At 71.8% G+C, this 892,242-nt stretch carries 858 protein-coding genes, 34 pseudogenes and 3 other annotated features (2 of these 895 running past the window's edge); of the genes and pseudogenes, 436 read left to right on the top strand and 456 right to left on the bottom strand.

Going from position 1 to position 892,242, the window contains the following annotated elements:
- A protein-coding gene (locus ACNF49_RS32690) for a sensor histidine kinase (protein WP_482945619.1) crosses the window boundary here: on the bottom strand, window positions 1-78 show its 5' portion. It extends 1,152 nt beyond the left edge of the window; 78 of the gene's 1,230 nt are visible here — the first part of the coding sequence; the start codon lies at window positions 76-78; its stop codon lies off the left edge, out of view.
- Between the two features lie 334 nt (window positions 79-412).
- Between ACNF49_RS32690 and ACNF49_RS32685 the strand changes: the two genes are divergently transcribed.
- On the top strand, window positions 413-1,645 hold the full coding sequence (locus tag ACNF49_RS32685; protein WP_482939983.1) for an alpha/beta hydrolase family protein: 1,233 nt from the start codon (window positions 413-415) through the stop codon (window positions 1,643-1,645).
- Between the two features lie 78 nt (window positions 1,646-1,723).
- A complete protein-coding gene (locus ACNF49_RS32680; RefSeq protein WP_357975886.1) occupies window positions 1,724-1,975 on the top strand; it encodes a helix-turn-helix domain-containing protein in 252 nt (83 codons plus the stop codon).
- Between the two features lie 16 nt (window positions 1,976-1,991).
- On the opposite strand, the gene ACNF49_RS32675 is transcribed toward ACNF49_RS32680, so the two are convergent.
- The 5 genes and pseudogenes from ACNF49_RS32675 to ACNF49_RS32655 all read right to left on the bottom strand — a co-directional run bounded on the left by ACNF49_RS32675 (window position 1,992) and on the right by ACNF49_RS32655 (window position 7,495).
- Window positions 1,992-2,546, bottom strand: a complete 555-nt coding sequence (locus ACNF49_RS32675) for a dienelactone hydrolase family protein (protein ID WP_498703855.1) — start codon at window positions 2,544-2,546, stop codon at window positions 1,992-1,994.
- A 219-nt stretch (window positions 2,547-2,765) separates the two neighbouring features.
- Window positions 2,766-2,915 (bottom strand): annotated as a pseudogene (locus ACNF49_RS32670) (dienelactone hydrolase family protein); the annotation flags it as partial.
- A gap of 144 nt (window positions 2,916-3,059) precedes the next feature.
- Window positions 3,060-4,088 carry a tyrosine-type recombinase/integrase gene (locus ACNF49_RS32665; protein ID WP_357975892.1) on the bottom strand — a complete coding sequence of 343 codons (1,029 nt, stop codon included), beginning with the start codon at window positions 4,086-4,088 and terminating at the stop codon, window positions 3,060-3,062.
- Between the two features lie 112 nt (window positions 4,089-4,200).
- Complete coding sequence (locus ACNF49_RS32660) at window positions 4,201-5,712, bottom strand: helix-turn-helix domain-containing protein (protein ID WP_387651260.1); 1,512 nt, start codon at window positions 5,710-5,712, stop codon at window positions 4,201-4,203.
- Between the two features lie 34 nt (window positions 5,713-5,746).
- Window positions 5,747-7,495 carry an enoyl-CoA hydratase-related protein gene (locus tag ACNF49_RS32655; RefSeq protein WP_482939982.1) on the bottom strand — a complete coding sequence of 583 codons (1,749 nt, stop codon included), beginning with the start codon at window positions 7,493-7,495 and terminating at the stop codon, window positions 5,747-5,749.
- Between the two features lie 285 nt (window positions 7,496-7,780).
- Here ACNF49_RS32655 and ACNF49_RS32650 point away from each other — a divergent pair, with 285 nt between their 5' ends.
- On the top strand, window positions 7,781-8,155 hold the full coding sequence (locus ACNF49_RS32650; protein WP_482939981.1) for a nuclear transport factor 2 family protein: 375 nt from the start codon (window positions 7,781-7,783) through the stop codon (window positions 8,153-8,155).
- A gap of 536 nt (window positions 8,156-8,691) precedes the next feature.
- Window positions 8,692-9,207 carry an SET domain-containing protein gene (locus tag ACNF49_RS32645; protein WP_482939980.1) on the top strand — a complete coding sequence of 172 codons (516 nt, stop codon included), beginning with the start codon at window positions 8,692-8,694 and terminating at the stop codon, window positions 9,205-9,207.
- A gap of 18 nt (window positions 9,208-9,225) precedes the next feature.
- On the opposite strand, the gene ACNF49_RS32640 is transcribed toward ACNF49_RS32645, so the two are convergent.
- Complete coding sequence (locus ACNF49_RS32640) at window positions 9,226-9,798, bottom strand: SGNH/GDSL hydrolase family protein (protein WP_482939979.1); 573 nt, start codon at window positions 9,796-9,798, stop codon at window positions 9,226-9,228.
- A gap of 698 nt (window positions 9,799-10,496) precedes the next feature.
- Between ACNF49_RS32640 and ACNF49_RS32635 the strand changes: the two genes are divergently transcribed.
- Both ACNF49_RS32635 and ACNF49_RS32630 read left to right on the top strand, forming a co-directional pair.
- Complete coding sequence (locus ACNF49_RS32635) at window positions 10,497-10,790, top strand: hypothetical protein (protein WP_357975907.1); 294 nt, start codon at window positions 10,497-10,499, stop codon at window positions 10,788-10,790.
- A 330-nt stretch (window positions 10,791-11,120) separates the two neighbouring features.
- Complete coding sequence (locus tag ACNF49_RS32630; protein ID WP_357975910.1) at window positions 11,121-11,438, top strand: STAS domain-containing protein; 318 nt, start codon at window positions 11,121-11,123, stop codon at window positions 11,436-11,438.
- On the opposite strand, the gene ACNF49_RS32625 is transcribed toward ACNF49_RS32630, so the two are convergent.
- The 3 genes from ACNF49_RS32625 to ACNF49_RS32615 are packed head-to-tail and all read right to left on the bottom strand — an operon-like array spanning window position 11,426 to window position 12,653.
- Window positions 11,426-11,725, bottom strand: coding sequence for a DUF952 domain-containing protein (locus ACNF49_RS32625; protein WP_482939978.1), 300 nt, complete (start codon window positions 11,723-11,725; stop codon window positions 11,426-11,428). The genes ACNF49_RS32630 and ACNF49_RS32625 overlap by 13 nt on opposite strands.
- The gene (locus ACNF49_RS32620; RefSeq protein WP_482939977.1) at window positions 11,722-12,276 is read right to left on the bottom strand and encodes a GNAT family N-acetyltransferase; all 555 of its coding nucleotides are present in this window, start codon (window positions 12,274-12,276) and stop codon (window positions 11,722-11,724) included. Before ACNF49_RS32620 ends, ACNF49_RS32625 begins: the two co-directional genes overlap by 4 nt.
- A gap of 53 nt (window positions 12,277-12,329) precedes the next feature.
- Window positions 12,330-12,653, bottom strand: coding sequence for a DMT family transporter (locus ACNF49_RS32615; RefSeq protein WP_357975919.1), 324 nt, complete (start codon window positions 12,651-12,653; stop codon window positions 12,330-12,332).
- 73 nt (window positions 12,654-12,726) lie between these two features.
- On the opposite strand from ACNF49_RS32615, the pseudogene ACNF49_RS32610 reads away from it, so the two are divergent.
- Window positions 12,727-13,302, top strand: a pseudogene (locus ACNF49_RS32610) (radical SAM family protein); the annotation flags it as partial.
- 402 nt (window positions 13,303-13,704) lie between these two features.
- On the opposite strand, the gene ACNF49_RS32605 reads toward ACNF49_RS32610, so the two are convergent.
- Together ACNF49_RS32605 and ACNF49_RS32600 are read right to left on the bottom strand one after the other, a co-directional pair.
- Complete coding sequence (locus ACNF49_RS32605) at window positions 13,705-14,031, bottom strand: GNAT family N-acetyltransferase (RefSeq protein ID WP_482945617.1); 327 nt, start codon at window positions 14,029-14,031, stop codon at window positions 13,705-13,707.
- 267 nt (window positions 14,032-14,298) lie between these two features.
- Window positions 14,299-15,765 (bottom strand): MFS transporter, encoded by a 1,467-nt coding sequence (locus ACNF49_RS32600; RefSeq protein WP_482939976.1) that lies wholly within the window; start codon window positions 15,763-15,765, stop codon window positions 14,299-14,301.
- Between the two features lie 65 nt (window positions 15,766-15,830).
- Between ACNF49_RS32600 and ACNF49_RS32595 the strand changes: the two genes are divergently transcribed.
- The 5 genes from ACNF49_RS32595 to ACNF49_RS32575 all read left to right on the top strand — a co-directional run bounded on the left by ACNF49_RS32595 (window position 15,831) and on the right by ACNF49_RS32575 (window position 22,310).
- Window positions 15,831-16,829 carry a helix-turn-helix transcriptional regulator gene (locus ACNF49_RS32595; protein ID WP_482939975.1) on the top strand — a complete coding sequence of 333 codons (999 nt, stop codon included), beginning with the start codon at window positions 15,831-15,833 and terminating at the stop codon, window positions 16,827-16,829.
- 81 nt (window positions 16,830-16,910) lie between these two features.
- Window positions 16,911-19,124 carry an SF1B family DNA helicase RecD2 gene (gene recD2, locus ACNF49_RS32590; RefSeq protein WP_357975934.1) on the top strand — a complete coding sequence of 738 codons (2,214 nt, stop codon included), beginning with the start codon at window positions 16,911-16,913 and terminating at the stop codon, window positions 19,122-19,124.
- Between the two features lie 169 nt (window positions 19,125-19,293).
- Window positions 19,294-20,487: a L,D-transpeptidase gene (locus ACNF49_RS32585; RefSeq protein WP_498703274.1), complete on the top strand. Its 1,194-nt coding sequence runs from the start codon at window positions 19,294-19,296 to the stop codon at window positions 20,485-20,487.
- A gap of 224 nt (window positions 20,488-20,711) precedes the next feature.
- The gene (locus ACNF49_RS32580) at window positions 20,712-21,020 is read left to right on the top strand and encodes a MiAMP1 family antimicrobial peptide (RefSeq protein ID WP_357975940.1); all 309 of its coding nucleotides are present in this window, start codon (window positions 20,712-20,714) and stop codon (window positions 21,018-21,020) included.
- Window positions 21,021-21,140: 120 nt separating this feature from the next.
- Entirely contained in the window at window positions 21,141-22,310 is a 1,170-nt protein-coding gene (locus tag ACNF49_RS32575) for a CE1 family esterase (protein ID WP_482939973.1), read from the top strand.
- Between the two features lie 87 nt (window positions 22,311-22,397).
- On the opposite strand, the gene ACNF49_RS32570 is transcribed toward ACNF49_RS32575, so the two are convergent.
- Genes ACNF49_RS32570 through ACNF49_RS32560 form a run of 3 tightly spaced genes read right to left on the bottom strand, consistent with a single transcriptional unit; the run spans window position 22,398 to window position 25,371 of the window.
- The gene (locus ACNF49_RS32570; protein ID WP_482939972.1) at window positions 22,398-23,624 is read right to left on the bottom strand and encodes an alpha/beta hydrolase family protein; all 1,227 of its coding nucleotides are present in this window, start codon (window positions 23,622-23,624) and stop codon (window positions 22,398-22,400) included.
- Between the two features lie 20 nt (window positions 23,625-23,644).
- A complete protein-coding gene (locus tag ACNF49_RS32565; protein WP_482939971.1) occupies window positions 23,645-24,442 on the bottom strand; it encodes an ABC-2 transporter permease family protein in 798 nt (265 codons plus the stop codon).
- A complete protein-coding gene (locus ACNF49_RS32560) occupies window positions 24,439-25,371 on the bottom strand; it encodes an ABC transporter ATP-binding protein (RefSeq protein ID WP_482939970.1) in 933 nt (310 codons plus the stop codon). The genes ACNF49_RS32565 and ACNF49_RS32560 overlap by 4 nt, the downstream gene beginning before the upstream one ends.
- 134 nt (window positions 25,372-25,505) lie before the next feature.
- Here ACNF49_RS32560 and ACNF49_RS32555 point away from each other — a divergent pair, with 134 nt between their 5' ends.
- The 4 genes from ACNF49_RS32555 to ACNF49_RS32540 all read left to right on the top strand — a co-directional run bounded on the left by ACNF49_RS32555 (window position 25,506) and on the right by ACNF49_RS32540 (window position 28,835).
- Window positions 25,506-26,459 (top strand): sensor histidine kinase, encoded by a 954-nt coding sequence (locus tag ACNF49_RS32555; protein ID WP_482939969.1) that lies wholly within the window; start codon window positions 25,506-25,508, stop codon window positions 26,457-26,459.
- Window positions 26,375-26,761 (top strand): sensor histidine kinase, encoded by a 387-nt coding sequence (locus tag ACNF49_RS32550; protein ID WP_482939968.1) that lies wholly within the window; start codon window positions 26,375-26,377, stop codon window positions 26,759-26,761. The genes ACNF49_RS32555 and ACNF49_RS32550 overlap by 85 nt, the downstream gene beginning before the upstream one ends.
- Window positions 26,758-27,423 (top strand): response regulator, encoded by a 666-nt coding sequence (locus ACNF49_RS32545; RefSeq protein WP_357975957.1) that lies wholly within the window; start codon window positions 26,758-26,760, stop codon window positions 27,421-27,423. Before ACNF49_RS32550 ends, ACNF49_RS32545 begins: the two co-directional genes overlap by 4 nt.
- 80 nt (window positions 27,424-27,503) lie before the next feature.
- The gene (locus ACNF49_RS32540) at window positions 27,504-28,835 is read left to right on the top strand and encodes a serine hydrolase domain-containing protein (protein WP_482939967.1); all 1,332 of its coding nucleotides are present in this window, start codon (window positions 27,504-27,506) and stop codon (window positions 28,833-28,835) included.
- Window positions 28,836-29,054: 219 nt separating this feature from the next.
- Here ACNF49_RS32540 and ACNF49_RS32535 read toward each other — a convergent pair.
- Window positions 29,055-29,741, bottom strand: a pseudogene (locus ACNF49_RS32535) (LysR family transcriptional regulator); the annotation flags it as partial.
- Between the two features lie 71 nt (window positions 29,742-29,812).
- Between ACNF49_RS32535 and ACNF49_RS32530 the strand changes: the two are divergent.
- The gene (locus ACNF49_RS32530) at window positions 29,813-30,511 is read left to right on the top strand and encodes a CTP synthase C-terminal region-related (seleno)protein (RefSeq protein WP_482939966.1); all 699 of its coding nucleotides are present in this window, start codon (window positions 29,813-29,815) and stop codon (window positions 30,509-30,511) included.
- A gap of 34 nt (window positions 30,512-30,545) precedes the next feature.
- Here ACNF49_RS32530 and ACNF49_RS32525 read toward each other — a convergent pair whose 3' ends face one another.
- The gene (locus ACNF49_RS32525; RefSeq protein WP_482939965.1) at window positions 30,546-31,565 is read right to left on the bottom strand and encodes an AF_0692 family protein; all 1,020 of its coding nucleotides are present in this window, start codon (window positions 31,563-31,565) and stop codon (window positions 30,546-30,548) included.
- Between the two features lie 108 nt (window positions 31,566-31,673).
- Here ACNF49_RS32525 and ACNF49_RS32520 point away from each other — a divergent pair, with 108 nt between their 5' ends.
- Together ACNF49_RS32520 and ACNF49_RS32515 are read left to right on the top strand one after the other, a co-directional pair.
- Window positions 31,674-33,017: a sensor histidine kinase gene (locus tag ACNF49_RS32520; protein WP_498703854.1), complete on the top strand. Its 1,344-nt coding sequence runs from the start codon at window positions 31,674-31,676 to the stop codon at window positions 33,015-33,017.
- Window positions 32,998-33,669 (top strand): response regulator, encoded by a 672-nt coding sequence (locus tag ACNF49_RS32515; protein ID WP_482939963.1) that lies wholly within the window; start codon window positions 32,998-33,000, stop codon window positions 33,667-33,669. Before ACNF49_RS32520 ends, ACNF49_RS32515 begins: the two co-directional genes overlap by 20 nt.
- On the opposite strand, the gene ACNF49_RS32510 is transcribed toward ACNF49_RS32515, so the two are convergent.
- Both ACNF49_RS32510 and ACNF49_RS32505 read right to left on the bottom strand, forming a co-directional pair.
- Window positions 33,666-34,097 (bottom strand): SRPBCC family protein, encoded by a 432-nt coding sequence (locus tag ACNF49_RS32510; RefSeq protein WP_482939962.1) that lies wholly within the window; start codon window positions 34,095-34,097, stop codon window positions 33,666-33,668. The genes ACNF49_RS32515 and ACNF49_RS32510 overlap by 4 nt on opposite strands.
- 149 nt (window positions 34,098-34,246) lie before the next feature.
- Window positions 34,247-34,531 (bottom strand): hypothetical protein, encoded by a 285-nt coding sequence (locus ACNF49_RS32505; protein ID WP_482939961.1) that lies wholly within the window; start codon window positions 34,529-34,531, stop codon window positions 34,247-34,249.
- Between the two features lie 197 nt (window positions 34,532-34,728).
- Here ACNF49_RS32505 and ACNF49_RS32500 point away from each other — a divergent pair, with 197 nt between their 5' ends.
- Window positions 34,729-35,196, top strand: coding sequence for a GNAT family N-acetyltransferase (locus tag ACNF49_RS32500; RefSeq protein WP_482939960.1), 468 nt, complete (start codon window positions 34,729-34,731; stop codon window positions 35,194-35,196).
- A 45-nt stretch (window positions 35,197-35,241) separates the two neighbouring features.
- Here the strand turns inward: ACNF49_RS32500 and ACNF49_RS32495 are convergent, their stop codons facing one another.
- The 3 genes from ACNF49_RS32495 to ACNF49_RS32485 all read right to left on the bottom strand — a co-directional run bounded on the left by ACNF49_RS32495 (window position 35,242) and on the right by ACNF49_RS32485 (window position 37,202).
- The gene (locus tag ACNF49_RS32495) at window positions 35,242-35,643 is read right to left on the bottom strand and encodes a hypothetical protein (RefSeq protein ID WP_482939959.1); all 402 of its coding nucleotides are present in this window, start codon (window positions 35,641-35,643) and stop codon (window positions 35,242-35,244) included.
- 1 nt (window position 35,644) lies between these two features.
- Complete coding sequence (locus ACNF49_RS32490; protein WP_357975990.1) at window positions 35,645-36,181, bottom strand: dihydrofolate reductase family protein; 537 nt, start codon at window positions 36,179-36,181, stop codon at window positions 35,645-35,647.
- 400 nt (window positions 36,182-36,581) lie between these two features.
- On the bottom strand, window positions 36,582-37,202 hold the full coding sequence (locus ACNF49_RS32485; protein ID WP_357975993.1) for a TetR/AcrR family transcriptional regulator: 621 nt from the start codon (window positions 37,200-37,202) through the stop codon (window positions 36,582-36,584).
- An 81-nt stretch (window positions 37,203-37,283) separates the two neighbouring features.
- On the opposite strand from ACNF49_RS32485, the gene ACNF49_RS32480 reads away from it, so the two are divergent.
- Window positions 37,284-38,108 carry an alpha/beta hydrolase family protein gene (locus tag ACNF49_RS32480; protein WP_482939958.1) on the top strand — a complete coding sequence of 275 codons (825 nt, stop codon included), beginning with the start codon at window positions 37,284-37,286 and terminating at the stop codon, window positions 38,106-38,108.
- Between the two features lie 31 nt (window positions 38,109-38,139).
- On the opposite strand, the gene ACNF49_RS32475 is transcribed toward ACNF49_RS32480, so the two are convergent.
- The 6 genes from ACNF49_RS32475 to ACNF49_RS32450 all read right to left on the bottom strand — a co-directional run bounded on the left by ACNF49_RS32475 (window position 38,140) and on the right by ACNF49_RS32450 (window position 41,147).
- On the bottom strand, window positions 38,140-38,577 hold the full coding sequence (locus ACNF49_RS32475; protein ID WP_357975999.1) for a GNAT family N-acetyltransferase: 438 nt from the start codon (window positions 38,575-38,577) through the stop codon (window positions 38,140-38,142).
- A 79-nt stretch (window positions 38,578-38,656) separates the two neighbouring features.
- Window positions 38,657-39,076 carry an HIT family protein gene (locus tag ACNF49_RS32470; protein WP_482939957.1) on the bottom strand — a complete coding sequence of 140 codons (420 nt, stop codon included), beginning with the start codon at window positions 39,074-39,076 and terminating at the stop codon, window positions 38,657-38,659.
- A gap of 58 nt (window positions 39,077-39,134) precedes the next feature.
- A complete protein-coding gene (locus ACNF49_RS32465) occupies window positions 39,135-40,040 on the bottom strand; it encodes an RNA polymerase sigma-70 factor (RefSeq protein ID WP_498703273.1) in 906 nt (301 codons plus the stop codon).
- Window positions 40,041-40,150: 110 nt separating this feature from the next.
- Window positions 40,151-40,630 (bottom strand): SRPBCC family protein, encoded by a 480-nt coding sequence (locus ACNF49_RS32460; protein ID WP_482939955.1) that lies wholly within the window; start codon window positions 40,628-40,630, stop codon window positions 40,151-40,153.
- Entirely contained in the window at window positions 40,588-40,749 is a 162-nt protein-coding gene (locus ACNF49_RS32455; protein ID WP_482939954.1) for a hypothetical protein, read from the bottom strand. The genes ACNF49_RS32460 and ACNF49_RS32455 overlap by 43 nt, the downstream gene beginning before the upstream one ends.
- A gap of 50 nt (window positions 40,750-40,799) precedes the next feature.
- On the bottom strand, window positions 40,800-41,147 hold the full coding sequence (locus tag ACNF49_RS32450; RefSeq protein ID WP_357976008.1) for a hypothetical protein: 348 nt from the start codon (window positions 41,145-41,147) through the stop codon (window positions 40,800-40,802).
- A 147-nt stretch (window positions 41,148-41,294) separates the two neighbouring features.
- On the opposite strand from ACNF49_RS32450, the gene ACNF49_RS32445 reads away from it, so the two are divergent.
- A complete protein-coding gene (locus tag ACNF49_RS32445; RefSeq protein ID WP_482939953.1) occupies window positions 41,295-42,014 on the top strand; it encodes a TetR/AcrR family transcriptional regulator in 720 nt (239 codons plus the stop codon).
- A gap of 76 nt (window positions 42,015-42,090) precedes the next feature.
- Here the strand turns inward: ACNF49_RS32445 and ACNF49_RS32440 are convergent, their stop codons facing one another.
- Both ACNF49_RS32440 and ACNF49_RS32435 read right to left on the bottom strand, forming a co-directional pair.
- Window positions 42,091-42,699 (bottom strand): dihydrofolate reductase family protein, encoded by a 609-nt coding sequence (locus ACNF49_RS32440; RefSeq protein ID WP_357976014.1) that lies wholly within the window; start codon window positions 42,697-42,699, stop codon window positions 42,091-42,093.
- 81 nt (window positions 42,700-42,780) lie between these two features.
- Window positions 42,781-43,341, bottom strand: coding sequence for a TetR/AcrR family transcriptional regulator (locus ACNF49_RS32435; protein ID WP_482939952.1), 561 nt, complete (start codon window positions 43,339-43,341; stop codon window positions 42,781-42,783).
- A gap of 160 nt (window positions 43,342-43,501) precedes the next feature.
- Here ACNF49_RS32435 and ACNF49_RS32430 point away from each other — a divergent pair.
- A pseudogene (locus ACNF49_RS32430) lies at window positions 43,502-44,457 on the top strand (alpha/beta hydrolase family protein).
- A gap of 53 nt (window positions 44,458-44,510) precedes the next feature.
- Here ACNF49_RS32430 and ACNF49_RS32425 read toward each other — a convergent pair.
- From ACNF49_RS32425 to ACNF49_RS32415, 3 genes are read right to left on the bottom strand one after another with little or no spacing between them, the layout of a single operon-like run.
- On the bottom strand, window positions 44,511-45,155 hold the full coding sequence (locus ACNF49_RS32425; protein WP_357976023.1) for a response regulator: 645 nt from the start codon (window positions 45,153-45,155) through the stop codon (window positions 44,511-44,513).
- Complete coding sequence (locus tag ACNF49_RS32420; RefSeq protein ID WP_357976026.1) at window positions 45,146-46,246, bottom strand: sensor histidine kinase; 1,101 nt, start codon at window positions 46,244-46,246, stop codon at window positions 45,146-45,148. Before ACNF49_RS32420 ends, ACNF49_RS32425 begins: the two co-directional genes overlap by 10 nt.
- Complete coding sequence (locus tag ACNF49_RS32415; protein WP_482939951.1) at window positions 46,230-46,847, bottom strand: DedA family protein; 618 nt, start codon at window positions 46,845-46,847, stop codon at window positions 46,230-46,232. The genes ACNF49_RS32420 and ACNF49_RS32415 overlap by 17 nt, the downstream gene beginning before the upstream one ends.
- A 100-nt stretch (window positions 46,848-46,947) precedes the next feature.
- On the opposite strand from ACNF49_RS32415, the gene ACNF49_RS32410 reads away from it, so the two are divergent.
- Window positions 46,948-49,671, top strand: a complete 2,724-nt coding sequence (locus tag ACNF49_RS32410) for an SCO1167/SCO6262 family helicase (RefSeq protein ID WP_482939950.1) — start codon at window positions 46,948-46,950, stop codon at window positions 49,669-49,671.
- Here the strand turns inward: ACNF49_RS32410 and ACNF49_RS32405 are convergent.
- Complete coding sequence (locus ACNF49_RS32405) at window positions 49,664-49,996, bottom strand: hypothetical protein (RefSeq protein WP_482939949.1); 333 nt, start codon at window positions 49,994-49,996, stop codon at window positions 49,664-49,666. The two genes, ACNF49_RS32410 and ACNF49_RS32405, sit on opposite strands and share 8 nt — an antisense overlap.
- Before the next feature lie 30 nt (window positions 49,997-50,026).
- Between ACNF49_RS32405 and ACNF49_RS32400 the strand changes: the two genes are divergently transcribed.
- Window positions 50,027-50,470 carry an SWIM zinc finger family protein gene (locus ACNF49_RS32400; RefSeq protein WP_482939948.1) on the top strand — a complete coding sequence of 148 codons (444 nt, stop codon included), beginning with the start codon at window positions 50,027-50,029 and terminating at the stop codon, window positions 50,468-50,470.
- Window positions 50,383-50,814 (top strand): hypothetical protein, encoded by a 432-nt coding sequence (locus tag ACNF49_RS32395; protein ID WP_482939947.1) that lies wholly within the window; start codon window positions 50,383-50,385, stop codon window positions 50,812-50,814. The genes ACNF49_RS32400 and ACNF49_RS32395 overlap by 88 nt, the downstream gene beginning before the upstream one ends.
- A gap of 18 nt (window positions 50,815-50,832) precedes the next feature.
- Here the strand turns inward: ACNF49_RS32395 and ACNF49_RS32390 are convergent, their stop codons facing one another.
- Window positions 50,833-52,305: a pyridoxal phosphate-dependent decarboxylase family protein gene (locus ACNF49_RS32390; RefSeq protein ID WP_482939946.1), complete on the bottom strand. Its 1,473-nt coding sequence runs from the start codon at window positions 52,303-52,305 to the stop codon at window positions 50,833-50,835.
- A 107-nt stretch (window positions 52,306-52,412) separates the two neighbouring features.
- Here ACNF49_RS32390 and ACNF49_RS32385 point away from each other — a divergent pair, with 107 nt between their 5' ends.
- Window positions 52,413-52,919, top strand: coding sequence for an RICIN domain-containing protein (locus tag ACNF49_RS32385; protein ID WP_357976040.1), 507 nt, complete (start codon window positions 52,413-52,415; stop codon window positions 52,917-52,919).
- An 8-nt stretch (window positions 52,920-52,927) separates the two neighbouring features.
- Here the strand turns inward: ACNF49_RS32385 and ACNF49_RS32380 are convergent, their stop codons facing one another.
- The gene (locus tag ACNF49_RS32380) at window positions 52,928-53,497 is read right to left on the bottom strand and encodes a TetR/AcrR family transcriptional regulator (protein WP_482939945.1); all 570 of its coding nucleotides are present in this window, start codon (window positions 53,495-53,497) and stop codon (window positions 52,928-52,930) included.
- Window positions 53,498-53,566: 69 nt separating this feature from the next.
- On the opposite strand from ACNF49_RS32380, the gene ACNF49_RS32375 reads away from it, so the two are divergent.
- Complete coding sequence (locus tag ACNF49_RS32375) at window positions 53,567-54,064, top strand: FBP domain-containing protein (RefSeq protein ID WP_482939944.1); 498 nt, start codon at window positions 53,567-53,569, stop codon at window positions 54,062-54,064.
- An 8-nt stretch (window positions 54,065-54,072) separates the two neighbouring features.
- On the opposite strand, the gene ACNF49_RS32370 is transcribed toward ACNF49_RS32375, so the two are convergent.
- On the bottom strand, window positions 54,073-55,020 hold the full coding sequence (locus ACNF49_RS32370) for a GNAT family N-acetyltransferase (RefSeq protein ID WP_482939943.1): 948 nt from the start codon (window positions 55,018-55,020) through the stop codon (window positions 54,073-54,075).
- Between the two features lie 44 nt (window positions 55,021-55,064).
- Here ACNF49_RS32370 and ACNF49_RS32365 point away from each other — a divergent pair, with 44 nt between their 5' ends.
- Window positions 55,065-55,661, top strand: a complete 597-nt coding sequence (locus ACNF49_RS32365) for a TetR/AcrR family transcriptional regulator (RefSeq protein WP_482939942.1) — start codon at window positions 55,065-55,067, stop codon at window positions 55,659-55,661.
- 65 nt (window positions 55,662-55,726) lie between these two features.
- Window positions 55,727-55,957 carry a hypothetical protein gene (locus ACNF49_RS32360; RefSeq protein ID WP_482945724.1) on the top strand — a complete coding sequence of 77 codons (231 nt, stop codon included), beginning with the start codon at window positions 55,727-55,729 and terminating at the stop codon, window positions 55,955-55,957.
- A gap of 27 nt (window positions 55,958-55,984) precedes the next feature.
- Here ACNF49_RS32360 and ACNF49_RS32355 read toward each other — a convergent pair.
- Window positions 55,985-57,207, bottom strand: a protein-coding gene (locus ACNF49_RS32355; protein WP_482939532.1) for an IS3 family transposase whose coding sequence is annotated in 2 segments (ribosomal slippage) — window positions 55,985-56,928 and window positions 56,928-57,207 — 1,224 coding nt in all. Because the reading frame shifts where the segments join, the coding sequence is not laid out codon by codon here.
- Window positions 56,816-56,929: a sequence feature (AL1L pseudoknot), on the bottom strand. (Overlaps the previous gene by 114 nt.)
- Before the next feature lie 69 nt (window positions 57,208-57,276).
- Here ACNF49_RS32355 and ACNF49_RS32350 point away from each other — a divergent pair.
- Window positions 57,277-58,659, top strand: a pseudogene (locus tag ACNF49_RS32350) (transposase); the annotation flags it as partial.
- A 106-nt stretch (window positions 58,660-58,765) separates the two neighbouring features.
- Here the strand turns inward: ACNF49_RS32350 and ACNF49_RS32345 are convergent.
- Window positions 58,766-59,404 carry an NAD(P)-dependent oxidoreductase gene (locus ACNF49_RS32345; protein ID WP_357978935.1) on the bottom strand — a complete coding sequence of 213 codons (639 nt, stop codon included), beginning with the start codon at window positions 59,402-59,404 and terminating at the stop codon, window positions 58,766-58,768.
- 57 nt (window positions 59,405-59,461) lie between these two features.
- The gene (locus tag ACNF49_RS32340; RefSeq protein ID WP_482939941.1) at window positions 59,462-60,052 is read right to left on the bottom strand and encodes a TetR/AcrR family transcriptional regulator; all 591 of its coding nucleotides are present in this window, start codon (window positions 60,050-60,052) and stop codon (window positions 59,462-59,464) included.
- A gap of 94 nt (window positions 60,053-60,146) precedes the next feature.
- Here ACNF49_RS32340 and ACNF49_RS32335 point away from each other — a divergent pair, with 94 nt between their 5' ends.
- Complete coding sequence (locus ACNF49_RS32335; RefSeq protein WP_482939940.1) at window positions 60,147-60,941, top strand: SDR family oxidoreductase; 795 nt, start codon at window positions 60,147-60,149, stop codon at window positions 60,939-60,941.
- A gap of 19 nt (window positions 60,942-60,960) precedes the next feature.
- Here ACNF49_RS32335 and ACNF49_RS32330 read toward each other — a convergent pair whose 3' ends face one another.
- From ACNF49_RS32330 to ACNF49_RS32250, 17 genes are all read right to left on the bottom strand, one after another.
- Window positions 60,961-61,359, bottom strand: a complete 399-nt coding sequence (locus ACNF49_RS32330) for a VOC family protein (RefSeq protein ID WP_482939939.1) — start codon at window positions 61,357-61,359, stop codon at window positions 60,961-60,963.
- The gene (locus tag ACNF49_RS32325; protein WP_482939938.1) at window positions 61,356-61,973 is read right to left on the bottom strand and encodes an SRPBCC family protein; all 618 of its coding nucleotides are present in this window, start codon (window positions 61,971-61,973) and stop codon (window positions 61,356-61,358) included. Before ACNF49_RS32325 ends, ACNF49_RS32330 begins: the two co-directional genes overlap by 4 nt.
- Window positions 61,960-62,298: an ArsR/SmtB family transcription factor gene (locus ACNF49_RS32320; protein ID WP_352356418.1), complete on the bottom strand. Its 339-nt coding sequence runs from the start codon at window positions 62,296-62,298 to the stop codon at window positions 61,960-61,962. Before ACNF49_RS32320 ends, ACNF49_RS32325 begins: the two co-directional genes overlap by 14 nt.
- Before the next feature lie 32 nt (window positions 62,299-62,330).
- On the bottom strand, window positions 62,331-64,370 hold the full coding sequence (locus ACNF49_RS32315; protein WP_482939937.1) for a prolyl oligopeptidase family serine peptidase: 2,040 nt from the start codon (window positions 64,368-64,370) through the stop codon (window positions 62,331-62,333).
- An 86-nt stretch (window positions 64,371-64,456) separates the two neighbouring features.
- Window positions 64,457-66,712 carry an exo-alpha-sialidase gene (locus ACNF49_RS32310; RefSeq protein WP_482939936.1) on the bottom strand — a complete coding sequence of 752 codons (2,256 nt, stop codon included), beginning with the start codon at window positions 66,710-66,712 and terminating at the stop codon, window positions 64,457-64,459.
- Window positions 66,713-66,845: 133 nt separating this feature from the next.
- Entirely contained in the window at window positions 66,846-67,451 is a 606-nt protein-coding gene (locus ACNF49_RS32305) for an energy-coupling factor transporter transmembrane component T family protein (RefSeq protein ID WP_357978950.1), read from the bottom strand.
- A complete protein-coding gene (locus ACNF49_RS32300) occupies window positions 67,448-68,122 on the bottom strand; it encodes an energy-coupling factor ABC transporter ATP-binding protein (protein ID WP_357978952.1) in 675 nt (224 codons plus the stop codon). The genes ACNF49_RS32305 and ACNF49_RS32300 overlap by 4 nt, the downstream gene beginning before the upstream one ends.
- Window positions 68,119-69,243, bottom strand: coding sequence for a thiolase family protein (locus ACNF49_RS32295; RefSeq protein WP_498703272.1), 1,125 nt, complete (start codon window positions 69,241-69,243; stop codon window positions 68,119-68,121). The genes ACNF49_RS32300 and ACNF49_RS32295 overlap by 4 nt, the downstream gene beginning before the upstream one ends.
- Window position 69,244: 1 nt before the next feature.
- Window positions 69,245-70,585, bottom strand: coding sequence for a class I adenylate-forming enzyme family protein (locus tag ACNF49_RS32290; RefSeq protein WP_482939934.1), 1,341 nt, complete (start codon window positions 70,583-70,585; stop codon window positions 69,245-69,247).
- Complete coding sequence (locus tag ACNF49_RS32285; protein WP_357978958.1) at window positions 70,585-71,178, bottom strand: biotin transporter BioY; 594 nt, start codon at window positions 71,176-71,178, stop codon at window positions 70,585-70,587. The genes ACNF49_RS32290 and ACNF49_RS32285 overlap by 1 nt, the downstream gene beginning before the upstream one ends.
- A gap of 61 nt (window positions 71,179-71,239) precedes the next feature.
- Window positions 71,240-71,878 carry a DNA/RNA non-specific endonuclease gene (locus ACNF49_RS32280; RefSeq protein WP_357978960.1) on the bottom strand — a complete coding sequence of 213 codons (639 nt, stop codon included), beginning with the start codon at window positions 71,876-71,878 and terminating at the stop codon, window positions 71,240-71,242.
- Window positions 71,879-72,053: 175 nt separating this feature from the next.
- Window positions 72,054-73,352 (bottom strand): alpha-amylase family protein, encoded by a 1,299-nt coding sequence (locus ACNF49_RS32275; protein WP_482939933.1) that lies wholly within the window; start codon window positions 73,350-73,352, stop codon window positions 72,054-72,056.
- A gap of 32 nt (window positions 73,353-73,384) precedes the next feature.
- Window positions 73,385-73,945, bottom strand: coding sequence for a GNAT family N-acetyltransferase (locus ACNF49_RS32270; RefSeq protein WP_482939932.1), 561 nt, complete (start codon window positions 73,943-73,945; stop codon window positions 73,385-73,387).
- 28 nt (window positions 73,946-73,973) lie between these two features.
- Window positions 73,974-74,534 (bottom strand): helix-turn-helix domain-containing protein, encoded by a 561-nt coding sequence (locus ACNF49_RS32265; protein WP_482939931.1) that lies wholly within the window; start codon window positions 74,532-74,534, stop codon window positions 73,974-73,976.
- A 27-nt stretch (window positions 74,535-74,561) separates the two neighbouring features.
- The gene (locus ACNF49_RS32260) at window positions 74,562-74,846 is read right to left on the bottom strand and encodes a DUF6204 family protein (RefSeq protein WP_357978968.1); all 285 of its coding nucleotides are present in this window, start codon (window positions 74,844-74,846) and stop codon (window positions 74,562-74,564) included.
- A 12-nt stretch (window positions 74,847-74,858) separates the two neighbouring features.
- Entirely contained in the window at window positions 74,859-75,497 is a 639-nt protein-coding gene (locus tag ACNF49_RS32255; RefSeq protein WP_482939930.1) for a TetR/AcrR family transcriptional regulator, read from the bottom strand.
- Between the two features lie 47 nt (window positions 75,498-75,544).
- Window positions 75,545-76,918: a LysR family transcriptional regulator gene (locus tag ACNF49_RS32250; RefSeq protein ID WP_482939929.1), complete on the bottom strand. Its 1,374-nt coding sequence runs from the start codon at window positions 76,916-76,918 to the stop codon at window positions 75,545-75,547.
- 70 nt (window positions 76,919-76,988) lie between these two features.
- Here ACNF49_RS32250 and ACNF49_RS32245 point away from each other — a divergent pair, with 70 nt between their 5' ends.
- On the top strand, window positions 76,989-77,360 hold the full coding sequence (locus ACNF49_RS32245) for a YybH family protein (protein ID WP_482939928.1): 372 nt from the start codon (window positions 76,989-76,991) through the stop codon (window positions 77,358-77,360).
- Here the strand turns inward: ACNF49_RS32245 and ACNF49_RS32240 are convergent.
- Window positions 77,357-77,755, bottom strand: coding sequence for a sensor histidine kinase (locus ACNF49_RS32240; RefSeq protein WP_357978976.1), 399 nt, complete (start codon window positions 77,753-77,755; stop codon window positions 77,357-77,359). The two genes, ACNF49_RS32245 and ACNF49_RS32240, sit on opposite strands and share 4 nt — an antisense overlap.
- Window positions 77,756-77,895: 140 nt before the next feature.
- Complete coding sequence (locus ACNF49_RS32235; protein ID WP_482939927.1) at window positions 77,896-78,849, bottom strand: SDR family NAD(P)-dependent oxidoreductase; 954 nt, start codon at window positions 78,847-78,849, stop codon at window positions 77,896-77,898.
- Between the two features lie 63 nt (window positions 78,850-78,912).
- Between ACNF49_RS32235 and ACNF49_RS32230 the strand changes: the two genes are divergently transcribed.
- Window positions 78,913-79,488 (top strand): TetR/AcrR family transcriptional regulator, encoded by a 576-nt coding sequence (locus ACNF49_RS32230; RefSeq protein WP_357978980.1) that lies wholly within the window; start codon window positions 78,913-78,915, stop codon window positions 79,486-79,488.
- A gap of 79 nt (window positions 79,489-79,567) precedes the next feature.
- The gene (locus tag ACNF49_RS32225; RefSeq protein ID WP_482939926.1) at window positions 79,568-80,491 is read left to right on the top strand and encodes an endonuclease/exonuclease/phosphatase family protein; all 924 of its coding nucleotides are present in this window, start codon (window positions 79,568-79,570) and stop codon (window positions 80,489-80,491) included.
- A gap of 63 nt (window positions 80,492-80,554) precedes the next feature.
- On the opposite strand, the gene ACNF49_RS32220 is transcribed toward ACNF49_RS32225, so the two are convergent.
- Window positions 80,555-82,096: a phosphodiester glycosidase family protein gene (locus tag ACNF49_RS32220; RefSeq protein ID WP_482939925.1), complete on the bottom strand. Its 1,542-nt coding sequence runs from the start codon at window positions 82,094-82,096 to the stop codon at window positions 80,555-80,557.
- Between the two features lie 221 nt (window positions 82,097-82,317).
- On the opposite strand from ACNF49_RS32220, the gene ACNF49_RS32215 reads away from it, so the two are divergent.
- From ACNF49_RS32215 to ACNF49_RS32205, 3 genes are all read left to right on the top strand, one after another.
- Complete coding sequence (locus ACNF49_RS32215) at window positions 82,318-83,181, top strand: hypothetical protein (protein WP_357978986.1); 864 nt, start codon at window positions 82,318-82,320, stop codon at window positions 83,179-83,181.
- Between the two features lie 159 nt (window positions 83,182-83,340).
- Window positions 83,341-84,159 (top strand): hypothetical protein, encoded by an 819-nt coding sequence (locus ACNF49_RS32210; protein WP_482939924.1) that lies wholly within the window; start codon window positions 83,341-83,343, stop codon window positions 84,157-84,159.
- The gene (locus ACNF49_RS32205; RefSeq protein ID WP_482939923.1) at window positions 84,156-85,067 is read left to right on the top strand and encodes a hypothetical protein; all 912 of its coding nucleotides are present in this window, start codon (window positions 84,156-84,158) and stop codon (window positions 85,065-85,067) included. Before ACNF49_RS32210 ends, ACNF49_RS32205 begins: the two co-directional genes overlap by 4 nt.
- Before the next feature lie 28 nt (window positions 85,068-85,095).
- Here ACNF49_RS32205 and ACNF49_RS32200 read toward each other — a convergent pair whose 3' ends face one another.
- Window positions 85,096-89,655, bottom strand: a complete 4,560-nt coding sequence (locus ACNF49_RS32200; protein WP_482939922.1) for a CHAT domain-containing protein — start codon at window positions 89,653-89,655, stop codon at window positions 85,096-85,098.
- Window positions 89,656-90,078: 423 nt separating this feature from the next.
- Here ACNF49_RS32200 and ACNF49_RS32195 point away from each other — a divergent pair, with 423 nt between their 5' ends.
- Entirely contained in the window at window positions 90,079-90,849 is a 771-nt protein-coding gene (locus ACNF49_RS32195; RefSeq protein WP_482939921.1) for a hypothetical protein, read from the top strand.
- A gap of 280 nt (window positions 90,850-91,129) precedes the next feature.
- Here the strand turns inward: ACNF49_RS32195 and ACNF49_RS32190 are convergent, their stop codons facing one another.
- Window positions 91,130-92,251 (bottom strand): NAD(P)/FAD-dependent oxidoreductase, encoded by a 1,122-nt coding sequence (locus ACNF49_RS32190; protein ID WP_498703271.1) that lies wholly within the window; start codon window positions 92,249-92,251, stop codon window positions 91,130-91,132.
- 309 nt (window positions 92,252-92,560) lie between these two features.
- Between ACNF49_RS32190 and ACNF49_RS32185 the strand changes: the two genes are divergently transcribed.
- Together ACNF49_RS32185 and ACNF49_RS32180 are read left to right on the top strand one after the other, a co-directional pair.
- On the top strand, window positions 92,561-93,097 hold the full coding sequence (locus tag ACNF49_RS32185; RefSeq protein WP_498703270.1) for a DUF4253 domain-containing protein: 537 nt from the start codon (window positions 92,561-92,563) through the stop codon (window positions 93,095-93,097).
- Entirely contained in the window at window positions 93,091-93,522 is a 432-nt protein-coding gene (locus ACNF49_RS32180) for a hypothetical protein (protein WP_482939919.1), read from the top strand. The genes ACNF49_RS32185 and ACNF49_RS32180 overlap by 7 nt, the downstream gene beginning before the upstream one ends.
- 944 nt (window positions 93,523-94,466) lie before the next feature.
- Here the strand turns inward: ACNF49_RS32180 and ACNF49_RS32175 are convergent.
- Together ACNF49_RS32175 and ACNF49_RS32170 are read right to left on the bottom strand one after the other, a co-directional pair.
- Entirely contained in the window at window positions 94,467-94,919 is a 453-nt protein-coding gene (locus ACNF49_RS32175) for a hypothetical protein (RefSeq protein ID WP_482939918.1), read from the bottom strand.
- A 41-nt stretch (window positions 94,920-94,960) separates the two neighbouring features.
- Entirely contained in the window at window positions 94,961-96,097 is a 1,137-nt protein-coding gene (locus ACNF49_RS32170; protein WP_357979011.1) for an FAD-dependent oxidoreductase, read from the bottom strand.
- 305 nt (window positions 96,098-96,402) lie between these two features.
- On the opposite strand from ACNF49_RS32170, the gene ACNF49_RS32165 reads away from it, so the two are divergent.
- The 4 genes from ACNF49_RS32165 (at window position 96,403) to ACNF49_RS32150 (ending at window position 99,438) form a co-directional block, all read left to right on the top strand.
- Complete coding sequence (locus ACNF49_RS32165; RefSeq protein WP_482939917.1) at window positions 96,403-97,224, top strand: thiamine pyrophosphate-binding protein; 822 nt, start codon at window positions 96,403-96,405, stop codon at window positions 97,222-97,224.
- A gap of 5 nt (window positions 97,225-97,229) precedes the next feature.
- Complete coding sequence (locus ACNF49_RS32160; protein ID WP_482945615.1) at window positions 97,230-98,015, top strand: thiamine pyrophosphate-dependent enzyme; 786 nt, start codon at window positions 97,230-97,232, stop codon at window positions 98,013-98,015.
- A 211-nt stretch (window positions 98,016-98,226) separates the two neighbouring features.
- Window positions 98,227-98,772, top strand: coding sequence for a GNAT family N-acetyltransferase (locus tag ACNF49_RS32155; RefSeq protein ID WP_482939916.1), 546 nt, complete (start codon window positions 98,227-98,229; stop codon window positions 98,770-98,772).
- A 144-nt stretch (window positions 98,773-98,916) separates the two neighbouring features.
- Entirely contained in the window at window positions 98,917-99,438 is a 522-nt protein-coding gene (locus ACNF49_RS32150) for a GNAT family N-acetyltransferase (protein WP_482939915.1), read from the top strand.
- Between the two features lie 174 nt (window positions 99,439-99,612).
- On the opposite strand, the gene ACNF49_RS32145 is transcribed toward ACNF49_RS32150, so the two are convergent.
- The 3 genes from ACNF49_RS32145 to ACNF49_RS32135 all read right to left on the bottom strand — a co-directional run bounded on the left by ACNF49_RS32145 (window position 99,613) and on the right by ACNF49_RS32135 (window position 101,498).
- Window positions 99,613-100,257: a hypothetical protein gene (locus ACNF49_RS32145; RefSeq protein WP_482939914.1), complete on the bottom strand. Its 645-nt coding sequence runs from the start codon at window positions 100,255-100,257 to the stop codon at window positions 99,613-99,615.
- A gap of 199 nt (window positions 100,258-100,456) precedes the next feature.
- Window positions 100,457-100,891 carry a DUF6193 family natural product biosynthesis protein gene (locus ACNF49_RS32140; RefSeq protein ID WP_482939913.1) on the bottom strand — a complete coding sequence of 145 codons (435 nt, stop codon included), beginning with the start codon at window positions 100,889-100,891 and terminating at the stop codon, window positions 100,457-100,459.
- Window positions 100,892-100,907: 16 nt separating this feature from the next.
- The gene (locus ACNF49_RS32135; protein WP_482945614.1) at window positions 100,908-101,498 is read right to left on the bottom strand and encodes a phosphohydrolase; all 591 of its coding nucleotides are present in this window, start codon (window positions 101,496-101,498) and stop codon (window positions 100,908-100,910) included.
- Between the two features lie 318 nt (window positions 101,499-101,816).
- Between ACNF49_RS32135 and ACNF49_RS32130 the strand changes: the two genes are divergently transcribed.
- Both ACNF49_RS32130 and ACNF49_RS32125 read left to right on the top strand, forming a co-directional pair.
- Window positions 101,817-102,425 (top strand): dihydrofolate reductase family protein, encoded by a 609-nt coding sequence (locus ACNF49_RS32130; RefSeq protein WP_482939912.1) that lies wholly within the window; start codon window positions 101,817-101,819, stop codon window positions 102,423-102,425.
- Between the two features lie 53 nt (window positions 102,426-102,478).
- Window positions 102,479-102,802 carry a YciI family protein gene (locus ACNF49_RS32125; RefSeq protein WP_357979028.1) on the top strand — a complete coding sequence of 108 codons (324 nt, stop codon included), beginning with the start codon at window positions 102,479-102,481 and terminating at the stop codon, window positions 102,800-102,802.
- Window positions 102,803-102,988: 186 nt separating this feature from the next.
- Here ACNF49_RS32125 and ACNF49_RS32120 read toward each other — a convergent pair whose 3' ends face one another.
- Entirely contained in the window at window positions 102,989-103,114 is a 126-nt protein-coding gene (locus ACNF49_RS32120) for a hypothetical protein (protein WP_482939910.1), read from the bottom strand.
- Between the two features lie 150 nt (window positions 103,115-103,264).
- Here ACNF49_RS32120 and ACNF49_RS32115 point away from each other — a divergent pair, with 150 nt between their 5' ends.
- Window positions 103,265-103,555, top strand: coding sequence for a hypothetical protein (locus ACNF49_RS32115; protein WP_357979032.1), 291 nt, complete (start codon window positions 103,265-103,267; stop codon window positions 103,553-103,555).
- Window positions 103,556-104,085: 530 nt separating this feature from the next.
- Here the strand turns inward: ACNF49_RS32115 and ligA are convergent.
- Entirely contained in the window at window positions 104,086-106,161 is a 2,076-nt protein-coding gene (gene ligA / locus ACNF49_RS32110) for an NAD-dependent DNA ligase LigA (protein ID WP_498703269.1), read from the bottom strand.
- Between the two features lie 71 nt (window positions 106,162-106,232).
- Window positions 106,233-106,583 carry a hypothetical protein gene (locus ACNF49_RS32105; RefSeq protein ID WP_482939908.1) on the bottom strand — a complete coding sequence of 117 codons (351 nt, stop codon included), beginning with the start codon at window positions 106,581-106,583 and terminating at the stop codon, window positions 106,233-106,235.
- 40 nt (window positions 106,584-106,623) lie between these two features.
- Between ACNF49_RS32105 and ACNF49_RS32100 the strand changes: the two genes are divergently transcribed.
- Both ACNF49_RS32100 and ACNF49_RS32095 read left to right on the top strand, forming a co-directional pair.
- Window positions 106,624-106,752, top strand: coding sequence for a hypothetical protein (locus ACNF49_RS32100; protein WP_482939907.1), 129 nt, complete (start codon window positions 106,624-106,626; stop codon window positions 106,750-106,752).
- Between the two features lie 226 nt (window positions 106,753-106,978).
- Entirely contained in the window at window positions 106,979-107,257 is a 279-nt protein-coding gene (locus ACNF49_RS32095) for a hypothetical protein (protein ID WP_357979039.1), read from the top strand.
- Between the two features lie 103 nt (window positions 107,258-107,360).
- On the opposite strand, the gene ACNF49_RS32090 is transcribed toward ACNF49_RS32095, so the two are convergent.
- Window positions 107,361-110,147 (bottom strand): LuxR C-terminal-related transcriptional regulator, encoded by a 2,787-nt coding sequence (locus ACNF49_RS32090; RefSeq protein ID WP_482939906.1) that lies wholly within the window; start codon window positions 110,145-110,147, stop codon window positions 107,361-107,363.
- A 134-nt stretch (window positions 110,148-110,281) separates the two neighbouring features.
- On the opposite strand from ACNF49_RS32090, the gene ACNF49_RS32085 reads away from it, so the two are divergent.
- Window positions 110,282-111,067, top strand: coding sequence for an alpha/beta fold hydrolase (locus ACNF49_RS32085; protein WP_357979043.1), 786 nt, complete (start codon window positions 110,282-110,284; stop codon window positions 111,065-111,067).
- Entirely contained in the window at window positions 111,064-111,216 is a 153-nt protein-coding gene (locus ACNF49_RS32080; protein WP_357979045.1) for a hypothetical protein, read from the top strand. The genes ACNF49_RS32085 and ACNF49_RS32080 overlap by 4 nt, the downstream gene beginning before the upstream one ends.
- A gap of 48 nt (window positions 111,217-111,264) precedes the next feature.
- On the opposite strand, the gene ACNF49_RS32075 is transcribed toward ACNF49_RS32080, so the two are convergent.
- On the bottom strand, window positions 111,265-114,405 hold the full coding sequence (locus tag ACNF49_RS32075) for an AfsR/SARP family transcriptional regulator (RefSeq protein ID WP_482939905.1): 3,141 nt from the start codon (window positions 114,403-114,405) through the stop codon (window positions 111,265-111,267).
- 88 nt (window positions 114,406-114,493) lie between these two features.
- The gene (locus ACNF49_RS32070) at window positions 114,494-115,306 is read right to left on the bottom strand and encodes an SDR family NAD(P)-dependent oxidoreductase (protein WP_482939904.1); all 813 of its coding nucleotides are present in this window, start codon (window positions 115,304-115,306) and stop codon (window positions 114,494-114,496) included.
- A gap of 121 nt (window positions 115,307-115,427) precedes the next feature.
- Here ACNF49_RS32070 and ACNF49_RS32065 point away from each other — a divergent pair, with 121 nt between their 5' ends.
- Window positions 115,428-116,021 carry a TetR/AcrR family transcriptional regulator gene (locus ACNF49_RS32065; RefSeq protein WP_482945613.1) on the top strand — a complete coding sequence of 198 codons (594 nt, stop codon included), beginning with the start codon at window positions 115,428-115,430 and terminating at the stop codon, window positions 116,019-116,021.
- A 22-nt stretch (window positions 116,022-116,043) separates the two neighbouring features.
- Here ACNF49_RS32065 and ACNF49_RS32060 read toward each other — a convergent pair whose 3' ends face one another.
- Window positions 116,044-116,937 carry an alpha/beta fold hydrolase gene (locus ACNF49_RS32060; RefSeq protein WP_482939903.1) on the bottom strand — a complete coding sequence of 298 codons (894 nt, stop codon included), beginning with the start codon at window positions 116,935-116,937 and terminating at the stop codon, window positions 116,044-116,046.
- A 53-nt stretch (window positions 116,938-116,990) separates the two neighbouring features.
- Between ACNF49_RS32060 and ACNF49_RS32055 the strand changes: the two genes are divergently transcribed.
- Window positions 116,991-117,527 (top strand): helix-turn-helix domain-containing protein, encoded by a 537-nt coding sequence (locus tag ACNF49_RS32055; protein WP_357979053.1) that lies wholly within the window; start codon window positions 116,991-116,993, stop codon window positions 117,525-117,527.
- Between the two features lie 15 nt (window positions 117,528-117,542).
- Here the strand turns inward: ACNF49_RS32055 and vph are convergent.
- From vph to ACNF49_RS32015, 8 genes and pseudogenes are all read right to left on the bottom strand, one after another.
- A pseudogene (gene vph, locus ACNF49_RS32050) lies at window positions 117,543-118,406 on the bottom strand (viomycin phosphotransferase); the annotation flags it as partial.
- A 135-nt stretch (window positions 118,407-118,541) separates the two neighbouring features.
- The gene (locus ACNF49_RS32045; protein ID WP_482939901.1) at window positions 118,542-119,558 is read right to left on the bottom strand and encodes an N-acetylglucosamine kinase; all 1,017 of its coding nucleotides are present in this window, start codon (window positions 119,556-119,558) and stop codon (window positions 118,542-118,544) included.
- Entirely contained in the window at window positions 119,558-120,580 is a 1,023-nt protein-coding gene (locus ACNF49_RS32040; RefSeq protein ID WP_482939900.1) for a hypothetical protein, read from the bottom strand. The genes ACNF49_RS32045 and ACNF49_RS32040 overlap by 1 nt, the downstream gene beginning before the upstream one ends.
- Window positions 120,577-121,323: a sugar isomerase domain-containing protein gene (locus ACNF49_RS32035; RefSeq protein WP_482939899.1), complete on the bottom strand. Its 747-nt coding sequence runs from the start codon at window positions 121,321-121,323 to the stop codon at window positions 120,577-120,579. Before ACNF49_RS32035 ends, ACNF49_RS32040 begins: the two co-directional genes overlap by 4 nt.
- 10 nt (window positions 121,324-121,333) lie before the next feature.
- Window positions 121,334-122,137, bottom strand: coding sequence for a carbohydrate ABC transporter permease (locus ACNF49_RS32030; protein ID WP_482939898.1), 804 nt, complete (start codon window positions 122,135-122,137; stop codon window positions 121,334-121,336).
- Window positions 122,134-123,018: a carbohydrate ABC transporter permease gene (locus tag ACNF49_RS32025; RefSeq protein ID WP_482939897.1), complete on the bottom strand. Its 885-nt coding sequence runs from the start codon at window positions 123,016-123,018 to the stop codon at window positions 122,134-122,136. The genes ACNF49_RS32030 and ACNF49_RS32025 overlap by 4 nt, the downstream gene beginning before the upstream one ends.
- The gene (locus ACNF49_RS32020; RefSeq protein WP_482939896.1) at window positions 123,009-124,244 is read right to left on the bottom strand and encodes an extracellular solute-binding protein; all 1,236 of its coding nucleotides are present in this window, start codon (window positions 124,242-124,244) and stop codon (window positions 123,009-123,011) included. The genes ACNF49_RS32025 and ACNF49_RS32020 overlap by 10 nt, the downstream gene beginning before the upstream one ends.
- Window positions 124,245-124,252: 8 nt before the next feature.
- A complete protein-coding gene (locus ACNF49_RS32015) occupies window positions 124,253-125,116 on the bottom strand; it encodes a MurR/RpiR family transcriptional regulator (protein ID WP_357979067.1) in 864 nt (287 codons plus the stop codon).
- A gap of 112 nt (window positions 125,117-125,228) precedes the next feature.
- On the opposite strand from ACNF49_RS32015, the gene ACNF49_RS32010 reads away from it, so the two are divergent.
- The 5 genes from ACNF49_RS32010 (at window position 125,229) to ACNF49_RS31990 (ending at window position 131,263) form a co-directional block, all read left to right on the top strand.
- Complete coding sequence (locus ACNF49_RS32010) at window positions 125,229-126,869, top strand: bifunctional metallophosphatase/5'-nucleotidase (protein WP_482939895.1); 1,641 nt, start codon at window positions 125,229-125,231, stop codon at window positions 126,867-126,869.
- A gap of 201 nt (window positions 126,870-127,070) precedes the next feature.
- Window positions 127,071-128,264, top strand: coding sequence for an RCC1 domain-containing protein (locus ACNF49_RS32005; RefSeq protein WP_482939894.1), 1,194 nt, complete (start codon window positions 127,071-127,073; stop codon window positions 128,262-128,264).
- A gap of 121 nt (window positions 128,265-128,385) precedes the next feature.
- A complete protein-coding gene (locus ACNF49_RS32000; RefSeq protein WP_482939893.1) occupies window positions 128,386-129,528 on the top strand; it encodes a hypothetical protein in 1,143 nt (380 codons plus the stop codon).
- Complete coding sequence (locus ACNF49_RS31995) at window positions 129,525-130,661, top strand: sensor histidine kinase (protein WP_357979075.1); 1,137 nt, start codon at window positions 129,525-129,527, stop codon at window positions 130,659-130,661. The genes ACNF49_RS32000 and ACNF49_RS31995 overlap by 4 nt, the downstream gene beginning before the upstream one ends.
- Window positions 130,658-131,263, top strand: a complete 606-nt coding sequence (locus tag ACNF49_RS31990) for a response regulator transcription factor (RefSeq protein WP_358286887.1) — start codon at window positions 130,658-130,660, stop codon at window positions 131,261-131,263. The genes ACNF49_RS31995 and ACNF49_RS31990 overlap by 4 nt, the downstream gene beginning before the upstream one ends.
- A gap of 25 nt (window positions 131,264-131,288) precedes the next feature.
- Here ACNF49_RS31990 and ACNF49_RS31985 read toward each other — a convergent pair whose 3' ends face one another.
- Window positions 131,289-132,392 carry an FAD-dependent monooxygenase gene (locus tag ACNF49_RS31985; RefSeq protein WP_482939892.1) on the bottom strand — a complete coding sequence of 368 codons (1,104 nt, stop codon included), beginning with the start codon at window positions 132,390-132,392 and terminating at the stop codon, window positions 131,289-131,291.
- A gap of 99 nt (window positions 132,393-132,491) precedes the next feature.
- Here ACNF49_RS31985 and ACNF49_RS31980 point away from each other — a divergent pair, with 99 nt between their 5' ends.
- A complete protein-coding gene (locus ACNF49_RS31980) occupies window positions 132,492-133,079 on the top strand; it encodes a TetR/AcrR family transcriptional regulator (protein ID WP_357979080.1) in 588 nt (195 codons plus the stop codon).
- Here ACNF49_RS31980 and bla read toward each other — a convergent pair.
- Window positions 133,072-134,004 (bottom strand): class A beta-lactamase, encoded by a 933-nt coding sequence (gene bla / locus ACNF49_RS31975; RefSeq protein ID WP_482939891.1) that lies wholly within the window; start codon window positions 134,002-134,004, stop codon window positions 133,072-133,074. The genes ACNF49_RS31980 and bla overlap by 8 nt on opposite strands.
- A 110-nt stretch (window positions 134,005-134,114) precedes the next feature.
- Between bla and ACNF49_RS31970 the strand changes: the two genes are divergently transcribed.
- The 11 genes from ACNF49_RS31970 (at window position 134,115) to ACNF49_RS31920 (ending at window position 145,047) form a co-directional block, all read left to right on the top strand.
- A complete protein-coding gene (locus ACNF49_RS31970) occupies window positions 134,115-134,705 on the top strand; it encodes a TetR/AcrR family transcriptional regulator (protein ID WP_482939890.1) in 591 nt (196 codons plus the stop codon).
- The gene (locus tag ACNF49_RS31965) at window positions 134,702-135,457 is read left to right on the top strand and encodes an ABC transporter ATP-binding protein (protein WP_357979085.1); all 756 of its coding nucleotides are present in this window, start codon (window positions 134,702-134,704) and stop codon (window positions 135,455-135,457) included. Before ACNF49_RS31970 ends, ACNF49_RS31965 begins: the two co-directional genes overlap by 4 nt.
- The gene (locus tag ACNF49_RS31960; protein WP_357979087.1) at window positions 135,442-137,208 is read left to right on the top strand and encodes a hypothetical protein; all 1,767 of its coding nucleotides are present in this window, start codon (window positions 135,442-135,444) and stop codon (window positions 137,206-137,208) included. Before ACNF49_RS31965 ends, ACNF49_RS31960 begins: the two co-directional genes overlap by 16 nt.
- Before the next feature lie 59 nt (window positions 137,209-137,267).
- Complete coding sequence (locus ACNF49_RS31955) at window positions 137,268-137,801, top strand: PadR family transcriptional regulator (RefSeq protein ID WP_482939889.1); 534 nt, start codon at window positions 137,268-137,270, stop codon at window positions 137,799-137,801.
- Window positions 137,798-138,526, top strand: coding sequence for an ABC transporter ATP-binding protein (locus tag ACNF49_RS31950; protein WP_482939888.1), 729 nt, complete (start codon window positions 137,798-137,800; stop codon window positions 138,524-138,526). The genes ACNF49_RS31955 and ACNF49_RS31950 overlap by 4 nt, the downstream gene beginning before the upstream one ends.
- Before the next feature lie 5 nt (window positions 138,527-138,531).
- Window positions 138,532-140,238: an FtsX-like permease family protein gene (locus ACNF49_RS31945; protein ID WP_482939887.1), complete on the top strand. Its 1,707-nt coding sequence runs from the start codon at window positions 138,532-138,534 to the stop codon at window positions 140,236-140,238.
- A gap of 394 nt (window positions 140,239-140,632) precedes the next feature.
- Complete coding sequence (locus ACNF49_RS31940; protein WP_482939886.1) at window positions 140,633-141,790, top strand: Cmx/CmrA family chloramphenicol efflux MFS transporter; 1,158 nt, start codon at window positions 140,633-140,635, stop codon at window positions 141,788-141,790.
- Between the two features lie 151 nt (window positions 141,791-141,941).
- The gene (locus ACNF49_RS31935) at window positions 141,942-142,355 is read left to right on the top strand and encodes a TOBE domain-containing protein (protein ID WP_357979097.1); all 414 of its coding nucleotides are present in this window, start codon (window positions 141,942-141,944) and stop codon (window positions 142,353-142,355) included.
- Between the two features lie 9 nt (window positions 142,356-142,364).
- Window positions 142,365-143,171, top strand: a complete 807-nt coding sequence (modA, locus tag ACNF49_RS31930) for a molybdate ABC transporter substrate-binding protein (protein ID WP_357979099.1) — start codon at window positions 142,365-142,367, stop codon at window positions 143,169-143,171.
- A gap of 86 nt (window positions 143,172-143,257) precedes the next feature.
- Window positions 143,258-144,019 (top strand): ABC transporter permease, encoded by a 762-nt coding sequence (locus ACNF49_RS31925; protein ID WP_357979290.1) that lies wholly within the window; start codon window positions 143,258-143,260, stop codon window positions 144,017-144,019.
- The gene (locus ACNF49_RS31920; RefSeq protein WP_482939885.1) at window positions 144,001-145,047 is read left to right on the top strand and encodes an ABC transporter ATP-binding protein; all 1,047 of its coding nucleotides are present in this window, start codon (window positions 144,001-144,003) and stop codon (window positions 145,045-145,047) included. The genes ACNF49_RS31925 and ACNF49_RS31920 overlap by 19 nt, the downstream gene beginning before the upstream one ends.
- On the opposite strand, the gene ACNF49_RS31915 is transcribed toward ACNF49_RS31920, so the two are convergent.
- The 3 genes from ACNF49_RS31915 to ACNF49_RS31905 form a co-directional block, all read right to left on the bottom strand.
- Window positions 145,035-145,502: a molybdopterin-binding protein gene (locus ACNF49_RS31915; protein WP_482939884.1), complete on the bottom strand. Its 468-nt coding sequence runs from the start codon at window positions 145,500-145,502 to the stop codon at window positions 145,035-145,037. The genes ACNF49_RS31920 and ACNF49_RS31915 overlap by 13 nt on opposite strands.
- Before the next feature lie 81 nt (window positions 145,503-145,583).
- Entirely contained in the window at window positions 145,584-145,895 is a 312-nt protein-coding gene (locus tag ACNF49_RS31910; protein ID WP_357979105.1) for an STAS domain-containing protein, read from the bottom strand.
- On the bottom strand, window positions 145,892-150,067 hold the full coding sequence (locus tag ACNF49_RS31905) for a SpoIIE family protein phosphatase (protein ID WP_482939883.1): 4,176 nt from the start codon (window positions 150,065-150,067) through the stop codon (window positions 145,892-145,894). The genes ACNF49_RS31910 and ACNF49_RS31905 overlap by 4 nt, the downstream gene beginning before the upstream one ends.
- A 152-nt stretch (window positions 150,068-150,219) precedes the next feature.
- Between ACNF49_RS31905 and ACNF49_RS31900 the strand changes: the two genes are divergently transcribed.
- Window positions 150,220-151,560, top strand: coding sequence for a PP2C family protein-serine/threonine phosphatase (locus tag ACNF49_RS31900; protein WP_498703268.1), 1,341 nt, complete (start codon window positions 150,220-150,222; stop codon window positions 151,558-151,560).
- Window positions 151,539-151,895 carry an STAS domain-containing protein gene (locus ACNF49_RS31895; RefSeq protein ID WP_357979111.1) on the top strand — a complete coding sequence of 119 codons (357 nt, stop codon included), beginning with the start codon at window positions 151,539-151,541 and terminating at the stop codon, window positions 151,893-151,895. Before ACNF49_RS31900 ends, ACNF49_RS31895 begins: the two co-directional genes overlap by 22 nt.
- 4 nt (window positions 151,896-151,899) lie before the next feature.
- Here the strand turns inward: ACNF49_RS31895 and ACNF49_RS31890 are convergent, their stop codons facing one another.
- The 3 genes and pseudogenes from ACNF49_RS31890 to trpB all read right to left on the bottom strand — a co-directional run bounded on the left by ACNF49_RS31890 (window position 151,900) and on the right by trpB (window position 154,659).
- Window positions 151,900-152,655: a GntR family transcriptional regulator gene (locus tag ACNF49_RS31890; protein ID WP_364335892.1), complete on the bottom strand. Its 756-nt coding sequence runs from the start codon at window positions 152,653-152,655 to the stop codon at window positions 151,900-151,902.
- 9 nt (window positions 152,656-152,664) lie between these two features.
- Window positions 152,665-153,386, bottom strand: a pseudogene (trpA, locus tag ACNF49_RS31885) (tryptophan synthase subunit alpha).
- A 71-nt stretch (window positions 153,387-153,457) separates the two neighbouring features.
- A pseudogene (gene trpB, locus ACNF49_RS31880) lies at window positions 153,458-154,659 on the bottom strand (tryptophan synthase subunit beta).
- A gap of 138 nt (window positions 154,660-154,797) precedes the next feature.
- Here trpB and ACNF49_RS31875 point away from each other — a divergent pair.
- Entirely contained in the window at window positions 154,798-155,607 is an 810-nt protein-coding gene (locus ACNF49_RS31875; RefSeq protein WP_482939881.1) for a prolyl oligopeptidase family serine peptidase, read from the top strand.
- 19 nt (window positions 155,608-155,626) lie between these two features.
- Here ACNF49_RS31875 and ACNF49_RS31870 read toward each other — a convergent pair whose 3' ends face one another.
- On the bottom strand, window positions 155,627-156,589 hold the full coding sequence (locus ACNF49_RS31870) for a helix-turn-helix transcriptional regulator (RefSeq protein WP_482939880.1): 963 nt from the start codon (window positions 156,587-156,589) through the stop codon (window positions 155,627-155,629).
- A 52-nt stretch (window positions 156,590-156,641) separates the two neighbouring features.
- Between ACNF49_RS31870 and ACNF49_RS31865 the strand changes: the two genes are divergently transcribed.
- The gene (locus ACNF49_RS31865; RefSeq protein WP_482939879.1) at window positions 156,642-157,787 is read left to right on the top strand and encodes an epoxide hydrolase family protein; all 1,146 of its coding nucleotides are present in this window, start codon (window positions 156,642-156,644) and stop codon (window positions 157,785-157,787) included.
- A gap of 44 nt (window positions 157,788-157,831) precedes the next feature.
- On the opposite strand, the gene ACNF49_RS31860 is transcribed toward ACNF49_RS31865, so the two are convergent.
- Entirely contained in the window at window positions 157,832-158,479 is a 648-nt protein-coding gene (locus tag ACNF49_RS31860; RefSeq protein ID WP_357979125.1) for a response regulator, read from the bottom strand.
- A complete protein-coding gene (locus ACNF49_RS31855) occupies window positions 158,476-159,615 on the bottom strand; it encodes a sensor histidine kinase (protein ID WP_482939878.1) in 1,140 nt (379 codons plus the stop codon). The genes ACNF49_RS31860 and ACNF49_RS31855 overlap by 4 nt, the downstream gene beginning before the upstream one ends.
- A gap of 110 nt (window positions 159,616-159,725) precedes the next feature.
- On the opposite strand from ACNF49_RS31855, the gene ACNF49_RS31850 reads away from it, so the two are divergent.
- Complete coding sequence (locus ACNF49_RS31850; protein WP_482939877.1) at window positions 159,726-160,850, top strand: alpha/beta hydrolase family protein; 1,125 nt, start codon at window positions 159,726-159,728, stop codon at window positions 160,848-160,850.
- A gap of 61 nt (window positions 160,851-160,911) precedes the next feature.
- Here the strand turns inward: ACNF49_RS31850 and ACNF49_RS31845 are convergent, their stop codons facing one another.
- From ACNF49_RS31845 to ACNF49_RS31830, 4 genes are all read right to left on the bottom strand, one after another.
- Window positions 160,912-162,132, bottom strand: coding sequence for an IS110 family RNA-guided transposase (locus ACNF49_RS31845; protein WP_482945514.1), 1,221 nt, complete (start codon window positions 162,130-162,132; stop codon window positions 160,912-160,914).
- A gap of 241 nt (window positions 162,133-162,373) precedes the next feature.
- Complete coding sequence (locus ACNF49_RS31840) at window positions 162,374-162,523, bottom strand: hypothetical protein (RefSeq protein ID WP_482939876.1); 150 nt, start codon at window positions 162,521-162,523, stop codon at window positions 162,374-162,376.
- Between the two features lie 226 nt (window positions 162,524-162,749).
- Window positions 162,750-163,607: a coiled-coil domain-containing protein gene (locus tag ACNF49_RS31835; protein WP_482939875.1), complete on the bottom strand. Its 858-nt coding sequence runs from the start codon at window positions 163,605-163,607 to the stop codon at window positions 162,750-162,752.
- A gap of 115 nt (window positions 163,608-163,722) precedes the next feature.
- The gene (locus ACNF49_RS31830; RefSeq protein ID WP_482939874.1) at window positions 163,723-163,848 is read right to left on the bottom strand and encodes a hypothetical protein; all 126 of its coding nucleotides are present in this window, start codon (window positions 163,846-163,848) and stop codon (window positions 163,723-163,725) included.
- Between the two features lie 768 nt (window positions 163,849-164,616).
- Here ACNF49_RS31830 and ACNF49_RS31825 point away from each other — a divergent pair.
- Both ACNF49_RS31825 and ACNF49_RS31820 read left to right on the top strand, forming a co-directional pair.
- A complete protein-coding gene (locus tag ACNF49_RS31825; protein ID WP_357995649.1) occupies window positions 164,617-165,360 on the top strand; it encodes an SDR family NAD(P)-dependent oxidoreductase in 744 nt (247 codons plus the stop codon).
- 101 nt (window positions 165,361-165,461) lie between these two features.
- Window positions 165,462-166,418, top strand: a complete 957-nt coding sequence (locus tag ACNF49_RS31820) for an RNA polymerase sigma-70 factor (RefSeq protein ID WP_482939873.1) — start codon at window positions 165,462-165,464, stop codon at window positions 166,416-166,418.
- Between the two features lie 6 nt (window positions 166,419-166,424).
- Here the strand turns inward: ACNF49_RS31820 and ACNF49_RS31815 are convergent, their stop codons facing one another.
- Window positions 166,425-167,402 (bottom strand): helix-turn-helix transcriptional regulator, encoded by a 978-nt coding sequence (locus ACNF49_RS31815; protein WP_482939872.1) that lies wholly within the window; start codon window positions 167,400-167,402, stop codon window positions 166,425-166,427.
- Window positions 167,403-167,522: 120 nt separating this feature from the next.
- Here ACNF49_RS31815 and ACNF49_RS31810 point away from each other — a divergent pair, with 120 nt between their 5' ends.
- The 4 genes from ACNF49_RS31810 to ACNF49_RS31795 all read left to right on the top strand — a co-directional run bounded on the left by ACNF49_RS31810 (window position 167,523) and on the right by ACNF49_RS31795 (window position 170,677).
- Window positions 167,523-167,708 carry a hypothetical protein gene (locus ACNF49_RS31810; protein ID WP_482939871.1) on the top strand — a complete coding sequence of 62 codons (186 nt, stop codon included), beginning with the start codon at window positions 167,523-167,525 and terminating at the stop codon, window positions 167,706-167,708.
- 15 nt (window positions 167,709-167,723) lie between these two features.
- The gene (locus ACNF49_RS31805; protein ID WP_482939870.1) at window positions 167,724-168,818 is read left to right on the top strand and encodes a winged helix DNA-binding domain-containing protein; all 1,095 of its coding nucleotides are present in this window, start codon (window positions 167,724-167,726) and stop codon (window positions 168,816-168,818) included.
- Between the two features lie 99 nt (window positions 168,819-168,917).
- Complete coding sequence (locus ACNF49_RS31800) at window positions 168,918-170,057, top strand: GAF domain-containing protein (RefSeq protein WP_482939869.1); 1,140 nt, start codon at window positions 168,918-168,920, stop codon at window positions 170,055-170,057.
- Window positions 170,030-170,677: a PP2C family protein-serine/threonine phosphatase gene (locus ACNF49_RS31795; protein ID WP_482939868.1), complete on the top strand. Its 648-nt coding sequence runs from the start codon at window positions 170,030-170,032 to the stop codon at window positions 170,675-170,677. Before ACNF49_RS31800 ends, ACNF49_RS31795 begins: the two co-directional genes overlap by 28 nt.
- Before the next feature lie 13 nt (window positions 170,678-170,690).
- Here the strand turns inward: ACNF49_RS31795 and ACNF49_RS31790 are convergent, their stop codons facing one another.
- Entirely contained in the window at window positions 170,691-174,230 is a 3,540-nt protein-coding gene (locus tag ACNF49_RS31790; RefSeq protein WP_482939867.1) for a WD40 repeat domain-containing serine/threonine protein kinase, read from the bottom strand.
- A 6-nt stretch (window positions 174,231-174,236) separates the two neighbouring features.
- Window positions 174,237-174,941 (bottom strand): MerR family transcriptional regulator, encoded by a 705-nt coding sequence (locus ACNF49_RS31785; protein ID WP_482939866.1) that lies wholly within the window; start codon window positions 174,939-174,941, stop codon window positions 174,237-174,239.
- Window positions 174,942-175,018: 77 nt separating this feature from the next.
- On the opposite strand from ACNF49_RS31785, the gene ACNF49_RS31780 reads away from it, so the two are divergent.
- Together ACNF49_RS31780 and ACNF49_RS31775 are read left to right on the top strand one after the other, a co-directional pair.
- Entirely contained in the window at window positions 175,019-176,203 is a 1,185-nt protein-coding gene (locus ACNF49_RS31780; RefSeq protein ID WP_482939865.1) for an erythromycin esterase family protein, read from the top strand.
- A 299-nt stretch (window positions 176,204-176,502) separates the two neighbouring features.
- Window positions 176,503-177,882: an AbeC-like domain-containing protein gene (locus tag ACNF49_RS31775; protein ID WP_482939864.1), complete on the top strand. Its 1,380-nt coding sequence runs from the start codon at window positions 176,503-176,505 to the stop codon at window positions 177,880-177,882.
- Here ACNF49_RS31775 and ACNF49_RS31770 read toward each other — a convergent pair.
- The 14 genes and pseudogenes from ACNF49_RS31770 to ACNF49_RS31705 form a co-directional block, all read right to left on the bottom strand.
- Window positions 177,879-179,012: a DUF418 domain-containing protein gene (locus ACNF49_RS31770; RefSeq protein ID WP_482939863.1), complete on the bottom strand. Its 1,134-nt coding sequence runs from the start codon at window positions 179,010-179,012 to the stop codon at window positions 177,879-177,881. The genes ACNF49_RS31775 and ACNF49_RS31770 overlap by 4 nt on opposite strands.
- Before the next feature lie 5 nt (window positions 179,013-179,017).
- Window positions 179,018-179,851, bottom strand: coding sequence for an ABC transporter permease (locus ACNF49_RS31765; protein WP_482939862.1), 834 nt, complete (start codon window positions 179,849-179,851; stop codon window positions 179,018-179,020).
- Window positions 179,848-180,741 (bottom strand): ABC transporter ATP-binding protein, encoded by an 894-nt coding sequence (locus tag ACNF49_RS31760; RefSeq protein WP_482939861.1) that lies wholly within the window; start codon window positions 180,739-180,741, stop codon window positions 179,848-179,850. Before ACNF49_RS31760 ends, ACNF49_RS31765 begins: the two co-directional genes overlap by 4 nt.
- Before the next feature lie 123 nt (window positions 180,742-180,864).
- Complete coding sequence (locus ACNF49_RS31755) at window positions 180,865-181,347, bottom strand: hypothetical protein (RefSeq protein ID WP_482939860.1); 483 nt, start codon at window positions 181,345-181,347, stop codon at window positions 180,865-180,867.
- Window positions 181,344-181,577, bottom strand: a complete 234-nt coding sequence (locus ACNF49_RS31750) for a hypothetical protein (protein WP_482939859.1) — start codon at window positions 181,575-181,577, stop codon at window positions 181,344-181,346. The genes ACNF49_RS31755 and ACNF49_RS31750 overlap by 4 nt, the downstream gene beginning before the upstream one ends.
- Before the next feature lie 82 nt (window positions 181,578-181,659).
- Window positions 181,660-182,658: a MerR family transcriptional regulator gene (locus ACNF49_RS31745; protein WP_357979162.1), complete on the bottom strand. Its 999-nt coding sequence runs from the start codon at window positions 182,656-182,658 to the stop codon at window positions 181,660-181,662.
- Between the two features lie 6 nt (window positions 182,659-182,664).
- Window positions 182,665-183,372, bottom strand: a complete 708-nt coding sequence (locus ACNF49_RS31740) for a HEAT repeat domain-containing protein (protein WP_498703267.1) — start codon at window positions 183,370-183,372, stop codon at window positions 182,665-182,667.
- Window positions 183,373-183,404: 32 nt separating this feature from the next.
- Window positions 183,405-184,799: a cytochrome b gene (locus ACNF49_RS31735; protein ID WP_482939857.1), complete on the bottom strand. Its 1,395-nt coding sequence runs from the start codon at window positions 184,797-184,799 to the stop codon at window positions 183,405-183,407.
- 201 nt (window positions 184,800-185,000) lie between these two features.
- Window positions 185,001-185,618, bottom strand: coding sequence for a hypothetical protein (locus ACNF49_RS31730; RefSeq protein WP_482939856.1), 618 nt, complete (start codon window positions 185,616-185,618; stop codon window positions 185,001-185,003).
- Entirely contained in the window at window positions 185,609-186,532 is a 924-nt protein-coding gene (locus ACNF49_RS31725; protein ID WP_482945723.1) for a hypothetical protein, read from the bottom strand. Before ACNF49_RS31725 ends, ACNF49_RS31730 begins: the two co-directional genes overlap by 10 nt.
- Before the next feature lie 199 nt (window positions 186,533-186,731).
- Window positions 186,732-186,938, bottom strand: a pseudogene (locus ACNF49_RS31720) (RNA polymerase sigma factor); the annotation flags it as partial.
- 242 nt (window positions 186,939-187,180) lie between these two features.
- Window positions 187,181-187,990 (bottom strand): carbohydrate ABC transporter permease, encoded by an 810-nt coding sequence (locus ACNF49_RS31715; RefSeq protein WP_352356636.1) that lies wholly within the window; start codon window positions 187,988-187,990, stop codon window positions 187,181-187,183.
- Complete coding sequence (locus ACNF49_RS31710) at window positions 187,987-188,838, bottom strand: carbohydrate ABC transporter permease (protein WP_352356638.1); 852 nt, start codon at window positions 188,836-188,838, stop codon at window positions 187,987-187,989. The genes ACNF49_RS31715 and ACNF49_RS31710 overlap by 4 nt, the downstream gene beginning before the upstream one ends.
- Window positions 188,835-190,151, bottom strand: coding sequence for an ABC transporter substrate-binding protein (locus tag ACNF49_RS31705; RefSeq protein WP_357979176.1), 1,317 nt, complete (start codon window positions 190,149-190,151; stop codon window positions 188,835-188,837). Before ACNF49_RS31705 ends, ACNF49_RS31710 begins: the two co-directional genes overlap by 4 nt.
- Window positions 190,152-190,322: 171 nt before the next feature.
- On the opposite strand from ACNF49_RS31705, the gene ACNF49_RS31700 reads away from it, so the two are divergent.
- A complete protein-coding gene (locus ACNF49_RS31700; protein WP_357979178.1) occupies window positions 190,323-190,988 on the top strand; it encodes an SDR family NAD(P)-dependent oxidoreductase in 666 nt (221 codons plus the stop codon).
- Window positions 190,989-191,079: 91 nt separating this feature from the next.
- On the opposite strand, the gene ACNF49_RS31695 is transcribed toward ACNF49_RS31700, so the two are convergent.
- Window positions 191,080-192,150: a saccharopine dehydrogenase family protein gene (locus ACNF49_RS31695; protein WP_482939855.1), complete on the bottom strand. Its 1,071-nt coding sequence runs from the start codon at window positions 192,148-192,150 to the stop codon at window positions 191,080-191,082.
- Between the two features lie 71 nt (window positions 192,151-192,221).
- Between ACNF49_RS31695 and ACNF49_RS31690 the strand changes: the two genes are divergently transcribed.
- Window positions 192,222-193,202: a helix-turn-helix domain-containing protein gene (locus ACNF49_RS31690; protein ID WP_482939854.1), complete on the top strand. Its 981-nt coding sequence runs from the start codon at window positions 192,222-192,224 to the stop codon at window positions 193,200-193,202.
- On the opposite strand, the gene ACNF49_RS31685 is transcribed toward ACNF49_RS31690, so the two are convergent.
- Entirely contained in the window at window positions 193,175-193,612 is a 438-nt protein-coding gene (locus ACNF49_RS31685; protein ID WP_482939853.1) for a cupin domain-containing protein, read from the bottom strand. The two genes, ACNF49_RS31690 and ACNF49_RS31685, sit on opposite strands and share 28 nt — an antisense overlap.
- 107 nt (window positions 193,613-193,719) lie before the next feature.
- Between ACNF49_RS31685 and ACNF49_RS31680 the strand changes: the two genes are divergently transcribed.
- Window positions 193,720-196,911 (top strand): AfsR/SARP family transcriptional regulator, encoded by a 3,192-nt coding sequence (locus tag ACNF49_RS31680; RefSeq protein WP_482939852.1) that lies wholly within the window; start codon window positions 193,720-193,722, stop codon window positions 196,909-196,911.
- A 6-nt stretch (window positions 196,912-196,917) separates the two neighbouring features.
- On the opposite strand, the gene ACNF49_RS31675 is transcribed toward ACNF49_RS31680, so the two are convergent.
- Entirely contained in the window at window positions 196,918-198,180 is a 1,263-nt protein-coding gene (locus ACNF49_RS31675; RefSeq protein WP_482939851.1) for a serine hydrolase domain-containing protein, read from the bottom strand.
- A 152-nt stretch (window positions 198,181-198,332) separates the two neighbouring features.
- Between ACNF49_RS31675 and ACNF49_RS31670 the strand changes: the two genes are divergently transcribed.
- From ACNF49_RS31670 to ACNF49_RS31655, 4 genes are all read left to right on the top strand, one after another.
- A complete protein-coding gene (locus ACNF49_RS31670) occupies window positions 198,333-198,677 on the top strand; it encodes a VOC family protein (RefSeq protein ID WP_482939850.1) in 345 nt (114 codons plus the stop codon).
- Between the two features lie 18 nt (window positions 198,678-198,695).
- Window positions 198,696-199,574, top strand: a complete 879-nt coding sequence (locus ACNF49_RS31665) for a helix-turn-helix domain-containing protein (protein WP_482939849.1) — start codon at window positions 198,696-198,698, stop codon at window positions 199,572-199,574.
- A 60-nt stretch (window positions 199,575-199,634) separates the two neighbouring features.
- Complete coding sequence (locus ACNF49_RS31660; protein ID WP_357979193.1) at window positions 199,635-200,072, top strand: SRPBCC family protein; 438 nt, start codon at window positions 199,635-199,637, stop codon at window positions 200,070-200,072.
- A gap of 78 nt (window positions 200,073-200,150) precedes the next feature.
- Window positions 200,151-200,507: a PRC-barrel domain containing protein gene (locus ACNF49_RS31655; RefSeq protein WP_357979195.1), complete on the top strand. Its 357-nt coding sequence runs from the start codon at window positions 200,151-200,153 to the stop codon at window positions 200,505-200,507.
- Window positions 200,508-200,618: 111 nt separating this feature from the next.
- Here the strand turns inward: ACNF49_RS31655 and ACNF49_RS31650 are convergent, their stop codons facing one another.
- Entirely contained in the window at window positions 200,619-201,467 is an 849-nt protein-coding gene (locus tag ACNF49_RS31650; RefSeq protein ID WP_482939848.1) for a helix-turn-helix transcriptional regulator, read from the bottom strand.
- Between the two features lie 104 nt (window positions 201,468-201,571).
- Between ACNF49_RS31650 and ACNF49_RS31645 the strand changes: the two genes are divergently transcribed.
- Window positions 201,572-203,053 carry an MFS transporter gene (locus tag ACNF49_RS31645; protein WP_482939847.1) on the top strand — a complete coding sequence of 494 codons (1,482 nt, stop codon included), beginning with the start codon at window positions 201,572-201,574 and terminating at the stop codon, window positions 203,051-203,053.
- A gap of 11 nt (window positions 203,054-203,064) precedes the next feature.
- Here the strand turns inward: ACNF49_RS31645 and ACNF49_RS31640 are convergent, their stop codons facing one another.
- On the bottom strand, window positions 203,065-203,826 hold the full coding sequence (locus tag ACNF49_RS31640; protein WP_482939846.1) for an alpha/beta fold hydrolase: 762 nt from the start codon (window positions 203,824-203,826) through the stop codon (window positions 203,065-203,067).
- A 158-nt stretch (window positions 203,827-203,984) separates the two neighbouring features.
- Between ACNF49_RS31640 and ACNF49_RS31635 the strand changes: the two genes are divergently transcribed.
- A complete protein-coding gene (locus ACNF49_RS31635) occupies window positions 203,985-204,641 on the top strand; it encodes a class I SAM-dependent DNA methyltransferase (RefSeq protein WP_482939845.1) in 657 nt (218 codons plus the stop codon).
- 116 nt (window positions 204,642-204,757) lie between these two features.
- On the opposite strand, the gene mltG is transcribed toward ACNF49_RS31635, so the two are convergent.
- The 4 genes from mltG to ACNF49_RS31615 all read right to left on the bottom strand — a co-directional run bounded on the left by mltG (window position 204,758) and on the right by ACNF49_RS31615 (window position 209,058).
- Window positions 204,758-205,693 (bottom strand): endolytic transglycosylase MltG, encoded by a 936-nt coding sequence (gene mltG / locus ACNF49_RS31630; RefSeq protein ID WP_482939844.1) that lies wholly within the window; start codon window positions 205,691-205,693, stop codon window positions 204,758-204,760.
- Window positions 205,690-206,202, bottom strand: coding sequence for a SigE family RNA polymerase sigma factor (locus ACNF49_RS31625; RefSeq protein ID WP_482939843.1), 513 nt, complete (start codon window positions 206,200-206,202; stop codon window positions 205,690-205,692). The genes mltG and ACNF49_RS31625 overlap by 4 nt, the downstream gene beginning before the upstream one ends.
- A gap of 77 nt (window positions 206,203-206,279) precedes the next feature.
- Window positions 206,280-208,673, bottom strand: coding sequence for an outer membrane protein assembly factor BamB family protein (locus tag ACNF49_RS31620; protein ID WP_482939842.1), 2,394 nt, complete (start codon window positions 208,671-208,673; stop codon window positions 206,280-206,282).
- Between the two features lie 145 nt (window positions 208,674-208,818).
- Complete coding sequence (locus ACNF49_RS31615; RefSeq protein ID WP_357979206.1) at window positions 208,819-209,058, bottom strand: hypothetical protein; 240 nt, start codon at window positions 209,056-209,058, stop codon at window positions 208,819-208,821.
- A gap of 111 nt (window positions 209,059-209,169) precedes the next feature.
- Between ACNF49_RS31615 and ACNF49_RS31610 the strand changes: the two genes are divergently transcribed.
- From ACNF49_RS31610 to ACNF49_RS31590, 5 genes are all read left to right on the top strand, one after another.
- The gene (locus ACNF49_RS31610) at window positions 209,170-209,520 is read left to right on the top strand and encodes a hypothetical protein (RefSeq protein WP_482939841.1); all 351 of its coding nucleotides are present in this window, start codon (window positions 209,170-209,172) and stop codon (window positions 209,518-209,520) included.
- A gap of 122 nt (window positions 209,521-209,642) precedes the next feature.
- A complete protein-coding gene (locus tag ACNF49_RS31605) occupies window positions 209,643-210,227 on the top strand; it encodes an NADPH-dependent FMN reductase (RefSeq protein ID WP_357979210.1) in 585 nt (194 codons plus the stop codon).
- Window positions 210,224-211,696, top strand: coding sequence for a DHA2 family efflux MFS transporter permease subunit (locus tag ACNF49_RS31600; RefSeq protein WP_482939840.1), 1,473 nt, complete (start codon window positions 210,224-210,226; stop codon window positions 211,694-211,696). Before ACNF49_RS31605 ends, ACNF49_RS31600 begins: the two co-directional genes overlap by 4 nt.
- Entirely contained in the window at window positions 211,693-212,079 is a 387-nt protein-coding gene (locus ACNF49_RS31595; protein WP_482939839.1) for a MerR family transcriptional regulator, read from the top strand. Before ACNF49_RS31600 ends, ACNF49_RS31595 begins: the two co-directional genes overlap by 4 nt.
- A gap of 81 nt (window positions 212,080-212,160) precedes the next feature.
- Complete coding sequence (locus ACNF49_RS31590; RefSeq protein WP_357979216.1) at window positions 212,161-212,910, top strand: SDR family oxidoreductase; 750 nt, start codon at window positions 212,161-212,163, stop codon at window positions 212,908-212,910.
- 4 nt (window positions 212,911-212,914) lie between these two features.
- Here ACNF49_RS31590 and ACNF49_RS31585 read toward each other — a convergent pair whose 3' ends face one another.
- Window positions 212,915-213,091, bottom strand: coding sequence for a hypothetical protein (locus ACNF49_RS31585; RefSeq protein WP_482939838.1), 177 nt, complete (start codon window positions 213,089-213,091; stop codon window positions 212,915-212,917).
- A gap of 10 nt (window positions 213,092-213,101) precedes the next feature.
- Between ACNF49_RS31585 and ACNF49_RS31580 the strand changes: the two genes are divergently transcribed.
- Window positions 213,102-214,154 carry a P1 family peptidase gene (locus ACNF49_RS31580; protein ID WP_482939837.1) on the top strand — a complete coding sequence of 351 codons (1,053 nt, stop codon included), beginning with the start codon at window positions 213,102-213,104 and terminating at the stop codon, window positions 214,152-214,154.
- Between the two features lie 7 nt (window positions 214,155-214,161).
- Here the strand turns inward: ACNF49_RS31580 and ACNF49_RS31575 are convergent, their stop codons facing one another.
- On the bottom strand, window positions 214,162-215,286 hold the full coding sequence (locus ACNF49_RS31575; RefSeq protein WP_482939836.1) for an FAD-dependent oxidoreductase: 1,125 nt from the start codon (window positions 215,284-215,286) through the stop codon (window positions 214,162-214,164).
- Between the two features lie 53 nt (window positions 215,287-215,339).
- On the opposite strand from ACNF49_RS31575, the gene ACNF49_RS31570 reads away from it, so the two are divergent.
- From ACNF49_RS31570 to ACNF49_RS31560, 3 genes are all read left to right on the top strand, one after another.
- Window positions 215,340-216,032 (top strand): TetR/AcrR family transcriptional regulator, encoded by a 693-nt coding sequence (locus tag ACNF49_RS31570; protein WP_357979222.1) that lies wholly within the window; start codon window positions 215,340-215,342, stop codon window positions 216,030-216,032.
- A gap of 80 nt (window positions 216,033-216,112) precedes the next feature.
- Window positions 216,113-217,288 carry an MFS transporter gene (locus tag ACNF49_RS31565; protein WP_482939835.1) on the top strand — a complete coding sequence of 392 codons (1,176 nt, stop codon included), beginning with the start codon at window positions 216,113-216,115 and terminating at the stop codon, window positions 217,286-217,288.
- A 153-nt stretch (window positions 217,289-217,441) separates the two neighbouring features.
- A complete protein-coding gene (locus ACNF49_RS31560; RefSeq protein WP_482939834.1) occupies window positions 217,442-218,182 on the top strand; it encodes a GNAT family N-acetyltransferase in 741 nt (246 codons plus the stop codon).
- A 92-nt stretch (window positions 218,183-218,274) separates the two neighbouring features.
- Here the strand turns inward: ACNF49_RS31560 and ACNF49_RS31555 are convergent, their stop codons facing one another.
- Together ACNF49_RS31555 and ACNF49_RS31550 are read right to left on the bottom strand one after the other, a co-directional pair.
- On the bottom strand, window positions 218,275-219,132 hold the full coding sequence (locus ACNF49_RS31555; RefSeq protein ID WP_482939833.1) for a helix-turn-helix domain-containing protein: 858 nt from the start codon (window positions 219,130-219,132) through the stop codon (window positions 218,275-218,277).
- 40 nt (window positions 219,133-219,172) lie between these two features.
- Window positions 219,173-219,846: pseudogene (locus tag ACNF49_RS31550) on the bottom strand (alpha/beta hydrolase).
- Window positions 219,847-220,210: 364 nt separating this feature from the next.
- Here ACNF49_RS31550 and ACNF49_RS31545 point away from each other — a divergent pair.
- Together ACNF49_RS31545 and ACNF49_RS31540 are read left to right on the top strand one after the other, a co-directional pair.
- Window positions 220,211-220,915 (top strand): polymer-forming cytoskeletal protein, encoded by a 705-nt coding sequence (locus ACNF49_RS31545; protein WP_482939832.1) that lies wholly within the window; start codon window positions 220,211-220,213, stop codon window positions 220,913-220,915.
- 140 nt (window positions 220,916-221,055) lie between these two features.
- Window positions 221,056-222,756 carry a C39 family peptidase gene (locus ACNF49_RS31540; RefSeq protein WP_482939831.1) on the top strand — a complete coding sequence of 567 codons (1,701 nt, stop codon included), beginning with the start codon at window positions 221,056-221,058 and terminating at the stop codon, window positions 222,754-222,756.
- Window positions 222,757-222,808: 52 nt separating this feature from the next.
- Here ACNF49_RS31540 and ACNF49_RS31535 read toward each other — a convergent pair whose 3' ends face one another.
- Complete coding sequence (locus ACNF49_RS31535) at window positions 222,809-223,927, bottom strand: MFS transporter (RefSeq protein ID WP_482939830.1); 1,119 nt, start codon at window positions 223,925-223,927, stop codon at window positions 222,809-222,811.
- Window positions 223,928-224,236: 309 nt separating this feature from the next.
- Here ACNF49_RS31535 and ACNF49_RS31530 point away from each other — a divergent pair, with 309 nt between their 5' ends.
- The 4 genes from ACNF49_RS31530 to ACNF49_RS31515 all read left to right on the top strand — a co-directional run bounded on the left by ACNF49_RS31530 (window position 224,237) and on the right by ACNF49_RS31515 (window position 227,541).
- Window positions 224,237-224,782, top strand: a complete 546-nt coding sequence (locus tag ACNF49_RS31530) for a cysteine hydrolase family protein (RefSeq protein WP_357979238.1) — start codon at window positions 224,237-224,239, stop codon at window positions 224,780-224,782.
- Window positions 224,770-225,564: a GntR family transcriptional regulator gene (locus tag ACNF49_RS31525; RefSeq protein WP_482939829.1), complete on the top strand. Its 795-nt coding sequence runs from the start codon at window positions 224,770-224,772 to the stop codon at window positions 225,562-225,564. The genes ACNF49_RS31530 and ACNF49_RS31525 overlap by 13 nt, the downstream gene beginning before the upstream one ends.
- An 88-nt stretch (window positions 225,565-225,652) precedes the next feature.
- The gene (locus tag ACNF49_RS31520; RefSeq protein ID WP_482939828.1) at window positions 225,653-226,243 is read left to right on the top strand and encodes a helix-turn-helix domain-containing protein; all 591 of its coding nucleotides are present in this window, start codon (window positions 225,653-225,655) and stop codon (window positions 226,241-226,243) included.
- On the top strand, window positions 226,243-227,541 hold the full coding sequence (locus ACNF49_RS31515; RefSeq protein WP_482939827.1) for an MFS transporter: 1,299 nt from the start codon (window positions 226,243-226,245) through the stop codon (window positions 227,539-227,541). The genes ACNF49_RS31520 and ACNF49_RS31515 overlap by 1 nt, the downstream gene beginning before the upstream one ends.
- On the opposite strand, the gene ACNF49_RS31510 is transcribed toward ACNF49_RS31515, so the two are convergent.
- Window positions 227,519-227,839, bottom strand: coding sequence for a DMT family transporter (locus ACNF49_RS31510; RefSeq protein WP_357979246.1), 321 nt, complete (start codon window positions 227,837-227,839; stop codon window positions 227,519-227,521). The two genes, ACNF49_RS31515 and ACNF49_RS31510, sit on opposite strands and share 23 nt — an antisense overlap.
- A gap of 33 nt (window positions 227,840-227,872) precedes the next feature.
- Window positions 227,873-228,247 (bottom strand): DMT family transporter, encoded by a 375-nt coding sequence (locus ACNF49_RS31505; protein ID WP_357979248.1) that lies wholly within the window; start codon window positions 228,245-228,247, stop codon window positions 227,873-227,875.
- Window positions 228,248-228,377: 130 nt separating this feature from the next.
- Here ACNF49_RS31505 and ACNF49_RS31500 point away from each other — a divergent pair, with 130 nt between their 5' ends.
- Together ACNF49_RS31500 and ACNF49_RS31495 are read left to right on the top strand one after the other, a co-directional pair.
- Window positions 228,378-228,842 (top strand): MarR family winged helix-turn-helix transcriptional regulator, encoded by a 465-nt coding sequence (locus ACNF49_RS31500; protein ID WP_482939826.1) that lies wholly within the window; start codon window positions 228,378-228,380, stop codon window positions 228,840-228,842.
- Between the two features lie 39 nt (window positions 228,843-228,881).
- Window positions 228,882-229,787, top strand: a complete 906-nt coding sequence (locus tag ACNF49_RS31495; protein ID WP_482939825.1) for an NADP-dependent oxidoreductase — start codon at window positions 228,882-228,884, stop codon at window positions 229,785-229,787.
- 12 nt (window positions 229,788-229,799) lie between these two features.
- Here ACNF49_RS31495 and ACNF49_RS31490 read toward each other — a convergent pair whose 3' ends face one another.
- A complete protein-coding gene (locus ACNF49_RS31490) occupies window positions 229,800-230,642 on the bottom strand; it encodes a LysR family transcriptional regulator (RefSeq protein ID WP_482939824.1) in 843 nt (280 codons plus the stop codon).
- A 72-nt stretch (window positions 230,643-230,714) separates the two neighbouring features.
- On the opposite strand from ACNF49_RS31490, the gene ACNF49_RS31485 reads away from it, so the two are divergent.
- A complete protein-coding gene (locus tag ACNF49_RS31485; RefSeq protein ID WP_482939823.1) occupies window positions 230,715-231,965 on the top strand; it encodes an MFS transporter in 1,251 nt (416 codons plus the stop codon).
- On the opposite strand, the gene ACNF49_RS31480 is transcribed toward ACNF49_RS31485, so the two are convergent.
- Together ACNF49_RS31480 and ACNF49_RS31475 are read right to left on the bottom strand one after the other, a co-directional pair.
- The gene (locus ACNF49_RS31480) at window positions 231,904-232,431 is read right to left on the bottom strand and encodes a DUF1062 domain-containing protein (protein ID WP_482939822.1); all 528 of its coding nucleotides are present in this window, start codon (window positions 232,429-232,431) and stop codon (window positions 231,904-231,906) included. The genes ACNF49_RS31485 and ACNF49_RS31480 overlap by 62 nt on opposite strands.
- A 168-nt stretch (window positions 232,432-232,599) precedes the next feature.
- Window positions 232,600-232,974 carry a VOC family protein gene (locus tag ACNF49_RS31475; RefSeq protein ID WP_357979260.1) on the bottom strand — a complete coding sequence of 125 codons (375 nt, stop codon included), beginning with the start codon at window positions 232,972-232,974 and terminating at the stop codon, window positions 232,600-232,602.
- 164 nt (window positions 232,975-233,138) lie between these two features.
- On the opposite strand from ACNF49_RS31475, the gene ACNF49_RS31470 reads away from it, so the two are divergent.
- Window positions 233,139-234,263: a glycoside hydrolase family 26 protein gene (locus ACNF49_RS31470; RefSeq protein ID WP_357979262.1), complete on the top strand. Its 1,125-nt coding sequence runs from the start codon at window positions 233,139-233,141 to the stop codon at window positions 234,261-234,263.
- On the opposite strand, the gene ACNF49_RS31465 is transcribed toward ACNF49_RS31470, so the two are convergent.
- From ACNF49_RS31465 to ACNF49_RS31425, 9 genes and pseudogenes are all read right to left on the bottom strand, one after another.
- Window positions 234,209-235,372, bottom strand: a complete 1,164-nt coding sequence (locus tag ACNF49_RS31465) for a glycosyltransferase (RefSeq protein ID WP_482939821.1) — start codon at window positions 235,370-235,372, stop codon at window positions 234,209-234,211. The genes ACNF49_RS31470 and ACNF49_RS31465 overlap by 55 nt on opposite strands.
- Window positions 235,369-236,487: a GNAT family N-acetyltransferase gene (locus tag ACNF49_RS31460; protein WP_482939820.1), complete on the bottom strand. Its 1,119-nt coding sequence runs from the start codon at window positions 236,485-236,487 to the stop codon at window positions 235,369-235,371. Before ACNF49_RS31460 ends, ACNF49_RS31465 begins: the two co-directional genes overlap by 4 nt.
- A gap of 282 nt (window positions 236,488-236,769) precedes the next feature.
- A complete protein-coding gene (locus ACNF49_RS31455; protein ID WP_482939819.1) occupies window positions 236,770-238,218 on the bottom strand; it encodes a glycosyltransferase in 1,449 nt (482 codons plus the stop codon).
- Entirely contained in the window at window positions 238,215-238,928 is a 714-nt protein-coding gene (locus tag ACNF49_RS31450) for a polysaccharide deacetylase family protein (RefSeq protein ID WP_357979272.1), read from the bottom strand. The genes ACNF49_RS31455 and ACNF49_RS31450 overlap by 4 nt, the downstream gene beginning before the upstream one ends.
- Window positions 238,925-240,298, bottom strand: coding sequence for a lipid II flippase MurJ (locus tag ACNF49_RS31445; RefSeq protein ID WP_357979274.1), 1,374 nt, complete (start codon window positions 240,296-240,298; stop codon window positions 238,925-238,927). Before ACNF49_RS31445 ends, ACNF49_RS31450 begins: the two co-directional genes overlap by 4 nt.
- Complete coding sequence (locus ACNF49_RS31440) at window positions 240,253-241,566, bottom strand: O-antigen ligase family protein (RefSeq protein ID WP_498703851.1); 1,314 nt, start codon at window positions 241,564-241,566, stop codon at window positions 240,253-240,255. Before ACNF49_RS31440 ends, ACNF49_RS31445 begins: the two co-directional genes overlap by 46 nt.
- A complete protein-coding gene (locus tag ACNF49_RS31435; protein ID WP_482945611.1) occupies window positions 241,539-241,865 on the bottom strand; it encodes a sugar transferase in 327 nt (108 codons plus the stop codon). Before ACNF49_RS31435 ends, ACNF49_RS31440 begins: the two co-directional genes overlap by 28 nt.
- A gap of 64 nt (window positions 241,866-241,929) precedes the next feature.
- Window positions 241,930-242,142, bottom strand: a pseudogene (locus ACNF49_RS31430) (sugar transferase); the annotation flags it as partial.
- Between the two features lie 1,282 nt (window positions 242,143-243,424).
- Complete coding sequence (locus ACNF49_RS31425) at window positions 243,425-244,063, bottom strand: TetR/AcrR family transcriptional regulator (RefSeq protein WP_357979280.1); 639 nt, start codon at window positions 244,061-244,063, stop codon at window positions 243,425-243,427.
- A 75-nt stretch (window positions 244,064-244,138) separates the two neighbouring features.
- Here ACNF49_RS31425 and ACNF49_RS31420 point away from each other — a divergent pair, with 75 nt between their 5' ends.
- A complete protein-coding gene (locus ACNF49_RS31420; RefSeq protein ID WP_482939818.1) occupies window positions 244,139-245,359 on the top strand; it encodes a glycosyltransferase in 1,221 nt (406 codons plus the stop codon).
- Window positions 245,360-245,464: 105 nt separating this feature from the next.
- Window positions 245,465-246,262 carry a hypothetical protein gene (locus ACNF49_RS31415; protein WP_357979284.1) on the top strand — a complete coding sequence of 266 codons (798 nt, stop codon included), beginning with the start codon at window positions 245,465-245,467 and terminating at the stop codon, window positions 246,260-246,262.
- Window positions 246,263-246,462: 200 nt separating this feature from the next.
- Here the strand turns inward: ACNF49_RS31415 and ACNF49_RS31410 are convergent, their stop codons facing one another.
- Window positions 246,463-247,143, bottom strand: a complete 681-nt coding sequence (locus ACNF49_RS31410; protein WP_482939817.1) for a TetR/AcrR family transcriptional regulator — start codon at window positions 247,141-247,143, stop codon at window positions 246,463-246,465.
- Window positions 247,144-247,369: 226 nt separating this feature from the next.
- Between ACNF49_RS31410 and ACNF49_RS31405 the strand changes: the two are divergent.
- Window positions 247,370-248,259: pseudogene (locus ACNF49_RS31405) on the top strand (MFS transporter).
- Between the two features lie 45 nt (window positions 248,260-248,304).
- Window positions 248,305-248,691, top strand: coding sequence for a PucC family protein (locus ACNF49_RS31400; protein WP_482939816.1), 387 nt, complete (start codon window positions 248,305-248,307; stop codon window positions 248,689-248,691).
- A gap of 135 nt (window positions 248,692-248,826) precedes the next feature.
- Here the strand turns inward: ACNF49_RS31400 and ACNF49_RS31395 are convergent, their stop codons facing one another.
- Window positions 248,827-249,264, bottom strand: coding sequence for an FAD-dependent oxidoreductase (locus ACNF49_RS31395; RefSeq protein WP_482939815.1), 438 nt, complete (start codon window positions 249,262-249,264; stop codon window positions 248,827-248,829).
- Window positions 249,252-249,971 (bottom strand): FAD-dependent oxidoreductase, encoded by a 720-nt coding sequence (locus ACNF49_RS31390; RefSeq protein ID WP_482939814.1) that lies wholly within the window; start codon window positions 249,969-249,971, stop codon window positions 249,252-249,254. The genes ACNF49_RS31395 and ACNF49_RS31390 overlap by 13 nt, the downstream gene beginning before the upstream one ends.
- Before the next feature lie 57 nt (window positions 249,972-250,028).
- On the opposite strand from ACNF49_RS31390, the gene ACNF49_RS31385 reads away from it, so the two are divergent.
- From ACNF49_RS31385 to ACNF49_RS31375, 3 genes are all read left to right on the top strand, one after another.
- Window positions 250,029-250,631 carry a TetR/AcrR family transcriptional regulator gene (locus ACNF49_RS31385; protein ID WP_482939813.1) on the top strand — a complete coding sequence of 201 codons (603 nt, stop codon included), beginning with the start codon at window positions 250,029-250,031 and terminating at the stop codon, window positions 250,629-250,631.
- Window positions 250,632-250,658: 27 nt separating this feature from the next.
- A complete protein-coding gene (locus tag ACNF49_RS31380) occupies window positions 250,659-251,477 on the top strand; it encodes an SDR family NAD(P)-dependent oxidoreductase (protein ID WP_482939812.1) in 819 nt (272 codons plus the stop codon).
- 100 nt (window positions 251,478-251,577) lie between these two features.
- The gene (locus tag ACNF49_RS31375) at window positions 251,578-252,402 is read left to right on the top strand and encodes a GNAT family N-acetyltransferase (protein ID WP_482939811.1); all 825 of its coding nucleotides are present in this window, start codon (window positions 251,578-251,580) and stop codon (window positions 252,400-252,402) included.
- Here ACNF49_RS31375 and ACNF49_RS31370 read toward each other — a convergent pair.
- The 11 genes from ACNF49_RS31370 to ACNF49_RS31320 all read right to left on the bottom strand — a co-directional run bounded on the left by ACNF49_RS31370 (window position 252,348) and on the right by ACNF49_RS31320 (window position 265,981).
- Window positions 252,348-253,022, bottom strand: a complete 675-nt coding sequence (locus tag ACNF49_RS31370; RefSeq protein ID WP_357986390.1) for an ABC transporter ATP-binding protein — start codon at window positions 253,020-253,022, stop codon at window positions 252,348-252,350. The two genes, ACNF49_RS31375 and ACNF49_RS31370, sit on opposite strands and share 55 nt — an antisense overlap.
- 43 nt (window positions 253,023-253,065) lie before the next feature.
- A complete protein-coding gene (locus ACNF49_RS31365) occupies window positions 253,066-254,820 on the bottom strand; it encodes a dipeptide/oligopeptide/nickel ABC transporter permease/ATP-binding protein (RefSeq protein ID WP_482939810.1) in 1,755 nt (584 codons plus the stop codon).
- Window positions 254,820-255,749 (bottom strand): ABC transporter permease, encoded by a 930-nt coding sequence (locus ACNF49_RS31360; protein ID WP_482939809.1) that lies wholly within the window; start codon window positions 255,747-255,749, stop codon window positions 254,820-254,822. Before ACNF49_RS31360 ends, ACNF49_RS31365 begins: the two co-directional genes overlap by 1 nt.
- Window positions 255,750-257,327: an ABC transporter substrate-binding protein gene (locus ACNF49_RS31355; RefSeq protein ID WP_482939808.1), complete on the bottom strand. Its 1,578-nt coding sequence runs from the start codon at window positions 257,325-257,327 to the stop codon at window positions 255,750-255,752.
- A gap of 96 nt (window positions 257,328-257,423) precedes the next feature.
- On the bottom strand, window positions 257,424-259,007 hold the full coding sequence (locus ACNF49_RS31350; protein WP_357986402.1) for a PucR family transcriptional regulator: 1,584 nt from the start codon (window positions 259,005-259,007) through the stop codon (window positions 257,424-257,426).
- A gap of 29 nt (window positions 259,008-259,036) precedes the next feature.
- Complete coding sequence (locus ACNF49_RS31345; protein WP_482939807.1) at window positions 259,037-259,891, bottom strand: serine hydrolase; 855 nt, start codon at window positions 259,889-259,891, stop codon at window positions 259,037-259,039.
- Entirely contained in the window at window positions 259,884-261,203 is a 1,320-nt protein-coding gene (locus ACNF49_RS31340) for a serine hydrolase domain-containing protein (protein ID WP_482939806.1), read from the bottom strand. Before ACNF49_RS31340 ends, ACNF49_RS31345 begins: the two co-directional genes overlap by 8 nt.
- A gap of 9 nt (window positions 261,204-261,212) precedes the next feature.
- A complete protein-coding gene (locus ACNF49_RS31335; protein ID WP_482939805.1) occupies window positions 261,213-262,526 on the bottom strand; it encodes a serine hydrolase domain-containing protein in 1,314 nt (437 codons plus the stop codon).
- The gene (locus ACNF49_RS31330) at window positions 262,490-264,073 is read right to left on the bottom strand and encodes a S9 family peptidase (protein ID WP_482939804.1); all 1,584 of its coding nucleotides are present in this window, start codon (window positions 264,071-264,073) and stop codon (window positions 262,490-262,492) included. Before ACNF49_RS31330 ends, ACNF49_RS31335 begins: the two co-directional genes overlap by 37 nt.
- A gap of 364 nt (window positions 264,074-264,437) precedes the next feature.
- Window positions 264,438-264,944: a pyridoxamine 5'-phosphate oxidase family protein gene (locus tag ACNF49_RS31325; RefSeq protein WP_357986416.1), complete on the bottom strand. Its 507-nt coding sequence runs from the start codon at window positions 264,942-264,944 to the stop codon at window positions 264,438-264,440.
- Between the two features lie 98 nt (window positions 264,945-265,042).
- A complete protein-coding gene (locus ACNF49_RS31320; protein WP_482939803.1) occupies window positions 265,043-265,981 on the bottom strand; it encodes a LysR substrate-binding domain-containing protein in 939 nt (312 codons plus the stop codon).
- A gap of 116 nt (window positions 265,982-266,097) precedes the next feature.
- On the opposite strand from ACNF49_RS31320, the gene ACNF49_RS31315 reads away from it, so the two are divergent.
- Entirely contained in the window at window positions 266,098-267,015 is a 918-nt protein-coding gene (locus ACNF49_RS31315; RefSeq protein ID WP_482939802.1) for an NAD(P)H-binding protein, read from the top strand.
- Window positions 267,005-267,370, top strand: a complete 366-nt coding sequence (locus ACNF49_RS31310; RefSeq protein ID WP_357995925.1) for a darcynin family protein — start codon at window positions 267,005-267,007, stop codon at window positions 267,368-267,370. The genes ACNF49_RS31315 and ACNF49_RS31310 overlap by 11 nt, the downstream gene beginning before the upstream one ends.
- 17 nt (window positions 267,371-267,387) lie before the next feature.
- Here the strand turns inward: ACNF49_RS31310 and rox are convergent, their stop codons facing one another.
- Together rox and ACNF49_RS31300 are read right to left on the bottom strand one after the other, a co-directional pair.
- Window positions 267,388-268,845, bottom strand: a complete 1,458-nt coding sequence (gene rox / locus ACNF49_RS31305) for a rifampin monooxygenase (protein ID WP_357986427.1) — start codon at window positions 268,843-268,845, stop codon at window positions 267,388-267,390.
- Between the two features lie 182 nt (window positions 268,846-269,027).
- Window positions 269,028-270,023: a helix-turn-helix transcriptional regulator gene (locus ACNF49_RS31300; RefSeq protein WP_482939801.1), complete on the bottom strand. Its 996-nt coding sequence runs from the start codon at window positions 270,021-270,023 to the stop codon at window positions 269,028-269,030.
- 103 nt (window positions 270,024-270,126) lie between these two features.
- Here ACNF49_RS31300 and ACNF49_RS31295 point away from each other — a divergent pair, with 103 nt between their 5' ends.
- Complete coding sequence (locus tag ACNF49_RS31295; protein ID WP_482945610.1) at window positions 270,127-270,522, top strand: RidA family protein; 396 nt, start codon at window positions 270,127-270,129, stop codon at window positions 270,520-270,522.
- A 227-nt stretch (window positions 270,523-270,749) separates the two neighbouring features.
- Here the strand turns inward: ACNF49_RS31295 and ACNF49_RS31290 are convergent, their stop codons facing one another.
- The 3 genes from ACNF49_RS31290 to ACNF49_RS31280 form a co-directional block, all read right to left on the bottom strand.
- On the bottom strand, window positions 270,750-271,232 hold the full coding sequence (locus tag ACNF49_RS31290; RefSeq protein ID WP_482939800.1) for a carboxymuconolactone decarboxylase family protein: 483 nt from the start codon (window positions 271,230-271,232) through the stop codon (window positions 270,750-270,752).
- Between the two features lie 44 nt (window positions 271,233-271,276).
- Complete coding sequence (locus ACNF49_RS31285) at window positions 271,277-271,750, bottom strand: carboxymuconolactone decarboxylase family protein (RefSeq protein WP_482939799.1); 474 nt, start codon at window positions 271,748-271,750, stop codon at window positions 271,277-271,279.
- A gap of 100 nt (window positions 271,751-271,850) precedes the next feature.
- A complete protein-coding gene (locus tag ACNF49_RS31280) occupies window positions 271,851-272,450 on the bottom strand; it encodes a CGNR zinc finger domain-containing protein (protein WP_482939798.1) in 600 nt (199 codons plus the stop codon).
- Window positions 272,451-272,734: 284 nt separating this feature from the next.
- Here ACNF49_RS31280 and ACNF49_RS31275 point away from each other — a divergent pair, with 284 nt between their 5' ends.
- Window positions 272,735-273,325: an MBL fold metallo-hydrolase gene (locus ACNF49_RS31275; protein ID WP_482939797.1), complete on the top strand. Its 591-nt coding sequence runs from the start codon at window positions 272,735-272,737 to the stop codon at window positions 273,323-273,325.
- A gap of 76 nt (window positions 273,326-273,401) precedes the next feature.
- Window positions 273,402-274,667: an MFS transporter gene (locus ACNF49_RS31270; protein ID WP_357986446.1), complete on the top strand. Its 1,266-nt coding sequence runs from the start codon at window positions 273,402-273,404 to the stop codon at window positions 274,665-274,667.
- Between the two features lie 3 nt (window positions 274,668-274,670).
- Here the strand turns inward: ACNF49_RS31270 and ACNF49_RS31265 are convergent, their stop codons facing one another.
- Window positions 274,671-276,158, bottom strand: coding sequence for an FAD-dependent monooxygenase (locus tag ACNF49_RS31265; RefSeq protein WP_482939796.1), 1,488 nt, complete (start codon window positions 276,156-276,158; stop codon window positions 274,671-274,673).
- A gap of 204 nt (window positions 276,159-276,362) precedes the next feature.
- On the opposite strand from ACNF49_RS31265, the gene ACNF49_RS31260 reads away from it, so the two are divergent.
- Window positions 276,363-276,959, top strand: coding sequence for an FAD-dependent oxidoreductase (locus ACNF49_RS31260; protein WP_482939795.1), 597 nt, complete (start codon window positions 276,363-276,365; stop codon window positions 276,957-276,959).
- Here ACNF49_RS31260 and ACNF49_RS31255 read toward each other — a convergent pair.
- The 7 genes and pseudogenes from ACNF49_RS31255 to ACNF49_RS31225 form a co-directional block, all read right to left on the bottom strand.
- On the bottom strand, window positions 276,922-277,863 hold the full coding sequence (locus tag ACNF49_RS31255) for a tyrosine-type recombinase/integrase (RefSeq protein WP_482939794.1): 942 nt from the start codon (window positions 277,861-277,863) through the stop codon (window positions 276,922-276,924). The genes ACNF49_RS31260 and ACNF49_RS31255 overlap by 38 nt on opposite strands.
- A 185-nt stretch (window positions 277,864-278,048) precedes the next feature.
- Window positions 278,049-279,029 carry an Lrp/AsnC family transcriptional regulator gene (locus tag ACNF49_RS31250; RefSeq protein ID WP_482939793.1) on the bottom strand — a complete coding sequence of 327 codons (981 nt, stop codon included), beginning with the start codon at window positions 279,027-279,029 and terminating at the stop codon, window positions 278,049-278,051.
- A gap of 5 nt (window positions 279,030-279,034) precedes the next feature.
- Entirely contained in the window at window positions 279,035-279,397 is a 363-nt protein-coding gene (locus ACNF49_RS31245) for a carboxylesterase/lipase family protein (RefSeq protein ID WP_482939792.1), read from the bottom strand.
- Complete coding sequence (locus tag ACNF49_RS31240) at window positions 279,391-280,275, bottom strand: carboxylesterase family protein (protein ID WP_482939791.1); 885 nt, start codon at window positions 280,273-280,275, stop codon at window positions 279,391-279,393. The genes ACNF49_RS31245 and ACNF49_RS31240 overlap by 7 nt, the downstream gene beginning before the upstream one ends.
- Before the next feature lie 3 nt (window positions 280,276-280,278).
- Window positions 280,279-281,157, bottom strand: coding sequence for a VOC family protein (locus tag ACNF49_RS31235; protein ID WP_482939790.1), 879 nt, complete (start codon window positions 281,155-281,157; stop codon window positions 280,279-280,281).
- Between the two features lie 236 nt (window positions 281,158-281,393).
- Window positions 281,394-283,285: pseudogene (locus ACNF49_RS31230) on the bottom strand (Tn3 family transposase); the annotation flags it as partial.
- Window positions 283,286-283,387: 102 nt separating this feature from the next.
- Window positions 283,388-284,434: pseudogene (locus ACNF49_RS31225) on the bottom strand (DUF4158 domain-containing protein); the annotation flags it as partial.
- Window positions 284,435-284,642: 208 nt separating this feature from the next.
- On the opposite strand from ACNF49_RS31225, the gene ACNF49_RS31220 reads away from it, so the two are divergent.
- Window positions 284,643-285,224 (top strand): hypothetical protein, encoded by a 582-nt coding sequence (locus tag ACNF49_RS31220; RefSeq protein WP_482939789.1) that lies wholly within the window; start codon window positions 284,643-284,645, stop codon window positions 285,222-285,224.
- A gap of 55 nt (window positions 285,225-285,279) precedes the next feature.
- On the opposite strand, the gene ACNF49_RS31215 is transcribed toward ACNF49_RS31220, so the two are convergent.
- Entirely contained in the window at window positions 285,280-285,861 is a 582-nt protein-coding gene (locus ACNF49_RS31215) for a TetR family transcriptional regulator (RefSeq protein WP_482939788.1), read from the bottom strand.
- 123 nt (window positions 285,862-285,984) lie between these two features.
- On the opposite strand from ACNF49_RS31215, the gene ACNF49_RS31210 reads away from it, so the two are divergent.
- The 4 genes from ACNF49_RS31210 to ACNF49_RS31195 all read left to right on the top strand — a co-directional run bounded on the left by ACNF49_RS31210 (window position 285,985) and on the right by ACNF49_RS31195 (window position 289,759).
- Window positions 285,985-286,947, top strand: a complete 963-nt coding sequence (locus ACNF49_RS31210; protein WP_482939787.1) for a VOC family protein — start codon at window positions 285,985-285,987, stop codon at window positions 286,945-286,947.
- 224 nt (window positions 286,948-287,171) lie between these two features.
- On the top strand, window positions 287,172-288,248 hold the full coding sequence (rsgA, locus tag ACNF49_RS31205) for a ribosome small subunit-dependent GTPase A (protein ID WP_482939786.1): 1,077 nt from the start codon (window positions 287,172-287,174) through the stop codon (window positions 288,246-288,248).
- Window positions 288,249-288,337: 89 nt separating this feature from the next.
- Window positions 288,338-288,850: a GNAT family N-acetyltransferase gene (locus ACNF49_RS31200; RefSeq protein WP_357986463.1), complete on the top strand. Its 513-nt coding sequence runs from the start codon at window positions 288,338-288,340 to the stop codon at window positions 288,848-288,850.
- 165 nt (window positions 288,851-289,015) lie between these two features.
- Window positions 289,016-289,759: an SDR family NAD(P)-dependent oxidoreductase gene (locus tag ACNF49_RS31195; protein WP_357986466.1), complete on the top strand. Its 744-nt coding sequence runs from the start codon at window positions 289,016-289,018 to the stop codon at window positions 289,757-289,759.
- 28 nt (window positions 289,760-289,787) lie between these two features.
- Here ACNF49_RS31195 and ACNF49_RS31190 read toward each other — a convergent pair whose 3' ends face one another.
- Complete coding sequence (locus ACNF49_RS31190; protein WP_482939785.1) at window positions 289,788-290,273, bottom strand: hypothetical protein; 486 nt, start codon at window positions 290,271-290,273, stop codon at window positions 289,788-289,790.
- Between the two features lie 136 nt (window positions 290,274-290,409).
- On the opposite strand from ACNF49_RS31190, the gene ACNF49_RS31185 reads away from it, so the two are divergent.
- Window positions 290,410-291,705: a tetratricopeptide repeat protein gene (locus ACNF49_RS31185; protein WP_482939784.1), complete on the top strand. Its 1,296-nt coding sequence runs from the start codon at window positions 290,410-290,412 to the stop codon at window positions 291,703-291,705.
- Here the strand turns inward: ACNF49_RS31185 and ACNF49_RS31180 are convergent, their stop codons facing one another.
- The 3 genes from ACNF49_RS31180 to ACNF49_RS31170 are packed head-to-tail and all read right to left on the bottom strand — an operon-like array spanning window position 291,706 to window position 293,926.
- A complete protein-coding gene (locus ACNF49_RS31180; RefSeq protein ID WP_482939783.1) occupies window positions 291,706-292,944 on the bottom strand; it encodes an RNA polymerase sigma factor in 1,239 nt (412 codons plus the stop codon).
- Entirely contained in the window at window positions 292,941-293,264 is a 324-nt protein-coding gene (locus ACNF49_RS31175) for a YciI family protein (RefSeq protein WP_357986478.1), read from the bottom strand. The genes ACNF49_RS31180 and ACNF49_RS31175 overlap by 4 nt, the downstream gene beginning before the upstream one ends.
- Before the next feature lie 41 nt (window positions 293,265-293,305).
- Window positions 293,306-293,926, bottom strand: coding sequence for a dihydrofolate reductase family protein (locus ACNF49_RS31170; protein ID WP_482939782.1), 621 nt, complete (start codon window positions 293,924-293,926; stop codon window positions 293,306-293,308).
- 148 nt (window positions 293,927-294,074) lie between these two features.
- On the opposite strand from ACNF49_RS31170, the gene ACNF49_RS31165 reads away from it, so the two are divergent.
- The 3 genes from ACNF49_RS31165 (at window position 294,075) to ACNF49_RS31155 (ending at window position 296,878) form a co-directional block, all read left to right on the top strand.
- Window positions 294,075-295,058, top strand: coding sequence for an AraC family transcriptional regulator (locus ACNF49_RS31165; protein WP_482939781.1), 984 nt, complete (start codon window positions 294,075-294,077; stop codon window positions 295,056-295,058).
- A gap of 101 nt (window positions 295,059-295,159) precedes the next feature.
- Window positions 295,160-296,383: a styrene monooxygenase/indole monooxygenase family protein gene (locus tag ACNF49_RS31160; protein WP_482939780.1), complete on the top strand. Its 1,224-nt coding sequence runs from the start codon at window positions 295,160-295,162 to the stop codon at window positions 296,381-296,383.
- Window positions 296,384-296,389: 6 nt separating this feature from the next.
- Window positions 296,390-296,878 (top strand): flavin reductase family protein, encoded by a 489-nt coding sequence (locus ACNF49_RS31155; RefSeq protein WP_498703850.1) that lies wholly within the window; start codon window positions 296,390-296,392, stop codon window positions 296,876-296,878.
- A 15-nt stretch (window positions 296,879-296,893) separates the two neighbouring features.
- Here ACNF49_RS31155 and ACNF49_RS31150 read toward each other — a convergent pair whose 3' ends face one another.
- The 8 genes from ACNF49_RS31150 to ACNF49_RS31115 all read right to left on the bottom strand — a co-directional run bounded on the left by ACNF49_RS31150 (window position 296,894) and on the right by ACNF49_RS31115 (window position 303,721).
- Window positions 296,894-297,496 carry a class I SAM-dependent methyltransferase gene (locus tag ACNF49_RS31150; RefSeq protein ID WP_482939778.1) on the bottom strand — a complete coding sequence of 201 codons (603 nt, stop codon included), beginning with the start codon at window positions 297,494-297,496 and terminating at the stop codon, window positions 296,894-296,896.
- Window positions 297,497-297,638: 142 nt separating this feature from the next.
- A complete protein-coding gene (locus ACNF49_RS31145; RefSeq protein ID WP_482939777.1) occupies window positions 297,639-299,366 on the bottom strand; it encodes an ABC transporter ATP-binding protein in 1,728 nt (575 codons plus the stop codon).
- Entirely contained in the window at window positions 299,363-300,796 is a 1,434-nt protein-coding gene (locus ACNF49_RS31140; RefSeq protein WP_482939776.1) for an ABC transporter transmembrane domain-containing protein, read from the bottom strand. Before ACNF49_RS31140 ends, ACNF49_RS31145 begins: the two co-directional genes overlap by 4 nt.
- Before the next feature lie 158 nt (window positions 300,797-300,954).
- On the bottom strand, window positions 300,955-301,170 hold the full coding sequence (locus ACNF49_RS31135) for a hypothetical protein (RefSeq protein WP_482939775.1): 216 nt from the start codon (window positions 301,168-301,170) through the stop codon (window positions 300,955-300,957).
- Window positions 301,171-301,215: 45 nt separating this feature from the next.
- Window positions 301,216-301,734, bottom strand: coding sequence for a DUF402 domain-containing protein (locus tag ACNF49_RS31130; protein ID WP_357986505.1), 519 nt, complete (start codon window positions 301,732-301,734; stop codon window positions 301,216-301,218).
- A gap of 127 nt (window positions 301,735-301,861) precedes the next feature.
- Entirely contained in the window at window positions 301,862-302,266 is a 405-nt protein-coding gene (locus ACNF49_RS31125; protein WP_482939774.1) for an alpha/beta hydrolase, read from the bottom strand.
- Window positions 302,267-302,577: 311 nt separating this feature from the next.
- Window positions 302,578-303,111, bottom strand: coding sequence for a hypothetical protein (locus ACNF49_RS31120; protein ID WP_482939773.1), 534 nt, complete (start codon window positions 303,109-303,111; stop codon window positions 302,578-302,580).
- A gap of 106 nt (window positions 303,112-303,217) precedes the next feature.
- Window positions 303,218-303,721, bottom strand: a complete 504-nt coding sequence (locus ACNF49_RS31115; RefSeq protein WP_482939772.1) for a winged helix-turn-helix transcriptional regulator — start codon at window positions 303,719-303,721, stop codon at window positions 303,218-303,220.
- An 80-nt stretch (window positions 303,722-303,801) separates the two neighbouring features.
- Here ACNF49_RS31115 and ACNF49_RS31110 point away from each other — a divergent pair, with 80 nt between their 5' ends.
- Together ACNF49_RS31110 and ACNF49_RS31105 are read left to right on the top strand one after the other, a co-directional pair.
- Window positions 303,802-304,398 (top strand): dihydrofolate reductase family protein, encoded by a 597-nt coding sequence (locus ACNF49_RS31110; RefSeq protein WP_482939771.1) that lies wholly within the window; start codon window positions 303,802-303,804, stop codon window positions 304,396-304,398.
- Window positions 304,392-305,228 carry an MBL fold metallo-hydrolase gene (locus ACNF49_RS31105; protein WP_482939770.1) on the top strand — a complete coding sequence of 279 codons (837 nt, stop codon included), beginning with the start codon at window positions 304,392-304,394 and terminating at the stop codon, window positions 305,226-305,228. Before ACNF49_RS31110 ends, ACNF49_RS31105 begins: the two co-directional genes overlap by 7 nt.
- A 79-nt stretch (window positions 305,229-305,307) precedes the next feature.
- On the opposite strand, the gene ACNF49_RS31100 is transcribed toward ACNF49_RS31105, so the two are convergent.
- The 4 genes from ACNF49_RS31100 to ACNF49_RS31085 all read right to left on the bottom strand — a co-directional run bounded on the left by ACNF49_RS31100 (window position 305,308) and on the right by ACNF49_RS31085 (window position 307,775).
- On the bottom strand, window positions 305,308-306,300 hold the full coding sequence (locus ACNF49_RS31100; RefSeq protein ID WP_482939769.1) for an MBL fold metallo-hydrolase: 993 nt from the start codon (window positions 306,298-306,300) through the stop codon (window positions 305,308-305,310).
- Between the two features lie 203 nt (window positions 306,301-306,503).
- Window positions 306,504-306,911, bottom strand: a complete 408-nt coding sequence (locus ACNF49_RS31095; protein ID WP_482939768.1) for a hypothetical protein — start codon at window positions 306,909-306,911, stop codon at window positions 306,504-306,506.
- 9 nt (window positions 306,912-306,920) lie between these two features.
- On the bottom strand, window positions 306,921-307,109 hold the full coding sequence (locus ACNF49_RS31090) for a hypothetical protein (RefSeq protein ID WP_357986531.1): 189 nt from the start codon (window positions 307,107-307,109) through the stop codon (window positions 306,921-306,923).
- Window positions 307,110-307,310: 201 nt separating this feature from the next.
- The gene (locus ACNF49_RS31085; protein ID WP_482939767.1) at window positions 307,311-307,775 is read right to left on the bottom strand and encodes a MarR family winged helix-turn-helix transcriptional regulator; all 465 of its coding nucleotides are present in this window, start codon (window positions 307,773-307,775) and stop codon (window positions 307,311-307,313) included.
- Between the two features lie 131 nt (window positions 307,776-307,906).
- Between ACNF49_RS31085 and ACNF49_RS31080 the strand changes: the two genes are divergently transcribed.
- Entirely contained in the window at window positions 307,907-308,728 is an 822-nt protein-coding gene (locus tag ACNF49_RS31080) for an NAD(P)H-binding protein (protein WP_482939766.1), read from the top strand.
- A 282-nt stretch (window positions 308,729-309,010) separates the two neighbouring features.
- Window positions 309,011-310,300 (top strand): alpha/beta hydrolase family protein, encoded by a 1,290-nt coding sequence (locus tag ACNF49_RS31075; protein WP_482939765.1) that lies wholly within the window; start codon window positions 309,011-309,013, stop codon window positions 310,298-310,300.
- A gap of 64 nt (window positions 310,301-310,364) precedes the next feature.
- Here the strand turns inward: ACNF49_RS31075 and ACNF49_RS31070 are convergent, their stop codons facing one another.
- From ACNF49_RS31070 to ACNF49_RS31060, 3 genes are all read right to left on the bottom strand, one after another.
- Complete coding sequence (locus ACNF49_RS31070) at window positions 310,365-310,634, bottom strand: hypothetical protein (RefSeq protein ID WP_357986543.1); 270 nt, start codon at window positions 310,632-310,634, stop codon at window positions 310,365-310,367.
- Between the two features lie 139 nt (window positions 310,635-310,773).
- Window positions 310,774-311,826: a winged helix DNA-binding domain-containing protein gene (locus ACNF49_RS31065; protein ID WP_482939764.1), complete on the bottom strand. Its 1,053-nt coding sequence runs from the start codon at window positions 311,824-311,826 to the stop codon at window positions 310,774-310,776.
- Entirely contained in the window at window positions 311,823-312,809 is a 987-nt protein-coding gene (locus tag ACNF49_RS31060; protein WP_482939763.1) for a zinc-binding dehydrogenase, read from the bottom strand. The genes ACNF49_RS31065 and ACNF49_RS31060 overlap by 4 nt, the downstream gene beginning before the upstream one ends.
- Before the next feature lie 62 nt (window positions 312,810-312,871).
- Here ACNF49_RS31060 and ACNF49_RS31055 point away from each other — a divergent pair, with 62 nt between their 5' ends.
- From ACNF49_RS31055 to ACNF49_RS31035, 5 genes are all read left to right on the top strand, one after another.
- Window positions 312,872-313,840 carry a helix-turn-helix transcriptional regulator gene (locus tag ACNF49_RS31055; protein ID WP_357986551.1) on the top strand — a complete coding sequence of 323 codons (969 nt, stop codon included), beginning with the start codon at window positions 312,872-312,874 and terminating at the stop codon, window positions 313,838-313,840.
- Between the two features lie 77 nt (window positions 313,841-313,917).
- The gene (locus ACNF49_RS31050; protein WP_482939762.1) at window positions 313,918-315,561 is read left to right on the top strand and encodes a YncE family protein; all 1,644 of its coding nucleotides are present in this window, start codon (window positions 313,918-313,920) and stop codon (window positions 315,559-315,561) included.
- A 134-nt stretch (window positions 315,562-315,695) separates the two neighbouring features.
- Complete coding sequence (locus ACNF49_RS31045) at window positions 315,696-316,004, top strand: hypothetical protein (RefSeq protein ID WP_357986557.1); 309 nt, start codon at window positions 315,696-315,698, stop codon at window positions 316,002-316,004.
- Between the two features lie 52 nt (window positions 316,005-316,056).
- Window positions 316,057-316,782, top strand: coding sequence for a hypothetical protein (locus ACNF49_RS31040; protein ID WP_482939761.1), 726 nt, complete (start codon window positions 316,057-316,059; stop codon window positions 316,780-316,782).
- Complete coding sequence (locus tag ACNF49_RS31035; RefSeq protein WP_482939760.1) at window positions 316,739-317,839, top strand: hypothetical protein; 1,101 nt, start codon at window positions 316,739-316,741, stop codon at window positions 317,837-317,839. The genes ACNF49_RS31040 and ACNF49_RS31035 overlap by 44 nt, the downstream gene beginning before the upstream one ends.
- Before the next feature lie 48 nt (window positions 317,840-317,887).
- Here ACNF49_RS31035 and ACNF49_RS31030 read toward each other — a convergent pair whose 3' ends face one another.
- Together ACNF49_RS31030 and ACNF49_RS31025 are read right to left on the bottom strand one after the other, a co-directional pair.
- The gene (locus ACNF49_RS31030) at window positions 317,888-320,422 is read right to left on the bottom strand and encodes a tetratricopeptide repeat protein (protein ID WP_482939759.1); all 2,535 of its coding nucleotides are present in this window, start codon (window positions 320,420-320,422) and stop codon (window positions 317,888-317,890) included.
- Window positions 320,419-320,766, bottom strand: a complete 348-nt coding sequence (locus tag ACNF49_RS31025) for a hypothetical protein (RefSeq protein ID WP_482939758.1) — start codon at window positions 320,764-320,766, stop codon at window positions 320,419-320,421. Before ACNF49_RS31025 ends, ACNF49_RS31030 begins: the two co-directional genes overlap by 4 nt.
- Before the next feature lie 380 nt (window positions 320,767-321,146).
- Here ACNF49_RS31025 and ACNF49_RS31020 point away from each other — a divergent pair, with 380 nt between their 5' ends.
- Window positions 321,147-322,523: an MFS transporter gene (locus ACNF49_RS31020; RefSeq protein ID WP_482939757.1), complete on the top strand. Its 1,377-nt coding sequence runs from the start codon at window positions 321,147-321,149 to the stop codon at window positions 322,521-322,523.
- Between the two features lie 21 nt (window positions 322,524-322,544).
- On the top strand, window positions 322,545-323,393 hold the full coding sequence (locus ACNF49_RS31015) for an SDR family oxidoreductase (RefSeq protein ID WP_482939756.1): 849 nt from the start codon (window positions 322,545-322,547) through the stop codon (window positions 323,391-323,393).
- 24 nt (window positions 323,394-323,417) lie between these two features.
- On the opposite strand, the gene ACNF49_RS31010 is transcribed toward ACNF49_RS31015, so the two are convergent.
- The gene (locus ACNF49_RS31010; RefSeq protein WP_482939755.1) at window positions 323,418-324,320 is read right to left on the bottom strand and encodes a phosphotransferase; all 903 of its coding nucleotides are present in this window, start codon (window positions 324,318-324,320) and stop codon (window positions 323,418-323,420) included.
- 90 nt (window positions 324,321-324,410) lie between these two features.
- Complete coding sequence (locus ACNF49_RS31005; protein ID WP_357987829.1) at window positions 324,411-324,857, bottom strand: hypothetical protein; 447 nt, start codon at window positions 324,855-324,857, stop codon at window positions 324,411-324,413.
- Between the two features lie 231 nt (window positions 324,858-325,088).
- Between ACNF49_RS31005 and ACNF49_RS31000 the strand changes: the two genes are divergently transcribed.
- On the top strand, window positions 325,089-326,030 hold the full coding sequence (locus tag ACNF49_RS31000) for a quinone oxidoreductase family protein (protein ID WP_482939754.1): 942 nt from the start codon (window positions 325,089-325,091) through the stop codon (window positions 326,028-326,030).
- Window positions 326,031-326,344: 314 nt separating this feature from the next.
- Here the strand turns inward: ACNF49_RS31000 and ACNF49_RS30995 are convergent, their stop codons facing one another.
- The 3 genes from ACNF49_RS30995 to ACNF49_RS30985 all read right to left on the bottom strand — a co-directional run bounded on the left by ACNF49_RS30995 (window position 326,345) and on the right by ACNF49_RS30985 (window position 329,565).
- On the bottom strand, window positions 326,345-326,929 hold the full coding sequence (locus ACNF49_RS30995) for a TetR/AcrR family transcriptional regulator (protein WP_357987820.1): 585 nt from the start codon (window positions 326,927-326,929) through the stop codon (window positions 326,345-326,347).
- A gap of 26 nt (window positions 326,930-326,955) precedes the next feature.
- Window positions 326,956-328,482 (bottom strand): MFS transporter, encoded by a 1,527-nt coding sequence (locus ACNF49_RS30990; RefSeq protein WP_482939753.1) that lies wholly within the window; start codon window positions 328,480-328,482, stop codon window positions 326,956-326,958.
- Between the two features lie 75 nt (window positions 328,483-328,557).
- Window positions 328,558-329,565: a saccharopine dehydrogenase family protein gene (locus ACNF49_RS30985; protein ID WP_482939752.1), complete on the bottom strand. Its 1,008-nt coding sequence runs from the start codon at window positions 329,563-329,565 to the stop codon at window positions 328,558-328,560.
- A gap of 80 nt (window positions 329,566-329,645) precedes the next feature.
- Here ACNF49_RS30985 and ACNF49_RS30980 point away from each other — a divergent pair, with 80 nt between their 5' ends.
- Window positions 329,646-330,236: a TetR/AcrR family transcriptional regulator gene (locus ACNF49_RS30980; RefSeq protein WP_482939751.1), complete on the top strand. Its 591-nt coding sequence runs from the start codon at window positions 329,646-329,648 to the stop codon at window positions 330,234-330,236.
- Between the two features lie 114 nt (window positions 330,237-330,350).
- Here the strand turns inward: ACNF49_RS30980 and ACNF49_RS30975 are convergent, their stop codons facing one another.
- The 6 genes from ACNF49_RS30975 to ACNF49_RS30950 form a co-directional block, all read right to left on the bottom strand.
- Window positions 330,351-332,951, bottom strand: a complete 2,601-nt coding sequence (locus ACNF49_RS30975; protein ID WP_482939750.1) for a C39 family peptidase — start codon at window positions 332,949-332,951, stop codon at window positions 330,351-330,353.
- A 152-nt stretch (window positions 332,952-333,103) separates the two neighbouring features.
- A complete protein-coding gene (locus tag ACNF49_RS30970; RefSeq protein WP_482939749.1) occupies window positions 333,104-334,102 on the bottom strand; it encodes an AraC-like ligand-binding domain-containing protein in 999 nt (332 codons plus the stop codon).
- Between the two features lie 72 nt (window positions 334,103-334,174).
- Window positions 334,175-335,140 (bottom strand): hypothetical protein, encoded by a 966-nt coding sequence (locus ACNF49_RS30965; RefSeq protein WP_482939748.1) that lies wholly within the window; start codon window positions 335,138-335,140, stop codon window positions 334,175-334,177.
- Between the two features lie 76 nt (window positions 335,141-335,216).
- The gene (locus ACNF49_RS30960) at window positions 335,217-335,528 is read right to left on the bottom strand and encodes a hypothetical protein (protein WP_357987799.1); all 312 of its coding nucleotides are present in this window, start codon (window positions 335,526-335,528) and stop codon (window positions 335,217-335,219) included.
- A complete protein-coding gene (locus tag ACNF49_RS30955; protein WP_482939747.1) occupies window positions 335,525-336,136 on the bottom strand; it encodes an SDR family NAD(P)-dependent oxidoreductase in 612 nt (203 codons plus the stop codon). The genes ACNF49_RS30960 and ACNF49_RS30955 overlap by 4 nt, the downstream gene beginning before the upstream one ends.
- 173 nt (window positions 336,137-336,309) lie before the next feature.
- Window positions 336,310-337,167, bottom strand: a complete 858-nt coding sequence (locus ACNF49_RS30950) for a LysR family transcriptional regulator (protein ID WP_482939746.1) — start codon at window positions 337,165-337,167, stop codon at window positions 336,310-336,312.
- Between the two features lie 59 nt (window positions 337,168-337,226).
- Here ACNF49_RS30950 and ACNF49_RS30945 point away from each other — a divergent pair, with 59 nt between their 5' ends.
- On the top strand, window positions 337,227-338,045 hold the full coding sequence (locus tag ACNF49_RS30945; protein ID WP_482939745.1) for an alpha/beta fold hydrolase: 819 nt from the start codon (window positions 337,227-337,229) through the stop codon (window positions 338,043-338,045).
- A gap of 40 nt (window positions 338,046-338,085) precedes the next feature.
- On the opposite strand, the gene ACNF49_RS30940 is transcribed toward ACNF49_RS30945, so the two are convergent.
- A complete protein-coding gene (locus ACNF49_RS30940; protein WP_482939744.1) occupies window positions 338,086-338,913 on the bottom strand; it encodes an alpha/beta fold hydrolase in 828 nt (275 codons plus the stop codon).
- An 85-nt stretch (window positions 338,914-338,998) separates the two neighbouring features.
- On the opposite strand from ACNF49_RS30940, the gene ACNF49_RS30935 reads away from it, so the two are divergent.
- Entirely contained in the window at window positions 338,999-339,727 is a 729-nt protein-coding gene (locus ACNF49_RS30935) for a TetR/AcrR family transcriptional regulator C-terminal domain-containing protein (protein ID WP_357987784.1), read from the top strand.
- 32 nt (window positions 339,728-339,759) lie between these two features.
- On the opposite strand, the gene ACNF49_RS30930 is transcribed toward ACNF49_RS30935, so the two are convergent.
- A complete protein-coding gene (locus tag ACNF49_RS30930; RefSeq protein ID WP_482939743.1) occupies window positions 339,760-340,242 on the bottom strand; it encodes a MarR family winged helix-turn-helix transcriptional regulator in 483 nt (160 codons plus the stop codon).
- Between the two features lie 57 nt (window positions 340,243-340,299).
- Here ACNF49_RS30930 and ACNF49_RS30925 point away from each other — a divergent pair, with 57 nt between their 5' ends.
- Both ACNF49_RS30925 and ACNF49_RS30920 read left to right on the top strand, forming a co-directional pair.
- The gene (locus tag ACNF49_RS30925) at window positions 340,300-341,127 is read left to right on the top strand and encodes an SDR family oxidoreductase (RefSeq protein WP_482939742.1); all 828 of its coding nucleotides are present in this window, start codon (window positions 340,300-340,302) and stop codon (window positions 341,125-341,127) included.
- A gap of 185 nt (window positions 341,128-341,312) precedes the next feature.
- A complete protein-coding gene (locus tag ACNF49_RS30920) occupies window positions 341,313-342,245 on the top strand; it encodes a ferritin-like domain-containing protein (protein WP_482939741.1) in 933 nt (310 codons plus the stop codon).
- Between the two features lie 157 nt (window positions 342,246-342,402).
- On the opposite strand, the gene ACNF49_RS30915 is transcribed toward ACNF49_RS30920, so the two are convergent.
- The gene (locus tag ACNF49_RS30915) at window positions 342,403-343,572 is read right to left on the bottom strand and encodes a hypothetical protein (RefSeq protein ID WP_482939740.1); all 1,170 of its coding nucleotides are present in this window, start codon (window positions 343,570-343,572) and stop codon (window positions 342,403-342,405) included.
- Window positions 343,573-343,844: 272 nt separating this feature from the next.
- On the opposite strand from ACNF49_RS30915, the gene ACNF49_RS30910 reads away from it, so the two are divergent.
- From ACNF49_RS30910 to ACNF49_RS30900, 3 genes are all read left to right on the top strand, one after another.
- The gene (locus ACNF49_RS30910; RefSeq protein ID WP_482939739.1) at window positions 343,845-344,195 is read left to right on the top strand and encodes a RidA family protein; all 351 of its coding nucleotides are present in this window, start codon (window positions 343,845-343,847) and stop codon (window positions 344,193-344,195) included.
- Between the two features lie 444 nt (window positions 344,196-344,639).
- Window positions 344,640-345,545, top strand: a complete 906-nt coding sequence (locus ACNF49_RS30905; protein WP_482939738.1) for an LLM class flavin-dependent oxidoreductase — start codon at window positions 344,640-344,642, stop codon at window positions 345,543-345,545.
- 50 nt (window positions 345,546-345,595) lie between these two features.
- Window positions 345,596-347,020, top strand: coding sequence for an FAD-binding oxidoreductase (locus ACNF49_RS30900; RefSeq protein ID WP_482939737.1), 1,425 nt, complete (start codon window positions 345,596-345,598; stop codon window positions 347,018-347,020).
- Window positions 347,021-347,611: 591 nt separating this feature from the next.
- Here ACNF49_RS30900 and ACNF49_RS30895 read toward each other — a convergent pair.
- Together ACNF49_RS30895 and ACNF49_RS30890 are read right to left on the bottom strand one after the other, a co-directional pair.
- Complete coding sequence (locus ACNF49_RS30895) at window positions 347,612-348,328, bottom strand: NADP-dependent oxidoreductase (RefSeq protein WP_482939736.1); 717 nt, start codon at window positions 348,326-348,328, stop codon at window positions 347,612-347,614.
- A 200-nt stretch (window positions 348,329-348,528) separates the two neighbouring features.
- Window positions 348,529-349,266: an SDR family NAD(P)-dependent oxidoreductase gene (locus tag ACNF49_RS30890; RefSeq protein WP_482939735.1), complete on the bottom strand. Its 738-nt coding sequence runs from the start codon at window positions 349,264-349,266 to the stop codon at window positions 348,529-348,531.
- A 36-nt stretch (window positions 349,267-349,302) separates the two neighbouring features.
- Here ACNF49_RS30890 and ACNF49_RS30885 point away from each other — a divergent pair, with 36 nt between their 5' ends.
- The gene (locus ACNF49_RS30885) at window positions 349,303-350,199 is read left to right on the top strand and encodes a LysR family transcriptional regulator (protein ID WP_482939734.1); all 897 of its coding nucleotides are present in this window, start codon (window positions 349,303-349,305) and stop codon (window positions 350,197-350,199) included.
- A gap of 139 nt (window positions 350,200-350,338) precedes the next feature.
- Here ACNF49_RS30885 and ACNF49_RS30880 read toward each other — a convergent pair whose 3' ends face one another.
- A complete protein-coding gene (locus tag ACNF49_RS30880; RefSeq protein WP_482939733.1) occupies window positions 350,339-350,482 on the bottom strand; it encodes a nuclear transport factor 2-like protein in 144 nt (47 codons plus the stop codon).
- A 256-nt stretch (window positions 350,483-350,738) separates the two neighbouring features.
- Between ACNF49_RS30880 and ACNF49_RS30875 the strand changes: the two genes are divergently transcribed.
- Window positions 350,739-351,335 (top strand): TetR family transcriptional regulator, encoded by a 597-nt coding sequence (locus ACNF49_RS30875; protein ID WP_482939732.1) that lies wholly within the window; start codon window positions 350,739-350,741, stop codon window positions 351,333-351,335.
- 11 nt (window positions 351,336-351,346) lie between these two features.
- On the opposite strand, the gene ACNF49_RS30870 is transcribed toward ACNF49_RS30875, so the two are convergent.
- The gene (locus tag ACNF49_RS30870; RefSeq protein ID WP_482939731.1) at window positions 351,347-351,802 is read right to left on the bottom strand and encodes a hypothetical protein; all 456 of its coding nucleotides are present in this window, start codon (window positions 351,800-351,802) and stop codon (window positions 351,347-351,349) included.
- Window positions 351,803-352,167: 365 nt separating this feature from the next.
- Between ACNF49_RS30870 and ACNF49_RS30865 the strand changes: the two genes are divergently transcribed.
- The 8 genes from ACNF49_RS30865 (at window position 352,168) to ACNF49_RS30830 (ending at window position 358,898) form a co-directional block, all read left to right on the top strand.
- Window positions 352,168-352,470: an AfsR/SARP family transcriptional regulator gene (locus ACNF49_RS30865; protein ID WP_482939730.1), complete on the top strand. Its 303-nt coding sequence runs from the start codon at window positions 352,168-352,170 to the stop codon at window positions 352,468-352,470.
- Between the two features lie 38 nt (window positions 352,471-352,508).
- Window positions 352,509-352,931, top strand: a complete 423-nt coding sequence (locus ACNF49_RS30860; protein WP_482939729.1) for a hypothetical protein — start codon at window positions 352,509-352,511, stop codon at window positions 352,929-352,931.
- A gap of 81 nt (window positions 352,932-353,012) precedes the next feature.
- Window positions 353,013-353,225: a hypothetical protein gene (locus ACNF49_RS30855; RefSeq protein ID WP_482939728.1), complete on the top strand. Its 213-nt coding sequence runs from the start codon at window positions 353,013-353,015 to the stop codon at window positions 353,223-353,225.
- Between the two features lie 162 nt (window positions 353,226-353,387).
- The gene (locus ACNF49_RS30850; protein ID WP_482939727.1) at window positions 353,388-354,140 is read left to right on the top strand and encodes a hypothetical protein; all 753 of its coding nucleotides are present in this window, start codon (window positions 353,388-353,390) and stop codon (window positions 354,138-354,140) included.
- Window positions 354,134-356,845: an outer membrane protein assembly factor BamB family protein gene (locus ACNF49_RS30845; RefSeq protein WP_482939726.1), complete on the top strand. Its 2,712-nt coding sequence runs from the start codon at window positions 354,134-354,136 to the stop codon at window positions 356,843-356,845. Before ACNF49_RS30850 ends, ACNF49_RS30845 begins: the two co-directional genes overlap by 7 nt.
- Window positions 356,846-357,001: 156 nt before the next feature.
- Complete coding sequence (locus tag ACNF49_RS30840; RefSeq protein WP_482939725.1) at window positions 357,002-357,478, top strand: hypothetical protein; 477 nt, start codon at window positions 357,002-357,004, stop codon at window positions 357,476-357,478.
- A gap of 137 nt (window positions 357,479-357,615) precedes the next feature.
- The gene (locus ACNF49_RS30835; protein ID WP_482939724.1) at window positions 357,616-358,557 is read left to right on the top strand and encodes a hypothetical protein; all 942 of its coding nucleotides are present in this window, start codon (window positions 357,616-357,618) and stop codon (window positions 358,555-358,557) included.
- On the top strand, window positions 358,554-358,898 hold the full coding sequence (locus ACNF49_RS30830) for a hypothetical protein (RefSeq protein WP_482939723.1): 345 nt from the start codon (window positions 358,554-358,556) through the stop codon (window positions 358,896-358,898). Before ACNF49_RS30835 ends, ACNF49_RS30830 begins: the two co-directional genes overlap by 4 nt.
- 766 nt (window positions 358,899-359,664) lie before the next feature.
- Here the strand turns inward: ACNF49_RS30830 and ACNF49_RS30825 are convergent.
- The gene (locus ACNF49_RS30825; protein WP_482939722.1) at window positions 359,665-360,582 is read right to left on the bottom strand and encodes a sulfotransferase domain-containing protein; all 918 of its coding nucleotides are present in this window, start codon (window positions 360,580-360,582) and stop codon (window positions 359,665-359,667) included.
- A 331-nt stretch (window positions 360,583-360,913) separates the two neighbouring features.
- On the opposite strand from ACNF49_RS30825, the gene ACNF49_RS30820 reads away from it, so the two are divergent.
- Window positions 360,914-361,858, top strand: coding sequence for a C45 family autoproteolytic acyltransferase/hydrolase (locus ACNF49_RS30820; protein WP_482945609.1), 945 nt, complete (start codon window positions 360,914-360,916; stop codon window positions 361,856-361,858).
- 156 nt (window positions 361,859-362,014) lie between these two features.
- On the opposite strand, the gene ACNF49_RS30815 is transcribed toward ACNF49_RS30820, so the two are convergent.
- The 4 genes from ACNF49_RS30815 to ACNF49_RS30800 all read right to left on the bottom strand — a co-directional run bounded on the left by ACNF49_RS30815 (window position 362,015) and on the right by ACNF49_RS30800 (window position 365,820).
- On the bottom strand, window positions 362,015-362,569 hold the full coding sequence (locus ACNF49_RS30815) for a DinB family protein (protein ID WP_357987718.1): 555 nt from the start codon (window positions 362,567-362,569) through the stop codon (window positions 362,015-362,017).
- A gap of 68 nt (window positions 362,570-362,637) precedes the next feature.
- Window positions 362,638-363,279 (bottom strand): site-specific integrase, encoded by a 642-nt coding sequence (locus ACNF49_RS30810; RefSeq protein ID WP_482939721.1) that lies wholly within the window; start codon window positions 363,277-363,279, stop codon window positions 362,638-362,640.
- A gap of 207 nt (window positions 363,280-363,486) precedes the next feature.
- Window positions 363,487-363,762, bottom strand: a complete 276-nt coding sequence (locus tag ACNF49_RS30805; RefSeq protein WP_357987714.1) for a hypothetical protein — start codon at window positions 363,760-363,762, stop codon at window positions 363,487-363,489.
- Between the two features lie 264 nt (window positions 363,763-364,026).
- The gene (locus tag ACNF49_RS30800; RefSeq protein WP_498703257.1) at window positions 364,027-365,820 is read right to left on the bottom strand and encodes a WD40 repeat domain-containing protein; all 1,794 of its coding nucleotides are present in this window, start codon (window positions 365,818-365,820) and stop codon (window positions 364,027-364,029) included.
- 309 nt (window positions 365,821-366,129) lie between these two features.
- Here ACNF49_RS30800 and ACNF49_RS30795 point away from each other — a divergent pair, with 309 nt between their 5' ends.
- The 3 genes from ACNF49_RS30795 (at window position 366,130) to ACNF49_RS30785 (ending at window position 369,736) form a co-directional block, all read left to right on the top strand.
- Window positions 366,130-367,113, top strand: a complete 984-nt coding sequence (locus tag ACNF49_RS30795; protein WP_482939719.1) for a hypothetical protein — start codon at window positions 366,130-366,132, stop codon at window positions 367,111-367,113.
- Between the two features lie 440 nt (window positions 367,114-367,553).
- Window positions 367,554-368,426, top strand: coding sequence for a class D beta-lactamase (gene blaOXA / locus ACNF49_RS30790; protein ID WP_482939718.1), 873 nt, complete (start codon window positions 367,554-367,556; stop codon window positions 368,424-368,426).
- On the top strand, window positions 368,423-369,736 hold the full coding sequence (locus tag ACNF49_RS30785) for an MFS transporter (protein WP_482939717.1): 1,314 nt from the start codon (window positions 368,423-368,425) through the stop codon (window positions 369,734-369,736). Before blaOXA ends, ACNF49_RS30785 begins: the two co-directional genes overlap by 4 nt.
- 169 nt (window positions 369,737-369,905) lie before the next feature.
- Here ACNF49_RS30785 and ACNF49_RS30780 read toward each other — a convergent pair whose 3' ends face one another.
- On the bottom strand, window positions 369,906-370,529 hold the full coding sequence (locus tag ACNF49_RS30780; RefSeq protein ID WP_482939716.1) for a hypothetical protein: 624 nt from the start codon (window positions 370,527-370,529) through the stop codon (window positions 369,906-369,908).
- Window positions 370,530-370,579: 50 nt separating this feature from the next.
- Between ACNF49_RS30780 and ACNF49_RS30775 the strand changes: the two genes are divergently transcribed.
- The 4 genes from ACNF49_RS30775 (at window position 370,580) to ACNF49_RS30760 (ending at window position 374,121) form a co-directional block, all read left to right on the top strand.
- Complete coding sequence (locus tag ACNF49_RS30775; protein WP_482939715.1) at window positions 370,580-372,013, top strand: hypothetical protein; 1,434 nt, start codon at window positions 370,580-370,582, stop codon at window positions 372,011-372,013.
- 377 nt (window positions 372,014-372,390) lie between these two features.
- On the top strand, window positions 372,391-372,939 hold the full coding sequence (locus tag ACNF49_RS30770) for an RICIN domain-containing protein (RefSeq protein ID WP_357987692.1): 549 nt from the start codon (window positions 372,391-372,393) through the stop codon (window positions 372,937-372,939).
- A 64-nt stretch (window positions 372,940-373,003) separates the two neighbouring features.
- A complete protein-coding gene (locus ACNF49_RS30765; RefSeq protein WP_498703254.1) occupies window positions 373,004-373,138 on the top strand; it encodes a hypothetical protein in 135 nt (44 codons plus the stop codon).
- Between the two features lie 587 nt (window positions 373,139-373,725).
- Window positions 373,726-374,121 (top strand): recombinase family protein, encoded by a 396-nt coding sequence (locus tag ACNF49_RS30760; RefSeq protein ID WP_482939714.1) that lies wholly within the window; start codon window positions 373,726-373,728, stop codon window positions 374,119-374,121.
- Between the two features lie 23 nt (window positions 374,122-374,144).
- Here the strand turns inward: ACNF49_RS30760 and ACNF49_RS30755 are convergent, their stop codons facing one another.
- The 5 genes from ACNF49_RS30755 to ACNF49_RS30735 form a co-directional block, all read right to left on the bottom strand.
- Window positions 374,145-375,461: an IS256 family transposase gene (locus ACNF49_RS30755; protein ID WP_482939713.1), complete on the bottom strand. Its 1,317-nt coding sequence runs from the start codon at window positions 375,459-375,461 to the stop codon at window positions 374,145-374,147.
- A 56-nt stretch (window positions 375,462-375,517) separates the two neighbouring features.
- Window positions 375,518-376,027, bottom strand: coding sequence for a hypothetical protein (locus ACNF49_RS30750; RefSeq protein ID WP_357987841.1), 510 nt, complete (start codon window positions 376,025-376,027; stop codon window positions 375,518-375,520).
- A 2-nt stretch (window positions 376,028-376,029) separates the two neighbouring features.
- A complete protein-coding gene (locus tag ACNF49_RS30745; protein ID WP_357987689.1) occupies window positions 376,030-376,527 on the bottom strand; it encodes a PadR family transcriptional regulator in 498 nt (165 codons plus the stop codon).
- Window positions 376,524-377,042 carry an RNA polymerase sigma factor gene (locus tag ACNF49_RS30740; RefSeq protein ID WP_482939712.1) on the bottom strand — a complete coding sequence of 173 codons (519 nt, stop codon included), beginning with the start codon at window positions 377,040-377,042 and terminating at the stop codon, window positions 376,524-376,526. Before ACNF49_RS30740 ends, ACNF49_RS30745 begins: the two co-directional genes overlap by 4 nt.
- 63 nt (window positions 377,043-377,105) lie before the next feature.
- Window positions 377,106-377,288 carry a hypothetical protein gene (locus tag ACNF49_RS30735; protein WP_357987683.1) on the bottom strand — a complete coding sequence of 61 codons (183 nt, stop codon included), beginning with the start codon at window positions 377,286-377,288 and terminating at the stop codon, window positions 377,106-377,108.
- Between the two features lie 484 nt (window positions 377,289-377,772).
- Here ACNF49_RS30735 and ACNF49_RS30730 point away from each other — a divergent pair, with 484 nt between their 5' ends.
- Window positions 377,773-378,186 (top strand): site-specific integrase, encoded by a 414-nt coding sequence (locus ACNF49_RS30730; protein ID WP_482939711.1) that lies wholly within the window; start codon window positions 377,773-377,775, stop codon window positions 378,184-378,186.
- Between the two features lie 82 nt (window positions 378,187-378,268).
- On the opposite strand, the gene ACNF49_RS30725 is transcribed toward ACNF49_RS30730, so the two are convergent.
- From ACNF49_RS30725 to ACNF49_RS30690, 8 genes are all read right to left on the bottom strand, one after another.
- A protein-coding gene (locus ACNF49_RS30725) for an IS3 family transposase (protein ID WP_482939532.1) occupies window positions 378,269-379,491 on the bottom strand; the annotation gives its coding sequence in 2 pieces (ribosomal slippage) (window positions 378,269-379,212 and window positions 379,212-379,491; 1,224 coding nt in all).
- Window positions 379,100-379,213 (bottom strand) — a sequence feature (AL1L pseudoknot). Its footprint overlaps the gene before it by 114 nt.
- Before the next feature lie 123 nt (window positions 379,492-379,614).
- Complete coding sequence (locus ACNF49_RS30720; RefSeq protein ID WP_482945608.1) at window positions 379,615-381,630, bottom strand: Tn3 family transposase; 2,016 nt, start codon at window positions 381,628-381,630, stop codon at window positions 379,615-379,617.
- Window positions 381,631-381,744: 114 nt separating this feature from the next.
- Window positions 381,745-382,650: a DUF4158 domain-containing protein gene (locus tag ACNF49_RS30715; protein ID WP_482939710.1), complete on the bottom strand. Its 906-nt coding sequence runs from the start codon at window positions 382,648-382,650 to the stop codon at window positions 381,745-381,747.
- A 118-nt stretch (window positions 382,651-382,768) separates the two neighbouring features.
- On the bottom strand, window positions 382,769-383,302 hold the full coding sequence (locus ACNF49_RS30710) for a hypothetical protein (RefSeq protein WP_482939709.1): 534 nt from the start codon (window positions 383,300-383,302) through the stop codon (window positions 382,769-382,771).
- A gap of 261 nt (window positions 383,303-383,563) precedes the next feature.
- The gene (locus tag ACNF49_RS30705; protein ID WP_482939708.1) at window positions 383,564-384,742 is read right to left on the bottom strand and encodes an ABC transporter permease; all 1,179 of its coding nucleotides are present in this window, start codon (window positions 384,740-384,742) and stop codon (window positions 383,564-383,566) included.
- On the bottom strand, window positions 384,739-385,395 hold the full coding sequence (locus ACNF49_RS30700; RefSeq protein WP_482939707.1) for an ABC transporter ATP-binding protein: 657 nt from the start codon (window positions 385,393-385,395) through the stop codon (window positions 384,739-384,741). Before ACNF49_RS30700 ends, ACNF49_RS30705 begins: the two co-directional genes overlap by 4 nt.
- Window positions 385,392-386,411: a peptidoglycan-binding protein gene (locus ACNF49_RS30695; RefSeq protein ID WP_482939706.1), complete on the bottom strand. Its 1,020-nt coding sequence runs from the start codon at window positions 386,409-386,411 to the stop codon at window positions 385,392-385,394. The genes ACNF49_RS30700 and ACNF49_RS30695 overlap by 4 nt, the downstream gene beginning before the upstream one ends.
- On the bottom strand, window positions 386,408-386,854 hold the full coding sequence (locus ACNF49_RS30690) for a hypothetical protein (RefSeq protein WP_482939705.1): 447 nt from the start codon (window positions 386,852-386,854) through the stop codon (window positions 386,408-386,410). Before ACNF49_RS30690 ends, ACNF49_RS30695 begins: the two co-directional genes overlap by 4 nt.
- A gap of 122 nt (window positions 386,855-386,976) precedes the next feature.
- Here ACNF49_RS30690 and ACNF49_RS30685 point away from each other — a divergent pair, with 122 nt between their 5' ends.
- Both ACNF49_RS30685 and ACNF49_RS30680 read left to right on the top strand, forming a co-directional pair.
- Window positions 386,977-387,630: a response regulator transcription factor gene (locus ACNF49_RS30685; protein ID WP_364104525.1), complete on the top strand. Its 654-nt coding sequence runs from the start codon at window positions 386,977-386,979 to the stop codon at window positions 387,628-387,630.
- Complete coding sequence (locus ACNF49_RS30680) at window positions 387,627-388,757, top strand: sensor histidine kinase (protein ID WP_482939704.1); 1,131 nt, start codon at window positions 387,627-387,629, stop codon at window positions 388,755-388,757. The genes ACNF49_RS30685 and ACNF49_RS30680 overlap by 4 nt, the downstream gene beginning before the upstream one ends.
- Window positions 388,758-388,907: 150 nt before the next feature.
- Here ACNF49_RS30680 and ACNF49_RS30675 read toward each other — a convergent pair whose 3' ends face one another.
- The 7 genes from ACNF49_RS30675 to ACNF49_RS30645 form a co-directional block, all read right to left on the bottom strand.
- Window positions 388,908-390,140, bottom strand: coding sequence for a tyrosine-type recombinase/integrase (locus tag ACNF49_RS30675; RefSeq protein WP_482939703.1), 1,233 nt, complete (start codon window positions 390,138-390,140; stop codon window positions 388,908-388,910).
- Window positions 390,137-390,712: a hypothetical protein gene (locus tag ACNF49_RS30670; RefSeq protein ID WP_482939702.1), complete on the bottom strand. Its 576-nt coding sequence runs from the start codon at window positions 390,710-390,712 to the stop codon at window positions 390,137-390,139. Before ACNF49_RS30670 ends, ACNF49_RS30675 begins: the two co-directional genes overlap by 4 nt.
- Complete coding sequence (locus tag ACNF49_RS30665) at window positions 390,709-390,978, bottom strand: hypothetical protein (protein WP_482939701.1); 270 nt, start codon at window positions 390,976-390,978, stop codon at window positions 390,709-390,711. The genes ACNF49_RS30670 and ACNF49_RS30665 overlap by 4 nt, the downstream gene beginning before the upstream one ends.
- Window positions 390,979-391,093: 115 nt before the next feature.
- Window positions 391,094-392,920, bottom strand: a complete 1,827-nt coding sequence (locus ACNF49_RS30660) for a DUF4158 domain-containing protein (RefSeq protein ID WP_482939700.1) — start codon at window positions 392,918-392,920, stop codon at window positions 391,094-391,096.
- Complete coding sequence (locus tag ACNF49_RS30655) at window positions 392,917-393,249, bottom strand: helix-turn-helix domain-containing protein (protein WP_482939699.1); 333 nt, start codon at window positions 393,247-393,249, stop codon at window positions 392,917-392,919. The genes ACNF49_RS30660 and ACNF49_RS30655 overlap by 4 nt, the downstream gene beginning before the upstream one ends.
- Window positions 393,246-394,394, bottom strand: coding sequence for a tyrosine-type recombinase/integrase (locus ACNF49_RS30650; RefSeq protein ID WP_482939698.1), 1,149 nt, complete (start codon window positions 394,392-394,394; stop codon window positions 393,246-393,248). Before ACNF49_RS30650 ends, ACNF49_RS30655 begins: the two co-directional genes overlap by 4 nt.
- Before the next feature lie 70 nt (window positions 394,395-394,464).
- Window positions 394,465-395,708, bottom strand: a protein-coding gene (locus tag ACNF49_RS30645) for an IS3 family transposase (RefSeq protein ID WP_482939697.1) whose coding sequence is annotated in 2 segments (ribosomal slippage) — window positions 394,465-395,426 and window positions 395,426-395,708 — 1,245 coding nt in all. Because the reading frame shifts where the segments join, the coding sequence is not laid out codon by codon here.
- A gap of 66 nt (window positions 395,709-395,774) precedes the next feature.
- On the opposite strand from ACNF49_RS30645, the gene ACNF49_RS30640 reads away from it, so the two are divergent.
- From ACNF49_RS30640 to ACNF49_RS30600, 9 genes are all read left to right on the top strand, one after another.
- A complete protein-coding gene (locus tag ACNF49_RS30640; RefSeq protein WP_482939696.1) occupies window positions 395,775-396,110 on the top strand; it encodes a hypothetical protein in 336 nt (111 codons plus the stop codon).
- A 159-nt stretch (window positions 396,111-396,269) separates the two neighbouring features.
- Window positions 396,270-396,800 (top strand): DUF4158 domain-containing protein, encoded by a 531-nt coding sequence (locus tag ACNF49_RS30635; RefSeq protein WP_482939695.1) that lies wholly within the window; start codon window positions 396,270-396,272, stop codon window positions 396,798-396,800.
- 4 nt (window positions 396,801-396,804) lie between these two features.
- Window positions 396,805-397,002 carry a TetR/AcrR family transcriptional regulator gene (locus tag ACNF49_RS30630; protein WP_498703247.1) on the top strand — a complete coding sequence of 66 codons (198 nt, stop codon included), beginning with the start codon at window positions 396,805-396,807 and terminating at the stop codon, window positions 397,000-397,002.
- A complete protein-coding gene (locus ACNF49_RS30625) occupies window positions 397,002-397,304 on the top strand; it encodes a TetR-like C-terminal domain-containing protein (protein ID WP_498703245.1) in 303 nt (100 codons plus the stop codon). The genes ACNF49_RS30630 and ACNF49_RS30625 overlap by 1 nt, the downstream gene beginning before the upstream one ends.
- Before the next feature lie 349 nt (window positions 397,305-397,653).
- Window positions 397,654-397,827, top strand: a complete 174-nt coding sequence (locus ACNF49_RS30620; RefSeq protein WP_482939692.1) for an SbtR family transcriptional regulator — start codon at window positions 397,654-397,656, stop codon at window positions 397,825-397,827.
- Window positions 397,828-398,058: 231 nt separating this feature from the next.
- Window positions 398,059-398,505 carry a DoxX family protein gene (locus ACNF49_RS30615; protein WP_482939691.1) on the top strand — a complete coding sequence of 149 codons (447 nt, stop codon included), beginning with the start codon at window positions 398,059-398,061 and terminating at the stop codon, window positions 398,503-398,505.
- Window positions 398,506-398,622: 117 nt separating this feature from the next.
- Complete coding sequence (locus tag ACNF49_RS30610) at window positions 398,623-398,832, top strand: ferredoxin (protein WP_482939690.1); 210 nt, start codon at window positions 398,623-398,625, stop codon at window positions 398,830-398,832.
- Complete coding sequence (locus ACNF49_RS30605) at window positions 398,822-400,192, top strand: NAD(P)/FAD-dependent oxidoreductase (protein WP_482939689.1); 1,371 nt, start codon at window positions 398,822-398,824, stop codon at window positions 400,190-400,192. Before ACNF49_RS30610 ends, ACNF49_RS30605 begins: the two co-directional genes overlap by 11 nt.
- Before the next feature lie 31 nt (window positions 400,193-400,223).
- Window positions 400,224-401,438 carry a cytochrome P450 gene (locus ACNF49_RS30600; RefSeq protein WP_482939688.1) on the top strand — a complete coding sequence of 405 codons (1,215 nt, stop codon included), beginning with the start codon at window positions 400,224-400,226 and terminating at the stop codon, window positions 401,436-401,438.
- A gap of 386 nt (window positions 401,439-401,824) precedes the next feature.
- On the opposite strand, the gene ACNF49_RS30595 is transcribed toward ACNF49_RS30600, so the two are convergent.
- The gene (locus ACNF49_RS30595) at window positions 401,825-402,421 is read right to left on the bottom strand and encodes a site-specific integrase (protein ID WP_482939687.1); all 597 of its coding nucleotides are present in this window, start codon (window positions 402,419-402,421) and stop codon (window positions 401,825-401,827) included.
- 344 nt (window positions 402,422-402,765) lie between these two features.
- Between ACNF49_RS30595 and ACNF49_RS30590 the strand changes: the two genes are divergently transcribed.
- Window positions 402,766-410,019 carry an RHS repeat-associated core domain-containing protein gene (locus ACNF49_RS30590; RefSeq protein ID WP_482939686.1) on the top strand — a complete coding sequence of 2,418 codons (7,254 nt, stop codon included), beginning with the start codon at window positions 402,766-402,768 and terminating at the stop codon, window positions 410,017-410,019.
- Between the two features lie 57 nt (window positions 410,020-410,076).
- A complete protein-coding gene (locus ACNF49_RS30585; protein ID WP_482939685.1) occupies window positions 410,077-410,523 on the top strand; it encodes a hypothetical protein in 447 nt (148 codons plus the stop codon).
- A 230-nt stretch (window positions 410,524-410,753) separates the two neighbouring features.
- On the opposite strand, the gene ACNF49_RS30580 is transcribed toward ACNF49_RS30585, so the two are convergent.
- Together ACNF49_RS30580 and ACNF49_RS30575 are read right to left on the bottom strand one after the other, a co-directional pair.
- Complete coding sequence (locus ACNF49_RS30580; protein ID WP_482939684.1) at window positions 410,754-411,113, bottom strand: hypothetical protein; 360 nt, start codon at window positions 411,111-411,113, stop codon at window positions 410,754-410,756.
- 54 nt (window positions 411,114-411,167) lie between these two features.
- On the bottom strand, window positions 411,168-411,437 hold the full coding sequence (locus ACNF49_RS30575) for a hypothetical protein (RefSeq protein ID WP_482939683.1): 270 nt from the start codon (window positions 411,435-411,437) through the stop codon (window positions 411,168-411,170).
- A 282-nt stretch (window positions 411,438-411,719) separates the two neighbouring features.
- Here ACNF49_RS30575 and ACNF49_RS30570 point away from each other — a divergent pair, with 282 nt between their 5' ends.
- Window positions 411,720-412,550 carry a hypothetical protein gene (locus ACNF49_RS30570; protein ID WP_482939682.1) on the top strand — a complete coding sequence of 277 codons (831 nt, stop codon included), beginning with the start codon at window positions 411,720-411,722 and terminating at the stop codon, window positions 412,548-412,550.
- Window positions 412,551-412,570: 20 nt separating this feature from the next.
- Here ACNF49_RS30570 and ACNF49_RS30565 read toward each other — a convergent pair whose 3' ends face one another.
- On the bottom strand, window positions 412,571-413,605 hold the full coding sequence (locus ACNF49_RS30565) for a tyrosine-type recombinase/integrase (protein ID WP_482939681.1): 1,035 nt from the start codon (window positions 413,603-413,605) through the stop codon (window positions 412,571-412,573).
- A 337-nt stretch (window positions 413,606-413,942) separates the two neighbouring features.
- On the opposite strand from ACNF49_RS30565, the gene ACNF49_RS30560 reads away from it, so the two are divergent.
- The 5 genes from ACNF49_RS30560 to ACNF49_RS30540 all read left to right on the top strand — a co-directional run bounded on the left by ACNF49_RS30560 (window position 413,943) and on the right by ACNF49_RS30540 (window position 418,040).
- Window positions 413,943-415,265, top strand: a complete 1,323-nt coding sequence (locus tag ACNF49_RS30560) for a coiled-coil domain-containing protein (protein WP_482939680.1) — start codon at window positions 413,943-413,945, stop codon at window positions 415,263-415,265.
- A gap of 540 nt (window positions 415,266-415,805) precedes the next feature.
- Window positions 415,806-416,234, top strand: a complete 429-nt coding sequence (locus tag ACNF49_RS30555; RefSeq protein ID WP_357979990.1) for a YybH family protein — start codon at window positions 415,806-415,808, stop codon at window positions 416,232-416,234.
- Between the two features lie 100 nt (window positions 416,235-416,334).
- Window positions 416,335-417,573 (top strand): FAD-dependent monooxygenase, encoded by a 1,239-nt coding sequence (locus ACNF49_RS30550; protein WP_498703240.1) that lies wholly within the window; start codon window positions 416,335-416,337, stop codon window positions 417,571-417,573.
- A gap of 65 nt (window positions 417,574-417,638) precedes the next feature.
- Window positions 417,639-417,830, top strand: a complete 192-nt coding sequence (locus ACNF49_RS30545) for a hypothetical protein (protein WP_482939678.1) — start codon at window positions 417,639-417,641, stop codon at window positions 417,828-417,830.
- Window positions 417,831-417,854: 24 nt separating this feature from the next.
- Window positions 417,855-418,040: a hypothetical protein gene (locus ACNF49_RS30540; protein ID WP_482939677.1), complete on the top strand. Its 186-nt coding sequence runs from the start codon at window positions 417,855-417,857 to the stop codon at window positions 418,038-418,040.
- A 190-nt stretch (window positions 418,041-418,230) separates the two neighbouring features.
- Here the strand turns inward: ACNF49_RS30540 and ACNF49_RS30535 are convergent, their stop codons facing one another.
- The gene (locus ACNF49_RS30535; protein WP_482939676.1) at window positions 418,231-418,779 is read right to left on the bottom strand and encodes a YceI family protein; all 549 of its coding nucleotides are present in this window, start codon (window positions 418,777-418,779) and stop codon (window positions 418,231-418,233) included.
- Window positions 418,780-418,932: 153 nt separating this feature from the next.
- Between ACNF49_RS30535 and sigJ the strand changes: the two genes are divergently transcribed.
- Together sigJ and ACNF49_RS30525 are read left to right on the top strand one after the other, a co-directional pair.
- Window positions 418,933-419,859, top strand: a complete 927-nt coding sequence (sigJ, locus tag ACNF49_RS30530; protein ID WP_482939675.1) for an RNA polymerase sigma factor SigJ — start codon at window positions 418,933-418,935, stop codon at window positions 419,857-419,859.
- Window positions 419,860-419,912: 53 nt separating this feature from the next.
- The gene (locus ACNF49_RS30525; RefSeq protein WP_482939674.1) at window positions 419,913-420,743 is read left to right on the top strand and encodes an NAD(P)H-binding protein; all 831 of its coding nucleotides are present in this window, start codon (window positions 419,913-419,915) and stop codon (window positions 420,741-420,743) included.
- Window positions 420,744-421,069: 326 nt separating this feature from the next.
- Here the strand turns inward: ACNF49_RS30525 and ACNF49_RS30520 are convergent, their stop codons facing one another.
- Window positions 421,070-421,777, bottom strand: coding sequence for a GbsR/MarR family transcriptional regulator (locus tag ACNF49_RS30520; protein WP_357980008.1), 708 nt, complete (start codon window positions 421,775-421,777; stop codon window positions 421,070-421,072).
- A 184-nt stretch (window positions 421,778-421,961) separates the two neighbouring features.
- On the opposite strand from ACNF49_RS30520, the gene ACNF49_RS30515 reads away from it, so the two are divergent.
- Window positions 421,962-422,783 (top strand): oxidoreductase, encoded by an 822-nt coding sequence (locus ACNF49_RS30515; RefSeq protein WP_482939673.1) that lies wholly within the window; start codon window positions 421,962-421,964, stop codon window positions 422,781-422,783.
- A 9-nt stretch (window positions 422,784-422,792) separates the two neighbouring features.
- A complete protein-coding gene (locus ACNF49_RS30510; protein WP_482939672.1) occupies window positions 422,793-424,304 on the top strand; it encodes an MFS transporter in 1,512 nt (503 codons plus the stop codon).
- 418 nt (window positions 424,305-424,722) lie between these two features.
- Here the strand turns inward: ACNF49_RS30510 and ACNF49_RS30505 are convergent, their stop codons facing one another.
- Window positions 424,723-425,595 (bottom strand): sigma-70 family RNA polymerase sigma factor, encoded by an 873-nt coding sequence (locus ACNF49_RS30505; RefSeq protein ID WP_357980017.1) that lies wholly within the window; start codon window positions 425,593-425,595, stop codon window positions 424,723-424,725.
- 362 nt (window positions 425,596-425,957) lie between these two features.
- Between ACNF49_RS30505 and ACNF49_RS30500 the strand changes: the two genes are divergently transcribed.
- The 3 genes from ACNF49_RS30500 to ACNF49_RS30490 all read left to right on the top strand — a co-directional run bounded on the left by ACNF49_RS30500 (window position 425,958) and on the right by ACNF49_RS30490 (window position 427,485).
- On the top strand, window positions 425,958-426,392 hold the full coding sequence (locus ACNF49_RS30500) for a YdeI/OmpD-associated family protein (protein ID WP_482939671.1): 435 nt from the start codon (window positions 425,958-425,960) through the stop codon (window positions 426,390-426,392).
- A gap of 78 nt (window positions 426,393-426,470) precedes the next feature.
- The gene (locus ACNF49_RS30495) at window positions 426,471-426,920 is read left to right on the top strand and encodes a DoxX family protein (protein ID WP_482939670.1); all 450 of its coding nucleotides are present in this window, start codon (window positions 426,471-426,473) and stop codon (window positions 426,918-426,920) included.
- Between the two features lie 340 nt (window positions 426,921-427,260).
- Window positions 427,261-427,485 carry a hypothetical protein gene (locus ACNF49_RS30490; RefSeq protein WP_482939669.1) on the top strand — a complete coding sequence of 75 codons (225 nt, stop codon included), beginning with the start codon at window positions 427,261-427,263 and terminating at the stop codon, window positions 427,483-427,485.
- 95 nt (window positions 427,486-427,580) lie between these two features.
- On the opposite strand, the gene ACNF49_RS30485 is transcribed toward ACNF49_RS30490, so the two are convergent.
- Window positions 427,581-428,474, bottom strand: a complete 894-nt coding sequence (locus tag ACNF49_RS30485) for a hypothetical protein (protein WP_482939668.1) — start codon at window positions 428,472-428,474, stop codon at window positions 427,581-427,583.
- On the opposite strand from ACNF49_RS30485, the gene ACNF49_RS30480 reads away from it, so the two are divergent.
- On the top strand, window positions 428,464-429,717 hold the full coding sequence (locus ACNF49_RS30480) for an ABC transporter ATP-binding protein (protein ID WP_482939667.1): 1,254 nt from the start codon (window positions 428,464-428,466) through the stop codon (window positions 429,715-429,717). The two genes, ACNF49_RS30485 and ACNF49_RS30480, sit on opposite strands and share 11 nt — an antisense overlap.
- Window positions 429,718-429,970: 253 nt before the next feature.
- Here ACNF49_RS30480 and ACNF49_RS30475 read toward each other — a convergent pair whose 3' ends face one another.
- Window positions 429,971-430,348 (bottom strand): hypothetical protein, encoded by a 378-nt coding sequence (locus ACNF49_RS30475; RefSeq protein WP_482939666.1) that lies wholly within the window; start codon window positions 430,346-430,348, stop codon window positions 429,971-429,973.
- Between the two features lie 681 nt (window positions 430,349-431,029).
- Between ACNF49_RS30475 and ACNF49_RS30470 the strand changes: the two genes are divergently transcribed.
- The 4 genes from ACNF49_RS30470 (at window position 431,030) to ACNF49_RS30455 (ending at window position 436,687) form a co-directional block, all read left to right on the top strand.
- On the top strand, window positions 431,030-432,361 hold the full coding sequence (locus tag ACNF49_RS30470; protein ID WP_482939665.1) for an extracellular catalytic domain type 1 short-chain-length polyhydroxyalkanoate depolymerase: 1,332 nt from the start codon (window positions 431,030-431,032) through the stop codon (window positions 432,359-432,361).
- 190 nt (window positions 432,362-432,551) lie between these two features.
- A complete protein-coding gene (locus ACNF49_RS30465; RefSeq protein ID WP_482945607.1) occupies window positions 432,552-433,673 on the top strand; it encodes a lectin in 1,122 nt (373 codons plus the stop codon).
- Between the two features lie 26 nt (window positions 433,674-433,699).
- A complete protein-coding gene (locus ACNF49_RS30460; protein ID WP_482939664.1) occupies window positions 433,700-435,277 on the top strand; it encodes a lectin in 1,578 nt (525 codons plus the stop codon).
- Between the two features lie 21 nt (window positions 435,278-435,298).
- Window positions 435,299-436,687: a glycoside hydrolase family 43 protein gene (locus ACNF49_RS30455; RefSeq protein ID WP_482939663.1), complete on the top strand. Its 1,389-nt coding sequence runs from the start codon at window positions 435,299-435,301 to the stop codon at window positions 436,685-436,687.
- A 219-nt stretch (window positions 436,688-436,906) separates the two neighbouring features.
- On the opposite strand, the gene ACNF49_RS30450 is transcribed toward ACNF49_RS30455, so the two are convergent.
- Window positions 436,907-437,059 carry a glycerophosphodiester phosphodiesterase gene (locus tag ACNF49_RS30450; RefSeq protein WP_357980041.1) on the bottom strand — a complete coding sequence of 51 codons (153 nt, stop codon included), beginning with the start codon at window positions 437,057-437,059 and terminating at the stop codon, window positions 436,907-436,909.
- 97 nt (window positions 437,060-437,156) lie between these two features.
- On the opposite strand from ACNF49_RS30450, the gene ACNF49_RS30445 reads away from it, so the two are divergent.
- Window positions 437,157-437,300, top strand: coding sequence for a hypothetical protein (locus tag ACNF49_RS30445; RefSeq protein WP_498703233.1), 144 nt, complete (start codon window positions 437,157-437,159; stop codon window positions 437,298-437,300).
- Between the two features lie 1,046 nt (window positions 437,301-438,346).
- Here ACNF49_RS30445 and ACNF49_RS30440 read toward each other — a convergent pair.
- The 7 genes from ACNF49_RS30440 to ACNF49_RS30410 form a co-directional block, all read right to left on the bottom strand.
- The gene (locus tag ACNF49_RS30440; protein WP_357980047.1) at window positions 438,347-438,664 is read right to left on the bottom strand and encodes a trypco2 family protein; all 318 of its coding nucleotides are present in this window, start codon (window positions 438,662-438,664) and stop codon (window positions 438,347-438,349) included.
- Between the two features lie 16 nt (window positions 438,665-438,680).
- The gene (locus ACNF49_RS30435; protein WP_482939661.1) at window positions 438,681-440,915 is read right to left on the bottom strand and encodes a CHAT domain-containing protein; all 2,235 of its coding nucleotides are present in this window, start codon (window positions 440,913-440,915) and stop codon (window positions 438,681-438,683) included.
- Window positions 440,885-441,373 (bottom strand): hypothetical protein, encoded by a 489-nt coding sequence (locus ACNF49_RS30430; RefSeq protein WP_482939660.1) that lies wholly within the window; start codon window positions 441,371-441,373, stop codon window positions 440,885-440,887. Before ACNF49_RS30430 ends, ACNF49_RS30435 begins: the two co-directional genes overlap by 31 nt.
- On the bottom strand, window positions 441,322-442,275 hold the full coding sequence (locus tag ACNF49_RS30425) for a hypothetical protein (RefSeq protein WP_482939659.1): 954 nt from the start codon (window positions 442,273-442,275) through the stop codon (window positions 441,322-441,324). The genes ACNF49_RS30430 and ACNF49_RS30425 overlap by 52 nt, the downstream gene beginning before the upstream one ends.
- Window positions 442,265-443,632 carry a hypothetical protein gene (locus ACNF49_RS30420; protein WP_482939658.1) on the bottom strand — a complete coding sequence of 456 codons (1,368 nt, stop codon included), beginning with the start codon at window positions 443,630-443,632 and terminating at the stop codon, window positions 442,265-442,267. Before ACNF49_RS30420 ends, ACNF49_RS30425 begins: the two co-directional genes overlap by 11 nt.
- Window positions 443,629-444,534: a S1 family peptidase gene (locus ACNF49_RS30415; protein WP_482939657.1), complete on the bottom strand. Its 906-nt coding sequence runs from the start codon at window positions 444,532-444,534 to the stop codon at window positions 443,629-443,631. Before ACNF49_RS30415 ends, ACNF49_RS30420 begins: the two co-directional genes overlap by 4 nt.
- Before the next feature lie 830 nt (window positions 444,535-445,364).
- Window positions 445,365-445,517: a hypothetical protein gene (locus tag ACNF49_RS30410; RefSeq protein ID WP_482939656.1), complete on the bottom strand. Its 153-nt coding sequence runs from the start codon at window positions 445,515-445,517 to the stop codon at window positions 445,365-445,367.
- 242 nt (window positions 445,518-445,759) lie between these two features.
- Here ACNF49_RS30410 and ACNF49_RS30405 point away from each other — a divergent pair, with 242 nt between their 5' ends.
- Entirely contained in the window at window positions 445,760-447,085 is a 1,326-nt protein-coding gene (locus ACNF49_RS30405; RefSeq protein ID WP_482939655.1) for a Mu transposase domain-containing protein, read from the top strand.
- 1,411 nt (window positions 447,086-448,496) lie between these two features.
- On the opposite strand, the gene ACNF49_RS30400 is transcribed toward ACNF49_RS30405, so the two are convergent.
- A complete protein-coding gene (locus tag ACNF49_RS30400; protein ID WP_482939654.1) occupies window positions 448,497-449,081 on the bottom strand; it encodes a hypothetical protein in 585 nt (194 codons plus the stop codon).
- Between the two features lie 16 nt (window positions 449,082-449,097).
- Complete coding sequence (locus ACNF49_RS30395) at window positions 449,098-449,751, bottom strand: C39 family peptidase (protein ID WP_357980065.1); 654 nt, start codon at window positions 449,749-449,751, stop codon at window positions 449,098-449,100.
- Window positions 449,752-450,400: 649 nt separating this feature from the next.
- Here ACNF49_RS30395 and ACNF49_RS30390 point away from each other — a divergent pair.
- Both ACNF49_RS30390 and ACNF49_RS30385 read left to right on the top strand, forming a co-directional pair.
- On the top strand, window positions 450,401-451,315 hold the full coding sequence (locus ACNF49_RS30390) for a hypothetical protein (protein WP_482939653.1): 915 nt from the start codon (window positions 450,401-450,403) through the stop codon (window positions 451,313-451,315).
- Window positions 451,316-451,932: 617 nt separating this feature from the next.
- Complete coding sequence (locus ACNF49_RS30385) at window positions 451,933-452,100, top strand: hypothetical protein (protein WP_482939652.1); 168 nt, start codon at window positions 451,933-451,935, stop codon at window positions 452,098-452,100.
- Window positions 452,101-452,287: 187 nt separating this feature from the next.
- On the opposite strand, the gene ACNF49_RS30380 is transcribed toward ACNF49_RS30385, so the two are convergent.
- The gene (locus ACNF49_RS30380; RefSeq protein WP_482939651.1) at window positions 452,288-453,076 is read right to left on the bottom strand and encodes a helix-turn-helix domain-containing protein; all 789 of its coding nucleotides are present in this window, start codon (window positions 453,074-453,076) and stop codon (window positions 452,288-452,290) included.
- Between the two features lie 79 nt (window positions 453,077-453,155).
- Between ACNF49_RS30380 and ACNF49_RS30375 the strand changes: the two genes are divergently transcribed.
- Window positions 453,156-453,563, top strand: coding sequence for a VOC family protein (locus ACNF49_RS30375; protein ID WP_357980074.1), 408 nt, complete (start codon window positions 453,156-453,158; stop codon window positions 453,561-453,563).
- A gap of 281 nt (window positions 453,564-453,844) precedes the next feature.
- Window positions 453,845-454,195 carry a DUF1330 domain-containing protein gene (locus ACNF49_RS30370; RefSeq protein ID WP_482939650.1) on the top strand — a complete coding sequence of 117 codons (351 nt, stop codon included), beginning with the start codon at window positions 453,845-453,847 and terminating at the stop codon, window positions 454,193-454,195.
- A 241-nt stretch (window positions 454,196-454,436) separates the two neighbouring features.
- Here the strand turns inward: ACNF49_RS30370 and ACNF49_RS30365 are convergent, their stop codons facing one another.
- The 3 genes from ACNF49_RS30365 to ACNF49_RS30355 form a co-directional block, all read right to left on the bottom strand.
- Window positions 454,437-455,414, bottom strand: a complete 978-nt coding sequence (locus tag ACNF49_RS30365) for an aldo/keto reductase (RefSeq protein WP_482939649.1) — start codon at window positions 455,412-455,414, stop codon at window positions 454,437-454,439.
- A 144-nt stretch (window positions 455,415-455,558) separates the two neighbouring features.
- Window positions 455,559-456,020 carry a VOC family protein gene (locus ACNF49_RS30360; RefSeq protein ID WP_482939648.1) on the bottom strand — a complete coding sequence of 154 codons (462 nt, stop codon included), beginning with the start codon at window positions 456,018-456,020 and terminating at the stop codon, window positions 455,559-455,561.
- Window positions 456,021-456,148: 128 nt separating this feature from the next.
- On the bottom strand, window positions 456,149-456,406 hold the full coding sequence (locus ACNF49_RS30355) for a hypothetical protein (protein WP_482939647.1): 258 nt from the start codon (window positions 456,404-456,406) through the stop codon (window positions 456,149-456,151).
- Between the two features lie 120 nt (window positions 456,407-456,526).
- On the opposite strand from ACNF49_RS30355, the gene ACNF49_RS30350 reads away from it, so the two are divergent.
- Window positions 456,527-457,522, top strand: coding sequence for a helix-turn-helix transcriptional regulator (locus ACNF49_RS30350; protein WP_482939646.1), 996 nt, complete (start codon window positions 456,527-456,529; stop codon window positions 457,520-457,522).
- A 146-nt stretch (window positions 457,523-457,668) separates the two neighbouring features.
- On the opposite strand, the gene ACNF49_RS30345 is transcribed toward ACNF49_RS30350, so the two are convergent.
- From ACNF49_RS30345 to ACNF49_RS30320, 6 genes are read right to left on the bottom strand one after another with little or no spacing between them, the layout of a single operon-like run.
- Window positions 457,669-458,163 carry a GerMN domain-containing protein gene (locus ACNF49_RS30345; RefSeq protein ID WP_482939645.1) on the bottom strand — a complete coding sequence of 165 codons (495 nt, stop codon included), beginning with the start codon at window positions 458,161-458,163 and terminating at the stop codon, window positions 457,669-457,671.
- Window positions 458,160-459,587, bottom strand: coding sequence for an ATP-binding protein (locus ACNF49_RS30340; RefSeq protein WP_482939644.1), 1,428 nt, complete (start codon window positions 459,585-459,587; stop codon window positions 458,160-458,162). Before ACNF49_RS30340 ends, ACNF49_RS30345 begins: the two co-directional genes overlap by 4 nt.
- A 41-nt stretch (window positions 459,588-459,628) precedes the next feature.
- Window positions 459,629-460,318, bottom strand: a complete 690-nt coding sequence (locus tag ACNF49_RS30335; protein WP_357980104.1) for a response regulator — start codon at window positions 460,316-460,318, stop codon at window positions 459,629-459,631.
- Between the two features lie 23 nt (window positions 460,319-460,341).
- Complete coding sequence (locus tag ACNF49_RS30330) at window positions 460,342-460,899, bottom strand: GerMN domain-containing protein (protein WP_357980107.1); 558 nt, start codon at window positions 460,897-460,899, stop codon at window positions 460,342-460,344.
- A gap of 43 nt (window positions 460,900-460,942) precedes the next feature.
- Window positions 460,943-462,139, bottom strand: a complete 1,197-nt coding sequence (locus ACNF49_RS30325; RefSeq protein ID WP_482939643.1) for an acyltransferase family protein — start codon at window positions 462,137-462,139, stop codon at window positions 460,943-460,945.
- Window positions 462,140-462,165: 26 nt separating this feature from the next.
- Entirely contained in the window at window positions 462,166-462,981 is an 816-nt protein-coding gene (locus tag ACNF49_RS30320; RefSeq protein ID WP_482939642.1) for an SGNH/GDSL hydrolase family protein, read from the bottom strand.
- Between ACNF49_RS30320 and ACNF49_RS30315 the strand changes: the two are divergent.
- A pseudogene (locus tag ACNF49_RS30315) lies at window positions 462,980-463,327 on the top strand (deazapurine DNA modification protein DpdA family protein); the annotation flags it as partial. The gene ACNF49_RS30320 and the pseudogene ACNF49_RS30315 sit on opposite strands and share 2 nt — an antisense overlap.
- 166 nt (window positions 463,328-463,493) lie before the next feature.
- Here ACNF49_RS30315 and ACNF49_RS30310 read toward each other — a convergent pair.
- Both ACNF49_RS30310 and ACNF49_RS30305 read right to left on the bottom strand, forming a co-directional pair.
- Window positions 463,494-464,282, bottom strand: a complete 789-nt coding sequence (locus tag ACNF49_RS30310; RefSeq protein WP_482939641.1) for a hypothetical protein — start codon at window positions 464,280-464,282, stop codon at window positions 463,494-463,496.
- 165 nt (window positions 464,283-464,447) lie between these two features.
- Window positions 464,448-464,630 carry a hypothetical protein gene (locus ACNF49_RS30305; RefSeq protein ID WP_498703226.1) on the bottom strand — a complete coding sequence of 61 codons (183 nt, stop codon included), beginning with the start codon at window positions 464,628-464,630 and terminating at the stop codon, window positions 464,448-464,450.
- A 195-nt stretch (window positions 464,631-464,825) separates the two neighbouring features.
- On the opposite strand from ACNF49_RS30305, the gene ACNF49_RS30300 reads away from it, so the two are divergent.
- Entirely contained in the window at window positions 464,826-465,245 is a 420-nt protein-coding gene (locus tag ACNF49_RS30300) for a hypothetical protein (protein WP_482939639.1), read from the top strand.
- Window positions 465,246-465,769: 524 nt separating this feature from the next.
- On the opposite strand, the gene ACNF49_RS30295 is transcribed toward ACNF49_RS30300, so the two are convergent.
- Window positions 465,770-467,236 carry an alpha/beta fold hydrolase gene (locus ACNF49_RS30295; RefSeq protein WP_482939638.1) on the bottom strand — a complete coding sequence of 489 codons (1,467 nt, stop codon included), beginning with the start codon at window positions 467,234-467,236 and terminating at the stop codon, window positions 465,770-465,772.
- A 148-nt stretch (window positions 467,237-467,384) separates the two neighbouring features.
- Here ACNF49_RS30295 and ACNF49_RS30290 point away from each other — a divergent pair, with 148 nt between their 5' ends.
- From ACNF49_RS30290 to ACNF49_RS30255, 8 genes are all read left to right on the top strand, one after another.
- Window positions 467,385-468,545 (top strand): sensor histidine kinase, encoded by a 1,161-nt coding sequence (locus ACNF49_RS30290; RefSeq protein WP_482939637.1) that lies wholly within the window; start codon window positions 467,385-467,387, stop codon window positions 468,543-468,545.
- A 107-nt stretch (window positions 468,546-468,652) separates the two neighbouring features.
- Window positions 468,653-469,171 carry a response regulator transcription factor gene (locus ACNF49_RS30285; protein ID WP_482939636.1) on the top strand — a complete coding sequence of 173 codons (519 nt, stop codon included), beginning with the start codon at window positions 468,653-468,655 and terminating at the stop codon, window positions 469,169-469,171.
- A gap of 261 nt (window positions 469,172-469,432) precedes the next feature.
- Window positions 469,433-471,511: a hydantoinase/oxoprolinase family protein gene (locus tag ACNF49_RS30280; protein ID WP_482939635.1), complete on the top strand. Its 2,079-nt coding sequence runs from the start codon at window positions 469,433-469,435 to the stop codon at window positions 471,509-471,511.
- Window positions 471,508-473,223, top strand: coding sequence for a hydantoinase B/oxoprolinase family protein (locus ACNF49_RS30275; RefSeq protein WP_482939634.1), 1,716 nt, complete (start codon window positions 471,508-471,510; stop codon window positions 473,221-473,223). Before ACNF49_RS30280 ends, ACNF49_RS30275 begins: the two co-directional genes overlap by 4 nt.
- 37 nt (window positions 473,224-473,260) lie before the next feature.
- Window positions 473,261-474,589, top strand: coding sequence for an MFS transporter (locus ACNF49_RS30270; protein WP_482939633.1), 1,329 nt, complete (start codon window positions 473,261-473,263; stop codon window positions 474,587-474,589).
- 28 nt (window positions 474,590-474,617) lie between these two features.
- Window positions 474,618-475,802, top strand: coding sequence for a glycine C-acetyltransferase (locus ACNF49_RS30265; protein ID WP_482939632.1), 1,185 nt, complete (start codon window positions 474,618-474,620; stop codon window positions 475,800-475,802).
- The gene (locus ACNF49_RS30260) at window positions 475,799-476,593 is read left to right on the top strand and encodes an SDR family NAD(P)-dependent oxidoreductase (RefSeq protein ID WP_357980150.1); all 795 of its coding nucleotides are present in this window, start codon (window positions 475,799-475,801) and stop codon (window positions 476,591-476,593) included. Before ACNF49_RS30265 ends, ACNF49_RS30260 begins: the two co-directional genes overlap by 4 nt.
- A gap of 75 nt (window positions 476,594-476,668) precedes the next feature.
- Window positions 476,669-478,162, top strand: a complete 1,494-nt coding sequence (locus ACNF49_RS30255) for a CoA-acylating methylmalonate-semialdehyde dehydrogenase (RefSeq protein WP_482945606.1) — start codon at window positions 476,669-476,671, stop codon at window positions 478,160-478,162.
- Between the two features lie 67 nt (window positions 478,163-478,229).
- Here the strand turns inward: ACNF49_RS30255 and ACNF49_RS30250 are convergent, their stop codons facing one another.
- Window positions 478,230-479,000 (bottom strand): GntR family transcriptional regulator, encoded by a 771-nt coding sequence (locus ACNF49_RS30250; RefSeq protein ID WP_357980153.1) that lies wholly within the window; start codon window positions 478,998-479,000, stop codon window positions 478,230-478,232.
- A 107-nt stretch (window positions 479,001-479,107) separates the two neighbouring features.
- Here ACNF49_RS30250 and ACNF49_RS30245 point away from each other — a divergent pair, with 107 nt between their 5' ends.
- Window positions 479,108-480,280: a pyridoxal phosphate-dependent aminotransferase gene (locus ACNF49_RS30245; RefSeq protein ID WP_482939631.1), complete on the top strand. Its 1,173-nt coding sequence runs from the start codon at window positions 479,108-479,110 to the stop codon at window positions 480,278-480,280.
- 96 nt (window positions 480,281-480,376) lie between these two features.
- On the opposite strand, the gene ACNF49_RS30240 is transcribed toward ACNF49_RS30245, so the two are convergent.
- The 3 genes from ACNF49_RS30240 to ACNF49_RS30230 form a co-directional block, all read right to left on the bottom strand.
- Window positions 480,377-480,520, bottom strand: a complete 144-nt coding sequence (locus ACNF49_RS30240; RefSeq protein WP_357980159.1) for a hypothetical protein — start codon at window positions 480,518-480,520, stop codon at window positions 480,377-480,379.
- Window positions 480,521-480,569: 49 nt separating this feature from the next.
- Window positions 480,570-480,854: a hypothetical protein gene (locus ACNF49_RS30235; RefSeq protein WP_482939630.1), complete on the bottom strand. Its 285-nt coding sequence runs from the start codon at window positions 480,852-480,854 to the stop codon at window positions 480,570-480,572.
- 225 nt (window positions 480,855-481,079) lie between these two features.
- Window positions 481,080-481,835, bottom strand: a complete 756-nt coding sequence (locus ACNF49_RS30230; protein ID WP_482939629.1) for an alpha/beta fold hydrolase — start codon at window positions 481,833-481,835, stop codon at window positions 481,080-481,082.
- A 566-nt stretch (window positions 481,836-482,401) separates the two neighbouring features.
- Here ACNF49_RS30230 and ACNF49_RS30225 point away from each other — a divergent pair.
- A complete protein-coding gene (locus tag ACNF49_RS30225) occupies window positions 482,402-483,229 on the top strand; it encodes an alpha/beta fold hydrolase (protein ID WP_482939628.1) in 828 nt (275 codons plus the stop codon).
- Window positions 483,230-483,435: 206 nt separating this feature from the next.
- On the opposite strand, the gene ACNF49_RS30220 is transcribed toward ACNF49_RS30225, so the two are convergent.
- Complete coding sequence (locus ACNF49_RS30220; protein WP_482939627.1) at window positions 483,436-484,551, bottom strand: ROK family protein; 1,116 nt, start codon at window positions 484,549-484,551, stop codon at window positions 483,436-483,438.
- A gap of 99 nt (window positions 484,552-484,650) precedes the next feature.
- Here ACNF49_RS30220 and ACNF49_RS30215 point away from each other — a divergent pair, with 99 nt between their 5' ends.
- The 4 genes from ACNF49_RS30215 to ACNF49_RS30200 are packed head-to-tail and all read left to right on the top strand — an operon-like array spanning window position 484,651 to window position 488,905.
- Window positions 484,651-485,907: an ABC transporter substrate-binding protein gene (locus tag ACNF49_RS30215; protein ID WP_482939626.1), complete on the top strand. Its 1,257-nt coding sequence runs from the start codon at window positions 484,651-484,653 to the stop codon at window positions 485,905-485,907.
- Entirely contained in the window at window positions 485,904-486,740 is an 837-nt protein-coding gene (locus ACNF49_RS30210; RefSeq protein ID WP_357980176.1) for a carbohydrate ABC transporter permease, read from the top strand. The genes ACNF49_RS30215 and ACNF49_RS30210 overlap by 4 nt, the downstream gene beginning before the upstream one ends.
- Complete coding sequence (locus ACNF49_RS30205; protein WP_357980179.1) at window positions 486,730-487,551, top strand: carbohydrate ABC transporter permease; 822 nt, start codon at window positions 486,730-486,732, stop codon at window positions 487,549-487,551. Before ACNF49_RS30210 ends, ACNF49_RS30205 begins: the two co-directional genes overlap by 11 nt.
- A gap of 10 nt (window positions 487,552-487,561) precedes the next feature.
- A complete protein-coding gene (locus ACNF49_RS30200; RefSeq protein ID WP_357980182.1) occupies window positions 487,562-488,905 on the top strand; it encodes an alpha-L-fucosidase in 1,344 nt (447 codons plus the stop codon).
- Between the two features lie 51 nt (window positions 488,906-488,956).
- Here the strand turns inward: ACNF49_RS30200 and ACNF49_RS30195 are convergent, their stop codons facing one another.
- Window positions 488,957-489,310 (bottom strand): VOC family protein, encoded by a 354-nt coding sequence (locus ACNF49_RS30195; RefSeq protein ID WP_482939625.1) that lies wholly within the window; start codon window positions 489,308-489,310, stop codon window positions 488,957-488,959.
- A gap of 155 nt (window positions 489,311-489,465) precedes the next feature.
- Between ACNF49_RS30195 and ACNF49_RS30190 the strand changes: the two genes are divergently transcribed.
- On the top strand, window positions 489,466-490,194 hold the full coding sequence (locus ACNF49_RS30190) for a DUF4241 domain-containing protein (RefSeq protein WP_482939624.1): 729 nt from the start codon (window positions 489,466-489,468) through the stop codon (window positions 490,192-490,194).
- A gap of 378 nt (window positions 490,195-490,572) precedes the next feature.
- Here the strand turns inward: ACNF49_RS30190 and ACNF49_RS30185 are convergent, their stop codons facing one another.
- The gene (locus tag ACNF49_RS30185; protein ID WP_482939622.1) at window positions 490,573-491,313 is read right to left on the bottom strand and encodes an Imm52 family immunity protein; all 741 of its coding nucleotides are present in this window, start codon (window positions 491,311-491,313) and stop codon (window positions 490,573-490,575) included.
- Between the two features lie 2 nt (window positions 491,314-491,315).
- Entirely contained in the window at window positions 491,316-492,941 is a 1,626-nt protein-coding gene (locus ACNF49_RS30180) for a Tox-REase-5 domain-containing protein (protein WP_482939621.1), read from the bottom strand.
- Window positions 492,942-493,532: 591 nt separating this feature from the next.
- Here ACNF49_RS30180 and ACNF49_RS30175 point away from each other — a divergent pair.
- The gene (locus ACNF49_RS30175) at window positions 493,533-494,033 is read left to right on the top strand and encodes a SigE family RNA polymerase sigma factor (RefSeq protein ID WP_482939620.1); all 501 of its coding nucleotides are present in this window, start codon (window positions 493,533-493,535) and stop codon (window positions 494,031-494,033) included.
- Complete coding sequence (locus tag ACNF49_RS30170) at window positions 494,030-494,902, top strand: PASTA domain-containing protein (RefSeq protein ID WP_482939619.1); 873 nt, start codon at window positions 494,030-494,032, stop codon at window positions 494,900-494,902. The genes ACNF49_RS30175 and ACNF49_RS30170 overlap by 4 nt, the downstream gene beginning before the upstream one ends.
- Window positions 494,903-495,155: 253 nt before the next feature.
- On the opposite strand, the gene ACNF49_RS30165 is transcribed toward ACNF49_RS30170, so the two are convergent.
- Entirely contained in the window at window positions 495,156-496,178 is a 1,023-nt protein-coding gene (locus ACNF49_RS30165; RefSeq protein ID WP_482939618.1) for a glycerophosphodiester phosphodiesterase family protein, read from the bottom strand.
- 131 nt (window positions 496,179-496,309) lie between these two features.
- Between ACNF49_RS30165 and ACNF49_RS30160 the strand changes: the two genes are divergently transcribed.
- The 4 genes and pseudogenes from ACNF49_RS30160 (at window position 496,310) to ACNF49_RS30145 (ending at window position 498,439) form a co-directional block, all read left to right on the top strand.
- Entirely contained in the window at window positions 496,310-496,708 is a 399-nt protein-coding gene (locus tag ACNF49_RS30160) for a hypothetical protein (protein ID WP_482939617.1), read from the top strand.
- 326 nt (window positions 496,709-497,034) lie between these two features.
- Window positions 497,035-497,214 (top strand): annotated as a pseudogene (locus tag ACNF49_RS30155) (hypothetical protein); the annotation flags it as partial.
- The gene (locus tag ACNF49_RS30150; protein WP_482939616.1) at window positions 497,211-497,885 is read left to right on the top strand and encodes an alpha/beta hydrolase; all 675 of its coding nucleotides are present in this window, start codon (window positions 497,211-497,213) and stop codon (window positions 497,883-497,885) included. The pseudogene ACNF49_RS30155 and the gene ACNF49_RS30150, both read left to right, overlap by 4 nt.
- 173 nt (window positions 497,886-498,058) lie before the next feature.
- Window positions 498,059-498,439: a hypothetical protein gene (locus ACNF49_RS30145; protein WP_482939615.1), complete on the top strand. Its 381-nt coding sequence runs from the start codon at window positions 498,059-498,061 to the stop codon at window positions 498,437-498,439.
- A 220-nt stretch (window positions 498,440-498,659) separates the two neighbouring features.
- On the opposite strand, the gene ACNF49_RS30140 is transcribed toward ACNF49_RS30145, so the two are convergent.
- Window positions 498,660-498,983: an ArsR/SmtB family transcription factor gene (locus ACNF49_RS30140; protein ID WP_357980238.1), complete on the bottom strand. Its 324-nt coding sequence runs from the start codon at window positions 498,981-498,983 to the stop codon at window positions 498,660-498,662.
- A gap of 58 nt (window positions 498,984-499,041) precedes the next feature.
- Here ACNF49_RS30140 and ACNF49_RS30135 point away from each other — a divergent pair, with 58 nt between their 5' ends.
- Window positions 499,042-499,368, top strand: a complete 327-nt coding sequence (locus ACNF49_RS30135) for a putative quinol monooxygenase (RefSeq protein WP_357980241.1) — start codon at window positions 499,042-499,044, stop codon at window positions 499,366-499,368.
- 163 nt (window positions 499,369-499,531) lie between these two features.
- Here ACNF49_RS30135 and ACNF49_RS30130 read toward each other — a convergent pair whose 3' ends face one another.
- From ACNF49_RS30130 to ACNF49_RS30110, 5 genes are all read right to left on the bottom strand, one after another.
- A complete protein-coding gene (locus ACNF49_RS30130; protein WP_482939614.1) occupies window positions 499,532-501,805 on the bottom strand; it encodes a hypothetical protein in 2,274 nt (757 codons plus the stop codon).
- Window positions 501,806-501,992: 187 nt separating this feature from the next.
- On the bottom strand, window positions 501,993-502,889 hold the full coding sequence (locus tag ACNF49_RS30125) for an amidohydrolase family protein (RefSeq protein WP_482939613.1): 897 nt from the start codon (window positions 502,887-502,889) through the stop codon (window positions 501,993-501,995).
- Window positions 502,890-502,902: 13 nt separating this feature from the next.
- Complete coding sequence (locus tag ACNF49_RS30120; protein ID WP_482939612.1) at window positions 502,903-503,850, bottom strand: 3-hydroxyacyl-CoA dehydrogenase NAD-binding domain-containing protein; 948 nt, start codon at window positions 503,848-503,850, stop codon at window positions 502,903-502,905.
- The gene (locus tag ACNF49_RS30115; protein WP_498703849.1) at window positions 503,847-505,796 is read right to left on the bottom strand and encodes an acetoacetate--CoA ligase; all 1,950 of its coding nucleotides are present in this window, start codon (window positions 505,794-505,796) and stop codon (window positions 503,847-503,849) included. Before ACNF49_RS30115 ends, ACNF49_RS30120 begins: the two co-directional genes overlap by 4 nt.
- 25 nt (window positions 505,797-505,821) lie before the next feature.
- Window positions 505,822-506,625, bottom strand: coding sequence for a crotonase/enoyl-CoA hydratase family protein (locus ACNF49_RS30110; RefSeq protein WP_482939611.1), 804 nt, complete (start codon window positions 506,623-506,625; stop codon window positions 505,822-505,824).
- A gap of 87 nt (window positions 506,626-506,712) precedes the next feature.
- Here ACNF49_RS30110 and ACNF49_RS30105 point away from each other — a divergent pair, with 87 nt between their 5' ends.
- Window positions 506,713-507,159: a MarR family winged helix-turn-helix transcriptional regulator gene (locus ACNF49_RS30105; protein WP_482939610.1), complete on the top strand. Its 447-nt coding sequence runs from the start codon at window positions 506,713-506,715 to the stop codon at window positions 507,157-507,159.
- Here the strand turns inward: ACNF49_RS30105 and ACNF49_RS30100 are convergent, their stop codons facing one another.
- Window positions 507,160-508,197 carry a LacI family DNA-binding transcriptional regulator gene (locus ACNF49_RS30100; RefSeq protein ID WP_357980263.1) on the bottom strand — a complete coding sequence of 346 codons (1,038 nt, stop codon included), beginning with the start codon at window positions 508,195-508,197 and terminating at the stop codon, window positions 507,160-507,162.
- A 273-nt stretch (window positions 508,198-508,470) separates the two neighbouring features.
- Here ACNF49_RS30100 and ACNF49_RS30095 point away from each other — a divergent pair, with 273 nt between their 5' ends.
- Genes ACNF49_RS30095 through ACNF49_RS30065 form a run of 7 tightly spaced genes read left to right on the top strand, consistent with a single transcriptional unit; the run spans window position 508,471 to window position 516,546 of the window.
- On the top strand, window positions 508,471-509,955 hold the full coding sequence (locus tag ACNF49_RS30095; RefSeq protein WP_482939609.1) for an ABC transporter substrate-binding protein: 1,485 nt from the start codon (window positions 508,471-508,473) through the stop codon (window positions 509,953-509,955).
- Complete coding sequence (locus ACNF49_RS30090; RefSeq protein WP_357980269.1) at window positions 509,955-510,890, top strand: ABC transporter permease; 936 nt, start codon at window positions 509,955-509,957, stop codon at window positions 510,888-510,890. Before ACNF49_RS30095 ends, ACNF49_RS30090 begins: the two co-directional genes overlap by 1 nt.
- A gap of 22 nt (window positions 510,891-510,912) precedes the next feature.
- Window positions 510,913-511,746: an ABC transporter permease gene (locus ACNF49_RS30085; protein ID WP_357980439.1), complete on the top strand. Its 834-nt coding sequence runs from the start codon at window positions 510,913-510,915 to the stop codon at window positions 511,744-511,746.
- Window positions 511,746-512,702, top strand: coding sequence for an ABC transporter ATP-binding protein (locus ACNF49_RS30080; RefSeq protein ID WP_482939608.1), 957 nt, complete (start codon window positions 511,746-511,748; stop codon window positions 512,700-512,702). The genes ACNF49_RS30085 and ACNF49_RS30080 overlap by 1 nt, the downstream gene beginning before the upstream one ends.
- Window positions 512,695-513,510, top strand: a complete 816-nt coding sequence (locus ACNF49_RS30075) for an ABC transporter ATP-binding protein (RefSeq protein ID WP_357980275.1) — start codon at window positions 512,695-512,697, stop codon at window positions 513,508-513,510. Before ACNF49_RS30080 ends, ACNF49_RS30075 begins: the two co-directional genes overlap by 8 nt.
- A complete protein-coding gene (locus tag ACNF49_RS30070; protein WP_357980278.1) occupies window positions 513,507-514,916 on the top strand; it encodes an amidase in 1,410 nt (469 codons plus the stop codon). The genes ACNF49_RS30075 and ACNF49_RS30070 overlap by 4 nt, the downstream gene beginning before the upstream one ends.
- A 10-nt stretch (window positions 514,917-514,926) precedes the next feature.
- On the top strand, window positions 514,927-516,546 hold the full coding sequence (locus ACNF49_RS30065; protein ID WP_482939607.1) for an amidohydrolase: 1,620 nt from the start codon (window positions 514,927-514,929) through the stop codon (window positions 516,544-516,546).
- Window positions 516,547-516,734: 188 nt separating this feature from the next.
- On the opposite strand, the gene ACNF49_RS30060 is transcribed toward ACNF49_RS30065, so the two are convergent.
- The 3 genes from ACNF49_RS30060 to ACNF49_RS30050 all read right to left on the bottom strand — a co-directional run bounded on the left by ACNF49_RS30060 (window position 516,735) and on the right by ACNF49_RS30050 (window position 519,176).
- Entirely contained in the window at window positions 516,735-517,547 is an 813-nt protein-coding gene (locus ACNF49_RS30060) for a CPBP family glutamic-type intramembrane protease (RefSeq protein WP_482939606.1), read from the bottom strand.
- Window positions 517,544-517,819, bottom strand: a complete 276-nt coding sequence (locus ACNF49_RS30055) for a hypothetical protein (protein ID WP_482939605.1) — start codon at window positions 517,817-517,819, stop codon at window positions 517,544-517,546. Before ACNF49_RS30055 ends, ACNF49_RS30060 begins: the two co-directional genes overlap by 4 nt.
- A 526-nt stretch (window positions 517,820-518,345) precedes the next feature.
- A complete protein-coding gene (locus tag ACNF49_RS30050; RefSeq protein WP_482939604.1) occupies window positions 518,346-519,176 on the bottom strand; it encodes a hypothetical protein in 831 nt (276 codons plus the stop codon).
- A gap of 330 nt (window positions 519,177-519,506) precedes the next feature.
- On the opposite strand from ACNF49_RS30050, the gene ACNF49_RS30045 reads away from it, so the two are divergent.
- Window positions 519,507-520,352, top strand: coding sequence for an SAM-dependent methyltransferase (locus ACNF49_RS30045; protein WP_482939603.1), 846 nt, complete (start codon window positions 519,507-519,509; stop codon window positions 520,350-520,352).
- Between the two features lie 209 nt (window positions 520,353-520,561).
- Here the strand turns inward: ACNF49_RS30045 and ACNF49_RS30040 are convergent.
- From ACNF49_RS30040 to ACNF49_RS30030, 3 genes and pseudogenes are all read right to left on the bottom strand, one after another.
- Window positions 520,562-521,236 (bottom strand): annotated as a pseudogene (locus tag ACNF49_RS30040) (lipid II flippase MurJ); the annotation flags it as partial.
- A gap of 212 nt (window positions 521,237-521,448) precedes the next feature.
- Complete coding sequence (locus tag ACNF49_RS30035; RefSeq protein WP_482939602.1) at window positions 521,449-523,410, bottom strand: right-handed parallel beta-helix repeat-containing protein; 1,962 nt, start codon at window positions 523,408-523,410, stop codon at window positions 521,449-521,451.
- A 346-nt stretch (window positions 523,411-523,756) separates the two neighbouring features.
- Window positions 523,757-524,570: pseudogene (locus tag ACNF49_RS30030) on the bottom strand (helix-turn-helix transcriptional regulator).
- Window positions 524,571-524,717: 147 nt separating this feature from the next.
- Here ACNF49_RS30030 and ACNF49_RS30025 point away from each other — a divergent pair.
- Both ACNF49_RS30025 and ACNF49_RS30020 read left to right on the top strand, forming a co-directional pair.
- On the top strand, window positions 524,718-525,644 hold the full coding sequence (locus ACNF49_RS30025) for an SDR family NAD(P)-dependent oxidoreductase (RefSeq protein WP_482939601.1): 927 nt from the start codon (window positions 524,718-524,720) through the stop codon (window positions 525,642-525,644).
- Window positions 525,645-525,734: 90 nt separating this feature from the next.
- Window positions 525,735-528,788, top strand: coding sequence for a tetratricopeptide repeat protein (locus ACNF49_RS30020; protein ID WP_482939600.1), 3,054 nt, complete (start codon window positions 525,735-525,737; stop codon window positions 528,786-528,788).
- Between the two features lie 64 nt (window positions 528,789-528,852).
- Here the strand turns inward: ACNF49_RS30020 and ACNF49_RS30015 are convergent, their stop codons facing one another.
- On the bottom strand, window positions 528,853-529,758 hold the full coding sequence (locus ACNF49_RS30015) for a hypothetical protein (RefSeq protein ID WP_482939599.1): 906 nt from the start codon (window positions 529,756-529,758) through the stop codon (window positions 528,853-528,855).
- A 135-nt stretch (window positions 529,759-529,893) separates the two neighbouring features.
- Window positions 529,894-530,376, bottom strand: coding sequence for a MarR family winged helix-turn-helix transcriptional regulator (locus tag ACNF49_RS30010; RefSeq protein WP_482939598.1), 483 nt, complete (start codon window positions 530,374-530,376; stop codon window positions 529,894-529,896).
- A gap of 109 nt (window positions 530,377-530,485) precedes the next feature.
- Here ACNF49_RS30010 and ACNF49_RS30005 point away from each other — a divergent pair, with 109 nt between their 5' ends.
- Window positions 530,486-530,830 carry an EthD domain-containing protein gene (locus ACNF49_RS30005; RefSeq protein WP_482939597.1) on the top strand — a complete coding sequence of 115 codons (345 nt, stop codon included), beginning with the start codon at window positions 530,486-530,488 and terminating at the stop codon, window positions 530,828-530,830.
- Window positions 530,831-531,261: 431 nt separating this feature from the next.
- Here the strand turns inward: ACNF49_RS30005 and ACNF49_RS30000 are convergent, their stop codons facing one another.
- Both ACNF49_RS30000 and ACNF49_RS29995 read right to left on the bottom strand, forming a co-directional pair.
- Entirely contained in the window at window positions 531,262-532,458 is a 1,197-nt protein-coding gene (locus tag ACNF49_RS30000) for a hypothetical protein (RefSeq protein ID WP_482939596.1), read from the bottom strand.
- Window positions 532,459-532,904: 446 nt separating this feature from the next.
- Window positions 532,905-533,474 carry a TetR/AcrR family transcriptional regulator gene (locus tag ACNF49_RS29995; protein WP_357980316.1) on the bottom strand — a complete coding sequence of 190 codons (570 nt, stop codon included), beginning with the start codon at window positions 533,472-533,474 and terminating at the stop codon, window positions 532,905-532,907.
- A gap of 89 nt (window positions 533,475-533,563) precedes the next feature.
- On the opposite strand from ACNF49_RS29995, the gene ACNF49_RS29990 reads away from it, so the two are divergent.
- A complete protein-coding gene (locus tag ACNF49_RS29990; RefSeq protein WP_482939595.1) occupies window positions 533,564-534,967 on the top strand; it encodes an MFS transporter in 1,404 nt (467 codons plus the stop codon).
- A gap of 396 nt (window positions 534,968-535,363) precedes the next feature.
- The gene (locus tag ACNF49_RS29985) at window positions 535,364-535,858 is read left to right on the top strand and encodes an NUDIX hydrolase (protein ID WP_482939594.1); all 495 of its coding nucleotides are present in this window, start codon (window positions 535,364-535,366) and stop codon (window positions 535,856-535,858) included.
- A gap of 105 nt (window positions 535,859-535,963) precedes the next feature.
- Here the strand turns inward: ACNF49_RS29985 and ACNF49_RS29980 are convergent, their stop codons facing one another.
- Entirely contained in the window at window positions 535,964-536,389 is a 426-nt protein-coding gene (locus tag ACNF49_RS29980; protein WP_482939593.1) for a hypothetical protein, read from the bottom strand.
- Window positions 536,386-536,820, bottom strand: a complete 435-nt coding sequence (locus ACNF49_RS29975; protein WP_482939592.1) for a MarR family winged helix-turn-helix transcriptional regulator — start codon at window positions 536,818-536,820, stop codon at window positions 536,386-536,388. The genes ACNF49_RS29980 and ACNF49_RS29975 overlap by 4 nt, the downstream gene beginning before the upstream one ends.
- A gap of 126 nt (window positions 536,821-536,946) precedes the next feature.
- Here ACNF49_RS29975 and ACNF49_RS29970 point away from each other — a divergent pair, with 126 nt between their 5' ends.
- Entirely contained in the window at window positions 536,947-537,462 is a 516-nt protein-coding gene (locus ACNF49_RS29970) for a DUF3592 domain-containing protein (RefSeq protein ID WP_482939591.1), read from the top strand.
- A gap of 268 nt (window positions 537,463-537,730) precedes the next feature.
- Entirely contained in the window at window positions 537,731-537,970 is a 240-nt protein-coding gene (locus ACNF49_RS29965; RefSeq protein WP_482939590.1) for a hypothetical protein, read from the top strand.
- Here ACNF49_RS29965 and ACNF49_RS29960 read toward each other — a convergent pair.
- Window positions 537,945-538,760, bottom strand: a complete 816-nt coding sequence (locus ACNF49_RS29960; RefSeq protein ID WP_482939589.1) for an alpha/beta fold hydrolase — start codon at window positions 538,758-538,760, stop codon at window positions 537,945-537,947. The two genes, ACNF49_RS29965 and ACNF49_RS29960, sit on opposite strands and share 26 nt — an antisense overlap.
- Window positions 538,761-538,934: 174 nt before the next feature.
- Here ACNF49_RS29960 and ACNF49_RS29955 point away from each other — a divergent pair, with 174 nt between their 5' ends.
- Window positions 538,935-539,939: a TetR/AcrR family transcriptional regulator C-terminal domain-containing protein gene (locus ACNF49_RS29955; protein WP_482939588.1), complete on the top strand. Its 1,005-nt coding sequence runs from the start codon at window positions 538,935-538,937 to the stop codon at window positions 539,937-539,939.
- Here ACNF49_RS29955 and ACNF49_RS29950 read toward each other — a convergent pair.
- Both ACNF49_RS29950 and ACNF49_RS29945 read right to left on the bottom strand, forming a co-directional pair.
- A complete protein-coding gene (locus ACNF49_RS29950) occupies window positions 539,887-540,678 on the bottom strand; it encodes a sulfite exporter TauE/SafE family protein (RefSeq protein ID WP_482939587.1) in 792 nt (263 codons plus the stop codon). The genes ACNF49_RS29955 and ACNF49_RS29950 overlap by 53 nt on opposite strands.
- Window positions 540,679-541,018: 340 nt before the next feature.
- Complete coding sequence (locus ACNF49_RS29945) at window positions 541,019-541,876, bottom strand: NAD(P)H-binding protein (RefSeq protein WP_482939586.1); 858 nt, start codon at window positions 541,874-541,876, stop codon at window positions 541,019-541,021.
- A gap of 69 nt (window positions 541,877-541,945) precedes the next feature.
- On the opposite strand from ACNF49_RS29945, the gene ACNF49_RS29940 reads away from it, so the two are divergent.
- Window positions 541,946-542,698 (top strand): TetR/AcrR family transcriptional regulator, encoded by a 753-nt coding sequence (locus ACNF49_RS29940; protein WP_482939585.1) that lies wholly within the window; start codon window positions 541,946-541,948, stop codon window positions 542,696-542,698.
- A gap of 4 nt (window positions 542,699-542,702) precedes the next feature.
- Here ACNF49_RS29940 and ACNF49_RS29935 read toward each other — a convergent pair whose 3' ends face one another.
- The gene (locus ACNF49_RS29935; RefSeq protein WP_482939584.1) at window positions 542,703-543,311 is read right to left on the bottom strand and encodes a TetR/AcrR family transcriptional regulator; all 609 of its coding nucleotides are present in this window, start codon (window positions 543,309-543,311) and stop codon (window positions 542,703-542,705) included.
- Between the two features lie 71 nt (window positions 543,312-543,382).
- Between ACNF49_RS29935 and ACNF49_RS29930 the strand changes: the two genes are divergently transcribed.
- From ACNF49_RS29930 to ACNF49_RS29920, 3 genes are read left to right on the top strand one after another with little or no spacing between them, the layout of a single operon-like run.
- Window positions 543,383-544,261, top strand: coding sequence for an alpha/beta fold hydrolase (locus ACNF49_RS29930; RefSeq protein WP_482939583.1), 879 nt, complete (start codon window positions 543,383-543,385; stop codon window positions 544,259-544,261).
- Window positions 544,262-544,297: 36 nt separating this feature from the next.
- Window positions 544,298-544,789 carry an SRPBCC family protein gene (locus tag ACNF49_RS29925; protein WP_482939582.1) on the top strand — a complete coding sequence of 164 codons (492 nt, stop codon included), beginning with the start codon at window positions 544,298-544,300 and terminating at the stop codon, window positions 544,787-544,789.
- Between the two features lie 58 nt (window positions 544,790-544,847).
- A complete protein-coding gene (locus ACNF49_RS29920) occupies window positions 544,848-546,170 on the top strand; it encodes a serine/threonine-protein kinase (protein ID WP_482939581.1) in 1,323 nt (440 codons plus the stop codon).
- 126 nt (window positions 546,171-546,296) lie between these two features.
- Here ACNF49_RS29920 and ACNF49_RS29915 read toward each other — a convergent pair whose 3' ends face one another.
- Both ACNF49_RS29915 and ACNF49_RS29910 read right to left on the bottom strand, forming a co-directional pair.
- Complete coding sequence (locus tag ACNF49_RS29915; RefSeq protein WP_482939580.1) at window positions 546,297-547,232, bottom strand: DUF2332 domain-containing protein; 936 nt, start codon at window positions 547,230-547,232, stop codon at window positions 546,297-546,299.
- A 187-nt stretch (window positions 547,233-547,419) separates the two neighbouring features.
- The gene (locus tag ACNF49_RS29910) at window positions 547,420-548,586 is read right to left on the bottom strand and encodes an MFS transporter (RefSeq protein WP_482939579.1); all 1,167 of its coding nucleotides are present in this window, start codon (window positions 548,584-548,586) and stop codon (window positions 547,420-547,422) included.
- Between the two features lie 183 nt (window positions 548,587-548,769).
- On the opposite strand from ACNF49_RS29910, the gene ACNF49_RS29905 reads away from it, so the two are divergent.
- The gene (locus tag ACNF49_RS29905; protein WP_482939578.1) at window positions 548,770-549,666 is read left to right on the top strand and encodes a helix-turn-helix transcriptional regulator; all 897 of its coding nucleotides are present in this window, start codon (window positions 548,770-548,772) and stop codon (window positions 549,664-549,666) included.
- A 631-nt stretch (window positions 549,667-550,297) separates the two neighbouring features.
- Here ACNF49_RS29905 and ACNF49_RS29900 read toward each other — a convergent pair.
- Both ACNF49_RS29900 and ACNF49_RS29895 read right to left on the bottom strand, forming a co-directional pair.
- The gene (locus tag ACNF49_RS29900; RefSeq protein WP_482939577.1) at window positions 550,298-551,173 is read right to left on the bottom strand and encodes a nuclear transport factor 2 family protein; all 876 of its coding nucleotides are present in this window, start codon (window positions 551,171-551,173) and stop codon (window positions 550,298-550,300) included.
- Between the two features lie 89 nt (window positions 551,174-551,262).
- Window positions 551,263-552,492, bottom strand: coding sequence for an MFS transporter (locus tag ACNF49_RS29895; protein WP_482939576.1), 1,230 nt, complete (start codon window positions 552,490-552,492; stop codon window positions 551,263-551,265).
- A gap of 57 nt (window positions 552,493-552,549) precedes the next feature.
- Here ACNF49_RS29895 and ACNF49_RS29890 point away from each other — a divergent pair, with 57 nt between their 5' ends.
- Together ACNF49_RS29890 and ACNF49_RS29885 are read left to right on the top strand one after the other, a co-directional pair.
- Window positions 552,550-553,533, top strand: coding sequence for a winged helix-turn-helix domain-containing protein (locus ACNF49_RS29890; protein ID WP_482939575.1), 984 nt, complete (start codon window positions 552,550-552,552; stop codon window positions 553,531-553,533).
- A gap of 224 nt (window positions 553,534-553,757) precedes the next feature.
- Window positions 553,758-553,994 carry a DUF6289 family protein gene (locus ACNF49_RS29885; protein ID WP_357980381.1) on the top strand — a complete coding sequence of 79 codons (237 nt, stop codon included), beginning with the start codon at window positions 553,758-553,760 and terminating at the stop codon, window positions 553,992-553,994.
- Window positions 553,995-554,055: 61 nt separating this feature from the next.
- Here the strand turns inward: ACNF49_RS29885 and ACNF49_RS29880 are convergent, their stop codons facing one another.
- On the bottom strand, window positions 554,056-556,446 hold the full coding sequence (locus ACNF49_RS29880) for a glycoside hydrolase family 65 protein (RefSeq protein WP_482939574.1): 2,391 nt from the start codon (window positions 556,444-556,446) through the stop codon (window positions 554,056-554,058).
- Window positions 556,443-557,207: an HAD family hydrolase gene (locus ACNF49_RS29875; RefSeq protein WP_498703205.1), complete on the bottom strand. Its 765-nt coding sequence runs from the start codon at window positions 557,205-557,207 to the stop codon at window positions 556,443-556,445. Before ACNF49_RS29875 ends, ACNF49_RS29880 begins: the two co-directional genes overlap by 4 nt.
- A 166-nt stretch (window positions 557,208-557,373) precedes the next feature.
- Between ACNF49_RS29875 and ACNF49_RS29870 the strand changes: the two genes are divergently transcribed.
- A complete protein-coding gene (locus tag ACNF49_RS29870; RefSeq protein WP_357980390.1) occupies window positions 557,374-557,592 on the top strand; it encodes a tautomerase family protein in 219 nt (72 codons plus the stop codon).
- Between the two features lie 35 nt (window positions 557,593-557,627).
- Here ACNF49_RS29870 and ACNF49_RS29865 read toward each other — a convergent pair whose 3' ends face one another.
- The gene (locus ACNF49_RS29865; protein WP_357980394.1) at window positions 557,628-558,152 is read right to left on the bottom strand and encodes a PadR family transcriptional regulator; all 525 of its coding nucleotides are present in this window, start codon (window positions 558,150-558,152) and stop codon (window positions 557,628-557,630) included.
- A 55-nt stretch (window positions 558,153-558,207) separates the two neighbouring features.
- Between ACNF49_RS29865 and ACNF49_RS29860 the strand changes: the two genes are divergently transcribed.
- From ACNF49_RS29860 to ACNF49_RS29850, 3 genes are all read left to right on the top strand, one after another.
- Window positions 558,208-558,972, top strand: a complete 765-nt coding sequence (locus ACNF49_RS29860) for an alpha/beta fold hydrolase (protein WP_482939572.1) — start codon at window positions 558,208-558,210, stop codon at window positions 558,970-558,972.
- Window positions 558,973-559,425: 453 nt separating this feature from the next.
- The gene (locus tag ACNF49_RS29855) at window positions 559,426-560,178 is read left to right on the top strand and encodes a hypothetical protein (RefSeq protein WP_482939571.1); all 753 of its coding nucleotides are present in this window, start codon (window positions 559,426-559,428) and stop codon (window positions 560,176-560,178) included.
- 116 nt (window positions 560,179-560,294) lie between these two features.
- Window positions 560,295-562,724 carry a glycoside hydrolase family 5 protein gene (locus ACNF49_RS29850; RefSeq protein WP_482939570.1) on the top strand — a complete coding sequence of 810 codons (2,430 nt, stop codon included), beginning with the start codon at window positions 560,295-560,297 and terminating at the stop codon, window positions 562,722-562,724.
- A 47-nt stretch (window positions 562,725-562,771) separates the two neighbouring features.
- On the opposite strand, the gene ACNF49_RS29845 is transcribed toward ACNF49_RS29850, so the two are convergent.
- Window positions 562,772-563,710, bottom strand: coding sequence for an MBL fold metallo-hydrolase (locus tag ACNF49_RS29845; protein ID WP_482939569.1), 939 nt, complete (start codon window positions 563,708-563,710; stop codon window positions 562,772-562,774).
- A gap of 75 nt (window positions 563,711-563,785) precedes the next feature.
- Here ACNF49_RS29845 and ACNF49_RS29840 point away from each other — a divergent pair, with 75 nt between their 5' ends.
- From ACNF49_RS29840 to ACNF49_RS29815, 6 genes are all read left to right on the top strand, one after another.
- Window positions 563,786-564,457 carry a TetR/AcrR family transcriptional regulator gene (locus tag ACNF49_RS29840; RefSeq protein WP_357980412.1) on the top strand — a complete coding sequence of 224 codons (672 nt, stop codon included), beginning with the start codon at window positions 563,786-563,788 and terminating at the stop codon, window positions 564,455-564,457.
- Window positions 564,458-564,557: 100 nt separating this feature from the next.
- Window positions 564,558-565,139 carry a DUF998 domain-containing protein gene (locus ACNF49_RS29835; protein ID WP_482939568.1) on the top strand — a complete coding sequence of 194 codons (582 nt, stop codon included), beginning with the start codon at window positions 564,558-564,560 and terminating at the stop codon, window positions 565,137-565,139.
- Window positions 565,136-566,236, top strand: coding sequence for a sensor histidine kinase (locus tag ACNF49_RS29830; protein ID WP_482939567.1), 1,101 nt, complete (start codon window positions 565,136-565,138; stop codon window positions 566,234-566,236). The genes ACNF49_RS29835 and ACNF49_RS29830 overlap by 4 nt, the downstream gene beginning before the upstream one ends.
- Complete coding sequence (locus tag ACNF49_RS29825; RefSeq protein WP_482939566.1) at window positions 566,233-566,895, top strand: response regulator transcription factor; 663 nt, start codon at window positions 566,233-566,235, stop codon at window positions 566,893-566,895. The genes ACNF49_RS29830 and ACNF49_RS29825 overlap by 4 nt, the downstream gene beginning before the upstream one ends.
- 411 nt (window positions 566,896-567,306) lie before the next feature.
- Window positions 567,307-568,320, top strand: a complete 1,014-nt coding sequence (locus tag ACNF49_RS29820; protein WP_482939565.1) for a sigma factor-like helix-turn-helix DNA-binding protein — start codon at window positions 567,307-567,309, stop codon at window positions 568,318-568,320.
- Between the two features lie 157 nt (window positions 568,321-568,477).
- Complete coding sequence (locus ACNF49_RS29815; protein WP_482939564.1) at window positions 568,478-569,803, top strand: erythromycin esterase family protein; 1,326 nt, start codon at window positions 568,478-568,480, stop codon at window positions 569,801-569,803.
- Window positions 569,804-569,962: 159 nt separating this feature from the next.
- On the opposite strand, the gene ACNF49_RS29810 is transcribed toward ACNF49_RS29815, so the two are convergent.
- On the bottom strand, window positions 569,963-570,217 hold the full coding sequence (locus ACNF49_RS29810; protein ID WP_482939563.1) for an alpha/beta hydrolase family protein: 255 nt from the start codon (window positions 570,215-570,217) through the stop codon (window positions 569,963-569,965).
- A gap of 87 nt (window positions 570,218-570,304) precedes the next feature.
- Window positions 570,305-570,436: pseudogene (locus tag ACNF49_RS29805) on the bottom strand (prolyl oligopeptidase family serine peptidase); the annotation flags it as partial.
- A 614-nt stretch (window positions 570,437-571,050) separates the two neighbouring features.
- On the opposite strand from ACNF49_RS29805, the gene ACNF49_RS29800 reads away from it, so the two are divergent.
- From ACNF49_RS29800 to ACNF49_RS29775, 6 genes are all read left to right on the top strand, one after another.
- A complete protein-coding gene (locus ACNF49_RS29800; RefSeq protein WP_482939562.1) occupies window positions 571,051-573,069 on the top strand; it encodes a sensor histidine kinase in 2,019 nt (672 codons plus the stop codon).
- Window positions 573,066-573,716 carry a response regulator transcription factor gene (locus ACNF49_RS29795; protein WP_482939561.1) on the top strand — a complete coding sequence of 217 codons (651 nt, stop codon included), beginning with the start codon at window positions 573,066-573,068 and terminating at the stop codon, window positions 573,714-573,716. The genes ACNF49_RS29800 and ACNF49_RS29795 overlap by 4 nt, the downstream gene beginning before the upstream one ends.
- A 425-nt stretch (window positions 573,717-574,141) precedes the next feature.
- Entirely contained in the window at window positions 574,142-574,759 is a 618-nt protein-coding gene (locus ACNF49_RS29790) for a hypothetical protein (protein ID WP_482939560.1), read from the top strand.
- Between the two features lie 39 nt (window positions 574,760-574,798).
- Entirely contained in the window at window positions 574,799-576,394 is a 1,596-nt protein-coding gene (locus ACNF49_RS29785; RefSeq protein ID WP_482939559.1) for a hypothetical protein, read from the top strand.
- Window positions 576,395-576,488: 94 nt separating this feature from the next.
- Window positions 576,489-577,154 (top strand): DUF6882 domain-containing protein, encoded by a 666-nt coding sequence (locus ACNF49_RS29780; protein WP_482939558.1) that lies wholly within the window; start codon window positions 576,489-576,491, stop codon window positions 577,152-577,154.
- 518 nt (window positions 577,155-577,672) lie between these two features.
- On the top strand, window positions 577,673-578,164 hold the full coding sequence (locus ACNF49_RS29775; protein ID WP_482939557.1) for a chymotrypsin family serine protease: 492 nt from the start codon (window positions 577,673-577,675) through the stop codon (window positions 578,162-578,164).
- Window positions 578,165-578,229: 65 nt separating this feature from the next.
- Here ACNF49_RS29775 and ACNF49_RS29770 read toward each other — a convergent pair whose 3' ends face one another.
- On the bottom strand, window positions 578,230-579,138 hold the full coding sequence (locus ACNF49_RS29770; protein WP_482939556.1) for a hypothetical protein: 909 nt from the start codon (window positions 579,136-579,138) through the stop codon (window positions 578,230-578,232).
- Between the two features lie 244 nt (window positions 579,139-579,382).
- Here ACNF49_RS29770 and ACNF49_RS29765 point away from each other — a divergent pair, with 244 nt between their 5' ends.
- Window positions 579,383-579,595, top strand: coding sequence for a hypothetical protein (locus ACNF49_RS29765; RefSeq protein WP_482939555.1), 213 nt, complete (start codon window positions 579,383-579,385; stop codon window positions 579,593-579,595).
- A 300-nt stretch (window positions 579,596-579,895) separates the two neighbouring features.
- Here ACNF49_RS29765 and ACNF49_RS29760 read toward each other — a convergent pair whose 3' ends face one another.
- The 5 genes and pseudogenes from ACNF49_RS29760 to ACNF49_RS29740 all read right to left on the bottom strand — a co-directional run bounded on the left by ACNF49_RS29760 (window position 579,896) and on the right by ACNF49_RS29740 (window position 584,017).
- Window positions 579,896-580,498 carry a recombinase family protein gene (locus ACNF49_RS29760; RefSeq protein ID WP_498703847.1) on the bottom strand — a complete coding sequence of 201 codons (603 nt, stop codon included), beginning with the start codon at window positions 580,496-580,498 and terminating at the stop codon, window positions 579,896-579,898.
- Window positions 580,499-580,519: 21 nt separating this feature from the next.
- Window positions 580,520-581,517: pseudogene (locus ACNF49_RS29755) on the bottom strand (IS481 family transposase).
- A gap of 196 nt (window positions 581,518-581,713) precedes the next feature.
- The gene (locus ACNF49_RS29750) at window positions 581,714-582,151 is read right to left on the bottom strand and encodes a DUF6640 family protein (protein ID WP_482939553.1); all 438 of its coding nucleotides are present in this window, start codon (window positions 582,149-582,151) and stop codon (window positions 581,714-581,716) included.
- The gene (locus tag ACNF49_RS29745; RefSeq protein ID WP_482939552.1) at window positions 582,151-583,254 is read right to left on the bottom strand and encodes an FAD-dependent monooxygenase; all 1,104 of its coding nucleotides are present in this window, start codon (window positions 583,252-583,254) and stop codon (window positions 582,151-582,153) included. Before ACNF49_RS29745 ends, ACNF49_RS29750 begins: the two co-directional genes overlap by 1 nt.
- Window positions 583,255-583,273: 19 nt before the next feature.
- A complete protein-coding gene (locus ACNF49_RS29740) occupies window positions 583,274-584,017 on the bottom strand; it encodes a siderophore-interacting protein (RefSeq protein WP_482939551.1) in 744 nt (247 codons plus the stop codon).
- 182 nt (window positions 584,018-584,199) lie between these two features.
- Here ACNF49_RS29740 and ACNF49_RS29735 point away from each other — a divergent pair, with 182 nt between their 5' ends.
- Window positions 584,200-584,916: a TetR/AcrR family transcriptional regulator gene (locus tag ACNF49_RS29735; protein WP_482939550.1), complete on the top strand. Its 717-nt coding sequence runs from the start codon at window positions 584,200-584,202 to the stop codon at window positions 584,914-584,916.
- Window positions 584,917-584,989: 73 nt separating this feature from the next.
- Window positions 584,990-585,358 (top strand): hypothetical protein, encoded by a 369-nt coding sequence (locus tag ACNF49_RS29730; protein ID WP_482939549.1) that lies wholly within the window; start codon window positions 584,990-584,992, stop codon window positions 585,356-585,358.
- Window positions 585,359-585,912: 554 nt separating this feature from the next.
- Here ACNF49_RS29730 and ACNF49_RS29725 read toward each other — a convergent pair.
- The 3 genes from ACNF49_RS29725 to ACNF49_RS29715 all read right to left on the bottom strand — a co-directional run bounded on the left by ACNF49_RS29725 (window position 585,913) and on the right by ACNF49_RS29715 (window position 589,173).
- Window positions 585,913-586,962 carry a MalY/PatB family protein gene (locus ACNF49_RS29725; RefSeq protein ID WP_498703198.1) on the bottom strand — a complete coding sequence of 350 codons (1,050 nt, stop codon included), beginning with the start codon at window positions 586,960-586,962 and terminating at the stop codon, window positions 585,913-585,915.
- A gap of 260 nt (window positions 586,963-587,222) precedes the next feature.
- Entirely contained in the window at window positions 587,223-588,200 is a 978-nt protein-coding gene (locus ACNF49_RS29720) for an aldo/keto reductase (RefSeq protein ID WP_498703197.1), read from the bottom strand.
- Between the two features lie 10 nt (window positions 588,201-588,210).
- On the bottom strand, window positions 588,211-589,173 hold the full coding sequence (locus ACNF49_RS29715) for an alpha/beta hydrolase (protein ID WP_482939546.1): 963 nt from the start codon (window positions 589,171-589,173) through the stop codon (window positions 588,211-588,213).
- A 132-nt stretch (window positions 589,174-589,305) separates the two neighbouring features.
- On the opposite strand from ACNF49_RS29715, the gene ACNF49_RS29710 reads away from it, so the two are divergent.
- Together ACNF49_RS29710 and ACNF49_RS29705 are read left to right on the top strand one after the other, a co-directional pair.
- Window positions 589,306-589,959, top strand: coding sequence for a TetR/AcrR family transcriptional regulator (locus ACNF49_RS29710; protein WP_482939545.1), 654 nt, complete (start codon window positions 589,306-589,308; stop codon window positions 589,957-589,959).
- Between the two features lie 20 nt (window positions 589,960-589,979).
- Entirely contained in the window at window positions 589,980-590,186 is a 207-nt protein-coding gene (locus tag ACNF49_RS29705) for a hypothetical protein (RefSeq protein ID WP_482939544.1), read from the top strand.
- An 80-nt stretch (window positions 590,187-590,266) separates the two neighbouring features.
- On the opposite strand, the gene ACNF49_RS29700 is transcribed toward ACNF49_RS29705, so the two are convergent.
- Window positions 590,267-590,692 (bottom strand): Tn3 family transposase, encoded by a 426-nt coding sequence (locus ACNF49_RS29700; protein ID WP_482939543.1) that lies wholly within the window; start codon window positions 590,690-590,692, stop codon window positions 590,267-590,269.
- 171 nt (window positions 590,693-590,863) lie between these two features.
- Window positions 590,864-592,255 carry a LuxR C-terminal-related transcriptional regulator gene (locus tag ACNF49_RS29695; RefSeq protein ID WP_482939542.1) on the bottom strand — a complete coding sequence of 464 codons (1,392 nt, stop codon included), beginning with the start codon at window positions 592,253-592,255 and terminating at the stop codon, window positions 590,864-590,866.
- Here ACNF49_RS29695 and ACNF49_RS29690 point away from each other — a divergent pair.
- Window positions 592,254-592,505, top strand: a complete 252-nt coding sequence (locus ACNF49_RS29690; RefSeq protein WP_482939541.1) for a hypothetical protein — start codon at window positions 592,254-592,256, stop codon at window positions 592,503-592,505. The genes ACNF49_RS29695 and ACNF49_RS29690 overlap by 2 nt on opposite strands.
- A 110-nt stretch (window positions 592,506-592,615) precedes the next feature.
- On the opposite strand, the gene ACNF49_RS29685 is transcribed toward ACNF49_RS29690, so the two are convergent.
- A complete protein-coding gene (locus ACNF49_RS29685; RefSeq protein ID WP_482939540.1) occupies window positions 592,616-593,452 on the bottom strand; it encodes a phosphotransferase in 837 nt (278 codons plus the stop codon).
- A gap of 223 nt (window positions 593,453-593,675) precedes the next feature.
- On the opposite strand from ACNF49_RS29685, the pseudogene ACNF49_RS29680 reads away from it, so the two are divergent.
- Window positions 593,676-594,939 (top strand): annotated as a pseudogene (locus ACNF49_RS29680) (IS256 family transposase).
- A 203-nt stretch (window positions 594,940-595,142) separates the two neighbouring features.
- On the opposite strand, the gene ACNF49_RS29675 reads toward ACNF49_RS29680, so the two are convergent.
- Window positions 595,143-597,140 (bottom strand): PLL family lectin, encoded by a 1,998-nt coding sequence (locus ACNF49_RS29675; protein ID WP_482939539.1) that lies wholly within the window; start codon window positions 597,138-597,140, stop codon window positions 595,143-595,145.
- A 170-nt stretch (window positions 597,141-597,310) separates the two neighbouring features.
- Window positions 597,311-598,129, bottom strand: a complete 819-nt coding sequence (locus tag ACNF49_RS29670) for a hypothetical protein (protein ID WP_482939538.1) — start codon at window positions 598,127-598,129, stop codon at window positions 597,311-597,313.
- 584 nt (window positions 598,130-598,713) lie between these two features.
- On the opposite strand from ACNF49_RS29670, the gene ACNF49_RS29665 reads away from it, so the two are divergent.
- Window positions 598,714-599,397 carry a site-specific integrase gene (locus ACNF49_RS29665; RefSeq protein WP_482939537.1) on the top strand — a complete coding sequence of 228 codons (684 nt, stop codon included), beginning with the start codon at window positions 598,714-598,716 and terminating at the stop codon, window positions 599,395-599,397.
- Window positions 599,398-599,520: 123 nt separating this feature from the next.
- On the opposite strand, the gene ACNF49_RS29660 is transcribed toward ACNF49_RS29665, so the two are convergent.
- Window positions 599,521-599,709, bottom strand: a complete 189-nt coding sequence (locus ACNF49_RS29660) for a hypothetical protein (protein ID WP_482939536.1) — start codon at window positions 599,707-599,709, stop codon at window positions 599,521-599,523.
- A 114-nt stretch (window positions 599,710-599,823) separates the two neighbouring features.
- Window positions 599,824-600,411, bottom strand: a complete 588-nt coding sequence (locus ACNF49_RS29655) for an isochorismatase family protein (protein ID WP_482939535.1) — start codon at window positions 600,409-600,411, stop codon at window positions 599,824-599,826.
- Window positions 600,412-600,773: 362 nt separating this feature from the next.
- Between ACNF49_RS29655 and ACNF49_RS29650 the strand changes: the two genes are divergently transcribed.
- Together ACNF49_RS29650 and ACNF49_RS29645 are read left to right on the top strand one after the other, a co-directional pair.
- On the top strand, window positions 600,774-603,227 hold the full coding sequence (locus ACNF49_RS29650) for a haloacid dehalogenase-like hydrolase (RefSeq protein ID WP_498703191.1): 2,454 nt from the start codon (window positions 600,774-600,776) through the stop codon (window positions 603,225-603,227).
- A gap of 431 nt (window positions 603,228-603,658) precedes the next feature.
- Window positions 603,659-603,904, top strand: coding sequence for an acyl carrier protein (locus ACNF49_RS29645; RefSeq protein ID WP_482939533.1), 246 nt, complete (start codon window positions 603,659-603,661; stop codon window positions 603,902-603,904).
- A gap of 130 nt (window positions 603,905-604,034) precedes the next feature.
- Here the strand turns inward: ACNF49_RS29645 and ACNF49_RS29640 are convergent.
- Window positions 604,035-605,227, bottom strand: a pseudogene (locus ACNF49_RS29640) (IS701 family transposase).
- A gap of 1,142 nt (window positions 605,228-606,369) precedes the next feature.
- Between ACNF49_RS29640 and ACNF49_RS29635 the strand changes: the two are divergent.
- A protein-coding gene (locus ACNF49_RS29635) for an IS3 family transposase (RefSeq protein WP_482939532.1) occupies window positions 606,370-607,592 on the top strand; the annotation gives its coding sequence in 2 pieces (ribosomal slippage) (window positions 606,370-606,649 and window positions 606,649-607,592; 1,224 coding nt in all).
- Window positions 606,648-606,761: a sequence feature (AL1L pseudoknot), on the top strand. Its footprint overlaps the gene before it by 114 nt.
- Window positions 607,593-608,202: 610 nt before the next feature.
- Here ACNF49_RS29635 and ACNF49_RS29630 read toward each other — a convergent pair.
- Window positions 608,203-608,625: a hypothetical protein gene (locus tag ACNF49_RS29630; RefSeq protein WP_482939531.1), complete on the bottom strand. Its 423-nt coding sequence runs from the start codon at window positions 608,623-608,625 to the stop codon at window positions 608,203-608,205.
- Window positions 608,626-608,816: 191 nt separating this feature from the next.
- On the opposite strand from ACNF49_RS29630, the gene ACNF49_RS29625 reads away from it, so the two are divergent.
- Window positions 608,817-609,047, top strand: coding sequence for a hypothetical protein (locus ACNF49_RS29625; RefSeq protein WP_482939530.1), 231 nt, complete (start codon window positions 608,817-608,819; stop codon window positions 609,045-609,047).
- A 560-nt stretch (window positions 609,048-609,607) separates the two neighbouring features.
- On the opposite strand, the gene ACNF49_RS29620 is transcribed toward ACNF49_RS29625, so the two are convergent.
- Both ACNF49_RS29620 and ACNF49_RS29615 read right to left on the bottom strand, forming a co-directional pair.
- Complete coding sequence (locus ACNF49_RS29620) at window positions 609,608-609,790, bottom strand: hypothetical protein (protein WP_482939529.1); 183 nt, start codon at window positions 609,788-609,790, stop codon at window positions 609,608-609,610.
- Window positions 609,791-610,323: 533 nt separating this feature from the next.
- On the bottom strand, window positions 610,324-610,476 hold the full coding sequence (locus ACNF49_RS29615) for a hypothetical protein (RefSeq protein ID WP_482939528.1): 153 nt from the start codon (window positions 610,474-610,476) through the stop codon (window positions 610,324-610,326).
- A 270-nt stretch (window positions 610,477-610,746) separates the two neighbouring features.
- Between ACNF49_RS29615 and ACNF49_RS29610 the strand changes: the two genes are divergently transcribed.
- The 3 genes and pseudogenes from ACNF49_RS29610 to ACNF49_RS29600 form a co-directional block, all read left to right on the top strand.
- The gene (locus tag ACNF49_RS29610) at window positions 610,747-611,043 is read left to right on the top strand and encodes a hypothetical protein (protein WP_482939527.1); all 297 of its coding nucleotides are present in this window, start codon (window positions 610,747-610,749) and stop codon (window positions 611,041-611,043) included.
- Window positions 611,044-611,388: 345 nt separating this feature from the next.
- Complete coding sequence (locus ACNF49_RS29605; RefSeq protein WP_498703189.1) at window positions 611,389-611,592, top strand: hypothetical protein; 204 nt, start codon at window positions 611,389-611,391, stop codon at window positions 611,590-611,592.
- A 159-nt stretch (window positions 611,593-611,751) separates the two neighbouring features.
- Window positions 611,752-611,994 (top strand): annotated as a pseudogene (locus ACNF49_RS29600) (transposase); the annotation flags it as partial.
- Here ACNF49_RS29600 and ACNF49_RS29595 read toward each other — a convergent pair.
- Window positions 611,916-612,542, bottom strand: a complete 627-nt coding sequence (locus ACNF49_RS29595; RefSeq protein ID WP_482939525.1) for a hypothetical protein — start codon at window positions 612,540-612,542, stop codon at window positions 611,916-611,918. The pseudogene ACNF49_RS29600 and the gene ACNF49_RS29595 sit on opposite strands and share 79 nt — an antisense overlap.
- 479 nt (window positions 612,543-613,021) lie before the next feature.
- Complete coding sequence (locus ACNF49_RS29590; protein ID WP_482939524.1) at window positions 613,022-614,245, bottom strand: epoxide hydrolase family protein; 1,224 nt, start codon at window positions 614,243-614,245, stop codon at window positions 613,022-613,024.
- Between the two features lie 63 nt (window positions 614,246-614,308).
- Here ACNF49_RS29590 and ACNF49_RS29585 point away from each other — a divergent pair, with 63 nt between their 5' ends.
- Window positions 614,309-615,265, top strand: a complete 957-nt coding sequence (locus ACNF49_RS29585; protein ID WP_482939523.1) for a helix-turn-helix transcriptional regulator — start codon at window positions 614,309-614,311, stop codon at window positions 615,263-615,265.
- Window positions 615,266-615,854: 589 nt separating this feature from the next.
- Here the strand turns inward: ACNF49_RS29585 and ACNF49_RS29580 are convergent.
- The 3 genes and pseudogenes from ACNF49_RS29580 to ACNF49_RS29570 form a co-directional block, all read right to left on the bottom strand.
- Window positions 615,855-616,130: an MBL fold metallo-hydrolase gene (locus tag ACNF49_RS29580; RefSeq protein ID WP_482939522.1), complete on the bottom strand. Its 276-nt coding sequence runs from the start codon at window positions 616,128-616,130 to the stop codon at window positions 615,855-615,857.
- Window positions 616,131-616,333: 203 nt separating this feature from the next.
- Entirely contained in the window at window positions 616,334-616,666 is a 333-nt protein-coding gene (locus ACNF49_RS29575) for a SpoIIE family protein phosphatase (protein WP_482939521.1), read from the bottom strand.
- 55 nt (window positions 616,667-616,721) lie between these two features.
- A pseudogene (locus ACNF49_RS29570) lies at window positions 616,722-617,024 on the bottom strand (GAF domain-containing protein); the annotation flags it as partial.
- Window positions 617,025-617,053: 29 nt separating this feature from the next.
- Between ACNF49_RS29570 and ACNF49_RS29565 the strand changes: the two are divergent.
- Window positions 617,054-617,281 (top strand): hypothetical protein, encoded by a 228-nt coding sequence (locus ACNF49_RS29565; protein WP_482939520.1) that lies wholly within the window; start codon window positions 617,054-617,056, stop codon window positions 617,279-617,281.
- A gap of 205 nt (window positions 617,282-617,486) precedes the next feature.
- Here ACNF49_RS29565 and ACNF49_RS29560 read toward each other — a convergent pair whose 3' ends face one another.
- Entirely contained in the window at window positions 617,487-617,912 is a 426-nt protein-coding gene (locus ACNF49_RS29560; protein WP_482939519.1) for a nuclear transport factor 2 family protein, read from the bottom strand.
- A gap of 429 nt (window positions 617,913-618,341) precedes the next feature.
- Between ACNF49_RS29560 and ACNF49_RS29555 the strand changes: the two genes are divergently transcribed.
- Window positions 618,342-618,803 (top strand): DinB family protein, encoded by a 462-nt coding sequence (locus ACNF49_RS29555; RefSeq protein ID WP_482939518.1) that lies wholly within the window; start codon window positions 618,342-618,344, stop codon window positions 618,801-618,803.
- 113 nt (window positions 618,804-618,916) lie between these two features.
- Here the strand turns inward: ACNF49_RS29555 and ACNF49_RS29550 are convergent, their stop codons facing one another.
- A complete protein-coding gene (locus ACNF49_RS29550; RefSeq protein WP_482939517.1) occupies window positions 618,917-619,045 on the bottom strand; it encodes a hypothetical protein in 129 nt (42 codons plus the stop codon).
- Between the two features lie 431 nt (window positions 619,046-619,476).
- Between ACNF49_RS29550 and ACNF49_RS29545 the strand changes: the two genes are divergently transcribed.
- Window positions 619,477-619,968, top strand: a complete 492-nt coding sequence (locus tag ACNF49_RS29545; RefSeq protein WP_482939516.1) for a hypothetical protein — start codon at window positions 619,477-619,479, stop codon at window positions 619,966-619,968.
- Between the two features lie 357 nt (window positions 619,969-620,325).
- Here the strand turns inward: ACNF49_RS29545 and ACNF49_RS29540 are convergent, their stop codons facing one another.
- Window positions 620,326-621,306, bottom strand: a complete 981-nt coding sequence (locus ACNF49_RS29540) for a GlxA family transcriptional regulator (protein ID WP_482939515.1) — start codon at window positions 621,304-621,306, stop codon at window positions 620,326-620,328.
- A 118-nt stretch (window positions 621,307-621,424) separates the two neighbouring features.
- Between ACNF49_RS29540 and ACNF49_RS29535 the strand changes: the two genes are divergently transcribed.
- Window positions 621,425-622,357 carry an NADP-dependent oxidoreductase gene (locus ACNF49_RS29535; RefSeq protein ID WP_482939514.1) on the top strand — a complete coding sequence of 311 codons (933 nt, stop codon included), beginning with the start codon at window positions 621,425-621,427 and terminating at the stop codon, window positions 622,355-622,357.
- Between the two features lie 398 nt (window positions 622,358-622,755).
- Here ACNF49_RS29535 and ACNF49_RS29530 read toward each other — a convergent pair whose 3' ends face one another.
- Together ACNF49_RS29530 and ACNF49_RS29525 are read right to left on the bottom strand one after the other, a co-directional pair.
- Window positions 622,756-623,193, bottom strand: coding sequence for a GNAT family N-acetyltransferase (locus ACNF49_RS29530; RefSeq protein WP_482939513.1), 438 nt, complete (start codon window positions 623,191-623,193; stop codon window positions 622,756-622,758).
- A 9-nt stretch (window positions 623,194-623,202) separates the two neighbouring features.
- Window positions 623,203-623,490: a cytochrome P450 gene (locus ACNF49_RS29525; protein WP_482939512.1), complete on the bottom strand. Its 288-nt coding sequence runs from the start codon at window positions 623,488-623,490 to the stop codon at window positions 623,203-623,205.
- A gap of 377 nt (window positions 623,491-623,867) precedes the next feature.
- On the opposite strand from ACNF49_RS29525, the gene ACNF49_RS29520 reads away from it, so the two are divergent.
- Both ACNF49_RS29520 and ACNF49_RS29515 read left to right on the top strand, forming a co-directional pair.
- Window positions 623,868-624,431 carry a carbohydrate ABC transporter permease gene (locus ACNF49_RS29520; protein WP_482939511.1) on the top strand — a complete coding sequence of 188 codons (564 nt, stop codon included), beginning with the start codon at window positions 623,868-623,870 and terminating at the stop codon, window positions 624,429-624,431.
- Entirely contained in the window at window positions 624,428-625,231 is an 804-nt protein-coding gene (locus ACNF49_RS29515) for a carbohydrate ABC transporter permease (RefSeq protein ID WP_482939510.1), read from the top strand. Before ACNF49_RS29520 ends, ACNF49_RS29515 begins: the two co-directional genes overlap by 4 nt.
- An 18-nt stretch (window positions 625,232-625,249) precedes the next feature.
- Here the strand turns inward: ACNF49_RS29515 and ACNF49_RS29510 are convergent, their stop codons facing one another.
- Together ACNF49_RS29510 and ACNF49_RS29505 are read right to left on the bottom strand one after the other, a co-directional pair.
- The gene (locus tag ACNF49_RS29510; protein WP_482939509.1) at window positions 625,250-625,906 is read right to left on the bottom strand and encodes a TetR/AcrR family transcriptional regulator; all 657 of its coding nucleotides are present in this window, start codon (window positions 625,904-625,906) and stop codon (window positions 625,250-625,252) included.
- Window positions 625,907-625,990: 84 nt separating this feature from the next.
- Window positions 625,991-626,791, bottom strand: coding sequence for an alpha/beta hydrolase family protein (locus ACNF49_RS29505; RefSeq protein ID WP_482939508.1), 801 nt, complete (start codon window positions 626,789-626,791; stop codon window positions 625,991-625,993).
- A 114-nt stretch (window positions 626,792-626,905) separates the two neighbouring features.
- Between ACNF49_RS29505 and ACNF49_RS29500 the strand changes: the two genes are divergently transcribed.
- A complete protein-coding gene (locus ACNF49_RS29500; protein WP_482939507.1) occupies window positions 626,906-628,027 on the top strand; it encodes a PucR family transcriptional regulator in 1,122 nt (373 codons plus the stop codon).
- On the opposite strand, the gene ACNF49_RS29495 is transcribed toward ACNF49_RS29500, so the two are convergent.
- From ACNF49_RS29495 to ACNF49_RS29460, 8 genes are read right to left on the bottom strand one after another with little or no spacing between them, the layout of a single operon-like run.
- Window positions 627,999-629,393, bottom strand: a complete 1,395-nt coding sequence (locus ACNF49_RS29495; protein ID WP_482939506.1) for a carboxylesterase/lipase family protein — start codon at window positions 629,391-629,393, stop codon at window positions 627,999-628,001. The two genes, ACNF49_RS29500 and ACNF49_RS29495, sit on opposite strands and share 29 nt — an antisense overlap.
- A 33-nt stretch (window positions 629,394-629,426) precedes the next feature.
- Entirely contained in the window at window positions 629,427-630,161 is a 735-nt protein-coding gene (locus tag ACNF49_RS29490) for a polyprenyl synthetase family protein (RefSeq protein ID WP_482939505.1), read from the bottom strand.
- Window positions 630,162-630,166: 5 nt separating this feature from the next.
- Complete coding sequence (locus ACNF49_RS29485) at window positions 630,167-631,345, bottom strand: NAD(P)/FAD-dependent oxidoreductase (protein ID WP_482939504.1); 1,179 nt, start codon at window positions 631,343-631,345, stop codon at window positions 630,167-630,169.
- Window positions 631,342-632,295 (bottom strand): polyprenyl synthetase family protein, encoded by a 954-nt coding sequence (locus ACNF49_RS29480; protein ID WP_482939503.1) that lies wholly within the window; start codon window positions 632,293-632,295, stop codon window positions 631,342-631,344. The genes ACNF49_RS29485 and ACNF49_RS29480 overlap by 4 nt, the downstream gene beginning before the upstream one ends.
- Entirely contained in the window at window positions 632,292-633,731 is a 1,440-nt protein-coding gene (locus ACNF49_RS29475; RefSeq protein ID WP_482939502.1) for a hypothetical protein, read from the bottom strand. The genes ACNF49_RS29480 and ACNF49_RS29475 overlap by 4 nt, the downstream gene beginning before the upstream one ends.
- A gap of 53 nt (window positions 633,732-633,784) precedes the next feature.
- Window positions 633,785-634,012, bottom strand: coding sequence for a hypothetical protein (locus ACNF49_RS29470; RefSeq protein ID WP_357987605.1), 228 nt, complete (start codon window positions 634,010-634,012; stop codon window positions 633,785-633,787).
- Window positions 634,005-637,586, bottom strand: coding sequence for a PKD domain-containing protein (locus tag ACNF49_RS29465; protein ID WP_482939501.1), 3,582 nt, complete (start codon window positions 637,584-637,586; stop codon window positions 634,005-634,007). The genes ACNF49_RS29470 and ACNF49_RS29465 overlap by 8 nt, the downstream gene beginning before the upstream one ends.
- On the bottom strand, window positions 637,586-638,125 hold the full coding sequence (locus ACNF49_RS29460; protein WP_482939500.1) for a hypothetical protein: 540 nt from the start codon (window positions 638,123-638,125) through the stop codon (window positions 637,586-637,588). The genes ACNF49_RS29465 and ACNF49_RS29460 overlap by 1 nt, the downstream gene beginning before the upstream one ends.
- A gap of 181 nt (window positions 638,126-638,306) precedes the next feature.
- Between ACNF49_RS29460 and ACNF49_RS29455 the strand changes: the two genes are divergently transcribed.
- The 5 genes from ACNF49_RS29455 (at window position 638,307) to ACNF49_RS29435 (ending at window position 641,372) form a co-directional block, all read left to right on the top strand.
- On the top strand, window positions 638,307-638,639 hold the full coding sequence (locus tag ACNF49_RS29455) for an RNA polymerase sigma factor (protein ID WP_482939499.1): 333 nt from the start codon (window positions 638,307-638,309) through the stop codon (window positions 638,637-638,639).
- Between the two features lie 178 nt (window positions 638,640-638,817).
- Window positions 638,818-639,660, top strand: a complete 843-nt coding sequence (locus ACNF49_RS29450) for an acyl carrier protein (RefSeq protein WP_482939498.1) — start codon at window positions 638,818-638,820, stop codon at window positions 639,658-639,660.
- 159 nt (window positions 639,661-639,819) lie between these two features.
- Window positions 639,820-640,407: an alpha/beta fold hydrolase gene (locus ACNF49_RS29445; protein ID WP_482939497.1), complete on the top strand. Its 588-nt coding sequence runs from the start codon at window positions 639,820-639,822 to the stop codon at window positions 640,405-640,407.
- Window positions 640,392-640,754: an alpha/beta fold hydrolase gene (locus tag ACNF49_RS29440; RefSeq protein ID WP_482939496.1), complete on the top strand. Its 363-nt coding sequence runs from the start codon at window positions 640,392-640,394 to the stop codon at window positions 640,752-640,754. Before ACNF49_RS29445 ends, ACNF49_RS29440 begins: the two co-directional genes overlap by 16 nt.
- A gap of 9 nt (window positions 640,755-640,763) precedes the next feature.
- Complete coding sequence (locus tag ACNF49_RS29435) at window positions 640,764-641,372, top strand: TetR/AcrR family transcriptional regulator (protein WP_482939495.1); 609 nt, start codon at window positions 640,764-640,766, stop codon at window positions 641,370-641,372.
- 123 nt (window positions 641,373-641,495) lie between these two features.
- Here the strand turns inward: ACNF49_RS29435 and ACNF49_RS29430 are convergent, their stop codons facing one another.
- The gene (locus ACNF49_RS29430) at window positions 641,496-642,476 is read right to left on the bottom strand and encodes a nitrilase family protein (RefSeq protein ID WP_357987584.1); all 981 of its coding nucleotides are present in this window, start codon (window positions 642,474-642,476) and stop codon (window positions 641,496-641,498) included.
- Window positions 642,477-642,628: 152 nt separating this feature from the next.
- Between ACNF49_RS29430 and ACNF49_RS29425 the strand changes: the two genes are divergently transcribed.
- Window positions 642,629-643,525, top strand: a complete 897-nt coding sequence (locus ACNF49_RS29425; RefSeq protein WP_357987581.1) for a LysR family transcriptional regulator — start codon at window positions 642,629-642,631, stop codon at window positions 643,523-643,525.
- A gap of 58 nt (window positions 643,526-643,583) precedes the next feature.
- Here ACNF49_RS29425 and ACNF49_RS29420 read toward each other — a convergent pair whose 3' ends face one another.
- From ACNF49_RS29420 to ACNF49_RS29380, 9 genes are all read right to left on the bottom strand, one after another.
- Entirely contained in the window at window positions 643,584-644,837 is a 1,254-nt protein-coding gene (locus ACNF49_RS29420; protein WP_357987578.1) for an SGNH/GDSL hydrolase family protein, read from the bottom strand.
- Window positions 644,838-644,957: 120 nt separating this feature from the next.
- Window positions 644,958-645,443 (bottom strand): hypothetical protein, encoded by a 486-nt coding sequence (locus ACNF49_RS29415; protein ID WP_482939494.1) that lies wholly within the window; start codon window positions 645,441-645,443, stop codon window positions 644,958-644,960.
- Between the two features lie 69 nt (window positions 645,444-645,512).
- Complete coding sequence (locus tag ACNF49_RS29410; RefSeq protein WP_482939493.1) at window positions 645,513-646,979, bottom strand: MDR family MFS transporter; 1,467 nt, start codon at window positions 646,977-646,979, stop codon at window positions 645,513-645,515.
- 128 nt (window positions 646,980-647,107) lie between these two features.
- Window positions 647,108-647,338, bottom strand: a complete 231-nt coding sequence (locus ACNF49_RS29405) for a hypothetical protein (RefSeq protein ID WP_482939492.1) — start codon at window positions 647,336-647,338, stop codon at window positions 647,108-647,110.
- 576 nt (window positions 647,339-647,914) lie between these two features.
- The gene (locus ACNF49_RS29400) at window positions 647,915-648,229 is read right to left on the bottom strand and encodes a MarR family winged helix-turn-helix transcriptional regulator (RefSeq protein ID WP_482939491.1); all 315 of its coding nucleotides are present in this window, start codon (window positions 648,227-648,229) and stop codon (window positions 647,915-647,917) included.
- 77 nt (window positions 648,230-648,306) lie between these two features.
- Window positions 648,307-649,977: a protein kinase domain-containing protein gene (locus ACNF49_RS29395; protein WP_482939490.1), complete on the bottom strand. Its 1,671-nt coding sequence runs from the start codon at window positions 649,975-649,977 to the stop codon at window positions 648,307-648,309.
- A gap of 347 nt (window positions 649,978-650,324) precedes the next feature.
- Complete coding sequence (locus ACNF49_RS29390) at window positions 650,325-650,537, bottom strand: hypothetical protein (RefSeq protein WP_482939489.1); 213 nt, start codon at window positions 650,535-650,537, stop codon at window positions 650,325-650,327.
- A 196-nt stretch (window positions 650,538-650,733) separates the two neighbouring features.
- The gene (locus ACNF49_RS29385) at window positions 650,734-650,886 is read right to left on the bottom strand and encodes a hypothetical protein (protein ID WP_482939488.1); all 153 of its coding nucleotides are present in this window, start codon (window positions 650,884-650,886) and stop codon (window positions 650,734-650,736) included.
- 8 nt (window positions 650,887-650,894) lie between these two features.
- Entirely contained in the window at window positions 650,895-652,169 is a 1,275-nt protein-coding gene (locus tag ACNF49_RS29380; protein ID WP_482939487.1) for an alpha/beta hydrolase, read from the bottom strand.
- A gap of 231 nt (window positions 652,170-652,400) precedes the next feature.
- On the opposite strand from ACNF49_RS29380, the gene ACNF49_RS29375 reads away from it, so the two are divergent.
- Together ACNF49_RS29375 and ACNF49_RS29370 are read left to right on the top strand one after the other, a co-directional pair.
- Window positions 652,401-653,357 (top strand): aldo/keto reductase, encoded by a 957-nt coding sequence (locus ACNF49_RS29375; protein ID WP_482939486.1) that lies wholly within the window; start codon window positions 652,401-652,403, stop codon window positions 653,355-653,357.
- A gap of 266 nt (window positions 653,358-653,623) precedes the next feature.
- The gene (locus ACNF49_RS29370; protein WP_482939485.1) at window positions 653,624-654,760 is read left to right on the top strand and encodes a hypothetical protein; all 1,137 of its coding nucleotides are present in this window, start codon (window positions 653,624-653,626) and stop codon (window positions 654,758-654,760) included.
- 275 nt (window positions 654,761-655,035) lie between these two features.
- On the opposite strand, the gene ACNF49_RS29365 is transcribed toward ACNF49_RS29370, so the two are convergent.
- Window positions 655,036-655,185 carry a hypothetical protein gene (locus ACNF49_RS29365; RefSeq protein ID WP_482939484.1) on the bottom strand — a complete coding sequence of 50 codons (150 nt, stop codon included), beginning with the start codon at window positions 655,183-655,185 and terminating at the stop codon, window positions 655,036-655,038.
- A 387-nt stretch (window positions 655,186-655,572) separates the two neighbouring features.
- Entirely contained in the window at window positions 655,573-656,760 is a 1,188-nt protein-coding gene (locus tag ACNF49_RS29360; RefSeq protein WP_482939483.1) for an FAD-dependent monooxygenase, read from the bottom strand.
- Between the two features lie 65 nt (window positions 656,761-656,825).
- Here ACNF49_RS29360 and ACNF49_RS29355 point away from each other — a divergent pair, with 65 nt between their 5' ends.
- The 5 genes and pseudogenes from ACNF49_RS29355 to ACNF49_RS29335 all read left to right on the top strand — a co-directional run bounded on the left by ACNF49_RS29355 (window position 656,826) and on the right by ACNF49_RS29335 (window position 662,214).
- Window positions 656,826-657,476, top strand: coding sequence for a TetR/AcrR family transcriptional regulator (locus ACNF49_RS29355; RefSeq protein WP_357987546.1), 651 nt, complete (start codon window positions 656,826-656,828; stop codon window positions 657,474-657,476).
- 631 nt (window positions 657,477-658,107) lie between these two features.
- On the top strand, window positions 658,108-659,871 hold the full coding sequence (locus ACNF49_RS29350) for an SGNH/GDSL hydrolase family protein (protein ID WP_482939482.1): 1,764 nt from the start codon (window positions 658,108-658,110) through the stop codon (window positions 659,869-659,871).
- Window positions 659,872-660,244: 373 nt separating this feature from the next.
- Window positions 660,245-660,406: pseudogene (locus tag ACNF49_RS29345) on the top strand (tyrosine-type recombinase/integrase); the annotation flags it as partial.
- A 315-nt stretch (window positions 660,407-660,721) separates the two neighbouring features.
- A complete protein-coding gene (locus ACNF49_RS29340) occupies window positions 660,722-661,411 on the top strand; it encodes a Pr6Pr family membrane protein (protein ID WP_482939480.1) in 690 nt (229 codons plus the stop codon).
- A gap of 269 nt (window positions 661,412-661,680) precedes the next feature.
- Window positions 661,681-662,214 carry a DUF2165 family protein gene (locus ACNF49_RS29335; protein WP_482939479.1) on the top strand — a complete coding sequence of 178 codons (534 nt, stop codon included), beginning with the start codon at window positions 661,681-661,683 and terminating at the stop codon, window positions 662,212-662,214.
- Window positions 662,215-662,379: 165 nt separating this feature from the next.
- Here the strand turns inward: ACNF49_RS29335 and ACNF49_RS29330 are convergent.
- Window positions 662,380-662,490: pseudogene (locus ACNF49_RS29330) on the bottom strand (TetR/AcrR family transcriptional regulator); the annotation flags it as partial.
- Window positions 662,491-662,608: 118 nt separating this feature from the next.
- Between ACNF49_RS29330 and ACNF49_RS29325 the strand changes: the two are divergent.
- Window positions 662,609-663,049, top strand: a complete 441-nt coding sequence (locus ACNF49_RS29325; RefSeq protein WP_482939478.1) for a nuclear transport factor 2 family protein — start codon at window positions 662,609-662,611, stop codon at window positions 663,047-663,049.
- A 115-nt stretch (window positions 663,050-663,164) separates the two neighbouring features.
- Here the strand turns inward: ACNF49_RS29325 and ACNF49_RS29320 are convergent, their stop codons facing one another.
- Window positions 663,165-665,399, bottom strand: coding sequence for a M4 family metallopeptidase (locus ACNF49_RS29320; protein WP_482939477.1), 2,235 nt, complete (start codon window positions 665,397-665,399; stop codon window positions 663,165-663,167).
- Window positions 665,400-665,900: 501 nt separating this feature from the next.
- Window positions 665,901-666,797 carry a hypothetical protein gene (locus ACNF49_RS29315; RefSeq protein ID WP_482939476.1) on the bottom strand — a complete coding sequence of 299 codons (897 nt, stop codon included), beginning with the start codon at window positions 666,795-666,797 and terminating at the stop codon, window positions 665,901-665,903.
- A gap of 93 nt (window positions 666,798-666,890) precedes the next feature.
- Between ACNF49_RS29315 and ACNF49_RS29310 the strand changes: the two genes are divergently transcribed.
- The gene (locus tag ACNF49_RS29310) at window positions 666,891-667,370 is read left to right on the top strand and encodes a SigE family RNA polymerase sigma factor (RefSeq protein WP_498703172.1); all 480 of its coding nucleotides are present in this window, start codon (window positions 666,891-666,893) and stop codon (window positions 667,368-667,370) included.
- Window positions 667,367-668,395 (top strand): hypothetical protein, encoded by a 1,029-nt coding sequence (locus tag ACNF49_RS29305; protein ID WP_482939474.1) that lies wholly within the window; start codon window positions 667,367-667,369, stop codon window positions 668,393-668,395. The genes ACNF49_RS29310 and ACNF49_RS29305 overlap by 4 nt, the downstream gene beginning before the upstream one ends.
- A gap of 210 nt (window positions 668,396-668,605) precedes the next feature.
- Here ACNF49_RS29305 and ACNF49_RS29300 read toward each other — a convergent pair whose 3' ends face one another.
- Window positions 668,606-670,075 (bottom strand): serine/threonine-protein kinase, encoded by a 1,470-nt coding sequence (locus ACNF49_RS29300; protein WP_482939472.1) that lies wholly within the window; start codon window positions 670,073-670,075, stop codon window positions 668,606-668,608.
- A 208-nt stretch (window positions 670,076-670,283) separates the two neighbouring features.
- On the opposite strand from ACNF49_RS29300, the gene ACNF49_RS29295 reads away from it, so the two are divergent.
- Together ACNF49_RS29295 and ACNF49_RS29290 are read left to right on the top strand one after the other, a co-directional pair.
- Entirely contained in the window at window positions 670,284-671,471 is a 1,188-nt protein-coding gene (locus ACNF49_RS29295) for a sensor histidine kinase (RefSeq protein WP_482939471.1), read from the top strand.
- Complete coding sequence (locus ACNF49_RS29290) at window positions 671,468-672,130, top strand: response regulator (protein WP_357986597.1); 663 nt, start codon at window positions 671,468-671,470, stop codon at window positions 672,128-672,130. The genes ACNF49_RS29295 and ACNF49_RS29290 overlap by 4 nt, the downstream gene beginning before the upstream one ends.
- A gap of 148 nt (window positions 672,131-672,278) precedes the next feature.
- Here ACNF49_RS29290 and ACNF49_RS29285 read toward each other — a convergent pair whose 3' ends face one another.
- The 6 genes from ACNF49_RS29285 to ACNF49_RS29260 all read right to left on the bottom strand — a co-directional run bounded on the left by ACNF49_RS29285 (window position 672,279) and on the right by ACNF49_RS29260 (window position 676,997).
- A complete protein-coding gene (locus ACNF49_RS29285; protein WP_357986599.1) occupies window positions 672,279-672,878 on the bottom strand; it encodes a TetR/AcrR family transcriptional regulator in 600 nt (199 codons plus the stop codon).
- Window positions 672,848-674,365: an FAD-dependent monooxygenase gene (locus ACNF49_RS29280; RefSeq protein WP_482939470.1), complete on the bottom strand. Its 1,518-nt coding sequence runs from the start codon at window positions 674,363-674,365 to the stop codon at window positions 672,848-672,850. The genes ACNF49_RS29285 and ACNF49_RS29280 overlap by 31 nt, the downstream gene beginning before the upstream one ends.
- Window positions 674,366-674,520: 155 nt before the next feature.
- Window positions 674,521-675,507 carry a CU044_5270 family protein gene (locus tag ACNF49_RS29275; protein WP_482939469.1) on the bottom strand — a complete coding sequence of 329 codons (987 nt, stop codon included), beginning with the start codon at window positions 675,505-675,507 and terminating at the stop codon, window positions 674,521-674,523.
- Entirely contained in the window at window positions 675,507-676,118 is a 612-nt protein-coding gene (locus ACNF49_RS29270; RefSeq protein ID WP_482939468.1) for an RNA polymerase sigma factor, read from the bottom strand. The genes ACNF49_RS29275 and ACNF49_RS29270 overlap by 1 nt, the downstream gene beginning before the upstream one ends.
- A gap of 154 nt (window positions 676,119-676,272) precedes the next feature.
- Window positions 676,273-676,638, bottom strand: coding sequence for a helix-turn-helix domain-containing protein (locus ACNF49_RS29265; protein WP_482939467.1), 366 nt, complete (start codon window positions 676,636-676,638; stop codon window positions 676,273-676,275).
- A complete protein-coding gene (locus ACNF49_RS29260) occupies window positions 676,572-676,997 on the bottom strand; it encodes a hypothetical protein (protein ID WP_482939466.1) in 426 nt (141 codons plus the stop codon). Before ACNF49_RS29260 ends, ACNF49_RS29265 begins: the two co-directional genes overlap by 67 nt.
- A 453-nt stretch (window positions 676,998-677,450) precedes the next feature.
- On the opposite strand from ACNF49_RS29260, the gene ACNF49_RS29255 reads away from it, so the two are divergent.
- A complete protein-coding gene (locus tag ACNF49_RS29255; RefSeq protein WP_357986612.1) occupies window positions 677,451-677,876 on the top strand; it encodes a spore-associated protein A in 426 nt (141 codons plus the stop codon).
- A 180-nt stretch (window positions 677,877-678,056) separates the two neighbouring features.
- Here the strand turns inward: ACNF49_RS29255 and ACNF49_RS29250 are convergent, their stop codons facing one another.
- The 4 genes from ACNF49_RS29250 to ACNF49_RS29235 all read right to left on the bottom strand — a co-directional run bounded on the left by ACNF49_RS29250 (window position 678,057) and on the right by ACNF49_RS29235 (window position 680,558).
- The gene (locus tag ACNF49_RS29250) at window positions 678,057-678,518 is read right to left on the bottom strand and encodes a hypothetical protein (RefSeq protein WP_482939465.1); all 462 of its coding nucleotides are present in this window, start codon (window positions 678,516-678,518) and stop codon (window positions 678,057-678,059) included.
- A 313-nt stretch (window positions 678,519-678,831) separates the two neighbouring features.
- Window positions 678,832-679,803 carry an ArsR/SmtB family transcription factor gene (locus tag ACNF49_RS29245; protein ID WP_357986618.1) on the bottom strand — a complete coding sequence of 324 codons (972 nt, stop codon included), beginning with the start codon at window positions 679,801-679,803 and terminating at the stop codon, window positions 678,832-678,834.
- A 69-nt stretch (window positions 679,804-679,872) separates the two neighbouring features.
- Window positions 679,873-680,310, bottom strand: coding sequence for a YybH family protein (locus ACNF49_RS29240; RefSeq protein WP_482939464.1), 438 nt, complete (start codon window positions 680,308-680,310; stop codon window positions 679,873-679,875).
- Window positions 680,307-680,558, bottom strand: coding sequence for an NADPH-dependent FMN reductase family protein (locus ACNF49_RS29235; protein WP_482939463.1), 252 nt, complete (start codon window positions 680,556-680,558; stop codon window positions 680,307-680,309). The genes ACNF49_RS29240 and ACNF49_RS29235 overlap by 4 nt, the downstream gene beginning before the upstream one ends.
- Before the next feature lie 156 nt (window positions 680,559-680,714).
- Here ACNF49_RS29235 and ACNF49_RS29230 point away from each other — a divergent pair.
- Together ACNF49_RS29230 and ACNF49_RS29225 are read left to right on the top strand one after the other, a co-directional pair.
- Window positions 680,715-681,011, top strand: a pseudogene (locus ACNF49_RS29230) (MBL fold metallo-hydrolase); the annotation flags it as partial.
- A 151-nt stretch (window positions 681,012-681,162) separates the two neighbouring features.
- Window positions 681,163-681,423: an MBL fold metallo-hydrolase gene (locus ACNF49_RS29225; protein ID WP_482939462.1), complete on the top strand. Its 261-nt coding sequence runs from the start codon at window positions 681,163-681,165 to the stop codon at window positions 681,421-681,423.
- A gap of 204 nt (window positions 681,424-681,627) precedes the next feature.
- Here the strand turns inward: ACNF49_RS29225 and ACNF49_RS29220 are convergent, their stop codons facing one another.
- On the bottom strand, window positions 681,628-684,855 hold the full coding sequence (locus ACNF49_RS29220) for an ATP-binding protein (protein ID WP_482939461.1): 3,228 nt from the start codon (window positions 684,853-684,855) through the stop codon (window positions 681,628-681,630).
- A gap of 237 nt (window positions 684,856-685,092) precedes the next feature.
- Here ACNF49_RS29220 and ACNF49_RS29215 point away from each other — a divergent pair, with 237 nt between their 5' ends.
- The 3 genes from ACNF49_RS29215 (at window position 685,093) to ACNF49_RS29205 (ending at window position 687,282) form a co-directional block, all read left to right on the top strand.
- Entirely contained in the window at window positions 685,093-685,476 is a 384-nt protein-coding gene (locus tag ACNF49_RS29215; protein WP_482939460.1) for a DUF4267 domain-containing protein, read from the top strand.
- A 38-nt stretch (window positions 685,477-685,514) separates the two neighbouring features.
- A complete protein-coding gene (locus ACNF49_RS29210; RefSeq protein ID WP_482939459.1) occupies window positions 685,515-686,822 on the top strand; it encodes an FAD-binding oxidoreductase in 1,308 nt (435 codons plus the stop codon).
- 166 nt (window positions 686,823-686,988) lie between these two features.
- Window positions 686,989-687,282, top strand: coding sequence for a hypothetical protein (locus ACNF49_RS29205; protein ID WP_482939458.1), 294 nt, complete (start codon window positions 686,989-686,991; stop codon window positions 687,280-687,282).
- A gap of 64 nt (window positions 687,283-687,346) precedes the next feature.
- Here ACNF49_RS29205 and vanY-N read toward each other — a convergent pair whose 3' ends face one another.
- Window positions 687,347-687,919 (bottom strand): D,D-peptidase/D,D-carboxypeptidase VanY-N, encoded by a 573-nt coding sequence (gene vanY-N, locus ACNF49_RS29200; protein WP_357986636.1) that lies wholly within the window; start codon window positions 687,917-687,919, stop codon window positions 687,347-687,349.
- Window positions 687,920-688,110: 191 nt separating this feature from the next.
- On the opposite strand from vanY-N, the gene ACNF49_RS29195 reads away from it, so the two are divergent.
- The 3 genes from ACNF49_RS29195 to ACNF49_RS29185 are packed head-to-tail and all read left to right on the top strand — an operon-like array spanning window position 688,111 to window position 690,804.
- Window positions 688,111-688,785, top strand: a complete 675-nt coding sequence (locus ACNF49_RS29195) for a response regulator (protein WP_397178208.1) — start codon at window positions 688,111-688,113, stop codon at window positions 688,783-688,785.
- 7 nt (window positions 688,786-688,792) lie between these two features.
- A complete protein-coding gene (locus ACNF49_RS29190) occupies window positions 688,793-690,313 on the top strand; it encodes an ATP-binding protein (RefSeq protein WP_482939457.1) in 1,521 nt (506 codons plus the stop codon).
- Window positions 690,310-690,804 carry a hypothetical protein gene (locus tag ACNF49_RS29185; protein ID WP_482939456.1) on the top strand — a complete coding sequence of 165 codons (495 nt, stop codon included), beginning with the start codon at window positions 690,310-690,312 and terminating at the stop codon, window positions 690,802-690,804. The genes ACNF49_RS29190 and ACNF49_RS29185 overlap by 4 nt, the downstream gene beginning before the upstream one ends.
- Before the next feature lie 92 nt (window positions 690,805-690,896).
- Here ACNF49_RS29185 and ACNF49_RS29180 read toward each other — a convergent pair whose 3' ends face one another.
- From ACNF49_RS29180 to ACNF49_RS29165, 4 genes are all read right to left on the bottom strand, one after another.
- Entirely contained in the window at window positions 690,897-691,526 is a 630-nt protein-coding gene (locus ACNF49_RS29180; protein WP_482939455.1) for a response regulator, read from the bottom strand.
- Window positions 691,523-692,617: a sensor histidine kinase gene (locus tag ACNF49_RS29175; RefSeq protein ID WP_482939454.1), complete on the bottom strand. Its 1,095-nt coding sequence runs from the start codon at window positions 692,615-692,617 to the stop codon at window positions 691,523-691,525. Before ACNF49_RS29175 ends, ACNF49_RS29180 begins: the two co-directional genes overlap by 4 nt.
- Window positions 692,618-692,791: a hypothetical protein gene (locus ACNF49_RS29170; protein WP_482939453.1), complete on the bottom strand. Its 174-nt coding sequence runs from the start codon at window positions 692,789-692,791 to the stop codon at window positions 692,618-692,620.
- A 214-nt stretch (window positions 692,792-693,005) separates the two neighbouring features.
- Entirely contained in the window at window positions 693,006-693,473 is a 468-nt protein-coding gene (locus tag ACNF49_RS29165; protein ID WP_498703163.1) for a MerR family transcriptional regulator, read from the bottom strand.
- Window positions 693,474-693,529: 56 nt separating this feature from the next.
- Here ACNF49_RS29165 and ACNF49_RS29160 point away from each other — a divergent pair, with 56 nt between their 5' ends.
- Together ACNF49_RS29160 and ACNF49_RS29155 are read left to right on the top strand one after the other, a co-directional pair.
- On the top strand, window positions 693,530-694,498 hold the full coding sequence (locus ACNF49_RS29160; protein WP_482939451.1) for an NAD(P)/FAD-dependent oxidoreductase: 969 nt from the start codon (window positions 693,530-693,532) through the stop codon (window positions 694,496-694,498).
- Between the two features lie 2 nt (window positions 694,499-694,500).
- Complete coding sequence (locus ACNF49_RS29155) at window positions 694,501-695,970, top strand: MFS transporter (RefSeq protein WP_482939450.1); 1,470 nt, start codon at window positions 694,501-694,503, stop codon at window positions 695,968-695,970.
- A gap of 116 nt (window positions 695,971-696,086) precedes the next feature.
- On the opposite strand, the gene ACNF49_RS29150 is transcribed toward ACNF49_RS29155, so the two are convergent.
- Window positions 696,087-696,575, bottom strand: coding sequence for an RNA polymerase sigma factor (locus ACNF49_RS29150; RefSeq protein ID WP_482939449.1), 489 nt, complete (start codon window positions 696,573-696,575; stop codon window positions 696,087-696,089).
- Window positions 696,572-697,075: a hypothetical protein gene (locus ACNF49_RS29145; RefSeq protein ID WP_358009869.1), complete on the bottom strand. Its 504-nt coding sequence runs from the start codon at window positions 697,073-697,075 to the stop codon at window positions 696,572-696,574. Before ACNF49_RS29145 ends, ACNF49_RS29150 begins: the two co-directional genes overlap by 4 nt.
- 72 nt (window positions 697,076-697,147) lie before the next feature.
- On the opposite strand from ACNF49_RS29145, the gene ACNF49_RS29140 reads away from it, so the two are divergent.
- On the top strand, window positions 697,148-697,582 hold the full coding sequence (locus ACNF49_RS29140; protein WP_357986662.1) for a DUF3995 domain-containing protein: 435 nt from the start codon (window positions 697,148-697,150) through the stop codon (window positions 697,580-697,582).
- On the opposite strand, the gene ACNF49_RS29135 is transcribed toward ACNF49_RS29140, so the two are convergent.
- A complete protein-coding gene (locus tag ACNF49_RS29135) occupies window positions 697,579-698,211 on the bottom strand; it encodes a TetR/AcrR family transcriptional regulator (protein WP_482939448.1) in 633 nt (210 codons plus the stop codon). The two genes, ACNF49_RS29140 and ACNF49_RS29135, sit on opposite strands and share 4 nt — an antisense overlap.
- A gap of 60 nt (window positions 698,212-698,271) precedes the next feature.
- Here ACNF49_RS29135 and ACNF49_RS29130 point away from each other — a divergent pair, with 60 nt between their 5' ends.
- From ACNF49_RS29130 to ACNF49_RS29115, 4 genes are all read left to right on the top strand, one after another.
- On the top strand, window positions 698,272-698,562 hold the full coding sequence (locus ACNF49_RS29130; protein ID WP_357986668.1) for an antibiotic biosynthesis monooxygenase: 291 nt from the start codon (window positions 698,272-698,274) through the stop codon (window positions 698,560-698,562).
- Window positions 698,563-698,626: 64 nt separating this feature from the next.
- Window positions 698,627-699,544, top strand: a complete 918-nt coding sequence (locus tag ACNF49_RS29125; RefSeq protein WP_482939447.1) for an ABC transporter ATP-binding protein — start codon at window positions 698,627-698,629, stop codon at window positions 699,542-699,544.
- Window positions 699,534-700,301 (top strand): ABC transporter permease, encoded by a 768-nt coding sequence (locus tag ACNF49_RS29120; RefSeq protein WP_482939446.1) that lies wholly within the window; start codon window positions 699,534-699,536, stop codon window positions 700,299-700,301. The genes ACNF49_RS29125 and ACNF49_RS29120 overlap by 11 nt, the downstream gene beginning before the upstream one ends.
- Window positions 700,298-701,095, top strand: coding sequence for an ABC transporter permease (locus tag ACNF49_RS29115; RefSeq protein WP_482939445.1), 798 nt, complete (start codon window positions 700,298-700,300; stop codon window positions 701,093-701,095). Before ACNF49_RS29120 ends, ACNF49_RS29115 begins: the two co-directional genes overlap by 4 nt.
- 16 nt (window positions 701,096-701,111) lie before the next feature.
- Here the strand turns inward: ACNF49_RS29115 and ACNF49_RS29110 are convergent, their stop codons facing one another.
- Window positions 701,112-701,855: a hypothetical protein gene (locus ACNF49_RS29110; RefSeq protein ID WP_482939444.1), complete on the bottom strand. Its 744-nt coding sequence runs from the start codon at window positions 701,853-701,855 to the stop codon at window positions 701,112-701,114.
- Between the two features lie 145 nt (window positions 701,856-702,000).
- Here ACNF49_RS29110 and ACNF49_RS29105 point away from each other — a divergent pair, with 145 nt between their 5' ends.
- Window positions 702,001-702,777, top strand: coding sequence for a hypothetical protein (locus tag ACNF49_RS29105; protein WP_482939443.1), 777 nt, complete (start codon window positions 702,001-702,003; stop codon window positions 702,775-702,777).
- 39 nt (window positions 702,778-702,816) lie between these two features.
- Here the strand turns inward: ACNF49_RS29105 and ACNF49_RS29100 are convergent, their stop codons facing one another.
- The 5 genes from ACNF49_RS29100 to ACNF49_RS29080 all read right to left on the bottom strand — a co-directional run bounded on the left by ACNF49_RS29100 (window position 702,817) and on the right by ACNF49_RS29080 (window position 707,203).
- The gene (locus ACNF49_RS29100) at window positions 702,817-703,521 is read right to left on the bottom strand and encodes a hypothetical protein (protein WP_357986686.1); all 705 of its coding nucleotides are present in this window, start codon (window positions 703,519-703,521) and stop codon (window positions 702,817-702,819) included.
- Window positions 703,522-703,797: 276 nt separating this feature from the next.
- A complete protein-coding gene (locus tag ACNF49_RS29095; protein ID WP_482939442.1) occupies window positions 703,798-704,670 on the bottom strand; it encodes an alpha/beta fold hydrolase in 873 nt (290 codons plus the stop codon).
- Between the two features lie 134 nt (window positions 704,671-704,804).
- The gene (locus ACNF49_RS29090; protein WP_482939441.1) at window positions 704,805-705,767 is read right to left on the bottom strand and encodes an ankyrin repeat domain-containing protein; all 963 of its coding nucleotides are present in this window, start codon (window positions 705,765-705,767) and stop codon (window positions 704,805-704,807) included.
- A 171-nt stretch (window positions 705,768-705,938) separates the two neighbouring features.
- Complete coding sequence (locus ACNF49_RS29085; protein ID WP_482939440.1) at window positions 705,939-706,691, bottom strand: SDR family oxidoreductase; 753 nt, start codon at window positions 706,689-706,691, stop codon at window positions 705,939-705,941.
- A gap of 14 nt (window positions 706,692-706,705) precedes the next feature.
- Entirely contained in the window at window positions 706,706-707,203 is a 498-nt protein-coding gene (locus ACNF49_RS29080; RefSeq protein WP_357986698.1) for a carboxymuconolactone decarboxylase family protein, read from the bottom strand.
- Between the two features lie 207 nt (window positions 707,204-707,410).
- On the opposite strand from ACNF49_RS29080, the gene ACNF49_RS29075 reads away from it, so the two are divergent.
- Entirely contained in the window at window positions 707,411-708,319 is a 909-nt protein-coding gene (locus tag ACNF49_RS29075; protein ID WP_482939439.1) for an RNA polymerase sigma-70 factor, read from the top strand.
- Window positions 708,320-708,359: 40 nt separating this feature from the next.
- Here ACNF49_RS29075 and ACNF49_RS29070 read toward each other — a convergent pair whose 3' ends face one another.
- Both ACNF49_RS29070 and ACNF49_RS29065 read right to left on the bottom strand, forming a co-directional pair.
- Entirely contained in the window at window positions 708,360-709,103 is a 744-nt protein-coding gene (locus tag ACNF49_RS29070; RefSeq protein WP_482939438.1) for a VOC family protein, read from the bottom strand.
- Between the two features lie 46 nt (window positions 709,104-709,149).
- Entirely contained in the window at window positions 709,150-709,923 is a 774-nt protein-coding gene (locus ACNF49_RS29065) for an alpha/beta fold hydrolase (RefSeq protein ID WP_482939437.1), read from the bottom strand.
- A gap of 124 nt (window positions 709,924-710,047) precedes the next feature.
- On the opposite strand from ACNF49_RS29065, the gene ACNF49_RS29060 reads away from it, so the two are divergent.
- From ACNF49_RS29060 to ACNF49_RS29050, 3 genes are all read left to right on the top strand, one after another.
- Entirely contained in the window at window positions 710,048-710,302 is a 255-nt protein-coding gene (locus tag ACNF49_RS29060) for a hypothetical protein (RefSeq protein WP_482939436.1), read from the top strand.
- A gap of 53 nt (window positions 710,303-710,355) precedes the next feature.
- Window positions 710,356-710,784: an NUDIX hydrolase gene (locus tag ACNF49_RS29055; RefSeq protein WP_482939435.1), complete on the top strand. Its 429-nt coding sequence runs from the start codon at window positions 710,356-710,358 to the stop codon at window positions 710,782-710,784.
- Between the two features lie 110 nt (window positions 710,785-710,894).
- Window positions 710,895-711,707: a hypothetical protein gene (locus ACNF49_RS29050; protein WP_357986715.1), complete on the top strand. Its 813-nt coding sequence runs from the start codon at window positions 710,895-710,897 to the stop codon at window positions 711,705-711,707.
- Between the two features lie 308 nt (window positions 711,708-712,015).
- Here ACNF49_RS29050 and ACNF49_RS29045 read toward each other — a convergent pair whose 3' ends face one another.
- A complete protein-coding gene (locus tag ACNF49_RS29045; RefSeq protein ID WP_482939434.1) occupies window positions 712,016-713,173 on the bottom strand; it encodes an MFS transporter in 1,158 nt (385 codons plus the stop codon).
- Between the two features lie 130 nt (window positions 713,174-713,303).
- Between ACNF49_RS29045 and ACNF49_RS29040 the strand changes: the two genes are divergently transcribed.
- A complete protein-coding gene (locus ACNF49_RS29040; RefSeq protein WP_482939433.1) occupies window positions 713,304-713,633 on the top strand; it encodes an ArsR/SmtB family transcription factor in 330 nt (109 codons plus the stop codon).
- 85 nt (window positions 713,634-713,718) lie between these two features.
- On the opposite strand, the gene ACNF49_RS29035 is transcribed toward ACNF49_RS29040, so the two are convergent.
- From ACNF49_RS29035 to ACNF49_RS29020, 4 genes are all read right to left on the bottom strand, one after another.
- Complete coding sequence (locus ACNF49_RS29035; protein ID WP_357986723.1) at window positions 713,719-714,174, bottom strand: hypothetical protein; 456 nt, start codon at window positions 714,172-714,174, stop codon at window positions 713,719-713,721.
- A gap of 125 nt (window positions 714,175-714,299) precedes the next feature.
- A complete protein-coding gene (locus tag ACNF49_RS29030) occupies window positions 714,300-715,304 on the bottom strand; it encodes an ArsR/SmtB family transcription factor (protein WP_357986726.1) in 1,005 nt (334 codons plus the stop codon).
- A 27-nt stretch (window positions 715,305-715,331) separates the two neighbouring features.
- Window positions 715,332-715,547, bottom strand: a complete 216-nt coding sequence (locus ACNF49_RS29025; RefSeq protein ID WP_482939432.1) for a hypothetical protein — start codon at window positions 715,545-715,547, stop codon at window positions 715,332-715,334.
- Between the two features lie 168 nt (window positions 715,548-715,715).
- On the bottom strand, window positions 715,716-716,546 hold the full coding sequence (locus tag ACNF49_RS29020; protein ID WP_482939431.1) for an SDR family NAD(P)-dependent oxidoreductase: 831 nt from the start codon (window positions 716,544-716,546) through the stop codon (window positions 715,716-715,718).
- A 115-nt stretch (window positions 716,547-716,661) separates the two neighbouring features.
- Between ACNF49_RS29020 and ACNF49_RS29015 the strand changes: the two genes are divergently transcribed.
- Both ACNF49_RS29015 and ACNF49_RS29010 read left to right on the top strand, forming a co-directional pair.
- A complete protein-coding gene (locus tag ACNF49_RS29015) occupies window positions 716,662-717,243 on the top strand; it encodes a TetR/AcrR family transcriptional regulator (protein WP_357986738.1) in 582 nt (193 codons plus the stop codon).
- A gap of 110 nt (window positions 717,244-717,353) precedes the next feature.
- Complete coding sequence (locus tag ACNF49_RS29010; protein ID WP_357986741.1) at window positions 717,354-717,608, top strand: hypothetical protein; 255 nt, start codon at window positions 717,354-717,356, stop codon at window positions 717,606-717,608.
- Here ACNF49_RS29010 and ACNF49_RS29005 read toward each other — a convergent pair.
- Window positions 717,602-718,366 (bottom strand): thioesterase II family protein, encoded by a 765-nt coding sequence (locus tag ACNF49_RS29005; protein WP_482939430.1) that lies wholly within the window; start codon window positions 718,364-718,366, stop codon window positions 717,602-717,604. The genes ACNF49_RS29010 and ACNF49_RS29005 overlap by 7 nt on opposite strands.
- A gap of 82 nt (window positions 718,367-718,448) precedes the next feature.
- On the opposite strand from ACNF49_RS29005, the gene ACNF49_RS29000 reads away from it, so the two are divergent.
- From ACNF49_RS29000 to ACNF49_RS28965, 8 genes are all read left to right on the top strand, one after another.
- On the top strand, window positions 718,449-718,652 hold the full coding sequence (locus ACNF49_RS29000) for an MbtH family protein (RefSeq protein ID WP_482939429.1): 204 nt from the start codon (window positions 718,449-718,451) through the stop codon (window positions 718,650-718,652).
- A gap of 5 nt (window positions 718,653-718,657) precedes the next feature.
- On the top strand, window positions 718,658-721,789 hold the full coding sequence (locus ACNF49_RS28995; RefSeq protein ID WP_482939428.1) for a non-ribosomal peptide synthetase: 3,132 nt from the start codon (window positions 718,658-718,660) through the stop codon (window positions 721,787-721,789).
- Window positions 721,764-722,579: a methyltransferase domain-containing protein gene (locus ACNF49_RS28990; protein ID WP_482939427.1), complete on the top strand. Its 816-nt coding sequence runs from the start codon at window positions 721,764-721,766 to the stop codon at window positions 722,577-722,579. Before ACNF49_RS28995 ends, ACNF49_RS28990 begins: the two co-directional genes overlap by 26 nt.
- A gap of 421 nt (window positions 722,580-723,000) precedes the next feature.
- A complete protein-coding gene (gene lanL, locus ACNF49_RS28985; RefSeq protein WP_498703153.1) occupies window positions 723,001-725,553 on the top strand; it encodes a class IV lanthionine synthetase LanL in 2,553 nt (850 codons plus the stop codon).
- A 274-nt stretch (window positions 725,554-725,827) separates the two neighbouring features.
- Window positions 725,828-727,297 carry an alpha/beta hydrolase family protein gene (locus ACNF49_RS28980; RefSeq protein ID WP_482939426.1) on the top strand — a complete coding sequence of 490 codons (1,470 nt, stop codon included), beginning with the start codon at window positions 725,828-725,830 and terminating at the stop codon, window positions 727,295-727,297.
- A gap of 87 nt (window positions 727,298-727,384) precedes the next feature.
- Window positions 727,385-727,507 (top strand): ALQxL family class IV lanthipeptide, encoded by a 123-nt coding sequence (locus ACNF49_RS28975; protein ID WP_189652211.1) that lies wholly within the window; start codon window positions 727,385-727,387, stop codon window positions 727,505-727,507.
- 90 nt (window positions 727,508-727,597) lie between these two features.
- Window positions 727,598-729,337 carry an ABC transporter ATP-binding protein gene (locus tag ACNF49_RS28970; protein WP_482939425.1) on the top strand — a complete coding sequence of 580 codons (1,740 nt, stop codon included), beginning with the start codon at window positions 727,598-727,600 and terminating at the stop codon, window positions 729,335-729,337.
- On the top strand, window positions 729,334-731,100 hold the full coding sequence (locus ACNF49_RS28965) for an ATP-binding cassette domain-containing protein (RefSeq protein WP_482945603.1): 1,767 nt from the start codon (window positions 729,334-729,336) through the stop codon (window positions 731,098-731,100). Before ACNF49_RS28970 ends, ACNF49_RS28965 begins: the two co-directional genes overlap by 4 nt.
- A 1,986-nt stretch (window positions 731,101-733,086) precedes the next feature.
- Here ACNF49_RS28965 and ACNF49_RS28960 read toward each other — a convergent pair.
- Window positions 733,087-734,589: pseudogene (locus ACNF49_RS28960) on the bottom strand (AfsR/SARP family transcriptional regulator); the annotation flags it as partial.
- Between the two features lie 520 nt (window positions 734,590-735,109).
- On the opposite strand from ACNF49_RS28960, the gene ACNF49_RS28955 reads away from it, so the two are divergent.
- Together ACNF49_RS28955 and ACNF49_RS28950 are read left to right on the top strand one after the other, a co-directional pair.
- Window positions 735,110-736,312: a sensor histidine kinase gene (locus ACNF49_RS28955; protein WP_357984387.1), complete on the top strand. Its 1,203-nt coding sequence runs from the start codon at window positions 735,110-735,112 to the stop codon at window positions 736,310-736,312.
- Window positions 736,313-736,345: 33 nt separating this feature from the next.
- Entirely contained in the window at window positions 736,346-737,044 is a 699-nt protein-coding gene (locus tag ACNF49_RS28950) for a response regulator (protein ID WP_482939424.1), read from the top strand.
- Window positions 737,045-737,058: 14 nt separating this feature from the next.
- On the opposite strand, the gene ACNF49_RS28945 is transcribed toward ACNF49_RS28950, so the two are convergent.
- Genes ACNF49_RS28945 through ACNF49_RS28935 form a run of 3 tightly spaced genes read right to left on the bottom strand, consistent with a single transcriptional unit; the run spans window position 737,059 to window position 739,678 of the window.
- A complete protein-coding gene (locus ACNF49_RS28945) occupies window positions 737,059-737,256 on the bottom strand; it encodes a TrmO family methyltransferase domain-containing protein (RefSeq protein WP_482939423.1) in 198 nt (65 codons plus the stop codon).
- Window positions 737,253-738,824 (bottom strand): helix-turn-helix transcriptional regulator, encoded by a 1,572-nt coding sequence (locus tag ACNF49_RS28940; RefSeq protein ID WP_482939422.1) that lies wholly within the window; start codon window positions 738,822-738,824, stop codon window positions 737,253-737,255. The genes ACNF49_RS28945 and ACNF49_RS28940 overlap by 4 nt, the downstream gene beginning before the upstream one ends.
- Window positions 738,731-739,678 (bottom strand): ATP-binding protein, encoded by a 948-nt coding sequence (locus tag ACNF49_RS28935; RefSeq protein WP_482939421.1) that lies wholly within the window; start codon window positions 739,676-739,678, stop codon window positions 738,731-738,733. Before ACNF49_RS28935 ends, ACNF49_RS28940 begins: the two co-directional genes overlap by 94 nt.
- A gap of 65 nt (window positions 739,679-739,743) precedes the next feature.
- On the opposite strand from ACNF49_RS28935, the gene ACNF49_RS28930 reads away from it, so the two are divergent.
- From ACNF49_RS28930 to ACNF49_RS28920, 3 genes are all read left to right on the top strand, one after another.
- On the top strand, window positions 739,744-740,562 hold the full coding sequence (locus tag ACNF49_RS28930; protein WP_482939420.1) for an epoxide hydrolase family protein: 819 nt from the start codon (window positions 739,744-739,746) through the stop codon (window positions 740,560-740,562).
- Window positions 740,487-740,849, top strand: coding sequence for an alpha/beta fold hydrolase (locus tag ACNF49_RS28925; RefSeq protein WP_482939419.1), 363 nt, complete (start codon window positions 740,487-740,489; stop codon window positions 740,847-740,849). The genes ACNF49_RS28930 and ACNF49_RS28925 overlap by 76 nt, the downstream gene beginning before the upstream one ends.
- A gap of 193 nt (window positions 740,850-741,042) precedes the next feature.
- Entirely contained in the window at window positions 741,043-741,471 is a 429-nt protein-coding gene (locus ACNF49_RS28920) for a VOC family protein (RefSeq protein ID WP_357984612.1), read from the top strand.
- A gap of 17 nt (window positions 741,472-741,488) precedes the next feature.
- On the opposite strand, the gene ACNF49_RS28915 is transcribed toward ACNF49_RS28920, so the two are convergent.
- Together ACNF49_RS28915 and ACNF49_RS28910 are read right to left on the bottom strand one after the other, a co-directional pair.
- On the bottom strand, window positions 741,489-742,013 hold the full coding sequence (locus ACNF49_RS28915) for a YceI family protein (protein ID WP_357984402.1): 525 nt from the start codon (window positions 742,011-742,013) through the stop codon (window positions 741,489-741,491).
- Window positions 742,010-742,468, bottom strand: coding sequence for a nuclear transport factor 2 family protein (locus ACNF49_RS28910; protein ID WP_357984405.1), 459 nt, complete (start codon window positions 742,466-742,468; stop codon window positions 742,010-742,012). The genes ACNF49_RS28915 and ACNF49_RS28910 overlap by 4 nt, the downstream gene beginning before the upstream one ends.
- 101 nt (window positions 742,469-742,569) lie before the next feature.
- Here ACNF49_RS28910 and ACNF49_RS28905 point away from each other — a divergent pair, with 101 nt between their 5' ends.
- Entirely contained in the window at window positions 742,570-743,481 is a 912-nt protein-coding gene (locus ACNF49_RS28905) for a LysR family transcriptional regulator (protein WP_357984409.1), read from the top strand.
- Between the two features lie 35 nt (window positions 743,482-743,516).
- Here ACNF49_RS28905 and ACNF49_RS28900 read toward each other — a convergent pair whose 3' ends face one another.
- The 3 genes from ACNF49_RS28900 to ACNF49_RS28890 form a co-directional block, all read right to left on the bottom strand.
- On the bottom strand, window positions 743,517-744,017 hold the full coding sequence (locus tag ACNF49_RS28900; RefSeq protein WP_357984412.1) for a nucleoside deaminase: 501 nt from the start codon (window positions 744,015-744,017) through the stop codon (window positions 743,517-743,519).
- 69 nt (window positions 744,018-744,086) lie between these two features.
- Window positions 744,087-744,557, bottom strand: coding sequence for a cyanase (gene cynS, locus ACNF49_RS28895; RefSeq protein ID WP_357984415.1), 471 nt, complete (start codon window positions 744,555-744,557; stop codon window positions 744,087-744,089).
- A 76-nt stretch (window positions 744,558-744,633) separates the two neighbouring features.
- A complete protein-coding gene (locus ACNF49_RS28890; RefSeq protein WP_482945602.1) occupies window positions 744,634-745,224 on the bottom strand; it encodes a carbonic anhydrase in 591 nt (196 codons plus the stop codon).
- Window positions 745,225-745,278: 54 nt separating this feature from the next.
- Here ACNF49_RS28890 and ACNF49_RS28885 point away from each other — a divergent pair.
- Both ACNF49_RS28885 and ACNF49_RS28880 read left to right on the top strand, forming a co-directional pair.
- A pseudogene (locus tag ACNF49_RS28885) lies at window positions 745,279-745,812 on the top strand (LysR family transcriptional regulator); the annotation flags it as partial.
- Between the two features lie 89 nt (window positions 745,813-745,901).
- On the top strand, window positions 745,902-746,255 hold the full coding sequence (locus ACNF49_RS28880) for a LysR substrate-binding domain-containing protein (RefSeq protein ID WP_482939418.1): 354 nt from the start codon (window positions 745,902-745,904) through the stop codon (window positions 746,253-746,255).
- 28 nt (window positions 746,256-746,283) lie between these two features.
- On the opposite strand, the gene ACNF49_RS28875 is transcribed toward ACNF49_RS28880, so the two are convergent.
- The 3 genes and pseudogenes from ACNF49_RS28875 to ACNF49_RS28865 all read right to left on the bottom strand — a co-directional run.
- Entirely contained in the window at window positions 746,284-746,634 is a 351-nt protein-coding gene (locus tag ACNF49_RS28875) for a hypothetical protein (RefSeq protein WP_482939417.1), read from the bottom strand.
- Window positions 746,635-746,695: 61 nt separating this feature from the next.
- On the bottom strand, window positions 746,696-747,007 hold the full coding sequence (locus ACNF49_RS28870) for a hypothetical protein (RefSeq protein ID WP_482939416.1): 312 nt from the start codon (window positions 747,005-747,007) through the stop codon (window positions 746,696-746,698).
- Between the two features lie 283 nt (window positions 747,008-747,290).
- Window positions 747,291-747,605, bottom strand: a pseudogene (locus tag ACNF49_RS28865) (DUF2332 family protein); the annotation flags it as partial.
- Between the two features lie 460 nt (window positions 747,606-748,065).
- On the opposite strand from ACNF49_RS28865, the gene lanL (ACNF49_RS28860) reads away from it, so the two are divergent.
- The 6 genes from lanL (ACNF49_RS28860) (at window position 748,066) to ACNF49_RS28835 (ending at window position 757,699) form a co-directional block, all read left to right on the top strand.
- Window positions 748,066-750,801 carry a class IV lanthionine synthetase LanL gene (gene lanL / locus ACNF49_RS28860; protein WP_482939415.1) on the top strand — a complete coding sequence of 912 codons (2,736 nt, stop codon included), beginning with the start codon at window positions 748,066-748,068 and terminating at the stop codon, window positions 750,799-750,801.
- A gap of 158 nt (window positions 750,802-750,959) precedes the next feature.
- Window positions 750,960-752,552, top strand: a complete 1,593-nt coding sequence (locus tag ACNF49_RS28855) for an alpha/beta hydrolase family protein (protein ID WP_482939414.1) — start codon at window positions 750,960-750,962, stop codon at window positions 752,550-752,552.
- A gap of 131 nt (window positions 752,553-752,683) precedes the next feature.
- A complete protein-coding gene (locus ACNF49_RS28850) occupies window positions 752,684-752,848 on the top strand; it encodes a hypothetical protein (RefSeq protein WP_357984437.1) in 165 nt (54 codons plus the stop codon).
- Window positions 752,849-752,997: 149 nt separating this feature from the next.
- Complete coding sequence (locus tag ACNF49_RS28845; protein ID WP_482939413.1) at window positions 752,998-754,749, top strand: ABC transporter ATP-binding protein; 1,752 nt, start codon at window positions 752,998-753,000, stop codon at window positions 754,747-754,749.
- 99 nt (window positions 754,750-754,848) lie between these two features.
- Window positions 754,849-756,609 (top strand): ATP-binding cassette domain-containing protein, encoded by a 1,761-nt coding sequence (locus ACNF49_RS28840; RefSeq protein ID WP_482939412.1) that lies wholly within the window; start codon window positions 754,849-754,851, stop codon window positions 756,607-756,609.
- Window positions 756,610-756,625: 16 nt separating this feature from the next.
- A complete protein-coding gene (locus ACNF49_RS28835; protein WP_482939411.1) occupies window positions 756,626-757,699 on the top strand; it encodes a radical SAM protein in 1,074 nt (357 codons plus the stop codon).
- A gap of 383 nt (window positions 757,700-758,082) precedes the next feature.
- Here the strand turns inward: ACNF49_RS28835 and ACNF49_RS28830 are convergent, their stop codons facing one another.
- Window positions 758,083-758,634, bottom strand: a complete 552-nt coding sequence (locus ACNF49_RS28830) for a LysR substrate-binding domain-containing protein (protein ID WP_482939410.1) — start codon at window positions 758,632-758,634, stop codon at window positions 758,083-758,085.
- A 77-nt stretch (window positions 758,635-758,711) separates the two neighbouring features.
- Window positions 758,712-758,765: pseudogene (locus ACNF49_RS28825) on the bottom strand (hypothetical protein); the annotation flags it as partial.
- Window positions 758,766-758,965: 200 nt separating this feature from the next.
- On the opposite strand from ACNF49_RS28825, the gene ACNF49_RS28820 reads away from it, so the two are divergent.
- From ACNF49_RS28820 to ACNF49_RS28810, 3 genes are all read left to right on the top strand, one after another.
- On the top strand, window positions 758,966-759,664 hold the full coding sequence (locus tag ACNF49_RS28820) for an MBL fold metallo-hydrolase (protein WP_482939409.1): 699 nt from the start codon (window positions 758,966-758,968) through the stop codon (window positions 759,662-759,664).
- A gap of 226 nt (window positions 759,665-759,890) precedes the next feature.
- Window positions 759,891-760,199 carry a hypothetical protein gene (locus ACNF49_RS28815; protein ID WP_357984453.1) on the top strand — a complete coding sequence of 103 codons (309 nt, stop codon included), beginning with the start codon at window positions 759,891-759,893 and terminating at the stop codon, window positions 760,197-760,199.
- A gap of 182 nt (window positions 760,200-760,381) precedes the next feature.
- Window positions 760,382-761,305 (top strand): TIGR04222 domain-containing membrane protein, encoded by a 924-nt coding sequence (locus tag ACNF49_RS28810; protein ID WP_482939408.1) that lies wholly within the window; start codon window positions 760,382-760,384, stop codon window positions 761,303-761,305.
- A gap of 137 nt (window positions 761,306-761,442) precedes the next feature.
- Here the strand turns inward: ACNF49_RS28810 and ACNF49_RS28805 are convergent, their stop codons facing one another.
- Window positions 761,443-762,612 (bottom strand): alpha/beta hydrolase, encoded by a 1,170-nt coding sequence (locus tag ACNF49_RS28805; protein ID WP_482939407.1) that lies wholly within the window; start codon window positions 762,610-762,612, stop codon window positions 761,443-761,445.
- Window positions 762,613-762,739: 127 nt separating this feature from the next.
- On the opposite strand from ACNF49_RS28805, the gene ACNF49_RS28800 reads away from it, so the two are divergent.
- Complete coding sequence (locus tag ACNF49_RS28800; protein WP_482945601.1) at window positions 762,740-763,060, top strand: LysR family transcriptional regulator; 321 nt, start codon at window positions 762,740-762,742, stop codon at window positions 763,058-763,060.
- Window positions 763,033-763,521, top strand: a complete 489-nt coding sequence (locus ACNF49_RS28795; RefSeq protein ID WP_482939406.1) for a LysR substrate-binding domain-containing protein — start codon at window positions 763,033-763,035, stop codon at window positions 763,519-763,521. Before ACNF49_RS28800 ends, ACNF49_RS28795 begins: the two co-directional genes overlap by 28 nt.
- Here ACNF49_RS28795 and ACNF49_RS28790 read toward each other — a convergent pair.
- From ACNF49_RS28790 to ACNF49_RS28775, 4 genes are all read right to left on the bottom strand, one after another.
- On the bottom strand, window positions 763,478-765,034 hold the full coding sequence (locus ACNF49_RS28790) for an OmpA family protein (RefSeq protein WP_482939405.1): 1,557 nt from the start codon (window positions 765,032-765,034) through the stop codon (window positions 763,478-763,480). The two genes, ACNF49_RS28795 and ACNF49_RS28790, sit on opposite strands and share 44 nt — an antisense overlap.
- Before the next feature lie 158 nt (window positions 765,035-765,192).
- The gene (locus tag ACNF49_RS28785) at window positions 765,193-766,008 is read right to left on the bottom strand and encodes a hypothetical protein (RefSeq protein WP_482939404.1); all 816 of its coding nucleotides are present in this window, start codon (window positions 766,006-766,008) and stop codon (window positions 765,193-765,195) included.
- Between the two features lie 19 nt (window positions 766,009-766,027).
- Complete coding sequence (locus tag ACNF49_RS28780) at window positions 766,028-767,245, bottom strand: MFS transporter (protein ID WP_482939403.1); 1,218 nt, start codon at window positions 767,243-767,245, stop codon at window positions 766,028-766,030.
- A 120-nt stretch (window positions 767,246-767,365) separates the two neighbouring features.
- On the bottom strand, window positions 767,366-768,052 hold the full coding sequence (locus tag ACNF49_RS28775) for a hypothetical protein (RefSeq protein WP_482939402.1): 687 nt from the start codon (window positions 768,050-768,052) through the stop codon (window positions 767,366-767,368).
- 284 nt (window positions 768,053-768,336) lie between these two features.
- On the opposite strand from ACNF49_RS28775, the gene ACNF49_RS28770 reads away from it, so the two are divergent.
- Window positions 768,337-768,912 carry an FAD-dependent oxidoreductase gene (locus ACNF49_RS28770; protein ID WP_482939401.1) on the top strand — a complete coding sequence of 192 codons (576 nt, stop codon included), beginning with the start codon at window positions 768,337-768,339 and terminating at the stop codon, window positions 768,910-768,912.
- Between the two features lie 122 nt (window positions 768,913-769,034).
- On the opposite strand, the gene ACNF49_RS28765 is transcribed toward ACNF49_RS28770, so the two are convergent.
- Window positions 769,035-769,340 (bottom strand): DUF1330 domain-containing protein, encoded by a 306-nt coding sequence (locus tag ACNF49_RS28765; protein ID WP_482939400.1) that lies wholly within the window; start codon window positions 769,338-769,340, stop codon window positions 769,035-769,037.
- A 188-nt stretch (window positions 769,341-769,528) separates the two neighbouring features.
- Here ACNF49_RS28765 and ACNF49_RS28760 point away from each other — a divergent pair, with 188 nt between their 5' ends.
- A complete protein-coding gene (locus tag ACNF49_RS28760; RefSeq protein WP_482939399.1) occupies window positions 769,529-770,431 on the top strand; it encodes a LysR family transcriptional regulator in 903 nt (300 codons plus the stop codon).
- 109 nt (window positions 770,432-770,540) lie between these two features.
- On the opposite strand, the gene ACNF49_RS28755 is transcribed toward ACNF49_RS28760, so the two are convergent.
- Window positions 770,541-770,777: a hypothetical protein gene (locus tag ACNF49_RS28755; RefSeq protein WP_482939398.1), complete on the bottom strand. Its 237-nt coding sequence runs from the start codon at window positions 770,775-770,777 to the stop codon at window positions 770,541-770,543.
- A gap of 222 nt (window positions 770,778-770,999) precedes the next feature.
- On the opposite strand from ACNF49_RS28755, the gene ACNF49_RS28750 reads away from it, so the two are divergent.
- The gene (locus tag ACNF49_RS28750; RefSeq protein ID WP_482939397.1) at window positions 771,000-772,007 is read left to right on the top strand and encodes an RNA polymerase subunit sigma-70; all 1,008 of its coding nucleotides are present in this window, start codon (window positions 771,000-771,002) and stop codon (window positions 772,005-772,007) included.
- 138 nt (window positions 772,008-772,145) lie between these two features.
- On the opposite strand, the gene ACNF49_RS28745 is transcribed toward ACNF49_RS28750, so the two are convergent.
- Complete coding sequence (locus tag ACNF49_RS28745; RefSeq protein ID WP_482939396.1) at window positions 772,146-772,730, bottom strand: dihydrofolate reductase family protein; 585 nt, start codon at window positions 772,728-772,730, stop codon at window positions 772,146-772,148.
- A 174-nt stretch (window positions 772,731-772,904) separates the two neighbouring features.
- Between ACNF49_RS28745 and ACNF49_RS28740 the strand changes: the two are divergent.
- Window positions 772,905-772,982, top strand: a pseudogene (locus ACNF49_RS28740) (hypothetical protein); the annotation flags it as partial.
- A gap of 29 nt (window positions 772,983-773,011) precedes the next feature.
- On the opposite strand, the gene ACNF49_RS28735 reads toward ACNF49_RS28740, so the two are convergent.
- The 4 genes from ACNF49_RS28735 to ACNF49_RS28720 all read right to left on the bottom strand — a co-directional run bounded on the left by ACNF49_RS28735 (window position 773,012) and on the right by ACNF49_RS28720 (window position 777,713).
- Entirely contained in the window at window positions 773,012-773,296 is a 285-nt protein-coding gene (locus ACNF49_RS28735; protein ID WP_482939395.1) for a sigma factor-like helix-turn-helix DNA-binding protein, read from the bottom strand.
- Window positions 773,297-773,465: 169 nt separating this feature from the next.
- Window positions 773,466-776,087 (bottom strand): outer membrane protein assembly factor BamB family protein, encoded by a 2,622-nt coding sequence (locus tag ACNF49_RS28730; RefSeq protein WP_482939394.1) that lies wholly within the window; start codon window positions 776,085-776,087, stop codon window positions 773,466-773,468.
- A complete protein-coding gene (locus ACNF49_RS28725) occupies window positions 776,081-776,944 on the bottom strand; it encodes a hypothetical protein (RefSeq protein ID WP_482939393.1) in 864 nt (287 codons plus the stop codon). Before ACNF49_RS28725 ends, ACNF49_RS28730 begins: the two co-directional genes overlap by 7 nt.
- 100 nt (window positions 776,945-777,044) lie before the next feature.
- Window positions 777,045-777,713: a hypothetical protein gene (locus ACNF49_RS28720; protein WP_357984621.1), complete on the bottom strand. Its 669-nt coding sequence runs from the start codon at window positions 777,711-777,713 to the stop codon at window positions 777,045-777,047.
- 10 nt (window positions 777,714-777,723) lie between these two features.
- On the opposite strand from ACNF49_RS28720, the gene ACNF49_RS28715 reads away from it, so the two are divergent.
- The 3 genes from ACNF49_RS28715 to ACNF49_RS28705 all read left to right on the top strand — a co-directional run bounded on the left by ACNF49_RS28715 (window position 777,724) and on the right by ACNF49_RS28705 (window position 787,313).
- Window positions 777,724-781,035: a WD40 repeat domain-containing serine/threonine protein kinase gene (locus ACNF49_RS28715; RefSeq protein ID WP_482939392.1), complete on the top strand. Its 3,312-nt coding sequence runs from the start codon at window positions 777,724-777,726 to the stop codon at window positions 781,033-781,035.
- A gap of 268 nt (window positions 781,036-781,303) precedes the next feature.
- Entirely contained in the window at window positions 781,304-786,787 is a 5,484-nt protein-coding gene (locus ACNF49_RS28710; protein ID WP_482939391.1) for a fibronectin type III domain-containing protein, read from the top strand.
- 235 nt (window positions 786,788-787,022) lie between these two features.
- Window positions 787,023-787,313: a hypothetical protein gene (locus ACNF49_RS28705; protein WP_482939390.1), complete on the top strand. Its 291-nt coding sequence runs from the start codon at window positions 787,023-787,025 to the stop codon at window positions 787,311-787,313.
- Window positions 787,314-787,421: 108 nt separating this feature from the next.
- Here the strand turns inward: ACNF49_RS28705 and ACNF49_RS28700 are convergent, their stop codons facing one another.
- A complete protein-coding gene (locus ACNF49_RS28700) occupies window positions 787,422-789,212 on the bottom strand; it encodes a DUF5107 domain-containing protein (protein ID WP_482939389.1) in 1,791 nt (596 codons plus the stop codon).
- 209 nt (window positions 789,213-789,421) lie between these two features.
- On the opposite strand from ACNF49_RS28700, the gene ACNF49_RS28695 reads away from it, so the two are divergent.
- The 4 genes from ACNF49_RS28695 to ACNF49_RS28680 are packed head-to-tail and all read left to right on the top strand — an operon-like array spanning window position 789,422 to window position 795,697.
- Window positions 789,422-792,574, top strand: a complete 3,153-nt coding sequence (locus ACNF49_RS28695; protein ID WP_482939388.1) for a discoidin domain-containing protein — start codon at window positions 789,422-789,424, stop codon at window positions 792,572-792,574.
- Entirely contained in the window at window positions 792,571-793,923 is a 1,353-nt protein-coding gene (locus ACNF49_RS28690; protein ID WP_482939387.1) for an ABC transporter substrate-binding protein, read from the top strand. The genes ACNF49_RS28695 and ACNF49_RS28690 overlap by 4 nt, the downstream gene beginning before the upstream one ends.
- On the top strand, window positions 793,923-794,867 hold the full coding sequence (locus ACNF49_RS28685; protein WP_357984514.1) for a carbohydrate ABC transporter permease: 945 nt from the start codon (window positions 793,923-793,925) through the stop codon (window positions 794,865-794,867). Before ACNF49_RS28690 ends, ACNF49_RS28685 begins: the two co-directional genes overlap by 1 nt.
- Window positions 794,867-795,697 carry a carbohydrate ABC transporter permease gene (locus ACNF49_RS28680; protein ID WP_482939386.1) on the top strand — a complete coding sequence of 277 codons (831 nt, stop codon included), beginning with the start codon at window positions 794,867-794,869 and terminating at the stop codon, window positions 795,695-795,697. Before ACNF49_RS28685 ends, ACNF49_RS28680 begins: the two co-directional genes overlap by 1 nt.
- 18 nt (window positions 795,698-795,715) lie before the next feature.
- Here ACNF49_RS28680 and ACNF49_RS28675 read toward each other — a convergent pair whose 3' ends face one another.
- Genes ACNF49_RS28675 through ACNF49_RS28665 form a run of 3 tightly spaced genes read right to left on the bottom strand, consistent with a single transcriptional unit; the run spans window position 795,716 to window position 799,064 of the window.
- The gene (locus tag ACNF49_RS28675; protein WP_357984521.1) at window positions 795,716-796,561 is read right to left on the bottom strand and encodes an alpha/beta fold hydrolase; all 846 of its coding nucleotides are present in this window, start codon (window positions 796,559-796,561) and stop codon (window positions 795,716-795,718) included.
- Entirely contained in the window at window positions 796,561-797,493 is a 933-nt protein-coding gene (locus ACNF49_RS28670) for a VOC family protein (protein ID WP_357984524.1), read from the bottom strand. Before ACNF49_RS28670 ends, ACNF49_RS28675 begins: the two co-directional genes overlap by 1 nt.
- 26 nt (window positions 797,494-797,519) lie before the next feature.
- Complete coding sequence (locus tag ACNF49_RS28665) at window positions 797,520-799,064, bottom strand: bifunctional 3-(3-hydroxy-phenyl)propionate/3-hydroxycinnamic acid hydroxylase (protein WP_482939385.1); 1,545 nt, start codon at window positions 799,062-799,064, stop codon at window positions 797,520-797,522.
- Window positions 799,065-799,239: 175 nt separating this feature from the next.
- On the opposite strand from ACNF49_RS28665, the gene ACNF49_RS28660 reads away from it, so the two are divergent.
- Window positions 799,240-799,605 carry a TetR/AcrR family transcriptional regulator gene (locus ACNF49_RS28660; RefSeq protein WP_482939384.1) on the top strand — a complete coding sequence of 122 codons (366 nt, stop codon included), beginning with the start codon at window positions 799,240-799,242 and terminating at the stop codon, window positions 799,603-799,605.
- The gene (locus ACNF49_RS28655) at window positions 799,563-799,907 is read left to right on the top strand and encodes a hypothetical protein (RefSeq protein ID WP_482939383.1); all 345 of its coding nucleotides are present in this window, start codon (window positions 799,563-799,565) and stop codon (window positions 799,905-799,907) included. Before ACNF49_RS28660 ends, ACNF49_RS28655 begins: the two co-directional genes overlap by 43 nt.
- Window positions 799,908-799,910: 3 nt before the next feature.
- Here ACNF49_RS28655 and dmpG read toward each other — a convergent pair whose 3' ends face one another.
- The 3 genes from dmpG to ACNF49_RS28640 are packed head-to-tail and all read right to left on the bottom strand — an operon-like array spanning window position 799,911 to window position 802,701.
- Complete coding sequence (gene dmpG, locus ACNF49_RS28650) at window positions 799,911-800,936, bottom strand: 4-hydroxy-2-oxovalerate aldolase (protein ID WP_482939382.1); 1,026 nt, start codon at window positions 800,934-800,936, stop codon at window positions 799,911-799,913.
- Entirely contained in the window at window positions 800,933-801,880 is a 948-nt protein-coding gene (locus tag ACNF49_RS28645) for an acetaldehyde dehydrogenase (acetylating) (RefSeq protein WP_482939381.1), read from the bottom strand. The genes dmpG and ACNF49_RS28645 overlap by 4 nt, the downstream gene beginning before the upstream one ends.
- The gene (locus ACNF49_RS28640) at window positions 801,877-802,701 is read right to left on the bottom strand and encodes a 2-keto-4-pentenoate hydratase (protein ID WP_482939380.1); all 825 of its coding nucleotides are present in this window, start codon (window positions 802,699-802,701) and stop codon (window positions 801,877-801,879) included. The genes ACNF49_RS28645 and ACNF49_RS28640 overlap by 4 nt, the downstream gene beginning before the upstream one ends.
- A gap of 68 nt (window positions 802,702-802,769) precedes the next feature.
- Between ACNF49_RS28640 and ACNF49_RS28635 the strand changes: the two genes are divergently transcribed.
- The gene (locus ACNF49_RS28635) at window positions 802,770-803,531 is read left to right on the top strand and encodes an IclR family transcriptional regulator (RefSeq protein WP_357984541.1); all 762 of its coding nucleotides are present in this window, start codon (window positions 802,770-802,772) and stop codon (window positions 803,529-803,531) included.
- A gap of 39 nt (window positions 803,532-803,570) precedes the next feature.
- Here the strand turns inward: ACNF49_RS28635 and ACNF49_RS28630 are convergent, their stop codons facing one another.
- Window positions 803,571-804,335 (bottom strand): IclR family transcriptional regulator, encoded by a 765-nt coding sequence (locus ACNF49_RS28630; protein WP_482939379.1) that lies wholly within the window; start codon window positions 804,333-804,335, stop codon window positions 803,571-803,573.
- A 79-nt stretch (window positions 804,336-804,414) separates the two neighbouring features.
- Between ACNF49_RS28630 and ACNF49_RS28625 the strand changes: the two genes are divergently transcribed.
- Genes ACNF49_RS28625 through ACNF49_RS28610 form a run of 4 tightly spaced genes read left to right on the top strand, consistent with a single transcriptional unit; the run spans window position 804,415 to window position 808,319 of the window.
- Window positions 804,415-805,569, top strand: coding sequence for a cupin domain-containing protein (locus ACNF49_RS28625; protein ID WP_482939378.1), 1,155 nt, complete (start codon window positions 804,415-804,417; stop codon window positions 805,567-805,569).
- Entirely contained in the window at window positions 805,566-806,399 is an 834-nt protein-coding gene (locus tag ACNF49_RS28620) for a fumarylacetoacetate hydrolase family protein (RefSeq protein WP_482939377.1), read from the top strand. The genes ACNF49_RS28625 and ACNF49_RS28620 overlap by 4 nt, the downstream gene beginning before the upstream one ends.
- Window positions 806,399-807,046: a maleylpyruvate isomerase family mycothiol-dependent enzyme gene (locus ACNF49_RS28615; RefSeq protein WP_482939376.1), complete on the top strand. Its 648-nt coding sequence runs from the start codon at window positions 806,399-806,401 to the stop codon at window positions 807,044-807,046. The genes ACNF49_RS28620 and ACNF49_RS28615 overlap by 1 nt, the downstream gene beginning before the upstream one ends.
- Window positions 807,047-807,062: 16 nt before the next feature.
- On the top strand, window positions 807,063-808,319 hold the full coding sequence (locus ACNF49_RS28610; RefSeq protein WP_482939375.1) for an FAD-dependent monooxygenase: 1,257 nt from the start codon (window positions 807,063-807,065) through the stop codon (window positions 808,317-808,319).
- A gap of 4 nt (window positions 808,320-808,323) precedes the next feature.
- Here the strand turns inward: ACNF49_RS28610 and ACNF49_RS28605 are convergent, their stop codons facing one another.
- Window positions 808,324-808,983, bottom strand: coding sequence for a response regulator (locus tag ACNF49_RS28605; RefSeq protein WP_357984558.1), 660 nt, complete (start codon window positions 808,981-808,983; stop codon window positions 808,324-808,326).
- Window positions 808,980-810,131: a sensor histidine kinase gene (locus ACNF49_RS28600; protein ID WP_482939374.1), complete on the bottom strand. Its 1,152-nt coding sequence runs from the start codon at window positions 810,129-810,131 to the stop codon at window positions 808,980-808,982. Before ACNF49_RS28600 ends, ACNF49_RS28605 begins: the two co-directional genes overlap by 4 nt.
- 172 nt (window positions 810,132-810,303) lie before the next feature.
- On the opposite strand from ACNF49_RS28600, the gene ACNF49_RS28595 reads away from it, so the two are divergent.
- Window positions 810,304-811,251 (top strand): alpha/beta fold hydrolase, encoded by a 948-nt coding sequence (locus ACNF49_RS28595; protein WP_482939373.1) that lies wholly within the window; start codon window positions 810,304-810,306, stop codon window positions 811,249-811,251.
- A 37-nt stretch (window positions 811,252-811,288) separates the two neighbouring features.
- Complete coding sequence (locus tag ACNF49_RS28590; RefSeq protein ID WP_482939372.1) at window positions 811,289-811,591, top strand: hypothetical protein; 303 nt, start codon at window positions 811,289-811,291, stop codon at window positions 811,589-811,591.
- Here the strand turns inward: ACNF49_RS28590 and ACNF49_RS28585 are convergent.
- A complete protein-coding gene (locus ACNF49_RS28585; protein WP_482939371.1) occupies window positions 811,554-812,570 on the bottom strand; it encodes a helix-turn-helix domain-containing protein in 1,017 nt (338 codons plus the stop codon). The genes ACNF49_RS28590 and ACNF49_RS28585 overlap by 38 nt on opposite strands.
- A 70-nt stretch (window positions 812,571-812,640) precedes the next feature.
- On the opposite strand from ACNF49_RS28585, the gene ACNF49_RS28580 reads away from it, so the two are divergent.
- Window positions 812,641-812,964, top strand: coding sequence for a cupin domain-containing protein (locus ACNF49_RS28580; RefSeq protein WP_358009935.1), 324 nt, complete (start codon window positions 812,641-812,643; stop codon window positions 812,962-812,964).
- 34 nt (window positions 812,965-812,998) lie between these two features.
- Here ACNF49_RS28580 and ACNF49_RS28575 read toward each other — a convergent pair whose 3' ends face one another.
- The 5 genes from ACNF49_RS28575 to ACNF49_RS28555 form a co-directional block, all read right to left on the bottom strand.
- A complete protein-coding gene (locus ACNF49_RS28575) occupies window positions 812,999-813,988 on the bottom strand; it encodes a pyridoxamine 5'-phosphate oxidase family protein (RefSeq protein WP_482939370.1) in 990 nt (329 codons plus the stop codon).
- A complete protein-coding gene (locus ACNF49_RS28570; protein WP_357984579.1) occupies window positions 813,988-814,629 on the bottom strand; it encodes a hemerythrin domain-containing protein in 642 nt (213 codons plus the stop codon). The genes ACNF49_RS28575 and ACNF49_RS28570 overlap by 1 nt, the downstream gene beginning before the upstream one ends.
- Before the next feature lie 45 nt (window positions 814,630-814,674).
- The gene (locus ACNF49_RS28565; RefSeq protein WP_482939369.1) at window positions 814,675-817,989 is read right to left on the bottom strand and encodes an ATP-binding protein; all 3,315 of its coding nucleotides are present in this window, start codon (window positions 817,987-817,989) and stop codon (window positions 814,675-814,677) included.
- Window positions 817,990-818,136: 147 nt separating this feature from the next.
- Window positions 818,137-819,012 (bottom strand): sigma-70 family RNA polymerase sigma factor, encoded by an 876-nt coding sequence (locus tag ACNF49_RS28560; RefSeq protein WP_357984585.1) that lies wholly within the window; start codon window positions 819,010-819,012, stop codon window positions 818,137-818,139.
- Window positions 819,009-819,401 carry a VOC family protein gene (locus tag ACNF49_RS28555; RefSeq protein WP_482939368.1) on the bottom strand — a complete coding sequence of 131 codons (393 nt, stop codon included), beginning with the start codon at window positions 819,399-819,401 and terminating at the stop codon, window positions 819,009-819,011. The genes ACNF49_RS28560 and ACNF49_RS28555 overlap by 4 nt, the downstream gene beginning before the upstream one ends.
- Before the next feature lie 204 nt (window positions 819,402-819,605).
- Between ACNF49_RS28555 and ACNF49_RS28550 the strand changes: the two genes are divergently transcribed.
- Window positions 819,606-820,772 carry a cellulose binding domain-containing protein gene (locus ACNF49_RS28550; protein WP_482939367.1) on the top strand — a complete coding sequence of 389 codons (1,167 nt, stop codon included), beginning with the start codon at window positions 819,606-819,608 and terminating at the stop codon, window positions 820,770-820,772.
- Between the two features lie 173 nt (window positions 820,773-820,945).
- On the opposite strand, the gene ACNF49_RS28545 is transcribed toward ACNF49_RS28550, so the two are convergent.
- A complete protein-coding gene (locus ACNF49_RS28545; RefSeq protein WP_357984594.1) occupies window positions 820,946-821,521 on the bottom strand; it encodes a TetR/AcrR family transcriptional regulator in 576 nt (191 codons plus the stop codon).
- Window positions 821,522-821,605: 84 nt separating this feature from the next.
- On the opposite strand from ACNF49_RS28545, the gene ACNF49_RS28540 reads away from it, so the two are divergent.
- The 6 genes from ACNF49_RS28540 (at window position 821,606) to ACNF49_RS28515 (ending at window position 838,263) form a co-directional block, all read left to right on the top strand.
- Entirely contained in the window at window positions 821,606-822,013 is a 408-nt protein-coding gene (locus ACNF49_RS28540; RefSeq protein ID WP_357984597.1) for a VOC family protein, read from the top strand.
- 44 nt (window positions 822,014-822,057) lie between these two features.
- A complete protein-coding gene (locus tag ACNF49_RS28535; protein WP_482939366.1) occupies window positions 822,058-822,417 on the top strand; it encodes a hypothetical protein in 360 nt (119 codons plus the stop codon).
- Between the two features lie 97 nt (window positions 822,418-822,514).
- Window positions 822,515-823,006 carry a tetratricopeptide repeat protein gene (locus ACNF49_RS28530; protein ID WP_357984603.1) on the top strand — a complete coding sequence of 164 codons (492 nt, stop codon included), beginning with the start codon at window positions 822,515-822,517 and terminating at the stop codon, window positions 823,004-823,006.
- A gap of 1,345 nt (window positions 823,007-824,351) precedes the next feature.
- A complete protein-coding gene (locus ACNF49_RS28525; protein ID WP_482939365.1) occupies window positions 824,352-829,031 on the top strand; it encodes a non-ribosomal peptide synthetase in 4,680 nt (1,559 codons plus the stop codon).
- Complete coding sequence (locus ACNF49_RS28520) at window positions 829,028-837,325, top strand: non-ribosomal peptide synthetase/MFS transporter (RefSeq protein WP_482939364.1); 8,298 nt, start codon at window positions 829,028-829,030, stop codon at window positions 837,323-837,325. The genes ACNF49_RS28525 and ACNF49_RS28520 overlap by 4 nt, the downstream gene beginning before the upstream one ends.
- The gene (locus tag ACNF49_RS28515) at window positions 837,322-838,263 is read left to right on the top strand and encodes a threonine ammonia-lyase (protein ID WP_482939363.1); all 942 of its coding nucleotides are present in this window, start codon (window positions 837,322-837,324) and stop codon (window positions 838,261-838,263) included. Before ACNF49_RS28520 ends, ACNF49_RS28515 begins: the two co-directional genes overlap by 4 nt.
- Window positions 838,264-838,323: 60 nt before the next feature.
- Here the strand turns inward: ACNF49_RS28515 and ACNF49_RS28510 are convergent, their stop codons facing one another.
- Window positions 838,324-839,463, bottom strand: a complete 1,140-nt coding sequence (locus tag ACNF49_RS28510; protein ID WP_482939362.1) for a WD40/YVTN/BNR-like repeat-containing protein — start codon at window positions 839,461-839,463, stop codon at window positions 838,324-838,326.
- A 119-nt stretch (window positions 839,464-839,582) separates the two neighbouring features.
- Between ACNF49_RS28510 and ACNF49_RS28505 the strand changes: the two genes are divergently transcribed.
- Entirely contained in the window at window positions 839,583-840,572 is a 990-nt protein-coding gene (locus ACNF49_RS28505; protein ID WP_357978124.1) for a helix-turn-helix transcriptional regulator, read from the top strand.
- 212 nt (window positions 840,573-840,784) lie between these two features.
- On the opposite strand, the gene ACNF49_RS28500 is transcribed toward ACNF49_RS28505, so the two are convergent.
- Entirely contained in the window at window positions 840,785-840,940 is a 156-nt protein-coding gene (locus ACNF49_RS28500) for a hypothetical protein (RefSeq protein ID WP_482939361.1), read from the bottom strand.
- A 220-nt stretch (window positions 840,941-841,160) separates the two neighbouring features.
- On the opposite strand from ACNF49_RS28500, the gene ACNF49_RS28495 reads away from it, so the two are divergent.
- The 7 genes and pseudogenes from ACNF49_RS28495 to ACNF49_RS28465 all read left to right on the top strand — a co-directional run bounded on the left by ACNF49_RS28495 (window position 841,161) and on the right by ACNF49_RS28465 (window position 847,091).
- Window positions 841,161-841,991: a patatin-like phospholipase family protein gene (locus ACNF49_RS28495; protein ID WP_482939360.1), complete on the top strand. Its 831-nt coding sequence runs from the start codon at window positions 841,161-841,163 to the stop codon at window positions 841,989-841,991.
- A gap of 53 nt (window positions 841,992-842,044) precedes the next feature.
- The gene (locus tag ACNF49_RS28490; RefSeq protein WP_482939359.1) at window positions 842,045-842,569 is read left to right on the top strand and encodes an RNA polymerase sigma factor; all 525 of its coding nucleotides are present in this window, start codon (window positions 842,045-842,047) and stop codon (window positions 842,567-842,569) included.
- The gene (locus ACNF49_RS28485; RefSeq protein ID WP_482939358.1) at window positions 842,566-843,762 is read left to right on the top strand and encodes a TolB-like translocation protein; all 1,197 of its coding nucleotides are present in this window, start codon (window positions 842,566-842,568) and stop codon (window positions 843,760-843,762) included. Before ACNF49_RS28490 ends, ACNF49_RS28485 begins: the two co-directional genes overlap by 4 nt.
- Window positions 843,763-843,859: 97 nt before the next feature.
- Window positions 843,860-844,369: a SigE family RNA polymerase sigma factor gene (locus tag ACNF49_RS28480; RefSeq protein WP_357978109.1), complete on the top strand. Its 510-nt coding sequence runs from the start codon at window positions 843,860-843,862 to the stop codon at window positions 844,367-844,369.
- On the top strand, window positions 844,366-845,538 hold the full coding sequence (locus ACNF49_RS28475; protein WP_357978107.1) for a hypothetical protein: 1,173 nt from the start codon (window positions 844,366-844,368) through the stop codon (window positions 845,536-845,538). The genes ACNF49_RS28480 and ACNF49_RS28475 overlap by 4 nt, the downstream gene beginning before the upstream one ends.
- Window positions 845,539-845,631: 93 nt before the next feature.
- Window positions 845,632-846,057 (top strand): annotated as a pseudogene (locus tag ACNF49_RS28470) (TetR/AcrR family transcriptional regulator); the annotation flags it as partial.
- A gap of 212 nt (window positions 846,058-846,269) precedes the next feature.
- Window positions 846,270-847,091, top strand: a complete 822-nt coding sequence (locus ACNF49_RS28465) for a class I SAM-dependent methyltransferase (protein ID WP_482939357.1) — start codon at window positions 846,270-846,272, stop codon at window positions 847,089-847,091.
- Here ACNF49_RS28465 and ACNF49_RS28460 read toward each other — a convergent pair.
- The 3 genes from ACNF49_RS28460 to ACNF49_RS28450 form a co-directional block, all read right to left on the bottom strand.
- Window positions 847,079-848,305, bottom strand: coding sequence for an acyltransferase family protein (locus tag ACNF49_RS28460; RefSeq protein ID WP_482939356.1), 1,227 nt, complete (start codon window positions 848,303-848,305; stop codon window positions 847,079-847,081). The two genes, ACNF49_RS28465 and ACNF49_RS28460, sit on opposite strands and share 13 nt — an antisense overlap.
- Window positions 848,306-848,396: 91 nt before the next feature.
- Entirely contained in the window at window positions 848,397-849,161 is a 765-nt protein-coding gene (locus ACNF49_RS28455; protein WP_358010621.1) for an IclR family transcriptional regulator, read from the bottom strand.
- Window positions 849,158-849,307 (bottom strand): hypothetical protein, encoded by a 150-nt coding sequence (locus ACNF49_RS28450; RefSeq protein WP_498703137.1) that lies wholly within the window; start codon window positions 849,305-849,307, stop codon window positions 849,158-849,160. Before ACNF49_RS28450 ends, ACNF49_RS28455 begins: the two co-directional genes overlap by 4 nt.
- Window positions 849,308-849,428: 121 nt before the next feature.
- Between ACNF49_RS28450 and ACNF49_RS28445 the strand changes: the two genes are divergently transcribed.
- The 6 genes from ACNF49_RS28445 (at window position 849,429) to ACNF49_RS28420 (ending at window position 855,220) form a co-directional block, all read left to right on the top strand.
- Window positions 849,429-850,379: an ABC transporter substrate-binding protein gene (locus ACNF49_RS28445; protein WP_482945600.1), complete on the top strand. Its 951-nt coding sequence runs from the start codon at window positions 849,429-849,431 to the stop codon at window positions 850,377-850,379.
- Window positions 850,380-850,435: 56 nt separating this feature from the next.
- On the top strand, window positions 850,436-851,359 hold the full coding sequence (locus ACNF49_RS28440) for a beta-keto acid cleavage family enzyme (RefSeq protein WP_357978084.1): 924 nt from the start codon (window positions 850,436-850,438) through the stop codon (window positions 851,357-851,359).
- Window positions 851,360-851,445: 86 nt separating this feature from the next.
- Window positions 851,446-852,378: a carbohydrate ABC transporter permease gene (locus ACNF49_RS28435; RefSeq protein ID WP_357978081.1), complete on the top strand. Its 933-nt coding sequence runs from the start codon at window positions 851,446-851,448 to the stop codon at window positions 852,376-852,378.
- A 4-nt stretch (window positions 852,379-852,382) separates the two neighbouring features.
- A complete protein-coding gene (locus ACNF49_RS28430) occupies window positions 852,383-853,213 on the top strand; it encodes a carbohydrate ABC transporter permease (protein WP_357978078.1) in 831 nt (276 codons plus the stop codon).
- A gap of 59 nt (window positions 853,214-853,272) precedes the next feature.
- Window positions 853,273-854,331 carry a Gfo/Idh/MocA family protein gene (locus ACNF49_RS28425; RefSeq protein ID WP_358010627.1) on the top strand — a complete coding sequence of 353 codons (1,059 nt, stop codon included), beginning with the start codon at window positions 853,273-853,275 and terminating at the stop codon, window positions 854,329-854,331.
- 31 nt (window positions 854,332-854,362) lie between these two features.
- A complete protein-coding gene (locus ACNF49_RS28420; protein ID WP_482939354.1) occupies window positions 854,363-855,220 on the top strand; it encodes a fumarylacetoacetate hydrolase family protein in 858 nt (285 codons plus the stop codon).
- A 55-nt stretch (window positions 855,221-855,275) separates the two neighbouring features.
- Here the strand turns inward: ACNF49_RS28420 and ACNF49_RS28415 are convergent, their stop codons facing one another.
- On the bottom strand, window positions 855,276-855,524 hold the full coding sequence (locus ACNF49_RS28415; protein WP_352360044.1) for a heavy-metal-associated domain-containing protein: 249 nt from the start codon (window positions 855,522-855,524) through the stop codon (window positions 855,276-855,278).
- A gap of 149 nt (window positions 855,525-855,673) precedes the next feature.
- On the opposite strand from ACNF49_RS28415, the gene ACNF49_RS28410 reads away from it, so the two are divergent.
- From ACNF49_RS28410 to ACNF49_RS28380, 7 genes are all read left to right on the top strand, one after another.
- Window positions 855,674-856,624, top strand: a complete 951-nt coding sequence (locus ACNF49_RS28410; RefSeq protein ID WP_482939353.1) for a helix-turn-helix transcriptional regulator — start codon at window positions 855,674-855,676, stop codon at window positions 856,622-856,624.
- Between the two features lie 261 nt (window positions 856,625-856,885).
- Complete coding sequence (locus ACNF49_RS28405; RefSeq protein ID WP_482939352.1) at window positions 856,886-858,079, top strand: cytochrome P450; 1,194 nt, start codon at window positions 856,886-856,888, stop codon at window positions 858,077-858,079.
- Between the two features lie 177 nt (window positions 858,080-858,256).
- The gene (locus ACNF49_RS28400) at window positions 858,257-859,033 is read left to right on the top strand and encodes a class I SAM-dependent methyltransferase (protein ID WP_482939351.1); all 777 of its coding nucleotides are present in this window, start codon (window positions 858,257-858,259) and stop codon (window positions 859,031-859,033) included.
- Window positions 859,034-859,052: 19 nt separating this feature from the next.
- On the top strand, window positions 859,053-859,871 hold the full coding sequence (locus tag ACNF49_RS28395; RefSeq protein WP_482939350.1) for an alpha/beta fold hydrolase: 819 nt from the start codon (window positions 859,053-859,055) through the stop codon (window positions 859,869-859,871).
- Complete coding sequence (locus tag ACNF49_RS28390) at window positions 859,868-860,341, top strand: GbsR/MarR family transcriptional regulator (protein WP_357978058.1); 474 nt, start codon at window positions 859,868-859,870, stop codon at window positions 860,339-860,341. Before ACNF49_RS28395 ends, ACNF49_RS28390 begins: the two co-directional genes overlap by 4 nt.
- Window positions 860,342-860,418: 77 nt before the next feature.
- The gene (locus tag ACNF49_RS28385) at window positions 860,419-860,619 is read left to right on the top strand and encodes a hypothetical protein (RefSeq protein ID WP_358010636.1); all 201 of its coding nucleotides are present in this window, start codon (window positions 860,419-860,421) and stop codon (window positions 860,617-860,619) included.
- Between the two features lie 460 nt (window positions 860,620-861,079).
- Window positions 861,080-862,048 carry a helix-turn-helix transcriptional regulator gene (locus ACNF49_RS28380; RefSeq protein WP_482939349.1) on the top strand — a complete coding sequence of 323 codons (969 nt, stop codon included), beginning with the start codon at window positions 861,080-861,082 and terminating at the stop codon, window positions 862,046-862,048.
- A gap of 96 nt (window positions 862,049-862,144) precedes the next feature.
- On the opposite strand, the gene ACNF49_RS28375 is transcribed toward ACNF49_RS28380, so the two are convergent.
- On the bottom strand, window positions 862,145-862,498 hold the full coding sequence (locus ACNF49_RS28375) for a winged helix-turn-helix transcriptional regulator (protein ID WP_482939348.1): 354 nt from the start codon (window positions 862,496-862,498) through the stop codon (window positions 862,145-862,147).
- 154 nt (window positions 862,499-862,652) lie between these two features.
- Here ACNF49_RS28375 and ACNF49_RS28370 point away from each other — a divergent pair, with 154 nt between their 5' ends.
- Complete coding sequence (locus ACNF49_RS28370; RefSeq protein WP_482939347.1) at window positions 862,653-863,543, top strand: NAD(P)-dependent oxidoreductase; 891 nt, start codon at window positions 862,653-862,655, stop codon at window positions 863,541-863,543.
- An 11-nt stretch (window positions 863,544-863,554) separates the two neighbouring features.
- Here ACNF49_RS28370 and ACNF49_RS28365 read toward each other — a convergent pair whose 3' ends face one another.
- Both ACNF49_RS28365 and ACNF49_RS28360 read right to left on the bottom strand, forming a co-directional pair.
- Window positions 863,555-864,136, bottom strand: coding sequence for a TetR/AcrR family transcriptional regulator (locus ACNF49_RS28365; RefSeq protein WP_498703132.1), 582 nt, complete (start codon window positions 864,134-864,136; stop codon window positions 863,555-863,557).
- A complete protein-coding gene (locus ACNF49_RS28360) occupies window positions 864,137-864,844 on the bottom strand; it encodes a MarR family transcriptional regulator (protein ID WP_482939345.1) in 708 nt (235 codons plus the stop codon).
- 226 nt (window positions 864,845-865,070) lie between these two features.
- Between ACNF49_RS28360 and ACNF49_RS28355 the strand changes: the two genes are divergently transcribed.
- The 4 genes from ACNF49_RS28355 (at window position 865,071) to ACNF49_RS28340 (ending at window position 868,722) form a co-directional block, all read left to right on the top strand.
- Complete coding sequence (locus ACNF49_RS28355; RefSeq protein WP_482939344.1) at window positions 865,071-866,243, top strand: serine hydrolase domain-containing protein; 1,173 nt, start codon at window positions 865,071-865,073, stop codon at window positions 866,241-866,243.
- A gap of 68 nt (window positions 866,244-866,311) precedes the next feature.
- Window positions 866,312-866,734 carry a spore-associated protein A gene (locus tag ACNF49_RS28350; protein ID WP_357978035.1) on the top strand — a complete coding sequence of 141 codons (423 nt, stop codon included), beginning with the start codon at window positions 866,312-866,314 and terminating at the stop codon, window positions 866,732-866,734.
- A 498-nt stretch (window positions 866,735-867,232) separates the two neighbouring features.
- Complete coding sequence (locus ACNF49_RS28345) at window positions 867,233-868,432, top strand: MFS transporter (protein ID WP_357978033.1); 1,200 nt, start codon at window positions 867,233-867,235, stop codon at window positions 868,430-868,432.
- Window positions 868,433-868,473: 41 nt separating this feature from the next.
- Complete coding sequence (locus ACNF49_RS28340) at window positions 868,474-868,722, top strand: GlcG/HbpS family heme-binding protein (protein ID WP_357978030.1); 249 nt, start codon at window positions 868,474-868,476, stop codon at window positions 868,720-868,722.
- Window positions 868,723-868,742: 20 nt separating this feature from the next.
- Here ACNF49_RS28340 and ACNF49_RS28335 read toward each other — a convergent pair whose 3' ends face one another.
- Window positions 868,743-869,678, bottom strand: a complete 936-nt coding sequence (locus ACNF49_RS28335; RefSeq protein ID WP_482939343.1) for an NAD-dependent epimerase/dehydratase family protein — start codon at window positions 869,676-869,678, stop codon at window positions 868,743-868,745.
- A 104-nt stretch (window positions 869,679-869,782) separates the two neighbouring features.
- On the opposite strand from ACNF49_RS28335, the gene ACNF49_RS28330 reads away from it, so the two are divergent.
- The 3 genes from ACNF49_RS28330 to ACNF49_RS28320 are packed head-to-tail and all read left to right on the top strand — an operon-like array spanning window position 869,783 to window position 872,713.
- The gene (locus ACNF49_RS28330) at window positions 869,783-870,772 is read left to right on the top strand and encodes a GlxA family transcriptional regulator (protein WP_482939342.1); all 990 of its coding nucleotides are present in this window, start codon (window positions 869,783-869,785) and stop codon (window positions 870,770-870,772) included.
- Between the two features lie 9 nt (window positions 870,773-870,781).
- Window positions 870,782-871,375, top strand: coding sequence for a TetR/AcrR family transcriptional regulator (locus ACNF49_RS28325; protein ID WP_357978021.1), 594 nt, complete (start codon window positions 870,782-870,784; stop codon window positions 871,373-871,375).
- A gap of 54 nt (window positions 871,376-871,429) precedes the next feature.
- Window positions 871,430-872,713 carry an MFS transporter gene (locus ACNF49_RS28320; RefSeq protein WP_482939341.1) on the top strand — a complete coding sequence of 428 codons (1,284 nt, stop codon included), beginning with the start codon at window positions 871,430-871,432 and terminating at the stop codon, window positions 872,711-872,713.
- Here ACNF49_RS28320 and ACNF49_RS28315 read toward each other — a convergent pair.
- Entirely contained in the window at window positions 872,631-873,590 is a 960-nt protein-coding gene (locus ACNF49_RS28315; RefSeq protein WP_482939340.1) for a DUF8094 domain-containing protein, read from the bottom strand. The two genes, ACNF49_RS28320 and ACNF49_RS28315, sit on opposite strands and share 83 nt — an antisense overlap.
- Window positions 873,591-873,742: 152 nt before the next feature.
- Between ACNF49_RS28315 and ACNF49_RS28310 the strand changes: the two genes are divergently transcribed.
- The 4 genes from ACNF49_RS28310 (at window position 873,743) to ACNF49_RS28295 (ending at window position 877,116) form a co-directional block, all read left to right on the top strand.
- Window positions 873,743-874,375, top strand: a complete 633-nt coding sequence (locus ACNF49_RS28310; RefSeq protein WP_357978012.1) for a TetR/AcrR family transcriptional regulator — start codon at window positions 873,743-873,745, stop codon at window positions 874,373-874,375.
- A 62-nt stretch (window positions 874,376-874,437) separates the two neighbouring features.
- Window positions 874,438-875,019, top strand: a complete 582-nt coding sequence (locus ACNF49_RS28305; protein WP_357978009.1) for a DUF1707 SHOCT-like domain-containing protein — start codon at window positions 874,438-874,440, stop codon at window positions 875,017-875,019.
- A 526-nt stretch (window positions 875,020-875,545) separates the two neighbouring features.
- Window positions 875,546-876,589, top strand: a complete 1,044-nt coding sequence (locus ACNF49_RS28300) for a zinc-binding dehydrogenase (RefSeq protein ID WP_482939339.1) — start codon at window positions 875,546-875,548, stop codon at window positions 876,587-876,589.
- Window positions 876,590-876,903: 314 nt separating this feature from the next.
- Window positions 876,904-877,116 (top strand): hypothetical protein, encoded by a 213-nt coding sequence (locus ACNF49_RS28295; protein WP_357978005.1) that lies wholly within the window; start codon window positions 876,904-876,906, stop codon window positions 877,114-877,116.
- Window positions 877,117-877,146: 30 nt separating this feature from the next.
- Here ACNF49_RS28295 and rph read toward each other — a convergent pair whose 3' ends face one another.
- Window positions 877,147-879,744, bottom strand: a complete 2,598-nt coding sequence (gene rph / locus ACNF49_RS28290) for a rifamycin-inactivating phosphotransferase (RefSeq protein WP_482945599.1) — start codon at window positions 879,742-879,744, stop codon at window positions 877,147-877,149.
- A 694-nt stretch (window positions 879,745-880,438) separates the two neighbouring features.
- On the opposite strand from rph, the gene ACNF49_RS28285 reads away from it, so the two are divergent.
- From ACNF49_RS28285 to ACNF49_RS28270, 4 genes are read left to right on the top strand one after another with little or no spacing between them, the layout of a single operon-like run.
- Window positions 880,439-880,969 carry an EF-hand domain-containing protein gene (locus ACNF49_RS28285; RefSeq protein WP_357978004.1) on the top strand — a complete coding sequence of 177 codons (531 nt, stop codon included), beginning with the start codon at window positions 880,439-880,441 and terminating at the stop codon, window positions 880,967-880,969.
- 52 nt (window positions 880,970-881,021) lie between these two features.
- Window positions 881,022-882,092 (top strand): isocitrate/isopropylmalate family dehydrogenase, encoded by a 1,071-nt coding sequence (locus ACNF49_RS28280; protein WP_482939338.1) that lies wholly within the window; start codon window positions 881,022-881,024, stop codon window positions 882,090-882,092.
- Window positions 882,089-882,874, top strand: coding sequence for a cysteine hydrolase family protein (locus ACNF49_RS28275; RefSeq protein ID WP_482939337.1), 786 nt, complete (start codon window positions 882,089-882,091; stop codon window positions 882,872-882,874). The genes ACNF49_RS28280 and ACNF49_RS28275 overlap by 4 nt, the downstream gene beginning before the upstream one ends.
- Entirely contained in the window at window positions 882,829-883,785 is a 957-nt protein-coding gene (locus ACNF49_RS28270) for an SAM-dependent methyltransferase (RefSeq protein WP_357977995.1), read from the top strand. The genes ACNF49_RS28275 and ACNF49_RS28270 overlap by 46 nt, the downstream gene beginning before the upstream one ends.
- A gap of 300 nt (window positions 883,786-884,085) precedes the next feature.
- On the opposite strand, the gene ACNF49_RS28265 is transcribed toward ACNF49_RS28270, so the two are convergent.
- The gene (locus ACNF49_RS28265) at window positions 884,086-884,979 is read right to left on the bottom strand and encodes a Gfo/Idh/MocA family protein (RefSeq protein WP_482939336.1); all 894 of its coding nucleotides are present in this window, start codon (window positions 884,977-884,979) and stop codon (window positions 884,086-884,088) included.
- Window positions 884,980-885,696: 717 nt separating this feature from the next.
- Here ACNF49_RS28265 and ACNF49_RS28260 point away from each other — a divergent pair.
- On the top strand, window positions 885,697-887,121 hold the full coding sequence (locus ACNF49_RS28260; RefSeq protein ID WP_482939335.1) for an amidase: 1,425 nt from the start codon (window positions 885,697-885,699) through the stop codon (window positions 887,119-887,121).
- Window positions 887,122-887,835: 714 nt separating this feature from the next.
- Here the strand turns inward: ACNF49_RS28260 and ACNF49_RS28255 are convergent.
- Complete coding sequence (locus tag ACNF49_RS28255) at window positions 887,836-888,423, bottom strand: TetR/AcrR family transcriptional regulator (protein ID WP_482939334.1); 588 nt, start codon at window positions 888,421-888,423, stop codon at window positions 887,836-887,838.
- A 113-nt stretch (window positions 888,424-888,536) separates the two neighbouring features.
- The gene (locus ACNF49_RS28250; RefSeq protein ID WP_482939333.1) at window positions 888,537-889,472 is read right to left on the bottom strand and encodes a GNAT family N-acetyltransferase; all 936 of its coding nucleotides are present in this window, start codon (window positions 889,470-889,472) and stop codon (window positions 888,537-888,539) included.
- A gap of 268 nt (window positions 889,473-889,740) precedes the next feature.
- Between ACNF49_RS28250 and ACNF49_RS28245 the strand changes: the two are divergent.
- The 3 genes and pseudogenes from ACNF49_RS28245 to ACNF49_RS28235 all read left to right on the top strand — a co-directional run.
- Window positions 889,741-890,350: pseudogene (locus ACNF49_RS28245) on the top strand (CatB-related O-acetyltransferase).
- A gap of 97 nt (window positions 890,351-890,447) precedes the next feature.
- On the top strand, window positions 890,448-891,710 hold the full coding sequence (locus ACNF49_RS28240) for an erythromycin esterase family protein (protein WP_482939332.1): 1,263 nt from the start codon (window positions 890,448-890,450) through the stop codon (window positions 891,708-891,710).
- 36 nt (window positions 891,711-891,746) lie between these two features.
- Window positions 891,747-892,242 carry the 5' portion of an FAD-dependent monooxygenase gene (locus ACNF49_RS28235; protein ID WP_482939331.1) on the top strand. It continues 1,034 nt past the right edge of the window, so only the first 496 of its 1,530 coding nucleotides appear in the window; the start codon lies at window positions 891,747-891,749; the stop codon falls past the right edge of the window.

Below are 892,242 nucleotides of genomic sequence, written 5' to 3'. Positions count from 1 at the left end.
CCGGCCCGGCCCCAGCGTGACCACGAAGATCACCGCGGCCAGCAGCGCGTCGGCGGCCACGGGCGGCACCGAGTCCATCACCGAGCCCATCATCGAACGGGCTGTCGAACCAATCGTCGAGCCGATCACAGAGTCGAGCCGATCATCGGGTGGACGGCCGAGCCGATCGTCGAGCGGACCGCTGGGCGGACCGTCGAGCCGATCGTCGCGGTCGGGCGGGCGGCCGGAGTCATGCGCCCACCCTAAGGGCCGCGCCGCGGCGCCCCCCATCCTCCGCAAGGAGGAACATCGGAGCCCCTCATCCGAAAGTCGTACCCGCAGGTCAGTCCGTGGCCGCTGGCCCGTCCGCGGGCCGGCCTGCCAGCCTCGGACCACACCCCCGCCTTCCTTCCCGTTCGAGGAGAACATCGGCATGCCCGTGAAGACGTACGCGGCCCCTCTGGCCGTCGCCGCCCTTACCCTCACGCCCGCCACCGTCCCCCTGCACGCCCAGCAGGCGCGGCAGGCGGTGACGGTCGCCCTGCCCGCGCCCGGTGGTCCCCACCCGGTGGGAACCGTCGCCTTGCGCCTGGTCGACCGCTCCCGCCGTGACCCCCTGGTGCGGTCGAAGCCGTACCGGGAGCTGATGGTCAGCCTGTGGTACCCGGCCAAGGACGGCACCCAGCCGCTCGCCCCCCACATGGCGCCCCTGGCCGCCGCCGACTGGGACCGCCGCTCCGCGCCGCCCATGGGCATCGCCAAGGGCGCCGTCGACTGGGCCGCCACCCGCACCGCCGCCCGTTCCGGCGCGCCGGTCGAGCGCGGCGCGGGCCGGCTGCCTGTCGTGCTGTTCGGCTCCGGGGACGGCGGGCCGCGCACGCTGGGCACCACGCTCGTGCAGGACCTGGCCTCGCGCGGCTACCTGGTCGTCACCGTGGACCACACCTATGAGGCCGACCAGGTGGAGTTCCCCGGCGGGCGGGTCGTGCGCGCGCTGCCCCTGCCGGCCAAGCTCACCCCGCGCGTCATAGCGGCGCTGCTGGAGCGGCACTCGCGGGCGCGGCTGGCCGACATGCGGTTCGTGCTGGACCAGGTCACGGCCCTGGGGCAGGGACGGGCCATCGGCGGCGGCCGGCTGCCCGACGGGTTGCGCGGCGCGCCCGACCTGTCGCGGGTGGGGGCGCTGGGGCAGTCCCTGGGCGGGTCGGTGGCGGCCCAGCTCGTCCACGACGACCCGCGGGTGGACGCCGGGGTCAACCTCGACGGCGGCTACGTCGGCCCGGTCGCCGCCACCGGGGTGACCAGGCCGTTCCTGCAGCTGGCGGCCCAGGCGCACACGCGGGAGAACGAGCCGAGCTGGAAGTCGTTCTGGCGGGCCTCGACGGGATGGAAGCGGGAGCTGCGGTTCAAGGGCGCCGCGCACGGCTCGTTCACCGACCTGCAGGCGCTGCTGCCGCAGATCGCCGCGGCGCTGCCCAAGGCGGCGGACGGGAAGCAGGGCGGGGTGCCGGTCGCCGACTTCGTCGGCACGATCGATCCGCAACGGTCGGTGGCGGCCCAGCGCGCCTACATCGGGGCGTTCTTCGACCTGCACCTGCTGGGCAAGCCCACCCGCCTGTTCCAGGAGCCCGACAGCCGTTTCCCCGAGGTGTCCCGCATCCCCTGACCCAGAGGTCGGCTCTGGGCCTACCCCGGGGGCGATAACAATACCGGTATAAGTATCCCGCGGGTGTAGGCTGGGGGCATGGTGCGATCCCCGCTGACCCCCGAGGAGCGGCTGCGCGGCGAGCAGCTCGGCCACATGCTGCGCCAGGCCCGAGGCGAGCGCAGCATCGTCGAGGTCGCCGCCGCGGCCGGCATGTCCGCCGAGACCCTCCGCAAGATCGAGACGGGGCGCATCGCCACGCCGGCGTTCTTCACCATCGCCTCACTGGCCGACGTCCTGGGCATATCCCTCGAACGCCTGGCGAGCCGCGCCACCCCCGCCCGCACCTGACCCACCCGGGCCAGGGTCAGTCCGTACGGGAGCGGCGCACCTCGTCCAGCACCTCCTCGATCCGCCGCCAGGCGTCGCGCGCCGAGGCCGGATGGAAGCTGTCACGCTCGTCGGCGGCGAACCCGTGGCTCGCCCCCGGGTACACCACCGTCTCCATCCGCTCCCCGATCGCCCGCTGCTGATCGCCGTCGATGATCGGGTCGTCGGCGCCGAGCAGCACCACCAGCCGACCCGGCGCCCGCGCGGCCCGCTCCAGCGTCGGCTCCGGCCGGCTCAGCGGCAGCTCGGTGCCCGTCAGCCAGCCCGGATACAGCGCCACCGCCGCCGCCAGCCCCAGCTCACCGGCCACCGAGCACACCACGTGCCCGCCCAGGCTGAACCCGACCGCCCCGGCCGGCCAGGCGCCCACGCTCCGCAGATGCTCCGACGCGGCGCGCGCGTCAGCCAGCACCTGCTCCCGGCGCAGCAGCCAGGCCAGCTCCAGCCCCCGTTCCCGGCCGTCCGCATCGGCCGGCAACTCCACCACCCGCCCCAGCGGGCCACCCGTCACCGGGTCCACGGCAACCGGCACCCCCGCCTCAGCCCCCTCCCGCACAAAGCCCGCCGAAGATCCCGCCGCCGGATCCCCTGACGGCCCCGCAGACGGGCTAGCCGAGGAACCCGCCAATGGCCCCGTTGAAGGGGCCGCCGGGTCTTCCGTCGCCGGAGCCGCTGAAGTCGTCAGAGCCGCTGGAGGAGCCGCTGAAGGAGCCGTCGAAAGCCCAGGGGAGGGCCACAGCTCGTGCCGGTGGTTGAAGTCGGGGACGACGACCGCATGCCCCAGCCCCGCCAGCCGATCGGCCATCCGCCGCGCGTACCCGCTCACCCCGAAGATCTCACCGGCGACCAGCACGCCCACAGGCCGCCGCACCCCCACGGGCAGGGCCGTGTAGGCCGCCATGCCCGCGATGTCCACCCATCCGGTGGTGATCTGTCCGTTCACGCCGCCGAGCTAACCAGCCCCCGCCCGCCCCCGGCCAATCACGACTCCGATGGCCGCCATCACGACCCCGATCACCGACCGGATCACCGCCGGGCAACCGGTCTATCGGGACGGCTTGTCACGCAGCAGCGGGTGCGACCGCATCGCCACCTCCAGCTCCCCGGGCAGCTCGTCACGGTAACGCCCCAGCGTCGACAGGTCGCTGTGCCCCAGCACCCGCCGCACCGCGTCCATGTCGACCGCGTCGGCCAGCAGATGCGTGGCCGTGGTGTGCCGCAACCCGTGCGGTGTCACCGAGCGCCGCTGATCGGGATCGACGTGCCGCTGCACCCGGTCGATCACCGCCTGCACGTCGCCCCGCGCCAGCCGCCGCCCCCGCCACGACAGCAGCAGCGCCTTGCCGTCGTCGGCGCCGGCCACCTGGCCCCGCCCCCGCGCCAGGTACGCCTGCAACACCTCGGCCACGTCGTCGGGCAGTGGCACGTCACGCGTACGGCCGCCCTTGCCGAAGATCCGCCAGTAGCGCACCCCGTCGTTGGTGAAGAAGTCCTCCACGTTGGCGCGCACCAGCTCCGACACCCGCGGCCCCACCGTCGACAGCAGCAGCACGATCACCGCGTCGCGCAACTGCATGCGCTGGTCGCGTCGCTTGCCCTCCTGCTCGGGCGCCTCCCGCAACTGCCGCGCCGCGCCGATCAGCCCTTGGGCCTGCTCCCGCGTCAGCGCCCGCCGCTCCGGACGCAGCCCGCCCCGCTGCTTGGCCGTCACCGTCGCCGCCGTCATCGGGTTGATCTGCACCCACCCGGCCAGCGTCGCGTGCTTGAACAACGCCGAGATCGACCGCCGGAACCGGGCTTGCGAGGACGGCGACTGCCCCGGCCCCGACCCGCCCGCCTGCCGCGCGTCGGGCTTGCGCGCGAACGCCAGCAAGATCGCGTCGACGTCCTCGCCGGTCAGGTCGTCGAGCACCACGTCGGCGCCGGCCAGCGCCACCAGCGTGGCCACGTCACGCGCGTAGACCTCGGCCGTGGCCGGGGACAGGGCGCCCGTCGACGTCTTGGCCACCACCAGCTCCACGTAGCGGTCAGCCGCCTGTCCCACCGTCAACCTGTCGAGCTCCGCGGGCCGCACCGGCTCCCCTCCTCACATCTCGGCGACGCACCGAACGCGCCCACCCGCCGGCAGGCCGCCTGCGGGTGATGTTGCTTGCAGAGGAGACGGTAGCGGCCGCCACCGACGAAAATCAGATGTCGCGGAAGGTCTCGATGCGCGCGCCCAGCGCGTTCAGCCGCTCGGCCAGGTCCTCGTAGCCGCGGTTGATCACGTACACGTTGCGCAGTACGGACGTGCCCTCGGCGGCCATCATGGCCAGCAGCACCACCACCGCCGGGCGCAGCGCCGGCGGGCACATCATCTCGGCGCTGCGCCACCGCGTGGGCCCCTCCACCAGCACCCGGTGCGGGTCCAGCAGCTTGACCGAGGCGCCCAGCCGGGTCAGCTCGGTCAGGTAGATCGCCCGGTTGTCGTAGACCCAGTCGTGGATCAGCGTCGAACCCTGCGCCGCGGCCGCGATCGCGGCGAAGAACGGCACATTGTCGATGTTCAGCCCCGGGAACGGCATCGGGTGGATCTTGTCGATGGGGGAGACCAGCTTGGAGGGCCGCACCGTCAGGTCGACCAGCCGGGTACGCCCGTTGGCCGCCCAGTACTCGCCCGTGCGGTCGCAGTCGAGCCCCATCTCCTCCAGGACCGCCAGCTCGATCTCCAGGAACTCCACCGGCACCCGGCAGATCGTCAGCTCCGAACTGGTCACCACCGCGGCCGCCAGCAGGCTCATCGCCTCGACCGGGTCCTCGGAGGGGGAGTAGTCGACGTCCCGCTCGATGGAGGCAAGCCCGTGCACCGTCAGCGTCGTGGTGCCGATGCCCTCCACCCGCACGCCGAGCTGCTCCAGGAAGAAGCACAGGTCCTGCACCATGTAGTTGGAGGAGGCGTTGCGGATCACCGTCACCCCCGGGTGGCGGGCCGCGGCCAGCAGCGCGTTCTCCGTCACGGTGTCGCCGCGCTCGGTCAGCACGATCGGCCGCGCCGGGGCGGCGCCGCCGTCCACCTTGGCGTGGTAGAAACCGCCCGTCGCGGTGATGTCCAGCCCGAAGTGCTTCAGCGCCGACATGTGCGGCTGGACGGTACGCGTGCCCAGGTCGCAGCCGCCCGCGTACGGGATCTGGAACTCCCCGGTACGGTGCATCAACGGCCCCAGGAACATGATCACGCTGCGGGTCCGGCGGGCCGCCTCGGTGTCCATCGCCTCCAGCTCCAGCCGGGCCGGCGGCACGATCTCCAGGTCGCTGCCCTCGTTGATCCACCGGGCCCGCACCCCGATCGAGGCCAGCACCTCCAGGATCCGGTAGACCTCCTCGATCCGCGCCACCTTGCGCAGGATCGTGCGGCCGTTGTTCAACAGCGACGCGCACAACAGCGCCACACACGCGTTCTTGGACGTCTTGACGTCGATGCTGCCCGACAGCCGGCGCCCGCCCACCACCCGCAGATGCATCGGGCCGGCATACCCCAGGGACACGATCTCGCTGTCGAGCGCCTCCCCGATCCGGGCGATCATCTCAAGACTGATGTTCTGGTTGCCGCGCTCGATCCGGTTGACCGCGCTCTGACTCGTCGCCAGCGCATCGGCCAGCTGAAGCTGCGTCCAACCGCGATGCTGACGCGCATCCCGGATGAGCCGGCCGATCCGCACAAGATAATCATCTGCCACAACACAGGACCATATCTCACATATGAGATGCGGCCACGACCGCGGGGCCCGACGCGCCGGACAACTCCCGATGACCCGCCAGATGCGGGGGAGTGGCCTGCGCCCTCGCCTTGCCCACGAACGCCCGGCGCGCCGCCCGGAACCCGTTGCGGTCGTCGAACATGTCCCGGCTCATCTCGGCCAGCTCCTCGGCCCGGTAGGCGTCCAGCGGCTTGCGCCGGTCGTCGGTCTCACGCGCCTGCCGCCGCGCCGCCAGCAACGCGTCGTAGGAGGAGTCCTGGGCCAGCCGGTGCGCGAAGTCCACCACCCGCCGCTCGAACTCCTGCCGCGACCCGCCCGCCACCCGATCGGCCAGCCCCAGCTCCACCGCCTCGGCGGCCCCCACCGGCAACGCCCGCCCGGTCAGCTCCGCCGCGGCCTGCGCCCCCACCCGCCGCGGCAGCACGTACGTCCAGAACTCGCTGCCGAACAACCCCATCGTCCGGTAATGCGGATTGAGCACCACCGGCTCCCGCACGATCACCCGGTCGGCGCCCAGCCCCATCATCACCCCGCCCGCCCCCGCGTTCCCCGCGATCGACGTCACCACCAGCTGCGACGTGCACTCCACGATCTCCCGGCACACCGCGTTGATCGCGTTGATGTTCATCCACGCCTCCAGCTCCGGATGACGTGCCGCCTCGATCACGTTCAGGTGGATGCCGTTGGAGAACACCTCGCCACCCCGCACCACCAGCACCCGCGTGTCCTGCGCCGCCGCGTACCGCAACGCCGCCGCCAGCCGCCGGCACTGGTCGGTGGACATCGCGCCGTTGTAGAAGTCGAAGCTCACCACCCCGACCTCGTCGCCGCGCTCATAGGTGATCTCGCTGTAGCCGGCCCGCTCACCCACACCCGCCAGCCGCTCACCCAGCACCATCGTCGCCGGCAGCTTCACCCCGCCCACCGGAGAACCCACCGGAGACCCCGCCTGAGAGCCCGCCTCCGGGGCCGCCTCCAGGCGCAGATGGCCCACCCACACGGTCCCCTGACCGGTGTGCACCAGCACCGCCCCCTCACGCCGGGCCGCCACCGCCCCCGGCGCGCCCGCCAGATCGGGGCCCCGGTGCACGTCGAACACCCGCACCGGCAACTCGCACAACCGGGCCCGGCCGCCCGGCGCGCCGTCGGCCGCCCGCACCACCCGAACGATCTCCTCGGCCGGCTGCTCCCAGGAGAACTCCCGGTCGGCGTGCCGCATCGGCCGCCGCAGCCGTCCCGTCACGCCGGGGGAGCGGTAGTCCAGCGGCGCCGGCGCGAACAACGGGTCGGCCGCCTTGACCGCGACCTCCGCCACCAGCTCCACCGCCGCGTCGGACACCGGCCCGTTGTACAGCGCCGACTTGCGCGGCGGCTCCGACGGCATCGGGAACGTCCGCCACCCCCAGATGGGGCCGGCGTCCATCTCCTCCACCGCCTGCAGCGCCGTGACCCCCCACTCGCGCTCGCCATCGGCGATCGCCCAGTCCAGCGAGGAAGGCCCCCGGTCCCCGGGCGGCCCCGGGTGAATGATCACCGTACGGTGCCCGCGCCACAACGCCTCCGGCACCCGCTCCTTCAGGAACGGGCAGATGACCAGGTCCGGCTTGACCAGCTCGGCCGCCTCCACCATGACCCGCTCGGAGATCGCCAGCTCGACGCTCACGTCATGGCCGGCCCGCCGCAGCTCCAGCCAGGCACGCTGGGTCAGGCCGTTGAACGAGGAACACAGGAGCAGGATGCGCAACGCGGATCTTCCTTCGCGGAGACGTCAAGGGCAGCGGGCAGGGGAGAGGCGTCAACCGATCGCGAGCGGACGAACACCACCAGTACCGGCATTAACGGCAGTCCCATAAGGCCCAGGCATCTCTAGATGTTGACACGAATCTTCCACCGATGCTGACAAATCACCGCAGACAGCCGAGCTGAGCAGCCAAATTGCCCTAATATGCCCGAAAAAAATCCTGGCGGGGGAGACACCTCAACCCCGACCAGGAACCCCACCCGAAACCCACCGCACACAATGGATCACATGGACACCCGCGCCGCCGCCCGGCACTTCGCCGACACCTGGCAACACGGCTGGACCCACCACGACACCACCGCCATCATCGCCCTCTACAGCGACGACGCCACCCACACCAGCATGCCCTTCCGCCCACCACACCACGGAAAAGACGCCATCGCCGACTACATCCGGCAATCCTTCACCGGCGAAAGCGACCCCCACGTCACCTTCACCACCCCCATCGTCGACGGCGACCAGGCCGCCATCGAATTCCGGGTCCACGCCCTCGACAACGGCCACCCCATCACCCTCGCGGGCTGCGTCTTCGCCCGCTTCAACCCCGACGGCCTGGCCGTACAGACCCGCGACTACTGGCACACCACCCCAGGCCACCGATAAGCAGAGAAATCAGCGCCGCCCCATCGGCACCGGCGCCACCACCCCAGGGACCGGCAACGGACGCGCCACCTGCCGCGTCTCCTCAACCTCCGACACCTCGGCACGCCGCTCGGCGTGCCCACCCCCGCAATACCCGTTCGTCAGGATCAACCGGCCCCGCAGCGGGGTGTACGCCTCCCTGTCGGAAGCAGGCAGAACCCCCTGACACACCGGACATAAAACCGACTGGTTCCCCACGTGCTGCTCCTCTCGCTGAGCGAATAGCAGGAGCTCTACCCTAAAACCACCGAACATGACAAAGACAGTGAATCAACACGCCGTCAAAGCCCCCGTCAGCACCCGGAGAAGCCCCGACGTACCCCGCCCAACCCCCCAAAACCCCAGATCAACCCCACATCCCCAATCCACCCGCCAAGATCACAAAGAAGGCGCAGACCCCCGAAAAAAATTTCCCACCAACCCCACGAACAACGCCCACCCAACCCCCGGCCGCCCGTCCCATCCCCACGCCCGCGTCCCGAAAAAGGGGGCCACCGATGACCAGCCCGGCCTATCCGCACCGGTCCTGGCTGACACCACACGCCCGCGCCACCCGCTCACCGATCCACGGCACCGGCCTGTTCGCCCGCCAACACATCGGCAAGGACGACATCGTCATGCGCCTGGGCGGCCACCTCATCGACAACGACACCCTGGCCTCCCTCACCCCGCCCTACAGCAGCCTCACCGTCGAGGAAGACCTCCACCTGCTCCTCGACCCGGACCACCCGGCGCGCTACGGCAACCACTCCTGCGAACCCACCCTCTGGCACACCGACGCCACCACCCTGGCCGCCCGCAGACAGATCGCCCCCGGCGAAGAGCTCACCATCGACTACGCCACCCACAGCGGCGTCGCAACCTGGTCCATGACCTGCCACTGCGCCACACCCACCTGCCGCGGCGCCGTCACCGGCGACGACTGGCGACTGCCACACCTCCAACTCGCCTACGGCACCCACTGGACCCCGCCACTGCTCACCCGCATCAACCAGGAACAGACGCCGGACTAACCCCACCCCCGGCACACCTCACGGGATGAACAACGCCCCACTCACCCCCACCGGCTCCCACAGGTCGAGCGCCCGCAGCAGATTCCTCGCCAACGCCCGATGCCCGTACTCATTGGGATGGCACCCAGACCCCATCCAATGCTCGCCACCATCCCAAGCCGCATGATGATCCACCAACACATCCGCATCCAGCGAACGCACCACCTCGGCATAAGCCGAAAGATCCGCCCAACCGGACTCCGGCGCCCGATTGGGCGTCTGCAGCACCACCTTCGCACCCGCCTCCCGCACACGAGAGACCACCGCGGCATAGTCACGGCCAAAAGCCGGCAGACCCGCCGGCCCGGCAACACAGTCGTTGAGCCCGAACATCAGCACCACCACATCGGGCCGATGACGCAACACCGCGTTCTCCACATCGAGCTGAGAGACCTTCTGACCACTCACCCCGGTGTTGATCACCACATCGGACGGCCGGTTCAACTCGAAGCGCACCCGCTCGGCGAACAACTGCGTATAGTCACGCCACCCGAACGTGTGCAACGCCCCCTGAGTCACGCTGTCACCCGTGAACAGCCACACCGTACTCATCCGCCGACCACCCCGATCACCAAGCCCATGGCGAAGAGGGTAGACGATCACCGACACCGCCCCCCGATCGGTACGACCATCACGCCATCCTCACAGTGCGCCGACACCCGAGGCCACGACGTCACGGGACAGCCATAGGGGAGTACCCCGGGACGAGCGGGCCTCGACAAGCCTCCAGGAGCCGTTCGGCGCGCAACGCGACCCCTCGATCCGGGGCACTCCCGCTGCCACCGACTCCCGGACAGCAGGACGTCCTCCGGCTCGATGCCCGACCCGCCTCGCCTTGAACAAGGCACCTCGATGATGTGCCGCCCCTAGGCACCCCTCTTACCGCCACTCGCATGGGGGAGTACCGCATCGTTGGGTAACCGCCAAGAAGCAGGGCCGGCGCCTGCCGTCGACACAAGCGCGTCCAGAAAGCCGAACCACGTAGGTGCCAGAAGTGGGTGGCTCATCCGGCCCCCACGCAAAGACCAGCGGCGGGGAGCACAGCAGGGTCCCCGCCCTCGGTCGCGCCCAAGCGAACTGCCGAACACGTCAGGCCACCCACGACGACGCACGCAGCCGCGACCGGAGCGCGGAGGAGTCCCGTGATCCGGTCTACTTGACATAATGTTCATTATCGAGCAACCAGCCACCCGCCACGACACGGCAAAAACATCCCGCATGAACGGTCACCCGCCGGGCAGATTTCCACCATGCCCAGCCTGCTGACGTCCAGCCAGCTCCTCGCCGCCCCGCCGGCTCTGGCCGCCTCGACGGCCGGCCTCGTCGCACTCACGGCCGTCATCGTCGCCGCCGTCATCTGGCTGATCATTTTGGCCGTCCGGCTCACCAAGAGCCCCCGCAACCGCCCCAACCCCAGCGTCGACCTGGTGGACCAGGCTCGGGAGCTGAAGGCGCTCGGCCAGATCCAGGAAGCCGTCTTCCTGGTGCGCGGCGAGACCGGCATGAGCCAGCGTGCCGCCTCCCGCTTCGTGAACCGCCTCTAGCCGGACAAACTACTCATACCGTACAGAACGTGGATTCTGTGTGGTTTGGGTAATTGGTCCGCAAAATGCCTTGTCGGGCGGCTCTGGAGATCCCCGTGATTACGCACGGCGGTCGGACGGCTGCTCTATGCTGTCGGGGTGCGGGTGTGTGAATTGGGGGCGTGAAACCCCTCCGGCCTCGGCGGGGCCGCCTTGGTCCAGGGGGGTCGGCGGTCCCGGCGCGTGTCACCGGCCGCACGGTCCACGGTCCACTCCCCTCTTCCGATACCGGGCGTGTGAGAGCCCGGGAATGGCGGCTTTGTCGTGAATACCCCGGACCCCCTCGGGCGTGTGTCCCTCCCCCAGCTGCTCTATGTCGATCACCAGTTGCGCATCACGTGCTGCCCGATGCCGGGTCCGTCGATCATCCGGTTGGTGGGTGAGGTGGATGCGACGAACCAGGTGGCGCTGGCCGAGGCGTTGGGCCGGGCGCGGCGGATCGACGAGTCGCTGGTGGTGGATGTGAGCGGGCTGGATTTCCTGGGGGTGGAGGGGGCGCGGTTGCTGGTGGTGTCGTGCCGGGCGGGGCGTACGCAGTTGGTGGGGACGCCGCCGCATGTGTTGCGGTTGTTGCGGGCGATGGGGTGGACGGGTGGTCAGGGGGCGTAGGGGTGGGTGGCGGTGACGGCGGTGAGCGGGAGGGGGCCGTAGAGGTGGGGGTAGCCGTTCTCGGTGCGGATGTCGAGGCCGGTGGGGTCGATGTCGAGGACGAGGAGGGGCTCGGTGACGGTGGTGTAGTAGGTGTCGTGGACGGTGCGGAGTTGGGTGTGGTCGTGGCTGAGGTGGATGAAGCCGATGTCGTCGAGGGTGTGGCCGAGGGTGGAGATGCGGTACTCCCCCGCTTGCTGGGCGTGTTGCCAGTCGGTCTGCAGGGCGAGGTGGTGGACGACGGTCATGGGGTCCATTCGGTTTCGAGCATGGCGTAGATGGTTTCGCTGGTCCATTCGCCCTTGACGATCTCATTGTCGACGAGGGTGGCTTCGTGGCGCATGCCGAGTTTTTCCAGGACGCGGGCTGAGGCTTTGTTGCGGGCGTCGAGGCGGCCGGTGATGCGGTGGAGTCCGAGTTGGGTGAAGCCGAGGTGGATCAGGGGGCGGGTGGCTTCGGGGGCGTAGCCGTGGCCGTGGTGGTCGGGGTGGAGGACGTAGCCGATCTCGCCTTGGCGGTGTTGTCTGCTGGTCCAGATGAGCAGGGCGTTGCCGATGAGTTGGCCGGTGGTGCGCAGGGTGATGGCGAGGTCGATGGCGTCGCCTTCGTCGTGGAGTGTGTGGCGGGTGATCTTTTTGTCGAGGAAGGTGCTGGTGGTTTGGCGGTCGCGGGGTTCCCAGTAGAGGTAGCGGGCGACGTCGGGGCGTGATTCGTAGGCGTGGAGGGCGTCGAGGTCGTCGGGGGTGAAGGGGCGCAGGTGGAGGCGGGGGGTGGTGAGGGGGTATTGGGGTGTGAGCACGGGGGCAGTGTAGGGAGGGGGTGGGGGGTGTTCAACGCGTTTTGTGGTGGGGTTCAGTGGGTGCCGGCGAGGTTGAGGACGATGACGCCGCCGATGATGAGGAGGATGCCGCTGATCTTGAGGGGGGTGAGGGTTTCGCCCATGAGGGTGGCGCCGATGAGGGCGATGGCGGCGGTGCCGGCGCCGGACCAGATGGCGTAGGCGGTGCCCATGTCGAGTTGGAGTTTGAGGGCGCGGGCGAGCAGGGCGAATGAGGTGATGTAGCCGGTGGCGACGGCGATGGTCCAGCCGATGTGGGTGAGGCCGTTGCTGAGTTTGAGTGCGGTGGTGGCGAGGACTTCGGTGGCGATGGCGAGGGCGAGCAGGATCCAGGCCATGGGGTTCCTTCGGGGTGTGGGCGTTGCGGTGTTCCGCTTGAAAAGGTAGTCGAATGCGTGTTCCACTGGTTGGGTGGGTTGGGATGCGCTGGCGCTTGTCGAGGCGGTCGATGAGCGGCCGCTGATCGAGCGGCGCGCGGTGGTGCGTGACGGTTTTTATGAGACGCAGGCCCGTACGGTGATCGAGCGGGTGCCGGGGAGTGCGGGGATCGTCGAGCGGTGGGCGGTTTCGCCTTATCGGGGTTGTGTGCATGCGTGTCTGGGGTGTGGGGCGCGGGCGGGTCATCGCAAGCTGGGGTTGGACGCGGGGGTTGATTTCGATTCGCGGGTCGTGGTCCGGGCGAATGTGGTGGAGCGGTTGCGGTCGGAGTTGGGGCGGTGGGAGGGCGAGCCGCTGGCGGTGGGGGTGGCGGGCGATGGTTATCAGCCTGCTGAGGAGAGGTATCGGTTGATGCCGGGGGTGGTGGCGGCGCTGGGGGCGGCGGGGGTGCCGTTCACGGTGTATACGCGTAGTGCGCTGGTGTTGCGGGATGCGGAGGTGCTGGCGCGGGCGGGTGCGCGGGTGGCGGTGTCGATCGCGTTCGTGGACGAGCGGATCAGGCGGGCGGTCGAGCCGGGTGCGGTGGGGGCGCAGGCGCGGTTGGAGCTGGTGTCGGCGCTGGTGGAGGCGGGGGTGGAGTGCCGGGTGCTGATGGCGCCGGTGTTGCCGTTGCTGAGTGATGCGGCTGATCAGTTGACGGCGACGGTGCGGCGGATCGCGGGTGCGGGGGCGGTGGCGGTGGAGCCGGTGGTGTTGCGGTTGCCGCCGGGGACGCGGCAGTGGTACATGCGGTGGTTGGCTGGGGCGCATCCGCATCTGGTGGAGCGTTATGAGGAGCTCTACGATCGGGCGGGGTTCCCCTCCCCGGGTACGAGCAGCGCATCACGGGGCAGATTGCGCAGTTGTGCCGGGTTTATGGGATGCGGTGCGGTGCGCCGGAGCCGGTGGGTCGGGGGCCGTCGGCGGCCCAGTTGGCGCTGGTGTGAGGGGCGGGGCGGGTTCGGGCCGGGTTCAGGGGCGTTGGTGGAGGATCATGCCGGGCCACTCCCCTACGGTGAAGGGCTGGTCGCGGGTGAATCCGCAGCTTTCGTAGTAGGCGATGAGGCGTTCGTCGTCGCCGGCGTAGCAGTCGACGCGGACGAGTCCGAGGCCGCGGTCGCGGGCTTCTTGCAGGGCCCATTGCAGGAGGTGTCGTCCGATGGCTCGGCCGGCGTGGCGTTGGTCGATGACGAGGACCTGGACGTAGAGCTCGGGTTCGGTGGCGGGGGTGACGTAGGGCAGGGCGTCGCCGACGACGATGCAGCCGGCTGGTTGGCCGTCGATCTCGGCGATGCGCATGCCGCCGCCGGCGAGCCAGTCGGCGGCTTGCTGGGTGCGGCGGGGGTCGCCGGTGAAGGGCTGGGTGCCCCATTGGCCGGTGCGGTTCTGGCTGACGAGCCAGGTGATGGCGCTGTCGAACATGGTCAGGAGGACGGCGTCGTCGCCGGGGCGGCCTGGTCTGATCTTCACCGGTGACACTGTAAGGGGTGGTGGAGGGGTTGGGTGCTGACGGGTTCGCGGTGTGGTCCCTCTCCCCCGTCGTTCGTCGGCTCTGTGAGGTTGTCTCTACTCGGCGTTCGTGGTTGCGGTTTTCGGGAGTGCGAGCATCACGAGTGCGGTGATGAGGTAGAGCGCGGTGGAGGCGATCAGGACGATGCCGAGCGCGTGACTGTAGGCGGGCAGCGCCGGTGCTGTGGTGGCGGGGTCGGTGGCGGAGGTGAAGAAGACGGTGCCGAGGACGGCGATGCCGGCCGCGCCGCCGATCTGGTTGACGGTGGACAGGACCCCGCCCGCGGCGCCTGCGTTGCGTCCGGGGACGCCTGCCAGGACGACGTTGACGAGGATGGGCGCGGCGAGGCCGAGTCCGAGACCGCCGGCGAGCAGTGCGAGGGCCAGGGGCCAGTAGCCGGGCTCGTTGCCGTCTTTGACGATGTACCACAGGGCGAGCTGGGATGCCGCGATGGTGAGGGAGCCGGTGATCAGGAGCGTTCTGCCTGCTTTGGTGGCGAGGGCGACGCCGAGGCCGGAGGTGATGATGGAGCCGAGTGCGTACGGGAGGATCACCAGGCCGGTCTGCCATGCGGTTCGGCCGGTTCCGTTCTGGAGGTAGAGCGACAGGGTGAGGAAGGACGGTCCGATGCCGCCGAAGAAGAGCATGGAGGCGCTCAGGCCGACTGTGAAGGCGCGGATTCTCAGCAGGGCCGGGTCGAGGACGGGTTCGTCGCCGCGTCGGGTGAGGCGGCGTTCGTGGGCGAGGAAGATCGTGAGCAGGAGGGTTCCGGCTGTGAGGAGGGCGTAGCCGGTCCAGTTCCATCCCCAGGTCTGGGTCTGGATGATCGGCAGGAGCAGGAGAAGGATGCCGGTGGCGGCGAGGAGTGCGCCGGGGAGGTCCAGTCGGGTGGTGGAGGCGGAGCGGGACTCCGGCAGGGTCTTGGCGCCGATGGCGAGGGCGAGGATGGAGACGGGCACGTTGATCCAGAAGATCGTGCGCCAGCCCAGTCCGAACAGGTCGGCGTCGACGAGCAGGCCGCCCAGCAGCGGTCCGGCGACCGAGGCGAGGCCCTGGGCTGCTCCGTAGGCGCCGAAGGCCTTGGCGCGCTCGCCCGGGGGGAAGGTGGCCCGGATGATGCCGAACACCTGCGGGACCATGATTCCCGCGGTCAGTCCCTGCCCGGCTCGCATGCCGATGAGCATGCCGGGGTCGGTTGCCAGGGCGCACAGTGCCGAGGTGGTCATGAAGCCGGTCAGTCCGATGGTGAACAGGCGTTTGCGGCCGTGCTGGTCTCCGAGTCGTCCGCCGGTGATCAGGCCCGTGCCCAGGGCGAGGGTGTAGGCGGCGATCGTCCATTGGATCTGGGTGTCGTCGGCGGCCAGGTCCTGGGCGATGGCGGGGGCCGCGACGGTGACGATGGTCGCGTCGAGAAGGTCCATGAAGGAGCCGAGGAGCACCACCAGCAGTGCCGCGGTCGCGCGGGTGCCGGTGTCGCGTGCGGGTGGCGCTTGGGTGGTGTGGGGGCTGGGTGCGTCGGTCATGTCGGCCACCTTCGTCGGCATGGTTGCCATCGAGTGGCCGCTATGGGTGGGAGGATCGGGCCATCATGGCTGCCACTTCCGCGCGGGCGCTCAAGCTGCTGTCGATCTTCGGGATCGGTGCGACCCTGACGGCCGGCGAGCTCGCCGGCCGGGTCGGGGCGTCGGTGAGAACCGTGCGTCGCGACATCGAGACGTTGCGGGACCTGGGGTACGAGATCGAGGCCGTCCGCGGAGCGGGTGGAGGGTATCGGCTGGGTCGTGGCACCCGTTTGCCACCGGTGGTCTTCGACGAGGATCAGGCGGTGGCCACGGCTGTGGCGCTGCAGACGGTGCCGGCGGTCCTGTCCGGGATCCGGGAGAACGCGGCCCGTGCGCTGGCCACGCTGCACCAGGCGATGCCGGTGCGCAGTCGCCTGCACGCCGAGGCGTTCACCGTTTCCTCGGCCCGTAACTACTGGGAGTTTCCCGCGCCGCCGATCGAGGCCGGGATCGTCGCGGCCGTCGGTGGTGCGATCAGCCGGCGGCATCTCGTGCGGGTGGATTACACCGGCGACGGCGAGCCGGTCACGCTCACGCTGGAACCGCACGAACTGGTGGTGTGGGCGGCGCGCTGGTATCTGGTGGCCTTCGACCCGGGCGCCGGCCGGTGGCGCGCGATGCGCGTGGACCGCTGCACGCCGCACCTGCCCACGCACGTCCCCTTCGACCGGCGTGACATCCCGCACGGTGATCCTGTCGTCTTCGTGATGACCGCGCACGACCGTGGAGACGCCGCGGCCGAATGGCCGTGCCGCGGCTCGGCCGTCCTGGCTCTGCCCGCCGCCACGGTCGCCCGGTTCGCCCCGGGCGGGTCAACGGTGGAGTACGACACCGAAGGCACGTGCCGGCTCACGCTCGGCGCCTGGTCATGGCCTGGGGTGGCGGGGCTGCTGCTGACGTTCGACGCCGACCTGGCGGAGGTCGAACCGGCCGAACTCCGGCAGGCCCTGCGCTGTCTGGGTGCCCGGATCGGCAGGGGGCTCGAATCCCCCGCGGCGCCGCGGCCGGGCGGTGGAGCCGGGTGACGGCCACCCGGAGATGGGGTGGTCGGTGTGGGGGGCTGCTGTTCTAACCTTGCCTTCACAACAGGCAATAGAGGGGTTTGCGTGAAGCCTGACGCCAACGGTTCGCTCGGTGTGTCCCTCGATGCGGTTCTTGAGCGCATCACCTTCGCCAGTGAGGAGACGGGGTACACGATCGCGCGGGTGGCCACCGAGCGGTCGGGGGCGGAGCTGCTGACGGTGGTGGGGCCGTTGCTGGGGGCGCAGGTCGGGGAGTCGTTGCGGTTGCGGGGGCGGTGGACGTCGCATCCGCGTTACGGCAAGCAGTTCGAGGTGTGGTCCTACACCACGGTGTTGCCGGCCACGGTTCAGGGCATCCGGCGTTATCTGGGGTCGGGGCTGATCAAGGGGATCGGGCCGAAGATGGCCGAGCGGATCGTCGATCATTTCGGTACGGGGACGCTGGAGGTGATCGAGCAGGAGCCGCAGCGGCTGGTGGAGGTTCCGGGGCTGGGTCCCAAGCGGACGAAGATGATCGCGGCGGCGTGGGAGGAGCAGAAGATCATCAAAGAGGTGATGATCTTCTTGCAGGGGGTCGGGGTGTCCACCTCGATCGCGGTGCGGATCTTCAAGCAGTACGGGGACTCGTCGATCTCGGTGGTGCGCGGGCAGCCGTACCGGCTGGCCGATGAGGTGTGGGGCATCGGGTTCAAGACGGCCGACACCATCGCTCAGGCCGTCGGGATCCCCCATGACAGTCCAGAGCGGGTCAAGGCGGGGTTGCGGTACACGTTGTCGCAGGCGGCCGACGACGGCCACTGCTATCTGCCGGCGCCGAACCTGGTGGCCGACGCGGTCAAGATCCTCGACGTGCCGGCCGAGCTGGCCACGCGGTGCATGGAGGAGCTGGCGGCCGAGGAGGGGGTGGTGCGTGAGCAGGTGCCCGCCGGGGACAACAGCGTGCCGGCGGTGTATCTGCCGCCCTTCCATCGGGCCGAGCTGTCGCTGGCCGGCGGGTTGTTGGCGTTGCTGAACAGCGGTCATGACCGGCTGCGCTCCTTCGCCGACGTCGACTGGGAGCGGGCCGAGGCGTGGCTGGCGGCCCAGACGGGCGCCGAGCTGGCGCCCGAGCAGCGTCAGGCGGTACGGCTGGCGCTGACGTGCAAGGTGGCGGTGCTGACGGGCGGGCCGGGTTGCGGCAAGAGTTTCACCGTGCGGTCGATCGTGACGCTGGCCAGGGCCAAGCGGGCCAGGGTGATCCTGGCCGCGCCGACCGGGCGGGCGGCCAAGAGGTTGTCGGAGCTGACCGGGCACGAGGCCACCACCGTCCACCGGTTGTTGCAGCTGAGGCCGGGCGGGGAGGCCACCTTCGACCGCGACAACCCGCTGGACGCCGACCTGGTGGTGGTGGACGAGGCCTCGATGCTGGATCTGCTGCTGGCCAACAAGCTGTTGAAGGCGGTGGCGCCGGGCACGCATCTGCTGCTGGTGGGCGACGTGGACCAGCTTCCCTCGGTGGGGGCCGGGGAGGTGCTGAAGGATCTGCTGGCCGCCGTGGACGTGCCGCGGGTGCGGTTGACGCAGATCTTCCGCCAGGCGCAGGAGTCGGGGGTGGTGACCAACGCCCATCGGGTCAACACCGGGCACCATCCGGTGCTGGCCGGCATGTCGGACTTCTTCCTGTTCCCGTGCGAGGAGCCGGAGGAGATCGCGGCGATGACGGTGGACGTCGTCGCGCGGCGCATCCCGGCCAGGTTCGGGCTGGACGCCCGGCGCGAGGTGCAGGTGCTGGCGCCGATGCACCGCGGCGCGGCCGGGGCCGGGGCGCTCAACATCGCGCTGCAGGAGGCGCTGACCCCGGCCCGCGAGGGCATGCCCGAACGCCGTTACGGCGGGCGGGTGTTCCGGGTGGGCGACAAGGTCACCCAGTTGCGCAACAACTACGACAAGGGTGCGGCGGGGGTGTTCAACGGCACGGTGGGGATCGTCACCGGCATCCGTCCCGACGACCACAGCCTGACCGTGCGCACCGACGAGGACGAGGAGGTCGACTACGCCTTCGACGAGCTGGACGAGCTGGCCCACGCCTATGCCGTCTCCATCCACCGCAGTCAGGGCAGCGAGTATCCGGCGGTGGTGATCCCGCTGGCCACCAGCGCGTGGATGATGTTGCAGCGCAACCTGCTCTACACCGCGATCACCCGGGCCAAGAGGCTGGTGGTGATCGTGGGGTCGCGGCGGGCGCTGGCCCAGGCCGTACGGACCAAGGGCGCCGGACGGCGGCACACGAGCCTGACCCACCGCCTGGAGCGGCACTGAGCAACTCCTGGCAAGGGGTGTTGATCGTCGCGTTGACGCAGGTTGACCTGGGGTTGACAGCAATTAGTGATGCAAATGTGACCGAACTCTCCTAAATGCTTCTGCGTCATACATGCAGGAGCATTAAAGTCTTTGGGGTGGGTTTGCCGCCCTGGGGGAGAGGACAGTCTTGAACGTTGCGCCCGCATGGACGAAGTCTGCCGCCGGCCTCGCGCTGCTGGCGGTGGCGGCTGTGACGGCATCCTGCTCGAGCGGGAACGCCGCCTCGCGCGGGCCGGAAGCGCCCGAGGCCACCACGGTGGCCACCCCGCAGGCGCCCACCGTCACCATCAGCCCCGCCGAAGGCAGCGCCAAGGTCAGCCCGGACAAGAAGGTCGTGGTGACCTCCGCCGGCGGCGCGCTGGAGGAGGTGACCGTCGACGGCGGCGGCCACACGGTCGAGGGCAGGTTCAACGCCGACAAGACCAAATGGGTCTCCCGGACGCCGCTGAAGCCCTCCACCAACTACAACGTCTCGGCCAAGGCCGGCGCCACCGCCGCCACCAGCACCTTCACCACGGTCAAGCCCGAGCGGGAGCTGCAGGTCGCCGACGTCACCCCCAACGCCAAGGGCGAGACCCTCGGCGTCGGCGCCCCGATCATCGTCACCTTCAACCAGCCCGTCACCGGCAAGGCGGCGATCGAGCGCGCCCTGGAGGTGGAGGCCGAGAAGCCCGTCACCGGCGCCTGGCGGTGGATCAACGACACCACCGTCATCTACCGCACCGCCAAGTACTGGCCCGCCCACCAGAAGGTCACCTTCAACGCCCGCATCACCGGCGTCAAGGCCGGCAAGGGCCTGTACGGCGTGAAGGACTACTCCGCCAGCCTCAAGATCGGCGCCAAGGTCATCAGCAAGGTCAACACCAAGACCCACATGATGTACGTCTACAAGGACAACAAGCGCGTGCAGACCATGCGCATCAGCGCCGGCATGGCCACCACCCGCGAGTACACCACGACCTCCGGCGTGCACCTGACGATGGAACGCGGCAACCCGGTGCGCATGATCTCCCCCGGCCGCAAGAAGGGCGACCCCGGCTACTACGACGTGATGATCGACCACGCCGTGCGCATCTCCAACTCCGGCGAGTACGTCCACGCCAAGGACAACGTCTGGGCCCAGGGCGTGCGCAACGTCAGCCACGGCTGCATCAACTCCCGCCCCGACCAGGCCAAGTGGTTCTACGACAACTTCCAGCGCGGCGACGTCGTGGAGATCACCGGCACCAACCGGGAGCTGGAGTGGAACAACGGCTGGGGCTACTGGCAGCTGCCCTTCTCGCAGTGGAAGAAGGGCAGCGCCCTGCACGCCAAGTCCTGACCGCTCCCCCGCTCCCCCTTGCTCTGACGGAGCCGCTTCCAGCCGCTCACCGCCGCCGACAGGCGCGGCGGTGAGCGGCTTTTCGGCGTCCCGGCCCGCCGCCGTGAACCGTCCCGGACGGCCCTGCACCCTCGCCATCAGCGAAAACACCTCGACGTGCACGAAGGGTTGCCATACGATTACCCACCGTGGGCATTCGTCAGGAACCCTCGAAGGAGAACACGTTGAAGAAGATCCTTCTCGTCCCCGCGATCACCGCCGGGCTCGTCCTCGCCTCGGCCGGCGCCGCGTACGCCTCCCAGTACGTCGCCTACGAAGGCCGCGGCTTCACCGGCCGCTCGGTCGTCCTGGACGCCTGCGGCGTGTCCAACATCCCCTACCACGGCTCCTACAAGTGGTACGGCGACGGCCAGAGCGGCCGCATGTACAACCAGCCCAACGCCTCCGGCGTGATGCACTTCGAACTGGCCTCCAACCGCAACGCCGAGCAGCGCACCCCCGTCGGCTGGAAGAGCATCTTCATCGTGTGCTGACCCGCCGCCCTGGCCGGCCGTCCCCGGGCACAGGGGGCGGCCGGTTTCGGCATGCACGCGTACGGGCGGCGGCGAGAGGCACACTTGCCAGTACGACCAGCAGCGCGCGCGGGGGGCGAGATGGGCAAGAACGCGAACACCAGCGCGCGCCCGGCGAGCACCACGGCGACCAGCACCGCGGCCACCAGCGCGAGCACCACCAACGACAGCACTGCAGGCGCCAAGCCGATCAGCAGCAACATCAGCGCCGCGAGCGCCACGGCGACCAGCACCACGGTCACGGCGCTGGTGACGCTGCTGGTGGTGGCGGTGTTGTCAGGCTGCGCGCTGCCCTCCACACCCGGCGAAGGCGAGCGGTCGCCCTCCGCCAGCGGTCAGGCGTCCTCGCCGCCCGCCGCAGCGGCACTCCCACCGGGGAGGATACGGGATCAGGGCAGGGGCGGGGCGAGCAGCGGGTGTGCCACCACGGCCCGCCGGCTCACCTCCGGGCCCCACCAGCTCACCACCGCCGGCCTGACCCGCCGCTACCTGCTGGCCGTCCCCGACGGCCCCGGCCCCCACCCCGTGCTGCTCAACCTGCACGGCCTCGGCTCCAACGCCGCCGAACAGGCCGCCTACAGCCGCCTGCCCCAGATCGGCCCCCGCCGCGGCTACATCGTCATCACCCCCCAAACGGCGCCCGGACGGCTGGCCTGGACCCTGCCGCACACCGCCGGCCCCGACGACACCGCCTACCTGGCCGCCCTGCTCGACGAGGTCGAACGCCACCAGTGCGCCCACCCCGGACGCGAGTTCGCCGCCGGCCTGTCCTATGGCGCCGGCCTGGCCGCCTCGCTCGTCTGCGCCCTGGACGGACGCCTGAGCGGCGTGGCCGCCGTGGCCGGCATCCCCATCGCCCAGCCCTGCGCCCACCCCGCCCCCACCACGATCATCGCCTTCCACGGCACCGCCGACCGCCTGGTCCCCTACGACGGCGGCCACCCCGAGCCCGGCGGCGAACTGCAACACCTGGCCGCGCTCATCGTGCTGCCGCCGGTCGAGCAGACCATGAACGCCTGGGCCGCCGCCCAGCGCTGCTCCTCCCCCGCCACCAGCCATCCCCTGCGCCGCGTCCGCCTGCGCCTGTGGACGTCCTGCCCGCGGGGAGCCACGCTGGGCCTGTACACGGTGGACGGCGGCGGCCACACCTGGCCCGGCCCCATCGAGCTGCCCGGGCTCGGCGACACCGCCCGCGACCTGGACGCCAGCCGGCTCATCCTCGACACCTTCGACCGCGCCCCCACCCGCTGACCGGCCCCGGCAGCCGTAGGGACGGGGCCGGGCGCGCGATCCGGGAACGGCGACGGACGGGAAGGACGGCGGCGGCCCGGTGCGGGGTCACGGGTTGTGGAAGCCGACTTCGGGGTTGCCCGGGGTGGGGCCGTCGAGCAGGGCTTGTCTGCGGTTCTTGAGGTGCTGGTCGAAGAAGGCGCCGACGTAGGCGCGGGTGAGCACCAGGGCGCGTTCGGGGGCGATGGTGCCGGGAGCCGGTGGGCCGAGCTTGCTCTGCGGGACGGCCAGGTCGGTGAAGCTGTTGTGCCGGGCCTGGGCGACGGTGAGCCAGCGCTTCCAGCCGCGCAGCGTCGGCCAGGCGCTGTCCCAGGTGTCGTCCTTGCCGGGGCTGTGGTCACTTTGGCTGCCCATCAGCAGGAAGGGGCGATCGCCCAGGCCGGCGGCGGGCAGGGTCGCGCTGATGGTGCCGTCGAGGTTGACCCCGGCCCTGATCCGCGTGTCGGCGGCCATGGTGGCGGAGGCGGCCTCGCCGCCGATGGAGTGGCCGGCCATGCCGACGCGCCTGGAGTTGATCAGGCCGGCGCGTTTCCAGGCCGGGTGGCGGCCGGTCAGCCGGTCCAGGACGAAGGAGACGTCCTTGGCGCGGTTCCTGGCGATGGCGGCCTTGCCGCCCTCGGGGGGTTTGGGCTGGTCGCACAGGGGGGCGCAGGTGAGCAGGCCGACGCCGGGGAAGACGGTTCCCGACGATTCGTAGGCGTGGTCGAGCGAGGCGACGACGTAACCGCGGCTGGCCAGGTCCTCGGCCAGGGAGGTGAGGCTGGCCCGCGGCAGGCCGAGGCCGGGTGAGAGCACCACCAGCGGATGGCGGCCCTTCTTGGCGGGCGCGCCGGCGTGGGCGTAGGTGCGGATGTCGCTGACGATCTCAGCGGGCAGGTCGGTGCCGGGGGCCTTGCGCCGCAGCAGGGACGCGGCCTCCTCCAGGGCCATGAAGGGGGCCGGGGCGCCGGTGGCCGAACGAGCGGGATAGTACATCGAGACCATCAGCCGGCGCGGGCCCGATCGCGGGACCCAAGGGTCCTTACGGCTCCTGTCGACCAGGGACAACACGTCGCGGCCGACCGGATCGGGGCCAGTGGGGCGCGGCAGCTCCAGCCGGGGAACGTCCGGGGACACGGTGACCGCGGCGGCCGCGGCGGCAGGGCCGGTGGAGGCGGCGGCAGGGCCGGAGGGCGTGGCCGAGGCGGTCGGCGTGGCGCAGGCCGTGACGGCGAGGGCGAGGCAGGCCGTCAGCGGGACGGCCGGCAGGCGCCGCAGCAGCAGCAGGGAGTTCATCGGATTCCTTTCGGGAGCGGTCAGACGTCGCGGCGGTGCACGACGAGCACGGCCAGGACGGCGGCGGCCAGCGGCCAGGCCGCGAACACGGCCCAGGAGCCGGCCACCGTGGGCAGAGCCGGATCGTCACGGAGCTGGGGCATCCCCAGGCAGGTGCGCCAGACGTAGAAGGGCACCAGGGCGTAGAGGTCGTTGAGCCACTGGTGGACGGACGGCCGGAAGAAGGTCGGCACGATGACCAGCACCGCGCAGACCGACACCACGGCCGCCGCGGTGTGCCGCAGCAGCGCGCCGACTCCCATGCCGACCAGCCCTGACACCGGAGCCAGGAGCGCGTTGGCGGCCAGCACGCGCAGCACGCCGGGATCGCCGGGCCGGACGGCGACGCCGCGGCCCGCCAGGACCGCCTGGCTGACGCCGAAGGTGGCGGCCGAGACGAGCACGCCGGTGGCGAGCATGACGCCGCCGACGACGGTGAGCTTGGCGGCCACGACGCGGTGCCGGGCCGGGACGGCGGTCAGGGTGGTGCGGATGAGGCCGGTGGCGTACTCGCCGACGATCGTCAGCGCGCCCAGGCCACCCGCCCCGATCATGAGCATGGTGGCCGACAGGCCGCTGAACGCCTCGTTCAACGGGCTGAACGTGGCCTTCTGCATCGGCGGGAAGCTCGGCCAGTCGTGGAAGGCCTTCAGGCTGCTCTGGGCGGCGAAGGCGACGACGGCCAGCGTGCCGAGGCCGAGCAGCCAGCGGGTGGAGCGCAGCGACCAGAGTTTGATCCACTCGGCGGCCAGCAGGTCACGGAAGCGGGCGGGCGTCATCGCCGCTCACCTGCCAGGGCGGCAGGGTGGTCGGCGCGGTAGTCGGCGCGATCGGCGGTCAGCTCCATGAACGCCTGCTCCAGCGAGGCCGCGCGCGGGGCGAGTTCCCGCAGCTCGATGCGCCGCCGGAAGGCGAGCTCGCCGATGCGGGCGGCGCTCAGGCCGGTGACGGTCAGGGCGCCGTCGTCGTCCTGACGTACGCGGGCGCCTGCCTGGGCCAGCACGGCGGCCAGTTCGGCGGGGTCGCAGCAGCGCACGGTCACCGAGGCGCCCGTGCCGCGGGCGGCGAACTCGGCCACGCTCTCGTCGGCGATCAACTCGCCCCGGCCGATGACGACGAGCCGGTCGGCGGTGTGCTCCATCTCGCTCATCAGGTGGCTGGAGACCAGCACGGTGCGCCCTTCGGCGGCCAGACGGCGGAACAGGCCGCGCACCCAGCGCACGCCCTCGGGGTCCAGGCCGTTGACCGGCTCGTCGAACAGCAGCACCGGCGGGTCGCCCAGCAGGGCGGTGGCGATGCCGAGCCGCTGACGCATCCCCAGGGAGAATCCGCCCACCCGGCGACGGGCCACGCCCTCCAGCCCCACCTCCCGCAGCACCTCGCCCACCCTGCGGTGTGGCAGGCCGTTGGCGCGGGCCAGCGCCGACAGGTGCGCCGCCGCGGTGCGCCCGCCGTGCACGTCGCCGGCGTCCAGCAGCGCGCCGGCGTGCCGCAGGCCGGTGCGGTGACGGGCGAACGGGCGGCCGCCGATGGTGGCGGTGCCGCTGGTGGGCCTGTTCAGCCCGAGGATCATCCGCATCGTGGTGCTCTTGCCGGCGCCGTTCGGGCCGAGGAACCCGGTGACGCAGCCCGGCCGCACGGTGAAGGTCAGGGCGTTGACGGCCGTCACCCCGCCGTAACGCTTGGTCAGTTGGTCGACTTCGATCACCCGGCCAACGTTGTCGCAGGCCGGGCAGGCGTGACATCTGGCCGCGGGCCGGTTTCCGTGCCGGCGGGGTGGCCCGCGGGCATAGGCCGGCAGGCCGATGCCCGCGGCGCGGACCGGTGACTACGATCGACCGGGTGCGCGAACCAACGCCCAGGCCACCCTTGACGCAGCGGCTGCCGCACGGCGTGCGGACGGCGCTGTCGTGGTGCGCCGTGGTGGCCTGTCTGCCGCTGCTGTACGTCGTGACGCTGGCCGACGGCGAGAGCCCGCTGCCGGTGGAGGCGGCGCACATCGGGTTCGCCGCCGCGATGGCGGTCCCTGGGGTGTGGGCCCGGCGGCGGCCGTGCGCGGTGCTGGCGGTGCTCCTGGCCGAACTGGTGGTGGCGGTGGCGTGGGCGCAGCCCGCCGAGCGGCTCTGGCCGCTGCTGCCGGCGGCCGATCTGCTGGTCTGTCTCGTCACCGCCACCCGTACGCGCCGGACCGGGCTGGCCGCGGCGGCCGGCACGCTGATCGTTCAGCAGGCGGCCTGGCACGGGGCCCTGCTGACCCAGGGGTTGCGCGTCGTCGCGCCGGGCTTCCTCGCGCTGTCGCTCCTGCTCGGCCTGGGCGTCGTGGTCGCCTGGACGGCCGGCACGACGCTACGGCAACGACGCGAGTACGGCCAGGCGCTGCGTGCCCAGGCCGAGCTCCAGGCCGTCACGGCCGACCGGCTGCGCATCGCGCGCGAGCTGCACGACATGGTCGCCCACAGCATCGGCGTCATCGCCATCCAGGCCGGCGCGGGCGCCCGGGTGATCGACAGCCGGCCCGAGCAGGCGCGCCAGGCGCTCGGCGCGATCGAGACCGCCAGCCGGCAGACCCTGCAAGGACTGCGGCACATGCTCGGCGCACTCCGCGAGCCCCCGCCGCCGCAGAGCCGGACGCAGAGCCGGACGCGGGGCCGCCCGCGGAGCTGGCAGACCTCGACCGGCTCGCCGAGACGACCACGGCCGCCGGCCTCCACGTGGACGTGCGCCGCCAGGGCAGGCCACGCGAGCTGCCCGCGGCCGTCGACCGGTGCGCCTTCCGCATCGTCCAGGAGTCGCTGACCAACGTCGTCCGCCACTCAGGGGCCCGCCACTGCCGGGTCGTCCTCGACTACGCGCCCGGTCAACTGCGCATCGACATCACCGACGACGGACCCGGCACCGCCACCACCGCCGCCGCCGTCCCTTCGCCCGGCAGCGGGTACGGGATCGCCGGCATGCGGGAGAGGGCCGCCCTGCTCGACGGCCGCCTCAGCGCCGGGCCGCGCCCGCAGGGCGGTTTCCGCGTCACCGCCGCCCTCCCGCTGCCGCCTCCCGCCCCGGCGCGGGAGCGCGGCCGGAGCACACACGTGGAGGCACGGTGACCATCCGCGTCCTGCTCGCCGACGACCAGCCGCTGATCCGCGCCGGTCTGCGCATGGTCATCGACGGCACCGCCGGCGTCGTCGTCGCCGGGGAGGCCGGGACGGGAGCCCAAGCCGTCCAGCTCACCCGGCAGCTCCGCCCCGACGTCGTCGTGATGGACATCCGCATGCCCGGCATGGACGGCATCGAGGCCACCCAGACCATCACCGCCGAATCCCCCGACACCCGCGTGATCATGCTCACCACGTTCGACGACGACGGCAACGTCCACGCCGCGCTGCGGGCCGGAGCCAGCGGCTTCCTGGTCAAGGACATGGCGCTGGAGGACATCCTGTCCGCCGTCCACGTGGTCGCGGCCGGCGACGCGCTGATCGCCCCCAGCGTCACCCGCCGCCTCATCGCCGAGTTCGCCGGCCGCCCCGAACCCCGCCCGCTGCCGCGCGAGCCGCTGGGCGTCACCGCGCGGGAACGCGAGGTGCTGACCCTGGCCGGGCGCGGCCTGTCCAACGCCGAGATCGCCGCCCGGCTGCACATCAGCCCCGGCACCGCCAAGGCCCACATCGCCAGCCTGCTCACCAAACTCGGCGCCCGCGACCGGGTCCAGCTCGTCATCGCCGCCTACGACGCCGGCCTGGTCTCCCCGCACCACCACGATCGATGACGGCCCGGCCACCCGGACAGCCGCGGCGAGCCGGCAGGTACGCACCTGGCGCCCGCCCGACGCCGCTAGTCTTGTCGCCCATGAGTCAGGTGGGACAGGTGACGGCCCGCGCGCTGCTGCGCAGGCTGGCCGTCGAGCAGGCCGAGTGCAGGGTGCCGTCGCTGACGGCGGCGATCGTCCGCGACGGGCGGACGGTGTGGTTCGGCGGCCGCGGCCGCGTCGGCGACGGCCCGCCGACCCCGGCCACCCAGTACCGGCTGGGATCGATCACCAAGTCGATCGTCGCCGTGGCCGTCATGCGGCTGCGCGACGAGGGCAGGATCGCGCTGACCGACCCGCTGGAGCGCCACCTGCCCGGCACCGCCGCCGGGCAGGCCACCATCGCCCAGCTGCTGGCCCACACCTCCGGCCTGACCGCCGAACCGCCGACCGACTGGTGGGAGCGCACCCCCGGCCTCGAGCTGCCCGACCTGCTCAAGCGGGTGGGCCCCGACCAGGTCAGACACCGGCCCGGCCGGCTCTTCCACTACTCCAACGTCGGGTTCGCGCTGCTGGGCGAGCTGGTGGCCCGGCTGCGCGGCACCGGCTGGCAGCAGGCCGTGCGGCAGGAGGTGCTGGCGCCGCTGGAGATGAACGCCACCACCGCCCGTCCCCGCGCCCCGCACGCCACCGGCTACGCCGTCCATCCGTGGGCCGACATGGTGCTCACCGAGCCCGAGCACGACGCCGTGGCCATGGGGCCGGCCGGGCAGCTGTGGTCCACCCCACACGACCTGGCCCGCTGGGCCGCCTTCGTCGGCGGCGACACCGGCGGCGTGTTGTCGGCCGACACCCTGGCCGAGATGCGGGAGCCGGCCGGCGTCGTCGACGGCGACTCCTGGACCGCCGGCTACGGGCTCGGCCTGCAACTGGCCCGCGTCGGCGGGCGCCACCTGGCCGGACACACCGGGTCCATGCCCGGCTTCCTTGCCACCGTCTGGGCCGACCCGGCCGAACGCGTGGGCGTGCTGTTCATGGCCAACACCACCAGCGGCATGACCGGCAGCCTGCTCACCGATCTGCTCGACATCCTCGACGAGCACGAGCCGCGCCTGCCCGAGGAATGGCAGCCCGCCCCCGCCGACCCCGACCTGCTGGCGCTGACCGGGCTGTGGCACTGGGGGCCCAAGCCGTACGCGCTGCGGCTGCTGCCCGACCGCGGCCTGTCGCTGGCGCCCGTCGACGGCAGCGGGCGCGCCTCCCGGTTCGTGGCCCAGGACGACGGCACATGGCTCGGCCTGGACGGCTACTACGCCGGCGAGACGCTGCGCGTGGCCGCCGACCACCTCGACCTCAACACGTTCGTCTTCACCCGCGAGCCCTACGACCCGGCCGCGCCGGTGCCGGGCGGGGTGAGCGGCTGGCACGCCTGACCCGTCCACCCGCCGCACGCGGACCGGCCCGCACCCTGAAGCGTCAGCCCGGCGGGCCGGCCAGGGCCTTGGCCAAGGTGGCGGCCGGGCCGGGCGGCAGCGCGCCGTGCACCAGCTCCACCCGGTGCACCAGGCGCGGCGCCACCAGCGGCACCCCCGGCCGGCCGAGGCCGGCAGCAGCGTCAGCCCGTGCCCGGCGGCCACCAGGTTGAGCACGGTGTGCACGTCGTCGCCCTGGTAGACCAGCGCCGCGGCGAACCCGTCGCCGGCCAGGTCACGCAGGCGCGGCAACGGGCACAGCGGCGTCTGCAACCAGCGGGCGTCGACGAGGTCGGCCAGCCGCAACGCCCGGCGCCCCGCCAGCGGATGCCCCGGCGGCAACGCCACCACCAGGTCCTCCTCGCTGACGCCCACCGTGGTCATCGGGCCCGACTCCGGCAGGCGCAACGGGTCGCTGGGCGCGGCGATGCCGTCGGCCAGGCCCAGATCGGCCTCACCCTCGGCCAGCAGCTCGGCCAGCCGCTCCCGGTCACAGGTGCGCACCTCCACCCGCAGCCGCGGCTGGGCGGCGCGCGCCCCGGCCAGCCGTCCGGCCAGCACGGCGTTGACCGCCAGCGGGGTGGCGGCCAGCCGCAGCCGGTGGGCCGGCTGGGCCGCCGCGCGCAACACGTCGGCGCGCGCCGACCGCAGGCGCAGCAGCAGCGGCCCCGCGTGTTCCAGCAGCCGCTCACCGGCCGGGGTCGGCTCCACCGGGCGGCGGCCGAGCAGCGGCAGCCCCAGATCGGCCTCAAGCGCCGCGACCTGCTGGGAGATCGCCGACTGGGTGTAGCCGAGCTCGTGGGCGGCGGCCGAGAAGGAGCGCAGGCGGGCCACCGTCACGAACGTGCGCAACAGATTCGGGTCCATCAGTAATGCTTATAGCAGGTGCAGACATCATCGTTGGCGCTTAAGCGCGGGTGGAGGTCACGATGGGAGGCATGAGAATCGCCCTGGTCGCAGACCGTTCACCCGGCGTCCGGTCCCACGCTCGCGTCCCTCGCCTGATCGAGGCGCTGCGCGAACGTGACGGCATCGCCCTGGACCCCTACTGGATCCCCACCACCGAGGCCGACGACCTCGACGGCTTCGACGGCATCTGGATCATGCCCGGCAGCCCGTACGCCAGCGAGGCCGGCGCGGTCAACGCCGCCCGCACCGCCCGCGAGCGGCGCATCCCGTTCCTGGGCACCTGCGGCGGCTTCCAGCACATGCTGCTGGAGTACGGCCGCCACGTGTGCGGGCTGGACGTCGACCACGCCGAGAACACCCCCGGCGCCCAGGCGTTCCTGCTGGAGCCGCTGTCGTGCTCGCTGGCCGGGCACGAGGGGCTGGTGCGGCTGACCCCCGGCTCGCGGATCGAGCAGATCATGGGAACCACGTCCATCGTCGAGGCCTACAGCTGCTCCTACGGCCTCAACGACGCCTACCGCGGGACACTGGCCGAGCACGGGCTCGTCTTCTCCGGCCACGCCGAGGACGGCATGGTGCGGGTGGCCGAGCTGCCCGGCCACCCGTTCTTCGTCGGCACGCTGTTCCAGCCGGAGCTGGCCGGCGACGGACGGCGTCCGCACCCGCTGATCGCCGCGTTCGCCGCCGCCGTGCAGCGCCACGCCCAGCCCGCCGCCGCGGCCCGCTGAAACGTCAGCCCGTACGGCGGGCCGGGGCTGAAGGTCAGCGTGTACGGGCCGGCGCTGAAAGCCGGCGCATGCGGCGGGCCAGCAGCGCCAGGAGGGCGGCCGTCACCAGGCCGAGCACGGTGAGCGAGACCCGGTCGGCGGCCGTCTCGCCGTTGGCCAGCACTCCGAAGGCGGTGTGCCCGATCAGCGCACCGCCCGCCAGCGCCAGGCTGTGCCGGTCACGCCAGCCCTCGTGCGCCGCCCAGCGCCGTACCAGCAGCGCGGCCACCACAGCCAGCAGCGCCGCGGCCGCCATCGGCGCCGCCACCCAGCCGCCCTGGGTGAAGGCCGGCTGCCGGGCCCCGCCGAAGGGGAACAGCAGCGCCAGATACCCGAACGCGGCGACCCCGGCCCCCACCGCCACCAGCGCCGGAGCGGGCGCGCCCGCCGATCCCCCGGCCGCCCGCGGGGCCTCGGCCGACGACGGCGGGACGACGCGCAACGCCAGGACGGCCAGCGCCGCCACCGCCAGCAGCAACCCCGCCTGCACCGGCCACGGCGCCAGGTAGCCGGGGTCCATGAAGGTGGCCGTCCAGCGCAGCAGCAGAGCGCCCAGCACGAACACCACGCCCGCCGCCACCAGCCCGGCCCGCCCCAGGTAGGGGCGGTGGCGCAGCGCCGGGAACAGCAGGTCGGCCAGCAGGATCGGCAGCGCCACGCTGAACACCGCGTGGTAGGGGATGTTCAGCTCGGTGTAGGCGCTGTTGAGGCCCAGGACGCGCGGCGCCCATCCCGCCGCGCCGTACAGGGTGGGGCTGGTCAGCGCCTGCAGCGCCAGCCCCTCCTCCACGATCCCGTACGCCGCCCCCAGCAGCAGCACCGACCCCCACCCGCGACCGGCACGACGTACCAGCTCGCGGATCAGGACGGTGCCCGCGCCGTAGATCGGCGTCCACACCAGCAGCAGCCACGCCTGGCGCAGCGGCGGATTGCCCAGCGTGAGCTCGGCGACGACCGGGGTGAGCCCGGCCAGTACGAGCGCGGCCCACCGGCCGCGTGCCTGAAGGGAGACCATGCCCCCACGCTCCCGTCCCGCGCGAGGGCGGCGCTGCTGCCTTGCGGCCGGTCCGTGGCCACCGCGGTCGTGCACCGGTGACGACTTTGGTTGCCACGGCCGGTGACCATGGTTGCCGCCCGGCGCGGCGGCCGCGGGCTACGATCGGCCATGGTGTTCGGGGCGAGCGGCCCGCAGACGGGCGAGGAGAGTCAGGCCGCCCATGCCGGGCGGACCTGGCGGACCTGGTGGACCTGGTGGGCCGGCACCCCTGGCGACGATCAGGACGACGGGCGAGCCGGCGGGCGGTCGCGGCGGGAGAGGGCCGCGGTCGCGGGCGGGGTCGTGCTCGCCCTGGCCGGCGGCGTCTCGGTGGTGTGGGGAGACCTCGTCCCCGGCACGCCCGGCTGGTACCTGTGGGCCGACGTGATCGGCGGCGCGGCGGCGTGCGCGGCGCTGTGGTGGTGTCGCCGCCGTCCGGTGGCCGCCGGGCTGGTCGCCGTCGCGCTGGCGATCCCGGCCGCCGCCGCGTCGGTCGCGGCCGGGATCGCCACGCTTCTCGTCGCGCTCCACCGGCGTCCGCCCGCGGCCGTCGCCGTCGGCGCGGCGTGGGTGGCCGCCTCGCTGACCAGGTTCGCCCTGCGGCCGCCGGGGCTGGCGCCGTACCCGGTGTGGGCGCTGGTCGCGGTGCTGTTCGGCGGGGCGGTCACCGGCTGGGGCATCCTGGCCAGGACCCGCCGGCAACTGCTCGCCTCGCTGGCCGAACGCGCCCGCCGCGCCGAGGCCGACCAGCGGCAACGCGCCCAGGAGGCGCGCCGCGCCGAACGCCTGGACATCGCCCGCGAGATGCACGACGTGCTGGCCCACCGGCTGTCGCTGCTGGCCGTGCACGCCGGCGCGCTCCGCTTCAACGCCGCCGCCACGCCGGCCGAGGTCGCCGAGGCGGCCGAGGTCATCCGCGCCAGCGCCCACCAGGCCCTGCAGGAGCTGCGCGGCGTCATCGGCGTGCTGCGCCGGCACCCCGGCGACCAGCCCGCCTGCGCCCTGCCGCCGTCCGCCGAGCAGCCGCCGGCCGGGCTGGAACCGCTGGTGGCGGAGTCGCGGCGAGCCGGGATGAGCGTCGACCTGCGCGAACACGGCATACGCTTCGCCGACCTGCCCGAGCCGACCCGGCGCACCGCCTACCGCGTCGTCCAGGAGGGCCTGACCAACGCCCGCAAGCACGCCCCCGGCCGGCCCGTCACCGTCGAGGTGCGCGGCACGGCCGGCCAGGAGCTGACCGTCGAGGTGCACAACCCGCCGCCCGCCGGGCCACGGGCGGAGCTGGCCGCCACCGGCGCCGGAGCGGGGCTGGCCGGCCTGGAGGAACGCGTCACCCTGGCGGGCGGCCGGCTGGACCGCGGACCGGCCGGCGACGGCGGGTTCCGGCTGGCCGCACGGCTACCATGGCCCCGTGGAGGAGTCGCGGAGTGAGCCCGGCCCGATCCGGGTGCTGATCGTCGACGACGACGCGCTCGTCCGCACCGGGCTGACCCTGATGCTCAAAGGCGCACCCGACCTGCGCGTGGTCGGGGCCGTGGCCGACGGCGGGCAGGTCCAGGCCGCGGTCGGCGAGCACTCCCCCGACGTGGTGCTGATGGACATCCGCATGGCCGGCCTCGACGGCATCGAGGCCACCCGGCGGCTGCGCGCCCGCACCGGCGCCCCGCAGGTCATCATCCTGACCACCTTCGACGCCGACGAGCACGTCTTCCGGGCGCTGCGCGCCGGAGCCGGCGGGTTCCTGCTCAAGGACACCCCGCCCGAGGGCATCGTCGAGGCCATCAGGCGGGTGGCGGCCGGCGAGCCCAGCCTGTCGCCCAGCGTCACCCGCCGCCTGATCGCCCACCTGATGCCCGAGGAGGACGACCGGCGGCGCGCCGAGGCCCGCCGCGTGCTGTCGGCCCTCAGCGAGCGGGAGCGCGAGGTGGCGCTCGCCGTCGGGCAGGGCAAGCCCAACGCGGTCATCGCCGGTGAGCTGCACATGAGCGTGGGCACCGTCAAGGGCTACATCTCCCGCATCCTGACCAAGGCGGGCCTGGACAACCGGGTGCAGCTGGCCCTGGTCGTCCACGACGCCACCTAGCGGGCCGGCGACTCCAGCAGCCGCGCCAGCCTGCGCAGCGAATGCCGGGCCAGGGCCGTCACGACCGGACGCCCCGCCGGCCACAACGCCCGGCCCGCCGCGCCCAGCGGCAGCAGCAGCTCCTCGGCCCAGATCACCCGGCTGCCGCCCCGCCACGGCCGCACCCGGATCGCGCCCCGGCCGCGCACCAGCCGCCCGGTGTGCTCCATCAGCACGTACGACGGCGGCTCGAAGGCCACGATCGTCATCGTGTCCAGGAACCCCACCGGCCGCACCCCGGTGTAGGCCTCCACCCGGCGCTCGCCCACCTGCCGCGCCGACGTCATGAACATCCATTCGCGGTGCCGCGGCCAGTCGGTGATCAGCGCGAACACCTCCTCCGGCCGCGCGGCCACCTCCACCGCCGCACCCGCGTACACCGCTCTCATCCCTGGCCTCCTCCTTGTTCAGGACATGAGATACGTGCTCATGATCCGGCCGGACGAACCCGGCACGGGCCGGCGGCGGGCATGAAAAGGTCCCGCCGCCGGGCTGAGGACTGGGGAAGTCAGACCCGGCGGCGGGACCGGCATCGGGATCACGACCCCGGCGAGGAGCTCCCGCCGTGGCCGGCCGGGCCGTACGCGGTGAGGTACGGCCTTACCCGGCCGGCCGGGCGGTACGCGGTTGCGCTGCGGATCACGGCCGGCCCCGCGTCATGGGGGTGACCGTCGGGGTGACCGTGATGACCGCAGCGGACCGCGGCCCTGACCGGGGACGTGCCCGTGCCCGTCGCGGCCCGAGCCGCGACGCCGCCGCCGGCGAGCGTGGCCGTCGGCACCTCGACGACGGCCCCCGGCCCGCTGACGGCTGTGCCTGTCATGCGCTCCTCCTCCCTGCCCGAGCGGGCGACTCTGCACCGTGACTACCCCATGTCACTCTCCGTGAAGCTCGATGGCCGGGTAAAATCCCCGGTCAGCAGCCCAACGGCAGGCCTGCGATCACGGTGGGTGAGGGAAACGGCGGTGCGGAAGGTGCGGCCGCCGGAACTGTCGGTGCCTGGTGGCACACTCGGCGGGCATGAGCGACGACGTGCGGCTGCGGCCCGTCCTGGAGTCCGATCTGGAGGTGTTCCTGGAGCAGGAGCACGACGAGGAAGCCGTCCGGCGGTCCAGGTTCGCCCCTCGCGAGCGGGGAGCCTTCATGACCCACTGGGCCACCCGGGTGCTCGGCGATCCCACCGTCCTGGTGCGGGCGGTCACGGTCGGGGGTGCGGTGGCCGGGAACGTCGTGTCCTGGTGGGAGGGCGAGCGGCGTTTCGTCGGCTACTGGCTGGGCCGCCCCTTCTGGGGGCGTGGTGTCGGCACCGCGGCGCTGGGACTGTTCCTGGCGGAGGAGAAGACCAGGCCCCTGTACGCCGACCCGTTCGCGGGCAACACCGGCTCGGTGCGGCTGCTGGAACGCCACGGGTTCCGGCACACCGGCACGGTCCGGCACGGCGAGGACGAGCATCTGCTGCTGTTGCTGGGCGACGACCTGTCCGCCTGACCGGTCAGGCGGCGGGGAGCACCGGGCCGTTCGGCGGTGCCGGGGTCAGCCGCGGCCGCCCGTGAAGGGGGGCTCGCCGTCCTTCAGTGCGCGGAAGCGCAGCGCAGACCACATCTCGTCCACCGCGACCTGGCCGTTGGGACGCAGCCCGTACTCGCCGACGATGGGCCACAGCGTGTCGCGGTTGATGTCGGACTTGTTGCCCTTGGGGTAGGCCACCCAGACCACGGGCGGCGCGGTGACCTCGTCGCGGTGCTGGTCCAGGATCCGGCGGGCCGCGGCGGCGTCGGAGGCGAAGATCAGCGCGACGTCCGCCTCCTTGACGGATCCGGCCTCGCGCGCGCCCTCGGGCAGCGGCCCCAGGAGCGGCCGACGGGCGGGGTCGGAGACCCACACGGTGGTCGTCGGCTTGATGAGCAGCTTGTCGGCGACGGTCTTGGTGGCCATGTCATGCCCTCGTGTAGATCAGGTTCAGCACGCCGGTGCTGAAGGTGGTGGAGGTGGTCAGGGTGAGCGGGATCTGCTCGCGCACGTCGTCGAACAGCCGCTTGCCCGAGCCGACGACGATCGGGTGGACCAGCAGGTTGAGCTCGTCGAGCAGGCCCTCGCGCAGCAGCGAGACGACCAGGGTGCCGCTGCCGACGACGGAGATGTTCCCGCCGGGGCGCTCGCGCAACGCGGCCAGCTCGGCCAGGCTCACGACCTCGGTGTTCTGCCAGGACGGCGAGGTCAGCGTGGTGGAGACGACGTACTTGGCCGAGGAGTTCATCGCCTCAGCCAGCGGCTCCTTCTCGGGGTCCTGGTGCGGCCAGTATCCGGCGAACTCCTCGTAGGTGTGCCGGCCCAGCAGCATGGCGTCGGCGGCCTGCATCTGCGCGCCGACCGACTGGCCCATCTCGTCGTTGAAGTACGGGAAGTGCCAGGTGTCGGGGGCCTCGACGACGCCGTCGAGGGAGATGAACAGGCCCGCGGTGATCTTTCTCATGGTTGTCGCTCCTTGAGTTCCTGAGGTGCCTCAAGCGTCCCACCGACAAATGAAGTTGTCAAGACGACTTTGATTGTCCGAGGTGCGCGTTCCTGCGCCTCACGGCTCGGTGATGGGTGCGCGGGCCTTTGGGGCGGTTGCTCGAACGAGGCGACCTTGGCGGCGCATCCCGCTCCGGCAACGGACGGCGGTTCGGTCGCGGAAGATGCCTGTCAGCCGTGGACGCCGCCCACGGATGGCCCCTGAGAGCCGCCTCGCCATGCCGCCACCGCCACGGATGGGGGCCCGTGGAGCCTGTGATGACGGCTCTTCGGGCGCGGCGAACAGGTGTCCCGGGCCGCGAGGAACGGCTCTGGGATCGGCCGCGCGGAACCGATTCCGGCCTGGGGGCGAAGGGCTGCTACGGGCGCGGCGCGGTCTGCGCGGCTGAGGGCTTGTGGGAGGTGGTGGCGGACAGGAGGGTCAGGGCGGCCTGGCGGGCGTGGTCGGCGGCGGCCGCGCTGTCGTGGTGGGCCGCGACGACGGTCGCGCCCTCGACCAGCATCAGCAACTGCCGCCCCAGCAGCCCGGGATCGGCCGCCCCGGCGCGTTCGGCGATGCCGGTCAGCAACTCGAGGTAGCGGTCCAGGTGGCGGGCGGTGATGGCCCGTACGGGGTCGGCGTGGTGCTGGGCGGCGGCGTTCAGCAGGGCGCAGCCGCGGAAGGCCGGGTCGTCGTACCACTGCCGCAGGGCGTCGAACACCGCGGCCAGCTGGGCGCCCGGATCGTCGCCCGCGGCCTCGGCGCAACCGGCCAGCCAGCGCGCGACCCGGTCACTGCGTTCTCGGAGCACGGCCTCGACCAGACCCTCCTTGGTACCGAAGTGGCGGTAGAGGGTCTCCTTGGAGATCCCGATCCCGGCGCACAGCCCGGCGACGCCGATGCCGTCGAGCCCGCGCTCGTACAGCAGGTCGGTGGCGGCGCTCAGGATGGCGGCGCGGGTGCGGGCGGGGTCGATCGTGGAGCCTTTGGCCACGGGCATGGCCCAGATAGTACCGGTCGGTTCGATCGGGTGCTAACGTCTCGGGTCGTACCGATCGGTTCGATCTCGGGGAGTTCGCCCATGTCTGACCCGCTTGCCGCCGACCCGCCGCGCGACCCCGGCTTCCCGGCCACCACGCCGCAGGTGACATTCGACAGCGGCGGCGAGCGCCTGCTCGGCGTGCTGCACCTGCCCGCCGGACGCGGCCCGCACCCCGTCGTCGTGCTGCTGCACGGATTCCCCGGCAACGAGCGCAACTTCGACCTCGCCCAGACGCTGCGCCGCGCCGGCTACGCCTGCCTGGTGTTCCACTACCGCGGATCATGGGGCGTGGGCGGCACCTGGTCCTGGGGGCACGTGCTGGAGGACGCCGCCGCCGCCGTCGCCGCGCTGCCCGGCCTGGCCGCCGCCCACCGGCTCGACCCGCGGCGCCTGGCGCTGGTCGGCCACAGCATGGGCGGGTTCGCGGCGCTGATGACGGCCGCGGCGGACCCGTCGGTGACCGCCGTCGCCTCCGTCGCCGCGTTCGACCTGGGCGTGGCCGCCGCGCTGTGCCGCGCCGACGCCGAGGTACGGGCCGGGTACGTCAAGGCGTTCGACGGCGAGCTGGCCCCCCTGCGCGGCACCAGCGGGCAGGCGCTGGTCGGCGAGATGGAGGCGGGCGGCGACGCCTGGCGGCTGGCCCGGCTCGCGCCCCGGCTGGCCGGCCGCCCCGTGCTCCTCGTCGGCACCGGCCACGACGTCGTCACGCCGCACGAGGTGCACCACGAGCCCCTGGCCGCCGCCTACCGGGCACACCCCGTCGAACGCCTCGAAGACCACCTCTTCCCCACCGACCATGCCCTGTCGGACCACCGCGTCACCCTGGCCCGCACGGTCCTCGGCTTCCTCGAACGCTCCCTGTGACGGCCGGACCCCGCCCCCGGGCAGCGGCCCGTCAGGAGGGACGGGCCACGTACGCGTGCTTGGCGTCGCCGGAGAAGCCGCAGGCGCGGTAGAAGGCGTGGGTCGCGGGCCGGCGAGAGCCCGTCATCAGCATCGCCTTGTAACAGCCGGCGTCCCATGCGGCCTGGAGGGTGGCGGCCATGATCTGCTTGCCCAGCCCGGTGCCCCGCCGTGACGCCTCGACGACGACGTTCTCGATCACGGCGTACGGCGAGGCCGACCGGGTGAGGTTGGGGATCACGTTGAGGTAGGTCGTCGCGACGACGGCCCCGTCCAGTTCGAGCACGAAGAGACGTAGCGCGGGCGATGCGAGGATCTGCCGGAAGGCCGCCGCGTCCGACCCGTCCACGACATCCGGGTCATCGGGCTGCAACTGCCGGTAGAGGCGGACGATGTGCTCGAAGTCGTCGAGCCGGGCCTCGCGGATCATGCGGGGAGCATAACAACATGCCGCGGCCGCCTCGGTGCCCGTCGCCGCCCACGCGGCCGGCCCCGCGGCCGGCCCCGCGTCAGCGGGGCAGCGCGGCGCGGATCAGCGCCGCGTCCTGGTCGAGCCGGGCGCGCGAGGGGCTCCGCCACTCGGCGCCGACCACCACGCCGTCCCCCGCGAAGCGCGGCATCACGTGCAGGTGGAGGTGGAAGACCTCCTGGCCGGCGGCCTCGCCGTCGGCCAGGGACAGCTGCACCCCCTCGCAACGCAGCCCCGAGGCCCGCAGCGCGGCCGCCACCCGCCGCGCCGCCCGCCAGATCGGCCCGCCGACCGCGTCACCGGCCTCGGCCAGGCCGGCGACGTGCGTGCGCGGGATCACCAGGACGTGACCGGGCGTGGCCGGGTGAAGGTCGAGGATCGCCAGGACGTCGTCGTCGCCGTGGACCACGCTGGCCGCGGCCCGCCCGGCGACGATCTCGCAGAAGACACACGATTCCATGCCGGTCATGATCGGCGAGGACAGGCGGCTGCCGCACCCGGATTTCGCCGCGGCCTCGTCAGCGGCTCACGACGGTCTCGTGTCCGATCCGGGAGAGCTTGCCGGGGTTGCGCACGGCGTACAGGCTGCTGATGAGGCCGCCGTCCAGGCGGATCGCCACGACGCTGTCGATCTCGCCGTCGATGTCGACGAGCAGCGCCGGATGGCCGTTGACGTGGGCCGGGCGCAGACGGGCCGTGCCGGCGATCCTGGACAGCACCCCGGCCACCGTGGCCGCGCCCTCGATCGGCGCGAGCGCCGCCCGCACCACGCCGCCGCCGTCGGTGAGCAGGACGACGTCGGGAGCCAGCAGGTCGAGCAGACGCTGCAGGTCGCCGGTCTCGATCGCGCTCTGGAAGGCCGCCAGCGCCTGACGCGCCTGCTCGGCCGAGACGCTCGCCCGGGGACGGCGTGCGGCCACATGCCCCCGGGCGCGGTGGGCGATCTGCCGCACCGTCGCCGGGGTCTTGCCGACGGCCTCGCCGATCTCGTCGTACTCCAGGCCGAACACCTCCCGCAGCACGAACACCGCGCGCTCGGTGGGATGGAGCGTCTCCAGCACCAGCAGCATGGCCATCGAGACGCTCTCGGCCAGCTCGACGTCCTCGGCCACGTCCGGCGAGGTCAGCAGCGGCTCGGGCAGCCACGGACCCACGTAGGACTCCTTGCGCCGGCGCATCGTGCGCAGCCGCGTCAGCGCCTTCCTGGTGACCATGCGGACCAGGAAGGCGCGCCGGTCGCGCACGGACTCCAGCTCGACCGACGCCCACCGCAGCCAGGTCTCCTGCAGGATGTCCTCGGCGTCGGCGGCCGAGCCCAGCATCTCGTAGGCGACGGTGAACAGCAGGTTGCGATGCTCGACGAACGTCCGGGTCGCGCTGTCGGCCTGGTCGGCCTGGTCCGCCGGTTCGACGCTGGTGTCCATCATCTGCTCCCGCCTGTCGGTTCTCGACCTTGCCACACGCACCAGACGCCGGTCGCCATCGTCGCGTGACATCGGGGAACAGTGGCGCCCGTCACATCTGGCCGGCGCGGTCAGCGGGACTCCGCGGCGGCCTTCAGGTCGCGCAGCCATGCCTCCAGCCCCGCGCCGAGGAGCTGGGTGGAGGTGGCCACGTCGGCCTCGACCTGGGCGCCGGTCCAGGTCTCCTCGGTGTGCACGCGCACACCGCCCTTGACCTCGGTGAACGTCCACAGGTGCACGCCCCGGTCGATGCGGACGCCCGTGCCGACCGCCGGCCCGCTCCACAGCAGGCAGGCGTCACGCTTGACGCGCCGGAGGGTGGAGGTGATGTGCATGGTGGTGGCCGGGGTCGTGGCGGTGGCCGGAGCCGGCGTGGTCCACCGCCACGACGAGCCGGCGCGCAGCGGGCCGTGGTCCAGGCGCTTGCTGGACAGGACCGGCTGCTGCCAGTCGGGCCACCGCTCCACCCGCGTCTGCAGAGCGAAGATCCTGCTCAGCGGAGCCTTGATCACGATGTCGGCCCGGTAGCGGATGCGGGCGGAGGCGTCCACCCCCTCCCCCGGCACTGGGCCGTGCCGGCGGTGGCGTGGGCGGCCGGGACGTTGCCCGCCAGGACGCCGGCCACGGCGAGCGGGATCAGGATCGAGGCGACGCGGACGTTGCTGAACATGGTGTTCCTCTCGTTGAGGGATCGAAGAAAGGGGGCGGCCGGGGACGCCGTCAGCGCCGTCCGGCCCGCACGACGGCCACGACGAGCGCGGCACAGGCGGCGACGATCAGCACGGCGAAGGCGGGGTGCATGTCCTTCGACAGGCTCGGCGCGCCGTCCGGCCGGGCCACCCACACGGCGAACGGGACCGCGTAGGCGAGGGCGACCAGCACGGCCGCCCACCGGACCAGCCGGTCACGGGCGTGACGCAACGCGCCGACCAGCACGACCGCGACCGGAACGATCGCCAGCAATGCGAACTGGCCGACGATCATGACAGGCACCGCCCAGGCGGCGACGCTCACCGCCACCGGCGCGCTACGACCGGGGCGGGTGGACGGTTGGTACGTGGTGGTCATGACGTTCCCTTCACCTGGACGGATCCGAACGGCTAGAAGCTCGTGCGTTCGTTAGAAGTTATAACTGCACAGGGAAAGGAGTGTCAACAACGTTCGTGATAGCCTCTAACGAAATCTCCTGGGTGTAGCGGCGGAAGGCGGCAAGGCATGGCGGACACCGGCACGGCGACCCCCCGCGAGCGCTACCGCGCCCAGATCCGCGCCGAGATCAAGGAACACGCCTGGCGGCAGATCGCCACGACGGGAGCCTCCGCGCTGTCCCTCAACGCGATCGCCAAACAGATGGGCATGAGCGGCCCCGCGCTCTACCGCTACTACGCCAACCGCGACGAGCTGATCACCGAACTCATCCGCGACGCCTACCGCAGCCTGGCCGACACCCTCCGCTCAACCGCCGAAAAGGGCGGCGAAGAAAGCGGCGAAAAAGCCGCCGAAGGAGGCGCCGGCAGCGGCGACGACCGGGGCGACGACCAAGGCGCCGGGCTGGCCGGGCTGGCCCACGCCGTACGCGCCTGGGCCCTGCGCGACCCCCAGCGCTACCTGCTCATCTACGGCACCCCCGTCCCCGGCTACCACGCCCCCGACGACATCACCGCCATCTCCGCCCAGATCATGACCCTCCTGCTCGACGCCGGCTCCGCCACCCCGCCCCGGCGCCCCGAAACCCCGCTCGACCACCACCTGGCCGGCCACCGCGACTGGGCCGGCGATCACCCCGCCCCGCCCGCCGTCCTGCACCAGGCGCTCAGCTTCTGGACCCGGATCCACGGCGTGCTGTCCCTGGAGCTGGCCGGCCACTTCGCCGGCATGGGCTTCGACCCCGCCCTGCTCTTCGCCGCCGAGCTGGACGACCTGCTGGCCCGCTGACCCCGCGCGCACGACAGGCCCGGCCCGCCGGAGGAGGCGATGCCGGGCCTGTCGCAACGGGCCGGTCGAAGGCGCGCTATCGGGCGTCCTGGGGCAGGTGGGTCTTGGCGTCGTCGTAGGAGCCCTCACCGGCCGCCCCGGCCGGCCGGTAGACCAGGTACAGCACGCCCGTGGTGAACGTCTGCGAGCTGACCAGCTCCAGCGGGATCGAGCTGTCGCCCTCGTCGAACAGCCGCTCGCCCTTGCGCACCGCGATCGGGTGCACCAGCAGGTGCAGCTCGTCCAGCAGCCCGGCGGCCAGGAGCTGCCGGACCACCGAGACCGAGCCGCTCATCGCGATCGGGCCGCCCGGCTCGGCCTTCAGCGCCGTCACGCCCTTGACCAGGTCGCCCTGCAGCAGCTCGGAGTTGCGCCAGGTGAACTCCAGCGGCTGACGGGAGACCACGATCTTGCGCGCGTCGCCGATCGTCCTGGCGAAGTCGGCGTCCTCGCCGCCCGCCGCCTCGCGCTCCGGCCACGCCCCGGCGAAGCTGTCGTACGTCTCGCGCCCCAGCAGCAGCGTGTCGGCCATCTGCGCCGTCACCGCCGCGCCCATCTCGTCGTTGAAGTACGGGAAGTGCCAGTCCGCCGGGTCCTGGACGACACCGTCGAGCGAGATGAACAGGTTCGCGCTGATCTTCCTCATGATAATTCTCCATGCGTCTCGGGATGTGGGTGAAGTCTCGCCGGACCGGCTTACGGATCTCTTAAGGTCTTCCTCCCGCGCTCACCGGGCCAGCCCGGCGACGAGCAGCCCGACCAGGCGGCGGGCGTCGTAGCGGGGGTCGGCCTCGGCCCCGATGCACAGGTTGCCCACGCCGCGCATGAGCTCGAAGGCGTCCAGATCGCCGCGGATCTCGCCGGCGGCCGCCGCGGCCTCCAGCAGGTGGGCGCACACCGGCACCAGGCGGTCGAGGAAGTAGGCGTGCAGCGCCTGGAAGCCGGTGTTGTCCGGCTGCAGCACCGCGGCCAGCCCGTGCTTGGTGACCAGGAAGTCGACGAACAGGCCGATCCACCGCCGCAGCGCCGCGTACGGGCTCGGCCCGGCGGCCAGCAGGGCCGGACCGGCCTCGGCGCAGGACTCCACCTGGTGCCGGTAGACGGCGATGACGAGGTCGGCCCGCGTGGGGAAATGGCGGTAGATCGTGGCGGTGCCGACGCCGGCCTCGGCCGCGATGTCGCGGATCGGCGCCTCCACGCCCGAGGCGACGAACACCGCGGCGGCCGCGCGCAGCAGGTTCTCCTCGTTGCGCCGCGCGTCGGCCCGTTTGGGACGCGACTCCTCCACGCCGTTCCTCCAGGGGTCGGATTGCTAAACGGGACACGGTCCCGTATCGTCGAAAACGGGACACGGTCCCGCTTGCGCATCATGTCAGAGCCGAGGCCCGGCGGCCAAGCCCTGCCCTCTCCCACGCCCACCTGCGGCAATCCACCCGGAAGGCTCCACCATGCCCGCATCGCCCACCGCCCCCGTCGTGTCGGTCCGGCCGGTCGTCCTGCCCGCCCCAGGACGGGGCCAGGACCTCCAGGTCCGCGTCTCGGCTGCCGCCACCGGCGACCACCTGCCCGTCGTCGTCCTGTCCCACGGCCACGGCTGGTCCATGGACGGCTACGCCCCCTGGCCGACTTCTGGGCCGCCCGCGGCTTCGCCGTCGTGCAGCCCACCCACCTCGACTCCCGCACCCTCGCCCTGCCCGCCGGCGACCCCCGCGCCCCGCACATCTGGCGCATCAGGGTCGAGGACCTCCGGCGCGCCATCGACGGCCTCGACGTCCTGGAAGCAGCCCTGCCGGGCCTGGCCGGACGCCTGGACAAGGGCCGCATCGCCGTCGCCGGGCACTCCTGGGGGGCCCACAGCGCCAGCATGCTGCTCGGCGCCCGGATCCTGGACGCCGACGGCCAGCCAGGACAGGACCTGTCCGACCCGCGCGTCACGGCCGGCGTGCTGCTCGCCCTGCCCGGCACCGGCGGCCAGGACCTGTCACCGTTCGCCGCCGAGCACCTCCCCTTCATGAACCCCTCCTTCGGCGGCATGACCACCCCGGCCCTGCTGGTCGCCGGCGACAAGGACGACTCCCCGTTGTCGACGCGGGGACCCGACTGGTTCACCGACGGCTACCACCTCAGCCCCGGCGACAAGACCCTGCTGACGATGTTCGGCGCCGAGCACACCCTCGGCGGCGTCGCCGGACACCACGTCGCCGAGACCACCGACGAGAGCCCCGAACGCCTGGCCCTGCTGCAGCAGCTCACCACCGCCTACCTCCGCACCGCCCTGCACCCCGGCGACCCCGCCTGGCCCACCGCCCGCGACGCCCTGGAAGCGGCCCCCAGCCCCCTGGCCCGGATCGACAGCAAGCAGGCCGATCAGCCGGCCGGACGGCGGTCGCGCAGGTTGTCATAGACGCGGTGCGGCAGGTCCTGGTGACGGAAGACGCGCGGACGCACGGCCGCTCCTCAGGACTTCAGGAAGTGCAGGACGGCCAGCACCCGGCGGCTGTACCCGCTGGCGTGCGACAGGCCCAGCTTGTCGAACAGCGAGTTGACGTGCTTCTCCACCGCGCTCTGCGACACGTGCAGCTGCCCGGCGATCGAGGCGTTGGTCATGCCCTGGGCCATGCGCTCCAGCACCTCCCGCTCGCGCGCGGTCAGCCGGGCCAGCGGATCGACCTGTGTGGTTCGGGCCAGCAACTGCCGCACCACCTCCGGGTCGAAGGCCGCCCCGCCCGCCGCCACCCGCTCCAGCGCGTCCAGGAAGTCGCCGACCTGCGCCACGCGGTCCTTCAGCAGATAGCCCACGCCCTCGACGTCGGCGCTCATCAGCTCGGTGGCGTAACGCTTCTCCACGTACTGCGACAACACCAGCACCTTGACCCGCGGCCAGCGCCGCCGGATCTCCAGCGCCGCCCGCAGCCCCTCGTCGGTGTGGGTCGGCGGCATGCGCACGTCCACCACCACGACGTCGGGGGCGTGCTCGGCCACCGCCGCCACCAGGGCCTCGCCGTCGCTCACGGCGGCCGGCACCTCGTGGCCCTCCTCGCCCAGCAGGCGTACCAGACCCTCGCGCAGCAGCGTGGAGTCCTCGGCCAGGATCACCCGCACGGCAGCCCCGCCGTCACCGTCGTCGGGCCGCCGGGCGGGCTGACCACCTCGAAGGCGCCGTCGAGCGCCGCCACCCGCCGGGCCAGCCCCGAAAGGCCGCCTCCCGAGGGGCGCGCGCCGCCCGTGCCGTCGTCGCTCACCCGTACGAGCACCCTGTCGTCCTCCTGTCTGACCTCGACCGTCACCATGGTGGCGGCCGCGTGCTTGGCGGCGTTGGTCACCGCCTCGCTCACCACGAAGTACGCCGCCGTCTCCACCGCCATCGGCGGCCGGCGCGGCAGGTCGCACACCACCTTGACCGGCACGCCCGCGCGTTCGGCCACCCCGGCCAGCGCCTCGCCCAGCCCGAGGGAGTCCAGCCCGCTCGGGTAGACCCGCCAGGCCACCTCGCGCAGCTCGGCCAGCGCCTGCTGGGCCTGCTCGTGCGCCTGCTCCAGCAGCTCCGGACGCCCCCGCCGGGAGCGCCCGATGAGCATCGACAGCGCCACCAGGCGCTGCTGCAGCCCGTCGTGCAGGTCACGCTCGATCCGGCGGCGCTCGGAGTCGACCGCGGCCACGATCCCGGCCCGGCTCTCGGCCAGCTCGGCGATCCGGCGCTCCAGCGCCTCGGTACGGTCGGGCCCCAGCAACCGCCCGGCCAGCCGCCGCTCCAGCGCGTGCACCCCCACCAGCCCCGACACGGCGATGAACAGCAACACGCAGCCGCCCACCACGAAGTACAGCACCAGCGGCGGCGTCGGCGTCATCCCGTCGTACGGCTCGCCACGGGCCCACGCCCCGAGCAGCAGGATCGCGGTGCGCGCGCCGAGGACCAGCAGCGTCACCACCAGCCCGCCCAGCACCCCGGCCGGGATCCTGGCGGCCAGGTAGCGCGCCGGCCGGGTGTCCCAGCCGGACAGCGCGTCCAGCGCGGCGGTGTCCAGGCGCAGGCGGCGCGCCTCGAACGCGGCCAGCCCCGCCGCGCGCGCCCGCACCCGCGGCCGCCCCAGGAAGGGCAGCGTGAGCAGCAGGAACACCGCGCCCGCCACGGCGGTGAAACCGCCCAGGACCACCGCGCCCAGCACCCTCAACCCCTCAGCGGCGGTTCGCATGCCTTCCCTTACGTCGTTCCGTCAGCCGCACCGCGACGAAGACCGCGATCGCCAGCACCACCAGGCCGATCACCACGTAGGTGCCGATCCCCACGTACGCCTCCACCAGCGACCAGTTCTCGCCGAGGAAGTATCCCGCAAGCACGAAGATGGTGTTCCAGATGGCGCTGCCGGCCGTCGTGAGCAGGGTGAACGTCACCAGCGGCATCCGTTCCACCCCCGCCGGCACCGAGATCAGGCTGCGGAAGATGGGGATCATCCGGCCGAAGAACACGGTCTTGCGGCCGTGCCGCAGGAACCACGCCTCGGTCTTCTCGATGTCGGTCACCTTGACCAGCGGCAGCTTGGCGGCGATGGCCAGCGTGCGCTCGCGGCCGAGCAGCGCGCCCACCCCGTACAGGGCCAGCGCCCCGACGACCGAGCCGAGCGTCGTGCACACCAGCACGTCCAGCAGGTCCAGCTCGCCCCTGCTGGCGGTGAAGCCGGACAGGGGCAGGATGACCTCGCTGGGCAGCGGCGGGAACAGGTTCTCCAGCATGATCGCCAGCCCGGCCCCGAAGGCGCCGAGGTTCTCCATCAATGCAATCAACCAATCCGTCATGCCCCCAGGCTACGAATGATCCGTTATGGCGGTAATGAGGCGGACGGCCGATGTGCTCTGTGGTAAACCACACCCCGATGTACCGTACACTGTACGGCCTATGAGTGCTCTCCCGGATCTGGCGCAACACCCAGCGATCTTCCGTCCCGGCGATCCCCCCAGGTCCGGCCACCTGGTCTTCCTCGACGACCAGGGCGACGGCTCGGCCACGGTGATCGAACAGGACGACGACGGACACCCTCGCGCGCGAGAGCGGGCCGTCACCGAGATCCCCGTCGCCGACGCCGTCGCCGTGCTGGCCAGGGCGCGCGCCGACGCCGGCGCCCACCCGGCCACCCGGTTCTGGGGCGCCGTCGCGCTGGTCGCCCTCCAGCTCGTCACCCGCGGCCGCATCCTGCCCGCCGTCTCGCCCGACGGTCACGACTCCTGGCGGGCCGGCCCCCTCGACGCCGCCGACGCCCGCCGGGTGCGCGAGCTGGCCGCTGCGATGCCCGCCGCCGCCCGCGCCATCCCCGTGGGCGACCTGCTGCTGCCCGACGCCGAGCCCCTCGTGCGCGCCTTCCTCGACGCCGTGGCCGACGCCATGCCGCGCTCGCCCGGAGCCGTACGCGCCACCGGCACCACCGCCTTCGCCGCCGTCAAGCCCGTCAAGGTGCCCCACCTGCGGCCCTGGGCCGAGGAGGTCTCGGCCGGGCTCGACTCCGGCGTGCGGCTCTCGCTCCGGCTGGAGGCCGACGACCTGGCCCAGGCCGAATTCCGGGCCGTCGTCCAGGTGCACGGCCTGGCCGACCCCTCGCTCGTCGTGGACGCCGCCGACCTGTGGCAGGGCCGCGACCCCGGGTTCGGCGCCCGCGCCAGGATCGAGGTCACCCTCGCCGTGCGCCGCGCCGCCCGCGCCTGGCCGCGCCTGGAACGGCTGCTCGAGCACGCCGTCCCCGACGAGCTCGCCCTCACCGACGGCGACGTGGAGGACCTGCTGGCCGGCGCGGCCGATCGGCTGGCCGCCGCCGGCGTCGAGGTCCACTGGCCGCGCTCCCTGGTACGCGGCCTCAGCGCCCAGGCCGTCGTCGGCGAACGCGACAGCGCGCCCTCCGACCTGCCCTCCTTCCTCGGCGGCCACCACCTGACCAGCTTCAACTGGCGGCTCGCGCTCGGCGGCGCCCCGCTGACCGCCGCCGAGATGGACCTGCTGGCCGAGTCCCACCGGCCCGTCGTCCGGCTGCGCGACCAATGGGTGCTCATCGACCCCGCGCTGGCCCGCAAGGCCCGCCAGCACGACCTCAAGCCGCTGACCGGCCTGCAGGCGCTCGGCGCGGCCCTCACCGGCACGGTCGAGATCGACAGCGGGGACGAACCCGAACAAGTCGCCGTCGAACCCACCGCCTGGCTCGCCGACCTGCGCGACCGGCTCACCGACCCCGAACCCGTGCCCCCGCCGCCCGGCCTGGCCGCCACCCTGCGCGACTACCAGCTCCAAGGGCTGCGCTGGCTGGCCAGGATGACCTCGCTCGGCCTCGGCGGCTGCCTGGCCGACGACATGGGCCTGGGCAAGACCATCACCCTGATCGCGCTGCACCTGCACCGCGCAGGCACCGGCCCCACCCTCGTGGTCTGCCCCGCCTCGCTGCTGGGCAACTGGGAACGCGAGATCGCCAAGTTCGCGCCCGGCGTCCCGGTCCGCCGCTACCACGGCGCCGCCCGTACCCTGGCCGACGAGGGGTTCGTGCTCACCACGTACGGCACCATGCGCCTGGACGCCGCCACGTTGGGCGCCCACCCCTGGGGGCTGCTGGTCGCCGACGAGGCCCAGCACGTCAAGAACCCCGCCTCCAGCACGGCCAAGGCGCTGCGCGAGATCCCCGCCGGCGCCCGCGTCGCCCTCACCGGCACCCCCGTGGAGAACAACCTGTCCGAACTGTGGGCCATCCTCGACTGGACCACCCCCGGCCTGCTCGGCCCCCTGACCCGCTTCAGGGGCCGCTGGGCCAAACCGGTCGAGTCCGGCGACGCCGACACCGCAGCCCGGCTGGCCCGGCTCGTCGGGCCGTTCCTGCTGCGCCGCCGCAAGAGCGACCCCGGCATCGCCCCCGAACTGCCGCCCAAGACCGAGACCGACCGGCCCGTCCCCCTCACCACCGAACAGGCCGCCCTGTACGAGGCCGTCGTCCGCGAGAGCATGACCCAGATCGAGAATGCCAAGGGCATGGCCCGGCGCGGCCTGATCGTCAAACTGCTGACCGGGCTCAAGCAGATCTGCAACCACCCCGCCCACTACCTGCACGAGTCGTCCCCCCGCCTGACCGGCCGCTCGGGCAAGCTGGAACTGCTCGACGAGCTCGTCGACACGATCGTCGCCGAGGACGGCGCCGTGCTGGTGTTCACCCAGTACGTCGCCATGGCCAGGCTCCTGGAACGCCACCTGTCCGGCCGCGGCGTCGACACCCAGCTCCTGCACGGCGGCACCCCGGTCGCCCGCCGCGAGGAGATGGTCGCCCGCTTCCAGGACGGCCACGCCCCCGTCTTCCTGCTCTCGCTCAAGGCCGCCGGCACCGGCCTGAACCTCACCCGCGCCGACCACGTCATCCACTACGACCGCTGGTGGAACCCCGCCGTGGAGGACCAGGCCACCGACCGCGCCTACCGCATCGGCCAGACCAGACCCGTCCAGGTGCACCGTCTCATCGCCGAAGGCACGATCGAGGACCGCATCGCCGCCATGCTCGGCGCCAAGCGCTCGCTCGCCGACGCCGTGCTGGCCTCCGGCGAGGCCGCCTTCACCGAGCTGACCGACGCCGAACTCGCCGCACTCGTGGAGCTCAGATGACCGCCGTACGCGGATTCGCCGCCTTCCCCCGCAACGCGCCGGCGCCCGCTTCGCCACCACCTGGTGGGGCCAGGCGTGGATCAAGGCCCTGGAGGACACCTCGCTCGACCAGACCCTGCTGCGCAAGGGCCGCGCCTACGCCAAGACCGGCCAGGTCGGGCCGATCACCGTCAGCCCCGGCCGGCTCGCCGCCGTCACCGAGCACGAGTACGACACCGTCGTCCGCGTCGAACAGCTCACCGACGCCGCCTGGGAACGTTTCCTCGACCAGGTCGCCGCCAAGGCCGGGCACATCGCCGCGCTGCTCGACCGCGACGTCCCGCACGACCTGGTCGAGGCCGCCGAGGACGCCGCCGTGCCGCTGCTGCCCACCGTCGGCGACCTGGAGCCCGAATGCTCCTGCCCCGACTGGGGACACCCCTGCAAGCACGCCGCCGCCCTGTGCTACCAGGCGTCCTGGCTGCTGGACGGCGACCCGTTCGTCCTGCTGCTGCTGCGCGGACGCGGCGAACAGGAACTGATCGAGGCCCTGCAGAACCGCGACCTGCCCGTCCCGGCCCCCACCCGCGCGACCGGCGGCGGGACCGCCGAGGAGGACGCCTCCGGCGGGGTGCCCGCCGCGCAGGCGTTCGCGGCCGGCGAGCCGCCGCTGCCCGAACCGCCGCCGCGGGAGGCCGCCTACACCCCCTCGCGCTCGACCTCGCGCCCGGCGTGGACGTGGCCGCCCTGGCCGTGCTGGCCGCCTCCGCCGCCGGCCGCGCCCGTCAGATCCTGCTGCACGGCGGCCTGGAACCCCTGACCGAATACCAGGACCGCGTCCGCCTGGCCGCCGAGCACGATCTCGACCTCGGCCTGGAAGCCGCCGTCCAGGCCTGGCGGTACGGCGGCGCCCCCGGGCTCGACGTGCTCGAAACCCCCTGGACCCCGGCCCGCCAGGACCTGGCCAGGGCCCACGCGCTGCTGGAGTCCGGCTGGGACGGCGACCCGCCGCCCCAGCTGGAGACCTGGCGCAACCGCTGGACGTTCGGCCCCCGCCAGGTGCGCTACGGCCGCGACGGCCGCTGGTACCCCTTCACCCAGCACGACGGCCACTGGTGGCCGGCCGGTCCGCCGGAACGCGACCCGTCCAGCCTTCTCACCTGACCCCGGCGGGCACGGGCGTCAGGGGGCGGACTCCTCGGCCTCGCCCGCCGCGGCGACGAGGGCCAGCAGGCGGTCCAGGTCGCCCGGCGTGGCGTGCGGGTTGAGCAGGGTGAGCTTGAGCCGGACCCGCCCCGGGCCCGCCCCCGGCAGCTCGGTCCGGCCCACCACCGCCCTGCCCTCGCGCAGCAGCCGGCGTCGCAGCCCCGCGTTCACCTCGTCCGAGCGCGCCGGATCCGTCGGCACGTACCGGAACAGGAACGCGGTCAGCACCGGATCGGCGTGCAGCTCCAGCCGCCGATGGGCGCGCACCGCCGCCGCGCCGTGCCGGGCCAGGTCGTGGCAGGCCTCCACCAGGCGGCCCAGCCCCGCCCGGCCCAGCGTGCGCAGCGTCACCAGGATCTTGAACGCGTCGGCCCGGCGCGTGGTGCGCAGCGAGTACCCCAGCAGGCTCGGGTAACCGGCCTCCTCGTCGTCGGCCGGGTTGAGGTAGGCCGCCCGCCGGGCCAGCGAGGCGTACGTCTCGGCCCGGCGCACCAGGAACACCCCGGCCGCGGCCGGCTGCCAGCCGAGCTTGTGCCAGTCCAGCGACACCGAGTCGGCCAGCGCCAGACCGTCCAGGAGCGGGGCCAGGCGCTCCGACAGCAGCGCGCCACCGCCGTAGGCGGCATCGACGTGCAGCCAGGCGCCGTGATCGGCGGCCAGCGACGCGCACGCCCGCAACGGGTCGATCGCCCCGGTGTCCGTGGTGCCCGCCGTGGCCACCACCGCCACCGGCAGCTCACCGCGCCCGGCGCTCGCCCGCAGCGCCCCGGCCAGCGCTCCGGCGTCCATCCGCAGCTCCCGGTCGACCGGGACGGCGACGACCGCGTCCTCACCCAGCCCGAGCAGCGCCGCGGCCCGCCGGGTGGAGAAGTGCGCGGCCTCGGAGGCGAAGATCCGCAGCCGCGGGCCCCCGCCCGGCAGGCCCGACAGCTCGGCCCGGACGCCCGCCGACCGGCCCATCGCCAGGTCCCTGGCCAGCATCAGGCCCATCAGGTTGGACTCGGTGCCGCCCGAGGTCAGCACGCCGGCCGCGGCCGCCCCGAACCCCACCATCCGGGCCAGCTCCGCCAGCAGCGAGGTCTCCAGCGCGGTCGCGGCCGGCGCCTGGTCCCAGGAGTCCAGCGACGGGTTGAGCGCCGAGACCGCCAGATCGGCCGCCACCGCCACGGCCAGCGGCGGGCAGTGCAGGTGCGCCGCGCAGAACGGATCGGCCGGATCAGCGCTCCCGTAGGCCAGCAGCTCGGTCAGCGCCCCCAGCCGCTCGCCCTCCGGCGCGAACGCCCGCGCCACCTCGGCGGCCAGCTCCTGGGGCGTGCGGGCGGGCAGCGGGCCGCCGCGCCGCCGCGCGCCCTCGGCCAGGGCGGCCAGCACGTCGCGCAGCAGCGGCTCCAGCGCGGCCGCCCCGCCCACACCACCGGACAGGGCCAGGTCCTTCGTCACATCGCTCACCCGGCCACTGTGCGGCACCGGCGGCGGCGCGGCCAACAGGCACCCCCGGTGGAACGCCATGGAACGCCCTCCAAGACAGGCACCCCATCGACCACAAGGAGACCCCCATGCGACACCTGCGCCGGATCGTGTACGCCCTGGGCGCGGCGCTGGCCCTCGGCCTCGTCCCCGCCACCGCGCACGCCGCCACCCCCGTCCACGTCAAGGAGGCCGAGCAGAGCAAATGCCTCGACATCCGGACAGAGGACGACATCTTCGTTCCTGGCGCCCGGCTGCAGCGCTTCACCTGCCACAACGTCAACGAGCAGCAATGGGAGATCGTCCCGCTGGCGAGCGACTCGTTCGTGCTGCGCAACCCGCTGACCCGGCTCTGCGTGGCGGCCGACTCGGCCGGGTTCGGCGCGCAAGTGGTGGAACGGGCCTGCGGCGACACCGACCCCGCCGTCCGCTGGTTCACGCTGGGCGGGGTGCCGTTCGTCAAGGGGGCGGGGTTCAACCAGATCCGCTCGGCCCTGGCGCCGGGAAGCTGCCTGGACACCCTGGACACCTTCGTCAAGATCTTCCCCTGCTCGCCGGGGCTGACCAACAAGGCCCAGCTCTGGGCGGCGGTCTGACCCCGCGCTCAGGCCGGCGGCCAGTTCCTGAGCACCGCGTCCAGGGCGTCGAGGGCCCTGGACCAGGAGGCGTCCACCTCGCGGGGATGGCGGCGGAACCCGCCGGCCATCTCCAGGGTCACGTAGCCGTGCAGCGTACTGCTCAGCATGCGCAGCGCGTCGGTCTGGTCGGGCTCGGACAGGTCGTAGCCGCGCAGGACGGCCCGCGTCAGCTCCGCGTGCCGGCGGCCCGCGCTGACGTCCAGCGAATCGGAGTCCAGCTCCAGCTGGGTGGCGGCGTACCGGCCGGGATGCTCCTTGGCGTAGCCGCGGTAGGCCGCGGCGAAGGGCACCAGCGCCTCCTTGCCCGACCGGCCGGCCAGCGCGGCGGCGGCCCGGTCGGCCATCTCGCCCAGGGCCAGCTCGGCCACCCTGACCCGCAGCTCCTGGATGTCCTTGACGTGCGCGTACAGGGCCGCGGGCTTGACACCGAAGCCGCGGGCGAGCGCGGAGACGGTCACGTTCTGGAAGCCGACTTCGTCGGCCAGGTCCGCGGCCGCCCTGGTCAGGCGGTCGACGGTCACTCCCGCGCGGGCCACGGCAGCACCCTTTCTTACAGGCTTTAAGTATTTGCATACTACCGTTAAGAAAAGCTAGCCTCCACACCCATGAGACCCCTGACCGAACACGACATCCGCACGTCGTTCATCAACTGCTCCAAAGGCGAGGCCAAACGCGCCGGCCTGCCCAGGGACCTGGCCGACCTGCCCTGGAACGACCTCGACTTCCTCGGCTGGCGAGATCCCGGCGCTCCCGAGCGCGCCTACCTGGTGGCCGAGGCCGACGGCTCCCTGGTGGGCGTCGCCCTGCGGGTCACCTCCGGCGCCTCGCGGTCCTTCACCTCGCGCAGCATGTGCTCCTTCTGCCTGACCACGCACACCGCCGGCGGCGTCGCCCTGATGACCGCCCGCCGCACCGGCGAGCCCGGCCGCCAGGGCAACACCGTCGGGCAGTACCTGTGCGCCGACCTGGCCTGCCCCCTCTACCTGCGCGGCAGGAAGCAGGCCGCGGGCGCCGGCGTCGTGGAGGAGTCGCTGACGCCGGCCGAGAAGGTCGCCCGCACGCACGCCAACGTGCGCGCCTTCCTGGACAAGGTGGCCGCCTGACCCGCCCGCTACTCGTCGTCCCAGGCCATCGAGCTCATCCGCCATCCGGCGGGCGTCCGGACGAACTGGGTGGTCTTGCGGCCCGCGCCCTCGAACCGCACGCCGTCCCGGACGCCGGACTTGCGGTAGTCGCTGAACCGCTGGGCGACCGACCCGAAGATCTCGGTGCGCTCGGCCACCTCCCACTCGCGGAACTCCGTCAGCGTCCCGTCGGTGAGCATCCGCTGCCGGGGCTCGACGAAACCGTCCAGGTCGTGGACCACGGGCTCGGGCCCGGTGTTGTTGACGATCATCGCCTGCGGGACGAACAGCTCCCGGACGGCGCCGACGTCCGGGCGGCGCCCGCCGGTGTTGGTGAAGGCGTCCAGGAAGGCCGCCATCAGCCGGTCGAGCTCGGCCTTGACGCCGGAGGCGGGCGCGTCGCCGGCCAGCAGCGACCAGACCTCGCTGTCGTGCCGCTCGCCCCGGTGGGGGAAACGTTCGCGCAGCACGCCGTCGCGGGTCATGCCGAGCCGGCGCGCGACCCCGACGCTGCGTGTGTTGCCCGGCGAGACCCACCACTCCACGCGCGCCATGCCGCGCTCGGCGAACGCCCAGTCGATTAGCAGCCGGCAGGCCCGGGTCACCAGCCCCCGGCCCTCGCCGGCCGGCTCCAGCCAGCAGCCGATCTCGCACACCCCCGACACCGCCTCGAACCGGGTGAACATCACGCCGCCGACCAGCGTGCCGGCCAGCCAGATCCCGTAGATGCGGGCGCCGTCGGCGGCCTGGTCGTCGGCGTAGCGCTGCAGGACGGCCGTGGCCGAGGCCAGGTCGGTGCTGCGCGAGGCCCACGGGATCCACGGGTCCACCGACGGGCGGGCGCGGTCGATGTGATCGAGGAACTCCTGGGCCCGCCAGGGCTCCAGCGGGCGGAGCTCGGCCTCGTCGCCGAGCGGAACTGCGAACACGGACACCGTCCCAAGGTACGTAACGAGCGTTCGGTATGTAAGGTAGCAGCATGCCGCCCGCCGCAGGAGACCGTGAAGCCCGCCGTGAAGACGTCTCGCAGGCGGTCTGGCAGGTGCTGGCCGACAAGGGGTTCGGCGGGCTGACGCTGCGCGCCGTCGCCGCCGCCATGGGCGTGTCGACCGGCCTGCTCATGCACTACTTCCCCACCAAGCGGGCCCTGGTCGGGCACGCGCTCGACCTGCTGGAGAAGCGCACCGCCGCCCGTCCCCGCCGCGAGCCGCCGGCCGCCGGCCTGGCCGCGCTGCGGGCCGCGCTGCTCGACATCCTGCCCCTGGGGCCCGCCGACGTCGCCCGCAACCGCATCTGGGTCAGCTCATGGGACCTGGCCCTGGCCGACGACGATCTCGGCGCCGGCCAGGCCGCCCGCTACACCCGGCTGCGCTCGGCGCTGCGCGCGCACCTGGAGACCGCCCGCGACCTCGGCGAACTGCCCCCGCAGGCCGACTTGGAGCGGCTGGCGGCCGGGGCGGTGGCCTTCACGCACGGGCTCGTCGTCCAGGCGTTGTTCGACCCCGGCCGCTTCCCCGAGGACGTCCAGACCGCCCTGCTCGACGACTTCCTCGCCTCGATCACGGCCCGCCCCTAGAAGACTTCTGAAGATGTTGCTGGTCGGGCTTCCGATCTTGTAGGTCGAGGGTCAGGCTGGGCAGCATGATGGGGCATCGTCCCGAACAGCCGATTGGGCCGGATGTGTGGAGCACCTGCCGGGAGTTGATCCCGGCAGGCGGTGTGTACGCGTTTTTGGCCGAGCATCGTGATGAGCTGTTTCCCCAGGAGATGTTCTCCGACCTGTATGCCGCGACTGATGGTCGGCCGAGTGTGCCGCCGCAGGTGCTGGCATGTGTGACGGTCCTGCAGGCGTTGCTGCACCACTCCGATTGAACCGCGCCGGGTTTGTTGGAGACCGGGTTATGTGGCTGGGGTGAGAGTAGCTGAGTTGATCTCTGCGCGGTAGAGGGCTTCGTATTCGGCGGGTGGAAGGTCCTGGCAGGCGCTGTGGAGTCGGCGGTTGTTGTACCAGTCGACCCATTCCATGGTGGCGAGTTCGACGTCGTCCAGGCCCTTCCACGGGCCGCGGCGGTGGATCAGTTCGGTCTTGTACAGTCCGATGGTGCTCTCGGCCAGGGCGTTGTCGTAGCTGTCCCCGCGCGAGCCGACCGAGCTGACCGCGCCGGCGTCGGCGAGCCGGTCGGTGTAGCGGATGGATAGATATTGGCAGCCGCGGTCGGAGTGGTGCACCAGCCCGTTCAGCGTGTCGGTCTGGCCGCCGCGGCGCCACAGGGCCATCTCCAGCGCGTCCAGTGGCAGGTCGGTACGCAGGTGGTCGGTCAGCCGCCAGCCGACGATCATCCGCGAGTAGACGTCGATGACGAACGCGGCGTAGACGAACCCGGCCCAGGTGTGGATGTAGGTCAGGTCGGCCACCCACAGCCGGTTCGGCGCCGGCGCGGCGAAGTCCCGCTCGACCAGGTCGGCCGGCCGCGGACACAGCGGCTCAGCGATGGTGGTGCGGCGCTTGTGATCGCCCCGGACCGCGCCGGACAGCCCTAACCTGCGCATCAACCGGGCGACCGTGCAGCGGGCCACGGCCACGCCCTGGCGGTTGAGCGCCTTCCACATCTTGCGCACCCCGTACACCTCGAAGTTGTCGTTCCACAGCCGGATGATCTCGGCCGACAGCTGCTCGTCGCGTCGCTGCCGGGCCGAGGGCGGCCGGTTGCGGGCCGCGTAGTACGTCGCCGGCGCGAGATCGAGCACCTGGCAGATCGGTTCGACACCGAATTCGTCGCGGTGGGCGTCGATGAAGGCGACTATCTGGGCGGTCGGGGGTCGAGTTCCCGGGCGAAAAAAGCGGCCGCCGACTTCAGGATCTCATTGGCCCGGCGCAGTTCACGGATCTCCCGTTCGAGCTCGGCGATCCTCTGCGCATCGGCTGTCGAGGTGCCCGGCCGCTGTCCTCCGTCGACCTCGGCCTGCCGGACCCAGCTGCGCAACGCTTCGCGGTGGACGCCGAGCTGCTGGGCGACCCGGGCGATGGCGCCTGGCGCGTTGCCGGTCTGCTCGCGGACCTCGAACACCATCCGCACCGCGCGCTCACGTACTTCCTGCGGGTACTTCCTGGGGGCTGGCATCGCGTGTGATTCTCCCTTCCGCCAGCACGATCATGCTGGCTTCAGGGCCTCCAAGAAAGTCGGTGCGGTTCAGATGGCGAGGCCGCGCTGGCGCTGCGCTGTGACCTGCGCTGGAAGGCCGCCTGCGGGTTGGGCCTGCACGATCGTGGCTTCGACCCCTCGCTGCTGGTGTATTTCCGGCAGCGGCTGCGCAGGTCCGGCGATCCGAACCGGATTTTCGCCCGGATCGGCCGGGTGGCCGAGGCCAGCGGGGCGCTGCGGGGCAGGATGCGGCGAGTGCTGGACTCGGCAGTGCTGGACGATGCGGTGGCCACCCAGGACACCATCACGCAGTTGATCGCGGCGGTGCGGCGGGCAAGCCGGCAGGTGCCTGGCGCCGCCCAGGTGATCGCTGAACGCTGCCGGGCTGCCGACTACGCCGATGCGGGCAAGCCCGCGATCGCCTGGGATGACGCCAAGGCGCGGCAGGATCTGGTGTCCGCTCTGGTGAGCGACGCGCTCACGGTGGTGGCCGCGTTCGAGGCAGCCGCGCTGGCGGGTGAGCTGGAGGAGGCGGCCGGGCAGGCGCTGGCGCTGCTGGCGCTGGTGGCCGGGCAAGACGTCGAGCCGGCCGAGGGCTGCGACGGCACCGACGGGCGCTGGCAGATCGCCCGCAAGGTCGCCTCGGACCGGGTCATCTCCATCGTTGATGCCGAGACCCGGCACGTGCACAAGACCGTGCATCAGCGGCAGGATGGCTACAAGGCCCATGTCGTGGTCGAACCCGATACCGGCCTGTTCACCGGTGTCCGGCTGACCATGGCCACCGGGCAGGACAATCACGAGGCCGTGGTGGGTGTGGATCTGCTGGCCCAGCCGCCTGTCCAGCCACCCGCCGGCACTGCGACGTTCGAGGTGCTGGGCGATACGGCTTACGGCACCGGCGAGGCCCGCGCCGCGCTGGCTGAGGCCGGGCACACCGTCATCATCAAGCCCGCGCCCTTGCGCCCGGCCGTGGCCGGCGGCTTCACCATCGACGACTTCCACGTCGAGGAAGCCGCGGCCACCGTCACCTGCCCGGCCGGAGTGATACGGCATATCACCGCGACACGGTCGGTGACCTTCGGGGCCGCCTGCCGTTCCTGCCCGCTCCGGCAACGCTGCACCACCAGCAAGGACGGCCGCAGCCTGCATCTGCATCCGCATGATGCGTTGTTACGCCAGGCCCGTCAGGCGTGGGCCGGCGACCCCGATTTGAGAGCCGTCTATCGGCGGCACCGTCCCATGGTTGAACGCTCCATCGCCTGGCTGATCGGCGCGAATGGCGGCGCCCGCAAGCTCCGTCACCGTGGGGTGCTACGCAACGATCTCTGGGTCCACCTGCGAGCAGCCGCGTTGAACCTGCGCCGCTTGATCAACCTCGGGCTCGACCCTGTCCAGGGCGCCTGGACACTGCAGCCCGCCACCGGCTGAGGCTTCACCGCAGGGTGACCAGCCGTCCGATCTCCTGGTCGCAGAGCATCGAACGCCTGGCCTTCTGCCTGTTTCCCATCACCCGAACAACATCTTCAGAGGACTCCTAGCCGGCCACCGAGACGACGTGCCCCGCGGAGGCGGGGTCGCCGGCCAGCTTCAGCATGCAGTCGGCCAGGTCGGCGCGGGTGGTGGAGCGCCCGCCGCGCAGGTTGAGGTCCACGGCCGTGCGGTAACGGCCGGTGGGCCCGCCGTCGAGCAGGCGGGAGGGGCGCACGATCGTCCACTCCAGGCCCGAGGCGCGCAGCAGGCGCTCGGACTCGGCCAGGTCGGTGTAGGAGTTCTTCAGCAGCGGCCGCAGGATGAGGGGCTTGAGCACGTACCGGGTGAACAGGCCGTCGCCCGCGTCGGCGACCATGCCCGCGGCGCTCACCAGCAGCACCCGCCGGGCCGAGACCCGCGCCATCGCCTGGAGGATCGAGCGCATGCCGGTCGTGTGCACGGTCGTCGGGCCGCGCCCGCGCGGGCCGAGCGCGATCAGGACGGCGTCCCTGCCCTTGATCGCCGGGGCGACGGCCTGGGAGTCGGCCAGATCGGCGGTCACGGTCTCGACGCGGTCGCGCAGCCCGGCCGGCAACCGGGCGGGGTCGCGGACGACGGCGGTGACCTCGTGGCCCAGGTCGAGCGCCTGCCGGACGAGCTCCAGCCCCGTGCGGCCGGTCGCCCCGAAGATGACGAGCCTCATGTCGTGCCCTTCGCGAGAGGGTGGGTGAACACTTACTCACCCTACTCGCCACAGCCCTCAGACGGCGTCGGCCGGGACGTGCGCCGCCGCCAGCGCCCGCGCCGCCGCCACGACCGCCGCACGGCGACGGGCCAGCGCCCGGCCCGCGTCGGGCTCGTCGAGGATGAGCCGGCGCATCTGCGGGGCGGCGAAGTTCCACGCCACCAGACCCAGCACGGTGAACAGCCAGTCCTGGGCCGTCGCGCGGTCGCGCATGCCGGCCGCCGTCAGGCCCTCGACGTGCTCGACGTAGGACTCCCTGCGCTCGGGCTCCCCCTCGACCGGCGCCTCGCCGACCTCCAGCGCCTCCCACATCAGCAACCGGACCAGCTCCGGATGCTCCTGGTACCAGTCGAACAGCACGCCGACGGCCTCGGGAAGGGTGCGCGGGTCGAGGCTCACCGCGTGGCAGATCTCGTCGAGCTTGTTGCGCACCACCGTGCCGAACAGCTTCTCCTTGCCGCCGAAGTAGAGGTAGATGGCCTGCTTGTTGGCCTGGGCGGCGGTCGCGATGCGGTCGATCCTGGCGCCGGCCAGGCCGTGCTCGGCGTACTCGGCCGTGGCGGCCGTCAGGATGCGCCGCCTGGTCGCCTCCGCGTCGTAGCTCATGGCGGCAATTAAACCATCCGGTTGACATTTTGGCGGAAGCGCGCCAGGGTTTCTCGTAAACCAACTGTCTGGTTTATTTCTGAGGAGACCGATCATGAGCGTGAACACCCTTGCCCCCGTCCCGGTGAGCCTGCCCCTGCCCGCCGCGCTGGCCGGCCGTACCGTCGTGGTCGTCGGCGGCAGCTCCGGCATCGGGCTCGCGGCCGGCGCGCTGCTGGCCTCCGCCGGGGCGCGCGTGACGCTGGTGGCCCGCGACCGCGACCGCCTGGCCGCGGCCGTGGAGCAGGTGCGCACCCCCGGCGCCACCGTGACGGGCATCGCCGGTGACGGCACCGACGAGCGCGACCTGGAGCGCGTGCTGGAGCGCGTGCTGGACGAGGCCGGCGGCCCCGTCGACCACCTGCTGGTCACCGCGGGCGGCCTGGCCGGCGGCCCGTTCCTGGACACCCCCGTCGACCGGCTCCGCCAGGCCGTGGACGGCCGGTTCTGGGGCGCCTACGCCGCCGCCCGCGCCGCCGCCCGCCTCATGCCCCCCGGCGGCTCGGTCACCTTCAGCTCCGGCCTCTACCTCCAGCGGCCCGTCCCCGGAGCGGCCGCCGCCATCGCGATCCTCGGCGCCGTCGAAGGGCTCACCAGGACCCTGGCCGTCGAGCTCGCCCCGATGCGGCTGCGCGTCAACGCCGTCAGGTACGGCGTCGTGGACACCCCGCTCTCGCGCGGCAGCCTCGGCCTCGACGGGGCGGAGGCGGTCGCCGCGGCCGGCCGGAACACGCCGCTCGGCCGGTTCGGCACCGCGCAGGAGGCGGCCTCGGCCGCGCTGTTCCTCATGGCCAACAACTTCGCGACCGGCACCGTGCTCACCGTCGACGGAGGCCAGAGCCTGGTCTGACCTCCGCCGGGAACGGCCCTCAGGCCAGGTTGAGCTGCCAGGAGACGCCGAACCGGTCGTTGACCCAGCCGAACCTGGTGCTGAAGCCGTAGGAGCCGATCGGCATCAGCGGCTGGCCGCCCTCCACCAGCGCCGCGTAGAGCCGGTCGATCTCCTCCTCGGTGTCGCACGCGACCCAGATCGACATCGAGGGGGTGAAGCCGAACGCGTGCCGCTCGCTGCTGTCGATGCACATGTACTCCTGGCCGGCCAGGGTGAACGTGGCGTGCATGACGGTGCCCTCGGGCCCCGGCCCCTCCGGGCCGTAATGGGAGACGGCCACCACCTTGGAGTCCTCGAACAGCGACACGTAGAAGTTCATCGCCTCCTCGGCGTCGCGGTTCTGGAACATCAGGAACGTCGTGGTCTTCTGGGTCATGACTGGTCCTCCGTCGGTAGGTAGAAGGCGGTGGTGGCGGCGACCGCGGCGGCGGCGGCCTCGGGCGGCGCCCCGGCCTCCTCGAAGGCCGTGCCCCACGCCCGGCTGCTGGCCGTGATGTAGCGGCGGCCGTCGCCGGTCAGCTCGAAGCCGGTCTGGTCGGGCAGGGGCAGCCCGGAAAGGTGCAGCCCCAGGCCCAGAAGCCCGAGGTCCCAGCCCACGCCGACCGCCCCGGGCCCGAACCTGCCCCACATCTCCGGCGGCACCTCGGCGGTGTGGCTCAGCTCGAACAGGGTGCCCCCGCCCTCGGCCGACAGGCGCACCTCGACCTCGGAGAAGCCGGGGTCGGGCCCGAACAACCAGCTCACCCTGAGGTAGGAGGGCGGCTCGCAGGCGAGGATCTCCCCGCCCGCGTTGCCCTCCAGCTGGTACGTGCCCCCCAGCCGCAGATCGCCGGAGACCGGCATGAACCAGCGGGCTATGCGCTCACCGTCGGTGCAGGCGTCCCAGACGTCCTCCACCTCCGCGTCGTAGTGGCGGGTCAGTGTCACGGTCTTGCGCTCGCCGTCCTTCAGCTCGCGCCTGATCCGGGATATCTCGTCAAGGCTGTCCATCGTGCTTCTTTCTTCTGCCCCGCGCCAGCTCGGTGGCCAGCGCGTCGAGGCGCTGCTCCCAGAAGCCGCGGAAACGGTCGAGCCAGAGGTCGACCTCCCGCAGCGGCGCGGGCTCCACGGCGTAGAGCCGTCGCGTGCCCTCGGCCCGCACGCTGGCGAACCCGTTGTCGCGCAGCACCTTCAGGTGCTGGGAGACCGCCGGCTGTGAGACGCCGAACTCTCGCTGGATGACTGCGGTGACCTCGCCGGAGCTCTGCTCGCCGCCGGCCAGCAGCTCCAGGATCCGGCGGCGGACCGGATCCCCGAGGACGTCGAACGCGTGCACGACCTCAGTGTTTCAGGATCGACTTATATAAGTCAAACCTGGGATAGGTGGTGGCGGATGAAGTCCAGCTCCAGCAGCAGCAGGTTCTCGGCCACGTCCTCCTGAGGGGCCATGTGCGTCACGCCGCTCAGCGGCAGCACCGTGTGCGGACGGCCCGCGGCCAGCAGCGCCGCCGACAGGCGCAGCGTGTGGGCGGCGAAGACGTTGTCGTCGGCCAGGCCGTGCACCAGCATCAGCGGACGGGAGAGGCTGGGCGCGTCGGCCGGCAGCGAGCAGCGGTCGTAGGCCTCGGGATGCTCGTCGGGGTGGCCCAGGTAGCGCTCCTGCCAATGGGTGTCGTACAGGCGGGGATCGGTCACCGGGGCGCCCGCGACGGCCACGTGGAAGACGTCGGGATGACGCAGCACCGCCGCCGCCGACAGGTAACCGCCGTAGGACCAGCCGCGGATCGCCACCCGACCCAGATCCAGGTCGGGGTGGCGGGCGGCGGCGGCCTGCAGCGCGTCGGCCTGGTCCTCCAGCGCGGCGCTCAGCTTGTCGAACCGGACCGCGCGCTCCCAGGCCGGCCCCCGGCCCGGCGTGCCCCGGCCGTCGGTCACCAGCACGGCGAAGCCCTGGTCGGCGAACCACTGCTCGATGGCGAAGCCGTCCAGGCCGCGCAGCACCCGTGCCGCCATCGGCCCGGCGTACGGCGACAACAACACCGGCAACCGCCCCGACCCCGGCACGTGCCCGGACGGGAACAGGATCGCCGTACGCAGGTCGCGCTTGCCCAGCGCCACCAGCTCCACCCGCGGCCGCAGCACCGGGACCGCGCCGTGGGAGGCGATCACCCGGCCGCCCACGGCCACCCGCACCCCGTGCTCCTCAAGGGAGCGGCGCACCACGACCGTCGCCCCGCCGGCCCGCGTGCCGGTGTGCACGCCGGGCTCGGCTGTCACCCTGACCAGGCCCTCGGCCCTGGACCAGGTGCACAGGTGCCGTTCGGTGGGCTCCTCGCAGCACTGCAGGAGCACGGTGTCGCCGTCGACGGCCAGCACCGCCAGCACCTGCAGGCCGGGCGGGGTCACCACGTCCTGGCCCACCATCAGGCGGCGGGTGTCGTCGCGGTCGACCGTCCAGACCAGCTCGCCCGCGGCCGTGCGCGACGGCACGCCGGGCACCAGCTCCAGCCAGGCGTCGTCGGTGTCCTCACGCACCGGCGTGGTCGCCCCGGTGGCCGGATCGACCTCCAGGACGCGGGTGGTGCGCTGGTCGCGGCTCTGCACCAGCACCAGCAGGCCCTGGCCGGTCCACGACACCGCCGCCACGTACTCGAAGGCCGCCCGGTCCCACACCACGCGGGTGCGCCGGCCCTCCAGCGTGACCAGCCACAACGACACGTCGGCGTTGGCCGTGCCGGCCGGCGGGTAGGCCACGGTCCGCGGCGGCCGGCCGGGGTCGGCCGGCTCGGCCAGGCACCACTTCTGCACCGCCGCGTTGTCCACCCGGGCGGCCAGCAGGCGGGTGCCGTCGGGCGCCCACCAGTAGCCGCGGTGACGGCCCATCGACTCGCCCGCCACGTGCTCGGGCAGCCCCCACGTCACGTCGGTGCCGTCGGGAACCAGCAGCGGCCGCTCGCCGACGTGCAGCGCCCCGCCGGAGACGAACGCGACGTGCTCGCCGGTGGGGTCAAGTCGCGGGTCCGAGCCGGTCAGGCCGAGCGGGGTCACCTCGCCGGTCAGCAGGTCGACGGTGTGCAGCGCGCCGTCGACCGCGTAGACGGCCTTGGTGACGGCCGCGTCGGTGGCGTAGGCGACGATGCCGGAGGCATGCTCGCGGGTGCGCTCCCGGCGGGCGCGCTCGGCCTCCGGCATCCGCGCGCCGGGCACGGGCGCGCCCGGCTCGGCCAGCAGGCGCTCCTCCCCCGTGGCCACGGTGAACGACCACAGCCGGTGCACCGGGTCCTCGCCCGAGGACGACCGCAGGAAGATCACCCGCGCGCCGTCCGGGGAGATCGTGAAGTTCCGCGGGACGCCGTAGGTGAAGCGGGCCGTACGGGCGTGCTGGCGGGGAAGTGTCAGGGGAGGCATGGCGCGATCATAGGCACGGCCCGTCGAGGCGGCGCAAGGCAGGCCAAGGTGGCGGCGCGGGCACGCTCCCGCGCCGCCACGCGAGGTCAGCGGTCCTCGAACCGCACATCGTCGAACAGCGCCTCGTCGCCGGTCGGAGCGGTGCCCGCGCTGCTGAAGGCGTAGCCGTCCATCGAGGTCACGGCGGCCGTACGGGGCAGCGTGGCGATCTGCCGGTCACCGGCGTACAGGGTGGCGGCCGAGGTGGTGGCCTCCAGGCGGATCCTGGTCCAGCCCTCGCCGACCGTCCCGGCAGGGGCCAGGGTCGTCCACTTCCTGGTCGCGGCGTCGTAGCGGCTGACCGCGCCTGCCCTGCTGATGCTCAGGTGGTAGGCCGACGTCGTCCCGCTGGTCACCGTGAACAGGAAGGAGTTGGTCACGCTGACCGGCTTGTAGCGGAACTCCAGGGTCTTGCGCGCGCTCGCGGTCGTGCTGCGGGCGGCCTTGGCCATGAGGGTGGTGGACCTGTCGGACAGGGTCAGCGCCCGGTCGGCGCCCACCTCGTACGGCGACACCCACGCCGCCGACAGGCTCTGGTAGCCGCGCGGGCGCAGCCAGATCGGGTCGTTGTCGAAGGTGTCGGTCGTGGAGTAGAGCTCGACCTCGTTGAGCATCGCGCAGCTCGGGCCGATCTCGGCGTCGCAGCCCGGCGTGGCCTCGACGACGATCTTGACATGCCGGCCGGTGGCGTTCACCGGCTGGTGGCGCAGCGCGTAGTCGGTGCGCCCGGTGACCGTGGCCACCGGACGGCCCCAGTCGGCGCCGTCCTTGGAGACGTAGACACTGGCCGAGGCCGGGTGCCCGGGGCGCAGGCTGAGGCCGATCCGGTTGAAGGTCTGCTCGCGGTCCAGGTGCAGGACGTATTCGCCGGGCCCGGAGACGGCGCCGGACCAGTACGCGGTGCTGCCGTCGAAGGCGCCGTCGGGGCGCACCCGCGGCCGCCGGGCGTCGGCCCAGGTCATGTTCGTCTCGACGGTCAGCTCGCCGGCACGCTGCTTGGCGGCCAGGTCGATCCGGCCCGCGCCGGGGGCCAGGACGTCCAGGTGGCGGCGCTTGACGGCGTACCAGCCGCCGTTCTCGAACCTGCCGCTCGCCGGGCAGGCGGTCTCGTTCAGCGTGCCGTCGGCCTTGACGCCGGGCAGCTTGCAGTTGTCGAAGAGCTGGACCAGCCGGTTGGCGCCTACGGCGGCCAGCGCGGTGTAGCCGGACGAGCCGTGCGTGTCGTAGACGCCGTCGCGGTTGTGGTAAGTCACGCGCTGCTGCGTCCAGGAGTCGCCGCGGCCGTCGGGGGAGATCGCCAGCCAGTCGTCCGGGCGGCCCGCGCTGAGCACCAGCACGCCGTTGGGCATGAGCAGCAGGCGCGGGGCCACGCCGCGCACCGTGCAGCTCTGGCCGGACAGCTGCAGGTCGCGCACCGCCGACCAGGTGCGGCCCTCGTCGGTCGAGCGGCTCCAGGCCAGCGTGGAGTAGGTGCCGCCGTCCTTGCGCATGACCGCCAGCAGGCTGCCGTCGGCGGTCTGCTCGACGGCCGTCTCGTTGTACGTCGCCTCGCCGGCCGGACGGGCGATGACGCCGCGGCGGGCGAAGGTCCGGCCGCCGTCGGCGCTGGCGTACAACTCGGCCTGGTTCTTCCCGCCGGTGGCGGTGTAGCGGGCGTAGACGGTCACCAGGACCGTCCCGTCGGCCAGCTGGATCGGCACGCCGTGCGCCACGCCGCCGCCGACCAGCTCGTCCGGGCTGGTGAAGGTGGCCTTGGCGGTGTCCCAGGTCTGGCCGAGGTCGGTGGAGGTGTGCACGTCCAGCTCGTTGGTGTGGGCGTCGACCTTCGCCAGGTAGTAGGCGGTGCCGAACAGGCGGCCGTCGTGCAACTGCACCGGCGCCTCGCGCAGCGGGGTGGTGCGGGCCGGGCCGAAGGTCAGGCCGCCGTCGTCGGAGACGGCCATGCCGCTGGTCTGGGCCATGACCGCGTCCACGTTGGTGGACCAGGTGGCGATCAGCTTCTGGCCGGGCGTGCCGTCGGGCCGGACCACGTCGATCGCGGTGAGGTTGGGGAAGCCGGCGTAGTCGCGGCGCTGGGCCGCCGTCGGCTCCTTGGCCGCCGGGCGCGGGCTGGGGTAGACCCAGTCCACGAAGGCGTCGCTGCCCGATCCGGCCAGGTAGCCCTCACGCGGCCCCGACTCCTGGGCGGTGAGGGCGGGCGTGTCGGGAATCGAGCAGTATGCGGCCGCGTGCGCCGTCCCCTGCAGGACGGCGGGAAGGGGGACCAGCAGGCAGGCGGCGAGCAGCGCTCTTGTGGGCAGCACGGGGGAAGGACTCCTTGCGCAACGAACGATCGACGTCCGTTTTGTCGTTTATTTACGCAAGAAGGCTATATTTGACCAAAAGTGGAGGTGTAAGTTGTAACTGCCTTATGTCCGCTTTGTGATGTTGTGCGGGTCAGTCGTCGAGCCCGCGGGCCGACAGCGCCTCGCCCAGCGCGTCCGCGTGCCGCAGAGCCCCCACCACCAGCGGCACCGCGAAGGCCCGCACGCTGCGCTCGACCCCTCGCGCCCGCTGCGCCTCCCTGATCCGCACCGCCAGCGACGCCACCACCGGCACGCTGCGCACGGTGAGCGAGAGCAGCAACGACAGCCGGAACGGGTCCAGCCCCACGAACCTGACCGGCGACAGGACGCGCTCCAGCGCCGCCAGCATGTCCGCCGTCCGCGTGGTCAGCGTCACCAGCCCCGCCAGCGCCACGGCCAGCACCACCCGCAACGTCGAGGACACCGCCGCGTCCAGGTCCGCGAACACCAGTTGCAGCACGAACAGCATGACCGCGAACCAGCGCACCGGCCGGACCTGCGCCCACGCCGCGCGTCCCCCCACCCGCGCCGACGCGTACAGCGCCGCCACCACGACCGCCGCCCCCGCCAGCGCCACCGGCGGCCGCACCAGCACCAGCGCCGTGCATGACACCGCCAGCCCCGCCAGCTTGACCCCGGCCGGCAGCCGGTGCAGCCACGAGCCGCCCGGCACGTACGCCCCGGTGAGCCCGTTCACGCCATCAGCTTGGTGTAGTGGCCGATCGCCTCGGCCGGCGTGCCGTCGGCGACCACCCGGCCCTCGTCCAGCACCAGCACCCGGTCGAACCCGGCCAGCAGCGGCAGGTCGTGCGTCACCGCCACCACCTGTTGCGGCATCTCCCGCAACAACTCGGCCACCTGCCGCGAATGGCGCAGGTCGAGCAGCGTCGTGGGCTCGTCCATGACCAGGATGTCGGGTTCGAGCACCATGACCGCGCACAGCGCCAGCAACTGCTTCTGGCCGCCGGACAGGTGGTGGGCCGGATGGTCGGCGTGCCCGCCCAGGCCGTGCCGGGCCAGCACGTCGTGCACCCGGCGCTCGACCTCCTCGCGCGGCAGGCCCTTGCGGCGCAGGGAGAAGGCGACGTCCTCGGCCACGGTCGGCATGACGATCTGCGCGTCGGGGTCGGTGAACAGGAACCCCACCCGCCGCCTGATCCGCGCGGCCTGACGCCGGGTGTCCAGGCCGAGCACGGTGACCTCGCCCGAGGTGGGCAGCGCCAGGCCGTTGATCAGCCGGGCCAGCGTGCTCTTGCCCGAGCCGTTCGCGCCGACCACGCCCACCCGGCGCTCGGCCAGGCTCGCGGTGACGCCGCGCAGCACGTCGCGGGCGCCCAGCCGGACGTGCACGTCGGCGAACTCGATCACGCGACCACCTCGAACAGCGCGGCCACGCCCAGCCCGCCGCCCACCGCCGCGGCCGCCAGCCCCAGCGTGCCCGCGGGCGCCCCGGCCCGCACCAGCCTGGAGAAGAGCCTGGTCACCACCACCGCGCCGGTCGCGCCCCACGGATGGCCGAGCGCCAGCGCGCCGCCGCCGGCGCACACCCGCTCACGGTCGGCGTCCAGCGGGTCGAGGCCGAGCGCGTCGGTGACGGCCAGCACCTGCGCCGCGAACGCCTCCACGATCTCCACCGCGGCCACCCGTCCCATGTCCACCCCCGCACGTGCCAGCACCCGGCGGACCGCGGGCACCGGCCCCCACCCGGGCAGCGCCGGATCGCACCCGACGACGGACCCGGCCAACAGCCGCAACCCCGGCAGGCCGGCCCGCTCGGGCGCCAGCGCCACGGCGGCCGCGCCGTCGCTGACCGGGGAGGAATTACCGGCGGTCACTGTACCGCCCGGCACGAACGCCGCGGGCAACCGGGCCAGCGAGGCCGCCCGCAGCGCCCTGGGACGCTGGTCCTCCGCCCGGCCGCCGACCGGCACGACCTCCTGGTCGAAGGCGCCCGCCGCGCGGGCGGCCAGCGCCTTGGCGTGGCTGAGGCGGGCGTAGTCGTCCTGGCGGTCGCGGCTGATGCCGTACGCGCCGGCCAGGGCCTCGGCGGCCGGGCCCATGTCGGGGTCGGGATGGCCCTCGGGGGCGAAGGGCGCCCGGTCGTAGGGGCGGTCCGCGCCCCGCGGCGTGCGCAGCGGCGCGGTCGAGGCGCTCTCGGCTCCCCCGGCGATCACCAGGTCCATCTCCCCCGACGCCACCGCCTGCCCGGCCACCAGGATCGCGGCCAGCCCGCTGCCGCACTGCCGGTCGACGGTCAGGCCGGGCACGCCGTGGCCGAGCCCGGCGGCCAGCGCCGCGACCCGGGCCACGTTGCCGCCGGGGCCCATGCAGTTGCCGAGCACCACGTCGTCCACCGGCCGGCCGGCCTCGGCGGCCACCGCCTCGATCACGGGGGCGGCCAGCCGGTCGACGGTCACGTCCTTGAAGGCGTGCCCGGCCGTGCCGATGGGCGTACGGCGGGCCGCCACGATGACGGGTCGCCCGCCCACGTCAGACCAGCCGCCGCAGCTCGGGGTCGCCGCCGGCCAGCCGGTCGGCCACCAGGCCGCGCGCCGGCTTGCCCGACCCGGTACGCGGCAGGGCGGGGACGGCGTACCAGCGGCGGGGCCGCTGCGCCACGTCCAGCCCGCTGCGCGCGACGGCCTCCAGCAGCGCGCGCGGCGGCGGCGAGGCGCCCTCGACCACCGCGGTCACCACCGAGCCGAGCGACGGGTGCGGCGAGCCGATCACCACGATGTCCCCCACACCCGGCACGTTCCGCAGCACCGCCTCGACGTCCTCGGGCACGACGGTCGCGCCGCCGGTCTGGATCGCGCCGTCGCCGCGCCCGCGCACCCGCAGCACCTGCCCGGCCCGGTACGGCTCGGCCAGGTCGCCGACCGTCATCCAGCCCGCGCCGTCGCGGCGCAGCGGACCCCTCGCCCCGCCCAGATAGCCTTCGGCCAGCCACGGCGAGCGCGCCCACACCTCGCCCAGTGTGCGCCCCGGCTCGGCCCTGACCTCGATCTCGACCTCCGGGAAGGCGCGCAGCCCGCCCCCGTCGGCGTCGAAGGCCACGAACGACAGCTCGGTCGCGCCGTAGTAGGACATCACCCGCACCCCCGCCCGCCCGGCCAGCTCCCGCGCCCGCCCGCTCAGTGCCGCGCCGCCGACGACGGCCGTACGCAGGCCGGGAGCCTGCTCCAGCACCTCGGGCAGCCGGTGGGGCACCAGGTGGATCGCGGTCGCCGCGCGCAGCGACGCCGCCGTGGGCCGCCCGCCCGGCACCACCGTGGTCGCGCCGACGGCCAGCGTGTGCACGGCGGCGAAGGCGTACAGGGAGGAGACCAGCGGGCCGGGCACCAGGACGACGTCGGCCGGGCCGATGCCGGTCAGCTCGGTCAGGTGCGGGAAGGAACGCGTCCAGGACGCGCGGGTGCGCGCGACCGCGCGCGGCCGGCCCGTGCTGCCCGAGGTGAAGCACGCCCACGCCCGGTCGCCGGGACGGGGCTCGGGCACGAGCGGGGCGCCCGGCGCGGACCGCAGCGGCTCGTCGACCCGCAGGTCGGCGCCGGCCGCCCCGGCCACCCGCGCCCACCGCTCCGGGCTCCAGGCCGGGTCGCCCACCAGCGGCGTCACGTCCGCCAGATCGGCCGCCAGCACGGCGGTCAGCAGCTCGACCGGGTCATGCAGGGCGATGGCGGCCAGCTCGCCGCGCCCGCGAAGATGCCGCGCGCCGCCCTGAACGCGTCCGGCCAGCTCACCGTAGGTCAGCGAGCCGCCCGGACCGCGCAGCGCGACCCGGGACGGGCTGTCGGCGGCGTGCCGCAGGACGTGCTCGGCGACCGGCATCAGCGCACCCGTTCGCGGTGGACGGCCGGAACGGCGTCGGGATAGGCGCGCTGCGTGCCCCTGGCCACCAGCGCGGCCACCACCGCCTTGAGCGCGTCGCCCGGCAGGAACACGGCGCTGAGGGCCAGTGCCTTGGTCAGCGGCAGCCCGGTGACCAGCGCCTGCACCGGCACGCCGACCAGGTAGACCACCCCGATCCCGCCCACCGCGCACGCCACCAGCAGCCGCAGGACGCTCGGCGTCCGGCCCGCCCGCTCCACCAGCAGCCCGGTGACCGCGGCGCCGGGAACCCAGCCGAGCAGGAACCCGGCGGAGGCTGCGGTGAACACGCCGAGCCCGCCGCGCCCGCCCGCCAGCAGCGGCAGCCCGGCCGCGACCAGCACCAGCAGCACGACCACCGCCAGCGCCCCCCGCCGGCTGCCGAGAATGGCCCCGGCCAGCATGACGCCGAGCGTCTGGAGAGTGATCGGCACCGCGTTGCCGAAAACGTTGACCGCGCCCGGCGCGCCCAGCACCGCGATCAGCGCGGCGAACACCGCGATCCTGGCCAGGTCGCCGGTGGGGAACCGCCGCTGTCTTCCTGCGTTCGTCATGAGGACGATCCCACACCAGAACGGGCCCGTCCCGCATGCAGGGTTCCCACAACGCCGGTGGCTACGCCTTGTCAGAGGCGCTCATGCAGTGCGCCGTCCGGAACGCGTTGGCGATCTTCGTGTGCCAGGAGTCCAGCTCGCGGGCCGACAGGGTGGTGTTCGGGAAGGTCACCGTGACCCGCCGGGACACCCCGGAGATCGTCGCCGCCATGGAGACGTGGATGCGGTCGGGGATCACCGTCGTGCCGTCGGGGTAGTGCACCTGGACGCGGTAGTCGGCCACCGCGCCGCCCTTGGCCTCCAGGCAGGCGCGGGCGCCGTTCTCGACGCGGAGCATCAGGCCCTGGTTGATCTGCCTGCCGCGCATCGGGACGAGGTTGTAGCGCAGGCTGGCGCCGGAGAAGGAGGAGGCGATGAGATGGCCGCCCTGCCAATCGCCGCTGCCGCCCCAGTTGCCGACCGTGGCCTCGCACCCGCTGCGCGCGGCCGCCTTCCTGGCCAGCCGGGGGGCCAGGGCCTGGGCGGGCCGTCCGGCGCCGTCGGTGGTGTAGGTGCGGGAGCCGTCCTTGTAGGTGTGGTTCTTGGCCAGGTTGCGGATGCAGGCGGCGGCGTCCGTGCTGGGGCCGGCCGCCAGCGCGGGGGCCGTCAGGGTGGCGGCCGCCAGCGCGGCGGCGCACAGGACAGGGGGGAGCCGGGTCATGGGCATGAGAAGGCATTCCTCTCGCGGGGGACGCACGACGGGGCCCGCTTCGGCAGGCTGCTTCGCCCTATGGGCGACCGCGTCGGCTTTGTCGCGATATTGATGCCCGAAGAAGTCGTAGCGGAACGTTGCCAGAACGCTACTGTTCGTAGTGATTACAGGTAGGTCGCCCTGTTCAGGGTTCGACCACGGCCCAGCCGTGCGGGGGCAGGGTCAGCAGCGAGCCGTCCAGGACGCTGTCGCCGGCGGCCAGGCTCCCGGAGAAGGGCAGCGTGACCTGCGACGGCTCGTCGGAGGTACTCAGCGCGACGGCCAGCGCGTCGCCGCCGGAGCGGCTCTCGTAGGCGTAGAGCTGGTTGGACAGGACCAGGTCGGTGGTGTGGGCGCGGGGCAGCCACCGGTGGCGGCGGCGCACTGCGACGAGCCGCCGGTGCAGGTCGAGGACCGGCAGGCCGGCCGGCGGCATCTCCAGCGGGGAGGCGGGGAAGGCCGGGCGCACGGCGTCGTCGCCGCCCTCGCGCTCCTCCTTGACGCCGCGCAGGGCGTACTCGTCGCCGGCGTACAGCGAGGGCGTGCCGGCGACCGTCATCAGCACGGCCAGGGCGTGCGGCAGGTGGCGCTCGTCGGCAAGACGGCTGGCCAGGCGGGTGACGTCGTGGTTGCCGACGAACGTCATCGGCACGAAGGACTCGGCGAAGGCGGTGTGGCGCTTGAGCGCCCAGGCCAGCTCGAAGGCGTTGCGGTCGTTGAGCGAGCTCCAGATCGCCTTCCACAGCTCGTACTGGGTGACCGCGTCCACGCCGGTCTCGGCCACGAACGCGGCGTAGTCGCCGTGGATGACCTCCCCCACCACGTAGGCCTCGGGCCGCCCGCGGCGCACCTCGGGCAGCACCCGCGCCCAGAACTCCGGCGGCACGGCGTAGGCGGCGTCCAGCCGCCAGCCGTCGGCGCCGCGGTCGAGCCAGTGGGCCATCACCGCCGCGACGTGCTCGGCGACGGCCGGTTCGGCGTGATCGAGCGCGACGAGCGACTGGTGCCCCTCGAAGTCGTCGTGCGCGGGCGCGCCGCCGCCGGCGGGCCAGCGCAGCCGGAACCAGCGCGCGGCCGCCGAGCCCGGCCCCTCGCGCAGCGCCTGCTGGAAGCGCGGGAAACCCTGGCCCACGTGGTTGAAGACGCCGTCGAGGAGCACCCGCAGCCCGCGCTCGTGGGCGGCCGACACCAGCGCGTCGAAGTCGCCGTCGTCGCCCAGGCGCGGATCGACGCGGAAGTGGTCGAGGGTGTCGTAGCCGTGGGTCTCGGCGGCGAAGATCGGGCCGAGCTGCAGCCCGTCGGCGCCCAGCGCGGCGGCGTGGTCGAGCCACGGCGTCAGGCCCGCGAGCCGGTGGGTGACCCGCGGCACGGCGGCGCGCTCGGCGCCCAGGAAGCCCAGCGGGTAGACGTGCCAGAAGATCGCCTGCTCTGCCCAGGACGGCACGTCAACCCCCCGATGAAGATCCGAAGCCCATTCTAGGCGGGCCCCCGCCGCGAGCCGCCCGCCGGGGGCTCGACCGTGAGGCGCTTGTAGAAGAAGCTGCAGTCGAGCAGCGTTCCGTCGGGGGCGCCGGCGTAGCCGGGCACGACGCCGTAGCGGGTCCAGCCGCCGGTGAGGTAGACGTGCTCGGCGGCGCTGCCGGTCTCGGTGTCCAGCACCAGCAGGCCGGCCCCGGCCGCGACGGCGCCGTCCTCGGCGGCGGCCAGCAGGAGGCGGGACAGGCCGCGCCCGCGCGCCTGACGGTGCACCAGGAGCTTGACCAGCTCGGCCCGGTGCCACGAATTCGGCTTGCGGGCCGGCACCAGGCTGACCGTGCCGGCCAGGAAGCCGTCGGCGTCACGGCAGCCCCACACCACCATGCCGCCCTCGGCCACCGCCGCCGCCTGCTCCCGCCACCAGGCCGCCGCCTCGGCCGGGCCGAACGGCTTGAGGAAGCCGACCGAGGCGCCGCCGTCGACGGCGTCGGCCAGCAGCACGGCCAGCTCCTCGACGCTGCCCGCGAACTCCTGCGCGGACATGCGGGTGACGGTGTGCACCAGAGGGCTCCTTCTGTCCGGGCTGCGCTCAGGGCAGGACGACGAGCAGGGCGTAACGGGCGGGCGAGGGCCCCGGGCAGCGGAACCGCGACCGCCCCCACAGGCGGAACCGCAGGCAGTCGCCCGCCTCAAGCCGGTGGGCGCGGCCGTCCGTGGTGATCTCCACGACGCCCTCCAGCACCCAGACGTGCTGTTCGAGCCCGGGGACCGGCGGCTCGTCGTAGGCGATGTCCGCGCCCGGCCGCAGCCGCCCCTCGACGACCTCGCCGCGCAGCCCGGGATGCGGCGGCGAGACCGAACGTCGCTCGAAGCCCGAGCTCTCGTCCCGCCACACCGCCTGGGACGCCGCCCGCACCACCTGCGCCGGCTCCGGCTCCACCTCGGCCAGCAGGCGCGACATCGTGCGCCCGTAGACCGCGCAGAGCTTGTTGAGCAGGGCGGCGGTGGGGCTGATCTCACCGCGCTCCAGCCGGGACAACGTCGAACGGCTGATCCCGGCCCGCCGCGCCAGCTCGTCGAGCGACCAGTCGCGCTCGACCCGCAACTCGGCGAGCCGACCGGCCAGCCGCTCGTCCAGGTCGTGTCCCATATCCGGGACCATATCCCAGATATGGGATCAGCGACGACCCTTCCTGCGGATCCTGATGTCCCGCATGTCGGTCACCGCGACCTGCAGCACCTGGTACGGCACCCCGTACGCCTCCAGCGCCGCGACCGCCCGCCCGGTGGCGTCGTGCTCCCCGTCGTCCGGCCCGGCGGGCACCTGGCAGCGGAAGGTGAACGCCGACACGGTCCCGTCGTGGGTGAACGTGCCCGCCTCGGTGAATGCCGTGTCGTGCGCCGCCAGCACCGCGGCCCGTCCCTCCTCGTCGATGCCGTCGAACTTCCCGCGGATGGTCACCCGGAACAACGCTCAGCCCTCCCGTACGGCATAGATCAGCAACGGCTCGCCGAGCAGCCCCTCGGTCACGTCCAGCAGCTCCAGCACGGCCTCGGCGATGGCGTCGGGCCCCTCCCCGGCGGCCACCCGCCTGCCGACCTCGGCGTAGACCAGCGAGTGCAGGCAGCCGATCTGCCAGGCGACGGCCCGCGGCAGCGGATCGCCCGGCTCGGCCCCCGTCTCCGCGGCCAGCGCGTCGGCGAGCGCGTCGGTCATCTGCCGGCCCAGCTCCTCCAGGCGCGCCCGCAGCGTGGGAGCGGCCAGCATCATCTCCAGCACCTGGCCGAACCCGGCCGTCAGCCCCAGGCTGCGCTCGCGTCCGCGCACCTCCTCGCGCAGGCGGGTCAGCACCGCCCGCACCGCCGACACGCCCGGCGCGCGCTCACGCACGATGTCGGCGAGCCGCTGCGGCGAGGCCTCCTCGGGCGGCAGCACGAGATCTTCCTTGGCGGTGAAGTAGTTGTAGAGCGTGTTCACCGACACCTCCGCCGCCGCGGCGATCTCGGCGATCGTGACCTGGTCGAAGCCGCGGTCGACGAACAGCCCGATCGCCACGTCGGAGAGGTGCCGGCGGGTCTTGCGCTTCTTGCGCTCGCGAAGCCCTTCGGTCATGCCAGGACTCTACTGCAAAATTGAAGTAGATTGCAGTTTTGGGGCCGTCATCGGGATTCGGCGTCGGCGGCGAACCGGTCCCACGCCGCCTGGCGGGTGATGCCGAGGGCCTCGCCGATCCTGGCCCACGTCACGTTGCGGGCGCGCAGGATGGCCACCCAGGCGCGCAGGTCGCGTTCGGCCTGCTCAAGGGTGAGCGCCTGGCGGGGCAGGGAGGCCAGCACGTCGTCGTCGGACATGCCGGTCACGTACTTGTCGTCCGGGGCGGGGCCCCAGTGGACGCGCCCGGCGTCGCTGGCCGGCGGCTTGCGGAGCTCGGCGTGGACGATCTGTTGGCTCAGGTCGACGCAGGCGTCGCAGATGTAGACGCCGGGCCCGGCGACGACCTTCCTGGCCTCCTCGTGTGGCGTGCCGCAGAACGAACACCTCGTCGCCAGCTGCTCGACGGGTGTCATCTCCCGGGGTCTCCTGCTGCGTGTCGTCATGCTGTCAGCCTCCCCTTGACGGACCGCCGTGTCAAGGGGAGGCTGACGGCCATCGGGACCGCCGGCGAACGCGCGGCGGGCGTGCGGCAGCAGCGCCCGCACCGCCGGGCCGCCGCCCTCCCGCCAGACCAGGGCGAGCAGCGCGGGTGTCCGCACGTCGTCGATGGGCAGCGCGGTGAGCCGGTCGCGGTGGAGCGCGGCCATCGACTCGCTGAGGATCGCCACCCCGAGGCCGCGGACGGCCAGGCCGGCGATGGCGTCGGCGGCGCCGGCCTGCAGCGCGATCGGCGGCCGCAGCCCCTGGGCCGCGCACGCCTCGTCGAACACGGCCCGCAGCCCCGTGCCGCGCGGCATGCACACGATCGGGTGCTCGCGCAGGTCACGCAGGGCGATCCGCCCCCGCCCGGCCAGCGGGTGCTCCGGCGGGACGGCCGCGACCAGCCGCTCGTTGACGATCGTCAACGCCTCCAAGCCCTCGGGGACGGCGTTCGCGACGCCGATGAGCGCCAGGTCGAGCGCGCCGCCGCGGACGCCCTCGACCAGCTTGTCGGAGTTGTCCTCCAGCAGGGACAGCTCCACGCCCGGATGCGCCCGGCGGAAGGCGGCCAGCGCGTCGAACAGGGGTGTGACCGTGCAGCCGAGCACCATGCCGACCGTCAGCGTGCCGCGGATGAGGTCGGTCACCTCGCCCACCGCCTGGCCCACCGCGCCGGCGGCGGCCAGCGCGGCGCGGGCGTGCTCGAGCGCCGCCTTGCCCGCGACGGTGAGCGTGGCCACCCGGGCCGAGCGGTCGAACAGCTCGGCCCCGAGCTCGCGTTCGAGCTGCCGGATCTGGGCGCTGACGCCCGACTGGCTGATGTGCACCCGCTCGGCCGCACGGGTGAAGCTGCGCTCCTCGGCCACCGCGACGAAGTACTCCAGCTGCCTCAGTTCCATAACCGTAGATTCTAATAGCTATAGCAAGCATCTGTTGGACTTCTGCCCCGACAGTCGGCAGGCTGGCACCATGACCGCATACGAGAAGGCCATGCAGCCCGAGGACATCACCCGCCTGTTCGTCGAGCGTTCCAACGCCGGCGACGCGGCCGGCGTCGCCGCGCTCTACGAGGAGGACGCCGTACTGGCCTACCCGCCCGGCAGCCGCACCGTCGGACGGGCCGCCATCCAGGAGTTGTGGGAGAAGGTGCTGGCCGGCCGCCCGCACTTCGAGCCGGAGCAGCCGCTCCCGACGCTGGTCAGCGGCGACCTCGCCCTCACCTCGACCCCGCCCAAGGACGGCACGGGCGCCCGCGCCCAGGTCGTGCGGCGCCAGCCCGACGGGAGCTGGCTGCGCGTGCTCGACCAGCCCGAGTTCGTCAGCCCCGGCGAGCGGGCCTAGGCCGGGACGGTGCCGCTGACGGTCGTGCCCTCACCGGGCACGCCGCGCACCGACAGGCGCCCGCCCAGCGCGGCGAACGCCTCGCGCATCCGGCCGACGCCGCCGCCCGGGGCCGTGGCGGCGAAGCCGCGGCCGTTGTCGCTGATCGTCAGGCGCAGGCCCTGGGCCCCGGCGGTGACGGCGAGCGAGGCGGTGCTCGCGCCGCTGTGGGCCTCGACGTTGCCCAGCGCCTCTTCCGCGACCGCCAGCACGGCCCGCCGCAACGGCGCCGCCACCGGACCGGCGGGCAGCGCCCAGATCTCCACGGTGATCCCCGTGCGCTCGGACCACCGGCCGCACAGGCTCTCCAGCTCTCCGGCCAGAGCCGGTCTGGCCTTGTCCATGATGCCCGTCATCGCATCTCCTCCGGCCGCCCTTGCCCTTGAACGGGTGGGACTGCCCTGAGCATGGCGATCGGGGCGTTGAGCCTGTGTTGAGCCGTCGTTGAGCCCTTGTCCGGGCACGATCGTCGAAGCGTAGCACCACGGCCCGCCGGTCACCCGGAAGGCGTGCGGCCGGGCGCGAAGGGGTCGAGCCCGGTCAGGGCGGTGCTCACGGCCCACAGGCGGGCCGCGAGCTCGGGGTCGGCCATGTGCCCGCGTACCGGTTCGCGGGCCGGCAGGCCGCGCATCCCCAGCACCTTGGGCCCCCACAGCTCACCCCCGCGTACGGACGGATCCAGCACGGCCCGCACCGCCGGCCACGCCGCGGCCTCCTTGCCCTGCAGCAGCAGCCCGGCGGGCAGGCCGCGCAGCCGCTCGCCGGCGGTGCGCGGGCTGACCGGCCGCGAGGGCGTCAGGGAGTCGAGCGCGCCGCCGGGGTGGGTGACCACGCTCGCCGTGGTGGCCCCCGCGGCGCGCAGGCGGCGGTCCAGCTCGAAGCCGAAGAGCATCTGCGCCAGCTTCGAGCGCGCGTACACCCGCTTGGGGCGGATGTCGCCGAGGCTCTGCAGGTCGTCCAGGTCCAGGGTCTCGGACCTGGCGGTGAGGCTGCCGGTGGTCACGACTCGGGCGGCGGGTGCGGCGGCCAGCAGCGGCGCCAGGTGCGCGACCAGCGCGAAGTGGCCGAGATGGTTGGTGGCGAACATCAGCTCGTGGCCGTCCTTCGTCTCGCGCCGCGGCGGGTGGTCGAGCAGCACGCCGGCGTTGCACACGACGGCGTCCAGGCTCGGCAGCCGCAGCGCCGCGACGACGGCCTCGACCGAGGCGAGATCGGCCAGGTCGAGCGGCACGTGCCGGACGCAAGCACCGGGGACCCGGCTGCGGATGGAGAGCGCGGCGGTCTCCGCCCTGGCGGGGTCGCGGCTGCCCAGGATCACGGTGGCGCCGGTGCCGGCGAGCTGCTCGGCCACGAAGTAGCCGATGCCGGCGTTGCCGCCGGTGACCAGGAAGTGCCTGCCCCGGGCGGACGGCAGGCGCCTGACGTCCCAGGGCGCGGTGTGGGAGGACACGGCAGCTCGTTTCTGTAGTCGCTATGAATTCAGAATCATTCTAGTTTTTGCTACGATGCGAGCATGACGACAGGACGCCGCGAACGCAAGAAGGCGCAGACCCGCAAGGCCCTGGCCGAGGCCGCGGTGCGGCTGTTCGCCGAGCACGGCTACGACGGCGTCACCGTCGCCCGGGTCGCCGACGAGGCCGACGTCTCCATCGCCACCTTGTTCGCGCACGTGCCCGACGGCAAAGACGCGCTGATCTTCGACGACGGCGACGAGCGGCACGTCTGGCTGGCCGCTGCGGTCCGCGAGCGGCCTGCCGGGCAGAGCGTGCTGGCGGCCCTGCGGCGCTGCCTGGCCGAGCGGGGGCCGTTCGCCGGCGACCTGCCGCCCGAGCAGCGGCGCAAGCGCGACCTGATCGTGGGCACGCCCGCCCTGCGGGAGTACTCGCGCCGGCTCTGGATCGCCGCCGAGGGTCCGCTGGCCGAGGCGATCGCGGCCGAGACCGGGCGCGATCCCGCCGACATGACCGTGCGCGCGCTGGCCCGCTACGTGCTGGAGATCCCCGAGCTGGCCGGCGCCGAGCCCGACCCGCGCGCCGCCCTCGACGCCGTCTTCGACCTCCTGGAGTCCGGCTGGCCCGAGCGCGGCTGACGCCGGCGGGGCGTTGACGCGGCGGACCCGGCTCTGGTCCGCTGTACGTCACTGATCATCTACTTCGGGGAGCGAGCCCGTGTGGTTTCCCAGGCGCCTGGCCGCCGTGATCGTCTCGTCGGTTCTGGCCGTCTCGGCCGTGCCCGGCGCGGCCCGAGCCGCCACGCCCGTCACCGTCTGGCACTGGAACGCGGCCGGCAACACGCTGAACCACGGCTCGACCGGCAACGGCATGGTCCGGGCCGCCGTGGGCTCGATCGTGGCGCGGGGCGCGACCCTCGTCTCGTTCAACGAGCTGTGCGCGAGCCAGTACCAGGCGCTGGTCACCGGCCTGCGGGAGGCCGGCTGGCCCGCTGACCAGGGCAACTTCGCCCGGTTCGTCGCCACCTACCCCGCCCGGACGGGCGAGCCGTGCGGCGGCGGCGAGTACGGCAACGCCCTGTTCAGCAAGCAGCCACTGGGGGCCGCCGAGCGGATCACCCTGCCCGACGACGGCAAGACCGAGCAGCGGAAGATGATCTGCGCCCCCCTGCAGTCCCGCCCCGCCCTGCGGATCTGCGTCACGCACACCACGTACGTGGACGCCTACCGCGCCGCCCAGCTCGACGCCGTGCTGACCAGGCTGGAGGCGTACCACGCGGCCGGTGACACCGTGGTCGTCGCGGGCGACTTCAACCTCCCGCCCGACGCCGCCCGCCTGAACGGCTACTACTCCCCCACCGTGAACACCCCCAACAACCGCGGCAACACCGGCCGCTACCACGAGCTCGACGACGCCGACACGGGCAACTGCCCCGGCTACGGCGAGCTGACCGTCAGCACGCCGGACGGCAAGGGCCCCTGCGGCTCGGGGACGAAGCTCGACATGATCTTCGCCAGGGCCGACCGGATCAGCGGCGCCTACTCGGCCGACTCGCTCGCCCCCGCGACCACGTGCACCGGCAACCCGGGCGGCCTGTGCTCCGACCACCGGGTGCTGGTCGGGACCGTCACCCTGTCGTGAGAACGGCCGTGGCCCACCCCGGGGAGTACGGGGCGGGCCACGGCCTGTCCGGCCGGCGGACGCTCACCGACCCGGCCGGACCAGCAGCACGTTGCCCAGTGCGCGCTGCCCGGTGGCGTCGGAGGGACGGTTGACGATGCCGCTCCGCGCCGTCGCCATCACGCTGGAGCCGCCGCCGTCGAGGTTCATGGCCTCCACCGCGCCCAGGCCCCGCATCAGCTCGGCGGCCCGGGCGATGCCGAGGCCCTCGCTGTAGCCGTCCTGGCGGCCGTCGACGACCACCAGCAGCAGGCGGCCACGGTCGTCCAGCCCGACCATCGAGCGCGGGTTGGCGCGGACGGTCCAGTTGTAGGTGAACGTCTGGTCGGCGCCGTCGCGGATGACGCCGTCGGCGGCGGCGTCGACCGACACCCGCCCGTCCCGGACGAGCGTCGGGCCGACCTGCAGGATGGTGGTGTCCGGGGTGAGCGGGACGCGGCGGCCCCGGCTGTCCTCGACCCGCTCGGTGACGGTCAGCCTGGCCCCCACGGCGGCGTGCGCGAGCAGCCAGTCGGCGCTGTCGCCGATCGCCTGGACGGTCGAGCCGCCCGCCGGCACGGCCGCGCCGCGCGTGCCGTTCACCGCCAGCACCCTGCCGCGGGCGTCCAGAACGACCTCGGCGCCCGCGCCGGACGGCGGGGTGCCCCACTCGGGGGTGAACCGCACCAGTTCGCTGGGGTCGGTGCACTTGAAGTCGTGCTGAGGCTTCTCGGTGGGCAGGTCGCCGCCGACGCCGCCGCAGTTCCAGATCTCGCCGGGCAGGCGGTTCACGCCGTCGATCTCGATGGTGTCGCGGCCCGCGCGCAGCGTCACGTGGGCGGTGTAGGCGTCGGCCTCCAGCCGGCGGCCGCCCTGCGTGATCCTGATGCCGCCGCGTCCCTGGGTGGCGCTGCCGATCAGCCTGCCGTCCTTGACGTACAGGCCGGTGGGCGAGCTGTTGAGGAACCACTGGGCGTTGACGCCCGCCACGGCGCCGGTCGAGGCCATGAGGTCGGTCAGCGTCTCCATGCCGCTCAGCGTGGGGCCGAAGTCGGTGTCCACCGTGCCGCGGAAGCGGCGGAAGTCCACGCGCAGCACGTGGACGCGCTGCGGCGCCCCGGCGTCGGTACCGTCCTGGGCGGTGTAGCGGGTGCCGCCGGTCAGGCCGGCCGCCTTGATGCGGGCCAGGCCGGCGGCGGCGTCGGCGGCGGTCGCGTACCGGCCGACGCGCACGACCCAGCCGAGCACGCCCGCCGGCCGGTCGGCGAAGGCGGGCAGGTCCACCTGCTCGACGCGGGGCTCGAGACCCTTCTCGCGCAGCGTCGCGGCGACCCGGTCGGCGATCTCCCGTGGGCCCAGCGCCGTGGCCGCCCGGTTCAGCGGGCCGTCGATCGTGGCGGGCAGGTAGACGTGCACGGTCCAGAAGTCGTCGTCGTTCTTCGCGCCGAGCGTGAGCTGCGTCAGCGTCACGCCGGGGGCCACGTCCACGGTGTCCGGGGACGCCGTGGTCCCGGTGGCCGCCGTGGCCGGGGACGTGACCAGCAGCGACGCGACCGCCATGAGAGCGGGGAGAGCTTTGCGGTACATGCGCGCCACTCCACCGCAGCCGGGTGACGCGCACCCGCCCTGGACGGGACGCCCCCGGAGCCGCCACCCGAAGATCACATGAACGCCGCGGGGCCTGCTGACAGGCGCCTGTCAAACAGCGGCCACCCACCTTGTCGGCCAGGTCGCGGGGGCGCACAGTCAAGGCACATCACCGCCCAGGAGGATGGATGAACGGAAGACCCGCCCCCCACCGTCACGCCATGACCGCGGTAAGACGTCTCTTATCCGCTGGTCTGGCCGTGTTCGCCGCCGCCTTCCTCGTCGCGACCCCCGCCGGGGCCATGGCGCTGCCGACGGCCAAGGAGTTCGTGTCGAACCTCGACCTCGACTGCTTCAAGACCACGACGTACCAGCCGCCGGCCGTCGCGCTGTCGCTGCGGCACATCAACCCGGTGCTCGCCAACCAGCCGCCCGTGCAGGTCACGCTCGGCCCGCGTGAGCAGCTCTGCGTGCCGGTGGCCAAGAACAACGTCATCCCGCCGGCGACCGTGCTCAACTTCATCAGGTACGTCGACCTGTCCTGCTACCGGGTGACCGGCCCGCAGATCAGCCTGCCCCTGTCGCTGCGCCACCTCAACCCCGTCCTGCAGGGCCTGCCGGGCCTCAGCGTCACGCTGGTCTCGCCCCAGCAGCTGTGCGTGCCGGTCAGCAAGAACGGCGTCGTCCCGCCGCCGGACGTCCTCAACGTCGTCTCGCACATCGACCTGCTGTGCTACGCGCACACGCCGAACCCGTCGATGAACAAGGCGCTGAACCTCACCCAGCTCAACCCCGTCCTGGTCAACCAGATCCCGCCCAGGACCGTGCAGGTGGCCGCCGCCCGTCAGCTCTGCGTCCCGGTGCAGAAGAGCGGCGACCAGATCCCCGCGGACGTGTTCGCCCTCGTCCGCTGGGTCGACCTGGAGAAGTTCGACGTCGTCAGCCCGGCGACCCCCATCGTGTCGCTGACGCTGAAGCACCTGAACCCGGTGCTGGCGAACCTGCCCGCCGAGGAGCTGCGGCTCACCGGCGCCTCGCAGCTCGCCGTGCCCGTCTCCAAGAACGGCGCGGTGCCGCCCGGCTGACGCACCCGGCCGGGCCGGAACCACCGGCCCGGCCGCCTTCCGCGCCGATCCCGCAGGACAAAGGATTCCCCAGCTTCGGGTCGTCCGGGAGTGGCGTCCTCCTGGCGGCGGTATGACCTGTTTCCGATGGGTCGTGGAGCATTCGGGGGAACGGTGGGGATGTCCTGGCGGGCGGCCGTGACGCTGCTCGCCGCCGTGGCGCTGACCGGCGGTTGCGGCGACGGCGGTCCGGACGGCTCCGGGGCGGGCGAGGCCGGGCCCGGCGCGCCCAGGCAGGCCCGGCCCGTCATCACGCCGGACGCCCCGATCGTCCCCGACGACGCCGGCGACCTCCCCGACCCCACCGCGCAGGTGGGCCTGGACTGCCAGAAGATCCTCCAGGACCGGGACTTCGCCGGACCGGCGGCGCAGAAGATCGACGAGGTGGCCGCCGACCCCGGCAGCTCCGACAGCCAGAAGGCGGTGGCCAACGCCTGCGGCGCGGTGATCAACGCGAACAGCGGGAAATGGGACGAGTCGATCAAGCGGGCCGACGCCGCGAACCGTCACCGGAAGGACATTCCCCCGCAGATGCGCGCGCCGTTGTTCGCCATGATCGACCAGGCGGAACTGGAGAGCGCCGCCGCGCTGGGCGATCGCGACAGGGTCCGGCAGGTCATCGCCCGCATCAAGCGGGAGGGCGGCCAGGTCCCGGACGGCTACCTCAGGAACGCGTGCGCGGTGGTGTCCGGCACCGAGACCCTGCCGGAGTGCGCGACGCTCACCGCCTCGCCCGGCTCCACGCAGCCGTCGTCCGAGCCGTCGTCCGAGCTCACGTCCGGGCCCTCGCAGCCGTCGGAGCCGGGCGAGCCGTCCTCCGGAGAGCCCGGCACCGAGCCGCCCGGCGAGCCCCCGGACACCGGCGGCGGGACCGAGCCGCCCGGCGACCACTCCGAGCCGCCGCCGGAGGAGACCGGCCCGGCGCCGGGCCCCTCGTGACCGCCCCACCGCCCGCCGCCGACCCCCCGGACGACGACGGCGGCACCGGCCAGGACGTGTCCCGCCTGTGGCGGATCCTCGCCCACGTGGTGACGCCGACCACCTTCATCGCCGCCATCATGGTGTACTTCGGGGCGGTCCGTACCAACACCATGTACGCCCGCCTCGGCGTGGACCAGAGCATGCTGGGCCTGTCCCTGCAGGACTACGCGCTGCGCAGCGTCACGCTGGCGGCCGAGCCGCTGATCCTCGTGCTGGTGACGGCCCTGGTCGCGCAGCCGGCGCACGCGTGGCTGACCCGGTCCGCCCAGCGGCATCGTGCCTTCGCCAGGTGGGCGGTCAGGGGCATGGCCGTCCTCGGGGTGGCAGGGGCCGCGGCGGGCATCGCGAGCCTGGCCGGATGGCGGCCGCTGCCGCCCTACGCCATGCCCCTCTGCCTGGGCCTGGGCGTCTTCCTGCTGGTCTACGGCTCCTCCCTGCGGCAGCGGCTCGATCCGGGTCTCACGCCCTCCGCCGCCGACCAGCTCGTCCGGCGCACGCTCTGCACGGCGCTCCTGCTGTTCCTGCTGCTGTGGGGGATCACCCTCTTCGCGCAGTCACGCGGGGAGCGGGAGGCCGACCGGACGCTGGCCGACATGCGCAGGCTGCCGAGCACGGTGGTCTACGCGGCCCGGCGCCTGAACCTGCAGGGGCCGGGCATCACCGAGACCGCCCTGCCCGACCCCGGCGCGATGTACCGCTTCCGCTACACGGGCCTGCGCCTGCTGATCAACTCCAACCAGCGGTACTTCCTCCTGCCCGCCTGCTGGATGTCCGACCTGTCGGCACGGGCCATCGCCCTGCCCGCCGACGACTCGCTGCGCCTGGAGTTCGGCGTGTTCCGGATGCCCCCCGACTGCCCGCCCTGACCGCCCCCTGGCCGACCGCCGGTCGCGGTCACACGCCGATATGCACGTACGGCGCCCAGAACATCGGGCTGCCGAAGCGGGCGGTTCCGCGCAGCCGGGTGACGGCCCGGTGCAGCGCCACCGCGGGGTCGGCGGCGCCCGCGGCGAGGACGGCGTACACGTCCGCGGCCACCTCGGCGGCCGAGGCGTCGTACATCGACCACAGGGTGCCGATCACGTTGCGGTAGCCCGCGAGCTGGAACGCCGCGGCCAGATGGATGGCCTCGTCGGTGAGCGCGGCGTCGCCCTGCGCGGTCTCGCAGGCCGACAGGAAGGCCAGATCGCCCCCGTCCACGCCGACCGTGGTCAGGTCGAGCACGGTCAGGTCGGCGTCGTGCAGCGCCAGGCGGCTGGCGGAGGGGGCGGCGTCGTCCTGGTCGCCGTGGCAGGCGAAGTGGACCCGCCGGTAGGCGGGGATGGCGTCGAGCACGGCGCGCCGGGTGGCGGCCGAGTCCTCGATCACGACCGCCCGCGGGCCCAGGGCGGCGCGGATGGCCCGTACCTCGGCGGGGACCTGGGGCAGGTTCGCGTACTGCCGGTCAGGACGCGAGGTGGCGGCCAGCGCGGCCACCAGGACCGGCGCGGACGGCGGCGCCGACGGCATGGCCCTGGCGCGGAGCAGAGCCTGAAGGGTCGGCGTGTAGGAGGACACGACGTGGTCGCCCGCCCACGGGCCGCCGTCACGGTGCCGTCCGGCGGCGTGCAACGGCAGGCCCGCCAGCGGCCCGGTGGGGCACCACCAGAGCCTGGGCGGGTCTCCGTCCGAGGCCGCGGGCAGGTCGAGCTCGTGCAGCACGGGGCCGGTGACGGCGTCCCACAACCATTCCAGGGTGGCCAGCACGGTCTGGGCGGCGGAGATGCGCGCCGCCATGCCGCCGTGCGCCGCTCCGAGCGTGCGGCGGAACTCCCGGGCCCGCCCGGCGGCCTCCTCGCGGCTCAGCCGCGGCAGCGGCAGCACGCGCAGCCCACCGGAGGTGAGGAGCAACGCGTCGCAGCGCCGCCGGTCCACGTTGACCAGGACGACGGGACCGCGGTCGGCGGCCGCGCGCAGGGCCGTGAAGTCAGGTGGCCGGAGGAACGACCCGAAGCCCGGCAGCTCCCTGATCCGGTCGCACAGCTCGGTGAAGCGGGCCGTCGCCCGGCGCCGCAGATCGGCTTCGAGCCGCCGGTCGGGACGTCCGATCAAGCCGAGTTCGTCGGGTCGCAGTGACTCGCCGGCCGACGGCCTGTCCAGGACGGCGCTCACCTCGTCGAACTCGGCGGCGAGCCCGGGATGACGGGCACGCAGCTCGCTCCGGTCGCTCCTGGTCTGGAGCAGCTGGGCCCACAACACGCTGCGTCCCTGTTCGAGCAGCTGGACGGCGGCCCTCGGCGCTCCCGCGACCAGTGCCGCGGCGGCCGCCTCCGTGGCCAGCCCCGCCGCCTGCCTGAGCTGGTACTCCTGCGAGCCTCGGTCGAGCCCGCGCCAGGCCGCGAGCGGCAGCAGCTCCTGCACGCACACCCGGTACTGCTCCAGGGCCTCGACCGGTTGGCCGTGGTGCAGGTTGTAGCCGGCGTACATGCGGGTGTTCTCCAGCCGGGCCAGGGAGTCCTGCGAGGTGACGCCGGCGGAGAGTCGGAAGGCGGCCATGGCGCGGTCGCGGTCGCGGCTGCGGCGGCGGCGTGCGTACCTCTCGTTCAGGGCCAGGCCGAGCTGGGAGGCGCGGGCGGCCAGCAGGGGGTCGTCGGGCGGGGTCGCGTCCACCGACGCCTCCAGGTGCCGGATGGCGGCGCGCAGGTCGCGCATCCGGTCCGTACGCCAGAAGCGCAGCAGCCGGCCGTGGCCCACCACGTGCTGCTGACCAGCCCACGACGGGTCGTCCCTGGACGTGGCGGCCAGCCCTTCCCGGCCCAGGCGGACGATCTCCTCCAGGTCGCCGGGGTGGTCGTCGTAGCGGCTGACGTACAGCAGCGACAGGCCCTTGGTGAGGACGGGCCGGAAGGCGTGGCCGGGTGGGAGCATCGCCAGGGCCTCGCGGCCGGCCGCGATCGCCTCGTCGAGGTCGCCGGGCCGGCCGCGCACGTCGGCGCGGCGGCGCAGCACGCCCGCCTTGTGGTACAACATCGGCGCCCGTTGCGTCAGGTCGGCGGTGGGAGTGGCCAGGGCCCGTTCGATCGTCTCGGCCGCCTCGTCGAGGTCCCCCCTGTCGCCGCGGTGGTCGGCCCGCTTCCACAGGCCGCCGCTGAGCGCATGGAGCGCGGGGCCCGTGAGCGGAGAGCGCGACGGCAGCGCGGCCAGCGCGGAGCGGGCGAGGTCGACGGACCTGTCGAGGTCGGCGACCTCGCCGAGCATCGTGTACCGCTGCGACAGCACGATGGCCAGCTGGGTCTGGCAGGGCGGCCGTTGCGGGTGGCCCTCGGGCAGCTCGTCGAGCGCCTGCGTGAGGGTCCGCGCGGCCGACTCGACGTCGGCGCGGTCGCCGGTGCGCTGGGCGCGGATGCGCCACGCCTCGGCCAGGTTGAGCATGGCGTTCGCCCGGACGGATCCGCGCACCGGCAGGCGCAGCGCCTCCTCGCCCGCCGCGATCGCCGCGTCCAGGGCGGCCGGGGACCCGGTCGACTCGGCCCGCGCGGTGAGGGCCTGCGACAGCACGTTCAGGGCGAAGGCCCTGTTGGGGTGCCCGTCCGGCAACTCGGGCAGGGCTCGGCGCAGGGCGGAGATCGCCTCGTCGAGCGTGCCGGGGTCGGCGGCGAGCCGGGAGTTCTGGGCCAGCGCCCGGCCCAGCGCCAGTTGCGCGTTGAAGCGCCGCTCGCCGGGCGGCGCCGAGCGTGCGGCCCGGCGGGCCAGGTCGAGGGCGGCGTCGGCGCCGGCGCCGGCGGAGTGGGCGGCGCCGTCCTGCAGCACGATGCTGAGCTCCGACTCGAGCACGCTGCGGTTGAGATGGTTCGCGGGCGTCGCGTCGAGCGCCGCCCGGTACGCGTCCACGGCCGCCTTCAGGTGGGCCGGATCGCCGTCCTGGCGGTGCAGGCGCGACATCGTCATGCCCCGGACGTGCTCGACGAGCCTGCGGTCGTCGTGGCCGGACGGGATGAGCGCGTCCGCCTCCGCGACGAGGCCGAGCGCGTCGTCGAGGACGGCCCGCTCGCCGGTCAGGTCGTGGACGGCGCACCGGACGAGAGCCAGCTGCACCTTCAGGTGGCCGGTGACCGGAAGGTCGGTCCGGGTCAGGTCGGCGAGCATGTCCGCGGAGCGGTCGAGGTCCCGGCGGTCGCCGCGCGCCGCGTAGCGGGCGTACAGGGCTCCGGTGAGGGTGAAGCGCAGCAGGTGGAGCCGGTCCTCGTCGTGACCGGGCGTGGTCAGGGCCCGGTCGGCCTGGGCGATGGCCGCCTCCAGCTCGTCCGGATCGGCGGTGATCGCCCTCATGACCCTGGCCGTGGCCCGGCTCACCTCGTCCTGCAGGTCCTCGCCCGAGCCCAGGTCGGCCTGGTCGCCGGTGACGGAGAAACGGGCGGTGCTCGTCGCCTGCAACTCCTCGCGCAGTTCCTGGTCGTCGGGCCGGTCCCGCAGGAGGGCGCGGACGCGGGCGGCGAGCTCGTCGACGTCCTCCAGACGCGCCCCCTGGGAGATGCGGCTCCACAGCAGGTTGCGCAGCACCTGGTCCGCGAACCGGTCGAGCGCGGGCAACCCCGGGCGCGGGTCGCCGAGGGCCCGGCGCAGGAGGGTGATCGCGGCGTCCCGGTCGGCGGGCAGCCGGGTGGTGCCGAACCGGGCATACAGCGCCAAACCGTGCTGGAGCACGGCGAAGCGGCGGGCGGGCAGGTCCGCGGGCAGGTCGTCCGCCAGGGCGGCCCAGCCGGTGAGCAGGTCGTCGAGGTCCTCGGGGCGTTCCAGCATGGCGTAGTGGTTGCCGACGATCGTCAACCGGCCGATCTCGTACCGCCGGCGGTGCAGCCCTGTGTGGGGCAGGAGCGCGATCGCCTCGTCCATGGTCGCGATCGCCGTCCGGGCGAGCTCCGGCTCCCCGGCCTCCGTCGCCCGCACGCTCAGCACCACCGACAGCCTGTTCAGATCCGCCGCCCGGTCCAGGTCGGAGTCTCCGTCGGGACGGCCCAGGGCGACCGCCCGGCGGCACAGCTCCAGCGCGTCGGCGAGGTCGCCGGGCTCTCCCCCGCCCATCATGCGGCGTCTGGCGACGGTCAGCCCCAGCTTCGACAGCGCCGCGGCGGAGCCGGGGGCGAGGTCGGCCGCCTGCCGGTACCGGACGATCGCGGCGTCGATGTCGGCCGGGGCGGCGGTGAGGTCCCACTTCGCGACCAGCGCGTCAGCCGCGGCGATCAGGCCCGTGAGTCGTTCCCGCGCGTCCGCGGGAGGATTCTCCAGCGCGGTCAGGCAGGCGGCGACGGCCTGGTCCAGGTCGTCCCGGGCGCCGGTGCGGCCGTGGCGCATCAGCAAGGCCCTGCCGTACGGCGTGCCGCCCTCCCGGGCGTACAGGTCCACCGCCTGGTCGAGGGCTTCGAGGTCGTCCTCGCGTTCGAAGCGGGCCAGCAGCTCGTCCGGGTCGGGTTCCATGTCCGCTCAGAGCGGCCGGAGGAATCTCGGGATACCGGAGAGGGCCGTCCATCGTGGACGATGTGGCCATGACCGAGGACGAGGCGCGGGCGTACCTCTGCGCCGAACTTCCCTCCCTGCGGCGGGACGCCGCCGCCGGCGGCTGGTTGGCGGCCCTGGCCGACGCGCTGACCGTGCTCGACGAGGGCGGCACGGCCCGCGACGTGCTGACGCTGCTCGACCCCGCCACGGCCGACGAGGCCGAGGAGGCCGACGAGTGGCGCGGAGATCCGCAGCCGTATCTGCTGTTCGGCGCCGCCGGGCCCGAGCTGCGCGGCGTGTACGTCTGCCCCGACGGCTGGTGCCCCCGCCGGTCGGGTCGCGACGCCGCGAACCGGCCCCCGTCTGCGACCTGCGCCGGCGGCCCATGCGTTTCACGGAGTCGTGACCGCCGTGCTCGACGGGCTGCTCACCGAGGTCGGCAAGAAGGCCACCGAACGCTGGCTGTCCCCGGCCTGGCCGCTCGGTCTCTGCTTCGCGGCGGCGGCCTGGTGCGCGGTCACCCTCGGCCATGCCCACGCCCTCGATCTGGGCCTGCTCGTCCGGCGCACCCGTGCCGACCTGACCCGGATCGGCCTCGACCCGGTGGCGCTGGTGACGGTGGGGGTCGTCGTGGTGCTGGCCGCCGCCGTGGCGGCGGGCCTGGCCCGGCTGGCGGTGGGCGCGGTCGAGCGGTTGTGGCTGCTGGAACGGCGCGGGCGCAGGCTCACCTGGCCCGGGCGTCGGCTCGCGCTGCTGGAGGAGCGGGTGCGGGCCGAGTACCACGGACTGCGGGTCTCCCTGGTGTGGCCCCGGTTGTGGTCGCTGCTGGAGGATCACCAGCGCGTGCCCGTACGCGAGGCCCGCGCGGCGCTCGACACCGCCGCGCTCACCGTGAGCTGGGGCCTGCTGTACGCGCTCCTCGGCTGCGCCTGGTGGCCCGGCGCCGTGGTCGCGGCGGGCCTGGTGACCGGCGGCTGGGCGGCCGGCCGGCGCCATGCCCACGCGTACGCGACCCTGGTGGAGAGCCTGGTGGACGTCCGCCAGCGCGACCTGGCCACGGCGCTGGGCGTGGAGCTGCCGCACGGTGTGATCACGGCGGAGGAGGCCGGCCAGATCAACGCCCGGCTGCACAAGGGCGGCCCCGACCTCCCGCCCCGCCGCCGCCGCGAGTGAGGGCCCGACTCCGGGCGGCCGGGTGCGGCCCGTGCAGTTACGGCGAGCTCGGCGAACTGATGCGCGCTCCCTGGCTCTCGGCTTTGGCCCGCTTGGAGCCGGCCTTCTTCGGCTTGGCCACCCGCGCTCCCCTCGCTCGACTACAGCGAGAGATCGAAGCACAACAGAGATCAGCTCTAAGCCCCAGAAGACCATCGCAAGGTCCACAGGTCGGTGCAGCTGGCGAAACCGTGCGGGGGCCCGCGGGAGCTTGAGACCCGCTGCGGAAGAGGTCGTACCGTCAACTTGCCCGGTTGTCATGGGAGAACCGTTCCGGGCGGAACTCGGCGAGCGTCTCGTCCCTGCTCCCGCTGACGATCTCCGACGCCAGCAGCCGGCCGATCACCGGCCCGAGCGTGATGCCGCTGTGGGAGACGGCCTCGTAGTAGCCCGGCACGGACGGCACCGCTCCCACCGAGGGGTATCCGTCGCCCGGGATGGGGCGGTCGACCACCCGTGTCCCGACGACGCGGGAGTCCTCGAACCCGGGAACGACGTGCCGCGCCGACTCGTGGAGCAGCCGTTCGAGCGCCGCCGGATCTTCGCCGGTGTCGATGAGCGCGTCGACCTCGCGGCTGTGGAGGACCACCGAAGCGTCTCCGTCAGGACGGATCGCGACGCGGGGCGCGTGCATGGCCCGGCGGATCGGCACCTGAGCACACTCGATCCGGGTGACGAGGCCGGGCTCCCGGCGCATCGGCAAGTGCCGCGCGACGAGCCCGGCGACGTGGGCGGCGCCGGGTCCCGCGGCGTTCACGACCACGTCGACGTCGAGACGGCTGCCGTCGGACAGGGCGACGGTCCGTACGCTCCCGTCGGCGGCGGTGCCGATGTCATGGACCGTGGCGCCGAACCGGTGCTCGGCGCCGGCCGCGACGGCCTGGCCGACCAGGCGGCCGACGAGCTGGCGTCCGTGCACCCAGGCTTCGTCGGGAAAGAACACGACCGGAACCTCGTCGGACACCGTGAGCGCGGGTTCGAGGCGGCGTACCTCGGCTCCCGTGCGTACCTCGGCCCGGTAGCCCCAGCCGGCCAGCAGCCCGGCCGTTTCCAGGAGGCTCGCCTCCGTCGCGGGGTCGTCCGCCCAGCGCAGGTGGCCGTCGGGGTGCCACCATGGGGCCGGCCCGATGATCTCGGCAAGCTCGCGGTACGCCGCCATGCTCGCGACGTTCAGGTCGAAGTAGGACCTGCTCGCGGTCTTGGCACTGGCGTTGACCCACGAGAACGACCAGTCGGTGACCCCTTCACCCGGTCGGCCCGCGTCGACGAAGACCACCTTGACGCCGTGCCGTGCCAAATTCCAGCCCACACAGGCTCCGAGAACGCCCGCCCCGATGACAGCAACACACCCAGGCCGCTCCACGACCCGATTTTCTCACGAACATTCGTCTCCGGCCCCATGGCAAGCGTCATGGCTTTCTCTTTCTGCGGTGCGGATGTGGTGACCGGTGAAGCGCGGCATCGAGGCTGTCCGATTGATGGACGGTTCGTTATCGGCCGCCCCTTCTCCTTGGGCACTCAGATCGGCGGTTCCCTCAATTCCGGCGGCTGCGACCATTACCGCGCGACCTCGCCGGGTGACCACGCGGCTCTCCCGGCGACATCCGCAGCTGATGGACGGGCCCGGCGAACACACCGACGACACCGGTGAGCTCGCCGCCGTCGTACGCAGTTGGAACACCGGTTCGGCGCGGTGGTCGTCGGCGTCGGCTTCGCCGACCTGTACGTGAGCGTCGCCTCCCCGCCTGCGACGCTTCAGGAGGCCCTTCACGTCGCGGCTGAGCACTTCGCCTTCTGCCCGGACAACATCACGGTCGCCGCCTACGTGGAACGCCTCGTGGGACTCGACTCCCGGGATGGAGGGTGTGGGGGTGGGCCAGTTCGGCGTCCCATGTCTGCACAAGATCGGACACCGCGTCCCGATGGCGTGGACAAGACAACAACCGAGAACAAGTGGACGACAGGCAGGGGCGCTGAGCTGCGTGTTCCTGCCGAGGCCGGAACCAGGCGACAGCCCTGGGCCCGAGGAGATGAACTGGCTCCGCCCCACCAGTACCGCGATCAAGTTTGTGTGGCGTGGCGAATCGGGGTTCCAGTCAATCCGTCAGCCACCAAGACTGGGCCTCTGCCTGCCGCCACCTGCTCGACGGGCAGGCGTTTCACGGCCTTCGGGCTTGCTCGGACCACTGACGAGGAGATCTCATGCTGAGAAGATTCATCCCGGCTGCTGTCGCTGCCATCTCCCTTGCCGGGCTGGCGTTCGCGTCACCCGCGAGCGCGGCAAGCCTTCCCGATCGCATGTATGGCTGCGGGCGGGGAGATTTCTGCATGTATTCGACAGAGGTCATCTCGGAAGCAACGAAGATCAGCATCGGCCGGGGCGAAGACTGGTCGGCCATCGGGGTGCTCTTCAGCCCGTACAAGAACGTCCGGTCCTTCTTCAACTACGGCTGGCCCGACACCGAGGACCACGTCGTGGTCTCGTACGTCAATTCGGTCGGCCAGAGCGGGTCGATGTGCGTTCACCGCGCCGAGGACGGTGACGTCGGGGCGGGACACGAGACCTACCCTCTGCCGGTGACCGTCACCAAGATCGACTGGGTCAACAGCGCCCAGGGTCCGTGCTGGGGGTAGTCCGCATCCGCCGGGAATCCGGCGGACCCGGTCCGGTCTGACGCCACGGGGCCGTCGGACCGGACCGCCCGGGGTTGTGCGTCCAGGACCGGTCGGGTCGGTCCTGCACGCCGCCGACATCCAAGCGGAACCGTAGCGCTCCCGCCCCGGCCGAGGGCTGGCTCGGATGGATTCACCAGCAGCCGGCGAACCCGTCCGCGAAGCTGGTGTTGATCCGGAAGGCGCCGGGCCGAGGTTGCCGTCCATGTCGGCGCCGTAGGAAACGATCCGGGTGTTCGGCGCGGACCCGGACACCACGTCGCGGACGAGGCTCGGGGGCTCTTCCGTTGGCGTTGCGCGCCGCTCGGGGTGGGATGGCCAAGACGAAAGAGCGGTCCCGAGGACTGCCTGCGCCCTTGCCGAAATGGGGGCGACCATGGCCGCCAAGACGGCGGGGTCCAGCTCGTCCTGCACCTCGGACGGGCTGTCGCAAGCACCGACCGCGCCGCCCTCAATCCTCGGCTTTCTCGCCGAACACCTCACGGACACCCCTCTGGACCAGCTCGCCCACGTGGTGCCGCCTTCAGGGGCTGGGGGCCGGCGACCGTCACCGCGAAGCGTCCGATGGAGGGGTGACGACCAGACCTTCCTGGGCCCCTCGGGCAGCGTCAGCGCCGGCCGGGCTCATCGCCTGCGGTGGGCGCGGCCCTTGCCGCCACCCGAACCAAGACGCCCAGCGTTCAATGCAGGTTGGTGTTGACCGCGACGAGACGGCCCAGCCGCTGTCGGGCGTGGCGTAGGCGTGTTCAGGCGGCACCCCGTACGGCGTCGCCTCCATCGGTCCTGCACGTGGCGGTCAGGGCGGCGTCCGAGTTGTCGTACGCGGGACTGCCGAAGGCGGCGCGGCGCCGGTGCTGTCCGCTACGAAGCCGCCATCCCCATCGCTGCCGTCATCGACTGGCTCGTCATTCCTTGGCCGTGGGATACGTGGTGGTAACGCCGCTGTCGGCGTCGTAGGAGTCGGAAAGTTCGATCGTCGATGGTTTCAGGTCGCGGACCGCGTGTCTGCACTCGATCTCGAAGGCGATCTCGGTAGGGGTGCTTCCGACTTCCTTGAGGTAGAGCTCCAGTCGCTGGTTCAACTGATCTGTCTCATCGATGTCGTACAAGGTGACGAGGCCGCCTGCGACGAGGGCGTCGAGCGAATCCGTTACTGGCGTGAATCCGCGGAGCATTTCGCAGTCGATCATCGCCAGGTCCGTGGAGGGCTGCGACGAGTTGAGAAGGCGGGCAGTGATGTACAGGGTCACTCTCTCCCCCTTCTCTGCTGTGTCGTCCGGTCCGGGCAGCTGCCACGGCTTGCCGTCCTGGGCGAGACACTTGGCCTGGACGCTGAATCCCTGAACTGTCTGAGTCATTGACGCCTCGTCACTTCCTGTGGTTGCTGACATTCCCGCGTTCAGTGCTCGGCGTCATGGGCGATCGACAGTCTCGGATCGACCATGCGCTCGTTGCGCGGATGGTGAACGTGGAAGTCCGGCATCGGCACCGCGGGCCCCTGGCCGAACACGCCGGCCATGTAATCCACCAGGTCTTTGCATTTGTCGGGATCGAACACCTCGTGGTCGTTCTCCTCGACGGTGCCCCCGATGACGACGCGGTCATGGCGCGGGAACATGTACCCGCTCTGCCCGTACAGGTATTCCAGGTTCACCTGCGGCCGCAACATCGCGAGCTGCCCTCGGTACGAGATCATGTTGTTGTCGTTCCACAATTCCTTCGCGCCGAGGCCGGTGCAGTTGATGATGACTTTTTGCGTCAGGGACGTGAGCACGTCCGTGCTGTTGATGAATCTCCGGCTCACGAACATGACGCCGCGCGCCCTCAGGTCGCGTTCCAGCCTGGGAATGAGGATCGGCGGTTCGACGAGCAACGTCCGGTACCTGTATCCGGAGGTGGTGTGTCCTTGGAATGGCAGGCGCGGGAGATATTCGCGCGGCGGCAGCAGTCCCGGCACGAGTTCATGCACGACGTCGATGCCCGAGGTGGGGCGAACGCTGTAGTTGTCGACCTCGGACACGCCGAAGCCCTTGCCGATGCTGGCCTTGAACATCGTGTAGGCGGTCGCGAGGATGTACTGGAACTCCTGCACCTTGGCGAAGTCCTTGGAATACTCCAGGATCGACGCGGCCCATTGGCCGCCGGCCTTGTACGACGTGGTCTCGACCGGCTTGCGGTCGGAATAGATCGTGACGTTCAGCCCGAGGTCGAGCAGCAGGGTCGCGGCGGTCATTCCCATGACGCCTGCGCCGATCACCGCGATCTCCCTTTCGATGACCTTGGTGTCGACCTGACGTTTGAGGACCATGTCCCGCACCGCGGCGGCGCAGCCCCAGCTCAGCGTGATGCCTCCACCGCCGTGGCCGTAGTTGTGGATGACGAACTTGTCGCCGAGCTCCTCGCCGCCGAGCCGATAGGAGTTCTTGCGGTAGGGCCTCAGACCCGCGACGCACGCGCCCGGCTGATGGGGGTCGAAGGTGAAGTCCGGAGTGGGCAGGTTGGAAGGTGTGCTCACTCCACGCTCGTCCAGCAGCATGTCGGGCTCCGGTGATCAGATGCTTGGCCATCGGTACGCATACCCGTGCAGGCGTCCGGCCCTTCCCCGGACTCCAACGCTTGACCGGTTTCTGGACGACTGTTTCCGAGGCGGCGACGACGTCCGGCCGTGCCGCACATGGACGTCTTGACCTGCGGAAACACCCGTCCTGAGTAAGGTCAAGGCACGGCTCCCGCGCGTTCGCCCGGCCGGCCGCGCGGGTAGGCGTCCCAAGCGGCCGGACGATCCGCGCCTGTCCCTTCCGACTGATCTGCCGTACGGCGGGCATGCCCAGGAGCGTCATCGTGCCCTTCACCGTTGCCGACTACATACTCAAGCGGCTGAGCCAGCAACAGGTCGACACCCTGTTCGGTGTGCCCGCCGCATATGGTGCCCCGCTGTTCGACGCGGTGGGCGCGCACCACATCACGCCGGTCGTGACGGCCACCGACCTCGAAGCGGGATACGCGGCCGACGGTTACGCGCGTACGAAGGGCCTCGGCGCCGCCGCGGTGGCCAACGGCGTCGGCATGCTCAGCATGATCAACGCCATCGCCGGCGCGTTCGTCGAGCGCAGCCCGGTCGTCGTCGTGAACGGCGGCCCGAGCGCCGCGAACCGGGCCAACCTGAAGAACCTGGACGTCCTGTTCTCGCACTCGACCGGCCAGCCCGACGGAGACCTCAACGCCTACCGGCTGGTCACCGCGAGCGCCGCCCGCGCCGAGCAGGCCGCCGACGTGCCCGCCCTGGTCGACAGCGCGATCTCGACGGCGATCAGGAAGAAACGGCCGGTCTACATCGAGATCGATCGGACCATCTGGACGGCGGCCTGTACGCCCCCGGCCGGCGCGCTGCCCGTCACAAATCCGGCGGCGGGCACGGAGCAGCAGCTCGCCACCACGATCGTGGGCCTCGTGCGCGCCGCCACGAAACCCGTGCTCCTGCTGGGCGTCGAGGTCCAGCGTTACGGACTGGCCGACAAGGTCGCCGCCCTGATCGCCAAGCTCGGTGTCCGCTGGTCGACCCAGGTGCTGGCCAAATCGGTGCTGTCCGAACAGGACGACGGCTGGGTCGGGGTCTTCGCCCCGCCGAGCAGCCAGCCCCCGAGGTCCGGGACGCGGACCTGATCGTGATGCTCGGCTGCGTCTTCCCGGGCAGCTACGCCACGTTCATCCGGGACAACACCGACCACATCGTCACCGCCTACGACGGCAAGGTGAAGATCAAGAACGGGAGCAAGCAGAACGCGGACATCACCGCCCTGGTGACCGCACTCGTGGCCGAGGCGGCGAAGGAGGCGCCGGTTCCCATCTCCGCGGCCGTCGACCCGGCCCCGCCCGTCGCCACCGGCCCGCTGACCTACGCCCAGGTGTTCGACCGCGTCGGTGTCGCCCTGGAAGCCTCATGGCTGGCGATGCCGGACACCTTCCTCGGCGGCGCCTCGGCGGCGAACCTGCCGGTCAAAGGCCGCGACGGGTTCCTGAGCAGCGCCGTGTGGGCCTCCATCGGCCATTCCGTGGCCGCTGCCGTCGGCGCGTCCTTCGGGTCGAGCAGGCGTCCCCTGGTCATCTGCGGCGACGGCGGCTTCCACATGACCGCCCAGGCACTGTCCACGTTCGTACGCTATGACCGCAACCCCGTCGTCGTGGTCATCGACAACGGCATCTACGGCCTGGAGCAGTACCTCATCGACTCGGACTACTTCACCAACCCCGGCGTGACGCCGAAGCCCTACGTCCTGCTCAACCAATGGGACTTCGTCAAGTTCGCCAACGCTCTGGGCGTGCGGTCCACGTACTCCGTGGACACCGCGGCGGAGCTCGACCAGGCGCTCGCCACCGTGAAGACCTCGCCCAGCGCCCCGGCGCTGATCGTCGCGAAGGTCGACTCGCGCGGCCTGCCTGCAGTGCTGCCCTGAACCACCGTCCGAACCCACCTCCTGACGCAATGAGGGACGCGTCGCCGCAAAGCGCCGCGAGGACGCTCCGGGCGCCCTGCGGCGGCCGCCTCACCCTGGACCGTCTGGCGTGCTGTGAAGGAACCGTTCGGGATCGAGGCGAGGGACGGCCTTGGGATGACCTGGAAGGTCACCGTCCGAGGTTGATCAGCATTGGGTTAGGTTGGTCGAGATGATGACATATGTGGATTTTCCGGCGGAGCTGGTGACCGAGCGGCTGCGGTTGCGGCGGTGGGTGCCGTCGGACGCAGAGGAGTTCCGCGGGCTGTGGTTTGAGCGGGACCCGCGAGTGCCGGCGGCCCGGCGGATCGACGCCGAGGGACGACCGACGGTCGAGGACGTCCGCAGCTGGCTCATTGACAATCCGCTGACGGCGGCTCCTGGGCTCGGGTTGCTGGCCATAGAGCTGCGCGACACCGGTGAGTTCATCGGGTATTGCGGATTGACCGTCGGCCAGGGATCGTTCGACGAACCTGAGATCGCGTACGAGCTGGCACAACGAGCTCACGGCCATGGTTATGCGACAGAAGCCGCCCGAGCGGTCCTGGAAGCCGCGATTCGAACAGGGCGTCGCCGCCTCTGGGCCACTGTGCGGGAGTGGAACACGCCCTCGTTCCGCGTCCTTGAGAAACTCGGCTTCCACCGAAGCGACCGCATCGACGAGGACGTCGAACACGGTAACTCGATCTGGATGACGCGCGTACTCGACCCGCGCTAGAGACGCGAGCATCGGCCACCAGATCACGCAGGTGGCCACCGCCGAAGGCCTCGACGGGACGCAAAGGGTGGGAGTTCCCGGGTCGGCCACCCTACACATCACGCGTCAGGTGAGGGGCTTAAACTGCACGCCGTGTTCCCTCCAGTGAAGATCATCGCCGATGGATTGGTGATTCGTGAGTTCGGGCCGCAGGATGCCGTACCTGTGGCGGCATTCGTGGCCTCCGAGGATCGAACGGCGCTGCCCCCCGGCTCCCCGGAGATGGTCGCCGACGTGCACGGGTGGCTGACCGACACCGTGCACCGGCGACGGCTGGACGGCGAGGGCGTACACCTGGCGATCGTGGAGCAGGCCACCGGCGAGATCGTCGGCAGTATCGGGTTGCGCGACACCGACTGGGAGGTCGGCCGCACCGAGATCGGTTACGGAATTCACACAGGTCAGCGAGGTCGCGGCTATGCGACCGAGGCCGCGCGCGCGGTCGGACGGTGGGCGCTTGTCAACGGTGGGATACGGCGTGTTCAGTTGCGCTCCCGCATCGACAACGCCGCTTCCCTACGGGTGGCCGAGAAGGCCGGATACCAGCGGGAGGGCACCGTGCGGATCGCTGAGCGGGACGGGGGCGAGGCTTATGACCTGGCAGTCTTCTCGATGATTGCCACATGAGCAGCCGCAGAGGCTGACGAAGCCGCCGCTCGTGATCCGGGCGGAGCTTCATCGACCAGCGCGCGTCCCGTACAAGGCGGGCCGCGGGCTGGGTGGCGGGCGAATCGCTGGTGGTCAACCCGGTGTGGGTGGTCCTTCTCGAGATCGCCGCACCATGGGGCGAGAAGTGAATCCCTAGGCCAGGCAGGTGCTGCTCTGGTTGCCCGGCCTGGCGTCGCGGATGACGACGTGACCGGGTCCGTCTGCTGCGGTGCAGTCCGTGCCGTGGGCGTCGATGGTGCCGAGGTTCGCGGGAAAGGCAGCGCTGGGCGGGAGGTTGCGGGCGTCGATGGTGAAGGTGATGCGAGTCCCGCTTCCGGCCCGCGGGTCGACTCTCTGCACGGGGCTGAGAGGGCGCAGGCCGGCGAGTTCTTGGCGGAAACCTCGGCCGTCGTTCCACATTTCGACCGTTGTCGATGTGCAGAGGGTCGCGATGGCTGCCAAGAGCCACCACTCGGGGCCGAGTAGGGAGTCGAAGTAGCCGAGGGGCGGGGAGGCTGACCACGAGTGCTGCTGGTCGATGGCCACGGTGAAGCAGAGGTCTCCGAGGACAACGATCTCCGAGGTCAGCCAGTGATTTCCGGCGACTCGCGGTGCTGGGTGCAGTGCGTGCCGCGTCACAGCCGACAGCAACAAGGCCGGCAGCCTGGGGTCGTCCAGTTCTACCCCGAAGTACATGCCCGGCCGTTCGAGGACGGCGGCGTCGAACTCGAGCACGGTGATATCGGCCGCGCTGTACCTCCGCGCTTGTGAGGCGCCGGGCTGGTGATCAAAGCTCACGGTTCTCCCTGCGGGCGCGCTGCCAGGCCGTCTCGAAGTCTTCGCTGCTGATCTCCTGGTCCTTCAGTTCTGGGCCGAAGAGGTCCACGACGGGCGGGTTGAACGGCCAGTCTTCTGGATCGTTCTTGAAGACGTCCCGGTAGACGATGGTTCGATCGGCAAGCGCTCCGAAGCCGGGCAGGTGAACGTCTCCAGGACCTCACGAGCCGAACGGGCCGGCGAGGGCCACTGCGATGCCCGCGGTGTGGGCGACCCCGATGGCTTCGGAGCTTCGAGGACGACGGACACGAAACCGGCCGTCACGTAGCGGTTCGATCGACGGCGCCTGGACCGACCACGGGTAACTCGTGCAGCTGCTGAACAGCATCGTGAAATGGCTGGTGAAGGGATAGAGCTGCCGGAGTTTCGGTTCCGCGCCGGCAGCCTCGATCAGAGCCACGATGCCCGGGTAGGCGTTGCCGGGGTGCAGGGCTTCATGCCGCTCGTGATGCCAGCGCCAGACGAGCAGCAACTGCTGCCAGCGCGCCTCGACGGTCTCCGCGGGGCCGAGCCTGCGGGCAGCGGCGAGATCGGGAAGCTCTGGCCTCGGCGGAATCCGAGGTATCCGACCGGAGGTGCCGGAGTTCATCGTCATGGTGTGTCGCCGGCTTTCAGCTGTGGATCGGGAAGGATGCCTGGAACGCCAGTCGTTCGTCGGCTCGCTCGCCGATGTGAGAGAGGATCTCGTCGAGCGCGATGAACTCCTCCCACGTTGCTCGGCCGGTGGCCTCGGACAGGCGGGCCACGATGAGGTCCTCCAGGTCCGGGACGCGTTTGTTCTTCCAGACCTTGTCGGCGAGGCTGACAAGAAGGTCTTCCAGGCCGACATCCTGCCGCGTCCAGGATGCGTGCGTCGCGGCGAAGCGGGCGTGCTCCGGGTTGACGCCGCGGCCGAGCAGAAGGGCTTGCCCCGCTTCCTCATGCGCCGCCCCAGGGCCGGAGAGCTCGCCGAGATGGACGGCCTTTCCTATGTCGTGCGTCGCGGCCCCGAACAGCACCGCCTCACGGTCGAAGATCAAGGTGGGACGGTGCTTCTCCAACCAGGCGACCAGTTGGTACGCGACATCGTGCACGGCCCGCAGGTGGGCCACCAGTCGCAGCGGGCTTCCCACGTCGGACAGCAGCTCCGCGATGTGTTCTGGCAGAGGGATCAGCGGAGGGTCGACTGCGCCACTCGTGGCCCTCGACATGGCGGCGTCCATCGTCACCTCGCCAGGGTACTGATCGCGCCTCCTCCGGGGACGTCATGAGAGTGGAGGTCCTTGGCCTGGTGGCCAGTAGAGCAGCTGGGGCCCGTGTTGCCATCGGGATCGGGGCCGAATTCCGTCGAGAAAGATCTGGGCGATGGGTGCGGAGCGTTAGCCGCTGGTGTCCGCGTTGGTGTGTCGGCTCGCTGACGACCGGCGTACCGGAAATTCTGCAAAGAAATCCGGGAGGCGGTGTCGGATCGGGGCGGTGGCGTTCGTAGCAGGGGTGAGGCCGCCCGCAGGGGGACGGCGCCAAGGCGAAGGAACCACGATATGAAGCTGACGACCATGACTCAGGTCACCATCGACGGAGTGATGCAGGGAAACGGCGCCGCGTCGGATGACCGCGGGAACGGATTCGAGCGCGGCGGATGGGCCCGGGGGAAGGGTGACGACGAGACTAGGTCGTTCATCACGCAGGCATTTCAGCGCGCCGAGGCGTTCCTGTTCGGCCGGCGCACGTATGAGCTGTTCACCGGCTCCTGGGGGGCAATCGACCAGATGCGTGCACATCCCATCGGCGTGGCCTTGAACGAGGCGCCCAAGTACGTTGCCTCGACCACGCTCACCGCCCCGCGTTGGCGGGACACGACCGTTCTCCGCGGTGACCTCGCGGCGGCCATCAGTGAGCTGAAGGCCAGGCCCGGGGGTGAGCTGCAGGTGCACGGCAGTGGCATCCTGATCCAGTGGCTGCTGGAGAACGACCTGGTCGACGAAATGACTCTGATCACCGTCCCGGTGGTCGTCGGCCAGGGCGCGCGGTTGTTCCCCGACGCGGGCCCGGATCTTGCGCTCGACCTGGTCGAATCGCGGGTCGACACCAAGGGTGTGTCGATCCAGGTCTACCGGCCGGCTGGGCGCCCGCGGTATGCGACGGTCTGAAGTCCCTGGCCACCGGACCACGCTGTCTTGACGTCACAGGAGTTGATCTTCAAATGCGGTACCTGGTTTCCGTGATCGATGACAAGAGCGATCCTGGCAGCACGGACAGACGGCCCGCCATCAGCGCGTTCAACGAACGGCTGATCGCCGAGGGCTACTGGGTCTTCTCGGGCGGACTCGCCGACACCGACGCGGCCACGGTCATCGACAACCGGGGCGAGCAGGCGGTGTTCAGCGATGGGCCTTTCGTGGAGTCGAAGGAGTATCTCGCCGGCATCTGGGTGTGGGAGGCCCCCGATCTGGATGTGGCGCTCAAGCTCGCCGCCGAGGCGTCGAAGGTCTGCGATCGGAAGATCGAGGTGCGGCCGTTCCTGTGAGCAGCGGTGGCCGGCCGACGGTATACCCCCAACCCCGGCGCCTGGCTGACCACCGCCGCCAACCGCAAGGCCATCGACCGGCTCCGGCTGATCTTCACCTGCTGCCACCCGGCGCCGGCGATGCAGACCCGCGTCGCTGACCCTGCGCGTGGTCGGCGGCCTGACCCTGCCCGAGCTCGCCCGCGCCTACGTGGTGGCCGAGACCGCCATGGAGCGGCGCATCACCCGCGCGGAAGCCTTGTCGCTGCCGGAGGTGGTGCCGGCGCTGCCGAGGAACAGGCCGGTGTTGGCGGAGTTCCAGTTCTCCACCACCTGCGGCCCTCGTGGATCTCGCGGCGCAGCTCGCCCTGTAGGTGGGGTGCTCGGGCCGCCGCGGGTGATAACGGTCAGCTGCTTGAAGGACTGCCAGGCATGTTCGGCAAGTAAGGGGAAGGCCCGGAGGTGCCGGGGCATGCTGGAGGCATGAGGGATGATCAGATAGCCGCTGCTGTCCGTGTGCTGATCAATCAGTACGACCCCGAAGGTCTGTTGGGCATGGGGGCTCCCAAGGACGAGTACGGCCCTGAAGTGCATGATCTGACCGCTCTGGTGTGCGGCGAGGAAGAGATCACAGCCGAGGCTGTGGGCGCGGTCTGGAACCGATGGTTCAACGAGGTCTCCGAGTGGAGCACCCGGAAGCCTGAGCAGGTCAATGAGGTTGCGGCCGCACTGGAGAGACTTCGTGGCCGGCGACAGCGCTCGAACCTGCCCTGATTGCCGGGCTCAGGATCGCCGGCTCGGCGAACGGGTCGTCAACTGCCGCCCGGGGTGGGTCCCCTGATGCGCGAACTGGTTGGTCAGGTCGCCGAGGTGTTGGGTTGGCCCTGAGGAGTCTGGGTGCAGAGATCGGCGATAGCGATGATCATGGGCTGTCATCGCAGCTGCCGTCCGCGGTCGGCCGTTGACGCCCGTTCCGTCAGTTGCCTGTGCAGGACACTCGCCGTCCGGCGTGCGTAGGGTCCCGCATGGCACGGCGGTGTCTACGCCTTTGGTGTCGCAGGGCGCGGTCGTGGTGGAGGTCTCCCAGAGCGGTCAGGACGAAGACCGCGGGGCCGAATCCGCCGTCGGATCGCTGGTGGGTGAGCAGGTAGCCGATCGCGCGGCCGGGACAGGTAGCCGCGCCCAGCTGCGGAGCCGAGGCCGGCCGCGACCGCAAGTTCTGAGCACGGCACCCGGCCGTTACCACTGCGCAGGTTCCGTGGCGGCAGTGCGCCTCCACGGAACCTGCTTCGGCTCATGAAGAGCTACAGAAAGGAGCTGACAAGTTCGGCGAGCTCCTCCGGCGTCACGATGCGCACTCCCAGGCTCTCGGCCTTGGCCCGCTTGGAGCCGGCCTTCTCGCCGGCCACCAGCAGCGACGTCTTGGCCGAGACGCTGGAGGACGCCTTGCCGCCGGCGCGCTCGATCAGCTCGTTCATCTCGTTGCGGCTCAACGCCTCCAGCGTGCCGCTCATCGCGCCGGTCACCACGACCGACATCCCGGCCAGCGGCAGCCCGGACCCGCCGCCGGTCTCCGGGGAGCCGGGCTCGGCGGGGGGCGTCCAGCCCGGCTCGGCCATGTTCACGCCCGCCTGGACCAGCTTGTCGATCAGCGGCCCGACCTCGACCAGCTCGGCCACCACGACCGGCGCCTTCTCCGGGCCGATGCCCTCGACCGCCTGGATCGCCGCGGCGTCGGCGGCCCGGATGGCCTCCATCGAACCGAAGTGGCGGGCGATGCGGCGGCTCATCGACCGGCCGGTGCCGCGGACGCCGAGCGCCGCGAACACCCGGCTCAGCGGCCGCCCCTTGACCTGCTCGAAGGCGGCCAGCAGGTTGTCGGTGCTGGTCTCGCCCATGCGGTCCAGGCTGAGCAGCTGCTCGCGGGTCAGGAAGAACAGGTCGGCGAAGTCGGCGATCAGACCGGCGTCCAGCAGCTGCTTGATGCGGTTCTCGGCCAGGCCCTCGATGTCGAGCTGGTCGCGTCCGGCGGCGTAGACGATGGAGGCGATCGCCCGGCAGGCCCGCCCGCGCACGCACCGCCACCGTTCCTGCGAGCTGTCGATGGCGTCACCGCAGGACGGGCAGACCTGCGGGATCGGGATCGGCCGCTCCTCGCCGGTGCGCAGGTGCACCACCGGCGACTCCACGCGCGGGATCACGTCGCCCGCCTTGTAGACGACCACGCTGTCGCCCAGCATCAGGCCGCGCCGGGTGATGTCGGCGACGTTGTGCAGCGTGGCGTAGGTGACGACGCTGCCGTCGAGCTCGACCGGCTCCAGCACGGCGCGCGGGGCGATGATCCCGGTGCGGCCGGTGTTCCACTCCACGCCGACCAGCTTGGTGATCTTCTCGGTGGCGGGCAGCTTGTAGGCGGTCGCCCAGCGCGGCGCGCGCGAGCTGAACCCGGCCTCGGCCTGGTCGGAGGCCAGGTCACACTTGATCACGATGCCGTCGATGCCGAACGGCAGCCCGGCGCGGGCCGCGGCGATCTCGCCGACGCGCTCCTGCACCCGCTCCAGAGTGTCGGTGACGATCCCGGCGACCGCGGTGGCGGCCGTGGTCTGCACGCCCTGCCCGGCCACCCACTCCATGACCTGGCTGTGCGGCAGCTCGCGCAGCTGTACCGCCAGGTCGGAGTCGTCGCCCGGCGCGGGCAGCGCGCCGTAGCCGAAGAACGTCAGCTCGCACACGTACGGCCGGTCCTGGGCGCGCAGCGTGCCGGCGGCGGCGCTGCGCGGGTTGGCGAACGTGGTGCCGTCGTGCGCCGAGCGCTTGGCGCATGCCTCCTCGAACTGCGACGTCGTCATCATGACCTCGCCGCGCAGCTCCACCGTGACCGGCTCGGCCAGCCGCTCGGGCAGGCCGACGATGGTGCCGATGGCGTGCGAGACGTCCTCGCCCGCGGTGCCGTCGCCCCGGGTGACGAGCTGGGCCAGCCGGCCGCCGCGGTAGCGGGCCGAGATGGCCAGGCCGTCGAGCTTGGGCTCGACGCTCCACGCGGTGACCGGACGGCCGAGCCTGCGCTCGACCGAGGCGGCCCAGTCGGCGAGCTGCTCGGCGCCGAACACGTTGTCCAGGCTGAGCATCGGCACGGTGTGCGGCACGTCCCCCACGACCGCGCCGCCCGCGACCTTGCCCGTCGGCGAGGTCGGCAGCACCTGCTCGGGATGGGCCTCCTCGTACGCCTGGATGCCGCGCACCAGCCGGTCGTAGGCGTCGTCGTCGAGGGTGGAGGTGCCGTCGGCGTAGTAGGCGGCGGCGGAGTCCACGGCGAGCTGCACGGCCTCGGCGTAGGCCGTGTCATCAGCGAGGACGGTAAAAGGGGGCGTCTCGGTCATAGCACTACAATGCCGGTAGCCACCGACAATCCGGACCCCCTGCCACTTCCAGTCGGCGGCGGTCCGACGAGTCACTCGCCGACGATGTCACCGCGATGCTTGCCTGGCTGTCGTCGTGATGTGAACGCGCTCAGCCGGAAGGTCTCAAGGAGGAACGTGCGCAGGTCCTCGCTGCCTGTAGGCGCCTCGACGAACGCGGTCAGCGCTGCAAGCATCACCTCCGCCTTGGTCGGGAGACCGGTGGCACGGGTTTCGTCGTGGATGCCAGGGATGAGCAGGCCACACGCGGCTTCCTCGACCGGATCGGTACGGTTGACAACGTGGTGCTCAGCATCAGCGGGCGCGGCCAGGCTGCCGGGCCGCTCTCCGCGATCACCGCGGACGCGCTGCGCCAGGCCGTTGCAGACAAGCTGATCCCGCACTTCCTGACCGCGAAGGCAGCGGTGACGGCACTGTCGGAGCATGGCTCGATCACTTTCGTCGCCGCTGCCTCGGCCGCGTGGTGGACACCGAGTGGTGTTCGTCATCGGCAACACCTTCACCACGGGCACGGTCCTCATCGACGACGGCGGAGGCAAGCTGAAGGCGTGAGGATGATCCCGGTCACCGGTCCCGGGTGAGCCGGCCAACCGGCTCCCCCGGGCCGGACCCTGCGACGACCTCAGCCGCCAAGTAGCTTTGCGGTAGGTCGCGGTAGCGGTTCATGATTGGTACGAGTCGGGCCTACCGCCCGTCGTGCCGGCTCGAAGTCCGACCGTTTTCCCCGGAAGCGCGTCCGAGTCCGACCGGACACAGCAAACGGCATGAACGGGAAGCCATGGCAGTGGAGTTCGCGATCGGTGAGTACATCCTGGTGCAGGACGGGAGGACCTTCGAAATCTTCCATTGCCTGACTGAGTCCAGGCGATACCACGTGGCGTTCCTCGGCGTGGACGCGAAACCACACGGTGACGGCTTCAAGGTCACGATCGGTACCCGGTACAAGGACCGGATCGTCAACGGGGTGCCGCTGAAGATGGATCAGCAACAGTTCGCGCGTTTCCAGGACTTCATGGCCGCGGCCATCGCAGCGCGCGACGGCACGAACGCCCCATAGCCGGCTACCGGGGCGTCTGGCGCTGCCGGGCTCGCCCAGCTGCGGAGCTGATCGACCCCGGATTGTCGGTCAAGAGGACGAACTCCCGATACGCGCGGACGAGTTACAAGGTTCTCCTGCCCGTACTCGTGATCAGTGCGTCGAGAGCGGCTCGGCCCTCTTCGGCGCGATGCGGGATCAGCAGGAGGGTATGGGCTCGTTCCAGCCGAGCGTCGATGCCCTCCCACTGGGCGACCGAGGCCGCCAGCGCGTCCGGGTCCGCGTGGAGCCTGCCGCCGGCGCGAGCCAGGCATGCCGAGGCCCAGTGGTTCTCGCCGGCTGTCCGCAGCGCGACCGCGAGCCGGTCCGGGGCGTCGGGCAGCCCGGCGACGACCGCGAGCTCGGCTCCCGCCGCCTGCGCGTACGCCGCGTAACGTCCCATCGAGAACGTGCCGAACGCCCGCTCCACCAGGGCGGCGGCGTCGCTCAGGTCCCCGGATTGCAGCGCGGCCCGGGCATCGACGAACGCGCCGAAGGAAGTCAGCCCGGCCTGCGCGTGGTCGACCACCACGCCGGCCCTGTGACGCCAGAGCCGGAAACGGCCCTGGTCGTCGAGAAGTCCATGGGCGAGCGCCATGGCCGACACGGAAGGCAGCAGCCATCCGGCCGGCGGCCGGCCGGCTCGTTCCCAGCCCTCCCACATCCGTTCGCCGTAGCGCAGGGCCGCGCCGAGATCTCCGGTGAGGACGAGCGCGGGGATCAGTCTGCTGGCCGAGATGTAGGGGTGGTCTCCGACGAGGTCGTCGGCCATCATGAGCCGACCGGCGCTGATCGCCGCGGGCAGATCTCCCGCGACGATCGCGTCGGTGCAGGCCACGTGCAGGGTGTCCACGATCTCGATGGCCGAACGCGGGTCGTCGCGGTCCATCTCCGACAGCAGTGCCAGCCGCTCCTCGGCGTACCGCCGGGCTTCGCGATGCCGGCCGGCCCGTACGGCGGCGGTCGTCACCGCGTCGAGCCCCGCGCTGATGAGCACGGCGTCGCCCGTCGTCCGCGCGACGGCGAGCGCGCGGGCGGCCAGGACCGGGTCCGGGTCGAAGGCGCCCGGCCGCTCGGTCCAGGCCGCCGCCGCGGCGAGGGCCGCCGCCACGGTCGGGTCGCCGGGGTCTCCGGCCTCGACCGCCTCGGTGAGATGACGGCGAAGCCGCTCGCCGGGAATGCCCTCGGGGAAGGAGGCGAGAAACCTCGCCGCTGTCTCCACCGCACGGGCCAGCGCGACCGCGCGGCCGTTCTCGTCGCCCGCGGCGTGGGCCTGCGCCGCCGAGGCGAGCAGCAGGTCGAACGCGTATTGCCCGGAGATGTTGTCCAGGGAGCAGTCGGCCGCGTGCCGCAGGTCTTCGGCCGCTTCGGCGGGACCGGGCGCTCGTTCGGCTGCCTGCCGGTAGTGGCCTTGGGCCTCGGCCAGGAATCGGCGGGCGAAGGCGAGGTGCCCCAGCGAGCGGGCCAGCCGGTGCGCCGCACCACCCGGTCCGGGCGGTGCGGCGGCCAGCGCCGCACGCAGATCGTCTGAGACCTCGTCGAACTCCCGCCGCCAGACCTCGGCGCCGTCCTTCTGGCTGTCTTCGAACGGCGCCGCCGCCCCGGCGCCGTTCTGTCCGGCGGCGATCAGCCGCTCGCACATCGCCGTCGCGGTACCGGCGGCCCACAGCAGATGGAGTTCCCGAGCCGCGTCGTACTCGCCGGAGTCTCGTAACAGGTCCTCGGCGAAGGCTCTGACGGTCTGCAGGAGCCGCCATCGGCTCGCCGTTCCCGGGGCGCGTACGACGAGACTCTTGTCGACGAGTCGCCCCAGCACATGGCTCACGGCGCCGGATGGGCGGCCGGCGGCGAGCGCCGTCACGGCGGCCAGGTCGAACCCGCCGCAGAACACCGACAGTCGTCGGAACAGCGCCTGCTCCTCCTCGTCGAGCAGGTCATGACTCCATTCGAGCACCGCGCGCAGGGACCGGTGCCGCCGGTCGGCTGCCCGTCCTCCGGTGAGCAGCCTCAGCGCGTCGTCGAGCGCGACGAACAGCCCGGCAAGCCCCAAAGAGGCGCTGCGGGCCGCGGCGAGTTCGATGGCCAGAGGAATCCCGTCGAGCCGGGCGCAGATCTCCGTCAGCTGGGCCAGGTCGGCGTCGAACTCCGGATCGGCCGCGGTGGCCCGGTCGAGGAAGAGCGCCTCCGCGTCGGAGGCCAGAGGCAGCGGGCCGATCGGCACGGTTCGTTCGCCGGGCACGCCGAGGCGCTCGCGGCTCGTCACGAGGATCCGGGTGCCCGGACAGGCTGCCAGCATTCGCTCCGCGAAGCCGGCGGCGGTGTCCAGCACATGCTCGCAGTTGTCGAGGACGAGCAGCGCCCGATCGCGGCGAAGCCGTTCGACGACGGCATCCTCCAACGGCTGCTGGGCGCGCTCACCGACCCCGAGCACCTTGGCCGTCGCCTGCGCGACGAACCCGTCCCGTACGGGAACCAGATCCACGAACGCCCCGCCGGCCGGGTACGTGGAGCAGATCTCTGCCGCGAGGCGGCTCTTGCCCGCGCCGCCGGGACCCAGCAGGGTGACCAGCCGGGAGGCGCCGAATGCCGCCAGGACCGCCTCGTGTTCCCGTTCGCGCCCGACGAACGAGGTCATCGGGGTGGGAACCCCGAGGTGCGGCCCATCCGGGATGTCGCGGTCCACACCGGCCTGCACCGCCTGCTGCGCCAGCTCCTGCCGGTCGGCCACGCCGTACTTGCGCAGCAGCGAGGCGACGTGGCTTTCGACCGTGCGGACGGAGATGTGCAACCTGTTCGCGATCTGCGCGTTCGACAGCCGCGCCGCCACCGCCGCCAGCACCTCGGCCTCGCGCTGGGACACCTTTGCGATCATCCGGACATCATCACGTACGTGCGGACGTCACGGAGGTCTCAGTAGCGAATCGGTGGAGACCACGGATGTGGAACGGCCGCCACGTGCAGCATTCTGATCATGCAACCGACGAACAGCGACACGAGGGAAACGCCATGGACAAGGTCATCTCGCAGGACGGCACCGCGATCGCCTACGACCGGATCGGGCAGGGCCCGGCGGTGATCCTCATCGGCGCCGGCCCCAACGACCGATCCGCGACCGCGCCCCTGGCCGAGCTGCTGGCCAAGGACCTGACCGTCTACAACTACGACCGGCGCGGCCGTGGCGACAGCGGTGACACCGCCCCCTACGCGGTGGACCGCGAGTTCGAGGACATCGAGGCCGTCATCGCCGCGGCGGGCGGGTCGGCGCACCTGTACGGCACCTCCGGCGGTGGCATCATCGCCCTGGAGGCCGCCGCCCGCGGGCTCGCCGTCGACAGGCTGGCGGTGTGGGAGGTTCCCTACATCCTGCCCGGCACCCGTACGCCGGTGCCGGCCGACTACCGCGAGCAGCTCGTGGCGCTGCTGGCCGAGGGCCGCCGGGGCGACATGTGCGAGCTGTTCCTCACCGCCGCGGTCGGCATCCCGGCCGAGTTCGTGGCCCCGATGCGCGACTTCCCGGGCTGGCCGGCGATGGAGGCCGTGGCCCACACGCTCATCTACGACGCCACCATCACCGGCGACTTCTCCCTGCCCGCCGATCGGCTGACCGGCGTCACGGCGCCCACTTTGGTGATCGACGGCGAGACCATCCCGTGGATCAGCAGCACGGCGCAGGCCGTGGCCGACCTGCTGCCGGACGTCCGCCGGGCCACCCTCACCGGTCAGCCGCACAACGTGGCCCCCGAGGCCATCGCCCCCGCGCTCGCCGCGTTCTTCACCGACGCCACAGCATGAGCACCATCGTCTCGCAGCTGTTCGTGTCGCTGGACGGTGTCGTGGAAACCCCCGAGCAGTGGCACTTCCCTTACTACGACGAGGAGATGGCCAACTCGCCGCCCTCAGGCAGGGGACGGACCGGCACGTCACCATCAGCGGCAGCTTGACGGGCGGGCGCGGCGGGTCGGCGGATCGATTGTGGGCGCGTGGGACGTTCAGCGGGCGAGGGTGAGTTCGGCCAGTTCCCGGAAGTCGCGGCGGCGGCCGTCGAGGTCCGCCTCGGCGAACGCGGTCTCGCCGAGGCGCTCGCGCGCCTGCCCGGCGATGCGGGCGGCGTCCGGCAGCGAGCGGTCCGGCGTGCCGCGCACGGCCTCGCTGGCCGCGATCAGCCGCGCGGCCTGCTCGTCCTGGCCTTCGCGCAACGCGACGTCGGCGATCCCGACCAGCGCCTCGGCGATGGTCGGCGGGAACATGTTCTGCACGGCCGCGTCGAACGCCTTGCGCCGGTACGCGCGGGCCTGCTCGACGTCGTCGGCGAGGTAGCCGTACAGGTCCATGATCGTGGAACGGACCGAGGCGACCATCTCCTCGTCCGCCAGCACCGCCCGAACGGTGGCCAGGTGCTCGCGCACCTGGTCCGCCTCGCCGCGCCAGCGCGCCAGCTTCGCCTGCCCGAGCGCCAGCTCGGCGAGGGAGTCCGGCCAGACGATGCCGTCGGCGTGCCGCTGGGCCTCGGCCATGGCCGAGGCACTGGCCCGCTCGTCGCCGAGCAGCCAGTGGAGCTGGGCCTGGCGGGCCCACACGCCCACGACGTCCTCGGTCGCGCCCACCTCGGTCAGCGCCACGGCGCCCTCTTCGTAGTACTCGCAGGCACGGGCGAACTCGCCGCGCATGGCGAGCCGATCGGCCAGGAAGGTCAGCGACAGGGAGATGCCCATGCGGTCGCCCAGCGCGCGGAACTCGGCGAGCGCGGTCTCGGCGTCGAGGTCGACGTCGGTCTCGTCGGCGCCGAGCGTGAGCCGGAACCGGCCGCGGGCCAGCCTGCCCTGCGCCCGCACCCAGGGATCGGCGCCGGCGATCAGCGGCTCGAACGCCGGCAGGAACGCCCCCGGGCCCTGCAGCGTGCGCTCCAGCAGCGCGGCGAACCCGAGCAGCGGCTTCTGCGACCCGCTGCTCAGGGCCAGCCGGTGGGCCTCCTGGATCCACTCCCGCGCCTGGAACTGGTCGCCGCCCACGCCGGACGTCACGAACATGGTCACCATGAGGTACGCCATCGCCCGCACCTCGTCGGGCACCTCACCCTTCAGCCCGGACGCGGCGATGCTCAGCTCGGCGCCCTCGGCCCGGTGGCCGCTGAGGAACCAGTAGTAGCCGGCGCCCCCGACCAGCCGCATCGCCTCGTACGCCCACCCCTCGGCAATCGCCCCGCGCAGGGCCGTGATGATGTTGTCGTGCTCGGCGTCGAGCACGGCCAGCCACTCCAGCTGCTCGGCTCGGCGCAGGTGCGGGTCGGCGGTCTCGGCCAGCTCGGTGAAGTGGGCCAGGTGCGCCCGCCGCGCCGCCTCGGACTCCCCGGCCTCCTCCAGCCGCTGGGCCGCGTACTCCTTGATGGTGTTGAGCATCCGGTAGCGCGGGGCGCCGTCGTCGTCGGCCAGCAGCAGCGACTTCTCGGTCAGCGCGGTCAGCACGTCGAAGACCAGCTCACCGTCCGCCTCGTCGCCGCACACGCGTTCAGCCGCCTCCAGGCTCGCACCGCCGGAGAACACCGAGAACCGGCGCAGCACGCCGCGCTCGGCCTCGCTCAGCAGGTCCCAGCTCCAGTCGACGACCGCGCGCAACGTCCGGTGCCGGGCGAGCGCCGTACGGCTGCCGCTGTTCAGCAGGCGGAACCGGTCGTCGAGACGGCGGGCGAGCTGGTCGACCGACATGGTGCGCAGCCTGGCCGCGGCCAGTTCGATCGCCAGCGGGTTGCCGTCGAGCGCCCGGCAGATCCGCGTCATGGCCGCGAGGGTGGCGGCGTCGGAGCCGATGTCCTTGCGCACCAGGTCCGCGCGGTCGCGCAGCAGCCGCACCGCGGGCGAGGACCCGCTCTCGGCGGGCGAGGAGCCATCGGCGGGCAGCGTGAGCGGCTCGACCTGCCACAACACCTCACCGGTGATGCCGAGCGGCTCGCGGCTCGTGGCCAGGACGCGCAGGCCGCGGCACTCGCCCAGCAGCCGGTCCGCGAACGCCGCGGCGGCCTCGATGACATGCTCGCAGTTGTCCAGGATGAGCAGGATCGAGCGGTCCCGGATGGCGGTGATGAGCCGCTCCATCGGGTCGCCGCCGCGCCCGCCGCCGAGCATGCCCTGGTCACGCAGGCCGATCGTGGTCAGGGCGGCCTGCGCCAGCTCGCCGCCGGCCCGGACCGGGGCCAGCTCGACCAGCCAGGCGCCGTCGGGCAGCTCGGGGAGCATCGTACGGGCGGTCTCGGTGGCCAGCCGCGTCTTGCCGGAGCCGCCCGCCCCCGTCAGGGTGACCAGGCGGTATCTGGCGGCCAGATCGGCGACCGCGGAGACGTCGTCGTGCCGGCCGACGAAGCTCGTCAGCTCGGCGCGCAGGTTGGTCCTGCGGTTGTCCGTCCGCTCCCCCACCTCGCCGCGGAGTAGCGCGGTGTGCAGCTCCGACAGCTCGGCCGACGGGTCGGCGCCCAGCTCGTCGGCCAGCCGCTCGCGGGTGCGCTGGTAGAGGGTCAGCGCCTCGTTGCCGCGGCCCGCCTCGGCCAGCGCCCGCATCAACGCCGCCACGAACCCCTCGCGCAGCGGGTACGCGGCCACCAGCCCGGTCAGCTCGTTGACCAGCTCCGCGCCCCGGCCGAGCCGCAGGTCGGCGTCGATGCGGTCGCCGAGCGCGGCGACGTGGAGGTCGTCGAGCCTGGTGACCACGGCGTCGAACGTGTCGCTGTCCTGCATCACGATGTCGGCCATGGGGGCGCCGCGCCACAGCTCCAGGGCACTGCGCAGCAGGTCGGCGCGGGCGGCGGGCACGGCGGCGCGGGCCTGGGCGATCAGCTGCTCGAAGCGGCACACGTCCACCGCCTCGCGCGGCACGGCCAGCCGGTAGCCGCCGGAATCGGCCTCGATCACGCCGTCCGGCAGCACCCTGCGCAGCCTGGACACCAGCGCCTGCAGGGCGTTGACCTCGTCGGCGGGCGGCCGCTCCCCCCAGATCCAGTCGATCAGCCGCGCGCGCGTGACCATCCGGCCCGCCTCCAGGGCGAGGGCGGCGAGCAGCGCACGCAGCCGGACCCCGGGAACCTCGACCACGGCCCCTTGGGCGTTCCGGACCTCGAAGGGCCCCAGCAATCCGACTCGCACACCGCAATTGTGCCGGAACCAGGACAACACCTGACCCATCCCCGCCCGGCCGCCCCTTGGAGCCGCAGGTCGGACGGGGTGGGCGGGGTCAGCCGTCGGCCTTGCGGCTGAGGTGTTCCCAGGCGCGGTACTCCGCGGTGCGGGCCTTGTCCATCTGCTGGACGAGGTCGTACGAGAGGCTGCCGACGATCAGCCGGCGCGGCGGCTCGGGCAGGTCCACGAGCTCCATGACGACGGGCGCGGCGTTGCTCGGCGGCGGGCCGGCGTCCTCGCCCCACATGGCGGCCAGCTCGGCCCGCAGCCCGTCGTAGACCGGGTCGGGCTCGGTGGCCGTGGTGCCCAGCGTGAACAGGCCGGTGTCGTAGCCGCCCATCTGCAGGTTGGTGACCTTGACGCCGAACGGCGCGAGCTCCATGGCCAGCGCCTGGGTGATCGAGTCGAGCGCCGACTTGCCGGCCGCGTACAGGCCGACCGAGGCGACGCCGCCGCCCGCGCCCATCGAGGTGACCTGGAGGATGTGCCCCGACCCCTGGGCCCGCAGGTACGGCACCACCGCCTGGGTGACCCAGATCGCGCCGAACAGGTTGACGTCGAAGTGCGCCCTGATCTGCTCCTCCGTGGCCTCCTCCAGCATGCCGATCAGCATGCCGCCGGCGTTGTTGACCACGACGTCGAGCCTGCCGAACGCGGCCGCCGCCTTGTCCACGCCCTCCCGCACCGCCGCGCGGTCGGAGACGTCGAGCGGCAGCCGGACGAGCGAGCCCGGGTGCCGGGCCTCCAGCTCGGCCAGCGGGCCGACGTCGCGGGCGGCGGCCACGACCCGGTCGCCCCTGTCCAGGGCCGCTTCGGTGAACGCCCGGCCCAGCCCGCGGGACGCACCCGTGACGAACCACACGCGCATGCGCTCTCGCCTCCTTCTCAATCCGAGACGAGACGGTCCGTCTCGCCACATGTCCATTAGTGTGCCACCAAGACGGGGCGACTTGTCAAGACGAACCGTATCGTCTCGTTTATGGGCTATGATGGCCGGCGTGAAGAAACCCGATCCCGCGCGCCGCAGCGAGCGCTCCCGGCAGGCGATCCTCCAGGCCGCCAGGGAGCTGGTGTCCGAGGTGGGGTACGCCAAGGTCTCCGTCGAGGCGATCGCCGCGCGGGCCGGCGTCGGCAAGCAGACGATCTACCGGTGGTGGCGGTCCAAGGGGGCCGTGGTCTTCGACTCCTTCCTCGCGCTGAGCGAGGGCGACCAGGGCGTGGTGCTGCCCGACACGGGCGACATCGAGGCCGACCTGAAGACCGTCATGCGGGCCACCGTGGCGGAGTTCGCCGACCCCGGCTTCGAGGCGCCGGTCCGGGCGCTCAACCTGGAGATCGTCGGCGACCCCGAGCTGGCCGCCCAGTACCGCGAGAAGCTGGCCGGCCCGGTCGACGAGGGCAAGAAGGCCCGCCTGCGCAGCGCCCAGCGGGCCGGCCAGATCGCCCCCGACGCCGACCTCGACCTCGCGCTCGAACTGCTCTACGCCCCCCTCTATCAGCGCTGGCTGCTGCGCTCCGGCCCGCTCACCCCGCAGTACGCCGACGCGCTGGTCGACCTGGCGCTCAAGGCCCTGCGTCCCTGAGTCACGGCCGGGTCCCCGGGTTTCACAGGGCCCGCAGCAGGTCGGCCAGCGCCTGGAGCACGGCGTCGCGCCGTTCCTCGTGCAGCCAGCCGTGCCCGGCGTCGTCCAGCACCCGGTGCTCGCCGCGCGGGAAGGAGGCGGCCAGCTCGGCGTGCAGGGCGAGCTTGCCGGCGTTGATCTCCCGCAGCACGTCCTCCGGCCAGAGCTGGGACTGGGTGGCGTCCGCCCCCATGGCCGACAGCACGATCACCGGCACGTCGGGCGCCGGCGGCGCGGCCCTGAACTCCTCGGAGACCTCGTCGTAGAGGTTGCGGCCCTCCAGCCAACCGGTGCGCCAGGCGGTGAGGTGGTGGTCGACGAGGGCCTCGCGCACGCCGTCCGGCCAGGCGGCCAGCAGCTGCTCGACGGCCGGACGCGCGGCGTCGAGCTGCTCCGGCGTCGGCTCCGGGAGCGCCTGTTCCTGCATCCGGTCGAGAATCTCGCGTGCCTGGCGGGGCGCGCGGGCGGCCATGTCCTCGTGGAAGGGGTCGAGCAGCAGCAGCGCCGCGACGTCGCCGGGGAAGCGGCGGGCGTAGTGGCGCGCGTACGCGCCGCCCAGGGAGTGCCCGGCCAGTACGTACGGGCCGCGCACCCCCGCCGCCCGCAGCGCCTCGCGCAGCTCGTCGGTCACCTCGGCCGCGGTGCGGGGCAGCTCGACCGGCTCGCTCCAGCCGGTGCCCGCGCGGTCGTAGAGCACGCTGGTCGTCAGCTCGGCGGCACGGTCGTGCACGTTGAGGTAGTCCAGGCCGACGACTCCGGCGCCGGGCAGGAACACCACGGGCGGGCCGCCGGTGCCCGAGCGGTGCAACATGATCCGGCGGCCGGCGACGTCGTGCAGCCGGCCCAGCGGAGGGGCGTCCAGGGCGTGGTCGGTCATCATTCGTCCTTTCTCAGGTTTGAGAAAGGTAGCAGGTGTGAGATCGTACGTCCATGGACACGGTGGACCTGCTTCTGCACCCCGTACGGCTGCGCATCGTGCACGCCATGGCGGGCGGCCGCACGCTCACCACCTCCGGCCTGTGCGACCTGCTGCCCGATGTCTCCAAGGCGACCGTCTACCGGCACGTCGGCCTGCTGGCCGAGGGCGGCCTGCTCGACGTGGAGGGCGAGCAGCGGGTACGCGGGGCCGTCGAGCGCCGCTACCGGCTACGCCCGGCGCGGGCGGCCATCGACGCCGAGACCGCCGCGTCGGCCTCGCGGGACGACCACCGCCGCGCGTTCGCCGTGGCCATGGCGGCCCTGCTCGCCGAGTTCGGCGCCTACCTCGACCGCGACCAGGCCGACCCGGCCGCCGACCTGGTCGGCTACCGCCAGCACGCGATCTGGCTCAGCCCGGACGAGCGCGCCGCGCTGATCGCCGACCTGCGCGCCGCGCTCCTGCCCAGGATCGCCAACCCGCCCACGCCCGAGCGCACCCGCCACCTGATCAGCCCGATCCTGTTCCCGGCAGAGGAGCCGTCCACCTGAGCCCCCCGGATGACTTCACCGGTAGCCGGTCAGGCCGTCCGCCAGCTGTTCCTCGTCGCCGTCTCGATGCGCGGACAGGGCCTGCTGCAGGGCGAAGGACGCGCGGATGACGGCGATGCGGGCGGCCATCGTGCTGTCCGTCCAGCCTCCCAGCGTGAGCACCCGATTCAGGAAGGCCGGGCCGTGGCCGGCCCCGACGGCCGCGAGGTCCTCGGCGGGATCACCGATCGTGACCTCGTCCCAATCGATCACCCCGCTGAGCACCGGCAGTCCGTCGCCGTGCTCCCACAGGACGTTCTCCGCGCCGAGGTCGCCATGGACCACGGCGTCGGTGAGGTGGGGAAGGCTGTCGAGCGCCGCGAGCTCTCGCTCGGCTCGCTGACGCCCGCGATCGGACATGAGGCCGAACAGCTCGGCGCGGACGCCCGCCGTGAACTGCCGCCATCGATCCTGTGGTGCCGGCAGGGCGGCTCGCACGTCGTCCTCGGCGCCGATCCTGGCCAGCTCGGTGAGCAGCGTGACGTACTGCGCCGCCACGGCCTCGGCCACCCGGGGGTCTTCGAGCACTTCGGCCTCCAGCGGGGCACCGGGAACGCGGCTGAGGACCAGGAACCGCGGCTGGTCCGCGCCGGGAGTGCCGGCCTGCGGCAATGGCCGAGGCGTGCGGAAGCCGAGCTCGAATCCGGCGAGCAGGCGCAGGACGGCGGCCCGCTGCGGCAGCCGGGCGGCCGCGGCCTCGGTGCGCGGCAGGCACACGACACGATCCGGGCCGATCACCACCTGATGGAACTGCCCTTGACAAACGGTGAGTTCCTCCGGCGCGACGCCCGGCAGCAGCCGGCTCAGCAGAGCGCGATTCGTCTGCAGGATCTGCATGAGAGGCGAACTGTCCTTTCCTCGGGCAGGCGATACGCGTGAGGCTGCGTCACCCTGCCTCGCGAGCGCTGGTCGAACCTGATCAACCCCATCAAAGCGGCACGGGCACCGTAGGCGCCAATCGTTTCCGTCACCGCACTAGCGGGGCGGCGCGAGGGCCGTGAACCGTTCGTGGGCGGCCTCGTCGCCCAGCCGGTCGAGGGCGGCCAGCCAGCACGCCCCGGCCGTGGCGTCGCGGGCGGTCCTCACCTGCCGCCCGGCCAGGCGGGCCAGGACGGCGGCGCGCACCGGGCCGTCCGTGGTCAGCACGCCGCCCGCCAGCACCAGCGGCCCGTCGCCGGACAGCCGGGCCGCCGTCGCGGTCAGCCGCCGGGCGGCCTCGGCGACGATGCCTGCCGCGCGCTCGTCCCCCGCGGCGGCCGCCCGCGACACCAGCGGCGCGGCGGCGGCCACGAGCATCCGGTCGGCCTGGGCCAGCCGGACGATGCGGTCCGCCCGCCGCCGCGGCTCACCCGCCACCCCGAAGTGCGCACTCACCAGATCCACCAGCGGCCCGTACGCCAGGCCCGCGCCCGGAGCACGGCCCATGCGGCCCTCGGGGCGGTCCCGGGTGTGGTGCGGGTGGTCCGGAAGGCGGGCTTCGGGGTGGTCGCCGGGGCGGTCCAGGGCGCGGACGGTCGCGCGCACGCCCGCCCGGCCGATCCAGAACCCGCCGCCCTCGTCGCCCAGCAGCCAGCCGAGCCCGTCGGCCACCGCGGTCACCGTCCGGCCGGAGAAGCGGGCCGCCGCGGCGCCCGTCCCGGCGAGCAGCAGCATGCCGGACGGCGCGGCGGTCCCGGCCGCGTAGGCGATCTCCACGTCGCCGACCATGCGCGGCGGCACGGCGATGCCGCACTCGGCCCACGTCCGGCCCAGCGTCGCGGCGAAGGCGTCGTCGCCGCCCGCGACGCCGGCCACCGAGGCGGCCACCAGCGCCGGGTCCAGGCCGTCGAGCGCACGGCGCAGGGCCTGCCCGATCGCCAGGCGGGCCGCCGCGGGCCCGTGCGCGGCCGGGTTGCCGGGGCCGGCGGTGCCGTGCCCGAGCCTGGTGCCGTCCGCCGCGTGGACGGCGGCGCGGGTGGTGGTGCCGCCGGCGTCCACCCCGGCGAAGAGCATCACCGGACCAGCCGCGCCGCGCCGGGCGCGAGCGTGAGGGTGGCGCCGCACGCCTGGTAGGAGCCGGTCGCCGGGTCGAACGCCTGCGTGATCCCGTCGAGCGTGACCTCCACCGGCCGGTCGAAGCGGGCGTTGCAGACCAGCCGCCGCTCGCCGTAGTGGCCGACCAGGACATCGCCGGCGTGCTCGACCGACGTCCACCCGGTCAGCTCGGCCGCCACCGGGCGCAGCCAGCGGGTGTTGAGGTCGCGCACGACGCCGTAGCGCTCGGTCGGCACGCCGTCACCGCCGATGAGCGCCGGCTGGAAGCCCTCGCCGCGCGCCGGGTCGGGCGTCCAGTAGGTGAAGTACTGGATGCCGGTGTACCCGTAGGCCAGGGCGGTGTTGACCTGCCAGGCCAGCTCGGCGGCCGACGGCTCGCGGTGGCCGTCGTAGGCCAGCGTCTGGACGTACATCCAGGCCGGCAGCCCGGCCCGGCGGGCGTGCTCGCGCACGGTGGCCAGGTCGGCGAAGTAGCCCTCGTCGAACCCGCCGGCCAGGAACGGGTACCGGTCGAAGGAGAGCACGTCCGGGCGGACGACCCGGGCGAACTCCCCCACGTACGCGTCGTAGGGGCCGGTGGCGTGGCTCGGCAGCAGGTTGGCGTAGGCGAACGCGCCGGCCGCCCGCGCGGCGGCGACCCCGGCCGCCAGCCGCGGGAACTGCTCGGCCACCGGCTCGTCCATGAGGCTGAGCCCGCGGAAGGAGCAGAACGGGCGGTAGTCCTCGACGACCTGGGCGATCAGCGGCGCCGGGTCCACGTCCAGGTCGCGCATGAGCACGTCCACCCGCGGGTCCGAGGCGACCAGCATGCCGAGCCCGGCCTCCTCGGCGCGGGCCAGGGCGTGCCGCAGGATGACCCGGTCGCTCAGGTAGTTGCCGGTGATGACCAGGTCGATCCCGGCCTCGGCGATCTCCCGGTAGCGGGCGGCCGTCGTCTCGTGCGGCGGGGGCGGCCAGAAGGCGGCGATCGTCAGGCTCACAGCGCGCCCGTCCTGATCCGGCCGGCGTAGCGGGCCACGAGGGCGTCGTTGTGCGCGTCGGAGCCGGGGATGTTGGCCGACAGGTAGACCGGCGGGACCGTGCCGTCCGCCTGGAGCCGGCCGATCGCCTCGGCCACCATGAGCTGCACGATCAGTGCCGAGGTGATCGAGGAGATGCCGCAGACCGGGCCGTGCTCGGTGGGCAGGACGGCGTCGCCGTACGGGGCCAGGTTGTCGATCACGATGTCGGCCAGCTCGAACAGCCGCTCCCCCGACGGATGCCGCGAGGTGATGGCGGTCGAGTGGGCCAGCGAGGTGATCGCGACGAGCGGCAGGCCGCGCTCCTTGACCAGCCGGGCCATCTCCACGGTCGAGCCGTTGCCGCCGGAGTTGGAGGCGATCACGAACGCGTCGGAGTCCTCCACCGTGTGCAGGGCCAGCACCTGGTGGGCGGTGCGCGGGTCGCGCTCGGCCAGCGGGTCGAACTCGCCGGGATCGGCCGAGCCCAGCACCACCGGGTCGCGCAGGGTGAGCCGGTTGGTCGGGATGAGCCCGCCCGCGCGCCCCGCGACCTCCAGCGCCACCGCCTCCGAATGTCCCGTGCCGTAGGCGTGCAGGACGCCTCCGGCGCGCACGGTCGCCGCGACCAGCGAGCCCGCGCGCCTGATGGCGGGCAACTGCTCGGCCGTCAACCGGTCCAGCCGCGAGCGCGTCTCGTCGGCGAAGGCCATCACAAGATCCATCAAACTGTCCTCAACGGTTCATGCCGGCGGTGAGCCCGGCGACGATCTGGCGCGTGGCCAGGACGAAGAGCACGACCAGGGGGATCGTCGTCATCACCAGGCCGGCGAAGAGCGTGCCCCAGTCGTTCTGGAACTGGCCGAAGAAGTGGGTGAGGCCGACCGGCAGGGTCAGCTTGCTCTCGTCCCGCATCAGGACCAGGGGGTAGAAGAAGTCATTCCAGATCGGCACGAACTGGAAGACCACCACGGTCGCCAGCGCGGGCCGTACCAGCGGCAGCATCACGTGCCAGAAGGTGGCGAACGGTCCCGCGCCGTCCAGGGCGGCGGCCTCGTCCAGCTCGTGCGGGAGCTGGCGGAAGAACGCGGTCAGCACGAACACGTTGAACGGCACCGACCCGGCCGCGTAGACCAGCACCAGCCCGGCCAGCGAGTCCACCAGCCCCATGCTCTCCAGCAGGTAGAACAGCGGCAGCACGCCCAGGTGGGCGGGCAGCGTCATGCCCGAGACGAAGTAGGCGGCGAACAGCCCGCGCCCCCGGAACTCCCGGCGCCCCAGCGGGTACGCCGCCAGCAACGACACCGCCGCCCCCAGCAGCACCGAGCAGACCACGACGATCGCCGAGTTCACCACGTACGTGGAGAAGGAGGCGTCGGTCCAGGCCTTGGCGTAGTTGCCGAGCCCGCTGGGCCAGCCGAGCGGCTGGTCGAAGATCTCGCTGGTCGGCCGGAGCGAGCTGAGCAGCATGACGAGCAGCGGCGACATGGAGAAGACGGCGTAGCCCCACAGCAGGACCCGGATCGCCACGGCCTTCACGACTTCCTCCTCAGGACCCGTTCGAGCAGCAGCGTCGAGCCGAAGATGAAGGTGAACATGAAGACCGCCAGTGCCGAGGAGGTGCCCAGCGCGTTGACGTCGCCCGAGGCGAAGGCCGTCCGGTAGAACAGCAGGCCGAGCACGTCGGTCGCGCCCGCGGGGGCGCCGTTGGAGCCGCCCAGGGCGTAGACCAGGGCGAAGGTGCCCATGCTGCCGATGAAGCTGAGGATGGTCACGGTGGCCATGGCCGGCTTGAGCAGCGGCAGCGTGACGCGCCAGAACACCTGCCAGGAGCCGGCGCCGTCGGTCCTGGCGGCCTCGGCGTACTCCTGCGGGATGCCGCCGAGCGCGGCGCTGAACAGCAACATGGGGAAGCCCACCCACTGCCAGCTGGTGATCAGGATGACGGTCGGCAGCGCGGTGTCGGGGTCGCCCAGCCACGGCATCGCCAGGCCCATCGGCTTGAGCAGCGCGTTGACCGGGCCGAAGGCCGGGCTGAGCAGCAGGGTCCACAGGTAGCCGATGACCAGCGGGTTGACCAGGTACGGCAGCGCGAACATGGTCTGCAGGACGCGCTTGCCGCGCCGTACGCGGAACAGCGCCAGCGCGAAGGCCAGGCCGAGCGTGTTCTGCACCAGCATGGTGCCGGCGAAGAGCAGGAAGTTGTGCCCCAGCGCCGGCAGCAGCTGGTCCAGGAAGGCGCCCGACAGCAGGTTCGCGTAGTTGTCCAGCCCGGCCGGCTGGTCGCGCAGGGTGCCCTTCCAGGAGAAGAAGCTGTAGGTCAGCCCGGTGAACAGCGGATAGACCACGAACGCCGAGTACAGGAGGAAGGCGGGGATCAGGAACAGGTACGACGATCCCCGCCGCGCGGCTAGAGCCATGTGGCCACGCTCTTGTCGAGCTGCTCGGCGGCCTCCTTGGCGCTGATGCGGCCCAGCAGCATCTCCTGCAACGCCTTGGAGAACACGGTGGCCGAGGTCGGGTTGCCGTAGGCGAACTCGTTCATGAAGTAGGTGCCGCCGCGCTGGGCGAAGGTGGCGGAGACCTCGTTGAGCAGCGGGTCCTTGGAGGTGACGCCGGGCACGGCGGAGAAGATGCGCAAGGTGTCGGTGAAGAGCCGGCCGTAGTCCTTGGAGGCCAGCCAGGCGGCGAACTCCAGCGCCTCGGCCTTGTGCCTGGTCTTGACGTTGACGCCGTACGAGCCGTCGGTGAAGCCGGGCATGACGCCCTCCCCCTCGGGCGTGGGCGGCGTGAAGACGCCCAGGTCGACGCCCTTGGCGTGCTCGCCGAAGAAGTTCAGCTCCCACAGGCCGCCGGGGAACATGGCCGCCTTGCCGGAGGAGAACAGGATCTGCGCGTCGGTGTAGGAGACGCCGGCCACGTCGTCGGGGAAGTACGGCTTGAGCTTGTTGAGCTGGTCGATGCCCTCGACGAAGCGCGGATCGGCGAACTTCTTGCGCTTGGCCTTGACGTCGGCGATGAACGTGTCGCCGCCCCAGTGGGCGGTGCCGAAGATGCCGGCCACGATCGGCAACATCCAGTCGTCCTTGCCGCCGAAGGCGAACGGCACGATGCCCTTGGCCTTGAGCTTGTCGGCCGCGGAGATCATGTCGGCGTACGTCTTCGGCGGGGTGAGGCCGTTGTCGGCGAAGATCTTCTTGTTGTAGATCACCTGGAGGGTCTGGACGGCGAACGGCACGCCGTAGACCTTGCCGTCCTTGTCGCCCTTGGCGTAGCGCAGGACCTTCTCGTCGTAGGCGGCCAGGCCGGGCACGTCCTTGGTGTCGAGCGGGAGCAGCCGTCCGGCCTCGACCAGCGGCTGGAGGTTGGCGCCGGCGCGCAGCCAGGCCAGGTCGGGGCCGCTGTCGCCGGCCAGGCCGGTGGACAGGATGGTGTCGTACTCGGTGGCCGTGGTGAAGGAGCGGGCGTCGACGTCGATGCCGGGGTGGAGCTTCTCGTACTCGGCGAACATCTTGTCGTAGTTCGCCTCGGGGCCCCAGCCCCAGACCGAGAGGGTGATCTTACCGGAATCGGCACTCGTCGTGGCGGAGGGGGCACAGGCGGTGACCGCCATCGCCAAGGCGACAGCGGCGGCGGCAAGGCGCATGGGGGCTCCTAGCGTGGGGGCAGGCGGTGCTTGCTGACCGCGTCGGTGGCCGCGGTGAGCAACTGGTTGCTGGTCTCGTGGGTGCGCTGGACGACGCCGATGTAGAGGCAGTCCAGGACGAGCATCTGGGTGTGGCGGGCGGCCACGCCGCCGGCGCGGAAGGGGGTGTCCTGCGCGGCGGTGGTCAGCACGATGTCGGCCACCTCGGCCAGCGGGCTGCGGGGGAAGTTGGTGACCGCGACGGTGGTGGCGCCGCGTTGCTTGGCGATGGCCAGCGGCTCGACCACTTCGGCCGTGGTGCCCGAGTGGGAGATCCCGAGCGCCACGTCGTCGCGGTCGCGGGCGTTGGCGCTGCAGACGGCGCTGTGCACGTCGGTCCACAAGGCGCCGGGGCGGCCGATGGCGTGCAGGCGCAGGTGCAGGTCCATGGCCACGCCCGCGCTGCCGGCGACCGCGAAGAAGTCGATGAACCGGGCCCGCACCAGGGCGTCGACCGCCCGGTCCACGGCTTCCAGGTCGAGCTGGGCCGCCGTCTCCTCCATGGCGCGCATGTCGCTGGCCAGCAGGCTGCGCAGCACCAGGCTCGCGGGGTCGTCCGGGGAGAAGGCGATCAGGCCCTGCTCGCGCGGGGCGGCGTCGTTGCGGCCCAGTTCGGCGGCGAGCGCCAGCCTGAGCTCGGGGTAGCCGGCCAGGCCGAGCTGCCGGCAGAAGCGGGTGATGGTGGTGAGCGAGGTGCCGCACCGCTCCGCCAGCTCGCCGATGGTCGAGGCGGCCACGGTGGCGGGCTCGGCGAGGATCGTCTCGGCGATGCGCCGGTGGGTGGCCGTGAGGGTGGGCTCGATCCCTCGGATTCTGGCCAGGATCGGTGACATGGGAGGAACCCTCCCGCTTCCCGCAAGGTATGTCAATAGTTCACATTCAACGTCCAATGTTAGAAAATCTCCCTCTTGTGTGACTCGATGGGACTATGTCACTTTCGTGGCCATGCGCAACCTCCTCATGGCGCTGGTGCTCGGGAGCACCAGCCTGCTGCCCGCCCGCGCCGACGCCGTGGACATCCAGTTACTGGCCTTCAACGACTTCCACTCCGGCTTCCCGACCAGCTTCGCCATGACGCCGTCCGGGCCGGTCGAGGCGGGCGGGGCCGAGTACCTGGCCGCCCACATGGACCGGCTCCAGCGCGACAACCCCGACGGCACGCTGCGGCTCTCGGCCGGCGACAACTTCTCCTCCAGCACCATGAACGCCACCGCCCTGCACGACGAGCCGGGCATCCAGGCGCTCAACATGATGCGCCTGGACGCCTCCAGCGTCGGCAACCACGAGTTCGACGAGGGCATCGCCGAGTTCCGCCGGATGGAGAACGGCGGCTGCCACCCGATCGACGGCTGCGCGCTGCCGGGCTTCAAGGGCGCCGCGTTCCCCTACCTGGGCGCCAACATCGTCGACACCACCACCGGCAAGCCCGCGCTGACGCCCTACATCGTCAAGGAGGTCAAGGGCGTCAAGGTCGGCATCATCGGCGTCGACTACAAGAACGCGCTCAACGAGGCCCCCGGCCCCACCAAGCCGCTGGAGGGCCGCGACGAGGCCGAGGCGGTCAACACCTACACGGCCGAGCTCAAGGCCAAGGGCGTGCGGACGATCGTCGTCCTGATCCACCAGGGCGGCGGGCAGACCGGCGGCGGCCTGCCCAACGAGTGCAACAGCCTGGCGGGGCCGATCAAGGACATCGTGCAGCGGTTCGACCCCGAGGTCGACGCCGTGATCTCCGGGCACACGCACAACCCGTACAACTGCCTGGTCAACGGCATCCCGGTCACGCAGACCTCCGCTCACACGCGCGAGCTCACCAAGGTCGTCCTGACCGTCGACCGGACGACCGGCAACCCGACCTCCGCCAAGGCCGAGAACATCACCGTCACCCACGACATCAAGCCCGACGCCCGGATCGCCGCCCTGCGCCGCAGGACCGACGAGCAGGCGCAGAAGCTGCTCGACCGGCCGGTCGGCCTGCTCGCCCGGGACCTGACCGCCCAGCGCAACGCCGCCGGCGAGTCCACCGTCGGCCACGCCCTGGCCGACGCCCGCCTGTTCGCCACCTCCGCCGCCGAGAACGGCGGCGCCCAGATCGCCGTCCAGCCGCCCTACGGCGGCGGCATCGGCGGCGACCTGATCGTCAACCCCACCGGCAACGAGATGTCGAACCTGGTGACGCACGGCAAGGCGCTGCGCGTGCAGCCGTTCGCCAACATGCTCGTCACCATGACGCTCACCGGCGCCCAGCTCGAACGGCTGCTGGAGCAGCAGTGGTGCGGCCAGGGCACCGCGCGTGTGCTCGGCGTCTCGCAGGGACTCACCTACACCTACGACAACGCCAAGCCGGCCTGCGACCGCGTCGACCCGGCGAGCATCAAGCTCAACGGGGCCGTCGTCGACCCCGCCGCGAAGTACCGCCTGACCGCCAACTCCTTCGTCGCGACCGGCGGCGACGGCTTCTCGGTGCTGACAGAGGGCACCGAGCGGGTGGAGAAGGTCCGCGACATCGAGGCGTTCGAGTCCTACATCCGGGCCAAGAGCCCGCTGCCCGCCCCGGCCCTGAACCGGGTCACCCGGGTGAACTAGCCGTCCCCGTCCCGTCCGCCGTGCTCCCGGCGGGCGGGGTCGGCGGCCGTCAGCCGAACCCGGCGGACAGCAGCACGATCTCCGACATCGGCCGCTGCCTGCCGGTGAGCAGGACCCTCGGATGGAACGGGATGGAACGCCGCGGAACGCCCATGGTCTGAGGCGCCGTCGTCGACGGCGCCCGGATCATGAGGAGGTCAGATGCAGCTCTCCATACCGAGGAGGCTCGGCAGACGATCGCGAGCCGTCCTGGTGGCGGCCGTGGCGGCCGCCGCGCTGACGGTAGCCGTACCGGCCCAGGCGGCGGCGCCGCCCACCACGCACGCCATCGCCTGGGGGAAGGGCGGTTTCGGGCAGCTCGGCGACGGCGGCTACGCCGACCAGCAGCTCCCCGTCAAGGTACGCGCCGAGGAGCAGGGCTTCACCGAGGTCGCCGGCAGCCTCACCCACTCCCTGGCCATCGCGGCCGACGGCTCGGTCTGGGCCTGGGGGCAGAACAACAACGGCCAGCTCGGCGACGGCGGTCACACCGACAGCAACGTCCCGGTCAAGGTCCAGGGCCTGACCGGGGTCGCGGAGGTCGCGGCGGGCTGGGGGTTCAGCCTGGCGCGCACCGGCGACGGCCACGTCTGGGCCTGGGGGGTCAACAACTCCGGGCAGCTCGGCCTGGGCGCGTTCGGCGGCTCGTACGCCACCCCGCAGCCGCTCGGCGAGTTGCGCGGCATCACCCACATCGAGGCCGGCTGGTTCCACAGCATGGCGTTGCGGAACGACTTCAGCGTGCTGGTCTGGGGGGACAACTCGCGCGGGCAGCTCGGCGACGGCACGGGCGTGGCCAAGGCGAGCCCCACCGTGCTGCCCGGCCTGGGCGGCGAGAGCGGGCCGGTCTACGACATCGCCGCCGGGTTCTCCCACTCGCTGGCCGTCCGCTCCGACGGCACGCTGCTGGCCTGGGGCGCCAACAACTCCGGCCAGCTCGGCAACGGCACCACCTCCGTCACCGCGTCCTACAGCCCGGTGCACGTCGTCGGCAGGTACGGCCAGGTGCGCGCGGTGGCCGCGGGCTGCCGGCACAGCTACCTGGTGGACGGCTCGGGCAACGTGTGGGGCTGGGGCGACAACACCGAGGCCCAGGTGGCCTTCACCGGCGCGCTCGTCAAGCAGCCGCAGCTCGTCCCGGGCCTGTCGGACGTCAAGGACGTCGCGGCCGGCTGCGCCTTCGGCCTGGCCCTGACCGGCGGCGGCGAGGCGTACGGCTGGGGGCAGTACAACTCCGGCCAGACGGGCACCGGCGTCCCGGTGCCGATGCCGCCGCGGCCCAACGCGTGGGGGCCGGGGCTCACGTTCATCGCCGCCGGCGGCGACCACGGCCTGGCCATCCGCAAGACCGGCTGAACGCGGACGAGCCCGCGAATCTCACGGGCCGTCCGATGACATCTGCATCTGTTCGCCGCCGTCCTCCGGGGTGCAGGCTGAGGCCCTCGACATCCCCCGAGGAAGGCGGCGACGACCTCTCATGGCCCTGCCGCTCACCCTGACCCGGCCCCGGCGGCCGGACGGCGCCGTCCAGCCGGGCGGCCTACCCTGGTCAGCCGGGGAACGTCGACGGGCGGTGGGCAGAGTGGCGGGCAGGGCGGAGTTCTGGCGGTCCGACCGGGTCGTCCGGCTGGCGCCGGTCGTCGCCGTCGTGTGCAGCTCCCTGCTGCCGCTGCTGCAGGTGACGCTGTCGTTCGGCTACGAGGGCAACGACAGCCGCACCGGGCTGTGGAGCCTGGCCGCGACCGCGGCCTACCTCCCCCTGCACCTGCGCCACGTCTGGTACGCCGCCCACGCCCGCCGTCCGCCGGCCGGTCGCTGGACGTTCGCGGTCATGGCCGTCGTCGTGCTCGGCGTGACGCCCCTGGCCGGGAACATGTGGCCGCGGGCGTACGCGGGGCTCGTGGTGTCGGCCGTGCTGGTGCTGCCGGCGCCGTGGTCGTACCTGGTCTGCGTGACCCTGGTGGCGGCGGCCGCGCCGGTGGCGCTGCTGCTGGGCCTGCCGTGGCAGGTGGCGTCGTGGCCGATGTTCTCGGTGTTGTGCGGCGGCGGGGCGCTGCTGCTGCTCGTCTGGCTCGCCGCGGCCCTGACCCGGCTGCAGGCGGCCAGGGAGGCGCTGGCCCAGCAGGCGGTCGCGCAGGAGCGGCGGCGCATCGACGACGACCTGCGCCGTACGCTCGGCGGCGCGCTGGAGTCGATCGCCGCCCGCGGCGAGCGCGCGGCGGCGGCCCTGACCACCGGAAACACCTCTGGCAGCGCCCCAGGCCCCTCCCCCGGGCTGGCGGCGGAGCTCGGGCGGCTCGCCGACGACTCGCGCCGCACGCTGGCCGAGGCCAGACGGCGGGTGCGCGGCTACCGGCAGCCGTCGCTGCGGGCCGAGCTGGAGACGGCCGCCACGCTGCTGTCGGCGGCGGGCGTGCCGACCCGCCTGGAGCTGCCCAGGCAGGGTGTCCCCGAGACGATCCCGCTCCGGCCGCGCGCGGCCCTGCGCGCCGCCGTCACCCGCCTGCTGCGCGCCGACGGCGTGCGCGCCTGCACGATCGCCGCCACCGTCGCGGGCGGCCGGGTACTGCTGGAGGTCCGCGCCGACGACGTGACCGAGACGATCGAGGTGCCGGCATGACCGCGCAGATCCCGCCGGCCTGGGTGCTGCGGCATCCGCACCGGCCTTTCGTCGCGCTGCACGTGCCGCTGGCCGCGCAGGTGCCGGTCTACATCGGCATGGGCATGGAGGGGCCGCCCGGGGACCCCGTCCTGGCGGGCCTGGGCGTCCTGGTGGCCCTCGCGCTCCAGCTCCGCCACAGCCTGGCCGCCTCCCGCGGCGCGCGCCCGGCGGGCTGGCCCTGGACCCTGGCGGCGCTCCTGCTGCTGGCGAACCTGCCCCTGTGGTGGCTCGCCACGCAGTGGGAGGCCGTGACCGTCTTCGCCCTGGCCTCGATCGTCATGCTGCTGCGCGGCCCCGCGCGGGCGGTGGCCGCCGTCGCGCAGGTCCTGCACCCCGCCGCGCTGGAGGTCGCGCAGATGTTGCGGGACGGCGACACGGTGCCGCACGCCCTGCTGCTGGCCGTCTACCCCGTGCTCGGCCTGGTCGTGTTCGGCGGGGCGCTGGTCGCCGGGGCCCGCCTGGTGCTGCTGCTGGAGGAGCTGGAGGCCACCCGGGCCGAGCTGGCCGCCGCCGCGGTCGGCGAGGAACGCGTCCGGGTCTCGCGCGACCTGCACGACCTGCTCGGCCAGAGCCTGTCGGCCATCTCCCTCAAGGGCGACCTGGCCCTGCGGCTGCTCGTCAAGGACGCCGGCGCGGCCCGTGCCGAGATCGAGAGCCTCACCGGAGTCGCCCGCGACGCCCTCAGGGACGTACGCGCGATCACCCGCGACGAGCTGGCCGTGTCGCTGGGCACCGAGATCGACGGCGCGGCGGCCCTACTCGGCGCGGCCGGGGTCGACACCCGGCTCGACGTGGCCGCGCTGCCGCCGCTGTCCGGCCCGGCCCACGACGCGCTGGCGTGGGCCATCCGCGAGGGCACCACCAACCTGCTGCGGCACAGCGAGGCCACGACCTGCGCCATCACCGTGGCCCGCGGTGGCGGCACGGTACGGTTGGAGATCGTCAACGACGGCGTGCGCGGCGTCGGCGGGCCGGGGTCGGGGCTCGCCGGGGTGACCGAACGCGCCCGCGCGGCGTCCGGCTCGTCGTCCACCGCCGTCCACGACGGCCGTTTCCGGTTGTCGGTCGAGGTCCCCGAGGAAGGCCCGTGATCCGCGTACTGATCGCCGAGGACATGCACATGATCCGCTCGGCCCTGGTCGCCCTGCTCTCGCTGGAGGACGACATGGAGGTCGTGGCCGAGATCGAGCGCGGCGACGAGGTGCTGGCCGCCGCCCTCCGGGTACGCCCGGACGTCGCGGTGCTGGACATCGACATGCCCGGCCTGGACGGCCTGTCGGCCGCCGAGCAGCTGTCGCAACGGCTGCCGGACTGCCGCACGCTGGTGCTCACCGGGCTCAGCCAGCCGGGAAACCTGCTGCGCGCGCTGAAGGTGCACGCGCGGGGGTTCATCGTCAAGGACGCCCCCGCCCAGACCCTGACCGACGGCATCCGGCGCATCGCCCGCGGCGAACGGGTGATCGACCCCGAGCTGGTCGCCGCCGCCCTGGAGACCGGCAGCAGCCCGCTCACCGCCCGGGAGACCGAGGTGCTGCGCGCCGCCGCGTCCGGCATCCGCACCGCGCAGATCGCGACCCAGCTCTCGTTGTCGCAGGCCACCGTGCGCAACTACCTGTCGAACGCGATCAGCAAGGTCGGCGGGCGCAACCGCATCGACGCCATCCGCATCTCCCGCGACGCCGGCTGGCTCTGAGTCGGCGGGGTCTTCGGCCACGACCTCAGACCGCGTACTCCTTGAGCGGGAACGCGTCGTCGACGTCGTCCGGCATGGGCTCGTCCGGCGCCCCGAAGAACCAGCGGGCCGCGGCCCGGCCGTGCCGCTGGTTGCGCTCGACGTAGTCGCGCATCCGGTGCTCGTAGGCGGCCAGGCCCGTGGCGTGGTCGGGGGCCTCGGCCAGCTCCCCGGCCAGCACGTACGCGCCGATCAGGGCCTGTGAGGTGCCGCGGCCGGAGGTCGGCGCCGCGCAGTAGGCCGCGTCGCCCAGCAGGGTGACCCGGCCGTTCGTCCAGGTGTCCATCACGACCTGGCCGGAGGAGTCGAAGAAGAACTCCTCCGCCTCCCGCATGGCCGCCAGCAGCCGGGGCACCTCCCAGCCCGCTCCCGCGTAGTTCTCGGCCACCAGGCGTTCCTGCTGGGCTCGGTCGCGCCGGTCGTAGACGAGGTCGTCGGCGGCGAACGACAGGCCGACCCGCAGTTCGGTGTTGCCGTGGGCGGTGAAGGCGAGGGCGCTGCGGCCGGGGGTGTTGTGCATCAGGCCCGTGTCCCGCAGGTCCAGGATGTTGCCGGTGGTGAACAGCGCGCCGTAGATGCCGAGGTTGCGCACGTAGCGCGACTCGGGGCCGAAGGCGAGCGCGCGCACCCTGGAGTGCATCCCGTCAGCGCCGACCACCAGGTCGAACGTGCGCGGCGCGGCCTTCTCGAACCGCACCCGCACCTCCGCCGCGTCCTGGTCGATCGCGGTGACGGTGTCGTCGAACAGGTACTCGGCGGTGTCGCGGGTGGCCTCGTACAGGACCTTCGTGACGTCGGACTTGAGCACCTCCAGCTCGCCGGAGATCGCGGTGGCGGGCAGCACGGCGAGCGTGTCGCCGGCCTCGTCGACCAGCGTCATGGAGGTCATGGTGGTCGCGTGCCGGCGCATCTCGGCCAGCATGCCCATGCGCTCCAGCACGTCCAGGGCCGAGCCGCGGAAGTCGATGGCCGCGCCGCCGCCGCGCGGGGCCGGGGCGCGCTCGACGACGGTGACCTGGTGGCCGTGACGGTGCAGCCAGTAGGCAAGGGCGGGGCCGGCGACGCTGCCGCCGGAGATCAGGATCCGCATTGGAATGTCCTCTTTCGTCGGTGAACGCTCCACACCGTACGCAGATTTGGGCAAATGCGCAAGACGTGTGTCTAAGGCGCCCGTGCTAGGCTTCCGGCCATGGGAAATCGCGAAGACCTGCTGGCCGGGGCGCGGCGCTGCCTGGAGGAGAAGGGCTGGGGGCGCACCACCGTCCGCGACATCGCCACGGCGTCGGGCGTGAGCATGGCCGCCATCGGCTACCACTTCGGCTCACGCGAGGCGCTGCTCAACGCGGCCCTGGTCGAGGCCATGGGCGAATGGGGGGAGAAGGTCGGCGCGGCGCTGGCCGCCCTCGACGACCCAGGCAGGTCGCCCGCCGAGAGCTTCGAGGCGCTGTGGGAGCAGCTGATCGGCTCGATCAACGAGCACCGCACGCTGTGGCTGGCCAACCTGGAGGCGCTGGTCCAGGCCGAGCACTCGCCGGAGCTGCGCGAGCAGCTCGTGGCCGGTCAGCGCGAGGGGCGGCGGGGCATGGCCGCGCAGCTCACCGGGGTGCCGGAGGAGGAGATCGGCGACGGCGAGGTGCGCGCCGTCGGCTCGGTGCAGCTCGCGCTGCTGCTGGGGGTGATGGCCCAGTGGCTCAACGACCCGCAGGCCGCGCCCTCGGCCGCCGACGTGGTCGCGGGGCTGCGAGCCGTCACCACCCGGTTCGGGCTGGTCAGGTGAGGGAGGCGACGATCACCCGGGTGGCCTCGGCGATCAGCGCCTCCCTGGGCGGCGTGCCGTAGCCGGGGCGGTCGGTCATGACGGCCACCACCAGCGGCGCCGCGCCCGGCGGCCACACCACGGCGATGTCGTTGGCCCTGCCGTAGTTGCCGGTCCCGGTCTTGTGCGCCGGCTTCCAGCCCTTGGGCAGGCCCGCCTTGACGCGCGCCGCGCCGGTGCTCGTCCGCAGGAGCCAGTCTTCGAGCAGCGCGCGCTTGGCCGGGGACAGCACGTCGCCGAGCAGGATCTCCCGGTAGTCGGCGGCGATCGCGCGGGGGGTGGTGGTGTCGCGCGGGCTCTTCGGGCCCATCCTGTTGAGCTCGGGCTCGTAGTGGTCGACGCGGCTGACCCGGTCGCCCAGCCCGCGCAGGAAGGCGGTGAGCCGGGCCGGGCCGCCGACGTCGCGCATCAGCAGGTTGCCCGCGGTGCCGTCGCTGTGGCGGATGGCGGCGTCGCAGAGCTGCCGGACGGTCATGCCGGTGGCGACGTGCTGCCGGGTGATCGGTGAGGTGGAGTCGATGTCTGCCCAGGTGTAGGTGACGCGGTCGTCCAGGTGGCCGAGCGGGTTGTGGTGCAGGACCGCGGCCGCGGCCAGGGCCTTGAAGGTGGAGCAGAACGCGAAGCGCTCGTCGGCGCGGTGGGCCAGCGTGGCGCCGGTGCCGGTGGCCAGCGCGTACACGCCGAGGCGGGCGCCGTGCCGGCGTTCGAGCGCGGCCAGGCGCGCCACCGCCGACGGCCTCGCGCCGGGCGTCGCCGGGGACGGTGACGTGGGTGGCGTTCCCCGCGCGGGCGGCTCGGTCGTCCGGCGGACGTCGGCGCCGCAGGCCGCCAGCGGCAGCAGGGCGGCAGCCGTCAGCAGGGCACGCCGGGACTGCTCGTAGGACATTCGGTGCTACCTGCTCCCCCGCCGGTCGATCTACCCGGCACCACCCTAGGCGTGCTGCCAGGTCAAGGCCGCCATTGCCAGCCTTTGAATGGCCGTTTAATATCCTGAACGTGCCATCAGGAGAGCGGACGTTCGTCGAGGAGAACCGGCGGGCCCAGATCATCGACTGCGCCGTCGAGGCTCTGGCGACGCTCGGATACCAGCAGGCGTCGATGGCGAAGATCGCCAAGCTCGCCGGCATCACGCCGGGCCTGATCGCCTACTACTTCGGCAGCAAGGACGAGCTGATCGAGGCGGTCGTCAGGCACGCGGTCAAGCTCGCCACCGACCTGATGGTGCCGCGCATCCTGGCGCAGACCACCGCCACCGACGGGCTGCGCGTCTACTTCGAGACCAACCTCGAATTCATGCGGGTGCACCGCAAACCCCTGCTGGCGCTGGTCGAGATCATCACCCACGATCACGACGGGCCCTACGCGGGCCAGCAGGGCACCGCCATCGACGACATCGAGAAGCTGCTGGCGTGGGGCCAGCAGACCGGCGAGTTCCGGCAGTTCGAGCTGCGTCCGATGGCGATCGCGATCCGCGGCGCCATCGACGCCGTGCCGAGCTACGTGCTGAAGGACCCCGACTACGACCTCAGCGCCCTCGCCGCCGAACTGGCCACCATCTTCACCCTCGCCACCAGGAGGACCTCATGACGCCGGCGCTCGAGATCAGCGGGCTGACCAAGAGATTCGGTGACAAGGTCGCCGTCGACGCGATCCACCTCACCGTCCCCCAGGGGTCGTTCTTCGGGCTCGTCGGCCAGAACGGCGCCGGCAAGACCACCACCCTGTCCATGGCCGTCGGCCTGCTGCGCCCCGACGCGGGCGGCGCCACGATCTTCGGCCAGGACGTCTGGTCGGCCCCCGAGCGGGCCAAGGCCCTGGTCGGGGTGCTGCCCGACGGCATGGCCATGCCCGAGCGGCTGACCGGCCGCGAAGTGCTCACCTACCTCGGCCTGCTGCGCGGCCTGCCCAAGGACGAGGTCGCCCGGCGCGCCGACGAGCTGCTGGCCGTGCTGGAACTGGACGGCGCCGGCACGACGCTGGTCATCGAGTACTCCACCGGCATGCGCAAGAAGATCGGGCTGGCCACCGCGCTGCTGCACGCGCCCCGGCTGCTCGTGCTGGACGAGCCGTTCGAGGCGGTCGACCCGGTCTCGGCCGCCACGATCAAGCGGATCCTGCGCGGGTTCGTCGCCAACGGCGGCTCGATCGTGCTCTCCAGCCACGTCATGGCGCTGGTGGAGCAGCTCTGCGACCGGGTCGCGGTGATCGACAAGGGCACGGTCGCCGCGGCCGGCACCCTCGACGAGGTGCGCGGCGGCCGCTCGCTGGAGGACACCTTCGTCGCCCTCGTCGGCAACGACGACGCCGGCGTGAAGGAGCTGTCATGGCTGTCGCAGTGACCCCGCCGACCAGCTTGAACACCTTGGCCACCGTGACCACCATGGCCCGGATGAAGGTCGCGCTCCTGCGCCACGCCTTCCGGGGCACGCGGGCCCAGACCGCGGGCACGGGCGCCGCGCTGGGCGCGCTGCTCGCCGCCGGGACGATCTACCTGGCCTTCGCCGCCCCCGAGCTGCTGGCCGCCGCCTACGCGGTGTGGCTGCTGGGCTGGATGCTCGGCCCCGTCTTCATGGGCGGCGGCGACGAGACGCTGCGGCCGGAGTACTTCACGATGCTCGGCCTGCCGCCGCGCCGACTGGCGTCCGGGCTGCTGGTGGCGGCCTTCGTCGGCGTCGCGCCGCTGGTCAGCCTGACCGCGCTGCTCGGCCTGCCGATCGCGGGCGCGCGGCTCGGGCCGGCCAACGCCCTGGTGGCCGTGCCCGCGATGGCGTTGCAGCTCGCCGTGTTCGTGCTGCTGTCGAAGCTGGCGGTGGCGCTGGTCGGGCAGGCGCTGCGGTCCCGGGCGGGCGCGATCGCCTCCGGCGTGCTCAACGGCGCGATCCTGGCGGCGCTCGGCCAGATCTGGATCTTCTTCGTGGCGTTCGGCCAGACCGGCATGCCGTCGTTCGTCCGGTATCTGCCTTCCGGGTGGGGGCTGCTGGCCGTCCAGGGCGACTGGTGGGCGCTGGCCGCCCTGGCGCTCCTGGCCGTGCTGCTGCTCGGCGCGTGGGCGGTGCTGCTGGGCCGGCGCGCGGGGGCGACGCAGCGGTCCGGGCGTACCCGGCGCCCGATGACGGCCGCCACCGCCAACGGCGCGATCGTCGCCAAGGAGCTGCGCACCTGGTCACGTGACCTGGTCCGCAACCACCAGCTCACGTTCGCGCTGTCGTACGCCGTCTGCTTCGCCGCCGTCCCGCTGGTCGTCGGCTGGAACGGCATGCTGCCCTACGCGGGCCCGATCTTCGTCGTGATGGCCGCGGCCATGGCCGCCAACCAGTACGGCGCCGACGGCACCGCGCTCTGGCTGACCGTGATGACCCCCGGCGCGAGCGACGTGCGCGGCCGGCAACTGGCGTGGCTCACGGCGCAGACGCCGGTGGCGGCCGTGCTGACCGTGGCGTTCACCGCGATCACCGGCGGTCCGTGGCCGCTGGTCCTGGCGCTGCTGGCGGCCCTGCTGGGCGGCGCGGCCGGGCTGGTGCCGCTGATCTCGGTGTACGGGCTCGTGCCCGGCACCGACCCCCACCGCCGCGCCGGCAACCCGCTGCGCACCAGCGAGGACGACAGCGGCCTGACCGGGCTGGCCTACCTGACCCTCGCCCTGGTGGCCCTCACGGGACTGCCCGCGGCGCTGGTCGCCCTCCGGTACGGCTGGGCCGGGGTCGCCGTCGGCGTCCTGACGGGAGCGCTGTGCGTCTGGGGTCTCGGCCTGCTCGCCGAACGCCGCCTGCGTGCGCAGGGCCCCGAGCTGCTGGACCTGATGCGCACCGGCCGCAGGCAGCAGCCCGCCGTGGCCTCCCGCTTCGACCGGCTGTCCACGACGCAGCGCATGGTCACCTGGTGGTGCTTCGGCCTCGGCGCGATCCCGCTGGTGCCGCAGGGCATCCTCGCGGCCGTCTTCGTCTCCAACGACATGCTGCGCCACTCCTGGTTCCTGGCCACGTACATGCCCTCCGGGCTGCGCTATCCGGTCGCCGCCGGGTTCGTCCTGCTCGGCCTGGCGATGTACGGCCTGGGCCTGTGGATGATCAGGCCGCGACCCTCGCAGTAGGTTTTGACACCTCCTACGGCTAACCGCTATCTATTGGCTAACCGTTAGGGGGTGAGGCCGTGCAGGACGCGGTGCTGGCGATGCTCGCCAAGGAGCCGTCGCACGGCTACGACCTGCGTGCCCGCCTGCGGCACAGCCTCGGCCCGCTGGGCGGGTCGATGAACCCCGGCCAGATCTACGTGACCCTGGCCAGGCTGGAGAAGGCCGGGCTCGTCGCCTGCGAACGGGCCGACGGCCTTCCCGAGCGGCCCGACCGCAAGGTCTACGCGCTGACCCCCGACGGCCAGCGCCGGGTGGCCGCCTGGCTCGCCGAGGTCGGCTGGCCGAAACCCGACCTGGCCGAGTTCCATCTCAAGCTCGCCGCCGCCGCCGCGGCCCGGCTGGCCGACCCGGTCGAGCTGGTGGCGGCGCAGCGCCGCGAGCTGCTGCGCCGCCTGCGCGAGGTCCAGCAGGCGGCGCTGGACGAACCGCTCGGATCACCCGCCGGCCTGCTGCTGGAAGGGGTCGTGCTGCGGTTGCGGGCCGACCTGCGCTGGCTGGACGCCTGCGAGCGCACCTGGTCCCGGGCCGAAGACGAATACGAGGGCGCATGAACGTGTTACGGGCCCACGGCCTGGTGAAGACGCACGGCCAGGGGCAGAGCCGGGTCCACGCGGTGGACGAGGTCGACCTGGAGGTCCCCCAGGGCCAGACGCTGGCGGTGACCGGCCCGAGCGGCTGCGGGAAGTCCACCCTGCTGCACCTGCTGGGCGGCCTGGAACGGCCCACCGGCGGTGAGGTGTGGCTGGCCGGCCGGCGCGTCGACACGCTGAGCGAGCGGGCCCTGGCCCGCCTGCGACGCCGCTCGGTCGGGTTCGTCTTCCAGGCGTTCCACCTGGTGGAGGAGCTGTCGGCGGCCGAGAACGTCGAGCTGCCCGCGCTGCTGGCCGGCCGCTCGCGCCGCCAGGCCAGGCGGCGCGCCGACGCGCTGCTGGACCGGGTCGGGCTCGCCGCCCGCGCCCGGCACCTGCCCTCGCAACTGTCGGGCGGCCAGCGCCAGCGCATCGCCGTCGCCCGCGCGCTGGTCAACGACCCGCTGGTGGTGCTGGCCGACGAGCCCACCGGCAACCTCGACACCGCCGCCACCCTCGACGTGCTGCGGATCTTCGGCGAGCTGCGTTCCGCCGGGCAGACCCTCGTGATCGTCACGCACGACGAGCGGGTGGCGGCCACCGCCGACCGGCTGGTCTCGATGCGCGACGGCATGTTCGTCGACGACACCCACCTGGCCGCCGCCCACCCGCGAGGGCTGGGCGGCCTGATCGGGCTGGAGGACTGAACGTCATGGGCGCCGTCGTGCTCGTCACCCGGCTGGTGCTGGCCGACGTGCGGCGGCACCGCGTCCAGGCCGCGATGCTGCTGCTCGCGGTGACCGTGGCCACCGCGACGATGGCCCTGGGCCTGTCCCTGGGCGACGCCAGCCGCTCGCTGTACGAGCAGACCCGCGCGGCCACCGCCGGGCCGGACGTGGTGGCGCTGTCCGGCGGCTCGGGCCGCGCGGCGACCTCCGCCCTGGCCGCGCTGGCGGACGACCCCGACGTGGTCGCCCACCACGGCCCCTACCGCATCGCCTACGCCGACCTCACCGCCCGCGGCTCGACGTCGTCCCAGGTGGTGGTGCACGGCTTCGCCGAGCGGCCCGGCCCGGTCAACCGGCCGCTGGTGACCTCGGGCCGGTGGGTGCGCCCCGGCGGCGCCGTCCTCGAACGCGGCTTCGCCACCGCCCTGGGCGTCGGCGTCGGCGACCGCGTCACCATCGCCGGCCGGCCGTACCCCGTCGTCGGGATCGCCGTCACCGCGGCCACCTCCGTCTACCCCTGGGCCGCGCAGATCGGGCCGGGCGGCGGCCCCAGCGACTACGGCGGCCTGGCCTGGCTGACCAGCTCGGACGCCCGGACGCTGGCCTCCTCCCGGCACCTGCCGGTCACCACGGCCATCGACCTCAAGCTGCGCGACCCCGCCGCCACCGAGGCGTTCCGCGACGCGCACCGCGACCCGGACCTGCGGGTCAACTTCCACTCCTGGCAGTTCACGGCCGCGCAGGACACCGTCATACTCAAGGACAGCCAGCCGATCCTGGTGGTCGGGAGCTGGCTGCTCAGCTTCCTGGCCGTCACCGGCGTCGCGGCGCTGGCCGCCGGCCGCGCCGCCGCGCAGACGCGCCGGGCCGGGCTGCTCAAGGCCGTCGGCGCCACCCCCGGGCTGATCGCCACCGTCCTGCTCACCGAGTACCTGGCGCTCGCGCTGGCCGGCGACGCGCTGGGGCTGGCGATCGCCCGCCTGACCGCGCCCGCCCTGGCCGGCCCCACGGCCAGCAGGATCGGCGACGCGGCCGAGCTCGGCGGCTCCGTCGTCGTCACCGCGACCGTCCTGGCCGTGGCGGTCGCGGTGCTGTCCACGCTGCGTCCCACGCTGCGCGCCATGCGCACGGCCACCGTCACGGCGCTGTCGGCGACCGCGCGCCCGCCCCGTCACCGGCCCTGGATCACCGCCCTGTCGGCGCTGCTGCCCACGCCGCTCCTGCTCGGGCTGCGGCTGACCGCCCGCCGCCCCGGCCGGGCGGTGCTCCAGGCGTGCTCCACCGCCACCACGGTGATCGCGATGGTCGCCCTGCTGACCCTCCACGTCCAGCCGGAGCGGGGCTACGGCCTGGACGGCTCCTCCGTCCTGCCCAACCTGCGCGGCATACAGGACCGGCGGCTGATGCTCGCCGTCACCGTGCTGCTGATCGTCCTGGCCGTCGTGAACACCGTCACGCTCACCTGGACCACCGCCATGGAGGCGCGCGCCACCATGGCCGTCGCCCGCACGCTCGGCGCCACCCCCGGGCAGGTCGCCGCAGGCCTGTCCAGCGCCCAGCTGCTGCCCAGCCTGCCCGGCGCCGTCGTCGGCGTCCCCCTGGGCCTCGGCCTGCTCTCGCTCTTCGCGGCCGGGAACTCGGTGCAGGCGCCCTTGTCCTGGCTGGCCGCGGCCGCGGCGGCCCCCTCCTGACGACCGCGGCGTTCGTCGCCCTGCCCGCCCGGCTGGCCGCCCGCCGGCCCGTGGCCCAGGCACTCAGCGCCGAGACCGCGTGACCGGCCGCGCGCGAACCCGGTGGACGGCTTCCGTGATCTCCGGCTAGGGTGTGGCGCGTGTCCGGTCCCGAGGCGTCAAGACGCTAGCCACCGATCGTCGGTGGCTTCTCGTGATGTCATGCGGCCGCGCCGTCCCTGAGACGGCGCGCCCTTCCGTCATCCGATCACCTTCGTACGGACCGGTTCCTCCCGGCTGTTCCGCCACCGTCGTGGCGTCGAACCCGGGCCTTTCTCCCTCGCGGTAGCGCCCGCGCCCTCGCTGTGCCGCCGGCGCGCCGCGTTCCTTCGTGCTGCCTTTTGGAGTACCGCTCGTGCCTTTCGCCATCTACGTTCTCGGGCTGGCCGTGTTCGCCCAGGGAACGTCGGAGTTCATGCTGTCCGGGCTGGTCCCGGCCATCGCCGCCGACCTGGGCGTGTCCGTCCCGGCCGCCGGCGCGCTGACGTCCGCGTTCGCCGCGGGCATGGTCGTCGGGGCGCCGCTCATGGCGCTGCTCAGCCTGCGCTGGCCACGCCGGCAGGCGCTGCTCGTCTTCCTCGTCGCGTTCGTGCTCGTGCACGTGGCGGGCGCGCTCACCACCGACTTCGCCGTGCTGCTGGCCACCCGCGTCCTCGGGGCGCTGGCCAACGCCGGTTTCCTCGCCGTGGGCCTGGCGACGGCGGCCGGCATGGTCGCCCCCGACGCCAAGGGACGGGCCACGTCCGTCCTGCTCGGCGGCATCACGCTGGCGTGCGTCGCCGGGGTGCCCGCGGGCGCCGTGCTCGGCCAGGCGTTCGGCTGGCGGTCGGCGTTCTGGGCGGTGGCGCTGGTCTCGCTGCCGGCCGTTCTCGCCGTCGTGCGGTCGGTGCCGGCCGGCGGGCAGGAGAGCGCCCGTCCGCGCGCCCGGCACGAGCTGCGGGCGCTGCGCGAGCCGCGCCTGCTGGTCGCGCTGGCGCTGGGCGCGCTGGTCAACGCCGCCACCTTCTGCACCTTCACCTACCTGTCGCCGCTGGTCACCGAGGTGAGCGGCGTTTCCGACGGGTGGGTGCCGGTGCTGCTCGCGCTGTTCGGGCTGGGGTCGTTCGCCGGGGTGACCGCCGCGGGCCGGCTGTCCGACGCGCGGCCGGCGCTGGTCCTGGTCGCGGGTGGGCTCGCGCTGCCGGCCGGGTGGGCGCTGTTCGCGTCCGCGGCGGGCGTTCCGGCCGCGGCGTTCGTGCTGGTCTTCGTGCAGGGCGCACTGTCCTTCGCGGTCGGCTCGACCCTGATCGCCCGCGTCCTGTACGCGGCCGCCGCGGCGCCCTCGCTCGGCGGCTCCTTCGCCACGGCGGCGCTCAACGTGGGGGCCACCGCGGGCCCGGCGCTCGGCGGCGCGGCCATCGCCGCCGGGCTCGGCTACCGGTCGGCGCCGTGGGTCAGCGCCCTGCTGGTGGTCGTGGCGCTCGCCGTGGCGGCCCTCGTCCACAGGTCGTCGGCGAGCGTCACGGCGCGCTGACCGGGGGCGGGAAGATGGTCCGGCGGCAGTGACCAGGCGCGGTCGCCGGGCATGCTCTCGTGGATGCGATGGCATGCCCGGTGATCGTGTCGCTGTTGCGCAGCCAGACCGGGCTTCAGGGTGGCATATGCGGAAGGTAGGGTGTGGGCTTGTGACGACGTTCCGGATCAGCGAGGCCGCGGCGCTGCTCGGGGTCAGCTCCGACACCGTCCGGCGGTGGGTCGACGCGGGCCGGCTGGCGGCCGAGCGCGACGAGCACGGCCACCGGCGGGTCGACGGCGCCGATCTGGCGGCCTTCGCCCGTTCGCAGATCGAGAGCGACGGCGAGGGCGGCCGTTCCTCGGCGCGCAACCGCTTCCGCGGGATCGTGACCGAGGTGATCCGCGACGCGGTGATGGCCCAGGTGGAGATCGCCGCCGGGCCGTTCCGCGTGGTGTCGCTGATGAGCCGGCAGGCGGCCGACGAGCTGGGCCTGCAGGTGGGGGTGGTGGCGGTCGCCGTGATCAAGTCCACCAACGTCGTCGTGGAGATCCCCGGCCACGAGCGCGTGGCCAGTCAGGTGTGAGGAGCCCCCTTGGTGTTCAGGCGTCTTTCCCGATGGACGATCGCCCTGCCCGTCGCGTTCGCGCTGGCCGGCCTGGCCGGCTGTGGCTCGGGCGGGCCGGCCACGTCCGCCTCGTCCGCTTCCGCCGCGTCCGCCGGTGGGGGCGCCGGGGAGGTGACGGTGTTCGCGGCGGCCTCGCTGACCGGCACGTTCACCGAGCTGGGCAAGAGCTTCGAGAGCGCCCATCCGGGCACGACGGTGAGGTTCAACTTCGGCTCCAGCGCCACCCTGGCCCAGCAGATCGTCCAGGGCGCCCCGGCCGACGTGTTCGCCGCCGCCAGCCCGGCCACCATGAAGACGGTCACCGACGCCTCCCTCGCGGGCGCCCCGGCCACGTTCGTCCGCAACAAGCTGCAGATCGCGGTGCCCGCCGCCAACCCGGCCAAGGTCGACGAGCTGAAGGACCTGGCCGACCCCGCGGTGAAGGTGGCGCTCTGCGCCGAGCAGGTGCCGTGCGGGGCCGCCGCGGTCAAGGCGCTCGGCGCGGCCGGCCTCAAGGTCCAGCCGGTGACCCTGGAGCAGGACGTCAAGGCCACGCTCACCAAGGTGCAGCTGGGCGAGGTGGACGCCGCGCTGGTCTACCGGACCGACGTGATCGCCTCCGGCGGCAAGGTGACCGGCATCGACTTCCCCGAGGCCGCCCAGGCGATCAACGACTACCCGATCGCGGCCCTGACCAAGGCCCCGGCCGGTGACCTGGCCAAGCAGTTCGTCGACCTGGTGCTGTCCCAGCAGGGCAAGGACGTCCTGGCCAAGGCCGGTTTCGAGGCCCCGTGACCGTTCGCTCCCGACGTCCCGGCCCGGTGGAGCCGCCCGGCGGGCGTCCGGTCGCGGGCCGTGAGATCTCGGGGCGGGCGCCGTGGATGCTGGTCGTGCCCGCGCTGGCGGGGCTGGCGTTCCTGGTGCTGCCGCTGGCCGGGCTGCTGATCCGGGCCCCCTGGTCCACGCTGCTCCGGCGGCTGGCCGAGCCGCACGTGCTGGAGGCGCTGCGGTTGTCGCTGCTCTGCGCCACCGTCGCCACGGCCTTCTGCCTGCTGCTCGGCGTGCCGCTGGCCTGGCTGCTGGCCCGGGTGTCGTTCCCGGGGCGGCGGCTGGTGCGCGCGCTGGTCACCGTGCCGCTGGTGCTGCCGCCGGTGGTCGGCGGCGTGGCGCTGCTGCTGGTGCTGGGGCGGCGCGGCCTGGCCGGGCAGTGGCTGGAGTCCGCCTTCGGCATCACGCTGCCGTTCACGACGGCCGGTGTGATCGTCGCCGAGGCGTTCGTCGCGATGCCCTTCCTGGTGATCAGCGTGGAGGGCGCGCTGCGCGGCGCCGACCAGCGCTTCGAGGAGGCCGCCGCGACGCTCGGCGCCTCCCGCTGGACGGTCTTCCGCCGGGTGACGTTGCCCATGGTGATGCCGGGCGTGGTGGCCGGGGCCGTGTTGTGCTGGGCGCGGGCGCTGGGCGAGTTCGGGGCGACGATCACGTTCGCCGGCAACTTCCCCGGCACCACCCGCACGATGCCGCTGGCGGTCTACCTGGCGCTGGAGACCGAGCCGGAGGCGGCGATCGTGCTCAGCCTGGTGCTGCTGGCCGTCTCGGTGGTCATCCTGGCCAGCCTGCGCGACCGGTGGGTGAGCGCGCCGTGACCCTCGACGCCCGTCTGGTGGTCACCCGGCCGGCCTTCACCCTCGACGTCTCCCTGCGGGTCGCCGCCGGCGAGGTGGTGGCGCTGCTCGGCCCCAACGGCGCCGGCAAGACCACCGCCCTGCGCGCCCTGGCCGGACTCACCCCGATGACCGGCGGGCGGATCAGCCTGCGCGGCGCGCCGCTGCACACGCTGCCCGCCGAGGGCCGCCCGATCGGCATGGTCTTCCAGGACTACCTGCTCTTCCCGCACCTGTCGGCGCTCGACAACGTCGCCTTCGGGCCGCGCTGCCAGGGCGTGCCCAAGGCCGAGGCCCGCCGGACGGCCGCCGCCCTGCTGGAGCGGGTGGGCCTCGCCGCCCACGTCGCGGCCAGGCCGCGGCGGCTGTCCGGCGGGCAGGCGCAGCGGGTCGCGCTCGCCCGCGCGCTGGCCGTACGGCCCGAGCTGCTGCTGCTGGACGAGCCGCTGGCCGCGCTCGACGCCCACACCCGGCTGGAGATCCGCTCCCAGCTCCGCCGCCACCTGGCCGACTTCGCGGGCGCCACCGTGCTGGTCACCCACGACCCGCTCGACGCGATGGTGCTGGCCGACCGGCTGATCGTCATCGAGCACGGCACGGTCGTGCAGGAGGGCCCGCCGGCCGAGGTCGCCCGCCATCCGCGCACCGACTACGTGGCCCGTCTGGTCGGGCTCAACCTCTATCGCGGCGTGGCCGAGGGCGTGCGGGTCAAGGTCGGCGAGGTGTTGCTGCACACGTCGGAGGAGCTCGACGGGCCGGCGTTCGTGGCCTTCCCGCCCGCCGCCGTGGCGTTGTACCGCAGCCGCCCCGACGGCAGCCCGCGCAACCTGTGGCAGGCCCGGATCGAGGGCATCGAACGGCACGGCGACAACGTGCGCGTGCACCTCGACGGCCCCCTGACGGCCTTCGCCGACATCACCCCCGCCGCCGTCGCCGACCTCGACCTGACCCCCGGCCAGCGGATCTGGGCCTCCGTCAAGGCCACCGAGACGCACGCCTACCCGGCCTGAACGCCCTGATCCCACAACCGGTCGTCCACGCCGACCCGGATGCCGGTGACGCCGCTGACGTGCCGGCCGCCGCACCGGTCACCCGGCAGCACCAGGTGCGGCCCCTGCTCGTCGAGGGCCCGGCAGTCCATGCCGACGGCCAGCATCGCGGGTGTGTTGCCGAACTCCGGGTCGAGCTCACCCCACGACAACACCGCGCGGTGACCGTCGCGGCCGAGCACCGAGATCAGGAAACGCAGCCGGCTCTTGCGCTCGGCGGGGTCGAACAGCGGCCCGGCCGCGTGCAGCACGTCGATGAGCAGCGGCCCGGCGAAGTAGTGACGTCGCGGCCCGGAGCTGCGGCACTCGAAGCTGACGGTGGTCTCGCGCTGCGGCATCGACCGGAGCGCGGCCATGCTCAGCTCGACCGGCACGCGTACCTCGCCGGTCAGCAGGACCGAAGTTCGCGCCGCCACAAGCCGCCTCCTCACCTGCGAGGCTTTTCAGCGTATATCCCCGGCAGATGCGATGCCAGACGGCCGAAAGCCCTTGCTGCTTCAGGAGGACGGGTCGACGTACGTGATCTCCTGGATGGCGGCGACGTCGGCGAAGCCGGCGATCGTCAGGACGGGTTCGAGCAGCGGGTTGGCGATGAGCCGGATCCGCTCGGCGTGCGTGAACAGCACGGTCAGGCCCGCGCTGTCCAGGTACTCCACCTCGCTCAGGTCGACGAGCACCATGCTCTCGCCGGTTCGGGCCAGCGCCTCCTCCAGGGCCCCGGCGTTGCTCATGTCGATCTCGCCGGCGGCGGCCACGACCTGGGTGCCGTCCGGCCGCGTCGAGGCCGCAAGGGTCAGAGGGGTGGTCATGAGCTGATCCTCGCATGCATGTCGACGGTGGTACCGGCCGCGCCGGGTTCGATGGTGACCTCGTTCATCAGGGCGCGCATGAGCGCCACGCCGCGGCCCCGGTGCGGGTTCGCCTCGGGCTCCGGAGGCTTCCAGCGGCCGGTGTCGGCGACGGTGAGCCGCAGGTCGCCGGGGGTCGCGACGGCCCGCAGGCGGATCGTCCGGCCGGGGGCGTTGCGGTGGCCGTGCTCGATCGCGTTGGCGCACGCCTCCCCCGCCGCCACGAGCACGTTCTGCACCAGCGAAGGGGTGAGCTGGCAGCGGGCCAGCCACTCCCGAAGTGCCGAGCGCACGGGGGCGAGCTGGCTCGACTCGGCCGGGAAGTCCACCTCCAGCGGGGCGGGCTGGCGGTAGAGCAGCAGCGCGACGTCGTCGTTGAAGCCGCCGTCCGGGGTGAGGGAGGCCATGACGTCGCCGGCCAGCTCCTCGATCGGGGTGGACCGCCCGACCTGGACGGCGGCGCTGGCCTCGCCGATGCCCGCGGTCAGCGGACGCCGCCGCCGCTCCACCAGCCCGTCGGTGTAGAGCAGCAGGGTGGACCTGGCCGGCATGGTGCACCGGGCCTCGGTGCGCCCGCGGGCCGACCGTACGGCCAGCGGGGTCGAGCGGCCGCCCTCCAGCAGCTCGGTGGTGCCGTCGGCGTGAGCCAGGATGCCGGGGGGATGCCCGGCGCTGGAGTAGACGAGGTCGCCGGTGGCGGTGTCCAGGACGCCGCAGAAGACGGTGGTGCACTTGGCGCCCGGGATGAGGGCGGCGAACCGGTCGAGCGCGGTGAACACCTGGGCCGGCCCGGCGTCCTGGAGCAGCAGGGCCCGGCAGGCGCTGCGCAGCTGCCCCATGACGGCCGCGGCCTGCAGCCCGCGCCCCACGCAGTCGCCGACGACGATCCCGATGCGCTCGTCGGCCAGCGGCACGATGTCGTACCAGTCGCCGCCGACCTCCAGCGGGCTGGTGGCCGGCTCGTAGCGCACGGCGAAGCCGCTGGGCAGCCGGGACGGGCCGAGGATGGCGCGCTGGAGCGCCACGGCCGCCTCACGCTGCTGGTCGAGCTGGTGCACCCGGTGCAGGGCCTGGCCCAGGTGGCCGGCCAGCAGCGCCAGCAGGGTCTGGTCCTCGTGGGTGAACGGCCGGTTCTGGCCCAGGTCGATCCAGACGGCGAGCAGGCCCTCGGGATGCTCCAGGGTGATGCCGGCCCCGTCCCCCTCGGAGGCGACGGCCCGCAGGGGCGGCTGCCCGCGCAGGCCCGTGAGCTTGGCCCGAACCTGTTCCGGCAGGTCCTGCCAGGTCGGGCCGGACGGGGTGGTGACCAGGCCGGGGGAACCGTCCTCGTCCCAGACGACGGCCGTGACCTGCCGGGCGCGCCAGACCTCCTGCAGCGCGTCCAGCCCGCCGGCCAGGGCGTCGTTCAGGTTGCCGGCCTGCGAGACGCGCAGGCCGAGCGCGGCGAGCGCGCTCTCGCGCTGCACGAGGTAGTGCTCGGCGGTCACGTCGCGCAGGGTGCCGACGACGCGGCGCCGCCGGGTGCCGGGGTCGGTGACCGAGTTGAACGTGACCGCGACCCACACCTGGTGCCCGTCACGGTGGGTGACGGGGATGACCGCGCTGCCCCTGCCCTCGCCGACGAGCCGCCCGAACGTCTCGGCGACCAGGCCGTGGGCCTGCGGGTCGCGCTCCTCGTCCGGCCACCAGGGGTGCCGGGGCCGGTAGGGCAGGCCGTCGGGGCCGTAGCCGAGGATGTCGGTGAACGCCGAGTTGATCTCGATCACCACGCCGTCCTCGTCGGTGACGAAGAACGCCTCCTGCAAGGAGTCGATCATGGCGTTGCGCCAGCGGGTGTGGTGGTTGCGCATCCGCGCCAGCTCCACGTTGGCCCGCGCCCGCGCCAGCAGCTCGGCGGCGGAGAACGGCTTGACCAGGTAATCGTCGGCGCCCGCCGCCAGGCCCTCGATCGAGGCCTCCTGCCCCGCGCGCGCCGACAGCAGCAGCACCGGCACCCCGGCGGTACGCGGATCGGCCCGCAGGGCGGCGACCAGGGCCAGGCCGTCCAGACGCGGCATCATCACGTCGCTGACCACGAGGTCGGGCTCCTCGGCGTGCACGGCGTCGAGCGCCTGGAGGCCGTCGCCGACGGCGGTGACGTGGTAGCCGGCGCCCTTGAGCAGCCGGACGAGGTACTCGCGCATGTCCCGGTTGTCGTCGGCGATCAGCACCCGGGCCGGCGGGCCGCCGCTCGGGCCCGGCGAGCCGCCGCCGTCCGCCGAGACGTCCGAGGACGTCCCCGCACCGGTGACGTCGTCCTCGGGCAGCCAGCGCAGCGCCTCCTGAACGAACGGCTCGGCGCCGGACGAGACCGCCTCCGCCGGGCGGGCCGGCACCAGGCTCCCGGCCGGAAGGTGGTCGGCGCCGAAGGGCAGCCAGATGGTGAACGTCGTGCCCTTGTCCTCGGCGCTCTCGGCCGTGATCGTGCCGCCGTGCAGGCCGACGAGCTCCTGGACGAGAGCCAGCCCGATGCCGCTGCCCTCGTTGGAGCGCGAGCGGGCGCTCTCGATCCGGTGGAACCGTTCGAACAGGCGCGGCAGCTCCTCGGCCGGGACGCCGATGCCCGTGTCGGAGACGGTCACCACGGCCTGCCCGTCCCGCACGCCCACCTGGACGGCGATCGAGCCGTCGAAGGTGAACTTCAGCGCGTTGCTCAGCAGGTTGAGCACGACCTTCTCCCACATGGTCCGGTCGATGTAGACCGGCTCGTCCAGCGGCGGGCAGTCCACCTGGAAGGACAGGCCGGCCTTGTCGACCGCCGAGCGGAAGACGCTGGCCAGGTCGGCGGTCACCGCCGCCAGGTCGACCGGCTCGTAGCGGGCCTGCATGCGGCCGGCCTCGATCCGGGAGAAGTCGAGCAGCGTGTTGACGAGCCTGCCCAGGCGCAGGGCGTTGCGGTGGACGACCTCCAGGTCCTGGCGCACCTCGGGGGCGGCCCCGGCCAGCGTGTTCCGCAGCTCCTGCACCGGGCCCATGATCAGGGTGAGCGGCGTGCGGAACTCGTGGCTGATGTTGGAGAAGAAGACGGTCTTCGCCCGGTCGAGCTCGGCCAGCTCCTCGGCCCGCCGCTGCTGGGCCTGGTAGCTGCGGGCCGAGGAGATGCCGGTGGCGACGTGCCCGGCGGCCAGCTCGACGAACCCGCGGTAGCCGTCGTCCAGGGCGCGGTAGCGGTTGAGCGCGGCCACCAGGAACCCGTACGGCCTGCCTCCCTGCTGCGGCAGCGGCGCCACCAGCGCGTGCGTGGGCGGCTCCGGCCAGTTTCCGGGCGGCAGCCCGGCGTACGGGGCGGTGTCGAGCGCCACGAGCGCCGGCTCGCCGCGGGCCGGGGCCTGGACCGGCCACACCGCGTCCGGGTCGCCGGGCGAGATGACGGCCGGGGCCGCCGGATGCCCGGCGGGCAGGCCGGTCGACCCGGCCAGCCGCGCCCGGCCGTCGCCGTCGAACAGGTACGTCAGGGTGAAGGGCAGGTCCTGGAGGTTACGGCCGAGCTGGCGGCAGGCGAAGGCGAGCATCTCCTGTTCGGTGCGGACCACGCTGGGGTCGGAGCCGAGATCGCGCAGGGTGGCCATGCGGCGTTCGCCGATGACCCGCTCGGTCTCCTCGCTGACCACGCAGAGCATGCCGATCACCGAGCCGTGGTCGTCGCGCAGCGGGCTGTAGGAGAAGGTGTGGTACGTCTCCTCCGGGTAGCCGGCCCGCTCCAGGAACAGCAGCAGCGCCTCGTCCCAGGTCGCCTTCCCGGTGGCCAGGACGGTGTCGATCCGCGGGCCGATGTCGCCCCAGATCTCCGCCCACACCTCGCGGGCCGGCCGGCCCAGCGCCCACGGGTACTTCTGGCCCAGCGTGTCGCGGCGGTAGGCGGCGTTGCAGAAGAACGTCAGCTCCGGCCCCCAGGCCATCCACATGGAGAAGCGGGACGACAGCAGGATGCTGACCGCCGTCTGGAGGCTCTGCGGCCAGTGCTCCGGACGGCCGAGCGGGGTCGCCTCCCAGTCGACCTCGGCCAGGTCGCGGCCGACCTCGTCGTCCACGGTGAAGATCCCGGCACCGGCCGCCGCCGCGGGCCGCCGCTCACCGTGGTCGTCGTGTGTCATCCGGCTCCCCCTAGTTCGCTGCGGGCGCGTCTACCCCGCGTCGCGCCGGTGATGCCGTCGCGGCTGTGGACCGGCAGGTCAGGTACCACCTCGACCGTAGGTAGAATAGGGCAAATCACTCCGGGGGTCGGGCCTCCGCCCCTGCTCGGCGCGTGTGCCGGCGGAGCGAGCGGAAGGAGCCGGACGTCAGCACCGCCGATGAGACACACCGCGCGGCGGCCCGCCGACGGCACGAACTCCCCGCCGTGCCGTGCCAGGCGACGCTGGACCGGGTGGCCTCGCTGGCGGCGCGCATGTTCCACGCTCCCATCGCGACCGTGACGTTCGCCGGTGACGACGGGGTGCGCCGGGTGGCCGCCCACGGCACGCCGGCCGGCCCGTTCCCCGGCGGCTCGGAGGAGAGCCTGTACGCCGCCGTGCTCGCGCGCGGCGAGGTGTGCGTGATCCCGGACGTCACGGCCGACCCGGCGGTGGCCGCCGATCCGCCCGGCGGGACCGGCGTGCGCTTCTTCGCGGCGGCCCCGATCACCGTCCCCGACGGCCGCTGTGTGGGCAGCGTCAACGTCATGGACGTCCGTCCCCGGCAGGCCGCGGACGAGGACGTGAGCGCCCTGCGGGACCTGGCCGCCCTGGTCATGGACGAGCTGGAGCTGCGCCAGGCCGCCTCGCGCACCCTGGCCACCGAGCGGGGGCTGCGCGCCGACGCCGAGCGCCTGGCGCGCACCCTGCAGCAGACGCTCGTCCCGCACACCCTGCCGGAGGTGCCGGGCCTGCGCGCGGCCGCCGCCTACCACCCCGTCTCGGTGGACGAGGTGGGCGGCGACTTCTACGACCTGTTCCCGCTCGACGGCAACCGCTGGGCGTTCTTCCTCGGGGACGTCTGCGGCAAGGGCGCCGACGCGGCCGTGCTGACCTCGCTCGTCCGCTACACCCTGCGCGCCGCCGCCGTCTACGACCCCGACCCGTGCGCGGTGCTGGCCAACCTGGACGCGGTCCTGCAGCAGGAGCACGCCGGTCAGGTCATGCCGCCGCCGTACTGCACGGCGGTCTTCGGGGTGCTCGACCCCGTGGACGGCGGCTTCGAGCTCACCCTGGCGGGCGGTGGGCATCCGCCCTCGCTGGTGGTGCGCGCAGGGGGCGCCGTCGAGGCCGTCCATCCCGAGGGCGGCCAGCTCATCGGCATCCTGCGCGACCCGTACTTCGCCCAGGTGAGCACCCGTCTGGGGCCCGGCGACGCCCTCCTGCTCTACACCGACGGCCTGACCGAGGCGCGCACCGGCACCGGGGCCAGGCTCGACGAGGAGGGCCTGGCCGCCTACCTGGCCGCCGCCGCCCCCACCAGCGCCGACGGCCTGCTGGCCGCGGTGCACAAACTGATCACGACCCTCGGCGACGGCGTGTCGGACGACACCGCGGTGCTCGCCCTGTCCGTCCCCGCCCGCTCGACGGGCGTCTCTTCTGAGGAGCCCCAGTGCAGCACGACCACGGTCTGACCATCGCCTCCCGGCCCCATTCGGCGCGCATCCGCATTCTCGCGGTGGCCGGCGACCTCGACCACCACACCTCCCCCCGCCTGCACGAGGCCCTGGACGAGCTCGGCCTCGCGCCGGGCGACGGCCTGGTGATCGAGATGTCGGGGCTGCGGTTCTGCGACTCCACCGGCATCTCCGTGCTGGTCAGCGCCCATCAGCGGGCCCAGGACGCGGGCGCCGGCCTGGCGCTGGCCGGGCTCAGCCCGGACATCGAGCACGCGTTCAAGATCATGGGGCTGACCCGCCTGCTGTCCTTCCACGACGACGTCGACAAGGCCGTCGCCGCCCTGCAGTGAGGCGCTAGCTGGTGGCCCGCCAGGCGAGCGAGAGGCCGGTGGCCGCCCGTTCGGTGCGGATCTCCATCATGGTGCCCAGGATGGTGGCATGGTCGGACACGACGGGGACGCCGTCGGGCGTGTACGTGATCCGGGTGCTGACCAGCACGGCGCTGCCCTCGGGCTCGTGCAGGCGGCGCGCGGCGGCGGCGTCGAGCAGGCCGGGCCCGACCACCTCCGAGGCGCGGGCGACCGCCACCCCCGCGTCGGCGAGCGCCGCGTAGAGGGAGACGGCGGTGAAGTCGCGGTCGCGGATCTGGTCGGCCACCGGCCTGCGCACCCAGGACACCTGATGGACGGCGGGCCGCCCGGCGAACTCCCGCACCCGCTCCAGCCGCAGGGCCGTGTCGCCGGGACGCAGCCGCAGCTCCGCGGCGATGCGGTCGGGCGCCCGGCGCATCGCCCGCCCGGCCACCACGGTCCGCACGTCATGGCCCTGTTCCCGCAGGTCGTCGGCCAGGCTGCGGAGCGAGCCGAGCTGGTAGGCCAGGTGGGGCGGGGCCACGTACGTGCCCTTGCCGGGCCGCTGCACGATCAGGTGCTCGTCACTGAGCTCACGCAACGCCTGGCGCAGCGTCATGAGGGTGACCCCGTAGGAGGCGCTCAGCTCCCGTTGCGGAGGAAGCGCCTCGCCGGGGGCGTAGTGGCCCGACCGGATCTTCGCGGCGAGGTCGGCGGCGATGGCGCGGTATCTCGCCTCGTGCCCGGCGTCGGGGGTCATCGTGGTGCGTCACTCCTGGTCGAGGGCCTTCCGCAGGGTCGCGGCGAAGGCCCGCAGGTCGTCCGGCCCGGCTCCGTCGAGCACCCGCCGCATGACCGCGGCGCCGACCACCACTCCGTCGGCGTGCCGGCCGGCCTCCCGCGCCTGGTCAGGCGTGGAAATGCCAAATCCTAGCAAGATCGGCCGGTCGGTGCTGCGCCTGAGCCGCGCGGTGAGCTCCGCCGCCGAGGCGGCCAGGGTGGTCCGCTCGCCGGTGGTGCCCATCAGCGACACCGCGTAGACGAATCCGCGGCTGCGGCGCGCGATCTCGGCCAGCCTCGGCTCCGGCGTCGCCGGTGAGGCCAGCAGGACCAGGTCGATCCCGGCGGCGGCGGCCACGTCCGCCAGCTCGTCCGCCTCGTGCACCGGCAGGTCGGGCACGATCAGGCCGTCGACGCCGGCCCGCCGGAGCGCCGCGCAGAACGCCTCGGGACCGTCGTGCAGCACGAGGTTGTAGTAGGTGCTGGCGACCAGCGGCACGCCCACGTCCCCGGCCTCGGCGAGGTCTGCCAGGATCCGGCGGGTGCTCGCCCCCGGGCCAGCGCCGCCTGGCTGGCCTGCTGGACGGTGACGCCGTCCAGCGTGGGGTCGGAGAAGGGCAGGCCGACCTCGACGGCGTCCGCGCCGGCCGCGGCGAACGCCCGTAGGTAGCGCGTCCAGCCGGGCGTGACGCCGCCGGTGATGTACGGCATGAGCAGGGCGCGGCCGGTGTCCCGGCGGGCGCGCAGGTGGCGCTCGACCGCGCCGGGGGTCAGGATGTCGGTCACAGCAGCTCCTTCAGGGTGGAGACGTCCTTGTCGCCCCGGCCCGACAGCGTCATCAGGACGGTCGATCCGGCGGGCAGCTCGCCGCCGGCCGCGCGGATCACCCAGGCCAGGGCGTGCGCCGATTCGAGCGCCGGGACGATGCCCTCGGTGCGCGCCAGCCGCAGCGCCGCGGCCACGGCCTCCTCGTCGGTCACCGTGACGTACCGGGCCCGGCCCAGTTCGCGCAGGTGGGCGTGCTCGGGGCCGACGCCCGGGTAGTCGAGCCCGGCGGCGACGGAGTGGGCCTCGACGATCTGGCCGTCGTCGTCCTGGAGGAACAACGAGCGGCAGCCGTGCAGGACGCCGAGCCGGCCGCGGGCCGCCCCGGCGCCGCCCTCGGCCTCGACGCCGACGAAGCGCGCCGTGGTGTCGGCGAAGCCGGCGAACGTGCCGGCCGCGTTGGAGCCGCCGCCGACGCACGCGACGACGTGGTCCGGCACGCCGGTCGGCTGGCCGGCCGCGAACTGGGCGCGGGCCTCGTCGCCGATGACCCGCTGGAACTCCCTGACCATCCACGGGTAGGGGTCCGGCCCGATGACCGAGCCGACGCAGTAGTGGGTGTCGCCGGTGACGCCGACCCAGTGCCGCATGGCCTCGCTGGTGGCGTCCTTGAGCGTGCGGCTGCCCGTGGTGACCGGGACCACCTCGGCGCCCAGCATGCGCATGCGGAAGACGTTCAGGCCCTGCCGTTCGATGTCGCGCTCGCCCATGAAGACGGTGGCCTCCAGCCCGAGCAGCGCGGCGGCGGTCGCGGTGGCCACGCCGTGCTGGCCCGCTCCCGTCTCGGCGATCAGCCTGCGCCGTCCCATCCGCCTGGCGAGCAGCGCCTGGCCCAGCACGTTGTTGATCTTGTGGGAGCCGGTGTGGGTGAGGTCCTCGCGCTTGAGGAGGAGGTGCACGCCCAGCTCCCGCGACAGGCGGCGGGCCGGGGTCAGGGGGTCGGCCGTCCGGCGTGCAGGGCGAGCAGTTCGGCCAGCTCGCCGCGGAAGCCCGGGTCGGCCCACGCCTGCCGGAACGCCTCGTCCACCTCGCGGCACGCCTCCACCAGGGACTCCGGCGCGTACCGGCCGCCGTACTCGCCGAACCGGCCGCGGGCTCCCGGCTCGCCCATCAGCCCGGCCGCCGGGACGGGCTCGCGCAGTGGCGTCGCTTCTCGCATCCTGCTCACCTCGTTCTATAACTCTATCGAGAGTTCTATAACAGTGAGTGTGGCACGGCGACGCCGGCCGCGCCACCCCGGCCCCGACTACGTCGCGTGGAAAAGGGAATCTGGCACTGTCGAGCCGAGGAGATCGGGATGACCGGTGAGCAGGAGAGCGAGGACGTGCGTCACGCGTGGGTGGACGACGTTCCCGTGGCATGGATCGAGCCGGCCACCGGCTCCGGCGGCGCCACCGTGGCGTTGTGGCTCCCGCACCTGGGCGGCAGCACGCAAGCCTGCCTGCCCGCCATGCGCGAGCTGGCCGGACAGGGCATGATCGCCGTCAGCCTCGACCCGTGGCGGCACGGCCGGCGCGGCGGCGAGAGCCCGCCGCAGCTGACCGAGCGCGTCCTGGGCGACTTCCGGCAGGAGATGTGGCCGCTGCTGGGGCGTACGACGGTGGAGTGCGCCCGGGTCCTGGACTGGGCGGCCGCGGAGCTCGGCGCGGGGCCCGGCGCGGTCGCGGGCGGGGTGTCGATGGGCGGCGACTGCGCGGTGGCGCTGGCCGGCATGGACCACCGGGTACGCAGAGTGGCGGCCGTGGCGGCCACCGCCGACTGGACCCGTCCGGGCATGTGCGCGCTGGACGATCCGGCCCGCCTCCTGCCGCAGGGGCACGCGGGCCGCCATGCCCAGTGGTGGTTCGACCGGCTGAACCCGCTCACCAACATCGGCGCCTACGCCCACGGACCGGCCATCGCCTTCGAGTGCGGCGCCGACGACAGCCATGTGCCGCCCCAGGGCGCGCTGCGCTTCCGCGAGACGATCGAGCACGTCTACCCGCGGCACGCCGGCCGGATCAGGGTGACCGTGCACCCCGGAACGGGCCACCTGGACGCCGCCCGCAACCCGGAACTGACGCGCCGGTGCCTGGCCTGGCTCGCTCAGCCCGACAGGCGGCCGTAGCCGACCCGGTGCCGGTGTCTCACGCCGGATCGGCGTCGGGGGCGGCGCCGAGGAGGCGGGCGGCGGCGCGGACGTGCCGGACGAGCTCGGGCGGCTCGTGCACCTCGAACGGCACGCCGAGCTGCGCGACCCACATCGCCAGCTCGTCCAGCGAGTTCGACCCGGCGGACAGGACGCAGGAGCCGTCGCCGGCCGGCTCGACCACCGCCATGGTCGGCGGCATCCGGGCGGCGACGACGTCGGCCGGAGCCTGCAGCGTGAACCGCCCCTGGTAGCGGTAGGGATCGACCGAGATCCGCTCGGAGACGTAACGCACGAGGTCGGCCGCGGGCGGCTCCCGGGGCGTGAATCGCGGGCCGTTGGGGGTGTGCAGCCGCAGCCGGTCGACGCGGAACGTGCGCCAGTCCGCCCGGCCGGTGTCCCAGGCCAGCAGGTACCAGCGGCGACCCGAGTTGACCAGCCGGTACGGCTCCGCGGTACGGCGATCCCCGACGCCGTCGTGGGAGCGGTAGTCGAACCGCAGGCTCTCCCGCCGGCGGACCGCCGCGGCGATCGCCGTGAGCGCGGCCGGGTCCACCGCCTCCGCCGCCCCCGCCAGCGGGACCGTCACCGAACGCAGGTCGCCGACGCGGTGCCGGAGCCGGGCCGGCAGCACCTGTTCGAGCTTGGCCAGCGCCCGGACCGAGGTCTCCTGGATGCCGGTCACGCCGGAGACCGCCGCCGTGCCGAGCCCGATGGCGACCGCGACCGCCTCCTCGTCGTCGAGCAGCAGCGGCGGCAGCCCGGCCCCGGCGCCGAGCCGGTATCCGGCCGTGCCAGGGGTGGCGTCCACGACGTAGCCGAGCTCGCGCAGCCGGTCGACGTCGCGGCGGACCGTGCGGGGCGAGACGCCGAGCCGTTCGGCCAGCTCGCCGCCCGACCACTCCCTGGGGGTCTGCAACAACGACAACAGGCGCAACAACCGCGCGGACGTCTCCAGCACGCCGTCCATCCTAGGACCGGAACTGACCTAACCCCTGCCTACAGTCATGACCATGAACGACGACCCGCGCATCCACCCGTTCCGCATCGACATCCCGCAGACCCAGCTGGACGACCTGCGCGCCCGGCTGGCGGCGACCCGCTGGCCGGACGAACTGCCCGGTGTCGGCTGGTCCTACGGCGTCCCGGTGGGCTATGCGAAGAAGCTGGCCGAGTACTGGCGCACCTCGTTCGACTGGCGGGCCGCCGAACGGCGGCTGAACGCCTTCGAGCAGTTCACCACCCCCATCGACGGGCAGAACGTGCACTTCCTGCACGTCCGCTCCCCCGAGCCCGGCGCGCTGCCGCTGATCGTCACGCACGGCTGGCCGGGCTCGGTCGCCGAGTTCATGAACGTCATCGGCCCGCTCACCGACCCGGCGGCGCACGGCGGCGACCCGGCCGACGCCTTCCACGTCGTCGCCCCCTCGATCCCCGGCTTCGGCTTCTCCGGCCCCACCACCGAGCCCGGCTGGGACCTGGAGCGGGTCGCGCGGGCCTGGGCCGAGCTGATGGACCGCCTCGGCTACCACCGGTACGGCGCGCAGGGCGGCGACAGCGGCTCGGTGATCTCGCCGATGCTCGGCCGCGCCGCGCCCCGGAACGTCGTCGGCGTGCACGTCAACGGCGCGCTCGGGTTCCCCAGCGGCGACCCGGCCGAGCTCCGGGGGCTCACCCCGGCCGAGCTCGCCCGCCTCGGCCAGTACCAGGACCAGGACCGGGCCGGTTACGCGATCATCCAGGCGACCCGGCCGCAGACCCTCGCGTTCGGGCTGCACGACTCCCCCGCCGCGCAACTGGCGTGGATCGTGGAGAAGTTCAAGGAATGGACCGACCCCGCCCGCGAGCTGCCCGAGGACGCGGTGGACCTCGACCAGTTGCTCACCGACGTGAGCGTCTACTGGTTCACCGGGACCGCCGCCTCCTCCGCCCGCCTCTACAAGGAGGGCCAGAAGGGCTGGGGCGCGGTGGCCGAGTACTCCGGGGTGCCGCACGGCGTCGCCGTCTTCCCCGGGGACGCCGGGGTGCGCCGGATCGCCGAGCGCGAGCACCACGTCGTGCACTGGTCGCAGTTCGACCGCGGCGGCCACTTCGCCGCCATGGAGGCCCCCGACCTGCTCGTCGAGGACGTCAGGACCTTCTTCCGCCCCCTCCGCTGACTTCCCGGGCCGCGCGCGGCCCGCGCGCGGGCCGCCGCCGGTCGTCAGCCCAGGTCGGCGTCGTGCACGACGATGGCCGCCTGCACCCGGTTGGCCAGGCCCAGCTTGGCAAGCACCCGGCTGACGTGCGCCTTCACCGTGGCCTCCGTCAGCCTGAGCTCCCGCCCGATCTCGGCGTTCGACAGGCCGCGGGCCACGGCTCTGATCACGTCCTCCTCCCTGGCCGTCAGCGCCGCGAGCCGCCTGCGCGCCGACTCGGCACGGGAGGGCGCCTTGTCGACGAACGAGCCGATCAGCCGTTTGGTGACGGTGGGGGACAACATGGCCTGGCCCGCCGCGACCGTCCGGACGGCGGCGGCCAGGTCACGCGGTGGGGTGTCCTTGAGCAGGAAACCCACCGCGCCGAGCCGGAGCGCCTCGTGCACGTACTCGTCCAGGTCGAACGTGGTGAGCATGATCAACTTGGGCGCGTCGGGGGCGGCCAGGACGCGGGCGGCGGCGGTCAGGCCGTCGGTGCCGGGCATGCGCACGTCCATCAGGACCACCTCGGGCCGCAGCCGGGCCACCGCGGCCACGGCCCCGTCGCCGTCGGCCGCCTCGCCGACCACCACGATCTCGCCCGCCGCCTCCAGGATCATCCGCAACCCCGACCTGACCAGCGCCTCGTCATCGACGACCAGGACGCGGATCATGCGGCGGGGATCCCGGCCAGCACCTGGAAGCCGCCCTCGTCCCGGGGGCCCGCCGCCAGCCTGCCGCCGGCCAGCTCGACGCGTTCGCGCAGCCCGACCAGCCCCCAGCCCGAGCCGGGCAGGTCGCCGTCCGCCACCGCGGAGCACCGGTTCCGGACCAGCACCTCCAGCTCGGCGGGCCGGTACCGGACGAAGACGTCGGTCTCGGCGTCGCCCGCGTGTTTGTGCACGTTGGTCAGCGCCTCCTGGACCACCCGGTAGGCGGTGCGCTCCGCGGTGGGCGGCAGCGGGCGGGGGCGCCCCTCGTCGTGCCGGTTGACCACGATGCCCAGGGCACGGGACTGGTCGAGCAGGCGGTCGAGGTCGGCCAGCGTGGGCTGCGGGCCGCGTACCGGATCGGGCGAGCGCAGCACGCCCAGCACCTCCCGCAGGTTCGTCAGCGCCTCCCTGCCCACGCCGCCGATCAGCGCGGCGGCCTCGGCCGTACGGGCGTCGGGGGCGTTGACCTCCAGCGCGCCGGCGTGCAGGACCATCAAGGACACCCGGTGGGCGACCACGTCGTGCATCTCCCGCGCGATGTGCGCCCGCTCCTGGTCGCGTGCCTGGTCGGCGCGGAGAACCTGCTCGCGCAGCAACTGCTCGGCCTGCTCGCGCATCGCGTCGAGCACCTGCCGCCGGGCCCGCACCCACAGGCCGGCGACCAGCGGCAGCCCGAGCATCGCGCCGCCCATCAGCAGCACGTTGACGGCGGTGCCCGCGACCAGCGCGCGATACCCCTCGTTACAGGACGACACCAGCCCCGCGAGCGCGAACAGCCCGACCGCGCCGCCGACGTAGAGCCACAGCTCGCGACGGCGCAGCCGCGTGCCCGCGTAGTAGGAGGCCACCACCGCGGCGGGCCACATCACCAGCCAGACGTGGGCCACGGCGCCCACCACGACGAGCGGCCACAACCACCGCCGCCCGAGTGACGCGGCCACCCCGCAGCACGCCGCGACCGCCACGAGCACCGGCGGGGGCAGTGCCGACCGCACGCCCACCGAACCGGTCACCGATGCCATGGACAGCAGGAGAACCGTCGTGCCGAGCGCCCACGGCGTGATCCGTTCGGCGATCCTCGAGGTCCGGTCGGTCATGGCCAGAGGCTACAAGGCCCGGCGGGACACCCATCCCCTACGAAAGTCGCGGATGGCCTGTGACTTTCGCCGGGGACGCTTCCGCGTGGGGCCACGGCACGGTGGAGCGCGTGAACAAGATCCTGGTCGCGAGTGCCCTCACGCTCGCCGTCTCCCTGACCACTCCGTACCCCGCCCAAGCCGCGGCCGCCGCGCCCGTGACCGCGCTGCCCGCGCCGACCGGCCCGTACCCGATCGGCAAGGTGGACCTGCACCTGGTCGACCGCAGCCGCCCCGACCCCTGGGTGGCCGGCCGCGACGTACGCGAGCTGATGGTCTCCATCTGGTACCCGGCCCGCAGGGGAACGAGCAGGCCCGCGCCGTACCTCACGCCGAAGGAGTCGGAACTGGTCCTCAAGGGCGTGCCGCAGCTCAGGGACATCCCCTCCGACACGCTCGCCAGGACCAGGACGCACGCCCGCGCCGAGGCCCCCGCCGTCGGACGGAAGGGCGGATGGCCCCTGGTGGTCCTGTCACCGGGCATGACGCTGCCCCGCGCGACGATGACCTCGCTGGCCGAGGAGTTCGCCACCCGCGGCTACCTGGTGGCGGCGATCGAGCACACCTACGAGTCGGTCGCCACGACCTTCCCCGACGGCCGGACCGTCACCTTCGAGGCCGGCAAGGCCGGTCAGACCCCCGAGACGGGCGCGAAGGTGGCCCGGGTCAGGGCCGCCGACACCGAGTTCGTCCTCGACGAGCTGGGCAGGAGCAGGCGCTGGAACGCGCTGATCGACGAGAGCCGCATCGCGATGGTCGGGCACTCGGTCGGCGGCCAGAGCGCCGCGCAGCTGCTGCCCGCCTCCCGGCGGATCAAGGCGGCGGTCAACCTCGACGGCACCTACCACCCGAAGGCCCCCGCCCAGCCGCTGGACAAGCCCTTCATGATGATCGGCAACCCCCGTCACCAGCCGGAATTCGGCGGCCCCGACGGCTCGTGGGACACGTTCTGGCCGCACGTGACCGGCGACTGGAAGCGGTGGCTGACCGTGACGGGGGCCGAGCACATGAGCTTCATCGACTACGCGGTGCTCCAGCCGCAGCTCGGCCTGCCCAAGACCCCGATCGACGGCGAACGCGCCATCGCGATCACCCGCAGGTACGTCACCGCCTTCTTGGACCTGCACCTCAGGAACAAGCCCGCCCCCGCACTGGACAGGCCGTCCCCGGACTGGCCCGAGGTGCGCTTCTGGTGACCACGGCCTGAGCTCCGCTCCCGGTGAAGTGCACGGGTCAGACATCCCTGGACGTTTGTTGTCAAGCAGCGAGGTCGTTTGATCGGTGCGACCAGGCGGTTGCCTGGTCGTAGGGGCTGTGGGTTTTGAGGCAGCCGTGGAGGATGCCCACCAAGCGGTTGGCGACCTGGCGGAGGGCGGCATTGTGGCTGATCTCGCGGGCTTTGATCTGGTCGTAGTAGGCGCGGACGGCAGAGTCGTGCAAGAGGGCGCAGGACGCCTGGAGGTGGAGGGCGTCCACGAGCCGGTCGTTGTGGACGAACCGTGCCTGGACCACTCGTGTCTTGCCCGATTGCCGGGTGATGGGTGAGGTTCCGGCATAGTTCTTGCGTGCCTTGGCGGAGGCGTAGCGGTCCTTGGCATCTCCGAACTCGGCGAGCACCCGGGCGCCGAGAACGACGCCGATGCCGGGCTGGCTGAGGATGACCTCAGCGTCCGGGTGCCGGCCAAAATGGGCCTCGACCTGCCCTTCGAGGGTCTTGATCTCCTGGTTGAGGACAGCGATGATCGCGACCAGCGACTTCACGGTAGAGGCGTAGGCGGTCGTGACGAGCGGCGCCTGGCCCAGGTGCTCGCTGCGTAGGACGTCCTGGATCGCCTGTGCCTTGGCGGGGATGTCGCGGCGGCCCTTCAGCGTTCCCGAGATCTGACTGAGCGTCAGCTTCACCGCAGCCTCGGGGGAAGGGGCCTTGGCCAGCAGTTTCAAGACCGCGTCCGAGGTGAGGCCGAGGGGCCTGTAGGCCTCCAGCGCGGCAGGGAAGTAATCCCGCAGCGCCACCCGCAGGCGCAGCATGTGGCGGGTCCGTTCCCACAGCAGCGCCTGATGAGCACGGGTGACGACCTTGACCGCCTCGGCGATCTCGGAGTCCCCGGCCACCTGGCGGAGCTGATGCCGTCGGGTGCGGATCATGTCCGCGAGCGCGTGGGCGTCACCCTTGTCGCTCTTGGCGCCCGAGGAGCCAAGGATCTCGCGATGCCGAGCAGCCTGCTTGGGATCGACCCCGAACACCCGGTATCCGGCTGCGACCAGCGCTCGCACCCACGGGCCCCGGTCGACCTCGATACACACCAGCACCTGGGACGGGTCGGCGTCCTCGGCGACGAACCGGCCGACGAGGTCGTGGAACCGGGTGATCCCAGCCATGCCCTCGGGCAGCCGCAACCGCTTCAGCACCTTGCCGGTCTCGTCCTGGACCTCGACGTCGTGGTGGTCCTCGGCCCAGTCATCTCCAACGAACAACACCACGACCTCCACTATCGACAACAGGACACGGAAGCCCGCAGGAGCCGGTCGGCGGACTAATGGACCAGTGCTCACGCCAGACGATCGGCGGGCACGACATCCCATCAGCGATCAAAGACTCCTGACCACCGGTGAGGGCACGATCTGACCCCAGGACTCGAAGTCCGGTCGACGAGAGTGCTCACTCACCAGCGGCTACCAGGCACCGAGTCTGCCAGCGAGGCCGACCCGGTAGGTCCCATTAGTCGGCCGGCGTCGCACTCGGTTCGGGTTCGAGGGCTCGTTGTGCGAGTTCGGCGGCGACCGCTCGTTCCCGTAGCAGGGCGGCCTCGGCTCGGGCCGCGTCCAGTTCGGCCCGTACGTCGGCCAGCCGCATGCGCTCCAGCCGCAACTCCCCCAGCAGCTCGTCACGTTCCTTGACCGCCGCCGCGGCCCGTACCTTCTCACGGGCGTGTTGTCTGCGCTCCTTGGCCAGCGCCGCGGCAGCGTCCTCCTCGGCCGCCGCCAGCTTCCGGGCCAGGTCGCCCGCCTCGGTCGCGGCCTGGGCGGCCTCCCGTTGCGCGACGGCCCGGTCCCGTTCGGCCTCGGCGGCCGCGCGTTCGGCGCGTTCGGCCCGCTCAACGGCTCGTTCCCGCTCCTGCGCGGCCGCCTCCTCCCTGGCCGTGGCCGCGATCAGCGCCCGCTCGGCCAGCTCGCGCGCCCGCCCGGCCGCCGCCGCCTCGTCCCGGGCGCGCTCTCTCCTCCCGCGCCCGGTCCGCCTCCAGCCCGGCCTGTACGGCCTGCGCCCGCGCCTCCTCGGCCCGCTCCTCGGCCGCCTCCGCCTGCTCGGCCAGCTCCTGGACGACCTGATCCCGGGTCTGCTCGGTCAGCTCCGCCTGGCGCGAGGCCTCCTTCACCCGCCGTTCGGCCTGCTCGGCCCGCCGGACCGCCTTCTCGGCGGTCTGCAACGCCTGCCGTTCGGTGCTGGACGCCTCGCGCAACGCGGCCAGGGCCTGCTCGCGGGCGCGTTCGGCGTCCTGCAGCGCGGTCTCGCGCTCGTTCTCGGCCTCCTCCAGCCGGGCTCGCATCTCGGCGGTCTGCCGGCGCGCGTGCTCGGTGGCCTCACGGGCCAGGCGTACCTGCTCGAAGGCCTGCTCACGTTCGGTGCGGGCGATCGCCACACGCGTGTGCGCCTCGGCCTGGACGGCGCTCAGCTTGGCCTCGACCCCGGCCGGGCTCAGCTCGTCGGACAGGGCCTTGGCCAGCGGCTCGATGGCCGCCAGGAGCCCGGTCTCCATCCGGTCGTACAACTGCTCGGCTCTGGCCAGCGCGCCTTCCAGCCCGGGGGTGGCCCGGCGCAGCTCGCGTTCCCGCTTGGCCGCCGCCTGGCACCCCTTCTCCGGACAGTACGACTTCGGCCGCCCTCGCCCCGGCCGCTGCTCGACGGGAGCTCCACAATGCTTGCAAGGCGTCACCACGCCGACCTCCGCAGTCACGGCGACACCCTAGCATTTTCTAATTTCTGGAAATTCAAATCCAGAAATTGACCATGCGCATGGGACATCGGGACGGAGTCCCCCTGCACCGACACACGCGAGCGGCAGAACCTCGTCACCGCAGGTCAGCGCGCTGCCCGCATGATCGGACGGGCAGGGCGCTGACCCCGCGGCGCCGCATCCGGCCCACCAGACGGGCGTGCAGCGCCTCCGGCGTGTCGGCGACGACGCCCCCGGGCACAGTCGCAACGGGGTGGACGACCGTCCTCTTCGCGTCTCTGCCGCTCGCCAGAATGCCGTGCAGCACCGACAGTTCGTTCGTGTCCCCCGCCGTGCCGGGCCGAGCACCTGCTCCACGTTCCCGCGCTCACCCGCAGGACGATGACCTGCTCGTACGACGCGCGCACCGCCCTGATCAGGCCCGGCACCACCCGGTGCGCACGGACGGGCAGCGGGTCACGGTGTACGGCGCCGTGCAGTGCCTTGACGGCGAGCAGTTCGGCGGCCGGCCCCACCGGCACGACACGAACGAACGACCGCCGCCGGCGCAGACAACGCACGGTCACCGCGTGTGGGTCATGGCCGCGTTTCCGTGCCGTCGCCCGGGACGATCAAGGAGACGGGGCTGAGCTTCGGGGCGAGCCCGCCCGACGATCAAGTCCCGGCTCGGTCGGATCGCCGAGCGCCTCAACCTCGTCGACACCGACCCCTCGCCCCCGGGGGCCGACGTTGTGCAGCGGCCGCCACGGGAACCGACGCGTGGAGCGGCTGAAACGGGGTCCGACGGCGTGGAGCGGCTGGGGCGGGGGCGTCCGGGAGGCGTCGGCCGAGCTGGACACGCCCCGCCGAACGCCTGGCGGTTGACGCCGAGCTGAGCCGCCCACGGCGACCTCGAACCGCCCCTCGATCACGATGCCGTCCACCAGGCATATCCCGAGCTTCGGGCCAGCCTGCTGTGACGTCGCTCACAAGCTGTCACAGCCATGGAGGGGGTTCCGTCTTAGAGCGCATGACGAACACGGAACGCACCTCAGCGCTGATCACCGGAGCCAACAAGGGCCTCGGCCTCGAAGCCGCCCGCCGCCTCGGCGCACTCGGCTGGACGATCTTCCTCGGCTCCCGCGACGAGGGCCGCGGACAGGCCGCCGCCGCCCGGCTGGCCGAGGACGGCATCGACGTGACCATGATCCCCCTGGACGTGACCTCCGACGCGTCGGTGAGCGAGGCCGTGCGGCTCGTCCGCGAGCACACCGACCACCTGGACGTGCTGATCAACAACGCCGGCGCGCCGGGGAACGTCGTCCCGCCCGCGGACGCCACCGCCGGCGAGATCCACGCCGTCTACGACACCAACGTCTACGGCCCGGTCAGGGTCACCCATGCCTTCCTGCCCCTCCTTCAGGCCGCCGAGCACCCGCGGGTGGTGATGGTGTCCAGCGGCGGCGGCTCCTTCGCCGTCGTCACCGATCCGGACCAGCCCATCTCGAAGATGCACGAGCTCGCCTACAGCTCCTCCAAGGCGGCCCTGAACATGATCACCGTCCGGTACGCCCAGGCGCTGCCGCACATCAAGTTCAACGTCGCCACCCCCGGCGAGACCGCCAACCGCAAGTTCGCCGCGACCGACATGAACCACCACACCGGCCTGCTGACGGTCACCGAGGGCACCGACTCGATCGTCGAGCTCGCGACCCTGGGCCCCGACGGCCCGACCGGCGTCTTCGTCGACCGCCTCGGCCCGATCGCGTGGTGACCTCCGTGCGCCCCCAGGCCCGCCCACCTGGTCACGAGGACGTCCAGCCGCATGACTACCCTGCTGGGCGTCGTACGCAAGCAGACGGGAAGGCCGAGCAGATGAGCCGCGGTACGGGAGCCGACGGGACCGACCCCCTGCCCCTGGCGGAGGTGCCCGGTTACCGGCCGCTGCTGTTCTCCATCGCCTACGGGATGACCGGTTCCGTGGGCGACGCCGAGGACATCGTGCAGGACGCGTTCCTCGGCCTGACCCGGGCGCGCAACGCGGGCACCGTGATCACCGATCCGAAGGCGTACCTGACGACCGCGGTGACGCGGCTGGGCATCGACCACCTGCGCTCGGCGCGGGTGCGACGGGAGACGTACGTGGGCGAATGGTTGCCCGAGCCGGTCGTGGCGCACTCCGGCGAGCCGGGGCCGGCCGAGCACGCCGAGCTGGCCGACTCGTTGTCGATGGCGTTCCTCGTGCTGCTGGAGTCGCTGTCGCCGGTGGAACGGGCGGTGCTCATGCTGCGCGAGGTGTTCGGGTACGGCTACCAGGACGTCGCGCGGATCACCGGCAAGACCGAGGTGAACTGCCGGCAGATCCTCACCCGCGCCAGGCAGCGCGTCGCCGCCGGCCGGCAGTCCCGCGACGGCGTGCCGACCCAGGCGCGGCGGGCCGAGGGCGAGGAGCTGGCCCGCAGGTTCTTCGACGCGGCCGGCGGCGGCGACCTGGACGCGCTGCTCGGCATGCTCGCACCCGACGTGGTCCTGCACGGGGACGGCGGCGGCAAGGCGCAGGCGATGGCCGGACCGGCGGCCGGGGCGCCCCGCGTCGTCAAGATGCTGGTCGCGGGGCTGCGCCGGGTCCGCGCACTCGGCGTCACGGTACGGACGGCCTGGGTCAACGGCCGCCCCGGCGCGATCATGTACGACGCCGAGGGACGCGTGGCGGCCGTGGTCGAGCTGGACGTCGCCGACGGCGTGATCCAGGCGATCCACTCGGTGGTCAACCCGGACAAGCTCGCCCATCTCGGCCCGGTTTCCGACGTCGGCCGCCTCCCGAAGAAGTGAGCCGGGTCAGGAGGCGGCGGCGCTGTAGCGGCGGGCCAGCTGGGCGAAGGCGTCCTTGAGCTCGGCAGGGCCGACGACCTCGATGTCGGCGTCGAACCTGCCGAGCGCGGCCGCCAGTCCCAGCCATGACCACGACCCCATGACGAGCCGGCAGCGGTCCGGCCCCGCCTCCTCGACGAGCCCGTCCCGGACGTAACGGGACACGACCGCCGCGGGCAGCGCGAGGATCACCTCGCCGCGGCAGGGCCGGCCGCCCGCCTCGTCCGAGCCCCGGAACCGCGCGGTCACGAAGGCGGCCACCCCGCCGCCGGGCAGCTCGCGCGGGATGAAGCGGGGCCCGGTGGGGGTGCGCGGCGCGATGCGGTCGGCGCGGAAGGTGCGCCAGTCCGCGCGGTCGAGGTCCCACGCGACGAGATACCAGCGCCCGCCCCAGGTGACGAGGTGGTGGGGCTCCACCCGCCGGGGCGGCGGCGGGAGCGCGCCGCCGTCGTCCGCCTCCGAGGGGTAGTCGAAGCGCAACACCTCACGGGCATGGACGGCGGCGCTGAGCGCGACGAGCACCCCGCCGGCGACCTGCGGCTCGGGCCGTGCGCCCGCCCGCTCGACGGCGGTCACCTGGAGGGTGTCGATCCGGTGGCGCAGCCGTGCGGGCATGACCTGCCGGACGGTGGCGAGCGCCCGCGCCGCGGCCTCCTCGATGCCCGCCCCGGCGGTGGCGGCGATCTGGAGCGCGATGGCCAGGGCGACGGCCTGCTCGTCGTCGAACAGCAACGGCGGCAGCTCGCTGCCCGCGTCGAGCCGGTAGCCGCCGTCGGGGCCCTTGACCGCCGTGATGGGGTAGCCGAGGTCGCGCAGCCGGTCGACGTCGCGGCGCACGGTGCGCGGGCTGACCTCCAGCCGCTCGGCGAGCAGCGCCCCCGGCCAGTCGCGGCGCATCTGGAGCAGCGAGAGCAGGGCCAGCAGGCGCGCCGAGGTCTTCCGCATGTTTCCATGGTGCCGTAAGAAGAGGCCACAACCTGACCGCTTCCTCCGCCAGCATGGGCACCGCAACCGGGAGCCGGACGGCTCCCGGCGACCATGAGCCGAACCGGCGAGGAGCCTTCCATGTCTGTCAATGTCGTGATTCATCTGAACTTCCGGGGCGAGGCCGCCGCGGCGCGCGTGGCCGCGCCCGGCGGCTTCCGCGTGATGGCCTACGACGTGCCCGCCCACCTGCCCTGGGACCAGGGCGAGAACGCGTTCTTCGTCTCGCTCGGCGCGGGCACGGCCGTCGAGCACGGCGCGTCCTGAACGCGGGAAGAGAAGATGACCGTTCTGAGCAGCAGGGCGCTCAACCGCGCCACGCTCGCCCGTCAGTTGCTGCTCGACCGCGCCGACCTGCCGGTCCTCGACGCCGTCGCGCACCTGTGCGGCCTGCAGGCGCAGGAGCCGCAGGAGCCCTTCACCGGGCTCTGGTCACGGCTGCGCGCCTTCGACCCGGCCGCGCTGTCGGACCTGCTGACCGGCCGGGACGTGGTGCGGACCCATCTGATGCGGCGCACCGTCCACCTGGTCACCGCCGCCGACGTCCTGGCCTGGCGGGCCCGGCACGACGCGATGCTGCGCCAGCGGGTGCTCGGCGTCTACCGCCGCGAGCTGGCCGGGGTGGACCTCGACGAGCTCGCGGCGGCCGGACGGGCGGTGCTGGCCGACGGCGAGCCGCGCTCGATGTCGCAGCTGGCGCGGGCGGTGGCCGGTCGCTGGCCCGAGCCGGGGCCGCGGGCGCTGGGCGAGATGCTGGTCGCCGCGCTGATCCCGATGGCGCAGCTCCCGCCGCGCGGGTTGTGGCGGACGCGGGCGGGCGTGCGCAACCTGCCGTTGTCGTCCTGGCTCGGGCGGGAGGTGGACCCGCCGTCCGCCGACGGCTCCGACCCCGTGGGGCAGGCCCTCGTACGGCGTTACCTGGCGGCGTACGGCCCCGCCGCCACGGCCGACCTGCGTGCCTGGTCCGGTCTGGCGGGCCTGCCCAAGGCCGTGGCGGCGGTACGCGAGGAGCTGGTCGCCTTCCGGGACGAGCGCGGCCGCGAGCTGCTGGACCTGCCCGGCGCGCCACGCCCCGACCCCGGCACGCCCGCCCCCGTACGGTTCCTGCCGGCGTTCGACAACGCGATCCTCGGCTACGACGACCGCGGCCGGATCATCGACGGCGAACACCGTGGCCTGTCGGTCGCCGGCGCCCGGACGGTCCTGGTGGACGGCCGGGTCTCGGCCACCTGGACCGTCGAGGACGAGACCGTGCTCGTCACGCCGCTGCGCGGCCTCTCCCCGGCCGAGCGCGCCGCCGTCGGCGAGGAAGGCGGGGACCTGGCCTCGTTCCTCTCCGACGGGGTCAGCGACCGCACCCGGATTCTCGGGTACTGAATAGATCCGCATAAGGTCGGCCATACTGTCAAGACCGCGGGCGTCCCTGGTGACGGACGGGCCGACGGGTAGGAGGTGGGCACGAGAGGAGCCGACACCATGAACGTGCCGGAGCACGACGCCGGGCCGCACCGGCCGCAGGGCGGCCGCGGGCTGTCCGACCTGACCCACGCCGGCGGGTACGTCGTGGACGACCGGGGCCGGATCGTCGAGGTCGCACCACGCACCGAGGTCCTGCTCCGCCGTACCGCCGCCGAACTGCTCGGCGGCGACGCCCACGACCTGCTCCACCGCGGCCCGCGCGGCGAGACGCTGCCGCGCAGCCGGTGCGCGATGCGACGCCCGCTCATCACCGGCGGCACCTCCCAGGGCGAACGGGAATGGCTGGCGCGCGGCGACGGCTCCCTGCTGCCGGCCGCCTGGCTGGTCACGCCCTGCCTGCTGGCCGACGGCAGGACCGGGGCCCTGGTGCTCTTCCACGACGCAGACGAGCCCGGCGCGCAGGTGCCGGAGCCGGTGCACGAGACGTCGATGTCCGAGCTCGACCGGCTGGCCCTGCTGGCGGAGACCACCACGACGCTCACCTCCAGCCTCGACGTGGACGAGACGCTGCGCCAGCTCGTCCGCCTGGTGGTGCCGCTGCTCGCGGACTGGGTGGTGGTGGACCTGCTCACCGAGCACGGCGGCGTGACCCGCGCCGCCGTCGTCCATCACGAGGACGGCGCCCTGGTGCACCACGAGGACCTGGAGGGGCCGATGCCCGCGGTCCCCGAGGAGTCGTCGATGCCGCTGTCGCGGGCGTTGCGCGGGGTGACGGCGACGCTGGCCGGGCCGCAGACCTACCAGGGCGCGCCCGACTCCGGCATCGCGGTCTTCCAGCAGGAGCTGTTCCGCAGGACCGGCATGCACTCGGCGGGCATCGCGCCCATCCGCGGCGTGCGCGAGGTGGTCGGGGCGCTGACGCTCGGCCGCGCCGAGCGGTCCGGCGCGTTCACCACCGCCGACCTGCTGCTGGTGGAGGACATCGCCCGCCGCGCCGGCCTCGCCCTGGACAACGCCCGCCTGTACGAGCGGCAGCGCCGGGTCGCCGAGACCATGCAGCGCCACCTGCTGCCGCGCCTGCCGTCGGTGCCCGGCCTGGAGATGAGCGCCCTCTACGTGCCCGCCCCCGCGCCTCGCAGGTCGGCGGCGACTGGTACGACGCCTTCACCATGCCCGACGGCGCCACCGCCCTGGTGATCGGCGACGTGGTCGGCCACGACCTGGAGGCCGCCGCCGGGATGGCCCAGGTCTGCAACATGCTGCGCGCCTACGCCGGCGCCGAGCAGGACCTGCCCAGCGCCATCCTCGACCGGCTCGACCGCGCGGTGGTGCGGATGGCGCAGGCGACCATGGCCACCGTCGTCCTGGCCCGGCTGGAGCACACCGACGACGGCCGCTGGCTGCTGTGCTGGAGCAACGCGGGCCATCCGCCGCCGCTGCTGGTCGAGCGCGACGGCCGCACCCGCTTCCTGGAGGAGGGCCAGGGCCTGCTGCTGGGCACCGGCATCCGCGGGGAGCGTGCCGACGCCGTCGTGGAGCTGCCGCCCGAGTCCACCCTCGTGCTCTACACCGACGGGCTGATCGAGTCCCCGAAGCATTCCCTGGACGAGGGGCTGGCCCGCCTGAGCCGGTACGCCGCCTCCCACACCCACCGGCCGCTGAACGCGCTCGGCGACATGCTGCTGGAGCGCGTCCGGCCCGGCGACAACGACGACGACGTGGCCATGCTGACGTTGCGCGTGCCGCCGCGCGTCACGGCCCCGGACGACCTGAGCGGCGGCGTGCTGGACGGCGAGCGGGGCCTGCCCGCGATCTGACGACCGGCGCGCGTCACGACCGTCCGCGCCGCGCGCCCGGGCAGACGTCCCGGTAGGGCACGTCCTTCAGGTAGCGCCGCCACTCCTCCGTGCCCATCGTGCGGCCCGCGCGCTCGCACACCAGGCGGGACACGGACTCGGCGCCGACCGGGATCCGGATGATCGTCCCGGAGGAGTTGCCCGAGACGTACAGGGTCTGGTCGTCGGCGCTGAAGGCCAGCCGGTCGAGGATGCCGATGGGGAAGGAGCCGATCCGCTCCCGCGAGCCGACGTCCCAGACCTGGACGGTGTACACGTCGTCGAACGTCTCCCCGATGGACCTGCCGATCAGCGCGAGCAGCGAGCCGTCGTGGCTGAACAGCACCGTCTCGACCTGCGCCCGGGCGGCCACGCGCAACGCGGGCGGCAGTTCGCGGCCCTTGGCGACGTCCCACAGCTCGACCGTGGCCGAGCCGAGAGCGAGCACCTGCGCGGTGGGGCTGAGCGCGATCGCCAGGCCCGACCGGTTGAAGCCGGGGCCGACGGCCTTGCCGGTGCGCAGGTCGTAGACCTTGCCGGTGCCGGTCACCACCGCCGTGCCGTCGCGGGTGGGCACGATGGTCTCGGTGGTCGTGGTCAGGGGGTGGCGGGCGAGCGTCCGGCCGGTGCCGGCGTCGAGGACGACCAGCTCGTTGCGGGCGTCCCGCTCGCTCTGCTCCTTGAGCGACAGCACCAGCCGGCGGCCGTCGGGGGTGAACGCCTTCGACAGCACGAACTGCGTGCGCGGCACCGCGTGGCGCCACAACCGGCGGCCGGTGGCCACGTCCCAGAGGCCGGCCGAGGAGTCATCGCCCTCGGCGGCCAGCCGGGCGCCCGCCGGGTCGAACAGCTGTCCGGTGACGCCCGCGCTGCCGGCCATCTGGACGCCGAGCCGGCCGCCGTCCCACACGCGGACCGGCCCGGCGTCCTTGGTGACGGCGGCCAGGCGGCCGTCCGGGCTGAAGGCGTCCATCTCGTAGCCCTGCGGCAGCCGGGTGTAGGGCAGGTGGGAGGTCAGGTCGGCGGTGACGGTCGAGCTGTCGAGCACGTAGCGGACGGTGTGGCCGTCGGCCTCCAGCCAGACGTCCTCGGGCTCGCCCTCGGCCCGGTACAGGGCCACCTCGTCGCCGTCGTCCGCGTCGAGCAGGTGCAGGGTACGGCCCTCGACGGCCAGCATCCGGCGACCGTCGGGGCTCAACCGCAGCCGTCCGGCCAGCGTGTCGTCCAGGGCCGACTCCTGCCAGAACGGCCGGTCGGAGTCGGGCACCTTCCTGGCGGTGGCCAGGTCGAAGGCGGCGACGTCGCCGTTCGCGCACAGCAGCCGCCTGCTGTCCGGCGTGAACGCCACCACCGGCCCGCACGCCTTCGGCAGGCGGGTGTCCACGGTGAGACCGGGCAGGCGGATCACCTTCAGCCCGCCCTGGTTGGGGCCGACGCCCGCGATGTAGGCGCCGGAGGGCGCGATCGCCGGAGCGACGCCCGCCTCCAGCTCCGGGGTGTAGGACGCGCCGGTCCTGGTGTCCCACAGGAACTCCAGGGTGCTCTCGCGCATCACCGCGGCCAGGTTCTCGTTGCCGTCGAAGGTGACGTGCAGGCCGGGGCTGCCCTCGCCGACGCGGTGTTCGCGCAGCTTGGCGCCCGTCCTGGCGTCCCAGGCGTAGGCCCTGTCCCTGCTGATCACCACCAGCGTGCGCCCGCTCGGGCTGAGCGCCGCCGCCGACGGCAGCGCGTCCAGGCCCCGCGGCCACCGCCAGAACGCGGTCTGTCGCCCGGAGGGCACGTCGTAGACCCGCACGCCGTCCTCGCCGGCGATGGCCCGGACGCGCCCGCCGGCCGCCGACGCCGACGCGGACACGCCCTTGGCACCTGGGTCGCGGAAGACCGCGCTCTCCGGCATCGTCAGCGAGGTCGTCAGGCTCCGCCGGGTGCCGGGGCCGGGGGCCAGCCGCCAGCCCGCCACGCTGAGCAGCATCGCCGTGGCCGGGTCGGTCGTCCGCAGCCGGTCGGCCTCGGCGGCGGCCTGCCGCCCGATCGCCTGGTCGCGTTGCAGGCCGGCCAGGCGGCTCTGCTCGGTCACCTGCCGGCCGCGCAGCACGGCGAGGCCGCCCGCCGCCAGCGCCACCACCAGCAGGCCGGCCAGCGCCGCCGTGGTCAGCCGCCTGCGGCGCACACGCCGCCTGGTCAGGCCGGTGCCCGCGGCCAGGAAGTCACGTTCGAGCGGGGTCAGCGTGATGTGCCTGCGGCCGGTGGCGGCCCAGGTCAGCGCCTGGTCGAGGCGGCTGCCCTGGAGCAGGTCGCCGTCCTTGCGGCCGTTGTGGGCCCACTGGCGGGCGGCGTCGCTCAGCTGGCCGAGCACGGCGAGCCCGTCGCGGTCGCCGTCCACCCAGACGCGCAGCCGCGGCCAGGCACGCAGCAGCGCGGGACGCGACAGCGCCACCGCCTCGTCCTTCTGCGTCACCAGGTAGGAGAACACCTGGAGGATGTGCTCGATCGCCCGGGTCTCCCGCTCGGAGCGTCCGGCGAGCAGGTCCTCCTTCAACGCCCAGCGCACGGCCTCGTGCCCGTCCTCGGTGACCGTCACCAGACGCAGGAACACCTCGGCGGCCAGCTCGCGCTCCTCGGGCGCGAGCGCGCCGTAGGCGTCCTCGGCGATCGTGCCGAGCGCCGGGTCGGCCTGCTCGGGCACGTGCACGCCCCTGGCGGCGCGGCTGCCCGCCGTCAGCAGCCCGCGGGTGTCGGCGCTGTTGCCGCTGACCAGGGCGAGCAGCAGGTCGCGGGCGGTGGGACGGGCCGCCGGGTCCTTCTCCAGCGCGGCCGACACCAGCGAGGCCAGCCGGGGCGGCAGCCCGCTCAGGTCGGGCTGGAGCGACAACACCCGGTGCATGACCCCGCCGAGGTTGTCGGCGCGGAACGGGTCCTCGCCCGTGGCGGCGAACACGATGATCGCGCCCCACGCGAACACGTCGGCGGGCGCGCCCGCCCGCTGCCCGGTGAACACCTCGGGCGCCATGTACGTCGGCGTGCCGGCCACCTCGCCGGTCCTGGTCAGCGACATGTCCACGGTGCGCGCGATGCCGAAGTCGATCACACGGGGGCCGTCGGTGCCGAGCAGCACGTTGTCCGGCTTCAGGTCCCGGTGGATCACGCCCGCGTCGTGCACGGCGGTCAGGGCGGTGGCGATCGCCGTGGCCAGCCGGTGCAGGTCGTCGCCGGCGAACCGGCGCCCCTGCTCGACCGCCCGGCGCAGGCTCGGACCCGGCACGTACTCGCTGACGATGTACGGCCTGCTGCCCGACAGGTCGCAGTCGAGCACCCGCGCCGTGCAGAACGACGCCACCCGCCCGGCCGCGGCCGCCTCCTTGGCGAACCGCTCGCGGCTCCCCGGGCTGTCGGCCATGTGCAGGACCTTGAGGGCGACCCGGCGGCCTTCGGGGTCGTAGGCGTCGTACACCACCCCCTGGCCGCCGGACCCGAGCCGTCCGGCCAGCCAGTATTGCCCTATGCGCTGCGGTTCTCCGGCGTTCGACGCTTCCACGGCGTGTTAGATGCCCTCTCCGGTCGCAAAGTTCCCCTCGCTCAGGTAGGCGTCCAGCGCGGCGGCGGCGGCGAGCATCGCCAGGCCCCTGGCCGTGAGCCGGTCGTGCCAGTCGCGCAACGTCGCCTGCAGGGGTTCCATGCCGCCCGCCGCGCGCACCTGGTCCAGCACCTGCCGGATCTGCTCCAGCCCGTAGCCGCCGCGCCGCAGCTGGTGGGCCAGCAGCACGTCGCGGACGTCGGCGGCGGTGTAGACGCGGTAGCCGGTACGCGGGTCGCGCCGGGGCACGGTCAGCCCGGCCCGCTCCCACTTGCGCAACGTCGCCGGCTTGATGCGCAGCCGGCGGGCCAGCGGGCCGATGAACGTCACGCCCGGCTCCGGCTCGCGCGGCGGCGCCAGGTCGCGCAGCGCGCTTTCGACGGCCTCCAGCGTGCTGCGGTCCTGCGCGAGCTGGGCGTGGCCGTCGTCGATCAGGCGCAGCGCCGCCGGGACGCCGCCGCCGTTCACGGCCCGCATGATCGCGGTCGCGGTCGCATGCCCGTGGGCGGGGACCAGCGCCAGGAACGTGCGCAGCGCCGCCGCGTGGCGCGGGGTGTAGACGCGGTAGCCGTGCGCGGAACGTGCGGACGGCGGCAGGACCTCCGCGTCCTCGTAGTTGCGCACCGCCTGCGTGGACAGGCCGTGCGCGCGCGCCAGATCGATGGGCCGCATGTTGAAGGTATGCCCTCCTGCCCGCTGGGGGATCGGCCAGAAGTTTACACGAGAAGTTCAACGATACGGTTGAAGGCATGACGACCTCGATCCGGGACGCCGCTCAGACGTTCACCGGCGGCGCCCTCACCGCGCTGTTGCCCCCCGGCGTCCGCGTGCTCGGCCTCGGCGAGCCCACGCATGGCGTCGAAGCCTTCCTGGAACTGCGCAACGAGCTCTTCCGTCACCTCGTCGAGCACGAGGGCTACCGATCGATCGCCATCGAGAGCGACTGCCTGGCCGGCCTGGCCGCCGACGCGTACGTCAGCGGCGGCGCCGTCACCCTCGACGAGGCGATGAGCCGCGGCTTCAGCCACGGGTTCGGCGCCTCGCCCGCCAACCGCAAGCTCCTGCGCTGGATGCGGGCCCGCAACGAGCGGTCCGCGCCGCGCGACCGGCTGCGCTTCGACGGCTTCGACGCCCCCGTGGAGATCACCGGCCCGGCCGCCCCGCGCCCGGCCCTGACCGCCCTGTACGACTACCTGGCCCCCCACCTCGACCTGCCCCTGACCCGCGAAGAGCTCGACGCGCTGCTCGGCCCCGACGAGCGCTGGACCGACCCGGCCGCCCTCACGGACCCGGCCCGGTCGATCGGCGGCACGCCGGAGGTCACGAAGCTGCGCCTGATCGCCGACGACCTCGGCGTGCTGCTCACCGCGCACGCCCCGCACCTGGCGGCCGTCACGTCCGGCGACGACCGGTGGCGCGCCGGCCTGCACGCCCGCGCCGCCGCCGGGCTGCTGCGCTACCACGCCGGCATGGCCGACCGCTCGCCCCGCCGGCTCGGCGCGCTGATGAGCCTGCGCGACACGATCATGGCCGGCAACCTCGACGCGATCGTCCGGCGCGAGGACCGCCGGGGCCCCACCCTCGTCTTCGCCCACAACCGCCACCTGCAGCGCGACGAGAGCCGGTGGTGGTTCGCGGGCGAGCCGCTGCGGTGGTGGAGCGCGGGGGCCGTCCTCGCCGCGGGCCTCGGCGACCGGTACGCCTTCGCCGCCTCGACCTTCGGCTCCCGTGGCGCCGACGTCCCGGCCCCCGACACCCTCGAAGGCCTGTTGTCCGGCCTGCCCTGCGCCCGCGCCGTCGTCGATCCCCGCGGCCTGGCCGGGGCGCTCGACGGCAGGCCGGCGCCCCGCGTCCCGGTGGACCACACGTACCTGGCCCTCGACCCCGCCACCGTCGACCAGGCGGACGCGATCGTCTTCCTCAAGGAGATCTGAGGCCAGCCGCCGTCCCGGTGATTCTCGCGGTTGTTTATCGCGTTTGGCGAATAATGTCCTCGGGGCGAATTCTTTTCGCGTGGCGGCGCCGGACGCGCGCTCGTTAAAGTCGGGGTGACGCCAGGCTCCACGGAAGCCCCGACCAGAGGACTGAGCTGATGAACTGCGGCCACTGCGACAGCCCCAACCTGCCCGATTCCCTGGTATGTGCTAATTGTGGCCGCCATTTCCAGGGCGATCGCCCGGCCGCCACGGAAGTCACGCGATATCTCTGCATCGCCATGATGCTCGACGCGAAAGTGCGTAATTCCACTATTCGCTCAATTCTTCACGACCGCTTCCGGGCCGTCGCCCACTCCCCCGGCGTCGACCTGGCCACGATGCTCAAGTACGGCCTGATGGCCCGAAGACGCCAGCATGTGCGCGACGCCCTGCTGGCCGTGCTCGCCGTGGCCACCCTGGCCCTGCTGTCCAGCCCGCTCGTCCTGCTCCCGCTCTTCCTGGCCTGGCTCGTCGTCTTCGCGGAGCTCTACGACGCCCACGAGTCGGTCATCCTGACCAAGCTGACCCGCGCCTCCTTCGACCCGGCCGAGGCGCCGCTGCCCAGCTCGCCCGCGCTGCGCGACCATCTGGTCGACATCGCCGACCGCGGCGCCGGGAACGTCACGGTGTTCGCCGACTACTCCCCCTTCGTCGGCTACGGCAGCAGGATCAACAGCTGGTCGTTCACCATGAACGTCGCCAAGGCCCGGCCCGGCGAGACGGTCGTGCCCTTCGCGGTCGGCGAGCTCTACGACCGGGTGGCCACCGAGATCGCCGCCCTCGGCCTGCCCGGTCTCACCGTCGGCGACAAACTCTTCGTCAACGGCCTCGACCTGCGCTACGAGACCGACCCCGAGCTCCAGGCGGCCGTGCTGCCCGACGCCCTCCTGCCGCCCGTGCCGACGGTGAGCGAGCGGTTCATCCACCGGCTGCGCGACAACCCGCGCACGCGGGCCCGCCCCTACCTCACGGTGAGCGTGACCGGCTGGGAGGGCGAGGTGGTCATCTCGATCTTCCTGCGGTTCGTGCTGCTCGCCGAGAAGGGCATGATGTTCACCGAGGCCGGCTACTCGCTGCTGCCGCCGCTGAGGGAGGCCTACCGCGACGTCGACCGGCTGGTCAACTGCGCGCCCTCCGAACGGATGGCCCGCATCGCCCTGTCCGCCCTGCGGCGCACCGCCGGGGGGCTGGTGCTGGCCCTGCCCAACACCCTCGCCGCGCTCTCGGAGCCGAGAAGGCGCAGGCGGCAGCAGAAGGCGAGCATCAAGGCCATCCGCGGCCACACCTTCAACTACGGCGCGGCCTACACCCCCCGCGAGCACGCCACCGACCACCTCTACCACCGCTACTTCCAGCAGCTCGACAAGGAGATGTACGTCAAGGCCGCCGAACAGCGCATCATGGACGCCGTCGCCGACTTCCTGGAGGAGCACAACGTCGACGTGAGCGACCTGCGCGACCGCCAGACGACCATCCTGAACAACGGCATCTTCGTCACCGGCCAGGCCCAGGTCACCGGGGGCAGCATGGCGGCCGGCCCCGGCGCGGTCGCGCGGGTGGAGAACCGCATCAGGCAGGGGGTGGGCCAGGCCGCCGCGGCGGCGCGCCCCGACCTCGCCGGCCGCCGGCAGGTCTAGGAAGCAGCTTTCGACCAGGCCGTCGTGCTGCGGCGGCCGTAGGTCAAGCGCCGTAGGAGGACCTCCATCGGGCCTCGGCGGCCTGTGCGGTGCAGCCAGTTCGCGAGGACGATCGAGACGGCGCCGACCGCGAGGGCGATGCCGAAGGCGGCGGCGAAGCCCACATCGTCGGACAGGCCCAGCGTGAACGGGTAGAACAGCACGAGGAACACCGCTGACTGGAACAGGTAGAAGGTCAGCGAGCGCCGGCCGAGGGCGGCGAGGGCGGCGCTGAGGGGGCCGAGGCGGGACCGTGTCGCGATGAGCCCCATGAGGGCGGCCAGGCCGATGCCGCCGGCCTGGCCGGTGAGGGTGTGCGCGAGGACGGCGGCCCAAGGCACGGGGGGTGTCCACACGCCGGACAGCAGCAGGGCCCCCGGAAGCCGGCCGACGAGCGCGACGCCGAGACAGATCGCGGTGACGCGGCGCAGCAGGATCAGGTGCCGCTCGGGCTCGTCCAGGATGCGGCGGCGAGCCGCCCAGATGCCCAGCATCATGCCCGGCACGATGTCGATCGTGCCCAGAATGGTCTTCACCGGCCACATCTGGAGGCCGGACAGCAGGTGGGAGCCGAGGTCGGCCGGCATGATCCCGGCCCCCGCGACGTCCACCGCGCCGGTGAAGGCCAGCAGGGTCGGTCCGGAGGTCACGAGCACCGCCGGGAGGAGGGTCAGGGCGGCTGTCCAGCACAACACCGAGTCCCGGGCCCGCACGAGCGGGACGAGCATCAGCAGCGTCAGGCCGTACACCGCGATGATGTCCAGGGGCACGAGCAGTCCGTGCACGAAGCCGATGACGATCAGCCATCGGCCCCGGCGCCGCAAGAGCCTCCGGAGCGAGCCCCAGTCACAGTCCTTCACCTGATGCCGGAAGGCGAACTGGCCCAGCGCGTAGCCGAACATCAACACGAACATCGGCCGGGCCTGGTTGTGGGCGAGCAGATGATCGAGGAACGCGGCCACGCCGTCGAGCACCCCGAAGGCCGTGCCGGTGGCGAACACCGGCGCGTGCGCCACCGCGATCGCCAGCAACATCACGCCCCGGGCCAGGTCCGGCGCCAGTGACCGGCCGGTCGCCGTCGTGACGGTCACGGCCCTCATCCGACCCGCCGCAGGGCACGCTCACGGCGGGCCGCCACCGTCGAGCCGGACTCCCCGCGTGCCATCCGCCGCAGCACGACCGGCGCCACGAGCAGGCCGAGCACCGCCCAGGCGCCCAGCACGCCGGCGGTCTCCAGGTGCCGCCACGACTCGCCGATCTCGACGGCGACCGCCGAGTCCGGCAGCAGGGCCGACCGCATGCCGAGCCCCATCCAGTAGATGGGGAAGATCTGGGCGATCCACTGCAGCCACTCGGGCAGTGCGATGATCGGGTAGAAGATGCCGGAAATGCCGATCAGCGCGAGGAACGGCAGCTGGACCAGCCCCTGAGCGCGGGCGCTGGTGAACACCGAACCCAACACCGCGCCGATCGGCAGGGTCGCGACCAGGCCGAGCACCAGCACCCAGGCCAGGCCGGGCCAGGAGTCCGGGCCGATCCGCAGGCCCTCGACGAGGAGCGCGGCGGGCACGAGGAAGATCACCAGGTCGGCCAGCAGACCGCCGGACACCGAGATCACCTTGCCGATCAGGTAGGCGGGCATCCCGTGCGGGGTCGCCTTGGCACGCAGCAGCGTGCCGTCCTCGCGGTCGGCGGTGAGCTGCTGGCTCATGCCGATCACGCCGGTCGCGGCGTTCATGCCGAGGATGCCGGGCAAGGCCAGGGCGCCGAGCAGGAGGGCGCCGACCGACAGGTCCCGGATGAAGAACAGCGTGGCCACCATCAGGGCGGGCCACAGGAAGTGGGAGAACAGCTCGGCGCCGTTGGTGAACGACTGCCGCAGCTCGATCAGGCCCCGGGACCAGCCCGCCCGCAGGACGGTCGCGTTCACCGGGCCACCTCCTCGGCCTCGCGCACCAGTGCCAGGTACGTCTGCTCCAGTGAGGCCCGGTGGACCTCCAGCTCCTGGATGTCGTCGCCGTGGCGGGCGAACAGCTCGCGGGCGAACGCGGTCGAGTCGGGCGTCCCCTCGGCGTACCGCTGTCCGTCGCGTACCCAGCGCACCTCGTCCTCGCCGGCGATCCGCCGGGCCAGTTCGGCGGTGGTGCCGTCGGCGACGATCCGGCCGCCGTTCAGCACGAGGATGCGGTCGGCCAGCTTCTCGGCCTCATCCAGGTCGTGGGTGGTGAGCAGGACGGTGGTCTCGCGGGCGTCGGCCAGGTCGCGTACGAGATCGTGGAAGTCGGACCTGGCCTGCGGGTCGAAGCCGGTGGTCGGCTCGTCGAGGAACAGCATCTCGGGACGCCCCACGAGGCCGATCGCCACGTCGAGCCTGCGCCGCTGGCCACCCGACAGTGTCTTGAGCTTCTTTCCGGCGTGCTCGGTCAGGCCGACCCTCTCGATCAGCTCGTCGGGATCCCAGGGCCGTGCGATCCCGGGGACGGCGTAAGGGGCGTAGTAGGCGCCGAGGTGGGCGAGGAACTCGCGTACCCGCCATTTGCCGTGGTCGCGCCAGGACTGCAGCACGATCCCGAGCCTGGCCCGCCACTGCTCGTCGCCATGGGCGGGGTCGGCGCCGAGCACCGAGACCCGGCCCTGCGACCGGATGCGGAAGCCCTCCAGGATCTCGATCGTGGTGGTCTTGCCCGCGCCGTTCGGCCCCAGTAAGGCCAGCACCTCGCCGTGGCGGGCCTGGAACGTGACGTCGTGCAGGACGTCGAGCGAGCCGTAACGCATGCGCAGCCCGTCGACGTCGAGCACGATGCCGTTGCTCTTCGTCATGAGATGACCTCTTCTCGTGATCGGATGACCTCGTGCCGGAGCACATGCCGGTGGAAGTCCGGCGCGAGGGCATGGCGCATCGCGGCCCGAACCGGGCCGGAGCGTGGGGAGCAGGGGGGCTGATTACCAGCTTTCGCGCGTGAGCGTCTCCTCGACGCGATCGATCAGGCCGGCCCGGTCGACGCCGGCCAGGGCGAGCGCGCGTGGCACGGTGCCGACGCCGGTGCTCAGCACGCCGCGCAGCAGATGCGCGGGACGCAGGTCCTTCTTGCCCTTGGCGGCGGCGAAGCCGCGTTCGAGCGCGAGCCGGGCGGTGGCGCCGAGCCCGGGATGATCCCTGGGGTCGCGGAAGGGCTTCGGGAGGTCATGAGAGACGAGGGACACTCCGGTCGCGCTGAGGCTGTGCTCGAACTCCCGATCCAGCGCATCCCTGATCGCCTGTCGCCCGAGCCCCGCCGCCGTCAGCACGCGGTGCGCGGCGGTGGCCTCGACCGTGGCGATGGCCAGCAGGAGGTGGTGGGCCTCGGTGGCGGCAGAGCCTTCCTCCCGCGCCTCGGCCGCTCCCCGCACGATGAGGTCGTTGATGTAGTGGTCGATCGCGCTCACTGTCGTCTCCTCAGCATCACGTCGGCGGCGATGAGCCGCTTGGCGTGCTTCTTGTGGACCGCCTGGCGGGTGACGCCGAGCGCCTCGGCGACTTCCGGCCAGCCCCACCCGGCGCGCATGGCCTGCTCCACGGCTGCGTCCTCCAGTTGGTCGGCCCGGCGCCGTAGCGCCGCGACCGCCGCGAGCGCGTCCGCGGGCCCCTGGGGCACGGGTACGTCGTCCATCGGCATATAAGCAACCGTAGTTGACTAATTCATGTTGGTCAACTGTGGTTGCTTAAACGTCGATGGTTCGTCGCCCTGGGGCAGAGGCTCATCGTGTGTCGCGGAGGCCCAGGATGTAGGTCGCGGTGAGCGCGACGGCGCGGTCGTCGTCCTGCGACAGGTCGGCGAGGGCACGTGACGCGGTGGCTCCCGGGATGTCGGCGAGCGCCTGCGTCAGCCGCCGGCGCGCGGACGGCTCGGCGCCACGCCGGGCGAGGCGGTCCACGAGCCCGGCGGCGATCGGGTCCGCCGCCCCGGGGCGGCCCGCCAGCGCGCTGAGGGCGTCGGCCGCGTCCACGTCGTTCGCCCCCTCGACGACCATGTCGATGAGCGTCGGGACGGCGTCGTCCACGCCGCGTGCCCCGAGCGCCAGGGCCGCGCGGCGGCGGACCACGACGTCGGGGCCCGTGAGGGCGTCGCGCAGCAGGGCGGTCGCCTCGGCGTCCGGGAGTTCGGCGATCGACTGGACCGCGCGCTCGCGCACCTCGGCCGCCGGTGCGTGCAGGCCCCGGGCCAGCAGCGCGGCGGCGCCCTCGCCCGACTGCGCCAGAGCCCAGCGCAGGGCTCCGGCGACGTGCGGGTCGCTCTCGCTCAGCGCCGCCTCGACCAGCGCCTCCACCGGGACCTCGGCGACCGAGGACAGGGCCGCGCTCTGGCGCCGGCCGGCGTTCTTCGACCCGAGCGCCTGCAGGAGGGAGACGACCTGGAGCACGTCCTCCCAGCCTGCGGGCCCGGCGGCGTCGATCCGGCGCAGTCGCGTGAGCAGCTCCGTCTCGGCCGCGATGCGTTCCCGGGTCCGCCGGATGAGGTCCTCGACGAGCCCGGAGGGTGTGAAGCCGGGATCGTCGAGCGCCCGGCCGACGTCACGCAGCGACAGGCCCAGTGACCGCAGGCTCTCGATGTGGAAGATCCGCCGGATGTCCTCGTCGGAGTACTCGCGATAGCCGGCGTCGCTCCGGCCCGTCGGGCGCACCAGGCCGAGCGCGTCGTAGTGGCGGAGCATGCGGGCGCTCACCCCGGACCGTCGCGCGACGTCGCCGATCAGCACAGCCCATCATCCCTCCTGGCCGCCGGCGCCGAGGGCCACGACGCGCTTCGCCTCCTCGATGGCGAACTCGAAACCGGCCTCCGGGTCACGCAGCAGCCGTACCGTGGCCCCGGCGTGCGTGCGCACGCCGGGATCCGGGTCGGCCATCGCGGCCCGCAGCACCGGCTCGATCACCTCGCCGAGCGCGACCAGCGCCCGGCTGAGGCTCAGCTGGGTCTCCCGTCGGCCGCGCCCGAGCTGTGTCGACAATACTTCGGCCAGTCCGGGCTTCTCATCGTCGGGTGCCAGCAGCACCGCGGTCCGCCAGGCACTGCGCGCCACCTCGTCGTCGGCGTCGGTCAGCAGCTCCCGGCTGATCGCCGGCCACGCCCGCCGGTCGCCGATCTTGGACAGCGTGTGCAACGCCTGGCTGCGTGCCTGCGCGCGCTCCGAACGCAGCTCGCCGAGCAGCCTCGGGACCGTCAGCTCCGCCGGGTGGCGGGTGAGCGCCCAGGTGAGCATGTCGCGCACGTGGAACTCCGGCTCCACCGCGCATCGCTCGACGAGCGTGCCGACGAGGCGCGGGTCGGGCGTCGTGCCCACCGCCAGGGCCGCCCGCAGCCGTACCGACGGGTCGCCGGCCGCCAGCCCTCCGACGGCGTCGGCCGTGTCCGGGTCCTGTTCCTGCCTGGTCATGGAGACCACCTCCTCGGCGACCAGTGAAGACCTTGTCACAGTGTCAAGGTCAAGCGGCCCGGCCCGCGCGGTCAGTCGCGCGGCCCGGTGACCGCGTGCCGGCGCTCGGGCTCCACGTGCATCGGACGTTCGTGGAAGCCGCCCTGCGCGCTCCGGACGATCACGCCGCTCTCCGGCCCGTGCGCCAGGTCGTGCCGGTCCTGCAGACGCAGGCCGAGGCAGAGCCGGTGGGTCAGCCAGAAGGCGACGACCGGGCCCAGGAGGACGGCGTACCTGAAGAAGACCGTCACGGCCTCCACCGAGAGGTGGAACTGGTGGGCGAGCTGATCGTTGGCCGCGGCGGCCCACAGCAGCCCGTAGAAGGCGACCCCGGCGGCGGCGACGGCGGTTCGCACAGGCGCCTCGCGTGGCCGGTCCAGCACGGCCGGCCCGGTCGCCTCGGCGGCCAGGCGGCTCCTGCTCTTGGGCCGGCCGAGCGCGTCCCGCCGGCCGAGACACCGCTGGACGAGGCGCTCGCCCAGCGGATAACCGGCCAGGACGGTGAAGAACATCCCGGGCACCACCAGCGTGGGCACCAGGACCGCGAGGCTGAGCGTGTACCCCCCGACCGTCAGCTCCCAGCCAGGCATGATCCGCAGAGCACCGTCGAGGAAGCCCATGTACCAGTCGGGCACCGAGCCGGCCGAGATCTGGCCGGGCCCGGCCGGGCCGTACAACCAGATGGGGGCGATCTGGAAGGCCATGCCGAGGATGACCAGGACCCCGATCGTCGCGCCCGCCATCAACGGGCGCACGCCCACGCGAGCCGGGACCCGCGCGGCGAACCGCGAGTGCCCGTGCCGCCGCACCAGCCATTCGCGGGCGGCGAGCAGCGCGACCATGGCCGCCGGGATCAGCAGCACGTGCGTCCAGTACATGGTGGGGATGATGCTGTCGCCGGGGAAGCCGGCGCCGAAGAGCAGCTGCGCGGCGTACGACCCCACGACGGGAATCGACAGCAGCACCGACTGGATCAGCCACAGGCTGCCGCCGGAGAGCATGTCGTCGGGCAGGATGTTGCCGGTCTCCCCCGCGGCCATCCCGAGCGGCAGCAGCGTCACCCAGATCAGCCACTGCGGCACGCGCGGCCGCCGGAACGCGCCGGTCACGAACATGCGCAGCAGCTGCAGCGCGACCGCCGCCACGAACACCAGCGCCGACCAGTGGTGCACCTGCCGGACGAAGAGCCCGCCGCGCACCTCCAGGCTCAGCCGCATGGCCGAGTCGAACGCCCTGCTGACCGGGACGCCGCTCAGCGGCGTGTACACGCCCTGGTAGAGCACCGGGGACATGTCCGGGTCGAAGAACACCATGAGGAACAGCCCGGTCACCACCAGGACGACGAACGACCAGATCGCCACCTCGGCGAACATGAACGACCAATGACCGAGCCCCGACGACTGACGTTTCCGCACCGATGAGCGCATCGGACCCTCCTCGTTTCGCCTTCGCCTTCAAGACGGGATCGGCGGGCGAGATGTGACGTCGAGGAGGGTGAGTTACGTCATAACGGGGGTCAGCCGGGTGTTCACCTGTCGAGCCCCGCAGCGTCTCGGTGGTCGCGATGGACGCAGGCCAGGCGGTGGATCACCCGAGAGCCGACCGAAGCCGACGCCCTGTCCGGCTCCTCAGCGTAGGTCGCGGCTCTCCCAGCCCAGTGCGGCGAGCACGGGCGGCAGCACGGCCACCCACCCGTAGTGCACGATCTCCCAGTTCTCCTCTTCCGGATAGAGCCACGGCCAGTAAGGTCCCCGCAGAACCAGGCTCACCGAGAGGATCACCACGAGACCGCCCATTCCCGCGAGGGCGGCCGCCTTCCCCTGGTGCATGCGCCCGGCCACCGACGCCGACAGCAGGCCGATCGCGATGCACACCGCCGCCTCCACCGCCATCCCCGCCACCCTGAGTTCTCCCCCCGCGGGCAGCCGAGCTACGGCGACGGCACAGGCGATCCCCCAGAACAGCCCCGCGGAAAGGCCTCCGAAGCCGCAGCGCAACCACTGGCGGAGCCAGCGGGGCACCGGGGCCGCGCCCGTGCTCGCGGTCATCTCGTCGATCACTGCGAATCCAGCGGCGGCGCCCAGCACCACCCCCATCATTCTGAGCAGGGTGAAAGCGGTCCCGACGCCCAATGCGGCACCGGCCTCGATCACCAAGGCCATGACCACGGCGAGCGTCCCGGTGACCGCGAGAGGAATCCAGTCGATCGCCCGTGCGATCGGCCTGATCAGCTGGATCACGAGCATGGCTGCCCCTTCACCGGATCGGCGGGGAACTCGGGGCGCAGGCCCAGCAGCGGAAGCGCCTGCTCGACCGTCGTGCCGGGCTTCACCAGTGTGCGCCAGTGCGTCCAGATTCGTTGCCGGGCATCGGGCGTGGTGAGCAGTCTGCGGGCGTAGCCCAGTTCGGCCGCGCCGTACCGGATCATGCCCAGGGGGGACTGCACCGTGATGAAGAGGGAGGAGCCGGTCTGGATCTCCCGGTCCTCGGGCGGAGCCGGCGCAACGGCTTGGCCGAGCAGCCAGAGGCCCACGAGTGCTCTGCTCTGGCCGTGTAGGTCGCAACCCGTCCTCGGCGGTCGCAGTCCCAGCACCGAGCGGATGAGCTGGGAGGCGAGCACGGCGCGGTAGGTGTCCTGGGCTCCGGCGCGTCCCCACCTCATGAATGTGGTGATGGACTCCTCCTCATCGCCGTCCGCGCCCATCCAGCTGTCGGTGAACTGCCGGACGGCCGGCAGCCGGTCACGCTCCGCCGGGGGCAGCGCCCGCGCCACAGGGTCCACCGCCGACACCCACGACGGAATCCAGGCGACGTAGTCGTGGAAGGCGCAGTAGGTGATGGCTCCGTGCTTCTCGCACTGCCGCGCGTCTCGCGCGAAATACCGTTTGCGCACCCCGGCGTCCATTTCGTCGAGCAACGCGGCCGGATTCCGCTGCATGGTCTCGAACCGGCGGTTGATTTCCGCCCCCGGGGCGGCGGCGGTCACGGCGGCCCCCGTGGATACCGCCACCGCCGCGGCGGCCAGGGCCGCGACCAGGCGCACCGGCCTGGCCCCGTGCCGCAGCAGGGCCAGAGCCGCGAAAAGAGCGACGGAAGCGAGGAGATAGACGGCGTGCAACGCCGATGGGCGCTGCGGCCAGTCGGGCCCGTGGAAGAGCACGACGGGCAGGAACCAGCCCCGTAACCGCTCTGGCCAGCGCGGCGCCCAGGTCGCCGTGCTCCGCGCCGACCAGGACCGCGTCCTCGGCCGACTCGGTGACCAGGTGTGCGGAGATCAGGTGTGCAGCTGACCGGTGGCCGCCCGTTGCGTGCGAGCCGTCGAGTGCGGCGACGGGCGGGGCGGCGCCGCTCCGGCGCAGCGCGGAGATCAGCCTGCGGATCGCGATGGTCCAGATCCATGCCGCCGCCTCACCTTCCGGCGCACGGTAGCGGTGCGCGTCGCGCCAGACGGCGACGAAGGTGTCCTGGATCGCGTCGTCCACGAGATCGAAGTCGGCGCACCGGCGGGCCAGCCGTACTCGCAGCCAGGGGGCGTGCCGCTGGTGCAGGAGCTTCAGTGCCTCCACCTGGTCGGCCGCAACGGCCGCGAGAAGCTCGGCATCGCTGCTGTGGGGACCGACCGGGGGTGGTTCGCGGCGGCGTGTGAAGAATGGGCGCACATTCTGATCTATCGCAAGATCTGGCGGGTCCGGTTCCGTGATGGCAGGACCGTTCTGGGCCCATGTGGGCTGACCCCCATGACGGGTCGTTCCACGGGCCTGCCGGAGTCCTGGCGCTCCGGCAGGCCGTCGTCAGTGGCGGGGCCGCCTCACCCCTTCACCGCTCCGCCGAGCAGCCCGGAGACGAACTGCTTCTGGAAGACGAAGAAGATGAGCATGAGCGGCAGCGTGGCCAGCAGCGCGCCCAGCATCAGGCCCGAGTAGTCGACGCGGGTCAGCCCGGTGAGGTGGCTGAGCGCGACCGGCAGCACGTACTTCTCCTCGCTGGTGAGCATGAGCAGGGGCCAGATGAAGGAGTTCCACTGGCTCATGAACGTGAAGATGACCAGCGCGCCCAGCTGCGGCCGGACCACGGGGAGCACGATCCGGTAGAAGATCCGCAGGTCTCCGGCCCCGTCCAGGCGTCCGCTCTCGATGAGCTGGTCGGGGAAGTCGAGGAAGGCCTGCCGCATGAGGAAGATGCCGAACGAGTTGGCCAGGAACGGGATGACGATCGACTCGTAGGAGTCCACCCAGCCGATGCTGGCCATCATCTGGAACAGCGGCACCAGCAGCACCTGGAACGGGATCATCATCGTCGCCAGGATCACCGCGAGCAGCAGGCCGCGCCCGCGGAAGCGGTACTTGGCCAGGCCGTACCCGCCCATGGCGCTGACCAGCACGGACAGCGCGGTGTAGACGAGGGCCGTGCCGAGGCTGTTGAGCACCACGCGGGAGAAGCCGATCGTCTCCTCCAGCGACCGCAGGTTGTCCAGCAGGTCGTCGCCGGGCAGGAACGGGGGCGGGCTGCGGAACAGCTCCGACGTGTCGTGCGTGGAGGCGACGAACATCCAGTAGAACGGCGCGACGCTGACCACCGCGCCGGCCGCCATGAGCAGCCAGAGCAGCAGGCGTTTCATGACTTCTCCTTCCCGAACCACTTGAACTGGGCGTAGGAGAGCACCCCGATGAGCAGCACCACCACCCAGGCCATCGCCGCGGCGTAACCGAAGTCGAACTGCTTGAAGCCGACCTGGTAGAGCAGCAGGATCGGCGAGGTGGTCGCGTCGTCGGGGCCGCCGTCGGTGAGCAGCTTGTTCTCGTCGAACAGCTGGAGCGTGCCGATCGTGGAGGTGATCGAGCAGAACAGGATCACCGGCTTGAGCTGCGGCACGATCACGCTGACGAAGGACCGCAGCGGCCCGGCGCCGTCGATCGAGGCGGCCTCGTACTGCTCCTTGCCGATCGCCTGCAGCCCCGCCAGCAGGATGATCATGTTGTAGCCCGTCCACCGCCAGGTGATGGACGCGATCAGCGCCACCCGCGCCCAGGCCGGGTCGTCCAGCCAGGCGATCTCGGCGCCGAGCAGCTGGTTGACCATGCCGCCGTCGGTGCGCAGCAGCACCCGGAAGACCACCGCGTAGGCGACCAGCGTCGTCACGGCGGGCAGGAAGTACGCGATCCGCAGCGTGGCGCGGAACCGCAGCCACGACTGGTTGAGCACGTACGCCAGCGCCAGCGCCAGCCCGATCATGATCGGGACCTGCACGACCAGGATCAGCCCGACGTTGACCAGGGACTGCAGGAACCTGTCGTCGTGCAGGAGGCGCTGGTAGTTCTCCAGGCCGGCCCATTCGGTCAGGCCGTCCTCGGTCCGCTGGAGGCTCTGCCAGAGGCTGGCCCCCAGGGGGTAGGCGAAGAAGAGCGCCAGCAGCGCGGCGGCGGGCCCCGCGAAGATCCAGGGGACCAGGCGGCGCCGAACGGTCATCCGATCTCCCGCTTCGTGGCGGACGCGATCTGCTCGGCCGCCTCGTCCAGCACGGCCTTCGGGTCCTTGCCACCCACCACCGCACGCTGCAGCAGCTTCTTCAGCAGCTCACTGGCCTCGGCGTCGTCGTCGGTGGACTGCACGGCCGGGATGGCGCGCACCTGGTCGGCGAAGATCTTGTTGACCGGCTGCCCGTCGAAGTACTCGACCGGCTCGGAGAAGTACGGGTCGGCCAGCGCGGGCAGGTAGGCCGGGAAGAGCGACTCCTGCTTCATCATCGACAGCTGGCTGTCCTTGTTCGCCGTGACGAACTCGACGAACGCCCACGCCGCCTGCTGGTTCTTCGTCTGGCCCGTGACCGCCAGCATGGAGCCGCCGTTGGCCGAGGTACGCACCCCGCCCGGCTCGAACGCGGGCAGCGGGATCACGCCGAACTTGCCCTTGAGCTCCGGCATCTCCGACACCAGGGTGCCCGTCCACCAGACGGCGGTGGGCGCGACGGCGGCCTTGCCCTCCTTGGTCGCGGTGACCCGGCCGTCCCAGCCCTGCTCGTTCTGGAGCAGGCCCTTGTCGTTCATCGTCTTGATCAGCGTCAGCGCCTTGACGGCGGCCGGCGTGTTGACCGCGACCTTGCCGTCCACGAACCTGCCCTGCTTCTGCTGCTGCAGCAAGGTGGTGAACAACGGCTCGCTGTTGCCCAGGTCGGAGACCATGAGCTTCTTGCCGGTCTTGGCCTTCAGCGTCTCGCCGGCCTTGATCAGGTCGTCCCAGGTCTGGATGTCCTCGGCCTTGATGCCGGCCTGCTCGAAGTAGTCGCGCCGGTAGAACAGGCCGACGGGCGCGGAGTCCCAGGGCAGCGCGAACAGCTTGCCGCCCTCGCCGGAGGCCGTCTGCCACTTGGCCGGGTCGAAGTCGGCCTTCAGCTTGCCGGCGACCGGGCCGAGGTCGGCCAGCCCGTTGGGGAAGTTCTTGGCGTAGCCGGGGACCCGCTCGTCCTCAAGGTGCACGACGTCGGGCAGGCCGGTGCCCGACTGCATGCCGACCGTGACCTTCTCGTAGATGTTGTCGTAGCCGACGTCCGTCACGTCGATCTTCACCTTGGGGTGCAGCTTGGTGAACTCGGGCGCCAGACGCTTCAGGGCGGTCGCACCCACGTCGAACGACCACACCTTGACCTCGCCGGACAACTCCGCGGAGGTGGACGCGGCGATCGAGGGAGCGGGTCCCTTGGCCGTGCCGGTTCCGCCGGTGGCGCATCCTGCGGCGAGAAGTCCGGTGGCCAGCAGCCCGGCGGCGATTGTGTGGATCTTCACGGTGACCTCTTGGATCTGTAACATGTCACACTCTGAATACTGAGTGCTGAGTAACGTACGCTGAATACGCGTGGTGCACCAGAGGTGAAATCGAACCGTTCCCGATGGATGTGAGCGGACGGGCGCAAAGGCCGTTGCGTCCCACCCGTCCTGCCGGGATGATCGGCCGGCATGGGGAACGTGCTGCTGACCGGGGCCACCGGAGGCATCGGAAGGGCGCTGGCCGCCGCGCTCGGCGAGGCCGGGCACCAGGTGATCGCCGTCGGCCGGGACGTCGGGCGGCTGGACGTCCGCGGGATCGAGGCCGACCTGGCCGACCCCGCGTCGCTGGCCCCCGCCATGGAGGCGCTGACGGAGGAGCTGGCGGAGATACGCGCGGTGGTGCACTGCGCCGGGATCTCCCCCGTCGAGGCCGTCGCCGAGGCCGGCCCCGACACGTGGCGGCGCACGATGGCGGTGAACGTGGCCTCCGCCGCCGAGCTCGTCCGGCTCACGCTGCCCGCGTTGCGGCGCGCCAAGGGCCATGTGATCTTCGTGAACGCCTCCCCCGGGCTGACCGGCGTACCGCGCTGGTCGGCGTTCGTGGCCAGCAAGGCGGCGCTGCGCGAGCTGGCCGACTCGCTGCGCGAGGAGGAGGCCGTCCACGGGGTCCGGGTGACCACGGTCTATCCCGCGGCGACGGCGACCGACCTGCTGGGCGAGGTCAGGGCCGCCTTCGGCCGCCCGTACGACCCGCAGGCGTGCATCCGGCCGCGGTCGCTGGCCGAGATGGTCGTGTGGGCGCTGAACGCGCCGGCCGACTCCTACGCCTGCGAACTGTCGGTGCTGCCGGGCTGAACCCCGCCCGGACCGTCAGGTCGACCTCGTCGGTCGCCCCGCTCGTGTGCCCCTCGGGCCGCCCAGGACCTCCTGGCTGACCGCGCGCACCTCAGCGCTGCGCGGCGGGGTCGAGCTCGACCTCGATGTGCGGCGACAGCGCCCGCAGGAAGTCCGGCGCGTCGAAGATGCGCCCCGCCGAGGCCACCCCGGCGGCCCTGGTCCGGCCGGTGAGGATGCGCTCGACGGCCTCCACCGCGAGCGGCGCGCTGACGGCGTAGATGTCCCGGCCGCGGGCCACCGCCCGGAGTTCCCCGGCGCCCGAACGCACGACCACGTCCACGACGAACGGCTGCGCCGACCGTCCGTGCTCGTCGGCCGCGACCGGGGCCGGGGTGTCGGGGCTCACCACGTCCGTGGCCGCCTCGACCGTCATGTAGTTGCGCACCTCCGGGACGTCCAGGTGGCTCGGGACGGTCACGATGTCGGCCATCGAGAACTCCGCGATGACGTCGCGCGTCCCGATCGGCTCGGGGAAGGACCACTTCTCGGCCGGCGCCCGGTCGTCGCGGTACTCCAGCCGGCCGCCGGCGTGGCGGACGCGCCGGCCGTCGCGCCGCTCCCTGGAGACCTTGCCCGCGGCCCGGGTGCCGGTCGTGGGGTGCCAGCTGTCCAGCCCGTAGGCCACGTGCGCCTGGTCGGCGCCGGTCCAGTCGCCCATCGCCGCCGTGACCAGCAGGTCGCCGAGCCCGCCGAAGAAGGCCATCGCGGGGACGATCAACGCCCCCGCCTCCCGGGCGCGCTCCGCGAACAACTCGAAGGTGTCGACGTTGGCCTCGATCTCGGCCGCGACGTCCACGTACGGGACGCCGGCGCGCAGGGCCGCCTCGATCACGGGGGCGGCCGTGGCGGCGAAGGGCCCGGCGCAGTTGATCACCGCGGCCACGCCGTCCAGGGCGCGGTCCAGCGCCGCCGGATCGTCCACCGACGCCTGCCGGACCTCCAGCCCGGGGTACGCCTCGGCCAGCGCCCCGAGCGCGTCGCCGTCGCGGCCCGTCAGGACGGGGACCAGCCCGCGCCGCAGCAACTCCGCCACCACGAAACGGCCCGTGTGCCCATAAGCGCCGTAGACCGCCACCGCGGAACCCGCCGCCTTGTTCTGTGTCATGTCCGAATCAGCCATGCGGACATCCTGGCGGCCCACCACGTCTCCCCACGAGCGTCCGGAACGACATGATGCGTACAATTCCGGACGTGACCACAGTCGCGGTAGCCGTCGCCGACGGGATCCTGCACTTCGAGCTGGCCCTGGCCTACGAACTGTTCAGCTCGCCCCCGCCCGTTCCCGTCGAGCGCTGGTACGAGCCGGTCATCTGCGGCACCGGCCCCGTACGGGCCGACGGGCGGTTCCTGCTCGAACCGGACGCCGGGCTCGACCGGCTCGTCCTGGCCGACACGGTGATCGTCCCCGGCTGGGCCGAGGTGGACGAGGAGCCGCCGGCCGACCTCGTCGCGGCCGTGCGCGCGGCGCACGAGGCGGGCGCCCGGGTCGCCTCGCTGTGCACGGGCGCGTTCGTCCTGGCCGCGGCCGGCCTGCTGGACGGACGGCGGGCCACCACCCACTGGTCACACACCGAGACGCTGGCCGCCCGCCACCCCCGCATCCAGGTCGATCCCGACGTGCTCTACGTGGACGAGGGCAGCGTGCTCACCGCCGCGGGCAAGGCCGCCGCCCTGGACCTGTGCCTGCACCTGGTCCGCCGCGACCACGGCTCGGCGGTCGCCAACGCGATCGCGCGCCGCCTGGTCGTGGCGCCGCACCGGCCCGGCGGCCAGGCCCAGTTCGTCGCCACCCCCGTCCCGGAGCCGCACGGGCATCCCCTCAGCGACCTGCTCGCCTGGGCGGGCCGGCACCTGGACCAGCCCCTGACGGTGGAGGACCTGGCCCGCCGGGCGAACATGAGCTCGCGCCACCTCGGCCGCCACTTCAGGTCCATGACCGGCACCACCCCGTTGCAGTGGCTGCTGGCCCAGCGCATCCGCCGCGCCCAGGAGCTCCTGGAGACCACCGACGACGGCGTGGACGCTATCGCCGAGGCCACCGGCATGGGCACCGCGGCCACGCTGCGCCGGCACTTCAACCGCACGGTCGGCGTGCCTCCGGACGCCTACCGCCGCACCTTCCGCGCCCGCGGGGCGACGCCCGCTCAGCGGCCGGCGGGGTGGAAGTCGTAGGGCTTGGAGTCGTACACGTAGTAGACGCAGTCGGCGCCCGCGGCGCACTTGCCCCAGTGCTCGGCCTTCGACGGGTAGTACAGGTAGTCACCCGCGCCGATCCGGTACGTCTTGTGGCCCTTGACGTTCCAGAGCATCACGCCCGAGACGCCGACGACGTGCTCGGGGCTGGTGTGCCAGTGCGGCGAGAAGGGCGTGCCGGCCTTGAGCGTGAACATGGCCTCCGAGGGGCCGGTCTTCGGGTCGCCCTTCAGCTGCACGAACGTGCAGCCCTTCAGCCCCTCGCAGGGCGAGCCCGTCTCCTTGTGCGAGTGGTGGACGACCTTGCCGGGGCCTGAGTCGGCGTACGCGCTGGGGGCGCCGAGCGCCATGAGGGCCAGCGAGCCGGCCGTGATCACTTTTCTGAGCATCTCGATCTCCAAGTGGACTGTGGTCCGAATATCTCCGACAACGTATCGGACTGCGGTCCGCTTCGTCAAGGCGTCACGGCTCCCCGCCGCGTGCCAGACTCCTGGCCATGGCGGATTCGACCAGGCCGGACGGCGACGGCCGACAGCTGCGCGTGGGTGTCCTCGGCCCCCTGTCGCTGGTGACCGCCGGCGGTCCGGCGCGGATCGGCGGCGCGCGGCTGCGGGTGCTGCTGGCCAGGCTGGCCCTGGACGCCGGGCGTGCCGTCCGGCCGGAGACCCTGGCCGAGGCGTTGTGGGACGACGCGCCGCCGGAGGCCCCCATGCACGCGCTGCAGTCGCTGGTGTCCCGGCTCCGGCGCGTACTCGGGCATCCCGGGCTGCTCACCTCCGGCCCCGCCGGGTACCGGCTGGCCGTCGAGCCGGACGCCGTCGACGCCGTGCGGTTCGAGCGGCTGGTCAGGCAGGGACGGGCGGCCGCGCGGGACCGGCCCGGCGAGGCGGCCGCCGTCCTGCGGGAGGCCCTGGGCCTGTGGCGCGGGCCGGCCCTGGCCGACGTGCGGGCGGCGCCGTTCGCCGCCGCCGAGGCCGACCGGCTCGAACGCGCCCGGCTGGCCGCCTTGGAGGACCGCGTCGAGGCCGACCTGACATCGGGCGCCGACCCCGGCCTGGTCGCCGAGCTGGAGTCACTGGCCGCCGCCCATCCGCTGCGCGAGCGTCTGCACGCCCAGCTCATCCGGGCACTCGCCCGCGACGGCCGCGGCGCCGAGGCGCTGGCCGCCTACCAGCGCATCCGCGGCCGGCTCGCCGACGACTTCGGCGGCGACCCGGGACCGCACCTCCAGCAAGCCCACCTGGCGGTCCTGCGCGGCGAACTTCCAGGCCCCCGCCGGGCGTCCGGGCCGTCGCCGTCGAGCCGGTCGCACGGCAACCTCGACGTCCCGCTCACCAGCTTCGTGGGCCGCGACGAGGACGTGCGCCGGGTGACCGGCCTGCTCGGCCGGGCCCGGCTGGTCACTCTGGTCGGCCCCGGCGGGGCGGGCAAGACCCGGCTGGCCGGCGCGGTCGGCCGGCGGCTCACGCCGTCCGGCGGGGTGTGGTTCGTGCCGCTGGCCGCGGTCGGGCCCGACGACGTCCCCCGCGTGCTGCTCGACCTGATCCGGACGCGCAAGGAGGGCGCGCCCGCGCGGGCTGAGATGGACGACCTGGCCGAGCTGCTCGCGGACGACGACCTGGTCCTGGTGCTGGACAACTGCGAGCACGTGATCGAGGCCGCCGCCACGCTGTGCGGGACGCTGCTCGGCCGCTGCCCGCGGCTGCGGGTGCTGGCCACCAGCCGCGAACCCCTGCGGATCGACGGCGAGACCCTGCACCCGGTGCTGCCGCTGGACCTGCCCGAACCGGGCGCGACGCCGGAGGCGGCCCGGTCCGCCGCGGCGGTCCGGCTCTTCGGCGACCGCGCCGCCGCCGTACGGCCCGGCTTCGTCCTGGAGGGCGGCGCGCTGGCGGCGACCGTCGAGATCTGCCGCCGCCTCGACGGCCTGCCGCTGGCGATCGAGCTGGCCGCCGCCCGGCTGCGCGCCCTGCCGGTCGAGGCGGTCGCGGCCCGGCTGGACGACCGGTTCCGGCTGCTCACCGCCGGCAGCCGGACGGCGCTGCCGCGCCACCGCACCCTGGCCGCCGCCGTCGCCTGGAGCTGGGACCTGCTCGACCCCGGCGAACGGGCCCTGCTGGAACGGCTGTCGGTCGTGCGCGGCAGCTTCGCCGAGGACGCCGCGGCGGCGATCGGCGGCTCCGACGACGTGCCGGAGCTGCTGGCGGCGCTGGTCGACAAGTCCCTGCTGCACCCGGCGGACTCCGCCGACCCGGCCGAGCCGCGCTACCGCCTGCTGGAGACCGTCCGCGAGTACGGCCTGGCGCGCCTGGCCGAACGCGCCGAGGTCGCCGCCACGCGCGACCGGCATGCCCGGTTCTTCCTGCGGCTGGCCGAGGCCGCCGATCCGCACCTGCGCACGTCGGACCAGCTGCGCCCGCTGGCCCGCCTGGCGGCGGAACGGGACGACCTGTCGGCCGCGATCCGCTGGACGGTCGAGTCCGGCGACGCCGGGCGGGCCGTCCGGTTCGGCGTCGCGCTGAGCTGGTACTGGTTCCTGCGGGACTTCCCGCCGGAGTCGCTCGACCTGCTCGGCAAGGTGCTCCAGGCCGGCGGTCCGGCCGATCCGCGATCCCGCGCGCTGGTCGCCGCCGCCCACGCGATCGCCACCGTCGAGGCCGCCGGGCCGGAGGAGACCGACGCCGCCTTCGACCGGATCAGGACGGCTCTGGCCCAGCTCGTCCCAGGCACGCATCCCATCGCGGAGATGGCCCGGCTGGCGGTCGGCATAGCCGCGAAGGGCGACCACGCCGTGCCGGAGGAGGGGGCGGACCCGTGGAGCCGGTCGCTGGCGCTGCTGGTCAGCGGCGTGCTGGCGATGAACACCGGCCACTTCGCCGCGGCGAAGGACGCGCTGGCCCGCGCGCTGGCCGGCTTCGAGCAGCTCGGCGAGCGGTGGGGCCAGGGCATGACGCTGAGCGCCCTCGGCTCGGCGCTGGTCCGGTCCGGCGCACCCGCCACCGCCCCCGCTCTGGCCGAGCACGCGACCCGGTGCTTCCGCGAGCTCGGCATGCCCGAGCACACCATGGAGAACGAGGTGGCCGCCGCACTGCACCGGGCCGAGTCCGGTGACGTGGACGGCGGGCGGCGGGAGCTGACCGGCCTGCTCGGCCGGGCCGGGCGGAGCGGGTCGGCCGAGTCGAGCACCCAGGTGCGCCTGGGCCTGGCCCGGCTGGAGCTGGCCGCCGGGCAGGCGGCGGCGGCGCGCGAGCACGCCCTGGCCGGCCTCGCCTGCGCCCCTCCCGACCGGTCCACCACGCCGCCGCTGACCGCGCTGCTGCTGGGCGTACTGGCTCGGGCGGACCTCGCCGAGGGGTTCCCCGACCGCGCGGCCCGCCGGCTCGACCATCCGGCGGTGCGCCTGACGCTGACCTGGCACACACCGGTCGCGGCGGCGACCGCGGTCGTGGCCGCCGCCATCGAGCTGGGCCGTGACCGGCCGGAACGGGCCGGCCGGCTGCTCGGGGCCGCCACCGTGCTGGGCGGCTGGACCGGCTCCGGCGACGCCGACGTGCGGCGGCTCACCCGGCGGGCCGAGGCCGCCCTGGGCGCCGCGGGGTTCGCCGCCGCGCACGCGGGCGGCACGGCGATGTCACGGGCGGAGGCCGAGCGCCTGGTGACGACGGTCGTCACCGCACCGCCCAGCTAGCGCCGCTCAGCCGGTGCCGGGGACCGGCTTGCCGAACATCGTGCAGGTCACCGCCGTCTGCAGCGCCTGGACGGCCTTGGCGAGCTTCGGGTCGGCCTCGAACTCGGCCCAGTACTCCGCCGCGACGAGCACGGTGGCCGTGCGGCGGCCGGTCCGGTCGGTGAGGTTGGTGGTCAGGTAGCCCGGCATGCCGCCGTCGTGGCCCCAGAACGTGCCGCACGGATGGGCGGCGGTCTGGATGCCCAGCCCGTAGCCGGGCCCGTCCGGTTGCCGCGCATCCATCGGGACGGTGGTGCGCAGCTGGGCGAGCTGGGCGGCGGGCAGCAGCCTGCCGGACATGAGCGCGGCGTGGAAGCGGGCCCAGTCGCGGGTGGTGGACACCACCGCCCCGGCCGGGCCTCCCCAGCCGGGATCGTGGCCGGAGACGTCCACGTGGCCGTCGTGGCGTGGCCCGGCGAGCCGCCGGAACGCGGGCGGCACCGCGGGCTGCTGGTGGCCGGCGTCCGGCTCGTAGCCGCGGGCGTACGAGCCGCGCCAGGCGGGCCCGGTGGCGTAGTAGGTGTGGCCGAGGCCGAGCGGCCGGGCGATCCGGTCCCTGACCAGGTCGGCCAGGCTCGCCCCGGTGGCCCGCTCCAGGACGGCGCCGATCGCGGCGTAGCCGGTGTTGCTGTAGGACCATCTGGCGCCGGGCGCGAACAGCGGAGCGTGCTTGACCCCCAGGGCCAGCAGTTTCGCCGGGGTCCAGCGCCGCCGGTCCTTGCCGAGCAGCGCGGGCCGGATCGCGGGGTCGTCAGTGTAGTCGTACAGGCCGCTGGTGTGGTTCAGCAGCATGCGCAGCGTGATCGCGCCGCCGCCGGGCACCTTGCCGGGCAGCCACTTGTCCACCGGGTCGGTCAGGGCGAGCCTGCCCTCGGCGACGAGTTGCAGCACCAGCACGGCGACCATGGTCTTGGTGTTGGACCCCATGCGGAACTCGTCGCCCGCTTTGAGCACGTGGTCGCGTCTGGTCCAGGCGGCCTGCTCGACGATCTCGACGGGCCGGCCGCGGCCGTCGTCGACCCGGACGAGCACGCCGGGCGCCCCGGCCGCCACCGCCTCCCGCGCCAGGCGTTGCAGCAGGGCGGGCGTCCCGTCCCCGGCCGGACGGGCCGTGGCGGCGGCCGGGAGCGCCGCGACCACGGCCAGGCCCACGGCCGGCACGGCGGCCGTGAGCGCGCGCAGCCACCGCGGCCGCGCCGCCCGCCGGGACGGGACATCACAGGGGTACATGAACCGGTTCCTCCTCCATCGGGTGACACCAACGCCCTCACCCTCCGGCCCCCCGCTCACAAACCGCACACATCCCGCTGTCAGCCCGCCGCCACGGCGATGAGTTCGCCCCACCGGCGGAGTCTTCATGGCGACAGGAAGGAGTGGTCCGAGTGGATCTGTACAGCGTGGTGTGCGTACGCGACCGGGCGGCGGCGCAGAAGTGGTACGAGGTGTTCTTCGGCCGTCCGGCGGACGAGGTCGTCGGCGAGGAGCACCTGTGGCGGGTCGGCGAGAACGCGTGGGTCGTCATCGACGACCGGCACATGCGGGCCGCGCGGGTCGGCGGCACCATGATCACGTTCGGCGTGTCCGGCCTCGACGACATCCTGGCCAGGCTGGCCGGGCACGGCATCGAGCACGGGCCCGTGGAGACGTACGGCAACGGCGTGCGCCACGTGGACATCCTCGACCCGGACGGCAACAGCCTCTCGCTCGCCGAGGCCCCGCCACGATGATCCGGTTAGGCTCGGGACGTGTTCGACTCGCCCGACTTCGACCTGGCGCCCTACGCCGGCCTCGACACCTCGGCGTACGTGCGGCACACCTACAACAGCTGGGACGACGCCGGCTGGCGGTCACTGCTGGTGCAGGGCTTCCGGCACGCGCCCGAGGCCGAGCACTTCGCCCTGCCCGCCGTGGCCGACCTGCATCTCGTGCTCTGCGTGGCGGGGAACGCCGACCTGCGGATGCACGCGGGCGGCGGACCGGCCCGACGGCGCTGGGTCCCGGGCCACCTGGAGCTCATGGTCCCCGGCCGCGCCGGGTCGATCAGCTACCGGGCGGCGGCCGGGCTGAGCACCGTCCAGGTGCACGTCCCCGCGGCGGCCGTACGGCGGGCCGCCGACGCGCTGGGCGGTCGCGAGCCCGACTTCGAGGCGATCGCCGCCGCCCTGGCGGCCGGTGACCCGGTCGTCGAGCAGCTCCTGCGCGCGCTGCCGGGCCGCGCGGCGGCCGGCGACCTGTACGCCGAGTCCGCCGCCGCCTTCCTCGTGACCCACCTGCTGACCCAGGGCGGGGCCGGCCGCCTGCCCGGCCCCGAGCACGCGGCCGTCCGGGCGGGTGTCGCCATCATGACCGAACGCCTGGCCGAGCCGCTGACGCTGGCCGCCATCGCGGCCGAGGTGCATCTGAGCGTGTACCACTTCGTCCGGGTGTTCCGGGAGGGCACCGGCCAGACGCCCCATCGGTACCTCACCCGGTTGCGCATCGAGGAGGCGCGGCGGCTGCTGTCGTCCACCTCGCTCAGCGTCGAGCAGATCGCCGGGCGCTGCGGGTTCGCCGGTGCGGGCTCGTTGTCGTCGGCCTTCCTGCGCCACACCGGCGTGCGGCCGTCGGCGTACCGCAAGAACTGACCGATCGACGGCAATCGTGCGCATGGCCCACGGGTGGGGCCGGTGCCTACGTTGGGGCTCATGCCGTACTCCTTCGCCGTGACCGCTCGCTCGCAGGCCGCCCCCGAGGCCGTCTTCGCGGCGCTCACGCATGCCGCCACCTGGCCGTCGTGGTCGCCGATCGACTCCGCCGACGTCGAGGGCGGCGATCCGGCGGCCCGGCAGCGGGCCGGCGACACCAGGGTCTTCCGCACCGGGCGCAACGTCTCGCGCGAGCGCGTCGTCGAGCTCGTGCCCGACCGGCGGTTCGTCTACGACAACCTGGGCGGCCCGTTCCGCTCCTACCGCGGGACGGTCGAGCTCGCGCCGGCCGCCGACGGCGGCACCGACATCACGTGGTCGGCCGCCTTCGAGCCGAGGATGCCGCTGTCGGGTGGTTTCTGGCGGTGGTACCTGACCCGTTTCGTGCAGGGCATGGCCGACGGCCTCGCCGCGTACGCCGCCCGCGCGGCGGAGTGACCGCGGTCCGATGTTTGGCGCGGCTGAACCGGGAAGAGTGGGTGGGCAACGTTCTCTAGATCATCAGGAGGAAACGCCTTGTCTCAGGACATGTGGAGCTACGGTTCCGACGTCTACGGCGACAAGACTCTCGACGTGGTCGGCTTCGACGTCGAGGCCACCGACGGCTCGATCGGCTCGGTGGACGAGGCGAGCCACACCGTCGGCGACAGCTACCTGGTGGTCGACACCGGTCCGTGGATCTTCGGCAAGAAGGTCGTGCTGCCGGCCGGCACCGTCACGCGGATCGACCCGCAGGAGCGCAAGGTCCACCTCGCGCGGACCAAGCAGGAGATCAAGGACTCGCCGAAGTTCGACGAGGACGCCGTGTACAACGACGACGCCCACCGCGACGAGGTGGGCGCGTACTACAACCGCTTCAACGGCACCGTCTGACCCCGCGTAACCCGGGTACCCGTCGGGGTGCCCGCCGGGCGCGACGCGCGCCGCAGCAGCTGCCAAGGCCCCACAGCTCTGCGACCGGCGGGCCCCCGAGGGCCGGACGTCTCAGGACGTCCGGCCGGTCTGGTGGGTCAGGATGCGCAGGGCGTCGGCGGAGGACGGGTCGGCCGGGGTGTAGATCTCGACCCGGTGGTCAGGGCTGTCGGGCTGGAGCCAGACCTGGTAGTCGACGCTGACCGCGCCGACCGTGGGATGCCGCAGGTGCATCGTGCCCACCGTGCAGTCGGCGACCTCGCCCACCGCCCACAGCGCCGCGAACTCCGCGCTGTGCATGGTCAGCTCCCCGATCAGCTCCGCCAGGCGGGCGTCCGAGGGGAACCGGCCCGCGGTGAGCCGGAGGTAGGCGACATGGATACGGGCTAGTTCGTCCCAGTTGCGGTGCAGGTCGCGGAAGAGCGGATCCAGAAAGAACATCCTCGGGACGGACGGGCGGTTCGCCGGATCCCACGGCGCCTCGAACGGCAGATGTTCCCCCATCAGCGCGTGACCCGTACGGTTCCACGCGAGCACGTCCCCACGCCGGCCGAGCACGACCGCCGGCGTCGTGTCCTTCAGCGACTCCAGGAGCGCGAGCACCCGCGGACGAGGCTCCTCCCCGGGCGGCCGGGACAACCGGGAACGGGTCGGTTGCCGGGCGAGGTTGTGCAGGTGGACGGTCTCGATCCGGTCGAGCCGCAGCACCCGCGCCAGAGCGTCGAGCACCTGCTCCGAGGCGGTCTCCGCCTGCCCCTGCTCCAGACGCGTGTAGTACCCGGCGCTCACCCCCGCGAGCTGCGCCAGCTCCTCGCGCCGCAGCCCCGGGACCCGGCGGGCCGTCCCGAACGTACGCAGCCCGATCGCGGCGGGCGTGACCCGATCACGACGGCTCTTCAGAAACGCTCCGAGGCTCTCCACACCACCGAGCCTAGGCCGATCGGGGGGCCGCGTGGGTACACCTGCTGGGTGCACCCACGCCAGGGGGATGGTTGCCCGGCGCGTCCTGCCCGAGTGTCGGCCCCATGTATCGACAGCACACGCCCACTCCCCCGGGCCTGCGGGCCTGGCTCGGTCTCCTGGTGATCCTCGGGCCCGTCCTGCTGGTCTCCATGGACGGCTCGATCCTGTTCCTGGCGATGCCCCGGATCAGCCAGGCCCTCACACCCACCGCAGGCCAGGCCCTGTGGATCCTCGACGTCTACGGCTTCGCCGTCGGCTCCCTGCTGATCGCGTTCGGCAACCTCGGCGACCGGTACGGGCGGCTGCGGCTGCTCATGGTCGGCGCCGCGGTCTTCGGCGCCGGCTCCATGGCGGCGGCGTTCGCGCCCAGCACGGAGCTGCTGATCGCGGCCCGCGCGCTGATGGGCGTGGCGGGCGCGACCCTGCTGCCGTCGGCGCTGGCCGTGTTGAGCGAGCTGTTCACCGACCCGCGGCGCCGGGCGCAGGCCATCGGCGTGTTCGCCGCGGCGTTCGCGGCCGGGTTCGCCGCCGGGCCGATCGTGGGCGGCGTGCTGCTGGAGCGGTTCTGGTGGGGGTCGGTCTTCCTGGTCAACCTGCCCGTCCTCGCCCTGTTCCTGGTCTTTGCGCCGGTCCTGCTCCGCGAGGTGCGGGCGACCCGCGCCGGGCGGGTGGACGTGCCCAGCGTCGTGACGTCCGCGGCCGGGCTGCTGCTCACGATCTACGCGCTCAAGCACGCCGCCGCCGAAGGGTTGTCGGCCGTGCCGGTCGTCGCGGGGGCGGCCGGGCTGGGGCTGCTGGCGTGGTTCGTCCGCAGGCAACGCGGCCTCGCGCAGCCGCTGATCGAGTTCTCGCTGTTCCGGGACCGGGTGTTCACCGTGGCGATCGTCACCGGGCTGCTGCCGCTGGCGGCGTGGTCGGCGACGGCGTACCTGGCGGGCGTCTACCTCCAGTCCGTCCTCGGCCTGCCGGTGCTGCACGCGGCGCTGCTCGCGCTGCCCGGCGCGGTGGTGCTCACCGTCACCTGCGTCGTCACGCCGTTCGTGGTCGACCGCGTCGGCAGGCGGGCCGCGCTCGCCGTCTGCCACTTCTCCGTCGCGGCGGGGCTGCTGCTCCTGCTCCCGACGGCCGTCACGGGCGGGGTCGGCTGGTACGTGGCGTCCACGGTCGTCGCGGGCGTCGGGTACGGCATCTCGTTCAGCGTCGTCGCCGACACCGCGGTCGGGGCCGTCCCGCCGGAACGGGCCGGAGCGGCGGGGGCGCTGGCCGAGACCAGCAACGAGATCGGCAACGCCCTCGGGATCGCGCTCCTCGGCTCGCTCGCCGCCCTGGTCTTCCGGCTCCAGGGACCGGACCTGGCCCCCACCCTGGACGAGACCCTCCAGCTGCCCGCCCTCGTGCCGGCGGCGGCCGCGCAGGCCGAGACCGCGTTCGTCGCGGGGCTGCACGTGGCCGCGGCGGTGGCCGGGGCCCTGCACGTGGTGCTCGGCGTCGTCGGCCTGGTGCGAACGCCGGTACGGCACGCCCCGCGGCCGGTCGGCCACTGAGGGGCGCGCCCTCAGCCGTCCGTCAGGAAGGCGAGGGCGTCGGGGGCGAACCGTTCGTCGGTGAAGGTGCCGCTGTGGCTGCGGCCGGGGTAGACGACGAGCTGCGCGTCGGGGATGCCATCGACCGTCTGCCGGGCCAGGTCCAGCGGGTAGACCAGGTCGTCGCCGCCCTGGATCAGCAGGGTGGCCGCCTTGATCTCGTGCAGCCGGCCGCGCAGGTCGAAGCCGTCCTCGGCGTTGAGCACGGTGACGGCGTCGGCGTGGTCGGCGCGCCCGCCGTCCGACAGCCACAGCAGGCCCCTGAGCAGGAAGCGGCCGGGAGCCGACTCGGTGACGATCTCGGCCAGCGCGGGGCTCGGCCGCCTGCCCTGGCGGGCCCGTTCCATGTAGCCGCGCTGGGCCCGCCGGCCGGCCGGGCCGAGGGTGCAGGCCGTGCCCGCCAGGACGAGCCGGTCGACCAGGCCGGGATGGTCGGCGGCCAGCTGCAGGGCGATGGATCCGCCGGTGGACAGGGCCAGCACGTTGACCGGCCCGTCGAACGTGGCCCTGATCGCCTGGGCGAAGATCGCGGCGAGGTCGGCCATCGTCGTGGTGGACGGCAGCCCTGGCGGGCGGTTGACGACGTACACGGTGAAGTCCCGGGTGAACGGTCGCACCATCCGCATCGTGGACCAGCGCGTCATGCCCGTCGGGTTGGCCGCCTGCGGGGTGTAGATCAGGACGATCAGGGGCGGCCCTTCGCCGGCCGACAGGTACGGCAGGTCGTTCAGCATGGGGGATCCCTTCCGTGGCCGCGCCGGCCGACTGTATCCGTATGAACAGTTTGGATTTTTGTTCACAGCATAAACGCGAGAACCGGCGGCCCGTCGTGGGGGACGCGCGGCGGCGACGGCTCGGTGACACCCGGGCCGATGGGCTACAGTCGTCCGCCATGGCCGACTCCTCCCCCTACCTCACGGCGACCGCGCGCGCCTACGACGCCGTCGCCGACCTGTACGCCGACCTCGCCCGGAACTCGCTCGACCGCCTGCCGCTGGACCGCGCGACGGTCGCCGTGTTCGCCGAACTCGTTCGGGCCGCCGGACCCCGGCCCGTGGTCGAGGCCGGGTGCGGCCCCGGGTACATGACGGCCCACCTGCGTGACCTCGGGCTGGACGCGTTCGGCGTCGACCTGTCCCCCGCGCTGCTCGACATCGCCCGCAGGGACTTTCCCGGCCTGCGTTTCGAGCTCGGTTCGATGGACGCCCTCGACGTGGCCGACGGCGAGCTGGGCGGTCTGATCTCCTGGTATTCCATGATCCACGTCCCGCCGGCGGAACTGCCGCCGTACTTCGCCGAGTTCCGCCGGGTGCTGGCCCCCGGCGGTCACCTGCTGGTCGGCTTCTTCGAGTCCGAGGGCGAGCCGGTCACGGAGTTCGACCACAAGGTCACGCCGGCCTACCGCTGGCCGATCGACGAACTGGCCGCCCTGGCCCGCAAGGAGGGGTTCGTCGAGGTGGGCCGGATACTGCGCGAGCCGTTGGAGGACGAACGGTTCCGCCGCGGCCACCTGCTGATGCGCGCCGCGACCCCCGACGACGCACACTAGACGAACGAGCACGCGGGCGTCCCGCCACGAACCGGCACGCCCGCCGCGCTAACACGCCCGGGAGGTGCGGACCTCGGTCACTCCTGTCGGCGACTGCTCGGGCTGACCCCGGCCGGTCATCCGCGGCCGGGCTTTCGGGCGCGTTCGGTCAGTTCGGCGTACTCCTTGCCGGTCGTGGCGAAGCTCAAAGTGCCGCGCTTCGGATCGGTGAGCACGAAATACAGCCAGGAGCCCGCGGCCGGGTCGAGGGCGGCCCTGAGCGCGGCCTCGCCGGGGTTGGCGACGGGGCCCGGAGGCAGGCCCTTGTGACGGTAGGTGTTGTACGGCGAACGCACCTTCACGTCCTCGACCGTGACGGGCCCGCGGCGCCTGCCGAGCGCGTAGCGGACGGAGCTGTCGACCTGCAGCATCATGCCGCGGGCCAGCCGGTTGAGCAGGACGCGGGCCACCTTCGGCATGTCGGCCTCCGTGGGCGACTCGGCCTGGACGAGGCTGGCCACGATGACGACGTCCAGGGCGTCGGGCCGAGCGGCCAGGCCGAGTTCGTCCGCCGTCTCCCGGAAGCGGGCCACCATCCCGCCCAGGATCTCGGCCGGGGCGGCGGAGCCGGCGAACCGGTACGTGCCGGGGAAGGCGAAGCCCTCCAGCCCGCCCTTCGCGTACGGAGGCAGGCCCAGCGCCGGGCCGTCCCCGGCGGCCTTCGCGAACGACTCCGCGGGCCTGCCGGTCACGCGGGCGAGCTCGTCGAACAGGCCGGAGACCCGCTCGCCGTCGTTGACGACCTCCACCTGAGCCCGTCCCGGACCGGGCCGCGCGGCCGCGGACGGTGCCGGGCGGCCCGCCTCGGGCGCGAGCGTCCGGACGGCGACCGTGCCCCCGGCGGCCAGGACGACCACGGCGGCCGCCGCCGCCAGCGCGGCACCCCTCCGGCGGGCAGGACGATGCGGCAGGAACCGGGCGGGATGTTGCGGGAGGAACCGGGTGGGAGGCGGTGGCGGCTGCTCGTCCGCCATGTCGGCGAGGGTCTCACGCAGCAGGTTCTCGATGTTCAACGGAACTCCCTCACGGCGCTCAGCTCGGGGGCGGTCTTCTTCAGCCGCTCCAGCGATCGGTAGATCTGGCTGCGGACCGAGCCCACGCGCACGCCCAGCAGGTCCGCGATCTCGGTCTCCGACTTGTCCTCGAAGTAGCGCAGGACGAGCATGGTCCGCTGCCGGGGCGTCAGCCGGGACAGCGCCGCCCGCATCGTCAGGCGCAGGTCGGCCGCGTCGGCGTGCCCGTCGCCGGGCCGGTCGAGCCGCTCGTCCGTGGTCACCTCCACGACCCGCGACCGGCGGCGCCACCGGCTCACCTGCTCGTGGTACATCGTGCGGCGGACGTACCCCTCGACGGCCTCGGGGTCGCGCAGGCCGCGCCACCGCGCGGCCGTCTTCGCCAGGGCCGACTGGACGAGGTCCTCGGCGGCGTGCCGGTCGCCGGTCAGCAGGTACGCCGTGCGGAACAGCGCCCCCGACCGGTCGATGACGAACTGCCGCAGAACCGCCTCGAAGCCTGGATCCACCCGTCCTCCTCGTCATGTCACCCACCAAGGACGAGCGGGCGTCCCGGAACTATGCCGGACGCCGGAAAGAGCGCCCGTCAGGAGTCCGACGTGGGACGGGCGTAGAGGTTGCCGTTGGAACTGCAGAGGTAGACGAAGCCGTCCCGCACGACGGGCTCGGTCCCGGCGAGGCCGCCGGTCCGGAACCGCGACCGCACGGCGCCGGTGGCGGGGTCGAGGGCGTACAGCGTGCGGTCGCGGCCGGCGGTGTAGACCACGCCGTGCGCGACCGCGGCGCTCCACCGGTACATGGGCTGGTCGCCCGCGGCCCGGAAGCTCCACAGGTGCTCGCCGGTGGCGGCGTCCAGGGCGTGCGTGGCGCCCTGGTCGTCGCCCAGGCAGACCGTGCCGCCGGCCACCAGCGGGCGGGCGGCGACCGTCCCGGAGATCCGCGACCTCCATCGGACCTCACCAGAGACGGCGTCCAGGGCGTTCACCCGGCCGCCGTCGCTCGCCGCATAGACGGTCGCGCCGGACCGCCGCACGAAGACGCGGTCGTGCCCGGAGCCGAGCCGCAGGCGGTGCCGCACGGTGCCGGTGGCGGGGTCCAGGGCGTACAGCATGCCGTGGTCGCTGCCGGTGAGGACGACGTCCCCGGCCGCCGTGAACTCGGGGGTCAGCACGTCGCCGGGCGGTTCGAAGGTCCACAGCCGCCTGCCGGAACGGGCGTCGAGCGCCACGAGCCGGGCCTTCGTGGACCAGGCGGGGTGCCTGCTCCACAGGTAGAGGCGGCCCGCGGCGACGGCGATGCTCCCGGATGCGCCGATCCTGCGCGTCCAGGTCGGGTGGCCGGTCGCCGCGTCGAGTGCCACCACCCTGTCGGTGAGGGCCGCGTACACGACGCCGTCCGCCACCACGTGGTCGTCCTCCAGCAGGCCGTCCGTCCGGTGGCGCCAGCGCACCGCGCCGGTGGCGGCGTCCAGCGCGGTCAGCGTGCCGTCGGCGGTGGACGCGTGGACGACGCCGCCGGCGACCACCGGTTCGGTGCGCACCGCTGCGTCGGCCGGGAAGCTCCACCCGCGCTCCCGGGCCGGGACGGGAGCGCGCCCGCCCGGCCGGTACCGGGCCGGCAGCCGGTCGCGCAGCAGCGGCGAGAGCAGCCGCACCGCCTGCCGGGACGACGAGGTCAGCCGGACGACGACCGGACCCACGTTGACGAGGGTCGCGCCGTAGAAGCCGTTCGTCGCCTCCACCGTGGAGGTCAGGAAGCCTGGGGCCTCGGTGGTGGGGTCGACGGCCTCGGCCGCCCTGACGGCGGCGGCCTCGGCGGCGTACAGCCTGCGCGCCCCTTCCTCCGACGGCGACACCCATTCCACCGACACCGAGACGACGGCGCCGTCGTCGGCCGGCGGGATCCAGTCGCACCTGGCTGTGCCGTCCGCCGCCGGGGCCGGGGCGTAGCCGTCCGCGAAGGCCGCCAGGTCGCGGGCGGTCAGCAGGCCGCAGGCGTCCGGCCAGGCGGTCTTCGGGCGGGGCGGCCCATGGACCAGCCGGTACGCCGTCAGCCGCCCGCCGCCGGGGACGTCGCCGAGGACGAAGGCCAGGTCCCGGCTCGCCCCCGCGAGGGAGGCCAGGTGGGCGGGCAGGTCGATAGGCAGGCCGCGGAGCCGTCCGGTGCCGGGGTCCACCGCGACCAGGTAGGCGGGCAGCGGCCAGGGGCGCAGGCCCGGCCGGACGGTGGCGGGCCCGGCGTACAGGGGCGGAAGCCATCGGTCCGGATCGGTGACCTCGACGGCCTGCGAGACGGTGGACAGCAGGCGGCCGTCGGGGCCGAGGAAGAAGTCGTCCTTGCCCACCCTGGCCTGCGCGTACCCTTCGGCGTTGGCCGTGAGCCCGATCGGCGGGCCCGCGCCCTCCGTGGCGGACGTCCTCGTCAGTGGGCGCGTCCAGCCCGGCCGCAGGGTGCGCGGATCCGTCGAGGACAGCCGCACCTCGCCCTGGCAGTAGCTGAGCAGCCGCACCGATCCGGCCGTCGCCGCCCCGGTCAGCCGGCAGCGTCCCGGATAGGCCGACCGGGCCGTGGTCGTGCCGGTCCGCGCGTCGAGCGCCAGGATGCGGACGGGTTCGTCGGGTTGCTCGACCACCACGACGCCGCGCCCGGCCGCCATGATCCGCGGGCCGTGGTAGGAGCCGGTGTCGCCCAGCGTGGGCCGGCGCGGGGCGACGGTGACCGGGCGCCGCCACAGCGGCGCGCCCGTGGCCAGGTCGTGGCCGTACAGGGTCTGCCCGGCGTCGTCCGGTCCGCCCCTGGCGACGACGAGCGTGCCGCCCGCGATCCAGACGCCGGTGACGGACGACGACCGGTCCGGCCCGGCGAGGACGGTGTGCCGGAGCCGGCCCGTGCGCGGGTCGAGGATCCGTACGGCGCCCTGCCGGGTCGCCACGGCCACCGCCCGGTCGGACACGGCGTGACTGCGGGCCTCCTCGCCCATGACACCGCTCCCGGCCTCGACGGGCACCGACCACGATGCCCGCCATTCCACGGGCACGTGGGCGAGCCCCCGACGCCGGCCGCGGCCGAACAGGTGGCCAGGACGACCACCAGCACGACCGCGCCCGACCGGCAGCCGCGCGTGGTCAGCACCTCCCGGCCCTGGCGAGCTTCTGTTCGATCGCGCACGCGTCGCCCCTGGAGATCGGGCGCCAGCCGCCGAGCGGGGAGGGCGTGTAGTAGGCGCGGTAGGTGCCCGAGGCGCCGGTCACCCGGAACGGCGTGCTGTCCGGCCCCTGGATCGTCAGTTGCTCGGTCCGGTCACCCGCGAGCACGGTGACGACGAGCTCGAAGGCGTAGTAGGCGGCCGTGCCCGTGACCGACATGGAGAGCGTGACCCGTTCGTCCTGCTTGAGGTCGATCTGCTTCTTCCTGAAGTACGAGGTGTCCGGGTCGTCGGGCGTGGTGAAGCGCGGCGCGGGCTGTCGTGCCGCGCCATGACCTCGTCGCGCCGGGGGCCGGACGCGGCGCCCAGCAGGAGCGCCCGCTCCGCGGGCGCGGTCACCGCCTCCCTCAGCGTGGTGTCCTGGGCGGCGTACTCGACGGCCACGTGGCCGACCTTGATCGGGGGCTCGCCGCTGATGCTGCCGACGGTGTCGGAGCCGCGCGCGTTGAACCAGGCGGTGAACACCACCCCGGCGGCCGCGACGATCACCGCGCCGGCGATGCCGGCCAGCCACGTCCGCACGGCCTTCCATCCTCCGGCCTCCGCCGGAGGGACGGGGGCGGCACGCCTTCTCCGGCGCGCTCTGGCCATGCGGATGCCCTTCGTCGGCGGCCTGCGGTAGCTGATGTATAGCTGATGGGACGCTGCGTAACCGCCGTGTTGACGAATTCGGTCCGGGAGGGGGCACGGCCCTGGATCCGGCGACTTGAGTTCGCCCATAGGCGAACTCCTAGCGTCTCTGCCATGACGGAAGACAACGCCGACAGCCGCCTCCGGATCGCCGTGGTGATCGGAAGTGTGCGCAGGCCCAGAATGGCCGATCCGCTCGCCGCCTGGCTGGAGCGCGAGCTCACCGCGATCGACTGGCTCGACCTCGACATGATCGACCTGGCCGCGGTCTCGCTGCCGATGCACGAGCTGCAGCCCGGCGGAGGAGTCGCGTCCCCGATCGGCGACGCGCTCGCCTCCGCCGACGGGTTCGTGTTCCTCGTCCCGGAGTACAACCACAGTTTTCCCGCCGCGGTGAAGAACGCGATCGACTGGCACTTCACCGAGTGGGCGTACAAGCCGGTCGCGTTCGTCGGGTACGGCGCCTCCGGCGGCATCAGGGCCGTGGCGCAGTTGCGCATGGTCTTCCCCGAACTGCGGGCCGCCACGGTCCGCGAGTCGGTGCTGATCCCGATGGCGTGGGAGCACCTGGACGCCGACGGCCGCTTCGTTCCCCCGCCGGGCACGACGCAGGCGCTGCACACGACGATGGGCGAGCTGCGCACGTGGGCGCGGGCACTGCGTACCGTCCGCGTCACGGACCTGGCCGGTCGACGGTGAGCAGACTGACCGGGCCGGAGCTGCGCGCCGCGGTCGTCCTGATGGCCGGCGGGTTGCTGGCGGTGCTGGACGCCACGATCGTCGTGGTGGCGCTGCCCGCGCTGATGGCGACGTTCGGCGCGTCGCTGAGCTCCGTGCAATGGGTCATCACCGCGTACACGCTCGGGATGGTGGCGACGAAGCCGCTCGCCGCCGGGCTGGCCGCGCGCTGGGGCGCCCGGCGGGTGTACCTGGCGGCGCTGGTCGGTTTCGCGGTCGCCTCCGCCGCCGCCGGCGCGGCCGGCGGCCTGGACGGGCTGATCGCCGCTCGCGCGGCGCAGGGCCTCAGCGGGGGCCTGATGGCGCCGCTGGGGATGGCGATCGGGTTCGGCGCGGTCGCGCCCGAACGCCGCAGCCGGATGACGGCGGTCGCCGGGCTGCCGATGTTGATCGGGCCGATCCTGGGCCCGCTGCTCGGCGCGGCGCTCCTGGGCGCCGGCTCCTGGCGCGCGCTGTTCTACGTCACCGTGCCGCTGGCGCTGCTGACCGCCGCGGTCGCGCCGGCCTGGTTGCCGGCCGCCCCCGCGCGCGGCCGGCGGGTCCGGCTGGACCTGGTGGGGGCGATGTCGCTGGTGCCCGGCATCGTCGCGGTGGCGTACGGCATCAGTGCCCAGGACGGCCCGGCCTGGACGCGGATCGCCGCGGTGGCGACCGGCGCGGTGCTGGTCGTGGCCTTCTGCGCGCGGGCCCTGAGACGTCCGGAACCGCTGCTGCGGATCCGGCTGCTCGGCGATCCGACGTTCGGCCGGGGCGCCGCGGTGCTCGCCCTGTACGCCGCCCCCTACTTCGGCTCGGCTCTGCTGATGCCCACCTACGTTCAGACGCTGCGTCTCGACAGCGCCTCGGTCACGGCCGCGCTGATGATCCCCGGCGCGGTAGGCATGGGCCTCAGCCTGCAGGTCGCCGCCCGGCTGCTGGAACGGCTCGGCCCCCGGCGGGTCGTCGGCACCGGGCTCGGACTCGTGATCGCCTCCGGCGTGGTCCAGGTGATCATCCTCGCGCCGGACACCCCCTACCCGGTGCTCGGCCTGTTCGCGTTCCTCCAGGGAGCGGGCACCGGCGCGATCATGATGCCGACGATGTCCGGTTCCAGCCGGAACCTCCACGGCCCCGACCTGGCCTCGGGTTCCGCGCTGTTGTCGCTGGTGAGCACGGTCGCCAACGGCATGGGCACCGTGGCGGTCGGCGCGCTGTTCACGGCGCTGACCGGCGCGCTGACCGGCGGCGCTTCGCTCGCGGCCCTGGCCGCCATGGGCGCGGCGGACAGGGCCGCGCAGGCTCTCGTCATCACCGACGCCCTGCGGCTGACCCAGGCGGCGGCCCTTGTCGTGATGTCGCTGGCCCTCGTCGTACGATTGCGCTCTCCGGCCCCGCCTTCGGCGATCGCGGGCCGGCGGGAGCCGGCTGAGAGGACGGTGGGCGCGCCATGACCGTCACCGGCCGTCCCGGCTCCGAGGCGATCCAGGCCTCGCTCACGGTCGGGCAGGTGGCCAGGGCCGCCGGGGTGACGCCCAACGCCGTCCGCTTCTACGAGCGCTACGGCGTGATCACCGGCCACCGCAACAGCGGCAACGCCCGCCGCTTCACCGTCGACGCGGTCTGCCGGATCAAGCTCGCCCTCGCCGCGCAGCGGGTCGGCATCACCCTCAAGGAGAGCGCCGACATCCTCTCCGGCATCCCGCCCCTGTCCCCCGACCTCGGCCAGTGGGTCGCCGCGGGCGAGGAGCTCGTCCGGATCGGCCGCGCCCGCATCGACCAGCTGCAGACGACCGTGAACGAGCTGGCCACCCTGGACTTCCTCCAGTCCCCTTGATCGCCCTGCGGGCATCGAGCGGCACGTCTGCCGCCTGCCTGCGGCCTTCGGGTGACTCACCCCGATCGACAGGAACACATCATGAGCAACCTCCATGGCAAGACCGCGCTCGTCACCGGCGCGAGCAGAGGGATCGGCCGGGCCATCGCCCGGCGCCTGGCCGGTGACGGCGCGCGCGTCGCCGTCCACTACGGCGGCAACGACCAGGCCGCCGCGGAGACCGTCGCCGCGGTCGAGGCGGCGGGCGGGCAGGCGTTCGCCCTGCGGGCCGAGCTGGGCACGCCCGGCGACGCCGAACGCCTGTGGGCCGCCTTCGACGCACACGCCGACGGGCTGGACATCCTGGTCAACAACGCCGGCATCCTGAACGACGAGCCCGGCATCGAGCACGTCACCAGGCGGCAGTTCGAACGGCTCTTCGCGGTCAATGCCACCGCCCCGTTCTTCGTCACCCAGCTCGCACTTCCCCGGCTGCGTGACGGCGGCCGGATCGTCAACGTCTCCACGATGCTGACCCGCGGCTCGGCGATGCCGACGGCGATCAGCTACGCCATGTCCAAGGGTGCGCTCGACGTGCTCACCTCGACGCTGGCCAAGCAGCTCGGGCCGCGCGGGATCACCGTCAACACTGTGGCGCCCGGCGTCATCGACACCGACATGCACCAGGGCAGACTCGTCGGGGAGGCGCTGACCTGGTTGTCGTCGCTGTCCCCCATGGGCCGCGTGGGCACCCCCGCGGACGTGGCCGACGCGGTGGCCTTCCTGGCCGGCGACGACAGCCGCTGGGTCACCGGCCACTGGCTGGACGCCTCGGGCGGCACCCTGCTCTGACGGCCTAACGGAGCAACCACAGGACCCGCGCGGCCTGGACCGCCAGGGCACCCGGCGGGTTGTGCGGCGTCGCCGGACCACCGGGACCGAGCTGGAGGAACCAGCCCAGTGCGATCAGACGACGGAAGTCCCGCACCCGCCGGGCCTCGGGGCACGCGTCGGTGGAGTGGAGCCCCGACAATGGGAACATTATGGACAATCACCTCACCGCAGCCACGAGGGGACGCGCGCGGGCGCGCGAACTGGGCGTCGTCGTCGGCGCCCTGCCGACCGGGCCGTTGAACGCGATCACCGACGTCGAAGGCGTCCTGGTCGGCCACACTACCCTCGACGACGGCGCCGACCTGCACACCGGGGTCACCGCCATCGTTCCCCGCCAGCTCATCGCCGAGCGGCGGGCGCTGCCCGCGGCCGTGTACGCCGGCAACGGATACGGCAAACTGGTCGGCTCCACCCAGATCGACGAACTCGGCGTGCTGGAGTCGCCCGTCGTCCTGACCGCCACGCTGTCAGCGTTCCGGGCCGCGGACGCGCTGCTCACGTACCTGATGGAGCGCAGCCCGGAGGGGATCTCCTTCAACCCGGTCGTGGGCGAGACCAACGACGGCTTCCTGTCCGACATCCGGCGCCGCCCGATCACCGAACAGCACGTGCTCGACGCGCTGGAGGGTGCGTCCGGCGGGCTGCCCGCCGAAGGATGCGTGGGAGCGGGCACCGGGACGACGGCGCTGGGCTTCAAGGCGGGCATCGGCACCTCGTCCCGGCGGCCGGTGGCCGAGGGGGCCGCGGTGACGGTCGGGGCGCTCGTCCAGGCGAACTTCGGCGGCGTGCTGACCGTGGGGGGCGTCCCGATGCCGGTCGAAGAGCTCGTCCCGGGGGCGGCGAACGAGGAGCCGATCGGCAACTCCTGCATGATCGTGGTGGCCACCGACGCGCCGCTCGACGCGCGTCAGCTCGCCCGGCTGGCCCGCCGGGCGATCTTCGCGATGGGCCGCGTCGGAGCGTCGTACTCCAACGGGAGCGGCGACTACGCCATCGCCTTCACCACCGCGCCGCCGGAGCTCCCGCGCCTGCCCGACGCCGGCCTGAACCCGCTGTTCGCCGGGGTCATGGACGCGGTGGAGGAGGCGCTGCTCAACTCCCTGTTCACCGCGACGACCACCACCGGCGTCCGCGGCCGGACCCGGCACGCCGTTCCGTACGACCGGCTTCCGCGGACCGGCTTGGGAGAGCCGGTCGGCTAGTCACCGGTCAGGACGGCTGGACCTCGTCGAAGACGGCGAGGGCCGTGGCGGGATCCGGGCCGACGAGACGTTCCAGGCCGTCCGCCGTCATCTTCGCCCACTTCCCGGCCCGTTCCCACATCCGCTCCTCGAAGGCGCGGACGGCCTCGTCCGGATCGCCGGGGGCGGCGGCGAGGGCCTCGGCGAGTTCGGCGCCCTCCAGCATCGCCAGGTTCGCGCCCACTCCCAGGGGCGGCATGAGGTGGGCGGCGTCCCCCAGGAGCGTCACCCCGGGGACGTGGGCCCAGGTGTGGGAGACGGGCAGGACGTAGAGGGGGCGGTCGGCGAACGCGGTGCCGTGGCGCAGGAGGTCGAGCACGGGGTCGGCCCAGCCCTCGAACAGCGCAAGCAGGCGGGACCGCACGGCCTCGACGCCGTCCGGGCCCGCGTCCGTGCCCGCGCGCCGGTCCAGCGGCGCGCGGAACTGGGCGTACACCTTGACGTGGCCGCCGCTGTTGCGCTGGGCGACGATGGCGCGGTTCACGCCGTAGACGGCCATGGAACCGTCGCCGATCAGCCGGGCGAGGTCCGGGTGGCGGGTGTCGACGTCGTCGAGCGAGGTCTCGACCGCGGTGACGCCGGTGTAGTGCGGCGTCGAGGCGGAGACCGCCGGGCGGACCCGGGACCAGGCCCCGTCCGCGCCGACCACGAGGTCGAACGTCTCCTGCCGTCCGTCGGCGAAACGGACCGCCACGCCGTCCCGGGTGCCGGGCGCCACCTCCGTCACGCCGTGCCCCCAACGGACGTCCAAGGGGCCGAGCAGCAGGTCACGCAGCTGCCCGCGGTCGATCTCCGGATTGGCCTGGTCGTCCGGACCGGGCCGCCAGTCGCGGAGCACGGTCCCGTCCGGGGCCAGGATGCGCATGGCCTGCCCCTCGGGACGGGACAGCGCCCGGAACTCCGCCAGCAGCCCCGCCTTGTCCAGCGCGCGCTGGCCCATCCCTTCGTGCAGGTCGATCGTGCCTCCCGGCGGACGGGCGTCGGGCGCGGCATCGCGTTCGAAGACGGTTACAGGGTGGCCGTGGCGGTGCAGGACGCGGGCGAAGGTGAGGCCCGCGGGGCCGCCTCCCACTACGGCGATACGATGTCTCATGTCAATACACTGTATTTTGCCGAGACGCTGTATCGCAACAGTACGATGTATCCATGACTGTGTGGGACCGTCCGGAGCCGCCGACCCGCCCGGCGCCGCTCGACCGGCAGCGGATCGTCGACGCGGCCGTCGCGCTGGCCGACGAGGGCGGGCTGGAGGCGGTGTCGTTGCGCAAGGTCGCCGCCCGGCTCGACGTCGGCCCGATGCGGCTGTACGGATTCATCTCCACCAAGGAGGAGCTGTTCGACCTCATGATGGACGAGGTCCACGCCGAGATCCTCCCCGACGGGCAGCCCGGCGACTGGCGGGAGGCGCTGCGCGGCCACGCGGTCCGCACCAGGCAGGCCGCCCTCCGCCACGAATGGCTGGCCGACCTGCTCGGCGGCCGTCCGAGCCTGGGCCCGAACGCCCTCGCCGTGACCGAACGCACGCTGGCCGCCCTCGACGGCCACGCCGACCTCGACACCGTCATGCACGCCGTGCGGACCGTCGGCGCGTACATGACCGGCGCGATCAGGCGCGAGGTCGCCCACCTGCGGGCCGAGCGCGCCACGGGCCTGTCCGAGCTCGACTGGCAGCGTGCCTACGGCCCGCACGTGAGCAGGATGCTGGCCACGGGCCGCTACCCCACGCTGGCCAAGTTCGTGCACGACGGCACGGAGGTGGACGCCGAGGAGTCCTTCACGACCGGCCTGGAGTGGGTCCTCGACGCCGTGGCCGCCAGACTCGACCGGCCACCGGCGTGACGCCCCCCGTGCCTCCTACCGGGCCGCCTTCAGTGCCTCCTTCAGGGCCGCCCGCCACGCCGCCCCCTGTGCCGCCTTCCGTGCCCTCCGCGGCGTCGCCCGCGGCGGCGCGCCGGCGGATGTGGCCGCTGTACGCGGCCGGGTTCACCACCGCGTTCGGCGCGCACGGCATCGCCGCCAACCTCGGCGGGTTCTCCGCGGACGCGGTCACCTCGCTGCTCGTCCTCGGCGCGCTGCTGGCCCTGTACGACGGCGCCGAGGTGCTGCTCAAGCCGCTCTTCGGCAGCCTCGCCGACCGCGTCGGCGCCCGTCCGGTGCTGGTGGGCGGGCTGGTGGCGTTCGCGGTCGCCTCCGGCCTGTACGTCGTCGCCGACAGCCCCGGCTGGTTGTGGGCCGCCCGCCTGGGCCAGGGAGCGGCGGCCTCGGCGTTCTCTCCGTCGGCCTCGGCGCTGGTGGCCAGGCTCAATCCGGCCGCCAAGCTCGGCCGGGCCTTCGGCGGCTACGGCTTCTGGAAGTCGATCGGCTACACCCTGGGCCCGCTGCTGGGCGGCGTGCTGGTGTGGGCCGGCGGCCTGCGGCTGCTGTTCGCGGTCCTGACCGTGCTGGGCGCGGGGGTCGCCGTATGGGCCGCGCTGGCCGTGCCCGCGGTGCCGCCGCTGCCCAAGGTCCGCCAGACGGTGCTGGACCTGGCACGGCGCCTGGCCGATCCGGCCTTCCTCGCGCCGACCGCCGCCCTGGCCGGAGCCACCGCCGCGCTGTCGGTCGGCGTGGGCTTCCTGCCCGTGTCCGGCCGGGCCGCCGAGCTCGGCACGGTCGCGACCGGCGCGGCGGTGTCCGTCCTGGCGGCGTGCGCGGCGGTGGTCCAGCCCAGGGCCGGGCGGGCCCTCGACGAAGAGCGTCTGTCGGCCCGTACCGGCCTGCTGGGCGGGCTGCTGGTCACCGCGGCGGGGCTGGCCTGCGCCATGCTGCCCGGTCTGGCCGGCATCCTGTCGGCCGCCGTGCTGATCGGGGCCGGGACGGGGCTCATCACCCCGCTCGGGTTCGCCGCCCTCGCCGCCCGCACCCCGGCCGAACGTATGGGCCAGACCATGGGCGCCGCCGAACTCGGCCGGGAGCTGGGCGACGCCGGCGGCCCGCTGCTCGTGGCGGGTGTCGCCACCGTGGCCTCGCTCACCTACGGTTACGCGGCCCTAGCGCTCCTGCTCGCCGCCGGCCCGCTCGTCGCCCTCGCCCTTCACCGCTCCCGCACACCCTGAAGCCTTCGCCGTCCTCCCGAAAGACCGCCGCCCCGGCCGTCGCGGTCCTCGCCGTCATCGGGCTGGGCGTGTGGTTGCGCCGGGTGGCGATCCTCGTCGCGCTGCCGTACGGCCTGACGGTGTTCCCGTTGCTGCCCGACGCCGTAGACGCGGGTGGAGTATCCGCAGGTGGCCGCCCATTACGCGCCCTCGGCGGGGTACTTCACGCTGCCCGGGCGGGTCGGGCTCGCCGTCCTGGGCGCGTACGGCGGCGTTCGCGACCTGGCGGGCCCTGCGTCGCCGGGCCGCGCCGGGACCGTTCGCGCCGCCGGGCTCTGGCATCATCGCCGGATGATCCCCATGACGACCGACCGGCTGCTCCTGCGTCTACCGGACGACGACGACCTCGCTTCCTACACCGCCATGAACGCCGATCCCGAGGTCATGCGGTACATCGGCGACGGTTCCGTCCTGCCGCAGGACCAGGACCGCACGGCGGCGTGGATCGCGCGCGCCCGCCGGGAATGGCGGGAACGCGGCCACGGCCCGCTCTCCGTCGTCGTGCGCGAGACCGGGCTGACGGCCGGCTGGGTCGCCCTGGCGGTGCCCGCGTTCCTCCCCGAGATCCTGCCCGCCGTGGAGATCGGCTGGCGGCTCGGACGAGCGCACTGGGGCAACGGCTACGCCACCGAGGCGGCCGGAAGCTTGCTGCGGTTCGGGTTCGCCGAGTGCGGTCTCGACCGGATCGTCAGCATCCGTCACGTGGACAACCAGCGGTCCCGCCGGGTGATGGACAAGCTCGGCCTGCGATTCGCGTTCGAGACGGTGGTGCCCGGCCACGGGCGGCCGGTCGCCGTGCACGAGATCACCAGAGCCGCCCACGAGGAGCCGCCACCGCACCCGCGCCTGCCGTAGGAGAAGATCACGAGCGGCCCGCACCGCGATGACGGCGGCCCTGTGCCTGGGCAGGGCGCTGCGCCTGGTCGGCGGCGGCCGGGCGTGAGCCGCTAGGCGAGGTCGCGAGGAGGCCCGGACGGCCAGGCGACGTCGTCCACCGCGAGGAACGGCGAGAGCGCGACCGCGGCCGGCGTCACCCCCGCGAAGGTCATGACGTCCCTGTGCAGGTGCGACTGGTCGGTGTAACCGCTCTCGGCCGCCACCAGGGCGGCCCGCTCACCGGCGGCGAGACGGTGGGCCGCGTGGTCGAAGCGGATGAGCCGGGCGACCCGCTTGGGCGTGAGGCCGACCTGGGCACGGAACCGGGCCCACAGGCGCTTGCGGCTCCAGCCGGCCTCGGCGGCGAGCCGCTCGACGGGCACCCGCCCGCCGCTGGCCGCCATCCGCCGCCACGAGAAGGCGACCTCCGGGTCGGGGGCTCTGCCCTCGTCGGCCCGCCTGGCCAGCGCGTCCCGCGCGATCGCGAACCGGTCCTCCCACGACCCGGCGGCCCGCAGCCGCTCCTGGACGCGTTCGGCCTCGCGCCCCCAGAGGTCGTCGAGCGTGACCACCGTGCCGCTCAGCTCCGCGGACGCGCCCAGGACGGCGTGCGCCGCCATCGGCGACAACCGGATCTGCAGGCACTCCATCCGGCGGGTCAGCCCGCTCCCCCGCACCTGCCGGGGCGCGAGGCCGGCGACGACACGTCCGAGCCGGCGCGAGCCGCGGTCGTCCTCGATGACGAACGGCTCGTCGCCGAGGTCGAAGAGCAGGGTGACCGAGGGGTGCGGGACCAGGGCGAGGTCGCGGAACTCGTTGGCCCGGTCGCTGAACCCCGCCATGACGACCCCGGGCAGGCCGCCGGGCCGCGACGGGACGGTGATCTCCCATCCGGGCATATGACCGCGAACCGGCGCAACTGACCGCACCCCGACATCGTACGAGCCCCGCGCGCGAGGCGGTGGACGGTCACCGGAAGGCCCGGCGCAGTGCCGAGACGCGGTTCGCGACGGCCCGCCGGGTGATCTCGGCGTCCGGGACCAGCTTCTCCGAGCCGTGGAAGACGCCGGGGTAGACCTGGAGCTCGGTGGGCACGCCGGCCTGGGCCAGGCGCATGGCGTACAGGATGGCCTCGTCGCGGAAGACCTCCAGCTCGCCGACGTCCACCAGGGCCGGTGGCAGGCCGGACAGGTCCTGCGCGCGGGCGGGGGCGGCGTGGCCGCCGACGGAGCCGGTGGCGCGGCGGTCGCCGAGCAGGGCCGTCCACGACTCGACGATGTAGGCCCGGTCGATCACGAGGACGTCCTCGTACTGGGTCATGGACGGGGTGCCGGCCCGGTCGTCCAGCATGGGCGAGCTCAGCGCCTGGAACACCGGGGAGGGGCCGCGTCTGTCCCTGGACAGCAGGGTCACCCCGGCCGCCAGGCACGCGCCCGCGCTCGCGCCGCCGACCGCGATCCTGGCGGGATCGACGCCAGGCCCGGCGGCGGCGACCCACGTCAGCCCGGCGTAGCAGTCCTCGACGGGGCGGGGTCGGGGTGTTCCGGGGCGAGGCGGTAGTCCGGCGAGACGACCACGCACCGCAGCTCCCGGACGAACCGGGCGGCCACGCGGTCGTCCTGCTCCGGCTGGCCCAACGTCATGCCGCCGCCGTGGATCCAGTAGACGCAGGGCAGCGGCCCGTCCGGCTCCCCGGCGGGGCGGTGCACCCGTAACCGCAGTTCAGGGCCGCCCGGCGGGCCCGGCACCCACACGTCCTCGATCGTGACCGCCGGGTCGGGCACGAGGGCGGCCCGCCGCGCCGCGGCCATGCGCGCCCGCACCCGCGCCAGCTCTTCGAGGCTGTAACCGCGGGCGCCGGTCTCGGGCAGGTCGAGGTGGGCGAGCGCGGCGGCGAGCTCGGGGTCGAGGTTCTGGAACATCTTCATGGACGGTCTCCTCTCCCCTGCTCCGAGCCGGGACCGCGCCCGGCGGATACCATCCGGCTTCGTTGCTAGGGTCGCGCGCATGAGATCGACTTATCTCGCCTGGGACGACGCGGTTGACCTGTTCGAGCGGCGCGGCCTGCCGAAGGAGACGTACGGGAACCTGTACCAGGAGGAGTACATCCTCGTGCCCGGTCCCGCCACGGTGACCGGCGAACTCCCCCTCGACGAGCACGAACGCACGCCGTGGCGGGAGGGCGCCCCCGACGCCGCGACCGGCTACATCGTGGACGGCGACCTGGTCGTCGACGGCAACGTCACCGACGTGGACGACGGCTCCGCCGCGCTGATCATCCTGGGCGACCTGCGGGCGCGGAACGTCTACCTGGCCGGTGACGCCAAGCTGGTCGTACGCGGCCACGTGACGGCCGAGACGTTCGTCGGCGACATGACCGACAAGCTGGTGATGATCCATGGCGACCTGCGCACCACCGTCTCGATCTTCTGGAACGAGTTCTGCCCCGACCTGGTCGCGGGCACCCTGCACGGCAGGGCCCTCGCGCCGGCCTACCTCGACCTGTCCGGCGCCGCCGTCGGCGCCCTGGCCGACCCGTCGCCCGAGGTCCCGCTCAGTCACCTCCTCGTGCCCGAACTGCTGGTCAGCGGCGCCCCCGGCCCCGACGACCTGCCCGAGATCGGCGTCCGCGGCGACGTCCTGCGCGACCGCCTGCTGTCCGGCCTGCCCCTCACGATCGCAGGATGGGCCCCGGACGCCGATCGCGCATGACAGGTGTTTCCGCCACACCGGCCATGTCCCCCAAACCACCCACGACCACTGATCACGGTCAGACATTTTGACGACGTGCCTTCGACGGGGGCCGCGGTTCACGCTTTGGGAACGAATCCGCGATCTACCGAAGGACGGTCATGTCACTCCAGCTCAGGAAATGCCGGAAATCACTCCTGGCGGCGGCCGCCGTCACCGCGCTGACCGCGGTGACGGCGCTGACCGGCGCCGCCACCGCGCACGCCGCCGCCACCGACCAGAACGTCAGCACCTTACGGACCGGTGACGGGTTCGACGTGCTGATCGGCGGCCAGGCCCGCGTCCACCTCGCGCAACCGGAGAAGTCGGACGGCGTCGTGACCGCCGCCGGCCCCGGCCACGTCGCCGTCATCCCCGACCACGACGGCTCCCGCGGCAGCCGCCTGATGACCTACGACACCCGTACCGGGCGCACCCGCACCCTCGTCCGGGGCAAGGTCTTCTCCGCCGCCTTCTCCCCGGACGGCACCCGGCTCGCCTACACGGTCGCCGGGCGGGCCGGCGCCGACCTGTACGCGGGCTCCGCCGAGGCGCCCGGACGCCGGATCGCCGCGATCCCGGGCGCCCGCGTCGAGGTGGTGGGCCTGTCGGGTGACGCGAGCGCGGCGTTCGTGGCCGCCTACCCCGACGCCCGTGACGACCGGCGGTACGCGGCGAGCCTGCTGCGCGTCGCGCTCGCCGACGGCTCGGTGACGCCGCTCATCGCGAGCGACCCCGCCCACGGCCAGGTCTACGCCGACTTCCGCCTGGTGAACGGCGATCGTCAGCTCGTCAGCTTCATCCGGCGGTCCGGGCCGTACCTGTGCTCGGGACGCTCCGAACTCGGGCTCGCCGACCTCGACGGCCGGACCGTGGCCACGTACGGCGCGAGCTCCGGTACGGCCTACCGCGAGGCGGTGTGGAGCGGGGACGGCGACCGCCTCGCCTACGCCGCCCAGCCGTGCGCGTCCCAGTCGAAGGCCGCGGCCGACCCGGCGGCGACGGCCGCCCGTACGCGCGAGGAGTCGGGCACCTTCGTGGCCCGGGTGTCGGGCGGCGCGCCCGTACGCGTGGTCAGCGGGGTGACGTCGGAGTTCGGGATCGACGGGTTCGACGGCGACCAGGTGCGGCTGGCCTCGGCCCGGCTCGGGGAGCGCACCGTCGGGGCGGACGCGGTGGCCCGCGGCGTGGCGCAGCCCCTCGCGGCGGCGAGCCTGGACGGCGTGTCCCGCTCGCTGGCCGGCGGCCGGACGAACCGCGCCGTGCACATCAACCAGATCTACGACACACGGGACGAGTTCGACGGGCGCGGCTCGTGCGGCCCGACCACCGCCGTCATGACGTTGGCCGGCTACCAGCTCGGCGAACGGGGCCTGTGGGTGAACTACGGCGGACGCCACTACTCGCCCTACGGCCTCTACATAACCGACCAGTACGACTACAACGGCTCGACGTTCTCCTGGACCGCGCCCGACTACTCCGGCAACGGCTCGTGGAAGGGGGCGCACGGCGCGATCTACGACCCACAGTACGGCGCGGTCTGGGCGGACATGTTCGGATACATGAACCGGCACACCGGCTGGACCAAGCAGAGCGGCTGGAACCCGGACTTCGTCCGGAACCAGATCGACATCGGCAACCTCGTCGCCGTGTCCGGCCAGATGACCTCCGCCGGGCACATCGTCCTGATCAAGGGTTACACCGATGACGGCAGGTGGGTCGTCAACGACCCGTACGGGCCGCACACGAACGGCGGGCCCGGCGGCGCCGACCAGGTGTACGACACCGCCTACCTGCGCCCCGTCCAGGTCTGGGGCAACTGACCCGGGCGCCCCGCGCGCCGGGGCCGAGGACGCCGCCCCGGCCCCGGCGCGCTCACAGCCGCCCGCGCAGCAGGCACATCGCACCCGCCAGGACGACGAGGAACACGCCGATGACGCCGACGCCGAACGCCCCGACCAGCGCGCCCGCGACCGCGCCGGGCAGCACCGCCCCCGCCGCCGCGGACGTCGCCATCTGCAGCCCGATCACGCGCTCGGTCGCCGCCTCGCCCACGCGTTCGGACGTCGTCAGCGTGAGCAGCGGGAACATCGGCGCCGCCGCGAGGCCGATCAGGACCACGCCCGCCGAAGCCAGCCAGCCGGGCCCGGGAACGGCGAGGAGCAGCGCACCGAGGAACATCCCCCACGCGCCGAGCGAGAGGAAGCGCCGCGTGCCACCCCGTCGCGTGCCATGCCCGACGACGATCCGCCCGGCGAACATCGCTCCCCAGAACGCCGAGACGGTCAGCCCGGCCGGCCCGTCCGGCATGCCGCGCCCGGCCGTGAGGTGGACGTAGGCCCAGATCGCCGTCCCGGCCTCGACGCCGGACTGCAGCGTGAACGCCGCCAGGCTCGGCCACAACGCCCGTGCGCCGGGCCTCGGCCGTGTCCGGTGGGTCCAGGCGGGCGTCGCGGGCGGGATCCACCGTTTCGCGCTCACCGCGAACGTGACCGCGAGCGCCACCTGCAAGGCCGCGAGCCCGGCATAGACCCACCGCCACGACCGGCCGTCGGCCAGCAGCCAGGTGGCCGCGCCGGGCCCGGCGGCGGCGCCGAGGCAGAAGCCGGCGTGCATCCAGCTGATCCGGCGGGCGCCGAAATGCCGTACGGCGTAGGCGTTGAGCGCGGTGTCGATCGCGCCGGAGGCCAGGCCGCCGAGGAACACCGCGAGCAGCACGACCCAGAACGCCCGCGCGGCCCCGTACGCGGCCAGCGCCGCCCCCGACAGCGCGGCGCTCAGGGCCAGCAGCCCCCCGACCCCCGTCCGGGCCAGCAGGAACGCGGTGGCGGAACTGGACGCGACGTACCCCGCGACGCCGAACGGCACGACGAGGCCCAGCGCCTCGACCGGCTGTCCGAGGTCGAGCCGTACCGACGGCCAGGTGATGCCGCCCACGTTGTCGGGCAGGGCGATGGAGACATAGGCCACGTAGGCCAGGAAGAACAACGGCACGCGAAGGCCACCCTTCCGGGCTGCGCATCACGCGCGGAGCGGGCGCAGCACGCGTCAGACGAGATCAGGGATCCGAGTCAGCGCGTGCCGGGACGACCGGGTGGGGCCGCACCGGCCGTCCCGGTGCCGGACAGTTCCTCCATGGCAGGTGACGTTAGCACCTCGATCCGGCACAATTCCGGCGCGCCGGCCGACGGCCGGTCCCGCGTCCCGGTTGCTGATATCTCAACTCTTGCCTACTGTGATCCCAGTTTGGCCGGAGGAGGCGCGGGCCCTCGCGCTCGCCGGAGACACTGGACGGAGCATGTCGTGACCACTGCACTCATCATCGGCGACCTCCAGCGGGGCATCACGGGCGGTTACCCGTTCGCCCGGCAGGTCGTGCCGCCGCTCACCGAACTGCTGCCCCGTGCCCGGGCGGCCGGCGTCCTGGTGGTGTTCGTGCACTTCGCCTTCCGGGCCAACGGGGCCGACGTGCCGCCCGGCAGCGCGCTGATGAAGTCGTTCTTCGAGGCCGGAGACGCCTTCCACGAAGGGTCGGCCGGCACCGAGCTCGCCCTGCCGGTCGCCGATGAGGACGTCGTCGTGCTGAAGCGCCGCGCCAGCGCGTTCGCCGGCACCGACCTCGACCTGGTGCTCCGCGCGCGAGGTGTCACCACTGTGGCGGTCGCCGGGGTCGCCACCAGCGCGATGGTGGCCGCGACCTGCTACGACGCGGCCGACCGCGGCTACCGGGTGACGGTGCTGAGCGACGGCTGCGGCGACGGCGATCCGGCGCTGCACGACTTCTTCGTCGACGCCGTCTTCCCCAGCCGGGGGTTCGAAGTGGTGTCGTGCGAGGAGTGGCAGGTTTGATCGCGGACGGGCGGGAGGCGTCCCGGCCGCTCCACCCCGTGACCGGCGCGATGGCGCACCTTCCCGCGTTGCTGCTGGTCGGCCAGGAGGACACCGGTCTCGACCGCACCGGTCAGGCGTACCGGGCGATCAGGCGTCAGATCATCGACCTGACGCTGCCGCCGGGCAGCAGCTTCAGCGAGGCTTCGCTCGCGCGGCAGTGGCAGATGAGCAAGACGCCGGTGCGCGAGGCCCTGGCCCGCCTGCGGCGCGACGGGCTCGTGGACGCGCTGCCGCGCGCGGGCTACGTCGTCAGCCCGATCACGCTCCAGGACACCGACGACCTGTGCGCGCTGCGTACGCTGCTGGCCGGCGAGAGCGCCGCCGCCGCCGCGCGCCGCGGCGTCGCGGGCCCGGCGCTGGAGCGGCTCGAAGAGCTGGCCGAGGTGCCCCGCGCGCTCGCGGCGGGCGAGGCCGACCTGGAGCAGTCGCTGCGTGCCGGGATCGAGTTCGAGGCCGTCATCGCCGACTCCAGCGGCAACAACCGCTACGCCAAGGCGATCGTCGGCGTGCTCGACGAGCTGGAGCGGGTGCTGCGGATGGCCGCGTTGATCGCTCCGGAGGTGGCGAGCCCGCCCGGGGAGCTGGCGGGCGTCCACGAGCGCCTGCGCGCCGGGGACGCGGGCGGCGCCCGCGAGGCCATGCGCGGCCGGTGCGAACGCGTGCGCCGCGACGTGCTCCGGGTCCTGACGAAGAGCGCCTCCGTCAGCCGGGCCGGCATCGAGCTGCCACCACCGGCGTAGGGCCCGCACGATCTCCGCGGCCTGATTGCAAACAGTTCTTCGCGAACAAGTCTTTGCGAAGAACTGTTTGCGGTCTAGGCTGCGAGGCATGACCGAACCCTCCGAGAGCGTGGTCGTCCTCGACGCCAAGGGCCTGCGAGCACTGGCCCACCCGGTCCGGGTGCAACTCGTGGACCTGCTGCGCAAACACGGCCCGTCCACCGCCACCCGCCTGGCCGAACGCCTGGGGGTGAACTCGGGCACCGCCAGCTACCACCTGCGCAGGCTCGGCGCCGCCGGATTCGTGGCGGAGGACACCGAACGCGGCAACGCCCGCGAGCGCTGGTGGCGCTCGGTCCACCACGTCACCCGGCTCAGCGACGAGGAGCTGTCGGAGCGGGAGCCCGAGGCGGTGCTGGCCTACATGCGGTCCATCGCCGCCCTGTACAGCCTGCGCACCCAGCGGACGCTGAACGAGCTGTCGACCATGCCCGCGGAGTGGCGGCGGGTGCTCGACCTCAGCTCCGTCGCGCTGCGGATCACCCCGGAGGAGGGGCGGCGGCTGAGCGAGGAGCTGGCGGAGGTCATCGACCGCTACCGCCGCGACACGCCCGGCCAGCCGGCGCCCGAAGGGGCCGCGCGGGTCTCGCTGATCACCCAGCTCCTGCCCGAGCTGCCCGAGTCGCCCGAGGACGCGTGATGGCGTCGCGCGAGTCGTTACGCCCGATGGCCGGCCTGCTCGCGGCCATGACGGTGTCGCTGACCGCGACGCGGGTGTCGGCCATCGCGTTGCCCTGGTTCGTCCTGACGACGACCGGGAGCCCGGCGCGGACCGGGATGGTGGCGTTCGCCGAGATGGCCCCGTACGTGCTGGTCAAGGCGCTGGCCGGGCCGCTGGCCGACCGGGCCGGGCCGCGCCGGATCTCCTGGATCGGGGACGTGGTGAGCGCCGCGGCGGCCGGGGCGGTCGTCCTCCTGCACGCCCTGGACCTGCTGCCGCTGGGAGCGCTGATCGCCCTCGTCGCGGTGGTCGGCGCGGCCCGCGGTCCGGGCGACCTGGCCAAGGAGATCATGATTCCCGAGGCGGCCGAGCGCGGGCGGGTGCCGCTGGAGCGCGCCACGGGGCTGATGGGCGTGACCGAGCGGCTGGCCCAGACGGTGGGGCCCGCGGCGGGCGGCGCGGTGGTGGCGCTGCTCGGACCGCTGGCCAGCCTCGGCATCAGCGTCACCTGCTTCGCGCTCGGCTCGGTGATCGTGGCGTGGGCGCTGCCGCGCGGCATGGGGCACCGCGCGCCGGCGCAGGAGGCGGAGGAGGGGTACTGGCGGCGGTTCGGTCAGGGCTTCACGTTCCTGCGCGGCGAACCGCTGCTGCTGTCCGTGGTCGTCATGGTCGGCATCACGAACCTGCTCGACGCGGCCTTCGGCCAGGTGCTGGTGTTCGTGTGGGCCAGGGAGTCCGGTCACGGCGCCGCCGTGGTCGGCCTGAACAGCAGCGTGATGGGGTTGACGGCGGTCGGCGGCAGCCTGGTCGCGGCCGCCGTGGCGCACCGGATGCGGCGCAGGCCCGTCTTCTTCGTGGCGTTCCTGCTCGCCGGGCCGACCCGGTTCCTCGTCCTGGCGGTGGACGCGCCGGTGTGGGCCATGGTGGCGGTGTTCGCGGTGGGCGGGTTCGCCGGCGGGTTCCTCAACCCGATCCTGGGGGCGATCTCCTACGAGCGGGTGCCCCGGAGCCTGCTGGGCCGGGTGAACGCGCTGAAGGACTCGCTCGCCTGGGCCGGCATCCCGCTCGGCGGGCTGGTGGGCGGGGCGCTGGTGGCGGCGGTGGGGCTGACGCCGGTGCTGCTCGCCGGTGGGGCGGTCTACGCCCTCACCACGAGCCTGACGGGACTGCGGCCCGAGTGGCGGCAGATGGACCGGCTCCGCGGCCAGGGCCCGCCCGTCCCGCCGGCGCCACCCGGGCCGCCCGCGCCGCCGGTCAGACGCCTGCGGCGATCTTGAGGAGCACCACGCCGCCGATGATCGCGGCGAACGAGGCGAGCTTGGCCGGCGTGATCTTCTCCTTGTAGATCAGCGCGCCGAGGACGACCGTGCCGATCGAGCCGATGCCGGTCCAGATGGTGTAGCCGACGCCGACGTCCAGGGTCTTCAGCGCCAGGCTCAGGGTGAAGATGCCGCCGGCGGCCGACAGCAGGGTGAAGACGGAGGGCCACAGCCGGGTGAAGCCCTGGGTGGCGTTGGTGCCGAGCGCGAAGCCGATCTCGAAGACGATCGCGATGGAGAGGTAGATCCAGGCCATGATGACGTTCCTTGTGCAGTGGTGGGCGGAGGGTCAGACTGCGGCGGGCTTGGCGGTGGCGGGCTCGGTGGTGGCGGGCTTGGCGGCGGACAGGCGGTCGGCGAGCTTGAGCCCCAGCACACCGCCGATGATCAGGACGAACGCCAGCCCCTTCCAGATGGTCAGCTCCTCCCCGAAGATCACCGAACCGAGCAGCACGGTGCCGACCGAGCCGATGCCCGTCCAGACGGTGTAGCCGACGCCGACGTCCAGGGTCTTCAGCGCCAGGCTCAGGAAGAAGATCCCGCCGGCCGCGGCGGCGGCGGTCAGCAGGGACGGCCACAACTGGGTGAAGCCCTCGGTGGCGTTGGTGGCCAGGGCGAAGACGACTTCGAAGACGGCGGCGATGAGCAGGTAGATCCAGGCCATCTCAGGACCCTTCTTTATTTGCATGTACGTGCAAGTGATTGAGCGACAGAGAGAAGCTTGCATGTGCATGTATGCTTTTGTCAATCCCGCGTCCGAGGGACCCGGGTCCTCAGAGAAGGAGGAGGCTTCCATGGCTCCGACGGCACCCAGTCCACGCCCGGCCCCGGCGCCCTCGGCGGTGTCCAGCTCCTGGAACGACGTCCTGCTGCTGCACGCCCGCGTGGAGAACGCCCTGGCCATCGCCCTCCAGCGGCGGCACGGCATCGGCCTGTCGGAGTACCGGGCGCTCGGCCATCTCGCCACCTCGGACGCCGGCGAGCTGCGCATGCAGGAGCTGGCCGACAGGATCGGGCTCAACCAGAGCTCGGTGACCCGGCTGGTGACCCGGCTGAACACGGCGGACCTCACGTACCGGGACCTGTGCCCGGACGACAAGCGCGGGGTCTACACCGTCATCACCGACGCGGGCCGGGCCCGCTACGCCGAGGCGAACGTCACCTACGAGGCGACGCTCAGGACCGCCCTGGAGGAAGCCGCACAGGCCGACCCGCGGCTGGCCGCGGCACTGCCGGCCCTGGGGCTGCTCGACCGGTAACCGGCAATCCCGTTTGTCCCGAATATTGAGGAGTTGAACATGCGTGCTGTGCGGATCACCCGCTTCGGCGGCCCGGACGTCCTGACGGTCGCCGAGGCGCCGCCGCCCCGGGCCCAGGAGGGCGAGGTGCTGGTGAGGGTCGTCGCCTCGGCCCTGAACCCGGTTGACGACAAGACCCGTGAGGGGGCCATCGGAGAGGGCGCCCCGCCGCTGCCGATGACCTTGGGATGGGAGCTGTCCGGCATCGTCGTGGACAGCCGGGACGATGCGTTGCCCGTGGGTGAACGGGTCTTCGGCATGTCCCATCAGCTCGGCACCGGCCGGGGGACGTGGGCCGACCTCGTGGCCATGCCGGTCGGTTCGCTGGCCGTCGCGCCGTCGGCGGTCAGCCTGGTGGAGGCGGCGACGCTGCCGTTGCCGGGGCTCACCGCGCTGCACACGCTCGACTGGCTGGCCGTCCGGGCGGGCGAGCGGCTGCTGGTGGCCGGCGCGGCCGGCGCGGTGGGCGGGCTGGCCGTCCAGCTGGCGCGGGCGCGCGGCGTCCGGGTGGACGCGCTGGTCTCCAGGCCGGCCCAGGCCGAGGTGGCCACGGAGCTGGGGGCCGACCGGGTCACGACCGACCCCGACGCCCTTCCGGCAGGGGCCTACGACGCCGTCTTCGACACCTTCGGCGCCTTCGCCGTCGAGGCCGTGGCCGACGGAGGCCGCTACGCCTCCATCGCCACCCAGGCCGGGCCGGTGCCCGACCTGTCTCATCGATCGGTCCGCACCACCGTCAACCAGGTGCGCGAGGACGGCCCCGGCCTCGCCGAGCTGGCCAAGGCCGTCGACGCGGGCCAGGTCAGGAGCCGGGTCGAGGCCCAGTACGGCCTGCAGGACGTACGGGCGGCCCACGAGCACTTCCGGCGCGGCCGGCTGAGCGGCAAGATCGCCCTGGTGCTCTGAGGCCGGCGGCGCTCAGATCATGCGTCGCAGCGCGGTCTCCACGGCGTCGATCAGCGGATCGCCCTCTGTCTGCGGATGCCGGGCCAGGCCGAGCTCGACGTCGGGCAGGGCGGGCAGGGCGTCCGGGTCGTGACAGGCCATGTCCGGTTCGAGGTTGCCGGGCATGAGCGCGGCGACCCCGAGCCCGGCCCGCAGCGCCGCGAGCACGCCGGCCAGGCTGTTGCTCTCGAACACCGGCCGCCACCGCCGGCCGGTGCGGTCGAGCGTGTCCACCACCGACGTACGCCACGCGCACGTCCCGGTGAACAGCACCACCGGCAGCGGATCGGCGGCCGGGTCGACGCCGTGGCCGACCGCCCACACCAGCGGCCGCCGCACGGTCCAGCGCGGCGGCCCGGGAAGGTCACTCGCCTCGTCGAGCACGAGCTGCACGCGGCCCGCGTGGTAGGCCTCCCGGATCGTGACACCGGAGAGGCTCAGCACCTCCAGCGTCGCACCCGGGTGCAGCCGGGCCAGGTCGGCGAGTGCCTGCGGCAGCTGCGCCGCGGCCAGATCCTCCAGCAGGCCGACGCCGCAGCGGCCGGTGAGCGCGCGCCCGGTCGCGGTGAGCGCCTGCGCGGAGAGCGACAGGATGCGCTCGGCGTAGGGCAGCAGCTCCTCCCCCGCCCGGGTCGGCGAGACGCCGGACGGCGACCGGTGGAGCAGCGGGCGGCCGACCGCGCTCTCCAGCTTGCGCAACTGCTGGCTGAGCGCGGGCTGTGTCTGCCCGAGCGCGGTCGCGGCGCGGCTGATGCTGCCCGCCCGCACAGCCGTGACGAACGACCGCAGCAAGCCCGTCTCCAGGTCTCTGGCCATAAGAATCCATTATGCCGCTTCCAACGAAACAACGTCTTCCTATGGGTTTCGGGATGACCTAGCGTCGCCCGGGTGACCGGATACCGACAGGTTCTCGCCGTGCCGGGGATGGCGGCGCTGCTGGGCGTCTCGCTGCTCGCCCGTGCCGCGATCACCGCCGACGTGACCGCGCTGACCATGTACGTCGTGCTGGGCCTGGACCTGGGCTACGTGGCGGCGGGTGGCGTCGCGGCCGCCCTGACCGCCGGGGTGGCGCTGGGCGGGCCGCTGCTGGGCCGCATGACGGACCGGCGGGGGCTGCGCGCCGTGCTCACGATCACCGTCGCCTCGCAGGCGGTGATCTGGGCGGGCGTGCCCGTCCTGCCGTACGCGGTGCTGCTGGGCGCCTCCTTCGTGGCGGGGCTGCTGATGGTGCCGGTCCAGGCGGTGACCCGGCAGGCGATCGCCGCGATGACGACGCCGGGGCAGCGGTGGGCCGCGTTCGCGCTGGAGTCGGTGCAGGGCGAGCTGGCGTACATGGTGGGGCCGCCGGTGGTGATCCTCTGCGCGGCGGAGCTGTCCCCGCAGGCCGTGGCGTGGGGGCTCGGGGCGCTGATCGCGGCCGGCGGGATCGGGATCTTCCTGCTCGATCCGCCGCTGCGAGCCGAGGGCGAGGTGGAAACCGGTTCGCCAGAACGTCCGGCGCGCCGCGAGTGGCTGGACCGCCGCATGGTCGCCATGCTGGCGATGGGGTTCGGCGTCACGACGCTGCTCAGCGGCGTCGACCTCGCCATCGTGGCCACGCTCAAGGAGGCGGGCCAGGTGTCCTGGGCCGCCGCGGTCGTGGCCGTCTTCGGCGTGACCTCCGTCGCCGGCGGGCTGGTCTACGGCACGCTGCACCGTCCGATGCCGACGTGGCTGCTGCTCGGCCTGCTCGGGCTGCTGACGATCCCCGCCGGGCTGGCCCACGACTGGCGCTGGTTGTGCCTGGCCGTCGTCGGCGCCGGGCTGCTCACCGCGCCGACCCTGTCCACGGTGGCCGACGCGGTGAGCCGGCTGGCGCCGGCCGGCGTACGGGGCGAGGCCACGGGCCTGCAGGCGTCGGCGACGAGCGCGGGCTTCGCGCTCGGCTCGCCGATCGCCGGGCTGGCGATCGACGCCGCGCTGCCGGGTGGCGGCTTCGCGGCCGCCGGGCTGGCCGGCCTCGCCGCGGCCCTCGTCGGACACCTGCTGTCCCGCGCCCGGCGGGCGGACGCCCGCCCGCCGGGCCGACAGCTTCGACCTACATCAGAAGAAAGGAAAAGTCCTGTTTCGTCCTCCGATTCGGCGGGATGTCGATCTTGATGCGGCGGGCGACCTCGTCCCGGCCGACGCCCAGCCCGAGGCCGATCAGCCGGTCGGGACGCAGCGGGACGGGATCGTCGAAGGCGACCGTGATCCGGACGGGCCACGGACTCTCCGGAACGGGCGGCGCGTCGAGCTCCCAGCACCCGTCCCAGTCGAACGCGTACCGGTTCCGGCGCGCGGTCGACGGGTCGAGCAGGGCCCGCGCGACGAGGGACGGCGAGTCGCCCGCGTACCCGGCCAGCAGGCCGGGGTCCAGTGAGCGGACCGGAATTCGGTCGTGGACGGTGAGCTTGCCGGTCCGGTCACAGCCCACGCAGTTGACCAGGAGCCAGACGTCGAGCAGCTTGCCGTTGGCGTTGACGCGGAACCGGCCGTCACCGACGGCGGCGCGGCCGGACGGGCAGGCCACGCAGCGCAGGACGAGCATGGGCAGGCGGGTGCGCCGCACCACCCAGGGCAGCACGATATGAGGATGTGAAGACATGATCTCTCTGAAGACCTGACGAAGAGCACGGAGAACAGAGCCGACGGCGTCCGTCGGCGACCGATGCGCAGGAAGGTGTCAGGTCTAAAGAGCAGGCGGCGTCATGCGCGCGAAGTCCTCACGAAGGGGTGGTCAGGCGGGCGGCGCTCAGCTCAGGCGAGCGCGCAGCAGGCAGAACTCGTTGCCCTCGGGATCGGCCAGGACGTGCCACTGCTCCTCGCCGGTCTGGCCGACGTCGGCCGGGCGCGCCCCGATCTTGAGCAGGCGGTCGAGCTCGGCGGCCTGGTCGCGGTCGGTGGCGTTGACGTCGAAGTGCAGCCGCAGCGGGCCCGTCTTGGGCTCGGCGGTGGGGTCGAAGACCAGGGTGGGCTGCAACCCGCCGAACCCTTCCCGCGGGCCGATCTCCACCGAGCCGTCGTCCGGGGTGTCGAGCACGACGAAGTCGAGCACCTCGCACCAGAAGGCGGCCAGGCCGTGGGCGTCTTGGCAGGGGACGATCAGTTCGGAGATGCGGCAAGCCATGATCGGCACCCTACCGGTCGCCGGTTGCCCCCTTCCAATGCTTAACGGCCCCTCGGCGACGTGCGGCCCCGGCATCCGCGGCGATCACTTTGCAGTGGCTTGATCGCCATTGTTCTCTCTCCGGGTACGTGAGCTGATACACCCTGTAAGGGAGGGGGCGGGCGATGACCGTGAGAATGGCATGGGTCTGCGCGCTGCTGGCCGTGATCGCCGCGGTGATCCCGCCGGCGCTGAGCGTGAAGCGCGCCAAGGAGCCGTCCGCCGCCCGCGCAGACCTGTCCGCCGTCCCGTTCGGGGTGTTCCTCGCCTCCGACTGGCGCGGGCCGTACCTGCTGGGCGCGTTCGAGTGGTGGCTGGGGGCGGAGGTCCGGGTGGGGCGGACGTACGTGCCGGGCGAGGCGTGGAACGCCCTGGGCGGGCCGGACTTCGTCCTGCAGCCGTGGATGCGGTGGCGGGCGGCCAAGCCGGGGCGCATGCTCGTGCTCAACGTGCCGATGGTCATGCCGAACGAGGGCGACCTGCCGGACGAGGCGGTGTCGGTGCTGCTGAACGCCGGCGCGGACGGCGCGTTCGACCCGTACTTCGACCGGCTGGCCCGGACGCTGGTGGCCGGGCGCGCGTCGGACACGGTGATCGTCCCGGGCTGGGAGATGAACGGCCTGACCTACTCCAGCCGCTGCTCGGCCGATCCGCAGGCGTGGCAGGCGTACTGGAGGCGGATCGTCACCGTGATGCGGGCGGTGCCGGGGCAGCGTTTCCGCTTCGACTTCAGCCCCAACCGAGGCCCGGACGCGATCGGCTGGACCGAGTGCTACCCCGGTGACGACGTGGTCGACATCATCGGCATGGACAGCTACGACCAGGGCCCCGGCCACCGGTTCGCCGACTACGTCGACCAGCCGTACGGGCTGGCGGCGCAGGCCGACTTCGCCGCCTCGCACCGCAAGCCGATCTCCTTCCCCGAGTGGGGGCTGTTCCGGTACGGGGACCGGCCGGAGTTCGTGCGCGACATGCTCGACTGGATCGCCCGGCACGACGTGGCCTACCACTCGATCGTGGACTACTGCCCGCACGGCGTCTGGCAGTGCCCGGCCAACCCGCGGTCGTCGCGGGTCTTCCGGCAGCTCATGCGCGACCCCGGCTACCGGCGCGGTCCGTCGGCGCCGCCGACCTCCCCGCCCGCCACGTCCCCCGCCCCCTCCTCTGAGCCGAGCGGGAGCGGGTCGCCGGAGTCTCAGCCCCGCCCGGCCGTCACCTCCCCGCCCACGGAGCCACCGGCCGCGGGCTGACCCGGCCGGGCCAGGCGCAGCGTGTGCGCCGCCAGCCGGTCGAGGGTGACGCCGAGGTCGAACTCGGCCGCCCGCGGCGGCGCCGCCCGTTCCTCCGCGCGCCGCACGGCCGGGTCGGTCAGCCGGGCCATGATCGCCGCGGCCAGCGCCGGCGCGTCCTGCGGCTCGACGAGCGCTCCGGTGGCCGGGGTGACCACCTCCGTGAGGCCGGGGACGGCGGCCGCCACCACGGACCGCCCGCTGGCCATGGCCTCCAGCACGGTCAGCGGCAGCCCTTCCCAGCGGGAGGGCAGCACGACCAGGTCGGCGGCGGCGTACCAGGGCCGTGGATCGGCGCTCGCCCCCGGCATGAGGACGCCGGGCGGCGCGTCGCGGCGCAGGCGGGCGAAGTCGTCCCCGTCGCCGACGAGTGCCAGGCAGGCGTCCGGCACCCGGGCCGCGACCTGCCGCCAGGAATCCACCAGCAGGTCCTGGCCCTTCTGCCGGGTGATCCGGCCGACGCAGACGACCAGCGGCCCGTCCGGGGACAGGCCGAGGCCCCGGCGGGCGGCGACGCGCTCGTCCGGCGAGGCGGGACGGAAGCGGGCCAGGTCGACGCCGTTGCGGACGACGGCCAGCGGGCCGCGCACGCCCGCGTCCCCGGCCTGCCGGTGCTCCCCTTGGCCGACGCAGAGCACCAGCCGCGTCCACCGGGTGGCGGCACGCTCCCAGGAGGCGGCCGCGGCGGCGAGCGTGCCCCGGCCGGCCAGCCAGGACCAGCCGTGCGGCTGGAACAGCGTCGGCACGCGGCCACGCAACACCGCCCGGCCGACCAGCCCGGCCTTGGAGGAGTGCAGATGCACCACGTCGGGACGGAACCGGCGCACGATGCGGCCGAGGACCGCGGCGGCGGCCAGATCGGCCGGATGCGGCGCCCGTACGGCGGGCCAGGGCAGATGCGGCAGCCCGAGCGCGGCCAGCCGCTCGCCGAGCGGTCCGCGCGGCGGCGCGGCGACGGCGACCGTCCAGCCACGCCGGCGCTGGTCGGCGCAGGCGCTCTCGACGTAGGCCGCGACGCCGCCCTCGGTCGGCTGGGTGACGTGCAGCACGCGCGGGGTGAAGGTCGTCATCGCGGCCTGCGCAGGGCCCGGTCGAGCGCCGCCCAACGGCCGCGGAGCGCCCGGCCGCCGACCCGGGCGCGGGCGGCGAGGGCGTAGAGCGTCGCGGCCGGCGTCCTGGCCAGCAGGAGCCGGTTGCTGACCGCCTGCCGGCCGCCCCACTTGGTCTTGTGGGACTCGGCTCCGCGCAGCAGCGACATCGTCGGCCGGCCCAGCCGGTGGGCGAGCCCGAGGTCGGTGCGCAGCAGCATGGTCACGACGTCGACCTGGGATCGCAGGTCGGGATGGGTGCCGTAGAGGTAGCCGCCGACGAAGTCCTTGCCCACGACCAGCAGGTCCACCGCGACGACCCGGCCGTCCAGGTGGTATTCGGTCAGCCGGGCCTGGCGGTCGGCCAGCAGCCGCCGGGTGGCGCGGGCCAGGTGGGCGTGGAAGCGCGGTTTGGTGTGCTCGACGTTGACGCCGCGGCCCTGCCATTGGAGGGCGTGCAGGTCGAGCAGGCGCGTGACGGCGTGCTCCGCCTCGTCGGCCGGCACGTCCCGGACCTGGATCGGGGCCTCGTCCACGCGTCTGAGCTCGCGGCGCAGCTTGGTCCCGTGCCTGCCGGGCAGCCCGGCGAGCAGCTCGTGAAGGGGGACGCCGGGCAGTTCGACGCAGGTCGAGGCGGGCAGCCGCCAGGAGCGGCCCGGCCAGGCCGCCGCGAGCCGTTCGGCGTCGGCCCCCTGGCGCACCTCCGGCAGGTCGAGCACGTCCCATCCGGGCAGCTCGGTCAGGGCCCGGCCGAGCGCCGCCGGCAGGTCGGGGTCCCCGTCCTCGATCAGCACGTCCGTGTAGTCGGACTGGTCGCCGCCGAGCGGCCGCAGGACGCGCAGCCCCGCGCGGCGGACGGTCATGACGGGGGCCGCGGCGACCAGCCGTCCCCGCCGGCGCAGCAGGACCACGTTCAGGCACGCGCCGTCGCCGTAGGTCTCCCACCAGGACGACAGCCAGGCGTGCGACTGGAACGGCGTCCCGGCCGGGGAGCGGTCGTGCAGGTCGGCCCACTCCCCCGCCAGGGTGCGCAGGCGTTCTGCGCCGGTCACGACCTCGGTGACCAGGTCCGAGGCCTGGCGGATCGCGGTGGTCATGCCGACGCCGTCTCGGCCGGCCGGCGCGCGGGCGGGACCTCCCGGTCGTCCTGCCGGTCGTCCCGCTGTCGCCCGGCGGGGGCCGCCAGCCAGATCAGGGCGGCCAGCAGCAGGCCGCCGGCCGTGCTGACGGCGGTGGCGAGCAGGGGCCGGGGCGAGCTGGGCGTGGCGGGCGGCGCGGCGGGGGCGAAGCTGGACAGCCGGACGCCGGTGTCGGCGCTGTGCCGGTTGGCGTAGGCGGTGAGCGCGGCCGTCGCGCTGTTGGCCCGCCGGGCGGCCTCCTCAGGGGTGCCGGCGAGGGCGGCCAGCCGGATCAGCGGCGCGTCGGGCGAGGCCGACGCCTGCAGGGTGGTCCGCAGCAGCTCGCCGTCGGCCAGGTAGGCGTCGCCGTTCCCGGCGAGCAGGCCGGGATGGACGGCCACCCTGGCGTAGGCCTGCGCGAAGTCGGCTTCCTGGATGGGGACGTCCTGCCGTACCGAGCTGACGACCGCATAGGCGTCGGCGGTGTAGACGGGCTCCTGGGTCAGCGAGTACGCCAGCCCCGCCCCCATGCCGATCAGCGGGAGCGCGAGCAGGGACCAGGTGCGGAGCGCGCCGGCGGCGCGCTGGACCGGGTGAGTCATGACAGCCTTTCCTGGTGGCGCCTGATGAGCAGGCGGTCGTAGAGGTCGTGCAGGCGCCGGGCTTGCCGGCGCACGTCGTAGCGGTCGAGGGCCGGGGGCGGCGGCAGGCGGGTGCGGGGCCCGGCGAGGGATGCGGCGAGGAGCGCGGCCAGCTCGGCGGCCAGCCGGTGGGGCGGCACCCGGCGGGCGCCGGGCACCGTCCCGGGGGCAGGTCGTCGATCGCCGGGCACGCGCCGTACAGGACGGGCAGCCCGGCGGCGAGCGCCTCGACGACGGCCAGGCCGAACGTCTCCTCCTGCGAGGGGGCGGCCAGCACGTCCATGGCCGACAGCAGGGCGGGCACGTGCACGCTCTCCCCGGCGAGGACGACGCGCCGCCCGACGCCGAGCCGCTCGGCCAGCGAGCGCAGCCGGGGTTGTTCCGGGCCGTCGCCGACGAGCAGCAGCACCGCGCCGTCCAGCCGCGGCAGCGCCTCGACGAGCAGGTGGAAGTTCTTGCCCGCCACCAGGCGGCCGACCCCGCCGATCACGAACGACTCCGGCGGGATGCCCAGGCTCAGCCGGGCCTGGGCGGCGGCCCGCGGATCGTGGCGGAAGGCGGCCAGGTCCACGCCGTTGGGGATGGTGACGACGCGCGAGGGCGGCAGGCCCCAGCCGTGCAGCCGGTCGGCCACGGTGGGCGAGACGGCGACGACGGCGTGCGTCAGCCGGGCGGTCGCCCGGTACAGCGCGCGGACGGGCGCCGTGACCGGCCGTCCCTCGATGTGCCTGGCCCCCGCCGAGTGCTCGGTGGTGACGACGACCGGCACGGCGGCCAGCCGGGCGGCGAGTGGCGCGTAGACGCAGGCGCGGTACAGGTGCGCGTGCACGACCTGGTAGCGGCCGGCGCGCATGAGGCCGGTGAGCCGGGGCAGCGCCCGCAGGTCCCGGTTGCCGCCCATGCCGACGGCGTGTACGGGCGTCCCGGCGGCGCGGATGGCGTCGGCCAGGGCGCCGGGCCGGGTCAGGACGGCGACCTCGCCGGTGCAGTCCATGTGCGGCAGGAGCGTGCGCAGCTGCTGCTCGGCCCCGCCGGCGGCCAGCCCGGTGATGACGTGCAGGACCTTCATCGGGGTCGCCCCCAGCGCAGCCGGTGGCAGGCGGTCTTGGCGAGCAGCCGGGCGGCGGTGTCGCGGTCGCCGACGTAGCGGCGGGGCAGGGCGTGCCTCCCGGCGAGCCGGCCGGGGCGCACGGCGCAGGCGTGCTCGTAGCCGGCCTGCCGTACGGCGGCGACCTCGCGGGCGGTCAACTCGCCGTAGGGGTAGGCGAAGCCGGTGACGGGGGCGCCGAGCACGTCCTGGAGCATGAGTCTGCTCGTGGTCAGCTCGTCGGCGAGCTCGTCGGGGGCGGCGGCCGGCAGGTGAAGGTGGCTGCGGGTGTGGGAGCCGACCTCCATGCCGGCGGCGGCCACCCGGCGCAGCGTGCCGGCGTCCATCAGGGGGCGGGGAGCGACGTCGCGGTCCCAGGCGTTGTGGCCGCCGATCCGGCCGGCGACGACGTACACGGTCGCGGTGAAGCCGTATCCGGCCAGCACCGGGACGACGTCGGTGGCGAAGTCGGCGTAGCCGTCGTCGAAGGTGAGCCCGACGAGCCCGCGCCGGTCGCCGGGATGGTTCAGCAGTTCGCGCACCGACACGCCGCGCAGCCCGCGCCGGGCGAGCCAGCGTATGTGCGCGGCGAAGCGCTCGGGGGTGACGACGATGTCGAAGGGGTCCTCGCCGCGCTCGGCGACGGAGTGGTACATCCAGATGAGCGGCAGCGCGCCGATGCGCGTGCTCATACGCGCTCTCCTTCCCTGACGGTCGTGACGGCCCTCCGGAGCGGCGACAGGCCGAGGCGTTGGAGACCGGCCAGCAGGAGCGCGGCGGTCACGGTGATCCCGGCGGCGTTGGCCAGGGCGATGCCGCCCTGCGCCATGCCGGGGACGAGCGCCGCGGCCAGCACCGCGGTCAGGGCCAGGCCGGCGGCCATCGCCAGGGCCGGGTACCACAACCCGCGCCACCCTCCGGCGCAGAAGTAGGCCCGGCAGACCACGCCCACGACGGTGTGGCCCAGCAGGCCGATCGTGTAGAGCCGCAGGACGTGCTCGGTGGCGGTGGCGGCGGCGTCGTCGAAGGCGCCGCGGTGCAGCAGCACGTCCACGATCGCGGGCGCGAAGGCGGCCAGCAGCGCGGCGGCGGTGACCGTGACGGCCGCCGCCGTCGTCAGGTCGCGGGCCAGCAGCCGCCAGGCCCGGCGGGTGTCGCCCGCGGCGATGCTGCGGGCCAGGTGCGGATAGGTGACGGTGGCCAGCATCAGCGAGACCACCATCGGCACCTGGGCGATCTTCTGGGCGTAGTTGAGATGGGAGATCGCGCCCGCGGGCAGGTCGGCGGCGAGCACGCGTTCGACCAGCACCTGGCCCTGCCGCAGCAGCGTGAAGGCGATGATGGGCAGCAGCGCGGCGACCGGCAGCACCAGGCGCCGGGGCAGCCGCCGGGGCAGGCCGACCCGCCGCAGGTACGCCGGCGCCTGCATGGCCACCATGAGGACGGCGCCGGCGGCGACGCCCCACGCGGCGGCCCGCACGCCGAGGGAGTCGTGCCAGATCGTCAGGCAGCCGACGAGGGCCACGTTGTAGGCGAGACCGGTGGCCGCGGGCGGGCCGAAGACGTGGCGGGCCCGCAGGGCCGCGCTGGCGTACCCGGCCAGCGCGAACGGCAGGATGCAGCCGCAGCAGATCCGCCAGCACTGGACGGCCAGCCCGGCCTGGGGCAGACCGGGGGCCAGCGCCGTCACCAGCCAGGGCGCGCCGGCCGCGGCGCAGACGGCGACGGCGGCGAGCGCGGCGGCCAGGGCGGGCAACGTCCGCTCCACCAGCGCCGCCCGCTGCCGCGCCCCGGACGCCGTGCTGAACAGCGGGACCAGCCACAGGGCCATCGCCCCTTCGATGAGCAGCGGCGCCGCGGTCTCGGGCACGGTCCAGGCGACCAGGAAGGCGTCGGTGTCGGCGTTGGCGCCGAACAGCGCGGCCATCAGCAGGTCGCGCACGTAGCCGAGCGCCGAGCCGGCGCCGACGAGCATCGTGGTGAGGGCCGCGGCGCGCAGGTCGGCCGCGCCCCGGCTCAGCACGCGGGCCGCCGCGACGGGAGCGCGGCGGTGCCGGTCCATCCCGTCGCCAGGCCCAGCATGACCGACATGACCAGGCTCGTCGCGCCGCCGATGTCGGCGTAGGCGAAGTCCACCGCCAGCCACGTCACGAAGCCAGCGGCGGCCAGCCCGGCCGGGCCCGAGCGGCCGGGCCGGGTGAGGGTGCGCACGAGCGCACCGCCCACGAGCAGCGCGAACGCCGCCAGGCCGAGGAGCCCCTGCTCGCTGAGCACCAGCAGGTACATGTTGTGCGGGGACAGCAGCGGCTGGCGGCGGTATCCGCCGGCCGGGTCCTCGACGTCGCTGCCCGAGGACAGGGCCAGCGGCGCGTAGGTGTCCCGCCAGGCGGCGAACCCCTTGGGGCCGACGCCGGTGACCGGGTGGTCCTGCCACATGCCGGCCGCCGCCTGCCAGAGCTGGTACCGGTCGGCCACCGACCGGTCGGGCTGGTCCACCGAGGAGGAGATGGAGGTGACGCGCTCGGCGATGACCCCGCCGCCTGGCCCGACCAGGAGTGTCAGGAGCACGGCGGCGGCCGCGGCCGCCACGGCGGCCCGCGCGGCCACCCGGGCGCCGCGCAGCACGAGCATCACCGCGACGGCGCAGGCCACCGCGACCCAGGTGCCGCGGCTGAGCGACAGGACGAGCGGCGGGCACAGCGCCGCCGCCGCGACCAGGGCGGCGGCGCGCCGGGCCGGGCCGCCGGTGAGCGCGACCGCCAGGGCGATGATCAGCCCGAAGCTGACCACGCTGGCCAGCGCCATGACCTCGCCGGCGCCGAACGTGCCGACCGCGCGGATCGGCAGCCCCGCGTAGGAGGCGCCGCTGCCCGTGAGCGCCTGCCAGCAGCCGAGCCCGGCCTGGACGACCGACACGGCGGCGACGGCTCCGCCCACCAGCAGCAGGTCGGACCGCTGCCGCACCGCCACCGTCACGGCGACGGGGACCAGGACGAACACCTGGAGGAACCGGGCCAGGCCGGGCAGCGCCAGCATGATGTCGGGCGCCGCGAGCGCGGACGCCGTCGCCGCGAGCGCCGCGGGCGCGGCGAGCAGGGCCCACCGGCCGGGACGCGCGCCGCCACGCGCCAGGCTCACCGCGACGGACACCAGCAACGCCAGCGACATCAGGTCGGCGACCCGCGGCTGGACGACGTCGGCGGCGTGCGGTCCGGCGGGCACGCACACCGCGATCACGGTCAGCGCGGCCCACAGGCTGGGACGGGCCGGCAGGCGGCACAGGGACGGCAGGAACGCCCTGATCACGATCGTCCCGGCCACAGCAGGCAACCGACCGTCCGGATCATGATCTTGATGTCGCGGCGCAGGGACCAGGTGTCGATGTAGTGGTTGTCCAGCCGCGCCCGGTCCTCGATCGAGGTGTCGCCCCGCAGGCCGTGGGTCTGGGCCCAGCCGGTGAGGCCGACGGGCAACCGGTGGCGGCGCCCGTAGTGGTGGTCGCCGCGCGAGAACAGCTCCACGAAGTGCGGCCGCTCGGGCCGGGGGCCGACCAGGCTCATGTCGCCGCGCAGCACGTTCCACAGCTGCGGCAACTCGTCCACGGAGCAGGAGCGCAGCAGCCGGGCCACGCGGGTCAGGCGGGGGTCGTCGTCGATGCTCCAGCGGGTGTCGGACTCGCCGGCGCGCAAGGGGGGCGAACGTGCGGAGCTTGATGATCTCGATGGGCGTCCCGGCCACCCCCACCCGGACCTGGCGGAACAGCACCCCGGGCCCTCCTTGCCCGCGCAGCAGCAGCATGCAGGCGGCCAGCACCGGAGCGCTGACGACCAGCCCGGCCGCCGCCAGCACGACGTCCAGGGCGCGCTTGAGCGGCCAGGACGCGCGCCGCTGCGGCAACGGCCGCATGCGCAGCACCGGGAACCCCCGGACGTGCTCGCCGGCGGGCACGAAGTCGACCAGCACGCCGCCGGGTTGCGGCGCCAGGTACACCGGGTACCCCGCCAGCCGGGCCTGTTGCGCGAGCCGGTGGGTCTGCTCCTCGCCGCCCGGCGGCGGGGCCAGGACCACCACGCGGGCCAGGTGCCGGCGGGCCATGGTGAGCAGGGTCTCCGGATCGTCCACGATCGGCGCGTACGGGGCCTGGCCCAGCACGTCGCAGGCGCCGCCGACGGGCAGCAGGCCGTACTCGGTGTGCCGTACCAGGGTCAGCGCGAGGTTCCTGGCGTGCGCGCCGGACCCCACGACCAGCGTGGGCACCAGTGCGCCGCGGCGGCGGGCCTGGCGCAGCACCGCGCAGACCAGCCCCCGCCCCACCAGCGTCAGCCCGAGGTAGACGGCGACGATCCGGGCCGACTCGCCCGTCCAGGCGGCCAGCGTCGTCTGATGGTCGAGGGCGGCGACGGTCAGCGCGCCGGCGATGGCGGTGGCGCATCCGCCGCGCCACATCCACCCGTCCATCACGGACGGCGACAGCCGGATCCGGTACGCGCCGCCCGCCAGGTTCAGCAGGACGAGCAGCGCCGCCGCCAGGCAGGCGAGCAGCGCGCCGTATCCGGCGTCGAGCACGGGCGCGGCCAGCGCGGCGGCGTCGACGCTCGCGTCGGCCAGGGAGCAGATGGTCCAGCATGTCACCGGACGCCGCCGGCCGGGGGCGTGGCGGGGGGCGCCTCGCTGCGACAGCAGCATGCCCTTGGACGGGGAGTGCGGGAAGGGTTCCTCTTCCCGAAGGGGTGTGACCATATCTGCTCCACTGCGGAAAACAACGGCGATCATTTCAGAGCGTGATATCCACGAACAGGGGGTGGATATGGCTGTCTTACTTATCGCGAAAATTCGCTCATCTTTGGCCTCCATTCCGATAATCGCCCCGATTCGCGGGCAGCGACCAACTTACTTGGAGTGTTCACGGGTACGACCGTGTGGACGGGATGGCGTCCCACAAAGATTGCGAATTTTCGGGTGTCGCGAAGCCCCGCTATTTGTCCCGGTTCGCCGCTCAGATAGTGATGAAGATCTTTGCCCGGCCATGGCGGCGGTATGACGCCGCAGGCCAGCTCAGAGGGTCAGCGGGGGGCCGGTGGCCGCTGATCGGCACCGGCGGCTGAGCCGAGAACTGAGGGTGTAGCCCGAATCGGCATTATCGCCACATTCGGGGAACCGGGCGATGGAGACATTCTGTCCGTATATTTCAGGACGTTTTTCCCCGCCGGTACGGCTGACGTCGCCCGAACAGCCGTCCGAGCTGGTGGTCGACGATCGCCTCGGCGTCCGCGGCGGTGTAGTGGCCGATGAGGACGGGGTTCACCAGGCCCTGGGCGAGGGCGAACAACATGTCGGCCTCCTTGGCCGCGTCGACGTCGGCGGCCACCTGCCCGGCCGCCTGGGCCGCCCTGAGCTGACCGGCGTAGAAGTCGAGGACGATCGGCAGGCCCGCGCGCAGCAGCGCGGCCAGCGGCTCGCTCACCACGGAACGGGCGAGGAAGGCCAGCCCGACGCGCGCCTCGAAGCGGCGCTCCTCGTCCAGGGGCAGGAGTTCCAGGAGCGCCACGCGCAGCAGGCCGAAGGGGGTGCCGTCGTGCGCGGCGGCGGCGACGCGGGCGGTGATCCGGGTGTTGAGGTGCTGCAGGGCCAGCGTGAGCATCTCGTCCTTGGTGGCGAAGTAGTGCTGCACCGCGCCCATGGACATGCCCGCCTCGGCCGCGACCTCGCGCAGGCTGACGCTGTGCATGCCCTTGGCGTCGATGACGCGGTGCACGGCGTCGGCGATGTGCCGCCGGCGGGTCTCGTGGTCGACGATCTTCGGCATCGGTTCCCAGGTTTTTGTCATGCGGTCGCATTGTGAAACGCGTTGCCCGCCGTTTACCATGCGAGTGCATGATAAACGGCGGGCGAGGAGGGCGTCATGCGCGTACTGATCGTCGGCGTGGGCACGCGGGGCGACGTGGCCCCGTACACGGGGCTGGGCGTGCGGCTGCGGGACGCCGGGCACGAGGTGGCGATCGCCTGCCACCAGCCGCACGCCGCCCTGGTGACCGGCGCGGGCCTGGAACATCGCGACATCCCGGGCGACCCGCTGCCCCTGCTGCCCGCGGGCAAGGGCGGCGCGCGGGTCTCCCTGTCCGCGAAGCTCGCCATGTTCGCCGAGTACGCCGGGCAGATCTCCGACGGCATCGTGCGGGCCGCGGCGGCGGGTGCCGACGTCCTGCTGCTGAACGTGGCCGCCTCCGCCGGGGAGCACGTGGCCGAGGCGATGGGCGTGCCGAGCATGGGCGTGCACCTGCAGCCGGTGGCGCCGACGGGGGACTTCCCGCCGGTCATGAGCGTCCTGCGCCGCTCGCTCGGCCGGTGGGGCAACCGGACGGCGGCCCGGCTGGCCTTCGCCGTGCCCTCGCCCGCGAACTCCGGGTCGGCCAAGGAGTTGCGGGCCCGGCTCGGGCTGCCGCCGATCAGCTCGCGGGAGGCGTACCGGCGGCGGGAGGCCGCGCACTGGCCGGTTCTGCACGGGTTCAGCCCGGCGGTGCTGCCCCGGCCGGCCGACTGGCGGGACGGGCTGGAGGTGACGGGCTACTGGTGGCCGGTGCGTCCGGCCGGATGGCGGCCCGACCCCCGGCTGAGCGACTTCCTCGCCGCGGGCCCGGCACCGGTGTTCGTCGGCCTCGGCAGCCAGGCGGGCCCGCGCGCCGAGCACTACACCGACCTGGCCCTTCGCGCCCTGCGCCGGGCCGGACTGCGCGGCGTGCTGCAGACGGGCGTGCCCGGTGAGCTGGACGACGACGTGCTCGGCGTCGGGGACGTGCCGCACGACTGGCTGTTCCCGCGCATGGCCGCCGTCGCCCACCACTGCGGCAGCGGGACCACGGGGGCCGGGCTGCGCGCGGGCGTGCCCGCCGTCGGCCTGCCCGCGCTGAACGACCAGCCGTTGTGGGCGTCCCGGCTCGCCGCGCTCGGGGTGGGCCCGGCCGCCGTCCCGTTCCGCCGGTTGACCCCGGAACGGCTCGCGGACGCGCTGGGTGCCGCCGTGAACGAGCCCTCGTACCGGCGGCGGGCCGTGGAGCTGTCGGAGCGGATCGGGGCCGAGGACGGGAGCGCGGCCGTGGTGGCGGCCGTGGGCAGACTGGCGTGACCGCCCGCTCCTCCGGGCCGCCGTCCAGGGGCACGTGGGTCGGCATGACCATGCGCTGAGCTCACCTTTAAGGCAACTGAAAGATCACTTTCTAACGTTGCCCGCATGAGATTCAGCCCGTTCCTGGCGGCCATCGCCGCCGCCATGCTCCTCGCCCCCTCACCCGCCATGGCCACGGCCAAGGCCGCGGCCCCTGCCGCCGCCGAGGAGTCCGACCGCGAGATCGTCCTGGCGCAACTCGACTACACGACCGGGCTGTCGGTGACCTTCACCGACAGCGTCCCGTCCGACGAGGTCGGGATGGTCCAGACCGGCCCGATCGGACGCGCCCCCCTCATCGTCCTTGACGACGAGGACACCCTCCTGGAGACCTATCTGGAGGTCACCCCGCCCGACGTCGCGGTCCCCCGGCGTCTCGTCGAGGACCACGGCGCCGACCTGCCCGCCGAGCTGCAGCGACGCAGGATCACCAGCGAGCCGGTCACGGCGGGTGGCCTGACCGCCCCGGCGAGCGCGGTCCGCTCCGGCGCGGCGACCTGCACCTGGTCGATCTTCGGTTGGACAGGCTGGCACGACGACGGCATGCCCGGCCTGCCGTTCAAGTCGTACAGCACGTTCGACTTCGGCGGCTTCAAGCAGAAGATCGCCGAGAGCTACATCGCCAACTGCACCCCGCCGAGCTCGACGAGCAACCTCTGGGCCCGGCACCGGGTCTACTACAGGAACGCCCTCGGCAACTTCGTGAAGCACTTCGAGGGCATCGTGCCGCCGGGACACCACCAGGCCGTGGTGAAGAAGGGCGTGATCAAGCGCCACCGCGCCGTCTCCTACGACGACAACTGGAACGCCGACCCGGCCTGCTTCGACTGCATCTACGCCCGTGAGGGCCGTTTCCGCAGCTAGAAGCTCCACGGCCGCTTCTCGCGCAACGCGCGAGAAGCGGCCTTCTGCATGTCAGGCCCAGAGAGCCACCGCTCCCGAGCGCGGCCCGACGGGACAGCCGTCGGCGGTACGGGCGCGCACGAGCACGTAGGACCCTGGTGTGCACAGGCCCTCTGAACGTCCCGTACAGCGGAACCTCTGATCATCGTCACCTTCTGCACTCAGACTCCTCGAAGGCCTGTGCCGCTCCCCGGCACGTCGCATGAGGGGCCGTGCTCGTCGCGCCACCGCTCGGTGGCGATGCCCGCCATGACCACCGACACGACGTCCTCGGCCAGTTCCGGCGTGATGGGCAGGTGCCCGAAGAGCACGCGGTAGTACGTGGTCGACGCGAGCATGTCCAGCAGAAGATCGATGTCCGCATCGGGTCGGACGTCACCCCGGTCGATGGCGCGACGCAGCGCTTCGGCAGTGGTGGCGCGGCGCGGACGGAAGAAGGTGTCCATGAACTCCTTCTCCAGCCGCGGGTCGTCGGCGAGGTCCGCAACGAGCCCTGGCAGCGCTCTTCGACCCACGGTGGTGGTGAACGCCTCGCTGAGGGTGCCGATGCCGGCGATGAGGTCGCAGTGGGTGCAGCCGGTGTCGGGGGGCGGCGTGGTGCCGATGGTCCGGGCCAGAGCCGACACGACCAGGTGCTGGCGGGAGCGCCAGCGGCGACGCAGCGCGGGTTTGCTCGTACCGGCGCGGGCGGCCACCGCCTCCAGCGTGAGGCTGCCGTAACCGACCTCGTTGAGGATCTCCATCACCGCTTCGGGCACGGCCTCGTCGATGCGGGTGTCCCGCGGCCTGCCGGAGGCTTGGCGGGCCCCGGCCCTTCCTCCGTCGCTCCTGGTGTTGCCCATGCGACAAGTATAGGTAGCATGCAATTACGTTCCGATCCGGAACGGAACGGAACTGCCAAGGAGCCCACTCCATGTCCCAGACCCCGCCGACGCGACGGACAGCGACCCCGCGCACGCCCCCGAACACGCCCCGCTCTCTCCCTCCGCAGATGCCAGCGCCGGTAAGGCGGGCGTGTTCTCGGGTGCGTACCGCGCGCTCACCCTCGGCGTCCTGCTGTCGGTCGGCATGGTCGCGTTCGAGTCTCTCGGGGTGGCGACCGTGCTGCCCGGCATCGCGGAGGACCTCGACGGCCTGGGCGCCTACGGGTGGGGCCTGTCGGCACTGATGCTCGCCAACATCATCGGCACCGTGCTCGCCGGGCGCGCCGCCGACCGCCGGGGCCCCTGGCGTCCGATGGCCCTGGGCATGCTCGTCTTCGCGGCGGGCTGCGCGGTGGCCGGTGCCGCACCCTCCTGGTCCTGTTCCTGGTGGGCCGCTTCGGACAGGGCCTGGGCGTTGGAGCGGTCGTGTCCATGGCCTACACCATGATCGGACTTGCCTACCCCGAGCGCCTGCGGGCCCGGATGTACGCCCTGCTGTCCTCGGCCTGGACGATCCCTTCCCTCGTCGGCCCCGCCGTCGCAGGCGTCCTCGCCGATCACATCACGTGGCGCTCGGTCTTCCTGCTCATGCTGCCGATCGCCGCGGTGGCCGCGCTGCTCACCCTGCCCGGCCTGCGCCGCCTGCACCGCGCAGAAGCAGCAGCCACCGCCCCGGCCGCGGCCGTTCCGTGGTGGAGGCGTCCGCTGGCCGGCGCGATCCTGCTCACCGTGGGCACCGGCGTGCTGCTCCAGGCGCTGCTGCTGAAGAACCTCGTCCTCATGATCGTGCTGGCCTTGGCCGGTGTCGCCGTTGCCGTGCCCGCGCTGCGCCGGGTCACCCCGGAAGGCACTCTCAGCGCCCGGGCCGGCCTCGGTGCGGGTGTCGTCGTCCGTGGCCTGCTGTGCGGTGTCTATTTCGGCAGCGAAGCCTTCCTGCCCCTCGGGCTGCAGCAGCTGCGGGGCATGGGCGCCACACCGGCCGGTCTGGGGCTGTCCGCCGGAGCCATCACGTGGGTTGTCGGCGCAGGTCTGTAGGCCAGGCGGGACAACGGGAAGAACAGCACGCGCACGGCTGCCACCGTGCTGGGCTTCGCCGTCCTGCTGGCGGACGTCGCCCTGATCGCGCTGACGATCCTGACCAGCGCACTCCCCTCCTGGCTCGCCCTGGTCGGATGGGCCGTCGGCGGCCTCGGCATGGGCATCGGCTTCAACGCCTCCACCACCGCCACCCTGGAGCAGGCCCCGCCGGAGCGGCAGGGTGAGGCCAGCGGCGCACTGCAGCTCGCCCAGACCCTGTCGACCGGGGTGATCGCCGGGCTCGGCGGCGCGGCCATCGCGTTCGCCCAGAACTACGGCGGCTCCACCCGCACCGCACTGCTGGGCGTCTTCGTCCTCACCGGCCTGCTGGCCATCGCGGGCATGCTGATCGCCCGCAGGCTGCGCCCCGAGGCGGCACGGCAGGGCTGACCTCCGTAGCGCCCGGTGTTCCGCCGGAGGGGCTCGGCCGAGGCCGCCGTCCCCCGCTCGCTGTCGTGCCGCGCGCGGTCGAGATGCGCGTCCCGCCGTTGCTCCTGCCGGCCGCCGACGGCGGGCGGCGCAGCCCTAGACGCGCCAGAGGGCGGCGAGCTGGCGGGTGGCCAGCCGGGACGGCACCGCGCGCAGCAGGGCGTCGCGCAGCGCCGCGGCGAGGCCGGTCCGGGTGGTCAGCCACGACTGCCGGGACGCCGCCCGCATCATGCGGTTGGCGCTTGGCCTGCGTTCGGCGTCGTAGCGCAGGAGCCGCCGGGCGGCGTCCGCCGGCTCGGCGCCGGTCAGGTGGCGGGTCAGTGCGGCGGCGTCCTCGAAGGCCTGGCTGGAACCCTGGCCGAGGTCGGGTGGCATGGCGTGCGCGGCGTCGCCGAGGAGCGCGATCCTGCCGACCGCGTACGAGGGCAGGGGCGCGGCCAGGTGGGTGATCGGGTCGACGTAGATGTCGGCCGGCGGGGTGGCCTCGATCAGTGTCGCGACGAGGGGATGCCAGTCGGCCATCAGGGATGACATCTGCCGGCGCGCCTCCTCCGCGTCCGGCGGCTCGCCGTGCAGGGCGGAGTCGGTGAACCAGTACAGCAGGTCCGCGCCGACGGGATACAGGCCGAACATCGCCCCGTTGCGGCGGTCGACCAGCTGGCTGGTGAGCAGGTCCGCCGGCAGTCCGGCGGACGGGGCAGCATGCCGCGCAGATCCAGCCGGCCGGTCCGGCGCACCCCGGGGTGGCCGGGGAAGAGTTGTGCCCGCAGCCGGCTGCCGATGCCGTCGGCGGCGATCACGGCGTCCGCTCTGGCGACGGGCTCCCCGCCGGCGATCACGGTCACCCCGGTGGAGTCGGGTTCCAGGCGCTCGACCGGGGTGGAGGTGCGCACCAGCTCGGCGGGAAGCGGGGCGCGCAGCGCCCGGTGCAGCCGCGCCCGGTCGATGATGACGGGTATCCCGATCTGCTCCCGCACCCGGTCCATGTCGGTGATCAGCAGCGGCCGTCCGCGCCGGTCGCGCAGCCCCCCGCGGCCTTCGTGCACGACGTGCGCGCGAACCTCCTCGCCCAGCCCCAGCGCGTCCAGCGCCCGGAGCCCGTTCGGCATGACCACGATCCCGGTTCCCGCCTCCCTGAGCTCGGCGCCGCGCTCGACGAGCGTCACCTCGTGACCCCGGCGATGCAGACCCACCGCGGCCGCCACTCCTCCGAGCCCGGCGCCGACCACCACGATCCTCACAGGACCTCCATATTCACTACGCTCGTACTAGTACGGCTATTGGTTTAGCATGGCCGTATGCCGCCCATGAATCCGGCCCGTCGCCGCGCCCTGACCGATGCCGCCATCGCGCTGCTGGCGTCGTCGGGCGTGCACGGGCTGACCCACCGCGCGGTGGAGAAGGAGGCGGACCTTCCGCCCGGGACCGCCTCCAACTACTTCCGCAATCGGGAGGCGCTGCTGGTGGCCGCCGCGGAGCGCATCGTCGAGCTGCACCTCGCCGACACCGGCCGGGCCACCGACCTGGCCGCCGAGCAGCCCGCGACACTGGCCGACCTGCTGACCGAATCGCTGCTCACGGCGGCGACCACACTGCGCGACCGCTACCTGGCGATCTTCGAGCTCCAGCTGGAGGCCGTGCGCCGTCCGGTGCTCGCCGCGGCCCTCGCGGGCCTGTCGGGCGCGGCGGCCAGGATCACCGCCGGGCAGCACGACAAACTCGGCCTCCCCGTCCCCCGCGAGCGGATCCCCATCCTGATCGCGCTCTACGAAGGGGCGCTGTTCACCCTGGTCACCGCACCGCCGCAGAACGTCCGCAGGGACGCCGTCCAGGCCCTGGTCCGCGCCATCATGGACGGCTGCGGACCGACTGATCCGGCGGATCGCGCTACTGTTCCGTAAACGGAACGCCTGACGAAGAGGAGCCACATGACGTCCCAGGAAGACAGGGCGATCCCCGGCCGCCCCGTGCACGCGGGGCCCGCCGGTCCGGAGGCGCCCCTGGCCGGGCAGGTGGCGATCGTCACGGGCGGCTCGGCGGGGCTCGGCCGGGCCATCGCGCAGGGGCTGGCGTCCGCCGGATGCACGGTGGTGCCGGCCGGCCGGCGGTTGTCGGCGTGCCAGGAGGCGGCGGCCGAGATCACCGCCGCGACCGGCATCGCCGCCACGGGCATGGCCTGCGACGTCACCGACGAGGACGCGGTCCACGGTCTGGTGCGGGACGTCGTCGCCGCGCACGGCCGCCTGGACGTGCTCGTGACCAGCGCCGGAATCCAGGCCCGCGGCGAACTGGACGCCCTCGACGCCGCCACGCTGCGCCGCTGCCTGGACGTCAACGTCGTCGGCACCTTCCTCGCCTGCCAGGCCGCCGTACCGGTGATGCGCGCGGCCGGGTACGGCCGCATCGTCACCCTGGCCAGCGCTCTCGGGCTCGTCGGCGCCGCGGGCCGGGCGGGCTACGCGGCCAGCAAGGGCGCGGTCGTCCAGCTCACCCGCAGCCTCGCCGTCGAGCTCGCGGGCACCGGAATCTGCGTCAACGCCCTGGCCCCCGGCCCCTTCCGCACCCCGCTGAACGAGGGCGTCGAGGACGACCCGCACGTGCGGGAGTTCCTCGACCACCAGGTCCCCATGAGGCGCTGGGCCGACCCCGGCGAGCTCGTCGGCGCGGCGGTCCTGCTGGCCGGCCCGGCGGCCTCCTACCTCACCGGCGCCGTGCTGCCGGTCGACGGAGGCTGGACCGCCCACTGAAGGCGTCCGACCGCTGTCTGATCCCACGAAGCCCCGGGTGCTCTTTGGTGTCCCGCACGATTCGGTCCCGCCGCACGGTGCCGTAGCGTCACCGTGACACTTGAGCATTCGGAGGGCCGGCACGTTGATCGCGATCAGGGAACTCCATGGGATCGCGGAGTTCGAGCAGGTCAGTGAGCTGTTCGACGGGATCTGGCACTTCGACCCGGACAGCCGGCCGATCACGGTCGAGCTGATGCGGGCGATGTCGCACGCGGGCAACTACGTGGCCGGCGCGTACGACGACGCGGGCCGCCTGGTGGGCGCCTCCGTCGGCTTCTTCGGCGCGGCCAACACGTTGCACTCCCACATCACCGGCGCGGCGAGCGGCCACGGCGTCGGCTTCGAGCTGAAGCTGCACCAGCGCCGCTGGGCACTGGAGCGCGGCATCGACCGCATCACCTGGACCTACGATCCGCTGGTGCGCAGGAACGCCCACTTCAACCTGGCCAAGCTGGGCGCACGTCCCGAGGAGTACCTGCCGAGCTTCTACGGCGTCATGACCGACGCCATCAACCAGGGCAGCGACTCCGACCGGGTGCTGGCCTCCTGGTCGTTGTCGGCGCCGCACGTGGCGGCCCTCGTACGGGGCGAGCCCTGTCGGCGGCCCCTCCCGGCGGACGCCGCGGTCGTGCTGGCCGACGAGGACGGACGGCCGGTGACGCGCGACAGCGACGCCTCCACCCTGCTCGTGGCGTTGCCGGAGGACATCGAGGCGCTGCGCGTCTCGGACCCCGGAGCCGCCAAGGCATGGCGGCTGGCCGTCCGGGAGGTCCTGGGCGGCCTGCTCATGGAAGGCGGCGTGGTGACCGCCTTCCACGACAAGGCGTTCTACGTGGTGGAGCGGCCCAGCCTGGGCACGGCCTCCAGCAGCGACCGGGTGTAGCCGTGGGTGGGGGCGCCGACCACTTCCTCGGTCGGCCCCAGCTCCACAATGCGCCCCTGGTGCAGCACCGCGACCACGTCGGAGACGTAGCGCACCACTGCCAGGTTGTGCGAGATGAACAACATCGACAGGCCCAGCTCGTCGCGTAGCCTGCGCACGAGGTTCAGCACCGAGCCCTGGACGGACACGTCCAGGGCGCTGGTGATCTCGTCGGCGACCAGCAGGTCGGGCTCGGCGCCCAGCGCCCTGGCGATGGCCACGCGCTGCCGCATGCCGCCTGACAGCTCGCGCGGGTAGCGCCGGGCCACCTCGGGCGGCAGGGAGACGAGCGACAGCAGCCGCTCGACCGATTCCTTGCCGCAGCCCTCGGCGACGGACGCCCCGACCCTCATCCGGGGGTCGAGCGAGGCGTAGGGGTCCTGGAAGACCATCTGGACGCGGCTGGCGCCGGTGATGGTGCCGGTGTGCGGCACCAGGCCGCTCACCGCCCTGGCCACCGACGACTTGCCCGACCCCGACTCGCCGACCAGCCCGACGATGGACCCGCTCGGCACCTCCAGGGTGATGTCGTCGACGGCGGTGAACGAGCCGAACCGCACGGTCAGGTTCTCGATGATCATCAGACCTCCCAGCAGGCGACCTGGTGCGCCTTGCCGTACGTCGTCAAGGGGGACGCTCGCCGGCGCAGCGGGCCGTGGCGAGCTCGCAGCGGGCGGCGAAGGCACAGCCGTCGCCCACGTCGGAGGGGGCGGGCTGTCGGCCGGGGATGCTGGCCAGCGGCAGTGACCTGTCGGTGTCCATGTCGGGCAGCGAGTCGATGAGCGCCCGCGTGTAGGGGTGCGCGGCGCCGCCGGCCAGCAGCTCGACCGGCAGTTGCTCGACGACGCGGCCGGCGTACATGACGACGACCACGTCGCACAGCTCGCCGACGACGGCGATGTCGTGGGAGATGAACAGGGCCGCCGCGCCGGTCTCGTCGGTGACCTCGCGCAGCAGCTTGAGTATCTGCCGCTGCACCGTCACGTCGAGCGCGGTGGTGGGCTCGTCGGCGATGAGCAGCCTGGGGGTGCCCATGAGGCCCATGGCGATGACCGCGCGCTGCCGCATGCCGCCGGACAGCTCGTGCGGGTGCCGGCGCGCCACCCGTTCGGGCGCGGGCAGGTGCACGTGGCCGAGCCGGTCGACGGCGCGCTGGTGGGCCTCCGCCTTGCCGGCGCCCTGGTGCACGATCGCGACCTCGGCCAGCTGGCCGCCGACCTTCAGCGCGGGATTGAGCGAGGCCATCGGGTCCTGGAAGACCATGGCGAGCGCGGTTCCGAGCTCCTTGGGCGACATCTCGGAGATCTCCTGGCCGGCCAGCGCCAGCCTGCCCGCCGTCACCACGCCCGGGTACGGCACCAGCCCGCCGATCGCGGCCGCGGTGAGGCTCTTGCCGCTGCCCGACTCCCCCACCAGCCCGGCGATCTGCCCGGGCGCGACGGTCAGCGACACCTCGCGCACCGGCGTGACGCCGCCGGGGAAGGTCACCGTCAGGTCCTTGACCTCCAGCACCGCCTCGGGGTCCGGCTCGCCGGGGACGGGCGGCGCGGCGGGCCTGGCCTCGCGCGTGTGCACGGCGGTGCGGGAGGCGGCCTTGGCCAGCGCGTCCCCCAGCAGGTTGAAGCCGATGCCGGCCAGCGCGACCGCCAGGGCGGGCCCCAGCGCCACCTCGGGCGTGACGTAGATGCGGCCGAACCCGTCGAACAGCAGCCGCCCCCAGTCGAAGGCGGGCGGCTGCACGCCGAGCCCCAGGAACGACATCCCGGCCAGGCCCAGCAGCGCGCCGCCGAGCGCCTGGGTGAGGTTGAGGATGAGCGGCTCGGCGATGTTGGGCAGCACGTGCCTGGTCAGGATGCGCATGCGTGGCACGCCGAGCATCCGGGCGGCCGCCACGTAGTCGGCGCCCGCGACGGTCGCGGCCAGCGTCTGGGTGAGCCGGGCGAAGCCCGGGGCGATGGCCACGCCGATGCCGAGCACCGCGCCCTTGGCCCCGAGCCCGGCGACCACCGCGGTGAACATGGCCAGCAGCAGGCCGGGGAAGGCGACGAGCGCGTTGACGGCGCCGGTGACGAAGCGGGCGCCGCGTGCCGGCAACACCGAGGGCAGCGCGCCGAGCACGGTGCCGACGGCCGCGCCGAACAGCGTGGCCGCCAGCGCGAGCAGGAGCGAGAAGCGGCCCGCGACCAGGACCCTGGCCAGCAGGTCGCGTCCCAGGTTGTCGGTGCCGAGCGGATGGGCGGCCGAGGCGCCCTGCAGGATGGCGCCCGCGTCGATCTTCTCCGCCGCCGCGCCCCAGATCGGCGGGCCGACGACGGCCAGGACCACCATGAGCGTGACCAGCACGGCTCCGGCGACGGCGGCCGGGGTGCGCAAACGCATCAGTTTTCCTTGATCTTGGAGGTGGGGTCGAGCGCGCCCAGGATCAGGTCGACGGCGAGGTTCACGACGAGCACGATCGCGCCGTAGACGAGGATGACGCCCTGGGCGACGGGATAGTCCTTCTGCGTGATCGACTCGACGATCTTCAGGCCGAGCCCGGGCCAGGCGAAGACGTACTCCACGAGCACGCTGCCGGCGATCAGCGAGGTGAGCAGCAGCCCGCCCACGGTGAGCGTCGCGGTCAGCGTGTTGGGCAGCACGTGCCGCAGGTGCAGGCGGGCGGCGGGCAGCCGTTTCGACCGGGCCAGCCGCACGTAGTCGGTGGCGAGCTCGCGCAGGGTCTCCACCCGGGAGATGCGGGCGATCATCGCGACCGGGCCGATCGCCAGCGAGGCCACCGGCAGGATGTACGACATCGCCCCCTCCTTGCCGGCCGGCGGGAACAGGCCGAGCCCGATCGAGAAGACCGCCACCAGCGCGATGGAGTAGAGGAACTCCGGGACGGCGACGGCGGTGCCGGTGACCGAGCTGAAGGTGATCTCGGTGCCCCGGTTCCTGCCGTTCTCCGTGCGGACGGCCGCCCACATGCCGAGCGGCACGGCCAGCAGCAGTGCCACCACGGTGGCCAGCAGCGCCAGGCCCAGCGTGTTGGGCAGCCGGGCGGCGATGATGTCGCCGACCGGCTCGCCCGTCAGGAACGAGGTGCCGAAGTCGCCGGTGAGGATGTGCCCGACGTAGGCGGCGAACTGCTCGGGCAGCGACTTGTCCAGCCCGAGCAGCTGCTCGCGGGCTTTGACCAGCTCGACCGGCGCGGCCGGGCCGAGCGAGGCCCGCACCGGGTCGCCGGGGATGAGGTGGATCATCGCGAACGACGCCACGAGCAGCACCGCCAGCGACACGACGAAGCGCACGAGGCGCCGTACGGTCACTCAGCCTCCCTGGGTGAGGCGGATCGTCGAGGGCAGGAACAGGCCGGCCATCGTCCGGAAGGTGGCGCCCTTGGTGGCGGTCAGCGTGTTCATCTCCACCACGGGCACCAGGTCGGCGTTGTCGAACAGGGCCGACTCCGACGCCAGCCACTTGGCGCAGCCCTCGGGGCCGGTCAGCTTGGCGGCCTCGGCGACCAGCCGCTCGTACTCGGCGTTCTTCAGGTGGGCGAAGTTGGCGCCCTTGGGGGCGGCGGGGCCGGACAGGAAGCCGACCAGTTGCGAGGGCAGCGTGACGCCGATGGGCAGCCAGACGACGTCCCAGTCCTGGGTGGCGTTGAGCGACTCCGACAGCTTGGTGTCGATGACGCCGTCGAGCTTCACGTCCACCCCGATCTTCTTCCACACCGCCGCCATGTACTCGGCGGCGGCCACCATGCTGGGGCCCTTGGTGGTGGCGTACAAGAGGCGCAGGGAGAGCTTCTTGCCGTCCTTCTCCCTGACGCCGTCGGCCCCGGTCTTCCAGCCGGCCGCGTCCAGCGCCGCGGTGGCGGCCGCCGTGTCGAAGGCGGGAACGTGACCGGTGACGGTGTCGCCCTGGCACGGGCGGGGCGGCGGCACGAGTGCGGTGGCCGGCTTGCCGGTGCCGCCCGTGGCGATGCCGCCCAGCTCCTTCATGTCGAGCGCCTGGGTCAGCGCCTTGCGCACGGCGGGATCGTGGCCGGGCCTGTCCTCGCCCTGGTGGTAGAAGAACTGGCCGTTGCCCTGCGGCTCGATCATCTTGCCGAGGGCGGGGTTGGCCTCCAGGCGGGTCCGGTCGGGGCCGAAGAAGGTGGCCGAGTTGAGCGAGCCGGCGAGGAGCAGGTTGGCCGCGGTCTGCTCGTTCGGCACCACCTTGAGCACGAGCGTCTCGGGGAGGTCCTTGGCGGTCGCGCCCTCCGGGCCCCAGGCGTACTCCCGGCGCACCTTGAAGGTGTAGTGGTCGCCGGGGACGGCCTCGGTGAGCTTGTACGGGCCCGTCCCTGAGGTGGTCCGCGCGATGAGCGAGCGGTCCTTGACGGCCTTGCCGCAGACGATGAACAGCAGCCGCGAGCTCTCCAGGATGAAGCTGAACGGCTCGGGCGTCGACAGGGTCACGGTGCCGGCGGTCTCGTCGGACTCGGCCTTCATGCCGACCGGTACGAGCACGCCGTAGATGGGCGACTTGGTGGCGGGGTCGGCGATGTGGTTGATGTTCTCGGCGACGTCGGACGGGGTGAGCTTGGAGCCGTCGGAGCAGGTGACGTTCTTGCGCAGGGTGAAGGTCACCCTGTCGGGCTTGACGTCCCACTTCTCGGCCAGGGCGGGCACGGTCTTGCCGTCCGCCGAGACGGACACCAGGGTGTCGTAGGCCACCGACAGGACCTCGTTGGTGACCGAGAGCACGCCCGTGGCGGGGTCGAGCACCCCGGGGTCCGCGCTGATGGCGGCGGTGAACGTGCCGCCCGTGACAGGCCTGCCCGTGCTGCCCGCCGTACCTCCGCCGCTGCCGCACGCGGCCGCTAGCAGGGCCAACGCGGTGAGCACCGCTGTCTTCTTCATGGCGACTCCAGGAGAGCGTGGGGTGGTGACCCACCTTCGTCCCTCGCGGCCCGACCTTCTTCGTCGCCCTTCACAAAAAGCGCGGACGGCCTCGTGCTAGCGTCCGAAGATCCGCATCTGCAGCATCACCGTGAGTCGCGCGTCGGGGTCGGACAGGTCGAGCCCGCTGATCTCGGTGAGCCGCTTGAGCCGGTAGCGGAAGGTGTTGGCGTGCACGTGGACCTTCGCGCAGGCGGCGTTGACGTCGCCGAACGCGTCGAGATAGGCCCGCAGGGTGGCCACCAGCTCGCTGCCGTGCTCGGCGTCGTGCGCGAGCAGCCGCTCGTACGGGCCGGTGGGCACCTGCTCCTCGGCGGCGACCACGTCGGAGACCTGGAGCAGCAGCGACTCGAAGTGCACGGCCGTGTAGCCGGCGACCTGGCCGGCCAGGCCGCGGGCGCGCAGCACGCGCAGCGCCCGGTCGGCGTCGGCGCGGGCCCGCGCGACCTGGGAGAGGTTGGCGGCCAGCCGGCCGACCCCGATGTTGGCCGCGTGCCGCGGCCCGACCCTGGACAGGAAGGACTCGGCGACGCGCACGGCACGCGTCTCCTCGTCGCCGCCCGAGCTCAGCGGGAGGACGGCGTAGGCGACCGAGCCGATCATCGCGGCGGCCGCCTTGGGATGGATGGCGCCGACGTGCAGCGCCAGGGCGTCGCAGAAACGTTGCCGGTCGCTCTCGGCGCGCGCCGGGTCGGCCGCGTCGCCGTCGGCGAGCTGGGCGGCGAGCACGCACAGGCGCTCGGTGGCGATGCCGAGCCGGCCCGCGGCGTCGGCCGCGTCGGAACCGCCGGCCAGGACCGTGGACAGCAGGTCGGCGCGCAGCCGCCGCTGGGTGTCGGCGCCGGCGCGCTCGCGCAGCAGCTGCAGCGCGACGATCTTGGCCGCGTCGGCCAGGGCGCGCTCGCGCTGCGGGGTGAGCGGCTCGCGCACGGCGACCCAGATGGAGCCGAGGATCTCGTCGCCGATCCGCACGGCCACGGCCGCCCGGTTGATGCTGTCGCCGTCGAGCTCGATGTAGATCGGGTCGCGGCTCTGGTAGAGCTTCTTGAAGAAGCCGCGCTCGTCGAGCATGCGCTGGAAACGCTCGGGCACCTGGCGGCCGAGCACGGTCTCGACCCGGCCGGGGTCGGCTTCGTCCTGCCGGCCGGAGAAGGCCAGGACGCGGGTCGACCGGTCCTCGATGGTGACGGGCGCGTCGAGCAGCGCGCAGACGGCGTTGGCCAGCGCGAACAGGTCGCCCTGCGGCCCCTTCTCCGGCATGGCCAGGTCGCCCTCGGCCAGCAGGGAGCGCAGCAGCGCGGCGACCTGCGACCAGGACGCGGCCCTGGTCAGCCCGAGCACGGCGACGCCGGTCTCCAGGACCTTGCTGCGCACCTGCTCGTCGACGTCGACCGGCAGCTTGACGACGATGCCGCTGGCCTCGCGGGCGGCGTCGAGCAGGCCGCAGATGGCGGTGGCGCCCTGCACGCCGACGGCCAGCAGCAGCCCGCCCGGCGGCACGTACAGCTCGTCGAGCGGGTCGTAGATGTGCACCCCGGTGACCTCGGTGTCGAGGTCACCGGGTGAGGCGGCCACGTCGAGGACCGTGCTGCCGAGATCGAACAGGATCCGCTCAAGGCTGGCGCGCGGACGGCTGTTCATCCGCTCACGATAGTCGACGTAGACCGTCATCAGCCGCGCAGGTGCTCGACGGCGAGACGGGCGGCCTGGCCGATGGCGGCGTCCGCGGCCGGAATGCGGAAGGCCAGGTTGTCGCCGTGCAGGAACACCGCGACGGCGTACCGACCGCCGTCGGGGTACTCCACGACGCCCGCCTCGTTGCGCACGCCCCACAGGGTGCCGGTCTTGGCCGACACCCGCACCTCGTCCGGGAAGCCCGAGGAGAGGCGGTGCGGCCAGATCTGCCTGCTCATGATGTCGCGCACCTCCGCGCACGCCTCGGCGGGGCCCGCCTCGTCGCGCCAGAGGAGACCGAGCAGGGTGGTGATCTCGCGGGGCGTGCCCGCGGTGGTCCGTTCCGGATCGCGTACGGCCAGCGCCCTGATCCGCTCCTCGGGGACGCCGGCCACGTCGATGGTGCCCAGCTCCTCGATCACGGACTCGAACAGCGTCGCGCAGCCGCCGATCAGGCGGGTGCGCCTGAGCCCGAGCTCCTCCAGCGTGGCGTTGACGCGATCCAGCCCCACCCGGCGCAGCAGCACGTCGGTGGCCGCGTTGTCGCTCATCGACATCATGAAGTGGGCCAGGTCGCGCAGCGTCAGCGACACGTCGTCGGCGCAGCCCGAGGTGCCGATGCCGCCGTCCTTGTCCGCCGCGGTGACGGTGAGCCGTTCGGTGCGGTCCACCTCGCCCGCCGCGGCCTGCCTGGCGTACTCCAGCAGGATCGGCAGCTTGAACACCGAGGCCAGGACGACCGGGGCGTCCGGGTCGAGCCCGGTCTCGGCCTCGCCGTCCACGTCGCGGGCGTGCACGAAGCCGCGCACGCCCGCCGCCGCGAAGACCTTCCGCGCGTCCCGCTCAAACACGGGGGACCGCGCGGCCGTTGTGCAGGTGCGTGGCGACACCGTCCCGCAGGACGAACGTGACGGTGTCGTGCCTGCCCTCCTCGGGCTGCTCGGCGATGAAGGTGTCCTCGGCGAGGTGGACGTACCTGGCGGTGGTGCCCTGCTGGCCCATGCTGGCCATGAACGCGCCGGGGATCAGGGTGACCTCGACGCCGCCGTCCGCGGGCGAGACCTCGTAGGCCAGCTGGGGGCCCTCGTACCGGCCGGTGTACGGCGCGGCGTCCACGGCGCGCGGCTGCTCCGGCGGGGCGGGCAGGTCGGGGGCTGCCAGCCCGCCCTCCCTGAGCAGCGGCAGGAGCAGGTCGTTCATGACGCCGAAGAAGTTGCCGCCGTTCAGGCTCATCGCGATCGCGTACGAGCCGTCGTCGGCCACCCGCCAGAACGTGCTCTGGCCCGGGGTCCCGCCGTCGTGGCCGTAGGCGCCCCAGGTGAACAGCTCGAAGCCGAGCCCCCAGTTGGCGGCCATCAGGCCGGGCACGCCCGGCACCGCGGCCTGCGGGGTGCGCATCGCGGCGACGCTCTCCGCCGACAGCACCCGGGTGCCGTCCTCGGCCAGGCCGCCCGCGGCGAACATGCGGCCGAACCGCACCAGCTCGCGCGGGGCCAGGCACATGGTGGACCCGGCGGGCGCGTTGGAGCGGGGCATCTGCCACTGGGGGCAGACGTCGTTGCCCGGCCCGATGTGCCCGGCCGCCGCGCGGAACAGCACGGCCTCCTCGGCCAGCAGCGCCGCGTGGGTGGCGCCGAGCGGCTTCAGCAGGTGCTCCCACATGGCCTGCTCCCAGGTCATGCCGCGCAGCCTGGCCACGATGGCGCCGAGCACGCAGTAGCCGGCGTTGCAGTACGAGAACAGCTCGCCCGGCTCGTGCACCTTGCCCGCGCCGTGCAGGTAGGTCACGAACTTGTCGAGGCTGTCGTCGCCGCGCCCGGTGTCCTCGAACAGGTCGCCGTCGAAGCCGCCGGTGTGCGTCAGCAGCTGCCGGACGCTGATCACAGCGTCGTAGGACAGGGCGAACTCGGGCAGGTACGCTCCGATCTCCTCGTCCAGGTCGAGCAGGCCCTCCTCGGCCAGCTGCATGATCAGCGCGGCCGTCCACACCTTGGTGGTGGAGCCGACCTGGAAGACGCTGTCGGGGGTGGTCTCGACGCCGGTGTTGCGGTTGACCACGCCCGTGGCCGCCTCATGCAACTGGCCGCCGGTCCACACGGCGATGGCCGCGCCCGGCACGTCGTGGGCCGCGGCCGCTTCGTCGAGGCGTTTCTGCAGATCCATGTGGTCTCCTCAGGCGATCTTGGGGGTGGCGCGGACGCCGAGGTGGAAGTAGGGCGAGCCGTCGTCGAGCTGGTAGAACACGCCCGAGACCCAGTCGGGGTCGCCCTCGCGACGGCCGACGAAGGTGACGTCGTCGACCGCGACGAGGTCGAGGTCGAACGGCTCCTGAAGGGCGGCGAGCGCGCCGGTCGACTCGACGCGCAGCCTGAGCGCGCCGTCGTGCACGCTCGCGGTCATGCGCGCGCCGACCCGCTCGTAGACGCCGGCGTAACGCTCGACGTCCACCTGCACGGGGGTCTCCGGCGGGCCCAGCACCGGCGGCACGGCCAGGCCGTCGAGCTCGGCGAACAGCTCGGTGGCCACGGCGTGGGTGAGGGCGCCGCTGTGGCCGCCGTTGGTGGTCACGCACACGACGGTGCCGGTGCCGGGCACGACCCAGAGCATGGCGTGCTGGCCGATGGTGTTGCCGCCGTGCGAGATGACGCGGTGGCCCGACCACTCGTCCAGGATCCAGCCGATGCCCCACTGCCTGCCCAGGGTGTGCGGGTTGGGGATGTCGACCTGCGGCTCCCACATCGCCTGCGGGTCGTCCAGCAGGCCGCCCTCCAGGTGGGCGCGGCCGAAGGCGACCACGTCCCGCGGACGGGCGCAGATGAGGCCGGCCGGGCCGCACGAGCGCATGAGGCCCCACACCGGGGCCGCCTTGCCGTCCTCGACGTGGCCGTGCGCGGCGCGGAAACGCAGCACGTCCTCCGGCAGCGTCCAGGTGTGGGTCAGGCCGAGCGGCTCGCAGATGTTCTCGCGCAGCACCTCGTCCCAGGTCTTGCCCTCCAGCACCTCCAGGATGCGCCCGGCGATGACGAAGCCGGAGTTGCAGTAGGACTGGGTGGCGCCGAGCGGGTGGTTCTGCGCCAGGTCGGCACAGGCCTCGACGTACTTCTCGATGCAGTCGTCGCCGCGGCCGGTGTCGAGGAACAGGTCCCCGTCGATGCCGCTGGTGTGCGACAGCAGGTGCCGGACCGTGACGGTCTTGGTCACCTCGGCGTCGGCGACCCGGAAGCCGGGCAGCAGCTCGGCGACCGGGGTGTCCAGGGTCAGCCGGCCGCGCTCGACCTGCTGCATGAGCAGGGTCGCCGTCCAGACCTTGGAGACCGAGCCGATCTGGAACAGGGAGTCGGGGGTCGCCTCCACGCCGGTGTCGACGTTGAGCACGCCCGCGGCGAACTCGTGCAGCTCCCCGTTGTGCAGGTAGGCGAGCGCCGCGCCCGGGACCTCGTACTTCTCGATCAGTTCGGCGAGACGCTGACCCATTGTTCCAGCCACGCGAGGATCCTTTCGTTGTAGTCGAAGCGGTGTGAAGGCCGTCCGTTGAGGATAAAAAGGTGTGAACCACCGGGATACCGGACCAGACGGACCGGCACCCGGCGCTCGCGCAGCGCCTCGAACCACTGCTCGGCCTGGCCGATCGGGCAGCGGTCGTCCGACCCGCCGTGCAGGATCAGCGTCGGGGTGACGACGTCGCCGGCGTAGGTGATCGGCGACTGATCGACGAACTCGTCCCTGACCTCGTGCTTGGCCAGGAAGTAGCCGAGGTCGGCGGTGCCGGCCATGCTGCGCAGGTCGACCACGACCCCGCCGGGGACGGCCGCGGCGAAGCGCCCGGTCCTGCCGGTGAGCCAGCAGGTCATGTAGCCGCCGTAGCTGTAGCCGGTGACCGCCAGCCGGGCGGGGTCGGCGACGCCCTCCTCGACCAGGACGTCGAGCGGGGTGAGGAAGTCGTCCTCGTCCGAGAGGCCCCAGGCGCCGGCCGTGGCGGTGTAGAACGCCTCGCCGTACCCGTCGCTGGCCCGGGGGTTCACCAGCAGCACGGTCCACCCCTGGGCGGCGAGCGCCTGGTGGTAGAGGTGCACGCCGTCGAACACGGGCGCCCAGGCGTTGTGCGGGCCGCCGTGGATGTCCAGCAGCAGCGGGCCCGGCTCGGTGAGCGTCTCGTCGCGCAGCACGAACGCCTCGACCGGCGTGCCGTCGGGTGCGGTGAAGGTGCGGCTGCGCGCCTGGAACAGCTCGACGCCCTCCGGGGCGTGGTCGGTGAGGGCGTCGCCGTCGAGGTAGACGTCACCGGCGCTGCGCGGCGTGGCGGCGACGTAGGCCACCCGGCCGGCGGCGACGCTGACGCCGGCCACGTTCCGGTCGGCGTCGACGATGCGCTCGGCGACGCCGCCGGGCGCCAGCCGGTACAGATGGGTGAATCCGCGGTCGCGGACGCAGAACAGCAGGTCGTCGCCGCTGAGCGTGGGCGTCGCCCCCGGGTAGCCGGGCGCGCCGATCATCACGTTGCGGTCGAGGCCGGTCTCGATCTCGGCGAAGTCATCCCCTTCCAGGGCGAACAGCCGGGTGTGGCCCTCGGGAACGCCGCGGTAACCGGCCACGATCCAGCGGCCGCCCAGCCACCAGACGCCCATGCAGATCACGCCGTCGCCGCCCACGCGTTCGAGGGCGCCGTCCTGCTTTGGCTCGACCAGGTAGAGGCCGCCGCAGATGTCCAGGTCGCGGTCGGGGTCCAGGCCGGCGGTGAAGGCCAGCAGGTCGCCGTCCGGGGCCCAGGCGGGCGCGCCGGCGTGGAAGTCGCCCGAGGTCACCTGTGCCGAGGCGCCGTCCTCGACGTCGACGACGAACAGGTGCGTGGTCAGGCCGCACAGCAGCCCGGCGCCGTCTGCCTTGTATTCCAGCGTGTCGATGACGATGGGCGCGTTCGGGTCCACCTCGCCGGACGGCCCGGCGTAGGCGATGCGGGTGCCGTCGGGCGACCAGACGGGCACGCCGGCGCCGAGCGGCGCCGAGGTGAGGACGCGCGGCTCGCCGCCGTCCATGGGCAGCAGGTGGATCTGCGGCGGCCCGCCGGCCGGGCGCAGGAAGGCGAGGGTGCGGCCGTCGGGCGACCAGCGGGGGCCGCGCCGGTGGCCAGCCTGCGCGGGGCGGCGCCCGGGGTGGCCAGCCAGATCTCGGTCACGTTGGCGTCGGACTCGCGGTCCGCGGTCGTCAGGGTGTAGGCGACGGCGGAGCCGTCCGGACGCAGTTGCGGATCACCGGGTACGGCCAAACCGTACAGGTCGTCGAGGGAGAGGCGGCGCATGACCGAACGCTAGGCCAGGCCGCCGCAGTCCTCTTCATCGTGGACGACGAATAGCGTCTGAGACCTTGTGCCCGGGGCCAAAGCGCCCCCGGGCCGCCCTTCTACCGCGTCGTGGCGCTCTCGCGCTCTGCCCGCTCCCTGATCAGCTCCTCGACCGCGCTCGGCAGGGTCGTCTCGAAGTCGATGAGCTTCACCCACGTCGGGGTGACGACGATGCGGACCATGCCGTCGTAGAGCGAGCGGACCTCGGCCTCCCACTCGACCCGCTGCTCGGGCGTCATCTCGTACGAGCCGTTCATCTGCAGGAACTCCTCCGGGATGCCGTCCACGACGTCCAGTTCTGCCCGGCCGCGGATCAGCAGGATCTTGGGCGGGTGCACCTCGGTGTCGATCGTCAGGGCGACCATCGGGTTCGCGCGCAGGGCCGGGAGCTTGGGGGCGTTCTTCGTGGTGCACATGACGATCCGGGAACCGTCGTAGGTGAACGAGATCGGGACGTTGCGCGGCGTGCCGTCCTTGGCCACGTACGCCAGCCGGGTCAGGTCGCGGGCCAGCAGCTCCCGGCTGATCGGCCGGTCCAGGATCTCGGTGATCTCGTTCGTTCGCATGGTCGTCCCTCCAGGGTTGTCGTGTTCCGCCCCTGGGACGGAGCCGCCGGAGCGTTCTCGACATCCGCCGGCGGAGATTCTTTCGAGCCTGCCGGTGGCTACCCCCGCCGGTCCGGACGGAATACCCGGCGCACGGCGTCCCGCAACCACCGGTGGGCCCCGTCGGCGGTGTGGCGCGGGTGCCAGGCCATGCCGATGGTCAGCGGCGGCAGCGGCAGCGGGATCTCCAGCAGGCGCAGCCCGAGCGCGCGCGCCGCGTCGCCGAGCGGCGAAGGCGGCTCCCCCGGCAGCTCGGCCGGCACCAGGCAGACCGCGTCACCGGCCGCGGCCAGCGCCATGGCCGCCAGATGTCCGGGCAGGACGGCGCTGACCCGCCGGCTGAGCCCCCGCTCGGCGAGGGCCACGTCCAGCGGGCCGGTGAAGCGTCCCCGGCGGCTGACCGTCACGTGCTCGGCGGCGGCCAGCCCGGCGGGCGTCAGGGGTCGCCCGGCGAGCGGGTGCCCGTTCCTCACCCCGGCGGCCATCCGCAGCGTGACCAGCTCCTCGACCCGGGTCTCCGGGTCAACGTGGTCGATGGCCCCGATCTCCAGGTCGACGCGCCCCTCGCGGAGCGCGGGGCCCGCCTCCCACTCCTCGGCCAGCACCCGCAGCGAGACGCCCGGCGCCCCGCGCCGGGCCAGGTCGAGCAGGCCCGGCGCGAGCGCCGCGCCGACCAGGTCCGACGCCTGGACGGTGAAGGTGCGCCGCATCGCGGCCGGATCGACCCCGCCGCTCGGGGTGAGCAACGCCTCCAGCCGGCGCACCACCGCGGCGGCCTCGTCCCGCAGCGCCTCGGCGCGGGGCGTGGGCACCATCGCCTGCCCCGCCCGCACGAGCAGCGGGTCCTGCAGCACCCGGCGCAGCCGGGCCAGGGTGCGGCTCATCGCCGCGGGTGACGTTCCCAGCCGGGCGGCGGCACGGGTGACGCTCTGCTCGGTGAGCAGGGCGTCGAGGGCGACGGCGAGGTTGGCGTCGAGGTTCGCGGCTGTGCTGGTCAACGGCGTCATTCCAGTTCCGGCAAGGATTGCATGCTGAAGTTCCCATTGTGGCAATACGGGCCGGATCTGCACGATGAAAGCGCTGTACCGATCCGACACGAACCGCGAGGTTTTTCATGATTGTCATCACCGCCCCCACCGGGAACATCGGCCGGCGGCTGCTGTCCCTGCTGGTCGAGGCCGCGCCCGCCCGCGGAGAGGAGGTGCGCGTCGTGGTCCGCGACCCCGCCCGGCTCCCCGCGGCCGTCCGCGGCCGGGTCGAGGTGGTCACCGGCTCGCACGGCGACGCCGCGACCGTCGAGCGCGCCTTCGCCGGGGCCGACGCCGTCTTCTGGCTGGTGCCGCCGGACGCCTCGGTCACGCCCGAGGAGGGGTTCAGCGGCTTCACCCGACCGGCCGCGCGGGCGTTCGCCGCCTCCGGCGTCGGCCACGTCGTCGGCGTCTCGGCGCTCGGCCGCGGCACCCCGCAGGCCGTCCGGGCCGGGCTGGTCACCGCCTCCCTGGCCATGGACGACCTGATCGCCGCCTCCGGCGTCGCCTACCGTGCCCTGGCCTGCCCGTCCTTCTACGAGAACCTGCTGGAGGAGGCCGGCTCGATCCGCGCGGACGGCGTCTTCACCGACACCGCCGCCGCGGACCGCCCGGCCCCGATGGTGGCCGTCGCCGACATCGCCGCGACGGCGGCCGGGCTGCTGCTGGACCGCTCCTGGACCGGCGTCGGCAGTGTTCCGGTGCTCGGCCCGCAGGACCTGTCGCCCGACGACCTGGCCCGCATCATGACCGAGGAGCTGGGCCGTCCGGTCCGCTACCGGCGTCAGCCGCTCGGCGAACTGCGCTCGGCCCTGCTCGGCCACGGCCTCGACGAGGCGTTCGTCGAGGCCGTCGTCGACATGAAGCGCGCCAAGGACGAGGGCCTGGACGCGGGCGTCCACCGCGCGCCGCAGGCCGCACAGGCCACCGGATTCGCGCAGTGGTGCGCGCGCACGCTCAGGCCCGCCGTCCTCGGCACGCCGGAGGCAGCCGATGCCCGCTGACCGGACCGAACCGCCCGTCACCGCGTTCATGCTGGTCAAGACCACGCCCGAATGGCTGGCGATGACCGTGGCCGAGCGCGTGCACGCCTTCACCACCCAGGTCGTCCCGGTGATCGAGGCCCGCACCCGCGGCGTGCGCTCCCGCTTCTACGACACGGAGTTCTACTCGGCCCGGGTCACCGACATCTGGGTCTGGGAGGCCGACGACCACGACGCCTACCGGCTGCTGATCGACGCGCTGCGCGAGACCCCCTTCTGGGACCGTTACTTCGACGTCGTGGACCTGCTCGTGGGCACCGAGAACGGCTACGCCCGCACCTACGGCGTGGCGCCGGTGGCCACCCTCGCCACCTGACCCCGCTCAGGGGGACATCAGCCGGCGGGCCTGCCGAACCAGCGGGACAGGTGGCCGTCCAGGTCGCGCTGGTCGTCGCCGATCCAGGCGACGTGGCCGTCCGGACGCAGCAGGACGCACGGAACGTCCAGGGCCGCGGTGGGATCCGCGAGGTGGTCGACCCGGTCCGACCAGCCGCCGGGAGTCAGGCGTTCCGTGCGGTCCAGCAGCAGGCCGCGGCCGCGGCGCAGCAGATCGTAGAGGCGGCCCTGTTTCACGTCGATGTCGCGCAGGCGGCGGCCGAGCAGGTCGGGCCCCTCGCCGAAGTCGTAGCGGACGCCGATCGCGGTGATCTTCTCGATCAGGTGCCGGTTCACCTCGTCGAAGTCCATCAGCTCGGTGAGCAGCCTGCGCACGGCCCGCGGCCCCGGTTCGGCGGACAGCAACTCCGCCTGGGCGCGGGTGTTGTCCAGCACGTCCGCCGCGACCGGCCGGCGTTCGGCCTGGTAGGTGTCCAGGAGCGGGTCCGGCGCCCAGCCGTGGATCTGCGCGGCCAGTTTCCAGCCGAGGTTGACGGCGTCCTGAACGCCCAGGTTCAGGCCCTGTCCGCCGATGGGCGGGTGGATGTGCGCCGCGTCGCCGGCCAGCAGCACCCGCCCGACCCGGTAATGCTCGGCCAGCCGGGTGGCGTCCCCGAATCGCGACAGCCAGCGCGGGGAGTGCACGCCGAAGTCGGTTCCGGCGACGGCGCGCAGTTGTCGCCGGAACTCGTCGAGGGTGGGCGGCTCCGCGCGGTCGCCGACCTCGGCGGCGGGCACGACGACGCTGTAGACGCCCTGGCCGAAGGGCCGGAGCCAGAACGGCTGAGGTTTGTCGCGCATCCCGGCCACCGTGGCGGCGATCTCCTCCTGCGGTACGCCCACCTCCATCTCGCCCATCAGCGTCCCGGTCCGCGAGGGCTCGCCCGGGAAGCCGACGCCGAGCAGTTTGCGCACTGTGCTGCGCGCGCCGTCGCAGCCGACGAGAAAGCGGGCACGCACCCGTTCCCCGTCGGCCAGTTCGACGGTCACGCCCTCGTCGTCCTGGTCGAGACCGGCCACCGCGCGACCGCGCCGGACGTGCGCGCCCAGTTCGAGCGCGTGTTCTTCGAGCAGCCGCTCGATGACCGGCTGCGGGATGCCCACCATGTAGGCGTGCGCGGAATCCAGGCTCTTGGGCGCGGGCTTGTCGATGGCGGCGAAGAAACCGGCGGCCGGACGCTGTCGTCCCTGCTGGAGCACGCGCTCCAGCAGGCCGCGCATCGCCATCAGTTCGAGGCTGCGGATGTGCAGACCGACGATGCGGACGAACGACTTGGGCTCGGTCTCCTTCTCCAGGACGAGGACCCGTACGTCGTGCAGCCGCAGTTCGGCGGCGAGCATCGCGCCGGTCGGCCCGCACCCGGCGATGACCACGTCGTAGGCGAAAGGTTCTGCGGTGGACTGCGGAGAATGCATGGTTGTTGCCTTTCGGGAGTGCCTGCTGACGCGGCGCTCCCGGCGACACCTGCCTCAGTCGCCGACCGTGACCCCCAAGGGGAGCACCCATGTCGTTGCTGTGTCCACGGGTACCACCTCCTCGATCTCCTGCACGGCCACCGGCAAACTAACAGGGGCCGCCGCGGTCCGCCAACGGGTTTTCACGCAGGCTCCTGGCGACAGGCGGACGGCGCCTGGTAGCGGTCGGCGAGCGCGGTCGCGCGGGCGTGCAGGGAGTCGCGCAACCACTGCGGGGACAGGGCCTCGGCGTCCGCGCCGAGCTGCCACAACGCCCAGACGGCGTGCCTGTCGTCCTGGAAGGTCACCTCCAGCCGCAGCCGGCCGTCGGCGTCGGCCTCCTCGGCGAGGACGGCCAGCGCGGTGCCCAGCAGCTCCTCCCGCCGCCTCGGGGCCATCCGTACCAGCACGGTGACCTGGTCGCCGCCGGTGCGGAACCGGGTGCCGCGTTCCTGCCAGGCACGGTCCAGGTCGACCCGGTCGGGCCGCTGCGCGGGTTCGGGGAGCGCCCTGGCGGCCTGGACGCGCGACAGCCGGTAGGTGCGGTCGGCCCCGGACCTCGTGGCCAGCAGGTAGCCCCGGTCGCGGATGGTGACCAGGCCGATGGGGTCGACCGTCCGCCACTCCGGTGCTCCGCCGAAGGGCGCGTAGTGGATCTCCAGCTTGCGTCCGGCGAACACCGCGCGCAGGACCTCGGCCGCCACGGCGTCGGGAACCTCCTCGGCGGCCAGCCGGCGGGACAGCAGGTCGGTCTCCGGGTCGATGAGCAGCCGCTCGGCCGCGCCGGCCGCGGTGTCCCGGTAGCTCTCGGGGAGCGCGTCGACCACCTTGAGCATCGCCGAGGCGAGCGCCGAGCCGAGGCCGAACGCCTGAGCGCCGCGCCGCGATCCGGCGACCAGCAGGGCGAGCGCCTCGTCGGGGTTGAGGCCGGTGAGCTCGGTCCGGAAGCCGGGCAACAACGCGAAACCGCCGTGCCGGCCGCGTTCGGCATAGACCGGGACGCCCGCCGCGGACAGCGCCTCGATGTCGCGCAGCACCGTGCGGGTGGACACCTCCAGCTCGCGGGCGAGGGTGGTCGCGGACAGCCGTCCATGCTGCCGCAGCAGCAGCACCAGGGAGACCAGCCGGTCGGCACGCATGCGAAAACCCTATCGAGATACACGACACAGGATGTCGTGATTCGTTGGGAGGCTGATCACCATGACGTCGAAGAACGTGACATCGAACGGAGCTGACGTGACATTGGAACGAACGGCGATCAACCCGGTCACCTGGTCGGTCGAGATGGGATTCAACCAGGGCGAGCTGGTCTCCGGGCAGACCCGCACCCTGTACTGCTCCGGGCAGACCGCGATGGGCGACGACGGCACGCCCCGGCACGACGGTGACATGGCGGCGCAACTGGCGTCGAGCCTCGACAACCTGGAGGCCGTCCTCGGGAAGGCCGGCATGTCCTTGGCGAGCCTCGTCCGGCTCAACGTGTACACCACGGACGTGGATCTGCTCTTCCAGCACTACGGCGTGCTGGCGGCGCGGCTGGGGGCCGCCGGGGCGGCGCCGGCCACCACGATGCTCGGCGTGACCCGGCTGGCGATCCCCACCTTGATGGTCGAGCTGGAGGGGACCGCGGTCGCCTGACGACCGCACCGCCGGCGGCCGGTGTCGGTCGAGCGACCCGAGGTCGGTGCCGACCAGGGTGACGGTGCCGCCGCCGGCCTGGTCGAGCCCGGCCAGGCAGCGTCACAGCGTGGTGGCGGTCGGCGCGGCCCTGGTCGCCAGGCGGCGTGCTGGACATCATCGGCCGCACCCAGGCCCCGGGGAACGAACCCGGCCTGCGGTGACGGGCGCGGTGTCACCTCAGGCGATCAGTCCGCCATCCCGGCGAACATGCCGGGCTCGTAGGAACCGCCGGGCTTCCGGACGATCACGTTGAGCCGGTTGTTCGCGTTGATCATGGCGACCAGGGAGACCAGCGCGACGGTCTGGTCGTCGTCGTAGTGCCTGCGCACCTCGGCCCAGGTCTCGTCCGACACGCCGTGGTGGCCGTCGGCGATCCGGGTGCCCTCCTCGGCCAGCGCCAACGCGGCCCGCTCGGCCTCGGTGAACACGGTCGACTCACGCCAGGCGGCGACCAGGTGGATGCGGGTCGCGCTCTCACCGGCGGCCGCGGCGTCCTTGGTGTGGTAGTCGACGCAGAAGCCGCAGCCGTTGATCTGGCTGGCCCGCAGCATCACCAGGTCCTGGACGGTTTTGGGCAGCGGTGACTTCTCGATCAGCACGGCGACGTTGTAGATGCGCTTCGCGATCTTGGCGCCGAGTTCGTTGGTCAGCAGGTCGAGACGTTCCATGACGGGGGTCCTCACTTCGCGGGGCTGTGTGTCGTCGGGGTCGTTCACCGGGCGGCGGGCTGGTAGGCGCCGCCGCGCTGCCGGTTGATGACGGCGAAGCGGTTGGTGGCGTTGATGAGCGCGATGAACGCCACCAGGGCGGCGAGCTGGTCGTCGTCGTAGTGCTCGGCGGCGTTCGCCCAGGCCTCGTCGGTGACGCCGCCGGCGCCGTCGGCGATGCGGGTGCCCTGCTCGGCCAGCTCCAGGGCGGCGCGCTCGGCGTCGGTGAACACCGTCGACTCACGCCACGTGGCGACCAGGTTCAGGCGGGTGATGCTCTCGCCGGCGTGCGCGGCGTTCTTGCCGTGGACGTCGGTGGCGTAGCCGTCGCCGTTGATCTGGCTCGCGCGCAGCATCACCAGGTTCTGGGTCGCGGCCGGCAACGCCGACTCCTGGATGAGCACCGGGGCCACTGCGCCGTAGTGCCCCATGGCCTTGGCGACGACCGGGCTGCCGAAGAGGTTCAGGCGGGTTTCCATGATGTGCTCCTTGCTTCTCAGTGGTTCGACCAAGAGATGCCGGAGACCCGCGTCCTGTGACAGAAGAGAACGTGACGTGCGTCACACCAGTGCGGGACGGTCAGCCAGGAGCCGGCTGGGTGCGCCGGGCGTAGGCGCGGGCGGCGCGGGCGCGGTCGCCGCATCGCGTGGAGCACCAGTGGCGGCGGCCGTGCCGCAGCAGGTAGCGGTTGCACGGCGGAGATCCGCAGCTGGTGAGGCGTTCGGCGTCGGGGCCGGTGAGCAGGTCGGCCGTGTCGGCGGCCAGGGTCGCGAGAGCGCGGTCGAGGATCTCGTTGGTGGGGCACGGCGTCGCGCGGTAGGGGCCGTTCTTCTCGTCCCAGTACAGCAGGGCGGCGGTGGGGGCCTTGCTCAGCGCGTCGTTGACGGCGGACAGGGCCGTGGGCAGGGCGGGCAGCCCCGCGACCCGCGCGCTGAACAGCGCCCTGACGTGCTCGCGCAGCGAGCGCAGCTGCGTCGCGCACATCTCCTGCACCCCGGCGTCGGCCGGCGCGAGGCCGCGTTCGGTGAGCCAGCGGTTCGTCGCCGCGGGGGTGCCGAGGAGGTCGATGAACTGCCCTCCGGGCAGCGCGATGGCGCTGTTGACGAAGTCGAGGGCGAGGTGGTCCTCCGCCCCCGGCGCGGGCGGCAGCACGGACTCGGCGGTCGGCGTCTCGCTCATGTGTCTCATGGTACGGCTTGCGCTCGTCCGTGAGACACCGTTACCTTCATCACGGATAAACCACTTCTCATCCGTGAGGTATTGCGCATGGCCAGTTTCGGCGCGCCCATCGAGCAGATCCCCGTCCGCGTCCTGGGCGGTCCCACCGCCCTCTTCGAGTACGGTGGCCTGCGATTCCTGACCGACCCGACCTTCGACGCCCCCGGCGACTACCACGTCCCGGGCGGCCGGCTGACCAAGACGGCTCCCCCTCCGCCACGCCTGCCGACCTCGGCCGCATCGACGTGGTCCTGCTCTCCCACGACGAGCACCCCGACAACCTGGACCATGCGGGCCGCGCACTGCTGGCCGACGTCCCGCTCACGCTCACCACGCCCGGGGGCGGGCAGCGCCTGGGCGGCGGGGCCAAGGGCCTGGCCGACTGGGAGTCGGTCGAGCTGGACCGCCGCGACGGCGGCACGATCACCGTCACCGGTGTGCCCGCCGTGCACGGCCCCGGCCCGCGCGAGGAGGTCGAACCGATCACCGGCCAGGTCGTCGGGTTCGTCCTGACCGGGGAGGGCCTGCCCACGGTCTACGTCAGCGGCGACAACGCCTCGCTGGACGCGGTCCGGCAGATCGCCGACCGGTTCGGCCCGGTGGACACCGCCGTGCTCTTCGCCGGTGGGCCCCGGTTCTCCGTCCTGTTCGACGGGCGGCTGATCGTTCTCGACAGCGCGCAGGCCGTGGAGGCGGCCGGGATCCTCGGCGCCCGCCGGGTGGTGCCCGTGCACTACGACAGCTGGGCCCACTTCACCGAGGGCCGCGACGAACTGGTGGCCGCCTTCACCGCCGCCGGCCTGCTCGACCGCCTGGACCTGGGCGACCGAGCCTGACCCCGCCTGCGGCCCGGGCAGCCGTCCGGGCCGGAGCCCACGCCGTCGACGGCGACCACCTCTCGAAAGAACTCTCGTGACCACCAATGTGCCCGTCCGGACATACGACGTCCCGCGCGTCGAGGCGCAGCGCCACTCCCTGATCGTCCTGGTCATCGCCCAGGTTCTCAGCGGCGTCGGGCTGGCGGCCGGCGTGACCGTCGGCGCCCTGCTCGCCCAGGACATGCTCGGCTCCACCGGCCTCGCCGGGCTGCCCAGTGCCGTGGGCACCGCCGGCTCCGCCCTGGCGGCCGTCGCCGTCGGGCGCGTCTCCCAGGCCCGCGGCCGCCGCCCCGGCCTCGCCCTGGGGTATCTCGTCGGCGCCGTCGGCAGCGGCGGCGTCATCGTCGCCGCCGTCGCCGGCGCCCCCGTCCTGCTGTTCCTCTCACTCTTCCTGTACGGCGCCGGCACCGCCACGAACCTCCAGGCCCGCTACGCCGGAGCCGACCTGGCCGCCCCCGCACGCCGGGCGGGCGCCGTGTCCACCGTGCTGGTCGCCACCACCCTGGGCGGCGTGGCGGGGCCCAACCTCGCCGCGCCCACCGGCAGCCTCGCGGCCGTCCTCGGCGTCCCGTACCTGGCCGGGCCGTTCCTGCTCGCCGGGGTCGCCTACGCGCTGGCCGCCCTGGTCCTGGCTGTCTGGCTGCGCCCCGACCCGCTCCTGCTGGCCCGCGTCCTGGAGGCCGGCCCCGCGGCCACCCCGCACGCACAGCCGGACGACGCCGGCAGCCGGACCCGGCCGCCCGTCGCCAGGCGCCGCCCCGGCGTGCCGGTCGGGGCGCTGGTCATGGTGCTCACCCAGGTCGTCATGGTCGCGATCATGACCATGACGCCCGTCCACATGCACGACAGCGGGTCCGGCGCCGCCGCGTCGGGCCTGGTCATCGCGATCCACATCGGCGCGATGTACCTGCCCTCGCCCCTGACCGGCCGGCTCGTCGACCGTCACGGCCCGCTCGCGGTCGCCGCCGCCTCCGGGCTGGTCTTGCTGGCCGCCGGTACGCTCGCCGCCGTCGCCCCCGACGACTCCGTCGCCGCGTACGCGGTGGCCCTGGCGCTGCTGGGGCTGGGCTGGAACCTCGGCCTCGTCACCGGCACCGCGATCATCACCGACGCCGTCCCCCTGGCCACCCGTGCCAGGACACAGGGCTGGGTCGACGTGTCCATCGCGATCGCCGGCGCGGTCGGCGGCATGGCCTCGGGCCTGGTCGTCGCCGTCGCCGGTTTCCCTCTCCTCGCCGTCGGCGGCGGCGTTCTGGCGCTGGCCATCGTGCCGGTGGTCGTCATCGCACGCAGACGGTGAGCGTCACCCCATGCGGGCGGGCGCGCCCGCCCACCGCGTCAGGGCGTCGGTGAGGCCGGAGACGTCGGTGACGGAACCGGCCCAGCAGACATGACCGTCGGGCCGTACCAGGACGGCGTCCGCCCCGAGCTCCGCCTGCCCGTGCACTCGGCCGATCCTGGCCGACCACGGCTCGGCGGCCCTGGCGAACGCGGCCTCGTCGGCGGTCGTCAGCAGCAGGCCGCGGCCGTCGCGCAGCAGCCGGGCCACCCGGCCGGGCCCGGACGCCGTCACCAGGTCGAGGTCGGGGACGTGGCGTCCCAGCAGGTGGTGGCGCCGGCCGGGCAGGTCGTAGCGGATGTCCAGCCCTGAGATCATCCCGGCGACGATCCGGTTGGCCTCGGGCACCCGTACGAGCTGCTCGACGATGTCGCGCAGGGCCAGGTTCTCCTCCTCGGGCACGATCAGGAGGGCCTGCGCCCGGGTGTTGGCCAGGACGCGCGCGGCGACCGGATGCCGTTCGGAGTGATAGGTGTCGAGCAGCCCCTCGTGCGCCCACCCGCCGATCTCCGCCGCCAGCTTCCACCCCAGGTTGACCGCGTCCTGCAGCCCGAGGTTGAGTCCCTGCCCGCCCATGGGCGAGTGGATGTGCGCGGCGTCCCCGGCGAGCAGGATCCGGCCGTGGCGGTACCGTTCGACCTGCCGTGAGGCGTCGGTGAACCGGGACGCCCATCGGACGCCCGTCAGCCGGACTCCCGGGCCGAACTCGTTGTGCAGCGCCCGCTGCACCTCCTCGTCGGTGATCGGGGTGTCGCGGGACAGCGCCTGCTGCTCGGCCCCGTAGAACAGGAACCGGTGGACGCCGTCGCCGATGGGCGCGATGTAGCCCTTGCCGGTCTTGTCGGGCGTCATGACGGGCAGGGTCCAGGTCTCCGGCACCGCGCCGTCCGGGTCGGAGATCGTGATGTCGGCGACCACCGAGAGCAGCCTGCCGTCCAGGCCGGGAAAACCGACGCCCAGCAGCTCGCGGACGGTGCTGCGGCCGCCGTCGCAGCCCACCAGGTAACGCGCCGTGAGCCGCGACCCGCCGCCCGCGGGCCCGAGCAGGGTCGCCTCGACCCCGTCGGCGTCCTGCGACAGCGCGGTCACCTCGTGCCCGCGCAGGACCCGGACGCCCAGCTCGCCGAGCCGCTCCTCCAGCAGGGCCTCGACGCGCCCCTGAGGGATGCCGATCGAGTACGGATGCCGGGTGTCCCAGGCCATGTAATCCAGTCGAAGCCCCGCGAAATGCCCGCCGGGCACCCGCTGGATCGCCCGGTCCATGAGAGGTTCGAGCAGACCTCGTAACTCGAGCGCCTCCGCGGAGCGGGGCTGGATGCCGAGCGCCTTGGACTGCCCGCTGCGCCGGGGAAGCCGTTCGACGACCACGGCCGCCACCCCTGCGAGGCCCAGCTCTGCGGCGAGCATGAGCCCGGTCGGCCCGGCTCCGACGACGATCACATCGACGTTCATCACGGATGCTCCGTTCGACAGGGATCGGCGATGAGGTCGCCGACCGCTGCGCAGACGGTAACGGCGGGGGTGCCGGTTCCCGCAACGATAGTCACCAGTGCCGGAACGCCGATGTGCGAGAGATCCGCACCTTCTGCGGCGATCTATAATTTCGACTGGTATCGAATCAAGGAGTCGTGTCATGGCCGCCCCCGGCAGTGTCGTATGACCGAGAACCCGCACCTGGCCGACGTCGTGGTCATCGGTGCCGGCCAGGCCGGACTGGGGGTCGGATACCACCTGCGCCGGGCCGGCGCCGACTTCGTCATCCTGGACGCCCAGGAGGACCCCGGCGGCGCATGGCGGCACGTCTGGCCGTCACTGCGCCTGTTCACCCTCGCCCGGCACAGCTCCCTGCCCGGCCGCATGATGCCGGCTCCCCCAGGCGACGGCTACCCGGACGCCCCGCACGTCGTCTCCTACTTCACCGACTACGAGCGGCGTTACCGGCTGCCGATCGTCCGCCCCGCCGCCGTGCGGGCGGTGCGGCGCGCCAACGACCGCCTCGCCGTGGAGAGCGCCGCCGGGCTCTGGCACGCCCGCATCGTCGTCAGCGCCACGGGCACCTGGTGGCGGCCGTACGTGCCGTACTATCCGGGCATCCGCGACTTCCGCGGCGAGCAGTTGCACACCGCCGGCTACCGCGGCCCCGAGCCCTTCCGGGGGCCAGACCAAGTACAAGAGAAAGGGGCAGTGCCCCCTCCCACCTCGGAGAAGTTGCCGATCAGTGAGTACGGCGACGCGGTGCCAGGGCCTCGGTGACCTTGGCGATGGCTTCAGCGCCGGGTTTGACGTAGCGCATGGCGGTGCGGGGGTTCTTGTGCCGGGTCTTGCCCATGATGAGCTGCAGCGGGATCTCGGCGTCGCCGAGGTGGGTGGCCGCGGAGTGGCGCAGTTGGTGCAGGTCGAGGCCGGCGTACTTCTCTAGCAGGACGCGGGCGCGGTCGTAGCCGAGGCGGGCGCGGCCGGTGTGCGGGCAGATGTCGGCGGCTGCAGGGCGGCGGGCCGGGACGGGGCGACGTTCGGACAGGAACAGCGGGCCGTGGGTGCGAGTGCTGCCGTCCGGGAGCCGGAGCAGGCGGGGCAGCAGGTGGGCGGTGCCGCGCTCCCAGTACACCCACTCGATCGCGCCGCCCTTGGACCGGACCGGCGCCCGCCGATGCTCCAGGTCGAGGTCCTCGACGTTCAGCGCCAGGATCTCCGCCGCTCTGGCAGCTGTTTCGTAGAGCATGCGCCACAGCGTTCGCTCCCGAAGCGGGATGTCCCGGCGGGACAGCAGCCGGTGGATGGTGGTCTTGGCGACGGCGCGGGTCTCATCCGCGGTTTCCTTGCGGCGTTCGGCGTCGGCCGGCACTGACGGGGCGGCCCAGTGCTTCTTGGCCTGACACCAGGTCAGCCAGGAGGTGACGGCGGCGCGGTTGCGGTTCCAGGTCGCCGGCGCGCGTCCGCCCCACAGCTCGACGAGCGCCTGGCCGACTTCGGCGTCGGTGACGTCGGCGAGCGGCCGGTCGCGGCCGAGCAGGGCGATGGTGCGGTCGATGGCCGAGGCGTAGGCGCGGTGGGTGTTGGGGTTGGCGGTACGCGCCGTGGCGAGGAAGGCGTCGGCGGCCGCGGCGAGGCTGACGCCCTCACCGCGCAGGGCGGTGACCTTCGTCGCCGCGCTCATGCCGACCGCCGTACAACCGCTGCGGCGATGTACCGGATAACGTGCCGGAGTCGCGCACCGCCCCGGCGGAGGGTTGTCCTGGTCGCCGCGCCGCTGTGATCGCTCATGTACGTGATAATAGACAATTATCACGTACATGAGCGATCTGGACTGGATAGCGACGTTCGGTGTGCCCGTGCTGCTGGCTACGTTCCTGCTCTGGCTGTGCCGGCTCGTTTGCTGTCTCGGATGACCGGGGCGCTTTCGATGTGCCGAACTCCCGGCAGGCTGCCGATGCCGCCCTCGAGGTAGCCGTAGAGCGCATCGGCGTCGCGGCAGGCGACGAACATCAGCAGGTTGGTCGGGCCGGTGGTGGCGGCGGCAAAAGCGACCTCAGGATGCGTGGCCACCGCCTGGGCCGTGCGGCGCAGGGCGGAGGGCTCGACGGTCAGCCAGAGGATGGCGACCATCTCGAAGCCCAGGAGCAGAGGGTCGATGTCCACGTCGAAGAACAGCACGCTGCAGTCGCGCAGGTGGCCCAGCCTGCGCTGGGCTGTTGCCGGAGACCATCCGGTGGCACGGGCGAGCTCCGGATATCCGGCGCGACCGTCCCGAGCCAGGACCCCCAGCAGATGCTCATCGCCTTCGTCCAAGACGACCCGCTCCTGCTGAGCCCCTGGTGCGTGCTGCGGGGCGAGCGTGGCGATCTGCTCGCACGTGAGCGAGTCGGCTCTGCCGTGCCAGCCGGTGGGGCCGCCAGCGAAGACCCGCAGCAGGCAGTGCGCCGTCACCCCGACCACCCGCGGTGTGCGGGGCAACTGGCCCAGCAGCAGCGCATCGCGCTCACGGAAGCTGCGTGCCCGCACCACGCAGACGATCTGGGTGCCGCCGGAGGTGAGGCTGACCCAGGAGGTGTCCGTTCGGCGGGCCAGCGCCTCGGCGATGGGGACGGCCGCGTCGGGTACGACCTGGATTCGGACGAACCACTCCGCCCAGCCCAGCCGTCGCGCCTGGACCTGACCGATCACCTTCAGCAGCCCTGCGGAGCGGAGCCGGTGGTAGCGGCGTGCCACTGTCTGGTCGGACACCTTCAGCACCGACGCGATACGGCTGAAGGGGGCGCGGCCGTCCACGTGCAGGGCGTGGACGATGGCGCGATCGAGCTTGTCCAGGACAGGGGCGATCACCGTGGTCAGGTTAGCGTGATGTGCTCGACGTGAGGGAAGGCGGGCCAGCCGGGCGAGCCGTCGTGGACGAAAGCCGTCCAGGCGTCTTGCACGTGCGCCACGAGCTGCTCAAGCTGCGCAGGTTCGGCGCCGGCCAGGATCGGGGAGGCATGCCAGGCGGGCAGATTGCCGAAGACGAACGGCAGTTCGATGCAGTGGCAGGCACCGAACGGGCTGCCTGGCGGTGACCAGTCGAACTGGTAGAGGTGGGCCGAGCGGGCTCGCCCGGCCAGGCGCAGGCTGCCGTCGCGGAACAGCCGCGCGGTGAGCTCGGCCTCAGCTTGAGGGAAGAAGGCCCGAGCCTCGTCCTGGGTGGTGCCGATCAGCATGGGCACCCCTCCTGGGGACCGGCGAGCAGGTCGGCCGGCACGCCGTCGGCGGCGATCAGTTGGAAGGGCGGCGTCACCCCCGTGGGCTGCGCGATGCGGCGGGCGATCTGCTCCTGGCCGGCGAGCAGGTCGGCGAGCGGTAGGGTGCGCAGCCGTTCGGCGTCACCCGGGCGCAGATTGAGGACGTCCAGGAAAATCTGCCCGATCTTGGCGGCCTCGCCGATGCTGTACGGCCGTACGCCGGCCGGTGTGCTTTGCAGGATGACTTGCCGGAACAGGTCACGGCCCGCGGAATGACCGGGCAGGGCCAGCGCGGACAGCGCTCCGGCGGACTGGCCGGCCAGCGTGATGCGAGCCGGGTCACCGCCGAACGCCGAAATGTTCTCCCTCACCCAGCGCAGGGCGGCGATCTGGTCGAGCAGCCCGAGGTTGGCCGGGGCGAACTGCGGCGTCAGGTACAGGTAGCCCAGGACTCCCAGCCGGTAGTTGACGGTGACGACCACCATCCGGCCGCGTTCGGCCAGCAGCGCGCCGTCGTACCAGGCTTGGGCGCCGGAACCGGTCAGGAAGCCGCCACCGTGCAGCCACACCAGGACCGGCAACCCTCTGCCGCCCGGTGCCCACGCATTGAGTGACAGGCAGTCCTCACCCTGGCGAAGATCGCTGCCGGGGCCGAGGGCGCCTTCGAGTCGGGACGTGCGCGGCTGCGGGGCCGCCAGGCCCGGTTGGACGGCATCCAGCACGCCGTTCCACCGCGTCGGCCGCGGCGCGGCGAACCGCTCGGCGCGAGCATAGGGAATGCCGAGGAAAGCGGTGACCGCGCCGCCCGCGGGGACGCCGCGCAGCGTCCCGGCGGGTGCGTGGATCAGGTCACTCACCGGTCACATCTCCAGGAAGGCAAGCGCGGCGCCGCGGGCCTGGGCGGCACCGACGAAGAACCCGCCGGGCATGTCCCTTGTGGTGAACCCGTTGCCCTCCACCAGGTCGCGGGCCGCCCGCACGTCACGTACCGACACGGCTTGCCCGGCCATGTACGGCAATGCGGGCACCGGCTCGCCGGGCATCATCGCGCGGAAGGCGGACACCGCGACGACCTCCACCCGGCCCAGCGGCAGCGGCAGCACGTGCACTGGTCCCTCGGTCACCGGTTCGGTGTCCAGGATGAGGGCGTAGCGGGCGACGGTGGACTCCAGGTCGGCCTCGTCCACCACGAGCAGCACGCTGTACAGGCCGGTGGCGCCGTTAGCGTGCTCCAGGTAGCGCGGCTGGTGGATCAGTTCAGGGGTAAGGTGGTACGCGGCGTGGATCAGCCCTTCGGGTGTGAGCGCCCGGTCGAGGTGGACCGCCTGAAAGCGGGCGCTCTCCACACCGTCAGGGGTGTCCACATCCCGCTGCAGCGCCAGCACACCGGAGGAGGACAAGCCGACCGCTCGCAGGCGCTTTTCGGCGGTTTCGATGTCCGTGCAGCCGAAGGAGTACCCGTGCAGGCCCTCGTACTGGGCGATGAGCGGGCGGATGTTCCAGGGGTCGACCGAGCCGTCCCCGTACAGGCCGAGCAATTCCAGGTAGGTCCGGCCGAACACGGCGCACCGGTTGCCGGCACCCATCGGCCTTCGCTCGCCGCCGGGGCGGTCGGAGCCCATGTGCATGGACAGCGGGCTGAGCGTGAAGCCCAGCGCCTCGTAGGCCGCCGCGGTGGCGTCCATGTCGGTGGTGTAAAGGACGGAGTGGTCGATCCGGTCGATGTCACGAGCAATCATGGGCGACAGGCTGCCGCCCCGGCGGCCACCGACTCCAGCCAACGGGGTGGGATCGACGTCTTTCGACATTCAAGGTCCTATCGTGATGGAATCCCACGCGCCAGCGCCAACCGCCGCTTCACGGGAGCAGCCTCGGATTCAGCGACATCACTGCGGACGATCAGCAATCCGCCCAGTGGCATTTGAGTGTGGCCGACTCGGCCGGCACCTGTGGGACCGGTGAGCTGGCCGGGCGATCAGGCGGCCAGGTCGACGTTTGTGAAGTCGACCTCCTTCAGCAGTGGGTCGAACGGGTCGGGTCGGCGGTGCAGGTCATCGGTGGCGTAGGCGCCGAAGCGGCTGATGTGGGAGCGCAGGTAAGGCGCGATCTGGCCGAGCTGGTCGGCGGTGATCTGCCGGCCTTCGGCGACCAGCTGCCGGACGATGTCGGAGATGTCCAGGGCGTTGTGGAAGACGACCAGGTTGGCCAGCAGGGTGTTGAATTTGATCAGTTTCTCCTGCTCTTCGGGGTCGTTGTCGGCCAGCACCCCGCCGAAGCCGAGCCACTTGGAGAAGCCGTTGTAGGACTCGACCTTGTTGGTCGCCGCGGTGACCCGCGCCCGTAGCGCCGGGTCGGCCAGATACCGCAGCAGGGCGACGGTGCGTACGCTGCGGCCGACCTCGCGGAACGCCTTGTAGATGCGGTTCTTGCGGGAGTTGGACCGCAGCCGCCGCATCAGCGTGGCCGAGCTGAGGCGGCCCTCGCTGATGGAGATCGCCACCTGCATCAGGTCGATCCAGTGCTTGTCGATCAGCTTCCAGTCGATGACGTTGCGGCCGCTCTCGCCGAACAGCTGGTCGATGTGCGGGTAGGCGATCTTCTCCGAGGCGCGGAAGAAGATCAGGTCCTTGAAGTTGCGGATGCGCGGCATCAGGTCGAACCCGAACAACGTCGCCAGGGCGAAGACCGGGAAGTTCTGGCCCTGGGTGTCGGCGTGCACCGTGGAGGGCTGGATGTCGGAGGTGTTGGCCAGCAGCCCTTCAATCAGGTGCACCGCCTCCCACGCCCCGCACGGGATGAAGCGGGAGAACAGCGCCACGTAGGTGTCCACCTGGGTGCCGTCGGCGGCTACCGTGCTGCCGTCCCCCAGGCCTTGACCACGTCCAGTTCGGCGAAGGCGTTGACCACATCGGCGATCGCGGCGTTCAGCTTCTTCAGGGTGATGTGCCGGTTGCGGACCATGGACAGCTCGCGGGCGGTGACGCCGGCGATGTGCTTGGCCGCCTCGTAGGGGCCGATGTTGATGCCGCCGGTGAACACCGCCAGCGAGTACCGCCCCAGCTTGTCCTTGATCTTGGGGTCGGAGCCGGAGGCCGGGCCGAAGTGGCGATACCAGGTGAGCCAGTGGGCGGTGCGCGCGACGATCGACAGTAGTGAGCGTTCGGGCATGCGCCGCTCGATCTCGGCCGCCAGCCGTTCGGCCTCGGCATCGCTGCCCTTGCCGCGGCGGCGCTTGAGGGTGGGCACCCCGCCTTCGTCGATGACCAGGTCGGCGTTGTCGAGGTAGCCGGCGTCCAGCTGCGCGGCCGCGCTCAGGTGGGCGTCCTTGAGGCGGGCGACGAAGCCGGCGGGGGTGTCGGGCAGCCCGACCTTCTCGCAGAACGCCGCCAGCTTCGGCTGGCACTCCTCCCAGGGCAGCAGATGGGCGCCCCAGTCGGCGTACTCGTTCGAGCCGAGCACGGCCACGTCCCCGGTGCGCAGTTCCTCGGCCAGGTAGCAGAACACCATCGCCTCGAAGTGCCGCCGCGCCACCATGCCGGGCCGCCTGCGGTCGGTCACTGCGCGCCGCCAGTTACCCGAGGCGAACGCGATACCCGACTCCGGCTCATCCTCCTGCACCGGTGGCGGCAGCGAGATGAAGTCGCGCTGCTTGGGTGAATACTCGCGGGCGTGCGCCAGCGCAGCCAGCACCGAATCGTCGCTGGAGGTGGCCTTCAGCCGCAGCTTGCCCGCCAGCTCGAACAGCGCCGGCCGGTCCTTCTTGAAGAACCGGTACACCAGCAGCTCGTGCGCGTCGCCGTGGAAGGCGGCGACCTCCTCGATGTCCGCCAACTGGGCGGCGAACCCACCAGCCTGCTCCACTGCCGTCCGCGCTGCCTGCACGCTGTGGGTCTGGACCACGAGAGCCGACAGCATCTCGCCGAGCGCCTGGACCTGCCCAGCGTTACCGGCGCACGAGGTCACCGCCTCGACGGCCCGCGCCATCGCCTCGCGTCCGGCGGCCGAGGTCTCGCTGCCGGGGTCGAGACGTTCCAGCACCTGACGGTAGGTGCCAATCAGCCGCTCGCTGGTCGCGCGCTGCCGGGCGCGGATCTCCTCCAGCTCCGCCTTGGCCCGTTTGACATGGGAGGCCATCCGCTTGTACAAGGTCTCGGCCAGGTCGTCGCGGGCCCGCATCCGAGCGGTGTGCGTCAGGCACGCCAGCAACGCCACCTGCTTGACCGGGTCGTAGCGCGACAAGGTGTCGGCGTCCTGCGCGTCGGCCTCACCCGCGAAGTCGGCGATCTTCGACGGCGCGATGCCCTCCAGCCAGGCGTCGGTGTCGCCGAGCGCGTCCACCTGATCCAACCATCTCACCTGGTCACGAAATCGTGACCAGGTGGCCCGCTGGGCGGGCTTCTTGAGCCGGTTGAACGTCGATTTGCCGTCCGGTCCGACGACGAGCAGACCCTCCATCCGGGCCCGGCCGGCCTCGCCTATCCGCTGCAGGATCGTGGCGAAGATGGTGGCGTTCACCTCGGCGCGGATGCTGGTGGCCAGGTCCTCCAGCGTCGTGTACCCAAGCAGCTCCAGCCGGAGCCGGAGCAACTCCTCGATCGCCACGTTGATCAGGTCCGCCGGGTTGTTCTTGGCCTGGGCCGCCTTCCGGATCGCCATCGCGGCGATCGCCCGGGCCCGGCCCGCGTCGTACTTCACGCCCTGACGCTGGCGCACCAGCTTGCGATGCGCCTTCGCACTACGAGAGGAGCCGTGATCCGGCCAGACGTCCTCGGCCAACTCCAGACAGCGCCGAACGTGGTCGATCACCACCTCGGGGATCTCGTCCGTGGACGGGAAACGCGCCATCTTCTGGAAGCACTTCAACGCCAGCACCAGCGCGAAGCACGACTCCGGGCTGCCGGTGCGTTTTTCGGCCCAGTCCATCTCTTCCGGCGAAGGCGTGAAGAACACGTGCAGCACCCGCGCCGACGTCAGCCGCTTGAACTGCGGATAGGCGGTCCGCTCGATCCACGTCATCCCAAGGCCGTCCCTCGCCTCGATCCCGGCGTCCAGACGCCGAAACCGTAGCGGCGATCAACCATGCCGAACGGTCTTGTTCACCAAACCGCAACCAAACCCACGCGGAGGGTCACATCAGCGGACGATTAAACCTTCTGGCCAGCGGCTCAGCGACTCACTGCCCCTTTCACTCGTACTTGGTCTGCCCCCCTTCCGCGGTCGCCGGGTGCTGGTCGTCGGCGGCGGCAACTCCGCCGCGCAGATCCTCGCCGACCTCTCGTGGGTCACCGAGGTCGCCTGGGCGACCTCGCGCCCGCCCCGGCTGATGCCCGACGAGCTGGACGGCCGCGCCGTGTTCGCCCTGACCGCCCGCCGCTACCGGGCCGTCCTGGCCGGGCAGGATCCCGGGGACGTTCCCGACCTGGGTGACATCATCGCCGTCCCGCCGGTGCGCGAGGCCCGTGACCGGGGTGTGCTCAAGGCCGAGCCCATGTTCTCCCGGATCACTCCCGACGGGGTGACGTGGTCCGACGGCAGCGCGGCGGCCTTCGACGCCATCGTGTGGGGCACCGGTTTCCGTCCCGCCCTCAGCCACCTGGCACCGCTGCGGCTGCGCGGCTCCGGCGGCGTGATCGCCACCGAGGGCACCCGCGTCCTGGCCGAACCCCGCCTGAACCTGCACGGCTACGGCGACTGGACCGGCCCCGCCTCCGACACCCTCATCGGCGCCGGCCACAATGCCCGCCACCTCGCGGCCGAGATCGTCACCCAGTTGCGACTCGAGCCGCCGCGCCGGCGCCCCGCGTAGTCTCATCGGCCGAGCGGGCCGGCGCCGACTCCACCGCACGCAGCAGGCAGCCGATCTACGTGCGGTTCAGGCCGGCTTCCAGGTGTGCCAGTGCTGTGTCGATTTCGGCGGGGCCGTCCAGGCCGGGATCGTGGGCCCACTGCATCCAGACCATGGCCACGATCCCGAAGACCGCGCCGACCGCGTCACGTACGCGCGGGTCGTCAGGAGCACAGCCGGCCTTGTCGGCCACGAGCCGGCAGACCTCTGCGATCAAGCCGGGACTCCTGCGCACGTTGGCGGCCAGTAGTTCGGGCACGGTGACCGCGAACACCTCCCGGGCGTGCCCGGCCGCGATCTCCTCCGGCGACAGGGCGGCGAAGGCGGCCCGGAACGCACCCCGCAGCAGGGGGACGGGGGCGCTTGGCGGCTGAGCGGCCAACGCCTCGGTGAGAGGCGGGAAGCCGTCGAGGACGACCAGATGCTCCTTGGTCGGGAAGTAGCGGAAGAAGGTGGCCGGAGAGACTTCAGCGGCCTCGGCGATCATTTCGGTGGTGGTGGCGTGGTAGCCCCGCTCACGAAAGAGCCTGAACGCCTCACGAAGGATCGTCTCCCGTGTCCTGGCCTTCTTGCGTTCGCGCAACCCGCCCTCTCCCATGCGGGACACTCTATCGAAGCAATAATGAGAGAGCACTATCTAAAGATAGTGTACTCTCAGAATTCCTCGAAGTCCGATCGGGGCGACCACACCCCAGGACCGCACGCATGGAGGCTCTTCACCATGGGCGACGACATCACCGGCCTGCACCACGTGGGCCACATCGTGCACGACATGACCCAGGCCATGGACACCTACCGCCGACTCGGTTTCACCGTTGCCGCGCCCACCTACCCCATGCTGCCGCGGGTCGCCGGAGGAGCCGCCGAGCCGTTCGGCGTGGCCAACGCGCACGTGCAGTTCCCGCGCAACTTCATCGAGCTGGTGGCCGTGATCGACGACGTCGGCCACCTGCCCGGCGAGGCCCGGCCGATCCCGCTGCGGGTGCCCGACGACAGGCTGCCTGGACTGCTGGCCGCCATCGGCGCCACCACCGCGAACATCGCGTCGTTCCTGCAGCGGTTCCAGGGCCTGCACATCATGATCGCCGACACGCCGGACATCGACGTCATCGCCGCGGGGCTGACCGCGGCCGGCGTCGACCATGCCGGCGTGCACGCCGTGCAGCGCCCCGTCGAGACCCGCACCGGCACCACGATGGAACCGGTCCGATACCTGGAGATCTCCGCACCCGGCCTGCCCGCCGGGCGCGTGCCGGAAGGCAGGATCGGGTTCGCCGAGAACGCGCCGGCCCGACCGGGCGGCCCCCAGCCGCACACCGTCCACCCCAACGGCGCCACCGGGCTGGCCGAATGCGTGCTGTGCGTCGCCGACGAGGCGCTCCCCGCGCTGACGCGGCGTTATGCCACCTACTTCGGGCAGGCGCGCGACGGTCGGCCGCACACCTTCGACCGGGCGGACGTCACCGTCGTCTCTGCCTCGACGCTCGGCGACCTGCTGCCCGGTGAGCGGCCCGCGGCCCTGCCCGCGTTCGTCGCCTGCACGGTGTCGGTGCGCGACATCACCGCCACGCGACAGCACCTGCGCGACAACGACGTCCAAGTACGCGTGACCGGCCGCCAGGAGATCTTCGTGCCCGCCGAGGCCGCGTCGGGCACCGCGATCATCTTCCGCCAGGAAGAGTGAGCCCCACTGCCCGGCCGAGATGCTAGGCTGCCGTTCGTTCGGTACTGGATCTGTGTGGATGGGAGGTGAGGTTCGATGACCGCGGTGAAGACCGCTGCCCCGTGCAGCGCCCGGACCAACCTCACGTCCCGGGCCCCGGTCTGACCCACTTCCTCTCCCTGCCATGAATCAGGCGGGGTGACGTCCACGTCTCGTCGGGGCCCCTTCTCCGCAAGGGTCTCACGTTGTCACACACGTACACCGATCCATCCGGCCTGTCCCGGTACGGGTGGACCGGCGCACTCGACCGAACCTTCACCGAACACTACGAAGCGGGCCTCGTCCCGGCCCGGATCTCCCGGGTCGACCGCGGCCTGTGCACGGCGGTCACCGCATCGGGCCCGGCGCGGGCCACGTTCGCCGCGCCGCACCCGTCCGACCCGCTCCTGACGCCCTGCACCGGCGACTGGGCCGCGCTGCGTCCCGGAGCCGAGCCGCACCTGGTGACGCTGTTGCCGCGGCACAGCGCGATCGTGCGCTCGTCGGCGTCCAGGTCCTCCCACGGACAGGTGCTCGCCGCCAACGTCGACACGGTGCTCATCGCGCTGTCCCTGGCCACGCCCCTGGACGCGGCCAAGCTGGAACGGCTGCTCGCCCTGTCCTGGGAGAGCGGGGCGCAGCCGGTGATCGTCCTGACCAAGGCGGACCTGGCCCACGACGCCGAGGCCGTCCTCGCCGAGGCCGAGGCGCTGGCACCCGGCGTGGACGTCCTGGTCACCAGCGTCGCCACCGGTCACAACATGGACGTGCTGGCCGGGCTGGTGCGCGGCACCACCGTGCTGCTCGGCCCCTCGGGCGCGGGCAAGTCCAGCCTCGGCAACACGCTGCTCGGCGCGGAGCTGCTGGCCACCGGCACGGTGCGCGCGCAGGACGGCAAGGGCCGCCACACCACCGTCCGCCGCGAGCTGCTTCCCCTGCCGGGCGGCGGGATCCTCATCGACACGCCCGGCCTGCGCGGGATCAGCCTGCACGACGCCGCCGACGGCCTGGAGCAGGTCTTCGCCGAGATCGAAGAGCTCGCCGCCGCCTGCCGTTTCGCCGACTGCACCCACGACACCGAACCGGGATGCGCGGTCCAGGCCGCCATCCGGTCCGGCGAGCTGTCCGGACGCCGCCTGCGCAGCTACCGGAAGCTGCAACGGGAGAACGCCTGGGCGGCCTCGCGTACCGATGCCCGGCTGCGCGACGAGCGCGTCAACCACAAGAAGGCCATCACCAGTCACCTGCGCGCCACCTACAGGTTCCGGGACCGGCAGTCGTGACCGGCCACGTCCCCCGACCGTCCGTTCGGTCCACCACAAGCACCGGCCAGGTCCCGCATCCGCAGAAGGACAAGGAGACGAACCCGATCATGACCACTTCCTGGATCACCCGTCCCGAGAACGCCGCCGACGCCGCCGCCGTCCGCGAGATCAACCTCTCGGCCTTCCCCGGCCCGCATGAGGCCGACCTCGTCGAGGCGCTGCGGGCCGACCCGCAGGCGTGGCTGCCCGGCCTGGCCTGGCTGGCCGAGGCACCCGGCGGCGAGCTCGCCGGATACGCGCTGCTCACCCGCTGCCACGTCGGCGACTCCCCCGCCCTCGCCTTGGGCCCGTGCGCCGTCCGGCCCGGACACCAGCGACAGGGCGCGGGTTCCGCCGCCATCCGCGCCGCCCTGCAGGCGGCCCGCGAGCAGGGCGAGAACCTGGTGGTCGTGCTCGGTCACGCCGAGTACTACCCGCGCTTCGGCTTCTCCCCGGCCTCCGGGTTCGGCATCCGGCCGTCGTTCGAGGTCGAGGACAAGTACATGATGGCGCTCGCCCTCGACCCCGAGCGCCCGGTCCCGAGCGGCGTCATCCGCTACGCGGCGGCGTTCGGCGTCTGACCTCCCGCTCCTCGCCCGCGCCGGACGGCCCCCAGCACGGCTGGGGGCCGTCCGGCCGAGCATGTCGTGATTTTCTTCGGCACGGACGTCGAGACCGGCACCCCCGCTCCGACTCCCCAGTAAGTCGCTCCGAACAGCGGAGCGGCCGACGGCAAGGGAGCCGACATGGGGACGCTGGAGAACAAGAACGCACTGGTGACCGGCGGGTCGCGGGGAATCGGGCGGGCGATCGTGGTGCGGCTGGCCCGTGAGGGCGCGGCGGTGCTGTTCACCTACCACCGCGACCAGGCGGCGGCCGAGGCGGTGGTGGCCGAGGTGGCGGCCTTCGGCGGGCGGGCGATCGCCGTACGGGCGGACCAGGGGCGCACGGAAGACCTCAAGCACCTCTTCGGCGAGGTCGACCGCTGCCTGGACGGCCTGGACGTGGTGGTCAACAACGCGGCGATCAATCCGATGGGAGACATCCGCGACGCCGTCGAGAGCGACTTCGACGAGGTGATGGCGGTCAACACCAAGGGGCCGTTCTTCGTCATGCAGGCCGCCGCGGAAAGGCTCGGCGAGGGCGGACGGATCGTCAACATCTCCTCCACGGGCGCGGCGCCGGGCCTGGCCCTGTACTTCGCCAGCAAGGCGGCGCTGGAGTCGATCACCGCGGTCGCCGCCCGCGAGTTCGGCCCCAGGGGCATCACGGTCAACAGCGTCTCCCCCGGCGCCACCGACACGGACATGATGCGCGCCGCCGCCGGTGAGCATCTGGAGCAGGCCATCGCCCACACCGTGGCCCTGACGCCGCTGCAACGGCTCGGACGCCCCGAGGACATCGCCAACGTCGTCGCCTTCCTGGCCGGGCCCGACGCCCAATGGATCACGGGCCAGAACCTGCGGGTCTCCGGCGGCCTGGTGATCTGACCGGCGGCAGCGGGCCGTCCCGCCCCGGTCAGGAGCCGTTGAACGGTTCCAGAGGGCGGGCGCCGAGCACGCAAGGGGCCGGCACGTGCGGCAGGCAGGCCTGCACACCGGCGACCTCCTCCTCGCCGATCGTCCAGTCCATGGCGGCCGGGCCGCTGCCCAGGAGGACCGCCTCCATGAAGTCGTTCCAGCGTCCGTACGAGCTGAGCAGGACCAGGTCGTCCGGCACGTCCAGGTCCAGGACGACGTAGCGGGCGTACTCCTCCTCGGTCTGCGGGCACAGGAGGGCCTCGGCCGTCACGGCCACCGTGTCGTCGCGGGTGTCCGGGCCGGGCCACGCCCACACCGGCGGACGGCCCCGGCAGTCGAGGCCACGCCTGGCCATCTCCCCCACCATCTCCTCGTAGACCGGCCGGTACGACGGGATCGACAGCCGGGCCCAGTCGCCGGCCAGTTCGCCGTCGGTCTCCAGCGTGACCAGGACCGCCCGGTGCTGCACCGTCCACAAACGCATCGAACGATTGTGGCAAGAACGGCTGCCGGCGATCTCGTGTATCGCGGGTGTATCGAAAAACGCATACATCACGGCAACGGCCGTCCCCCTTCACTGGAGGCATGGAAAGGGAGAAGGCTTCGGCCGATGACGGGAGATGGGACCGGCGTTCGCTGTTCCGGGGGCCGCCGTGCTGGCCGGCGCCGCCGCGACGGCGCCGCTGCTGGACGGGACGGCCACGGCGCTGGCCGACGGCGGCGACGCCGACGCGCTGTTCAAGGCCGGGAAGTTCGAGCAGGCCGGCCGCGCGTACGAGGAGATCCTGAAGAAGGACCCCAGGAACCTGCACGCGGCCCGCCGGCGCGGCCATGTCGGGCTGCTGTCCAACCGGTTCCCCGAAGCCGAGAAATACCTCAAGATGGCCGTCCGCCTGGCGCCCGCGGACAAGGAGGCCAACGAGCTCCTGGGCGACTGCTACATCCGGCAGGACAAGTTCGCCCTCTCCGTTCCGTGCTGGAAGGCGGCCGGCGCGGAGGACTACGCCAAGTGGTTCGCGGCGATCAGCGGGGAGCCGTACCAGATCAAGGGCGACGTCGGCCGGGCGCGGTTCCTGCAGATGGACCCGCGGCCGCTGGTGGAGGCCTCGGTCAACGGCGGACCGGCGAAGCGCTTCACGTTCTACACCGGCGCCCCGAACCTGAGCCTGACCGCGTCGGCGGCCAAGGAGGCCGGGCTGAAGGCCGTCGTCAGTCAGAAGACCGACTTCGAGGGCACGCCCATCTGGGTGCACTACGGGGTGCTGGACTCCTTCAGGCTGGGCGGCATCGAGATACGCAACGTCCCCGTGGGCTGGTCGTCGACGGAGTCGGGCGCCGACGTCGGCACCGACGGCGACGGCCTGATCGGCACGTGGCTCTTCTACCACCTGTTGACCACGTTCGACTACGCGGGCCGGCACCTGATCCTGCGCCGCCGCACCCCCGAGACGGCCAGGGAGGCACGCGCCGCCGCCGCGCGGGCGGGCGCCGAGCCGCTGCCGATGTGGCTGGCCCGTGACCACAACGTGCACAGCCTGGGCAGCATCGCGGGGTCCGGCCCGCGGGTGGTGGGCGTGAACCTCGGCGGGGTCGGCGAGGTCGCCGCGGGCATGCCCGGAGAGGTGGCCGAACGTCTGGGGGTCCGGACCGACCACGAGCGCCCGATCGAGACGTTCGCCCACAGCCACCCGACCATCACCCACCCCTGCTATCCGGAGGAGATCCGGCTCGGCGGCGCCGTCGCCGAGCGGGTCTACTGCGAGGCGGACCCGAACATGCCGGTCAACGTGCCCTGGCCCTACGGGACGGGCTTCGACGGGATCGCCCACTTCGCCCACTGCTTCTTCAAGCCCTACAACCTCACCCTCGACTTCACCGACATGAAGCTCTACATCGCCCGCGGCAAGGCCACCTGATCATCTCGACCGCAGCCGGTCGCGGCGGCGGGTCAAAGAGGCGGTCTCGGCGGTGTTGCCGGCCAGCTCGATGGCCTTGTCGTAGGCGGCGCGCGCCTCCTGATCGCGGTCCAGCCGGCGCAGCAGGTCGGCGCGGGTGGCGTGGTAGGCGTGGTAACCGGCCAGCCTGTGCCCGAGACGGTCGACGGCCGCCAGCGCGACCTCCGGCCCGTCGAGCTCGGCGACCGCGACGGCCCGGTTGAGCGCGACGACCGGCGAGGGGTCGAGGCGGACGAGCTGGTCGTAGAGGGCCAGGACCTGCGACCAGTCGGTGTCGCGCATGTCGCGGGCGGAGGTGTGCACGGCGTTGATCGCCGCGAGGATCTGGTAGCGGCCCGGCGCCACCCCGGCGGCGGCCGCGGCCAGGCGCTCGCGCACCAGCCGGTGGCCCTCGGCGATCAGCGCCGCGTCCCAGGCCCCACGGTCCTGCTCGTCGAGCGCGACCAGTTCGCCGCCGGCCGAGACCCGGGCGGGGCGGCGGGCCTCGATCAGCAGCATCAGCGCCAGCAGCCCGGTCACCTCGCCGTCGTCCGGCAGGAGGGCGCGGATCAGGCGGGTGAGCCGGATCGCCTCGGCGGTCAGCTCGTGCCGTACGGGATCGGTGCCGGGGCCGGTGGCCAGGTAGCCCTCGTTGAAGACCAGGAACAGGACGGCGAGCACGCCGGAGACACGCGCCGGGAGATCTTCGGCGGACGGCACCCGATAAGGGATGCGCGCCGCCTTGATCTTGGCCTTCGCGCGGGTGATCCGCTGCCCCACGGCGCTCTCCTGCGCCAGGAAGGCGCGCGCGATCTCGGGCATCGTCAGGCCGGCGACCAGGCGCAGCGTCAGCGCTGTGCGGGCCTCCATCGCCAGCGCCGGATGACAGCAGGTGAAGATCAGCCGGAGCCGGTCGTCGTCGATGGCGCCGGCAGGCTCGGGTGGGTCGTCGTGGGACATCTGAGCCTTCCTGTGCTTGTCGTCGCGCTTGTTCTCGCGCCGGATCCGGTCGATGGCCTTGCGGTTGGCGGTGGTGGTCAGCCAGGCGCCCGGATTGGGCGGCACGCCGTCGGCCGGCCACCGTTCGACGGCGGTCGCGAACGCCTCGGCGGCCGCCTCCTCGGCGATGTCGAGGTCACCGAAACGCCTGGTCAGGGCGGCGACCACCCGGGCCCACTCCTCGCGGTGGGCCCGGGTGACCGCCTCGCGGGCGTCGTTCACAGGAACGGTCGCACCTCGACCCTGCGGTTGCAGTGCTTCGACCCGTCGGCGGCGAGCCGGAGGGCCACGTCGAGGTCGGGGGCCTCGATGATCCAGAAGCCGGCGAGGTATTCCTTGGACTCCAGGAAGGGCCCGTCGGTGACCATCACCTCCGCGCCCCGGTTGTCGATGACGGTGGCCGTGCCGGGCGCGGCGAGGCCGCCGGCGAAGACCCAGTGGCCCCCGGTCCTGAGGCCCTCGCTGAACACGTCGATCGCCGCGCGCTCCTCCGGGGTGGCCGAGTTGGTCCTGTGGTCGATCACTGAGATCAGGTATCGCATGTGCAGATCGTCTCCTGTGGGGCCAGGGCAGCGGGCATGACTCAGGTCGTGGCGTACTGCGGGCGCCCGGCCGGCCGGTAGACCTGGATCGTCACGCCCTTGGAGTCGGCCCGCGACTCGATCAGGTCGAGCGCGAGATCGGGGCCGGCGTCCGGGAACAACCGCGCGCCCTGGCCGAGCACCACCGGAACGACGATCAGGGTCAGCTCGTCGACCAGGTCGTTCTCCAGCAGCCACCGGACCAGCGTGCCACTGCCGTGCACCTGCACCTCACCCCCCGGCTCCGCCTTCAGTGCCCTGACGGCGGTCCTGAGGTCGCCGGGCAGGACGGTGGTGCCCGCCCACGCCGGATCGGCGAGCGTGGCCGACGCCACGTACTTGGGCCGCGTGTTCAGCGCGCCCAGGACGGTCTCCCAGCCGGGGACGTCCCGGGCCGTCAACGACCCCCACGAGCCGGCGAACAGCTCGTAGGTGCGCCGCCCGAACAGGAACGCGTCGGCGCGCCCGTAGGTCTGGTTGATGAACGTCGTGGTCTCGTCGTCACCCCTGCCCAGGGCCCACCCGCCGCGCTCGAAGCCGTTCCTGCGGTCCTCCTCCGACGCGCCGCCGTTGCCCTGCATCACTCCGTCGACGGTGACCTGGGTCATGGTCGTCAGCTTCATGGTCGCGCTTCCTTAGCCTGTGGCGCCGCCCCTTGCGGGCGGTCTCACCCCTGCTACGAACGCCGCCACCGCGATCCGACACCGCCGCCGGATCTTTTGTGCGTACTTTTACATGGAACGCCGAGGGCGGGACGCCCGATCATCTGGTGTGCTCCTCAGCAACCGTGCCGTCTTCGCCAGCTCCGACCTCGACGAGGTCCGCGGCGAGGTCGCCAAGGTGTTCTGCCCGCACCGGCTGGACCTGGCCGGGGACGCGAACCTGCTGTCGGCCCGGTTCAACTCCGTGCAGCTCGGCTCGGTCCGTGTGAGCTACCTCGACTACGGGGCCGACGTGCACATCGAGCCGGGCGACCTCGACACGTTCTTCCTGGTCATGATCCCGCTCGCCGGACGCAGCCTGATCCGCGCCGGCGACGAGGAGATCGTCTCCACCCCGTTGCTGGCCTCGCTGCCCTCGCCGACCCGCCACCTCGACATGCGCTGGGCCGCCGGCTGCCCGCAGTTGCTGGTCAAGTTCGAGCGCTCGGCGATCGAACGCTCGCTGGAGCAGATGCTCGGCGAGCCGCTCGACGGCCCGGTCGTCTTCGACCTCGGCATGGACCTGACGACGGGCTGGACCCGTTCCTGGCGCGACATGGCCGACCTGCTGGTCAGGGAGGCCGAGCGGGACGACGGGCTGGCCGGCCACCCGCTGGCCATCGCCCATCTGGAGAACGCCCTGATCACCCTGCTGCTGACCATGCAGCCCTCCAACTACCTGGAACGACTGACCGCTCCCAGGCCGCCCGCGCTGCCGAAGGTCGTGCGCCGGGCGATGGAGTTCATCGAAGGGCACGCCCACCTCCCGCTGAGCACGACGGACATCGCCGGCGCCGTCGCGGTCAGCAGCCGCTCACTCCAGGAGGGCTTCCGCGCGCATCTCGGGCTGTCCCCGATGGCCCACCTCAGGCAGGTCCGGCTGACGCGCGTGCACGACGAGCTCAGGACGGCCGACCCGGCCAGGGCCACGGTGACCACGGTGGCCGCCCGATGGGGATTCCTGCACCAGGGACGATTCGCCGCCCAGTACCGCGAGAGGTTCGGGCAGCCGCCGTCGGAGACGTTGCGCAGAGGTCCCGCGTCAGGCGGATGAGATCCGCGCTCAGTGGATGGCACGGGCGCACGCGCCGCCCGTACCGTTCTTGTCAGGCGCCGATCAGATCCTCCACACCACACCACCAGAAGGACACCACCATGCGCGACATCCTCATCGTCGGCGCCGGCCAGGCCGGTCTCCACCTGGCCATCGGCCTGCTCCAGCACGGCTACGACGTGACCGTGGTCTCCAACCGCACCCCCGAGTCCATCCGCGACGGCCGGGTGATGTCCGGCCAGGCCATGTTCGGCACCGCGCAGGCCCACGAGCGCGAGCTCGGCCTCGACTGGTGGGCCGACGTCTGCCCGCCCATCGAGGGCATCGCGCTCACGGTCCCGAGCCCGGAGGGCGGCAAGGCCCTCGACTGGGCGGCGCGGCTGGACGTCCCCGCCCGCTCGGTCGACCAGCGGCTGAAGATGCCGGCCTGGCTGGGCGAGTTCGAGCGGCTCGGCGGCAAGCTCGTCCTGCACGACGCCACCCCCGATGACCTGGAGAGCTACGCGGCCCGGTACGACCTGGTCCTGGTCGCCGCGGGCAAGGGCCAGATCGCCTCGCTCTTCGAACGGGACCCCGCCCGCTCCCCCTACACCACCCCGCAGCGCGCGCTGGCCGTCACCTACGTCAACGGCCTCGCCCCCCGTCCTGGTCATTCGGCGGTCTGCTTCAACCTGCTGCCCGGCGTGGGCGAGTACTTCGTCTTCCCCGCGCTCACGCACACCGGCCCCTGCGAGATCATGGTGTTCGAGGGCGTGCCGGACGGCCCCATGGACTGCTGGGGCGACGTCCGCGGCCCCGCCGAGCACCTGGCCCGCAGCCGCCGGATCCTGGAGACGTTCTTCCCGTGGGAGGCCGAGCGCTGCGCCGGGATCGAGCTCACCGACGCCAACGCGGTGCTGACCGGCCGCTTCGCCCCCACCGTCCGGCGCCCGGTTGCCGTGCTGCCCTCCGGCGCGCCGGTGCTCGGCGTCGCCGACGTGGTGGTGCTCAACGACCCGATCACCGGGCAGGGCAGCAACAACGCCGCCAAGTGCGCCGCCACCTACCTGCGGGCCATCGTGGAACGCGGCGGGCAGCCGTTCGACGCCGACTGGATGCGGCAGACCTTCGACCTGTTCTGGGCGCAGGCCCAGCACGTCACGAACTGGACCAACGCCCTGCTCGCGCCGGCCGAGCCCCACCACCTGGCGCTGCTGGGCGCCGCCGGTCAGCGCCCGGAGATCGCCTCCCGGTTCGTCAACGGCTTCGACGACCCGGCCGACTACGCCGAGTGGTTCATGGACGCCGGCCGTGCCGAGACCTATCTGGGCAGGGTGACGGCATGAGAGTCGCTGCGCGAGGCCTTCGGGCAGTTCGCGACCGGGGTGGCGGTGATCACGACGGTGACCGCCGACGGGGAGCGGGCCGGCGTGACCGTCAACTCCCTCACCTCGGTCTCGCTCGATCCGGCGCTGCTGCTGTGGTGCCTGTCGAACCGGGCGCCCAGCGCGCCGCTCTTTCTGCGGGCCGGGCGGTTCGCCGTCAACGTCCTGGCCGCCGACCAGGGCCACCTGTCCAGGCGCTTCGCCACCCCCGCGGCCGACAAGTTCGCCGGGGTGGAGCTGCTCGGCACGCCGCTGCCGATACTCGCCGGGGCGCTGGCCAGCTTCGTCTGCCGCACCGAGCGCGTCCACGACGGCGGCGACCACCACATCCTCGTCGGGGCGGTGGAACGTTACCAGCGGGCCGGGGGCGAGCCGCTCGTCTTCCACTCCGGCCGGTACCGGGAGTTCTGGCCCGAGATGAGCGCCGGCGAGGGCCGCGTGGCCAGCCACGCGTGACGGCCGCCGGGGGTGTCACTTCTGCCCCGGCGCCGCGGTCACGGTCGGGCGCCGGCAGACGTACGTACGCGCGGGCGGCAGGTTGCGCCAGACGGTTCGGGTCGTCAGCACCTCGTCGAAGGCGGCGTCCAGCCGGCCGCGGAACCGCCTGCCCGGGCCGGACCGCGTGCCGGTCAGGTAGGCGATCGTGGTGAAGCTGCCGCCGGGCGCCAGGACGCGCGAGACCGCATCGAGGATGCGCTCCTGGGCCCGTTCCGGGATGAGGGTCCACGGCAGCGCGCTCACCACGGCGTCCACCTCGCCCGCACCGATGCGTGACCCCAGATCGGCGGCGTCCATGTGCAGCACCTCCAGCCACGGACGGGTCTGCGCCAAATGGTCGACCATCGCGCGGTCGGTCTCCACCGCCACGAACCGTGCCCGGGACGGCAGCCGGGACCGGATCAGCCCGCTGATCGCGCCCGTCCCGGGCCCCAGCTCCAGCACGGTCGGCGCGCCGCGCTTCGGCACCACCTCGACGAGCTGCGCGGCCAGCAGCTCCGACGTGGGGGCGAAAGCGCCGATCACCAGGGGCCTGTTCGCGGCCGCCCTCAGGAAGACGCCAAGATCAGATCGCATGCCTCGACGCTAGTGACGCGCCGGTCCGGACGACTCCTGCCTGGTGGCGATTCCCCGCCTCCGACCATGAGCCGGGCTCGGCGGCCGGCCGGCCGGACCGGTCCTCCGCCCGGAGGACCCGTCCCGCCCGGCAGGCCACCCGCTAAGGGCGTGAGCCGTGCCAGGAGTTCCACAACTCCTGATAGACGCCGCCGGCCGCAAGCAGTTCGTCGTGCGCGCCGACCTCCACGATGCGTCCGCCCTCCATCACCACCACCCGATCCGCGTCCCGCGCCGTGTGCAGCCGGTGCGCGATCGCGATCACCGTGCGTCCGTCCAGCACCGCCGCCAGCGACCGTTCGGCGCGCCGGGCCGTACGCGGGTCGAGCATGGCGGTGGCCTCGTCGAGGATGACGGTGTGCGGGTCGGCCAGGATGACCCGGGCCAGGGCGAGCTGCTGCACCCGGTCGGGGCCGGGTTCGGCGCCGGAGGCGTGCGGGCCGAGCTCGTCGTCCAGCGAGGTGACCCAGTCGGCGCCGACCGCCGCCAGGGCCTTCTCCATCCGGTTGTCGTCGGCCGTGGGGTCGGCCAGCTGGAGGTTGTCGCGGACGGTGCCGAGGAACAGGTGCTGCTCCTGGGTGACCAGCACGACGTGCTTGCGGAGCTGGGCGGGCGACAGGTCGGCGACCGGGACCGAGCCGACGGTGACCGTGCCGAGGCGGGGCCGGTCGATGCCGGCCAGCAGCTTGCCGAGCGTGGACTTGCCTGCTCCAGAAGGGCCGACGACGGCCAGGCGCTCGCCGGGCCGCACGGTCAGTTCCACGCCGGTGACGACGTCGCCGGTGGATTCGTAGGCGAAGTGCACGCCGGCCGCCACGATGTGGTCGTCCTGGGGGTCGGGGGCGGCCACGCCGGTCCGCGCCGCCGGGGTCCCGAGCCCTTCGATCCGGGCGAAGGAGGCGCCGCTGCTCTGCAGCTGTTCCATCCACATGAGGATGGTCTCGATGGGCTGCTGGAGCTGGCGCAGGTAGAGCACGCACGAGACGACCGCGCCGAGGGTGACCTGGCCGCTGTCCAGCAGTGCGCCGCCGAGCAGCAGGACCAGCACCGGCGGCAGGAGGGCGGAGACCTCGACCGACGGCCAGAGGACACCGCGCAGGAAGAGGGTTCGCAGCTGGGCGACCCGGCTGCGCTCGATCACCCGCTCGGCGGCGCGGGTGCGCCGGTCCCGCAGGCCGAGGGCCTCGATGGTCCGGGCGCCGGCGGCGTTGGCGGCCAGGTGCTCGGCCAGTTCCGAGCGGGCGGCGCCCTCCTCCAGGTAGGCGTCGCGGGCGCGGCGCAGGTACCAGCGGGAGGCGGCGGAGACGCCGGCGAGCGCGACCAGACCGCAGGCTCCCAGCAGCGGGTCGACCACGAAGACGGCCGTGATGAGGAAGATCGCCTGCAGGGCGGAGATCAGCACGGCCGGGGCGGCGTCGCGCAGGGTGCGCCCGACCACGCCGACGTCCGTGGTGCCGCGGGCGGTCAGGTCTCCGGTGCGGATGTGCTCGACGGTGGCGGCGGGCAGGGCCAGCACGCGGTCGAGGAACTCCTGCCGGATGTGTTCCTGGACGCGCTCGCTGAAGCGGGTGCCGGTCCGCTCGGCGTATCGGGACAGGACGAGCTGCAGCAGCGCCCCGCCCACGGCGACCGCGGCGAGGAGGTCGATCGCCCCGCCGGCGGAGATGGTGTCGATGATGCGGCCCAGCAGCCACGGGCTGACCAGGGCCGCGGCCGCCGCCAGGCCGTTGAGGAGCAGGGTGGCGGTGAACCCGGGGACGTCGCGGCGGATCAGGCGCAGGGCCGCCTGCCGTACGCGCCTGCGGTCGGCGACGGGGAGGTCGCGGGTCACGACACCACCGCCCGGTACTCGTCGCTGGATTCCAGCAGGTCGCGGTGGGTGCCGGTCGCGGCCACCCGGCCGTCCTCGATCAGCACGACTTCGTCGGCCTGGGCGAGCAGCAGCGGCGACGTGGTGGCGACGACCGTCGTACGGCCGGCGCGCGCCGTACGAAGGCGCTGCGCGAGCAGGGATTCGGTGTGCGCGTCCAGCGCGGAGGTGGGGTCCACCGCCAGCAGCAGCTCGGGATCGGCCACCAGCGCCCTGGCCAGGCGCACCCGCTGGCGCTGGCCGCCCGAAAGGTTGCGGCCGCCGGGCTCGATCACGGAGTCCAGGCCGTGGCGCAGCCCGGCGACCACGTCCTGGGCGGCGGCGACGGTGACGGCGCGGCGGATGGTCTCGTCGTCGGCCTCGCCCCGGCCCTGCAGCACCTCGCGGAGCGTGCCGGCGAACAGGGCGGCGTCGTGGTCGGCGATCAACGACGTGCCGTCGAATCCGCCGAGGCCCTCCAGCAGCGCCACGCTCTCCTCGGGGCGGGCGCTGACCAGCCCCACGAAGCTGCCCGGCGTGATCTCCAGCCCGGTGGAGCGGGGCCGGTCGCCGGGCCGCAGCGCGAGGAAGCGGGTGACCTGCCGGGCGGAGACCAGGCCGTGGCTGATCTGGAAGCTGCCCTCGATGAAGAAGGACACCGGAACCACCAGCATGGCGATGTATCCGTACACGCCGACCAGCTCGCCCACCGTGATCCTGCCGTCCGCGGCCAGCCTGGCGCCCAGCCAGGTCACCGCGGCCAGGAACAGCGCCGGCAGCCCGACGCCCAGCGCGCCGATCCAGCTCGTCAGCGACGCCACCCGGTACCCCTGCTCGCGCAGGCGTGCCGAGTCGGCGAGGTGACGCTCGGCGTAGGCGGCCTTGCCGCCGAACGCGTTGAGCACCCGCAGCCCCTCGATCAGGTCCACCAGGCGGGCGGTCAGCCTGCCCTGGCTCTCGCGGTAGCCGTTCTGCACCTTCATCAACCGCCCGAGCAGCGGCCCGAGCACGATCCCCAGCACCGGCACGCCGAGCAGCACCACCACGGCCAGCACCACGGAGACCTGCAGCAGCAGCGCCGCCACCACCCCGTAGCTGATCACCGCGCCCACCCCGGGGCCGGTCACCGTCAGCGCGGCGGCGATGGTGATGACGTCGCCGATGCCGATCGTCACGACCTCGCCCGCCGAGGTGCGCCTGTTCAGGTCCGCGCCGAGCGTGTTGATCCCCTCCACCAGGGCGCGCACCGTGCGGAAGTTGGCGTCCATCCGGATCTTGGTCATCGTGCGGTGCCGCATCATCGCCAGCCAGGCGTTGACGAGGCCGGCGCCGAGCAGCGCCAGCACCCAGCCGGGCGCCAGGTCGTCGTCGATCGCCCGGGACAGCAGGTACGGCGGGAGCGTGAGGCCCACCGTCCACAGGGTGCCCAGTGTCGCGCCCAAGGCGACCCGGCCCTTCTGCGCCCACGCCAACCAGCACAAATACCGAGCAGCCGCCTTCATGGCGATCACGCTAGACCATGGCTTCACCGACCCGCCGACGGGGGTTTCCCTCTTCTCCCGGGCCGCGTTCAGGACGGGTACGGCGGGCCGAGCGACCAGACGTCGGCCCCGTACGCCTCTCCGGCGAGCAGCACCATGCGATCGCCGACGCGGCCGATCGCCATGGATTCCGGCCCGTAGACCGGTTCCATGGGCGGCGCGAGCGGGCGGCCGGTGTCCTCGTCGTCCTTCAGGCTCACCGTGCTCACGGCGACGGGGACGTCACCGAGCTCACCGATGGCCACGGAGCCGGCGGCGAACGGCTCGGCCTCACGGTTCTGGACGTGCTCTCATCCGGCGTCGAAGGGCGGCAGGTCGGCCAGGTCCAGAACGGCCGCGGGCGGGAAGTCCGGCCACGAGCTCGGCGGATCCTGGTCCAGGTTGCGCAGGTGCCGGTCGATGAAGCGCTGGGTGTCGCGCAGAACCCTGACCGTGGTGGCGGCGTCGATGGCGCCGTTCTGCAGCGCGTCGGCGAGCTCGTCGAGGTCCAGGATCTCGTAGCGCCGGCCGGCCGGGAGCACGACGATGTCCACGTAGAGGTCGCGGACCGTCAGCCGCTTCGGCCCCGCTTCCTCCACTTCGACCAGGTCGACGTACCAAGCGCCTTCGAGTGCGTCCACGAAGGTGACCGGCCTCCGGATCTGTACCCCCTCGTCGGCGAGCACGAAGCAGCGGTCGGTCGTGGGACGGCCGGGAACCCGCCACGGGGGAAGGATCTCGACGTCGTAGGCCACGATGTCGTCGCCGGTCCGGACGCCGGAGCACCATTGCCCGGTGCGGTGGTGGACACGTACCTCTTCAAGAGTCACGAACCGCAGTATGGCCGCGCCGGGACACGGCTGCTCCGACTGCCGTGCATGGTCATCGGTCCGGAGCGCAGGCGTTCACGTCAGCGGTGCAGCGCCCCCTTCACCACCAGCCGGCGTTTCCACCCGGTCAGGCGTTCCCAGTCGCGTTTCCAGGTGCCGTCGTTCGAGGGGCGCCCATCAGCATGAACGGTCGCGCCAGTCCGCTGTCGGGGATCGGGAGGAACAGGCTGCCGTCCAGGTTGATCCCCGCGCGTACCCGGGCATCCTGCACCATGGTCTCCGGGACGGCGGCCCCGCCGATGGACTGGCCCGCCATCGCGATCCGCGCCGGATCGCTCAGGGCGCTGCCCTTCCACACGGGCCGCGGCCCGGTCAACTGGTCGAGCACGAAGCGCATGTCGATCGCCCGGCTCCTGATCACCCTCTGGCCGAAGTCGGCGTCGTTGACGTTCGCGCAAGCGGCGCAGGTGGCGACCCGCCCGTCAGGGAAGGTGGTGGCGAAGTTCTCGTAGGTGTGGTCGACGCCGGCCACCACGTACCCCCTGCTCGCCAGGTCCTCGGGTGACGCCGGGCGACAGCAGTACGAGCGGCAGGCCGCCCCGGCGTCCGGAGGGCTCGGCGCCTTCGAGGGCGTTCGTACGGGTGCGGCTCAGCCCGTCCGGCGGGAGGTTCTCCAGTTCCTTGATCCCCGAGCCCTTCAGGAGCAGCTCCGACTCCTTGGGGGAGCTCTCTGGTCCTGACCGCGGGGACCCACGGGTCGGGGCGGGAGGTGTCGGTCAGGTGCAGGGACGTCGTGCCGACCCGGTGCGGGCCGGTCGGCGTCGGGAGATGCGGCGTACCGGGCTAGTCAGGCTGCGCGCCGCGGCCCAGCCGGTGCCGCACCCATTCTCGATGGGCGTCGCCGACCTCGATGCTGTTCTCGTCGAGAGCGTTGGCGATGTGGAAGCGTCCCGTATCGAAGGCGAACTCCACCGCGAGGGTGCCGTCCGCCACGTCGGGACGTGATGGCCGCCACTCCAGCAGGGCAACCTCGCGCAGTTCCTGGCCGACGAACGACTCCAGCCGTTCATCGGCGCCGGACCACGCCGGGGTGAGTTCTTCGTACTCCTCCCAGCCGGTGATCGAGGCCGTCGTGTCGATGGCGTTCCAGCTGATCGACAGCTCATCGAACTTCGAGTGGCAGATCTCCACCTGGACGCCGTCGAAGTCCAGGACGACGGGGCAATCGGCATACCAGTCCCCGTCCTCGACGAAACGTACGAGCGCGAAGCCGCTCAGACGCCGACCGGCAAGCGCGGCCAGGCCCGGCCCGTGTTGCCCGCGGATGGCTTCGAGTCCGACGAGAAAGGTCGGCTCGAAGCCGGAGACACCCATCACGACAGGCGATTGTCCAGGTTCACCGCGAAATCGGCCAGTCGATGTCCACCGCGGCGCCGTTTCGGCGTGGCACCAGGGGCAGGCCGGGGAAGGCGTCGCCCGCTTGTCACCGTTGATCGGCGTGGTCTTGCGGGGTGGCCGCGGTGCGGGCGGCGTCGAGGCGTTCGAAGGGGCCTGGGCCGTCGTGCGGCTTCGGCGGGGCGTCGAGGTGGCGGACGCGCAGCTCGTCCATGAGCTCCTCGATGAACGCCGGACCCTCGTCCCGCATGGCCTGCTGCCGGCTCCGGAGCTCGTCGCTGCCCGGACGCCAGTCGAGGCCCCAGTTGCCGAGGGCGTAGATGATCGGCAGGGTCTGGATGCCGGCTTCGGTGAGGCTGTAGCGAGCGCGCTGCCCCCGCGCGGCGGTGCCGCGGGCGAGGATCCCCGCCTCGACGAGCCGCACGAGGCGGTCGGCCAGGATGTTCGAGGCGATGCCCTCGATCGACCCGGTGAGCAGCGCCCGGAAGTGGCGGCGGTCGCCGAAGATGACGTCGCGCAGCACGAGCAGCGTCCAGCGATCTCCGAGCACCTCGACGGCGGCGTTGATCGGGCATCCGGACCGTGGTTCCACGATTCCTCTCCTCCTTGACAGGGTTTTCGCTCCCCCTATAGTAGTTGCAAATTGCAAGCACTTTTTCCGAGGAGGAGCTGATGGGTCGCTTCGTCTACTCGATGCAGGTGTCCCTCGACCTGCGGATCGAGCAGGTTCCGGGGGACGCCGGCGCCGGCGAATGGCTGCGTGTCGACGAGGAACTGCACCGCGAGGCCAACGCGCGGATGCGGGCGCTCGCGCTCATGGTCCACGGCCGGGTCTACTACGAGGTCATGGAGGAGCACTGGCCACGGTCGAGCGAGGACACGTCGCTGCCGGACTTCATGCGTGAGTACGGCGAGATCTGGACCGCCAAGCCCAAGGTGCTCGTCTCCCGCACGCGCCGCAGCGCCGATCACAACACCCGGATCATCGGCGGGGACGACGCGATCGAGCAGCTCGCCGCCCTGCGTGCCGAGACCGACGGCAGCATCAGCGTGGGCGGCGCGGCGCTCGCGACGCAGCTGCTCCGGGCCGGGCTTCTGGACGAGTTGCTGCTCTTCACCCACCCCGCGATCCTCGGATTCGGCAGGCCGCTGTTCGACGACTACGACCTGCCGATCGACCTCGACCTGATGGAGCAGCGAACGTTCGAACAGGGCGTCACGATGCATCGCTACGCCATCCGGGACGCGAAGGAGGCGAGCTCGTGCTGAGGCAGGTCGCGGAGGGCGTGTGGGTCCACGAGAGCGCGTTCGTGCAGAGCAACGCCATTGCGGTGCGGGGCCGGGCCGGTGTGCTGCTCATCGACCCCGGGGTGACCGGCGCCGAGATCGACTGCCTCGCGAACGATCTCCGCGAACTGGGCCAGCCCGTTGTGGCGGGGTTCTCCACGCATCCGGACTGGGATCACCTGCTCTGGCACGATCGGCTCGGCGAGGTGCCCCGTCACGGCACGGCGCGCTGCGCGGCCACCGTCCGCGAGCAGCTGCCGGACGAAGACGCGAAGACCCGCGTCGCCGACCACCTGCTGGAGACGGAGATCGCCGGCCAGGTACCGATGGACCTGCTCGGCCGCATCACCGGCCTGCCCGCCGGAACCACGCAGGTCCCCTGGGACGGCCCCGAGGTCCGGATCGTCGAGCATCAAGCACATGCCCCTGGCCATGCGGCGCTGTTGATCGGGGAACGCGGGGTTCTCGTCGCCGGCGACATGCTCTCCGACGTCCTGGTTCCGATGCTCGACCTGGACGGCACCGTCGACCCGATCGAGGACTACCTCGCCGCCCTGCGGCTGCTGGAGGACGTGGCGGGCGGTGTCGACGTCGTCGTCCCCGGCCATGGCTCCGTCGGCGGATCCGACCAGGTGAAGGCGCGGATCGAACAGGACCGGGCGTACGTGCTCGCGTTGCGGAGCGGTCACGTCGCAGCCGATCCGCGGATCGGCCCGTCGGCCGAGCCGGGCTGGGAGTGGGTGGGCAGCGTGCACGAAGGGCAACTCCAGAGCCTCGCCCGGAGAAGCGAGCGCGACGGGACGTCCCACTAGCGGGTGCACACAAGCCACCAGGCACGCCGACGCTCAGGCCCGGGAGTGATCACGGCCCGCAGAAGCCCGCGGGCGCTCGTCAGCAGCAGGCGGGGGTCGGTCGGCCGCGGGCGGCGGATGTCTCCTCGTCCTGGGCGATGCGGCCGCGCATCATGACCTCCATGACCTTCATGAAGCGCTGCGTCCTGGCCCGGCCGATGACGAACGGGTTGGCCGCACCCGTCGTTCCGGCGCGCAGCTGCTCGATGCGGGTCAGGCCGTCGTCGACGCCGCCGTGGTTGGTCAGCTCCACCTCCACCCCCGCCCGCCGCATCGTGGCGGCGAAGCCGAGCGCGGAGGCCAGGGTGGTGCGTTTGTCGGCGGTCGCGGCGGGCGGGTTGGTGCCGCCCCAGAACATCGCGGTGTGCCGCCGTCCCTTCCAGTGCACGGGGAAGATCGACGAGACGGTGCCGGGCGTGTGCCCGGGAGTGTGGTGGAAGACGATGGTGGTGCCGCCGACGGTGAGCTTCTGGCCGTCGGCGATCTCCAGGTCGCGTTCGGGCGCGTTCGCGGGACGTTCGGCGGCGATGAGGTTCCAGTCGCGCCGGCTCATCATGACGCGGGCGCCGTAGCGGTCGGCGAGGAACTGGGCGCCGCCGAAGTGATCGGAGTGGCCGTGGGCGACCACCACGTACTTGATCTGTGCGGGGTCGGCGCCCACGGCGCGCAGCCCCGGGACGATGATCTTCTCGGCGTCCTCCGGGGATCCCATCGCGTCGACGAGCACGATGCCCCCGGCGGTGAACAGCGCCGTGGCCTGTACGAAGGTGGTGCCCAGCACCGCCACGTCGTCGAAGACGCGCAACGGGCCGAGGGGCTTCGGCTCCGGCATCGTGAGGTCGGGCGCGAGCGCCTTGACCAGGGCCCGCAGGACGGGGTCGTCACCGGCCAGCGCGGCCGCGCGGTCGTAGTGGTGCTGAGCACGCTTGGGAGCGGTGGCGGCGGCGGCTTCGACCGGGCGGCCGGCCAGCGGCAGGAGAGCCGCGGCGGCCAGCAACGCACGGCGGGACGGGACGGACTGCCCGAGGGACATGGTCGAACACCTGCTCTTTCCCGGGCACAGATCTTGATCTGATCGGCCCGGAGGGACGTCGATGCCCGTCCAGCAGATCAGAACAGATCTTGTGACGTCCAATACTGGTATGGGACGCCAGCCGATAGGAAAGTGGATATCGATGCTGTTCCGCCAGGCGGACGATTGCCGCCACCTCACCCAGGGCCGGAAGGCGTGCCCCGTCAGCTGCCGAACTCCTCGGCGATTCGCTGCGTGATGGCCTCCACCTTGGGGGTGTAGGCCCGATAGAAGTCCTTGCCGCACTCCAGGTCGTCCAGGGCGGCCTTGATCTCCTTGGCCAGGTACGGCTGGGCCTGGGCGGGGGTGAGCATGGCAGCCGCGACGACGGCGCAGGCGTTCACGGCCTTCCAGTAGCTCTTGCGCTGAGCCGGGGAGAGCTTCGTCCAGATACCCCCGTTGGGGTCGGCTTTTGAGAGGTCGGGCATGCTGTCGGGGCTGTCCGGGCCCTTCGGGTGGACGTACACCGAGAAGACCTCGAAGCCGTACTTCGTCCGCTGGGCCTTCAACGCCTCGTAGTCGCCGGCTCTGCGTTTCAGCTCATCGTCGGTCAGGGGATCTTCCTGCGGCACGTGGGCGACCTACCGGAAGCCCTCCTTCTTCATGCAGTCCGCCTTGACGGATTCGAACTGGCGCCGCTTCTCCTGTGCCGTCGCGGCCGACTTGGCGGGAGGCGAAGCAGCCGTCCCGGTCGGCTCGGCGTCGCCGCCGCAGCCGCTGAGCACGGCTGTCGCAACCAGCGCCAAAGCGGTCTTTCGGATGGTGTTCATGGTCGGTCCCCCGGCATCTCATACGTCACGCGCGCATGCGACCGCCCGGGCATCTGTACGGCCCGTGGTGGCGTCCGGCGCGTGATCTGCTTCAGCGACCCACGCGGCTAGCGCCCAGCGCTGCCGCGGTTCAATGGAGTGTGGTCAATCGCGACCCGAGTGGACGGCGCGAGGCCGGCCCGGACGCCTTCGAGACACGCTTCAGGCGGAAGTCGTGAGGCGCTGCGCCTGAGCGCGACCCACCGAGGCGGCCCGCTCGAGATAGTCGGCGATCAGGGCGAGCGCGTCGTCGTCGTAGTGGTCGAGCATCTCGACGAACGCCCTGCCCGGAACGTCCCAGGCCGAGCCGATCCGGGCGCGGGCCTCCGGGGTCAGCGTGACCAGGGCACGCCTGCGGTCGGCCGGGTCGGCGTGCCGTACGACGAGACCCGCCTTGTCCAGGCGGTCGACCAGGCGGGTGGCCGATCCGGGGGTCAGGCCGGCCAGGCGGGCGATCTCGCCGGTGCTGATCGGCCCCTGCTCCAGGTCGAGCAGGGCCACACACTGCAGGTCGGTGGGGTGCAGGCCGAGCCGGTCGGCCATGGCCTGGTTGAACAGCGTGTAGGCCGCGTAGTGGCGCTGACTCTCGTCACTGATGCGCTTGAGCATCTCGGCTCGATTTGACACGTGCGGCTCCATCGTCCTCATAATGTTCGTCACGCAATACTTGTGTGACGCAACTTCTGTGTCGCGCTTTCATTCTATCGACAGGCGTCGCGCTCAGGTCGCGAAGAGCCTGCGAAGGGATCTGTACCGATATGACCATTCTTGTCACGGGCGCTCGCGGCTCCGTCGCGACCGCCCTCATCGGCCTCCTGCGCGAGCAGGGCTTGTCTGTACGACCGGCCTCCAAGGCCCCCACCGACCCGTCCGTCGTCCGGTGCGACCTGCGCGATCCGTCCACCTTCGGCGCTGCGCTCGCAGGCGTGACCTCGGTGTTCCTCTACGCCGAGCCGTCCCACGCGCAGGAGTTCGCCGCGGCGGCCGAGGCGGCCGGGGTCGAGCACGTCGTGCTGCTGTCCTCCGCCGCCGTGCTCGTGCCCGACCCCGACAGCAGCCCCTTGGCCGCCTCACATCTCGTCTCCGAACGCGCCCTGGCCGCCTCGCCCGTGCCGAGCACCGTGCTGCGGCCCGGCACCTTCTGCGGCAACGCGATGGCGTGGTCGTGGGCGATCAAGTCGGGGACGCCGATCACCCTGCCCTACCCGCACGCGCACGTCGACGCCATCCACGAAGCGGACATCGCGGCGGTGGCGGCCGCCGTTCTGGCCGACCCCGCCCTCGGCGGCAGGACGTACACACTGACCGGGCCCCAGTCGCTCACGTTCACCGACCAGATCGGGATCCTCTCCCGCGTCACCGGGCGGGACATCGCGATCACGCCCGTCACCCGGCAGGAGTGGACGGCCGAAATGGCGCAGTACATGAACGCGGCCTTCGCGGCCGCCCTGCTGGACTACTGGCAGAGCTGCGACGGCCGTCCGATCGAACTCACCTCGGTCGTGGAGGAACTGACCGGGACACCCGCGCGGACGTTCGCCTCCTGGGCCGAGGAGAACCGGGCGGCGTTCCTCGGCTAGCAGATCGAGCGCGCCGCTCCATGGACACCACCGGCCGCGCGGCCCTTGCGACTCCGGTCGCAGGCGGATCGCGGAGGTCATACCGGGGTCGCAGGCAACTCTCGGCCTCGGGCCCGATGTCCGGCCGAGCTCATTGCGCCACGGTGATCACATGAATGTGACCGTGTTCGGCCTGTCCCTCGTGGAGCTCCTGGTCTTGGCGTCCGCCGTCGTGCTGGTGCTGGCCCGCTGGCTGCCCCCGGAGCGCGCCGGCCGTCGACCCTGGCCGGTGCGGCGGCCCTCGTGGTGTCCGCGACCGTGCTGGCCGTGCTCGGGATCCGCTGGCAACTCCTTCCCATCCTGGCGGGAGGGGTCATCGCGCTGGCGTTCGCCGCGCCCTCACTGCTGGGGTGGCGTGCGGGGCGGCGGGCGCGATGGTGGCTGGCGCTGCCGGGGTCGGTGGCATGCCTGGCCCCGGTCCTCGCGGGCGCGACGGCGGCGTGGGCGCTGCCCCTGCCCGTGTTCCCCGAGCCGTCGGGGGCGTACGCCGTCGGCACCACCGTCGTGCAGTGGACCGACCCTGATCGCCCGGAAGTCGCCACGTCGCGTACCGACGACAAGCGGACGATCGTCGTCCAGCTCTGGTATCCCGCGCAGGACGCTCCGCCGGCCGCCCAGCGCGCGCGGTACCTCGGCCGCACGGCACGAGAAGCACAGCTCGTCGCCCGCGGTGAGGCCGACTACCTGGGCCTTCCGGCCTTCGTCCTCGACGAGCCGACACGCGCCCGCACGCGTTCGGTGCCCGATGCGCCGGTGGCCGGCGGCGGTGACCGGTTCCCCGTGGTGCTGTTCTCACCCGGACTCGGAGGTGTGCGCACCCAGAACACCGCCTGGGCCGAGGAACTGGCCAGCCGCGGGTACGTCGTGGCGGCCGTCGACCACCCGTACGACTCGGCCGTCGTCACCCTCGCCGACGGCCGAGCGGTACGCACCAAGGTCGCGGCCACCGGCGACCAGGCGGAGGACGACAGGCGCGCGGCCGGATGGACGGCGGTCAGGGCCGCCGACCTCAGCTTCGTCCTCACCCAGTTCGGCCGCCTGGACCGTGGAGAGATCCCGGGCCTGCTGAGCGGGCGGCTCGACACCCGCCGCGCCGCGGCGACCGGTCACTCCCTCGGGGGCGCCGCCGCCCTGCAGGCCGCCCGCCAGGACCCCCGGTTCGCAGCCGTCATCGACCTGGACGGCTTCCCCCGCGACCCCGCGACGCGACCGTTCCACCAGCCCGTGCTCGCGCTCACCCACGACGTCGAACCGGGCGAGGAGCCCGACTACATCCCGCGCCTCACACAGGTGCTCCAGCTCAGCACGGCGACCGGCTACCGGCTCACCGTCCCCGGCACGGCGCACCTCACCTTCACCGACGCCCCGCTCTTCATGCCGCCCCTGCCCGCGCTCATCGGCTCTGTCGGCCGGACCACCGGGCCGCGCATCACCGCGGCGGCCACCGTCGCCTTCCTGGACGCCACACTCCGCGGCAGCCCCGGCGACCTGGCCGCCACCCTGTCCAGGTACGGCCGGCTGACCGTGCTGTGACGGCCTCCACCGGTGATCAGGGCCAGGAGCCCGAGCAGCACTTCCGACGCGGAGGACGCACGCGTTACATGCAGATCGGGTGGCAGACCCACTTGCCGTGCCAGAAGACGCAACGCTCGCACACCCCGCGTTCGCCCGCCTCGTCCGCGATCGAGGCCTGTTCGAAACCCAGAGGCGCCAGCAGCCCGGCGAGCTCGCGCTCGTCGCCCGCCTCGACGGCGGCGCTGAACCTGCGCTCGAAGTCCTTGTCGAACTTCAGCAGGACGGCCAGCTCATGGAGCTTACGGGCGTAGCTCAGCAGGTCATCGGCGTTGGGACGCTCATCGGTGGTCATGCCGCGACTCTCCCCTGGAGGATGCCCCCGAAGCCTGGCCTCGCAGACAATTGACCCGAGGTCAACGAAGGTATGAAGGATGCCGTCTTCTCCCGGCCGGCTCTGACCTCGTGCCGGCCGAAGGCACTGATCGTCATGTTCAGCGGCGTGACAGGAACGGCAGCAGTCGGCTGATCTCGTGGTCGACCGCCTGCTGTTCGTCCCGCGAAAAGCTGCCGAACGGCGCCAGTCGTACTTCGCCCGCGGTGAAGGACCAGGTACCGCGGACGTAGCCGTCGATGAGCACGGTGGGCAGGACTCTGGCCTGTCCGGGGGCGACGTGCCTGCGGTCGGCGTCGGCGATGATGCGGCTGCGGTCGGCGTGGCCCAGGAGGGCGTTGTCGTAGGCGGGCAGCAGCCGTACCGGTGCGGGGGTGTCGGGGTCAGGGAGCGGGATGTCGGGCAGGTCGAGCAGGCGCCGTCCGTCGGGCCCGGTGTAGTGGCGCAGCTCCGCGCCCATCTCCGCGACGATCTCGTCCAGCCGGGTCAGCCCGGACCACGCCTGGACGTCCGCGACGGTGGCGGGCCCGAAGGCGGCCAGGTAGCGGCGGACCAGGTCGCGGAGCGCGGCCGGCTGCGGGGCGTCGACCGGGGCGGCGCTGACGGTGATCGATGAGCGGGTCCCCCAGCCGCCCCAGGACGCGGTGGCCGGATCGTGGACGAGCGGGGTGCGCAGCTCGATCTCACCAGCCAGGATGCGGCTGTCGCGGCCCGGATGCAGGGTCGCGAGGTGGCCGGCGAGCTCCTTCCTGGGCAGCGGACCGGGCCGCAGCAGGGCGCGTCCCTCGGCCACCAGCGTTTCGGGGTCGAGTCCGGCGTTGTTGCGCCGGAAGTGCGCCGAGCCGGCGGTGCGGTTCAGGACGGGCTGCAGCACCGGCCGCAGCCGACGGAAGTCGTCGGCTGCGGCGAGGTGCATCGTGCTGCGCAGGAAGCCGGACCGCACGACCCGTCCCTGGGCGATCAGGGTGGTGAGGTCGGCGTGGGTGAAGTGGCGGATGCGGGCCCACAGTCCGACGTAGGGCCAGTTCGGCTCCTGCGCCTGCATGGCGACCAGGCGGCCGATCACCTCCAGGGCGGTCAGGTCGGCCCGCTCCAGCAGGAACTGCCGCTGGAGCAGGGCCCGGTTGAGCGCCCGGCGGGACAGGACGGTCATACCAGCCGCACCGAGACGTTGCCGCGGTACTCGCCGCGCAGCAGGGCCAGGAACGCGCCGGGCACGCCGTCGATGCCGGTCTCGACGACGGTCCGCGGATAGACGAAGCGGCCCTGGTCGAGCGCCGTGCGGAAGTGGCGGTGCCAGGCGGCGATCTGGTCGGGGGTGTGGTGGCAGGAGAACGGCAGCAGCTCGACGCCCCTGGCCAGGGCGGCGTCGCGGTCGGGTGCCGGGAAGCGGTCGGAGGCGGCGCCGAGCTGGGTGGACAACGATCCGCACAGGGCGAACCTGGCACCTGGCGCGGCGGCTTCGAGCGCGGCGTCGTACAACGCGCCGCCGACGGTGTCGAAGAAGACGGTGATGCCTTCCCGGGCCAGCTCCTTGAGCGCGGCGACCGGGTCGTGGTGGTAGTCGAAGGCGGCGTCGAAGCCGAGTTCGTCCACGAGGTAGTCGGCCTTGGCCTGGCTGCCCGCGCTGCCGATCACCTTCCTGGCGCCGAGGTTGCGGGCGATCTGCCCGGCCAGCGAGCCGACGCCGCCGGCCGCGCCGGAGACGAAGACGACGTCACCCTCGCCGACCTTGGCCACGTCCGCGACGCCGTGGTAGGCGGTCGGGCCCTGGGCAAGGTGGTAGCTCGGGTCGGGATAGGCGTCCGGGTCGAGCTTGACGTAGGAGGCCGCCGGTCCCGCCGAGTGCGTGCTCCAGCCGCTCATCGACTGGACCAGGTCGCCCTCCCGCAGGTCAGGGCTAGCCGAGCTGAGCACGGTGCCGATCGCCATGACGCCCACCCGCCGGCCAGGCTGCCAGGCGGGGATCGGGAGGTGGCAGTCGGCGCGCATGAGTTCGAGGTAGGTGGCGGCCAGCCCCAGGTAGTCGGTACGGACCACGACCTCCCCCTCGATCTCGGCCGGCGCGACGGTGAAGTGCTCGGGGCCGGGGACGGCGGCGATCTGGGCGGTCAACTGAACCTCGTGAGTCATCATGGTGACCACCGTAGGGATGCTTCCGGCCAGTTTCTGACCGGAAGTATCCGGATAATGGGGATGTGGCCAACACCAGTTCCCGCACGCTCACCCTGCTGTCGTTGCTGCAGACGCACCGCCACTGGCCAGGTGCGGATCTGGCCGAGCGGCTCGGCGTGTCGGAACGCACACTTCGCCGGGATGTCGATCGCCTGCGCGAGCTGGGCTATCCCGTGCACGCCTCCCGAGGCACCGACGGCGGCTACCAGCTGGCGCCCGGGGCCGTGCTGCCGCCGTTGCTGCTCGACGACGAAGAGGGCGTCGCGCTGGCGGTCGGCATGGGAGACGCGGCGCAGAGCGGCATCGCGGGGCTGGAGGAGGCGGCGGTGCGCGCGTTGACCAAGGTGGTGCAGGTCCTGCCGCCCCGTCTGCGGACCAGGGTGAACGCACTGCGCGCGATGACCGTCTCGGCGGCCTCCGCCGGGCCGGTGATCCCGGCGGAGGTGCTGACGTTGATCGCCCAGTCGTGCCGGGACCAGGAACGGCTGCGCTTCCACTACGTCACACGCGCCGGCGCGCGAACCGAACGTGAAGTGGAGCCCCATCGCCTCGTCGCGCTCGGCGGCCGCTGGTATCTGGTGGCCTACGACCTGACCAGGCACGACTGGCGCAGCTTCCGCCTCGACCGGCTGGCCCAGCCACGCAACACCGGCGCCTCCTTCCTGCCGCGGCCGCTGCCCGGCGGGGACGCCGCCGCGTTCGTACGCACCGCGGCTCAGGTCCCCACCGCCAAGACCGTGGTCGCGCTGGTTCACGCACCGGCGGAACAGGTGCGCCGGATGGTCGGCCAATGGGGTGAGATCGAACCGGTCGCCCCCGATCGATGCCGCCTCACGATGATCTCCACCAGCCTGGACTGGCCCACGCAGGCGCTGGGCAACATCGGCGCCGAGTTCGAGGTGCTCGAACCGCCGGAGTTCGTCGATCACCTGAGGAACTGGGGCACCCGTTTTCTCGACGCCGTCGACAGATCGGCCCCGGGGTTGCGGTGACAGTCGTGGCCGAGATGGGAACTCAAGTTCGATATTCACTTGACTCGGCTGTGACAGATGTGTCTAGATCTCAGTTTATGATCATCAACTTACCCCGGAGCCGGCGCACGCGTTCGGCGCGGTGGTCAGCCGCCCTGGTCGTGACGGCCGGCCTCCTCGCCACCCTGGCGCCCGCCGCCTCGGCGGCCGACTCCACCACGTACCTCGAAGGCGTCACCGGTGTCGGTGACGTGGCCGCGGGCGGCGGCAAGGTCTTCTTCGCCGCCCGCGACAGGATCGTCGTCGCGGACACCGGCGGCGCCGTGACCGGCGCCGTCACCGGCCTGTCCGGCGCCGACGGCCTCGCCCTGACACCGGACGGCAGCCGGCTGTTCGCCGCCCTGAGCGGCTCGAACCAGGTGGCCGAGATCAACGTCGCCGACCTCACCGTCACCAGGCGAATCGATCTGGCCGCCTACCCGTGCCCGACGCACCTGTCACTGTCGGGCGACCGGCTGTGGGTCGGATACGGGTGCACGTTCGGCGGCGTTCTCAGCCTGGACGTGTCGGCGGCGACGCCGCAGCCGACCAGGATCGTGAGCGACATGCACGGGGCTCCGCTGGTCGCCGCCGCCGGGGACACGGTGGTGCTCGGCGAGTCGGGCATCAGCCAGAGCGACCTGCTGGTGTTCGACGTGAGCACCACGCCCCCCACTCGGCGCGGCATCATCGAGGACGACCCGTACTCGGCCAACCTGGAGGATCTGACCATCACGCCGGACGGATCGACGGCCATCTCGGCGTTCGGCGCCGCGCGCTGGTACACCGCCTGGGACACCACGAGCCTGGCCAAGGTCCGCACCTACGGCGTCGAGACGGGCCCGGAGTTCTCCGGCTACCCGATCGCCCTCGCCATCAGCCCCGACGGCTCCCAGGTCGCGGGTGGACGGGTGTCCGGCCCCGACGTCGCCCTGTACGACGCCGCGACGACGACGAAGACCTACACCGACGACCACCCCGTCGGCGAACTCGTCCCCCGGACCCTGGCCTTCTCGGGCGCCGACGTCTTCGGCGTGCTGAAGGAGCAGAGCACCGGCAGGTTCAGCCTGTGGCGGCTGGCGGGCGCCACCCTCCCCGCGTCGGCCGTGAGCCTGACGGCCCCGCCTTCGGCGACCGCGCTCGAACCGCTCACCGTGACGGGCGCGCTCACCCTGTCAGGCGGTACGGCTCCCGGTGCGCAGCCGCTCGTGGTGACCCGCAAGCTGCCCAACGGCACCAGCACCACGCTCCCCACCGTGACGACGGCGGCGGACGGCACCTTCACCCTCACCGACACCCCGCCGACCGGCGGCGCGATCACTTATGCCGCGCTCTGGGACGGCAGCCCCGGCTTCCGGTGGAGCAGCACGTCGGTGACCCTCACGGTGGCCAGGCACGCGACATCGCTCACCCTGTCAGGCCCGCAGAACGGGAAGATCGGCAAACAACTCGTGCTCGACGGCACCCTGGACATCGGCGGCCATCCGCCGGCCCCGCTCTCCTACGTGAAACTGGTGCGCACCATCACCGACGACAGCGGCACCACGACCGTGTCGCGGTCGGTGCCGCTCGCCACGGACGGCTCGTTCAGCACGGCCGACTCACCCCGCGTCAACGGCCAGTACGCCTACACCGTCGAGTGGGCCGGTGACGGCGCGACGCTGCCGTCGCAGGCGAACCGCACCGTCACGGTGAAGGACTGAGAGATCGGCACCGCCCGCGCCGGGGGCGGTGCCGTCACCGGACGAGAGGTCCTTGTATCGCCGGAGAGAGTCACTGAAAGTAGTCATTAAAATACATACTGTGATGGAACTGGTCGCCTTCGAAAGGACCTCCCATGCGACCCATTCCCGCCATCTCAGCCGCAACAGCCGCCGTCGTCCTGGCGCTCGCCTGCGCCACGCCCGCGGCCGCCGCTCCCGGCATCGTGCGCCTGTTCTCACCCGACGGTCAGAGCAGGCTCGTCACGGACCCCCTGCCCAACCAGTGCCACCCCGGTTTCGGCCCCGACAGTGGCCTGTTGAACCGCACCTCAGGCACCATCCTGGTCTTCCCGGACTCGAACTGCCGGATCAGGGTCTTCGACCCCGTGGAGCCCGGGGCCGCCAAACAGGGCAACATCGGAAGCTTCCTCGCCATGAACTGATCCAGTACGGATCGGCCGCTCGACCGGTCAGGGCAGGCCGAGGGGGAGACGGATGCGCCGCCCCGCCCGGCGGCAGCTCTCGGCCGACACCCTCGGCTCGCGCCGCGCCACCGCCAGATCGACGCACGAGCCCGCAGCGTCCGGGGCGCCGGCCACGTCGAAGGGCCCGTCCTGGAAGGCGTCGCGATGGTCATGTCGAGGAAGGCCCGCGCTGGGCGCCCAGCGCGGCCTTGGCGCGGTCATCGACTGGAGCTGGCAGCTGCTGAGCGACGACGAGCGCACGGTCGCCGAACGCGTCTCGATCCTGCCCGGCGGCGTCACGCCGGCCTCGGCCGCCGCGGTCTGCGCGGGCACCGCGGTGCGGGCCGACGAGATTCCCGAGCTGCTGGCGGCCCTGGTCGACCGGTCGCTGCTGCAGCTCGCGCCCGATCCGGGCCGATACCGCATGCTGGAGACGCTGCGCGAGTACGGCGCCGACCGCCTGGCCGGGACGGGCGACCTCGGCACCGTCCGCGACCTGGCCGCCCTGCGCCGGCGGTGCGACAGCGGCGACGCTCGCGGCGCGGTCGCGCTCGCCCTGAGTCTGACCTGGTACTGGCAGATGTTCGGCCGGCACCGCGACGCGGCCTACTGGCTGGGCGAGGCGCTGGCGGTGCCCTCCGGGGGAGCCGACGCCCGAACGCGACTGCGCTCAGGCGATCTACCTGGCCAACCGGGTCGACACCCGGCCGGGGATGACCGCCGGGGAGGCCGCCGACGACCGGGCGCGGATACATGAGCTGACCAACCGGCTGCTCGCGTACCCGGAGCTGCCCGGCCCGTACGGCGTGTACGCGCTCACGCTCGCGTTCCTGCAGGAGGACAGGACTGCGCTGGCGATCGTCGAGCAGCTGGCCGACGGCGACGACGTGTGGCTGTCCGGGCTGGCCCGCATGTTCCGGGCCCGGCTCGCCGAGAACGCGGGCGACCTCGACAGGACGCGCGCCGACGTGACCACGGCCCTGGCCCGCTTCCGGCAGGTCGGCGACCGCTGGGGCCAGGCCACCGCGCTGCCGATGCGCGCCCAGCTGCGGCAGTACGACGGCGACCTGGACGGCGCGCTGGCCGACCTGCGCGAGGCCCGGTCGCTGGCTGCCGAGTTCGGCTCGCTCAGCCTCGGCGACCAGGTGTTCAGCGACCTGCGCTGGATCGACCTGCACCTGCGGCGCGGCAACACCGTCCTGGCGATCACGATGATCGAGTCGGCCCGTGAGCGGGTGCGGCGGGCGACGTCGAGGGAACTGCTGGCCCTGTTCGACGCGTGGGAGTCCGGCTTCCGGATACGCCTCGGCGACCTGGACCGGGCGCGCGCACTACTGGACGAAACCGAACGGGACCTCGACGCCGGACGGGACCTCGACGGCGACACCACGTTCGCCGGTGACCACGTGCGGACGCTGGTCGGCAGCGCACGGGCCTGGCTCTGCCTGGAGACGGGCGACCTGGCCGGCGCGGAGAAGGCGCTGGAGAAGGCGTACGCGGCGGCGGTGCAGACCTGGGACCTGCCGATCCTGTCGCTGGTGGCGGTGGACGCCGCCGCGTACGCCGAGGCGCACGGACGGCATCACGACTCGGCCGTCCTGCTCGGCGCCGCGTCCCGGCCGCCCGGGGCTCATGACCACACCGATCGGCAGGTCGGCGAGCTCAGCCGTCGAGGGCAGGCCGCCCTGGGCGAGGAAGCCTTCGCCGCGGCGTACGAGAAGGGCTGGCGACTGGACGGCAGGACGGCCGCGACCGAGGTCGACCCGGCCCGGCTGCGCGGAGAACGCGGGACGGCCCACCCGGCCCCGGAGTGATCCGGCGAGGCAGGCCGCTCGGATGCCTCGCGGACCGGGATCCGTACGTCAACCGCCACCCGTCTCCGCCGCCTGCTCCGTCCAGTAGGCGAGTTGATCCCGAGTGGTCAAGGTATCGGGGTGTCCGGTGCCCTGAACGCGTTCGCGCACCTGGAGCAGGGCGGCGAACTGGTCGCGGGCGGCGGCCAGGTCACCCACCTCCCCCGTCCAGGCAGCCAGGTTGTGCCGGGCGGCCAGGGTGGCGGGGTGCTCTGCGCCCAGGATGCGCTCGAGGACGGGCAGCAGGGCCGTGTACTGGTCGAGTGCGGTGACCGCGTCCCCCGCCTCCCCCGTCCACCGGGCGAGGTTGTTGCGGGTGGCCAGGGTCGTGAGGTGTTCGGCGCCCAGGACGCGTTCCAGTACGGGGAGCAGGGCCGTGTGCTGGTCGAGTGCGGTGACCGCGTCCCCCGCCTCCCCCGTCCACCAGGCGAGGTTGTGCCGGGTGAGCAGGGTGGCGGGGTGCTCGGCACCCAGGACGCGTTCGCGCACCTCAAGCAGGGCGGCGAACTGGTCGCGGGCGGTGGCCGCGTCGCCCGTCTCGGCCGTCGACCGGGCGAGGTTGTGCCGCAGGGACACGGTGTCGGGGTGCTCGGCGCCAAGGACGCGTTCGAAGACGGGCAGCAGGGCCGTGTACTGGTCGAGTGCGGTGGTCGCGTCCCCCGCCTCACCTGTTCCCCGGACGAGGTTGTTCCGGGCGAGCAGGGTGTTGGGGTGCTCGGCGCCCAGGACACGTTCCAGGATGGGCAGCAGGGCGGCGAACTGGTCCCGGGCGGTGATCACATCCCCCGCCTCCCTTGTCCAGACAGCCAGGTTGTGGCGGGCGGTCAGGGTGTTGGGGTGCTCGGCGCCCAGGACGCGTTCGAGGACGGGGAGCAGGGCCGTGTACTGGTTGCGGGCGGTGGCCGCCTCCCCTGCCCCGCCCGTGAAGACGGCGAGGTTGTTCCGGGCGGCCAGGGTCTCGGGGTGCTCGGCGCCCAGGACGCGTTCGAGGACGGGCAGCAGGGCCGTGTACTGGTCGCGGGCGGTGACCGCGTCCCCCGCCTCCCCCGTCCACCAGGCGAGATTGTGCCGGGCGATCAGGGTGTCGGGATGTTCGGCGCCCAGCGTCGCCAGAGCGTGGGTGTGGATGGCCTCCTGCAGCTGGGCGGCGGTCGCGTAGTCGCCGCTGGCATCGAGGAAGTCGACCAGGCGGTGCAGGCCGGGGGCGCCGGCCGGCAACACGGCGCGAGCGTGTGGCAGGAGTGCTCGACAGGCGGGCCAGGTGCCGATCGTCCGCGGCTTGTCGGGGAGCGCGGCCTGGACCAGCTCCGCCGCACCGGCGCGGACCTGCTCACGTCGGTCGGGCGTGAGCCGGTGCAAGGTGACGGCCTGGACGAGCCGGTGGACGCTGACCAGGTCCTCCGGACGGCCGGGCACGAGTTCGACAGGGCTGGAGGTGAGGGTGATCAGGCTGTAGGACTCCAGCAGCGCCAGCGCCTCGCCGACCTGCAACGGGTCGGCCTCGGGCAGGCCGTCCAGGACGGAGCAGGGCAGGTTGTCGGGGGCGAAACAGGCCAGCAGGGTCAGCACGTCGATCGCGAACGGGTCGACGGCGGCGATGCGGGCGTGGCTGAGCGTCAGCACCTTGGCCACCACGCGCTCGGCGTCGACTCCGGCTGTCGCGGCGCCGTACATCCGGGCGGGGACGGTCGTCAGCAGCTCCAGGTAGGCGGCCAGGGTCATGCGGGGAGTGCGGGCGATGTAGGCGCCTGCCTGGGTCAGGGCGAGCGGCAGGTCCCCCAGCTGTGCGGCCAGCTCCTCCAGCCGGCCGGTGTCGGCGGAGTCCGGCGGGCCGACCAGGCCGGCCAGCAGGGCGATCGCGGCCGGGCGCGGCAACAGCTCCAGCCGGAACGGGGTGACGTTCAGGCGCTGCCAGCCGATGTCGCGGCGGGTGGTGATCAGCACATGGCCATGGGCCAGGCGGGCCAGGTACGGCTCGACGTCGGCGACGTCCTCGACGTTGTCGAGGACGACCAGCCAGCCGGGGTGGGCGGCCAGCCAGCTCAGCGCCCAGGCGGCGGCCTCCTCCACGGTGGCCTGCTCGGCGGCCACCGAATCGATGCCACAGGTCAGCGCCCGGGCCAGGGCGGCCAGTCCGGCGCGGATCCGGCCGGGGCCGTCGGCGTCGATCCACCACACCAGGTCGTGGTCTCGGCGATGGTGGTGGGCGTACTGCAGGGCCAGCTCGCTCTTGCCGACGCCGCCCAGACCGAGCACGGCCTGGGTGATCACGCCGGGTCCCTTGGCGTCCTGCAGCGTCCTGCGCAGGTCGGCCAGGGCTGCGTCCCGGCCGACGAAGGCGCCCGCGGGGCGGCGCGGCAGGCCCGACAGCCCGGCCGGGGCCGGCACCGTGCCGGCCCGGGGCAGGGGCCGCCGTGGGGCCTGCTGGGTGATCTGGGTGATGGTCTGGTCGCGAGCCGCCTGGTAGACCCGGCCCTGCTCCCGGGCGACGCCCTTCGTCCGGATGTCCAGCCGCTCTTCGGGGCCGTCTGGCAGGAGGGTCATCGTTCGTCGCTGGTCTGGTCGCCGCCTGCCTGGTACACCCGGCCCTGGCCCGAGGCGCGCGCCCGCATCCGCACGTTCCGCGCGCCGTCACCGGTCGAGACGACGCCGGAGCGGTCGCCGCGTCCGGCGACCACCAGGGCGGCCGCGCCCAGCGCCATGCCGGCGAACCTGCCGACCACGCCGGCCCGCTGGTCCAGCACCTGAAGCACCTGGGCAGGCACGTGCGGCGGATCGGCGAAGAACCACAGCACGCCGGCCGCCGGACAGTCCAGCCCGACGGCCGCGGTGATCGCCACGGCCCGCCGAAGCGGCGCACGTCCCACCCCCGACGACGACTTCGACATGCCTCCAGGGTGCCCCCGAACCGCCGTGAGCGGACCGGAAGTGGCGAAGGCGTTACCGGTCGGGTTGCATCGCGCTGGCATGGAGTGTTAGCGTCGCCGGCGTCCGGTTGATCACCTCCCGGGCTTTCTGCGTCCTGGCGATCCATCGGGAGCCTCGAGAACAGACGAACACCATGAAGGACCTTGATCGATAGTCCCGCACGCGGGTGGATCAGGGTTGAGAGGGCCGAAAAGGCCGGTTCGCGTCAGGTTCATGCCTGGCCAAGCCCATCTCCATCGCCCGTTCAGGGTCGATGTTCTTCCGTTCGTTCGCGGGCTCCGCTGGAGCCTGCTTCCTGATCGCTAGGATCTTCGTGACCTCCCGTTCTTCCGTACCTGTCGTGACCGTGTCGGCCGGCGCCACCACAGTCGTCGTCCTCCTGATGGCAGCGGTCTTCCTGTCCCTGCTCGACTCCCAGATCGTCGCCACGGCGTTGCCCCGCATCGTCGCCGACCTCGGTGGCCTGGACCGGTTCGCCTGGGTCACCACCGGTTACCTCATCGCCGGCAGCGTCGCCGTGCCCGTCTACGGCAAGCTCGGTGACCTGTACGGCCGCAAACGCGTCTTCCTCGTCTCGATCCTGGTCTTCCTGGCCGGATCGGTCGCCTGCGGCCTGGCCCGGACCATGACCCAGCTGATCGTTTTCCGCGTCGTCCAGGGCATCGGCAGCGGCGGCCTGTTCATCTCGGTGCTGTCCATCCTCGGCGAGATGTTCACTCCTCGGCAGGGCGCCCGCTACTACGGCTGGTTCTCCCTGACCTTCGGCGCCGCGTCCCTGACCGGCCCCACCATCGGCGGTCTGCTCACCGGCCTGGCCGGCTGGCGCTCGATCTTCCTGGTCAACCTGCCCCTCGGGGCACTCGTCGTCGCCGTCGTCGCGATCCGGCTGCACCTGCCCGCCCGGCGCCGGCAGGCCCGCGTCGACTGTCTCGGCGTCATCCTCCTGGCCGCCGCGATCGTCGCGGTGAACCTGCTCACCACCTGGGCCGGCACCGCCTACGCCTGGACCTCCCCGGTCACGCTCGGCCTGGCCGCCGCCTGCGTGCTGTCGCCGGTGCTGTTCGTGCTCGCCCAGCGTCGCGCGGCGGACCCGGTCATCCCCTTGCGCCTGTTCCGCGATCGCACGTTCTCCGTCGCCGTGGCGGTCGGCTTCATCGCCGGGTTCCTCGGCCTCGGCATCGTCAACTACCTGGTGCTCTGGCTGCAGGCCGTCCTGTCCATCAGCGTCCAGACCTCCGGGTACCTGCTCACCGCGATGATGCTCGGGGTCGTCCTCACGTCCTACGCCTCCACCAAGCTGATCGCCCGCACGGGCTCCTACCGTCGCCATCCCGTCGCGAGCATGGTCCTGTTCGCGCTGGCCGGGCTGCTGTGCGCGGTCGTCGACGCGGGCCCGGTCCTCGCCACCGTCCTCCTGCTGCTGTTCGGCATCGCCGGCGGGCTCAACTCCCAGGCCCTGAGCCTGGCCGCCCGCAATGCCGCCCGTCGTGACGACATCGGCGCCGTCCAGGGCACCGCCGCCATGGCCCGGCAGACGGGTACCGCGCTCGGCGCCTCCTTCTTCGCCGCGCTCGTGACCGGCAACCTTCCGGCCCAGCCCGGCCCGGCCGCCTACGCCGACGCGCTGCACCTGGTCTTCCTCGCCGTCATCCCGATCGCGCTGATCGGGCTGGCCCTGTCCCTGCTCCTCCCCGACGTCGAGCTCTCCCGTTCCTGAACCACGCGGAAAGGACCTCTCATGTTGCTCATCACCGGTGCCACCGGCACTGTCGGCTCCGAACTCCTCGCCCTGCTCGCCGGCCGGAACGTCCCTGTCCGGGCCATGACCCGCGATCCCGCCAAGGCCGCGTTCCCCGCCGGCGTCGAGGTCGCCACCGGCGACCTCGACCGGCCGGACACTCTCGACGCCGCCCTCGACGGCGTCGAGAAGGTCTTCGTCCTGCCGCCCGGCTACGGCCCCGACGGCCCCGTCCAGGAACGCAACCTGGTCGCCGCGGCGGCCCGGGCCGGGGTCTCCCATCTGGTCAAACTGTCCACCAGCGGCGTAACCTTCGGCGCCACCGACCCCATCACCACCGGACATCGGCTCGGCGAACAGGTCGTCACGGACTCCGGCCTGGCGTGGACGCTGTTGCGCCCCGGCACCTTCATGGCCTACCTGTACGGCTACGCCCCCACCATCGCCGCCGAGCACACCATGTACGTCACCGAAGGCGATCCCGTCTCCGCGATGATCCATCCCCGGGACCTCGCCGCCGTCGCCGCGCACGTCCTCACCACGCCGGGCCACGACGGCCGGGCCTACACCCTCACCGGCGGCCAGGCCCTCTCACCCCGGGATCAGGCCGACGTCATCGGCCAGATCCTCGACCGGCCGATCAAGCTCGTCGAACGCAGTCCAGCAGAAGCCAAGGCGGAGTTCGACCGCCTCGGCTGGTCGGGGCCTCGTCTGGAGGCGCTGCTGGAGCTCAAACGCCAATCGGCCGCCTGGGACCGGCAGATCTTCGACACCGTCGAAAGGCTCACCGGCCGGCCGCCGCTGACCCTCCACGACTGGGTCCGCGAGAACGTCCACATCTTCCGGTGACGGGATCACCCCTGCGCGGGCCCGTCAAACGCCCTTCAGCACACGATCAAGTGCCGCCCGGCCCGCGGGTCCCCAGTTCGGCTTGCCGCCGGGAAGGCCCCGATCTCCGTTCTGCCCCATGAGCATCAGGAAGAGGCTCTTCATGGCGGCCAGCCCGCGGGCGCGCCGGATCGCCGCCTCGTCCGCATGCCCGTACGCGTCGAAGAACCGGGCGGCCGTGCCCGCGGGGAGCAGCACCCATGCGGCGGCGAGGTCCCACGCCGGATCGCCGGCGAACAGGGAACCGAAGTCGACGACGCCCGCGAGCGTTCCGTCCGAGACGACGACGTTCGCGGGATGGAGGTCGCCGTGCACCCACACCGGCGGGCCCTCCCATTCGGGGGCGGCGACCGCATCGGCCCACACGGCACGGACGGCGCCGACATCGCCGACGGCGTCGGGGTCGACGGCCTGCAGGAACTGCTCGAATCCGCTCGTGCACCTCTTGGGGTGAGCGCCGAGGTCCGCACTGGCCGGGGCCTCGGCGGGCGCCTCCGCATGAAGCGCCCTGAGGAAACCCGCCAGCGTGTCGGCCGCGTGGGCGCCCCTGCTGATCGAGCCGTGGTCCAGCGGCTCACCGGGGACCCACGTCATCACGGTCCAGTGCTTGGGAAAGCGCCCGGACGGTTCGCCGGACCGCACAGGGACCGGCACCGGCAGCGGCAGGCGCGGGGCCAGCACGGGTAGCCACCGCCGCTCCTTGAGCTGGAACTCCGGTGTGGGGTCCATACGCTGCATGCGCACGGCCAACTCGTCCCCGAGGCGCCACATCTGGTTGCCCCAGCCACCCGCCACCTCTCGGACGGCCAGCCCGGCAAGGTCGGGATGTTGCTCCCGCAGCAAGTCACGGACCAGGTCGGCGGTGATCTCGATCTCAGTGTCGGTCATGCGAAGCCACAGTACCGAGGCGGCAGGCGGAGCGGCTCTCGCTCTGACAGAGCAACCTGGCGGACCTCCCCTGGCGGGAAGGCTGCCCGCTCAGTCGATGCGCTGGCAGATCGTCACCGGGAGACGCGGCGACCAGGTGCGGGTGGCCTCGTCGTAGGCCTGCGCGTAGCCGTTCTTGCTTCCGGAGCAGGGGGCGGCGACGGTCGTCTCCACGTAGATGGCGCCGCCGGGCGTGACGGGGTGCGTGCGGGCGATCACCCACCTGGAGAACTTCGTGACGCCGTTGTTGAACTTGACGGTCAGGAAGACGCGGCGGTCGACGGTGAAATTGCCGCCGGCGACCTTGAGGTGGTCGTTGAAGGTGTAGGTGAACAGGAAGGAGCGCGCCCGCGCGAGATCCTGGACATGGCTGGTGTTGTCGAGGTCGGAAGGCGAGGTCGGTGACGCGTTCGCCGCGTTGCTCATGGCCGGGACGGTCAGGGCGATGGTCGCGGCGGTGGCGGTCAGGCCGAACAGGGTGCGCAGGCTGCGGTTCATCGGAACCTCCTGTTGTATGGGGACTTGACCACCATTGAGCGGCAGGCCGCCTGCAACGCGCTTTCAATCCTCCGGACACGGCGAAGGCCCCCTCGCGCGCCGCTCCGCTGTCCACCGCCACCAGCAGGCGAAGGTCGGCCACGGGATGCATGAAGAACCTTCATGCATCCCGCCTCATCCACAAATCCCACCCGCTACCTGCGCGACCGTGCGGCTCCTAGCGTTCACGGCATGAGAGCGATGATTGCTGAACGCCTTGGCGAACCCGATGTCCTGACCCCCGCCGACCTTCCCGACCCGGCGCCGGGCCCCGGCCAGATCCTCCTTGACGTCGAGGCCGCCGGTCTCAACTTCGCCGACGCCGAACGCCTGCGCGGCACCTACTTGCCGCCACAACTGCCGTTCATCCCCGGCGGCGAGGTCGTCGGCCGCGCCCCGGACGGTCGCCGCATGCTCGCCTTCGCCGGCGCCGCCTTCGCCACCAAGGCGCTGGTGAAGGATCCGGTCGAGATCCCCGAGGACCTCCACGCGGGCGCCGCGCTCGCGCTCCTGGTCCAGGGCTTGACCGCCTGGCACCTGCTGCGTACGGCCGCGCGGGTCCGCCCCGGCGAAACCGTCGTCGTGAACGCCGCCGCCGGAGGCGTCGGCCACCTGGCGATCCAACTGGCCAAGGAGTTCGGCGCCGGACGGGTCATCGGCACCGCCTCCACCCCTGACAAACGTGCCCTGGTCCGCCGGCTCGGCGCCGACGCCGCCATCCCCGGCGAGGCCGCCGGCTACGCCGAGCGCGTCCGCGAAGCCGGCGGCGGCGCCCTCGCCGACGTGATCCTCGACGCCGTCGGCGGCCCCGTCTTCGAGGCGGCCCCTCATGCGCTGGCCCCCTTCGGCCGCCTGATCGCCTACGGCACCTCCGGCGGGATCGACGCCGCCCCCATCGACCCCGGGATCCTGAGCGAGCGCAACATCGCCGTCGGCGGCTACTGGCTGGGCGCCCACCTGCGCCTGCCCGGCAGTCGCGCCGCCGCGCCACTCCACGACCTGCTCGCCCTGGCCGCCGCGGGACGCGTCCATCCCCTGGTGGGCGCCGAATACCCGCTCGACCAGGCCGCCGCCGCCCTCACCGCGCTGACCACCCGCCGCACCACCGGCAAGGTGATCCTCCGCATGACGTGAAGCCCTTCTGCAACGGTTGCCGCTCAGCCGCCAAGCGGCTCGGCGGGCTCGCCTGAGCGCGACACGAAGGAGTCGAACACCAATGAACAAGCCCGCATTCACCGCCGGTCTGAACATCGCCATGGAGATCCCCAAGGCGCAGTACGAGGCCACCGTCGCCTTCTACCGCGACACCCTGGGTTTCGAGGTCAAGGAGGATGACGTCTCCTACACTCCGACCGTCTCAAGAACTCATTCGGTGCGGTTCGGCCCCAATACGCTGTGGCTCGACTGTGTAGACGACTACAGCCGGAGGCACCCCCTCGGCCACCGGCTCAGTTGCGGACGGCTCGTTGCAGGACGGCTTGGATGTGATCCGGGTCGGCGGGCACGTTGTCGAGGAGGATCGCGGTGCACAGCCCGTCGGAGGCCGCGACCAGGGCGGCGATGGCCGCGGGGTCGTCGGTCAGCGTGGTGGCGAGTTCGGCGATGTTCTGCCGCCAGCGTCGTGCCACGGGTCGCAGTGCGGGGCGGCGGGCGGCCAGGGTCGCCAGCTCGCGTTCGGCCAGGGCGCGTTCACGTCCGGAGCCGGCGGACTCGGCGATGAGGTGGGCCAGGCCGCTGAGCTTGTCGCCGGGTTTGTCGATGATGTCGCGGATGCGGGCGGTGTAGGCGTCGGCGACCGTCGTGAGGGCGGCGACGAGCAGGTCGTCGAGGGTGGCGAAGTAGTAGGTGCTCAGGGACGTCGTGGTGCCGGCCTGCTTGGCGACCGTGCGATGGGTGACGCCGGCCGCGCCGTCGCGGGTGACCACGGCAAGGGTGGCCTCGATGATTTCCGCGCGCCGCCTCTCGCCACGCGCGCGGCGTCCGTCGACGTGCTCGTTGTCGTCGGCGGTGTCGTCCTTGCTGCTCCTCGGCACGACGCCCAGGATAGTCGGACCATCGTTCAAACGCCGGTGTCGCGGTTCCGCGTCTCCCCGAGCGCGGGCACGTGACGCAGCATGCCGAGACACAGCGCCGTGGCGACGGCGATGGCGACCCCCGCGACCAGGGAAGCGACGTTGAGTCCGCTGGTGAAGGCCTGCCGGGCCGCCTCGACGGTCCCGGCCGGAAGGCTGTCGGTGATCGCCACGGTCGCGTTCAGGCTGTCGGTGAGGGCGCCGGAGCTCTCCGGCGTCATACCTTCGGGCACCGTCACCCGAGTGCGGTAGACGGCGGTGGTGAGGCTGCCGAGCAGGGCGACGCCGATGGCGATGCCGAGTTCCTGGACCGTCTCGGAGATCGACGCCGCCGACCCGGACCGCGCTGCCGGCACCGCGCCCACCACCATGTCGGTGCCCAGGGCGGCGAGGGCGCCCAGCCCCAGATAGACGAACGTGAAGCCGACCGCCACGGGCACCTCGTCGTCGAGCCCCGCGGTGGCGAGCAGCGCGTAGCCGGCGAGGGACGCCCCGAGAGCGGCGCCCATGACCGAGCCGGGGCGGAAGCGCCGGGCGACCAGCGGAGCACCGATGGCGGCGGCGAACATCGCCAGAGCCGGCGGTCCCATCCAGAGCCCCGCTTCGAAGGGCGTGAGCCCCTCGACGAGCTGGAGGTACTGCGTGACCAGGTACATCGAGCCCCCGACTCCGACCAGGCCGATGAGCAGCACGCCCAGGGCCACGACGAAGGCCCGGTTGCCGAACAGCGCCACGTCCAGCAGCGGATCAGGGAGGCGGCGTTGGCGGCGTACGAACACGATCGCGGCCAGAACGCCCGCCACGGCACAGACGAGGGCCGGGCCGCCGGGCCCGTCGGAGGCGATGTGCTTGACGGCGTAGATGACCGGCAGGATCGCCGCCAGGGACAGGCCCACGCTGACCAGGTCGATCCGGCCGCTGGACGGCGCCGCGTACTCGGGGAGCAGGGCGCGCGCCCCGGCCAGGACGACGAGGGCGACGGGCACCGCCGCCAGGAACGGCGCTCCCCACCAGAAGGAGTCCACCAGGGCTCCGCCCACGATCGGCCCGGCGGCCATGCCGAGCGCGAACATCGTGGCCCAGACCCCGATTGCGACCGCGCGCTGACGCGCGTCGGGGAACATGTTCGAGATCAGCGACAGCGTGGAGGGCATGAGCGTCGCCCCGGCCACCCCCAGCAGGGCTCGCGCGAGGATCAGCAGCTCGGCCGTGGGGGCGAACGCGGCGAACACCGAGACCGCGGCGAAGGCGATCATCCCGGCCTTCAGCAACCGGCGCCGCCCGATCCGGTCGCCCAGCGTGCCCATGGTGATGAGGAACCCGGCGACGAGGAACCCGTAGGCGTCCATGATCCACAGCAGTTGGGTGGCCGACGGTGACAGGTCGGCCGCCATGCTCGGCGCCACCAGGTACAGGACGGTCACGTCCAGCCCCAGCAGCACCGTCGGCAGGGCCAGCAGTCCCAGGCCCGCCCACTGGCGCGTCCCTGCCCGCGTGAACTGTTGCTGCGTCATGACGTCCCCTTCGCTCTCATCATGTTGAACGTTAGTACAACTTGTACGAACGTTCAACATAATGGAGGTGGCAGGTCAGTGATCGCCGTGCGTGCCGGTGAAGGACGCGCCGATCTCCGCCATCCGCTCGGCCGCGTAGCCGGGGTCGAGCAACGCCTCGGGGGTGTGCAGGCCGGGCGGCACGGGGCCGCCGCGCAGGCCGAGCAGGCGCTCGACGCCGAGGGCGACGCCGAGCGCCGTCAGGGGGCGCTGCCCCTCCGGATGGAAGAGGTAGCGGCTCGTCCTGAGTGGCGCGCCCGCGCGGTCCACGCCTTCGAGGTCGATCCTGACCGCCGCGGACGCCGGACCGCCGCGCCGCCTGCCCGCCGATTCACCGACCGCGAACGCGAAGCGCACGTTGGGCGCGCCCGTCGCGAGGGCCAGGCTCGGCACGTCGAGGATGGGGACGATCCGGCCGGGCAACACGGTGCCGTCGATGTCGGTGACCTCCACCTCCATGTCGGGGCCGCCGATCCAGCGGAAGACGCCGTCGCGGCGGACGTGCCCCGCCGAGGCGGCGGCCAGCAGGCGTTCCATGTCCGCGATGGCCGCGGGGCCGCCGCTGTCCTGTTCGTCCAGCACGCCGCTGACCTCGATGGTGTCGAGCCGGTCGAACTCCCTGGCCAGGCCGAGCACCGCGAGAACGACGAGCCCCGCGTACCAGTGGCCGGCCAGCAGGATCGGCGCCGCGCCGGCCCGCAGTCCGGCTGCGACGGCCTCGGGGCCGACGTCGACCAGGCCGCTGGAGATGGCGACGTACGGCAGGCCGCGGTCCTGCGCGTAACGCAGTCCGTTCAGGTGGCTGTCCCACACCGCTGCCACGACCGCCGAGTGACCGCCGGTCCCCGGGAGGCCGAGGTCGCCTCGGCGCAGGTCGATGGTCGCGGCTGTCGCGCCGCCGAGCTCGTCGGCGACCCGCCGGGCGCGGCCGAGATCGCGGCCCGCGATCGTCAGCGGCAACTCCGGGTACCACCGGCGCAGCAGGGCCGCGGTGCCCGCGCCCGCCTGGCCGGATCCACCCATGATCAGTACGGAGTGTTCCACGGTGATTCCCTCTCCCGCTAACCTACATTCTGTAACTTACATTTTGTAGCTTAAGCTGGGAGGCGACGCAAGGGAGGACGATGTCCACGGGATCGACTCGCCTGTCCAAGCCGGCCAGGCGGGAGCAGCTGCTCGACACCGCCATGACGATCGTGCGCGCCCACGGCACCGACAGCCTCACGCTGCTCAGCCTGGCGGAGGCCGCCGGGGTCAGCAGGCCGGTCGTCTACGACCACTTCGGCACCCGTCCCGGCCTGCTGATCGCGCTCTACCGGCGGCTCGACGAACGACACCGGGCCGCCTCCGAGAAGGCTCTGCGCGACGCCCCGGCCGTCCCCCGCGAGATCGCGCGCGTCCTGAGCGCCGCCTACTTCGCCTGCGCCACCGACATGCCGGAGTGGACCGCCGTCTCGGCTGCGCTCAAGGGGAGCCAGGAGATGGAGGCGATCGAGCGCGAGCTGCTCGACGGCTACACGGACCTGATGGCCACCGCCCTGCGGCCGTACTCCGGGCTCACGCGGGAAGCCCTCCGGCTGCGCTGCGTCGGCGTGCTGGGCGCGGCCGAGGCGATCGCCGCGGAGCTGAACCGGGGGCGTGCCACCGTCGCCACGGCCATCGCGGCGCTGACGGACCTGACCGTCGGCAGCATCGACGCCGCCACTCAGGACTGACGCTGTCTCAGGGGCAGCTTGACCGTGAGCGTGGGGCCGGTCAGCGCGGTGGTGCACGAGCCGCGCGCCGGGAGATGGTGATCCCGGCGCGCTTCAGGGGCTGCCCGCGTCAGGTCACGGGTTGGCCTTCGGGGTGATCAGGTGCAGCAGACCCGGCGTCATGGCGTTGCGCATGGCGTAGACCATCTGGTCGATCGTCATGTAGTGGTGCCTGGCCTCCTGCGGGTCCCACACCCGGAACCGGTACGTCTGGCCGCCGCCGCTCGTCGGCAGGGTGGAGAAGCCGTGGATGACCACGTAGTGCCGCAGCAGGCCGTTGTTGACGTTGACCCAGGGCAGGTAGTCGGACTTGGCGAGCAGGATGGAGGGCTGGCTCTTGGTCGTCAGCGACCACCACACCGCGCTGAAGGTGTTGGCGATGGCCACAGCGTTGTCCTCGTCGGTGTTGCGCAGGTAGTTCTGGTTGTAGGTGTAGCCGACGATCGTGTTGCCGTAGTGGGCCATGTTGGTGGGCAGGGTGCCGAGCTGGCTGGTGCCGACCTCGTCGGCGATCTCCCGCTGGGAGGGCACGGGATCGGCGCCGGTGGTGGACAGCACCGCCTGCATCGCCGCCGGCCCGCAGAAGGTGTTGTTCTCCTGGGCCGCGCCGCGGAAGCGCAGGTCACCGACGTTGCGGTTCTGGGTGTCGCCGTTGAAGGCGTAGGCGACGCTCAACTCCACCGCTCCGATGAACTGGGGACGCCAGGCCGTGGCGCACGACCGTACCGAGTCCAGCAGGGCCGATTCGCAGCGCACCTCCACGCTGGAGCCCGATCCCGGCAGGTCGGACAGTCGCAGGTTCAGGTGCGCGCGGGTGACGGTCGGCCTGGCCGGGAAGACGTAGGCCACGCCGCGCACCTCCTCCCAGCCACGCTCCTTGCGGAACTCCAGGCAGGTCATGTTCCAGCCGCCGCCGGGCACGGTGTCGAGCCTGGTGGTGCAGTTCTCCTTGTCCGGCTCTTCGTCGCCGGGGCCGCCGGACCGCTCCCAGACCGTGGAGGAGTCGGCCAGCGGCGAGACCACCGCGTAGATCGGCGAGCCGTGCCCGCCGGGGTGGGCGCCGTACGGGGAGAAGGAGGTGACCTTCGTGACCGCGTTGCCGTAGTTGCCCTCGATGGTGGTGATCAGTCCGTTGCCGTCCACCTCCACCACCACGCCGACGTGGGTGCTGTTGCCCGCACTCGTGCCGTACAGCACCAGGTCGCCCGGCCGGATGTCGCTGAGCGAGCGCAACGTGCCGCGGCTCTTGCCCCACCAGTAGAAGTCGCCGCTGTAGGGCAGGAACACGTCGATGCCGGCGTGCCGCCACGTCCAGCTCGCGAACATGCTGCACCAGGCCCAGCCGCACTTGACCGAGCCGCCCGAGCCGTAGGGGTTGCAGTTGTCGCCCCACTCGGCGACGCCGAGCTGGCTGTAGGCGGCCCGCACGATCTGGTCGCGCACGTTGCCGCGGTCGACGGTGCCGCTGCCCGGAGGCATCGGCGTGCCGGGGTTGCCCGTGCCGCCACCGCCGCCCGCGGGCTTGGGGTCGTTGTCGCAGCGCGGCAGGACGATGTCGGACGAGCCGGTCTTGACGTAGTAGTCGGCCACCCACAGCCCGTCGGAGGTCTTGTCCCAGACGGCCGAGCCGCCGTAGTTGAACTCACCGTAGGCCTGGCAGACGATCGCGATGTAGCTGTTGCCGGCGTACCTGTCCTCCTCGCGGGCCGAGCTCAGGCTCTTGCCGTGGTAGCCGTTGAGCGTGGTGCGCACCAGGTAGCGGTTGCCGCCGCCGCCCGAGGGGCCGTCGTTGTCGCAGCGGTTCATGACGATGTCGGTGGAGCCGGTGCGCACGTAGTAGTCGGCCACCCACAGCCCGTCGACGGTCTTGTCCCAGACGGTGGAGCCGCCGTAGTTCGTCTCGCCGTAGGCCTGGCAGACGATGGTGATGTAGCTCTCCTCGGAGTACTTGTCCTCCTCGCGGGCCGAGCCCAGGCTCTTGCCGTGGTAGCCGTTGAGCGTGGTCCGGATCGGGAACTGGCGGCCGCCGCCCGGCTGCGTGCCGCCGCCGCCCGGGATGCCGAGCGAGGAGCAGGAGGGCATGCCGGGGATCCAGCCGGTGGTGCCGGTGCTGATGTGGACGTCGGGCACCCACAGACCCTGGGAGGTGTAGTCCCACAGCGTGCTGCCGTTGACGGCGCCGCCGTAGTCCTGGCACTTGATGAGGATCTGGCTGTCCCGCATGTAGGCGTCGATCCGTACCCGGTCGTCGGGGTTGGCGCTGCCCCTGCCGTCCAGGTCGACCTTGACCCGGTACGGTCCGTGCAGCGAGCCCTTGTTCGCGTAGCCGTCGATCCCGATGGACAAGCAGCGGGGGACGTCGGGCAGGAAGCCGTCGATCCCGGTGCGCACGTAGGTGTCGGGCACCCACACCTTCTTGGTGGTGTAGTCCCAGACGGCGCTCCCGCCGACCGCCGGACCGGTGTCCTGGCAGACGATGGTGACGTCGGCGTCGGCGAGGTAGGCGTCGGTGCTGACGCGGTCGTCCGGGTCCATGCTGCCCCGGCCGTCGATGTCGACCTTCGCCTTGAACGGCCCCGCGTCCGCCACCGCAGTGGTGGCGCTGACCAGTGACAACGGCCAGATGACCGACAAGGCGAGCATGATCGTCACTAACTTGCGAAGAACGTGTCCCATACGCGCGAAACTCCCTGGGTGGCGAGGAACGATGCACGATCACGGGGCATGCTGATCATCGTCGCCGTGGCGGCCGACCTCGCTCATCGCCCACGCCCCCGACAGCTTGCTACGGCGGCGCGCCGCGGTCGTTAGCGTGAGACGCAGACTTTCTACGCACCAGGCGCACCCTGCGGCTCCCGCAGCGCCGTCACGCTGTGGCGGTAGTGCCTGGGCGACATCCCGTACGCCGCGCGGAAGGACCGGCTGAAGTCGGCGGCACGCGGGAACCCCCAGCGGGCCGCGACGGCCTGGATCGACAGCGTGCGCAGCCGCGGGTCGGCCAGGTCGGCGCGGCAGTGTTCGAGGCGCCGCCGTCTGATCCAGTCGGTCAGGGTGGTGCCCTGACGTTGGAAGAGCACCTGCAGGTGACGCACGGAGATGTGGTGACGGGCCGCGACGACCCCGGGCCCCAGTCGGGCGTCGCCCAGATTGTGCTCGACGAACGCGCAGATCTGCGCCATGAGGCTCTGGTCCCGGGTCTCGGGCGCCAGCCGGTGCTGGGCGTTCAGCCGGTGGGCCAGGAAGGCCAGGGCCAGGTCCAGGGTGGTCGCGCCCAGCCGCGTGGCGTCCTGGGGGGACATGGCGGGAACCTCGCGCACCAGGGTCCTGAGGTAGGTGGCGAGCACAGCGCTCAGCCCGCCGGTGGCGGGCATCCTGCGCGACAGGAGGCCGTCGACCTGCCGTTCGGGCAGCGGCAGCCCGGCGCGCGGCAGGTGCATGATGATGGCCTGCGCCTGGTGCGGCCCGTCGAAGGCGCCACCGTCGTAGGGGCGCGAGGTCTGCCACATCACCAGGTCGCCGGCGGTCATCCGGGTGTCGTCCCGGTTCTGGCAGATCCACATCTCGCCGCCCACGATCAGCGTCAGCTCGTACGCCTCGGGGTCGGAACGGCGGATCAGCGCCGGGGTCCGCGCCGACGTGAGCGCCGGGAAGGAGGTGGTGGTGAGCTGGACGACGCCCAGGTCGATGACTCCGGCGGTGGCACGGAAGTCGGCCATGTGCTCGCTCGTGATGCGGGTGGGCCCCACATCCCGGCTGATCATGTCGCACCACCAGCCGAATCGTTCCTCGGCCGGCAGGTCCGTGCTCTTCAGGACGACGAAGCTCATCCGCGCACCCCCATCACTGGACGACCACAGGCTCCCATGATCGACCAACGACGAAGAGCCGGCGGCTCCGGGTCAGACGGCGGTACCGGGCGGGGACTTGAGCAGCGGCGCGGCCTCGTCGAGGTAGCCGCCACGGCGTTGCCGCAACGCGCCGGCCGCCATGCGGATGAGGTCGATGTTGACCCCGGCGGCGCCACTGGGGTCGTGCACCTTCAACTTCACGTCCAGGGACACCGTGGTCTCGCCCCAGGCCTGGGCCTCGATGTTGATGTGCGCCACCTTGTGCGACTTCAGGTGCGGAAGGTATCCCAGCGGAGCGGCCTGCACCCGGCCGGGCGCTTCGCTCTCCGAGGCGAGGGCGTTGAGCTTGGAGCGCATCTTGCTGTCGCCGTTCTCGGCCAGGTTACGGAAGTCCTCGGTGCCGCCCAGATTGACCTGGTAGGAGCTGGTGAGGGCGAGCCCGCGCTCCTTCAGCAGCCGCAGCAGGGCGTGATGCACGATCGAGGTGCCGAACTGGCTGGTCAGGTCGTCGCCCAACAGCGGCAGTCCAGCCGTGACGAAGCGGTCCAGCAGCCGGGGGTCGCGGGCCACCGGATCAGAGGTGGTGTTGACGAACGCCGCTCCCGCCCGCAAAGCCGCCTCCGCGTACGCGCGCGCCGTCTCCTGCCGGCCGCTGGGAGCGGCGTACAGCACGACCTCCGCTCCGGCGAGCTCCCCGGCCACCCGGTCCGCCTCGGCGTCGTCGGCGGTGTCGGTGATCCCCCGGCACACCGTGACGCCGGAGGGCGGCAGCTCACCGGTGATCTGCGGATAGTTGTTGGGCGGCAGGAAGATCGCCTCGGACAGGTCCCGCCCGATCTTCTCCGCCGAGGTGGCGAAGGCCGCCACGAAGTCGACATCGCCCACGCCCAGCCCCTCCAGCACCGGCCGGCGGAGCCCGGCCACGCTCCCCGAGGCGCGGTACAGCGCTATCCCCTGCACCAGCGCGGACACGTTGTTACCGACGCCGACCACGGCGACCTGCACTCTTTCGATCATGAACGCAAGGCTACGACCGCCCGCCCGACGACGCCGGGGCGGGCCCGCGCGACGGCCTTCGCCTGAGCGCCGCCGGCTAACAGTAGTAGATGCCGACCCCCGGCCTGCTCCAGCGCTTGTTGCCGTAGTCCCAGTCGGTCGTGTGGTTGCCCAGGAGGGTCTGGGGGCCGGCGTCGAACCAGTAGGGGATGTCCACGCAGACGTTCTTGACCTCGGTGCAGTAGTTGTTCAGCCGCACCCAGTAGTCGCCGTTCGAGTCGGTCCACCACCTCTCGTGTTCGACGTTGCAGGCGCTCTGGGCCGCGTTCGCGGAGGCGGAGCCGCCCGGGACCACGGCGAAGGCGGCCAGCGCCCCCATGGCGACGACGAGTTTGATCTTGCTGATCACGGTGTGCTTCCTCCCGTGGAATCGAGTGGGATGTCTGCCCTGAGGCGATCGAGGCCGGTCGCGCTTCTCTGTCGATTCGAGCGGTGGAGCCCGGCGACGTCGCAGGTCATCAGGGCGACGACTCTCAGCTTGGGTGGCTGCTGAATTGTCTGGAACCCCGCTTCGCCACGCCAGGCAAACCCGATCGCGGCGCCGTCGTCGGCCGTGCGGGTGACGAGGATGCCCCGTTCCCGGAGGTCCTTGGCGTACTGCACGGTCAAGGAGTTGAGCGCGGTCTTCGAGCGCGGGTACGCCGCGTGCCCCGCCAGCCGGGACATGTAATGATCCGGATCGGTCATGTAGGCGAGCGACCCGACACCGCTGGACACGTTGACGACGCGGGCCGCCGCCGATCGCGACAGCAGCGGCAGCATGGCGTCGGTCACCGCGATCACACCGAAGAAGTTGGTCTCGAACACCCGCCTGACCAGGTCGAGGTCGGCGACGACCTGGTCTGCGTACCCGTCACCGACGCCGAGCCCACCACCCTCATCCTCGCCTGGCCACAGGGACACCGAACGTCCGCACTCGCGGCCTTCGTCAGCACCGCAACCACCGTCGCGGCCCACCGGCAGCTCAAGCAGCCACGCCGCGGGTGAATGTCATGGCGGGTCAAGGCCGGCGCCCCGCTCACCGAGCAGGCCCAGAGCCATCTGATCCACCTCCAGCCGGCCGCGCTCGAACTCGCCTCCCTCCCGGCGTGACGAGTGCCGCCACCTCGAACGCTGCGACAACGAGCAGGTCAGCCGGGCTCGGCCAGGGCGAGGAAGGCTCGTACGGCGGGCCCGCAGTCGCTCGGCGACAGGACGGCCAGGGCGAGCGTCCGGGTGAGGCGCGGTTCGAGCGGCCTGGTCGTGACCGGCCCGAGCTCGGACGGCAGGCCGAGCGTGGGCACGATGCTGACGCCCAGGCCCGCGGCCACCATTTCGAGGATGGCCGATTGGCCGCCGGCCTCGTAGGCGACGTCGAGCTGGGCGCCGGCCTGGCGTGCCGCCTCGGTGATGAGCGGACGGCAACCCGCCGTGGTGAGGATGAACGGCTGCCCGGCCAGGTCGGTGATGTGGACGGTCTCCTGCCCGGCCAGGCGGTGGCCGGCCGGCACCACGGCGACCATCTCGTGCGTGCTGAGCGGGATCGTGTGCAGGCCGGGAGCCGGGAGCGTGACCACGCCGACCTCGGCCGCGCCCCCTTGCAGCCAGCCGCGGACGTCGTCGTCGGCCCCCTCGAACAGACGTACCTGGACCTGGGGGTGACGATCGGTGAAGATCCGCAACCGGCGGGCGATGAGGGTGCCGGTCGCGCTGGGCAGGCTGGCCAGCCGGAGCGGCCCGGTGACCTCACCGGCGGCGGCTGCCACCTCCCCGCGGATCAGGTCGAAGTGGCGCAGAGCCTCGCGAGCACGGAGGTGGGCGCGCCGTCCGGCCTCGGTGAGGGCGATGCCGTCGGTGTGCCGGACGAACAGGGGGGCGCCGAGCTCGCGTTCGAGACTGGCGACGGCGCGGCTGACAGCGGGCTGTGACATGCCGAGCAGGTCCGCCGCCGCGGTGAATCCGCCCTGCTCGGCCACCGCGATCAGCGCTCGGAGCTGCGTCAACGTCATGGGGCCATACCCTAAGTGGTATTTGACCGGCATTGGTGCATTCCCCGATGGTTATGGCCATGTCCACACGCATGACGATCGACGTCGACGGCCGCGCGGCCAGTTATCTGACGGCGGGCGAGCACGGCCCGCAGGTCCTGTTGCTCCACGGCACGTACTGGAGCCGTGTCTGGCTGCCGGTGCTCGACGACCTGGCCGCGGCCGGGTTGCGGCCGGTCGCCGTCGACCTCCCCGGCCTGGGCCGCTCGGAAGGGGAGCTGACGCTGGAGACGGCCACCGTGCCCGCACTGGCCGCCTGGGTGGCGCGCTTCGCGGCGGCGCTCGGCATGGACGCGCCCGCGGGCGTGGCCGGGCACGACATCGGCGGCGCGGTCGCTCAGCACCTGCTGACCGGCGGCGAGCTGACGGTTCCCCGGCTGGCGCTGGTCAACTCGGTGACCTACGACTCCTGGCCGGTGCCCGGCGTGGCGCGCTACCGAGACCCGGCCGTGGTCGCCGCCACCACCGTGGAGGACCTGCTCGCCGCCCGGCGCGTGGCCGTCACCACCGCCTTGGCCCGGCCTGTCGCCGAGGGAGAGATGGACGACTACCTCGACCCGTGGCGCGAAGCACGCGTGGGGCGGTCCTGGATGGCGCTGGCCGGCGCCGCCGACAGCCGCTACACCCTCGACCTCATGCCTGCCCTGCTCGCCTGCGACGTGCCGAAGCTGCTGGTGTGGGGCGAGGACGACACCTTCCAGCGGGTCGGCTACGCGCAGCGGTTCGCCGACGAGGTGCCGAACACCACGCTGGTGCGGGTCGCGAAGGCCGGTCACATCCCCATGGAGAACGACCCCGCGCCGGTCGCCCGCACGCTGGCCACGTTCTTCCTGGCTTGACGGGCCCCCGTCCGGCGCGGTCATGGCGCTTCCGGGGCGGTCAGGCGCCGGACCACAGGGCGGCGAGCAGCGCGTTCAGCCGCTCCGGCGCCTCGACGTGCGGGTAGTGGGCGCTGCCCGGCACCTGCTCGTGCCGGGCGCCGATCCGCTCGGCCGTGACCCGTGCGCAGGCCATGAGAGGGACGCCGCCGCGCTCCCGGTACGGCCCGGGTGCGTCCTTCCAGGTGCCCGAGACGACCAGCTTGGGGAAGGACGCCGCCCGCAGCGCCGGCAGCGGGAGGCCCGCCTCCCAGCAGACGCGTTCACGCAGTGCCGTGGCGGCCGCACGCAACCGCCGATCGCCCGTGCCGGGCTCCGGCATGCCGGTCGAGCCGGCGGCGGCCCGCAGCCACTCCTCGGGCGTCAGGTCGGGAAGGTCGGCGTAGGCGGCACGGTTGGCGCGCAGCGCCTCGGCCACCTCGGGATGGTCGGCGGCCGCCTGGTAGCAGCCTGGCTCGACCAAGGTGAGCGAGCGCACCGCCTCCGGCCTGCGCGCCGCCGCGATCATGGCGCCGATGGCGCCGTAGGAGTGGCCGACCAGGTGGGCGCCCGCGCCGAGGAGTTCGGCGACGTCGTCGGCGTCGGCCAGGTAGTCGCCGGGGAACCTGTCCCCGGCGTCCGGGCTGCCGCCGTAGCCCCGGCGGTCCATCAGGAGCAGACGGAACCGGCCGGCCAGCGGGCGTTGCGCCGCGAACCCGTACACGGGGTCGTCGCCCCAGCTCGTGGAGCCGTGCACGAAGACCGCCGGCGGCCCGGACTCGGGGCCGAGCGCGGTCACGTGCACGTCGCCCGGCAGCGGGCCGTTCGCGCGGAACATCAGAGCGGGCATCCGGCGTCTCCTTATACAACGTTTAACAGTCTTGAACGTTGTATAAGGGAGTCGAAGGCGAGGTCAAGGCGGGTAGGGTGATCGCGTGCCGTCGTCAGAGTCCTCCGGCGGGTCGGTGTGGCTGCGTCCCGAGCGGCCGCCACGCGACCGCCAGCTCACCCGCGAGCGGATCGTCGACGTGGCGGTCGCCGTCCTCGACGCCGAGGGTCACCGGGGGCTGTCGATGCGCCGCGTCGCCACCGAGCTGGGGGTGACCGCCGGGTCGCTGTACTGGTACGTCCACACCAAAGACGACCTGCTGGAGCTGGCCCTCGACCGCGTGCTGGCCGAGGTGCGCGCCGGCTCCGGCACGTCCGGCTGGCGGGACGCCCTGGCGGCGCTGGCCCGCAGCAACCGCGCCATGCTGCTGCGCCACCGGTGGGCCCTGTCCGAGCTGACCGTCAGGCCCAACCTCGGCCCCAACGCGCTCGCCCTGGCCGAGACCGGGTTGCGCCTGCTGGAGCGCGCCGGGTTCGCCGGCTCCGACCTCGACGCCGCCATGGCCGCCGTCAACGACCACGTGGTCGGCGCGGTCATCGCGGAGGTCGCCTGGCGCGACACGCTGGCCCGCATGAGCGGGACCGGGTCCGGCTGGGACGAGCAGGCGGCCGAGTACCTGCGCCAGGTCGCCGAACGCCACCCGACGCTGGCCGGCCGGATGGCCGCCACGGGCGAGATCGACGTCGAACGCGAGAGCGAGCGGCGCTTCGCGTTCGGCCTCGACTGCCTCCTGGACGGCCTCGCCACCCGCTGCGCGACCGCCTCCCCCTCATAGCGCGGGAGCGCGGTCCCGCCGCCGACCGTACGTCACCAGTTGCGCACCTCGTGCGCCCACGCGATCAGCCCCGCCACGAACCCCTGCCGGTCCGACGGCGAGAGGTTGTCCAGGACGCGCAGCAGCGGCGCGGCACGCAGGGCGACGAACCCCTCGACCATGGCCCGCTGGTCAGGGGCCAGCGACACCAGGGTGCGGCGGCGGTCGGCCGGATCCTCCCGGCGTTCGACCAGGCCGGCCCGGCTGAGGTCGCCGACCAGCTCGCTCGCGGTCGGCAGCGACATGCCCATCCTGTCGGCCAGCTCGCTCACGCTGAGCGCCGACTCGACGGTCAGCTGCGGGATGACCGCGCCGTGCCTCCCGGTGAGCCCGTGGCTGCGGAAGATCTCCCGCAGCCGGTCCGGCATCTCGGCCTGGGCTCGCCGGAAGTACGCCTCCACCAGGGGTACGAAGCCGAGGGCTTCCCTGACCTCCTCGTGCCGCGGCAGTCGCGGGGGCGAAATGGGGTCCGTCACGGTCACAGGTTACAGTCCCCATATCCAAATAGTTCGGATATCCGAAGTGAGGTAGACGTGATTCTGGTGACAGGCGCCACGGGGAACGTCGGGCGTCATCTGGTGGAGCTGCTGCTCGGGGCGGGCGAGCAGGTCCGGGCGATCAGCCGCAACCCTGAACGGGCCGGCCTGCCCGACGGCGTGGAGGTGGTCAGAGCCGACATGTCGCGGGCGGACGACCTGCGGGCCGCGTTGCAGGGGGCGGACCGCGCGTTCCTGCTCCCGGCCGGCGGCCAGGTGGACGGCTTCCTGCGCGAGGCCGCGAGGGCCGGCCTCGGGCACGTGGTGCTGCTGTCCGCGCTGGCGGTGACCATGAAGCAGGCCGGCGTGCTGGGCAGCGCCCACGCCGAGTACGAGCGGGCCGTGGCCGGGTCGGGGCTGCCGTGGACGTTCCTGCGTCCTGGCGCGTTCATGGCGAACGACCTGCGGTGGGCGCCCGGCGTCCAGAACGGCGGCGTGGTACGCGCTCCGTTCGCCGAGGCCGCCACCGCGCCGATCGACGAACGGGACATCGCGGCGGTGGCCGCGCGGACGCTGCTCGACGACGGGCACCCGGGCAGGGCCTACGAGCTGAGCGGTCCCGCCTCGCTGACGACGGCCGAGCGGGTACGGATCCTCGGCGAGGTCCTGGGCCGCGACCTGCGCCTGGAGGAACTGTCTCCCGAGCAGGCCCGCGAGCAGATGATCGCGCACACCCCCGCGGCGGTCGTGGACTCGATGCTCACGCTGTTCGCCTCGTTCGTCGGCAGGGCTGCGGACGTGTCACCGGTCGTGCGGGAGCTGACCGGCGCCGCGCCGCACACCTACGCCGACTGGGCGGCCCGCAACGCCGCGGCGTTCGGCTGACGAAGCACCCCGGCCTGTCCAGGTTCGGCAAAACAATGCTGACGCATGCACCCGAATGAACCCGGGAAAAATCCCGGCGTCTGAGAAAAATGTGGACGCGGCGCCGGGACCGGCGAAAATGCGCGGTCCCGGTGAACCGAGAGTGGCGTTGTGCGATGAGCCCGATGACGACGGGGACTTCTCCCATGAAGACGCTCAGAGAGTACGTCGAGGCGCGAATTCTCTCGCCGGATGACCTCAAAGGCGCTCTGCAACTCGCGATGCGGCTGGAGTTCGCCACGATCCCGCCGTATCTGTGCGCCGAGTGGTCGGTCAGGCACGATCCGGACCACACCCGGAACGTCGTCCACCAGGTGGTGATCCAGGAGATGCACCATTTCGCGCTGGCGGGGAACCTGCTGACCGCGGTAGGGGGCACGCCGTCCATCGCCCACGCGGACTTCCTGCCCGTCTACCCGGCGAACGAGCTGCCCGGCGGCATCGCGCAGGAGCTACCGGTCGATCTCAAGCCGCTGAACAAGGACCAGCTTGCGGTGTTCATGCAGATCGAGCATCCGGACTTTCCTCCGGTCGCCCTCCTGGACACGACGCCGCCGCCGACGATCGGCGCCTTCTACGACACGATCATCGAGACGTTCCAGGAGACCGAGCCGCCGATCGACCAGGACGCGCTCGCGGTGGAGGTCCCCCTCGCGCCGCCGATCCGGACCGTCGAGGACGCGATCGCGGCGATCGACCGGATCAAGCGCGAAGGGGAAGGCGTTCCCGGCTCGCCCGACGTCCCCACCAGCGAGGGGACGAACCACGCGCACTACTACCTGTTCAAGGAGCTGTTCGTCCAGAAGCGGCTGGTCAAGGTCGACGGGGTGTGGAGTTTCAGTGGCGCGCCGATCACCCTGCCGGACGTGCACGACTTCATGCCCTCGACGGCGGCGCCGGACCTGTCGCTGGAGTTCCGGCGCACTCTGAGCGGCCTGCTGACCAGCCTGGAGTCCTGCTGGACGACGCCGGGCACCGAACCGGACCTGTCGGCGATGTTCGACCTGCGATCAACCGGCCAGGACCTCATCGAACAGGGCATCCGCCCGGACTTCACCTGGCTGGACCCGTCGCAATAGCGCTCGCCCGGAGGCGGTGGCATCCACCTCCGATGACGGAGAGCGTTCCAGGACCGTCGACCGGACAAACCGCTCACCCCGGCGTCGAGCCCGCCGAAGGGCGGCGGCGCCACCCGCGGTCTGGGGAGAAATTCGGGGCGAACGCCCAGTGGTGAGGTCAGCGGTTGAAGTCGCGGGCCGTCACGCTCCCAAGTCCGTTACTCCCGTTCTTTGACAGGTAGACGGTCATCCCTTCGTCGTGGAGGTTGATCCAGCCGCCACCCTGACCGTAGGGGGCGTCCTTCGCGCGTACGGAGTCGGCGTACACGACACCGCTGGTGGTGGCCGTCCCGCCCTGGTACACCTGCAGCCCGAACCTGGGGAAGGCGATCCGTCCGTCGTCGGCGCTTCTGCCCTGCACCCATGCGGTGTGGACGCCGTTGACGTCGGCCTTGTCGGCGAACACGGTGCCCGGGTCGTTGGAACTGCCTGTGCTCCAGACTTTCACCCCGCCGGGGAGGAAGGTGATGCTTCCCTCGCCCTTGGACGATCCCTCCAACCGCGGGGTGCTGACGCCATCGATGGCGGTGAGGGTTCGCAGGATGGGATTGCGCACCTGAACGGTGGTGGTGAACGTGTGCCGCTGGGTGCCGAAGCTGGCGATGAGGGTGTAGGTGGTGTCGCGCTCCGGGGCGTCGTCCAGCACCAAGGAGTACGGGCCATGCGACCCGGCATGCTTGACCTTGGGAACAGGCTTCCGGCCACCCGGGTGAAGGATCTCGTATGTGAAGTCGTCGGATCCCTCCCAGTTCAGGGTGACCTTCGTTCCGGCGTCCACCACGACGTTGTCCGCGAGGAAGCCGTACGGCGCCGGTATCTCCTTCGGCGCGGTCTTCACCACCGCCACCGCCGTGTCACTGTTGCGCCGGCCCCCACTCTTGCTTCTGCCGGCGGCCTCGGTCACCCGCAGCACGGCCAGCCCGGGTTCGGGGGCGACAGTGACGTTCTCCAGCGTCACCACCATGTGGTCACCGGGACCGAAACTGATGGCGCTGCCCTGATCGCTGACCTGGAATGCGAAGCTCTGCGCCTGGACGGTCACCGAACGGGTGCGGCCGCTCTTGATGTCGGTGTGCTCGCCCTTGGCGGTGATCGTGGTGAAGTCGTCGGTGAGGTGGCCGGCGCCGGTGCCGACGGGAACCGTCACCTTGATCGTGGAGTACGCCGTCTGCCCGGTGTTCGTGACGAGCAGGTACACCGTCCCGGTGGACTTGGACTGCCGCCCGGCCTCTGACGCAGCCAAGGGTGCCGGGTCCGTGATGATGGTGTAGGTCAGCAGCATGGTCAAGGTCGCGACTCCTTCTCTTGTCTCCTAGGTGATCCAAACGTCAAGGTGAAGGGCGCGACAAGAGTGCTCAAGGTGGCTATAACGGGACGCTTCGGCAATACCCTCAGCACCTTGACATGCGGTAGGTGCATGATCCGGAACTGTCCGTAACCCGCACCGCGTCACTCGGGTCGAACAGGGCCTCATGTACGTTCAGAGGGCGGTCGGACCACAGCACTTCGCCCCGACCAGGCCGGGCCGGAAACCTGTGGCGGGACGAAGGATCCTTTGACATGGTGGCCACTGCACCCGCCGGATCTCGCCTGATCTTCCTTGCCGGGGCCTGCCCGCTGAACAAGGATGGATCCACGGCGGCGGTCGGAGACTACGCAGGTCAGGCAGCGAAGGCGCTCGAAAACATGCAGACCGCCCTGACGGACTCCGGTGCATCCCTGCATGACATCATCAGCACCAGGGTTCTCGTGGCGTCCAGCAGGCAGCAGGACCTGGGGGCCGCCTGGGGGGTGGTCCGGGCCTTCTTCGGAGATCACGACGCTCCCAGCACGTTGATGGGCGTCACAGTGCTGGGCTATGAAGATCAACTCGTGGAGATCGAAGCCATCGCCGCTGTGCTCGACTCCTGAGGCGGCGACCAACCGAACCCTGCGGGCACCGCATCCACTACCACCCCGCCGAGGTCGCCGACCCGTCCGGCCGACCGCGTGATCTCGGTACAGCGGCGCTTCCCGTCCTCGCCCTTCATCTCGTACAGGGCACGGATCGTCAGCCGGGGCCTGCACAGCGGCGCCACTGTCGAGGACGCCTACCGCGTCCGCGCCACAGGACAACCCGACGACACCTGACTCATGGCCGCGATCCGTGTCCATCACCCCCAGTTCGGCGGCCCCGGCGAGCTGCTTGGCGAACCGCTCGGAGCGGCCCCGGCGGTCAGGTGAGAGATCCCCGAAGCGTGTCCGATCCGTACAAGACCGACGCTGATCTCGCTGAATATCGTCACGGCTGTGCGCCTCGGTGGGCGCATGAGGACGTTGTGCCCGTAGTGAGATCTTGGTTGAGACGGAGTGCTTGTGAATATTGGAATTGGTCTGCCGATCGCCGTTCCCGGACGTCCTGCGCGGGAGGTCAAGCAGTGGGCGGAGGACAGCGAGCGCCTCGGCTTCCGCTCCCTGGGATCCATCGACCGCCTGGTCTACGACATCCTGGACCCGCTGGTCTCCCTCGGCGTCGCCGCGGCGGTGACCGAGCGCGTCCAGCTGTTCACCAGCGTGCTGAACGTCGGATGGCGCGGCAACCCGATCCTGTTCGCCAAGCAGCTCGCCACCATCGACCTGATCTCGGAGGGCCGGCTCACGGCGGGCCTGGGCATCGGGGGCTGGCCGGACGACTTCGCCCTCAGCGGTGCCCCCGAAAAGGGCCACGGCAAGATCTTCGACGACACCCTGAGCGAAATGCGCCGTGTCTGGGACGGTGAGGTCACCAGCGTCTCCGGCCCCACCCCGCTGCCCGGCAAGGGCCGTCCCAAGCTGCTCATCGGTGGCCTGATCCCCGCGGGCTATGCCCGCGCCGCCCGCTTCGGCGACGGCTGGGTGGCGCCGATGCTGAGTCTGGACCTGCTGGTGAACGGCGTGCAGGGCGCCACCGACGCATGGGCCACGGCTGGGCGGCCCGGCAAGCCGCACATCCTCACCGGCCGCTACTTCTGCTGCGGTTCCGAGGCCGTCCAGCTCACCGACGAGTACGTGGCTCACTACTACGGCTCCAAGGAGTCGCCGTACTACGAGCCGGTCCGCGCCGACTCGCTCGACTCCGACGAGCGCCTGCTCAAGGAGCTGATCGCTTTGTCGGACGCGGGCGTCGACGACCTGGTGCTCTACCCGGTCAGCAGTTCCCTGGACCAGGTCCACCTGCTGGCCGAGGCGCTGGAGCGGGTGGGAGCCCGGCGGAACCCGACCTTCGAGTTCACCACGAACTGACCTGGACCGGCCGACGCACCACCTGAACGACGACACGTGAGGACATATCAGTGACCGAGCACATCCAGCCGACGGGTTGCCACACCCTGACCGCCGGGGCGGTGACGGGACTCGCCGACAGCGTCAAGGGCCCGGTCTTCCTCCCCGGCGACCCGGGGTACGCCGAGGAGGCGGAGGGCTTCGACCGTTCCGTCGTACACCACCCGGCCGTCATCGTCGGCGCGGCGGGCGCCGACGACGTGGTGGCCGCGGTGCGCTTCGCCCGCGACCACGGCCTGGGCGTCGCCGTACAGGCCACCGGCCACGGTGTGGGGCTACCCGCCGACGGGGCCCTGCTCATCTCCACGCGGCGCATGGACGGCCACCGGGTCGACCCCGAGCGCCGCACCGTACGGCTGGAGGCGGGCGTGCTGTGGCGGGAGGTCATCCGGTCCGCCGCCCGACACGGCCTGGCCCCGCTGAACGGCTCGGCGCCGTTCGTCGGCGCCGTCTCCTACACGTTGGGCGGCGGCATCGGCGTCCTGTCCCGCCGCTACGGTTTCGCCGCCGACCACGTCCGCTCCATCGAGGTCGTCACCGCCGACGGCGAGCTGCGCACCGTCTCGGCGGAGGAGAACACCGACCTGTTCTGGGCGCTGCGCGGCGGCAAGGGCAACTTCGGCGTGGTCACCTCACTCGAGGTGGAACTGGTGGAGGTGTCGCGGATCTACGGCGGCGGCCTGTTCTTCCCGGCCGAGTCGATCCGTGACGTGCTGCACTTCTACCGCACATGGGTCACCGAGGTGCCCGACGAGCTCAGCTCCTCCTTCTTCATGATGCCCTGGCCCGATGTGCCGGAAGTCCCCGAGGAGTTGCGCGGGCGGTTCGCCATGCACCTGCGCCTGAGCTACCTCGGCTCGCCGCAGGACGGTGCCCGGCTCGTCGAGCCGCTGCGCGCGATCGCCACGCCGCTGCTCGACACGGTCACCGACATCCCGTACGCCGAGGTCGGCACCATCCACAACGATCCGCCGACGCCCGGTTCGTACCACATCAACAACTTCCAGCTCACCCACCTCGACCATGACGCCGTCGAGGCGATCCTGGCGCTGGTGGGCCCCGGATCGGACAGCGCGGTCGGCATCGAGATCCGCCATCTCGGCGGCGCCCTCGCCCGGCCGCCGCGCCTGCCGAACGCGGTCGCGCACACCACCGCCCAGTTCCAGCTGTACTCCGCGGGCGTCCTCGGCATCGGCGAGGACGAGGCCGTCTACGCCGGGCACGACCGGGTCATCCAGACCCTGGCCCCATGGAACAGCGGGATGCGCACGCTCAACTTCATGGCGGGCGTCGCCCACACCGACCCGGAGGACGTGCGCCAGGCGTTCACACCCGAGGCGTACGAACGACTGGTCGCCGTCAAGACGGCCCACGACCCCGGCAACATGTTCCGCTTCAACCACAACATTCCACCGGCGGCCGGAGGGAGCCGATGATGAAGGCCGTCAACACGCCCACCGACGAGCCGCCCCTGCTCATCGAACACCCGGACCCCAAGCAGTACGGGCACTGACGCAACGCGCCCCAAGGCCCGGTCTTGATCCAGCTCACCTCTAGGAAGTCGGGGGCGGCTGCGAGGACCTTGACGCCGACGCCTTGCTGGAACAGGTCGTTGAGGACGTTCAGCCCTGCCAGGAGGTTGCGGCCGAGCCGGTCGACTTCCCGGACGGTGCGCAGCCCTCGCGGATGCAGGACAGCCCGGCGAGCAGTCGGGCGGGTCCTCAGCGCGACCTAGGTCGCGGCTTCGACGGTCTTCCGCTCCTCCTGGAGTTGCCGCCGGGATATCCCGTGGTACCGCACCAGCCCTTGGTGGATCCGGCGCGTCAGGCGCAGCAGTCCCTCGTAGGTCGCTGCGGCCGAGTCCGGTGTCTCCTTCGTGGCTCCCCCGTTGCCACACTCTGTTCCGCCAGCTGGTCAGATCTCGTCGTCCTCGGCGGCATTCAGGTCGAGCAGGTCGCGGATCCGGCGCGACGTCGGGCCTGACGAAGGTGTAGGCGCCGAGCTGGTCTGCGCTCCCTGAGTGCCGGTCAGGGTCTGAGCACGATCTTGCCGTGAGTGTGTCGCCGTTCGAGTTCGGTGTAGGCCTGGCGGACCTGCGTCAGCGGGTAGACGTTGGCGATCGGGACTTCGAGGTGTCCGTCGGCGATCAGGGCGGCCAGTTCGGCAAGTACCTCGGCGCCCGGCCTGGCGTTGGTTCCTGGTTCGGTCCTGACTCCGTACCTCGCGGCTGCCGCGAAATCGGCGATGGTGTCGATCCGCTCGACCGCGACGCCGAGGGACAGGGCCATCTCGACGTACCCGCCGCCGTAGGTGTCGATGAAGGCATCGATGCCGCCCGGCGCGGCAGCCTTGATCCGGTCCGTGACGCCGTCACCGTATTGGACCGGGATCACGCCGTGGCTCTGCAGCCACTCATGGTTGTGCTCGCTCGCCAGGCCGATGACCGTGGCTCCGGCGCGGCGGGCGAGCTGAACGGCGAACGAGCCGACTCCTCCGGCTGCCGCGGAGATGACGACGGTCTCCCCGATGTCGAGTTGTACGGAATGCACCGCCCTCCAAGCAGTCACTCCGGCGACGTACAGGCCGCCCGCCACCTCCCATGAGACGCCGTCCGGCTTGGGTGTGAGGTTGTCGGCGTCGACCAGGACCAGCTCGGCCTGTGCTGCCCGCCGCTCGGAGAACCCGATCACCTCGTCACCGACCACGAGTCGGTCGACTCCGGCGCCGACCTCGGCGACGATCACCGGGGTTGACGCCCGCGGCCTTGACCCGCACGAGGACCTGCCCGCTCTCGGGCACCGGCCGGGCGACCTCGTCGACCCGCAACACGTCGATTCCCCCGAACTCGTCGTATCTGACTGCCTTTGTCATTGCCTTGCTTCTCCTGTGGCCCGCGATGCGCTGCTGACGTCGAGAACGGGAACGATTCGTGCCGGCGTGGCCGTCACCACGGCACCGTTCCGGCGTCGTCGAAGAATTCGCCGGTCGGCCCGTCGTCGGGCAGGGTTGCGAGGTGGATCGCGATGGCCGCGCCCTGTTGTGGTGTGCGGACGCCTTGGAAGCCGTTGAGGTCGGTGGCGGTGAAGCCGGGGCAGCCGGAGTTGATCAGGATGTTGGTGTCGCGCAGTTCCTTGACGTATTGGATGGTGAGGGCGTTGAGGAAGGTCTTCGAGGCCAAGTAGGCGACGGGAACCGGGCCCATGTCGATGCCCGGCGTGGTTTGCAGGGCGAACGAGCCGACGCTGCTGGACATGTTGACGATCCGCGGGGATGCCGAGTCGCGCAGCATCGGCAGCATCGCGTTGGTGACCCGGATGACGCCGATCACGTTGGTCTCCACGACGGCTCGTACGGTCGCGGGCTCGACCGTGGTCGGTGTCTGTGGCATACCGCCGGTGATCGCGGCATTGTTGACCAGGACGTCGAGCCCCCCGGCATGGCCAGCGATCAGCTCGGCCGCGGCGGCGACACTGTCGTCGTCGGTGACGTCGAGCGGCACGCCGAACGCATCGGTCCCGGCCGCGCGCAGCTTCTCGACCGCGGTGTCACGGCGTTGTTGATCCCTCGCGCCCACACCGATTCGCCAGCCAAGGGCGCCCAGACCGGCGGCGATCTCGTATCCGATTCCCTTGTTCGCGCCGGTCACCAGCGCGATCGTCCGTTCACTCATGCCGTCGATCATGTTGCCGACTCGGGTCGGGCGTCCAAGACCGGTCAGGTGAGCGGCGATACCGCACGGGTATTGGTCGTGGTCAGCGCTGGATACGATGAGCCGGTGGAGACGCGGGAGTTGCGATACTTCGTCGCCGTAGCCGAGGAGTTGCACTTCGGGCGGGCGGCACAACGGCTCGCGATGGCGCAACCACCACTGTCGCGGGCGATCCAGCAGCTGGAACGCCGGCTCGGAGTCGTTCTGCTGCACCGCACCGCCCGCTCCGTCGCCTTGACCGAGGCCGGATCGGTGCTGCTGCGGGAGGCCCGGCTCGCGCTCGACGCGGTCGAAGCCGCCGAGCGCCGCACCCGCCGCGCCGCGGCTGACCAGCCCGGTGTGGTGCTGGCTACCAAGGCAGGAGCGTCCAGGGAACTGTTGTCGAAGCTTCTGCACGCCTACGCCGCCGAACCGGGCGCCGTGGCCGTCGAGGTGATGCTGTGCGGGCCGGGCGAGCCGGAAAGTCTGCTGCGCACCGGACGTGCCGACGTTGCTCTGCTCCACCGGCCTTACGACACGACAGCCGGGCTCGACACCGAGGATCTGCACACCGAACAGCAGGTCGTGGTCCTGCCCAAGGGGCATCCCCTCGCCAACCGGGCGCATGTGATGTTGGCCGAGGTCAACGCCCAGACGAACCTGCCCCTGCCGCGCTGGCCTGGACGGGATGGCAGCTATCCGGACGGCCCCGGCCCGCAGGTGCGCGACCATACCCAACTGTTCCAACTGATCGCGCTCGGACTGGCCTGCGCCGTCGTACCCGAGTCGCTCCGGGACCAGCTACGCGACGACCACACCATCGTGCCCGTGCCGGACGCGCCGGCCGTCACGACCGTCATCGCCTGGCCGCCGCACAGCAGATCCAAAGCCGTCGCCGACCTCGTCCGCACCGCGACACGCCTCTAGCCGATACCCGCTGCAGCACATAGACCAAGAGGCCCACGACCAAGCCGACGCAACAACCGGACAGGCCGGCGACGACGGCGCCGACCGCTCACGCCAGAGCGGCGTCTAGGTTCGCTCCGGTGACTTGGCCTTCGCCTCCTCACGCAAGCGTTCGAGCCCGAGACTGCATGGAGCGAATGACGGCGACGTCGATGCCGATCTGCTCGGCGAACGCCCCGGTGTCCCAATATGAGCGCACCCGCGTGATCAGACCTTCCCGGCTGAAGGAGAAGAACGCGGCCATATCCAACCTGTACGGTCGGCCACGCGTTGGGCCGGCATCAGGCCCGTCGGCCAACGCCGGCGGGACGGTGAGCATCCACATCGTGGCCGTTGTACGCCTCCCAGTAGTGATTGATGACGTCTTCGAGGCTCATGGCCGTCTTCCTTCCGCTTGGTCGTGTGCCGGCGATCGCCGCATGCGGACACTAGTGACAGATATGCCACTATGGCAACCCTGTCATTTGGCAGATCTGTCAGACCGTGCTACGGTCTCGACCGTGACAGCCCGTGATGCCGAGTCCAACCTGCGAGAGCGCCGAAAGAGGCGTACTCAGAACGCGATCATCGACGCGGCCCTGCAGCTGTTCGAGGAGAAGGGGTACGACGCCGTACCGGTGGAGGAGATCGCGGCGGCGGCCGACGTGTCGCCGCGGACCTTCTACCGCTACTTTCCCGCCAAAGAAGACGTTCTCGTGGTCGATCCTGAGGTGGAGACCGCGATGAGGGCGGCGCTCGCCGAGCGCCGCCCTCACGAAACAGACGTGGACCTCGTGGCGCGATCGATGATCACTGCACTGGCCGCCCGCCGCCCCGAACGCGCGCGCGGCGCATATCACCTGCTCGACGCCACACCGGCACTTCAAGCTCGCATCCACCAGTTGGTGTGGCGCGACCAGGAGCAGGTTGTCGAAGCCCTGCTGGCCGGAGCGCCTCGGACACCCGAGGCCGAGCTCCGCGCGCGTGTCATCACCCACGCCGTCACCGGGACGATCCGCGTGGCGGTTGTCGCCTGGATTCAGTCCGGCCAGCGCGGCACCGTCGTCGCACATTGCGAACAAGCTCTGACGTTCTTGCGCGAAGAGCTCGCTTACTGACGGGTATCCAGCTAGCACCACCAGTCGGTCAGGTAGGAGCTGGTGGCCCCCTTCGGCCGGCCTCCGGCGCGCATGCAGACCGTGAAGCTGGAGCTGGTCAGCAGGCCGTCGCCGTAGTTCCTGCCGCCGCTGATCGTACGCAGGTCGCACTGCCGCCAGTTGGTGCCGCTGTCGATCGAGCAGTCGACCCAGATGGCGTCGCCGTCGTTGGAGTTCAGGATGCGCGCCCATGCGTACTGCTTGCCGTTGACGTTGCCGGAGCGCAGCTCCAGGGTCTGGCCGTTCGGCATGGTGCGCTGCTTCCTGGTCACGGTGTTGGTGGCATCCTTCGGGTTGGTCACGGCCGGGCACGCGGAGGGCGGCGCGGCGGTCGCGGCCTGGGCGGCGCCGAGGCCGGCGGCGGAGGTGAGCACGACCATGGCCGCTGACAGCACGGCCGTCCTGAGAGCGGTCCCTGAAACGTTCATCGAGGCATGTCCTTCCGGTGGGAGGTTGTTGCGGCGGATATCGCCGGACGGCGATGCCGGAGGCGCCCGGAAGCGCTGCGACTTCGACCGGAAATGCGTTGCCGGGAATCGTGAGAATTCTTCTCGACATGACGTTCCGGCAGCATTTCCGCTCATCAGCTGTTTCCTCTGGACGCGCTGGCTGCGTTCCCTTTTTTGGGGGTTGTCTGTCGCCGGGCCGGCGGTTCTGTTCCAGGTTCGCGGGGGCCTGTAGAGGAAACCCATATTCGCCCTACAGACGGGCGTATAGATTCTCTTGATGGCGTATGGTGGTGCTGGCATCATGGCTGCCGAGTCCGTACCCGGGGGTCGCGATGAGGTTCGGGGTGCTGGGACCTGTCTCGGCGCACGCCGACGACGAGGCCGTTCGGCTGGGTCCGCCCAAGCAGCGGCTTCTGCTGGCGGTGCTGTTGTGCAGTCCGGGGCGAGCGGTCCAGGCGGGCACCCTGGTGGAGGCGCTGTGGGGCGAGGCGGCCCCGTCTTCGGCCCTCCACAACGTCTATCAGTACGTCTCGCAACTGCGCCGGGCCTTGGGGCCGGAAACGATCACCGGGCGGGCGCAGCAGGGATACGCCTTGGCCGTCGAACCGTCGGACGTCGACGCCCACCGGTTCGCCGAGCTGCCCTGAACGGCCTGGCCACGCTGGCCACGCACAACGGCGATCCCATGCTGGCCGTCGCCCTCCACCAGGAGGCGCTGAACATCGCCGATGGCATCGGAGCTCCCTACCTGACCTGCGAGAGCTCCATGGGACTGGCTGCCGCGCATCACGCCGGCGATCACCTCACCGAGGCGACGGCGCTCGCCCAGGAGGCGCTGACGCTGGCCCGGCACAACCGGTTCCGTGTGCTCCAGGGGCAGGCGAACCTCCTGCTGGCCCGCTGCATGGCCTCGCAGGAACTCGGGAAGCAGGCCCGCGACTACGCGCTCCGCGCCCTGGACGATCATCTGATGACCGGCCATCGCCTCGGTGCCGCGCACGCTCATGTCGTCCTCGGTGAGCTCCTCGGCGACGCCGACCCGGTGGCGGGGAAGGAGCACGCCGAGGCGGCGCAGGCTCTCCACACGGAAATACTGGGCGATCGCTGACGTACGCGCTGGGCCGACGCCGTGGCCTGTGGGCGACGGTCCCAAGGACGGGACCCCCGATGGGCGGTCACCCTGACCGTCGTGCACGGCAAGGTGAAGCTGGCCTCCGGCCGCATCGACGCGCTGACCTTCAACGGCCGCGCCCCCGGCCCGCAGATCCGGGTCAAGAAGGGCGAACAGCTTGAGGCCGTACCGGCACTGCTCTCCCCCGTACGGTCACCACGGCCAGCCGGCGCCTGGCTAAGAATTGTCGCCTTTGCCGGTGAACGGTGGACACGGGCGGCATACTCGTAGATGCACGGTCAAGTCCACCCGCTTGACAGTCATCGGAAGATGGTCATGGCCAGAGCGCGTAGGGGCAGGAAGGTCAGAAGCCGGGACAGGGGCATCGAACCGCCGGAGCCGGAGCCAGGGCCGAAGCCCGGGCCCGGGGGATGGAAGGCCGCGCGCACATGGGTGGCCGGAGTCACCAGCGCCGTGCTCATCGCGGCGATCGGCGTGGTGTTCACCGCCTGGTACACCGCGAGCGGGTCCGACGCCGTCCAGGAGATCGGCGGCAAGCCCCCGTTGTCGGTCGGGCACGTGGAGGTCCAGTTCGACGAGCGCGCGCTCGCGCTCAGGGAGCCGGTGACCGAGCCCCGCGACCGGGCGATCCTGCGGGGCAAGGCGACGAACAGCAGCGAAAGGGCCGCCATGCTGGCCCGCCATCACGTCGCCACGATCGAGGACATGACGGCCACCGTGGTGCTGAAGGCCAACCGCAGCAGCCTGCGCATCATCGACGTCAAACCGCGGGTGCTCACCCGCGCTGCCCCCTCCGACGGCGCCCTCCTGGTGCCGGGCACCGCCGGGCAGCCCGGCACGGTGGAACTCGTCGCCGACCTCGACCGGCGGCCAGTGCGTTTCGCTCTGAAGAAGGACCCGGGCACGGCGTATTTCTCGAAGAAGCAGATCGACCTGAAGCGCGATGAGATGGTCACGCTCGTCCTGTCGATCGCCGGCGTGAAGGCGTACTACGAGTTCGACCTGGTGGCCACGGTGCTGGCCGGTGACCGCTCCGAAGAAATCGTGATCAACGGGCCGGGCGGTACGCCGTTCCGGCTGACGGGCCGTGCCGACACCTACCGCACCGTCTATCAGCAGTCGGGAGGCGACTTCTGGGTGCCGGAGCCCTCCGGGCCGGCCTGTACGGCACCGGGAAAGTGTTGATCGCGCGGGCCGCCGCCGCCCTCCTGACGATGACGGCGCTCCTGCTCGGCGTGGCCGCGGACGCCGCAGGCGGCAGGCCGGTCCCCGTCCAGTGGCGGATGGCGTGGTCGGTGCCCGCCCCCACCGATCAACCCGCGGACCCGTACTGGGACTTCGACGTTCCGGTCAGCGGCGCCTCCACGGACGTGCTGGCCATCGTGGACGGCGAGAACGCGGTACGCGTCCACGACGCCCGCACCGGCAGGCTCGTGCGCACCCAGCGTCTGTCCGGCGCCGAGATCGCCGGGGTGTGGGTGACTTCCGGCACCGTCGTCGTGCTCACCGGTGAGTTGTTCGACGGCGAGAAGGGACTGCAGGCCTTCGACGCGGCCACAGGCGCGACCTTGTGGCGGCGTGACCTTGCCTTCGACCAGGAGTCCGACGACAGTCCCCGACACTACTTCGGGCCGCGGATCATGGTGACGGACCGCGGCGTCGTGATCGCCGAACGACGTTCCGAGCCCCTGACCCTGCTGTCCCTGGACCCTCGCTCGGGCGCCGTCGCGGCCAGGACGGTTCACCAGCGGAACTGCGACCTGACCGCCGCCGCCGGAGCACGGTCGCTGCTGCTGCTCGACCACTGCGGGGGCAACCGGGTGCGGCTGTCGTCCGTGGTTCCGTCCACGCTGCGGGTCAGGTGGAGCAGTACGATGCCGTCGCCCATCAGGGACTTTCCGGTTCCTGAAGGGGGGCGCGGCGCAGACCTCGCCGTCACCGTCAGCCGGGACGGATACGCCGAGGTCGACGGCACGTTCTACGCGCCGGACGGGCGCCGGCTGCCCACCCCGCGCGAGGCGCCGCGTGCCGTCGGCTCCGCGGGGAGCGGTCGGTGGAGCGAGCCGCTACGTCTGGATGACGCTCGGACGATGACGGACGACGACGGGGACCCCGAGCTCAGCTACGGGCGGTCCACGCGACCGCTGCCCGTGTTCCTCACCTCCCTCGACCTGCGCACGGGACGCCTGCACTCACTGCCACTCGACATGCCCTTCGCCCGGCTCGTGGGAACCGCGCCCGGCACGGCCTTCGTAGAGGCCGCGGGTCGCGTCGCCGCCTACACCCTGGTCCGGGGAATCCCGACGGGGCGCGAGCTCTTCGACGGTGTCCCGCCGGAGGCCTGGCCGGACGCGTGCGGCCTGCTGAACGCCGCCGACCTGCGCCCCATCGCCGACGGCTACACCCCGAGCCCCGCCAAGCCGCGCCTTTTTGGCACGCGCCTGCCGCATCCCCCCTCGTGCGACTGGATCCCGCCCACCGACGACGCCCCCGTCATCTCCTTGGACGTGGTGTGGGTCTCCTCCTCCAGCGCCAAGGCGCGGCGGATCTACGCGATCGAGACAGCCGGCCTCAAGGAGCACTGGGCCTACGACGTGACCACGCATGATCCGTACCTGCTCGACTACCTCTACCCCACCGCCATCGGGAGCAACGACGCGCCCGAGGCGCTCGTCAGCGCCGGCCCGGTCATCATCCGCCTCACCTCCACATCACGTTCGGCCCTGCGGCTGCTGGCCTCGCTGGTCAGGGACGAATTGCTGGCCCGCTACCGGCTTGCCCGCCCCGTCTCCGCTCCCCTCCCGCAACTGCGCTGGAGCTTCCCCGCCGACGGCCGTCTGCAGGGCGCGCCGACGGTACGCGGCGACACCGTCTACGCCGCCGGCGGCGGCCGGGTCTACGCCGTGGACGCCTTCTCGGGCCACCCTCGGTGGAGCCGGGCGATCAGCGACCACGTGTCCGGGCCGCTGCGGTTCGCCGGAGATCTGGTGTACGCCCAGGACCCATTCGCTCTGTACGCCCTGGACACCCGCACCGGCCGCCCGCGGTGGCGGTACCAGTCGCAGGAGCTGGGGAATCACTTCCGGGCGACGCGGGGGCGCATCATCGTCTGTGCCGGAGACGAGACCGTCGCCCTGGACGCCGCCACCAGCCGGCGACTGTGGCGGTTCCGCACCGCGGACAGCTGCGACCGGTCCCGTTTCGAACGCTCCGGCGACATCGTCTACGTGACCGGCTCGGCCACCGTGTACGCGCTGGACGTCTTCACCGGACACCTGCGGTGGAGCGTGCGGCCGGGAGCCGACGACCGGGCCGACATCCAGGTGGCCTCGGCCGGGAAGGTGGTCTACGTCGCGGGCGCCGACGGCCGGATCCGCGCCCTGGACGCCGCCACCGGCGCGCAACGCTGGAGCGCCCGCTTCGGCGGAGCTCTTGTCTCCGCCCTGCTGCCTTCCGGCGCCGCCGTCTACGTCAGTACCGCCGACCACGAAGTGCACGCGCTGGACGCCCGTACCGGCAGGAAACGATGGACCGCCCCGATCGGTGACGCCGACCCGGACCTCGGCCTGACGGTCGGCCAGGGCCGCCTCTACGTGGTCACCTCCGTCGGCATCGTCAGCGCCCTTGACGCCGCCACCGGCGCGGAACGGTGGTACACGCCGGTGGGCGGCGTCATCGTCGTGGGCCCCGCCGTACACGACGGCGTCGTGTACGTCTCAACGGCCGGTGGCATCGTCCACGCTCTGGACGGTGCCACCGGCGCGCGCAGATGGCACATGAACACCGGCGACGCGCCGGATGAGGGCGCCATCGTCGGGAACGCCCTCATCCACGCCAACGGTCTCCTTTACACCGGCGGCGGCGGCAACGTGTACGCCCTGCGCCCCTGAGACCGTCCGAACCCCTGACTCCGGTGAGCTCGTCCAGCCTCGCGTGCCCGGAGCGCTCCTCCCGCTGCGGAACGTGCTCTTGGACGGTGAGGGACTCCATTGCACGCAACTCCTCTACACCGCGCGGCTCAGTCCAGGCCGTACAGGGCCAGCGAGTTGTTCCAGCGCGGCGTCGGCGTCAAGGTGGTGGAGGGCGTCGCCGCCGGCGAGCACACCGAGCGCTCCCTGCTCCTGGCTCCGGCCCTGGCACAGGATCGACGCCGCAACCATGCCCGCAACACCAAGGACGGCCTGCAGGCGGCGCGCCGCCGCGGTCGGGTCGGTGGCCGCCGGCCCGTGGTCGACGCCGACAAGCGCGCTGCCATCTTGGCCCGCCGCGAACGCGGTGAATCCATCCCCACCATCGCCGCCGCAGTCAACGTCTCCGTCGGCGTCGTCCACAAGACCCTGACCGAAGCCAAGCAGGCACCCGCACTCGAGACACCGAACGCAGATGCCGCCCCGGGGGCCGCCGGGGCAGCCCGGGTTATGGCTACCCCCGCCGATCTCGCCGAGCCGGAGAAGTTCACCTCTGACGAGGAAGAGGGCGGCGTGAAGACGCTGTCCGGCCTCCTGGCCGATCTGGCGGACTAGCGCGGCGACGGAACCTGAGCGAGGCGTCTCGGGCGGCCTGGCCGGTGCTGGAGGCGCTGGCCAACGACCGGCATACACCCCCCAGGGTGCCGACCCCCACAGCTGTGGCCGATCGCTTGGCCGACCGTCTCCCCCGCATGCCTGAACGTGAAGGCCAGTCCCCCGCCGCCACCGCCGGCACCGGCCAGGCGGCAGGTCGGGGCGGGCCTGGCGAGCTGTTGCGTGTCCTGCTGGCAGGTGAACGGCCTGGCGCGGCGGTGACGTTGGAGCGGCTGCACCGTGACACGCATCTGATCATCGTGGACGGGCAGCGGGCCGGGTGGGCCGACCACGACGGCGCGACCTGGCGCGTCCACGGCGACGCGGGGGCTACCCACCTGGTCGAGGGCGACCTGGCGCAGGCCCTCGCCGACGGGCTGCGCACAACGGTGAGCACCGAGGGCGTGCGCGACCACCTGGGCCGGCTGCTGGAGCTGAATCCAGACTCGCTGGCGTCCTGGTCGCTGCTGCGAGGCCGCGTCCTCGGTCGGGAGGACGTCATCGTGCGGGGCCGCTGCGTCGGCTGGCTGCAGAAGAACCGGGCCGGCCGCTATGTCGCCTGCACCCATCGGGGCCCGATCGAGGGGCCGGCCGGCACCAGCAAGGTGCAGACCATCATGGCGCTGTTCGCGGCGCTGTACGCGCCGGCGCCGCTGCCCGCGCTGCCCGCGGCCGCCCGCGCTGTCCGCCGCGCCAAGGCGCGCTCGGAGAATGAGCGGCCGATCTGTCCCTTCACCCAGGCACAGCCGGCCGCGGCCGCACTCAACCCGCCTCGTCATGACGGCGGCTACCAGGTCGTGGTCGACGACTACGGCGACCAGGCCGTCCTGGGCAGGGTCCGCCGGACCACCATCGGCCGCGCCGGCACGCGCTGGCAGGCATTCACCCCCGACGGCCGGGCCGTGGCCCACGCCGGGACCCGCACCGCCGCCATAGACGCGATGCTGGCCACCCCCGGCCCGCTGTTCGGCGACCCCGCCGGCACCGTCCTGCATGACCTCACCCACCTCACGGCAGGCGTCATCGGAGGCACGCGATGACCGGCACGAACCCCTCATCCCGGCCCACGGCCGCGGCCAAAGCGCTGGCCGCCTGGACCGAACTCAACGACCGGCACCAAGGCACCCTGGCCGTGATCTACAGCTTGGACCAGGCAGCGGAGCACGAGCACCAGCAGCGTGGAGCGCGTGGTGACTTCGATCCGCGCCCGGCCTCGCAGTGGCGGGCGCTGGAGTTCGCACATGACCCGGCCGACCGCAACGGCTTGTCGGGGCGGGCCCGGTTCGCCTTCATCGAACGCTTCGGGCCCTCTTGCAGCACAGTGGCGGCGCAGATGCTTCGCCTGAAGGCGTCAGGCTCGTCACGAACGCGACCAACCTGACGGATGAGCAGATCACGATCCTGAGAGGGCAGGCTGACGTGGCCGGTATGGCCCTCGTTCTCGTCGACGACGGCACGACGCCACGTGTGGCAACGGTCCGCTCCCGCGACCTGGCGCCCCACGAGCTCGCGGCGATGGACCAGAGCGCCGCCGCCCGCGCTGGTGGAGACGCACGAGCCTCGCGGAACCAGCCGTGATGTGACTAAGCCTCGGCGATGCCTCATATGTCGGTTGGTCCCGCGCGCGGTCGAACTGCTCGGCAATCTCGGTTTGTGCGGGTGGCGGAGCTGCTCCAGGTGGAGAAGCGGATGCGGCGGCGCCGGTGTAACCATGGAGGCCGCGCGCCTGCTGTTGGCGATTCCGTGCCTCTTGAAGACGCACTGATTATGTTCGCCACAACGGACCGCGTTTGCTTGCCAGTTTCGACCGCGATCTTGGGCCTGGAGTCGGGTCCGTTGTTCGTGAGAGCTGACCGCACTCACCGGCCCGAGGTCATTCGCACCGAGGAGGGGCGGGGCGGCGGCGCAGTGTCGGCGGCGATCCGGATCCGGCCGCTGGCGGCAAGGAGGAAGGCGCTACGACCATCACACAGGGTGACCAGATTCGCTAGCCGACGCGCTGCCACGCTGCCCCCGATCGCCGAATCCGGCGTTGGTAGAGGCGCAGACCCCTGATGTTGGTCCCGAGCGCGGATCGGCGGTTATGGGCGGCGGGCGGCGCTGACGATCAGCTTTGGGTAGTGCGGGGATGCCGCGGGACGGGGATCTCAGTCGATCGCCTCGCGATGCACCCACTCGATGAGATCGTCGGACGCGAGCGCCCGCACGCGCGCGGCATACCGGGCGAGGTCGGCGTCGTCGAGAAGGTCGCGCCACTGGCCGCTCGTACCGCGACTGAAGAACGCGGCGGGATCGATCCAGTGCTCCGGACCGCCGGCGGGGACGGTCGTGTCGGCCCTGCTACGCATCGACTCGAACGTCGCCGCCTGGACCAGGCGGGGCCATCGGTGCTCATCGACGTCGATGCCGAGGCGCGCAGCCATCTGCCGCATCTGCCCCTCCAGGTCGGCCTTGAGGTCGTCGTAGTGCAAGTACACGATGTCGAGATCGTCGCCGGCGTCCCGGAACGTCTGCAGGTGCTCTACAGTGCGCCGCAGTGACGACCCGACCTGCGTCGATGGCGTCTCGTCGTCGACCCACTGCCAGAAGCGGTCCCGCTCGCCGTCGGGGCGCGGCCGCGGTGGCCGCAATGGTCCGAGCTCGATACCGTCGATCGCGGCCGCCCGTTCGCGTTGGCCGAGGAACGCGCCGATGTCGGTGTTGTCGATATGGCGGTCGATCGACAGCCCCACGTCGCGCGGGTCGCGACCGACGCAGATGTACGTGACCGTCGGATCGCTGGGTATCCCGTCGAGCGGCGTGTGGGTCTTGATGAACCGGCGGTGCGTCTGGGCTTCCAGGTCCGCGAACACGTCTGTGCGGGCGCGAGTCACCATGTCGATCCACGGCGAGAGTGTGTCCAACGGGAGCGGGAGCTCCGGTTCCTGCAGTATGAGCAGGGCGCAGATCATCTGCGTCCACGTCGTCCCGCACTTTGGCGGGGTGCTGATGATGATGTCGCCGGGGCGGAGTTCGAAGCCGTCCCAGCGGTTGCTGTCGTACATACTCGTCTCGTAGCGGCGCACGGCCGTCATCCTTGCAGCGGATCCGATCCCGTGAGGCCCAGATGATTCACCGCACGACATCCCGCCGAGGGCCCAAGACTGAGGTTCCGAAGAGCGTCGCGCAACAGTACATAGCGCAGCACCCGCCCATGATGTCCGATCTCGAACACTCCGTACCTCCCGGCTTCTCCAACGCGGGACATGTTCGCCTACTTGGAATCGGCCACGCTCGCGTTCAGCGGCTCCATCAGATCCAGCGCCTGGCCGTCGCCGATGGCCACCTGGTGAATTACCCGCACAATTAGCTAGGTTGCCCTCACCTCGTCCGCTTCTCACAGGGAAAGTGGCAGCCATGCGGCAACAGCACAAGACCTTCCAGGCGATCGAGGTCGGCGACGGCGGCGACGAGCGGTGGGCCGCCCACGTCCGGGCCCTGTGGCAGGACATGAAGGGCCTGCTGACCGCGGAGGGCCGGACTCCGGAGGGCGCGGATCGTGTTGGGGCGCTGTTCCGTGCGCACCTGCCGGAACTGGTCCCGGTTCTGGACCGCCTGGCCGGCCAACTCGACCGGCCCGAGGCGGAAGTCTTCCTCACCCACGCGGCACTGCGGCCGTTCTCCCACTCCTGCACCCAGATCGGCCAGAACGGCACTCTGCTGCGCAACTATGACCTGCGGCCCGATCAGTGCGAGGGGACCATCGTCTCCTCCTGCTTCCTGCGCCCCGTCATCGGGATGCAGGACATGCTGTGGGGCTTGCTGGACGGGATGAACGACGCCGGTCTCGCGATCTCGCTCACCTGGGGCGGACGTTCTGTCTACGGACGTGGCTTCGCCATTCTCATCCTCGTGCGCTACCTGCTGGAGACGTGCGACACCGTCGATGAGGCGGTCGACAGGCTGCGGTCCCTGCCGGTCGCCGTCCCCCAGAACCTCACCCTTGTCGATCCGAAGAAGGCGATGACGGTGTTCGTGGGACCGGACATGCCGCCGACGGTGGCACCGGACGCCTGCGCCTCCAATCACCAGCACCTGCCGGTGACCGACGAGCAGGAGCGGGCCATGCGGACGCAGGAGCGGCTGCGAGCCGTCCGCGCCGCGGGCGCGGACGTGGCGGCGATGCTCAAGCCGCCGCTGTACCGATCCGTCGACGAGCAGGGGACGGTAACGCTCTACACCGCCCACTACCGGCCCGCCGAGGGCCTTGTGACGTACTACTGGCCCGGTGAGTCCTGGCAACAGTCCTTCGGCGACTTCACACCCGGAACCCGCACCGTGACCTTGGGCCGGGCCAGCTGAAAAGCTTTCCTGACTCCTGCTCACCCCTGCACGAAGATCTTGCAAGAACGTGATTTCACCCACCGCAGACAAGCCCTCCCTCGGCCGGCCCTGCCACGTGGAAATCCCCCTGAACGGTCAGCGCCGGGGCCCGGACAAGGTCGCCCACCGCCGAAATCAGACGCCTTCGCGCAGGTACAGGTCGCGCAGCAAGCCGATCTCGCCGCCGTGATGTGTGACCTCTTTCAGAGCGTGCAGCGCGAGCTTCAGATACGTCTCATCGGCCCAACCACCGGGGCCCATGCCTATCGGCGCCAACAGGCGCTCGTCGCCGAGGGCTGCGATACGGGAGATGAAGTGCTCCCAGTCCTCGGCGAGCGCCTGGACGCCATCCTTCGCGGTGCCCGGCCACTCGTGGCGGTCGCCGAGCTCGGGGACGTCCTCGAAGCAGTAGATCACGTAGCCTCGCAGGCAGAGGTTGCCGATGTGCCAGATGCGCCAGGCGATCGTCGTGACGGGGTCCGGCGCGTCCGGACTCGATTCCGGAAAGAGCGTGGCGACGCGGAAGAGGCCGTCGTCGCCGGGGCGGATGCCGATGCAGTCGCCGACCGGCTCCCAGTGATACTCGGCGTCGGTCAAGCCCTCCAAGCGCCGGAACAGCCGGGATCGCACGCCTTCAAAGGTCGCGAGAACGTCGCGGGTGACGGGGTCGGTCACGATCATGTCAGCCATGTCAACTCCAGGGCTCGGTGGTTTCGGGACGGTCGAGATGATCAGGATCGACGGGTCGGCCGGCTCGGTTACGTGCCGCCGCCTCGGCGTGTGTCGCCGGGTGCGAGCAGGCCGGTGCCGGCGTCCCAGTACACCGGCTTCAGCACGAAATCCTCGCGGGCCTGGCCGCGCCGGCGGGCCTTGGACTGCGCGCCTTTGGCCTTCACCAGCGCGCGGCGGCCGGCGAAGTCCAGGTCCTCGATATTCAGCGGCAGGATCTCCTCCGCCCGCGCCACGGTCTCGTACAGCATCCGGTAAAAGCGCTTCTCCCGCAGGTGCACCTCGCGGCGGGCGATCAGTCGGTCGATCGCCATCTTCGAGCGCGCCGGCGTCTCGGAGTCCGGCGGGGTCAAGCGCTTGGCCCAGGCCGGCACCTCCGGGCCGTCGAAGCCACGCTCGGCACACCAGGCGAGCCAGGACAGCACCGCCGCTCGGCGGGCGCTCCAGGTGTTCACCGCCGTCGAGCCCCACAGCGCTTCGAGGGCCTCGCCGATCTCGTCGTCCGCGACCTGCCCGAGCGGCCGGCCCTCGCCGACCCGTTCGGCGGTCTTGCCGACCCCGATCGTGTAGTTCCGCACCGTGTTCGGGTTGCCGAGCGCGTCGGGGAAGGCGTCCGCGGCGCCGCGGACGGTGAGCGCCTTCCCGATGGGCAGCCGCGCGACGGTGGCCACCGCTTCCCCCTTGCCACAGATGACAGGGCCGCTTCGCATAGCGGCCCGGAACCGTCGCCGTAGGTCGCGATCAACGATGCCCCAGATAATAGGGCATTATCCGTGGCAGCATTCGATCTCAACCAGCGTGAACGTTTGCCGATCTCCGCTTCAAGATCATCCCAATGTGGGCTTTGGGCTTATGTGGGCTGCCCCCTTCTGGCGGAATCAACGCCGCCTCGAGGTCCTTTGCCGGGCAGGGCGCATGGTTGCCTCTGGGTGAACGGCGGCGGTAGCACGCCAGGCGCGGTGCGCGTTGAGCAGCGTCGCTCTCTGGTCGGGGCCGGCATCGCGCAGCACCATGCGCAGGCTGACGAGATCGAGCAGGACGCGAGCGATGTCCGTCATGCCGCCGCGAGGCCGGCGCAGCAGCCGCGCCAGCACACCCACTACGGCCGGAGCCGCGAGGAGGGCGAACAGGTGGAGGTGGGCAGGGTCGAGCATGACGAACGCTCCTTCGCTGTCGGTCGCCTCGGCCGGAGGATCCGGCGGTACTTCACCTTCAGATGCACGCTCGGACAGTGTTCAAGGGAGTGATCTGAACCACGATGAACCGCGAGGCCGAGAGGGGCTCGGTGGGCGTGGGCAAGCAGATAGGGCCATCTGGCGCTCGCGCCGAGCTCACCGCCCGGCTGCGGGGGGCCATGACAGGGCGGGGCATGCGGCAGGCCGACCTGGCCAAGGCCGCGGGTTTGTCGACGGGAGCGATCAGGCTTGCTGCCCTACCTTCCCTGCCGGCTGACACAGCTCCCGGCTGGTCGGCACGCATGGCCAAGCCTCCGCCCGCGGCCGGTCATCTTGTCGCCAAGCCGCCCGGCCCGCCGGGGGGCAGGGGCAGACCGGGCGGAACTCCGCCTCTGGGACGTACTGCTGCCATTCGGCCCGCGCCAGCGAGGGGCCGGGAAGCGCGCACACGGCGGCGACCGGATCCTGCGGCGCGGCCGTCCGCCAGAGGCGTACCGTGTCGCCGCCGGCGGCGAGCATGTCCCCGGCCGGGCTGAACGCGACCGAGGACACCCAGCCGTCCGCGAACGGGAGGTAGGCGATCTGCTGGCGGGTGGCCACGTGCCATTGCCGTACGGAGCCGGTGTTTGCGCTGCCGGCGGCCAGGAGGTCGCCATCGGGGCTGAACGCGACCGAGGTGACCGGGGCGATGCCGTCGGCCAAGGGCGTGCCCACCTGTTTTCCCGTGGCGACGTCCCACAGCCGTACGGAGCCGGTGGCGCCGTCGCCGCGGCTGCCGGTGGCCAGCGTACGGCCGTCGGGGCTGCAGGCGAGCGAGGTGACCGAGCCGGACGGGTTGGAGAAGGACGCCAGGCTCTTGCCGGAGCGCACGTCCCAGACGCGTACTGTGCCGCCGCTGTCGGACACGTTGCCGCTGCCGCCGGCCATGAGCCTGCAGTCCGGGCTGAACGCGACCGCCTTGACCGGGCCGGTCGGCTCGTTGAAGGACAGGATCTCCTTACGGGAGCCCAGGTCCCAGACGCGTAAAGTGCCCCGGGAGGCGGACTCGCCGCCGCTGCCGGCCGCCAGCAGGGTGCCGTCGGGGCTGAAGGCGACCGCGTTCACCGCGCCCCTCGGGTCGGTGAAGGTCGCCTCCTCCTTCCAAGGGTTCGCGCGCCACACCCGCACGGTGCCGCCGTCCTCGACGGTGGCGTCGACGCCCGAGCTCAGCCGGGTGTCGGCGTTCCAGCGGTTGACGTTCGCGGAGCCGGTGGCGAAGAGCCGGCCGTCCGGGCTCACCGCCAGGGAACGCGGCCAGCCCGGGATGCCGGCCAGTCGCTCGCCGATCCTGCGGCGGCGGGCCGTGTCCCATACCGTGATCTCGCCGTCGACGGTGGAATCCCTGGTCACCGCCAGGGTACGGCCGTCCGCCCCGAACGCCGGCGAGACCACGGCACCGAAACCCGGGTACGTCCTGATCCTGCGCTGGAGGCCGATGTCCCACAGGCGGACGGTGCCGCCGATGTTCTGGCCGATCATGCCGTCCTGCTCGCTGCCCGCGCCGACGGCCAAGGTGCGGCCGTCAGGGGCGAAGGCGAGCGAGGTCTGCGCGTCCGGCGAATCGGCGGTCAGGGTGCCGAGTTGTTCGCCGGTCGCCGCGTTCCAAAGGTTCACCGTGCCGCGAGTGGCGCCGCTCGCGGCCAGGACGTGGCCGTCCGGGCTCAGCGTCATGTCCGCCAGCGACACCGGACCGGTCCTGAGCAGCGGGTCGCCGATGCGATCGTGGGAGGCGGCGTCCCAGCTCCACACCGCGCCCGAGGAGGTATCGCCGTCGCCCTGGACCCCGCCGGCCAGCAGCAGGCGTCCGTCGGGGCTGTACGCCACCGCGTGCACGGCGCGCCCAGGCGGACTGAGCGGGTGACCGGTCCGCGACCGGCCTCTCAGATCCCAGAACCAGATCCTGGCGTCCTTGCCCCGAGAGCCGCCGCCGGCCAGCGTCCGCCCGTCCGGGCTGAACACCACCTTCTCCATGAGGGCGTGCTCATGCGGGCGGAGCACGCCGGCAGGGCGGCGCGTGGCCACGTCCCACAGCCGGATCGTGCCCCGGCCGTACAGGGCGGCGCCCTAGCGATCAGGCAGGAACACAGATCACTTGATCATTGGCCCCTGCCAGTGCCGCACCCGCCGTGCGCACACCGAAATGCCGCCCCGGTCGGCCGGCGCCCTCGCCGGCTAAACAGCCAGTTCATGCAGGACGAAACCCGCCTCCGAACTGCAAACGGCAGCCTGGGAAAACGCCCGAAACCCTGGGCGTCGTCTCCTGATAGCCGTCAAGGTAGGAGGAACCCCCATGAACCTCTGACGGTCATGAAGCATCGCTCGGTCGCACTCATCTTTGCCGCCGTCCTGCTCGCCTTCGCGATCACCTGGACGCTCGGCGCCGGAGCGTCCTGGTGGCTGCAACACGTCGACGGCGCCGTGGCCTGCACCGGACACACCGCCCCAAAGGCCATGGGAGTGACCTGCCTGTCAAGCAGAGACTGGGTGACGGCCGCCGACAGCCTGGGCCGCCTCAAAATAGGCGATCAGCAGCTGCCCGTCTTGGCCGGCCACCCGGTCCTTTACGTCAGCAGCGCCAACCGCACCGGCCATCCGCCCGCCGCCCCGGCGGCCGGGGTTGCGCCTTCGCGTTCGAGCCCCATTCCATTTTCCGATTTTGCGGTTTTGGGCGCCCGATTTAAACGCTCAAGCCTTTTCCCACGGGTTCTCAGGCAGTTCTCCTGGCGCTCACTATTACATCATGTCATGTGTGACATGCTACTGCTCGTGTGTGGCGCGAGGCCGCACGCCCGATCATCAAAGGGGAAATCGTTGAAGCAGATCGTCAAGCGTGGAGCCGCGGTACTCGCCGTAGGGGCGGCGGCCGCGGGGGCGCTCGCGCTGAGCAGCCCGGCATCCGCCGCCACGACTACGACCACCTGCAGTGACAGCGTCCTGATCTCGGGTCTCTCCACTAAGGCCTGCGTGGATCTCACGGGCACTCAGGCGCGGTTCTACGGCACAGTCGGCGCGCCCGGCATCGCGGAGCCTGGCCCCGGCGGAGTCATCACCCCACAGCGCGCAGAGGTGGAGGTGTCCGGCCAAGTCGTCGGTGGCCTGTTCCTCGGCTCCCGGCGGCAGTCGGTGAGCATCTGGAACAACACCGTGACCGTTGAGGGCACCACCGCGACCGCCCCTTGCGGATCGACGATTCGCGCCGAGGTCAAGCTGTCCCAGGGGCCCGTGGGTCCCGGCGGGCCCAGCTTCTACGGCCCTGCCTCCGTCACGGTGGATGCGCCGATCGGCTGCTGAAACAGATGGATCGACGGTGGGCGCGGAACAGCCGTTCCGCGCCCACGTGCGCATGCCAGTGGCTCGCGCCGCATCAGAGCGATGAGGGCCTGGCCGCCGCCATGCTGGACCGGCCCGCCGGGCGATCGGCTACCTGCTGGCCCACCAGCAAGCCGACGGCGGCTTCGAGTCCCGGCCCGAACAGGTCGCTCCCCGTCCCGTCCCCCACCACCACCCCGCCCACCCCTCGGTCTGAATCCTGACCGCCCTGGGAGACCTCCGCCACGACCACGCCCTGAGACAACAAGGGCTGTCAGGGGGAGACGCCGAACGGCAGCGGTGAGCGATCCATGATCGTCGCCGTCGGCGGCTTCTCTGCCAGCGGGTATACGAATTCGAATATCGGCCGTCCAGTGATATCGATATTGGACAGTTCAGATGTCCCGTGATCTCCTCTGCGCATGAAGAAGGCAATCCCCCAGGCCCTCCGTTCCGGGCTGGGCGTCATCGTTTTCACCTCACTCCCCCTCCTCGGCACTCCCTCGTACGCGGCCACCGCCTCGGCCGGCGCCGCCACTGTGACTGCCGAGGTGCGGCCGGGAACGACCGTGCGCGACGACCTGCGTACGGTGTTCGACACGGCCGGGGTGCGGGGCACGTTCGCGCTGCTGGACGTGTCGTCCAAGACGACGACCGTGGTGGACCGGCGGCGCGCGGAGACGCCGATGGTGCCCGCGTCCAGTTTCAAGGTCCCGCACGCGCTCGTCGCGTTGGAGACGGGCGTGGTCAAGAGCCCCGACGAGGTGATCCCCTGGGACGGCACGCCGCAGCCGTATCCCGAGTGGGAGAAGGACATGACCATGCGGGAGGCCGTACGCATCTCCAACGCGGCGGCGTTCCAGGTGATCGCCCGCCGCATCGGCCTCACGCGCGAACGTCAGTGGCTGCACCGGCTTGGCTACGGCAACCAGCAGACCGGGCCCGTGGTCGACCGGTTCTGGCTGGACGGCCCGCTGAAGATCTCGGCGGTGGAGCAGACTCGGTTCATGGAACGGCTGGCAGCCCTGCGCCTGCCCGCCTCCCGCGCGAACCAGCGTACCGTCCAGGACCTGATCCTGATGGAGAAGAAGAACGGGTACACCCTGTACGCCAAGTCAGGCTGGCAGAACGCCCCCAACCCCGGCACCGGCTGGTGGACGGGCTGGGTCGAGCGCGGCGGACGCCTGTACACCTTCGCCCTGAACATGGACATCGCCAAGGACGCCGACGCCGCCAAGCGCGCCACGCTCGCCCGTCAACTGCTGTACCGGCTGAACGTCCTGCCCGCGGCGTGATCGTCTCCCCCGCAGACCACGGTGACCGTCGCACGGTCACCGTGGTCGTCACCGTTCAGGCGGCCATCTCGCTGGGCTACTTCGCGGCCATGGCGCACGTCGTCCTGCACCTGCGAGCCGACCTCGGACTGGCCGCCGGAGGGATCGGCCTGGTGCTGGCGCTGCGCAATCTCGTGCAGCACGCGCTCTCCTTGCCGGTCGGCGTGCTGGTGGACGTACTCGGCCCGGTACGGATGGGCATTCTGGCGTGCCTGCTGCGCGCGGCCGGGTTCGCCCTGCTGGGCATTGTGTCCAGCCTGCCCTGGCTGATCGTCGCCATGGTGCTGCTGGGCACGGGCGGGGCGCTGTTCCATCCGGCGGCGCAGTCGCTGCTGGCCGGGCTCGCCGAACGGCGAAGGGCGCGCGGATACGCGGCGTACGCGATGACGTTGCAGGTCGCGGCGGTGGCCGGCCCGGTGCTCGGGCTGGCGCTGCTGAACGTCGGCTACTGGCTGGTGGCGCTGACGGCGACAGCGCTGTGGGGCGTGGCGGCGTTCCTGTTCTCACTCCTGCGGCACGTCCCGCGCGTACGGGTGCCGCACGGGGTCGTCTCCGGGGTGCGAACGGTACTGCGGGACCGGGTCTTCATCGGGTTCGCGGCCGTGTCGGCACCCGCCATGCTGCTGACCGACCAGTCGTCGGTGGTCGTACCGCTCGGCGGCGCGGACGCGGCGGCGGTCACCGTGTTCTCCTGCGTGCTCGCCATGGTCTCGGCCGCGGTCCAGCCGTGGTGCGCGGTACCCGGCCGCGCCGACCGACCGCACGTGCTGCGCGCGGGACTGCTGCTCACCGCAGGCGGCCATCTGCTGCTGGCAACCGGCGCGGGCACCGGGCTGCCAGGCCTGGTGCTGGTGGCCGTGCTGCACGGGCTCGCCGACGGACTCCTACAGCCGGCGGTGTTCCAGACGATCGCCCGGCTCGCCCCGCCGACGCGTTTCGGGGCGTACCTGGGCGTGCAGACGTTCCTGTCGGGCCTGGTCGCGTTCGCCGGTGGCATCGCGGTGGGCGGGTTGTTCGACCAGGGACCAGGCGGCGCGACGGCGGCACTGGTCATCCTGACGTTGACCGCCTGCGCCGCGGCGGCCCGCGTCCGTCCCCTGCCTGAGCAGGCGATCGACGCCCGAGACGCGATGCTGCCGGTCACGCCCGATGCCGGTTCATCCCCGTGGAGCGCCGGATGGCAGCCGAACTCCGGCGATGACAGGACCGACGATTTCCCCAGCCGCGCCGAAGAGCTCAGGGACGGTGGCCGCGACGCGCGGAGGTCATGACCGGCGGGACCCGTCGCCATCGCGCCCATGGCCCGGTCAGCGAACCTCTGACTGGCAGACCTCTCATGATCGGCCGGTCGCTCTCTGGCTCGCCGCCGGGCCCAGTGCTCGGTCGCCGGCACCGATTCCGTGGTCATCGCGTCGCCGGCGAGCTGATCGTGCTCGTTCATCACCCGTTCCACTTCGAGCCGAAACAGACGCCGATCCAGACCATGAGCTGATCCGGCAGCGCGTCGGTGCTGTTGATGATCTCGGGCAGCGAGCACCGTTCCCGCAGGTCCTTCAGCGCCTCCCAGTGCGCCAGAGGTGGCTTCTCCCCCGGTGTGATCGTGGTGGCCACATCGCGCACGCGGACGATCAACGAGTGAGTGAGCGCCAGCGTGTGCGTGTAGCTGCCCGCATAGGGCAACGCCACCGCTCCCGCCTCGGTAACCACGGCGATCCGCTGCTCGACCAGCCAGCATGCGAGCGGAGAGTCTGCGGGCCGGATCATCACATTGCCATAGCCCCCGCCGGGCCCGAGCAGAGCAGCGGTGGGGTCGACAGCCTGGGCCGCCTCAGAATAGGCGATCAGCAGCGCCTTCCCGAACCGCGCGAAAGTCATGATCAAAAGCCTGCCCGCGTGACGGTCAAGTCCCGGCAGCCGCCGCCCCCGACTGCCGGGGACATGGACGCAGCTGAGATGCTGGCCGAGCTGGTGGCAAGGCTGCTGGCCGAGCAGGGCCAGGTGGGCGAGCTGTGGGCGTGTGCCGATGCCGGAGACGCAAACGCTGTGGAACGGCTGGCCGATCATGTGCGGGTCCACAAGAACGACTACCGGGCCCGGGGTGGCCAGGTGCCGACGTGCTCAACGGCTACCGCGGCCGCGTGGTGGCCATCGACGGCGTGCTCCGCGTGCTGGTCGAATGGCGTGCTCCGCGTGCTGATGGGCCGCGCCTGGAACGGCAGTGGCTCGACCGGGGGTTCATTGCGGCCGGCGGGCTCGGGTACGGCACCGCCATGACGGTGGCCGCCACGCAGGGCGCCACTGTGGATCGGGCCCTGGTCTACGGGTATGGGCTGGACCCGCACAGCCTGTATGCGGCCATGAGCCGCGATCGCGATGCCGCCTACCTGTATCTGCCGCGTGAGCTGCTGGAGAGCGATGCCGACCGGGCCCGCCTGGGCGAGCCGGAGGGGCATGAGGTCGAGTTGCAGCGCGTCGTCGCCGCCTACGCCGCCACCCTGCGCGGCGACCGCGCCAACCGTCTGGTCACCACCGAACCCGAGCCGATCGCCGGTCAGCACGCAGGACAAGTGCGAGATGGCGAAGGCCTGCGTCGGGCCCGACAGGAGTTGGTCGACGCCGAGCGTGAGGCAACGGCGGCCGTCCGCCGGGCCAGCGTTCTGCTGGCGCTGACCCGGAGCCCGTACGGGGTCGGCCTGCTCACCGACGGCCAGCTGGCCGCCTGCCAGCACACGCTGAGCGAGCGCGTCACTGCGGCGGCCGCCACCGTGCAGGCCGCCGAGCAGGACATGCGCCACTACGCCCGTGATGGCGGCGGTCCTGCCGAGCAGGCGTTGCAGCAGAAACGAGCCCACCTGGCCGAGCAGGCGCGCCAGGTCGAGGCCGCCGAGCAGGCCGCCCGCCGGCTGCAGCAGGCCCGCCAGGAGGTGGCCGGCGGCCGCGAGCAGATCCGCCGGCTGGTCCAGCGCGAGAGCCGCCTGCAGCGCGAGCTGGACGGGCTGGGCCGCCTGCGTCCCTCGCATCGGGCTCGGCGCCGCGAGCTGGAGGCCGCGCTGCCCCGGTTGCGCGAGGACCTGGCCGCCGCGCGTGAGCGCCTGGCCGTGGTGCTGCGGCAGAGCCCGGTGTTGGAGGCAGCCGCCGAGCAGACCGCCGCCATGGCCCCGCCGGTCACCGCCTGGCCGCTGGTTCGGCGCCGGCACCACGATCTCGAACGTGACTGGGAATCGGCCCGGCGCGGGGCACGGGCACGTGACGTCGACGCCGCCGCCCATCGCGTCGGCCGCGGCCGCCAGGTGCACCAGGCGGGCCAGGCCGAACTGGCCGCTGCGCATGACGAACGCCGGCGTCGCGCCTACCTGCCGCCTGACCGGCGCGAGATCGAACATGCCGCTCGCGCCGAGAACGCTCAGCGCCAGCGCGATACGGCTGCTGCCCGCGGCGACGGCCCGGATCGTCCGGCGCTGGGGCGGCAGAGCGAGCGTGTGCGCCCGCAGCCCCATCGGCCGCCACCGAGCCAGGGCGTCGACCGCGGGCCCGGCCTGAGCCGCTGACCGGTGACACCAATTGGTGTCACCGGCAGAAGAACCGCAGGCCGGGCGGCGTTCAGCTCATGCTGTCGGCCCACCTCGCACTCCTCGCCCGCCGCCAGCCGCTCGACGGCGGCCAAGGTGCCCCTGCGGCCCCGGCTCAGCGCAAGACCCGCCGCGAGAACGAGAACCGGGTCAGCGCACTCGCGTCCTGACCATGATCGTTCTCACCGATAACCGCTGTGCCGATGTTCCCCGAGGCCGGAGTGCCTCCAGGCAGGACGCCCGCGCCCCCAACCTGGAGTGACATACCTCCAGAACCTACTCAGATAGCTGTTCCATCTGGAGGAACGGAGTGGAACGCCATTGGGGTGACACGTTCACACAATCAGGAGGAAATCGTGCGCCGCTCATTCCTGGCCCTTCCCTTCGCGCTCGCGCTGGCCTTCGGCCTGTCGTCGGCCGCGCAGGCCGACACGCCGACCGCCATCCGGTCCGCCGCCTCCTTCAGCGCCAAGTGCATCGGCCTGGCCAACAACGGCAGCACCGCCAACGGCACCAAGCTGGTGTTGTGGGACTGCCACGGCGGCGTCGACCAGTCCTGGTTCGGCCGCTCCGACGTCTCCATCCGCAGCTTCGCCGGCACCAACAAGTGTGTGGGCCTGGCCAACAACGGCAGCACCGCCAACGGCACCTCCCTGGTGTTGTGGGACTGCCACGGCCACAACGACCAGCGGTGGGTCCTCACCCCCACCTTCGACGGCAACCACCACTACCTGATCCGCAACTCCAAGTCCGGCAAGTGCGCGGGTCTGGCCAACAACGGCAGCACCGCCAACGGCACGTCGCTGGTGTTGTGGGACTGCCACCAGGGCGCCGACCAGAGGTGGGTGCTGCCCGAGCCGTACAACTCCGGCAACTCGCAGTTCGTCTACGGTTTCAGCCGCTGACGATCTTTCCCGCTATGCTTGCGGTGTAATTATCATTACACCGCAAGACAGTGAGTTGCCCGGGGTGAAGATTCCCGCCCGGGCGGCCCGGCTGGCCGGGAGTTCCAGGAACAGGAAGAACGTCCTGATCGCCTGGGCGCGCGATGGCCGCGTGCCCCTGGCCGTGTTGGGGGTCGAGGAGGAACTCCTCAGGAATTAGCGGTAGCGACGCCTTGATCCTTATCGATGACGGTATGTGACGGTTGAGTTCCTGTCCGATGATCAAGCAGCGGCCTACGGGCGCTTCTCCGGTGAGCCGACCCGAGCGGAGCTGGAGCGACCTCCGTTGGCTCTCGGAGGCTTCCAGCTCGCGGCCACGCCCCATCGACCGATGGCACGCGTGTCGGATCTCGTCCGTCACCGAGCTCCGTCGCCGCGCTCGTATCGCCCCCGACAAGCGGGGCAAGAGCGAGCATCGCGGACGCCCCCCGCGGAAGACCACCATTGGGAGTCAGGAGATGGATCAGGCATCGGGCCTGAGTGCTTGGCGCGGCCCTACCCGTTCCCCCCGACAATTTCGGGGCAGGTGCCCGGGCCCGGCGTGAGGACACCCTGTACGGTGACTGGCTCATCGCCATCTTCGACCGCCGGTACCACGCACCGGAGCACGAGCCCAGCTCCGCCTGTTCTACGAGAGCATCCGTCGCGTGCTCGGACGCCTCTCCCGTAGCAAGGTCGTTGGGCTCTCCGCGATCCCCGTCGTCGAGACCCGGCTTGCTCACGGTGCCGCCTTTCAGACACCAGGGGATGCTGAGCTTCCTCATTCATGGTCGCGCTGCCGACAGCCTTGTCAGCCGCGCGAAGTGGTCTCCACGCCCGCAACATGCAGACCACCTCGCGCATTCGTGCCGCGACATTGTGGAGGAGATCATCTCCACCCGTCGCAAGGACTGCCCCAAGCTCCAGGCCGTCATCGCTGGGAGGAAGGCCGGGGACACGCTGGTCATCACCAAGCCCGACCGCGTCGCGCGCAGCGTCAAGGAGCTGCTGGTCTTCCTGGAGGACGAGCTCGCGCCGCGCGGCATCAACCTGCACATCCTGACCGGCATCTGCGCCGGCATCCACCGCCCTGCCGGGCAGTCCATGGCTGACAAGATGCTGTGTAGGTCACGGCTCGCGTCCCGCGTGGGACTGTCTAGATAACGGTGTATCTCGATCTTGAGTGATTATCGGGTGGTCGAGGTCAAGCGGCCTTCGAAGGTGATGGCGAAGGCGTTCAGAGCGGCCTTCCAGCGGGTGATCCAGCGTTTGCGGCCCTTGCCGGTCGGGTCCAGGCTCATGATGGCCATGTAGACGCACTTGAGCGCGGCTTGCTCGTTGGGGAAGTGGCCGCGGGCCTTGACCGCCCGCCGGATGCGGGCGTTGACCGACTCGATGGCGTTGGTCGAGCAGATCACCCGGCGGATCTCGGTGTCGAAGTTGAGGAAGGGGACGAACTCGGCCCAGGCGTCCTCCCACAGCTTCACGATCGCCGGATACCTGCCGCCCCACGTCTCGGCGAACTCCAGGAAACGCTCCAGCGCGGCGGCCTCGGTCGGCGCGGTGTAGACCGGCTTGAGCGCCTTGGCGATGGCATCCCAGTGCTGGCGAGCGGCATACCGGAACGAGGCGCGCAGCAAATGAACGACGCACGTCTGCACGACGGCCTGCGGCCAGACCTGTTCGATGGCCTGCGGCAGGCCCTTGAGGCCGTCGCAGACCACCATCAGCGCATCGCCGACGCCGCGGTTCTTGATCTCGGTCAGCACATGCAGCCAGAACTTGGCCCCTTCGCCGCCGTCGCCGGCCCACAATCCGAGGATGTCGCGCTCACCGTCCACGGTGACGGCCATGGCCACGTAGATGGGCCGGTTGGCGACCTGGCCGTCGCGCAGCTTCACGTGGATGGCGTCGATGAAGATCACCGGGTAGACGGGGTCGAGCGGCCGGTTCTGCCATTCGGCCATCCCGTCCAGCACCTTGTCGGTGATGGTGGAGATGGTCTGCTTGGACACCTCGGCGCCGTAGACCTCGGCCAGGTGGGCGGAGATCTCCCCGGTGGTCAAGCCCTTGGCGGCCAGCGAGATGACCATCTCATCGACCCCGGACAGGCGCCGCTGCCGCTTGCGTACGATCTTCGGCTCGAAACTACCGTCCCGGTCCCGCGGCACGGTGATCTCCACGGGCCCGACGTCGGTGATGACGGTCTTGGATCGGCTGCCGTTGCGGGTGTTACCGGTCTCGTTGCCAGAGCGTTCGTGCTTGTCGTGGCCGAGATGGTCGGTGATCTCACCTTCTAGAGCAGACTCCAGCACCAGCTTGGTCAGCCTGCCCAGCAGCCCGTTCTCACCGACCAGCTCCACGCCCTCGGCACGGGCCTGGTCGACCAGCCGGGCCACCAGCTCTCGATCCGACTCTTTGGCCTTGACGTCCTTCGGCTGCTTGCGCGCCACGGCGCCGTCCTCCAGGTCGATCTCCGTCGATGCCTGGATCACAGTACTCATCAGGGGTGTCCTCCGTGATCAGGAGTTACACCGTTGTTTTTACAGTCCCTCCCGCGTCAGGGGGTCAGTTCCTCGAGCCTTTGGAGCAGGCGGGCTTGTGCCTGTCGGCGTCGCAGTCCCATCAGCGGGCTACGGACCAGTGTGCTGGTCATCAACCGGCTGCGATATAGCGATCGGATGCCGTAGAACACGGTGAGTGTGGTCTCGATGAAGTCGGCTCGTTCGGCCGGCGGAAGCCAACGCGCCGACAGCCGGACTGTCAGGCGGATTACTCGCCGCACGAAACCGTACCGGGCGGTGAGCAAGCCGAACAGTAGATAGGCAAGCCATGCCACGGCGAGCGGGACACTGACGAAGGTGGGAAGTTCCGAACCTTCAGGGGTGACGTAATCCCACAGGAACGTGAGTGCCCCCAGGACGAGTGCCGCGCTGGAGGTGAGCAAGAAACCCTTCTTGCCGTTCACCGACTGCGTGTAGTTGTTGCTGAACGCCCCGACCGCCCACATCCCGGCGCTCAACACGCCGCCCACCAGGAGGAACCCGAACATCATGGAAAGGAGCAGCACGGTCAGGTCCCTTCTGTGAGGGAGCGGTGGAGCAGGCCACCAGTGAGAAACGCACCGGCTTTCTGCTGTTCGAGGTAGGCGGTCATCTCGCCGATGCCCCGAGGACCTTCAGCGGTCAGACGGTAGAGCTTGCGGCGCGGCTGGCCCTCTGGGACACCGCTCTCCCATCGCTCTTCCACCCAGCCCGCTTCGACGAACTGACGGATCACTGGGTAGATGGTGCTGGGCGGCAACCCCAGATCCTTGCAGATCGTGAGATCGTCGAGGGTCTCCTCAGCGTTCTGGCGAAAGTAGCGGCCGATCGAGATCGTTGCGGGACCCAACGATATCCAGATCGCTGCCTTGGCCGGGACGTTCAAGGCGGCGCGGATCTCGGCGGAGCGGGCCTGGACGCTCGCCAGGATCGCGTCCAGATCCAGTTCCTGCGACAGCTCCGCCGCCAGCTCACGCTGGCTCTTCCGAAGCCGGGCATCCATGTCACGCTCGTGGTCGTTCCTCACCTGCCCTCCTCCCTATCCCGGAGCACAGCTTTCAGTTTGCGCCGTGCATGGCGCAGGTTCGAATTCACCGTGCCTCGCTTCATGCCGAGAATTCCGGCGATCTCATCGGGATTAAGCCCGTCGTAGTAACAGGCCATGACAGCCCGCTGCCTGTCCGGCAGGCACGCCAGCAGCGCCACGACTTCCGACTTTTCCTCGATGACCGAGGTGCTGGCCTCATCCTCATGGGAAGACCCCGCCCATCCGCCCTCGATTGCCAGCGTCAGGCCCCGCCGGTCATGTTTAGCCGCCTTCGCCGCCTGCCTCAAGGCCACCTTGCACACCCAGGCGTAGGGAGACCGAATGGCCTCCCAGCCCACCCCGGCACGAGCCATCGCCTCAACCGTGGCCTCGAGTGCTTCCTCCCAGCTGTAGTTATGGCTCAATAACAGCGCCATGACGCGCGAGAACTGCTGCTTGAAGAACGTTTCGAAGCTCTCATACTCCGGAGGATCAGAATCCTCATTCGTGATCACCTGGCCTCGTCACCACCCGCTACGATCAGCGCCATCCCGGCTACCAGTACCGGCGAAGAGTCATCACCGACGAAATCGCGGTACCACAAGGCAGAGCACGATGACCAGGCCGACGGCCAGCCCGGTCACCGCAATTGAACGGGTACTCACATACAGGCCGCCGATCCCGGCCGCTACCGCGTTGAACAGCACCACCATGTCTCCGACCGGCTGGCTGGGGCGGTTATTTCCCTCATCCACGCTCATACCGGTTTAGAGCGTCGGCCCCTCCAGCGAGTGCAAAGCCCTCGGCAGAAACTCCTACTTTTCGGGGTGTCGGTTCCCCGCTCCTTCGTAACCGGACAGCGCCTCGCTTCTGTCCGGTCCAGAGCTTCGGCGCGGCCCAATCAAGGCGAACCGCGCTGAACAAGGCGGTGGCATGTTTCGCTCGTATTCCGGCCCCACCTGTTGGACACCCGGGGCCAGCCGATCCAATCGGGACGCGACCGTTACCTGCGCAAACCGTATGCCGATCCATCGCCATCGACCAGGACAAGGCCGCCACCATCGTGGAGGCCTACCGTCAGGGCCCTGGCACCCGAGCACCAGGTCGCCCCAAGACCATACGCCGCGTCCTGGGCGCTGCCGGTGCCCGCACTCTGCCCGACCACCTCGACATCGCTCCGACCGGCCCCGGCGAGCGGCCCAACGAGAATGCGCCGGACCTGGTCTGGGCGGCACCCTTGAGTACGTGCACTGGGCCACCGCCACCGCCCGGCTGCTGCCCCGCCTGCTCCAAGGCCGCCAGGCCGGCCCCGTCTTTCTGGCCGACCGGCGCGCCCCCGCCTCCGGCCGCCGCGCGCCCGCGGCCGCCGACATCTGCCCGATCACCGGCCGCGGCCGACTGTCCTACCCGCGCGCGGAGTACCTGTTCAAGACGGCCTCCGCCGAACTCGACCCGCACGGCGAGGGCTGGACGCTGCACCAGCTCCGGCACAGCGCCTTGCAACATCTAGCCGAAGCAGGCCGAACCGCGCCCGAACTGCAGGCCAAGTCCCGTCATCAGCACCTGGCGAGCCTCGGCCGCTACGTACGCCTCGGCGAGGAGACCTCCGCCCGCATCACCGCCGAACACGACCCCGCAGCCCGTCGGCGCGAGCGCTGAACCCGGACGCCGCAAGCACGCGGTGTGTTTCTGGCGTACTCCGGCCGTACCCTGAACCGCGCCGGGTTTGTTGGAGACCGGGTTATGTGGCTGGGGTGAGAGTAGCTGAGTTGATCTCTGCGCGGTAGAGGGCTTCGTATTCGGCGGGTGGAAGGTCCTGGCAGGCGCTGTGGAGTCGGCGGTTGTTGTACCAGTCGACCCATTCCATGGTGGCGAGTTCGACGTCGTCCAGGCCCTTCCACGGGCCGCGGCGGTGGATCAGTTCGGTCTTGTACAGTCCGATGGTGCTCTCGGCCAGGGCGTTGTCGTAGCTGTCCCCGCGCGAGCCGACCGAGCTGACCGCGCCGGCGTCGGCGAGCCGGTCGGTGTAGCGGATGGATAGATATTGGCAGCCGCGGTCGGAGTGGTGCACCAGCCCGTTCAGCGTGTCGGTCTGGCCGCCGCGGCGCCACAGGGCCATCTCCAGCGCGTCCAGTGGCAGGTCGGTACGCAGGTGGTCGGTCAGCCGCCAGCCGACGATCATCCGCGAGTAGACGTCGATGACGAACGCGGCGTAGACGAACCCGGCCCAGGTGTGGATGTAGGTCAGGTCGGCCACCCACAGCCGGTTCGGCGCCGGCGCGGCGAAGTCCCGCTCGACCAGGTCGGCCGGCCGCGGACACAGCGGCTCAGCGATGGTGGTGCGGCGCTTGTGATCGCCCCGGACCGCGCCGGACAGCCCTAACCTGCGCATCAACCGGGCGACCGTGCAGCGGGCCACGGCCACGCCCTGGCGGTTGAGCGCCTTCCACATCTTGCGCACCCCGTACACCTCGAAGTTGTCGTTCCACAGCCGGATGATCTCGGCCGACAGCTGCTCGTCGCGTCGCTGCCGGGCCGAGGGCGGCCGGTTGCGGGCCGCGTAGTACGTCGCCGGCGCGAGATCGAGCACCTGGCAGATCGGTTCGACACCGAATTCGTCGCGGTGGGCGTCGATGAAGGCGACTATCTGGGCGGTCGGGGGTCGAGTTCCCGGGCGAAAAAAGCGGCCGCCGACTTCAGGATCTCATTGGCCCGGCGCAGTTCACGGATCTCCCGTTCGAGCTCGGCGATCCTCTGCGCATCGGCTGTCGAGGTGCCCGGCCGCTGTCCTCCGTCGACCTCGGCCTGCCGGACCCAGCTGCGCAACGCTTCGCGGTGGACGCCGAGCTGCTGGGCGACCCGGGCGATGGCGCCTGGCGCGTTGCCGGTCTGCTCGCGGACCTCGAACACCATCCGCACCGCGCGCTCACGTACTTCCTGCGGGTACTTCCTGGGGGCTGGCATCGCGTGTGATTCTCCCTTCCGCCAGCACGATCATGCTGGCTTCAGGGCCTCCAAGAAAGTCGGTGCGGTTCACCCGAACTACCTGAAGCTCTACTGCTGACCGCCCCGCATGCGGCGGCGAGCTCACCCGGCCGGCACGGGCAGGTCGTGGAAGGGGCGCAGCCCGGAGCCGACGTCAGCGCGGGTGAAGGCGTAGCGGCCCAGGAAGTTGATGTGCTCGTACTGGATCGGTGACAGCCGGGCGCACATCTCGTCGGTTACCGGGAAACCTTGGGCACGCAGCCGCTGCACGGCAGCATCCAGGTACAGGCTGTTCCACCAGATGACCGCGTTCAGCGCCAGGCCAAGGCTGCCGAGCTGGTCTTCCATGCCCTCGCGGTAAGGCTGGCGCAACTGCCCGCGGTTGCCGAACGCGATCTTCCGGGCGAGCCGGTGCCGGGCCTCCTGCACGTTCAACTGCGTGCCGATCATCCGCCGGTAGCCCTCATCATGCAGGAACTGCAGCAGATGCAGGGTTTTGAAGATGCGGCCGTAGGGCACGAACGCCTCTCCCAAGCCGGTGGGGCGGCCGTCGGCCGACAGCATCCGGATCAGGTCGTAGGCACGCACCGTGCACATCGTGAGCGAGCCGGCCACGCGCAGCATGTCGCCCCAGTGGGCGCGGATCCGATCCAGGCGGACCACATGGCGGGACATGTGCTCCAGCGGCCCATACGTGGCGCGGGTGTTGGTCCGCCACAGCCGCATGTCGGCCAGGTCGGCGATACGCGGGGAGAACTGGTAGCCGCAGATCGCGAACAGGCCGAACACCAGGCCGGAGTAGCTGGCGGCGTCGGTGACCACCGTCTCGGGACGGGGGCCGCCGTCGAGATTGTGGATGGCGTCCAGGGTGGACAGCGAGTCGCGCAGCGTGCCCGGCACCACCAGCCCACCGATCCCCATCACCTGATCATTGACCACGTTCAGCCAGGTCGCGCCGCGCTGCCGGCCGAAATAGATCGGGTTGTGCCCGGCGTGCAGACTCTGCACCGGGACCACGAAGCGCAGCCCGTCGGCCGATGCGATGTGCCCGCTGCCCCAATGCCGGACGATGCCGATACCGGCCTGGGCGCCGATCAGCCGGGCATTGGCCGCCGCGATCGTCTCCGCGCGCACGTAGCCCTGGTCGACCTGCTGCAGCCGGGCCCGCGTCAGGGCGGGCACGTTCGGCTTCTCGATCGGAACCAGCCCGACATTGCACGCCTCGGCCACGATCAGCGCGGCCAAGCTCATCGGGAAGTCGTCCATCGCCGCATCGACGCCGGAGACGTGGGTGAAGTCCGCGGGCAGGCCGGTGCGGTCGAACACCTCCAGCAGCAGCTCGGGGAAGTCCAGCCGGGGCAACATGCCGTCGACCAGGTTACGCAGCTCCTTCATCAGCGGTGGTTCGGCCAGCGGGCCGAGCTTCTCCAGCTGCAGCCGGCCGCCGACGAACTGCACCGCGGTGTTGCCGCCGAGCCCGTCCAGCACGCGCACGTAGGCGCCCTCCAGCGCACTGGCGAGCTCGGCCAGGTGCCCGGCTGGCTCCAGCTCGAGTTCCAACGAGGTCAGCAGGCGTGGCCGCGCCTGATCCCACGCCTGGCCGTCCGGTAGCCGGGCTCGCGGATCGCTCCACCGCTCCGAGCCGTCGGCGAACACGTCGCGCCGGCGCAGCGCGGTGTGCAGGTGCATGAGCGCGCACAGCACGAACGCGGCCTTGTCGACCTGCCCGTCGGGAAGATCGGGGTTGCGGTACACCAGCGGCCGCCACGACCCGGTGATCAGCTCGTCATGCGCGGCGATGTCACCGGGCGCGTAGCGGCGGCGGCTCTTGGCCATCACCGCGGCGGCGCGCACCATAGCCAGCACCGGGGTACCCGCCTCGACCGCGCGGAACCGGATCGTGGACAGCAGCGGATCGATGAAGCCCTGCACGGTGCGGTAGCGCTTGACCAGCTCGGCCCGCCACTGCGCGGCCGTGTCGTCATCGCTGACCGGCACTAACGCCGCCACCGTCTCCACCGCCGAGGCCAGCTTCTCGCGCGGCACCACCTCCTCGATCGCCTTCCACACCTCCACCAGTGACACCAGGCGTTCCTCGGTCGCTTCCGGCACCGCCATGAGCACCTCCATCGCCGAGGCCATCGTCCGCGCCGCCCTACGTAAACCGCGGGAAGGTACGCAGCTGCTCGGCCTTGCCCGCCCGCTCCGCGCGGGCCGGCAGGTTGGAGGAGATCAGCAGATCGAGCACGTCCAAGGTGTCATCGACCGAGGCGGTCTCCGGGTGCCGCACCGTGGCCAGCAGCGTCGCGCCCTGCCGATCGGCTGCCAGATCCCGCAGGGTGGGCGCCTTGGCCGCCAGCCCGTATCGGGCCAGCGCTCCCAGCTTGACCGCCGGCACCGGATCGGTGGCCACTTCTCCGGCGCCGAGCTGGGCGATCTCGGCCACTCGGCGCAGTTCGTCGGCCAGCACCCGGCCCGAGCCTTGGTCGGTACCGTGCGTAACCGCTCCAGCTCTGAGTGGCGCTTGCCGTCCGGCACCGCCAGCAGCCCCGCCTGCGCGGCGCGCATCTCGGCCGGCAACCGGCCTGACAGCAGCGCGTGCAGCCGCTCGTTCTCCGCCCGCCGCACCTCGCCGATCAACCGCACCAGCACGGTCATGCCCGGTAGCAGGATGCGCTCCTTGAGCATGTGCACCCGGGCTCGGTCGAACAGCGCCCGAGGCCCCTCTGCCGAGGCCCACACCCGCGCCGCCACGTACTGGCGCACCTCGCTCTCGCACGACCCGAAGTCCCGATAGTCCAGTAACTCCCGGATCTCCCAGGCGTGCTCGTACACCGTCTGCTGCCGCTGCCCGTAGTCGGCCAAATGCGCCGGATCCAGGGCGAGCTGCTCGGCGACGAACGTCACCGCCTCCGGCGGCACGGCCAGCGGGTCGTCGGTCAGGAACACCCCCAGCATGCGTACCGTGCCCCACTGCACGGCCCAGCCGAGCTTCGTGGCCGGACGCCGTTTCGAGGCCAGCGCGTCCAAGGCACTGCGATCCAGCCGGAAGAACTGCTCCAGCTCCGCAGACGAGGGCTCCTCGGGGAAGCGGCCATAGTGGGCGATCTGCTCATCAGAGAGAAATTCGAAGGGCATGGCCCCGGACATAGGCCCCGCGACCTGCCCAAACGAAGGCCGTCATCGAACCGGTACGAAGATCAACTCTCTACCGCTAATTTCTGCACTCAGCCTCCTCGAAGGCCAGTCCCGGTGCTCACGTCCCGGTCGTAGAGGTGTGCGCCTGTGGATGCAGTGGTGCCGAAGCTGACTGGCGACGCTGCTGTCGCAGGAGAGCGCGGATGCGGGCGGTGGTGACCATGATCCCGGTTGCGGCGGTCAGGCCGACCGCGGCGAGGAAGGTCGGCCAGATGTGAGACAGCAGGACAAAGGTGACGCCGCGGCCGCCGGTGATCAGTTCCAGGATGCGCGGCAGGAAGGCGAGCACCGGCAACGGCAGCAGATAGGGGACCAGCCGGAGCATCGTCCTCCAGGAGGCGGCGGTGGCGCGGCGCTGCGCCCAACGTCGCGCTCGGCGAGCTTTGACGGCTCCGCCTGTCGCGATCGAGATCGCGGCGGCGAGTGCGGTCAGGTCGGGGATGAAGGCGAGCGGGAGCGGGGTGCCCGTACCGGGCGTGCCCTGGGTCAGGGCGATGAGGTCTTCCATGATGGCCTCGACGTCGGCCTCCAGCGGCATGCGGCTGTTGGACATCAGCGCGATGCCGTACCCGCTGTCGGGCAGGAGCACCATGGTTCATCCCGGGCTGGCCGTATCGTTCGTCGACGTCATCGAGGCGGATCTTCACCAGTTCGGCGACGCGGACGCCGGTGTAGAGCAGGGTCTTGATCAGCACGATGTCGCCGGTCCGGCGGCCTCGTACGCCGGCTTACCGATCAACGGTGCCTCACGACGTAGGCCGAAACCGTGGCCGCCGGGCCTTGGACTCACCGCGTTCCCCGCACCGCCGAGCCCAGCGGCCAGCCGCCGAGCCGGTGGTGTGATGGCGGCTGGTCAGGGCGAGGCCAGCGCCTCTGTCGGGGCCAGGTGGCTGGCACGGATGGCGGGGTAGAGCCCAGCCAGGCCGCCGATCATCAGGGTTGCGGCCAGACCGCCTACCAGTGCCCAGATGGGGATCACCATCGGCAGGGCCTGGATGGCCGCGTACACACCGGTCACCGCGGTGCCCAGGAACAGGCCGCCGATCCCGCCGAGACCGGACAGCAGCAGCGCCTCGGCCAGGAACTGGACGCGGATCTGCCCCTGCGTGGCGCCCAGTGACCGGCGCAGCCCGATCTCGGCCTTGCGTTCCAGGACCGCGATGACCATGGTGTTGGCCACGCCCACACCCCCGACGACCAGGGCGACCGCGCCGAGGCCGAGCAGCAGGCCGGTCAGGGCCCGGTCCGTCGCCTGGCGGGCGGCGAGCGCGTCGGATGGCCTGGACACGTTCACCTCGCCGGGCACCTGAGGTTTGGCGGTGGCGGCCAGCACGGCGCGCACCGCTTCCACGGCCGAGTCCTCGGTGCGGGTGTAGATCGTGGTCGGATGCCCATCGAATGACAGGTACCGTGCGGCAGCGGGCCAGCCGATCATCGCGGAGGAGTCCAACTCCGGCGCGAGCGGTACGGCGTCCAGCATCCCGATGACGGTGAACCAGTGTCCACTCAGGTACACCTGCCGTCCCAGCTCTGTGACGCCCAGCCGTTCAGCCGCTGTCGAGCCCAGCACGACGGCTGGGTACCGGGCCGTCGCGCCGTTGAGCCAGGTGCCTCGCGCCACAGCCGCCCCGACGAGATCGGGGACGGTCAGCTCTGTGGCGACGACGGCGATGCCGCCGCTCTCGGCCGCAGGAATCCGGTCGTTGCGGTAAACGTGCGCATCGGGCAGCAGCGCGGTAGCGGCGGCACCCGTCACCGGGCGGATTCTGCGGATCATGGCCGCCGCCTCCCGCGGCAGCTGTGCCTGCTTGCCGAACACGGTCTGGCCCGGCGCCACCGTGAGCAGGTTGGTGCCGAGCCTGGCCAGGGTCCTGTCCAGCTGGGCTCGGCTGGAAGCGGAGATCCCGACGACCGACACCATCGCGGCGATCCCTATGGCGACGCCGAGGGCCGACAGGAGGGCGCGCAGCGGCCGGGTGCGCAGCCCGGCCCCGCCCACCCTGATCACGTCCCTGGCCGACAGCGCCGTCATGGCAGCACCCGCCCGTCCCGCATGCGCACCTGCCTGGGCAGGGCGTGCGCGATCTCCAAGTCGTGTGTGATCACCACGATCGTGGTCCCTGACGCGTTCAGCTCTCGTAGCAGCGCCAGAACGCCCGCGCCCGCCGCCGAGTCGAGGTTGCCCGTCGGCTCGTCGGCCAGCAGCAAGACAGGCCTGCGCACAGCCGCCCGTGCGATGGCCACGCGCTGCCGCTCACCGCCGGACAGCTCGTGCGGCCGGTGCCGTACGCGACGGCCGAGCCCCACCTGGTCGAGCGCCTCCAGCGCCCGGGCGCGCCGCCGCCCGAGCGGCACCCCTGCATACAGCAGTCCGTCGGCCACGTTGTCCAGCGCCGACGCGCCTGTGGTCAGGTGGAACTGCTGGAACACGAACCCGATCCTGGTGGCCCGCAACTCCGACAGGGCGCGGTCCGGCAGCGTGCCCACGTCCTGGCCGTCGAGGCGCACCCGGCCGCTGGTGGGCCGGTCCAAGGTGCCGAGGATGTGCAACATGGTGGACTTTCCCGACCCGGACGGCCCGACGATGGCCAGCAGCTCGCCCTTCTCGACCTCCAGCGAGACGTCATCCAGCGCGATGACACCACCGGGGTAGGCCTTGGTGACGCCCTCGAGCCGCGCGATCATGTCGGCATCCCCACCTTCAGGCCGGCGGTGAGCCCCTGGCCCGACACCTCGACACGCCCACCGGCGAAGAGCCCCGTCCGGACCGGAAGGACCCGGCCGTCCGCGAGTTCGACGCCGTACCCGCCCTCGGACAGCGCCAGGAGCGCCGCGACCGGCACCGTGAGAACGTCCTTGCGCACCTCGGAGACGAGCGTCACATCGACCGCCGCCCGGTCGTAGCCGACGGCCCCGATCGCCACGGTCAGCTCCACCTTCGTGGTCGTGCCTCGCTGATCGGAATTGACCACGAACTGTGCCGTGGCGACCTTCCCCTGAACCTGCTCGCCGTCCGGTGTCCTGACCGTCGCCGCAGCGCCGATCTTGGCCAGCCGGTACTCCGTCTCGTCCAGCCGTACGGTGACCAAGTGCGCGGTCCCAGTGACAGTGAGAAGTGGAGCGCCTGGACGGACGAGCGTCCCAGGCGCTGCCGTCTGGTCGTTGACGCGGACGGCGTCCGGCTGGAAGACGGCCCGGCCGAGCTCGACCACGCCGGTCTGTTTGACGCCGAGGTCCTTCTGCCACTTGCGTACGGCCCGCGCGCTCTCCCCGCTGAATACGTCATCGATGGTGAAACCGCGATAGCCGAGTTCGCGCAGGTTCTCTTCCAGCTGCCGGACATCGGCCCCTCGCATGCCGGACCGCAGTGTCCGGTAGGCCGGCAGCTTGCCGTACAAGAGCACGGTGGGGACCTGGTCGACCTTGAACAGCACGCCACCGCGCCGGACCGTCGAACCGATGGCGGCGAGCGCGGTGACCGTGCCGGGAGCGGCCGCGGCCAGCGGGCGCTCCCGGCCGTAGCCCACGATCCCCGTGGCTGTCGTGGTGTCGGCCAGGTCCTGCTTGGTGACCTCGGCGAGAGCGGCGGGCACGGCGTCGCGGGCGACCGGTTCGTCTCCGCGCCCGCCGAACACGATGACCGCGGTGGTGGCGCAGACCGCCGCGAGGATCAGCGACCCGGCCGCGAGCCGGCCGGTCATGCCGCGCGGCACTTTTCCATGGCGGCCTTGAACTTCGGGTCGTCAGGGCCGGCTCCGAGGGCGCCGACGTCCAGCTTGAACCTTCCGCTGGAGTCGGGGTCGGGGAACGTGGGGTACCCGTTCTCGCGCATGCACCTGGCCTGCTTGCGCGCGCTGTCGAGATCTTGCGGATTCGGCTTGCCTCCCTGACCGCCGGGCAGGAGGTGACCGCACTTGGCCATCGCGGCGTCCATCTTCTTCTTCTCGGCGATGTCGCTGCTGACCTGGAAGCGGCCGTTGGTCGGGTCCTTGATGTCGACGCCCTCACCTCGCATGCACCGCGCGAAGGCCAGCTCGCCGTCGCCGGCGGCCGAAGGGCTCGCGGCCGCGCTCGCCGTGGCGCCGCTCGCGGTGGCGACCCTGGTCTCAGGTCGGGCGCCGCAGGCGGTAAGGACGAGGCTCATGGCGAGGAGCCTGATCAGTGTCTTCGTCTTCATGGCCCGGAGTTCATCGCAGAGCCGCTTACCGTGGCGTTAGCGCGAACGTTAACGGTGGCGATACACCCAACCGGATAGAACTCCTGAGCGTGCGTGTTCTGATCGTCGAGGACGAACCGGTGCTGGCCGACGGCATCGCCGAGTGGCTGCGTCGCGACGCGCTGGCCGTTGACGTGGTCAACGACGGCGGCTCGGCGCTCGAGCGGCTCGGAGTGAACGACTACGACGTGGTCATCCTTGACCGTGATCTGCCCGCCGTCCATGGCGACGACGTGTGCCGATCGATCGTGGAATCGGCCACACGAACCCGCGTTCTCATGCTGACCGCTGCTGCGGCCGTACGGGATCGGGTGGCGGGCCTCCAACTCGGCGCCGACGACTACCTGCCCAAGCCGTTTGCGCTGGCCGAGTTGTCGGCCAGAGTGCAGGCGCTGCTGCGGCGCACCGGGCCCGCCACGCCTCCGGTCCTCAGCCGCCGTGGCATCCGGATGGATCTGGCCAGGCGGGAGGTTTACCGCGATGGGCGTTACGTCGCGCTGTCGCGCAAGGAGTTCGCCGTTCTCGCCGAGTTGCTGCGCGCCGACGGGGCGGTGGTGTCGGCCGAGGACCTGCTGGAGCGGGCCTGGGATGAACACATCGACCCGTTCACCGGCGTCGTGCGGGTGACCATTCTGAAGCTGCGCCGCAAGCTGGAGGTCCCCGTGATCGACACCGTTCCCGGAGCCGGGTACCGGATCGCATGAACAAGCTCACGATCAGGGCCAGGCTGACCCTGGTGTACGCGGCGTTCTTCCTGGTGGGCGGAGTGGTGCTGCTCGGCGTGACGACCCTGCTGGTGTCCCAGCAGGTGCCGTCGGCCGTCAGTGGCAAGCACATCCTGTCGTCCACGCCGTCTGGACCGCCGATGGACCAGGGACGGCAGATGCTGAGCGAACGGATCCGTACGGCGACCACCACCTCGCTGATATCGCAGGGCGCGATCGGGTTGCTGCTGGTCGGCGCAGCCTCGGTGGGGTTCGGCTGGCTGGTGGCGGGCCGCGCGCTGCAGCCCCTGCACCGCGTCACCGAGACCGCGCGGCGGCTGGCCGGGGGCGCGGGGCGGGGACTGCACGAACGGATCGTCATGAACGGCCCGCAGGACGAGGTACGCGACCTGGCCGACGCCTTCAACCTGATGGTGGAGCAACTGGACGCGGCCTTCGACGGACAGCGCAGGCTGGTCGCCAACGCCTCTCACGAATTGCGCACCCCGCTGGCCATGAACAGGACGCTGGTGGAGCTCGCGGTCAGCAGGCAGGGGGCCTCGCAGGACTGCATCCAGCTCGGCACGTCGTTGCAGACCGTCAACGAACGGCACGAACGGCTGATCGACGGCCTGCTCACGCTGGCCGACTCCGAGCACGGCATCACCGAGCGCACCCCCGTCGACCTGGCCGACATCGCCGGCCACGTGTGCGACCAGCGCGGCGTGCCCTGCGACGGCGCGGCCACCGCGGTCACCAGAGGCGATCCGATCCTGCTCGAACGGCTGGTACAGAACCTGATCGAGAACGCCGTCGAGCACAACGTGCCCTCCGGGCTCGTCTCCGTGACCACGAAGACCATCGGCGAGGACGCAGTGCTGACTGTGGCCAACTCGGGGCCTGTTGTGCCGCACTACGAGATCGAGTCGCTGTTCCAGCCGTTCCGGCGGCTCAACCGCGAGCGTACCGGAGGTGGGAGAGGGTTCGGCCTCGGCCTGTCCATCGTGCGCTCCATCGCCCGCGGTCACGGCGGCTCGGTAACGGCCGTCCCTCGACACGGCGGCGGCCTGGTGGTAACCGTACGGTTGCCCGGCCCAGGCACCGCCTCGCCGCGAGAGGCCGTGTGACGCACCCGGCCGACCATCTGCTGGCGGAGCTACCCAATTGCCTGACCTGCGGGAACACCGCAATGGCGGCTGGTGAGGTCAACCCTGACGGCCCCCTGTTCCAGCCGCCCTCCGCCACTGCGCGTTGGCTGGGCCACCTCTCCATCGATTTCATCCATCGCCGGTGGCTTCCTTGTCGCGTGTGCCTCGGTACAGCACGTGCCCGCTCAGGCGCTTGTTGCGCCCCTTGTAGCGGAAGGTGGTGGAGATGGACTTGTGCTGCACGGCCTGCTGGACCTCCTCCGGTGGCGCGCCGCCGTCCAGGAGTTCGGTGATGACGGTGGCGCGGATGCGGTGCGGATGCGCCTTCTCCCCCTCCTCGGTGGGCATCTGACCGGCCGCGGCTGCGGCCTTCAACGCCGCGGTGACCCACCAGCGGTCGATCGGCCAGCCGTCTTCACGGGTGAACAGCAGATCGTCGGCAGGCTTGCCTTGCCGCAGCTGCTGCAGCATGGCGATCGTGTCGGCGTCCGGGATGGGGAGCTGGGCGTATTTGCCGCCCTTGTTGCGGAAGCGCAGCACGGTGTGCCTGCTGCCGTCGGATTCGGTGACGGTGCGGATGTCGCCGACCGTGAGCCCGGCCAGCAAGCCCACGCGGCCGCCGACGTCGTCCAGCAGAGCGATGGCGGCGGCCTGGGCCAGCTGCCCTGTCGCGGCGAGCTTGGCCACCCCGGCTCGCATATGCCGGTGCTGCACGGGTGTGAAGGGGCGGGTGCTGCCCTCGGTGGAGACCGGTGGCGCGTCGACGTCGGCGGCGGGGTTGTAGGCGATCACTTTGCGGCGGCGGGCGTAGCCGTAGAAGCTGGACAGGTTGTGCCGTTGCTTGGCCACCGTGGCCGGGCCGAGCGCCTTGCCGGGCTTACGCACGCCGACGGTCAGCGCGCCGGTCGCGGCGGCGTCGCGGTAGGCGATCAGGTGATCCTCGGTGACCTCGAGCAGCGCCACCGGCGGGGTCAGGGTGCGCAGCCAGCGCAGGAAGGCCGCCAGCACCTGCAGCCGGGTCTGCCGGGTCGAGACAGAGGTGCTGTGCTGCAGCCAGCCGGCCACCACGTTCCAGGTGGGCCGGTCCAGGCCGTCGATCAGGTCGACGTCGGCGCCGGGCACCTCTCCCCTGTCGCCTCGCTCGCGGCGCGGGCTCAGCCCGGCGATCGCGCCGATGCTGAACACCAGCGGCTCGGGCGGCGGCGCTGGAGCAGGCGCCTGGCGTGCTTCGGCGAGCGGCCCGGGCACCGGGCCGGTGTCGCTGGAGGGGTTGTGGCCGGGCCGATGCACGGCGGTGGGTTCCAGGATGTCCTGTGCTTCTGCGGGACCAGAGCCGGCCGGAAGGATGGGCGTACCGCTCATGCCCCCTCCCCCAGGTGTACCGATGCGGGCAGCGGTCGGCCGACGGATACCCAGGCGTCGCCGGGCAGCCCGTCACGCAGCACCTCGGTGTTGTCGGCGAGGTTGATGCCGACGCCGGTGATGACGGCATCCACGCCGCGGCGGGCCTGCTGAGCGCAGCGGTAGCCGTCGGTCAGGGCCACTCCGAGGTAGGCCACGCCCATCCCGTCGGGCAGCGTGGGATCGATCACCTGGTCATCGGCTTCAGCGCGGACGCACCACGCATGGTCAAAGGCGACAGGCACCCTCTGGGCCACCACCATGCCTTCGACATACAGCAGGCCCTCGTGCTCGTCGGCCCACCGGCTGGCGGTGGCGAAGCACGTCCCCGGCGGGCCGGCCACGAACGCGGGAGGCCGGGACGCCGGGGTGAACCGGCGGCCATGGCTGAGCAGGAGCTCGGCCAGGCTGGCGAACCGCCAGCCGTCGCGCTGCGGTGAGCAGGCGCTCCGCCACATTGCGACCCACGCTTCGCCCTGCTCCAGCAGCAGCGCGACCGCCCGGCGCTCGGCGTCGCTCATGCGGTCGTTCATGAGGGAAGAGCCTCCTGGACACGCGCGGGGAGGCTGCGTTCCCGCTGCTCGTCCGCCTGTTCCCACCTGGGGTCGGGGGTGAGCGACGGCATGCGCGTGCAGGCCACCCGGCCGGTTCTGCCGGTGAGCACGGCCTCGGGCGTCGCGTAGCCGAGCGTTGCGTCGTCGGTGAGCACGAGCACGGTGCGGTCGGGCTCCCCTGCCGGTGCCGGGAGCAGCAGCGCGGTGGCGTGGGTGCGGGTCAGCCAGGGTGTACGCCTGGGCATGGCATGCGCTCCTTGGGGCGGTAGTGAGTGCCGGGTCGCCGGAGTTCCGGGGAGGGGGTGGCTCCCTGCATCCCGCATCTGAGAGTTCTCATTCTTCTGTCAGTACTGATTCTCATCAGGTTGTCAGTAAGCACAGCTGGAGCTTCATGGGAGTCGATTCTGGCATCGGGATGGAGGAACGGACGGCCAAGGCGAGCGACCCCAGTGCGCGGAGTTCCCATCCGGGTGTTGGCCACCACGCCGCCTTGGCCACGTCCTTCAGCCAATCGAACTCGCTGCGCCGACTGACCGGAGCAACCACCAGCAGCCGGGCCAGCCTCGCCCGCGCGGCGGCGTCAAGCCGCCCCGTCACCGCCTGGAAGAACCCGGCGTTCACCTCGGCGTGGACCGCTGCGGCCATCGCGTCTAGCGTGGTGTAGCTCGGCAGCTCACACGGAGCGCGGAGCATTTCCTCCAACGCCACATTGATCAGACCCGCCGGGTTGTTGTTCGACTGCATGGCCTTACGGATCGCCTCCTCAGCGACCCGCCGCACCCGAGCCGCCTCATACGACACCCCATGCCCCTGCCGGACGAAGGCCCGATGCCGACCGAGTTGGCGCAGTGCTGCTGGTCGTGCGGTGCCGGTGAGGAATCCAGCGAGGCGTAGATGTTCGCGGAGCGTGCCGGGGTTGGTGGGTTGGTCAGCTCGGCGGCCGGGGAAGAGCCAGCGGGCGCGGGGGTTGGTGGCGGTGTTCAGATGCGGCCGTTCGTCGGCCAGTTGGAGCAGAAGGCCTGCGAAGGGCTCGGGGACCGGTGTGGGCGGGTCTCCGAGTCGAATGTGGAGTTCGCCGTCGAGCGAGATGAGGTCGTCGAGGGTGAGGCGAACGATCCGTGTGATCGGCTGAGCGAGGAGGAGCATAAGGCAGGCCGAGACCCGGGTGGGGAGGGCCAGTCTCTCGTCGCTGAGCGCGCGTCGGAGAAGTTCCAGGCGGCGGCGCTGAGACAGGGGCGGAGCCTTAGCGGTGGCCGGAGTCGGGATCCGGAGCTTGGGCATGCGACCATCGCTGATGGCCCAGCGTAGGAAGACCCGCAAGGTGTTGTGTTGGTGCTGGGGGTGCGTGGCGTGCCAGGCGTCGAGGAGGCCCTGCGTGCAGGACCCGAGATGGTGAGCGGAGTCATCGAGCCAGGCCAGAAAGCCGTGGGCGGCCTTGAACTGTTCGCCGGCGGAACTACGGGAGCCTGGGGTCAGAGGACTGGCCGCAGCGCGGGCGCGCATGCGCGGCAGTTGATGCCAGGTGGCGAAGGCGCGCAGGATCCGCAGGTGGGGGTCGTCGGCGAGTTCGGCGTAGCAGTGGGTGAGCCAGGTCTCGTGGTGAAGGATCTGCTTATCGACCAAGGGCAGGGCCCCGCTGGCCATGAGCAGGTCGCGCAGGTGGGCGACGGTTCTCCAGTTCGGAAGCGGGTGGAGGGCTTCGTGCGTGAGGGAAAGGGTGCCGTCCGCGAGATCGCTGAGGAGGTCCCGGATGTAGGGGCGCCGCAACCACATCCAGGTGGACTTGGGGTTGGGTGAGGCGATCAGCCGATCGGCGAGTGGGCGCAAGGCTGGGCTGATGGAGCCCGTGCCGTCGTCGAAGACGGTGTGGACCAGGTCGGTCAGGGTGCATCTGGTGCAGAGACGACCTGTATAGAGCTGGCCTTCATGTCCGCAGCGGGAGCAGGAGAACGAGCGGGTGATGCCGGCGCAATCCCGGCAGATCGCCTCGCCGTTATCGCTGCGGCCGGGCAGGAGACGGTCGGTCCCGCAGGCGGGGCAGGTGCCGTGAGTGTTCTCGGCCTTGTGCAGGCAGGTCCGGCAAATCGGCCCGTCGGACCAGTTCGCGGCCTTGGCGGCGCGGCGGCCGCAGCGGGCGCAGTCGCGCAGATGCCAGCGTTCGTAGTGCTCTGGGGAGAGGGGGCTCATTGGTCGGGGCGGATCCGGGCGCGCTTGGGCCTGATCGGCGCGATCTGGGCTGCCGGGCCGGTGTCGCCGGTGGCGGTGCGGCGGGGTGCGGCGTTTTCGGCTCTGGTGGCGATGAGGTCGGCGGGGGTGCAGTCGAAGATGTCGCAGAGCGCGGCGAGAACCGACATGGAGAGCCGTTCGGGGATGTGGGTGACCAGCCGCCAGATCTGGACCGCGGACAGGGTGATGCCGCGGTCGGCGAGAGGCTGGGCGAGGTCGGTGGCGTTGAACATGCCATGCGCGGCCATGGTCTCGCGGAGCCGCCACTGGTAGCTGACCTGGCGTTTCATCGGTTCTTCCTTCCGGTGCCCAGAGCGGCGTTCAGGGTTGATTCCATCGCCTGACGCAGGGTGCGGGTGCGGAAGTCGGAGGAGACGCAGGTATAGATCGAGGTGGTGGAGGCGTGCTCGTGACCCACTTGCTCCTGGACGAACCGGGGATCCCAGCCGTCCTCGATGAGGTGAGTGACGTAGGAGCGGCGGAAGGAGTGGAAGTCCATGCCTGGGTCGAGGCCGAGCGCGTCGCGGTAGGTGGCCAAGCGGGTGTTGATCTGGGAGAAACCGATCCGCGGGCTGCGCTCTGAAGGCCAGAACGCCGGCGAGACGGCCGCCTGGGCGAACCCAGGCCGGACTTCGGTGACCCACTGGTCGAGGATGTCGACGATCCAGTCCATCCCGCCGACACCGTCGCGCGGGCCAACCGTCAGGACACTGCGACGCTTGGGCGGTGAACCCTTCATCGCCTTGCCCCAGCGGACGTAGCAGACGCCGAAATCTCCGAACATCGGCGCGTGCGGGTTGGGGCCGAAGTCGACCAGGTCCAGCATCCGATCCTCACGGCGGCGCAGCCCGTAGGCATAGGCGGTCTTGAACAAGGTCGCGTCGCGGAATGCCGGCAGCCAGCCCTTGCGACCCGCGCCACTGACCCGGTGGACCTGGTCGTCGGCGTAGTCGAAGAACGCCTGCAGCTCATCGCGGGTGAACGCCCGCTTGGCCGGATCGGCCTCGTTGTCCTGGAGGTGAACCGCGGTGTTCCACTCGTGGCAGACCTGGATCGGATGCGACCCGAAGCGCCGCTCGCACTCCGCCGCCCACCCATGGGCCGGATCGGTGAGGAACGCGCAGAACGACCGGACCGCCTCGGCGTAGTTCCGCAGCGTCGACTGCCTTAGATGCCGGATCGCCCGCAGGTCGCCCAGCCACTCGTCCACCATCTGTGGCATCCACTGCCACGGGAACGCATCAGCGTGGCGGGAGAACGCCTTCACCGCCTTTTCGCGGCCCTCGATCGTGGAGAACGCCAGATTCCGGGCCATCTGCTGATTCCGCCAGCCCGCCAGCATCGCCTCGGCCACCTGCTCCTCCGGTCGAAGCAACACCGTTCCACCGACCAGATGCAGGCCCGCAGCACCCGGCGCCATCACGTCCCGGCTCATTCTCCGCCACCCTCCAACCGATTACATCAAACGAAGGGATCTTTGAATCGCCCCGACTTTGATGGAGACCTCAACGGTTGATTCCGGCGGGTTCGCTGGGTTGGTGTTGAGCGTAGTAGAGAGCCTCGTACTCCTCTGGTGGCAGGTGTCCGATCGCTGAGTGCAGGCGGGTGGCGTTGAACCAGTCGACCCATTCGGCGGTGGCCAGCTCGACGTCGGCCAGGCTTCGCCAGGGCCCTCGGGGCTTGATCAGCTCGGTCTTGTAGAGGCCGATCTGTGATTCCATCAGGGCATTGTCGAGCGCGTCGCCGACGGTGCCGATGGAGGCGTCGATCCCGGCTGCCAGCAGATGCGTGGTGAACCGGAAAGACGTGTATTGACTACCGGCATCGCTGTGGTGGATCAGCCCCGGCTCGACCGGCCGACCGATGCGCTCGCGCCGCCACAGGGCCATGTCCAGGGCGTCGAGTACGAGCGTGGTGTGCTTGGTCAGCGAGGCGGCCCACCCGACGACGGCCCGGGAGTAGACGTCGACGACGAAGGCGACGTAGACGACGCCGCACCAGGCGGCCACGTGCGTGAAGTCGGCCACCCAGGCGGCGTTCGGCCGAGTCGCGGTGAAGTCGCGCTGGAGCCGGTCGGCCGCTCGCTCGTGGCCGGGGTCGGCGATGGTGGTGCGCACCTTTTTGCCGCGCCGGGCGCCATGCAGGCCGAGGGCGCGCATGCGCCGTTCGACGGTGCAGCGGGCCACCTGGTGCCCTTCGCGCTGGAGTTGATGCCAGATCTTGCGGGCGCCGTAGACGCCGTAGTTGGCGGCGTGGATGCGCTGAATGTGGGCGTCCAGTTCGGCGTCGCGCAGGGCGCGGGCCGAGGGTGGGCGGTTCTTGGCGGCGTAGTAGGTGCTGGTGGAGATGGGGCAGCCGTGTTCGGTCAGGACACGGCAGATCGGCTCGACACCGAACACATCGGCGTGCTGGTCGATGAAGGTCACGAGTGCGTGTGTGGCCGGTCGAGCTCGGCCGCGAAGAAAGCCGACGCGGCCTTCAGGATCTCGTTGGCGCGGCGGAGTTCGGCGTTCTCGCGGCGAAGCCGCTTCAGCTCGGCCGTCTCGTCGGTGGTGCGGCCGGGCCGGCTGCCCTCGTCGATCTGGGCCTGGCGGACCCAGGTGCGCAGTGTCTCCGCGGTGCCGATGCCGAGCTTGGTCGCCACCGCGTTGATCGTGGCCCACTCGGTCGGGTAATCCGGTCGCAACTCGGCGACCATCCGAACCGCTCGACGGCGCAGCTCGGCGGGGTAGGGAGACTTACCTGGCATGGACTCGATCCTCTCAAGAGATCAAGTCTCCACCGAAACCGGGGCGATTCAAAGAGCCTGGCCGATATGAGTGAGCGTGAGTACTTCGCGAACGTCAGACGCCGGCTACCGATGTATGTGATCGGTGGCCGACTTGATCGACTGGAAGCGTTCCTCGACGGCTACGACCAGCACGCCCTGCGCCATGGCGGCCCAGGCCTGCGCGACTGGACGGACTGGCTCATCGCCAAGCGCGGCCAAACCTGCAATCACGGCTGGTCAGGACATGTTCGCCACATCGCCCTTCCTGACGGTTGGGATCACTGGGACCTACCCCAAGAACAAGAACGACTCGTCATCGACGTACTCTTCGACCTGCTCGACGAATACCTCGCCGAACGTGAGGCGGGCTTGGCTCGCTGACCGACCCTCCGGCTCTGCCGCGCACCTCGCGTGTCGAACGATCTGAGAACTCATCAGATGCAATAGCGATCAGTTTGAATCGCCCCGACTTTGAGATTCGGGCATCTGGCGCGATCGTCGCTTTGACGGTGATCGGTGACATCTCTACCGTTGTCCCCCATGTCTGTGGGGTTTTTGTCTGATGACCAGGTCAGGGCGTACACGGCGTTCGAGGAGCTGCCGTCGCTGTCGGACCTGGAGAAGTTCTTCTTCCTGGACGCGTTCGATCGGGATGTGATCGCGAAGTCACGCCAGGACCCGCATCGCCTGGGCGTGGCCGTCCAGATCGGGACGGTCCGGTACAAGGGGCTGTTCCTGGAGGATCCGCTGGCGGTGCCGTGGCCGGTGGTGGACTATCTGGCCGAGCAGCTGGGGCTCGGCGATCCCTCGCAGGTCAAGAAGTACGGCGAGCGGCTGAAGACGGCGTATGAGCACGCGTGGATGATCCGGGACGCCTACGGCTACCACGACTTTGATGATCATGTGGGAGGGGCGGGTGCTGGCGAGGCGGTTCCGGACGTTCCTGCACGGCCGGGCGTGGACGCATGCCGAGGGGCCGACGGCGTTGTTCGCCCGCGTGGAATCCGCCGCCGCTACGCGCCGCGCCCTGCTGGACGCGGCGACCGGACTGCTGAACGCCGGCGGCCCTGACGCGGTGACGTTGCGTGAGGTCGGGGCCCGCGCAGGCGTCACCCGCGGGGCGCCGTACCGGCACTTTTCCGACAAGGACAGCCTGCTGACCACCATCGCCGCCGAAGCCCTGGACCGGCTCGCGGATCAGACATGGTGCAGCCTGCCGTCCAGCGGCATCCCCACATCGGCGCGCACGGCCCGCACTCTCTTTCCGCCCTGATGTCGATCGGCCGCCGTCAGCCGCACCTGTACCGGCTGATGTTCGCCGCCCCGGCGGGTGACCCGGCCGCGATCCACGCGGCTGGCCAGGCGGCCGACCGCGCCATGGACGAGTTCCTCGCCGTCGTCGGTGACCTGGTCGGTGAGCAGGATGTGCGCCGGTTCGCGGCGCTGCTGCTGACCAGTGTGCACGGGATCACCGACATGGAGGCCAGCGGACACCTGTCCCCCGACAAGTGGCACGTCACGGCCGATGAGCTCGTCTCTACCCTGATCTCCATGATCGCGCCCGCCGATCGCTGACCGGCGTCCGTCACCCAGTCGCTTGTTCTCGCGACCGGGAGAGCAGAATCATGACGGAGCCGAGGAGCGTGAACGCGGCAGAGGTCAGGAAGGCGCCGCGCACGCCCGGCACGAAAGCGCCGGGCACGGACCCGGCCGCGTACGCCGACACGATGACGGCCAGGCCGATCGAGCCTCCTCCGGACCTCCGCGGCCCAGGAGATTCTCATCGAGGCCGCCTACCACAACGAGCTCGCCAAGCTATGCGACGCCGCGCCCGAACTGCTGGCAGCCATGCCGCCCCGTGAGGCCCTACGCGCCTGGATGGGCCACTTCATTGACTACGCCACCGCCAAGCTAGGCATGACTGATGCCATACTCGCTCGTCGAGGCCGGGGTGAAGGTTGGCAGTATCAGGTCCGATATCACCGCCACCGACATGTTCGCCGCGCTGACTGGCATCGCCCTCGCCTCGGGCACACCCGAGCAGCGCGAGCAGGCCGAGCGTCCGCTCGACCTCACCCCGGACGGACTCAGCCGCTGAGCGACCGGAAGCTGCGGCTTCATGGGCACCGGACGATGAAGGCCGGTTGGCGATGTGTACGAGCAGTCGTCCCTCTCTCTCGTGGGTGATTCATGGTTGCCGGAGAGATGCCGAACTCTTGATGCTGACGTGAGTGCTCTCATGTCTTCTGATCTTCGTTCGGGAGAACAGATCGGTATGACTACGGAACGTGAACACCCGCCGGCCCGGCCAGGACGCCTGGGCGGCGTCATGGACAGGGTCAGAAACAACGTCCCGATGGACACACCGCTCGAACGGCAGGGTCTGTTCCTGGCTTTCTACCGTTTCGTGACGGGTCTGCTGTTCGCCTGTCACGGCGTGGCCACCCTCTTCGGCGTCCTGGGCGGCCCCCAGGGGCCCGCACCGAGCTTCGGGCAGTGGCCCGGGTGGTGGGCCGCGGTCATCCAACTGGTCGCCGGCGTCCTGGTCGTCCTGGGAGTGGCCACCCGCGCCGCCGCCGTCATCTGCTCGGGCACCATGGCCTACGCCTACTTCGTCGTGCACCAGCCCCAAGGACTGTTCCCGATCGAGAACGGCGGCGAGAAAGCCGCTCTCTTCTGCTGGGGGTTCCTGCTCATTGCCGCCTTCGGCCCCGGCCGCTGGTCCTTGTCCGCACGGCCGGCATCCCCACGGGCGGTCGCGCACGAAGAAGCCTGACGGTGAGTCGTCCAGTGCCGCCTGCCAGGCGATTACCAGACGCATCCCTGATTGTCCGATTCCCTTTGCCGCTGCTCTGGACAGGAACAAGGGTGAGGTGACGGAGGGAATGGTGGGATGCGGATCGTCGTGGACCTCACCCGCTGCCAGGGCTACGCGCAGTGCGTGTTCCTCGCGCCAGAGGTGTTCCGACTGCACGGGGAGGAGGCGCTGCTGTACACGCCGGCCGTCCCCGACGACCAGCTGGAGCGCGTGCGCCAGGCCGCGGTGGCGTGCCCGGTCCAGGCCATCCTCATCGGCGAGGCGGTGAGCGTCGATGGCCGATGACCTGCGGGAGGGCAGGATCGTCATCGTCGGCGCGTCGCTGGCGGGGCTGCGGGCCGCTGAGACACTGCGCGGGGAGGGCTTCACCGGCTCTCTGACCGTGGTGGGAGACGAGCTCCGCCCGCCCTACGACAGGCCGCCGCTGTCCAAGCAGGTGCTGCTCGGCCAGGCGGCGGCGGACGCCACCGAGCTGCCGATGCGCCGCGCCCCGGACGCCCACTGGCGGCTCGGAGTGCCTGCCACGGGCCTGGATCCGCTCGGTAAGCGGGTGATGCTGGCCGACGGTGATTCGCTGCCCTTCGACCGGCTGCTGATCGCCACCGGAACCCGGGCGCGGCCCTGGCCCAACGCGGAGGAGGCCGCCCTGGACGGGGTGTTCACTCTACGCACCTGGGATGACGCCGGACGGCTGGCCGAGCGGCTGGCCGCCGGGCCGCAGCGGGTGCTGGTGATCGGTGGCGGCTTCACCGGCTCGGAGATCGCCTCGGCCTGCCGGGAACGGGGCCTGGAGGTCACGGTCACCGAACGCGGCCCCGCACCCTTGGTGGGCGCGCTCGGCGGCACGCTGTCGAAGCTCGCCGCCGGAATGCAGCGGGCCCACGGGGTGGACCTGCGCTGCGGGGTGACGGTCACCGCCCTGCGCGGGGACGGGAACGGCCATTTCACCGGCGCGGACCTGTCCGACGGCAGCCACGTCGCCGCGGACCTCTGCGTCGTGGCACTGGGCGCGGTCCGCAACGTCGAATGGCTGAAGGACAGCGGGCTGGCGGCGGGCCCGCGCGGGATCGCCTGCGACGGCGGGTGCCGGGCCTTCGACATGTACGGGATCGTCACCGACGACGTCTTCGTCGCCGGCGACGTCTCCCGCTTCCCCCATCCGCTGTTCGAGTACCAGCTGCTCTCCTTGGAGCACTGGGGCAACGCGGTCGCGCAGGCCGAGGTGGCGGCGCACAACATGGTCAATCCCGGGCCGCTGCGGCGTCCGCATCTCGCGCTGCCGACGTTCTGGTCGAGCCAGTTCGGGCTCAACATCAAGGCGGTGGGCGTCCCCACCTTCTCCGACCAGATCGTCCTCGCGCAGGGCTCGCTGGAGGCGCGCCGGCTGGCGGTGGTGTACGGCTACCGGGGCCGGGTCACCGCCGCGGTCACCGTCAACATGGCCAAGTCGCTCGAGTACTACCAGCACCTGATCGAGACCGCTGCGCCGTTCCCGCCCGCGCCCGGCGCGGCGGACCGTACGCTCGCCGCCGAGCTGCCGCTTCCCTCCGACGTGCCGGACCCGAAGGGGCTCTCCCACGGTCCCCTTGTCGCGCTCACCGGTCACCTGCCGGACCGCCGGCTGACCATGGTGCGTCCTGGCTGACCCTTCCGACCGTCCACGAGGAGCCCAGACCATGAGCACCGACACCCTGCTGAGACGCATCACCGATTACGCCAGCCGCCCCGACCCCTACCCCCTGTACGCGGAACTCCGCGAGGCCGGTCCCGTGGTGCGGCAGGCCGACGGCACCTACCTGGTGGGCACCTACCACGAGATCAACGCCCTGCTCCACGACCCGCGGATCAGTGTCGATCCCCACAGCCGCCGTACTCCGGACCACGACCTGTCCACCGACCAGCAGCTCCCGTTCCTGCGGCTCGACGACCCCGAGCACCACAGGCTGCGCACCCTGGCCATGCGACCCTTCGGCCCCCCGCACAGCCCTGGCCGCATCGACGCCATGCGCGGACAGATCACCGAGGTCACCGAGGACCTGATCGAGACGCTGGGCGACCGCACCCGGATCGACATCGTCGACGACTTCGCCTACCCGCTGCCCGTCGCAGTCATCTGCCGGCTGCTCGGCGTCCCGCGCGAGGACGAGCCGCGGTTCCGGGAGTGGTCCGACGCGATCGTCGCCTCCGCCGACGTCGGCACCGGGGACGACACCACCGAGCGGGATCGAGCCGGCCGGCAGGCCAGGGCCGACATGGGCCGGTACCTGGTGGACCTCGCCGAGCAGCGACGCGGCAACCCGGGTGACGACATGCTGTCCGCCTTCGTCAACGAGCCGGATCCAGCCATGCGGCTCACCCGCGAGGAACTGGCGGAGACCGCCGTCCTGCTGCTCATCGCCGGGCACGAGACCACGGTCAATCTGATCACCAACGGGGTCCTCACCCTGCTGCGTCACCCCGACCAGCTCGACCGGTTGCGCGACGACCCCAGACTGCTGCCCGGGGCGGTGGAGGAGTTGCTGCGCTACGAGCCCCCGGTGCACATGCGCGAGCGCGTCCCGCTCGCCGACATCGACCTCGCCGGGTTCACCCTGCCCGAAGGCACGCCACTGGTGCTCGTACTCGCCTCCGGCAACCGCGACCCGAAACGGTTCCACGAGCCCGACCGGTTCGATCCCACCCGCCCAGACAACCAGCACCTCGGCTTCGGCGGCGGCATCCACCTGTGTTACGGCGGTCCGCTGGCCCGGCTCGAAGCCCAGATCGCCCTCGGCACGCTGATCCCCAGCCTCGGCACCGCGACCCTGATCCAGGACCCGCCGCCCTACCGGCACAACGCCATGCTCCGCGGCCCCCGCCACCTCCCGATCGAGCTGCAAGAACCCGCCTGACATCGATGCGAGAGCCATGCGGCTGAGGCGCGAAGCAATGGCTGGGCGTTTGCAGGGCCGCTTGCTACCTGCCGCTGTTGTCGTGCACGTCTTCGAAGACGAGGCAAGGCTTGGCGCCATGTGCCAGCGCTTCGGCGAGTGAGACGGGTTCAGGGAAGCGTTCGAGCGAAACGGCCGGCCTTGGAGGACGGTCAGCACGCCATCGGCGACGAGACGGCGAACCAGCGCCGTTACCCGCCTCGGCGAGGCCGAGGTCCGCCTGCAACTCCGGCCTCGGGGAACAATGGAACAGCCATTAGCGCTAAGGGCTGATCTCGCAGGTCAACGTCTAACTTTTCGCCGAGGAGCGCCTTGTCTGGCGCGCCTGAGGGCTGAGACTGAGTGAGTTACAGACCGACGTTGCGCATGGCGTTGTCGCGCCAGCGGTCGACGGCGCGGATGTACCGGAGCACGACGGGTGAGGTTGGGGACCAGCAGACGACGACATTCACCGCGTCGGCGCCCAGGGCAGGGCCGATACCGCAGTGCCGCTTGACGCGACGCAGCAGCCGGCCGGTGGTGTGTCCGGCCTGGTCGAGGACGTGCAGCCACTCGCGCCAGGCGGCGACGGGGTCGGTGAGCGGGTGGCTGCCGCGCGGGATGGCGATGGTCTCGCCGCGGGAGTCCTTGTCGGTCTTGTAGGTGCGGATGGCGACCTCCAGGCCGTCGGCGACCTCGCGTACGTCGTACCTGGTCAGGGCGACGAGTTCGCTGCGGCGGCCCATGATGAGGGCGAGGCCGAGCACCAGTAGCAGCCGGTCGCGTAGCCCGATGGCGGTGCTCAGGTCGCACGCCGAGACCATGGCGCGCAGCGCGTCGATGGTGATGGGCGGGGCTTCGCGCTGGCCGCGGCCGCCGTCCTCGGCGCGCTGGCGTTTGTAGGCACGCAGCGCCAGCCGGGCGGCCTCGGTGGGCGGCTGGCCGGTGTGTCCGGACCGGGCCATGACAGCCTCCCAGGCTGTCCATGTTGCGTGTTATGTGATCGGCGTGCAGTTTGCTTATTTTGTGGCGTTCGTCATCGAACGGATGATGACGGAGCGTTGCGCATCGGGAAGGTTTGTTTCCCATTTTGTAACCAGATCTGATCTTGTGCGTCATGATGTCGGGATCTAGCGTGAGCAGCTTGTAAGAGCACCACCTCCGAGCCCTGCACAAGACCCCGGCACAAGACCTCGGGTGTCCCTTGCGGCGCAGAGCGATGGCGGCACTTTCGCATCCCGTTGTTACGTGTTCGGAGAGTGATAAGCGCATGCGCTTAGTTCAGTCATGGCGTCATACGGTGGGCAGCGTGTCAGCGGCTGCTGGCCTGACCGCCGCCATATTGGCGCCGCAAGTTCAGCCTGCCGCGGCAGCTGCTACTGCCCTGGCCACAGTGGCGCACGATGGCGTCGCGGTGTCGGATGCTCCAGTTCAGCTGGCCGGCTCGCCCCAGGGATTGCCGTCCTTGCTACCGGCCACACAGCTGCCATCGGTAGCAGAGCCGTCGGACGGCTGGCATGCCGAGGTGAAGGCGCCCGAGGGCGCGGTTCCCCTCGAGGATCGCAGCGTGGACTCGGCTACGTCGGACTCGACCGAAGGATTGCCCGTCGGGACGTTGCGGGCTGAGGCGGCCGAGCGGTCGGTGCTGGCCGTGCCCGCCCTCCTGGACGTCTACCCCAAGCAGGGGTACCTGGTCGATTCATTGACGCCGTCGCTGCGTGCGTGGGGACAGAGCACCAACGCCGCCGGGTCGGCGTTGTCGTACTCCTTCAAGGTGTGCGATGTCGAGTCGATGTCCGGCGCCGGCTGCACGAGCTCGGGTTATGTGGCGGGCAACGCCAACAAGTGGACCGTTCCGGCAGGCAAGCTGGCCTGGGGCAAGCAGTACTGGTGGACGGTCACGGTCAAGGACTCCTACGACTCCTCCACCACCACCTCGCCGCTGCTGACTTTCGTCACCGGCGTGCGGCAGCCCGCGGTCACCTCATGGCTGGCCAGCGCGGGCGTGGACGGACGGGAGTTCAACCAGCAGACCGGTAACTACACCACCACCGTCACCGACCTGCAGGTGGCGACGGTCGGGCCGCCGCTGTCAGTGGTGCGGACCTACAACAGCATGGATTCCCGCACCGAGGCCCTGTTCGGCGCAGGCTGGTCTACTCGCTGGGACATGCGTATCGCTTCAGAAACGCACGGCACTTCGATTTCAGCAGTCGTTACATACCCGGATGGGCGCCGTATCCGTTTCCTTTCGGACGGCACCGGAGGCTTCCAGCCGCCGCCTGGCATGTTCGCCACGCTCGCCCTTCAGCGCGACGGATGGCGGCTGATGGACAAGGCCGGCACGAGCTATCTGTTCGGCGCAGACGGCCGGTTGACGAAGATCAGCGACAACCGCAACCGCGTCCAGGAACTGGTCTACGGCAGTGACGGCAAACTGGCCAAGGTGGCAACGGTTGGCGGGCGCTCGCTGACCTTCACCTGGAACGGCGCCCATATCGCCTCCGTATTCAGTGACCCCGTCGACGGCATAACGTTGACCTGGACCTACGAGTACGACGGCGATCGGCTCACGAAGGTGTGCGCGCCCGTGGCCGCCCCCAATTGCACCACTTATGAGTATGGGAGCGGATCGCTGTATCGCAGCGGCGTGCTCGATGCCGATCCGTTGGGCTACTGGCGCATGGGCGAAGCCTCGGGCACAACCGCCAAAGATCTGGGCACCGGCGCTGGAGACGCCACCTATCAGTCGGTGACCCTCGGCCAGCAAGGCGCCTTGGCGGGGACCACGGACACAGCTGCCTCTTTTGGCGCAGGCTCCAGAATGAACCTGCCCTCGCACACGATCCCTCACGTGGGTGATCAGATGGCGGTGGAGACATGGTTCAAGACCAGTCAATCCGGAGTGCTGCTGGCAGCGGGTTCACAGCAGACCAGCGGGGTGGCCCAAGGACCGATGCTGTATGTCGGCACGGACGGCAAGCTGCGCGGCTCACTCACCGTGACGACTTCTCCGATCACTTCCGGCCAGGCGGTCAACGACGGGCAATGGCACCACGTCGTGCTGTCGGTGGAGGGCCAGGAACAGAGGTTGTTCCTGGACGGCCAGCAGGCTGGCACGCTCACCACCACCCGGCCTGCTGGATGGCGTCAGTACGCCACCGTCGGCAATGGCATCACGGACGCAGCGACCTCTCCAGCAGTGCCTGCCGGCACTGCGGCCTTCGCCTTCCAGGGCGTGATCGATGAGGTCGCCGTGTATGGTGCGCCTCTTCTGCTGGAACAAGTCAAGGCGCACTACCAGGCGAGGAACGCGGCCCCGCACCGGCTGTCGAAGATCACGCTGCCATCGGGACGGGTAGCGGCGGTCAATACCTACAACGACAGGACCGACCGCATCGCCACCCACACCGACAGCAACGGCGGCACCTGGAAGATCGGCGACCTCGGCGTCGAGCAGCAGTCCGGCGAGGCTCAAGTGACGGTCACCGACCCGGCCAACAACACGCTCAAGTACCTGTATGACGCCTGGCGCGGCTACAACATCCGCGGCGAGACCGACCAACTCGGCTACACCACCTGGTACGAGTACGACCAGGCGGGTTTCCTGGCCAAGGTGATCGACCGCAACGACATCGCCAACGAGATCTACCAGGACAAGCGCGGCAACACCCTGGGCCGCCAGTACTGCCGGGCGCCGGGCGAGTGCGCCATCGAATTCTGGTCCTACTACCTCAACACCAGCGACCCGTTCGACCTGCGCAACGACAAGGTCACCGCCTACCGCGACGGTCGCTCCTCCCGCGACACCGACAACACCTACGCCACCACGACGGAGTACAACACCTACGGCGAGCTGATCAGGCAAAGCTCGCCCATCACCGCCGATTTCCCCCTGGGCCGGTCGACCACGACCGGCTACACCGACGGCAGCGAAGCAGCGGTCGGCGGCGGCACCACCCCCGCCGGTTTGGTGAAAACCAAGACCGACGCGCGCGGCAACAGCTGGAGCTACCGCTACACTGCCGCCGGTGATCTAGCTGAGCAGACCAGCCCGGAGGGGTTGGTGACCAAGCTGGAGTACGACTCGATCGGCAGGCTGACCGCCAGCACCCAGATCTCTCAGGCGGTGCCTGGTGGGGCGAAGACCACGTTCACCTACGACGGCCGGGGCCGCGTGCTCACCGCCACCTCCCCGGCGGTCAAGAACGAGCTCAGCGATGTCACGCACACCGCGCAGGTTCGTAGCACCTACGACGCCGACGGCAACCCGCTGACGCAGACGATCGCCGATCTGACCGGCGGTGACCCCAAGCGGACCACCACCTACACCTACGACACCTTCGGCCGCCAGGACTCCATCACGGATCCCGAAGGCGGGGTCGCCCGCCAGGTATGGAACCAGCTAGGCCAGACCATCCGCGCCACCGACGCGCGTGGCACGATCATCGAACAGGGCTACAGCAAGCGCGGCGAGCTCGTTTTCAGCACGTTGAAGGGCTGGACCGGTAGCCCGGTCAACCCGCAGCCGGCCACGGACGTGGTCTTGGAGACACGTGGCTATGACGCAGCTGGGCGGCTGAAGTCCACCGTGGACGCGATGGGCCGCAAGACCACCAACGAGTATTGGATGGACAACCGGCTCAAGCAGCAGATCGCCGACGATGCCAAGCTCAACGGCTCCACGACGCCACGCGACGTGGTGGTCAGGGCCGAGGAGTACGATCCGGCCGGCAACCTGATTGAGCAGGTCACCGGTGGCGGCATCACCACGGCTGTGCTCGACTACGACGAGGCTAGCCGCTTGGTGCGCGAGGTCGTGGATCCGGCCAAGCTGGCCCGCGCCACCACGTTCACCTACGATGCCAACGACAACATCATCAAGAGCACCCGCACCGCCGCGGGTACCAGTCGTACGGAGACCGCGAGCTACGCCTACAACAAGCTGAACCAGGTCACAAAGCACACCATCGAAAACGGTGCTCAGGACCAGGTCTTGACTCTCGGCTATGACGAGCGCGGCCTGGTCACGTCCATGACTGATCCGCGTGGCAACGGCGACGGTGTCAACGCGGCCGACTACACCACGACCCAGCGCTACGACGTTCTGGGACGTCTGGTGGAGACGATCGCGCCGCAGGTGCAGGTGGAAAAGGACGGCACCGCCACCCAGGCTCAGCCGACCGTCCGGGTGGGCTACGACAGCGCGGGCAACACCACGCACCGGCGCGATGCCGAGGGCAGGACGATGGTCTCGGCCTACGACAAGGCAGGACGAGTAACCAGCACGACCGCTCCCGGATATACGCCTCCGGGCTCAGGCACCGCCATCACTTCGGCCACCCACTACACCTACGACCCGGCCGGGCAGCTGAAGACCAGCACCGACCCGCGTGGGAATATCACTTCCCATGACTACGACCAGCTCGGCCGTCAGGTCCGCACTACCGATCCCGCCCCGGACGGTCAGAGCGCGGGCCCCTGGGTGACTGAATACGACCTGGCAGGGGAGAAACTCGCCGGCATCGACCCGACTGGCGCCCGCGTCCAGGCCACCTATGACGATCTCGGCCGCCAGATCACGGTCACCCAGATCGAGCGCAAGCCCACCGCGGCCAGTTACACCACCACGATGGAGTACGACGACGCGGGCCGGCTGACCAAGCAGACCGCTCCAGGCAACAGGGTGACCAGCTTCACGGTCAACGCGGCCGGGGAGATCACCTCGACCACCGACCCGCTGCTGAAGAAGACCACCCTGGATCACGACCTGTCCGGCCGCTTGGTCAAGACGATAGACCCGAACGGCAACGCGACTACCGCTGATTACGACTTGGCCGGCCGCAAGACCATCGTCAAGGACCTGGTGGAGAGCACTGGTGCAGTACTGCGGACCTATGGTCTGGGCTACGACCTGGCCGGTAACCAGACCAGCGCCACCTCACCCGAAGGACATGTCACCAAGCAGACCTTCGACGCGCTCGGCCGGCTCACCTCCCTCATCGAACCGGTGTCCGACACCGAATCCATCACCACCACCTTCGGCTACGACGCGGCCGGCGCCCGTACCCGGATCACTGACGGTCGCGGTAACGCCACCTGGACCAGCTACAACAGCCTCGGCCTGCCCGAAACGCTGACCGAGCCGGCCACCACCGCGCACCCGGACGTGGCCGACCGCACCTGGACCCACCTCTACGACGCCGCGGGCAACCAGACCGCGACCATCCAACCAGGCGGTGTGCGCACCGACCGCGTCTTCGACCAGCTGAACCGGCTCACCAAGGAGACCGGTGCGGGCGGCGGCGCCACCAGCGCCGAGCGGACCCTGGGCTACGACTTGGCCGGTCACCTCATCAGTGCTGGCGACATTACCGTCGACCTCAACGACCGTGGCCTCCCGCTGAAGGTCACCCGCGGCACAGTCCAGGAGACCGCCTACACCTACGACGCGCTCGGCAACCCCACCCAGCGCGTTGATGCCGCCGGGACGGCGACATTCACCTGGGACAACGGGAACCGGCTGGCCACCGCCACCGACCCGGTCACCGCCCGCACGCTCACCTACGACTACGACAACGCCAGCCGGTTGAAGACCATCACCGCCACCAGCGGCACGGCCGGCACTCAGACCATCGACTACGACAACATGAACCGCGTCACCGGCCAGACCGTCAAGAACGGCTCCGGCACCCAGCTCGCCAAGATCACCTACGGGTGGGACAAGGACGACAACCTCACCACCAAGACCACCGCTGGTACCATCGGCGCCGGCACCAACACCTATGGTTACGATCATGCCGGGCGCCTCACCTCCTGGACCGCCCCCGGCGGCGCCGTTACCAGCTACGAATGGGACGCCTCCGGCAACCGCACCAAGGCCGGATCGGCGACCTTCACCTACGACGAACGCAACCGGCTGACCAGCGGGGATGGCACCGACTACACCTACACGCCACGCGGCACCCTTGCCACCAGTACCAAGGCCGGGGCCACCACCAACTACACCTTCGACGCCTTCGACCGGATGATCGCCGACGGTGACAGCCTGTACGCCTACGACGCCCTCGACCGCGCTGTCAGCCGCATCCGCGGCACCACCAAGCAGACCTTCGCCTACACCGGCCTCGACAACGACCTGGCCGCCGTTACCGACAGCGGTGGCGCCGTCCAGGCCAAGTACGCCCGCGACCCGGGCGGCGGCCTGCTCGGCCTCAAGGAGGGCACTGGCGTTGCGGTCGCGGCGCTGTCGGACCTGCATGGCGACCTGGTAGCCACCTACACCGCCAGCGTACAGGCGTCTGCCGCCTACGATCCGTTCGGCACCGTTACTGCCCTTACTGGCACCAAGGCGCAGCTCGGCTACCAGGGCGAATACACTGACCCAGACACTGGCAAGGTCAACATGCACGCCCGCTGGTACCAGCCCGGCACCGGTACCTTCGCCAGCCGCGACACCGCCACCCTTGACCCCAATCCGTCCGTCCAGGCCAACCGCTACAGCTACGCCAACGCCTCGCCTCTCACCGGCGCCGACCCCACCGGTCACTACTCCAGCGGTCTTGGCTTCGACACCGGCAGCAGCGGCTACAGCGGAACGGTGATCGGGAGCGGTATCACCCTAGGCTCAGGAAGTAGCTCATCGGGCAGCGGCTATTACTCCGGCGGCAGTGGTAGCGGCGACATCAGCGCCTACGCCGGCACGCAATCGCGCTCCGGCGGCGGCTACATCTGCACCGGCAACATTTGCGCGGAAACCTTCACCAACCAACAATGGTGGTCCGACTTCATCACCTCACCCGGCTACGACTACTACAACGCTCCGCTCATGTCTGACAAGGAGGCCAAGAAGCAAGGACTAATGCCTAACGGAAGACCAGCGCCGAAAGACTTCTGGAAGGGGAGTGCCCTCGCGCGGGATATCTTTATGCGCACATATACGCCAGTCTATTCGAGTGCCGAACTCCAGAATCAGTGGAATTTTGTGAGAGAAGTACTTGATGGAACGCCGAGGTCTGGTTCCTCTGGGGCGAGCGCTGGAGGCAAAACGACGCCAAGTCCAGACTTCGGGTCTGATGAGGGTGAATGGTGCAAAAAGAACCCCGCCGACTGCGCCATGGCCTTCAGTATAACCAATGAGGCATATAGATACGTAGACAAAAAGTTCGGCGAGAAGGAAACCGACAAAAAGAACGCCGTGCGCCACTTTTTGTGGCAGGTTACATTGGCGTATGTTATCGGGCAAGATGCGGCGGTGTCGCTGGCTGAGGCGCACGAGAAAGGCGAAGCGTGCAGACCGAAGCGTGCCAGGTGCGATACCGCTGCGGATCAATACAACAATGCATTCTCGCGCAGTTGGGCGAAGAGTCATGAAAAAGAGCTCGATCGCATGTATCGCAGCTCGTACTTCCCGACCTATAACAATGCGACCTTCAGCTACACTCATTGGTTCGATCAGCTCTATGCGATCGCCGACAAGCTTTACAGTAAGGGGCAGTTGCACGACAAGTACAAACGTACTGAGTGCCGGGGAAGTACAGGGCACGTACCCAATTGCGCCTAGTCTCTTATCGCATTATGTCCCGTCGGGAGGCATTTCCCGTTGGGTATGAAAGCGAGGATGCTTGTGGTCTTCTCTAAACGAAGTATCTCAATAGTGGTGGCGTCTCTCGCGGTAGTATATTCTGTCGCGGCATGTGGACATGCGTCGCTGGACAAGAAGTCCTGCCGCCAAGAGGCGCTTCGACAAATCGGCGAGCTCAAGCAGGCGGTGCATGGCCTCTTGCCGGCGTCTGTCGCTTCCACGCAGGAAGAGGAGGACGCCTGCGATTCGGCCGAAGGTGGCAGTCTCCACTACATGGCTGATCAGGCAATGAGTAGAGAAGAGATCTTGAAGGGGTTCATTGCCAAGGGCTGGAAGCGGATCGATACTCGAGACAAGAACGCCTGTCCGGACTGCATCGATGGTATGACCACTCGCTGGAAGGGAAAAGTGGTCGATGTTACCTTCGTGGAACGTCAGGACCGCTCGGGGCTGAGCATCAGCGTGGATTTCCGAAGCGACTAGTCGCTAGTTCACCCTAAGGGCAGTATTCGTAGCTTGTCGAAATTGTCCACCTGATGGTTCGGCGGATGCAGAATTCGCCGATGGGTGCTCCAACTTTCCTCGTGGACCGCCAAGCACGTCACCACAGGACCGTCGAACAACCTCGCCGTACGTAAGGAAGCCCCGCCCGATCCGCGTGGATCGAGCGGGGCTTATCGTTGTAGTGAATCGGACAGGTCTGGTCGCTGGCCTCAGGCAGATGCGGGTCGATGCACGCCTCTCCGCCCAACCGTGTGCGAGGCCCCAGGCAGCGGCTGGGGCAGTCGCTTCAGCGTGGCGGTGATGGCCGTGATCTGTTCGCCGGTGGCGTTAATGCCGCGGATGATGACCTGGCCGGGAAGCCGGCTCATCACGATCACCGGCGGGCCGGACTCGAGTGCGGCTTCGACCGGTGCGGGGGCCAGGCCGGTACGACCGGTACTTCCAGGAGGAGAGCCGGGGCCGGGGCCAGCCGAGCAGGTCGAGCCGCCGACCGTGTGGGTGTCGTCGTCACCTGTGACTCGGAGGTCGAGCAGGTCGAACTCCTTGAACAGCTCACGGCCGAGGGGCACACTGTTCGAGCACTCATGTAGGCATGCTGCGCAGGGCGATGAGGTAGCCATGTCTCACCAGGCAGACATCGCCACCTTGAGGGGCTGCGTCGTTCCAAAGGCAGACTGCGGCCACTGCAATGGATGGACGACGTGGAACTGGTAATCCAAGTCATTGGGGCTCTCGGAGTGATCGGCTCTTTTGTCTTCTTGGCGCGACAGACCAGGGAACTCGCCCGGCAAACGCGGATCAGCAATGAGACGAGCCTCGCTGCCCTTGCAGTTAGCGGGATAGAGCGCCTTCACGAGATCGAGCAACTCATCATCGACCGGCCATGGCTGCACGCCCACTTCTACGAGAACAAGCCCTGTCCGAGGCGGGGACGTAAACGAGTGAAGGTCCTCACCGTCGCTCGAATGCTGGCTGACACTCTCGACTACAGCCTCATGGCGGCACAGAAGCTACACGGCCGAAACGCCTGGTACGGCTGGCAGTCCTTCGCCACATACATGCACATGTGTCCCGCGCTCAGAGAACTCGTTGCGGATTGTCCCGAATGGTGGCCAACGCTGGCAGATCACTGGGCAGACACTGCTCCTCAACCACATGGAAAGTAGGACCCTCGCATGAGGGCGGACATCACGCTCGCCACCCCCGTGCGCCGCACCGCCCGCGTCCTCCAGCTCCAGGGCACGTTCGACGTGCCGCTGGAGGAGAAGCTGACCAACTCCTGGTCGGCGCACCTGCCCGTCGAGGAGCGGCGGCGGAACGTCGGCCTGCTCGTCGGCCCGTCCGGCGCCGGGAAGACCACGCTCGCGAAGGCGTTGTGGCCGGGCCGGCTGGTCGAGGCGCATGTCTGGGGCGACCGGGCGCTCGTGGACGACTTCCCCAAGGGGATGGGCATCAAGGACATCGGCGGACTGCTCACCGCGGTCGGCCTGTCCTCGCCCCCGGCATGGCTCCGGCCGTACCGGACGCTGTCGAACGGGGAGGCGTTCCGCGCGGGCACGGCCCGCGCGCTCGCCGAGCAGAAGGGCCTCGTCGCCGTGGGGCCTTATCGCTATTGGCTGCTCCGTTGTTCCCCGAGGTCGGATGACGACCACTCCCAGGCCGAGTGGGCCCTTGCGCTCTGGGCGATCGCAGCAGGCGACACCATCGAGGAGCTCTTCATCGAACTTGAGCAGTGTCTCGACCGGCTCCCGAGCAGGCGGCGGCGTGCCCTCCGCATCGCGGCTCTTCGCCTCGGCGAAGCCGGGCTCCTGGCAGAGCGATCAGTGACAGCCACCACCGCCACCGGCTTGCTCGCGGAGATGCTGGTTGCCCGAGCTGGCCGCGCAGTCACACAGAGCAGTTCAGAATGGGTGGCTCCGGCAGCCGTTCAAGAGCGAGAACCACTGGCAAGTGTTGCCCGCACAGCGAGGTGGCTCAAGGTCGATCAGGCGTCACGGTACCGATAGGCCGACAGCGGCCACCGATCTCATAGTCCGATGCCGTGCAGCGGGTTGTCGTTCCACTTGTCGGCCTGGCGGATGTAGCCGGCAACGACGGGGGAGCCGTCGGCCCAGCGTCCATGGCGGGTGATCGCGGACATGGGAGCGCCGGCCTTGGCGGCGGAGGTGGCGCCACCGGCGCGCAGTCCATGGGCGGTGTAGGCCTCGGCGTGGTCGAGGCCGGCGGCTGCGGCGGCACGTTTGACGATCAGGTTGATCGACTGCGGGGTCAGCCGTTCACGGCGGCCGCGCCCGGCGACGGGATGAGCGCGGGCGGCGATGCGACCGTGCCGGTCGATCGGGCGGAACAGCGGCCCGGTCGTCACGCCGGCGTCCGCCAGGTCGGCGAGCCATGCGCGGGTCACCCGGACGGGGCAGGTCTGCGGGTGCTGGCCGTAGGGGATGGCGACGATCTCGCCTTGGGCGTCCTGGTCGGTCTTGCTGAACGGGACGTACAGCTCCAGGCCGTCGGCGGTGAAGGTGAGGTCGTCGATGTCGATGTCGGTGATCTCCGAGCGGCGGCCCATCAGGGCGAAGCCGAGCACCAGGACGGCGCGGTCACGCCGTCCTGCGGGGGTGTCGTGCGGCAGGGCGTCGACCATCGCGCGCAGCCGGTCGACGGTGATCGGCGGGGATTTGCGGGGGCGGTGGCCCTGCTGGGCGCGTTCGCGGCGGTAGGCGCGCAGGGCCAGCCGGGCCGCGGTGGTGGCGGGTTTGGCGAGCTGGGCGTGGTCGTGGGCGGCCAGCACGCAGGCCAGCGCGCGGTCGATGGTGGAGGGGGCGTAGTGCTGGGCGGCCAGGTGGGCGACGTAGTTGGCCAGGGTCGCGGGGGTGGCGGGCAGCAGGGTGCGGCCGGTGGACTGGCACCAGGTGGCGTAGGCGCCGAAGTCGCGGGCGTAGGCGAGGCGGGTGTTGGCGGCCAGGCCCTCTTCGACCAGCCGGGCCGTGCGGCCGTCCAGGAGGTGCTCATCCGGGGCGGGCGGCGCGGAGGTGCGCTCTGGTAGCCGCTCGGGAGCGTCCATATGGTTTTCCATGATCAACTTTCTGGTTAGCGATAAGTGAGCTTATCGCTAACCATCCCTGAAGGTGCTGATCTCCGGGGAGGCGGGAGGAGTGGCGGGCATCGGCTGCGGATCACGCCACTGACAGCAGGCGGGAATCCCGCTGACAGCAGGTGAGAAAACCCCAGGTCAGAAAGATGAGAACTCTCACGCAGCATCGCCCCCGTCAGCTCTCCCGACACAGTCTTTCACAGAAGTGTTCTTCTGTGAAAGACATCCATGCTCACAGATTATTAGATTCCAGTTTTCTTTTTCTGATTCTGAATTCTGCTATCTCTGATACTGCTACGATCGCAGGGTGAACGAGCCCACTCCACCCGGCGGTGAGCAGCCTGCCGAGACGCCGCGCGCCCTGCCGCTCGCCGCGACCGGCACCGCGCCGCAGGCCGACCCGGACGCTCCCTACGGCCGCTGCGGCAACCCGAACTGCGCCGCGCGCTGGCGCACCGTCGACGGCCGGCCGCGGCCGCTGGAGAAGCCGAAGACCAAGCCGCGCACCTACTGCAGCGGCGACTGCGGACAAGAAGCCCGATCCCGGCCGCTGCCTGAGGTCCCCGGCGCCCCGGTCGACGGCGCCTCCTGGGTGCGCCGGCTGAACGAGAACGCCACCACGCGCATCCAGCTCGCCGAGCGCATGCTCGCCGAGGCCGCCGCCGACCGGGAACTGTACGGCCGGTTGCGCGACGAACTGCTGGCCCGCATCACGCAGCTGGAGAGCACCACCGCCGCGGCGCTGGAGCGCACCGAGCAAGCCGAGCGGCGCGCGGCCAACGCCGAGCTGGCCCGCGACGTCGCCCGTCAGCAGGCCTCAGACGCCCACGACCTGCAGCAGGCCGCCGAGCGGCGCACCGACAACGCCGTGACCGAAATGGAAACGATCCGCCGCCACGCGGCCGAGGAGGTAGGCCGCGCCGAAGGGCGGGCCAATCAGGCCGAGGGCCGGGCGGAGGCGGCCGAGACATCCCGCAAGCGCGCCGAGGACGCGCTGCACAAGCTACGCGAGCAGGTCCAGGCCGAGCGTGAGCAGGTCGCCATCGAACGGCAGCAGACGGCCGACGCTCTTGATCAGCTGCGCCAGCGCCTGGAGCTGAGCGAGCAAGAGCTCGCCGCCGAGCGAGATGCCGCCGCAGGTCTGCGCTCCGAACTGACCGCCGCCGCCGCGCACGTCCAAGCCGTCGACGCGCGCCTGGAGGAACTGCGCGCTGAGCTGGTACGGCGCCAGGCCGACCACGAACGGGAACGGAACCGCCTGACCGACGAGCGCGACCAGGCCGGCCAGGAGCTGGCGGCCCAGCGCGCGACCTGCGACGCACTACGCGCCCAGCTGGCCGAGACCACCACCACCGCACGCGTCGCCGAAGCGCGAGCAGACGGCCTGCACGAACGGCTGGCCGACCTGCAGGCCCGGCTCGCGGCGGCCGACGTCACACTCCCGGAGATCACCGAGCTGGACGACGGCGTGCTCGGCGTGGCGCTGCCCAACGGCGACGGCGTCGTGCTGCGCGGGGAGCACATCTCCCTCAATCTCGGCACAGGCCACCAAGACCTCGACGCCGACACCGTGTCTGCCGTGGTCGGCGCGCTGGTGGCCGTAGCCGCCCATCGTGCCCGCCACCGATGACCGACCGCCCGGTGCAGGCCCGGTCGCCTCGGCTGCGAGAACGCCGGGCCAGGCCAGCAGTTGAGCGGTGGCCTCGGTGCGGTCGCCGCCCCAGGCCACGCCGCGCCGGCCGTCGGCGGCGCCTACGCCAGGCTCTACTCGGCGCAGTTCGCCCAGGCCGTCACCGAGGCGGAGTGACGGCGCAGATCCCTGAAGCCGCCCTGCACTTCCTCCAGTCCGATCGCAGGCAGCCCTGCCGGACGAAAGGTCGCCGCTCCCTCGGCCTGGCGCAGCGCTGCTCCCGTCGCGTCGATCTCCCAGGCCCGCCGGGTCGTTGACGAGGTGCTGATCCCCTGGTGTCTCAGGCTGCGAGGGATGGGGCTTCAGGGCGCGGCTGACGTCCGAGCCGGTGGTGACGCCAGTGCGCGGCGCCGAATACGTCGGGGCGCCTCACATTTCGGTGGACTGCGTCGTCGTACTGCTGAAACCACAGGGACCGTCGCCGGCCGAGCCGGCGGCGGTCCTCATTCTTGTACGGCGAAACGGCGAAACGGAGAAACGATGACTTCGAGCGATTCTGAGTTCAGAGCGTTCCTGGCGAGTCGCGTCGATGCGGCCCAGGTGAAGGACATCGATCTGCTCATGACGCATTATTCGGAGGACATTGTCTATTACGATGTCGTTCCCCCTCTGCAGTTCGCGGGCAGCGACGAGGTCCGCCGCAACTTCGTGCGGTGGTTCGACGGCTACGACGGCCCCATCAGCCTGGAGACGCACGAGCTGAAGGTCTCGGTGAGTGGCGACGTGGCGTTCGCGCACATGCTGCACCTGGATTCCGGCAAGCGCACGAACGGGCTGGAAACTTCGATCTGGGTGCGTTCGACCGTCGGTTGCCGGCGGTCGAACGGTAAATGGCTGATCACGCACGAGCACATCTCACTGCCGATCAACATGGAATCCCTGCAGGCCTGGTTCCCGCCGGAGGCATAAGCCGTCCTGCTGTCCATCTGAGTCAAGCCGGACGAGGACGCCCGCGTCCTCGTCCGGCTTTTCGACATGCCTGTTCTCTTCTTTGGGGGGCCTCATGGAAATGACGAAAAACCGTGGCCGCCGGGCTCTGGTGGTCGGGCTGGGGATCAGCGGGATCGCCACCGCGCTGCGGCTGCGGCAGATCGGCTGGACGCCGGTCATCATCGAACGAGATCCCGGCCGGCGGTCCGGCGGATACTTCATCGCCCTGTTCGGTGCCGGCCGCGCCGCCGCCCGGCGCCTGGGCATTCTGGAGAATCTGACCGATCGAGGCCCTGAAGGCGCCGCCTACGACATCGACCGGGCCGGCCGGCGCAGGCCCGGGCTGGGTTTCAAGGACTTTCCCGGCCGGCCGTGGATGATGATGCGGGGAGACGTGGAGGAGGCCGGTTTCGCGGCGCTGCCGTCCGATGTCGAGATCCGCTACTCCACGGTGCCGACCCGGATCGAGCAGGACGCCGACGGGGTGGACGTGACGCTGGCCGACAGCGCCGACGGGACCTCGGTCACCGAGCGCTTCGATCTGGTCGTCGGCGCGGACGGGCTGCGCTCCATGGTGCGGCGGCTGGTGTTCGGGCCGCACGAGAGGTATCTGCGCCGGATGAACTACATGGCGGTCGCCTTCCAGCTGGCCGGCGCGCTCCCCGGTCACGACCAGACCGACTCCGTCATCCTGGCGGAGCATCAGCGGTCGATGTGGGTCTTCCCGTTCAAGGACCGTCCGCCGACCGTGCTGCTGAGCTACCACACCGACGACGTGAACGCCGAGTTCAACCGGCCGATGGCCGAGCGGGTGCGCGAGGCGTTCGGCCCCGAGCCGGCCGGCCCGGCGCTCGGGGCGGCGCTTGATGCGCTGGAGTCGGCCGGGCAGGTGCTGTTCGACTCGGTCGAGCAGGTGCGCATGGACCGCTGGCATCGCGGCCGGGTGGTGCTGGTCGGTGACGCGGCCTGGTGCGTGACGCTGTACGCGGGAATGGGCGCCTCCAGCGGAATGGCCGGGGCGGACCTGCTGGGCACCATGCTGGACCGCCACCCCCGCGGCGTGACCGAGGCGCTGACCCGATGGGAGCGGCAGCTGCGCCCCACCATCAGCTATCTGCAGGACAACGGGATGCAGATGCGCAGCTTGTTCGTCCCGGCCACCCGCTTCGAGCTCACCTGGCGCAAGGTGATGGTGCGCATGAGCAAGATGCCGCTCACCGCTCCCCTGTTCCTCCGGTGGCAGCTGAAGGGCAAGGCGGCCCGGATTAAGGACACGGACTTCTCCCACCCCCAGCTGCTCACGCCGCGGCCCCGCTGAACCCGGCAGCTGAAAGGGGCGGCGGACATGGCCTCCGCCGTCCCTTGCAGCGTTCTGATCATGCCGTGTGGCGTCCCTATTTCGAGTGGTGCCGCGTCACGGTCGCGTGCGCCGGAGGCGGCCACCGCCGGGCAGCAGCACCTCGCCGTGCTGGTGGTGCCACGCCGCAGCAGGGCCGCGGCCAGCAGGGTGAACGCGAGGCAGGCGGCGGCCTGCTGCCGCGCGCGTCGCTGCCCAGGACCGCCTGGTGGTACTGAGGCATCGTGAACAGGACGCCGAACATGGTGAAGTTGATCAGCGTGCCGAGTGCCCTGCCGGCGGTGAGCCGGGCGCTGCTGAACAGCGACAGGTCCACCAAGGGATGGGCGGCCCGCCGTTCCCGGATCACGAACGCCACCAGCGCGACCGCCCGGCGCCGACAGCGCCCGCCCGCCGTAGTCGATCCTCCTGGCGTGCTCGGCCCGTGACTCGGGCAGCCACGTGAGGACCGCGGCGACCACGATGAGCACCGGCAGGAGCGCGATCACCGTGGGCATGATGAGCGCGGCCCCCACGCCGAGCACCGCGCGGGCGGCGATGAACATGCCGACGGAGGTGGCGTAGGCGGCGACCAGCGAGCTGAGGCCGAAGCATGATCAGCCCGGCGCGCCGACCTGGTCAGGAGAGCGGGACCAGGACGACGTCGAACTCCAGCTTCACCTTCCCGCCGACCATGACGCCGATCGCGGCGTTCCAGTCCACGCCCCAGTCCCTGCGGCTGATCACCGTGCCGCCTCGCAGGGTGACCCGGCGGTCGCCCGAACGGTCGTTCTCGGCGCCGGTCAGCTCGAAATCCAAGGTGACCGGCCTGGTCACCCCGCGGATGGTCAGATCACCGGCGACCTTGAAGGTGACCGGGCCGGTCTGGCTCACCGCGGCCGAGGTGAAGGTGATGGCCGGGTGATCGTCCGCGCGCAGAAATCTGCCGCTCAGTTGCCCGTCGCGCTGCGCGTTGCGGGTCTGGATGCTCTTCGCCTGGATCGTGAGCCGGGCGCTGGACTTCGACGGCTCATCGCCGTCCAGGTACGCGCCACCCTCGAACTCGTCGAACTGGCCGTGCACCCTGCTGCCCATCGTGTGCCGGGCGACGAACCCGATCCGGGTGTGAGCGGGGTCGAGGACGTAGTCGCCGGTCAGTTCGCTGAGCGTGGTCCTGGTGGTCGTCATGCTGAGTTCACTCCTGGAAGGGGCTTCCGTATGCGTTGCAGCCGTACGACGAGGCACCCCCGCCAAATGTCAGGCGACGTGCCGACCTCACATTTCGGGACAGTCTCTCGTCGTACCGCTGTTGACTGACGCACCAGAGGAAAGCGGGACACCATGACCACCCCTGCAGGGCCGGCGGACGACGGGATCGATCCGAGCCTGAGCGCGATCATGAGCGAGCGGCGGCAGCTCATCAATCTCGCCTACCGGCTCCTCGGCTCCCTGGCCGACGCCGAGGATGTCGTGCAGGAGACCTATGCCCGCTGGTATGCCATGTCCCGGCAGGAGCAGGAGGCCATCGAGTCGCCCGGCGGCTGGCTGACGACGGTGGCCAGTCGCGTCTGTCTCGACATCCTCGGCTCGGCGCGAGCCCGGCGGGAGCGCTACGTGGGCGAATGGATCCCCGAGCCGGTGCCCGACCGCACGGAGTGGAGCGCCGGCCGGCCCGGCGGCGACCCGGCCGACCGGGTCACCCTCGACGAGTCGATCAACATGGCCTTCCTCGTCGTGCTGGAGACGATGACTCCGGCCGAGCGCGTCGCGCTCATCCTGCACGACGTCTTCGGCTACTCCTTCGCCGAGGTGGCCGAGATCGTCGGCCGGACCACCGCGGCGTGCCGCCAGCTCGCCTCCTCCGCCCGCCGCCGCCTCCGCGCCTCGCAGGCGCCGACGGCTTCGGCCGCGCGGCTCGGCAGCATCGTCCGGGACTTCAAGCTGGCCTGGGAGGCCAAGGACATCGACGCCCTCATCGGCCTCCTGGACCCCGACGTCCTGGCGATCGGCGACGGCGGCGGCCTCGTCAGCGCCGTGCTCCACCCGGTCGAAGGCCGCGAGGAGGTGGCGCGTTACCTGACCGAGCTCGCCGGCAAAGCGCCCGGGCTGGCGATCCTGGAGCGCACGGTCAACGGCCTGCCCGGCCTGGTGCTCCAGGTGGACGGCGCCACCATGGCGGTGCTGGCGTTCGGAGTCACGGCTGACCGCATCACGCACATCTGGGGAGTACGCAACCCCGACAAGCTCCGGCTCTGGACGGCGGGCTGAGGCTCGCCGCTCATCCGGCAAACCCATGAAGAAGTAGAAAGGGCACGTCAATCATGATTCTGGTTACCGGTGGCACCGGAAACGTCGGCGGCAACGTGGTCCGCCAGCTCCTTGACGCAGGTGAGAAGGTCCGCGTCATCACCCGTGATCCCGGCAAGGTCTCGTTCCCGGACGACGTCGAGGTCGTGTCCGGCGACCTCGCCCAGCCGGAGACCCTGGCGGCGGCGCTGTCCGGGGCCGAGCGGGCATTCCTCTTCCCTGTCTTCGGCGCGGTGGAAGGTTTCCTCGAAGCGTCCAAGGAGGCCGGCTTGCAGCATGTCGTGCTGCTGTCCTCGGCGGCCGTCACGTACTCCACGCCGGGGTGGGTCGGCCAGCAGCACCTGCGTCTTGAGCAGGCCGTCGAGGCGTCCGGGTTGCCGTGGACCTTCGTGCGTCCCGACGCGTTCATGACCAACGACCTGGCTTGGATCCCCCAGATCGCCCACGGCGGGGTCGTGCACGGCGTGTACGGCAACGCCGCGCTGGCCCCCGTCGACCCGCGCGACATCGCCGCGGTGGCCGTCCGCGCCCTGATCGACCAGCGGGCCGGCCAGTCCTACGAGCTCACCGGACCGCAGTCGCTGACCCAGATCGACCGCGTCGGGATCATCGCTGAGACGATCGGCAGGCCGCTGCGGTTCGAGGAGCTGCCCCGGGAGCGGTTCGAGGAGCAGCTGCGGCGCCACGGGATGCCCGCCCCCGCGATCACTGACCTGGTCGAGGGGCTGGCCGCCAGGGACGGCCGGAGCGCCCGCGTCCTGCCTGTCGTCGAGGACGTCACCGGACGCCCCGCCTTCACCTACGCGCAGTGGGCCGCCCAGCGCGCGGCGGACTTCGCGATCTGACGGCGACCGCCCGGCCATCATCCACCCCGAGGGCACGACGTTTGCCGGGCTCACGCCCACGGCCCTTGCCGTCGTGCCGTGGCTCGCGGTCGACGTTGCACGGCCGGCCTCATCGCCGACCCAGCTGCGATCATCTGGGCACGTGTGCGGGTGCGGGGATGGCGTCCGGGCCGTCGAAGACGGGCAGGACGCGGCCGCCTTCGGCCGGCGCGGCGGCGGAACCGGTGCCAAGCTCCGGCGCGCCCAGGGCCGGGGGGCCTGGGCTGGACGGACGCGGCCCTTCGCTCGAGAACCGCTCACCCAGGCCGCCCCCGACATGCCGGAGCTCACCGCCGGCGTTGCATGGAGAGGGCCTGCCGCCAGTGCTCGGCCGCCTGGCCCATGTCGCGGCCGAGGAGTTCGAAGAACTGGCTGGTGGTGCGGAGCCGGTCACCGGTGGGTGTGTCGGTGCCGAAGATCCCGACGCCGTGCCGCGTGGTGTCCGCCCAGATCGCTATCGACCTGGCGCTGGCCGCCCACGTGTGGTACCAGACGTCCACCTCGACGAAGTACCGCACCCGACGCGCCTCCCGCTCCCGGGCGACCATCTGTCGCTGCTCCAGCCACTTGATGGCATTGGAGATCGTCGCCGGACTGACATGGAGTTGCCGGACGAGTTCCGTGGCGGTCAGGCTGCCGCCCTCGCTGAGGAAGAGCGCGGCGAACACCCTGGCCGTCATGGGCGCCATCCCGCCCTCGATCATCATGGCGACGAACTGTTCCTCGAACTCCAGGGCTGTGCGGACGTCACGGTTGTCGCTGGTGTGGGGAACGCCGGCGTGGGGAGCGCGCCTGCGCCGGCGAGCGCGCCAGTTCGTCGCATGCTGGGCGCGCGCCGCCCGGTAGCCGTGCGGGCCGCCGTTCCTGGCGATCTCACGGGTGACGGTGGACGTGGACCGTCCCAGCCGGCGGGCGATCTCCGCGTACGTCAGACCGGACGCCAGCCCTTCGGCGATGCGGCGACGATCCTCGGCGGTCAGCCGGCCTCCTGGCATGTCATCCTCTCCCCGGTTGAGCACCCGCCGGCCGCGGCGACTGCAGCACTGAAAGACAGTTGCACTCAGCTGCAAACTCATTGCACCAACAAACAGGGCTCTACCTGCGCATATTTGTTTTGCGAGTTGCCTCATATCCGGACACAACCCTAGCGTTCCCCCTGACCGAAGAGGAGGTTCCACCATGGAAAAGGTCATTCTCGTCACCGGCGCCTCCGCCGGCATCGGCAAAGCCACCGCACTCGAACTCATCCACGCCGGCCACATCGTCTACGGCGCCGCGCGGCGCGTGCACAAGATGGACGACATCCGCGACGCCGGCGGACACGTCCTGGCGCTGGACGCACGCCGGCCGGAGGACCTGGAACGCGTGATCGGCGCCGTCATCGCCGAACAGGGACGCATCGACGTCCTGATCAACAATGCCGGCACCGTCCTGCACGGCGCGGCCGAGGACATCCCCATCGACCTGGCGCGCGACCAGTTCGAGGTCAACGTCTTCGCGCCGGCCCGGCTGACCCAGCTCGCCCTGCCGTACATGCGCGAGCAGGGTTCCGGCACGATCGTCAACGTCTCCTCCATCGGCGGCGAGATCGCACTACCGCTCGGCTGCTGGTACTACGCGACCAAGCACGCGCTGGAGGCCTACTCCGACAGCCTGCGCATGGAGGTCGAGCCGTTCGGCATCGACGTCGTGATCATCCAGCCCGGCATCATCAAAACCGCGTTCGAAGACCACACGGCACAAGACCTCCGCGAGATCTCCGGCACGACCGCGTACCGGGACATGGCCGAAGCCATGGCCGAACGCGCCGAGACACAGCTCGGCGAGAACACCCCGGCCAGCGACCCCGGCGTCGTCGCCACCACCATCCGGCAGGCCGTCGAAGCCGGCAAGCCCGAGACGCGCTACGCGGTCGGCTACATGGCCGACAAGCTCCTGGAGCTCAACAGGACGCTGCCGGACCGCGAATTCGACAAACTCCTCACGAACGCCGCGAAGTAGGCCGCCACGATGTCGCGCCAACCCCACTCACACAGATGGTGGGCGCTCACCGCTCTCGTGCTCACGTCGCTGGCCGTGGGCTTCGACGTGACCATCCTGAACCTGGCCCTGCCCAGCATGGCCGACGACCTGCACGCCGACAACGCCCAACTGCAGTGGTTCGTCACCATCTACACGCTGGTGCTCGCCGCCGGCATGATCCCGGCGGGAATGACGGGCGACCGCCTCGGCCGTAAGAAGACGCTCCTGGTCGCGCTGGTCATCTTCGGCATCAGCTCGCTGGCCGCCGCCTACGCGCCCTCGACCGGGATCTTCATCGCAGCGCGTGCCGTGCTGGGCCTGGGAGCGGCGCTCATCATGCCCACGATGCTGGCGCTGATCCCGACGATGTTCACCGAGAAGGAGCGGCCGAAGGCGATCGGAACGCTGGCGATGGCCTCGATGCTGGCCTTCCCCATCGGCCCGCTCCTGGGCGGCTGGCTGTTGACCCACTTCTGGTGGGGCTCGGTCTTCCTGATCAACGTCCCCGTGGTCGTCCTGGCGTTCCTCGCGGTCGCCGCCTGGCTGCCCGAATCGCCGCGCGAGCGCGGCAAGCGGATCGACGCGGGCGGCGCGCTGCTGTCGAGCGCGGCGCTGACGGCCTTGACCTACGGCCTCATCGAAATCGGTGAGCGGGGCTGGACCGACGCAGCCGTGTTCGGACCGATCCTTGGCGGGACGGCCGCGCTGGCGCTGTTCGTGCTCTGGGAGCGACGGGCCGGCGCGCCGCTGGTGGACCTGTCGCTGTTCGCCGACGCGCGCTTCACCGTCGGCACCGCGCTGGCCACGCTCGTCAACTTCACCATGTTCGGCGTCCTGTTCGCGCTACCGCAGTACTTCCAGGCGAACCTCGGCACGGACGCGATGGGCAGCAGCCTGCGGCTGTTGCCGCTCATCGCCGGGATGCTCATCGGGATGTCGGCGGCAGCCAGGCTGAACAGGACGATCGGCCCCAAGCTCGCAGCCGGCCTGGGGTTCGTCCTGCTCACCGCGGGCCTGTTCTGGGGAGCCACCACCGATACGAGCAGCGGCACCGCGTCGGCGGCCGCGTGGACGGCCCTGTACGGCCTCGGCCTCGGCTGCGTCCTGCCCACGGTCATGGACGCGGCGCTCGGCACCCTGTCGCCCGGCAACGCCGGAGTCGGCGCCGGGGTGACCCAGTCCATCCGCACCCTCGGCGGCAGCTTCGGCGCGGCGGTCCTCGGCTCGATCCTGGCCTCCACCTATCGCGCCGCGGTGCCGCAGCAAGCAGGCGAGAGCGTCTTCGCAGGTCTGGCCGCCGCACGATCCGCCGGCTCCGCGCCCCTGGCGGACACGGTCCGCTCTGCCTTCGTCCATGGCCTGGACATCGTCCTGGCCGCCAGCGGCGGCCTCGGCCTCCTCGGCGTTCTCATCGCCCTGGCCTGGCTGCCCGGTACACGCGAGCGTCCCCGGCCGAGCACACCCCGGCACGCACAGCAGGCCCACGTACCCAATCCTTGAGCGAGCGCTCGATCAGAACCACATCGGCGGCGCGGATGCACTGGTCGGCGGTCTGCCAGGGCCCGTACCGCCACGGAGCAGTCGCACCACGACCACCATTCAACCGTGTGCGGCCTCTGCCGCTGGTCCTGCACCTGACCGGCGACCCGCAGATCCACACGGCGCCGGGGGGGGCGAGGGAGGCGCCGGCGGGCTGGTTGATCGGTTCTTGCATCACTTCGGTGCCCGCGGCCTCGATTGCGCTTGAAGGACGATCCCCCCGTCCGGCTGGGCCGGCGGGCGGACGCTCACCCGCCGCGTTCCCTCGGATCCCAGGTCATCGCATACCTCGGATCCGAGTACGTCGCGGTGGAAGGCGAGCGCCTCGTCGAGTCGTGGACGGCGACGGCGCAGGAGGAGAGTCTGAGATCCGTGCCGGTCAACGCCGCTCCTTGTCACCGGCGGAGAGGTAGACGACGTCAAGGTCGTGGAGCCGGTCCAGGTCGGTGTCGATGGCGATTCGGGTGATCTTCTCGTCGTGGATGGTGAAGGTGATGACGGCGTTCGGCTGGCCACGGTGTGACCAGACGGCCGCCGGGACGCCATCGACCAGGGCGAGCCGGGCGGCCTGAGCCCGTCCGGCGAAGAAGGCCGCCACCGCTTCGGCGCCGCGGATCTCTACGGCCACGGCTTCCGGATCGAGCAGCTCGACCAGGGCGGTGAAGTTTCCGCCTCGGGCCGCGGCGAGGAACGCCTCGACGATTTCCCGCTTCGCCGAACGCGCGGCATCGGACGCGTCGGCCGTTCCTTGCAGCCGGCGCCGGGCCCGGCTGGCGAGTTGCCGGGCCGCCGCCGGGGAGCGGTCGATGATGGCGCCGATCTCGGCGAACGACACGGCGAAGACGTCGTGCAGGACGAACGCGAGCCGTTCGGCGGGAGCCAGCGTGTCCAGCACCACCATCAGCGCGACACCGACCGAATCGGCCAGCAGCGTCTCGTCCTCAGGGGTGGCCTGGCCGGCCAGGTGAGTGCTGGGGCGCGGTGCGGTCGGCTCGGGCGGCAGCGTCCCGGCTGAGTCCTCACGCTGAGCCCGGCGTGCCTCGAGCATGTTCAGGCAGACCCTGGCGACGATGGTGGTCAGCCACCCGGCCGGGTTCTCCACCTGGCCGGTGTCGGCACGGCTGACCCGCAGCCAGGCCTCCTGCACCGCGTCCTCGGCCTCGCTGGGTGAGCCGAGCATCCGGTAGGCCACCGCGTGCAAGCGGTCGTGGTGCTCGGCGAACCGTTCGCTCAGCCAATCCTGCTCAACCATCGGTCACATTCCTCCATCCGGTCCTGTCATACCAATTGACCGGCGAACACGCGCCGATGTGACAGCCGGGCCGTGGCCCAGATGTCCGGCACGTATACATCTGAAGTGCAAGGAGCAAGGCATGAGAGCGGGGGCCTCGGCCGGCAGATCAAGAACGACTACGGCGTCTCGGTGTTCTTCGCATCGGACGGTCCTCGCCGGTCGGCTTCCACGGTCGCGCGGGTCTCGCCGACCAGGTGGGCACGGACCCGGAAGGCAGCGGCTTCAGCGGCTGCATCTGGAGTCTCGGCCACAGCGCCCGGTGAACCGACCAGTCCTACGCGGAGCAGCCGGTGAGCCGGCAGAACAACAGGAGAAGGATCATGAAGTTCTGGGCCCACGTCGAGCCACCCGAGCCCATGCGGGGCCTGGAGGTTCCGCCCGAGGTGGTAGCAGCGCTCGGCGGTGGGCCGCGGCCGCCCGTGACGATCACGGTCAACGGGCATAGCTGGAAGAGCCGGGTCGCCCTCATGCGCGGCCGCCGTCTGCTCGGCCTCAGCAACGCCAACCGGCAGGCCGCGGGTGTCACGATCGGCGACGAGGTTGAGGTCGAGGTGGAGCTCGACAGCCGGCCGCGCGTCGTCGTCGAGCCCTCCGACCTGGCCCGGGCCCTGGACGACGACCCGGCCGCCCGCACCGCTTTCGACTGTCTCACCGACAGCCGCAAACGTGAGCACGTGCGCGCCGTGGAGAGCGCGAAGAAACCCGAGACGCGCCGGCGGCGTATCGAGAAAGTCATCGCCGCGCTGCGGGGCTGAAACCCGAAACAAGACTCCGTTGGCAATGCAGTCGCCGGCGGAGGTCCACCCCTGCCAACTCTCCGGGAGAGATGAGAAATGTCGAAACACCTGAAGACCGGCCTGTATTGGTTCCTGGCCCTTCAGTTCGCGCTGGGCGCCGTGACCAAGTACTGGCCGGGTGACACGATATTCAGCACTGCGTACTCCGTGAAGTTCGTCGATTGGGGTTACCCGTCCTGGATGCGCTTCGTGGTTGGCGCGCTGGAAGGTGTCGCCGCCGTCCTGCTCGTGATCCCCGACCGTCGAGCACGCTTCCTAGGTGCCACGACGCTGATGTTCGTGCTCACCGGCGCGGTCACCACCCACATCGTCAACCACGACCCGGCGGTGGAGAGCTGGGCCGCGCCGACTCAACTCCTCATCATGGGCATCCTCGCCCTGGCCAACTGGCCCGCCGACTGGCGAGACCTCCTGCGGGCACCGATCGCGCCGACAGCCCGAACGCCACGTCCATCCAACGAAATGACAGGAGTGCAGCACCTTTAAGGGAAAGCCCTGACTGCACCGACCCGCGGCTGCCTCATCGCCCCGCCGCTGGTCCCTGGCGCCGATCAGGACGGTCATGCCCGCTCGGCGAGCTGTCCGGCGGCGGACCGGCCGATGAGGCAGCTCATCACCCTTCCCACCGACGACCCGGGCCGGCGCTTACCAGAACGCACTCGGCGCAAGAGTTCCGCCGGCCTTCGGCGCGGCTCTGCGCCTGTTGGCCCGTTCCTCTGTCCAGCCAGGTCAGTGCCGCGCCCGCGTGAATAGTGTGCCCACGAGGTTCCGTCACCATCGTCTTCCGGGTGGGGCGCGTGCGTGTTGAGGTGATCGCATGACCCCCATGAGCGCCATCAACCGGGCAGCCGCCGCGGGAATGATCGTGCTGACGCCGGCACTGGCCTGGACCAGCATCGCGCTACAACGCGTCGCGGCAGACGGGGCCGCACCATGGACTCGCGAGTGGATCCCAGGCTGGCCCTACGTCCCTGCGGTCGTCACCGTTGTGCCGACGCTGCCCACCAAGCAGCAGGCGGGCGGTGGATACAGCGGAAGCGGCGCCGCCTGACGTACGGGCATTGCGCTCGTGGGGGCGTTCCAGGGCCGCCTTCATGGCCCGGATCGCGCCCGCTCAGCGACGCGGCAGATGCCGGGTGACATCGATCACGAGACCGCTCGTCTTCGGGATCTGCCCGCCGCCCTCCACCGTGAGCCTGCGACCGCCTCACCCGGCAAGGCCCTCCAGCAGCCAGGACAACGGGGTGCCCGCGTCGCCACCCGGGCGAGAGGGGGACGCCGACGGCGAGCGGAAGAACCACTCCCCGAGAGAACGGAGCCTCCTCCGTGACGGTAAGGTCCGAATCTGATCCTCCCCCTGCCGACCACACCGGGCAGCAGGCCGCCGTGCAGGAACCCGCCACGGATCCGATCTTCGGAGGCGGCTTCCAGTACAGCATGGGCTGGGCGCGGCACGAAGCCGACCTGGCGGTCGGCTTCGGCGTGATCATGCGTAAGCTGCCCTCGCTGATCGGCATCTGCCTGCGGCTGTCCTGGCGAGCCGACCCGGCCGCGCTCGTGATCGTCGTGGCCTGCCAGCTCATCGTCGGCGCCGCGACCGCGTTCGGCCTGCTGGCCACCAACCGTGTCCTGCAGCAGATCCTCGCCGAGGGTCCCACCCCCGACCGCGTCAAGGCCGCCGTACCGGCGCTGGTCCTGGTCGCGGCCGCCGGCATCAGCGTCGCGGTGTTGACCGCCTGGTCCGGTGCCGCCTCCGGCCGGCTCCAGCCGAAGGTCGAGCACCTGGCCTACGACGAACTCCTCAGCCGCGCCGCCAACGTCGAACTCCTGCACTTCCAGGGCGCCCAATTTCATGATCTCCTGGAGGCCGCGCAGTACGGGGCCGGGTGGATCGACATCGTCATCGACCAGGTCATCCGCATGCTGAAAGCGCTGATGGGCATGACTGCCGCCGCCGGCGTCCTGGGTGTCCTGCACCCCCTGCTGCTTCCGCTGCTGCCGCTCATCATCCTGCCGCGCGACGGCGCTGGTGCGCTCCACTCTGCGCCGCAAAGCCTCCCGCCTGCGGTGGCTGACTCCCGTACGGCAGCAGCGCAGCCTTGCCCAGCTCCTGATCGGAGCCGACCCCGCCGAGGAGATCCGCGCACACGCCGCCGGGGACTTCCTGCTCCGCCACCACGACCGGATGGCCCTGCGCTCGGCGCGGGAGCAAGCCCGCCTCGCCCGCGCCGACGCCGGAGGCGAGCTGCTGGCCGGGGCGCTGAGCGGCCTGACGACGGGCGCCACCTACGTTGTGCTCGGCTGGCTCCTGATCACCGGACGCATGCACCTGGCCGCCGCCGGTACTGCCGTCCTGGCCATCCAGACCGGCACCAGCCAGCTGAGCACCCTGATCTATTCGATCAACAACGTGTTCGAACACGGCCTTTACACCGAGGACTGGGCCGCTGCCTGCCGTCAGGCCGAACGACTGGCCATCCCTCGCGACGGCGCCGGCCTGCGGCGGGCCGATGGTCCCGACCTGATCGAAGCACGCGGCCTGCGCTTCAGCTACCCCAGCGCCGACGAGCCCGCCCTCGACGGCGTCGACCTGGCCATCGGCCGCGGCCAGATCGTGGCCCTGGTCGGGCACAACGGCTCCGGGAAGACCACCCTGGCGAAACTTCTCACCGGCCTCTACCTGCCCGAATCCGGATCGGTCACCTGGGACGACACACCGACCACCGACCTCGACCGAACCCAGCTCTTCGACCAGGTGGCCCTGCTGTCCCAGGGCTACGAACGATGGCCCTTCACCGTGTCCGCCAACGTCGCCATCGGCCGCCACACCACCGGCCCCACCCCCGAAGCGCTCGCCTGCGCTGCCGCGGCCTCCGGCGCCACCGATCTCATCGCCTCCCTGCGGGACGGCTGGGACACACTGCTCGCCCCCGAGTACCAGGGCGGGGTCGACCTGTCGGGCGGGCAGTGGCAGCGCATCGCGGTCACCCGCGCGTACTTCCGGGACGCGCCCGTGCTGGTCCTGGACGAGCCGACCGCCGCCCTCGATCCCCGCGCCGAGGCCGAGACGTTCGCCGGGGTACGCGCCCTGGCCGGTGGACGCACGGTCATCCTCATCACCCATCGCCTGCACTCCGTGCAGCACGCCGACCGCATCTTCGTCCTGCAGAACGGCCGGATCACCGAAAGCGGCACCCACCAGGAGCTGCTGAAGCTCGGTGGCGAGTACGCGGAGCTGTGGTCGTTGCAGGCGGCTCAGTACGGCATGGGCACCACCCCGTGAGCGCGGCCCCCGGCCAGGCCGAAGGGGCGGAGGATGTCGCCACCCCGGCAGACGGTCGCTGACGAGGGCATCCTGCGACCCGTGAACTGATACGGCAGACCACGACCAAGGCATCGAACCGGACGTGAACAGCCCGCACGCCGATTACCTGGAGCCGGTCGTCCGCCGGTGCATCGATTGCAGCTGATCGGAAGCGCGTGCCGTTGGCATGAGGAGAGGCGAGATTCATCTGTGTCGAGGTTGCCGCTTCGAGCTATCCATCGATCGCGGACACGTCGAGATAGACAAGAGAATTTTCGTCAACAGACGATCCACGTAGCCGCTGCAGCACGTCGGGAAAATCCTCGAAGTACGCAGGATGAAAGGGGCGCACAGCCACCGAAGTGTTTTTGTGCACCGTTGAGTTCAGAAGAACGATGGCGGGCCTGTTCTCTGTCGCGATCGCCCATTTCCGGGCGATCAAAAATTCGACGGCTTTGTCGAGCGCTTGTGAACCACTCGTTGCCCCAACGTCAATCACCAGCAAGTTTGAAACCTGCTTTATGTGATCACTTTCGCTGACACCTTCCACTGCCGCAAGCACCTTGCCGATGGTGCGCACATCACCGAGAAGAACCGAATCGACTCTCATCGTCGCGGACGGGAGCCCACATCCCCCGATCAGGAGGATCGTAGTGAGAAGAACGCGGGCGATTGAAGAACGTCCTGCTGCCATTGTGTTCTCCGCTAGGGATGGTATGGATCGCGCGCTGGATCAAGGGCGCACTTCCAGTATTGTGCGGCCGCGCCTCCATCGACCAGCTCGTGCAGTTCATGGCGACGACCTATGCCATTGGAGGGCGTTCGCCAGCGCGCCGGCCAGGCCCAGGTCGTCCAGGGCTTGGCTTTGGCGGGGGCGGTCTGGAGCGCGAGCGCGGCCAGGGCAGGCCGCGCAGACCAGCCAGCACGCCCGCGTACCTGTCGAGGAACAGGCCGGGCACGTTCTCGTACAGCACCGGCCGCAGCATCCAGCCGAGCGTATTGACCCCGATCGCGACGAGCGCCGCCAGCCACAACGTCCCACTTGGTGTGCGGGGAGTTCGTCAGCTCCTGTCGCGGGAGGGGATGAAAGTTTCATGGCGACGCTTTCGCCGGTCCGCATCGATAAGTCAAGGTGAGCGAGCACGGCGGCCGCCTTCTCCGGCCGCCGCGCGCCAAGGCGCTCTTGACAGTGCCTTTCCGGCTCGTATTTGCTCCCTCCGTCCCTTCCATCGGCCCGGAAGAGCTCGACCGGTCAGCGATTTGTTAGCGCTAACAAACGAGAGATGGATGCATGAAACCAGGCGAATCGCCCAGAAAAAGACGCGCGGGCCTCGGAGCCGCTCTGGCGGCTGTGATCACGGCGGCGGCCACCGCTTTGGCCATGTTCCTCACCACTGCTCCGGGAGCCTCGGCGGCGGCCTTGACCGAAGTGACGAACTTCGGCACCAATCCCGGCGGACTACGGATGTACCTCTACGTCCCCGACAGGGTGGCGGCCAGGCCGGGCGTCCTGGTGGCGATGCACGGCTGCAACGGCTGGGCTCCGGGCTTCCACCAGGGCACCGAGTTCGCCTCGCTGGCCGACCGGTACGGCTTCATCGTCATCTATCCGCAGGCGAACAAGACCGCCAACGGCCTGTCCAACTGCTTCGACGTGTGGTCGAACGAGGCCCTGCGGCACGGCGGCGGCAGCGACCCGGTGTCGATCGTCTCCATGACCAACTACGTGCTGCAACGCTACGGCGGCGACCCGCAGCGGGTGTTCGCCACCGGCTTCTCCTCCGGGGCGATGGAGACCGGCAACCTGCTCGCCACCTACCCCGACGTGTTCAGGGCGGGAGCGCCGTTCTCCGGTGTCCCCTACGGCTGCCTCGGGCCGGCCGGATGCGGCGACAAGACGCCGCAGCAGTGGGGGGACCTGGTCAGGAACGCCTACCCCGGCTACGCGGGGCCCCGGCCTCGCGTGATGGCCTGGCACGGCACCGCCGACTCCGTGCTGCCGTACACGATGTTGCAGGAGGAGGTCGACCAGTGGACCAACGTCCACGGAGTGGGCCAGACCCCCGCCTCCACCGACAGCCCGCAGTCCGGCTGGACGCGGCGGGTGTTCGGTTCCGGGCAGGTCGAGGCGTACACCATCACCGGCGCCGGTCACGACCTGCCCCACCCGGGGATGGCGGCGTACGCCATTCGCTTCTTCGGCCTGGACGGCGGGTCGTCCACCACCACGCCGACCCCACCACCCGCAGGTCAGATCAAGGGCGTGGCCTCCGGCCGCTGCGTGGACGTGCCCAACGCCGGCACCGCCGACGGCACCGCCGTGCAGCTGTGGGACTGCAACGGCCGCACCAACCAGCAGTGGACGCAGACCTCAGCCGGAGAGCTGAGGGTGTACGGCAGCAAATGCCTGGACGCCGCCGGCACCGGAAACGGCGCCAAGATCCAGATCTACTCCTGCTGGGGCGGCGGCAACCAGAAGTGGCGCGTCAACTCCGACGGCACCATCACCGGCCTCCAGTCCGGGCTGTGCCTCGACGCCGTCGGCGCAGGCAACGGCAACGGCACCGGGCTCCAGCTGTACAGCTGCTCGGGCGGCACCAACCAGAAGTGGACCTTGACGTGATGCCCCTGGCCCCGGCCGGGCCTCGGACGCCGGACGCCGGCGCGATGTCAGCGACAGCGAACATGATCACAGGAGGTCCCGATGTCCCAGCCGACAGCGGAGTCGATGCCCGGCCCGCCTGCCTCAAGGGCGCGCGACGCGTCAGCCGGGCGTCATCGGCCGACTCGCAGCCGATCGTGAGAGGGTGAGCATGCGTACCTGGAGGCGATGGCGGGTCGCCGTGCTGACGGTGGCGGTGTTGCTGGCGACCGGCACGGCGATGGGGACGGGGGTCGCCGGAGCCGAGTCCAACGGCGGGATACGGGTCATGCCCCTCGGCGACTCGATCACCGAGGGCACGCAGGTGCCGGGCGGCTACCGGATCGGCCTGTGGCAGCGCCTGACCGGCGGCCGCTACACGGTCGACCTCGTCGGTTCACAGTTCAACGGGCCCGCCAGCCTGGGCGATCACGATCACGAGGGCCACCCAGGCTGGCGGATCGACCAGATCGACGCGAACCTCACCGGCTGGCTGCGTACCTACACGCCGCGCACGCTGCTGCTCCACCTGGGCACCAACGACATCCTGCAGAACTACAACGTGGCCGGCGCTCCGCAACGGCTGTCCACGCTGATCGACCACATCACCGCGGCAGTACCGGACGCCGACGTCTTCGTCGCCACCATCATCCCGCTGTCCAACGCCGGACAGGAGTCCGCCGCCCGCACCTTCAACGCGGCGATCCCCGGCATCATCCAGAGCAAGGCGAACAGTGGCAAGCACGTCCACCTGGTCGACCTGCACAGCAAGTTGACCACCTCGGACCTGATCGACGGCATCCACCCGACCGCCGGCGGCTACGACAAGATGGCCGCCGCCTGGTACACGGCGCTGCAATCGGTCCCCGGCAGCATCGGCCGGCCACAGGGCGAACCCTCCGGCGGGACGGAGATCAAAGGCGTGGGCTCGGGTCGTTGCCTGGACGTCACCGGCGTCTCACAGGCGAACGGCGCACAGGCCCAGATCTGGGACTGCAACGGCCAGACCAACCAGCGCTGGACGCCGACCAGCGCCGGCGAGCTGCGCGTGTACGGCGGCAAGTGCCTGGACGTGGCCAACCGGAGCACCGCCGACGGCGCCGGCGTGATCATCTGGGACTGCAGCGGCCAGAGCAACCAGCAGTGGCGCTTCAACGCCGACGGCTCCATCACCGCCGTCGGTGCGAACAAGTGCCTGGACGTGCCGAGCAACAGCACCGCCAACGGCGTCAAGCTCCAGATCTGGTCCTGCAGCGGCGCCGCCAACCAGCGCTGGGCCCGCGCCGGCTCATGACGACACCCAGGAGGTGGAGAAGCGAAATGCGCAGAATTCTCGGCCTGACGACGGCCGTGTTACTGGCGGCCGGCTCCCTCGTCGCGGTCGGCGGCGCCACGTCCCCGGCCGTCGCGCTGGAGAACGGCCTCGCCCGTACCCCGCAAATGGGCTGGAACGACTGGAACAGCTTCGGCTGCAACGTCAACGACGGCCTCATCCGCCAGACGGCCGACGCCATGGTCTCCAGTGGCATGGCGGCAGCGGGCTACACCTACGTCAACATCGACGACTGCTGGTCCACCAAGAACCGGAACGCGAGCGGCGACCTGGTACCGGATCCGCAGAAGTTCCCCAACGGCATCAAGGCCCTGGCCGACTACGTGCACTCCAAAGGGCTCAAGCTCGGCATCTACTCCTCGGCCGGCACCACGACGTGCGCAGGCTACCCCGCCAGCCTCGGCTACGAGCGGCGGGACGCGGCCCTGTGGGCGTCATGGGGGATCGACTATCTCAAATACGACAACTGCGGCGACCACCGCGGCATGAACGGGCAGCAACGGTACACGGCCATGCGGGACGCGCTGGCCGCCACCGGCCGCCCGATCGTGTACAGCCTGTGCAACTGGGGTCAGGAGAACGTGTGGACCTGGGGGGCGCCGGTGGGCAACTCCTGGCGTGACACCGGCGACATCGCGGCCAACTGGAATTCCATCATGGGCATCCTGGACCAACAGGTCGGACTGGAGTCCTACTCGGGCCCGGGAGGCTGGAACGACCCGGACATGCTGGAGGTCGGCGTCGGCTCGGTGACGGGCACCGAAGGGCGCGCGCACTTCAGCCTGTGGTCGCTGCTGAACGCCCCCCTCATCGCCGGCAACGACCTCCGTACGATGAGCGCCGACACGCGCACCATCCTCACCAACACCGAGGTCATCGCGGTCAACCAGGACTGGGGCGGCCGGCAGGGCCACAAGATCAGCGACAACGGCAACCTCGAGGTCTGGCGCAAGCCGATGAAGAACGGCTCGGTCGCGGTCGTCCTGCTCAACCGGGGCACCTCGACCGCGACCGTCTCCACCACCGCCGCGGCCCTGGGCCTGGGCTCGGCCTCCTCCTACTCCGTGCGTGACCTGTGGGCGCACGCGACGTCCTCCTCATCGGGGACGATCAGCGCGCCGGTCCCCGGGCACGGCGCGGCCATGTACGTCGTGACGGGAGGCGGCATCGTCCCGCCCACCGCGGTCGCGATCAAGGGAGTGGGTTCGGGAAGGTGCCTCGACGTCGCCGGCGCCTCGCAGGCCAACGGCGCACAGGCCCAGATCTGGGACTGCCACGGCCAGACCAACCAGCAATGGACGCCCACCGCGAGCGGCGAACTGCGCGTCTACGGCGGCAAGTGCCTTGACGTGTACGACGGTGGAACCACCGACGGCACCAACGTCATCATCTGGGACTGCAACGGCCAGAGCAATCAGCAGTGGCGCTTCAACGCCGACGGCTCCATCACCGCCGTCGGTGCGAACAAGTGCCTGGACGTGCCGAACAACGCCACCGCCAACGGCACCAAACTGACCATCTGGTCGTGCAACGGCGGCGCCAACCAGCGCTGGACCCGTACCTGACCCGTCATCCCGGGAGCGATCGTGAGAACGGCATTACGGTTGCCGGCCACCACAAGAGCCGGACGCGGAATCGTAGGGCTGCTGGTCCTGCTCGGCCTCGTGGCCTTCCTGCCCGCCCACCCCGCCAGCGCGGACAATCCGATCATCCAGACCGTCTACACCGCCGACCCGGCGCCGCTGGTGCACAACGGACGGGTGTACCTCTACACCGGCCACGACGAGGACGGCTCGACCTGGTTCACCATGAAGGAGTGGCGCGTCTGGTCCTCCACCGACATGGTGAACTGGACCGACCACGGATCCCCGCTGAGCCTGACCACCTTCAGCTGGGCCAAGTCCGACGCCTGGGCGGGACAGACCATCTACCGGAACGGCCTGTTCTACTGGTACGTGCCCACGACCAACCGGGCGACCGGCCGGATGGCCATCGGGGTGGCCGTCTCCGACAGTCCGACCGGGCCGTTCAGGGACGCGCTCGGACGGCCGCTGATCGAGAACGGCGAGATCGACCCGACGGTCTTCATCGACGACGACGGGCAGGCCTACCTCTACTGGGGCAATCCGCACCTCTGGTACGTGAAGCTGAACGCCGACATGACCTCGTACTCGGGAAGCGCGACGCAGATCCCGCTCACCACGTCGGGATTCGGCACCAGGACGGGCGACGCCAACCGCCCGACGCTGTTCGAGGAAGGGCCCTGGGTCTACAAACGCAACGGTCTGTACTACCTCGTGTTCGCGGCCAAGTGCTGCTCGGAGTTCATCGCCTACTCCACGGCCCCCGGCCCCACCGGGCCCTGGACCTACCGGGGGACGATCATGCCCACGCAGGGCGGCAGCTTCACCAACCACGCGGGCATCGTCGACTACCAGGGCGGCTCGTACTTCTTCTACCACAACGGCGCACTGCCGGGCGGCGGCGGCTTCACCCGTTCGGTGGCCGTGGAGAAGTTCGCCTACGGCTCCGGCGGCACGATCCCGACGATCAACATGACCGCGTCCGGGGCGCCCCAGGTGGGCACCCTCAACCCGTACGTCCGCCAGGAGGCCGAGACGATCGCCTGGGAGTCCGGGATCGAGACCGAGCCCTCCAGCGAAGGCGGAATGAACGTCGGCTGGATCGACAACGGCGACCACATCAAGGTCAAGGGCGTCGCGTTCGGCGCCGGCGCCAGGACCTTCACCGCGCGGGTCGCCTCCGCCTCCAGCGGCGGCAGACTCGAACTCCGCCTCGACGGCCTCAACGGCCCGTCGGCCGGGACGTGCACCGTGCCGGGCACAGGCGGCTGGCAGACCTGGACCACCGTGTCCTGCCCGGTCAGCGGCGCGACCGGCACCCGCGACCTGTACCTGAAGTTCACCGGCGGAAGCGGCTACCTGTTCAACATGAACTGGTGGCAGTTCAGCTGACGTCACATCCCCCGCCCGTCACCGCCGCCCGCCTCCGGCCCTGCCCGGGGTTACGGGGCCTCGGCGGCGCCGGTGGTCGTGATGTCGCGCGGCGTCGGCCTTGAACTCGGACGGGTAGACGTCCCACCTTCTCCACAAGGAGATATTCGGAGAGTGAGGGTGCGGCCGACGGGGTTCTCCACGCCGGCCACGGACCGGCACGACGGCCCAACAGAGCCTCTATTTGACGTAGGGCTTGGGCAGGCGCATGCCGCGCTCGGCCATGATCTGCCGGACCCGGTCCGGATAGTCGGTGATGATGCCGTCGATCCCCATGTCGATGAGGGCCGCGATGGTGGCCGGGGCGTCGCACGTCCACGGGATGACCTGCAAGGCGCCGGCCGGCTCCCCCTCGCCCGCGCCGCAGCCGGGGACGCCGCCGGCAACACAGGTGGGGCCGCTGCCGCCCGATCATCATCCGATCAGCGCGTTGAACGAGCGCGCGCAGATCGAGCTGATCATCGACCTGACACTCAAGGTGTCGCACGGGTTCAGCGGCACGCAGCCGCTGTACACCTGCCAGGCAACCTGCCGGACCAGGGGCCGGGACCTTCAGACGGCGGGAGAGGGCTGAGCAAGAGCGCGGCCCGCGAGCAGGCGGCCCGCGCGTTGCTGGCCCTGATCGTCACCGAAGACCAGCCACGGCCGGCCGCCCCTGTCCGGGCGGTGCCCGCGATCAAGCCGCTGCCCGCGGGCATGGATCCCCTCGGCGCGTTGAACTCCTTCAGCAAGCGCGGCTCGTTCCCGGACGCCGCGCGGGCGCTGCTGGCCCGTCTGGCGCTGGTACCTGCCGTCCCGGTACCGGCTGACGCGGTCACGCACGAGGACGCGGCGCCAGAACCGGTTGAGCCTGCGCCTGTGCCACGCCGGCCCCCCGCGCCCGTTCCCGCGCTGGGAGTGTCCGCTCCGCCGGGACCTGGCTGGCGGCCGCGCGGCTGCTGGAGTCCGTCCTTCGGGCGGGCGCCGCGGTGAGCGCGGACTTGAGCGGCGGCGCCGCCCGGTTGGTGGTCTACCACCCTGACGGCAGCCCTCTGCCGGCCACCGGCCCGGGCGGCGACCCTGGGCTCGCGCCGCCGCGGGCCGAAAGCGCCGAACTGGTGCTGCCTGGGATGGGCGTCGGCGTGCGCGCCCAAGCGGTCCCGGTGTGGCCGGTGCCGCTGAGGCTGCTGGCCGCGGCGATGCCCCCGTACGCGCACCGTGTCCCGGCCGCCCGCACCCCCTACCGGCTGTGGGCGCCGCGGATCGTGGTGCCCCGCGTCCCGGATGCGCTCGCCTACGCAGTCGTGCGTGGACCCGGAACCGGCTACGCGCTCGGCTCGGCCCCCTACACGGCGCGCCGGAGGGGTGGCCGGGGAGGTCAGTGCCGGGAAACGCCGGCGCATCATCGGGTGAAAGGTGGCGAGCAGGTGGTGCACGCCTTCCTCGCGCAGGGCTTGACGGCGCCGGGCGGTGTCGCTGTCGACGCGTGCGCGGATGGCCGGCCAGTACGGCTCGAGCGCGAACCGGTGGTAGGCGCGCAGGGTGTCGCCGAGCTCGCTCAACGCCCGTGGCCGGGCGGTGCGCAGGTCCTCCAGCCAGGCAACGTTGCCGGGCGCGCCTGCCCCGCCGCGGCTCTGAGGATCAGGCATCGGGGATCGATGACTTGCCCGTCGCTGCGACGCGGGCTGGGTTACCGTCCACGTCGACGGGGTTCAGGGTGAGCTTGATCTTGTGCGAGCTGGACCGGCCCTTGGCCTTCTTGGCTCCGACCGAGATGACACTGATCTTGACGCCGCCCTCGCCGCTGACCTCGTTCTTGACGTCCACGAGGAACTCCAGCTCCACGGGGCCCAGCCCGAACAGCAGTTCCTGACCCTCGCCCTCGTGCATGGCTCGGGTGAGCTCCCGCCTGATCTGCCTGATGGTGGCGCTGAGGTCGGCGAACTGGTCGTCGGTCATGGGGCTCCAATCGTGGTCAGCGGCCGACATGGACATGTGCGGCCCACAGCGAGGGGATGTGCGGGTAACGTTCACGCAGCCGGCGGGCGGCGGCGTTCAGGGCTCGCGCCGAGCGGTCCACGTCAAGGGTTCCGTTCGCGTCCGCGAGTTCCTCGTAGAAGGCTTGTGCGAGGTCGGCGTAGGCGCGGTCGTCGACCTCCCATAGCGTGGCGATCGCCTGCTGGGAGCCGCTGAGCTGCGCCGCCACCGCCAGGTTGATGGGCTCGCCGGCGGCACCTGGCGCCGCCGTGGTGCAGGCGGACAGATACGTCAGGCGGCTGGGCGCGGCCATGTCCCGCAGGCGCAGCCGCCCGTCCGACAGCAGGAGCGAGCCGGCTGTGGCGTCGTCGGCGTCCGTGCTGCTGTGGCCGGCGAAGTGCAGGACGTCGGTGCCCGGCAGCTCTTGCAGGAGGTGTTGCCTGGTGGCCTGCTCTCCCTCGAGGACGACGGCGGGGCTGAGGAGGCGGGCGACGGTGAGCGCCTCCCGCTCGGCCCCCGGCATCCGCATCGGGCTCTCCGCAGCCTGCGGCAGTACGACCAGGGCCGAACGCGGTCGGTCCGCGGGCGTGGCCGAACGGGAACGCGTCAGCGCGCCGATCGTCGCCGTGTACGAGGAGACGACCGAGTCGATGGCGGAAGTCTCCGGGAGCCACCCGGCCGCGTGCAACGGCAGCACGCTCAACGGCCCCGTCGGCACCCACCACACGCGCGGCATGCCCTCGGCTGCGCGCAGGTGCGGCCGCAACGCCTCCAGCACCGGGCCGACCACGACCTCCGCCAACCAGCCCAGCGTCTCGGCCAGCGACTGCTCCCGGCCCAGCCGGTCACGCAGCGGTCGGTAGGCGGTGGTGAGCTCGGTCAGGAAACGGCGCGCACGCTCGGTGGCCGCCGCACGATCGAGGCCAGGCAGGCGGATGACGAGCAACCCGTCCGTCGTCACCGCGATCGCGTCGCAGCGGTGCCCGCTCACGTTCAGAACCACGACGGGCCCCTCGGCCGCGGCCTGGAGGAGATCGCCGACCGCCGGCGGGCGCAGGAAACCCGCCATGCCGGGCAGGGCGCGTGCCTCCTCCACCAGCCGCTCGAACTCCTCCGCCGCCCGGCCTCCGGGTTCGCGTGACGATGGCTCGTCCACTGCGATCCGCAGCGCCGACAGCCGCTCCGCCAGCTCAGGTGCGCGCGCACGCAGCGTGCGAAGATCCTCCTGTACGTCCAGCGCCTGCGACAGCAGCAGCCCGCGTCCCTGCTCCAGCAGCGTGAGCGCCTCCTGCGGCCGTCCCGTCTCCAGCGCGCACGCGGCGGCGTCGCCGGCCAGTTCGGTCAGGCTGTCCTCGCGCCTCCCCCGTGCATGCCAGAGCCGGTCCGACATGGCCAGCGGCACCAGCTCGATCGCGGCGCGGAACGCGCCGAGCGCGCGCTCGTAGGCACCGCCCGCCACGGCGAGCCGCCCGTACTCCTGCCAGGCCAGCACGCGCTCCGCGATCGGCTCGTCGAGCCGTCCGGCGATCGCGGCGAACGTCTCCAGCGCGCCTTCGAAGGCAGCCGGGTCTCCCGAGCGCTCCCAGCGCCCGCGGTGCTGCGCGCCGAGGTCGGCGAGGTCACGGGTGAGCCGGAACCGGGCTTCGCGCAGCGTGTCGATGAACGCCTCGTGCTGCCGGCGCGCCTGCTGAGGGGCGATGGCCGCCGCCAGCCGGATCAGCGCCTCGGCCTCGTCCAGGTCGTCCGCGATCCCGGCGGACCACGAGCGTCGCAGCAGGACCTTCGCGAGCAGGGCGAAGGCCCAGTGCCGGTCCGGGTCGCCCTCCGGCATCGCGCCGACCGCCCTGCGGGCCACGTCCACGGCCTCTTCGAGATCGCCGGGGTTGTCGAAACGCTCGAAGCGTTCCTCCAGGGCGTGGCCGAGCTGCACGAGGGCGAGGGCTCCGTGGGTGCCGGGCGTGTCGAGGGCGACGAGCCGGCGCGTCAGGTCGAGCAGGTGGTCCAGGACGGCGGGTTCCCCGGTCGCCTCGTACGTCCACGACACGGCGTGACGGAGCCGATCGAGCGCCACGGGATGTTCGGGCGCGTCGGCGGGGGTGCCGGACAGGACCTCCGTGGCAGCCGCCAGGTAGGCGCGCAGGTCATCGGGCTCGCCCGACCGCTCGAAACGGGCTCCCAGCATGTCGGCCAGACGGCCGGCGATCAGTGGGGCGTCCGCGGAGTCCTCCGGCATCGCCGCGGCCACCCCCGCATGAGCTCGATCGCGGCATCGAGGTCGGCCTGCTCGCCGACCGCCAGGAACCGGTGGAAGAGCAGCAGGCCGAGTTCGGCGGGGGCGGTCACGCCGGCGGACAGTTCCAGGCTCGCTCTGACCAGGCTGATGGACTCGTCCAGGTCGGCGAGCGACCCCGATCGCTCGTACCTGAGCCGCAGCGCCCCGCTCAGGCTGATCCACAGGACGTCGCGCTCCGGCTCGGCCTCGGGCACGACCGCGAGCCCTTCGCGCAGCACCCCGATGGCCGTCTCGAGGTCTGCGTCCATGCCGACACGCTGGAACCGGTCGACGAGGAGATCGCCGAGCGTCGCGTAGACGAACAGCGAGTGGGCCGCGAGGCCGTCCTGTTCGTGCATGAGCCGGGTCAGGACGGAGATCGCGGCGTCCGGCGACTGCTCGACGGCCGCCGCCACCATGAACCTGGCGCGGTCCTCGTGGTCGCTCGGCAGCAGCTCGGCGGCCTCGAGCAGAAGAGCGGCGACCCGGTCGAGCCCGGCCCTGTCCTCGTCCGGGACGACCCCCGCTCGATCTCCGCCTGCGCCGCCAGAGCGTAGGCGAGATGGATCTGGTAAGGGTCCGGTTCGGTTGCGGCGAGCCGCCGATGGACGTCCACGATCTCGCGGGCCGTCGCGAGAGCGCCCTCGTCATCGCCCTGGCTCCGCTGCCTGCCGCGGCGTTCGGTGAGCGCCGCCGCGAGCGCCGGCAGGGCCGACTCCGGGGTGTGCTCGGCGAGGCCACGATAGAAGGCGACCGCCTCATCGGGGTATTCGTACGAGAAGGCGGCCTCATGGCGAGAATGGCGGGAGTCGTCCAGTTCCTCGATGACCTCCGCTGCCTCGCCGTCGCGCCCGAGCAGGCGCAGCGCCTGCGCCTTCAGCGCGGAGAACTTCGCCTCGCCGGCCCTCCTGCGGCTCCTGGACCCCGCGAGCAGCTCGATGCCGCCTTCGGCCGTAGCCAGTGCCTCCGCGGCCAGGCCCGCGCGGAGCTGGACGTCGGTCAACAGGAGGAGCACGCGCAGCTGGGCGTCGCGCAGAACGGGCGTGCTGCCCGTCTCGGCGACCGCGTCCCACAGGACGAGCAGGGCGGACGGTGCGTCGGCCATGGCGTCACCGAACCGTCCGAGCGCGGCGGCCGACTCCGCCCGCACGGTCAGCGCGCGAGCGAGCCCGAGCGGTTCGCCGCGCAGCCGTTCGTAGACCTCGACGGCCTCCCGCGCCGCGGCGGACGCGCCCGCGTGATCCTCGACCTCCATGAGCTGCTCGGCGTAGCTCACGAGGTTGGCGGCGTAGTCGGGGAGGTAGCCGTGGTCAGGACGCATGAGAGGCTCCTCCCGTCGCGGCGCTGCCCAGGCCGGTCAGCTTGCGGTACAGCTCCAGCGCCACGGCCCTGGCGGCGAGCGCCTCATCGTGGCGCCGGGCCTCCCGCATGTGATCGCTCAGGTTCTGCCACGCCCTGGCCAGTTCCGGGCGGTAGTCCGTCCTGCCCTCGCTCACCAGCCTGCCGTACACCGATATGGCCAGCCGGGTCAGTGGCTCGACCAGCAGGTTGAGCGCGGGCGCGCCGGCGGGGAAGGAACCCGCCAGCGCGACCAGCGCGGCCTCGTCAGAGGCGGAGACCCCGGCCACGCCGTCCTCCAGCGCCGAGATCAGGTAGCCGGGCTGCTCGGTCTCGATGACGACCTGCAGGGCGACGGGGCCGTATCTGGCCAGTTGCCCGACCACCTGCTCCTTGAGCAGCCGTCCGACGTGGGGGTGATCGCCGCTCGCCCGGGCCAGCACGTGGAAGGCCTGGTGAAGCTGGGTGGGGGCGGCGGCGGCCAGCGGTTCGTCGATCAGGTCGGGCCACTCGCGCAGGTGGGTTCCCACGAGATACTCACCCAGGCGGTCCGGCTCCAAGGGCCCCCACTCCCCCTCCTGGGACGGATAGAGCGTGCTCAGCCACTGGTGGACGACGAGGAGTTCGTTCTCCCCGAGGTCTCGCAGACCGAGGACGTGGCTGAGCAGTGCCACGGCTTGGGACTTGCTCGACGCCCCGAACAAGGTGGCGATCGTCACCGTGTTGCGCAGCGTGTCGTCCGACAGAAAGGCGAGGCCCACCGCGTCCGCCGTACGCCGCCAGTAGCGGTTCTCGTGGACCATGAGGACCTTCTCGTGCGGCGTACGGCTGCGCGCGGCGGCCGGTGCGGGCCCCGCCTGCAGCAACCCCACCAGGGCACTCAGATGAAGGCGCATCAGCGATCCGTAGCCGGAGCCGCCCAGATCGGGCGGCGCCACCTGGGCGGCCAGGTCGGTCCAGCACGTCTCCTGCAGGCCCGACACCCGATGGAGCTGGGCGGCGATGTCGACCACCGCCTCCCTGAACGCCGTCTCGCGTGCTCCCGTCCACGTCGGCAGGCCGGTGAGCGGGTGGAGCTCGGCGAGTTCGAGGGCGTACTCCATCAGATCGGACTTCACGGTCAGCCGCTGCCACCACTGCCCGGCCGAGCGCGCCAGCATCAACACGCGCACCGCGCTGCCGTCGTCGATCCCGACGTTCTCGATCAACCGGCGGACGACGTCGGGCCGCGTCTCGGCGTAGTCGACCACGAGCAGCAGGGGCAGGTCACACGAGCGTAACCGGCTCAGAGGCTCCTCCGGCAGCGCCGCCGCGTTCTCGGCCACCACCTGCCCGGTCACCCAGCCCTCGCGGCGCAGATGGGCGACGAGTTGGCGCGCGAGCCGCGTCTTGCCCAGCCCCCGGCGCCGAAGACGAGCCGGGCGTCGAAGATCTCGTCCGTGGAGCACCAGCCGACGAGCCTGGCCAGCTCGTCGTCCCTCGGGGTGAACCACCGCACCGCCTCGGCGTCGGCGCGCAGGAGCGCCGCGGGAGAGCGCGGGCGGCGCCGGTCGGCCGGAGGGGAGAACAACCTGGCCAGCTCGGCTGGTTCGAGGACCGCCGGCACCGCGATCGCGTCGAGGAAACCGGGCTCGGCGAACAGGGCCTCGGCCCGCGTGGCGAGCAGCCTGGCTCCGCCGTACCCCTGGTGGTCGGCGACCACCACGCCGATCAGCAAGTCATCGGCGAACAGCGCGGCACCGGACATCCCTGCCCACGGCGACCCGGCACCTGTGCGCTTGGGCGGGTTGAGCACCTGGAGGTGATAGCGGCGCTGCTTGGCGCCCGCCTCCGGGTTCACCCGGCCGCCGGCCTGATCGCGCTCGCGCACGCCGTCCGGCTGGGCCAGCACCTCGGGGAAGCCCGAGGCCTGGCAGACCACCTCGGCCCGGCGGCTGACCAGGCGTCCCCAGCGCACGGGCGCGACGGGAGGATCGGCCCAGTCGTCGTCGGTGATCTCCAGGAGGGCGACGTCCACCTGTGGGTCGGCCGCCGACCAGGTGCACGCGGCGGACCACAGGCGCGTCCTGTCGGCGGTCCTGACCTTGATCTCAGCCCCGGGTCCGGGGCGGCCCGTCGCGGACAGCACGTGCGTGGAGGTGATGAGCAGGCGCGGGGCGATCAGGTAGCCGGAGCCGGACGACCAGGACGCGTCGGCCTGCCGGGACCATACCTCGGCGACGCGTTCGACCGTGGTCGGCATCTGTTCTCCGGCTGCGGGGGGAAGCTGACAGCAGAATACGGGCTACCGCGTCAGGGCCGGTAGGTTCCGGAGGAACCAGGAGTCGCACTGGAGTCCTTGCAGCCGTACTCCACGCCCGTACGGCTGCTCCACAGCTCCATCGTGGCCTCAGCAGCAGCTCTCCGGAGCGGACGCGGTTGGCGTCCGCGTCCTGAACGGGGGCGTAGGTACCCGGCCCGCTGACGCGCTCGCGTTCACCAAGACACAGGACGCCGGCCACAGCCGGCGCGCCGAGCACGAACATGATCGCGGTCGCCGCGTCGTCCGCCAGTCTGGCCTGCACACGATCCCCTCGCCGAGCAGCGAGCCGATTTCACGGCCGCGGAAGCCGTACGCGACCATCAGCGGCCAGGTGGTCGCTCCGGCGCGCGCGGGAGACGGCCACAGTTGTAGCCGTTGAGCGCCTCACCGAACTGCTGGTCGAGCAAGGCCGTATCGACGAGGTGCGCGAGCTCGGCATGTCTGGCTCTGTAGGTGAATTTGAGAGCCGGATGTCGGTCAGTGGCTCTGTGGCGCTCGGTGGGGATGGAGCCGTGTCAGCGAATTCCAGAGCCATCTGAGGGTTAGCGGTGCGAGTATCGAAGCGTTACTCCCTGTGAGGAGACGCTGGCGACACACCCCCAGTCCAAGGTGGAGGTATTCGCGGCGATTCGCCGGGGTTCTCGTGCAGGGCTGTCGGGTCGGCAGATCGCGATCAAGTATCGGGTCAGCCGGAACACGGTGGCTGAGGCGTTGCGTCAGCCGTGGCCGGAGCCGAGGAAGAAGATGGCGCCGCGGGCGAGTCGGCTGGATCAGTTCAACCATTGATCGACGAGATGCTGCGGACCGATTTGGATGCGCCGCGCAAGCAGCGGCACACGGCGAAGCGGATCTTCGCGCGGCTGGTGGATGAGCTTCAGGCGATGGAAATCTCGTATCAGATCGTCCGCGCCCATGTCGCTCACCGGCGGGGTGAGATCCGGGTCGAGGCAGGCCGGGGGCCGCCGGAGGCGTTCATCCCGCAGTCGCATCTTCCGGGAGTCGAGGCCGAGGTCGACTTCGGGGACGTGACGGTGCGGATCGCGGGCGAGCAGGTGAAGTGCTTCCTGTTCTCGTTCCGATTGACGTATTCGGGCAAGCGGTCCACCGGGTGCTGGCCACCGGAGGGCAGGAAGCGTTCTTCGAGGGACACGTCCACGCTTTCAGGGTGCTGGGCGGAGTTCCGACGGGCAAGGTCCGCTACGACAACCTCAAGGCCGCGGTCTCCGCGGTGCTGGGGTTCACTCGGGCCCGGATGGAGTCCGCCCGCTGGACGGCGTTTCGCGAGCACTACGGGGTCGAGGCGTTCTACTGTCAGCCGGGGATCAAGGGCGCCCACGAGAAGGGCGGGGTCGAGGGCGACATCGGCTGGTTCCGCCGCAATCACCTGGTCCCGATTCCAGAGGTGGGCTCGCTGGATGAGCTGAACGAGATGATCGACCGTTGGGACGAGGCCGACGAGGGCCGGCGGATTGGGGCGCGGGCCAGGACCGTCGGCGAGTACTTCGTGATCGAGCGGCCGCTGCTGCGGACGGTCTCGCAGGAGCCGTTCGAGACGGGGCTGCTGCTCCCGGTCCGGGTCGATCGCTACAGCCAGATCACCGTCCGGACGAACCGTTACTCGGCCCCGGCCCGGTTCATCGGCCGCCAGCTGCGGGTGATGCTGCACGCCTCCCACTTGATCGTCTATGACGGGCAGCAGGTCGTGGCCGAGCACGATCGGTTGTTCGCCAAGGGCGGCCGGCGCCTGGAGCTGGACCACTATCTGGAGGCCCTGATCCGCAAGCCCGGCGCGCTGCCGGGCGCGACCGCTCGAAGTGATCAACTTGCTGATCAGCAAGGGCGCTCCAGCGCGTCAGCACCGAGCATCACGGCCGCCGGGCGGTCTTCGAGATCCCGCACCTGGCGCCCACCACCCACACCACGCGACACCACGGCCGAACCCCAGGCCGATGTCGGCATCGCGAAGGGTCCAGGAAAGGCGGACCCTTCGCCACCGGCCAAGGGTCCGGAAAACCAGGACGAAGGGTCCGGAGAAAGCGACCGAAGTGTCCGGAAGAGCCGGCCCCCATCCCCCTCAGTGCCCTCAAACTCCTCATCATCAGGACCGGCACGGCCGGGACGGTCTGTGCGGCCCGTCCAGGTGGCGATGGACGAGCTCGGCGTCGAGGAGGACGAAGCCAGGCAGATCGTGGTCACCGTCCAGCGCCAGCACGCCCCGCGCAACCTCGCCGGCTATCTGACTGCCATGGCCCGCAGCGGAGACCTGGCCGACCTGGCCAGGTCCGCGAGGACGCCGTCCGCCAGCAGACCCGCACCACCGCCGGCGACCGGCGCACGCGGCCCTGCTGTCCGCACGGCGAGGCGGCGGCGCCGACCTGAACCCCCGATCGGGGCGGCCCTGGTGCCCGATGTGCCGGGCGGGATCCCTCATGACTTGGGCGGGACACTCCCGCAGAGCGCCTCGCCGAGCTCTTGGCACACCAGGGGCTGACCTAGGAACGGTGGCGGGGATGAGAGCGCGAAACGCTCACAGAAAGGGGTGAGAGGGCACTGGGGCAAGGGTGTAGGCGCCGGTGTCAGGAGTTCCCGGCAAGTGACGTGACGATATGGATCCATCAGTAGGGGGCTATACCCACCCGTGATCTTCATGCATGCCGTAGGGACACAGCCACGCTCAGATGATCAACTGGTTGCCCTCCACAGAGGAAGGGAAACCGGGAGATGGAGCAACGTGATCGGCGGGCCGCGATCGGAACGGCGGCCGCGCTGTTGGCGAGTGGCGTGACCGTGATGGCGGGCAGCGGACCCGCCCGAGCGGAGTCCTCCAGCCAGCAGGCCCGAGAGTCGTTCCGGGTGGTAGACCGCCGCGGCCGACAGCGTTTTCTGGCGAGCTCGAGCTAGCCACCGATAATCATCGGAGGCAAGACGTACCCCGCCGACCAACGCCAGGGGCCACAGGGCACCTATCTGATCTTCAATGATGGGGACGGCAACGAGAAAGGAGGAATCACTGCCTCCTCTGTCGGGGCCAGCCTCTCACTCGACTACACCAACGCGCAGGCGATCACGATGGTCACTCGGTGGGAGGGCGTCCACGGCGCAGCGCTGCTAGAGATGAAGCACATGCCTGATCCAGCGCTCCCGATAGACCAAGTGCCCGCCATGCCGCCTCGTGTCCAGCTCGGCTGCAGCACTGCAGAAGGAGCGTTTCTAGTGCTCAGCGACTCGCGAGGACGTCCAAGGATTGTGCTGGAGATCGATGGTGACGACAAACCGGTGATCAAGGTGCTGGACTCCGAGGGCAAAGTAGTCGGCCGGCTTCCTGAAACGCCGGCCGGGCGGCGTTCGTAGCGCCATCCGGGGTTGCCGGCCCAGGCGCGATGTCTCGCGGCTACCGAAGCGCGCACAGACACTCGGCTGGAACCCCCAGCCGAGCGTCTCGCTCTGCTGCTTGCAGTCAGTAACCGATCACTGCGTTGCGACAACCCCTCGGATCCGCCCTACCGGGGTTCGGCCCTTCCGCATGCCGTACGGGCTACCAGCCGCCCATGTCGCTGTGTCTCGTCATGATGGGCGAGCCTGCCAGCGCCCCTTGGCCGAAGGCCCGCGTGCAGGACCACGAGCAGAGGCGTAGCCACACCCTGTACCGGGTGCGCGCGGTCATCGAGGCGCTGAACGAGATTCGCCGGGGTTCCGGGGTCGCGGCCGAATTGGAGGAGGACCGCCGCAGAAGATCCTCAAGCCAGAGGCCCGGTTCGGCTGGCCGGGGCGAGCCCCGACCGGGCGGTGGCGGACACCACGGCCTTGGAAGCGGAGGCGATGAAGTCGCCTCCGCTTCCCGAGCAGCTCACGCCAACCGGCGGTTCTTTGCGATCATCTCCAGGGAGGGCGAGCGGATGGCATCAGGTCGGCTCCCGGTCGCGGGGCTGGTGGGCTCTGTACTCCTGGGCACGGACGGCGAGTTCCCGGAAGAACACCGGTGGTGGTGTGACCTGGCCTTCGTGCCCGATCGGGGAGGGTGCCAGCGGGATGAGCAGGTCGGTGTTGGGTGAGTGCAACCACAGGGCGGTCTGGTAGAGCTCGGGGATTTGCAGGAGCCGGAGATCGAACCCGGCCTTTTCGAGCTGCGGCAGGGCTCGTGCGGCTCTGACCGCGGTCGCGGTGGCTCCGACGGACGAGCTTCTGTAGAACGTTGGCGGGAAGGTTCGGTCCGGCGTTTCGGCGACTTCGGCACCGGCGAGCACATTGCCGCCGGACTCCAGCAGGAATCGCCAGCCCACCGGCTGCGCCACTTCCAGGCGGCCGCCGGCCTCGATGTCTTTGACGAGCAGGGCGAACACCCGGTGGGGGGTGGACACCTCCACGTCATCCGGGGAGACCTCGCCCAGCAGTTTCGGGCCCTCTCCGCCGGCTCTGGCGATCAGGCCGAGCTGGGAGCGTGTTTCCTCCCGAATCCGTCCCGGCGGTTCAGGCATGTTCAACGGCATCGCATGCTCCCTGAGGCTAGTTTCGCCGAGTCTTGAAGGTCCTGTTCCAGGTGCCGTTCGGGCCGCCCGGGTAGCCGCCGAAGAGCGTCTCCCACGCGACCCACATGATGGGATCGTTCTCCTGGCCCGCGTATGTCCCATGAGTGCCCTGCCACGGGTCATGCACCCACACGTGCACCAGTTCACCGGTCTCCGGGCGGTAGCTGTACCCCCAGATGTTGACGATGTGGCCGGAGAGGCCGCCGCCCCAGCCGATGTTCATCATGATCGGGCGTCCGGCGTCTATCTCCGCCTTGACCTCGTTCTTCGTCAACGCCGGGAACCTTCTGACCTGCACCCACCCGGGTGCCTCCACCCAGTCGAGGTAATTCCTGGCATCTTCGGGGGCCGGGACGTAAACCCCGGCTTGCTGCAGCGGCCCGGCATCCGGCCACCAGCCCTGGTTGCAGTCCCCGCGTAACGCGCCATCCGGGCAGCACTGGAACGGTTGCTGGGCGGCGAGCCGGGAGTCTTTCCTGTTGAGGACCGCGGTGGCGAACCCGCACTGGGTCCATGTTCGCGCGTTGGCGTAGAAGTTCGCGATGCTGACCGTTGTCGCGTTCCAACACCAGTATGTCTTTTCCTGGTATTGACGCCAGCTCCAGTATGTGGAGCCGAGACTCTTGATCATTACGCTCTCGTCTGGTTGTGACATGCGATGCCATCCCTTCGCTACGCGGGGGTTACGTCGTCACCGTCTTGCGCCTCCTGGCCGGCCCGGGAGGGCCATGCCGCTGACGTTAAGAGAGCCGCAACTGCGCTCACAATGATCACAATCTGTCAGGTTGGACCGAAACAAACAGAGTGGGGCTCACATTTCATTTGCGGCTGCCTCTTACGCCTCGGCCTTCCGCTCAGCCGCGACCAACAGCGCCCCGCACGGACTCGCCTCCTCGCCGCAAACCGCGAGGTCCGGGTCGAAAGCCCCCAAAGCCTCGTCCTGGTCGCATGGGACAGATCGCTTCGGCTCTGCCACTCCCGTCCCATCAGCCTCCGAGTGGACTGCCGTAATCGTCACCCCCTCGTGGCCTCATCCGGCCACGTTCGGCTGCCTGCACGGCCGCCGCGAGGCCGACCGCGTCGAAGACGTCCGCCGGCGTCTGCGCGCCCCGGCCGCCGCCCGCAACGGCGGCATCCTCGACCTCGACGGCCGCGACGAACGCGTCCAGCGGATCGTGCTCGGCACGCCCGCGCCGCCGGGCTGGTCGACAACCTGCTGGCGTACGCGATGCTGCCAGCGACCCGACGTGCCTGTCGGTGCCGGAGGCACGGATGAGCGGGTGGATCTCGTCCTGCGTTCTGGTCTCAACATCGCCGTAGACCCGCGGGCCGCGTGGCGTCCCCTGGCTGAGCAGCACGCTGATCGGCTGGCGGAGGCATTGAGTCACTCGCCACTGCCCGCCGTCCTGTCCGCTCTGGTGTCCTCGGGCGTGGATTGCCGGCCGTTCGAACGGCGGGGGCATAACCGCTCGCGCGTCATCCGGCTCCACCGGCAGGCGAACTGGGACGCGCTGCAGGAAGCGGAATGGCAACCGGTGAGCGGACGGACCGAGCCGCCCGCAGAGCAGTGGTTGTTGAGCATCGAGGCACTCGAGTCGGTGATGGACGCGATGATCTCGGCCCTGGTCGACGAGCGGGTCGTTGGGGCGCTCGCCGGGCTGGCGTTCGTCGACGCGCTGACGATCGCCCAGCCCCGCGTCCTGCACATGGTCACCTCCCGGCCGATCCCGCAGGTCCTGGACACCCGCGGGCTCACCCGGATCCCCGGCGCCGGGAACTCGACCGGTGTGCACGTGCTGGCCGACCCCGGCCTGGACCTGGCCGCCCCCGAGCAACGCCACGGGCAGGTGAGGAGCTGGCTGATCCAGACCGCTCTGGACGCCGGGCTGCTGGGCATGGAGCAGCGTTTACGCGATCGTCCTCGCCCACCCACCTGCTGGGTGACCTCCGTTCCGCACGCTCGCGAGGCCGCACGGGACATGCGTGCGGCGGCCTGCGCGGACCGCCTCAGCCGAACGTCCAGGGTGGGCGAGCCGCCCAGACAACTGCCTACCACCCGCCGCTATCCGCGCGATTCCTCCTGTGATCAGCGTCGATCGATTGCGCGGAATGCGGCACGCCGGCCAGCGAACTCGAGGCCCGCTGCGGGTCTTGGTGCGGTTCACCAGCGTCGACGGGCGCTCGGTCGACGGTGACCAGACGCCGCCGGAAGAGACCTGTCCCTCCTGTGGCCGCGCCGGCCCGCTCCAGGTGGGCGAGCTGCTGCCGAACGACACGCTCACCCGCCTTGCCGGTATCGCTGGAAGGTCCCGGGCAGCGCCACGGCGGTGATCTGTCCATGCCGCTCCACCGCCCAGCCCGGCCCAGCCGCATAGCCCTGTGGTGATCAGCTCGGCGGGGCCTCGTGCACGGTCATACTGTCGCTGACGTTGTAGACGCGAGCGCCAGGGCCGCTTCGGCGTCGTCGTGGTCGTGGGGGCCTGGGCAGGGCTGGCAGCGGGCCGGAGGTGTGTGGCGGGTCGGGGGCGGGTGGGGTGAGGCGGGCGATGTCGGTGTGTGGAGGCCGGCTGAGGGCGGGGTCGTTGTTGAGGATCCCGCGCTACTCGCCCTGCCATGACCGCCACTCCCCCACCTGCCGCCGAGCCTGCCTGGTCAACGACAGGACCACCCCCAGATCCCTCGGAGGACGGTCCGTCGGGACGGCCTCGGCCGCTGGATCGGGGACGACTGGCCGAGTAGGCCCTCCTCGCCGACGCCATGCCCGCGACGCGGGGCCGCGGTCACCATGGTGCACGGTGCGCCCGAGTCCGACGTGGACATGCGGCTGATCGGCGAGGTTGTGCCCGCGCCGGCCGAGCAAGCCGGTCCCTGGGGCGGCGGCCGAGGCGGCAACGACTACATCACCTACATGATTCGCTCCGTCCGACGCTGCCGCGGCGGCCAGCTTGGAGCCGAGGTCCGCGCCATCGCCCCGCCGTGATGGTGGGGGCGTCGCGTCGCTGTACGCGCGCTTAGGGCGCTCCTTCGGCGCGGACTCGAACCAGTGACAGAGGCTGCACCTTGCCGGTCGCCCCTTGGCATGACCGTGCGCCATTCAACTGACGCCCCCACCCGCCCACACAAGACGAGCGGGCCGGGATCGATGCCGTGCTTGCGGGCATTCAGGGCTACCTGTTCAGGACTCCTGATCCGGCGGTTCCGGACAGTCCGGCCGGGAGCTGCGCGAGGATGACGACGCCTTCCTCGCCGACCGGCCGCAGCAGGCAGAACGTGAACCCGCCGACCGTGACAGGGGCGAACTCCCGCACTGTCCGGCAGGTCCACCAGTGCCCTGCGTCGGGCCGTTCGCGCTTCAGGAGATCGACGACGGCCGCGGCGCGTGGGTCGTCCGGGATGTGCCCGATGTTGGCCCGGAACTGCTCGTACAGGCCGCGCAGCAGCGGCTCCGCGTCGGTCAGGCGGTGGCCCCCGGGGGTGGCGAGCATGATGAGGAGGTTGCGCCGCTCGATCGGCACGCTGTCCGGATCGCCCCAGAAGCGCCGGTAGGCGGCGTTGCCGGCGAGCACGTCGAAGCGCACGTCCACGGCCGCGGCCGGTGTGGACGTCCAACTGTCCAGCAGTGTCCGGGTCGGCTCCCCGAGCACGGCCGCGCCCGCGGCCGTGGCCGGGGAGGCGGGCAGGAACCCGGCCAGTGCCAGCGTGTGGCGGTGCGCCGCCGTGTCCATGCCGAGCACCCGGCAGATCGCGTCCAGCACCTGGCGGGTGGTGCTCGCCCTGCCCTGCTCCAGCCAGGTGTACCAGGCCACGCTGACCCCGGCCAGCGTCGCGACCTCCTCACGGCGCAGTCCGGGGGTACGCCGCCGCCCTCCGCCGGCCAGACCCACGTCCGCCGGGTCGACGACCTCGCGGGCCGCGCGCAGGTGGGCGCCGAGCTCGCGGCGAAGGGTCTCGTTCATGACCGCCAGCCTATGAGTGCCACTCATCCCATGAACTCTCCCCTGCCTGTCGGCGGCGCCCGGCGCCACTCTGGATGCCATGAGCAATGACATGTGGCGACTGCACGACGACTCCTCCGACCTGGCCGAACCCCGCGTGCTGATCCGGGTGTTCGTGCCGTCCGAGGAACTGGACCAGAGCATCGACTTCTACGAGCGGTTGCAGAGGACGGCGGTCGACGCGCGGTTCGCCTTCGCGGCGGTGGGGCTGGAGTTGGCCACCGTGGGAGCGTTCCTGATCATCGCCGGTGACGAGGCGGCCTTGCGCCCGTTCCGGGACACTGTGGGCACCCTGCTGGTGGACGACGTGCGGCCGTACTACGAGCGGCTGGTGGCTGAGGGCGCGGAGATCGTGTTCCCACTCCAGGACGTGCCGACCGGAGCCGGTTTCAACGCCCGGCACCCCGACGGGACAGTGGTGGAGTACGTCCATCACCGTCCCATCTAGAACGGGCGAGCAGCGCGCTTCGGCTCCCGGCCCTGGACGAGGTGGCCTTTCCTGCGGAGAGTGCGGGGCCCGGCTGGGCGCTCCCAGACGCGATCACGACCGCACCCGCGCGGTTCATGTCGTATCTCGGGGAGGACTCGGCCGCCATCAACAGCCGGCTCAAACGAATGCGCAAATCCGCCTGCGGTGTCAGATCGCCTACCTGTCAGGTAATCGCCCCGCCTACGAAGGGCGTGCCAGGATCGGCGGCGCACCGCACACGACTCCACCAGGAGGACACCATGACGGCCTACGTCATCGCCCACCTGCAGAAGGCAGCCCCTCACCCGGAAATCGCCGAGTACATCGAACGGCTCCCCGCCACCTTCGAACCGTACGGCGGACGCTACCTCGTCCACGCCACCCAGCACGAGGTGAAGGAGGGCAGCTGGCCAGGACATGTCGTGATGCTCGGCTTCCCAGGGATCGCCGAGGCGCGGGCGTGGTGGGATTCTCCCGCGTACCGGGAGATCACACCGCTGCGCTCACGGCACATCGAGACCGACCTCATCCTGGTCGACGGCGTGCCCGAGAACTACGTCCCAACGGCGGCCGTCAACGCCCTACGGAAGGCGACGACCTCGCCTGCGTAAGTCGTCGGCGAACATGGCCGCAAATGAGATGGCGGCGAAGGTCGCGGCGCGAGCCGACGAGGCTGCCGAACCCCTGTCCCTCGCGATCCGGCGGCCCGGCGTCACCGGACGCGAGGACGAGGTGTCGACGCTGTTCGCAGACTGGTGCCGGGCGCGGGGCTGGAGCGTCACTGGCGAGGTACTTTGCTCCTCGCCGTAGCTTCGGGAGCACTGGGCCTACCGGTGGTCGTGGACAGGCACGTCAGGCGGCGGCGCGGTCGGCCGTGCGGCGGCGGCGCAGGTCGGCTTGCTCGAGTGCGGGTGGTACGTAGGCGATGTCGAGCGTGCCCGGGTTCACCCCGGGCGGGACCACCTTGTCGATCTGGTCGAGCGTGTCGTCGTCGAGGGTGGTGCCGGCGCCGGCGAGCAGGTCGCCGAGCTGCGCCATGGTGCGGGGGCCGATGATCGCCGAGGTGACCGCGGGATGGCTGATGACGAAGGCCAGGGCCAGATGGGTGAGCGACAGACCGGCCTGCTCGGCGATCGGGACGAGTTCTTCGACGGCATCGTGGTTGCGCTTGTCGGTCATGTGCTTCGGCACCCAGTGCATGCGGGCGCTCGAGACTTGTTCGTTGCCGCCCTCGCGGTAGCGGCCGGTGAGCAGACCCGAGGCCAGCGGGCTCCAGACCAGCGTGCCCAGCCCGTAACGCTCGCAGACCGGAAGGACGTCGCGCTCGATACCGCGGTTCAGGATCGAGTACGGCGGCTGTTCGGTGCGGAAGCGCGCCAGCCCGCGCCGTTCGGAAGCCCATTGGGCCTCGACGATCTCCGCGGCCGGCAGGCTGGAATGGCCGATCGCGCGTACCTTACCCGCCTGTATCAGGTCGGTCAGGGCGGCGAGGGTTTCCTCGACATCGGTGCCGGGCTCGGGGTGGTGGACCTGGTAGAGATCGATGTGGTCGACGCCGAGACGCCGCAGCGAGTTCTCGACCGCGGTGACGATCCAGCGGCGGGAGCTGCCGCGATGGTTGGGGTCAGGGCCCATGGGGCCGTTGAACTTGGTGGCGAGCACCACGTCGTCGCGTCGGCCGCGCAGCGCCTTGCCCACGATCCGTTCGGTTTCGCCGTCACCGCCGTAGACGTCGGCGGTGTCGATGAAGTTGATGCCGGCGTCGAGGGCCCGATGGATGATGGCGACGCAGTCGTCGGGGTCGGGGTTGCCGAACGGGCCGAACATCATGGTGCCGAGGCAGTAGGGACTGACCTTGATGCCGGTACGGCCCAGGGGGCGGGTGCGCATGATCTGTTCCTTCGAAAGGCGGAGGGCCGGGTGGTCCGAGACGGCCTGGGCGGGCCGCCTCGGACCGGATGAGTGCGTCGGTGGTCAGCCGGCGTACGGGGCGGCGACGTCGAGGATCCAGGTGACGCCGAAGCGGTCGGTCAGCATCCCGAAGCCCGGGGCCCACTGCGACGGGCCGTACCTCTCGATGATGTCGGCGCCGTCGGCGAGCTTGTCCCACAGCTCGCTGACTTCCTCGGTGGTTTCGCCGCGGACGGACACGAAGAACCGCTCGCCGGTCAGCGTCATGCCGTGCTCGCGAGTGGTGGCGGCGGGCGCGGCGGCGGCCGGTGCCTGGCTGGGCACGTCGTAGGCCATGATGCTGAAGCCGTTGTCGGCCGTGACCTGGCCGAAGACGATCTTGTCGGCGTCCGGCAGTTCCTTCGGCATGCCGAAGTCGCCGTAGGCGATGGTGGTGAGGTGGCCGCCGAACACGGTCTGGTAGAACTCCAGCGCTGCGCGAGCATCGCCGCGGAAGTTCAGGTGGGTGGTGGTGGAGATGGCCATGCTGGTGACTCCTTATTGATTTTCCGGGCGCGCTACGCCCGGTATGGGCTGGTAAGTCGCGGACGGCCGAATCGGCGGGTCCCCACGGTGCTGCCGGTCTCAGATGGCCAGCAGAACGGCGCTGACGATCAGGCCGCCGACGAGTAGGTGTCGATCTTCAACGCAGCCATCAGGATCGCGCTCGTGAGGGTGCTGGCCAGGCTGGCCAGTGGCGGCCCGGCGAGAAACAGCGCCCAGCTCGGCGCCTTGGCGCCGACCTCGCGGCCGAGGGAGCGGTTGTACGCCTTGGGGAACAGGCCGGCGAACCAGACGCCGCCGAGCAGGGTCAAGGCGATGAAGCCGAGCAGGATCCCGAACCAGTTCAGATCGCCCAGAACATCAAACATGGTGCTGACTCCGTCAGTTTCAAGGGGGGCCGTCCGGGGCGCGTGGCTGACCGGCTCGATACGAAGGCTCGCAGGGGTAGGTGACAGGATGTGGCACCTACTTCGGGCAGAATGAGGTTCATGCAGAAAACCTCTGCCCGACTGCTGGCTCTGCTGTCGCTGCTGCAGACCCGCCGGGACTGGCCCGGCACGATGCTGGCCGATCGCCTGGACATCAGCCTGCGCACCGTGCGCCGCGATGTCGACCGGCTCCGCGAGCTCGGCTACCCCATCGCCGCCGTCAAAGGCCCTGACGGCGGCTACCGGCTCAGCGCCGGCACCGAACTGCCCCCGCTGCTGTTCGACGACGAACAGGCCGTCGCCCTCACCATCGCCTTGCAGATCGTCGCCACCAACCCCGGCAACGGCCTCGCCGAACCCGCCGAGCGGGCACTGAACACCATCCGGCAGATCATGCCCTCCCGACTCCGGCACCGCATCGACGCGCTGCGCGTCACCGCCGTTGAACGACCCACTACCCGGCCGGCCACCCCGGTCGACGGCGACGTGCTCCTGACCATCAGCGCCGCCGTCCACGCCCGCGAGATCTTGCGCTTCGACTACGGTGCCGAGGTCACGGACAAACCCCCGCGCCGCGTCGAACCCCACCACGTCATCACCTGGGACGGACGCTGGTACCTCATCGCCTGGGACCTTGACCGCGACGACTGGCGCACCTTCCGCGCCGACCGGATCACCCCGCGCACCCCCAACGGGCCCCGGTTCACTCCACGCGTACTGCCCGGAGGAGACGTCGCCACCTTCGTCACCAGCACGTTCCGCGGCTCTGGCGACGCCTCGGGCAACTGGCCCTGCCAAGGCACAGTGATCCTCGACCTGCCCGCCGCGACCGTGGCCCTCTACACCCGCGAGGGACTCGTCGAGGAGATCAGCCCCCACCGCTGCCGGCTCACCCTCGGATCCTGGTCCTGGCCCAGCCTCGCCGCCGCCATCGCCCGCTACGACGCCGACATCGAAGTCATCGGCCCCGACGAACTCACCGACGCCTTCGAACACCTCGCCCGCCGATTCACCAGAACCGCAACCGGCCAAGGGATCGCATCACCGACATCGTGAGGTGCCATGCCTACGAAGGGCGCCTCAACGGGGCAGCGCCGGCGCGCAGCGCTGGTCCTCACAGGGCCATGCAGCCAGCGCCCGAAACGGTGCGTATGGCCGGCTCCGCCCTGCGGCCGGGCCATGTCCTCGGTTGATCGGAAAGGTCATGGCGTGCAGGTGCGGGTGCCGGTTGAGCCGTCGACCCGATGCATCTTGACCCGGACGGAGCCCAGGGCGGTGCGAGTCGTCGTGCTGACCGTGTCGGCCACCGTGCACACCAGTTGCCGTTCGGCGGTACGGTCGATGCCCCAGCCGAAGGACAGCCGGACGTCCACCGGCCCGCGCGGGTCGATGCGGACGAGCGGGAGCGGGGCGCCCGGTGGGACGAAGCTGACCAGGCCACGCGCGCGTTCGGCGGCGTCCGGGCCCTGCACCAGCGCTTCGAGCGCCGCGTGCAGCGTGTCGGTGCCCCGGTGGAGGCGCGACACCCGTTCCAGCCCGAGCGCGGAGGAGAAGTACACGTGCACGGTGGCAGACCGGCTGGTCGCGCCCTCCAGCGCGGTGGCCGCGGGACCGGCGGGCGTCGGACCGGTGTCGGTGATCGCGCAGGCCGCCGTCAGTGTCACCGCCAGCAGAACCGGTGCCAGGCGGCAGCTCACGGCCGGTTCCAGGGCAGGGTGAGGGTGAAGACCGCACCGCCATCCGGGGCGTTGGCGGCGCTCAGTGTGCCGCCGTGCAGGCGGGCGTTCTCGTAGGCGATGGCCAGGCCGAGACCGCTGCCCTCGCTGCGGGTACGGGCCGCGTCGCCCTTGGTGAACCGGTCGAAGACGTAGGGCAGCAGGCCGGCGGCGATGCCCGGTCCGTCGTCGGTCACGGTGAGGGCGACGCCGCCGGGGACCGTCCGGGCCCGCAGCCGTACCGTGGCCGCGGGGCCGCCGTGGCGCAGCGCGTTGCCGACGAGGTTGGCCAGGATCACGTCCATGCGGCGGGGGTCGAGCCGGACGCGCAGCCCCTCCGGGACGTCCACGGGGACGCGGTCCTGCCAGTGCCGGAGCGCAAGCGTCTTGCGCACGAGTTGCGCAAGGTCGACCTCGTCGAGGGTGAGGACGGCGGCCCCGGCGTCGAACCGCGACACCTCCATCAGGTCGTCCACGAGCCGGGCGAGCCTGCGCGTCTCGTCGGCGACCAGGCCCACGGCCTCGGCGGTCTCGGGCGGCATCCGGCCCGCCGCGACGTCCTCGTCCAGCAGGCCGGTCACGGCGGTCATCGCGGCCAGCGGCGTGCGCAGCTCGTGGGAGACGTCGGCGGCGAACCGGCGGGCACGGGACTCCATGTCGCGCAGGACGGCGGTGTCGCGTTGCAGGGTCGCGGCCATGGTGTTGAAGGTGCGGCCGAGGTCGGCCAGTTCGTCGTCGCCGGTGACGGTGATCCGGGTGTCCAGTTCGCCCGCCGCCATACGCTCGGTGGCCGAGCGCAGCCGCCGTACGGGACGCAGCACGCTGCCCGCCGCCAGCAGCGCGGGCAGGATCGCGGCCAGGACGACCGGCAGCGCTCCGGCGCGCGCGGCGGTGACCAGCGAGTCCACGTCACGTTGCTGGGCGGCCAGCGAGAAGGAGGCGAACACCACCAGCGGAGGCCGGGCCGCGGGCCGCGTGGCGTCCTTTACCGGGACGGCGATCGCCAGCCAGGGGCGGCCGTCCCGTTGGAAGCGCTGGACCAGGGACGTCGACGCTGCGGCCGCCGCGCTCTTCAGCTGAGAGGGCAGCGCTGGAGCGGTCGAGGCGGCGACGACCAGCGGCCCGTCCTGGAGCGACGCGGCGGTGCGCCAGTCGCGGGAGCCGCCCGCGCGGTCCAGTTGGAGGGTCAGGGCGCGCAGGTCGGCAGGTGCCGGATCGGAGGGCAGGTCCGGTGCCAGTGAGTCGATCTGGGTGCGCAGGTCGTGCACCGCGCTGCTCTGGACGCGTTCCAGGATCGCCGAGCGGGCCTGGTGGAAGGTCAGCGCGGCGGTGGTGAGCGCGCCGAGCGCGGTGACCAGCACGAACCCCACCACCAGGCGGGTACGCAGCCCGCGCGGCACCCTCACCCGCGGCACTCTCCCCCGTGGCGCTCTCACCCGTGGCACTCTCACAGCGGTCCGAACCGGTAGCCGAAGCCGCGGACGGTCTGGACGTAGCGGGGACGGCGCGGATCGTCCTCGATCTTGGCCCGCAGCCGCATCACCCCGGCGTCGACCAGCCGGTAGTCACCGTGGAAGGTGTGCTCCCACACCTGCTCCAGGAGCTGCTGACGGCTGTAGGTGCGTTCGGGGGAGGCCGACAGGAACAGCAGCAGCTTGCGTTCCGAGGGTGCGAGGGCGACCTCCGTGCCGTGCTTGAGCACGCGTAGCGCCGTCCGGTCGATCTCCAGGTCGCCGAAGAAGGCGCGGTCGTCGGCGGCCTCCGGCTGCGCGAGCGCGACGCGGCGCAGCACCGCGCGCATCCGAGCCTCGATGACCTCGGCGCTGGCCGGTTTGACGACGTAGTCGTCGGCGCCCGACTCCAGGCCCACCACGACGTCCACGTCGTCGCCGCGTGCCGACAGGATCACGATCGGGAGGACCTGACTGAACGCGCGGATCCGGCGGCAGACCTCCAGCCCGCTCATGCCCGGCAACATCAGGTCCAGCAGCACCAGGTCGGGAAGCGACGCCGAGACCTCCGCCAGCCCCTGCTCACCGGTGCCGACCGCCACGGTCTCGTGCCCGCGCCTGCGCAGCCCCAGCGAGACACCCCGGCGAACGGCCTCGTCGTCCTCGATCAACAGAACCCGCGTCATGATCCCTCCATCGACCGTCCCCGTCACCGGGACGGGGTGGCAACGTCGAGCGGAACGGCCGAACCGGTCTCGTCGCAGGTGACCGGCCAGGCCGGGCCCGCGATCCCCGACTCGAAGACCCGCACGACCACGTCGGCCTGCGCGCGTCCGCCCGGCACGCCCGGCGCCGCGGCGGCGGTGCACACCAGCTGGCTCACCGCCGTGTGGTCGAGCTCGGACACCACCCACGGCAGGTACAGGTCCACCGCGCCGCGCACGGCCCGCGCCCGGACCTGCCGCGACCCGCCCGGAAGGGCGGTGGTCAGGCCGCGCGCCCGTTCGGCGGCGGTGGGCCCGGCCAGCAGCGCGTCCAGCGCCTGCTGCGGCCCGGCGCCGGGCCTGGCCGGACGGGCGGCCGGCCAGGAGCCGTACGGCGTGCGGAAGTACACCCGCAGCTGATGTGACCGGTCGGTGGTCAGGCCGCCGGTGGCGGGCGCACCGGCCGCCATCGGCCCGGTCGTCCTCACCTCGGTCCCGCAGGCCGCGACCGCCAGGACGGCGGCCAGCAGCGCGACCAGCCGGATCAGCTGCGTGCCTCCCACTCTCCTCCTGCCCGCGCGTGTCGTCATGGTGAGCCCAGCCGGCTCACATCGACGGTGCCCGCTCCCGGATTCGGCTGAGGAATCGCCGCCCATGTGCCCACAGCCACGGTGATCGCGACGGCCAGCGCGGCCAGCCCCGGGCGGCCGGTCGCCCATCGGGCCCGCGACCGTACCGGGTCCTCCACCAGCAGCTTCGACAGTATCGCAGCCAGCAGCGACAGCCCGATCGCCAGAGCGTCGCGCCCCCGACCCCCGCTCCGAGCACCTCCTGGGGCAGCAGCAGAAATATCGGCCAATGCCACAGGTACAGGCTGTAGGAAACCTCGCCCAGCCGGCGCGGCAGGACGCCGCCGACGGCCCGCCCCGCGAACCCGCCGGGCACGGCGGCCAGCAGCGCGATCAGCACGGCAGAGGCCAGCGAGTGCGCGAACATCCCGCCCTGGAACAGGCCGGGGGCCTTCTCGCCCGCGGTCAGCGTCCAGGAGAGCACCAGGACACCCAGCAGGACCGCGCACAGCGCGTCCGCGGCCGCCCTGGGCACGCGTCCGGCCAGGTCCCGTGCGGGTGCGGTCGCCGCGACCGCACCCAGCAGCAGCGAGAACGCACGCGTGTCGGTGCCCTCGTAGGCGCGGGTGGTGTCCACGGCGTCGCCGTACCTGACCATGAGGAAGAGCGAGATCAGCGCCCCGACCGCTGCGACGGCGGCGACCCGCCGATGCCCGCCGGCGCCCCCGCGCCCCACGGCCCGTACGACCAGCGGCCAGAGCAGGTAGAACTGCCACTCGACGCCGATGCTCCACAGGTGCGCGAACAGGCGGGTACTGGAGGCGTTCCAGTAGCCGATCTGCTCGGCGATGTAGTGCCAGTTGGCGGCCTGGGCCGCCGCCCACGGCGCGTCCTGCAACACCGCCCGCAGCATCGATGGCGTGGCGAACGCCCAGGCCAGCAGCAGCGTCGCCACGCCCATGAAGGCCAGCGCGGGCAGCAACCGCCGCGCCCGCCGCGCCCAGAAACCGGCCAGGTCCATGCGGCCGCTCCGGTCGAGCTCGGCCAGCAGCAGCCCGGTGATCAGGAAGCCGGACAGCACGAAGAACAGGTCCACACCGAGGAACCCGCCGGACAGGTACCCGGCGTGGAACAGTAGAACCGCCGCGACGGCCAGGCCACGCAGCCCGTTCAGCGGCCCGATGTGCGCACGCGCCGCGCTCTGCCCCCGATGGGCCCCGGCGAAGGAAAGCATGTCAACGACTCCCGTCCGGATGGGGATCAGGCGCAGCCCAGCTTGGAGAAGCGCTCGTCGCCGACCCACGAGCCGTTGGCCCACGCCTCGGGCGGGGCCGGGGTGAAGCCGAGCTGCTCGCCCAGCTTGCCGGTGAACCATTTGGCGAACGCGGCCGAGCCCTGCTGGCAGGAGTGGATGCCGTCCTTGGAGCGCTGCGCCTTGGACGCCGACGCGTCGGTGCCCCACAGCTCGGAGGCGTCCAGGAACTGCGCTTTGCCGTCCTGGGCGGCCTGCCGTGCGGTCTCGGGGGCGCTCCTGATCGCCGAGGCGTACTGCTTGTAGAAGTCGTCCAGCTTGAACGGCGGCGCCGAGACGATCACCAGCTCCCCGCCCGCCTTCTGGACGGTGGCCGCGAGTTTCCGGTAGGCGGCGAGTTGCTGCTGCCGGGTTCCCCAGTCGTAGGTGGTGATCTGGTAGGCGACGACGTCGGGCTTGAACTCGGCAAGGTTCTTGCCCAGTTGCTGCCAGGTGTCCTTGGCGCCCATCTTCGTCACCGGGTGCTCACCGGCGACGACGTTGCCGCCACCGCTGGAGGTGGCATTCTTGAACTCCACGCCGCCGGCCTCCAACGCCGCGCCCAGCGCCGGGGCTTCGGCTCCGGCGATGGAGTCACCGAGCCACAGAACCTTCTTCCCGGTCGATTCGGACTTGCCGGAGGTCGCCGCCGTGGTCTTGGCATCGTTGCCGCCGCCGGAACCCTCGCCGCAGGCGGCGAGGGTAGCGCTCAGGCTTACCGCGGTCAGGGCCAGCGCGGCCCTCTTGATCGGACGGCGTCGGGCAGGAAGGTTGTTGTTGTGCATGACTTCACCCAACCAGCGGAAAACTCCTGGCCAGGGCGGTCGTCATCAAACCATCACACAACGGTGGAACTCCGGTCATCAACCGGTCGGCGTCACCCCCGAAGATCTCCAGCGACGATGCAGACGGCCATCGAGCGCCAGCGGGCACGTCGCCCTGTACGAGGAGCACAGCGTCCGCCTGGCCGAGGACTACGAGATCGTCGGCGTCGGCACGGCCGGCGCGCCAGGCCAGTGCCGAGATCGGCGACATCTTCCGCTGCAGGGGTTCGGCGTCAAGCGCGCTGGCCTGCGCAGCTGCGGTCGCTACCTCGTCACAGCCGACAGCAAGGCGTGGTCGTACGCCGGCCGCCGCCCAGCCCGACCAGCTCGACCTGTTCCCGCCTCGGCCCGGCCCGCACGCCGGCTTCAACGCCGCAGCGCCGGTACGGGTGGCGTTCCCCTTCACCGGCGTCGCGGGTGTTGCTGTCCGCCGGCCGCCCTGCAGGCCGATGGTTCGCCTTGCTCGAGATCCCTTACCTGGCCGAAGCTGCCGAGCCTGCTGGGAGACGGATCCGTCGGGTCATGGTCAGCCCGGCGGCCGAGGCGCAGATCAGGGCGATCGGGATCCACACGAGGTCGGCAGCCTCCATCGGCATGACGTTCATGAGCACGAGTTGGCCCAGTGCCGCGACGTACACGAGCGGCGGGATCAGCAGTAGCCGGCGAGTCGCCCTGTCGGCGGTGCGCCAGCGGGCGCCGAGTGAGGCCAGCACGAGCAGAACGGCTGCGGCCGAAAGGATGATGGCCGCGGGCTGCATCCATACCGCGGCCTCCCACGGCAGGCTCATCGGGTTGCCGCCCGCGCCGCCGTCACTGCGCGGCCAGTTGTCTCCCGCCATCACCGTGGAGGTCACTCCGGTCGCCAGCGCCGACACCCACACGACGCTTCGCCGGCGCACCACGCCGTCCGGGTACAGGGCCACGGCGATCAGGAGTATCAGCCACACCTGCGGCACCCACAGCCAGTACGTCAGCCAGTAGTCGAACCCGACACCGTCGCCGATCTCGACAATCGGCATCCCGAGCTCTTTCCACAGCTCCAAGACCGGCCTGACCGTGCCCAGCGCCCCACTGACCAGGAAGACCGAACCGACCTTCCTGGTCGCCGGGTGACCGGCCAGCCAGCCGCCCGCCACCAGCGCGCTCACGACCAGGAGTGTCACGCCGATACCGGGCGGATCGTCCCTGGCTGCGTCGATCACGTAGTGCGTCACCGTCGCGGCGAGGGCGAGCCCCACGCCCGACCAGATCGCGGCACGCATGTCATGCTCCTTATGCCGTACGGGCTACCAGCCGCCCATGTGCCGCATGCCGCCCGTGGAACGGACGCCGCCACCCACGCTCGCCGCCCAATCACCCGTGTCGCTGTGTCTCGTCATCATGGCGAGCCTGCCAGCGCCCCCTGACCGACCACAAGCCTCGCAGCCTCAGAGCTCGTTCTGCATCCGGTACTCGATGGTGTGCTCGCGTCCCTTGCGGTCGAGGATGACCATGTAGTTCGCGCCCTTCTTGGCTTTGATCTTCAGGTAGTGCTTCCGGCCGTTGCCGCAGGGGCAGGGGCCCGCGCCCTTTACTCGCCAGCCCACGTCCGAGGTGGTGATCCGGTCCAACCCGACCGAAATCTTGGTTCCGTCACCGCTTGACCGACCACACCTTGGTAGGGGTGTGGGAGTCGTGGCCAATGGCGATCCAGCGGCCCAGGGCCTGGGCCGGCGCCAGCAGACCGACCGCAGCGGCCGCGTCCACGGAATGGCGCCCAAATCAGACGGGCGAAACGCCTGCCTCACAGTGACCGAAGTGCCTGCATGGCATCCGAAGCGTTCTATACGACGGCCGCCCAAGTCCTGCCGACGTTGCTCATCGCCCTCTCCATCGAAATCGGGGTGATCTCGCGCCCCTACGCGGAAGCTGCCAAGGCAGCACAAGCCTTGGCCGAGCAGGTCCGACAGCAGGGGATCCCCTCCGTTTGGACCCCTGAGCAATTGCGCACGCTTCAGGCTGGGGCGGATGGTCGCGCATATGGTCGATCAGCCCTGTGGGTCCGGTGGGCTTTCCTGTTCGGCCTCGTCTTCCTTGCCGGCGAGACAGCCGCCCGACTCGCGGTCGGCTACCACTGGTTCAACCCCTGGACCTTCTACACCACGGGCGCATCCGCCGTGCTCTTGATGCTCGCCACCGCCATCATTCCCTGGCTACGCCTGTCATCGGACCTGTTCCCGGAGTAGGAGATCAGTGCACGACTCACGGACGATCCCCCTTCCAAGGTGTAGTTGTCCCGCGGACACCCGCCCGCCGGGGCGCGGCGGCGGCCGAGAGCGGAGCCCGCTCCACCACCACCGGGATCTGCCGGATCACCTCATCGGTCGTGGCATCCCCCGTCGATACCGCGGTGTCGTCACTCACGCGTCGTCCTACCGAACTGCCCCGCCCCAGTCGTCCACAGCCATGACCGCTCGTGCGGCCACCCGCAGCCCAGGCCCCTCCGACCAGCGCGGACGCTCTACTTTGCGTCTGGTGACACCGACCCGAGCGCCGGGCCGTAACCGATGCGGATGTCAGCCGCCGGTCGGTCGGGGGCGACAGGGGCGGGCGGCGGGGTTCCGGGCAGCCACGGCTGGCCGGGTCTGCGGTCGGCGGAGGTCTGGACGCGCAGTCGCTTGGCCGGCCGGGGCACCTTGGTAAGGCGGCCGGCGTGGTTGGTACCGGCGACGGCGCCGGACCGGGTGGCCGATTGCCATCGATATGACGGTCATTCGGCAGGGCAGGTGGTACCCGGCGCGGGCAGCCTGAGGTCGGTCAGGTACGTGGTGGCGTACCGGATGGGGCACTTCTTGCCCGACATGTACAGGACATGGCCAGGCCCGTCGTAGCCGACGGTCACCGACCCCGGGATCGTCCTGGTGAAGCTCTCGGTCCATGCGTAGTCGCCCCACGTGCTGCCGACTCCCAGGAACGGCGGCAGGCCGCGGGTCGGCAGCGGGCGCGACGGGTTGGCGACCGGCAGCGGCCAACCGATGCATCCGAGCGCGTCGAAGGAGGCTCCCCCGAAGTTCGGCGAGACCTTCCGCGCCTGGCGGAGGAACTTCCGCAGCTGCGCGTAGCTGCGGTAACCACGGCCATCTGCGCACGTCATCGCCAGTGCTCCGGGCGCGGCCCAGATCCGCGCATTGCCGAGAGCGAAATCGGCGAAACCGGACCCGTCCCCGGCCCGGGCCTTGTCCACCGCCTCGGCGAAGGCCAGCCACCGCGAGTTGTCCGGTCCTGGATCGCTCATGAAGCCGAAACTCCTCAGGTGCCATCCGCTCAGCTCGCCCTTGCCGAACTGGGACGACGTGACCGGGATCGGCCTGCGATCGGCGTCTCGAACCAGCTTGCGCCAGACCGCTCCGGCGTCCTGTCCGTGCAACGCGCAGGCGGGGGTGTCCGCACACCAGGTGCTGAATCTGGTGAAGAGCTGTTCCCGGACGGGCAGCGCCCGCAATGCCTGGTCCGGCCAGCCGTCGACCTGATTGATCGTCCCGTCGAGGTACATGGCTCGAATGCGCTGCGGGAACAGCCGGGCGTAGGCGGCGGCGGGCACCCCTCCGTAGGAGTTGGCCATGAAGCTCAGCCGTTCCTCGCCCAGAGCCTCGCGAACCGCGTCCATGTCTCTGGCCACCGACAGAGAGTCCATATGAGCGAACAGGTCGCTCTTGTCCGCGTTCCGGCAGGCCTTGAGGGCCTTGGTCATCGCCGCGGCCAATGCCTCGTACTGCTTCCGTCCCTGCGGCTCGAACAGTGTCGTTCCAGGCTCCATGCAGGACGGCGGAGTCCGATCACGCCACACGTTGTTGCGCGGCTTGTAGGCGACGAGGTCGAACCTGCGCCGCAGTTCGGTGAGGTCGGACGCGACGCGCTTCAGGTCGTCGATCCCGTTGGCCCCGGGACCGCCGGGAACCCCCAGCACGCTGCCGATCCGGCGCACAGGCTCGGTGGCGGGCAGCCGGGCCAGGTCCAGTTCGATCTTCGCCCCCTCCGGCCGGCCCCAGTCCACCGGCACCTCCATCGCGGCGCACTGCATGCCCGCCGGCATGTCCTGGCCGGCGCAGTCCCGCCAGGTCGGCTGCGCATCTCTGGCGGCGGCTGCCGGGGTCGTTCCCGCCAGCGCCGCCACCGTCACTCCGATGACCAGCCCACTGGTCCTGCCGCGCCTGCGCCGCTGCTTGGTTGTCGTCATGGTGACCACTCTGGCGAGACCGACCGGACGGCCACCACCGGGACGTCCTCCGTGTTGGTTTCGGGATGTCCCCCACGGGTTGTCCGGCTGTTCTCGCGCGCGCCGGTTTGCCAGGCTGGACGGCGGACGGCGGCGGGCGAGGAGGAGCATGGACAGGCGGGCAGAGAGGTGGCAGGTGCTGATCACCGCTCCGGCGCGGGAGCGGTCGCCGCGTGAACTCGCCTACGCGCTGGTGTCGCCGTTCATGGCGGCAGCCGGCCTGGTGCATCTCGTTCTCGTGCTGCTGAGCGTCATCCTGACGGCGAATCTCGTCGGAGTGCCCATGCTGGCCCTGAGCGTGATGGCGGCCAGAGGGCTCGGCACGGCCAATCGACGACTGGCACGCGCGTGGGCCGGGGTGCGGATGCCCGATCCCGGCCCGTTCCGTGCCGGGCCGGGCCTGCTGAACCGGCTCGGCGCGGCGATCGGTGACGTGACGGGATGGCGCGCCGTCATCCACGGCCTGCTCCGGCTGCCGGCGGCCGTGATCGCCTGTGCGGCCGCCGCCGGGTTGTGGGGAGGCGGCCTGCTCCTGCTCGTCTGCCCCCTTTGGGGACACTTCTCCGCCTTGGCGCACCTCAGTCCCCCGGGCTGGGCGGTCGCGGCGCTGGTGAGCGCCGCCGGACTGGCGCTGCTGCTCCTCGCCCCGCGGGGCGTCCACCTCGCCCTGGCGCCCGAGCGCATGCTCGCCCGTACGCTGCTCGGGCCCGCGCCGGGCGAAACCCGGATCCGCCGGCTGGAGCAGGCACGTGCGCTGGCCGCAGAGGACGCGACCGCCAGGCTCCGCCGGATCGAGCGGGACCTGCACGACGGGACGGCGGCACGCCTGGTGACGCTGGCCATGAGCCTGGGCATGGCCCAGGGCGAGCTCGACCAGGCCGACCAGCCCGGACGGCTCCAGCGCGCCCGCGTCCTCGTCGACAGCGCCCACCGCAGCGCCAAGGAGACCGTGGCCGAACTGCGTGACCTGATCCGCGGCATCCACCCGCCGGCACTCGACCAAGGGCTGGAGGTCGCCCTGGCCACGCTCACCGCACGCAGCCCGATCCCCACCCGGTTCGAAGCCGACCTGCCCGAACGCCCCGCGCCGGCCATCGAGGCCATCGCCTACTTCTGCACGACGGAACTGCTCGCCAACGTGGTCAAGCACAGCGGCGCCAGGCACGCCGTCATCGAGGTACGGGTGCGTGACGGACTGCTGACCCTGCGGGTGCGCGACGACGGCACCGGCGGCGCGGCGATCGGCACCGGATCCGGCTACGCGGCCTGACCGCCCGCGTCCAGACGCTCGACGGCGTGATCGGCATTAACAGCCCGGCCGGAGGACCTACGGTGATCACAGTCGAACTCCCCTCGCACCTTTGAACGGAGCAGCGCATGCGCATCGTGATCGCCGTGATGCTCCGGGAGGGTTTGTGCATGCTGCTCACCTCCCGCGACCACGAGGTGGCGGCCGCCGTGGGCGATGGCGACGCGCTGCTGGCCGCCGTGGCGGAACACGGTCCCGACATCGCCGTGGTCGACGTACGCATGCCGCCCTCCCACACCGACGAGGGCCTGCGGGCCGCGATCCGGATCCGCCGTGATCATCCGAGTGTGGGGGTGCTGGTGTTCTCCCAGTACATCGAGAAGACCGTCCTCGACCCCGAGGTCGTCACCCAGATCATGGGCGCCAGCCGCCGTACGGAAACCCTCGGCACGCTCACCCCGAGGGAGCGCGAGGTGCTGGCCATGATGGCGGAGGGGCGTTCCAACAACGCGATCGCCGCCGCGCTGTTCCTGTCGTACGGCTCGGTGGAGAAACACGTGACGCAGATCTTCACCAAGCTCGGCCTGTCCCCCTCGGACAACGACCACCGCCGGGTACTCGCCGTCCTGCACTACCTGCAGGCCTGACCATCCGAGGTCGCGGCCGGCAAGGACGCGGTTCGGGCGGGGTGACAGCCTGATCGTTCGCTGAGCAGCGGGGTCACGGGTTGAGCAAAAAGGGCAGGCCCGCGTCGTGGAGGCAAGCCCCCCTTCACCAGGTGATCGGCTTCCAGCGGTTACCGCCGCCAGTCATATCAGCTGACTTCATAAAAATGACAACTAGGCATTGCTGATATCTTAACTCGCTCGTACTGTGATCCCAGTCGCTCGTCGAACGAAGGAGATCCAGTGCCCCCCAGTCACGACCCTCGACCGGCCGGCTGGCGAGTCGGCGCCGACATCGGCGGCACCTTCACCGACGTCATCGCACTGGGGCCGGACGGCCAGGTCGTCCCCATGAAGGTTCTGTCCACCCCGCCCGACTACGGCGCCGGCGTGGTCGCGGCGACCACCGGCGTGCTCTCCCTGGCCGGGGCCCGGCCCGAGGCCGTGGTCGCGATGCTGCACGGCACGACCGTCGCCACCAACGCGATCCTGTCGATGAACGGCGTCCGCACCGCGGTGGTCACCACCCGCGGCTTCCGCGACGTGCTGGAGATCGGGCGTCTGCGCCGACCGGTGCTCTACGACCTGTCATGGTCCAAGCCCGAACCCCTCGCCCGGCGGCGCGACCGGCACGAACTCGACCAGCGGATCACGGCCGACGGCCGGCTCGGCCCACCGGCGAGCGAGGACGAGATCCGCGCGCTGGCCGGGCGCCTGCGCGCCGACGGCATCGAAGCGGTGGCCGTGTGCCTGATCAACTCCTACGTCCGCCCCGACGAGGAACGGCGGGTCGCCGCACTGCTGCGAGCCGAACTGCCCGGCGTGTACGTCACGGCGTCGGTCGACGTCTCCCCGCAGCCTCACGAGTTCGAGCGCATGAGCACCGCCACGGTCAACGCCTACGTCGGCCCCACCGTGCACGGATACCTCACCCGGCTGGAAGCCGGGCTGCGCGCGGAGAAGGTGCGCGCGCCCCTGCTGGTCATGCAGTCCAGCGGCGGGCTGCTCGACGCGGCCTCCGTCGCGCGGCGGCCGGTGCAGATCATCGAGTCCGGTCCGGCGGCCGGTGTGACCGCCGTGCAGAAGCTCGCCCAGCTGATCGGCCTGTCCACGGTGGTCGCGTTCGACATGGGCGGGACCACGGCGAAGGCGTCCCTGATCGAGCACGGTGAACCGTTCGTCTCGGCTGACTACGAGGTCGGCGGCGGCATGAACGGGGCCCGCGGGCTCAGCTCCGGCGCCGGGTATCCGGTGCGGGCGCCGTCGATCGACATCGCCGAGGTCGGTTCCGGCGGCGGCAGCATCATCTCCGTCGACGCGGCGGGCGCCCTGCACGTGGGACCCGTCAGCGCCGGCTCGCGTCCCGGTCCTGCCTGCTACGGCCAGGGCGGCGAGCTGCCGACCCTGACCGACGCCAACGTGACGCTCGGCTACCTCAGCCCCGACGCGCTGGCCGGCGGCCGGGTGGCGATTCACCCGGAGCTGGCCGTGAAGGCGCTGTCACCGGTGGCCGAGCAGCTCGGAAACGACGTGGCGGGTGCCGCACGCGGCGCGTACCAGGTGGCGGTGTCGAGCATGACCACCGCGGTCAAGGCGGTGACCAGCGAACGAGGGCGTGACCCGCGGGAGGCGACCATGGTCTCCTTCGGCGGCGCGGGCCCTCTCTATGCCGCCGCGCTGGCCCGCGAGCTGGGGATCTCGACCGTGATCGTGCCCGTGCATCCGGGACTGTTCAGCAGCCTGGGCCTGCTCGTGGCCGACACCGAACGCCAGGAGCTCACCCCGTACCGGGCCGGCCTCGCCGACGTGGGCGCGCTCGCCGCGGAGTTCGCGCGGCTGTCCGCCCACGTACGCGACCAGCTGGGAGCCGGCGCCGTCGTGGACCGGCTCCTGGACATGCGCTACCGCGGCCAGCGATTCGAACTGCGGATCCGGGTGCCCGACGGCGACCTCACCGAGGACCTGCTCGCCGAGACGCGGTCCCGCTTCCACGCCGAGCACAGGCGCACCTACGGCCGGGCCGGTACGGACGAGCTGGTGGAGCTGGTCAACCTCCGGGTACGCGGCCGGCTCCCCACCCCGGTGTCCATCGCGGACGTGCTGAGCCTGCCCCTCGCCCCCGGCGGCGAGCCCGCCGTCCGCGAATGCCGGTTCGCCGAGACCGTGCCCACGCCCGTCGTCGGACGGTCGGATCTCGGCCCGGAACCGGTCGAGGGACCGATGGTCATCGAGGACATGGACGCCACCACCCTCGTCCCGCCCGGCGCCCGGGTGCACCGCGACCGGCTCAACAACATCGTCATCACCTGGAGCGCCTCATGATCCGCGACGCCGTGACCTTCGAGGTCTTCCGCAACGCCGTCACCGGGATCGCCGACGAGATGGCGATCACGATCCTGCGCACGGCCCACTCGCAGCTGGTGGCGTCCAGCATGGACTTCTCCGCCGCCCTGTGCGACGCGCACGGACGGGTGATCGCCCAGGCCAACACCCTGCCGGTGCACCTGGGGTCCATTCCGGACGCCATGGAGGCGATCCTCGACGAGTTCGGCGACCGGATCCGTCCAGGAGACGTCTACCTGCTCAACGACCCGTCCCTGGGCGGCATGCACCTGCCCGACATCTTCGCGGTCGCCCCGGTGTTCGCCGGGGAGGACCTCCTGGGCTTCGCGGTCACGGTCGTCAACCACACCGACGTCGGCGGGTGGGCCGCCGGTTCGATGGCCGTGCAGTCGACCAGCATCTTCGCCGAAGGAGTGCAGATCCCGCCGTCGTGCCTCGTCGAGGCCGGCACGGTGAACGAGACGTTCCTGCGGCTGATCCTGCGCAACGTCCGCGAGCCCGAGCTGCTGCGCGGCGACCTCGAGTCCCAGCTGGCGGCCTGCCACACCGGAGCCGAGGGGCTGCGCGCCCTCGCGGCGCGGCACGGCGTCCACGGACTCGCCGCCCTCATCGACGAGCTGCTCGACTACTCCGAGACCCTGCTGCGCGCCGCGCTCGCCGAGGCCGTCCCGGGCGCCTACGAGTTCCTCGACCACATCGACGACGACGGTCTGGGATCCGGTCCGATCCCGATCCGCGTCAAGGTCACGCTGAACGGGTCGGGGATCGAGCTCGACTTCACCGGCTCCTCGCCGCAGGTCGACTCCGCGCTCAACGCGACGGCCTCCTTCACCCGCTCGGCCGCCTACGCCGCCCTGCAGGGCGTCCTCGCCTCCGACATCCCGGCCAACAGCGGCTTCTACCGGCCGTTCAGTTTCGTCATCCCGGAGGCCTCCATCCTCAACGGCCGGCGGCCGGCCGCGCGCGGCGCCCGCGGGCTCGTCGGCTTCCGGATCATCGACGCCGTGCTCGGGGCGCTCGCCCCGGTGTTCCCCGCCCGGGTGCCGGCCGCCGGGGAAGGCGGGCCCGACGGGATCGCGATCGGCCTCGTCGGGCCGGACGGGGAGTCCATGGTGTTGTGGGACCCTCTGGCGGGAGCGTGGGGCGCGCGTCCCGACCGCGACGGCGTGGACGGCATCAGCTCTCTGGGCGCGAACCTGACCAACACGCCGGTCGAGGAGCTGGAACGCTCCGGTCACCTCCGCATCGACGGTTACGGCTACCTCCCCGACAGCGGCGGAGCGGGCCGCTGGCGTGGTGGCCTGGCGACCTTCCGGGACATGACGCTTCTGGCGGCCGAGGCCACGGTGCAGATCAGGTCCGACCGGCGCAGGTTCCTGCCGTACGGACTGGCCGGCGGCGCACCGGGAACCCCCTCGCTCAACATGCTCGACCCCGGCGGTCCCGGTGAACGGGTGCTGGAGTCCAAACCGCACTTCGCGATGACCGCGGGAACCCGCCACCGGCACGTGACCGCCGGCGGCGGCGGGCACGGCGCCCCCTTCGAACGCCTCCCCGAACTCGTCCTCGAAGACGTCCTCGACGGCAAGGTCACCCACGAGGGAGCCGAACGGGACTACGGCGTCGTGATCACCGCGGACGGCGTGATCGACCAAGACGCCACCGCCAGGCTGCGAGGCCAGGCGCGCTGAAGCCGCTTCCCACCCCCCAGACCGATTGGAACCCCCCATGAGTTCACCCGTCGCGACACCCCCGAGCACCGTCTCACCGCGCACCTGGCGCAAGGTGGGCGTCCGGATCATGCCGCTGGTCGGCCTCGCCTACGTGGCGAGTTACATCGACCGCGCCAACGTCGGTTACATCGCCGCGCCCATGTCCCGGGACCTGGGCCTCGGCAGCGGCCAGATCGGCCTGGCCGCCGGACTGTTCTTCGTCGGCTACGTCCTGTTCGAAGTGCCGAGCAACATGATGCTGAGCCGGTTCGGCGCGCGGAAGTGGATCGCCCGCATCATGATCACGTGGGGGCTGGTCACGGCGGCGACCGCGGCCGTGAACTCCCCGGCCACGCTGTTCGCCGCGCGGCTCCTGCTCGGGTTCGCCGAAGCCGGTCTGGCCGCCGGGATCCTGCTCTACCTGACGTTCTGGTTCCCGCGCCGCCAGCGGTCCTGGGCGCTGTCCACCTTCATCGTGATGATCCCGCTGTCCTCGATCATCGGCTCGCCGCTGGCCGCCGCGCTGCTGGAGTGGGGCCAGAGCCTGTTCGGCATCGCGGGCTGGCGGGCGCTGTTCCTCGTCGAGGGCATCCTGACGGTCGTCGTCAGCGTCCTGATCTTCGTCTTCCTGCCGAACCGCCCGGCCGACGCGCGCTGGCTCGACGACGAGGAGAAGGCCGCCATCGAGAACGTGCTCGCCGCCGAAGCCGCCGAACAGCGCGCCCGCGGGGCACTCACCGGGCTGCGCCAGGCGCTGACCAGCGGCCGGGTGTGGGCGATGGCCGTGACGTGGTTCGCCATCGCGTTCGGGCTCTATCCGCTGCAGTTCTTCCTGCCCACGATGATCAGGTCCATCACGCAGAGCGTCGGTGACTCCGCCGACGTCAGCAGCGTGCTGCTGTCCGCGATTCCCTACGTGGTGGCCGCGGTCGCCCTCCTGACCTGGGCTCGCCTCGCCGCACGCTGGACGGCGGTCACGGCCACGGCCGTACCGATGGCCCTCGGCGCTGTGGGGCTGCTCCTGGCGACCTTCACCAGCAGCGGCACCCTGTTCGTGCTGGCCGTCTGCCTGAGCGTCGCCGGGATCATCACCGCGATGCCGCAGTTCTGGCGGATCCCGGCCATCGGCCTGACCGAGGCGGCCGCCGCCTCCGGCATCGCTCTGATCAACTCCGTCAGCAACGTCAGCGGATTCGTCGGCCCCTACTTCACCGGGACGATCGCGTCCGCTACCGGCAGCTTCACGTACGCGCTGCTGGCCATCGCGATCATCATGGTCGCCGGGCTGGCCGTCCTGCTCACCGCGGGACGCCGGATGGAGCAGCTGGACGGGAGCCTGTCATGACCGCGGCCGACCGGCGGGGAGGCAGGGCGTGAACGCCGCGCTGCTGGACCGGCTCCGGTCCGAGCTCGACGAACGCCGGGCGACCACCGGGCTGCGCCGCGACCTCGTGGTCTCGGGCCCCCAGGGGCCGACGCTCGGCGTGGACGGCGAGTGGCTGGTGAACTTCGCCTCCAACGACTACCTCGGGCTCGCCGGCGACCCGGAGGTCCTCGACGCGGCCCGGCGGGCGCTGCGCGAGACGGGGCTCGGGGTGGCGGCGGGCCGGGTGCTCTGCGGCACCCGGGCCGTCCACGGCGAGCTGGAGGCAGGCATCGCCGAGCTGGTCGGCGCCGAGGACGCCGTGCTCTACAACTCCTGCTTCGACGCGAACCTCGGCCTCTTCGACGCACTGCTCGGCCCGCAGGACGTCGTCCTCAGCGACGCGCTCAACCACGCCAGCCTGATCGACGGCATCCGCCTCACCCGCGCCCGGCGGCGCGTCTTCGCCCATGCCGACCTCGACGAGCTCGAACGCCGGCTCACGGAGTGCGCCGGCGCGCGCCACCGCCTCATCGTCACCGACGGCGTCTTCAGCATGGACGGCGACGTCGCCGCGCTGCCCCGGCTCTGCGAGCTGGCCGAACGCCACGACGCGGTGCTCGTGGTCGACGACTCGCACGCCACGGGGGTGCTGGGCCCGACCGGCGGAGGCACCGCCGAGCACTTCGGACTGAAGGGACGCGTCGACGTGCTGACGGGGACGCTCGGCAAGGCACTGGGCGGCGCAGCCGGCGGCTTCGTCGCGGGCGACCGCGCGGTGGTCGAGACGCTGCGCCAGGTCTCGCGGCCCTACATCTTCACCAACGCCATGGCCCCCGCGCTGGCCGAGGCGGCGCTGGCGGCGATCCGCATCGCACGACGGCGTCCCGATCTGCGGGAACGCCTGGCCGCCAACACCGCCTGGTTCCGCCGGGCGTTGCACGACCTCGGCTACGAGGTGCCGCCCGGGGAGCATCCGATCATCCCCGTGATGCTGCGCGGCGGCACGCAGGCCCTCGACGTGGCGGCGGCGCTGCGCCGCGAGGGCGTCCTCGCCTTCGCGCTCTCCCACCCGGTCGTCCCGGCCGGCGAGGAGCGGATCAGGGTGCAGGTCTCGGCCGCGCACACCGCCGGCCAGCTCGAACGGGCGGCGGCCGCCTTCGGCCGCGCGCGTGCCGTCCTGGCCGGCTCATGAGCACCGCCGAGGGGCTGCGGGCGCCGACCAGCGCCGACGGCCGCGAGCTGGAGGGCCGGGTCGCGATCGTGACCGGCGGGGCCCGTGGCATGGGCCTGGCCGCGGTACACGCGCTGGCCCGCCGCGGTGCGACCGTCGCGGTGTTCGACCTGGCCGCGCCCGGCCCCGGAGAGCTGGCGTCGACGCCGGCCGTGCCGGCGGACCGCGTCCGGTCGTTCACGGTGGACGTCACGGACGGCGACCAGGTCCAGCGGGCGTTCGCCGCGCTGCTGACGGAACGGTCGCGGCTCGACATCCTGGTCAACGCCGCGGGCGTCGCACCGCCGACCCCGTTCGAGGACATCACCCTGGCCGAGTGGAACCAGGTGCTGGCGGTCAACGTGCTCGGGACGGTCCTGTGCTGCCAGCAGGCGCTTCCCGCGATGCGCGCCCGGAGCTGGGGCCGCATCGTCAACTTCTCCTCCACCGCCGGCAAGACCATCAGCACCGCCGGCGGCGCCCATTACACGACGGCGAAGCACGGCGTCCTCGGGCTCACCCGGCACCTGGCGAAGGACTGCGGACCCGACGGGATCACGGTGAACGCCGTCTGCCCGGGACTCATCGACACCCCGATGGCCCGCGCGCTGCTGCCCGGAGACGCACTCGAACGCGCCACCCGGTCGTTCCCGGTGCCCCGCGTCGGGCAGCCCTGGGAGGTCGCCGAGCTCGTCGCCTTCCTCGCCTCGGACCGCGCGGCGTACATCACCGGGGCGGCCATCGACATCAACGGCGGCGACCTGATCGTCTGACGCGGCGCCGCCGACCACCCGCAACCAGCACCCCACGAGAAGGTGAGTTTTTCTGTGAGCACAGGGACAGTCAGGATGATCCGGCACCGGATCGACGGCCGCGAGACCGCCGGCCGGTCGAGCCGCACCGCCCCGGTTTGGGACCCCGCGACCGGCGCGCATCAGGCCGACGTGCTGCTGGCCGAGCCCGCCGACGTCGACGCCGCGGTGCGGGCGGCGCGGGCCGCCCTGCCGGGCTGGGCCGACACCTCGGTCATGCGGCGGTCGCGCTTGATGTTCGCCTTCCGCGAGCTGGTCGGCAAGCACCTCGACGACCTCGCGCGGCTGGTCTCCGCCGAGCACGGCAAGGTCCTCGACGACGCCAGAGGCGAGCTCGTCCGCGGCCTGGAGGTGATCGACTTCGCCTGCGGGATCCCGCACCTGCTCAAGGGCGAGTACTCCGACCAGGTCTCGACCGACGTCGACCTCTTCTCGTTCCGGCAGCCGCTCGGCGTCTGCGCCGGGATCACGCCGTTCAACTTTCCCGCCATGGTCCCGCTGTGGATGCATCCGATCGCGATCGCGACCGGCAACACGTTCGTGCTCAAGCCTTCCGAACGCGACCCGTCGACGGCCAACCTCATCGCCGATCTCTACGCCGAAGCCGGTCTGCCCGACGGCGTCTTCAACGTCGTCCACGGCGACAAGGTCGCGGTCGACGCGATCCTCGACCACCCGGACATCGCCGCCGTGTCGTTCGTCGGCTCGACGCCGGTCGCGCGGTACGTGCACGAGCGCGCGAGCGCGGAAGGCAAGCGCGTCCAGGCGCTCGGCGGCGCCAAGAACCACGCCGTCGTGCTGCCGGACGCCGACCTCGACCACGCCGCCGATCATCTGGTCGCGGCCGGGTACGGCTCGGCGGGCCAGCGCTGCATGGCGATCTCGGTCGCCGTCGCGGTCGGCGACGTGGCCGAGCCGCTGGTCAAGCTGATGCGCGAGAAGGCGCAGGCGATCAAGGTCGGACCGGGGCTGGAGGCCGGGTCCGAGATGGGGCCGGTCGTGTCGGCGCAGGCGCTCGAACGGATCAGGGGCTCCATAGACTCCGGCGTCGCCGCGGGCGCCGACCTCGTCCTCGACGGGCGCACGCTCGACATCGAGGGCGACGGCTTCTTCGTCGGGCCGACGCTGTTCGACCACGTCACGCCCGAGATGGACGTCTACCGCGACGAGATCTTCGGCCCCGTGCTCGTCGTCGTGCGGGTCGGCTCGCTGGAGGAAGCGATCGACCTGATCAACGGCAACAACCTGGCCAACGGCACGGCGATCTTCACCAGGGGCGGCCACGCGGCGCGCCTCTTCCAGCGCTCCGTGCAGGTCGGGATGATCGGCGTCAACGTGCCGGTCCCGGTGCCCATGGCGTTCCACTCGTTCGGCGGCTGGAAGCAGTCGCTGTTCGGCGCCCACCACATGCACGGTCCGGAGGGCGTCGCGTTCTACACGCGCGCGAAGGCCGTCACCAGCCGGTGGCCGCAGGAACGGGAGGACGGCCCGCGCCACCCCGGCGACCTCTCCTTCCCGACGGCGGTCTGACCGGACGGCCCGGCCTCCGACCGGCCTCGCGCCGTACCCCGGAGGCCCGGCCCCCGCCCGGCACCGGCTAGGCCGGCGGGCGCGACGCGGGCAGCTCGATGTGCGCCCTGCTCACCGACGTGCTCTTCGCCAGGACCTGCAGCAGGTCGCGGCGCACGCGCTCGCACCGCGCGCGCATCGCGTCCCGGGCGGCGTCCGCGTCGCGCGCGCGCAGCCCCTCGTAGACGGCTCCCAGCTCTCCGGGCGGGCTCGCGATGCCGGGATCGATCAACGCGGCCATGCGCAGAACCCGTTCCAGCTCGTCGAGCACGTCGACGATCGACTTGCCGAGGCGGGGGTTGCCGCTGAAGTTGGCGATGATGCCCTCGAACTCGATGCCGGCCCGGAGCGACTCCTCCTGTTCCACTTCGCCCGCCGCGAGCGCGATGGGCACCTTGGACAGCGCTTCGAGCCGTTCGAGCGCCGGCGCCGTGACACCGAGGCGCGCGGCGGCGGCGGCCGCCTCGCCGGACAGCAGCGTCCGCAGGGCGCACAGAGCGTCGGTGTCGTGCAGCGTGATCGGGCTGACGACGTAGCCCGCGCGCGGAAGCGCGGTCACGAGCCCGTCGCGCCGCAACCGGGCCAGCGCCTCGCGCACCGGCGTCTTGCTGATATGCCATTGTTCCGCGAGCGACGTCTCGGTGAAACTGCTGCCGGGAGGGAGCGTCAGGTCGATGATCTGGCGCCTGATCGCCCGATATGCCTGGCTCGTGCGGTCGAGGCCGGTCTCGTCCGTGCCGACCAGCAGCAGCGCGGGGATGTGCGGCGTTCCGCTGATCACGCCATGGATGTCGGACATCGCGCCAGGATACCAATTCCCAGCGTTGGTACAGCAGCTCCAGCCGTTCTGCTCCATTAGAGATATTTATTCTTGTTGTTGATATCTCAGTGTGCCATGCTTCGTCCATGCACCGACGCGCCTCGAACTCCTGGGCCCTTCCCGCCGCGAGCGACTTCCCGGCGCTGGGGGCGATGAGCACACGTGCCCGCGCGGAGCGCAGCGCACGCGACGGTGTGCGGATGCTCCCGCTCGCGGGCGCCCCGATCCTGCCCATGCCCGAGCACGTACGGCGGGCCGTGGCGGGCGCGATGGACCGGCCGGACCCGCGCGACACCCGCGGCCTGCCGGAACTGCGCGCCGCGATAGCCGCCGAACTGGAGCGTGAGCACGGCCTGCGCGTCGATCCCGAGCGCCGCCTGCTGATCACCCACGGAGCGATGCAGGGGCTCTCCCTCGTGCTGCGCACGGTGCTCGCGCCGGGCGACGAGGTGATCGTGCCGACGCCCACCTACTTCTTCGACGGCGCCGTCCGCGAGTCCGGCGCGACGCCCGTCGGCGTCCCGTCCCGCGAGAGCGACGGCTGGGCGCTCGACCTGGCCGGCCTGGAGGCCGCCGTCACGAGCCGCAGCCGGGCCGTGCTGCTGTGCAATCCGACCAACCCGACGGGCTATCTCCCCGACGCCGCCACCCTCGCGGCCGTGGTCGATCTCGCCGCCCGCCACGGGCTCCTCGTCATCTCCGACGACTCATGGCAGCACTTCACGTACGACGGCCACAGCTACCACCCGGTGGAGGCGTTCGCCGATCGCTGGCCGCACCTGGTCACCGTCACCAGCCTCAGCAAGTACTACGCGCTGGCGAGCTGGCGGCTCGGCTACGTCCTGGCGCCGCCGCCGATCGTCGACGCGCTCCACCGCCGCTTCGAGTGGGAGGCGGTGTGCTGCGGAGTGGTTCCGCAGCAGGCCGCCGTCGCCGCCCTCACCGGCCCGCGCGACTGGCTCGACCTGGCGCTCTCCACCTACCAGGCCAAACGCGACCTCGTCTGCGACGGCATCGCCGCGAGCGGCTTCCCGCCGCCCGTGCGGCCCACGGGCGGCGCCTTCCTGCTCGCCGACTGCTCACGCCTCGGTGAGACCCCGGCCGCCATCGACCGGGCACTCCTGCGGAACGGCATCGCGACCGTACGCGGCGCCGACATGCACGCTCCTGACACCCACGTCCGCATCACGTTCGGCTCGGACGAGCGAACGCTCGCCGAGCTGATCCACGGCCTCGAACGGGCCCACCAGGAGTCCTGAGGTGCGTGGGGAAGCACGATGAGGCATAAAGCGGGAGCATCGGGCGTCGGAACACAGTCGAGCGCTCCTGCCCGCTCGGCCGAGCGCCAGGTGCCTCTAAGTCGCGGGGATGGCCATCCCGGTCAGCAGCGCGGCCGCCGGCGCCGTGACCGCCACGCGCCGGAAGACCTTGCCGCGGCCGGCCGGGCGCTGGTGCACGCCGAAGGCGCGCGGCTGCGGACCCGTCAGCCGACCGGCCACCGTGTGGTGGTCGGTTCACCGCGTCGGGACTGTGGACGGTGAGCCGCGTCTATTGGTGGGGGATGTCCATGCCGGCGGAGCGCAGCTTCGCCTCGACCAGCGTGGTCAGCCGGGCCATGGCCGACGCCTGGTCCTTGGCGGCCCAGCAGTCCTTGTTCAAGGCGACGAACCGAGTGTCGTCGAGGACGTGCTCGGCCTTGGTGAGATAGTCGTCGAAGCCGTCGGGGACCAGGGCCCTGGCCAGCACCATGCCCTCGCGGTAGGCCGCCACCTCATCCGGGGTGAAGCCGAGGTCGGCGGCCCGGTCCAGCAGCGCGCAGGCCCGGTCGGGCAACAGGGCCCGGTCACTGTTGGCGAGCCGGTCCAGCGAGTCGCCGCGCGCGATCAGCTCCTCGATCCGCTCGGTCAGCCGCCGTTCGACCTCGGCCAGGCGGCCGGCGAACCGCTCCGGATCGGCATCGAGCAGGGCAGCGATGCCGGTGGTAGTGGCGGACGGTCTTGATCGTGACGCCGGCGAAGGCCGCCGCCTGGCCGATCGTGACGCCGCTGGTCATGGTCGTCAGCGACTTTCGCGGGTGAGGGCGGCGAGCTCGCGGGTGGCCTCGGCGATGGCACGGAAATCCTTGCGCACGATCGTGCCGTGGTTGCCGGCGACCTTCGCGCCTATCGTGAGGTTCGGGTTGCGGGCGAGCACAGGGTTGAGAGTAGTGCGCATCTGCTCCTGCTCGTCGTTCTTGCTTCCCAGGGCCTCCCCCGAGCCGACCACGTACCGGACCGGGACCGTCAGGCTGTCGAGGACCGGTTCGAGGGCGGCGTGCAGGATGTGGGCCTCGATGTTGATCTCGGCATGCTGTGCGGCACTCATCCGCGCGGCGTTGCCGATGAGGCGCGCCATCGGCAACGCCCATCGGGCCCTGTGGAACAGCCTCCGGATGCGTTCGTGGCCGGCCTCGTCGGTCCACCCGGACGGAAAGGGGTCGTCACCCCCGACCACGCCGGCGACGCGGCCCGGATGCCGGGCGGCCCAGTGGACCCCGAGCAAGGCGCCGTAGGACCAGCCCACCAGGAGCGGCCGTTCCACCCGCCTGGCTTTCAGGACGGCGTCGAGATCCCGGACGCAGGCCTCGAAGGAGTAGTCCGCCGACTTCTTCGATCTGCCGCGAGCCCGCTCGTCGTAGGTGATGTGCCGCCACCCCGGCCCCAGGGCGTTGATGACGGGCCGCCAGTGCCGCTGGCTCGCGTAGGAACCGTTCAGGTAGACCACGGGGATGCCTGACCCGCCGGTGTCGGTCACGGCCAGTGCGGTGTCCTCCACCGGCAACAGGCCTTCCAGCCCAGGTGGGCAGCGTTCGAGTTCGTCATGCCACCAGCGTCACCCTTGACCCTAGGGTCAAGGTCAAGTCGCGTCTCGCGCGGCCTCCGAGACTGGAGGACTCCATCGCGGTTCCCGATCCCGTCCCCGAAGGCGAGCAAGGGGGGTGGTGACGGCGGCGCGGCGATGCGCGGCTTCTTACAGGAGCTGCAGGAAGATCAGGGGCCGTTGCAGCTGGAAACGCCGCCGACCAGCCCATCTGCCGCTCCACCTGCCAGGGCGTCCTCATCGCCCAGCAGCCCGACGACTACACAGCCGCCCGTGGACGCCTCGTGGTCACCAACGGCTACTGCCAGGGCCGCTGCCCAACCCCCGCACGGCGACGGCTGGACGCTGCATCAGCTGCGCCACTCGGCGCTGCCGCAAGGCATATACGCCACACGGTGTGTCCCTGGCGTACTCCGGCCAGGACCCGTGGTGCAGCCGTCATGGTGACGGCCGCGCGGGTTTCGACTCCGCGGGAACATTTGTCCAAGACTGGCGGTCGGCCGCCCGTGCACAGTCGCCCTATGAGTGAATACGACATTGAGCACCCGCATGGCATGCACGTGGTCCATGACGGCCCGCGGCAGGCGCCGCCGTTGCTGCTCATCCACGGGTCGGGGGCCTCGGGCGGTTTCTGGGGTCCGGTGGTCCCGGCGCTGGCCGGCCGCCATCACGTCATCCGGGTCGACCTGCCGGGTTGCGGCCAGTCCCCGCCCGCGCCGTCGTATGACGTGCCCGCGCAGGCGGGTCAGGTGGCGGCGCTGCTGGACGACCATGGGCTTCGTCATGTCGCCGTGGCCGGGCACTCCAGCGGCGGCTACGTCGCCACCGCGCTCGCCGAGCAACGTCCCGACCTCGTCGGTTCGCTTTCGTTGATCAGTAGCGGCCCGAGTCCGGATGCGCTCCTCCGGCAGCCGTTCATTCTCCGGGTGCTGCTGGCCCCGCCGTTGGGCCCGCTCATTTGGCCGAGGCGTTCGGACGCGATGATCCGCAAGGGGATCAGCTCGATGGCCGTCCGCCCGGTGGACCTCCCGGACGACGTGGTCGCCGACGTACGGGGCATCACCTACCGCGTGATGCGGACGGTGCTGCGCCAGAACACCGCCTACATCGCCGAACGGAGCGTGCCCGAGCGTCTGGCCGCCCTCGGGGTGCCCGTACAGGTGATCTTCGGCGCTGCCGACCCCCGCTGGGAGCCGTCGTCGGCGCACCGGTACGACGCGGTGCCGGACGCCCGGGTCGAGCTGCTGCCCGGCATCGGGCACCTGCCCATGCTGGAAGCGCCCGAGACGATCGGCGAACTGCTGCTGAGCTTCACGGCAACGGGGCCGCCGACCACCCGTAACGCCTGATGCCCAGACTGGCCATGTGTTGCCGACCGGGACGTCACCCGACCGGGCCTGAGGGAGACGTCGCGATCCCGCGCCCATTTGCCGGAAAGTCTCGCGGCCCCGCGGCGCGCCCGGCAGCTGCCGATGTGGACGGTCGGCGGTGACGAACGTCATCGCCGGGGCCGTGACCTCCCGGGACACGCCGGACGCGGAGAAGGAGCCGCCGGTCAGCGGGCGGCGGCCGTGGCCGACAAGGCCAGGGTGGCGGCGCCTCGGGCGTGGCCGCTGTCGTCCCAGGGGCGGACCATGATCTCCACTCCCGACAGCACGCCGCTCTCCACCGCCGGCCGGAACCCGGGCTCCAGATACGGCCACAGCACGTGGCTCTCGCCGATCACCGCCAGCGCCCGTACGGCCAGGACGTTCACCACGCCCGCGGCCGCCCTCCCGAGCGCCGCCCCCGCCTCGGCCATCAGGTCGCGCACGCCCGGCACGTCCGCGGCGGCCAGCCGGGGCAGCTCGGCCACCGGCACCGGCGCCGGCGTCAGCCCGCGCTCGTACGCGCGGGCGGCCAGGGCGTAGTCGGCCGCGTAGGACTCCAGGCAGCCGCGCCGCCCGCACACGCAGGGCGGCCCCTGCGGGTCGATCGGCACGTGCCCGAACTCGCCCGCGACGCCGTCGGGCCCGCGATGGATGCGCCGCCCGAGCACGATGCCCATGCCGATGCCGCCGCCGACGGCCAGCACCAGGAAGTCGTCGTGGTCGCACCCGGCGCCGAACAGCAGCTCGGCGCTGGTGCTGGCGCGGGTGTCGTTGTCGATGAGGACGGGGACCGGCAGGCGTTCGGCCAGCAGGGGCCGCAGCGGCAGGTCCGACCAGCCCAGGTGCGGCGAGATGCGCACGATCCCCCTGGCCTGGTCGATCACGCCGGGGACGGCCAGGCCGATGCCGCGCACCCGGCCGCCGGCGGCGGGGTCGGCCAGCTCGCGGGCGCACACGGCGGCGAGCTGCCCGACGGGGTCGGCGCGGGGGTCGAAGGGCACCGTGAAGCGGCGGGCCTCGCTGCCGTTGAGCCGCATGAGCACGCCGACCACGTGCGTGTGGTGCACCCGCAGGCCGAGCGTGTACGCGGCGTCCGGCACCAGCTCAAGGGGCACTTTCGGGCGACCGCGCCCGGCCGCCTGCGGCGCCAGCTCGCGTACGTAGCCGAGCTCGATCAGGCGCCGGGTGTGCTCGGTCACGGTCGCCGCGCCGAGCCCCAGCCTGAGGGCGAGCTGCGTGCGGTTGAGCGGCCCGGACCCGAGCGTCGTCAGGATCTCCGTCCTGGCCAGGTCCTCGCGCATCCGCGGTCCTCCCTCTTGACGTCTGTTCCGGAGCAAGCCTAGGGTTCCGCATCATAATAAATTCGACCCCGAAAAATATACCTTGACGGAGGTCCCCCCATGAAGGCACTCCTGGCCGCGGGGCTCGTACTCCTCGCCGGCGTCACCGCGTGCGGCGGCGGCGGCGGCGCGGGCACGGCGGGCGGCGCCAAACAGGACGACGGTACGGTCACCCTCGACTGGGAGATGTGGGCGGGCAGCGAGGAGGAGAAAGCCCAGCTCGACCACCTGGCCAAGCTGGTCACCCAGCAGGACCCGAAGATCAGGATCAACCTGCGGACCGCGCCCTTCAACGCCTACTTCACCAAGCTGCAGACCGAGTTCGCCGCGGGCGAGCAGCCGTGCCTGGTCTCCATGCAGAGCCTGCGCCTGGGCGCCTACGCCGATCTCCTCGAACCCCTCACCGCTCCCGAAGGCTTCGCCCCGGCGGCGCTGGACGCGCTGAAGATGAACGGCCGGCAACTGGCCCTCCCCTACGACCTGGGCCCGATGCTCCTCTACTACAACAAGGACGCCTTCGCCAAGGCCGGCCTGGCCGAGCCCAAGCCCGGCTGGACCACCGCCGACTTCGAGCAGGCCGCCAAGAAGCTGACCGCCGGCGGCAAGTACGGGTTCGGCATGTCCTTCTCCGACCTGCACCTGCTGTCGATGCTGCTGTCCTACAACGGCGCCAAGCCGGTCACCGACGACGTGAAGCTGCAGCTCGACAGCGAGCCCATGGTCGCGGCCACCACCTGGTACGCGGGCCTGGCCGGGAACAAGGCGGCCAGCGTGCCGGCCGGGTCGGCGGAGCTGGGCTGGGGCGAGACGCAGTTCGTCAACGGCAACGCCATGATGGCGGTCGACGGCTCCTGGAACATCGGATCCACGATCAAGGACGCCAAGTTCCGGGTAGGCATCGCGCAGCTTCCCGCCGGGTCAGGGGGCGCGAAGACGTACGTGGCCAACTCCGGGTTCGGGGTGGCCAAGGGCTGCCCGTACAAGGAGCAGGCGGTCAAGGCGGTCTCCGTGCTCAGCGGCAAGCAGGCGCAGGCGTACCTGGCGGGCGAGGGGCGCGGTTTCCCCGCGATGACCTCCGAGCAGCCGGCGTACGAGAACTTCCTGGTCGGCAAGAACCAGGACAAGGCCGACGACGTGCGGGCGGCGGTGTCGGCGGTCAAGGAGGCGGTGTCCGGCGGCGTGCCGCTGTTCACCACCAAGAACTGGGACGACGTCACCAAGCTCATGGCCCAGCACCTGCTCCAGGTCTACACCGGCGCGAGCGGCGCCAAGGAGGCGCTCGCCACCATCCAGCAGCAGGGGGCGCGCGGGCAGTGAGGTCACGAGAGCAGTGGAGCGCGCTGGGGTTCGCCACGCCCAGCGTGCTCGGGCTCGGGTTGTTCACCCTGTTCCCGGTCGGCATGGCCGTGGTGATGAGCTTCTTCGACTGGCCGATGCTGGGCGGGAGCAGCTTCATCGGCCTGGAGAACTTCCGCTACCTGTTCGGCGAGGACCCCGCCTTCCTGTCCGCGCTGCGCAACACGTTCGTCTTCACCGGCCTGTACGTGCCGCTCAACATCGTCCTGGCGCTGGCGCTGGCGTTCTGGATCAGCAGGTCGCGGTGGCAGAACCTGTGGCGGGTGCTGTTCTTCATCCCGGCGATCACGCCGATGGTGGCCAACGCGGTCATCTGGAAGCTGCTGTTCCAGATGGTCGGCACCGAGCCGAACCTGCTGGCCGACGGGCGCACCGCGCTGGTGTCGGTGGTGGCCATGAGCGTCTGGCAGGGGTTCGGGTACAACCTGATCGTCTTCTCCGCGGCGATCAACGAGATGTCGCCGTCGGTCCTGGAGGCGGCCTCGCTCGACGGGGCCACGGGGCTGCGCAAGCTGGTCAGCGTGCAGCTCCCGCTGATCTCGCCGGCGCTGTTCTTCGCCACGACGATGACGGTGATCAACTCGTTGCAGGTGTTCACGCAGCCGTACATCCTCACGGCCGGCGGGCCGGGCAACGCCACGGAGACGCTCGTCATGACCGTCTACCAGGCCGGGTTCCAGTCGCGCGAGCTTGGGCTGGCGGCGGCGGGCGCGTGGGTGCTGTTCGCGATCATCCTGCTCGTGACCGCCGCGCAGTTCCTCGGGCAGAGGCGGTGGGTGCACTATGAGAGTTAGATCCGTCGTCTCCCACGTGCTGCTGGCGGCGGTGACGCTGGCCTTCCTCTATCCGCTGATCTTCGCGGTGGCCACCGCGCTGAAGCCGGCAGGCGAGACGTTCAGCGATCCCGGGTCGCTGGTCGGCTCGCGGATCCGGTGGCAGAACTTCGGCGACGTGTTCACGTACGTGCCGTTCCAGCGCTACATCCTCAACGGTGTGCTGGTGGCGGGCGTGGGCACGCTGGTCGTGCTGGCCGCCTCCGCCCTGTCCGCCTACGCCTTCGCCTCGCTGCGCTGGCGCGGCCGGGACGGCGTCTTCCTACTGTTCCTGGCCACGTTGATGGTGCCGCAGGAGGTGCTGGTCGTGCCCATGTTCATCCTCATGCAGAAGTTCGGCTGGGTGGACAGCTACCAGTCGCTGATCTTCCCGTGGGCCTTCACCGCGTTCGGGACGTTCCTGCTGCGGCAGTTCTTCCGCTCGGTGCCGCGCGAGATGCAGGAGGCGGCGCGCATCGACAGCGCGAGCGAGGCACGGATCTTCCTGTCCATCATGCTCCCGCTGGCCAGGCCCGCGCTCGGGGTGCTGGCCGTGTTCACCTTCATCAACTACTGGAACAGCTTCCTGTGGCCGCTCATCATGGTCAACGACGTGACCGAGCGCGGCACCGTGCCGCTCGGCCTGCAGTTGTTCTTCGGCCAGAACGGCAACCAGTGGCATCTGGTGATGGCCGCCTCCATCGTGTCCATCCTGCCGACGCTGTTGCTCCTCCTCGCCCTTCAGAAGCATCTGGTCAAGGGCATCGCCACCGCCGGTCTCGCCGGCCGCTGAAAGGACCATAGTGCTGTTTTTCGACCGCCGTGTAGGCCCCGACCTGGGCGCCGACTACCCGGCGAGGGACGTGCCCGACTGGTACAGGGACGCCAAGTTCGGCGTCTTCGTCCACTGGGGGCTGTACTCGGTGCCCGCGTGGGCGACCGCCCGGCTGCCCGGCGAGCACGTGCCCGTGGAGCTGGAATTCAGCTACCACCAGTACGCCGAATGGCACGCCAACACCGTCCGCATCCCCGGCTCGCCCGCCCGCGCCTTCCACGAGCGGGAGTACGGGGTCGGCACCCCGTACGAGGACCTGGCCGACTCCTGGCGGGCGGAGGCGTTCGACCCGGCGGCCTGGATGCGGCTGATCGCAGGGTCCGGCGCGCGCTACGTCGTGCCCACGGCCAAGCACCACGACGGGTTCTGCCTGTGGGACACCGCCACCACGGCCTTCAGCAGCGCGCGCCGCGGCCCCCGCCGCGACCTGATCGCCGAGCTGGACCGCGCCGCCCGGGCGGCGGGCCTGCGGTTCGGCCTGTACTACTCCGGGGCGCTGGACTGGCACGTGTCCGACTTCCCGCCGATCCAGTCGATGACGGACCTGTTCACGCTGCGCCGCAACGACGAGGCGTTCGCGCGCTACTGCTTCGAGCAGGCCATGGAGCTGATCGACCGGCACTCCCCCGACGTGCTGTGGAACGACATCGACTGGCCCGACTCGGGCAAGGCGGCCGGGCCGCACAGCCTGCAGGCGCTGTTCGAGCACTACTACGAGCGGGTGCCCGAGGGGATCGTGAACGACCGCTGGGGCGTGCCGCACCTGGGCTCGCGCACCCGCGAGTACGTCTCCGAGCAGCAGACCTCCCCGTGGGTGTGGGAGGCCACGCGCGGGCTCGGCCAGTCGTTCGGCTTCAACCGGGCCGAGGACGAGCGCCACCTCGTCCGGCCGGACGAGCTCGTCCACCTGCTGGTCGACACCGTCGCCAAGAACGGCAACCTGCTGCTCAACATCGGGCCGCGGGCCGACGGCTCGCTGCCGGAGTCCCAGGTCGAACGGCTGCGCCACCTGGGCGCCTGGCTGGCGGCCCATGGCGAGGCGATCTACGGCACCCGGCCGTGGGTCCGGCACGCCGAGCCCGTCGGCGACCCGGTCCGCTACACCGCCGGCCCCGACGGCGCCCTCCACGTGATCGCCCTGGACCCGGCCGCGGGACGGCTGACGCTCGCCGGCGACCTGGTCGAACGGGCGCGGGCCGGGGCCACCTGGGGTGACGGCCCGGCCGCGGTGGACCGTTCCGGCGGGGTCGTCGTCCCGGAGGCGTTGCGCGGGCTGCCGGCCGCCGTCCTCAGGCTGGCGCCCGGCGCCTGAACGGGGGACGCGAACTCGCGGGCCGGGGCCCGAATAACTGCCGGCCTCCGCTCAGTTCTTCCGCTCACCCAGGACGCAGAACTCGTTGCCCTCCGGGTCGAGGAGGGTCACCCAGTGCTGCTCGTCCTGCACGGTGTCGACGCGCCGGGCACCGAGGGAGAGCAGCCGGGCGACCTCGGCCTCCTGGTCGTCGGGGCGGAAGTCGGGGTGGAGCCGGTTCTTCGACGTCTTGCCCTCGGGGACAGGCACGAAGAGCAGCCCCGGCATCCGGTCCGGCTCAGGCCGGATCTCGATGATCTCCTCAGTCTCGTCGACCACAACCCAGCCGAGAGCTTCGGCCCACCAGCGCCCGAGAGCGACGGGGTCGGCGGAGTCGACGATGATCTGTTCCCATTCCAGTGCCATGGGCTTGAGCATAGACAGGACCGGCGGCCCGGCCCCGAAGGGGTCGATATCCCGGCTCGACCCGCACCGGACGGCCACGGGGCACGATCCGAGCAGCAAACCATGGAAGGATCATCCGGCGAACGAGGGGGCCGGATAGGTGCTGGCGCACCAGTGTGACAGGAGAAGCCATGGTAAGTCCGCAACACCCCGGCGCCGCGCGGCCCGCTCATCCGGATGCCTACTTCGCCGGCGGCATCCGGTTCGGCATTCCGAGCGGCCAGCAGTTCGTCACCGAGATCCACGACAAGGGGGATCTGGTGCTGCCGACCGGCGACCTCATCGCCGGCGATCCCACAGGGCTGGAATTTCCGGAAGACTTCGCGGCTTTCACGCAGCCGGTTGCCGCCGGGCGGTATCCGTTGCGGCTGTCGGTCGTGCGGTTCACCGATGATCCCGAGCACGTACGGGTCTGCGCAGCCGTACTGGTCGTGCAGGAGGCGGCCGTCACTCGCTGGGAGCCGGCGCTGATTCCTGGACAGGATCCCGCCGACCTCGGCGAGGGCGAGTTCTTCGGTTTCGGGGTCGACGGCGGGATGGGGTGCCTCTTCGACGCGTCGCTACTGGACCACTTCGCCGCCGTCCTGGACGACAGCGACTACAACAAGACCGGCTGGGTCGAACTGCTGTGCGGCGACGGCCCCGACCCCCTCGTCTCCGGAACACGGACCGTGACGCTGTCCGGCCCCACCGGCGAGCCGTCCCTGACCGCGTTCGAGTCCGGTTTCGGCGATGGCGCCTACCCGGTGTGGTTCGGCCGCGACGGCAACGGCGGGATCACCGCGGTGGTTGTCGACTTCCTCGTCCTCAACGAGGCCGAACGCCTCGATCCCATCGGGCCTTGACCGGTTGTCTTGGAACTCAACGGATCACAGACAGTCGTTCAGGAGTGAGCTGTTCTCCCGCTTCCTGCCAGGTCGTGACGGAGGTTTCCCGGGAGGCGCGGCCGCTCCACTCCGGGAGAAGAGCGAATCCTCAGGCCCATGCTCAAGGAGCTTGAACGCCTTCCCGACGGGGTTCCACACCCTGCCGTCACCGGATGGGACGCCGAACCCGAACACGGTCTCGCCGACCTGCCCCGCGGACAGTCCCTCCTCGTGGAAGCGCCGACGATCTCGTCGACTACGCCGACGCTGCCGGGAGAGTAGTCCAGGTCCACGCAGTCGACGTCGCGGGCGGCCCGGACGATGTCGGCGGCGAAGCGAGAGGCGTCATCGAACGATTCACCAGGTCCCGCGGTCGTCGGGCACGGGCGTGAACGCGGGCGAGGCGGCGAGCGTTTGATCAAGCCGGACAACTGGGTCATCACTGCTCGCGCGGGTCACCTCCGCCCTCAGATCGATGAGCACACCGCCGTCCAGGGAAGTGATCGTCCCCTCGTCCAGGGCCGGGGCCTCGGCCCAGCGGCGGGCCGACAGGTAGGTCGCGTATCCGGCTCGCAGGTCGGACGGCCGCAGCGACCGATGTTCCTTGAGGCGGGCCCACAGTTGTGCGTTGCCCGCGTCCCCCCAGTCGATGTCCCAGTGCTCGGCGACGATGGCGAGGAGGCTGGCGGCGACCTCCCAGCCGTGCGCCGCCACTGCTTCGCCCTGCATCGTCACCGTGATGCTGTTGCGGACCTCTGAGCCTTCGGCGTGCGAGCCCACGGTTCCGCGGAACACGACGCTTCCCTCGTGCGGCGCGGTGCTCCAAGCGGAAAGGGTGAACCCCAGCTCCGCCTTCGTGGCACCGAGTTCCACCTCCAGGTACTCGTTGAGGCGCGCCATTTCGGCGAGCAGGCCTTCTGCGTCGGGCCTGAGCGCAGGAGGAGCCTTCTCATCCTCGTCCAGCGGCGAGTGCCATGTGGTGAACAGCTCGGGAGCGGCGCGCTGAAGCCTCGCCAAGCAGGCGGCCCAGCGTTCGGCGCAGTCCTGCGCCGACTGCCGGCGAGGACCCCAGAATCCCCGCACCAGAATCTTGCGCACGATTATCTGATCTTCCAGTTCATCGGCTGATGGACGACCTCGATGTTGATGCCTTCTTCTTCGAAGAACTCCCTGACGGCATTGGCCACCCGTTCGTTGGAGAACCTCCATTCGATGGACTTGCCGGTCCCCTTGGCGGCCTCGATCTGTCGATTGGCCTGAGCCTTGAGCTTGTCCGCCCGCTTCTTGATGAGGTTTCCATGCTCGTCAAGAGCCTTACTGTAGCCAAGCTTGGAATCCAGGAGGACTCCCCGAGGGCCGTCGTACCCGTCGAACTTGACGCCGTTGACCTTGTACTCGCGGCTGATCCGAACGCCCGTGACCTGCTCCTGGTAACGCATCCAGTGCTTGCGCTCGGCGTAGTTGATCTTGATCCATCTGCCCGGGCCGCCGCCGGTCGTGCCCACCCGCGGCGTCTTCAGAACGCGGGCGTCGGTCACGATGTCGTTCGTGTCAGAGCCGGCAGGGGGGATTGCCTGCTGTTCCGCCTCCAGCGCCTTGATGGTGGCCGGGATCTCGGCTTTGACGAGGGCCCGGGCGAATCCGGTGGACTGCGCGCGGACGCTGTGGTTGCGGTTGGTGGCGGCGTAGTAGGAGACGCTGCAGGTGACGTCCGCTTCGCCGTTCGGAGGGATGGAGACCTGCCGCCGACATGAGCCGACCGGCCTCCCGTCCAGCTGGAAGTCGATGATGATGTCGGCGGTGATCGCGCCGACCTTGAGATAGGGGCTGTCGAGCTTTACCCAGTTGCTGATCGTGATGGTGGCGGTGCAGCCGCTGTTGTTACAGGGGGACAGCCTTCCGGAGCTCGCCGCCGAGAAGGCCACGCTGGAGTCGATGGCGCCCTTGAGTGCCTTGGCTTCCTGCTTGAGCTGGTCGATGAACGTCCGTGCCTGCGCACCCGTCATCGCGGAGACGGTGATGTTCAACCGGAAATCGTCACGCCATCGCGCCGGCCGCACGACGAGGGCGCCGCCGGAGAGACCGGTGCCGGTGATACGAGGGGTGGGAGGCGCCGGACCGCCGCCGGATGCCCCGGAATCGATGCGGACGATCTGGTACGGAGCAGTCGTCGTCACATAGATGGCGCCGATCGGCGCAGTCACCTTGCGTGCCTGGACGCCGTTGACCTTGGTGACCGGGCCGCTCGACAAGTCGATCTGTCCGGACAGGCCCAGCAGCCGGGCAAGACTGGGCGGGGCGAGCAGCTTCGACAGCGCGAAACCGGCGGGTCCGGTGCTCATCTTGACCCAGCGCTTGGCGTACTCCTTGCTCAGGCGCGCGGTGGCGCCGTTCTTGCGCCAGTAGCCCGGTCCGGCCTTCACATAGGTGCTGCCGCCGGCGGTGAAGATCCTGATCTTCTGACCGCTCACGGTCACCGTGCCCGCCGTCGACCCCCTTGAGGTGATCTTGACGTCGAGGCCCAGCTGCTGGCCGTGGTCGGCCAGCGTTCCCTTGTAGTGGGCCGCCGGCAGCCCGGCCAGATGGCTGATCGCGCTGTTGACCTCCGTGGTCGCAGCGGGGCCTGCCGTGTTCGCCGGGCGGGTCAAGCCGGGCGGGCGACCGAGGCCGCTGATCAGAACGGTGAGCGCGACGGCCACCGCGGCCACCGCGGCCACCGCCGCCACCGCTCCTCCGGCGACGAGGAACCACGTCCGGCGACGATTCGGCGTCCGTCGGCCGACCGGCGGGCCACCCGGGACCGGCGGTCCCGGGAAAGGAACGCCGGGAAAGGAAGGGCCGGGAGGTGGCAAGCCGGACACGGGAGGACCGGTAGGCGGTGCCGGCCCGGACGTGGGAGGACCCGTAGGCGGTGGCAGTTCTTCGCCCGGGCGATTCTCAGGCATGTCGCTCATCCCCCGCGACGTCGCTTCGTCAGCCCGTGGAGGTGCAACGTGATCGTCCGCGTGATCGCCCCCCGTCAAGCCCCGAGATGCCGGACGGGTCCGCTACTCCTTCGAAGAGCGGGGCATCGGCGGGTGGAGAAGCTCGGCCGCGCCGGTACGGGGAGCCGGGACTCTACTGGCAAGCATTGGCGCTGAGCCGCGGCAGCACGTGCGCCACTCCTTCAGCAGCGACCGCTCCCGAGCCCAAGCTGACCATCGGAGCCGGCGTCCCAGCGCGCGGACGGCGTCGTCGCCTGACCTCGACTCTTCGGGAAGGCACTCGACCTCCGGGCGGGCTCGCGCGTTGGGGAGGGCGAAAGGGGACCTTCACTGATGACAGATGCCGACGAGGCTGCCTTCGACGACTTCCTCGCCACGAGAAGCACCTCGTTGCTGCGTACCGCGATCCTGGTGTGCGGGGCGACGCGGCACGACGCCGAGGACCTGGTCCAGCACGCGCTGGAGAAGGTCTACCGGAACTGGCCGCGGATCAGGCACGACAACCCCGAGGCGTACGCGAGGAAGGTCGTCGTGAACGCGGCGGTCAGCAGGGCGCGGCGGCGCAGGGTCGTCCAGGAGATCATGTTCGCCCGGCCGCCCGAGACCGCCGCCGACTCTCCCGACCTCGACCTGCGCGACACGCTCATCGGTGAGCTGCGCAGGCTGCCGCCCAGGATGCGCGCCGTGCTCGTCCTGCGCTACTGGGAGGACCAGTCCGAGCAGGCCACCGCGGCGCTGCTCGGCTGCTCGGTCGGGACGGTCAAGAGCCAGGCCGCGCGCGGGCTTGCCAGGATCCGCCAGAACATGGATGTCGCAAGGGAAGTGACGAGATGACGATCGAGGACGACCTCGCCGAGGCCATGGCGGCGCACGTCGCCGAGGTTCAGGCCGGGCCCGGACTGGGCAGTGCCGTACGCCGGGGGCATCGCGCCCGCGTGACGAGGCTCCGCGTGGCGGGGGCGGTGATCGTCACGGCGGCCGTGGCCGTGACCGTGCCGGTGATGCTGAATCCCGGTGAACCCGTCGGCCCCGGCCAGAACCAGGTCGTGATGCGCGACGACGTGACCGTGCCCGACGTGACGGGCCGGCGCGCCACCGAGGCGGCCAAGGCGCTCCGCGACGCCGGGCTGAAGGTCGCGCTCGCCGGGATGCGGAGCGACAACGGCCTGGTGGGCACGCAGGAACCGGCTGCCGGCAAGGTCGTCGCGCGGGGCAGTACGGTCACGCTCCACGTCCAGTTGCCGCCCGCGCCGACGCCGCAGGCCCTGGGGGACCTCGGCGACGGGCGGAAGTTCGGCGGCATCCAGCTCACCTACCTGCCGGACGGGCTCGAATGGGGCAAATGGTCCAAGGACGACGTGGTCGGCCCCGGCAAGAGCTACACCACCAGCTTCCGGAAGCCGGGCCTTCAGCAGGCCGGCTACGCCGTCCAGGTGATCGTGGCCCATGGCGCGTCCGCGGACGCCCTGTACGACTTCCGGCCGGAACGGCAGGCCGAGACGGTGGACCTCGGCGGCAGGCCGGCGCGGCTGTCCAGGGACGGCGACTCGGGGGCCGCCGGCGGCCCGGTCACGCCCTCGGTCACCTGGAAGCTCCGCAAGGATCTGGCCGTCAAGGTGCTCCTCGGCCCCGAGTACGCCAAGGAGATCGACGCCATGAGTGAGTTGAGGAAGATCGCGAAAGGCGTCCGCCCGATGCAGTGACGCGCGGCGTCCTTCTCCCGAAGCTGTCCCAGCCGTCAGGTACCGCTGACCGGACAGAACAGCGGTTCTTCTGTCCGGTCCTGGGAACGGCACAGCCGCAAGTCAACGCCACTTCGGGGCTGAGACAGCTTCGGTTCGGAGAGTGAGGGTGGGGCCGGCGGGTTTTCCTCACCGGCCGCGGACCGGCACGGTGGCCCGACAAAGCCTCGGGCGAGCCACCTGCTTCGCGAGACCGCCGAAGGACGGCCGACGGTTACTTGGCGTAGGACTTGGGCAGGCGCATGCCGCGCTCGGCCATGATCTGCCGGACCCGGTCCGGGTAGTCGGTGATGATGCCGTCGATGCCCATGTCGATGAGGGCCGCGATGGTGGCCGGGTCGTCGCACGTCCACGGGATGACCTTCAGACCGCGCTCGTGCGCGTCCGACACCATCTTCTCGGTGACGTAGAAGCGGAAGGCGGGATCGCTGATCGTGCCGTTCTGGGGAAAGCCGTACACCGGGGACAGGGCGGTGACACCCGGGATGCTGCCGGCGGCGCTGACGAAGTCGCCGCCGAAGTCGTCGGCGTCGATCCCGCCGAGCCAGGGGGAAGCGCCCGGCTTGCCGACCTGGAGGAAGTCGTGGTTGGTCAGGGCCACCAGCGGCCATTCCGTCGCGAGCCGGTGCATCTCCATCAACGCGCCCCAGTCGAAGGACTGGATGGTGACCTGGTCCTCGATGCCCGAGGCGCGGATCTCCTCGAACACGCGGCGGACGAACAGCTCGCGCGGCGCGGTCTGCTGCGGTGCGCCGGCTTCGACCTTGGTCTCGATGTTCAGCTTGACCTGCTTGGCCCGGCGAGCCCTGACGAGGTTCAGCACGTCCTTGAGTTCGACCATCCGGAAGCCGTCGACCACCTCCTGTTCGGGGAAGCCGGGCAGCTGCCGGTACCCGCAGTTCATGGTCTTGATCTGGGCCAGGGTCAGGTCCTTGATGAACTTGCCGACGTAGGGGAACATCGGGTCCCCGGGGGTGAGGGGCCCGGTGTCCTGGCACTTCTGGGCGCTGATCTGCCGGTCGTGGTTGACCACCACCTTCAGGTCCTTGGTCACATGGGTGTCCAGCTCAAGGGTGCTGACCCCGAGGCGCAGGGCCTTGGTGAACCCCTCAAGTGACTCCTCGGTCGTCATGCCGAGGCCGCCGCGGTGGGCTTGCAAGTCGAAGTGGGTCTTCTGGGGCAGCACGCCGGGGCCGTCGGCCGTCGAGGCGTGGGCGGCCGCCGGAGCGGCGAGCACGGAAACGAAGGCCAGACCTGCCAGGGCACGGCGACAATGCACGGGATGTTCCGCTCTGTAAAGGTGTGAAATGACCTTGGCGAGGTTAGAGGCCCGTCCGTCCTTCGCTGCGGCGACGGCGTGATGAGGTCATGAACGTTCACAGAACGGCCAGGAACGCCGGTTTCCTCTCAAAGGCCGCGAGTACGGTGCCGAGGGCGGCCGCCTTTCTGACCCTCGCCCCCGCTGCCGTCGTGCTGCACGACGGCGGCACATATCGCTTCTCCAACTGGGTGAATCGCGCGCGGACGGACCCCGGCGTGCGCGATCTCGACGTGCGGGACTGTGCCGCCGACGTCGACGGCTCGTTGGTCGAGGTCCCCTGCGACTCCGCTGACGCCGACTACCGCGTCATCCTCCAACAGGACTGGGGGCAGGACTCGACACCCCCCAGCGATCCGAGCAAGACCTGCGAGGGCCTGGAGAACTGGGACCGTGCGGTAGAGACCCCGTCTTTCAACATCTGCTTGCTGCGCATCTCTGGCGATTGAAGGCGGGCCACCGATCCAGACACGGCAGGGTCGCGGCCGGAGCCGAGCCAGGTGGCCGCGCCCTTGCCTTGCGCAGCACCGACGCGACGCCCTGTTGGAGGCCGTGTCTGCATGCCTCCACGTGCGCTGACCTCGGACGGGTGGACGGGCGATGACTCAAGCTCCAGGCCATGCCCGGCCGGGGACACGCTGGGCGTCACCAGGCTCATCCACCGCCCCAACGGCCAGACCATCGCGGACAAGCTGCGCCGCGATGGAACGCGACCTCATCTCCCAGCGGCCACCAACGAGGGCCTGGACGCCGCCGCGAGGGCCCGCCCGGCGGACTGCGCTCGCCCATCGGTCTCGACCTCGGCGCACGCACGTCGGAGGATACGGCCGTGGCCATCCGCGCCGAGCTGATCCCACTCCGCCGGAGCGGCTCCGGCCGAACGGTGACCACGACCGAAGGACGCATCCACTCATGTCGCCATCGATCACATAGGAGCCTAGGAGTCCCTTCATGACCACCGTGATGCTGGTCCACGGCGCCTGGCACCGGCCGAGCACCTGGACGAGGCTCGAGCCCGAACTGCACACGCTCGGCTACGCCACGCGCACGCCCGCGCTTCCGAGCGCCGGCGAACGTCCCACCGCGGGCATGCACGACGACGCCGCCGTGCTGGCCGGGGAACTGGCCGCGGTCGAAGGCCCGATCGTGCTGCTCGCCCACTCCTACGGGGGCATCCCGGCGACCGAGGCCGCCACCGGGGCGGGCAACGTCGAGCGGCTGATCTACCTGGCCGCGTACATGCCGGACCGGGGACAGTCGTTGTACACCCTCCACGGCCTGCCGGACACCGGCGACACGAGCGGCCTGTTCCCCCTCATCGACCAGCCACGCACCTCGCTCTACGGCGACCTGCCGGACGCCGAGGCCGAGCAGGAGATGAGCCGCCTGGTCAACCAGACGAGGCGGTCATTCACGGAGAAGGCCGACACGGCCGCCTGGCACGACCTCCCCTCCACCTACATCATCACCGAGCAGGACCAGGCTCTGCCGCCCGCCTCGCAAGAGCGGATGGCAGCCCGAGCCGCCGAGATTTGCAGGCTGACCAGCGGCCACTGTCCGTTCCTGTCCCAGCCGCACCGTCTGGCCGCTCTCGTCGACGACATCGTGCGGTCCGCGGCCGGCTGAACCGGGGCGGCCTGCACGCCGGCTGCGAGCAGTGCTGCACGATCCGCCACGCGCGCCCGCGGCCGAGCGCGCCGGGCAGCTTGCCGGCGTCGTGTCATGCCTCGACCACCATCAGCTCAGGGCCCTCAGCGATACGACGAGGACATGCATCTGTTCTGAAGCGGGTGTCACTCATGGCGGCCATCGCCGCCACGCCTTTCCTCCTGCTGTACGCCGCCACGATGGCACCCCAGTGGATCACCGATCACCGTTTGGCGAGCCTCGAGGATCGAGCCCTCAAGCATCCGTTGCCACCGGGCGCGACGTTCGGCGGGTCAGCACCTCAGCGGCCCGTGACCGGAGACTCCGGCGACTGCTGGGCCGGCTTCGCCTTCAGCCTCCGCACCGAACGCCCACCCGAGGAGATCAAGCGGTACTACGAGGCGGCCCCCTTCATGCGGACCGATGCGAACTTCACCGAGCTGAGCGTCAGCGCCTTGCAGGAGTCCGTCCACCATGTATCGGTCGCGGTCGACACGATTTCCTCGGGTACCGGGGACCTTCGCTGCTGGTGAACGCCACACTGGGCAGCTGATTCGCGACCAGCCACCAACCGTCAGCAGTCCGTCCGGTCACCCAGGCCGTCACCTCGCCGTCGCGTTCGGTCAGGTCTTCGACGCCTGGATGCGATCACCGGGCGGTGGATCAGCGCGAGCCCGGCGGAGCCGTCGGTGGCCTCGCCCACCAAGTCGGTGTCGGGCTCGGAGCAACGTCCGGACGCCGACGCGGATCAGTTCATGTCTCGGCCGCGGTGCTCCCGGTTCCGCCCGACGCGCTGCCGGCCTTCAGCTCCTCGGACAGGAGCTGAAGCAGGCCGGGCAGATGACGCTCGATGTCCTGCCTGGGCAGTGAGACGGCGCTGCCGTTGCCGTGGTCACGCTGGATGATCAACCCCGCCTCGCGCAGCACCCGGAAGTGGTGCGTGCGCGCGGCCTTCTTCACCGGCAGGTCGAACGAGCCGCAGGCGCGCTCCCGGTCTTCGGGATCGGCCGCGAGTTCGGCCACGACCTGGCGGCGGGAGTCGTCGGCCAGCGCGCGGAACACCTTGCCCAGATCCATGTCTCACCCCTAGGTACGATTTGCATCATACCTAACCTGATGGCTAACGTCGGCAGGTATGAAGATTGTCGTACCTGAAGGAGGCGGGGCGGTCGGCATCTACGGCTTCGCCCGGCCGAAGCCCGAGCGCGCCGATGAGCTGGAGCGACTGCTGCTGTCGTTCGTGGAGCCGACCAGGGCCGAGCCTGGCTCGATGCAGTACCAGGTCCACCGCGACGCGGCTGATCCCAGCACGTTCGTGTTCTACGAACTGTGGCGGTCGGCCGACGACCTGCGCGCGCATCTCGCGCGTCCCGAACTCGCGCACTTCCAGCGGCACCGCATGGAGTACCTACGAGAAGACCTGGAGATCCACTGGCTGACACCCCTCAGCGCGACTCCCTGACGCCATGGCCAGTCAGGCATCAGATGGCCCCCCAGGGCGCAGCCGATGAGCTCGCCGCGCCAGCGGGCGCCGTGACAGAAGAGATCAACGTGCTCCGACCTGGGGAAGAGGTCAACAACCCAAGATGACGATGGCGTGACACTTGGGCAGCTGGAGATTCAGGTCACTTCCGGTTCCGGTGGACGATCTCCCTGTCCCCCTTGCCGGGATACGCCATGATCAGCAGCCGCTGCCCGCTCTGCGCCTCGCCCTTCCAGGGGAACCAGGCGTGGTGCACGCGGATGCGGTAGTGCCCCTTGCGTCCGTCGAGGGCGAGGTTGGGCAGCTCGGTGCCGCTGAGGCTGTCGTAGAGCACGATCTGGCCGCCCGGGCTGTAGTAGCCGACCTCGACCACCTTGTCCCACCCCTTGGTCTCGACGGGCGGCCGGCGGGTGTAGGTCTCCAGGGTGACGCAGAGGTCGAAGTCGGGGTGGGTCATGACGGCCAGGATGCCGCGCGCGGAGGAGACCAGCCCGTTGCCGGGGTCCATGTCCGGCTCGGTCTCCTCCTCTCCTTCCCCCTCGTACGTCTGCAGCACCCCGTAGTCGGTCCACTGCGGCTCCTTCATCCGGATCGCCCGGGCCGGCTTGGTGCGCGGGCGGTGGCGCGGCGTGGCGTCGCACATGGCTTGGGAGTCGGCCTGCATCGCCGCGAGCTCCTGGTCCTGCTCGGCCTTCGCCGCCTGGACGATGGTGGTGGCGCTGGGACAGATGCCGGCCAGAGGAGAGGTCAGGGACGCGCGGTCGATCTTCAGCCGGGCCAGCTCCCGTGGGTCGTTGCGGGTGTGGACGCCGCACAGGTGGCGCCCGTAGGCGAGCACGACCTGGTCGGGCGTGGTGTCGGGGAACACGTGCAGGCTCTGCGCGCGGTGGTCGTCGCGCAGGGAGCACACGAACTGCTGCTCGGCCGTCAGCTCGCGCGGCTCCGCCTCGCCCGTGTCGATCTCCCACGCCTGGGGCATGTCGCAGTCCGTGACGGGGCCGCGGGCCAGGTCCGCTGCGGGCAGCAGGCACAGGGCCACGGCCGAGGCGAGCCCCGCCAGCAGGACGTGGTGGCGGACGCGTTGAGCGGGCGGGGCGGCGTACACAAGGAGCAGGATGAGGCCGGCGGCGGTGAGCGCGAGGGCGTACCAGAGCGGGGAGATGCCGGGAGACAGCAGCTGGGCGCCCTCGTAGGGGACGACGGCGCCGCGCTCGACGTAGAGGCTTTCCGGGTAGAGCCACAGCTCCCCGAAGAAGGTGGAGTGCTCCGAGGTGAACGCGCTCACGGCGCCGGCCGCGCCCAGCAGGAACAGGCTCAGCGTCGTGGCGCGCAGTAACGTGCGCGTCCGCCGCCGGACGGCGACCAGGATCAGCACCGCCGGCGCGCCGACGCCGACGAGGAGGTCGAGCGCGAACCAGTACGCGGTGGCCGCCGACCCGGTGTACTCGCGTACCGCGTCGCCCAGCACGTTCTTCGGTCCGAGCCAGAACGGCACCCCTTGTGCGAGGTTGACGGCCGGGGGGACCAGCGGGAGCACGATCGCCACGGTCGGCAGCGGCCACCACCTGGCCCGCGCCTGCACGGGCCTGGTCCGGGGCGCGGAAGGCTGGAGCGTGCCCAGGTCGTGTGCGGACCTCGCCCACCAGACCAGTGAGAAGACCGAGACGGCGCCCAGGAGCGGCGGCATCAGCAGCTTCCACGCCACCGCGTCCGAGCCGCCGAACGCCACGATCGAGACCGAGTCGGACGAGAGGAGGGAGAAGAAGACCGCGATCACGCCGGCCTGTACCGTCGCGCCGCTCCAGCGCGGATCCCGCGCCTGCGACGCCAGCAGCGACACCAGCCACACCGACCCCGCGGCGTCCAGCGCCCAGGTCCAGTTCTGCCCGGCGAAGAAGTAGTCGCCCGCCTGGTACGCGATGGTGGTGACGACGTCGTGCATCACGCTGAGCATGCCGGTCACGAGCATGAGCACCTGTGGCCATCGGCGGCCGCTCGTCCACAGCACGCGGAAGAACAGCCATATCGCCACGAGCTCGATCACATCGCCGGCCAGCGACATCCACCACAGGTAGGGGATCGGCAGTCGCCAGGTCAGGACGGACACGACCATGGCGTAGAGAGCGACCCGCAGCAGTCGCACCTCCCGGCCGTGCCGCGCCGGTTCCCCGCGCAGCCGCCCGCGCAACACCTCCCGGTACGCCCACGCCTGCACCGTCGCGATCGGCACCAGCAGGGCGGGCAGCCAGGGCCAGGCCCGGATCTCGTCGGCCATGTATCCGTCCGGGTCCGCGACGACTCTCCACAAAGGGACGAGGTCGCCGGCGACCAGCCCGACCACGGCGAGGACGATCACGACGGCCAGGTAGAGGGCCGCGAAACCGGCGGCGAGCCGGCCGAAACGATGGCGGCGCATGAGGCACTCCGGGACGGGGGGCGAGGAGGAAAGCGCCCAACCCTACTGATCCCCGACCAAGTGGATCAAGCAGCTCGATGATCGCCCGGTCGGGCACGACGACGTCGCCGCCCCTTCGCCGAGCGGGAGCCGTCGGACCGGCTGCCGCCGCACCGGCCACCGCGGTGCTGAAGTGTGCCGAGCGTGTTCATCGGCTCGCCCTTCGCAGGCCGAGAACGCGGAGGGCGTTCTCCTTGTAGATGAGGGGCTTGGCCTCGTCCTTGACGTCGAGGGCGGCGAAGTCGGCCATCCAGCGGTCGGGGGTGAGGACGGGGTAGTCGGAGCCGAACAGGACCTTGTGCCGCAGGGGCCCGGCGGCCTGGCGGACGAGCTGCGGCGGGAAGTACTTCGGTGACCAGCCGGACAGGTCGAGGTAGACGTTGGACTTGTGGCCGGCGATGGACAGGGAGGCGTCGACCCAGGGGACGGACGGGTGCGCGAGGATCATGGTGAGCCCGGGGAAATCGGCGGCGACGTCGTCGAGCAGCATCGGATCGGAGTGGCGGAGCTTGATGCCGCGCCCGCCGGGCAGGCCGGCGCCGATACCGGTCTGGCCGGTGTGGAACAGCGCGACGCTCCCCAGGTCCTCCAGCGCCCGCCAGAGCGGATAGTGGGCGGGGTCGTTGGGGGTGAAGCCCTGCAGGCTCGGGTGGAACTTGAAGCCGAGCACGCCGAAATCCTGTACGAGCCGCCGGGCCTGGGCGATGGCGGCCGGGCCGCGGCGCGGATCCACGGACCCGAAGGGGATGAGGACGTCGGCGTGCTCGGCCGCCTGCCGGGCGATCTCCTCGCTGGACAGGGCCGGGTGGCCGAGTTCGGTGGAGGCGTCGACGGTGAAGACCACCGCGGCCATGTTCCGCTGCCGGTAGTAGGCGGCGACGCGGTCGATCGTCGGGGTGCGGTCCTGGCCGGCTTTGAAGTATCTGGCCGAGGCCTCCATCAGCTCGGCGTCGAGGGAGAGGTGGCCGTGGTGGTCGGCCTCGATGTGGACGTGGACGTCCAGGGCCACGATGGCGTCCGGGTCGATGCGCGGGATGTAGGTCATCTTTCCTTCTCGGTCAGGGAAGGGCGTGGTGGCGGCGCTTGGCCTGCAGCAGGCCGACGAGCAGCGCGTCGCGGTCGGCCGCCATGGCTTCCTGGTCGATGCCGTCGAGCTCGGCGCTCACGCCGTCGACGAGCAGGCCGACGAGTTCGGGGGTGAGCCGCGGCGTGCCGAGGTCGTCCATCCAGGTCTGGGCGGGCGGGCCGAGGTGGTGCAGGGTGTGCGCCATCCCGCCGGGTCCCCCCGAAAGGTGCTGGTTGACCAGCGGGCCGAGCAGGGCCCACCGCAGGCCGGGGCCGTGCGCGATGGCGGCGTCGATGTCGGCGACGCTCGCGACTCCCCGCTCCACCAGCGAGTACGCCTCCCGCCACAGGGCGGCCTGGAGCCGGTTGGCGAGGTGCCCGGGAACCTCACGCCGCACGAGCACCGGCCGCTTGCCGACGGCCCGGTAGAAGTCCATCGTCTGCCGGGTGATGTCGGGGCCGGTGCGCCGGCCGGGCACGACTTCCACCAGCGGGATCAGGTGGGCGGGGTTGAAGGGATGTCCGACGAGCACCCTTTCGGGATGTGCGGGGCACATCTCCTGCAGGCGGCTGGGCACCAGGCCAGAAGAGCTGCTGGCGATCGGGGCGCTCGCCGGCGCCGCCTCGTCCAGCGTGGCCAGCAGCGCCTGCTTGAGGTCGGCGCGCTCCGGCCCGCTCTCCTGGACGAACCGCGCTCCGGCGACGGCGTCACCGGCGGTCGCGGTGAAGGTGAGCCGGTCGCGGGAGGCGCCGTCGGCGAGGCCGAGCCGGGTGAGCGCGGGCCAGGCCAGGTCGAGCGCGGCCCGCAGCCGTTCCTCGGCGTCCGGGGCGGGGTCGAAGGCGGTGACGTCGAGGCCGCGGGCGAGGAGCAGCGCGGCCCATCCGGCGCCGATGACGCCCGTGCCGATGACGGCGACCGGCCGGTCCGCCGGGCTCCTCACGCCCGCCTCGCGCGGTCGCGGGCGATGGCGGTGAAGGCGTCGAGCGCCGCCGGGTCCGTGAGGGAGCCGGCCGAGGCGACCTCGTCAGGGGCGGCGCCCAGCAGGATCTTCTTGACGGGGACCTCGAGCTTCTTGCCGGTTCGTCCGTAGGGCACCGCGGGGACGGCCATGACGGCGTCGGGCACGTGCCGCGGGGACAGGGTGGTGCGGATGTGCGCGATCAGGCGGGCGCGCAACGCATCGTCCAGGGCGAGTCCGTCGGCGAGGATGACGAACAGGATCAGCTCCCCCATGCCGCCGTCGTCGCTCTCCAGGTGGACGACGAGGCTGTCGGTGACCTCGGCGACGTCCTGCAGGGCCCGGTAGAACTCGGCGGTGCCCAGCCGGACGCCGCCGCGGTTGAGCGTGGCATCCGACCGGCCGGTGATGACGCACGAGCCGTGGGAGGAGAAACGGCACCAGTCGCCGAAGCGGAAGGCGCCGGGATAGCGGCTGAAGTAGGTGTCGCGCATCCGGCGGCCGTCGTCGTCGCCCCACAGGCGTACCGGCATCGAGGGCATCGGCGCGGTGATGACGAGCTCGCCGACGTCGCCGACCACCACGTTGCCGCGCTCGTCGAACGCCTTGGCGTCCACCCCGAGGCTCGGCCCCGACATCTCCCCCGCCCACACGGGCTGCAGAGGCGATCCCTGGACGAGACCGGTGCACACGTCGGTGCCGCCGCTGCCGACGTTCACCAGGACAGCGGGGCCGAACTGCTCGGCCGCCCACCGGAAGCCCTCGGCGGGGAAGGGGCTGCCGGCCACGCCGAGCTGCCGCAGCCGGGACAGGCCGAACTCCTCGCGCGGCCGCACCCCTTCCTTGCGGCAGGCCATCAGATAGCCGGGGCTGGCGCCCATGAGGGTGGCGCCGGTCTCCTGCGCGAGCCGCCACTGCGCGCGCAGGTCGGGGTGGAGCGGGTTGCCGTCGATCATCACGATCGAGGAGCGCACGAGCAGCGCCGAGGCCAGCGTGTTCCACATCATCCACGCCGTCGTGGTGAACCACAGCAGCCGGTCGCCGGGGCCCAGGTCCCAGTGGAAGGCGTGGTTCTTCAGGTGTTCCAGCAGGATGCCGCCGTGGCCGTGCACGATGGCCTTCGGCCTGCCGGTGGTGCCGGAGGAGAACAGCACGTACAGCGGGTGGTCGAACGGCACGGCCTCGAAGCGCAGCGCCTCGTCCGTGGGCGCGGCGAGCTCCGCCCAGCGCAGGGCGTCGCGAAGGTCGAGCCCGCCGTAGGGGACGTGCACGACGTGCTCCAGCGAGGGGATGCCGTCCCGGATCGCCTGGACCTGCTCGCTCCGGTCGATCTTCTTGTCCCCGTAGGTGTAGCCCGCCACCGCCAGCAGGACGGTCGGCTCGATCTGGCCGAACCGGTCCACCACGGCGCGGGCGGCGAACTCCGGAGCGCAGCTCGCCCAGATGCCGCCGAGGCTCGCCGTGGCCAGGAACGCGATCAGTGTCTCCGGGCAGTTGGGCAGGTAGGCGACCACGCGGGTGCCGCGCCGCACCCCGAGCCGCCGCAGGCCGGCCCGGACGCGCCGGACCTGCTCGGCGAGCTCGGCGAAGGTGAGTTCGACGCGCGGCCTGGTCTGGGAATGGCCGACGACCGCGACCTGGCCGGCGTCCTGGGGCGTGCCGAGGCAGTGCTCGGCGTAGTTCAGGGTCGCTCCGGGGAACCAGCGGGCGCCGGGCATGCCCGGTTCGGCCAGCACGCTGTCGTAGGGCGTGTGGGCCTTGACCTCGAAGTAGTCCCACACCGCCGCCCAGAAGTCCTCGATGCTGGTGACCGACCACTGCCGCAGCTCGTCCCAGGTCGGTACGGCCACGCCGCGCTCGCGGGCGAGCCAGCCGATGAAGCCGGTGACGCGCGCCCTGGCGATCTGCTCGGGGCCGGGGACGTACAGCGGCTCGGCCGGGGGAGGGTGGCGCTCATCGGGCGGCTCCGGGATGGCCGACCTTGGCGGCCCGGCCGTCGAGGAAGTCCTGTATCCGGGCCTTGGCCTCCGTGCTGCTCTGTGCCACGGCCGACATGAGGGATTCCAGCAGCAGCCCCGTCTCGGCGTCGGCGTCGGCGATGCGCGGCAGGGCGTGCAGGACGGCGTAGTTGGCGATCGGCGAGTTCCCGATGACCTGCTGGGCCAGGGCAAGGGCCTTGGTGAGCCCGTCGCCTTCGGCCACCCGGTAGTCGACCAGGCCGCGGGCCTCGCCTTCCGCGGCCGTCAGGACCCTTCCGGTGAGCATCATGTCGATCATCGGCTGGGCTCCGATCAGCCGGGAGACCCGGACCGAGGCGCCGCCGCCCACGAAGAGCCCCCGGCTGCCCTCGGGGAAGGCGAAGAACGCCGACTCCTCGGCGACGCGCAGGTGCGCGGCCGCCGCCAGTTCCAGGCCGCCGCCGATGACGGCGCCCTTCAGGACGGCGATCACCGGCAGGACGCCGTGGTCGATCCGGCCCATCGCCTCGTGCCATCCGCGCGAGTGGTGCAGGCCTCCGACGGCGTCTCGTACGGTGAGCTCGCCGAGGTCGAGCCCGGCGGAGAAGTGCCCGCCCTCGGCGGCGAGCACCGCGGCCTTGGCCCATGCGGGCGGGGCGGCGAAGAAGGCGCCGAGTCCGGCGATCGTGGCCTGGTCCAGGGCGTTGCGTTTGGCCGGCCGGTTCAACGACAGCACCGCGACGTCCCCGTGGCGCTCCAGCGCCAGCGATGGGGGCAGGTCAGGGCAGGGAGGGATCACAGGCTCTCCAATTGACAGGAATCCTGATGAAGAAGGCTGAAGTATCATCAGGTTTCCTGTCAATGCCTGGCTGGGATACTGTTCGTCATGTCCAGCGCCCCGCCCCGCCCGACCCCGTCGCTGCTGTACGCCGTCAAACGGCTCGAACTGGCGATCAAGTCGCGCCTGGACGAGATGCTGCGCGACTCGGGCGTGACCACGCCGCAGTACACGGCGCTCACCGTCCTGCAGCACAAGGACGGGATGACCGCCGCCCAGCTCGCCCGCGACTCCTTCGTCACCCCGCAGGCCATGGCCGACCTGATCGGCGCCCTCGACCGGCGCCATCTCATCCGCCGCTCGCCCAATCCGGGCAACAGGCGCGAACTGCTGCTCTACCTCACCGACGAGGGCCGGGCGCTCCTCGACACCTACGCCGAGGACGCCGCCGGCCTGGAGGACCACATGGTCTCGGGTCTGTCGCCCGACCAGGCCGACGCCTTCCGCGCCGCCCTCACCCTGGCGTGGACGACTCTGCGCCCGGCTCGAAAGTGATCAGCCTCCCGGCACGGCGCGGGGATCGGAGGAGGCGCGGACGTCGAACCTCGCCTGGAGCAGCCGGCCGCCCGCCACATCGCGGCCCTCGATGAGGTCGACGAGCATCCCGACCGCGATGTCGGCCGTCTCGACCGGCAGGAAGCTGAGCGTGCTGACGGGCGGATCCGTGAACGGCGCCGTGGGGTCCTCCGTCGCGCAGACCAGCAGCAGGTCGCCGGGCACCGACCTGCCGAGCTTGCGGATCCTGTCCAGGAGCAGGGACGGGCTGACCTCGACGAGCACGACCAGCGCGTCCGGCGGCTCGGGATCGCCCAGCAACCTCTCCACCGCGGCCAGCGTCGGCTCGAACCCGGGCCCGCCGAGCTGGGCCAGCAGCGGCACGCGGCCCCGCTCCGCACTCCAGTCGAGGTAGGCCTGGACGGAGTCGCGGTGGTAGCAGGCCGTGGTCGGGGCGCCGACCGCGGCGATCCGCCGGGCGCCGGCCGCCGCCAGGTGGTCGAGCACGCCGCGCAGGGCCGCGCCGTAGTCGAAGTCGACCCACGGCCACGGTGTCCCCGCCACGGCTCTGCGGTCGGAGACCACGGCCACCCCCGCGGCGAGAAAGTCGCCGACCAGGGGGTCTCCCTCGACCGGATCCACCACGAACACGCCGTCGAGAGGCAGGTCCGTCCAGTAGTCGTCGGGGCCGGTGGTGGGCAGCAGCACCACGCCGTACCCGTGGGTCATGCCCGCGCGGGTCGTGGCGGCGGTCAGCCGGGCGAAGTAGGCGAGCTCGGTGTAGAACCACGGATGCTCGACGAACTCGCGAGCGGCGAGGCCGAGCAGGCGTGAGCGCCCGGCGCGCAGCCGCCGCGCCGTGGCGTTCGGCCGGTATCCGAGTCGGCGCGCCACCTGCCGGACGTGCTCGCGGGTGGCGTCGGGGAGGCGGCCCGCGCCGTTGAGCGCGTCCGAGACGGTGGTCTTGGACACCCCCGCCGCGCGGGCGACGTCGACCAGGCGCACGCGCGCGCCGACCTTACGCTCTGGCTCTTCCATGGGTCCGATCTTTGCAGGATGTCAGGCTTTTCGCCACCTCGCTGACCGTTGCTGAATCGTTCCTTCAGCGTCTTGTGCAGGAACGTTCCTTCACCAATACTCGTGGCACTTTCCCGCACGAGGAAGAGGTGGTCCGATGCGTACCGCTCGTCTCGCCGCCGCGGCGCTGGCCGTACTGGCGGCCGCTGCCTGTGGAGGGGCGCGGCCGCCCCGAAGGCCGCCGGAGCCGGAGCCTTCACCGTCACGGCGGAGCTCCCGCCGGCCAAGGGCCCGGTGGACGCCGTGACCTGGGCGCTCTACGCGGAGCCGCAGTCGCTCGACTACGCCTACGCCTTCGATTACCCGCCCAACACCGTGCTCGCCAACGTGTGCGAGCAGCTGATGCGGATCACGCCCGACTTCCGGGTCGAGCCGGGGCTCGCGAGCAAGGCCGAATCCCCCGACCCCGGGCGCTGGGTGTACACGATCCGCGAGGGCGTGCGCTTCCACGACGGCTCGCCGCTCACCGCCGACGACGTGGTCGCCAGCATGCGCCGCCACATGGATCCGAAGGTGGGGTCTTACTGGGTCTCGTCCTACCAGAACGTCAAATCGGTGGACAAGACGGGCCCCATGGAGGTCACCGTCCACATGAAGAAGCCCGACCATCTGTTCAACGAGCAGATGGGCACCTCGGCCGGGACCATCGAGAGCGCCGCGTTCCTGGCCCGCGAGGGCACCGGGTACGGCACCCCGGACAAGGGCGTGAACTGCACCGGGCCCTACTCGCTCGACACGTGGGACAAGGGCCAGGCGATCAACCTCAAGCGCTTCGACGGCTACTGGGACGCCGCGCTCAAGGCCAGGGCCGCGACCGTGCGCAACGTCTTCATCTCCGACCCGGCGGCCCGCGTCAACGCCCTGCTCTCGGGCGAGGCGGACGGCAGCTACCTGGTCCCCACCACCGGCTTCACCCGCCTGAGCGCCGCCTCCAGCGGCAAGCTGTACTTCGGCCCCAACACCGCCGCCGTCAGCCTCATCCCCCTCGACCTCAAGGGCACGCTCGGCGACCTGAGACTGCGCAAGGCGCTGTCCATGGCGCTCGACCGCAAGGCCATCCTCAAGGCCAGCGTGGCCGGGGTCGCCACACCGGCCAAGGCGCCGGCGGCGATCGGCGCGTGGGGCATCGCCCCCGAGGCCGCCAAGCAGTACCACGCCAAGCTCCCCGAGCTGAACACCGATCTCGAAGCGGCCAGGAAGCTGGTCAAGGAGGCCGGCGGCACCGGCAAGAAGATCGTGATCGCCACGAGCACGATGGCCCCCGACATCGGCGTCATCGCCAACGCCGTCCAGGCCGCGGGCCAGGCCATCGGACTCCAGGTCGAGCAGAAGGCGGTGGCCCCCGACGCCTACTCCGCGCTGTTCTCCGACCCCAAGGCCCGCCAGGGCATCGACCTGGTCATGACCATCTGGTACGACTCGACCCCCGACCCGCTGGAGTTCTACGGGATCCTGCAGACCGGCAACTTCGCCAACTACGGCGGCTACTCCAACCCCGACTACGACAAGCTCGTCGACCGGGCGAGCGCCGAGGCCGACCCCGCCGCCCGCGCCGCCGTGGTCGCCGAGCTGCAGGAGATCGCCGTCCGGGACATGGTGTGGATCCCGCTGTACGAGGTGCCGCACAGCATGTTCCTCAACAAGCGGCTCACCGGCGCGCCCACCGGCATCACCCAGCTCGTCTATCCCTGGGCCGCGGTGCTCGGGTCGGCCGACTGATGGCCGCCTTCCTCGCCCGCCGGCTCGCCGGACTGGTCGCGACCCTGCTGGGGGCCTCGTTCGCGGTGTTCTCGGCCGTGTACCTGGCTCCCGGCGACCCGGCCTCGTTCCTCACCCAAGGGCGTTCGGCGTCCCCGGAGGCGATCGCGGCGATCAGGGCGCAGTACCACCTGGACGATCCGTTCCTCACGCAGTACCTCAAATGGGTCGGCGGCGCGGTGACCGGGGACTTCGGCCGCTCGGTGCAGTTCCGGCAGGACGTGACCGGCCTGCTCCTGGCCAGGCTGCCCACGACGCTCTTCCTGGTCGGCTACGCCGGGCTGCTCATCGTGGTCGCGGGGCTGATCCTCGGCGCCCTGGCCGCGCTGCGGCCGGGCCCGCTCGACAGGGTCGTCCTCATCGGCACCGGGGTGGCCACCGCGACCCCCTCGTTCGTCGCGGCGATCGGCCTGATCTCGCTGTTCTCCGTCCAGCTCGGCTGGTTCCCCGCCTTCGGCAACGGCGAGGGGCTGGTCGACCGGCTCTGGCATCTGACCCTGCCCGCCGCCGCGCTGGCCCTGACGTTCGCCGGACTGCTGGCCCGGGTCACCCGCGCGTCCATGCTGGAGGAGCTGGCCCGCGAACACGTCGAGGTGGCGCGCTCGCGCGGCGTCCAGGAGAACGCGGTGATCCGGCGCCACGTCCTGCGCAACTCGCTCGGCCCGATCAGCACGGTCACCGGCACGGTGATCGCCGGGCTGCTCGTCGCCACCTCGATCGTGGAGACCGCCTTCGGCCTGTCCGGGATCGGGCAGCTGCTGGTCAGCTCGGTCACCGTCAAGGACTTCCCGGTCGTGCAGGCCGTCACCACCTTGATCGTCGTCGTCTTCGTGGGCGCCAACCTGCTGGTCGACCTGGTCCAACCGGCCATTGATCCGCGCCTGCGCAGGGCGTAGCGAAGGAGTCCCCTTGACAGCCGTGACCCTCCACCGCCGATACCGGCTCCCGGCCGACGGGACGACCGTCGCCGGCGTCGCCGTCCTGGCCGTCCTGGTGGCGGTGGCGATCCTCGCCCCGGTCGTGGCGCCGCACGACCCGCTCGCCATCGACTTCTCGGCCGCGCTGAGCGGCCCGAGCGCCGATCACCTGCTCGGGGCCGACCAGTCCGGCCGCGACGTCCTGTCCCGCCTGATCTTCGGCGCGCGGGCGGGACTGCTCGGCCCTCTCCTGGTGGTGACCCTGTCGACGGTGGCCGGCACCCTGCTCGGCGTCCTGGCCGCCTGGACCGGCGGGGTCGCCGACGCGGTCCTGTCGCGCGCGATGGACTTCGTCTTCGCCTTCCCCGCGCTGCTGCTGGCGATCAGCCTGGTGGCCATGTTCGGGCCCGGTCTGACCGCGCCCGTCGTGGCGATGAGCATCGCGTACACCCCCTATGTCGGACGGCTGGCGCGCGGCGTCGCCCTGCGGGAGATGTCCCGCCCCTACATCCACGCCTACCGGGTGCAGGGCTGGTCCGGCTGGGTCATCTGCCTCAGGCACCTGGTCCCGAACGTCGTGCCGCTGATCCTCGCGCAGTCGGCGATCAACTTCGGCTACGCGCTCATGGACCTCGCGGCGCTGTCCTTCCTCGGGTTCGGCACGCAGCCGCCCGTCCCGGACTGGGGCGCCATGATCAACGAGGGCGCGTCCGCGCTGCTCCAGGGCGCCATGCTGCCCGCGCTGGTCCCCGGCGCCGCCGTCGTGGTCACGGTGGTGGCCTTCAGCATCGTCGGCGAGGGCATCGCCGACCGCGTCTCCGGGAGGGAGCGCTGATGCTCCAGATCAACGACCTGACCGTACGGCTGGCGCCCGGCCAGGCCGCACGGCCCATCCTGGACGCGGTGTCGCTGCGCGTCGCCCAGGGCGAGGCCGTCGGGCTCGTCGGCGAGTCCGGGTCGGGCAAGTCCGTCACCTGCCGGGCCGTGCTCGGCCTGCTGCCCCGGCAGACCGCCGTGAGCGGGCGCGTCCTGGTCGACGGCCAGGATGTGCTGTCGCAGGCCGCCGCGGGGCTGCGTGACCTGCGCCGCCGCCGAGTGGCGATGATCTTCCAGGATCCGCGGGCGTCGATCAATCCCGTCCGGCGGATCGGCGACTTCGTCACCGAGGGGCTGCGGGCCGGCGGCCTGCCGTACCGGCAGGCCCTCGACCGTGCGCAGCGGCTGCTGGAGGCGGTGGGCATCGAGGACCCGCGGGCCGCGCTGCGCCGCCACCCGCACGAGTTCTCCGGCGGGATGCTGCAACGGGTGATGATCGCCGGGGCGCTGGCCGCCGAACCCGACCTGCTGCTCGCCGACGAACCGACGACCGCCCTGGACGTCACCACGCAGGCCGAGGTCATCGCGATCCTGTCGCACCTGAGAACCGCGCGCGGGATGGGCATGTTGTTCGTCACCCACGACCTGGAGCTGGCCGCGGCCATCTGCGACCGCATCTACGTGATGTACGCGGGCCGGATCGTCGAGGAGCAGGCCACCGGCGAGCTCTTCGCCCGGCCCCGCCACCCGTACACGGCCGGACTGCTGGCGGCCACGCCCCGGCTGGACTCGCACGAGCCCCCGCACGGCGTGCCGGGCAGGCCCCTGTCGCTCGCGGAGTCGCCGGACGGGTGCGCGTTCGCGGCCCGCTGCCACCTGGCCGTCGATCGGTGCCGGCAGCAGCGGCCCGCGCTGGAGACCCTGGAGCACGCCCAGGTGGCGTGCCTGAGAGCGGGAGAGCCGGTCCATGACTGAGAACGTGCTGGAGGTCGAAGGGCTGCGCAAGGCGTTCGGCGGCAAGACCGCCGTGGACGGCGTCTCCTTCTCGCTGCGGGCGGGCGGCTCGCTCGCCGTGGTGGGCGAGTCGGGATCGGGCAAGACGACGACCGCGCGCATGCTCGTCGGCCTGGAGATCCCGGACGCGGGACGGATCGGCGTCCAGGGCCGCGACCGCTCGCGCGTCCCGCGCGGCCGCCGGGCCAGGCTGGCGCGGGCCCGGGAGATCCAGATGGTCTTCCAGGACCCCTACCTCTCCCTGGATCCGCGCATCACCGTGAGCGAATGCGTGGAGGAGTCGCTGCGGCTGCATTTCGCCATGGACCCGCAGGCCCGTCGGGCCCGGCGCGATGAGCTGCTGGAACGCGTCGGGCTCGGCGAACGCGAGGCGGCCGCGCTGCCCAGGCGGCTGTCCGGCGGGCAGCGCCAGCGCGTCGCCATCGCCCGCGCGCTCGCCACCGAACCGAAGCTGCTCATCCTGGACGAGGCCACCTCGGCGCTCGACGTGTCCATCCAGGCGCAGATCCTCGACCTGCTGGCGCGGATCCGCCGCGACCTCGACATCGCCTACCTGTTCATCACCCACGACCTGGCCCTGGTACGGCACGCGGCCGACGACATCGTCGTGCTGTACCGCGGCAAGGTCGTCGAGGCCGGGCCGACCGAGCAGGTCCTGGCCGCCCCCCAGCACCCCTACACCCGCCTGCTGCTGCACTCGGTGCCGCGGCCCGGCTGGGACCCCGTACAGATCGCCGCCGACCGGCGCGCCCTTCAGGAGATCATGTGAGTGACCTCGCACACCTGCCCGCCACGCAAGCCCTGGAGCTGTTCAGGACGCGGGCCCTGTCGCCCGTCGAGCTCATGACCGCGGTCATCGAGCGGGCCGAGGCCGTCGAGCCCCGCGTCAACGCGCTCAGCGAGACGATGTTCGAGCAGGCGCTCGACCAGGCCAGGACGGCCGAGCACGCCTACCTCCACGGGTCGCCGCGCCCCCTCGAAGGGCTCCCGGTCGCCACCAAGGACGAGCAGCCGATCGCGGGAAGGCGGGCCAGCGACGGCTCCCTGGCCTACGCCGGCCACCTCGCCGACACCACCCACCCCGTCGTGGAGCGCGTCATCGCCGCCGGCGGGATCGTCCACGCCCGCACCACCACGCCGGAGTTCTGCTGCGCCGCCTACACGCACTCCCGGCTGTGGGGCATCACCCGCAACCCCTGGAACCTGGACTACTCGCCCGGCGGCTCCTCCGGCGGCGCGGGCGCGGCCCTGGCCTCGGGGACGGCGACGCTCGCCACGGGGTCCGACATCGGCGGCTCCATCCGCCTGCCCGCCGCGGCCACCGGCACGGTCGGGTACAAACCCCCGTACGGGCGGGTGCCCGCGATGCCCCCGTACAACCTGGACCACTACTGCCATGACGGGCCGATGGCCCGCACCGTCGCCGACTGCGCGCTCCTGCAGAACGTCATCGTCGGGCCGCACCCGGCCGACGTCGTCTCCCTCCGCCCGGCCGCGTACGTCCCCGAGCGCCTCGGCGACGTCGCGGGGCTGCGCATCGCGTACTCCCCCGACCTGGGGAACTGGGAGATCGAACCGGACGTCGCGGCCAACACCCGCGCGGTCGCCGACGCGCTGGCCGCCGCCGGGGCCGTCGTGGAGCAGGTGGAGGTGCCGCTGCGCCGCGCCGACGTCATGCGCGCGGCCTTCATCCACTTCGGCGCCATCTTCGGCCCCATGGTCGCCGGCGTGGCCGACGCGCACCGCGACGAGCTCACGCCCTACGCCCTGGCCTTCGCCGAGGACTCGCGCGCCGCGCTGGCCCGGGACGGCTTCCTGGCCGGGCTGGAGCTGGAGGGCCGGATCTACGCCGTGATCGGCGACCTGCTCGACCGGTACGACGCGCTGATCTGCCCCACCGCCGGCACCGCCGCGCTGCCCGCGGGCGAGGACTACGTCGACACCAAGCTGACGGTCAACGGCGTCCAGCTCGACCACTACCTGGAGTACTCGCTGACGCCCGTGTTCAACATCGCCAGCCGCTGCCCCGTCCTCAACGTCCCGTCCGGCCTGTCGTCGTACGGCGTGCCGACCGGGGTGCAGATCGTCGGCCGCAGCTACGACGACGCGACCGTCTTCCACATCGGCGCCGCCGTCGAACGCGTCCTGCCGTGGCCCACCCGCCCGCAGCTCTGAGGAGAGTTTCATGACTTCTGCCGACATCCTGTTCGTCAACGGCCGAGTACGCCCCATGGCCGGCACTCCGAGCCGTGCGATGGCCGTACGCGAGGGGCGGATCCTGGCGCTCGGCGACGACGAGGAGATGCGCGACCTCGCGGGCCCGCGGACCGAGATCGTCGACCTGGCCGGACGGACCCTGCTCCCCGGGTTCCAGGACGCCCACGTGCACCCGGTGCTGGCCGGGCTCACCATGACCCGATGCGACCTGCACGAGGCGCGCGACGCCGCCGACGCCCTGGCCGCGGTCCGCGCGTACGCCGCGGCCCATCCCGAGGCGCACTGGATCTCCGGCGGCGGATGGTCCATGGAATGGTTCCCCGGCGGCACACCGAGCCGGATCGCCCTCGACGAGGTCGTCCCCGACCGGCCGGTCTACCTCACCAACAGGGACGGGCACGGCGCCTGGGTCAACACCGAGGCCCTGCGGCTGTGCGGCGTCGACGACGGCACCCCCGACCCGGCCGACGGCCGCATCGAACGCGAACCGGACGGAACCCCGCAAGGAACCCTGCACGAGGGCGCCGCCTCGCTCGTGGGCCGGCACGTGCCCGAACCCACGGACGAGGACCTGCTCCGCGGCCTCCAGGCGGGCCAGCGACGCCTGCACCAGGCCGGAGTGACGGCCTGGCAGGACGCGCTGGTCAGCCCGGAGGTCCAGCGCGTCTACCAGGCCGCCGCCGACGCCTCGACACTCACCGGGCGCGTGGTCGGCGCCCTGTGGTGGGATCGAGACCGCGGCGAGGAGCAGATCCCCGAACTGCTCGCCCGCCGCACCACCACCGGACGGTTCAGGGCCACCAGCGTGAAGATCATGCAGGACGGCGTGGCGGAGAACTACACCGCCGCCATGACCTCCCCCTACCTGGACGGCTGCGGATGCCGGACCGGCAACAGCGGCATCAGCTTCGTCGGGCCCGAGGACCTGCGCGCCTACGTCACCCGACTGGACGCCGTCGGGGTCCAGATCCACGTGCACGCGGTCGGCGACCGAGCCGCCCGGGAGGCACTGGACGCGTTCGAGGCGGCGCTCAAGGTCAACGGGCGCAAGGGCAACCGGCATCACATCGCCCACCTCCAGGTCGTCCATCCCGACGACGTGCCGCGCTTCGCGGCCCTGGAGGTCACCGCCAACATCCAGCCGTTGTGGGCGGCGCACGAGCCGCAGATGGACCAGCTGACCATTCCCTTCCTCGGCGACCGGCGCGCCGCCTGGCAGTACCCGTTCGGCGACCTCCTGCGCTCGGGCGCCGCCCTGGCCGCGGGCAGCGACTGGCCGGTCAGCAGCCCGGACCCGTTCCTCGGCATCCACGTCGCCGTCAACCGGATGCTCCCCGAGGGATCGGGACGGCCGTTCCTGCCCGCGCAGCGCCTCCCGGTGGCGGCCGCCCTGGCCGCGTACACGATCGGCACCGCCCGGATCAACCACCTCGACACCCGGACGGGGACCCTCGAGCCCGGCAAGCTCGCCGACTTCATCGTCACCGATGCCGACCCGTTCGCCGTCTCCCCCGGGGACCTGGGCGGCATCACCGTCCTGGCCACCTACGTGGAGGGACGGCGGGTGCACACGCATCCGTCCTTCTGACCACTGGCCGCCGAGCGGAACCGGCCCCCGACCTCTCCGCCCGTCACAGCGGAAGAGGCGGGGGCGGCGTTCGTCCGGTACGGCGCCGGCGAACCCCCGGGCCGCCCTCCAAGGCCGCACCACGTACCGCTCCGGGCCCGTTCACCCACACCTCGTGGTGGACGGCGCTCCGCCGCGTGGTCAACGCCTCACGATGGACCCGCGGACGCGCTGTGCCCGGCTCGGCGCATCAGCCACACGGCAGCGGCGAGCGTGAGCACCCAGCCGATCACTTCGATGAGCAGGTGATCCGTGGCGTTGGGGACGGACTGCAGCAGGTACACCCGGACGCTGTTGATCGCTCCGTGCGTCAGGACCGCGGGCCAGACACTCCCCGACCGCAGGCGAAGCGCGAGCAACAGCGGCGCCCAGGGCAGCATGCCCGCGAAGTAGATGACGATGTCCCAGAGGGGCCGATCACCGATGACGGCCAGGACCGGCAGGTGCCAGACGATCCAGACCAACCCGCTGACAAGCGCCAGCCGCCAGAATCCCCATGACGCGGCCCGCGTCGCCAGCCAGCCCCGCCAGCCGAACTCTTCACCGATGGCGAGGACCGACTGCATGAGGAAGACCGGGACGACCCACATGGTCGCCGTGAAGATCTGGTCGAGCGGGTTGAGCTGCCAGATGCCCCAGGCCAGTGCGATGGCGGTCTGGATCGCGGCGATCGCGGCGATGAGGCCGATGCCGATGCCGGCCCACTGGGGTGCGCCGCGCCACCTGGTGGCGAACGTCTCCCGGAACGTCCCGGGTCGCCGGGCAAGCCACATGATGACCGCCGCGAGCAGCGGGGACTGCTGCATGATCGGAGTGATCAGGTTGTAGAAGTCCGTCGGGACCAGCCGGAAGACCATCGGAACGGACAGCGCGAAACACAACAGGACGGCGATCGCGAAGAACCACGTCACATCGACGGCAGTCGATCCGGCAGAACGGGAGCGCGTGGAGGACGCAGTCATGATGACCTCCTTTCGTGCGGGCGCGAGGATCCAGCTCGCTGAATGATCTTGGTGTGGCGCGGACCGGCCATCCTGAACTCGGGGAGAACCTCGACGGCCGGGTCGTCCTCGCCCCGGACGCGGGCGATCGTCTTGACGGACGACCGGTCGATCACGGCAGCTGCGACGCCCGGCATGCCGTAGACGGGGTGGTAGTCGTCGATCAGCTCCTGGCCACCGGCACATGCCGGGGCTGTCCGGCCGACGAGAGATATGAGAGAGAGGAAACGCACAATCTCGAAGCTTGGCCGGGCGCGATCGGCCGGGCCTCACCCGAAGGGGTGAACCGGATACCGCCCGTCAGGATGGAATCGGTGACGAGCGACGAGCCCGTTCCCGTAGACATAGATCACCACGTGCACGCGGTCACCTCTGCAGATCTCGTTGTCGGACCTGCCGAGGCCGATCACCGCCGAGGGCGTCGTCATCGACGGCGGCTCGTCGTGTGCCCGCGGTTTCCGCTCCCGGGGGGAGCTGAGCGTCCAGGACGCCCGAATGGGGCGCCGATACCTCTGCAGCGGAGCCCACCTGTCCAACCCGGACGGCATCCCCCACGCGGCCAGAAGCGGCCTCCCAGCAGCCACTGACGGATGATCCACCCAGGAGCTGGGGCCACGGTCAGCACAGCACCCCCGTCTCCGTCGTCACCCAGGGTCACTTCGCCCCAGGGTGACGCGGACCCGAGCGGGAGGCCCTTGAAGGCAACGTCTCGATGCCGGTCACGATGGTGCCCGGCAGGCACGCGTGGTCGAACCTTGGTCACGAACGCCCTGCCAGGCTTCTCAAGGCTGAGTCAGGGTCGTCGGCGTAGAAGCGGATCGTCGTGATGTGCTCGCGGCGGCCCAGGGGCCTGGTGACGGCGATCGGCCCGGTCAGGTTGACGATCAAGTTGGTCTGCGCGTCCACCCCCAGCGTGAGCCGGCCGTCCGCCACTGCGATCACACCGCGCGCGTTGTAGTTACGGCTCACCTTGACCGAGGCGATGAGCTCGCGCGGGACGCGCAGGTCGAAGTACGCGCCGTAGCGGATGCGCAACTCGTCCGCGGTCACGACATGCGGCCGGGTGGCGGACGCCGCCCCGAGCCCCAGCACGAACAGCAGCTGGTAGACATCGGCCACCATGACGACGGCACGCAGGCCCGCCGCAGCGTTCGAGGCCGCCAGCATCCACTCCAGCGTGACAGCCTGCACGACCACGGCGAACAGCAGCATCAGCAGCAGCGGCCGCAGACTCTTCGCATACGCCAGGGCGGTACCGCCCGGCGGCACCCCGTCCTGACGCCGCCTGACCCACAGAGCGAAGCCGGCCAGGTTCCTGCGCTCCGCTCTCATGAGCATGCGAACCTGCAGCGGCACCAGAGCGTCGGCGACCGTCCTCAGCGCGTCCCATGGTGCGGCGCCGACCTCACGAGCGGCCCTGAACAGCCGGTACGCGTGCATGTATCCCATGACGGACAGCGGCGCGACCAACGCGGCGACCACCAGTGCCGCAGGTGTGGGCGTCAATCGTCCCGCAACCAGCAACAAGGCGCCGAGCAGGTCCAGGGCCGCCACTGCCAGCAGGCCGTTGTGAGGGAGGCTGAGCCGCATCTTGCGTCCTTCCACATCATCGGAAGAGGGCCATGAAGATCATAGAATGTGGATCACCGCTCGCCATGCAGGGCGAAGAGATCGGATACGACGGCCAGGAGCCGGCAGCGGTGGATCCCGGGTGATCAGCGAGCCTGCCCGGCCGGTCACGGAGGCAGCTGGACCATCTCGTCCTCGCCGCGCAGCACGCCGATGAGGCATCGCCGCCGGGCCTGGCGCGCCCCATCCCTTGGCCGGTACGGGACCGGGCTGTCGCGATAAATCAGGATGTTGTTGTTCCAGGTGGGATTCGCCAGATCCCGACCCCTGAATCCCGCTAACGTGGGGCACATGGCAGTTGATCAACATGGAGGTGCGGAGGTGGCCGGCGACAGGCAGACGGGGGTCGACCTCAAGACGAACGTGCCGCACTCGGCACGCGTCTACGACTACCTCCTCGGAGGCAAGGACAACTTCGCGGCCGACCGCACAGCGGCCGAGGAAGTCATCAAGATCGCCCCCTACATGCCGACGTCCGTACGCGCCAACCGCGACTTCATGGTCAGGGTGACCCGCCACCTGGCGGCCGAGCGCGGCGTCAACCAGTTCATCGACATCGGCACCGGACTGCCCACCTCACCCAACCTGCACGAGGTGGCCCAACAGGCCGACCCCGCCGCCCGGATCATCTACGTGGACAACGACCCACTCGTCCTCGTCCACGCCCGCGCCCTGCTCACCAGCACCCCGGAAGGCAGAACCCGCTACATCCAGGCCGACCTGAACGACCCGGACGCCATCATCAGCTCGGCCGAGGTCCGCGACACCTTCGACTTCACCCGCCCCGTCGCGCTGTGCCTGATCGCCGTGGTGCACTTCATCCGCGACGACGCCGACGTCCACTCGATCATCGAACACCTGATGAAGCCGCTCCCACCGGGCAGCTTCCTGGCCCTGTCCACCATCACGATCGACAGCGCGCCCAGCAGGCTGGTGAGCGAAGCCGTCGCCCAGTACAACCGCCGCGGCATCATGTCCAAGGCCCGCACCAGAGCACAGATCGAGGAGTTCTTCACCGGATTCAAGCTCATCGAGCCAGGTGTGGTGCCGGTGCACCGGTGGCGACCCGACGACCAGGCGCTGCTCGTGGAGGACTCCATGGTCTCGATGTACGGCGGGCTCGCCGTCAAAACCTGACCGGCCCCCGGGACAGGGCTCACCTCCCTGACGCTGGCCCAAGATGCCCGGCCACGCCCCGCAGGACCTCGCGCAGTGTCTCGGTGCCTGCGGCCGCGCCGGGCTGGGCCGGTCGACCTGCCCGGTGCGGTCGAAACTGTGACGACCGGCCCCCTTGACCACCTCCCGCTACCGCTGGAAAGAGAGCAACGGCACCGTCCGGCCAGGGCGACGATGCGCCGGACGCCGATGCCACGCGGGTCAGCACGCAGCCGGAATCCGGTTCGACGGCTGACCACCGCGAGAACGATCATCTGGGCGGCGACCCCCGCACTGGTGCCGATCGACAGCAGCAGCACCTGAACACCAGTCAGCGACTCCAGCTTGCCGGTACCACCGATCAGCAGGAAGACCGAGGCGGTGGCGACGACGACAAGATTGTTGGCCACCGGCGCCCACATGGGCGAGACGAAACGGCCCCGCGCGTTGAGAATCGCGGCCAAGGTCGCACTCACGCCGTAGAACAGGATCTGAGGCATGAAATACCAGGTGAAAACGACCGCCAGATGCCGCTGGCCAGGACTGAACCCCGGAACATAGAGGCCCACGATGAACGGCGCGGCGACGATCGTCACGATCACCACCGCTCCAAGGCCATAGACCACCAGCGACAGCAACCGCTGGGCGAACACGTCGTCGACGTCGCGGCCAGCGGCCGTGGGAACCAGCAGCGGAACGAGCACGCCGGCCAGCGCGCCCCCGAAGACGAGCTCATAGATGGTATTGGGAGTGACGTTCGCCGCGGTATAGGCATCCAGCAGCCGAGTACCCAGCCCGAGCGCGGCCACCAACGCCAGCGCCCGGACGAAACCGGTGACTCTCGAGACGATGGTGGCCAACACCATCGCCCGCCCCGTCCGCACAAGCCTGGGCCGATCAGACACGGACGATCTCTCCTTCAACTGGCAAACCGCCTCTTCCCGAACGTCAAGGGCCCGGCTCCCGAAGCCCAGAACCGGACCCCTGACCTGCTACGACCACTTACGGGGGCCGCAGAGCGGGTGCTTCACGCACCCTTCCGGGACAAGGCCCCCAGCAGAGGAGCCTCCGCGTCCTTCTACGCTTCCGCACCACGCATCGCCACGTCATCGATCCGGAACGCAGACCCGGCCGGGGCGCTCCAGACGAACGTCCAATCGACGCGGGTCGCGCCCGCCGGCGCGATGAACGTACCGGCCGCCTCGGTCCAAGCAGTCTTCTGAACCAGAGGGACGGCGTCGGTACGCAGCACCACACCGCCCTCGTCGCGCCAGCGCACGTTCCACGAGACAGTAGGCATGGTGGCCACCGCCTCCCGATACCACAGCGACACCCGATAGCTCTTACCAGCGATCACACCGCTGTACCCGGGGTACCTGTCGAGCGCCACCGCGCTGCCCGACCCCTCCGTGCTGGCCAGCTGCAGCGAACCCGTACCGCCGTGCGCGTCGCCGGTCTGGTGCGCCACGCTGGACCCGTACCACGCCGAGTAAGGCGCCGTCGAGACGTCCTCGAAATCCTGCTCGGTGATCGGCGGAGTCTCCGGCGACCTGCCGTCGAACGTGCTGCCGGCGTCCTGCCCGTACTGGGGACCGACCCACTCTGCAGCCGTGACCCGCCTGCCCATGTCGTAGATCCGGAACTGCCACGGACCCGTGTAGAGGTTGTCGTGCCAGGAATTGTTCGACTCGTAGACGATCGACTTCTCGATCTTCTCCCCCAGATACGGGGACCACTCCGGATGCGCCGTACCCCAATTGGACAACAGACTCATCTGCCCGCAGTACTGCGTCGAACAACCACCGCCGACGACACCGGGGTCGAAGGAGAACGTGTTGTGATGGATGTCGAGATTCTTCGTCCACCAGCGGCAGTCGGTGTAAAGCGGCTCGTCCTTGATGGCGGGCGCCGAACACTTCGAAGTGTTGGCCGGCCCGACGATCAACGTGCAGTCGCTGGTGGTCGAGGCCGTGCTGCCGCAGAACCGATCGGCGTTCGCCCACGCGGTGATCCCGCCCCAGTTGTTCTCGAGCAGGTTACCGGTGACCTCGATCTTGCCGGTCCGCGCCGGGATGCGCGGCTCACCGTCCGCCTCCGACAGGTAGATCGCCCCATCAGGGAACGAGTCCCCCTTCGCCGCCCGCTCGGCACCGGCCTTCCAAGTGTTGCGACGGAGAATGTTGTCACGGATCACCGCGTTGTAACTGATCTCGTAGAAGATCCCGATCGACTCGTTGTCCTCGATGAGGTTGTTCTCGATGAGAAAGTCGTTGTTGTTGGTGTCCGCCCAGATCCCCGGCCCGTGATTGTGATGCACCCAGTTGCCGGTCACGTCGGCACCGTTCACCGCCCAGAACTTCAGGCCACCGGTACATCCGCACCCCTGCCCCTGGTGTTCCCAGTCATCGGTGTTGTTGCCGGTCACCTCATTGTCCGCCACCACCAGACCGGTGATGTGATCGCCGTGCTGGGACGCGTTCAGACCGAGCTGGCCGTTGTCCTTGATACAGTTGCCACGAATCTGGTTCCTCGCCCCGGCCATCAGCGCCGCACCGGAATTGTCACGGAACGTGTTGTGCTCCAGAACCCAGTCGTCGGCAGCACTGTGGTTGACCACAGCCTCCTCCTGCGGCGCGACGAACCCGGTGACGGTCAGATACCGGATGGTGACCCCGGTCGCCGAATCGCCGAACGCGTACTGGTTCACCCCCTTCCCGTCCAGCACCGCACCGGGCGCACCGATGAACGTCGCGTTCTCACCGGGCAGGATCTGGGCGTATTGGGCAGGCTCCAGCGTGTGCGTGCCGCTCTCGAAGTAGTACGTGGTGTTCGCCTTGCGTAAGTCCACGCCGCTGTTGTCGCCCGCGGGCACGACCACCGCGCCGGCGGGCGGCGTGGTGGGGCCGTCCAGCGACGAGCTTCCACAGACCGCAGCTTTTGCCACCGTTGCCGTCGTTGCCTTTGTTGCCGGATCAACGGCGTCACCACTCGCCGGCGTCGCGCCGCCCATGACGACAGCGGCGAGTGCCACCAACGCCATTGGCCACGTTCTTCGCATTCGTCTTCTCCTCAGGTTTCGGCCAGCCCTTACTGCCATTGACTGCTGGCCGTCGACACTGTAGTCCGCACCCGTTCACAAGATCCAAGCTTGGACAAATTGGACAGAGCAGCGGCCAATCAGGCCCGCCGCCAGAGCCGGGCTGCCGCTCCCGCTTTCGGGTGAACCGATTTTCTTAGCCCGACTGGACGAGGCATGCTCAGCGGCCTTCAGGCGACGCCATTTTTTGGTTTTGGTGAGTGAGTACGGGCGAAGCCCGTGCCGAATTGCTTACAGGGTGTGATTTTTCCAGGCCGACGCCCTTTACTTTGTAGATTAACTCTGGGCATCAGGCGCGGCCTCCCGTGACGCGGAGAAGGTCGAGCTTTCCGTCCTCGATGCTTCCGGTCGCCGCCGTGTAGGTGACCATGCGCAGGTCGGCGCCGGGGACGATGAGGACGTCGCAGTCGAGCAGGATGTCGCCGACCTGCGGGGGCCGGATGGTCTTCGCGTCGGTCGCATGCGGGGCGCCAGTCGTCTGCGCGGCCCAGTGATGAGCGAAGGCGCCGGGCGTCGGTGGGATAGCGGGAGACCGCGTCCTTGAGGTCGGCGACGATCGAGGCCGCGAAGGCGTCCGGTCCACGTTCCGACCGGACGGGAAGCATCGAGGCGCTCGCGGCGCCGTTGCCGAAGAGCGCACGGGCGAGGTTGCGTTCGGCGGCCGGGAGGGCGGCGGGGTCGCCGTGCAGGGCGCTCCACATGGTGTTCCACCACACCAGGGTCCAGTCCGCGGCGAACACGCCGATCGGGACATCGCCGAGGCGCGAGACGAGCCGTTGGATGCCCGGGGGCACGTGGGTGTCGACGGTCCCGTCCTGCGGCGGCAGAAGCCCGGCGCTGCGGTAGAGCTGGTCGCGCTCGGCGCGGGCGAGCTGAAGGGCGCGCGAGAGAGCGCCGACGACCTGGGCCGAGGGGTTCCTGGCGCGGGCCTGTTCCAGCCGCAGAACGTAGTCGACGGACAGCCCCGCCAGCTGGGCCAGCTCCTCGCGGCGCAGTCCCGGCGCGCGACGGCCGCCCGTCGCCGTGAAGCCGGCGTCGGCCGGGGAGAGGCGGTCACGCCAGGCGCGCAAGAGCGCGGCGAAGTCAGAGCGGGAGGCAGCCATGGACCCATTCTCGCCGCACGGCGACGAACGAGCCTGGGTACTGCCGGTCCTGGTGACGGACGGTGCACTGGCCGGTGGCGGCGCTTGAGACGAACGTGGACCTGCGCCCGAGGCGGGCGCCACCGGTGCGACAGCGAAGGAACTGGTATGAAACACACCATGGTGATGACGGGCGCGAGCCGCGGCATCGGCCGCGTCGCCGCCCGGCACATCCTGCGCCGGTCACCGGAGGCGCATCTCCTCGTCGTCGCCCGCCCGTCCTCCGGCGCGCGGCTCGCCGCGGAGCTCTCCTCGGGCGGGCACCCGGTCTCGCACGTCCAGGCGGACCTCGGCTCGCTGGACAGCGTCCGCGCGGCCGCCATCGAGATCCGCGACCGGCTCGACCGCGGTGACCTGCCGCCACTGCGCGGCTTCGTGGGGAACGCCGGCATTCAGTACACCAATGCGCTGACCGAGGGGCCGGAGGGGCTGGAGTCCACCTTCACGGTCAACGTGCTCGCCAACCATCTGTTCGTACGCCTGCTCCAGGACCGTTTCGCCGCCCCCGCCCGGATCGTGATCACTTCAAGTGACACCCACTTCGGCGACCTCAGGCACAACCTGGGCATGGTGCCGGGGCCGATCTGGAAGTCCCCGGACGCTCTCGCCCGTACGGGCGCCTTCGCCAAGCCGCACACCGCGGCCGGCGGGCGCACCGCGTACTCGACGAGCAAGTTGGCCGTGATCTACCTGGTTCACGAGTACGCGCGCCGCCTGCCGTCCGGGATCGACGTCGTGGCCTACAACCCGGGGTTCGTGCCCGGCACCGGCCTGGCCCGCGACGCCGATCCTCTCTCCCGGTTCGCGATGCGGCGCATCATGCCCCTGATGATCCTCACCCCCTTCGCCACGAGCCCCGACACCGCCGGCCGCCACCTCGCCGACGTCGTCTTCGGCACGCTCCGGGCGCCGACCGGTTCCTACGTCGACCGCAACCGCGTGAGCCGCTCGTCGGAGGAGTCCTACGACCCCCGGCGCGAAGCCGACCTCTGGAAGACCGTCGAACGGCTGACGGCGGGCGCGCCCGAGTCGTAGCCGGAGCGTTCGACCAAGAGAAGATCGGGCCGGACGGTGGAAATGAATCCTCGGTTGCCTTGAAGTCCAGCCCGGCAGATACTTCTCGCTGTGACGGCGACCGAGCCTCTGCTGCCACGGGCGCGACTCACCGCCCTGTTCGATCAGATCCCGCGGCACCGGCTCACCGTGGTGACCGCCGGCCCGGGCGGCGGTAAGACCTCGTCCGTACGCGGCTGGACGCGGGCCCGGCCTGATCATCCGGTGGTGTGGCTGACCTGGGCTGACGACGCCACCCTGATCGAAGAGATCTGCGAGGCCCTGGGCGCGCCGGCCGGGTGGGTCCGCTCCGCCGGACTCGCCACCGAGCTGGCCGCCGCCGTCTCCAGGCCGACCATCCTCGTCATCGACGAGGTGGAGCGGATCGAGCCGGGCACCCCTGGGGCGCGCCTGCTCGAAGAGTTCTGTCACCACGGCGGCGACGACCTTCACCTGGTGTTGATCTCACGCTCCGCCGTGCCCTTCCCGATCCAGCGCCTGCGTGGCCTGGGCCATGTCTTCCAGGTGTCGGCGGAACAGCTGGCCTTCACTCCTGCCGAGACCCGCTCACTCTCCTCGATCGTTCTGGGGTCGGATGACCTGGCGGAGGAGGTTCACGAGCTCACCAAGGGGTGGCCGGTCGCCGTACGGCTCACGCTGAGCTGGCTGAGCGGCCTGCCCTTGTCGGACCGTGCCAAGCAGATCGCTGCCACGCCGCTGTTCGACTATCTGGTCGAGGAGGTGGTGAAGGACGAGCATGAGGAATTCCTCCGCGCGACCGCTCGGCTGCCGTGGTTCACTGTCGAGCTGTGCCAGGCGCTGGGGGTCGCCGTCTCCCGCGAGGAGCTCCGCGCCCTGGCCGCTCAGCACATCCTGATCACGCCCTGCGATCAGGGTTATGTGGTGTCGACCTTGGTCCGGGAGTTCATGGGTGATGTCTGCCGCATGCCGGCGGCGGCCCATTGGTATGAGTCGCATGGGTACGTCCGGGAGGCGCTGGCGGTTTGCGACGAGCCCGGCCATCGGGTGGCCATGATCGAAAGGTGGGGTGCATCGCTGCTTGCCAAGGGGCACGCGGCTGAGCTCGTTCGGGCTTGCGGCGCCGTGCCGGAGAAGTCGCGGACGTGTGCCGTGGATCTGGCCGAGGGCCAGGCACGCCAGGTTCAGGGGGACTGGGCCGGCGCGCTGGAGTGCCTTCACCATGTCGACGCCACTGACCCCGCGGTGGCTTGGCGGATGGGGATGATCTATTACCAGCGGGGGGACTACAAGGCGGCGTTGTCGACGTTCGAGCTGGCCGGCGGCTTCGACGGCTCGGCGTTTCCGCTGTCCTCCTCGAGCTCCTCCGACCGGGCGATGTTGCTGGCCTGGTCCGCCAGCGCCCGCTGGTTGGTCGGCGAGAGCGCGGAGGCGACCCAGCTGGCCGAACAAGCCCTGGCGATGGCCACCCTCTGCCAGGACGAACGCGCCGCCGCCTGCGCCCACACCGCGCTGGCCATGGTCACCCACGACGCCGGCGACGGGGCCGGAAGCGAACGGCACAGCGCCCTCGCCCTCGCCCTCGCGGAGAGCGCAGGAGACCTGTTGTTGTCCGCCCGCGTCCTGGCCAACCGCGCCGCGAGCCGCACGGAGGAGGCCCGCTACGAAGAGGCCATCGCCGACTGCGACCTGTCGGCACGGCGAGCGGACCTGGTCGGCGACCCCGTCCAGACCGCGATCGCCCTGCACAACCGCGCCGATGCACTCATGGGCCTGGGCAGACTCGACGAAGCCCTGGCCGACTACCAACGGGCACGCGACATCTTCAGCCGGGTGGGCAGCGACAAGCTCGGCCACCCACTGACGGGGCTCGGCAAGGTCTATCTGGAGCGCGGAGAGCTGATGCATGCCCGAATCAGCTTCGAGAACTCCCTGAAGCATGCCGAACAACTCCAGAACGCCCATCTGACCCAGACCGCCCTGGCCGGACTGGCCTGTGTCCACGCGGTCGACGATCCGGCGCTGGCCGTACAGCTAGCCGAACGCGCGGTCGCGGCAGGCGGCGGCTCCAGCCGGGTGGACGCGCTCCTGGCCGCCGGCTGGGTCTGGGCGGAGACCGGCGACCGCACCAAAGCCGCCGCCTACGCCCGATCCGCCCACGAGGCGGCCGTCAGCCGCCGTGACCGGGCCAAGATCGCGGCGGCCCTGGAATTGTCGGCCTTCACTGTGGCCGACTCCCCCGGTGAGCGAGCAGACCTGCTGGCGTCCGCAGCGGAGATCTGGGTACAGATCGGCAGTCCTGTGGACATCGCGCGTAACGCTTTCGCCCGGGCGCGGCTCAACGGCTCCGGCCTCGACGAGGCGGAGCAGGAGCTCCGCCGCGTCGGCATCCGCGGGCCGCACAGCTCCGGCGCCGGCCTGCTCCGCGGGATCACGCTCCTCGACCATGACGCTGTACGGTTCTGCATGCTGGGTGGAGTACGGCTCAGCCGCCGCGGCAGCGCTGTCGAATGGCAGTCCCGCAAGGCGCGCGACCTGCTGACCTGGCTGGCGTGCCAACGCGGCCGCACTGTCGCCCGGGAAGCGGCGATGGAGATCCTTTGGCCGGGCGAGGAGCCCGCGTCCTGCTCCAACCGGCTTTCGGTCGCTCTGTCCACCGTGCGCTCGGTCCTGGATCCGCAACGGAAGTTCGGCCCCGGGGAGTTCGTTCGCGCCGACAAGTACAGCATCCAGCTGGTCGGGCTCCGTACCGATGTCGAGGAGTTCCTCTCCGCTGCCGCCGAGGCGCTCGCCTCCGAAGATGAGGATCTCCTTGTCGCGGCTGAAGCTCGCTACACCGGGGACGTCTGCGAGGACTCTCCTTACGCCGAGTGGCTGGAGCCTCTTCGTGAGGAGGCTCGCGCCGTACACCAGGCCCTGCTTCGCGAACTGGCGTCACTCGCGGAGGAGGCCGACGACCCCGACAGAGCGGTTCGCTACCTGCTTCGGCTGCTCGAGCGGGACGCCTACGACGAGGCGGCCCACCTGGACCTGGTTCGAACGTTGACCAAAGCTCGCCGCCACGGCGAGGCCCGCAGACGCTACCGGCTCTACGCCGAGGCGATGCGGGAACTCGACGTGGAACCGGCCCCGCTCAGCCTCACATGAGCGCAGAAGCGGGAAGCGGGCTCCCTCGTCGGGCGGTGGCCGCCGGCGTGTGCGCGTGCACGCGTCAGCACCCGTCGATCCGCGCTCCGGGGACGGCGGTGGCAGCGGCCGCGGGTAGGCCGGGCTGGGCCCAGAGCAGGTAGGAGACGGCACTGACATCCGCGGCGTCGCCGATCCAGAAGACGCCTGTCTGCTTCGGGACGGCGAGGCCGTAGTGCCCGGCGTTGGTCCTGACGCACCAGGAGCTGTCCGCGGTTCCTGGCTGCCAGTCCTGGAACTCGCCCGTCCAGGCCGTGGCGGGCATGGACATGCAGGCGTGCAGCGTCGGCCGGCCGGTCCCGGCGAACCGCGCGGCCGTTGCCCCGTTGACCAGTTTCGGCCCTACGTTGAAGCCGAACGTCTCGATGTGGACGTCCCCCGCGCGGGCTCCGGGCGAGTCGTCCGGCAAGGTGTGGCCGGTGTCGAGGTCGAGGGAGCCGTCCAGGTCGCCGGGAACGGTGCCGCGCAGCGCGACCTCGTCGCCGTTCCCGGCGTCGGTGACGGAGACCTCCGCCGCGGTGCCGCGCGGAATGATCACCTTGATCTGCCGCTCCTTGACGTAGAGGTCCACGTGCTTGAGCTGCGCGCCGTTCACGCTGACCTTGAGCTCGTGATCGGTGCCGAGCTCGAACACGCTCGTCCGCTGCTTCCCGTGGAGCGTCTGCTCGATCAGCAGCCACGTCCTGTCCTTCGGGACCGCGTGCTCGATGAGGTATCGGGCCAGCGCGTCCGCCGCGAACAGGCCGAGACTGACCGCGATCCCCGGGATGGTCTTCGGCACCACCTCAGGCAGGACGGCGAGGACGATGGGCGAATAGGACTCGTAGACGCCGGCGATCGCCTTCGGGGCGCAGTCGCTCTGGTCGCAGCCCGAGATCAGGCCGCCGATCAGGACGCAGGTGACGGCTACGGATGCTGTGTGTCGAGACATGATTCGTCCCCCGCCGGTCGCGTCGCCCCGCTCCAGGATCGGCCTGCGGCCACGCCCTGGCAAGAGCAGGGCGGCTCCCCCACCAAGAAGGCATTAACGCGCCGCTCGCGGGCGCCGAATGGGTGGTGAGCGCACTCATCCGGTGGGGCCACAGCCTGTCCCCCGCCGCAGGGTGTCGGCGACCCTGGAAAGCGCCGCGCCGAGGTGGCGGCGTTGCACGGCGGTCAGAGGATCGAACACGAGCCGGCGCACCTCCGCGACATGCCCCGGCGCGCTGTCGGCCAGTTGCCGCCGACCACCGTCGGTCAGCGTGGCCAGGGTGTAGCGACCGTCGCTCGGGTCGACTCGACGAACGATCCACTCCCGCGCCTCGAAGCGGTCCATCAGCTTCGACAGCCGAGGGAGGGTGCTGTCGCAGGCGCGGGCCAACTCGCTGAGCCGCATGGTGTCCTCCTGCGCCATCGACAGCCGGGCGAGCACGCCGTACTCGAAGTTCGACATGCCCGCGTCGCGCTGCAGCTGACGATCCAGGGCCGCAGGCAGCGCGATCACGACGGTGAGAAGGTCCTGCCAGAGGTCTTGCTGCTCGGTGTCGAGCCACGTCGACGGTTCGTCCATGTGATCCATCTTACTTGCCCAGGCAACTGCGATCACTTGCCTGGGCAAGTCACTGCGGCATAGGTTGTGAGTTGCCCAGGCAAGTGAATTCCGACCCCAAGGAGACCTCGTGATCAAGATCAGCGTGTTCCTGACCCGCCGGGCCGACCTCACCCACGAGCAGTTCGTGGACTACTGGACACAGAAGCACACCCCGCTGGTTCTGAGCCTGCCCGGCGGGGAGGTCCCGGTCCGGCGCTACGTCCAGCTACTGCCCATCGAGGACGGGATCCCCGGCATCAGCACCGCCGCCTACGACGGCGTGGCCGAGGTGTGGGTCGACGACATCGCCGACGCGGCCCGCTGGTTCACCTCCGACACCTACACCACCACCGTCGCCGAGGACGAGGAGAAGTTCCTCGACCGCTCCCGGACCCGCTTCCTCTACACCACCGAGACTCCCATCTTCGGTTGAGCACCGCCGGGCCACCTCATGTCCAGGGGCGAAGCGCCCCGTCCCCGGGGACAGGGCGCCGCCGAGCCCGTTCGTCAGCCATGGAGCGCCACCCACCCTCGACCACCTGTTCCCCTGGGCGCAGTCGTCGCCCAAGCCGAGAGCAGGACGGGCTCCGGCGCGGCGCCGGGAACCCCGCCCTGCCACGACTTCAACGGCTTCCACCCCCGCTCCAGGCCCCTTGCCGTACGCGCCTCCGGACGCGACCGATCTTCCCCCACAGGTCAGCATTGAGCCGAGGCTTCGTACGCCGCAGAGCGGCCGATCTTGAGCGTCCGGGCGGCCTCAGCGACCGACTCGCCGTCGGCGGCTTCCACGGGGCTGGGGAGCCTGCGGGCGGCGGTTGTCGTCGGGATGGAGAGGCTCGCGCGAGGACAGCGCAGACCGCGAGCCTAACGCCGCTTCTTCGAGCGCTTTGGATGATTGCGGGTGTAGCCTTTCGCGCGTTTCTGTTCAAACGCTTGATCGAGGGTCCAGATGTAGTACCACCTGCCATCGCGAACTGTCCGGACACTGTTCTGGCTGATCGCTTGGACAATGCTCCAGATTCCACCGGTGGCGCCCAGGACTCCAAGCGCGGCGGTCAAGGCTGGACCGTACACCGCAGTGAGGGTCGCTCCCGTCGTCCCGAGTACGGCGCCGGTCGCGGCAAGGGCTCTGGTCCTTTGGATCTTGGCCATTTCGGCCTGGCATTCTTGAATCTGCTCCCGGATCTCCACGCCGATCCGCGTCAGGGCCAGTTCGGCCTGAACGGCGTCTTGGGCCTCGTCGAGCTGGAGAAACTTCCCGCGCAGGTAAGTGCGGAAACGGTCGTAGGACCCGAACTCCTCGACAGTGATTTTACTGAAGTCCCGAAGACCTACGCCGTCGATGTAGGGCAGCTTGATGTCTAAGATCGGTCGGACGAGTCGGCTTTTGACGGGCTCTTCGCCCGAGGCCTCGATACCACGCCGCCCTTTGAGCAGAAAGTCAACCGCCCGAGCTTCACGGATCGACCTGGTCCTTTGTACAGGGCGTCCCTTCTTCACCTGCTGCGTGCGAAGGCAGTAGTTGGGCAGGTACCAGGTCAGCCCGGCTTGCAGAAGAGGTTGGGCCTCGAGGATCCAAGTTCCGAGCTGCGCCAGATCGAGCGTTCTGATGCCGAAGTTGTCCTCCCTCCAGTCTTCACGAGGCTCACGGACGGCCGCCATATGCATCATCGATGCCGGTAAGTCGGCCGGCGTCCCGGGCGGGAGCTGCGGTTTGCTGCCTGAGCGTCTCCCCGGGTCGTCCCAGTGGATTCCGGTCTGTCCGATCTCGTGATACGTCCCACCCATGCCATCCGCAAGAAGGAGGGTGTCGGAAATGAGCGAGACACGCTTCGTGACGGCAGCGAGGTCGGCTTGTTTGAAGCCTAGGCTCACGTCGAACTCATGTTTGGCGAGTGATCCCATGTCTCGCAACGTGTCCGCGTCCCGGTCCCAGAAGTAGGCTGCGTACTTTTTCGCCACTTGTTCCGGTTGGTCGCCTTGGTGCACGCTGCGAAAGAACTTCTGCATATGTTCAGCAATGACGTGATTCTGGGTTGGGTGCCGCCTCCAGAGCCGCATTTATCCATCATATGTCTTTGATCTCCCCACCACCCGCCTGCTCCTGTGGTCTGATCGATGACCGCGAGCATGGCGGCTTGCCAGTCGTCTGCAGCTCAGGCCGTTGCCGATGCCGGCACGGTCTTACGGTCTGCAGGCCCGGGCCCCCTGGCTGAGCCGCCGGAGCACTACGGGGGACGATCCGAGGTGGTCGCCCTCCACGAGCATGGCGGCGGACCCGCACCAATCGGCGGACACCGGACGTCTCCGCCGAGCCGGGCGGCGAGCTGGTTCAAAGGGAGCGCCTGTCCGTCGTCCGGGACCACGACGGTCCAGCACATGCTCACGTCGAGCCATGGGTGGGTGGAACGGAGTTGCCGGTAGTGCTCGTGCAGGTCGGCAGTCGGGGGGTGCACGAGGTTCACGCATTGCTCCTGGCTCGCCGTTCCACGGCGCGACGGACCGGATCAGGCGAGCAACCGGTCGACCAACCCGTCGAGGTATTCAGGGGTGAGCGGGCCCGCGCCGAACAGGACGCGCATGTAGATCGGCGCCAGGAGATGGTCCAGCACCTCCAGCACGTCAGGCGGGTCCTCGCCGCGGTCGCGGGCGCGGTCGAGCACCGCCTGCAACTGGCTGGTGCGGTCGGCCAGAAGCTCGTCGCGCGCCTGAAGACCCTGCTGGCCTTCGCCTGACAGCGCGAGGGTCAGCCGCACCAGCGCCAGGCCGTCGGGCCCGGTGACCTCGCGGGCCACGTTGGCGGCGTGGGTCCGCAGGTCGCCGGCCAGGCTGCCGGTGTCGGGCATCGGCGACTGCGCGTTGAGCCGGGCCAGCAGGACATCGCTGAGCAGGGCCTGAAGGTTGCCCCAGCGGCGATAGAGGCTGGTGTCGGCCACGCCCGCGCGGGCCGCGATGTCGCCGACCGTGAAGTTTCCGTAGCCGCGCTCCCTGACCAGCTCGGTAACGGCCTGATGCACCGCCGCGCGGACCCGGGCGCTGCGCCCGCCGGGCCGCTTGGCCCGCCCCTGCTCATCCATGCTCTCACCTTAACGCAGTCGGGACTTGCGTTAGAGCCTGCGAGGGTCTACGTTAACGCAGTCACTAACTGCTTTTAGGAGAGATGTACGTGAAAGCGTTGCTCACCCTGACCTGCGCGGGTCAGTTCATGGTCCTGCTCGACAACACGATCGTCGGCGCCGCGCTGCCCGACATGCAGGAGCGGCTGCACACCGGGCTGACCGGCCTGCAGTGGATCGTCGACGCCTACGTGCTGCTGGTGGCCATGCTGCTGCTGTCGGGCGGCGTCTTCGCCGACCGCTTCGGCCGCAGGCGGGTGTTCCTGGCCGGGGTGGTGGTGTTCACGGCCGCATCGGTGGTGTGTGCGCTCGCGCCCTCGATCGGCTGGCTGATCGCCGGACGGGTGCTGCAGGGCGTCGGGGCCGCGGCGCTGAGCCCCGCCTCGCTGGCACTGCTGGTCGCCGCGTACCCCGCCCCGAAAGAGCGCGTCAGGGCGATCGGGTTGTGGGCCGGGTTCAGCGGCATCGGCCTGGCCGCCGGACCGCTGGCGGGCGGGATCCTGGCGGAATCCTTCGGCTGGCCCGCCATCTTCCTGGTCAACGTGCCCATCGGGGCGGTCCTGCTGCTGACCGGGCTGCGCATGCTGGGAGAGTCCCGCAACCCGAGCGCGCCGCCGATCGACGTCCCCGGCACGGTCCTGTCCGCCGCGGGCGTGGGCGCCGTGACCTACGGCCTGATCGAGGGCGGTTCCCGAGGCTGGACCTCGCCGGTGATCCTGGGCAGCTTCGCCGCCGGACTGCTGCTCCTGGCCGCGTTCGTCGTGGTCGAGGGCCGTGTGTCGATGCCGATGCTGCCGCTGCGGCTGTTTCGTCAGCGGCTGTTCACGGTGTCCAACACGGCGATGGTCGTGGTCGGGTTCGCGCTGATGGGGTCGTCGTTCTTCTTCTCCCAGTTCTTCGTCTACGTCCAGGGGACTTCGATCCTGGTCGCCGGGCTGCAGACCCTGCCCGTCTCGCTGGCCATGGTGATCGTCAGCCCGTACGCGGGCCGGCTCGCGGCCAGGTACGGCTTCCGTGTCGTCGCCGGCATCGGCCTGGCGCTGGCCGGGCTGGGGCTGCTGGCGCTGGGCTTCGTCCACGCCGACACCGGCTACGGGAACGTGTGGTGGCGGCTGGCGGTCGTCGGCATCGGGTTCGCTCTCACCATGTCGCCGCTGACCGGGGCCGCCATCCAGGCGGTCAGCCCGCAGGAGGGCGGCCTCGCCTCGGGCGTCAGCAGCACCACCCGGCAGATCGGCGCGGTGCTCGGCGTGGCGGTGCTCGGGGCGATCGTTCACACGCGGGAGTCCGGCGGAGCCTCCTTCGAGTCCGGCCTCAACAGCGCCTTCCTCGTGGCGGGTGCCGTGACGCTGGCCTGCGCCGTGTTCACCGGCCTGTGGCTGACCGCGGCCCGGACGCCGAGAGGCGTCCGGGCGAACAGCCAGGAGGCCGTGCAGCCAGCGAGCGGCCGCTGACTGCACGGCCCAGTCGGCCCACGTCTTGAGAAGAGGACTTGGGACTCGTCCCGGCCGTCGGCTCTATCCGGCCGCAGCTTGGCATTGGCGCCACGCCAAGATCATGACCGGAAGCCTCAGCCTCGACCGGATCGACGGGATCGTCGAGGGGCAGGCGTTTCGGTGGCTGCTACCTGAACGGGATGTGCCCGAGCGGGTGAGCCGGGAAGCTTGTGACCCGCACGGATTGGTCCTCCATCCAGGACGGCAAGCGGCGGGTGATCCGCGGCTGGAAAGAGGTCACCCGCCGTGTCGCGGATGGCAGCCTGCCGTAACCCAACGCCTGGGTGGGGTGTGGCGCTGAGTCGAGGCGGGAGCCAAGCCAGGTTGTCGGTGGCGTCTGCAACCGTGTGCCGCATGGGCGAGCTGGTCGAGCGGGTGGATGAACAGGACCGCGTGCTGGGAGTCGTGGAGCGCGCGGAGGCGGTGCGCCGGCGGTGGATGCATCGCATCGCGACGACGATCTGCCGCGATCCGACGGGGCGGATCCTCGTGCTGCGCCGAGCCGAGGGGCATGTTCGCTTTCCCGGCCACTATGACGTGATGGTCGGCGGCGCCGTGGGCGTGGGCGAATCGTATGAGGACGCGGCGGCCCGCGAACTGGTCGAGGAACTGAGTGTCGGCGTCCCGGTCCGCTTTCTGTTCAAGTTCCTGTGCCAGGACGGGATCAGCCCTGTCTGGTTCGGGGTGCACGAGGCTTTGGTCGCCGAGCCGTTGGTTCCGGATCCGTCCGAGATCGCTTGGTATTCTTGGCTCGCGGAGCCCGACCTGCGGAAGCTGGTCGATCGAGGGCCCTTCGTTCCAGGCGGGCGAGAAGCCCTGCGCCGATATCTCGACCGCTCGGCCCAGTGACGAACAGCTGCTTACCTGCCGATGCGTGGCGTGTCAGGACATCGCGGGCGCTGCCTGACCCCAGGCCGACCAGATCGGCGGACAGGGGCGAGAGCTGGTTCCGTCTCACCCGACGGCTTGCTGCCAGGGGAATGGAGTGAGGTCCGGCTCGACCCAGCCGGTCCTGGCCGGGTCGCTTGCCAGCGTCGATGACCGATAGAAGCGGGTGAGCAGCTTCTTCTCGAGCAACGCGGGGTTCTGACCGGCGAACGCGTCGAAGTCGGCGGTGTCCGACTGTCCGGCGTGGTGGCCCACCAGTTCGACCCAGGCCCGGCTGACGGTGGCGTTGTACTTCTGCGGCGCGCCCGCGTAGCGGGCGGTGCGCTGGATGCCGTCGCTGACCAGGTCGACCGCCGCTGTGGTGCCGTAGCGGCGGACGGCCAGCCAGGTCAGCTGGACGTGCTGGCGGTGCCCGAACCGCTCGGCGGTCGCCATCACCTCCCCCATCAACTCGGTGAACGGCGAGGAGTCGTCGTGGTCGTGTGTGGTCATGACCCTTCCTTGATCAGTGCGTTCAGAACGGCATGGAAGCCGGCGACCGCTTCGGCGGGCAGTCCCTCCAGCGCGCGGTTCTCGACGTCGGTCAGGGTCCGGGTGATGACGGCGGACGCCGCGCGCCCGGAGTCGGTCAGTTCGATGAGCACCGAGCGGCGGTCGCCGGCGCGCGTGCCGCGGGTGATGTGACCGCGGCGTTCCAGCCGGTCGAGCACGCTGGTCAGCGTCGTGGGGCGGGCCCCGACCGCGGCCCCCAGCTGGGAGACGGTGCGGGCATGACCGTCGGCGAGGTTGGCCAGCGCGTTGATCTCGGAGGCGGTCAGGTCGAGGTCGACGAGTTCAGTGGAGATCAGGTGCAGGGTGGCGTGCGTGGCGCGCTGCAGGGCCAGCAGCGCCGACCGGTTCGGTGGTACGGATTCGTACTTCACGATTTCGGATATTACGATATCGAGGTATTCATTGCAAGACGCCGGCCCGGCACTCCCCCGCAGCGCCGCGAACCATGCGCCGGGCTCGATCGTTGTCCGGGTGTTGCCGATTCCAAGGGGGCCGCCGTGGAGCAAGTCTTCGAGTACCTGCCCTTGCTGTTCGTGGCGTTCGGCGCTGTGATCGCGCTGGTGTCGGTCAGGGGGATCGTGCACGGCAGGCGGTTCGTCCGCGGGGCGCGGCGGGTGCCGGGCGTGGTCACCGACGTGGCCACCACGTTCACCGGACGCGGCGAGCATCTGCGGGCGAGCCGGCGTCCGGTGCTGGCCTTCACGACCGTGGAAGGGCGGGAGGTGACCGTCGAGTCCTGGGCCGAGTCGCAGCTGGGCATCGGCAGGGAGACCGACGTCCTGTACGACCCGCAGGACCCGACGAAGGCCGCGCCCGCCGGTGACGTCGGCGTCGGCGGCGGTTACGGCGGCATCGTCATCGGGCTCATCGCCGCCGCCGTCGGCCTGGCCCTCTTCGCCGCATTCTCCGGACATTTCAGCCCGTTCGGCGGCACGGAGACCGGCTGCCAGGTCGAGCACGCCGACGGCACCTCCGAGCCCGTCGACTGCCCTCCGGGCCTGGACGTCGGCTGACACATCCCACCGCTCCCGACGACAGGAACAGCGAAGGCCCCTACCGCGGTGGAGCGGTTACGCGGGGGAAGCTGGAGCGCAAGGAGCTGGAGGGGTTCCTGCCGGCACGGGCGATGGAGCATGACTCGCCCAGCTTGTCGTTCCGGCCGGCGTGTGAGCACCTGATTTCCTCGGGGGTGATCCGGACGGGCGTAGTGACGTTGCTGGACGATTCGACCAGGCGGTCTCGGCCCGCGAGGGTCAGGCCCGGCACAAGCTGAAGGACGCCGTGGCCGATTGGGTGATCTCGTTGGAGGCGCGCCAGGCGCTGCTGGATGAGATCCCGCCGGTGCTGGTGGACGTCGCCGTCCCGGATGCGGAGGTCGGCGTGCTGTCCATGCCGCCCGCTGCTTGTCAGGCCGAGGCCCATCGGTGGCGCATCGCCAGGCAGCTGAACCAGGGCGAGAGCCTGCGCGCCTGCGCCGCGCCCTTCGAACGCGCCGTCACCCCTCCCCCGCGACTGCGGTGACGTCGAGCGTTCGCAGGAAGTCCTGGATCGCGCCGATGAAACCCGCCGGGTCCTGGACGTGGACGAAGTGGTCGCCCTGGAGGGTGACCAGCCGGGTGTGCGGCCGCCGCTCGGCCATCTCCTGCGCCTGCCCGCTGGTGATCGGGCTGTCCCTGCCCACCAGCAGCAGCGCGGGGACGTCGGTCGCCAGCCAGTCGGCCCAGTGGTCTCCCCAGTTGGAGCGTTCCGACTCGACCGTGTCGTGGGGGTGGAACGGCAGGCGCCAGGTGCCGTCGGGGAGTTGCCGAAGGAGGTCCGCGAACATCGGACCCGCTGCGCCGAGCCCGGCGACCAGCTCGTCACGGGTGGCGGCCTCGTACGGACTGGACAGCACGAAGTCCAGACGACTCGGACCTGAGACGACAGCGCCGATCTCCTCGATGACCAGGGCGCGGACCAAAGCCGGGTGACGGGCGGCGAGCTGGTAGGCGTTCAGGCCGCCGAGGGAGTGGCCCAGGGCCACGACCGGACCGACGTCCAGATGGTCCAGCAAGGCCGCGAGGTCGGCGACGTACCCCTCGCGGGAGTAGTCCGCAGCTCGGTCCGACTCGCCGTGCCCTCGCTGGTCGGGCGCGATGACCCGCCAGCGCGGGCCCAGCTCGGCCGCCAGGCCGCTCCACGTCATGCCCTGGTCGAGATGCCCGTGCAGGGCCAGCAGCGGCCTGCCGTGGCCACCGAAGTCGAGGTAGGACAGGTGGCGTCCGTCCAGTTCCAGTGCTGCGCGTACCGGGGTGGGGGGCGCGCTCGGCATCTCGGTGCTCCGATCGTGTCAGTCTCCGAGCAGGCGGGTCCCGGCTCGATGTGTGCACCGTAGACTGAGGTGGCACCGACGACCAAGCGCGCACTAGTACAGCTCAATACAGGTGGAGCAACGGCCGACTTGCGGTTCGGTGCACTAGTGCGGCCCGTTGGAGGGAGTCCTGTGATGAGCCCTGCCGAGCCCTCCGCTGATCCGCCCTTCCTGCGCATCGCCACCGAACTGCGCCGACGCGTTGACAGCGGCGAGCTCCGCCCCGGTGACCTGCTGCCCTCCACGCGGCAGATCGTCCGGGAATTCGGCGTCGCCATGGCCACCGCCACCAAGGTGCTGACCGCCCTGCGGCAGGCCGGCCTGGCCCGGCCGGTTCCCGGAGTCGGCACGGTCGTCGACACCACAGGCCTCCCCACGCGGGCTCCGCACGATCGCAGACGTCGGACGGCGTCCTTGGACCGGGGCCGGATCGTCGGTGCGGGGTTGGCCATCGCCGACGCCGAAGGGCTGGCCGCGCTGTCCATGCGCCGCCTCGCCGCCGAATTGGACGTCACCACCATGGCCCTCTACCGCCACGTATCCAGCAGAGAGCAGCTGATCCTGCTCATGGCCGACGCCGCCTTCGGCGAGTTCCCGCTCCCGGAGCCCTTGCCGCCCGGATGGCGCCACCGCCTGGAGACGGCAGCCAGGCAGCAGTGGGCCATGTACCAGCGTCACCCGTGGCTGGCTCAGGCCATTTCCTTCACCCGCCCCCTGCTCGCTCCCCGCGCGATGGTCCACAGCGAGTGGATGATGCGCGCCCTGGACGGACTCGGCCTGGACCCGGCCACAAGCCTGCACATCCATGTCTCCGTGGCCGCGTTCGTCCGAGGGGTGGCCGCGAACCTGGAATCCGAGGCCGCGGCCGCGGCTCACTCGGGGATCACCGACGAGCAGTGGATGGACGCCCGCGGCACACCGGCGCTGGTGGGGCCTTCAGGCGAAACGGCGTTCCCGAATCTCGCGCTCGTCCCACTCCACTCGCTCGACCTGGACACGCTGTTCGAGTTCGGGCTCCACCGCCTCCTGGAGGGCATCGTGACGCTGATCGACGAGCCCGTCAGGAAGGCCGGTCGCGAGCCCCGGCTCAGATCCCGGCCAGCAACAGGATCGCCGCGACGAGCATCCCAGCCTCGATGACCAGCACGAACGCGCGGGCGTTCATCCGAGCGACGGTCGCCTTGCCCAGCCACGCTCCGGCGACAATGGCCGGGGTCAGGGCCAAGCCAAGCTGGAGCACATGGACGGACAGCAGGCTGCCCGCGCCATAAGCGACGATCTTGGTCAGATGAACGATTAGGGAGGCAGCAGCTTCGGTGCCGATGTACGCGCTGCCGATGATGCCCTTGGCGAGGAAGAACGGAGCCGCGAGCGGTCCTGCCGCCCCGAACAGGGCTGAGGCGAGTCCGCAACCGGCGCCGATGGCGGCGAACGTCTTGTCGGCCGCTACCGCGCGCGCCGGCCGGAATCGCCGCCAGAAGACGGTGACGATGAGAAACGCGCCGAGAACGCGCTTGAGCGGTTCGACCGGCACATAGGGCAGCAGGAGACCTCCGGCCAGGGCGAAGGGGATGGCGCCCAGGGCGTACCACTTGACGAGCCGCCACTGGACCGCGCGCCGGTTGAACCAGACGCGACCGCCGTTGCCGGCCAGTTGAGTCAGTGTGAGGGTGGGCAGAGCCACCTGAAGACCGAACAGGGCGGTGAACGCGATCAGCGTCAGCACGCCGCCACCCACGCCGCCCACCGACGACAGCCAGGCCAGAGCGAAGGCCAGCACTGAAGCGGTCACCAGCGTGGGGATGAGGCCGGTAGGCAGCTCGAGAGTCGAGGCGCTCTGCCGCGAGATCTCACTGGGCAGATGCTGGATGCACAGCACAACGGTCGGACACACCGGGAGGCCCTTCCGGCTCCCGCGCGCGCGGGAACCACGACCTCCAGGCTTTTTGTCCCTTCAGTTGACCGGTGGCCATCGGAGCCGCCGGCGGTATCGCTCGGACCAGGCCCGCCGGGCCCGCATGAACCGGGCCGGGCGGCGGAACCCTAGACACTCACCCGACACCGTACTCTCCGGCGAGCGTTCTCGCCGAGTGCCGGTCAGGAGATGCGGGCAGGGCCGCCGTCATGACTGCGCTTCTTCCAGGTGGCCGGCCGCCACGTCCGCGTCGCTCGACTGGACGGGACAGCCGCTCCGATCACCCTGAACCGCGAAGAATCTCCTATCGGAAGTCCTCGACATGATCCCGCGCCCACTGCGCGAACGTCCGTGGCGGGCTGCCCGTCACGGACTGCGCTGTGGGCAACGGGCCCAAGGTGCTCGGATCGAAGTCCACGCTGTCGGCCGGATCGGCCGGATTGCCGTCGTAGTCGGTGAAGCCCAGCAGGAAATCCGCAGCCTCGGCAGCGAATCCTCCGATCTTCAGGTAGATCTCGCGCGCCTGCGCCGGACTGACCTCCTCGAACCTGACCTCTTCGCCGAGCGCGTCGGCGATGGCTTCGACCTGGGCGCGCAAGCTGATCAGCTCTGGACCGTTGATGTCGTACGCCTTGCCGTGATGTCCCTCCTCCAACAGGGCCTTCAGCGCCACATCGGCGACATCCCGCTCGTGCACGGGAAACCAGGCCGCGTCCGGGTTCGCGTCCCGCACCAGCCGCTCGGCCCGGATCGACGGCCCCCACAGCGAAAGCTTGTTGGCGGCGAACTCGCCCGGCCGGAGATGCGTCCACTCCAGACCGGACTCCTGAACGGCCTGCTCGACCGGCGGATGGAAGGTCGTGTCGAAACCGCCGCTCACCGCCCCCGACGAGAGCACGACGATCCGCTGCACGCCGGCCTGCTTGGCGCGTTCGACGATCTCCTTCGCCGTCGACGGCTCCGGGAAGAGGAACATCCGGTCCACGCCGTCGAACGGCACGCTGTCCGGCCTGGTGAGATCTCCCTGGACGACCTCGGCTGCGGGCAGTCGCGCCCTGGCCGGGTCCCTGGTCAGGGCCGATACCTGAATGTGGGCCTCGACCAGGCCGGCTGTCACGTGCCGCCCGACGTTCCCCGTTGCCCCGGTCACCAGTACTCGCACGCCCGTCCTCCATTTCCGTACGTCCTACGGATAAACATTACCGTACGATCTACGGAAAGGGGAGGCTTGATGGAACGCAGCGGTGGTGGAGACCCTCGGGAGACCTTGCGCCTGCTCTGGCGCGCCCCGCAGGCTCGATCGGGCCGCGGCCGGCCGCCCAAGGTGTCCCTCGACAAGATCGTGGGTGCGGCCATGGCGCTGGCGGACCGGGAAGGGCTGGCCGCCATGACCATGGACCGGCTCGCCGCCTCCCTCGGCGTCGGCACGATGACGCTCTACACCCACGTGCCCGGCAAGGCCGAACTGGTCGACCTGATGGTGGATTCCGCCTGGCAGGAACTCGACCTGACTCGATCGGGCCCCTGGCGGGACCAGATCGAGCACTACGCGCAGCAGAACACGGCCCTGCACGAACGCCACCCGTGGCTGCGCTTGGTGTCGACCGTCCGACCACCCCTCGGTCCCGGTTTGCTGGCCAGGGCCGACTTCCTCCTGGCCGCTCTCTCCAAGACCGGGTTGTCCGCCGCCGAGGTGTCCGCGGCGAGCGACTCCATCGTCACCTTCGTCGACGCCGCGACCGCCACCCTTGCCGAACACGCCCATGCCGAGCGGCTCAGCGGCCTGTCCGACGACGACTGGTGGGCCGCCCGTCAGGAGTTCTGGGAGACCTTCTTCGACTCGGCGCGATACCCGGCGATCGAACGGACCTGGCGGAACGGCGGCCTTGACCGCAGCGCGGCCGAGGCCGCGGTGCGCGCGTTCGAGCTCGGCCTGCGTGCCCTGCTCGACGGAATCGCCGCGATGGCCCAGCGGAACCGATGAACGACTAGCGCTGTCCGGCGAGGGTCGCGCGCAGGGTCTCGATCCACCAGTCGAGCAGACGATCCCGGGCGTTGTCGTCCAGTCCGACGCTCCGGCGGAACTCGTCGCCGAACAGCGGCTCCGTCGCGACCGCTTGGTGCAGTGCACACACGATCAGCTGGATCGCCTCGCGTGACGGCGGCGTTCGCCCGCCGGCCGCGCACTGCCGCCGCGCCTGGGCGTGCAGCCGGTCCACCACCTCGTCCAGCATTCCGCTGCCGGCGTCCCGCCAGCCGGAACGGTGCAGCGCCAGCGCCAGTTCGGCATAACCACCCGCGTACAGCGCGGACAACGTGCGCACCAGCTCGGCGGGATCGATCGGGGCATCGGCCCACGTGTCGAGCACGGTGTGCAGTTCGGCCTTCAGTTTGGCCCCGCCGAATCGCAGCAGCGACTCCAGCAGCCGTTCACGCGTGCCGAAGTGGTGGTTGACCGCGGCGTCGGACACGCCGACCTCCGCGGCGACGGCGCGCACCTGCACGGCGGCAGGGCCGCCCGCGGCGAGCAGCTTGCTCGCCGCCTCGAGGATCAGCCGCTTGGCATCCTCGGGCTGACGTCGTACTCGGGTGGGCACGCGTCCACCTTACCTTGACTGGTCAAGGCAGTGACCCTTACCTTGGAGCCTCAAGGTAAGGGAGGTGGCGCGTGCAGGGACACTTCGCGATTCCGGCGATGACCGAGCTGGCGGCGGCACTGGGCGTCAAGATCGACGATCCGGCTCCGCCCCGCGAGATCCACTTCTCCCGTGCGGGCTGCCGGCTGCACGGATTCGACTGGGGCGGAACGGGACCTCCGGTGCTGCTGTTGCACGGTGGCGCGTTGACCGCGCACACGTGGGACTTCGTCTGCCTCGGCCTGCGCGGCGCCGCCCGGCTGATCGCGCTGGACCTGCGAGGTCACGGCGAGAGCGGCTGGTCCGGCGACTACCGCGTCGGCACCCTTGCGGCCGACGTCGTCGCCGCGGCCGATCACCTCGGCTTCGACCGGGTCCGGCTGGTCGGCATGTCTCTGGGCGGCGTCGTCGCGGCCCACGTCGCCGATGAGCGTCCCGGTCGGGTGGAGCGGCTGGCGCTCATCGATGTCGCGCCCGGCGTGGACTTCGACAGCACCTGGCGGGTGCGGTCGTTCATCAGCGGGCTCGGCCCGGTGCGGGAGCTGGAGACCGTGGTCGAGGCCGCGATGCGGGTCAATCCACGCGCCAACCGGGCCAGCGTCGCCTACCGCATGAGCACGCTGTTCCGCCCTGCACCCGGCGGCGGCTGGGTGCCGAAGGGAGATCCGCGGCCTCCGGACTTCCCCGCCATCCTGGCGGCCATCGATCGGCTGCCCGCCCAGCTGAGCAGGACGCCGGTACTGCTCGTGCGCGGCGGACGCAGCAGAGTGCTCTCCCAGGCCACCGCCGAACGCCTGGTCGCGCGCGTTCCGGACGGCGAGCTCGTGGTCGTGCCGGACGCCGGGCACAACGTCCAGGAGGACAATCCGGCCGCACTGATCACCGCGTTACATGCCTTCCTGACACGTTGACCGTGTACCGCCGGACCGCGATAGGAGACCCAGCACATGTCCGCACGAACGCTCGAGCTCACCACGATCCCCTCGGTGAAGGTCGGCATGCTCATCCGCCGCCCCGCCCGCGAGGTGTTCCAGGCCATCGTGGACCCCGCCATCACGAGCAAGATCTGGTACACCAAGAGCAGCGGGAAGGTGACCCCCGGCGCCGAGCTGACCTGGGAATGGGAGATGTACGGGGCGTCGACTCAAGCCTCGGTCGAAGAGGTGGACGAAAACCGTCGGATCCGCTTCACCTGGGGCAACTACACTCCCGACGCCCCCACCACAGTCGAGTTCCGTTTCGTCCCCATGCCCGACGACACCACCTACGTCCAAGTCACCGAAACAGGGTTCACCGGCACCGGCGACGAGCTCGTCCACCACGTAACCGACTCCACCGGCGGCTTCACGTTCCTGATCAGCGCCCTCAAGGCGCTGCTGGAGCACGACATCGTTCTCGGCCTCGTCGCCGACGCCAACCCGAGCGGCCTGCCGGCCTGAGAACAGGCATCATCGCAGCACCTTTCGTCCTGTCCGTTCATGTGTTCCAGGGGGCCGAGTGGACCAGCTGGTGGAGGAAGATCCGCGCACGCTGGGTCCGTACGACCTCGTCGCCCGGCTCGGCGAGGGCGGCCAGGGCGTCGTCTACCTGGGACGCGCGCCCTCCGGCCGGCAGGTGGCCGTCAAGCTGCTCCACCATGGCCTGCTGACCGATCCCGGCGCGCGCGCCAGGTTCCTGCGCGAGGTGGAGATCGCCAGGCGGGTGGCCAGGTTCTCCACCGCGCCCGTGCTCCACGCCGACCTGGCGGGCCGGCGGCCCTACATCGTCAGCGAGTACGTGCCCGGCCCCTCGCTGCGCGACCTGGTCGCCACCGAGGGACCACGACAGGGGGCCGCCCTGGAGCGGCTGGCGATCAGCACCGCCGCCGCGCTGGCCGCCATCCACCGGGCCGGGGTGCTGCACCGTGACTTCAAGCCGGCCAACATCCTCATGGGGCCTGAGGGCCCGGTCGTGATCGACTTCGGCATCGCCCGGGCCCTGGACGCGCCGGGCAACACCTCGACGGGTCCGCTGATGGGCACGCCGTCCTATCTGGCGCCCGAGCAGATCGGCGGCGGGCAGGTGACGGCCGCGGCCGACGTCTTCGCCTGGGCCGTCACCATGGTGTTCGCCGCTTCGGGGCGGCCCGCGTTCGGCGCCGACTCCACCCCGGCCGTGATCAACCGCATCCTGAACGAGCAGCCGGCCGTCCGCGGGCTGGACGGCGTCCTGCTCCGGCTCGTCACCGCCGGCCTGTCGAAGGACCCGTCCGCGCGGCCGAGCGCCGACGACCTGGTCGCCGGGCTGACCTCGCGCGAGTTCGTACCGGAACCGGCCGCCGGGTCTCCCCCGCCGCCGGAGCGTCAGGCCGGTCCGGGGCGGCGGCGCGCACTGCTTGCGGCGGCCGCCGCCGCGACCGTGGCGCTGCTCGTCACGGGCGGCGTGCTGATCACCGTGGACGACCGGCCCCCGCCGCCCCCGGCCACGATCGGGTCGGTCGCTTCCTCGTCGTCGGGCACCACCATCGCCCCGGCCCCTGCCTCGGCCTCGGCCTCGACCACCGCCTCGCCGCAGGAGGTCAAGAGCACCCCGCGGCGGACGTCGTCCCCGCCGGCCACGCCGCGGGCCCGGCCCAGGAGCTCGGCCCCCGTGACCCGGCCGACCAGGACGGGCGACGCGGTGAGCAGCCCCGTCGACGACGGCTCAGTACCCCAGCCGACGCCGGCCCGGAACACGGAGAACCCGCCGGAGCCCACGCGCGAGCCGCCGCGGCAGACCACCCAGCCACAGCTGCCGACCCCGATGGACAACCCGTTCACCTGCATCCCGTCGATGTGCTGAGGCGCGGCCCGCGTCAGTCGTGCCGGAGGATCTTCGGGACCTCGTGGTCAGCGTGGCAGAGCGCAGGCGCGGCGACGATCATGGGACGGCCGGCCCAGAGCTCGTCCATGCGGGCGTCCCCTCGCATCACGCGAACCAGGTGATCGCCTGGCCGTGCGTGCGGGTCCAGGCGAGCGGCTGCCCGTCCAGCGCGAGCACGTTGTGGAGCGTCTCGCCCGGCGGCGTCGGGAGCGTGTCGTAGGGCAGCACGTCGGGGGCCTCGTTCGCGATCCAGTGTCCGGGTAGCCCGCGTACCGCCTCGGCGAACGCCACCCGTCGTGGCATCGGCACGTGGTACAGCACCGAGCTGTGGAACACCACCAGCGTCGCATCGGGTGGGGACTGCGCAGCCAGGGCCGGCAGGTCGTCCACCAGGTCGCCCCGTACGAGCAGCGGCGGGTCGGCTGCGACGACGGCCGCGGCCGCCCGGAGTCTGGCGCGGCGGTGCGTGTGTTCGGGCCAGATGAGGGCGTCAAGCCAGGCCAGATCCGTGGGGTCGGTCACGTCGAGCGGGTTCAGGTCCAGGCCGGCCCGCCACACCACCTGGGGCAGGCTGGTCGGCGGCGTCAGATTGGCCGGCGTGCAGGCGACGACCGGGTCACCGGAGCCGACCGTGTGATCGCCGTAGCGGTAGGCGTACCGGTCGGGATAGAGGCACAGCCCGGCGGACGCGCCGACCTCCAGCAGCGCGAGCGGCTGCGGGAGCGCGCTGAGCACCGGCAGCAGGACGGCACACCGTCCGGCCTCGTTCGTCTGTGTGGTCCGGGTGCGCATCTCCGCCTCGATCACGGGCCAGTTCGCCACCGTGTACTCGTGGAACGCGGCCGGATCGTCCACCGGCCCCCCGAGCAACCGGACCACGCCGAACAGCAGGTTCGGCTGCCACTTGGCCGGCGGAAGCCCGGCGAGCAGAGCCAGGAGATCGAGATCCCGCGTCACCGCAGCTGCCAGGCGTTCGTACGTGGGCGACACACCGTGCGCCTCGCGCGCGGCGAAATCAGCGTAGATCGCAGCGATCGTCATACTCCGATGATGGCAGCGAACTTCTTCCTCACTCAGCGGGGTGCGGTCCCGGACAGTGGATGAGGACAAGCAGGTCTTCTGGCCGGCGGGTGAGCTGTGTCCGAGCAGGACTTCACCATCCGCTGGCGTTGCCGCCTGGTGGAAGCGTTCACGCCCGCTGGTGGCTGATCTGGTCGATGCGGCTTCTCTACCGGCCTGGGTTTCTGGTCGGGAGGAACGCGGCGAACACCGCTGACAGCAGGACCAGTGCCGCCACACTGACGTTGGTGACCGTGGCGGCGGCCGCCGCCGATCGGGACGGGACGGGGAGGGCCAGGAAGACAGCCCCGAGGCCGGCGATGCCGGCGACCTGGCCGAGCTGGGTCACGGTCGACATCAAACCGCTGGCGTTCGCCGCGTCCGTCGGCGCGACACGGGTCAACGCCGCGTTGAGGGCGGGGCTGAAGGCCAGCCCCATGCCGATGCCGGACACGGTGACGGCCACCTGGTAGCCGATGCCGGGGAGCCCCGAGTCCGCGGTGACCACGGCCACGCCCAGGTATCCCATGGCCGAGAGCAGCAGGCCGGCAGGGATCATGCGGCGGTGGAAGCGGGCGGGAACGCGCCGCCAGTTCAGGCTTGCGGCGCCGAAGCCGACTGATGACAGTACGAAGGCCAGGCTCGCCCGCAGTGGGGACAGGCCGAGGCCATCTTGCAGGTAGATCGCCATGGTGAACAGGAAGCCCGCATGGCCCGCCATCATCGAGAAGATCGCAGCGGCGGCGACCGCCAGCCCGGGAGCTCGCAACACCGGCGCCGGAGCCAGCGGTGCGGTAGCACGCCGCTGAGCTGTGACGAACAGGCCGAAGAAGACGGCGCTGCCGGCGAGCATCGCCCATCCCCAGACGGGCCAGCCCAGTTGGTGCCCGAGCACCAGCGGAGTCACCAGCAGCAGCACGGCGGGTGAGAGCGTCAGCTGACCACCCACGTCGAGGCCGGTGGCCGCCTCGGGACGGTTGGAAGGCAGCAGCCATGCCCCTGCCACCAGCAGCGCCAGGCCGAGCGGCACGTTGAGCAGGAAGATCGGACGCCAGCCGGTACCCGCGATGTTCGTGCTGGTGACGACACCGCCCACGATCTGGCCGGCGACCGACGCGCCCGACAGGACGGTGGAGTACACGCTGAAAGCCCGGGCACGGGCGGTGCCGTCGACGGTGAGCTGGATGAGGCTGAGCACCTGCGGTACCAGCATCGCCGCCCCGGCGCCCTGCACCAGGCGGAAGGCGATGAGTTGCAGTGCGGCACCGGAGGCCCCCAGGTCAACCTGCATGGTGGGAGCGGCGACGGTCACGATGGTGGCGTCCAGAACCGCCATGAACTGGCCGATCAGCAGCGCGGCGAGCAGCCGGCCGGCTGCTCGCCGTCTGGTCGGAGCCGGTGTGGTGAGAGTAGTCATGGGAACCGAGCGTGCTGGTCGGCCCCGTCCAGCGGCAGGGTCCCTTCATGCGGGTAGTGGGACTACCTGGCAGAACATGGCCTTTGCCGGTAGGAAGGGGAGGTGTCGTCTCACGGCCTCCAGTCACAGCTGCGCAGCGAGCTGGCGACGTTCCTGCGCAGCAGACGCGAACGCATCACTCCTCAGGATGTGGGGCTGCCGCCGGGGATCCGGCGGCGCACCCCCGGTCTGCGTCGGGAGGAGGTCGCGCTGCTGGCGGGGGTCGGCGTGACCTGGTACACGTGGCTGGAGCAGGGGCGGCCGATCAACCCCAGCGTGCAGGTGCTGAACGCAATCGCACGCACCCTTCGACTCGACCACGCCGAACGCGAACACCTCTACCGGTTGGCGGGCGTGCCTTCACTGCCGACCCTCGAGGAACGCGAGTCGCTGGAACCGCAGATACAGCTCGTTCTGGACACACTGAATCCGCTCGCGGCAGCGGTGTATTCCAGCCGGTTCGATCTGCTCGCCTGGAACAGCACCTTCAACGGACTGTTTCCCTCCTTCAGCGCCGCCTCGTGCCGAAACGCCGTCTGGGAGCACTTCACGAGCCCGCCGTGCTGCAACCCCTTCGTCGACCCCATGGCGGAGGTCAGGCCCATGGTGGCCATGCTGCGTGCGGCGTTCGGACGTCACCTGTCCGACCCTGCCTGGACCGGTTTCGTCCACCGCCTGTCGGAACGCAGTTCCGACTTCGCCCGGATCTGGAGCGCTCACGACGTGGCCTCTCCCGGGCCTCACATCAAGGTCCTCCGCTACGCCGAAGTCGGCGATCTGCATCTGACCACCACCACTCTTACTGTTACCGGTGCACCAGAGGCCCGCATGGTCATCTACGCACCTGCGGACGAGGCGTCGAAGGCGCGACTGGCCCATCTGGCCGCACACCCCTCCCGGCACTGCTCCCTTCCCGACCACCTCCATGAGCCCGGCGACGCGGGAGACGACCTTCGATGAGGCCCCGCATCCCCGCTCCCGAAGGGCGGGCTGTCCAGGCACCGGACGATTACGCGAGCTCACCGGCATCAGGCTGCTCATGGCGCTGATCGGCCTCGGCCAACGCGCGGCACAGCGAGCCACCGACGGTGGCTTCCCCTCGTTCTTCCCCGAGGACATCCTGAGCTTGTACGGCCCGGTCGGCAGCGCCAACTGAATCCCGGTCGCCGGCAACCGGCCGGCCGACGTCATCAGCTCGGCGGCGTTGCGCGCGGGCCGCTTCAGCTCGGGCACGCAGAACACCACCGCCCGCCCCGGCGCGGCCGACCGGATGTCCCGGCACAACGCCGGCGCTGCCTCCAGGGCGTACCTTCATCCGCATGGAGGGCTTCTCCGAGAAGACTCGCGTGCATCCGGCCGCGACATGCCACCGCGGTCCGCCGCCCGGCCGGGACCGCTACCTGAAGCAGCTCGGGCACCAGGATGATCTGCGAAACGCGACCTTCGGGCACACCTTCGCCCACCGCGTGATCACCCGCCTCGCATTTCTGCGCGCACACCGTCACCACGGTTGCACGCAGTTACTTTGGGGCTCATCGCAGCTTCCCGAGCCCCGGGCCCGGATTTCACGCGAACTGAAGGTTCTTCGGTGTCAATCGGTCGTGCCGGCGTGCACGGCGATGATTCGCCAGCCGTGCGTCTCGTCGTACAGCCAAGTACGGGTGTAGCGCATTCTGGCCGCGAACGGCGTGCCGGAGACGGTGCCTTCGACGGTGCCGAGAAACCACGTCACCCCGGTGCGCCCATCGGCGAGCACGGTCAGCTCCTCCTCGGCCACCCTCGTCATCACCTGCGTCCGAGTGCGGTGCAGCTCCAGGTCGTCCGCCTTGGTCGCAACGTTCGCACCGAAGGTGAAGATCAGCCGATCATCCAGCAGCCGATCCAGCGCCTCGACATCTCCAGCAAGCTGCGCGGCCTGGAGTCGGCGCTCGGCGTCCCGCAAGTCTTCCATCATGAGGTCCACCCTCCCAGCCGGCGCCGTGTCCACGCCAGGACGTTCACGCTCGGCTGATCTTTGCAGTCCGATCATCGTCGGTGAGTGGGTGTCGAGCGCGTCCGGCAGAGCAGTGTCGGTGATGACCAGTTCGTCGGCCAGGTTGAGGATGCGCACCTCGCCGTGATCGAGTTCGAGCCGCAGGCCGATCTCGATCTCGATCTGGTGGTCGATGATGCGGTGAACGGCTCGGATCGACTGGCCGATGAATCGGCTCATCAGAAAGTGCTCTGCGGCGGGACCGACGGTGACCTGGCCGTACTCGTCCATGTCATAGGAGTTGGGTGGTGGATCGAGCGTCAGCTCGAGCGAGTCGTCGGGGGCGGTGTGAAAGCGAACCGGACCGAGATCGCTCATGTGCAACCACATGTGCAGCAGCGAGGCTTGGTCATCGCTGGGATGGGTGTGCCAGGACACCGTCACCTGGAGCAGCTTTCGGCTGACAAGCTCATCCGCGGAGATCACGATGCCCATGGTGTCACGGTGGTCCGGCCAAGCGAGGAGCGCTCGTCGGAAGGGCGAGGGCTTCGTCAGCTTCGGAGACTCCAGGCGGCGGCCGTGTTCTAAGGGCCGCTGCGGGCGTGGTCGTCCTGGGCGTGCGGGAGCCGGCGTACGGCGGCGGAAAGCAGCGGGAGGACGGCCGCCGCGGCGTAGACGATGCCGGCGGTCGCGGCCACCTGGTAGCCGTCGAACCTGTCGGCGAGCAGTCCCACGCCCAGCTGGCCGACGGGGATCGCGATGTAGGACAGCAGGTCGTCGTAGGACGAGACGCGCGAGAGCATGTGTGCGGGAACGTGCTCCTGCAGTGAGGTCTCCCAGCTGACGGTCGCGACCGAGGAGCCCAGTCCGGCGACGAAGGCGACCGCGATCAGCCAGGGGGCGTCCAGGTACGCACCGAGCGCTAGCAGGGGGATCGCGCCGAGCGCGCTCATCAGCTGGCCCAGCCGCAGCAGGTGCCTGACCATCAGCCGGTGGACCAGCGCGCTCATGACCAGCATGCCGACGCCGCGGGCGCTGAGCACGAACCCCCAGGTCTCCTCGCCGCTGAGCTGCCTGGTCAGTACGGGCCCCAGGATCTGCCAGGTGCCGACCTGCACCAGGTTGACCACGCAGAAGCACACGGACACCGTCCACACCCAGCGGATGCGGCGGAACTCGGTCCAGCCGTCGCGGATGTCGGCCGAAATCCCGGAGGAGGGCCGCGGCGAGGTCGGCGCCGCGGCGAGGGACAGGCGGGCCAGGCATCCCGCGGCGAGGAGATAGGTCAGTGCGTCGAAGGCGATGGCGGGGCCGCCGCCGACGACGGCGACCGCGATCCCGGACAGGCTCGGCCCGAGGATCTTCGTGGCGTTTCGCACCGACCCCAGCAGGGCGTTCGCCTGCAGTAGCCGGTCCCTGGGGACAAGCTGGGGCACGATGCCGCGCAGGGCCGGCGTGGTGAACGCGGCGAGAGCCCCGTTGAGTAACCCCAGCGCGGCCACCGGTAGCAGCGCGTACCTCCCGGTGAGCAGCAGAGCGGCGACGCCGCCCTGGGTGAGGGCTGAGCCCAGGTGGGCGGCCAGCAGAACCGTCCGGCGCGGGAGGCGATCGGCGACGGCCCCGCCCACCAGGAGAAAGGCGAGCAGCGGCACCATGTAGGCGGTCAGGACGACGCCGAGGTCGCCGGTGTTGCCCGAGGCGTCCAGAACCCCGAACGCCAGCGCCACCGGCGCCATCGAACTGCCCAGCAGCGACACCGCCTGCGCGGAGAGGAACCAGCGGAAATCTGTCTGTCGCAGGAGGGCTGAGAGCATGGCAGGAGTCTGCAGGCGTCCCGGATCGCACACTAACGTTTCGGCAGGAGGCGAAAGATGACGCTGTTGCGGTTGAGCACTCTGGCCCTTTCGCGGTCCCGGTTCGCCCTGTCCCCGCTCGCCGAGACGCTGGGATCGCTGATGGTGCTCGGCAAGCCCTGCACCGATCCGTGGCTGGCCTCCTGGCATCGCCTCCACCGCGGCGCGTTCCGCGCCGTCCTGGAGGCGGACCCCTTCGCCGAGGGCCTGGTCAGATTGCTGAGCTCGACCAAGTGGCTGCCGAGCCACGTGGTGATCCCGCCGGCAGGCGGCATGCGCACCACTCTGGAGAGCGAGCTCGCGTCGGTCGTCCAGGTGTCCGACGCGGAGGTGCGAGCCGAGCTGGAGGAGTCGGTGGCGCACAGCTGGAAGCAGCACGACCTGGGCTGGCTGACCGGACGCGGCTGGGCGGCCCGTACCGCCGACCTGCTCACGTACGTGTGGGAGGCTCACGTGGCCCCCGACTGGCCGCGCCGGCGGGCACTGCTGGAACGCGACGTCACCTACCGGGCGGGGTTGCTGGCCGCCTACGGGTGGCCGCGCGCGCTGCAGCACATGAGCCGCCGCAGCGCCTGGGTCGGCGATGACGCCATCCGCTTCAGCGACCAGGCCTCCCCCGACCGGGTCGTCGGCGACGAGGGCATGCTGTTCGTCCCGGTCAGTGTGCTGAGCAGCGGCACGTGGCTGTGCGAGGCGCCGCCGACGTCGTACGCACTGGTCTACCCGGCCCGCGGGTCCGCCGACGGCGCGGCGCGTTCCCCGCGCGCGCGGTCACTGGAGCGGCTCATCGGTGCCGGTCGAGCGGCCATCCTCCTCGAACTCGAACACCCCGCGACGAGCAGCGAACTCGCCGCACACCTCGGCCTGTCACTTGGCACCGTGGGCGGCCACCTGGCCGTCCTGCGCGATGCGGACCTCGTCGTCGGCACGCGGGCCGGTCGGCGCGTGGTCTATCGGCGCACCGAGGCCGGTCACCTGCTCGCCGGTTCAGGAGAGAGCTGAGCAGAACGACGTACCGCTCAGGGGCTGCGCCACGGAGATGAGTGCCCCTTGCGTTTTCATTCCATGCGACGGATCATTTCGATCACCGGCTGGGCTGCCCATGAAGCCGAGGAACCTTTGTGCTGCTTCGCGCTCAGGAGGGGCGTGCACACCGTACATCCGGACTGGTCCGACACCCTGTAGCTGATTCCCCCCGTTTCCCTGCGAATCAGGAAGGACGATCCATGATCCGTCGCGTACTGGCCGTCGCGGTCCTGGCCGCCGCCACGCTCGCCACCATCCCGGCCGCCGCGCAGGCCGTCCCTGCCTGCCCGGCCGGCTACCTGTGCAACACCCAGTACTTCTCCGACGCCGCGCGCACCAACCTGGTGGGCGTCAGGACGCAGTTCTGCGATGGTTCGGTCTCGACCTGGGGCAGGCTCAGCGGCTACATCACCTGGTCCTCCAGCCCCTGCAACTGACGGAACGCATCCGGCAGGGCCCGTGCCGGCGGCCCTGCCGGATGCACAGGATCAGGGAGTCTCAGCCACGTGTCCTCGTGCCGGAGCTTCGGGAAGGTCGCGGGTGGCGGCGCGGGCTCGGTTCGCGGCCGGGTGGCTGGTGGATCTGCTGCTCCGGCGCCGGTCGCGACGGGTTGGGCCGGGTGACCTCCGTCCCGTCCAGGAGGATCTGCTCGCCGTGGTGGGTCACCGTGAGCGACGGCCCCTGCAGCAGCCGGTAGACCGTCGCCTCCGGGGCGACGCCGACGCTCAGCAGGCTGCCGCGGTAGCGCAGCCGGAAGGCGAGCCGGGTGATGCCGGGAGGGAGCGACGGGGCGAAACAGATCCGTCCCTGGCCCGCGCGCATCCCGCCGAAACCGGCGACGAGGGCGATCCACGCCCCGGCCAGCGAGGCCATGTGCACGCCGTCCATGGTGTTCTTCTCCAGGTCCGCCAGGTCCATCAGCGCCGCCTCGCCGAGATAGCGATAGGCGAGCTCCAGATGGCCCACCTCCGCGGCGATCACCGCCTGGGTGCAGGCCGACAGGGACGAGTCCCGTACGGTCAGCGCCTCGTAGTAGGCGAAGTTGCGGCACTTCTGCTCCGGCGTGAAGGCGTCCCCGCGCAGATGCATGGCGAGCACCAGGTCCGCCTGCTTGACCACCTGCTTGCGGTAGAGGTCGAAGTACGGGAAGTGCAGCAGCAACGGATACTGGTCGGACCTGGTGGCCGCGAAGTCCCAAAGCGCGTGCTGGGTGAAGCCCTCGCACTGCGGGTGGACGCCGAGCCGCTCGTCGTAGGGCACCGACATCGCCTCCGCCGCGTCCCGCCAGCGGCGGATCTCCTCGGCGGTGACCTGGAGCCGCTCGGCCGGGCCCGGATGGCGGTCCGCGGCCTCGGCCGCCGCGCGAAGGTTCTGCTGGGCCATCAGGTTCGTGTACACGTTGTCGTCGACCACGGCGGTGTACTCGTCGGGGCCGGTCACACCGTCGATGCGGTAGTGCCCGGCCGGGTCGTGGTGGCCGAGGGCGCACCACAGCCGGGCCGTCTCGACCAGCAGCGGCAGGCCGGTCCGCTGTTCGAACGCCACGTCCTGGCCGGCGTCCACGTACTGGGTCGCCGCGTGCGCGATGTCGGCGTTGACGTGGAAGGCCGCGGCTCCGGCGGGCCAGTAGCCGGAGCACTCCTCGCCGTGGATCGTCCGCCAGGGGAAGGCGGCGCCGTGCAGGCCGAGCTGCTTCGCGCGCTCGCGGGCCAGCGGGATCGTGGTCCGCCGCCACGACAGCGCGTCCGCGACGGCTGCGGGATAGGTGTAGGTGAGCACCGGCAGCACGAAGATCTCGGTGTCCCAGAAGGCGTGCCCGTCGTAGCCGGAGCCGGTCAGGCCCTTGGCCGGGATGGCGCGCTCCTCCAGGCGCGCGGCCGCCTGCAGCAGATGGAACAGCCCGAAGCGCACCGCCTGCTGCACCTCGGCGTCGCCCTCCACCTCGACGTCCGCGCCTTCCCAGAAGTCGTCGAGGAAGCGTCGCTGGTCCGCGTGCAGGCCGTCCCAGCCGTCCAGGCGGGCCGAGGCCAGCGCGGCGGCCACCTGGTCGTGCAGCGCGGCCCGCGAGCGCTGCGCCGACCATCCGTAGGAGAAGAACTTGACCAGCCGCAGCGTCTGGCCGGGCGACAGGCGGGTGGCCACGGTCATCCGGCTGACGTCTTTGCTGACCTGTGCCTCGCTCCGGGTGCCGTCCGGCCCGTCGATCTCGTGGCACATCCCGGCGGCCACGCGCAGGCCGCTGGCCCGGGTGCGGTGAACCATGATCGCCGTTCCGTCGCTGCAGGGGACGTTCTCCTCCGCGACCAGCGGCGCGTGCAGCGGGGCGGCGGCACGCGGGTCGCCGCCCTCGTAGGTCTGGGTCTCGTTGGCGATGAGCTCCGACTGGACGACGACCCGCAACGGCCGGTCCACGGCCTCGACCTCGTACAGGATCGCGGCGACCGCGCGGTGGGTGAAGGACACCAGCCGGGTGGACCTGATCCGGACCGGGGTCCCGGTCGGTGAGCTCCAGTGCGCTGTGCGCGTCAGGGTGCCGGCGCGCAGATCGAGGACGCGCTCGTGCTGGTGCAGCGTCCCGTACCGCAGGTCGAACGGCTCGTCGCCGACCAGCAGCCGGATCACCTTGCCGTTGGTGACGTTCACCACCGTCTGTCCCGATTCCGGGTACCCGTAGCCCGCCTCCGCGTACGGCAGCGGCCGCACCTCGTAGAACCCGTTGAGGTACGTGCCCGGCGCCCCGTGCGGCTCCCCCTCGTCCAGGTTGCCGCGCAGCCCGATATGGCCGTTGGACAGCGCGAACACCGACTCGGTCTGCGCCAGCACCCGCAGGTCGAGATGCCGCTCGCGGACCGCCCACGGCTCGACGGTGAACGCCGGATGCCGGATCATCCGGCATCCCGGGACGGCGCGTCCCGTTCCAGCAGGTCGGCCAGGTCGGTGACCACGACGTCGGCGCCGTGCTCGCGCAACGCGTCCGCCTGCCCCACCCGGTCGACGCCGACGACGAAGCCGAACCGTCCCGCCCGGCCGGCCGCGACTCCGGCCAGGGCGTCCTCGAACACCGCCGCCTCGGACGCCCCCAGCCCCAGCGCCTCGGCGCCCGCCAGGTACATGTCCGGAGCCGGCTTGCCGGCGAGCCGGCGGTCCCGGGCCACGACGCCGTCGATCCGGGCCTCGAACTGCGCGGAGAGCCCGGCGGCGGCGAGGACCTGCTCGGTGTTGGCGCTGGAGGACACCACCGCGCGGCGCAGCCCCGCGTCCCGGACCGCGGCCAGGTAGCGGACGGAGCCGGGGAACACGTCCACGCCGTCCCGGTCGATGATGGCCTGCACCAGGGCGTTCTTGCGGTTGCTCAGGCCGTACACGGTCATCGTGCCGGGCGGGTCGTCCGGTGTCCCCTCGGGCAGGCTGATGCCTCGGGCGTCCAGGAAGCCGCGGGCACCGTCCGCCCGCTTCCTGCCGTCGACGTAGCGGTCGTAGTCGGCGCCCGCGTCGAACGGGACGAACGCGACCCCGGTCTTCTCGCTCCAGGCCCGCAGGAAGTCGTCGAACATCGACTTCCACGCCCTGGCGTGCACGGTGGCGGTACGTGTCAGCACACCGTCCATGTCGAACAGGCACCCCCGAATCCCCTCAGGCAGCCCCAGCATGGATCCCCCGTTCCCCCTCACACCAGCTCCCACCTGCGCATACCCCTCCACCTCCGCTCCTCACCCGCGCCGCTCCCGGGCGGAGTTTGCCCCCTTCGCCCAGGGGCAGGTCGGCCTCACGGCGTGAGGTGCCATCGGTGCACCGCATCGGCGGAAAGGGGAACCCATGCCACTCGTCAACGTGAAGGTGATCGAGGGGGTGTTCAGCGCCACCCAGAAGGCCGAGATGGTGAAGAAGCTGACCGACGCGATCGTCGCCATCGAGGGTGAGCACATGCGTCCCCTGACCGTGGTCGTGGTCGAGGAGATCAAGAGCGGCGACTGGGGTGTGGGGGGACAGCCGGTGACGGCTGCGGACGTCAAGGCGCTGGCCTCGGGCGGATGACGTCCTCCGGGCGGTACGCGTAGCCGCGATCGCAGCTAGGCGCCCAGCGCGGCCAGGGTTTCCCGCAGCCAGCCGATCTCGGTCCTGCTGGTCGCGGTGGCGATCGTGAACAGCCCCTTGCGGAACGGGTCGTCGAAGTCGGCGGCCCGCAGGGGCCGGTCGCCGTCCCAGAAGAAGCTGGCCGGTTCGGTGAGGAAGGTCAGTCTGCGTCGCAGCACACCCGCCTGGAGCGCGGGCTCGTCGAGGTGGCGCAGGAACGCCAGCATCGTGAACCAGCGGTTCTCGTCGGTGATGAACGGCTCGTCCGGTTCGGCGAGCCGGCGCCGGAGCTCGGCGCGCCCGGCGCCGGTGAGGCTGAGCACGTGCCTGGGCGCGGCCTGGGCGCCGGGCTGCAGGTCGCGCTCGAGCAGGCCGTCGCGCTCCAGGCGTTTGATCGCCGGGTAGAGGGTGCCGTCGGCGATGGGCCGGACGTGGCCGGTCAGGGCGGCGACGCGTTTGCGCAGCTCGTACCCGTGGAGCGGTTCGTCGTAGAGGAAGCCCAGGATCGACAGCTCAATCATGCCGCTATGCTATCTCGATGTCTTGGTATATCGACATCTAGGTATCTCGGAGGCGATGATTGTGAGAGACGCGCAGGTGCTGCCGGACGGGAGCCGCATCCGCTGGGCCGAGGTGGCCGGGCGGCAGCCGGTCCGCGTTTACGTGCACGGGCTGGGCGCGGCGGCGGCGCCGTACTTCCTGCAGGTCGCGAGCCGGCCGGAGCTGGCCGGGCACCGGAGCCTGTTCGTGGACCTGCTGGGGTTCGGGACCAGCGACCGGCCCACCGCGTTCGGCTACACCTTGGAGGAGCACGCGGACGCGCTGGCGACCGCGTTGCGGGCGGCGGACGTGCGCGCGGCGCAGGTGGTCGCGCACAGCATGGGCGGGACGATCGCGGTGCACCTGGCCGAGCGGCATCCGGAGCTGGTGGCCGAACTGGTGCTGGTGGACGCCAATCTGGACCCGACCGAACCGGCACTGCGGCCGGGCAGTTCAGGCATCGCCACCTACACCGAGGAAGAGTTCGTACGGCACGGCTGGGACGAGACGCTGACCCGGGTCGGGCCGCACTGGGCGGCCACGATGAGGCTCGCCGGACGGGAGGCGCTGCACCGCAGCGCGGTCCACCTCGCGTGCGCGGACGTGCGGGAACGACTGCGGAGGCTGCCGATCCCGCGCGCCTACCTCTACCCGGAGGCGGACGGCGAGCTCGGCGGGGCGGCCGGGCTGGCAGCCTCCGGAGTACGGCTGATCGCCGTCCCGGACGCCGGCCACAACATCATGATCGACAACGTGGACGGGTTCGCCAGGGAGGTTGGCGGCCTTCTCGCCGGCCGGTGAGCAGCTGCATCGCCGGGGTCCGCGACGACCGGCGAGGACGTGTCAGCGTCTTGCGAGCTGCACCACGCCGTCGACGTCAGAGATCCCGATGGTTCCGCCGCCGGGATCGGTGACATGCGCGCGAGAGTCCAGGGCGATGTGTCGATTGTCGCTCATCACCCACAGCTGGTGCTACCGACCCAGCCCTGAGGGGCTCGATAGACGACGACGTCACCAAGGCGCGGGGAGTGGTCTCCATCGGTTCGGTGCACCGGCAGGCGCGCGCCCTGCATGATCGTCGCTTCCATCGACTTGCTCGGCACGCTGATCCCCAACGTGCCGACAACCGAGTCGACCACCCCACAGCCCGCAGTGGACGCCAACAGGAACAAGACGAACGGCGCGGCGCACGCCCGGTCATGGCGGCGCGATCTGTGTAGACCGTGCCAGGCTCCTGCCCTAACATCCCGCTTCATGATGATCCGCGTGCTGGCTGCCACGGCGGCCGGACTGATGGCGTTCTCCGGGACGGCGGCCGCCTACCCGGTCAAGGGCGTTCCCGAGCTGACCCACAACGCCCTGTACAAGAAGGGCAAGCTGCCCAAGATCAGCTGCAAGCTGAACAAGGGCACGACGAAGTCCTCCACCACCAAGTATCTGAACACCCTCGTCGACTGCCTGAACGACGCCTGGGGGCCGTTCATCCCCGACTTCCGGCCGGTCACGACCGACATCAAGACCACCCACGACAAGGGCGTCTGCCACAACGGCATAGAGATCACCGGTTCCTTCGTCAGCACCTGCTACACCTACCTCCAGATCCAGCTCGGCACCGACTGGATCAGCGCCAAGGACGACCTGCCGATCCGCACCCAGGTCGCCCAGGCCTGGAGCGGCGTGGTCATGGGCCTGACCGGCATCGGCAGGGCCTACTGGGCCATGCCGAACGACGCCGACGAGAAGCAGCTCGACGAGCAGGGGCGTCGCTTCGACATGCAGCGGCTGTGCCTGTCCGGCGTGACGCTCAAGGCCCTGGGCGCGAAGTCGAAGAACTGGAAGGCCACCCTGAAGGCCGAGGAGCCCACGCCGAAGGACAAGCGCTGGCGCGACCGCTTCAGCAAGGACAAGCTCAGCGCCAACGATCTCTACTGGTTCACGCAGGGCTACACCAAGGGCACTCCTGGCGCGTGCAACACCTGGAAGGCGCCGGAGTCCAAGGTCGCGTGACCGACTCCGCCCCCGCCTTCTCGTAGGCGGCGGGATTCCCTCCCGGCGCGGCCACGTGCTGCCGTGGATCTTGGCTCTTCATTTGTGAGCGATGCTCATGTATGGTCGCCGTCACTATGAGGAACCGCTGGTTGTCGCCGATCGCCGTCGTGGTACTGGCCGCCGTCATCGCGCTGGGAGCGGTGTTCGACCCGTCGGGGCTGGCCGCGCCGTACACCTGGACCGGCGCCGATCTGCTGCCCGTCGCCGGGCTCTGGCAGGTGGCGGCGCCGGCCGTCTACGTGCCGCTGCTGCTGGCGGGGGTGGGAGTGCTGGCGTGGGCGGTCGCCCGTGGACGCACCCCGCTGCGTACGGCATTGCTGGTGTGGGGCGCGGTGGTGTGGTCGGCGATGGCGGCGAAGCTGCTGATGTCGCTGGCGATGACCTCCGATGACGTGGTCTACCTGATGTGGTCGACCGGCTTCACCGGCGTCAAGGCGGCGGTGTTCGGCCTGCCGGTGGCGGCGGCCGCCTGGCTCACCCAGCTCCTGCACCGGCGCCTCGTCCCACCTCCCCCGGCGTCGGCCTCCACGGCGTCCGAGGCAGGGCCCGCCGCGGCCCCGGGGACGGTTCTCCCACGGTCGTCGACTGCGGGATGGGCGGCGGCGGGAGTGTCCGTGGTCCTGGCCGCGTCGGTCGGCGGGGTGTGGTGGGGCGGCTCGCCCGTCGGCTATGCCATCGGCGACTCCCCGCTGGCTCCCGCGCCCGAGGCGGGACCGCTGGGCTGCCTGGCCGCCGTCACTCTGCTGGGTGTGCTGACCTGGGCGTCGAACCGCCGGCTCAGTGCCACCACCTCGCCCCCGGCCGTCGTGGCCGGGCTCTCCGCACTGGCCGCGGCCGCGATGCTGGGCCTGGTCGAGGTGGCCGTCGGGATCCCCGGCGACCTGGCGGGCGGCGACCTGTTCTGGGCACCGGCGATCATGCTGCGCCTCGCCCCCGCGCTCTCCTTCGGCGCCCTCCTCGCCCTGGCGACGGCGGTGCTCGTCGCCCTCCTGCCCGCCGCCCGGCCGGCGCGCAGGGGCGTCGCCCTTGCCGCACCGATCCCGATGGCGGTCGTCGTGGCCGCGGCGGCGCTCGCCTTACCGCTCCTGCCGTCCGGCACCACCACCGCGCAACCCCCGCGCACCAAGGGGCTGACCCTCTCGGCCGACCGCAGGATCATCGACGCCGACGGCAACGAGGTGCTGCTGCGCGGCGTGAACGTCAACCAGCTCGAAGACTATTTCCAGAAGCGTCCGGACAAGGCGGTGACGCGACCGCTCACCGAGGCCGACTTCGCCGGCATGGAGCAGATGGGCTTCAATGTCATCCGTCTCGCACTGTCCTGGTCAGCGCTGGAACCCCGGCCCGGCCACTACGACCCGGCCTACCTCGCCAAGATCTCCTGGGCCGTCGGGACCGCGGCCCGGCACGGCCTGCGCACGGTCATCGACATGCACCAGGACGCGTGGGGAAAGGGCGTCGACGCCGCCCCCGGAACCACCTGCCCGAACGGTTCCCCGATGCACGGCTGGGACGGCGCCCCCACCTGGGCCGACCGCTTCGACGGCGCTCCGAGGTGCGAGTTCACCGGACGCGACATCTCACCGGCCGTCGCCCGCGCCTTCACCAACTTCTACCAGGACCGGGACGGCATCCAGACCCGCCTGGTCGCCGCCTGGGGCATGCTGGCGGAGCGGTTCGCGAACGAGCCGATGGTCGCCGGATACGACCTGCTGAACGAGCCGGGCTTCGGCGAGGCGCCGCCGATCACCTCCGGCGTCCTGCTCGGCCGCTACTACGACCGCGCGATCAAGGCCATCAGGGCGGGTGAGCGGCGCGGCTTCCCCCACCTGGTCTTCTTCGAGCCGTCCGTGCTCTGGTCGGGTCTCGGCTTCGAGGTCCCGGTGCCCAAGGACTTCACCGACGACCGGCTGCTCGTCTTCGCTCCCCACCTCTACAACGAGTCGATCACCATCGACCAGGGCACCGGCCTCACCGTCACGAGCATCGAGCGCGGCTTCGAGCTGGCGAGCCGGGCGGCGGAGTACTACGGCGCCGGGCTCTGGTCGGGTGAGTGGGGCTGGTTCGGCGACCCCGCCGCCGCCCCGATCGCGAGATACACCGACCAGGAGGATCGGCACCGCATCGGAGGCGCGTTCTGGGTCTGGAAGCAGTCCTGCGGCGACGCCCACGCCGATGCCGAGTCGAAGACCGGCGGCAACCTCATGATCGAGGACTGTGTCACCGGGAAGGACCTGCCCCCGCCCGCCGAGTACGTCACCGAGCTCTCACGCCCCTTCCCGCGCTCCGCCCCCGGCCGGCTGACCGGCCTGACGTCGGACCGCGCGAGCCTGACGGCCCGGGGTGAGGGCAGCGGATGCGGCCTCGACGTCTGGTTCCCGGGCGACGCCCGGCCGGTCGTCCGCGGCACCGGACTCAGCGGCGTCGCCGTCCGGCGGGCGCCGGGTGGCTGGCGTGTCACCGGCTGCACCTCGGGCGTCTACAGCCTGACCGCGGACGTATGACGCTCCCCGATGGAAGCGCCTGATCGGCCGCTGCTGGACCGGTCACGTCACCGGTGTTCGCCGGCGTAGAAGGCACGGGCGGCGAAGCCGATCCACTCGGGGCGTTCCCAGGTGGTCCAGCGGGCGCGCGCCTGTTGGTCGATCTTCGCGGCCGTCTCGTCGGCGGAGGCTCCGGCCGCGCGCAGCCGTACGACCTCGCCGTGCACGTGGTCGAGGTAGTCGCGGACGTCGCGGATCAAGGAGACGCCGCCCACCTCCCCGTGGCCGGGCACGACGATCTCGGGGTCGCGGGCGATCAGGTCATCGAGCGCGGCTATCCATCCGGCGCCGTCCACGTCCACGTCGTACGGCGGGAAGTACGGCGCGATCGGGAAGATGCGGGTCTCGATCAGGTCGCCGCCGAACAGCACCCGGTCGTCGATGACGACGACCTGGTCGGAGCCCGTGTGCGCCGGCCCGACCGCCCGCAGCGCCGCCTTGCGCCCACCCAGGTCGATCTCGGCCCGGCCCTCGTAGACCAGGTCGGGATCGACGAGCTCGACGCCTTCGAGCTCGGCCGCCGCGGCGGCGCTCAGCCCCTTGAACATCTCGACGTAGGCGGCGCCCTTACGGTGCAGCTCCGCGCGCTGGGAGGCGTTGTAGACGATCGTCGCGGCCCCCTTGAACGCCTGCGCCCCGAACCCGTGCTCGGGGTGGAAGTGCGTGATGGTCAGGTACAGCCGTCGGTCGCCGGCCAGGCGCCGGGCCTGCTCCAGGACGTAGTCGCCGTTGCGGGGGCCCATGCCGGTGTCGACGACCAGCGCGGCGTCCTCGCCCACGACGATGCCGACGTTCGGGACGAGCTCGACACGGTTGTCGGGGATGACGTACACGCCGTCGGACACCTCGACGGGCTCGCCGCGCACGACCGGCGGCGGGCTCGTCCGCACGTCGGGAAGATCCCCCAGGTCAGGGGACGGGTTCGGCGTCACATCGGCGGGGCACATGATCCGGCTCCAATCTGAACACTGTTGAGATGCTTGCGAGCGTAGCAGAGATCTGATCAGTGTTAAGATCGGGCGATGGCGAAAGGGCGATACCACCACGGTGACCTGCGCAGCGCGCTGCTCGACGCCGCCGAGGCTCTCGTACGCGAGCGCGGCGCCGACGGCTGGTCCCTGCGCGAGGCCTCGGCGCGCGTCGGCGTCAGCCCCAGCGCCGCCTACCACCACTTCGCCTCCCGCGACACGCTGGTGCGCGCCCTGTCCGAGCGGACGCTCGCCTGGCTCGGCGAGCGCCTGCGACAGGACTGCGAACGCGCGCCCGGCCAGGAGGACGACCCGCAGCGGCGGCTGATCGCCCTGGGGTGCGGCTATGTGCGCTGGTCGCTCGGCGACCCGGCCGTCGCCCGGCTCGTGCTGCGCGGCGGCGCCACCGCCCCCGACTCCGCCATCTCCCCCCACCCGCACGACGTCCTCACCGCGGAGCTCGACCGGCTCGCCGAGGCCGGCGGCCTGCCGGGGCCCGCCCGCGAGGGGGCGGAGTTCGTGGTGTGGGCCGCGCTGCACGGGCTGGCCGTGCTGCTGGCCGACGGCCTGGTGCACTTCGACGACCCGCGCGCGGTCGACCTCCAGACCACGCGCGTGGTCCGCACCACGCTCAACGGCCTGGCCCAGGAGGCGTCGCACGCGGCGGGCCGCCCCGCGGGCCGCTCGGCGCACACCGAGCGCCTGGCCCGCCGCTCCGGCGGCTGACCCCCCCAAGGGATGCGTGCGCGTACACCGATCGGTGTACGCGCAGGTGTCTGCGCATGGACGACGCCGGGCACCACAGGCCGCTCATAACGTCTGGGCCATGAAGAAAACAGTTCTTGCCGGTGTCGGCATCGGCGTCGCGGCATTCGCCATCTCGGACGTGGTCAACAGGGAAATGAGCCCGATCGGCGAGACGATCAGCAGGTTCGTCAACACGGGGGCCGGCTGGCTGGTGCCCCTCGGGCTGGTCGCCCTCGCGCTCGGCGCGGCGGCGCTGACGGTGGCGGTGGCTCGTACCCGCACCAGCCGCGCGGGCACCTGGCTGCTGGGCGTCTGGTCGCTGGGGCTGCTGGTGGCCGCGATCTTCCCCGCCGACCCGCCGGGGCAGTGGGACAACCCGTCGGTCTCGGAGAGCGTGCACGGCTTCTCCGCCTGGGCGGCCTTCGCCGCCTTCACGGCCGCCGCCGTGGTGCTGACCAGGGCGTGGCCGCGGGACGACCTGCTCACCGGTGCGACTGTGGCCCTGGTGTCTGGAATGATCCTGTTTGTGGTGACTCTCGTCGATGTCATGGTCTCCCGGTCGCTGCCTCCAATGGTGGGACTGACCGAGCGCATCGCCATCGCCGCCAGCCTCGGCTGGATGGCGCTGGCCGCCGTCCGTCTGCCCGGCGCCCGCCGATGACCTCCGCTGTCCCGGCCGTCGTGCTGCCGGGGGCGCTCACGACCGTCGCCGTCCTGACCGGGACGGCGGCGGTCGGGGCCCCGATCGGCTGGCCGGTGGTCACGATGGCGCTGCTGCTCGGCGGGTTGCTGGTGGTGCGGCGGCGCCGGCCGGTCGGCGTCCTGCTGGCCTCGGCGCTGGTGCTGGTCGCCTTCCAGGGAGCGGGGCTGTTCGAAGGCGGCTGGGTGTGGCCGCTGACCGCGGCCGCCTACACCGTGGCCGCGGCCGGCCGGACCCGCTGGGCCGCCGGTGTGGGACTGTTCCTGCTGCTGTACGCGCTGACCTGGGACTGGGCCGTTGCGGGCGGCTCGCCTGCCCGCGCGCTGGCCTCCGGCGGCGCCGAGGTGCTCTGGCTGGCGCTGGTGCTGGCGATCGGCAACGCCCGCCACCTCCAGGCGCGCTGGCGGGCGCAACTGGAGCAGGCACGCGAGGCGGACGCCCGCCGCCGCCTCGCCGAACAGCGGCTGGAGATCTCCCGCGAGCTGCACGACATCATCGCCCACACCTTGGCCGTGGTCGGCGTGCATCTCAACGTGGCCGCCGACGCGCTGGACGACTCCCCCGAGGAGACGCGCGCGGCCCTGCGCACCGCGATGGACGTGCGCGGCAAGGCCATGGCCGACCTGCGCTCGCTCATCGGCGTGCTGCGGATCGACGATGACCCCGCCCCGCAGCCGGACCTGGGCGCCATCGCCGATCTCGTCGCCGCCGCCCGGGCCGCCGGACTGCAGGTGGAGCTGCACGAGGAGGGCGATGCCGCCATGGTCACCGGCCCGCAGGCCGTCGCGGCCCACCGGCTCGTCCAGGAGGCGCTGACCAACACCATCAAACACGCCGACGCCACCCGGGTGTCGGTGCGGCTGCGCTATGCGAGCGACGCGGTGACGGTCGAGGTGGCCGACGACGGCCGCGGCGCGACCACCCCGGCCGACGGCGTCCTGACCGGGGGCCACGGGCTGACCGGCATGCGCGAACGTGTCACCACCCTGGGCGGCACGCTGAGCATCGAAGGGAGCGAGGGGTTCGCCGTGCGCGCGATCATCCCCATGGCGACATGACGATCAAGGTGCTGCTCGCCGACGACCAGGCCCTCGTCCGGGCGGGTTTCCGCAGCCTGCTCAACCGCTCCAAGGACCTGACCGTGGTCGGCGAGGCCGCCACGGGCGACGAGGCCGTCCGGCAGGCCCGCGCCACCGAGCCCGACGTGATCCTCATGGACATCCGCATGCCGGGGATGGACGGCATCGAGGCCACCCACCGGGTGCTGGCCGAACGCCCGGACACCAAGGTCATCATCCTGACCACGTTCGACACCGACGACCACGTCTTCGCCGCGCTGCGCGCCGGCGCCAGCGGGTTCCTCACCAAGGAGGTCGGACCCGCCGAGCTGCGCCACGCCGTGGCCGTGGTGGCCGCGGGCGAGGCGCTGCTGTCGCCGAGCGTCACCCGGCGGGTCGTCCAGCAGTTCGCTCACCGGCCCGCCCCGCTGAGCGGCGACCGGCTCACCGCGCTCTCCGTGCTCACCGATCGCGAACGCGAGGTCGTCCGTCTGGTGGCCGAGGGGCTGTCCAACGACCAGATCGCCGCCAGGCTCGTGATCAGCCCGCTGACCGCCAAGACGCACATCACCCGCGCCCTGATGAAACTCGGCGTCCGCGACCGGGTGCAGCTGGTCATCCTCGCCTACGAGACCGGCCTGGTGCAGCCGGGCTCCTGATGCGCGGCCCCCGTCAACTGCTGGGCGGACGAGCACTACGGATCCAGCGGCGAATACGCCCACGCCGGGTGCTGTTCGGGCACCGGCCACGTGCGGGCCGTCGCCTCCTGCACGGACAACCCGAGCACAACTGGTGAGGTGTTCCGAGAGCGTCGTGCAACAGTAGGGCCTCCGTCCTGATCCTTGGGTTTGTGGAAGATTTCGACGAGTTCGTCCGAGCACGGGGGGACGCGCTCCTTAGGTACGGCTATGTGCTGACCGGCAACTCCGAGGACGCGGCCGATCTCGTGCAGGAGTCGGCGCGATCGCGAGCAGCTGGTCGCCGCCGTCCCCGACCACGGCAGCCTCGACCAGTACGGCGACGCCGCCCTGTGGGCGGGGCTGCAGGAGCTGCCCCGCCGGCAGCGGGCCGTGCTCGTGCTGCGCTACTACGAGGACCTGCCGGATCAGGAGATCGCCGAGATCCTCGGCGTCGCCCGCGGGACCGTACGGAGCCAGGCAGCCCGCGCGTTCGCGCGGCCCGCCGTCGAGTTGTGGCCCGAGGCCGTCGTCAAGGTGCCGGCGAAGGACTCCGACGGCCGGACCGTGCGCGTGGTGACCGGCCTGAGCGCGACGGAGGTGCTGCTGGTCTCGGAGTCGGCGTTCGAGAAGGCCGGACGGCTGGAGGTGCACGACTCCGCCTCGGGGACGACCCGGGTGCTCGGCGACATCCCCAGCCCGCGGAAGAAGTACTACCCGCAGCTCTTCACCGCCGGCCGCGGGTACATCGCCTGGTTCGGCGCGACCCCGCAGGACAGCGTCCCCTGGACGGACTTCTGGGTCATGCCCGCACAGGGCGGCAAGGCCAGGCGCGTGGGCGAGGTCGACGCCGACGTGGACAGGATCGCCCTCACCGGCGACTCGCTCGTGTGGTCGGTGAAGGAGGGCGGCGTCTATCGCATGCCGCTGACCGGCGGCGCTCCCGAGCGGCTGCCCGCCACCGACGGGCTGCACCTGACGGCCTGGCCGTGGGCCGCCGGGCTGAGCGACGACCAGCCGTTCGCGAACCACACTCGTGCAGCGCATCGACGGGTCCGAACGCAGGACCCTGCCCGAAGGGCTGAGGCCACAGCCCGGACGGACGCTGCTGGGCGGCTCGTACGCGCTGTTCAGGGTGTACGACCCGGACCGCGACAAGAGCGGCGTGCCGATCGCCCTGCTGTACGACCTGACGACGGGCGCGATGGCCCGGATCGGGGAACGTTCCGTGGGCGTCCTGTCCGGGAACGTGGGCTCGGGGGCGTCCTCCTCCGCACCGTCCACCACCGTCTTCTGGGACGCCGACGAGAAGTCCTACGAGCAGTGTGCGAACGGGGGTGCCAGGTCAAGACGCGCGGCGGCGGCAAGGAGTACACCGTGCTGAACCTGGCGGCCGTCCCCCGGTGAGCACGGCCGCGTGAGGGCGGCCTGGGTAGGGCTGGCCCTACCTGTTCCGGGCAGTGCGTACGCCTAAAAATGCGCAGGTCAGCGTCATCGTCTGGGGGGCCGGGCGCGTCATACGGTTCTTGGCGTCAAGCAGGAGCGACACCAAGGAGCAAGTGACATGACCGTTGGCCGGCAGCTTGCCGCCCTCGCGGCGGGCCTGACCCTCGTGCCCGTCCTGGCCCAGGCGGCCTTCGCGGCCGAGCCCGCCGCGCCCGCCGAGCCCGTGCGGGCTCTGGAGGCGGCGGCGCACGAACTGCGCTCGACCGAGCCGGGCGCGGAGTCCGGCGACCTGAGGGCCTTCGGCCAGATGGTCGGCGACGCCCAGGTCGTCGGCATGGGGGAGGCGACCCACGGTTCGCATGAGTTCTTCACGGTGAAGGAGCGGGTCTTCCGTTATCTCGTGGAGAAGAAGGGTTTCACCACGTTCGCCCTGGAGGCCAGCTGGTCGGGTGGGGTGCGGCTCGACGAGTATCTGCGCACGGGCAAGGGCGACCTTCGAGCCATCGCCAAGGAGGTGCTGCGGTCTTCTCCGTGGGAGCGCGAGGAACTCGTCGGGATGCTGGAGTGGATGCGCGAGCACAACCGCCGCGACCCCGGCCGCCCGCTGCACGTCATGGGCGACGACATCGGCGCGCCGAAGGTCGGCGAGGAGGTCTTCGCCCGCGTCGCGCAGTACGTGCGGGGCGCCCACCCCGACTCCGCCGCTCCCCTGGCCGCGCTGTACGAGGGGTTGCGCCCGCTCGACGACGTCTTCGCCTACCTGAACCGGCCGCTGGAGGAACGGCGGCAGCTCGCCGGCAAGGCCCAGCAGGCGCTCGACCTGCTTCTCAGCCTGGGAGGGCCGAAGGCGTCCGCCGCGTACGACAGCGCCGTCCAGGACGCCCGGTTCATCGCCCAGACCGCCAAGTTCGCCGGCTACGACCTGGCCGACAAGTCATGGCTGAGCGTCGTCCAGCGCTACCGCGACCAGGTCATGGCCGACAACACCGTCTGGTGGCTGCGACACCACGGCGGCAGGATTCTCATGTCCGCGCAGAACACCCACGCCGGTTACGTCGCCGGCGACCCGGCGCTCTACCCGAAGACGCAGGGCTCCTACCTGCGCGACACCCTGGGCAAGAAGTACGTCGCCGTCGGCTTCACCTTCGACCGCGGATCCTTCCTGTCGAAGGACGCCGCGCTGGGCGGCGACTGGAAGCAGTTCACCGCCGGCCCCGCCGAGCCCGGCAGCAACGAGCACACCCTGGACCGGGTCCGCCACGACGACTTCTACCTCGACATGCGCACCGCGCCCGCCGCCGCGCGCGACTGGCTGGCGGTGGCCCGGCCGACCCGCAACATCGGCACGCAGTACCCGTACCCGCTGCTCGACACCGCCCTGTCCCGCGCCTTCGACGTGCTGGTCCACCTGCACGAGGTGCGTTCGGCGAAGGTCCTCAAGTAACGCGCGGGGCCTGCCGGTGTGCGGTGCGGCCCGGGGCAGGCGCCCCGGGCCGCACCTCATTCAGCTGTCCGTCCGGTCATCACCCGGAACGCCGTGGGCGTCCGGCGCCCCTTGTCACGGCCGGTCCCGGAGCGGATCCGTACCGGCCGAGCCGGTGAGCTACGCGCCTGGTCCGGCGCGCAGGAAGTCGACGACGCGGTCCAGGGCCACGGTGTCGCGGACGTCGTGCTGCAGGTCGTGGCCGCCGCCGGGGACCTCCAGATAGGCCGGTGCGGCGCCCTCGGGCCACCGGGCCGCGCGCAGGCGCGCGTACAGACGGCGGGAGTGCTCGACGGGGATGATCGGGTCGTCCCCGCCGTGCACGATGAGCAGCGGCAGCCGCATGCGGCCGGCGAGCCGCAGCAGGGCGCGCACCGGGGGCGGACCGTCCTGGTACAGCTGCCGTCCGGACAGGAAGGGCGCGACGACCGCGGCGCGGGACCAGAGGTCCGCCTGGGCGGCGCGGCCCAGGCCGAGGACGTCGGCGAGGTCGGGGCCGCCCCACGCGTCGCGGATGGCGTCACGGTGGGCGGCTCCGTAGCCGGTGCTGCCGCGCTGGTTGGGCGCGACGACGGCGATGCCCGCCCCGGACAGGACAGCACCCGGGCCGGGGACGGCCGGATCCCGCCGGCCACGATCGCCGCCGCCGGACGCGACACGGAGCAGCCGGCGAGGCCGACCAGGCCGGCAGGGCGGTCGGGCGCGCTGTGGACGAGGTGCAGGCCACCGGTGTTCCAGCGGGCGGCCGGATGGATCACCCCTGCGGGCAGGCCGGCCTCGGCGCCGGCGTCCTCGGCCAGGTCGTGCAGGACGAGGTGGGAGCGGGTGCGGCGGTTCACCGCGCGACGGCGCCGGGCGGCTGCTGGTCAGGCTGCTCGCGCCACGGGCCCGCCCGCTCGTCGTGGCGTCCCGGCGGTGCCTGCCCCAGTCGGGGACCGGTGTCCCGGCCGGGACGGGACTTCGGCGGGACGCTGCTCACATGCGGGCGGGACGCGGCATATGGCACGCTTGGCGGCGTGTCCGACCCCTCTGCCACCGGCCGTGACCAGACCCGACAAGATCGCGTCAGTGTTCCCGCGGGCGCCTTCACGGCCGGTGCCCCCGGCGGACGACCCGCCGCCGCGGCTGCGGACGAGGTCTGTACCGATGGGATCGACGGGGCCGGCTCTGAGGGGGCGGCGGCTGGACTGGGCGGTCCGGCTGCCTCGGTGAGGGACCGGTGGCCGGCGGGAGCGGCGGTGACGCTGGCCGCCGCGTCCGTCTTCGCCGCCGTGACCGCCACCTGGATCGACGTGGCGACCGGACCGGTGACCCGGCCCGAGCCGCTCGATTGGGAGGTCTGGGCGTCGACGGTCCCGGGCGCCGCCCTGGCGATCGCCGGAGGGGTGCTGGCGGTACGGCGGCCGCGCCACCTGATGACCTGGATCCTGATCACCGGCGGGCTCGTGACCTGCGTGAACGGCTTGGCCGGCGCGTACGCGGTGTTGTCGTCGGCCCATCACGGCGGCGCGCTCCCGCTAACCGCGGCCGCGGTCTACGCAGGGGCGCGCCTCGGGCCCTTCCTGAATCTGGTGCCGCTGCTCGTCCTGCTGTACTTCCCCGACGGCCGTCTGGTCTCCCCCCGTTGGCGGTGGGCGGCCGTGGTCTCGCTCGCCGCCACCGGCCTGACCGTGCTGATCTTCCTGTTCGTGCCCTGGCGCGTCGTGTCGCCGCAGGACTATCTGCCGGGGCTGGACGTGCCGATCCCGGTGATCCCCGACGCCTTCTGGCAGGCGGCGTACGCGGTGTCGCCGGCCCTGCTGGTGGCGAGTCTCCCCGTACCGGTGGCGGCCTTCGCCTGGCGGTTCCGGGGATCGTCGGGCGAGCGGCGGGCGCAGCTGCGCTGGATGCTGCTGGCCGCGCTGCTGAACGCGGCCCTGATGCTGGCCTCCGCCGTGCTGGACGGGATGCCGCGCGATCTGGGGTTCGTGTTGTGCCTGGTGGCGCTCGCCGCGGCGGTCCTGGTGGCGGTGAGCCGCTACCGGCTCTACGACATCGATCCCGTGCTCGGCTGGGCCCTGCTGTACGGCGGGCTCGCGCTCGCCGTCGTCGCGATCGACGTCCCGCTTTTTGCCGGCCTCGGCGCGGTCATCGGGGAACCGGTCGCGGCCGTGCTCGCGGCCGTCACGGTGGGCGTGGTCTACGCGCCGCTCCGCGAACGGGTGCGGCGATGGGTGAACCGGGTGCTGGCCGGGCGGGCGGAGCCGTACGAGGTGGTCTCGGCCCTCGCCCGCCGGCTGGAGGAGTCGACGCGGCCGGAAGACCTGCTGCTGGAGGTCGCCAAGGCGGTGTCGGCAGGGTACCGGTCACCGTACGTGCGGGTCGAGCTGGATCGCGCCGACGGCCGGACTGTCGTGGTGGAACACGGCACACCCCGTCCGGACGTCGTCGTGCTGCCGTTCGCCTACCGGGAGGCGCCGATCGGCCGGCTCGCCTTGGTCCCGCGCCCCGGCGCCTGGCCGGCCGAGTCCGCGCAGCGGCTGCTCGCCGACGTGGTACGCCAGGCCGCCGCCGCCGTACGCGCCACCGCGCTGACCGAGGAGCTCCAGAACAGCCGCGAACGCATGGTCAACGGCGTGGCCGAGGAACGCCGCCGGCTCCGCCGCGACCTGCACGACGGGCTGGGCCCCACTCTGGCCGCCGCCGCGTTGAAGGTGCAGGCGGCGCACAACCTGATGGCCCGGGACGCCGACTCCGCCCGCGCGGCGCTGGACCAGGTCCGCTCCGACCTCAGCGGCATGCTCGGCGACGTGCGAAGACTGGTGCACGACCTGCGGCCGCCGGCCTTGGACCAGTTCGGCCTGGCCGGCGCGCTGCGGCACGAGGCGTCCCGGTTCCGCGACGGCAGCCTGGCCGTCCGGGTCGAGATCGAAGGGGATCTGACGGCGCTGCCGGCCGCGACCGAGGTGGCGGCGTACCGCATCGTCTGCGAGGCTCTGACGAACATCGCCCGGCACGCGGGCGCGACCGGCTGCCACGTGCGCGTCGCCGTGGCCGACGACGAACTGGAGGTCGAGGTGACCGACGACGGGCGCGGCCTGCGCCCCGGCGCCGTGGTGGGCGTGGGGCTGCTCGGCATGCGGGAACGTGCCGAGGAACTGGGCGGCCGGTGCGTCGTCGAGCCCGCCTACGGGGGCGGCACCCGAGTGCACGGCGTCCTGCCTGCGCGGGTGGTGACGGCCCCGTGACGCCCCGCGTGCTGCTCGCCGACGACCACCCCGTCTACCGCGACGGGCTGCGCATGATGCTGCACTCCACCGGCGAGGCCGAGGTGGTGGGCACCGCCGCCGACGGGGAGGAGGCGGTGGCCGAGGCCGCCCGGCTACGGCCCCAGGTCGTCGTGATGGACCTGCGGATGCCCCGCCTGGACGGCGTGCAGGCGACCGAGCGCATCGTCGCCGCCTGCCCCGGCACCCACGTCCTGGTGCTCACGATGCACGAGGACGACGAGAGCGTCTTCGCCGCCATGCTCGCCGGGGCCCGCGGCTACCTGCTCAAGGGGGCCGACCAGACCGAGATCCTGCGCGCCATCACCGCGGTGGCCAGCGGCGAGGTCATCTTCGGCCCCGCGCTGGCCGAACGTGTGACCCGCTACTTCGCCCGGCTCGCCACCGCCCGGCCGCCCCGCGAGGAGCCCTTCCAGCAACTCACCGCCCGCGAACGGGAGACCCTCGACCTCATCGCGGCCGGCCTGACCAACCGGCAGATCGCCGAGCGGCTGTCACTGTCCCCCAAGACCGTGCGCAACAACGTCTCCAACGTCTTCGCCAAGCTCCAGGTCGCCGACCGCGCCCAGGCGATCATCCAGGCCCGCGACGCCGGCCTCGGCCAATGAAGGGGTGACGGCTGGTCGGCCCGCGATGATGTGCGACCGACGACGACACCCTGCTCAGATCGTGGCGGGTAGGTCGATCGAGGCGAGTTGGCTGGGTCGACAACGATGTGGATGCCGGTGATCCGACCGTCGGCGATGGTGAAGGCGATGACCGACAGAGGAACCGCCCGTCGCGGCCCGCATAGTCGGCCCGCTTCTCCAAGCCGAGTCCCTCGGTATAGAGCCGAGTGCGCGATCCTGATCCGAAGTGACAGGACCCCGATCCCCCTTCCTCTGCGCCGGGCCGCGATGTCCTCGCCCGACCGGGACAGCGGTCCCTGATCGGGCCGGGCCGATCCAGGACCGTAGGCGTGGCCGTACTCCCTGGGCGCCCGGGGCGCTCCGGCGGGAGAGTGCTGCCACCGACCCGCACCCCGAGGAGCGTCATGTCCAGCCGCATCGTGCCCAGCAACGTCGACCCGCACGAGCCCGTCGTGGCTCATCCCCGCTCGAACCCGGCCGGGGTCAGGATCTCCGGTCTCCTGCTGGCCGCGGGAGCCGTCGCCTGGAGCGCCGGCACCGTGATCGTCGGCGACCGGGTCCAGGAGGGCGTCCAGACACTCGACACCGTCACCGGCATGATGTTCGTCGCCGGGCTGTCCGCGTTCGTGTGGACCGTGCGCGTCACGCGCGCGGCCGGCGACGGGTGGACCCGCGTGATCCCGGCCGGTCTGCTGGTGCTGCTGCTCGGCGCGTTCGTGACCAACGCGCTCTCCTTCGGCTACGCCACCTACGACGAGTTCCCGCTGCCGCTGCTGATCCTGGACGCCTGCTGGCCGCTCAGCCAGCTCGGCATGCTCGCCCTCGGGCTCGCCATCGCGATCCGGGGCCGCCTGCGAGGAGCGGTCCGCTGGCTGCCCCTGCTCGCCGGCCTGTGGTTCCCGGTGACCATCCTGGCGCAGACCCTCGGCGGTTCCACCGTCTCGGTGTACGCCAGCGCCGCGCTGCTGCTCGGCGCGCACGCCCACCTGGGCCTGCGCCTCGCCGTCCGCCCCACGCTCTGAGCCGACGGGATCGTCTGGAAGCAGAGGAAACGGAGAGTCATGTTCTACTCTGGTGCCCGCCGGCTGGCAGTGACACTGCTGGCCGCCCTGACCACCGCCGCGCTGGTGCCGTCCGCGCCGGCCGCGGCCAGGCCGGTGCAGGGCAAGTGGCCGATCGCGGTTCTGCTGTGCAAGTTCCTCGACCGGCCCGAGGAGCCGAAGCCCCCGCAGTTCTTCAAGGAGCTGCTCACCGCCGAAGGTCTCGGCAAGGGCGGCCTGGCCGACTTCGTCGCCGAGCAGTCGCGCGGCCGGGTCGCCCTGGAAGGCAGCGAGGTCCACGGCTGGTACACCATCCCCAAGACCTACTCGCAGTGGCGCGAGGAGGGCTGGTACCCCTGGGACAGGCCGAAGGACTGCGTGCGGAGCGCGCAGAGCCAAGGGTGGACCCGGCCGCCCGGCAGCGCGATGTTCGTCATCATCAACACCGCCGAAGGCGGATTCGCGCGCGCCTCGTACAGCGGAGGGGGGGACACCATCGTCCTGGACTCCACGGCCTGGACGCTGAACCGCGCCGCCTACGAGTTCGGGCGGCTCAACGGGCTGACCCTAAGGCTGTCGCAGTTCCTGAACCAGCAACCCACGGAGTTGGGCAACCCGTACGACACGATGTCGGCGTCGACCACCCACTTCCCGCCCTCCGAGCGGTTCGGCGAGGGCGCGATCTCGCTGGCCGCACCGAGCCTCGACGAGCTCGGCTGGATGCCCGGCTGGCGGGTGACGACGCTCGGCAAGGACGGAGTCGGCACCCGGACCGTACGGCTGGCGCCCGTCGAGCAGCCGGACCGGCCCGGCGCGCTGATGGTTCGCGTGCCGTACGACCCGCAGAGATCCGACAGGTACCTCACCGTCGAGTTCCGTAAGAAGACCGGCCGCAGCGGCGCGATCCCCAAGGACACCATCCTCATCCACCGCTACCAGGGACGGAACCGGGTCAACCTCCTGATGGAGAACGAGACGAACCCGACGCCGATCCAGAGCTACCGCAGCGACGGCGTCGAGATCAAGCTCGACTCGATGACCGCCGACTCGGCGACCGTCACCGTCTCGACCGATGTGACCGGCAAGTGCGGCTTCCAGTGGGTCCCGCGGGCCGCCGTGGCCGGGGACAACGCCTGCGTGACGCCTGCCGTACGCGACAGCACCGCCGCCGACAACGCCGACCAGCCGAACCGTCTGGACGCCTATGGCGCCTGCCGGTGGGGCTACGTCCACCGCGAGATCACGCTGGCCGACGTGGCCTGCGTCTCCCCCACCGTGAAGTACCAGTCCGAGCAGGACACGGCCGCCGCGCCCGCTCGGATCAACGTCGCCCAGCACGTGTGGGGGCCGAACGCCTGCCAGGACGGCTACGTGTGGCGGATGGCCGACGACTCCGACTACGTCTGCGTGTCCCTGGAGACCCGCTACCAGACCCTGGACGACAACGCAGCCGCCGCCAGCCGCTGGACCGACGGGCCGGCCGGCCCCAAGAGCTGCGTCCAGGGGCATGTCTGGCGGGAGGCCTACGTCGGTGACCAGGTCTGCGTCACACCCGCGCGCCGCGACCAGGCTCGTGCCGACAACGCCGCCGCGTGGGAGAGGGTCAAGGAGAGCTGACCCTCGCCACTGGCAAGGCTTCGAGGGGGCCTCCGGTCGCGTGCAACGGGAGCCCCCTCCTCCATCTTCCGTACCTGCGCATACAAGGACTCCGATGAACCCTCTGACCCAGCATCTGTCCCGTTCCGTCGCCACGTCCTTGGCCCGCCAGTTCGCGTTGATGGACCTGCTCGGCAACCGCCCCTGGTCCGTCGACACCCACGCGGGTCTCATCTCCTTCGGCGACGACCTCCACTTTCCCCTCCAATTCCTGGGAACGGAGAGCCACACCGACCAGACCTGGCTGTGGGCGTGGGCCAACGCACAGAGCAACCTGCCACCGCACCTGCTGCGCGCCGCGGACTGGCTGCGCGACCACGGACGGCAGCAGGGCATACCGGAACTGACCGAGCCGTCGCTGCCGCTCGACCGCGCCGACGGGCACCTGCTCGCCCTGTTGTCGGCGGGCTTGACGAACCGCTGCTACTACCGCGGCCCCTACCCGGGCGGCGCCGTCTTCGTCCTGCTGGAGAACGTGCCGGACGAGGTCTTCGCGCCCGTGCGCCCCGAGCGCGCGCTGTCCGTCCTGGGGCAGGCACTGTCCACCTACGAGCTCGACCACCGAACCCTGGTGGAAAGCTTCCTGACCCAGCAGGGCTGGCAGGTGGAGAGCGGACCGGGATTCGTCGGCGGCCGTCACCCCGGCGGCTCCGGCCTCCGCGCCGAGCTCGACTCCCAGGGCCGGATCGGGGAACTGGAGAGCACGCTCCTCCCCCGCTGAAATCGGCGGCTGTCCACGCGGGTGCCATGGCCGCCGACACAACATGGCCGCATCGGCCGTGGTGCCGCATGAGGTGTCGCCGCCGCTCCATGCGGCACATTGCGGTGGCGTGTGGCCACGCTTTCCTCTGGGCTCGTTGCACGGCCCCGCTGCGACGCGCTCTTACAGCCGGGCGGCGGTGGCGGCCTCGCCCTGGGCGGCAGCCAGAGCCAGGCGTGCCTCCGTCGCCGCCTGCCGGGCGGTCTCGGCCCGGGCCCAGACCTGGCGACTGTCGTGCTCGGGGCGCTTGCGGCCGGCGACGGCGTCAGCGGCCGCGGCCCGCAGGGTCTCGGCCTGCCGGACATGCTGTCGGTGACGGCGGCCGTGGCAGCCGTGCGGGCACCGTCGGGGCCGGCTGCACCTCCGGTTTCGCGGTCTATGACAAGAACGGCAACCCGGGCTTCCTCACCGCCGCGCACTGCGGCGACTTCTGGGACCACTTCTACGACGACGGCGGCACCGGCAGTTCCGCGAACCACATGGGCGACCTGCAGTGGCGGCTGCCCAAGCGGGACGCCGCCATCGTGCTCGCCAACGCCACGGCCGACGTCTTCGACGGCGGTCCCGCGGCCCCCACCAGCAACCGGGTGGTCGCGTTGTGGAAGGCGTACGTCGGCAACTTCGTGTGCAACTCGGGGGCGTCGCTGGGCGCGTACTGCCTGATCAAGGTGACCGAGACCGGGTGGAGCGGCACGTACACGAACGGGCAGTACGTCAAGCACATGGTCAGGGCCAAGAGCGTCGTCGGCGGCTGCGCCATGGCCCACGGCGACAGCGGCGGGCCGGTCTACTCCTGCACCAACTGGTACGACGACGTCGCGGCGCAGGGCATCACCTCCGCCATCAGCAAGCCGGTCTACTGCGACGGCCTGGACGGCGGCCGGGTGATCGTCTTCTCCCGGGTGTGGGACGTGGCGCTGGCCTTCGGCGATCTCGTCGCGGCGGGGCCGCGCGCTGGAACGGGCAGGTGATCTCCTTGATGATCGGATCTGCCGCTTTCGACGACCCATCGAGAGCTCGGACAAAAGCCACGAATTTACGAAAGGCTAGGCATCTCCGCGGCCTGATCGTCGGCCGGTACGGTGACCTTCGCCGCGCCCCAGCCCGAGAACACCATCTCCGTCTTCACCGCCGCCCCCTCCAGCGGCACGTTCATGACCAGCTTGGCCGGCAGCCCGTCGGCGCCCACCCAGACGTCGTAGGAGCAGGTGACCCCCTGCGCCACCTGCTCCAGTGCGGCCCCAAGCCGGGTCTGGTACTGCTCCCCCAGGCCGGTGACGCCCTTCATCACCTTCTGCAGCCCCGCCTTGCCGAGCTTGGCCTTGACGGCGGCCAGCGACTGGTCGAAGTTGGCCGCCACGTACGGCTTGGACCCGGTCTGCTTCAGCGCCTGCCCCAGGTCGTAGGTGACGGTGTAGTGGGTGCCGAGCGGATCCGGCGCGGAGGTGAGCTTGCCGGTGGCGTACAGGTTCACGTCACGGGCCCGCGCGAGGTCCTCGACGGTGCTGTCGGCGCCCCCGGGCGCGATCAGCCCGACCATCCCCTTCTGCTCCTCGCCGAACTTCAGCCACGGCTTGCCCTTCGCCCAGTCGGCGTACTCACCCGTGGCCGCCACGTACGTGGCCTCCTCGGTCTGGATGACGTGCGTCTTCTTTGCCGGAGACAGGGGGTCCTCGGAGGTCATGTCCACCCGGGTCGCCGTGCCCTCCAGGTGAATGAGCACGTCGGACTTGACGGCCGCCTCGTCGCCGGTCACCGACACGGCCATCTTGAGACTCTTGTGCTTGGTGAGCTGGGTGTCCAGGACACGCACCACGGCCGCGACCTCGGTCAGGGCGGCCGGAGCACTGGGGGTGGCGGAGGCCGCCGGCACGGGCTTCTCGCCGCCGCCACATGCGGTCAGGGTGGCGAGCATGAGAACGGCGGGCGCGACTGCACGGCGCATGAAGAACTCCAAGAGGGGATTCGGCAATTCGTGCAGAAAGATCGCGCATGAGAAATCGACGGTTCTGCCCGCCCAGATAGGGCGATTTATGCTGGCCGGCATCGTAGCAGCCGGCCTACCAGGGCAAATAATGGATCAAGAGGGCACAGCGCAGAGCAGACAAATGTCCCCCCGCTGCCACACCATGCCGACCTCCCGAATCCCGCGCCGGGCCGGGCCGAATTGAGCCTGCCATTCCTCGGCGATGTGCTGGGCCCACTCCCAGGCCACCAGTGGCGCGGGCGGCACGGGCCTCGGCGAGCGTGTCGGCGACGGCTTGCTCCAGGTCGGCGTGCAGCGCGGCCGCCGCCGCGGCGATCTGTGCGGCCAGTGGCCCGAGCACGGCCTGGGCCTGTTCCAGGCGCACCTGCCCGCTGTCGCGGCGGCGGTCTCGGCCGCGACGCGCTCGCGGTGGTAACGGGTGGGGTGGTCGGCGCTGCAGTCCAGCGCGTCGGCGCGCTTGCCCGGCGGCAGGGCGCCGCCACAGGCCCTCCGCTCCCGAAGATGTCCCCAGCCGCCAGGTAGGTCTAGATCGGGTCGGGTGTGGACAGGAGTAAAGAGTCGAACGCCCAGCTGCCACCAGGCGTCGGTGGTTCCGCCCGCGAAATTGCGGTGATCATCTGCCTCCGGAAATGTCCAGTAGCCGGGTGTGGGAAAGAGAGCGCCCCGGCCCTGGAGTCCCGGGGCCGGGGCAGACTACTGTCCAGCGGGTACGGGGTCAGCAGCTGCTGGTGGTGTCGCCCGCGTCGGTGGTGCAGGTGTCGGTGCCGAGGCCGTCGTTGGCCAGCACCCGGTAGACACTGGCCAACGACGGGTGACGTCCCTTGTTCTTGCCCGTGGAGATGACCAGCTCGGACGCGATCTCCGGCACCGGGACCCCGCGCTCACGCAGGCTGCGCGCATAAGCGACCATGTCGTCGTCGAACACCCTCGGTCGGCCGCAATGGCGGCCGCGCTCGCGGGCTGAAGCCTGGCCCTCGGGAGACTTCTCCCGGATGTACTCGCGTTCGGATTCGGCCATGCCGGCGAAGAACGCGAACAACGCCGCGCCGTGCCCGGACGGGTCGTACACCCCCTGCAACGGGCCCGTCAGCAACTCCAGCTGGATATCAGCCCGGCGCAGCTCTTCGGCGATGGTCAGCAACTCGGCCGCGCCGCGCCCCAGGCGCTTCGTCTCATGCACCGTGAAGATCACCCGCTGGTGCGGGACGGCGGACTTGATCGTGCGGACGTACTCCATGGCCTTGGCGAACTCCGGCCGCACCTTCACGCGCGTGCTGATCTTCTCGGAGGAGATCGGCTCACATCCTGCCGCCGCCAGGGCGGGTCTCCAACGGGTGATCTAGCTGTTCTGTCCTGTGAGGTTGGGTACGCGGCTGGCGGGTGGCAAGCCGTTCAGGGCGGTGTGTCCGCGGTGGTGATTGTAGGTGTGTAGCCAGGACGGCAGGGCTTGGCGGCGTTCGGTCTCTGAGGCATATGGCTGGGCGTAGGCCCATTCGTCGAGCAGGGTGCGGTTGAGGCGTTCGGCCTTGCCGTTGGTCTGTGGCCGGTAGGGGCGTGTGCGCTTGTGGGTGATGCCGGCTTTGGCGAGGGTGTCGCGCCACAGGTGTGAGCGGTAGCAGGAGCCGTTGTCGGTGAGCACCCGGCGGACGGTGATGCCGGCTGTGGTGAAGAAGGCATGGGCGCGTTGCCAGAACGCGGCGGCGCTCTCCTTGGTCTCATCGGCCAGGATTTCGGTGTAGGCAGGCGGGAGTGGTCATCGATGGCGTTGTGCAGGTAGCCGTAGCCGAGGTTGGGGCGGCCGTGGTGGGTGCGGGGCCGGTCGGGGTCACGGTGGGCGGAGCTGTTGCGACTGCCTGCCGCGCGGCCGTGCATCTTGTGGCCGCCGCCGTCGGGGATGTTGCCCAGTTTCTTGATGTCGACGTGGATCAGCTCGCCGGGGGCGGCGTGTTCGTAGCGGCGGATCGGACGGCCGGTGGCGCGATCCAGGTGGGTCAGGCGGGCGAGCCGGTAGCGGGTCAGGACGCGATGCACGGTGGAGGGGTGCAGGCCCAGGTGGTAGCCGATGCGGGCGGGCCCCCAACGGCGCAGCAGCCGTACTTTGATGATCCGTCGCTCGGTCCGGGTCGGGGTGCGGCGGGGGCTGTGATGCGGGCGGGAGGAACGGTCACACATGCCGGCCTCACCGAGCAGTCGGTAGCGGTTGGCCCAGCGGCGGGCGGTGGTGACGGCGACCTGGAAGCGTTCAGCGGCTCGGCGCAGCGGCCATCCGTCCTCGACGACACAGCGGGCCAGGCGTAGGCGTCCCAGTTCGGTCAGCGGCGCGTTACGGTGGGGCATGAGGGCCTTTCTGGTCGGCGTGTAGATGTCGCAATCCACACCGGACCGAAGGCCCTCACCCATTCACAAGGTCATCGACATCGTGTCGTCGTCTCCGTATCCAACCTCTGTGGTCAGTACATCTAGCCATTGCTTGGTGATCGTCGGGACGCCGGATCTGTTGGGAGCCCCTAACCAGGCAGGGCTGTGCCGGCCCTCATGGCCGGGCGGCGGAGACCACGGGCATGCGCAGTGTCGCCGCTGTCGCGACCAGCAAGGCCACGAGCAGGACGATCGCCATGAAGACCTGCCCGTGCAGCCCGAGGACGAAGACAGTGCGGTCGGCGAACTCCGGGTCGTAGGTGGCGGTGGCGGGGAACAGGAGCGCACCGATCATGCCGAGCCACGGGGTGGCCAGGATGGCGGCGGCGTGCAGCAGCGTGGTGCGGCCTGGCCGTAGCGCAAGGGTCAGGCCGGTGAGGCCGAGGAGCACGGTCATCACCATGTACTGGGCGTCGTGGAATTTGGCGTGGGGCGGCCAGGCCGGGTTGAAGGCGTGCTGCGCCGCGAGCCCGGGGATGGCCAGATCGGCGAGCACGGCGCTGACCGTCGTGATCGCTGCGACGGCGATGATCAGGATTCGTGGGAGGGGCATCAGATCGTCCAGGTGTAGGCGGGGGTGAGCGAGCGGGCGAAGAGGCCGTTCGGGAGGAGCGGGAGGACCGCGTCCCGCAGGGTGGTCAGCGATGTGGAGGTCCAGTGCGCGGCGGCGCCGGCCTGACGGGACCTGCGGACGATCAGCTGGGTACGCGGCCTGCGGATGCGGTCGTAGGCCGCCAGCCCTGCGCGTACGCCGAGGGTGTCCACCGCGTGCGCGAGCGTGACTGCGTCCTCGAGCGCCTGGCAGGCGCCCTGCCCCAGGTTGGGGGTCATGGCGTGGGCCGCGTCGCCGAGCACGGCCACGTTGCCACAGACGTAGGTGGGCAGCATCGGCAGTTCGTGGGTGTCGTGTTGCAGCACCGCCTCCTCGTGCGTGGAGCCGAGCAGCGCTGGGATGGGATGGTGCCAGCGGGCGAAGCGTTCGCGCAGCTCGTCCAGGCCGGCGTGGGAGCCGGCCTGGGCGTTGGCCATCACGTAGCAGTAGATGCGGCCGTCGGGCATCGGCACCTGTCCGAACCGTTCGCCCCTGCCCCACGTTTCCACGCTTGCCTCGATGGGCTGAGGTGGGGCGATGAGACGCCAGGTGGTGTAGCCGACGTAGCGCGGCCTGGGGAGATGGGGCCAGAGGGAGCGCCGGGTCACGCTGTGCACGCCGTCGGCGCCCACCACGAGATCGGCGGTGCAGATGCCGCCGCTGTGGCGGACCGTACCGTCGGGCCGCACGTGCTGGACGTCGATGCCGGGCCGCAGAGCCTCGGCCGGCACGGCCGCTCTCAGCAGGTCGACCAGGTCGGCCCGATGCACGGTCACCCAAGGGCCGAAACGGCGCTTCAAGCCCTCGACGTCGTTGCGGACCAGCCAGTTCCCGCGCCTGCTGCGGATCCCCGCGAGCGGGCCGGCCAGCCCACCGGCGCGCAGTCGTTCGCCCAGGCCGATGGCGTCCAGCGCGCGCAGGCCGTTGGGCTGGATCGTCAGTCCCGCACCCACCTCGGTGAACTCAGCGGCGCGTTCGAGGACTTCCACCTGCCAGCCACGCTGATGAAAGGCGACGGCCGTGGCGAGTCCGCCGATGCCGCCTCCCGCGATGATCACTTTCATGCTCAGTTCTCCTTGACGGTCAGTGCAGGCCCCGCTTGCCCGAGGCCCAGAACGGCTTGGTCTTGATCGAGGTCCGTGGCCAGTTGCGTTCGCGTACGAGGAAGTCGCGCACCAGCTGGCAGGTTCTGGCCTCGCCTGCCACGTAGGCGGCTCCGGCGTTGCCCGGCAGGTTGAGTTCGGCCACGGCGGCGAGCAGCACCGGGGAGGCGATGGCGGGGGCGCCGTGGCGGTGGACGCGGCGCAGCGGCGGCGTCCCGGGCATGGCCAGGTCGTGCTCGGGGGTCTCGCTCTCCAGGACGCCGTACATCCGGGCCGACGTTCCCAGCGCTCTGATCATCGGGCCGAAGGCGGCGCTGGCGGTCTCCTCCCCGATGAACACGTGATAGGCCGCCTCGCGGGTGAAGAAGTCGCCTTGCGGCCACCAGAAGGTCACCCGTTCTCCGGGCCGGGCCGCCCGCGCCCACCTCAGGCCGATGCCGTCGCCCGCATGCAGGTGGACGCGCAGTTCGATCGCCTTCCTGCCGGGGGCGAGGTCCCAGATCGTGTACGTACGCAGCGTCTCGGCCGGGCGCAGGATGCCCGACACGGACAGCGGGTCCCGCAGCTGGATCCTGATGTGCTGGCCGGGGGTGTAGGGGAAGGCGACAGGCTGGCCGGTTTCCAGCCGGATCCGGCGCATGGCCGGGGTGACCTGCTCGGCGACGGTGACGGTCGCCTCCATGGCGTACTTGCCGAACAAGCGGTCGCGCATCGTGCGGGCCATGTCAGGAGTCCTTGCGCCGCCGGACGTGGGCGGACCGGGACATCCGCCACCACACGGCCGCGACCAGCACCATCACCGCGAGTAGGATCCACCACATATCGCTCCTTACAAGCTCTAGATTATTTAGAGCCATTAAGGAAACATAGATGCCCTAAGATGTCAACGGAATGACAAGAGAGGTGATGATGTCCGCAGACACCAGCAGGCGGGAACGGCTGCGCCAGGCGACCCTGGAGGAGATTCACGCGGCCGCGCGCAGGCTGCTGGTCGAGCAGGGGTCGGCCGCGGTGACCATCAACGCGGTCGCCCGGCAGGTCGGCATGAGCGGCCCGGCTCTCTACCACTACTACGCCGGCCACGACGAGCTGGTCGGCGCGGTTACCGCGGACTTCTTCCGTGAACTGGCCGCCGCCATGGCGCAGGCCCGCGACACCTGCGCCGGCGCGCCGACCGGCGACCGCCTGCTGGCCGTCTGCCGGGCCATGCGCGCCTGGGCCATCGCCCACCCCGCCGAGTTCGGCTGGATCTTCGCCAGCCCCATCGCCCCGCCCAACCGGCGGCCGGACTCGGTGCGCCACCAGGCCGCCCTGCGTTTCGAACAGGTCCTGCTCGACCTGACCATCGAGCTGTGGCAGACGCAGCCGTTCCCGGTGCCCGACCTGGCCGACCTGCCCGCCTCCTTGCGCGAGCAGCTGACCGCCTACGCGGACAGCATCGACGGACGACTGCCGCCCGAGGCCGCCCACGTCTTCCTTTCGTGCTGGATCAGGCTGTACGGGCTGCTGTGCATGGAAGTCCTGCACCAACTGGACTTCGCCTACACCGACATGGAGCCCGTCTTCGAAGAGTGCCTGCACGACCTGGCGGTCACCCTCGGCATCGACGACGCGGCGGCATAACTACGACCGGTCGTCGGGAACGCGCCAGGAGCCCGTCACCTGGACGTGGTGTGCAGGGTGCTCTCGTCGGCGGGTGCTGGTCGGCTTGGGGGCGGGCGTTGCGCAGTGCGGTCTCGACGCCGCGGTTGGTGGTCATGGACGCGGTGACGACGGTCATGGGGAGCAGGAGGCCGGCGGCGGCGTAGAGCGGAGTGTGCAGGTCATACGAGGTGGCCAGCCAGCTGCCGAGGAAGGCACCGCACGGGGCGGCGCACATGGCGAGCATGCGGGAAGTGCAGGCCACGCGGCCCATCAGATGGGCCGGGGCGAGGCCTGCATTTCCTACGGCGACGGCCCCTACGCCGGGTCGGTGTGCATCTCGGCACCCGGCCAGTGCCTCGATGTCGAGGGGATCTCGCCGTCATGGACGAGCGTCAAGCTCAACATCGTGCACTGCGGCTGAACCACACCCACACCTGACTCCGCACACGACAACGCCCCGGTCCGCCTCAGGCGGGCTGGGGCGCTGGGTGTTGGCCGGCGGTTCCGCCAACCGCTACACGGGGAAAGGGCGGGGGCGTTCCGGCAGGAGTCTGCGCGGGCCTGTTCGACGGCTTCCGGATACGCCTCCCGCTTGGCGTGCTCGGCCAGCGCCCGGTAAATCCTGGCGACGGATGGGTTCTGGCCTTTGCGTTTGCCGGTGGGGATGATCGCGCACATACCGGTCGGCGGCGTCGGGGGCAATGTCATGGCCGGTGGCCCACGAGGTGAGCGTGGCGAGGTAGGTGTAGTGGGCGTGAGCGTCCCGGTCAGTGCGGAGAAGACGTTGAAGACGCCCTTGTCCGTGACAGGGAGCGCTCCGCCCAGCTGTTCAAAGAGAGAGTCCACCATCGGGTGCGAGGGGCAGGTCACGGTGACGGAGCGGCGCTCGCGCACGGCGGGCAGCGGATCGCCCCGCCCGCGAGACCGATGACGACTCGCGTGGGCGTCCGCGGTCGGCTCGCCCGGAGGGCGCGGTCAGCCCACGGCCTCGCGCATACGGCCCAGGATGTCCCGCAGGAGGTTCGGTGACGTACCGAAGTTGAGCCTGACGAAGCCCTCGCCGCCGGTACCGAAGGTCCGGCCGTCATTCAGCAGGACACGGGCCTTCTCCAGAAAGAATGTGTGCGGGTCGGTGGGGAGATCGAGGGCGCGGCAATCCAGCCAGGCGAGAAAGCCGGCCTCCGGGACGCGGTATCCGATGCCGCGCGGCAGCCCCTCATGCACCAGCACGGCGTTCCGGTCCAGGACCGGCCGCAGCTGTGACAACCAGGAGTCACCGTCCCGCCAGGCTGCCAAGGTGGCGGCTACGCCGAAGGTGTTGGGCTCGCCGTACAGGTGGGTCGGGCCCGAAAGGGCCGCGCGCACGTCGGCCGCGCCGATGTGCGCGACGGCGCAGCGTACCCCCGGCACGTTGAACGCCTTGGTCGCGGAGGTCAGAGTCACTGTCCGGGCGGCCGCTTCGGACGACAGGGAGGCAAAGGGGATGTGCCGGTGCGGGCTGTGCACGAGGTCGGAATGGATCTCGTCGGATATGACCAGCAGGTCGTGGCGCCGGACCAGTTCGGCGACCATCTCCAGCTCCTGGCGGCGTAGCACGCGCCCGGTCGGGTTGTGCGGGTTCACCAGCAGCAGCACCCGGCAGCCGCCATCGGCCAGCTCCTGGTCGAGCCGCTCGGCGTCGAAGACCCAGCCTTCGTCCTGAAGGACGTACGGGATGGGGTGCAGGCGCCGCTCCATGCCCGTCACCGTTTCCAGGAAGGGCGGATACGCCGGAGTGTGCAGGGCGACGCCGTCGCCGGGGCGCGTGGCAACGCGCAGGACGGCCTGGAGCCCCTGGTTGATGTCGGTGAACTCCCGGACGTGGCCGGGGTCGAGCACCCAGCCGTGGCGTTCGCGCATGCGCTCGGCGAAGGCGGCCCGCAGGGGGATCTGCTCGGGGCGCCCGTCCCACGAGGGGTATCCCAGGTCCTCCTGCACACACCGCATGAGGGCCTCCTGCACGACGGGGGCCGGCGGGAAATCCATCTCCGCGATCCATGCCGGCAGCACACCCGGCTCGGCCCGGCTCCACTTCACTCCGGGGCGACGGGCCAACGATGAAAGGTCAAGGTCGTCAAACATGGCTTCCTGTCCCTCAGGGGCCGACAGAAGATGTGATCGGCCAGCGGGTGGGTGGCGTCGCGGTCGACGTACGTGGCGATCGTCGCGAGGACAGTGAGCGCAAGGCCTGCGACATCGTTCTGAGCGGTGATCGTGCATGGGTGGGTTCGTCGGCGCTTCTCTCTTCACTGGTCGATCAGGGCGATGCCGTGGTCGCTGTATCGGGCGCCCTGGGCCCCGGTGTCGGGGACGGCGACGTCGATGGCGGCGAGGTCGGCGGCGGTCAGGTGCAGGTCGAGCGCGGCCAGGTTGTCGCGCAGGTGAGGGCGGCGGGAGCTGCCGGGGATGGGGATGACGTCGCTGCCGCGGGTGAGGACCCAGGCGAGGGCGATCTGGGCGGGGGTGACGCTCTTGGCGGCGGCGAGGTGGGCGATGGCGTCGACGATGGTCAGGTTGGCCTCGAGGTCGTCGCCGTTGTAGCGGGGAGCGGTGGCACGGAAGTCGCCGGGTTCATAGCGCGTGGTGGCGCGGACGGCCCCGGTGAGCAGGCCGCGGCCAAGAGGGCTGTAGGCGATCAGGGTGGCGCCGAGGCTGCGGATCGTGGACAGGATGTCGTGTTCGACATGGCGTTCCCACAGCGAGTACTCGGTCTGGACGGCGCTGATCGGATGGATGGCATGGGCGCGGCGGAGGGTGTCGGCCGAGACTTCGGACAGGCCGATGTGGCCCACCTTGCCCTGGGCGACCAGCCCGGCCAGGGCACCGACGGACTCCTCGACGGGGATGGCGGGGTCGATGCGGGCGAGGTAGTACAGGTCGATGTGATCGGTGCGCAGCCGGCGCAATGACGCTTCGCAGGCACGCCGCAGATCGCCTGGTGAGCCGGCGGGGACCAGGCCCTCGGCGGTGCGGCGGACTCCGGTCTTGGTGGCCAGCACGACGCGGTCGCGGTGCGGTGCGAGGGTCTGGCCGAGGAGTTCCTCGTTCGCTCCGTCACCGTAGAAGTCGCCGGTGTCGAACATGGTGACGCCCGAATCGAGGGCCTCCAGCAGGGTGGCTGAGGCCTCGTGCGGGTCGGCGGGGCCATAGGTTCCGGTCATGCTCATGCAGCCGAGGCCGAGTCGGGAGACCGCCGGGCCGTCAGGTCCAAGAGTGAAGAGCATTGTTCCTCCGTCACTTTGCCAGGGCCGCGCGGAGGAACGCGAGGATCTCCGCCTGGGCGGCTTCAGCCTGTGGTTCCACGCCGGGCAAGGCGAGGAACGCGTGCTTTGCTCCCGGGTATTCGGTGAGCCGCACGGGGGTCCCCGCCTCGCGCAGTTGCTCGGCGTAGCGGCGGCCGTGGTCGGCGACAGCGTCCCGGGTGGGCACGACCACGAGCGCCGGGGCGAGCCCGCTCAGGTCGCCCGCGTACAGCGGCGAGACCGCGTCGGTGTCGGCTCCTGGCGGGACGGCGAGCCGCTGTATGAGCTGCAGTTGCGGTAGGGCCCGGGCCGGGCTGTATGCGTACTCGGCGATCGAGGGGTAGTCGGCCATCGTCTCGGTCACGTCGACCACGGGGTTGACCAGCACCTGCGCCTTTAGCTCCAGGCCGGCCTCCCTGGCCCGGATGGCCGCCAGCGCGCTGATCAGCGCGCCGCAGCTCTCACCGAAGACGGCCGCGCGCGCAGGGGCGACGCCCCACTGCGCGGCGTGCCGCACCACGTGCTGGAGCACGTCCCAGCCGTCGTCGGCGGCGTTTGCGAGCGGGCTGCCGGGGGCGAGCAGGCGGTGCTCGACCGAGACGACGAGGGCGGGCAGTCCCGCGGCGAGGTGGCTGTTGGTCCAGTCGCACTGCGCCGCCGTGCCCACGAAGCCGCCTCCGTGCACATGGACCACGAGTGGCAGGTCGGTCGGGGTGCCGGCTTCGCCGTCTCCCGTCGACACCGGCCGGTACACCCGGACCGGGAGGTCGCGGCCGGGCAGTGCCACTTGCTGCCAGACGATCGCGGCGCCGGGATTCGGTTCCCCGAGGATTGCCCGAGCCGTGCCGGACGCCCGCCAGCGGTTCTCTGCGTCGCGGTAGGCGCGCAGTTCCTCGGTCGTGATTGCCGAGAAGTCCGGCTCCGGCGGCCGTGTCGCAAGGGTGGTCTCACTCATGTGTCCTTCTCCCCCTCCCGGCCGGATGCCGGGTGTGCCGTTGTGGCTGGACAGTGCGTTGCCCCCATTATGCACGCGGTGCGTGCATCACCAAGTGCATAAGTTAGGCTGAGTTCGGACGAGAGGGGCGAGATGACTGGCCGACGGCGATGGTCGACCGAGGAGATCCTGGACACGGCGGCGGAACTGCTGCGCACGGGTGACGCCGAGTCGTTCAGCGTGCGCAAGCTCGCAGCGGTGCTCGGGACTGACTCCTCCAGCCTCTACCGGCATTTCCGCAACAAGACCGAACTGCTGCGCGCGGTTGCCGACCGGATCCTGCTGGCCGCCATGGACGGCTACCGCCCCGAGGGCGACTGGAAGCAGCGCATCACCGCCCTGGCCCTGCGCCTGCGCGAGGCCTTCGGCGAGCAACTCCAACTCGCCACGGTGTGGGGACGCTATGGGGCCGGCGGCGCCGGATCCCGATTGGTCATGGAGGAACTGCTGCAGGCCCTGCGCACGTCCGGCCTGCCCGACGAGGAGATCCCGGTGCGATACCACCGCATCGTGATCCTCCTCTCCGCGCTGATCGCCTCCGAGGCCGGCATCAGCACCATCACCCCCAAGGAGTACGAACAGGCCATGGAGCAGTTCCGCGTCGCGGTGCTCGGCGCCGACCCCGAACGCTTCCCCGCCCTGGCCCACTTCGCCCGCGACATCCGCCCCCTCGGAGCAGACCGCCGCGCCGCATTCGAAGAGACCCTCGCCGCCCAACTCGCCCACATCGAGGCCCAGATCCCCTGACGTGCTGGACCATGCGTGCCATGCGGTCGGGTCGCGCCACCGCCGTAGGCCCGGTGCTGGAGGGCGAGGAGAGCCGGGCGGTCGTTCAGACCGAACCGGCCCGGCCGCCCGCTGACCGGGCAGTGGACACCCCGGGGGCGGAGCGGGGGGGCCGGGGCACCCTGGCCGCCGCCGCGGCGGCGGCCAATTCGAGGTGGGAGTTCATGTCCAGCTCGAACCGGCCGTAGGGGGTTTACATGGGTCCAAAACAGCGGGGACAGGGCCTGCCGGTCCGCGTCGGTGAGCCGCTTGTGCCACTTCTCCGCGCTCAGGATGTCTGGAGGAGCACGGTGTTGACGTGCACCAATGCCGACTGGAGCAGGTGCAGGGCGAGCATCGAGACCTCCTGGCTCTCCTTGTCGGAGCCGGTCAGGTCGGCGTCGGCAAGGTAGTCGCAGATGAACGCCGTACGCACCGCCCGGCCCAGTTCTTCGATCGCCCGGTACGTGAGGTGCTTGGGCCTGCCACGGGTGAAGCGGCGCAGGACCTGCTCGGCCTCGGCGGTGCCCACCCGCAGGGCGGTGGTGTACTTCACGATCTGGTCGTACTGCTGGCGGATCAGGTCCCAGTCGATCGTCTTGGTCGACAGCACCGGCGCCAGCTGCGGCCATTTCTCGTCCTCCCTGGCCGTCGGCCGGTACAGCCTCGCGGACCCGACGTTCTTCAACCGGGGCAGCAGGTTGAAGCCGAGCACCGCTCCGGCTCGATCGCGGCCATCGGCTTCACCGCGTGGCGTTCACAAGTGGGTCCAGCCTGGGAGGAATCAGCCGACTTGGAAATCGCTTCCCGTAGGTCGGACGCCGGTAGCACCGTCGATGTGCTTGCGTATCGGGTCGGACAGCAGGCAAGCTGCACCTCTTTCTGCTCAAGAACTTCGCCGGGGGATCTTCTGGCGAAGATCTTGGCGCGAGTTGACGCCGAGCTTGGGGTAGGCGCGGTAGAGGTGGTATTCAACCGTGCGGGTGCTGAGGAAGAGCTGCGCAGCGATGTCGCGGTTGCTGACACCTGCTGCGGCCAGCCGGACGATCCGACGCTCCTGCGGGGTCAGCCCACCGAGCGGGTCCTCGTCCGGCGAGGCGGCGGTCATGGCCGGCGCTCCTGCCGCGCGTAGTTCACCGCGGGCACGCTCGGCCCACGGCGTGGCGGCGAGGCGAGCGAACTGTTCCGCGGCCAACTGCAGGGGGTGCCTCGACTCGGCCTTGCGTCCCGCTCGTCGCAACCACTGACCGAGCAGCAGCGCCGTCCGTGCCCGCTCGAACGGGCGGCCTGCGCCTTCGTGCAGGTGGACGGCTCTCGCCAGGAGCTCCCCCGCCTCCTCCGCGGAGGACACCAGAGCGCGGGCACGAAGCGCGACAGCCTGGGCCCAGGGCCGGCCTCCAGCCCGGGCCCAGGCAGTGAGCCGGTCCAGCGGTTCGGCGGCGAGTTCCGGCCGGCCCGCCCGGACCGCGGCCTCCACCAGGTCGGCGGCGACCGTCATGGCCTCGGGCCGTGCCCGCCAGGCCGCCTGCAGGTGTGGGAGCGCCTCCTCGTAGCGGCCCTGCCCCAGCGCCAGTAGCCCCGGCTGGCCCGAAGCGTCTCCCTGGATGGCGGCGATCTCCGCCAGCAGCTCGGCGGACGGCCCGCTCCCACCGGTGGCGCCGGCGATCTCGGCCGCCTCGTCGAGGGCGGTCCGGGCCTCGCCGTACTGGCCGGCCGCGATCCGGGCCTGCGCGAGCAGGCGCAGGATGCCGGGCAACTCGCCCAGCGTGCCGCGCTCGCGCAGCTCGTCGATCTGGTTGGTCGCCAGGGCCAGGGCGGCCTGCTCGTCTCCGGCGAGGAGGGCGTCGCGGACACTGGAGTGCCCGGCCAAGCGCGGTAATGCGCGCTCGTAGTCGTCGGAGCGCAGCAAGTTCCTCGCCGCCTCGCTGCTGCGCCGGGTCCGGTCCGCCGGAACCGGGCTGATCTGCGCCGCGTGGTCGAGCATGCAGGCCGCGAGCGCCGGATCGGCGCGCCGTGCAAGATCTTCCAGCTCGGCCGCGACCTGCTCGTCGGGAGTGAGTGTGGCGGCGGTGAGGTGTCCGAGGCGGCGGACCGGATCCGCGCTCGTTTCCGCCAGAACGCGATGAACCCCCAGCCGGTCGGTCAGCGGGACCAGGTAGTAGGCCGCGCTGCGCTCCAAGGGATGGCGGAAGGCGAGCCGTATCCCGCTCACCCTCAGCGCCCCTTCGGCTCCGGCCAGGTCGCGTTCCGACAAGCCGAGCGCCGCCGCGGCGGACATGACGGTCGCCAGGTCGCCGTCCCGCTCGGCGGCGGCCAGGGAGGACCTCGCTCCGCCCACCCAGCAGACCGGCTGGAAACCTGGGCCCATCGCCGGCTACACCGCCACCGCTCTGCCCCTGTTCGCCCACGCCCGCGCCGTCCTGGCCGCTGCCGTCACCGCCGACCGAGCGGCCGGTGCCACCCGGGACGAAATCGCCGCAGTTCTGGATGTCAGCCCGGACACCGCCGCCCGCCGCTACCGCACCTGATGGCGAGCTGGCCCCGCGGCTCTTACCCGCCACCTTGTTGAAGAACGGCTTCGCGCACCCCGCCGCCGACAATGTCGCCTGCTGCCGGGGACGGCGACTGCGCCTCCTGATCAGGCGAGTGCGGCCCGGACCCGGTTGAGGGCCTCCACCCTCCAGTAGGAGCGGTCAGGAAACTGGTCGTCCCGTCGCCAGCGCCAGGTCGAGATCAGCGCCCACATGAGGACGCGGCACCGGCGAACCAGGTCGTGGTCAGCCTCCGGATAGTGTTCCGCGACCTCTTCGGGGGCATGGGCGAGGTCGAACTCGATCGGGCCGCGGCAGCACGTCGCGAGGTCCACGAAGAGCGGCCCTCTCCTCGTGTTGAGCAGGTTGCCCGGATGCGGCTCGCCGTGCAGCAGCTGTTTCCCGCCACCGATGACGGTGCTCTGGTCGCTGAGCGTGCTGCTGAGTAACTCCCGGTCGGGATCGGATAGCTCCGGTGTCTGCTTCCTGTCGCTCACCTCACTCAGCGCGCCCGCGACCCGATCGGTGAGGTCCGGTACCTCCAGATCGATCTGGCGCAGAGCGGCGTGGTACTGCTCGAGCGCATCAGCGTAGAGGGCCGGCGCGATCTCCGATCCCACGGGTTCGTAGTAAGTCCAGAGGGAGACGGCGAAGTCGTCACGCTCATAGACGCGGGGTTCGACCCGAGGGTCCAACTCGGCCACCGGGCCACCGACCTCGGCCAGACGCCGGGCGACCTCCACTTCGAACTCCACGCCGGCCAGATGCTCCGAGAGCGAGACTCGGACGAAAACATCACAGGGGGCCAGGCGCAACGTGATGCGGTCGGAGTCGGTGATAAGGGCCGCTTCGTCGACCTGAAGGCCCAGCGCGGCAACTGTCGCCCGTCCGGCCTCAACGGCCCGGTGGAGTTTCGATGCCTCCAAGCCGTCCTCCTTGATCATGCGTACACAATGGGGACAACGACTCCACTGTAGACGCGAAGATCATTCACCTCGACCGGGTTTTGTGCAGCGAGCGTGCCACCCGCCGCCTCCGACCGGTGCGGCGCAGGCGGCGGTGGTGGTGGTCGAGCACCGCTTAGAGGGGGGACTGTAAAACTAACGGCGGATCTGATGATCAAGGAAGAGACGCTTGATGTCCAAGACCGCCGTGGAGTCGCTGTCCATGAACGAACTGCCTGTCGAGCCGGACCGCTCGATGACGGACGAGCAGCTGATCTCGATGCTCGTGACCCGGGCCCGTAGTGAGGGGCTGCAGCTGACCGGTGAGGGTGGCCTGCTGCAGCAGCTGACCAAGCGGGTGCTGGAGTCGGCCCTGGAAGGCGAGATCACCGATCACCTGGGCTATGACCGGCACGATCCGGCCGGGAAGAACAGCGGCAACAGCCGCAACGGCAGTCGCACCAAGACCGTGGTGACCGATGTCGGCCCCGTGGAGGTGCGGGTGCCGCGCGATGTGGCGGGCACCTTCGAGCCCCAGCTGGTGCGCAAGCGGCAGCGCCGGCTGTCCGGCGTGGAGGAGATGGTCCTATCCCTGTCGGCCAAGGGGCTGACCCATGGGGAGATCTCCGCCCACCTGGCCGAGGTCTACGGGGCGAGCGTGTCCAAGCAGACCATCTCCACCATCGCCGACAAGGTCATGGACGGCATGGCCGAATGGCGGAACCGGCCGCTCGATCGGGTGTACCCGGTTCCTGTTCGTGGACGCGATCAACGTCAAGATCCGGGACGGTCACGTCGCCAACCGGCCCATCTACCTGGTCATGGCCGTCACCGTCGAGGGGCACCGCGACATCCTGGGTATCTGGGCCGGCGACGGCGGTGAGGGCGCCAAGCACTGGCTGGCGGTGCTGACCGAGCTGAAGAACCGCGGCGTCGACGACGTGCTCATGCTGGTCTGCGACGGACTCGAGGGACTGCCGCAGGCGGTGGAGACGGTCTGGCCCCGCACCATCGTCCAGACCTGTGTGATCCACCTGCTGCGCAACTCGTTCCGTTACGCATCCCGGCAGGACTGGGACAAGATCGCACGTGCGCTCAAGCCCGTCTACACCGCCGCGACCGAGGACGCGGCGCTGGAGCGGTTCTATGAGTTCTGCGAGACCTGGGGGAAGAAGTACCCGGCGATTGTGCGCCTGTGGGAGACCAGCTGGGCCGAGTTCGTGCCCTTCCTGGCCTTCGACGTCGAGATCCGCAAGGTGATCTGCTCCACCAACGCCATCGAGAGCGTCAACGCCCGCATCCGCAAGGCCGTCCGGGCCCGCGGCCGCTTCCCGAACGAGACCGCCGCCCTGAAGTGTGTGTTCATGGCCCTGATGAGCCTCGATCCCACCGGGCGGGGCCGCAAGAGATGGACCATGCGCTGGAAGGCACCGTTGAACGCCTTCCAGATCGCCTTCGAAGGCCGCCTTACCCCTGCCAACCTCTGAACAATTCAACAACCAAGATCAGCCGTTAAGTTGACACTCCCGCCCGACGCTGCTGGCGGGTTCCCCGGCCAGGAGGGCCTTTGAGGCTGCGCACAGAATTGAGCGGTAGAGGGGCCTTTGTCCGGCCAATGCGCCACCATGCGGCTGGACAAAGGGCCCCCAGGCGGCGGGCCGCGCGCTCGGCGAGGCTGCGGCGGTGATGGTTACAGCAGGCCGCCGCCGCGGTGGACGACGTGGAGTTTGCCGTCGTATGCCGCGACGGCAGGGCGTTCGACGGAGGTGGCAGCGGGGCTGAAGGCGGTATCGGTGCTCCAGCTGGTGCCGTCGAAGCTGGACCAGTACAGCTTGGTGTTGCGATTGGTGTAGCTGCCGCGGTGGACGACATACAGCTTGGCGCCGGTGCCGTCGTTGAAGACCGTCAGGGACGGTGAGACGGCACTGTTGTGGGTGCCCAAGGGGGCGGGGCTGCTCCAGCTGCCGCCGCCCATGATGTTCCGGCGCGCCCAGTAGAGTCTTTCGTCGGAGTCTGGGCCGCGGAAGACGCAGTACAGCTTGTTCTGGAACACGGCGAGTGCCGGACCGTCCGCGCTTCTCTGGTCCCAGGCGTTGCCGTGGTACCAGCCGTTACCGTTGTAGTACACCGTATGCAGATGGCCGTTGCCCTGGCCACGGTAGACGCAGTACAGGGTGTTCCCGAGAACCGCCAGCGCCGGCGCGGAGGGGCTGGCGTGGCCGCCGATTGGCGTGTCGGCGCTCCAGCCGGTGCCGTCGAAGGTTGACCAGTACAGCCGCTCGTTGTCGTTACTGCCACGGTGGACGCAGTACAGCTTGTTGTCGTAGGCGGCCAGTGCGGGTGCGGCGTTGCTGAGGGGGCCGGGGAAGAGGGTGTCGGGGCCCCAGTTGGTGCCGTCGTAGTGGCACCACCACATTTGCTGGAAGTCGCCGCTGGTGTGCGCGCAGTACAGCTTGTCGTCGAAGACAGCCAGCGCGGCGCCCGTGCGAGCGGTAGCGGTGGGCAGCAGCGCGCCCTGGCTCCAGGTGCCGGCGTTGGAGGAAGTGGTCAGGCGCAGCCGTTCCTCGTCAGGCAGGGTGAGGCGGAGGTGGAGATCGAAACGGCCGATGCCGTTGAAGCCCCAGTGGTCGGTGGCGCCCGGGCGGTTGGCCAGCGCGGCGAGCGCGGGCCGGCTGAAGACGATGGTGCGACTCTGCACCAGGTCGTCGTCGTTGCGGAACCACTCGATCAGCGCTTGGACGAGCGCGGTGATGACAGTGAGGTAATCCCCGATGTCCGATCCGCCGCCCTCCCAGTACCAGGCGGGATTGTCCTTGAACTGGTAGGCGATCTGCTGCAGCTTGTCGCCGATCTTCTTCAGGTCTTCGACGAGCTTGTTGTGCCAGGAGGAGGGGCTGTCGTCGGCTTCCCAGCACTGGATGTGGATGGGCAGGCTGTTGCCGACCCGGCCGTTGAACAGGGTGGTGCCCGCGTCGAACACGCGCACCGAACCGGTCTGGATGTCGCCGTACTCCCGTGTCTTGTTCCACTTGTTCCTGGCGGTCTCGTTGGCTGAGGCGTAGGCCCAGTAGATCTCGTCTTGAGGGCCGAACACTGTGTCCCCGGTACTGCGCCGGCATTCGAACCGTTGCAGGTCCAGTCTCAGGTCTATCGGCGGGGGTGAGACCGGAGTCGCGGTGTCGGAGCGGGAGCTGCCGACGACGGTGACGCCGTAGCCGTAGTCGGCCATGGCCTGGAGGAAGTCCTCGCTGTCGAGGGGCTCGTCGTCGGCGAGGGCGTCGATGTTCACGAAGTTCACGTTGGGCAGGGCGCGGAGTTCCTCGCCCAGGGCGGCGATGTCCTTGGCCAGGTCGTCTTGTGTGTAGCCCTCGGTGAGGGGGCGATCGGCCACGGTGGCGGAGAGTATCTGGCGGGTGCCGGCCGTGTTCTCCTCGGCGAAGGTGCGGCCGAACGCGCGGACCTCCTCGTCGTCGTCCGCCAGTGTCCGGAGCATGTCGACGAGTTCTTGTTCGAGCTCGGTCAGCTCCAGCCCGGCCTCCAGGCGCGCGGCGCCACGCAGCATCACCCCGACCAGCAAGAAGACGGCCGGGGGCGGCGTTGCCCGGTAGGCGCGGCGTTCGGTGGCCGGGCGGCCCTGCAGGGTGGCCCGTACGCGGTCCAGTCGCTCCGCGCGCGTTGGATATGGCATGCGCTACCTCCCTCACGGCCGGTCCCGGACAGACCGGACCGACATTGACGTTACGTACCGCAAGGGGTTGATTACACCCCTCGAGTAGGCGTAGCCGAGAGTTGTCCACAACCGGCCAACGGGGTGCGGTCACCCCCGCGGTTCGATGTCCCAACGGTGGGCCTGCCCTTCTACCTCTCACGGCACGCTGCGCAGACGGCAAACCCTCCTCTCCCGCCTGGGAGTGCGGCGACAGGCGTACCACCGATCTCTGCACTCAGCCTCCTCGATGACCGGAGAGCGCGGCCGTGCGCGGCAGCGTGCCGGCCGTCGCTCAGCCGGATCTGCCGGTCCTGGTGGTGCAGCACCACGGCGCCGTCCGGCTGCCGGGCGACGGCGATGCCAGCCTCGGGCAGCAACACGCCGCGCGCCCCGTCGCCGAGGTCGCCGCTGAGGTCGGCCGGCTCGGGCAGCACCAGCCCGGCGGCGGCCTGCGCGGCGGCCAGCCTGTCACGCAGGTCCCGGACCTGTTCGGCGTCGCGCTCGCGTTCGGCCTGGGCGGCGCGGGCTTGTTGTTCGGCGGTCACGGCGCGCTCGCGCTGGGTGTCGCGTTCGGTGCGGGTCTGGCGCAGTTCGTCCTCGGCGCGCTCTTGCAGCCGGGCGGCGGTGGCGGCCTCGCCTTGCGCGGCGGCCAGGGCCAGGCGCGCGTCGGCCGCCTCCTGCCGGGCGGTCTCGGCGCGGCTCTCGGCGGTTTCGGCACGGGCCTGGGCGTGGCGGCTGTCGTGCTCTGCGCGTTCGCGGGCGAGGTCGGCGTCGGCAGCCGCGGCCCGCAAGGTCGCGGCCTGGCGGGCATACTGGTCTGCTGCGGCGCGTAGCCGGTTGAGCTCGCGGCGGGCCTCCTCCAGCGCGGCGGCCACCTGCTGCTGCTCGGCCTGGGCCTGCTCCCGCTCGCGCAGGGCGTCGTCGCGGGCCTGCTCGGCCGCGCCGCGGGCGCGTTCATGCTCGGCCACCTGGGCCCAGGCGTCGCGGGCGTCTCCTTGGCGGCCTCGACCCGGCGGTCGGCATCCTGCCGGACTCGGCGCTGCTTCCGCTCGGCGGCCTCCTGCTCGTCCCGGGCTGCCTGGACGCCGCGCTCGGCCAGCTCGGCGCGGATGTCGGCCTCGCTCTTGTGGCGGCGGGCGGCGGGCGGCGGCTGCGTCGGCGTGTACTGAGGACATCAGCGGCTCGCGAGGCGAAGGTGGGAGCCGGTCCGGAGCTGATCTGCGCGGTACGCCGCCCCGGGAGGTCATGCTTCAAGCGCACCCGAAGGTCGACCACGACAACATCGCAAGGTTCATCCATCACGACATCGGCCGAAGCGTCCGCTGCTCTCATGCCCGGTCACCCGCTGAACAGCGGCGCGACGCCCGTCCTAGCCGTCCGAGGCCTGGGCTCCCCGTGACTACGGTGGGCCGCCACCTGGTGATTGCGGGACGTACCGTCGGCGGCTGTATGAGCTCGACGCAGCCCTGGCGGGGACCGAACGCCAGCGGTCCCGACGCCGCTGACCACTTTCAGGTCACGACACGGACACCGGTGCGGCCTCCTTCAGCCCTTGGGCCAGCGCGAGGCACAGCTCGTCGAGGAATCCCGTCACGTCGGCGCGTTGCGCTGGAAGGTGTGCTACTTCCTGCGATGGGCCCACCTCCGTGGCCTGACCGCCAGGCTGGAGGTCCCCACGCCGGTCAGCGCCGCGTCCCACACATACGTGGACGTGGAGCAGCGATGGACGCTCCTGCAGCATTGCATGAGCGATGAGGACCTTCCGCTGGATGTGCGCGCCGCCGGCGCGCTCATGCTGCTCTACGGGCTGCCGGTCAGCCGAATCGTCGAACTGCCCACCAGCAGTCTCATCGACGGTCCACCACCAGCCCTGCGTTGTGGCGAGCACACCGTCGCACTGCCGCCAACAGTCCATGAGCTGCTGACACGTCAGTATGCCAGCGCGCGCCCGTGGTCGGCCATCCAGCAAGAGGCCCCATCAGTATGGCTCTTTCCGGGTTACGCGGTCGGAACCCCTCGCTCCACGCAGACCTTGTCGCGCAAACTCCATGCCGCCGGGCTGCCAGCCCAACCAGTCCGCAATACCGCGCTGCTCAGCCTCGCCGCTGACCTGCCCGCCTCCGTGCTCAGCACGCTGCTGGGCATCAGCATCACCTCAGCGCTGCAATGGACGCGGCGCGCCGCACGCGATTGGAACGCCTATCTGGTCACACGCACGAACGAGAAAGATCGCTGAGAAGGTCGCCGAACGGCGATTCACCGGCGGGCGGTGGCACGCGGCCAGGAGGGTGAGGCCCGAGGCGGCGACGGTGAGGCGACCGTAGCGGTCGACCAACCATCCGCTCATGGGTGAGGGCAGTTACATGGCCGCGACGTGAATGGCGATGACGAGGCCGGAGGCGGCGGTGCCGTGGCCATGGTCGTGCATGTGCACGGGCGTCATCGCCCTGATCGCGACCATGACGAGCTGGGTGAGGATCACGACCAGGGCGCCCAGCAGTATCCCGGGCGACCGCCGTTCGGCCTCGTCGAGCTGCCCCTCGGGCATGCCAGAAGCGCCGGGTGTGGTGGTGGTCGTCGTGGACCCGGGGGCCTTGATTATCAGGGTCAACGTTGTTTGGGGCGAGTGGCGAAGCCCGGCGAGCAGGCCGGGCCGGTCTGTTCAGGCGAGGACAGGTTCACCGCTCAGCGCGACACCGGCCTGACGCATTTCGTCGAGTGCGGTGCGGGTGGTGTCGGCGGCGACTCCGGCGGTGTAGTCGAGCAGGACCCGCACCGAGAAGCCCGCGCGTGCTCCGTCCAGAGCGGTGGCCTTCACGCAGTGATCGGTCGCGATGCCGACGACATCGAGGTCGGTGATGTCACGGGCCTTCAGCCAGTCCGACAGTTTCGTGCCGTCCTGGGTCGAGCCCTCGAAACCGCTCTTGGAGGCCGAGTGCGCGCCCTTGAAGAAGACCTCGTCGACGTACCCGGAGTCGACAGCGGGCGCGAAATCCGGATGGAACTCGCCTCCCTCGGTGCCGGCGACGCAGTGCACAGGGAACGAGTCGTGGAAGTCGGGGTTGTCGGAGAAGTGGGCGCCAGGGTCGATGTGGTGGTCGCGGGTGGCGACGACGAAGGTGTACTGCCCGTCGGCGCGCCGGATCAGCTCGGCGATGGCGGCGGCTCGGTCCGCGCCGCCCTTCACCGGAACGCTGCCGCCCTCGCAGAAGTCCTTCTGCACATCCACGATGATCAGTGCACGACTCACAGAAATCCCCTTTCTCTGGGCGAACCTCTCCGGTGATCGCCCTTCCGCCGAGAGGCGGGCACGCCCCTCGCTGGACGTTTGGCCGGCTCGGTAGGGCGTGCAGGGCGGTTCGCCCCTCCGAATGCAGGCCACCATTCCAACCGATTGTAACTTTAAGTGGAGGTGTATTCACCGTATGTACTCGCATTGTTGGCCCAGAAAGGGCTGGAACCGCACGCCTGCGTCAACCGGCGCCGGCGCCCGCTCGGGGATGGAAGTGGGCCCGGAGACGTCCAGGGAAGCCGATCTACCCATAGCTCAGTATGCGTAGGGTAATAGAGTCGCAACGCTGAGTTGCCGATCTGTGGAGGAGAGTCATGCGGGTGGCGGTGCTGGATGTGGACGGCACGTTGGTGCCGGACACCTTGGCCGGGCCGCTGCCCGCCATGCTGGCCGAGCGCGGATGGTGTCCGTCTGACCGGCTGGCCAGGCTGCGCCAGGCCATGGCCGGAAGCGACCCGGAATCGACCGCAGCCGCAATGCGCGCCAACGAACTGTTCGCCGCTTCGCTGACCGACGTGCCCTGCCGGGTGGTGGCTCAGGTGGTCGCTGAGCTGTGGCAGGTCAGACGCGGCCGCGTGTTCCCCTTCGTCCTGCCGATGGTGACCGCGCTGCGCCGGGCGGGCTTCACCGTGATGCTCATCTCCGGCGGCCCGCACGACATGGTCGCGCATCTGGCCGCCGAGCTGGGGATCGAGCTGTTTTGCGGCACCCGGTTCGCCGAGGAAGACGGCCTGTACAGCGGCGAGGTCGCCGGCACGGCCCTGCCGGCCAAGCACGACGTGGTGGCCGACCTGGCCGGCGAGCGGAAGGTGAGCTGGTCATCATCGATGGCGCTGGGCAACTCCCTCGGCGACGCCGACGTGCTGCGCCGGGCCGGGCACCCCATCGCCTTCGAAGCCTCCCCGGCCCTGCGCCTGCTGGCCGCCGAGCACGGCTGGCCGCTCGCTGACCGCCACAGCCTGCCTGCGGTTCTGCGCAACAGGCTCGGCCTGGACCAGCCGCCTGAACCCGGCCCCGAACCGCAGCCCTGCCCGACGCCTGGGCCGGTGCCGTCCTTGATGCCTGGAGCGGTGCCGGTCGGACGACCAGGCCGGCCGCCAGGTGCCGCTCCGCGCCCAGGCCCTGGCCCTGCGCCCGTCCCTGTACCCGTCCCTGTGTCAGCTGCTATGTCTGTCGCTGGGCCTGCCGGCGGGCCACGAGTGAGCGGGGAGACGGTGAGGCGAGCGGCACAGCGGCTGAGCGAACGCATCCTGGCCGAGGTCTCCGACCGCGGCGCCATCAAAGGCGCCACCGGCAGCCGGGCGATCGAGTCCGCGTTGCTGCTGACCCTGCTGCGCCGCGAAGGGCGGCTGCCGCACCGGCAAGCCCGCCTGCACGCCTACCTGGCCCGATGCGCGCCGGCGGCCGAGCCGTTCGAGGCCGCCGTCATCAACGCCACCCTGCACGGCATCACCATCGGCGAACGCGAGCGTGAACGGCTCATCGACGCCACCTTCCACCGCGCCGACCAGCATTCCTCGGCCCGCAAGAAGCTCGCCCTGGCCGCGATCCTCGCCGCGGTCGGGCCGGAGCCGTTCCAGGTCCACGCCCCCTCCGAGGCGTTCGAACACCGCGGCCAGACCACCTGGACCCGGCTGCGACTGATGGCCATCCACCTGCTCAACACCGCCGACCCGGTGGCGCCCGAACTCACCGCCCGCCTGCTGGCCACCACCGAGCACGGCCAGCGCCGCGGCGTGATCGAGCACATGACCTTCTCCCACCTGTTCGCCCTGCTGGCGCTGCACCGCGTGCTGCCCGGCCACCCGGTGATCAGCGACGGCATCGGCCACCTGGTCGCCGCCCTCAACCCCGACGACGGGCTGCCGTTCATCACCAGCGAAGAGATCTTCACCACCGCCACCGCCGGACTGGCCCTGACCCGAGCCGGCGCCTGCCCGCCCACCATCACCGCGATGGCCGACTATCTGGCCGACCAGCAGGCCGGCGACGGCGGCTGGCCGTATGCCGAAGGCGTGCGGCAGACCGACACCGACAGCACCGCCCACGTCCTGGCCTTCCTGCACGCCGTCGACGCCGACCGCTACCGCCGGCCGATCGAAGCCGGCCGCGCCAACCTGTGCCGCTTCATCGGCCCCGGCGGCGGCGTGGCCACCTACCACCCCAGCCACCCGCCGGAAGCGGCGATGACCGCCAACACCGCCCTGGTGCTCACCCCCTACCGGCACGCCCACGCCGCCCCGCTGCACCGCGCGATCAGCTTCCTGCTCGACGCCCAGCAGCCCGACGGCACCTTCGAACGCAGCTGGAGCCTCAGCGAGGCCAACGCCATGTTCCGCGCCATTCACGCACTCCGCGCCGCCTACCACCACCACCCCCTGGCTCACCACGGCCGCCTGCAACCCGCCATCACCGCCGCCGAAAGCCGCCTGCTGGCCACCGCCCACACCGACGGCGGCTGGGGACAAACCCCCGCCGAGCCCAGCGACCCGATCAGCACCGCCTACACCCTCACCGCCCTGGCGCCCGCCCACCAGCACACCGCCACCATCGAGCGCGGCCTGGCCTACCTGCTGCGGCACCAGGACGCCGACGGCGGCTACACCACCTCCGTTTCCGACCAGGCCGCACCCCGCCCGCTGCGCTACAGCGTGCCCGTACTGACCAACAACTTCGTGTTGCTGGCCCTGACCTACCTGCATCCCGGCCTGCACCTGAGCAGCCCGCACTGCGGCGGGCGCGGCCCCGCGCGCCAGAATCGTGCTCGGCGATGATCCCCCCGGGCCCGGGCCCGGTGATAATCGCGGATCCGGCACAACGGGCCGCCGCCTGGCATCGGCCCTGGCCAGGGGACGGCCGGATGTCGACGCCGGTCGGCGATATCCGCCCGATTTCGGCAATTACTATCGAGCCCCCGAGACGCTAGACAAGCAAGCCGCAGCGGCGAGCCGGCGACCGCGACCGGTGCCGAGTGTCCAGTTGACGTCAGCGGTTGATGTCAGCGGCGGGTCACGGGCGGGTCACGGAGGTCTTCTCCCGGACGTGGCCGCAGCCGCCGTCCCGTAACGCTAGGTAGCCATGCTGTGAGGACGGTCTGACATCTAAGTCGTCGGCAAGGGGCGTGACCTGCGCATGTCGAACCGCCAGTTGCGTGTTCTCGCATGAGAGGCTCGAGGCGATTCGTCCGGCGAGCCAGGGGGGCTCCATGACCACCGAGACCACTATCGAGGCGCGGGTAAAGCAGATCGTCGCCGAACAGCTCGACCTCACAGGGGAGGTGAATCGCGTGGCCTTGCTCATTGATGACCTCGGAGCCGACGACATGGCCATGGCTGAGATCATCGCGGCCCTGGAGCAGGAGTACAACCTGGAGATCCCCGAGGGGGACGCCCAAAATATCCGCACTCTCAACGATGCGATCACATACATCCAAAGGCGAGCACCGCGCTAGTACTACAGCGAGCTTTCGAAATGTTTCAGCCGATGTCTCCTGTAGTGGCTGGCCCTGGCGCGGGTCTGATGGAGGCGTCGGTAGTGGGACCAGGCCAGAACCTGGGCGAGCGGGCGGATGAGAGTGCTGGTCAGGTGTGCCAGCAGACGGCGGATCTCGACTGGTGTGAGGCGGACCAGCTCGCTTGGGTTTTTGGGAAATGCGCGGCGGTGACGGCCAGGAAGGCGTGGGCGAGCATCGCCAGCGTGATGTGACGGTGCCAGGCGTCGAAGCGGCGAACCTGGTAATGGTCCAGGCCGGTCTCGTTCTTGGCGCTCTGGAAGCATTCCTCGATAACCACCTGCTGCCGGCGACGGCGATGAGGTCCTCCAGGCTGGTGCCGGCCGGGGCGTAGCACAGGTAGTAGGCCAGTTCCCGTTCGCCCTTGGCGTTGGGGGGCAGGCTGCGCCGGGCCAGCAGCCGACGCTGATAGCCGGGCTCGACCTCGAAACGCACCGATCCCAGTGCCCAGTCATACAGTCGTTCGCCCTTGGCGCCGCGGCCGAAGGAGCGGCGCTTCCACGCCTCGGCGGGGGCCTGGGCGGTGGCGGTGTCGGCACGATCCCCGCCCCAGTCGGTGCCGACCCATTGGCTCTTGGGCACCGCCACCACGTAGCTGAGGCGGTGTTCTTCCAGGAAACGCCGAAACTTGAAGTCCAGGCCGTAAGCCTCATCTGCGGTGACCCACGACACCGGCACGCCGGCCTGAAGCACGCGGGTCAGCATCGTGCGTGCCAGTGCCGGCTTGGTGGCGAAGGGCACGTCGGCCGGGATACCGGCCCGGGCGCAGCGGTCACGATCGTCGGTCCAGGACCTGGGCAGATACAGCTCAGCGTCGATCAGCGCCCGCCCGAGCGGGGAAGCGTAGGCCAGGAAAACGCCCACCTGGCAGTTCTCCACCCGGCCAGCGGTTCCGGAGTACTGGCGCTGTACCCCAGCCGACTTGTCGCCCTTCTTCAGGAAGCCCGTCTCGTCCACGATCAGCACACCGTCATGGTGGCCGAGATGGTTCATCACGTACTCACGCAGGTCGACGCGTACTTGGCGCGGGTCCCAGCGGGCGCTGTTGAGCAGGCGTTGCATGCGATCCGGCGCTGCGTCTCCGGCCGCTTCGGCCAGCTGCCAGCTGTTCTTCCGGTCTATGGGGGCCAGTAATCCCAGCAGGTAGGCCCGCGCCTGCCGACGCGGTTCCACTCGCCCGAACCGGCCCGCAACCCGGCCGAACAGCACATCCAGCCCTGTGACCCACTCCTGCAGTTCAGCAGTGGTTAAGTCATCTGGCATGCCTCCACGTTACAGATCACAAAACCTCGCTGCAGTACTAGGAGTCGCTCACCCTTTGACGAAGACTGTGCAAGCCAGTCTGACGGATTTCGAGTAATCGCTGCTCGGGTGTGATCTTCCTAAGCTCGTGATCTCGGCGTCCGAGGAGGCTGAGTGCAGAAATTGGCGGTAGCGACCTGGGGCTTCTTCGCCTGTTAGTGATCCGTGATGGCCAGGAATTCCTGCAGCTCCGGCCAGTCGCCGCTGGGGGTGATCAGTGGGTGCGGCGGCGGGGCGCCAGAACCTCGGTGGCCTTGGCGATGGCTTCGGGGCCGGGTTTGACGTAGCGCATGGGCTCTGTTCCGTTGCCAGCAAGTAGCCGGAGCGGCAGGTCGGTGGGCAGATGGCGTCAAGGGGCACCCTCAGCGGACGACGTACCGGCTCGCGTTGGCGATCTACCTGCGCAGAGACTTCTCCAGGCGTCCCAGTGTTCGGCTGGGGCAGTTGGGGCTCGATCAGTTCCTATTGCGCGTTGGTCAGGTCCGAGGGGTAGCGATCAAGGAGTGTCAGGCTACCTTGGCGGTCTGTATGTCGATCGGCACGCCGCAACACTCTGATATTCGAGGCCTGTACCTACCTGGCTCCCATAGAAATTCTTCGTCCGAGTAGATGTTGAAGAAGAATTCCCCTTCCTGACCACCAAACTATCTCCCTACTACGACCGCTAGCACGGCCGGGAGGTGAGACGTCATGAAGGTACCGACCGCTACAGCGGAGAGTTCGCTGTACCAGACCAGCAGGCGATACCACACAGCCGCGCGAGGCGCTGGTATCGAGGGCGGCGTCCTGCTTGCGGGCTGCGTGAGCCAATGCATGACAGAATGCGCACCTGAGGAAACTTCCTATGAATGTAAGCAGCGGTGTCAGCATGTCTGCAGCTCACCGCCGCCTCCGCCGTGCGATTCATTCTGGGTTGACGGAAAGGAATACTGCTGCCTTCATGGCACCGAGCCGTGTATCGGTGCGGCGCGTGCCGACGGTAGTCGTGACGTGGCCTGCCTCCAGCATGGGATGGAGTGCTGCAATGGTATTGAACCGCACCGACTTTCTTGGAGGCCCTGAAGCCAGCATGATCGTGCTGGCGGAAGGGAGAATCACACGCGATGCCAGCCCCCAGGAAGTACCCGCAGGAAGTACGTGAGCGCGCGGTGCGGATGGTGTTCGAGGTCCGCGAGCAGACCGGCAACGCGCCAGGCGCCATCGCCCGGGTCGCCCAGCAGCTCGGCGTCCACCGCGAAGCGTTGCGCAGCTGGGTCCGGCAGGCCGAGGTCGACGGAGGACAGCGGCCGGGCACCTCGACAGCCGATGCGCAGAGGATCGCCGAGCTCGAACGGGAGATCCGTGAACTGCGCCGGGCCAATGAGATCCTGAAGTCGGCGGCCGCTTTTTTCGCCCGGGAACTCGACCCCCGACCGCCCAGATAGTCGCCTTCATCGACGCCCACCGCGACGAATTCGGTGTCGAACCGATCTGCCAGGTGCTCGATCTCGCGCCGGCGACGTACTACGCGGCCCGCAACCGGCCGCCCTCGGCCCGGCAGCGACGCGACGAGCAGCTGTCGGCCGAGATCATCCGGCTGTGGAACGACAACTTCGAGGTGTACGGGGTGCGCAAGATGTGGAAGGCGCTCAACCGCCAGGGCGTGGCCGTGGCCCGCTGCACGGTCGCCCGGTTGATGCGCAGGTTAGGGCTGTCCGGCGCGGTCCGGGGCGATCACAAGCGCCGCACCACCATCGCTGAGCCGCTGTGTCCGCGGCCGGCCGACCTGGTCGAGCGGGACTTCGCCGCGCCGGCGCCGAACCGGCTGTGGGTGGCCGACCTGACCTACATCCACACCTGGGCCGGGTTCGTCTACGCCGCGTTCGTCATCGACGTCTACTCGCGGATGATCGTCGGCTGGCGGCTGACCGACCACCTGCGTACCGACCTGCCACTGGACGCGCTGGAGATGGCCCTGTGGCGCCGCGGCGGCCAGACCGACACGCTGAACGGGCTGGTGCACCACTCCGACCGCGGCTGCCAATATCTATCCATCCGCTACACCGACCGGCTCGCCGACGCCGGCGCGGTCAGCTCGGTCGGCTCGCGCGGGGACAGCTACGACAACGCCCTGGCCGAGAGCACCATCGGACTGTACAAGACCGAACTGATCCACCGCCGCGGCCCGTGGAAGGGCCTGGACGACGTCGAACTCGCCACCATGGAATGGGTCGACTGGTACAACAACCGCCGACTCCACAGCGCCTGCCAGGACCTTCCACCCGCCGAATACGAAGCCCTCTACCGCGCAGAGATCAACTCAGCTACTCTCACCCCAGCCACATAACCCGGTCTCCAACAAACCCGGCGCGGTTCATATCGCGTTCTGGCCCGAAAACACGATCTGCCTCAATGGTGAAGTCAAGCACTGTGGCCCAGGGACATCCTGCATGCCATTCGGATGCTGCAAGCCTGACGAGGCATGCACCGATGAAGGATGCATTCCGCAAAGCGAGATCTGTCCAGCGTCCGCTCGGCGTTGCAAGCCCGACGAGGTATGCACCTCTCAGGGCTGCATACCGAAAAGCGAGTTCTGCCCAGCCGCTGGCGGGCCCTGCCCATCAGGCCAGGTGTGCACGCAGACTGGCTGCTGCGAAAAAGACCATGCCACCCCGTTGCGCACGCGCTGCTGCGGGAGCCAGATTGCCTGTCCCAACAGTGGGGAGGCATGCTGCGACGAATGTTGCGGAGGGCAACTCTGCTGCCCACGCGGAAAGTGCGGTACACGCGTGCTTGTCCGGGGAGGGCCCGGCGTACCTTACTGCACAGGTTAAGGATCTGCGGGGAAACCTCGCCGGCTGGACAAGCAAGCGAAGAAGGAAGCGTAGGGCGTACGAAATTGAGATCCTGTACGCCCTACTTCTCCTCTGCTTGTTCGTCCAGTAGGCCCGGAACTCCTATGGCTCCGGCCAGCCGCCAGTCAGTTGATCAGTGGGTGCGGCGGCGGGGTGCCAGGACCTCGGTGACCTTGGCGATGGCCTCAGGTCCGGGTTTGACGTAGCGCATGGCGGTACGGGGTTCTTCTGCCGGCTCTTGTCCATGATGAGCTGCAGCGCGACCTCTTCCTCGCCGAGGTGGGTGGCAGCGCTGTGGCGCAGCTGGTGCAGATCGAGGCCGACGTACTTCTCCAACAGGACGTGGGCGCGGTCGTATCCCAGGCGGGCGCGGCCGGTGTGCGGACAGATATCACCGGCCGCCATACGGCGGGCGGGGACGGGGCGGCGTTCGGACAGGAACAGCGGGCCGCGCGTGCGCGGGCTGCCGTCCGGGAGCCGGAGCAGGCGGGGCAGCAGGTGAGCGGTGCCGCTGTCCCAGTACACGCACTCGATCTGGTGATTGGTTCCTGGAGTACCACGGCAGCCTCTCGTCCCAGGAGATGGAAGCCGCACGGGCCTACCACCGCATCGCCGAAGGTGTGTGATCCACATCACTCACCCTTCCTCTTCTCGACCTAGTCTCTAAGTCGTGGGGCCGCTGACCCCTGGCGCGGCCCCGAGAGGAGCGTTCCCCAGTGACCAAGAAGACCAAAATGAGTGCTGCGGAGGAGCGGCGCGCGAAGATCGCCTACGCGGCAACCGGTGAGCTCGCGGGCCACGCCATTGGGGCCCTCACCGGCCCCCTCCACCCGGTGGTACAGCCCGTCGTGGCCGCAGGTGTCCGCGAGTTTGGGGATGCGGTCATCGAGGCCGTCAAGAAGGGCGAGTATGAGCCCATCGACATGACTGGCATTCAGGGCCTTTAGCCCATCGAGAGCCTGAGAGGTCCAGGAGCGGCCATGCCACTCCTGGACCTCTGCCCACCCCATCCGGGCTGACCGGATCATCGCGGTGTTTCTGGGCGCGGTCAGGCCGGCCTCCGGGGAGGATCGGGCCGGATTTTGGCGCTACAAAAGCGATCTTGACGACGATTCGATGACGAGGGCAGGCATGGACCGGTAGACGGAGCGGCGTGCCAGGGTGGCCGCACATCTCACATACGTACTCAGCGTTCGTGGACGGCATGGGGGCACCTGGTCGCCGACCTGCGCGGGCCAGAGTTCGGCGGGATGCGGCACAGTCTTTGGCGGGCGGCCTGTGCGGCTCGGGTTCTGCTCTGGCCGCCGTGTCCGCGACGGCGAACATACTTGCGCGCGACCAGCGGGTGATCTGATGCCGCAGTGCGTCGATCGCGGCCTGCAGAGCGTCGGCCCGCTCAGCAAGCTCGGGCTCGGTGTTGACGACCGGCTGCATGCCTTCCGCGAGCTGGTCCGTGGTGAGCGGCTGGATCATCCAGTAACGGCGGGTAAGGACAAGCCGGTCGAGGTCAGATGCGCCGATGCTGCTCCGCAGGGGCATAGACGGCGTTGTCCGCCCATTTCGCGTAGGCCCAGGTGGTTTCGATCAAGTTACCGGACGTCCCCCGGGCGTTGACCACCTCGGCATGGACGTGGAGGAGCGCCTGCGGAAGGTTGTCCCGGTCCGTGCCGAGGCGAGGCGTCATCAGCACCTGCTGATCGTCTCAGAACCTAGCTAGGAGCGGTAGCGGTCCGCGTGCTCCGGAAGTCGGGATCCGGTCCCGCTTCGCAAGGGGCCACTGGCCCCTTGCTGGCGTCCTCGGCGGGCGGGGGCATGTTCGGGAGCAGACCGCCTTCTGCGGCGCCCTCACATCTGGGCAGGTCAGGGCAGGCCAGGACATATCCGTTGGATTTCCGCGATCACTGCCGAGACCGATGTAGCGGCCCGGCTGGTCAGGCCGGCCATGCCGTCGCGCGACCGGCAGCGCGGCCGCGTTCCGGGTCCGCCGGCACCGCTCAGCGCTGCTGCGGCCCGGCTTGTCGCCGACCGGCTCGGCCGGGACCAGGTGGTGCCGCTTCATCGGGTCGCCGGCGGTCGCCTCCCACGCCTGGTCGCGCCGACCGGCGAGGTCACCGTACCGGCGACCTCGCCGGTGGGAGCAACGACGTTCCAGCGGTGGCGGTCGTGGTCGGCCTGGGTTTGGGCCAGCCGCGAGCCGGGCGCGCCGTCCTCCGCCACGTCGGCTTACGTCGCGGTCGCCCGGCGGCGGTCCTTGAAGTCGGCGGCCACGGCGGTCAGCATCTTGATGGAGGGGTAGGCGCCACGCTTGCCCGCGCCTGTGGTGATCGGGTGTCGGTTTCCGAAGTCGTCTGCGCGGATGCGCGAAGTGGTCTGCACACTGCGGCACACCGTGGACGCGGTCAGGGCCCGCGTGGTGCGGGCGCCGGGGTGAGCGGTGGTGAGGAATCACTGTCCATCACACATAGTAGTGGCATTACTACATATTGTGACGCCATAGGGGTGTTCGATCCTGCGACACCCGATCGAGAGGATCGCCGACGGTGGGATGGTGAGCGGAGGAACGTCGGTGATCTGCTCGCAGGCGCGGTCTTGGCCGGTCAAGGCGTGGTGGAAGCTGAGCGGGCTGGTCTGGGCCCACATGCGGGCTTGTGGTCGGTCTCCTACCACGTCCGCCCCTCGATCAGCGTGCCCACGACCGCGCAACTGTGGGTCACCACAGCCCTGTTCAAGAACGGACAACTCCTCGCCGGCACCGAGGCCCTGAGCGGCATCGAGAACTCCGACGCAGTGGTCCAGGACACGATCGGGCAGACCTTCCTGCACAACTTCGCCGTCGGGGATGTCCCGACCCTCCACGCCTACCGCATCGGGCAGGCCGGCTCGGCCGCCATCATCAGCAACGGAGACGGACGCACCACAATCGCGGCGCACTGGGTGAGGTGACCTGAGCAGAACCGCAGCCCCCTGAACGTGCGGCCGCCGTCTCGAGGGGCAGCATTCTCCATCACGAGCCAGGGCGTCGTTGACATCACGCTACGCCGCCTGGAGCCTTCACAAGGTTACGGTCGATGGCGTTCCGGGGCGTTGATCTTCCGACGCCCCGGGCCGCCTTGCGGGTCATCAATTCAGCGGGTGCCGTCATTGAGCCGATCGGTGTTGACTGCGGCGTCGACGGCTCGGATCTGGCTCAGCTTCGATGAACACAAAGCGTGACAGACAAATCGCTATAGGTGATATCCGAAAGGTGAAGCAAACATGCACAAAACCACCGGACTTTACGCTCTGATCGTGGGAGCCAGCGCAGCAGCCGCCCTGCTGGCGCCCAGCACGACCGCCACCACCCAGACGGCGTCAGCAACGGCGACCAGTGTCGACTGCGGCGTACACCCCCAGGGCTGGTCCGGATGGAGCAGCCGCTGGAAAGAGGGCCAGTTCGGCACCGTCGACGGCCAGATCTACGTGTGTCGGGACGGCCAGCTCGTGAAGTGGTGAGCCATTGGTGCCGGCTTCCTTTCGCTCGCATCGCTGATGGAAGTCGACACCCACGGTTCTCTGATGAACGGCGCCCACCACGATGGGGATCGAGGAGGAGTCCGCAGGAATCAGCGGTAGTGCACCACGCCTGCTGCCTGGTGCCCAGGTGGACCGTCTCAGTGGAGTAAACGGCAGCCCATCGATGGGATCCGCTGGCGGTTGCGGGTGGGTACGCCGTGGCGGGACGTGCCGGAGTGCTTCGGTTCCTGGCGGGCGGTGTACGGGTTGTTCGTCCAGGATCGCCACGGCCGGGTGGCGGCCGGTTTGCGCGGAGTGTTGGTTCAGGGGATGTTGACGGTGACGTTCAGGGTCTTCATCGAGATGCGAGAGCTGTCGACGTGGCCCTCGTTGCGCCAGTAGCCGCCTTCCTTGGTGACGCCGGCGGTGACCTTGTAGCGGCCGCTGGTCAGGCCTTCGAAGGTGTGGGTGGCGGTGGCATGGCGGCCTTTGAGCGTGGCGCTGATCTCGCCGGGAACGGGGGCGCCGGTGGGCTTGTTCAGCCAGAAGTGACCCGTCAAGTGGCAGCCGAAGACGCACTTGTTCTCTTCGTACCAGGCGAGGCCCCAGTAGTAGAAGAAGTCGCCGCTGAAGGTGGCCTGGATGGCGTGGGTGCCGTTGGCGCGCTTGAGCACGCTGGCGCACATGTGCACGTTGCCCTTGGACGACTTGTCGGAGGAGTAGAAGGTCTGTGAGCCGCTGCCGGGGTCGCAGGTGGCGGCCAGGACGCGGTGGAGGGCATCTGGGCGGTCGGCGGCCGCAGCCGCCGCAGGGGCAGCGGCGGGGATGGCTGCTGCGGGGATGGCTGCTGCGGCTGCGAACGCCAGGGCCGCCAGACCATGGGCGGTCTTGCGGTCGTCGTTGCGGGGCCCGCGGCCGGCGGGTCGGTGCCGCGGATCCCCCTTACCCACATTGTTGCTTGATGAAGTCACTCCGTGACTCTAGGTGATATCACTGGTGGTGGCCAGTCCCGCACCGGCCGGCTGCTTTTCCGCCCGCCGTGCGGCACCTGCTGATGGCCGCTCTCGGCGCCCGCGGCTGTATCGGTGGTCGGCAACGGTTCCGCCTCGGCCAGGGCGCGGTAGACGCTGGCCACCATAGGGTGCCGACCCTTGTACTTACCGGCAGGGGTGATCGGGAGAGTACATCGCGCTTCAAATACAGCACTGTTACCAGCGAAACGGGCGTCGATTAACGGCAAAATACCTGCTCAGAAGTAGCTCGCCGGGGCAAGGAGCAGCATTCGGATACGGTGAAGCACAAGCGTAGGGTTACCAGCCTCGATACGAGAACCGCCGGCGCCCCAGGTCACCGACCACAGCCGGCACGTCGAACACGGCTGAGCCCTCACTCCCGAACGTTCACCGGAGACCGCGCCGGTCGACCTGGTTCAGCGCAGCTTGGCGAAGAAGGCGAGCATGTCGGCGACCAGCAACTCGGGGGCTTCCATCGTGAGGAAGTGGCCGCCCTCGTCCAGCTCGGTCCAGTGGACGATGTTGTGGTCGCGTTCGGCCCATTTGCGGATGGTCACGTCGTGAGCGGAGACCAGCACGCCGGTGGGGGTGGTCCCGCGCAGGGCCGCCGCCCAGTCGCCCGCGCCCTCGCTCCAGGCACTTGTGCCTTCGGCCCAGTCCCCCGTGTCCTCCCCCGTGTCCTGCCCCGTGTTCTCGCCCGAGTCCGCGGCTTGGTTCCAGGCGTTCGCGGTGATCTCCTCGTAGTAGATCTGCGCCGCCGATCCGGCCGTGCCAGTGAACCAGTAGATCGAGACGTCGGTGAGCATGCGATCCCGGTCGACGCTGTCCTCAGGGAGCCCGTCCACGGGGTGGGTGAGCTCCTTGAACTTCTCCACGATCCAGGCGAGCTGGCCGACCGGCGAGTCGTTGAGCGCGTACGCCACGGTCTGAGGGCGCTTGGAGTTGCACTGCAGGTAGCCGTCGTTGAAGCTCTGCATCGCCTGCCAGCGGCGCTGCTCGATCTCGGTGAGACCGTCCATCTCGCCTTCGGCGCCCACCGGGAAGGTGATCATGGCGTTGAGATGGATGCCGATGACGTGGTCGGGGTCCTGCCTGCCGATCTCGGGGGCGACCCAGGATCCGGTGTCGTAGCCCTGCACACCGTACCTGTCGTACCCGAGGCGGGCCATCAGCTCGATGAGCAGCCCGGCCATGCGTGCGGCGCTCATGCCCGGCCCGGCCAGCGGGGTGGAGAAGCCGAAGCCGGGCAGCGACGGGATCACCAGGTGGAAGCCGGCCTTGGTGAGCGGGCCGATCACGTCGAGGAAGTCCACGATCCCGCCCGGCCAGCCGTGCAGCAGCAACAGCGGCACGGCGTCGGGCTCGGGCGAGCGCAGGTGCATGAAGTGCACGTTCTGCCCGTCATGGTGACTGACGAATTGGGGGTGCTCGTTGAGCGCAGCCTCGTGGGCCCGCCAGTCGTAGGCGGTGCGCCAGTATTCGGCGAGCCCACGCAGGTAGCCCACCGGAACGCCGCGGCTCCAGCCGACGCCGGGCAGTTCGTCCGGCCAGCGAGTGCCGGCCAGCCGCGCGCGCAGGTCGTCGAGCTGGGCCTGCGGGATGTCGATTCGGTAGGGGTGAATGCCCTGTGGGATTGTCATGTCCATGACGTTAGAACGCTCTTAGGACAGATTCGGTCCTAAGAGCGTGGCAATCTGGAAGGCATGGCGGACACCTCCGCGCGGCTGCTACGGCTGCTGTCGCTCCTGCAGACCCATCGCCACTGGTCCGGCGCCGACCTCGCCGAACGGCTAGGAGTCGCCACGCGCACGGTTCGCCGCGACGTGGAGCGGCTGCGCGAGTTGGGCTACCCGGTGCACGCCACACAGGGCGCCGCCGGGTACCAGTTGGGGGCCGGTGCGTCGCTGCCGCCGCTGCTGCTGGACGACGACGAGGCGGTCGCCGTGGCCGTCGGGCTGCGTACGGCGGCGGGCGGCTCGGTCGCAGGGATCGAGGAGACCTCGCTGCGGGCGCTGTCCAAGCTGGAGCAGGTGCTGCCGTCGCGGTTGCGGCACCGGGTGAACGCACTCAACGTGGCGACCGTGCGGGTCGGCGGCACCGGGCCCACGGTGAGCCCGGACACGCTGATGGCCATCGCCGAGACCTGCCGTCGCCGTGAACGCCTGCGCTTCGACTACACCAGCCCTCGCGGTGGTGAGAGCATCCGGCAGGTCGAGCCGCACAGCCTGGTCAGCTTCGGCCGCCACTGGTACCTGGTCGCGTGGGACCTCGACCGCGACGACTGGCGGACCTTCCGGGTGGACCGGCTGACGCCCCGCACCCCCACCGGCCGGCGTTTCCCGCCCAGAGAGCCGCCGGAGGGCGACGTCGCGACCTACCTGGCGCACCAGTTGTCGTCGCGGACCTGGCCGTGCCAGGCCACCGTTCTCCTGCACGAGTCCGCGGCGGCCGTGGCGGAGCGGATCTGGCCGGGCATGGGAGTCGTCGAGGCGGTGGACGATCTGAGCTGCCTGCTGCGCGTCGGCGCGGAGACCCCGTCCGACCTGGTGTGGATGATCACCTCGCTGGACACCGGGTTCACGCTGGTCGACGGCCCGCCCGCCCTCGCCGATGCCCTCCGCGTCCAGGCGGAGCGCTGTCTGCGCGCCGTGTTCATGTGAGCTCTCCCATCAGTGGGTGAGCGCGGTTTCCTGGTCGGTGGCGTCCTGCTGCGGCGTCTTGCCGTTCCGGATGACGATCAGGGCCAGGACGGCGGCGGCCACCACGCCGGCGCCTGACCGTCTCCCTGCGCCCGCCGGTTCGGCCCAAATCCCGGTCGAACCGGGCCCGCGCCGGCCGGTGGCCGCGCCACTGATAACACCCCGTGGTGGGCGCCGCCGGCTACTACGCGATCGCCGGCGTCATCGCGGTCGAGGTCGGGGCGATGGTCAGGCACACCGCCGCCGCCCTGACGCTGCTGCTGGGGTACGCCATGGTCGCCGAGTCGCTCGTGCAGGCGGTCCCCGGCGTGGGGGGCGGGGATCTACCGGTGGCTGCCCTTCAACGTCGCCAAGCAGTTCCTCATCGGCGCCCCCGAGCCCGGCACAGGCCAGCCGGGCCCGCCCGCCCTCGACCTCGGGGATGCGGGCGACGCCGTTGCGGTCGCCCCGATACAGTACTTCCTTGCCGTCGCGGCGGGAGGTGACGGTGCCGCCGCGGCGCAGCAGGGCGGGTTGCTGGGACCCGGCGGGCTGGCTGGTATCGGTGGGCTCAGCGACTTGGTTGACCGACGGCTGGCGCATCCGAACAGACCGCCCCCAGGTGGTCGATGTGCGCGTGCGTCAGCAGGATCGCTCGTACGTCTTCGGGCCTGCGGCCGATCGAGCGGATGAAATCCTCCACCGCGGCGACATCGCCCGGCCATCCGCCGTCGATGAGTGTCAGATCGTCTCCCTCCCGCAGGAGGACCCAGTTGACATCAGTTCCGCCGAGCAGAAAACGTTTCCGGTCACCTCGGTCATGGCTACTGCCTCCCCACCGGTGCACGAGTGAAACGGGGGGTTGACCAGCATCGGAACGAGAATCCGCGCTAGTGAGCAGGCCACCGCCCCCAGCGGCGGGCTCTGGACGCTGCGCTACTGGCCGTCTCCTCCGAACGCCCCTGACCGGCCGCCCTGGCACAACCGCCGCTCTCCCCTACTGGCTACCCGGCCCACGTCACATCGAAGACCCGCAGAACTCACCTCTGACTACATGTTCGGCTCGAAGGCGTGAAGGAGTGGCGCTTCGCCTGGTTTCAGGTCGGCGATGAGCAGGAGGACGTCGTCGGGGTCGTCGGGTTGACGCAGCGCGCGCAGAAGGTCCTCGCAGGTGTCCTCCCTCGAGCGCCGGGGACCGTCCAGCAGCTGGCACAGGGCCTGTAGGCGCTCGTCGATGGGGTCGTCGCGGGTCTCGACCAGGCCGTCGGTGTACAGAACCAGCCGGCTGCCCTGGGCGGCCGGGAAGGTGATGGTGGTGAAGGCGGCACCGCCGACCCCCAGCGGCGCGCCTGGGGGAGACCTCGATGAGCGTGGGCGGGCCACCGGTCGCGATGAGCACCGGTGGCAGGTGCCCGGCCGTGGAGATGGTGCACTGGTCACGTTCGGGGTCGTAGACGACGTAGACGCAGGTGGCGAAGGGCAGCTCCAGGTCGGTGGCGATGGCGTCGAGGTAGTCGAGCACCTTGGAAGGGTCCAGCGCGGCCAGGGTGCGGGTGGCTATCCGCAGCTGGCCCATGGCAGCGGCGGCGGCGATGCCGCTGGCCAGCTCGCCTGCCAGAAGCAGGTCGTCATGGTCAAACGGCACCTGATTGCGGGTTCGAGCCATGTCCAAGGCGCCGATCACCTCACCATGGGCGATGAGCGGGACCGTGAGGTAGGAGTGGACGCCGGCGTGGGCCATCAGCGCGGCGGCGCTGCCCGTATCTGCGCATGCCTTACACGCCACCGCGGGAGGACCGCGGCGAGAAGATCCGCGCCGCGCAGCGCGCCGCCCGCCACCGCGAGCCAGCTCTCTCGGGCAGCGGCGGCGGCCGTGACCCGCAGGAGGAACGCCAGGTCCGGCTGACCGCTCAGCGCATCCTGACCGCCCGCCTGCGCTACGACGACTCCCCTGCCCCACGCCGCCGGTGGCCCTCCCACCGCCCCGACCCCAACTGACCGCCAACCTCGTCGTCCGGGCGGCGGACGGCGCTGACCACCCTCCTGCGCTATGACCGGCGCCTCGGGCGCGTCGTGTGGCCGCCCCTGTCGGCGATCCATCGCCGGCTGGCTCCCCGGGTGCTCCGCGACGCCGCCGCGAGGATGACCCGCGACGGCGTCCGGTAGCGCCCGGTCAGGTGCGCCCTGACCGGGGACGACAGGGTCAGCCGCGCCTGGCGGACGGCCAGCCGTGCCCCCAGCCGCCCTGGACCATGGTCTGGAACGCCCACCCGTCCTCGGTGCGCACCAGCAGGTCGGCGTAGTGCATGCGGTGCTCCTCGCCCTCGATCGTCATCGTCGCCTCGGTCTCCACGACCACCAGGTTCCGGCTGACGAAGCGCGGCGTGCGCGTCGAGCGCAGGTCGAGCCCGGCGGTGCCGCCGCCCATGGCCTGCTTCATGCCCTCGACGTACTCGGCCCGCGTCCACTGGGCGACGCTCGCGTGGCCGTCGGGCACGTCGGTGGCCACGTTCATCGGGAAGACCGCCAGGTCGGCGAGCCGCTCGATCGCGCCCTCCTCGGCCAGCGCGTCGTAGGCGGCGAACCAGTCGTCGATGTTCTTCAGTTCCTGGGTGCTCGGCTGGTACATGCTGCTCCTCCTCAAGTCGTACAACGTACCGTACAGCATACGGAGAGCAGTCGCGCACCGATGGTCAAGCCTCGCCCCGACCGGTTCGGACAGGATGAGACGTGACCTGCCGGCCAGGAAAGGACGACGATGACGCGACAGCCGCACGAGCCCACCAGTTCTGCGCACTCGTAGTCGGTGTCCGGGGCGGCGGCGGGCGAGGCGGCAAGGCATGCGAGGCTGAACGCGAGGGCGGTGGCTGCGAGGGGCGTGGTGGGACAGGGATGCCCTGGTCGAGCCTCATCTTCGAGCGATGCGCCCAGCGGCGGGCAGAATACGTGCGTACCCGGCGAAAGCGGTTGCGCAGGTCGTCATGATGGTGACATGACGTGGACAGCACCCGACGTAGAGCGGGGACCTCGGACGGACATGGCCTGTGGCGAACGCGAGATGCTGGATGACTGGTTGAAGCTCCGCCGGCTGTTCCTGCTGCGCAAATGCTCCGGCCTCACCTCCGAGCAATTGAAGACCGCCGCCGCGGAGCCGTCCAACCTGACGCTGCTCGGTCTCCTGCGGCACATGACGGAAGTCGAGCGCTGGTGGTTCCGGGAGAAGTTCCTGCACGAGAACCTGCCCGAGCTGTACATCACGGAGGAGTACGAAGACGGCGACTTCGACCTGGTGGCCGACGCCGACGCCGAGGCCGACTACGCCGCCTTCCTCGCGGAGACGGCTGCCTGCGATGCCGCGGTTGCGGACATCGACCTGGAGGAGCTGGCCGACGACCCCCGGGCGCCGACCGGCAAGGTCAGCCTCCGCTGGATCTACATCCACCTCCTGGAGGAGTACGCGCAGCACACCGGGCACGCCGACCTGATCCGAGAGCGCATCGATGGGGCCACGGGGGCATAGCGGCTCTCCCGGCATCACCCGTATCCAGCTCCAGCCGCCTCACCGACGTACCCGCTGATCAGCTGAGCGGTGGTCAGCCGTAGCCCCAGGACGCCGAGCGGGCCGACGAAGGTTTACGTGCTCGTGGGCATGGGGCCGTACAGGGCTGAGCCGTAGAGGGCTGGTCCGATCTCGTTGATGGACCACTGGGACAGCTGGACATGGAAGTTGTCGACGTTGCCGATGCCAAGGATGGCAGCCAAGCAGTTTGCGGATCTGCCGCTCTTCTTCGGCGTCCGCTGCGGACGCGCGTACAGCGGTTTCGGCGTGACAACATCCCTGAGATCATCGTCTCCCAGGTCGGCAGGCAGGGATGTTCGGCCGCTTTCGGGAACTTCGCAGTAAGTCCGACCAACCGCCTTCGCTACTGTGTGCCCAAGATCAGAAGGGGGTGGCTGGGAGCCCGACCCCATGGCAAGCAACAGGAGGATCTATGGGGAACGGTGGACGCATACGTCTGGTCCGGTGGGCGCGAGGCGGTTTTGCCCTGGTCTGCAGTGGTCTTCTGGCCGCGTGCGGAGGGTGGGTGCAACCGGACCGGTCTGCCCCGGACCTGGCGGTCACGCCCAGGACGTCTGCCCCGGTGAGTCCGTCGCCCTCTCCGTCGGGCGCCTCGTTCGAGGGACGCGGTCCGGTGTTGTCTGTGAAGAAGGGGCCCTATCCGCACTCGGTTCAGATCGTGGACGCCCAGCTCAGTCCCGACGCTCCGCAGTCCCCGGCGCCGCGGGGCCTGACATACATCCAGCTCGTGTTGAAGGTCACCAGCACTCCGGGACGCCCCCTGAAGGCCCCGCACCCACAGGCGTACTGGGTGGTCCGGTACGACGGATGCAAGGCCGCCCAGGACGCCAACAGCCAGGTCAGCTGTGGCGGCATGGACAACGGGACCAACTACTTCACCGAAGAGGAAATGCACTCCCCCGAGTACGGCACCGGCGTTTCGAAGCAGTTCGGCGATCTGGCGGCGGACACTCCGTACTGGACTCGTGCCTGGCAACTGGTACCGGAGAAGGCCGATCTGTCGCGGGCTCAGCTGTGCGAGGGGGTACGTACCGGCACCCCGGACAACTGCATCCCTCTCGGGACGGTTCGCCAGGACGGCGAGCAGAGCCCGGCGGCAGGCTGACCGGCCTTGGCCGGGCGCTGTACGGGGTGGGGTGGTCTGCGTGCCCTACGGTTTGTGAGAACTGACCCCCTCCTCGTCCACCTGGCTCGGCTACGGCTCCCTGCTGCCCTGCTCCTTGCTCCTCGCTCGCGGGGGTGCTGGTCGGTCCACCACCGCGCACGCCGCGACTTGCTACGGCGGCGGGTCCTACCTCAGCAGCAGTAACTCCCCACCTCCCCACCACGGCCCGCTGCATGGCCGGTCTTGCTGGGCGTGATCAGGCGTCCGAGGACGTCGAGATCATGGTCCTCCGGCACGAGGTGGCAGTGCTGAAGCGTCAGGTCACCCGGCCGAAGCCGGACTGGGCCGATCGGGCCCTCACGTCGCCCGGTCGACGGCACTGGCCGCGGTGCGGAAGGACTGGCGGTAGGCCGAGGGTGGGACGCCGATGGTGGTGGCGAGGTGCTGGCGCAGGGAGGCGGCGGTGCCGAAGCCGGCGAGGGCGGCGACCCGGTCGACCGGCAGGTCGGTGGCCTCCAGGAGGCGGCGCGCTTGCTCGACCCGCTGGCGGGTGAGCCACTGGCCGGGTGGCAGGCCGGTCTCCTCGCGAAAGCGTCGGCAGAAGGTGCGGACGCTCATTCCGGCGTTGGCCGCCAGCTCGGCCAGGGTGAGCGGCCGGTGCAGTTCCTGCAGGGCCCAGGCGCGGGTGGCGGAGGTGGTGGCGGCGGCGGGCTCGGGCACGGGGCGCTCGATGTACTGGGCCTGGCCGCCCTCCCGCCACGGGGGCACCACGCAGAGGCGGGCCACCCGGTTGGCGACGTCGCTACCGTGGTCGCGGCGTACCAGGTGCAGGCAGAGGTCGATGCCGGCGGCGACGCCCGCTGCGGTGAGGATCCGCCCCTCGTCGACGAACAGGACGTTCGCGTCCACCTGGACCCGGGGGAAGGCACGCTGGAAGTGCTCGGCTTCGTTCCAGTGCGTGGTGGCGGGCCGGTCGTCGAGCAGGCCGGCGGCGGCGAGCACGTAGGAGGCCGTGCAGATCGAGACGATGCGCGCACTGGCCGGCACCAGAGCCAGGGCGTGGCGCAGCGCGTCGGGCAGCCAGTCGCGCTCCGCCTCGGGGCCGCAGGCGAACGGCGGGATGACCAGGGTGTCGGCCGTCCGGAGCGCCTCGCTGCCGTGCGCCACCGTGATGGCGAAGTCGGCGCTCGTGGCAACCGGCCCGCCGTCCAAGCTGCAGGTGGTGACGTCGTAGAGCGGCTCGCCCGCGCGACCGGCGGCAGTGCCGAAGACCCGCACCGGGATGCTGAGCTCGAAGGGATAGACCCCGTCAAGGGCCAGGACGCGGACGCGATGCATGGCAAGATTCTTTCACATGATGGCATTCTTGCCACTCGCTCCGCCGTGGCCTGGTGCGCGAGTCTTGTCCTTGCCGGGCCATCAGGGCGCGGCAGGCGAAAGACAGCAGGAGATGACGATGCGCGCGATCGGCCAGGACGGTTTCGGCGGCCCTGAGGTGTTGAAGGTGATCGAGGCGGAGCGGCCGGAGCCCGGCCCGGCCGAGGTGCTGGTGCGGGTGCACGCGGCGGGTGTCAACCCGACCGACTCCTGGCACCGGGGTTCCGGCGGGCTGGCCGGCGCGGTGGTGCCGCTCGGCTGGGACCTGTCCGGCGTGGTCGAGGCGGTCGGTCCGGGGGTCGCCACGCTCGCCCCCGGCGACGAGGTGTTCGGCATGCCGCGCCACCCGATTCCGGCGGGCACGTATGCCGAGTATGTGACCTCCCCGGCCCGGCACCTGGTCCGCAAGCCCGGGACGTTGACCCACGTGCAGGCTGCAGCGCTGCCGCTGGCCGCGCTCACCGCCTGGCAGGCCCTGGTGGACGTCGCCGAGGTGGGCCCGGGGCAGCGGGTACTGGTGCACGCGGCGGCGGGCGGGGTCGGGCACCTGGCCGTCCAGATCGCCAAGGCGCGCGGCGCCCATGTGATCGGAACCGCCCGTACGGCCAAGCACGAGTTCCTGCGTGGGCTCGGCGCGGACGAGCTGATCGACTACACCGAGACCGACTTCGAGGCGGTCGTGGAGCCGGTGGACGTCGTGATCGACACGATCGGCGGCGCCTACGGGCCGCGGTCGCTGAAGATCCTGCGTCCGGGCGGCATCCTGGTCTCGCTCGCCTCACCGGCCGAGGCGTACCTGGCCGAGGAGGCCGCCGCCGTGGGCCGGCGGGCCGTCTTCATGATCGTGGAGGCCGACCAGGCGGGGTTGCGGCAGGTCGCCGAGCTGGTGGAGGCGGGGCTGCTGCGTCCCGAGATCGACCGGGTGTTCCCGCTGGAGCGGGCGGCCGAGGCTCACGAGCTCAGCGATGCCGGCCGTACCACGGGAAAGATCGTGCTGTCGCTCAAGGCATGATCGCCGGTGCGCATGGCCAGGGCCGGCGCGGCCTGGTTCCCGCCCTTCGCCTCCTCGGGGATGCCGGGGCTGGGCTCGCCTGGCGGGCGGCCCTCCGCCTGCTCATCGCCTCCGCCGCCCTTCATCAGGGGTCACGGCTACGCGTCAGGCACCGAGTTCGTCGCACAGGTCGGCAAAGTCGCCGAGGTAGCTGGGGATGGTCGTCGAACCCGATAACGCCCGCTACCTCGAACTCGTCCATGCCGGCGGCCGCCCGCATGCCGAGCGTTTGGCTGATGGCCAGGACCCTCGGGCCAGACGCCCTCTCGCCGTCGAACGCTACCGCCCGCTGACCGCCCCAGTGCTCGGTCCGGATCATCGAGAGCCGGGTTGGCCTGTGCGTGCAGCCGAGGAAAGGTTCAGGGGGTGAGGTGGTAGTTGGTAATCCAGAGGCCGGGGATGACCTCGATGTCGTTCAGCCAGGCGAAGCCGTATCCCTCGTAGAGGCGGCGGGCGGGGGTGTTGTCGCGGCCGGTGGAGACCAGGACGGTACGGCCGGCGGCACGGTCGAGGGCGGTGGCGACGAGCAGCCGTCCGATGCCGCGGCGGAAGGCCGAGGGCGAGACCACGAGCCGGTTGATATCCAGCATGGTCGCGGCGGCCTCCCAGGCGATGGCCCCCAGCAGGACGTCCCCGTCGAAGGCGCCGACCCAGGTGAGGGGCGCTGCGAGTAGGTCGGAAAGGGGCTCGTGCAGCGGCGGGATACGGTCGTCGCCGATGAGCGCGGCCTCGACGGCGTAGGCGGCGCGCTGCAGATCGAGCAGGCGCTGGTCGGGCGAGATGTCGATGACGTGCACAAGGTCACCCTAGGCGGACGGGCAACTCCTTATTCCGTTGCTGAAGTTCGAGCACAGCCGCCGGGCCTCGCCGATCTGGCGGAGGCGGGAGAAGCGGCGGGCGAGTAGTTCGAACAGGACGCGCAGTTGCAGCTTGGCGAGATGGTTGCCGAGGCAGAAGTGCGCACCGCCGCCGAAGCTGGTGTGCGGGTTGGGTTCGCGGCCGATGTCGGAGACGTCGGGGTCGGCGAAGACGGCGGCGTCGCGGTTGGTGCAGGAGTAGAAGACGACGACCTTCTCGTCCTCCTTGATCGACACGCTGCCGAGTTGCTGAACGCAGGTCGAACAACAGCAACGCGAATCCCGCCGCGAACCTCTTCATCACCATGACACGCGACCCCGGCCAAGAATCACAGCACCACTGTGCATCGTGGAGCTTGTCCCGGTCGAACACCTACCCCGCTGCGCCTCACAACCGGTGTCGAGCGCGTCGGTGAAACCGTACGCATGCGGCTGGCCGAACAACTGGGCGCGACCCCGGCCGAGACGCTTGCCAGGTTCCGCCGCATCATCACCAGCACGACCAAGCCACCCTTGCCGGTCATGGCGATGCTGGGCGAGACGATCGTGCACGGAGAGGACATCCGGCGACCTTTGGACATCCGACGCGACTATCGATCGACCTGCTCACGCGGATGGCCCACTACTACCGGCGCACGGACATGGTGGTCCTGGTGGTCGTGGCCGTGCTCTGGGCGTTCGTCTACAACGCCGACTTCGGCCTGGTCAACGCGCTGCTGGGGCTCGTCGGCGTGCCGGGCGAGGTCTGGCTGGGCGACGAGAGCACGGCGCTCCTGGCCGTCTGCGTCGTCTCCGGGTGGGTGTACGCCGGGTTCTACATGGCGATCTTCTACGCCGCCTTCGCCCAGATCCCGTCGGACGTGGTCGAGGCCGCCCGCCTCGACGGCGCCGGTGAGCCGGCCATCTTCCGCCGGATCAAGGTGCCGATGATCAGGGACGCGGTCGAGGTCTGCCTGCTGCTCTGCGTCACGGGCGGCTTCCAGACGTTCGACCTGTTCTACGTCATGACGGGCGGCGGGCCGTACAACGCGACGGAGATCCCCACCACCTACCTGACCCGGGTGGTCTTCCGCGACGGCGAGGTCGGCTACGGCTCGGCCATGGCGGTGCTGATGACCGCGGCCGTCGTGCTCATCGGGCTGGCCTTCATGCGCCTGCGCAGGAGGTCGGCCCGATGAGAAGGCTCTCGACCGTGCTGCTGGCCGTGGTGTCGGCGGCGTTCTTCCTGCCGCTGCTGTGGATGGTGGCCTCCAGCTTCAAGTCCAACGCGCAGATCTTCGCCGACCCGTTCGCCCTGCCCGCGGCGCTGGACTTCGGCCGCTGGGCCGAGGCGTGGGTGGTCGGCGGCATCGGCGGGTACGCGCTCAACAGCGTGATCGTGACCTCGGTGTCGGTGTTGCTGATCCTGGCGCTGTCGTCGGCGGCGTTCGCGTTCAGCCGCTTCGACTTCCGCGGGCGCGGGCTGCTCATGGGCCTGCTGGCGCTCGGGCTGCTGCTGCCGCTGCAGTCGTACTTCATCGCCCAGAGCACGATGTTCACCGAGCTGGCGCTGAGCGACACCCGGTGGGCGCTGATCATCCCGTACACGGCCATGGGGCTGCCACTGGCCACGTACCTGATCAAGGTCTACCTGGACGCGCTGCCACGGGAGCTGTTCGAGGCCGCGCACATCGACGGCGCCTCCGACCTGCGGGTCTACCTGCTGATCGCGCTGCCGCTGCTGCGGCCGGGGCTGGCGACCGTGGCCGTGTTCTCGGCGCTGTCCTGCTGGAACGAGTTCCTGCTGGCCCTGCTCTACATCCAGGACGACTCGCTCAAGACGATCCCGACCGGCCTGCTGGCCTTCTCCAGCCGCTACGTGACCGACTACGGCCTGCTGTTCTCGGCCCTGTCGATCATCACCCTGCCGATGATCGCGGTCTACGTGGTGTTCAACCGTCAGGTGGTGAGCGGCATCACGGCGGGCAGCCTCAAGTAGGCCCGGCGCCGTTCGCCGTCAGGAGCTCTCCCCGGTGATGCGCAACGCGAAGTCCGCGTAGGTGTCCGCAACTTCGTCCGGTTCGTACGGCAGGGCGGAGTCGTACCAGTTCGCCACGCGCATTCCCATCCCGCTGATCGCGGTCACCGCGAGAAAGGCGTCGGGCACGGCGAAGACGCCCGCGGCGATGCCCTCGTCGATGATGTCGATGAGCAGTTGCCGGCCGGCCGCGCGCAGCATGAGCGCGGGGCCGGCCAGCTCGGGAGACAGGGCGTGCAGCTCGTTGTCGGCCACGACGGCCAGCATGGGGAACTCCGCGTGCGCCAGGACGTGGGCGCGCACCACCCGGCGCAGGCGCGACGCGGGATCCGCCGGGCCCGCCGCGGCCGCCTCGGTCAGCCGCCGGTGGTGCTCCTCGTGACCGATGCGCACCAGCTCCGCCAGGACGTTCTCCTTGGTCGGGTAGTGCGAGTAGAGCGTCGCCGAGCGGATCTCGCAGGCCACCGCGAGGTCGCGGATGGAGGTGCCGTAGAAGCCCCGCTCGGCGAAGAGCTGCAGCGCCTCGCGCAGGATCCGGCCGGAGGTGCCCCGGAGCAGGATGTGCTCGGGCAGCCGGATGTCGGAGGCGGCGATCCGGCGCTGGGTCGCCAGAGCCGCCGATCGGTCGTCAGTCACGCGCTCATTCTGCCAAGACGCCGCTCCGGCTGGTCTCCTCGCACGTCGGGGCGCCGACGTGACCACGGCCGGAGGGCTCTTCGGTCACCGCGGCACGAGCGCGTTGCGGCGCACGTCCGACCAGGTGTCGCGGTCCAGGCAGATGCCGCAGTCCGGGCCGTGGAACAGGGCCCGCGCCTCGGGGTCGTCCATGAGCTGGAAGCGCCACCAGGCGGTGGTGGGCGCGGCGAACGGCCCGGGGTCGCCGACGACGGTGAAGTGGTCGGCGCCGCGCACCTCGCCGTAGATCGCCGGGATGTGGTCCGCGTCGTCGTAGAAGGACCTGACCAGCCAGGGCCAGACGATGGAGTCGTTCTGGCCGGCCATGAGGAAGGCGGGCCCGTGCACGCCGTCGATGTCGGCCAGCGGGCCGGGCTGGATGGGCAGGACGGTGTCCACCCGGGCGTCGGCGCCGACGACGATGGCCGCCGCGCCGCCCTGTGAGTGCCCGGAGGCGCCGATGCGGGTCAGGTCGACCTTGCCGTGGAAGGGGCTCGACGGGTCGGCGTCGCGGCGGGCGAGCGCGTCGATCCCGGCACGCATCGAGACGCCGAGGTTCGACATCGGGGTGTTGGCGGCGGAGACGATGAACCCGTGGCCGGCCCACTGCAGCAGCAGGTCGCGGTAGACGAGCGGGGCGCCGCCCGTGCCGTTGCCCCACACGATCACCGGGTGGCGGCGGTCGCTGCTCGCGATGTCGCGCGGGTAGTAGAGGGTGTTGACCACGCCGACCTCCACGGCGGTCGCGTAGGGGCCGGGCGCGCCCCAGTCCGTGGTCGCGGCGTGGGCGGGAGCGGTGCCGAGTGCGTGCACGACGAGCAGGGCGATGAGCAGGCGTCGGAACAAGGCGGCCTCCTGACTGGGGGGTTTGCACGAATCCTGTACACGACGGAGGTCGCCGTCTCTCCGCATTCGGGCCAAGAATTGACGCGCCGGTTTGGGCAATGTGACGATCACGGGATGTCCGACCTGCACAGCCGGATGCAGCCGAGGGTGCGCGGGCTGACCGCCGCGGTGATCGCCCGGTGCGCCGCCGAAGTGCCGTTCTACCGGGAGTTGCCGCCCGAGACCCTGCACGGCGAGGTGGCCCACTCGGTCTCGGCCGTCCTGACGATCCTGCTGCGGACGCTCAGCCGCCCCGACGCCATGGGCCCGGCCGACCTCACCCGCGTCATCGAGTGGTCCGCGCGCCGCGCCGAGGACCGGCTGCCGCTGGACGCGGCGGTGACCGCCTACCTGATCGGCGCCGAGGTCTGGTGGCAGGCGCTGACCGAGGTGGCCGCGCCGGAGGAACTGGCCTCGGCCGGCCGGCGGATGCTCGGCTGTCTGCGCACGGCGATGCCCGCCGTGGCCCTGGCGCACCAGCAGGCCCAGGAGGACATCAGGAGCGAGGACAAACGGGTGCGACGCGCGCTGATCGGCGCGTTGCTGGGCGGCCACCCGTACGAGAGCCTGGCCGGGGCGACGGGGGTGGAAGTGGGCCAGGAGCACGAGGTCCTGCTCCTCGACCTGGGGCAGCCCGCGCCGCCGGCCCGGCTCGTGCAGTCGGCCCTGGACGCGCACACCGGGACGCTGGTCCTGATGGACCACGTCGAGGGAATCGCGCTGCTGCCCGGCGGACACGCCCTGGACGCCGTCCCGGGCAGGCTGGCCAGGGCCGTGGGACGGCCCGTGCTGGCCGCCGCGGCCCGCGCCGCGGCGCCCGCGGCGATCCCCGACGCGGCGCGGGAGGCCCGCGAGGTGCTGGACCTGGTGCGCAGGCTCGACCGGCCGCCCGGCCTCTACCGCCTGGACGACGTGCTGCTCGAACACCAGCTCGCCCGTCCGGGCGCGGGGCTGGCCCGGCTGGCCGCCAAGCTCGCGCCGCTCGACGGCCATCCCCACCTGCTGGAGACGCTGCGGGCCTTCGTCGAGCGCGGCCACAACCGCCGCCGGACCGCGCTCGACCTGCACATCCACCGCAACACGCTGGACTACCGGCTGCGCCGGGTGAGCGTGCTGACCGGCCTCGACCTCGCCGAACCGGCGCAGGCGCGGCTGCTGGCGGCGGCGATCACCGCGCGCGAGCTGACCAGACCCTGAGCTCCTCGTCGCGCGGCGCGTGCACGACGCCAGAGCCCGGCGAGTCGAAGACCATGACGGGCCGGGAGGAGTCCCACGACTGCCAGCCCGGATCGCCGGTCGCGGCGAAGGCGACCCAGGCTCGGTGCATGGTGTCGGCCAGTTCCTGCGGAGGCTCGTCGCCGGCCAGCTCGCGGGAGTGCCGCAGGTTGTCGAAGACGAAGCCGATCTCCAGGGCGTGACAGGCGCGCAGGTCCATGACCTTCGACCGCCAGGCGAACTCGTAGACGTGGGCCCGCTCCACGCTGTCGGCCAGGCGGTTGACCGGGGCGCGCAGGAGCAGGTCGGTGGCCATCTCGCCGAGCAGCTCACCGGGCGTGGCGCCGGGGCGGGCGGACCGGTAGAGCCGCAGGGCCCGTCCCGGGACGCGCAGCTTCAGCAGGGCCAGGCGGAGCATGAGCCGGCCGACCCGGTCCACGGCTCCGCTGGGCACGAACCAGAGCCGGTACTCCTCCCGGTTGGCGCCGATGAGCAGGGCGGCCTCGACCGGACAGGCGTCCGGCTCGGTCACGATGTGGAAGCCGGGCCCGCCGCTGATCGGGTCCGCCTTGCCGACCACCTCGCTCTGGACGTCGAGCAGCCGCTCCCGGTCGATCGCGGCGAACGCCTCGGCCGTGGCCGGCACCTTCAGCCGGGCCGCCATCAGCTGCGCCGTCCGCGCGGCCTCGGCCCGCGTGACGGTGTGCGGCGGGCCGCTCTGCATGATCGCCCGGCGGAACAGGCCCCTGGCGCGCGGGCTGGTGAGCAGCGCGCCGATGCTGATCGCGCCCGCCGACTCGCCGAAGACGGTGACGTTGCCTGGATCGCCGCCGAAGGCCGCGATGTTGTCGCGCACCCATTCCAGCGCGGCGATCTGGTCGAGCAGGCCGCGGTTGTCCGGCGCGTCGGGGAAGACGCCGAAGCCCTCGACGCCGAGCCGGTAGTTGATCGAGACCAGGACGACGCCGTCCCTGGCGAAGGCGTGGCCGTCGTACAGGGGCAGGCTGGACGAGCCGTTGCGCAGGGAGCCGCCGTGGATCCACACCATCACGGGACGCGCGCGGCCGTCCGCGCCAGGCGTCCAGACGTTCAGGTTGAGGCACTCGTCGCCGGGGATCTGCTCCTCGGGGATGAGCCGGTCGAGCGGCGGCCGGTAGGGCCGTTTGGGGGCGGTCGGGCCGAACTCCGCCGCGTCACGGACGCCGTCCCAGCACTCGACGGGCGCGGGGGCGCGGAAGCGGTGGGTGCCGAACGGCGGCGCCGCATAGGGGATGCCCCGGAAGACCTGGATCCCGTCCTGAAGCCGGCCGCGCACCTTGCCGTGCCGGGTGGCCGCGATGATGTCCATGCGCCGGATCCTACCGATCGATCGGTCGGGACGTCAGACGACTGATCCGGAGAGCGCAGAGAGCAGGTCGACGACGGGACCGGCAGGGAGGACGGACAACGCGGCGTGGGCCAGGCCGGCGTGTTCGGCGGCCAGTGCGCGGAGCTCGGCCGGGTCCGCGTCCCCGGGGCCGTCGCGCAGGTCGTCGATGAGGGCGAAGCTGACGCCCAGGTGCCGTCCGTAGGCGGCGAGGGCGGTGACGGTGGCCGGGGGCGCCCCCGACAGGCGGGCCCCCAGGCGGCAGGGCAGTTCGAAGGCGATCGCCAGCTTCCCCTCCAGCATCTCGGCGTACTCGGGCAGGCCGAGCTCTCCGGCACGCAGTTCGCGGGCCCGGGCCTGGCAAGCGGCCGCCAGCGCCCGCGAGAAGTCGGCGGTGACGGCGCCGCCGGCCTTGGCCGCGAAGTCGAAGGCGCGGGCGAGGAAGAAGTCGGCCACCAGCACCGAGAACCTGTTGCCCCACGGAAGGCCGGACGAGGAGCGCTCCTCCCGAGTGCCGTCCGTGGCCAACGCCGCCAGCAGGCCGAGGTCGGCCGCGGCGGCCAGGGCGTGGATGAGCGGATGGCGTTCCCCGCCGCCCAGGTAGGAGGCAAGGAGCAGGAGCACGGACGGCCGGACCGTCTGGGCCGACAGGTCGTCGGTGACGCCGCTGAGCCGTACGAACATCGGCCAGTCCGCGCGCACGCAGTCGGCGAGCAGCTCCGCGACGGCCAGGAGGTCGCGGCGGAGCATGCGGCTCAGCTCGGGGTCCGGGGGTGGGAGCGGGGGAAGGACGAGCTCGGTCCGGGCGCCGTCGGGAAAGAGCGCCAGACGGCGGCAGAGCGTGAACAGCGGGCGATCGTCGTCGAAGGTGGCGTCCAGGACCCGCCAGGCGAGCTGGTAGCGGCGTACCGAGTGGCGTCCGGCCTCGAAGTAGCCGCCGTAGCGGGCGGCCAGCCGCCGGGCGTAGGGGCCGGGGAGGATCGGGCCGGGCAGGGTGGCGTCGATGTGGGCGGCCGCCAGCGCGCCGGATTCGAGGGCGTAGCTGATGCCTTCTCCGGTGAACGGGCTGATGAGCCCGGCGGCGTCGCCGGCCAGCAGCAGTCCGGGAACGCCGCAGCGCTCCGGCTCGAAGTCGAGGCGGAGGGGGCGCCGCTCATCGGGCCTTCCCTGGTCGCGGTCGCGAACCCCGGGTCCAGCTCGGCGAGGTCGGCGACGAAACGGTCGAACATGCCGCGCAGTCCCTCGGGGTTCATGGGACCGAACAGGCCGACGCCCACGTTCGCACGCCCCTGGCCGAGCGGGAAGATCCAGCCGTAGGACGGCAGCAGGTGCTTGTCCGTGACGTCGGTGAGGGGAAGGACGATCTGCAGCAGGTCGTCCGTCCCCTTGATCCCGGCGTAGTAGGCACGGGCCGCGAATCCGGTCCACTCCCGTCCGGGTGGGCGAAGGCCGGTCTGCCTGGCCAGCCGGGAGGCGGCGCCGTCGGCGGCCACCACTACCGGTGCCTCCACGCGCGTCCGCCGGCCGTCCCGGATCATCTCGATGCCGCGCACCCCGGAGGGCCCGCCGATCGGCCCGCTCACCTGCGCGGTCCAGAGCGTGGCGCCCGCCTCCACGGCGCGGGCGCACAGCCGGGCGTCGAGGTCGAACCGGGGCAGCACCAGACCGAAACCGGAATAGGGGAAGTCGCGGGCGCCCTTGCCGCGCATGTGCACGCGCACACCGCCCACCCGCTGCGCGTCGGCGAGGTCAGGCAGCACGCCCATCTCCGCCAGCTGCCGCACCGCACCACGCGTCAGACCGTCGCCGCAGCACTTGTCCCGGGGAAAGGCGCGCCGCTCGACCAGCAACACGCTCCTTCCCCGCCGAGCCAGGTGGTAGGCGGCGGCCGACCCTGCCGGCCCCGCTCCCACGACCACCGCGTCAAAGCTCATGCCGCCCTCGCCACCGCGTAGGAGGCCAGCAGGGCGAGGGAGTCGCGGGCGGCGTTGCCGGGCAGCGCGCCGAGCCGGTCGCGGGCGTCCCGGGCCAGCGTGCCCGCCTCCTCCAGGACCTCTTCCACCACTCCCGACGCCAGCACGCGCCCGGCCACCTGCGCCGGATCGGGCTCGATCTCCGCCAGGAGCGTACGCAACCGTTCGTCCCGTCCCAGCAAGCGGAGCACCGGCAAGGTGTAGACCCCCTCCCTGAGGTCGTTCAAGGGCTGTTTTCCCATCGACGCCGCGCTGCCGCGCAGGTCGAGGGCGTCGTCCGCGAGCTGGAAGGCCAGCCCGAGCTCTGCGCCGTAGCCGGCCAGCGCCTCGGCCTGCTCCTCGGGCACCTCGGCCAGAAGGGCGCCCAGGCGGCAGGGCAGCTCGAACAACGTGGCCGTCTTCCGGCGCAGGATGTCCAGATGGGCGCCCTCGGTGAGCCCGGTGTCGAACGCGCTCTCCGTCTCCAGAAGCTGCCCCGAGCACAGCCGTACCATCGCCCCGGCCGCCGCGCGGCCGCACGCGTCGGGCAGGCCGGCCAGCAACCGGGTGGCCTGGGAGACCAGGAACGTGCCGGCCACGACGGCGGCGGGCTCGCCCCACAAGGCGTTGACGCTCGGGCCGTGGCGCCGGGTCGGAGCCCGGTCCATGACGTCGTCGTGGTACAGCGAGGCCAGATGGAACATCTCCAGCGCCGCCGCCGCGTCGAGCAACGGTTCGGCGCGGAACGCGCCGAACTCGGCGGACAGCAGCAGCAGGGCCGGACGCAGGCGTTTGCCGCCCCTGCGCGCCAGGGTGACGGCCATGGTACGCAGGCCCACGTCGGCGGAGGCGACGGCGGCCTCGATCCGCCGGTCCAGGCCGGCGAGCGTCCGTTCGGTACGGGCGCTCACCAGCCACTGGCCGTCGGTCACCGGCCGTTGTCCGGCTGTGTCAGGAACTCCACCCGGTCCACCATCGACCGGACGCGGCGTAGCAGCTCGGTCTCGTCCAGGGCGCGCAGGATCTCGGCGGCGGTGCGGCCCACGAAGTCCCGCGCGATGCCCAGGGCCTCCTCGGCCACCTCGGCTTCGTCGGCCCTGAGGTGCTCGCGCATGCGGGCCAGCACTTCCCGCGCCTCCTCCAGGTGCTCGTCGGTCACCGTCGCCTCCGAGCGCAGCGGCTGTAGCGCCACCGCTCGGGCGGTTTCGGCGTACTTGTCGTACAAGCCCTGCAGTGTGCGCACGGTCGCCTCGTCGAGCTCGGTGCGGCGGTTGCGCTCCAGGATGCGCGACTCGTTGGCGAAATAGGTGTCCACGAGGTAGCGGCCGACCCGGGTCTGCTGCAGGTGCCGCTGGCGGAACTCGCGCTCCACCGACTGGTCCAGCTTGAGGTCGCGTTGCAGCACCCGGCTCGCGGCGGCGGCCGACCCGCAGCCGCAGGCGTCCTCGTTGCCGCCCTCGCCGCCCCGATAGACCACCGAGCCCGAGTCCCCGCCCTCGGACATGTAGGCGGTGGCGATCTGCCCGTCGAAGCTCCGGATCACGTTCGAGGCGTACTGGACGAGCGCGGTGACGTCGATCTCGGTCACAGTCGAGGTGGTGTACTCCGTGGTCCGGCCCACCTTCTCCACGTTCGTCCCGATGTCCACTCCGGCGGTCACCGCGGCGCCGCCCAGGAACTCGACGTTGAGCTGGGTCAGCACCTGGTCGATGGGGTTGATCAGGGTACGATTACACGTCCCGGCGAACAGCAGCCCGATCGCCGGATGGTCCGGGGTGGCGACCGGGATGAGGTCGTTCTTGACCCGGTCCTCCACGTCGTTCGGATCGCGCGGCTGGGCGATGGCCGCGTCCGCGGTGTTGCCGTTGGCGTTCAGTGTCACGAAGCGCTTGAGCGTGGCGATGGTGTCGCCGGCGGTGGTGCCGCCGTCGAAGACGCCGGGCTGCACGATCGCGTCGCCGATCATGGCGTTGTTGCCGTCGGCCAGCACGTGGTTGTTGCTGAGGATGTTGACCGTGCGATCGGTGTTGTCGATGACCAGCGAGCCGAGCGTCCCGGCGGTGACGTTGAAGTGGCCGATGCTGACTCCGTTGGGCGCCGGCCGTTCCCTGGCGGTGAACGACTGCGCGTAGAACGGTCCGGTCTCGACCACGTCCACCTCGATGGCGTCGCGGCCGAAGTACAACCTCCTGGGTAACAGGCGCGAGGTGGGCAGGAACTGCTCGGGCACCTTGCGCAGCACGTAGACGACGACGGCGGGCTCGTCGGTACGGCCGCCGTCGACGATCCGCCTGCCGTAGGCGAAGCCCGCGATGTTCTGATCGGCCAGCAGGCCGGCCAGCGGGCCCTCCCGAGCCGCGCGGGCCAAGGCCCGCCCCCTGAGGTATCGGTCATCACCTGGCATGGTCACGGCTGGCCTCCTCATCTGTGAGCGTCGAATGGTCCTGCCGGTTGAAGGCGCACGGGGACGCCCTCGACGGCGGCGGGCCGCGCGGGCACGGGCTCGCTGACGTAGACCGTGATGACGTACGGCCCTTCCGGGTCGGGCCGGCCGATGCCGATGCCGTGGCCGGAGAAGCGGGCCAGCAGTTCCTGGCGATGCTCGGCGAGCACGGTCCGGACCTCGGCCAGCGAGTACGGATCAGCCATCGCGTCCCTCCGCTGGGATCAGCGCGCACACCCGGATCAGCACGCCCTCGGCCGCCTCGCCCTCGATCTCCACGACGGCGATCCCGGGCCCGGTGAGCGTGACGGTGACCGGGGCGGCGGGGTGAGCGGCCGTCACCTGGGCGCTGTCCAGGACGGCGCCGCCGGGTCCGCGGGCGGTCAGCGTGATGTCCCGTCCGCCCTGGTGGGCGAGCGTGACGGTCACTCGTATGGCCGGTACGGCGGGCCAGGCGGCCAGCCCGGGGCCGAGGAAGAGCGCGGTGCCGGCCGCGAACCCGGTGATGTGCCGGCCGGCGCCGTCGGGGGCCGACAGCCGGAACCCGGACTCCGTCCAGGTGGCCGGGAAGCTCTCGTCGCGCCCGCGGTGGCTGAAGTCCAGGCAGACCTCGCGCGGCTCGGGCGGCTCGGCCGCTTCGGGACAGAACGGCTGGACGGCCAGCAGCTCGACGTCGTCGAACCAGGCGATGCCGTCGCGGGTCTCCAGGAAGACCGTGATCGCTCGGGCGGCGGCGGTGACCCGGACGGTCAGCGGCGTCCAGCGGTCGGCCACGACGCCTTCGGACCAACTGACGGCCGGGTGGTCGGGGTCGGTGCCGCCGGTCGGGTCGACGCCGAGACGCGCTGCGGCGGGGCGCGACTCCTCCAGGTCGTACCAGGCGGTGAGCTGGTAGGCCCAGCCCGGGTTGGCGCCCACCCGCTGGTGGATCCCGGCCCGTCCGCGCTCGGCGCGGATGCCCTGAGCGCGGCGTCCGGAGTGGACGACGAAGCCGGTGGCCAGGTGCGTGCCGGTGCGGTACGGCTCCCACCCGTTGGCCACCTCGCCGCTCCTGCGGCGGGCGAAGCCGCCCTCGAAGTGGCCGTTGACCACGTCGGTGACCTGCACCACGAGCGTGTCCTCGGCGACGCCGCCGTCGTCGTCGGTCACCACGCAGCGCGCCAGGTAGGTGCCGCAGCGCCGGTAGACGTGCGAAGCGACGGCGGTGCCCCGGCCGGCGGGCGGCTCGTGGGTCTCGGTGACCGTGGCCGGGATCGCAGCGGTGCAGTCACCGAACTCCCAGGTCGCGGCATGTGTGTCGCACCAGCCCTGATCGGTGAAGGCGGCCGAGAGCGTGATGACGCTGCACGGGTAGGCGAACAGGGCCGGACCGGCGACCACGACCGGCGGCACGTTGCGGACGGTGACCGTGCGCGTGTCGGTGTCCATGCCGCCGTTCTGGTCGCGCACCTGGAGCGTGACGGTGTAGACGCCGTTGTCGCACCAGGCGTGGGTGACGGTCGTGGAGGTCCCGGAGATCGTGCCGGTCTCGGTTGGCTGGTCGTCGCCGAAGTTCCAGAGGGTGGTGTGGGTGTCGGCCGGTTCGACGTCGGAGAAGTGGCCGACCAGCGTGACCTGCCGGCCCTCGTCGAGGGTGATGTCCGGCCCGGCGTCGGCCACCGGGGGCACGTTCGCCACATGGACCAGCGTGTAGTGGGCGCTGGCCGCGCCGCCCGGTTCGGTGATGGCCAGTGTGTGCGCGGCGAGGTAGACGCCGCTGGCCGGGTAGACGTGGGACAGGTCGCGGGTCGCGGCTGGTGGGGTGCCGTCGCCCGGGTTCCAGGTGTAGGCGGCGACAGGGGTGGTGCTGGCCGCCGCCAGGGTCAGGGCGGACTGTGCCGTGCCGAAGTAGGGGCCCCCGCTGCGCGCGGCCAGCACCTGCGTCTGCTCGCAGGAGGAGAGCACGTCCATGGTGCCGGCGATGACCAGGCCGTCGGCGGCGATGACGATCGGATCATGGAAGATCGCCCGCACCCGGCCGATCCGGGCCAGCTCCGGCGGCCAGCCGGTGATCCCCGTGACCGCTCCGGTGATCGGGTCGATCGCCATCGAGCTGCCGATGCCGGAGGCGATGGCGGTGATGATCGCGGCGGCCACGATGATGACGATCGCGATGAGGATGCTGCCCGCGCCCCAGGTGATGATCGCCAGGATGACCGCGATGATCCAGAAGGCCACCGACTCCTCCGGATCGACGTCGGGGTCGCCGATCAGGTGGTTGTCCATCTGCTGCACGCCGTCGGGGTTGAGCGCGCCGTCCGGATTCCAGTGGAGGCCGACGTCGGCGCGGAAGTCGGCGTCCACGTCGATGCTGCCCAGGATGGCGTCGATGACGGTCAGCTCGCCGGTCATCCGGATCGCGCCGTCGACCAGGTCGATGTCCAGGCTTCTGACGTCGGCCGCGGTGCCGTCCTGGTCGACCCGGCGCGGCAGGTCGGAGTCGGCCCAGCCGTTGTCCCGGCGGGCCTTGTCGATGTTCTGCCGGACGAGCGAGCCGGTCAGCGCGACGGCGAACTCCATGCCGTCGGGGATGAAGGCGGGCATCGCGGCGATGTCCGCGCCGGGGGCGGAGTTGATCGCGATCACCAGGTAGTCGGCCGGCACCCTGGTGGCCACGTCGCGGGCATCGAACACCTCACCGCTCGCTTCGGGGGTCCAGAGGCCGACGAAGCGGCGGGCGGCCAGGTCGGCGTGGATCAGGTCGCCGAGCGTGCGCTCCAGGTCGGCCACCGTGGGCGCGGCGATCGACCGCGCGCCGAACGCCCGCACCAGCGCGGTGCCCCGCTGGCCGAGCTGGGTGCGCAGCGCGCCTTCCAGCAGGTTGAACAGCGTCGCGTTGTTGGCCGTGTAGTTGGCGCCCTCGATGCCGAACCTGGGCGTCGGGATGATGACGCCGGCCGTGCACGTGGCGGTGTCGAAGCGGAGGGTGCAGGAGCCGGGCGGGCGCTCCAGCGGGACCCGGATCTCCAGGCGGGTCTCGACGCCCATCGGGGTGGCCAGCGGCGGGGCCGCGCCGCTGCGCCTGATGTTGAAGACGCGCAGGTAGACCGGGAGGCTGAACAGCACGGTCGCCGGGTCGGGGCGGCTGACCGTGATGGCGCGCGCCGCGTCCTTCTGGTCGTCGTAGATCTCCAGATGCGTGTCGACGGTGTAGCCGCCGATGCCGAACGAGAGCGCCTGATCGGTTTCATCCTGCGTCCACGGAAGGGCGGGAATGCCCGGATGGACCGTTCCGTCGGGTCCGCCGTTCTCGTAGGCGAAGTGCACGTACTCCTGCAGTACGGTCAGCAGCTTGCCCTCGATCGGGTCGCCGCCGGTCACCGTGGCGCTCACGCGTTCCCGGGCTAGCGCGTCGAATCTGATCCCCACGTTCTTCGAGCCCGGGAGCACCCCGATCGGCGCCTCGACCCGGGCGGCCGCGGTCAGGTCGAGCAGCCCCGCGGACGGCACCGGCGGATCGGCCACGAGCACCTGGATGATCAGTCCCAGCGTGAGTCGCGCCCCGTCCACGGCCGGTTCCGTCGTCGCGTCAAGCTGGTCGCGTGGGAGCTCGACCTGTCCGCCCGCGGTCACGTACGTCCCGATCGCGACTCCCGGCGGGATCGGCAGGTACTGCGGGATCCGGCCGTCGCCGGTCGCGGTGCCGCCGCACTCGGCCGACTTCCACGCCCCGATCAGAGCCTTGCGCAGTACGGCGGCGCCGGCCTCCACAACAACCTCAAAGCCGTGCGTGTCGGCCATCACCCCTCCTGCAAACGCCCCTTGACCGCGGTCACCGCAGGAACCCGCTCGCCCGACAGCACCGCCTCGAAGACGGCCTCGGGCGCCAGTGCCGGTCGCCTGCCCGACAACCGGCGGTACTCCAGCAGGGGCCGCATCACCTCGTGGCGGTCCCGCAGGGCCTCCAGGCGATCCGCGCCGGCCCCTCCGGGACGCCAGCGTGGCGGCTCGGTGCCGATCTTCTCGTTCTCCCCCGTCACGCCGAGTTCCAGCAACGCCCGGCGCACGTCGGCGCCGTCGTCCGGATCGACCGGCCTGCGAGCCAGGCGCTCGACCTCGCGCCGCAACCTGGCCAGGAGCTCGGCCGCCTCGGGGCCGAGGCGCAGACGGTCCGTGATGCCGGGGCGGGCATGCGGGGTGATGGTGTAGCCGAGGCGCTCGATGGCGAGCACCGGGTTGGCCGCCGCCGCCCGCGCGAGGGTCGGATGATCATTCATCCGGCGCAGGATCGCGGCCGCCGCACGCTGCAGGTCTGCCCACGAATCGATCGTCTTCGACATCTGATCTCCCTGCTTGGCCGCAGGCCGGACCTTGTTATTTCACGCAGCGAAGGGGCTGTCAACGAGGCGGAACGTCCGTTTCAGGACGTCGTGAGCGGCCGGAGGGGCAGGAGATGATCTCTGGAGACGGAGCTGTGGCAGGAGCGAGCCTCTGGCGAGCATCGCTACGGAGAGGCCATGCATGACCACGTTCCTCGACGGAGCGGTCGCCGATCCCGAGCGATTCTCCGCCCTCTTCGATGCCCACTACGACGAGATCCGCAGCTACATCGGCCGCCGCCTCGACCTCGACGTCGCCAAAGGCGGCGTCAGACCTTGGCTGTACGGCATCGCCACCAAGCTCATCGGTCGGCACCGGCGCGCCGAGTTCCGGCGATACCGGGCAGAGGCCGGCGGGTCCTCGGCGTACGTGATCGAACGGCTGGGCTGGACCGACGACCCGGCGCCCAAGGGAGTCGACCTTCTCCTGACGCGCAAGGGGGGCCAGAACAGGTTCGGTGCCGGTCGCAGGTAGGGGCCCAGCAGCAGTTGGGCGGCTCGCTCACCCATCCGCAGATGCGCCGCCGGGTCGGGGTGCAGGACGTAGGGCTGTTTCCCCGGCCTTTGGCGCACGAGCAGGACGCCGGTCGTGGCGACGACCGTGCAGGATCAGCTTCCCCGCGGAGAACAACTGTTGCCGCATAATCGGTGTCATGGATCCCGCGTGGATAGCTGTGGTCGGAACCGCGATTGGAGCCACAGGTGCTACAAGCGCAGCACTGATTGCGGGATGGGCCGCCCGACGGCAGGCCAACGTGCAAAGCGTCAGCCAACGAGCACAGTGGCGCCGTCAAACGAGACGAGACGCCTACAGCGCCTTCCTCGACGCCGGAGTACAGGCGCGCGATGAGCTGATGGTCGTGTGGCGCCTGCTCCGGGAGGCCAGTCCCGATGTGGTCAGGCTTGATGCACAGATAGCGGGTGTCGAGCCGCACATCAACGCGGTGAAGCGAGCGAGCGCAACAGTCTTCGTGGAGGGGCCTCAAGCCATTCTGGAGCCGACTCGCCGTACGGAAGAGAACATCACGCTGTTTCGCACCCTTCTTCGCAGGACGCTGACGGACCTGCGTGCGGGGCGGGACGTCAAGGAGTACCTCTCCTTGTGCGACCGGCAGGATCACCAGGTCCGCGACCTGCTCGACCGCTTCGCCGCGTTCGCCCGCGCGGTGCTCGACGAGGTCGAGCCCGACTGGAATCTGCTGAGTATCGTCGAGGTGTCCGACGTCGACGAGGAGTTGCAATGGCTGAAGAAGGCCATGAGCGAGCAACTCGAAATAGATGAGAGTGAAATTGACGTCAAGGGAAGGCTGACGGGCCAGGGCTACGATTCGCTCGCCGTCTTCGTCCTGTTCAGTCAAATCCAGGCGCAATGGGGAGTGGCTCCGGACGGCGGTTGGCCGATCTCCTCGCTTTTCGACAAGTCCGTCGAAGAAATCGCCGGCTATATAGCGACTCAACGCAACCATGCCAGCTCGAGGAGTTTGCCAAGGAGTTGACAGCGCGCTTCGGCGTGGGCTCCGTGCCGTCCTGGTGCTCACGGGCGGAGAGGTTGGCGCCGGGCAGATCGGGAACGTGTCTGTCACCTTTCAACCACCTCGACGGCACCCGGCCGGCCGTTAGGATACGACTGTATCCATACGGGAGATGGGGGTACGATGCGCATCCCTGACCGGCCGTCCGCCTTCACCAACGACTCTGCCCGTGACAAGTACTACGCCGTCTATGACCGGTTGCTCGGCGAGTTGTGGCCGGTGCCGGTGGACGCCGTCGACGTGCAGACCCGCGCCGGCAGTGTGCGGGTCCACCGGGCCGGGCCCACCGCGGGGGATCCCGTGGTCCTCGTGGCCGGCGCGGGCGGGAACGCGCTGGCCTGGTACCGCTACATCGAGCCGCTGGCGCGCACGCGTCCGGTCCTGGCCGTCGACCCGCTCGGCGAGCCGGGCCGCTCGGTTCAGAGGCGGACGCTGGCGACCGGTGCCGAGGTCGGCGGCTGGCTCACCGACGTCCTGGCCGCTTTCGGAGCCGAGCGTGCACACGTGGCGGGCTTCTCCGCCGGCGGCTGGACCGCGGTGTGGGCCGCGGCGCAACAGCGACCCGGCGAGGGCGGCAGAGTCGCCGCGCTGACGCTGCTGGATCCGGGGGCTTCGCGCCGATCACCGGGCGGTTCGTCCGGTGGGCCGCCGCCGGCGCCGTCGCCTCCATGCTTCCGCGTCCCTTGCGGCACCGCATGGCCGATGTCGTGAACAACGGGCTGCTGCGCGATGACGGGCTGGTCAGGCTGGGGCGGGCGGGCGGATGGTCCTTTCGCCGGCACGTACTCATCCCCTCCCCCTACACCGACGAGCAGATCCGCGAGGTGGCCGTGCCCGTGCAGGTGCTGCTGGGCGCCCGCAGCGCGCTGCACGACGCGCGGGCGGTCGCCGCGCGGCTGGCCGGCGTCGCGCCGTCCTGGCGCGTGGAGATCGTGCCCGGCACCGGCCATTCGCTGCCCGTCGAAGCTCCGGAGCTGGCCGCCGAGCGGATCCTCAGCTTTCCCGCCCAGGAGCGTCCCGGGACCGCGGCACCGAACCACAACAGCAACAGAAGGTAGGAAACGGGCATGCCTCGGCAGGTCGATCACGACGAGCGGCGGCGCCAGTTGACCGAGGCGCTGCTGCGCATCGCCAGCACCCGCGGCCTGCAGGCGGTGTCGATGCGCGAGATCGCCGCCGAGGCCGGGGTCTCCCTGCGTGTCGTCCAGTACTACTTCACGAACAAGCAGGCCCTGATCGAGTCCGGCCTCACCGAACTGGGCGCCCGCATGGACCGCCGGGTCCGGCAGCGGGCCGCCGCCGTCGCGGGCGAGCTGACAGCACGGGACGTCTTCGCCGCCGTCCTCGACGCGGCCCTGCCCTGCGACGAGCAGAGCCGCCTGGACTCCATGGCCTGGACCGCCTACTACACCGCCGCCCTCACCGACCCGGTGCTCGCCGCGGTCGGGGTCACCCTGCCCAACGCGTTGGAGAACTTCCTCACCGTACGGCTGACCGCCGCACAGCAGGCCGGGGACATCGCCCCCGATCGCGACCCGCGTACCGAGGTCGCCGGCCTGCTGGCCCTCGCCACCGGTCTGACCCAAAGTGTCCTGAGCGGGCAGCGCAGCCACGAGTCCGCCGTCAAGATCATCGAATACCACCTGGACCGGCTGTTCAGGCCCGCCTCGGATTGACCCAGCAGGGCCTCTGCCCTGGTCGAGCACCTGTTCAAAACCGCCTCGGCCGAACGCGGCGCACATATGTCCCGCTTTGTCGGCGTGCCGACCAAGTTCACGTTCAAGAGCGCGGAGGAAGGCTCAGCCCTCTGCCGACGCTTCGGCGCCGCGGGTGCGGAGGAGTGGCACCGGGTCGGTGGCGAACCGGGCGGCGCGAGGCTCACGTTCGTCTCCGAACCGGTGGGTGAGGATGCCGTAGAGTTCCGGGCGTCGTCCCTGGATCCATCGGCGGCCGGTCGAGAGTGGCAGCAAGGTGAGGTCGAGGTCGGCGGTCACCATGTCGTCGCCGGCCTTCCAGGTTTCGCCGAGGATGCGACCGTAGGGGTCGATGATCATCGCGTTGCCGGTGCGGATCTCGTCGTCGTCCTCACCGATGCCGTTGCTGAACAGGACGAACAGCCCGTTGTCATGAGCCCGGGCGGGCAGCCAGCGCATCAGCCACTGACGTCCGCTGGGGCCGCGCAGCTCGGCTTCGATCGCCTTCGGAGCGCTGTGCCGGTTCCGCCATAGCTCCACGGGGATCGGGCGCATCCCGTGCGGGCTGCGCGAGGCGGTGCCGCCGGTCTGGTGCGGCGCCACCAGGATCGAGGCGCCCATCAGCGCGGTGGCGCGGACGTTCTCGACCAGGTTGTTGTCCCAGCAGATGAGGATGCCCACACGGACGCCCCAGGGGGTGTCGAAGACGGTGTAGGCGTCGCCGCTGCTGATCGCCGGGTGCTCGAAGGCGTGCAGCTTGCGATGACGATGGACCCGTCCGTCCGGGAGGCAGAGGGCATAGCTGTTGAACAGCCGCCCTTCCGCGTCGCTCTCCAGGAAGCCGACCCCCACCGCGACGCCGTGCTCGGCCGCCAGCGCGCGGACGGCGGTGACGGACGGACCGCCCAACGGCTCGGCGAGTTCGCGCAGCCGCTCGGGGGTATGGCGGCGGAGATGCCAGTACCCCAGCAGGCACATTTCCGGGAAGGCGACGACCTGCACGCCATCCGCGCTCGCCACGCGCACGTAGTGCTCGACCTGGGCCAGGTTGTACGCCTTGTCATCGGGCCGATGCTCGAACTGCACGGTCGCGCACCGCAATGTCGGCGTAGGGGTCTCGGCCGCTTCATCGTTCCGTGCCATCGCGAACCTCCGGATACTCGGGTGGTTCACCAGGAGACCGTATACGCATCCCATTCGTCCAATGAATCTTTTTCGCTGTTCGATAGAGTTCCGGAATGGATCTGGTTCTGCTTCGCGCCTTCCTCACGGTCGCCGAATACGGTCATTACGGCCGCGCCGCGCGCACGCTGAGCGTCACCCAGCCGACGCTCACGAAACAGATCCAGTCGTTGGAAGCGCAGGTGGGAGGCCGGCTGTTCGATCGTGGCCGGCACGGCGCCGTACTGACCGATCTGGGCACTGCCCTGCTCCCGGACGCGCAGGCCCTCCTGCGGCAAGCAGGCGCGCTCACCCGGCGGATGGCGAGAATGGCCGCCGGCGAGATCGGGAGGCTGGCGGTCGGCTTCGGGCTGTCGAGCATCGACCTGGCCCCTCGGATCGTCGCCGCGTTCCGGCGGCGCCATCCCGACGCGCACGTCACCTTGGATGACATGTCGTCACAGGCCCAGCTCGACCGGATCAACGCGGGCGACCTCGACGTCGGTTTCGTCCGCCTGCCCCTCGAACGCGGATGGGGACGACTGCCACTGGCCGGCGACCGCCTCGCCCTCGCCTGTGCCGACCATGACGACCAGCCTCCGCACGACATCGGGGATCTCGCCGAATGGGTGGCCCGCCACGACTTTCTCCAGTTGGCGCAGGAGAGAGGGCCTGGACTGGTACGGCAGATCAACCGCCTGTGCACGGCCGTCACGGTCCGCCCTGCCGTCGTCCAGGAGGCGCAGGATCTGCAGACCGTGCTCGCGCTGGTGGCGGCCGGCGCGGGAGTCGCCTTCGTGCCGGCCAGCGCCCGCCGCATCGCGCCGCCCTCGGTCACCATCACGCCGATTCGCCATCCGGCGGCCGAATGGCAGATCGCCGTGGTGTGGAAGGACGGGCAGCCGCGCCCGTTGACGACCGGTTTCCTCGACCTCGTACGAGAACACGGTCATCTGGAAGCCGGCGGCTCCTGAGCCGGCTGCCCCGCGACGCGTCCGGCTCCAGACAGCCGGACGCGACGCTGAGGAGACGTCAGGAGATGGTGAGCGTGCCGTTCGGGTTGCGGGCGCACGTGACGGTCGTGCGGGGCGCCGCGGCGAGGGCGCCGGCCAGGCACTGGCCGAGCACCGTGTGGCCGGCGGCGTTGGGGTGCCACGACTCCTGACAGGTCTGGAAGTAGGTGACGCAGGTGTTCGCCGCCCGCTGGATGCCGATCTTGTCCCAGCCGGACAGGCTTGTGATGAACGTGCCGGACGGCCCGTCCTGTACCCGGACGGGCGTCGCGAGCGCACCGGCCGGGCTGCCGGGGTTCTCGCAGAGCCTGGCGCCGTCGAAGGCCCGCTGCACGTCCAGTACGCGCAGGTCGGCCGCCGGGCGTTCGGCTGCCAGCGTGGCATAGGCGTTCTTGACCAGTGAGCCGAGGTTCTGGGAGAACACGTGCCCAGGGGCGAGGCTCGCACGGTGGATCGGGCACCCGGCGGCGTAGCGCTCGGCGCCGAGGGCGCGGAACTTGTCGCGGGTGTCGGTGCGGCCGTCCTCGTCGTAGTACTGCGGGGCGACGTCGGGCGGCAGCGGGTTGGTGTAGGTCTGCAGAATCACCTGGTGGGTGCCGTCGGCGTCGATCTGGTCGAGGGTGTCGAGGATCTGGCGCAGGGCCGCGGTGGTCTCGGTGGTGGCGGCGGCGACCTCGGTGTCGGTGGCCAGGTCCGAGGCGGTGCAGGGCCGCTGCGGCACCTCGCCCTTCAGATAGGCCCAGAACTCCCACCAGCCCGTCCAGGCGTCGGCGATGAAGCGGTTGGCGCACAGCGTGGCCACGTCGCCGAAGGTGAACTGGGTGTTGTTGGAGCCGAGGCCGACGAGGACGACGTCGATGTCGTGCGTCCGTGCGACGGCGCGCAGCTGATCGAGTTGCGAGGCGACGGCGCGGCCCTCGTCCCGCGCGCTTGCGGGGGCGGCGATGTCGGCGGGCTGGGCGCCGGAGCAGGCGAGGTTGAAGCGTTGTTGTATGCCCGGGAGCGGCGCCGTGAACACCGAGGCGTTCGCCGACCGGTGACAGAAGTAGGCGTTGCTGTTGGCCGCCGACCAGCCGGGGAAGGCCTGTGCCGTGCCGGAGGCGTCGACGACGGGTTGGTAGTCCCCCGCGCCCTCCCCGCTGATGAAGCTGTCGCCGAGCGCGACGGCGGCGGTGGGCAGAGCCGCCTGCGCCGGTCCACTCTGCACAGCCTGGATGCCCGCAGCACTCGCCAGGAGCATGACGACCGCGGCGGCACTCTGGAGGAGCCTCATGACCACCTCATTTCATACTAAATAAGTACGAAATACGCATGTGTGGATCACAACATGCCGCACCAGCAGCGTCAACATCTGCGCGGGCCACGCGTTTCCGTGGTGGTGCGCGCGCGGTGGTTACTCGATCACCCGTCCCGTTGACTTCTGTCCGTCCATGCGTACGGCCAGGCAGTACACGGTCCTGTTTCGAGGCCATTCCTCCGGCAGCGGCGCAAGCCCCGCGGTGTCGATCTCATCCCTTTTCGAGTTTTTGATGCGCATCCTGGGAAGACACCCGTTCTCCATGAGCCGCGTCATGTCCGCACCCGGATACGGCCCCTCCGGGAGCACATATGTGGTGGCGAACTCAGCCGAGTGCGGCACGTGGCAGGGGACGACGGTCACCATGTACGTCTGGGGCAAGGGCTCGATGCAGTCGCCGGGTCGCAGGACGGTGGCGGGAAACCGTTGCGTGCCGGGAATGGTGCTCTGCTGCAGTGGAGTCTGCGGGACGGCGGCGGCTTCCGGCTGAGCGGACTCGGACGACTCCACCGGCACCGGGTCACCTGCGCAGCCGGCGAGCGAGATGGCTAAGCAGCATGCGATCAGTGATCTACGAACCATGGCACAAGGGTGGCAGCTTCAGAGCACCTCCTGGTGTGCCTACCAACACCCTCCGCCAGCACGGAGGGCCTACGTGGATCCCTCCTGGCGGGCGGCCGTTGCCACGTGCGGCGGCCGCATGCCGGCGATGGCGTCGCTGTCACGCACGCGCAGGGAGATGAGGAATCCGAGCACTGCGAGGGCGGCGGTGCTGAGGAAGATGTCATGGTAGGCGGCGACGAGCGCCTCCTGCCTGCCCGCGAGCTCGGCGGCACGGGAGCCGAGATCGCCCAGCCTGGACTCGGTTCGCGTGGTGAGCAACGTGGCGGCCACCGCGACGCCGGCAGCGCTGGCGACCTGACGCGTGGTGGAGAACACCGATGACGCCCGCGCCGTCGCCTCCGGGGAGATCGTGGCGAAGGTGGCGGCCTGCAGCGAGATGATGGTGAGCGCCATACCCGCGCCCATGGCCAGCAGCGGCAGCCGCACGGCCCAGAGGCTCGTACCGGGGCCGACCACGACCAGTGATGCCAGGGCGACGGCGATGACGGCGAATCCGGTCGCGAGCAGGCGGCGAGGGCCGAGCCGCGGGTACAGCCGTCCGGCCAGCGGGAGAGCCGCCATCATGCCCAGCGCCTGGAACATCGTGACCAGGCCGGAGCCGGTCGCGTCGACGCCCATCTGGTACTGCAGAAGCAACGGCACGAGGAACAACGCGCCCATCAGCGCCCCCGAGGCCGGGAGCATCAGCAGGTTGCCGGTCCGGAACAGGCGGTCCTTCAGCAGGCGTAGATCGATCATCGGTTCGGCGCGGGTCAGCTCGATCGCGGTGAACGCGGCGGCCAGCGCGAGGCCGGCTCCCAGCGGCACCAGTACGGCGGCGCCGGTCCACCCCTCTCGGGCGCCACCGTCGGGCCCGAGCAGCAGCAGCGCGAGCGCGCCGCCACCGGTCAGGAATCCGGCGACGTCGAAGCGACCGGGGTGGTCGGCGCGTTCCTCGCGAAGAGCCGCCATCGCGAAGAGGAGACCGAGCACGCCGATCGGGACCTTGATGAAGAAGATCCACCGCCAGCTGATGTTGTCGACCATCCACCCGCCGAGCACCGGGGCGAGGGCCGGGGCGAGGGTGGTCGGTATGGACAGCACCGCTGAGGCTTTGGCGCGCTCGGACGGCGGGAAGGCTCGAAACAGCATCGCGGTGCCGACCGGGGTGAGCAGCCCACCGCCGACGCCCTGGACGACCCTGGCCACGATCAGTTCCCCGAGGGAGCCGGCGAGGCCGCTCCAGACCGAGGCGGCGGTGAAGACCGCGAGCGCGAACAGGAACGTGCGCTTGGTGCCGAACCGGTCGGCGACCCACCCCGAGGCAGGGATGAACACCGCCATGCTGACCAGGTAACCGGTGACCAGCCACTGCAGTGTCTCGGTCCCGGCGCCGAAGTGGCGGCCGAGCGCGGGCAGCGCGGTGTTCAGCACCGTCATGTCGAGGATCTCCATGAACAGGCCGAACACGAACGCGGTGGCGACCAGCCACTTGTAGGTCACCCGTCGCAACATGGGTGTCTCTCCTGTCTGCCCACCGGCCGAGGTCTGCCGTCACCCGGCCAGGCCGGGTGCACGCAGGTGGTGAGCACGCCGTTTTTGGGCGAAGCCGGTCACACGGTCATCACCCGGGTGGAGGATGGTCAGAACCCGATGGGCTCGCGGATGAGGACCACGGTGCCGCGGCAGGGGAACATCTCCTTGTCGATGATGAGGATCTTGGAGAGCAGGGCGGGGGCGCCGTATGCCACTCGGGCGCGGGAGTCCTCACGCGGGTAGGCGTAGGTCTCGATACGGCGCAGCGCCGTGTCGAGGTCGGGGGCTGCGCCGACGACGCGCATCTCGTCGATCCGTCCTTCTTCGCGCAGGCGCATGAGCGCGGGACGCAGGGTGTCGAAACTGCCGGACGCGTTGATGTCGTCGTCCAGCCCCGACAGGCGCAGTGTCTCGCTGGCGGCGGTGAGGATGCTCTTGCCGGTGGGCAGCAGCCGGTTGACGAGGGCGCGAGCCTCGGCCGCGGTGTCGACGACCTCGACGGTGTGGCCCTTCTCCCGCAGGGCCGCCGCGCGGCGGAGGCAGGAAGGGTGAGGCCCATGGCGAGGGCGTCGATGGTCAGGACGTGAATACCGGGATGGCGATCAGAGCGGAAGAGGCCGCCGGCTCGGACGGCAGGTCCGCGACGGGAAGGCCGCCACTGCTTGAGCGGCCCTCGCTTGGTCGTGATCGCCCGTCAGCGGCGGCGCGGCCTTGTCTAGTCCCCAGGCCTATGAAGGAACCGGCGGGCAGGAGCCGTCACGGCCCGCAGCCGGGAACCGGCGCAAGGCCCGGTGGCCGTCGCCCGATTGGGCCGTCCGGAGCATCGCGAGCAGACCGGCCCGCTGCTCGGCGTCAAGCACCGAGATGATCGGCGCCCCCTCGAACAGCAGCTTCAGCAGGCGTCCCCTGAGCTCCTACCCGGCCTCCGTGAGGACGAGCCGCTTGGCCCTGCGGTCGGCCGGATCCGGCTCCCTGCGCAGGAGGCCGCCGGCTTCGAGCGAGTCGGCGATCGCGGTGACATGGGAAGGCTCACAGTGCCGGTGACCGGCCATCGTCCCCATGCGCTGAGGCTCCTGCAGCTGAATCACCGTGTGAGCCTGCGGCACGGTGAGCCCGACCGCAGCGGTGACCTGCTCGAAATGCGCCCGCAGAGCCGCATCCGCGGCGAACAGCCGCTCCACGATCTCCTGGCCCTCCGGATCCGGCCACTCGATCCGTATGTCCGCCATGGTCCTCACACCCCGGGCATTACTTCGGTGAATGAACTATTCTACGGCGACACGTGGCGTTCAGCCACGCACGGTGGTCAGCTGGTGAGTCTGGCCGCCTGCATGGCGTCGAGCCGCCGCACGAGCAGAGCGGTGACGATCGCCGTCGGCACGGCCAGCGCGTGCAGGGCCAGGGAGGCCCAGGCGCTCGGGGTGAACTCGTACATCTGGCTGACGGTGTCGTCCGGCTGGGGTTCGTGGTGGGTGGTGAGGAGTGTCGTCCACTCGATCCAGAACAGGGGCCAGGTCAGGAAGGTGACCAGCCACAGGGCCCACCAGGTGTGCAGGAGACCGGCCGGGGCTGTCGTGCCGCTGCGTCCAGGGGGGCTGGAGGCGTGCCAGATGTCGTCGGTGATCTGCTTGGGCAGCCACAGGTTGCCGATCGGGATGAACCAGCCGTACACGGCCATGGAGGGGCGGTAGCGCAGCCGGCCGGGCGCGAGCCGTTCGGCGACGGCTCGTACCTGGGAGAACCAGAGCAGCCAGCACGCCGTCAATCCCAGCCCGGCGACGATCTGGGCCACCAGCATGATCTGGCCGACCATCTCGTTGAAATCGCGGATGCCGTCGTAGGTCTCCGCGTCGTACCACCGTCCCGCATCGTCGGCTACATCGAACTGGTTGATCACTATGCTCACGGAGACCAGGGCGAAGAGGGCCAGCAGCACATGGGCGGCGATCCGGTAGCCGGTGGCAGGGAGCAGGGGGTCGCGGCCGCGCATCTGGCGGCGTTCGTCGACCAACAAGGGCTGGGGATCCGCATGGGTGGGCGAGGGTGGCGCCGTCGTTCGGGGGCCGCCGCCGGTCGCGGCGGCCGGGTCGTGCAGGGCGGTCAGCGCCAGGGTCCGGCGCTCGGCGATGACCTGGGTGAGCGCCTCAGGCAGCCACCGCCCATGATCGGGCGAAGCGAGCGCGGTGAGCTGCGTCAGCACCTGCTCCAGGCGGGGCCGGACGGCGGGATCCTTGGCCAGGCAGGCCGTCACCAGGGCGGCCAGCGGGGCGGGCACTCCGTGCAGGTCGGGCTCGGCGTGCACCACGCGGAAGACGACCGCGTGGACGGGCCCCGTTCCGAAGGGGCTGCGGCCGGTCACGGCGAAGGCGAGCACGCAGCCGAGCGAGAACACGTCCGAGGGCGGCCCGACCTGCTGGGCCATGGCCTGTTCGGGGGACATGAACGCGGCGGTGCCCAGCACGGTGGAGGTCTGGGTGTGGCTGGTGGCGTCCAGGGCACGGGCGATGCCGAAGTCGATCAGGCGGGGCCCGTCCTCAGCGAGGATGACGTTGGCGGGTTTGAGGTCGCGGTGCACCATCTCGCAGGCGTGCACCGCGGCGAGTCCTTCGGCCAGCCCGGCTCCCAGCACCGCGGCCGACTCCAGAGGGAGCGGCCCGTGCTCTTCGATGGCCTGTTGCAGGGAGGGGCCGGGGATGTAGGCCGTGGCCAGCCACGGCTGGGCGGCGTCGGTGTCGGCGTCCACGACTTGGGCGGTGTAGAACCCGCCGACCTTACGGGCGGCCTCCACCTCGGAGGCGAAGCGGCGACGGAAGTCCGCGTTGTCGGCCAGTTCGGGACGTACCACCTTGACGGCCACCAGGCGCCCGCCAGGGGAACGGCCCAGGAACACCTGCCCCATCCCGCCCCCGCCGAGACGTGCGTGCAGCCGATAGGGGCCCATGTGGGGCGAGTCGCCGTCGCGCAGGGGGTTGGCCATGGCACCGCTTCCGTGTCGAGTTCCTTGCCGGCTGGTGTTGATCATCCCAAAAGGTGCGCTTGTTGGAGGAGTTCTGGCACCTGTAACCGCCCGCCACGGCCATGACCAGGCCCTGCTGGGCCAGCACGCGCAGGCCATCGCGGAGCACCGACACGAAGAAGCGGCACTCCGCCTTCGCCAGGAGGGCAGTGCGGCAGGCGTACGACAACATCCACCGGCGGCCCGAGTCGACCAACGAGGACTCGCGAGAGATCAACGCGGGTTGGGCTCTTTGCCGTGCCTCTTCCCCCGTAGCGCCAGAGTTCGGTCCGCTCCTCCCCGAAGGCCGAGGCGAGGACTCTCTCGCGTTAGAACATCGGTTCAGCCCAGATGTACTCCCAGGAATCGACATGGACGTCGCGCACCCAAACCGCCTTCGAAGAGCTGTTGCGCAGAATCTCTTCGGCCTGCTCGGCGGTCACCGGCTCGGCGTCGGTGGCCGGCAGGTCCCCGTCGGTCACGGTGTACTCGCGCCGGCCGCCCGGGATCCTGTCCTGCGCCTCCCGCAGCTGCTCGATCATCTGCGGCACACCTGCCGCCACGATCCGGGCGGCCGGGCTGAGCTCGGGGTCGCCGAACACAGGCGGGTGCAGGGACAGAGGGGAACGAGCTCGGCGAGGTAGCCCATACCTCGGCGACGCACCTCCGGCAGCCGCCTTCCGACAGATCCCGGACGAACGCCGACTGGCGGCCGGCCGAAGTTGGTGAAGACGGCGATCAGCGGGCGGCGTCCTGCCCGTCGTCGAGCGCGATCGGGCCCGCCGGCCGCCCCACGTACGGCGCGAGTACGGCCAGCAGCTCCTGCATGGCCGGCGCGTCGCCACGCCGGGCGCTGAGCACCGGCGTGGCGACGTCCTGTCCCGTTGACACGTGGTCCATCAGAGATCGCGCAGGAACGGGACCAGCGTCCGGGTCAGCTCGTTGCGGTCGGGCGCGGCGAACAGCGGGTCCAGGTGGTTCATCCTCTTGTCGCCCGCGTAGGTGGCGCGGGGGATCCTGGAGTGCTCGACCACCCAGCGGGCCGCGGTCAGCTGGGTGCCCTTGTCGAGCCCGGTCTCGAAGGCGTACAGCGGCACGTTCACCTCGCGGGTGTGCCACAGCCGCAGGCCGAGCAGCTTGGCCGACTCGGTGTCGGCGTAGGGGTCGACGGCGTCCAGGTCGATGCTGAGCCGCTTGGGCCAGTACCACTCGAACGTGGACGGCTTCGGCCCTGCCATCGCCTCGGCGACCCGGTTGAGCGGGGTCATCCCGTCGTCGATCCAGTCGCCGTCCTCGCCCAGCCTCCCGGACACCACCGCCAGCGCGGGAGACGTGCCCGGGGCCGCCTGGACCAGCCAGCCGAGCAGTCCCGCGTTCGTCACCGGGCGGGGCGGGCGCAGCTTCTCGGGGAGCCTGCCGGCCAGCGCCGACGGCTCGTGCGGGGCGCGGTGGGCGTACCAGGCGACGAGCTGGTACCAGATGGCCGCCGACTCCGGCTTGGCGCCCAGCCCGGTGCCCAGTGACAGGCCGCTCTCGAACGGCTCGCTCTTGTCCAGCTCGGCCAGGCGGGCCTTGATCTCCTCCGGCGAGTTGTGTATTTCGCCGCCCTCTCCCGCGAACGCACCGTGCACGCCGCCGTCGATCAGCACCAGCCCGTCCAGGTCCTTGTAGCCGGGCCTGCCGTGGAAGTCCCACGCGGCGTAGGCCAGGGCGGTCGTCGCGCCCCACGAGTGCCCACCGAGCACGACCTGCCGTCTGCCGTGATCGGAGGCCTTCAGCACCACGTCGCGCAGATCGTCCAGCGTCTGGCGGAGCCCTATCTGCTTGGTCTCACTCGGGCGCTTGTAGCCCCGGTCAAGGTAGTACGTGGCGGGGTCCTCGGTACGGAAACCGGTGAGGTCGGCCAGCGCTGCCTCCCTGCGGTCGACCGCCCACACCTGTGTGCCGGGCGTACCGGCCGCCAGGTCCCTGGCCAGTTCGCGGAACCCGTTGGCCGCGCCGTACCAGCCCGAGACCAGCACCACCACCTTCTTGGCGTTGGGGTCACCGACCTTCAGCACGTGCGTGTCATCGATGGAGATGTACGGCTCGGCTGTGCTTGCGGCGTGGGCCTCCGATGCGCCGCCGAACACCAGCAGCCCGGCTACGGCGGCGGCAAGCAGTTTCTTGTTCATCCAGAAACCTCCCTTTTGTCGCCAGGAAGGAGCGCCCGCGACTCTCGGAGGTTCCTGTGATTCAGCCCACAGACCTTCTGGTCGATGCGGCATGCCCGCCTGTCCGTCCAGCCGTTGGGAAATCTGGAGCGCCCATGACCGGCGATTCATCACTCCGCTCCTGGGCAGACCGCATGCTCTGATCAGATGGAGAGGAGAAACGTCGTGAACGGCGAGATGCATCAGGATCGGATGACTCGGCGGTTGTGGCCCGGTGGCCCGGAGGTGGGCGCGGTCGGGCTCGGCTGCATGGGGATGACGTGGGCATACGGTGACTCCCCCGACGCCGAGGACCCCCGTACCGTCATCGGGCGGGCGCTGGACCTGGGCGTGAACTTCCTCGACACCGCCGACGTGTACGGACCCTTCACCAACGAGGAGACCGTCGGCAGGGCCATCGCCGGACGGCGGGAGGAGGTCGTGCTCGCCACCAAGGGCGGCAACGTCGCGCGGACCACCGAGAACGGCGCGCCCGCCCTGCCCGTGCCGGACGGAAGGCCCGAGCATCTGCGCGCGGCCGTCGACGCCTCGCTCCGGCGGCTGGGCGTGGACCATGTCGACCTGTACTACCTGCACCGCCCTGACCCCGAGGTGCCGGTCGAGGAGAGTGTCGGCGCCCTGGCCGAGATGGTGGCCGCGGGCAAGGCGCTGGCCGTGGGGGTCTCGGAGTTCAGCCTGGAACAGCTCGACCGGGCGCAGGCCGTCCACCCGATCAAGGCCGTGCAGTCGGAGCTGTCCCTGTGGACGAGAGACCACCTGTCCACGTCGCTGGAGTGGTGCGCCCGCCACGACGCCGCCTTTGTCGCCTACTCCCCGCTCGGCCGCGGTTTCCTGACCGGCCGCTTCCGTGAGGCCGGCTTCTCCCCGGACGACTACCGCTCCCGCAACCCCCGCTTCCAGGAGGAGAACCTGAAGGCCAACCTGGTCATCGTGGACGCGGTCGAGCGGATCGCCGCACGGCACCAGGCCACCGCGGCCCAGGTCGCCCTCGCCTGGACGCTCGCCCAGGGAGAGCGCGTCGTCCCGATTCCGGGGAGCCGGCGTCGCTCACGCGTGGAGGAGAACGCCGCCGCGGCACACCTCAGACTCACCCCGGAAGACCTCGCGGATCTGGACGCGTTGCCCGCACCGGCCGGCAGCCGGTACTGACACGCCGACTCCAGGAGGGGCGGGCCAGAAGTCCCGACAATCGCCCGCAATACAGAGTAGTCGGGCGTTGTGGGGCAGGGCATCTCGTACCGGAGCGGTGGGTGACGTGGATGTGGGTTGGGATGCCGCCGTATGGCACGGACATGTACGTCTACAAGTCGCCCTCGGTTCTCAGGGGGCTTCGCAGACGCTCGCCGGTGGCCGGAGCGCTGTGGAGGCGCCGGAAATCCACATCACGCCCGAGTGTCTGCGAGACTCCGGAAACCATGAAGATCTTGTGGATCGTCTGCGTCCTGGTCCTGGCGGGCTGCACGGCAGCTCCAGCGCGCACCGTGCCGAGGACTCCGGCGGCGAGCACGCCCCCCGTCGCGTCGCCCGAAGAGAGCGACCTGGACGACGAGGAGGGGACCTCTGACGACAGCGCCACCACGGTGCTCGACGTGGCGGTGGCGGGCCCGGAGGCGGCCTGGGCGGTCGGCTATGCCGTAAGCGCGGAGGACGAGCCGTCCGTCGGCGTGCTCCTGCGGATGGACCGCGACGGGTGGCGTGTCGACCAGCGTCTGCACGAGCGATTCCCCGACGCGATCGACTCCATCGTGTCGGGTGTGGACGCCGACGGACCGAACCAGGTCTGGGCAGTCGGTGACACCGGCGACCTCGACGAGGATTCCGAGGAGGTGCGGCTCCCCTACGCCCTGCGCTGGGACGGCCGGCGTTGGAGGACGTTCGGACCTGCCCAGCTCCCGAAGGTCGGCGCGCTGGCCGACGTCGCCGTGGACGGTTCGCGGGCGTTCCTGATCGGCAGGCGCGGGAAGGGCAAGAGGTCCGTCCCCCTCCTTGTGACCTGGAACGGCAGGCGTTTCGGCAAGCAGGAAGCCCCGCGCGGAGGCACATTCCACGCCGTGGACGCGGGAGCCGGGCAGGTCTGGATCGCGGGCAGCTCCTCCAGCGGGCGATGCGCTGATTCGCGCCCGGCGATCTGGCACAGTGCGACTCCCGGCAGTGCGCCGGTGGAGATGCGGCTGCCCGCGCTGGGCCAGGGCATGCTCCGGCACATCTGGCAGAACCGGCCGTCCGACGTGTGGGCCGTGGGTGAGCGCGGCACCTCGGGGGACTGTGACGAGTACGGCACAGGCGAACCACTGATCCTGCACTGGAACGGAAGCTCCTGGACGCAGGTCGAACCGCCCAGGTGGAAGGGCTCGCTGTACGGCGTCGCCGCCGTCGGCGAGGACGACGTGTGGGTGATGGGTTACGAGGAGGACGTGACGTCCGAAGTCACGTTGCTGCACTACGACGGGCGGCGGTGGAAGCGCAAGGCCGGGTACACCGAAGGCGGCTCGAACGTCTCCGGCCTCGCCCGGGTCGACGCCAACCTGCTGCTGGCCACCGGGGACCGCTGAGCCGACCGTTCTCTCCGAGTGAGACGGCTTCCCGATCGGCCCCATCGACGGATGTTCACGAGGGGCGTTGGCCCGGGGGGTACGAGGGGGTTGGGATGATCGCTTCCCAACGCCCCTGGCTACCGGACTGCCTCATGATCTCGGCTCTTGGGCCGGTCGTCGTTGTCCTTTCAGGGGCCTTCGAACTTGGTTCGTCCTGGTTGGGGCGCGTGGAGTGGGTGCTTGGGAAGGCTCGGGTGGTGTCAGGCCGCTGGCGGAGCGCGGTGAACACGCTGTCAGGCATGGCGAAGCCGGCGGTTGGGCCGCATTGACGGCTTCGGGCGGTGGATGTGGCGCCCTTGGTCGAGGAAGTGGTCGTTGGCGACGGTGACGAGCAGCGCGACCAGGATGGCCTGGGCGGCGCGTCCGTGGGCGAGCCGGTTCATGGGGTCGCGGAGGCCAAGATCGTGTCCCTTGATCCTGCCGTTGAGGCCCTCGGTGTTGGCCCGGACTTGTAGGTTCCGATCCAGGCAGGACTGAGGCAGGCCAGGTCCTGGCGGAGTTTGTCGAGGTGGCCGAGGTCGTCCTTGCGGACGGTGATGGTGTGTTGGTGGCAGATTCTCGGCAGTTCGCCAGTCTTCGGGTCGGGCTGCGAGGAAGGACGCGGGGTTTGGCCGTCGGGTGAGCGCCTCGTTGCCGGGTGTGGGTGAGGTCGACCGCCGTGGGCCGGCTGGGTCCGCGCTGGCGGAAGCGGTCGAAGCGGGGCAGGTGACCGACCGGGGAAATGCCTGCTCTGCGGCCCAGGGCGATCCGCGAACGGGCGGGAGGCGGGGTCATCCCTTGGGCGTTGGGCCTTCGAGCGATACGGGTGTCCAATCAGCGGTGCGGACCAGTTCCCTCAGCCCGACGCTTGCCGGCAGGAGCCGCATCGTGGCGTTGCGCGCCATGATGACCAGCCTGTTCTCCAGCTGTGCTCCCATCCGCCCGACCCGGCGGGCGTTCCGCGCGACGGCCTGGGTCCGCGGTCGCCGCGCGTGATCGTAGCGGGCGAGCGCGGAGGCCGGATCGGGTCCGGCTCTCAGCTCGGCGGCAAGGACGACGGCGTCCTCGAGCGCCATGCCGGCCCCCTGCCCGAGGTGTGGCTGCATCGCGTGGGCCGCGTCCCCGATCAGGACCGTCCTGCCGCGGACATAGCTCGGCAGCGGGGCGACCAGGTCGAAGATGTCGTGGCGCAGCACGGCCTCGGGCGGCGTGGCCGCGAGCACGGCCGGTATGGGATCATGCCAGGAGCCGAATCGCGCCCGTACTTCTCCGCGTTCATCGGCGTACCGCGTGCCCCGTGACGCATTGGCCAGGGCGTGCCACTCTATCCGTCCGCCGCTCAGCGATGAGAAGCCGAACTCCATGCCACGGCCCCAGGTCTGATCGATGCCCTGCGGGGCTTGGACAGATTCGCTCGTCACGCCCCGCCAGACGGTCGCACCGCTGTAGGCCGTGCCGGAATGCTCCGGCCACACCTGTGACCGCACCCAGCTGTTCAGCCCGTCGGCTCCGATGACGATGTCCGCGTCGAGTACGGCGTCGCCGTCCGAGGTGGTGAAGTGGACGCGGGCTCCCGTACCGTCCCGCTCCAGCGCTCTGATCAGCGCGCCCGGCACCAGGGCGTCGGACGGCAGGGCCTGGGCCAGCACGTTGTGCAGCTCGGGACGGAGAAACGAGTAGACCGCCGTCCCCAGTCGGTCCTCGATGGCGGCGCCATCCATGGGTGTCAGCAGCCGGCCTGATGGGGCGGAGATCCTGCCGCCGGACTGACGGTGCCCGACGTCGCGTACGGCAGCGCCCATTCCCAGCGTGTCGAGCGCACGCAATCCGTTGGCCAGCAGCGAGATGCCCGCCCCGATCGCCCCGAACACGGGAGCCCTCTCCAGTACCGTGACCCGCCATCCGATGCGCCGCAGCCCGACGGCGGCGGCCAGCCCCGCGATGCCGCCACCGACGACGATCGCCGATCTCTCGTCCATGACACTCCCTTCTACATTTGTAGAAGAGGATACTACGCATGTAGAAGGGAGAGGGAGAGCAAGAGATGACGGAGCACCGGGATCGCCGCGCCGTACTGGCCGACGCGGCCATCGAGCTGGTGGCCGCGCGCGGGATACGCGGGCTCACCCATCGCGCGGTCGACGCCCAGGCAGAGATGCCCCCCGGCACCACCTCGGCCTACTACCGGACGTGGAAAGCCCTGCTCACCGGGCTGGTCCGGCGACTCGCCGACCTGGACAGGGCCGACCTGGAACGCCGCGCCCTGGCAGCGGAAGGACCACTCCTGGGGGAGCCGCAGAACATTCCCGTGACCGCGGACGGGGTGAACCGTCTGGCCGAGGCCACGGCCGCGGTCATCGACCATTGGCTCAGCGCGGGCCGCACCCGCACACTCGCTCGCCACGTCTGTGCTCTTGAGTCCGCCCATGACCCCGAATTGCGTGAACTGCTGGCCCCGCACAACGACGCCGCGCGAGCATCGGCGAGCGCGTTCCTGGCTCGTGCCGGAGTTCGGGACGCCGACCGCCGTGGTCGCGACTACGTCGCATGCATCAACGGACTGATCCTCGACCGCCTCGTCGGCGTGGGAGCGTCCATCGCGCCAATCCCCGGCACCCAGGAGAGCAGAGACGAACTCCACCAGAGCATCCGCTCGCTGCTGGAGGCCATGATCCGGCCTGAGGGCAGCCGATAGGCGGGAGCCGTCCCCGACCTGATCGAGGACGTGCAAGCCCAGGTCTACGAGGTGCGCCGCGTCCACCTGCGGCTCGATCGGCCGGACCCGGAGCTCGGCCGGTGCCGCTCGATCGTGCGGCCGCTCCACTCGTACTGTACGACCCAGCGAGCGCGGAGATTCCGTGCTGTCCGCCGCCACGCTGCTGTTCGCCGGGCCTGACGATGCGCCTGAGACCGGGGTGGGCGAAGTCGAGGAAACGCCCGGCGGCATTCCTCGTGATCCTCCGCACGGAACACGCCGACCTCAGCGCCGCAGCCTTCAACCACACCTACGCCCGGGGGCGCTCCAGCGGGCCGCGAGCTGGTGCCGGCAATGGGAACACGCGAGGGGTGCATGTAGCAGGTCACCGAGCAAGAGAGCTTCGTCATGTACGTCGTGGACAGCCTCTCAAGACCTGCAGGTAATGGTCATTTCTGCGAGAGCTCCCCACTCGGGTGCACGACGCGACGGCTCGGCGGACGCGACACCTCAGGCTCGCCGGATGCGGGGCACCGGCCTGTCGCAGGAGGGCGGGCGGCCAGTTGGCGGAGAAGCGGGCTCGTCCCTCAGCAGGAGGCAGGCCACGTGAGGGCTGCTCATAGTTGACGGCATGACGCGCAGATCCTTACGGCGGCCCCTGCCCCGCGCCCTCACCGCGGGGGCCCTCGCCATCGCCCTGGTCGCGACCTCCGGATTCACGCCCGCGAGCGCCACCCCGATCATCGACGTCCCGCTGCTCGACGACTATGACGCCGAATCGCTGGCGAACCTTCCCGCCGTCGGCGGTCTGGAGTACCTGGAGCAGCGATACGCGCCGACCGACACCTGCTCACCGGTCGGCACCGGGCCCGGCGGACCGCTGTTCTGGGGGGACGACAAACCCAACCAGTTCCGTCAGGGCATCCCACGACCGGGGCAGAGAGTCGTGAAGATCGTCATCATGGGCGACTCGTACATGTCCGGAGAGGGGGCGGGAGACTACTTCAACAGGCGCGGCTTCCTGCCCGAGCCCATGCGCTTCCTGCCAGGGCCCAACGGTGGACGCGTCCCGGCCGAAGGGCACACCACGGCCGACTACGAGACCGACTTCCGTCACCGTTCGGCCAACGCCGCGGTCCTGCAGGCCATCGACCAGCTGCGCCGCGCCAACCCCGAGGTGTTCTTCGACGTCCGATTCAACGCCTCTTCCGGCGCCGCCTCCGAGCACTTCTTCGTCGGACAGAACGACCACGGCCGCGTCAATCCGCCGCAGAACGAGGGACTGGACGAGGCCACCGACCTGGTGATCTCCGGCTTCGGCGGCAACGACGCCGACTTCGGGCCCAGGCTGGCGGCCGTACTCGAGAAGGGGGACGCCTTCAGCGGCATCGAGGCGCGGAACGCGCCCCTGTTGAACACCACCCGAACCTCGGCACAGGAATGGGCCGACTCGGAACCGCCACGTCCACCGTTCGTCCGCCCGCTGACGCAACCGTCTACCCTGTCGGCTCGGCTGGTGCAGCTTGTGCGAGCGATGCGCGCCGCCACCAGCGGCAAGGCCAGGATCATGATGGTCAACTATCCCCAGGGGGCCGCAGACGGCCTCCTGCCGTTGGGACTCATGGGATGGCTGGTACGGAAGTATGACCACAAGTCGTACTGGGAGAAACTCCGCGCTCTGTCACCGCAGGTGACCGCTTCCATCAAAAAGGCGCAGCAGGTCCTGGCCGACCACGGAATCGCCGCCGACATGCTGGACATCGAGAACGCCTTCACCGGCCACGAGCTGGGGACCAAGGCGCCCTACATCCGCAATGTCAACTTCACCCTCGGCGCGGGAGGTGACACCTTCAACAGCAGACAGCAGACAGGGCATCCCAACAAGCAAGGGCAGAAGGTACTGGCGGGCCACTACGCCCTGATGATCGCGGGTGAGCTCGGGCTGCGCCTCAAGGCATCCGACGGGGCGCCTCCACCGGCCAGGGCGGCGCAGCCGTGCGACCCCGACCGCAGTGACCGTCACTACCTGCCCGCCACGGCCACCCAGGGCGGCGGGTCGACCGGCGGCACCGGCGGCGGGGGAGGCGGCACCAGCACCCCCAACGTGGGCCCGCGTTCGACCATGACCTACGTCAACATCGACCCGCCGCTGTCCCAGCCCACGAATCCCGGCCCCCGTCCCACCCCCGCCAACCCGCAACCCTCCCCCGGGACGCCGGACCCGGCGACCCCTCGATGGACCATCTATCCGGTCGACACCGTCCAGCCCACCACACCGGCCATCTCCTTCGACCTGACCCAGCCGCTGCCCTACCTGTGGCCTGTTGGCGGTGGGTCGAGCCCTTACCGCGACGTCTTCGAGGTGAAGATCAACGCCGCCCAGCTCATGCAGTGAGGATCACCACCGACCGGATCCGCACCTGCTGAAGACCCACCCGCCCTGACCAAGGGCACCCCCTGTTGAGTGCCCTCGGAGACAATCGCCGCGCTGCGCTCGGCCGACGCCGCCGCGGTGGCGTCGCTGGTCACCGGATGCGCGCCGGCGAACTGAAGAGTCTCAAGGACGGGCGGGTGGAACGCACAGCCGGCCAGTGGGTGATCTGCTTCCGGCTCAAGGGCGGCGCCGTCATCGTGGTGCCACTACCTGAGGTGGCCATGGCGTTGCTGCGGCCGCTGGTGACCAGCCACAAAGCTGGGCGACCTGCTGCTGCAGCGCGCCGACGGCCGCAGCTTCGACCGCTGGCGGCAGCAGACCGCGCCGCGCCGCCCGTACCGCTGACTTGGATGTGGCGAAGCCGACTCCGCACATCCTCCGCGCCCCCGCCGCCATCCTCCCGCTCGCCATGGGCGTCCCGGTGGAGAAGGTCCAGGCACTGCTGGGACACACCTCCCCCGTCACCGCGCAGCGCTACGACCGGCCGCGGTCGTAGCCGGACGAGCACGCCGTGCACCGGCTCACCGAGCTGCTCACCCGGCAAACGTGGCCCCCTCGGTCAGGTGATCCCCGCACCGCGGCGACCATCCGCGCCGCTCGACGGCGCAGCTCGAGCTGTCTACGAGTGGGCGCGACCTGGCCGGACCGGGGACCTCGGAAGATCGCTTCCCGCGTCAGGAGCGATCGTTTCCGAACCGGACCGGGGCGATGGCGGCGGGCGGCCTCGAGGAGGCCATCAGGGCCCGGCCCTTGCTTTCGACGTTCCAGCGGTCGGCGAAGTGCAGGCCGGTACGAGGCGCTTCGTGCGACCATGATCCCTGTGATTTGGGGGACGGCGTACCGCTTGATGCTGATAGCGGCTGCCATGGTTGGCCTGTTCTATACCTGGATAGGGCTGGGCAGCCCGCTGAACCCGCTCGTGCTCTTCACCGTGCAGAGCAATCTGCTGCTCATCGGGTTCTACTTCTGGAAAGTGGTCGGCAGATGGCGCCCCTCTGCTGAGCTCAAGGGAGCTGTGACGCTCTACATCGTGATCACTGGGCTGGTCTGGCACTTTCTACGCATGCGTGGAGCGAGTCCCTTTGAACACGTCTCCCTGCACGGCTACGGTCTGGGCAACTTCCTCCTCCACTATGTGACGCCCGTCATGGCTGTGATCGACTGGCTGTTCCTCGACCGGAGCGCTCCTCGGCCAAGATGGGCGGCCGCTGTCCGATGGCTGGTCTACCCGATGGCATATCTAGCCTTCGCCCTGGTCAGAGGCGCCCTACTGCCCCCAGACGCGTGGAAGCGGTATCCCTATCCCTTTCTGGATGTGGACAAGTTCGGGTACGACGGGGTGGCGCTCATGGCGCTGGCGCTGGCCGTGTGCTTCGTACTGCTCGGAGACGGGTTGATCGCCCTGCGCAGCCTGGCCGATCACGTCAGTCGTAGGCTCGCGGCCTTCACCCCTTCGGCTCCCGCCGACACCGCGGACCCTGCTGCTCCAGCGAGGCGCTGAGACCATGGGATTCGCACTTCACCCGCGTCACGCGCAGGCGTGAGCCGGCCCGTGCCCTCGATGAGTGATTTGCGGAGTCGGCTACTATAAGTCACGTTGTTCCACCTCAGGCTGAGGGGCCCGCGACGTCACCACCAGTGACGGAGCCAGTGGAGCGGCCCGGCGAGTTCCTCCACGCCGGGCGAGCGGGCCCCGTGGATCTTTCCCTTTCAGGACACCTCCTCTGGGCTCGTGTGCTCATCCGATCAGAGATGTCAAAGGAAAGAACCTTGGCCCGCTTCGACACCATCGTCGCTCTTCGCCTGGCGAAGGCGCTGCTCACCTTCACCGTCGGCGGCTTCGCGCTGCTCGTCGTGTTCGGCAACCTCACCGACTACGGCACGAACTTCGAGTTCGTCCGGCACGTGCTGGCCATGGACGCGCAGAAGCCCGAGCTCGCCGCGGTCAGCCAGATCAACTACCGCGCCATCCCGTGGACGTGGGCGCACCACGTCGCCTACCTCGGCGTCATCCTCACCGAGGCGGTCATCATGGTGACCTGCCTGGTGTCGGCCTGGCAGCAGGTCAGGGCCGTCGGCCGCGACGACGCCGCCTTCCAGCGGTCCAAGCGATGGGGCGTCGTCGGCTGCACGGTCGCCCTGCTGCTGTGGTTCTTCGGCTTCCAGGCCATCGGCGGCGAATGGTTCGGCATGTGGATGAACGGCACCTGGAACGGCATCCCCGACGCGGTACGGCTGTGCACGTACATCGGGATCGTGCTGATCTTCCTCAGCCTCCGCAACGACACCCGCGAGAGCGCCTGAGCGGACCGGCGGCCTCCATAACCACGTGGACAACGCGTCAAACGCGTCCTCGGCCGTCAGCAGCCGGTGGCCGAGGTCGACCAGTCCGGCCATCTGCTCGGCGAGCACCGCCTCGATGAGATCCAGCCGGGTGGGGAAATGCCGATGGAGCGTCCCGCTGGCCACCCCCGCCCGCCGGGCGATCTCGTCGAGGGAGGCGTCGACGCCGGACTCGGCGAACGCGATTCGCGCCTGCTCGACCAACTGCGCGTAGTTGCGCCGGGCGTCCGCGCGCATCGGACGCCCCTCGCGGGATCGTGGCCTGTCGGCACCGTCACCCGTCTTTGCTGACCGGGGACACTACGACGACGTCCTCACCCGCCGACCCGACGGCTGGAGGATCAGCCACCGCAGGGTGACCGCCAGGCGGACGGCGCTCGCCGAGCAGGACGCCGGCCCGCGTGCGGTGCTGGAGCGCTGGCGCCGAGCCGCCGTCACACAGTCCGCCGACGACCTGCGGGACGTCTACGCACTCGACGCGGTCCACGAGTTCCCGTTCACCGGCCCGGGTCTGCCGTCCCGGCTCGCGGGCCGGGACGAGATCGTGAACTGGATCACCGCGGGCTGGCAGCGCCACCCGCTGAAGTACGAGCGCTACCGCACCCTGGCCATCCATGACACCGACGATCCGGGAACGATCGTCGTCGAGCAGGAAGCCGTCGGGACCAGCGCGACCACCGGGGAGTTCGCGCTGCCCAACCTCCTCGTGCTCACCGTTCACCATGGGCGGATCACCCGTCTGCGCGACTACGTCAACCTCCCGGCAGCCGCAGCCGCGATGGGCGGGGAGAGCTGAACGCGGCTTGTCCGGATGAACCCGGAGCTCAGCGCATCCGGGACGATGTGAAGGAGCCCCGGCCGGAGGTCCGGCCGGGGCTCGCTGTCCCTGGTTCCGACGGCTAGTCCGACGGCTAGAGCGTGATGCTCCAGGTGTCCAGGAAGCCGGTGTCACCGGCGTAGACGTCCCTGATGTCGAGCGTCCAGGTGCCGGCGGCCTGCTGGCTGACCGGGACCGAGAAGGTCCTGGTGCCGTACTGCGTGCAGCTGGTGCCACCGTAGGCGTCGACCAGGTAGTAGGTGCCGTTCGGGCCGCGGAGCCGGATGTTCAGGTCCTCGGCGCAGGTGTGGCTGATCGTGATGGACAACTTGACCGGGGAGATCGCGGTGCCCGTCGCGGTGGACGTGATCGGGCTCCGGGCGGTGGAGTAGTCCCTGATCTGGTAGTCGGTGTTGTTGGTGAACGTGCGGCCGGGGTTGCCGGTGCCGACCGTGAGCGTGTAGGTCGCGGTGTGCGTGGTGGAGCCGGTGCCGGTCACGGTGATCGGGTAGGTGCCCTGGGCCGTGGAGGCGCCGACGGACAGGGTCAGCGTGGAGGAGTTGCCGGAGGTCACCGAGGCCGGGTTGAAGCTGGCGGTGGTGCCGCTCGGCAGGCCGGAGGCGGTCAGGTTGACGGTCTGGGCGCTGCCCGAGGTCGTCTGGGTGTTGACCGTGGTCGTCGTGGTGGCGCCGGGCTGGACACTGCCGGAGGCCGGGTTGAGCGTGAGGGAGAAGTCCGGGCCGGAAGTGCCGCAGGCCGGCTCGCCGGAGGCGGCGGCGACGCTGACGGCGCTCCAGGCGGCCTTGGTGCTGTTGCACTCGGCGCTGTTGGCGCCGTACAGCTCGATGGCCGCGGCCACGGAGGCGGCGCGGATGTTGGCGTAGCGCCAGGAGGACGTCTTGCGGTTGAGGGCGCCCATGTAGATCTTGCCGGCCTTCTGGACGCTGACGCCGGTCACCGACGACGGTCCGCCGGAGCAGATCGGGCTGGAGGGCTTGCCGCCGCCGGGGTTGTTGCCCTCGGCCAGCAGGTAGAACCAGTGGTTGAGCGGCCCGGCCGCCGAGTGCACCTCGGTGTTGGGGATGGAGGAGGAGTAGCAGTTGGGGTCACCCAGGGCGCTGGGGTTGTACATGTTGCGGATCGGGCCCTGGCCGACCAGGTCGACCTCCTCGCCCACCAGGTAGTCCGGCGGGTCGTTGGGGTTGTTGGCGTAGGCCTCGGTCAGCGCGCCGAAGATGTCGCCGGTGCCCTCGTTGATGCCGCCGTTCTCGTTGCCGGAGCCGGCGCCGCCGGGGGTGGTCTGGAAGATGGCGTGGCCGAACTCGTGGGCCACGACGTCGATGGGGGTGGCCTGCTGGGTGTTGGCCTGGTTGTGGCCGAAGTTGGTGTAGCTGCCGTTCCAGTAGGCGTTGACGTCGCTGAGGCCGACGCGGGCGGGGAAGCCTCTGCCGCTGCCGTCGATGCCGCTGCGGTTCAGCCAGTCGCGCAGCATGTCCCATTCGCGCTGGACGCTGTAGAGGGCGTCCACGCAGGCGGTCTCCAGGTTGGTGCCCGAGCCGTTGCCCCAGGCGTCGTCGGTGCCGGTGTAGGCCGAGCCGCCCTGGCCGCCGCACTGGATGCCGGGCCGGGTGGTGTCGGTCATGGAGTAGGAGCTGCCGGAACCGCTGGTGTTGATGGTGACCTGGCCGTAGTAGAAGCCGTTGCCGCTGCCCTCGCGGACCAGGTCCACCGCGTCGGCGACGGCGCCGGTGCGGGCGTCGACGTAGACGTTCTGCACGCTGGGCTTGCCGTCGGCCAGGCCGGAGACCTTGACCTCCCAGGCCAGCCTGGGCGTCTCGCCGCGGGCGAGCACGACCAGGCGGGGGGCGGTGCTGTCGTCGGTGCGGGACAGGCGGGCCTTGGCGGCGGCGGTGGCCTTGGCGGCGCTGACGGTGGCCTTGGTGGCGATGTCGGCGGAGGTGGGGCCGGTGGCCGAGACGGTGTCGCGGACGTGTCCCGCGGCGTCGGTCACCACGACGGCGTCGCCGCCGACCATGGGCAGGCCCTTGTAGGTGCGCTCGTAGGCGACGTAGAACATGTCGCCGGCGCCGGGGGTGACCGCTCGGCGGTTGTAGGCCTCGTCGGGGCCTCTGCTGAGGTTGTCGAGCTGGCTGGAGACCGCCTTGTCGGCGACCGCCGCGGCGAGCGAGGCGGGGTCTGCCGCGGCTCGCGTGGAGCTGCCGGGGTCTTGTGCGGGGGTGGCTCCGGGCGGGGCGGCGCTGGCGGGGAGCGTCAGGGTCGCGGCCGTGGCCAGGCCGGCGACCGCCGCGAGTAAGGCTTTGGGTTTCACGCTGTGGTGCTCCTTTCGGCGGGCTCCCTTCGGGCCGTTGCCGCCTTTGGGCGTGCGCGGGTCACCACGCGGTCAGGGGTGTCCTGGATCGCGCGGAGGTGAAGGGGGTCGGGGGGTGATAAAGGGTGACGGATACAGCAAGTGGACCGTTTCGCCTTGTTGCCGCCAGACGCTAAGCGTTGGTTGACTGCTCGAAAATACGTATGTTCATCGGTAGGCATACCGACATTTCTGTTACCGCTGGTCACACCCCTCCACATGCGGAAAACGGCCGTAATGCCCGACAATCGGGCAGGGAAAGTCCGGCATTCCGGGCCCGTGGAAGGTGGTATCGGTCGGCGGCGACCGGCTCAGCGACGCCCGTTAGAGGCGGCGACGTCACCGCTATTCGGCGGGACCGGAACCTGCCTCAGCGCGTCCCCCTACGTCCCCGCAACCTTCGTCTAACCGGCACCGGACGGAAACCTCACGCCCAGGATGCATTCGGCACGGCTGCGGTGTTCACGACGGTTCCGGGTCGAGACAGCTTCCGCTCTCATGGACCTGGTCCTTCGGCGGGGGCTCGACGGACACGTCGTTCCCCCAGTCGGTGAAGTCGATCTCGGTCACGGCGCTCCTGGGCACACCCTCCTCGGCCGAGGGGGTGGCCGTGACGAGACGGACCCGGCGGGGAAGCCGGTCCGGCCCGACCCACAACTGCCACGAGACCCGTATCGAACGGGACTGCTCCCGCAGTTGTGCCGCCATGACGGGGTCGTCGCCGCTCTGGTCCGGGATGCTGAACTCGGTCTGCGCGGCGCTGCCGGAATGGACGACGGTGGTGACCGCGTCGATGACCCCGGCGGAGGAGGGCGCGGGCGCCGCGAGCTGCTCCAGCACCTTGGGTGACAGGACCGCGCGTGCGTCGAGCGCTCCGGCGGCGCGCGCCGCCATCCCGCACTCGGGGCTGCTGTGGTGCAGCCAGGTCTTGCCGGCGGGAACGTCCCTCCGGTCGGCTCGCTGCTCGTAGGTGCCGGAGTCGCCGATCGAGATCGCCCTGGTCGTCATGGAGGACAGATCATCCGGGATGACGTTCTTCAGGTCCTCGGGGATGTTGGTCCGGTGGAAGGTCGTGGTCAGATCGGAGGCGGCCGCACCGAGGCGCAGGATCCCGGTGGTCCGGCTCTCGCTGTATTCGCCGATGTTGACCGGCACGATGTCGTCGTCCTCCGCCGGAGGGGTGGGTATCGCCTCGCCGTAGTCCAGCCGGACGACCTTGGTGACCTTGACTCCGGCTCCGTCCTTCGCCTGCTGGGCCACCGCCTCGGCGGGCGTCCGGGCCGCCGCCGCGTCCTGTCCGCCGCATCCGGCCGTCAGGGTGAGCACGAGCAGGGTCGGCGCGATCCTCGGTAAGGGCACCCGGTGATCATAATGGCGACGGGCGCGAACCCGCCCTTCAGGATCGTGTGCGGCCAGGCAACCTGATCGCGCCGGCACCGCGTCAGTAGGTGTGTGCCAGACAGGAAGCTCTTTCACAACTTCGTGGCCTCGCGGTCCGACCGGTTACTGCGGATGGCGTACCTGCTGACCCGCGACTGGGGAACGGCCGAGGACCTGCTCCAGGAATGCCTGGCCAAGGCGTGGTTCGCCTGGCCGCGCATCGAGGAGCCCGAGGCGTACGTGCGGCGGGTGCTCGTGACGACCTACACCTCGTGGTGGCGGCGCCGATGGCGGGGCGAGGTGCCGAGCGGCGCGCTGCCCGACAAGGGGGTGGCCGATGCCGAGCGGACCGGGCGGGAGGAGCTGTGGGACGCGGTGGGAAGGCTGCCCGCCAAGCAGCGCGCGGTGATCGTGCTGCGGTTCTACGAGGACCTGTCGGTGCAGGAGGTGGCCAGGATCCTCGGCTGCCATGACGGCACGGTCAAGAGCCAGACCGCCAAGGCGCTGGCCAAGCTGCGCGTGGACGAGTCGATCGTGAAGGAGTACCGATGAGCGTGCAGGACCTGCGTGAGATGTTGCGGGAGCGAGCCGAGGGGCCCGCGCCCGCGACCCCGGACCGCCACGAGCTCATCCGCCGCCGCGTGCGCCGCACCTGGCGGCGCAGGGGCCTGGCGTCCGCCGCCGCGACGGTGGCCGCGGGCGCGGTCGTGCTCTCCCTGCTCCTCCCTGGGGGTGCCGTGACGCGGCACGAGCCGGCGACCTCGGCCGACGCCGTCGCCCCGGCCCGCGAGCTGCCGGAACGGTTCACCGCCGACGACGGCACCGCCTACCGGCGGCTGGCGACGGCGACGGTCAGGACGGAGGGCACACGGAAGGCGTCGGTCACCATCCCGGTCACCGGCAGGCCGCTGGACGTGGCCGCGCGGTGCGACGGCTCGTTCGGCGCCACGGCGCCGAGGATCTCCGTGGCGGGTGGCGCCTCCGGGGCCTCCCCGTCCTTCTCCCCCTGTCTGAAGGGCATGGAGCTGGTCCCGTTGCTGGTGCCCGCCGGGGCCGGCCCGGTCACGGTGACGTTCGACACGACCACCAGGGGCGGAGGGTGTACGCGGCAGGAGAAGGGGGCGCCGTGCGTGACCCCGAAGCCCGTCAAGGCGGTCTGGAGCCTGGCCGTCTACGAATGGACCCCTCCCGCGCGGCCGGTCGATCCCGAACCGCTCAAGGCCTTCCCCGGACGGCTGACGAGCTGGGAGCTGGCCGGCGCGACGCAGGACCGGATCTGGCCACGGGACAGGACGGACACGGTCACGGTCCGGGGCGACGGCGGCAAGATCGGCATCGAGGCGCTCTGCACCGGTGACCTGGCCAGGCGGATGTGGTTCACGTACCGGGTCGAGGGCGGCGACGAGATGACGGCCACCTGCGGCCAGTGGAAGAGCGGCCCGTACCCGATGGCGATGACCGAACTCGCCGTGCCGAAGGGCAAGCGGGTCACCGTCACCGTCCGGGCGGGCATCTGGGGCCAGGACACCAATCGCCCGGTCCGCTGGGCCATGGCCGTCTACCGCAAGCGCACCTGATCGCCGCCAGGTCCGCACCGCACCGCAGCCGCCCAGGACGGCCGGCAGCAAGACGGCGACGAAGGCCGTCGAGATCTTCACCATGTGCCCCTCCTCGGTCGGGCGGGCCCGCCTTCGGCCTCGCTCGGCCGGCCGTGGTGCGGGGCGGGCGCGTCGCCGAAGAGGTCCTCGTGCATCAGGTACGACGCAGACGAACTCTCTGCCCCCAGGTCAACCCGGCGACTGCGACGGGCCGAGATTGTTGAAGAAGCACGCGTCGGAGATCTCGGTCAGATGCCCGAGTTTGTCCTTCGTCACCGCCTGCCGATACGTGTCGACATCGTCGGCGCGAAGCGCCTTGAGTGCCTTCTTGGCGGTGTCGACGTCGTTCTGGAGCGCGGCCTTGAGCGCCGGGCGGACCGCCTTGGCCAGATTGGCCTGCTGCAGGTCGACGATCTCGTTGAGGAGGTTCTCGGTCGGCGGAAGCGGCACCGTGCCGCTGACCGGGACCAGGGTCCACTTCTCCATGACGTCGGTCTGGTTCTCGCACCCCGGCGGCATCCCCTCGCCCTTCTCGCCGGACTGCTCGGCGGCGGACGCCGTCCGCTCCGCCGCGCCGGACGAGCCTGCCTGCGGGGTCTGACCGCCACCTCTCGAGGTGGCCACGACGACGACGACCGCGGCGATCGCCACGACGAGCCCGGCGCCGCCCGCGATGAGCAGCTTGCGGTTCCGCGGCCCGCCGGGGCCGAGCCGTGACGGGTCTTGGAAGACGGGCGTCTGCTCCAGCAACGTGGGCCGCGGCGGAGGCGGGACGTTCTCGGTGCGGGCCGACGCGCCGGCCGGGGCGAACGGCGACGCCGGCACACGAGGCTGCCCGAGGGCGTCGATCATGGCCAGGGCCTGGGCGGCGGTGGGACGGTTGGCCGGGGCCTTGTCCAGCAGCCGGGTGATCAGCGTCCCGAGCCCGCCGGCGTCGCGGGGCACGGGCGCCTCCCCCAGCAGCACAGCGGTGAGCGTCTCCGTCGGGGTGTCCCGGTGGAACGGGGACACCCCCTCCAACGCCTGGTACAGCGTCACGCCGAGCGAGTACAGGTCGCCCGCGCCGCCGCTGTCCACGCCGTTGAACCGTTCCGGCGCGATGTACTCCAGCGAGCCCATCAGCCCGCCGCTCTTGGTGAGGGCGGTGTCGCCCTGTTGCACGGCGATGCCGAAGTCGGTGAGGAGCACGCGGCCGTCCCGGGCGATCAGCACGTTCGCCGGTTTCACGTCCCGGTGCACGATGCCGGACGCGTGTGCCGTGCTCAGCGCCTCCAGCAGCCCCTTGGCGGCCGACGTGACGGCGGCGGGGGCCATGGGGCCGTCACGGGCGATCAGATCGGCGAGGGTGCCGCCGTCGACGAGTTCCATGACGATCCACGGCGCCTGATCCTCGATCACCACGTCGTGGACGGTGACGATGTGCGGATGCGAGCGCAGCCGGGCGGCGTTGCGCGCCTCACGCTCGGCGCGGCGCAGCCGCTGCGCGTGCTCCTCGTCGGAGGTGGCCGACGGGAGCCAGACCTCCTTCACCGCCACGGACACGTCGAGGGACTCGTCGTGAGCCTTCCAGACGCGTCCGAAGCCCCCGCCTCCCAGAACGGACTCCAGCCGGTACCGTCCGCCGATCACACGTCCTGGTTGCGTCTGCGCGGCCACCATGCTCCCTCGTCGATGATCAAGTTGTGGCAGCCTATCCATGCGTGCTCGCGCGTATCTGCCGAATGTCCAGACTCGTGATCCATATGCGCGCTCCCGGAGCGGCAGGGTGCCCGCGGGGACGGGTGCCCGCGGGCGCTGGCTATCCTGTGGCAGGTCGAGCCGGGCACGGCTCCCCCACCACGAGCCCACCGGAAGGCGACGACCCACCGTGACAGCCCCCCAGCGCCGGAGCGCCTGGCCAGCCACGACGGTGGCGGCGCACGCGGTCCCGGCCCTCCTGACGGTGATCATCCTGGCGGGCGCCCGGCACCTGGGCGCGGCCTGGTGGCAGGTCCTCGCCGCGGCGGGCGCCGCCGTCCTGCTCCATGCGGGAGCGGTGGTGGCCACTCGACGGCCGTGGACGGGGTACGCGATCGGCGCGCTGGCCATGCTCGTCCTGGTGCTGACGCCCTTCCCGGGATGGTCGCTGACCTTGCTGCCCTCGGCGGTGTGCTTCCCCCTGGCGTTGTGGCGGCTGACCGGCCTGGTCCCGGTCAGGTCCTCGGTGCCGGCGCTGGCGGTCGCCGCGCTCGGGATCGTCCTGACCGAGCTGGTGGGGTGGGCCCGGCTGCCCGCCGACCCCGTGTGGAGCCGCCTGGTCGAGGGCGGGCTGCTGATGCTCGTGGTCGGCGGTGTGTGGCTCGCGGCCCTGCTGGTACGGCGCAGGCGGGAGGCCGCCCGACGGGCCGAGGGCGAACGGCTGGCCGCGGCGATCGCCGACGAACGGGCCGGCATCCGCCGCGACCTGCACGACGTGATCGCCCACACGGTCACCGTCATGGTCGCGCGGATCGAGGCCGCGGCGGTGACGACGTCGGATGCGGCGACCCGGCGCGAACTCGGCGACATCGCCGAGACCGGCCGGGACGCCCACCAGGGTCTGCGCGCGATGCTGGCCACCCTGGGCCCGGCCAGCGGGCGCGCGACCACGGTGGCGCCGGGCACCGGTTCCCGGTCCGGTCAGGTCCCGATCTCGCTCGACGTCCTGCCCGACCTCGTCGCCTCGGCGGCGAGCCCGCTGCACGCGGTGACCTTCGCCGAGGCGGGCGAGCGACGGCCGCTGAGCCTCAGTGCCGAGGTCGCGGCGGTCCGGACCGTGCAGGAGGGCATCACCAACGCGCTGCGCCACCTCGAACCGCCGGTCGCGGTGAGCGTCGACCTGCGCTGGAGCCCGGCCGAGATGGTGGTGGAGGTCCGCGACGACGGCGGCAGCGCGCTTCGCGGCACCGGCGGCCAGGGGACCGGCTTGATGGGGATCGAGGAACGGGTGCGTACCGCGGGCGGCACACTGTCGATCGACGACGGGGACGACGGATGGGTGCTGCGGGCGCGGCTGCCCACGAAGGAGGGGGCATGAGCGCGATCCGGGTCATGCTCGTCGACGACCAGGAGCTGCTGCGCGCCTCGCTGCGCACGGTGCTGTCGGCCGACGAACGTATCGAGGTCACCCACGACGTCGCCGACGGCGGCGCGGCGGTCGAGGTCGTCCGGCGGCACCGCCTCGACGTGGTGCTGATGGACATCCGCATGCCGCGCATGGACGGCGTCGCCGCCACGGCGGAGATCGTGCGGATCGCTCCGGCGACCCGGGTGCTCATGCTAACGACGTTCGACGACGACGAACTGGTCGTGGCGGCCGTCCGGGCCGGCGCCAGCGGCTATCTGACCAAGGACGTCCGGCCCGCCGCCCTGGCCCAGGCGGTGTGCGACGTCGCGTCCGGCACGTCGGCGCTGGCCCCGGGGGTGGCCGCGACGATCCTCGATCTCGTCCGGCAGACGCCGGTGCGCAGGACGGCGGCCCTGGACGGCCTCACCCCACGCGAGGTCGAGATCTTCGGCCTGCTCGCCCGCGGCAGGTCCAACGCCGAGATCCGCGCGGAGCTGGTGCTGAGCGAGAACACGGTGAAGTCGCACGTCCGGGCCGTCCTGCAGAAGCTGGGCCTGCGCGACCGCGTGCACGCGGTGATCCACGCCTACGAGAACGGGCTCGTGGGCCGCGACGATCTGCCCGCCTGAGATCCCGTCCCCAGGGGTGCTGGAGGCGGTCGCGTTCGGTCGCCGACTCCGGTGCTTCCGCCGTGCCGGGAGGAAGCGCGTCCAGCCCACCGGCGCGGCCCTGACGGAACGTACCGGCGGGTAGGGGCGGGACGGCGGCCGCGCGGTGTCAGGGCCGGTATCCGATGTGGCGCAACAGATTCCGCAGCCGTTGCTCGATCTGTACGGCGGTCACATCGTCGGCATGCTGGAGCAGGACGGATCCGATCGAGCTGGCCAGGACGTCCTGGATGACGCCCGGGTCGGTGCCCGCCGGAAGATGACCGGCCTCGACGGCCTGCTGCGCGACGTGGGCCACGGCGTTGAGCCGTGGCCGCAGGTAGCGCTCGGTGTAGGCGGCCACCAGCTTCGGGTGGTCGACCGAGGCGCCGATGACGCGGGCCATCAGCGCGCGGAAGCGGGGACGGCTGAGAAGCTCGGCGACGGACGAGATCAGCTCGTCGATCGACTGCCCGGCGGGGGCGGCGTCCATGTCAGGGGCACGGGCGTGCTCCAGGGCGGCCATCAGGAGGTCCTCCTTGACTCGCCAGCGCCGGTAGACGGTCAGTTTCGCCACCCCGGCGCGTTGGGCGACCGCTTCCATGCTGGTACCCGCCGCGCCGCGTTCGATCAGCAGGTCCAGCGCCGCGTCGAGGATGGCGGCGTCATTCTCCGGATCGCGTGGACGGCCGTGGCGTTCTACGCCGGCCACAGCACCTGGTTCAGCCATGCGGTCAGTCTGTCGGGTGCCGGATGGTCACGCCAACCGATGTGCCCGTCGGGGCGGATCAGCGTCACGTCGGGCGAGCCGGGCTCGACCGGCGTGAGCGCGACGATCAGGTCGGCGCCCAGTTGCGCCGCGGCGGCCTCGGCGTGGCGGGCGGCGACGTGCTGATCAGCGGCGAGCACGACCCAGCGTCCGCCGACGGCGGCGTGCAGGGTGGTGCTGCCGCCGTCGGGACGCCGGCAGGTGAGGTCGGGCATCCGGTCGCCGGGACGCAGTCCGGGCATCCACCGGTGGACGGCCGAGGCCAGCGGTCCGCCTCGGTAGCTGATGCCGAGCTGGGAGGCGGCCAGCCACAGCCGGCGCTGCACCGCGGGCAGCCGGACGACCGGCAGGACGACGTTGTCGCGCAGCAGGCGTTTCCAGGGGGCGTGCGGCAACATGATGTCCACGGCGGTGCTGGTGGCGCGCAGGACCTTGCGGGCCAGCGGCCGTCGTTCGCCTTCGTAGGTGTCGAGCAGCCGCTGGTCGGCGCGGCCGCGGGCGACCAGCACCAGCTTCCAGGCCAGGTTCTCCGCGTCGCCCAGCCCGGTGTTCTGTCCCTGGCCGCCGGTGGGGCTCTGGATGTGCGCCGCGTCGCCGGCCAGGAGGATCCGGCCGCGCCGGTAGGCGTCGGCCAGCCGGCGGTGGATGCGGAACTCCGAGGCCCAGCGGACGTCCGTGACCGTGTCGAGGCCGATCCCGCTGCGGCGGGAGAACTCGCCCAGCACCCGGTCGCCGATCTCGCGTTCGGACAGCTGGTCGGGCAGCTGCGGCGGTGGTTCGGTGAACACCCGCCAGGTGTCGTCGGGCAGCGCGGTGACCGACAACATGTGACCGGCCTCCATCCAGGTCGTGCTGCCGTTCCTGTCCAGCGGCCACTGGGCCCGCACGTCGACCATCAGCAGGCGTTCGAGGAGCTTGCGGCCGGGGAAGCCGATGCCGGCGAGCTTGCGTACGGTGCTGTGCGCGCCGTCACAGCCGATCAGCCAGTCGCTCTCGATGCGGCGCTCGGCGCCGTCGGCCGTCTGGACGGTGGCGGTGACGCCGGTGTCGTCCTGCCGGGCCGCGGCCAGCCGGGTGTCCCACTCCACATGGCCGCCCAGTTCGGCCAGACGTTGCCGCAGCGCGCCCTCGACCTCGGCCTGCGAGATCAGCAGGGTCTGTTTCGGCTGGTCGGCGACGGCTTGGCCGACGTGAAGGCGCAGCACGGTGCGCGTGCCCTCGTTGTAGGACATGTTGAGCGAGGACCGGGAGCGCTGGGGCAGGTCGCCGAGCGCGCCGATACGTTCCAGGACCTCGATGCCGCGTGGTTGCAGGCCGAGGGCGCGGGAGGTGGTGGCGGGGGCGGAGGCGGCGTCGATGACGCGGACGGGGATGTCGTGTAACGCCAGGTGGACGGCCAGGGCCAGCCCGGTCGGGCCGGCGCCCGCGATGAGTACGGTGTCAGTCACTTAGTAAACGATACGGTACCGATTACTAAGTCCGGAAGGGGGCCACGGGTAGGAAACTGTGGTGGGGAACCACGGGGGCGACCACTGCGGGGAGCTCCCCTTACGCTCGCCGGCCGGTACCCGGCCCTCGTCACGGGCACCGGCCAAGGGCTCGATTACGGAAGGTCCCCCGCATCGTCGACGATGCCGACGGACACCCGGGCCCTGGAGGTGATCACTTCGCCCTCGGGCAACCCGCTGTAGTACGGGTCGGGCGACTTGGCGCCGCCGACGTAGATTCGGCGTGCCCCGAGCAGGTCGAAGGTGTTCGGGTCGATGATGACTTCCTGGCGGACCCCGTCGTCGTCGCGCGTGTAGATCGCCACGCCCTGTCGGCCCAGCAGGTCGCGCACCGTCTCCACGCCGACGTCGTCCAGCCGGGAGAGGACGGTGTAGAGGGCGGCCCGCAGGCGAGCCGCCGGTGCGCCTTCCTCCAGGATGCTCAGGATCTGATGGGACACCGCCCGCGCCTGCGGCAGATCGATCTCACTCGTGTCCTTCCTCAGGCGTTCGGCCAGGGCGGACGGCTCCAGCGGGAGCGAGCGCAGATAGGCGGGGTCGAACCGCAGACGGGGATCCGCGCCGCCTCGGCGGCGCTTGATCGTGTCGCTGTTCTCGTCCCGCATGGCCCTTTCCTCGCCGTCCCCCCGCGTCCATCTCTCGACGGTCTCCCGCGAGCGGGTCCGGCCTGCGCCGGCCGGTGGCGCGGTGGCTTTGGCCATCAGCCTGGGCGAGGTGTAGCTGTCCCATTTGACGTAGACCCACTGGTCGGCTCGCGGGTAGACGTCCGGCCGGCCGGCCGCCGCCGCCGTCGCGTGCCTGGCCAGGGTCTCCGCGTTCGCCACCGGCAGCCATGCCGGGGCGCCGGTGGCCTCCGTCCCCCGGCCATCCGTGCCGAGGCTCTGCACCACCGTGACGCCTGCCGCGATCGTGGCGCCGAACGCGCCCACGGCCGCCACGCGCAGCACCATGCGCCGGACCCGGCGGGCCGGCGGCTCCGGAGCCAGCGCGGCCATCATCCGCCGCCGGGCGTGACGCAGATCGCCCGCTTCGCTCTGCCGCACCTCGGACCGCAGGTCGCGGACCATGTCCAGATCGTTCATCAGACCTCCTCGATCACGTCGGTGGGGTTGCTGCCGCCCAGTGCGTGGGCGATCTTGCGGCGGGCGCGGGACAGCCGGGACCGCACGGTGCCGACGGGCACGTTCAGTGCCTGCGCCGTCTCCTCGTAGCTGAGGTCGCCCCAGGAGACCAGCAGCAGGACGTCGCGCTCGCCCTTGCCCAGCCCGGCCAGCGCGGCCGCCAGCGGTCTGCGGGTCTCCGAGGCGGAGACGCGGGCGACCACCCGCTCGTCGAAGGCGACCGCCACGGGGTCCTCCCCGGTTCGGGCCAGCGCGCGATATCCGCGGATCTCCGCCCTTCGATGGGTGCCGATGATGTTCGTGGCGATGCCGTACAGCCACGGCAGGGCGTCCTGGCGATCCAGGGCGTACTTGTGCCGCTTCTCGAACGCCCTGGTGAACGTCTCGGCCACCACGTCCTCGGCCTGATCGGGACCGAGACGCCGGACGACGTAGCGATGCAGGACGGCGGCGTGCCGCTCGAACAACTCGGCGAAACGCTCCGGCTCGATCAGCGACGCTTCGATGACCGCCGAGTCCTGCGCGGGCGCTTCGAGGGCTGTCGAGACCGTGGGCTGGACCGGTGCTGACACGTCCGCCCGAAGCGGCGCTCGCGCGTCCGCCGGAGGACCTGCCAGGACGGGTTCATCGTGTGGAAGGGATGTCACGACGGTACTTATCCGCATGCGGGAGAAAGGTTCCATCCAGGATCTCGTCGGGACCGCCGGCCCGGATGACGGGGTGCGGTCACTGCTGCCGGTGGATCAGGTCGCCACCCAGCCGGGTGAGCTGGTGGATGACCATGTTGGCGTGCCGGGTGCTGGTGATGAGCCCGGCCCGCTGCAGCACCTGGGCGTGCGCGCTGGCCGACGACAGCGAGGCGCCGGTCCTGCGGGCGAGTTCGCTGGTGGTGCAGCCGGTGGTGGCGGCGATGCAGCGCAGGACGCGGGCCCGGGTGGCGCCGAGCAGGTCGGGCAGCGCGTCGTCGGGTTCGGGTTCGGGGGCGGGCGTCTCGTGGCCGAAGGCGACCTGGCAGTACCGCTCGCTCAGCCGGGCCAGGCCGCGGACGGAGCGCCGGTTGCCGCGGGCCAGGTCGTCCAGCGTCGCGGGCACGGGCACGTGCGGGCGCAACCGGTCGACCTCGTGCCGCACCCGCGCCGACGGGGTGTCGGCCAGGACGTCCAGGCCCGCCGGAACCCGCTCATCGACTCGTACGGGGTCAGGAAGTCGGGGAAGTACGCCTTGATCGGCACCAGCGGCACCAGCCGCTCCCGCACCGGCTTGAGCAACCCCGCGTCGGCCAGGTCCGTGCGGGCCTGCCGCCGCCAGCCGGACAGCGCCCTCGCCCCGCCTGGACGTTGCAGGATGTGCAGGCTGAGCGCCATTTCCCACATCATGTCCACCCGGCCGGCGATACGCACGCGGGCCAGGTCCTCGCCGGTGAAGATGATCCGCAAGGTCCCCTTGATCATGATCGCATCCTCGGCCGCCAAGCTCACAGACAGATCAAAACCTGATCGACGGTGGCCGTTGACCCGCCGGGCGGCGACGGGGCCGGACGGCCGTACGCTCGGCCCGCTGCGGCAGGACTCCGCCGGGCCTCTGCCGCTCGGGAGAAACACGCATCGGACTGACGAGAGGTGACGGCATGACCAGGACAACGCTCGAACTGGCCACGATCGGGCTGCTGACCGCAACCGGACTCGCCCTGGCCGCCGGCCCGGCAGCCGCCAAGGAGGACTACTGGCCGGGCACCGGCGGCTGAACGCCGAGCCGGGTTCCCGGCCTGGAGCTTCGAGCAGGGCCAGGCGCCGCCTGACGGCCCGCCGATTTGTGCGAACTATCACATTGATCATGAGTCGCGTGTAGCAGAAGTGAGCCAGTGGTACTCAAGATCACAACACTGGGCAACCGAAGGGATCTTCGTGCGAGCACGCAAGCTGGCGACCCTCCTGGCGGGCGCGGCCCTGACCGCCGCGACCACGCTGGCGGCGACCGCCGCCCCGGCCGGCGCGGCCGGCCCCTGCGGCAGCGGCTACACCCGGGTCGGCGTCTACAACATCGGCATCGAGAAGTACGGGTACCGTACCGGCATCCTGGAGGTGTACTACAGCTCCGGCACCGGCAAGAACTGCGCACTCACCTATGGCGACGGCCCCTACGCCAACACCACGAGCTGGAAGGGCGTCGTGATCTCCAGGGGCGACGGCAGCGGCAAGGACAGCGACGCCGGAAACTACCAGTACTACGCCGGCCCCGTGTACGTCTCCGCGGCCGGGCAGTGCATCGACGTCGAGGGCATCTCACCGTCGTGGACGAGCGTCAAGCTCGACAACGTGCACTGCGGCTGAGACCGTCCCGACCGGCTGAGCCCGTACCCCAGGGTCGAGGGCACTGGCGTACATCACGGGCTCCGACGGCTCAGTGCGTCATCACTGACGTCCGCGTCGATGACGCACTGAGCGTCGAACCGCACGACCGGGAGCCCGCCCCTGCGGCGGGCCTCCTCGTCGCGCCGGCTGCACGGCGAGTCAGTCCAGCGACGTCTCACCGACCGCCGCGAGCAGCAGAACGGGGAACTCCGGATCGGCCTGACCGACGGCGAGCGCGACCCATCGGTCGGCGTCCGGGCGCCGCCAGACCAGCATCGTGTCGGTGAGCTGGCCGAGCTCGTCCAGCGGCGCGGGTGCCGGGTCCTCGGTCTCCGCACGGCGCCAGAGATCGACCACCCGGGGAGCGCCCCAGCGCCTGGTCAGGGCGGTCACCAGTTCCTGGAGGGCGGCGTCGATCTCCGCCTGGGCCGCCTCGACGACCTCCTCGCCGCGGTCGTCCCAGAAGTCCCGGCTGGCCACCAGATAGCACACGTGGTGGTCCGGCCCGCTGGAACGATATCCCTCCCACACGTCCGGCGACGCACTCTCCCGTTCCTCCGTCTGCGGGAAAGGGCGGGCCAGAAGGGCGTCCAGGGCGGCGAGTCGATCTTGCAGAGCCATCCCACGAGGATAGAAGCCGGCGCCCGTCCCCGCCGGACGAGCATCGAGCCATGGATGATTACCGCACCCAGTACTCGACCGTGTGCTTCTTGCTGAGGGAGAAGGCCGCCCAGTACAGGGAGTGCCCGGCGTTGCCGATGCGGACGATGCCGTACTTGCCGTTGCAGGGCCACGTGCGGGACTTGGCGATCTTCTCGCCGCCGCCCCAGCGGCGCAGGAACCACAGGTCGACGTTGATGCGCGTGTCGTTGCCCCGGCAGCTGGGACGTGACCTGGGTGTGCGCGGCCGGAGCGGCGACGGCGGGAGCGGCCGTCAGCAAGCGTCCGGGGAGCCGTTCAGGAGGGCTTCTCCGAGTGGCGTCAGGGTGTGCAGGACCGAGCTGCCCGTGCGGACGGTCGAGATGAGTCCGGCGTTGCGCAGGACCGTGGTGTGCTGGCTGGCGGAGCCGAGGGAGACACCGACGCGTTCGGCCACGAACGTGGTGGTGGCCGGGCTGCGCAACGTGCCCAGCACCGCCGCACGGGTACGGCCCAGCAGGGGCACGAGCACGTCGTCCGCGCCGGCGGACCGGCCCGTGGCGCAGATCGGATACACCAGCACCGTGGCCGCGTCCGGCCGGTACATCACCATCGGCCGGGGCGCGAAGTAGGACGGGATCAGCAGCAGCCCCCGCCCGCACAGCGCGACGTCGTGCTCGCCGTCGATCGGGATGTGCAGGGTCGGCGGCCGCCAGCGGCACCCGGGATGCAGCGTGGCCAGCAGGGCGTCCACCCCGCCGCGCAGCAGGGTCTCGGCGCGCAGGGCACGGTCGGCGCCGGCCTCGGCCTGGATCTGCGACCACAGAGGCTCCACCGACGAGCCGAAGTAGCCGCGCAGGTCGTCAGCGAGGGTCTGGCGCGCCCCGCGGCTGCCCTCGGCCAGGTCCCGCGCCCAGCGCCCGGCCCGCTGGGCGGGCGACAACGCGCCCAGATCGACCGCCAGATAGGAGCTCGGCGTCCGACTGGCCAGCTCGACACCGGCGGCGAAGTCACCGGCGTCCGGCTGGAGCAGGAACGCCGGCACCGAACTCCTCGGCGGAACCAAGGGAGCCAGCACCCCCGCCCGCTCGGCCAGGCTCCCTCCCATCTGCCGGAACAACCGGCGCGCTCCGGGCCGCGTCCAGCTCCTGCTCGTCGGCGCGCCGAGCAGGAGGCGCACACTCAGCACCGTCTCCCACAGAGCATTGGGAGCCGGCGCGAACGTGATCTTGCGCAGGTCGGCGTCGGAGAAGTGCACACGGATCATGACGATGGATTCTCACCGAGCCGGCTCCCTCCAGCCAAGGAGAACGCCTCCCCGGCGGGCGCGTAGACGTCAGACCGGCTCGCCGTCCGGCGGGAACCACGCCTGCAGGGTCGCCGGGTCGATCGGCACCGAGACGTGCTCATGCGTGATCAGCCAGCCCTGTTCCGTCCGCCGGAAACCGAGGGACGACCTGACCCAGATCGAGGTCCGCAGGCCGTTCCCGCGCCTCCCGCTGTCCAGATGGAGCATGTGCGCGAACGCGGCCTCCCCGCCCGCAGCGACCACCAGCTCGCGCGTCTCCAACGCGATCGGGCCGTCGTACTCGTCGAACCAGCGGACGAAGTTGCCGCGAACCTCATCCAGCCCGGCGAATCTCATCGGCGGAACGACGTCGTAGTAGACGACGTCGGGAGCGTAGAGCCGCAGCAACCGATCGACGTCCTTCACCTGGCAGGCTTCGGCCCGGACTTCCAGCAGCGCCCTGATCTCGGACTCGCTCGACATCATCGCCGCCCGGCCTTGAGCGTGGCCGCCGTCTCGGCGACGCGGCGGGCCTGGTGGCCGGCCGCCTGCAGGGTCACCTCGGCGGGCGGACCGTCGCCGGCCACGTGCGAGGCGCCGTAGGGGTTGCCGGACCTGAACTGGACGGGGTCGGTGTAACCCGGCGGCACGATGATGCCGACGCAGGACCAGGACGCCGCTCTGACCCGCCCGCGCCCGATCGAGCAGCCGCGCGACCTCGGCCAGCTCCTCATCCCGCCCCCCAGACCCGAGGTGCCACCGGCCAAGCGACGGAGAGCAGTGCTCTTGACGTGGAGCACCTGTCCGCGAGAGCATTGCTCTCATAACGGAGCGACGCCCGCAACGTCCTCCGGCCGGAACTCTCGACCACGTCACCCCTGGGGAAGCTCATGAAGCTCGCACCTCACCTCCACCGCCTCGGTAACGATGTCGTGGCCTGCTACCTCGTCGACACCGACGAAGGCATCACCCTGATCGACGCGGGACTGCCCGGCCACTGGCAGGACCTGCAGGCCGAACTCCGCACGCTGGGCAAGACGGTCGACGACATCCGCGGACTCGTGCTGACCCACGGCGACTCCGACCACATCGGCTTCGCCGAACGCCTGCGCAGCGAACACGGCGTCCCCGTGTTCGTGCACGCCGGCGACGCCGTCCGCACCTGCACCGGGGAGAAGCCCAAAACCGCGCCGGGCCCCATGCGCCTCGGCCCGACCCTCGGCTTCTTCGCCTACTCCATCCGCAAGAACGGCCTGCGCACCCGCTACGTCAGCGAAGTCACCGAGATCGCCGACGGCGACGTCCTCGGACCTGCCCGGAAAGCCGGTCATCGTGGGCATGCCGGGACACTCACCGGGCAGCGTCGCGGTGCACGTGCCCGTCGCCGACGCGATCTTCGTCGGCGACGCCCTGACCACCCGGCACGTCCTCACCGGACGCTCAGGCCCGCAGCCCGCACCCTTCACCGACGACCCAGCCACCGCCCTGTCCTCCCTGGACCGCCTCGCCGGCCTGTCCGCCTCCTGGGTGCTCCCCGGCCACGGCGCCCCCTGGCGCACCTCCCCTGCCCAGGTGAGCGAGGCCGTCAGAAACGGCTGAACACGCGACAGTGACGCACGTCACCCTGGTCAGTCCGCGCCCGGAATCCGTCGGCCGCATCCGGCTGCACCAGTGCGCCGCCCGTACCGGCGATGGCGGGCACGCGGAAATGGCCGTCCTCGTCATGGGACTGTTCCGCGCGGGGCGCCTGCCGGATGCCCGGATCGAGATGGTCACCTGCAACAACGCCCCCGCGATGGCCGCCTACGACGGCGTTCGCGAGCGGGCCTCGGCGGCCCAGTGGGGTGCGTTCCACCGGTCGGCGACGGCGGCGGCCTGGGCGAAGTGGGCGGCAGCCTCGTCGTCGTGGCCGAGGAAGACGGCCAGCTCACCGAGGGTGTGGGCGACCGGGCGCAGCGCCATCGCCAGGCTCTCGGCCCCCGCCGGAGGACCGTCACGGTACGGAAGCAGCGTCTCGTAGATCTCCTCGGCGGCGTCCCGGTCGTTCAGGGCGATGACGGCCATCGCACGCAACGTGGTGAGGAAGGTGAAGAAGAAGTCTCGACGAATCGGACCGGGTGGCGTACGGACCTCTCGGGCTTCGTCATCCAGGCCGTTGGCGTGAAGGGCGAGCGCCAGCAGGTCGGACGTCATGGAGCCGAGCACCGCGTGAAGGGCACGCACCTCCTCCAGATGCCCGCCGAGCGTGCCATCGTTCAGCCGGATCGTGGCCAGGGCGAGCTGGAGAAAACCCGCGGCGTGCACCGACCCGATGCGCCGCATGCCCTCGCCGGCCTCGACGTAGAGGGCTTCGGCGTCGGCGAACCGGCCCTCGATGAGCGCCAGACCCGCCAGCGTGATCTCCGCGACCGCGATCGCCTCGCGCATCCGGTAGGCACGCGCGAGTTCCAGCGCCTCGCTGATCACCCGGCGCGTGGTCACCGGATCGTTGGCGGCAGCGGCGACGCCGGCATGGTTGAGCAGCCCGGAGACACGATAGACCGGCAGGTCGTACTCGACGCCGATCTCCACCAGCTCCCGGCACAACCCGGCGTCCCCCTGGGCCTCGGCCAGGATCTCGAGCGCCGCCGCCCGCAACCGGGGCCCGGTGGCGAGATCGAGCGCCTCCCGCGCCGCCTCCACAACGGTCGGATCGTCCTCGCCGATCAGCTCGTGCGCGTACGCCGACAGGAGCCGGGATCGCACAGAAGGGGGCAGATCACGCTTCAGCAGCCGACTCAGGCGATCGACGACGGGCCGATCCACCGTGCCGTACGTACGGGCCTGCCACGGGGTCGGCTCCGTCCACGCGGTGAAAGCGGCGATCATCAGGTCGTCACGCCCCAAGGACTCCGCGTACTCCACGGCCTCACGGCGCGTCTCGCGGGCGGCCGCGACGGCCCCCGACCGGATCTGTGCGCGCAGCAGCCTGCCGAGCAACTCGACGCGTTCGTCCGGCCCCGTCGAGTTGGCGACCGCGTCGGCCAGGAGGTCGGCCGCCACGTCGTGGGCGTAGCGGGCCTCGGCAAGCTCGGCGGCCTGCACGCAGTAACCGACGGCCTTCGGCGAGCCGGCGCGCGCGAAATGATGGGCCAGCGCCGCGATGTCGTCGGTCCCCTCGAGAGCGGCGGCGATCCGGGCATGCATCCGGGTGGCGCGCAACCTGCTCAGGTCCGCGATGAGCGTGTCCCTGACCAGGGCGTGCACGAAGCGGACCAGGCCGGGACCGGGCTCGTCGAGCAGCCCGGCGATGACACCCGCGTCCAGCGCGTCCAGCACCCCGTCCTCGTCGGTGTCGGCGGCCTTGACCAGGACGTCCACCGAGCTCTCCCGGCCCGCCACCGCGGCCAGCCGCAGGACCGACACGCCTCCCTCCGGCAGGCGCGCGAGCCGGCGACGCAGGACGTCCCGTACGCCTTCGGGAACCTCGGAGAGGGCGACCAGCGCACCTTCGCCGTTCAGCAACCGGGCGCTCTCACGCACGTAGAACGGGTTGCCGCCGGTACGCTCGGCGATCCCCGCGACGGTCTCGTCATCGGCCGCACATTCGGCCCGCACGAGCCGCGCGACGGCCTCGCCGTCCAACCCCGGCAGCGCCAGACGGAGAGGCGCGGCGCGCGCGAGGGAGGCCAGCGTCTCACTGAGCCGCCCGCCCTCGTCCGCGCGGTACGCGGCGACGACCAGGATCGGGGCCCGCAGGCCGAGACAGCCGCCGAGCAGCTCCAGCGTGGTGGCGTCCGCCCAGTGCAGGTCATCCAGCACGACGGCGACCGGACGCCCCGAGGCGACCGCCGCGAGCCACCTCCACACGGCCCGGCGCAGGCGGAACCGTCCAGCCGTGGCGTCGGCCTTCACCGGCTCGGCATCGGCGAGCAGCGGCGCAAGATCGTGCCCGAACTCGCCCGGAGACGCTGAAGCGGCGACGGCTCCCAGCACCTCGGTCCAGGCCCACGCGGGCGGCGCGCCGTGGACCTCCGGGCAGCGGCCCACCGCCACCAGCCACCCCTCACGTTCGAGCCGCCGGCCGAGGTGGTCCAGCAACGTCGACTTGCCGAGCCCGGCCTCGCCGGTGACCAGAGCGACGCGGACTCCGTCGGCGACGGCCTCGTCGGCGGCCGTGACCAGCGCCGACAGCTGTGCCTCGCGTCCGACGAACGGCGCCTCGACGACCGGATCCGTCCCCCCGACGGGGGCCACCTGCGGCAGCGGGGCGCTCAGCGCCGGCACGGTCGCACGCAGGACCTCCGTGCGCTGGGTGAGGATCGCCTCCTCCAGCGCCGCCAGCTCAGGACCGGGATCGAGCCCGAGCTCCTCGGCGAGAACGCCGCGGGCACGGCGGAGCGTCGCCAGCGCGTCCGCCTGGCGACCACTGCTCCACAACGCCAAGGCGTGCAACCGCCAGCCCTCCTCCCGAAGCGGCTCGTCGCGGGTGAGCCGCTCGGCCTCGGGAACCACCGCAGCCGGATCGCCGATGCGCAGACCCGCCGCCACATGCAGCTCCGCGGCCACCGACCGCAGCTCGTTCAACCGGGCCGTCTCGGCGGCGGCCCACGGCTCGTCGGCGACCTCGGCGAACGCCGGTCCCTGCCACAACCCCAGCGCTTCGGCGAGCCGAGCCTGCGCGGTGCGTGGGTCGGTGTCCGTACGCGCCCGGCCCAGCAGACCCTCGAACCGCCACGCGTCCACCGCCTCCGGCGGCAGCCGCAACGCATAACCCGGCGCCGCGCTCACCAGCAGCCGGGCCGGCGAACGTGGCGGACGTCCCGGCTCCAGCAACCGGCGCAGGTTGGACACGTACGCCTGCAGGGACAGCAACGCCCGAGCCGGCGGCTCCCCACGCCACAGATCCTCGATCATCCGGTCGACCGGCACGACCTGCCCACGCGCCGCCACCAGCAACGCCAGCACACCCCGCTGCCGCGGCCCGCCCAGCGGAACCGGCTCGCCGCCGACCTCGGCCTCGAGAGCGCCCAGAACCCGGATGAAGACCATGATCTGCACATCGTATGCGGACGTTCCAAATGACCTCCAAAGGCCCTCCAAATCCCTTCCAAACACCCAGGAGCAGCCTGAACACATCGCAACCGACCAAGGGCGGGAACAGATGAGCGTCCCACCCGGTGCACCACCCACCCGAACCCGCCCTGCGCACGCTCTTCGGCACCGCCCTGGAAGACGCCGAACGCGCCACCACCCCCAACGACCTCGCAACACCCAAGGAGAACGACCATGGCGCCGAAGAAGCTCAACACCGCCCTGGCCACCGCCGTCGTCCTGTTCACCCTCTACCTCGGGGCGTCCTTCGCCCTGCCCCTCGCCACGACCTTCCCCGGCCTGCCGCACTGGCCCGCCGACGACAGCGGCTTCTCCATCGTGAAAGGCAGCCGCGAGATCGCCATGGGCCTGGCCATGGGCGTCCTGCTGGTGACAGGCCACCGCCGCCCGTTGGGCTGGGTCCTGCTCATGGTGGCCGTGGCCCCCTTCGGCGACATGGTCAACGTCCTGGCCCACCACGGATCCACCGCCGCCGCCCTCGGCATCCACGGCCTGACCTCGGCACTGATCGCGGCCACCGGACTGCTGATCCTCCGCGAGACCCGAAAGACCGCCTGACCTCCCCCGACGTCGAGAACTCGAAAAAGGAGACCATCATGACGATCAACGACCTGCGCGGCGTCCTCAAGGGCCGCGTGCTCCTGCCCGACGACGACGGCTTCGCACAGGCGTCCACCGCCTGGAACCTGACCGTCAGGCAACCCGTGGCCGCCGTCGCCGAGGCCGCGGACGCCGACGACGTGGCCGCACTCGTACGCTACGCGCGGCGAGCAGGCATGACGGTGACCGCCCAGCCGAGCGGACATGGCGCCTCCGGCGATGTGGACGGCCTCATCCTGCTGCGCACCGGCCTGCTGAACAAGGTGGAGGTACGCGCACAAGAGCGCACCGTCCGGGTGGGCGCCGGCGCCAAGTGGGGACAGCTGCTCGCGGCAGCCGGCCCGCTGGGCCTGACCGGCCTGTCCGGCAGCGCGCCAGGAGTCAGCGTGACCGGCTACACCCTGGGCGGCGGAGTCGGCTGGTTCAGCCGCAAGCACGGCTTGGCCTCCGACAGCGTGCGCGCCATCGACATCGTGGACGCCGACGGCCAGCCGAACCGGGTGACCGCCGAGTCCGACCCCGACCTGTTCTGGGCACTGCGCGGCGGCGGCGGGGACTACGCGATGGTGACCGCCCTCGAACTCGACCTGTACCCCGCCCCCGCCCTCTACGGCGGACGCGTGATCTGGCCGGAGCACCGGACCAGGGAGGTGTACGACGCCTTCCTGGAGATCACCGCCGAGGCGCCACGCGAACTCAGCGTCTGGATCAACCGCCTCCAGCCCCCCGGCGCGCCGCCCATGGTGACACTCGACCTGGCCTACCTGGGCGAAGCTGCTCAGGCACAGGACCTGCTGACCCGCCTCGACAAGATCGACGGCGCGATCTCCGACACCCGCGGCCTCGTCCCGGTCGCCGACCTGGGCACCATCGCCGCCGAACCCACCGACCCCGCCCCGTCCATCACCCGCGCGGAGCTGCTCACCGGCCTGGACACCGACGCGGTGGAGCTCCTCCTCGACAAGCCGGTCGCACCGCTCATCAACGTGCAGATCAGGCACCTGGGCGGCGCACTCGCCGAGCCCGGGGGCGGCGCCGGTGCGAGCGCGGTGACCGAGCCGTACCTGCTCGGCATGGTGGGGCTCGGCCTGCCGCACGCGGCCGACGCGACACGCGCCAAGCAGGCCGAGCTCGTGGCCGACCTCGGCGCCTACGTCAGCGGACGCAAGCCGTACACCCTCCTGTCCCCTGGCGAGACGGCCGCGATGTCCTTCTCCGGCGACACGCTCGCGCGCCTGCGGGAGATCAAGCGGGCCCGGGACCCGCACAACGTGTTCCGGGCGAACTACCCGGTGCTCGGATAGCCCGATGCGGCCCCTCCGCCCATCGAGACGGCGGGGCCGCACGGCTTTGGTCGATGAGTACGGGCGAAGCCCGTTCCTTAGACAGGAACGGGGATTTTGGTCCAACCCACTGCCTTTACAATGTAGATCACATCATTCGTACGGCAACAACACCGTCGGCATCCTCGTGGACAACCCGTGGGGGCCCAACCGGGCCGGCCCGGACCCCATCTCCGACAACGTGTTCGTCAGCAACGGCCGGCACCCCAGCGGCCGGGTCGACGGCCAGGGGCACGCGGTTCAGGGCGGCATCCACCTGAGCTCCCGCGCGGCTCTCACCACGCCGGTCACCCTGCGGAACAACGTCGGCACCGGCAACGCCGGCCATCTCATCTGGGCGCCCCCGGGCACGGTCACCGACGGCGGCGGCAACCAGGGCCCCTGCGGCCCCACCCCCAACCCCGATCTGACCTGCTGGTGAAAGCACCGGCCCTGATGGTCGTTCCCCGGGCGCGGACCTGCCGAGGTCTGCGGGCGCGCCCGGGTCAGATCCGGTGCCGGTTCTCCCCCGCGTGGCCCACGCCGGGGTGGGGCCGTCGTCGCGGTGGCGTGCCTCCGTACTCCGGGTGGTGCTCGAAGTGCCACCACTCGTTGTCGAACATGCGGTAGAGGTCGTAGCGGGCGCCGTGTTCCTCCAGCCAGCGCGCGCCTTCGTGCGGGCGCACGTCCAGGGCGATGCCCTTGACGTGGTTCGACTCCGTCGGCGGCAGGACGAGCATGCGCGCCAGGGCCGGGGAGCCGGTGCGGCGCACCTCCTCGTCGAACATCCGGAGCTGCACGACTGGATCGCGGTATCCCGAGGTGAGGCCGAGGAGCTGGCCGTGACGCCAGAGCGCCTCGGTACGCGCGGCGGTGAACGCCGCCAGGGCGCCGTCGGTGAGCCCGGTGAGGTCCTCGGCGGGGAACCGCATCCGTAACGCCCACTGGCAGGCCAGCTCGCGGGCCCGGCCGGGGCGGCGGACGAGCGCCGCCGGCAGCAGGAGCACGGCGAGCACCAGCGTCACCACGGCGAACAGCCGATCTCGGGGCCGAGCTGGGATGGTGCGTGGTTCGTTCATGACGAACTACGATTGGCGCCGAATGTGTGTGGGTCGTCTGCCGAATGTCACCGTTTGTCGACGGCCACCACGTCGGCCGCACCGTGACACAACGATGACATGGCGCTGACAAGGCGGGGACATGACCGGCCCACAGTGGACGGAGTTGACCGGCGAGCGAGGTTACGGAGCGTGCTGTGGTACTCGGCGGCGTGTCGCGAGTGTTGTTGATCGAGGATGACCCGGCCGTGCGGGAGGGCCTTGAGCTGGCCCTGACCCGGCACGGGCATCGGGTGGGCGCCGTGGAGTCCGGCGAGGAGGGGCTGGAGCGGCTGCGCGCCGACCGTCCCGACGTCGTCGTGCTCGATCTGATGTTGCCCGGCATGAACGGGTTCGAGGTCTGCCGCCGCATCCGGGCCATCGGCGAGGTGCCGATCATCATGCTGACCGCGCGCGGCGACGACATCGACGTGGTGGCGGGGCTGGAGGCGGGCGCCGACGACTACGTCGTCAAACCGGTGCAGCCCAGGGTGCTCGAGGCGCGCATTCGCGCCGTGCTCCGGCGGATCGGCCGCGACCAGGCGGAGCTGGAGCGGCACGGCGAGCTGACCATCGATCGGGCCGGGCTGGTGGTCACCAAGCGCGGCACGCCGGTCGGCCTCACCCCGGCCGAGCTGCGCCTGCTGCTGGAGCTCTCCGGCACGCCGGGCCGGGTGCACAGCCGCCAGCAACTGCTGGACTCGGTGTGGGAGCACGGGTACTTCGGCGACTCGCGGCTGGTGGACGCGTGCGTGCAGCGGCTGCGCGCGAAGATCGAGGACGACTCGGCCTCCCCCGTCTACGTGCAGACGGTGCGGGGGTTCGGTTACCGGTTCGGGCCGGTGTGAGCCGGCGGTGACGCCTGGGCCGAGCCTGGGGCTGCGCGCCCGGCTGCTGTTCGCGTTCGCGCTGCTGTGTGTGGTCACCACGGCGGCGGTGGCCGGCGGGCTCTACGTGCAGGCCCGCACCGACATCCTGCAACGGGCCCAGGATGCCGCGCTGCAGGCGACGAGAGGTCGCATGGAGACGCTCTTCCCGTTGCGGACCCCGGCGCCGGATCGGACGGAGCTCGGCAGGATCGCCGCCACCATGGCCGAACGGGACAGCTACGCGATCGCCGTCTACCGCGAGCGGTACGAGCAGGCAGGGCCGCCGTCCGGTCCGCCGCCGGGCCTGGCGGGGAATCCGGCACCGGGGAGCGGGGGGCGCGACGGGAACGGGCCGGCCCTGAAGCCCGAGGACCTGAGGCCCCAGGCCCTTTCCGTGAGCCTGCGGCGGAAAGTGGCCGAAGGCGAGATCGCCTGGCAACGGGTGGTGCGGGAGGGCAGGCCGTTCCTGATCATCGGCGCGCCGTTGCTGATCGCCGAGGGTGACCGGTGGCGGGTGTCCGGCATCGAGGTCTACACCGCGCGCAGCCTGCTTCCCGAGCAGCGCAGCATCGACTGGCTCGCCACGCGCGCCTGGCTCATCGGCGGGGCGGCCATGGCGTTCGCGGTCGTCGTGGCGTTGCTGGCCACCCGCAGCGTGCTGCGCCCGGTGCGCGAGCTCGGCCGGGCGGCCCGCCTGCTGGGCGAGGGCGAGCTGCGGGCCAGGGTCGAGGTCCGCGGCTCCGACGAGCTGGCCGACGTGGCGCGTACCTTCAACGACACCGCCGCGGAGCTGGAGCGGCACGTCATGCAGCTGCGTGAGATGGAGGCCGACGCCCGCCGGTTCGTGGCCGACGTCTCGCACGAGCTGCGCACTCCCCCTGGCCGCGCTCGCCGCCGTCGCCGAGGTCCTCGACGACGAGGCGGCCCAGCTGCCCGAGCCCGCCGGCCGGGCGGCCAAGCTGGTCAGCCAGGAGACGCTCAACCTCACCGCGCTGGTGAACGACCTCATCGAGATCAGCAGGTTCGACTCCGGCGTCGCGGCCCTGTCGCTGAACGAGGTGGACGTGGCCGAGCTGGTGCCCGCGACGCTGCGCGTCCGGGGCTGGTCGGACTCGGTGCGCACCGAGCTTCCCCGTCGGTGACGGCGAGGCTGGACCCGCGGCGCGTGGACGTCATCCTCGCCAACCTGGTCGGCAACGCCCTGCGGCACGGCGAGCCGCCGGTGTCGGTGCGGTTGTCGGCCGACCCGCAATGGATCACTCTCGAGGTCCGCGACCACGGGCCGGGGCTGGCCGAGGCGGTGCTGCCGCACGCGTTCGACCGGTTCTTCAAGGCCAGCGCGGCCAGGGCCAGATCCGAGGGCAGCGGCCTGGGCCTGGCCATCGCGATGGAGAACGCGCGCCTGCACCGGGGCGACCTCACCGTCGCCAACGCCCCTGACGGCGGCGCCCTCTTCACGCTGCGCCTGCCGCGCAGGGCCCCCGAGCAGGACGGAGCAGCCGAGTGAGAGCCGGGCTCCCCCGCCGCGCGCTCGCCGCGAACCTCGTGGCGGCCCTTGTGGCACTCGTCGCCGTGACGGGCTGCGGTGTGCGTCCCAGCGACGTCATCTCCGTCGGCGAGCCGCCGAAGGGATCCGTCGCGGTGACCACGACGATCGTCCTCTACCTGGTGCAGGACGGGCGGCTCAGCGCCGTGCGGCGGCCGAGCGCCCGCCCGCTGTTCCTGACCGAGAGGCTCGCGCTGCTGGCGGCCGGACCCACCGCGGAGGAGCGGGCGTCCGGGTTCGGCACCGAGGTGCCGCCGGAAGCCGACCCGTTCCTGGTGACCGCCAAGGCACACGGCCGCATGGTGCTGACTCCGTCCGCTCCGGGCGGTGACCTGTCCGCCCTGGCCGTGCAGCAGATCGTGTGCACGGCCGCCGCGTTGACGGACAGCCCCGCCCGCATCACCGTCGCCGGGGCACGGACGAACGTCGACCCCCGCGACTGCCCGGCGTGACGCGGCGCTGCTCACCGCCGAACCGTCGGCTGACGGCGAGGACGGCCATCGGCGGCTGACGCGGGCGGCTTCAGGGGTGCAGGCGGGCCTGGTCAGAGGCTCTCGCGGACGTAGTTCGCCGCCTCGGTCCTGTTGCGGACACCGATCTTGGCGAAGGCGTTGTTGATGTGCGTCTTCACCGTCGTCTCCGCGATGACGAGGGTGGCCGCGATCTCGCCGTTGTGCAGCCCCCTGGCGATCAGCCGCAGCACCTCCACCTCCCTGGTCGTGAGCCCGTCCGGCAGGTGCGTGACCGGCTCGGGCCTCTGCCGCGACAGCGCCTGGACCAGCCGCCTGGAGACCGGCTCGGCGAACGTGGACTGGCCCGAGGCGGCCGAGCGCAGCGCCGCGGCGATCTCGGCCCGGCCCGCGTCCTTGGTGAGGTAGCCGCGGGCCCCCGCCAGCAGCGCCGAGGTGATCGATTCGTCGTCGTCGTAGGTGGTGAGCACCAGCACGGCGATGTCCGGATGGTCCCTGGTGATGCGCCGGGTCGCCGCCACGCCGTCCATGACCGGCATCCGCAGGTCCATCAGCACGACGTCCGGGCGTTCCGCCGCGACCAGCGGCAGCGCCTCCTCGCCGTTGGCGGCGTCGCCCACCACCTCGGCGCCGTCCATCAGCGAGATGAGCGCCACCAGGCCCTCGCGCATGATCTGCTGGTCCTCGACCACCACCACCCTCATCCGGGCACCTCCGCTCTCACCAGCCAGTCGTCGCCGTCCGGGCCCGCATCAAGGATCCCGCCGATCAGGGCCAGCCGTTCCCGCATGCCCGCCAGGCCGTGGCCGGGCGGGCCGGCCTGCGGTGCGCCGAGCGGGTTGCGGACGGTCAGGGTGACCATGGTGGCGGTGTAGGCGAGGGTCAGCGAGACCGGGGCGCCCGGGGCGTGCCTGGCGGCGTTGGTGAGCGCTTCGCGTGCCGTACGCAGCAAGCCCACCTCGACCGCGGGGGCGACCTGGCGGGAGACGCCGGCGGTGCGCATCGCGAGTTCGGCGGAGTGGTCGCGGCGGTGCGCGTCGGCCAGCGTGGACAGGGCCTCGGGCAGCGGCGGGACGTCCTCGCGGAGCGCGGCCACGGCCGCGCGGGCCTCGATCATGCCGTCGGTGGCCAGTCGCAGCGAGCGCTTGACCCGCTGAGCGGCGCCCTGCACGTCGCCCTTCTCGGTGAGCAGCACCTCAGCCACCTCCAACTGGACGCGGAGCGCGCCGAGGGAGTGGGCCAGCACGTCGTGCAGTTCGCGGGCGATCCTGGCCCGCTCGTCGAGCGCTACCGCCCTGGCCCGGTCGAGGCTGCCCTGCCGGTACTGGCGCCGGTGCAGCGCGAACATCAGCGCGATCACCAGCACGGCCGCAAGCGCCGCCATCGAGGCGAGGGGCCGCCCTGACAGCGCCATGCCGCCGACCATGAGCGCCATGTCCATCGCCGCGACACCGAGAATCACCCAGACGGGCGGCGTCAGGTGCGCCGCGAAGAGCATCAGCTCGGCGAAGAGGAAGATCACCCCATCGGTGTCGCCGGGCCCGACGGTCACCGCCGCCAGGACCGTCCCCGCGGCCAGCAGCGTGAGGGCAACCCGGTGGGCACGCCGGTCGAGCACGACGAACCCCAGCCAGCAGGCGAGCGACCCGCCCAGCGCCGTCCACACCAGGACGGGCTTGGCGGCGGGCGTCGCCGTGGCCAGGGTCAGCACGAGGAGCAGCGTGATCACATGGCGGATCAGCTGCCCCGTCTCAGGATCGTCCGCCGACAGCAGCCGGCGGACGTTTCCCCACACCTAGTGCGACCCCCTGCTCAGATTGACCACCATCTCCATCATCAGCAGCCGGAAGGCGATGAACCCCACGACCACCACGACGGCGGCGACTGCCAGACTGATGATGACCTTGCCGTTCATTTTTCCCCCATTCGAGTCCAGGATTCGCCGGAAGACCCAGAGCAGCTTCTCCATGGCTCGACGGTAGGAAGAGAGCGGGGTGGAGTCGCACCTACGAACGGTGGAGATCCGGGTGGAGATCCGGCCGGCATCGCCGGCCCCCTGCTGCAGAGGCGCGTCGGTGCCGCTCGCCCCGCAGGTCGGCGGGCTTGCGGCTCTCAGCCCCGGCGGCCGGCGGTTTGTCTGCCGGCCCGCTCCGCCATCGTGGGCAACCCTGATCACCCGCCGGTCAGGGCGTCTCGTCAGCCTCTCCCGCCGGCCTCCCGCCTGCGGCGGGGGTGGTGTTCGGCACCATGCATCCCTCGTCGTGGACGTGCTGTGGGCCGGCCGCGCTCTCGGCCAGGCGCTGGTAGTCGGGGCAGCGGGTGAAGTCGTCCGCCCTGCACTGCATGAGGTGCTCGATGAGCGCCTTGGAGGCCGATATCTCGTGCAGCCGGCGTTCCAGCTCCTCATGGTGCTGCTGGAGGATCGCCCGGCGCTCGGCCCGGCCCGAGACGGTGAGGACGTCGCGGATCTGCTCAAGGCTCATGCCCGCCGCCTTGGCGCGAATGATCGTCAGGACCCGGATGACGTGGTCGCGCGTGTAGCGGCGGCGGCCGTTGACCCTGGTCGCCGGGGTCAGCAGGCCCATGGCCTCCCAATGGCGCAGGACGTGCGGCGCCAGGCCGAACTGCTCGGCGAGCTCCCCGATCCGCATCGAGCCACTTGACTTCATGTTGACATTAACTTGCAGACTTGCCTCCACGTCAAGTCATGACCGTTCATGGGAGGCAGGAGATGTTCGACGTCGTCATCGTGGGCGGGGGCCCGGCCGGCATGGCCGCCGCGCTGGCCCTCGGCCGGGTCCACCGGCCGGTGCTGCTGATCGACGGTGAGGAGGGCCGCAACGCCGCCGCCGCGAACGTGCACAACTTCCTCACCCGGGACGGCACGCCACCCGCCGAGCTGCGCCGCATCGGCCGCGCGGAGCTGGCCGCATACCTGGCGGTGCAGACCAGGACGGGGGCCGTCACCCAGGCCCGCCCGCTGGACGGGGACGGCTTCCACCTGGAGCTGTCCGACGGCGGCACCGTGTCCGCGCGGCGCCTGCTGCTGGCCACCGGGCTGGCCGACGACCTTCCCGGCCCGCGCGGGGTCGAGGCGCTGTGGGGCCGTACCGCGTTCCACTGCCCCTACTGCCACGGCTACGAATGCACCGGCAAGCGGGTCGCGGTGCTCGGCGCGGACCCGTCCCGGGTGCGGCTGGCGCTGCAGTTGAGCCGCTTCGCCGCCGACGTCGCCTTCTGCACCGGCGGCCTGCCGCTCGACCCGGCGGCGCGGGCCACCCTGGAGGAACACGGCGTCTCCGTGCGCTGCGAGCCCGTCGCCCGCCTGGAGGGGACGGACGGCCGCCTGGAACAGATCGTGTTCGAGAACGGCACACCCCTGGCCCGGGAGGCGGTGTTCGTCGTCAACGTGCCGCGCCAGCGCTCCGACCTGGCCGACCGGCTGGGCTGCGCGGCCTTCGCCGACGGCTGCGTGGAGGTGGACGAGTTCGCCAGGACCAGCGTGCCCGGCGTGTACGCGGCCGGTGACATGGCGCGGCGGGCGAGCGTACCGGCGCCGCTGGCCGCGGTCGTCGCCGCGGCGGCCGGCGGCACGGTCGCCGCGGCGGTCATCGACCAGGACCTGCTGTGCGTCGACTTCGCCCTGCCCAACCCGTTCGCGCGGGCAAGGGGCTGATCGTGTCCGCAGACCTCGTACGGCCGGCCGCCGTTCCGCTGACGGGCGGCAAGGTGCCGCTGGCCACGGCCGGCCTGCTGATCGGCATGCTGCTGTCGGTCCTGGACCAGACCGTGGTGGCCATCGCCCTGCCCGACATCGCCGCCGACCTGGGCGGCATGGACGCGATCGGCTGGATCGTCACCTCCTACATACTGGCCTCGACCGCGACCGGCGCGCTCTACGGCCGGATCAGCGACCGGTTCGGGCGGCGTCCGGTGTTCGTCACGGCGGTCGCCGTCTTCGTCGTGGGCTCCGCGCTGTGCGGCCTGGCCCAGACGACACCCCAGCTGATCGCCGCCAGGACCCTGCAGGGCGTCGGCGCCGGGGCGCTGTTCGTGCTGCCGACGATCGCGCTGTCGGAGCTGTACCCGCAACGTCTGCGCGGCAGGGTCCAGGGCTTCACCGGCGGCGTCTTCGCGCTGGCCAGCGTGGGCGGCCCGCTCGCCGGTGGCGCGATCACCGACGCCTGGGGGTGGCGCTGGATCTTCTACGTCAACCTGCCCCTCGGCCTGCTCGCCATGGCGCTCACCGCCTTCGCGCTGCGGCTGCCCAGGCAGGGCGGGGACGGGAAGGTCGACCTGGCCGGGGCCGCGCTGATCGCGGGCGCGACGGTGAGCCTGCTGCTGGTGGCCGAATGGGGAGGCCGCGCCTTCGCCTGGACGTCCGGCGCGATCCTGGCGCTGGCCGGCGCGGTGGTGGTGCTGGCGGCCCTGTTCGTGTGGCGGGAACGGCGGGCGGCCAACCCGCTGCTGCCGCCGCGGCTGTTCACCGACCCCGTCCTGCGCGTCGTGCTGCCCGCCACCGCGCTGCTCGGCGCGCTGCTCGGCGGCTCGATCGTGTATCTGCCGACCTACCTGCAGGCCGCGTACGGCATGGGGGCCACTCAGGCGGGGCTGGCGCTCAACCCGTACGTGCTGACGTTCATGGCGGTCTCCTCGCTCGCCGGCGCCCGCATCAGCGCGAGGGGCCGGTTCAGGCCCTACCTGATCGCCGGTGCGGCGGTCGCGGTGCTGGGGTTCGCGCTGCTGAGCCGGCTCACCCCGGGCACGCCCTACGCGGTGCTGGCCGTGGAGATCGCGGTGCTGGGGGGTGGGGTTCGGGCTGTTGATGCAGAATCTGGTGGTCGTCGCGCAGAACGCGGCCTCCCTCGCGGACCTGGCCGCCGCCACCTCGGCCGTGGTGTCCGTCCGGGGCCTGGGGCTCTCCCTCGGCGTGGCCGTCTTCGGCACCCTGCTCAGCCGGGAACTGCAGGGCCGGGCCCCGGGCCCGGCGGCGACGGTCGCCGCCGTCCCGGACGTCCTGTTCTGGGGCGCCCCGGCCGCCGCTGTCCTGGTGGCGCTGATGGTGCTGCTGCCCCGCAAGGGCCGGCGCGCCGCACCGGAGGAGGCGACGGCCTGAGCTCCGGCAGGCGAACGGCCGCCGGGACGTGACTGCGGTCAGGTCCTGGCGGGGATGCGCTTGCCGAGGTTGACGAGGAACAGGATCAACCCGACCGTCAGCACGATGTGCCCCAGCCCCGCGATCCCGGGGATCGCCGGACGGGCTCTCAGCCCTGCCAGGCGCGGCGGAAGCTCGCCCGGGCCCGGTGCAGCCGGGACTTGACCGTGCCCGACGGCACCCGCAACATCCGCGCCGCGACGTCCTCCGGCACCCCTTCCAGGTCGCGCAGCACCAGCACCGCCCGATGCTCCGGCGACAGGCGCTCCAGCACGTCCCGGATGTCCACGGCACGCTCGACGTCGTGCGGCGAGGGCACGCCGACCAGTTCCGCCGGGCTGGAGCGGCCGTCGCGCCGGGCGATCCGGACGGCCTCGCGCACGGCTATCGCCCGCGCCCAGCCGAGCAGGGCCTCGGGTTCACGCAGGTCACGCAGATGCCGGAAGATCGCGATCAGCGCCTCCTGCACGGCGTCGGGCCCGCTGTCCAACGCGATGGGCCCGCAGATCCGGCCCAGGTACGGCGTCAGCTCGGCGAGCAGGTCGTTCATGGCCATCGTGTCCCCCCGCTGGGCGGCGAGCACCCGGGCCGCCGTCATGACGCGCCCCCGGCGTCCCTGACCACGGGCCCGCCGGCGTCCCGGGCCGCGACCCGGGACGCGAGCCTGGCCAGCGCCCTCTCCCCCGCCACCCGCACGCCCCAGGGCACCAGCGCCGCGCGGCCCGGGACGCGCACCCCGCCCGTCTGCGCGACCAGCGTCCCCTCCGGCACGGCCGTCGCGGCCAGGCCGACGAGCAGGAACCGGCTCTGCATCCAGCACCAGCCCGGCCGCAGGTCGACGTCGAACCGGGCGCGCATGCCGTACCGGCTGCGGGCCCTGGCCACGAGGCGGCCGTCGTCCGGGCCCGTGGACTCGACGGTGAGATGCCGCATGTCGGGTTCGAACGTGCCGAACTCCTTCTCCAGATCGCTCACCACGGCCCAGACGGCCGCGAAGGGTGCGGGAATGACGCGCTCGGCGACGGACGCCCCGGGAATGGCCGCGGCCAGCGCGCGCAGGCGGCGTACGGGGTCCAGATCGGCAACAGGCCAGCTCATGTCCATCCAGAGGCGGGAGAGGCGCGAAAGGTTCCATGGAACCATCGCGAACTTCGCCGCCTCCTGCCGGGCATGAACATCTCACGCCTCGGCGCCCTGACCGCCTCCATCCTGCTCACCGACGCCGCCGCGCACCTGTACTGGCTGACCGGCCGCACGTGGCCCGCCCACGACGTCGGATCCCTGTCCCTGGCGGTGCTGAACTTCGAGGTGCCGTTCACCCCGCGCGTGCTGGTGCCGCTCGTCGTCGTGCTCGGCACCGGGGCGGCGGCGGTCCTCGCGTGCTCGCGCGGCCGCGGCGGCCTGCCCGCCCGTCTGATCACGGCCGCCGTCACCGCCGGGACCCTGGTGCGCGCGGCTGCCGGGCTGGTGTGGATCGCCGGCGTCGGCGCGGACACCGCGACGCCGTTCTACTGGCTCAACCTGTTCCTCTACACGCCCCTCTGCGTGGTAATGGCCGCGGCGGCGGCCGTCGTCGCGGCCCGCCGCGGCTCCCGGCGGCTCTAGTCCGAGCAGAGCTGGGCGTGCAGGGTGCGGAAGGCCCATTGCTCCCAGCGCTCGCGCGGCCAGCCGCGGGCGTGCACGAACAGCAGGTACAGCTCGGGGCTGAGCAGGCCGTACAGCAGGTCGGCGGCCTCCTGCGCGGACACCTCGGCCCGCGCCCCGGGCTTGCCCACCAGAGCCTCGGCCGCGTCCCGCTGGACGACGTAGCGGGGATCGACGTCGTCCGGCCACAGCGCGGCCACCTCGGGGTCGCTGGCGACGGCCGCCTCCAGGACCTTGCCGATCGGCGCGACGCGCTCCAGGACGGAGCTGGTGCCGGCGACGTGGGCGCGCAGCAGGTCCTGGGCGGTGCCGGCGGCCAGCGCCGCCGCGTACCAGGGCCGGTCCATGGTGGCCACCGGCTCGTCGTCGCCCGCGATCGTGACGTCGACCAGCTCCTTGAGCAGGGCGCGCTTGTTGCCGAAGACGAAGTAGATCGTCTGCACCGCGACCCCGGCCTTCTCGGCGACGTCCTGCAGGTTCGTGGCGCCGTATCCGTCGCGCACGAACAGCTCCAGCGCCGCGTCGAGAATGCGCCTTCGCGTCTCCTTCGCCTTCTGGGCCCGCTTGTTCGTCCGCTTGACATCACTCATGGCTAGAGTCTATCTCTAGATTCAGTCACTAGAAGTCAACTCTAGAGAGCAGGTCTAGCCATGACGGTCATCAGCGTCACCCGTTTCCAGGCCGATCCCGCGGACGCCGAGGAGGTCCAGGCCCGGCACGCCGCCCTGGTCACCGCCATCAGAGCCACCGGGCCCGGCCTCACCGAGGCCCGCCTCGGCCGCCTGGACGACGACACGTGGGTCGGCGTCTGGCGCTGGAACTCGGCCGCCGCCCTGCAGGCGGCCCGTCAGGCCGCGCCCGGCACCCCCGCGGCCGTCGCCGCGTTCGCGGTCGTCCGCGACGTCACGGCGCAGGACATCGAGGTCCTGGCCGAGCTCTGACGGCCTGCCCCGGCTCCCGGCCCGACGCCGCGAGCCGGGGTTCCCCCCGAATCGAGGAGAGAACATGATCGAAATCGACGCGTTGACCAAGGTGTACGGATCGGCGCAGGTCCGGGCGGTCGACGAGGTGTCCCTGCACGTCCCCGCCGGGTCGGTCTTCGGCTTCCTGGGTCCTAACGGCGCGGGCAAGACCACGACCATCAAGATGCTGGCCGGGCTGCTGACCCCCACCTCCGGCCGGGTCCGGCTGGCCGGGTTCGACGTGGCCCGGCAGCGCCGGTCCGCGATGGCACGGTTCGGCGCGGTGCTGGAGGGCTCCCGCAACGTCTACTGGACCCTGTCGGCCTGGCAGAACCTGATGTACTTCGGCCGGCTGAAGGGCCTGCGCAAGGCCCGGGTCGCCGAGCGGGCCCAGGATCTGCTGACCGATCTGGGCCTGTGGGAGCGCCGCCACGAGAAGGTGGGCGGCTTCTCCCGGGGCATGCAGCAGAAGGTCGCGATCGCCGTCGCCCTGATCGCCGACCCGCCCGTCGTGCTGCTGGACGAGCCGACCCTCGGCCTGGACGTCGAGGCCACCCGTACCGTCAAGAACTGGATCGCCGAGCAGGCCCGCGAGCTCGGCACCACCGTGTTGCTCACCACCCACCAGCTCGACATCGCCCAGGAACTGTGCGACCGGGTGGCCGTCATGCGCCAGGGGCGGCTCGTGGCCGACCTGCCCACACGCGAGCTGCTGGCCCGCTTCCGCGAACGCGACCGGTACGAGATCCGCGTCGAGGGAGCCGCGCCGCCCGGCTTCGACGCCGAGACCCGCGACGGCGTCACCACCATCGGCGTGCGGGTGAGCGATCCGGCCGAGGTGTACGACGTGGTCGGGCGGCTGCGCGCGCACGGAGCGGTCCTGGAGTCGCTGACGCAGGTCCAGCCCGGCCTGGAGGACGTGTTCCTCGCCCTGGTGAACGAGCCGTCCCATGCTGCCTGACATCCTGCGCGCCGAGATCGGCAAGGGCCTGCGGGTGCAGCTCGCCCACCCGGCCGGGCACGTCGTCACGCTGCTGATCAGCACCATGATGTACCTCGGCCTGCAGTTCGTGCTGGGCCAGGGCGAGCTGCGCCAGGACCTGCTGCCGACCACCCTGGTCGCGATCGGCGGCTACTGGTTCCTGCAGTACGCCGGCCTGGTGATGGTGGCCGACCTCGTCGAGGAGATACGTGCCGGCACCTTCGCCCAGTCCCAGATGAGCACGGCGCCCCCGTGGTTGCCGATGCTCGGCCGCCTGCTCACCGCGTCGGTGTTCGGGCTGGCCGTGGCCGCCGTCGCCGCTCTCGTGCCGATGCTCCTGGCCCAGATCGCCGTCCCGTTGCGCTGGGCCGCGCTCCTGCCCGCCGCGCTGCTCGGGGTCAACGCGCTGGCCTTCACCTTCCTGCTGGCCGCCCTCGCCCTGGTCTCCCCTGCGGTCGGCGCGCTGCAGTCGCTGTTCACCTCGCTGGTGCTGCTGCTCAACGGTTCGTTCCTGCCGCTGCACCTGTATCCGGACTGGCTGGCCTCGGTGGCCCGGCTCCTGCCCACCACGCTGGGCGTCGAGGCGCTCAACCGGACGCTGTTCGAGGGCGGCACCCTGGCCGGGCTGTGGACCGGCGGCGCGCTGCCCTGGCTGCTGGTCCACACCCTCGTCCTCGCCGCCGTCGCCGGTCTGCTGTTCGTCCGCAACCACCGACGAGCCCTGGAGGCGTCATGACCTTCGTCCGCGGATTCGCCGCCGAGGTCCGCAAGGGGCTGATCGGCCTGCTCGCCGGATGGCGCGAGGTCGTCCTGGAGATGCTCACGTTCCCGCTGTTCTACCTGCTCATCGTGCTGTTCATGGGACGCGGGCAGCTGCGCGCCGACCTGCTGGCGCCGGTGTTGCTCGGCATGGTGGCGCTGACCTTCGTGCACGAGCAGGTCAACCGCGTGTTCTGGAGCTACCTGGGCGACATCCGGTCCGGCGTGCTGGAGCAGACCTACCTGACCCCGCTGCCCTCGGCCGCGAGCATCCTCGGCCGCCAGGTGGCCGCCGTGATCGCGGCCGTGCCCGCCGCGCTCGCCGTGCTGGTCACCGGCGTCACCGCCGTCGCCCTCCAGGGCGGGCGGCTGCCCGTCGACGCGCAGATGGTCGTGCCGCTGGCCGCGATCGTGCTGGGCACCTGCGGGCTCGCGCTCATCCTGTGCGGCCTGTGCCTGGTGTTCAGGCGCATCGAGATCGTCACCCAGCTGTCCGTGGCCGTCTACGCCATCGCGGGCGGCACCCTGGTCCCGCTGGCCGCCATGCCCGAACCGGTCGCCTTCCTCAGCCGGCTGGTCGTCCCCATCGCGCCCGGCATCGAGGCGATGCGCGACATCCTGCTCGGCGGGCATTCCCTGGCCGCCCTCCCGACCGGCTGGGGCCTCGGCTGGCTGCTGGCCCAGCCGCTGCTGATCACGGCGGCCGGGGTGGTCCTGTTCCACCGGCTGGAGAACGTCGCCCGGCACCGCGGCACCCTCGGCCGTTCCTAGGGGGGCGGGTGACCCGTCAGGGCCCGACGCGCCGCACGGTGATCTCGTACTGGTCCACGGCGCCCTCCCACCGGGCCACCAGCGCGCCGCCCTCTTCCCTGGCCCTGCGCATGTCCTGACGGCACAGGGCCAGCTCGTCGGAGCGGGGGTCGCAGAACGCGCGCAGGTGCGCCCGGAGCCCGTCGTGCTCCACGGCCGCGAGGGCCGCCTCCGTCTCCGGGTCGCCCCCTTCGTACGGCACGAGGCTGTCGAAGCCGTCGCCCATGCCGGTGGCGACCCGGAGGGCGTCGAGGAGCGTGCCGTCCGAGGCGATCGTGGCGCTCGTCACGCACCAGGCACTCGCCGGCAGGTCGACCCCGTGGCGTGCCGTCAGGCGCGCCAGCTCGGCGCCGCCGACCTGGGGCCAGCGGTCGGAACCGGTGACCTTGACGGCCACCAGCTCCTCCCCGAAGCCGACCGGGAACCGCGCCGCGGCGTCGATCTCGAACAGCGACCGGCTCGGGTCGAACCGCAGCTCGGGGTAGCCGACCTCGTCGAGCAGCAGCAGGTTCTCGCTGGACACGGTCGCGCGGCCGGCGAGGGCGGCCGGCGCCGGCCACGCCGGATCCCTGTCGAATCCCGTCTCGTGGAGCCAGTTGCCGCTGTAGCAGGCCGCGTATTCCGCCTCGGGGTCGAAGCCGGAGACGGGGTGGTCCAGCAGGACGCCGAAGGCCTGCCTCAGCGACGACTCCCAGTCGTCACCGGTGGTGGGGGCGGACATCACGTTCGCGCCTTTCCTCAGTGGGGGGATCGTGACGCGCGGCGCGCCCGCCGTCTGGCGTCACTTCTCATGATCGATTGTAGAGTGAGGGATTCGTCCCCCTCTGCAGTCCAGGAAGCGTCCCGTGTTACGTCACCGTTCGGCCGTGCCCGCCCTGCTCCTCACCGGTCTGTACGGTGCCGCGCTGACGGTCGCCGCCGTCGTCGCCCTGGTCTCCGGTGAGCTGGGCCCGTTGTGGGGGCTGACGCTGTTCTCGGCCGTGACCGAAGGCGTCGCGGCCACCGGGCAGAACCTGTTCCTCCTGGTCCTGGCCGGGTTGTGCTGGTCCTGGGGCATCTGGCAGATCCTGCGCGGGCCGTCGGCGGGGCCGCCGCCCCCGCAGGACCCCGACACCCTGCGGTTGCGCCTGGCGCTGTACGCCTCGGCGGCCACGACGTTCCTGCTCCACCTCACCACGTCGATCTGGGCGGACACGACGGTGATCGACTCCGCGGTGACGTGCGTGGTCGTGGTGCTGTTCACGCGGGTGCTGGGCCGCGGCCGGCCGTACATGCGGGGCGCCGGGCTGCTGGGGTACGGCGGATTCACCGTCATCGGCGCGCTCGACCTCCTCGGCCTGTCCGTCCCGGAGGGGGTGGAGCTGGTCTGCGGCCTGGCCGGCCTGGCCTGGACGATGCTGGTCCTGCGGGCCCAGGGCTCCGACGACCGCTGGGGGACGGCGACCGTCGCGTACGGCATCGCCGCCCTGGTGACGCCGCTGGTCCTGGTGCTGGCGGCGTTGCCGTTCACCGGCGAGGAGGGCGCGGTGGAGGCTCTCGGCGTGGTCTCGAGCGTCCTGACGATGATCTGGCTGGCCCGCTCTGCCCACGACCTCGCCGCCCCGCGCCGCCGACCGGCCCCCGAGGCCATGCTGGAGGCATGAGCTCGGGGCGGGCCGGCGACCGGGGCGAATGACCGCGGCTCAGCGTCTGCGCGGCCTAGCCCTCTCGGTCGAGGTGGACTCTCGCGGCAACGACGGTCTGGCCAGGGGCGCCAGCGCCGGCCCCTGCCACTGCCGAGGCCGCGGCCTGGCCGCCCCCGACCCCGCCCCCTTGTCGCCGTCAGGATCCCCGCCGTCGATGGACAGGATGCGGCCCTTGAACATGGGGTGCCTGGTCTCCCAGTACCGCCAGCCCTCCACCCTGGCCGGCACGTTGGCTATCCCCGAGCCGATCTCGACCTGCTTGCAGGTGCCGAGTACCGACCAGGCCGACCACCCGATGCGGTAACCGAAAACGCGGTACCACATATTGCCGTACATCCCTTTGGTGATTGTCCGGCTGTATTCATGGCCGGTGAAGACCATATGCCGCTCTTCGAGATGTGGCACGCCCATCTTGCGCAGGTTGCGCACCAGATCTCCGGTCGTGATCACGAGTTGCTGCTCGTTCTCCGTCTCCCGGAACGCCCTCACCTCGTATTCCCGGGTCACCGTCACCGTGATGGTGCCGCCGGGGCCGTCAATGTAGCGGGTACGGGGAATGAAGAAGTTTCTCGGCGAGAGCGAACGGATTTTGAAGAAGGTGTGCGGGTCGCACCGCCCGTCGCCGTCCGCGTACGCGGCCAGGGTCGCGCCGGGGGTCATGGCGAGGACGAGGGCCGTCGAGAGCGAGCCGCGCACGGCCACTCGTGTCATGGTCCGCCCAAGACGAGGCGCCGTCGGCCGGGTGGGGTTGCTGAAGGCTTTTGCTCGTATATGGGGTGAGAACATGTACCGTTCCTTCCGGAAATGCAGCCCGTAGTCGCTATCCGAAGCCGTAGACCGGGATGCGGCCTTTCCGCACGCCGAGCAGGGCATCTAGACCGGTACGATGTTTACACTTGCCACGAAACACTCATCGACGCCACACCGAAACCGCATTCCCGGTGACCGGCAAGATTCCGTTGTCTGAGTGCCAATGGCTCAGGGGTGCCGCTCGGCGGGATCGTTCTCCTGAACCCGCGACCGTGTGAAGGCCCGGATGCGTTCCGCGATGACCTCGGGGGCGTTCAGGTCGGGGGCGTTGTGGTCGAGCCCGGCGATGATCTCGTGCCGGGCGTCGGGCATGAGGCGGGCCAGCCGAGCCGGCACGCCGGTGAGGTAGCCGGGGGACCTGTCGCCGCCGAGCAGCAGCGTCGGGGAGCCGACGCCGGCGTACCTGCTGCCGTCGGAGTCAAGGCGGACGATCTCGCCGATCTCGGCGGGGGTGGTCGCCATCATCGCCCGCGTGTCGCGCCCCTCCGCCCCGCGCAGCATCAGGAACGCCAACGCGCGGAACACCGGCGCCGGCGCGTCGCCGACCGGAACCAGGCGGGTGGCCTTGAGGAAGCCCGCCATCGCCGCGGTGTGCCTGCCCTCCGCCAGCCGGCGCTCGAACGCCGGCAGCCACCGGGCGGGGAAGGAGCCGTCGATGCTCACGCCCGGTTCGTAGACCATGAGCGCGGCCACCTCGCGCCGCAACCCGAGGTGCAGGGCGACGAGACCGCCGTAGCTGTGCCCGAAGACCAGCCGCGCGCCCGTGCGCTCCATGACCGCCAGCGCGTCGTCGACCTCGGTGTGCACGCCGTACGCCGGGCCATGCGGGCCGCTGGCGCCGCGTCCGCGCCGTTCGATCACGTGCACGCTGTGCGTGCCGGACAGTTCTCGCGCCAGCGCCTCGTAGTGGTGGGCGCGCCGGTTGTTCCCGGGTATCACCAGCAGCCCCGGCCCCCGCCCGGCGCTGAGCACGGCGATCGTCGTGCCGTCCTTCGAGGTCACGTCCGTGCTCTGCCATCGCATCGACTTCTTGCCGCCCATCACGCCCTGCCTTCACGTCGGTGGAGACAGCAGCCTGGCCGCCGAGGCTGTCACCCGGCTGGCAGAACGCTGGCATCGACCCCCCGCACGAAGGGGCCGGGACCGCTCGCGGGCGGCACGGCCCGGCCGCCGGATCAGGCCCAGTGGTCGCCGTCGGGCAGCCGCAGGTACGTGGCCGGTTCCGTGAGCGAGCGGGCGTCGGCCGGGCGCAGCCCCGCGCCGGCGAAGCAGTACGCCTCGGCGCATCCGTCGTACAGGTACTTGCGCAGGACCTCCTCCGGCGAGTCATCCGGGGACGCGTCGCCGCCGCCCGGATGGGTGTCCCATTCCTCGACCTCGCCGTCGCGGAAGACGCTGCCCTGGTTGCCGCTCTTGGGATTGGCGTACATGCCGTAGGCGACCGTGCCCGCCGACAGCGCCTTCATGACGCCGGGCGCGGCGGCCGTGTACCCCCACTCCTGGAAGACGACGCAGCCGCCGGGCACGTCGGTGACGCCGACGAACCGCATCGCGTCGTCGTCGAAGGGATCTTCCTCGACCTCTTCGAGCTCCTCCTCAGTGGCTGGTTCGGCGGCCAGGAGCCGCGCCGCCTCGGCCGCGCTGACACCGCGCACGCACGTCAGGCTGAAACCGTCGCCGTCGAGGCCCTCCAGCACCTCGACCAGGCGCGCGGCCTCGGCCACGGCCGCCGTCTCGGCCTCGGTCAGCCGGGCGTGGCCGGGCGGGAACGGGAAGAACAGGCCGGGCGTCGGCCCGGCCATGCTGAGCCGGCCGGGCGACCAGCCGCCCATCATCGGCCGCCACGGGTCGGCTCCGGCGGAGACCAGCGCACGGGCGTTGTCCGGCTGGTCGTGGAAGACCGCCTCCCAGAGCGCGGTGCGGCCCTCGTACTCGGCGTCGACGTCGGCGACCCGGCCGGCCAGCTCGGCGACCACCTCCGGCGAACCGCGCTCCGCCGCGATGTGCAGGGGACGCTCGAAGAAGTTCGTGCCTTCGTCCGGATCGGCGCCCGCGGCCAGCTTGGCGCGGACCAGGGCGAGGTTCTTCCAGGAGTCCCATCCCAGATCGGACCAGCCGGGGGTTTCCTGTACGGTCATGACAGCTCCTTCAAGATCCGTTATGCGGAGGCGAGCGGTGCCATCATGGCGCAGGGCACGGACAATTTTCGAAGATCGTCGAGACGCCCGCGCAGCCGTCACCTTCCGGGGACGCCCACACAGGGAAACCCTTGTCCCCGGCGCCCCACCGAGGACAAGGGCGGGGCCGGATCAGGGCTGGGCGTCGAGCCATTCCTGGAAGGTCGGGCCGGCCAGCGTGGCGTGCGGGCCGGGCAGGAACGCGCCGGCGGCGGCCAGCTCGGCATCGGGCATGCCGGCGCCGTCGACGCCGACGACCTTGACACCCCGGCGGGCGCCCAGGAGCCGGGCCGCCTCCGCCAGCGTCTCCCTGCGCGGGCCGGCGATCTCGGGGATCGGCGTGCCGGGCACGGCGGGGGCGGTGGCCAGGTCGGCCAGTTCCTCGGCCACGGTGCGGCAGGCCACGAGCTGGGTGGGCAGCGCCGGTACGTGGGCGACGTCACCGGGCTGCCAGTCCAGCAGCCGGCCCACGAACTCGTGGAACTGCGCCGCCCGCAGGACGCGGACCGGAAGCGGCCCGGCCAGCAGCAGCTCCTCGTGCACCTTCTTGGCCGCGAGGAAACCGGCGGTGGCCTTGTCGGCCCCGATGATGGACGCCACGGCGATCCGCGCGACCCCGGCCTCGCGGCCGTACTCGTGCAGGTTGCGGGCCGAGGCGCGGAAGAACTCCGTCGCCGCCTCCTGGTCGGAGGAGTGCCACGAGGCGACGTCGATGACGACCTGCGCCCCGGTCAGCGCCTCGGCGAGGCCCTGACCGGTGACGACGTCCACGCCGGTGGCGCGGGACATCGGCACGACCCGGTGCCCCCTCTCGGTCAGGACGTCGACGACGTGGCGGCCCAGCCGGCCGGTCGCCCCGGCCACGGCGAACGTGGTGATGCTCATGTGATGTGCCTTTCTCACTCGCTGTAGTTCCGGCCGGGGGGCATGCCGGGGATGGGCTTGGCGATGAGGGCCGCCGGGGTGAAGAAGCCGATGTGGGCGATCGCCATGACGAGCGACCACATCTCCCTGTCGTCGTGCAGCGCCGACGCCCTGGCGTACAGCTCGTCCGGGACGCGCTCCCCCGACGGGTTCGGGGTGAGGACCGCCTCCACCAGCTCCAGCGCGACGCGTTCCGCCTCGGTGAAACAGGTGGCGTCCCGCCAGGTGGCCACGGCGGTGATGCGCTCCTCCGGCTCCCCCAGCCCGCGCAGGTTGGCGGTCTCCCTGACGGTGAAGTACGTGCTGCCGAGCAGCTGCCCGGCGCGCAGTTGCAGCAGGCCGATGGTCACCGGGGGGATCACCCCGTTCTGGAGCGCCTTGTGCAGGCCCTCGCCGACCACCGCCATCTCGGGGAGGAAGGGGAGAGGATTGGGCATGCGCGACCGCCGGCCGGTCGTCGTGGAGGTGGACATGAGGAAGACTTCCCTTCTCGTTCTCGACTCGTCGTCGTGCCGTGCGGATGGTCCGCGCGGCGTCACGACCACGAGACGCCGCCGCCCCGGCCCGCGTAACAGCGATGCCCCTGTGACGTAGGCCACTGGCCGGCGGTGTTACGCGGCGGTGCGGGGCGGCGTCTTGTGCGTGTGGCAGTGCGGAGAACGGACAGGCAGGAGCGGGACATGACCGATCGGAACGAACCCGGCGGGCCGCCCGGCCGCGCCACCCAGGTGTTCGTCGCGCACCGCAACCTGCTGTTCACCGTCGCCTACGAGATGCTCGGCTCCGCCGCCGACGCCGAGGACGTCCTGCAGGAGACCTGGCTGCGCTGGGCGGACGTCGATCACGGCAGCGTGCGGGAGGAGCGCGCCTACCTGGTCCGGATCGTCACCCGGCAGGCGCTCGACCGGCTGCGCGCGCTCGGCCGGCGCAAGGAGTCCTACGTCGGGCCGTGGCTGCCCGAGCCGCTGCTGACCGCGCCCGACGTGGCCGAGGACGTCGAGCTCGCCGAGAGCGTCTCCATGGCGATGCTGCTGGTGCTGGAGACGCTGCAGCCGACCGAGCGGGCGGTGTTCGTGCTGCGCGAGGTGTTCGAGCTGGACTATGACGAGATCGCCGAAGCCGTCGGCAGGAGCCCGTCAGCGGTCCGCCAGATCGCCTACCGGGCGCGGGCGCACGTCGCCGCCCGCCGGCCGCGCGGCAACGCCTCCCCGGCCGAGACGCGAGCCGCGCTCCGGGCCTTCCAGCGGGCGGTCGAGACCGGCGAGCTGCAGAGCCTGCTCGACGTGCTCGCGCCGGACGTCGTCGCCCTGAGCGACGGCGGCGGCCTCAGGCATGCCCTGCTGCGGCCCGTCGTGGGCATCGACAACGTGGCCCGCCTGCTGGCCACCGGCTGGTGGAAGCACGACGCGGACAGATCGGTCGAGCTGGTGCAGATCAACGGCGGGCCCGGGCTGCTCGTGCGGATCGACGGGGAGATCGACGGAGTGGTGGCGGTACGCGTGGAGAACGGCTACGTCACCGGCGCCTACCACGTACGCAATCCCGACAAGCTTTCGCGGATGGGGCGGGAGACCGCCGTGACCCGCTGAGCGCGGCAGGTCGGCACGGGTCAGCACGGGTCAGCGCGGGTCAGCGCGGGGCGCCGAGGACGCAGAACTCGTTGCCCTCGGGGTCGGCCATGACGACCCACGGGACGTCGCCCTGGCCCACGTCGGCGGGCGTCGCGCCCAGCTTCGCCAGACGGGCCACCTCCACCGCCTGATCGGCGCCGCGGTGCGGCAGCAGGTCGATGTGCACGCGGTTCCACACGGTCTTCGGGCCGGGCGTCGTGCGAAGGAACTCCAGGTAGGGCCCGACACCCTCGGCCGCGCGCAGGCGCGCGTGATCGTCGCCGGCCTCGTGCACGGTCCAGCCCGCCGCCTCGCCCCAGAACCGGGCCATGGCCCGCGGGTCGGCACAGTCGACCACCACCGCGGCGATCGGCCCGGTGTCCCGGTAGATCTCCCGGGGCTCCAGCACGCAGAACACGTTGCCCTCCGGGTCGGCCATGACCGTCCACGGGACGTCGCCCCGGCCCACGTCGGCGGGCGTCGCGCCGAGCTCCTCCAGGCGGGCGACCAGCTCCGCCTGATGGGCCTCGGAGGTGGTGGCGAGATCGAGGTGCACGCGGTACCTCACCGTCTCGGGGTCGGGGACGGCGACGACGTCGACGCAGACGGCGCTGGGATCGGGCCAGGCGAAGCCCACAGGCTCGACGTTGGTCACGCCGGGGCCCTCGCTGGAGACGCCCCAGCCGAGCGCGTCCGCCCAGAACCGGCCGAGCGCCGCGTCGTCCCGAGCCTTGAAGTTCACCTGAACCAGCCGCAATGCCATGCGATTCACCCTATGCCCGGCGGCCGGGCCGCCGCCTCCGCGCCGGTCAGTCGGCGAGGACGACGTCCAGGAGCCGTTCCGGAGCGCGCAACGGCAGGTAGTGGTCGGCCGCGGCCACGATCTCCAGGCGGGCGCCGGGGATGCCCTCGGCGAGCCGGCGGGCGATCACGCCGATCTCCGGGTGGTCGTGGTCGCCGACCACCACGGTCGTGGGCACCGTGACCCGGTCGAGGAGCTCGACGGCGCCCACGTCCCCGAAGCGGGCATGGCCCTTCTCGGCGGCCGCCCGCACCTTGGCGTTCTCGGTGACCATGTCGCAGATCGTGGCGTATCCCGGCGCCCGGTCGCCCAGCGACGCCCACAACGTGAGCTCCATCTCGGCCAGGCGGGCGGCGTCACCCTCGCGGTCGGCCGCCGCGTAGGCGTCCAGCTCGGGAGAGCGCGGCCAGTCGTGGCCACCGGCCGACGCCCCGACCAGGGTCAAGGAGCGCACCCGTGCCGGGTGCTCCAAGGCGAAGTCGAGCGCGACCTCTCCGCCCATGCTCAGCCCCACCAGCGCGGCACGCTCGACGCCGAAGTGGTCGAGGACCGCGAGCAGGTCGTCCTCGAAGCGGAACGGGGCGGTCGGCGGCGTCGAACGGCCCAGGCCCCGCGCGTCGTACCGGATCACGGTGCGGTGGCGTGCGAGTTCGGGGAAGACGCCGTCCCAGAGGCGGCTGTCGTGCACGGAGCCGTGCAGCAGGACCATAGGGGCACCGTCGCCGGCCTTCTCGGCCCACAGGCGGCCGTCACCGGAGACGGGGATGTACTCGATCGTCATGGGAGCGATTCGACCACACTCCAGGAGAAGGACGTCCTGGCTGCGGAAATCATCCCCGAGGGGGACGGGGAATCAAGGACCGCTTTGACGACCGCGGAAAGGGACGACTTCTACCGTTCGACCCATGGTTATCAACACGAACACATTCCGCCGCGCCGCGGCCGGTGTCGGACTTGTCCTGGCCACCCTCGCCTTCCCCGCCGCGGCCCAGGCGGCCACGGCGCAGACCTCCACCACCCCCGTCCTGGTCGGCGTCTACCCGACGTCGGACGCCTGCGCTCGGGCGGCCGCCCCGTACACCGCCGCCGGGAAGACCGCCTCCTGCCGCCTGAACAGCATCTACGCCAAGCCCCCCTACTGGCTGCTGTACGTCTCGTAGGCCGCCCCTCGAACGGCGGGATTCTCGGCCCGGCGCCCTGCGATCATGGAGGGATGCCCGAGCCGAGAATCCGCGTCGCCGCCTACGTCGTCCGCCACCGGACCACCCCCGAACTCCTCGTCTTCGATCATGTCGACGCGCCCGAAGCGGGCACCCAGGTTCCGGCGGGCGGAGTGCTGCCGGACGAGAGCCTGGAACAGGCCGTCCTGCGGGAGGTCGCGGAGGAGACCGGCCTGACCGAGGTAGCCGTCGTCGGGCCCATCGCGGTCGACCACGAACCTCGTGAGGACAACGGCCAGCCCCGGCGCACGACGTTCTTCCACCTCACCGCCACCCCTGACAGCGCCGACGCCTGGCGCCACCGTGTCCATGGCGACGGCTCGGACGCCGGCCTGGAGTTCGCGTGCCGCTTCGTCCCCCTGCCGCTTGCAGAGGGGCTGGCCGACGCCCAGGACGCGTGGTTGGGTCGCCTCCAGGGATGAGCCCCGTCCCGGACCTCGCGCTCTGGCGGGGGCGGGGCCGGGCATGGACACCGGCCGGGGCATCTGACACGATCGCCGTCCGGCTCCGTCCCCGCGGTGAGGGGGAACCCGTGCTCCGACCCGTCGCCGTCGTGGCCGCGCTCGCACTCGGCCTGGCGATCGTGCTCACCTCCGCCTCCAAGGCGGCTCCCCGGTGGGAGGTGTGGGCAGCACTCGCCCTGGCGCTGACCGCCGCCTCGGGCGCCGTCCTCGCCTACGGCGTCCAGCGCTGGAGGGAGCTGGCGGCCCTGCGTCCCGCACGCGTCCGCGAGGTGCTCCGGCCGCTCGGCGCCCTGTTCCTGGTGGCCCTGCTGCTGGTCGTGCTCGCCCTGGTCCTGTCCCCCGATCCGCTCGCCGGCTGGCGGGGCTGGGCGCTGTCGGCGATCGCGTGCCTGGGCGCCCTTCCGGCCGTGGCCACGATGTCGGGCATCCGCCGGTCGGCCGGGGCGCTGGAGGGCGGGCCGGGCACGCGGGCGGCCACGCTGATCAGCTTCCGGCGGCTGCTGCGGCGGCTGCTGGGCGCCGTCGGCCTGCTGGTCGCGCTGGCGACGCTCGCGCTCGGCGCCTCTCCCGCTTCGTCACCCCAAGGAATCGTGCTGATCTTTGGCGGCAACGGGTCACTGCTGGTGGCCCTGGCCTACGTCCCGGCCCGCGCCGCGCTGCGGGAGGCCGCCACCCGACTCTGCGACGACCTGCTGCCCCTCGGGGACGTGGACGACGCCGCGACGGTGGTCGCCCGGGCCGAGGAACGCGCGAAACTGGAGCAGGTCCTGGAGGTCGACCACAACCTCATGACCGACCTGCAGACGGGCCTGGTGATCCTCGGGCCGCTGCTGTCCAGCGCCGCCGCCGCGTTCCTCCCCGGAGCCACCGGGTCGGGCTGACAGGGGCAGGCCCGATCCCAGCTGTCCCGGCGCGGAAGGCATGGTACGTCCCAGCCGTGACCGGATGAGGACATGGGAGAGTGATCCTTAAGGGGATCTCGCTCCGGGCGGATGAGGCGGGGGGCGGGCCGGTGAGGACCGGCCGCCGGTGACCCGGTCATGACCGGGCTGGTTGCGGCGCCGGACGGCACGATCTGGGCTCTCGGCCGACTCCAGGGCCAGCCCCCGCGCCAGGTCCTGTTCACGTTCGAGAGGGGTGTGCGGCGGGAGGCGCGGGCCGGCAGGCGCCTCCCGCCCTGCATCCCGGATCAGCGAGCCCCGGTCAGGACGGCTGAGGCGCGGCGGACGGTCGTCAGGTGGTGGAGCAGCGCCACGGTCGTGACGCCGGCGGCCGGCAGCCCCAACGCCGCGGGCACGACGGCGAACCACTCCTGGACCAGCCCGCCCAGCCCGCCGCCAAGAGCCATCCCGATGTAGACGGCCGAGGAGTTGAGACCGAGCAGGACCGGCGCCGCGGCCGGGCCGAGGGCGATGAGCCGATGCTGCTGGGGCACGACGACGACGCCCACGGCCGCCCCCCAGACCGCGGCCCATACCAGGGTCGACACGAACGTGCTGGTCACCACCGGCGTGAGCGCCAGCGCGACGGCGGCGACGACGAGGGGCCAGGTCAGCACGCGCGCGGGGTCGTACCGGTCGACCAGTCGTCCGGCGACGATGTTTCCGGCCAGGACGCCCACCCCCCAGACCAGCAGGATGGCGGCGAACAGCGGTTCGGAGCCGCCCGTCGCCTCCCGCAGGGCCGGGCCGATGTAGGTGTAGAGGGTGTAGGCGCCGAGGAAGACCAGCGTGGTGACGGCCAGCAGCGCCACGACCCGGCCCTCCTTCAGCGGACGCAGCCGGTCACCCAGCGAGGCCGCGGGAAGCCGCACCTTGGGCAGCCCGGCGGCGATCCCCAGGGCCGCGACCAGGCCGACCCCGGCGACCGCCCACAGGGTGACGTGCCAGTCGGTACGGCCGATCAGCGTGCCGAGCGGAAGACCCAGCGCCGTCGCCGCCGTGAGCCCGCCCAGCACGAACGCCAGAGCCCTGCCCCGGCGTTCCGGAGGCGCTATGGCCCCCGCGGTGCTGGAGGCAGCTGAGTTGATCATTCCGGCCCCCGCCGCGGTGACGACGCGGGCGATCATCACCACCTCGTAACAGGTGCCCAGGGCGGTGACGGCGTTGCCGGCCACGAACACGCCCAACGCGATCAGCAGCGCGGTCCGCCTGTCCAGCCCACCGGTGAGCGCGCCCATGATCGGCGCCGACAGGGCCATCACCAGGGCGAACACCGTCACCAACTGCCCGGCGACGGGAGTCGAGACCCCCAGGTCGGCGGCGATGGCCGGGAGCAGGCCCGCGATGACGTAGCTGTCGGTGCCCACGGCGAAGGTCGCCAGGGCCAGAGGGAGAAGTCGTCGCAACACCGGACGGTGCCACCTTTCCATAGGGACCTCGGACGTATCGAGGGGGAACCCTACGGAATACATGGATGCTTGTCCATATATCCATCTATTGATAGCGTGACGGGTGTGCGGAACACAGGGGGCGACCATGCGTGAGGTGTCACAACCGGCCACCGAGGCCATCCGGCTGGTGGAGGTCCTGCACGCCCTGGCCGACCCCGTGCGCCTCGACCTCGTCCTGCGGCTCGACCGGATGGGCGAGGACTACTGCAACGCCATCGGCGCCGACATCGACGTGCACCAGACGACGCTGTCGCACCACTACCGGGTGCTGCGCGAGGCCGGCGTGACGTGGACGAAGGTGCAGGGCCGATCCCGGCTGGTCCGGCTGCGCCGCGAGGACCTCGACACCCTCTTCCCCGGCCTGCTCGACTCCGTGCTCGGCGCGCAACGCCGCACCCGCGACACCGACGGGTGACCCCGAGGTCTCCGGCATTCAGGATCACCCTCATGCCGGAGACCTCGCCCCTCGGCGATCTACGACACGAACACCGCGGCGACCGCTAACACCACCAGTCGGTCAGGTAGGAGACGGTGGACCCCTTGGGGCGCCCGCCGGCCCGCATGCAGACGACTTGACTGGAGCTGGTCCGCAACCCGTTGCCGTAGTTCCTGCCGCCGCTGATCGTCCGCAGGTCGCACTGCCGCCAGTTGCGCCCGCTGTCGATCGAGTAGTCGACCCAGATGGCGTCGCCGTCGTTGGAGTTGACGATGCGCGCCCACGCGTACTGATAGCCGCCGACGTTCCCGGAGCGCAGTTCCAGCGTCTGGCCGTTCGGCATGGCCTTCTGCGCCCTGGTCGCGGCGCTCGTGGCATTCGACGGGCTGGTCATGGACGGGCACGAGGGCGGCACATCCGCCGTCGCGGCCTGCGCGGCGCCGACCGCGGCCGCGGACGTCAGCACCACCATGGCCGCCGACAGCACGACCGTCTTCAGAGCGGTTCCCGTTACGTTCATCGCGAGCGTGTCCCTTTCGGTGGGGGATTCCTGCCACGACGATGTTCGAACGGCGGCCCCGGCCGCAGGTAGGGCCTTCGAGCGTGGTCGAAAGCCCCAGGCGACAGCCCGCCGGGCCGTCCGGCTCAGTTCGCCGCGGGCAGAGCCCCGTTCAGCAGGGACAGGCCGAGCGGCGTCAGCAGGTGCAACACCGAGCCGCCCTGCCGGCGCGAGACGACCAGGCCGCTGTCCCGCAGGACCGACACATGATGGCTGGCGGTCGCGGCGGAGATCGACAACCTCCTGGCCAGGTGCGTCGTCGTGCAACCGCGGCCGACCTCCTCCAGCACGGCCGCCCGGGTCGGGCCCAGGAGGGCGGCCAGCGTGCCCGCCCGCCGCGACGAGCCCGCGGCGCCGTGCCCCCACAGGGCGAAGGCGTCGGCGGGATCCCGTAGAGCCGGGTAGAACAACACCGGCGCGTCGTCCGGACGGAAGCCGTCGCAGCTGAACAGCGGCAACCGGCAGAACACCGACGGGATCAGCACGAGCCCTCGCCCGTTCAGGTGCACGTCGATCGTCTGCGCCGTGAACCGGGTGGGCACGTCCAGCGTCATGTCCCGCCAGACCAGGTCGGGGTGGAGCGTGGACAGCAGGCGTTCGGCGCCTCCCCGCGCCATGACGCCCGCACGGGTGGCGACCTCCGCCTCCAGGTGCGCGCGCAGCGGATCACGGTACGGGCCGAGCAGCGCGGTGCACGCCTCCCGCACGGCCGCCACGAAGTGCCCGCGCGCCTCGGCGTCGTCGGGCAACCGCCGCGACCAGGAAGGCAGGTCTCCGTACTGCCCCCACGAGTCCAGCTCGGCCCGCACCGAACCGGCCCGCACCCCCAGGATCCGCTCCACCCCCTCCTCCACATGCGCCCCCGCCCCCGCCAAGGTGTACACGTCGAACGGATGAACGCCCTGCGCCAGACCGGCCAGCAACCGAAGCGAGTCACGGGGCGTCACCCCCCGCCGCCACGGCTCGAACAGCGCCCCAGGCCGCCGCCTGGCCATGACGTTCAGCGCGAACCAGGACTCCATGACCGGGCCGGGCGACGCCTCGAACCGTAACCGGGCCAGATCCTCACCCGTGAAATGAAAGCGCCACATACTCCATCCATCGTCCGAAGCGAACGTTCACCGGCACGGCCAGGAGGCGAGCAGGCCCGCGGCGCCGTCGAGCGTCGACCCGAGCAGCGACCCCAGATACCAGGGCACGTCGGTCAGCCCCATGACGAACGCGACGGCCCCCCGTAGCGAAACCGGCCACGGCAGGCCGAGCAGATCGTTCCCGAGCGTGGAACTGCCGTGCAGCCACAACCCCCACGCGTCGAAGTAGCCGATGTCCGTCACGAACGGAGCATAGAAGCGGGCCACGGCGACGCCTAGGTCTGTCGGCGCCTGGTTCTCGCCGGATGGATCTTGTGAGTGAACCTCGGACGGCGCCTTTACGTTGTAGATTCATTGGGGACGCCGGCGCTCAGCCGGGCGCAGAGGTCCCACACCGCGTGCTGGTTTCCGTCAGCGCGAGATCAGTTCCTGCGTGAGCTCATGGAGGCGTAGTGCGTCTTCCCGGTCGAAGGCGCGGCCGTCCAGCGGCAGCCGGCGCCTGCCCCAGTGGGCGGTGAAGGGCTCGGCCGGCGGGTCGTCCAGGAGGGCGGTCATGGGCACCGTCGCCTTCGGCACCGATGCGGCGAACAGGGTGAACAACGCCCGCGTCCCCGCACGCAGCGGTTGCGGCAGGCTCGCGGGCATGCCGGTGGAGACCACGCCGGGGTTGTAGCCGACGTAGGAGACCCCGCTGGCGGCGTGCAGGACGCCGAAGGCGACGCCGAGGAGGTCGTTGGCCCGGAAGGACTGCAGGGTGGCCTTGGTGCCGCTGTAGGCGCGGGTCAGCTGCAGGTCGTCCCAGTGGATGCGGCCCAGCGGCACGCCGGGTGTGCCCACGTTCATGACGACCGGGCGCCGCGCGGCCCGCAGCACGTCGTGCAGGCCGTGGCTCAGCACGAAACGGCTGAGGTAGGCCAACGCGAAGCTGTGCTCGAAGCCCTCGCCGGTGGTCGCGCGGCCGCCGAGGAGCCGGTAGCGCTGGGCGCAGAGGATCAGCTTGTCGACGACCGGATGGTCCGCGGCGAGGCGTTCGACGACGCCCCGGCAGGCGGCCAGCGAGGTGAGATCGGCGCGTACGAACGTGGCCCGCCCGGCCGCCAGGGCCCTGGCCTCCGTGAGCAGGGCCTCCCCTTTTCCGGCGGTGCTGCCCAGGGCCACCACGTGAGCGCCCTGCCGGAGGTAGTGAAGGGCCAGCCCCTTGCCGAGCCCGTCGGTGCCGCCAGTGATGATCACGGTCTGCATGTTCACCTGCTCTCGTCGGCACATCCACCGAAGTGGATATGTCATATCCGCTTACGTCAAGGAGCCTAACACGAAGCGGATATGATGTATCCAGTTAGTCGACGGACGGGATGCCATGAGCGAAGAGACACCGGCGCTGCGCCGCGACGCCGAGCACAACCGGCAGCGCACCCTGGCGGCGGCGCGGGAGGTGTTCGCCGCGCGCGGGCTGCAGGCCACGCTCAACGACGTCGCCCACCACGCGGGGCTCGGCGTCGGCACCGTCTACCGCCGGTTCCCCAACAAGGAGGCCCTGGCCGAGGCCGTCTACGCCGGCAAGCTCGACGACATCCGCGCCGCGGCGCAGGCCGCGCAGGCGGCGCAGGACGCCTACCAAGCCCTGCGGGCCTTCATCGAGCACGCCCTGGAACAGGCCGCGACCGACCGCGGGCTGCGCGAGCTGATGCGGCGGGGCGCGGGCGAGAGCGAGCTGATCGAGCGCGCCCGGGAGGGCATCGCCGAGTCCTGCGGCCGCCTCATCACCCGCGCCCAGGACCAGGGCACGCTGCGCGACGACATCACGGTGGGCGACATCGCCCCCATCGTCTCGATGATCGACTCGGTGATGGACCTGCCGTCCTCCGGCGCCGCGCAGCCGTGGCGCCGCTACCTCGCGCTCATCCTCGACGGCCTGCGGACCGGACGGAGCACGCCCTGAAGGCCGGGTTAAGGAGGCCGCCGCACCCTTAAGGACGGCCCACAAGTGTTTCCCAAGTCTCCTGGCACATCTTGACGGCAGAACGCCGTTCCCTGAGGAGAAGAGGAAACATGAGCATTCGACGTCTGACCGCGGCGGCCCTCGTCGCCGGCGGGCTCGCTTTCGGCGCCGTCACCGGCTCCGCCATGCCTGCGTCCGCCGTGTCCGCATCCGCCAGCTCCGGGTCGTGGCACTTCGCCGGGTACTACCAGTACCGCGACCAGTGCGTGCGGGCCGGTTTCACCGCCATCACCAGCGGGGGCATCGTCCAGGATTTCCGGTGCGAGGTGTCCGGTTCGCGCTTCGCGCTCAGCCTTTTCTACTGATCGACCTGACGGCGGCGGCCCGTTCCGCCGCCGCCGTGCAGGTACCGGGTGATGATCTCCATCACCTGCTCCCGCCGGGACACGAGGTAGAAGTGATCGCCCGCCAAGGTGTCGACGGTGAACCCGGCGCGGGTCAGCTCGCCCCACAGCGGCACCCGCTCCGGCACGACATCGTGGTCCGCGTCCCCGTGGAGGGCGTGGATCGGGCAGTCCAGCGGCGCTCCCTCCCGGTGCTCGTACGCCGCGACCGCACGCAGGTCGCTGCGCACGTAGGACAGGACGATCTCCAGCAGTTCGGGGTCGGCCAGCAGCCCTGGGTCGGTCCCGTTGAGCGTTCCCATCAGGCCGGCGAGCGTCTCGTCGTCCGTCTCGGCGAGGGAGCCGAGCACGCCGGCCATCGTCTGGGGCGGGTTCGCGCCGGAGACGAAGAGCCGGGCCGGCACGACGCCCCTTCCGGCCAGCTCGCGGGCCACCTCGTAGGCGACGAGGGCGCCCATGCTGTGCCCGAAGAGCGCGACCGGCCGGTCCAGCAGCGGCGTCATGGCGTCCGCGATCCGGTGTGCCATGTCGCGGAGGTCGCCGATCAGGGGATCGGCCCATCGGTCGCCCCGGCCCGGATACTGCACGGCGTGAATCTCGACGCCCGCGTTCTCGGCCCAGGACCGGTAGAAGGCCGCCGAGCCGCCCGCGTGCGGAAAACAGAACAGCCGGGCCGCGGAAAGCGGACGCTTTTCCGGGCAACGCAACCAGTCAGCCATTCCAAATCCCCTCATCAGCATGTCCGGGCGAGCGAATTATTCAACACGCCCGGCCCCGGGAACAAGCGGAAGGGAATACCTGATGGACGATTTCTGGAACCACTGCCGGGTGCTCGTGAATGACGAGGGAGCGCATTCACTGTGGCCCGCGTCCGCCGCCGTTCCCGATGGCTGGAGGGTCGTGTACAGGAACGACGTCCGGCGGAGATGCCTGGAATACATCACCGGACATTGGACCGACATAACGCCGGACAGCCTGGTCGACGCGATCGTCCCGGCGGAGTGACGCACATGGACGACGCCGGCCGGTACGAATTGCCATTGTCCGCCGCCCAGCTCGGTCTCTGGTACGCCCGCCAGCTCGCCCCGGACGGCCGGAACGACATCGTCGCCGAATACCTGGACCTCCGCGGAAACGTCGATCGGGAAATGCTGGAAACGGCTTTCCGGCAGGCCGTCGCCGAGACCGGCAGTATGCGCCTGTGGATCCGCGACGGGGACGAGGGGCCGGCCCAGGTCATCGAGGAGCACATCGAGTTCGACCTCCCGTTCGTGGACCTGCGGGACGAGGAGGCGGCCGAGGAGCAGGCCCGCAAGTGGATGCGCGCGGAGTGCGGCCGGCCGATCGAGCTCGACCGTCCCCCGCTGTTCTCCGCGGCGCTCATCAGACTGGCCGAGGACCGCTTCTTCTGGTACCAGCGCGTCCACCACCTGGCGATGGACGGCTACGCGGCGGCGCTGTTCGTCTCGCGCATGGGAGAGATCTACACCGCCCTCCTGGCCGGCGACGTGGCCGCGGAGTGCGATTTCGAGCCCCCTCGGACCATCCTGGAGGAGGACCTGGCCTACCGGGGATCGAGCCAGTCGGCGGCGGACCGCGAACACTGGCTGTCGCTGTTCCCCGACGGCCCCGTCCCGTCGAGCCTGGCGACGCGACCGCCCGCGCCGCCCTCGTGGGACTTCCTCCGCGAGACGACCACGCTCCCGCCCGCGGCCACGGAGGGCATGCGCGCGGCCGCCCGGCGGCTGGGCACGAGCTGGCTGACGCTGGCGGTCTCCGCGGTCGTGCTGTACGTCCACCGCATGACGGGCGCGACCGCCGTCGTCGTGGGCCTGCCGGCCGCCAACCGGCGGTCCGCCCGCCTGCGCAGGACGCCGGGCAACGTGGTCAACGTGCTCCCCGTCAGATGCGCCGTGGACCCGGACGCGCCCCTGCCGGAGCTCTTCCGCGGCGTCTCGCTCGCCATGCGCCAGGCCCTGCGGCACCAGCGCCACAGGTACGAGGACATGCTGCGCGACCTGGGCGTCGTCGGCGGCGAGGCGAGGCTGTTCGGCCCCACGGTCAACATCATGGCGTTCGACCAGCCCCTGAGGTTCGCCGACCACGACGTCACCGTCGAGAACGTGTCCAACGGGTCGATCGACGACCTGTCCATCATGATCTACGACCGGCCGCACCGGGGCGATCTCCGGGTCGACGTCAACGCGAACCCCGCCGTGTACGACCCCGGCGACGTGGTCCGCCACGCCCGGCGCCTGACGGACCTGCTCGCCGGGATCCCGGCGCTCGATCCCGGTACGCGGATCGGGGACGTGGACGTCATGCCGGCCGAGGAACGGCGGCAGGTCCTCCTCGACTGGAACGACACGGCGGCCGCCGTCCCCGAGGCGACCCTGCCGGAGCTGTTCGAGGCCCAGGCGGCGCGGAGCCCGGACGCCACGGCCGTGGAGTGCGAAGGGCGCACGCTGACCTACGCGGAGCTGGACGCGCGCGCGAACCGGCTGGCCCGCCGCCTGGCCGGCCTGGGGGTGCGGCCGGAGAGCACGGTCGCGCTGCTGCTCGGCCGCTCGGCCGCGCTGGTGGTGGCGACGCTGGCCGTGGTGAAGGCCGGCGGCGCGTACGTGCCCCTGCATCCGGGGCAGCCACCGGCCCGGCTCGCCCGGACGATCGCCGACTGCGGCGCCTCGGTGCTCCTCACGGACCGGCCCGGGACCGGACCCGAGCTCGGCGGGGAAGTCCACGTCATCGTCGTGGACGCCGGCCCGGCCGCGGAGCCCGGCACGCCGCCGCGGCCGGCCCGGCACCCCGACGGGCTCGCCTGCGTCATGTACACCTCCGGCTCGACGGGCACGCCCAAGGGCATCGCGGTCACGCATCGCAACGTGGTGGCGCTGGCGTACGACCGGTGCTGGACGGGCGGCGCGCACCGGCGCGTGCTGATGCACTCCCCGCCCGCCTTCGACGCCTCGACCTACGAGTTGTGGGTGCCGCTGCTCAACGGCGGCCAGGTCGTGGTCGCGCCGGAGGGCGGGGCGGACCACCAGTCGCTGGCACGGGTGATCAGGGACAGCGGCGTGACGGGGCTGTTCCTCGCCGCGGGCCTGTTCCACCTGCTGGCCGAGGAGTCCCCCGGATGCTTCGGGAACGTGCGCGAGGTGTGGGCGGGCGGTGACGTGGTCTCCCCCGCCGCGGTGGGCCGGGTCACCGGCGCGTGCCCCGGCACGGTCGTGGTCAACGGGTACGGCCCGACGGAGACCACGACGTTCGCCACCCGGCATCGCGCACCGGCGACCGGCGGGACGTTCCCCATCGGCCGCCCCATGGACAACACCCGGGTGTACGTCCTGGACGGCGACCTGCGGCCGGTGCCGCCCGGCGTCGTGGGCGAGCTGCACATCGCCGGCGCGGGCGTGGCCCGCGGCTATCTGGGGCGTCCGGGGCCGACCGCCGAGCGGTTCGTCGCCTGCCCCTTCGGCCCGGCGGGCGAGCGGATGTACCGGACGGGCGACCTCGTCCGGTGGCGGGCCGACGGCGCTCTGGACTTCGTCGGCAGGACCGATGACCAGACCAAGCTCAGGGGCTTTCGCGTCGAGCCGGCAGAGGTCGAGGCGGCCGCGGCGCGGCACCCCGAGGTCGCGCGGGCGGCGGCGGTCGTGCGACCGACGGGCTCCGGGGACCGGCGGCTGGTGCTGTACGCCGTGCCGGCCGCCGGCGCGAGCCTGGACGCCGCCGCGCTGCGCGCGTTCGTGGCCGCGTCGCTGCCCGGCTACATGGTGCCCGCGGCCGTGGTGATCCTGGACGACCTGCCGCTGAACGCGAACGGCAAGGTCGATCGGCGGGCCCTGCCGGAGCCGGAGCCGTCCCCGCGGGCCGAGCCGCGCGCGGCGCGCACCCCGCTGGAGAGGCTGCTGTGCGACGTCTTCGCCGACGTGCTGGAGCTGGAGCGGGTCGGCGTCGACGATTCCTTCTTCGACCTGGGCGGCCACTCGCTGACGGCCTCGCGGCTGGTGGGCCGGATCCGTTCGTCGTTGCGGGTCGAGCTGCCGATCCGGGCGTTGTTCGAGACGCCGACCGCGGCCGGGCTGGCCGAGACGCTTTCGAGGAGAGGAGACCTCGGTGGACGACAAGATCTTTCAGGCTGACGTCCGTGACGGGACGCAGGCGGCGGCCGAGGAGTACCTGGACCGCATCTCCCGGCACGAGGTGGTGCGCGCGGTGCGCGCCTCGGCGCTGGACCTGCTGGCCGTCTCCCTCGGCGAACGCGTGCTGGACGCCGGGTGCGGGCTCGGCGAGATGTCCAGGAAGTTCGCCCGGCTGGTGGGACCGGGCGGGACGGTCACCGCCGTGGACCTGAATCCCGTGATGCTGGCCGCCGCCGAGCGCAGGCACGCCGCCGCCGAGCCGGGCGCCGGAACGGTCTCCTACCGGCTCGGCAACCTCGCCGCCCTCGGCTACGCGGACGCGTTCGACGTGGTGTGGTGCGAGCGGGTGCTGCAGCACGTGCCCGATCCCGACGCCGCCGTCCGCGCGCTGGCCGGGGCGCTGGCCCCCGGCGGGCGCGTGTGCGTCGTGGACGTCGACTGGAGCGGGCTCGTCATCGACGGGGTGGAGGAGTCGCTGACCCGGCGGGTGCTGGACGCCTTCAGGGAGAAGATCTCCCATCCGGCCGTCGGGCGCACCCTGCGCCGCAGGCTCGTACGGGCGGGGCTGGCCGAGCCCGAGCTGCGGGCGGTCCAGGCGGTGTCCGCCTCCCTGGCGGAGGCGGCGTCCGTGGTGCCCGTGCTGGGCAGGCAGGAGTCCGGCCTGGTGCCGGAGATCGACAGGAGCGCGTGGTTCCACTCGCTGGAGCTGGCCGACGCGAGGGGCGAGCTGACCATCGCCATGCCCGTCTACCTGGCCGTCGCGGTGAAGCCGTCTTATGACCGGACCTGAGCCGTCTTATGACCGGACCTGAGCCGTCTTATGACCGGACCTGAAAGGCGCCCGCGGGGCGCGTTAAGCGGCCATCAGTGATCCATAAGACCGCTCCGGTTCGCTGTTCACCGGCGGGCCCCGGCGGCCACCGGGAACGTCCCGAACCCGATCAGGCATGAGGTTGTGGCGTGAGCATGAGCACGACAGGCACGGACGAGCAGGTGAGCGCGGATCTCCACGTGCTGGAGGACCTCGTGCGGGCCGCCCTGCGCCGGTCCGCCGGGGACGGGTGGGACGTCCGCCACCGCGCGCCGTGGACGTACGTGGCTCCCCGGGAGGCCGGGACGCGGGACCAGGGCTGGAAGCTGCATGTGTCGGCGACGCCGCTGTCGGCTCCCGTCGTGCTGGCGCGGGCGGCCGAGGTGCTGGTGCGGCATCGGTGCCCGTTCAAGTTCGCGGCCACGTTCGCCGACCTGACCGGGCTGCTGTCCAGGAACGTCCATCGGGGATCGGCCGGCAAGTTCATCACCGTCTACCCCCGGACGACGAGGCGGCGACGGCGATCGCCGAGGACCTGCACCGGGCCACGTACGGCCTGCCGGGCCCGCCCGTCCTGTCCGACCGGGCCTACCGGCCGGGCAGCCTGGTCCACTACCGCTACGGCGTGTTCTCCGCGCGCAGCGTGCTCGACAACGACGGCGTCCACAGCTCGCCGCTGACCGCCCCCGACGGCACCTGCCAGGTGGACCGGCGCAACGCCTGGTACTCGCCGCCGGAGTGGGCCGCCTGCCCGTTCGAGTCCGGTCGGGCCCCGGTGCGGACCGCCGCGCCGGAGGCCGTCGAGCTGGCCGGCCGGTTCGTGGTGCGGCAGGCGATCCGCCACGGCGCCAAGGGCGGGGTGTTCCTGGCGGCGGACCGGCTCTCCGGCGCCCAGGTCGTGATCAAGCAGGCCCGCCCGCACATCAGCGCCACCCTGCAGGGCCGGGACGAACGCGACCGGCTCCGCCACGAGGCCGACATGCTGGAGCTGTTCGGGCCGCTCGGCGTGACGAGCCGCAAGGTCGCCCTGTTCACGCAGGGGGACAATCTGTTCCTCGCGCAGGAACACCTCGACGGCGCCGTGCTGACCGCCTGGGCGGGGCAGGCGAAGGCCGCCGATCCGGACGGCTGGCCGGGCGTGGCGCTGACCGCGGTGCGCGCGCTGGCCGGCCTGGTCGCCGCCGTGCACGGGCGGGGCTTCGTGCTGCGGGACCTGACGCCGAACAACGTCATCGTCGGCCCGGACGGCTCCTGCCGGCTGGTCGACCTGGAGATGGCCGCCGTCCCCGGCACGCCCGTCACCAAGGCCTACACCGCCGGTTACGCGCCGCCCGAGCAGGTGCGCGGGCCGATGTACGGGCCGGCCGCGCGGGCCGAGGCGGACCTGTACGCCCTGGGCGCGACGGTGCTGCACCTGGCCACGGCCTGCCGGCCGCTGCTCGGCTCCGACGAGCCGCCCGCGGGCCGCTCGTGGGACACCCGGGTGCGCGGGCTGGTCGAGGTGGCGACCGAGGGTGACGCCGTGGGCCGGGCGCTGCGGCCGATGATCCTCGGCCTGATGCGTGAGGACCCGGCCCGGCGCTGGGATCTGCGGCGCGTCGGCGCCTTCCTCGACGGCCTGGAGCCGCTGCCCGGCTCCGACCTGGCCGCCGCGCCCAGGCCGGCGACGGCCGCGGGCGCGGGCCGCCGCCTGCCCGTCGCCGGTCAGGACCGCCTGCTCCGCGACGGGATCGCGCACACGCTCCGGCGGATGAACCGCGATCCCGGCGGCCGGCGCCTGTGGCCGGTCTCCGGGTTCGGCGAGACCGCCGACCCCTGCGCCGTGCAGTACGGCTCGGCCGGGGTGCTCGCGCTGCTCGCGTCGGTCCTGGACACGTCGGCACTGCACACCTCCGTCCTGGACACCGGCGAGGTCGGGCGGGACGACGTCGCCGCCGCGCTGCGCCACGCCGCGGCCTGGACGCTCCGGCGGCTGGGCAGCGAGGCCAGGCCATCGCCCGGACTGCACTTCGGCCGGGCCGGCATCGCGTGGGCACTGCACGCGGCCGGGCGTGCCCTCGGCGACGACGCGCTGCGCGCGGCGGGCACCGACCTGGCGCTGACCCTGCCGATGTCGTGGCCGAACCCCGACGTCTGCCACGGCCTGGCCGGTACGGGGCTGACCCTGCTGCACCTCTGGCGGGCCACCGGCGACGAGCGCTTCAGGGAGCGGGCGGCACGGTGCGCGGACGCCCTGGTGGCGAGCGCCGAGCGCACCCCCGGCAGCGTGCTGTGGCCCATCCCGGAACGTTTCCCGTCCGCGCTGGCCGGCGCCGTGCACTACGGCTTCGCCCACGGCGTCGCGGGGATCGGGACCTTCCTGCTCTCCGCCGCCGCCCCGGGAGGCGGCGACCACCTGGAGACGGCCCTGCTCGCCGGGCGTACGCTGCTGGCCGCCGCCCAGCGCACCGGCGCGGCGGCCTGGTGGCCGGAGTTCCCCGGCGGCGCCGTCCGGATGACGCACTGGTGCAGCGGCTCCTCCGGGGTCGGCACCTTCCTCGTCCGGCTCCACGCCGTCACCGGCGAGCCGGACTTCCTGGACGCCGCGAAGGCCGCCGCCGTCGCCGTCCGCGCCTCCCGGCTGTCCTCGGGGACCGCGGCCTGCCACGGGCTGGCCGGTGACGGGCAGTTCCTGCTGGACATGGCCGGCCTGCTCGGCGACGAGGACTACCGCGCCCAGGCCGCGGAGCTGGCCGCCTGCCTGGAGGCGCGGGCGGTGCTGCGGGGCGGGCTGCTGGTGGTGCCGGACGAGAACGGCGACACGGTGAGCTTCGGCTGGAACACCGGTCTGGCGGGCGTCCTGGACTTCCTGCTGCGGCTGCGTCACGGTGGCCCGCGTCCGTGGACGGCCGACGTCCCGGCCCGCGTCCCGGCACCCGCGCCCGCACCCGCGCCCGCACCGGCGGGATCGTGAGCGGGACGATGCTCCGGCTGGGCTTCCGGTTCTCCGGCCTGGGGCGGTACGCCGTGTGCCTGACCGCCGAGGGCCGCCGTCCTCTCGCGCCGGAGCTCTGGGACCTGACCGGCGCGCGCCCCCGGTCCCGCGTCCTGCGTTCCTGCGACGGCGAGAGTCCCGTGAGCACCGCGGTCCCGACGGACGACGGCGCCGTCCTGCTGAGCCGCGCCGGAGGCGGGGGACGCACCGGCTGCTCCTCGTCGTCCCGGACCGGGACGGCGCGGGCGCGTCCGTGCACGACCTGGCCGCCGTCACGGGTGGCGGGCTCAGGCTGGTGGCGGGCCGCAGCGCGGGAACCGCCGCCCTGGCCTTCCGTACGACCCCGGCGGGCGGCACGGCCGTGTGGCGGCTGTCCGGCCGGGCCGAGCCGCCCGAGGTCGTGGCAGGCGTGCCGGGCCCGCTGGCCGGGGGCGTCTGGCTCGACACTTCCGGCAGGCGGCTGGCGCTGGCGGTGCCCGCCGGCCCCCGGACGCGCACGGTGGTGCTCGACCTGTCCGACGGCACCGTGGCTGCGCTCCCCGGCCTGGAGCGGCGCGAGCACCTGCTGCTCGCCGCCCCCGAAGCCGGCGTGCTGCTGACCGCCCGCGAGACCCGGGTCGGCCACCGCCTGGGCATCCGCCCGCGCGACGCGGACACGCCCACCGTCTACCCCGAGCGGCTGAACGCCGTCGAGGGCGCCGTCACCCCGCTCGCCCTCGACCCGGACGGCCGGCGGCTGGCACTGGCGGTCACCGCGGGGGTGCGTTCCCGCGCCCTGGTGTACGACCTGGCTGCGGGCGGTGTCCGGGAGGCGGGGCCGGCGACCGGCACGATCCTGCCGATGGCCGCCTGGAACGCGGGCACGCTGCGGCTGGTCCATTCCGCTCCCGGCCTGCCGCCGCACGTGGTGGCGGTCCCCGGACCGGACGGCGGCGGGACCGGGCGGCCGCACGCCGCCGCGCGCCGCTTCGACGGCCCGGCCGGACCCGTCGAAGCCGTCGTCTACGGCGACCCCGTCGCCGCCGGGCGCGTGGTGCTGGCCCTGCACGGAGGCCCCGAGTCGGCCTGGCGGCTCGGCTACGACCCGCTGTTCCAGCGGCTGGCCGACGAAGGCGTCGCCGTGGTCGCGCCCAACCAGCGCGGCAGCACCGGGTACGGGCCCGCCCACCGCGACGCGATCCGCGGCGCCTGGGGCGGGCCGGATCTGGCCGACGTCCTCCACCTCGGCCGCACCCTGACGGCCTCCCGCGGGCCCGGCGCCACCCCGCCCGTGTTGTACGGCGTGAGCTACGGCGCCCACCTCGCCCTGCTCGCCGCCGCCGCGGAACCGGGCCTGTGGTCCGGCGCCGCCGTCGTCGCGCCGTTCCTGTCCGGGCGGGAGCTCCACGCCGACGGGCCGCCGCTGGTGCGCAACATGCTCGACCGGCTCGGCGGCTGCGCGCAGATCGAGGACGACGACCTCGGGCCGCGCGACCTGATCCGGCTGGCCGACCGGCTGCGCGGCCCGTTGCTGGTCGTCCACGGCGAGCGGGACGCGACCGTCCCCGTCGGCCACTCCCGGCGGCTGCGGGACCGGCTGGCGCGGGCCGGTCCCGGCGGGCCCGAGCTCACCTACGTCGAGCTGCCCGGCGCGGGGCACGACCCGCTGACCGGACCGGACGGCCACCTCGTGCTCGACCACCTGGTCGCCTTCCTCAGCCGCCGCTCCGCGCGGCGCCCCTGATCCCCCCGGCCCGGCGCCCCCACCCGGCGCCGGGCCGGTGGCAAGGCCCGCACTCGCGGGCTCCACCCCGAGAAGAAGGAGAAACCGATGGAACTCGACATCACCGCGCTGGACATGCTCCCCGCCCGCGAGGAGTCCGGCCTGGCCGCCTGCCAGGTCTCCAGCTTCACCTGCGAGAACGAGGGCAACAGCTGCTACGTCACCAGGTGACCTGCCGGTTCCTGACCTTCTGTTAGGACCCGTCCCGGCGGTGCCGGCCCCCGGGGCCGGCACCGCGCCGATGGAGTGAAGGGACATCTCATGAACGTCGGGCACAGGCACGGCGACCGGCTCATCGCCTGGACGGCCCGCGCGACGTGGGCGCCGCTGGCGGGGACGGCCGTCGCCGCGGCGGCCTCGATCGCCGTCTCCCTCGCCCTGCCCTCGGCGGTGGGCGCGGCGGTGAACGCGGTGCTCGCCGGGACCGGCTCCACGGCCGCCTACACCCAGCTCGCGCTCCTCCTCCTGGCCGCCGCGCTCGCCGACATCGCCTCGGGCATCGCGGGGATCACGTCGGTGGCCTCCGCCACCAGGCTGCTGCGCCTGCGCGCGATCGACCGGGTGCTGCGGACCGACGCGGCGGGTGCGGGCGCCTTTCCCGCAGGGGAGCTCGTCAACCGCCTCGTGGGCAACACGGCGACCACCGGTTACGTGCCCGCGACGCTGGTGCAGATCGTGTCCGGGCTCGTCCTGTCGGCCGGCGGGGTCGTCGCGCTCTTCACGATCGACTGGCGGGTGGGCGTCGCCTTCCTGAGCGGCGTGCCCGTCGCGCTCGTCGTCATGCGGGTGTTCGTCGCCCGGGTCTCCGGCCTGTACGGCGACTACCAGCGGGCCCAGGGCCGGCTGGCCGCGCGCCTCACCGAGACCCTCGCCGGCATCCGGACGGTCCGGGCCGCGGGCACCGCCGACCGGGAGATCGCCCGCGTGCTGCGGCCGCTGCCCGAGCTGAGCGCCGCCGGGCACGCCCTGTGGCGGGCGCAGGCGCACAGCGTGTGGCGGATCACCCTGATCCTGCCGCTCGTCGAGGTCCTCGTGCTGGCCGTGGCGGGGCTCGGCGTCGCGCAGGGCCGGCTGCCGCCGGGCGCGCTCCTGGCGACGGCCGGCTACACCGCCCTGGGCCTGGTGTTCGTCGAGCAGATCGACCCGCTGCTCGGCATGGCCTTCGGCCGCTCGGCGGCGGTCCGCGTGCACGACGTGCTCGCCCTGCCCGTCCTGGCCGCCGGCACGCGGCCGCTGCCCCCTGGCCCGGGGACGCTCTCGTTCCGGGGCGTGACGGTGCGGCGCGGGCAGACGCCGCTGCTCGACGACGTCGACCTGGAGATACCGGCGGGAGCGATGACCGCCGTCGTCGGCGGCTCGGGCGCGGGCAAGACGACCCTCGCGCTGCTGGCCGGCCGGTTGGCGGACCCGGACGGCGGCCAGGTCCTCCTCGACGGCGTGCCCCTGCCCGACGTCGACCCCGGGCTGCTGCGCGACGCCGTGGCGTACGCGTTCGAACGCCCGATGCTGCTCGGCGGCGACATCGCCGGGGTGATCTCCTACGGCGCTCCGGCCCGCTCCCCCGAGGCGGTGCGCGCCGCCGCGCAGGCCGCGGCCGTGCACGACGTGATCCGCCGCCTCCCCTTCGGCTACGCCACCCCCGCGGCGGACGCGCCGCTGTCCGGCGGTGAGGTGCAGCGGCTGGGGCTGGCGCGGGCGTTCCTGCGGCAGGCCCGGGTGACCGTCCTCGACGACGCCACCTCCAGCCTGGACACGGCGACCGAGGCCCGGGTGAGCCGCGCCCTGGCCGAGGGCATGCGCGGGCGCACCCGTCTGGTCATCGCGCACCGCCCGGCCACGGCCGCCCTGGCCGACCTGGTCGTCTGGCTCGACGCCGGCCGGGTGCGCGGGCGCGGCACCCATCAGGAGCTGTGGCGGGACCCGGCGTACCGCGCCCTGTTCGCCGCCGGGCACGCCGGCACCCCCGAGCGGGACGAGGAGGACACGTGGACGTCCGCATGACCGGGGCCGCCGCGGACCGGCGGCAGGCCGTCCGGCCCTGGCGGTTCCTGGCGGGCCTGCTGCGCGCCCGGCGGCGCCCGCTGCTGACGGCCCTGGCGTGGTCGCTCGTCGAGGCGGCGCCCGCGCTGCTGGCCGGGCTGCTCGTCGCCACGGCGGTGGACCGCGGATTCCTGGCCGACCGTCCGGGCGTCGGCATGGCCTGGCTGGGCCTGCTGGGCGTGACGATGGTCGTCAGGTCGCTGGCGACCCGGCTGATGTTCCCGCATCTCGCCGCGGTGGTCGAGCCCATGCGCGACGAGCTGGTCCGTGCCGTGGCCGGGGCGGCCGTCCGCCGCGCGGCCGACGGCGGTGAGGCGCCGGACGCCGCCGCCCTCAGCCGCCTCACCGGGCAGGTCGAGACCATGCGCAAGCTGGTGTCCATGATGCTGCGCACCAGCCGTGAGCTGGGGATGTCGGTGATCGCCGCGCTGGTGGGGCTGCTCGTCCTGTCGCCGGTGGCCGCCGCCGTCGCCGCCGGGCCGCTCGTGCTGGCGCTGGCCGCGTTCGCCAGGCTGATGCCGGCGCTGACGGCCCGGCAGCGTGCGCTCATGCTCGCCGAGGAGCGGCTGACCGCGCAGGCCACGCCCATCGTGGCGGGGCTGCGCGACGTCGCCGCCTGCGGGGCGCGGGACCAGGCCACGGACACGTTGCGGGCCCTGGTGTCCGCGCAGGCCGCGGCGGCCCGAGCGCTCGCCCGGGCGGGCGCGGGCCGGCGGGTCGCCGTCCTGCTCGGCGCGCACGCGCCGCTGGTCGGCCTGCTCGTGCTGGCCCGTCCCCTGATCGAGGGCGGCCGGCTGAGCGCGGGAGAGGTGGTGGGGGCGGTGACGTACCTGTTCACCGGTCTGGAGCCGGCGCTGCGCACGATCCTCGACACCCTCGGCGGGTGGGGGGTCGGGCTCGCGGCGACCACCCGGCGGATCGCCGAGACGATCTCCGTCCCCGGCCCGGTGGCCCCGGACACCCCGGACACCCCGGACGCCGTCCCGACCGGCCACGAGCTGCGGGCCGAACGCCTGACGTTCGCCTATGCCGCACGGGCCACGCCGGTCGTGCGGGACCTGGACCTGACGATCGGCGAAGGCGGGCATCTCGCGGTGGTCGGCCCGAGCGGCGTCGGCAAGTCCACGCTGGCCCTGCTGATGACCGGGCTGCTCCGGCCCACCGGCGGCCGGGTGCGGCTCGGCGGACGCCCCCTGGCCTCGATCCCCGGCACGTTGGTGCGGAGCCGGATCGCGCTGGTGCCGCAGGAGGCGTACGTCTTCGCCGGGACGGTCCGGGAGAACCTGGCGTACCTGTGGCCGCCCGGCGACAGCCCGGACGACGAACGCCTGCGCGCGTCCGTGGCCGCCGTCGGCGCCGGGCCGCTCGTCGAGCGGCTGGGCGGCATCGGCGGGGAGATCGAGGAGCCGTCCGCGCTGTCGGCCGGGGAGCGGCAGCTCGTCGCGTTGGCGCGCGTGCACGCCTCCCCCGCCGACGTCCTGATCCTGGACGAGGCGGGCTGCCACCTCGATCCGGCCGCCGAGCTGCGCGCGGAGCTGGCGCTGGCGGCCCGCCCCGGCACCCTGGTCGTGATCGCGCACCGCATCAGCTCGGCCGCCAGAGCGCGCCAGGTCCTGCTGATGGACGGGACCACCGTGCTCACCGGCACCCACCCGGAACTGATCGACCGGTCCCCCCTGTACGCCGACCTGGTCGGCCGCTGGCACGACGACGGGACACGGTGACGGCGCGACCGGCGACCCGTCAGGCCCCGGCGGCGCCGGTGCCGGCGTCCAGCACGGACTCCAGCACGGCCAGGAAGTGGTCGACCGGCCCGATGCAGGCCACCGCCGACCCCCGGAGATGCGCCCGGCGTAGGGCAGCAACTTCTCGTACGTCGTCCAGCAGGCCGCGACGTCGCCGGCGGCGGCCTGGGCCGCGCCCTGGAGGCAGGTCATGGTCAGCCACGACCAGTCCATCGGCGGAGCGGGCCACCCCTGCCCGGCCAGGGCCACGGCCTGGCTCCGGCGGCCCTGGGCGCACAGCTCCAGCACCCGGGCGTCGTGTTCCACGGTGGGGTGGATGCCGCTGATCAGGTCGATGAGCGGGCCGGCCTCGGCCATGGCGCCGCGCTGGTAGTACAGCATGAGGCGGCCGTTCACCGCGACGGCGCCCGCGTACCACATGCCGATCCGCTTGGCCTGCCGTTCGGCCTCGCCGTACAGCGCGTCGGCCTCGGCGAACCGGCCGGCCAGGGTGAGCCGGTTGGCCCGCCACATGGTGTGCTGGAAGCGCGGCCACGGGAGTTGCAGGTCGTCGAGCAGCGCCTCGCAGCGGGCGGCCGCCAGGTCCGCCCCGGCCAGGTCGTGCGTCTCCAGCCGGTAGTGGGTGTCCATCATGTGGGCGAGCAGCTCGAAGCCCGGCGTCCTGGTCCGCGCGGCCAGGCCGTGCAGCTCCTCGGCGATCTCCATGAGCTCGGCGATGTGGGTCGCCTGCGGCACGGACAGCGCGCGCGCGTTCAGTGCCCGCATGAGCAGGTGCGGGTCCCCGATCCGGCGGGCCATCGCGACGGCCTCGGCCGACAGCGACAGGCATCGCAGGTCGTCGTCGCTGCCGTTGTACAGTTCCTGCGCCAGGCCGCCGAGCAGCAACGTCCGCTCGACGCCGTCGGTCTCGGGCAGCGCGCTCAGCGTGGCCTCGAACTGCTCGACCAGCCGCAGTTCGACCGGTTCGTACGGGTTGCGCAGCGTCCAGATGGCCGGCGCGTCCAGTGCGGTGAGCGCGCGGGTGGTCAGGGCGGGGTCCGCCTCGGCCCGCTGGGCGACGCGCAGGGCCTGGGCCCGCAGGTCGCGCGCGCCCATGGCGTCCCCGGCGTCCAGCAGGGCGCGCACCTGGTGCAGCAGGAGTTCCACGTGCTGGGCGGGGTCGCCGTCGCAGGCGCCGTGAGCGGCGACGGCCCGCCCCCACCAGGCGGCGGCCTCCTCGTGCGCCATGCGCCGGCTCGCCTGCCCGGCCGCCGCGCGGGCCCAGTGCGCCGTCTCCCGGTACGCCAGCGGCCCGGCCTCCACGGCGTGGTGGGCGATGACGGTCACGTCGGTGCTCGGCCTGGCGGACAGGGCCCTCATCACCTCCCGGTGGATCACGCCCCTGCGCAGCGGCGGGACGCCGGCGATCAGCGTCTCCCTGACCAGGTCGTGGACGAACCTCATCACCCCGTCGCCGCTGGTGACCAGCCCGGCCTGGGCGGCCCAGTCGAGCAGCTCGTAGGTCTGCTCCGGCCACGACGCGCAGGCCCGGAACACCTCGACGACCAGGCCGGGATCGAAGCTGCGGCCGATCAGGGCGGCCAGCTGGAGTATCTCCGTCGCCCGCGGCCCGAGCATGGCCAGCCGCCGGCGGATCAGGTCGGACACCGCGTCGGGCACGACCTCCGGGCCCTGCCCCTGCGCCATCAGCCGGACGCTCTCGCGGACGAAGAACGGGTTGCCGCCGGTACGCCTGGTCAGCAGCTCGGCCGTGGAGCCGTCCACCGGGACGCCCATCTCCCGGGCGAGCGTCCCGACGTCGGCGGCGTCGAGGCCGCTCAGCCGGATGCGCACGAGGTCGTAGCGGGCGAGCTGGTACAGCACCTCGTCCACCGAGAGGTTGAAGGCGTCGCCGGGAGAGGCGCCGGGAGTGACCGTCCGGTCGTCGTGCGCCGCGTCGCGAAAGGCGGTGACCAGCAGCAGCGGGCGCTCGCCCGGGTACGCCTCGGACAGCACGGCGACGTCCCTGAGCAGTTCGAGCGTGGCGGAGTCCGCCCAGTGCAGGTCGTCCAGGACGATCACCAGGGGACGGGTGCGCGCGGCCTCGACGAGCCACCGGGCGACGGCCCGGTTGCGGTGCGGCGTCGCCGGCGCGCCGGTGGGCCAGTCGTCGTCCAGCAGCCCGCTCAGCGCCTGCCGCTCCTCGGGCGGCACGGTCCCGGCCAGCGCGCGCAGCACCTGGAGCCACGGCCACAGCGGCGGCACGCCCTCCCCTCCGCGGCAGCGGCCCCACAGCACCAGATAGCCCAGATCCCCGCAGTCGTCGCGGAACGCCTGCAGCAGCCGGGTCTTGCCGATGCCGGGCTCGCCGCTGACCGCGGCGACCACGACGCCGTTGTGGTGCGTCGCGCCGGGCAGCGCCGCCAGCTCGGCCAGCCCCCGCTCGCGGCCGATCAGCCGTCCCCGCACCGCGCGCCGGGCCTGATCGGCCCGCGCGGACGCGGCCTCACCGGCGTGCGCGGCGGCCTCGGCGGCCTCGGCGGTGTCGCCGGCCGCCGCGCCGCCGCGCGGCACCGGCGCGACGGCCTCGGGACGGACCAGGGACAGCCGCACGGGGCCCGGCTCGGGCGGCGGGGTGATCGACTGCGCCTGCCGGAGGATGTCCTTCTCCAGTTCCCGCAGTTCGGGCCCGGGATCGAGGCCGAGCTGGTCGGCGATGACCTTCCGGGCTCTGCGTAAGGTGGCCAGCGCGTCGGCCTGCCGCCCGGACCGGTAGAGAGCCAGGGCGCGCAACCACCACAGCCGTTCCCGCAGCGGGTGCTCCGCCGTCTCGGACTCCAGCTCGTGGATCACCGGCTGCGGGCGGCCGACGTCCAGCAGCGCCTGGGCGCGGGACTCGATCGCGTTCATGCGCAGCTCGCCCAGGCGGTTCACCTCGGCGGCGGCCCACAGCTCGTCGGCGAACTCGCCGTAGGGGACGCCGTGCCAGAGCCCGAGTGCCTCCTCCAGCAGGGGCAGCGCCTCCGCGGGCGGGCGCAGCTCGGCGTCCGTGACCAGCTTGCCGAAGCGCAGCGCGTCGACGTCCGTGGTGGCCAGGAGATAGCCGGGCCTGCGGGCCACCAGCAGCCGGGGCGGCGTGCGCGGCGCGCGTGCCGGCTCCAGCACCCGGCGCAGGTTCGACACGTAGACGTGGACGGAGCCCACCGCGGTCGCCGGCGGCCTGCCCTGGTACAGGTCCTCGATCAGTGTGTCGGTGGAGACCACCGTCCCGGCGGCGGCCACCAGCCGGGCGAGCAGGGCACGCTGCCGCGGCCCCCCGAGGCTGATCGGGCCGCGGGCGCCGAGGATCTCGAACGGCCCGAGCACCCGGAACCGCACGTCCTCCGCCCGGCCGCCCGCCTCCCCGGCCCCGCCGTCCGAGCCCTGCTGTCCGAGCCCTCCGCACCGTTCCCCATCGGCTGTCTCCTCGTGACGAGAGGTTCGCGACATCGCTCCATCGTGGCCGCTGCCCGGCCCGGTCTCGTCACTCGTGAGGGTGATGCGGAAATCAGCCCGGGGCGGGACGCGCAGCACGTCCCCGGCGCCGGGCGGGGGCGCGGGGCTCGTACCGCCAAAGTTGACGATCTTCTCAACCCCCGGGCTGACGCCGCCGGCATGCCGCGGGTCCTACCGTCTTGGCAGCTCTCGGCATCGCCCGTGTCCCGGAACGTGCCGGGATCCCGTCACGCCTGCCACCAGGGCCGCAGCCGAGGAGCAACCGTGAGAAGACGTTGGAGCGCGGCAATCGCGAGCGTGCTCGCGCGTCCTTGCCGACCGAGCACGCCGGGCCGACCGCGGGGGCCTGCCCGGCGTGCCGGACGCTGAACCAGGTCATCCGCGGCACGGCGAAGAAACGCAGCTCGCGCGGGTACCAGGCCCGGCACCAGGAGCGGGGTCTGCAACTTCCGCGGCAGTCGATGTCCACCCCCGGTTTGATGCGCCGGGGGTGGCGCCGGGGTTAGCGTGACGGGTGCCCTTCACCGCCCCGTCCCTTCTCCGGCGGGTGTTCGCGGTCCACCCGCTGCTGCTCGACGGCGCCGTGGCCCTGACGCTCGTCGTCGGCACCTGGCTGTGGGAGATGTTCGAGCCGGGCCGGGGCCGGCCCGGCGACGCCCTGTCGGTGGCCTTGACCGTGCTGGTCAACGCGCCGCTGGCGCTGCGCAGGGTGACGCCGGTGGCGGTGCTGCTGGTGTCGGTGGGCGCCTCGCTGGTCTACCACGTGCTGGGCTACCACCTCGGGCTCAACAGCATCGGGCCGCTGGTGGCGCTCTACTCCGTGGCCGCCCACCGGTCGTGGGCGTGGTGCGCGGCCGGCTCGGTGCTGATCGTCGTCGAGTGGACCTACGCCTCGGCGCAGCAGCCCGGCGTCGCGCTGTGGTCGGCCGCCGCGCAGTCGTGCATCGTGGCGGCCTGCGGGGTGGGCGCGGGCACCAGCGTGCGGCTGCTGTCGGAGCGCACCGGGCAGCTCGCCGACCTGGCCGCGCAGCTGCGCGCGGAGCAGGGCGCCGCCGCCCGGCGGGCGGTCACCCGCGAACGGGTGCGCATCGCCCGCGAGCTGCACGACGTCGTCGCCCACCACATGTCGGTCATCTCCGTACAGGCCGGGCTGGGGCGCTACGTGGCGCTGAGCGACCCGGCCACCGCCCACGCCACGCTGGGCGTCATCGCCGACACCAGCCACGAGGCGCTGACCGAGATGCGCCGGCTGCTGTCGATCCTGCGCATCGAGGCCCACGACGACGACGAGGGCCTCTACGCCACCGCGCCGGGGCTGCTGGCCCTCGATCCGCTGGTCGAGCGCATGCGCGGGGCGGGCGTCGGCACCGAGCTCGTCGTCGAGGGCCGGGCCCGGCCGCTGCCGTCCGGCCTCGACCTGTGCGCCTACCGCATCGTCCAGGAGTCGCTGACGAACGTGCTCAAGCACGCCGACCCCGGCCGGGTGGAGATCCACATCGGCTACGGCCCGGCCACGTTGACGTTACGCGTCAGCAACGACGGCGCCGCCGTCCAGGCGGCGGACGGGCCTTCCGGCGGCCACGGGTTGATCGGCATGACTGAACGTGTCAGGCTCTACCAGGGGTCGATCACCGCCGGGCCGCTGCCCGGGGGCGGGTTCGAGGTGCTGGCGACCTTCCCGCTCCCCGCACCCGGTGCCGACGATCGGCCGCCGTGACGACCGTGAAGCAGGTGCGAGATCAAAGTCCTCGTGGTCGACGACCAGGTGCTCATCCGCGCGGGTCTGGCCGCGCTGCTGCGCGCCGCGGGCCTGGAGGTCGTGGGCGAGGCCGCCGACGGGGAGGAGGCCGTGCGCCCGGCCGCCACGCTGCGGCCCGACGTGATCCTCATGGACATCAGGATGCCCGGCATCAACGGCCTGACGGCGACCGAGCGCATCCTGGCCGCCGCGCACGACCCGCCGCCCAAGGTGCTCATCCTGACCACGTTCGACCTCGACGAGTACGTCTACAACGCGCTGCGCCTGGGCGCCGGCGGATTCCTGCTCAAGGACACCCCGCCCGAGCGCCTGATCGCCGCCATCCACACGGTCGCGGCGGGCGACATCCTGCTGGCCCCGGCCGCCACCAGGCGGCTGATCGAGGCGTTCACCGAGCCGCCCGCCCCGCTGCCCTCCCCCTCCCTCGACCGGCTCACCGGGCGCGAGACGGAGGTGCTGCGGCTGGTCGGGCACGCGCTGTCGAACAGGGAGATCGCCGAGCGGCTGTCGGTGAGCGAGGGCACGGTCAAGACGCATCTCAACCGGCTGATGGCCAAGCTGGGGCTGAGCAGCCGGGCGCAGGTGGTGGTGGTGTCGTACGACGCCGGCCTCGTCCGCCCCGGCCACCCCCTGTCCCGCCGGACGACCGCCGGCGACCAGGGCCCGGCGGATCCCCCGGACGGCTGGTAGGGCGGCGCCCGAGGTCAGCGGTCGGGCGTGAGCAGGGGCTTGACGTCGAGGATCGGGGTCGCGTCGAGCGCCTCCAGGTTGCGGACGTGCACCCGCCGGCCCTCGACGGCCAGGATGTGCACGGTGTGCAGGCCGATCGGGTGCGGGGGCGTACCGGTCGTCGAAGACCAGCCAGGCGTCGGGGGCTCCCTCGTCGGGCTGCCGAGGCTCAATCGTCGAGCGTGAGGCCGGCGAGCTGGCCGCGGGCGGTGACGCCCAGCTTGGGGAAGGCCTTGTACAGGTGCTGGCCCACCGTGCGCGGGCTCAGGAACAGGTGCGCGGCGATGTCCCGGTTGGACAGCCCCGTGGCGGCCAGCTGCACGATCTGCCGTTCCTGCGGGGTGAGCCGCGCGAAGCGGTCAGCGCCGGTGCGGCGTGGCGCGCTCCAGCCCGTGGCGCCGAGTTCCGTACGCGCCCGCTCGGCCCAGGGTTCGGCGCCGAGCCGTTCGAACACCTCCAGCGCGGCCCGCAACCGTTCCTGGGCCTCGCCGGTGTGGCGGGCCCTGCGCAGCCACTCCCCGTACAGGAGCTCGGTGCGCGCCCGGTCGAAGGGCCGCTCGTGCACGGCCAGCGCGGCGCGGAAGTGCGCGCCGGGGTCGCCGGTGGTGTCCAGCAGGGCACGGCATCGCAGGACCAGGGCGTCGGCCCAGCGCTGGCCCAGCGTCGCCGCCCACGACTCCAGCCGGGCGAACGGCTCCGCCGCACGGGCGATCCTGCCGCTGCGCAGCGCGGCCTCGACCAGGTCGGGCACGTGGTGCATGGCCTGGATGCGGTTGCGGGAGCGCCCGTAGACGAGCGACTCCAGGCTGAGCAGGGCCTGCTCGGAACGTCCTTGACCGAGGTCGAGCAGGGCGAGCGCGCCCGGGTGCGCGGTGGCCGGGTCGAGCGCCTCGCCCCGGACCGCCGCGAACCGGTCCAGCAGCCCGGCGGCCTGGCGCGCCCACGCGGGCTGGCCGGTGTCGCCGGAGATGGCCACGGCCTCGGTGGCCAGGCTGCGCGCCTCGGCGTGGCGGCCGCGCGCGTACTCGACCCTGGAGAGGAACGTCAGCGCCTGCGGCAGCAGGCCGACCATGCCCTCGGCCCGGATCGTGGCGGTGGCCGCGGAGGCCAGCATGTGGGTACGGGCGTCGTACTCGGCCAGGCCCAGCCCGCCGATCAGCAGCAGCCCGCGACGGTCGGCCTTCGCCAGCGCGCGGGCCGACTCCACCACCTCGGCCAGGGGCGGCAGCCCGTCGGCCGGCCGGCCGAGCGCCATGGCGATGAACCAGCGCGACAACCGGTGCACCGGGACGACCTCGTCGTCTGGCGGCACCTGGAGCGCGTCGAGCTGCTCGGCGGTGCGCCAGGCCATGTCGCGGTCGCCGTCGAACCAGATCATGGACGCGGCGTCGAGCAGCAGCCAGGCGGCCGAGCGCGGATCGGTGATCGCCAGGTGGTCGACGCCCGCCGACAACATCGCGTGCGCTCCGGCGAGGTGCCCTTCTCCGTAGTCGGAGCACGCGCGCACCCGGATCAGCCGGGAGGTCAGCTCGGTGCCGGGATCGCCGGCGTCCTCGGCCAGGGTCCTGGCCCGGTCGAAGCGGCCGCTGAACTCGGTCGCCTCGGCGGCGAGCGTGAGCCTGCGCGAGCGGTCCCCGAGCTCCGGGCTCAGCGCGGCGGCGCGCTCGTAGGCCGCCGCGGCGGCGGCGTACCCGCCGCGGGAGCGCGCGCGGTCGGCGGCCGACTCCAGCCGGGCCGCCACCCACTCGTCGGCGGCCAGCGTGGCGGCGGCCAGGTGCCAGGCGCTGCGGTCGGCGTCCGCGTCCGGTCCAGTGCCTGGCTGAGCGCGTGGTGCACGGTCAGCTGCCGGACGGCCGCGCGCACGAGGGGGTGGCGGAACTCCAGCCGCTTGCCCTCGCCCCAGACGACCAGTCCGGCGGCGAGCACCTGCTCCAGGTCCTCCGGCGTGCTGCCCAGCGTCCCGGCGGCGGCCAGCACGACGCCCGGCTCGCCCGTGCCGTCGACGGCGGCGACCTGGAGCAGGACCTTGGCACTGGCCGGCAGGCCGTCGGCCCGGGCGGCGAAGGCCTCCTCCAGGCGGGCGGTGAGCGAAGGCTCGTCGGCGGGGCCGTGCGACTTGGGCAGCTCGAGGAGCGCCAGCGGGTTGCCGGCCGCCTCGGTGAGGATCCGCCGGCGGGCCGCGGCGGCCAGGGCCGGGCCGGCGGAGTCGAGCAGCTCGGCGGCCGCCGTCTCGTCCAGGCCGGACAGCTCCAGCACGGGCAGCCCCTTGGCCTCGAACCCCGGCCGCGCGGCGAACACCATGACCACGCCCTCGGCCGCCAGCCTGCGCGCCGCGATCAGCAGCGCTTCGGCCGAGGCGTGGTCCAGCCACTGGGCGTCGTCGACCAGGCAGACCACCGGCCCGTTCTCGGCCAGCTCCGACAGCAGCGACAGCACCGCCAGCCCGATGAGGAACCGGTCGCCCGCGCCGCCGAGCAGTGCGGTCTTGCCGATGCCGGGCTCCCCCAGGACGACCAGGGCGCCGCTGACCCCTTCCCGGGCGCCGTCCAGCAGTCCGTCGATGATCGTCAACTCGTGGTCCCGCCCCCGCAACATGGGTCAGACATTACCTATGCGATGACTCATGCTGATCTTTCGGGCGCTCTCTACCGTTGGTCGACATGAAGCCGTACAGCGTGAACATTCCTCAGGCCGACCTCGATGACCTGCACGAACGCCTGCGCCGCACCCGGTGGACCCGGGAGATCGCCGGGCAGGGCTGGAGCCGCGGCGTGCCCCTGGACTATCTCAAGGGGCTGGCCGACTACTGGCTCAACGACTTCGACTGGCGTGCGGCGGAGGCCGAGTACAACAAGCATCCGCAGTTCGTCACCGAGATCGACGGGCAGGACGTCCACTTCTTCCACATCAGGTCGAGCTCCGGCACCGCCCTGCCGCTGCTGCTCCTGCCCGACAACCCGGGCGGCACGATCGGCTTCCTCGACGTGCTCGACGAGTTGTCGCGCGACTTCCATCTCGTGGTGCCGTCCTGCCCGGGGGTCGGCCTGTCCGGCTACGTCACCGAGCCCGGCTGGACGGTCCCGCGTACGGCGGCGGCCTTCGCCGAGCTGATGTCCCGCCTCGGCTACGACCGGTACGGCGCGCAGGGCGGCGGCGGAGGCGCCAACCTCGCCCTGGAGCTGGCCCGCCAGGAGCCCGATCGGGTGGTCGGCGTGCACGTCAACGCCTGGGTCGCCTTCCCCTCTCCGGACGAGGGCGAGTTCACCGCCGACGAGCAGCGCCGCCTGGGCATCATGCAGACCTTCATGCAGGAGGGCCTGGGGTTCAACCAGATCATGTCGACCCGCCCGCAGACCCTCGCCTACGGGCTGCCGACTCGCCCGTGGGCCAGCTCGCCTGGATCGTGGAGAAGTTCAAGGAGTGGACCGACTCCCGCGCCGAGCTGCCCGAGGACGCCTTCTCCCGCGACCGGGTCCTGACCGACGTGAGCCTCATGTGGTTCACCGCGACCGCCGGGTCGGTCGCCAACCTCTATTACGAGCTCGGCCACGACCCGGGCGCCTACGCCCCCAAGCCGCGGGTGACCGTCCCCACGGCCGTGCTGCTGGCCAAGGACGACGTGACGATCCGCCGCTTCGCCGAGCGGGACGCCGACGTCCGGCGCTGGACCGAGCTCGACCGCGGCGGCGCGTACCTGGCGCTGGAGGTGCCGGACCTGCTGGTGGCGGACGTGCGGGCGTTCTTCGGCCCGCCGGCGAGCGCCTGACCGGCGGGCCGGAGGAATTCACGGGCCGCCCGATGACATCCGCATCTGGTGGGCGGCCCGCCCGGCGGGCCAAGGTGGGACCGGCATTCCGCCGGCGGCGTGTCGAGAACGCGGCGCCGGCTCCGTCCTGGGAACATCGGCGGCCGGCAGGCGGCCGCACTGACGAAGGAGGCCCGGCGTGGCGATCCAGCGGATGGACAACGTGCTCATCGTCGTCGAAGACCTTGACGCGGTGATCGCGTTCTTCCTTGAGCTCGGCATGGAGCTGGAGGGCAGGGGGCCGATCGAGGGGCGCTGGGCGGAGCGGGTCATCGGGCTCGACGGCGTCCGGCAGGAGGTCGCGATGTTGCGGATCCCGGGCGGCGCGGGCGGGATCGAGCTGGCCATGTTCCACACGCCGAAGCCGATCCGCCCCGAGCCGAAGGACCCGCCGGCGAACACGCTGGGCATCCGCCGCGTCATGTTCGCCGTCGACGACGTCGAGGACGTCATCGCCCGCCTGCGCACGCACGGCGCCGAGCTCGTCGGCACGCTGGAGCGGTTCGAGGACAGCTACCTGCTCTGCTACGTCCGCGGCCCCGAAGGGATCATCGTCGGCCTGGCCCAGCAACTCGGCCGGTGACGCGGGCTCCCGGTCCGCTAGGGCCGCCGGACCGCGGCGAGGTCGAGCTCCAGCGCCACCTTCCTGGCGACCAGTCCGGCGGCGGCGTTCCACTTCACGCCCCAGTCCGTGCGGTCGATCGTGACGCCGCCCCTGAGCCGCAGCGGGCGGTCGTCCCCGTCGCCGGTCAGCTCCAGCTCCACGGTGATCGGGTTGTTCACGCCGCGGATGCTCAGGTCCCCGGTGACCTGGAAGGCCGTCTCGCCGGTCCGCTCCACCCGGCTCGAGGTGAAGGTGATGACCGGGTGGTCGGCGTCCTTGAGGTACTTGCCGCGCAGGTACCGGTCGCGCTGCGGGTTGCGGGTCTGGACGCTGCCCGCCTGGACGGTGAGCTCGACGCTCGACCCGGAGGGGTCGTCACCGTCCAGGTGGCCGGATCCCGCGAACCGGTCGAACCACCCGCGTACGGCGGGGCCGACGGTGTGCCGGGCGACGAAGCCGATCCGGGTACGGGCCGGGTCGAGGACGTAGTCGCCGGTCAGGTCGCGAAGGCTGCTCGTCACGCCGGTCGCTCCTGGTCGCCGGCGGGGGCCGAGCCCGGCAGCGGGCTGTCGTCGAGGTACCTGACCTCGTAGACGCGTTCGGCGAACCTCCAGCCGTCGCCGGTGCGCTGGTAGCGGTCGTGGTAGAGGGCGTAATTCGCGTGGGAGCCGCCGTCGCGCATCCGCCCGAACTCGTGGATGTAGGCCCGGCCGGTCGCGGTGTCGCCGTCGATCCGGATGACGCCCGGATGGACGTTCTGCACGAAGAACTCCCAGAGGCCCTGCCCCCACTCGATCCCGGCGCGGATCGCCTCCCGGCCGACGAACTCCTTGCCGATGTGCGGCCACCGCATGACGCCGCCGGGCGTGAACAGGGATTCGACGCGGTCGTAGTCGCGGGTCATCACCGCGTCGGTGAGTTCGCCGCGCAGCGCCTCGATCTCGACGCGGTCGGCTATGGCTTGCATGTCGCTCATGTGGATCTCCCCCTCGCTCAGGTGGTGCGTCCAGCATCGAGGCCGGTCGGAGGCCGAACAAGGTAGGGTTCGTGGGGCGATCCATAACATGGGGGTTATCCGTGGAGCTGAGGGACATCGAGATCTTCCTGACGCTCGCCGAGGAACTGCACTTCGGCCGGACCGCCGAGCGGCTGCGCGTCTCGCAGGCGCGTGTCAGCCAGGCCATCAGCAGGCAGGAACGGCGGATCGGTGTGGTGCTGTTCGACCGCACCAGCCGGCGCGTGGCGCTGACCCCGGTCGGCCGCCGCCTGCGCGAGGATCTGCGGCAGGCCTACGACCTGCTCCAGGAGGGGCTCGCCCGGGCCGAGGCCGCGGGGGTGGGCGCGGGCCGCACCCTGCGCCTGGGCGTGTTCGGCCATGCCGGCTACGAGCTGCGCCCGCTCGTCGACGCCTTCCGCGCCCGTCACCCCGGCGCCGACGTCCGGTTCAGCGAGGTCACCGGCGGCGACCCGTTCGCCGCCCTGCGCGCCGGGGACGCCGACGCGCACGTGTTGTGGTTGCCGGTGGCCGAACCCGACCTGACCGTCGGCCCCACCGTGCTCGTCACCGGGCGGGTGCTGGCGGTGTCGGCCGGGCATCCGCTCGCCGGGCGTGGCGGCGCGTCGCTGGAGGACCTGGCCGACGAGCATGTCGTCGACCTGGGCCCCGCCGCCCCGGAGTACTGGGTCGCGTCCATGGTCCCCACCCGCACGCCGCTGGGCCGCCGCATCCCCCGCGGGCCCGTCGCGCGTACGTTCCACGAGATCCTCGCCCTGGTCGCCGCCGGGCAGTGCGTCCATCCGCTGGGCGAGATCGCCGCCCGCTACAACCGGCCGCCCGGCGTCGTCTTCGTGCCGCTCCACGACGCCCCGGCTCTGCGGTTCGCCCTGGTGTGGTCGTCCACCGCCGACGGTCCCGCCGTCCGCGCGCTGGCCAGGACCGCCGCCGACCTCGGCCCGCTCTCGCTCGACGGGAGCGGCGAGCCGGGCTGAGGCCCCGCCGGCCGCCTGAGGTCTGCTCCGGCGCCCTACGCGGTGGTGGGCGCGCCCGCGACGCGGCGCTCGCCGCCGTTGCGCTCCTGCCAGAACCGGTACACCTCGACGGCGTCCGCGCGCGGCTCGTGGCGCATCGGCAGCCGGCGCTGCTGCCAGGGCTTGGCGAACTCGTCGTAGAAGGTGTTCAGCTCGAAGTACTTGCGGTCGTCCACGTAGTGGGGCTCGTAGGCGGCGCGGGTGGTGAGGAAGACGACCTCGGCCGGGGAGCAGTAGTACAGCGCGCCCAGGCACATCGGGCAGGGGTGGGCGAGCACGTGGATGGTGGCGTCGGTCAGGTGCTCGGTGCCGAGCCTGGTGCAGGCCTCGCGGATGGCGAGGATCTCCGCGTGGGCGGTCGGGTCGCCGGTCTGGGCGACCTTGTTGGCGCTCTCGGCCAGCAGCTCGCCGTCCCTGACGATGACGGTCGCGAACGGGCGGCCGCCCTCGGCGACGTTCTGGCGGGCGAGGTCGATGGTGCGCTGGACGAAGTCCATGAAGGTCCTCCGGAAGTGGTCGGGCGGGCCGCCGGCGGGGCGGCGCCGCGGGGACGGGAAGGGGCCCGGTCAGAAGGGCTTGGTCGGCAGGTACTTGCCGTCCAGGGTGATGACGGCGCGCTCGCCGCCCTCGGGGTCGGCGACCTTCTTCACGTCGAGCCGGAAGTTGATCGCGGAGATGATGCCGTCGCCGAACTGCTCGTGGATCAGGGCCTTGAGGGTCGTGCCGTAGACCTGGAGCATCTCGTAGAAGCGGTACATGGTCGGGTCGGTCGGGATCCGGTCCGGCATGGAGCCGCGGACCGGGATGGTCTGCAGCAGCCTCGCCGCGTCCTCGTCGAGGTCCAGCAGCTCGGCCACGGCCCGGGCGGAGCTCTCCGGCAGCGGGTGCTGGCCGAGGACGGCGGCGGTGGTGAAGGCCACCGACAGGCCGGCGGCGTCGGCGATCTGCTGCCAGGACAGGTCCTTCCGGATCTTGGCCTCGACGGCGGCGGCGGCCAGGGCCTGGCGGGCGGCGGGGTCGAACTGTGCGTGCACCATGTGTCGGTACGTCCTTCTCTTCAGGGTGATGTCGGGATGGATGCGGGTTCCCGCGAGCGGGAAGCCGGGGGCCGGGTCAGGCCGTGAGCGCGGTGCCCGCGGCGGCGGTCAGGTCCTCGACGCGGCCGGTCGGGATGTCGTAGACCCAGCCGTGCAGGGCGACCTTCCCCGCCGCCAGCGCGCGGGCGACCGAGGGGTGGGTGGCCAGGTTCGCCAGCTGGGCGAGCACGTTCTGGCGCACCAGGGCCGGCACGTCACCGTGGGCGGCGGTGCGGGCGCGGGAGGCGTCCGCGTGCCGCAGCCAGGCGGCGACCGTCGGGGCGCCGCTGAGGTCGTGCCCCTCGGCGAGCGCGGTCATCGCGCCGCACGCCGAGTGGCCGCAGACGACGACGTCCCGCACGCCCAGGGCGGCGACCGCGTACTCGATGCTCGCGGCCACCCCGTCGGCTTCGGGACGGTAGGCGGGCACCAGGTTGCCGGCGGTGCGAATGACGAACAGGTCACCCGGCTCGGTGCCGGTGATCAGCTCGGGGACGACGCGGGCGTCGGAGCAGCCGATGAACAGCGTGTGCGGTGTGTGATGCGTGGCCAGACGGGCGAAGAGCTCCGCCTTGGCCGGGAAGACGTCCCGCTGGAAACGGGCGACGCCCTCGGCGAGGTCCTGCATGTTCACTCCCTTCGGCGGTGGCCGGCCCTTGCGGGCTACTGACATCCAGCATGCATGACCTGGCCCTATAGTGTCGAAGAGGCGTTCCGCCTGGAATCCATTGGCTCCATCTATAGTTTCTCCATGGCCGCTCTCGAACTGCGTCACCTGCGCTACCTGCTCGCCGTGGCCGAACACGGCAACTTCACCCGCGCCGCCGAGGAGCTGCACATCTCGCAGCCCACGCTCTCCCAGCAGATCAGGCAGCTGGAGCGGACCCTGGGCGTGCAACTGCTGGACCGCACCGGCCGCACGGTACGGCTCACCGACGCCGGGGCCGTCTACACCGACCACGCCCGGCGCGCGCTTCGCGACCTGGCCGCCGCCGAACGCGCCGTCCACGACGTCCAGGACCTGTCCCGCGGCCACCTGCGGCTGGGCGTCACCCCCACCTTCACCGCCTACCTGATCGGCCCGCTCACCGCCGAGCTGCACGTGCGCCACCCGGCCGTCGACCTCACCCTGACCGAGACGACCCAGGACCGCGTCGAAGCGGCCCTGCTCGCCGACGACCTCGACCTCGGCATCGCCTTCGCCGGCCCCCACCTGCCCGGCGTCACCCCCACCGCGCTGTTCACCGAGACGCTCAGCCTCGTCACCGGCACCCCGCGCGCCCGGACGCTGCCCGCCCCCTACCGGTGCGCGCGCTCAGGGACGAGCGGCTCGCCCTGCTCAGCGGCGACTTCGCCACCCGAGGCCACATCGACGCCTACTTCGCCCGCCACCGGGCCGCACCCCGCATCGCGGTCGAGGCCAACTCCATCCAGGCCCTCACCGAGATCGTCCGCCGCACGCCGCTGGCCACCGTCCTGCCCGACGCCATCGCCCACGGTCACCCGCACCTCACCCCCGTCCCCCTCGACCCGCCGCTGCCCAGCCGCACCGTCACCCTCCTGCACCGCGAGGGCGCCTACCGCAGCGCGGCCGCCCGCGCCTTCACCGAGCTCACCCTGGACTTCGTCCGCTCCCGCGGCTACACCCCGCCCGCGTGAACCCCGGCGCGCAGCGTGCCGGCGTCGTTCAGAACCCCGCCACACGCCCGGCCGCCGACTCGGAGCCGCCGTCGCCCTGCGGCGCCGATTCGCCGGTCGCCGGGACGCCCCCGCCGGGGCCCGGCTGGACGGCGGCGGCCTGCGTCCGGTCCAGGTTGACCACGCTCTGCGCGCCCGCGATCGCGTGGCCGTCCGGACCGATGAGATGCCCGCTGCCCTCCGGTCCGCGCCATCCCGCTCCCGCGGTGCCGGGCGGGTCGCTCGCCGACCTCCTCGGCTTCGCCATGCACAGGGCGGGCACGCCGGCGCTGATCACGTACGTGTGGCTCGCGCCGTACGTCTGGGCCGCCACCGCGGCACTGGCGGCCGCCGTCATCATCGCCCGTTTCGTCCACCTCGTCCGCGGCCCGCGCGCACGCCGCCGGTCTTTCGAGCCCTCCTCAGCAGTTGAGGGCGGTGGTGGTCCGGGGGCCGCCGGAGGCGGGGTTCAGGGCTACGGGGAACGTCCGGCCGTCGGCCACCTGGATCTCAAGTGACGTCGGGCCCGTCCAGGTGACCGAGTCGAAGGCGTCGTCGGGGTCGTCGTCGTTGAAGCAGCCGAGGTCCCACTCCTTGCTGAACAGGCCGGCGTCCCTGCGGAGGCTGAGCCACATCACCGAGTCAGGGCCGAGCCCCGCCATCGACCGCTGCAGCCGGACCCGGTACGGATCCGGCCCGTCCACGAAGCCGGCCTCCTCGGTCGAGGAGAACATGAGGAGGACCGCTCCCAGCAGCAGCGCGGCTCGGAGTCGTGGAAGTACGCCAGGGCCGCGAGGGCGCCCGTGCAGAGCGCGGCTGCCGGGAGCATGAGTGAGCGTGGGGACATCGCGGGATCCTGTCGCTGAGGTGACCGCTGAGATCATGACAGTGCCGCGGTGCCGTGATCGCGGAGTGCGCGGAATTCGTACGAAACCTGCACAGCTTCTGGTGATCAACGTTGTGCCGGTATCCACGTCAAGGACCCGTGCGGGCCTGCGCGGGCCAGGTGGCGGCCGTTCAGGGCGAGGACGAAGGAAGCCGGCGCCGGATCGGGCAGATGGCGGTCCACGGACGGAAGATCACCGGGGTCGTGCCCGGAGGAGCTTGGGTGAGGAGGTCCCCGACCAGGTGGGTGAGGCCGCCGGTGGCCAGATGGGCGGGTTCGGGCCGGGCGACGCGGACGGCGCCTGGCAGGCGGCGCAGGCGGTCGTCCTGCTCCGGTCAGACCAGGCATTCCAGCCAGCGCACGTCCTCGTCGTCGGTCACGTCGAGGGGGTTGAGGTCGATGCCGGCGCGCCGTGCCATCGTCGGCGGCCGCTCGGGCAGGGGGGACGGGGCCGGCCGTCCGGCATTCGAGGACGACCTCGCCGCCTGCGGGACCGATCAGCGGGCCACCGTCGTAGCGGTAGCGGTTCACCGGATGTGTCGGCCGCGATGTCCCTTGATCAGGGCCATGTCGAAGATCTTTTCCATCGGCCCGGGTGGACGAACCGTCGTAACGGCCGCACTTCGCCGCTTCTGACTCGCTCAGGAAGTCGACAGGCATGCACGACGGAATCCGGCGCCAGCCGCTTCCGGAGGCAAGGAAGCCTCGGCTCGCTGACCAGTGGGAACCCGTTAACGCCGGATTCCGCTCCAAATCTCTCTGCCCCCGAGCCCAGCACAGCACATCTGAACCGCCCTCCCGCTTTTTCAAGTCTTCACAACCGGTCCACAAGATCGTCCTGTGAATCTCGGCGGACGAGGTCGCGAAGGGATCGAGAAGGCCGTGAAGGACGAACGGGGGTTACGGGTGAGCGAGCGTGTGAATGCGGACCTGCACCTGTTGGAGGACATCGTCAGTGCCGTCCTGCGGCGCTGCGCCGCGGATTCTTCCGCATGGGAGATCGGCCACGGCAGGACGTGGACGTACGTCACCCCGGCCGGGGCCGCCCACCGCGCGCAGGGCTGGAAGCTGCACGTGTCGGCGACGCAGCTGGCCGCCCCCCTCGTGCTGGCCCGGACGGCGGAGGTGCTGGCCCACCACCGTTGCGCGTTCAAGTTCGCCTCCACCTTCGACGACCTGGCCGGGCTGCTGTCCAGAGGCGCGGACCGGGGATCCCTCGGCAAGTTCATCACCGTATATCCGCCGGACGACGACACGGCAGTGGCGATCGCCGAGGACCTGCACACGGCCACCTACGGCCTGCCGGGCCCGCCCATCCTCTCCGACCGCGCCTATCGCCCCGGCAGCCTGGTCCACTACCGGTACGGAGTGTTCTCCGCCCCGAGCGTGCTGGACAACGACGGCTCCTACACCTCGCAGCTGACCGCACCCGATGGGTCCGGCGTCACGGACCGGCGCAACGCCTGGTACTCCCCGCCGGAATGGGCCCCCTGCCCCTTCGACTCCGGCCAGGCCCCGGTACGCGCCACCGCGCCTTCGGCCGTCCTGCTGGCCGACCGGTTCGTGGTGCGCCGGGCGCTGCGTCACAGTGCCAAGGGCGGCGTGTTCCTGGCCGAGGACCGGCTCTCCGGCGAGCAGGTGGTGATCAAACAGGCGCGCCCGCACTTCGGCTTCACGTTCCAGGGGCAGGACGATCGCGACCGGCTCCGCCACGAGGCCCGCATGCTGGAGATCTTCGGGCCGCTCGGCGTCACGAGCCGCAAGGTGGACCTGTTCGAGCAGGGGGACAACCTCTTCCTGGCGCAGGAGTACGTCGAGGGCAAGGCGCTCGGCTCGTGGGCCGTCGATGAGCGGCGCGCCGCCCCGGGCCGCTGGCAGGACCACGCGCTGAAGGTGGTGCGCGGCCTGGTCGCCCTGGTCGGCGCCGTTCATGACCAGGGTCATGTGTTGCGGGATCTCACGCCGAACAACGTGATCGTCGGCAGCGACCACCGTTGCCGGCTGATCGATCTGGAGACGGCGGCCGTGCCGGGCACCCCGGTGGCCAAGGCCCACACTCCCGGCTTCGCACCGCCGGAACAGGTGCTCGCGCCCTGGCACGCGCCGGCGCCGGGCATCGAGGTGGACCTGTACGCCCTGGGGGCGACCGTGTTCTTCCTGGCCACCGCCTGCGTGCCGGTGCTCGGCCACGACGAACCGCACGACGCCCGGTCGTGGGACTCCCGGGTGGAGACGCTGGTACGCGTGACGTCATCGGGCGACGCCGTGTCCGAGGCGCTGACGACGATGATCCTGGGCCTGATGCGCGAGGATCCGGCCCGGCGCTGGGACCTCGCCCAGGTCCAGAAGTTTCTTGATGAACTGGACACCGAGCCCCGGCCCTTCGCCGCCCGTACCGGCAACTCCCGCCTCGGCGTCGAGGAGCAGGACCGGCTGCTGCACGACGGGATCGCCTACACCCTGCGCCGGATGGACCGTACCGCCGTCGACCACCCGGACGGCGGCGGCCGGGTGTGGCCCGCGCCGGGGTTCGGGGAGACGGCCGATCCGTGCGCCGTCCAGCACGGCTCGGCCGGGGTGCTCACGATGCTGTCCGCGCTGCTGGATCCCTCCTGCGAGGCCCTGCCGGGGCGGGCCGAGGTCACGGCCGGCCTCAAGGAGGCGGCGCACTGGACGCTGCGGCGCGTGCGGAGCGAGCGGCACCGGCCCTCACCCGGGCTGTACTTCGGCCGGGCCGGCATCGCCTGGGGCCTGCACGAGGCCGGGCGGGCACTCGACGACGACACCCTGCGCACGGCCGGCCTCGACCTGGCGCTGGACCTGCCGGTGACCTGGCCGAACCCCGACGTGTGCCACGGCCTGGCCGGGACCGGGTTCGCCCTGCTGCACTTCTGGCACGCGACCGGCGACGAACGCTTCCGTGACCTGGCGGGCCGCTGCGCCGACACCCTCCTCGCCGCCGCCGAGCGCACCCCCGCCACCGTCCTGTGGCCCGTCCCCCAGGACTTCCCCTCGACGCTGGCCGGGCTGGTGCACTACGGCTTCGCCCACGGCGTCGCCGGAATCGGGGCGTTCCTGCTCGCCGCCGGTACCGGTCTGAGCCGCGACGACTGCCTGGAGACCGCCGTGCTCGGCGGGCGCACGCTGTTGGAGGCCGCCGACCACATCGACGGCGACACCTGGTGGGCGGCCTCTCCCGGCGACGACGGCAGGCTGCCGCATTGGTGCAGCGGCTCCTCGGGCATCGGCACCTTCCTGATCCGGCTGTACCTCGCCACGGGGGAGGCCCCCTTGCTGGAGGCCGCCAGGGGCGCTGCGGCCGCCGTCCGCGCCTCCCGCCTTTCCGCGGGAAGCGTGGCCTGCCACGGACTGGCCGGCGACGGGCAGTTCCTGCTCGACATGGCGGACCTGCTCGGCGAACCGGCCTACCGCCAGCAGGCCGAGGAACTGGCCGCGTGCCTGCGGGCCCGCGCGGTGCTGCGCGACGGGCTGCTCGTGGTTCCGGACGGGGAGGGCATGGGGATCGCCTTCGGCTGGAACACCGGCCTGGCGGGAATCCTGGACTTCCTGCGGCGGCTGCGCCGGGGCGGCGCCCGGCCGTGGATGGCCGACCATCTCCCACCCGTCGGTGCGACGGCATGAGCACGCTCCTCGACAGGACGGCCGCCGGCGTACTGCGGCGGATCGGCTTCCGCTTCTCCGGCACCGGGCGCCATGTTGCGTGCCTGGCCGCGCGGGGTCGCGGTGGTTTCGCTTCTGAGCTCTGGGATCTCGCCGGGCCGCGCCCTCGTGCTCGCCTCTTGCGTCCATGGGAGGACGAGAACGCCTGGAGCAGCGCGGTCCCGACCGACGACGGGAACCTCCTGCTGGCCCGTGCGGGGATCCTCCTCGTCGTCCCCGAGGCTGACGGCGCCGTCGCGGCGGTCCACGAACTGGCCGCCACCCCTGGCGAGAACGTCAGGCTGGTGGCGGGCGGGACGAACGGCACCGCCGCCCTGGCCTTCCGTACGACCTCCGCCGGGCGTACGACGGTGTGGCGCTTGTCGGGACGGGCCGAGGCTCCCGAACGCGTCGCCGACGTGCCGGGCCGGTTCACCGGAGGCGTGTGGCTCGACGGCGACCTGCTCGCCCTCGCGAGTTCCGACGGGGCGCGCACCGTGGTGCTGAACCTGTCCGACGGCACCGTGTGCCCTCTTCCTGGCCTGGCGCAGGGGGAGCATCTCCTCCTCGCCGCGCCGCAGACCGGAACCCTGATCACGGCACAGAAGCGGGAGGGCGTCCTGCGGCTGGGGATCCGCCGGCGCGACCACGACGCGCTCACCGTCTTCCCCGACCGGTTGAACGCCGTCGAGGGGACGGTCGTGCCGCTCGCCCTCGACCCGTCCGGCAGGCACCTCGCGCTGTCGGTCACCCGTGGGGTGCGCTCCACAGCGCTGCTGTACGACCTGGTGGAAGGCGGCAACCGGGAGATCGAGCCGGCCGGGGTCCTGCTGCCCGTCGCGCACTGGAACGAGGCCGGGCTGCACCTGGTCCGTTCGGCCCCCGACCTGCCGCCGCGACCCGTGACCGTTCCCGATCCCCTCACGGCGACGGCCCTGACCGGCCACGGCCGCACCGGGTGGTCGCCCGCCCGCTCGCGCCGCTTCGCCGGTCCGGGCGGCCCAGTCGAGGCGGTCGTCTACGGCGACCTCGCCCACGCCGGGCACGTGGTGCTCGCCCTGCACGGCGGGCCCGAGGCGGCCTGGCGGCTCACGTTCGACCCGCTGTTCCAGCGCCTGGCCGCCGGCGGCATCGCCGTGGTCGCCCCCAATCAGCGCGGCAGCACCGGATACGGAGCCGCGCACCGCGACGCGATCCGTGGCGCGTGGGGCGGAGCCGACCTCGCCGACATCGTTCACCTGGGCCGTACGCTGGCCGCCGAACGCGCCCCCGGATCCTGCCCGCCCATGCTGTACGGCGCCAGCTACGGCGCCTACCTCGCGCTGCTGGCCGCCGCCGCCGAGCCGGGCTTGTGGTCCCGTGCCGCCGTCGTCGCGCCGTTCCTGTCAGGACGGGCGCTTCATGAGAACGGGCCCGAATCGGTCAGGAGAATGCTTGACCGTCTCGGCGGCCGGGAGGAGATCGTCGACGACCATCTCGGCTCGCGCGACCTGCTCCGGCTGGCCGACCGCCTCCGGCTGCCGCTCCTGCTCGTCCACGGCGATCAGGATCCGATCATCCCCGTCAGCCACTCCCGCCGGCTGTGCGAACGGCTGGCGCTGATCGGCCACCCTGACACCGCACTCACGTACCTGGAGGTTCCGGGCGCGGGGCACGATCCGCTGACCGATCAGGAGGGCCATGCCGTGCTCGAACGGCTTGTCGCGTTCCTGCGCGCCGGGCCGAGGCCGTAGCGGGCCTGTCTCCGCGCCGCTCCAGGCGGCACCCAAGACCCCGTCTCCCGCATCACCGGGGGCGGTGGCATCAGAAGTCGTCGGGCGGACGCGCGACGGCTCCGTACAACCGCGAAAGAAATGAGGAAACCATGGAAATCGACGTTTCCGCCCTGGAAATGCTCCCCTCCGGCATGGAGAGCGGCCTTTACCCGTGCGAGTTCTCCACCTGCGGGGCCTACTCCTGCATGGGCGCGACGCAGACCTACTGCACCACCTTCACCAACGCCACCTGCGAGAACAATACGCGCGAGTAGCGGCCCGCCCTCTTCCAGAAGGGCATGACGTAGGCCCGTAGCCGAGGTGACAGGCCAGGCGGCCGCTGCTTCGGCCGCCTGGCCGCGCCTTCGCCGGCCGTCCCCGCCGTGGATCCGCCTGGCCGCGCTTCGCCGCAAGGAGAGATGTGATGCACCCACCAGCACCAGCCGAGGAGCAGGTGACGACCCGCGCGTACGGCGACCGGCTGATCGCCTCCGTGGCCGCGTGCGCGTGGGCGCCGCTCGCCTTGACCGCGCTCGCCGCCGCAGCGGGGTGCGTCGTCGCGCTTGCGCTGCCCGCGTCGCTGGCCGCCGCAGTGGACGCGGCGGTCACCGGCAGGGACGCACTGCCCGCGACCGTACGCCTGGCGTTCCTGCTGGGCGGTACGGCTCTGATCGACATCGTCTCCGCGATCGCCGGTGCCGCCTACTCCGCCTCGGCCGCCGGTTCGCTGCGTATGCGCCTCGCCGCCCGGCTCCTCGCAGTGAGCATCGTCGAAGCCGGGCGTCTCCCCACGGGCGAGCTCGTCAACCGCCTGGTGAGCAACGCCGCGACCACGGCGTCCGTCCCGATGACGCTGATCGGCGCGGTGTCCGGGCTGGTCACCTCCGTGGGCGGCGTCGTCGCGCTGTTCACCGTCGACTGGCGGGTGGGGGCCGCCTTCCTGACCGGCGTACCCCTCGCCCTGGTCGTGATGCGGGTGTTCGTCTCCGGCGTGTCCGGCCTGTACGACCGCTACCAGGCGGCGCAGGGCCGGCTCGCCGCCCGGCTGACCGAGACCCTTGCGGGCATCCGTACCGTACGCGCCGCCGGCACCGCCTCCCGCGAGACCAGCCGGGTGCTCACGCCGTTGCCGGACCTGTCCGCCGCCGGGCACGCGCTGTGGCGGGCCCAGTCGCGTGGCGGATGGCAGCTCATGCTCACGCTGTCCCTGATCGAGATCCTTGTGCTTGCCACGGCCGGGTTCGGCGTGGCGGAAGGCCGGCTGGAGCCGGGGGCGTTCCTGGCCGCGGCCGGGTACACAGCCCTGGGCCTGGCCTTCGCCGGGCTGACCGAGACGCTGATGGGCGTGGCTCACGGCCGCTCCGCCGCCCGGCGCCTGTGCCAGGTGTTCGCGCTGCCCGTCCTGCCCCCGGGCACCGTCCCGCTGGCGGCCGGTCCGGGAGTGCTCTCCTTCCGTGGCGTCACGGTGACCCGCGAGGGCGGCCCGCTCCTCGACGACATCTGCCTGGACATCCCCGCCGGGGCCATGACAGCCGTCGTCGGCCCCTCCGGCGCGGGCAAGACGACCCTCGCCCTGCTGGCCGGGCGGCTGACGGACCCCGACCGGGGACAGGTGCTGCTCGACGGCCAATGCCTGGCCGACCTCGACCCCGCCACCCTGCGAGGTGCCGTGGCCTACGCGTTCGAGCGCCCGGCGCTGCTCGGGGGCGACCTCGCCGCGGCGATCGCGTACGGCGGCACGGTGAGCGACCTCGAGGAGATCCGCGCGGCCGCGAAGGCCGCGCACATCGATGACGTGATCCGGCGGCTTCCGGCGGGGTACCGTACCCCAGCCGCCGGCGTGCGGCTGTCCGGCGGTGAGATCCAGCGGCTCGGACTGGCCCGCGCGCTCCTTCGCCGGGCCCGGCTGACCGTACTCGACGACGCCACCTCCAGCCTGGACACCGTGACCGAGGCTCAGGTGACCTCCGCGCTGCGGGACGGGTCGCGTGGACGCACCCGCCTGGTCATCGCCCATCGCCCCGCCACCGCCGCCCGTGCCGATCTGGTCGTCTGGCTGGACGCCGGACGGATACGCGCCCAGGGCACCCACCGTGAGCTCTGGCGGGACCCCGCCTATCGCGCGCTGTTCGCCGCCGCCTCGAACGGGGAGAAACCATGCCCGGCGACCCCATGATGGACCCACGACCCGCGCCCGCGACTGGCTCACCCGCCGTGCGGGCGGCCTCCTCCACCGACGGCGGTGCGTCGCAGGCCGCCCCGGGTGGCGAGGGCGGTGCGCCGTCCCCCTCGGCGGACGCTGACGGCGTTGCTGCGTCCCCGGCGGCGTCCGCTCACCGTCGCCGCGTTGTGGTCGCTCGTCGAGGGTGCTCCGGCGCTGTCGTCCGGGTTGCTCGTCGCGGCGGCGGTCGATCGCGGCTTCCTGGCCGGCCGGTTCGCGGCCGGTCTCGGCTGGCTCGCCCTCCTCGGCGGCACGCTGCTGGTGAGGGCCGTCGCGATGCGACGGATGTTTCCCGCGCTCGCCGCAGTGGTCGAGCCGTTGCGGGACGACCTCGTACGCGCGGTCGTCACCACCACCGTCGACCGCGCCGCCACCGGCGGGCGAGCACCCGACGGCGCCGCGGTCGCCCGTCTCACCCAGCAGGTGGAGACGCTGCGCAGCCTGATGTCGGCGATGCTGAGAAGCGGTCGCGAGCTGGGGGTGTCCCTGGTGGCCGCCCTGGCGGGGCTCCTGCTCCTGTCCCCACCGGCCGCCGCCATCGTCGCCGGTCCGGTGATCGTGGCGTTGGTCGTGTTCGCCCGGCTCCTGCGGCTGATCGCCGTACGGCAACGAGACCTGCTGCTGGCGGGGGAGACCCTGACCGCGGAGGCGACGCCGATCCTCGCCGGGCTGCGCGACGTCGCCGCCGGCGGCGCGCAGGCCCAGGCGGAGCAGGACCTGCGGGCGCTCGTCGCCGCGCAGGCCGCCGCCACCCGCGCCCTCGCCCGGGCGGGCACCGGCAATCGTCTGGTGCTGACGCTCGGGGCGCACGTGCCGCTCATCGGCCTGCTGCTCGCCGCCCCGCCCCTGATCGAGCGCGGGCAGCTGACCGCGGGCGAGGTCGTGGGCGCGGTGACCTACCTGTCCACCGGCCTTGGACCGGCGCTGCGCAGCCTCATGGGCACCGTCGGTTCGTGGGGCGTGTCCCTCGCGGTCACACTGCGGCGGATCTCCGAATCCATCGCGCCCGCCCCGGAACCACCGGCGCGGCCCGGGCCCATGGCCGTGCCCGCAGTTCATGACCTGCAGATGGACGGCCTCACGTTCGCCTACTCGCCGCGGGCCGCACCGGTCGTCCGTGAGCTGAGCCTCACGATCGGCGAAGGCACGCATCTGGCCGTGGTCGGCCCGAGCGGCATCGGCAAGTCCACCCTCGCCATGCTGCTGACCGGGCTGCAGGCGCCGACAGCCGGCGAGGTGCGGCTCGGCGGTCTCCCCCTGGCCACGATCCCGGAGTCCCACCTGCGAACCGTCATGGCCCTGGTGCCGCAGGAGGCGTACGTCTTCGCGGGAACGGTACGCGAGAACCTCGCCTACCTGTGCCCCGAGGACGCCTCAGGGAGCGACGCCGGAGACGAATGGCTGTGGGCGGCCGTCGCCGCCGTCGGGGCGGACGCCCTCGTCGAGCGGCTCGGCGGGCTGGACGGCACGATCGAGGAGCCGTCCACGTTGTCCGCCGGTGAACGCCAGCTCATCACCCTCGCCCGTACCTACGCCTCACCCGCACGGATCGTGATCCTCGACGAGGCCACCTGCCACCTCGACCCGGCCGCCGAAGAGCGGGCCGAGCGGGCGTTCGCGACCAGGGGGACGACACTCATCGTGATCGCCCACCGCATCAGCTCCGCCGCCCGCGCGGACAGCGTCCTGCTGATCGACGGCACCTCCGCCGTCGTGGGCGCACACCTGGAACTGATCACCCGATCGCCCCTGTACGCCGACCTGGTCGGCCATTGGCAGGACGACGCCACGTACGAACACCAGGCCGCGATCTGAGCTGCCATGCCCGCCAATGCCGACCTGCCTCACCACCCAACGAGAGGACACCATGCCGCATCCCGGACCGAGTGACATCATTTGGGACATCACCTACGCATGCCCGCTCCGTTGCGTCCACTGCTACTCGGAGTCGGGAAGACGGCCGACGCGGCAGCTCAGCCACGAGGACATGCTCGAAGTGGCCGACGGGATCATCGCCCTGCACCCGCGAACGGTCGAGTTCGCAGGCGGTGAACCGCTGCTCGTCAAGGGAATCCACGAGATCGCGGAGCACATCTCACAGGCCGGGATCGAAGTGAACCTCTACACCAGCGGCTGGACGTTGACGGCGGAGGCGGCGCAAGCGGCGGCGCGCGTCTTCTCCAGGATCACGGTCAGCATCGACGGGGCCGACGCCGCGACACACGACCGGATCCGAGGGCGTTCCGGCTCCTTCGACCGCGCGATGAACGCGCTGACCCTCCTCGACGACATCTCCCGGCGCGCGAGCGAACACGGCTACGACCCCCTGCTGTTCGGACTCGACTGCGTGGTGATGCGCGGCAACTTCCACCAGCTGGGCGAACTCTGCCGGGTGGCCACCTCACGCGCCCCGCACCTGCGCTTCCTCAGCTTCGGCGCGGCGGTGCCGTCCGGACTTGCCAGCAGGCCCACGTTCGCCGACCGGGAGCTTCTCACGATGGAACAGCTCACCACCCTCATGAGCTCTGGCCACGGGCAGCACCTGCGGTCCCTCGTTCCCTCCTCGGTCATGGTGACGGTCAGTGACAATTTCATCCTGCAAATGAACCCGAAACTCGTGGAACGATTCGGCTTCTCCCTGATGCAGATCGAGCCCGACGGGCAGGTACGCGCGATGCCCATCTACGAGGGCACCGTCGGTTCCCTGCTGACGGAAGATCCGCAGGTGCTGTGGGAACGGACGGTCGCGCGCTGGAGCGACCCCTTCGTCGTCGATGCGCTCTCCGGCGTACGCGACTGGGCCGACTGGGCGGCGGCAACCCGCCGCATCGACTACCATTTCGGATCCGCCGAGGTCAGGCAGCGTATCGACCGCCGACCCGAGTACTCCGTCGCCGCCCCCTGACGCCGCCTGCCGACCGAACCCTGTGGGGCTCATCAGTGGGATACGGGTGTCTGGCCTGCCAGTTCTCGGGTGGTGTCCTGCACCGTGGCGGCCGTCGAGCGGCCGCGCGAATCACTGCGCCGCCACGAAGCGTTCGTGCCCGGCCTGCGGGCGCCCCCACTGCCGGGCTGCTGAGGCCGCCGGCCTGTCCGGTGAAGCGGAGGGGGAACGACTGGGTGTGCCTGGCCACTGACGACGGCGGCAAGGACCACCTGGTGCTCACCGGCCTGGACGAGCCCGCCTCCCTGATCGCACTGCACGCCGACATCGACGCCCGCATGCCCGTACCGCCGAAGGGTTCGAGGGCGACTTCGCGCTGTTCATTCTCAGCCGCCTGCTGCGCCCTACGGGAGGGCACGGTCGGCGTCGGGGATCCAGTGTCGCCCGTCCGACGGGTCCGGCGGGCGCACGCGTGGGAGCTGACCGAGCAGCGTACGGAGCAGCGGGTGCGGGTTGCGGCGGTGCCAGACCACCCACCACGGCAGGAGGGGGATCGGGTCCACGATGGGGATGCGGCGCAGCCCGCTCCCCGCCGCGTCGATGCTCCACTCCCCCAGGCCGACGGCGCTCTTCTCGCGCAGGAACTGCTGGACCAGGTGCCCCTGGCCGATGGCGGGCTCGGTGAAGCGCAAGGGGACGCCGAGGCGGTCGGCGAGGCGTCTCAGGTAGGCGCGCCATTCGGCGGCGCCCGCCGGGTCGGGCATCGCGATGCCGCCCGCCCGCAGGTCGGCAGGCCGCAGCTCCCTCAGGTGCGCGAGCGCGTGATCCTCCGGGACGAACGCGGCCAGGGGCTCCAGGTGGACCAGCCGCTGGGACAGCTCTTCCGGCCACGGCAGGTCGCGCGCCCGTCCGAAGGCCGCGTCGATCTCCTGGCGGCGCAGCGCCGGCAGCGCCACCGCGAGCCCAGGAACCGCCTTCCGGCGGCGGTCAGCTCGATGGACCGGGTGGTCCGTTCGAACAGCGGCGTGCCGAGGGCGTCCTCCAGCCTGCGGACGCGTTTCGACAACGCCTGCTGGGTGATGAACATGCGCGCGGCGGCCCTGCCGAAGTGCAGTTCTTCGGCGGTCGCGATGAAGGCGCGTACGCCGGGAACGTCTGCTTCCACGACCAGACCCTGCATCGACAACCATCGGTTGTCAATCCGCGGTCCCATGGGTGTTGGACAGTGCCGCCGGTGGACCGGTTACCTGTTCCTCGACATCCGTGCTGATGAGAAGGGGTCCCGCGATGGAGGTCGTGGAGGTCGACCGGCGCCTGCACCTGCTGCGGCTGACGTTCGGGCAGGCGTACCTGTGGAATGACGACGGTGCGCTCACCCTGGTGGACACGGGCATCGCCACCTCGGCCGGGGAGATCGCCGAGGCGATCGGCCGGCTCGGGCTGCGCGCCGACGCCGTACGGCGGGTCGTCCTCACCCACTACCACGAGGACCACTGCGGCGGCGCGGCGGACGTGACGGCGTGGGGCGAGGTGACGGTGATGGCCCATCGCCTGGAGGCCCCGGTGATCCGAGGGGACGTGCCCGCCCCGCCGCCGAACTTCACCGGCGAGGAGCGGGCCCTGCATCGCAGTCTGGGCGCCGACCTGCTGCCGCCCGCGCCGCCGTGCCGGGTGGACCGCGAGCTTGAGGACGGCGACGTGATCGCCTTCGGGGGCGGGGCCCGCGTGATCGCCACCCCCGGGCACACCGACGGCAGCATCGCCCTCCACCTGCCGGAGCACGGAGTCCTCTTCACGGGCGACACTGTGGCGCACGTGTCCGGGCTGGTCATGCCCGGAGTGTTCAACATGGACCGTGACGAGATGCTCCGCTCGTTCCGGCGGCTGGCCGAACTGAACGTCCGGACGGCCTGCGTGGGCCACGGCGACCCCGTCACGAACGCCGGCGACGCCCTCCGGAAGGCAGCCGCCGACATCCCCGCCTGACTCCGCTGCTCAGGCGTTCTCAGCCCCCGCGCTCGGCCTCCTCCCACCTGAACCGGGGCCGGTGATGCACCGCGACAGCCGGTCTGCGCACGGTTCCTGACACGTGACCAGACCCACTTTCGGCTCGATTCATGTGCCTGGAGGGACAAACATCCCTGACCTCGACACTTTGGGTGGTGGATCGAATACTGAGCGTGACAAGCTCCTCGGACGGAAGGATTCCCCCATGCCCACCGCCCGCATCGCCGCCGGTCAGACCTCCCCCGGACAGGGCTGGCAGGCTTACGGCTCCAACGGCATCTACATCGACGTCGACACCACCTCCGCGCGCTTCTCCGGGCGTCCCGTCTACGTCACCTCCGTCGGCAGCACCGGCGGCAACCAGTGGAACCTGGTCGGCCCCAGCGCCGTCTACGACGCCACCGCCACCAAGTTCCGCGTCTACGTGCAGTGGCGTGACGCGTCGGCGCTGTCCCCGGGCACCGCCCAGCAGTTCGGCTGGTACATCCAGTGGATCGGTTACGACAACCCCTGACCGCGGCTCGCACGGCCGGCCGGCGCCCGCACGGGCCCGGCCGGCCTCGCCGTGAGGCCAGGGCGTCGCCTGAGGGCCGCCGAACGCTCCTCGTCCGGCGGGTCCACGGGAATCGGTGCAGTGGCGCTCCCCGGAACCTTCGTGTCCGCCTCACACGTTGATCAACAACACGGGAGGTGGGCATGGATGTGATCCTCGCCTGGTTGGCGGTGCTCCTCGGGGCGGTCACCGTCGGCACGGTTCTCGCCGCCGAGGTGGCGCACGTCCGCGCCCGCCTGAGGCTGGGCGGGCTGCGCGACGTCGATCTCGGCCACTACGAGCTCGCCTATCTGGCGGGCGGTCCGGTACGGGTGGCGGACACCGCGCTCGGGCTGCTGGCCAGGGAAGGGGAGATCCGCGTCTCCCGTGGCGGGAAGATCCATCGCGTCTCCACGGCCGTGACGGCGGGATATCCCGTGGAGGAACGGCTTGTCGCGATCCTCGCCGAGCGCAGGAGCCCGCCGGTCGTCCTGGTCAAGCGCCGCCTGGCGGAGAGCGCGGAGGTCGCCGGGATCAGGGGCCGGCTCGCCGACCTGGGCCTGCTGGTCGACTCTCGGAGCGTGCCCGGCTTCCGCGTCTGCCGCGACGTCCTGAAGCTGATCCCCACGGTCGCGGTCGTCGCCGCCGGGGCCGACGTGGTCTACATGATCGTCGCGCAGTCGCCGCCGCTGAGCGTGGCTGCCCTGTTCGGGTTCGGCGGCAGCTGGCTGGCGGCCAGGAAGATCCGGTCCCTGTACGTCAGGAACCGGCCGGTCCGGCTCGGCCGCGCGGGCCGCCACCAGCTGGAGAAGGCACGCCGGGCACACCCGTACGGGGCCGGGACCGACGCCGTGCCGCTCGCGCTGTACGGACTGAGCCACCTCGGCGATCCGCACCTGTCGGCCGAGCTCAGCAAGCGTTCGATCCCGGACGGTCACCTCTACCCGGCCGAACCCAGCAGCCCGAGCGCCCAGTGCGGCTCCGTCGGCTGGACCCCGGACGACAGCGGAAGCGGCACCTGGGACGGAGGGGGCGGCGGCTGGGACGGCGGCGGCTCGGGTGACGCCGGAGGCGGCGGCGGTTCCTGACGACCGGCACGGCACTCCCGCGACCACTCCGGCCACGACCCGCCCGCACGAAGCGAGCCACGGCCGCTCAGAGGGCGCGCCGCAGCCCGCCCCGATCCGTCCCTGGGACGCCCCCGGGCAACAGCGGGATGAACAGGCTAAGGCTGCGGTGTCCGCTGCTTCGATCTCACTCGGGCGGTGAAGGCTTCGATGGCGTCGACGAGCGCCTCGAAGCGGACCGAGTGGTACAGGTCGAAGGCGTGGTTGCCGCCGCGCAACTCGGCGTAGACGACGGGGGAGGCCGACGTACGGCGAAGCTGGTCGGCGAAGTGCCTGGCCTCGGCCACGGGCACCAGCGGGTCCAGATCGCCGTGGGCCACGAAGAACGGCGGTGCGTCCGCGGTGATGTGGGCCAGCGGCGAGGACTCGGGCCCCTGCCCGAAGTAGGTGCCGTACCAGCCGTTCAGGTAGATGGCGCCGGTCACGGAGGTGTCGGCGTGCTCGAAGCCCGGCTGGTAGGCGGGGTCGTTGGGGGTGAGTGCGGCCAGCGCCGCCATGTGCCCGCCCGCCGAACTGCCCGCGACGAACAGCGTCGAGGGGGCCGCGCCGTACTCGTGGCCGTGCTCACGTACCCAGGCGATGATCTTTTTGAGATCGATCACGTGGTCCGGGTGCTGGGCCTGGGGCCGTAGCCGATAGTTGGCGCTGATGGTCACCCAGCCCTGGCCGGCGAGCCGGTAGAGCAGCGGCAGCGACTGGCTGTTCTTGTGGCCGCCGGTGTAGCCGCCTCCATGCAGGTGGATCAGCACGGGCGCGCCTTGCGGGCGCGAGCGGTGGTGGTAGAGGTCGAGCAGGTTGCGGCGGCCTGCTTCGCCGTAGGAGAGATCGGCCACCCGGCGGACGTCCATGCGGCGCTTGAGGACGGGCAGGAACAGGATGCGGGCCCACGGTGGAGAACGACGCAGTCCGGCGCCGAGGTCGGCGTCGATGGCGGCGCGCCAGCCCGCGCCCAGGCCGGCGTCCATCGCGCGCCAGATCCTGGCCCGCTCCCCCAGGCCACGGTAGGCGATGACCGTGAGCCCGATCGTGGTCACGGCGGCCAGGGCGACGACCGCCCAGCCGCCCGCCGTGTGGATGTCACCCTCGGCGAACGCCAGCACCGTCGGGGCCAGCAGCAGCCAGAAGAAGGCCGCGAACGGCAGTTCGTTGGCGGCCAGCCCGAAGAAGTAGCTCACCCGGCCGACCGTGCTCCAGCCCGGCAGCGGCCGCAGCGCGAACAGCGTCCCGATCGCGACGAGCGCCACGGGGACCAGATATCCGACGGGCACCGAACCTCCAAAGCCGCACTGCCTGCGAACCCGCCAAGCCTCCCCCAATCGCCCGCCGCGCATCTACGACGGATCCGATATCGTCCTTTAACCCTGGAATGAAGAATGCGGAGGGCCGCCCGTGGAGATGCGAGAGATCGAGATCTTCCTGACGCTGGCCGAGGAGCTGCACTTCAGCCGTACGGCCGAGCGGCTGGGCATCAGCCCCGCCCGCGTCAGCCAATCGATCAAGAAGCAAGAGCGGCGCATCGGCGCCCCCCTGTTCGACCGCACCACCCGAGTGGTCTGCCTCTCCCCGCTCGGTGAGCAGCTGTACCAGGCGCTCAAGAGCGGCCACCGGCAGATCATGCAAGGGATCGCGACCGCTCAGGCCACCGTCGACGGCACCGCGGGCACACTGACCCTCGGCACACTCGGCCCGTGTTGCCGATCCGCGAGCCCGATCTGACCATCGAACCGACCTCGTACGCCTCCGACGTGGTGTTGATGGTCTCCGCCGACCACCCCTACTCGGGACGAGACTCCATCTGCCTGGAGGACCTCGGCGACTGCACCGTGGTCGAGGGCCGTTCGATCCCCACCTGCATGGAGGAGATCTTCAACCCCTGGCACACCCCCTCCGGCCGCCCCGTCCGCCGCGGGCACAAGGTCACCACCTGGCAGGAGACCCTCAGCGCCGTCGCCTCGGGCCAAGCGACCGCCGGGGTCACCGCCGAGGCCGCGACCTTCTACCCCTGGCCCAGCCTCGCCTTCGTCCCGATCCGCGACGCCCCGCCGTGCGAGTGGACCTTCGCCTGGCGTACGGCGAGCGAGACGCCACTCATCCGCGCCTTCGCCCGAGCAGCAGCCGGCACGAGGCGTGGGCTCAGGACAGGGGCACCTGCAGGGCGCGCCAGGTGGCCACCTTGACGGTCAGCGCGTCGGCCTGGGCGGGCAGGGCGTACAGCGACCAGAACTCCTTCGTCTCCGCCGGCTCGAAGCTCATCGCCGACAATGCCACCCCGGAGGTGTTCGTGCATGCGCAGTACGTGCCCGGCTCCTCCCCCTTGGCCACGATCACGCGGGCCGGGCGGTACAGGCGGCGCGCGGCGGGGTCGGTCACCTGGATGTTCGTCGCTGCGTGGTACTTGAAGGCGTTCCAGTCATCGGCCCAGTTGAGGTCGTGGTACCACGCCTCGCCGTCACCCCGGTTGGTGATCGTGTAGCGGAGCAGGCCCAGGTCACCAGGCATCCGGCGGAAGGCCGTCACCTCCAGGTCGAAGGGCACCCCCTTCGCGCGCACCGTCGCCTTCGTCCCTTCGCCCTCGGGCAGCGGGGACGCGGTGGTGCCGGCAGCCGGCACTTGTGCCGGTGCGGGCTTGGCGAACGTGATCGTCACCCGGCGGTTGCGGCGACGTCCCTCGTCGGAGCTGTTGCTGTACAGCGGGCGGCGGGAGCCGTATCCGCGGGCCCTGAACGTCACCTGGTCGCGCGTGATCAGCTGCGTGAGAGCCTGGCGCACCGCCTGCGCGCGACGGCGGGACAGCGGTTCGTTGATGGCGTCGGTGCCGGAGGAGTCGGCGTGGCCGTCGACCTCGATCGTCGTGTCCGCGGACGTGTCGACGAGCTTGGCCGCCTTGGCCAGCACCGTGCGGGCGCGCGACGTGAGCGTCGCCTTGTTCAGCGCGAACAGCACGTCGGAGGAGAGGCTGACCTTGAGGTCGGCCCCGTCGTCGGTCGTCTCCTCGGTGCGGTCGAGCGACTGCGACGGCGTCTCGATGAGGTGACTGACGGTCTCCACCTGGGACGCGTCAGCGTCGGGCAGTTGCTGACCGGGTGGCGGCACGGGCGGGTCGTCGCTGATCGGGACGTCAACCATCGGCGGGCCGATCGGTGTGACGATCGTCGTGGTCGCCGGGTTGCCGGACGGCGCGGGCAGCACGGCGTAGACCGTCAGCGACTTGCCGGGGTCGATGATCGACTTGAGGTCGTCGCGGTCGGTGTCGCTGCACAGGCATTCGCCGTCGGCGGGCTTGTACGGCATGAGCCACCGGTGGGCCGGGGCGTCGAGCACCGCGATGCCGGAGGGCCAGCGCCACTTGAGCGGCCGCATCGGGTCGGCGAGCGGCGCCTGCCAGTGCAGCGGCTTGTCGGTGCTGGTGGACAGGCGCAACTGCACGATCAGGTGCTTGCCGCCGATGCGGTTGAGCCCGACGAGTTCGGCCTTGTAGTTCGACTCGACGGTGCCCTGGACGGCGGCCAGCGCGGGTCGGGTGTCCCCGCCGCCGAACGTCGCGTTCCCACTCGCGGAGGGCGCAGGATCGCTGGTCGAAGGCGCGGGAGGCGGTGCGGTGGTCTCGCTCGCCGAGGGCGCGAGGGGTAGCTGACCACATCCGGCGGCCGCTAAGGCGACGGCGGTCAGGGCCATGATCCGGATACGCATGCCGGGCATTGTGCCATGACCGAATCAAAGACGGTCAGTCAAGGACATCGTGACCAGGCACGCGCCGGGCGGGGTCCCCAGCTAGTGCGGGCCGCTCGGCTCGGCGCAGCGCCTGACCACGCTTGGGGTGAGGGCGCCGGTCACTCAGGCAGCTCATGTCAGCGAGGCCGTCGCCCGGCTGGGGGCTGTTCGACGCCGGGTCCTCCTGTGTGCGGCGTCTGCACGTAGCCTTCGGCGGGCTCGGGAAGCGCCTCGACGCATGTCGTCGAGCAGGCGTTGACCAGCAAGGGCAGAACGTCGGCGCCCGACGTCCGCAGGGAGACCCAGACCTGGCGGAGGTTCCCGGCGTCGATGTGCCGGTCGCAGACACTGCACGTACGGATCGTGGCGGCACCCCACACGCCGGGGTCCAGGTCTTCGAGACCAATGCCCTGAGCACCGGCCGCCGCGGCCGGCAACAGCGGGAAGGGCGGCCGCAGCTTGTAATTGCCGTAGAGGGCGCGGGTGCTCACCGTGCTGCGCCGCAGGCCGGGGCACCGGGTGATCTCGTACGGGAACCAGTGCAGGCGGTAGGAGGTGTAGGGGGTGAACTCCTCAAGGCTTCGCATGGCGCCGATCTCAGGCGGGATGCGCACCAGATTGCTGCCGTAGAGCACGAGGTGTTTCACCGAGGTGAGTTCGGCGATGGTCGGCGGGAGCGTGACGACCTGGCGCCGCTGGTCCGCGGCGAGTTCGGCCAGCGGCTTGAAGACCTCCCGTTCGTCGGCTGCCGCCTCTTCGACCAGTTCGAGCAGGCGGATCCATCCGGGTGCCGTGGTGTCCTGGCGTTCTCCGTGGAAGCGGGTCGTTCGCTGCGGCTTGGTGCTGGTCTGCTCGATGCACCCGCAGAGATCACGAGGGGAGCCTCGGCCGCCGGAACCAACGGCGTCAGCCCAGCGATTCGAGAAGACCTGCGGCGTCGACTCCTCACTCATCCGCTCACAGTAGTGTCGCTCAAGCTTCGGGTGGGGCCACGGCGGCGGGCGGCAGGCGGCGCGCCAGGCGGAGCAGCGCGAGTGCGGCCGGCCCCACGAGGGCCGCCAGCGTCAGCCACAGCAGCGGTGGCGCCGTGCCGAGCAGGGCCGAGAAGCCGGCGGGCGCGAGGACCGCCGCGAGCGCCCAGGTCTGCTGGTAGATCGCCAGGTAGCGGCCCCGCAGGGCCGGCGGTGCGGTGGCGGCCGCGAGGGCCCAGCTGGGCACGGTGTGCATCAGCTCGCCGAAGGTGAGGACGAGCGTGGCGACGAGCAGCCCGCCGACGCGCGCGAGCCCGGCGGGGAGCAGCGCGGTCGCGGCGTAGGCGGCGCACGCCGCCATCAGGATCAGGCCGCTCAGAGCCATGGCGTGCGTACGGCGGGCGTGCCGCTGCCACCTCCGGACCGGGAGCTGTCCCGCCGCCACGAGGACCGTGTTGATCGCGTAGAGAACGCCCAGCAGGGCCGGCGGGACGCCGAGCACCGTGACCGCGTACACCGGCAGGGCGACGGGGAGGACGAGGTGGATCAGGGTGTATGCCTGCTCGGCCGCCACCAGGGTGACGAACGGCCTGTCGGCGAACAGCTGCCGGTAACCGCCCGGATTCCGGGGCGGCGGTGCGGGCGCGCGCCGTCCCGAGAGCGTCAGGCATGCGGCCGCCAGGGCGAAGCTCGCCGCGTTCATCAGGGCGACGACCGCGAACCCGGTGGTGCCGGCGAGGGAGACCACTCCCGCCGACAGCAGGCCGCCCAGGCCGAAGGCGACGTTCCTCGCCGTGGCGAGCAGGGTGTACAGCCGCTCTCTGAGCGCGCCCTCCGCCAGTGCGGAGACGTAGCTTCCGGAGGCGGGGTAGTAGGCGCGATCGCCGGCCGCGATCAGGGCGGCGACGATGAGCAGGGCCACGAACCCGTCCACGAGGGGATAGGCGGCGAAGGCCACCGCACGCAGCACGTACGTGGCCATCAGCACGCGGCGCGCGTCGAACCTGTCGATGAGGGTCCCGGCCACCGGGTTGGCCGCCAGCCCCACGACCGCCGCCATGGTGACGCCGAGCCCGACGGTCGTCATGGGCAGGCCGGTCACCTCGTGGATGAACAACAGGGTCAGGGGCACGTACAGCCCGTTGCCGAGCGCGTCGACGAACATGCCGACCAGGAACGGGCGTACGCCGACGACACTCGTGAGGGAGGGGGAAGCCATGTGATCAGTGTTGTCAGGCACCCACGTGGACGGCATCGGCCGGTGGCCCCATGAAGGCGGCCCACGGTCCGTCCATGGTCCTAGGTCTCCGGTCTGTGGCGCCCGGAGGAGGACGACCGGTCAGAATTTGCCGGGCTCGAACCTTCGGACGAAGACATAGGTGTGGGACCGGCTGACCAGCTCGACCACCCTCCTGCGCCGGTTCTCCAGCATGGTGACCTTCACGCATTTCAGCGTGACCTTGCGCCGGCCGAGGAGCGCGTCGTAGGAGAGGTACATCTTGTCGAAGCCCCGGTTGTCCCTCATTCCGACGCCCAGCTGTGTGCGGAACTGCCTCGAACCTGGTGGGTTGAAGGGCTTGGCGGCCACGATGGCGTCGGTGGCCTTGGCGGGGCAGCGTACGAGCACGCGAACGTAGCTGTCCTGACGCGGGCGACGCGGCCTGATCTTGACCCCCGTCCAATCACCGATCCCCTCCGGCGCCGCGGGCCGGTCCGCCGCTCCCTCCGGGTTGGTCTGGTCATCGGCGCTGTCGCCCTCCTCCACCGGAGGGTCGGGCATCGGCAGGACGGGCACGGCCGCCGCGATCGTGCAGGGACTTGCGACAAGGGCCGCGAGCAGGCCGAATGTCGCTACAACCCTCATGATCTCCCTCTCGGCGGGCAACTGAAGCGATTGACGACGGGAGGAGAGTAGCCCCCAGTATGCGGGCGAGCCTGAGCTGTTGAGGGGATGCCACGCCGTTCGCTGGTGTTCGACGGTTTCGGCCGAGTCCGCGCCAGTTCTTCTCGGGAAGCCGGCCTCCACGCGCTCGCCTCGGCCATGGCGCTGAGGCGCACCGGTCCGTCTCACCGTCGAGGCCCTCGGCGAAGCGGGTCGGGACCAGCAGGTCCCTGCGGTCCCGACCAGCCCCGCCGGCCGGTGGCCGGTCGTGCCTGATGAGCCGCCCACAGCCCCGCCCCCGGACGCGCCGCCCCTTGGTCAGCGGTACGGCGGTCCGCCATGAGGGAGCCCTCCGAGATCGGATGAGCAGCGTGCGACCCACCTGTCTGCTGTTTCTGGAGGCCACCTACCGGCGCACCCGCCGGTAGGTGGCCGCCCTGCGCAGGCTGGGCTCCGGCGCCCGGGTCACCTGGCGCGACCGCGCCACCGGACAGGTGAGCGCGTGGGAGGCCGACCACGTGATCGTGACCGTGCCCCTGCCGGTCGTCAGCTCCATCGACCACGACCTCTCGCCCAAGGTGAAGGCGGCCGTGGAGGCGGGCGCCCGCGCCTACCTGCCCGCCGTCAAGACCGCCTTCCAGGCGCAGCGGCGCTGGTGGGAGCAGGATCACGGGATCTACGGCGGCATCTCCTGGACCACCCGGGGACATCACCCAGGTGTGGTACCCGAGCGCGGCCATCCACGGCCGCAAGGGCATCCTGGTCGGCGCCTACATCTGGTCGCACGACCTCGGCCGCGCCTATGCGGCGATGACACCGGCCCAGCGGGCCGCCGCGACGCCTACCCCGCGCTCCTGCCGCCGGACGGGCCGTACTGGTTCGCGGGCGAGCACGTGAGCCACCTCGCCGGCTGGCAGGAAGGCTCGATCCGGGCCACGCACCACGTGCTCGAACGCATCCAGGCCCGCGTCGCCGCCGGGCGCACAGAGGGCCGCCCCGGCTGAACCGGCGCCGGTTCAGCCGGCCGCGGTCGACGGCCGTACACAACCGGCTCATCAGCTGCCCGGCCGGGGCGAGGATGCTGGAGGGCGGTCGCGCCCAGCGCACGCTCTTCCTCGCCGGCCGGTCAGTCGATGCCCTCGATGATGCGGAAGTCGCGCTCGACGCCGTCGGGGAAGGCCACCAGCGCCTTCTGGTACGCCTCGCTCTCGTACGCCGCGACGGCCTGTTCAAAGGTGTCGAACTCGATCAGAACGACGCGCTGCGTGATTCCGGCCTCGTGGGCGACGACTCGACCGCCACGGGACGGGAGGAGGGCCAGGTTGCGCCCGCCGCCAGCCTGGACAGCCGGACCGGCCAGTTTGTCGTAGGCACTCAGCCGCTCAGTGTCGGAAATGGCGGGGTAGACACTGACCCAGTAGCCCTTAGCCACGGAAACCTCCAGTGTTCGGCCGGACACGGCCGACGTCGAATTGACACTCGGATCGATCGATCCCGGCGACGGGTGCTGCGGTCAGTTGGATCGTCATATGCGCAGGTTAGGGCTTGATGCGCGGTCGAGGGAAAGATCGGTACGGGATAGACTCAGAACGGATCGTTATCAATCGGCAGGGAGGGCACGTGGCGCCGGACACGGTGAGCCTGCGGTACTTCCTGGTGCTGGCGCAGGAGCTGAACTTCACCCGCGCGGCCGCACGGATCGGCATCGCACAGCCCGCACTCAGCGCCCGGATGCGCCGACTGGAGGCGGAACTCGGTACGGCCCTGCTGGTCCGCAACACGCGTAGCGTCGTGTTGACCACGGCCGGTGCGGCCTTGGCGGAGTCCGCGCCGCCCGCGCTGGCGGCGCTGGACCGGGCATGGGACACCGCCCGGAGCGCGGCGGCCGGCGAGCTGGGCACCCTGCGCATCGGATACAGCCTCAGCACCGGCGCCGAGACGGCACCGGCCCTGGTGGACAGGCTGATTCGCGACAACAGCGGACTCCAGGTCGGCGCGGTCCCGATGGCGACACCGGAGATCTCCCCCGCCGTCGCCGACGGCCGCATCGATGCCGGGATCACCCGCGGCGAACAGCCGGGCCGTGGCGTGCGCCGGTTCCTGCTACGGCGTCAGCGCGTCGGAGTCCAGCTGGCGCAGCATCATCCGCTGGCCGAACACCCGGAGATCGAGATCGCCGACGCCGCCGCCTATCCGCTGCGACTCCCGGACCGTACGGCCAACCCCGTGGTCCACGACCAGCTTTCCGCACTGTTCCGCGACACCCGGCCACACCCCCGATTCCACACTCCCGCAGTCTCTTTCGACATGTCTCAGCACGACCTGCGCGACGGGGTCACCCTCGCCCCCGCCGGAGAGGCCGCGGTCACGGCACAACCGGCCGGTCTCACCTGGCGACCGCTGCGGGGCGCGCCCAGCCTGACGATCCACCTGGTCCTCCCACGCGAGCCGTCGCCACTGCACCGCCGCATCCGTGCCGTCGCCAAAACCCTGGCGCACGAGCTGCACTGGCTGCCGGACTGACGCACAAGAGGCCAAGCGAGACGGACGCCTGCGGTGGCGAGGCCGGCGGATGTGGGCCACCGCTGCCTCCGGGAAGTCCTGGGGAAACCGCCCATTCGGTTGAAGCACTTCAGCTGCACCAACAGTGCCAGCAGGTGGCACATCGCCGCAGGTCGTGAACAACTTCGTCGAATTCACTCGGAAACCTGCGCGCCGCGGCGAGGTAGAGCGCCGGCTGGTGCAGCGCGGTGACGGTCCCAGCGCCCGGCCCCGCCATGGTGATCACCAGGATGGTCCAGCCGGACCTCGACGAGATCGACGTGTCCACCGTGCTCCAGGCGCCGGCCGACCCGATGCGGCTGCGCATCGTACGGCTGCTCGACCAGGTGGAGGAGTCCACCTGCACCGCGCTCGTACCTGCCGGTGAAGGTCTCGACGGTGTCCCATCACGTCAACGTCCTGCGGCACAGCGGCGTCGTCTCCACCCGCCTGACGAACGGCCCGGTGTGAGCGGCTGCACCGCTCAGAAATCCTCCGCCCCGTCGTCAGTTGTCATGGCCCCTTGCCACCCGCGGAAGGATTGACGACCATGACCGACGCCAGACTGCCAGGCGACGACGGGGCCGCGTTCATCGCGGCGGCCCGCTCGAACGACGCAGCACAGCTCGCGCTCATCACGGAGCGCTACCGGCATGAGCTCCAGGTGCACTGCTACCGGATGCTCGCGAACTACGAGGACGCCCAGGACCTGACGCAGGAGACGTTCCTGCGGGCGTGGAACAAGCGGGAGTCGTTCAGGGGCCACGCCGCGCTGCGGACCTGGCTGTACCGGATCGCGACGAACGCCTGCCTCGACTTCCTGGACAAGCGCAACGACCGCATACCCGTGCCTGCCGAGCTGCCGGGCGCGGGCTCGGAAGTGCACTACCTGCAGCCCTACCCGGACCGGATGCTCCCGGAGGATCCGCAGGAATCGGCGGTGGCGCGGGAGACGATCGAGCTGGCGTTCATCGTCGCCGTCCAGCACCTGCCGCCGCGACAGCGCGCGGTGTTCATCCTGCGCGACGTCCTCGGCTGGCCGGCGTCGAAGGCCGCCGACGCCCTCGAGCTGACCGTCGCCTCGGTGACCAGCGCGCTGCAGCGGGCGCGCGTGACGATGCGCGAGCAGCTGCCCGGCCGCCGCCTCGACTGGCGGAGCCCTGCCACGCACGAGCTGTCGCATGACGAGCGCGGCGTGGTGAAGTCGTACATGGACGCCCATGAACGCAACGACCTCGACGGGCTGACGGCCCTGCTCCGCGACGACCTGCGCTTCGCGATGCTGCCCGATCCGGGCACCTTGGTCGTCACGGCCAAGGACGCGGTGGACGGCTGGGTCTCCGGCGGGCTCTTCCAGCGCGGCTACGACGACTGGCGCTGCATCCCCACGACGGTCAACCTCATGCCTGCCGCCGTGCTGTACCGCCGCACCCCCGACGACCCGGAACATCGCCTGTTCAACATCGCGGTCCTGCACATCGTCGACGGGAAGATCGCCGAGCTCACCGGATTCGACGCCACCGACAAACCATGGCTGAGCCTGCCCGCGACGCTGTGATCGCACCCATCGTCGACGAGTCCGGCGCACGGGCAGGCGAGGCGGGCCACAGCTCACTCGGACGTCCGCCGAGGGTCACGGTGAGCACGCCACGAAGGATTGCGGCCTGACCTTACGGGCCGAGCATGCGGCCCGTGGTCATCGCCTCCTCTCGTATCGGGTCAGCAGCACGCCGCCGGGAAATGTCCGCGTCTCGACCAGGTTCAGGTTCACCCAGCTGTCCAGCGCGGTGAAGAACAGCGTGCCGCCGCCCACCAGGACCGGATGGGTGACGATCGCGTACTCGTCGATCAGCCCGGCCCGCATGGCCGTCCCGGCGAGGGTCGCGCCGCCGATGTCCATCGGGCCGCCGTCCTCGGCCCTGAGCCGGGCGATCTCGGCGACCGCGTCGCCGGTGACCAGGCGGGTGTTCCAGTCGACCTTGTCGATCGTCGACGAGAACACCACCTTCGGCATGTCCCGCCAGCGGCGCGCGTACTCGCTCTCCGCCGGTGTGGCACCCGGCTGCTTGTCGGCGGTCGGCCAGTGGGAGCTCATCGCCTCCCACAGCCTGCGCCCGTACAGGGCCAGGCCCGTCGCGTCCACCCGGTCGGACCACCACTGGAACAGCTCGCCGCTCGGGGACGAGTCCGGTCCCTTCCCGCCGCTCCAGCCGAGGTCGTCGCCGGGCGCGGCGATGTAGCCGTCCAGGGTCGCGTTCATGGCGAAGATCAGTTTCCGCATTGTGCCTGCCTCCTGTGAGTCGATCTCACACGTACAGACGGGCGCGGCGCGGAAACCTGATCGGTGCGCGATCACACCTGGGCCGGTCGGCTTCCCGAATGGCGTCGCACCCCTGTCACATCGGCTCGTCGTCCGGGCTCATTGGTACGAGTGCAACCACATGAGGAGGACACCATGCAGTGCATGGAAGCCGTCGAGGCCGCCGGCGCCACCGCCTTGCATCATGCGGCGGCAGCAGGCGAGCCGTCGATCGCGCGCCTGCTGGTCGAGCACGGCGCCGATCACACCGCCCGCGAACCCGGGTTCAACGCGCAGCCGGCGGGTTGGGCGCAGCGGCCCACGACGCCGGCGATCTCCTCGAAGGGCATGTCGAACATGTCGTGCAGCACGAACGCCAACCGCTCGGCCGGTGTGAGCTGGTCGAGCACGAGGAGCAGGGCCAGGCCCACCGAGTCGGCCGGCAACGCCTCCTGTTCCGGATCGGGATCCCCGGCCGGGACGACTGTCAGGTCGGGCAGGTGCGTGGCGAACGATTCCTCGCGGCGGCGTCGGCGGGAACGCAGCATGGGCAGGCACTCCCGGGGCGACGACGGTGGTCAGCCATCCGCCGAGGTTGTCGATCTGTTCCGCGTCGGACCGGCTCAGCCGCAGCCAGGCATCCTGAACGCGACGACCGGGAAGTGGCCTTCCGTGCGCTGTTCGCCTGACCGGAAGAATCCTGGCATTTGTCCCGGCTCAGCGAGGGCGCAGGGCGTACAGGTTGCCGCCGGCACCCGTGTAGATCAGGCCGTTCGCGGCGACGGAAGCGGTCGCGTACGTTCCGCCGCCGCTGACCAGCGCCCGGTCCGCGCCGGTGGCGGCGTCCAGGGCATGCACGGTGCCGTCGACGGTGCCCGCGTACACGGTGCCCGCGTGCAGGACGAGGCCGGACCTGAGTGGCGCGCCCGTCGGGGTGCGCCACAACACCGTTCCCGAGGCGGCGTCCAGGGCGTGGACCGCGCCGTCGGGGGCCTCCACGTAGACGCGGCGCCGGTCGGCGGCCGGGGTCGTGCCCGCGAGGCCGACGCCGGTCGGGAAGATCCAGCGCCGCCTGCCGGTACGGGCGTCGAGCGCGTGCAGGACGCCGTCCGTGCCGCGCACGTAGACGGCGTCGCCGTCGGGCAGCGGGGCGGTGAGCGGGGCGGCGCCGAGCGGGACGTTCCATCGTTCCTCGCCGGTGGCGGCGTCCAGGGCGTGGAGGCGTTCGCCGGCGCCACCCAGGTAGACGACCTTTCCGGCCGGGGCGACCACCGTGTTCTCCCCCGTCTCCACGTGCCATCGCGGGCGTCCGGTGGCGGCGTCCAGCGCGTGGCCGGCGACGTAGACCAGGCCGTCCGCCGCGACGGGAGCGTCGGCTCCGCCGGCGTAGGGTGAGCGCCACAGTTCCCGGCCGGAGGCCGCGTCGAGGGCGACGGTACGGGACCAGTCGCGGTAGAAGACTCGGCCCTCCGCCACGGTGAAGTCCAGCAGGTGCCTCAACCGCCGGTGCCAGCGCGGCCGGCCCGTACTAGCGTCCAAGGCGTAGAGGTTGGCCCCGTCCGCGACGTGCACCAGGCCGCCGGCGACCACGAGCGCACGGCCCAAGGACCCGCCGGGCGCCCGGCTCCACCGCAGGCGGCCGGAGGCGGCGTCCACGGCGTAGACCTGGCTGCCGTCGGCGGTGTACACGATGCCGCCGCGGACCACGGGGTCGGTCACCACGAGTGCGTCGGCGGGGAAGCTCCAGCGCACCTGCGGCAGCGCGGCGGGCGCGCGCCGGGGCAGCCGGTAGCGGGCCAGCAGCTTGTCGCGTACCTGCGGGGCGACGGCGTGGAGCGTCTGCTGCGAGGAGGAGGTGAGGCGGACGATGACCGGGCCCACGTTCACGACGGCCTCGGGCGCGCTGCCGGTGCCGGTGGCGGTGGACCGGAGGAAGACGAGCAGGTACGGATCCTCCGTCACCGGATCGTGGAACCATTCCCGCTTGATGAAGGCGGTCTCGACGCCGTACAGGCGGTGCGCGTCGGCGGAGACCCAGTCCACCGACAAGGAGACGACGGGCTCGTCGTCCGTCGGCGGTACCCGGTCGCACTGGACGGGCTTCGGCAGTGCCCGCCCGAACAGGGCCTGGGTGGCCGGCCTGGTGATGTAGCCGCCCCCGGGAGGGCGGGGCAGCAGGTCGCATGCGTCCGGCCAGGCGTCCGCCGCGACCCCGCCGAGCAGCTCGCGCCCGTCCGGCACCCCGTAGCCGAGGGTGTAGGCGGCGACGGTGCCGGCGGCGGGCCGCACGAAGGCCAGGCCGGGGGCCGTCCCCACGAGGACGGTGCCGGTGGCGGGCACGGAGATCGGCAGCGCGCGCAGGCGCCCGGTGACGGTGTCGAGCGAGGTCAGGAAGGCCGGCAGCGGCCACTTGGCCGGGCCCGCCCACAGCACGCCGCCGTGGTCGATCCTGGGGACGCCGCCGGCGAACAGCGGCTCGCTCCACCGGCCGCCCCGCCCGGGACGCAGCGCCTCCTCCGCGCTGGACAGGCGGCGGCCGTCGGGCGCGTAGAAGGCCGTGGTGTCGCCGCTCGTGACCTGGGCGTATCCGTCGCCGCTCATCGTGATGCCGAACGAGGGCGGCCGCGCGTCCGAGAGCCGGAGCGCAGGCGAGGGCAGCGTACGCGTCCAGCCGGTACGCAGCGTGGCGGGGTCTGCGGCGGCGAGGCGTACCCGGTCGCCCGCGCAGTGGTCGAGCAGCAAGATCGAGCGGGCGCCGGCGGCGGCCGTCAGGTGGCAGTGCCGTTCGTGCACGGTTCTGGCCGCGACGGTGCCCTTGCGCAGGTCCAGGGAGAGGAGGGCGAGGGGTTCCGACTCCCGTTCGGCGAGCACGAGACCGCGCTCGGTCACCATGATCCGCGGCCCCTGGTAACGCCCGGCGCCCGCCTCGACGTCCTGCCGGGACAGGGTGATCCGGCGCCGCCACAACAGCGCGCCCGTGCCCGCGTCGTACGCCTGGAGCCGCTGGTCGCCGCCTCGCGGATCCGCGGTGAGCACGACGACCGTGCCGGCCGCGACCCACGTCCCGGCGATGGGGGCGGCGAAGCCGGACAGGGTGTGGACGAGCCTGCCGGTGCGGGCCTCGTGCACGCGTACCGTGTTGCCGGCCGTCGCCATGGCCAGGGCCTGCGCGGACGCACCGTGCAGCGGGACGTTGAGTTCCCAGTTCCAGTACTCGCCGTCGGCGGGCGCCGTCCACGCCAGACGCCACCGGACCGGCGCGAGTGTGTCGCCGGCCGCGCCGGCGGCCGTGCCCATCAGCAACAGCGCCGCCAGCACGGCGGCGGCGGCCCTCAGCACTTGTCCGCCGTGGTGCAGGCATGGCCGGGAGGCATCGGCGTCCAGCCACCGTTGCTCGCCTTGCGGTACGCCTTGCGGTAGGAGCCGGCCCGGCCCGTCAGCCGGAACGGCCCGCCGCCGGGCCCCTTGATGACGATCTGCTCCGACTGCTCCCCTGCCAGCACCGTTGCCACGAGGTCGAACTCGTAGTACGCGTCCTCGCCGACGACCGACAGGCTGAGCGTGACCCGTTCGCCCCGTTGGAGGTCGATCTGCTTCTTCCGGAAATACGGGACGTCCGGCTCCTTCTTCATGGCGAAGCGAAGGGGACGCCGATCGAGGTCGGCGACCAGCTCGACCGTGCCGGTCTCGCCCGCGGTCTCCTCGACCAGGTAGACGGCGTCCGAACGCGGCGCACGCAGGAGGATCCGCGGCTCGATGTCGATGACGCGCACGCTGCTGCGGTTGCCGACCAGGACGACGGTGGCGGTCAGGTCGTCGATCGTGGCGATGTGGTGGCGGGACAACATGGCGGCCAGGTCGGCGTCGTTCACGGCCTTGCCCAGCAGGGTCGCCCGGTCCTGGGGGTCGGTCAGCGGCTCCCTGAGGGCGAGGTCACGCTCGCCGTACTCGACCTCCACGTGACCGACCGTGAGCGGGGGCTCGCCGCCGATGCGGTCGAGGGTGTCGGAACCGCGCGCGGTGTACCAGGCGGTGAACACCACGCCGATCGCCGCGATGAGCACGGCGCTGACGATCCCGGCGATCCAGGTGCGGGCGGCCTTCCAGCCGTTGCCCTCACCCTTGCCGTCGGAGCCGCCGTCGAGGCCGCCGTCGGGATTGTCATCGCGTTTCCGGCTCCGGCGCGCTTTGGCCATGAATGTCCCCCGGGAGGTGCGGACAGTGACCGTGCGCTACCGAGTATGCCCCGCCCGTCGATGGCTCGCCGGGGTTTGACGGATACGTCGAGGAGCAGGGTCAGAGGCGGATGCCCTTGATGATCCCCGCCAACCCCGGCACGAGAGGCGGGCTGGCCATCACGGTGACGACGACTCCCGCGCGCTCGACCCAGCCCGTGTACACACCGGCCCCCAAAGCGCCGTCACCCTCCTGGCGGAGCACCTGGCGATCGCCGATCTTCGTGGTGGTCGTGTCGCCGGAGAAGGTCCCGACGTCGAACGGTGCGTTCTTGAGCTGCGCCAGCGAGGTCGCCTTCGGCCAGCACACCACCCTGACCCACAGCGCCCGGTGCCGGCGGCTCACGTCGTCGCGGTCGTCCGACCACTGGTAGCCGTACTCGACGATGCCGTCGTGCTTGTTGACGACGACCTGCCCGTACGTGAAGCCCTTCGGGATCCGGCCGACGCGGACCCCCTTGATCGCCGCCGCGCCTCTCGCGGGCTTGTCGACCTTGCCGGCTGACGAGCGCCGCACCTCTGCCTTGGAGGGGACGGGACAACTCGGACGCTCCGCCGCCTGTGCGGGGACGGCCACGAGAGCTGCGGCAACGGGGAGCACAGCCAGGACGGCAAGCTTCTGAATCTTGTTCATGTCAGGGTTGGATGCGTCCGGATCAAGAAGGGTTCGACATTTTTCATGATGCGTAAATCGGCATTTCGGCCGGAACTTCATCCGTGATGGACGCATCAAACCCACCGTGTTGATCGAAGGAGACCCTCAGCGGCTCGGTCGTTACTGGCTGGCCGGACGGCTCGGCGCCGGCGGCCAGGGCGTGGTGTACGAGGCCTACGCCGAGGACGGCCGCCGGGTGGCGATCAAGGTGCTGCACGGCGATCAGGTGGCCCAGCTCGGCCGGGAGGCGGCGGCCGCCCAGCGGGTGGCCTCGTTCTGCACCGCGCCGATCATCGAGGCCAGGCTGGAGGGCCCGCGCCCCTACATCGTCAGCGAGTACGTGGAGGGCCCGAGCCTGCGCACGGCGGGCAGGACCTTCGCGGGCGACGACCTGCACCGCCTGGCCACCGGCATCGCGACGGCGCTGACCGCCATCCACGACGCCGGGGTGATCCACCGCGACCTCAAGCCCGACAACGTGCTGCTGGGCCCGGACGGTCCCCGCGTGATCGACTTCGGCATCGCCAGGACCGCCGAGATGTCGCTCACCGCGACCGGCGTGGTGAGCGGCACGCCCACCTACATGGCCCCCGAGGTGTTCATCGGCCAGCGGGCGGACGCCTCGGCGGACGTGTTCGCCTGGGGAGCCGTCATCGTCTTCGCCGCCACCGGCCGTGATCCGTTCCACGCCGAGAACCTGGGCAGCGTCATGCACCAGGTCTTGTCCGCCACCCCCGACCTGTCCGCGCTGCCCGGGACGCTGCGCCGGCTGGTCTCCTCGGCACTGGCCAAGGAGCCGGCCCAGCGGCCGACCGCCCGCGAGCTGCTGCTGGCGCTGGTCAGCGGCGACGGCGACCTCGACACCGCCCGCCTGCTCGCCCAGGGCGGCCACCGGGCCGCCGGGATCGGCGCGCAGGGGCACGATCCCGCGCTCGGCACGCTGGCCGAGCAGGCGTACACGATGCTCGATCCGGCCGAGCGCGAGCTGGTCCCCGAGGTGTTCCTGCGCCTGGTGACGGTGGACGAGGCGGGCGAGCTGTCGGCCCGGCACGCCGAGCTGGCCGAGTTCGTCGAGGGGCGGGCGCCGCACGAGGTGGCCGCCGTGCGGCGGATTCTCGCCGTGTTCGGCTACCTCCTGGCCAGGCAGGACAGCGGCGTACGGCTGGCCAGGCCGGCGCTGCCCCAGGCCTGGCCGCGGTACCGCCGGTGGATCGAGACCAACCGCGACGGCCTGGCCGTACACCGGCAGATCCTCGCCGCCGCGCGACGCTGGGAGGTGGCGGGACGCCGGGACGGCGACCTGTTCCAGGGCAGCAGCCTGGAGAACGCGTTGGAGTGGGCGGCCACCGCCCGCCGCGACATCACCCTGTCGCCCGTCGAACGCGATTTCCTGTCCGCGGCGGCCGGTCTGGCCAGGCACAGGGCCAAGCGGGCCCGGCTGACCTCGCTGAGCCTGGGCGGGCTGCTGGTGATCGCGCTGGTGGCCGGCGGGCTGGCCGTTCAGCAGAGCGCGGTGGCCGACGACCGGGCCGAGCAGATCGCCGGGCAGCTGACCAGGTCGGAGGCGGCCAGGCTGGCGGGGATGGCGACCGCGACGCGCGGGAGCGACCCGCGTCGGGCGATGCTGGCGAGCCTGGCGGCCTGGCGGCTGGACCGCACGCCAGCCACCAGGGCGGCCCTGGTGGCCTCGCTGGCACAACGCGAGACGGCGATGTTCCGCGACCCGTCGACCGCGGGCGACACGGTGCGGACGCTCGGCGCCGACGGCCGCACCCTGATCAGCGCCGATTCCACCGCGACGCGCGTGTGGGACGTGCGGAACGGCCGGCTTCTGCGGACGCGCGGCACCCGGCCGGCCGAGCCGCTGGACAGCGTGACGCTGAGCCCGTCGGGCAAGGTGCTGGTGACCGTGACGGCCAGGCACGCCACCGCGGTGGACCTCGTCAGCGGCAGGCCGATCAGCGACCACGCCTTCCCCACCGCCAAGGACTTCACGAACGAGTGGGTCGACGTCGTGTTCGAACGGGACGACTCCGTCCTGCTCGAGGAGGCTGACCGGCGTACCCGCTGGGACCTGCGGACCGGCGCCGCCAAGGCGCTCGGGCCCGCCCCCGCGGGCACGTTCAGCCGCGACGGGGTCTGGCGGGCCGCACGGCGCGGTCGCCTGCTGGAGCTGACCAACCTGAGGAGCGGGGCGAAGGACTTCATCGGCGACAAGGACGGCGCCGGCACCCAGGGCGCCTGGAACGGCGGCGCGGCCGTGTTCGGCGCCCGCCTCATCGCGACGGTGACCTCGCGGTCCATCCAGTTCTGGCGCAGGTCGGACACACAACTGCTCACCACGGTCCAGGTGCGCGGGGACGATGAGGCGACGCAGGGGGCCTTCGACGGAAGCACGTTCCGCTACCTGCTGGGCGACCAGGTCTTCTCGGTGGACGTGGCCGACCTGAGCACCGAGAACGACGATCACGTTGTGAGCACGGCGGCGCTGAGCGGCGACGGACGGCTCGTGGTCCGCGACGGCGAGCTGTCGGCCGTCGGCGGGAGAAACGTCGGCGGGAGGAACGTCGGCGCGTTGAAGGCGGCGGAGTACGCGGTGTTCAGCCCGGACTCCCGTTTCGTCGCCACGTTCGGGCCCGGGGTGCGGATCGTGGACACCGCCTCGGCCGCCGTCCAGGGCACGCTGCGCACGTCGGCCGTGCAGGCGGCCTTCTCTCCCGACGGCGCCAGGCTGGCCGTGGTCACCGAGAAGGGCGGGGTCGAGCTGTGGGACCGGCAGACCAGGCGGCGCGTGTGGTCGGCTGAGGCGGGCGCGGCGACGTACGCGGCCTTCTCCTCCGACGGGCGGACGCTGGTGGTGGCGGGCGACCGCCTGCACCTGCTGGAGACGGCCGGCGGCAAGGCGTTGGGGCCGGCGTTCGGCGGCGGCGGCAGGAACGCCGAGGGGGTGCGCGCGTATTTCACCCGTTCCGGCAAGGCGGTCGTGGTGCTCGACGCGCGGCGCCGGATGACGGTCTGGGACGTGGCCACGCGCCGCAGGCTCGCCACCGCCCGCGGGTTCGGCGACCCCGCCGCCTACTCGCCGCGCGAGGACCTGATCGCCACCCTCCAGCTGGGCGGCCGGGTGCGGCTCGTCGACGTGATGTCGGGCACGGATCTGGGCGCGCTGCTCGACCAGGGCGGCGGGCAGGACCCGGAGATCGGGCAGCCGCTCGACGTGGCGTTCACCGGCGACGGGTCGGCGGTGCTGACCGTGGACGGCAACGGCGTCGTCAGGCGGCACGCCGTGGGCGGGGAGGCGCTGGCGGCGGCGGTGTGCGCGAAGGCGGGCGGGCTGAGCGCGGCCCAGTGGCGGGTGATCGTACCCACACTGCCGTACAGAAAGGCGTGTCCCTAGCGGCTTCCGGCCGGTCGGCGTCGAGTCCGCCTGCCCCGGCAGGCGGCTCCGCCGTCCCTGGTCAGCTGCACCTCCAGCCGGACGCCACGCCCGCGAAGGCTGACGGCGGCTACCGCCGAAGTTGCAGTCGGACGAGCCGCCGTACGGCGGTTGATAGACGAAAAATCTCTATTTTTCGCCGTATTTCACGAGCTCAGGGCCCTTGGTAGCGTCAGCCGCGCAACGCGGAGTGATCCATAGCCAGGAGGCCGGTGTGGTCATGCGATGGTTGTCAGCACTCATCCTGGTCTTCTCCGGGATCCTCGTGGTGACGGGGGCGGCCCCGGCCGCCGCCGCGTCGGTTCAGCCGGGACCGGGCCAGTTCTACGGCGTCCGGGTCCGGGTGCTGAGCAACGTGTCGATCGCGGCGGGGGCCACCACGACGGTCAAGGTCGCGGGGGTGGGCGCGGTGCCCGCGAGCGGGGTCGCGAGCGTCGCGGTGAACTTCGCGGCCAAGGGCGCGAGCGCGGCGGGCGGCCTCGTCGTCTTCCCCTCCGACCTGGCCGCGGCGCCCGCGGTGACGGGCACCCGCTACCGGTCCGGCGTGTGGGACGACCAGCTCGTGACGGTCAAGCTCGGCCCGGACGGCGCGCTCAAGGTCAAGAACACCGGCACGGCCGCCGTCAACGTCTACGCCGACGTGCACGGGTACTTCACCGCCACGGCCGCCGCGACGGCGGGAGCCCGGTACGTGCCGCTGAACACCGGCCGGGTCATCGGCAACCAGAGCGTCGCGGCCAACTCGACCGCCACGTTCGCGGTGGCGGGGGTGGGCGGCGTGCCGGCCTCCGGGGTGGCGTACGTGGCGCTGACGTTCGCGGTGAAGAGCACGGGGTCCGGCAAGATGATCGCCTACCCGTCCGGCGGCACGCTGCCCGTCGGGTCGAACATCGACTACCGGCCCTCCTACTTCCAGTCGAACCTGGTCATCGCCGCCCTCGGGGCGGACGGCAAGATCGCCGTCAACAACAACGGGGCCGCCGCGCTGACGGTGTACGCCGACGTGGCGGGCTACTTCGCGACGCCCGCCGCCGCGGTCGCCTCCTCGATCTTGGCGCCCGTCGCCCCGTCACGGACCCTCACCTCCGTGACGGTGGCGGCGGGCGCCTCGTACACGGTCGCCCCGCTGGGCAAGGGCGGTGTGCCGGCCTCCGGGGTGAGCGCGGTCGGCGTGAACATCACCGCCAAGGGCACGGTGAACGGCCTGCTGCGCGTCCACCCCACGGGCCAGGCGAGCATCCCGGGCGGCGGCTCGATCGCGTACCAGCCGAACGACTTCTGGTCGAGCCTGGTGCCGGTCAAGGTAGGCACCGGCGGCACGTTCGTGATCCTGAACACCGGCACCGCGAGCGTCAGCGTGACCGTCGACACCTTCGACTACTACGGATCTGCGTCCGTGCCGGCCGCCCCGGCCGGTGTGAGCGCGACGGCGGGCGACACGTCGGCGACCGTCTCCTGGCAGCGTCCCGCCGACGGCGGCGCGCCGATCACCGGGTACACGGTCACCTCCAGCCCCGGTGGCAGGACCGCGACGGTCTCCGGCGACCTGTTGAAGGCCACGGTCACCGGACTGACCAACGGCACGGCGTACACGTTCACCGTGACCGCCGCCAACGCGGTGGGCAGTTCGGCGAGGTCGGCCGCGTCCGCGCCGGTGACGCCGGCCGGGGCGGTCACCCGTCCCTCGCCGCCGCTCGGGGTGTCCGCGACGCCGGGCGACCGTACGGCGAAGGTCACCTGGCGCGCGCCCGCCTCCGACGGCGGCTCGGCGATCACCGGGTACGTCGTGACGGCCGCCCCCGGCGGCGCGACCGCGTCCGTCGCCGGCGACCAGTTACAGGCCACGGTCACCGGACTGACCAACGGCACCGCGTACACCTTCACCGTCACGGCGGCCAACGCGAGCGGGGTCTCCGACGCCTCCGCGCCCGGCGACCCGGTCACGCCCGGCGTCGCGGGCAGGCCCGGCCGCCCGTTCGTCACCGGCGTGTACGGCAGGGACGGCGCGGTACGCGTCACCTGGGCCCCGCCCGAGACCGGCGCCGCAAGCGTGACCGGCTACGTCGTCACGGCCTCCCCCGGCGGCGCCACCGTGAACACGACGGCCACGGAGGCCACGGTCACCGGCCTGACCAACGGCACCGACTACTCCTTCACCGTCACCGCGGTCGGCGCGGCGGGCGCGGGAGACCCGTCGCCGCCGTCGGACGCGGCGCGCCCGGCGCCCGCCGAGGTGCCCATGTCCCCGCCCGCGCTGCTGGTGACCCCCCTCGACCAGCGCGTGGACGTGCAGTGGGCGCCCGCGGTGGACGGCGGCTCGGCGATCATCGGGTACACGGTGACCGTCCAGCCCGGCGGCCGGAGCGTCGACACGCCGCCCGACACGACGGTCACCTCGGTGACCGGGCTGGCCAACGGCACCGCGTACACGGTCTCGGTCGTCGCCAGGAACGCGGTGGGCGCGAGCGCCCCGAGCACCGCGGCGGCGGTCACCCCGGCGGCGAGCCGGCCGCCCGACGCGCCGACGCACCTGCGGGCCGGGCTTCCGGCCTCCGGCAGCGTCCAGGTCACCTGGGACGCGCCCGCCGACGTCGGCACCGGCCCCGTCACCGGCTACACGGTGACGGCCAGCCCCGGCGGCAGGACCGCGACGGTCACCGCCACCACCGCCACGATCTCGGGGCTCGACCCGGCCACGGCCTACACCTTCACCGTGCGCGCCACCAACGCCGCGGGCACCGGCACGGCCAGTGCCCCGACCGAGGCGATCACGCCGAAGCTCACGGTCAAGAGCGAGCCGCGGGTGTTGTCCCCGCAGGCGGCGGCCACGCTGCGGGCCGTACGGGGGCGGGCCCTGGAGTTCGAGAACCCGCCGGCGGAGGTCACCGGGCTCACCGCGGGCACGCTGCTGGTCATCGGCCAGACCGAACGCACCCCGGAGGGGTTCTTCGGCAAGGTGTCCGGCACCGCGCTGCAGAACGGGCGGTTCGTCGTCTCGACCACGGCCGCCTCGCTGAGCGACGCCTTCACCGACGCCAACTTCGCCACCGACGGCCGCGTGGACACCGGCGACCAGGTGGAGTTCGTGCCGTCGGTGCCGGGGGCGCGGCTGGTCAAACCCGTCGAGAACACCCGTGACCGGGCGGCCGGGCCGCGGATCGGCCTGCGGGACGGGAACCTGGTCATCGAGTTCGAGGAGTCGTTCGAGCAGAAGGGCCGCTCGATCACGAAGGTCGAGGGCTGGGCGGTGATCGACCAGGACACCAAGATGGGCGCCAGCACCGACTCCGCCGGCCGGGGCGTGGACATCAGCAACACCACGAAGATCAGCTCCGAGGTGCGGGTGAAGCAGGGCCTCGGGTTCGCCTTCGACAAGCGGGTGCACCTCGGGCACGTCAACGGGCCGTGCTTCTCGTTCATGGTGGGCAAGGTGCCGGTCGTGGTGTGCGTGCGCTTCTCGGTCGCGCTGTCGGTCGAGGCGTCCGCGTCGGTCGGGCTGAGCTTCGCCGTCCACTGGGACAAGCAGTTCGGCACGCGCTGCCACACCGGCAAGAGCGGCACGTCCTGCACCCCGAACGACGGCGGCCCGGGTTTCTACAGCGACGGCGGCGTCGGGGCCTACGGCGACGGCACGGTCACCGCCGCCATCTCCACCGACATCGAGCTCCTGCTGTACGGCCTGGCCGGCCCCGCCCTGGTGGTGGACGTGCCGGGCGTGCAGCTCAAGGCCGACACCACGCAGAACCCCTGGTGGGAACTGCGGGTGCTGGCCCGGCTCGGGGCCGCCATCGACCTGGGCGCGATCGGCAAGGACTACTCGGTCTGGCGCAAGGACGACATCATCAGCACGTTCTGGACGGTCACCCACGCCGCGGGCGCGTTCCAGGGCATCAAGGTCACCCCCCAGCTCGGCGGGGTGGGACCGGGCCAGAACTACCAGTTCAAGGTCACCGTCTCCGGCTATCCCGACGACGTCGTCACCCGGTGGAAGCTGATCAGCGGCCCCGGCACGCTCACCGCGGACGGCCTGTACAACTCCGCGCAGGAGGGCATGGCCGAGGTCGAGGTGACCAGCCCCGCGACCGGCGGGCACCCGCAGTTGCAGGCGCGCGGCGGAGTCGAGGTCGGCACGAAGTACGGCACACCCGGCCCGCCCAAGCTCGACACCTACACCGCGCCGACGCTGCGCGGGGCCACCGTGAGCTGGTCGCCGCCGGCCGACACCGGCATGAGCGACATCTCCGGCTACGTGGTGACCGCGACGGCCGAGGACGGCAGCCAGACCGCGCGTGCGTACGCCTATGGCGGCGACGCGACGCACCAGCTCGTCCAGGGGCTCACGCCCGGGGTGACGTACAGCGTCACCGTGATCGCGCAGAACGCCCAGGGCAGCGGCGAGCCGTCCGCGCCGCTGAAGCTGACGCCGACGGACGTGATCTTCTTCGGCCCGCCCTCCACGCTCGGCGCGGACCTCGCGGGCAGCACCGAGACGCAGGGCCGGCCCGACTCCTCCGGCACGGCCGGCGGCGCCACCGGCGCCGCGGCCTCCGGCGACGGCCGCTACATCTTCTTCATGACCAAGGCCCGCAGCAACCTCATGCCGGACGACCGGCGCGCGCCCTCCAGCACCGCGCCGTTCATCCTGCGCAAGGACACGCAGGGCGGCACGCAGGTCGTGTCGATGGGCGCCGACGGCGTCACCCCGGTCACCGGATTCGTCGGCGGCCCGCTGGCCAGCCGGGACGGCAACGTGGTCGCCTTCACCTCGCTGGAGTGGACCGGCGTGCTGACCCCGAGGTCGGTCGTGCACGACGTCTCCGCCAGGACCTCCTGGACGCTGGAGGAGTACGGCTACGTCTCCGCCGTCAGCGACGACGGGCACGCGGTCGTCTACTGGAAGAAGCTCGACGTGCACTCGGGCTCCTCCCGGTGGAACCTCTACCGGCAGGTCAAGGGCGGCGCGGCGCGGAAGCTGACCTCGTGCGACTCCCAGACCGACGGCGACTGCCCGACCTCGACGGGCGAGGGCATCCTGTCCGGCGACGGCAACCGGGTGACCTGGTCCACCTACGACGCCACCGTCCAGAAATACCGCACCTGGCTGTACGACGCCGCCGCCGGCGGCACGACGGAGATCTTCCCGGGCACCGACGTCGGCGACCCGATCATCTCCGGCGACGGGCAGGTGGTGGCCCTGCGGTTCACCGCGCATCCGTCCCAGACCTCGTGCCTGATGGTCGCCAGGATCGGCGGCGCCACGCCGGGCGCGGGCAACTGCCTGGTCCCCGAGGACGTCAACGGTCACGGCAAGGCGCTGTTCCTCAGCCAGAAGGGCACCGCGCTGGCCTACGAGTACACCGACGACGACTCGGTGCGCAGCCTGCGCAGCTACCGGGGCGGCGCCACCCACCTGGCGGGCGGCGCGCCGGGGCAGTCGTGGCCGGTGACGGCGTTCATCACCGACGACGACCAGCGCCTGATCTACACCCTCGGCTACGACGGCGGCACGGCCACGGCCGGCACCCTCGTCGCCCACGAGGTGCCGGGCGTTTGGTGGGACTTCACCACGGGCGCGATGCCCGGTGGCGCCCCGGCGCCCGCCCGGCGCGCGCCGGACCGCGATCTGCGGGTACGCATGCCGGACAAGCCGGTCACGCTCGCCTCGACGCGGCCACATCCGAACGCTTCCTCCTCCCGCGAACAGGGCGACTGAGTGGGTGACCGGGCCTTGGCTTCGAGGCCCGGTCAGCGCCACGGCTCCGCGGAGGCCGACTGATCTTCTGTCCGCGCCTGGACGCGTCCGGCCCAGGTCGTCCGCAGCCCTGTTGGACACCAGCACCACGTGGCTTTGCTGATTCTCAAGGCGGTGCCGGCCACACACCTCGGCGGCTCCCCGACACGACTGACGGTCATCCGGACCTGAGGTCCTCCACAGAACAGGAAGCAACATGCGTGCTCAGACGAAGACTGCCGCCCTCGGTTTCGCGCTCGCCCTCGGCCTCGGCCTCGACCTCGCCGTCCTCGCCTCGCCGGCCGTCGCGCAGGACGACACGTGCGGCCACTACACCAAGGGCTCGACGGAGTACTACCGCAACTGCAAGGAGACCAGCGAAAAGATCTGGGTCACCTACCGGAGGTCCTCCGACAACCAGCATTTCTGTGTCCCGGCGGGGAAGCAGGTGGAACTCGGCTACTACCTGAACGTCTACGGCGTCTATCACGACAGCTGGGGCTGCTGACGTTCGGGCCGCGCGGGCCGGCGGGCGGGCGCTCCGCCACATCGCGGCCCGCGCTTCGGCCTGTTCCAGCGGCAGCGCGACCGCCCGGGGCCGGGATGATCGGCGGGATCAGTCCATGCGGAAGTCGTACGCGGGCGGGAGGGGGTGATCGGGGCCGTGGTGGGCGAACCACAGGTCGTGCAGGGCGTCCTCGCCTTCGCGCAGGTCCGGGACGGTCAGGCCGGCCGCCAGGATGCGTCCGGCGCGTACGCGGTCGCCGGCGGCCACGGCGGCCTGGGCCTCCAGCAGGCGGACGCGGCCGTGCGCGCGGTCGCCGGGCAGGAGGCGGTCGACGAGGTCGAGGGCCCGCGCCGGGCGGCCGGCGGCGACCAGGGCGGCGAGCGTCTCGACGGTGAGCGGGCGCACGTCGGGCGCCAGGGCGTGCGCCTCCAGCAGGAGGACGGCCGCGGCGGCGTCGTCGCCGTCGATCCGGTGGGCCTCGGCCAGCGCCCGCAGCAGCAGGGGGTGACGCCGTCCGGCCAGGGCCTGGCGCCAGGCGTCGAGCGCTCCCGTCCGGTCGCCGGCGGCCCACAGGTTCAGGCCCAGGTGATAGCGGCCGGGCCAGTCGCGGGCCGGGCGGAGCAGCTTCAGCCAGCGGGGGCCGACGACGCACACCGCCTCCTCGCCCGGCAGCTCCCCCTTCTCCAGGAGGGTCAGCCACGGCTTCTGTTCCGGCCCGAGGGTGTCGTCGGCGAACGGGGTGGCCGTCGACTCCGGCAGGCCGCCCGCCCTGCGTTCCAGCGCGCCCCATCCTGAGCCCCGGTGGATCACCTCGGTGACGGGGTGGTCGGTCCACGGCCCGAGCTGCGCCGATTCCCGCGGGAGCGTCCTGGCGATCACGTCGACCGCCGCGCGCGCGTCGTCGTAGGGGGCGTGCGGGCGGCGCAGGGTGAGGGGGCTGTAGGTCTCGGTCCAGGTCCAGGCGGTCCCGCCGGGGAGCGGGAGGTGCTCCAGCTGGGTACGGGCCAGGCCGGCCTGGATCTCCAGGTACGGCGCCCCGCCGCCCGAGAGCCAGCTCTGCCAGTGGGTCCCGCCGGGGGAAACGCCCCAGCCGAACAGCTTGCGCCCCTTCAGCCGGGACGTCGAGGTGTGCAGCAGGCCGTAACCGTCGTCGTCGACGGCGGCGATCCAGGGGACGTCCGACGTGATGTGGAAGAAGTAGTCGGCGACCGAACGCCAGCGTCCCGGGTAGCCGGCGTCGGGTTCGCCCGGGTACGGCACGGTGGTCAGCCGCTGGGCGTAGCCGAAGTGCTCGGCCCGGTCGGCGGGGGCCAGGACGCGGGTGCGCGGCGTCTGCGGGACGGCGATGTTGGACCACCAGTAGACCGGCACGCTCTCCGGGCGCGGATTGCGGATGGTGACGGACACGACCAGCGCCGGCGAGCCGGGCGGCAGGCTCGCGTCGATCTGGACCACCAGGCCGCGCATCCGTTCGTATTCGTACAGCCGCAGGACGGGGTACGGCGCCGCCACCCACGCCGCGTGCAGCGGATCGCAGGTCAACGGCCAGTGCCCGGTGGTGCCGAGGTTCCACTCCACGCCGCCGGCGAACCACGCGTCCCGCAGTGCGAGGTTGGCCGGCTGGATCACCGGGTTGCGGTGCAGCAGCTCCCGGCCGGTGGCGAGGTCGACCAGCGACCACAGCCGCCCGCCGAGGCCGGGCAGGAACACCGCCCGCAGGTGCTCGTTCTCCAGCGTGACGGAGGGCACCTCCCGCTCGGCGGGGTCCCGGCCGTAGGAGTCGCGCTTGCCGTACGGGAGCAGCGAGGGCGGGTGCCCGAAGTCGGTGATCGCCACGGCGGGAGGCCGCAGGATGGGCAGCGGGCTGACGGGCCCGGCATCGGCGATGGTGAGCTTCATCCGGACATGGCCCCTTCGCGCAGAACGTTTTAAGGCGATCTGCGGCGAACGGTAGGGATCGCAGGGTTCCTTGTCAATGCCCTGAAATTTGCGTGCAACAGATCGAATACGAGGCATTGACGACATCTATGCGCACATCTATCGTCCAGTCAGCGGATTTTGAAACGTTTTACCGCCAGGTTTCGGGGACCTCAGTGAGGAGCCGTCCAATGGCCGTCAAACCCGTCCCGCTCGTCGCGTTATCCGTCCTCTTCGCTTCCTTGTTCGTGGCCGTGCCCGCCCGGGCGGCCGCTCTGTCGGTCTGGGTGCAGAGCGCCGCCGACCGCGCGTTCTCCTCGACCACCCGTCCGTCCGGCGCCCCGGCCTCGATCGCGCTGCGGGCGGCCCGCGGCGAGAGCGAGGCCGCCCAGATCCTGGTCAGGCCGTCCGCCTCCGCCACCGGCGTGCAGGTCACGGCCGGCGCGCTGAACGGTCCGGGCGGCGCGGTGATCCCGGCCTCCGCCGTCACCGTCAGGCGCGAGTACAACCACCCGCACGTCTCCAAGATCGGCGTCTACCAGAACCCGCCGGACGGCGGCACCGCCTACTACGACGCGCTGGTGGAGAACACCCCGCAGTCGGTGGCGGCGAACGTCACGCTGCCCTACCACTACAGCGTGCGGGTGCCCGCCGCACAGCCGCCCGGCACGTACGCGGGCACCGCCACCGTCAGGAGCGACGGCGGCGACGTCACACTCGACGTCACCGTCACGGTCTACGACATCACGATCCCGCCCGCCGACCGGTCGACGTTCAAGATGAACAACTGGTTCACCTCGGCGGGCTGGGACTACAACGGCACGATCAGGGCCATTCCCGCCCAGTACGGCGTGCAGATGTACGACGCCGGCTGGTGGCGGGTCATCCAGAACATCGCGGCCAACCACGCCAGGCACCGCAACAACGTGATCTTCGCCGATTTCCAGGCCCTGCTCATCCCCGACACGACCGTGGACGCCGCGGGCACGTACACCTTCGGCTGGACGACGTTCGACAGGTTCGTGCAGACCTTCGCCGACGCGGGGGCGATGCAGTACATCTACACCCCCCACCTGCTGGAGGGCCTGCCGGGCGACGTCGTCAAGCTGGACATGATCAAGAAGGTGGGCGGTGTCGTCCAGCGGGTCCTGGCCGACCCCGACACGGCCGAGACCAACGCCTACCTCACCCAGCTCCTCCCCGCCCTCAAGGCCCACCTGGACGCCAAGGGCTGGACGGACCTGTTCTACATGAGCGCGCTGGACGAGCCGTCCACCGCCAACCAGGTCAGGGCGGCCAAGTGGCTCTACGCCAGGTACCGCCAGTACTTCCCCCGCCCGCTGACCAACGAGGCCCATCTGGCCGTGCTGCCCGCGATGGAGGAGGACCTCACGACCGCGACGCCGTACACCGGCCTGTACGACGGGAACGTCGCCTACTACCAGCGCCGTCGCCTGAGCGGCGCGGACCTGTGGCTCTACAACTGCATCGTCCCGCAGGACAGGCGGATGAACCGCTTCATCTCCTACCGCCTGGCCTCCACCCGGCTCACCCCCTGGCTCACCTGGAAGATCGGCGGGACCGGCTACCTGCACTGGGGCTGGAACTTCTGGTGGGACTTCAGCGACCTCAACCGGCCCTCCGACACCTTCGACGACTGGCAGACCGGCGACAACTGGCTGGTCAGGCCCAACAAGGCGGCCTACGACATCTACGACAGCGTGCGCAGCGAGGCACAGCTCGACGGCCTGGAGGACGTGGAGCTGCTGAACCTGCTGGCCAGGACCAAGCCGGTCACCGCGCGGGCCATCGCCAACACCCTGGTCACCAACTCGATCTCCTACGAGCAGAGCGGCGCCGAGGTCGACAACCGGCACCGGCAGATCCTCGACGCGCTCGTCGCGCCGGGCCCCGACCTGCGCTTCCCCTACGCCGACGACTTCAGCACGGGCGAGACGAGCTGGCGGCACAGCGCGGGCGCCTGGTCGGTGACGGGTGGGGAGTACGTCCAGTCCGACGCCTCCGCCAACTGGGGCGTCACCGCCGCCCTGGAGGGCCGCGCCTACCGTGACGTGGTGGCCGGCGCGGACGTGCGGATCACGGGGGTGAACCCGAGCGGCGGCAGCACCAACTGGGCCGGCCTCATGGTCCGCAACCTCAACGCCACCGACATGGACACCGGCTACCTGGTCGCGCTGCGCGACAACGGCCAGGTGTTCGTCTACCGCAGCGGCGTCCAGCTCGGCTCCGCCGCCGTGCCGGGGTACGTCCCCGGCCAGTGGACCAGGCTGCGGGTGGCCGCCCGCGGCGGGACCCTCACCGTGTTCGCCGGGGCAAGGAAGGTCCTCACCGTCGCCGACGACGCCTACCCGGTGGGCGGGCTGGCCCTGGTGACCGGCGGCGCGAGCGCCCGCTTCGACAACGTACGGGTCAACCCGGAGACCGACCCGGCCGAGGGCCGCACCGTCACGGCGTCCAGCTCCTACGAGGGCGACGGCTGGACCACCGCCGCCGCCGTGGACGGCACCCGTACCGGCGTCGGCTGGAGCAGCTCGGCCGCGAACATGGGGACGAACCATACCGAATGGCTGCAACTCGATCTCGGCGGCGTCAGGCCGCTGAGCAGGGTGGACCTCTATCCCCGCTCCGACGGCGCGAACACCGGCCTCGGCTTCCCGGTGGACTTCACGGTCCAGGTCTCGGCCGACGGGTCGTCCTGGACGACGGTCGCCACCAGGACCGGCTTCCCCAGGCCCGGCGCGGGGGCGCAGTCGTTCCCCTTCGCGACCGCCGACGTCCGCCACGTCAGGGTGACCGGCACGAACCTCGGCACCGACCAGCTCGGCCACTACCACATGCAACTGGCCGAGATCGAGGTCGCCGGCGGCAACCTCGCGGCGGGCCGCCCGGTGACCGCGTCCAGCTCGGTCGAGTACCTCGACGAGGGGTGGCTGCGGGCCGACCTCACCGACGGCTCCCGCTCGGCGCTCTGGTACTCGATGGGCTGGAGCAGCCAGCCGGGCGTGGCCGGCCGTACCGAATGGGCGGCCGTCGACCTCGGCGGCCCGAGCAGGATCTCCCGGGTGGACCTCTACGCCAGGTCGGACGGCGAGAACACCGGCGACGGCTTCCCCGTGGACTTCACGATCCAGGTCTCGGCCGACGGCTCCACCTGGACGACGGTCGCCGCCAGGACCGGCCACCCGCGGCCGGACGCGTCGGCGCAGACCTTCCCCTTCGCGCCCGTCACGGCCCGGCACGTCAGGGTCGTGGGGACCGCCCAGCGCACCGCCCCCTACCACATGCAGCTCGCCGAGCTGGAAGTCTTCCAGGAGCACAGATGAGAAGGACGTCCATCGCGCTCCTCGCGCTGGCGTTGACCGCCTGCGGCGGCCCGGCCGCCCCCGCCGGGGAGGAGTTCTCGCTGCCCACCGCGGCCGCGTACTTCAGCACCGCCTGCCCGGAGCCCGGCACCAGGCCGGTCACGGACAAGGAGCTGACCTACTGGTCGATGTGGACCAAGGACGAGCCGCAGGGCAAGGTCCTGCGGTTCGCCGCCGACTGCTTCACCAGGAAGACCGGCGTCAAGGTCACCGTCCAGTGGCTGGGCCGCGCCTACCTGCGGCAGAACCTGCTGCCCGCGCTCAACACCGAGACCGTTCCGGACCTGTTCGACCAGGACCTCACCAACATCAGGACGGCGATCACCGCGGCCGGCGGCACCCGTCCCCTCGACGACGTGCTGGCGATGCGGACCGGCGACGGCGTGGTCCGCGACGTGCTGCCCGCCGTCTACCGGGACAGCCCGGCGATCAGGGACGCGGCGGGCAGGCCGTTCGCGGTGCCGTACATCGTCATGGGCAACGCCTGGTGGTACGACCGCAAGAAGCTCCCGGACCTCAGGCCGCCCAGGAGCATGGACGACCTGTACGCGCTGTTCGGCGGCCGGTCCGTCGCGCTCGACGGCGACATCGGCTACTACGCCGCCTGGTACTTCGACCAGCTCGCCGCCCGGTACGTCGGCCCCGGCGGGCTGGCCGAAGCCGCCCAGGACCGCACCGGGCAGCTCTGGAAGAGCGATCCGGGCTTCCTGCGGGCCGCCGAGCACACCGCCAGGATCGCCGGCCACCTGGTCGACGGCTGGGACGCCGGCAAGTTCCCGCAGATCCAGCAGCGCTGGGCCGACGGCGACGCCTCCTACCTGTTCATGGGCAGCTGGGGGCCGACCGAGACCCGCGAGTACCTGGCCAAGCAGGGCGGCGGCCGGGACATCGACTACGGCTCCTTCCAGTTCCCGATGCCGGACGGCGCCACCCACGATGTCATCGAGGTGCAGCAGGTGGCGTTCGGCGTCACCGCCAAGGCCAGGCATCCCGAGGCGGCCAAGGCGTTCATCGCCTACTTCCTCACCCGCGACCTGCTCGCCGGGCTGCCCGCGGTCGCCGACAGCCTCACCCCGCGGACCGACCTGCCGGTCCCGTCCGACCTCGCCGACCTCAAGGCCGCCCTGGAGGACCCGGCGAAGAAGCACACCCTGTTCATGGACGGGCTGGACGGCGTCGCCGGCGGCAAGTTCGCCGAGCAGGTGTTCTACCCGGCCGACGACGCCCTGCTCAAGGGCAGGCTGACGCCCGCCGCGTTCGTGGACGAGCTGGCCACGGCGACCGCCGCGTTCTGGAGGACACAGGGCTGATGGCACAGACCCTGGCCGCGGGCAGGCGCGCCCTGCCCGCCGCCGTCACCCCCCATCTGCGCCACCGGCGGCGGCTGTTCTGGCCGTTCACGCTGCCCGCCATCGCGCTCTACGTCGTCTTCCTCGTCGGCCCGGCCGTGGTGACCGTCGTGCTCGGCTTCACCCGCTGGTCGGGTGCGGGCCCGGTCACCTTCGTCGGCCTGGAGCAGTACGGCAGGCTGCTGGGCAGCGAGTCGTTCCGCGACGCCTTCGTCAACACGCTCGGTTACATCGTGGCCGGCGGGGCCGGCACGTTCGTGTTCGCGTTCCTGTTCACGATGGTGCTGCGCGGCATGCGGGCCTCGAAGACGATCCGGGCGATCCTGTTCTTCCCCAACATCGTCGCGCCGGTCGCGCTGGGCATGTTCTTCGGGTTCGTGTTCACGTACCACCCGGGGCGGCAGGGGCTGGCCAACTTCCTGCTGGAGTCGTTCGGCCTGCCCGCGGCCCGGTTCCTGCGGCCGGAGAACGTCACCTGGGTGGTGATGGGGGCGCTGGTGTGGGCGAGCGCGGGCTTCTACATCACCATCATGATGGCCGCCGTGGACCGCATCCCGCCCTACCTGTACGAGGACGCCGAACTGTGCGGGGCCTCCCCCTGGCAGCAGTTCCGCGCCGTCACCCTGCCGCTGACCTGGGACGTGGTGGGCATCGCCGGCGTGCTCTGGACGATCGGCGCGGTGAAGATCTTCGAGATGGTGTTCGTGCTCGCCGGCCCCGGCACCTACTCGCCGCCCAGCAGGACCTGGACGCTGGCCGTCTACGTCTACGACCGCTCCTTCGGCACCCGGGGCACGCCGGAGTACGGCGCCGCCTGCGCCTGCGCGGTCGTGATGATCGTCCTGGTGACGGTGCTGGTGACCGCGCTGCGCAGGGTGATGCGCAGGGAAAGGCTCGAGTTCTGATGCTCAGGACCGTCGGCAGGACGGCCGTCTGGCTGTTCACCGGGCTCAACGTGCTGCTGCTGTACTGGCTGGTCGCGGCGTCGTTCAAGACCCCGCTGGAGATCTTCCGCGACCCGTTCGGCCTGCCGCGTACCTGGTTCGCGCGGGGGAACCCGTTCCGCAACTACCTCTACGCCTGGAACCAGGCCGAGTTCGGGCACGCCTTCCTGGTCACGGTCGTGCTGGTGGCGGCGGCCTCGATGTCGATCGTGGTGGTCTCCGCGCCCGCCGCCTACGCGCTCAGCCGGTTCGGCGTGCGCGGCTCGGGGCCGCTGACCGGGTTCCTCGCGCTCGGCATGGGCGTCCCGGTGCAGACCGTGATCATCCCGCTCTTCGTCGGCCTGGCCGACCTCGGGCTGACCGACAGCCTGTTCGGCCTGTACCTGCTCTACGTGGCCCTGTCGGTGCCGTTCACGGTGTTCCTGCTGACCGGCTTCTTCCGCACCCTGCCCGAGGAGAAGGAGGAGGCGGCGGCCCTCGACGGCGCGTCGCCGCTGCGCACGTTCGTCTCGATCACGCTGCCGCTGGCCCGCGGCGGCCTGGTCACCGCGCTGATACTCAACGCCATCGGCCTGTGGAACGAGACCCTGCTGGCCATCGTGTTCATCCAGCAGAACGACGGCTTCACCCTGGCCCGCGCCCTGTTCACCTTCTACGGCGCGGCCACCTACCAGTCGGAGTACGGCGGGCTGATCGCGGGCGTCGCGATCGTCGTGCTGCCCATGCTGGCGCTCTACCTCGTGCTGGCCCGCCGCATCATCGCCGGCCTCACCCTGGGCGCGGGCAAGTAGCGGCCCGCGCCCCGGGGGTCAGTTGTTCGCGATGAAGTCGGCGACCAGCCGGTTGAACTCGTCGGCGTGCTCGATCATCGCCCAGTGCCCGCAGCGGTTGAGCAGCACCAGCCGGCTGTCCGGGATGTTGGCCAGCAGGTACAGGGAGGTCTCGAACGACACGACACGGTCGTCGCGGCCGTGGATCAGCAGGGTCGGCACCTGGATCCCCGGCAGCGACTCCGGCTTCACCCACTTGGGCAGCGGGGCGCCCTTCGGCAGGCCGTCCACGTAGTTGCGCAGGTGGTCGGGGCGGGCGAGCGCGGCGTCCGAACGGGCCTGGCACAGCTCGGGGGTGGCGAACCGCGCCTTGTCGTAGACCATGATCTCGACGAGTCGGCGCATGTTCTCCGGGCTCGCGTCCCGGTAGGCCTCGATCAGCACCTTCAGCCCCTCGGACGGCCCGTCGCCGGCGCCGAACAGCGTGGGGATCCGGCCGACCGGCGGCCCCATGGTGATCAGGTGCGAGATCCGGCCGGGGTGCTCGGTGGCCAGCCGCAGCGAGGTCTGCCCGCCCATCGAGTTGCCGACGAACGCGGCCTGCTCGATGCCGAGGGCGTCCAGGAACTGGATCGCCGCCTCCACGTGGTCGAGCCGGTCGACGGTCGCCGGGTCCGACTCGCCCCAGCCGGGCATGTCGACGGCGTAGACGTGGAAGTGCTCGGCCAGCGCCTCGATGTTGCCGGCGAAGTTGCTCCATCCCGTGGCGCCCGGCCCGCTGCCGTGCAGCAGCACGACCGGATGGCCGGAGCCCGCCTCGTAGTAGCGCAGCTTCCAGTCCTTGGTCTGAACGGTGCGCGCGATGTCCTTGGCGTCGAGTGCCATCAGTGGTCCTCCCCGTTCGGCTCGGGCGCGGCGGCCAGCAGTCCGGCGACGACGCCCGGGGGGCGGTGGCCCCAGCTGTGCAGCTTGTCGAGCGTCTTCACCTCCCACGTCGCGTCGTCGATGATCAGTCCGCCCCAGCCGTACTCGACGCTGAAGCCCGAGGGGGTGTGGACGTAGAAGCTGAACATGTGGTCGTTCGGATGCATGCCGAGCGTCATCTCGAACGGCTGCCTGGCGTCCATGCACCGGTCGTAGGCCAGGCCCACGTCGCGGATGTCGGTCACCTCGACCATGAAGTGATGGGTCTTCTTGGGCGAGGGCAGGTCGCCGAAGGCCACGGTGTGGTGGCGGCCGTTGCAGTGCAGGAAGATCAGGTCGGCGACCACGCCGGGGGCCAGCTCCTCGACGATGACGTCGCTGACCTTGAAGCCGAGCAGGTCGATGTAGAAGTGCAGGTACTCCTCCCGCGAGACGCCGTGCGCCAGCAGCACCTGGTGGCCCGCGCCCCCGGCGCCCGTCACGAACCCGCCGAGCAGCTTCGGCGACTCGAACGGCGTGGCGGCGTCGGCCAGGCCGGTGACCAGCTCGACCCGGTTGCCCATGGGATCGGCGGTGACGAAGACCCGCTCCACCTTGCGGGCGGCGGCGAGGGCGTCGTCGCCCTGGGTGACCTCGACGCCGGCCGCGCGGACCTTGTCCACCAGGGCGTCCAGGGCGGCGGCGTCCGAGACCTCGTAGCCGGTGGCCACCAGGTCGTCGGCGGGGCCGCCGGTGACGATCCAGCGGTGTGCCTTCTCGTCGGTGCGCAGGGTGAAGCCGCCGTCGGTCTTCTCGCCGAAGCGCATCCCCAGCAGCTCGACGGCGAAGTGCTCCCAGTCGGCGAGGTCGCTGACCTCGTAGACGACGTAACCGAGCTCCTTGACTCCGGACATCTCTCTTCTCCTCTCAGGTAACCGATTCAGGCGGGCACGGCCAGGCCGCTGACGTCGGCCGCGGCGACGAACTTGTCGGGACGGACCGCCACGGCGCGGGCGCCGTACCTGCGCAGCCAGGGCAGCAGGATCTCGTCGAGGTCGACCAGCTCCTCCGGCCCCTGCGTGTAGGCCGTCTTCGGCCGGACGGCGAGGTAGCGGGCGCCGAGCGCGTCCCAGCCGGCCCTCTCCTCCGCCGTCAGCAGGGTCGCCGGGTCGACGTCGTCGCCGAGCAGCACGAAGCCGTCGCCGAGCAGGTCGTCCAGGCGGGCCATCCGGCCCGTGGCGTCGCCGGTGACCGGCTGCGGGACCATCCGGCCGACGATGCTGGCATCGCCCAGCGGCCCCCTGATCCAGCCGCCTTCGAGCACGGGCGGGGCGGTGAGCGGCGGCTCGTACGGGGTGACCGTGTCCTGGGGGACGGCGTTCATCGCGGCCTGCTCCTCCTCGGACAGTTCCTGCTTGATGACCCGTCCGAGCTGGACGGCGAGCCCGGTGTAGAAGGCGGTGTTCGGACGCCGCTCGGCTTCGTAGGTGTCCAGCCAGCTCTCGGGCAGCTCGCCCTTGAGCACGCGGGCGAGCTTCCAGCCCAGGTTGTGGGCGTCGCGCATGCCGGACTGCATCCCGGCGCCGGCCCACGGCGGCATGAGGTGGGCCGCGTCCCCGGCCAGGAACACCCGGCCCTGGCGCCAGGTGTCGCACATCCGGACGTGGTGCTTGTAGAAGGCGTGCCGGTGGATCTCGACGTCCTGCTCGGTGACGCCCAGCGCCTTCAGCAGCGGCCAGACCTCGGCGCTGGTCGGGTAGTCCGCGGGGGACTCCTCCGGCTTGAGCGGGATCTCCCACCGGTGGTTGCCGGCGGACAGCGCGATGTCGACGACCGGCCGCTCCTTGTCCGACCAGAACGTCAGGAAGTCCCGGTCGGGCCACCAGCGCTTGACGCGGCAGTCGATGACCACCCAGGTGACGTCGTTGGTGTCGCCCAGCAGGCGGCAGCCCACCTCGCCGCGGATCGTGCTGGTCCCGCCGTCGGCGGCGATCGCGTACCGGGCGCGGGTCGTGCGCGCCTGGCCGGTGGCGGTGTCCGTGGAGATGACGGTGACGCCGTCGGCGTCCTGGGCGATCCCCGTGACGTCGGCGCCGTAGTGGACGGTGATGCGGTCGCCGTGCTCCTGCGCGGCCGCGCGCAGCTCGGCCTCCATCGTCGGCTGGTAGATGTTGTAGAAGCGCGCCTTGCGGCCCAGCGTCGAGGGCGGATGCTCGATCCGCATGATCTCCTGGCCACCGTAGGTGACCCAGCGCAGGGCCCGCTGGGGGTCGATCTTCTTCTCGATCCGCTCGTCGATGCCCAGGTCCTGGAAGATCCGCATCGTCCAGTCGTTGACGGTCACGGCCCGTGCCCGGGGGTAGATGTCCGTGTCCCGTTCCAGGGCGACGGCGGACACGCCGTACCTGGCGAGGGTGAGCGCGGCGATCACGCCGGTCGGGCCGTACCCGACGATCGCGACGTCCGCGTCGTAGCTGTCGGTCATGCGCTGACTCCGTTCTCGGCCGCAGGGGATCCGATGCGGCACTTTTGGACCAAACGTTCGGTCCAATTGTGGGGAGACTAACAACGACCTGCGGCGACGTGTCAAGACCTGTTCACGAACCGGTTATCCGGACCGCCGGACGGGCCGCTGTTCCGGGGTCCCTAGAATTCGGCTGGTGGAGAAGTCGGCGCGGGAGGCGCACACCGGAAACAGCCGCGGCCGCCGGTCCCGGCAGGAGATCCTCGACGCGGCCGCCCGGGTGATGTCCGTGCGCGGCTACGCCGGGACGTCGATCTCGACGCTCGTGAAGGAGACGGGCCTGCCCAAGAGCGCCTTCTACCACCACTTCGAGTCCAAGGCGGGGCTGCTGTCGGCCGTCATGGCCCAGGGGGCGCGGGGCTTCTTCGAGGCCATGCGCGAGGCCCACCGCGACCCGCCGGCGGGCGGCACCCCCGCGAACGCCTGGGCTGGTACCTGCGCCGCACCGGCGAGGTCTTCGTGCACCGCGAGGAGTTCCTCCGCCTGCTGCTGGTGCTGGTGATGAGCAACGAGGCCGCCGAGGCCCCGGAGGCGATGCGGACCGTCATCGACGTCCGCGGCGAGGGCCGCGACCTCATGCGGCACATGATCCGCTCGTCGTTCGCCGGCGCGGGCGAGGAGGCCGCGGAGGCGGTCGCGGACGCCCTCGCCCACTTCGGCATGGCCGGATTCGACGGCGCCTTCGTCTCGCTCCAGTCCGGGGACGGCAAACCGATCCAGGAGTTCATGGAGCAGCTCGCCGACGCCCTGACGGGGATCGGCGAGTCGCTCATCGCCGGCCGCCGGGGGGTGCCCGGCGGCTGACGGTCAGGCGGGCTGCTGCTCGCGCCCGGCGGCGAGCGTGAGGGCGATGTCGACGATCATGTCCTCCTGACCGCCGACCAGCCGGCGGCGGCCGCACTCCATCAGGATGCCGCGCACGTCGACGCCGTACCGCGCGGCGGCGGCCTCCGCGTGCCGCAGGAACGACGAGTAGACGCCGGCGTACCCCAGGGTGAGCGTCTCCCGGTCGACCCGCACCGGACGGTCCTGCAGCGGGCGGACGATGTCGTCCGCGGCGTCCTGGAGCTGGAACAGGTCGCACCGGTGCTCGAAGCCCGACAGGTCGGCGACCGCGACGAACGCCTCCAGGGGGCAGTTGCCCGCGCCCGCGCCGTGACCGGCCAGCGACGCGTCGACCCGGTAGACGCCGTTCTCGACCGCGACGACGGAGTTGGCGACCGACAGCGAGAGGTTCTCGTGGGCGTGGATGCCGATCTCGGTCCCGGCGTCGAGCACGTCGCGGTACGCGCGGACCCGCGCGGCCACGTCGTTCATGGTGAGCCGGCCGCCGGAGTCGGTGACGTAGACGCAGTGCGCGCCGTAGGACTCCATGAGCTTGGCCTGCCGGGCCAGCTCCTCGGGCGGGGCCATGTGGGAGAGCATCAGGAACCCGGACACGTCCATGCCGATCTCACGGGCCGCGGCGATGTGCTGGGCGGAGATGTCGGCCTCGGTGCAGTGCGTGGCGACCCGGACGGACCGCACGCCGAGCTCGTAGGCGCGCCTCAGCTCGTGGACGGTGCCGACGCCCGGCAGCAGCAGCGTGGTCAGGCGGGCGTTCTGCAGCACCGACGCCGCCGCCTCGATCCACGCCCAGTCCGTGTGCGAGCCGGGGCCGTAGTTGAGCGAGCCGCCGGCCGGGCCGTCGCCGTGCGCGACCTCGATCGCGTCGACGCCGGCCCGGTCCAGCGCCGTGACGATGCGCTTGACGTCCTCCAGGCCGATGCGGTGGCGGACGGCGTGCATGCCGTCGCGCAGGGTGACGTCCTGGACGAAGATCGGGGTGCTCATCGAAGGCCCGCCTTCCGTGCGGCGATGCGTTCCGCGACCCGCAGGCCGGCGGAGGTCATGATGTCGAGGTTGCCGGCGTAGGCCGGGAGATAGTGCGCGGCGCCCTCGACCTCGAGGAACACCGACACCTGGTGGGTGGGCCGCGTCGCGCCGGCGGCCAGGAGCGTCTCCACCGGCTGGTCGGCGGGCACCTCGGTGATCTGCACCTGCTGCTTGAGCCGGTAGCCGGGGACGTAGGCGGCGACGTCGGCGACCATCTTCTCGACCGACTGGCGGATCTCCTCATGCGTGGCCGGATCGGGCGCCGCGACGAGGCACAGGACGGTGTCCCGCATGATCAGCGGCGGGTCGGCGGGGTTGAGGATGATGATCGCCTTGCCGCGGCGCGCCCCGCCGATCTGCTCGATGGCGGCCGAGGTGGTCTCGGTGAACTCGTCGATGTTGGCCCGGGTGCCCGGCCCGGCCGACTTCGAGGCGATGGAGGCGACGATCTCGGCGTACTCGACGGGCGCCACCCGGCTGACGGCGGCGACGATCGGGATCGTGGCCTGGCCGCCGCAGGTGACCATGTTCACGTCGGGCGCGTCGAGGTGCTCGTCGAGGTTGACGGCGGGGACGACGTAGGGGCCGATCGCCGCCGGGGTCAGGTCGATCAGCCGCTTGCCGAGCGGGAGCAGCTTGGCGGCGTTCACCTCGTGCGCCTTGGCCGAGGTGGCGTCGAAGACGATCCCGATCTCGTCGAAGCCCGGCAGCGCGATCAGCCCGTCGACGCCCTCGGCCGTCGTCGGGACGCCCATCCGGGCGGCGCGGGCCAGACCGTCGGAGGCGGGGTCGATGCCGACCATGGCGCCCATCTCCAGATGACCCGCCCCGCGCAACACCTTGATCATCAGGTCGGTGCCGATGTTGCCCGAGCCGATGATCGCGACCTTCGTCCTGCTCATGCTGCTGCTCCTTCGGTGAAGCGGACCGTCACCGTGCCGAGGCCGGACAGGGTGGCGGTGACGATGTCGCCGGCGGCGACCGGCCGCATCGGGCCGAGCGCGCCGGACAGGACGACCTGGCCCGCGCGCAGCGGCTCGCCGAGGTCGCGAGCCATGCGGGCCAGCCACACGACCGCCTCGATCGGGTCGCCCAGGCAGGCCGCGCCGGTGCCGGTGGAGACCTCCGCGCCGCCGATGCTCATCGACATCACGACGTCCACCGGGTCGAACTCGCCGAGGGTGCGGCGTTCCGTCCCGAGGACGTAGGCGCCCGCGGAGGCGTTGTCGGCGACCGTGTCGCCGAAGGAGATGTCCCACCCGGCGATCCGGCTGCCGCAGATCTCCAGCGCGGCGACGGCGTACTCGATCGCGGCGCGGACCTGGGGGGCGTCGAGCGGGCCTTCGTCCAGGTCGGCGCCGAGCACGAACGCGATCTCCGCCTCGGCCCGCGGCTGGAGGATCCGGCCGACCGGGATCGCGTCGCCGTCGGCGTAGGCCATGTCCTCGAACAGCACGCCCAGGTCGGGCTGGTCGACGCCGAGCTGGCGTTGCACCGCCTCCGACGTCAGGCCGATCTTGCGCCCGGTGACCCGCGCGCCGCCGGCCAGGCGGGCGGCGGCCAGCGCGGCCTGGACGGCGTACGCGGCGGCCAGGTCGTCGCGGCCGATCAGATCCCGCACGGGGGCGCACGGCACGCCGGACGCGGCGGCGCCGGCCAGCCGCTCGACCGCGGCGGCGATGTCGGACGGGCTCGCGGCGGCGGGCCCGTTGGTTTCGTTCATCCCCCCACTGTGCAGGCAGGATGCCGCTCCAACCAGCACATCGTCTCGTTCAGCGATACGCTGTGCGGGTGACCGACCGGGCCGACCTCGACACCGTGCTGGGCAAGGCGGTGACGATCCTGCGCGCCTTCCGGCCCGACGACCGGGTCGTCAGCCTCGCCGAGCTGGTGCGGCGTACCGGCCTGCACAAGGCGACCGTCCACCGGCTGTCGGGCGATCTGGTCGCCAACCGCCTGCTCGACCGCGCCGACGGCGGCTATCGGCTCAGCCGCGGCCTGTTCGAGCTCGGCATGCTCGCCTCGCTCGAACGCAGCCTGCTCGAACTGGCGATGCCGTTCCTCCAGGACCTCTACGAGCGCACCCACGAGACCGTGCACCTCGGCGTGCGCGAGGGGCACGACGTCGTCTACGTCGCCAAGATCGGCGGCCACCGCCAGGCCAGGGCGCCCTCGCGCACCGGCGGCCGGATGCCGCTCCACTGCACCGCGATCGGCAAGGCGTTGCTCGCCTACGCCGGGCCCGACCTGCGGCGCGAGGTGCTGACCGGGCCGCTGGAACGGCGTACGCCGCACACCGTCGTCGCGCCGAGCATCCTGCGCGGCCAGTTGCGGCGCGTCACCGAGACCGGGGTCGCGTTCGAGGCGGAGGAGTCGGCCGTCGGGCTGGTGTGCGTCGCCGCGCCGGTGCTGGGGCGCGCCGACGAGCCGCTCGCCGCGATCAGCGTGGCCGGCCCCACCGGCCGGTTCCGGCCCGAGGGGCACGTGGCCGCGGTGCGCGCGGCGGCGGCCGCGCTCGGCAGCACGCTCACCCGGCGCGACCTCCTCCGGTGAACGGGCCGCGCAGCGGGACACGCCGTGCGGGCGGGCGGTTCAGAGGGCGCGGCTGATCGCGTCGGCCGCGGCCGTGAGCGCGGTGACGAGGGGTTTGATCTCCTTCGGGGAGTAGCGGACGCTGGGCATCGAGATCGACAGCGCCGCGCCGGTCGCGCCGTCGCGGCCCTTCACCGGGCATCCCACCGCGACCACACCCCGCTCGGTGCGCTCCAGGTTGAGCGCGACCCCGCTGTGCCGTACGGACCGCAGGTCCCGCCGCAGCCGCACCAGGTCGGGCAGCTCCTCGGCCGGGTCACCCCGGTCGTCGGCGGCGTAGAGCTGCGCCAGCTCCTCGTCCGAGAGGGCCGCCAGCGCCACCAGGCCGCCGGTGGCCTGGTGGGCCGGGAAGACCATCCCTTCCCGGCTGCCCACCCGCAGGGCCTGCCCGCACTCGACCGAGGCGATGAAGCGCACGTTGCGGCCGGTGCGGATGCTGAGGTTCACCGTCTCGTCGATCCGGTCCACCAGCGCCCGCATCTCGCCGAGCGCCGCCGCCCGCAGCGCACCGACGTCGGACTGCGCGCGCTCGGCCAGCGCGAGGACCGGGCCCACCCGGTAGCTGCGGTCGTCGTTCTGCACCGCGAAATCGCGGTACACCAGCGCGGTCAGCAGCCGGTGGGCCGTGGAGCGGGCCACGCCGAGCCGTTCGGCGGCGGCCGAGACGGTGATCACCCCGTCGAGCTGGAGGATCTGCGCGAGCCGCAGGGCATGGTCGACGCTGGTGGGCGCGTAGGCCGGCGGGGTCTTCATGGGCTTCGCCATGGAACCGATCCTGGCACATGAATTCCGCTGTGCAGAATCCTCTTTTCCAGCCCGGCTGCCTGCGCGGATAGTCGGGGCCATGCCCCACGTGAACGCCGGCGGCTCGCCGGTCAAGATCGCCGCCGTGGACCGGCCGGACCAGCCCTCGCTCAGCCCCGAGCTGGAGGACCTCTACCGAGGCTTCGAGAAGGCGCTGCTCGTCCCGTTGTGGACGGAGATCGGCGACCTGATGCCGCCGCACCCGCGCTCCAGCGCGCAGCCGCACCGGTGGGAGTGGGGCACGCTGCTCGACCTCGCCGGCCGCGCCGGTGAACTGGTCCCGGTCGGCCGCGGCGGCGAGCGCCGGGCGATCGCGCTGGCCAACCCCAGCCTGGGCGGCAAGCCGTACGCGACGCCGACCCTGTGGGCCGCGATCCAGTACCTGATGCCGGGCGAGAACGCGCCCGAGCACCGGCACAGCCAGAACGCCTTCCGCTTCGTCGTCGAGGGCGAGGGGGTGTGGACCGTGGTCGAGCGCGACCCGGTGCCGATGCGCCGCGGCGACTTCCTCCCCCAGCCGGGCCTGCACTGGCACGCCCACCACAACGCGGCCGACACGCCCATGGCCTGGATCGACGGGCTCGACATCCCGTTCCAGTACGGCGTCGAGGCGCAGTTCTTCGACTTCGGCCGGGACACCCTCACCGAGGAGGAGCACGCCACCCCCGACCGTTCGCGCGCCGAACGGCTCTGGGGGCACCCCGGCCTGGCGCCGGTCTCCCAGCTCCGCCGGCACGAGGGCACGCCGTTGCTCTGCTACCGCTGGACCGACACCGACGCCGCGCTGGCCGACCAGCTCGCGCTGGAGCGGGAGGGGCACGCGGGCACGGTCGAGCCCGGCCACGCCCTGGTCCGCTACGTCGACCCGACGACCGCCGGCGACGTGCTCCCGACGATCCGGGCGCAGTTCCACCGGATCACGACGGGCGTGGAGACCGCGCCGCACCGGGAGACCGGCTCGTCGGTCTACCAGGTCTTCGACGGGGCCGGCCGGGTCACCGTCGGCGACCGGTCGTGGCGGGTGAGCCGCGGCGACCTGTTCGTGGTGCCGTCCTGGCAACCGCTGTCGATCCGCTCGGAGGCGTCGGCCTCCGACTCCGACTCCGGCGCGCTCGACCTGTTCCAGTTCAGCGACGCCCCGATCTTCACCAGGCTCGGCCTGTACCGCAGCCACACCGAGGAGAACAGCCGATGAAGCTCGCCACCGTCCGTCTGGACGACCACCGCACCGCCGCCGTCCGTGTCGAGGGCGACGAGCTCGTCGAGGTGGGCCCGGCCGACGTCGGCGCGGTGCTGGCCGCGCCCGGCGGCCTGGAGGGCGCCGCGGCGGCCGACGGCCCGCGTCGCCCGCTCGCCGGAGCCGACCTCGCCCCGGTCGTGCCGCGGCCGAGCAAGGTCGTCTGCGTGGGGCTGAACTACCAGAACCACATCAAGGAGATGGGCCGCGACCTGCCCGAGTACCCGACGCTGTTCGCCAAGTTCGCCGACACCCTGATCGGCGCCTCGGACGACATCCGGCGTCCGGCGGAGACCGACCAGTTCGACTGGGAGGCCGAGCTCGCCGTGGTCATCGGCCGGCCGGTGCGGCGGGCCGACGAGGAGCAGGCGATCGCCGCGATCGCGGGGTTCACCGTGCTCAACGACGTCACCTGCCGGGACTGGCAGTTCCGCACCCGGGAGTGGCTGCAGGGCAAGAACTGGGACTCCACCACCCCGATCGGCCCGTTCCTGGTCACCGCGGACGAGACCGGCCCGCGACCGGCGCTCGACGTCCGATGCGAGGTCGACGGCCGGGTGATGCAGTCGGACAACACCGGCGACCTGCTCTTCGACCCGGTCCACCTGGTCCGCTACGTCTCGACGATGGTCCGGCTCAACCCGGGCGACGTGATCGCGACCGGCACGCCGGGCGGCGTCGGCCACGCCCGCAAGCCGCCGGTCTTCCTGCGCGGCGGCGAGCTCGTCGTGACCGAGATCGAGGGGCTGGGCAGGCTGGAGAACCGCGTGGTCGGCGAGGGCGAGTGATGGCGCGCGACCTCGCCACCACGCTCGCGTGGGTCGAGACGGGCACCGACCTGTGCGCGTCGGCGATCGCCGGTCTGTCCGAGCGGGAGTACGACGCCGCGTCGGCCCTGCCCGGCTGGACGCGCAAGCACGTCGTGGCGCACCTGGCGGCGAACGCCGAGGCGATCGGCAACCTGGTCCGCTGGGCGCGCACCGGCGAGCCGACCCCGATGTACGCCTCGCCGCAGGCCCGCGCCGCCGGGATCGAGCGGGGCTCCCTGCTGAAGGCCGTCGAGCTGGCCCGGTGGTTCACCGAGTCGGCCGCGACCCTGGCCACCGCCATGGCGGCACTGCCCGAGGAGGCGTGGCGGGCCGAGGTGGTGACCGCGCAGGGCCGGACCGTGCCGGCGAGCGAGATCCCCTGGATGCGCAGCCGGGAGGTCATGGTGCACGCGGTGGACCTGGCGACCGGGCTCACCTTCGCCGACCTTCCCGACGGCTTCCTGCGGGAGCTGCGGGAGGACATCCGCGCCAAGCGCGGCCCCGGCGCGGTGCCCGACGTCGAGGGGTCGCTGCCCGACGTGACCGCCTACCTGGCCGGACGCCCGGCGGGCGGAGTGACCGCCGCCGGCGGCGGACGCCCACCGACCCTGCCCCCGTGGCTGTGACGAGAAGGAAGATCTGATGGGCACCCTCCCCTCCACCCGTGCCGACGTGATCCTCGTCGGGGGCGGCATCGGCGGCCTGTCCGCCGCCCTCGCCCTGGTCCGCCAGGGCCTGCGGGTCCGGGTGTACGAGCAGGCCTCGTCGTTCGGCGAGGTCGGCGCGGGCCTGCAGCTCGCCCCGAACTGCACCCGCATCCTGGACCGTTACGGCCTGCTTGCCGAGGCGTCCGCGCTCGGCGTGCTGCCCGAGACCATGGTCATGAAGGACGCCCTGGACGCCGCCGAGCTGACCCGGCTCGACCTGCGCGACGTCGAACGCCGCTACGGCTACCCCTACCTGGTGATCCACCGCAGCGACCTGCACGGCATCCTGCTCCGCGCCTGCGAGCGGGCGGGCGTCGAGCTGCTCACCGACGCCCGCTGCACGTGGTACGGGAACGTCGACGGCGGCGCCCGCGTGCGTTTCGCCGACGGCGTCGTGGACGAGGCGGACGTGGTGATCGCCGCCGACGGCCTGCACTCGATCGCCCGCGAGCTGCTGGTCCAGGACGAGCCGGTGAACTCCGGATATGTCGCCTACCGCTGCGCGGTGCCGTTCGAGCAGGTCGCCGGCAACGACGTGCACGACAAGGACGTCGTCGTGTACGTCGGGCCGCGTTGCCACTTCGTGCAGTACCCGCTGCGGGGGGCGGAGACGTTCAACCAGGTCGCCGTCTTCGAGTCGCCGAAGGCGCTGGCCGGCCAGGACGACTGGGGCACCCCCGACGAGCTGGACGCGGCGTTCGAGGGCACCTGCGACCAGGTCCAGCAGGGCCTGCCGCTGATGTGGCGCGACCGGTGGTGGCGGATGTTCGACCGCGACCCGATCATGACCTGGGTCACCGGGCGGATCGCGCTGCTCGGCGACGCCGCGCACCCGCCGCTGCAGTACATGGCGCAGGGCGCGATCATGGCGATCGAGGACGGCTGGGTGCTCGGCGAGCACGTCGCCGCCCAGCGTGCCGAGGGCCGCACGGACGTGGACTGGGACCGGGCGCTGGCCGCCTACGAGGCGGTACGGCCCGAGCACTGCCGCCGGGTGGTCGGCACGGCAAGGGCGTGGGGCGCGTTGTGGCATCTGGAGGGCGTCCGGAGACTGCAGCGCAACGCCCTGCTGCGGGAGCGCGACGTCCATGACTACGCGTTCGTCGACTGGATCTTCGGGCCGACGGCCCTGACCCCCGAGGACGAGCCGGAGATGTTCCGCCCGATCCCCCTCGACTCCGCGCCGTTGTGAGGCGTCAGGTCGCCAGGCCCCGGCGGTAGGCGTAGACCACCGCCTGCACGCGGTCCCGCAGGCCGAGTTTGGCCAGGATGCGTGACACGTACGTCTTGACGGTCTCCTGGCTGATCACCAGCGTGGCGGCGATCTCGCTGTTGGACCGGCCGTCGGCGATGAGACGCAGCACCTCCAGCTCGCGCGGGGTCAGCGCGGTCTCCCCGGACGGCGGCCGGGCGGGACGGATGCGGGCCGCGTACCGGCCGACCAGCCGGCGCGTCACCTCGGGGGCCAGCAGCGCGGCGCCCGAGGCGACGGTGCGGATGCCGTGCAGGAGCTGCGCCGGCGGGGCGTCCTTGAGCAGGAACCCGCTGGCCCCCGCGCGCAGCGCCTCGTAGACGTACTCGTCGAGGTTGAACGTGGTCACCACGAGCACCTTGACCGGGTCGTCGACCCCCGCGCCGGCCAGCAGCCGGGTGGCCTCGATGCCGCCGAGCACCGGCATGCGCACGTCCATGACGACGAGGTCGGGGCGCAGCCGGCGGGCGAGGTCCACGGCGGCGCGGCCGTCGCCGCACTCCCCCACGACCTCCAGGTCGGGCTGGGCGTCGATGATCGTCGCGAAGCCGGTGCGGATCAGCGCCTGGTCGTCGCAGACCAGGACCCGGATCGGCGCGCTCACGCCGGGCCGCCCGCGGGGACGCGGGCCCGCACCACGAAGGCGCCGCCCGCCTGCCGGCCGGCGCTGAACTCGCCGCCGAGGGCGTCCACCCGCTCGCGGAGCCCGGCCAGGCCCCGCCCGCTCCCGCCGGGAGCGGCGGCCCGGGAGCCGGTGCCGTGGGTGCTGACCACCACGCTGATCTCCTTCTCGCCGTAGCGCACCTGGACCGCGGTCGGGCTGCCGTGAGCGTGTTTCAGGGCGTTCGTCAGGGCCTCCTGGACGACCCTATAGGTGACGAACTCGGCGCTGCCCGCCGATTCCGCCCGGCTGCCCTCCTCGGCGAACTCCACCGGCTGCCCCGCCCGGCGGGTCCGCTCCACGAGGGTGTGCAGGTCGGCGGCGGACGGCAGGCCGTCGGGGTCGTGGTCGGCCTTGAGCAGGTCGAGCATGTGCCGCAGGTCGGCGATGGCCCGCCGGCCGGTGTCGGTGACGGCGTTCAGCGTCGCGTCGAGACGTTCGGGGACGGCGGTCAGGTAGCGGGCGGCCTCGGCCTGCACCACCATCGCCGTCACGTGATGCGTCACGACGTCGTGCAGCTCGCGGGCGATCCGGGTGCGTTCGGCGGCGCGGGTGGCCTCGGCGACGTGGCGGCGGCGTTCCGCCTCGGCGGCGCGGGCGGAACGCAGCCGGGCCCCGATGCCCCAGGTGAGGGCCAGCGCCAGGTAGAACACCACGTACCCCTCCACCCGCTCGTCCGCGCCGAGCCGGTCGAGCGCGAGGGCCAGCGGCACGTACGCCAGGGAGAGGAGGACCACGGCGGCGCGCCGGAACCGCTCCAGATGGGCGCCCGCGCTGATGAGCGCGACGGGCAGCACGTTGCTCGCGAACAGGTGGTAGCCCCGCAGCTGGTCGAGCACGAAGCCGGCCGACACCAGCGCGAGGCACACCGCCGGCCACCGCCGCCGGACGGCGAGCGGCAGGCACTCCAGGGCGATCGCCACCAGAGCGACCGCGTCCAAGGGCCGGGCGGGCAGGTCGCCCACCTGCGTGCCCTTGTCGTGCAGGCCCGGCAGGAGCGACGCGACGGCCACCAGCAGCCCGAACGGCGAGTCCCGGACCACGACGTCGCACCGCCGCCACACCTCCGCGGCCCGCCCCAGATCGATCACCGGGCGAGCGTAGCGGGACCACGGTCGTGCGGGTGCCGAGAAGCCCCCTTTGTCCCCCGTGCGAGCTACCGGGGAATGTCCACCCTGCGGTGACGATCCCGGCGCCGTCCGGTCCGTAGCGTTGCCGGGCGGCCGCGGCGTTCCGTCGGCCTTTCCCGTTCACACCCCCGCCGTGCGCGTCGCCCTCGCGGCGGCGGCCGGCTCACTGGAGGACCTCATGCTCGCCAAGATCAGGACACCCGTCGCGGCCGCGCTGTGCTGCATCGGTCTCGGCGCGGGGGTGGCCGGCTGCGACGGCGACGCGATGGAGAAGTGGGACCCCTTCGCCGCCTCCACTCCGACGTCCGGGGCCGCGCCGATCTCCGGCACCGAGAAGATCACCGTGGCCGGCCGGTCGGTGAACGTGTCCTGCTCGGGCGAGCCGGTCGAGGGCGGGCCGGTCGTCGTCCTGATGCACGGCGGCGGCGACGGGCTGGACAAGATGGCGTCCCTGCAGAAGACGTTGAGCGGCAGGCACCGGGTCTGCTCCTACGACCGGCTCGGCGCGGGCGCGAGCGACCAGCCGGAGGGCCCGCAGGACCTGGCCGGCAGCGGCAGGATCCTGACCGGCGTGCTCGACCGCGTCGCCGGGAAGGCCCCGGTCGTCCTGGCCGGTCACTCGCTGGGCGGGCTGATCGCCGCCCGGTACGCCCCCGACCACCAGGACAGGGTCAAGGGGCTGGTCCTGCTGGACGCCACCCCGCCCACCATGATGAACGACATCGAGAAGGCGATCCCCGAGTCCGCCAAGGGGCCGGCGGCCGAGCTGCGCGCGCAGAACCTGGCGATCTTCCAGGGGCAGAACCCGGAGAAGCTGGTCATCGCCGACGGCGCGGTCCGCTCCGCCGGTGACATCCCGGTCGAGGTCGTCAGGCACGGCAAGCCGTACCTGGAGGCCCTGCCCGAGTACGGGCCGCGCCTGGAGCGGGCGTGGGCGGCGGGCCAGCGCAAGTGGCTCGCGCTGTCCGGCCGCAGCAGGCTGAGCACGGCCGCCGACAGCGGCCACTACATCTACGTCGACCAGCCCGGCGTCGCCGTCCAGGCCGTCGAGCGTGTCACCGGGCAGGCGCAGGGCCGGTGATCCGGCCGATCGCGGGGATCTGATGGAAGGCTGCATCATGACAGCAGCGTTCATCCGGTTCGTCCCTGACGATGTCGACGACCTGGCCGCCTTCCTGACCGGCGAGGAGTGGCCCTTCCATGTCGGCGGCCGGAGGCCGAGGCCGTCCGGCGGCGGGTCGCCGACGGGCACCACGACGACGCGGACGAACGGACCTTCTGGGTGGTCTCCGAGGGCGAGCGGGCCGGGGATCACCCGGATCGAGGGCACCACCCGGACGGTCGCCTACGGCATCCTGCGCTCGGACCGGGAGAGCGGCGAGGTCACGCCGGTGGCGTGGGCGGACGAACCCCGCCCCTGACGGGGGACGGTCGCGAGGAGACGTCGCCGTCGTGATCGCCGAACGAGCGGCGGTAGGCGGCGGGCGTGGTGTGCACCAGGGAGTGGAAACGTCTGCGGAGGTTGGCGGCCGAGGACAGGCCGACCCTGACCGCGATCGTCTCCACGGGGAGGTCGGTCTCCTCCAGCAGGGCCCGCGCCGCCGTGACGCGCTGCTGGAGCAGCCACCGGCCGGGGCTGACGCCGAGCTGCCCGGCGAACCTGCGGGCGAGGGTCCGCAGGGAGATTCCGGCCCGCGCGGCGAGGTCGTCGAGGGTGAGGGGCTCGTCCAGCCGTTCGGCGGCCCAGTCGAGGAGCGGCGCCAACGTCTCCGGCCGGCGGTCGCCGGTGGGCGCGGTGCTGTACTGCAGCTGGCCGCCCTCGCGGTGCGGGGGCATGACCATGTGGCGGGCGATGTGCGCGGCGTAGGCCGCGCCGTGGTCGGCGCGGGCCAGGTGCAGGCACAGGTCGATGCCGGCGGCGGTGCCGGCGCTGGTGGCGAGGTCGCCCAGGTCGATGTACAGCGTGTCCGGTTCGACCTGTACGTCGGGAAAACGGTCCGCGAGCTCGGCGGCGAGCCGCCAGTGCGTGGTCGCCCTGCGCCGATCGAGCAGTCCGGTCTCGGCGAGCAGGAAGGTGCCCGAGCAGATCGTGACGATCCGGGCGCCTCGCCGGTGGGCCCGCCGGATCGCGTCGATCACGGCGGGCGGCGCCGGGTCGTCGCGGCGGTGCCATCCGGGGATCACCACCGTGTCGGCGGCCTCCAGCGCCGACAGGCCCGCGCCGACCGCCATGTCGTACCCGGCCAGGGTCGGCACGGCGCCCGGACGTTCGGCGCACACCTGGAACGAGTAGCGGGCGGGCAGACCCGGCCGGCGCACGCCGAAGACCTCCGCCGCGCACGCCAGCTCGAACGTGGACTGCGGCGGCAGGACCAGCGCCACCACTCGCTGAACAGTCATGGCAGAAAAATACCCGTAGACGTCAATCCAGACACTGGGCGGGGGCGACGTCCGCCGCGACGATGGGGTCATGACGCAAGATGCGAACGACGTCCAGATCCTGCACGTTGACGAGGTCGAACCCGTCGAGGTCGTCCCCGGGATCGTCCGGCGGCGGCTGCCCGCCACCGACCGGGCCCGCGGCTGGATGTACGACTTCGCCCCGGGCACCGAATGGCCCGAGGTGGACGTGCACGACGGCGAGGAACGCTACTACGTGATCTCGGGCGAGTTCATCGACCGGGGACAGCGGCTCGGACCGGGCAGCTACGTCGTGTTCGCGCCGGGCAGCACGCATCGCCCGCGCACCGAGACGGGCGCGCGCATGCTGGGCATCAGCATCCTCACCCCGTAGGGGCGCCGCGCCGGCCGGGGACCGGCGGGCGGCGTCAGTCGCGCGGGCGGCGGACGCGGGGCACGGGCTGGCCGCGGCGGGCGGCCTCGGCCTCCAGGCGCTTCCTCAGCATCCTGCCCTGGCCGAGGAACGAGCGGCTGCGCTCGCGGCGGCTGCCGGCGAGGCTCCAGTCGTTGAGCGCCCGCTCGACCCGCACGCTCAGCCGGTCGCCCGCGCCGGTGGCCCGCCCGACCAGCACGACGTTCTCCTGCCACTCCATGGCCTGGCCGTGCCGGTGGAAGGTCAGGCACACCGGCCCGTCGGCCGCCTGGACGCCCGCGGGCAGCAGCAGGTCGAAGCCCGCCTCGGTCCGTACGGCCGAGCGGGTGCGCACGGCCAGCGGCATGCCGTCGGCCACCATGGTGACGACGGGCTCGCCCAGGTGGGCGGCGCGGCCGGCGAACGGCCGCCAGTCCGCCGGCGGGACCGACCGGCTCGGCAGCCGGGGGCCGGTGGGGGCGGGATCGGAGGCGGGCACGGCGACGTCCGCAGGGCCCGTCCAGATCTCGGGCGTCCTGGACAGGTCGCCCTCGGGCCACCAGACGATCCGCTCGGGGGTGACCTCCACCCAGATGCGGGCGAAGTACCAGCCCAGCCGCTTCACCAGGAACCACGGCATCCCGGCGAACCCGGCGCCGGTCTTGGCCGGCGACTCGCGGACGTACCGGTCGGTGCCGGCCTGCAGGTCCGCGTCGAGCACGGTCGCCCGGCCCTGCACCAGGACGACGGGCGCCCGCTCCGGCCCGCCGCCCTCCGCGCCGGAGCACAGCAGCGCGACGCGCGGGTCCCGGCGGGCGCGCTCGGCCTTGTCCGGGTAGGTGAGCCCGGTGCTGACGTCGATCGTGCCGCCCGCGCCGGCGTACGGCGTGACGGGCCAGGTGACGGGGCGGCCGTCGCGGGTGAGCGAGGCGTACTCGCAGACCAGGGCGCGGCCGAAGACCTCGGCCGCCCGGCGCGGCGAGAAGGTCGGTGCGGATGCGGTCATCACGGCTCCAGGATCATGTCGGCGGGGGTGGTGCCGTACAGGCGGGTGAAACGCCGCCGGTAGGCCGGCCACCAGAACAGGCGGAACATCAGCCGGGCCACGACCGGCAGGTCCGCGTACGACGCCGCGAGCAGGCGGGCGTCGGCGCTGGAGGCGAGCCAGCCGAGGATGACGGGGACCCGGCGGCGGCCGAAGTCGTCCATCGCCCGGCGCCGGTCGGCCTCGACGTCGGCGGGGGTGAGGTGGGCGAGCATGAGCGGCACGGCGACCCGCTCCTCGTGGTCGAGGTGCTCGTTGACGAGGTCGTGCAGCCGCCGCAGCGTCGCCGCGCGCCCGGCCAGGGGCGTCCCGCGGTCGGCGGCGGCCTCGATCAGCGGGTCCAGCAGGCAGTGCTCGGACTCCAGCCCGGCCAGCGCGTCGGCCGCCTGCGGGGCGCGGCCGGTGAGCTTGGGCCACAGGGTGGCGTCCTCGTGCGAGTGGTGGGCGTGCAGCATGTCCAGCACGAGCGCGAGCTGCTCCTCGATCAGTTCCTCGTGCGCGTCGTCACGCGGGTCGCCGCACGCCTCGGCCAGGCGGCCGAACTCGGCGCGGAAACCGGCGTGCATCATCAGGAAGCCGGTCAGGTGTTCTGGTGTGATCATCAGTCTGTTCCCTCACGTGTCGGGAACAGCGTGCGCGCCGCGCCTCTACGTGCACTTGGCGAGGGCTTGGCGGGCCCTTGTCAGCCAGTAGGCGGCGCCGGCCCGCTCCAGCTGGCGCACCGCCTCGGTCAGGTGGGCGCGGGCCCCCTCGCGGTCACCGAGCGCCAGCAGCGCCTCGCCCAGGTGGCCGTCGTACGCGCCGTCGACGGTGGTGCACGCGCCGTTCACGTGCAGCAGCCCGGCGAACGGACGGAACGCGTCGTAGACCTCCCGGACGACGTCCGCCTCGCCGAGCCGGATCGCCGCCTGCAGCCGGCACATGGCGGCCATCGCCCAGTGGTAGTCGCGCGGCGGCATGGGCGTCTCGCGCAGGATCCGCCGGGCGCGCTCGGGCTCGCCCAGCTCCGCCAGCGCGTATGCCAGGGCGTAGGCGGGCCCCGCCAGGCCGGTGTGCCGGGCCATCTCCCCGAGCCAGGCCGCCTCCTCGCCCAGGCGGTCCTCCTGGAGGATCGTCTCGGCCCGTCCGGCGAGCATGCTGAGCTCGAAGTAGGCCAGGTCGGCGAACGACAACATCGCCCTGACGGGCTCGAAGTGCCGGGCCGGGTCGGCGACGCCCTGGAACAGGTCGAGCCCCACGTGCGCCACCGCCGCCTGCAGCGCCAGCGTGGGACTGTGCAGGTCGCGCAGCAGCGCGCCGATCTCGGCCAGCAGGTCGCGGGCCTGCCGCACCCTGCCGTGCTCCACGTGGTGGGAGACGAGGTGGAGCTGTGCGATCACCCTGAGCTGGGGCGACAGGTCCGGCTCGGCCAGCAGGCGGCGGGCGGTCCCGGCGCGCTGCTCGACGAAGTCCTGTCCCTGCAGTGCGATGAGCCGCAGGTGCAGGACGCGCCGCAGCAGGGCGGGGTCGTCCAGGCGCTCGGCCGCCGCGACGGCCCGCGAGGAGACCGCGGCGACCTCGTCCTCGCGGCCGGTCTGGGCGAGCACGACGGACCGGACGGCCTGCGCCGTCGCCCAGGCCGGCGTGGACGGCGGCAGCTCGCGCGCGGCCCGGTCCGCCGCGTCGCGTACGGCGGCCACGTCGACGCCGTACCGGAAGGGCACCCAGATGCCGTGTCCCATCGCGATGTCGGCGGCTCTGACGGCCTTGTCCAGGTCGTCGCCGGCCATGGCGAGCGCCTGCTCGACCGCCTCGTAGCCCTCGTCGAACCGGCCGGCGGCGTAACGGCTCTCCGCCAGCCCGACGGCCAGCTCGAACCGCTCGGCCGCGCTCGCGCCGGCCGGCTCGGCGGCCGCCAGCGCCTCCTGCCAGGACACGGCCGCGTCGTCGGGCGCGTGCCGCCGCAGGGCCGCCCGCGCGGCGCGGGCCGCGTAGTCCATCGCCATGCGGGCGGGCTCCGCGCCCAGCTCCGCCGCCGCCAGCCAGTGCCGCGCGATCACCGCCGCGCGGTCGTCGCGGTCGTCCCGGTCGCCGTGCACGGCGGTGAGGGCGGCCGCCACCTGCTCGTGCACCCGCGCCCGCCACAGCCGCGACCGGCGCGACAACAACGCGTCGGTCACCAGGGCGTGCGCGAACTCGTAGCCGCCCAGCCGGTACGACGACTCCCGGACCAGCCCCGCGCCGAGCGCCGCGTCGAGCGGCGGCAGCAGGTCGCCGACCGTCCCGCCGGCGACCCGGGCCAGGACGACCGCCTCGAACTCGTCGCCCATCACGGCGGCCAGCTCCAGCACGCGGGCCGCCTCCTCCCCCAGGCCCGCCACCCGGTGCAGCACGACGTCCAGGACGCCCTGCGGCAGCCCGTCGCCCGCCCGGGCCAGCTCGGCGAGGAAGAACGGGTTCCCGGCGGTGCGCCGGCGCAGCTCCTCGGCCCCGTCCCCGCCCGGATCGCGGCCGGACATCTCCTTGACCAGCGCGCGCACCTCCTGGGTGGCGAGCCCGTCCAGCCCGAGCCGGCGCGCGCCGAGCCGGGACAGCGCCGAGAGCGTGGCGGTGAGCGCCGACGCCTCGTGCCGCCGGAAGGTCGCCACCAGCAGCAGGCCCGGCCGGGCGGTGGCGGCCACGTGGACCAGCAGCCGCAGCGTGGCGTCGTCGGCCGCGTGCAGGTCCTCCAGCACGACGACCGCCGGGCCGACCGCGGCCAGGAACGCGCCGACGGCCTCGAAGAAGCGCAGCCGCGCCCCCTGCGCGTCGGACGCCGGGACCGCCTCAGGACCGCCCGACAGAAGCGTGCCGACCTCGCCGGGCAGGGCGGCCTGCGGGGCCGCGGCGGCGAGGTCGCGCAGGACGCGTTCCCAGGGCCACAGGGCGGGCGCGGTCTCGTGGTCGGGGCTCGCCCCCCAGCCGACCGGCACGCCCGCGGTCGCGCGGAACCGTCTCAGCAGGCTCGTCTTGCCGACGCCCGGCTCGCCGTCCACCAGCACGACCTGCCCGGCGGCGGACGCCGCCCCGGCCGCCTCGGTCAGGAACTCCAGCGCGCTCTCCCGGCCGACGAACAGCGGCTGGTCCGGCGCGGGATCGTCGGCCCTGGGCGCCGCCGTCCGCACCGGCATCCGCGGCGGGGACGGCGGGGATGCCGGCGTGGTGGCGGGGCGGTTCGCCGGTAACAGGGCGGCGTCCTGGCGCAGCACGGCGGTTTCGAGCTCCCGCAGCCGCGGCCCCGGGTCGATGCCCAGTTCCCCGGCGAGCACGTCCCGCACCCCGCGCAGGCATGCGAGGGCCGCCGCCTGCCGGCCCGCGCGGTAATGGGCCAGCACCAGCAGTTCCCAGGCGCGCTCCCGCAGCGGGTGCTCGCGGACGAACGGGTCCAGCCGCGCCACCACGTCCGTGTGGCGGCCCAGTTCCAGCAGGGCCGCGGCCAGCGCCTCCACCGCGTCCAGCCGGACCTGTTCCAGGCGGCCGATCTCCGGTTGCGCCCAGTCCTGCGCGCGCACGTCCGCATAGGGGTCGCCGCGCCACAGGCCGAGCGCCTCGGCGAGGGCGGCCGCCGCCTGCTCGTGCCGTCCCGCGGCCAGGTGGGCGGAGCCGGCCGACACCAGCGTCCCGAAGTCCGCCGTGTCGAGGCCGAGCCCGCCGGTCATCAGGCCGTAGCCGTCGGCGGCGCTGACCAGGACGGCCGGGGTCGCGCCCGGCCGCCGGCCGGGCTCCAGCCGCCGGCGCAGGTTGGAGACGTACACCTGCAGGCTTCCCTGGACGCTCGGCGGCGGGTCACCGGCCCACAGCCGGTCGGCCAGCAGGTCGGTGGGCAGCACGCGGCCGGCGTGCATCGCGAGGAGGGCGAGCAGGGCCCGCTGCTTGGGCGGCCCGACCGGTACGGCCTGCCCGGCCACGACGAGTTCCATGGGCCCGAGGACGTTCAGCCGCACGCGCCCATGGTAGGGGCCGCCTGTGAACCGGTCCAGACGCGACATTCACCGCACCGCTCGACCGGCCCGGCACGACTTGCCGAGCCCGGTCCGGCCACGAACGGACCCGCTCAGGCCGGCCCGGAGGCCGCCGTGACGACCACCGGCTCAGGCCGGGGCGGGCCCGTCGAGCGCGGCGAGCTTGGCCGGATCGACGACGATGTGGATGCCGGTGATCCGGCCCCCGGCGACGGTGAAGGCGATGGCGGACAGCGGGGTGCCGTCGGCCCGCCAGGACAGGTGGCCGGGAAGCCCGTCCACCAGCACGGGCCGCTGCCGGGCGACCTCTCCGGAGAACATGCGGGCGCCGGCGGCGACCGCGGTGGCGCCCAGGGTGACGACCACGCCGCCGGGGGTGTCGACGGTCAGCTTCACGTCCGGGTCGAGGACCCGCAGCAGCGCCTCGAAGTCGCCGCCGAGCGCGGCGGCGCGGAAGGCGTCGACGGCCTCCCGGTGCTCACGGCCGGGGTCCGCCGCCCGGTCCGTGGCCCGGACCTTGCGGCGGGCGCGGCTGGCGATCATCTTGGCGGCGTCGGCGGACCTGCCCAGGATGTGGCCGATCTCCTGGAACGGGACCCCGAACAGGTCGTGCAGGACGAACGCCAGCCGCTCGCTCGGGGTGAGCGAGTCGAGCACCACGAGGAGGGCGAGGCCGACCGAGTCGGCCAGCGCCGCCCGCTCGTCCGGCGTGGGCTCGTCGGCGGGCGTCACCAGCAGGTCCGCGAACTCCTGCCCGTACGCCGTCTCGGGGTGGGCCTGGCGGGATCTCAGCAGGTCCAGGCTGATGCGGCCGACCACGGTGGTCAGCCAGCCCGCCAGGTTGCCGATCGTCCGCACGTCCTGGCGGACCAGCCGCATCCAGGCCTCCTGGACCACGTCCTCGGCGTCGGCGTGCGAGCCCAGCACCCGGTAGGCGACGGCGCGCAGCCGATCGCGCTGGGCCTCGAACGCCTCGGCCACCGGGCCGGCCGGGTGCGCGGTCACGGCCTGCGCTGCTGGCGGAGCGAGATCCGGTTGCCGTCCGGATCCACCGCCTCGGCGCGGACGCCGAACGGATAGTCCACGGGCTCGGGCTCCTCGAAGGTGACACCCCGCCGGCGCATGACCTCGAAGTCCTTCCGCAGGTCGTCGGATTCCAGGATCAGCGGGCCCGGCGCGCCTTCCCCGCCCGCGTCGCCCGGCTGTCCGGCGGCCCGCGCATGCGACCACAGCAGGATCTGCACCGGGCTGCCGGGCACGCCGACGGTGAGGAAACGGCCGTCGGGCCCCGGGACGTCGACGCGCTCCTCCAGGCCGAGCCCCGCGGTGTAGAACTCCAGGGCGCGGTCCTGGTCGGTGACGTAGACCGTCGTGTACATGATGGTGGTCAGCATTCTGCTCTCGATTCACTCGTGGGCCTGACGACCGTTCGTTCTCGGTCGTCATCCCCATGACGAGTGGCGGCGGGAAAAAGGTAACACGGCCGGTCCGGCCCGGCGGATTCCCGGCTTTACGGAACATGAAAACTCGTTCACGATCACTGCGAGGGGGTGCAGGCTCGATCAGAAGGAGGCCCTATGCGGCCTGGCAGACGATCCTTGGGAGCGGTTGGCCTCACCCTCGGATTCCTCACACTGGCGTTGTTCCTCGCCGCGCTGGCGATCGGCCCGACCGGGAGGACGGCTCTGGCCTCCGTCCCGGCGGCGCACGACGTGGCGGACGCGGCCGTCCCCGCGGCTTACGACGCGGCCGACGACATGGCGGCCGACGCGGCGGCCGACGACGCGCCGCCGACCCGACCCGGCGGGCTGCGGCCGTGCCCGGTGCCGTTCGCCGCCAACCCGACCGGCTACGCGTCCATCTGCTGGTCAGCCTCCTCCGACGACACGGGCGTCGCCGGGTACGACCTGTACCGCCTGGACCCGGACGGCTTCGTCCTCGCCAGTAGCACGACCGGCACGGTCGGCGGCTTCTCCGGCGAGCTGAACCGCCTGTACACGATGTACGTCGTGGCCAGGGACCTGGCGGGGCAGCTCAGCCCGCCGTCCGCCCTGATCACGGTGCCGGCGACGCTCGGGATGACCCCGACCAGCTCGCCCACCCCGCTGCCGGGCGACCACGTGCCCCCGTCCAAGCCCACCGGGCTGCGCGACGCCTGCCTGCAGGACTACCCGGGCGTCACGTTCTGCTGGCAGCCGTCGAGCGACAACGTGGCGGTGACGGCGTACGACGTGTACCGGGAGACGGCGACGGCGTACCGCAGGGTCGGCACGGTCCTGCCGCCGAGCCTGAACTTCGCCGAACCCGGCCTGGTCGTCGGGCAGCGCTACACCTACGTCGTGGTCGCCAAGGACGCGGCCGGCAATCTCAGCGTGCCGTCGGACCCGTTGTCCGCGCTGGCCAGGGAGGGGCTGCCGTCGCCCACCCCGTCGTCGGGCGCGCCGTGCACGGTGACGTACCGGGCCACGACGGGAGGGCCGCGGCTGGACGCCGAGCTCGTCGTGCGCAACACCGGGACGGCCCCGGTCGACGGGTGGACGCTGACGGTCGACTACCCGGCGGCGGCCGCCGTGCGCCTCGTCTCGGGCTGGTCCGCGAACTGGACCCAGGCCGGTGCGGGGGTGGCCGGCGTGAACAAGCAGTGGAACAAGGTCATCGGGGTCGGCTCGCAGACCCAGGTCGGGTTCACCGCCACGTACGGCGGCGGCGCGCCGCCCTCGCCGGTGAGCTTCGCGCTCAACGGGAAGACCTGCGCCACCGGCTGACGCCCCGGCTCGTAGCTGCTCGGCGGGGATGACCACGGCGGTCGCCAGGCCGCCCCGCCGAGCCCGACCAGCCCGACCGGCCCGACCGGCCGCCGTGGCGAGCGTGACCGGCCCGGCCGGCCGGCCCGTCGCGAGCGCGAGCTGTCGGTGGCCGGTGGCCGGGGGCCGCCGCTTCAGGCGCGCAGGGCGTCGAGGAGGCGGGACAGCGCCGCCTGGGTGTCGGCCAGCTCGTCCGGGGCGGACTGCGCCAGCCACAGCGCGGCCTCGTTCATCGCCCCGGACAGCAGGCGGGCCAGGGGCGCGACCGGCTGGGCGGGGATGGCGCCGGCCGCGACGAGCGCGGCCAGCGCCTCGGTCAGGTGCCGGACGCTGGTGGCCTCGTCGATCGCCCGCCACTCGTTCCAGCCGAGCACGGCGGGGCCGTCGATCAGCATGATCCGCTGCACGTCGGGATCGGCGCCGGCCGCGACGAACGCCGCGCAGCCCGCCTTGAGCTGCGCCCACGGGTCGTGCTCGGCGTCGGCCGCCGCGGCCACCCGGTCGGCCACCTCACGCTGCACCTGTTCCAGCACGGCCCGGAAGAGGTCGGGCTTGCCGTCGAAGTGGTGGTAGAGGGCGCCTTTGGTGACGCCGGACTCGCCGACGATCTCCGCCAGCCCCACCCCGGCATAGCCCCGGGTCGCGAACAGACGCCTCGCCGTGGCGAGCAACGTGCGGCGGGTGCGCTCCTTCTGCTCCGTCCTGGTCACTGCGTCCCCTTTGACATACCGACGGTATCCCAAATAGTGTACGCCCACATACCGTTGGTACGTGAAACTGATGAGGAGGAGCGCATGGAGCTGAGCAGCGTGTATCCGGTGGTGTGCACGGCAGATCTCGACGCGTCGAAGGACTTCTACGTCCGGCTGTTCGGGTACGAGGTGACCTTCGAGGCCGACTGGTACGTGAGCCTGCGCCGCGGGCCGTACGAGCTGGCCCTGCTCGACCACCGCCACCCGACGCTGCCCGCCGCCTACCGCCGGCCGGTCGCGGGGCTGCTGATCAACTTCGAGGTCGCCGACGTAGACGCCGAGTGGGAGCGCCTGGTGGGGCGCGAGGGGCTGACCCCGGAGCTGGCGCTGCGCGACGAGGACTTCGGCCAGCGGCACTTCATCGTCGCCGACCCCAACGGCGTCCTGGTGGACGTGATCACGCCGATCCCGCCCTCGCAGGAGTACGCGTCCCAGTACGCGCCCGAGTGAGACCGGCGTTGGACCCGTCGTACGCGTACGTGAATCATGGAAGGGTGCGTACGGGTTTCGCCCATGAGGCGACGATCGTCATGGACGCGGACAGCGATGTGCGCGCCCCCGGCGCGGCGATCACCGTGGCGCTGTGCGGCCACTGGGAGCACGAGCCGCCCTGCCCGATCGCGGCGCACCACACGGCCGCCGACCGCCGGGGCGACGTCGTCCGGGTGCGGGTCCTGTTCGCGGCCGAGGCGGCGGCCGAGGCCGACGTACGGGCCCGCATCGACGCCGCGCTGGCGCGGGGCACGCTCGACGGCCCCGACGGGATCACCACCCGATGGCGGCTCGTGGACACCCGGCCCGGCCGCCCGCGCGCGGCGGAACTGCCGCACCTCGAACGTCTCCGGCACGGATGAAGCCCGCCGAATTACGGCGGTCACGGCTCGGCAGGCATCCGGATCGGTCCGGACAAGTACGCTGACCGCTGTTTCCCGCGACAGTGAAGGAGCGCCGATGACCGCCGATCCGACGATGGCCAGGATCGGCCAAGGGGTGGACTTACATCACCACCAAGGCCGGCCCGAAGCCGCTCGCGATTTGTTCGCGCAGATCTGGGACGACATCGGCGGCGAGCAGGGCGAACCGCTGCACGTCTGCGTTCTCGCCCACTCGATGGCCGACGTGCAGGACGACGTGCGCCAGGAGCTGATGTGGGACCTGCGCGCGCTCGCCGCCGCCGACCGGGTCACCGACGAACAGGTGGCACAGGCCGGGGTGGCGATCCCGGTGGTGGCCCTGTACCCGTCGCTGCACCTGAACCTGGGCGAGTGCTACCGCAAGCTGGGCGATCTCGACCGCGCCCGTGACCACCTCGACCAGGCCCGAGCCGGGATCGGCGCTTTGGGCGACGACGGGTACGGGCGACTCGTCAGGGGCGGCCTGGACCGACTGGCCGGCCTGCTGAATTCCAACAATTCCCCTGTCCCCCCGACCACGAAACCCTGAACCGGTTTTCCCACCGCCATTTCGCCCCCGACCAATTCCCAACGAATATCAGCCCCCCTTCACCACCCCCTCGACAACACAAATTCAACAATTTCTGCTTCCGAACGACAACGCCCCCCAATTATTTGAGCCCACGCCACACCTGAGCGTCCAGCAGCCCCGGGGTCCGGGGGGCCGAGGGATCCGGAGGGCAGGAGACCCGGACGCAGGGGGCACAAGGGGGCCGAGGGGCCCACGGGACCCGGGAGGGGAGGGGGGCACGAGGGCCGAGAGTCCGAGGGGGCAGGGACCGAGGGGGCAGGGGGATCTGAGGCCTCCCGACCCGGGAGTCCGCGACCCGGGAGTCCGGAGCCCGAGAGTCCGGGGCCCGGCTTCCATGCCTCCAGACCGCCGGGCGGGCCGGAGTATGCGCGGCCTGGGCAGTCACCTCACCTCACCGCACCTCACCCAGCGCGCCACCCGACCGCGCCGTACCGCAACGTTCGCGCCGCCAGACCGAGTCGCCGGACCGAGCCACCTCGTCACCCCACCCGCCACCCCACCCAGCGCGCCGCCCGATCGCGCCGCCCCACCCCGCCGTACCGCCGGACCACACTGCCGCCAGACCACCCAGAGCAGGAGCAGCAGGCCCGGCTCGCGGAGGCCAATCGCGCCGCGGACCACGCCACCGGACCGCACCGCCGCCGCGCCGCCCAACCGCACGCCCCGCCGCCTCCCTCTGCCGCGCCGTCCTTTCCTGCCACCTAACCGCGGGCCCGGCCGCCTCACCGCACCGCGCCGCCCGGCCACGCCGCCCGGCCACGCCACCCGACCGCGCCGTCCGGCCACGCCACCCCTTCCTGCCGTGCCACCGACACGCCGCCGCCCGGTCGCGCCGCTCGGCCGCAGGAGTCATCCGCCAGAGGGCCGACCTCGTCCGCTCCGGCCATCGGGCCGGTAGCGTCCGAGTTGCCATGGACCCCTCGGACGCCCGCCGTCCTCATGACCTTGCCTCAGGAGGGTCGGCGCACGATGCCCTCATCGACGCCACACCCGCCACAAACCCCCCGCGCGCGTACCGACGCAGGACGAAGACCGTCGGCGGCCCCGGAGAGCAGCCCCACGCCCACGGAACGGGGGTTCTTCCGCCAGCCGGGATCACGAATTCGCCCACCGAAGATCAGCCACTACTGACAGTCACAGAAACCCTCGGAGTTTGACCGGAAAACCTTACGCGACGTCATTCACGCTGACGGCCAACTCCGCCCCCAGAAAGCCCTCGACAAAGCGATCATGCGGATTATGCTTCATCGCGCAATTTGTACATATTTGCCGCCAATCGCGGTGGGTTTTACGGGGAGACACCATGACCGACGACGTGAAAGGCCCGGGGGCCGGCACACGCGTTCACGAGGCCATATCCATCCAGACCAGGAAAAGTCCTGACAGCATCGCCGTCATAGCCGGCACCACCCGCCTCACCTACGCCGAGCTGGACCGCCGGGCCAACGGCGTCGCCCACACGCTGCTGAACCGCGGCGTCGGATGCGGCCACCACGTCGGCGTCTGCCTGGAACAGGGCGAATGGCTGCTGCCGGCGCTGCTGGGCGTGTGGAAGGCGGGCGCGGCCTACGTCCCGCTCGACCCCGCCTACCCCGCGGAGCGCTTACGGTTCATGGCCGCGAACGCCGAGGTCGCCGCCGTGCTCTCCACGACGGCACTCGCCGCGACGGCCACCCTCACCGGCGCGCAGGTCGTCCACGTCGACGAGGTCGCGCCGCGCGAGGACGCGCCCGGCGTCGCGGGAGACGCCGCCGACGCCGCGTACGTGATCTACACCTCCGGCTCCACCGGGACCCCCAAGGGCGTGGTCGTGGAGCACCGCAACACCATGAACTTCCTGGCCTGGGGCGCGTCGGCGTACACCGCCGAGGAGCTGGGCGGCATGCTGGCCAGCGCGTCGATCTGCTTCGACGCCTCGATCATGCTGCTGTTCGTCCCGCTCGTCGCCGGCGGCACGGTCATCATGGCGGAGAACCTGCTGGCGCTGCCGTCCCTGCCCGCCCGCGACGAGGTGACGACGATCTTCGGCGTCCCCTCCGCGCTGTCGGTGCTGCTGCGCGACCCGCTGCCGGCCGGGGTGCGGACGGTGGTGTCGGGCGGCGAGCCGCTGACCGCCGCGCTGATCCGCCAGATCTACGCCAACCCGAACGTACGGCGCGTCCTCAACATGTACGGTCCGACGGAGTGCAGCACCGCCTGCACCTCCTTCGAGGCGGGACGCGACTTCGACGGCGAGCCGCCCCTCGGCGAGCCGCTGGCCGGCGCCGTGCTGTCGGTGCGCGACGCGCAGGGCCTGCCCGTCCAGGACGGCGAGCTGGGCGAGTTGTGGATCGGCGGCCCCGTGGTGGCCCGCGGATACCTGGGGCTGGACTCCCCTGCGTTCGGCTCCGGCCCGGACGGCGGCCGCGTCTACCGCAGCGGCGACCTGGTCCGCCGGGTGGACGGCGAGCTGCGCTACGCGGGCCGGGCCGACGACCAGGTCAAGATCCGCGGCATCCGGGTCGAGCTCGGCGAGGTGGAGGCCGTGCTGGGCGGCCACCCCGCGGTGCGGCGGGCCGTGGTGCTGGCGCAGACCGGCGACGACGGGGCCGCCCACCTGGTCGGCCACGTCGCCGCGACCGGGGTGAGCGAGCCCGAGCTGCGCGAGTGGCTGCGCGACCGGCTGCCCGGCCACCTGGTCCCGGCCCGGATCGGGATCAGCGAGAGCCTGCCGCTGGCCCCCACCGGCAAGGTCGACCGCGCGGCCCTGCCCATGCTCGGCTTCACGCGGCTGGTCGCCGCGCCGCCGGTCGCGCCGAGGACCGACGACGAGCGCCTGGTGGCCGACGTCATCGCCGGCGTGCTCGGCCTCGACGAAGTCGGCGTGCTGGACCGCTTCGCCGACCTGGGCGGCCACTCCCTGGCCGCGGTCAAGGTGGTGAACGAGCTGTCGCGCCGGCTGGGGCACACCGTGCCGCCGGCGGCGTTCCTGAGCGAGCCCACGGCGGCCGGGCTGGCGTCCTGGCTGCGCGCGACCGTCCAGGAGCCGGTGCGGCGGGACGGCGGCCGGAGCACGTACCCGCTGACCGGCATGCAGCGCGAGTTCTGGACCCTGCGGCAGCTCCATCCGGGCCGGCCGGTCACCACCGTGTCGGTCCGGCTGCGGGTGAGCGGCCTGCGGGACGCGGCGGCGCTGCGGGCGGCGCTCGACGCCGTCGTGGCCCGGCACGAGGTGCTGCGCAGCACCGTCGCCGTGGGCGAGGACGGCGTGCCGTACGCCGTGGCGCATCCGCCGGTCCCGGTGCCGCTCGTCGAGCACGGCCCCGGGGCAGACCCGGAGCGGGTGGCCAGGCGCGCGGGCGCGTACGTGTTCGACGTGGCGGACGAGGTGCCGCTGGTCCGGGCCGAGCTGTGCTGGACCGGCGAGGCGGCGGCCGAGCTCGTGGTCGTGACCGATCACCTCGCCTTCGACGGCGGCTCGGTCGGCATCCTGATGGACGAGCTGGCCGCCGGGCTGGCCGGGCGCCCGGTCACCGGGCCCGCCGTCCAGGTCGGCGACGTGGCCGTGCGCGAGCAGGAGGGGCATCCGGAGCTGCCGCGGCTGCGCGAGTTCTGGCGGCGGGAGCTGTCGGGCGCGCCGGTGACGCCTCCGGCGCCCGCCGACCTGACGGCGGCGCGGGTGACCAGGCCGCTGCCGGCGGAGTTCATGGCCAGCGTGTCCGCCCTGGCCAGGCGGTGCGGCGCCACCCCGTTCGCGGTCTACCTGGCCGGGCTCGCCCTGACCGGCGCCGAACCGGACACGCTGATCGGCGCGGTCGCGGCGCGGCGCGCCGGCGCCGAGCTCGCCGGGGTCGTCGGCCCGCTGGTCGACACTGTGCCGGTACGGCTGCGGACCAGCGACGTCTCGACCTTCCGCGACCTGGTGCGCCAGGCCGCGGACGCCACCACGCGGGCGCTGATCCACCAGGAGATCCCGCCCGCCGAGCTGCCCCGCACCGCTGTGCTGCTGGCCATGCAGCACAGCGAGGTCCCCGTACGCGTGGAAGGTCTGGAACTGCTCACCGAACTCGGTTCGGGAGCCGTCGGCCACGAGCTCAGCGTGCTGGTCAACCGCACCGCGTCCGGCGGCGAGCTGCACCTGGAGTACGCCACCGCCCTGCTCGGCCGGGACCGCGCCGAGGCGTACGTGGACCGCCTGATCGCCCTGCTCCGGCACGCCATGACGGACCCCGGCCGCGAACTGGAGCTCGTCACCCCGGACGAGCGGGCCGCGCTGCTGGCGCTGGCCGCCGGGCCGGACCTGCCGCGACCGCTGCCGACCGTGCCGCGGTCGATCGCGGCCCACACCACCGGAACGGCCGTGGTCGGCCCCGACGGCACGTCACTGAGCTTCGCCGACCTCAACGACTGGGCCGACCGGGCGGCGGCGACGCTGCTGGAGCACGGCGTGGCGCCCGGGGACGTCGTCGGCGTCTGCCTGCCGCGCGACCACCTGATGCCCGCCGTCCTGCTGGCGGTGTGGCGGGCGGGCGCGGCCTACCTGCCGATGGATCCCGAGCACCCTGCCGAGCGGCTGCGGCTGCTGGCCGAGGACGCCGGGGCCCGCGTCGTGCTGGCCAGGGGCGGCCTGCCGGGACTCGCCGTCCTGGACCTCGACCGGCTGGCGCTCGACGGCCGCGCCGAGCTGCCCGAGGTCCGGCCCGGCGACCTGGCGTACGTCATGTACACCTCCGGCTCGACCGGCACGCCCAAGGGCGTCGAGGTCACCCACGCGAACCTGGCCGCCCTGGTGGCGGGCACGACGGCCGCACTGCGCCTGGGCCCGGACGACGTGCAGCCGGCCGTGGCGCCGCTGACGTTCGACGCCGCGGCCTCCGAGCTGTGGACGGTCCTGACCTGCGGCGGGACCAGCGTGGTGGTGGACCGGGCCACCGCCAGGGACGGTCACGCGCTGGCCGAGGCGGCCGCCAAGGCCACGGTGCTCGACCTGGTGCCCACGGCGTACCGGATGCTGATCGAGGCCGGCTGGACCGGCGACGCCGAGCTGCGCGCGGTCACCGGCGGCGAGGCGCTGGACCCGGGCCTGGCCGCGGAGATCCTGGCGCGGGCCGGCGAGCTGTGGAACGCCTACGGCCCCACCGAGGCCACCGTCACCTCGACCATGCACCGCGTGTCCGCCGCCGAGCCGGGCCCGGTGCCGATCGGCTCGCCGATGCCCGGCGAGCGGGCCTACGTCGTCGCCCCGCGGCTGCGGCTGCTGCCGCCGGGCGCGGTGGGCGAGCTGCTGCTGGGCGGCGCGGGCGTGGCCCGGGGATACCGGAACCGTCCGGGCCTGTCCGGATTCGTGGAGGATCCTTTCGTCCCCGGCGGCAGGTGTTACCGGACCGGGGACCTCGCGCGCTGGCGGCCCGACGGGACGCTGGAGTTCCACGGCCGCCGCGACCACCAGGTGAAGGTCCGCGGCTACCGCATCGAGCTGGGCGAGGTCGAGGCCGTGCTGCACGAGGTGGCCCAGGGCGCGGTGACCGTGTCCGGCACCGGCGCCCAGGCCCACCTGGTCGGCTACGTCACGCCCGAGACGGCCGATCCGGCGGCGGTGGAGCGACATCTGCGCTCACGGCTGCCCGACCACATGGTGCCGCGGCGGTGGGTGGCGCTGGCCGCCCTGCCCGTCCTGACCAGCGGCAAGGTGGACCGGGACGCCCTGCCCGAGCCTGGCGACGGCCCGCGGGCCGAACGGGTCGCGCCCGGCACCGACGCCGAGATCATGGTCGCCTCGATCTGGTCGGCGGTGCTCGGCCGTCCGGCCGTCTGGGCCGACGACGACTTCTTCGCCCTGGGCGGCAGCTCCTTCGCCGCCGCCCGCGTGGCCGGACGGCTCCGCGAGGTCCTGCAGCTCGCCGTGCCGGTGCGGCTGCTCTTCGACCGTCCGGTGCTCGGCGACTTCGCCGCCGGCCTGGAAGAGCTGCTGCTCGCCGACCTGACGGACGGGGTGGAGGCATGACCGAGGTGCAGCGGGACCGGGTCGCCGACCTGCTCCGTTCCCGGCTCGCGGCGGCGCGGGCCGCGGCCGAGACCCTTGCGGAAGCCGCTCCGGCGGGCATTCCGGCTCTGTCGGCCGCGGACATGCCGCTGTCGCCGCTCCAGGAGCGGCTGTGGTTCCTGGCCCAGCTGGAGCCGGACTCCCCCGCCTACAACGTGCCGCAGGCGCTGCGGCTGCGCGGGCCGGTGGACCTCGACGCCCTCACCGGCGCGCTGTCCGACGTGGGCGAGCGGCACTGGGTGCTGCGCGGCGTCATCGAGGGCCGGCGGGTACGGCCGGCCGCCGGCGTGCCCGTCAGCGTGGTGGAGGTGACCCCCGAGTCGCTGGAGCGGGAGCTGCGGGCCGAGGCCTGGCGGCCCTTCCGGCTGGACGCCGAGCCGCCCATGCGGGCCACGGTGTTCCGGCTCGGCGCCGACGACCACGTGCTCGTGCTGGTCCTGCACCACATCGTGACCGACGCCTGGTCGGAGCAGGTGCTGCTGCGCGACCTGTCGGCACTGTACGCGGCCCGGCTCGGCGCCGGCCCCCGGCCGGAGCCCCCGGCCCTGCAGTACGCCGACGTCGCCACCTGGGAGACCGGCCAGAACGCGCACGACACGGCCGGCGAGACCGATCTGGACTGGTGGACGCGGGAGCTGACCGGGCTGCCCCCGGTGCTCGACCTGCCCACCGACCGGCCCCGTCCCGCCGTGCCGGCCTGGAGTGGGCGCACGGTCGGCTTCGAGGTGCACGGGGAGCTGGCGGCCAGGGTGCGGGCCACCGCCGGGACGACGCCGTTCATGGTCTTCCTGGCCGGATGGCAGGCGCTGCTGGGCCGGTTGGCCGGCAGCGACGACATCGCGGTGGGCGTCCCGCACGCCGGGCGTAACCATCCCGACACCGAGGGCGTGGTGGGCTGCTTCCTCAACACCCTGGTGCTGCGTACCGACGTCGGCGGCGACCCCACCGGACGCGAGCTGCTGGCCCGGGCCCGCACGACCGCGCTGGACGCCTTCGCCCACAGCCGCACGCCGTTCGAGCGGATCGTGGAGCGGTTGCAGCCGGAGCGGAATCTGTCGGTCACCCCGCTGTTCCAGGTGATGCTGAACGTCTACGACAGCCTCACGCCGATGAGCCTGCCCGGGGTCGAGGTCGTGGCCGAGCGGCTGACGTCGCCGACGGCCAAGTTCGACCTCAACCTGACGCTGGAGGATCGCGGGGACGGGTTCGACGGCGTGCTCGAATTCCGCACCGACCTGTTCGACGAGGCGACCGTCCGCAGGCTGGTGGACTGGTACCTCGCCCTGCTCGGCGGGATGTTGTCCGACCTGGACGCGCCGGTCGGGGCGGTGCCGCTGGAGCCGGTGACCGGGCCCGCCCTGACCGGTCCCGCGCCCATGGACGCGCCGGGCCAGGCCGTGCACCACCTGATCGAACGGTGGGTGGACACCACCCCCGACGCTCCCGCCGTGGTCGGCGCGGATCTCAGCCTGTCCTATGCCGAGCTGGAGTCCTCCGCCAACCGCATCGCGCACTGGCTGATCGAGGCCGGGGTGCGCGCCGACGAGCCGGTCGGGGTGCTGCTGGAGTCCGGCGCCGCACTGGCATGCGCGCTGTTCGGCATCCAGAAGTCCGGCGGTGGATATCTGCCGATGGATCCGACCTATCCGGCGGCACGGATCGCGACCATGCTCGACGCCGCCGGAGTCCGGGCCGTGGTCACGGTGTCGGAGTTCACCGACCGCCTCGGCCCGGACGTGCGGGTCCTGGAACTGGACCGACTGCCCGACCTCCCGGAAACCAGGCCGGAAAGCGCGGTCCGGCCCGAGCACCTGCACCACGTCATCTTCACCTCCGGCTCCACCGGCACCCCCAAGGCCGTCGCCGCCGAGCACCGCAACGTCCTGAACTACCTCACCGGCATGCTCCCCCGCATCGACGCCCCCGGCGGCTCGTTCGCCGTGGTGTCCACCCCCGCGGCCGACTTCGGCCTCACCTGCGTCTTCGGCGCGCTCACCACCGGCGGAACCGTCCACCTGCTGCCACGCGAGATCGCGATGGACCCCACCGCCTTCGCCGACTACCTGACCCACCACCACGTCGACGTCGTCAAATGCGTCCCCAGCCACCTCGAACTCCTGGCCTCCGGCGGCGACCTGACCGCCGTCCTCCCAGGCAAACTCCTGATCCTCGCCGGCGAAGCCTGCCCCTGGGACCTCGTCGAACGAGCCCAGAACGCCAAACCCGGCCTGCGCATCCAGAGCCACTACGGCCACACCGAATCCACCATGATCTGCCTGGTCTGCGAAACCGACCAGATCCCCGCGGAACGCCGGACCGGGATCGTCCCGCTGGGCCGTCCCCTGCCGGGCGTCCACGGCCATCTGGTGGACTCGCGGCTGCGCCCGGTCCCGCCGGGAGTACCTGGCGAGCTGGTCGTCGGCGGCCCCGGCATCACGCGCGGCTACATCGGGCTGCCCGAACTGACCGCCGAACGGTTCGTCCCCGACCCGCTCACCGGCCACGACCGCTGCTACCGCAGCGGCGACCTGCTCCGCCTCACCACCGACGGACAGATCGAATTCCGCGGCCGAGTCGACGACCAGGTCAAGGTCCGCGGCTACCGCGTCGAACTCGGCGAAGTCGTCACCGCCCTGCGCGCCCTCCCCCAGATCACCGAAGCCGTCGTCCTCCCCATCGGCGAAGGCAAGGCCAGACAGCTCGCCGCCTGGGTCACCCCGGCAGCACTGGACATACCGGCGGTCCGCTCGGCGCTGCGCGAACGCCTGCCCGACTACATGGTCCCCACCCACATCGTCACCCTCGACCACCTGCCCCTCAACCCCAACGGCAAGATCGACCGCGCCGCCCTCCCCGAACCGCATCAGGAGGCGGTGGCCTTCGTGCCGCCGAGCACGGCCGGCGAGAAGCTGGTGGCCCAGGCGTGGGCCGAAGTGCTCGACGTGGACCAGGTGGGGGCGAACGACGACTTCTTCGCCCTGGGCGGGCACTCCTTCGCCGCCACCCGGGTGGCGGGCCGCCTGCGCGAACAGCTCGGCGTCGCCGTACCGGTGCGGCTGCTCTTCGAGCACTCCGTGCTCGCCGACCTGGCCGCCGCGCTCCCACGCCCGGCCTCGGCGGCGGTGGCGCGCCGAGAGCGCGTGGAGGGCCCGGCGCCGCTGTCCGGCGCCCAGGCCAGGCTCTGGTTCCTGGCCCAGCTGGAGCCGGACGGCACGGCCTACAACGTCCCGATGACCCTGCGGCTGCGCGGGCCGCTTCAGGCCGACGCGCTGCTGGGCGCGGTCAGGGACCTGGCCGAGCGGCACGAGGTGCTGCGCAGCGTGATCGTCGCCACCGGCGCCGAACCGGTCCTGGAGGTACGGCCGGCCGCGGAGGTGCCGGTGACCACCGTGACCATCGACCGTTCCCAGGTCGACCGGGCGGTGGCCGAGCAGCTGGCCACGCCGTTCGCGCTGGACCGGGAGCCGCCGATGCGGGCGGTCCTGTTCGCGGTCGACGACGCGGAGCACGTGCTCTCCCTCACCTTCCACCACATCGCCACGGACGCCTGGACGCGCGGCCTCCTGCAGTCGGAGCTGTCGGCGCTGTACGCCGCCCGGCTGGGTCTGCGCCCGCCGCCGGGCCCGCCGCCCGCCCAGTACGCGGAGGTGGCGCCCATCCCGGCCCTGGCCGACCTGGACTGGTGGGCGGAACGGCTGCAGGGGCTGCCGCCCGTGCTCGACCTGCCGACCGATCGTCCCCGGCCCGCGGTGGCCGACCCGGCGGGGGCCTCGCTGGAGGTCGAGCTGCCGGCGGAGCTGGCGGCCAAGGTGCGGTCGGCGCCGGGCGTGACGCCGTTCATGGTGCTGCTGGCCGGGTTGCAGGCGCTGCTCGCGCGGCTGTCGGCCGTCCACGACATCGCGGTCGGCGTGCCGGTCAGCGGACGGGACCATCCCGACACCGAGGGCGTGGTGGGCTGCTTCATCAACACCGTCGTGGTCCGCTCAGACCTGGGCGGCGACCCGACCGGCCGGGAGCTGCTGGACCGGGTCAAGGAGGCCGCACTGGGGGCGCTCGCCCACGCCGGAGCGCCGTTCGACCGGGTGGTGGACCGGCTGCGGCCCGAACGCAACCTGGCCGCCACCCCGCTGTTCCAGGTGATGCTCAACTACATCCCCGACCAGGGACGTCCCGAGCTGCCCGGCCTGGAGGCGACCTCCATCGAGCTTCCCGAGCGGACGGCGAAGTTCGACCTGGACCTGTACGTGCTCGACAGCGGTCCCGGATCGCCGCTGCGCGGCGGCTTCGGCTACCGCACGGACCTGTTCGACGAGGCGACCGTCCGCAGGCTGGTGGACTGGTACCTCGCCCTGCTGGACGGGATGTTGTCCGATCTGGACGCGCCGGTCGGGGCGGTGCCGCTGGAGCCCGTGACCGGGCCCGCCCTCGCCGGTCCCGCGCCCATGGACACGCCCGGCGAGGCCGTGCACCACCTGATCGAACGGTGGGTGGACACCACCCCGGACGCCCCCGCCGTGGTCGGCGCGGATCTCAGCCTGTCCTATGCCGAGCTGGAGTCCTCCGCCAACCGCATCGCGCACTGGCTGATCGAGGCCGGGGTGCACGCGGACGAACCGGTCGGCGTGCTCCTGGAGCCCGGCGCCTCCTTGGCGAGCACGCTGTTCGGCATCCAGAAATCGGGCGGCGGATATCTGCCGATGGATCCCACCTACCCGGCGGCACGGATCGCGACCATGCTCGGCGCCGCCGGAGTCCGGGCCGTGGTCACGGTGTCGGAGTTCACCGACCGCCTCGGCCCGGACGTGCGGGTGCTGGAACTGGACCGACTGCCTGACCTGGGCGCCGATCGGCCCTGTGTGGAGGTCCGGCCCGAGCACCTGCACCACGTCATCTTCACCTCCGGCTCCACCGGCACCCCCAAGGCGGTCGCGGCCGAGCACCGCAACGTGCTGAGCTACCTCACCGGGATGCTGCCCCGGATCGACGTCCCCGGCGGCTCGTTCGCCGTGGTGTCCACCCCGGCGGCCGACTTCGGCCTCACCTGCGTCTTCGGCGCGCTCACCACCGGCGGAACCGTCCACCTGCTGCCACGCGAGATCGCGATGGACCCCACCGCCTTCGCCGACTACCTGACCCACCACCACGTCGACGTCGTCAAATGCGTCCCCAGCCACCTCGAACTCCTGGCCTCCGGCGGCGACCTGACCGCCGTCCTCCCAGACAAACTCCTGATCCTCGCCGGCGAAGCCTGCCCCTGGGACCTCGTCGAACGAGCCCAGAACGCCAAACCCGGCCTGCGCATCCAGAGCCACTACGGCCACACCGAATCCACCATGATCTGCCTCGTCTGCGAAACCGACCAGGTGCCGGCCGGGCAGCGAAAGGGGATCGTCCCCCTGGGCACGCCGCTCCCCGGGGTCTACGGGCACCTGGTCGACGCCCAGCTCCGGCCGGTCCCGCCCGGCGTGCCAGGTGAGCTGGTCGTCGGGAGTCCCGGCATCACGCGCGGCTACATCGGGCTGCCCGAACTGACCGCCGAACGGTTCGTCCCCGACCCGCTCACCGGCCACGACCGCTGCTACCGCAGCGGCGACCTGCTCCGCCTCACCACCGACGGACACATCGAATTCCGCGGCCGAGTCGACGACCAGGTCAAGGTCCGCGGCTACCGCGTCGAACTCGGCGAAGTCGTCACCGCCCTGCGCGCCCTCCCCCAGATCACCGAAGCCGTCGTCCTCCCCATCGGCGAAGGCAAGGCCAGACAACTGGCCGCCTGGGTCACCCCCGCCACGGCGAACGTGCCGGCGGTCCGCTCGGCGCTGCGCGAACGACTGCCCGACTACATGGTCCCCACCCACATCGTCACCCTCGACCACCTGCCCCTCAACCCCAACGGCAAGATCGACCGCGCCGCCCTCCCCGAGCCCAAGCCCGAGGCCACCGCCTTCGTGCCGCCCGGCACTGCGGCCGAGCGACTGGTGGCCGAGGCGTGGGCGAAGGTGCTCGACGTGGCCGAGATCGGCGCCCACGACGACTTCTTCGCGCTGGGCGGTGACTCCTTCGCCGCCGTCCGCGCGGTCAAGGAGATCGGCCGCGGCCTGCGTGTGATCGACCTGTTCACCCGGCCGACCGTCGCCCAGCTGGCCGCCTTCCTCGGCCAGGAGGGCGGCGCGGGGCTGCTGCACCGGCTGGGCGGGGGCCCGGCCAGCGAGTTCACCCTGCTCTGCGTGCCGTACGGCGGCGGTTCCGCGGCGGTGTACCAGCCGCTGGCGGCCGCACTCGGAGACCGGGTGGAGGTGTTGTCGGTCGAGCTGCCCGGCCACGACCCCGCCCGGCCCGAGGAGCTGCCGCTGCCTCTGGAGGACCTCGTCGAGGCGTTGTCCGCCGAGGTGGCGAAGTCCTCGATCAGCCGTCCGGTGGCCGTGTACGGCCACTGCGTCGGCTCCGCGCCGGCCGTGGCGCTGGCCCGCAGGCTGGAGGCCGACGGCGTGCCGGTGCTGGGCGTGATCGCGGCGGGCAGTTTCCCGTCCGCCCGGCTGCCCGGCCTGGCCAGGAAGCTGTTCCGCGGCGACCGCCTGGTCTCCGACCGGCTGTTCCGCGACGCGCTGCGGGCGTCGGGCGGCCTGCTCGACGACATGGACGAGGCCGCCAAGGAGACCGCGGTGCGCGCCATGCGCCACGACTCCACGCAGGCGCAGGAGTGGTTCACCCGGGAGCTGGCCGCCGACGGCCCGCGGCTGGGCGCGCCGATCCTGTGCCTGGTGGGCGAGCGGGACCGGGCCACCCAGCTGCACGAGGAGCGCTACGCCGAATGGGGGGCCTTCGCGTCGAGGGTGGCGCACGCCGTGCTGCCCAGGGCCGGGCACTACTTCCTGCGCCATCAGGCCGAGCCGCTCGCCGCCCTGCTGTTCGACCAGCTCCGGCGCTGGTCGGACGGTGAGCTGCCGGATCCGGTGCGCGCCCCTGACCGGACCGGCCTGCGCTCCTTCTACACCGTCGCCGGCGGACAGTTCGCGTCGGCGGTGGGCAACGCGCTCAGCGCCTTCGCGCTGGGCATCTGGGCCTACCAGCGCAGCGGCGAGATCCTGGACCTCGCGCTGGTCACGATGCTGGCGCAGATCCCGGCCGTGCTGCTCACCCCGCTGGGCGGCGCGCTGGCCGACCGGGTGGACCGGCGGCGCATCATGCTCGCCTGCGACGCCCTGTCCGGGCTGGCGATGGGGGCGCTGGTGCTGCTGATGGCGACCGACCGGCTGGAGTTGTGGAACGTCTGTCTCGTCGTCGCCGTCACCTCGATGGTCACGGCGTTCCACCAGCCCGCCTACCTGGCCGCGATCGCGCAGCTGGTGCCCAAGCCGTACCTGCCGCAGGCCAACGCCATGGCCAACCTGGGGTTCGGCGCGGGCAACGTGGTGGCCCCGCTCGCGGGCGGGGCGCTGATCGGCCTGTTCGGGCTGTCGGCGGTGATCTCCGTCGACGTGGCCACCTTCGCGATCGGCGTGGGGACGCTGCTCGCGGTCAGGTTTCCGAACCGGCTGTTCCACCGGCGGGAGGAGAGCTTCCGGGCGGCGCTGAGCGGCGGGTGGCGCTTCATCCGCCGGCGGCGGCCGCTGCTGGTGATGGCGGTCTTCTTCGCGGTGGTCAACTTCTGCACCGCGCTGATGTGGGTGCTCATCACCCCGATCGTGTTGTCCATCGGCAGCTCGGCCGACCTGGGCGTGGTGACGGCCGCCGGAGGTCTCGGCGTGGCGGTGGGCACGGGCGTGATCCTGGTGTGGGGCGGCAGCCGCCGCCGGGCGACCGGCATGATCGCCTTCGTGATCGGCTCCGGGGTCGGTGTCGTCCTGATGGGCGCGTGGCCCGTCGTGGGGCTGGTCGCGGGCGGCCTGTTCGTCCGGCTGGCCTGCATGAGCATCGGCAACGCGCACTGGTTGTCCGTCATCCAGACCAAGGTGGGGCCGGACCTGCAGGGCCGGGTGCTGGCGGTGAACGTCATGCTGGCCACGGCCATGCAGCCGCTGGGCTTCCTGTCGGCCGGGCCGCTGGCCGAATGGGCGGAGCCGCTGTCCTCCCGGCCGGGCGGCGGCGCCGCGTCGGTGCTGCTGGCCAGCGGCGTCCTGCTGGTGGTCTGGGGCCTGCTCGGGCTGCGTCACCGGCCGCTGCACCATATCGAGGACCTCATCCCCGACGCGGCGCCGCCCTCGGAGGCCGCCGCCGACCTGAACGCGATCCAGGAGAAGGTGCTGAACGGATGACCTTGGTATCCGCCTCCGACGTGCGGGCCGCCGCGGCGCGCATCGCCCCGTTCGTCCGGCGCACGCCGCTGCTGCGGCTGCCCGGCGAGCGCCTGTGGCTCAAGCCCGAGAACCGGCAGCCCACCGCCTCGTTCAAGGTGCGCGGCGCCGCCAACGCGGTGGCCCGGCTGGCCGGGCGGGGCATCACGCACCTCGTGGCCCAGTCCTCGGGCAACCACGCCCAGGCCATCGCCTACGCCGCCGCCCGGCACGGCCTGCGGGCCACCGTCGTCCTGCCCGACACCGCGCCGGAGCTGAAGGTGGAGGCCGCTCGCGGGCTCGGCGCCGAGGTGGTCATCGTGCCGCCGGCCCTGCGCGAGGTCACCTGCCTGGCGCTGGCCGACCATCTCGGGGCGACCGTCGTGCGGTCCGACGACTTCGACGTGATCGCCGGGCACGGCAGCGCCGGGGCGGAGATCGCCCTCGACCTTCCGGAGGCGGGCACGATCCTGGTGCCCGTCTGCAACGGCGGTCTGCTGGCCGGCGTCGCGGTGGCGGCCAAGGCCGCCGACCCCGCGATCACCGTGATCGGCGTCGAGCCCGAGCTCGCCGCCGACGGCGCGGCCAGCTTCCGCAGCGGCAGCCGTACGGCCTGGCCGGTGGAGCTGACCTACCGCACCCGGGCCGACGGGTTACGCGGCCCCGTCCTGGGCGAGCTGGCCTGGGAACACATCCGGCGGCACGTCGACGACATGCTGACCGTTCGCGAGGACGACATCGACGCCGCCGCCGAGCTGCTGTGGCAGCGGCTCGGCGAGCGCGCCGAGCCCAGCGGGGCCGTGACCACCGCCGCCTACCTGGCCCACCAGGCGCTTCTGCCCGACGGCCTGGTGGTGGCGATCATCTCCGGCGGCAACGTGGCGCCCGCCCTCCAGCCGGCGGCCCGGCAGGCGGAGTGACCCCGCCCTCGCGTCCCATGGTCGCGGGACCACCATGGGACGCAAGGCCGGGGACGGGTGCTACGACTCCTCGGAGACCCCCAGGTACATCACGCTCGGGTGCGCGGGGTTGAAGGCGATGGAGGTGACCCGGTCGTAGGCGTTGTGGTTGATCGTGACGCGGTCCTTGCGGGACTCGTACTTGTAGATGTCCGTGCCGATACCCGCCCATCCGGTCCCGAAGTCGAAGTAGAGGACGTCCGCGTCCTTCGGGTGCGGGGCGAGCAGCGGCCCGTTGGGGATCGTCACCGCCGCGTCCTGGTCCACGGCGGGGGTGAAGTTCCGGCCTCCGTCGTCCGAGCGGTAGATGTGCCGGCCGCCGGACGGCGCGCCGGCGTCCAGCTCCGCCAGGTTGAGCCCCATCGCCCACACGACGTTCCCGGCGGCCGGGGAGATCGCGGCGCTGAACACGTTGACCCGGTCGCCGTCCTCGGCCAGCCCCGCGGCCGCGGCCCAGGTGCGGCCGCCGTCGAAGGTGACGCGGGCGCCGGTGTCGGAGGCGCTGATGTCGGAGGCGCCGAGCACCACGTGGTCCAGGTCGTGCGGGTCGAACACCGCCGTGTAGGACATGCGGGTGTTGCTGGGTGACCAGGCCGGCACCCCGACGGGCTGCCAGGTGCGCCCGCCGTCCCGCGACTCGCGCAGCTGGCCCTGAAGGTCGGAGGTCCGCAGGCGGTCGCCGTCGCCCCGGTCCACGCCGATCCCGATCAGGTCGCCGCCCGGCCCGGTGAGGGGCGTGACGCCCTCGGGCGTGGCGAGCGCCAGGTTGCCGTCGCGGTCCCAGGCGTAGGCCCGGCCGCCCGGGGCGGCGACCAGCTCGATGGAGGAGCCCTTGACCTCGCCGGCCACGTTCCAGGTGCAGCCCGCGTCCTTGGAGGCCAGCAACTGCCTGTTGGACATGGCCAGCAACTGGTTCGGGCGGTCGAGCGCGGCCAGGCCGGTGGTGTAGACGATCGGGCCGAGCACCTCGCTGGTGGACGCGATCTTCTTGCCGTCGTTCCACGCGTACGTCACAGAGCCGTCACCGGCGACCGTCTGACAGACCGGCCGGCTCCAGCCCGAGCCGTCGAAACCGTCGCCGACGCTCCGCGCCATGGCGGGCGTGGCGGCCGACAGGACCGTCAGCGCGGTCGCGAGTCCGATGGTGAACGCCTTCTTCAACACTGCCTCCCCGACAGGAAAGTGGTACGCGTCCGTTCCTATCGGTGAATTCGATGCTCAGGCTAGGTCTGCCGGCGGCCGGTTCACGCCATGGCAGGTATCTGACACACTGTTCGATCATGAACGCGGACGACAACGCCCTCGCCGCCGTCGGCGTGGACGCAGAGGACGAGCAGATCTACCGGGCGCTGCTGCGCCGGCCGCGCACCACGCTGCCCGAGCTGGCCGCGCACACCGGCCGTACCACCGTGGCCCTGCGCCGGGCGTGCTCCCGGCTGGAGGCGCTCGGCCTGGTCAGCCGCATGGCCGGCCGCCCGGTCCGGTACGTGCCGACCAGGCCCGACGTGGCGGTGGCCGCCCTCATCTCGCGCCGCGAGGAGGGGCTGGCCCAGGCCAGGCTGGCCGCGCTCGCGCTGCTGGCCGAGACACCGCGGACGGAGAACCTGGCCCCCGAGGAACTGGTCGAGGTCGTCCAGGGGCAGGCGGCGGTGGTGCAGCGGTTCACCCAGTTGCAGCAGACGGCGACCGAGGAGCTTTTGGTGCTCGACCGCCCCCCGTACGCCCAGGACCCCTCCCAGCAGAACGCCCCCGAGATGGAACGCCTCGCGCACGGCCTCGTCGTGCGCGGCATCTACGACGCCTCCGCCCTGGAGATCCCCGGCAAGCTCCGCCTCGCCCAGGAGTCGGCGGCGGCCGGGGAGCAGGCCAGGGTGAGCCCCGAGGTGCCCATGAAGCTGGCCATCGCCGACCGGCGGACCGCCATCCTGCCGCTGAACGCCGACGCCTCGGCCCACTCCGGCAGCGCGGTCATCGTGCACTCCTCGTCGCTGCTCGACGCGCTGGTCGCCCTGTTCGAGGTCCTGTGGCGGGCCGCGCTGCCGCTCCCGCTCTACGACGCGCGCTCCCGCCCGGCGGACATGCCCGACCCCGAGCTGTTCACGCTGCTCGCGGCCGGGCTCAAGGACGAGGCGGTCGCCCGGCAGCTCGGGGTGAGCCTGCGCACGGTGCACCGCAGGGTCAGCGAGCTGATGGACCGGCTCGGCGCCCGCACCCGCTTCCAGGCCGGCCTGCTCGCGGCGCGCCGCGGCTGGTGCGACCTGGACGCCTGACCGCCGTCCCGCCCGTACGGCTTCGTCCCGCGCGGCCTGCGTCGGCTGCAGATCGAGACGCCGGCGGGCGACGTCGCGCTGTCGCGCCCGGCCGAGCGCACGGCCTCGCAGAGCTGGGCGGGGCCGCTGGCCCCGCCCGCCAGGCCCGCGGCCCCCGCGGCGTCGCGAGCCTGGCCTCGCTCAAGGCCCAGCCCGGAAGGCCGGCCCAGCACTCACCCCCCTGAACTGGGGTAGAGGTTCTCGCTCATGGGGGCGATGCCGCCGTGGCCGGGGTAGAAGTCCTCCGCGGCTGCCGGGCCGGCGGCCAGGGCGAGTCCGGTCGCGGTCAGCAGGCCGATCGCGGCCAGTCTGAGCGTCGTCTTGGTCATGCCGTCACCTCTCGTCGGTCCGATACGTGCTCCCCGGGCGGGATCCAGTGCACAACCCGGGGCCGCCGCCCGTCACCCTGTTCCGGCCTGAGCGGGAACAGGCAGCTCACGCCGTCGGCGGGGTCCCAGTCTCGGTGACCGGCCGATTGTCCGGCAGCCCCCCGCACCGGTCCGGACAATCGGCACGACCGCGCCGGACGCCGCCTTGTAGCATCGGGCCATGATCTTCACAGCGAGCGCGGCCGACGTCGCCGTCGTCCTGGGGCCGGGCGGTCCCGTGGGTACCGCCTGGCTGCTCGGCCTGGCGGCGGGCCTGCGCGCGGCGGGCGTGGAGCTGTCGGACGCCGATCTGCTCGTCGGCACCTCGGCGGGCGCGATCGCCGCCGCCGCCCTGGCCGCCGGACGAGACCTGGACGAACTCGCCGACCTGCCGCCCGCGTCCGCCGACCGGCGGATCGGGGACCCGACCGTGATGCCGCGCGTCCTGCGGATACTCAACGCGCCCGGCGCCGACCCGCGGGAGGCGCTGCGCCAGGCCGGCGCGCTCGCCCTGGAGGCGGACGCGCTGCCGGAGGAGCAGCATCTGACCGCCATGCGCCGGCTCGTCGGCACCGGCCCCTGGCCCGGCCGCCCGCTGCTGGTCACCGCCGTGGACGCGGTCAGCGGCGAGCCGGTGGTCTGGAGCGGCGACAGCGGCGTCCCGCTGCACGTCGCCGTCGCCGCCAGCAGCGCCGCCCCCGGCCACGCCGTCCCGATCACCGTCGGCGTCCGCCGGTACATGGACGGTGCTCTCGGCGGCGGGTCCAACCTGCACCTCGCCGCGGGCGCGGGCACGATCGTCCTCGTCGAGCCGCTCGGGCACCTGTTCCCGGGCCCGGAGGTCGAGCGGGGCGTGCGGATCCTGCCGGACCAGGCGGCGCTGGAGGCGTTCGGGCCGGACCTCGGCGACCGGAGCCGGTGGGGGCGGGTGTACCTGGAGGGGCGCCGCCAGTCCGCCGGGCTCGCCGACCTGGTCGGGCCGTACCTGCCGGGCCGCTCCGCCCCGGCCTGAACCGGGGCGTGCCCGGCACGCAGCGGATCGGGGCGGGTGCGCGTTCCTTATGCATGAATGTTGAGATCGTCGCCCGCGCGTCCCCGCCGCCGGCCGACGCCGCCGGCGCGGTGGTGGCCGGCCTGTACCGCGAGCACCGGCTCGCCCTCGTCCGCCTGGCCCTGCTGCTCGTGGGCGATCGAGAGAGCGCGGAGGACGTCGTCCAGGACGTCTTCTCCAGGTTGCACGGCAAGAGCCCCGAGACCCTCACCCTGTCGTACGTGCGGGTCTGCGTGCTGAACGCCTCGCGCTCGCTGCTGCGCAGGCGGAGTGTCGCCGCCAGGGCGATCCTGCGGCGGCGCGACGACCCGGTGGACTCGGCCGAGACGATCGCGCTCCTGGGCGAGTCGCGGCAGGAGATGCTGGCGGCGCTCAGCCGGTTGCCCGGGCGGCAGCGCGAGGTTCTCGTCCTGCGTTACTACCTCGACCTGTCCGACGCCGACATCGCCGAGGCGACGCGCCTGCGGCAGAGCACGGTACGGTCCACCGCCTCCAGAGCTCTGGAGCGGCTTGAGCGCGAGCTGGGAGGCCGAGCATGACCACGATCGAGGACCGGCTCAGGGACGCGATGGCGGCCAGGGCCGAGACGGTTCAGGACGACGGGCGGCCGAGGGTCGCGCCGTCGCCGCGCCGGGGGCCGGCGGCGGCCCGATGGTGGTGGGCGCCGGTGGCGGTGGCGACCGCGACCGCCGCCGTGGTGGGCGTCACCGTCCTGGGGACCCGGACGATCGGCTCCGCGCCGCCGTCCGCCGCGGCCCCGAAGGCGGCGGCCGCCGGCCGCCTGTCGCCGCCGGTCGCTCAGGTGTGGCCGGGCGCGGTGCACGAGATCCCGGCGACGGGCCCCGGCGGCCGGGTCTTCAAGCCCGACGTGTTCGTCGCCGACCGGGTGGTGGCCGGCCGCGGGCTCTCCGGGAACCGGCTCGACGGCATCTGGGCGTACGACCTCGACAAGCGCGTGTTCACCCAGGTCGCGCAGTTGCAGGACGTCCAGGTCATGAACGAGCCGCTGGTCTTCGGCGACGGCTACCTGGCGTGGTCGGCGGTCCGGGACGACCGGTCGGAGATCTGGGCGGTGCCCGTCACCGGGGGCGTCCCGCAGCGGCTCGCGGCGCTGCGGGCCGTGCTCTCCAGCGACAACGCCTACAGCGGGCTCAAGAAGCTGGCCATCGCCGACGGCATGGCCGTGTGGTCGCCTCCCGACGGCGGCGTCTACCGGGCCCCGCTCAAGGGCGGGAACGTGTCCCTGATCAGCGGGACGAGGGGCTTCTACCTGGTCGAGTGGCCCTGGGCCGGCTGGCCGGCGCAGGACCGGACGGTCGACCATCCCGTCGCCCGGCCTCTGGAGCACCTGAAGAACGTGCTCACCGGCCGGTCCAGTAACGCCGTCGCGGCCAAGAAGCGCTCGTCGTGGACCGACTGCGGCCAGGTGTGGTGCCTCAACGGGACGACGGCCTGGCGACGCGACGGGACGGACCGCCGCGACCTGCCCGGGACCGCCGTGGGCACGCTCATCTCCGGCCGCTTCGTCCTGCTCAACCAGAAGGACGCCAGCGGCGGCCAGGTTCTGGCCCTGCACGACGTCGCCACGAAGCGCACCGGCCGGCTGTTCCCCGTGCCGACGCGCAGGGGCGACAAGGCCCCGCCCACGCTGAACACCCAGGAGGGCGTGGTCTGGTTCCGGACGGCACAGGGCACCCAGGTGGTGATCGACCTGAAGGCGGCCGGCCGCTGAGCGAGGGCCGCCGCTCAAGAAACGTCCGGCCGGACAGGCATAGCGGGAGTGCCCCGCGCGCGTCTCAGGGATGTCATTCACACGTTTGGAGGTGGTCGTGGACCCTGCGGACGAGCAAGGCTTCCGCGAGTTCGTCTCTGCGCGCTCGCCTGCCCTGATGCGGCTCGGGTTCATGCTCAGCGGCGGCGACCAGCACGCGGCCGAGGATCTCGTGCAGGCCGCGCTGGCCAAGCTGGCGGCCCGGTGGCGGCAGGTGGACGCCCCCGAGGCGTACGTCCGGCAGATCATGTACCGGCAGCAGGTGAACTGGTGGCGGACGATCGGGCGGCGCGGCGAGGTGGTCCAGGCGGAGCCGCCCGACCGGCCGGGCGCCGACGGCACGCACCAGAGCGACCTGCGCATGGTGCTGCGCGCCGCCCTGGCCCGGCTCACCCCGAGGCAGCGTGCCGTGCTGGTGCTGCGCTACTTCGAGGACCTGCCGGAGGACCGGATCGCCGCCATGCTGGCCTGCTCGGTCGGCACGGTGCGGAGCACCACGTTCCGGTCGCTCGCCCGGCTGCGGCAGATCGCCCCGGAACTGGCTGCGGAACTGGAGGTCACCACATGAACCGGCTGCTTCGCGACACCATGGAGGAGTGGGCCGACGAGGTGCGGGTGCCGCACGACCTGGCCGACCGGGCGCTACGGCGGCGTGCCCGGCCGCCGGTCATGGCGATGGTGCTGGCCGCCGGGGTGGCCGTCGTCGTGGCGGTGCTGGCCGTCGGGCTGCACGGCCGGAGCACGACCGTGCGCCCGGCGAACGGGGTCACCGTGCCCGTTCGTCCCTCGGTGACGTCCACGGACGTGCGCGCGGACGTCGGGAACGCGCCGCCGAAGAAGTTCGTGGCGGCGGGGGACGTGGCCGTCTCCGCCTACTTCACCACCTGGCTGGAGAAGGCGTCCGACGGCGGCGAGCGCGTGCGGCGCACCTGGTACCTGTACGACCCCCGCTCCGACGGCTACGAGAAGACCGCGTGGGCCTGGCTGGACGTGGCGCCGGGGCTCCAGCTCGCGGCGGTGCTGCAGGGCGAGCGGATCGGCAGGCGGGTGGGGATCGTCGACATGAACACCCGGCAGGCCCTGGCCTGGATCGACCTGGAGCACGACGTCGGCTCGCTGGTCTGGTCGCCGGACGGCACCAAGGTGCTGGCCACGGCGTACTCGCAGTATCCGGAGCAGAGCCGGAAGCAGGTGGGCAAGGACTCCTACACCGTCGAGGAGTTCGTCCGGCCCCGGATCGGCTACTACGTCATCGACGTCGCCACCGGCCAGGCGGCCTACCACGCGCTGCCGCCGCTGGACCGCGACGGCAACCCCGGGAACATGAACGCGCGCCAGGACCTCGGCTGGAGCCTGGACGGGTCCATGCTCTGGGAGCCCACCGACACCATGCCCGACAGGTTGTGGCTCGGCCTCGACGGCGCCCGCCGGGACGGCCCGGCCGGCGACCGGTACATCGACTACTCGGGCTGGTCGAAGGTCTCGCCCGACGGCCGGCTGGTGCTGGACCGCGACCTGCCGCCGTCGGTGCCGGGCAGGCAGCTGGTGCTGCAGCACCTGGCCTGGGCCGACAACGACAACGTGGTGGTGCTGGGCTGCGCGGGCGCGTGCGAGAGTGAGTTCGACAACGGCCTGGCGCTGGCCAGTGCCGACGGTGAGCGGATGATCCAGCTCACCGGCAGCCGCGACCGCGGCGGCGACGAGACCTGGCAGTGGGTGCTCACCCGCCGGAACTAGGTCCGGCGCACACCCCGAGCCCCGTGCCCCCTCCGGCACGGGGCTCTTCCCTGCCACTTGCCGGCCGCTGAACAAGTGTTTAGTCTACTGAACATGTGTTCAGACATGACCGCTCAGGCCAAGATCCGCAACGCGGCCATCGCGCACTTCGCCCGTGACGGCTTCGACAGGACCAACCTGCGCGCCGTCGCGGCCACCGCCGGAGTGAGCCCCGCCCTGGTCATCCACCACTTCGGCAGCAAGGAGAAGCTCCGGAGCGCCTGCGACGAGCACGTCCTGGGCATCCTGGTCCGGCGGGCCGGCCGCGCCCGCCCGAGCGGCATGCAGGACCTCTTCCGCGAATACCTGTCCAACCCGGAGGAGTACCGCCTCCAGGTGCGGTACATGCTGCGCGCGATCGAGGAGGACACACCCGCAGCGGCCACGTTCGTCGACACGCTGGTGGCGGAGTCCGAGCAGGTCCTGCGGGCCGGGATCGCCGACGGCTCGATGCGGCCGTCCCGCGACGTGCGGGCGCTGGCGGTGCTGACCGTGCTCAACAGCGTGGCCACGCTGACCATGCCGCCGTCCCTGGCGCGCGCTGGGCCACGAGCGGTTCGGCCCCGACGTGCTGCGCCGCCTCGCGCTGCCCACGCTGGAGCTCTACACCCACGGGCTGTTCACCGACGACGCCGCCCTCAAGGCGTCCAGGGCCGCCCTGGACGACTCACCACGAGAAGAGGACTGACACCATGGCCATCCCCCTCCCCGACCTCACCCCGCTGGAGAACACGCTCTGGCTCACCCTGGCCGGCAAGGCGCTCGACTACCAGGCCGAGCACCCGATCCTGCGCGACCGTACGGCCTACGACCTGGTCAGGAAGCTCGGCCACGACACCGCGCAGTTCAAGCTCTCCGCCAGCCCCGTCGTGGGCATCGCCCACCGCTCCCTGGTCATGGACGACATCGTGCGCCGGTTCCTCGCCGCGAATCCCGACGCGGTCGGGCTCGACCTCGGCGCCGGGCTCGACACCCGCGTCCACCGCGTCGACCCGCCGCCGACCGTCGACTGGTACGACGTCGACCTGCCCGGCGTGGCCGAGGCCAGGCGCCTGCTGCTCCCGGAGCGCCCCCACGCCCACGTGATCGGCCGCGACCTCAACGACCCCCGCTGGCTGGACGAGGTGCCCGGCGACCGTCCGGCCGTGATCGTCGCCGACGGCCTGATCGGGTTCCTGTCGAAGGAGGAGCTGGCCACCCTCCTCGACCGCCTCGTCCGGCACTTCCCCACGGGCGAGATCTGCTTCAACGGCTACACGCGGTTCCACGTGTGGGCGGCCAGGAAGTACGCCGGCACCCGGTCCGTCGCCCCTTTCCTGAAGTCGCCCGGATTCGACACGCCGCAGGACATCGTGCGCCTGGAGCCCCGGCTGAAACTGGTGCGCGAGATCTTCCTGACCCGCGAGCCCGAGGTCGCCGGCTATCCGTGGACGACCCGGCTGGCGAGCCGCCTGACCTCCTGGAGCACCTCACTGTCCCGCAAGGGCACCGCCGTCCAGCACTACCGCTTCTGAGGGGCGGGCTCGGCCCGCCGGATCAGGCGTCTGCCCAGCCGCTGCGCCGGCGCCTCCACCCACCGCCACGTCAGCGCGCACAGACCGAGCAGCGCCGCGCACACCGCGACCAGGACCGCCAGGCGCGCCGCCGGCGGCACGTCCGACGGCTCCGGCAGGAAGAACTCGACGCTCTCCAGCAGCAACGGGTGCAGCAGGTAGATCGAGTACGACACCAGCCCCAGCCAGGTCAGCCACGACGGCATCGCGCGGCGGCGCAGCGCCATCGCGGCGGCGAAGGTGAGCCAGGCCGCCACGGTCGCCACCTGCGTCCCGAGCTCGGCACGCGCCGGCCACAACCCCGCCAACGGGATCAGCGCCACCCAGACGAGGTGCCGGTGACCGAGCAGGCCGGCCTCGACGCGGTAGAGCACGGTGCCGGCGAACATGGTCGCCAGGATGAACAGCCCCTGCCACGGCCCGGGGTAGCTCTGGTTGACCGCCAGCAGCAGCAGGATCGTGCCCGCGACGGCCACGGCCCCCGCCTGCTGGACGCGCCTGCCGCCGCGCAACATCGCGGCAAGCCCGGCGGCCAGGACGGCGGTCACCACGACCACGACCGTGAGCATCCGGGCCGCGCCGCCCGCCGACAGCAGCGTCACCGGCAGCAGCCCGCCGCCGAGCACGGCGGCCGCCGCGAACCCGAGCGCGGCGGCCGTGCTGCGCCGGTGCACGCCGAGGGTGAACATCGCGGTCAGCAGGAGGTAGAAGGCCATCTCGTAGGACAGCGTCCACAGCACGTTGGCCACGTTCGGCGCGTACAGCAGGTTCTGCAGCATGCCGGCGTGCGCCAGGGCCATGGCCAAGGGCCGGGTGTCCCACCAGATGTGCAGGTCGTCCCAGCCGAGCGCCGCGAGCAGCAGCATGCCGGCCACGCACACGGTGAACAGCGGCCACAACCGGAAGAACCGCGAGATCCAGAAGGCCCGCACGCTGCCCCGGCGTTCCAGCGACGCGGGCACGATGTAGCCGCTGACCAGGAAGAACACCAGCACGCCGTACCAGCCGGGATCGAAGACGGCCTTGATCGGCGGCCGTGCCTCCGGCCACAGCGGTTCGAGCGCGTGCTCGAAGACCACCACCATCGCGGCGAGCCCGCGCAGCGCGTCGAGCCAGGCGAGCCGCCCGGCATGCGGCGAGGTCGTGCCTTCGACTGCGAGGGGAGCACGAAGCATCCGGACATCGTAGTGAGAAATGCCTTTTACAGCCTTAAGATCGTCCAGACCGCGGCGGCCGTGTCGCGCGCCTGGCCGCGCCCGTCGGGGGTCACAACCCCGACATGGACGCGGCCAGGTACTGCCCGAGCTGCGGGATCCGCGCGTCGGACAGGCGGCTGGACGGGCCGGAGATGCCGGCCGCGCCGATCAGGGATCCGCGGATCCGCACCGGCACCGCGACGCACCGGACGCCGTCGAAGGTCTCGTCCCTGTCGACCGCGTAGCGGGCCTCGCGCGACTCCTCCACCCGGCGCCGCAACTCGATGGGTCCCCTGGCGGCGTTCTCCGTGCCGCCCGCGTAGGACAGGCGGGCCAGGTGGGTGTCGAGGGCCTCGGGATCGAGGGCCGACAGGTAGGCCTTCCCCAGCGCCGAGCAGTGCATCGGCCGGATCGTCCCTAACTGTTCGGAGACGGCCACCACGTGCCGGGTGGGGAAGAACGCGAGGTAGACCATCGTGTCCTTGGCCGGCACCGCCAGGATCGTCGCGTCGCCGCACTCGTCGCGGATAGAGGCCAGCACCGGGTCGATGATCTGGCTCCAGTCGGTCTCCGGCGCCTGGATGAGCCCGTAGAACTTGGCCGGGACGATCGTGTAGCGCTTGGTCGCCTCGTTGCGGGCCACGTACCCCGTGGCGACCAGCTCGGCGAGCAGCCGCAGGGCGGTGCTGCGGTTGACGTCGAGCTCGCGGGCGAGCTCGGCGGCGGTGAGCGGATCTGCGGAGAGGAGCTCCAGCGCCCGCAGCGCGCGCTGTATGGGAGAGGCGGTACGGCCGTCGGAGAGGTCGTTCGTACCGGGGCTCTGGTTCGTCGTCATGACAAGGATTGTCCGCCGTTCAGGCCGAAGAGGTGATCAACTGCTTCGCGGTTGGCCCTGAAGGATCTCTCGGCCTGGTCCTCCCAGCCGAAGACCTGCACGGTGAGGATGCCGTCGAACTCGACCGACTCCAGCGCCCCGCGCACCTCGGCCCAGTCGATCTCGCCGCGGCCGAGCCGACGTACTGGATGGCGGGCGGGACGGCGACGAGGTTGCCCTCGCCCAGCGCCTTGCCGTCGGCGGTGAACTTGTTGACCGTCAGCGCCGATTCGGGGAACTTCTCGGCCCACCCGAACGCCTGGTGATAGACCTCACGATGCAGCAGCCCGGCGGTCGCCATCTCTCGTCGCCGTCCCGCCCGCCATCCAGTACGTCGGCGTCTTCTACAACAAGGCCGTCCTGGGCAAGCTGGGCATCGACCCGGCCACCCTCGACGACAAGGCGGCCTTCCTCCAGGCGCTGGACAAGGCCAAGGCGGCCGGTGTCACCCCCGTCCTGCTCGGCGACTCGGAGAAGTGGCCGGCACTGCACAACCTGTCGCTGTTCAACGGCTGGTACGTCGCCCCGGACACGATCAACAACTGGGTCTACAACAAGCCCGGCAGCACCTACGACGACGACGGCCACCTGAAGGGCTCGACCGACTTCCGCACCTGGATGGAGAAGGGCTACTTCAACTCCGACGCGCTGGCGACCAGCTTCACCGACGCCACCAACCGCTTCGGCAAGGGACAGTCCGCCTTCTTCGTCACCGGCTCCTGGGCCCTCGGCGACGTCGGCAAGGCCCTGGGCGACGACGCCGGCTTCATGCTCTTCCCCGCCGGCGACAGCGGCAAGCACGCGGCCGTCGGCGGCTACAGCCTGCCCTTCAGCATCTCGGCCAAGACCAAGTACCCCGACTGCGCGGCGGCGTTCATCGACTACGTGACCGCCGGCGAGGAGGCCGTCGCGGCCCAGATCGCGGCCGGCCGTCCCTCGGCGACCAAGGCGGGCGTCAACGCCAAGATCGACGACCCGCTGCTCAAGCAGATGGTCGACGCCTACGAGCGGCTGTCCTCCGAGAACGGCCTGTTCACCTGGGAGGACTGGCCCACCCCGACGATGCTGACCTTCCAGGGCGCCGAGGCCCAGCGCCTGCTGTCGGGCGAGGTCACGCCCAAGCAGTACAACGAGTCGGTCCAGAAGAACTGGGCCGACTACATGAAGACCCGTTCCTGACCTGGCGGGCGGCGCACGAGGCGCCCGTCCCGTCCCCCCTGTGAGAAAGGCCATTCGTGGACAAGGTAGTCATCACCGTAACCGTCGACTGTTCCATGTCGTATCCCGGCTTCAAGGGCATGCCGAGGATCGACGACGTGCCCGCCGTCGCCGGTGAGTACGTACGGGCGATCGACTCCGGCGCGTCGCTCGTCCACCACCACGGCGTGCACTACCTGGAGGACTCGATCCAGGAGGACGGCCGCCAGCTCTCCCGCACCGACTACGACGGCTGGGCCGACCTGACCGACCGCATCCGCGCCGAGCGCGACTCGATCATCCAGTTCGGCATCGCCAGCGCCCGGCTGGAGGAGAAGGTCGCGCTCATGAAGCTGCGCCCGGACATGATGTCCTACGCCTTCAACGTGCACGACGAGTACTTCCGGCCCGACCCGGCCTACCCCGCCAACGAGCAGTACGCCATCCACACCCGCCCCGAGCTGGAGGCGTTCTGCAAGGCGGCCAAGGAGCACGGCGTCAAGCCCGAGGTCGAGTCCTTCTACACCGGCGCGTTCTGGAACCTGGAGTTCATCCGCGACCAGGGCCTGCTCGACGACCCGGTCTGGACGACCCTGTTCCTGGGCTGGCCCGGCGGCGCGTGGACGCCCCCCACCGAGGACTCGCTGCTTTACCTGGTCCGGCACCTGCCGCCGCGGGTCAACTGGAACGTCAGCGTGATGAACCCGAAGATGCAGTGGCGCCTGCTGGCCATGGCCATGAGCCTGGGCGGCCACGTACGGGTCGGCTGGGAGGACAACCCGTACCTGCCGGACGGATCGCCGTCGCGCTCCAACGCCGAGCTCGTCGACGAGATCGTCAAGATCGCGCACCTCATGGGCCGCGAGGTGGCGACCCCCGACGAGGCCCGCGAGATCATCGGCCTGCCCGCGCGGCAGGGCGGCGCCCAGCCGGCGGCCGCGGCCGCGGGCCAGAGCGCCTAGGAATCCGTCAGGACACGCCGGCGCCCCGGTGCGGCGCGGGAGACCGCGCCGCACCGGGCGCGCCACGTAGGGAAGTGGATCGCACCATGGCCGTCACGGTCACCACAGACGCCGGCCCGGCGACGCCCGCCGGCAGGCGACCTCGCCGGGGAGTCCGGCGGGGCGAGGTCCGCGGGATGCCGTACCTGCTCATCCTGCCCGGATTCATCTTCTACGCGCTGTTCGTCCTCGTGCCCATCGCCGACACGGTCCGCCTGTCGTTCCTCGAATGGGACGGGCTCTCCCCGCAGACGTGGGTCGGGTTCGACAACTACCTCCAGGTGCTGACCGATCCGAACACCTGGACCTCGTTGCGGGTCTCGCTCGTCTTCGTCGTCTTCGGCTGCGTGCTGCCGGTGACGCTCGCCCTGCTGCTCGTCGGTATCATCGCGCGGACCAGGATCCGGGGGCTGAGCTTCTTCCGGTTCGTGTTCTTCCTGCCGTACACGATCGCCCTGGCGGTGGTCGCGATCGCCTGGCGCTGGCTCTACTCGCTGGACGGCTCGCTCAACGCGATCATCGAGGCCGTCTTCGGCCCCGACCTGGTGCGGCCGTTCCTCGGCGACGCCGGCCTGGCGCTGCCCGCCCTGGGCGTCGTCGCGTTGTGGGCGACGTTCGGCTTCGTCGTGGTCATGCTGCTGTCCGGCACGCAGCACATCCCGAAGGAGCTGTACGAGGCCGCGCGCATCGACGGCGCGGGGCCGGTGCGCGAGTTCTTCACCGTGACCCTGCCCGGGATCCGCCACGAGCTGCGCGTGTCGCTGGTGATGACCCTCACCCTGTCGCTGCGCATCTTCGACCTGCCCCTGATGGCGACGCAGGGCGGCCCCGGCTACGCCACCACCACGCCGTCGCTGATGATGTACCGCGACGTCTTCGTCAACGGGCAGATCGGTCCGGGAGCGGCCATCGCCGTGCTCCTCACCCTGGTCATCTTCATCGGCGTCGGCCTGGTCAACCGGCTCGTCAGATCGGAATAACACGATGGTCTCCCGCCGCAGCAACACCATGTCCTACGTGGTCCTGCTCCTGTTCGCGGCCTTCGCGATCTACCCCTTCATCTCCACGACGCTCGTCGCCTTCAACCCGCCGGACGCGTCCGTGAGCGGGCTGGCCTGGCCGAGCCGGTGGTCTCTGGACAGCTTCGTCAGCGCCTGGGACAACCCGGACGCCGGCATCGGGCGCTCGCTGCTCAACAGCGTCCTGCTGTCCGGGGTGGTGGTGAGCGTGTCGGTCTTCTTCTCGATCCTGACCGGCTACGCGTTCGGGACGATGCGGTTCCGCGGCTCGTCGCTGCTGTTCCCGCTGTTCGTCCTCGGGCTGATCGTGCCGTACGAGGCGACCGTCATCCCGCTCTACTACCAGTTCAGGGCCTTCGACCTCATTGACACCTACTGGTCGATGATGCTGCCGTGCATCGGCGGCTCGATGGCCTTCGGCACGTACTGGATGACGTCGTTCTTCAAGTCCTTCCCCCGCGAGCTGCTGGAGGCGGCGCGGACGGACGGGTCGAACCGGTGGCAGACGCTGTGGCGGGTGGTCGTGCCCACGGCCAGCTCGCCGATCTTCGCCCTGGCCACCATCCTGTTCATCTGGACCTGGAACAACCTGCTGCTCGCGGTCGTGATGATCTCCCAGCCGGAGCTGCGCATGGTGCCCGCCGCGCTCAACTTCTTCGTCGGCCTGCAGTACGGCAGCAACTACCAGATCACCTGCGCCGCCGCGATCATGGTCGCGCTGCCGGTGATGATCGTCTACTACCTCCTCCAGCGCCGGTACGGCGCCGACGTGCTCGCCGGCTCCCTCAAGGGCTGAGCCCGCGGCGCCGGCCGCCACCAACCATTCATTCGTCACATCCTGTACAGGAGAATCACATGTCAGTGTCGAAGCCGGGTGTCGGCATCGCGGGTCTCGGGCTGATCTCGAAGACGCACGCGGCGGCCTACCAGCGCATGTCCGACGTGGTCGACCTGGTGGCCGGCTGCGACGTCGACCCCAGGGCGGCGTCGGCCTTCACCGCCGAGTTCGGCGCCAAGACCTACACCGACCTCCAGGACCTGATCGACGACCCGCGGGTCGACGTGGTGGACCTGATCCTCCCCCACCACCTGCACCACGACGCCGCGATGGCGGTGCTGGACGCCGGCAAGCACCTGATCCTGGAGAAGCCCGTCGCGCCGACGTACGAGCAGTCGGTGGCCATCCAGCGCCGGGCGGCCGAGGCCGGCGTGCACTTCATGGTCGCGGAGAACAGCCGGTACATCGCGGCCTACCAGGCCGTGCACCGGCTCCTGAGCGAGGGCGCCATCGGCGAGGTCATCCACGCCAGGACGTACCTGCGCTCCAACGAGAAGGCCCACCTGTCGATGCCCGGCTACTGGCGGACCCAGTACAAGCTGGGCGGCGGCCTGGTCATGGACACCGGCGCCCACTCGTTCTACCTGCTCAAGTGGCTGCTCGGCGAGTTCGAGGAGCTGACCGGCGTCTCCAGGAAGGTGTTCCCGCTCGACAACGAGATCGAGGACACCGCCGAGGTGTACGGCCGCATGCGCAGCGGCGCCCACTTCTCGTGCGGCTTCACCTCCGTGTCGGAGGTCCCCCACAGCGAGCGCCTGGAGCTCTACGGCACCGAAGGGGGCATCCTGGTGGACCAGATGTCCGACCCGGTGGTCAAGATCTTCCGCGGCCAGCACGACTACCAGGGCGAGGCGGTCACCGGCGTGCCCTTCGGCCCCGACGCCTGGCACCCCGGGGGCTGGCACTACGAGTCGGTGATCACCGAGGTCACCGACTACGTGCGCGCCCTGGTGGAGGGACGCCCGCCGCTGATCGACTCCGGCGACACCGTGTACGCCATGCGCGTCGTCGAGGCCGCCTACGAATCCATCCAGTCCGGGAAGACCGTCACCGTCCCGGCCGGCGCGCAGCTCTGATCCGCCCCGACAGCAGAATCTGGACCTCCCCATGAGACTCATGCGCATCGGCGCCGCCGGCGCCGAACGTCCGGTCGTCGCGATCGACGACGAGACCTACATCGACGTGTCCGACGTGGTCGCCGACTTCGACGAATCCTTCTTCGCCGCCGGCCTGGACACGCTCGCCGCGACCGTCGCCGACCGGGTGGCCGCCGGCGCGGCCCGCCGCTTCGCCGGTGAACGCGTCGGCGCGCCGATCGCCCGTCCGCACCAGATCCTGTGCGTCGGCCTCAACTACGCCGACCACGCCGCCGAGTCGGGCCAGGAACCGCCGGCCGAGCCGATCGTGTTCACCAAGGCCCCGAACACGCTGGTCGGACCCGACGACGACGTGCACATCCCGCGCGGCTCCTCGGCCACCGACTGGGAGGTGGAGCTCGGCGTCGTGATCGGCACCCGGGCCCACTACCTGCAGAGCGACGACGAGGCACGCGCCGCGATCGCCGGATATGTGCTGGTCAACGACGTCAGCGAGCGCGACTTCCAGCTGCGCCACGGCGGGCAGTGGGTCAAGGGCAAGTCGGCCCCGACGTTCAACCCGTGCGGTCCCTGGCTGGTCACGCCGGACGAGCTGGGCGAGGTGACCGACCTGGGCATGTGGCTCGACGTCAACGGGCAGCGCCGCCAGACCGGCTCGACGGCCCAGATGTTGTTCGACCCCGTCTTCGTCGTGCGCTACCTGAGCCGGTTCATGGCACTCGAACCCGGCGACCTGATCAACACCGGCACCCCCGCGGGCGTCGGCATGGGCTTCGACCCGCCGGTCTACCTGCGGCCGGGCGACCGAATGGAGCTCGGCGTCGACGGCCTGGGCCGCCAGAGGCAGTCGGTCGTGGCCGCCCCCTGACCGACCGGCGCGGCCCGCCCCGCACCGTGCGGGGCGGGGCGGGGCGGGGCGGCGCTCAAGAACGCCAGCCGGGCAACCGGTCGGTCTCGCAACCCGCGTCCTCGATCGCCGCCACGATGAAACTCTCCTCGACCGGCCCCTCGGTGAGCACGCTCACCCGGCCGGCTGCCAGGTTCACGTCCACGCCCACCACCCCCGGGATCAGGGCCAGCTCCCGCTTCACCGCCTCCACACACGTGGCGCAGCTCCCGGTGTTCAGGTCGGGGATGCCATAGGTGACGAGGCTGTGAACAAGGGTGATCATAAAGTCCTCCGAAGTGCCGTACAGGGGTTGGGTATGGGGTCCGTTTCACCACGCCGTACCCTTTTCTGAGCTTGCCGCATGACGAGCGGCGATGACAGGGATGACGACTTCCCCTTCCCGCCATGGCGGGAAGCGGACAGGAGAGGTACGTGAGCGACGAGGCCACCGCCAGGCGGGTGTACACACGCATGCGCCGGCACCGGGAGTCGTTCGGCGCGGCCGCCGCCGGGCTGGGGCTGCGCGGCGCCGAGGTCGAGCGGGCACGCGACCGGCTGACCAGGCTCGGCCTGCTCAACCCCGGCGCCGAGATCGCCGTCGACGCGATGGCGGCGCTGAGCCGCATGCTGCTCGGCGGCGAGGAGCTGCTCGGGATGCTCGCCGAGCAGCGGGCGGCCTCCAGGGAGCTCACCGAGCACTACCTGCGGCTGGACGGCGACCCCCAGGACGCCCACGTCGAGTTCTTCCCCCGCGCCAACGTGGAGGCCCTGCGCGTGAAGCTGCGGGCGGCGACGGACCGGGCCCGCGAGGAGGTCATGGGCATGCACATGCCGCACGCCTGGGAGCCGGAACGGCTGCGGGACTCCCGCGCCGAGGACGTGCGCGCGGTGGCCCGCGGCGTGCGGGTGCGCATCATGCACGCCCAGAGCCAGCTGGCCCAGCCGGCGATGCGCGAGCACGTCCAGGGCATGCTGGAGGGCGGGGTCGAGGTGCGCACCATGCCGTTCGTCCCGGTACGGCTGATCATGCTGGACCGCGAGCTGGCCGTGGTCGAGGTGATGCCCGGCGACCTCATGGCGGGTGCGATGCTCATCGAGGGCCGCGGACTGGTCGCCTCCTACGCCGCCCTGTTCGACTACTGCTGGATGACCGCCTCCGAACCCGGCGACGTCCCCAGGGCGGCCGACGGCGAAGAGCTCAACGAGCAGCAGCGCGCGGTGCTGCGCCTGCTGGCCACGGGAGCCAAGGACGACGCCATCGCCCGCGCCCTGGGCGTCTCGAACCGCACGGTGACCAGGGTCGTGGCCGAGCTGACCGCCCAGCTCGGCGCCGACAGCCGCTTCCAGGCAGGCGTCCGCGCCGCCAAGCTCGGCTGGATCTGAGCCGGGAAGGCCGCCGACGCCGTCGGCAGCGTGCGCGCCTGAGCGCCCGGGGCCGGCACGCGGGTGACATTGGTCAATGTGATCACGCTGATCCCATTGATCACTTGGCCACCGGCGTGCCGGAGCACGGCCTATACACTGCCGCTGTTCCTGGTTTTCGTGGCGCCCGGCCGGTGCGGCCGTGCGACACCGTTCTCCTGGGGGGCGCACCTGCGCCGCCTGCGTGTACACCCGATTCACGGATGGCATGGGGCAGGTGGGATGACGACGGTCGGAAAACCGGATCGGGTCGTGCCCGAGCAGGGGCGGCCGTGGCCGCGCGGCGCGGCGCGGCACTACCGTCGTGATCCACTGGAGTTCGTGGAGCGGGCGGCGCGCGAGCGCGGGCCGGTGTTCCGCCTGCCCGACGACGGGTCGCTGTGCGTGGCCGACCCCGAGCAGGCCCTGCGGATCCTGCACGACGAAGCGGGCGACTACGACGACGTGTCCGGTTTCTTCCACGTCGGCGGCGGGCTGCTCGGGCCGCGGGCGACGCAGGTGGCGATCGGCCGGGCGGCCCGTGCGACGCTGCGCGCCCACGTGGCCGCCCGTCGCGAGCGGCTGCCCGCCGTCGTGGCGGAGCTGGGCGAGGTCAGCGAGTGGCCGTCGGCCGGGCGGGCCGCCGTGCACCGGTTCCTGGCCGACGCCCTGCTGCGGCCCGACAGCCCGCCCGCCCTGCGGGAGCTGATGGCGTACGTCGTGCGGCGCGAGGTGCTGATCCGTCCCGCCGGCCGGCTCGCCCGGTTGTCGCGGAGCGCGCTGTGGGCCCGCGTGGTACGGACGATCGCCGCCGAGGCGCGCGCCCGGCGGGACGCGCCGGCGGACGAGGCGCGGCCCGGCGACCTGCTGGACGCCGTGCTGGGCGCGACCCCGCCCGAGACGCCCGCCGAGCACGTGGCGCAGGTGTACCTGCTGCTCTTCCGCACCTCGGTCGCGCCGGTGGGCCATGCGGTGGCCTGGGCGCTGCTGTCGGCGGCGGCCGACGGCGTCGACCTGGCCGCCGTGCCGCCCGAGTCGGCCGTACGCGAGTCGCTGCGGCTGTGGCCGGTGGCCTGGCTGCTCGGCCGCCCGGTACGCCAGGCCCACCAGGTCGGCGGCGTGCCGCTGGAGCCGGGCGACAGCGTGTCCGTCTGCCCCTACCTGCTTCACCGCGACGAGCGGCACTGGCCGCGGGCCACCACGTTCCGGCCCGATCGCTGGGACGGCCCCGAGCCGCGCGGCCCCTACCTGCCCTTCGGCGGCGGCCCGTTCACCTGCGCGGGAGCGGGCGTCGCCCAGGCGCTGGCCGGCGACCTGCTCGCCGCCCTGACCGACGCCGCCCGCCTGGAGGTGCGCGGCGGCACCGGGCGGCCCCACGTCGAGGGCATCATCACGCCGCCGCCCTTCCAGCTGCGCCGTACGGCGCGCCAGACCTGACCACCAGCGGTTCGTCGAGGAAGGAGGTGATCCCTTATGAGGAAGCTGCTGCGCCGCGTCACCGGCCGCCGGGTCAACCGGCAGGCCTGGTACATCTGGTAATCGAGTTCGAGCGGCCGCGCCGGGCCGAGGGTCCGGCGCGGTCACCAGAGCCCGCCGGCCGTTCAGGAGGCACGCATGTCGCATGTCGAGGAGACCCTGGCGGCCTACGAAGGCGTCGCCGCCCGCTACGACGAGCTGAACGCGCAGATGGACACCGAGGCGCTGGTGGACCGCTTCACCGAGGCGGTGGAGCGGCACGGCGACGGGGGGCGGCGGCTGCTGGACGCCGGTTGCGGCACCGGCCGCAGCAGCGCGGCCTTCAAGAAACTCGGCTTCGACGTGACCGGCTACGACCTGTCCCCGGCGATGGTGGCGACCGCGCGGCGGCGACCGGGCGCCGCCGACATCCCGTTCCGGGTCGGCTCACTCCTGCGGCCGCCGCCGGAGCTGTCCGGCTTCGACGTGGTCGCCTGCGTGGACGTGCCCCTGACGTACCTGACGAGCGCCGGCCAGCTGCGGCAGGCGCTGGCGGCGGCGCGCGACCGGCTGGCCGCGGGCGGGCTGGTGGTCTTCGACCTGAACACCATCGGCTACTACCGGCGGACGTTCGGCGTCCCGGTGGTCGCCGACCGCGGTGACCGGTACGTGGCCTGGTTCGCGCACTCGCCGCGGATCGAGGCCGACGAGGTGGTGATCACCCAGTTCGACCTGTTCGAACGGGCCGGCGCGGGCTGGGAGCGGCTGTCGATGCGGCACGTGCAGCGTCACCACTCCGACCGTACGGTGCGCCGGGCCGCCGAGCTGGCCGGGCTGCGCGTGGTGGCCGCCCATGGGCTGGTGGGCACCTCGGTGCGCGACCCGGCCGACGAGGAGGCCCACGACCGGATCCTGTACGTCGCCCGTCCCGCCTGAGGTTCGCTATATTCAGAATATGGTGAATCTACCGTCCGTCCTTTCCCTGCGGGGTTGCGACCTGCGTTACGCCGACAGCGGGGGCGGCGGCGTGCCGGTGGTGTTCTCGCACGGCGCCGGGGCCGACCACGTGATGTTCGACGCCCAGGCCCGGCACCTGCGGGCCCGGGGGTACCGCGTCGTCACCTGGGACCTGCGCGGCCACGGCCTCTCCCGCCCGGCCGGCGTGCGCTTCACCGCCGAGCAGGCGATCGCCGACCTGGGCGCGCTGGTCGAGCACCTGGCGCTGGACCGGCCGGTGCTCGTGGGGCAGTCCCTCGGCGGCAACCTCAGCCAGGCCGTCGTACGGCGGCATCCCGGCCTCGCCCGCGCCCTGGTCGTCATCGACGCCACGCCGAACACGGCGCCGTTGTCCTGGTGGGACCGCCTGCTGCTGCGGGCGGCCGCGCCGATGCTGACGATGATCCCCGCCGGCAGGCTTCCGCGGCTGATGGCCGACGCCTCCGCGACCACCCCGGCCGCCAGGGACGACGCCCGGCGGGCCTTCGGCCGGCTGCCGAAGAAGGAGTTCGTGCAGGTGTGGCGGGCCACCGTCGACTTCCTCTCCCCCGACCCTGGCTACCGCACGCCGGTGCCCCTGTGCCTGATCCGCGGCGAGCGGGACACCACCGGAAACATCGCCTCGGCCATGCCCGCCTGGGCCCGCGCAGAAGGCGTCGAGGAGGTCGTCGTCCCCGGCGCGGGTCACATCGCCAACCAGGACGACCCGCAGGCGGTCAACGAGGCGATCGACGCGTTCCTGTGCACGCTCCCGGCGCCGGGGCAGGCACGGCGATGAGCGCGCGGCACACGTTCGTCACCTCGGTGGGCGACCTGCTGGCCTCGTGGAACCTGCCGCACGCGACCGGTCGCGTCTACGGGCTGCTGCTCCTCACCGAGGAGCCGATCTCGCTCGACACCATCGCCGCCGAACTGGAGCTGAGCAAGGGGGCGGTGAGCACCGCGGTACGGCAGCTCGACTCCTGGGGGCTGGCCAGGGTGATCCCGCAGCCCGGCAGCCGGCGGCTCCTGGTGGAGGCCACCGGGGGGATCGAGTCGCTGCTGGAGGCCAGCCAGGCGCGGGCCAGGACCCTGATCGCCGCCCTGCGCGAGGGCGAGGCCCTGGTGCACCCCGGGCCCGCGCAGGAGCGACTGCAGGACGTGATCGGGTTGTTCGCCGGTTATGTCGACGTCGGCGGCCAGATGCTGGCCAGACACCGGGAGCGACGCCCCGGCCCCGACACCCCGCGCTCCTCCTCCGGCGGGTAGCGTCCGCCCCGTGCAGTCGATCAAGGGGCCCGGGGTCAGTGGTGACGACCCGGCCGCCGGTGTCATACCGTCACATCATGGACGAGCACCGCCAGAGCATCCCCGACGTTCTCCGCCCCGTACGGGAGGCCGCCGCGGCCCTGGGCGAAGACCTCACCGACCTGGGCGACGCGCTGCGGGCGTTGCGGCGGGTCGAGGTGGAGGTGGAACTGGCGACCGACCTGCTGATGCGGCAGTCCAACGCGAAGGCGAACCAGGCCCGGCAAGAGACGTCCTGACCGTCCCGGCAGCGGCCATCGACGCGCCCCTTGCCGTGCCTCCTGCCGGAACACCGGCGACGGCGCCGCCGCCTTCGCCCTTCGGCCGGCCAGGTGGCCCCGCAGCGCGCCCCGGCCCGCCCGACATCGGGCCCAGCCGACCAGCCGACGCCGGCGGATCCAATTACCGGCACCTTCAGCCACATATGCCGCATACCCCTACAATCTGGAGTCCTTACTACTAAGGAGCATCGTTGGAGCGCAGCGGTAACCGCCATCCAGCTCCTGGGCCCGTGCCCAGGTACCCGCACTCCGGCCCACCGGGCGCCCAGCGAACTCCGCACCGTCGAGCGAGCGACACCGGCAGCGAAGAGGGCATCTACCATCAGGCTTAGTAGTGGGGCATGCCACGTCCCCGCGCCGAGTGCCTGCCCACCCGCGCCCCCGGCCTCGTCGAAGACGGAGAGAAGGGAGCGGCCGCGTGCCGTACGAGGATGACGACCAGGTCAGCAGGGCAATCTACGCGCGCATGCTGGAGCGTGCCGAGTCGCTCACCGACGCGGCGGCGGCGATGGGCGTCACCACAGCGCAGATCGCCCGCGCCCGGGAGCATCTCACCCGGCTGCGCCTGCTCGACCCGGAGGCCAGGGCTCCGGTGGACGCCGCGGCGACGCTCAGGCTGAGCCTCGAGGAGAGCCACCGCCTCCTGGACCGCCTGGTGGAGCAGCACGTCAGGGCCGCCGCGGTCGCCCGGAGCTACCTGAACCTGCCCGCCCGCGCCGAGCGCGACATGGACGTCGAGTTCTTCGCACGGGACGAGATGGCGACCCGGCTGGCCCGGCGCATCACGGAACTGAGCGAACAGGCCGGGCACGAGATCCTCAGCATGCATCCGGTCACCGACTGGACGCCCGCGTCGCTGACCGAGGGCCTGGAGAGATCCGAGCGCGCGCTCGCCAGAGGGGTACGGGTGCGCGCCCTGCACGCGCAGAGCTCCTTCTCCCAGCCGGTGATGCGCGGGTTCGTGGATCGGTGGACGCGGCAGGGCCGCGAGGTGCGGGCCGCGCCCGTCGTGCCGACCCGGATGCTCATCTACGACCGGCACACCGCCGTCGTCCAGGCCGACCCCGCCGACCTGGACGACGGCGCGCTGGTGATCCGCGGCGGCGGCGTGGTGAGGTCCCTGGCATCGCTGTACGACAACTGCTGGATGACGGCGTCGGAGCCCAAGGACGTCCCGGGCTCCTCGGACGCCGGGGCGCTCACCGAGCAGCAGCGCGCCGTCCTGCGCCTGCTGGCCGTCGGCGCCAAGGACTCGGCGATCGCCCGCACGCTGGGCGTCTCCACCCGGACGGTCACGCGGGTGGTGGGTGAGGTGAGCGCGCTGCTCGGCGCCACCAGCCGTTTTCAGGCAGGTGTCCGCGCGACCCGGCTGGGCTGGCTCGACTAGCACAGCCAGGTCAGCCGGCCGATGACAGCGGTATCGACGGTGGGCGGGAGTGTAGGGCCGGGCGGTGATGAGGCCCGCCGATCGATCCGCGCCGGTTCACCCCACCTGGTCCCACACAATGGCCTCGATGCGCTCGATGTGCTCCTCGCCCCACTCCCCGAGCGGCGCCATCGCGGCGTTCAGCGAATGGCCGAACTCGGTGAGCGAGTACTCCACCTTCGGCGGGACCTGGTGATAGACCTCACGATGCAGCAGCCCGGCGGTCGCCATCTCCCGCAACTGCAGGATCAGCACCCGCTCGCTGATGCCGGGCACCGCGCGCCGCAACTCCCCGAAGCGCAGGGGGCCGTCGTGGAGCGCGAACAGGATCAGCCCCTTCCACTTGCCTCCCATGAGGGCGATGGCAGCGTCGAGACCGCAGGTGAACGTGCGCTTCTTCGTCTCCTTCATCGGCCCATACTCACACTTATGTCAGTACCCGGCAAAAATGTAGGTACTTGTGAGAACGCAAGTGCTCCAGCCAGCATGAACCAGGCCCGCACCGGACCACAACGGTCTCCAAGACAGCGCGCCTTCTCCCTATCTCTGTGGCTGGAGCATGCACATGACTGCCGAGAACATGACCCCCGTGACCGTCATCGGACTGGGCTCGATGGGCACGGCACTGGCCGAGGCCTTCGTCAAGGCCGGACACCCGACCACCGTCTGGAACAGGACGGCCGCCAAGGCCGCGCCCCTCATCGCCATGGGAGCCAGGCATGCGGAGGCCATCGAGGACGCGGTGACGGCGAGTCCCCTGGTCATCACCTGCCTGACCACCTTCGAGGACACCCGGCTGGCACTGCGGCCCGCCGGCGCGTCGCTGCATGGACGGGCCCTGGTCACCCTCAACAGCGGCTCCCCGGCCGGCGCCCGCGAGACGGCCGCCTGGGCCACCGGCTACGGCGCCCGGTTCCTGGCCGGCGCGGTCAAGAACGTGCCCTCGGCCGTGGGAGCCCCGGACACCCTGCTGTACTACAGCGGCGACAAGGCGATCTTCGAGGAGTTCCGGACGACCCTGAAGGTGCTGGGCGGCGACACCGTCCTCCTCGGCGACGAGGTCGACCTGGCTGCCCTGTACGAGATGGCGGTGGGCGCCATGCTGCTGCCGGCTCTCGCCGGTTTCTTCCAGGGGGCCGCCGCGGTCCAGGCGCGCGGGCTGGAAGTGAACACGATCGTGCGCTTCGCCGGCAAGTGGTTGGACATGGTCAAGTCCCTGCTGCCGATCTACGCCAGGGAGATCGACAGCGGCGACTACACCGACGCCGCCTCCTCCGTGAACCTCTTCCTCGCGGGAGCGGCCCACGACGAGGACCTGGCCGAGGAGACGAACGTCGACACGGCCTGGCTCGTCCCGCTGCATGCCCTGGTGAGGCAGGCGGCTGAGGCGGGTTACGGCGATCAGAGCATCTCGGCCCTCACCGAGGTGCTCAGAAAGCCGGCGCGACAGCCGTGAGCGGGCTCAACTCATCGGTAGGAGTCGACAAGCCGTGCGAGATGCCTGCCGGCGATCTCCAGCGGCGCCTCGCTCTGGGACACCTGCGCCGACAGCTCCGCGCCTTCCAGCATGTTGATCACGCTGTGGGCGAGGTCGTGCGCCACGTCGTCGGCGAGGCCGGAGCGGCTGAGCTTGTCGCGGACCAGCGTGCGCCAGTTCTCGTAGGCGTCCTCTGCGGCCTGCTGGATCTCGGGCTCCCGGCCCGCGCTCTCCAGCGCCGTGGTGGTGACGGGGCAACCGTCCAGCCAGCCGGACTCCCGTAGCCCCTTGGCCAGCTCGCGGGTGCAGGCGACGATCGCCGCGGCCGGATCATCTTCCCGGTCGAACGCCGCGCGCAGGAATTCCGCGAACTCTCTGTCCCCATGGCGGACCGCCTCGACCGCCAGTTCCCGCTTGCCCCCCGGGAAGAAGTGGTAGACCGACCCCAGCGTGGCCTGGGCCTCCTGGGAGATCTGCTTGAGGCCCGTCGCCTCGTACCCCTGCCGCTGCATCAGTCGAGAGGTCGTCCGGACGATTCGCTCCCAGTCGACGGCTTGGTCTCGCGCAATCAATCAATTGAATGAGCCGTTCCGCCTCAGCTGCTTGGCGGCGTACGCCTGCCGCCACTCCTCGGCCGCCTGCAGCATGGCCTGGCCGACGTGGTCGAAGAAGTCGCCGATGTCCTGCAGCCGCATCCCGGCGGGCGAGGTGGCTCCGAGCGTCGCAGCTCCGTGGCGGGCGACGTCGGCCAGCACCGTGTTCTGGCGGGCGCTGGCCGTCCAGCCCCGGAACCAGGCGTCGGCGTCGATGACGTAGCGGTCGCGCCGCCGGCGCGGGTCGCGTTCGCGCCGGATCAGCTCCTGCCGTTCGAGCTCGCCGATCGCCTTGGAGACCGAGGCGGGGCTGACCTGCAGCCTGCGGGTGAGCTCGGCCGCGGTGGCACTGCCGCTGTCGGTGAGGTAGAGGCTGGCCAGGACGCGGGCGGTCATCCGCGACAACCCGGTGTCGATCATGACCGCGGTGAACTCCTCCTCCAGACCGGTGACCGCCTTGCGGTCACGTGACCCAGGGTCCGCCGGACGCCTGCGGGCGCGGTCGCGGGTGGCCTGGTGCGCCTGGTCGGCCTGGTAGCCGTCGGGGCCGCCGTTGCGGGCCACCTCTCGCGTGACGGTGGACAGCGGCCGGTTCAGGCGGGCGGCGATCTCGGTCTGGGTCAGCCCTTCGGCCAGCCCCTCGGCGATCTGCCGGCGGTCCTGCTGGGTCAGCCTGCCTCCGGGCATCGGCGGCACCTTCCTGGTCGTACGCAGTCGGACGGGTGCAGTCTTGCATTCGCCTCCATCTCATTGCAACTTCGGCGACTTGCATTCATCGGCATCCCATTGCAAGTAGCGCTAAATACCTGATGAACAGGCAGTTTTCGATTGACAGTTTTGCGAATGCAAGTTAGCTTTTCCGTTGTCGCGAACATCAAGTATCGCGACGGCCCACCCCTCGGAAGGAACCGACATGACCGCGTCCCAGTCCGCGAAAGCGGCGCTGCTCACCGCCGCCACCCTGGCCGCCACGGCCCTGCCCGCCACCGCCTCCCCCGCTCCCGGGCATCCCGCGGTGCAGGAGGTGCTCGACCGGACGGTGGCCGCCAAGCTCGCGCCCGGCATGGTCGCCGACGTCCGCGACGGCCGCCGCTCCTGGTTCGGCTCGGCGGGCGTGTCCGACACCGGGACCGGGCGCGAGCGCCGGCAGAACGAGCGGTTCCGCATCGGCAGCGCCTCCAAGGCGTTCACCGCCACCGTGGTGCTCAAGCTCGCGGCCGAAGGGAAGCTGAGCCTCGACGACACCCTCGACAGGCACCTGCCCGGCCTGTTCGACGGCAGCGCCTACGAACCCGGCAAGATCACCATCAGGCAGCTGCTCAACCAGACCAGCGGCATCTTCGCCTACACCGACGACGAGAAGTTCTTCAACACGGGCGGCGGCGCGGAGTGGTTCAAGCACCGCTTCGACACCTACACCCCCCAGCAGCTGGTGAAGATCGCCCTGGCCCACCCGCCCACCGGCGAGCCGGGCGGGCGCTTCAAGTACTCCAACACCAACTACATCCTGGCCGCGATGATCGTCGAGAAGGCGACGGGCCGGACGTTCGACCAGGAACTCAACCGGACCGTCATCCGCCCCCTGCGGCTGAACGGCACCTCCCTGCCCGGCGCCGACCCCGGGATCCGGGGCCCGCACCCCGTGCACTACTCCATCCTGTTCTCCCGCGACCCCCAGCCCACCGTCCACGACGCCACCCGGATGAACCAGTCCTTCGCCTGGGCCGCCGGTGGCCTCATCTCCACCACCACCGACCTCAACCGGTTCTTCGCCGCCCTGTTCGGCGGGCGCGTCCTGCCGGGCGCGCAGTTGCGCGAGATGCTCACGACCGTCTCCACCGAAGGAGCGGGCTGGATCCCCGGCACCCGGTACGGCCTGGGCATTTTCGAACAGAAGCTGCCCTGCGGCACCAGCGTGTGGGGCAACGCCGGCGCCACGTACGGATCGTGGAGCTACAGCATGGGCACCCGCGACGGCAAGCACCGCCTGACCACCCAGGTCAACGGCGACTGGGCGCCCCTGAGCGTCTTCAACGACGCCCTGGCCGCGGAGTTCTGCTCCTCCCCCGCCGCTTATGGATCTTGAGACATTCGAACATATGGTAAAAAGGGAGTTAGATCATGACCGAAATGCCAGCAGATTGAAGGATGCCTGTGCTCAGGAAGACCCTCACGGCCGCCGCGTTCACCCTCGTCGCCGCCACCTCCCTCATGGCGATCCCGACGGCCGCGAACGCGGACGTCTACTGCGGCTCCGGATACAAGGTCGTTCACCAGAGCGAGATGCACAACTACACCAAGGTCTGGGGGACGGTGTACCTGACCTACAACAGCAGCACCGGCAAGAACTGCGTGACGGTCGTCAAGAGCAACTACGTCGGCACCAGCACCTGGACCAACGTCACGCTCACCGTCCAGGGCGGTAGCAGCTACGGCGTGAGCGAGACCGTCAAGTACTACGGCGGCCCGGTCTACGCCGGCGCCAAGGGCGCCTGCGTGAAGTACTCGGCAGTCATCGAGGCGCCCAGCGGCGCCCGCGCCATCGGCGGACGCTCCACGTGGGGCAACTGCGGCTGACCCTAACGGAACCGATCCGTTCACGCGGAGCACGGCCGTCCGGAGCCCGAACACCGGACGGCCGTGCCGCCACAACACCAGGACCGGGAACCCCCGCAGCCGCCGCCACCAGGACCCGGAACCCCCGCGGCCACCACGACGCAAGCGCCGGGAACCCCCGGCAAGACACAACGACCCCGCCCCATAAGGCCATTCAGCTCCCCTCGCAGCGCCCCGCGCACGCACGGCGACACCTCTTCGAGCCCGCGCCACCTGCGGCCCACCCGCCCCGACATCGGGGCCACCGCGCCGCGACACCTGGCCCTTCAAGCCGGCTCCAGCCCGCCCGCATCGCCGCCCCGACCAGCGGCCCCTCGCCCCCAGGCGCGTCCCTCCCCCTCCGCGACAACCGCGAGATCAACACACCCAAGCCGAATGCCAGCGTTTGCCTTTATAGCGCGTGTGCAACTATTGTCGAAGCTTGCAAGAAGCAGTAGCAATAGTAAGAAGGGTCGCGCGATGCCTCTCGCACTCCTCGCCCTGGCCATCGGGGCCTTCGGGATCGGCACCACCGAGTTCGTGATCATGGGCCTGCTCCCCGAGATCGCCGGCGACTACGGTGTCTCCATCCCCACCGCCGGCCTGCTGGTCACCGGCTACGCGATCGGCGTGGTCATCGGCGCGCCGTTGATGACGGTGCTCGGCACCAGGATCAGCCGCAAGACGATGCTGCTCGTGCTGATGGGCCTGTTCGTGGTCGGCAACCTGCTGTCCGCGCTGGCGCCCGGCTTCGGTGTGATGCTCGGCGGCCGGATCGTGGCCTCGATGGCCCACGGCGCGTTCTTCGGCATCGGCTCGGTGGCCGCCGCCGACCTGGTCGCCCCGCACAAGAAGGCCGGCGCCATCGCCACCATGTTCACCGGCCTGACCGTCGCGAACGTCGTGGGCGTGCCGCTGGGCACCTTCATCGGGCAGGCGGTGGGCTGGCGCACCACCTTCGCGATCGTCGCCGTGCTGGGCCTGGTCGGCCTGCTCGGCATCGCCGTGCTCGTGCCCGCCATGCCCCGGCCGGAAGGCACCCGCCTGCGCCCGGAGCTGACGGCGTTCCGCAACCCGCAGGTGCTGCTGGCGATGGCGATGACCGTGCTCGGCTTCGGCGGCGTCTTCGCCGCGATCACCTACGTCGCGCCGATGATGACGCAGGTGGCCGGCTACTCCGCCGACGCGGTCACCTGGCTGCTCGTGCTGTTCGGCGCCGGCATGTTCCTCGGCAACCTGCTCGGCGGTCGCTTCGCCGACCGCGCCCTGATGCCCCTGCTCTACACCACCCTCGGCGGCCTCGCGGTCGTGCTGGCGCTGTTCACCCTGACCGCGCACGACAAGGTCGCCGCCGCGGCGAGCATCTTCCTGGTCGGGGCGCTGGGCTTCGCCACCGTGCCGCCGCTGCAGAAGCGCGTCCTCGACCAGGCGCACGGCGCGCCGACGCTGGCCTCCGCGGTCAACATCGGCGCGTTCAACCTCGGCAACGCGCTCGCGGCCTGGCTGGGCGGCCTCGTCATCGCCGCGGGCCTGGGCTACACCGCTCCCAACTGGGTCGGCGCCATCCTCGCCGCCGCGGCACTCGCGCTCGCCTTCTGGTCCGCCGCCCTGGAGCGCCGCGCGCCCGCGCGTGAACCGGCCGGCGCCGCGGTCCCGGTTCCCGCGCTCGTCCACGACTGACCGTCCTGGCTTCGCATCCGTCTCACCGTAGGAGAATCATCATGAACGCCACCACCCTCACCCCGCTGACCACCGCCGACGCCGAGGCCCTGGTCTCGGCCGCCCGCACCGCCGCCGAGACGGCCGGGGTCGCGGTCAGCGTCACCGTCCTCGACGCCGGCGGTCACCTGCTGGCCTTCCGCCGCGACGACCGCGCCGTGCTGATCTCCGGCGAGACCAGCACCCGCAAGGCCTACACCGCCCTCCAGCTGAACGCCCCGACCGCCGCACTGGACGAACTCCCCCGCTGACCCGCGGTTCGCGGGCGAGGTCATCGCGCGCCCTGCACGCTCCCTGCCGCGACGGCCATCTCCGTCAGGACGTCGTCGATCGGGGTCGCCGCGACGCCGAGGATCTCGACCGTCGAGGACGCGTCGAGCACGTTGGGCCGGTCGTACAGGTACAACATCTCGGGGAACTCGGCCATGATCGAGTCGGTGCGCCCGATCTCCTCCAGCTCGCCCAGGGACATGCGCGCCAGCCGCGGCTCGGGCGCCTGAGCGGCTTCGGCCAGGCGCCGGGCGAGCCCGCGCACCGGAAGTTCGCTGGTGGAGGGCACGTGCCAGGCCCGTCCCCAGGACGCCTCGTGCCCCGCGGCGGCGACGAGCGTGCGGGCCGTGTCGCCGGTGTAGGACCAGCTGTGGGGCGCGTCCAGGTCACCGGGATAGGAGACGGGCGCGCCGGCCAGCACCTGCGCCCCGACCATGAGCGTGAACGGCGAGTACGCGCCGGCGCCGAGGAAGTCGGCGGCCCTGACCTCGGTCACCCGGACCCGGCCCGCCTCGTGAGCGGCGAGGGCGTCCTGCCACATCCGCGCCCGGACCTGGCCCTTCCGGCTGGTCGGCGCCATCGGCGCCCCGTCGGCGACGGGGCCCTCGACCGGCCCGTACCCGTAGGTGTTGCCGAGCATGACGTAGTCGGCCCCGCTGCGCCCGGCGGCGGCCAGCAACGCGGCGGCCAGCGGCGGCCACTCGGCCGGCCAGCGATCGTAGGGCGGCATCGCGCAGTTGAACAGGACGGCCGCCCCTTCGGCCAGCTCCGCCAGCCGGGCGACGTCGCCGGCGTCGGCGGACACGCGTTCGATCCGGGGATGGACCGGGCCACTGCCGCTCCGGGTGACCAATCGGACCTGCTGCCCGGACTCGGCCAGCAGCCGGGCGGCGGCCGATCCGGTGGCTCCGGCACCGACGACGACATGAAAAGACACGATCTTCTCCAGACACAGGGGACAGTGACACCGGTTGTCCACCCTGCACCGCCGGCGATCAGTACAATAGTGGCCCGAATGCCAAGTATCCGGAGGTTCGGGCCATGCACCGTGTGGCCGTCATCGCCGTCCCGCCGGCCACGACGTTCGACCTGTCCATCCCGGAGCTGGTGCTCGGCGAGATGACCGTGGACGGCCGACCCGGGTACGACGTCCGGATCTGCACCGCCGTACCCGGTCCCGTCGTCACCAGCGGCAGCCTCCACGTCACCGTCACGCACGGGCTGGAGATCGTCGAGGACGCCGACACCGTCATCGTCACCGGGACGGGCGCCCGCGACGACGTCGACCCCCGGGTCCTGCGGGCCCTGCGCCGGGCGGCGGAGGCCGGCCGGCGCGTCGCCTCGATCTGCACCGGCGCCTTCGTCCTGGCGCGGGCGGGGTTGCTGGAGGGCCGCCGCGCCACCACGTACTGGGCCAGGTCGGAGGAGTTCCGCCACCGCTTCCCGACCGTCGACCTACGCCCTGACGTGCTCTACGTCGAGGACGGCAACATCTGGACCTCCGCCGGCCTGTCCGCCGGCATCGACCTGTGCCTGCACATGGTGCGCGGCGACTACGGCGCCGCCGCGGCCAACGCCGTGGCCCGGCTGGTCGTGGCCGCGCCGGTGCGTCCCGGCGGGCAGGCCCAGTTCATCGCCTCCCCGCTGCCGCCCGAGACCGGCCTCTCGCTCGCCGCCACCCGGGCATGGGCGCTGGAGCGGCTGCACGAGCCCCTCACCCGCGCCGACCTCGCCGCCCACGCCCGCACCAGCGTGCGCACGCTGACCCGCCGCTTCCACGCCGAGACCGGCCACAGCCCGCTGCAGTGGCTGCTCCACCAGCGGGTGGAACAGGCCAGGGAACTGCTGGAGAGCACGGACCTGCCCATGGGCCAGGTGGCCCAGCTCAGCGGCCTGGTCACCACGGACTCGCTGCGCCAGCACATCTCCCACCGCACCGGCCTGTCGCCCACCGCCTACCGTGCGGCCTTCACCCGCGGAGCCGCGTCCGGCGCGCCCGGCGTATTGCACCAATCGATGCAAAACCGGTAGCGTGCTCGCATGGCGAGGCCGAGATCGTTCGACGAGGACCGTGCCCTGGACACCGCGATGCGCACGTTCTGGGCGAACGGCTACGAGTCCACCTCCACCAGAGACCTGTGCGAGGTGCTCGGCCTCGACCGCAGCAGCGTGTACAACGCCTTCACCAACAAGCGCGAGCTGTTCAAGCGCGCACTGACCCGCTACATGGACGCCACCACCGCCGACCAGCTGCGCATCCTCGACGATCACGAGCTGCCGGCGATCGAGCGCATCCGCGCGCTGTTCGCCAGGATCCTGCGGACCGAGGCGGAGAACCGGCGCGACGGCCACGGCCTCGGCTGCCTGACCGTCAACACCACGATGGAGCTCGCCGGCCGCGACCCGGAGATCGCCCTGATGCTCGCCCGCGACGCCGAGCGCCGGGCCGCCGGGTTGAGCGCGGTCATCAGGAGCGGGCAGCGCGACGGCGACATCGGCTCCACCCGCGACCCCGCCGAGCTCGCCCGGTTCGTCAACGCCGTGATCGCCGGGATCCGGGTGGCCGCCCAGGGCGGCGCCGACGACGCCACCATCGAGGCCATCGCCGCCACGGCCATGGACGCCCTGGCCTGACCGCTGTTTTTTCGTTCCCGAGTTCTACACCGATCGATGCAAAAAGGAGCTCCCATGCCCAGAGCCGTCTATGTCCTGGCCATCGGCATCTTCGCCATGGTGACCAGCGAGTTCGCCGTCGGTGGCCTGATGCCCCAGATGGCGGGCGGGCTCGGCGTGACCATCTCCCAGATCGGCTACCTGATCACCGCCTTCGCGGTGGCCATGTCGGCGGGCGGCCCGCTGATGACCGTCGCCCTGGTACGGATCCGCCCCAAACCCGCACTCATGCTGCTGTTCGCCGTCTTCCTGGCAGGCAACGTGCTCGCCGCCGTCGCGCCCTCCTACGCGGTCATGATGGTCGCGCGCGTCATCACCGGCGTCGCCTCCCAGGCGTTCTTCGGCGTCGCCATCTCGGTGGCCGTCCAGCTGAGCCGCCCGGAGGTGCGCGGCCGCGCCCTCGCCGTCGTCCTGAACGGCCTGATGCTCGGCACCCTGCTCGGGCTGCCGCTGTCCACCCTGATCGGCGGGCAGTTCGGCTGGCGCGCCGCCTTCTGGGCCGTCGGCGCCCTGACCGTGCTCGCCGCGCTCGCCACGACAGCGGGCGTTCCCGGCCTCGGACGCGCCGGCGGCGACGGCGGCTTCAGGCAGGAGACGGCGGTCTTCAGGAACGGCCGGCTGTGGCTGGCGCTGTCGACCAGCACCCTCATCATCGGCGCGACGTTCGCCGCCTTCAGCTACCTCAGCCCGATCCTCACCCAGGTCACCGGGTTCACCTCCGGAGCCGTCCCGCTCCTGCTCGTCGCGTACGGCGCGGCCACCGTGGTCGGCAACCACGTCGTCGGACGCCTGGCCGACCGGCACACCATCCGCGTCCTGCTGTCCGGGCTGATCCTCAACACGGTCTTCCTGGCCGGGTTCGCGCTGTTCGCCCACCTCAGCGTCCCGGCGGTGATCGCGATGCTGGGCGTCGGGCTGGTCGGCGTGACCATGAACCCGGCGATGGCCGTACGCGTCCAGCGCGTCGGCAACCCGGGGCCGCTGGTCAACACCGTCCACGCCTCCTTCATCACCCTCGGGGTGATCATCGGCTCGTCGGCCGGCGGGCTGGTCATCGACGGCTTCGGGCTGCGTGCTCCCCTCTGGCTGGGCGCCGGGCTGGCCGTGCTCGGCGTGGTGTCCCTGCTGCCCGAGCTCGGCCGCCGTACCGCGGCACGGGCGTCGGCGCCGGGCCGCGTCGCCCCTGCCCGGCCTCGCCCGCGGGGCAGGAGCGTCCCTAGGAGAACCAGCTGCCGCCGAGCTCCTGGACGGCCTTGCTGCCCTTGGGCACCAGCACCGCCTCGCTCAGCACGTTGTTGACGCTCTTGGCGTCGTTGAGCAGGGCGAACAGGAAGAACATGCCGCCACTCGCCGTACGGAAGCCGAACACCGAGCCGCGGCCGGCGAACCCGACGTACATCCCCTTGTTGACCGCGGGGAACGCCTTGCGGCTGTAGCTGTCCTTGGCCAGGCGGTAGCCGGAGTCGCCCTCCTTCTTCCTGTCCCCGTTCCAGAAGTTGCGGTACTCCTCGGCCACGGCGGCCGCCATCGCGTCGTCCATGTCCGTGATGTAGCCGTCGGCGTCGAGCAGCGGCTTGGGCATCGTCTGGCCCCAGTGCATCGGGGTCACGACGGCCAGCCGGAAGGACTGCCCGGCAGAGCACAGGAACGCGAGCAGGTGCGGACGGCTGTGGCCCTTGGTGTCCCGGTAGGTCGCCTTCGCGATGAACCAGTCCCCGGCCGGCGGCTGCCGCTCCGGCCTGGGCACATAGATCGTCGGGGTGCCGGTCGGGTTGATCGGTTTGTGCCCCGGCTTCCAGCCGAAGCCCTCCCGGCTGCGTTCCAGGACGCCCTCGTACAGGGCCCCTTCGACGAACAGCGCGTCGAGCCGGGCGTTCGACCGCCACCACTTGCGTTTCTTGAGCGCCGCGTTGTACTGGGCCACCCACGTGCGCATGGCCGTCCGGGCCCGGGGAACGGTCAGGGCCTCCGCGGTCGCCGAGGGAGCAGGAGTGGCACTCGCGGACGGTGTGGCGTCCGACGACGGAGACTGAGCCGGAGACAGGGACGGCGAGGTGACGGGCGAGGCGGCGCGGCTCGGCGTCGGCGGGTCGGCGGGTCGATAGGGCAGTCCCGGGATCGCGCCGCAACCGGCCAGGCTCAGCACGAGAGCCACGATCAGCGGTATCGCGCGCACCGACAATCCCCCCAAGAAAGCGCAAAGACCTGACAAACAAGAACATATCGGATGCGATCTGCCGCGCCGGCATCCACGCAGCTCAACCGGCACGCGCGGACCGGCGCACGAGGACCGGCCCCCGTGGACCGGCGGACAATACACTGCCGGTCATGCCACCCAGACGCAGGCGCAGCCCTGCGGAATCACGTGCCGAGCTGCTGGCCGCCGCGGCCGAGCTGATCAGGGAACGCGGCCCGGACAACGTCAGCCTGCGGCAGATCGCCGAGGCCGCCGGGGTCGCCCATGGGCTCGTGTCCCACTATTTCGGCACCTACGCCGCCCTGGTCCGGGAGGTGCTGCGGGCCGAGAACGACCGGATCGAAGCCCGCGTACGCGAGCGCATCCAGGCCGAGGACGGCGTGCCCACCGCGGCGGGAATGATGGGCGTGCTCTTCGACACCCTGGCCGACGAACGTTATCTGCGCCTGTTCGTCTGGACCGAGATGCACGCCGACTACCGGGGAGCCGCGCGGCCGGAGCTGGTGGAGCTGATCGACACGATGGAGGCCGGGATCCGGGCCGCGCTCGCCGGACGGCCGGTGCCCAGCCGGTCGCGCATCGAGGCCGTGGTCCTGGTGGGCCTGTCGGCCGCGTACGGGTTCGCGATCGGCGGCCGGTCGTGGCTGGCGGGCCTGGGTCACGATCCCGACGACCCGGCCCGCGAGGCGGAGTTCCGCGTCCAGCTCGCGCGGATGATGGGCGCCCACATGGTGGAGGAGTCAGGGCTGGAGCCGGCCGGCTGACTTGTTCTCCACTTGGAGAATAGGATGGTCCCGTCACTTCGACCACACGGACAGGACCGCGCATGCCCGAGCACCCCGACCTCATCCCCGCCCGGCCGGTACGCCCCTCCGACGAGGAGCGCGAGCGGGCGGCCCGGCGACTCCAGGACGCCGCCGCCGCGGGCCGGATCGAGCTGGCCGAGCTGGACCAGCGGCTCGGCGAGATCTACTCGGCCCGCACCCAGGGCGAGCTCGCGCACGCGGGCCGCGACCTCCCCGAACCCGCCAGGACGGACTCACTGGTGGTCCGGGACGAGCCCCACTCGCGCTTCGCCTTCAGCGTGTTCGGCTGGTTCAGCCGCAAGGGCCGCTGGATCGCCCCGCGCGTGTTCACCTCCCTGTCGGTCTTCGGCGGCGGCGAGATCGACCTGCGCGACGCCCGCTTCGCCGGCCAGGAGATCCGGGTGCGCGCCTTCGCCCTGTGGGGGTACACCGAGGTCGTCGTCCCCGACGACGTCGAGGTGGAGGTCAAGGGCTTCGGGCTGTTCGGCGCGTTCGACCGGCGCGCCGTCAACAGGAGGCAGGGGGCGCCGCGGGTCGTCGTCAGCGGCCTGGCCCTGTTCGGCGGCGTCGGAACGAAGACCAAGAAGCCCGCCACCAGGTGAACCCGTCCCCCATGTACGGGGGATCTCCACCTCGCGCACGGCCGACAGCGCGGCCGGCGGAAAGTCCGGCCACTCCGGCCCGTGGTGCCCCTCACCCTGGAGGTACTTGTCGGCGAACGCCTGCGCGGCGGCCAGGACCTCCGCGACCTGCCGCGCGGTGAGCTGTCGCCGCTCTCCCGGATCCCGATGTCGAACTCGTACGCCGCCACCCGGCCCACCCGGACCCCCGGGCACGGCAGCCCGCCGCGCAGCACGGTGACCCGCTCCTGCAGAGTTCGCCCCACGCTCACACGGCCGGATCGTACCGGCGGAGGGTGTCTCCTGGGGACGGCCGGCCGCCAGGCCGGCCAGGGCTTGGGCCGCTCCTCGGACGTGCCGCCGGGGGTCTCCGGGCTCGGCGCCACCGCCGCACCGGATCTCCCCGGCCTGGTGTATGCCCAGGTCAGGAGGGGAGGAGCCAGGAAGCCGGGACGCTCGGGCCCGCTCGCGAACGCCACCGCCCAAGAACGAAATCGGAGAACCTTCGATGCGCGCAACCCTGATGTACGGCGCCGGCGACGTCCGCGTCGAGCAGGTGCCCGATCCGGCCGTCAAGCTGCCCACCGACGCGCTGGTCCGCGTCACCGCGTCCTGCATCTGCGGCAGCGACCTGTGGCCCTACGGCTCGATGAACCCGGAGGACGGCCCCGCCCGGATGGGGCACGAGTTCATCGGCGTCATCGAGGACATCGGCTCGCAGGTGACCACCCTCAAGCGGGGCGACCTGGTCGTGGCGCCGTTCGCCATCTCCGACAACACCTGCCGGTTCTGCCGCGAGGGCCTGCACACCTCCTGCGCCGACCCGCAGGCCGGCTTCTGGGACGCCGAACCGGACGAGGGCGGCCAGGCCGAGGCGGTACGCGTCCCGCTCGCCGACGGCACCCTGGTCAAGCTGCCGGTCGAGGCCGACTCGGCCCTCATGCCGTCCCTGCTGACGCTCGCGGACGTGCTCGGCACCGGCCACCACGCCGCCGTGGCCGGCGGCGTCGACCGGCGCACCCGCGTCACCGTCATCGGCGACGGCGCCGTCGGCCTGCTGGCCGTGCTGTCGGCCAGGCGCCTGGGCGCCGAGCAGATCATCCTCATGGGACGCCACCAGGCCCGCACCGACCTCGGCCGCGAGTTCGGCGCCACCGACGTCGTGGCCGCCCGCGGCGAGGAGGGCGTCGAGCAGGTACGCGACCTCACCGGCGGCGACGGCACCCACGTCGTCCTGGAAGCCGTCGGCAACATGCCCGCCTACCAGCAGGCGCTCGGGGTCGTCCGGCCCGGCGGCGTCATCAGCCGCGTCGGCGTCCCGCAGTACGACGACGCGCCGATCGGCATGGGCAGCCTGTTCCGCCACAACCTGCGCCTGGCCGGCGGCCCGGCCCCGGTCCGGGCCTACATCGAGGAACTGATGCCCGACATCCTGAACGGCGCCATCGAACCCGGCAAGGTCTTCGACGCCACCACCGGCCTCGACGGCGTCCCGGCCGGCTATCGGGACATGGCCGACCGCAAAAGCCTCAAAGTCCTCATCAAGCTCTGACCCTGCGAAGCTCACCCGAGGCGCCGGCCGGAACAGCAGAGCCGTGATCGACCGCGGAACCCCACCTGCGGGCGAAGCCGCTGCCAAGCGGGAGGAAGGAAACAACCCCGCGAGGGATGATCCTCAGCCCGCCGCCCCACCCCGCCCGCCCCTCCCCCGCGCACGGTCGCCATACTGCAGAAGGCGCACGGTGAAGAGCCCCCTGGTGGCCTGAGCACAGACCACCACGGCACCTCCCGCCGACCCGGTGCTCCGGAGCCGCCGTCGGCCCGGAGCACCCGCGCCCACCACATCCACGACGTCGGAAGGCCCTGATGACAGCCGACCAGCCCATCTGCTGCCCTACCTGCAAGGGAGTCCTCCCCGGCCGGCAGCGCAGCGACTACACGGCCGCCCGCGGACGCCTCGTCGTCGTCAACGGCTACTGCCAGGGCCACTGCCCGGCCCCCGAACAGCCGCCCCGCCTCCAGGCCCCCGCCGACCACGGCAGCCGGCAGCCGCTGAACGTGCCGGCACCGGCGCTCTGACCCCGGCACACGGGACAGGTCCGCCGCGGCTCAGTCGAGGATCTCGACGTACCCGTCGGTCCCGTGCACGCGGATCCGCTGCCCGTCCCGGATCAGCCGGGTGGCCCCCTCCACGCCCACCACCGCCGGCAGCCCGTACTCCCGGGCGATCACCGCCCCGTGCGTCATCAGACCGCCCACCTCCGTCACCAGGCCGGCGATGCCCACGAACAGCGGGGTCCAGCTCGGGTCCGTGAACGCCGTGACCAGGATGTCACCCGCCGCCAGATCGGCCCGCGCCATGTCCAGCACCACCCGGGCACGGCCCTCGACGGTCCCTCCCGACACCGCCAGACCGGCCAGCGCCCCTGGCGGCACGTCCTCGCGCTGGTACCGGCCGGCGAGCACCTCGCCGTCCGACGTGAGCACCCGCGGCGGGCGCAGGGTCTCGTGCCACCGGAAGTCCTCCCGCCGCCGCAGGACGAGCTCGCCGTCCGCCTCGCCCGTGCGCACGACCTCCTGCAGCTCCTGGAACCGCAGGAAGAAGACGTCCTCCCGCTCCCGCAACACACCCGCCCGGACGAGACGATCGGCCTCCCGCCACAACGCCTGCTTGTAGGCCAGATAGCGGCAGACCATGCCGTACTTGGGAAACTCCCGATATCCCGCGAACGTGCGCACCCGGGCGATCATCCGCTCGGCCTCCTCCGCCTTCCGCTCCCCGTCGGGCAGGGCACGCAGGCTCGCCAGCACCTCCCGCTCCTTCCGCAGGGCCTCCTGACGCCCCTGCTCGTAACGCCGCGCACCGGCACCCGCCTCGAAATTCCGGACATTGCCGAGAATCACCGGAACGAGCATGGCGGGCCGCTCACTCCAGCGCGTCCGGGTGATGTCGATCTCCCCCGCACAACGCATGCCGTACTGATCCAGGAAGGCCCGGACGGCCTCGCCCGCCTCCTGGCCGCCGGGCAGCTCGCCCAGCTCCTCCAGGAAACCGTCGCCATCCCGCTCCTCCGCCGCCACCCGCTGCAGGAACGCCACCACCTCCGCGTGCGGACGGATCACGTCGGCCACGTCCAGCAGCGCCAGCCCCATCTCCGACGTGACGTTGTGCGGAACGGACTGCGTCAGCACATCGGCCGCGTTCCTCTCCCCCAGCCACTCCTCCAGGTGATCGTTCAGCCACCAGGCGGCCTCCATCCCCGCCATGATCGCCTGGAAGCTGCGCGGGCCGAACAGCAGACGCCTCAGCTCCGCGATGTCAGCCAGGATGAACTCGAACAGCTCCGGCCCGGACAGCCCCTCGATACGGCGCCGCAACGCGGCCACGGACTCCCGGCCGTCCCGGACGAGCTCGGCGACCAGCTCCGGGTCGGTCTCGATCGGCGCGGGCGGAGCAGCGGCAGGCGCGACACCCGACTCCTCCTCCGGCACCGCGCGGATGAAGTCGCCACGATCCACCACCGTCTGCAACGCGTCCCGGATGAGCGGATCGGACTTCCCCAACGTCCCGATGAGATTCGCCCGGCCCGCTGCCGTCGCCAGGACCGGGGCCACGTCCACGAACAGCCGCCCGCCCGCCTCCGCCATCGGCCGCGACGTCGTCAGCTGCCAGAAGGACAATCCCAGCGGCTTCATCGCGTCGGTCATCATCTGCTGATGGCCCACGGAGACATAGACATGGTTGTCCTGGTCGTCGGCGACCGGAACCGGGAACAGCGTCGTGATCGGCCGGCTCTGGACGATGTGGAAGTCCTCACCGGCCAGGCACCACTCGATGTCCTGCGGCCGGCCGAACCGCGCCTCGATCTGCCGTCCCAACCGCACCAGACGAACCGCCTGCTCATCGGTCAGAGCCCGCCGGACCGACCGCTCGGCCTCGACCGGCCCCTCCTCGGTACCGCCCGTCGGCGACGCCCGCACCACCCGCGCCTTGGCCCCGACCGACACGTCCACGACCCGGTCGTCACGCACCGTGTAGACGTCCGCCGCGACCACGCCCGAGACCAGCGCCTCACCCAGCCCCCACACCGCCTCCACGACGGCGGCCTTCCGGTTCGACGTCAACGGATCCGCCGTGAACAGCACCCCCGCCGCGTCCGGGAACACCATCCGCTGCACGACCACCGCCATCCGCACCCCACGGTGATCGAACCCGTTACGACGCCGATAGACCACCGCCCGCTCCGTGAACAGCGAGGCCCAGCACCGCCGCACGTGCCGAAGCACCTCCGCCGGCCCCACGACGTTCAGGTACGAATCCTGCTGACCGGCGAAGGACGCCGTCGGCAGGTCCTCGGCCGTCGCGCTCGAACGCACCGCGCAGGCGGCCTGCTCCCCGAGCCGGGCCAGCGACTCCCCGATCGCCGCCACCAGATCGTCGGGCACCGGCGCGCCCTCGATGGCGGCGCGGATCTCCGCGCTCAGCGCGCGGACCGCCGCACGGTCGTCCGGATCCACCTTCGACAGCAGGTCGAGCTGGGCGTCGAACGACGGCACCGCGGACACGACCCGCTGGAAGGCGTCGGTCGTGACGCAGAAGCCGTCCGGCACGCGGATGCCGTCGATCCGCGAGAGCTCGCCCAGGGCGACGCCCTTCCCGCCGACGTCCGCGAGATTCGCCGCGTTGATCTGCCCGAACTCCAGCACGTAACCCAATTCCGTCGCTCCATCCTTCGTCGGGGTTGGTTCGCAACGGGCAGTATGAACGACTTTTCGAGGTCTCATGAGGGGCGGGGATCCGCTATAAAGTGAAAGTGAGGGGACGTTCCCCCGGCATCGAGCCCGACCACCGCCGCCGTGGCCCTTACTTTGTAGATTATTAGTAGCGGCCACCAGTCGCAGCGGCGAATACCGTGGCACGCCTTCGAGTCCCGCCTAGGAGAGCATTCCGGCGGACCCAAGCGACCATTCCACACCGTCTGCACGCCCGAAACATGTCGGGCCCAGGTGCCGCCTCGGGACGCGGCGACGAGGACGACGCGCCGGCACGCGCAATCACCAGAAAGGCGCCAAGGGTACCCCCATCCGGGACGCTCCTCCCCCCACCCTCACCCCGGGACATGAAAAACTAGCGCCCGGGATACGGAAACACGGTGCCCCCGAAGCGCGAGTCGCAAATCCCCATATAACACGAAATATCCCCAACTTCCCGGCGCTCCCCGCGCGCCGCGGGTGCGGAAATCGCATGAGTTCTCCGCCTTTGTCACCCAGCGAGGCTTTCTGGCGAATTATTCCAAATGCTGGATTTTAGGTTTCCCTCGCCGCCAAAGACCTGGTCACCCGCGCGCCAGGTTCCGTTATAGAGTCTGCACCCGGACCCCGCCGAAGAAAGGTGACAGGCATGCAAGACGCGGCCATCGACCGAGTAAAGCTCATCTTCACCCTGTTCGACGCCGACGGCACCGGTTACCTTGAGGCCGAAGACTTCGACCGCATGGCCAACCGCGTATTGGCGGCTTCCCCTCGTTCCACCGAAGCCGCCAAGAGCGCGATCAGTGACGCTTTCCGTCGTTACTGGACAACTCTTGCCGAGGAACTCGATTTGGACAAAGACGGCCGCATCAGCTTCGAGGAGTACAGCGCGTGCGTCCTTTCCCCCGAGCGCTTCGACGACGCGCTGACCGACTTCGCCGAGGCGCTGGCAGAGCTGGGTGACCCCGACGGCGACGGCCTCATCCACCGCACCGATTTCATGGCGCTCATGACCGCCATCGGCTTCAAGCGGCGCAATGTCAACACCCTCTTCGACGCGTTCGGCCCCTCCCAGGACGACCAGGTCAAGGTCCCGGTCTGGGCCGAGGGCATCAAGGAGTACTACAGCCCCGAGAAGGCGGACATCGCGGGCGACCTCCTGCTCGGAGAGTCCAGCTGACGGCCGCCACGAGCCGGTGCGTCCGGCCTTCGACGACGAAAAGGGAGCAGTAGTGGAACCAGTCATCGGACTTGCCATCGGCCAGGGAACGGGCCCCGAGCTCGCGGCCGTCTTCGAGCGGGTGCTGGCCGGGATCGCCGACGCCTGCGGCACGAAGGTGGCCCTCACCCGCTCTGAGCGGATCTATCACTCCTACGTGTCCTTGAAGGCCGGCGCGGAGGCCGAGGAGATCCGCGAGAGCACGCGGCAGGACGCCGACCACTACACGCGCTTCTGCCGTTCGCTGGCGGCCGCCGGGGTCCCCGCCGTCTTCCGTACGGCGATCAACGCCCAGTCGCTCTACCTGGTCCGCCAGCGCCTGCAGGCGGTGAAGATCGACGCCATCACCACGGCCGGGGCGTCGCTGCTGCTGGTCAGGGACCAGGCCCAGGGCTTCTACACCGGCGAGAACGTGCATCTTCCCGGCGCGCTCGTCCGCACGATGACCTTCACCAGGGAGATCACCGAGAAGGTCATCGCGCTGGCCGTGCGCCGGGCCCGGCAGGAGTGGCCCGACGGCCGCATCGACGAGATCGTCATGGCCTACAAATTCCACCTGCTCGACGGCGCGCTCGACGAGTGGGTGGCCGAGAGCGCCGCGCGCCACGGCGTGCAGATCGGCCTGTTCCAGCCCGACACCGTCAACCGCAACCTCATCGAACGCGGCCCCCGCCCCCGCACGGTGATCATCGCGGGCAACGAGTGGGCCGACATCATGCACGTGGTGCTGCTCGACCGCTTCGGCTCCGAGCGGCAGGAGAACCGCTGCACCGAGAACGTCTACCTGCATCCCGACGCGTGCGGTCTGGTCGAGTACCAGACCGTGCACGGCTCCGCCGACGACCTGGCGGACACCGGGAGGGTCAATCCGGTGGCCACGGTCCGGGCCGCGGCGGCCATCGCCGAGCGGCACGCGGGGTGCGCCGGAGCGGTGCGGATGGTCGAGCGCGCCCTGATGGCGCTCGACCGCCACGGCGTCGCCACCCCTGACGCCGGCGGACGACACTCCACCACCGGCGTGGTCGACGCCCTCCTCGACGCCCTGGAGCCCACGGCCCGCCCGGTCCTGATGGCGGACTCATGACCGCCGAGCAGCCCGAGCCCCTCGAGGAACGTGCCAACAGGGACACCGGAGAACACCAGGAACGTGCCGGCCTGGCCGCCGAGGAGCGCCAGTCCTCCAGCGAACGTGCGGCCCTGGTCGTCGTCGACCTGCAGAACGACTTCTGTACCGGCCTCACCGCCCGTGCCCGTTACGCCGGTGACCCTGCGGCTCTGGAGGCGGCCGCGGCCAACACGGCCAAGGCCCTCGCATCGGCGCGAGCCCGCGGCATGGACGTGGTCTTCGTCCGCTTCGTCGGTGACGCCGAGCATCAGGGGCCGAGCTGGCGGCGGCGCGACCTCGCCCAGGGCAAACCGCTCAAATGCCTTGAAGGCACCTGGGGCGCGCAGTTCCACAAGGTCGAGCCCGCGCCTGGGGAGCCGGTCTTCACCAAGTGGGCCTGCTTCGACGCCTTCCTCAGCGAGGGCTTCGAGCGGCACCTGCGCGGGCGCGGCATCGTCCGCCTGGTCTTCGCCGGCCTGTACACCGACGTCTGCGTGGACACCACCGCCCGCACGGCGTTCCAGAAGGGTTTCCACATCACGGTGCTGACCGACTGCACCGCCAGCCGCCACCTGCCCGACTCGGAGATCCTGCGCTTCATGGCCGCCCTCTACGGCGCCCATCTCACCTCCCACGACGTCCCAGGCTCGTGGATCCCGGAACAGGAGACCGCCGCGGTGTCAGCGGCCGGTCGACCGGCCCGAGAGGAGAGCACGTGCCGGACAACCGACAGCTCGAGATCGACACCGGCGTCGGCCTGACCGCGCTCATGGTCGCCGCCGCGCGGGCGATCGAGACCCACCGCCCCGACTCGCTGGCCGCCGACCCCTACGCCGAACACTTCGTACGCGCCTCCGCCGCGTCGGCCGCCTGGCCGACCCGTCCGCAGCACGTGCCCGGCGGCGACGCCAACCCTCTCTGGGGCAGGCTCGGGCGCTACTTCGGTCTGCGCACCCGGGTCCTCGACGACTTCCTGCTGCGCGCGGCCAAGGCGGGCGTCCGGCAGGTCGTCCTGCTCGGCGCGGGGCTCGACACGCGGGCTCTGCGGCTCGGCTGGCCTCGGGGACAGGTCGTGTACGAGATCGACCGGCCGGGGGTGCTGGCGTTCAAGGAGCACGTGCTCGCCTCGCTCGCCGTCGAGCCGTCTCCCCCGGTTCCGGTCGTCCCGGCGGCACGGCGTCGGGTGGTCGCGGCCGACGTGGGCGACGACTGGGCCGGCGCGCTGCTGGCCGCGGGCTTCGACGCGAACGCGCCGACTGCCTGGCTGGCCGAGGGGCTCCTGCTCTACCTGGATCCGGAGGTCGAACGGCGGCTCCAGCGGACCATCGACGTCCTGAGCGCCGAAGGCAGCGTCCTGGCATTCGAGGCCAAGCTCGGGCTGGGGTCGCCGGCGGTCCGCGCCAACCCGGTCTACGCGGCGACCAAGGCACAGATCGGCGTGGATCTGCTCGCGTTGTTCGACAGGAAGCCGCGTCCCGACTCCATCGGGCTGCTGAGGGGGCGGGGCTGGTCCGCCACCGTCCGCACGCCCTTCGACTTCACCCGTCAGCATGGTCGAGGCCCCCTGCCCGAACCCGACGACGCCTTGGCCACCAACCGCTGGGTGTTCGCCGACAAACCACGACAGAGCCACGTGCTGGGGGTTTCCGTGCCGACGTACCGCGACTGCTGACAGCCGGCTCCCGAACCAGCCACAACCAGACGCCGATGCCCCCGCCCACGAGGCGCTCCCGTCCGACGGCAACCCCGACCGGCGGCGCGGCGGCGGCCCCGGACGGCGGCAACCCCGGACGGTGGCGCCCCCGGACGGTGGGACTCCGGACGGTGGCGATCGTGAACGGTCGGGGAGCGCGGTGGCCCAGGTGGCGCGGCCGAGGACTTGTGCCGGGCTGTGGCCGTCGGGGTGTGGGTTGGTTCGGGGCGGGGCTTCGTGCTTGGTGTCCGCCGGGTGGCTTGGTGGTTGGGGTGGTTCTCAGGTGGTGGGTGTGTGTTCTCGGGCCGAGATCAGGATGTCCAGGATTGCGATGGTTTCGGCCCACGGCACCGGGCTCGGGCCGCCGCGCACCATGCTGAGGAACGCCTCCATCGTCCGGACGTATCCCAGGCTGTGGACCGGGTCGGGGCCGCTTTCGATCACGACGGACTCGCTGCCGTGCCGGCCGTGGAGGGTCACCGTGTAGGCGTTGTCGTCCGAGACGCCCAGGATCTCGACCGTTCCGACTGTCCCGTTCGCCCACTGCAGTGCCAGGACGCCGGTGTCCTCCGACCTGAGTGTGCGGTAGTGCCGTCTGGCTCCGGCGGCCCCGACCAGGCGCACGTCCGGGCCCAGCAGGGCGACCAGCGGCTCGACGCCGTGGATGCCCATGGTCACCATCGTCCCGCCGCCCTCGCCGGGCGTGTCCTGCCAGGCGTTGTAGCCGTCGGCCCACTGGCCCACGTCGTGCCGGACCGTCGCCCGTACCGACAGCACGTCCTGTGCGTCGGCGCGGACCTCGGCGAAGGCGGGCGCGAAACGCAGCACCGAGCCCGACATCACCCGATCGTGCACCGGCAGCCGGCGCAGGGCGTCGAGCTGCTCCCTGGTCGCGGCGGCGGGCTTGTTCACGAAACACGGCACGCCGGTCTCCAGCACCTGCTCGAGCGCGGCGGGCACGCGGGGGTTGGGCAGCGTCAGCACGACGCCGTCCGGATCCCCTGCCAGCAGCTCGTCGAGGTCGCCCGCCACCTTCGCCTCGGGATGCTCCTCGGTGAAGCGCCGCAGCCGCTCGGCGTCGGGCTCCCAGACGGCCAGCTCGGCGTGGCGGGCGAGGGTGCGGGCGTCGGTGTACGGATGGCTGGTGGCGAGCCCGGCGAGCGCGATGCGCACAGCTTTCCTCCAAATGGGCGATATATCAGGAAATGATCCACATCATGTCAGGGCCGCGGGAACCGCCCCGGGCCCCTCAGGGGTGAACCCATTCCTGGACCTCGGGGACAAACGCCCTCCTGGCACGCCAGGGCAACCCCACGACTGGCCCCCAGAAGCGAACCCAGTTCTGAAAGCACGCGGGCAACCCCGCCCCTGGTGTTCAGAGGCGAAGCCATCCCTGAGACACCGGGGCAACCCACGCCTGGCCGCCAGAAGCAAAGCCATTCCTGGGGCACGAGGGCAACCCCGCTCCTGGTCCCCATGACCGAAGCCGCTCCTCGGCCTCCGGTTCCGGAGCGGTCGGCCGGGAGCGTACAGCCGGGCCGGCCCGTAGTTTGTGGTTTCCGGTCGCAGTCCGTGGGGGTGCGCCAGTCCTGCTCGGCGTGGACGGGCAGTTGCAGCCGGGCGTCCTGCTCTCCGGTCCGAGCATCATCGGTCTGAGCGAGGTGTTCGTGCCGCCATGAGGAACCCGGTCGCCTGACCCTGGCGGAAAACTCGGTGGACCTGAGGGCCGGTCGCTGCGAGCATGGCCGGTGATGTACCGAGCGTAGGAACACGTCGATCACCGGCAGGGGGACGGCCCAGGAGCCGTCACCCCCTTGTCGGCAACCCTCTGACTCTTCCCTCAGACGATCGACGTGCGGGCGCCCGAGCGCGCCCGGAGAAGGGCTTTCCATGGACATCCATGAGTACGCCAGGTACGACGCCACCGGCCTCCGCGACCTGATCAGGACGGGCGAGGCCGGCGCCGGCGAGGTCGAGACGGCGGCCCGCCAGGCGCTGGCGCAGGTTGACGAACACGTGAACGGGCTGGCGCTGCCGGTGTTCTCGCCGGCGCTCGACCACGCCGCCGACGGCCCCTTCGCGGGGGTGCCGTTCCTCATCAAGGATCACGGGCCGGTGGCCGAAGGGGTGCCGTTCACGCTGGGCAGCCGGGCCTATCCCGGCGTCCTCGCCCGGCGCGACACCGACCTGATGACGCGGTTCCGCGCCGCCGGCCTTGTCACGCTGGGCCTGACCACGGTGCCTGAGCTGTGCGTCAGCTTCACCACCGAGCCTGTGCGCTACGGGCCCGTACGCAACCCCTGGGACCTCGGCCGCACCGCGGGCGGGTCGAGCGGCGGCGCCGCGGCGCTGGTGGCGGCCGGGGCCGTGCCGGTCGCGCACGCCAGCGACGGCGCCGGCTCGACCAGGATCCCGGCCGCCTGCTGCGGGCTGGTCGGGCTCAAGCTGAGCCGTGGGCGCGGCCCCTGCGGCCCGGAGGCCGGTGAGCTGGTCCTCGGCATGGCGGACGAGTTCGTGCTCACACGCACGGTCCGCGACGCCGCCCGCCTGCTGGACGCGGTCCACGGGCCTGGGACCGGCGACAAGTACACCGCGCCACCGCCGCGCGGGTCGTACGCGCGGGAGCTCGTGACGGATCCGGGCCGGTTGCGGGTCGCGCTGACCACCACCTCCTGGATGGGCACGGACGTGGACCCGGAGGTCGCCGCGGCGGCGGTCGCGACGGCCCGCGTGCTGGAGCAGGCGGGGCACGTCGTGGAGGAGGCGAGCCCGGCGGTCGACCGGGAGGACGCCATGAGGGCGTGGATCATCGAGGCCGTCGGAGTCGCCTCCCCGTGCCTGCTCGCGCCACGGCAGCCCGACGAGGCCAGGATGGAGGCGGTCTCGCGGGAGTTCCTGAAGGCGGCCAGGCAGGCCACCGCGCTGGACATGCTGGCCGCCTTCGACGCCCAGAACCGGGTCACCCGGTCGGCGGCGGCCTTCTTCACCGGGTACGACCTGCTCGTCACGCCCACCCTGGGCCGTCTGCCGGTGCCGCACGGCACGTTGCGGTACGACGATCCCGATCAGACGCTGCGGGGATGGCTGGAGACGTTGTCCGGGTTCGGGCCGTTCACGCAGTTGTTCAACACCACCGGGCAGCCGGCGATCAGCCTGCCGCTGGGGCAGAGCGCGGGCGGGCTGCCCATAGGCGTGCAGCTCGCCGCCGCGTACGGGCGCGAGGACCTGCTGTTCCAGGTCGCCGCGCACCTGGAACGGGCGATGCCGTGGCGGGACCGGGTTCCGCCGATCTTCGCGGGCGGTCTGTCCGGGTGATGGGCAGGCGGTCTCTCTGAGGCCGTGGGCGAGGGCGGCTCGGCGTCGAGCGGGGGCAGGTCACACCCGCTTGAGGTCGTAGTCGCCCTCGCGTCCGGTGCCGGGGGCCGTTGCTCCGGCATGGCGGATGACGGTGAGCCCCATCGCGAGCACCTGTGAACGGCCGCGCCGCGTGAACGCGATTCCTGGCTCGGGGGAAAGACGGGCGACACCACTGCCTTGCAAAGGCTCAACCACATGCCGCTCAGTACGACCCTGTCTGACGCGAGATACACCGCTACAAGGCGTACTCGAAGGTGGGCGTGCTGCCCGACGCGGACGACTGGGCGGACAGGAGCTCGTGCCGGGGGCGTGAGCTCTCGCCCGGCACCCGCCCGCAGCACACCGACGCCGTCCCTGCCTGGTCGAAGTCCTTGACGCGGAGATCCTGCGCCTGAGCCCGCGTTCGGCGGACGACAGATGGACCGCGCCGGCTCCCCCTCTGCCCTGATCCGGTTACCGGCGCCGCCCCCGGCCACCGACTCGAACGGCTCGTCCGAGATCGGCGACGGGTTCGGCTTCCGCAGGAGCCGGGGCAGCCTCGCGGCCGTTCCCGCCTTCACGCCGGTGGACGGGCAGACGATCTTGCGGCACCCGTCGATCACTCAGGTCGTCGTCAGAGGCCGAGGCCCCGACACACTCCGCAGGGACAGGTCGCCGGGATGACGTGGGACGTCAGTGTGCGCGGGTGGGGCCGATGCCGGTGAAGAGGGCGTCGAGGATCCGGTCGACGTACTCGTGAGTCAGTGGTTCCTGTGTGATCAGGAGCTGGAAGTACAGCGGGCCGGACAGGATCGCCATCGCCAGGGCGAGGTCGAAGGCGGGCGACAGTTGACCCTGGTCGCGGGCCGTCTTCAAGCGGGCGACGGTCTTGTCCGCCTGTGGGGCGATGAAGCGTTCGTTGAGCGCGGCGGCGATCTGGGGATCGTGCTGGGCCTCACCTATCAGGGCCTTGAACAACGGGCCGACGGGCGGCCCGGCCAGCAGATCAACGGCCGAGTGGATCTGGGCGCGCAAGTCGGCCACGATGTCGCCGCTGTCAGGGTAGTCCAGGGCAGGCCCGTTCACCGACAACAGCGAGTCGAACAACAGAGCCGCCTTGGACGGCCATCGGCGGTAGATGGTCTGCTTGCTGGCGCCCGCTCGGGCGGCGACCGCCTCCATGCTCAGTTTGGCGTAGCCGATCTCCTGGCCGAGCTCCAGCGTGGCCCGCATGATGGCCTCGGTCCGGTCGGCACCGCGACGGTGGGGCGTGTCGGTCATGCCGACACCTTATCGGTACGGCGCGTTCCGTACGGGCGGCGGACTGCAGGGCACGGGCTCCGGCGCGGGTACGGCTGGGCGCGTACCCGCCCTGTCCGGCGCCGGGCGGCCGATCAGGTATGGGACGGGGGTGGGGACAGGACCAGGCGGACGGCGAAATTGCGGTAGCCGGCGCGTTCGAAGGCGCGGGCCATCGGGACATTGCCCGCGTCGGTGTCGGCGACGATCCGCTGCACGCCGCGTTCCGCGTGGTTGCGGGTGATCTCGCCGAGCAGGTCGTTCACGTAGCCCCGGCCGCGGTGCTCGGGCACCACGCCGAGGTAGCCGACCACCGGGCCGCCGCCGTTCGCCGACGGCAGCGCGACCCCGGCCAGTTCGCCGTCCCCGGTGTAGGCCAGGCGCCACCAGGAGCGCTCACCAGGCATGGAGCGGTACCCGGCGACGTCCTGGCGGGCCTGCGCGTCCGGGTCCATGGTGACCAGGGCTTCGCGGGTGTGGTGGTCGAGCGTGCCGACGGCCACCCGGCGGAACGCCTCGACGAACACCTCGTCGTCGTCCTCGCCGCGGAACTCCAGCCGGCCCGACGGCTTGGGCACCTCGGCTTTGGCGGTCCACTCGTAGCGTAGCCGTTCCAGCTCCTCGGTCAGCCCCGCGCGGCCCGCGGCCGTCCAGCGCCAGGCGATCGCGGCCGCGGACGTGGGGTCGTCGCGCCAGCCGTTCGAGACGAACACATGGTACGCGGGCTTGTCCTCGTAGCCGGCGTGGGCGTGACCGAGCAGGTCGGCGGCCAGGCCGATGGGGTCATCGACCGACGGGTGGACGTAGAGGCAGTCCAGCGCGAGAGGCTTGCCGGCGTCGGGCGACCCCCACCACACGGCGCGGGCCAAGATCTCGCCGTTCTGCTCGGCGACCCAGATCCACGCGTGGCGGTAGTCGCCGGATTCGAGGAAGGACAGCAGCCGTTCAGGATGGGCCCAGCTGATGCCCTCATCGACGACGCAGCCGAGCAGGCGGTCGAGATCAGCCTCGACCGTGGGACGGAAAATCACAGATCCTCCAGAAAGTGGAAGCGGGTCCGGTGACCGCCCGTTCGGTGTGGGACATCCCGGTCGTCCCGCTCCGGGCGTGCCGGTTCCGCCGACACCTTATCGGTACGGAACGTTCCGTACTTGACAGCGGTAGCCCGCCCTGGACATCATCCTATCGGTACGGAACGTTCCGTACTCATAAGAAGTGCAAGACCACCTCGTCGCCACCTCACGAGAAGAAGACGATCGCGTGAAGCCCGTCCCCCCTGACCCGACCGTGCTGCATCCCATGCCCGAGCAGCCCCGAGTCGTGCCGCTCAAGCCCCTGATCACCGCACCGCTGATCGACGTCGGCGAGTTCTCCTACTACGACGACCCCCGATGATCCGACCGCCTTCGAGACCCGCAATGTGCTGTACCACTACGGCCCGGAGAAACTGATCATCGGCAAGTTCTGCGCGCTCGGTGAGGGCGTGCGGTTCATCATGAACGGCGCCAACCACCGCATGGACGGCCCCTCGACCTTCCCTTTCCCGATCATGGGTGGTTCCTGGGCCGAGCACTTCGGCCTCGTCACCGGCCTGCCCGGACGGGGTGACACCGTGGTCGGCAACGACGTCTGGCTCGGTTACCGGTCGACGGTGATGCCCGGCGTCCGCATCGGCCACGGAGCGATCATCGCCTCCGGCGCCGTGGTCGTGGACGACGTGCCCGACTACGGCGTCGTCGGCGGCAACCCGGCCAGGCTCATCCGACGTCGCCACAGTGACGCCGACATCACCCGTCTCCTCGCGCTGGCCTGGTGGGACTGGCCGCTGCAGCACCTCACCCGGCACGTCGCCACGATCATGTCCGGCAGCGTCGCGGAGCTGGAGGAGGCGGCGCCCCGCAGGCGGTAGGACGCGCCGCCGGGCTCCGGTGACGCCTGCGCCTACGGTGTCACGCGCCTCCATCTGTCGTTCCTTCACCTTCCACGATCAGAATCGAGCTGTCCCCATGCCCGCTTCATCCCGCCGCGACCCGTTCGCCGACTGGCTTCGCGGCCACGCCGTCCCGCTCACCCACCTCGACCCTGAGGCTCCGCTCGACGACCTGGAGCCGTTGCGCGACGTCGTCGGCGACGCGCGCGTCGTCGCGGTCGGCGAGAATTCCCACTTCATCACCGAGTTCTCGGTCATGCGCCGGCGCATCCTGCGGTTCCTGGCCGAGCGCTGCGGCTTCACCGTCCTGGCCTTCGAGTACGGCTTCAGCGAGGGCGTCCCCCTGGACGCCTGGGCGCAGGGCGAAGGCACGGACGACGAGCTGGCGGCCCGGCTCGCCACGGCGATCCCCGTGGGGGTCGCCGAGCCGCTGCGCTGGATGCGCCGGCACAACGCCGCAGCGGCCGAGCCGGTGCGTTTCGCCGGGATCGACGTCCCGGCGGCCGGCGGGTCCCTGCTTCCCGCCCTGGCCCCGGTCGCCGACTACCTGCGCCAGGTCGATCCCGAGACCCTCCCGATGATCGAGGAGGCGATGCGGATCGCCGGGTCGTTCGCCGGCGCCTCCGCGGCCTCGGCCGCACCGGCCTGGACCCGCCTGGCGACCGCCGAGCAGGACGCTCTCAGCGCGATCCTGATGCGGCTGCACATGCGCTTTCGTGCCGTGGAGGCGTTGTACCTCGCCCGTGCCGACCGGCCCGGCTACGACCTCGCCCTGCGCCGCCTTGAGGCCGCCTGCAGCGCCGACTACGGTTTTCGCGCCATGGCCGGTCTGTACGCCGGCACCGGCCTGACCGCCGACACCTCGGCCAGGGACGTCTACATGGCCGGGTCGGTCCAGTGGCATCTGGAACGTTCCGGCCCCGAGGCCCGCATCGTGCTGGCCGCCCACAACGCCCACATCCAGAAGACGCCGGTCTCCTTCGACGGCCGGCTCACGGGGCTGCCCATGGGGCTGCACCTGCACGACCGCCTGGGCGACGACTACGTCGCCCTCGCCCTGACCAGCCCCGCCGGACACACCGCCGACATGCGCCCCGACGAGAACGCGCGCTTCGGCTTCGCCGTCGACGACACCCCGCTGCAGCCGCCCGAGCCGGGCAGCGTCGAGGCCGCCTTCGCCGAGGCCGGACTCGGGCTCAGCATCGCCGACCTGCGCCAGGCGCACGGGATCGCCGGCCCCGACCGCATCCGGATCCAGAGCGCCTACGTGCACACGCCCGTCCTGGAGGCGTTCGACGGCATCCTCAACACCCCGACCTCCACCGTCGCCGACCTCTGAAACCCGACACCCGACAGATCGCAAGGAAAGTGACCGATGAAGAACGCCGACGTGATCATTGTGGGAGCCGGACCGACCGGCCTCATGCTGGCGATCGAACTGAGCTTGGCCGGGGTGCGGCCGCTGGTGCTGGAGCGGCATCCGAACCGCCGCGACACCCCCAAGGCCGGCGGCCTCGGCGGCCAGATCCTGGAGCTGCTGCGCTACCGGGGCCTGCTGGAACGCTTCCAGGCCGCCTGCCCCGGCCCCGCCCCGGCACCCCGGTTCCCGTTCGGCGGGGTGCACCTGGACCTCACCCGGCTGGCGGACCCGCCGCTGCACGCGCTGCCGCTGCCGCAGCAGCACCTGGAGCGGCTGCTCGACGAACGCGCCGGCGAGCTCGGCGTGGACGTGCACCGCGGGCACGAGGTGACCGGCGTGAACCAGGACGACGCCGGGGTGAGGGTGGACGTGCGGGGCCCGGACGGACCGTACCAGGTCAGCGCCCGCTACCTGGTCGGCTGTGACGGCGCGCGCAGCCGCGTCCGCGACT

This window comes from Actinomadura sp. ATCC 39365 (assembly GCF_054392275.1).
The sequence above is the reverse complement of the archived record's forward strand: the minus strand, read 5'-3'. Positions and strand labels throughout refer to the sequence as shown.

What these genes read in the sequence shown, in the direction of transcription:
- ACNF49_RS30600 (WP_482939688.1), top strand. Translation starts at nt 400,224, where the DNA reads ATGAGCACCGACACCCTGCTGAGACGCATCACCGATTACGCCAGCCGC.
- ACNF49_RS31260 (WP_482939795.1), top strand. Translation starts at nt 276,363, where the DNA reads ATGACCGAGAACCCGCACCTGGCCGACGTCGTGGTCATCGGTGCCGGC.
- ACNF49_RS29440 (WP_482939496.1), top strand. Translation starts at nt 640,392, where the DNA reads ATGGCCGATGTCGTGAACAACGGGCTGCTGCGCGATGACGGGCTGGTC.
- ACNF49_RS30535 (WP_482939676.1), bottom strand. Translation starts at nt 418,779, where the DNA reads ATGACGACCACCAGGACCACGCTCAGCGAACTGACCGGCGACTACGTC.
- ACNF49_RS31050 (WP_482939762.1), top strand. Translation starts at nt 313,918, where the DNA reads ATGATCATCAACTTACCCCGGAGCCGGCGCACGCGTTCGGCGCGGTGG.
- ACNF49_RS32500 (WP_482939960.1), top strand. Translation starts at nt 34,729, where the DNA reads ATGAGCGACGACGTGCGGCTGCGGCCCGTCCTGGAGTCCGATCTGGAG.
- ACNF49_RS30675 (WP_482939703.1), bottom strand. Translation starts at nt 390,140, where the DNA reads ATGAGCGGTACGCCCATCCTTCCGGCCGGCTCTGGTCCCGCAGAAGCA.
- ACNF49_RS31255 (WP_482939794.1), bottom strand. Translation starts at nt 277,863, where the DNA reads ATGAGCGCGGCGACGAAGGTCACCGCCCTGCGCGGTGAGGGCGTCAGC.
- ACNF49_RS31245 (WP_482939792.1), bottom strand. Translation starts at nt 279,397, where the DNA reads ATGCTGATCGGCACCACCCAGGACGAGGCTCGGGCCTTCTTCCCTCAA.
- ACNF49_RS29490 (WP_482939505.1), bottom strand. Translation starts at nt 630,161, where the DNA reads ATGCTCCGCCGCGACCTCCTGGCCGTCGCGGAGCTGCTCGCCGACTGC.
- ACNF49_RS31460 (WP_482939820.1), bottom strand. Translation starts at nt 236,487, where the DNA reads ATGACCACCGCGATCCGCCAGGCCTCGGACCTGGTCACCGAGGTCGTG.
- ACNF49_RS29125 (WP_482939447.1), top strand. Translation starts at nt 698,627, where the DNA reads ATGATCGAAATCGACGCGTTGACCAAGGTGTACGGATCGGCGCAGGTC.
- ACNF49_RS32420 (WP_357976026.1), bottom strand. Translation starts at nt 46,246, where the DNA reads ATGCGAACCGCCGCTGAGGGGTTGAGGGTGCTGGGCGCGGTGGTCCTG.
- ACNF49_RS28875 (WP_482939417.1), bottom strand. Translation starts at nt 746,634, where the DNA reads ATGATGACGGCGGCCGCCAGTGCCGCGGTGGCGGCCCAGACGTACGGC.
- ACNF49_RS31175 (WP_357986478.1), bottom strand. Translation starts at nt 293,264, where the DNA reads ATGCGATACCTGATCTCAGTGATCGACCACAGGACCAACTCGGCCACC.
- ACNF49_RS29715 (WP_482939546.1), bottom strand. Translation starts at nt 589,173, where the DNA reads ATGAGTGAGACCACCCTTGCGACACGGCCGCCGGAGCCGGACTTCTCG.
- ACNF49_RS30025 (WP_482939601.1), top strand. Translation starts at nt 524,718, where the DNA reads ATGAAACACACCATGGTGATGACGGGCGCGAGCCGCGGCATCGGCCGC.
- ACNF49_RS28720 (WP_357984621.1), bottom strand. Translation starts at nt 777,713, where the DNA reads ATGCGTCCATCACGGATGAAGTTCCGGCCGAAATGCCGATTTACGCAT.
- ACNF49_RS30205 (WP_357980179.1), top strand. Translation starts at nt 486,730, where the DNA reads ATGAGAGTTAGATCCGTCGTCTCCCACGTGCTGCTGGCGGCGGTGACG.
- ACNF49_RS31875 (WP_482939881.1), top strand. Translation starts at nt 154,798, where the DNA reads ATGACCGGTGAGCAGGAGAGCGAGGACGTGCGTCACGCGTGGGTGGAC.
- ACNF49_RS31465 (WP_482939821.1), bottom strand. Translation starts at nt 235,372, where the DNA reads ATGACGACCTTCACCCCGCGCGTGCTGCACGTCACCCAGCCGACCGAG.
- ACNF49_RS29245 (WP_357986618.1), bottom strand. Translation starts at nt 679,803, where the DNA reads ATGATCCGTGTGCACTTCTCCGACGCCGACCTGCGCAAGATCACGTTC.
- ACNF49_RS31470 (WP_357979262.1), top strand. Translation starts at nt 233,139, where the DNA reads ATGACCGTGAGAATGGCATGGGTCTGCGCGCTGCTGGCCGTGATCGCC.
- ACNF49_RS28530 (WP_357984603.1), top strand. Translation starts at nt 822,515, where the DNA reads ATGACCGCCGATCCGACGATGGCCAGGATCGGCCAAGGGGTGGACTTA.
- ACNF49_RS31495 (WP_482939825.1), top strand. Translation starts at nt 228,882, where the DNA reads ATGCGTGCTGTGCGGATCACCCGCTTCGGCGGCCCGGACGTCCTGACG.
- ACNF49_RS32440 (WP_357976014.1), bottom strand. Translation starts at nt 42,699, where the DNA reads ATGAGGAAGATCAGCGCGAACCTGTTCATCTCGCTCGACGGTGTCGTC.
- ACNF49_RS29880 (WP_482939574.1), bottom strand. Translation starts at nt 556,446, where the DNA reads ATGATCCGGCATCCGGCGTTCACCGTCGAGCCGTGGGCGGTCCGCGAG.
- cynS (WP_357984415.1), bottom strand. Translation starts at nt 744,557, where the DNA reads ATGGTGCACGCACAGTTCGACCCCGCCGCCCGCCAGGCCCTGGCCGCC.
- ACNF49_RS28910 (WP_357984405.1), bottom strand. Translation starts at nt 742,468, where the DNA reads ATGAGCGACATGCAAGCCATAGCCGACCGCGTCGAGATCGAGGCGCTG.
- ACNF49_RS29300 (WP_482939472.1), bottom strand. Translation starts at nt 670,075, where the DNA reads ATGGTGGCCGCGCAGACGCAACCAGGACGTGTGATCGGCGGACGGTAC.
- ACNF49_RS28300 (WP_482939339.1), top strand. Translation starts at nt 875,546, where the DNA reads ATGCGCGCAACCCTGATGTACGGCGCCGGCGACGTCCGCGTCGAGCAG.
- ACNF49_RS31090 (WP_357986531.1), bottom strand. Translation starts at nt 307,109, where the DNA reads ATGAACACCATCCGAAAGACCGCTTTGGCGCTGGTTGCGACAGCCGTG.
- ACNF49_RS32680 (WP_357975886.1), top strand. Translation starts at nt 1,724, where the DNA reads ATGGTGCGATCCCCGCTGACCCCCGAGGAGCGGCTGCGCGGCGAGCAG.
- ACNF49_RS31645 (WP_482939847.1), top strand. Translation starts at nt 201,572, where the DNA reads ATGTATCGACAGCACACGCCCACTCCCCCGGGCCTGCGGGCCTGGCTC.
- ACNF49_RS32315 (WP_482939937.1), bottom strand. Translation starts at nt 64,370, where the DNA reads ATGCCTCCCCTGACACTTCCCCGCCAGCACGCCCGTACGGCCCGCTTC.
- ACNF49_RS30125 (WP_482939613.1), bottom strand. Translation starts at nt 502,889, where the DNA reads ATGACCTACATCCCGCGCATCGACCCGGACGCCATCGTGGCCCTGGAC.
- ACNF49_RS30425 (WP_482939659.1), bottom strand. Translation starts at nt 442,275, where the DNA reads ATGCGTCCTGACCACGGCTACCTCCCCGACTACGCCGCCAACCTCGTG.
- ACNF49_RS32085 (WP_357979043.1), top strand. Translation starts at nt 110,282, where the DNA reads ATGGACAAGGTCATCTCGCAGGACGGCACCGCGATCGCCTACGACCGG.
- ACNF49_RS29980 (WP_482939593.1), bottom strand. Translation starts at nt 536,389, where the DNA reads ATGACCACACACGACCACGACGACTCCTCGCCGTTCACCGAGTTGATG.
- ACNF49_RS30735 (WP_357987683.1), bottom strand. Translation starts at nt 377,288, where the DNA reads ATGAGCGTGGATGAGGGAAATAACCGCCCCAGCCAGCCGGTCGGAGAC.
- ACNF49_RS29955 (WP_482939588.1), top strand. Translation starts at nt 538,935, where the DNA reads ATGAGCCCTGCCGAGCCCTCCGCTGATCCGCCCTTCCTGCGCATCGCC.
- ACNF49_RS31065 (WP_482939764.1), bottom strand. Translation starts at nt 311,826, where the DNA reads ATGACCGTCCTGTCCCGCCGGGCGCTCAACCGGGCCCTGCTCCAGCGG.
- ACNF49_RS32065 (WP_482945613.1), top strand. Translation starts at nt 115,428, where the DNA reads ATGGCCGGCGTGAAGAAACCCGATCCCGCGCGCCGCAGCGAGCGCTCC.
- ACNF49_RS31325 (WP_357986416.1), bottom strand. Translation starts at nt 264,944, where the DNA reads ATGCGAACGAACGAGATCACCGAGATCCTGGACCGGCCGATCAGCCGG.
- ACNF49_RS29160 (WP_482939451.1), top strand. Translation starts at nt 693,530, where the DNA reads ATGACCGTTCATGGGAGGCAGGAGATGTTCGACGTCGTCATCGTGGGC.
- ACNF49_RS29775 (WP_482939557.1), top strand. Translation starts at nt 577,673, where the DNA reads ATGGGCGACCTGCAGTGGCGGCTGCCCAAGCGGGACGCCGCCATCGTG.
- ACNF49_RS30225 (WP_482939628.1), top strand. Translation starts at nt 482,402, where the DNA reads ATGAGTGAATACGACATTGAGCACCCGCATGGCATGCACGTGGTCCAT.
- ACNF49_RS28665 (WP_482939385.1), bottom strand. Translation starts at nt 799,064, where the DNA reads ATGACCGACAGCTACGACGCGGACGTCGCGATCGTCGGGTACGGCCCG.
- ACNF49_RS32060 (WP_482939903.1), bottom strand. Translation starts at nt 116,937, where the DNA reads ATGACCGACCACGCCCTGGACGCCCCTCCGCTGGGCCGGCTGCACGAC.
- ACNF49_RS32255 (WP_482939930.1), bottom strand. Translation starts at nt 75,497, where the DNA reads ATGACCGAAGGGCTTCGCGAGCGCAAGAAGCGCAAGACCCGCCGGCAC.
- ACNF49_RS30805 (WP_357987714.1), bottom strand. Translation starts at nt 363,762, where the DNA reads ATGCTCGACCCTGCCCACCTCCACCTGTTCGCCCTCCTCGCGGCTCCG.
- ACNF49_RS29210 (WP_482939459.1), top strand. Translation starts at nt 685,515, where the DNA reads ATGACGATCAACGACCTGCGCGGCGTCCTCAAGGGCCGCGTGCTCCTG.
- ACNF49_RS32410 (WP_482939950.1), top strand. Translation starts at nt 46,948, where the DNA reads ATGAGTGCTCTCCCGGATCTGGCGCAACACCCAGCGATCTTCCGTCCC.
- ACNF49_RS31110 (WP_482939771.1), top strand. Translation starts at nt 303,802, where the DNA reads ATGGGTCGCTTCGTCTACTCGATGCAGGTGTCCCTCGACCTGCGGATC.
- ACNF49_RS28305 (WP_357978009.1), top strand. Translation starts at nt 874,438, where the DNA reads ATGCCCGAGCACCCCGACCTCATCCCCGCCCGGCCGGTACGCCCCTCC.
- ACNF49_RS29590 (WP_482939524.1), bottom strand. Translation starts at nt 614,245, where the DNA reads ATGACAATCCCACAGGGCATTCACCCCTACCGAATCGACATCCCGCAG.
- ACNF49_RS31890 (WP_364335892.1), bottom strand. Translation starts at nt 152,655, where the DNA reads ATGACCCCCGACGCCGGGCACGAGGCGAGATACCGCGCCATCGCCGCC.
- ACNF49_RS28240 (WP_482939332.1), top strand. Translation starts at nt 890,448, where the DNA reads ATGCCCGCTTCATCCCGCCGCGACCCGTTCGCCGACTGGCTTCGCGGC.
- ACNF49_RS32290 (WP_482939934.1), bottom strand. Translation starts at nt 70,585, where the DNA reads ATGCCGGTCGCCGAGCACGTCCTGCGGCACGCCGCCGACAGCCCGTCC.
- ACNF49_RS31210 (WP_482939787.1), top strand. Translation starts at nt 285,985, where the DNA reads ATGGGCGACGACATCACCGGCCTGCACCACGTGGGCCACATCGTGCAC.
- ACNF49_RS30595 (WP_482939687.1), bottom strand. Translation starts at nt 402,421, where the DNA reads ATGGCCCGGTCCGGACACACCGGCCAGCCGCCCACCGAGGCCGCCCGG.
- ACNF49_RS31980 (WP_357979080.1), top strand. Translation starts at nt 132,492, where the DNA reads ATGGGAAATCGCGAAGACCTGCTGGCCGGGGCGCGGCGCTGCCTGGAG.
- ACNF49_RS30950 (WP_482939746.1), bottom strand. Translation starts at nt 337,167, where the DNA reads ATGACGTTGACGCAGCTCCGAGCGCTGATCGCGGTGGCCGAGCAGGGC.
- ACNF49_RS31475 (WP_357979260.1), bottom strand. Translation starts at nt 232,974, where the DNA reads ATGGCTTGCCGCATCTCCGAACTGATCGTCCCCTGCCAAGACGCCCAC.
- ACNF49_RS30515 (WP_482939673.1), top strand. Translation starts at nt 421,962, where the DNA reads ATGGAAAAGGTCATTCTCGTCACCGGCGCCTCCGCCGGCATCGGCAAA.
- ACNF49_RS29890 (WP_482939575.1), top strand. Translation starts at nt 552,550, where the DNA reads ATGACGCTGTTGCGGTTGAGCACTCTGGCCCTTTCGCGGTCCCGGTTC.
- ACNF49_RS29180 (WP_482939455.1), bottom strand. Translation starts at nt 691,526, where the DNA reads ATGAGGGTGGTGGTGGTCGAGGACCAGCAGATCATGCGCGAGGGCCTG.
- ACNF49_RS28755 (WP_482939398.1), bottom strand. Translation starts at nt 770,777, where the DNA reads ATGCGCAGCCGCATCGGGTCGGCCGGCGCCTGGAGCACGGTGGACACG.
- ACNF49_RS32600 (WP_482939976.1), bottom strand. Translation starts at nt 15,765, where the DNA reads ATGACCGACGCACCCAGCCCCCACACCACCCAAGCGCCACCCGCACGC.
- ACNF49_RS32575 (WP_482939973.1), top strand. Translation starts at nt 21,141, where the DNA reads ATGGGCAAGAACGCGAACACCAGCGCGCGCCCGGCGAGCACCACGGCG.
- ACNF49_RS30500 (WP_482939671.1), top strand. Translation starts at nt 425,958, where the DNA reads ATGAAGTTCTGGGCCCACGTCGAGCCACCCGAGCCCATGCGGGGCCTG.
- ACNF49_RS32285 (WP_357978958.1), bottom strand. Translation starts at nt 71,178, where the DNA reads ATGACGAACGCAGGAAGACAGCGGCGGTTCCCCACCGGCGACCTGGCC.
- dmpG (WP_482939382.1), bottom strand. Translation starts at nt 800,936, where the DNA reads ATGAGCACCCCGATCTTCGTCCAGGACGTCACCCTGCGCGACGGCATG.
- ACNF49_RS29870 (WP_357980390.1), top strand. Translation starts at nt 557,374, where the DNA reads ATGCCACTCGTCAACGTGAAGGTGATCGAGGGGGTGTTCAGCGCCACC.
- ACNF49_RS32345 (WP_357978935.1), bottom strand. Translation starts at nt 59,404, where the DNA reads ATGAGGCTCGTCATCTTCGGGGCGACCGGCCGCACGGGGCTGGAGCTC.
- ACNF49_RS31280 (WP_482939798.1), bottom strand. Translation starts at nt 272,450, where the DNA reads ATGAGCGAGACGCCGACCGCCGAGTCCGTGCTGCCGCCCGCGCCGGGG.
- ACNF49_RS30310 (WP_482939641.1), bottom strand. Translation starts at nt 464,282, where the DNA reads ATGCGTGCCGCGATCTGGTCGGGCGTGGGGCTCGCCCTCGCCGCGACG.
- ACNF49_RS29225 (WP_482939462.1), top strand. Translation starts at nt 681,163, where the DNA reads ATGCCGGGACACTCACCGGGCAGCGTCGCGGTGCACGTGCCCGTCGCC.
- ACNF49_RS32365 (WP_482939942.1), top strand. Translation starts at nt 55,065, where the DNA reads ATGCCGCCCGCCGCAGGAGACCGTGAAGCCCGCCGTGAAGACGTCTCG.
- ACNF49_RS32160 (WP_482945615.1), top strand. Translation starts at nt 97,230, where the DNA reads ATGCTCGGCTGCGTCTTCCCGGGCAGCTACGCCACGTTCATCCGGGAC.
- ACNF49_RS31540 (WP_482939831.1), top strand. Translation starts at nt 221,056, where the DNA reads ATGTCACTCCAGCTCAGGAAATGCCGGAAATCACTCCTGGCGGCGGCC.
- ACNF49_RS30380 (WP_482939651.1), bottom strand. Translation starts at nt 453,076, where the DNA reads ATGAACGAGACCCTTCGCCGCGAGCTCGGCGCCCACCTGCGCGCGGCC.
- ACNF49_RS32115 (WP_357979032.1), top strand. Translation starts at nt 103,265, where the DNA reads ATGAGGGATGATCAGATAGCCGCTGCTGTCCGTGTGCTGATCAATCAG.
- blaOXA (WP_482939718.1), top strand. Translation starts at nt 367,554, where the DNA reads ATGAAGAAGGCAATCCCCCAGGCCCTCCGTTCCGGGCTGGGCGTCATC.
- ACNF49_RS32495 (WP_482939959.1), bottom strand. Translation starts at nt 35,643, where the DNA reads ATGGCCACCAAGACCGTCGCCGACAAGCTGCTCATCAAGCCGACGACC.
- ACNF49_RS28850 (WP_357984437.1), top strand. Translation starts at nt 752,684, where the DNA reads ATGGAAATCGACGTTTCCGCCCTGGAAATGCTCCCCTCCGGCATGGAG.
- ACNF49_RS30170 (WP_482939619.1), top strand. Translation starts at nt 494,030, where the DNA reads ATGACGATCGAGGACGACCTCGCCGAGGCCATGGCGGCGCACGTCGCC.
- ACNF49_RS31860 (WP_357979125.1), bottom strand. Translation starts at nt 158,479, where the DNA reads ATGATCCGCGTCCTGGTCGTCGATGACGAGGCGCTGGTCAGGTCGGGG.
- bla (WP_482939891.1), bottom strand. Translation starts at nt 134,004, where the DNA reads ATGTCCTACGAGCAGTCCCGGCGTGCCCTGCTGACGGCTGCCGCCCTG.
- ACNF49_RS29830 (WP_482939567.1), top strand. Translation starts at nt 565,136, where the DNA reads ATGACCTCCGCTGTCCCGGCCGTCGTGCTGCCGGGGGCGCTCACGACC.
- ACNF49_RS29415 (WP_482939494.1), bottom strand. Translation starts at nt 645,443, where the DNA reads ATGGTTCGTAGATCACTGATCGCATGCTGCTTAGCCATCTCGCTCGCC.
- ACNF49_RS30570 (WP_482939682.1), top strand. Translation starts at nt 411,720, where the DNA reads ATGAGGGCGGACATCACGCTCGCCACCCCCGTGCGCCGCACCGCCCGC.
- ACNF49_RS29860 (WP_482939572.1), top strand. Translation starts at nt 558,208, where the DNA reads ATGATTGTGAGAGACGCGCAGGTGCTGCCGGACGGGAGCCGCATCCGC.
- ACNF49_RS32125 (WP_357979028.1), top strand. Translation starts at nt 102,479, where the DNA reads ATGCGGTACCTGGTTTCCGTGATCGATGACAAGAGCGATCCTGGCAGC.
- ACNF49_RS32230 (WP_357978980.1), top strand. Translation starts at nt 78,913, where the DNA reads ATGACGACAGGACGCCGCGAACGCAAGAAGGCGCAGACCCGCAAGGCC.
- ACNF49_RS29435 (WP_482939495.1), top strand. Translation starts at nt 640,764, where the DNA reads ATGCCTCGGCAGGTCGATCACGACGAGCGGCGGCGCCAGTTGACCGAG.
- ACNF49_RS30705 (WP_482939708.1), bottom strand. Translation starts at nt 384,742, where the DNA reads ATGACGGCGCTGTCGGCCAGGGACGTGATCAGGGTGGGCGGGGCCGGG.
- ACNF49_RS32615 (WP_357975919.1), bottom strand. Translation starts at nt 12,653, where the DNA reads ATGGCCTGGATCCTGCTCGCCCTCGCCATCGCCACCGAAGTCCTCGCC.
- ACNF49_RS30465 (WP_482945607.1), top strand. Translation starts at nt 432,552, where the DNA reads ATGCGTACCTGGAGGCGATGGCGGGTCGCCGTGCTGACGGTGGCGGTG.
- ACNF49_RS28255 (WP_482939334.1), bottom strand. Translation starts at nt 888,423, where the DNA reads ATGACCGACACGCCCCACCGTCGCGGTGCCGACCGGACCGAGGCCATC.
- ACNF49_RS30220 (WP_482939627.1), bottom strand. Translation starts at nt 484,551, where the DNA reads ATGCGCGAGGACCTGGCCAGGACGGAGATCCTGACGACGCTCGGGTCC.
- ACNF49_RS30795 (WP_482939719.1), top strand. Translation starts at nt 366,130, where the DNA reads ATGAAGCATCGCTCGGTCGCACTCATCTTTGCCGCCGTCCTGCTCGCC.
- ACNF49_RS31010 (WP_482939755.1), bottom strand. Translation starts at nt 324,320, where the DNA reads ATGACCGACACTGAGATCGAGATCACCGCCGACCTGGTCCGTGACTTG.
- ACNF49_RS28890 (WP_482945602.1), bottom strand. Translation starts at nt 745,224, where the DNA reads ATGCAGGACCTCGCCGAGGGCGTCGCCCGTTTCCAGCGGGACGTCTTC.
- ACNF49_RS28295 (WP_357978005.1), top strand. Translation starts at nt 876,904, where the DNA reads ATGACAGCCGACCAGCCCATCTGCTGCCCTACCTGCAAGGGAGTCCTC.
- ACNF49_RS29925 (WP_482939582.1), top strand. Translation starts at nt 544,298, where the DNA reads ATGTCCGCACGAACGCTCGAGCTCACCACGATCCCCTCGGTGAAGGTC.
- ACNF49_RS29340 (WP_482939480.1), top strand. Translation starts at nt 660,722, where the DNA reads ATGATCCCTGTGATTTGGGGGACGGCGTACCGCTTGATGCTGATAGCG.
- ACNF49_RS31425 (WP_357979280.1), bottom strand. Translation starts at nt 244,063, where the DNA reads ATGACAAAAACCTGGGAACCGATGCCGAAGATCGTCGACCACGAGACC.
- ACNF49_RS29010 (WP_357986741.1), top strand. Translation starts at nt 717,354, where the DNA reads ATGAGCATTCGACGTCTGACCGCGGCGGCCCTCGTCGCCGGCGGGCTC.
- ACNF49_RS30890 (WP_482939735.1), bottom strand. Translation starts at nt 349,266, where the DNA reads ATGATCGACGGCATGAGTGAACGGACGATCGCGCTGGTGACCGGCGCG.
- ACNF49_RS30870 (WP_482939731.1), bottom strand. Translation starts at nt 351,802, where the DNA reads ATGAACGTTTCAGGGACCGCTCTCAGGACGGCCGTGCTGTCAGCGGCC.
- ACNF49_RS30760 (WP_482939714.1), top strand. Translation starts at nt 373,726, where the DNA reads ATGCTGAGCTTCCTCATTCATGGTCGCGCTGCCGACAGCCTTGTCAGC.
- ACNF49_RS29750 (WP_482939553.1), bottom strand. Translation starts at nt 582,151, where the DNA reads ATGCCCCTCCCACGAATCCTGATCATCGCCGTCGCAGCGATCACGACG.
- ACNF49_RS29035 (WP_357986723.1), bottom strand. Translation starts at nt 714,174, where the DNA reads ATGAACGTAACGGGAACCGCTCTGAAGACGGTCGTGCTGTCGGCGGCC.
- ACNF49_RS31195 (WP_357986466.1), top strand. Translation starts at nt 289,016, where the DNA reads ATGGGGACGCTGGAGAACAAGAACGCACTGGTGACCGGCGGGTCGCGG.
- ACNF49_RS30970 (WP_482939749.1), bottom strand. Translation starts at nt 334,102, where the DNA reads ATGAGCTTCGTCGTCCTGAAGAGCACGGACCTGCCGGCCGAGGAACGA.
- ACNF49_RS28780 (WP_482939403.1), bottom strand. Translation starts at nt 767,245, where the DNA reads ATGGCTTCCCCCTCCCTCACGAGTGTCGTCGGCGTACGCCCGTTCCTG.
- ACNF49_RS31450 (WP_357979272.1), bottom strand. Translation starts at nt 238,928, where the DNA reads ATGAGCACGCGCATCGGCGCGCTGCCGCTCATCTGGATGTACCACTCC.
- ACNF49_RS30940 (WP_482939744.1), bottom strand. Translation starts at nt 338,913, where the DNA reads ATGCCCGCTCTGATGTTCCGCGCGAACGGCCCGCTGCCGGGCGACGTG.
- ACNF49_RS31100 (WP_482939769.1), bottom strand. Translation starts at nt 306,300, where the DNA reads ATGTCCCTCGGGCAGTCCGTCCCGTCCCGCCGTGCGTTGCTGGCCGCC.
- ACNF49_RS28570 (WP_357984579.1), bottom strand. Translation starts at nt 814,629, where the DNA reads ATGATCACACCAGAACACCTGACCGGCTTCCTGATGATGCACGCCGGT.
- ACNF49_RS31060 (WP_482939763.1), bottom strand. Translation starts at nt 312,809, where the DNA reads ATGATGACTCACGAGGTTCAGTTGACCGCCCAGATCGCCGCCGTCCCC.
- ACNF49_RS32325 (WP_482939938.1), bottom strand. Translation starts at nt 61,973, where the DNA reads ATGGACAGCCTTGACGAGATATCCCGGATCAGGCGCGAGCTGAAGGAC.
- ACNF49_RS29985 (WP_482939594.1), top strand. Translation starts at nt 535,364, where the DNA reads ATGGGCGAGCTGGTCGAGCGGGTGGATGAACAGGACCGCGTGCTGGGA.
- ACNF49_RS32385 (WP_357976040.1), top strand. Translation starts at nt 52,413, where the DNA reads ATGCGACACCTGCGCCGGATCGTGTACGCCCTGGGCGCGGCGCTGGCC.
- ACNF49_RS32650 (WP_482939981.1), top strand. Translation starts at nt 7,781, where the DNA reads ATGGACACCCGCGCCGCCGCCCGGCACTTCGCCGACACCTGGCAACAC.
- ACNF49_RS31150 (WP_482939778.1), bottom strand. Translation starts at nt 297,496, where the DNA reads ATGCGATCTGATCTTGGCGTCTTCCTGAGGGCGGCCGCGAACAGGCCC.
- ACNF49_RS30495 (WP_482939670.1), top strand. Translation starts at nt 426,471, where the DNA reads ATGTCGAAACACCTGAAGACCGGCCTGTATTGGTTCCTGGCCCTTCAG.
- ACNF49_RS29940 (WP_482939585.1), top strand. Translation starts at nt 541,946, where the DNA reads ATGGAACGCAGCGGTGGTGGAGACCCTCGGGAGACCTTGCGCCTGCTC.
- vanY-N (WP_357986636.1), bottom strand. Translation starts at nt 687,919, where the DNA reads ATGAACGAACCACGCACCATCCCAGCTCGGCCCCGAGATCGGCTGTTC.
- ACNF49_RS28485 (WP_482939358.1), top strand. Translation starts at nt 842,566, where the DNA reads ATGACCACGATCGAGGACCGGCTCAGGGACGCGATGGCGGCCAGGGCC.
- ACNF49_RS32685 (WP_482939983.1), top strand. Translation starts at nt 413, where the DNA reads ATGCCCGTGAAGACGTACGCGGCCCCTCTGGCCGTCGCCGCCCTTACC.
- ACNF49_RS30440 (WP_357980047.1), bottom strand. Translation starts at nt 438,664, where the DNA reads ATGACCGACGACCAGTTCGCCGACCTCAGCGCCACCATCAGGCAGATC.
- ACNF49_RS30140 (WP_357980238.1), bottom strand. Translation starts at nt 498,983, where the DNA reads ATGGATCTGGGCAAGGTGTTCCGCGCGCTGGCCGACGACTCCCGCCGC.
- ACNF49_RS28330 (WP_482939342.1), top strand. Translation starts at nt 869,783, where the DNA reads ATGCACCGTGTGGCCGTCATCGCCGTCCCGCCGGCCACGACGTTCGAC.
- ACNF49_RS30160 (WP_482939617.1), top strand. Translation starts at nt 496,310, where the DNA reads ATGAACGTTCACAGAACGGCCAGGAACGCCGGTTTCCTCTCAAAGGCC.
- ACNF49_RS31605 (WP_357979210.1), top strand. Translation starts at nt 209,643, where the DNA reads ATGACGGAAGACAACGCCGACAGCCGCCTCCGGATCGCCGTGGTGATC.
- ACNF49_RS29400 (WP_482939491.1), bottom strand. Translation starts at nt 648,229, where the DNA reads ATGGCGGACATACGGATCGAGTGGCCGGATCCGGAGGGCCAGGAGATC.
- ACNF49_RS31515 (WP_482939827.1), top strand. Translation starts at nt 226,243, where the DNA reads ATGGCGTCGCGCGAGTCGTTACGCCCGATGGCCGGCCTGCTCGCGGCC.
- ACNF49_RS28675 (WP_357984521.1), bottom strand. Translation starts at nt 796,561, where the DNA reads ATGGCACTCGACGCCAAGGACATCGCGCGCACCGTTCAGACCAAGGAC.
- ACNF49_RS31035 (WP_482939760.1), top strand. Translation starts at nt 316,739, where the DNA reads ATGACCGCCGGGGAGGCCGCCGACGACCGGGCGCGGATACATGAGCTG.
- ACNF49_RS28625 (WP_482939378.1), top strand. Translation starts at nt 804,415, where the DNA reads ATGCCCCACGTGAACGCCGGCGGCTCGCCGGTCAAGATCGCCGCCGTG.
- ACNF49_RS31570 (WP_357979222.1), top strand. Translation starts at nt 215,340, where the DNA reads ATGACTGTGTGGGACCGTCCGGAGCCGCCGACCCGCCCGGCGCCGCTC.
- ACNF49_RS31505 (WP_357979248.1), bottom strand. Translation starts at nt 228,247, where the DNA reads ATGGCCTGGATCTACCTGCTCATCGCCGCCGTCTTCGAAGTCGTCTTC.
- rox (WP_357986427.1), bottom strand. Translation starts at nt 268,845, where the DNA reads ATGCATTCTCCGCAGTCCACCGCAGAACCTTTCGCCTACGACGTGGTC.
- ACNF49_RS29215 (WP_482939460.1), top strand. Translation starts at nt 685,093, where the DNA reads ATGGCGCCGAAGAAGCTCAACACCGCCCTGGCCACCGCCGTCGTCCTG.
- ACNF49_RS28835 (WP_482939411.1), top strand. Translation starts at nt 756,626, where the DNA reads ATGCCGACCTGCCTCACCACCCAACGAGAGGACACCATGCCGCATCCC.
- ACNF49_RS32445 (WP_482939953.1), top strand. Translation starts at nt 41,295, where the DNA reads ATGGCGGACACCGGCACGGCGACCCCCCGCGAGCGCTACCGCGCCCAG.
- ACNF49_RS31200 (WP_357986463.1), top strand. Translation starts at nt 288,338, where the DNA reads ATGACCACTTCCTGGATCACCCGTCCCGAGAACGCCGCCGACGCCGCC.
- ACNF49_RS31040 (WP_482939761.1), top strand. Translation starts at nt 316,057, where the DNA reads ATGCGCCGCCCCGCCCGGCGGCAGCTCTCGGCCGACACCCTCGGCTCG.
- ACNF49_RS31615 (WP_357979206.1), bottom strand. Translation starts at nt 209,058, where the DNA reads ATGTCGGTCACGGGCACGGCCGCCTACTACGCCTTCGAGCTCGTCGTC.
- ACNF49_RS29305 (WP_482939474.1), top strand. Translation starts at nt 667,367, where the DNA reads ATGAGCGTGCAGGACCTGCGTGAGATGTTGCGGGAGCGAGCCGAGGGG.
- ACNF49_RS29030 (WP_357986726.1), bottom strand. Translation starts at nt 715,304, where the DNA reads ATGTGGCGCTTTCATTTCACGGGTGAGGATCTGGCCCGGTTACGGTTC.
- ACNF49_RS31945 (WP_482939887.1), top strand. Translation starts at nt 138,532, where the DNA reads ATGGGCGCCGTCGTGCTCGTCACCCGGCTGGTGCTGGCCGACGTGCGG.
- ACNF49_RS30075 (WP_357980275.1), top strand. Translation starts at nt 512,695, where the DNA reads ATGACTGAGAACGTGCTGGAGGTCGAAGGGCTGCGCAAGGCGTTCGGC.
- ACNF49_RS31000 (WP_482939754.1), top strand. Translation starts at nt 325,089, where the DNA reads ATGAGAGCGATGATTGCTGAACGCCTTGGCGAACCCGATGTCCTGACC.
- ACNF49_RS32455 (WP_482939954.1), bottom strand. Translation starts at nt 40,749, where the DNA reads ATGTTCAGCAACGTCCGCGTCGCCTCGATCCTGATCCCGCTCGCCGTG.
- ACNF49_RS29170 (WP_482939453.1), bottom strand. Translation starts at nt 692,791, where the DNA reads ATGGAGAAGCTGCTCTGGGTCTTCCGGCGAATCCTGGACTCGAATGGG.
- ACNF49_RS28500 (WP_482939361.1), bottom strand. Translation starts at nt 840,940, where the DNA reads ATGACCAAGACGACGCTCAGACTGGCCGCGATCGGCCTGCTGACCGCG.
- ACNF49_RS28965 (WP_482945603.1), top strand. Translation starts at nt 729,334, where the DNA reads ATGACCGGGGCCGCCGCGGACCGGCGGCAGGCCGTCCGGCCCTGGCGG.
- ACNF49_RS29770 (WP_482939556.1), bottom strand. Translation starts at nt 579,138, where the DNA reads ATGCGCCGTGCAGTCGCGCCCGCCGTTCTCATGCTCGCCACCCTGACC.
- ACNF49_RS32090 (WP_482939906.1), bottom strand. Translation starts at nt 110,147, where the DNA reads ATGATCGCAAAGGTGTCCCAGCGCGAGGCCGAGGTGCTGGCGGCGGTG.
- ACNF49_RS31315 (WP_482939802.1), top strand. Translation starts at nt 266,098, where the DNA reads ATGATTGTCATCACCGCCCCCACCGGGAACATCGGCCGGCGGCTGCTG.
- ACNF49_RS30525 (WP_482939674.1), top strand. Translation starts at nt 419,913, where the DNA reads ATGATTCTGGTTACCGGTGGCACCGGAAACGTCGGCGGCAACGTGGTC.
- ACNF49_RS31580 (WP_482939837.1), top strand. Translation starts at nt 213,102, where the DNA reads ATGGACAATCACCTCACCGCAGCCACGAGGGGACGCGCGCGGGCGCGC.
- ACNF49_RS29115 (WP_482939445.1), top strand. Translation starts at nt 700,298, where the DNA reads ATGACCTTCGTCCGCGGATTCGCCGCCGAGGTCCGCAAGGGGCTGATC.
- ACNF49_RS30780 (WP_482939716.1), bottom strand. Translation starts at nt 370,529, where the DNA reads ATGATCGGCCAGCCGTTCCACAGCGTTTGCGTCTCCGGCATCGGCACA.
- ACNF49_RS28415 (WP_352360044.1), bottom strand. Translation starts at nt 855,524, where the DNA reads ATGATCACCCTTGTTCACAGCCTCGTCACCTATGGCATCCCCGACCTG.
- ACNF49_RS30670 (WP_482939702.1), bottom strand. Translation starts at nt 390,712, where the DNA reads ATGAACGACCGCATGAGCGACGCCGAGCGCCGGGCGGTCGCGCTGCTG.
- ACNF49_RS28460 (WP_482939356.1), bottom strand. Translation starts at nt 848,305, where the DNA reads ATGCTTCGTGCTCCCCTCGCAGTCGAAGGCACGACCTCGCCGCATGCC.
- ACNF49_RS31380 (WP_482939812.1), top strand. Translation starts at nt 250,659, where the DNA reads ATGACGTCCCAGGAAGACAGGGCGATCCCCGGCCGCCCCGTGCACGCG.
- ACNF49_RS31330 (WP_482939804.1), bottom strand. Translation starts at nt 264,073, where the DNA reads ATGGACGGCGGCGAGCCGCGCGTCCTCACCTCGGCGCCGCTCGGCGCC.
- ACNF49_RS29520 (WP_482939511.1), top strand. Translation starts at nt 623,868, where the DNA reads ATGGCCCACTACTACCGGCGCACGGACATGGTGGTCCTGGTGGTCGTG.
- ACNF49_RS30755 (WP_482939713.1), bottom strand. Translation starts at nt 375,461, where the DNA reads ATGAGTACTGTGATCCAGGCATCGACGGAGATCGACCTGGAGGACGGC.
- ACNF49_RS29540 (WP_482939515.1), bottom strand. Translation starts at nt 621,306, where the DNA reads ATGCATCGCGTCCGCGTCCTGGCCCTTGACGGGGTCTATCCCTTCGAG.
- ACNF49_RS32470 (WP_482939957.1), bottom strand. Translation starts at nt 39,076, where the DNA reads ATGGAATCGTGTGTCTTCTGCGAGATCGTCGCCGGGCGGGCCGCGGCC.
- ACNF49_RS30980 (WP_482939751.1), top strand. Translation starts at nt 329,646, where the DNA reads ATGTCCACGGGATCGACTCGCCTGTCCAAGCCGGCCAGGCGGGAGCAG.
- ACNF49_RS32570 (WP_482939972.1), bottom strand. Translation starts at nt 23,624, where the DNA reads ATGAACTCCCTGCTGCTGCTGCGGCGCCTGCCGGCCGTCCCGCTGACG.
- ACNF49_RS32000 (WP_482939893.1), top strand. Translation starts at nt 128,386, where the DNA reads ATGGCCCTGCCGCTCACCCTGACCCGGCCCCGGCGGCCGGACGGCGCC.
- ACNF49_RS29015 (WP_357986738.1), top strand. Translation starts at nt 716,662, where the DNA reads ATGAGCGAAGAGACACCGGCGCTGCGCCGCGACGCCGAGCACAACCGG.
- ACNF49_RS28465 (WP_482939357.1), top strand. Translation starts at nt 846,270, where the DNA reads ATGGCCATCCCCCTCCCCGACCTCACCCCGCTGGAGAACACGCTCTGG.
- ACNF49_RS30360 (WP_482939648.1), bottom strand. Translation starts at nt 456,020, where the DNA reads ATGGCCATCTCCACCACCACCCACCTGAACTTCCGCGGCGATGCTCGC.
- ACNF49_RS29070 (WP_482939438.1), bottom strand. Translation starts at nt 709,103, where the DNA reads ATGGCATTGCGGCTGGTTCAGGTGAACTTCAAGGCTCGGGACGACGCG.
- ACNF49_RS31350 (WP_357986402.1), bottom strand. Translation starts at nt 259,007, where the DNA reads ATGAACAGCCGTCCGCGCGCCAGCCTTGAGCGGATCCTGTTCGATCTC.
- ACNF49_RS29855 (WP_482939571.1), top strand. Translation starts at nt 559,426, where the DNA reads ATGATGATCCGCGTGCTGGCTGCCACGGCGGCCGGACTGATGGCGTTC.
- ACNF49_RS29850 (WP_482939570.1), top strand. Translation starts at nt 560,295, where the DNA reads ATGAGGAACCGCTGGTTGTCGCCGATCGCCGTCGTGGTACTGGCCGCC.
- ACNF49_RS30715 (WP_482939710.1), bottom strand. Translation starts at nt 382,650, where the DNA reads ATGCCCTTCGAATTTCTCTCTGATGAGCAGATCGCCCACTATGGCCGC.
- ACNF49_RS32220 (WP_482939925.1), bottom strand. Translation starts at nt 82,096, where the DNA reads ATGTACCGCAAAGCTCTCCCCGCTCTCATGGCGGTCGCGTCGCTGCTG.
- ACNF49_RS30000 (WP_482939596.1), bottom strand. Translation starts at nt 532,458, where the DNA reads ATGCGGCTCTGGAGGCGGCACCCAACCCAGAATCACGTCATTGCTGAA.
- ACNF49_RS29485 (WP_482939504.1), bottom strand. Translation starts at nt 631,345, where the DNA reads ATGAGCTTTGACGCGGTGGTCGTGGGAGCGGGGCCGGCAGGGTCGGCC.
- ACNF49_RS29500 (WP_482939507.1), top strand. Translation starts at nt 626,906, where the DNA reads ATGTCCGACCTGCACAGCCGGATGCAGCCGAGGGTGCGCGGGCTGACC.
- ACNF49_RS31730 (WP_482939856.1), bottom strand. Translation starts at nt 185,618, where the DNA reads ATGCTCGTGATCCAGCTGATCAGGCCGATCGCACGGGCGATCGACTGG.
- ACNF49_RS32475 (WP_357975999.1), bottom strand. Translation starts at nt 38,577, where the DNA reads ATGATCCGCGAGGCCCGGCTCGACGACTTCGAGCACATCGTCCGCCTC.
- ACNF49_RS32635 (WP_357975907.1), top strand. Translation starts at nt 10,497, where the DNA reads ATGCCCAGCCTGCTGACGTCCAGCCAGCTCCTCGCCGCCCCGCCGGCT.
- ACNF49_RS29130 (WP_357986668.1), top strand. Translation starts at nt 698,272, where the DNA reads ATGACGGTCATCAGCGTCACCCGTTTCCAGGCCGATCCCGCGGACGCC.
- ACNF49_RS31695 (WP_482939855.1), bottom strand. Translation starts at nt 192,150, where the DNA reads ATGGCTGATTCGGACATGACACAGAACAAGGCGGCGGGTTCCGCGGTG.
- ACNF49_RS29260 (WP_482939466.1), bottom strand. Translation starts at nt 676,997, where the DNA reads ATGATCAAGGGGACCTTGCGGATCATCTTCACCGGCGAGGACCTGGCC.
- ACNF49_RS32450 (WP_357976008.1), bottom strand. Translation starts at nt 41,147, where the DNA reads ATGACCACCACGTACCAACCGTCCACCCGCCCCGGTCGTAGCGCGCCG.
- ACNF49_RS31510 (WP_357979246.1), bottom strand. Translation starts at nt 227,839, where the DNA reads ATGGCCTGGATCTACCTCTCCATCGCGATCGTCTTCGAGATCGGCTTC.
- ACNF49_RS28620 (WP_482939377.1), top strand. Translation starts at nt 805,566, where the DNA reads ATGAAGCTCGCCACCGTCCGTCTGGACGACCACCGCACCGCCGCCGTC.
- ACNF49_RS30625 (WP_498703245.1), top strand. Translation starts at nt 397,002, where the DNA reads ATGTCGATCGGCCGCCGTCAGCCGCACCTGTACCGGCTGATGTTCGCC.
- ACNF49_RS28275 (WP_482939337.1), top strand. Translation starts at nt 882,089, where the DNA reads ATGACCGCCGAGCAGCCCGAGCCCCTCGAGGAACGTGCCAACAGGGAC.
- ACNF49_RS30415 (WP_482939657.1), bottom strand. Translation starts at nt 444,534, where the DNA reads ATGCCGACCACGGTCGAACGCGTCGCCGAGGTATGGTCCCGGCAGGCC.
- ACNF49_RS30065 (WP_482939607.1), top strand. Translation starts at nt 514,927, where the DNA reads ATGACTTCTGCCGACATCCTGTTCGTCAACGGCCGAGTACGCCCCATG.
- ACNF49_RS29455 (WP_482939499.1), top strand. Translation starts at nt 638,307, where the DNA reads ATGACCACGTTCCTCGACGGAGCGGTCGCCGATCCCGAGCGATTCTCC.
- ACNF49_RS30880 (WP_482939733.1), bottom strand. Translation starts at nt 350,482, where the DNA reads ATGGCCGCGTTCTTCTCCTTCAGCCGGGAAGGTCTGATCACGCGGGTG.
- ACNF49_RS30550 (WP_498703240.1), top strand. Translation starts at nt 416,335, where the DNA reads ATGACGAAAAACCGTGGCCGCCGGGCTCTGGTGGTCGGGCTGGGGATC.
- ACNF49_RS32335 (WP_482939940.1), top strand. Translation starts at nt 60,147, where the DNA reads ATGAGCGTGAACACCCTTGCCCCCGTCCCGGTGAGCCTGCCCCTGCCC.
- ACNF49_RS32140 (WP_482939913.1), bottom strand. Translation starts at nt 100,891, where the DNA reads ATGACGATGAACTCCGGCACCTCCGGTCGGATACCTCGGATTCCGCCG.
- ACNF49_RS32215 (WP_357978986.1), top strand. Translation starts at nt 82,318, where the DNA reads ATGACCGCGGTAAGACGTCTCTTATCCGCTGGTCTGGCCGTGTTCGCC.
- ACNF49_RS31700 (WP_357979178.1), top strand. Translation starts at nt 190,323, where the DNA reads ATGGGGAACGTGCTGCTGACCGGGGCCACCGGAGGCATCGGAAGGGCG.
- ACNF49_RS28800 (WP_482945601.1), top strand. Translation starts at nt 762,740, where the DNA reads ATGCGAGAGATCGAGATCTTCCTGACGCTGGCCGAGGAGCTGCACTTC.
- ACNF49_RS28420 (WP_482939354.1), top strand. Translation starts at nt 854,363, where the DNA reads ATGAGACTCATGCGCATCGGCGCCGCCGGCGCCGAACGTCCGGTCGTC.
- ACNF49_RS30010 (WP_482939598.1), bottom strand. Translation starts at nt 530,376, where the DNA reads ATGGACGAACCGTCGACGTGGCTCGACACCGAGCAGCAAGACCTCTGG.
- ACNF49_RS31985 (WP_482939892.1), bottom strand. Translation starts at nt 132,392, where the DNA reads ATGCGGATCCTGATCTCCGGCGGCAGCGTCGCCGGCCCCGCCCTTGCC.
- ACNF49_RS29465 (WP_482939501.1), bottom strand. Translation starts at nt 637,586, where the DNA reads ATGGCCGACACGCACGGCTTTGAGGTTGTTGTGGAGGCCGGCGCCGCC.
- ACNF49_RS30355 (WP_482939647.1), bottom strand. Translation starts at nt 456,406, where the DNA reads ATGTTTGATGTTCTGGGCGATCTGAACTGGTTCGGGATCCTGCTCGGC.
- ACNF49_RS29395 (WP_482939490.1), bottom strand. Translation starts at nt 649,977, where the DNA reads ATGGCCAACCCCCTGCGCGACGGCGACTCGCCCCACATGGGCCCCTAT.
- ACNF49_RS30375 (WP_357980074.1), top strand. Translation starts at nt 453,156, where the DNA reads ATGAGCAATGACATGTGGCGACTGCACGACGACTCCTCCGACCTGGCC.
- ACNF49_RS29390 (WP_482939489.1), bottom strand. Translation starts at nt 650,537, where the DNA reads ATGATCGAGCAGCTGCGGGAGGCGCAGGACAGGATCCCGGGCGGCCGG.
- ACNF49_RS32170 (WP_357979011.1), bottom strand. Translation starts at nt 96,097, where the DNA reads ATGCTGCTGGACGAGCGTGGAGTGAGCACACCTTCCAACCTGCCCACT.
- ACNF49_RS32360 (WP_482945724.1), top strand. Translation starts at nt 55,727, where the DNA reads ATGATGGGGCATCGTCCCGAACAGCCGATTGGGCCGGATGTGTGGAGC.
- ACNF49_RS31815 (WP_482939872.1), bottom strand. Translation starts at nt 167,402, where the DNA reads ATGCGGAAGACCTCGGCGCGCCTGCTGGCCCTGCTCTCGCTGCTCCAG.
- ACNF49_RS29900 (WP_482939577.1), bottom strand. Translation starts at nt 551,173, where the DNA reads ATGGGCATCGTGATCTCCGCGGATGAGCTTGTCAGCCGAAAGCTGCTC.
- ACNF49_RS30470 (WP_482939665.1), top strand. Translation starts at nt 431,030, where the DNA reads ATGAAACCAGGCGAATCGCCCAGAAAAAGACGCGCGGGCCTCGGAGCC.
- ACNF49_RS31310 (WP_357995925.1), top strand. Translation starts at nt 267,005, where the DNA reads ATGCCCGCTGACCGGACCGAACCGCCCGTCACCGCGTTCATGCTGGTC.
- ACNF49_RS28585 (WP_482939371.1), bottom strand. Translation starts at nt 812,570, where the DNA reads ATGACTGTTCAGCGAGTGGTGGCGCTGGTCCTGCCGCCGCAGTCCACG.
- ACNF49_RS31520 (WP_482939828.1), top strand. Translation starts at nt 225,653, where the DNA reads ATGACCGAACCCTCCGAGAGCGTGGTCGTCCTCGACGCCAAGGGCCTG.
- ACNF49_RS31365 (WP_482939810.1), bottom strand. Translation starts at nt 254,820, where the DNA reads ATGCGTTTGCGCACCCCGGCCGCCGTCGCCGGAGCCGTGCTGGTCACG.
- ACNF49_RS28870 (WP_482939416.1), bottom strand. Translation starts at nt 747,007, where the DNA reads ATGTTCTCCTCGACCGAGGAGGCCGGCTTCGTGGACGGGCCGGATCCG.
- ACNF49_RS28435 (WP_357978081.1), top strand. Translation starts at nt 851,446, where the DNA reads ATGGCCGTCACGGTCACCACAGACGCCGGCCCGGCGACGCCCGCCGGC.
- ACNF49_RS31290 (WP_482939800.1), bottom strand. Translation starts at nt 271,232, where the DNA reads ATGGAACGTCTCGACCTGCTGACCAACGAACTCGGCGCCAAGATCGCG.
- ACNF49_RS30370 (WP_482939650.1), top strand. Translation starts at nt 453,845, where the DNA reads ATGACGGCCTACGTCATCGCCCACCTGCAGAAGGCAGCCCCTCACCCG.
- ACNF49_RS30365 (WP_482939649.1), bottom strand. Translation starts at nt 455,414, where the DNA reads ATGATGTTCGGCCCGTTCGGCAACCCCGACCCCGACGACTGCGTCGCC.
- ACNF49_RS30690 (WP_482939705.1), bottom strand. Translation starts at nt 386,854, where the DNA reads ATGAGCCTCGTCCTTACCGCCTGCGGCGCCCGACCTGAGACCAGGGTC.
- ACNF49_RS30835 (WP_482939724.1), top strand. Translation starts at nt 357,616, where the DNA reads ATGCCTGAACGTGAAGGCCAGTCCCCCGCCGCCACCGCCGGCACCGGC.
- ACNF49_RS30145 (WP_482939615.1), top strand. Translation starts at nt 498,059, where the DNA reads ATGGCGGCCATCGCCGCCACGCCTTTCCTCCTGCTGTACGCCGCCACG.
- ACNF49_RS28700 (WP_482939389.1), bottom strand. Translation starts at nt 789,212, where the DNA reads ATGAAGCTCACCATCGCCGATGCCGGGCCCGTCAGCCCGCTGCCCATC.
- ACNF49_RS31610 (WP_482939841.1), top strand. Translation starts at nt 209,170, where the DNA reads ATGACCTCGTCGCGCCGGGGGCCGGACGCGGCGCCCAGCAGGAGCGCC.
- ACNF49_RS30665 (WP_482939701.1), bottom strand. Translation starts at nt 390,978, where the DNA reads ATGCCCAGGCGTACACCCTGGCTGACCCGCACCCACGCCACCGCGCTG.
- ACNF49_RS30635 (WP_482939695.1), top strand. Translation starts at nt 396,270, where the DNA reads ATGTCTGTGGGGTTTTTGTCTGATGACCAGGTCAGGGCGTACACGGCG.
- ACNF49_RS29285 (WP_357986599.1), bottom strand. Translation starts at nt 672,878, where the DNA reads ATGGCTGAACCAGGTGCTGTGGCCGGCGTAGAACGCCACGGCCGTCCA.
- ACNF49_RS28630 (WP_482939379.1), bottom strand. Translation starts at nt 804,335, where the DNA reads ATGGCGAAGCCCATGAAGACCCCGCCGGCCTACGCGCCCACCAGCGTC.
- ACNF49_RS32015 (WP_357979067.1), bottom strand. Translation starts at nt 125,116, where the DNA reads ATGTCACCGATCCTGGCCAGAATCCGAGGGATCGAGCCCACCCTCACG.
- ACNF49_RS29885 (WP_357980381.1), top strand. Translation starts at nt 553,758, where the DNA reads ATGATCCGTCGCGTACTGGCCGTCGCGGTCCTGGCCGCCGCCACGCTC.
- ACNF49_RS29785 (WP_482939559.1), top strand. Translation starts at nt 574,799, where the DNA reads ATGTTCTACTCTGGTGCCCGCCGGCTGGCAGTGACACTGCTGGCCGCC.
- ACNF49_RS28790 (WP_482939405.1), bottom strand. Translation starts at nt 765,034, where the DNA reads ATGCGTATCCGGATCATGGCCCTGACCGCCGTCGCCTTAGCGGCCGCC.
- ACNF49_RS30290 (WP_482939637.1), top strand. Translation starts at nt 467,385, where the DNA reads ATGGACAGGCGGGCAGAGAGGTGGCAGGTGCTGATCACCGCTCCGGCG.
- ACNF49_RS31590 (WP_357979216.1), top strand. Translation starts at nt 212,161, where the DNA reads ATGAGCAACCTCCATGGCAAGACCGCGCTCGTCACCGGCGCGAGCAGA.
- ACNF49_RS28930 (WP_482939420.1), top strand. Translation starts at nt 739,744, where the DNA reads ATGAAGCCGTACAGCGTGAACATTCCTCAGGCCGACCTCGATGACCTG.
- ACNF49_RS29470 (WP_357987605.1), bottom strand. Translation starts at nt 634,012, where the DNA reads ATGGCTGATCCGTACTCGCTGGCCGAGGTCCGGACCGTGCTCGCCGAG.
- ACNF49_RS30620 (WP_482939692.1), top strand. Translation starts at nt 397,654, where the DNA reads ATGCCATACTCGCTCGTCGAGGCCGGGGTGAAGGTTGGCAGTATCAGG.
- ACNF49_RS32095 (WP_357979039.1), top strand. Translation starts at nt 106,979, where the DNA reads ATGGCAGTGGAGTTCGCGATCGGTGAGTACATCCTGGTGCAGGACGGG.
- ACNF49_RS28385 (WP_358010636.1), top strand. Translation starts at nt 860,419, where the DNA reads ATGGACGAGCACCGCCAGAGCATCCCCGACGTTCTCCGCCCCGTACGG.
- ACNF49_RS32530 (WP_482939966.1), top strand. Translation starts at nt 29,813, where the DNA reads ATGAGAATCGCCCTGGTCGCAGACCGTTCACCCGGCGTCCGGTCCCAC.
- ACNF49_RS29000 (WP_482939429.1), top strand. Translation starts at nt 718,449, where the DNA reads ATGGACGATTTCTGGAACCACTGCCGGGTGCTCGTGAATGACGAGGGA.
- ACNF49_RS29560 (WP_482939519.1), bottom strand. Translation starts at nt 617,912, where the DNA reads ATGTACCAGCCGAGCACCCAGGAACTGAAGAACATCGACGACTGGTTC.
- ACNF49_RS29110 (WP_482939444.1), bottom strand. Translation starts at nt 701,855, where the DNA reads ATGTCCGCCCCCACCACCGGTGACGACTGGGAGTCGTCGCTGAGGCAG.
- ACNF49_RS28640 (WP_482939380.1), bottom strand. Translation starts at nt 802,701, where the DNA reads ATGAACGAAACCAACGGGCCCGCCGCCGCGAGCCCGTCCGACATCGCC.
- ACNF49_RS31925 (WP_357979290.1), top strand. Translation starts at nt 143,258, where the DNA reads ATGCTGGTCGTGCCCGCGCTGGCGGGGCTGGCGTTCCTGGTGCTGCCG.
- ACNF49_RS31635 (WP_482939845.1), top strand. Translation starts at nt 203,985, where the DNA reads ATGGCCGACTCCTCCCCCTACCTCACGGCGACCGCGCGCGCCTACGAC.
- ACNF49_RS30060 (WP_482939606.1), bottom strand. Translation starts at nt 517,547, where the DNA reads ATGACTGCGTCCTCCACGCGCTCCCGTTCTGCCGGATCGACTGCCGTC.
- ACNF49_RS29645 (WP_482939533.1), top strand. Translation starts at nt 603,659, where the DNA reads ATGACCACCGAGACCACTATCGAGGCGCGGGTAAAGCAGATCGTCGCC.
- ACNF49_RS31265 (WP_482939796.1), bottom strand. Translation starts at nt 276,158, where the DNA reads ATGAACGTCGATGTGATCGTCGTCGGAGCCGGGCCGACCGGGCTCATG.
- ACNF49_RS29080 (WP_357986698.1), bottom strand. Translation starts at nt 707,203, where the DNA reads ATGTCCACCTCCACGACGACCGGCCGGCGGTCGCGCATGCCCAATCCT.
- ACNF49_RS31415 (WP_357979284.1), top strand. Translation starts at nt 245,465, where the DNA reads ATGAGATTCAGCCCGTTCCTGGCGGCCATCGCCGCCGCCATGCTCCTC.
- ACNF49_RS30090 (WP_357980269.1), top strand. Translation starts at nt 509,955, where the DNA reads ATGGCCGCCTTCCTCGCCCGCCGGCTCGCCGGACTGGTCGCGACCCTG.
- ACNF49_RS29135 (WP_482939448.1), bottom strand. Translation starts at nt 698,211, where the DNA reads ATGAGTGATGTCAAGCGGACGAACAAGCGGGCCCAGAAGGCGAAGGAG.
- ACNF49_RS29695 (WP_482939542.1), bottom strand. Translation starts at nt 592,255, where the DNA reads ATGTCCGCCGCGGCGGCGCTCGGCTTGTCGGAACGCGACCTGGCCGGA.
- ACNF49_RS30565 (WP_482939681.1), bottom strand. Translation starts at nt 413,605, where the DNA reads ATGGACGCTCCCGAGCGGCTACCAGAGCGCACCTCCGCGCCGCCCGCC.
- ACNF49_RS31750 (WP_482939859.1), bottom strand. Translation starts at nt 181,577, where the DNA reads ATGCCGATGGACGACGTACCCGTGCCCCAGGGGCCCGCGGACGCGCTC.
- ACNF49_RS29075 (WP_482939439.1), top strand. Translation starts at nt 707,411, where the DNA reads ATGACCGATCGGAACGAACCCGGCGGGCCGCCCGGCCGCGCCACCCAG.
- ACNF49_RS28540 (WP_357984597.1), top strand. Translation starts at nt 821,606, where the DNA reads ATGGAGCTGAGCAGCGTGTATCCGGTGGTGTGCACGGCAGATCTCGAC.
- ACNF49_RS29780 (WP_482939558.1), top strand. Translation starts at nt 576,489, where the DNA reads ATGAACCCTCTGACCCAGCATCTGTCCCGTTCCGTCGCCACGTCCTTG.
- ACNF49_RS29165 (WP_498703163.1), bottom strand. Translation starts at nt 693,473, where the DNA reads ATGCGGATCGGGGAGCTCGCCGAGCAGTTCGGCCTGGCGCCGCACGTC.
- ACNF49_RS30945 (WP_482939745.1), top strand. Translation starts at nt 337,227, where the DNA reads ATGTCCACACGCATGACGATCGACGTCGACGGCCGCGCGGCCAGTTAT.
- ACNF49_RS31215 (WP_482939788.1), bottom strand. Translation starts at nt 285,861, where the DNA reads ATGGGAGAGGGCGGGTTGCGCGAACGCAAGAAGGCCAGGACACGGGAG.
- ACNF49_RS30910 (WP_482939739.1), top strand. Translation starts at nt 343,845, where the DNA reads ATGGTGGCCACTGCACCCGCCGGATCTCGCCTGATCTTCCTTGCCGGG.
- ACNF49_RS28405 (WP_482939352.1), top strand. Translation starts at nt 856,886, where the DNA reads ATGACGACGGTCGGAAAACCGGATCGGGTCGTGCCCGAGCAGGGGCGG.
- ACNF49_RS32565 (WP_482939971.1), bottom strand. Translation starts at nt 24,442, where the DNA reads ATGACGCCCGCCCGCTTCCGTGACCTGCTGGCCGCCGAGTGGATCAAA.
- ACNF49_RS28495 (WP_482939360.1), top strand. Translation starts at nt 841,161, where the DNA reads ATGATCTTCACAGCGAGCGCGGCCGACGTCGCCGTCGTCCTGGGGCCG.
- ACNF49_RS30175 (WP_482939620.1), top strand. Translation starts at nt 493,533, where the DNA reads ATGACAGATGCCGACGAGGCTGCCTTCGACGACTTCCTCGCCACGAGA.
- ACNF49_RS29825 (WP_482939566.1), top strand. Translation starts at nt 566,233, where the DNA reads ATGACGATCAAGGTGCTGCTCGCCGACGACCAGGCCCTCGTCCGGGCG.
- ACNF49_RS31660 (WP_357979193.1), top strand. Translation starts at nt 199,635, where the DNA reads ATGCCGTACTCCTTCGCCGTGACCGCTCGCTCGCAGGCCGCCCCCGAG.
- ACNF49_RS29405 (WP_482939492.1), bottom strand. Translation starts at nt 647,338, where the DNA reads ATGCGCCTGCGCGAAGAAGGACGGATCGACGAGATGCGCGTCGTCGGC.
- ACNF49_RS28375 (WP_482939348.1), bottom strand. Translation starts at nt 862,498, where the DNA reads ATGAAGGAGACGAAGAAGCGCACGTTCACCTGCGGTCTCGACGCTGCC.
- ACNF49_RS32375 (WP_482939944.1), top strand. Translation starts at nt 53,567, where the DNA reads ATGAGACCCCTGACCGAACACGACATCCGCACGTCGTTCATCAACTGC.
- ACNF49_RS32520 (WP_498703854.1), top strand. Translation starts at nt 31,674, where the DNA reads ATGGTTGCCGCCCGGCGCGGCGGCCGCGGGCTACGATCGGCCATGGTG.
- ACNF49_RS32510 (WP_482939962.1), bottom strand. Translation starts at nt 34,097, where the DNA reads ATGAGAGCGGTGTACGCGGGTGCGGCGGTGGAGGTGGCCGCGCGGCCG.
- ACNF49_RS31185 (WP_482939784.1), top strand. Translation starts at nt 290,410, where the DNA reads ATGGGACCGGCGTTCGCTGTTCCGGGGGCCGCCGTGCTGGCCGGCGCC.
- ACNF49_RS28395 (WP_482939350.1), top strand. Translation starts at nt 859,053, where the DNA reads ATGGTGAATCTACCGTCCGTCCTTTCCCTGCGGGGTTGCGACCTGCGT.
- ACNF49_RS28815 (WP_357984453.1), top strand. Translation starts at nt 759,891, where the DNA reads ATGCCCACCGCCCGCATCGCCGCCGGTCAGACCTCCCCCGGACAGGGC.
- ACNF49_RS28325 (WP_357978021.1), top strand. Translation starts at nt 870,782, where the DNA reads ATGGCGAGGCCGAGATCGTTCGACGAGGACCGTGCCCTGGACACCGCG.
- ACNF49_RS31810 (WP_482939871.1), top strand. Translation starts at nt 167,523, where the DNA reads ATGTCTGTCAATGTCGTGATTCATCTGAACTTCCGGGGCGAGGCCGCC.
- ACNF49_RS30540 (WP_482939677.1), top strand. Translation starts at nt 417,855, where the DNA reads ATGGTGAAGTTGATCAGCGTGCCGAGTGCCCTGCCGGCGGTGAGCCGG.
- ACNF49_RS28390 (WP_357978058.1), top strand. Translation starts at nt 859,868, where the DNA reads ATGAGCGCGCGGCACACGTTCGTCACCTCGGTGGGCGACCTGCTGGCC.
- ACNF49_RS30655 (WP_482939699.1), bottom strand. Translation starts at nt 393,249, where the DNA reads ATGAAACGCCAGGTCAGCTACCAGTGGCGGCTCCGCGAGACCATGGCC.
- ACNF49_RS30695 (WP_482939706.1), bottom strand. Translation starts at nt 386,411, where the DNA reads ATGACCGGCCGGCTCGCGGCCGGGTCGCTGATCCTCGCGGCGGTCTGC.
- ACNF49_RS30615 (WP_482939691.1), top strand. Translation starts at nt 398,059, where the DNA reads ATGGACAGGGTCAGAAACAACGTCCCGATGGACACACCGCTCGAACGG.
- ACNF49_RS28475 (WP_357978107.1), top strand. Translation starts at nt 844,366, where the DNA reads ATGAACCGGCTGCTTCGCGACACCATGGAGGAGTGGGCCGACGAGGTG.
- ACNF49_RS32080 (WP_357979045.1), top strand. Translation starts at nt 111,064, where the DNA reads ATGAGCACCATCGTCTCGCAGCTGTTCGTGTCGCTGGACGGTGTCGTG.
- ACNF49_RS29460 (WP_482939500.1), bottom strand. Translation starts at nt 638,125, where the DNA reads ATGTCGAAGACGATCGATTCGTGGGCAGACCTGCAGCGTGCGGCGGCC.
- ACNF49_RS29120 (WP_482939446.1), top strand. Translation starts at nt 699,534, where the DNA reads ATGCTGCCTGACATCCTGCGCGCCGAGATCGGCAAGGGCCTGCGGGTG.
- ACNF49_RS28580 (WP_358009935.1), top strand. Translation starts at nt 812,641, where the DNA reads ATGACGCAAGATGCGAACGACGTCCAGATCCTGCACGTTGACGAGGTC.
- ACNF49_RS29960 (WP_482939589.1), bottom strand. Translation starts at nt 538,760, where the DNA reads ATGCCGAGCGCGCCCCCCACCCCGGTACGCGCAGCACTGGAACTGGAC.
- ACNF49_RS30605 (WP_482939689.1), top strand. Translation starts at nt 398,822, where the DNA reads ATGGCCGATGACCTGCGGGAGGGCAGGATCGTCATCGTCGGCGCGTCG.
- ACNF49_RS31500 (WP_482939826.1), top strand. Translation starts at nt 228,378, where the DNA reads ATGGCTCCGACGGCACCCAGTCCACGCCCGGCCCCGGCGCCCTCGGCG.
- ACNF49_RS29840 (WP_357980412.1), top strand. Translation starts at nt 563,786, where the DNA reads ATGGCGAAAGGGCGATACCACCACGGTGACCTGCGCAGCGCGCTGCTC.
- ACNF49_RS29705 (WP_482939544.1), top strand. Translation starts at nt 589,980, where the DNA reads ATGCGGTCGGGTCGCGCCACCGCCGTAGGCCCGGTGCTGGAGGGCGAG.
- ACNF49_RS32155 (WP_482939916.1), top strand. Translation starts at nt 98,227, where the DNA reads ATGATGACATATGTGGATTTTCCGGCGGAGCTGGTGACCGAGCGGCTG.
- ACNF49_RS29790 (WP_482939560.1), top strand. Translation starts at nt 574,142, where the DNA reads ATGTCCAGCCGCATCGTGCCCAGCAACGTCGACCCGCACGAGCCCGTC.
- ACNF49_RS31080 (WP_482939766.1), top strand. Translation starts at nt 307,907, where the DNA reads ATGACCATTCTTGTCACGGGCGCTCGCGGCTCCGTCGCGACCGCCCTC.
- ACNF49_RS31285 (WP_482939799.1), bottom strand. Translation starts at nt 271,750, where the DNA reads ATGGAAACCCGCCTGAACCTCTTCGGCAGCCCGGTCGTCGCCAAGGCC.
- ACNF49_RS29140 (WP_357986662.1), top strand. Translation starts at nt 697,148, where the DNA reads ATGAACATCTCACGCCTCGGCGCCCTGACCGCCTCCATCCTGCTCACC.
- ACNF49_RS30650 (WP_482939698.1), bottom strand. Translation starts at nt 394,394, where the DNA reads ATGAGCCGGGACGTGATGGCGCCGGGTGCTGCGGGCCTGCATCTGGTC.
- ACNF49_RS29360 (WP_482939483.1), bottom strand. Translation starts at nt 656,760, where the DNA reads ATGGACGAGAGATCGGCGATCGTCGTCGGTGGCGGCATCGCGGGGCTG.
- ACNF49_RS30815 (WP_357987718.1), bottom strand. Translation starts at nt 362,569, where the DNA reads ATGGCTGACATGATCGTGACCGACCCCGTCACCCGCGACGTTCTCGCG.
- ACNF49_RS31965 (WP_357979085.1), top strand. Translation starts at nt 134,702, where the DNA reads ATGACGCCGGCGCTCGAGATCAGCGGGCTGACCAAGAGATTCGGTGAC.
- ACNF49_RS28645 (WP_482939381.1), bottom strand. Translation starts at nt 801,880, where the DNA reads ATGAGCAGGACGAAGGTCGCGATCATCGGCTCGGGCAACATCGGCACC.
- ACNF49_RS28455 (WP_358010621.1), bottom strand. Translation starts at nt 849,161, where the DNA reads ATGACGACGAACCAGAGCCCCGGTACGAACGACCTCTCCGACGGCCGT.
- ACNF49_RS30510 (WP_482939672.1), top strand. Translation starts at nt 422,793, where the DNA reads ATGTCGCGCCAACCCCACTCACACAGATGGTGGGCGCTCACCGCTCTC.
- ACNF49_RS28320 (WP_482939341.1), top strand. Translation starts at nt 871,430, where the DNA reads ATGCCCAGAGCCGTCTATGTCCTGGCCATCGGCATCTTCGCCATGGTG.
- ACNF49_RS30100 (WP_357980263.1), bottom strand. Translation starts at nt 508,197, where the DNA reads ATGGAAGAGCCAGAGCGTAAGGTCGGCGCGCGCGTGCGCCTGGTCGAC.
- ACNF49_RS29765 (WP_482939555.1), top strand. Translation starts at nt 579,383, where the DNA reads ATGTGCTGGGCCCACTCCCAGGCCACCAGTGGCGCGGGCGGCACGGGC.
- ACNF49_RS29740 (WP_482939551.1), bottom strand. Translation starts at nt 584,017, where the DNA reads ATGGCCCGCACGATGCGCGACCGCTTGTTCGGCAAGTACGCCATGGAG.
- ACNF49_RS30460 (WP_482939664.1), top strand. Translation starts at nt 433,700, where the DNA reads ATGCGCAGAATTCTCGGCCTGACGACGGCCGTGTTACTGGCGGCCGGC.
- ACNF49_RS29290 (WP_357986597.1), top strand. Translation starts at nt 671,468, where the DNA reads ATGAGCGCGATCCGGGTCATGCTCGTCGACGACCAGGAGCTGCTGCGC.
- ACNF49_RS31675 (WP_482939851.1), bottom strand. Translation starts at nt 198,180, where the DNA reads ATGTACCCCTGTGATGTCCCGTCCCGGCGGGCGGCGCGGCCGCGGTGG.
- ACNF49_RS28750 (WP_482939397.1), top strand. Translation starts at nt 771,000, where the DNA reads ATGACCGACGCCAGACTGCCAGGCGACGACGGGGCCGCGTTCATCGCG.
- ACNF49_RS29690 (WP_482939541.1), top strand. Translation starts at nt 592,254, where the DNA reads ATGACGGTCGCCAGGTCGCCGTCCCGCTCGGCGGCGGCCAGGGAGGAC.
- ACNF49_RS29095 (WP_482939442.1), bottom strand. Translation starts at nt 704,670, where the DNA reads ATGGGCGGCAAGAAGTCGATGCGATGGCAGAGCACGGACGTGACCTCG.
- ACNF49_RS30475 (WP_482939666.1), bottom strand. Translation starts at nt 430,348, where the DNA reads ATGAGAGTCGATTCGGTTCTTCTCGGTGATGTGCGCACCATCGGCAAG.
- ACNF49_RS28975 (WP_189652211.1), top strand. Translation starts at nt 727,385, where the DNA reads ATGGAACTCGACATCACCGCGCTGGACATGCTCCCCGCCCGCGAGGAG.
- ACNF49_RS30080 (WP_482939608.1), top strand. Translation starts at nt 511,746, where the DNA reads ATGCTCCAGATCAACGACCTGACCGTACGGCTGGCGCCCGGCCAGGCC.
- ACNF49_RS30320 (WP_482939642.1), bottom strand. Translation starts at nt 462,981, where the DNA reads ATGCACAACAACAACCTTCCTGCCCGACGCCGTCCGATCAAGAGGGCC.
- ACNF49_RS28725 (WP_482939393.1), bottom strand. Translation starts at nt 776,944, where the DNA reads ATGGCCAAAGCGCGCCGGAGCCGGAAACGCGATGACAATCCCGACGGC.
- ACNF49_RS28360 (WP_482939345.1), bottom strand. Translation starts at nt 864,844, where the DNA reads ATGCCCGGAGGCAGGCTGACCCAGCAGGACCGCCGGCAGATCGCCGAG.
- ACNF49_RS28285 (WP_357978004.1), top strand. Translation starts at nt 880,439, where the DNA reads ATGCAAGACGCGGCCATCGACCGAGTAAAGCTCATCTTCACCCTGTTC.
- ACNF49_RS32070 (WP_482939904.1), bottom strand. Translation starts at nt 115,306, where the DNA reads ATGCGCGTGTGGTTCGTCACGGGTGCGTCCCGCGGGCTGGGCCGGGCG.
- ACNF49_RS29555 (WP_482939518.1), top strand. Translation starts at nt 618,342, where the DNA reads ATGCTGGATGACTGGTTGAAGCTCCGCCGGCTGTTCCTGCTGCGCAAA.
- ACNF49_RS30920 (WP_482939741.1), top strand. Translation starts at nt 341,313, where the DNA reads ATGAAGACGCTCAGAGAGTACGTCGAGGCGCGAATTCTCTCGCCGGAT.
- ACNF49_RS32525 (WP_482939965.1), bottom strand. Translation starts at nt 31,565, where the DNA reads ATGGTCTCCCTTCAGGCACGCGGCCGGTGGGCCGCGCTCGTACTGGCC.
- ACNF49_RS30130 (WP_482939614.1), bottom strand. Translation starts at nt 501,805, where the DNA reads ATGCGCCGCCATCGTTTCGGCCGGCTCGCCGCCGGTTTCGCGGCCCTC.
- ACNF49_RS29040 (WP_482939433.1), top strand. Translation starts at nt 713,304, where the DNA reads ATGCGTGAGGTGTCACAACCGGCCACCGAGGCCATCCGGCTGGTGGAG.
- ACNF49_RS32465 (WP_498703273.1), bottom strand. Translation starts at nt 40,040, where the DNA reads ATGGACACCAGCGTCGAACCGGCGGACCAGGCCGACCAGGCCGACAGC.
- ACNF49_RS30640 (WP_482939696.1), top strand. Translation starts at nt 395,775, where the DNA reads ATGAGTGAGCGTGAGTACTTCGCGAACGTCAGACGCCGGCTACCGATG.
- ACNF49_RS29375 (WP_482939486.1), top strand. Translation starts at nt 652,401, where the DNA reads ATGACTCGGCGGTTGTGGCCCGGTGGCCCGGAGGTGGGCGCGGTCGGG.
- ACNF49_RS30250 (WP_357980153.1), bottom strand. Translation starts at nt 479,000, where the DNA reads ATGTCCGACATCCATGGCGTGATCAGCGGAACGCCGCACATCCCCGCG.
- ACNF49_RS29445 (WP_482939497.1), top strand. Translation starts at nt 639,820, where the DNA reads ATGCGCATCCCTGACCGGCCGTCCGCCTTCACCAACGACTCTGCCCGT.
- ACNF49_RS29710 (WP_482939545.1), top strand. Translation starts at nt 589,306, where the DNA reads ATGACTGGCCGACGGCGATGGTCGACCGAGGAGATCCTGGACACGGCG.
- ACNF49_RS32245 (WP_482939928.1), top strand. Translation starts at nt 76,989, where the DNA reads ATGACCGCATACGAGAAGGCCATGCAGCCCGAGGACATCACCCGCCTG.
- ACNF49_RS28615 (WP_482939376.1), top strand. Translation starts at nt 806,399, where the DNA reads ATGGCGCGCGACCTCGCCACCACGCTCGCGTGGGTCGAGACGGGCACC.
- ACNF49_RS30430 (WP_482939660.1), bottom strand. Translation starts at nt 441,373, where the DNA reads ATGGTGGCGGCGGCCGTCGAGCAGTCGCCGGACGCCGCGATCTCCGTC.
- ACNF49_RS28670 (WP_357984524.1), bottom strand. Translation starts at nt 797,493, where the DNA reads ATGTCCGGAGTCAAGGAGCTCGGTTACGTCGTCTACGAGGTCAGCGAC.
- ACNF49_RS30245 (WP_482939631.1), top strand. Translation starts at nt 479,108, where the DNA reads ATGCACCGACGCGCCTCGAACTCCTGGGCCCTTCCCGCCGCGAGCGAC.
- ACNF49_RS28355 (WP_482939344.1), top strand. Translation starts at nt 865,071, where the DNA reads ATGACCGCGTCCCAGTCCGCGAAAGCGGCGCTGCTCACCGCCGCCACC.
- ACNF49_RS29450 (WP_482939498.1), top strand. Translation starts at nt 638,818, where the DNA reads ATGGATCCCGCGTGGATAGCTGTGGTCGGAACCGCGATTGGAGCCACA.
- ACNF49_RS29585 (WP_482939523.1), top strand. Translation starts at nt 614,309, where the DNA reads ATGGCGGACACCTCCGCGCGGCTGCTACGGCTGCTGTCGCTCCTGCAG.
- ACNF49_RS32250 (WP_482939929.1), bottom strand. Translation starts at nt 76,918, where the DNA reads ATGGAACTGAGGCAGCTGGAGTACTTCGTCGCGGTGGCCGAGGAGCGC.
- ACNF49_RS30610 (WP_482939690.1), top strand. Translation starts at nt 398,623, where the DNA reads ATGCGGATCGTCGTGGACCTCACCCGCTGCCAGGGCTACGCGCAGTGC.
- ACNF49_RS29425 (WP_357987581.1), top strand. Translation starts at nt 642,629, where the DNA reads ATGGATCTGGTTCTGCTTCGCGCCTTCCTCACGGTCGCCGAATACGGT.
- ACNF49_RS30830 (WP_482939723.1), top strand. Translation starts at nt 358,554, where the DNA reads ATGACCGGCACGAACCCCTCATCCCGGCCCACGGCCGCGGCCAAAGCG.
- ACNF49_RS32330 (WP_482939939.1), bottom strand. Translation starts at nt 61,359, where the DNA reads ATGACCCAGAAGACCACGACGTTCCTGATGTTCCAGAACCGCGACGCC.
- ACNF49_RS29220 (WP_482939461.1), bottom strand. Translation starts at nt 684,855, where the DNA reads ATGGTCTTCATCCGGGTTCTGGGCGCTCTCGAGGCCGAGGTCGGCGGC.
- ACNF49_RS28995 (WP_482939428.1), top strand. Translation starts at nt 718,658, where the DNA reads ATGGACGACGCCGGCCGGTACGAATTGCCATTGTCCGCCGCCCAGCTC.
- ACNF49_RS28520 (WP_482939364.1), top strand. Translation starts at nt 829,028, where the DNA reads ATGACCGAGGTGCAGCGGGACCGGGTCGCCGACCTGCTCCGTTCCCGG.
- ACNF49_RS29355 (WP_357987546.1), top strand. Translation starts at nt 656,826, where the DNA reads ATGACGGAGCACCGGGATCGCCGCGCCGTACTGGCCGACGCGGCCATC.
- ACNF49_RS28430 (WP_357978078.1), top strand. Translation starts at nt 852,383, where the DNA reads ATGGTCTCCCGCCGCAGCAACACCATGTCCTACGTGGTCCTGCTCCTG.
- ACNF49_RS30660 (WP_482939700.1), bottom strand. Translation starts at nt 392,920, where the DNA reads ATGAGCCCCCTCTCCCCAGAGCACTACGAACGCTGGCATCTGCGCGAC.
- ACNF49_RS31545 (WP_482939832.1), top strand. Translation starts at nt 220,211, where the DNA reads ATGAGATCGACTTATCTCGCCTGGGACGACGCGGTTGACCTGTTCGAG.
- ACNF49_RS32640 (WP_482939979.1), bottom strand. Translation starts at nt 9,798, where the DNA reads ATGAGTACGGTGTGGCTGTTCACGGGTGACAGCGTGACTCAGGGGGCG.
- ACNF49_RS29350 (WP_482939482.1), top strand. Translation starts at nt 658,108, where the DNA reads ATGACGCGCAGATCCTTACGGCGGCCCCTGCCCCGCGCCCTCACCGCG.
- ACNF49_RS31910 (WP_357979105.1), bottom strand. Translation starts at nt 145,895, where the DNA reads ATGACCACCCCTCTGACCCTTGCGGCCTCGACGCGGCCGGACGGCACC.
- ACNF49_RS28920 (WP_357984612.1), top strand. Translation starts at nt 741,043, where the DNA reads ATGGACAACGTGCTCATCGTCGTCGAAGACCTTGACGCGGTGATCGCG.
- ACNF49_RS28705 (WP_482939390.1), top strand. Translation starts at nt 787,023, where the DNA reads ATGCGTGCTCAGACGAAGACTGCCGCCCTCGGTTTCGCGCTCGCCCTC.
- ACNF49_RS29240 (WP_482939464.1), bottom strand. Translation starts at nt 680,310, where the DNA reads ATGATGTCGAGCGAGTCCGAGATCAGGGCGCTGCTGGAAGTCCGGGCC.
- ACNF49_RS31420 (WP_482939818.1), top strand. Translation starts at nt 244,139, where the DNA reads ATGCGCGTACTGATCGTCGGCGTGGGCACGCGGGGCGACGTGGCCCCG.
- ACNF49_RS28525 (WP_482939365.1), top strand. Translation starts at nt 824,352, where the DNA reads ATGACCGACGACGTGAAAGGCCCGGGGGCCGGCACACGCGTTCACGAG.
- ACNF49_RS30275 (WP_482939634.1), top strand. Translation starts at nt 471,508, where the DNA reads ATGATCCGCGACGCCGTGACCTTCGAGGTCTTCCGCAACGCCGTCACC.
- ACNF49_RS29815 (WP_482939564.1), top strand. Translation starts at nt 568,478, where the DNA reads ATGACCGTTGGCCGGCAGCTTGCCGCCCTCGCGGCGGGCCTGACCCTC.
- ACNF49_RS32035 (WP_482939899.1), bottom strand. Translation starts at nt 121,323, where the DNA reads ATGGATCTTGTGATGGCCTTCGCCGACGAGACGCGCTCGCGGCTGGAC.
- ACNF49_RS32265 (WP_482939931.1), bottom strand. Translation starts at nt 74,534, where the DNA reads ATGGGACACGACCTGGACGAGCGGCTGGCCGGTCGGCTCGCCGAGTTG.
- ACNF49_RS30050 (WP_482939604.1), bottom strand. Translation starts at nt 519,176, where the DNA reads ATGCGGCTCAGCCTCCCTCACAACGGCCTGCTGGCAGTGGCGGCCCTG.
- ACNF49_RS31005 (WP_357987829.1), bottom strand. Translation starts at nt 324,857, where the DNA reads ATGAACCGCAGCCTGCGCACCCTGTTCGGCCTGACCGCCACCGCCGCG.
- ACNF49_RS30395 (WP_357980065.1), bottom strand. Translation starts at nt 449,751, where the DNA reads ATGATCAAGAGTCTCGGCTCCACATACTGGAGCTGGCGTCAATACCAG.
- ACNF49_RS29085 (WP_482939440.1), bottom strand. Translation starts at nt 706,691, where the DNA reads ATGAGCATCACCACGTTCGCCGTGGCCGGGGCGACCGGCCGGCTGGGC.
- ACNF49_RS30195 (WP_482939625.1), bottom strand. Translation starts at nt 489,310, where the DNA reads ATGGCACTGGAATGGGAACAGATCATCGTCGACTCCGCCGACCCCGTC.
- ACNF49_RS29250 (WP_482939465.1), bottom strand. Translation starts at nt 678,518, where the DNA reads ATGGCTCTGCAAGATCGACTCGCCGCCCTGGACGCCCTTCTGGCCCGC.
- ACNF49_RS29865 (WP_357980394.1), bottom strand. Translation starts at nt 558,152, where the DNA reads ATGATTGAGCTGTCGATCCTGGGCTTCCTCTACGACGAACCGCTCCAC.
- ACNF49_RS29745 (WP_482939552.1), bottom strand. Translation starts at nt 583,254, where the DNA reads ATGAAAGTGATCATCGCGGGAGGCGGCATCGGCGGACTCGCCACGGCC.
- ACNF49_RS31995 (WP_357979075.1), top strand. Translation starts at nt 129,525, where the DNA reads ATGACCGCGCAGATCCCGCCGGCCTGGGTGCTGCGGCATCCGCACCGG.
- sigJ (WP_482939675.1), top strand. Translation starts at nt 418,933, where the DNA reads ATGACCACCCCTGCAGGGCCGGCGGACGACGGGATCGATCCGAGCCTG.
- ACNF49_RS30285 (WP_482939636.1), top strand. Translation starts at nt 468,653, where the DNA reads ATGCGCATCGTGATCGCCGTGATGCTCCGGGAGGGTTTGTGCATGCTG.
- ACNF49_RS29370 (WP_482939485.1), top strand. Translation starts at nt 653,624, where the DNA reads ATGAAGATCTTGTGGATCGTCTGCGTCCTGGTCCTGGCGGGCTGCACG.
- ACNF49_RS32135 (WP_482945614.1), bottom strand. Translation starts at nt 101,498, where the DNA reads ATGGACGCCGCCATGTCGAGGGCCACGAGTGGCGCAGTCGACCCTCCG.
- ACNF49_RS29065 (WP_482939437.1), bottom strand. Translation starts at nt 709,923, where the DNA reads ATGACGATCGAGTACATCCCCGTCTCCGGTGACGGCCGCCTGTGGGCC.
- ACNF49_RS31160 (WP_482939780.1), top strand. Translation starts at nt 295,160, where the DNA reads ATGCGCGACATCCTCATCGTCGGCGCCGGCCAGGCCGGTCTCCACCTG.
- ACNF49_RS29915 (WP_482939580.1), bottom strand. Translation starts at nt 547,232, where the DNA reads ATGACGATCGCTGCGATCTACGCTGATTTCGCCGCGCGCGAGGCGCAC.
- ACNF49_RS31190 (WP_482939785.1), bottom strand. Translation starts at nt 290,273, where the DNA reads ATGCGTTTGTGGACGGTGCAGCACCGGGCGGTCCTGGTCACGCTGGAG.
- ACNF49_RS29495 (WP_482939506.1), bottom strand. Translation starts at nt 629,393, where the DNA reads ATGGACATCATCGCGGCCACCCGGCACGGCAAGGTGCGCGGCCGGCTT.
- ACNF49_RS28400 (WP_482939351.1), top strand. Translation starts at nt 858,257, where the DNA reads ATGTCGCATGTCGAGGAGACCCTGGCGGCCTACGAAGGCGTCGCCGCC.
- ACNF49_RS30300 (WP_482939639.1), top strand. Translation starts at nt 464,826, where the DNA reads ATGGCATCCGAAGCGTTCTATACGACGGCCGCCCAAGTCCTGCCGACG.
- ACNF49_RS30015 (WP_482939599.1), bottom strand. Translation starts at nt 529,758, where the DNA reads ATGTCTCGACACACAGCATCCGTAGCCGTCACCTGCGTCCTGATCGGC.
- ACNF49_RS31595 (WP_482939839.1), top strand. Translation starts at nt 211,693, where the DNA reads ATGACCGTCACCGGCCGTCCCGGCTCCGAGGCGATCCAGGCCTCGCTC.
- ACNF49_RS31300 (WP_482939801.1), bottom strand. Translation starts at nt 270,023, where the DNA reads ATGCGTGCCGACCGGCTGGTCTCCCTGGTGCTGCTGCTGCGGCAGCAT.
- ACNF49_RS28425 (WP_358010627.1), top strand. Translation starts at nt 853,273, where the DNA reads ATGTCAGTGTCGAAGCCGGGTGTCGGCATCGCGGGTCTCGGGCTGATC.
- ACNF49_RS30990 (WP_482939753.1), bottom strand. Translation starts at nt 328,482, where the DNA reads ATGACGCAGCAACAGTTCACGCGGGCAGGGACGCGCCAGTGGGCGGGC.
- ACNF49_RS31785 (WP_482939866.1), bottom strand. Translation starts at nt 174,941, where the DNA reads ATGCGGCCCATCGATCTGGCGCGCGCGCACGGCCTGTCCACGCAGGCG.
- ACNF49_RS31170 (WP_482939782.1), bottom strand. Translation starts at nt 293,926, where the DNA reads ATGAAGCTGACGACCATGACCCAGGTCACCGTCGACGGAGTGATGCAG.
- ACNF49_RS31640 (WP_482939846.1), bottom strand. Translation starts at nt 203,826, where the DNA reads ATGCTGAACGACCTGCCGTACCTGTCGGCCGGCGAAGGGCCGCCCCTG.
- ACNF49_RS32645 (WP_482939980.1), top strand. Translation starts at nt 8,692, where the DNA reads ATGACCAGCCCGGCCTATCCGCACCGGTCCTGGCTGACACCACACGCC.
- ACNF49_RS32020 (WP_482939896.1), bottom strand. Translation starts at nt 124,244, where the DNA reads ATGCGCCTTGCCGCCGCCGCTGTCGCCTTGGCGATGGCGGTCACCGCC.
- ACNF49_RS32540 (WP_482939967.1), top strand. Translation starts at nt 27,504, where the DNA reads ATGAGTCAGGTGGGACAGGTGACGGCCCGCGCGCTGCTGCGCAGGCTG.
- ACNF49_RS28370 (WP_482939347.1), top strand. Translation starts at nt 862,653, where the DNA reads ATGACTGCCGAGAACATGACCCCCGTGACCGTCATCGGACTGGGCTCG.
- ACNF49_RS29060 (WP_482939436.1), top strand. Translation starts at nt 710,048, where the DNA reads ATGGTTATCAACACGAACACATTCCGCCGCGCCGCGGCCGGTGTCGGA.
- ACNF49_RS30860 (WP_482939729.1), top strand. Translation starts at nt 352,509, where the DNA reads ATGCTGGCCGTCGCCCTCCACCAGGAGGCGCTGAACATCGCCGATGGC.
- ACNF49_RS29910 (WP_482939579.1), bottom strand. Translation starts at nt 548,586, where the DNA reads ATGGCGGTTCTGGACGCCACCATCGTGACCGTCGCCGCTCCCACCATG.
- ACNF49_RS31340 (WP_482939806.1), bottom strand. Translation starts at nt 261,203, where the DNA reads ATGGATCTGCAGAAACGCCTCGACGAAGCGGCCGCGGCCCACGACGTG.
- ACNF49_RS30505 (WP_357980017.1), bottom strand. Translation starts at nt 425,595, where the DNA reads ATGGTTGAGCAGGATTGGCTGAGCGAACGGTTCGCCGAGCACCACGAC.
- ACNF49_RS28575 (WP_482939370.1), bottom strand. Translation starts at nt 813,988, where the DNA reads ATGACCGCATCCGCACCGACCTTCTCGCCGCGCCGGGCGGCCGAGGTC.
- ACNF49_RS32180 (WP_482939919.1), top strand. Translation starts at nt 93,091, where the DNA reads ATGCTGAGAAGATTCATCCCGGCTGCTGTCGCTGCCATCTCCCTTGCC.
- ACNF49_RS31575 (WP_482939836.1), bottom strand. Translation starts at nt 215,286, where the DNA reads ATGAGACATCGTATCGCCGTAGTGGGAGGCGGCCCCGCGGGCCTCACC.
- ACNF49_RS30720 (WP_482945608.1), bottom strand. Translation starts at nt 381,630, where the DNA reads ATGGCGGTGCCGGAAGCGACCGAGGAACGCCTGGTGTCACTGGTGGAG.
- ACNF49_RS28845 (WP_482939413.1), top strand. Translation starts at nt 752,998, where the DNA reads ATGCACCCACCAGCACCAGCCGAGGAGCAGGTGACGACCCGCGCGTAC.
- ACNF49_RS28590 (WP_482939372.1), top strand. Translation starts at nt 811,289, where the DNA reads ATGACAGCAGCGTTCATCCGGTTCGTCCCTGACGATGTCGACGACCTG.
- ACNF49_RS32055 (WP_357979053.1), top strand. Translation starts at nt 116,991, where the DNA reads ATGGACACGGTGGACCTGCTTCTGCACCCCGTACGGCTGCGCATCGTG.
- ACNF49_RS31395 (WP_482939815.1), bottom strand. Translation starts at nt 249,264, where the DNA reads ATGTCATCCCTGATGGCCGACTGGCATCCCCTCGTCGCGACACTGATC.
- ACNF49_RS30350 (WP_482939646.1), top strand. Translation starts at nt 456,527, where the DNA reads ATGCAGAAAACCTCTGCCCGACTGCTGGCTCTGCTGTCGCTGCTGCAG.
- ACNF49_RS28935 (WP_482939421.1), bottom strand. Translation starts at nt 739,678, where the DNA reads ATGTTGCGGGGGCGGGACCACGAGTTGACGATCATCGACGGACTGCTG.
- ACNF49_RS32595 (WP_482939975.1), top strand. Translation starts at nt 15,831, where the DNA reads ATGGCTGCCACTTCCGCGCGGGCGCTCAAGCTGCTGTCGATCTTCGGG.
- ACNF49_RS32100 (WP_482939907.1), top strand. Translation starts at nt 106,624, where the DNA reads ATGGCTCGATCACTTTCGTCGCCGCTGCCTCGGCCGCGTGGTGGACAC.
- ACNF49_RS32485 (WP_357975993.1), bottom strand. Translation starts at nt 37,202, where the DNA reads ATGCCCGTGGCCAAAGGCTCCACGATCGACCCCGCCCGCACCCGCGCC.
- ACNF49_RS31685 (WP_482939853.1), bottom strand. Translation starts at nt 193,612, where the DNA reads ATGCTCAGAAAAGTGATCACGGCCGGCTCGCTGGCCCTCATGGCGCTC.
- ACNF49_RS31070 (WP_357986543.1), bottom strand. Translation starts at nt 310,634, where the DNA reads ATGACCACCGATGAGCGTCCCAACGCCGATGACCTGCTGAGCTACGCC.
- ACNF49_RS28340 (WP_357978030.1), top strand. Translation starts at nt 868,474, where the DNA reads ATGAACGCCACCACCCTCACCCCGCTGACCACCGCCGACGCCGAGGCC.
- ACNF49_RS29835 (WP_482939568.1), top strand. Translation starts at nt 564,558, where the DNA reads ATGAAGAAAACAGTTCTTGCCGGTGTCGGCATCGGCGTCGCGGCATTC.
- ACNF49_RS32605 (WP_482945617.1), bottom strand. Translation starts at nt 14,031, where the DNA reads ATGCGCATCGCCGAGATCGACGGCCAACCAGCCGGCTGCATCGTCGTC.
- ACNF49_RS31795 (WP_482939868.1), top strand. Translation starts at nt 170,030, where the DNA reads ATGCCCGACGGCGCCACCGCCCTGGTGATCGGCGACGTGGTCGGCCAC.
- ACNF49_RS30105 (WP_482939610.1), top strand. Translation starts at nt 506,713, where the DNA reads ATGTCCAGCGCCCCGCCCCGCCCGACCCCGTCGCTGCTGTACGCCGTC.
- ACNF49_RS32340 (WP_482939941.1), bottom strand. Translation starts at nt 60,052, where the DNA reads ATGAGCTACGACGCGGAGGCGACCAGGCGGCGCATCCTGACGGCCGCC.
- ACNF49_RS28515 (WP_482939363.1), top strand. Translation starts at nt 837,322, where the DNA reads ATGACCTTGGTATCCGCCTCCGACGTGCGGGCCGCCGCGGCGCGCATC.
- ACNF49_RS30975 (WP_482939750.1), bottom strand. Translation starts at nt 332,951, where the DNA reads ATGGGACACGTTCTTCGCAAGTTAGTGACGATCATGCTCGCCTTGTCG.
- ACNF49_RS30325 (WP_482939643.1), bottom strand. Translation starts at nt 462,139, where the DNA reads ATGCTTTCCTTCGCCGGGGCCCATCGGGGGCAGAGCGCGGCGCGTGCG.
- ACNF49_RS29895 (WP_482939576.1), bottom strand. Translation starts at nt 552,492, where the DNA reads ATGCTCTCAGCCCTCCTGCGACAGACAGATTTCCGCTGGTTCCTCTCC.
- ACNF49_RS32490 (WP_357975990.1), bottom strand. Translation starts at nt 36,181, where the DNA reads ATGAGAAAGATCACCGCGGGCCTGTTCATCTCCCTCGACGGCGTCGTC.
- ACNF49_RS30260 (WP_357980150.1), top strand. Translation starts at nt 475,799, where the DNA reads ATGAGCACCGCCGAGGGGCTGCGGGCGCCGACCAGCGCCGACGGCCGC.
- ACNF49_RS29660 (WP_482939536.1), bottom strand. Translation starts at nt 599,709, where the DNA reads ATGCCCGAGGGGCAGCTCGACGAGGCCGAACGGCGGTCGCCCGGGATA.
- ACNF49_RS32045 (WP_482939901.1), bottom strand. Translation starts at nt 119,558, where the DNA reads ATGCTCTTCGCCGGGGTGGACGCCGGCGGCACCACCACCCGCGCCGCC.
- ACNF49_RS28810 (WP_482939408.1), top strand. Translation starts at nt 760,382, where the DNA reads ATGGATGTGATCCTCGCCTGGTTGGCGGTGCTCCTCGGGGCGGTCACC.
- ACNF49_RS32625 (WP_482939978.1), bottom strand. Translation starts at nt 11,725, where the DNA reads ATGACCGTCGTCCACCACCTCGCCCTGCAGACCGACTGGCAACACGCC.
- ACNF49_RS29235 (WP_482939463.1), bottom strand. Translation starts at nt 680,558, where the DNA reads ATGAGGAGCTGGCCGAGGTCGCGCGGCTGCTCGATCGGGCGCGGGCGG.
- ACNF49_RS29420 (WP_357987578.1), bottom strand. Translation starts at nt 644,837, where the DNA reads ATGAGGCTCCTCCAGAGTGCCGCCGCGGTCGTCATGCTCCTGGCGAGT.
- ACNF49_RS29365 (WP_482939484.1), bottom strand. Translation starts at nt 655,185, where the DNA reads ATGAACCGGCTCGCCCACGGACGCGCCGCCCAGGCCATCCTGGTCGCG.
- ACNF49_RS31825 (WP_357995649.1), top strand. Translation starts at nt 164,617, where the DNA reads ATGACGAACACGGAACGCACCTCAGCGCTGATCACCGGAGCCAACAAG.
- ACNF49_RS30335 (WP_357980104.1), bottom strand. Translation starts at nt 460,318, where the DNA reads ATGACGCGGGTTCTGTTGATCGAGGACGACGAGGCCGTTCGCCGGGGT.
- ACNF49_RS30965 (WP_482939748.1), bottom strand. Translation starts at nt 335,140, where the DNA reads ATGATCGAAAGAGTGCAGGTCGCCGTGGTCGGCGTCGGTAACAACGTG.
- ACNF49_RS31355 (WP_482939808.1), bottom strand. Translation starts at nt 257,327, where the DNA reads ATGAAGAAGACAGCGGTGCTCACCGCGTTGGCCCTGCTAGCGGCCGCG.
- ACNF49_RS29995 (WP_357980316.1), bottom strand. Translation starts at nt 533,474, where the DNA reads ATGGATGAGCAGGGGCGGGCCAAGCGGCCCGGCGGGCGCAGCGCCCGG.
- ACNF49_RS31045 (WP_357986557.1), top strand. Translation starts at nt 315,696, where the DNA reads ATGCGACCCATTCCCGCCATCTCAGCCGCAACAGCCGCCGTCGTCCTG.
- ACNF49_RS30700 (WP_482939707.1), bottom strand. Translation starts at nt 385,395, where the DNA reads ATGATCGCGCGGCTCGAGGGCGTCACCAAGGCCTACCCCGGTGGTGTC.
- ACNF49_RS28685 (WP_357984514.1), top strand. Translation starts at nt 793,923, where the DNA reads ATGGCACAGACCCTGGCCGCGGGCAGGCGCGCCCTGCCCGCCGCCGTC.
- ACNF49_RS31030 (WP_482939759.1), bottom strand. Translation starts at nt 320,422, where the DNA reads ATGACCCTCCTGCCAGACGGCCCCGAAGAGCGGCTGGACATCCGGACG.
- ACNF49_RS31385 (WP_482939813.1), top strand. Translation starts at nt 250,029, where the DNA reads ATGCCGCCCATGAATCCGGCCCGTCGCCGCGCCCTGACCGATGCCGCC.
- ACNF49_RS29150 (WP_482939449.1), bottom strand. Translation starts at nt 696,575, where the DNA reads ATGACGGCGGCCCGGGTGCTCGCCGCCCAGCGGGGGGACACGATGGCC.
- ACNF49_RS32415 (WP_482939951.1), bottom strand. Translation starts at nt 46,847, where the DNA reads ATGACGGATTGGTTGATTGCATTGATGGAGAACCTCGGCGCCTTCGGG.
- ACNF49_RS32025 (WP_482939897.1), bottom strand. Translation starts at nt 123,018, where the DNA reads ATGGCTCTAGCCGCGCGGCGGGGATCGTCGTACCTGTTCCTGATCCCC.
- ACNF49_RS29090 (WP_482939441.1), bottom strand. Translation starts at nt 705,767, where the DNA reads ATGACCGTACAGGAAACCCCCGGCTGGTCCGATCTGGGATGGGACTCC.
- ACNF49_RS29055 (WP_482939435.1), top strand. Translation starts at nt 710,356, where the DNA reads ATGCCCGAGCCGAGAATCCGCGTCGCCGCCTACGTCGTCCGCCACCGG.
- ACNF49_RS31800 (WP_482939869.1), top strand. Translation starts at nt 168,918, where the DNA reads ATGAACGTGCCGGAGCACGACGCCGGGCCGCACCGGCCGCAGGGCGGC.
- ACNF49_RS29565 (WP_482939520.1), top strand. Translation starts at nt 617,054, where the DNA reads ATGCCTTACACGCCACCGCGGGAGGACCGCGGCGAGAAGATCCGCGCC.
- ACNF49_RS29685 (WP_482939540.1), bottom strand. Translation starts at nt 593,452, where the DNA reads ATGATCAAGGAGGACGGCTTGGAGGCATCGAAACTCCACCGGGCCGTT.
- ACNF49_RS32210 (WP_482939924.1), top strand. Translation starts at nt 83,341, where the DNA reads ATGTCCTGGCGGGCGGCCGTGACGCTGCTCGCCGCCGTGGCGCTGACC.
- ACNF49_RS30490 (WP_482939669.1), top strand. Translation starts at nt 427,261, where the DNA reads ATGAGCGCCATCAACCGGGCAGCCGCCGCGGGAATGATCGTGCTGACG.
- ACNF49_RS30215 (WP_482939626.1), top strand. Translation starts at nt 484,651, where the DNA reads ATGAAGGCACTCCTGGCCGCGGGGCTCGTACTCCTCGCCGGCGTCACC.
- ACNF49_RS31855 (WP_482939878.1), bottom strand. Translation starts at nt 159,615, where the DNA reads ATGACCGACCGGACCTCGAGGATCGCCGAACGGATCACGCCGTGGGCG.
- ACNF49_RS28900 (WP_357984412.1), bottom strand. Translation starts at nt 744,017, where the DNA reads ATGGACTTCGTCCAGCGCACCATCGACCTCGCCCGCCAGAACGTCGCC.
- ACNF49_RS28695 (WP_482939388.1), top strand. Translation starts at nt 789,422, where the DNA reads ATGGCCGTCAAACCCGTCCCGCTCGTCGCGTTATCCGTCCTCTTCGCT.
- ACNF49_RS30400 (WP_482939654.1), bottom strand. Translation starts at nt 449,081, where the DNA reads ATGCCGTTGAACATGCCTGAACCGCCGGGACGGATTCGGGAGGAAACA.
- ACNF49_RS30555 (WP_357979990.1), top strand. Translation starts at nt 415,806, where the DNA reads ATGACTTCGAGCGATTCTGAGTTCAGAGCGTTCCTGGCGAGTCGCGTC.
- ACNF49_RS30045 (WP_482939603.1), top strand. Translation starts at nt 519,507, where the DNA reads ATGGCAGTTGATCAACATGGAGGTGCGGAGGTGGCCGGCGACAGGCAG.
- ACNF49_RS28345 (WP_357978033.1), top strand. Translation starts at nt 867,233, where the DNA reads ATGCCTCTCGCACTCCTCGCCCTGGCCATCGGGGCCTTCGGGATCGGC.
- ACNF49_RS28610 (WP_482939375.1), top strand. Translation starts at nt 807,063, where the DNA reads ATGGGCACCCTCCCCTCCACCCGTGCCGACGTGATCCTCGTCGGGGGC.
- ACNF49_RS28680 (WP_482939386.1), top strand. Translation starts at nt 794,867, where the DNA reads ATGCTCAGGACCGTCGGCAGGACGGCCGTCTGGCTGTTCACCGGGCTC.
- ACNF49_RS29725 (WP_498703198.1), bottom strand. Translation starts at nt 586,962, where the DNA reads ATGGATTTCCCGCCGGCCCCCGTCGTGCAGGAGGCCCTCATGCGGTGT.
- ACNF49_RS29020 (WP_482939431.1), bottom strand. Translation starts at nt 716,546, where the DNA reads ATGCAGACCGTGATCATCACTGGCGGCACCGACGGGCTCGGCAAGGGG.
- ACNF49_RS31950 (WP_482939888.1), top strand. Translation starts at nt 137,798, where the DNA reads ATGAACGTGTTACGGGCCCACGGCCTGGTGAAGACGCACGGCCAGGGG.
- ACNF49_RS28490 (WP_482939359.1), top strand. Translation starts at nt 842,045, where the DNA reads ATGAATGTTGAGATCGTCGCCCGCGCGTCCCCGCCGCCGGCCGACGCC.
- ACNF49_RS28505 (WP_357978124.1), top strand. Translation starts at nt 839,583, where the DNA reads ATGAACGCGGACGACAACGCCCTCGCCGCCGTCGGCGTGGACGCAGAG.
- ACNF49_RS31805 (WP_482939870.1), top strand. Translation starts at nt 167,724, where the DNA reads ATGACCGTTCTGAGCAGCAGGGCGCTCAACCGCGCCACGCTCGCCCGT.
- ACNF49_RS31410 (WP_482939817.1), bottom strand. Translation starts at nt 247,143, where the DNA reads ATGGGCAACACCAGGAGCGACGGAGGAAGGGCCGGGGCCCGCCAAGCC.
- ACNF49_RS29005 (WP_482939430.1), bottom strand. Translation starts at nt 718,366, where the DNA reads ATGGCTGACTGGTTGCGTTGCCCGGAAAAGCGTCCGCTTTCCGCGGCC.
- ACNF49_RS31760 (WP_482939861.1), bottom strand. Translation starts at nt 180,741, where the DNA reads ATGACGAAGAGCAACGGCATCGTGCTCGACGTCGACGGGCTGCGCATG.
- ACNF49_RS31735 (WP_482939857.1), bottom strand. Translation starts at nt 184,799, where the DNA reads ATGCGCTCATCGGTGCGGAAACGTCAGTCGTCGGGGCTCGGTCATTGG.
- ACNF49_RS29675 (WP_482939539.1), bottom strand. Translation starts at nt 597,140, where the DNA reads ATGCCATATCCAACGCGCGCGGAGCGACTGGACCGCGTACGGGCCACC.
- ACNF49_RS29875 (WP_498703205.1), bottom strand. Translation starts at nt 557,207, where the DNA reads ATGCTGGGGCTGCCTGAGGGGATTCGGGGGTGCCTGTTCGACATGGAC.
- ACNF49_RS30035 (WP_482939602.1), bottom strand. Translation starts at nt 523,410, where the DNA reads ATGGCGTTGGTGGCACTCGCCGCTGTCGTCATGGGCGGCGCGACGCCG.
- ACNF49_RS30295 (WP_482939638.1), bottom strand. Translation starts at nt 467,236, where the DNA reads ATGACGACAACCAAGCAGCGGCGCAGGCGCGGCAGGACCAGTGGGCTG.
- ACNF49_RS29410 (WP_482939493.1), bottom strand. Translation starts at nt 646,979, where the DNA reads ATGTTGCGACGGGTGACCTACAAGTGGCTGGTCGCCACCGCGTTCGTG.
- ACNF49_RS28820 (WP_482939409.1), top strand. Translation starts at nt 758,966, where the DNA reads ATGGAGGTCGTGGAGGTCGACCGGCGCCTGCACCTGCTGCGGCTGACG.
- ACNF49_RS30135 (WP_357980241.1), top strand. Translation starts at nt 499,042, where the DNA reads ATGAAGATTGTCGTACCTGAAGGAGGCGGGGCGGTCGGCATCTACGGC.
- ACNF49_RS31820 (WP_482939873.1), top strand. Translation starts at nt 165,462, where the DNA reads ATGAGCCGCGGTACGGGAGCCGACGGGACCGACCCCCTGCCCCTGGCG.
- ACNF49_RS28260 (WP_482939335.1), top strand. Translation starts at nt 885,697, where the DNA reads ATGGACATCCATGAGTACGCCAGGTACGACGCCACCGGCCTCCGCGAC.
- ACNF49_RS30270 (WP_482939633.1), top strand. Translation starts at nt 473,261, where the DNA reads ATGAGTTCACCCGTCGCGACACCCCCGAGCACCGTCTCACCGCGCACC.
- ACNF49_RS31025 (WP_482939758.1), bottom strand. Translation starts at nt 320,766, where the DNA reads ATGTCGAAGTCGTCGTCGGGGGTGGGACGTGCGCCGCTTCGGCGGGCC.
- ACNF49_RS29535 (WP_482939514.1), top strand. Translation starts at nt 621,425, where the DNA reads ATGCGCGCGATCGGCCAGGACGGTTTCGGCGGCCCTGAGGTGTTGAAG.
- ACNF49_RS30150 (WP_482939616.1), top strand. Translation starts at nt 497,211, where the DNA reads ATGACCACCGTGATGCTGGTCCACGGCGCCTGGCACCGGCCGAGCACC.
- ACNF49_RS32280 (WP_357978960.1), bottom strand. Translation starts at nt 71,878, where the DNA reads ATGACCCGGCTCCCCCCTGTCCTGTGCGCCGCCGCGCTGGCGGCCGCC.
- ACNF49_RS30255 (WP_482945606.1), top strand. Translation starts at nt 476,669, where the DNA reads ATGATCCGGCACCGGATCGACGGCCGCGAGACCGCCGGCCGGTCGAGC.
- ACNF49_RS30710 (WP_482939709.1), bottom strand. Translation starts at nt 383,302, where the DNA reads ATGGTGCTCCTGCCCGACAGCGGGTACGGCATCGCGCTGATGTCCAAC.
- ACNF49_RS28310 (WP_357978012.1), top strand. Translation starts at nt 873,743, where the DNA reads ATGCCACCCAGACGCAGGCGCAGCCCTGCGGAATCACGTGCCGAGCTG.
- ACNF49_RS29145 (WP_358009869.1), bottom strand. Translation starts at nt 697,075, where the DNA reads ATGAGCTGGCCTGTTGCCGATCTGGACCCCGTACGCCGCCTGCGCGCG.
- ligA (WP_498703269.1), bottom strand. Translation starts at nt 106,161, where the DNA reads ATGACCGAGACGCCCCCTTTTACCGTCCTCGCTGATGACACGGCCTAC.
- ACNF49_RS31905 (WP_482939883.1), bottom strand. Translation starts at nt 150,067, where the DNA reads ATGACACACGACGACCACGGTGAGCGGCGGCCCGCGGCGGCGGCCGGT.
- ACNF49_RS29735 (WP_482939550.1), top strand. Translation starts at nt 584,200, where the DNA reads ATGATGTCCGCAGACACCAGCAGGCGGGAACGGCTGCGCCAGGCGACC.
- ACNF49_RS31780 (WP_482939865.1), top strand. Translation starts at nt 175,019, where the DNA reads ATGACGACCTCGATCCGGGACGCCGCTCAGACGTTCACCGGCGGCGCC.
- ACNF49_RS32240 (WP_357978976.1), bottom strand. Translation starts at nt 77,755, where the DNA reads ATGACGGGCATCATGGACAAGGCCAGACCGGCTCTGGCCGGAGAGCTG.
- ACNF49_RS31015 (WP_482939756.1), top strand. Translation starts at nt 322,545, where the DNA reads ATGTTGCTCATCACCGGTGCCACCGGCACTGTCGGCTCCGAACTCCTC.
- ACNF49_RS32505 (WP_482939961.1), bottom strand. Translation starts at nt 34,531, where the DNA reads ATGACAGGCACAGCCGTCAGCGGGCCGGGGGCCGTCGTCGAGGTGCCG.
- ACNF49_RS31960 (WP_357979087.1), top strand. Translation starts at nt 135,442, where the DNA reads ATGGCTGTCGCAGTGACCCCGCCGACCAGCTTGAACACCTTGGCCACC.
- ACNF49_RS31620 (WP_482939842.1), bottom strand. Translation starts at nt 208,673, where the DNA reads ATGGGCGAGGAGGCCCGCAGTCACGCCGTGTCCGACCGGGCGGTGGCC.
- ACNF49_RS31370 (WP_357986390.1), bottom strand. Translation starts at nt 253,022, where the DNA reads ATGATCATCGAGAACCTGACCGTGCGGTTCGGCTCGTTCACCGCCGTC.
- ACNF49_RS31680 (WP_482939852.1), top strand. Translation starts at nt 193,720, where the DNA reads ATGGCGGATTCGACCAGGCCGGACGGCGACGGCCGACAGCTGCGCGTG.
- ACNF49_RS30680 (WP_482939704.1), top strand. Translation starts at nt 387,627, where the DNA reads ATGAACAAGCTCACGATCAGGGCCAGGCTGACCCTGGTGTACGCGGCG.
- ACNF49_RS31710 (WP_352356638.1), bottom strand. Translation starts at nt 188,838, where the DNA reads ATGACCGTTCGGCGCCGCCTGGTCCCCTGGATCTTCGCGGGGCCCGCC.
- ACNF49_RS28785 (WP_482939404.1), bottom strand. Translation starts at nt 766,008, where the DNA reads ATGAGTGAGGAGTCGACGCCGCAGGTCTTCTCGAATCGCTGGGCTGAC.
- ACNF49_RS32480 (WP_482939958.1), top strand. Translation starts at nt 37,284, where the DNA reads ATGTCTGACCCGCTTGCCGCCGACCCGCCGCGCGACCCCGGCTTCCCG.
- ACNF49_RS32130 (WP_482939912.1), top strand. Translation starts at nt 101,817, where the DNA reads ATGAAGCTGACGACCATGACTCAGGTCACCATCGACGGAGTGATGCAG.
- ACNF49_RS28555 (WP_482939368.1), bottom strand. Translation starts at nt 819,401, where the DNA reads ATGCTGACCACCATCATGTACACGACGGTCTACGTCACCGACCAGGAC.
- ACNF49_RS31490 (WP_482939824.1), bottom strand. Translation starts at nt 230,642, where the DNA reads ATGGCCAGAGACCTGGAGACGGGCTTGCTGCGGTCGTTCGTCACGGCT.
- ACNF49_RS28970 (WP_482939425.1), top strand. Translation starts at nt 727,598, where the DNA reads ATGAACGTCGGGCACAGGCACGGCGACCGGCTCATCGCCTGGACGGCC.
- ACNF49_RS31445 (WP_357979274.1), bottom strand. Translation starts at nt 240,298, where the DNA reads ATGGACCGGCACCGCCGCGCTCCCGTCGCGGCGGCCCGCGTGCTGAGC.
- ACNF49_RS31235 (WP_482939790.1), bottom strand. Translation starts at nt 281,157, where the DNA reads ATGATTGCTCGTGACATCGACCGGATCGACCACTCCGTCCTTTACACC.
- ACNF49_RS31715 (WP_352356636.1), bottom strand. Translation starts at nt 187,990, where the DNA reads ATGAAACGCCTGCTGCTCTGGCTGCTCATGGCGGCCGGCGCGGTGGTC.
- ACNF49_RS30435 (WP_482939661.1), bottom strand. Translation starts at nt 440,915, where the DNA reads ATGCCGGAGGACTCCGCGGACGCCCCACTGATCGCCGGCCGTCTGGCC.
- ACNF49_RS30520 (WP_357980008.1), bottom strand. Translation starts at nt 421,777, where the DNA reads ATGCCAGGAGGCCGGCTGACCGCCGAGGATCGTCGCCGCATCGCCGAA.
- ACNF49_RS28745 (WP_482939396.1), bottom strand. Translation starts at nt 772,730, where the DNA reads ATGCGGAAACTGATCTTCGCCATGAACGCGACCCTGGACGGCTACATC.
- ACNF49_RS31865 (WP_482939879.1), top strand. Translation starts at nt 156,642, where the DNA reads ATGAACGACGACCCGCGCATCCACCCGTTCCGCATCGACATCCCGCAG.
- ACNF49_RS29275 (WP_482939469.1), bottom strand. Translation starts at nt 675,507, where the DNA reads ATGAACGATCTGGACATGGTCCGCGACCTGCGGTCCGAGGTGCGGCAG.
- ACNF49_RS29515 (WP_482939510.1), top strand. Translation starts at nt 624,428, where the DNA reads ATGAGAAGGCTCTCGACCGTGCTGCTGGCCGTGGTGTCGGCGGCGTTC.
- ACNF49_RS32200 (WP_482939922.1), bottom strand. Translation starts at nt 89,655, where the DNA reads ATGGAACCCGACCCGGACGAGCTGCTGGCCCGCTTCGAACGCGAGGAC.
- ACNF49_RS30820 (WP_482945609.1), top strand. Translation starts at nt 360,914, where the DNA reads ATGCGGCAACAGCACAAGACCTTCCAGGCGATCGAGGTCGGCGACGGC.
- ACNF49_RS32005 (WP_482939894.1), top strand. Translation starts at nt 127,071, where the DNA reads ATGCAGCTCTCCATACCGAGGAGGCTCGGCAGACGATCGCGAGCCGTC.
- ACNF49_RS32010 (WP_482939895.1), top strand. Translation starts at nt 125,229, where the DNA reads ATGCGCAACCTCCTCATGGCGCTGGTGCTCGGGAGCACCAGCCTGCTG.
- ACNF49_RS28690 (WP_482939387.1), top strand. Translation starts at nt 792,571, where the DNA reads ATGAGAAGGACGTCCATCGCGCTCCTCGCGCTGGCGTTGACCGCCTGC.
- ACNF49_RS29380 (WP_482939487.1), bottom strand. Translation starts at nt 652,169, where the DNA reads ATGAACAAGAAACTGCTTGCCGCCGCCGTAGCCGGGCTGCTGGTGTTC.
- ACNF49_RS29720 (WP_498703197.1), bottom strand. Translation starts at nt 588,200, where the DNA reads ATGCTCTTCACTCTTGGACCTGACGGCCCGGCGGTCTCCCGACTCGGC.
- ACNF49_RS32175 (WP_482939918.1), bottom strand. Translation starts at nt 94,919, where the DNA reads ATGACTCAGACAGTTCAGGGATTCAGCGTCCAGGCCAAGTGTCTCGCC.
- ACNF49_RS31455 (WP_482939819.1), bottom strand. Translation starts at nt 238,218, where the DNA reads ATGAAGGTCCTGCACGTCATCACCGGGCTGGCCGCCGGCGGGGCCGAG.
- ACNF49_RS30585 (WP_482939685.1), top strand. Translation starts at nt 410,077, where the DNA reads ATGCTTGTGGTCTTCTCTAAACGAAGTATCTCAATAGTGGTGGCGTCT.
- ACNF49_RS29845 (WP_482939569.1), bottom strand. Translation starts at nt 563,710, where the DNA reads ATGTGCCCCGCCGATGTGACGCCGAACCCGTCCCCTGACCTGGGGGAT.
- ACNF49_RS28735 (WP_482939395.1), bottom strand. Translation starts at nt 773,296, where the DNA reads ATGCTGCGTTCCCGCCGACGCCGCCGCGAGGAATCGTTCGCCACGCAC.